This is a genomic window from Mesorhizobium sp. B2-3-14 (assembly GCF_006442175.1).
Taxonomy (GTDB): domain Bacteria; phylum Pseudomonadota; class Alphaproteobacteria; order Rhizobiales; family Rhizobiaceae; genus Mesorhizobium; species Mesorhizobium australicum.
The window spans coordinates 115,344-873,673 of record NZ_VFVP01000002.1 but is presented as its reverse complement, the minus strand read 5'-3'; the positions used below and the strand labels follow the sequence as shown (position 1 = coordinate 873,673).

The window sequence follows — 758,330 nt, the reverse complement described above, 5'->3', positions numbered from 1 at the left end:
GGCTGGGTCTCCAGTCGCGACACATAGGCCTGCCAGTGCTCTGCCGCGCGTGCTTCGGGGCTTACATCGCGGACCCTCGAGACATCGAATACCGGTCCGCCTGCCGAAAGCTGTCGGGCCGCGGCGCGCGCCCGATCTATCCAGGTGTCGGGAGCCTCACCCTGGGCAACGATGCGCCCATCGACGATGGCAAGCCGTACTGACTCCGGCGGGGCCAGCGATGCCGTCAGCCGCTTCAACACGAACTGCGGTTCGAGGCTCTGATAAAATTGCCACTGCGAATGGACCCTGCCGGGATCGACCTGCGTTCCCGACAGCAAGGCTTGCGGGTCGACGGCAAGCGGGTCTCGCAGGCCGGCAATATAGAATTGGCCATCGCGTATCTTTTGTTCGGCAACGATGATGCCCGGCTGGGTCTCCAGTCGCGACACATAAGCCTGCCAGCGCTGCCCGGATTGCCATGAAAGAAAGAACCAACCGCCTGCCAAAACCAACAGCAGCAGGCCCAGGCCCACCACCAGCCACGGAAATCCCTGGTTTGGTTCCTCCTGCTTCAGCTCGACGCAAGTCTGCAGCTGCGCCTCTATGCCGGCCAACTGCGATCCGTCGCCGTCAAACTCCATTAAAGCCTGCGAGTAGTCCTCATGGACACGGAGCAACACGTCGCGAACTATGTCATGCAATCCTTCTGGGGGGTTTCCTCGGATCACCGAAACCAGGGTCGCGAACGGTCCTACTTCTGACCAGAGACGAAGGTCGCCAAAACGAATAGTGTCCAGGCCGCTCTGCTCCTTCTCGTTGAATGAGTCCTTCACAAAGTCTTGGATTGCACTCAGCATAGAAGAAATCAGTTGAGGATCTTCGCTCGTCGCATTGTCGGCAGCTACATGCGCTATCAATAGCCCAGAAGTGCGATTAATGAGAAAGACATGCTCAACACGATAAAGAAGAGAATGCTTGAGAACAACTTCCGAGAAGCTGGCTCCGGTTCGCCAAGCCTCAATTCTCCATTTTAGCCCGTGCCAGGTAAATATATGTCGTATAGTTTCATTAAGCGACTGAAATGTCTGATCGATCTTTTCCCCGATTGACTTGCGAATTGCCGGAAGAAACACGGGGTATAATATATCGGTCAGCGTGCGCGGGCTCTTCTGGATCGACCGTTGCACAGCCCTTTCGACAGCCGGCGCAAGGGCCTCACCGAGTTGCGCATGAGGGGCTCGTGCGGCCGCACTGGGAAGCACGTCGCCCACTGCAGCGGCAAGCTGCTCCGGTTCGTCGAGCAGATGCGTAACTCGTGAAAGCTCTGAAATTTCGCGGCTGACCAGCAACTGGCGCAGCGTTTCCATGCGAGGATCGGCGGATGGAACTCCGTCGAGTCGCGCACGGTAGTCCGGATCAACGTTCCGGGCAATTTCGATCAAAAGACGGGCCAGAGCCTCGCGATCAATCTCTGTATCGTTCGAGGCTGTTCTATGCGGAAGGCTGATTGGGTCGACGGTCGACGTCAAATCCGATCAACTCACTTTCCAGCTACGGTCCGAGTTGCTCTTGCTGCCGACGGGATCCTGATTCAGACATTTTGCAACCTCGACAAACAGGCCGGCCAAAAGATTTCGGTCGGTCTTGACGTTGCCGAGATCGGAAAACATTTTTTCCATCAGCATCTGAATGGCTTCATTCTTTTGCTTGATTTCCTCACGCAGCAAATGGTCGTTTCGATTTATCCGGTCGGCAATTTCGCGCTCAAGCTCATTCAATTGATCCGATAATGCGCGCACCTGCTTTTCAAGCGCCTGATTTTGTTCGCGAAGATTTCGGTCAATCTCCTTGTCGGCGTCGGCTCGCGCGTCTTTTTCGTTCCGCAACTGCGCCGCAAGCGAGTCGATCTGCTTTTTCGCATTTGACTCGTACATTTCAAGATTGCGCTTGGCCTCCGATTCGACATCCTTGAACCGCTGCAAGACCCGTTCTTCAAGCTTGGAAAAGCGGCGGTCATAGTCCTGCATCTGGTTGCCGAACAGCAGATCACGTATCTTGTCGACACCTACAGCGTCGCCGGGGGTCCCGCTCTCGCGAGCCTGGCCCGCCATGAAGGCGAGCCCGTTGGCGTCTGCATTACTTGTCAGATTTCCGTCCGCTTTATTTGCCGGAGAAGCGGTACTCGAAGATTCCTTGGCCATCCCTATACCCTTCATTTAAACAGCTACCAGCGTGCTAATTTAGCAACTAGTAAAGATGTCAGCAAAATACCCGGCTCGCAAGCCGGAATCTTCTCCGCATAAGCCGGTCACGCGTAAATTTGACAAGCGGCTCGAGCTCCACAATCTGCCCAGCGAACAGACCCTTTTGCGTCATCATGCGCGTAGATTGGCGGCGCCATGGATCCATGATCAACAACTGCGGCGCGCTCGCAGTTCGGCCGCGGTTCCGATTAGTTCGATCAGGATCAGCTTGCCCTCGCGTCTTCGCCCGCGATCATCCTTTGTTGCCGGGCGGCGCAGCAACTAAGGCACGGGCATGAGCGCTTGCCATTCCAGCCTGTCTTCAGGTCTTTTTTTGCTACCTAATCAGCCCCGATCTTGACAGGGCAGTGCGGCCATCCGATGCCGTTATCCGGTTTTGACATTCGGTGACTCTCCGAAGAAGACGAAAGCTCGATGATCCAGAATAATGCTACCGCAAGGCGGTGTGGTATCGATGTTCAATGTCGAGCAAAACATTCGGCACAATGCATGCCGGCATCCGCCGGCAGACCTACCGGATATTGATATAGTTATGGTCGACGATGGGCTCGAATGGATCGGCATCGATCGTGCCGACCTGCGCCGACAAAGATCAACGCAACTTGTTCTACCTGTTGCGAGCCGGGCGCGGGTGAGACACGTGGCGCATATTCCATTGGTTTCGATCGTAGTTCCTGCGCACAACGCGGAGGTAACGCTGACGCGGGCACTCGATTGCCTTGTCGATCAGGAAACCGCGGATTGGGAGGCGATCATCGTCGACGACGCCTCTACGGACCGCACCCCCGCGATCATCGCCGCTTATGTGGAACAGGATGCCCGATTTCGCGCCTTGAGTTCTTGCGCGAATAGCCCCGCCGGCGCACGTAACAACGGGATTTCGACGGCGCGCGGCCACTGGCTGATGTTCCTGGATGCCGATGACTGGCTGGATGCCAGCTTCCTTACAAAAATGCTGGCTGCGCTGAAAACCGCTCCCGATGCAGTAGCCGCCTATTGCGGTTCGCGGCGCGTGATGCCCGATGGAGCGCTCACCCCGGCGAGCATCGCGCCCGAGGTCGCAAGCCAGCCCTTCGAAACGTTAGCCCGCCGATGTGCCATCGCCACTCACGCGCTGCTGGTCGACCGGGAAACAATAGTCGAATTGGGCGGTTTTGACGTGTCGCTGCGCAGCTGCGAGGATTGGGATCTATGGCAGCGCGTCGCACGTCAGGGCACAAATTGGGTGATGGTCGACGAGCCGCTCGCCTTTTGTCGAGCCAGCCCCAACGCGCTCACCCGCAATTCGAGGCAGACGCTGGCAGACGCGGAAAGCATTATCGCCCGCGGCTTTGCCACCGACCCCAGGGTCAAGCACCCAGCGCCGGCGCATGCCAATGGCGCGATCTCGGCGGGCGGCCGCACCGCTTCCGAAGCACTGGCGTGGTTCGCCCTGTGGAACGCTGCGTCGGATTGCGGCAGCGGCGGCGGCTCGATCAACCCGCAATCCCTGCGCGCGCTGCCGGCAAGGCGTAAGTGGGCGCGCGAGATCGCCAAGGTGACCTTCGACGGCCTGATGGTAGGAAGCCTATCGGTGCCAGCCCATATGGCTGCCCGGTGGGACAGGTTTGGCGGCGCCATCACAGAGTTGATCATCGAACTCGGCAAGGTCTGGGGCGACCCGGTTGCGGGTCGTCGCGTCCAGTATCATCTCGAGCAAATGCTGCTCGACGCCGACGATCTTGCCGCTCCTCGCAGGCTGGCGCGCACTTTCGGAATTCGCGTCGACGCTCGAAATCCAACGTCGACCGAGCTTCCGGAAGGAATCGATCAAATCTATGCCTACCTGATGATGGATGGGCAGATCGGGTCTATCGTACAGTTCGGCGCACTCGGGAAAGTGACAAGGCGCCATTGGCTTGAACTGATCCCGAATTTCGCACCGCAAAAGGACGGTGCCGACACGGCGAACACGCTGGCCGCCGAGGCACTGTCGACGACAGCGGAACGCCGGCCTGATCCGGGCAGCCACTTCGGCAAACTCGCGCAAATGGTCTGGGAAGCGCGGGAACTGGTTCGGTCGAGCGCCGAAGCAACGCAGCCGCTTCCAGCGCCGCGCCGTGCACCCGCCTCGAGTGGCCACGACAAGGATCGTACGTCGTTCTGGAACCGGTATTTCGCGACCGAGGATCCCTGGAACTACAGCTCGGCCTACGAGCAGGAAAAATATGAGCGGCAGCTCGAAATTCTGCCGGCCGGTCCCATAGGACGGGCGCTTGAGCTGGCCTGTGCGGAAGGCCATTTCACGCGACAACTGGCACCCCGAGTGGGCCATTTGACCGCCACCGACATTTCCGCCGTAGCCATCGAACGGGCGCGCGCGCGCTGCTCGGACCAGCCGAATGTCGAATTCAGTGTACTGGATTTTTTTTCGGACACGCTGCCCAATGAGATGGATCTGATCGTCTGTTCGGAAGTGCTCTACTACCTAGAAGATCTCGCCGGGTTGCGGCGCATCGCCAAAAAATTCGTTGAGGCACTGGCGCCTGGCGGCAGTTTCATCAATGCACACGCATTCGTGCTACGCGACAATATTGAAAGGACGGGCTTCGACTGGAACACTTTCGGCGCACAAACGATCTCGCAAACCTTCGCAGAGACCGAAGGTCTCGTCCTTGCGCAATCGATCCAGACCGAACTCTATCGAATAGATCGCTTCTGCCGCCTGTCGCCGGATTACGTGGCGACGGAGCCGGTGATTGATCATGTGCCGGTCCGCGCACCCATCGGCATCGGGGTCGCGCGAAACATTGTCTGGGGCGGGGCACGGGTCTTGCGCCGCGCCGTCGCTCGTAGCGAGCGGCGGCAACGTATCCCTGTCCTCATGTATCACAGCGTCGCCGATGAAGGTCCGGCCGCGCTCGCCCGTTTCCGACTCACGCCCGCCGCATTCGCGAGCCAGATGGCATGGCTGCGCGCCAATGGCTTTCACGCGATCATGTCCGAGCAACTGGAATTGTCCATCGCCAACCGTCAGCCTTTCACTGGCCGCCCGGTGCTCATCACCTTCGATGACGGATTCCAGAACTTTGCCGACCATGCCTGGCCGATCTTGCGTGCGCACGACCTGACCGCGGAAGTGTTCCTGGTGACGGACCTGGTGGGGGAAAGTGCAAAGTGGGACGCCGTCAGCGGTACGCCGGCGCGGCTTATGGACGCCGGAACGGTGCGACGTCTCGCCGCCGAGGGTGCGTTCTTCGGAAGCCATCTGGCGACGCACCGCGCCATCGATGGTCTGTCGAGCTCTGATTTGGCCGCCGAGCTCCTGCGCTCTCGTATGTTCGTCGAACGGTGGACCGGCCGGCCAACCACGGCCTTCGCGGCACCCTTCTCTGTCACCGACCGACGGCTCGGCAGGCTGGCCAAGGAGTGCGGCTACCGGATCGGCTTCGGCGGCAGACACGGACCGGCGGACCTTAATAGCGACCCCATCGACCTTCCGCGCATCGAGATTCGCGGGGATCGCTCGCTCGACGACTTTGTTGCTACCATCGAGGCCGTGCTCGTTTGAACGGTAGACAATGTCTGCATCTCCCAAGCGCTCTATTCCGCACCAGGCGTGAGCGACCCCTTACCGGGCCAGGCATTGTCGCTTTCGATGCGCCTCTTCGAGGTGTAAAGGGCGATGCAACTGTCTATCGCGTTATGCGGGGATAGACGCACACGGTGATGCTTTTGGCTGCCCTGATGTGTATAGCCTGTGTGAGGGTCCCATATTTCCATCACATAGCCTCGGCCGGCGATGCGCAACGCGGCATACGCGCGTTCTGCTCTATCGGAAGCCGCCGTAACGCCCAGCGTCTTTGAATTGCGGATCACATGACTGATTTGCGTGACCACACCCTACGCAATTGTCTAGCTTGGACGGTGGACTCTTGTACCACAACATCGGCTCCTTCAACCTAGGAGCAATGGCGGGCATAGATGTCGTTGCTTGCCGATCTGACCGGAAGGTTAACAGCACGATGCGTCTCATCATTCGACGATTGGGAACCAGGAACCTGGCGCGCCCGACACAACCTCTCCGACACCTTGGCGCGATGTTCGTCCTGGTTGCCAGGCAGCTCATCTTTGGAACCGCCCTCTTGTTGGCTGGTCCAGCGCAGGCGCAGGCGCCGGCGACCGTCCCGCCTGAAAGGGTCAAACAGCTATTCGAACTGCTCGACGATGCGTCAGTGAAGGCCTGGATGGCCGAACAGCGAAATCAGGACGCCGGGTCAACGAGAGCGCCTGCCGGGGCAGGCGCTTCTCCGGCCGACGCATCGTCCGGCGCCGCGGCCGCATCAGGCCAGATGAATACGATGGCATCCTCGACGCTCGATATGATCAGGGATCATATCGGAAGAATCGTGCGAACTTTGCCCCTGCTGCCGGGTCAGTTCGCGCGCGTTCGGGCAGAGACCATGGAGGATATGTCCAGCAAGGGATCTGCCGGGGTACTCTTGCTGATTGCGATGTTCATCGCTGCCGGCCTGGCGCTTACTTGGGCAACGTACAAGTTGAGCCGTCCATTTCGTCTCTGGATTATCGCGCAACCGAAGGATACGCCCGTTGGGCGGGCCAAGAAGATTGGTGGCCGCACGCTTTATTCCAGCATGCTGATCGTCTCGTTCGCACTGGGCAGCGCCGGCGCGTTCATGCTGTTCGACTGGCCAATGCTTATCCGCGAGATTGTACTGACATTCTTGATGGCGGCAGTCGTTACATGGGGGGTGCGCATGTACGTCATGGCCATGCTCGTCCCTTCCTTCATGAACGTCGACAACGCCGTCGAGGTTCGTGCTTTGCCAATCACCAACGAAGCGGCTGACCATTGGTCCTATTGGCTGCCCCGGATCGTTGGCGTCTTCGCCTTCTTCGCCGCCGCGTTCATCCTCTTGCCAGGTCTCGGCATCGATCAGGACGGAATGATGGTCCTGTCGCTTGGCGCCGATTTCGTGCTGCTGTTGCTCGTGCTGCTGGCCATTTGGCGTCGGCCAAGAACGCAGCGAGACGGTGCGCGCCACAGCGTTCACACGGAAGCGACATGGCTGTTGACAGCTTATTTCCTCGTCCTGTTTCTGCAGCGCATCGCGGGCCTTTATGCATACTTCTGGTTTACCTTCGCCGCACTCTTCCTGCCTTGGGCAATCGTGACGACGCAGCGCGGGGTTAACTTCGTCCTGCGACCAGGTTCGGTAGATCTTGGCCGGCCTACGATCCCGGCGGTGGCGATCGCTGTCATCGATCGCGGAATCCGAATGATTTTCATCCTGGCGGCGGCTTACTTTCTAGCGCGTGTCTGGGGCCTGGACATGCAATCCATGCGCGGCAGCAATACGACGACGACCTTCATATTGCGCGGCCTGATCAATGTCGTGGTCATTGCCCTCGCAGCCGATTTCGGCTGGTCGATCATCAAAGCCTTGATCGAACGAAAGCTGGGCATCGAAACGGCACACCCTGTGATCGGCGACGAAGAGGTCCCGATGCTAGATCCGCAGCAGGCGCGGCTGCACACGCTGTTGCCGATCCTCCAGAACATCCTGCTCGCATCGATCATCGTGATGGCAGCGCTTATGATGCTCGCCTCGCTGGGTATCCAGATTGGCCCACTGATCGCTGGCGCCGGCGTTGTCGGCGTCGCGGTGGGCTTTGGCGCACAAACCATCGTCAAGGACATCATTTCGGGCGTTTTTTTTCTGCTCGACGACGCGTTTCGTGTCGGCGAATATATTTCCTCGGGCAATTACAAGGGTACCGTGGAAAGCTTTTCCCTGCGCTCGGTGAAGCTGCGCCACCATCGGGGTCCGCTGTTCACCATACCTTTCGGTGAACTCGGGGCCGTCCAGAACCAGAGCCGTGACTGGGTTATCGACAAATTCAACATCACCGTCGGCTATGACACCGATATCGAATTCGCTCGCAAGCTGATCAAGCGGATCGGCCTCGAATTGGCGGAAGATCCTGAGTTCAAGCACTGGGTGCTCGACCCGATCAAGATGCAGGGCGTACAGGAGTTTGGCGAATACGGCATTGTATTGAGGGTCAAGGCCACAACCAGGCCGGGAGGCGCCTTTGGTATGAAACGCAAATTCTACGTACGCCTCCGCCAGGTCTTCAAGGAGCAGGGCATCGAACCCCCATTTCCGACCGTCCACGTCCAAGGGCTGCAGAATCCGCATGAGGCAGAGAACGGATCTTTGGCGATTACACCCGCGGTGAAAATGGCCGTCGCGCAATCGCACACCATTCGTCGCAGAAAAAAAGCCAGCACGACGGAATAGGAAAGAGCGCCGTCACCGGAGCGACGTCGGGGATCGCCACTAGGCGGCAGGGTTCGTGCGCGCCTCGGGCAACCGGCAATCCTGTCTCCACAGCGCCGCCGGCGCCGACGCCATGGCGTCCACGAGTTCGGTCGAAGGAGCGCCGTGACCTGGCCGAGACATCGCGGCGAGGTTTGCAGGTGGTTGCTTATATCGCATCCCATGAATGGTTTGAGACGCGCCAAACTTGTGATCACCGGATTGTCTTGGCAGTGCGGAGGGAGCTAGGTTACTACCTCATAGCGCGGAACGGAAATCCGATAAGGGTCGATCCGGAAGAATGGGCAAATCGATGGGGCGACACCAGCGCTCTGCGCAAAACGGCTATTGAGGCTGGATTCTCCAAGCCCCTTTTGCTAGCGAACCAAGGATGAGCAACCGATTGCCGCCCGCATGGGCAAAGCACCTCCGCACCCCACCCTCGCCGAAGGCGGCATCACCGAAGGCTGCGTCATCCAAAGCGCAGTTCAAGGCAGGCCCCCACCGCAGCCACGCCGACGACTTGCTTTTACGGCAGGCGCTCGAGTTGCAGCAGGCCGAACGTCTATCCGAGGCTGAGGAACTGTGCCACAGGGTCCTTGCTCGCACGCCCAACCATCCGCTGGCCCTATATATCCTGGGAACGCTCGGGCTCGATTTCGATAACGAAAAGTCACTGCGGTATTTCGCTCGGGCGGTGGCAGAGGATCCGCAGAATCCCTACTACCATCTTAGCCTCGGCGAGACCTATTTGAAGGTCAGCGAATTTACGCCGGCGATCAAGCACTTTCGGTACGCCCTGGACTTGAAGCCGGATCTGGTGGAAGCGCTTTGCGCCTTGGGCGATGCCTACAATGCGTTTGACAAGGGGGAGATGGCGCTGCCGCTCTTTGAGAAGGCGCTCAGGATCGACCGAGATCATCCCGTAGCCCGGTTGGGGTTGCCCCGCGCGCTCGCAAGCCTCGGCCGTATGGCCGAAGCCGCGGTTCATCTGAAAGAGGCAATAGAACGGCGCATCGCGGTACCGGCTGCCCACAACGCGCTTGTACGCACGCGCAAATTCGCTGAAGAGCCGCCAGAACTCGGGGCAATCCTGACGGAGCTTCAAGACCCGGGCCATGGGCCGGAGGGAGCGGCAGCGCTCCATCACGCCGCAGGAAAGGTTCTCAATGACCTCCGTCGCTATAAGGAGGCGATGGATCACTTTAAGAAGGGGAATGAAGCCGGGGGCCATACATTCGATCTGCAGTCTTACCGCCGCTGGGTCGACGGCATGATCGCAACCTTCGCGCCGGAACTGGTGGCTTCAAGAGCCGCGTACGGCAATCCCTCGGAGGCGCCTGTATTCGTCGTGGGCATGCCTCGTTCGGGCACGACATTGACAGAGCAGATCTGTGCCACTCACCCCGATGTTCATGGCGCCGGCGAGCTCAGCAAACTTAGGCGAACAGCCAATGGACTCGGTGTCGCAGACCGCTCCAGCGTGAACTTCGGCCAATCCATCGCGATGATTACTCCCGATCTGACCAGGACTTTGGCCGAAGAGCACCTTGCTTATCTGCGCGAGCGGGCTCCCGACTCGCTGCGAATTGTTGACAAAATGCCTCACAATTTCGAGCTGATTGGCCTAGTTGGCCTTCTTTTCCCCAAAGCGCGTATCATTCATTGTCGTCGCGACGCTGTCGACAATTGCATCTCCTGTTTCGTCCTGCAGTTCAATAAAGCCCACAGCTACAGTGCCGATCTTGAGACGCTGGGGCTTTACTACCGGGAGTATGATCGCTTGATGCGGCATTGGGACAAGGTTTTCCCGGGTCGTATTTTCGAAAATCGCTACGAGACGTTGATCGAAAATCAGGAGGAGCAGTCGCGCCGGCTCATGGATTATCTCGGATTGCCGTGGGACGATGCCTGCCTGCGCTTTTTTGACAAAGGCGGCTCCGTAAACACCTACAGCAATTGGCAGGTCCGCCAGCCGATCTATACGTCGTCCGTCAAGCGTTGGAAGAATTACGAAAGCGAGATTCAGCCGTTGATCGAAGCCTTGGGCGATCTTGCTGAGATTTGACCGGTAGTGCCTGATGCTGCGCGCAGTTTGCTTGCATCCAATCCCGCCGGCGTACGCTTTCCGCCGATAGACCAGTCTAACAGGGTTTCCTCAGGCCGACCGCCGCGTTCCTTCACCTGTCCCGCCGGCGTATCCTGGCCACAGAGCCTCCCACCGTTTCGCGCGTCGCTTGCCAAGCAGTTTGGCTTCCTCCTTTCCTTTTCGCTGCTAGGGTTGTTCTTCCACGTCTGCAAGCGTGGCAGCAGGCGGGCGGCCATGCCATCGGCTGTCCGAAGTTCCATACAGACGGCATGAAAAAACCCGGCGGTTGCCCGCCGGGTTTTCGATTTCAATAAGGCAGCGCCTGTTAGAAGGAGCGCTGGAAGCGGAGCATGCCGCCGATTGCGTCGTCATCGCCAGGAGTAATACCCGTCCAGTTCGACACGGAGTCGTCGCCGAGATGCGAGTAGTCGACTTCAGCCGTGATCGTGAAGCCGGGAACGATGTCATAGGCAACGTTCGCGGCGATGCCAATGTTCTTGCCTTCGTCATACGACGCCTGGAGGTTGAACGAGGTCTTTTCGTTGAACTTGTAGGTGCCGCCGCCCCAGACTGCCCAATTGCCGCTCCACGGCTTGTAGAAGCCGCGACCGCCAGCCGGGAACGCCCAGGTGCCGTCGGTGAGGTTATCATCGGAGCCGTAGCCGCCCATGATGAACAGCGAAATCTGGTCGGTGGCGTTCACGTCCAAGCGAACCTTGCCGGAGACTTCTTCATAGTTGCTGTCGTAAGCGATGACGCCAGTAACCGCGCCCCAGCCCTGCGTCCACTTCACGCCACCGACGACATGCGGAACATAGCTGTCGATCGTGTCGGTGCCCGAGCCTTCTTCGAGAGAGACCACAGCCGAGAAGCCGTTGCCAGCGTCGAAGTAGTACTGCACGACGTTTGTGTCGAAGCCGCCATACGGAACCAGCGTATCCTGGATCACGTTGCCGGCGTAGCCGATGAACGTGTCGAAGGCTGATTCATCCTTACCGACGCGGAGACCACCGAGCTGGATCCAGGCAAAGTTCAGCGAGACGGTATCGCCGTTGCCAGCAGTATTGAGCGTTCCGAACCTGCCCGAGTCACGGTTGTTGTTCTGGAAGTTGAAGCGGGTCTCGGTATAGGTCTTCAAGGTGCCGAGTTCGGTTTCCTGACCGGTCCAGGTCTTCAGCGCGAAACGGGCATGCTTGTAGAAGGTGTCGTTGCTGTCGCCGGGGGTCTCGTGATCGGCGCTTGTCGCACCGTCGAACGAACCCACGTCGCCGACGCCGATGTCGTAACGGATATAGCCGCCGATGCGCAGGCAGGTTTCGGTGCCGGGGATGTAGAAGTAACCAGCGCCGTAGACGTCGCAAATCTTGACGTATTCAGCGGGCTCCGGCTCGGCGACGACGACGGCGTCGGCGGCGCGCGCACCGGAAACTGCGATCAGGGCCGCAGCGGAGCCGAGAAGAAGGCTCTTGATGTTCATTTTCTGACCTCCAGTCAAAAGTTAAAAAACGGGTCTGGGTATTCTTTGCTGAAGGACAGCGTTCCCTGCCCCATCCCCACTACCGAAAAAGATGCGCACCGCGCCGCTCCTTCGAAATTGACATTACCCATGAGCCGGCGGCGTTCAACCACGATCGTACCGGCGCATGGACAGTTCGGCCGCTATCCCCGACCTGTGTTGCAGAAACGTCACGATTTGGCCTCACTTGGAAAGCTCTCGTTAACCATTGGTCCCCTCACGACCGCCTGTCTCGGCCGAATCCGGCGATCGGCCGACCGGATCATGCAAGGCCTGGGGCTCATCTGCCCAGGAATTGCCGCGGAACTGCCGCACCCGAGGAAGGCTGAAATGTTCGGCGCGCTCACCTTCTCCATATTATGACACGGCCTTGTTGATTGTGCCGGCGCTTTTCTTTATCCAGCGGCGCAACGCAGAGGCGGCCGAGTGGTCGAAGGCGCTGCCCTGCTAGGGGAGGCTCAATCTTTTGGTTGATCCGAAACTCCCGACCACTTCCGCAAGGCTTACAACATGGGAGATCTCAAGAGCCTGCACGAGTTCCGCCGCCAGAAAGAGCGGGCGGGACGGATTCGTTTTCTCGAGAGGGATGAAGAAGCGCGGCTGTTCGCCGCCATCAAGAGCCGCAGCGAGGATGCTTACAGGCTTTCCGTCTTCCTGGTCGATAGCGGCTGCCGTCTCGGCGAGGCGCTCGGGCTGACCTGGAACGACATCAAGGAACATCGCGTCAGTTTCCAAACCATCATATCCGGCCGCAGCCGCACCATCCCGATGACCGAGCGGGTCAAGGAGGTGATCAGGATGCCTCCGGACGGACGCCCTCGGCCGAAAGGCCCGTTCACCAAGTTGAGCCGGGCACAGTTCAGTGCCATATGGAACGAGGCGAAAGCCGAGGTTGGACTTGGCGCCGACCACCAGGTCGTACCCCATATCCTGCGTCACACCTGTGCTGCGCGCCTCGTCCAGGGTGGCATCGACATCAGGCGCGTGCAGATGTGGCTGGGTCATCAGACGCTGTCGATGACGATGCGCTACGCGCATCTGGCCACCAACGATCTCGATGGCTGCGTCACTGTGCTCGAAGGGCTACCGGCAGCGCTGGAGATCAAGAACGAAACCGGGCCATGACGAAAGTCTCGTCAGGGCTGCGCGCAAAAGCGCCAGCGACCCCACGTCTTTTCGCGGAGTTTAGGTTTGGTGGTGCTCGAACACAATGTAGGCCAAGCATTACTCCAAGCAACGTCACCATCTCCACTGGACAGAACGGTGCCAATTGTGCATTGTGTTTGCCTTCTATGACTTCCGCAACGCACTGAGGTACTACGTCTCCTCGGCTAAACAGGGGTCACGCAACTTAGGTAGCATTTGAAGAGGTAATCTGCATGGTCACTAGGCGGCGATTCTCACGAGGTGGAAACCTTGTTAAGCAAGCCAGCCGACCAAGACTGGAAAATACGGTGGCTGCCGCCGTGTCGAAAATTCTTCTTGAGCACGATCCGACAATCGGCAAGCCGGCCCTTAGAATTGCCGCGAGATTGGCAGGGTATATATCTTCAGCAATCAGTGTTCAAACTCAGGCTGTTCAGCGAGCCCTCCCAACTATCGAGGATGATGTTGAAAACCTCGCTCAGATATTTATCGGGCATATAGTGGCTGAGGCACAAGGCCGATTTGATCCACGACTGCAGCGTTTCAAAGCGGTACCGCCACCGGCGGTCCCCCAAGCGCCTCTCAGTGCGGCGAGTGATTGGGCGGGGCCGGTAGCTGGGCCAACAGTGATAGAAAGGCATTTTGGGATACCGAGGTCGACGCTCTTTCGGTGGCAGAAACGCGATGAGGTGATCGCACTTAAATCTGGAAGCAGCAGGTTTGTTTTTCCATTGAAGCAGTTTGTCGATGCTCGCCCTGCAGATGGGATAGCCGAATTGATCGCCATGTTTGGCGACCATCGGCTTGCCTGGAGATGGTTGATGGCGCCGACGGACAAGCTTGGCGGGAACTCGCCGATAGATACTCTGCTAGCTGGCAAGCTCGCGAATGTTGTTGCTGCCGCGCGCCTAACCTTGGAGGAGGCACCTGATGTTTAGCCCCGCCGTTTGGTGGCGGTCGTTCAGTTGACAATTTGGCGCAACGCGACATTACCCCAGGCGGCTGCCCGCGGCCCGTCGTCTCAATGGCGACCCTTCCAGCCAGCCATTCTCGACAAGCAGTTGGACAGCCTAGCCATTGCGCCCTCCTCCTGACGAAGAGTCAAGCCGTCGGCGCCGTGCCGTGCCGCTCGCGCGCGGTCTTGCGGATGATTTCCGCGATTTCCGGGCTGCTGCTGCATAGCATCTGGAAATCCGCCGCGTGCAGCGACAGGAGTGAGACAGCCGTTGCGGCGCTGACGGTCGCCGTACGCGGTTCGCCGCTCATCAGCGCCATCTCGCCGAAGAAGGCGCCAGGGCCAAGCTCCACTGGGTTCGACATCACGACGCTCACCCGCCCCTCCACAACAAAGAACATCCGATCCCCGGTCTCGCCCCTTCGGCAGATCACGGCGCCGGCCGGCAAACTACGAGGCCGTAAGGCGCGCACGATCTCGACCAGCGCGGCCGGGCCGAGCTTCTGAAACAACGGCACGGCGGCGACCAACTGCCAATTGCGGACGAAATCCTCGCGACGGATTTCTTGATAGAAGCCGGAGGCAAGAATGCCGGCCCACAGCGCGAAGACGCCGATGCCACACATCATGACCGCCCCAGCCAGGACGCGGCCGGCGAAACTTTGCGGAATGGCATCGCCATAACCGGTGGTGGACAGCGTGACCACCGCCCACCACATGGCCTGAGGGATGCTGCCGAACTTTTCCGGTTGGATGTGGCGCTCGATGACATAGGCCGCGAGCGCGACACCGAACAGAACGACGCCGAAAAGCGTGGTGACGCCGATCAGGTTACGCGCTTCGTTGGCCAGCACCCTGCCCAGTACCGGGAAGAAGGTCGAGTCGCGCAGCGGTTTGAGCAGCCAGATAGCACAGTAGAGGCTCCGGTCGGGCGTGCCTTCGAGCAGAAATGCAGCGAGTGGAACCAAAACCGCGAGCATATCAATGGCGATTGCAGGCGTCCTGTCCCGAAGGTCTCCCGCCCAGTGCTTGATCAGAGTCTCGGCCATCTGTAGGAGATAAGCGCCCCAAATGACCGCCAGCACGGCAGTCAGAGCCAGCCTGCTTCGTGCGGACATGTCCGGCATGGTGAGCGCGGCCACCGCCAGCAGCCCAGGCGCAGCTAGCACCGCGTTTAGCGGTGCGTGAATTCTCAAGAAAGGCAGGACCGACATTCTGTCCCCACGAGCGGATGCTATTCCTCCAGAATAGGATGCCTTCAGGGCAAGCGCAAAGGTGGCGCTTTCGCTGGGATGTTCATCACGAGGTGAACTCAGATGGCCTGAACGTGAACCGACAGGCCGCAATCGAGAATGGCCCATCCGGGCATTTGCAATAGGTTTGAACTGTTCGAAGGAGCCGGGCCGACGAGCTCAAGGCCGTAGACATGCCCGGCTCGAAGACGGCGGCATGTCGGCAATGGCGAGGGTGCCGGCGGCGACACCCAAGAAGAGTGCTCCGATCCGCCTGCATGAGGTTCCCTCCCGCCCTTCGCCCGCTACCCAAAACATGTGCGGCACCACAAGCGGCAGGAAGGACACTCGAGAGCCGCATTTAGGACGCGACGGCAACTGCATGGTTGCGAAGTTGCGTGCGCCCAAGCTACCGGGGCCGGTGAGTCACCGCAGAGGCAACTCAAGGAGGCACCGTCGTGATCTTGTGGCTTCGATCCAGCCGCCCTGAGCGGACTCGAGGGATACAAAGCGGTACGATACATGAGATCCGATTCTCCTGCGGTCGTCCCGCCCAGTTCAGAATGAAGCGGCCTACCTTGACTTTGTGGTCCAATGACTGAGTACCCGCGCCTCAAATACAGTATGCAAGCCGTTCGCAAGGCAGGCGATCGGCTGGCAAAACCTATGCAGCTCGGACAAGACACCACTGCCGGCCAGTACGTGGACACGATGCGAATCTTCTCAATCGCCAATAGCTGGCGCGACTCGCACTTTCTGCCGATGCGGAGCGTTCGATTCTCTGTCGGTCACCACATCAAAGCCCTGCGATTGAAGGGCGACATGGCATCGCGTCCAAAGCGTCTGGCATCCATTTGTCGGAAGCTTCGAGAGTCCACCACCAATTTGGACACCATGAACGATATCGGCGGCTGCCGAGCGATCATGCCCGATATCAATAGCGTCCGCTTGCTTCTAGAATCGCTGCGAGACAAGTTCCCCCATGAGATGCACTGTCGGGAATTCAACTATATCGATGAGCCGAAGCCGGACGGCTATCGAAGTCACCATATTGTTTTCCAGTACCGACCCAGAGCTGCCCACACCCAGGCTTTCGAGGGACGACGCATCGAACTGCAAGTTCGGACCACACTTCAGCACTCATGGGCAACTGCAGTTGAGGCCGTCGGGCTGTTCCAGCGCCAGGATTTGAAGCACGGAAACGGGGAGCAGGATTGGCTACGTCTTTTCCAGCTTATGTCGGCGGAATTCGCCCAGGTTGAGCAGTGTCCAATTCGTGTCGGTGGTCCGGATCGCGATGACCGAGTGCGGGAACTGCGGGATATCAACAGGCGTATAGGTGCAACAAGTATACTGGCAGATATCACGAATCTTACCCTCCGCTCAGAGAGCCTCGTACAGCCAACGCGACATTTTCGGCATCATTTGGTGCAATATAGAGCGGATCGGAACGTTACGATTCAATCATTCCGAACTCTCATCATGGGGGCGCGGAAATTGGAAGAAATAGAGAAGAAAATCGCGCTAAGGGGAATTGATTGGACGGTTTCCTTGGTCGAGGTGGATAAGGTGGAACAGCTTGTCGACATATACCCGAATTACTTTGGGAACGTTTCATTGTTCGCCCGCAGTCTGAAATCCATATGCTCGGGAAAGTCACTGCCTACAGAATAGCCCACACCGGATGGTAGCTCCGAAGGAACGCCCGACTATGGTTGGCCAAGCGTCGCTTTCCGTTTGAAGGAGCCGGACCATTGGCCTTCCTCGACAGTCTCCTGGGTCTGGTCCGAACGGACAATCTCCCGAAAGCTCACACCTATTTCAGCGTTGCCAGCACGCCTGCCGCTGACTGCAGGTCTGCTGTCTCCAAGCCTTCCCCGAATCGCGCGAAAATCGGCAGGAGAAGAGCCCGCGCCTCCCTGTGTTGTCCCCGAGCGGCCAACAGGCAAGCAAGGTCGACAGCGGTCCGCAACTCCCATGCCCGCGCGCCTTGACGATCACTGAGTTCCAACGACCGCCGAAAACACATTTCGGCCTCTTCGTCGGCGTCCGGGCGCGGGGCCGCCAGAACAAGGGTTCCCTTTACGCGCAGCAGTTCCGGCATATAGCAAAGATCGCCGCTTGCCTCGACGTCACGGATCGTCTCCTCGATCAGTGAAAGTGCCTCCGCGCATCGGCCCGCCGCAGCCAGGCCCAGAACAAACGCGATATTGAGCGGCGTGGTGAGCAGTTCGTAAGGCGCGGCGTGGAGCTCGGCAAGGCAGCGTCGAAGGCCTTCGACACCGCTGCTTGGGCTGCCGCGACGAATGGCGATCTCCCCTGTGAAGCCGCCTCCCAGGGCGAGATAGGGCCCGAGAGAATGAAATTCGGCACGAGAGAAAAGACGATTGATGTGTTTCTCTGCGAGCTCCAGCTTGCCGGTCCAGAGGAACACGGAAATCGCCCAGACAAGTGCTATGGAGAGAGACAGGGGATGTTTCAGGACTTCCGCCTCCTCAATCGTCAGCAGCGCGCGCTCCGCGGCCCGATCAGGATGGCCTTGCAGCCACAGTGTCCTTGCCAAAATCGATCCCGCCAGAATCTTGCCGTCAAAGCCGAGATAGTTCGTCGTGGTTCGGTTGGAGTGCGGCCCGTATCGCAACGCCGCTTCGAGCGCGGTCTGGGCACGGCCGAGCTCTCCGCTGAGGTGAAGCGAAATCCCCATCAAGGAATGCGCCAAAGTGGTGGAGACCGAATCCTCAAGCGTTCCGGCAATGACGGAACAGCGCTCCGCATAACGCAACGCGGTCCTGAACTCTCCCGTACGCAGGTGAAACATTTGCAGCGGGCCCAGAATCCGAAGCTGATCGAGCGCCTCGCCACGTCGGTCGGCAATGACCAGGCTTCTGTTCAATGCCACGCGCGCCGCATCTCTTCCACCACGCGTGAACATCAGGGAGACCCCAAGGGCTGCCTGAAGATGCATCTCCTCCAATCCGCCTCTAGTAGCATCGTCAAGAGCCACAACCGCCTGCGCCGCCCAGCGATGACATTCGGTGAGCAAGGACATCGACAGAAAAAAGGGGGCCGCCGCGGCAGCCAGACGGACGCCGAGGTCAGTGTTCCCGTCAAGTCCGAAGCACCAGTCCAGAGCCGCTCGCACATTGGCAAGGCCCGCTAGGTGAAATGACCGTTGTACGCCGCTCGACAAAGTAGGCCACTCGGCTCCTGTCTCCTCCAGCCAGCGCAAACAATGCGTCGCGTGACGCGCGGCCAGGCTCGCGTGCTCGGCATCGTCGACGTCGAGCTGAAGGGCGTAGGCCCGCGTCGTGTCGAGCAGGCGGTAACGCATCGTTGCCCCGGCAGGTCTTACCGCTATCATCGACTTGGCGACCAGGCTGTCGACAGCGCCAAATACGAGTGCGTCATCGACGGTTGCGCTCGTGACAACTTCCAGGGCGGCCTCGATGGAAAAGTGGCCAACGAAGATCGCCAACCGGCGAAGCAGAAGACGCTCGAACTCCGACAGCAGTCCGTAGCTCCAGTCCAAAGTGGCCTGGAGGGTCTTTTGCCGCGGCGGCGCGGTACGTTGTCCCGGCCACAACAGCGTCAGCCGTTCGTTGAGAAGTTCGGCGGTTTTCTGCAGGCCATAAGTCGCAACCCGTCCAGCCGCCAGCTCAATCGCGAGCGGCACGCCGTCGAGCTTGCGGCAGATGCCGGCAACGATGGCGGCATCCGCATCCTGGAGATCAAGCCCGGCACCGCTCGCGGCGGCGCGTTCCAGGAACAGCTGGATCGCAGGGAAGCGGCGCGCAGTGAACGCGGTGAGTTCCAGATCGCCAGGCGCGCATGCGAGCGGCTCCAGCTTGTAAACGTGCTCCCCTTCGACTTGGAGGGGCTCGCGGCTCGTTGCCAGCAGGTGGACTTGCGGTGCGGCGGCGAAGATGCGGGCCGCCAAGTCCGCCGCGGCGTCAATGACATGCTCGCAAGTGTCAAGAATCAGGAGGATCCGCTTGTCTGCAAGGTAGGCGAGCAGACTGGGGGTCGCGTCTTCGGACTGAAGAGACAGCCCTAGCGTCGAGGCCACGGTCGTCGCGACCAAGCCCGGATCACTCACCGCCCCGAGATCGACGAAATGCACGGCACCCGAGAATGCTTCGATCAGATCGTGGCCCACCGCCACAACGACAGCGGTCTTGCCGACACCGCCCGTGCCGACGATCGTGATGAAACGCGTCTCGGCCAGTTGAGTTGAAAGTCGGACAGTATCGTCAGTCCGGCCGACCATCCGGATCAGGCGGCTTGGCAGATTGGCTTGCGGATAGCTGGCGACGACATCCCTTTGCCCATTGTCTTGACCATCCGATCGCGAGACCGGGGCCACAAAGCAGTAGCCGCGCCCCGTCAGAGTGGCGATGTAGCGCGCGCCGTCCGCGCCATCGCCCAACGCCTTTCTGAGGTTGGCGATTTGAAACCGCAAACTGCCTTCTTCGACGGTGACGTCGGGCCACACATGGGCCAGCAGGTCCTTCTTGCTGACGATTTCGTTGGGGCGCGCAGCCAACGCTGTAAGGATGTCGAAAGAGCGCGCGCCCAGATTGACAGGCACGCCTTGGCGCAGCAGGAGCCTCTCGCCCGCGGTCAGCGTAAAGGGACCAAACGATATCCTGTCGCTCGTCTGCGCGACTATCATGGCATCATTCTTTATTGCTTTTTGTTGGCTGGTCAGACGCGGTTCCAAGTCCACTACCTATGTAGCAAAAAGTCGATTTCGTGGCCCCGAGGGATGATTGGGGCAGGTCAGGAAAGCAGCTCAGGCCAGTTCCGGCACGGGCGGCACTGGCGAGCGCTAACACCGCATCATAGTGTATAACGGGTGCTCCGGGCGATCTCTCTCTATGTGTGGAAGCAGCAAGAACGTTTGCTGACCGGCCCAGGGAGAATGATCATGCTTGCAGTGTCGCTGTCGCTCGTGCCGCAAAACTTGCTTCGGCCGCAAGCCTTTTAAGTGCGTTTTCCACGCTAGTGGAGAGCGAAGCCACGCGCCAATTTCCAAAATCGAATTCAAAGCGCCCTTTTGTGAAGGACCCAGACATCATGACCCAATCTGAAAAGCTCCTGTATACCGCCAAGGTCCGCACCACTGGCGGTAGGGACGGCACCTCCCGCAGTTCCGACGGTCGACTGGACATCAGGCTTTCCACGCCCGGCGGACCGGGCGGCGGCGCCAATCCGGAGCAGCTGTTCGCAGCCGGCTGGTCGGCCTGCTTCGAGGGCGCAATGGCAATTGCCGCCCGCAAAATGAACGTCAGGCTGCCCGCCGACCTCGCAATTGACGCAGAGGTGGATCTGAACACTGCCGACGGTGCCTTCTTCCTCGGCGCGCGCCTCAATGTGAGCGTACCCGGGCTCGACCGCGACGTTGCCAAGGCTGTTGTAGAGGCAGCACATCAGACCTGCCCCTACTCGAAGGCCACGCGCGGCAATATCGAAGTCGCAATCAGCCTCACTTAGCTACCGATCACACACCGATCGATCTTGCATGCAACTCTCGGCAAAATGTCATCACGACAAGGCGGTGCACCAATGAACGCGATCAAAAACCCGGAAGAAATCAACCACCATCGGCGTCGCCTCTTCGGCGTTGCTGCCGCGACAATAGCCGCGGCGCAACTTGGCGCGATCAGGGTTGCGGAGGCGCAGGGCGACGGGTCCAAAAGGACCGCCTCCCCCATGCTGAAGGCACGGACTTCGTTCTCCTCAATGAAGCAGATCGACGCGGATCTGCTGAGCGTCGGATATGCCGAGGACGGTCCTGCGGACGGCCCGCCGGTGATCCTTCTGCACGGATGGCCCTACGACATTTACAGCTATGTCGATGTCGCGCCGCTGCTTGCCAACGCAGGGTACCGGGTCATCGTGCCATATTTGCGCGGTTACGGTACTACGCGGTTCCTGTCGGACGCGACACCCAGGAACGGTCAGCAGGCGGCGCTTGCGTCCGACATCGTTGCGTTGATGAATGTGCTGGATATCCAGAAAGCGGTCGTCGCCGGCTATGACTGGGGCGCGCGCACAGCCAACATCATCGCCGCGCTCTGGCCTGAGCGCTGCAACGCCATGGTGTCAGTCAGCGGCTATCTCATCGGCAGTCAGCAGGTGAACCAGGCGCCGCTGCCGCCGAAGGCCGAATTGCAGTGGTGGTATCAATATTACTTCGCCACTGAACGGGGACGGGCGGGTTACGAGAAATACACCCGCGAATTCACGCGCCTCATCTGGGCGCTCGCCTCACCAAAATGGGCTTTCGACGCTGTAACTTTTGATCGCTCCGCTCCCGCGTTCGACAACCCCGACCACGTCGCGATCTCTATCCACAACTATCGATGGCGACTCGGTTTGGTGCCAGGTGAGCCAAAATATGATGGCTTGGAACAAAAGCTCGCGGCGTTTCCGGCGATCGGTGTACCGACGATTACGATGGAGGGCGACGCCAACGGCGCGCCGCATCCGGATCCGGCAAACTACGCCAAGAAGTTCTCCGGGAAATACGAACACCGGCTGATCTCAGGCGGTATCGGTCACAACCTACCGCAGGAGGCTCCACAGGCCTTTGCGCAGGCGGTCATCGACGTCGGACAGTTTTGACAACCTGTCAAGCGGCTTTCCGATCAAACCTGTCCACCGCCTGCGGTGTGTGGTTGCGACCACTGCGTAATCCGTCTTCGCAGCGATGCCGGATGAGTATTCCGCAGCGGGTCGGCTCGCCGCAGCCTTAGCCAAAGAACTCTCGGAAAGACCCAAAAATTTAGCCCTGCGACCATCGCGATGGCACCACACAAACAAAACCATCGAAAGGTTATGTGAGATGATGAGACTGCTCGCAGGATTGGCAATCGCCATGTCCGTATCAGGCTGCGTTTACGCGCAGTCAGAGAAGCCCGCCAACGTTCAGCCCACCATCGTTCTGGTTCACGGCGCGTTCGCCGACTCATCGAGCTGGAACGGAGTCGTCAAGATCCTCGAGAAGGATGGTTACCCCGTTGTGGCCGCTGCCAATCCCCTGCGAGGTGTCGCCACTGACGCTCAATATATTGCCGATATCGTATCCGGCATTACATCGCCTGTCATCCTGGTCGGACATTCCTACGGCGGCTCGGTCATTAGCGAAACCGCCGATGGCCATGCAAATGTCAGGGCGCTCGTCTATGTTGCGGCGTTTGCACCGGAGGTCGGCGAGACGGCCGCCGCGCTTGCAGGCAAGTTCCCAGGCAGCACTCTTGCGCCCACGCTCGCTCCACCCGTTCCGCTGTCAGGCGGCGGGAAGGATCTCTACATCCGGCAGGAGAAGTTCCGCGACCAGTTTGCAACCGACGTTTCCATCCCCGAGGCAAAGCTGATGGCCGCCACGCAACGGCCCATCACGGAAGCGGCGCTGAACGAGGCCCAGACTGCGGCGGCGTGGAAGAAGATTCCGAGCTGGTTCATCTACGGCAACAAGGACAAGAACATCCCACCACAAGCTTCCGCCTTCATGGCCGAACGAGCGCACGCGCGCGAGACCGTGGTGGTCAAAGGCGCCTCGCATGTGGTGATGGTTTCGAACCCTGAACCTGTCGCTCGGCTGATCGAAAAGGCAGCAGCGGAGGCATCTCGATGAAAGCCGTCGTGATGAACCGATGGGGCGGGCCGGACGTCATCGAGTTTCTCGATACGCTCGAGCCAACGCCAGGTCCGGGAGAAGCCCTGGTTGAAGTCGCTGCGGCTGGCGTGAACTTCATGGACACGGGCGTAAGGCGCGGACTTGCCTGGACCGACGTGCCGGATCCGAAGATTTTGGGCGTAGAAGGCGCTGGCCGCGTGATCGCGGTCGGTGATGGGGTCAGCGATCTTTGGCCGGGCCGTCGTGTCGCCTGGGTGTATTCGCCGGGGAGCTATGCCGAGAGGACCGTGGTACGGGCCGATGCGCTGGTGCCGATACCGGATTCGATCGACGATCGCACGGCGGCGGCTGTGATGATGCAGGGCCTCACAGCCAGCCATTTCGCGACGGATTTCTATCCCGTGCAGCCCGGCGACATCGCGCTTGTCCATGCCGCTGCTGGTGGAGTCGGTCTGCTGCTTACCCAGATCATCAAGCTGAGGGGCGGGCATGTCATCGGCCGCGTGTCCTCGGCAGACAAGCTGGCGATCGCCAAGGAGGCAGGCGCCGATCACGTCATTGTAGATGCCGAAGGGCAATTCGCCGACCAAGTAATTCGCCTGTCGGGCGGCGAAGGGGTGCATGTGGTCTATGATGGCTCCGGTCCCAAGACATTCCAAGGCTCGCTGGATGCGCTCCGCCGAGCGGGCACCTTCTGCTGGTACGGACCCGTCCTGGGCGGTCCTGGCCCGATCGACATTATGGCGCTGCCGAAGAGCATCAAGATCGGCTACGCCACCTTTTTTGATCATATCCATACACCGGAACTGCTTCGCTCGCGTTCGGTCCGACTCTTCCATTGGATCATCGAGGGCAAGCTCAAAATCAGGATCGGCGGCGAATATCGGCTGGCGGATGCGGCAAATGCCCATGCCGACATGGAAAGCCGAACGACCACTGGAAAGCTGCTGCTCATACCTTAGAACCGCGAACGAAGTCAGCCGCAAAGACTGCCGCGTTTGCCCGGGCAGCACAGGAGCGCGGTCATGGGCGGTCAGACCCGGCTCCGTGGCCTCGATCAATTCGTCGAGGACAAGCAACTGAGCCCGGCGCACCTGCCAGACCCACTGCGGATCATCTGTCCGCCGCCCAGAGTGCCCGACCCGCTGAAGCGCCGCGCCGGCTCGAAACAGGAGCCGGCGAGCGTCGATGGGCATGCGTTCTCAATTGAAACCGGGGTCAGTCGCATCAAGTTGTCGAGGTCGCCGCCTCGGCGTCGAGATACCCGATCCGTTCGGCCGGGTCGTTTGGGGTGTCCGCGACCACATAGCGGGCAGGAGGCCTCGCGATGCCACGTGCCGGTGAGCGGCACATGGTCGAGTGTGCTGAATGAAGCCGTGATCATCTGTAGACTGCAGGCGCCTTCGGGAGCGACCAAACCAATCCCGCCACGATGGCGCCCAACACGGCCGCCTCGGAAGTGGCCGACGGCCCGCTCAGCGGTAAAGGCTCGTGCCATCATAATCAATCCGATGCGGTGGGCCATGCAACCACCTATGCAAGGTGACCCCGTCCGCTGCAATTGCAGTTTTCAGAAGACGGCAGCCCTGTCGTCCAAGCTTGACAACCGAGCCCGAATTTATGTTCGTGGACTTGATAAAGAGCCCTGCTATGTGCTTGTTCCAGCCGGGACCGTCGTGTCGAGGAGCTTGCCGGTCCGATCTACACCCGCCCCAAGGCGATGAGTGGATCGATGAGAAGTCCTAATTGAACCTGCTCCGCAACATGTTGGCTCCGCTTTAAAGCTGCCAGGCGCGATCCATCTCTGCTGGACGAGCCACTTGCCGGGATGAATCCGCGAGAGCGCGTTGAGAAGGTTGCCCTGCTGAAGCCGGTCGCGCGCGGCCTCACCACGATCATCATCGACCACGACATGGACTCGCTGTTCGAACTGGTCGAAAGGGTGACCGTACTGCAGGAGATGACGCGCCGGTGCGGCGCGGCCAGTCGCAAGCCCGGTCAAGCACAACAGGAAAGATCGGATGTCAGAACTGCCTTTTACCTCGTCGAGTCCCGGGGCCCGGCGGGATGCGCCGTGGCATCGTTCCGTTGCTTGGCGCTGCCGGAAGAGGCTATTTACAGAACGAAGGCTTGGCTTTGAGGGCCAGTACTTCTTCGTCGATATTCGGCGTGATGGCATTGTTCTCTATGAGCTTGATGACGAGCCGCTCACGAACCCAATCCCGGCAAAGTCGACCGACGCCCTCCGGCTAGCAATTCAATAATTAAACGACAGATTGCTACACGCTCGGGTGTTCGCAAAAACTGCGGGATTTCTCCTTCGGGAATCCAATCTCAAAGAAGCGGCCTTTCTTCTTCATCAGTCAATCGAACAGGCCTACGCAGCGTGTTCCTCGTATGACGAATTACAGCCCTGCATCGCCTAATACCACGTTTCTTCGAAGCCTTGCCGAGACCAGTCGCAGCAGCTAGCCGACATATGGCCTCGTGACCAGCAGCGATTCGTCGCCTGGTTCAACATAATCAATGAGGCTTATGTTAAGGCGCGCTATTCGAAGCACTTCGACATCACGCGAGAAGCTCTAGAGTGGCTCGCAGAGCGCGTCGACGATCTTATCGATCGGGTTGATTCGATCTGCCGATCCCGACTTGAAAAATTGAAAAAAGAGGCAGCACCGCAGCTCAGCGAACCGGTTGAGGGCAAGCCAGTCTCAATTCCAGACTGCCATCTATGCGCCTATCAGAGTACAAACGGTGAAGTTGCGCCTAGGCGTTTCGACGTCAGCAGCATTGGCTCAGTTCGGCGGTTTGCGGCCAATTGAATGGCTGGAAGGGGGCCGCAAGCGGCCCGTCGGCTCGCGAGGTCTGCAGTCGAGAAAGCCGACGTTGGATAGGCTTATGAGCCTGCGTTCCAACGCGCGTCCCGCCACATATCTCGGCCGCGGGCGCATCCTGATGATGACGCCGACGGCTAGCATGTCGAGCGCAAAGGACCGGGCGGCGCTATTGCGCGCTCGGATTGCGAGCATTCCTGACGTCGTTAATGCCTTTCAGCGCGGCGCGATCTCCGGTGGATGCCGCGGCACGGAACACCTGCTCGGCATCGGCAAAGCGGCGAAGCTCCAGGTACGCGTAGCCGCGCAGAACCATTAGGCCGGTACGTTCGGGCGCAATACGCGAACGCTCATCGAGAGCCAGGATTGCTTCGTTGTAGCGACCCATGTCGAAAGCCGTGTTGGCCTGCGTCTCCAGCAAGGCTGTCCTGATCTCGATGCTGCGATCTGAACCCATCGGCGCCTGTGACGCGGCGATCGCGGCCCGGTCGGTCAGGCCAGCGCGCAGATAGGCAAGACTTTGACCGTAGGCGGCATCGGACCGCGTCTTACCCGATCCGCGCAGCGCGACTTCAAACGCTGCCGCTGCCTCGACCGGACGGTTGACCTGCATCAGGCACCAGCCGCGCGACAAGGCCGCGTCCGGCGCAAGAGACGAGGGGTCAAGCGTGGTCGAACAACCACGCGGCGCCGGTTGGGCCCTGCTCGGTCTCGCCACGTGAGGGCTTTCCACCTGGCCTTGACTTGCTTGTCCCTGCGCAACCGCGGGCGGTCGCACCGGTTGATCCGTGGTCGCCTCGTCCGGCGCAACAGCGCGGACCCTGCGCCCGCCCAGCGCCGCCGTTTCAATGCTGCGCTGGCCTACCGTGGGGATGCGCTCCGAGCGCCCCGCCCAAGCGGTCTGAATTTCCTTGACGCCGGCCTTGTCGCCGATCTTCCAGCGCGTCAGCGCCAGACCATAGGCCGAAGGCTCATCGTCCGGCTTCCAGTCGAGCGCCAGCTTGAACCACTGCGCCGCCGTCTGCGCCTGGTTGAGGGACTCCGCGTACCAGCCGAGTTGCTGGGCAGAAGCGGCATCCTTGTTGGCATAAACCTCCTGCACCATGCGCTGTAGCACTTCCGGCTTGAGTGGCGCAGGCGGCGTCACGGCAAGCAGATTGGCGACAGCGGCCAGGTAAACCTTGCGCGTGTCATCGTCGGTGCTACGCCATTGATAGAGGATATCCTCGGCTTCGGCCGGGCGGTTCTGGTTGATCAGGGCGAGCGCCAAACCTTGCGAGGATTTGGCGGTGTTTTCCTTGTCGCGCGCCTTGCGGAACCAGGTCTCGGCGGCTTGGGGATTGTCGCGCCTTACATAGTACCAGCCGAGCAGCAGGTCATCGGAGGTCAGACCGCCATCCCTGGCCAGTGCTTCGACCGTGGTGACGTCCACGGCGGGGATGACAAGCTTCGGATCGGCGTCGGCATTGGCAAGGCTTTGCCGTGCGATATCGCCCCGGAGCGCCGCGAATTCACCCTTGCGATCGGGGGTCTTCTGTTCGGTCGCCAGCAGCAGATCGAGGTTCTGCCTCGACAACAGCGGCAGCGCTTTCTGGATGGTGGCGTAACGCTCCTCGGGTTTCTTGCAGTTGCTAAGGACGTAAAGATAGGCGTCTTTGGCGCGGTCCTCGCGCTTGGTGCTGGCAAAAGCCTCGGCAACGCGCCACAGCACGTCGACATCGCCGCAGGTCAGCAAGCTCGGATTGGCGGAGCCGACGCGGATCACAGCGTCGTATTGCTTCAAATTGGACGCGTTGACCAGTTGCTCGCGCGCTTCGGCGACGGCGAGCCGCTGCATCAGGTCCGTAGGCGGTTGCCAGCCTGCCTGGGCGGTTTGCCGATCGGCGATCGCCTTGCGGAGCTCGGCGAGCTTGCCATCGGAATAGAGCTTCCACATCTGGTCGAGTTGCGGATCGCCTTCCTTGCGCGCCGCCAACGGGTTGTCGGGCGGCGTCCAGTCCGGATAGAGCGCCTTCAGGCGCGCGATCTCGGCGTTCAGCCGCTTGGTGTCACCCTTGGAGGCGAAATAGCGCAGTGCCGTTTCGTCGACTTTCTGCGACGGGGCCGGCGCGGCGGATTGCGCCAGTGAAGCCGCAACGGGCGTAGCATCCGCCTTCGCCGGCTGATCACTCTGATCGGCCACCGCGAGCGGTTTGGAATGGCCGTCCTGCTGGGCCTGGGTGCCGGCCGGCTGCGCGACATTCGGCAAGGTCACATGGCTCGAGAAATAGCCACCCTGATGCAGCACCACCGCGCCGAGCAGTGCCGTGCCGGCAGCTATGAAGACCGTCGGCTTCATAGGCACTCCGGATGGTGGCGGCGCGCATACGCTAGCGCCAGCAATTGCAGGGTCGAGGGATAATAATCCGTCGGCTGGAAGGTTTTCAGGTCGTCGGCCAGCCGCTTGCCGTCGAGCACGCAGGAGACCAGCGCCGGAATGATGCGGTAGCCACTGTCGGCCAGCAATTGCCTGGTCTGGCCGGTGGCGATGTCGACGATGCGGACACGGCCCTGCTCATCCGTCATGCCCGCCATCAAGGGTGCAAGCAGGTCACGATCGTGGATACCGGCGCGCACCAGATAGAGCGGGATGCGCACGGCGTTGTAGCTGAATTCCTGCGGGAAGCCGTCAGCGGCTTCCGGCTTGGTCTTCAGCGATACCCAGTCGGGCGGCAAGTCCGAGGGCCCAATTTTCATTGCACCGGTCAGCAACACCTTGCCATTGGCGGCGAGCTCGCTCCATGGCCCCTTGGGCGCGAGCTCCGCCATCGCCGGAAGTGCCTCGAACACCCAGTAGGACGGATTGACGACCGGACCGTCGGCGCGATCACCGGCGGCGAATCCGGAATTGCCAGGTTTCAGCAGTACAAGATCACCAACCGTTTCCAGGCTGCCGGCGGCAAGCGCCGTCGCCATGCCAGCCGCCGCCTGCATCAGATCCGGCCGATGCCAGGCATCGCCTGCGAGCGACAGGCCATAAGCGATCAGCAGGTCGCCATCGGTGGCATTGTTTGTATCGCTGATATGCGGACTAACGGCGGGATCCCATTTCCAGGCCGCCAAGCCGTCGTCACGCACCATCATCTCCATGCGCGTGAACGCCCAGATGCGGTCGAAATCCCCCCTGTTGCCGGCAAGATAGGATAAAACCAGTCCGTACCCCTGACCTTCGCTGTGACTGATCCCGCCATTGGCATTGTCGACTATTCGTCCCGACGGGTCGAGGAACCTTTCCTTGTAGGCCGACCACTCCTTCGCAGTGATTGCCGACGCCGCCATGGCGGGCCTTACCGGCGCTAGCACCGGGAAGAGCATGGCAAAGGCGAGAAAAAATGTGTGATGCGACATGCTCACTTGCCGCGCCCCAACGATCCGAGCAAGCCGGCCGTCGCCAGCCCCAGCAGGATCGACAACACGGTCAGCACGACAGCGTAGGAGAGCGCGTTCGCGGACAGCCAGTTGGCGACGATCAGCCGATAGTTGGCGAGCGAGAATGGCTGTGTCTCGACGAAACTGAAATGGGTGACCGGGAGCGTGACGACCTTGTCGTCGCCGGAATCGACGGTCGTTAGATGCCCCCCCAGCTGCCGCCACATGCGCTGCTGCGTCAGGGTGCGAACCCCTTCGCGCAACGCCGCGGCGCTCGGCGCGGTGATCAACGTCCAGGTGCCGCCGGCGGTAGGGCTGGCCTCTTGTGCGACAAGCAGGGAGGCGCTGCCTTGCGGCGTGTATTCGGCCGGCCTGCCGGGGAAAATGCTGAAAGAGTCCATCGAGATGTTGAACGTACGCGTCATCCAGTCCTCGAAGGAGCTTACCTGCCCGCGCCAACCGCTGCCGCGCAGCTTCTGACGCCATTCGTCAAAGGTAGTCTCCGTGTTGGGCTTGATCGACGCCACCGCCTCGCCCCAACCCGAGGAGCTATTGCCGGAGACACCGACCTGCGCCAGAACCGTGGGCGGGACCTGCGACAGTGTGCTCAGGAAAATCGCATTGCGGTCGGCGACAGCCGAAGCCGCAGTCGAAGCATCGACCGCGATCAGACGGCCGGCGGCGACAGACATGCGGGCCAGCAGGGTAACGCCCGCCGACACCGTCTCGGACTGGGCGTGGTCCATGATCAGCGGCACCGCATAGTCTGCCCTGCCGTAAGGAAAGCCGGTGCCGCTGGTGCCTGCAAGCTCGGGCGTCCGCGCCACCCGGGCGAAATCCGGCATGACGAATTTGGAGGTATCGAAAACAACGAAGCGCTGCCCGCCCGAAGAGGAGGCGCCAGGCGCGCAGACCGTGTCGGCCTGGGTAAGCAGCACTGCCTCGATGGCGACATTGTTGTCGCCCGGACGGAAGTGCCGCATCGTCACCTTAATCGGCAGGTGGCGCAGGATCTCGCCACCCGCCGTGGTGATCGGCACGGTGGCCGCAATGTTGTCGTTGACATAGATATCGATGTGGCTGCCCGGCAGCACGTCCTGAGAATAGGCCGCGTCAAGCAGGATCGTGGCGTGGCCATAGGCGCCGGCATAGAAATCGGACGGCACGCCGACGGCGAAGTCGGTGCGCACCCGGCGCCCGGAGAATTCAAGCGTATTCACCCCGAGATCGGAGAATTTGAGATTGCCCGCGCCAAGCAGCATCGGCACATCCGGCGTGCGCCAGTTGCGTGTGCCAAGGCTGGTGCGCAGGCTGCCAGCTGGACGATCGACCTGCCGGGCAATGTCGTCGATCGCCATGTCGACGGCCTGCCAATTAGGTCCGCTAATCACCAGGGTCGAGGGGCCAAGTTTCGGATCGTCGACGACGGTCGCGACCGGCCCTGCTTCAGCGCCCTGGGGCAGCGTGGAGAGCACCTTGGCAACATCCGCCGCCGGGCCGAGCACGACCTTGGCGACGCCGGGGCCAGTCTCTGGTGAATTGTCCTCGCTCACTTCGAAGGCCTGGTTCGGCATGTTGGCCATCAGCGCCAGCGCCTCGCCAAGCCGCATGGTCGGCGACGTCGAGACCGCCTGCGCCATGGATGGCACGATCAGGTTGAAAGTCGTGGCGCCGCTTTCGTCGACGCCGATGGCGCGCAAATCCTCAACCCGCTTCCAGTGGCTGGCATCCCCCGCGTCGAAGGAGAGGAATGTGCGCGCAAGGTCGATTTGCGTCCATAATTCGTAGGTCGACTGGACACTGCAGTCGGTGCGATGGCGCTGTACCGCCGAGATGACAATGTCGTTCAACCCGGCGTGCAGCACACGCGGTGGAAGGGCCGTCACGATGTCGGCGGCATTTTCCGCGGCCGCGATCGGCTGATCGACGATGGTCGTGCCGTTGATCGATACGGTGATGCGCGAAGCCTCAGGCGCGACGACGATCGCGTTCTGATAACCAAGGTGGATTTCGCTTGCCGAGGCTGCCTGTTCGGGCGTGAGGAATACCGACCACGATCGCTGCGAATATTCGCCGGCCAACACGAGTTCGCTGAACGGCACAAGATAGCGCTTCGATGGCTCGGCCGCGGTCTGTTGAACCTCGGGCCCGATCGGCGCCGGATTGCTCGCGCCAGGCGGCGTTGCGGCGGGCGCCACCGTTTGCCGGACGACTGGAGGCGTTGATGCTGGCGGCTCTGGCGAAACGGCCGGTCTTTCGCCTGACATATCGAACGGCGTCTGCGCCACCGCGGGCGACGCCGAAAGCAGCAAAAGAAGCAGCCAGGCGCTTCTCATGGCCGCTTCTCGGCGAGCTGTCCGGCCGGCCCCGTGGCCTTACGGCCGCTTAGGTCGCGCCAGAAATAGACCAAGCCGCGATAGGTCTGGTAGATCGCCAGGCGCAAGAACCAGGCCGTGCCGCGCAGCAGGCCGGGATTGCCTCGGCGCGAAAGCTGGAACTGCTCCCATTGCTTGGAATTGGCGAAGATCAAGTCGGCGACCAGCCGGTGGTGCACCGCCTCGCTTGGCTGGTAGAGGCAGCCGACAGCGATGCCATCGGCAGTGCGCTCGAAGTTGCGGACGGTAACCGGCAACACAGCCTCGGTGCCGTCGGCGAACAACTTGAAGCGAATGCCGGCCTTGGCATCCCTCGCCAGGTCCTCGAGCTCCGCGCCCAGCACCGTGACGCGAGCACCGAAGGCCGAGACGTTTTCGATTGTCCCTTTGTGCCATTTGCCGTTGATCTCGAAATCGGCGCGGCGGCTGACATTGACGCGCCTGGTCGCGGCGCGCTCGCCGCGTTCAGAGACGACTCCGAGCGCACAGCCGGCCATGATCAGGTTGAGCAAATTCCAGCCGCCCACGACCAGCGTGACGTCGGCTTTATAGGGCTCGGCATAGACCTTGTAGGCAGTCATCGCCACGCCGATTAGAAGAACGCCGAAGATGACGAAGAACGGCATGGCGATTTCAGACAGACGGCTGGTCGCGATCGACTCGTCCTTGGCGGTCACCTTGAAGGTCGGCTTGCGCGGATTGAGGATCACCGAAATGACGGCCGGCAACAGATGCACGGTTTGCACATACTCATAGAGTTCCGATATCCACGGCCAGCGGAAGGCGCCATAGAGGTAGTTCTGCATCATCAGGTTCACGATCATGTAGCTCAGCGTGTAAGCCATGAACTCGCCGCCGGAGGCGGTGAAGATCTGCAGGTCGAAGAACAGGTAGAACAGCGGCGCAACTAGGAAGATGGCGCGCGGAAACGGGAACAGCCAGAACAGTGTCGATGACATGTAGCAGAGGCGCTGCGGGATGGAGAGGCCGCGCTTCAACGGCGGAAACCGGAAACGCAAGATCTGCATCATGCCTTGCGCCCAGCGGCTGCGCTGGCCGATGAAAGAGGCAAACGTGGCCGGCTGCAGGCCGGCGATCAGCGGTTTGTCGACATAGACGCTGTGCCAGCCGCGCGCATGCAACTCGATGGCGGTCTCGCAGTCCTCGGTGATGCTGACGCCGCTGAAGCCGTTGGTCTCGACCAGCGCCGAGCGGCGCAGCACCGCGGCCGAACCGCAGAAGAAGGAGGCGTTCCACTTGTCGAGGCCGCGCTGGATGATGCCGTAGAACATCTCGTTTTCCGACGGCATCTGCTCGAAGGTTCTGAGATTGCGCTCGATCGGGTCCGGGTTGAGAAAAAAATGCGGCGTCTGCACGAGGAACAGGCGCGGGTCCTCGTCGAAATAGCCGACGGTCTCCTTCAGGAAATCGCGCGCCGGGGCATGGTCGGCGTCGAAGACGGCCACCAATTCGCCGCTCGATTGCGACAGTCCGTTGTTGAGATTACCGGCCTTGGCATGCTCGTTGCGGTCGCGTGTCAGGTAATTGACGCCGAGATCGGTCGCGAGCTTCTGCAGTAGCTCATTGCGGCGCTCGGCATTGTTGGCATCGACGATCCGCTCGGAATTGCGCTTTTGCAGGGTGCCGCCGTCGTCGAGCAGCCAAACGGTGAACCTGTCCGGCGGATAATCCATCCCCCTCGCCGCTGCCATCGTATTGGCAAGCAGCTCAGGGTCTTCGTTGTAGGTCGGGATAAAGACGTCGACGGTGGGCAGGCGGTCATTCGAATTGGAGCGAGACGGCCGCGACGGTAACGGCAATGCGACCACGAAGAGGCTCAGCGCCAGCATCATGACGCTGTAGAGTTCGGCCAGATAGAGTAGGACGCCCGGGATGAAGTTCTCGAGCTGGTTCACCGGAGGCAGCGTCGAGGTGGTGCGCCAGTAGACGTAACGCATGACGATCGCGGTACCGAAAGCCAGCGCGACCAGCCGCCAGATGCCATCCGGACGCACCAGCTTCAGGACCACCATGGCGACAAGCACGCTCATCGAGGCGACGAGCTGGGTCTCAAGGCTGATGGGCAACGACACCATCGTCAGTACGCAGACTGACGCCAAAGCCCATTGCAAAACGATCAGGAACTTCCGCATTCAAGTGCCCCTGCAATCGGCATCGGCAACTATCGCCGCCGCGTGTCATACGCGCACTCTAAAGCGAACTCTCCCTCGCCTCGTCGCTGCCGTGTTCCGGTTGGCGATACAACCCGCAACGCTTGCCCGGATTTCCACTTCTGGCCTGTTTTGCCTTAGGGATGGTTAACGGTCTGTTTCCTTCACCTACTGATTGCAATTGGACGCGTCGGATTGCGCGCAAGGCGGCGGCGGAACGACTATCGCCGGGGCACTGGACGCCCCCGAATTGGGGACGGTTGGAGCAGGCCTGGGCGTCCGCGAGTCTGCTGTCTGTCCGCCCGGCGGAGCCGGCACGAGCGGGCCGATCGGTTGTTCCGAATCCGGCGTCGCGGGAGCCTGCGAGGCCATGACGCGTGGTCGCGAGGCGTGCCGCACCAATTTCGCGGGCGACGGCCGCGGCGTGGTGACAGTTCCGAACTGGGTGGCTCCGAGCGGATAGATCGGATGTCCTGATTTGCCGATCGCTTCATCCGGCGCCGGCGCCTGGCCGTAGGGATTCCAGTTGCGCGTCTTGAAAGATGCGGAGATCGTGTAGCCATACATGACGTCGAGCAAGTGCTGCTCGGACGCATTCTGGTCGCAGAGCCGTAGCCGCACCTGGACCGAGCCCTTGTTGCCGATCAAGGTCTGGGTCGAACCGGTCGAGGTGATGCGCTGCCAGCCATAGAGGCAGGTGTCGCCTGAGGCGCTGCGGCCGACTGCGTAGCCGAACGGACCATATTTATTCTGAACGTAGAAAGGTGAGCGCTGCATGCGGATACCCGGCAGCGCCTGACGCACCTCCGTGCCGACATCGCCGATGGGCAGGTAGCCGTCGCGAAGCCTGCTCTCGCCAGCCATTGAAGCATCGACTGGCCCGAACATCTGCACTCGCAGCATGTTCTGCCCGGGCGTGCGTGCTGAAGTCGAAAGGAGGATGTCCTGTTGCGTAGCGTTGGCGAAGCGCTGCTCCAGCACCGCCGTCACGGCTGGCCCGCCGGGAGGCGGATAGGCAAAGGCGGTTTCGGGCGATATTAGGCTGGTGCCGGTCGAATTGTTCAGGGGTGGTGGATTGGCGCAGCTGGCCAAGAAAAGAATCGAGAGGCAGCCTGCGAACCGCAAAATGTCAATAACCGATCCAGCTTGGGGTCGAGCGGCGGAGATTTGGGCTGGCTGCAGGGAATCCATCTGCAGGAAGCTAAGAGATTCGCTTCCATTAACGAAGACTTAGTACGAATCTTTCGCGCACCTGAAACGCGAGAGGTAGACGATAGAGCCAAAATGGCCACAGTCAGGTTCGCTCAGAAAACCGTCGCAGCCATCGATGTCCGCTTTTAGAAATATCACGGCGTAAGTTGATGGCCGAATGGGGGCGCGTTGCCATGAACGGGGCCGCTGGACGAGCCCCGCTTCGGAGTACGCCTGCGGTGAGGTAGAGCTGTCCGAGCCCGCCGCCGCGCCTGCGTTGAGCGTCGTCCTGCGGGTGCAGAGCATGACGGGCTTCTTCAACAAGGACCCTGACGATGACCCACTCCGCTGTTGATGCACCGATCAGCGCACTGCGCCAGCGGCTGATCGACGACATGAACATGCGACGTTTCTCCGGGAGATGCAGCGCAACTGTCTCCGCGACATTGGACGCCTGGCGACATTCCTTGGGCGTTCACCCGACACGGCGACCGCCGACGACCTGAGCCGGTTCCAAATCGAGCAGCAGGAGGATGGCGCTCCCGTGCCGACGATGAACAGCATCGTGTCGGCGCTGCCCTTCTTCTTCACCCAGACGCTCGGCGCCGCCTGTTGCTATTTGGCTTCTTAGCAGCACCCCGCCGCGTAGATCTATTCCGAAGGTGCGGCCGTGCAGTTGGATCACGCCGTTCCCTGGCAGCGCGCGCCTACCTGCACAGGCGTGCTCGGTTTGTCGGCATGACCGGATGCCGACGCGACGCGCGAAGTCGCTGCGGCTGCGCAGGGCACGGCGCCGTCCCGCGGCGAAGCCACGCGCCCCCCGCCTGCCTTTCTCTTTTACCAAGTGTCGCTTGCGTCCGCCTGCAACTCGGACAGCGGCGGCAGCACGACAGCCGGATGCCGGCCTTCGCGCAGCAGCAGTCCGAGGCTGTAGTCGATGGCCAGTTTCACCGCCCCCAGCGCGGTGCCGCCATCTTCAAGCGAACTGACGGCGATCCGTGTGGGCCACGCAAGTTCCGCCGCCACGTTTTCAACGCTTTCCGTCATCAGCGGGTTTCTGCCGACACCGCCGCCAAGCACAATCAACCCGGGATCAAGCATGCCGATGCAGCCGGCCGCCAGCCTGCCGATATCGGCGGCATGGCGCTCGACGGCCAGCATGGCCGGGCGTGACCCTCCAAGCGCGCGCGCGAACAGACCCTTGGCCGAATCTGGCGGCGCGCCCTCTCCGGGGGGCCAGTCGGCACGGCAGCGCTCGATCAACGCCCGTGAGCCGAGATAATGTTCGAGCCCCTCACGATAGGGCGTTTCGCTGGCTGACCACGGAAACGGCATGCGGCCAATTTCGCCGGCCGCACCGCCGGCGCCGCGAAACAACCGTCCTTCGGTGATGAAGCCCAGCCCGACCCGTACGCCAACCTGCAGGAAGCCGAAGGTCCGGTGGCCCTGCGCAGCGCCAAAATGCATTTCGCCGATAGCCGCGCAGTTTACGTTGTTTTCCAGGATGATCGGCACCTCGATGCTACGGCGCAGCAGGCCAAGCACGGCGGACGGCCCACCAGGGCGGTCGAAACGATCATTGGAGACAATGCGCGGCACCGCCACGGCGATGGCCCGCAGCGCGCGAAAACTCTTGCCGACCTTGGCCATCGTGGCACGCGCCACCGACAGGACGATGGCGCCGACCTCGTCGGCATCGCCGGCGTTGGCTTCCGGGATCGGTTCTTCCGCAGACGCCAGCTTCTGTGTGTCCATCGAATAGGCAACCGCGCGCACCTGGGCGGCGCCGACATCGATGCCAATCGCATAGCCCGCTCCCGAGCCGATGCCGTAGATGGTCGCGGTGCGGCCAATGGCGCCGCGTTCCAGGCCGCGTGAGGCGACGAGACCGAGCGCGCTCAGCTCCGACACGGCTGCCGACATCGTCGGCTTCGACAGGTCGAGCATGGCACCGAGCTTCGGCCGCGTGACCGGCCCATGCGCGGCGAGCACGCGCAGCACGGCTCGGGCGCTGTCGGTCAGATTGGGGATTTCCGCAGCCGTCATCTCAGCCGTTCGACCTTTGCCCTGAAATCCTGTCTCCGGTCGGTGCAGCGAAAACGCCGCCACGACTCAAAGTCGCATCCCGCCCTCAATGCCCCATTGGTGACCGGTTTGGCAATTTACACGACGTCCGCACAAGATGTCAGACTTCCGTCGGCGACCACGGCTTCAGCTTGGTATCGGTCTGCCGGTAACGGAAAACGATGTCGGTCAGGCCGGCGGCGTCCTGCATGTCACCGACGACAAGCTGGATGGCTACGATCTCCAGAATGGCATCGGCGATGGTATTGCCAAGGGCCGGGATGGAAATCACCACCAGCCTGGCGGCCGAAACGACGTCCATGCGCCGCGTGACCAGCACCGATGGGCAGCCGAAGCCGGCGACATCCTGCGCGATCTTCACCTCACGACCATCGCCGATGGCGATCAATCCGGTCGCCGCATCCTGCGATTCCATCGGTCCATGCAGATAGTTAAGCGTATCCCATCCGGATGCCGGCACGCGAACAGCCTCGCGGATCAGCATCGCCGCCTCGCCCGCATTGGCGAAGCTAACACCGGCGCCGACGATGTCGATGGATGTTCTGCCCTGCAGCAGCCGCGCCGCCTGCCCGGCAGCATGTTCTGCATCGGAGAGGACGGTCGCGACCGCGCCGGGCAAAAGCGTCCAGTCGAAGCTGTTGCCGGCAAGGCTGTCGATCAGCATGCCAAGCGCCAGCAAGGTCCCGGTATAGCCGGTCGAGCTGGCGCCATTGTCGTCGCCCGACTCCGTGGCAACAACAGCGCCGGTCAAATCAGCCAGCGGATTGTCGCTGCCACGGCAGACTGCCACGCGTGGCGACGCGGATGCCTCGCGCATGACATCGAAGATTTCTCGGCTCTGCCCGGAGGCCGACAATGCGATAAAGGCATCGGCGGCAGCATCCGTGCGGCCATAGAGATCTGTCGGCGTATAGGCGAAGGCCCTGATGCCGGAGGCGCGCAGATAAAGCGCGCCGGCCAGCGCCGCCTGATAGCTGGCACCGATGCCGGCAAGCCCGATCATCTTGCCGGCAAAGCCTCGCAGATCGAGGCCGTCGAGTGCCGCGGCCACTGAGCGCCTGCCGATCTCGAGACTTTCCGTCTGGCGCGTCACTGCCGGGCGATAGCCAATACGCTTCATCATTCAAACAGCTCCAATGTGGGAGGATAGCCCTGGCGGACGAGCAGCCGCCGGGCCATGGCGACGCCGCCGAGCACCGGCGGCTCGCGCAGCAGCACAATCTGGCTCGCCGGCGACACTTCCGCCATGGCCTCGACGAATGCCTTCATGAGCATCGGCTGCTCCGAGATGACACCGCCGCCAGCCACGACCAGAGCAGGATTGGCGCCGCGTTGGATCAACAGTTCGACAAGCGCGGCAAGTCCTGCCCCGCCTTCCCTGATAACGCGGACGGCCAGAGCCGATCCTGCGATGGCCGCGGCGAACACGGCATTGGCATAGCGCCCCCAGACCGCGGCACCGCGCGTTTCGTTGAGCAGGATGCCGAGCTTGGTCTGGTCATCGGTATCGAGTTCGTGCATCAGTGCGGCAATCAGCGGGTCACCATCCTCGCCCCTGTCGAGGCTGTGGCGGACCGCCTTGGCGGCTTCGCGGACCAAAGCCGGCGCACTGCCCTCATCGCCGAGGATCCAGCCCCAGCCGCCGGCCGCTAGCATCTTGCCTTGGGCCGTGCGCGCCACCGCGATGGAACCTGTGCCAGCGACGACGCCGATGCCATCGCTATGGCCGGCGGCGGCCACCATCAGTTCGGCGTCGTTGACCACCTGCACCGAGCCGCCGGTCCTGCTCGCCAGCAGCGCCTGGAAGCGTAGGCATTGTTCACCCGTGTCGCAGCCGTGCGCGCCGACTGCCAGCGCAACGGGCGCCACGCCGCCGCACAAGGCGGCGACGATGTCGGCTAGTCTCGTGGCATCGGTTTCCATCTGCCGAATGCGCCAACTCTCCGTGACCAGCACCTCGTCGGCGATCGTGCGCTCGCCCCGGCATGCCATGATGCGCGTCTTCGTGCCGCCTATATCCACGCCTGCAATGATTTCCTGGGTCACGACATCCACCGCGCATGCCGGACAAAGCGGGTTGCCGCGTCCGATCTCATGTTAGTTAGGAAACTTTACAAACTATCTTTCCAGACGGCAAGAACTATGATTTGGTAGTCGTCGTAAAAAGCGCATCAAGCGCGATTGGGAGATTGCAACATGAGCAGGAGAAGGATTGGTCTGGCCCTCGCGGGCGCGTCTTTCGCATGGGGACTCACGGCAAGCGTGGCTCACGCTACCGACCTCTCGTTCTGGACCTGGCGTCAGGAAGACAAGGCCGCCTACAACGAGCTTTTCACCGATTTCACCAAGGAGAACCCGGACATCCATGTGAAGTTCGAGTCGTTCCCGGACGAGAATTATCCGACCATCGTCTCCACGGCGCTGGCAGCCGGCAAGGGTGGCGACGTCATCCATACCCACGCGTATGGCTGGCTCGAGCAGTTCGTGAAAGCAGGCTATTTCGAGCCCCAGGATCTGACCACGGTTCCTTCACTCGCCAACCAGGCCGCCGATGCGCTGGTGGCCGGCACCTACCGCGCCGACAAGAAGATCTATTCCCTGCCCTTCGCCTCGCAGACGCTCGGTCTGTTCATCAACAAGGACGTCTTCGCCAAGGCCGGACTGACCCCGCCGACCACATGGGCCGAATTCATAACCGTCAGCAAGGCGCTGAAGGACAAGGGTATCTATCCCCTGGCCAACGGCATGGGGACAAGCTGGTTCAACGAGATGTTCGTCGCCATCTTCACCAACCCGTTCCTCGGCCAGGACTTTGTCACAGATCTGACCTCGGGCAAGACCACCTTCAAGGACCCACGCTACATCGCGGCACTCGGCAAGCTGCTCGAATTGCGTGACTACATGCCTCCCGGTTTTGAAGGCATCGACTACGACACCGCTGGCCAGCTGTTCATCAGCGGCAAGGCGGCTATGCTGGCCGGCGGCAGCTTCGACATCGCCAGCTACCGGGCCCAGAACCCCGCCATCAATATGGACTTCGTCGCCCCGCCAATGGCCAAGGCCGGCGATGTGCCACAGGTAACCAAGTTCTTTGACGGCGGTTACGCCGTCAACGCCAAGTCGGCCAACAAGGAGGCCGCGCTCAAGCTGGTCAACTGGATGGGCACCAAGGAGTTCGGCGACAAGTTCTCGGCGTTGCTCGGAAACATCTCGCCGATCAAGGGCGTAGTCATTAAGGACGCGCTGCTGGCCCACGTCGCCAAGTTGAACGAGACCGCCATGCCGCATATCAATGTCGTCTACTTCCGTTTCCAGAAGCCGACGGGGTCGGAGCTGCTGCAGGGCGACATCACCAAGATGATGTCGGGTTCGATCACCCCGGACCAACTGGCCGCCGACCTGACCGACGGCCTCGCCAAATGGTACAAGCCTTTCCAGGGCAAGTGAGATGAGCAGCGGCCGGCGCCACACCACAAAGGCTTTTCCGTGGCGCCGGTCACTCTGGATCGCGTCGCTGCTGACACCGGCCTTGGTGGTCATGGTGTTGTTCGTGCTGTGGCCGCTGCTCTCGGCCTTCCGGCTTGCCTTCTATGAGTTCAACGGCCTGCAGCCGACTGGATTCATCGGCTTCGAAAACTTCCGCAAGGTGCTGTTCGAACAGCCTTATAGCGGCTGGACCTACAATGCCCTGAAACACAACGTCATCGCCTTCGTGGCGCTGATGGTGTTCGAGAACGGCACCGCCTTCCTGCTTGCCTACGCATTGCTGAAGGCGCTGCCCGGCCATCGCATCCACCAGGTCATCGTCTTTCTGCCTGTCGTCTTGTCAGCTGTCATCGTCGGCTTCCTGTGGAAACTGTTCCTGCATCCACTGTTTGGTCTTGTGAACCAGACGCTGGCGCTTGTCGGCATCGGTGCCATCCCGTGGCTCGGCAATGAAAACACCGCGTTGGGCAGCATCCTGTTCGCCAATGTCTGGCATTGGCTCGGCTTCCCGACGCTGGTGTTGCTCGCCGGCATGCAGCGCATCGGCAAGGAGGTGATCGAGGCCGCCCGTCTCGATGGCGCCGGCGACTATATGCTGATGACGCGCATCATCTGGCCGCTGATTGCGCCGAGCGTCACCATCGTCACCATCCTGACCTTCATCGGCAGCTTCAACTGGTTCGAAATCCCCTATGTCATGGCCGGCCTAACCGGGTCGCCCGGCGGCGCGACGGATGTGCTCGGCCTCTATTTCTACCGCACCGCCTTTGGCTCGACGACGACAGGCATCCAGGATTTCGGGCAGGGTAGCGCGCTGGCGGTGATGATGTTCATCATCGTTGCCGGCGTTACCGCAATTGCGCTTCGGTACCTGCGCCGTCGCGAGATCGAATTGTGAGCGCTGCGGTCGGCACCAGGGAACCCGGCGAGCTGGTGAAGAACGGCGCCATCCAGCTGATGCTGGCGATCAATGCCATCATTATGATCTATCCGCTGTTCGTCATGGTGATGTCGTCCTTCAAGACCAATGCCGAGATCTTCTCGTCGCCCTTCGCCCTGCCGGCGCACTTTTCGCTGGCCAATGCCGAGCGTGTGTGGAGAGAAACCAATTTCGTCCGCTACCTCGCCAATTCGCTCGGCATCACCATGGCCGCGGTGGCCTTAATCCTTCTGTTCAGCACCATGGCCGCCTATGCCATCGCCCGCTATCAGTTCAGGCTGAGCACCCTGGTGCTGATGTTCTTCCTGAGCGGCATGACCGTGCCGCTGAAACTGGCGATCATTCCATTGTTCATCCAGCTGGATTCGCTTGGACTGGTAGACAGCTATGGCGGCCTGGTGCTGGTCTATGTCGCCATGGGCATTCCCTCAGCGGTGTTCATCATGACGGGCTTTCTCAGGACCTTGCCGCGCGAACTGGAGGAGTCGGCGCGTATGGACGGTGCCAGCGAATTTCGGATCATGCGCTCAATCATGCTGCCGTTGGCGCGCCCGGCCCTGGTCATCGTCGCGATCCAGAATGCGGTGCCGATCTGGAACGATTTTTTCTTTCCGCTGGTGCTGATCACGTCGGACAATCGCAAGACGCTGCCGCAGGGCCTCACGGTCTTCGTCGGCGAATTCACCACCGACTGGGGCGTGCTGTTCACTGGTCTGACGCTGGCGGCCCTGCCGATCACCTTGCTATATATCATGCTGTCGAAGCAGTTCATCTCAGGCATCACTCAAGGTGCGGTGAAATAGAGCGCGGTGAAATAAGCGCCATCAAAGGACGAGGATATTTTCAAGTGGCGAACCAGAACACGATCATCATCACCTGCGCGGTCACCGGCTCGATCCATACGCCGTCAATGTCGCCGCATCTTCCGGTGAGCGCGGAAGAGATCGCCGACGCCGCGATCGGCGCGGCCGAGGCTGGTGCAGCGATCGTCCATCTGCATGCGCGCAATCCCGCCGACGGCCGGCCCGACCAGTCGACCGAGGCTTTTGCACCCTTCTTGAAGGTGATCAAGCAGCGCTCCAACTGCGTCATCAACATCACCACCGGCGGCGCCGCGACGATGAGCGTCGAGGAGCGGGTCAAACCGGCCGCGATCTTCGCGCCGGAAGTCGCCTCACTGAACATGGGCTCGATGAATTTCGGCCTCTATCCGATGCTGGAGCGCTTCAAGACTTTCGAGTATGATTGGGAGCGCCCCTATCTCGAAGGCTCACGCGACCGCATCTTCCGCAACACCTTTGGTGACATCGAGCACATCCTGCGCACCTGCGCGGAAAACGGCACGCGTTTTGAAATCGAGTGTTACGACATCGGCCATCTCTATACGCTTGCCCACTTCGTGGAGCGCGGCCTGGTCAAGGCACCGTTCTTCGTCCAGAGCGTGTTCGGCATACTGGGCGGCATCGGCACCCATCCGGAGGACGTCGCGCATATGAAGCGCACCGCCGACCGCCTGTTCGGCAATGACTATCATTGGTCCGTGCTGGGCGCCGGCCGCAGCCAGTTGCCGATCGCGACTCAGGCCATCGCGCTGGGCGGCAATGTGCGCGTCGGGCTTGAGGACTCGCTGTGGATCGGCAAGGGCCAGCTGGCAAAATCCAACGCCGAGCAGGTGAAGAAAGTGCGCCAGATTATCGAGGGGCTCGGTGCCTCGGTCGCCACCCCTGACGAGGCGCGGCAAATCCTGCAGCTCAAGGGCGGCGACAAAGTCTCTTTCTGAAAAACACCAATGAGCGCGGTCACCATAAAGGGTGTCGAGAAGGCCTATGGCAAGGCGCGGTCATCTACCGCGTGTCGGTGGATGTCGCGTCGGGTGAATCCGCATCCTGGTCGGGCCGTCCCGTTGCGGGAAGTCGACCTTGCTAAGGATGATCGCCGGCCTCGAAGACATCAGCGCCGCGACATCGCGCTCGACGGCAAGGTCGCCAAGCTTGCTATGGAGGGGAAAGCGACGAACCACCGCGGCGAGATCCGATCGCAAAGCGCTTGTCGAACTCCGAGGCCAGCTTGACGGCAACGATTGAACCCATGCCGAGCTGCCCAAATCTGGCGTCGGCGGCGATCTAGTCTTGTCAACCGCCTGCGATCACCAGCTCCGCCACGAGCCAAAAGCCGCTCCCCATGAACAGCAGCACCACAATTGCAAATAGAATGATCCTCATGCCACCCCCGTCTCATTGCGGGGAACTGTAGCAAATCGGCGGCGAGCGACGTCGTTCGTTCGAACGCTTCGCTAGTGCTCTAAAAGGTTCATATTCCGGCAGCCGGCGAGCCTAGCGGCTCACCCTCCACTAGTATTGCCGGTTAGGCTCGGCGTCCTCCAACAACTCTCCTTCTTGGATGCCGGGCCGGCATGAGGATGGAACACGCGTTGACGATCTCGCTCACCCTGAAGGCCCCGCCAGGGCGTTTGCGGCACGGCTATGCTGGCCTTTGTGCTGCGCCCGGCCGAAAGCCTGGGCACGGGCCCCGCGATCGGCGTGGGTGCCATCGCCGCGTGAAGGCCGACGAGCTTACACCGAAGCAAAGGCAGCACGACTGCCCGACAACACTCCCTAACGAGCGTCCGGCTCGCCTCCCGCTCACGTGTTACGGCCCTCAAAGAGGATTGGAGAAGTCATGCAGAAGCAGAACGGCTATTGGTGGGCAATCAGTGTTCGGCAAGATCACGACCGGCCAGAGATCATCAATGTAGGGTCCTATTCATTGGGCCAAGTGGCAATTCGCATTGGTGATTCCGACCTGTTTGATCTGGTCGAGTTCGAATTGCTTCAACATGTTGACACCAGCGCATGGCCGCAGAAAGGTGCCGTCGACCCAGAGACAGTCCGCGAGGGCTATTGGTGGGCGCTCGATCCTGACGAGGGTCATCAGATTGTTCTGGTCGACAAAGGAGGGTCCGTCCAGGACTTCAATGGGGATTTTGAGCGCAGTCTCGATGAGTTCGAATTCTTAATGCCCATCGACACAACGACTTGCCGAAGGAAGGCCACCTCCTGAGGCCGAAATCCCCACCATATTAGCGGTTGCTTGCATTTCAGGCGAAGCAGGATCATGCTGATGGGGCGGTCGGGAGGAGGCCACCAAACAAGGTGGTTGAAGGGCTAAACCATGGAATCCGTTTGTTACGTCCCCAGTTATTTTCTATTCAACATCGCCATGGCGTTTATCGTCGTGGCACCGTTCGCAGCTACGCGACTGCTGGTGTTGAGGATGCGCTTCCCTCAGACCGGACCATCAAAGTGGTCGGCGGGCTCCTGCCCGCCTAGCCAGCGGCGGCTAAATGAGACGATGGCCAAAGAAGAGTTCCAAGTTGGCGCGGTGCGCGCAAATATCAATTTGACTAGGAAACGCGTCGGAAGCAGCGTGCGATCGATCGCAGCTTCCCTGATCCTAATCCTACTCCCTGTCGCAGCCGAACGGACCCGCCCCGAATAGCGAAGCCGAAGCTCCCCAGAATACCGAAGCAGCGACTCACACGCCAAAGCTACGACCGCGACGGCGCGCCGGTCTCTCTATCGCCAACATCATCCTACTAGCGACCTTCGCTTCAATGATTGTCTGACCGGCGACGATGACGGCATCGATGGACGCGCTGCTGAAACCAGCGCGCCGTCCCTGCCCCTTAAGGTTCACTTGCCACCGAACCGGCCCCGCAATACGAAGTGCCCCGCTATCGTTGCCGAAGCGGTCACCTCAGCCGTGAAGGACAAGGCCGCGCAAGCCGACGCCGCGTTGGAGCGTATCAGTTTAGCCAAGGACCATTCCAGCGAACACTACAGTGAGGAGCAGTGACACTGGCACAGCTAGAAGACAGCACATCTCGATGGTTCTCGTATCTTGCCGCTTGTCCATCTTCGCCGTCTCGCATTGTTCGCTGTCATTTTGACGCTAACGGGTTCCCGATGGAAGCCGGTCCGCGCGAGGCCGCTTGAGAAGCAGCCGGGGTGCTGTATATTAGCAACACCTTGACCAGGAGCCGCCGTCGCTGTGCCGCAGTGAAACAGCGGTCAACAAAAAGCCCGCCGCGTGGTCTTCCGCTACGGGCCTGCTTTTATGGAAGTGGCTGGACCCCGGAGGGAATCGACCACACATGGTGAACTGGGAGCGACCGACTCAGCTCCTCGACGAGGCCGGCAAGGTCGCGGCCGGTCTGGACCGATCTCATGACGGCGCTGTCGACCAGGTCGAAATACTGCGAACGTTGGCGTAGACCGTGGCGTCGACCAAGTCGCGCATTGCATCCGTCATCCTGAATGCAACTGAGATGCGGGCGTCGCGTAGGATCTTGCGCGCCGCCGGACTCGACCGCTTCTCTACCGATAACGCGAAATAGTCGCCCAACTGATCGGAAGCCACGTCGAAACGCTTGGTCGACTGCGACGCAAGCTTGCGGATCGACCGGCGCATCCGCCTCCATCTCCGTCCTGCGCATCCGATGAACTAGCTTCGGTTGCGAGCCGGGCCGAGTGTCAGCGCACAGCATCCCTTCCGGCGCGATAGCTCGAGGCGGTGCGGCGGCTATTACTTCCCGGTGATGGATAGCTTTTGGAGAGCCGCAGCCTTGCGGCGGCCAGGGGAATGCTGTTCGGTGTCGGTTCGAGAGGCTCGGCCTTGTCTATGCTCTCCACAAACGTGAGTCTTGATTGTTCGAGCCTTGTGTCTGTAGAAGACCGAGCTGGCGTCGCTCGCGTACCGGCTGATTCTTGTACCCGTCGAGGCAGCGTCCTTATCAACGCCACCGCGCCCATTGCCTAGGTAGCGGGAGCCACTTTGTGGCATATATCCTATCGAGTTCCCTTGGGGCCGGCTCGAAAAGCTTAACAGGATTGCCACTTGGGTCGTCAACGAGAACCTGTTTTCCGCCGTTGCCTGCAATGATGTCGCTTCGAAAAATGCACCCCATTTCTTTCAGTTTTGCAACGGCAGACGCCAAATCCTCATATTCGACCAGAATGCGGTTCCAACCACCTGGGGCCGGGCTGGAGCCGTCCGCCATGGATTGCCCAGCACCGCCAGCGCCGGGCTTGTTCAAAAGGAGCCGCAGTTCTCCTTTCGACAGTGCAGCAAACCCTGGAGCGAGGTGCATTACAAAGGCTGAACCCTAGCGAATTCACATAAAAGGAGATCGCTGAATCAACGTCGTCAACGATGTAGCGAACGCTCACGGCCATTGAAGCCTCCATCTTTCCTTTGCAAGTATGCCGCCGGCGGCGACAGCTACCAATGACTGACGCCCGGCGAGGTCCTGTCCGAAGACCCAATACCCAACAGTCAGGTCCTTACAAGTGCATATGTTGTTCGGCCAAGCGTTGACGGCTCTCTTGCCGATTATGTGGTCGGTCTCGCCCCCGCCAGCCGTCCTGCGCGCGGCGCAGGCCCTGATGCAAAGAGGCGTGACGGCTCCAGGCCCTGGAAAGAGCGCGCCGCTGGCAAGTCGTGGCCACGGCGGTAGAAGCACCTGCAGCTCAATAGCCATCGCCAACTTTGGGTTGCTTCCCGGTATCAGCTACCAGCGGAGCCGCTACGGCGCGTTTGCCCCGAAGGTGCAGCACGAACTTTGCTCTTGGGCTTCGCGATCCGGGGCCGCCATAGGTGACGCTATAGCGGGTTAATTTCAGTCCTGGCGCTGCTCGTATTTGCACGAATGCTAATATTAGTCCATGATCCCTTCTGCCGGGAGGAACTCCGGCATGGCCCGGTCGCCGGCCCCCAAGCCTAAGCACACCCCCGGCAACCGGGCCGCCCACATCAAATGCTTGACGAAGGCGCCGGCCGCACCGGCCCGGTGGTATTCCACTGAATGAACTCGACTTCCTTCCCCGTCACTTCCCGCACAGACTTCAACAGCGCCTCATGGAGGGTCCGCGTGGCGCGGTAATGCTCGCAGTGTGGGGATATAAACGGCTTCACGATGCACCTGTGCAGCGCTTCCGCCGCCGCGAGAAAGCGCTCGATTTCAGCCTGGGAAAGCTGTTTGGATGGTTTGGACCTGGCCATTGGCGATCTCCGATATTTGAGAGAGGGGTCGCCGCAACAGGGAGGATTATATTCCTCGTCGCGATACGGTTGGCAAGCCTTATCGTTAATCGGCTAAGCTGCCGTCGCGATGCTGCATCGCCTTCGCGATCACTTCGAAGACGCTGCCGACTTCTTCATAGATCTCGCTTACCGCGATGCCCTCTCGGTCCGCAGCTTCCATCAACTGGTCCGCTAGATCGTTTATTGCGGCCGGATCGTCGGTCACTGCATTCGGCAGATGCTCTGCCATCCACCTGGCGAGGAAATTGGCTCCGCGTGCGCTCATTTTTCCATAAGTAGCCGCCGCATATTAGGTTCCGCTTGTCTTGCGAGGGGCAGCATCACGGCTATTGCTTATGCCGGAAATCGAGCAGCTTGGCGTGACGTAGCTTCTCCTCACCCTTCAGGAACCGCACGCGGCCGACCAGACCGGGTTTTAGCCATTCTGCCTTTGCCTTGGCCAAGCCTAGCGGAACAGGTCCGCCGACCTTCCCTTGCACGCGGTCCCATAGCGCTTGTCGCTTGGCAGCCTTGAACGTGATAGAGGCACCGCCGGCATAGCGACCTTTGTCGGCCATGAGGACCATCGCGGGTTTGCCCACCTCACGCTGCACGCCAATGATGTCCATTTCCTTTTCGGCATAGCACTTGATCTTGCGCCAGTTCATCGTCGGCCCGCTGCGATAGGTGCTGTCCTTGCGCTTTGAAACCATACCCTCCAGGCCGGCTTGGTCGACAAGGTGATAGACGGCATCGCCGGCCCCAGGCATTGCTTCGCTGAACTGGATGCGACCGCCAGTCGGGATCAATGCCTGAAGAATGTCGCGGCGGTCTTCCACCGGCATGTCGCGCAAATCATGACCATTGAGGTGCAGGAGGTCGAACGCCACCAGGTAGAGGTCGCGCGACGGCTTGCGGCTCGTGACGGCTGATTGCAGTGCATGGAAGTCAGACAGCCCAGCTTCATTGATGGTGATCGCCTCACCGTCGATGATGAAGTCTTTCGCTTCGATCGCCGCGGCTTCGCCAGCAAGCTGGATGTAGCGGCCTGTCCAGTCATAGCCGTTTTTGGTGATCAACCGAATCCCGTCGTCATCCTTGATGACCTGGGTCCTGTACCCATCGAATTTCATCTCATGGATCCACTCATCGCCTTGGGGCGGGGTGTCGACCAGTTCGGGCTCCATCGGCTTAACGAAAGTCAGACGCATCAACTCACTCCCAATATCCCGATTGATTTTAATTAGCTTTAGCTAAAATGGTTCCGAAAACGCCAAATGGCAGGCGCGATGCAACAAAGCTAACCGCACCACGTTGCCACCAATCGGAGTGGAGGAACAACCATGACTGACGACAAGAACAAGCTTGGATATCATGATCGAAGCCGCGTGAGCGGCGATCAGGAATGCGAGGTAGGCTGGATAGATAGGTCGAATTTGCTCGTGAAATACGCAGGTGCGGAGTTGATTGCGAAGCACGGCAACGACCGCGAGACGCTGGAACGCGAGGCGAAAAATCTCAAGGGTCGCTGAGCGCTCATGACGAAGTACCGCTGGAGGAGATCGAAGGCGACACGGTGGTGTCATCAGGCATCGGTCGCTACCGCGGCGGGCTTTTCATTGTGCACGAAGCTGGCACAGCGCTTGGTCTCAACCCGCACGCGCTGAGCCCCTGTGGATGGCCAGAAAAGGCCGGATGTGTCGTGCACCGCAGCGGCCCCGGCGTTTGATCCGGCAGGGGCAAACCGCCAACCTAAATGGCAGAAGCCGGCTTGCTGCGCAACCGCGGCCAGCTTTGGGTAAGGCTACCATTGTTGTCTTTGAGCGTCGTCGTTCAAACGCACGAGCAAAGAAGACCGGGAGCAGTATGGCTAACGCTCACCCAGCCTGCGAAGGGCAGCCTGCGCAGATTTGAGGTTTTCGACTAAGCGTTCCAGCCGCTCGTCTTGCTCTGTCGACCGCCCACTTCCTCGTTCCCGCTCCAATATCCGACCTTGAATGGATAAGGCACTCTCATATTGGCAACGACGTCACGAAGGAACTCTTTAACGGCACCCATGCTTCCATCTCCCTGCTAGGGCGAAGCATGATGTTCACTTGCAAACGTCCGATGCCTGTAAATCGGGGGCGACCAAGACACCGTACGCTCTACGGGGCAGATAGCGAATCTTGACGGCGAGGAGCCCGCGCGGCGGAGGGCGCGTCAATGCGGCGTTGGAAGCTCTCGCCCATCGAAGCTGACTGCCAAGGCCTGGCCAATTGCAAATTTCAGGATAGCGGCCGTAATGGCCTCATCGCTATCGGCGCAACCGGGCGCGCGCGCGCGAAGCTCCTGGATGGTTTCCCCGATAGAGATCACATCGCCTTGGCGACGGTCGGGACGTACCGCCCGTATAAGCTCTTGAGTGGTGAGGCCAGGCGGAAGTATGCGCTTCAAACTGCCCATCGGGAGCCCTCACTTACAAACAGGACAGAAGCCGGAATAATACCGCGAATCCTGGCTGCATCGAGTCCGACTGAAGTCCCATCACTGAGATTGACGGCGCAGCGCTCGTCCTATCTTGTGACCAGCGCGGCGGACCTGAGGTTCGTCTGGCCGGCGCGGTAGCTCTCAGGCGACGCGTCGGCAACCAGTCATCCAAAAACCCCTGCGTCATATGTTATCGCCAGGCCGTGCGGGAAGCGTAGCGTTGGGCGGTCGTCCGCCGTTCCCCGGCATACGGATGCTTGGAAGTCAATTTAGGTGCTTTCGCCCAACAGGGAGGAAAGCTATGTCTGAACACCCCAAGCAGCTTCATACATTTCAGCAGAATACCGATCGCGACTGGACCAGGGCTACCGACCCTCGGCTGATCGCTGCGTTGAGGCAGCTGACCCGCTCCTATAGAGCGCAATCAGCCGAGGCAGCAGATGAGCTGATGGTGCTGACGCTGGAAGCGGCGATCAATGAAGCCGACGACCGGCCAAGAGACATCACCCTTTTCCGATGGCTGAGCGGGATCATGGCGCGGCATCTCAATTGAGGGGGCGCCGAAGAAACAAAGGGCTCATTTATGAACGGCCTGCGTGATCCGGCTCCCTGGCCTGTGGCGCGCGAGCGTATCTAGCGCCACCTGCAACCTGATCGCAGCTAGCAAAATGCTCACCGGAATTACCTCGGATCGCTCTTTCTCGTCCATAGCCCGGGCCCAACAAAGGTGAATCCCGCTTGTTCCGGCTGCGGGCGGGGTCCACCGCAGTATGGTTAACCTCGCGGTCAAATAGTGTTGCGGGCATGAAAAAGCCCGCTGACCGGAGCCAGCGGGCAAGCCACTTGGGAAGGCCGCTGGAGTAAGGCGGCCATCTCCCGACCGCTGTCGTTCCGCAGCCAAAGAAAGCCCGCCACCAGTGAGGCAGCGGGCTTGTGGCACGACAAATCTTTTCAGCTAATCGATCGGCCCTGTGACGGTGATCGACGAAGAAGTAGCGGCCGTAACAGCGGACAAACGTTCACGCTTCGTCAGGACTGGCTTTTCATAAGTTTTCTTCATCGCGCGCTCAGACCTTGCCAATCGGGCCGGATATGATGATCACCTGAGCTGCAATGCTGCCCAGTCGCTCGCGCTTCTTCAGTTCAGCTTTTCGTATGTCTTCTTCATGGGAATCCCCGTTGCCCCTCAAGGCGGAAAATTGCCCTGAGCCAGTAGGCTTTGTCAATCGCCTGCGCACAGAGCCGGACTACATCTCTATCAAGGATAACAAAGCCCGCCACTGCGAAAACAGTGGCGGGCTTTGTTCGAAAGCTGTTCAGAACAACTCTCCGGCGCCTCTTGTCCGGGGGAGGTGTCGAGGTGCGCCGGGGAGTGGGTAGATAAACTCGGTTGCTGGCGCAGCAAAAAGCTGGCGGGCGAGATCCGTTCTCGCCGCAAAAATCGCCGCGATTGCAACCAATCTCAGTCTGAAAAGTTTGGAAGGCCTATCACCGTCAAGGAGGGTCTGACCTTGAGCGCTTTCCTGCCTGTGAAGATGAAATTTACGAACCTCCAAGCGGTGACGGCCATCTCGTCGGTGGCCGAAGCCAGAGCGGCAATGGATGCGGCCGCATGGAAGAACAAGCACTTGCATTCCTATCGACAGGCACTGCGTTTGCTGGAGGAGGCTCAGGCAGGAACCTGCCGGCAATCCATCGCTTTCGCAGCCTTTGTCAAAGCCGCAAGAGATCAGGACATGGTTGTTTCAGATCAACCGAGTGAGGCCCTGAAGCGCCTAGACGTGCTGGCACGCTCCATCTATGTCCAGGATCGCATGCCGCGCTCGATTTAACCAACAAGCGCGTCCTGCAAACTTGAAGCCCGCGCCCCTCGGCAGAAAAGCGCGGGCCGACCAAGTGTGCCCTTGACCAGCGCGAACGTTGGAGTGCGCTGCGTTGGCCCAAACTTCCAGCGCATGGAAAAAAGCCGGCCGCGTGAGTCAGCGGACGATGTCAGGAGTGTCGTTGGAAGAACCCAGCCGTACCAAAGTACAAGCCGGGCGACCGACAGAAACGTTAGACTGTCCTAATGGATGAATCGAATGTTGGGCGGCCGTGGCGTATCAGGTCCGAGAAATCTTCGGGGCGAATGCTTGCCGAGTATCACGTAGAGGCCAGCACCTCTTTCAGAGCCGCCGAGCAGGCTACAGGGCGCCCGCTGACGCTTCACAGATGGGGGGATTATTTCCTTGAAGTGACAGATGACCGGAGCGGGCGAGTATCCATATACCAGTACGCCGACTTGCCCTACTAAGCAGCTCGAGTCGAGGAACGAGTGTCAATAAAAAAGCCCGCCACCAAGGAGGCAGCGGGCGGGTGGTCACGATTATATCTTTTCAGTGAGCCGGTCGGTCCGGTGACCGTGATCGACGAAGAGGTTCCGGCCGTAACAGTGGACAAACGTTCACGCTTGGTCAGAACAGGCTGAAAGTCTATCCTTCATCGCGCAGATCACACCGTGCTCGGGCCGGATACGATGACCAACAGGGCTGCGATGCTGTCGAGGCGCTCACGCATCTTCAGTTCTGGCGTGTGCTCCTCGCTTTACCTCGGCGGCGAAGTTGCTTTGCAAAACCGGATGTGTCAACCAGATGCGCTTCCGATGGTGGTTCCGGCAACTTTCGGGCTTCGCGCCTGCGCGAGTGGCCAGCTCGGTGGGGCAGCGCACTCCATCTTGAAGAAATTGAGCGCCCTGAGCGCCACGGCTTCCGGTTCAGGATCATCGCGCGGGACGCCGATCGCGTCGCAGCAACTTTCGATTGCCTGCGATAAAACGCGATGTCTTGAGGGTCAAGATAATCCTGAGAGTCCAGAGCTTTTCCATTCCGTATAGGTGAAAGCGCCAAGATGAGCTTGGCGCTTTTGCGTAGCCTTCCGGAGGGTGCCTGCGAACCCTCCAGTTGACGTTCTTTAGCCAATGTCTTCGAACATGAGGGAACGTTTCAAGCCATGCGGCTCTCCGTTGGCAAGGGCTTCTTTTGAGCTTTGCCTTTTCTGATTCGTGCGGCCATGTATCCGACCTGTAGATGCGGCTATCATTGGCGCTGGCCATAATGGCATTCGCGCGTCTCAGGTCCCGATCGTAAGCCCGCCCTTGAGGTGCACGGCCCCATCGGGTTTTTCGTGAAAAACCCCGCCAGTAGCGGGGCACAGGCACAACCAATTCGATCTTTCGCATCGGAACTGGATGAGCACTTTTGTTTGTGTCACTTCGGTTCCCGGTCGCTGGGAGCATCTGCCAACGTTCCCGAAAAAAGCGCAGGGCCGCGCGTCTTGAGCAGCGACAAGGACGTGTAATCGAGTATCGACAATCCGCCATCGACCACAAGCGTCTGACCGGTGATGAACGATGCTTCCTCACTAGCAAGGAAGGCCACCGCTGCAGCAATCTCGCTTGGAGTTCCCATGCGGTTGAAGACCCCCGGCGGGACTTCCCATTCGCCCGAGGAATTCATGCTCGACGCAGGTTCCTTTTCATCGAGCTCTGTGGCAATCCAGCCGGGGCTGACACAATTGGCCCGGATTCCGAATGGCGCACCTTCTATCGCCAGCGAGCGTGTGAGCGCCTCCACTCCCGCCTTCGCAACGCCGTACAATCCCCAGTTTCCGTGCAGTGTGGCAGTCGACGAGATGTTTACGATCGACCCACCGCCGCAGTCGCGCATCACCGGAAGCGCGTAGGAGGAGACGAAGTAGGTCGAATCGAGATTGGGGCCGCGCAACTTTGACCAGCGCTGGCCCGGTGATTCATTAGCCTCGATGCCTGACCGGCGCGAGCCGACCCCGGCATTGTTGACGACCACGTCCACGCGGCCCCATTGCGCAACCTTGTCCACCAATTCCGCTGCTGCCGCCTCGCTTGCCAGATCACATTGAAAGAAAGTAGCTCTTCCGCCGGCAGACGCGATCTCTAGTTCAACTTCGGAGCCCTTGGTATCGTCGCGACCGACAAGAGCAAGCCTGGCGCCTTCCTTTGCAAAATACCGCGCTATTCCACGTCCGATTCCGGAATTGCCCCCAGTGACGACTACGACCTTGTCTTGAAACCGCATCTCGCCCACTCTCCTGATGAGAAATCACTCTGCCGCGGTCTGCCAGTATAGAAGCTTTCCAATACTCTGGCCCTTGCGAATCCGAATTTTCGACACAGACATCCTTCTCGCCAACACTGCCAGTGGCCCATCCGGGCCGGAACACCGTCAGTTCGTCGGACGTTCTTCCCACGATCTGGAAGCCGGTCGGAACAGCCGTCTCATCCAGTCCCGGGGCAGCGCCATCACATGCTATGTATCAGAGGACTTGGCTATGTCGTCGATCGCCAACGTGCCGACCAGCCGCTTCAAGATGCATAGCAATAGGCGCGCCGATCTTGCCCCTTGATGAAACGCCGCTTTCTATGCTGATTTCATCCGAGCATTGAAGACAGCACTGAATTCCTACCGTCGAAACGTGTCGGGGCCTGGCTTTGAGCCATGCTTGGGCGATCTCGACGCAGCTGAATTACGCGCTTGTTCCGTGGCAGTGCAATCGCCAGGTGCCGGTCGTCCTTCCGATCGCATTGCTGCTCGCCTTGCTTTCGCTTCTCGGCGGCATGCTTTCTTGGCGGGCACGGCGGCAAGGGGGCGCGGCTTTCAAGCCGGAGCGCACGCGCGGCACCGAGCAATTCGTCGCCGATCTCGGCATTCTTGCGGCTTTGCTTTTTGCCCTCGTCATCGTCATGCAGGGCAGCGCCGCACTCATTCTCGACGAGTGCCTGCGATGAGCTTCGAGGCCTTCTTCTCAACCTCGATCTGCTATGGCGCCGGCGCGCCCGAAGCGGGATGGACGCTTGCGTTTCCCATCACGCTCCCTTTGGCCGCAATCGCGCTCATCTATGCGCTCGGAGCGAGCCGGCTATGGCGCCGCAGCAGCCGGGGCCGCTCCGAGCGGACGCGGCAAGTTCTGTTGTTCACCGCCGGCTGGGGCGTGCTGACCGGAGCGCTGGTCAGCCCGATCCATGCGCTTGGCGAACGGGTGTTTGCCGCCCACATGATCGAGCATGAACTGCTGATGGCGGTAGCGGCGCCACTCCTTGTCGCCGCCTGCCCCGGCGCAGCCCTGATATGGGCATTGCCGACCGGACTTCGCCGAGGGACGGGAAGGCTCACGCACGGCAGGACTCTTCATGCGATATGGACCGTTGCCAGCCGCCCCCTCAACGCAACCGCCATCCACGGCATCGCGATCTGGATCTGGCACGTTCCCGTCCTGTTCGAGGCAGCGCTTCAGCAGGGCGTGCTGCACTATGCCCAGCATGCGAGCTTCCTCGGCACAGCCCTGCTGTTCTGGTGGGGGATTTTGCCGCGTTCCGGCCGCCAGCAGGCCTATGGCAGCGCGGTCATGCATCTCTTCTTCACGTCACTGCACACCGGTCTGCTCGGCGTGCTGCTGCTGTTGTCACCCAGACTCTGGTACCCGCAGAATGCCGCCGACGCGGCGCTCTGGGGTCTAACCCCGATCGAGGACCAGCAGCTCGCCGGACTGGTGATGTGGGTTCCGGCTGGCCTGATCTATGGCGGAGCCGCCTTGCTGCTTGCCGGCCTTTGGATAAGCAAGAGCGGAATCAGGGAGGCAAGCCATGCGCTCCGGCCTGGCTAGGATGGTGGGCGGCGCGCTCGCCGCGATCCTGCTGCTGACCGCGGCAGTCGCCGCAGCGACCTTGTGGTCCGACCGGCGCGATCGTGTTCGCCACGAATCGGACATGGCGACCGGCGGCTTGGAAGCGCGCGCCATTCCGATCATGATCGCGAACGGCTGCTCTGGATGCCATACGATCCCCGGCGTGCCGGGGGCACAAGGCCAGGTTGGTCCGCGCCTCGATTCCAGCCTTGCCGACCGGGTCTTTATCGCCGGCGTGCTGGCGAACAATCCGGAGAACCTGATCCGCTGGATACGAGCGGCCAGGGAGATCAATCCGCACACGGCCATGCCATCGACGGGGATCACAGAGCAGCAGGCGCGTGATATCGCTGCCTACCTCTACGCCCTGAAATGATCAGCCCTCGCCGCCGCGCCGGGACCACAGGCCGCGGCCGGGGTCGTAGCCGACCACTGCCGCCAGGAAAAACACGACGAGGCAGGCGAGAACGATTTAGGGCGGAAACGAGATCGAAGCGCAGATAGAGCGTGAAGCGTATCAGTTCGACCGCCGAACTGAACGGCCCTCGAGCGACAGCGCCTTCATGGACCGATCACCACTCCCCAGGGGCCGCGTCCCACCGGCACCGACTTCACCACCTCCTCATTCTCCAGATCGATGAACGAGATGTCGCCGGAATTGCCATTGGCGCTGACCAGGCGCTTCTGGTCATCGGACAACGCCAAGTGCCACGGCCGCTGGCCGACGAGATAGAGGCGGCGCACCGCCAGCGTCTTGGCATCCACTTCGGCCACCCGGTTGGCCGAACCGAGCGCGACATAGGCAGTGGCGCCGTCGCGTGCCATTTCGATGTCGACCGCCTGGACGCCCTCGCTGCGGATGCCGGGGACCTCGAACTCGACCTTGCCGGTCTCTGCACGAGACGTGGTGTCGAGGCGGTCACCGTCCCGGGACCAACAGAAGCAGCAGGATCGAGAGCGCCAGTTTCATTGATGGAGAGGTTGGGCGAGAATAGGAGTTCATTGACGACCTGAGGATCGGCCACGTCGATCTTCGCCTGCGGGCCGTCAACTGGCGACGGAAGAACCGGCAATACCGATCCGTCCAATCCATAGCGAATTTTGCTTCCAGCATGTTTGATTTTAGTTGCTCTCTGCCGAGGCTGGTCAGTGTTGATCACCGAACAGCTTGGAAGCCTGTAATCTACTGCATTCTCTTTGTATTTCAGACACTTGGCGGGCGAGCATTGCCGCGATTCACGGCTGTTCGATGCTCGTTTGAATCGGTTTAGATTCATATTAATTTCAAAAATGCAATAGGCATATTGAATTATCCACAAATTGGAGTAGCTTTTTAGCTATTGCTAATAAAAGGAGGACGGCATGCACATCCGTGCGTGCCAAGGGAGGGGGGTCATCATCATGGCCTATTTATTGCCTGATAGCATCCGCCGGCTGCGGATGATCCACGCGCGCAGGACACGTCCGCGCGGGAACGCCTGACCGGGGCATGAGCGAAGGGCTTGGAACGCCCTCGACGCCCTACCCCCGATCCATTCCACCACTCCACTTTCTTTAACGAGGACGCGTAGCGTCGGCCGTACCGGCGGATGCGCGCCCATGCGGCTGGTTGTCGGCGTTGGGGCCGATTTGGGCCTGCCGCAATAACCAGGGAGAATTCCGATGGCACTCGACATCCTCGCCCAAGACATCATCATCGACGAGACGACCGGCCTCCAGCAGCCCAGTGAAATAGACCCGACCGGCAACAGCAATGGCACGTTGCTATATCTCCTCAGCCGCGACGGAGCGGGGGGGCTGGCCTCACCGCAGGTCGCCTTCCAGTCCAACTTCGTGGTGGCCTCGGCGAGCGCGGGGGAAACCATCGACTCAGTCGTTCTTACGCAGAACGCCTCCGGAACCCCGTTTTCCACCACCGTCGGTGTGAACAGCGGCATTCAGACGGCCGACGGCAATTATGTCTGGCTATTCCAAGCCGTGGGGCACCCAAATGTAGTGATCGGCGTCATTGGGACCTCTAGTCTGGTCATCGCGCCAGACGCGAACGGCCCGCTCGCCTTCTCGTTCGGGCTGGATGGCACCGGCGCGAGTGCGGACCTCTACCTGGTTCAGTATGTGCCGTTGCTCCATCTGAACCCGGCCGACCCAGACGACCGCATCGATCTGACCGGCAAGGTGTTCGCATCGGTCTCGGGAACCACCGTCGTCAATTTCAGCCAACTTGGCGATGCCCCTCCCGGACACAACAAATGGTACATTCTCGACGCCGATGCGGCGAGCTCACAGAAGATTCTCGTCACTGCTCACGACAATGGCGTGCAAGCCGAAGTCAACATCAGCACGCAAGGCCTGGGTGTCTCATCCCAGGACGTGCGCTTTGGCCGCGAGCTACAGATTGACCTCATCAATGGTGGCACCCAGAGCGCGGGCAAGAACTTCACCAACTCGCCGCTCGCGCCAGACTACGGCAGCCACATCGAAACTGTCATCAGCGCCGGTTTTTCGGTCTCGCAGTCCACACCTACCAATACCAAGGCCGATATCGAGATCCACGCCTACAACAATAACGACAACGCGGAAGGCGCCGCGTTGCCCGGCGATGACAATGATGCAGAGATAAATATCTCCGCGGTGACCTTCAAACTGAACGGCGTCACAACCACGGCCGCAGCCCTGGGCATCACCATTAATGACAGCGGCCCTGGACTGATCCTTCATGATGTCGGCGAGGGCGTGACGGTCGATTTCACTGCAGACGCTACCTTTGACCGCTTCACCATCAAGAACATCGATACGCAGAAAGATTATTTCGATGTGAAGGAAGTTCACTTTGGTGGACAATCAACCAACGCCTACACCGAACAAGTCGGCTCCTTTATCAACTTCGACGACGACGGCCCGGCGGCCAGTTTGATCGAGGAAACGGCCAGGCTGCTGCAGGACGAGACATCCGGTGTCGACCTCAACTCCGATGACCAGCCGCTCGGCTCCCTGCCCGCCGCCTTCGTGGCGCTTGGCTCGGCTATTGGCTGGGCGTCCAGCGCTTCCGCCGCTGTCACGCCTAACTCGAACTTCGGCGCGGACGCACCTGGCACAGAGACGCTGTCGCTTGGCGTCAGCGGGCCAAACGCTGACTCCGGCTTTGATTCGCTTGATGGCCATAATATCCTGCTTAATGTCGAGAATGGCCTCGTGATAGGCCGGGTTGATGTCGGCAATGACGGCAGCGTCGCCAGCGACCCGATCGCGCTCGCTATCTCGATCGACCAGAACGGCATTCTCAGCATCGCGCAGTACTTGGCGATTGCCCACTCGAATCCCGGCGACGCGGACGACGTGCAGACAATGCTCGACAGCGCGCTGGTCGCCAAGCTCCATGCCGTCGACAGCGACGGAGACAGCAGCGACACCAGCGTCGCCATCGGCGATAAGGTACAGATCAGGGATGACGGCCCGAGCGTCACGGGGGACGGCACCAAGCCGACGATCACGGTTGACGAGTCCAGCCTGGGCGACAACAGCGGCGATTTCTCTGCCGCCTTCCAGTCCAATGCCGGTGCAGATGGTGGCGACATCAGCTATGCGCTCGGAATAAATCTGGTCACGAACGACAGCGGCCTAATCGATACCTTAAGCGGCCAGTCCGTCCTGCTTTTCGTCGAAAGCGGCGCCGTGGTCGGTCGTGCCGGCTCAGCCGGTGGCGCCGTCGTGTTCACGGTTAGCGTGGATATTGACGGTAACGTCACACTCGATCAGGAGCGCGCCATCATTCATTCGCCGGACACCGGGCCGGATCAGCAGACAACATTGACGTCCGATGATCTCATCACGTTGACGGCAACCATCACGGATGGCGACGGCGATCAGGATTCTGACACCGTCAACATCGGCACGAGTCTCATCTTCAAGGACGATGCTCCGACGATCACCGTGCCGTTCGACGGCGACCAGACCGGCACTGCCGGCACCCCCGAGACTCTAGCCAATACGACCAGCGCATCAGCCATAGGAGCCTTCGGCTACGACGTTGGCGCGGATGCTCATCCGGCTGCCTTCTACACGGGTGGCGGTTCGGACTTTGTCGACCAGGACAGCGTGCTCTCCGGCATCCAGCTCAGCCTTGGTGGTAACCTCACTGGCCTTGCACCAGGCGCGACTCCGTTCATCAGCTCGTTCGCGACGCTCCAGTCGGAAGACGCCCATCAGGCATCGTTCAACTGGCAAATCACTTACGACAGCGACCCCAACTCGGCCGCCGACCCCCCGGCAACGGCGGGCGGCACCCTTGTCTTCGACAAAGATAATGACACCTACACCATCAACTTGAACGACGCGGTGGAGGGCTTCACCAAAGACATTCTTCACACCAGTGAGCTTCTATCCAAGGAGCCTACGGGCAATACCGGCCACCCGAATATCGTGGTGGAGAAGCTCTTCGAGGCGGACAGTACACCGGAGACGACCGACCGTGACTTCTTCGTGCAGTTCACGGCGAACTCGACCACCAACACCATTAAGTTCGGGCTTAACACGACCGGCGACAGTGACGGGGTCGGCGCGACACCTACCGACACCCAATGGAACCCCGGCGACCTGGTCACAAACAGCCACGAGGATTGGGTGTCTGCCACACAGAGTACGAACGGGGTTGCTGGTGACACCATCCAGAAGGGCGAATTGCTGACGCTGCGGTTCTTCGACCACAGTCCCGGCATCGCCACCGAGGACACCGTTCCCACCCAGGCGGCCAGCGACATGGCGATCAAGTTCGACGGCATCGGCAGCAGCGAGGACCTGATGGTCATTCTTCAACTGGTCAGCAGCACCGACAGTTCGGTGCACACCTCCAAGGCGGTCTACATCTCCAACGCCGATATCTACAAGACTGGGCAGGTGCCTGCCGCCTACGCGGCGGACTTCCCGCTCGATAACAACGACGGCCTCGTGATCATCGAAAAGAACGACTACAACGCTGCCGACGAGAACTGGGTGATCCAAGGTGCCCAGATCATGCAATCCGGCAACGGGATCACAGGCGACAACACTGCGATCGACCTGCAACGGGCGATTGGCTCTGGTGGTGGTAGCTCCCAGACCATACTGGTGAACTGGGACGCGACCGACAACGATGTGCTGAAGATCGTCGACCTCGGCTTCACCTCGACCCAGACCACGACACCGGACGCGCACCTCGACTTCGGCGTCCAAGTGGCGGACGCGGACGGCGACATGACCAACGTGCAGTTCATCCACGTCGACATCGCCTGACGGTCAACTACGGGGGCAGCAGCTGCTGCTGCCCCCACCCGCCACGCCCCAGCTGAGCGCCCGGGCACTCGCAGTAGCATCGAAACGGGGGAAATCCGTGATGCAGCCAAGACCGCAATTCCAGGAGGTAATGCATCTGGCACGCCACCAGGTCCCCGCCCTCCTCCTCTTCAGCCTGGTCTCCAATCTTCTCCTGCTCGCCAGCACCGTTTACATGCTGCAAATCTACGACCGGGTACTGTCGAGCGGTTCCATCGACACATTGTTCTGGCTCACATTGGCCGTTGTCGGCGCCATCGCCGTCTACGGCATGCTGGAACACGCCCGCCGTATGATGCTGGGGCATATCAGCCAATGGCTGGACGACCAGCTCAGCGTTCCGGTGATCGAACGCGCCATGGACGCGCGGCTCGCCGGCAGCAGCCTCGAAGCCGGCCTGAAGGACGTAGCGGACCTGCGCGGTTTCATCGCCGGCGACGGCATCCTGACCTTTCTCGACGCGCCATGGACACCGGTCTTCCTGGCGTTCATGTGGTTGCTGCATCCCGCGCTGGGCGTGGTCGGTCTTGCCGGCGCCGTGCTTTTGTTCTGTGCTGCGCTCGCCAATGATTTCCTCACTCGCCGCAAGAGCCAGGAGGCCGCGGCCGGACTGCGCCGCAGCCAGACCGCCGTCGGGCAGTTCATCGACGGCGCCGAGACATTGCGCTCGCTCGGCATGTCCGAGCCGGCGCTGCGGCGCTGGGAGGAAAACCAGCAGTCGCTGATGGATATCCAGACCCGGCTCCTGCGGCGCACCACCGTCATCGGCAGCTTGTCGCGTTCGCTTCGCCTAGCGCTCCAAGTGGCGGTGCTCGGGCTCGGCGCCTATCTCGTCCTGCGTCGCGAGCTGACGCCAGGCTCGATGATTGCGGCCTCGATCCTGCTCAGCCGCGCGTTGGCGCCGATCGAGCGCTCTATCGGCGCCTGGCGCGGCCTGGTCAGCGCGCGAACCGCGCGCCGCAATCTCACGAAGCTTTTCGCCGACACCAGATCGATGCAAACCGTTGGCATCACATTGCCCCGCCCACAAGGCAGGCTGAAGCTCGAGAACCTGCATTACTGCGCGCCGGGAACGTCCCAGGCGCTTGTCAATGCCATAGGCTTCGGCGTTGAGCCGGGCCAGACCTGCGGTGTGATCGGCCAGTCCGGTTCCGGCAAGACCACGCTCTGTCGTCTTATCGTCGGCGCGCTGCGGCCTTCGCTCGGCCATGTCAGGCTGGATGGCGCGGAGGTGTGCAACTGGCCTTCGGACGAACTTGGCATGCATCTCGGCTATCTGCCGCAGCAGGTCGAGCTGTTCCCCGGAACGATCGGCGAGAACATCGCGCGCCTGCGTGACGTCGACAGCGACGCGGTCATCGCCGCGGCGCAGCTTGCCGGCATCATGATATGATCCTGCGGCTGCCGAACGGCTACCGGACCGAAGTGGGACCGCATGGCGCTCGCATTTCGCGCGGCCAGCGCCAGCGTATCGCGCTGGCCCGGGCACTGTTCGGCGATCCGCAGCTGATCGTTCTCGACGAACCGAACACCGGCCTGGATGGTGAAGGCGAAGTGGCGCTGTTCAACGTGCTCCAGCAACTGAAGGAGCGGGGCCGCACCGTCATTCTCGTCAGCCACCAGACCAATCTCCTGCGCACCGCCGATCATGTCGTCTTCCTCCATGACGGATCGGTTTCGATGTTCGGCACGCGCGACGAGGTGCTCGGCGCGCTCGGCGGACCGCCCAGGCGCATTCCGGTTCCGGCGGCCTTGCGGGAAAAGCTTGTTGCCAACGCGGCAGCGAAACTGAACGCAGCGGAGTGAGCCATGAGCGATCGATTTGGCGACTTCTCGACGACGCTGAACCGGCTGGCGGACAGCTTGCACGAACTCACCGACAGGCTGACCGCCTCCGCCAACGACCTCAGCACAGCGGTATCGGTTTGGTTGGATGGGACCGACACGCCGTCTCGCATAATGTTGCTGGCGGTGGCTGGCGCGCTCTTCCTGCTCTTGATTGCGGGATTGCTCCGGCGACGCTCGCGCGCCTACCGTGCCAGCAGGCGCAATCTGAAGCTGCGGACGCGGCCGGCGCGAATGCTGGGCTACGCTTCGGCCATCCTTTTCGTAGGCGGCACCGCTGCTTGGTCAAGCGTCGCCCTGCTGGCGAGCGCTGTCGTTGCCAACGGCGTCGTCAGCCCCGAAGGTTATCGTAAGACCATCCAGCATCTGGAGGGCGGCATCATCGGCGCGATCCACGTTAAGGAGGGCGATAAAGTCAGCGTCGGTCAAGTGCTTATCAGCCTGAAGACGACCGATGCGCAAGGGCGATATGACGAGCTGGAGGGGCGCTATATTCGTCTGCTGGCGACCGAGGCGCGACTTGTTTCGGAACTTGCCGGTCAGGACCGGATAACCTTCCCCAACGAGCTGACCTCGATCGACAGCGAGAGCGCGCGCAAGGTGGTCGCCGAAGAACAGGCGCTGCTCGACAGCCGCCTCGCAACCCGCCAAGGCCGCACACAGATCCTCAACAAACGCATCGCGCAGATCGAAGAGCAAAGCACGGGAGCGAGGGATGTCATGGCGGCCGAGGCCGAGCAACTCGGCCTGATCGACCAGGAGATCGCCTCCGCGCAGGAGATGTACAGGAAGGGCCTCGAACGCCTGCCGCGGATATTGGCGCTTCAGCGCTCCCAGGCCGACATTCGAGCCAACCAGGCATCGAACCGGGCGCAGATAGCGAAGAACGATCAGCAGATCGGCGAGACCCAGTTCCAACTCCTCAACCTGCGTCAGCAGGATAGCGAGAGCGCCAACGAGGATCTTGCCAAAGCGCGCACGGATCTCGCCGAATTGCGCAGCCAATTGCCTTCGCGCCAGGACGTGCTGGCGAGGACGGACATCGTCGCGCCAATCGCCGGAACGGTGATGAACCTGCGCGTAACAACGGAATCGGGCGTGATCTCCAGCGGTCAGGCGCTTCTCGACATCGTCCCGAACGAGGCCAATCTGATCATCGATTCCCGCATCAAGCCCACGGATATCGACGTGGTGCATCCGGACATGCCGGCCCGTGTGGTGCTTTCGGCCTATCCAACCAGACACCTGCCGCAAATCCATGGCCTGCTGACCTCGATTTCGGCTGACCGGCTGACGGACGAGAGAACCGGAGAGCCTTATTTCCTTGCCAAGGTCAAGATCGACGCGGCCGATCTCAGGGATCTGCATGACATCCATCTATCGCCCGGCATGCCGGCGGAAGTCATGATCCTGACCGGCGAGCACACGCTGCTGGACTATATGTTGGCGCCGGTTCGCGATTCGCTCAATCGTGGGTTCAGGGAGAATTGAGAAGCGATACCCACCGACCTGCCCCGAGGGTCAAGCATAACCTCCATCGCGCCCGTAAGGGGCGCGATCCGCCAGAGGCAGAGGGCGTGGCGGCTATCGCCGCAGCGCGTGTATGCTCGCCATGTTGTCGCTGCCCATCGGCAGTGCCATGTCATCGTCGAGAAGCCGCGTGATCCGGGCAAATCCGGTGAACGCCTTTCTGGCTTCCTCCGCCGACATCTGTCCCGACAGGGCAGCCGAGCAGCAATTCAGCGCGCACTGATATACTGGCCCACGTCGTCCCGTCGGCCATTTACGCAAGAAAACCATCGCCTCGGCGACACTATCCACTTCTTCTACAGGATGCCCCTGCCCGCGCGATATCCGCACGGGCGCAAAGAAATGCAGGTAGTCCATTGTTTCCTCCCGGTCGATCGAGATGCGCTCGATCGAACCCTATGGAACGCCCCGCTTGGCGATTTGTTCCATGCGAAGAAGAATTTTTTAAAGATTCTGGCGATCGGAATGAGGTCGGCTATACCGTCGGGAAGTGGCAAGCCGCTTTGCGGCCGGATTGGTGCTCCCTCAGCTCCGGCCGTTCCGAACGGCAGCGCTCGACCGCGATTGGGCATCGGGGATGGAAACGGCAGCCGGATGGCGGATTGAGCGGGCTCGGTACGTCGCCTGTCAGGATGATACGCTTGCGCGTCCCAGTGGGCGTCGTCTGCACGACGGGAACGGCCGAGATCAGGGCTTGGCTGTAAGGGTGGGCCGGGGCTGAAAACACCTGTTCCGCCGGCCCTTCCTCGACGATCGAGCCGAGATACATGACCGCGATGCGGGTCGAGACCTGACGCACCACGGACAGGTCGTGGGCGATGAAGACATAGGTGAGGTCCAGCTTCTCCTGCAGATCGGCAAGCAGGTTGACGATCTGCGCCTGTACGGACACGTCGAGCGCGGAGACAGGTTCGTCGAGAACGACGAGATCGGGATTGAGGGCGATGGCGCGCGCAATGCCGACACGCTGGCGCTGCCCGCCCGAGAATTCATGGGGAAAGCGCATGACATGGTCCGGCAACAGTCCGACGAGGTCGAAGAGTTCCGCGACGCGGCTGGCGATCTCGCGCGATGAAAGCCTGCCATGGATGCGCAGCGGTTCGGCCACCAGGTCGCCGACGCGCCGGCGCGGATTGAGCGAGGCCGACGGGTCCTGGAAGACCATTTGCAGGCGCCGCCGCAGCGGCCTCAGTTCAGACAGCGATTTCGAGGTGATGTCGTCGCCTTCGAACAGGAGCTTGCCGTCCGAAATGTCGTAGAGCCTGACCAGGCACCGCGCCAGCGTGGACTTGCCGCACCCGGACTCGCCGACCAATCCGACGGTTTCGCCGCGGCGCACTGTGAGGGAGACATTGTCGACCGCGTGGACGGTTCGCCTGCCCTCCGCGGAAAAACGGCTGCCGATCGAGAAGCGCTTGCCGAGCCCGCGCGTTTCGAGGATTGGACAGTCTTTGTCGATCATCGGTCCGATCATGTCTGGGCCACCCAAAAACAGGCCGCCGCGTGCGTGGCGGCGCCAAGCTCGGGCTTCTTGGTTAGGCAGGGCTCATACCCGACAGGGCAACGCGGACCGAAGGCGCAGCCTTGCGGCAATCGCAGCAGCGATGGCGGTGACCCGGGAATGGCCGGCAGGCGGCGGGGTTTGACACCGGTCAGCGGCGGGATCGAACCAAGCAATGCACGGGTATAGGGGTGTCGCGGGTCGGCGAACAGCTCGGTGCGGCTGCCGCGTTCCACGATGCGGCCCGCATACATCACCATGACCCGGTCGGCGAGTTCGGAGACCACGCCCATGTCATGGGTGATGAAGACCACCGCCGATTTGTGCGTGGCGCGCAGCTTGCGCACCAGATCGAGAATGCCGGCCTGCACCGTGACGTCGAGCGCCGTGGTCGGCTCATCCGCCACCAGCAGCGCCGGGTTGCAGGACAGCGCCATCGCGATCACCGCCCGTTGGCGCATGCCGCCGGAGAGCTGGTGCGGATAGCGCGACATGGCTTCGTGCGGGTTGGGGAAATTCACCTCCGCCAGCAGTTCCTCCACCCGCTCCATGGCCTTGGATTTGCTGATCTTGCGATGCGCGCGGATTTGTTCGGCGATCTGCCAGCCGATGGTGTAGACCGGCGTCAGCGCCGTCATCGGATCCTGGAAGATCATTGCGATCTCGTTGCCCCGCAGGCGCCTCAGTTCGCGCGGCGGCAGTCCGACCAACTCGCGACCCTTGTAGCGGATCGAGCCTTCGATGATGGCGTTGGGATCGGTGATAAGCCCCATCACCGCAAGCAGCGACACGGTCTTGCCGGAGCCGGACTCGCCGACGACACCGAGAATTTCGCTTTCCGCGAGGTCGAAGGAAACATCATCGATGGCCCTTACCAGGCCTTCATCGGTCCGGAAGGATACACGGAGATCACGCACCGACAATATCATGATGTCCTCAGGCGCGGATCGAGAAGGATGTAGACGAAATCGACGACCGCGTTGGCGACCACCACGAACATGGAAGCGTACATCACCGTCGCCATGATCATTGGCAAATCGAGGTTCTGCAGCGCGTCATAGGTGAGCTTGCCGATGCCGTGCAGCCCGAACACCACTTCGGTCAGGAGGGCCGAGCCGCCCACCAGTGCGCCGAAGTCGAGACCGAACAAGGTGACGAAGGCGATGAGCGACGTGCGCAAGGCATGGCGCAGCAGGATGCGGGTCTCCGACAAGCCCTTGGCGCGGGCCGTGCGGATATAGTCTTCCTGCAGGGATTCGATGATCGCCGCGCGCAAGACCCGCCCGTAAATGCCGATGTAGAGGATGGCGAGCGTGATCCAAGGTATGACCAGCGTCAGGAACCAGCCTTTCGGGTCGTCGGAAAAATTCTTGTAGCCAAGCGGCGGCACCCAGGAAAATGCCCAGCTGTCGTGATAGCGGCTCTGGGTGATCAGGTTCATCACCTCGCCCAGCCAGTAGACCGGCATGGAAATGCCGAGCAAGCCCAACGCCATCAGAAGCTTGTCGAGCCAGCTGTCGCGGGTTGCGGCGGCGACGATGCCGATGATGATGGACACCACCACCCACAGGATCGCCGCGCCGAATACCAGCGAAAGCGTGACCGGGATCGAATCCAGCACCGCCGGCACCACCTTCCAGCCGCGATTGACGAAAGAAGTCAGATCGCCCGTGACGAAGATCTTCTCCATCATCGTCACGTACTGCACGTAGAGCGGCCGGTCGAAGCCGAAGCTGTGGCGTACCGCCTCGAGCACTTCGGGCGATGCATTGCGGCCGGCGATGCGGGCCGCGGGGTCGGCGCCGGGCGTGGCGAAGAAAATCAGGAAGACGATGACCGAGATGCCGAACATCACAAACAGCATCTGACCGAAACGGCGCAGGATGGCGTAGATCATCAGTCGCGCCCCAGCCGAACCTTCGAGCGCGGGTCGAGCGCGTCGCGCAGGCCGTCGCCGAAGACATTGAGGGTCATGACGGAAATCGCGATCGCCAGGCCTGGCACCAGCGCCACGAGTGGCCTGGTGTAAAGCAGCGCCTGCCCGTCCTGGATGATGGTTCCCCAGCTCGCCGCGGGCGGCTGGACGCCAATCGAGAGGAAGGAGAGCGCCGATTCGGTAAGCATGTTCAGCGCCATCATCAGCGGTATGAACACGATGAGGGTGGTGGTGATGTTGGGCAGGATGTCGCGCCACAATATCCGCCATCCCGGTACGCCCAGATTGATCGCGGCCAGCACGAACTCGCTGTGCCGCAGCGACAGAACCTGCCCCCGGATCGGACGCGCTACATAGGGTATATAGACGATACCGATGATGATGACCGGCAACCACAGGCTGCCGGACTCGATCTCGATCGGTCCGATCGAGATGCCTTGCGAAATTGTGACAATGGAAAGCGAAATCGCCAGGAGATAGATCGGAAATGCCCAGAGCACATCCAGCAAGCGCGACAGAACCGTGTCGGTAACGCCGCCGAAATACCCCGCGATCAATCCCGCCGCCGTGCCGAGGACCAGCGTGAAGATGGTCGCGGCCCCGGAGATCAGCAGCGAGCTCAGCCCGCCATAGAGCATCCGGGCCATGACATCGCGCCCCTGGCTGTCGGCACCGAGGAAATAGTTGCCGACCCGCCAGGTCGGGCCGAGCGGCGTGTAGCCAAGGCCCAGCCCCTCTGTCGATTGTTCCATCACCGGAACGTCGGCACCGTCGATCTGAATGACGGCGTCGAGCGTCGAGGCGAAGGGGTCTGTCCCTGCCCATTTCGCGTAGAGAGGCGCACTGAGACAGGCAAGGACGATGACGAGGAACACGGCCAGGGACGCCATGGCGGCCCTGTTTCTTGCCAACTTCGCAAACGCGACGGCCCAGGGCCCTCGTGTTTTGCGCGGCACGGCAGCGACTTGGTACGACACGGACGTGCCCCTCCGCGGTTCGTTACTGCACCCAGGCCATTACTGTACCCTGGCCATTACTGTACCCACGACTGGGTGATCATCCAGTTGAACTGCCGGTTGAACTTGAAATTGCCCACGCGCTTGCTGACGAAGTCAAGCCGCTTCGGCGTAAAGAGGCCGACGGCCGGTGCCTTGTCCGTGACTTGCCTGTCGATTTCGGCCCACATTTTGTCGGCGGCTTTCTGGTCGGTCACACCGAGGTCCAATGCCTTCTGCATTTTGGCGTCGATATCCTTGTCGCAGAAGCCGGCGATGTTGATCGAAGCGTCCGAACCTTCACGGAAAGATGCGCAGCTGAACAGGATGTTCAGGAAGTCCGAAGCCGCGGGATAGTCCTTGTACCATTGGGTAACGGACATCTGCACTTTGTTGTTGGTGTTCTGGATGTAGGTGAACTGGATGTTCGACGAGATCGGCTTGACGTCGGCGACATAGCCGATGGTGGTCAGCACGCTCTGCAGATAGACGCCGATGGAGCGGGAAATGGCCGTGTCCTCGACGATGATGGTCACCTTCTGGCCCTTGGTGCCCGATTCCTCGACGAGCTGCTTTGCCTTGTCGAGGTCAGGCGCCGACCACTTGGCGCCGGGGTTCTTGGTGAAGGGGCAGTAGTCTTCGTGGCCGGGGAAATCAGGAGGCAGGACCTGACACACCGGCGAGGCCAGCACCTTGCCGCCAAACAGCTTGACCAGAGTGTTGCGGTCGACCGCGTAGGCAACGGCCTGGCGCGCCTTTTCATTGTCGAACGGCGCCAGCCGGTTGTTGAGCGGCGCATACCACCAGGCGGAGAGCGGCGAGATATGCAACTGGTCCATGGCCTTGGTACCAAGTTCGCCGAGACGATCGCTGGGCAGCGCGTCGAACATCCAGTCGGCTTCCCCGTTCTGGATCGCGGTGACGGCAGCTTCCTCGGAGAGGCCGAAATCATATTGGACGACATCAGGATAGCCGTCCGGCTGGGCGTCCTCGCTCCATTGCTTGAAATTGGGGTTGCGGGTCACCGTCATGCCCTTGTTGGGATCGAAGGCGGAGATCATGTAGGCGCCGGTGCTGGGGATGGGCTTGGAGCCCATGTCTTCCGCGGGCGTGTCCGCCGGCAGGACCACGGCATGCGGCAACGCAAGCTTGTAGAGGATCTCGGCGTCCGGCTTGGTGAGATTCAACGTAATGGTGCCTGCCGCTTCGTCGCCGACAACGCCGCCTTCCAGCGTGCAGCTCTTGGTTTCGGCAAGGCATTTGTCGGCGCCGACGATGCCGGCATAGAAGGTGCCCGAGGTCGGCCCCGAGACCTTGAAGATGCGCTGGAAGGAAGCAACGACGTCCTTCACGCCGAGATCCTTGCCGTCGGAGAACTTGATGCCCTTGCGCAGTTTGAAGGTGAAGGTCTTGCCGTCATTGGTCACCTCGGGCAGCGCCTCGGCCAGATCGGGGACGATGGTGAAGCCATCCATGCCCTCGGCCTTGCGGAAGGCGACCAGCCCGTCATAGATCGGCTGATACATCTGCCAGCCCTGGTCGGTGTAATTGATGTGCGGATCGAGCGTTCCGGCGGCCGAGCGGGCCAGCAGGCGAATAGTGCCGCCGCGATGTTCCTTGAGGTATTCGGCCTGTGCCGGAGCCAGCCACGAGCCGGCCAGCAATGCCGCGGCTGAGGCCGCCAAGAGCAGTTTCTTCATGTCGCAGTTCCCCTTTTTTCAGTTGTCGTTGTCGTCCAGGAAGTCTCCCACCACCCGCATGCATAGATCCTGCTCTTCGACATGCGGCATATGGCTGGAATGCTCGAATACCTGCCAGCGCGATCCCTCGATGCCGTCCTTGAACGGCTGCACGGTCGCGGGCGTGGCTTCGTCGTAACGGCCGGAAATGATCAGCGTCGGAACATCGACGGCGGGCAGCCGATCGATGATGCTCCAGTTCTTCAGCGTACCGATGACATGGAACTCGTTCGGCCCGTTCATGACGTTGTAAACGGTCGGATTGCGCACGACCTGGGCGAAGGTCTCGGTCACTTCGGCCGGGAACGGAACGATCCGGCAGACATGCCGCTCGTAGAACACCATCGTCGCTTCCTGGTAGTCCGGATGATCCGTCGTGCTAGCCTGTTCGTGCCGGGTCAGCGTCTCCTGTACGTCCATGGGCAGGTCGGCGCGCAGCCGGTTGGCCTCTTCTACCCAGAGCTTCATGGAAGCCGGTGAATTGGCGATGGTCAGCGACTTCAGGCCCTTCGGCCGCGTCACCCCATACTCGGCGCCCAACATGCCGCCCCAGCTCTGCCCGAGCACATGGAAGCCGCCGCGGATGCCGAGATGGTCGACAAGGTTTTCAAGCTCGTCGATGAACAGCCTGGGTGTCCAGAAATCGGCGCCTTTGTCCGGCAGCAAGGTGGAATTGCCGCAGCCCAGCTGGTCGTAGTGGATGACGGCGCGGCCTCTTCGGGCAAGAAGCTTGTAGGCATCGACGTAATTGTGGGCGGCGCCCGGCCCGCCATGCAGAATGACGATCGGAGCCTTGTCGGCATCGAGGCTACCGCTGACGCGATACCAGGTTTCGTAGTCGCCGAAATCGGCCCGCCCTTCCCTGGTAACGATCTCCGATGACATCCCGATCTCCTGAACGTTTGAAGGCATGCCGCTGGTCACCTAGTTTGCAACCCGACTGGAGCGAACCCATTCTTCCAGCATCTGCACGCCGAATGCGGTAGCGCCTTCCCGGCCCAGGGGCTGATCCTTCTCGGTCAGTTCCTTGCCGGCGATGTCGAGATGCACCCAGGGGCGGTCTTCCGTGAAGTGGCGCAGGAACGCCGCGGCGTAGGGAGCGTCACCGTCTTCCATGTCCTTGGCGTGATGTCGCAGGTCCGCGAACGGCGATTGCAGGCCCTCGTCATAAGCCCGGTCGAGCGGCAGCTGCCAGAACCGCTCGCCGACCATTTCTCCGGCCGCGATCATCCGCGAGGCGATGGCATCGTCGGTGCTGAAGAGACCGGCGAATATCGATCCAAGACCGCGCATCACCGAATAGGTCAAGGTGGCGAGGTCGACGATCACCGACGGATTGAAGCGCGAAGCGGCATAATAGAGGCAGTCGGCCAGGATCAGGCGGCCTTCCGCATCCGTGTCGAACACTTCCACGGTTTGCCCGGACGCTGTCGTGATGATGTCGCGCGGCTTGAGCGCGGTGCCTGACGGCATGTTCTCGGCAATGCCGAGCACGCCGACGGCGTGCACCGGGCTGCCTTGCCGGGCCAGCGCGATCAGCAGGCCGACCACCGCGGCCGCACCGCCCATGTCGGCCTTCATATCGAACATCTGCTCGCCGCGCTTTATGCAGAGACCGCCGGAATCAAAACAGACACCCTTGCCGACGAACGCCAGCGGCTGCGCGGGGGCGCCCTTGCCGCGATAGCGCAGGACGGCGACCCGAGGCGGCCGCACCGAACCCGACCCAACGGCCAGGATCGCGTTCATGCCGAATTCCCTGAGCTTCGCCGCATCGAGTATCTCGACGTCGATGCCGGCTTCGCGCAGAGGCTCCAGGTGATCGTGGAAATTGTCGGGATGGAGATGGTTCGGCGGCAGGTTGACCAGTGTGCGCGCATATTCGACGCCATCCGCGATGGCATTGATCCGCGCCAGCGCCGAATTCAGCTCCGGACCGCCGGCCCCGACCAGTTGCACCCGCAGGGTCCGATCGGCCCCCGCCCCTTGGCGCCGGTTGCGCATGTCGAAACGATAGCGCCGCAGCCGCATGCCAAGCGCGACTCTTGCCAGGATTTCCGCTCCCGGCAGACTTATGCCGGCAATGGGGTCCAGGACCAGGGTGGCCGCGCATTCCCCTTTGCCCTCCAGATGCGCGGCAAGCAGGCCTCCGGCACGCGCCAAGGAGAGTGCGGTGACGGCCCCGGCCTTGCCCATGGCCAGGACAATCACGCGCCGCGCCGATACCGCCTGGGGGGCGATGACATCGATACAGGCGCCGGATTCAGCCAAGGCAGCCGCATCGGCACAGGCCCGGGAGAGGATCCCGTCCATTTCGGTGTCCAGGGCCGTTGCCCGCGGGCCAAAGCCGGTTTGAGCGGCCTGCAAGATCACGACGACGGAGGTTTCAGCGGAAATCTCGTCCGCCGTTTCAAAGACCGGCACTGGCGATTGAGGCATAGGTAGGCGTTCTCCTCTTTGCGGGGATTTGGCCCAGGCGCGGCTTGCAGTTTGCGCAAGGCTTCGCCCGCCACCGGTGGAAACCGGTCAAACCGGCCGTCACCTCTGGTTGGATCGTGCCGAAGTCCCCAAATTGTCGTTCTTGAGACGACTTAATTGCTCTTGCCTCTTGGGTATCCCCGAACGGGTCAGGCGATCAAACGCCAATTTTGTCCATATCGATTGACAAAAACTCAACTGGCAATTCATGATCGGCCGATGGCCCTACCCTCACTCAATGGCATGCGCGCTTTCGAGGCCGCCGCCCGTCTCGGCAGCGTCAAGGACGCAGCCGAAGAGCTGCATCTGACACCCTCGGCTATCAGCCGTCACATCCGCGCACTCGAACGGAATCTCGGCCAGGAGCTGTTCGAGCGCGGCTTTCGGCAGATAACGCCGACCATTCGGGGCTCTTATTACGCACGCAGCCTCTCCGAAGCATTCGAAGCCATCTGGCGGGCCACCGATGATGTCAGTCTCGCCGGGGCCCCAAGCCACGGCAGGACCCAGCGTGTCCGGGTTTTGTGCGTCCCTGCTGTCCTGAACCTTTGGCTGGCGGACCGGCTGCCGAATTTTCGCCGGCGGCATCCGTCCGTGGATCTGGAGATCTCGACATCGGGCAAGCGGGCCAATTTCGATTTGGCCATCGTCGACGAGTTCGTCTACAAGGCCGGCCCGGCTCTGACGCTGCTGATCCCGCTGGTCCTGACGCCGGTCTGTGCGCCCTCGCTGCTTGAAGGGCCGATGCCGCTGCGATCGCCCGCCGACCTGGTCAACCACCACCTGATCCACGAATGCGAGACCATGCGATGGAAGCGCTGGCTGGAGCAGGAAGGCGTGTTGGACACGACGCCGAAATCCAGCACGACGCTGGATGATTGTACGCTGATCATGCGCGAGGCGATCAATGGCGCTGGAATAGCGCTCGCCGACACGATGATGGCCCAGGATCTGCTGCAGCAGGGCAAACTGGTCGCCCCGTTCAGCGCCCGCCATACCTATCCGGCCGGCATCTACCTGCATCAGCGCCGCAGCATCGGCAACAAGCCGGGTACGGGCCTGTTTCAGGATTGGCTGCTTTCCGAAGTCGAGGACCACAAGCGGGTGATGGCCATCGGCTAGGCAGCCTTGCTTGCCGATAGGCGTCGGGAACGCGGATTTGTCCAGCTTGGAAGCCGTGGATCGAGAATTCGAATCGACAGGCAGGCCTGTTTCAAAAGCGGCTCACCATCACGGGCTCTCGATAATCGCGGTTCGCATTGAATATCTTTAAGGCCAAAGCCGGCAAATCGATTGCTTGCCGGTTCCCCTGCGTCAGGCGTAACCTCTGCGGTCAACGCGTGAGGGCGCGTGCTGCAAGAAGGGGACATTGCAATGACGATACAAGGCGCATCGCCTGACCTGTATAATGAAGACCTCGCTCCTGCCAAGGTTCGAAACTGGGGACCGTTCTCGATCTTCAACGTCTGGACGTCGGACGTCCATAGCCTGTGGGGCTACTACCTCGCCGCCAGCCTGTTTCTGTTCTGTGGCGGCTTCGTCAATTTCATCATCGCCATCGGCATCGGTTCGCTGATCATCTACGCACTGATGAACATGGTCGGTTATGCCGGTGTGAAGACCGGTGTGCCCTACCCCGTGCTCGCCCGCGCCTCCTTCGGCATCTGGGGCGCCAACATTCCGGCACTGGTGCGCGCCATCGTCGCCTGCTTCTGGTACGGCGCGCAGACAGCGGCCGCCTCAGGCGCCATCGTCGCATTGCTGATCCGCTCGCAATGGTTCGCCGATTTCAACGCCAATACCCATTTCCTTGGCCATTCCGGCCTGGAGGTGATCTGCTTCGTGATCATATGGGCACTGCAACTGCTGATCATCCAGCGCGGTATGGAAACGGTGCGCCGCTTCCAGGACTGGGCCGGCCCGGCGGTCTGGGTGATGATGCTGATCCTGGCCATCTATCTCTGCGTCAAATCAGGAACCTTCGCTTTCACCAGCGATATCCCAATGGATGTGCTGCTGGAAAAGACCAAGGATGCGGGCGTCCCTGGTACTCCAGGGTCTTGGACCGCACTGTTTGCCGTGGCGGCGATCTGGGTGACGTACTTCTCGGCGCTCTATCTAAACTTCTGCGATTTCGCCCGTTATGCCCCCGACCAGGCATCGCTGCGCAAGGGCAATATCTGGGGCCTGCCGATCAACCTGATCCTGTTCTCGCTGGTCGCCGGCGTCACCACCATCGCCGCCTACGACGTCTACCATGAGGTGCTGCTGCACCCCGACCAGATCTCGGCCAAGTTCGACAGCTGGTTCCTGGCCGCGCTCGCGGCGCTCACCTTCGCGGTGGCGACGCTCGGCATCAATGTCGTGGCCAACTTCGTCTCGCCGGCCTTCGACTTTTCCAATGTCTTTCCCCGCCAGATCGACTTCAAGAAAGGCGGCTACATCGCGGCCGTCATCGCGCTGGTGCTCTATCCCTTCGCACCGTGGGAAGGCAGTGCGGCTTCCTTCGTCAACGTCATCGGCGCAACGATGGGGCCGATCTTCGGCGTGATGATGGTCGATTACTATCTGATCCGCAAAGGTGAAGTCGACGTCGAGGCGCTGTATCGCGAGGACGGCGAGTTCCGCTTCCAGGGTGGCTGGCACGTCAATGCGTTCATCGCCGCCGGCATTGGCGCCATCTTCTCGTCGATCCTGCCCAACTTCACCAACTGGCTGCCGTCCTGGTGGGGCGTCTATGGCTGGTTCTTCGGCGTGGCGATTGCCGGCGTCATCTACTACGTGCTGCGCACCGCGGCCGTGAGCGCCGGCGCCAAGGTGGCGAAAGCTTGATGAACCAGAGCGGGGCGGCCCGAGCCGCCCCGCTCTACCGCGCGACCATTTCGGCCAGCTTGCGCACGGTGTTCCAATTGCGCGAGGTGCCGACGCCCATGCGCTTGTGGTTGGCGGCGGCAAGCAGGCGCGAGCTAGGCCTCTCCCTTGAAAAGACGACCCAGATGTCTCCGCCGGCCAGAAGCACTTTCTCGTCCGCGGCGGCACAGGCCTGAAGCCCGGATATGGCGTCTTCGGCTACAGGTTTGCGCATTACGCGCACCGCCACCTGGTCGCCGGCTTCCACCGACTCGGTCGGGAATGGATTACCGCTTGCGAGTTTGCGCCAGTCTTCGGCGGCACGCACGATGATATCGACATGGCGGCCAAAGGCCTGTTCGAAGGCGGATTCCAGGCGTGTCTCAAGCGTGGTGATCGAGGTCTTTTCACTCTCGAAGACCAGGTTGCCGGTCGCCACCAAGGTGCGGACATTCTTTAGGCCGAGACTTTCCGCCATGGCCTTGAGGTCGGACATGACGACCCGCCGCCCCTCTCCCAGGACGATGCTGTAGAGAAGCGCGACATAGGTCCGCATGGGAGCGATCAGACCAGGCGGCTCTGCTCCACCGCCGCCTCGATGAAGCTGGCAAACAGCGGATGCGGATCGAGCGGCCGGCTCTTCAGTTCGGGGTGATATTGCACGCCGATGAACCAGGGATGGTCGGGGTATTCGACCGTCTCCGGCAGCACACCGTCGGGCGACATGCCTGCAAACACCAGCCCGCAATCCTCCAGGCGCTGCTTGTAGTCGATATTGACCTCGTAGCGGTGCCGGTGACGTTCGGAAATCTGGGTGTCGCCGTAGATGTCGGCGATCTTCGAACCCTTGGCGAGCTCGGCCTGATAGGCGCCGAGCCGCATGGTGCCGCCGAGATCGCCAGTCGCCCTGCGCTTTTCCAGCATGTTGCCTTTCAGCCATTCGGTCATCAAACCGACGACCGGCTCCTTGGTCGGGCCGAATTCGGTCGACGAGGCATGTTCGACACCGGCCAGCGATCGCGCCGCCTCGATGCACGCCATCTGCATGCCGAAGCAGATGCCGAAATACGGCACCTTGCGCTCGCGTGCGAATTTGGCCGCCAGGATCTTGCCTTCTGAGCCGCGTTCGCCGAAGCCGCCGGGCACCAATATGCCGTGCACCTTCTCCAGCCAAGGCGTCGGGTCTTCCTTTTCGAAGATTTCCGATTCGATCCAGTCGAGCTTGACCTTGACGTGATTGGCCAGCCCGCCATGCGAAAGCGCCTCGATCAGCGATTTGTAGGCATCCTTGAGGCCGGTATACTTGCCGACGATGGCGATGGTGACCTCGCCTTCCGGATTGTGGATGCGGTTGGAGACTGCCTGCCACGGCTCCATGCGCGGCTTGGGCGCCGGCTCGATGCCGAAGGCAGCGAGCACTTCCGAATCCAGACCTTCCTTGTGATAGGCCATCGGCACGTCGTAGATATGTGGCACGTCGAGCGCCTGGATGACGGCGCTTTCCCTGACATTACAGAACAGCGACAGCTTGCGGCGCTCTTCCTTGGGGATGGCGCGGTCGGCGCGCACCAGAAGAATGTCGGGCGCGATGCCTATGCCGCGCAGCTCCTTGACCGAATGCTGGGTCGGCTTGGTCTTCAGTTCGCCCGCCGTCGGGATATAGGGCATCAGCGTCAGGTGGACATAGACGGCGTTGTTGCGCGGCAGATCGTTGCCGAGCTGGCGGATCGCCTCGAGGAACGGCATCGCCTCGATGTCGCCGACCGTGCCGCCGATCTCGCACAGCACGAAATCATAATCGTCATTGCCGTCGAGGACGAAATTCTTGATCTCGTCGGTGACGTGCGGGATCACCTGCACGGTGGCGCCGAGATAATCGCCGCGCCGCTCGCGCTCGATGATGTTCTTGTAGATACGCCCGGTCGTGATGTTGTCCTGCTGATTGGCGGACCGGCCGGTGAAGCGCTCGTAATGGCCAAGATCGAGGTCGGTCTCGGCACCGTCATCGGTGACGAACACCTCCCCGTGCTGGTACGGCGACATCGTGCCGGGATCGACGTTCAGATAAGGGTCGAGTTTTTTGATGCGTGCGCGATAACCTCGCGCCTGCAGGAGAGCCCCAAGGGCCGCTGCGGCAATGCCTTTTCCAAGTGAGGAAACCACGCCGCCTGTGATGAATACATATCGCGCCATGGGAGTCATCGCTTAACGCGGCCGGATTGATTCCGCCAGAGAAAAAACCGCCGCGAAGGCTTTTTCCCAAAAAGGCGCTCGGACCATGATCCCGAAAAGTGGGATCCGGCTTTCGGACAGGCATCACGGCCAAAGGGTTTTGAATCGCTCTAAGCAAAACAAAAGGGCCGGCTGAGCCGGCCCTTCGGCATGATGACGGAAACGTCAGATGATGACGACTTTGGTGCCGATCCGGACGCGGCTGTATAGATCCATGACGTGCTCGTTCATCATGCGGAAGCAGCCATTGGACGCGCTGGTGCCGATCGACTGCGGCGCGATGGTGCCGTGGATACGCAGATGCGTGTCCTTCCTGCCATCGTAGAGATAGATGGCGCGGGCGCCGAGCGGGTTCTGGCCGCCGCCTGCCATGCCGTCCTTGTACTGGCCGTAGTGCTTGGGCTCGCGCTTCTGCATGTCGAGCGTCGGGATCCAGCGCGGCCACTCCTGCTTGTCCCCGACCGCGACCGTGCCCTTGAACTGCAGGCCTTCGCGGCCGACCGCGATGGCGTAACGGCGTGCGGTGGTCGATGATTCGACGAGGTAGAGTCGGCGAGCGCTGGTGTCGATGACGATTGTGCCGGCGTCATAGCCGGTGAATTCCACGTCCTGAGGCACGAATTCCGGCTTCACCTTGAACGGCTTCTTGGCGTTCTTCTGGGCAAGTGCCGAGTCGAGCGCGCGTGTCTCGGGCAGATAGCTGATCGATGAGCCAGACGATGTTCCACCGAACAGACCCGCGAACAGGCCGCCGCTTGACTGCTTCTGGCCGCCGACGACCTCGCTGCGCAGTTCGCCATTGTTGCCCGTCAAAGCGACATTCATCGCCTCGGCTGGGATCGGCTCGGCCGCCGGGATCGGGGTGACAGGTTCGATCGGTTCGATGATCTTGACGGTCTTCTTGGCCGGCTTGGCATCGGCCACTTCGGTTGCCGCTGCTTTCTGGCCCTTGCTGGCCAGGAACGCCTGCCGATCTGCGTCAGCCCTGGCCTTGGCCGCCTCGCGCATCGCCATTTTCCTGGCCTCAAGCGCCTTGGCCTTGGCATCCTCCTTGTCGGCAACGATCTTGGCCTCGATCTTCTTGATCTGGGCAAGATCCTCCGGCGTGGGGTTTTTCTTCTTCTTGAGAAGCTTCAACTGCGTCGCATCGCTTTTGGCAGCGACGGGGATGGCGTCGGTCTTTTCGAGCGACACCGACTGTTGTGCGGCCATGTTTGCCGGCATGGCGGCGGAGGCCGGGGAACTTATGCCGATTGCGGCGCAAAGTCCCAGGAAAATGAAGCTGCGAAGCTGCATGGCGAAGATCCGATCGTTCAATGCTTGTTGCCCACGGCGTCGCCCGGCGTCCCCCAAGGACGCCGAAAATGCCGCGTGCAATCTATAGTCGAATAAGCGCGTATGCCTCAAGCGCGAGACCGCGCCGTGATCCGTCGAATCTTCGTGATTGCGCAGCATTTGCCGCGACTGTGTTCAAACGAACACAGATCGCGGTTTAGAACATAAGGTTATTGGTTCGGAACCTGAGGCGACGCCGGCGCGGTGTTGGTGGTTCCATTGGCCGCTGGCGGCGTGGTGCTGCCGGCGGGCGCGGTGGCCGGGGCCGTTGCCAGCGGTTTTGTCGCGGCGTCGTTGCCGGACGGAGGCGTCGGCGTGGTGTTGCCGGCGGGTGCCGGCGTGGCCGTACCCGGCAATTGGTTGAGCACGCCCTTGCCGGCGCCATCCGAGGTCGCGGGAACCCGATCGAGAATGTCGATCGGCTTTTCGCCGTAGCGGGCAATGATCGACAAGGTCAGCGACGTCACAAAGAACGCTGCCGCCAGGATCGCCGTCGCCCGGGTCAATGCGTTGGCCGCGCCGCGCGCGGTCATGAAGCCCGATCCGCCACCAATGCCGAGACCGCCGCCTTCGGAGCGCTGCAGCAGCACCACGCCGACAAGGGCGAGCACGACCATGAGATGAATGACGATCAGTACGGTTTGCATAATTTATCCTGGCAAGGCCCTGCCCGGCCGCGGACACGGCCGGTGAATTGGAGGCGGCTCAATACAATGCTTTCACGGCATTTCCAAGCCCGTGGCCGGAATATGGGAAGCAACGCCCTCTTTGCAACGAATTTGAACGGGACGAGACCCGTCCATCCTCGTGAATCTCAGCCAGCAATGCTGCGATAGGCTTCGGCGATGCCCAGGAAATCAGCCGCTTTCAGGCTGGCACCGCCGACCAGCGCGCCGTCGACATTCCTGACGCCCAGCAGTTCAACGGCATTGGAAGGCTTGACCGAGCCACCGTACAGGATGCGCATCCTGGCGGCGGCGGTCCCAAGTTTTTCCGCCAGCTTTTCGCGGATATGCGCATGCGCCTCGGCCACATCGGCCGCGGTTGGCGTCAGACCGGTGCCGATCGCCCACACCGGCTCATAGGCAATGACGGTGTTGGATGGCGTGGCGCTTGGCGGCACCGAGCCGGCGACCTGGCGCGACAGCACCTCCAGCGTGGCTCCAGCCTCACGCTCCTGCCGCGTCTCGCCGATGCACACGATGGCCACAAGCCCGGCCCGCCAGGCGGCGGCGGCCTTGGCCTGGACCGTCGCATCGTCCTCGCCGCTTTGCTCGCGACATTCGGAATGGCCGACAATGACGTGGCTGGCGCCTGCGTCCTTCAGCATCTCCGCGGAAATGCAGCCGGTATAAGCACCGCTTTCCTTGGGATGACAGTCCTCGCCACCGGCATGGACCGGCGTGCGCGACAAAATCTCCGCGGCATGCGAAAGCAGCGTCGCGGGAACGCAGACCAGCGCTTCGGTCTCGGCGTCGAGCCCGCTCATGAAACCGTTGCCGATCATCCTGAGCTCGTTCAGCGAGGCGCTGGTGCCGTTCATTTTCCAGTTGCCGGCGACAAGCGGGCGAATTCCTGGTGTCATGGTGTGCTTCTCCGGGCGATATCAAGCTCTGGCCCTCACTACCAAAATCAGGCCACAAAGCAATCGACAGTGGGCAGGAAGGGCGCTATTGCGCTTGGTTCAGACTCGGCGCATGCGAAAATGCGCATAAATCGGAAGTAACCATGCTTGGTATATTGAGAAGCGCGGCGGGTACCTGGGTCGCGAAGACATTGCTTTCGCTGCTGGTGGTCAGTTTCGCCGCCTGGGGCATCTCCGGACGGCTGATGGGCGGCTTCGCGGGCCACGATTCGGTGATAACGGCCGGCGGCACCAAGGTATCGATCAACGAATACCGCCTCGCCTATGACCGCCAGCTCGCCGTCATGTCGCAGCAGTTTGGTCAGCGCCTCACGCATGAACAGGCAAAGGCGCTCGGCATCGACAACCAGGTGCTGGCGCAACTCGTTTCCGGTGCCGTCCTCGACGAGCAGGCACGCAAGCTCGGCCTCGGCCTTTCCAAGGATCGGCTGGCCGAACTCACCCGCGAAGACCCGGCTTTCAAGGGCCCTGGCGGTCAGTTCGACCGAAGGACATTCGACTACATGCTGCACCAGGTCGGCATGCGGCCCGAGGATTATCTGAAGAACCGTGCCCAGGTAGCGGTGCGCCAGCAGATCGTCGAGGCGGTCTCGGACGGCCTCAAGGCGCCGGACACGTTCTTCAAGGCGGTCGCGCTCTACCGCGGTGAAGACCGCACCGTCGACTATTTGACTTTGCCGAAGGCGCTGGTCGAGCCGATCGCGGCGCCGAGCGACAGCGTGCTTCAGGCCTATTTCGAGGCCAACAAGAAGAGCTACGCCGCACCTGAATACCGCAAATTCTCGTATGTCCGCCTCGAACCGGCGGACATAATGGATACGACCGCGGTCACCGACCAGCAGGTCAGTGACGACTACAACAAGAACAAGTCACGCTACACCACGCCCGAAATGCGCACCATCGAGCAGCTTGTGTTCAAGACACCGGATGCCGCCAAGGCGGCGCTCGATTCGCTCAAGGCCGGCGCTACCTTCGACAAGCTGGTGACCGCCGAAGGCAAGACCCCGGCCGACACGCTGCTTGGCACGCTCGCCAAGGACAAGATCGCCGACAAGGCGGTTGCCGATGCCGCCTTCGCGCTCAACGCCAACGAAGTCAGCCAGGTCGTGCAGGGCGCCTTCGGTCCGGTGCTGCTGCGCGTGACCGAGATCAAGCCCGAGGTGGTGAAGCCGCTCGCCGAAGTGTCGGACCAGATCCGCAAGGACCTGGCGCTGGGCGAGGCAAGCCGCATCCTTCTGGATGTGCACGACAATTATGAAGACACCCGCGCATCGGGCAGTTCGCTGGCCGATGCCGCCGCCAAATTGAAGCTTAAGGACATCACCATCGACGCCATCGATCGCAACGGCCTGAGGCCCGATGGCTCCATCGTCAAGGACCTGCCGGAATCGCCGGCGCTGATCAAGGCCGTCTTCGATGCGGAACCGAACACCGAAAACGAGGCGCTGACCACGGCGGACAACGGCTTCGTCTTCTATGAGGTCGGTTCGATCACACCGGCCCGCGACCGCACTCTTGATGAGGTGCGCCAAAAGGTTGTCGCCGACTGGACGGCGGCCGAGACCGCCAAGCGGCTCGCCGCCAAGGCGGACGAACTCGAGAAGCGCCTCAAGGCCGGCACCACGCTCGACGTCATCGCCGGCGAACTCAAGCTGGAGAAGCAGACCAAGCGCGGCTTGAAGCGCGAAGCCGACGATGCCGATTTCGGCAAGGAAGGCGCCGCCGTCATGTTCGGCGTCGGCGAAGGCGGCACCGGATTGATCCCCTCGCCCACCGGCGATGGCCAGATCCTGTTCAAGGTCGCCGAAGTGTTCGAACCGGCCGGCGCCGACGCCAGCTCGGTGCCGGACGACGCGCAGAAATCATTCACCTCCGGCATGTCCGACGACCTGCTCGACCAGTTGGTGGCGCAGTTGCAGACGCAGTACGACATCCGCGTCGACCAGGCCGCCGTTGCCCAAGCCTCGACAAGATGAGCGCGCTGAAAACCCATATCGCCAAGGTCGCGACCGGCACCGCACTGTCCTTCGAGGAGGCCTGCGAGGCCTTCGACATCATCATGTCGGGCGATGCGACCCCAGGGCAGATCGGCGGCTTCCTGATGGCGTTGCGCGTACGCGGCGAGACGGTGAGCGAGATTTCGGGCGCTGTCGCCACGATGCGCGCCAAGATGCTGCGCGTCGATGCTCCTGACGGCGCCATCGACATCGTCGGCACCGGTGGCGATAATTCGCATTCGGTCAACATCTCGACGGCTTCCGCCTTTGTCATTGCCGGCAGCGGCGTACCGGTCGCCAAGCACGGCAATCGCGGCCTGTCCTCACTGACCGGCGCGGCCGACGTGCTGATTGCCCTTGGCGTCAGGATCGACATCGCGCCGGAGCTAATCGGCAAGTGCATCCATGAAGCCGGCGTCGGCTTCATGTTCGCGCCAGCGCACCATCCGGCTATGAAGCATGTCGGTCCGGTTCGTGGCGAGCTTGGTACGCGCACCATCTTCAACCTGCTCGGCCCGCTTTCGAACCCGGCTAGCGTCAGGCGGCAGATGGTCGGCGTGTTCATGCCGGAATGGATCATGCCGGTGGCCGAAACGCTGAAGGCGCTCGGCACCGAGCATGCCTGGGTCGCCCACGGCGATGGTTATGACGAGATCACCACCACAGGCGAGACACAGGTAGCCGAACTGGTTGGCGGCGAAATCCGCAGCTTCACGCTGACCCCGGAAGAGGTTGGACTGAAGCGTCATACCAAGGATGAGTTGCGTGGCGGTGACGCCGCCTACAATGCCAAGGCCTTGCGCGATATGCTGGGCGGCACCGCCGGCGCCTATCGCGACACGGTGTTGATGAATGCCGGCGCCGGACTGGTGATTGCGGGCAAGGCGACGACGCTCGGTGACGGCATCGCCATCGCCGCACAGGCCATCGACAGCGGCCGGGCGCTGCAGGTGCTCGACCGGCTGGTCGAGATTTCGAACGGGTGAACCGTGTCTGACATTCTGCGCAAGATCGAAGTCTACAAGCGCGACGAGATCGCCGCCGCCAAGGCAAGCGTGCCGCTGGCAGAGATCAAGGCGCGCGCGAAGGACGCCGACGCGCCGCGCGGGTTCCTCGCCGCGCTCGAAGCGAAGCGCGGATCGGGTGGCTTCGCACTGATCGCCGAGATCAAGAAGGCAAGTCCGTCCAAAGGGTTGATCCGTGCCGATTTCGATCCGCCGAGCCTGGCCAGGGCCTATGAAAAAGGCGGCGCGGCCTGTCTTTCCGTGCTGACCGATGCGCCCTCCTTTCAGGGCGCACCGGAGTTTCTGGCCGAGGCGCGAGCGGCCGTGACGCTGCCCGCCCTGCGCAAGGATTTCCTGTTCGATCCCTACCAGGTCTACGAGGCGCGGGCCTGGGGCGCGGACGCCATTTTGATCATCATGGCCAGCGTCGATGATGCCATGGCCAGCCAACTCGAATCGACTGCGTTCGAGCTCGGCATGGACGCCCTGATCGAGGTGCACGATGAAGCCGAGACCGAGCGAGCGCTGAAACTGTCATCGCAATTGATCGGCATCAACAACCGCAATCTGCGGACATTCGAGACCAGCCTCGATACGTCGGAGCGGCTGCGGGCGATGGTGCCGGGGGGTCATTTGCTGGTCAGCGAAAGCGGCATTTTCTCGCATGACGATTGCCTTAGACTGCAAAGGATGGACATCGGGGCCTTCCTGGTGGGCGAGAGCTTGATGCGCCAACGGGACGTGACCGCTGCAACGCGCTCGCTGCTCACGGGCAAGGCGTCCGATGCGGGTCGAAAATCGGAATCGATTTTCGGAGAGCACGATGCATAGAGTCAAAGTGACAGAGCGCACTCTGTGCGTCCGAATGGACGCACGTCGCTCTATGGCGATTTGACGATGACAGGCGCTCTCACCCATCTTGGCGCACAGGGCGAGGCCAACATGGTCGATGTCGGCGACAAGGACGAGACGACGCGCACCGCGATCGCAGAGGGTTTCGTCTCAATGCAGCCAGAGACGTTGAAGACCATCCTCGCCGGCAATGCCAAGAAAGGCGATGTGCTGGGCACGGCGCGCATCGCCGGCATCATGGCGGCCAAGAAGACGCATGAGTTGATCCCGCTCTGCCACCCTCTGCTGCTGACCAAGGTTTCCGTCGACATAGAGCCTGACCATGCTCTGCCCGGCCTGAAGGTCACGGCCCTTGCGCGCGTCACCGGCAAGACCGGCGTCGAAATGGAAGCATTGACGGCAGCCTCGGTGGCCTGCCTGACCATTTACGACATGGCCAAGGCGGTTGACCGCGCCATGGTCATCTCCGGCATACGGCTGGTCGAAAAGACCGGCGGCAAGTCCGGCGACTACAAGGCAGGGCTCTGATGGCACTGGTTCCGGTCGCCGACGCGCTCGAGCGCCTGCTCGACGGCGCCGTGCCGCTGGCCGGCGAAAGCGTCCCGCTCATCAAGGCGATCGATCGTGTGCTGGCGGAACCGGTCATGGCGCTGCGCACCCAGCCGCCCTTCAACGCTTCGGCCATGGACGGCTATGCGGTGCGAGCCGCCGATGTCGCGTCGGTGCCGTCGAAACTCTCGGTGATCGGCATGGCGCCGGCCGGACGCGGCTTTGACGGCGCGGTCGGCCAGGCACAGGCAGTGCGTATCTTCACCGGCGCACCGCTGCCTGACGGCGCCGACACCATCGTCATCCAGGAAAACGTCCGGGATCTCGGCGGCGGCAACATCGAAGTGATCGAGCCCACCGCCGTGTGGCGTAACATTCGCCGCGTCGGCCTCGATTTTTCCAAGGGCGACGTGCTGCTGGAGACCGGGCGCGTGCTCGACCCGGCGGCACTGTCGCTGGCGGCATCGGCCAATCATCCCCGAGTAAGCGTGGTGAAACGGCCGCTGGTCGCCATCATCGCCACCGGTGACGAGTTGTTGCCGCCCGGCAGCGAACTCGGGCCCGACCAGATTATTTCGTCCAACGCCTATGGCGTCGCCGCGGCGGCACAATCGATCGGTGCCTGTGCGCTCGATCTCGGGATCGCCGCCGACCGCAAGGACGATATCGCCGGCCTGGTCAGGAAAGCGGTCGCGGCGGGTGCCGATGTCATCGTCACGCTGGGCGGCGCCTCGGTCGGCGACCACGACCTGATCCATGACGTGCTGACCGGCGAAGGCATGACGCTCGGCTTCTGGAAGATCGCCATGCGTCCCGGCAAGCCGCTGATGTTCGGGCGCCTCGGCGATATCAGATGCATCGGCCTGCCCGGTAATCCGGTAGCAAGCCTGGTCTGCTCGCAATTGTTCCTGAAGCCGCTTCTGGCAAGGCTGGGCGGTCGCGACCATCGTCAGGATATCCGCCCGGCAAGGCTGGGCGCCGCAATGGCGGCCAATGACCTGCGCCAGGATTATGTGAGGGCGATGGTCAGGGAGGATGACGGCGAACTGGTGGCGACGCCGTTCGGCATCCAGGATTCCTCGATGCTGAGGATGCTGGCCGATGCCAACGGACTGGTCGTTCGGGCGCCTTTTGCCCCTGCATCCGCTGCGGGCGACGCTTGCAGCGTTCTGATGTTGCGCTGAAGTATTTCGTAATAACTTACTGATCACAGGGCTTATTCCGAGATCAAGGTCCGCGTCAATGCATGCGCCGGATCGGCCAGGCCATCCACTACATCGTAGTGATGCCGGTCGGGCTCGACCACGGCACTGGTGGTGGCGCCAAGCCCGGTCCAGATGTTGGCCAGCAACGCATTCTGTCGCAGGAACTCCGAGCGCTCGCCGCCGCCGGCCCAGCAGGTGATGCGGGCACCATCGATTGGCCGCAGCAGTGCCGGGCTTTCCGTCAGCGCCTCATGCTCATCGATTTTCAGCACGGCGTTCATGCCGGTGCGCATCAGCGGGCGCAAATCATGCAAGCCGGAAATCGAAACGACGTGGCGTATGCGCCGCACGACATCGGTGGCGAGCGGTGTGGTTGTGGTCACCATGCGGCTGGCGAGATGTCCACCGGCCGAATGTCCGGTCAACCTTAGCGGTCCCCCGACCATTGCCGCCGCTTTGCCGATCGCCGCCCCGATTTCGCTGACAATGCCGGCAATGCGGATGTCCGGGCACAGCGTGTAGGAAGGCATAGCCACCGCAAAGCCGTTGCCGACCGCGCCCTTGGCGAGATGCGACCATCCGCTTTTATCGGACTCCAGCCAGTAGCCGCCATGGATGAACACGACGAGCCCCTTGGGCGTGGTCTCCGGCAGGAAAAGGTCGAGCCGGTTGCGCGGCCGATCGCCATACGCGATGTCGAACCGTGCCCGGCCCTCCCCCGACAGTGCGTCACGGAACGCTTGCGCCGGTCCCGACCAGGCGGCCGGCCAACGGTCGCTGCCGGCAATATTCGCGCCGTTGGCATAGGCATTGTCCCAATCGGCAATGCGATGGTCGAGCATCGGCACCCTCCCCGAAACAGCGTCGTCTCAGTGCTAGCAATGGCCGCCACCATACCGTGCGTCAAGGCTTTGGGGTGAAACATTTTAGGCTTGAAACAAATTTCGACTGGTGCGATCCTGCCTTCAGAACAGCCGACAAAATGGGAGGTCCGCTGTGCCGTCCGAACCGCCGATAGTCACCTTTCCGGTGACATGTCGACAAGGGTGTAGCCGGCCGCACAAAGCCTTCCGCGAGAGACAGGAATTCAGATCTACCGCCTCCCGCCACGTGCCTCGCGCGCTGGCCGGCGGCAGACAGGGACAGCGACGACATGCTTGGGCCTTCAGCGCATACCGACACGTTCACCCGCGATAATCTGCCGCCGCCCGAGCAATGGCCCGACTTCCTGCTCGACGGCTTCGACTATCCAGAACACCTCAATGCCGGTGTCGAATTGACCGACAGGCTCGTCGAGAAGGGCCTTGGTGACCACACCGCGCTGATCGGCAATGGCCGCCGCCGCACCTACAAGGAACTGTCCGACTGGACGAACCGGCTCGCCCATGCGCTGGTCGAGAACTACGGCGTCGAGCCGGGCAACCGGGTGCTGATCCGCTCCGCCAACAACCCGGCAATGGTCGCCTGCTGGCTGGCCGCCACCAAGGTCGGTGCTGTCGTCGTCAACACCATGCCGATGTTGCGCGCCGGTGAACTCACCAAGATCGTCGACAAGGCCGAGATCACGACCGCGCTCTGCGACACCAGGCTGATGGACGAGATGACCGCCTGCGCCAAGGACAGCGCGTTCCTGAAGCAGGTGATCGGCTTCGACGGCACCGCCAACCATGACGCCGAGCTCGATCGCGCCGCCCTCGACAAGCCGGTTACCTTCACCGCCGTCAGCACCGGCCGCGACGATGTCGCCCTGCTCGGCTTCACTTCGGGCACGACCGGCGTGCCGAAGGCGACGATGCATTTCCACCGCGACCTGCTGATCATCGCCGATGCCTACGCCCGTGAAGTCCTGCAGGTGACGCCCGACGACATCTTCGTCGGCTCGCCGCCGCTCGCCTTCACTTTCGGCCTTGGCGGGCTTGCCATCTTCCCCCTGCGCTTCGGCGCGGCGGCAACGCTTCTGGAACAGGCGACGCCACCCAACATGGTCCACATCATCGAGACCTACAAAGCGACCATTTCCTTCACCGCGCCGACCGCCTACCGGGCCATGCTGAAGGCCATGGACGAAGGCGCCGATCTTTCATCATTGCGCGTTGCCGTCTCGGCCGGCGAGACCTTGCCGGCCCCGGTCTTCGAAGAGTGGACGCGAAAGACCGGCAAGCCTATCCTTGACGGCATCGGCGCCACCGAAATGCTGCACATCTTCATCTCCAACCGCTTTGACGACAGGAAGCCCGCTTCGACGGGCAAGCCGGTGGGCGGTTACGAGGCGCGCATCGTCGACGAGGAGATGCGCGAGGTGCCGCGTGGCGAGACCGGACGGCTGGCGGTGCGCGGGCCGACCGGCTGCCGCTACATGGCCGATGACAGGCAGAAGGATTATGTGCGCGACGGCTGGAACCTCACCGGCGATACCTTCACGCAGGATGAGGACGGCTTCTTCCACTTCGCCGCGCGTTCCGACGACATGATTGTCAGCGCCGGCTACAACATCGCCGGACCCGAGGTCGAGGCGGCGCTGCTGTCGCATCCCGATGTCGCCGAATGCGCGGTCATCGGTGCCGAGGATGGCGAGCGCGGCCAGATCGTCGAGGCGCATGTCGTACTGGTGCAAGGTGTCCCGCCAGACGCAATGACCGTCAAGCGCCTGCAGGACCACGTCAAGGCAGCCATCGCGCCCTACAAATATCCCCGATCGGTCAAATTCATCGCCGCTCTGCCGAAGACCCAGACCGGCAAGATCCAGCGGTTTCGGCTGCGCACGGAGAAGATCAATTGAGCGAGCCTTACGATCCGGCCTCTGAAGGCGCAGAGATGTCGTTCAAGGAGCGCATGTCCTACAGCGACTATCTGCACCTGGAGAAAGTGCTGGAGGCCCAGACGCCGCTGTCCTCGGCGCATGACGAAATGCTGTTCATCATCCAGCACCAGACATCGGAATTGTGGATGAAACTCGCTTTGCACGAGATTGGCGCGGCGATCCGCTCGATCCGTGCCGACCGCCTCGAACCGAGCTTTAAGATGCTGTCGCGTGTCGCCCGCATTTTCGAGCAGTTGAACAATGCCTGGGACGTGCTGCGCACGATGACGCCCAGCGAATACACCGAGTTTCGTGACGCGCTCGGCCAGTCCTCGGGTTTCCAGTCCTGGCAGTATCGCGCCATCGAGTTCATGGCCGGTAACCGCAACCTCGCCATGCTCGGGCCGCACAAGCACCGGCCGGACCTCAGCCAGAAGCTGGAGGCGATCCTGGCCGAGCCGTCGCTCTACGATGAAGCGCTGCTGCTTCTGGCCCGCAATGGCTTCGACATCGGGGTGGACGCAAAGCGCACGGATTGGCGCGAGACGCGGACCGGGAACGAAGAAGTCCTGGTCGCCTGGCAGACGGTGTACCGCGATCCGCAGCGCTACTGGATGTTTTATGAACTGGCCGAGAAGCTGGTCGACTTCGAGGACTATTTCCGCCGCTGGCGCTTCAACCACGTCACCACCGTCGAGCGCATCATCGGCCTGAAGCGCGGCACCGGCGGCACGTCGGGCGCCTCCTATCTCAAGAAGATGCTCGAGGTCGTCCTGTTTCCGGAACTGTGGACGGTTCGCACCCGGCTCTGAACTCTCGTCTGACGCAATTCCTGTGGGAAACCGCGTCACATTTTTCCCGGCTTCGCGCCGGCTTCAGGTCACCGCCGTCTTGACCGCGAAGCGTGCATCCTGCCAGGCGCCAGTGCGCAGGATATCCTCCAGGACCTCGACCGCCTGCCATACATCGGCGTAGCCCACATACAGCGGGGTGAAGCCGAAGCGGATCGTCGACGGCGCACGGAAATCGCCGATCACACCGCGCTCGATCAAGGCCCGCATCACCTGGTAACCGTTGGGATGGAGGAAGGACACCTGGCTGCCACGCTGATTGCCGTCGCGCGGGCTTTCCAGCTCCAGGCCATAGGCGCCGCATCTGGTCTCGACGAGCTGGATGAACAGGTCGGTGAGCGCGATGCTCTTCTTGCGCACCGTCGCCATGTCGACATCGTCCCAGATATCCAGCGCCCCCTTCAGCGCCCGCATCGATAACACCGGCTGCGTGCCGCACAGGAACCGGCGGATACCGCTGCCGGCCGCATAACCCTGCTCGAAGGCGAAGGGCCGCGCATGGCCCCACCAACCGCTGAGCGGCTGCTGGACTTTATCGTGATGACGCTCGGCGGCGTAGATGAAGGCTGGCGCGCCCGGGCCGCCATTGAGATATTTGTAGGTGCAGCCGATGGCGAAATCGGCATTGGCGCTGTCGAGCTCGACAGGCAGCGCGCCGGCGGTGTGGCAGAGATCCCAGACGATCAGCGCTCCGACCTGATGGGCCTTGCATGTCAGTGCCGCCATGTCGCGCAGCTGGCCGGACTTGTAGTTGACGTGGTTGACCAGGATGACCGCAACGCGCTCGTCGATCAGCTCCTCAATGGTCGGCGCATCAACGCCCTCAAGGCGCAACACCGTGCCGGGGCGCGTCGAGGCCACGCCTTCGGCCATGTAGAGATCGGTTGGAAAGCTGTCTCCCTCGGCGACGATGACCGAGCGGTCCGGCCGCATGCCGAGTGCGGCATGCAGCACCTTGTAGATGTTGATCGAGGTCGTATCGCAGACCACCGTCTGGCCGGCCGCCGCGCCGATCAGCCGCCCCAGTTGGTCGCCGAGCGCGACCGGCATGTCGAACCAGCCGGCGGTGTTCCAGGCACGGATCAGATCCTGTGCCCACTCCTGGGTCGCGGCTTTCCGCAGCTCGTCGAAGACGGCGGGTGCCGCGGCGCCGAGTGAATTGCCGTCGAGATAGATCACGCCTTCCGGCAAGATGAACCGGTCGCGGATGGCACGCAGCGGGTCCGCCGCATCCATGGCTTCGACGGCTGCGAGATCGAGCGTTGCAGGCATCATTTGTGACATTCCCTGGTTATTCACGCCTTGGTCATTCACGCCGGTTACTCACGAATCGCTTCGCGAACCGGTGCGGAACCCCGGCTGCGCTTGAGGCTGGGCAAGGCAAGCATGGCCAGTACGAACAGGCCCGTGGCAAGCTTCAGGTCAGGCGGCGGCATGCCGGCCGCAAGGCAGAACGACACCAGCTGGTAGTAGATGATCGCGCCGGCGAAGGGCGCCAGCAATTGCCGCCACACCGTCTGCTTGCCGACGACGGCTTCGCCGATCATCAGCGCGGCAAGGCCGTTGATGAGAATTCCCAGGCCCATATTGACGTCGGCGAAGCCTTGCGACTGCACCATCAGCGCACCGCTTGACGCCGAAAAAGCGCTGGCCAGCCCGACACCGCCTATGGTCGCGGCCCAGACATTGATGCCTTGCGCCTCGGCCATGTCAGGATTGGCGCCCACGGCGCGCACGGCAGTCCCCTTCTCGGTCCTGAAGAACATGTAGAGCAGCATGAAGGCGGCAAGCGCGAGGAGACCCGCGACGACAATCTTGCTGGCGGGGAAACCCGGCCGCGCGAACGGCACCCAGTCGAACACCGAGGGCGAACCGAAGACGGACAGGTTGGACTTGCCCATAATGCGAAGGTTGATGCTGTAGAGCATCGTCATCATCAGGATGCCCGCAAGCAGCGTGTGGATGCGGAAGCGCAGATGGATGAAGGCGGTGCAGCAGCCCGCCGCGAAGCCAGCGACAAGGGCGGCAGCAACGCCCATCAGCGGCGATGCGCCGGCGGCAAGGAGAACGCCGCAGACGCAGCCGCCCAGCGGAAAAGCGCCTTCGCTGGTGAGATCGGGAAAATTCAGCATGCGAAACGGGATCATGATCCCGAGCACGACAAAGGCCAGGATCAGGCTTTGCGCCAGGGTGACCGGCATGATCGCGACGAAGCTGGTGAGAACGTCCCCAACAAAATCCATGATGATCAGCTCGCCAGCAACATGCGATCGGTCTTGACCGAGAAATGGCCGATCAGATCAATAACCGTGACCCTCGCCTTCTCCTGCCCGGCGACTTCCAGGAGCACCCGGCCCGCATCGAGCATGATCACCCGGCTGCCATAATCGACGGCGTGTTGCATGTTGTGGGTCACCATCAAAGTCGTCAGTTTCAGCGCGTTGACGGCGCGCACGGTCGCTTGCATGACGATTTCGGCCGTGCGCGGGTCGAGGGCCGCGGTATGCTCGTCGAGCAGCAGCAAGTCCGGCGATCCGCCGACCGCCATGATCAGCGACAAGGATTGCCGCTGCCCGCCCGAGAGCAGGTCGACGCGCGTGTCGAGACGATTTTCCAAACCGAGACCCAGTATCGACAGTCGTTCCCTGTAGGACGCAAGCCGGGTGGTGTTCAGCCCCGGGCGCAAGGTGCGCTTTTGGCTACGCAAATCGGCCAGCAGCATGTTTTCCGCAACCGTCATGCTGGCGGCGGTGCCGCGCATCGGGTCCTGGAACACGCGCGCCAGTTTCGCGGCGCGCTTGTGCACCGGCATTGCAGTCACGTCGGCGCCGTTGATCAGGATCTGGCCGGAATCGAGGATCAGGGCGCCGGAAATGGCGTTGAGCATGCTGCTCTTGCCGGCCCCGTTGGAGCCGATGACGATGCCGAACTCTCCGGTGGCCAAGGACAGGCTGAGACCGTCCAGCGCGACCTTCTCGTCGGCCTGGCCCTTGTAGAACACTTTGCGCGCGGATCGAATCTCCAGCATCGTTCCTCCCTGACCTCGGGATAGCGGCGCCGACGCCGTCACCCCGGCAGTTCCGATGTTAGTCGACGATGCAGCCGCAATCGGCCATTGAAGCCGGTATCTCGATGCCGAACGCGGCCATCGCCTTGCGCGAGATCGTTGCCATGTGGTCCTTGTAGGCCGGGCGCGACGGCGCGATCGTCTTGGGATCCTTGCCCTTGAGGATCTCGGCGGCGATGTTGCCGGCGTTGACGCCGACCTGCGTGTAATTGACCGCGAAGCTCGCCGGCACGGTGCCGTTACGGACCGCACTGTCATCGGAGTTGACGACCGGGATACCGGCCTGGCGGGCGGCCGCGGAGACAGCGGCGATCGCCGGCTGGATCAGGTTCGAGGCCGGGCCGTAGATCACGTCGGCCTTGCCGGCGAGCGAAGCGATGCGTTGCTGGATGTCATTGACGTTGTCGATGCCGACCTCCACCACCTCGAAACCGGCGGCCGGTGCCGCCGCCTTGATCTTTTCGACCAAGGCAACGTCATTGGCCTCACCGGGATTATAAGGCACGCCGAAGCGCTTGGCGTTCGGCAGCAGCTTCTTGGTGAAGGCCATCACCGCGGCGACGTCCTGCAGATCGCTGGCGCCGGTCATGCCTTCGTCTCCGGCGTCCCATGACGGCACCAGCTTGGCCGCCACCGGATCGGTGACCGCGGCAAAAACGATCGGAATGCCGGAACCGGCGAGCGCTTTCTTGGCGATCTGTGAGACCGGCGTGGTGATGGTGTAGATCAGCTTGGGCTGCTCGGCCTGCAGCTTGGCGATCATCTGCGGCACCAGCGACGCATCGAAATTGGTGTGGCTCTCCGTGTAGACGACGTCCTTGCCCTCGACGAAGCCGTTATCCGTCAGCGCCTTCTTGAAGCCGGCTATGGCGGCGTTCAATTGCGGATGCTCGCCGAAATTGGCAATGCCGATACGGATCTGATCGGCCGCGGCACTGCCGGCACTGACCATCAATGCGCCTGCCAGGGCCAAGCCCGACAACCAAGCGGATTTCGACTTCAACATCATTTCCTCCCAGATTTGATCAGGGCCGCTTGGAAACGCGGCTACTACGGCGATCATGGTGAGTCCGCTGGTCTGTGTCAAACATTATATATAATTGTTGCTGTGACGCACTATCATATATACTTTTCGCCAGACGACGGATTGATCACCATGCTGAATGAAACGAGTTCCACAAAAACGGAAGCCGCCTATCAGCTGTTGCGGCGCGACATCCTGACCACGCGCCTCATGCCCGGCGCCCCGCTCAAACTGAGTGCGCTGCGCGGCACCTATGGCGTCGGCTGGACACCGTTGCGCGAAGCCCTGTCGCGGCTCGAGGCCGAACGCCTGGTCACCGCGATCAGCAATCGTGGTTTTGCCGTGGCTCCGGTGTCGCGGGCCGAGCTGGAGGATCTGGCACGCGCCAGGATGGTGGTCGAGATACCCCTGTTCCTCGAATCGATGGAAAAAGGCGGCAGGGAGTGGGAGGATGCCGTGGTCACCGCCCACTACCGGCTCTCGCGTTGCAAGACGGCGGTCGACGATCCCTCGGACGCGGCCGTCGACAGATGGGACGAGAACCACGAGGCTTTCCATGCGGCGCTGCTGAGCGCCGCCACATGCGACTGGCTGTTGCGGTTCCGCTCGACGATCTCGGATCAGCTGCGCCGGCATCATCGCTTCCTTGGTCTGGCGCCGACACTGCGGGCCGCGGCCGGCCTCAAGGATGGCTATGAAGAGGCAATCGAAGCGCTACGCGAAGCGATTGCGATCGAACACCATACCGCGATCATGGAAGCGGCGCTCGACCGTGACGTCGAGCGGGCCAAGGCGCTGATGACGGCGCATATCGGCTACACACTGCACGTCTATGTCCACAGCGAAGACAGCGGCGCTACCAGATACGCCGCTCGCGCCGGCAGCTTGAAGGCGGGTTCGGGATAACTTCAGCGCTTCCGCGACGCCTATTCGAACGCGCTGGCCGGAGTGCGCCGAACGCCCCGATCCATGGCCGCCCGAAGCTACCAATCGTTGGCATTTTGGTTTCGTTTCGTTCCGCGAATAATGGCTCCGCGAATTATACGTCCCTCCGAGGAGAAGCCTTCCAACTAACTGATGCCAAAGCCTCGTCGGCGGATGGGCCACAGGCCATTAACCAAAACGATTTCAATGCGCCTGCCGACGGCGGAAAGGACTGGTTGCCGCCCGCCGTCGCGGGCAAAAAACTTCAGACCCCTTAACAAATTCATTAAACTTTAAACGGTTGCAGAACACAACTGGAACAGATAGTGTTTGTTCTGGGTTTGTTTTTTCGATTCTGGTTCAACCTTTCGTTCAATGTCTTGGGGGCCGCCATGCTGACACGCAAGCAACATGAACTGCTGATGTTCATCCACGAACGGCTCAAGGAAAGCGGGATACCGCCTTCCTTCGACGAGATGAAGGAAGCACTCGATCTTGCCTCCAAGTCGGGGATCCATCGCCTGATCACGGCCCTGGAGGAGCGCGGCTTCATTCGCCGGCTACCCAATCGGGCGCGCGCGCTGGAAGTGCTGCGGCTGCCGGACTCGATCGCGCCGGGCCTCAATGCGGCAAAGAAGTTCTCGCCAAGCGTCATCCAAGGCAGCCTTGGCCAAGGCAGTCTCGGACGCCAGATCAGGCCGGCCGCTGCGCCTTCGCGCCTGCCCGCGGCCGGCAACGACGACGACGCGGTTTCAGCCGTGTCCATCCCGGTCATGGGCCGTATCGCCGCCGGTGTGCCGATCGATGCCATCCAGCATCAGACGCATTCGATCTCGGTGCCGCCGGACATGATCATGGGCGGCGAGCACTATGCGTTGGAGGTCAAGGGCGACTCGATGATCGAGGCTGGTATCTTCGATGGAGACACGGTCATTATCCGCAATGCCGACACGGCAAGCCCGGGCGAAATTATCGTGGCACTGGTCGACGAAGAGGAAGCGACACTGAAGCGGTTCCGCCGCAAAGGCGCTTCGATCGCGCTCGAGGCCGCCAATCCAGCCTACGAAACGCGCATTTTCGGGCCGGACAGGGTCAAGGTACAAGGCAAGCTGGTCGGGTTGATCAGGCGCTACTGAACCGGCTTGTCATCGGGCTTGTCGGGTTTTTTGTACGGCGGCAGCCCCCTTGCCTCGCGTGAGAATTTTCGCTGTTCGTGCCAGGGCCGGTATGGTCCGTCGACGGCAAATGCGATCGCGGCCCGGGTCGTGGCCGACTGGGGATTGAAGAAGACGGCAGCGCTTCCCTTGCGGGCGAGCTGCCGTTTGGTGACGACGAGAACCAGTGGATTGTGGCAGGCGTCATAGGCGGTTGCGTCATTGACGATGATCAGGTCGGCGAAAGCGCAGGCTTTCCAGGTGGTCTTGCGGTCCTCGACATAGGCAATGATCGCGCCGGAAGGGTGCCTGGCAAGGCACAGGCCTTCGCGGCAGTAGAAGGGCGATCCCGGCGGCAGGTCGGTGGGACTGGCAACATCGAATTGCCTGTCTGTCGTGTCGAACATTTCCGGTTTGACGATTGTTTCGGAGATCAGGGCGCGCTTCCAGTTGTCGGTTGCGAATTCGTTCGGACGTTCCCGGTTGACGGCCAGTTCGCCATTGCCGATCGGCAGCGCGACCAGCCGCGCATCTTCCGAGATCAGCACATCGGGCGCGCGTGTGTGCGACACAGTCAACAGGCCGGCGAGCGCGAATGGCAGCGCCGCGAGCCGCAGCCATGTCGTCGCCATCGTCGCGATAACCAGCGCGACGGTGACCAGCAGCACGGATTGCTGCGAAATCAGCCCGACTCCATCGACCGGAGAGCGCTCCGATATCCACGCCGACACGGCGATCATTGCTGTCAGGCCCTTGCCCATGAGGTAGAGAGCCGGCCAATCCAGTCCGAATGGCATCAACAGCGCGCTGGCGACGGCCAGGAACATCACGACCGACACGATAGGCATCACGGCCAGATTGGCGAACAGGCTGAGCGGCGATACCCGCTGGAAATGCCAGATGGCAAACAACGCCGTGGCGCTGCCGGCGATAATGGACGTCATGGCCAATCCACCTGTCGCCAGCAGGAATTTTCGCGTCAGGAACCCGGGCAGCGATCGCTTTCGCGGCGGTGGCCGCGTCTTTCCCGCACGGTGATCGGCCCAGCCGGCATAAGCGCCAACCAGGGCCGCGGTCGCGGCGAACGACATCTGAAAGCTCGGGCCGACGACCTCGTGAGGCGAGACCAGGATGACGGCGATCGCCGAGATCCCCAGATTGCGCATGGTCAGCGCAGCGCGATCGAAGAACACGGCAATCAGCATCACCGCCAGCATGATGAAGCTGCGTTCGGCCGCAACGACGACACCGGAAATGATGAGATAGGCCGCGATCGAGAACAGTGCGGCGGCGGCCGCGTATTTCTTCACCGGCCGGCGCGCGGAAAGTCTGGAAACAGCGCGAAGGCACCACGCAGCAGACCCATGATGGTGCCGGCCACAAGCGCCATATGCAGTCCCGAAATAGAGATGATGTGATAGATGCCGGTACGCCGCATCGCTTCATTGATTTCATCGGGTATGCCGGCGCGCACGCCGACGATCAGCGCCGCCGCGATCTCGCCTTCAGCGCCGCCGACGCTGCCCCTGATGTGGTCGGCGATGGCTTCGCGGGCATTCTCGATGCCTGAAAAAAGGCGAGCCGATAGCGGCATCTCACCGTCGTCGGCGGAAACAACCGTTGGATTGCCGAGAAAGAAGCCGCTGCCGCCGATGCCGGCGAAATAGCTGTCGAAAGAGAAGTCGTAGCTGTCCGGCCGCACCGGGCCGGTCGGCGGCAACAGTTTGGAGTAGCCTGTGATGAGCGAGCCGGCGGTCATTCCCGGTGGTATCTTGCGTGCGGAAAGCCGGACCCTTTCCGGCGCATAGCGCAGTTTCGGCCGGGCGGTCGAAATCACGTCCATGGTCAGCCGGATGCGGCCGCTCTCCATCTCTTCGAGCGAGACCACGCGGCCGGTCAGTTGCGTGGAGATTTCCGAACCCAGCATCCGGGTTCCGGCTCGCCATGTTTCAACCTTCGCCGCGAGCAGGCCCAGCGCGCACAACAGCACTGCCATGAGACACAGATGGGTTTTGGGCCAGGAACGCGAGACGAAGGCACAGACCGCCATCAGCACCACGACCGCGACGGGCTTTGCAAAGTCGGGCTCGGACGCCAGCGAGAAATAGGCGATCGCCCCAACGGCCAGACAGACCGGCACCAGCAGGAACGCGATGCCCCGGTCGAGTTCAAGCTCCGCCGCCCGGGCCACGCCATGGCGCAGGCGAGGCAAGGATACCAGGCCGATTTGCCGGCGCACGCGCACGATCCTGCCCGCGGCAGGAGCCGGCGCCGGCGCCTGCCCACCTGCCTGCAGCGACCTGGTTTCGGGTGCAGCCACGAGCGGAGATGGCAGTGGGATCGTCGCAGGCGCCGCAAACAGGGATCGCTCGCTGACGCCGATAGCGGCATCCTCGCCCCGATCCGAGCCCCGGCCTCGTCCAGTCATCGGGTCTGCCCCTTGCACCCTCGACGTCCTATGCTACATGAACGCGCAACGCGCGAAAGTCCGCACGCTCCGCACCCAGCTTCAGACGTTTTCCGAGAGTTCCATGCCCGACAAGGTCATCACCCGTTTTGCCCCCTCGCCGACCGGCTATCTGCACATCGGCGGCGCGCGCACGGCGCTCTTCAACTGGCTCTATGCAAAGCATACCGGCGGCACGATGCTGCTGCGCATCGAGGACACCGATCGCGAGCGTTCGACCGATGCGGCCACATCGGCCATTCTCGATGGCCTGACCTGGCTTGGCCTTTCGTGGGATGGTGACGCGGTCTCCCAATTCGAGCGCGCGCCGCGCCATCGCGAGGTGGCCGAGGAGCTGGTGCGCCTGGGCAAGGCCTATTACAGCTACGAGACTTCAGCCGAGCTGGAGGCAATGCGCGAGGCTGCACGCGCCAAGGGCCTGCCGCCACGCTATAACGGCCATTGGCGTGACCGCGACCCCTCGGAGGCGCCGTCCGGCGTCAAGGGCGCCATCCGCATCAAGGCACCGGCCGAGGGCGAGACGGTCGTGCAGGACCGGGTCCAGGGAGACGTGCGCTTCCCCAACAAGGATCTCGACGACTTCATCATCCTGCGTTCGGACGGCAACCCGACCTACATGCATGCCGTCGTCGTCGACGATCACGACATGGGCGTCACCCACATCATCCGTGGCGACGATCACCTGACCAACGCCGCCCGCCAGACCGTGATCTACAACGCCATGGGCTGGGACGTGCCGTCGATGTCGCATATCCCGCTGATCCACGGCGCCGACGGCGCCAAGCTGTCGAAGCGCCACGGCGCGCTCGGCGTCGAAGCCTATCGCGCCATGGGCTATCTGCCGGAGGCGCTGCTCAATTACCTTGCGCGGCTCGGCTGGAGCCATGGCGACGACGAGATCATGTCGATCGAGGACATGGTCTCGTGGTTCGACATTGGCGACGTCAACAAGGGCGCGGCGCGCTTCGACTTCGCCAAGCTGGAAGCGATCAACGGCGCCCATATGCGACGTATGGCCGACACCGAGCTGTTCGATATCTTCATCGCCACCTTGCCCTATCTGGAGGGCGGTCCGGCGATGGCGGCGCGCCTCGACGACAAGAACAAGGCGCAGCTGCTGGCAGCACTTCCGGGCCTGAAGGAGCGCGCCAAGACGCTGGTCGAGCTTGTCGACGGTGCCGGCTTCCTGTTTGCCGCGCGGCCGCTGCCGATCGACGACAAGGCGGCACTCCTGCTCAATGACGACGCGCGCAAGATCCTGCGTGGCGCTCACGAAGCTTTGAAGTCGCTGTCAGGCGACTGGACGGCGGCCACGGCCGAGGCCGCGATCCGCGACTTTGCGTCGGCTGGCGGCCACAAGCTTGGCGCCGTGGCCCAGCCGTTGCGGGCTGCGTTGACCGGCAAGAGCACGTCACCGGGCGTATTCGACGTGCTTGCCGTTCTGGGGCGTGAGGAAAGCCTGGCGCGCATAGCGGATCAAATCGATTAGGAGCAAACTGGCCCAAGAAGATTGGCATTGAAAGGCGGGTTTCGCAGTGCAACATTAGGCCTTGGCCCAATCTGGCACGCACCTCCTAGAATGCGGTGGCGAATACGCGCATTGCGGTGATTTCGACGTGTCGCTCTGCGGAATTTGCCTTTGCCGGCATGAGGAAACAAGAAGGAATTTGCAATGACCGAAGCTGCGAAAAAACTGGATGTGGGCGGCCAAGAGGCCACGGCGACGCTGGAATTCGCCGGCAAGACTCACGAATTCAAGGTGCGAAGCGGCTCGGTCGGACCTGACGTCATCGACATCGCCTCGCTCTACAGCACCACCGGCGCCTTCACCTATGACCCGGGCTTCACCTCGACGGCAAGCTGCGAGTCGGAAATCACCTTCATCGATGGCGACGCCGGCATCCTCCTGCATCGGGGCTATCCGATCGACCAGTTGGCCGAACATGGCGACTTCCTCGAAGTCTGCTACCTCCTGCTCTACGGCGAATTGCCGACCAAGGCGCAGAAGGACGATTTCGACTACCGCGTAACACGCCACACAATGGTGCACGAGCAGATGTCGCGCTTTTTCACCGGCTTCCGCCGCGACGCGCACCCGATGGCGGTGATGTGCGGCGTGGTTGGCGCGCTGTCGGCCTTCTATCATGACTCGACCGACATCTCCGACCCGTACCAGCGCATGGTTGCCTCCATGCGCCTGATCGCCAAAATGCCGACGATCGCGGCCATGGCCTACAAATACCACATCGGCCAGCCCTTTATTTACCCGAAGAACGATCTCGGTTTCGCGGCAAACTTCCTGCACATGTGCTTTGCCGTGCCGTGCGAGGAGTACAAGATCAACCCGGTGCTGGCGCGTGCCATGGAGCGTATCTTCATCCTGCATGCCGATCATGAGCAGAACGCTTCGACCTCGACCGTTCGCCTCGCCGGCTCCTCGGGCGCCAACCCGTTCGCCTGCATCGCCGCCGGCATTGCTTGCCTTTGGGGCCCGGCCCATGGCGGCGCCAACGAAGCGGCGCTCAACATGCTGGGCGAGATCGGCCATGTCGATCACATCCCGGAATTCATCGCTCGCGCCAAGGACAAGAACGATCCGTTCCGCCTGATGGGCTTTGGCCACCGCGTCTACAAGAACTACGATCCGCGTGCCAAGATCATGCAGAAGACGGCGCATGAGGTTCTGGGCGAACTCGGCATCAAGGACGATCCGCTGCTCGACATCGCGATGGAACTGGAAAAGATCGCGCTGACCGATCCCTATTTCATCGAGAAGAAACTCTACCCGAACGTCGACTTCTATTCCGGCATCACGCTGAAGGCGCTGGGCTTCCCCACCACCATGTTCACCGTGCTGTTCGCGGTTGCCCGCACGGTCGGCTGGATCGCCCAGTGGAAGGAAATGATCGAGGATCCACGCCAGAAGATCGGCCGTCCGCGCCAGCTCTATACCGGTGCGCCAGAGCGCGACTACGTGCCGATCGCCAAGCGCTGAGACGAGTGAGTAGTGGATAGTGAGTAGCGGTTAGTGAGTAGTGAGTAGTGAGGTTGGAGAGTTTTCTAACTCACTACTCACTACTCACTACTCACTATTCACCACTCACTACTGCCTACTCACTCTCTTGATACACCCCATCACCACCTGCGCCGCGATCTCACCGGACGGTTTGTCCGTTGCCATGCGCCGTGAAATCTCGGCGAACCCGTCTTTCTGCCAGGCGCGCATGCCACTGTCGGCCAACAGCGCTTCCAGCTGGCGTGCCAGATTGTTCGGCCTGACGTATTCGTCGTAGAACTCCGGGATCAGTGCGCGATCCGAGATCAGGTTGGGCAGCAGCGCCGACCAGACGGAAACGAAATACCGCGCCACGGCGCGTGCGACAGGGTCGAGCCGGTAGCAAGAGATCATCGGCACGCCGGACAGTGCCAGTTCCAGGGAGACGGTGCCGGACGCGATCAACGCCGCGTCGGCCTTGCCGAAGGCCTGCCATTTGCGCTCCGGCTCCAGGATAATCTCGGGTTTTTCATCCCAGCGCGTGACCGCGGATCGTACGGTGTCCGCGACATGCGGCACCGTCGGCAACATCAGCCGAAGCCGATGCCCGCGTGCCCGCAGCATCGACACGGTCTCGCCGAACGGCTCGAGCAGCCGTCGCACCTCGCCGCGCCGCGAGCCGGGCAGGACAAGCAGCGTCTTCACGCGGTCTGGTGAAAGATCACGCGGCTGGGCCTGCGCCCTGGCGGCCGACAGCACGCCGGGATCATGCGTCAGGCGATGGCCGACATAGGTGCCGGGCGGGCCACCCAGCCGATCGAGCTCCTTCACTTCGAACGGCAGGATGCACAGGATGTGATCGACATACGGCTTCATCGCCACCGCCCTGCCCGGCCGCCATGCCCAGACGCTCGGGCAGACATAGTGGACGATCGGGATCGTCGGGTTGGCGGCGCGCACCTTTTTGGCGACGCGCAGCGAAAAATCGGGGCTGTCGATGGTGACGAGGCAGTCCGGCTTGGCATCCGCAACCAGCCCCGCCAGCTGACCGATCCGCCGCATCAGGCGCGGCAGGTCACGCAGGACGGCGCTGAACCCCATCAGCGCGACCTCGCTGGCGTCGAACGGCGAAACCAGCCCAAGCGCCTGCAGGTGGCGGCCACCGAGGCCGACGAGCTGCACCTCGCGTCCTGTTATTTGGCGCAGCGACTGGACAATGTCGGCGCCAAGCAGGTCGCCTGACTCCTCGCCCGCGACGATCGCGATCTTCAGCGCCCTGTCAGCCATGACCTGACTCCGTTGCGGCCAGACCGACAATGAACAGCCCAAGGTCATTGGCACGCGAGAGGGTTGCGGGACCTTCGAGGATCAGGGAGCGTCCCGCCTCGACGGCAATGCCGGCAAGCCCGGCCGCATGCGCTGCTTCTACCGTCTGGGGCCCCATGGAAGGAAGATCCGCGCGCAGCTCCTGGCCAGGCTTGGCGCATTTGACCAGCACACCGCGCGTCTTGCCGGCGATACGGCCGTGGCCGCGCAGCAGCCTGGCGCGGTCCAGCAATCCGGCCGTGCCCTCGATGCCTTCAAGCGCGATGGTCCGGCCGCCGACCGCGATCGCCGCCTGGCCGATATCCAGCGCCCCGATGGCTTTTGCCGCGGCAAAACCTGCCTCGATGTCGCGCCAGTCCGACTTCCGGGGCGTGGCCCTGGTCAACACCCCATCGGCGGCGACAAGGTTCGGCACGATCTCGTGGGCGCCCACGACCTTTATCCCCCGGGCCTCGAGCCCGCGCGCCACCACCTTGAGCAGTCCATCGTCGCCGCGTGCCAACGCCATGACGACGACGGGTATCACAGCGAGCAGGCTGAGGCTTGGACGCATCTGTGTCAGCCTTGGCCTGCGCTTTATCTCGCCGGCAAGCACCAGATGCGTAATCCGGTTACGCTTGAGCAGCGGAATGAGCGATCCTATCGCCTCCAGGGCAAGGGTCTCATGCTCGTAACGGCACAATTCAGCCAGGCGGTCGGCCTCACCGTCCATGAGCACGACGAAGGGCGGATGACCCTGTCCGGCCAAACCGGCAGCGACTTCGACCGGAAGGCTGCCGCCGCCGGCGATGATGCCGACCCTGGCACCAGGCGGGAGATCAAGACCAGCCGCGGCTGTCTCAGCCCTCGTCATCGGCATCGTCGCCATCGCCGCTCTTGAGCGATGGCACCGCATAGTGCCGCTTGCCGCGACTGGTGATAAAGTCGATGATCTTCATCGCTGTCGGCGACGAGGCGAACTCCACCTTGGCGAACTCGATGTTCTCGCCCACGGTGCGGGAGCGGTCGAAGATCGTCTTGTAGGCCTTGCGCAGCAGATGGATTTCGGAACGCGGCAGACCGGCGCGCTTGAGGCCGATGATGTTCAAGCCGCGCAGGCTGGCGCGGTTACCGACGGCGATGGCATAAGGAATGACATCACCGACAAAAGCCGAGCACCCGCCAAGAAAGGCGTTGTCACCCACGCGCACGAATTGATGGACGGCGCTGAGGCCGCCAATATAGACATTGTTGCCGATCTCGCAGTGGCCGCCCAATGTCGCCCCATTGGCGAAGGTGGCGTTGTTGCCGACGGCACAGTCATGGGCGATATGAGCGTAGGCGAGGAAATTGCCATTGTCGCCGACCGTGGTTTCGCCACGGCTGGTGTCGGTGCCGACATGCATGGTCACGCCTTCGCGGATGGTGCAGTTGGCGCCGATGACCAGCGTCGTGCGGCCGCCCTTGTGCTTGGTGTTTTGCGGCGGTGCGCCCAGTGTCGCCATCGGATAGACCTTGGTCGACGCCCCGATAGTGGTCGCGCCCATCACCGAGACATGGCTGACCAGTTCGACCCCGTCGCCGATCACGGCATCGGCGCTGACATGGCAGAACGGCCCTATGCGCACACCCTGGCCGATCTGGGCGCCTTCTTCCACGACGGAGGAAGGATGGATTGACGTCTTGATTTTCATAGGCACTCGATCGTCAGTCGCCGGTGACCATCATGGCTGAAATCTCGGCCTCGGCCGCCTTGGTACCTTCGACCAGGGCTTCACAGGCGAATTTGAGCAGGTTGCCGCGCTTCTTGATTTTCTTGACATGGATCTTCAACTGGTCGCCTGGGACGACCGGTTTGCGGAATTTGGCGTTGTCGATGGTCAGAAAATAGACCAGCGATGGCTTCGACGCCCCGAGGCTGCGGATGCAGATGGCTCCGGCCGTCTGGGCCATGGCCTCGACGATCAGCACGCCAGGCATCACCGGCTGCTCCGGGAAATGCCCCTGAAAATGCGGCTCGTTTATGGTCACGTTCTTGATGCCGATGGCGGAGTCGTCGCCGTCGATGTCCACGATGCGGTCGATCATCAGGAAGGGATAGCGGTGCGGCAGGAGCTTCATCAGCCCCAATATGTCGACCGCTTCCAGCGTTGTCGCCGCCACCATGTCAGCCATTGTCCTTGCCCTGCTTGCGTGCCCTGGCCATCGTGCGCAACATGGCTATCTCTCGCATGGCTTCCGCCATCGGCTGCGCCGGATAGCCACCCCAGATCTCGCCGGCGGGAACATTGCTCATAAATCCACTTCTGGCTGCAAGCTTGGCACCTGTACCAATCGTCAGATGATCCGCAAGCCCGACACCGCCGCCCATGGTGACATTGTCACCCACCACCACGGAACCGGAAATACCCGACAGTCCGGCCACAATGCAATTGCGGCCGATGCGGACGTTATGGGCGATCTGAACGAGATTGTCGATCTTGGTGCCTTGCCCGATGATCGTATCGGACATGGCGCCACGATCGACGGTGGAATTGGAGCCGATCTCGACATCGTCCTGGATCACGACGCGTCCGATCTGTGGAACACGTTCCGGCCCCTTGGCGCCGCCGACAAAGCCAAAGCCGTCCTGGCCGATCCTGGCGCCACCATGGATGATGACCCGATTGCCGATCAGAGCGTACTGGATACTGGCGCCCGGGCCGACATAACCGTCACGGCCAATCTGGCAGGACTGTCCGATGACGGCGTTGGGCGCAATGACGGTGCCGCTGCCGATCGAGACACCTGGCCCGATGACCGCGCCGGCCTCGATGATAGCACCGGCTTCGACATGCGCCGTCGGATCGATATGGGCATGCGGCGAAACACCGGGCTCACCGGTCATTGGCCCCGGCGTGGCGGCTGTCGGGAACAGCAGGCGCCCAACCAGCGCGAAAGCCTGCTGCGGCCGTGGATGAGTCAAGACAGCGACGCTGGAAGGCGCCTTGTTTGCGAATTCGGCCGTGCACAGGACCGCTGCCGCGCGCAGCGACGGCATCAGCGCCGAATTACGCCTGCCGTCGACGAAGACAAGCGCATTGGCGCCGCCTTCATTCGCCGGCGCCAGCGCTTCGATCAAAACGTCGGATTGGCCGGAATCGACAAGCACCGAGCCGGTCAGATTCGCGACTTCGGCCGCCGTATACCGGCGTGATGGCGCGAAGAACACCGGATCGGTCATTCCAGAAGCTATATCCAGCTAGGTCGGAACATTTCTCCCGGATCCAAAACCCGGGAGCATCGTTGGCCGCCGATCAGAAACGGGTCGATATGCCGAAGTTGAATTCCTGCACGTCGTCGCTCGCTTCCTTCTTGACCGGGATTGCATAGTCGATACGGATCGGGCCGAACGGAGACGCCCACATCAGGCCGAGACCAACCGAGGCGCGCACCTTCATGCCGGTAGAATCTGGATCGACCAAGCCAGTGGCGATCTTGCTGCCATAGAGCGTTGCCGCATCAGCGAACACCGCGCCCCGCAAGCCGAAGCTCTCAGGCACGACCGGCAGCGGGAATTGCGCCTCCGCCGAAGCGTTGAAATAGGTCGTTCCACCCAGATGGTCACCGCTGGTGTCGTTAGCAACCGGGCCGATGCCACCATAGGCAAAGCCGCGGATCATGCGATCGGTGCTCTGGAAGTGATCGAAGATGCGCAGATCGCCGTCGCTGCCGTAGCCCTCGACATGTCCTGCGCCACCCGAAAGGAGGCCGACAAGGTCAAGCTGCTCGGACAGCGTCTGGTAGATGCTGCCGCGCCCGGTGATCTTCACGAACTTGGCATCGCCACCGAGACCGGCGACCTCCACTGTCGTGTTGGCATAGATACCCTCATGCGGGTTCTTCATGTCATCGATGGTATTGTAGACCAGCCCAAGGCTGACCGAGGACTTGATCCATGGGCTCTGCTCGATGCCATCCAGAATGGCCTGGGAAATGTTGCAGTTGCCGTCGGGATCGACAGGAGTGGGATCGCAACCGTCGTCGACCTTATATTTCTCCTGCGAGATGTTGTACGCCAACTGGGTCGTGATGCTGTTGGTGATTGGCAACCCGAAGCGGATCGTCGCGCCGGTGGTGTCGCTGTCGTAATTGTTGTTGTATTCCCGCGTCGACTTGAAAATGTCGAAGCCGGCGGCGATACGCCGCCCGAGGAAATACGGCTCGGTGAAGGACAGGCTGTAGTCGCGCGAGTTCTTGCCGCCACCGGCCGACACTTTGATGAACTGGCCACGGCCTAGGAAGTTGCGCTCGGTGATCGATCCTTCGACGGACGGTCCAGCCGAATCGCCGCCGGTCGAATAGCCGGCGCCAACCGAGAATTCACCCGTCGACTTCTCGACCACGTCGACCACCAGCACGACTTGGTCAGGGGCCGAGCCAGGCACGGTCGAAATGTCGACTTTGTCAAAATAATTCAAGTCTTCCAGGCGCTTCTTCGCGCGCTGGATGAGCACCTGGTTGAACGCATCGCCTTCGCTGACATCGAATTCGCGACGGATGACATAGTCACGCGTGCGGTCGTTGCCGCGGATCTCGATGCGCTCGACATAGGCCTTGGTGCCCTGGTCGACGGTGTAGACCACCGAGATCGTGTGGTTCTCGAAGTTGCGGTCGCCGCGCGGTGTCACCTGGGCGAAAGCATAGCCGGAACCAGCCACCTTCTCCGTCAGCGCAATGATGGAGTCTTCGACGTTCTTGGCATTGTAGACATCGCCCTTGCGGGTTTCGACCACTGATTCCAGCGACTTGGAGTCGACTTCCGGAATCGTGCTTTCGACGCTGATATCGCCAAAATTGTAGCGCTCGCCTTCCTGGACGGTGATGGTGACCGTGTATTTGTTGGTCGCATTGTCGAGCTCGCCGACGGCGGACACGACCTGGAAGTCGGCATAACCGTGATTGTAATAGAAGCGGCGCAGCAGCTCCTGGTCGGCGCGCAGCTTGTCTTCGTCGTAGACGTCGTCGCGCAGGATGAACGAGACCCAGGACGAGCGCTTGGTGTTGATCACATCAGACAGGCGGCGGCTGGAATAGGCGCTGTTGCCGACGAAATTGATTGCCGCGATCTGCGTGCGATCGCCTTCGGTGATGTGGAAGACCACGTTCACGCGGTTGTCGCCAAGCTCCATGATCTGCGCGGTCACGCCGGCATCGTCACGGCCGATACGCCTGTAGGCGGCCTTGACCGCCTCGACATCCGAATCCAGCGTAGCTTGAGAGAACGTGCCGCGCGGCTTCAGCTGAACCGCTGCCTGAAGCGCGTTGTCCTTGAGCTTCTTGTTGCCCTGGAACAGCACCTGGTTGACGACCTTGTATTCCGAAACCTTGACCACCAGGGTCGAGCCGACCTGGTTGATCTGGACATCCGAGAACAGGCCGGTGCCGAACAGCGCCTTGACCGCGCTATCGACATCGGAGCTGGAGAAGGCCCTGCCGGGCTTGATGGTGATGTAGTTGCGGATGGTATCGGCGTCGACACGCTGGTTGCCGCTCACCTCCACCCGGCTTACGACCGCGGCTTCGGCCGCCGATGTGGCAACGAACTGCACTGCGAGCGCACCTGGTACGACCAGAGCGGCGGACAGTGCCGCCGCTGACGCGGCGTTTAGAAACTTGGATGCTGCCTTCATCGGGCTTAATAACCTTTTCTCGTAGTCCCCACGGCGAGAAAACCGGACGTGCGGTCATTTCCCCTACCGTATTAACCGGATTTTCCCTACACGCAAGGCTTCTGGTTAATTTGTATTTACTTAACCCTGGTGCGTGGCTTTCGCGTCACTCATATCCCCGTGCATGGTAAACGGCGTCTCAACATCCGCCATGCTCAGGCCAAATTCCTTCATGATTTCAGCACCCAAAGAGATCGTTCCAGAACACGAACCCCATGAAGCACAGCACCAGAAGCAGACCGGCCCGATAGGCCATTTCCATCATCCGTTCCGACACCGGCCGGCGGATGACGGCCTCCACCCCGTAGAACAACAGATGGCCGCCGTCGAGGGGGGGAATCGGCAAAAGGTTTAGAATGCCTATCCCAACGGACAGCAGCGCGACGAGCTGCACCAGCCATTCAAAACCGAGTTTGGCCGCCTTGCCGGCCATGTCGGCGATCTTGACCGGGCCACCCAACTGGCACTTGTCTTCGCGCCCGACGGCGAAGCGCTGCAGGAACTGTCCGGTGCGCTCGATAACGTGGCCGGTTTCCTCAACGGCCGCCGCAACGGCTCCGACCGGGGTGTAGGTGATGAGGCGGGGCTGGCCGAGTTCCTTGTTGTTGACGACGCCGATCACGGCGACCTTGACCTTGTTGCCGAGCGCGTCCTCCTGTTCCATCAGCTGCGGCGACGCGGTCACCGTGATCTCCTTGCCGCCGCGCAGCATGACGAAGGTGATGGTGTCGCCGGCGCGGCCCGAGACCAGCCGCTGCACGTCGCCGAAGGTTTCGACCTTGCTGCCGTCAACGCTGACGAATCGGTCGCCTGGCAAGATGCCGGCCTTGGCCGCGGGACTGTCTGTTGTAACCTCCGCCACCATGGGCTCCGCGACATAACGCCCATAGGCGGCAAACAGCACGGAAAAGACGACGATCGTCAGCAGGAAGTTGAACAGCGGTCCGGCCACCACCGTTGCCGCGCGCTTCCAGATCGCCTGGGTGTGGAAGGCAACCTTGCGTTCCTCGTCGGTCAGCGTTTCGAGTTCTTCCGATGTCGGCTGGCTGGAGGTGGCGTTCATGTCGCCGACAAACTTGACATAGCCGCCAAGCGGTATGGCGCAAAGCTTCCAGCGCGTACCATGCCTGTCGTTGAAGCCGATGAGCTCCGGACCGAAGCCGATTGAGAAGGCCCTGACCCCGATGCCGCACCAGCGGCCGACGAGATAGTGGCCCATCTCGTGAACGAACACCACGACGGTCAGAACGAAGAGAAACGGCACGAGCGTGCCGAGAAAGAGGCCTTCCGTGCTGAAAATCGCGTGAAGAATCTCGTTCAATTCAGGCCCTCAAGTTCTTCCGCGTCGCTGCGTGACTGTGACATCAATACAGGCGAATCCAAGGCGCCCGCGCCAGATCGTGGAATGACACCGTTCAAATGGGAAACAGCCCCTGTGCCGGATGCTCGGCGCCCGCCGCGATCCAGCCGATGACGTATAGGGCAAGAGCGGCCGCGACAAGCCCGTCGACACGGTCCATGATGCCGCCATGGCCAGGGATAAGCACGCCTGAATCCTTGCGGCCGTGCCGCCGCTTGACCCAGGATTCGAAGAGGTCGCCGGCCTGGGCGACGATCGACAGCACCAGCGCCACAACACCCAGCAACGCCAAGTTGCCGGCGCCGGCGAAGGCGGCAAGCAGCAGCCCCGCGACGACACCACCGACCGCCCCGCCGAGGGCGCCGCTGCGGGTCTTGCCGGGCGAGATCGAAGGCGCCAGTTTGGGCCCGCCGACGGCACGCCCAACGAAATAGGCAAAAATGTCGGTTGCCCAGACGACCGCGAACAGGAACAGGATGGCGATGAGGCCCGAATGGTCGCCGTCCCGCAGCAGAGCAAGCGACAGGCCCGACATGCAGGCATAGGCAAGGCCGCTGGCGTCCCACTGGCCGATCTTGCGAACTCCGGCGGTGATCGCAGCTGTCGCAACCAGAATCACGACGAGCGGCAGCAGCCACCGTGCGGGCAGGCCGGCAATCAAGGCGCCGACGAAAAGGACCATCAGCGCTTCCGGCAGAAAACCAAGCCCGTCGGCGGCGGCAGGCCGCGACATGCGTGTCCACTCGTAAAAGATCATTGCCGCCATGATGGCGCACAGCAGCCGGAACGGCAGGCTACCGAGCCAGGTCAGGCCGAGGGCGACAATGGCCAGCACGACGGCCGAGATGACGCGCAGCTGAAGGTTGCTCATCCCGCGGCCGGCCGCGAAGCGACGTCCTGCGGGCCCAGTCCGCCGAAGCGGCGCTCGCGGCCGGCATATTCGCGCAAGGCTTCGGCGAAATGCTCGCGGTTGAAATCCGGCCAGTAGCACGGCAGGAAGACGAGTTCGCTGTAGGCGGCCTGCCACAAGAGGAAGTTGGACAGGCGCAGTTCGCCGCTGGTGCGGATGACCAGCTCCGGATCGGGAATGCCTTGCGTGTCGAGAGAGCCGGCAAAGCTTTCAGCCGATATAGCCTCGCTGTCCATTTCGCCGCGCGCCACGGCCGCCGCAAGCTTGCGCGCCGTGCGGACGATCTCGTCGCGCCCGCCGTAGTTGAAGGCGATCACCAGCGTCAGCGAGGTGTTGTCGATCGTCAGCGATTCGGCCTCGTCGAGCAGCCCCCTGATGTCCGCCTGCAGCCCTGTGCGGTCGCCGATGATCCTGACCCGTACGCCGCTCTGGTGCAGCTCGGCAAGGTCACGACGGATGAACAGCTTCAACAGACCCATAAGGTCGCTGACCTCGGACTTCGGCCGCGACCAGTTCTCCGACGAGAAAGCGTAGACAGTCAGGAAGGAGATGCCGAGACCAGGGGCGGCGCGCACCGCCTTGCGCAGCGCCTCGACGCCGGCGCGATGACCGGCGAGCCTAGGCATACCGCGCGCTTTGGCCCAGCGTCCATTTCCATCCATGATGATCGCGACATGCGCGGGCGTTGTCATGATCTCGCTTTCGGGTCAGCCAAGGGCCAACCCTAAACCTGCATGATTTCAGCTTCCTTGTCGGAAAGCAGATGATCGATGGTGCTGATGGTTTCGTCGGTAAGTTTCTGGACCTGGTCGGAACGCTTGCGCTGATCGTCCTCGCTGATGTCGCCGTCCTTCTCCGCCTTCTTCAGGAAATCCATGCCGTCGCGGCGCACATGGCGCGCGGCGACACGGGCGTTCTCTGCGTAGCCATGCGAGATCTTGACCAGTTCCTTGCGGCGCTGTTCGTTGAGCTCCGGCAGCGGAATCCTGAGATTGGTGCCATCGACGATCGGGTTGAAGCCCAGATTGGATTCCCGGATCGCGCGGTCGACCGCGCCGACCATCGATTTGTCCCAGACAGAGACCGAGATCATACGCGGCTCCGGCACCGAAACGTTGGCCACCTGGTTGATCGGCATGGTGGTGCCATAGGCCTGCACCTGGATCGCATCGAGCAGGTTGCTGGAGGCGCGACCAGTCCGCAGTGAAGCCAGGTCATGCTTGAACGCGGCGATGGCCCCATCCATGCGCCGCTTCAGATCGTCGTACTCACCACTCATCTTAGTCTCCTCGACCCGTCTGCCGCGGGGTCAGTGCTTCGGGGCAAGGGGCCCCGTGTTCGAGCCTGATTTTCGAAAGCCGGTTTCCCCTTCCGGGGATCGGCCCCGATCATTCGTCCGCGACGACCGTGCAGCGGCCGCCGCCCCTCAGAATATCGCCGAAACCACCCTTTTCGTGGATCGAATAGACGATTATCGGAATGTTGTTTTCGCGCGCAAGTGCAATCGCAGCGGTATCCATGATGGAAAGGCCGCGATTTATGACTTCGGCGTGGCTGATGCGCTCGAAACGTGTCGCATTCGGGTCCTTTTTCGGGTCGGCCGAATAGACGCCATCGACCTGGGTACCCTTGAACAGCGCGTCGGCGCCGATTTCGGCCGCGCGAAGTGCCGCGGCCGAATCAGTGGTGAAGAACGGATTGCCGGTGCCGCCGGCGAAGATCACCACCTTGCCCTGATTCATGTAGGCGGTCGCCTGGCGCTGCGAAAAACTCTCGCAAAGCTCGGGCATGGCAATTGCGGACAGCACGACGGCATCGACACCGATCTTGTTCAGCGACGTGCGCAGCGCCAGCGAATTGATGACCGTGGCAAGCATGCCCATGTGATCGCCGGTGACGCGGTCGCCTCCCTTGGAGGCGACGGCCACGCCGCGAAAGATATTGCCGCCGCCGATAACGACACCCACCTCGATGCCCAGCGCACGGGCTTCGGCAATGTCGCCGGCGATGCGGTCGACGACCGAGACGTCGATGCCGAAATGCTGTTCGCCCATCAACGCTTCGCCCGAAGCTTTCAGCAGAACACGTCGGTAGCGGGGCTTGACCGTCATCTGGTTCCTCGAAAATTCCGGCGTGGCAAGCTCTGAAGGCGGAAACCGCCCCCTGCTTTGCCCGGGGGTGCTGTCATGACGGGTTGACCGGATACACGAAGGGCGCGGCGATGTCACGCCGCGCCCTTGTGCAAAATTCCAGGCTTTCTGGATCAGCTGCTGCTGATGGCAACGGCCTCGCCTTCGACCACGACCGGCGATGCGTAGCCTTGCGGCTTGTCGCCGATCACGACACCGCCCGCGACACGGACCTGGATCTCGGGACCGAAATAGGAATGCGGGAACGGCGCCGGCGTGCCGCTCACCTTGTCCAGGCGTTGGCGGAGCGCGGGCGGTATGGAGAAATCGAGCGCCGCAAGATTATCCTGCAGCTGCGAAAGCCGCGTTGCTCCGAGAATGACGGTGGCAACTCCTGGCTGAGTCGCCACCCAGTTCAGCGCGACCTGAGCCATGCCGCGGCCGAGTTCGGCGGCGACTTTCTCCAGCTCCGCCACCACAGCCCAGTTGTGCTCGCTGAATTTCTGGAAGCCTGGGTGGGTGGTGTTGCGGAAGCCGTCGAGCCGGCCGGCATTGCCCGCCTGCGCCGGGCGGTATTTGCCACTTAGCAGTCCGCTTGCCAGCGGGCTCCAGACCATGATGCCGGCGCCATGGCGTGTCCCGAACGGCACGAATTCATGCTCGATGGCACGCTCCGCCAGAGAGTATTCAAGCTGCAACGCCGAGATCGGCTCATCGCCGCGCAGTTCGGCGATCGCCTGCGCCCGCCCGGCATACCAGGCCGGCACGTCGGACAGGCCGATGTGACGTATCTTGCCTGCCCGAACCAGATCGTCGAGCGTACGCAGCACTTCTTCGGCCGGCGTCAGCCTGTCCCAGATATGCATGAGATAGAGATCGATATAGTCGGTACCCAGCCGCTTCAGCGATGCGTCGACGGCACGCATGATGTTCTTGCGGCCATTGCCGCCGGCGTTCGGATTGCCGGGGTTCGAGTTCATGGTGAATTTGGTGGCGATCACCGCCTTGTCGCGCAAGCCCCGCTCGGCCACGAATTCACCGAGCCAGGTCTCGGCCGTGCCGCCGGTGTAAAGGTCGGCGGTGTCGAAGAAATTGCCTCCGGCCTCGACATAGGCGTCGAACATCGCGCGCGCCGTATCCCGGTCCGCGCCCCAGCCCCATTCCGTCCCGAAAGTCATCGTGCCCAGTGCCAGCCGGCTGACGCGCAGGCCGCTGTTGCCGAGTGTGTAGTAGCTCATCGTCATTGTCTTTTCCGATCTTGGTCCGGTTGATGCGGGCGTCATTGGCCAGGTGTCGCCTTGACCCAGGGATTGCCGCGCTCATGCGTCATGCGGAAGGTGAAGCCATCGACCTTCCAGCCAGCCGCGGAGCGCGTGAGGTGATGCTCATACGTGCCCCAGACCTCCCAGAGCGGGTCGCCATTACCCTCCATCCGGTTCCAGGCGTAGCCGTTCGACAGAACGGTCGCCGTGTCCGCTTCAAGGACGACCTGGTGATTGGTGCGCAGATGCAGGCTGGTCTTGCTGCCTTTGAGATTGCCGGCCCAGGCGCCGATCAGATCGTCGGAGGCGATGTTGGCTGCGGGCTGCCCGGACAGGCTGCTGAAGTCGGCGGTGACCCTATCCGCGAAATAGCTGCGCGCGCGTTTCCAGTCCTGCGCGTCGACCGCACGGTCGATGGCATCGGCGATGCGGATGATGGCGCGGTCATCGGCAAGCGCCTGCCAGCCCATCGGTTCGGCCCCGCCGGCGTCGAGCGGCGCCAAGGCAAGCCCTGCGGCGAAGGTAGCGTGTTTCAAGGCGTTCATGTCTCTTCTCCTCGATACCATCAGCCCGATCGCCGATGTGTTGGCGACAATGTGGACCTCTGCCTCGGCGTCGATAAGATTGCATTGTCCGCAAAGACTATGCGATACTGTTCATGAATGGACCGGGATCTGCTCAGCCATCTGCCTGTCATCATTGCGGTCGCCCGGCGCGGCGGTTTTGCCCTTGCCGCGGCCGAACTGGGCATGAGCCCTTCGGCGGTCAGCCATGCAGTGCGCCTCGTCGAGGAGCGGATCGGCCAGCCGCTGTTTGCGCGCACGACGCGCAGCGTTTCGCTCACCGAGGCGGGCAAGGCGCTGGTGGAAACGGCGGCCCCTGCCCTCCAGGATATCGCCGAGCGGATGGATCGTATCCGCAGCGTCAAGGGCAGGCCGTCCGGGCTGCTCAGGATCAACGCCTCCAACATTGCAATGCCGTTGGCTGTGACGCCGGTCGTGGCGGCGATGGCCGAGCGATATCCCGACATCACGGTCGAGATTTTTGCCGATCAAGGGTTGGTCGATATCGTCGGCGAAGGTTTTGACGCCGGCATCCGGCTCGGCGAGATGATCGCCCAGGACATGGTGGCCATCCGACTGACGCAGCCCTTCAAAGCCGTTATCGTCGCCTCGCCCGCCTATATCGGGCGACATGGCCGTCCGCGCAGCGTGGCCGATCTCGCGAACCACAATTGCATCGGATACCGTCTCGTTCGCTCCGGTGCCCTCTATCGCTGGGATTTGACCTGGGACGGCAAGGACGTGGTCATGGAAACCAGCGGTACGGCCATCGTGACGGACTCGCTTGCGGCAATCGATCTGGCTCTCGCCGGAGTGGGCCTTGCCTACATGTTCGAGCCGCTGGCGCGCGCCGATCTCGCGGCCGGTCGCCTGGTGCAGGTTCTGCCGCAATCAGCGATCGAGGAACCCGGCCTTTTCCTCTACTTTCCGCGTCGCGCGGCGATGGCGCCCAAACTCAGGGCCTTTATCGACACCGCGAACGAAATCGGCCGGGCATCCCAGCGGATGTCCGGCCGAAAAAACACAGGCGAAAAGGACCGGTAAGAAGTTACTTCTTGACCGCCGCCGCGACTTCCGCGGCGAAATCCGTCTCTTCCTTCTCGATGCCCTCGCCAAGGGCGAAGCGCAAATAGGCCGTGATCTTGGCCGGCGCGCCGATTTCCTTTTCGGCATCCTGCAGCGCCTTCTCGACGGTGATGTCGGGATTGAGCACGAAGGCCTGCTTCAGGAGCACGACTTCCTCATAGAATTTGCGCAGGCGACCCTCGACCATCTTCTCGATGATGGCTTCCGGCTTGCCGGACTGGCGCGCCTGGTCGGAGAAGATTGCCTTCTCACGCTCGACCGCGGCCGGATCGATCTGCTCGGCGGTCAGCGCCATCGGGTTGGTGGCGGCGACATGCATGGCGACCTGGCGGCCAAAGGCATTGGCGGCATGCTCGTTGCCCGTGGTCTCGATCGCGACCAGCACACCGAGCTTGCCGAGACCATCGGCAACAGCGTTGTGCACATAGGTCGCAACCGCACCATGCGGAACGGTGAGCTTGGCCGAGCGGCGGAAGCCCATATTCTCGCCGATAGTGCCGACCGCGTCCTTGATGGTGTCGGTGACCGACTTGTCGGAGCCCGGATATTTGGCGGCGGCGACCGCTTCGGTCGTGCCATAGGCAAGCGCCACCTTGGCGACGTTGGCGACGATTTCCTGGAAGGCGGCATTGCGGGCGACGAAGTCGGTCTCGGAATTCACCTCGACCACGGCAGCTTCACGCACACCGTTGTCGACGCCGATCAGGCCTTCGGCTGCCGTACGGCCGGCCTTCTTGTCGGCCTTGGAGATACCCTTCTTGCGCAGCCAGTCAACGGCCTCTTCCAAGTTGCCGTTGGTCTCGTTCAACGCCGCCTTGCAGTCCATCATGCCCGCGCCGGTCAAGTCGCGGAGTTCTTTGACCTGTGCAGCCGAAATGCTCATTGTCGCCTCTTTGTTTAAATGCACCGACGCACCATCGGTATTCGATGGTGCGTCTGTTTAGCGTGCCAAAATATGAGAAAGATGAAGGCCGCAACCGGCCTTCGATTATCAACCCTCGGGGGCTTCCGACGCCGGAGCCGGATCGAGCGCCGGTTCGACCGGAGCTTCGACCGAAGCGCCGATATCCATGCCGAGCGCGCCCTGCTGACGGGCGATGCCGTCGATGGCGGCCTTGGCAATCAGGTCGCAATAAAGCTGGATGGCGCGGGCCGCGTCGTCATTGCCGGGGATCGGGAAATCGATCTTGTCCGGATCGCAGTTCGAATCGATGATGGCGACGACCGGGATGCCCAGGCGCTTGGCCTCGAGGATGGCGATCGCCTCCTTGTTGGTGTCGATCACGAACATCAGGTCGGGCGTCGAGCCCATGTCCTTGATACCGCCGAGCGCCTTGTCGAGCTTCTCGCGCTCGCGATCGAGGTTCAGGCGTTCCTTCTTGGTCAACCCTTGCGCTTCGCCGGCCAGCATCTCGTCGAGCTTGCGCAGGCGCTGGATCGAGTTCGAGATCGTCTTCCAGTTGGTCAGCATGCCGCCGAGCCAACGCGAGTTGACGTAGTACTGGGCCGAACGCTGTGCCGCATCGGCAACGATGTCCGACGCCTGGCGCTTGGTGCCGACGAACAGCACGCGGCCGCCCTTGGCGACGGTGTCGGAAACCTGCTTCAGCGCCTGGTGCAGCAAAGGCACCGTCTGCGAGAGGTCGATGATGTGGATGTTGTTGCGGGCGCCGTAGATGTAGGACGCCATCTTCGGGTTCCAGCGGTGGGTCTGGTGGCCGAAGTGAATGCCAGCTTCCAAAAGCTGGCGCATGCTGAAATCAGGCAGTGCCATTCTAAGTTCCTTTCCGGTTAGCCTCCACGGACACAGGCATTTTTGGACCGAGGTCCTCGAACGCCACCGGAGGTCTCAGCCGGATTTCTCCCGGGCAGACACCAAAGTCCGTGTGTGGAATGAGCGCGCATATAGAGGGGAAGTCCGACAAACGCAAGCGGGGCGGCGCTTTAACGCCTAGCGTGCGGCAATCAGCGCTCCGGTGCCAATCATGGCGCTGCCGGCGAACCTGTTCATCAGCCGCATGCGCCTGGGTGTCCTGAACCAGCCCGAAGCCCGGCCCGCGAGCGCGGCATAGACCCCCATTGTCACGATATTGACGCTGATGACGGTCGCCACCACCAGCAGGCCATCGAAAAAGGTCATCGTGTCGAGGTCGAGAATCAGCGGCATGATCGAGGCATGGAACAGGATCGCCTTCGGGTTTCCGAGCGCTATGGACGCGCCGAGCAGAAAGGATCGGGACAATTTCGCCTGCCCCGTCCGCGGCTCATTCGATTGCGCGACCGAGGCCCGCCACATCCTGACGCCGAGAAAGATCAGATAGGCGGCGCCGGCATATTTCAACAGGAGGAAGATCCATTCGAAGGTCTGAGCCAGGGCCACCAACCCCAGCAGCGCCAGAGTGACGAGCACGGCATCGCCGGCGGCGACCCCAAGGCCGGCCATGAAGGCCCGCAGGAACCCACGCGACACACCGTTGGTGATGACCGCGAACATTGCCGGCCCCGGCGTGGCGGCGGCGAGCGTCACAGCGGCGCAATATGCCAGGAATGCCGTTGGTGTCATCGCTTGGACTTTCCGTTGGGCACCCGCACGCGCCGGAAGATGGCGACGATCTGCTCGCGGCTGCACTCGATGGCGCCGAGCCGCACCGCACGGTCGCGCTCGAAGCCGGTTATGTCATAATGCGGAGCGGATGTCTTAGGCGGGCCCTGGTAGGACGAGCGCTTGATGCCGAGTTCCGCCGCAAAGCGATGCAATTCGTCGGTGTCGTCGGCTAGGAGATGGCACCAGAGATGGCCGGCCCATTTCCAGATCGCCGCATCTACATAGACTGCCATCAAGCCCGCCACGGCCAGCTCAATTGCCCGACCCTGCTATTTCGATACTGGGCAAGGCTTTGTCTGGTCGAACAGCGACAGGTTGACCAGCTTGCCGGTCATCGAGAAGTCGCCATAGTCCATGACGAGATCACGGGTGATGCCGTTCTCGTGCAGCTTGAAGCTGATCCGGTATTCCGGCACTTCCTCGCCGTTCTGGGCGCTGTCGTCGAAATAGGCGATGTCGACCGGCCAGTATTTGTCGGTGGCAAGCTTCGCCAATGCCGGCGCTTCCGGATCGGCCTTGTCGGCCTCGCTCTTCTTGCCGACGACAACCGTGGTCGTCATCACCTTGTTGGCGTCTTCCGAGCCGTCGAACAAGTTGGTCTGATAGAAGTTTTCGCCTTTTTCGGCCTTTCCGATCAGCTCGACCAGATGCTGGGTCGGAAACTGGGTGGCAGCGAGTTCGAGACTGTTCTTCTCCGGCTTGTCGATATCGACCTTGAGGCCCTTCGCGTCTTTCGTGGCCATACCCTTGACCTCCTTGTCGAGGTTCTGGTCGACAAAGGATTTCGTCACGAACGAAAAGGTCTTGCCTTCGGCATCCTCGAAAGTCGTCGTCTGCTGGTCGGTCAGCTTCGTGTTGTCGTTGGTGGCGATCTGGGTGACGAAACGGAATTTCACCGTATAGCCTTCGCAGGCCGAGCCATTGAACTCGTAGACCATGCGGCCGGTGATGCCGGTGATGCCGGACCGATCATCCGCCTTCTTGAGCGTGAGATCATAGACGGCGCGATGCGCCTGCAGCGCCGGTGCGGCGACAGCGGAGCCTGTTGGCAAAAGCGCCGACAACAGAACGGCGTGGAATGCAAGGCGCGTCGCGCGCATGAGGTACTCCGATCGTCGCGGCTGATGGCAGGCCGCAGGGAAAGATGGTCCAGCTTAAAAAAAGTCGTGGCGGAAGCGAGGCAAAAATAGCAATTTCGGCCCCGCCAGCGCGGCGCCTTCCAGCAATAGGGAAAAGCAATGAGTGAAACAATCGAAAAGCGGCTAAGTGATCTCGGCGTGACGCTTCCTGTCGCGGCCGCACCCGCCGCCAACTACGTGCCCTATTCCAGGACCGGCAACCTGCTGTTCACCGCTGGTCAGTTGCCGCTCAAGGACGGCAAGCTGCAGGCAAGCGGCCTGCTCGGCCGCGACGTCGACACGGCAAGCGGCAAGGACGCGGCGAAATACTGCGCCATCAACATCCTGGCGCAGGCCAAGGCAGCACTTGGCGACCTCGAGAAGATCCGTCGCCTGGTGAAGATCACCGTCTTCGTGGCCTCTGCCCCCGACTTCGTCGAGCAGCATCTGGTCGCCAACGGCGCCTCCGATTTCCTGGTTGCCGTGCTCGGCGAAAGCGGCAAGCACGCGCGCTCGGCCGTCGGCACCGCCTCCCTGCCGCTTAATGCCGCGGTGGAAATCGAAGCGATGTTCGAAGTCGAATGAGTGTAGGTGCTGACATGACCGACCTCTCCTGGCTGACGGCCCGGCCGGTTGCCCATCGCGGCTTTCACGACATGAACAAGACGCGCTGGGAAAACACGCTTTCCGCCTTCGCTGCCGCGGCCGAACGCGGCTACGCGATCGAATGCGACGTGCATCTGTCGTCGGATGGCGTCCCCATCGTCATCCATGACGACGATTTGCAACGGCTGACCGGGCAGGACGGTTTCGTCTGGCAACGCAGCGCGGCCGAACTTACCGCGCTCAAGGTTGGCGGCACGGCGGATCACGTGCCGACGTTGCAGGAAGCGCTCGACCTCGTCGATGGTCGCGTGCCGATGGTCGTCGAACTGAAAGGAACTCCCGGTCGCGACGAAGGCCTGGTGGCGCGCGTCGGCAAGATGCTCAAGCGCTACAAGGGCAAGGCGGCGATCATGTCATTCGATCACTGGCTGATCCGCGATTTCCCCAAACACGCGCCCGGCATTCCGGCTGGATTGACCGCCTATGGCAAGGACGCCAAGCTGATCGAAGCACATTTCGCCATGCTGGCGCACGAACTCGCCTTTACCTCCTATGCCGCAGGCGACTTGCCGAATCCGTTTGTCAGCTTCGTGCGCGAAAAGCTCAAAATGCCTGTCATCACCTGGACGGTGCATGATCAGCCCGCGATCGACCTGACCTTTAGATACGCCGACCAGATGACGTTCGAAGGGTTCGAACCCGACCTGGTCGAAGTCGCCTGAGCAGGGTGCCCGAAACGTGACTTGTAGCGGCCCGAATGGAGCTTAAATAAGCCTCATGGATCAGGGCGACGACGGCGACGGGCAAATGGAGAATGCGGACTATTCGATCCGCATCGCCGCCGGCATCGGTGCCTTTACCTGCGACGAATGGAACGGCTTTGCCGGAACCACGCGTGGCGACACGGAAGCTGGGTACAACCCGCTCGTTTCCTTCGCTTTTTTGAGCGCTCTGGAGGATTCCGGCTGTGCCGTGCGGCGCACCGGCTGGCAAGGTCATCACCTGCGGCTGGAGACCGCGCAAGGCAGGCTCCTCGGCGCCGTTCCCTGTTATCTCAAGTCGCACAGCCAGGGCGAATACGTGTTCGATCACGGCTGGTCGGATGCCTTCGAGCGCGCCGGCGGCCGTTACTATCCAAAACTGCAAAGTGCCGTGCCGTTCACCCCCGTCACCGGCCCTCGCCTGCTGGTCGGCAAAGGCGAGGATCAGGATGCGGTGAAGGCTGGGCTTGCGGCCGGTCTCAAAATGGTGGCCGACAAGCTCGGCGTCTCCTCTGCGCATGTCACCTTCGTGCAGGAGAGCGACGTCGCGACGCTGGAAGCCGCGGGCTTCCTGCATCGCACCGACCAGCAATTCCATTTCTTCAACGAAGGCTTTTCAACCTATGACGACTTTCTCGCCACGCTTGCCTCACGCAAACGCAAGGCGATGAAGAAGGAACGGCGCGAGGCGCTGGCCGATGGCATCTCGATCGACTGGCTGACCGGAAAGGACCTGACCGAAAAGGCCTGGGACGACTTCTTCGCCTTCTATATGGACACCGGCAGCCGCAAATGGGGCCGCCCCTACCTGAACCGCCAGTTCTTCTCGTTGATCGGCGAACGCATGGCGGACGACATCCTGCTGGTGATGGCCAAGCGCAACGGGCGCTATATTGCCGGCGCCATCAACTTCATCGGCTCCGACGCGCTCTACGGCCGCAACTGGGGCTGCATCGAGGATCACCCCTACCTGCATTTCGAGGTTTGCTATCACCAGGCCATCGACTTCGCCATCCAACGCAAGCTGAAGGTGGTCGAGGCAGGCGCGCAAGGCGAACACAAGCTGGCGCGCGGCTACCGGCCGGTGACCATGCATTCCGCCCACTACATTTCCCATCCTGGCCTGCGCAACGCTGTGGCCGACTATCTCCGGCGCGAACGGCGCGAGGTAGAGCGGATGGGTGAATATCTGGAAGGACACACTCCGTTCCGCAGGGACCTGGAAGACTAGCGATCGGGCTGCGGTCAGACCGATCGTCTTGCCGGTCAGGGATGGCTTCGCTACACGAGAGGCATAATCCTGGAGTTCCGCCATGACCGAAGTCAACTACGACACCGGCAACATCTTCGCGAAGATCCTGCGCGGTGAAATTCCTTCGCATCGCGTCTACGAGGATAAGGCAGTCGTGGCTTTCATGGACGTAATGCCGCAAGGTCTTGGCCACACGCTCGTGGTGCCGAAGGCGCCGTCACGCAACCTGCTCGACGCCAATCCGTCGACCTTCGGTCCACTTTTCGCGGTCGTCCAGAAAGTGGCGCAGGCGGTCAAGCGGGCTTTTGACGCCGACGGTGTCACCATAATGCAGTTCAACGAACCTGCCTCGGGGCAGACCGTTTACCACCTTCATGTGCATGTCATTCCGCGCTTTGATGGCATCCCCCTGAAACCGCACACGGGTGCGATGGAGAAGCCCGAGGTGCTGGCGCGGAACGCCGAAAAGATACGGGCAGCGCTGGCTGCTTGATTTTAAACCTTTGTAAACCGAGCGGTCGTATCGGCGCGCCTTGCCATCGTCGGCGATTGCTTTGTTAATACTCTTGCAAGCCCTCGCGGAGCATTTTTCTCCCGAGGGGCTGCAATGCGAGATATATCCGAACTTTTAGACAGGCGGTCCTGCGTCTACGGCGGCGATCCGTTTCCGCGACTTCTGGCCGAATCGTTTTTTCAGCACCGCACCATTCACGCGGTTGCGCTGTTTACGCTGGGTTTGGGCTTCGTAATCGGCGGCCAGGTCGGAAACTTGCCGGATTTCGAATTACTTTTCGAATATACCTTGTATTTGATGGTCTACTTCTGGGCCGCCGGATGTGCATACGCCGCCTTTCGGCTGTTCCGGTTGGCGTTTGTAGATCGCGCCACGTCGCCGCTCCGCATATTATTAGGTCAGTTGCGGAAGTTGCTGACCGATCGGAGCCGCATTGCCAACGGCGTGAACGGCCTCGCCGCGATCCTGGTTTTCATGTCAGGCTTTGTGGTGCTGAAAGGAGCGATCGCGGTGCTGGCGCCTTTCTCCTGGGATCAGACCCTCGCGCAATTCAGCACCAAGCTGCATTTCGGCCGCGCTCCCTATCAATGGCTTTGGTGGGTCGTCGAAAGTCCGCTGGCGGTTTACTTTCTCAATCTCTGCTACAATTTGTGGTTTGCGGTGCTGGTCGCGATGGTTTTCTCAAGCGTCGCCGCCGCCCGCGATTCCCTGCTGCGTCATCAGTTTCTGCTCAGCTTCATGCTGATCTGGCTGATCGGCGGCTTCTTCATCGCCTTGGCGTTTTCGTCCGCGGGGCCTTGTTATTACGCAAGGCTCGGCTTTGGGGATACCTATCAGCCGCTCATGAATGCGCTTCAATCGGCAAATCGCCGATATCCGATCTGGGCGCTGTCCATGCAGGAGAAGTTGTGGAGCGGCTATTCCGGTTCGCCTTCGGGGAGCATGGGCATCTCCGCGTTCCCCTCCATCCATGTCGCGACGTCGGTGCTCTTTGCTCTCTATATGACGAGGCTGTCCACCATCCTCGGTATCGTGATGTGGATCTTCGCAGGCATCATCATGCTTGGTTCCGTGCTGCTTGGTTGGCACTATGGCATCGACGGTTACGCGGGCGCGGCCATTGCCTTCGCCATCTGGAAAGCCACTGGCGCGACACTATCCCGGACAACGAGCGCCTGGCCGGCCATGGGAGTGGACGACTTGTCCGGCCTCGACTCCCCGCCTTTCAGTCGATAACCGCTCGGCATTCTGCGTATCCCGTCCGAGCGCGGACAGACCGTCGATGGAACATCGCCAGACAGCATGATCCGCGCATGGCTATCCGGGAATACACGGACGGCCGACGCGTGACCCTGGCGGCATGCCTTTGTCGCCGTCCTGGTGTTCCAAAAGGAAAGGCCCCGGTACCGGGGCCTTTCCAGTGAGTGCTTGTCAGCCCTTGCGGGGCAATTGCGGTACCAGGCTGCGCTTGCCGCCATCCTTGCCCTTGGGCTCCGGCTTCTGCGCCACGACCTTCTTGGCGGCAGGCTTCTTTGCCACGGCCTTGCGGGGCTTCGGCGCGTCTTCCGGCTCTTCCTTCTTCGGCTTCACCGGTGCCTCGTCGGCCAGCGATTCGAGCTTCAGGCCGGTCTCGCCGGTTTCCTTCTTCTCGACGGTGACGCGCACCGTGCCGCCCTTCTTGAGCTTGCCGAACAGCACCTCGTCGGCCAACGGCTTCTTGATGTGCTCCTGGATGACGCGGCCGAGCGGCCGCGCACCCATACGCTCGTCATAGCCCTTGTCTGCCAGCCACGCGATCGCGTCCGGCGACAGGTCGAAGGTGACGCCGCGCTCGGAGAGCTGGGCCTCGAGCTGCATGACGAACTTCTGCACCACCTGATGGATGACCGGAACCGGCAGCGAGCCGAACGGGATGATCGCATCGAGACGGTTGCGGAACTCCGGCGTGAACAGCCGGTTGATCGCCTCGACATCGTCGCCTTCACGCTTGGTCGAACCGAAGCCGATCGCCGCGCGCTGCGCATCCGATGCGCCCGCATTGGTGGTCATGATCAAGATGACGTTGCGGAAGTCGATCTGCTTGCCGTTGTGGTCGGTCAGCTTGCCGTGGTCCATCACCTGCAACAGGATGTTGAACAGGTCCGGATGCGCCTTCTCGACCTCGTCCAGCAGCAGCACGCAGTGCGGATGCTGGTCGACACCGTCGGTCAAAAGGCCGCCCTGGTCGAAGCCGACATAGCCGGGAGGCGCGCCGATCAGCCGCGAGACGGTGTGGCGCTCCATGTATTCCGACATGTCGAAGCGGATCAGTTCGACGCCGAGCGAGGCGGCCAACTGCTTGGCCACTTCGGTCTTGCCGACGCCGGTTGGCCCTGAGAACAGGTAGGAGCCGATCGGCTTCTCCGGTTCGCGCAGACCGGCACGGGCCAGCTTGATCGCCGAGGTCAGCGCGGTGATCGCGGTATCCTGGCCGTAGACGACACGCTTCAGCTCGATGTCGAGACCTTGCAGCACCTTCTCGTCATCGGCCGAAACCGTCTTCGGCGGAATACGCGCCATGGTGGCGATCGTCGCTTCGATCTCCTTGATGCCGATCGTCTTCTTGCGCTTGGCTTCCGGCACCAGCATCTGCGAGGCGCCGGTCTCGTCGATCACGTCGATCGCCTTGTCCGGCAGCTTGCGGTCGTTGATGTAGCGCGCCGACAGTTCCACCGAGGCCTTGATCGCCTCGTTGGTGAACTTCACCTTGTGAAATTCCTCATAATAGGGCTTCAGGCCCTTCATGATCTCGATGGCGTCCTCGACGGTCGGCTCATTGACGTCGATCTTCTGGAAGCGCCGCACCAAGGCACGGTCCTTCTCGAAGAATTGGCGGAACTCCTTGTAGGTGGTCGAACCGATGCAGCGGATCGCACCGGAAGACAGCGCCGGCTTCAACAGGTTCGACGCATCCATGGCGCCGCCCGAAGTGGCGCCGGCGCCGATCACCGTATGGATCTCGTCGATGAACAGCACGGCACCCGGATAATCCTCGAGTTCCTTGACGACCTGCTTCAGCCGTTCCTCGAAATCGCCACGATAGCGCGTGCCGGCCAACAGCGTGCCCATGTCGAGCGCGAAGATGGTGGCATTGTGCAGCACTTCCGGCACGTCGCCCTCGACGATGCGCTTGGCCAGCCCTTCGGCGATCGCCGTCTTGCCGACACCGGGGTCACCGACATAGAGCGGGTTGTTCTTGGAACGGCGGCACAGCACCTGGATGGTGCGGTTGATCTCGCCTTCGCGGCCGATCAGCGGATCGATCTTGCCGGCCTTGGCCTTGTTGTTCAGGTTGACGCAATAAGCAGTCAACGCGTCCTGTTGCTGCTTCTTCTTGCCGCCCTCCTCCTGTGGCTCGGCGCCGTTCGGGCCGCCCTGCTCGTCATCGGCACCGCGCGGGCTGCGGCTCTCCGACGCGCCCGGACGCTTGGCGATGCCATGCGAGATGTAGTTGACCGCGTCGTAGCGGGTCATCTGCTGTTCCTGCAGGAAATAAGCGGCATGGCTTTCGCGCTCGGCGAAGATCGCCACGAGCACGTTGGCACCAGACACTTCCTCGCGACCCGATGACTGCACATGGATCACCGCGCGCTGGATGACGCGCTGGAAGCCGGCGGTCGGCTTGGAGTCCTCGTCGTAGCCGGTAACCAGATTGTCGAGCTCGGTATCGATATAGGTGAGAACGGTATGCTTCAGCTCGTCGAGATCGACGTTGCAGGCGCGCATGACGGCGGCCGCCTCGGTGTCGTCGATGAGCGCGAGCAGCAGATGTTCAAGGGTTGCATATTCATGGTGCCGCTCATTGGCGAGCGTCAGCGCCTGGTGAAGCGCCTTTTCCAGGCCTTGGGAGAAAGCCGGCATGTTACCTCACTTCTTCTCCATCACGCATTGCAGCGGATGCTGATTCTGTCGGGCGAAATCCATGACCTGAGACACTTTGGTCTCGGCCACCTCGAATGTATAGACCCCGCACTCGCCCACTCCATGATTGTGAACATGAAGCATGATGCGTGTGGCGGCTTCGCGGTCCTTCTGGAAAAAACGCTCCAGCACGTGAACCACGAACTCCATCGGAGTGTAGTCGTCGTTGAGGATGAGGACCCGGTAAAGGCTGGGCTTCTTGGTTTTGGTTTTGGTGCGCGTGATGACGGCCGTCCCGCGGCCGGCCTCATTGCCGTCGCCGCCGCCGTTTTGCATCCGCGCCACTTGTCTCGTGGCAGTCAAACCGATCGTCACGTAATCCTGCCTCTTTCGAATCCTCATGCGAGTTCAACATGTAGGTGTTCGATGGACGATTTTAAGCCCTTCTGGTTAGCTGACAATATGGCTAGGTGACCAACCTGGCGGTTTTTCGCAATCGTGAAGCCCTACGCTGTCGCGGATCGGAATTTGGGCATGAAAAAACCCGGCCGCGTTTCCGCGGTCGGGTTTTGTCCCGCGCCCAAAGGGCCGGATTTTCAATTCACGGGCGAAAAATTACTTTGCCTTGGCAACGATCGATTCGAACGGCTTGTAGGCCTCCTTGGCGAGTTCGGCATAGAGGTCGCCTATCTTGGTAGCCTCGGCGACGAACGCCTCGTAGGACTGCTTGGCATAGTCGGATTGAATCTCGATCGCCTTGTCCAGCGACTTGGCCGAGAACAGCTTCTCGCACGCGACGCTGCCGGCTTCGAAGCTCTTCTTGGTGTATTCGCCGGCCTCGGTGGCGATCGCCTGCGCGCCCTTGGACAAGGAGGCGAAGCTCTTCAATCCGGTGTCGGCGAACTCCTTGCCGTATTTGCTGAAGTCCTCATAGGTCTGGGTCATTTCGTACTCTCCCTGGACGGTTGACGCGCCCTGCCCCGAGCGCCGTTGTGCAATGCATAATATATATTGTGCAGCGCACAAAAGTCAAGAAGTCGGGGGCTCGCGACCCCGCGGGCAGCGGCAATGGCTAAAATTCGAATAAAGGAAGGCTCAAACCCCCAGAAAATGGTGAACGCGGCGGTTACCATAAACGGATTGGTAACGCTGCCCCGCTAGCTTGGCCAGAAGTGAGGCAGGATCCCTTTGCCGCCTCCAGCGCAACGAGAAATTCAAAGGAACTACCAGTGCGTCAGGCGTTGTCGGGCTTCGTTTCCAAATCCGCGTTCCCTCTTAAAACGATCATGATCCTCGCCATGGCGATGACCTTCGTCGTCGCGGACGTCGCCTCGTCGCTCGCGGCGAAATCCGCGGCCATCGTCGTCGATGCCAAAACCGGCAAGGTGCTGTACTCGGCTAATGCCGATGGCCGGCGCTATCCCGCTTCGCTGACCAAGATGATGACGCTCTATCTGACCTTCGAAGCGATGGCGAAGGGCAAGATCAGCAGAAACTCGCCAGTCGTGTTTTCGGCACATGCGTCAGCCGAGGCGCCGACCAAGCTCGGCGTGAAGCCTGGTGGATCGGTGGCGGTCGAGACCGCGATCCTGTCGATCGTGACGAAGTCGGCCAACGACTCGGCGACCGCGCTCGGCGAAATGCTCGGCGGCAACGAAACCAACTTCGCCCGCATGATGACGGCCAAGGCGCGGCAGCTCGGCATGAACGGCACGGTCTTCCGCAACGCCAACGGCCTGCCGGATCCGGGACAGTTCACCACCGCGCGCGACATGGCCACGCTCGGCATTGCGCTCAGGGAACATTTTCCCCAGTACTACGGCTATTTCGCGCAGCGATCCTTTCTCTACGGTCGCCAGCGCATCAATGGCCATAACCGTCTGCTCGGACGCATCAAGGGCGTCGACGGCATCAAGACCGGCTATACCCGCGCCTCCGGCTTCAATCTCGTCTCGTCCGTTAATGACGGCAACCGCCGCCTGGTCGCCGTTGTCATGGGCGGCACGTCGGGCGGCAGCCGAGACAACCAGATGGCAGGCCTGATCAACACCTATCTGCCGAGGGCCTCGACCCGCGGTGGCGGCGACCTCGTTGCCAAGGCGGACAGCAACCCCATCAGCGCACTTGCAAAGGTTCTCCTGCCCAAGCATGACGCGCCGACCCCTGATGAAAAGCCTGTGGCCGTGGCGGAAGCCGATACGGCCGTCGCCGACGACGCGACCGTTGCCCAGGGCGACAGCGAGGACGAGGATACAGCCGAGGCGGAGGCACCCAAGCTGGTTGTCCCGGCAAAGAAGGTAAAGACGGTCATCGTCTCCGCTCCCAAGGTCGCCACCGCCCAGGTCGTGGCCGCCTATGCCGAGCCCACCCCGGCCGTTGATCCGGTCAGCACCGCGTCGGTTCCGTCAGGCTGGGCCATCCAGGTTGCCTCCTCGCCGAAGCAGTCCGAAGCCCAGGCTTTCCTCGACAAGACCACCAAGCAGGCTCCCAAGGTGCTGGCCAACGCTTCCGGCTTCACCGTCGCTTTCGACAAGGACGGCGCCACCTACTACCGCGCTCGCTTCGGCGGCTTTGGGTCCAAGGATGCCGCCTGGAAGGCCTGCACCGCTTTGAAGAAGAAGAAAATCGAGTGCTACGCCGTCCAGCAATAGGACTGCGTGGAAGATATCTCCCGGAAAATTTTTGCGTCGAAGGAGACTAGTTGTGATTGGAGAGCAAGACGTCCTTGGCTTCGTTAATCCGCGCCGCCAGGAAAGACGTGCCGCCGAGATCGGGGTGCAGGCGCTGCATCAGGCGGCGGTGCGCCTTGCGGACATCCGCCGCGGCGGCCCCCGCTTCAAGACCAAGGACCTTGTAGGCCTCCTCCTTAGTCATGGCGCCCGGACCTGGCGCAACACCCAGCCTTTCGCCACCGTTCGTCTCAGCGTATTTGCGCCAGACGGGAAATCTGCCGTCAAGATACGTCTCTAGCAACTGCCGGCTCTCCGGATCGCCGGAGAGTTCGCGGTAGAGATGCTGCAATTGCGCAAGGGTCATCGAGCCAAGCATCTTGCCATCGTGGCGGCCGGCCAGCACCAGCCCTTCCAGGCCGCCAGTATTGTGATCGAGTTCCATCTCGAGTGCCGCCGTCCGCACCGTTGAGCGTTTTCCAGCACCCGGTCTGGCCTTTGGCCCGCCCGTATGCATGGCGCCGTACCAGGCGATTGCCACGAACAGGATGCTGCCGCCGATGCCTTGGCGCCCGACCAGGAGCACGGCGCCACCCACCAGCGCCAGCAGGATCGGTCCCAATTTTCTCATTCCGCTTGCGAGTTGCGCCGGATCCGCGCGGAGAAATGCGGTGGCTACCCCCAGCAGCACCAGCAACAACGCGACCACGATGATAATTGCGCCTAACATTTCGCACCGCCCCGCAGGGGTCCTGTCCGCTCGGACAGCCGCGTGATGTCCTTCAACACTTTTCCTGCGCCAGAATCATGGCCTTTAATCGGGCCGGAAGGAGGACCATCATGCGAACTGATCCTCCAAAGCACAGCGGCCTGTGTCGACAGTTCTTCATCGCGCATGGATTTCAAGATGTGGCGTCGTCGCGTCGCTTGCAAGTCCAGCGCGGGGCAAGATTGAGGGCCAGAAAACGCGGGCGCGGCAGTAGGCAATCCTTCGCTCAAGCCCTAGAGCAGGCCGAGGTCGGCCAGCTCGCGCCTGAGTTTCGGCGGCATCTCGACCAATCCCGCCTTGCCCTTGCCGAGGTCGGCCGGGGCGTCCGCCGGCTTCAGGTAACGCCAGCCCTGGAAGGCGCGGCGCGGCTGCCAGTCGGTGCGCACCACCTCGGGATCGAGCATCAAATGGCAGCGGCCAATGCCGTCGTCATCGGTGAACGGCCGGATTTCCGTGATCAACTGGCGGCACTGCACGCTGCCCTTGATCACCCAGTAGAGCGAACCGCCATCGGTGACCTCGTCGCCACGTGTCGGCATCATGCGGGTGGTGTGCCAGTGTTCGGCTGGTTCGCCGGCACGGCGGCGCTCGTCAAGGCGGAAGGCGATCCACTCTTCGAGATCCTCGACACTGTCGCAACCGACGCAAAGCTTTAGGAGATTGAGAGCCATCGCCCAAGGTTAGTCCGGAGCGCCGGGACGTCAACGGCCTGACGGACTTCTCCACAGTGCCGGCTTGGGCCAGCCCTCAACACTCAACGACATTGACCGCCAGGCCGCCAAGGCTGGTTTCCTTGTACTTCTCGTTCATGTCGAGGCCGGTCTGGCGCATCGTCTCGATCGCCGCATCAAGCGGCACGAAATGCACGCCGTCGCCTTTGATGGCCAGTGACGCGGCCGTCACCGCCTTGACGGCACCCAATGCGTTGCGCTCGATGCAGGGCACCTGGACTAGCCCGCCGACCGGGTCGCAAGTCATGCCGAGATGGTGTTCCAAGGCGATTTCGGCAGCATTCTCGACCTGCTCGGGCGTGCCGCCCATGACCGCGCACAGGCCGGCCGCAGCCATCGCCGAGGCGGAACCGACCTCGCCCTGGCAGCCGACCTCGGCGCCCGATATCGACGCATTGGACTTGATGATGCCGCCGACGGCCGCTGCCGTCAGCAGGAAGTCGCGAATGCTCGGCTGGTCGGCCTCGGGATGGAAATGCAGCCAGTAACGCAGCACCGCCGGCAGCGTGCCGGCGGCACCATTGGTCGGCGCGGTGACGACACGCCCGCCGGCCGCATTCTCCTCGTTGACCGCCATCGCATAGATCGACAGCCAGTCATTGGCGAGCAGCGGGTTCGGCCGGTTCTGCTGCCACTGCTCCTGCAGCTTGTCATGGAGCTGCCTGGCGCGGCGGCGCACCTTCAGGCCGCCGGGCATGATGCCGTCCTGCGACAGGCCGCGGTCGATACAGCCCTTCATGGCGTCCCATATCGCGTCGAGGCCGGTGTCGAGCGCCTCGCGCGACATCTGCGTCTCCTCGTTGACGCGCTTCATTTCGGCAATGGAAAGACCGCTCTTGGCCGCCATCTTCAGCATCTCGACCGCATTCTTGAAGGGATACGGCACTTTCTTGCCCTCGGTTGTGACCGAGCCCTTCGACTTCATCCGTTGCAGCTCTTCTTCCGAAACCACGAAGCCGCCGCCGATCGAATAGTAGATGCGCTTGAGCAGCAACCGGCCGCCGGCGTCGTAAGCGTAGAACGCCATGCCGTTGGCATGGCCGGTGAGTGGCGTCTTGCGGTCCAGAACCAGATCGGTGGCCGGATCGAAATGGTAGGAGGGGTGGCCGGGCGGTGAAACCAGCTTGTCGGCGGTGATGCGGCTGACAATGTCGTCGGCTCGGTCGGGGTCGACCGTTTGTGGCGTCTGGCCGGCAATGCCGAGAATGACGGCACGGTCGCTGCCATGGCCGATGCCGGTATAGGCGAGCGAGCCATGCAGGCTGGCGCCGATGCGATCGACCTTGGCGCCGGCGGGACGCGGCCAGTCGTCGCCCGCGACCTCATCGAGGAAGCGGCGCGCAGCCGTCATCGGTCCCATCGTGTGCGAGCTCGAGGGGCCGATGCCGATCTTGAACAGGTCGAAAACCGAAAGGAACACGCTGTCTCCTGGGTCACGTCGAGGATTACATATAGGAATTCCCGGGATGTTTCCGCTCTTTTGACAATCGCGGCGCAGCACCTGCCGACCTTGTTTGCTCCGGCAGCGACATCGAGTGCAACGCGCCGTGCAAGGTCATCGAAGCAACCGGGCCGAATATGGTAGATTCGGCGCCATGGGCGATTCCTATCTTTCGACGGCCGATCTCGCGGCGCTGGGCTTTTTCCTCCTCGCATGGGTGCTGCACACGCTCGCCTCGGACGGCCACCTGATCAGCCGCGTGTCGCTGACCACCGCCATGAATGCGCAACGCGAGGCCTGGATGCGCACCATGGCCGAGCGCGAGATCCGCATCGTCGACACCGCCATCATGAGCGGCCTGCAGCAGGGAACAGCCTTCTTCGCCTCCAGTTCGCTGATCGCGCTCGGCGGCTGCTTCGCCCTGCTTGGCGCGTCGGACCGGGTGCTTGAGGTGCTGAGCACCCTGCCCTTGGGCGGCGCGCCGTCGCGCTCGGCCTTTCAGATCAAGGTGCTGGGACTGGTGCTGATCCTGGCCTTTTCCTTCTTCAAATTCGGCTGGGCCTACAGGCTGTTCAACTACTGTTCGATCCTGATCGGCGCCGTGCCGATCCCGCATGGCGAGGCCTCGCGCAATCCCCTCGCGCAAACGGCCGTGTGGCGCGCGACGCAAATGAACATGCTGGCCGGCAAGCATTTCAACTCTGGCCTGCGCGGCGTGTTCTTCTCGATCGGCTATCTCGGCTGGTTCGTCGATCCCCTGGTGTTCGTGCTGTCGACGCTTCTGCTGCTGGCCGTCCTGGTACGGCGGCAGTTCTTCTCCGCGGCGCGGCGCGCGGTGATCGGTCAGCCGCCGGGCGTCGGAAACGGCTGATCGATGCGGCCGGAAAGCCAATAGGCGAAAAGCCCGATCCATTCGCGAACCGCGATGGTCGTGTTCTGCAGCGAATCGGCCGCATTGTCGCGAAACAAGCCGATGCCTTCCCGACCCGAGGTGCGATAGTCGACCGGCCATTGGACAGTTGGAAAACCTGCCTTGTCGAACAGGGCCTTGGCGCGCGGCATGTGAAAGGCTGATGTCACCAAAAGCCATGTCTCGCCCGGTTTGGGCTTGACCAGTTCGCGGCTGAAGACCGCGTTCTCGTAAGTGTTGCGGGATTTGTCTTCGAGGAGCAGCCGGTCGGCCGGGACACCCAGCGCCTCGAGCAGGCGCGGCGCGGTGTCGGCATCACCTTCGCCGTCGAAGAACAATGAGCCGTTTCCACCGGAGACCACCACTTTTGCCTGCGGGAAACGCCGGGCGAGGATCGCGGTCTCGACCATGCGATCGCCGCTGCTGTTCAATTCATAGCCGCCGCGCGCGAGGTTGATAGCGCCCTCGAAGCCGCCGCCGAGCACGACGATGCCGTCTACCTTCTCCGGCAGCGGCGGCCTGGGAAAGCGTTCCTCCAGCGGATTGAGCATCATCGCTCCAAGTGACGTCCAGGCCGACAGCGCAAGGATCAGAAACGCCAGCACGCCGCCGCTGACGGCAAGTCGCCGCCGGCCGGCCATCCCGGCGATCAGCCCCGCCAAAAGCAAGAAGATCGTCAGGTTGAGCGGCTGGATGAAGAACCAGAATATCTTGGAAAGATAGTAGAACATCGCTCACTCATTGCAGCCCGCAAGCTGTCCAAAATCGATCGCGATTTTCAGGACCATGCGTCAGACGAGCGATATCCTTACCACCACTTCTCCGGCTGGAATGTGCCGGCCGCCTGCTCGATGACGGCGGCGGTCTGGAAAAGCGTCTCTTCCTCGAACGGCCTGCCGATCAATTGCAGGCCGAGCGGCAGCCCCTTGGGGTCGAGGCCGGCGGGCACTGCGATGCCGGGTAGGCCGGCCATGTTCACGGTGACCGTGAAAATATCGTTGAGGTACATCTTGACCGGATCGGCGGCCATGTCCTCGTCGGCAATGCCGAAGGCAGCGGACGGCGTCGCAGGTGTCAGGATGACATCGACGCCGGCGGCGAAGACATTTTCGAAGTCGCGCTTAATCAGATTGCGCACCTTCTGAGCCTGCAGGTAGTAGGCGTCATAGTAGCCGGCCGACAGCACATAGGTGCCGATCATGATGCGGCGCTTGACCTCGCGGCCGAAGCCGGCGGCGCGGGTCTTCTCATACATCTCGACGATGTCCTTGCCCGGCACGCGCAAGCCGTAGCGGACGCCGTCATAGCGGGCGAGGTTGGAAGAAGCTTCCGCGGGCGCCACGATGTAATAGGCCGGCAGCGCGTATTTGGTGTGCGGCAGGGAGATGTCGACGATCTCGGCGCCGGCGTCCTTGAGCCAGGCAATGCCCTTCTGCCACAACGCCTCGATCTCTTCCGGCATGCCGTCGACGCGGTATTCCTTGGGAATGCCGACTTTCATGCCCTTGATCGGCTTACCGATCGCCGCCTCGTAGTCCGGCACCGGCCGGTTGACGGACGTAGTGTCCTTGGGATCGACCGACGCCATGGATTTCAGAAGAATGGCGGCGTCGCGGACGTCGCGGGCGATCGGTCCGGCCTGATCGAGCGACGAGGCGAAGGCGACGATGCCCCAGCGCGAGCAGCGGCCATAGGTCGGCTTGATGCCGACGGTCCCGGTGAACGCGGCTGGCTGGCGGATCGAACCGCCGGTGTCGGTGGCGGTTGCGCCTGCACACAGAAAGGCGGACACGGCGGTCGCCGAACCACCAGAAGAACCACCCGGCACCAGCTGCGCATTGTCGAGGCTACGCTGGGTTTTCGTGCCACCTGCCGAGACGAAGCCGCCATCACCCTGATGCGTCGTCGGCATCACCACCGTATCGAGGCGCGAACGCCGCCACGGGTTGATGACCGGGCCGTAGTAGGAGGTCTCGTTGGACGAGCCCATGGCGAATTCGTCCATGTTGAGCTTGCCCAGCATGACGGCGCCGTCGGCCCACAGGTTGGACGTGACCGTTGATTCATAGCGCGGCTTGAAGCCGTCGAGCACGTGGCTGCAGGCCTGGGTGTGGACGCCTTCGGTACCGAACAGGTCCTTGATCCCGAGCGGAATGCCTTCCAGCGCACCGCCCTCGCCCTTGAGCAGCCTGGCATCCGACGTCTTGGCCATGTCGCGCGCCTTGTCGCCGGTCACCGCCACATAGGCATTGAGCGCCGGATTGGCGCGATCGATCGCCAAGAGATAGGCTTCGGTGATCTCGGTCGCGGTGATTTCCTTGGCGCGCAGCTTGGCGCGGGCCTGCGAAATCGTCAGATGGGTCAGGTCGCTCATCAAAGGCTCTTTTCGTAAAACACCGACCACTCGGAATCGGGATAGTCCAGCACCGGGCCGCAGCGCGAGAACCCGGCGCGTTCATAGACGGTCCAGGCGGCGGGATGGCGATCGCCGGTCTCCAGCACCAGCCGCTTCAACCCTTCATCGCGCGCCAGCGCCTCGACCCGTTGGACGATTCCAGCGCCAATCTTGCGGCCACGATGCGAAGGCCTCGTGTACATACGCTTGACCTCGCCAATGGCATCGTCATGGCGCTTGAGTGCACCACAACCAATGGCGACGCCGTTGTCGCGAGCGATGAAAACCGTCGTGTCCTTGCCTGCCATCTGCTCGACCGTCAGGTGGTAGCAGTGCTCCGGCGGCGTCAGTTCGAGCAAGGTCGCGTTGAGTTCCGCGACCAAGCCGCGCACGTCGTCCTGCAGCGGCGTTTCGATGGCGATCTCGATAGCCATCGGTGCCTTACTCCACGACCTTCGGCACGAGGAAGAAATTCTCGTCGGTCGCGGGCGCGTTGGCGACGATGTCGGCCGCCTTGTTGCCGTCGGTGACGACATCGCCGCGCTTCTTCATTTCCATCGGCGTCACCGACGTCATTGGCTCGACGCCGGAAACATCGACCTCGTTCAACTGCTCGACGAAGCCCAGTATGGCATTCAACTCGCCGGTCATACGCTCGGCATCTTCCTCGCTCACCGCGATGCGGGCGAGATGCGCCACGCGCTTCACTGTCTTGACATCAACGGACATGTATTTGCCTCGGGGAAAACCAGTCCGGGCTATAGCGGCGCGGCGCGCGACGCGCAACATGTGGCGCCCGACAATCGGGCAACAACCTCATGGCAGGGCAATGCCCTCGCACAGATAGTAGCTGCCGCTGTTGCCGCTCGCCTCGCTTTCATCGTCGATCGGCCGGGCCGACACGAGATCGACCTGCGTCGGGTTCATCTGCGTCACCGACAGGACGTCAGGAAAGACATAGCCCGGCTCCTGGCAGATCGCCGTCACAGCCCAGCTCGGCGAGCGTGTCGCCTTGCTGACCTGAACGAATTCGCAATTGTATTCGACGCCTTGCAGGCCGTTCTTCGAAAGAACGATGTTGCCGGCATCGATCAGCGTCTGCAGCGTATCCTTTTTGGCCTGAGTACAGAGCTCCTCCGACTGGAGATAGACACCTTCGATGAAGTCATCCGCGGCAAGCGCGGGCGACGCCGCGACAAACATCGATACGCAAAGAGATCGCCCTAATGCCATGGATTTGTTCCGCTTTGGCTGTTTCTAGATGGTAATCATTTCACCAATCTTCGGCAATGCAAGCTTGACGCCAGATCCTTCCAGGCCGGCTTCAAACTTCTCGGGCGTCGGGTCAATCATTGGAAACGTGCCGAAATGACAAGGGACGACCGTTTCGAATTTGAAGAAGCGGCGGCAGGCAAGGGCCGCCACCGCACCGCCCATGGTGAAGCGATCGCCGATCGGAACGATGCCAATCTTTGGCTCGTGCAATTCATTGATCAGCGCCATGTCGGAAAAGATGTCGGTGTCGCCCATGTGGTAGAGCGTCTGGTCTTCCGGGAAATGCAGGACCAGCCCACCCGGATTGCCGAGATAGACGTTCTTGCCGCCCTCTTCGCCAAAGGAGGACGAATGCAGCGCCTGAACGAAAGTGGAGGTGAAACCGCCGCAATCGACCGTGCCGCCAATGTTGCCGGGATTGATCTTCTTGTCGCTGACGCCCCTGCCGACAAGGTACATGCAGATCTCGAAATTGGCGACCAGTTGCGCGCCGCTCTTGCCGAGCACTTCCAGCGCGCCGCTGATGTGGTCGCTGTGCCCGTGCGTCAAAAGAACATGCGTGATCCCTTCGGCCGGTCCTTCCCACCCGCCCATCCAGGACGGGTTGCCGATCAGATAGGGATCGATGAGGATTTTCGCGTCACCGGTTTCGATGCGGAAGGCCGAGTGGCCATACCAGGTCAGTTTCATGAATGCATTTCCTCGATTTTTCCCGAGCCAAAGGATAGAACGCCGATAGCCTTGAGATCAAAGGTATAGTGTCCGCCGGGCATCCGAAAGGACGCGTGCTGTCGAAAAAAACGAGGGAAAACCGTTGACCGTCATCACGATTGAGCAATTGCCGGCACGGCTCGCCGACGGCAGGACCTTGGCGGGGCTCGATCTCGGCGACAAGACGATCGGCGTGGCGGTTTCCGATCGGGGGTTCTCCTTCGCTCATCCGCGTCCAGTCATCATCCGGCGGAAATTCTCGCTCGACGCCGCCGTCCTTCTGGCGTTGCTGACGAAGGAGAATGTCGGTGCGGTGGCGATCGGATTGCCGATCAACATGGATGGATCGGAAGGTCCGCGCGCACAGAAATCGCGCGCCTTCGTGCGCAACATGGCGCAGCTAAGCGACCTGCCTTTCGTGTTCTGGGATGAGCGGCTGTCGACTGTCGCGGCCGAACGGACGCTGATCGAGATGGACTTCTCGCGCGCCAAACGCGCCGGCAAGATCGATTCGGCGGCGGCCGCCTTTATTCTGCAGGGAGTTTTGGACCGGCTTCAGTCACTCGATACAGCCGATCGAACGGGACCGGACCCGTCCAGCGACGCCTGACCCAGGCCAATATCTCGCGACGCCTGCGAAACATCCATATCGCCACGAGCAGCAAGCCATCGAACACGCAGGCTTTTGCCACCATGCCCGGGATGGTTGCGGGATCGATGCCGAGCATCTGACCGTAGAGCTGGAACACGAAATCGTGCAACTGCCGGCTGAGCATCACATAGCCGAAATTCATGTCGTTGAGCGACAGGTAGAACCAGCCCCAAAACAGCGCCATCGGCGCGGCCCACAATGCGAAGATGTAGCGCATCAGCGGCCTCCCTTCCCGTTCGGACCGGTCCGTCCCGATATCATGGAGAGCAGCGAATTATGCGCCGCGGCCTTCGCCATGCTGTGCGCCGTGGCGTGGAAATCCTCCTCATCCAGCGCAGCTACCGAACGTCGTTCGGCGAGCATCGCGACATAGGAGACCAGAAGTGCGGCCAGTTGCACGGCGACCACCATGAACAGGCCGTTGATGCCTTGGGCCGCACCGCCGATCAGGATCATCGACATCACCCCGGAAGCGGAAATAAAGGCGATGCGAACGACGCTGTCGGCGCCCGGGCTGGACGCGTCGTTGATCAGCGTATCGACAAAGGCCCAGAAGAACAGCACCGCCACGACCAGCAACGCGATCGCCAGCGGAGCGACCACGACGATGTTCTCCAGATTGACAAACTGGGCGCTCTCGACGACCACGCCGAGTACGCCGAGAGCCGCCGTCACACCTCGATTTCCATCGATACAGATCACCGCGAGCAGGGCAAAAACGATCGCCCAGTGCACGGACAGAAAGGAGGTCAGTACGTGTCGCATCGTGATTCCTGCTTCGACAGGAATGACAGTGGGCTTTGCGGTTCGCCGCCGCAACGGAAACCATTTGTTAAGGTTAACGGCGACGGCGGGTCAGTGGGGATTCCGGCAACGCCCCTCGAACATGAACGGCATCTCCGTCAATTCACCGGCGGATAGAGCGTATCGATGATCATGCGCGCGTCGTGGCGCGAATCGAGCATGCCGTAAGTATTGCGCCACTGGCCCGCGAGCCGCGTTTCGACGAAGGCATCGGCGATCCGCCCTGCCCCGAGCCGACGCAACTCGGCGGCCGCCGCAGAGAGCGCAAGCTGTTCCGTCAGCAGCCGGGCCGAGCCCTCGTCGGTTGAAGCGACCTGCATGGCCGCCTTCAGAACGCCGATCGTGCCGCGCCCGCCGGCGCCGAGGTCGCGGTCGATGCCGGTCAATACCTCTTCGAAAAGCCCCGGCGCGCGGCCAAGCACGCGTAGCACGTCGAGCGCCATGACATTGCCCGATCCTTCCCAGATCGCGTTAACAGGCGCTTCGCGGTAATAACGGGCGAGCGGAGCTTCCTCGACATAGCCATTGCCGCCAAGGCACTCCATCGCCTCGTAAAGCAGCGGCGGCGCGATCTTGCAGACCCAGTATTTGACGACCGGCGTCATGGCGCGGGCGAACGCCGCCTCGCCGCGATCGCTCGCCGCCTCGTCGAAGGAACGCGCCAGCCGGAACGACAGCGCGGTCGCCGCGGCAACATCGAGCGCCATGTCGGCCAGCACGCGCTGCATCAACGGCTGCTCGATCAAGGTCGAACCGAACACCTGGCGATGGCGGGCATGATGGATCGCTTCGGCCAGCCCCGCCCGCATGATCGCCGAAGACGCCACCGCGCAGTCGAGCCGGGTCAGCGTCACCATGTCCATGATCGTCTTGACGCCGGCGCCGGGTTCGCCGACCATCTCCCCGATGGCGTTGACGAATTCAACCTCGGAAGACGCGTTCGAGCGATTGCCGAGCTTGTCCTTCAGCCGCTGGAAGCGAAAGCCGTTGCCAGACCCGTCGCCGAGCACGCGCGGCACCAGGAAGCAGGACAGTCCCTCCGGCGCCTGTGCCAGCACCAGGAAGGCGTCCGACATCGGCGCCGACATGAACCATTTATGTCCCGTCAGGCGGTAGAAGCCGCTGCCGACGCGTTCCGCCCGGGTCACATTGGCACGCACATCGGTGCCGCCCTGTTTCTCGGTCATGCCCATGCCGAGCGTCAGTCCGGTCTTTTCGACGGGCGGCTTCTGGCTCTGGTCGTATTTGCGCGTCGTCACGCGCGGCGCCCATTCGCGAAACAGTTTTGGGCTGGCCATCAATGCCGCCAGCGAGGCGCTGGTCATGGTGATGGGGCAGAGATGCCCGGTCTCGAGTTCCGCCGTCAGGTAAAAACGGGCGGCCCGCACCTGATGGCGGCGGCCGATCTCGGCGTCGCCATTTTCCCAGACCGAGGAGTGCAGGCCGTTGGCCACCGAGCGGCGCATCAAGGCGTGGTAGGCGGGATGGAATTCGACCAGGTCGATGCGCCGTCCCTGGCGATCATGCGTCCTGAGTTTCGGCGTCTCGACATTGGCGAGGCGCGCCAGTTCCTGGGCTTCTTGCGTCAGCACGAAACGGCCGAGCCCGTCGAGATCCTTGCGCACCGGATCGGAAAAGCGCTCGGCAAGCTGGATCAGCAACGGATCGCCTCGCCAGGCGTTGCCGCCCGTCAGCGGCGGCGGCTGGTTCGTTACGTCGTCGGTCACGCCCAATCCTTCTAGCCGAGCCTTCTAGAAAGGCCCTATTGTCGGAAAGCCTCGAATCCGAGGCCGTCGGCTTAGATATAGCCAAGCGTTGCTGCGCGCGCGACGAAAATACCGGCCGATCTAATCGGCTATCTACACGAAAAAATTGAGGAGAACGGCGTCAATCCAAAGCGGGTGCTTGCGGGCGCGAAATCCGCACCCTATAGCAGCCCCTTGAGATGACCGACGCTTCGTCCCTGCCACTCTACCCTCACCGCCATCTTCTGGGCATCAGCGACCTTTCGCCCGCCGACATCGAGCTTTTGCTCGACAGGGCGGATCGGGCGGTCGCGATCTCGCGCCAGTCCGAAAAAAAGACCTCGACGCTGCGCGGCCGCACCCAGATCAATCTCTTCTACGAAGCCTCGACCCGCACGCAATCCTCGTTCGAACTGGCCGGAAAGCGGCTTGGCGCCGATGTCATGAACATGTCGGTGGCGAGTTCCTCGGTAAAGAAGGGCGAAACGCTCATCGACACCGCGATGACGCTCAACGCCATGCGGCCTGACATATTGATCATCCGCCATCAGTCGGCGGGCGCGGCGGCCCTCCTGGCGCAGAAGGTCGGCTGCTCGGTGGTCAATGCCGGCGACGGCGCCCACGAACACCCGACACAGGCGCTGCTCGACGCACTCACCATCCGCCGCGCCAAGGGTGCGCTGTCGAAGCTGATCGTGGCGATCTGCGGCGACATCCTGCATTCGCGTGTCGCGCGCTCCAACATCATGCTGCTCAACGCACTCGGCGCACAGGTGCGGGTGGTGGCGCCCTCGACGCTATTGCCCTCGGGCATCGACAGAATGGGCGTGATCGTCTGCCGCTCGATGGCGGAGGGCCTGAAGGACGCGGATGTGGTGATGATGTTGCGCTTGCAGCGCGAGCGCATGGAAGGAGCCTTCGTGCCGTCGGTGCGCGAATATTTCCGCTATTTTGGTCTAGACGCCGAGAAACTGAAGGCCGCCAAGGATGACGCGCTTGTCATGCATCCTGGCCCGATGAACCGCGGTGTCGAGATCGCGTCCGAAATCGCCGACGGCCCGCAAAGCGTCATCCAGGAGCAGGTGGAAATGGGCGTCGCCGTGCGCATGGCGGTGATGGAAGCGCTGCTCGATCCCCGCCGCAATCAAGAGGGCCGCAATCAAGAGGGCCGCAATCAAGAAGGCCGCGGCGCATGAGCATCACGGTCTTTGAACGCGCCCGCATCGTCGATCCGTCACGCGGCTTTGATGAAGTCGGCTCCGTCATAGTCGAAGGCAGGAAAATCGTTGCCGCGGGCAAGGCGGCGCTGAACCACGGCGTCCCCGACGGCGCTACGGCGATCGACTGCAGCGGCAAGGCGATCATCCCCGGCCTGATCGACGGCCGGGTCTTCATCGGCGAGCCCGGCGGCGAACATCGCGAAACCATCGCTTCGGCAAGTGTCGCCGCGGCGGCCGGCGGCGTCACGTCCATCGTGATGATGCCAGACACCGATCCGGTGATCGACAATGTGGCGCTGGTCGAATTCGTGCTGCGCACCGCCAAGGACACGGCCGTCGTCAATATCTTTCCGGCCGCCGCCATCACCAAGGGCCTCCACGGGCGCGAAATGACGGAGTTCGGCCTGCTGCGCGAGGCGGGTGCGGTCGCCTTCACCGATGGCAGGCATACCATATCGAGCGCGCTGGTGATGCGTCGCGCCCTAACCTATGCGCGCGATTTCGGCGCCACCATCGTCCATGAAACGCAGGATGCCGATCTTGGGTCGTCGGGCGTCATGAACGAAGGCCTGTATGCCAGTTGGCTCGGCCTCTCCGGCATTCCACGTGAAGCCGAATCCATCCCGCTCGAGCGTGACCTCGCGCTGGCGCGGCTGACGCAAGGTTCGTACCACGCCGCGAAGATCTCGACGGCAATGGCGGCAAGCGCCGTGGCGCGTGCGAAGGCCGACGGCGCGGCAGTGACATCGGGCGTGTCGATCCACAATCTGTCTCTCAATGAAAACGACGTTGGCGAGTACCGCACCTTCTTCCGCCTGACGCCGCCGCTGCGGGCCGAGGAGGACCGGTTGGCGATGATCGATGCGGTCAAGGACGGAACGGTCGATGTCATCGTCTCCTCGCACGATCCGCAGGATGTCGATACCAAGCGCCTGCCCTTCGCCGACGCCGCGGCCGGTGCCATTGGCCTCGAAACCCTGCTGGGCGCAGCCTTGCGCCTCTACCACAATGGCGACGTGCCCCTGCTCAGGCTGATCGAAACCTTGTCCACCGCGCCGGCGAGGCTGTTTGGATTGGCCGGCGGCACGCTGAAGCCAGGCGCCGTCGCCGATCTCGCGCTTGTCGACCTCGATGAACCCTGGATAGTCAGCGAAAGCGGTATCCGCTCGCGCTCGAAAAACACCTGCTTCGAAGGCGCACGGCTGCAAGGCAAGGTCTTGCAAACGCTGGTGGCGGGCCGCACAATATTTTCTGCCTGAGCCGGCGGTAGCCATGCGACTTCAGGCATGGTTGGGGGAACGCGGGGGGAACAATGACTTACGGCCCAATCCTGGCGCTGGTGTTCGGCTATCTGCTGGGCTCGATTCCGTTCGGCCTGCTGCTTACCCGCGCCGCCGGCCTTGGCGATGTGCGCAAGATCGGTTCAGGCAATATCGGCGCCACCAATGTGCTGCGCACCGGCAACAAGGGGCTTGCCGCCGCGACTTTGCTGCTCGATGTGCTGAAAGGCACGGCCGCCGTGCTGATAGCAAGCCATTTCGCGCCTGAAGCCGCGATCTGGGCTGGTCTCGGCGCCTTTCTGGGCCACCTGTTCCCGGCATGGCTCGGCTTCAAGGGTGGCAAGGGCGTCGCCACTTATCTCGGCGTGCTGGTCGGCCTTGCCTGGCAAGTCGCATTGATCTTCGCTGTCGTATGGTTGGTGATGGCTTTCCTCTTCCGCTACTCATCGCTGGCGGCGCTGGCTGCTGCCGTGGTGGTACCGATCGCGCTTTATTTCCTGAGCACGCCGCAGATAGCCATTCTGTTCGTGGTGATGAGCATCATTGTCTTCATCAAGCACCGAGAAAACATTTCGCGACTGATTGCCGGCTCCGAAGGCAAGATCGGAGCCAAGGGGTGAGCGAACCGGCCGCCGGGCCGCGTCTCACCGATCGCCAGCGGCTGAGCTGGCTGCGGCTGATCCGCACCCAGAATGTCGGCCCTGCCTCCTTTCGCGACCTGATCAACCGTTTCGGTTCGGCCGAAGTCGCGTTGGAAATGCTGCCGGAACTGATGATTTCCGGCGGCGCCAACCGGATCGTGCGCATTCCTTCCCTTGCCGAGGCCGAGGCCGAGATGGAGGCCGCGCGGCGAGTTGGAGCACGCTTTGTCGGTATTGGGGAGGCGGACTATCCGCCGCTGTTGCGCAGCATGGACAATCCGCCGCCGATGCTGGCGGTCAGGGGCAATGCCGCGGTGTTCCGGTTGCCGGGTGTCGCGATAGTCGGCGCCCGCAACGCATCGCTTGCCGGCATCAAGATGGCGCGCATGCTGGCAGCCGATCTCGGACGAGACGGCTACGGCATCGTCTCCGGCCTGGCACGTGGCATCGACACGGCGGCGCATCAGGGCAGTCTCTTGACCGGTACGGTCGGCGTGCTCGCCGGTGGGCTCGACCTGCCCTACCCGCCCGAAAATGCCGGTCTGTGCGATGACATTGCGGAGCGTGGCGCCATCATCTCGGAAATGCCGTTCGGCTGGCAGCCGCGTGCCCAGGATTTCCCGCGCCGCAACCGCCTTGTCGCGGGCGCCGCTCTTGGGCTGGTGGTGGTTGAGGCAGCACAGCGCTCAGGCTCGCTGATCAGCGCCAGGCTTGCCGGCGAGATGGGCCGGTTGGTCTTTGCGGTACCCGGCTCCCCGCTCGATCCGCGCGCGGCCGGTACCAACGGTCTGCTCAAGGACGGCGCCACGCTGGTCACCGAAGCTTCGGACATTTCCAGGGCGATCCTTCCGCTGACCGGCATGCGGGCGCCTGATCTGCCGCCGTTTGAGGACCCGCCCGACTTTTCGGCCACACCGCCACCAGGCGAGAGCGACCGGGCCAAGGTGATCGAGGCGCTGGGGCCGACACCGGTGCCGATCGACGAGATAATCCGCCACACCGGCCTGCATCCCGCCCAGGTCTTCATGGTGCTGCTTGAACTCGACCTTGCCGGCCGCCTCGAGCGTCACGCCGGTGGAAATGTTTCGCTTGTTTTCGGGGAAGGCTAACCGCCCTCAGTGGCGGCTGGTCTTTCTATCTCCGGTCTCGTCGTAATCCTGCATGTTGGCGTCAAAGAGATCCTTTTGAACAAACTGGCGCCAGACCTCATCCGCGTCCTGCAGGCGCGACGGATCGAAACTCGGCTGGGTCTCGTGCGTATTCGGCAGCGACCGCCGGCGTAGCCAAGCAGGCATGATCTCCAAGATGAGACTGGTGAATTGGGTCATCACGGACTCCTTCGATTGAAGGGATGGACCAGGCCGGTCGATCCACCCAAATTACGCTGGCTCACCGCACCCAGCCAAGCCAAAGCCTCCCCGACGTCGGCAAGCACATGGCGCGCCGCTGTCGGTCCGTGCGGTTTGATGCGGATCGACATGCCGTCCATCTCGTTCACGGCCTCGAAACCATTTTCGTCGGATGTGTCGTCGCCCAGAAACACCGGCCGCCGCCCCTCGAAAGCCGGCAGATCCAGAAAGCGCCTGATGGCCGCTCCCTTTGCTGCCTCCAGCGGCATCAATTCAACGCCGGCATTGCCGGCCAGCACCCGATATCCCGTAGGCAACCTGCCCAACGCCTGTTCGACCAGTTGCGTCGCGCGCTGCAACAGTTGCGGTGCCGCGCGCGTGTGGACTGCCAGGATCGGTCCCTTGCGCTCGATATAAACGTCCGAACTGCCCAGCTCCGCTTCGATTTCCTCGGCAAGTGCCGCAATGTCGGCCGGCTCTCCCGCTGCCTCGACCGGGCCGTCGCGGATGAGCCTGTGCTCAAGCCCATACAGCCCGGCGGCGCGCAATCTGAGCGGCTGGAAAAGATGGTCGACCGCGGCGATCGATCGTCCCGTGATGAACGCCAGAGCTCCATCCAATTGCAATTCGAGCCTCGCCAGCAGCGTACGCAATTCATCGCCGACAACCACCGCATCGGGATGCGCGGCGTGTTCGAGAAGCGTGCCGTCAATGTCCAGGAACAAGGCCCACGGCCCTGTTGGGAGCTCAGGCGCGGGCAGCTTTGGCAGAAGCGACATCACAGCGCCGCCACCCGTCTGCGATCGAGCAGCGAGATCACGTTGCCCGATGAGGTCGGGGCGGCGCCGACGGCGCGATCGACCGCAACGCGTTTGCGCAGGCGCGCGGCATCGAGAAGCATGCTGCCTGCCCACCGGTAGACATTATTGTCGCGAACGACCTCACGCATCCTTTGCATGCGCTGCCGCTGCTCTTCCGACGACATCGTCAAAGCCTGCAACAAGGCGTCGCCCATCATTGTGGCGTCGTAGGGATTGACGATCAGCGCTTCCAGCAATTCCTTGGAAGCGCCGGCGAACATGCTGAGCAGCAGGACCCCCTGTTCGTCATTGCGCGCCGCGACGAACTCCTTGGCCACCAGGTTCATGCCGTCATGCAGGCTCGTGACCAAGCAAACGTCGGCGGCCCGGTAGATTTCGTAGACCTGTTCCTGCGAATGATGTTCCGTGACCATCAGGACGGGAGTGTAGCCGTCGCGGCCATAGCGCCGGTTGAGATCCTCGGCTTGACGCAGACACTCTTCATGCAACTGTTGGTATGCGGGCAAGGTGCCGCGACTGGGTGCCGCGATCTGCAGGAAGGCGACCTTGCCAATCCATTCCGGATGGAGCCTCAGCAGCTCATCGAGTGCGGTAAAGCGATCGAGGATGCCCTTCGTGTAGTCGAGACGTTCGACGCCGACACACAGCCTGACATCGTCCGCCAGCCCGAATTTTTCACGAACATGCCGACGGCATTGCGCCACCTCGGGCAGCTGGGCCTGTCGCGCCGGCTCCCATTCGATTGAAATCGGATACGCGTGAACCAGGCTGATCTGGCCGCCATAGGAGATGGCGGAATCCTCGCGCTCGATCCTGCTCTCCAGGAAGCGGTCGACGCTGTCGATGAAGTTGTTGCAATGGAACTGGGTGTGAAAGCCGACGATCGAACTGCCCAACAATCCTTCTAGGATCTTCTCGCGCCATGGGCAGATGCTGAACACCTCGGAATTCGGCCATGGAATGTGCCAGAAGGTGATGATGATGGCTTCCGGCAGGCGCTCCCGGATCATCCGCGGCAACAGGGCGAAATGGTAGTCCTGGACCAGCACGATGGGCCGCTCGTTACGTGCCTCCGCGACGACGGTGTCGGCGAATTTGCGGTTGACCGCCTCGTAGGCCTCCCAGTCGGACGCACGGAATATCGGTCGGGTGAAGGCTATGTGGCACAGCGGCCAAAGCCCCTCATTGGCAAAGCCGAGATAATAGCCTTGCTGTTCTTCCTCGCTCAGCCAGACACGGCGCAACGTATAGGAAGGGTTTTCGGGCGGCACTTCGACGCGGTCGTTTTCGTCGACCACCAGCGCATCGGCCGAACCGCCGCCATAGGCGATCCATGTGCCCGCACAGGCGCGCGTGATCGGCTCCAGGGCGGAGACCAGCCCGCTGGCGGGTACGACCAGCTGGATGCCGTCGCCGTTGCGGTTATGGATGTAGGGTTCGCGATTTGACACCACGATCACCTGTGCATCGGGAAGTTCCTTCGCCAGAATGTGACGCAACGTTTCCGGCGACCATTGGACGAGGGCGGCGGCCGCAGATTGCCCGTTCTTTTCGAACTCCGGCAATGGGCTGCGAACGGATCCTGCTTCGAGACGGGCGAGCTTCATGTTTCTGGCCCGGCGCGCCCGTGACAGCACCACCGCGAGCGCGACGCATGAGATACCGACAATTACGAGAACGAAGAGCCACAGTGCGGCCGAGGGTACGACCAGGTACGAACTGTTGTCGGGCATTTCGAATTGATTACCTTTCAATGGGACGCGGCAGATCCACCGACAGGAACTCCAGCATCCTTGGCGTGCTGATCCAACGTTCCGCACCCGTGATGGTTCCGATTTTTCAGCTCTTGACCACCAGTGGCACCAATCCTTCATGCGCATCCGCAAGGAAGGCACCGACACGATCCCCCACGCGCTGAAACGTCAGGTCCACCGCCACATGTCCCACCGAGAGATGGCGAATGACAAGATTGTCGATGCCGATCGGCAAGTGCGGCCGGGTCACGTGAATCTCGTTCGTCCAACCGTCGATCTGTAGGCCGAGGCAGGCCTGCATGAGCATGAAGGCGGAGCCCGCGGACCAGGCCTGCGGCAGGCAAGCCACCGGATAGGCAATCGGCGCCTCGCCGGCCGAGCGCGTGAACCCGCAGAACAGTTCGGGTAGCCGCATGTTGAAATGAACCGCGGATTCGAAGGTCCCGCTCATCAACCGCACCACGCTGTCGCGGATGCCGTATCGCGCCAGCCCGGCGGCGCAGATCGCGGTGTCGTGCGGCCAGATGGAGCCGTTATGATAGGACATCGGATTGAAGAAGATCGCATCGTCCGCCAGCGTTCTCAGCCCCCAGCCGGAATGGAACGAAGCCGACAGCAGCTGGTCGGCGACCATGCGTGCGCGATCCGGATTGGGAAGGCCGACATAGAGCAGGTGACCCGCATTGGACGTGCGCACCTTGCAGGGCTGGCCATCGCCATCGATCGCCAGCGCATAGTAGCCAAGCTCTTCGATCCAGAAATGGCGTTCGACTTGTTGGCGAATGGCATCGGCGCGCAGCTCCCAATTCTCCGCCCGCTCCTCTTCGCCGCGCAGCCGTGCCAGCTTTGCCAATCCCCGAAATGCTGCAAAGACGTAACCCTGCACCTCGACCAGCGCGATCGGCCCTTTCGGAATGCGGCCGTCGGCATGGAAGACGGAATCGAAGCTGTCCTTCCATCCCTGGTTGGCAAGGCCGGATTCCGCGGCGCGCTGATAGGTAAGAAACCCTGTCGAACGGCTCGCTGTCTCGATCCACTCGGCGGCGGCGCACAGCGATGGCCAAAGGCCATCGATGAAAGCCGTGTCTCCCGTGCGGTCCGCATAGGCGCAGGCAAGATGGATGTAGAGGGGCGTCGTATCGACGCCGCCATAGTAGCGGCCGAACGGCAACTCGCTCAGCGCCGCCATCTCGCCCTTGCGGGTCTCGTGCATGATCTTGCCGGGCTCGGAATCGCTGAAGGGAGAGGTTTCGGTCGCCTGGTGCTGGGCGAGAAAGGCAAGCACGCCACGAGCCAGGCCGGGATTGAGCCAAAGCATCTGCAGAGCTGAAATCACGCCGTCGCGGCCGAAGGCGGTGGAGAACCACGGGATCCCGGCATATGGGTAAGGCCCGGTCGCCAGTTCCGTGGTGAGCAATGCCACATCGGCACGCGCCCGTTCCATCCAATCATTGAAGACGCGGCCTGAACTGTGCAGCGTTGCCCCATGCCGGCGCTTGGCGCGCATGCCGAAACGGGCGCGCGCCGCCGCGGCCCGGAAACGTTCACTTTGCGGGCGGGCCGTTGTCTTGCTCCCCACCTCCACATACAGCGTCTGGCGGCTGCGCTTGGTGACGGCAATGAAGAAATCCGCCCGCTCGGAGGTCAGTTGATCCGGGGGCTGTGAAAACGAAATGGCCGAGGTCCGTACGACCTTGTCCAGCCCTTCGTAGCGGAGCACGACCGAACTCTGGTCGATCTCGGCCGTGTGCGCGGTACCGCGCTTGGAGCGGGTCGAGCCCCGGACTTCGAACATGTCGCGAAAATCAACACCGAAGCGCAGTGACACCAAGACCGTCGAATGCTCCCGGCTATAGTTCGAGAGCGTGATGCGTTCATATAGCCTTTCCTGCCACAGAAGCCTGACCCGCTCGATATGGATCGCGCCCTGCGGAATCTGGCGGCCCGCGGCGCTCTCGATCGGCAGATTGGTCAGGTTGCTGGTGAACAGGACGTTGTCCTGGCTGAGCGATGCGCCCAGCAGCGACAACGATCGTCCGCCAACCGTCAGGCGAAATTCGGAGAGCACGCGCGTGTCGTCGCGGAAGAAGCCGTCGCCGGCGCCACGTATGTCGCCATAGGCGTCGGCGACGGCAAAGCAATCGCCATGCTTGAGAGCGTAAAGCCGATGCGGCTCCCTGGGCGCGGTTTCGTCCAGGGAAGCCAGTGCTATCGCAGGATCGAGCTTGCGCTCGTCGAGTTGGGTAATGGTCAAGAAGATTGTCCCGTGCTGGTTTCCGAACGGGTTGAAGATCTATGAGGCCCTGCTCTCTTCGTGGCCGGTGGTCAGCCGCGAATAGGCCTCGACATAATCCCTGGCCATTCTATCGGCCGAAAACCGCCTTTCGAAGGCCGTTCTTATTCGTCGCCTGTCGAGTTGCAGGAGAGCCGGCATCGAGGCGACGGCATCTTCGATGGTTTCGACGACAAAGCCGGTGACCCCATGATCGATGATCTCGGGCATAGCGCCGCAACTCCAAGCCATGACCGGGGTTCCGCACGCCATGGCCTCGATCACCGCAAGCCCGAAGGGTTCAGGCCAGTCGATGGGAAACAGCAAGGCGGCCGCATTGCCCAAAAACCGGGCCTTCTGGTCCTCGCCAATCTCGCCGACATACTCGACCCGGTCGCCATCGATCAGCGGCTGTACGACTTCCTCGAAATAGGCGCGGTCGCCATCGCCGACCTTGGCGGCGAGCTTCAGTTTCAGGCCGGTTCGGCGGGCAATCTCGATTGCCCGGTCCGGCCGCTTATCGCGTGACATTCTGCCGAGAAAAGCAAGGTAGGTACCGTCCGAACCGGCCTCGAAATCGGCCTCATAAAGGTCAAGCGGCAGCCCGTGATGGATCGTCGCCAGCCAGTTCGCGGATGCGAACCGCGCCCGCTGGCTGCGGGATATGGAAATCATGGGGAACCGCGGGAACCGGTCATAGGCTTGCGCGAGGTCCGCGTAATCCAGCCTGCCATGCGGCGTCGTCACCGTGCGCTGCGGCATATCACGAAAAAACGGGAAATGCAGGAAATGGCTCAGATGGAAATGCACGACGTCGAAGTCGTCGGCCCGTTTGCGCACTTCGTCGAGCATCGACAAATGTGCCGCGATCTCGGACTTCAGCGGACGCGGATCGAGACGAAGCGCCCTTTCGCGGCATGGCACCAGTTTGGCGGAGCTCTTCGTGTCGCCGCTGGCAAACAACGTCACCTCGTGGCCGAGATCGACGAGAGCTTCGGTAAGATACGAGATGATACGCTCGGTACCCCCGTAAAGTCGTGGCGGCACCGATTCGTAGAGTGGTGCGACATGGGCAATCTTCATGTCCCGGCGTCCCTCAATGAGCTGGTCATAGAGCCAAAATGCATCAAGGCCCGGATCGTTCCTATATCAGCGCAAGGTGCGTCGAATGATCGATCCGTCCCCTGTTTGAGTAGATCCGCCGCCCTATTTCCTTCTGGTGCTGTCGACCTTGCGCTTGCGGCAGCCGAAGGAGGCCCAGATGCAGCAACCCAGGGATATCGCAGCGCGGCGCCTGAGCATGATCATCGAGCAATATGTCGAGGCCAGAAAACGGCATTTTGGCTTTGTGTCGACTGATCAGGCTGCCCGAGTGATCCGCAGAACCCTGAAGCCCGATCCTTCGGAGCCAGCGCTTTCCGATCACGACCTCGACGACATGGTCGCCGCCCTCGCCGTGAAGAACGGCCTGGCCGTCATCTTCGACCGTGGCGTGCGGGGACCGGCCAACGGCGCCGAGGCCGACCTGAACAGAAAGGAACCGATCATGCGAGCACCGACGGAGACCCCGGATGTTGCCGGCGCGGTGGACGCTATCCTGAGCGATCGCACTGCCCAGCTTTCGATGAGCGCGGTCATCTCGTTGCTGCGCGAACGGACCGGCACCAAGCGATCCGACGCGGATCTGACAGGACTGATCGCCAAGAAAGCCGCCGTTCTGGACGTGCACCTGTCAGGAGGCGTCTGAACGGTCGTTGAGCGCCGCAAAGATACATGGGCAAATCAAAAGCGCTGGCATGTCATTTGACGATGGTGAGCGCGATGGGATTCGAACCCATGACCTACTGATTAAAAGTCAGTTGCTCTACCGGCTGAGCTACGCGCTCCCGCGGGCTCGAAAAGGCCGCCCTCGAAATTGCGCGGAACATAGGGAGAGTGCCGCGACCGGTCAACCGGAAAAGAGGGGTTCCAAACCTGCTCTTTGCCCTAATTCGCTGCCCCTTGCTTGTTCCCCCGGGTTCTGGCGACCAGCCCGGCGGTTTGGGTTTCGTGCGGGAACGGCTGCCTACACGGCGGAACAAATCCGACGCACTGTCGTTTTTTGCCAAAGGGACGTTCGCCAACCCTCGAGGAGAATACCAATGAATAGAATCACAACGGGCCTGCTTGCCGCCACCCTTTCGGCGACATTCGTCGCGGCGGAGGTGGTGCCGGTCAACGCCCAGCCCAACTTCGTGCCACTCTCCCAGGCGGCAGCGCCGGATGTGCAGACGGTGCAATACCGGGAGTGGAGGAGAAACCGCTCCTTCGACCGCAATTTCTCGCGCAATCGAAGCTTTAGCCGCAACGGTGACATGTATTGGAATGGGCATCGCGGCTATCGTGAATATCGCCGCGGCTATCGCCGTCATGGCGACTACTGGTTCCCGCTGGCCGCCTTCGCGACTGGCGCGCTGATCACCGGCGCGATTGTCAACAACGAGAACAACCGCGTCTATGAAGGCAACTCGCACGTTCAGTGGTGCTACGATCATTATCGGAGCTACCGCGCTTCCGACAACACCTTCCAGCCGAACAATGGTCCTCGTCGGGAGTGCCGCTCCCCTTACTGATCCGTATTGAGTATCAGTAGCTGGTAATGGTGAGTAAAGGCCCGCGTGTAGAAGACGCGGGCCTTGTCGCGTCTATCCTAACATGGTTGGCAGTGGTCGCGTTTGTCAGCTGGCCCAGCTCAGGCTCTTGATAACCAGGTAAAGACCGCCACCTTTGCCGCGGGGAGAGCGGTACGCTCCAACAGCGTCGCAAATCCGTACCATAGCCCCGCTGAGTTCCCATCCGAGTGCTTCGAGGTCGTCGTCGGTATCGACCACGTAAGCCTGCGCCAGCTCGTCGATGCCGTTCTGTTCCCCGAAGGATCGGACCTGCTTTGCGTCCGCAAGGAGTTCGTCGGGCAGGTTGGAGTTCGCCCAGGCCCCACAGCCAGTTGCCAGCCATTGTGCTCGTGGAACCCGCGATCTGGATTTCGGCGACGACCGCGACCTTCCCTTCCTGTGAAAACAGCAGCTTCCCCGCTGTCAGGTCGTAGTCATAGCGCGGCCAGTGCCCCAAGTGGAAATCCTTCTCCAGACGGGCGTTCTTCGCGGTAAGCTGTTCGAATGCCTCCGCGCACCAGTTGCTATACCATTCCGGCGTCATTTCCCCCTCGCCAAGCCCTCACCTCAAGGCGATTATGGCACGCTCAATGTCCGGCGCACAGCGTCCCGCCAGCCCATCAATTTGACGGACCGGGTAGCGGATTCCATCTCGGGCACGAACCGCCGCTCCAGGGCCCAGGTCTTCGCGAATTCCCGCGCCTTCGGCCATACGCCGGCCTTCGAACCGGCAAGCCATGCCGCCCCCAGCGCGGTCGTCTCCAGAATTGTCGGCCGATCGACCGGCGCGTCGAGAATGTCGGCCAGGCGCTGCATGGTCCAGTCCGATGCCACCATGCCGCCATCGACCCTGAGCACCGTCTTTGCCTTGGCGCCCTTCCAATCCTTGTGCATGGCGTCGAGCAGGTCGCGGGTCTGGTAGGCGACGGATTCCAGTGCCGCGCGGGCAAACTCCGCCGGTCCGGTGTTGCGGGTCAATCCGAAAATCGCGCCCCGCGCCTCGGCATCCCAGTGCGGCGCACCGAGCCCGACAAAGGCCGGCACCAGATAGACGTTCTGCGTCGGATCGGCTTCCGCCGCGAGTTTGCCGCTCTGTTCTGCCTTGCCGATCACCTTGATGCCGTCGCGCAGCCATTGCACGGCAGCCCCAGCGATGAAGATCGAGCCTTCCAGCGCATAGGTGGTCTTGCCGTTCAGCCGATAGGCAATGGTGGTCAAGAGTCGGTTCTTCGACCGCACCAGGTCGCTGCCGGTGTTGAGCAACGCAAAACAGCCGGTGCCATAGGTGGATTTCATCATGCCCGGTTCGAAGCAGGCCTGGCCAATCGTCGCGGCATGCTGGTCGCCGGCAACGCCGAGGATTCTGATTTCGGCGCCAAACAGGTTTTTCTCTGTTATTCCATAATCATCGGCGCAATCCTTGACTTGGGGCAGCATCGCGGCGGGGATGCGCAGGATGGCCAGCAGCTCCTCGTCCCAGGCATTCTCCGCAATGTTGTAGACCAGCGTGCGCGACGCGTTGGTGGCATCAGTGGCGTGAACCTTGCCGCCGGTCAGCCGCCAGATCAAAAAGCTGTCGATGGTGCCGGCGAGCAGCTCGCCCCTCTCGGCACGCTTCCTCGCGCCCTTCACCTTGTCCAGCATCCAGGCGATCTTGGTGCCGGAGAAATAGGGGTCGAGCAGCAGGCCGGTCTTGCGGGTGAATTTCTTCTCAAGCCCCTGCTTCCTGAGCTTCTGGCATAGCGGTGCGGTGCGCCGGTCCTGCCAGACAATGGCGTTGTGAATCGGTTTGCCGGTCGCTTTATCCCAGATGACGACCGTCTCGCGCTGGTTGGTGATGCCGATCGCAGCCACATCCGAAGCGTCGCGGCCGGCATTCTTCAGCGCAGCCCTCACCGTCTCAATGACGCTCGACCAGATCTCCTCCGGATCGTGTTCGACCCAGCCTGAGGCCGGATAGTGCTGGGCGAATTCCTTCTGCCCGCTGCCTGCGACATTCATCGTGCCGTCGAACAGGATCGCCCGTGTCGATGTCGTTCCCTGGTCGATCGCAAGCACCAAACCGCTCATTCTGCATCCTCCGCCTTAACAAAAAGAAGGGAGACGGCAACGCGCCGCCTCCCTCAATTCACACGGGCGCGAACGCCCGCATAGATCGTCTTACTTTTGCCAGCTCTTGACCAGTTCGTCGTAGTTGATGGTGACCGGCTTTTCCTTCTCGTTCTCGATCTTGAGCTGAGGCGCGAGATTGCCCTTCTTGACCGCGTCGGCGTTCCAGTAGGCGAGATCATGCTCTTCGGCCATCTTCGGGCCGATATCGCCCTGGACACCCGATTTCTCGATGCGGCTCATGACCTTCTCCTGCTCGCCGCAGAGCGAGTCCATCGCTTCCTGCGCCGTCTTGGCTCCGGACGACGCATCGCCGATTGCCTGCCACCAGAGCTGAGCCAGCTTCGGATAGTCAGGCACGTTGGTGCCGGTCGGGGACCACTGCACACGGGCGGGTGAGCGGTAGAACTCGATCAGGCCGCCGAGCTTCGGCGCACGTTCGGTGAAGCTCTTGTCGTGGATAGTACTCTCGCGGATGAAGGTCAGGCCGACATGGCTCTTCTTCACGTCCACGGTCTTCGAGGTGACGAATTGCGCGTAGAGCCAGGCGGCCTTGGCGCGATCGGTCGGCGTCGACTTCATCAGCGTCCAGGAACCCACGTCCTGGTAGCCGAGCTTCATGCCGTCCTTCCAGTAGACGCCGTGCGGCGACGGCGCCATGCGCCACTTCGGCGTGCCATCGTCGTTCAGCACCGCCTTGGCGCCGGCGTCGACCATCGAAGCGGTGAAGGCGGTGTACCAGAAGATCTGCTGGGCAACCGCCCCTTGCGCCGGCACCGGGCCGGATTCGGAGAAGGTCATGCCTTGCGCTTCGGCAGGCGCGTAGGCTTTCAACCAGTCGAGATACTTCTGGATCGAATAGACCGCCGCAGGACCATTGGTATCGCCGCCGCGGGCGGTGCAGGAGCCGACAGGGCGTGAATTCTCGTCGACCTTGATGCCCCACTCGTCGACCGGCAAGCCATTCGGCAGGCCCTTGTCGCCATTGCCGGCCATCGACAGCCAGGCGTCGGTGAACCGCCAGCCCAGCGACGGGTCCTTCTTGCCGTAGTCCATGTGGCCATAGACCTTCTTGCCGTCTATCTCGCGACCGGTGAAGAATTCGGCGATATCCTCATACGCCGACCAATTGACCGGAACGCCGAGGTCGTAGCCGTATTTCGCCTTGAAGTCGGCCTTGTTCTTCTCGTCGTTGAACCAGTCGTAACGGAACCAGTAGAGGTTGGCGAACTGCTGATCGGGCAGTTGGTAGAGCTTCTTGTCGGGAGCCGTCGTGAACGAGGTGCCGATGAAGTCCTTCAGGTCCAGGTTCGGATTGGTGACGTCCTTGCCCTCACCCGCCATCCAGTCGGTCAGATTGCGCACCTGCTGGTAGCGCCAGTGGGTGCCGATCAGGTCGGAATCGTTGACCCAGCCGTCATAGAGGTTCTGGCCGGTCTGCATCTGCGTCTGGATCTTCTCAACGACGTCGCCTTCCTGGATAACGTCATGTGTGATCTTGATGCCGGTGATGGCGGTAAAGGCCGGCGCCAGCACCTGCGATTCATACTGGTGGGTGGCGATGGTTTCAGAGACGACCTTGATGTCCATGCCGGCGAACGGCTTGGCGGCGTCGATGAACCATTGCATTTCGGCTTCCTGATCGGCGCGCGAAAGCGTCGACAGGGGGCCGATTTCCTTGTCCAGGAAGGACTTGGCTTCGTCCATTCCGGCATAGGCATTGCCTGCCCCCAGCAACAGGACAAGGGCGGTCGTTGACGTTAAAAATTGCCGTCGCATTAGTTTCCTCCACAGTTTTAAGTTTCAAGTGCGATCTGGAGCAGTCGCCGGCACGCGGCCGCTCCAACAGTTTCCCCCTCTATACGTAGCGGAACACGCCGACGGCGTAGACCACGGAGAGAGCGAGAGCCCACCAAAGGTTGGATCCGACGAGACCCAGCCAAGCGAGATGAATAAAGGCACTGCCAAGCAGCGACAGAAACAGGCGATCGCCGCGTGTCGTCTCGAAGCGCAGCATGCCGACGCGCGGATTGCCGCCTGGCGAGGCGTATTCCCAAGCGGCCATGCCGCACAGCAACAGAAGAATGGTGGCGAAGAAAGCGGCCGTCGGCCACGTCCACGCCATCCAGGAGAGGTCGAGATTCATGATCATACCCTCCCCAGGGCGAAGCCCTTGGCGATATAGTTGCGGACAAACCAGATGACGAGCGCACCAGGGATCAGCGTCAGCACGCCGGCTGCGGCAAGGAGGCCCCAGTCCATGCCGGCGGCCGATACGGTGCGCGTCATGGTGGCGGCGATCGGCTTGGCGTCGGTGGTGGTCAGTGTGCGCGCGATCAACAGTTCCACCCATGAGAACATGAAGCAGAAGAAGCAGGCGACGCCGATGCCGCTGGCGATCAGCGGCATGAATATCCTGACAAAGAAGCGCGGGAAGGAATAGCCGTCAATATAGGCGGTTTCATCGATCTCCTTCGGCACGCCCGACATGAAGCCTTCGAGGATCCACACCGCCAGCGGCACGTTGAACAGGCAGTGCGCCAGCGCCACCGCGATATGCGTGTCGATGAGGCCGAAGGCCGAATAGAGCTGGAAGAACGGCAGTGCGAACACGGCCGGCGGCGCCATGCGGTTGGTCAGCAGCCAGAAGAATAGATGCTTATCGCCGAGGAAACGATAGCGCGAGAAAGCGTAAGCCGCAGGCAGCGCCACCGACACCGAAATCACCATGTTCATGACGACATAGGTGATCGAGTTGATGTAGCCGGAATACCAAGCCCTCTGCGTGAAGATGGTGACGTAGTTGGCGATTGTCGGCGTGTGCGGGTAGAGCGTCATCGAGTTGACGATCTCGGCATTGGTCTTGAAGCTCATATTGATGAGCCAGTAAATCGGCAGCAGAAGTACGATGATGTAGAGCGTCGGCACGATCCACCACCAGCGCGATTCCTCGCCGCGCCGGCGCATGCGCCTGTCGAGATCGCTCTGCGACAGTGTACCGGCGAGACTTTCCGAGGCGGTCCCGTTCATCGAATTGCGCTCGGTTCGTTCATTGGCGCCAGCCATTTCAGCGCTCCGCGTCGTAATTGGTCATCACGGTGTAGAACACCCATGACAACAACAGGATGATGAGGAAGTAGACCAGCGACATGGCGGCCGCCGGGCCAAGGTCGAACTGGCCGAGCGCCGTCTTGACGAGGTCGATCGACAGGAAGGTCGTCGAGTTGCCCGGCCCGCCGCCGGTGACGACGAACGGTTCGGTGTAGATCATGAAACTGTCCATGAAGCGCAGCAGCACGGCGATCAAAAGCACGCGCTGCATCTTAGGCAGCTGGATGTAGCGGAATACCGCCCATCGCGAGGCCCCGTCGATCTTTGCCGCCTGGTAGAAGGCATCGGGGATCGAGACCAGTCCGGCATAGCAGAGCAGCACGACAAGGCTGGTCCAGTGCCAGACATCCATGACGATGATCGTCACCCAGGCATCGAACGGATCCTGCACATAATTGTAGTCGATGCCGAGCGCGTTGAGGTAATAGCCCAACAGCCCGATGTCGTTGCGTCCGAACACCTGCCAGATGGTGCCGACGACATTCCACGGGATCAGCAGTGGCAGCGACATCAGCACCAGGCAGACCGGCACGCCCCAGCCCTTCTTCGGCATGTTGAGCGCGATGAAGATGCCGAGCGGCACCTCGATCGCCAGGATGATAAAGGAAAAGATCAGGTTGCGAACCATCGCTTCCCAGAAGCGGCTGGATGAAAGCAGTTCCTCGAACCATTCGGTGCCGGCCCAGGTGAAGACATTGTTGCCGAACGTGTCCTGCACCGAATAGTTGACCACCGTCATCAGCGGTATGACGGCGGTGAAGGCCACCAGCACCAGCACCGGCAGCACGAGGAACCAGGCCTTGTTGTTCCAGGTCTTGTCCATCTATGCCCCCATCTCGACACGCCAGGAACCGGCATAGATGTTGATGCCGGCCGGATCGAACCGCACCTTCGGTTCGGCTGGCACGGTCTCGTCCTCACCTATGACGGCAGCGATGTCCCTGCCTTCCAGCTTGGCGCGAACCACCTTGTGGCGGCCGACATCCTCGACCTTGGTGATCGAGACGGCCATGCCGTCCCGGCCGAGCCGCACATATTCGGGGCGAATGCCGAGTTCGACGGCGCCGCCGGCGGCTTTGGGCGCGCCCGGCAGTTCGATACGCTGCGAGCCGAGCGTCGCCGTCTTGCCGTCGATCGCCACAGGCATGACGTTCATGCCCGGCGAACCGATGAAATAACCGACAAAGGTATGGCGCGGCCGCTCGAACAGTTCGGCCGGCGTGCCGATCTGCACGATGCCGCCATCATACATGACGACGACCTGGTCAGCGAAGGTCAGCGCCTCGGTCTGGTCGTGGGTGACATACACCATCGTGTAGCCGAAGCGGCGATGAAGCTGTTTCAATTGCGAGCGCAGCACCCACTTCATATGCGGGTCGATGACGGTCAGCGGCTCGTCGAACAGGATGGCGTTGACGTCCGAGCGCACCAGGCCGCGGCCGAGCGAGATCTTCTGCTTCTGGTCGGCGGTCAGGCCCCTGGCCTTCTTCTTCGCCCAGGACGCCAGGTCGATCATCTCCAGCGTCTCGCGCACCTTGCGGTCGACATCTGCCTCCGGTACGCCGCGATTGCGTAGCGGGAACGCCAGATTGTCATAGACCGTCATGGTGTCGTAGATGACCGGGAACTGGAACACCTGCGCGATATTGCGCTCCTGCGTCGACAGATTGGTCACGTCCCTGCCGTTGAACAGCAACTGGCCATGCGAGGGATGCAGCAGCCCCGATATGATGTTGAGCAGCGTGGTCTTGCCGCAGCCGGACGGTCCGAGCAGCGCGTAGGCACCACCATCCTCGAAAGTGTGATGCACTTCGCGCAGCGCGAAATCGGCATCCTTGCGCGGGTTCGGTAGATAGGAATGCCTGACATGGTTGACGTCGATGCGCGCCATATCGTCCTCCTCAAGCCGCCAGCTTCGGCGCGGTCACGGCCCGGCCGTGCTCGTCGAAGACCATGATGTGACGTGGATCGATGAACACTTCGACCACCGCGTCTGTCTCGAAATCCCTGATGCCATGGGTCAACATCACCCAGCGCACATCGGCAAAGTCGAGATGGATGAAGCTTTCGGACCCGGTGATTTCCGTGATGGTGACTTTCGCCCGCACCGGCACCGCGGAGGCATTGGGCCGGTCGAGCGAAAGATGGTGCGGCTGGAAGCCGACCGTATAGTTCGCATCGGCGATGCCGACGAGATCAGCGGGCACCGGCAGCTTGACGCCGCCCTCCAGCAGAAAATCCGCCCCCTTCTTGGCCAGCACGATGGTGTTGAGCGGCGGATCGGCGAAGGTCTTCGCCGTCACCAGGTCGACCGGTTTGCGGAACACGTCGATGGTCGGCCCAAACTGGGTGATGCGGCCTTCCGACAGCGTTGCCGTATTGCCGCCGAGCAGCAGGGCCTCATGTGGCTCGGTGGTGGCATAGACGAAGATGGTACCGGCGGCCGCGAATATCCTCGGCAGTTCGGCTCGCAATTCCTCGCGCAATTTGTAGTCGAGATTTGCAAGCGGTTCGTCGAGCAGCACAAGGCTGGCATTCTTGACGATGGCGCGCGCCAGCGCGGTGCGCTGCTGCTGCCCGCCCGACAGATTGAGCGGCGTGCGGTCGAGATAGGGGGTCAGTTTGAGGAGTGCCGCCGCTTCGCGCACCTGGCTGTCGATCTTGCCCTGCTCGACGCCGGCCACCTTGAGGGGTGAGGCGATGTTGTCATAGACGGTCATCGCCGGATAATTGATGAACTGCTGGTAGACCATGGCGATCTTGCGCTTCTGCACAGGCGTGCCAGTGACATTCCGGCCGTCGAACCAGACCGAGCCGGAGGTCGGCACATCGAGGCCGGCCATCAGCCGCATCAGGCTGGTCTTGCCTGAAAGTGTGGGCCCGAGCAAAACGTTGAGCGAGCCGTGCTGAAGCGTCAGCGACACGTCGCGGATGTGCTCGACCGCACCGACCGTCTTGGTGACGTTCCTCAGTTCCAGCATGACGCCTCCTCCCAGGCTTTCCGCATCAGCTCAAAACCTCTTCATTCGGCGGCCGCGACGTGCTGCCGGCTTATGCCGCGCATGAATTCATCGAGTGCCGCGACCTGCTCGCGGTTAAGATGCAGGCCGCGCTTGGTTCGCCGCCACAGCACGTCTTCCGCCGTCACAGCCCATTCGTTTTCAACGAGATAGCGCACCTCGGCTTCGTGGAGATCGCCACCGAAATTGCGGCCGAGATCGGCAATCGACTTGGCCAAGCCGAGCAGCACCTGTACACGCGTTCCATAGAGCCTCGTCAGCCGGCGCGCCAAGCGCTGGTCGAGGAAAGGATAGGCGCTTTTCAGCTTCGCCACCTGCGCATCGAAACCCGTGGCCGGAAAATCGCCGCCCGGCAGCGGCGCATCTGATGTCCACGGCTTGCCGCGCTTGCCGAGAAAACCTTCGATCTTCTCCAGCATCGATTCCGACAGCCGGCGATAGGTGGTGATCTTGCCGCCAAACGCGTTGACCAGCGGCGCGGCGCCGTCGCCGCCATCCGCCTTCAGCACATAGTCACGTGTCGCTTCCTGCGCCTTGGAGGCGCCGTCATCGTAGAGCGGACGCACGGCCGAATAGGTCCAGACGATGTCGGAACGCTTGACGGGAACCGCGAAATACTCGCTCGCCGCGGCACAGAGATAGTCGATCTCGGTGTCGCTGATCCTCACATCGTGTGGGTCGCCGGGATAATCCTGGTCGGTGGTGCCGATCAGCGTGAACTCGTCTTCGTAGGGGATGGCGAAGATGATGCGGCCGTCCCTGTTCTGGAAGAAATAGGCGCGCGGGTCGTCGAACTTCTTGGCGATGACGATGTGGCTGCCCTGCACGAGGCGGACATTGTGCACGTCGTTGAGGCCGACGACGCCGGACAGCACGTGGTCGACCCAAGGACCCGCCGCATTGACCAGCAACCGTGCCTTGACCTCGTCGGTCTCGCCGGTCCGCAGGTCCTCGATCTTTATCGCCCAGATTCCGCCCTCGCGGCGCGCTCCAACCACTTTGGTGCGAGTCCGGATCGTTGCGCCCCGGTCAGCGGCGTCACGAGCATTCAGCGCTACCAGCCGCGCATCGTTGACCCAGCCATCCGAATATTCGAAAGCCTTTTTGAACAGCGGCTTCAAAGGCTTGCCCGCCGGGTCGCTTGCCATGTCGAGCGTTCTGGTCGCCGGCAGCAACTTGCGCCCGCCGATGTGGTCGTAAAGGAAAAGGCCGAGCCGGATCAGCCAGGCCGGGCGCAGGCCCTTGGCATAGGGCAGCACGAAGCGCATCGGCCAGATGATGTGCGGAGCGTTCTTCCACAGAACCTCGCGCTCCATCAGCGCCTCGCGCACCAGGCGGAATTCATAGAATTCGAGATAGCGCAGCCCGCCATGGATCAGCTTGGTCGAACCGGACGAGGTTCCGCTGGCGAGATCGTTCATTTCGGCGAGAAAGACCGAGAACCCGCGTCCCACGGCATCGCGGGCGATGCCGCAGCCGTTGATGCCGCCACCTATGACGAAAATGTCCCGGACTGAAGATGTGTCCACCTAGCTCCTCCACGATTTCGCATTGCACCATTTTTGCTCTTTTGCGAAACCGTGGCGGAATTATTTCGAACTCATAACGAATGTCAAACGAAATATCACACGCCTGTGAGAAGACCGTGAATTGCGTCAGCCAAGCGACGTCTCGATGAGCTGAACCTCGGCCTCCTGGCAGATCTTGCGCACGGACGGGATGTCGCAGCGATCGGTGATGAAGGTGTTGACCTGCGACAGATGGCCGATACGCACAGGCGCCGTGCGTTCGAACTTGGTCTGGTCGGAAACCAGGATGACGTGCCTGGCGTTGGCGATGATCGCTTGCGCCACCTTCACCTCGCGGAAATCAAAATCGAGCAGCGCGCCATCATGATCGATAGCCGAGGCGCCGATGACAGCGTAGTCGACCTTGAACTGCCTGATGAAATCGACCGCCGCCTCGCCGACAACACCCCCGTCGGAGCCGCGCACCACGCCGCCCGCAATCACCACCTCGATCGAGGGATAGATGCGCATCCTATTGGCAACATTGATGTTATTGGTGATGACCATCAGGCCGTCGTGATCGAGTAGCGCCTTGCTGACCGCCTCTGTCGTGGTGCCGATGTTGATGAACAGCGAGGCGTTGTCGGGGATCAGCCTGGCCGCCGCGCGGCCTATCGCTTCCTTCTCGTCGGCCGCGATCTTGCGCCTGGCTTCATACTCCATGTTCTCGATACCGGACGGGAACAAGGCGCCGCCATGGACACGCGAAAGCAGCCGCTGGTCGCACAAGTCGTTGAGGTCCTTGCGTATGGTCTGCGGCGTCACGTTGAAATGCGTGGCCAGGTCATCAACCAGCACGCGGCCGTTGTCCTTGGCCATCTGGATGATCTCGGCATGGCGCGGCGACAGATACATAAGGCAAGCTCCCGTTTTCGTTTTTCTTGCTTATAATAGAAAACGAAACCGATGAAAAGGTGCAAGCCGGCTAACGAAATCTGATGATTGTACGGGTGAACCTCGGTGCCACCTTCATCCAGCCTTTCAGGCCGTGGCACGCGCAATTTCGGTAATGGCGGTGAAAGCGGCATCGACGTCTCCCGCCGTCGCGTCGAACTGGCCGACCTGGAAGCGGATCGCCACCTTTCCATCGACCTTCGTTTGCGTCAGGTAGATGCGGCCATCGTCGTTGATCGCATTGACGAGCCGCAGATTGTGCTCGTCGGCATCGGCGCCCGAGGCAGCCTTGTGCCGGAACGAAAACAGCGACAGCATCGGCTCGGTGACGATCTCGAAATCCACCTCCCTTGCCAGCCGAGCGGCAAGGCCCTCGCTCCAGGCGACATGGTTGCGGATCATGGTTCGCAGGTTTTCCAGTCCATGCGCGCGCAGCAGAAACCAAAGCTTCAGCGCCCGGAAGCGCCGACCAAGCGGCACCGACCATTCGGAATAGTTGATGATGCCGTCGCGGCCATGTGTCTTAAGGAATTCGGGCTTGATGGCCAGCGTGCGAACGAGGTCCTCGGGCTGGCGAATGAACTGCATCGAGCAGTCGAATTGCGCGCCCAGCCATTTGTGGGGGTTGAAGACGATGGAATCCGCCAGCTCGGCGCCAGCCCAGAAATGCCGGTACTCCGGGCAGATCATCGCCGACCCGGCCCAGGCGGCATCGACATGCAGGTAGAGCCCATGCCGACCGGCGACTGCCGCAATTGCTGCAATATCGTCCGTGCCCCCGGTGCTGGTGCCGCCGACGCTGGCGATGATGCCGGCGGGCAACATGCCGGCCGCGCGGTCGGCGACGATTGCCGCGTCGAGTGCGGCTGCGTCCATGGCGCGAAAACGGCCGGCGACAGGAATGCGCACGAGATTGTCCTCGCCTATGCCTGACACCCAGATCGCCCGATCGATCGAAGTGTGCACCTGATCGGAGGAATAGATGCGCAATCGGCCCTGCCCGGCCAATCCTTTTTTGTTGCCTTGCCAGTCCAGCGCCCGCTCGCGCATCGTCAACACCGCGTTGAGTGTCGCCGACGAGGCCGAATCCTGGATAACGCCGGAGAATCCTTCCGGCAGGCCGAGCGCCTGGCGCATCCAGTCGACGGTCCGCATTTCAAGCTCGGTCGCCGCCGGCGAGGTCTGCCAGAGCATGCATTGCGCGGCCATCGCCGACACCAGATATTCAGCCACCACCGAGACCGGCGCCGCGTTGGCCGGGAAATAGGCGAAGAAGCGCGGGTGCTGCCAATGCGTCATCCCCGGCACGATCTTCTCTTGGAAATCGGCGAAAATCCTGTCCATCGACTCCGCGTCTTCGGGCGGCGACGCCTCGATGCTCCTGAAAATGTCGCCCGGCTCGATCAGCGGCCGCACCGGCCGCTCACGCAAATTGTTGCGATAGTCGGCGCCCCAATCAGCGGCGCGTTGCGACCATTGCCGGAAATCATCATTGTTCATCTTGTCCTCCCGACAGGTCATTCGCTGCCGGTGGTAGCCGCCGGCTCCTCAAGATCGGATATTAGTCACCATGTGAAATATTTGAAGCCGCCGACGGGCGGCGAGATATTCGGACTAGCCAGGAAAATCCGGCAGGCTGGCGAAGGCCGTCTTCAGCGCATTCGACCATCCATCGGAGATCGTGCGGTAATACTGGTCGTCCTGGCCGATCCGCTTTTTAAGGCCGACCTGAAAGGCGTCCTGCTCCAGGAAAAGCAGGTCGAGCGGCAGGCCGACCGACAGGTTCGACTTCAGCGTCGAATCGAACGACACCAGAAGCAGTTTCACCGTCTCGGCCAGGCTCATCGTCTTTTCGTAGGCGCGAATGATGATCGGCTTGCCGTACTTGGTTTCTCCGATCTGGAAGAACGGCGTGTCCTCGGTCGACTCAATGAAATTGCCTTCGGGGTAGATCATGAACAGGCGTGGCGGGCTGCCCTTGATCTGCCCGCCCAGGATGAAGGAAGCATTGAAATAGGAATCGGCCTTCTCGCCGGCGGGCGACGATTGCGCGATCACTTCCTTCACCGTGTCGCCGAGCAGCCGCACCGTCTGGTACATGGATGGCGTCTCGAGCAGCTTCTCATGACGGTCGGTCACCGCCTTTGTGCGTTCGTCGAGCAGGCTGACCACGGCCTGTGTCGTCGCCAGGTTGCCAGCCGACATCAGCACGATGACGCGCTCGCCCGGCTGTTCCCAGACATGCATCTTCTTGAAGGTCGAGATCGAATCCATACCGGCATTGGTGCGCGTGTCCGACATGAACACGAGCCCGCGATCGATCTTAAGGCCGACGCAATAGGTCATGGAATCTCTTAAGGCGGTAATCCCTGGGGGATTACTGCTCTACCGTGACGGTGACCGCAAGCAGTTCTTCCGCCTGTCCCAGTCGAATTCCCGACACAGGCGAAGCGTCACGGTAGTCGCGGCCGGTGGCCACCTTCACATAGCGTTCGTCGGGAGAAATACCGTTGGCGGGATCGAAGGCAACCCAGCCGAGGCCCGCGACATGCGCTTCTGCCCAGGCGTGGCTTGCTGCCTGCTCCACTGCATCCATCATCAGATAGCCGCTGACATAACGGGCCGGAAATCCCATGGCGCGCGCGGCGGCGGCAAAGATGTGGCTATGGTCCTGGCAGACTCCGGTTTTCAGTACCAAAGCTTCCTCGGCCGAGGTCGTCGCATTGGTTGTTCCCGGCGTGTAGGCGACGCGCTCGCCAATGGCAGCCATCAGCCGGTGCAGCCTGTCAAGGTCGGTGCCCTTGCCGACCGCCTCGGTAAGATCACGGATGCCGCCGCCTATGGTGGTCAAAGCGGTCTCCTGCGCGAACAACCAGAGTGGCGCGAAGCCTTGATGAGGCCCACAAACACCCGATGTATCGCGCGTCACCACCTCGCCCAACGCTTCGACTGTGATGAAGTCGTGGTCACCCTCGACGCTCAACAGCCTGTTGTCGTTGCCGTAATGATCGGTAAATCGCACTTCCTCGCGCGCACCCTCGACCTTCAGCGCCCAGGACAGCACGGTCTGAGTCGGCCCGCTCACGGGAAGCAGCCGCAGCCTCTGGAGCAAATACTGCACCGGTGCGTCGTAGCGGTATTCGGTCCGGTGCGTGATTTTCAGCCGCATGGCCATCTTCCGTTCGCGTGCATGATCTCTAGCGAAAACCGATATCCACTTCCCGGCATCATGCTCAATAAAACCTGTAGTCCTGCGCGATCTCGTCGCCGAGCCTGGTGTTGTCGCGAATGAACCCGGCCAGGAACTCGTGCAGCCCGGCATCGAATATGTCCTTGATCGATCCTGCTTGCAGCATTGCCTGCGTGTTTTGCGCCGTCGCATGGCAGGCATGGCGCTCGCCATAGTCGTCGCCCAGGAACTTCAGATGCTCTGCCAGGAAGCGATAGCAGAAGGTCAGCGATCGCGGCATGCGGACGTTGAGAATCAGGTAGTCGGCGATGTTGGTCGGCTTATAGTCGGCATCATAAACCCAGCGATACGAGCGATGCGCCGACACCGAGCGCAGGATCGATTCCCACTGATAGTTGTCGAGCGTCGAGCCGACCCAGGAGATCGACGGCAACAGCACGTAGTATTTCACGTCGAGGATGCGCGCGGTGTTGTCGGCGCGCTCGACATAGGTGCCGAGCTGCGAGAAATCGAAGATCTCGTTGCGCAGCATGGTGCCGTAAAACGAGCCGCGGATCAGCGCTGTCTCGCGCTTGATCGCGTCGAGCACGTTGGGCAGGTCGCGCTCGTCGATCGGCCTCGCCAGCATCCGTTTCAGCGCCATCCAGGCTTCGTTGATGCTCTCCCATGTCTCGCGCGTCAGCGCGGTGCGCACCATGCGCGCATTGTTGCGGGCGGTCTCGATCGACGACATCGTGCTCGATGGGTTCGACGTGTCGCGCAAGAGAAAATCGGAGACATTGGCCGCGGTATAGTCCGGGTATTTCTGCTTGAAGGTGATGTCTGAGCCGGCGCTGAGCAGCACCGAATTCCACTCCTCCGACGCGCTCTGGGTGCGAGTGAGCGCCATGCGCAGCCCGGCGTCGACCAGCCGCGCCATGTTTTCCGCCCGCTCAATATAGCGGTTCATCCAGTAGAGCCCGTTGGCGGTGCGGCCGAGAAGCATGGGAAGGCCCTTGGGCTAGTGAGTAGGGATCAGTGAGTAGTCAGTACTAAATAGTTGAATCCATATGAGATATGGCATGCGCTTTCCCTCTGTAGCTGACTACTCACTACTCACTACTCACTAATCGCTAATCCCTACCGGCTCAGCTCAATCATCCAGCACCCAGGTATCTTTCGTCCCGCCGCCCTGGGAGGAATTCACCACCAGTGAGCCTTCCTTCAGCGCCACCCGCGTCAGCCCGCCGGGCACGATCTGGATGCGATCCGAGACCAGGACGTAGGGCCTGAGATCGACGTGGCGCGGCGCCAGCCCCTTTTCAGTCAGGATCGGACAGGTCGAGAGCGCGAGCGTCGGCTGGGCGATGTAATTAGACGGTTTGGCCTGCAGCTTCTTGGCGAAATCCTGACATTCCTTCTTGGTCGCCGCCGGGCCGACCAGCATGCCGTAGCCGCCGGAACCATGCACTTCCTTGATCACCAGTTCGTGGATGTGCTCGAGCACATATTTCAGGCTGTCCGGTTCCGAACAGCGCCAGGTCGGGATGTTGCCGAGGATCGCCTTGCGGCCGGTGTAGAATTCGACGATCTCGGGCATATAGGAATAGATCGCCTTGTCGTCGGCGATACCCGTGCCGGGCGCATTGGCGATGGTGATATTGCCGGCGCGATAGACATCCATGATGCCGGGTATGCCAAGCGCTGAATCCGGCCTGAAAGTCAGCGGATCGAGGAAGGAATCATCGACGCGGCGGTAAAGCACGTCGATCTGCTTGTAGCCTTCGGTGGTGCGCATCGCGACATGGCCGTCGACGACGCGCAGGTCCTGGCCCTCTACAAGCTGCACACCCATCTGGTCGGCAAGGAAAGCGTGTTCGAAATAGGCGGAATTGAAACTGCCCGGCGTCAGCACCGCAATGGTTGGGGCACCCTTGGTGTTCTGCGGCCGCACGGCCGCCAGCGACTGGCGCAGCAGCTGCGGATAGTTCTCCACTGGCCGCACCTTGATCTTCTGGAACAACTCGGGGAACAGCTGCATCATCGTTTCGCGGTTCTCCAGCATGTAGGAGACACCGGACGGCGTGCGCGCATTGTCTTCCAGAACGTAGAACTCGTCCTCGCTGATGCGAACGATGTCGACGCCGATAATGTGGGTATAGACGCCGGCCGGCGGCCGCACGCCGATCATCTCCGGCAGGAAGGCCTCGTTCCTGGCGATCAGATCCCTTGGGACGCGGCCGGCGCGCAGGATTTCCTGGCGATGGTAGATGTCGTCGAGGAAGGCGTTCAGCGCCTGGACGCGCTGCTCGATGCCCTGCGTCAGGCGCCGCCACTCATTGCCTGAAATGATGCGAGGGACGATGTCGAACGGGATCAGCCGCTCGGAGGCTTCCTGTTCGCCATAGACGGCGAAGGTAATGCCAGTCTTGCGAAAGACGCGTTCGGCGTCCTGCATCTTCTCGGTAAGCCTGGCTGGATCCTGCTCCTTCAGCCAGCGATCGTAAGCCGAATACGGTCTTCTCAATCCGGAGACTTCCGGAAGCATTTCATCGAACGCTGCCAATCGCATACTCCCCTGTGAAGCCATTTCACTGGCGTCGCGGGAGAAAATCAAGCGCAATCGGTGATTTGGGGGAAGCGGACGATTAGTATGTTGCGGCTGCCCAAAATTAAGGCAGCCCAAATACAAGCTTGATCAGCCTTTGCCTCGTGCCCGGGCAACCGCCTCGCACTGCTAGAAGGCGCGGAAGGTGACGACGGTGAACGTGTCCTTGATGCCGGGAAGAATCTGCACCTTCTCGTTGACGAAATGGCCGACGTCTTCTTCGTCGTCGACATAGAATTTGGCGAGCAGATCGTAGTTGCCGGCGGTGGAGTAGATTTCCGAGGCGATCTCGGCGTCGGCAAGCGCGCTGGCAACCTCATAGGATTTGCCCAGCTCGCATTTGATCTGCACGAAAAACGCCTTCATGGCTTCGTCCCGCTAAACTTCCAGGTCCAAGCGGCCCTTCTGGCAGACTGGAGGCAGCCTTTCAAGCACTGGAATGCGCGCTTAGCCGGCGCGGGGGTCCCGGCCACCGCCTCGCGCGGCCCCGCAACCGGCATGCCGTGCTTGCAGAGCCTGCCGCCGATCACCAGCGCGGGCATGCCCTGCAATATCGTTCGTGCATGGCTTCTGCACCGAGGCGCGACGAATATTGGCGGCCGCTGAAACCGTGAGGCGCCCTGGCACGTATGTTAGGATGTCTCCTGGAACTTCTGGAGGCGGTTCGAGGACGGTGGAGACAAGCCATGCGCCGCGGCTTTTTCGCATTCGCGTTCGTTTCGCTCATGCTGGCTTTCCAGGCGTCTGCCGGAGATGCCAAGATCAAGGCTGGTCAGGCCGTCATCGACAGTCAGTTGAAGGCCCTCATCGCCGATGACGGGGCCAAGGCCTACAGCTTTGCCGCCCCGAACGTGAAGCAGATATTCCCGACCGTCGATGCCTTCATGAATATGGTGACCAATGGCTACCCGCCTGTGCGCAAACCCCAGTCCTACGCTTTCGGTAAGGTCGAGCAGACTGGTCCCGGTTCTATCGTCCAGCAGGTACTGATCGTCGGCCCTGACGGCAAGGATTATGAGGCGGTCTACACGCTGCAGCAGCAGCCTGACGGCACATTCCAGATCACCGGCTGCAGCCTGCGGGCGTCGAACTCGCTCAGCACCTGAACGGGTTTACAGCGCCGGGATATCGCCCCTCGCCCAGCCCTCGGAAATCTCGGCCCCGCGCGTCTCGAAGGTGCCGGTTTCGATCGCGGCGCGGATCTCCTGCATCAGCTTCTGGTAGTAGGACAGGTTGTTCCAGGTCAGCAGCATCGCGCCGAGCGCCTCCTGCGAGCGCACCAGATGGTGCAGATAGGCACGCGAATAATCCCTGGCTGCCGGGCAGTCGCTCTCTTCATCGAGCGGGTGCGGATCGTCGGCATGGCGGGCGTTGCGCAGGTTGACCTTGCCGCGCCTCGTATAGGCCAGGCCGTGCCGGCCGGCGCGCGTCGGCATCACGCAATCGAACATGTCGATGCCGCGGGCAACCGATTTCAGGATATCGTCCGGGGTTCCCACGCCCATCAGATAGCGTGGCTTGTTATCTGGCAGTTCGGGACAGGTGATGTCGAGCATGTCGAGCATCACCGCCTGCGGCTCGCCGACGGCCAAGCCGCCGACAGCATAGCCCTTGAGCTCCATCGCGCTCAGCGCCTGTGCCGAGCGAACCCTGAGCGCCGCGTTGTCACCACCCTGCACGATGCCGAACATCGCTTTGCCCGGCTGGTCGCCGAACGCCGTCTTGCAGCGCTCCGCCCAGCGCAGCGACAGCTCCATGGCGCGCTCGATCTCCTTGATCTCGGCCGGCAACGCGGTGCATTCGTCGAGTTGCATCTGGATGTCGGAATCGAGCAGACCTTGAATTTCGATCGAGCGCTCCGGCGACATCTCGTAGGCCGCACCATCGATGTGAGAGCGGAAGGTGACGCCCTTTTCCGTCAGCTTCCTCAGCTTCGACAGCGACATCACCTGAAAACCGCCGCTGTCGGTCAGGATCGGGTGCGGCCAGCGGGCGAATTCGTGCAGACCGCCGAGCCGCGCCACGCGCTCGGCCCCGGGCCGCAACATCAGGTGATAGGTGTTGCCCAGGATGATGTCGGCACCAACGCCGCGCACCTGGTCCATGTACATGGCTTTGACCGTGCCACCGGTGCCGACCGGCATGAAGGCCGGCGTGCGAATCTCGCCGCGCGGCATGTCGATCAGGCCGCGCCGCGCCTTGCCATCGGTCGCCAACACCCTGAAGGTGAAATTCTCAGCCATTGAATTCCTTGTCGAATACCGGCGCATCCGGCGCCTGCTCGTCGAGCGACTGACGGTACTGGATGCAGCCGCGCATGAATTTTGGCCAGGGCGGCACCGCGATTGACGGCTCGGTCCTTTCCGGCAGCAGGTCCCACAGATCGGGGTGATGCCAGCAGAGGTCATGACCTGATGTATCGCGGTGCGCGCGAATGCCGGCGCGCAGCCTTTTCACTTCCGCGATCAGCCTGTCGCGGTCGAAGGTTTGCAGATCATCGTCCATCGTTCTCCTCCCTGAACAGAAGACTGGCGTCTCCATAGGAATAGAACCTGTAACCGCTCTCGATGGCATGTGCATAGGCGGCACTCATCGTGTCGAGGCCACTGAAAGCCGAGACCAGCATGAACAGCGTCGAGCGCGGCAGATGGAAGTTGGTCATCAGCATGTCGGCCGTGCGAAAGCGGTAGCCGGGCGTGATGAAGATGTCGGTCGGTCCGGACCATGGCGCCAGCGTGCCGTCCTCACGCGCCGCACTCTCGAGCAGGCGCAGCGAGGTCGTACCGACGGCAATGACGCGCCCGCCCCTCGCCTTCGCCGCATTGAGCGCATCGGCGGTCGCCTGGCTGACCGAGCCGATCTCGGCATGCATCTTATGGTCCGCGGTATCGTCCGCCTTGACCGGCAGGAACGTGCCGGCGCCCACATGCAAGGTGACGAAGCGGCGTTCGACCCCTTTGGCGTCCAGCGCCGCGAAAAGCGCCGGCGTGAAGTGCAGGCCCGCGGTGGGCGCCGCTACCGCGCCTTCTTCCCGGGCATAGATGGTCTGGTAGTCGGCACGATCGCGCTCGTCGTCATCGCGCTTCGAGGCGATGTAGGGCGGTAGTGGAATGTGGCCGACCGCGTGCAGCGCTTCGTCGAGGAAAGGACCGGATAGATCAAAGCCGAGCAGCGCTTCGCCGCCCTCGCCTTTTTCGATCACGGTGGCGTCGAGCTGGCCGAGGAAACAGGAATTGCCGTCATGGCCGAAATGGATGCGGTCGCCGGCGGCAATCCGCTTGCCCGGCCGCATGAAGGCCAGCCAGCGGTCCGGCGCCATGCGCATGTGCAGCGTGGCCTCGACCTGCGACTGTGCTTCGCCGCGCCGCCTGATGCCTTTCAACTGCGCCGGAATGACCTTGGTGTCGTTGAAAACCAGCACGTCGCCGGCGCGGAGCAAGGATGGCAGGTCGCCAACCGTCCTGTCCTCCAGCCCCTTGCCTGGCTTGACCACCAGCATTTTGGCGCTGTCGCGCGGTTCTGCCGGGCGAAGCGCGATGCGCTCCTCCGGCAGGTCGAAGTCAAAGAGGTCGACGCGCATCGGGACTCAAAACAGCCGAACGAGCAGCGCTCCGGCCAGCAGAAGCACCGCGCCGGCGACGCGGCCGAGCGAGATTTCACGCACGGCGACCCCAAGGAAGCCGACGCGGTCGATGAGCATACCCGCGAGCAGCTGGCCGGCCACCAGGAACGCCATCAGGGCGGCCGCGCCGATGCGCGGCGTCAGGATCGTCGAAAGCGTGACATAGAAGCCGCCAAGCATGCCGCCGGCGACAAACAACCAGGGCGCGGGCGCCTTCCAGTCGAGCGAGATGCCTTGCAGCTTCACCACCGTGACGGAGATGATGCCAAGCACGACCGCGCCCGACAGGAACGAAAACGCTGCCGCCGCGACCGGGAGACCCAAGCCGCGCGCAAGCTGCGAATTGATCGGCGCCTGGATGGCAATGAAGGCGCCGGACAGGATGCCGAGAAGCGACCAGACGACGCCCATCATTGTCGTTTGTCCTTACTTGACGTCGGCCGCGACCTTTAGGGACACGATCTTGTCGGGATCCTGCACCGGCTCGCCGCGCTTGATCTTGTCGACATTGTCCATGCCCTCGATGACCTGGCCCCAGACCGTGTACTGGCGGTTGAGGAACGCGGCGTCGTCGAAGCAGATGAAGAACTGCGAATTGGCCGAGTTCGGGTTCTGCGAACGAGCCATCGAGCAGGTGCCGCGGCCGTGGTTTGCGTTGGAGAACTCGGCCTTCAGGTCAGGCTTTTCCGAGCCGCCCATGCCGGCGCGAGACGGCGCGAAGCTGGGCTTGCTGGAATTGCCGAATTTCACGTCGCCGGTCTGCGCCATGAAGCCTTCGATGACGCGGTGGAAGACGACGCCGTCATAGGCGCCTTCACGCGCCAATTCCTTGATGCGGGCGACATGGCCAGGAGCCAAATCGGGAAACAGTTCGATGACGACCTTGCCCTTGGTCGTTTCCATGATGAGCGCGTTCTCGCGGTCCTTGATCTCAGCCATGTCAGATATCCTTTTGTAAAAATGAAACTATTTGTCGGCGGCGATGCGCACTTTGATCATCCGGTCGGGATCGGTGACCGTGCCATTGTCCGCCTCGTCGCCCTTCTTGATCTTGTCCACCAGGTCCATGCCGCTGACGACATTGCCGACAATCGTATACTGGCCATCGAGCGGCGGCGCCGGTGCGAACATGATGAAGAACTGCGAATTGGCGGAGTTCGGATCCTGCGAACGGGCCATGCCGACCACGCCGCGCTTGTAATGCTCGGCCTGCGAGAACTCGGCAGGCAGGTCGGGCAGGTCGGAGCCGCCGGTGCCGACGGCCTGGGCATTGAAACCCTTATTCATATTGCCGAACTTGACATCGCCGGTCTGCGCCATGAAGCCATCGATGACACGGTGGAATGCGACATTGTCGTAGGCATGGTCACGCACCAGCTTCTTGATCTGCGCGACATGCTTGGGCGCCAGATCGGGGCGCAGCGCGATGGTCACGTCGCCATCTTTCAGCGTGATGATCATCGTGTTTTCCGGATCTGCGGCATAGGCCGAGACCGATGCGGTCACGAGACCGGCGAGCACAACAAGGAATGAGGCGAGCCTTTTGAGCTGCATGAGGGTTCTCCGAGCTTATTTCGCGAATTTTGCGGTGAGCGCGCCGGCCACGGCCGCCGGCACGAAGGGGCGGATGTCGCCGCCCATTGAGGCTATCTGGCGCACAAGTGTGGCGGTAATGGTGCGCACCGACGGGCTGGCGGGCAGGAAAACCGTCTGCAATTCAGGCGCCATGGTTTCGTTCATGCCGGCCATCTGCATTTCGTAGTCGAGGTCGGTGCCGTCGCGCAGACCGCGGATCATGATCGAGGCGCCTTCTCTCCTGGCCGCATCGATCACCAGCCCATCGAAGGCAACCACCTTGATGCGGGCGCCGTCGCGGCCGAATTCGGCCTTCGCGGCGGCTTCGATCAACTGCACCCGATCCTCGAACGAAAACAGCGGCTTCTTGCCCGGATGAATGCCGATCGCGGCATAAACAATGTCGGCAACGGCCAGCGAAGCTTTCAGCACATCGAGATGGCCGTTGGTCAGCGGGTCGAAGGAGCCGGCATAAAGGGCGATGCGTTCGGTCATGTCGGAGCTTCTAGCGAGCCTCTATCACAAAGGCAAATCCGATTGGCAGGCGGCCCATGAACCTTTTCCGGCACATGAACGACAGATGAACACGCTGATCACGAAGCCTTCACGCAGCGTTCACTAGGCTGCACCCTTAATAAGATGAAACCAAAGTCCCATATCTCCGTTGTAAGGCGCAGGAGAACACGCACATGCTGATCTACATGCTCGCCACCGCAATGACCGTCGCCATGCTGATCGCCACAGTATTCGGGCTGCATCAGGAAGCACAGCGCATCCGCGTCAAGGCCACCACCAAGCGCTTCGAAGGCTTTGGCCTGCGCAAGCCGTATCGCCACTACTAAGACAGTCCGCAACGCTGCCGCGCCGGCCGACAGGCCGGCGTTGCTATGTCAAACGTACCAGGAACTATTCGGCGTTGTCCGGACCGCTGTCATTCGAATCCGGCCCCGCGCCACCCTCGACGGCCTCTTCCACTTCCTCGTCCGATTGCGGCTCCGAAATCCGCTCGACCGAAACCACCTTCTCACCTTCAGCCGTGTTGAAGATGGTCACGCCCTTGGTGGCGCGGCTAGCGAAACGGATGCCGTTGACGGGTACCCGGATGACGGTGCCGCCATCCGACACCAGCATGATCTGATCGTCATTGCCGACCGGGAAGGTTGCCACCAGCTGGCCGATTTCGGCTGCCTTGGACACGTCGGTGGCACGGATGCCCTTGCCGCCGCGGCCGGTCAGGCGGAAATCGTAGGACGACGAGCGCTTGCCGTATCCATATTCAGTCACCGTCAGCACGTACTGCTCATGCGCCTTGAGGAATTCGTAGCGGTCGTCTGGAAGCTCGGTCTCCTCGCCGATCTCCTCATTGGTGAGCGCGATCTCTTCTTCCTCTCCGGCTGTCTCGGCGGCAAGCCGCCGCTCCGACGCCGCCCGCTTGAGGTAAGCGGCGCGTTCCGCCGGTGAAGCATTGACATGCTCGATCACCGACATGGAGATGATGCGGTCGGTTTCAGCCATGGTTATGCCGCGAACGCCGACGGAATTGCGGCTCTGGAAGACGCGCACGTCGCCGACGGAGAAGCGAATGCACTGGCCCGAATTCGCCGTCAGAAGCACGTCGTCATTGTCGGTGCAGGTCTCGACGCCGAGAATTTCGTCGCCCTCCTCCTCCAGCTTCATGGCGATCTTGCCGTTGCGATTGACCTGGACGAAGTCGGACAATTTGTTGCGGCGCACGGTGCCGCGCGTCGTGGCGAACATCACGTCGAGATCGCCCCAGCTCGTCTCGTCCTCGGGCAGCGGCATGATGGTGGTGATGCGCTCGCCCTGCTCCAGCGGCAGCATGTTGATCAGCGCCTTGCCGCGTGACTGCGGGTTGCCGATCGGCAGCCGCCAGACCTTTTCCTTGTAGACGATGCCGCGCGAGGAGAAGAACAGCACCGGCGTGTGGGTGTTGGCCACGAACAGCCGGGTGACGAAATCCTCTTCCTTGGTCGACATGCCGGAGCGGCCCTTGCCGCCGCGGCGCTGCGCCCGATAGAGCGACAGCGGCACGCGCTTGATGTAGCCGGAATGGCTCACCGTCACGACCATGTCCTCGCGCTGGATCAGATCCTCGTCTTCCATGTCCGCGCCGCCATCGGTGAGCTCGGTGCGGCGTGGCGTGCCGAATTCGTCGCGCACGGCGGCGAGCTCGTCCTTGACGATCTGCTGGATGCGCGCGCGCGACGACAGAATGTCGAGGTAGTCCTTGATCTCGTCGCCGATCGTATTCAACTCATCGGCGATTTCGTCGCGGCCAAGCGCGGTCAGGCGCTGCAGGCGCAGTTCGAGGATAGCGCGCGCCTGTTCCTCGGACAGATTGTAGGTGCCGTCCTCGTTGATACGATGGCGCGGATCGTCGATCAGGAGGATCAGCGATTCAACGTCACCCGAGGGCCAGCGCCGCTCCATCAATTGCTCGCGCGCCGTCTGCGGGTCCGGCGCGGTGCGGATCAGCTTGATGACCTCGTCGATGTTGGCGACGGCGATGGCCAGGCCAACCAGCACATGGGCGCGGTCCCGCGCCTTGCGCAGCAGGAACTTCGTCCGCCGGCTGATCACCTCCTCGCGGAAGGTGACGAACGCCTTCAGCATGTCGGTCAGGTTCAGCAGCTCCGGTTTGCCGCCGTTCAGAGCCACCATATTGGCGCCGAAAGAGGTCTGCAGAGGCGTGAACCGGTAGAGCTGATTGAGGACGACGTCGGCAACGGCGTCACGCTTGAGCTCGATGACGACGCGATAGCCCTGGCGGTCGCTTTCGTCGCGGATGTCGGAAATGCCCTCGATGCGCTTGTCGCGCACCAGTTCGGCCATCTTCTCGATCATCGAGGCCTTGTTCACCTGGTAGGGAACCTCGGTGATGATGATCGATTCGCGGTCATTGCCGCGCTGTTCGATGTTGACCTTGCCACGCATGACGATGGAGCCGCGGCCGGTGGAATAGGCGCTGTAGATGCCGGAACGGCCAAGCACGATGCCGCCGGTCGGAAAATCGGGGCCCGGAATGATCTCCATCAGCGCCGGCAGGTCGATCGCCGGATTGTCGATGACGGCAATAGCGGCGTTGCAGACTTCACCGAGATTGTGCGGCGGAATGTTGGTGGCCATGCCGACGGCAATGCCGCCCGAACCGTTGACCAGCAGATTGGGAAAGCGCGCCGGCAGAACCTTCGGCTCGGTGTCCGAAGCATCATAAGTGTCCTGGAAATCGACGGTATCCTTGTCGATGTCCTCCAACAGCTCGTGCGCGACCTTGGTCAGGCGCGATTCGGTGTAGCGCATCGCCGCCGGCGGATCGCCGTCGATCGAACCGAAATTGCCCTGCCCGTCGATCAGCGGCACGCGCAACGACCAATCCTGCGCCATGCGCACCAGGGCGTCATAGATCGAGGCGTCGCCATGCGGATGGTATTTACCCATCACGTCGGCTACGGGGCGCGCCGATTTCACATATTTGCGGTTCCAGTGGTAGCCGCTCTCATGGGCGGCATAGAGGATGCGACGGTGCACCGGCTTCAGGCCGTCGCGCACATCGGGCAGCGCACGGCTGACGATCACGCTCATGGCGTAATCGAGATAGGAGCGCTGCATCTCCTCGATGATGGATATCGGCTCGATGCCGCTGGGGCCGCCGTCTGTGCCGCGCGGTGTCTTCTGGTCGGTCAAATCGGATCACAATCTAATCAGGAATCACTCGCTGCTTATATAGGAAGCGAGGCCGAAACTCCAATGTCCGCGGCACTTTTCCAGTGTCAATTTTGGTGGTAATTTCAAGTGGATACCACTGATTGCGACGATATGGCCAAGGCGCTTTCGCCGCCACCAAGGCAAAAGCCGGCAATGGACCGTTTTCCCCAGACGAACGCCGCGAGCGCGATCAGTTGGACCTCGTGGCAACTTTTCAGCGGCTGCCAACGCGCCCGGACCGACACCGGCCAGGCGTCTCGCCCATGACCCGCCGAAACCGGCGATTGAAGGTCGACAGATCGTTGAAGCCGGCCTCGAAAGCAATCGCCGAGATGGCATCGTTGGACGTGCGCAATCGCACCGCCGCGCGATGCAATCGGGTCCTGAGCAGGTACTGATAGGGCGTCATGCCGGCGACCTGCCGGAAGGTGCGCAGGAAATGATAGGGACTGGTCGCGGTCTCATCCGCCAACGCTGGAAGCGAGACCGGTCCGTCGGCATCCAGTTCGATCCGCCTCACCGCCTCGGCAACCCTTTTCTGATCGCGGCGGCTTGGATCGCGACTGGCATGCCTTGCGCCTGAGATTGTCGCCACGGCGGCACCGGCGATGCGCAGGGCAAGTTCCTCGAAGGCGCCTGCGTCGGCCATGTCGCGCGCGGCTTCCGCCTCGGCCAGCAGCGGTGCGATGGCGGGTAACGGCGGCAGGCGAGGCGTCTCGAAGGTGAGCTTCCCAGCGCCCGGTACGTCGGCGACGATCCGGTCCATATAGGCCGGCCCGAAATGGAAGGAGAGGCAACGGTCGCCGCTGCCATGCTCGTGCCCGCATTCGTAGCATGTGCCGGAATTGCCAAGCAGGAGGCTGCCTGGCGCGAGCATTGCGGTGCCTTGCTGTGCGCGATAGCGGAAGGTGCCACTGGTAACCGCCGCGACGCAAAAATCCCGATGGACTTCCTCGAACGGCCGATCGCCGGCGCTAGCCGTGCAGATCACATCCGCCACGTGCCAGCCAGGTCCGGATGCAAGGGTGTTCGCGGTCGCCGTCATGGCTGAAATATAGCAATTTTTCCCAAGCCCAAAACCCCGGCGGCACCTATTGCTCGCGGTCTCCTGACAAGAAGAGATCGCAGCCATGCCCGACCAATCCACATTTGCCGAAGCCTTGCACAGTCCCGGACCGATCGAAGGGCTTGCCGAAAAACTGAACCTTTACGGCCGCTTCGTCGGTGCCTGGACGTTTGACGCCGCGCGCCATCTCGAGGACGGCACGGTGCTGACCGGACGCGGCGAGGTGCACTTCGGCTGGGCGCTGGAAGGCCGCGCCATCCAGGACGTCTGGATCCTGCCCGCGCGTGACGCCGGCCCCTCGCCATCGCTTGGCAAATGGACCTTTTACGGCACGACGCTGCGGGTCTATGACCCCGGAATCGATGCCTGGCACATCTTCTGGAGCGACCCGCGCAACCAGTATTTCAGCCGTCAGCTCGGCCGCGCCGAAGGCGGCACGATCGTGCAGGTCGGCGCCGACGGCACTGGTTCCTCGGTACGCTGGAGCTTTTCGCGCATCACCGAGAATTCCTTCCGATGGCTCGGCGAGCGCTCGCATGACGGCGCCGACTGGCACCTCGAAGTCGAGTTCCTGGCGCATCGTCAATCTGAAAGATGACACCACAACCCTTTGTGACAATGGAGAAAACCATGTTCGATCATATCTCGATCGGCGTTCGCGACGTCACTGCCTCCAAACGTTTCTACGATACCGCGCTGAGGCCGCTCGGCTTCACTTGCGTCAGCCAATCGCCGGGTTCGCTCGGCTATGGTGTCCAGGCTGTCGCGCCCCAGGCTGTCGCGCTGTGGGTCAACGAGGCGGCGCGCCCGGTGCCGGCGGACGAAAGATCCGGCCTGCATTTCTGCTTCGCCGCGCCGACACGGGATAGCGTCGGTGCCTTTCATGCCGGGGCGTTGCGCGAGGCGGCAGCGACAATGGCGGACCGGGCCTGCGCGCCGACTATGGCGAGAACTATTACGCGGCCTTCGTTGTCGATCCGGACGGCTATCGCCTGGAGGCCTATTGCGGCGCTGCCGCCTAACCTGCGGTTCTGACTGTTCCCACCGACCGGGCTTTGCTCTACCAATGTGGGTACGGGCTTGGCCCGGCGGGAGGGTCAGCGATGCCGAGTTTCGACAGCCTGTTCAATGCCTTCGTCACCATTCTCGTGACCATCGATCCGCCTGGGCTGGCGCCTCTGTTCCTCGCCGTGACGCGCGGCATGAACCGCGAGGAGCGCAGCCAGGTTTCCGTGCGCGCCTCGGTCATCGGTTTTCTGGTGATGGCGCTGTTTGCGGTGGCCGGCGCATCGATCCTGTCGGTGTTCGGCATCACCTTGCCGGCGTTCCGTGTCGCCGGCGGATTCCTGCTGTTCTTCATCGCCTTTGAAATGGTGTTCGAGCGCCGGCAGGACCGCAAGGAAAAGATCGGCGACGTCGCCATCACCAAGGACATGATCCACAACATCGCCGCCTTCCCCCTGGCGATCCCGCTGGTCGCCGGCCCCGGCGCGATTTCAGCGACGGTGCTGCTCTCAGGCTCGTTTCAGGGTTTTGCGGCGCAGGCGGCCCTGGTCGGCATCATTCTTGTCTGCCTCGTCATAACCTATCTGGTATTCGTGCTGTCGGAACGCATCGACCGCATCCTCGGCCAGACCGGCCGCTCGATCCTGACCCGCCTGCTCGGGGTTATCCTGGCGGCACTGGCCGTGCAGTTCGTGGCAGATGGCATCAAGGCGCTGATGGCCTCGTAGGCCGCTTATTCTGCGGTCGTATCGATGACTTCAAAGTCGTGGGTAATCGTCGCGGTCTTGGCCATCATGGCGGAGGCCGAGCAGTATTTTTCGATCGAAAGGTCGATTGCCCGCTTGACCTTGTCGCTGGACAGCGCCCGGCCCTTGACGATGAAATGCATATGGATGCGGGTGAACACTTTGGGATCGGTTTCGGAGCGGTCGGAATCGAGCTCGACCACGCAATCCTCGACGGCCTCGCGCCCCTTTTCGAGGATATGGACGACATCATAGGCCGAGCAGCCGCCGGTGCCGATCAGCACCAGTTCCATCGGGCTCGGTCCCGGCGTCTTGCCTTCCGGGCCTGACGCCGTGCCCAGCACGACCTTGTGGCCGCTGCTGGACTCGCCGACGAAGGTGCGCTCCTCGACCCATTTTACCCGTGCCTTCATCGCCAGTCCTCTTACGTCTCTGATCGCGCCAACGTCAGCTCAAAACCACCATGCAAAACCCCGAAAGTCCATGCGGACCTCGGGGCATATCAAGTAAAGGCATTCGCTATTTGGTGCGGCTTTCGATCAGAACGGAATTTCGTCGTCCAGTTCGCGCGACGAACCACCGCCACCGCCGCCCCTGGGAGCGTTGCCGCCACCGCGGTTGAACCCTTCGTTCGGGCTCGACTGGCCGAAATCGGAACCACGGCTGCTGCCGCCACCGCTGTAGCCGCCAACCTGACCGCCCTCACCCTGGCCACGCGCATCGAGCATCTGCAACTCGCCGCGGAATTTCTGCAGCACGACTTCGGTCGTGTATTTGTCGACACCGGTCTGGTCCTGCCATTTGCGCGTCTGCAGCTGGCCCTCGACATAAACCTTCATGCCCTTCTTCAGATACTGCTCCGCCACCTTGGCGATGCCCTCATTGAAGATGACGACGTTATGCCACTCGGTCTTTTCCTTGCGCTCGCCGGAATTCTTGTCGCGCCAGCTTTCCGACGTCGCGATGCGAATGTTGACGACCGGCTCGCCCGAGTTCAGGCGGCGGATTTCAGGGTCAGCGCCGAGATTGCCGACCAGAATGACCTTGTTGACGCTACCCGCCATGATATTTCTCCGCGCTATCCGAAACAAATTTTTGTCGCAGCACCTTACAGGCTACGCACGTCAGCCGCTTGCCAAGGCTGGCTTTTCCCACAAGGTTTTTGTTCCCTTTTCGTTCCTATATGCACTGCGGCCAATTGTCAAGGAATGGCAGCAATGCCGGAACGCCGCATATGGGTCTCAAAACAGCGCTTGCCAAATCGATAAGTATCGACTTATGCTTTTGTCATGATCGAAGCAGAGATTTTCCGCGCCTTGGCCGACCCGACACGCCGCGCCGTCTTTGAGCGTCTCGCCACAAGCGAGATGAGCGTGTCGGAATTGCGCAGCGGCCTGACGGTGTCGCAACCGGCGGTGTCGCAGCATCTGGCGGTGCTGCGGGGCGCCGGCCTCGTGGTCGAGCGGCGGGCCGGCCGCAACGCCTATTATCGTGCGGATCCGCAGGGGCTTGCCCCGCTGCTCTCATGGGTCGAACGCTACCGTACCTTCTGGCCGGAGCGCATCGAAAGGCTGAAGACGGTTTTGAAGGACATGGATCAATGAACAGCCAAAGCGAAGTCTCTCCCGATGCGATTGAGTTCGAATACGATCTTGCCGAGCCGCCGGAAAAGGTTTGGCGGGCGCTGACCGTGCCGGAACTGCTCGCCGCCTGGATGATGCCCAACGACATCAGGCCGCAGACCGGCAGCCGCTTTGCCTTCGCCGGTCAAGACGCGGCGATCGAATGCGAGATTCTCGATGCCGAGCCCGAACGCCTGCTGCGCTATTCCTGGCGCGAGCGGTCGGACGATGCCGCGCACCCACTCGACAGCACCGTCACCTTCACACTCGCCCGAACCGTTTCCGGCGGCACGCATCTGCGCATCGTCCATGACGGCTTTGCTCGCAAGGCGATGCCGGCCGTGGCCATGGCGGGGGCAGGCTGCCGGCTTTCGCTGCACGGGACCGGCACGCCTATAGCCGCGAACACCCCACGCCTTCTGCTGCTGCACGCGGCTTGAACACGGAAAATTGGAGACAGAAAAATGGGCGGTGTTGCCAGTCTTGTGCCGATGGTAATCGAGCAATCGAGCCGCGGCGAACGCGCATTCGACATTTTTTCGCGGCTGCTGCGCGAGCGCATCGTCTTCGTCAACGGGGAGATTAACGATGACGTCTCGGCGCTGGTCTGCGCGCAGCTTTTGTCGCTGGAGTCGGACAATCCCGAGAAGGAGATCTCGCTCTACATCAACTCGCCCGGCGGCATGGTGACCAGCGGCTTCGCCATCTACGACACGATGCAGTATATCAGCTGCCCGGTGTCGACCGTATGCATGGGCTTTGCCGCGTCGATGGGATCGTTCCTGCTGATGGCGGGCACCGCCGGGCGCCGCATCGCACTACCCAACGCCACCATCCTGCTACATCAGCCGCTGGGCGGCTTCCAGGGCCAGGCTTCCGACATCCAGCGGCACGCCGAACGCATCGGCCAGACCAAACGCCACATGACCGAACTCTACGCCCAGCATTGCGGCCGCAGCTATGAAGACGTCGAGCGCACGCTCGACCGCGACCATTTCATGACCGCCCGCGAGGCCCAGGCCTGGGGCATCGTCGACCATGTGTTCGACACCCGCAAAAAGGCTGCGTAGGACCAGAGTGAGGTCAAATCCTGCTGCTTGTCGAAGATTTGACGATCCCGCTCTGGCTCCGGTGGCGGCCGGCCCCTATAACAAGGGATGACCGACACTCATCGATCAAGAACATCGCACCGTGTCACGGCCGCCATGGTGCTTGCCATCGTCGGCCTTGTGTCCAGGTCGGCACTTGCCGACGAGGCCTCGTCGTCGTTTCGGAAAGGCGCCCTGCCCGGCGTAACCGGCGACTATCGCATCGCCAAGCCGGCCCCGGTGCCCGAACCCGACGACGCGTTCCCCAGCAGCGGCAATGGGCAGTTCAAGATCGGCAATACCGACGTCAGGATTTCCGGCAGCATCACCGTCGATGTCGGAGTTGGCGGGATCAAGCCACCCAGATAGGCAAAGATCGGGCCTTCCAACTGGAGCCCGCCCAAAGAACAGCCCCGCCGTGCCTTGGGCAAACGGGCGGGGCTTTTCTGGATCTCAAATCCATTTTTTGCCGGGAGTGTACTGCCGGCGTTTGATTTCGGATGCTTCGCGGCATTCAGCCGACGATCCGACTAGCAGTCTCTGATTTTCAGGGATACGGCAGGTCACGGTTTGTCGGGTGGCGCAAACGCCTGCCCTTGGCACTTATGCCTGCCGCGGCTCCAGTAACAACTGAAGCCCTGGGGGACTATCCGGTGGCGTCATGCTCCGCTCCTCTTGTCCGTTGCGACATTGTCGTCGTGAAGCGCAAATCGCAAATGCCTGCGGCGTCTCGCAGGCCACCTTGGGGCGGCGAGGCCATCGATAGACGGCCGGCTTCGCTGACTTCGCAAGACTGCTCCCGTGAGTTGGCCGCGTCAACCATCAATAGCCGGTTACGGAAAAATGTGATCGCCGGGAGCTTACGTTCGGGTCAGCTTCCGCACAGCTTTGTCAGGAGGGTGTTCGGCCTTTGTTCTTTCCGCTTGCCCGCTCGCGCGAAAGGCGGTTAAACGACTTCTGTCGAGAATTGTGGCGTCTCTCGACGTGGCGGCAAAAATAACTACATAGGGAATGGCCGGGGAAACCCGCCTATCCCATAAATTCCAGATCTGAGGCGGCGACCTGACATGGCCGACCATAAATATCTTTCCATTCGCGGGGCGCGCGAACACAATCTGAAGAATGTCGATCTCGACCTGCCGCGTGACAGCCTGATCGTCATGACCGGCCTGTCGGGCTCTGGCAAATCGTCGCTTGCTTTCGACACCATCTATGCCGAAGGCCAGCGCCGCTATGTCGAGAGCCTCTCGGCCTATGCCCGGCAATTCCTCGAAATGATGCAGAAGCCGGACGTCGACCAGATCGACGGCCTGTCGCCGGCCATCTCGATCGAGCAGAAGACCACGTCGAAGAACCCGCGTTCGACGGTCGGTACCGTCACCGAGATCTACGACTATATGCGCCTTCTGTTTGCCCGCGTCGGCGTGCCCTATTCGCCGGCCACCGGCCTGCCGATCGAGAGCCAGACAGTCAGCCAGATGGTCGACCGGGTGCTGGCGGTCGAGGAAGGCACGCGCCTGTTCCTGCTGGCGCCCATCGTGCGCGGCCGCAAGGGCGAATATCGCAAGGAACTGCTGGAGTTGCAGAAGAAGGGCTTTCAGCGCGTCAAGGTTGACGGCGTCTTCTATGAAATCGCCGATGTGCCGGCGCTGGACAAGAAATACAAGCACGACATCGACGTCGTCGTCGACCGCATCGTCGTGCGCGGCGACCTTGCCACAAGACTTGCCGACTCCATCGAGACGGCGCTGAAGCTGGCCGAGGGGCTGGCGGTGGCGGAGTTCGCCGACAGGCCGCTCGATGCCAGCCAGACTGGCGAGGATTCGGTCAACAAGTCGAAGAACGAGACGCATGAGCGCATCCTGTTCTCGGAAAAGTTCGCCTGCCCGGTCTCCGGCTTCACCATTCCGGAAATCGAGCCCAGGCTGTTCTCCTTCAACAACCCGTTTGGCGCCTGCCCGACCTGCGACGGTCTCGGCAGCCAGCGCGCCATCGACCCCAACCTCGTGGTGCCCGACGAGAACGTGTCGCTGCGCGACGGCGCCGTCAGCCCATGGGCGAAATCGACCTCGCCCTATTACTCGCAGACGCTCGAGGCATTGGGCAAGGCGTACGACTTCAAGCTCGGCGACAAGTTCAAGGATCTTTCAGCGCCGGCCCAGGAAGCGATCCTGCGCGGCACCGGCGAGCGCGAGATCACCTTCCAGTATGATGACGGCCTGCGCTCCTACAAGACGACCAAGACCTTCGAAGGCGTCATCCCCAATCTCGAGCGGCGCTGGAAGGAGACCGAATCCGCCTGGATGCGCGAGGAAATCGAGCGCTTCATGTCGGCCACGCCCTGCCCGGTCTGCAAGGGCTACCGGCTGAAGCCGGAGGCGCTGGCGGTGAAGATCGCCGGCAAGCACATTGGCGAAGTGACGGAACAGTCGATCCGCAACGCCGACAAATGGTTCACCGACCTGCCGGCGCAGCTCAACGACAAGCAGAACGAGATCGCTGTCCGCGTCCTGAAGGAAATCCGCGAGCGTCTGCGCTTCCTCAACGATGTCGGGCTCGACTATCTCACCTTGTCGCGCAATTCCGGCACGCTGTCGGGTGGCGAAAGCCAGCGCATCCGGCTGGCCTCGCAGATCGGCTCAGGCCTCACCGGCGTGCTCTACGTGCTGGACGAGCCGTCGATCGGCCTGCACCAGCGCGACAATACCCGCCTGCTCGACACGCTCAAGCACCTGCGCGACATCGGCAACACCGTGATCGTCGTCGAGCATGACGAGGACGCCATCCTGCATGCCGACTATGTCGTCGATATGGGTCCGGCCGCCGGCATCTATGGCGGCGAGATCATCGCCCAGGGCACGCCGCAGCAGGTGATGGCCAATCCCAATTCGATCACCGGCAAATATCTGTCGGGCGCGCTCGAAGTGGCAACGCCCGGCGTGCGCCGCGAGGCGAAGAAAAACCGGCGGCTGAAGATCGTCGGCGCGCGCGGCAACAATCTGAAGAACGTCACCGCCGAAATCCCGCTCGGCACTTTCACCGCCGTCACCGGCGTGTCGGGCGGCGGCAAGTCGACCTTCCTGATCGAGACGCTGTTCAAGGCGGCCTCGCGCCGCATCATGGGCTCACGCGAGCATCCGGCCGAGCATGACCGCATCGAGGGATTGGAGTTCCTCGACAAGGTCATCGACATCGACCAGTCGCCGATCGGCCGCACGCCGCGTTCGAACCCCGCCACCTATACCGGCGCCTTCACGCCGATCCGCGACTGGTTCGCCGGGCTACCGGAAGCGAAGGCGCGCGGCTATCAGCCCGGCCGTTTCTCCTTCAACGTCAAGGGCGGCCGCTGCGAGGCCTGCCAAGGCGACGGCGTCATCAAGATCGAGATGCACTTTTTGCCCGACGTCTACGTCACCTGCGACGTCTGTCACGGCAAGCGCTACAACAGGGAGACGCTCGACGTGCTGTTCAAGGGCAAGTCGATCGCCGACGTGCTCGACATGACCGTCGAGGAAGGCGTCGATTTCTTCGCCGCCGTACCCGGCGTACGCGACAAGCTGGAGACGCTGAAGCAGGTCGGCCTTGGTTACATCCATATCGGCCAGCAGGCGACGACGCTGTCCGGCGGTGAAGCGCAGCGCATCAAGCTCGCCAAGGAACTGTCGCGCAAGGCGACCGGCAAGACGCTCTACATCCTCGACGAACCGACCACCGGTCTCCATTTCCATGACGTCGCCAAGCTATTGGAAGTGCTGCACGAACTGGTCGACCAAGGCAATACGGTGGTGGTCATCGAGCATAATCTCGAAGTGATAAAAACCGCAGACTGGGTGCTCGACCTCGGCCCCGAGGGCGGTGATGGCGGCGGCGAACTGGTCGCCTCGGGCACGCCGGAAGCGATCGTGCGGGAGAAGCGCAGCTACACCGGCCAGTTCCTCAAGGAGTTGCTGGAGCGTCGCCCTGGAGGCAAACGCGAAGCGGCGGAGTGATGGGTAAGGATGATCTCATCACGGTCCAGAGCAGCTTTGGCATGAGGCTTGCCGGCCCTGAAGATCTCGCCGCGATCGTCGCGCTGACGCAAGCCGCCTACGCTCCCTACAATGCCATACTCGATGCACCGCCGATCCCGGTTACCGAGGACTACGCGCCGCGTATTGCCCAGGGCCAGGTCTGGCTGCTGGAGAGCGGCGATGAACTTGCCGGAGTGATCACGCTGGAGCGGCATGAAGATCACGCGATGATCTTCTCCGTCGCGGTGTCGCCTGCCTTCCAGGGCAAGGGGTTCGGTATTGCATTGCTGAAGCACGCTGACGAGCAGGCGCGGCAGTGGGGCCTGCCGGAGATACGGCTCTACACCAATGCGAAAATGGAACGAAACATCGCGCTCTATCTCGCTTACGGCTATCGCGAAACGGGTCGCCGGCCCAATCCCTACCGGCCAGGGTGGATACTCGTCGACATGGCCAAACCCGTCGACAACAGGTCCACCACGGCCTGATCGCCATTAGAAATCTGGGAGGACGACAATGAGCAAATCGGGAACAATCCGCGCCGGCATGGGCGGCTGGACCTTCGAACCCTGGGACACGTCCTTCTACCCCGAGAAACTGTCGAAGGCCAAGCAACTGCAATACGCTACCCGGCAGGTGCCGAGCATCGAGGTCAACGGCACTTATTATTCGAGCTTCAAGGAGCCGACCTTCGTCAAATGGGCCAACGAAGCACCTGACAATTTCGTCTATTCGCTGAAAGGCAACCGCTTCGTTACCAACCGGCGCGTGCTGGGCGAAGCCGGTGAATCGATGATGCGTTTCCTGGGCTCCGGCGTTGCCGCGCTCGGCGACAAGCTGGGACCGATCCTGTGGCAGTTCGCGCCGACCAAGAAGTTCGATCCGGACGATTTCGAGGCGTTTCTGAAGCTGCTGCCGGAAAAGCAGGATGGTGTCGCGCTGCGCCACGCGCTTGAAGTGCGCAACGACAGTTTCATCGTGCCGGAATTCCCAGCGCTCGCGCGCAAATACAAGGCGGCGATCGTCTATGCCGACCATGCCAAATATCCTGACATCGCCGACATCACTGGCGATTTCATCTATGCGCGGCTGCAGACCGGCAGCGACGACAATCCCGATTGCTATACGCCAACGGGCCTCGACGAATGGGCGGCGCGGGCCAAGATCTGGGCGCAGGGCAAGCAGCCGGCCGATCTGCGGCGCGCCGACCCCGCCACCGATGCCCCGGTCCAGCCCCGCGACGTGTTCGTCTACTTCATCACCGAGGGCAAGGTCCGGGCGCCGTTCGGGGCGATGGCATTGATGAAGCGCGTAGCCGACTGAAAAGGCGTCAGTCGGTGTCCAGCTGCACACAATAGGCGCATAGCCTATGCGTATTGAGCGTAGCAAAGCGCCTGTTCCTGGGCATCTTCGCCACGATCGTAACCTTATCGACACTTCCTTGCCGCATGAATGCGCCGACGCCAAGCCGCAGAGCTGGGACCGCCGCCGGCAGGGAAAGAGGGCATGTCGCTCGACTACACTTCACTTCTGCTGGCCGTCGGTTTCTCGGCCGCTTGCCTCAGCCTGACATTGTTCGGCATGTGGCTGACCGCCCGCTCGGAAAAATTCCTGCTGACATGGGCGATCAGCCTGGTGTTCGTGGTCGGCGATATTTTTATCTATGACGCCTATATCGGGATGCCGGGACGCCTGCTCGGCATCGCCACCTCGGCGTTTCTGCTAATCGGCTTTTCGGCCATGCTGGGTGCGGCCTATCAGTTCCGAACCGGCGGCTCGCCACTGCCGCGGACCCTGTGGGGTTGCTATTCCCTAGCGATAGCGTTGCCCCCCATGGCTCTGGGCTACGATGGCCTCGGCTTCGTGGCGGAGAACATGTTTGCCGCCGTGCTCCTGTTCGCCACGGCTTTCGAATACTGGAAGGGCCGTGATGAGGCACCCGCCCTGACGATCGGCATCACCGCGCTCTATTCGGCCACGGCCACCTCCTTCGGGCTCTGCGCCATGGTTCTCGCCTGGGAAGGAAAACTGGTGCTCGGACATGCACCAAGCAACTGGGCCGAGGAGCTCAGCCTCGTCGTGGTTATCGCCAGCATGACAGGTATTGGCGCGCTGTCGCTTGCCCTCAATCAGGGGCGTCTGGCGAGGCATCACCATCGCAACGCCCAGACGGATTCCCTGACCGGCCTGCTCAACCGGCGCGCGCTGTTCGACATGCATGGCCATGTCCCGGTCGGCGCCTTTACCGCGGTGGTCGTCTTCGACCTCGACAACTTCAAAACCATCAACGACGAATTCGGCCATGCGGCGGGCGATGAAGTGCTGAGGGTGTTCGCCAACGAGTTGGCAGCCAACCTTCGACCGGCCGACGTCGCCGCGCGCATGGGCGGCGAGGAATTCGCGCTGGTACTGAAGCGCACGCTGCCGGAGGCGGTCGAGGAAGCAGCCGAGCGCATCCGGGCGGCTTTCGCGACGCGACTGATAGAAACCGAAACCGGTTCCCTCACCTGTACGGTCAGCGCCGGATTTGCGTTTGGCAGCAAAGAGGGCATCAGCCTGGACAAGGTGCTCAGCGCCGCCGACAAGGCGCTCTATGACGCCAAGCGCGGAGGCCGCAACCGCGTCACCGCCTCGCCATTCCGACGCGCGAGCTAAACGCGCGTATCATGCCAAGCCCGCCGGGCGACATGCATTAGGCCGCCATGACGATTTCATTGAAGGTATCGAGATCGACATAGAAGACCTTGGTGATCTCCTCGATCAGGTCGTCGTAGTCACAGCCCTGTGACCTCAGAATGTTGATGGCGGCGATGATGTCGACGCGTTCGGTAAGCCGCCGCTTCTGGTAGTCTTCGACGTAACGTTCCATGGCTGTCCCTTAGCCTGTGTGCCCAAACGCGTTTGAACGACAATCAGATCGGGAAGGTAGGAAGCCTTGCTTGCGTGGAACTTGCAGGGCCTTTGCCGCGCCGCGATCTGCGATAACCAGACTGATACGGAAACGGCCGACTCACAAAGCCACGGAAACACTAGCATGCGATATTGCATGTGCCAGAGACGCAGATGATGGATGTAAGAAATATTGGTCTTGCCAATAACTTCAAATCTTCAATGAAGTCTGGCGCCGATTCTAGACTGTGAGGAATTTGCGGACATCAGCCCGGTCTAAATCTTCCGCTGGGCCGGTGTGGACGATCTGGCCGCGATCCATGATGTTGACCTCGTCGGCGAGTTCGCGGCAGAAATCGAGATACTGTTCGACCAGCAGCACCGCAATGCCGGCCTGGTCGCGCAGATAGCGTATGGCGCGGCCGATATCCTTGATGACAGAGGGCTGGATGCCTTCGGTCGGCTCGTCGAGCACCAGCAGCTTCGGCCGCATCACGAGTGCCCTGCCGATGGCGAGCTGCTGTTGCTGGCCGCCGGAAAGATCGCCGCCACGGCGGCCAAGCATCTGCTTCAGCACCGGAAACAGCTCGAAGACGTGCGCAGGCACGTTGCGGTCGGCGCGCTTCAAGGGCGCGAAGCCGGATTCGAGATTTTCCCGCACGCTGAGCAGCGGAAAGATCTCCCTGCCCTGCGGCACGAATGCGATGCCCGACCGGGCGCGGTCATACGCCGCGCTCCGGTCGAGCGCCTTCCCCTCGAAGGCAACGCTTCCGCTCGTCAGCCTGTGGTGGCCGACGATCGATCTCATCAAACTGGTCTTGCCGACGCCGTTGCGTCCGAGCACGCAGGTGATCTTGCCCGCACCCGCCTTCAGCGACACCCCGCGCAACGCCTGGGCGGCGCCGTAGTGCAGCGTGGCATTGGAGACCTCGAGCATGTCAGCGCCTTCTCCAGAACCGAAGAAACGACATGTCGAAGTGATGGAATTGCAACCGCCAGACCATGCTCATCTCCCCAGATAGACTTCGACGACGCGCTCGTCGGCCGAAACGAAATCGAGCGTCCCTTCCGAGAGCACCGAGCCTTCATGCAGGCAGGTAACCTTGACGCCGAGTTCGCGGACGAAATGCATGTCGTGTTCGACGACAATGACCGAGTGGTCACGGGCGATATCCCTGAGCAGCCGCGCGGTTTCCTCGGTCTCGGCATCGGTCATGCCGGCCACCGGCTCGTCGACCAGAAGCAGCTTCGGGTCCTGCGCCAGCAGCATGCCGATCTCGAGCCATTGTTTCTGGCCGTGGCTAAGATTGGCGGCGAGTTCGCGGCGCTTGTCGCCCAACCGGATGATGCCAAGGATGTCATCGATCTGCCGCGCCTCGGCGGGCGATTGGCGATGGAACAGCGCCGGGAAGATCGAACGCGGTCCCTTCAGCGCCAGCATCAGGTTTTCTTCGATCGTGTGGCTTTCGAAAACGGTCGGCTTCTGGAATTTGCGGCCGATGCCCATCATGGCGATCTCGGCTTCGTCATGCCTGGTCAGGTCCACCTGGCCGTCGAAGAACACTTCGCCTTCATCCGGCCTCGTCTTGCCGGTGACGATGTCCATCATCGTCGTCTTGCCGGCGCCGTTGGGGCCGATGATGGCGCGCATCTCGCCCTTGTCGAGCACCAGGGACAGATTGTTGATGGCGCGAAAGCCGTCGAAGGACACCGAGACGCCGTCGAGATAGAGGATAGTGTTGGATTTGCTCATGGTCGCTTACTCCGCCGCCTGCGGTTCGGGGTCGGACCAGGACCATTCGCCTGGGTTTCTCGCCGGCGAGCGAGCGGGCTTCGAGGTCGCGGACGCGATGCCAACCTCGGCGCCGGCTTCTTCAGCCTGGGACGCCACGCGCAGCGCCCTGGCATTGCCGCGCCAGCTGTCCCACATGCCGATGATGCCCTTGGGCAGGAGCAAGGTGACGGCGACGAACAGGCCGCCGAGCGCGAACAGCCAGAATTCCGGCAGCACGCCGGTGAACCAGGATTTGCCGGCATTGACCAGCAACGCGCCGATGATTGGCCCGACAATGGTGCCGCGGCCGCCGACCGCCGCCCAAATCACCACCTCGATCGAATTGGCCGGCTCGAATTCGCCTGGATTGATGATGCCGACCTGCGGCACGTAGAGCGCGCCGGCAATGCCTGCCATGACGGCCGAAACGGTAAAAGCGAACAGCTTTACGTTCTCCGCCCGCCAGCCGAGGAAGCGCGTGCGGCTCTCGGCGTCGCGCACGGCCATCAGCAGCTTGCCGTATTTGGAGCCGACGATCGCCCAGGTGATGAAAACGGCGAGTGCCAGCATCACCGCGCTGGCCGCGAACAGTGCCGAACGGGTGGTATCGGCCTGCACGTTGAAGCCCAGAATATCCTTGAAATCGGTCAGGCCGTTATTGCCTCCGAAACCCATGTCGTTGCGGAAGAAGGCAAGCAGCAGCGCATAGGTCATCGCCTGGGTGATGATGGAGAGGTAGACACCGGTGACGCGGCTGCGGAAGGCGAACCAGCCGAAGATGAAGGCAAGCAGGCCGGGCACCGCCAGCACCATGATGGCGGCGAACCAGAAATGGTCGAAACCGGTCCAGAACCAGGGCAATTCCTTGTAGTTCAGGAACACCATGAAATCGGGCAGGATCGGGTTGCCGTAGACGCCGCGCGAGCCGATCTGGCGCATCAGATACATTCCCATCGCATAGCCGCCGAGCGCGAAGAAGGCGCCGTGGCCGAGCGAGAGGATACCGCAATAGCCCCAGACCAGATCGAGCGAGAGCGCCAGCAGTGCATAGCAGAGATATTTGCCGGTCAGCGCCACAATGTAGGACGGAATGTAGAAGGCGCTTGTCGGCGAGACGGCCAGGTTAAGCACCGGCACGATTATAGCCACCGCCAGCAGGATGAAGATGGTGATGGCGATGCGGCGATCCGCGCCGGCGGCAAAGAAGCGTCCCGATATCATGCTTCCACCGCCCTGCCCTTGAGCGCGAACAGGCCTCGCGGGCGCTTCTGGATGAACAGGATGATCAGCACCAGCACGACGATCTTGCCGAGCACCGCGCCGGCATAGGGCTCGAGAACCTTGTTGACGATGCCGAGCGAAAAGGCGCCGACCAATGTACCCCAGAGATTGCCGACACCGCCGAAGACGACCACCATGAAGCTGTCGATGATGTAGCCGCGACCAAGATTGGGCGAGACATTGTCGATCTGGCTGAGCGCGACGCCGGCGATACCGGCAATGCCGGATCCCAGCGCGAAGGTCAGCGCGTCGACCCAGGGCGTCCTGATGCCCATCGAGGCGGCCATGCGCCGGTTGGCGGTGACGGCGCGCATCTGCAGCCCCCAGGGCGTGCGCTTCATTACATAGAGCAACATGCCGAACACCGTGAGCGCGAACACCAGAATCCACAGCCGGTTCCAGGTGATGGCCAATTGTCCGACGTCGAAGGAGCCGGACATCCAGGACGGATTGCCGACCTCCTGGTTGGTCGGTCCGAAGATCGAGCGCACCGCCTGCTGCAGGATGAGCGAGACGCCCCAGGTTGCCAGCAGCGTCTCCAGCGGCCGGCCGTAGAGGAACCGGATCACGCCGCGCTCGATGATGAGACCGACGAATGCCGCGACCAGGAAGGCGAGCGGCAGCGCGATCACCAGCGACCAGTCGAACAGGCTGGGAAGGGACGTCCGGATCACCTGCTGGACGACGAAGGTCGTATAGGCGCCAAGCATCACCATCTCGCCATGCGCCATGTTGATGACGCCCATGACGCCGAAGGTGATGGCAAGCCCGATCGCTGCCAGCAGCAGCACGGAACCCAGCGAAATCCCGTACCAGATGTTCTGTCCGGCATCCCACAGGGCCAGCGTCGAATTGATGTTGGCGATCGCTGCCGTCGCCGCGTCCTTGACCGCGCCGGAGGCACTGGCCTCGACCGAAGTGAGCAGCGAAACCGCGTCCCGGTCGCCACGCGCGCCGATCAGGGCGACCGCGGCGAGTTTGTCGGCCTCAGGCCCGTCGGAAACAAGCACCGAGGCCGCACGGGCCTGTTCGAGCAGAGCCTTGACGCTGGCCACGGTCTCGCCGGCAATCGCCGTGTCGAGTGGCTCGATGTTGGCTGCGTCGGGCGTCTTGAACATGGTGCCGGCGGCGGCCAGCCGCACAGCCGGATCCTTGGCGCCAAGCGTCAACGTGCCGAGCGCATCGCGGATGACGCGGCGCAGTGTGTTGTTGACCTTGATCTTGGCGACGTCGTCCTTGGCCGCCTCGCCGGATGCTTCGCTGCTGAGCGGATCGAAAAGCTGGACGCTTTCGCCGGTTTCCTTGCCGACGAAGACCAGGGAATCGGCCTTGCGGATATAGAGATTGCCATCGGCGAGTGCCGAAAGCGGGTGTTCGACCAAAGGATCGCCGGTGGCGGCGAGGTCATGCACGACGGCTCCGGTCTCGGAAAAGCCCTTGGCGCTCGCGAACTTGGCGATGATGGCGCGCAGATCGGCTTCGCCTGCGCCCGACGACGACAGTGTCGCCAGCAGGAACAACAGCGTCAGGCCAATCGTGCGGATCAAGGTCATCGGCTTGAGTTAACCCTTGAAGGTTTGAAATGGGCGCGTCCGGACAGTGGAGGAAACCGTCCGGACGCGTGCGGTCTTGGGCTTGGCATGAAGGCCCAGCCCGGGGAGGATCAGTTTGTGCCCTTGCCGCCGCACTTGCCGGTGGCAACGTTGAAGTTGCCGCACGACAGCGGCTTGCGCCAATCGGAGATCAAATCCTTGGAGTCCGGCAGGTAGTCGGACCATTCGTCGCCCATCACAAGGCCGGGCGTGCGCGAAACCGTTTCGAACTGGCCGTCGGCCTGGATTTCGCCGATCAGCACCGGCTTGGTGATGTGATGGTTCGGCATCATCGTCGAGTAGCCGCCGGTCAGGTTTGGCACAGAAACGCCGATCATGGCGTCGATGACCTTGTCCGGATCGGTGGTGCCGGCCTTCTCAACCGCCTTCACCCACATGTTGAAGCCGATATAATGAGCTTCCATCGGGTCGTTTGTGGTGCGCTTGTCGCTCTTGATGAACTTGTGCCAGTCGGCGATGAACTTCTTGTTCTCGGGCGTATCGACGCTCTCGAAATAGTTCCAGGCGGCGAGATGGCCGACCAGCGGCGCGGTGTCGAGACCGGCCAGCTCTTCCTCGCCGACCGAGAAGGCCATGACCGGGATGTCCTCGGCCTTGATGCCCTGGTTGCCGAGTTCCTTGTAGAACGGCACGTTGGCATCGCCATTGACGGTCGAGACGACGGCGGTCTTCTTGCCGGCCGAGCCGAATTTCTTGATCGCCGAGACTTCGGTCTGCCAGTCGGAGAAGCCGAACGGCGTATAGTTGACCATGATGTCTTCGGCCGCGACGCCCTTGGCCTTCAGATAGGCTTCGAGGATCTTGTTGGTGGTGCGCGGATAGACGTAGTCTGTGCCTTCGAGCACCCAGCGCTTCACCGAACCGCCATCCTCGCTCATCAGGTAATCGACGGCCGGAATGGCCTGCTGGTTCGGCGCGGCACCCGTGTAGAAGACATTGCGCTCGCTTTCCTCGCCCTCATACTGGACCGGATAGAACAGGATATTGTCGAGTTCGGAAAACACCGGCAGCACCGACTTGCGCGACACCGAGGTCCAGCAGCCGAACACCGCGGCGACCTTGTCCTTCGAGATCAGCTCACGCGCCTTTTCGGCGAACAGCGGCCAGTTGGAAGCCGGATCGACGACGACCGCTTCGAGCTTCTTGCCGAGCAGGCCGCCCTTGGCGTTCTGCTCGTCGATGAGCATCAGCATGGCGTCCTTCAGCGTCGTCTCCGAAATCGCCATCGTGCCCGACAGCGAATGAAGAATGCCGACCTTGATCGTATCATCGGCGGCCCTGGCCGGAGCAGACATCACCAGGCCGGCGGCAACTACGCTCGCCGAGAACATTTTTGCTATTATCGAGAAATTACCCCTCATGCGGAAGACTCCCAAGCTGGTTTGATTGCACCGCGACTATGCAAAGCAACCCCCGTGCCAACCGCTGAAGGCATGCGGAAAAGCGCAAAATAGATACATGTTATCAGTGCGTTGCTATATTAGATTGAACGAAACAAAGAGAGCCGGTTAAAAATTGATTGAGGGAAATTTGCGCAATGCACAAGGCATATGCCTAAGTTTTGCCCATTTTCTTTAGATGCCTATATTTTGATCTCGAAGGCAGATCGCCGACGGCAAATGTTGCGGCGCGGCGCAAAAATAGGGCAAGCTTGGTCGTTCAAGCGGACGGCATCATGACATCAGCCATTTCACGCATATTCATCGGCATAGTGGCTCTGGCGGCGGCAACCGGAGCGGCCCGAGCCGACTTCAGCGACGGCAGGATGCCCGACGGCATCTATCACTGCGAGGCCTACCTGCTCGGCATGTTCCTCAACCTCGGCGACATCACCATCAAGGGAAACGTCTACAACGGCCCGGTCACGTTCGGGACCGCGCAGCAGGGCTACAACTACCAGATGGATGCAAACGGCGTGATCTCCTGGTTGGGACCAGTTGGCGGTTACACCACTGGCGGCAACTCGCTCTCGCTCACCCAGGCAACGCTGGACGGCCAGAGTCCGCCCTCCTTCGACATCATCATGAAGCAGCCCGACGGCGCCTTCACCGCCACGACCTGCACCAGGGGAAGCAATCAATAGATCTTCCCTGGCAATGACACCGCCTCGGTCTGCAACCCTGCCCGTCTTCTCATCTCATCTGGATGTTGCCGAAGGACCGCCAGCCGGTCGGCGCCTGAGGCCATGAAAAAAAGGCGCGGAACTGGTCAAGTTCCGCGCCAGCAGGCAGTCGGGAGGTCAGATGGTTTTCGCCGACATCTGCGCGGCGATATAGTCGGCCTGGCGGATCGCCAGCGACACGATGGTCAGGGTCGGGTTTTCGGCCGCACCCGTCGTGAACTGGCTGCCGTCCGACACGAACAGGTTCTTGATGTCGTGTGCCTGGCCATGCTTGTTGACGACGCCGTCGGCGGCCTTCTCGCTCATCCGGTTGGTGCCGAGATTGTGCGTCGAGGGATAGGGTGGCGTCGGGAAGGTGCGTGTGGCGCCGACCGCATCGTAAAGCGCGGTGGCCTGCTTGTAGGCATGATTGCGCATCGCCGTGTCGTTGGCATGGTCGTCGAAATGCACATCGGCGATCGGCATGCCGTGCTCGTCCTTCTCGTCGCCATGCAGCGTGATGCGGTTCTCCTCGCGCGGCATGTCCTCACCGACGATCCACAGGCCGGCCATGTGGTCGTAGTGGTCGAGCGCGGTGGTGAAGGAACGCCCCCAGCCGCCAGGGTTCAGGAAGGCAGCCATGAAGGGCAGGCCGAGCGACAGCGTCTCGAACTCGTAACCGCCGACAAAACCGCGTGACGGATCATGGCGCGCCTCATCACGGATGACGCCGGCCATGGTGGTGCCGCGATACATGTGCACTGGCTTGTCGAAGATGGCATAGACCGATCCCGTGGTATGCCGCATGTAGTTCTTGCCCACCTGCCCCGACGAGTTGGCAAGGCCGTGCGGGAACTTGGCTGATTCGGAATTGAGCAGCAGGCGCGGGCTCTCGATCGAATTGCCGGCGACCGCCACGATGCGGGCCTTCTGCTCCTGCAGCTTGCCGTCCTTGTCGGCATAGACGACGCCGGTGACCTTTCCAGAGGCGTCATGGTTGATCTTGATCGCCATGGCGTTCGGCCGGACCTCGAGGTGGCCCGTCGCCTCGCCCTTCGGGATTTCGGTATAGAGCGTCGACCATTTGGCGCCCCATTTGCAGCCCTGGAAGCAGAAGCCGGTCTGCTGGCAGGAATTGCGGTCGTCGCGCTCCACCGAGTTGATCGCCATGTTGCCGGTATGGCATTCCTTGTAGCCGAGCTTGTCGGCGCCGGCCTTCAGCACCTTGAAATTGTTGTTGCCCGGCAGGCGCGGCCAGCCATTGGTGCCGGTGACGCCCATCTTGGCTTCCGCCTTGGCGTAATAGGGCTCCATCTCGGCCAGCGTCACCGGCCAATCCAAAAGGTTGGCGCCTTCCAGCTTGCCGTAGGTCGACAGCGTCTTGAACTCATGCTCCTGGAAGCGCAGCGATGCGCCCGCCCAGTGCGTGGTCGAGCCGCCGACCGACTTGACGATCCAGGCCGGAAGGTTGGGAAAATCCTTGGCCACGCGCCAATCGCCCGATGTGGTGCGCTTGTCCGTCCAGGCGAGCTGAGCGAACGAATCCCACTCGTCGTTGATGAAGTCCTCATATTCGTGGCGGGCACCGGCCTCGAGGATGACGACATCGATGCCCTTCTGCGCCAGTTCGTTGCCGAGCGTGCCGCCGCCGGCGCCGGAGCCGATGATGACGACCACGCCCTCGTTTTTCAGATCAAATGCTGCTGCCATGGTTTCCTCCCATGAAATCAATTGAATGCGGTTGAGGCGAAGCGGGTCAGAGCCACTCGATGTCGCTGAATCCCCGCGCGATGTAGCCGCCCTTGGAATAGGATTCGCCCTCGTAGCCGAAGATCGGCCAGACCTCCTTCTGGTTGTAGAGGCTGACGACAAGACCGCCGCGAACCGCCTGGAAGAAGGCCGTACCCTCAATGTCCCTGAGCAGCGCGACCCGCTGCTCCTCCCAGCCGAGCCCGCGATAACCGCCCTCGCCGGCTCTCTTGTCGAGATCGGCGATCCCGTTTTCGATAAGCTCCTTGTGAGCCTTGTCCTTGGCGGCCATCTCGTCATGGCCCTTGACCGCCACGGCGTAATATTTGTCAGGGACCTGGTCATGTGGGTAGATATCGCGCGCCAGCTGGATCAGCGTCGCCATTGTCTCGGGCTTCAGAGCCGAGGTTTCCAGCCCCCAGGCATGTTGCGGACTGATGACGGCGCTGCCGGAAATGACGAGCAGCGCGCCGACGCCGCCGCGTTTGAGAAGTTCGCGCCGTGAGAGCCCGGGCTTCCCCTCGTGGATCGTGACCATGTTTTCCTCCCTGCTTGCTGTTCGCACTCGAAGAGTGCCGTTGCTGGCGCCGCGCCGGTCCGCGCGGCCGGTTGTCCCTATTGGAAGCGCCCTCCGCGCTGCAGGACCTCGACCTTGTAGCCGTCGGGATCCTCGATGAAGAAGAAGCGGGCGATGAGCGAACCGTCGCGGCTGAATTCGACAATCTTCTTCGGATTGAGGCCGAGAGCGCCGAGCCGATCATGTTCGCTGTCGAGATCGGCGACCGAGACCGCGAGGTGACCGTAGCCATCGCCCAGCGCATAGGGCTCCGCGCGCCCCTTGTTGACGGTCAACTCAACCTCGAAAGGCGCATCGGCATTGCTGAGGTAGACCAGCGTGAAGGTCTCGAAGTCCAGTCGTTGGGCGACCTCAAGGCCGAATGCCCGGGTGTAGAAATCGATGGAGCGGGCTTCGTCGAGAACCCGGATCATGGTGTGGATTGCCTTCGCCAAATCAGACTCCGCAGCTTCGTGCTTTCGAAGATGATTATGCGCGCCGGGGAAGAAAGGTGGTGGCAGCCGACTACCACGCATGGGGTTGGAAAAACGGATATGCCCATCCCAAGGACGTAAGTCTGCCAAGGACGAAAGTCTGATTGCCGTTGACGACCTTCCGGTCGATGATGAAACCGCAGGCAGTGTTCAAAAGGCGCCGACCGCCCCGTCGGCGCCCAAGACCAACAAAAACGGGAGGTAACGATGTGCAGAGTCTTTGCCGCACAGGATCCGGAAGGCTATCGTCAGATCAACCGGTCGATCCGCATTGACGGACATTCGACGAGCATCCAGCTCGAGGTCACGTTCTGGGCCTTGCTCGACGAAATCGCCGAAAGCCAGAACCTGACGACGCCGAAATTCATCTCGAAGCTCTACGACGAGGCCATCGAGATCAACGGCGAGATCCCTAATTTCGCGTCGATGCTGCGCACCACTTGCGCACTCTATCTACGCGGCCACCGACCATCCATGGAGGAGGTGTTGAAGCGAGAGGCCGCCTAGCGCCCTTCCGTGGCGACTTCGAGCGCGAGCCGGCTCATGTCGGTGAAAAGCGCCTGGCGTTCGGAATAGTCGGTCTGTTCGCCGGTAAGCAGATTGTCGACGACGGTCAGCAGCGACAACGCCCTCGCGCCGAAATGGGCCGATATGCGATAGAGAGCGCTGGTTTCCATGTCTACCGCCAGCGCCCCGAGCGCCCTTGCGTCGGCATAACGGGCACGCGCTTCAGGATGGTAGAATATATCGGTGCAGGCTGTCAGGCCGGCGTGGTGGTCGATGCCAAGTGCGGCTGCCTTGCTCAATGCGCTAGCCAGCAGCGCCGGATCCGGGCCAACATCGGCTACGTAAAGGCCAAAAACTCGACCGCTCTCGGTATTTTCAGGCCGTGCCGATTGCGAGATCACAAGGCTGCGCAGCTTTGCCTCGGCGCTCAGGCTGCCGCAGGTACCGGTGCGGATCAGTGTTCGGACGCCATAAAAGTCAAGCAGTTCATGGGCGTAGATCAGGAAGGATGAAACGCCGATGCCCGTCGCCTGAATGCTGACAGGCTTGCCGCGAAACAAGCCGGTAAAGCCGAGAGCGCCGCGTCGGCGATTGACGCAGCGCGATGCCTCCAGGAATGTCTGCGCCATCCACTCCGCGCGCTGCGGGTCGCCCGGCAACAAAACCGTGTCGGCGTAATCGCCCTTGCCTGCCTCGATGTGTGCCGTCAACAGCCGCTCCCCCAAGCCCGCCTGCTGTATTTTCAACAATCATGGCGTTGTTACGGCGTTGTGCAAGAGCGCGGCATTGGAAGCACCTAGGATTCAAGGACATCCTTGACGATCGTGGCCAGTTGCTTGAGCGAGAACGGCTTTGGCAGGAAGCCGAAATGCGCCTCCGCCGGCAGGTTCCTGGCGAAAGCGTCCTCGGCATAGCCGGAGACGAAAACGAACTTGATGTCCGGCTGGCGTTTGCGCAACTCACCGAGCAGGGTCGGCCCGTCCATTTCCGGCATCACCACGTCGGAAACGACGATGTCGACCTTGCCGCCCAGCGCTTCGAACACTTCCAGCGCCTCGACGCCCGAGGATGCCTCGTGAACGGTATAGCCGCGCGAGGTCAGTGCCCGCATGCCGCCCATGCGCACGGCATCCTCATCCTCGACCAGCAGGACCGTCGCCGACCCGGACAGATCCTTGGTGCTATCGGCCAGTTTGACTGCCGCTGCCGCCGGCGCTTCACCGGCTTCGGCTGCCGTTTTCGCTTCCACGATGTGACGCGGCAGGAAGATGCGGAAGGTGGACCCCTTGCCGACTTCGGAATCGCAGAAAATGAAACCGCCGGTCTGCTTGATGATGCCGTAGACCATGGACAGGCCAAGGCCCGTGCCCTTGCCGACCTCCTTGGTGGTGAAGAACGGCTCGAAGATCTTCTTCAGCACGTCGGGCGCGATGCCTGAACCCGTATCCTCGACTTCGACCACCACATAGTCGGCGGCCGCGAGTTCGCGATAGGGAAAGCTCTTGCATTCCTCGGCGGTCACGTTGCGGGTGCGCACGGTGAGATCGCCGCCCGCCGGCATCGCGTCGCGCGCGTTGACCGCCAGGTTGACCACCACTTGCTCGAACTGCCCGATATCGACCTTGACCGGCCACAGGTCGCGGCCGTGATCGACCTTGAGCTTGATGTCGTTGCCGACCAGCCGGGCAAGCAGCATCCTGAGATCGGCGAGCACGTCGGTGAGGTTCAGCACTTCCGGCCGCAGCGTCTGCTTGCGCGAGAAGGCCAGCAACTGCCTGACCAGGGAGGCCGCGCGATTGGCGTTCTGCTTGATGTTCATGATGTCGGGGAAGGACGGATCCGATGGCCGGTGATTGGTCAAAAGCAGGTCGGACGCCATGATGATGGCGGTCAGCACATTGTTGAAGTCGTGCGCGATGCCACCGGCGAGCTGGCCGACGGCCTGCATCTTCTGGCTTTGCGCCATCTGCCCTTCGAGCGCCTTCTGCTCGGTCGTCTCGACGGCGTAGACGATGGCCGCTTCCTCGGCTCCTTCGCCGCCGGTGCCATCGGCCACGGCGTTGACGTAGAAACGGATATGCCGCTCATCATTGCCGGGCAGCACGGTCTCGATCGGATCGATGTCGGCCTGCCGCTGCCGGGCTTTCTCGAAAGCCGCGGCAAAGGCCGGCCGGTCGCGGTCATGGATCACCGTGTCGAGCCGCACGCGGCGATCCACGGCATCGCGGTCGACGACCGAGGAAAACAGCGACAGGAACGGTGCGTTGGTGCGCAGGATGCGCCCGCTGGCATCGACACCGGCAATCGCCATCGGCGTCGAATTGAAGAAGCGGGTGAAGCGCACTTCCGAGGCGCGCAGGTCGGCCGAGGCATCCTCGCCCTGTGTGCGGTTGAGCACGATGGTGCGGGTTGGCCCGCCGACGCCCTCACGGCTGGCCGAAACGCGATGCATGAAGCGCACCGGCAGCGCCTCGCCGGTCATCGTCGTCAAGTCGAGATCGATGACCGCATTGCGCGTCGTCCCGGGGTCCGCCTTGACGGAGCGCACCAGCGCCATGCCGTCGCCGGCAACAATATCGGGCAAGGCGACGGCGCCGGGGGTGAAGCTGGCGAGATCGATGCCCAGCCATCCGGCGAGCGTGGCGTTGATGTAGGTGACGCGGCCGTCCTGGTCGGCCGAAAAGAAGCCGGCCGGCGCGTGGTCGAGGTGGTCGATTGCCTTCTGCAGATCGAGGAAGAAACGCTCCTGCTCGGCCCGCTCTTGCGAAATGTCGGCGAGCTGCCAGGCCAGCATCGGCAGCCGCTGGCCCGGGACGCTGAACGCGCGGGCGCGTGCCCGGTACCAGCGCGCGCCCGGTTCGGCGCCGGGCCGGATCGATTGCGCGAGCCGGAACTCGCCGTCGCCCGGCTGCCCGTCACGCAAGCCGGACGCCAGCCGGTAAATGGTCACCGAGGCTTCGGGGACATCGGAGAGCAATCCTTCGACCGTCTTCAGGTCAGCGGCCGATGAGGCGCCGGTCATATCGGCATAGGCGCGGTTGGCGTAGACGACGCGACCCTTGGTGTCCGTGACCAGCAGGCCCTGCGACATCGAATCGACGAAGGCCTTGGACAGTTCGTCGCCCGTGGAGCGCGGTGTGATCTGCACGAAGCCGATCGCGGTCGCGAACAGGAAGCCGACACCGATCATCGCCAGTACGCCGAGCATGCCGAGCAGGAACGGATCGCCGAGGCGCTCGCGGAAAAGGCCGAAGACGATTGCGGCGCCCGTCAGGACGACGATGAAGATGATAAGCCGGGTGACCGCGCCCGGTCGCGTATTCTGGTCGACGATCGGTGCCGGATAGAAATCGCCGCGCGCTTCCTTGGCCATATGCCCCCTGCTCATGAAATCCGATGTTCCGACACCCGCCCCCAATGCATGTCGCCCAAAAATGACTTCGGTTTTGGGAAAACGACATGCATGAAAAACACGGACCTGAAACGCGCCGCATGAATCCGTTTCAGCGCGACGCGCTTTAGCCGGTTGAATCACATTCTCCTGGTCTGGAAAAGGCCCGGGCGGCAAATGTCGGATAAAAATGCTGTCGGCTGGCCTTCCCTGTGTTTCAAGCTGTTCACGATGCGTGAAAGGCAACTTGCGGTAGCCAGTCGCAACGGTCTAGTGTCGCGTCACTTTCCAAACCGTTCGGGGGAAACCAATGCAGTGGCTGGATAGCGTGGCGGGTCCCGGTTATGCGGCGGCACTCCTGTGGACCTTCGCGGCGCTGATCCTGCTGGTCATCGTTCTCGTCATCGTCAGGCTCGTGCGCAACCTGACCTTCGGCACGTTTGTCGCCGGCGGGCGCAACCGCAAGACGCGGCTCGCCGTCATGGACGCAACCGCCGTCGACAGCCATCGCCGACTGGTGCTGGTGCGACGCGACGACATCGAACATCTGCTTCTGATCGGCGGCCCGACCGACGTCGTTGTCGAACGCGACATCCGCCTCGCCGCGCCGCGCCGTCCGGCGTTGACTGGAGATGGCGGCCTGCAGCCTGTCCCGGCGGCCGCCGCCCCGGCTGCGAAGCCGCGGTCGCCGCAGCCCGCTCCCGTGCCTCCCAGACAAGCACCCGCTCCGCAGCCGGTGGCCATGGCACAGCCTGCCCGCCAGCGTCCGGCGGCGCCACCACCGGCTCCGGCGCCCGCACCGAAACCAGCGGCGCAAACCTATCAATCGACCAATGTCACGCCGCTGCCTGCCTATGGCTCCGCCAACGCCAATGCCGCCAGGCACACGCCACCACCGCCGACGCAGGACAGCATCGACGACACGCTGATGAAAGAACTCGAGGTTTCGCTCGACCAGCCCCGCTCCGGCGGCCCGGTGGGCAAACCGGCAGCCAAGGCGCCGCCCTCGCTCGACGATGAAATGACCAGGCTGTTGGGCGAACTTTCAAGCCAAAAGAGATGAACTGCGCCTGGGTCAAGAGATGAACTGTCGCCTGCCAGTGACTAGGCTGGCCGGCGTTCAAGCGTGTTCAATCTATTGAAGGTGGCGCGCATCGAACAGAAATGGCCGGATAACCGGCCATTTGGAAATCAATGCAAAGGCGGTCTATCAGTCGTCGCGATAGACTTTTTCACGGCGCTCATGCCGTTCTTGCGCTTCGATCGACAAGGTGGCGATCGGGCGCGCGTCGAGCCGCTTCAAGGCGATCGGCTCACCGGTTTCTTCGCAATAGCCGTAAGTGCCTTCATCGATGCGCTGCAGCGCCGAATCGATCTTTGAGATGAGTTTCCGCTGACGGTCGCGGGCCCTGAGCTCGATGGCGCGGTCGGTTTCCGAAGAGGCGCGGTCGGCGAGGTCGGGATGGTTGGCGTTTTCCTGCTGCAGGATTTCGAGGGTTTCGCGCGCCTCGCGCAAGATGTCATTTTTCCAGGTGACGAGCTTCTGGCGGAAGTAGGATTTCTGCCGTTCGTTCATGAACGGCTCGTCTTCGGAGGGTACGTAATCGGCGGTAACGATGTCGTTCATTCGACTCACCCAACAGCCCCAAATTTGGCGCCTATATATTCGCCACCAGACGCCTGCACAAGCGCAATCAGCCACCGACTCACGCAATTGTTAAAGTGCGTCTCCAGCCTTCTCCGGAGCGGCATAAATCTCTTTTGATGGCGAAAGTACGACTGTCCTCGCCCATCGCCCTGCAAGTAATTCGCCGCGCTGAAGCACGCGTACCATTGTGCGTGCGGCTTTTCTCGTGGCTAATCGCGGCAGGACTTCAGCTCTCGGGCACCGTTGGAGGTTGGGTGAGCAGGCTTTATCTGTTGCGACACGCCAAGGCCGGTTGGGCCTTGCCGGGCATGCGTGATTTCGATCGTCCGTTGGACGCATCCGGCCGCGCCGATGCCGAAAAAATGGGGACCGCGATGCGTTCCCGCTCCTATGTGCCGGACCTGACGCTGTGCTCCAACGCCAAACGCGCCAGGGAAACGCTCGAGGGTCTGGCCGGCCAGACCGACACAGGCAAGGTGCTGTTTTTCGATGCGCTCTACAGCGAGGACGCGGCCTGCTATCTCCGCCTCGTCCGGGATCATGGCGGGCCCGGTTCATTGCTGGTCATAGGGCACAACCCGATGACGGAGGATCTCGCCATGGCGGTTTCGGGCGATGGCGGCGAGGCGGAGCGGGCAATGCTCAATCACGGCTTTCCAACCTCGGGCCTTGCGGTCGTCCGTTTCCCCGGCGATCTGGCGAAAGCGACCCAGGGAGCGGGCTATCTCGAAGCGTTCCTGACACCGGCCGATCCCTGATGCCGATTTCCAGCGCCATTTCAAAGCCGGGTTCCAGCGCCTATATCGGGCGGACGCAAGCCCGAGAGATCATATTTTGGCATCATCGCTGACCACCTTCACCGACGAGGCAAGAATTGCCCTCGACACATTGTCGGGACGTGCCACCGGACTTTTTTCTCCATCGCTGCGTCTGGGTGTCACGGGTCTCTCCCGCGCCGGCAAGACCGTCTTCATCTCGGCCTTCGTCCACAATCTGATCCACGGTGGACGTCTGCCGCTGTTCGAGGCGCAGAAATCGGGGCGTATCGCGCGCGCCTTCCTCGAACAGCAGCCCGATGACGCCGTGCCGCGTTTTCAATACGAGGACCACATCGCCGCTTTGGTCAACGATCGCGTCTGGCCGGACTCGACCCGCGCCATTTCGGAACTGCGGCTGACGATCGAATATGAATCGGCTTCCGGCTGGAACCGCATGTTCTCGTCGGGCAAGCTGTCGGTCGACATCGTTGACTACCCCGGCGAATGGCTGCTCGACCTGCCGCTGCTCGGCAAATCCTTCGCTGATTTTTCGCGCGAAGCCCTCGAAATGGCCACGCTGCCGGTGCGCGAGGATCTTTCGCTGGCCTGGCGAGCGATCTCGGCGGAAATCGACCCGAATGCCGACGCCGAGGAAATGACGGCGCGCCGGCTGGCTGAAAGCTTCGCCGCCTATCTCAAGGCATGCAAGCTCGACGAACGGGCGCTTTCGACCTTGCCGCCCGGCCGTTTCCTGATGCCCGGCGATCTCGAAGGCTCGCCCGCGCTGACTTTCGCGCCGCTGGCCGGCCTGGGCGACAGGCGCGCGCGCAACGGCTCGTTGCACGCCATGATGGAACGGCGCTACGAGGCCTACAAGACGCATGTCGTCAAACCGTTCTTCCGCGAGCACATCACGCGCCTGGACCGCCAGATCGTGCTCATCGACGCCATGCAGGCGCTGAACGCCGGGCCTGGTGCCATGGCCGACCTGGAGCGCGCCGTCACCGAGATCCTCAGCTGTTTTCGCCCCGGCCGGGGCAGCTTCATAACCGACCTTTTCTCCCGGCGTATCGACCGCATCCTGGTCGCGGCGACCAAGGCCGATCATCTGCACCACGAAAGCCATGACCGGTTGCAGGCGATCGTGCGGCGCCTTGCCGACCGCGCCGTGGCGCGGGCGAATTTCACCGGCGCCGATGTCGACGTCGTCGCCATGGCGGCGGTGCGCGCCACCCGCGAAGGCACCGTCAAACAGGGCCGCGAAACATTGCCTGTTATCATCGGCACGCCGATCGCCGGCGAGAAGATCGATGGTGAAACATTCGACGGAAAGACGGAAACAGCTATATTTCCTGGTGATTTACCGGAGAACATTGATGCTGTTTTCGATCTTTCGGGGCCGGATCGCAGGCAGGACTCCACGGACCCGGCAATCCGCTTCGTCCGGTTCCGTCCGCCGAAACTCGAACGCACGGCCGAAGGTGTCACGCTGTCGCTGCCCCATATCAGGCTCGACCGCGCCTTGCAGTTCCTGATCGGAGACCATCTGGCATGACCGCGCCCCGCAAACCGGCGGCATTCCGCATCGAGCCGGAAGCCGCGCCGAAACAAGACGCGCCACAGGCCCGCCAGGCCGAACCGTCGCGCAGACCGCGCTCCATGAAGGCCGATGTGGCGCTGGTCATCCCGGCGGATATCGACGTTTTCGACGAACCGGACGTTATTGCCGCCGAGCCGCCGCCATCGGTCGCCCCCAGAAGGCGCTCGGTTCTCGGCAGCATCTTCTTCGGCGCATTCGGCGTGCTGGTTTCGCTGGCTGTCGGCCTGTGGACCGACCAGTTGATACGCGATCTCTTTGCCCGCGCCGAATGGCTGGGCTGGCTGGCCGCCGGGATGGCGGCGATTGCGCTGCTGGCGCTGCTGGTAATCCTGATTCGCGAGTTCCTGGCCATCGCCCGCCTCGCCGAGGTCGAAAAGCTGCAGAAGCGCGCGCTCGATGCCATCGCGCGCGACGATCCGAAGGCGGCACGCGCGGTGGTCGACGAGTTGTCGGCCTTTGTCGCGGCCAAACCCGAGACCGCTGCCGGCCGGCGCGCGCTGGCTGAATTGCGCGGCGAGATTATCGACGGCGCCAATCTGGTGCGCCTGGCGGAGGCGGAAATCCTCGGCCCCCTTGATGTCAGGGCCAAGGTGATGATTCTCGAGGCCGCGAAGCGGGTCTCGCTGGTGACGGCGGTGAGCCCGCGCGCGCTGGTCGATGTCGCTTATGTCGTGTTCGAGGCCGGGCGCCTCATCCGCCGGCTGTCGGAACTCTATGGCGGACGGCCCGGAACGCTGGGTTTCTTTCGCCTGGCGCGCAGCGTACTGGCGCATCTGGCTGTCACCGGTTCGATCGCCATCGGCGACAGTTTCGTCCAGCAGATCGTCGGCCACGGCCTGGCGGCCCGCCTCTCGGCAAAGCTGGGCGAAGGCGTCGTCAACGGCATGATGACGGCGCGCATCGGTATCGCCGCGATGGAGACGGCGCGCCCCCTGCCCTTCAGCGCCGCCAGGCGCCCGGGACTGGGCGATTTCCTCGCAGCATTGACTTCGTTCGCAGCCAAGAAAGACGCCGAAACAGCCGGCTCCGGCAAATAGCGTCCAGCTCTTCGGGACGATGATCGGACTGCTGTTTCGAGGGCCCGCGGTGACGAAGCATTAACCAATCTTCTTCATGGTCGAACCGGTTTCAAATAGCCTCGTTGTTGCCGGGTGTCGTCGATGAAAAGCGTAATTCTGTCCAGCGTCCTGCCCCTGGCGGCGGTGATCACAGCTGTCGTCGGCATTGCCTCGGCGGCCTCTGCCACGGAACCGGACAAGCAGTTTTTCCAGTCGGCCGAAGGCAAATGGGTTGGCCCGGGCGAAATCGTCGCCGGCAAATACAAGGGCACGAAATTCAACTGCAGCTTCACCGGCTCCACGCCGGACGGCAAGATGGGCATGACACTGGACGGCGGTTGCCGGGTCGGCATGTTCACCCAGCCCATGTCGGCCAAGATCGAGCGCAAGGGCCGCGACTACAAGGGTTCCTTCATGGGTGGCGCTGCCGGCGCCGGCCTCGACATCATCGGCGGCAACGTCGTCGACGCCCACAAGGTGGTCTTCACCATCAACCGCAACCAATTGCGCGGTGTCATGCAGGCCCGCATTCCCGGCGACAATTCCATGACCGTAACGGTTGCCGTGCGCGTTCAGGACCAGTTGGTGCCCGTCATCGGCATGAGCCTGAAGCGCGTCGATGCCGTCGAAGTCGGCTCCATCGCGCCGAACTGAGCACACCCTCGCCTACGCTATTCCGGACGGAAAAACACTTTTCCTGGGATTTTCGAACCCCACAAAACAAAGAGGCGGCGGCCCATCGCCACCGCCTCCTTGGAAACGGACGAACCAGGCGTCAGCCCTTGATCGCCTTGGTCAGCTCGTCATACGCCTTGCAGGCATCGGCCAGGGTCGTGGAACCCTGATACTTGGTTGTCACCGCCTGAACCTTGGCGGTCAGGTCAGCCGCCTTGGACGGATCCTTGGTGATCGCCTCCTGCAGCGCGGCGGCCATGTCCTGCGCCTTCTTGGTCGCGATCTCGGTCGTGCATTCCGGCGCCTTCGAACAGGCCGAGCCGGCAAGCACCGCCAGCCCGGCGGCAACGAGCAAAAACTTCTTCATGTCAGTCATCTCCTCGAAAGGGTGCGACTTGATCGCCGCTCACCCCCAATGGCCGAAGCCGAGCGTGCTTAGCCTTCGATTGCGGCAACAAGCAACGCGCCCATGGCGTAAACTTGTGTAAAGAGCCTGCAACATTGCGGCGGGTCGAGTTCAGCCCTTCCATGGAGCAAAGTTCAGCCGCGAGGCTGCAGCAGAGCGAGCACAGCTGTCGATGCAGCAAGGATGGCCGTAACGGTCAACGGCGCCGTGGCACCATAGGTGTCCACGACATAGCCACCGACAACCGCGCCGATCGTGATGGCAACCTGGAAAGAGACGACCATCAGGCTGCCCGCTGCTTCCAGCGCGTCAGGTGCCGCACGCGAGAGATTGGTTGGCAGCACCACCGGCCCCATGCCGAAGGCGAAGCCCCAAAGCGTGACGAACCCGAAGGCAATGCCAATGTGCACGCCCCAAAGCACCAAGGCCAGCGCCGCAACCGCCATTAACGCCGCGGTGACCACGAGAGCCATGTGAATATTGGCATCGGCCATGCGGCCGCCGGCAATGTTGCCGATCACAGCGGCGATGCCAAACCCAAGCAGAGCCAGGGCAATTGGACCGGTTGCAAGCAGCGTGACGTGTTCGAGGAAGGGGCGCACATAGACAGAACCAGCAAAATGCCCCGTCATCAGCAAGACAATGGCCAGCATGCCGATTTGAATGCCGCGCCGCCGTGTAAGCCGAAACACGTCTGCAAGACTGTTGCTTGTTGTCGCCGGCAAGGTCGGCAGGCTGAGCAACTGCGCCAACATGGCCAATACGGCCAGCCCCGCTGTCATGGCCATGGCGCTGCGCCATCCCAGCCAGTCGCTGATCAACGCCCCCAAGGACGGCGCGGCAATGGTGGCGAGCGAGACGCCGAGGGTAACGATAGCCATGCCCCGGCCTGTCGCATTGGCGCCGACCAGCCTCGCCACGACGGCAACCGAAAGTGCCCAGAAAGCGCTGAGAGCGATCCCCAGCCCGGCCCGGCCTAACAACAACAGCCAGAAATTGGGTGCCAGCGCCGCAAGGATATTGGAAGCGACCGCCAAAGCCATGAGACCGACCAGCACCGTCTTGCGGTTCAGTCGGCCGATGAGAACATTGCTCAACATGGCCGTCACGGCGCCGACGGAAGCGGTGGCGGTGACGACCTGCCCGGCCGTTCCCTCACTGATACCGAGATCGCGCGCCATTGGCGTCAGCAGGCCTGCCGGCAGGAATTCGGCTGACACCAGGGCAAAGCTGGTGGCCGCCAGTGAAATGACCGCAAACCAGGTGGCTGCACTCCACGCGGCCGGCGTGTCGGCATCAAGGCCAATCGCGGCGTCTTCAAGCTGTAATGTTGTGTCTGTCACGGAAAGATCTCCAAAGTTTGGAGATCTTGATAGACGAGTTCTGTCGGATGATATGTGTCTTAAAATCCGAAATTCATGTCTATTCGTCCGGGACTTGTGCGACGCACAATTCCCGGCGAGACATTGGTGATGCGCTTGAACGCGCGAGCGAAGGATGCCTCGGAATCATAGCCCAAACGGGTAGCGACCTCGGCAACCGACAAGCCGCTCTGCCCCAACAACTCGCGGGCAAGCTGCATGCGCAGGCGAGCGAGATAGCGTGCGGCACCCTCGCCCAATACAGCGCTGAAACGCGCGGCGAAAATCGATCGCGATTGGCCTGCCACGCTTGCAAGGCTTCCCAGCGTCCAGTCGTGGCCGGGGTCTCGATGCATGGCTGCCAGTGCGCGGCCGATATGGGGATCGCGGATGGCTGCGAGCCAACCTGTGGTCGAGGCTCCGTTGCAATTGACCCAACAGCGGATGAGCCGGGCTGTCAGCAAATCCGCCATTCGCGACAAGATGGTGGCGCTGCCCATCTGCGGTTGCGCGGCCTCCGTCGTCATAGCCGCCAGCAAAGGACCAACGACCGGGTCATTGCCGGCCACGTCGCAACCCTTGATGACAGCCGGCATCAACGTGATCAATGGATTGAGCGCACAGGAGTCTAAGGCCATGGAGCCGCAGAAAAGGGTGCTTGTCGCGCCCGTTCCTTCCCGCACCACTTCGCAGACATTGCCCCCCAACTTGATCACCTGGCAGCCCTCGAGCGAGTCGCCCACCACGTCCGGCGCACTCGCCAGCCGATGGGCGATGCCCTGCGGCAGCAGCACCAGATCGCCATCGCGCAACTCTTGCCAGCCCTGCGCTTCGGTGTGAATCCAGCACGGACCCTGGCCGACAAAGTGAAAACGAAGCAGCGATTGTCGCGGAAATTCTATGCTCCATGGATGTCGGAGCTCGCAGCGGCCATAGTTCACGCCACTCAGGCGAAAGTCTTGCAGGACTTCGCTGAGCGCATCCATCGGGATATGGGACGGCGAAGACGGCTGGGACGAACGGTCAAGCATGTAGCCGATATATACGCCGAACGTCCCGCAGACAAGGGGAGACCGTTGTTCCTCCGGGGGAGTCGCACCGACAGCACCCTACCTTTCCTGGCAGGCTTCCCGCCCTTGCCTCCCGCTCCCACTGCATGCAAGGAGTGCTATACGACAAAGGGACGGATCATGGCGGCAGAGGCAGCGGGCAGCGATCTCATTCAGGTGGTGGCATTGCTGGCGGCGGGCGTGGTGGCCGTCCCGATCTTCAAGCGCATGGGTCTCGGTTCGATTCTCGGTTACCTGGCCGCCGGCGTGGTGATCGGTCCGTTCGGCCTCGGCGTCTTTTCCGAATCGGGAGCCATCCTCCATGTCGCCGAACTCGGCGTGGTCATGTTCCTGTTCATCATCGGCCTGGAAATGCAGCCGTCGCGGCTTTGGGGCCTGCGCCGCGAGATCTTTGGGCTGGGCGCGCTTCAAGTCGGCGTCTGCGCGGTGCTCTTGACCGGTGTCGGCATGGCCGGAGGGTTTCCGATCGCGCAATCCTTCGTCGCCGGCGCCGGTTTCGTGCTGACCTCGACGGCCATCGTCATGCAGCTTCTGGAAGAACGCGGCGAAATCGCCGCGCCCAAGGGCCAGCGCATCGTCTCCATCCTGCTGCTGGAGGACCTGGCCATCGTGCCGCTGCTCGCCTTGATCGCCTTCCTGGCGCCGGACGGTGCCGGTACCAGCCTGTCGGAGCGGCTGACCGAGGTCGGCATCGGCCTCGCCGCGATCATCGGCCTGGTGGTAGCGGGACGCTACCTCCTCAACCCCTTCTTCCGCATCCTGGCGGATGCCCGTGCGCGCGAAGTGATGACGGCCGCGGCTCTGCTGGTCGTGCTCGGATCGGCGCTTGCCATGCAGCTCAGCGGCCTGTCAATGGCGATGGGCGCGTTCCTGGCCGGCGTGCTGCTCTCGGAATCGACCTTCCGCCATCAGCTTGAAGCCGACATCGAGCCGTTCCGCGGCATCCTGCTCGGCCTGTTCTTCCTGGCGGTCGGCATGTCGCTCGATCTGCATGTGGTGGCCGCGAACTGGAAGCTGATCGCCGTCTACGTCGTGGCCTACATGGTGATGAAGGCTTTCGGCATCTACATTGTCGCCCGCATCCTGAAATCAGGCCACCGCGAGGCACTGGAGCGCGCGGTCTTCATGGCGCAAGGCGGTGAATTCGCCTTTGTGCTCTATTCCGCGGCCGCCGCCGTCGGCATCATCGACGGCCAGGCAAACGCAACGCTGACCGCGATAGTCATCATCTCCATGGTGCTGACGCCGCTGGCGATCATCGCCTCGCGCTATTTCACGCCACGGGACGAGCAGTCGCTGGACGGCGTCGAAGTCGCCGACGGCCTGTCCGGCAGCGTGCTGATCATCGGCTTTGGCCGCTTCGGCCAGATCGCCAGCCAACCCCTGCTCTTGCGCGGCATCGACGTCTCGATCATCGACAACGATGTCGAGATGATCCAGGCGGCCGCCGATTTCGGCTTCAAGGTCTATTATGGCGACGGCACGCGGCTGGACATCCTGCACGCGGCCGGGGCCGGCCGGGCGCGGGCCGTGCTCATTTGTGTCGACAAGCCCGACGCCGCCATCCGCATCGCCGAACTCGTCAAGGCTGAGTTCCCCTTGCTTACGGTGCTGGCCCGTGCGTTCGACCGCGGCACGGCGCTGCAGCTCATCCGCGCCGGCGTCGATTATCAGCTGCGCGAAACCTTCGAATCGGCGCTCGTCTTTGGTGGCTCGACCCTCGAGGCGCTGGGCGTCGATCCCGAGGACGTCGCCGAAACGATCGAGGACGTCAGGCGCCGCGACACGGCCCGGTTCGAGACCCAGCTCGCCGAAGGCATCCGCTCGGGACAGCGTTTCCTGAAAGGCAATATCGGTACGCCGATCCCGACCCCACTCTCCACGCCCAGCCGTCCTGGCCAGGCGCTCAACGAGGAAACGGCCGGCGTCCTGCATAAATCCGAATCGGCGGATTGAGGGAGTTAGGCATGGAATTGGACAGCAGAGCCCTGTCGATCACCAAGTTCTGGCGCGACGCCGGCGAGGATGCCTGGTTCGAGAAGAACGACGCTTTCGATGCCGATTTCCGCGACCGCTTCCTCGATCTCCACTACGCCGCAGCGCGCCGTGAATGCGATGTCTGGTCAAGCCATGCCGAGGGCTCGCTGGCGCTGATGATCCTGCTCGACCAGTTCCCGCGCAATTGCTTTCGCGGCACCGGCCACATGTTTGCGACCGACCCACTGGCAAAGCATTTTGCGCAAAAAGCGGTCGATGCCGGCCACGATCTGGCATTGGAACCGGAAGTGCGTGTGTTCCTCTATTTGCCGTTCGAACATTCGGAAAATCTTGCGGACCAGGAGCGGTCGGTCGAACTTCATACCGCCAGGGCCGCGTTCAATCTGAAATACGCGCTGGAGCACCGCGACATCATCCAGCGCTTCGGCCGCTTTCCGCACCGCAACCGGATGTTTGGCCGCGAGACCACGGCCGAGGAAAAAGCATTCCTGGATGACGGTGGTTTCTCCGGCTGATCCGCGATTTAGCGCCGCCACCAGTCGCGGCCCGACGGCAGCCGCTCGATGCCGGCCGCATCGACCGCGCTCAGGCGATCAGCCACGCGTTTGCCGCCGACGGCAAGATCCGGCGCGATTTCGGCCAGCGGCGCCAGCACGAAGGCGCGCTCCAGCATGCGCGGGTGCGGGACTTCCAGGCCCGTTTCATGGATGATGCGGTCGCCGAACACCAGGATGTCGATGTCGATGAGGCGCGGCCCCCACCTCTCCTCGCGCACGCGTTTGAGCTTTCGCTCGGCATCGAGGCAGAGGTCGAGCAATGCCCGCGGCGACAGCCGCGTCGACAATTCGGCGGCCGCGTTGAGGAAATCCGGCTGGTCGAGCTTGCCCCAGGGCGGTGTCCGGTAGAGCGAGGAGACGGCGGCCATGTCGGTATCGGGATCGGCGTCGAGGAGGCGCAACGCCGCTCCCATCGACGCCGCCGGATCGCCCAGATTGCCGCCGAGGCTCAGATAGACGGTGTTACTCGGGCCAGACAACGGTCACCTCGACGTAATCGAGCACGCCAGGCACCGGCGCATTGGGCTTGCGAACGGTGACCTCGGCTTTCCGGATCTGGGGAAAGCGCCCGGTGAGAGCCTTCGCGACTTCCAGGGCCAGCGCCTCGATCAGGCAGCGCCGGTGTCCCGTGATGATCTCCTCGATGACGGTGAAGGCGACGCCGTAATTGACGGTTTCCCCGATGGCGTCATCGACGAGCGCGCGTCCCGGCTCGACGGTGAGCGAGGCATCGACATAGAAGCGCTGCCCCAGCGCTTCTTCCTCGTCCAGCACGCCATGCCGGGCAAAGAAGGCGCAATTCTTCATGCGGATGACATACATGGCTCAGCGTTCCGATCCGGTTTCCCGCGCCAGCATAGCATCCGCCACCGCCAGCGCGTCCACGTTGATTGCGACATCATGGACGCGAAACAGATGCGCGCCCTTGAGCCGGAGAATGACGTTGGTCGCCGCCGTGCCGGCCGCCCGGTCGGCGGCGTCGCGGCCGGTGACGGTGCCGATGAAACGCTTTCGCGACGTACCGGCCATCAGCGGGAAGCCGAGCGCGCCAAGCTCGGCAAACCGTGCCATCAGATCGAGGTTTTCCTCCGCCGTCTCCTTGGCGAAGCCGAAGCCGGGATCGAGCACGATATGGCCGTCGGCGACACCTTGCCCGCGCCCGATCTCAAGCGATTTTCCCAGGAACGCCAGCTGGTCGGCGATCACATCGGGCAGCTTGTCGCGATCCCGTCCAGTATGCATGATGACAAGCCCGGCGCCGGTTTCGGCCGCCACCCGCGCAATGTCGGGCTCACGCTGCAGACCCCAGACATCGTTGACGATATGCGCACCGGCCTTGACGGCGAGCCGCGCGGTGTCGGCACGATAGGTGTCGACGGAAATCAGCACGTCGCCGACCTGCGCCAACGCCTCGATCACGGGCAGGATACGGGCCTGCTCCTCGCTGGCCGATATCGCGGCGGCGCCCGGGCGAGTCGATTCTCCGCCGACATCGATGACGGCAGCTCCTTCCCCGATCATGCGGCGCGCCTGGACGAGCGCGGGTTCAGGAGCATCAAACAAGCCGCCATCGGAGAAGCTGTCGGGTGTGACATTGAGGATGCCGACGACCACGGCCTTGCCGCCAAGCTCGAGATGGCGTCCATGCGCCAATTGCCATCGCCCCGCCGTCATTGCGCTTCAACCATGGGCTCATCAACCAAGATGTCATCAACGATGTGTGATCCGCATTGGATCAATTCCGTTGCGCCGGCGAAGGCCGTAAAGCAAGGTGATTGAAGAGGCAACATGATGATACGATCCCTGCTCTGCGCGCTGCTGCTTACCGCCGCCGTTCCGGCGAATGCGGCCAATCTGGTGAAGACATACAGCTATTTCGCCATTGGCGGCAGAACGCTGGAGGATATCGAGCAGCAACTTGCCAAACACGGGCCCCAGGTCAAAAGCACGGGGTCGCGCCACCCTGGCGCCACCCAGATGGCTTTCACGACACGCATCAGCTACGCCAGCCAGCCGGGCTCCTGCCGGATCGCCGACGCGGTCGTCACCGTCAAGGTCAAGGTGATCCTTCCCGAATGGCGCCGCCCGCGCAAAGCCGACGCCGATGTGCGGCTGTTCTGGGATACCTTGTCCGCCGACATCAAGCGCCATGAAGACCGCCATGTCGAGATCGCCCAGAACCACGGCCGCGCGCTGGAAGACGCCCTGAAGGCAGCTTATCCGCAGAAGGATTGCGACGCCGCAAAGGCCAAGGCCGCCGCGATCACGGCGGCCGAGCTTGCCAAACACGATAGGGACCAGGTGCGGTTCGACCGTGTCGAAGGCGCCAATTTCGAAAGCCGCATCCTGCGGCTGCTGCGTTACCGGATGGAGCGCATCGAGAGCGGCCAGTTGCGGCCGCCGGCCTGAATCTCCCCGCCGCCTCCGTTCGCCTGGGTGCAAGCCAACCGGGCGGAAGCGTAGTGCCAGCTTGGAATTTTTTCGAGCAACCGTCGAAATCGGCCTATACGGAACGACATATCCAAGGTTGCCAAGGGCACAATCCGGAAGCACGGGCATCACGATCGATCGCGCCGCGGATGCACCAGACAAGCCCAATGGTGATGCGGCAGCGCAAAGCGCATGGACGAGAAGATTATGGACCAGGCTGTCGACAAGCAGGCCGTGAGCGCGCCGCTGAGCGAAAGCGAAAAGAACGCCATTATTGGCGGCGTTCTCCTGTCGATGCTGCTGGCAGCCCTCGACCAGACCATCGTCGCGCCCGCCATGCCGACCATCGGGCGCTTGCTCGGCCATGCCGAATACCTGCCATGGATCGTCACCGGCTACCTCTTGACCGCAACCGCCGTGGCACCGCTCTACGGCAAGATTTCCGACGTCTATGGGCGTCGGCCAACCGTCTACGCGGCAATCCTCATCTTCCTTGCTGGATCGCTGGTCAGCGCACTGGCCCCCAACATGTTCGTCCTCATCCTGGGTCGCGCGATCCAGGGGGCCGGCGGCGGTGGTCTTTTCGCGTTGACGCAGACCGTGGTCGGAGACCTCGTCCCGCCGCGCGAGCGGGCGCGCTATGCGGCGTGGTTTTCCGGCACCTGGGCCGTTGCCAGCGTCGCCGGGCCGCTGCTGGGCGGCACCTTCGCTGAGCATCTGCACTGGTCTCTCATTTTCTGGATCAATATCCCGCTGGGCTTTCTTGCCATGGCAATCATCAACAAGCCGCTCAAGAAGCTGCCCATCGCGGCCAAGAACCACAGCATCGATGGCCTCGGCGCATTGCTGCTGATCGTGGCAACGGCGCTGTTGCTGCTGGCACTGAACTGGGGCGGCAGTGCCTATCCCTGGTTATCGCCGGAAGTCATCGGCGTCCTGGCGTGCTCCGCGCTGTTCTGGGGCGCCTTTGCCTTGCGGCTGATGCGGGCGGCCGAACCGCTCATCTCGCTCGAGGTGCTGGGCAACCCGATCGTCCTGGCCGGCACCCTGTCGATGTTCCTGCTCCAGGCCTCCAGCGTCGGCCTTGCCGTGTATCTGCCGGTCTATCTGCAGTCGATACTCGGCCTCACGGCCAGCGAGTCGGGCATTGCAATGCTTGGTCTTCTGCTTGGAACCGTGGGCGGCGCCGCTTCCAGCGGCCGCCTGATACCACGCTTCACCCACTACAAGCGCATCGCCATGGTCGGCGTCGTCTTCGCCATCCTGTGCACGGGCCTGCTGGCTTTTGTCGCCGGCCATGCATCGCTGCTTGTCGTCGAAGCCCTGACCATCTGTATCGGGCTGGGAACCGGCACGACATTTCCGGTAACCACCGTGTCCGTGCAGAACGCCGTCGACCGCATGCATCTTGGCGTGGCGACGGGGGTGCTTACCTTTCTGCGTTCGCTGGGCAGTGCATTGGGGGTGGCGATGCTCGGCGCGGTGGCTCTTGGCTTTGGGTTGCCGCTGGCCGGCGAAGGCGTTCAGGTGGCTGGACATGTCGTATCGGCCCAACCCTTCGTGATGATCTTTCTCGTCGCGGCCGGCACTCTGGGGCTGGGCCTCGTCACGCTGACGCTGATGCCCGAGAAAGAACTTCGGGGCCACGTCGATGATCCGGCGCCGATCCTGGCGGAATAACTAGCCGGAGACGCCGAGCTTCTTTTGCAGGCTGGTGGACGAGGTCGTGTACTGGAACACGATGCGCTCGCCGGGGCTGACGATGCGCTTGGCGGCCTGCGCCATCAGCGCCACCTCGTGAAAGCCCGACAGGATCAGCTTCAGCTTGCCCGGATACCAGTTGATGTCGCCCACCGCGAAAATGCCGGGCACCGAGGTCTGGAACTTCTCGGTATCGACCGGGATCAGGTTCTCATGGAGATTGAGCCCCCATTCCGCGATCGGGCCGAGCTTCATGGTCAGTCCGAAGAACGGCAGCATGCGGGTGCAAGGTACCTCGATGTCGCCATCCGGGCCACCCTTGATGGTGGCCGATGACAGCTGGCCATCGGCTCCGGTGAGCCCGGTCACCTGACCGACCCTGAATTCCAGCTGCTTCATCTCCTGCATGGCGTACATCTTGTTGACGCTGTCGGGCGCCGCGCGAAACTCGGCCCGCCGGTGAACCAGTGTAACGCTCTTTGCCATCGACTGCAGGTTCAGCGTCCAGTCGAGCGCCGAGTCGCCGCCGCCGACGATGACAAGGTCATGGCCGCGGAAATCCTCCATCCGGCGCACCGAATAGAAGACGCTCTTGCCCTCATAGGGTTCGATGCCCGGGATCGGCGGGCGCTTCGGCTGGAATGAGCCGCCGCCGGCGGCGATGACCACCACCTTGGCCTCGAATACCTCGTTCTCGTCCGTGGTGACGCGAAAGCCGCCGTCTTCCAGCTTCTCAAGGCTGGAGACCATGCGGTTATAGGTGAATTCAGGCTGGAACGGCGCGACCTGCTCAAGCAGCTTGTCGACGAGCCCTTGCGCCGAGATCGAGGGCCAGCCGGGAATGTCGTAGATCGGCTTTTCCGGATAGAGTTCCGCGCATTGGCCGCCGGGCTTGTCGAGGATGTCGATCAGGTGGCATTTCAGGTCCAGCAGGCCGAGCTCGAACACGGCGAACAGGCCGACCGGCCCCGCCCCGACAATGAGGACGTCTGTGCTGATGATGCCGGTCATGATGCGCCTCGCTGCGAAAGTCCGGGCGAGACTGCATGACCAGCGGCCCGCTGCCAAGCGTCAGCGGCAAAAATCGCCCGTGCTGGCTTCAGCCCTGACGCTCGGGCACCCGGACGATCAGGCCGTCGAGCGCGTCGCGTACCTTGATCTGGCAGGACAGGCGCGAGTTCGGCTGGACGTCGTAGGCGAAGTCCAGCATGTCTTCCTCCATCGCCTCGGGCTCGCCGACTTCGGCCGTCCATGCCTCATCGACATAGACATGGCAGGTCGCGCAGGCGCAGGCGCCGCCGCACTCCGCCTCGATGCCCGGGACAGCGTTGCGGATGGCGTTTTCCATGACCGTCGAGCCGTTTTCGGCGTCCACGTCGAAATGTGTGCCGTCATGGGCGATGAAGGTCAGTTTGGTCATTTGTCACCTGAAGGGAGTTTCGCCCCGGACGAAGGGAGTTCGCCCGAGGGGAAAGCGAGTTTCGCCCGAGATAATCACTCCGGCAAACAAGTCAACTGCCGTGCGAAAGCGGCGCTCCGTGACGTTTTTGTCGCAAACCTGGATCAGCGATTGATGGCGGCGATGAAGTCGCGCACTTCGTCGATCAGCCTGCCGAGCCGCTTGAGCGTCTGGGCGTCCTCCGGGCGATGCTCGATATCGGTGACGCAATCGGCGATGGCGAAGGCACCCACGCCACGGGCCGACCCTTTCAAACCATGAGCCAGCAGGAGCCGGTCCTTGATGTCGGCATCGACTATTTTGTCGCGTACCGACAGTGCCTGCTGTACAAACAGCGCCAGCACCTCTTGCTCGAGGGCGCGGTCGCCCATCGTTTGCCGGGCAAGGTGTGCCAAATCGACCGGTCGGGACTGCCTCGTTCCCGATACGTCGCCCCCCGGCATTGAGAAGGCAATGCCGCTTTCGCCACGCATGAACTCGAACTCCATTTTCTTCGGTCGCCTGAAAACCTAGGCGAATCCAGTGGACAACGGGTTAATGGATGGCCCGGAAAAATGTTGCGAAAGCGGCGCCCAAATCACGCTTCCGTTAACCTTATATTTAAAGTTTTACGTATCCCGCGGAATGCATGTTTTCTTTACCCCCCTGTGTCATTACGATACGAGGGTCCATTTTCAGCCTCCTGCGCGGGGGTAAGACAAGCACAATTATAAGCCCCCGCGGCAGCTAGTACAGGGTAGCGAAGGCATGGCGAAGAAACCAACAACGACCAGAACTCTCGACAGCGACGTAGCCAGGGAACTCGAAAAAGCGCTCGATCTCGACCTGAGCGGCGATACCGATAGCGGCGACCTCGATATCGCGGCCTCGATGGAAGATCTGGAAGCGCAGATATCGCAGGCCGCCGACGAACTGGCACGCGAGGGACGCAATCAGCAGCCGGCGCCCGTCGTCAATCAGCCCCAGGCCGCGAAGCCCGCGCCAAACGCCAAGCCGGCCGAACTTCGCCCGGTTGACACGCGCAATGGTGGCCAGCCCGCCGGCTTCGCGCCAGCCAACGACGATCGTCAGAAAGATTACAAGACCCTTCTGCACAGCCTGAACAGGCGCGCCTCCAACACCATTTACTGGGTCATCGCCTTTGTCTCGCTTGCCTGGATCGCGGGCGCCGGCGGACTGGCGAACCTGCTTTTTGGACCGAGCATCTGGCGGATCCGCACGCTGGACCAGTTCTTCGCCCGCCCCGAACTGATCGGCCTTGCCGTCGCGGCTATCGTGCCTGTCATCCTGTTCTGGGCCTTCGCGACGATGATTCGCCGCGCTCAGGACATGCGCATCGCCGCGCAATCGATGACGGAAGTGGCCTTCCGCCTGACCGAGCCGGAAAACATGGCCCAGGATCGCGTCATGATGATCGGTCAGGCCGTCCGCCGCGAGGTGGCTGCCATGGGCGAAGGCATCGAACGCACCCTTGCCCGTGCCGTCGAACTGGAGACGCTGGTCCACAGCGAGGTCAACCAGATCGAGCGCTCCTATTCGGAAAACGAAACCCGCATCAGGTCGCTGGTCGACGGATTGGGCAGCGAACGCGAAGCAGTGGTCACCCATGCCGAACGCGTCCGCGCCTCGATCTCCGGCGCGCACGAGACGCTGCGCGATGAAATCGGCGCGGCAAGCGACATCATCCGTGACAGCATCCTCAACGCGTCGACCAAACTGTCGATGACGATCACCAATTCCGGCGACACGCTGATCGACCGCATCAACGAAAGCTCGATGTCGATCTTCGATTCGGTGGAGGGCCGGCTCGACAACATTACCGACAGGCTTTCCACCTCCGGCGAGGCTTTCGCCAGCCTGCTCGACACCCGTATCGCCAAGCTGACGGACACCACGGACGGCTTGACCCGTTCGTTGACGGACCTGCTCGACGATCGCACCACCGGCATGGTGTCGCTGCTCGGCGGCGCCGCGCGCACCCTCAATTCCGAGTTCGAGGCCAGCCTCAACGGCATCGAACGCACCTTGGCCGAACGCGGCCAGGCGCTGATCAGTGAATTTCAGACCCGCGCCGAAGCGCTGGACACCGGCACCCAGAAGCTCAATGCCGCGCTGGAAGCCCGCGCCCGCCAGATCAACGAAACGCTGGTCGAGCGCGCGCGCGAAATCGCCCACACCTTCGCCGAGAGCAAGGACACGCTGTCGGCCATGATCGATCAGGGCAAGACCCAGATCGGCGCCGACATGGCCGACATCGTCACCTCGACCTCTTCCATGCTCGAAGCGCGCGCCAGCGATTTCGCCGGCCGCATGGAGGCAGCCCGCCACGTCGTGTCGCGCTCCTTCGATGCCGACATCCAGCGGCTCGCCGACGCGCGCGTCGGTATCGAAGAAGCCGTCGAAAACCATAGCCGCAAGCTCTCCGAGAGCCGCGAGCGCATGGCGGCAGCCATGCAAGCGGACCTGGAGAAATTCGACGAAGGCCGCGCCGGCATCGATGCGGCGGTGACCAACCAGGTGCAGAGGCTGGCCGAAGGCCGCAGCCTGATAGCGCGTGCGCTCGAAGAAGACCTGCGCAAGGTCAACGAATCGCGTGCCGCCATCGATGCGTCGCTCGGCAGCCACCTCGAAAGGCTGGAAGAAGGCCGCAACCGGCTCTCACTGGCTCTCAACGAAGACTCCGGAAAATTGGTGCAAGCTCGTACCATCATTGATGAAATGGTGGCCGGGCATGTTGGAAAACTGGCCGAAGGCCGCAACATTTTGTCGCGCGCCTTGGAGGCCGATCTCGGCAAATTGTCCGAGAGCCGCGCCGACATTGACGGCCTTGTCGCCGGCCAGGTCGAGAAAATCGCCGAGGGCCGCGCGGTGCTCGCCAAGGCGCTGGAAAACGACATTGCCGGTATCAAGAACCTCATCGAGGCGCATTCGGCGAAACTGGCCGAGGACCGCACGCAGCTTGGCCGTTCGCTCGAAAGCGACCTGTCGGGGATACGCGGGCTGATCGACAGCCATTCGGGACGCCTGGCGGAAGACCGCGGCCTGCTGTCGCAGACGCTCGAAGCCGACCTCGCCAAGCTGGCCGAAAGCCGCTCCAGCATCGACGGTCTGGTCGCCGGCCAGGTCGAGAAGCTCGCCGAGGGCCGCGACATCCTCAAGCGTGCGCTGGAATCCGACCTCAATACGATCAAGAACGTCATATCGAGCCAGTCGGACAGGCTGGCCGAGGATCGCGGGCAGCTCTCACGTGTTCTGGAAGCCGATCTGCAGAATGTGAACAGCGTCATCGCCGACCACATGAACAGGCTGGTTCAGGATCGCTCGACCTTGTCGAAGGCGCTGGAGGACGATCTCGCCAAGCTGGCCGAAAGCCGCTCCGGCATCGACGGTCTGGTCGCCGGCCAGGTCGAGAAGCTCGCCGAGGGTCGCGACATCCTGCGCCGCGCATTGGAAGCCGACCTCAGCACGGTCAGAAACACCGTTGCCGATCAGTCCCAGAAACTGGTCGACGACCGCGCCCAGTTCGCCCGCGCGCTGGAGGCCGATCTCGAAACCGTCAACAGCCTTGTCAACAGCCACTCGGACCGACTTGCCCAAGAGCGATCGACACTGTCAAAGGCGCTTGAGGCCGATCTCGATGCTGTCAGCAGCCACGTCAGCAGTCACGCGGAACGGCTTGTGCAGGAGCGTTCGAACTTGTCGAAGGCGCTTGAGGCCGACCTTGAGACTGTCGGCACCCACGTCAACAATCACGCGGAACGGCTTGTGCAGGAGCGTTCGACCTTGTCGAAGGCTCTCGAGGACGATCTTGCCAAGCTGGCCGAAAGCCGCTCCAGCATCGACGGTCTGGTCGCCGGCCAGGTCGAGAAGCTTGCCGAAGGCCGCGATGTCCTAAAGCGTGCGCTGGAGGCAGACCTTGCCAAGCTGGCCGAAAGCCGCTCCAGCATCGACGGTCTGGTCGCCGGCCAGGTCGAGAAGCTCGCCGAAGGCCGCGACATTCTCAAGCGTGCTCTCGAAGCCGACCTGCAGAAGCTGACCGAAAGCCGCGGCGATATCGACGATATCATCGCCGGACATGTCGGCAAGTTGTCCGAAGGCCGCAACATGCTCAGCCGCGCGCTGGAAGATGATCTCGGCAAGCTCGCCGAGAGCCGCAAGGAGGTCGATCGTTCGCTGTCCGGCCACATCGACCAGATCGCGGCCAGGAGCACGGACATTTCCGCCGCGATCGCCGCCGATGTCGACAAGATCGAGCAGGCGTTCAGCCGCCAGACCGGCATCATCGAGGAACGCGCCGGCACCATGGAGCGCGCGCTCTCGACTGGTGTCGACAACGTCCGCAACGTGCTCGAGAAGAGCGCTGTCTTCGTCGCCGGCGCATTGCGCGAAAAGGTGTTGGAAGTCACCAGCACGCTGCACGAACAGGCCGGTGCGGCTTTCAGCGACGCCGATCGCAAGATCGCCGAGCGCGCCGAGCAGACGTCCGCCGCCCTGCTGGCCCGGGCCGAAGACATCGCCCGCACCTTCGAGGAGGCCGATCGTCGCCTCCACGCCCGTGCGGAGGATACGTCGAACGCCCTGCTCGCCCGCGCCGATGACACCTCCAGCTCGCTGCTGGCCCGTGCCCACGAAACCGCCGATCAACTCGCTGCCCGCGCCGGCGAGATCGCCGGCACCTTCGACATGGCCGACCAGAAGCTTGCCGCCCGCGCCCAGGAAACCGCCGATCAGCTGGCCGCCCGCGCAAGCGAGATTGCCGGCACGTTCGACGCGGCCGACCAGAAGCTGGTCGCCCGTGCCGTGGAAACGGCGCAGTCGCTGGCCGCCCGCGCCGGCGACATCCTGCGGAACTTCGAAAGCGCCGACCAGCGGCTCGGCATGCGCATCGGCGAATCCGCCGAGGCGCTCGCCGCCCGCGCGTCGGACCTCGGTCGTATCTTCGATGCCGCCGACCAGCATTTGGTCTCGCGCATCGCCGAGGGTTCGGACGCGCTGTCCAGCCGGGCATCCGAAATCGCCCGCATCTTCGACGACGCCGACCAGCGCCTGGTTTCGCGCATCGCCGACAGCACCTCGACGATCGGCGAGCATGCGCAGACCATTGTCGGCGCCTTTGCAAGCACCGAGCAGCGGGTCGCCGATCGCGCCCGCCAGACCGGTCAGGAACTGGCCGTGCACGCCCGCGAAATCGAGCAGGCACTTGCTGGCGCCGACGAGCGTCTTGCATCGAGCGCGGCGGCAGCGGCCGCCCGTGTCGAAGAACAGATCGCTGGGGTCGAAAACCGGCTCGCCTACACCACCGAGACGATGGGCCAGAAGCTCAACGAGCAGGTGTCGAGTGCCGAGGCACAACTCGTATCGCGTGCCAATGTGATCGCGGAAACCTTTACCGCGGTCGGACAACATATCGGCCAGAGCACCAATGACGCGGCCAAGACGATCGGCGCCAACACCCGCGAGCTCAACACCATGCTCGCGGCGCGGTCGGCCGAGATGTCGAAGATCCTCGACGAAACCGCGCGGCCTTTGGTCGAGCGCTTCGCCCAGGGCGGCTCGGAACTGCAAAAGAGTATGGAAGAGGTCACCGAACGCGCGACCGAGAAGCTGCGCAGCGAGAATGCAGCCCTGGTCAACGCACTGGCCAGCCGCACCGCCGAGACCTTGTCGGCGGTCGAAGGCGCCCGCTCGTCGCTGTCCGACAGCGTCGCCGATCTGATCGGCCGCATGACCGAGTCCAGCTCGCAGCTCGGTCAGCTGATCGAGCAGGCCGCGGTCAACCTCGGCGAGGTCGACGAACGTCTGACCGGCAGCACGCAAAGCTTCGCGGCGACCACCGAAAAGGCGGCGCAGACCTTTGCCAGCTCGGCGCGTCTGGTCGATTCGAACACGATGAGGCTGACGGAACTGTCGTCGTCGACCTTGCGCGAAGTCGCCTCGATCGCCACCAAGTTCGATGAACACAGCCGCTTGCTGGCCAGCGCCTCGGACCTGTTGAGCTCGGCCCAGAGCAACCTCGAACACACGCTGGAAAGGCAGTCCTCACTTGAGGACCTCGCCGTCGGCTTGGTCAAGAAGTCGGAAGATCTCGAAAGGGTCATGCGCTCGTTCGAAAATCTCGTCGGCCAGACCCTGCAGAACGCCGAGGGCAAGACGATGGAGTCCGCCGACAAGATCCGCAACGCCATCACCGACGTCGTCGATTCGGCAACCAAGCGTTTCGCCGATGCGACCGAGGAGATGCGGCGCACCGCGGGCTCGATCAAGAGTGAACTCGACCTCACCCGCGCCGAGCTCAAGAAGGGCGTCATCGAGATGCCGGAAGAGGCAAAGGAGTCGACATCGGCCATCCGCCGCGCGGTTTCCGAGCAGATCAACGCCTTGAAGGAGCTTTCGGACATCGTGGCGAAGTCCGGTCGTGGCGGCGACACTTCAGAACCGCGCCCCTTGCGTCCTGCGCCGCAGGCGCCGGCGGCACGCGCCGCCGAGCCGCCCCGTCGCGCCCCGGCACCGCAGGCGGATCTGCGCCCGCCACAGGCGCCACTGGGCGGCGCGGGACTGCGCGGCACGCTCGATCTGGAGCGCCCGGCTGAGGCAGCACCGCGCCAGCGTGCCACCGACGCCACTGCCCGCGCGCCGCAAGGCGGCTGGGTGCGCGATCTCTTGACCGCCGCGTCGAACGATGCCGAGCTCAGGCCGGCGGCTCCCCAGGCGCCAGCGGAAGCCCCGCGCGCGGCCCCTGCCCAGCGTTCGCCGGCACATGTCGTGGAATCGCTGAACTCGCTGTCCGTCGATATCGCGCGGGCCATCGACCACGATGCCTCGATCGAGCTGTGGAACCGCTACCGGCGTGGCGAGCGTGACGTGTTCACGCGCAGGCTCTACACGCTCAAGGGCCAGCAGACGTTCGATGAAATCCGCCGCAAGTACCAGGCGGAGGCCGAATTCCGCACCGCCGTCGACCGCTATTGCGACGATTTCGAGAAGCTGCTGAAAGATGTCTCGCGCAACGACCGCGACAACATCATGGCGCAGACCTATCTCACGTCGGACACCGGCAAGGTCTACACCATGCTGGCCCATGCAAGCGGCCGCCTGCATTAGGTGGTCGACAAGCCAAACCGAAAAAGGCGGGGGCTTGTCTCCCGCCTTTTTCTTGAAGGAACTGACTCGCCACCCGGAGACGGGTCCGGGTTTGATCTCGCTTTCCGGAACCGGATCCTGAGTTGTGAAGACGGCAATCATCTTCGACTGCGAATTTCTCTGCCTTGAGGGATCACAACGCCGATTCTGGTGCGCGGCCCATGATCTCGATCCGATCATTGCGCAGATCGGCGCGGCAGGCTCGGCCTCGAAGGTGATTCCCCGTGCTGGGCACGCACAAGGCCTATATCAGACCGGTCGACCGGTTTGGCGAGCGGTACACGCTCGATCCGTTCTTCACTGGACTGACCGGCATCACCGAAGAAATCATCGAGGCCGAGGGCATTGCGCTGAAAGACGCCCTGGCCGGCGTCGATAGGTTTTCCGCCGGAGCGCGGCTGTGGTCCTGGGGCAAGGACAAACTGAACATGATCGCCATCAGTTGCTATGTCGCGGGCATCAGGCCGCCTATCCCGGCCACCCGGTTCGACAATGCGGTCAAGCTGCTGGTCGCGGCCGGCATGCCGATCGAGGACCTGGCAAGGACGCCGAGCAACAAGCTTGCGGATTATCGAACATCCGCCACTGCAGGGGCATGACGCGCTCGACGATGCGCTGTCCGTAACCTACACCCTGCAGCACCTGATGAAGACTGGAAAGCTGCGGCCGGACACCTTCGACCGTCCGTAACCCGGAAGCGTTGGTGGAATCCCGGCGCGCCTGGCGCTCAGATCACCGAATCGGTCCAGCGAACGACCTGCTTGGCCGCATCGCCGAAGGCGGCGTCGAGCGCGCCGACATAGGCCGGGTTGCCGCTCCCCGAAACGGGTGCCGATGCGGTGAAGCTCTTGGAAGCCTTCACTTCCCCGTTGCGGTCGTTGAGCAAGCGCACGAACAGGTTGACCTCGGCATGTTCGCCGCCATTGACGCGCACTTCGAAGGACCGAACCTCGACGATGACCTGATAGTCGATCGCCAGCCCCTCGCCCGGCTTGCCGACGCCGGCAAAGCTGCCCGAGCGCTGGAATGTCTCGGCCAGCCGCGCCTGCACGATCAGCGGCAGGCGGTCGGCCCATTGCGCGCCCTTCAGATACTGGATCGAGCCGTCGGAGGGTTTGATGACGATGTTCTGGCTGTCCAGTGCCTTCAGCGCCGAAGGCTGGGCGATCAGGATTTGCTTGCGGCTGTGGCCATGCGCGTCGACCGACGGCGCCGACAGTTCGAACGTGTCGAGCGGTGCCGGCTTGCCGCCGAGCGCCGCGCAGCCGGCAACCGCCAGGACAAGCAGCACCGCAGCCGATTTCAACCCGCCCGTTCCAAGCCTACTCAATCTCACGCGTGATCCCCGTTATCCCCTGATCGCAAGATCAACCCGCATTCACGAGCACTGTTCTTGCGGCGGGCCGATGCCGAAGTCAACGCCGCGCCCTGCCGTCGAACTGCCGAACCTCGCCGTCGCCGCCCGAAAGGATGCGCTGCGGATTGCGGCTGAGATCGGTCACCGCCTCCTCGATGCGGTTGATCGAGCGGCGGCTATCCTGCACCAGCGCCTCGACATTCTGCAGCCCCTGGCCCGAGAAGCGCGCCAGATTGTCGGTGATAACCCCAAGCCGGGCATTCAGCGTATCGGCGACCTGCTTGAACGATTTCAGCGTATCCCTGGCGTCGGCCATCACGCCGTCGGCCTGGCCCGAGCCGAGCAGCTTGTCGACCTTGGCGAGAATGCCGTCGACCCGCACCGAGGCGTCGTTGAGCCGTTGCGCCAGCTGCCTGGCGTCCTTGATCGTCTGGTCGATGTCGTCAGCCCGATTGGCGATCTTGCCGGTCACCTCCGCGATATCGGCAGCCGCCTTGTTGGCGCTGTCGCTGGCCTTCTGGATGTTGGCGAGCGCTTGGCGCACCTGCGCCGGATCGATGCCGTCGAGCACGCCGTCGACCTTGGCCAGCGTGCCTTGCGTCTGCTTGGCGAAATCGTTGACCGATCCCACCGCCGTATCGACATTCCTGATCACACCGTCCAGCTGCTGCGAGGTTTCCTTGAGGTTCCCCGTCACCGCATCGACATTGGCAACGATGCTCTTGATCTTGTCCTTGTCGACGGCATTCAGCAGGCCTTCCGCTGCCTTCAACGTGCCGTCGAGCTTGCCTGAAACGCCTTTCAGCTCATCGGACAGCGCGCTGACGGCGGACAGGAATTTGTCGATCCCGTCGGAATTCCTGGCCAATGCGTCGGAAAACGTCTGGACGTTTTGGACGGTCTGCGTCAGCGGCCCGCGTACGTCCTTGGTGAAGCCTTCCAGCTCCGACAGCACCTTGTCGGCGCGGGTGAAGATGTTTTGCGCCGTCTGCAGCAGATTGGTCACGGCAGAAGGATTGGCGACGATCTCGGCGACCTTGCCTTCCTTCTCGGCCCGGTCGAGCAGCTTGACTTCCTTGGGGTCGGCGCCCTTGAGTTCGATATTGGCCTGCCCGGTGAGGCCGGCGAGGCCGATATCGGCCTGCGTCGACTTGGTGATCGGCGTCATCCGGTCGATCTCGGTGTCGGCGATGGCGACAGTCGGATTGTCGACGTCGATATAGACGCGCTTGACGTCGCCGACCTTGACGCCGTTGAACAGCACGAAGCTGCCGCGGCCGAGACCAGAGGCCGAGCCCGGAATGCGCACCCGCAGCAGCGTCGTCTCGCCCCTGTCGCCGATCGCCGCCGTCCAATAGACGAAGGCGAACGCCGCCAGGATCGCAACCAGCGTGAAAATGCCGACAATGACGTAGTTGGCTCTGGTTTCCATTGCTTCACTTATGGCTATGCACGTGCGGCAAGATCAAGTTGCCGTGCGCGTTTTCCGCGGAAATAGGATTTTACCCACGGCTCCTCGCTCTTCAGCATGTCGTCGATCGTGCCTTCGACCAGCACCTTTTTCTTGCCGAGCACCGCCACGTGGTCGCAGGCGGTAAACAGCGTGTCGAGGTCGTGGGTCACCATGTAGACGGTCAGATCCATGGTGTCGCGCAGCTTGACGACCAGTTCGTCGAACTCCGCCGCGCTGATCGGATCGAGACCTGACGTCGGCTCGTCGAGAAAAACGATGTCGGGGTCGAGCGCCAGGGCGCGGGCAAGTGCCGCGCGCTTGATCATGCCGCCGGAGAGTTCGGAGGGAAACTTCTGCGCCGCATCCGGCGGCAGTCCGACCAGCTCGATTTTCAGCAGCGCCAGTTCGTCCATCAGCTTTCTTGGCAGATCGAGATATTCGCGCATCGGCACCTGCACGTTCTCCATCACGGTCAGCGCCGAAAACAGCGCCCCATGCTGGAACAGAACGCCAAGACGCATGTCGATGCGCAGCCGCTCGAGATCGCTTGCCTTGTCGACGTCGACGCCAAACAGTTTGATTGTTCCCGACTGCTTGGGCATCAGTCCGAGAATGGTTCGCAACAGCACGGACTTGCCGGCGCCCGAGGCACCGACGAACCCCAGTATCTCGCCGCGCTTGATGTCGAGCGACAGTTTGTCGAGGATCAGCTTGTCGTCGATGGCAACGGTGACGTCGTGCACCGAAAGCACGATTTCGCTCTCGTCCGGCGCCTCAGTCGTGATTCCGTTTCCCTTTGCCATGTTACTAGAACTGGATCGCTGCGTAGAACATGGCGAAAAGCCCGTCGAGAATGATGACGACGAAGATCGACTTCACCACCGAAGCGGTCACGTGCTGCCCGAGCGATTCGGCACTGCCGCCGACCTTCATGCCCTCGACTGAAGCGATCGTGCCGATGATCATGGCCATGAACGGCGCCTTGATCAGCCCGGCGAAAATCGTGCTGAGATCGATTGCGACACGCAACCGGTCGATGAAGGCAGCGGGGGGGATATCGGAGTAGAGCCAGGCCGCGACAATGCCGCCGCCGAGCGCGGCGAAATTGGCGATGATCGTCAGGCAGGGCAAGGCGATCACAAGGGCAACCAGACGTGGAAAGACCAGGACGCCGATCGGATTGAGGCCGATGACCTTCAGCGCGTCGACCTCCTCGCGCATCTTCATCGAGCCGATTTCGGCGGTGATCGCGCTGCCGGAGCGGCCGGCGATCATGATTGCCGTCATCAGCACGCCGAGTTCGCGCAGGATCAGCACGCCGACCAGGTCGACGACGAAGATGTCGGCGCCGAAGTAGCTGAGCTGATAGGCACCCTGCTGGGCGACGATGGCGCCGACGATCGCCGACATCAGCACCACCACGGGGATAGCGCCGACGCCCATGCGATCGATCTGGTTGAAAATCGCCGCCGGGTTCACGGCATGGCCACGGCCGAGCTTCATCTGCGCGCCGCGGATGGTGGCGCCCAATATGTTCATCGAGGCGAGGAAATCGTCGCGCATCTCGTAGACGCGCCGGCCCACCGCCTCCAGTGCCCGAATGACAATGTTGGGCGGTCCCGCCGGTCCGGCTTCGGGTTCGCGCCGGACGGCCTCGCTCACCGCTTCGAGCAGGATGGAAGCGACGTCACTTTGGCCTTGCAGCCTTACCTCGACGTTCTTCTTCTCGAAAACGCTCACCAGCCGGTCGATCAGCCAGGCGCCGGCGGTGTCGATCTTCTCGATTTTCGAAAGATCGAGCGCCAACATCTTGAAACCGCTTCGTTTCTCGATCTTGCGCATCTCGGCGTCAATCAGCGCCACCGTCCGCGTCGTCCAGATCCCGGAGAACGCACAGCCGAGGACCCCATCCTCCTCGCCGACCGCGACGCGCGGGTCGTGGTCGGCCCCCGAGGCGGTCGTGCCGCTTGCGTCGCGTTTGCCGATGGTCAACATGGCGTCCTGTTTAGCCTGATGGGTCCGACCTTGTCGATTTGCCGACAACCCTTCTCGCATAGCCGGAGCAGAAAAATATGGCGCGTGTCATTTCGGTCGAGGCCGAACGTTTTCCGATCGCCGGGACCTTCACCATTTCGCGCGGCTCCAAGACTGAGGCCGAGGTCATCACCTGCACGATCAGCGACAACGGCCATGTCGGTCGCGGCGAATGCGTTCCCTACAAGCGCTATGGCGAGACCATGGACGGCGTGAGCGGCGCGATCGCGGCGATGCGCGACCGGATCGCCGGCGGAATGGACCGTGCCGCCCTGCTCGACGCAATGCCTGCCGGAGCGGCGCGTAACGCCATAGACTGTGCCCTGTGGGACCTTGAAGCCAAGATCAGCGGCAATCCGGTGGCGAACGCAATCTGGCCGGCCCCTTTGCATCAGCTCGAAACCACCTACACGCTGTCGCTCGGCGAACCGGAGGCGATGGCGGCGCAGGCCCGCGCCAATGCCGGCAGGCCGCTGCTGAAGGTCAAGATCGGCGGCGACAACGACGCCGCCCGCATCCAGGCGGTGAGGCAGGCGGCGCCCGGGAGCCGATTGATCCTCGACGCGAATGAAGGCTGGACCGACGACAACATCGTCGCGAATCTCGCTTTTGCCGCGAAGCAAGATATCGCCTTGATCGAGCAGCCGCTGCCGGCGGGCCGTGACGGCATCCTGCGCCACATAGCCCATCCGGTGCCGATCTGCGCTGACGAGAGCGTCCATGAAGCAGGAAACCTCGAGGCGCTTGTCGGCCTCTACGACGCCGTCAACATCAAGCTCGACAAGTCCGGCGGACTGACGGCGGCGCTCACCTTGCGCGACCGCGCCCGTGAGCTGGGTTTTGGCATCATGGTCGGCTGCATGGTCGGCACGTCGCTGGCAATGGCGCCGGCGGTGCTGCTCGCGCAAGGAGCGGATTTCGTCGACCTCGACGGCCCGCTGCTGCTTGCCCGGGATCGTGTGCCGGGTCTCGTTTATCAGGGATCGCTCGTCTCACCCCCGGACCGGGCTCTGTGGGGCTGAGCGCGCGGCAAACCCGATCAGCATAAGGCCGACGATCGCGATCGGGATCATCGCCAGGAATCCATCGACACCGAGACGGTCATAGAGCGGGCCGGAAACAAGCGTAACGGCGGCCATGAAGAAGCCGTTGAAGAAATAGGCGATGCCTTGCGCGGTACCCGTGCGCTCTTCGGAGACGGTCTCGCCGATCATTTTCTGCAGGCCGATCAGCACCATTGCGACAGACACCGAATGCAGCGACTGCACGGCAAAGAAGCCGGCGATGCCGAGGCCGAGCGGCCATATCAGTGGAAAGATGATCCAGCGCACAACGGAGCCGACGCCGGCAATCACCATCACCTTGACGACAGACACGGAGGCGAAAATGCGATTGAAAAACAAAAACATGCAGACTTCCGACACCACGCCCCACGCCCACAGCAGGCCGACAACGGAATCGCTGATGCCGATCGATTTCCAATAGATGGAAACGAAACCGTAGAGGAAGGCGTGGCTGGCTGTAATGATGCCGACGCCAAGGGTGAAGGAGAGGAAATAAGCGTTGAACAGGCTTGGCGCCGCATGCTGGATTTCCACTGCCGACAGCGGCGAGGCCTTTCGCGGCCGTCCCATGCGCGGTGCCAGCAGGCCTGCGATGAGTGCCGCGCCAAGGGCAAGGAATATGATCACCGGAACGGCTCCAGGGCCGCTGGCCGCCAGGATGAAACCGCCCGCGACATTGGCCAGGAGATAACAGATCGACCCCCATTTGCGCATGCTCGCATAATTGGCCCCGAAGCGGCGCACACCCGAAAGCGCCAGCGAATCGGCGATCGGCGAATGTGGCGTCCAGACAATGGTCAGCACCAGCGACACCGCCAGCACCGTCGCGTATGTCGGGGTCAGGAAGTATCCCGCGGAGAGCAGCAGCGATGCGGCGACGAGCACGACATAGACATCGGCGCGGTCCCTGGCTCGATCGGCAAGTGTGGTCAGCAGCGGCGTCGTTATTACGCGCAGGAACATCGGCGCCGCCAGGATGACGGCGATCTGCTCGGCATGAAACCCCTTGGCCTGCAACCAAAGCGGGAAATAGGGCAAATGGGTGCCAAGCGATATGAACAACGTGCCGAAGATCAGGCTCATGCGCAGTTCAAAACGGCTCGGCTTCACGAGTTGTTCGGGCGAAAGCGGTGGCAGCGGCATGAATCGATCCAATGACGCTGCGCTCAACGACTGGCGAGCAGCGCAAGCCGATCCTTAACATGAGCAAAAACCGGGCGAAACCGGCTGGACCAGTCGATTAACACCGGAAATTGCAGGGCCCGCTTCCGCCTCAGGCCGCCTGCACCACCCTGTCCTCGATCAGCAGCGGGATGAAGGGCTCGTCAAGCGCTTCAGGCAATACATGCGCCCAGGTCAGGATTTCCATGCGGCCGTCGAAATGCTCGACCACGGCGGTGCAGCTCTCCACCCAGTCGCCGGTGTTGATATATTGTACGTCGCCATAGCTTTCGATGGCGGCATGGTGGATATGCCCGCAGATGACGCCGTCGACATGCGAACGTCGCGCTTCCTCGCTGAGCACTGTCTGGAACGAGCCGATGAAGTTCACCGCCTTCTTGACCTTGACCTTGGCCCAGGACGAAAACGACCAGTAAGGCAGGCCGAGCAGCTGGCGCAGCCGCGTGATCACCCGGTTGACCTGCATGGCGGCGTCGTAGGCATGGTCGCCAAGATAAGCGAGCCAACGCTGGTTGTGGACGACGGTGTCGAACTGGTCGCCATGGATGACCAGCAGCCGCCGGCCATCGGCGGTTTCGTGGATGGCGCGGTCGGCAACGACGATGCCGCCGAAATGCACGCCCTGGAACTGGCGGGCGAATTCGTCGTGATTGCCGGCGATATAGGTGATCGAGGCGCCCTTGCGCGCCTTGCGCAGCAGTTTCTGCACGACGTCATTGTGGCTTTGCGGCCAATGCCAGCTGCGCCTCAGGCGCCAGCCGTCGACGATATCGCCGACCAGATAAATGATGTCGGCGTCGTGGTAGCGCAGGAAGTCGATCAGGAAATCGGCCTTCGCCGCCTTCGAGCCCAGATGGACATCGGAAATAAACATGCTGCGGAAAGTGCGGGGCTCTTGGCCTGACATCGCGGATTCACCCTTGCTTTCGAGCAGCCTATGCCCCGATTCATGCAACAACCGTATGACGGTTGCGATTGGTCCAGCGCTAGCGCTAGCCTGCCGGGCAAATCAAAGGAGAAAATCGTCATGGATCTCGGTATCCGCGGAAAGAAGGCCATCGTCTGCGCTTCGAGCAAGGGGCTTGGCCGTGGCTGCGCCATGGCGCTGGCCGAGGCGGGCTGCGACATCGTCGTCAATGGGCGCAATGCGGAGCTGGTCGCGAAAACCGCCGCGGAGCTGCGCCAGCGCCATGGCGTGACGGTGATGGAAGTCGTCGGCGACGTTTCGAAGCCGGAGATACAGAAAGCGCTGCTCGCCGCCTGTCCGGAACCCGACATCCTCGTCAACAACAATGGCGGACCGCCATTGCGCGATTTCCGCGAACTCGATCGCGGCAAAATCCTCGAAGGCGTGACCCAGAACATGGTGACGCCGATCGAACTGGTGCAGGCGGTCATTGACGGCATGGCTGCGCGCGGCTTCGGGCGCATCGTCAACATCACCTCGCTATCGGTTTATGTCCCCATACCCGGCCTCGACCTGTCATCGGGCGCGCGCGCCGGCCTGACCTCGTTTCTCGCCGGCGTGGCGCGCACGGTGATCGAGCGCAACGTGACCATCAACAGTCTCTTGCCCGGCAAGCTCGACACCGACCGGCTGCGCGGCCCGCATGAGGCTGGCACGCCGGAGGATCCCAAGGCGGCCGCGGCGCGCAAGACCCGCATCAGTGCCGACGTGCCGGCCAAACGGCTCGGCACGCCGGAGGAATTCGGCCAGATCTGCGCCTTCCTCTGCTCGGTCCATGCCGGCTACCTGACCGGGCAGAATATACCCGTCGATGGCGGTCTCTACGTCAGCGCTTTCTGACCGAAATGTCGGCAAAGCGGCGGGAAATACCCGGCATGCAACAGCCGTAAGTGCCTGACATCTAGAGATCTTCGACGCGCTGGCGCTTAAAGCTGCCGGCGCGTCAATTAGCGTCGCGAAAAACCTTGGCCTCATGCTAAAAGGACTCCCGAAGCAGGTTTCGAGGAGCGGCCGCATGGAAGGCGAGAACAAGAAAACGGCACGTTCGGACCTCGACGAAGCCGCGCTCTATTTCCACAAGCACCCGACGCCGGGAAAGCTCGAGATCCAGGCGACCAAGCCGCTCGGCAACCAGCGCGACCTGGCGCTCGCTTATTCGCCCGGCGTCGCCGCCCCTTGCCTCGAAATCCGCGACAATCCGGCGACTGCCGCCGACTACACGGCGCGCGCCAACCTGGTCGGTGTCGTATCAAACGGCTCGGCCGTGCTCGGCCTCGGCAATATCGGGCCGCTCGCCTCCAAGCCGGTGATGGAGGGCAAGGCGGTCCTGTTCAAGAAGTTCGCCGGCATCGACGTCTTCGATATCGAGATCGACGCGCCGGAAATCGAGCGCATGGTCGAAACCGTCGCCGCTCTGGAGCCGACCTTCGGCGGCATCAACCTCGAGGACATCAAGGCGCCGGAGTGTTTCGAGGTCGAGGAACGCCTGAAGGCTCGCATGAGCATACCGGTGTTCCACGACGACCAGCATGGCACCGCCATCATCGTCGCTGCCGCCGTGCTCAACGGACTGGAATTCGCCGGCAAGACCGTCTCGGACATCAAGGTCGTCACCTCCGGCGCGGGTGCTGCCGCCCTTGCCTGTCTCAATCTTCTCGTTTCCCTCGGCGTGCGCATCGAGAACATCTGGGTCACCGACCGGTTCGGCGTCGCTTACAAGGGCCGTGTCGATGAGATGGATCGTTGGAAAGACCCTTATGTGAAGGACACCGACGCGCGCACGCTGGCCGATGTCATCCCGGGCGCCGATGTTTTCCTCGGTCTCTCAGCCGCCGGCGTGCTGAAGCCGGAACTGCTGCAACACATGGCACCGAAGCCGCTGATCCTGGCGCTGGCCAATCCCAATCCGGAGATCATGCCGGAAGTGGCGCGCGCGGCCCGTCCGGACGCTATGATCTGCACCGGACGGTCCGATTTTCCCAATCAGGTCAACAATGTGCTTTGCTTCCCCTACATCTTCAGGGGTGCGCTCGACTGCGGCGCCAGCGCCATCAACGAGGAGATGAAGATGGCGGCGGTGCGGGCCATCGCCGCCCTTGCCCGCGAAGAGCCTTCCGATGTCGCCGCGCGCGCCTATTCCAGCGAGACGCCGGTCTTTGGCCCCGAATTCCTGATCCCCTCGCCCTTCGATCCGCGCCTCATCCTGCGCATTGCGCCGGCGGTGGCCAAGGCAGCCTGCGACACCGGTGTGGCAACACGGCCGATCACCGACTTCGCCGCCTATATCGACAAGCTCAACCGCTTCGTCTTCCGCTCCGGCCTGGTGATGAAGCCGGTGTTCTCTTCCGCCAAGGCCTCCAGCGCCAAGCGCGTCATCTACGCCGACGGCGAGGACGAGCGCGTACTGCGTGCCGCCCAGGTTGTGCTTGAGGAAGGCATCGCGGAGCCGATCCTGATCGGCCGCCCGCACGTCATCGAGGTCAGGCTGAAGCGCTATGGCCTGCGTATCAAGCCCGGGGTCGATTTCGGCCTGATCAACCCGGAGGACGATCCGCGCTACCGCCACTATGTCGACCTCCTGATCGAACTCGCCGGCCGCCGCGGCGTGACGACGGAGGCCGCGCGTACCATGGTGCGCACCGACAACACGGTGATCGCCGCACTTGCGCTGAAGCGCGGCGATGCCGACGCCATGGTCTGCGGCCTCGAAGGCCGTTTCGAGCGGCATCTGCGCAATGTGACGCTGATCATAGGGCCGCGCACCGGCATCAAGGACCGGGACCTGTCCACGCTATCCATGCTGATCTCGCAACGCGGCATCATCTTCCTTACCGACACCCACGTCTCCGTCGACCCGACGGCCGACGAGATCGCCGAGATGACCGTGCTGGCGGCGGAAGAAATCCAGCGTTTCGGCATCGAGCCGAAGGCGGCGCTCTTGTCGCATTCGGATTTCGGCTCGCGCGATTCGCCGAGCGCCCTGAAGATGCGTCAGGCCGCGGCGATCCTGGCGCGCATCGCGCCGGAGCTGCAATGCGACGGCGAAATGCACGCCGATTCCGCTTTGTCGGAGCATCTGCGCCAGCGCGTCTATCCGCATTCGCGCCTGAAGGGCGAAGCCAATCTCCTGGTGTTCCCGAACCTCGATTCGGCCAACATCACGCTGACGGCGCTGCGGGCCATGATGGATGCCTTGCATGTCGGCCCCATCCTGCTCGGCACCGACAAGCCGGCGCACATATTGACTCCCTCGGTGACCTCGCGCGGTGTGGTCAACATGACGGCGCTGGCGGTGGTCGAAGCCGCGCATAAGGCCCAGGCGATCGCCAATCTGGACTGAACCGGCGGTCGCGATCGGATTGATCCGGCCCCGATTGAGGTGTGGTGGCGACGCGCCACGGACCGCATTGGCGGGATCGAGTGTTGCGAGCCGACAACTCTTAACCGAGTAATCCGGCATCGGACGAATGCGGATTTCTCGGACCGGGTCAATTTGATATGGTCACACCGTCTGATCGGGCGGTGAAAATGTCATGAGAGCCCTGTTGCTCGCTTCGGCAATGCTGACTGTGATTGGCGGACAGGCGTTCGCCGCCGACGCCGTCGGGCTGGGCCCGGCCGCGCATGACTGGTCCGGCGTCTATGTCGGCGGGCATCTCGGCTATGGTTTCGGCAAAACCGACGCGACCTACAACCTGCCAAATACGCCAGCGATCCGGGGCACGCAGGACTACGACATCGACGGCTTTCTGGGCGGTGTCCAGATCGGCTACAATTACCAGGTCAATTCCGCGGTTCTGGGGATCGAGGCCGATATTTCGGGCGCCGATATCAAGGGGCATTCCGACGAGGTCAATGTCGGCGGAGGCGATGTCTACGACACCAGGGTGGATTGGTTCGGATCGATCAGCGCCAGGGCAGGCTATGCGTTCGGCAGCACCCTTGTCTACGGGACCGGCGGCCTCGCTATCGGAGGTGTCGAGAACCAGTATCTCGATGGCCCGGCCGACAGCTATTCCGAAAAGAACACCAAAATTGGCTGGACGATTGGCGCCGGGCTGGAGCAGGCAATCACCGATCATTGGTCGGCAAATGCCGAATACCGATATGTCGACCTGCGGGATCAGACGATCAACTACGCGCCCAACTCCAATACGACTTTCGACAACACGTTCAGTACCGTCAGGATCGGGATGAACTACAAGTTCTGATGGCCCACCCGGCCATTGCCGGACTGATGGGCACACCGAATGCGCGCGGCTTTTTTCAGCCGGCAACTAAGCAACTTCCGAAATAGACGCTTAACCGCGAACAGGGTAGCCTTGGGGACCACAGGCAAGCGGGATCGAGGCGGATGGCGAGCGGAGGTTTGAAGCAGGCGCATGCTGCCGTGCTGCTTGGCCTTCTGCTGTCCGGCGCCGTGGTCAGCGAGCCGCAGGCCGCTTCGCGGGTCTGCCGTCAACTGGAGGCCGAGCTCGCCGCGGCTTCGCGTGGCGGCGGCGGTCCGGCAATGATCCGCAAATACGATGCGGCCATCTACCGGCAGCGCGAACAGATCTCCAAGGCCCGCAGCCAGGCGGACAATGCCGGTTGCGGGTTTTCACTATTTTCCCGCAACATCAACCGGTGTGCCGGGCTCAACGCCACCATCGAGCGCATGAGCGCCAATCTCGACAGTCTGCAAGCCAAGCGCGCCCAACTCGGCGGCGGCTCACGCCGCGATCGGGGCCGTATCCTGGCGGCGCTCGATGCCAATGACTGCCGTGACGATGCGGTGTCCTCCCGCCGCGAGCCTCCGCTGGAAGCGAATCGTGAAGATGGAGGCAATGCCAATCTCTTCGACCAGCTTTTCGGCGGCGACGACCGCCAGATCGATACATTGGACCAGCCTGACGATTCCGGGGAGGAACGCGATGTCGGCCGCGTCCTGAACCAGCCCGGCAGTCCGGACGTTGCGAGCAGCGGCGGCGAGTTCCACACCAGTTGCGTGCGCACTTGCGACGGCTATTTCTTCCCCATGTCGAATGCCGCCTCGGCCGGCGATTTCGAGCGCGACCAGAAGAATTGCGAATCGGCCTGCCCCGGCACCGAGATGCAGGTCTTCTATTCGCGCGGCATGGACGATGATTCGGCATCGATGATGTCATCGGTCACCGGCAGGCCCTACGGCGAATTGCCGACCGCCTATCTCTACAAGCAGCCCGACATGTCGCGGCCGCCCGCGTGCGGCTGCAACGCCGCGCAGAATTTCCAGATCATTGGCGGCAACTCGCCAAGCCCCCAACAGTCACAGCCCGAACCGGAAGCGGCACCGCTCGTTCCGGTGCCGGCCTTAAAGCCCGATCCGGGTGCCGACCCGGAGACCCTGGCCAACAGGGACGGCGGGCTCGACCGTGAGGCCATCAAGCGCCTCTCGGCCAAGCCTGTGACATCGCCGGTTTCTGCCGTGCCTCCGGACCAGCGCAAGGTCAGGGTCGTCGGGCCAACGTTCCTTCCCGACCCATCAGGGGCAATAGATCTGCAAGCTCCGGCCCCGAAGGCAGTCCAGTAAGGGCAAGCCTGAGCGGCATGAACAGCGCCTTGCCCTTGCGGCCGGTCGCTTCCCTGATCTTGCCGGTCCAATCCTTCCAGACCGTCCCGTTCCACGGCTCCTCAGGCAGGAGATCGAGCGCCTGGTGCAGAAAATCGCGGTCGTCGTCGGAAAAGTCGGGCTTCTCCCGCGGCCCTTCGCGCAGGACGCGCCACCAGGCAACCGCATCGGCTAGTCGGTCGAGATTGCCGCGCACCGCCAGCCAGAATGGTTCGGCCTGTTCGCCGGAAATGCCCAGCACCATCAGCCGGTCCCGCGCCTCGTCGAACGGCATGTGATGCAGCAGCACCCGGTTGAGCACGAACAATTCGGCCGGATCGAACTTGGAGGACGATTTCGAGGTCGCGGCCGGGTCGAAATGGCCGGCGAGTTCGGTCAGGTCATGCGCGGCCGCGACATTCTCCGACGTGCCGACCAGTACGGCCAGCGAAGCGACGGCCATCGGCTCGATGCCGTCTTCACGCAGGCTCTCGATGGAAAGTGCGCCGGTGCGCTTCGACAGCCCCTCGCCCGAGACGGTGGTCAGGAGATTGTGGTGGCCGAAGACGGGCGGCTCGGCACCCAGCGCCTTGAACAGGGCGATTTGCACGCCGGTGTTCGTGACATGATCGTCGCCGCGGATGACATGGCTGACACCCATCTCCATGTCGTCGACGACGGAGGGCAGCGTGTAGAGATAGGTGCCGTCCTCACGCACCAGCACCGGATCGGACAGCGAGGCCAGATCCACCATCTCCTCGCCACGCACCAAATCGTCCCAGCGGATCTCGGTGCGCTCCGGCTGCAGCGGATCGCCGGAGAAATTGGGCAGCAGGAAACGCCAGTGGGGCCGGCGTCCATCGGCCTGATATTCGGCCACCTGCTCTGTCGTCAGCGCCAATGCCTCGCGGCCATAGACCGGCGGCAGGCCCCGCGTGCGGCGCACCTTGCGCCTGAGATCGAGTTCTTCCGGCGTTTCGTAGCAGGCGTAAAGAACGCCCGCCGCCTTCAGCCGCTCCACCGCCGCGTCATAGATTTCGAAGCGCCGCGACTGATACTCGGTGGCATCCGGGAAAATGCCCAGCCAGTGCAGGTCGTAAAGGATGGCGTCGGCGAATTCCTGCTTCGAGCGGGCGATGTCGGTGTCGTCGAAGCGCTGGATGAAGCGGCCCTTGTTGTTGAGGGCAAACAGCCAGTTGAACAGAGCGGTGCGCGCATTGCCGATATGGATGCGGCCGGTCGGTGACGGGGCGAAACGAACGGTAACTGTCATGAGCGGGGCGTACCGGATGCCTTTATGATTGACAAGATGCGCCCCCGCGCCGTGCCGCAGACATAGAACATGGCGGCTGGAATGAAAAGACCGGGCCGGCACGCCTCAACTGGCCCAAGGCCCCGCCGTGAGAGGGCAAGCAGCCGGCGGAGCCGACGAATAGACGGTTGAGGACGATCAGCGGCCGAAGTCGTCTGAACTCAGGCGGGTCCAGCGGTCGCCCATCAAGCCGCCGATAGCGATGTCGCCGGAACGGACCGCTTGCGTGACCTCGGCGATTCGCGAGCGGACCATCGTTCCGCCGGCATAGCGGAAGAAGACATTCCTGTAGCCGAAGAGGTGAGGCATGAACTTGTCCTGGGTCTGCCCGGTGATGCCTGCGCAGCCCATATCCCGCGCTGCCGCGACGAGGCCGTCCAGCGTCGCGCCCCAGTGGTGTCCGGAAGCCTGGATTTGCAGCAGGACCGCCATGTCTCCGACTTGGCCGTAAAAGGCATAGCAACCGAGCATTTTGCCTGCCTCATCGTAAGTCCCGCCGAAATGAAGTGGTCCGTCGGCCCGCTTCTCGGCCGCCAGCGCGAGCAGCCGCGGCAGTTCGCCGTCCTTCCAACTCGGCCGAAGAGCGTAATCGGAGAGAAGGGTCGGCAGCCGCTCGGCAAACTGCGCGGCATTGATCGGCTCGGCATGGACCCGATGCGACGATGAAGCCTGGAAAGGCGATCCGAACCTTCGCTTCGCGAGGGCGTCGAATGCTCTCGCGCAGGGATCGAGTGCCAAGCGAGGCAGGCCGGGCCATTTACGGTGCAGCGCGGCGGCGGCCATCGCGGCTGGCCGGAAGATGCAGGTCCATCCCAGGCAATGGACCGGCAGGAGCTGGTATTTCATCGGTCGCGCGAAGGCCAGGGAGACCCGGTTGGCCGAATCCGTCAGTTGCAGATCGAATTCGCCTTGGTGCAAGGCGCGCAGCAATTGCGGTCCTGCCGAGCCATCGTCGGCGCCGGTGTCGGCCATGAACGGACCGATGATCGCCGCATTCAATCCAGCGCCGTTGAACTCGTAACGGGCTTTCAGGACGCCGAGGAACCCGCCCAGATCCCCCTGCCGGTTGATCTGGACAAGAGCGCTCGCACCGGGCTGGCCGGCGGGGTCAAGATAGATCTTTCTCATGTATTCGGCCGTCTCCTCGATAGCGCGATCGAGGAGGTGACGCCGGCGGCGGCGAAACTTCGTCAGGAAGAGTGCCGCGACGCGCTCGAGATCTTCGGCGGCGAGTGGCCGAACCGAGCCGTGCTGGGAGTCCAGCACCGACGGGGCCGTCACCTTTTGCGCGCCGGCATTTGCGGAAACGAGATGCATCGTAAACACCGAGTAGGTTGCTTTTACAGAGTACAGCAACCAAAAGTGGAAACAACGAATCTCGGCCGGTAACGTAAACAGACGTCCCGCACTCGGGACTTTGGCTTCGCGCTGCGATTGCGAGCGCCACATGGCTCGCCGGCTTATGGCAACCGATAGAGGTGGCCCCCGGCAGCCGGAGGCCACCTCGGATCACATCACGAGGCCCTTGGTAAGTTCCAGCGCCTGGCGCTCGAACAGGCGGCGGTAGATGCCGCCCTTCAGCCGGATCAACTCGTCATGCGAGCCTTCCTCGACGATCTTGCCGCGATCGAAGACCAGCAGTCTGTCGAGCGCCCGCACCGTCGAAAGCCGATGCGCGATGACCAGTGTCGTGCGGCCGACCATCAGCCGTTCCATCGCCTGCTGGATGAGCACCTCCGATTCCGAATCGAGGCTCGACGTCGCCTCGTCCAGGATCAGGATGCGCGCATCGGCCAGGAAAGCGCGGGCGATCGCCACGCGTTGGCGCTCGCCGCCCGACAGTTTCACGCCACGTTCGCCGACCAGCGTCCCATAGCCCTTCGGCAGGCTGGTGATGAAGTCATGCGCGCTCGCCAGCCTGGCGGCATGCTCGATCTCCCCCTGCGTCGCGCTTGGCCTGGCATAGGTGATATTTTCGGCCAGCGACCGGTGGAACAGGATCGGTTCCTGCTGAACGATGGCGATCTGGGCGCGCAGCGACGCCTGGGCGACCTGTGAGATATCCTGGCCATCGATCACGATCTTTCCCGCATTCACGTCATAGAGCCGCTGGATGAGCTTGACGAATGTGGTCTTGCCCGAACCCGAGTGACCGACGAGCCCGACACGTTCGCCCGGCGCGATATCCACCGAAAAGTCACGGTAGAGCGGCGACCGGTGATTGCCGTAGTGAAAGGTGACGTTGTCGAAGGCGATGTGGCCCTGCGTGATGGCAATCGGTTCGGCGCCGGGCCTGTCTTCGATGCCGAGCGGTTCGGACTGGAAATCGACCAGTTCCTCCATGTCGTTGATCGAACGCTGCAAATTGCGGATATGCGTGCCGATATCGCGCAAATAGCCTTGCAGCACGAAGAATGAGGTCAGCACGAAAGCGACATCGCCGGCGCTCGCCTGCCCCCACGACCACAGCATCAGCGCCAGGCCGATCACGGCGGCCCGCATGACCAGCAGCAGCGCCCCTTGCGTGGTGCCGTTGATGGTGCCGCGCACCCAGGTGCGCCGCGTGCGCTCGCGCCATTTGGCGACCACCCTGGCGAGGCGGCGCTCTTCGCGCGTCTCGGCGCCAAAGCCCTTGACCACGGCGTTGCAGCTGACCGCGTCGGCCAGCGAGCCGCCGAGGCGCGTGTCCCAGGTGTTCGCAAGCCTTGCCGCGGGCGCGACATAGCCAAGCGACAACATGGCCGTCACCGTGATGAACAGCAGGGAGCCGGCCGCGACGACCACGCCCATCAGCGGCCAGAACCAGCCGAGCAGCAGCGTCGAGCCGGCGAGCATGACCACCGACGGCAGCAGCGCGATCAGGATCGTGTCGTTGAGCAGGTCGAGCGCCCACATGCCGCGCGTCACCTTGCGCACCGTCGAGCCGGCAAACGAGTTGGCATGCCAGTCGGTCGAAAAGCGCTGAACGCGATGGAAGGCGTCGGCCGCGATGTCGGCCATCATCTTGAGTGTCAGCTCAACGATTCCCATGAAGGCAAGATTGCGCAACACGACGCCGGTCAGCGCCAGCGCCATCAAGAAGAAAAATGCCGTCATCGCGGCGTTCCAGGCAATGGCATCCGCTCCGGCGCTGCTGGCGACAGCATCGACCAGCCGACCGGAGTAGAGCGGCGTCAGCACGTCGGCCAGCGTCGACAGCAGGAAACCGCCAATGATGAGCGAGAGCCGCCAAGGCTGACGCCGCCAATGGGTAAGTGTGAAGCCAAGAACGCTGCGAAAGGCGCTCGCGCGCAAATCGATCTTGAAACGAGCCATGATGTCATTCGGGCGCAAAACGAGCCCGATCCCAAATAAAGGTCGAAGGTTGAAAAACCGCGCCGGGGCGAATTGCCCATGAATGCGGAGGTTCGGCGTTGGTCGCCTGCCCATGGGCGGCGACCGGCAGCGGCAAATGCCTTTTCTACGCCCGGTATGGTTCCGATACTTCGGAACACCGGCGCAGACCTAGGCCTCGCGGCCTCGCATAACGATGTCAAATCCTAGCATTCGGTCCTCCCTGAAGGGAATCGCGGAAAGGCTCTTATAGGCGTGCTTCGATTGCGCGCCAAGGCAAGCCATGGCCAAAAGCATCTCTGGCCCAGCCGATGAGGCGATTTTGCAACAGTCGCTATCCCTGCCTATCGCCGTCGCACGTCGTTCACCCGGCATGCGGCGCACGATCGAGGCGCATGTATCGCCCATCCATCGATGCCTTGAAACCCAGCTTTTCATAGACCCCATGCGCGTCGCTGGTCGACAGGCTCCAATGCGAGACGGTGCTGAGTTCAGGATGGTCGATGAGTGCCCGCACCAGCCGCAAGCCGACGCCCTGCCCGCGATGCACGGGCCAGACGATGATATCCGCGAGATAGGCGAATACCGTGCGGTCGGTGATCGCCCTGCCGAAACCGACCTGTTTGCCAGCGATGTAGGCGGCGGCGCAGAACGAGTTGGCAAAGGCCCGCCGATGGAACTCGTCGCTGCGTCCAGCTCCCCAGTAGCTTTCCATCAACAGGTCGGAGGTCGCACGAAAGTCGATCCGTGAGAGGTCAAAGCTGATTTCACAGTCGGGCATGCTGGTATCCCTATCCCGCCATGCCGCGTATTTTCGTCCAGCAGACGAACTGCGCTTCAGCCACGATCCCTGAAACGATTGGTGATGGGATAGCGGCGGTCGCGGCCAAAATTCTTCCTGGTGATCTTCACACCCGGTGCCGCCTGCCTGCGCTTGTACTCGGCGATGTAGAGCAGATGTTCGATGCGCGCCACCGTCGCCCGGTCATGGCCGCGCGAGACGATGTCGTCGACGCCCATCTCGTTCTCGACCAGGCATTCGAGGATGTCGTCCAGCACCGGATAGGGCGGCAGCGAATCCTGGTCGGTCTGGTTCTCGCGCAATTCGGCCGATGGCGCCTTGTCGATGATGTTCTTCGGGATCACCTCGCCCGAAGGCCCGAGCGCACCCGGCGGCACATGGCTGTTGCGCCAGCGCGAGAGCGCGTAGACCTGCATCTTGTAAAGGTCCTTGATCGGATTGAAGCCGCCATTCATGTCGCCGTAGAGCGTGGCGTAGCCGACCGACATCTCGCTCTTGTTGCCCGTAGTGACGACCATCGAGCCGAATTTGTTGGAGATCGCCATCAGGATGGTGCCGCGCGCGCGGCTCTGCAAATTCTCCTCGGTGATGCCTTCCTTGGTGCCTTCGAACAATTGCGTCAGCGCATGCAAAAAGCCTTCGACGGGCTCGAAGATCGGCACGATGTCATAGCGGCAGCCGAGGGCGCGGGCGCAGTCCTCGGCGTCCTTGAGGGAATCCTTCGAAGTGTAGCGATAAGGCATCATGACGGCACGCAGCCGTTCCTCGCCAAGCGCATCGACGGCCAATGCGGCACAGATCGCGGAATCGATGCCGCCGGAAAGGCCAAGCACCACATTCTTGAAGCCGTTCTTGTTGACGTAATCGCGCAGGCCGAGCATGCAGGCGCGGTAGTCGGCCTCCTCCTTGTCCGGGATTTTCGACATCGGTCCTTCCGAACAGACCCAGCCATCATCGGTACGTTTCCAGGTGGTGACGTCGACCGCATCCTCGAACTGACTCATCTGAAAGGCGAGCGTCTTGTCCGCCCCGATGGCGAAGGAGGCGCCGTCGAAGATCAGCTCGTCCTGGCCGCCGAGCTGGTTGGCATAGATCATCGGCAGGCCGCATTCGATGACTTGCTTGATCACGACCTGGTGGCGAACGTCGATCTTGGCGCGATAATAGGGCGACCCGTTCGGCACCAGCAGGATTTCCGCGCCGCTTTCGGCCAGCGTCTCGCAGACCGCGACGTCGCCCCAGATGTCCTCGCAGATCGGTATGCCGATGCGCACGCCGCGGAAGTTGACCGGTCCCTGGATCTCGGGCCCGGCCTGGAAGACGCGCTTCTCGTCGAATTCGCCGTAATTGGGCAGGTCGAGCTTGTAGCGTTCGGCGATGATCTTGCCGCCATCGGCGAAGACGATGGAATTATGCGTGCCGCTCTTGCGCTTCAGCGGCGTGCCGATGATGACGCCGGGACCGCCATCGGCGGTGTCCGCGGCAAAATCCTGTGCTGCCCGCTCGCATGCCTTGAGGAAGGCCGGCTTGAGCACCAGATCCTCCGGCGGATAGCCGGCGAGGAAAAGCTCGGTATAGAGCACGAGATCGGCGCCCTGGCGGGCGGCATCCGCCCTCGCCTCGCGCGCCTTGGCGAGGTTGCCGGCGACGTCGCCGACAGTCGGGTTGAGCTGGGCGATGGCGATACGCAGTATGTCGAGCTTCTTGGTCATGCTGCTGACTTAGCGCGGCGGAATTCACCTCGCAATGGCGTTCGTTTGGACCAATTCAGCCCGTCAATCGTCGCCCATATACGCGCGCAGCGATTGCGGAGAGTGGTTTTCGCCGATCGACATGGCCAGGATGCGCGAGAGATGCCGGCGCGGCAGCCCTGTCTCGTCGGCCCATCGGTTGATCTGGACCTGGATCTTGTCGAGGTCCTTCTTCGATGTCGGGTTGTCCGCGATGTCGAGGCCCGCGTCGCGAAGGGCTGCCGCCATGTCGGCCGAAATGACGAAAGCATCCCAGCCCAGCCAGCGCAAAAAATACTGGCCGGTGTTGCCGCCGAGCCGGCTGCCATGCTTGCCGAGATAGGCCATCAGCCCGACCTGGTCATCGGCGGGCCATTCGGCGAGAAAATTGCCGAAGCCGCCATGTTCCCGGGACACGCGCTCGACGAAGGCGGCGTTGTCGCGAACGGACCTGATCTTCTGCGGATTGCGCACGATGCGCTGGTCCGAGGCCAGATCGTGCCAGAAATCGTCGGGTTGGAACAAAAGCCGTTTCGGCTCGAAGCGCAGGAACGCTTCCTCGAAACCGGGCCATTTCTGCTCGATGACGCGCCAGACGAAACCGGCGGCAAAGACGCGCTCGGCCATGGTCGAAAGGATGCGGGCGTCGGCAATGTCGGCGACGGCGGCATTGTCGGGTATCGGACCCAACAGCGAGGTCAGTTCCGCCTCACCGCCCTTGCGATTTGCCGCGCGAGCGCGAATTTTCTTGAAGTCGGCCATCGGTCCCCTCGGTTCGCCTCAATCTAGCACTTCCCGCCCGGTCCGGCAGCCTCTACCTCTAATGCATGTCGCCCAAAAGTGACCTCGGTTTTGGGAAGACGACATGCATAAAAGCAAAAACCTAAAGCGCGTCGCCTCAATCCGCTTCGACGCGACGCGCTTTAGCGCAGCAAAGCGCTTGGAGACGGCCATGAACAAGACCATCGACGACCTGGCGAACCGTTGGCTGAAGCGGAAGCCGGATGGGCTGAGCCAGTTGGAAAACCGGGTGCTGCAAAGCACCATCGAGCGTACCACCATCACCAGGGACACCAACAAGGCCGTCGCTTTCCACCAGACTTTTGGCGACCGCCTTGCCGATACGATCGCCCGCATCGGCGGCTCCTGGTCGTTCATCCTGACCTTCATCGCCTTCCTGATCGTGTGGACATCAGCCAATGTCTGGCTGTTGTCGCGCGATGCATTCGACCCCTACCCCTTCATCTTCCTCAACCTCGTCCTGTCGATGGTCGCCGCATTGCAGGCGCCGGTGATCATGATGGCGCAGAACCGCCAGACCGAACGCGACGGCATCGATGCCGCCCATGATTACGAGGTCAATCTGAAGGCCGAGATCGAGATCATGGCGCTGCATGAGAAGCTGGACGAACTGCGCCACAGCCAGATCATCGGCATGCGCGACGAAATCGTGCGGCTGGCCGAACTGGTCAAGCGGATCGACGAAAGACTGTCACAGCAGTCGGCCTCATGACCGAAGCGATCCACCATTTCATCGAGCAATACGGGTTGCTGGCGGTTTTTCTCGGCTGCGTGGCCGAAGGCGAAAGTGCCGCGATCCTGGGAGGCTTCTTCGCCCACCAGCATGTTTTCGTGCTGTGGCATGCCTTTGTCGCGGCAGCGCTGGGTGCCTTCACTGGCGACACCTTTTTCTTCATCCTCGGCAGGAGTTTCGCCGATAATCGCCATGTCGTCAGGCTGCGCCGGCGGTCCGGCTTTCGCCGCGCCTACCGTCTGCTCAACACTCATCCCAACATCTTCGTGCTGTCGAACCGCTATGTCTACGGCATGCGCCTGGTCGGCGGCATCGCGGCCGGCCTTTCGACCATAGCGGCGCCGCGCTTCATCATCCTCAACGCCATTTCCTCGGTCATCTGGGCGGTCCTGTTCAGCACGATCGGCTATGTCTTCGGATTGGGAGCCGAACAGTTGATTGGCCAGGCGGTGATCCAGCACGAGCGGCTGTTCGTCGGGCTCGGCATCGGCCTTGCCGTGGCCGTGCTTGCCTGGTTTGTCGCCCGCCATGTCGCCGAGCGGGAGCGCGACAAGGAGTTTTGACCGTCAGTCGATGCCGAGCGCCTGGTCCCCCCGATCGAGGATGAGCGGGATGATCAGGTCCTCCTCATCGGCCAGATGCCGGGTCAGCATCGCGATCAGACGGTTGTTTTCGTCGGCATAGGCATCGGCGGCGAAGCGCTGCTTGTCCTCACTCTCCTGAAGTGTGCGGATGAAGGCGTTCGCCGCCTCGGCGTTGCGCTCCAATCCTTCATGGATGGTGTGGTGGTCGGCATCGAGAATCTCGAAACCGCGCTTCAGACGGGGCTCCGCCTTGGTGAAGGCCGGGAAATACTGGTAGTCCTCGACATTGTGGTGGCCGTCGAGATGCCCGAGAAAATGGTTGAGGCGCGGCGCGAACCAGCGCGCGAAATCGGGGGCCGTCAGTCTGCCTTCGCAATAGTTGTCAATGCCGCCGGTGAGCATGCCGCCGAGTTCGCGGAACATGTCGTGCCGCTGCAGCCACATATTGGCCATGCCGTGAATGTTGGCGTGAGCCTGCCAGTTTTCGCGGGGATATTTGTCGGCCAGCCAGCGCAGGTCGTCCGGCAGGCCCAGGCGTTCGAGAAGCGATGAATTCGTGACCTCTGCCATGACGGTCTCCTTTGGTGACCGTCATATAGGCATCAAAGCTTCAGATCGGCACCCCCGTTATGCGCTCGATGAGAGCGATGCCCCAGACGCCGCCGGCAATCACCACAGAAATCAGCACCGCCAGCGAGCCGCAATCCTTGGCGAGCTGGATATCGATATGAAATTCACGAGAAATTGCGTCGCACGCCGCCTCGATGCCCGTGTTCAGCACTTCGACCATGATCAAGAGGAGCACCGCGCCGATCAGCAGCGCGTAACCGCGCCAAGACACCGAAACGAACCAGCCAGCGGGCAAGGCCAGCACCAGCAGCATCAGTTCCTGCTGGAAGGCCTTCTCGCTAACCGCAAGCTTGCGAAATGCCCGCACCGAATTGATAAAAGCATCGATCAGCCGCTGCATGCCAAGGCCCCTCTCGGAATCACCGGCCCGGGATAAAGCAATGCCCCGATCAATGGAATAAGGCGGATCGTCCAAATTTCATTCGGCCACCGGTATGGCCGGTGTCGACTTTTCAAACTGCGGCAGCCCATCGTCGGTCGAATAATAGTCGCCCTTGTCGCCGACGAAGATATGACATTGGCCCTCGAGCGCTGTCGGCTTGTCGAACGATCCCGCCATGACCGAGATATGGTCTTGGTCCATTGCCTTCCAGAACAGCAGCGACCCGCATGTCTTGCAAAAGCCGCGCCTGGCGAAGCCGGACGCTTCATACCAGGTGATACTTTCGGCGCCTTCGATCACGATGTCGGTATCGGCAACATTGGTCGCGGCATAGAAATGCCCGCTTTGTTTGCGGCATTGCGAACAATGGCAGTAGACGACGCCACGCAGTGCCCCACTTGTCCGGAAGCGGACCGCTCCGCACAGGCATGATCCCTGGTGACTCTCCCGCACTGGGTTTCTCCCCTAAACTGTAGTCTGACGAAGGCACCAGCATTCCAGCTTTGCGGCCGTCATGCGTAAGCAATTGCGACATCTGTTGTTGTGGAAAATCCGAAGTTCAGTTTCGCTCAGCCGCGAATTTGCATGCAACGCCGCCAATCAGCGCTGCCTGGAGGTTGATAGTCTGGTTGGACGCATGCAGCCTGATGTAGCGAAAAGGCGTGAGTTCTGCCGATTAAGGAAACTTTAGCGCTACTGCATCTATGGTGATCTCCATCGAAGGTCGCGTGTGGGGACGCGCCTTTTCGTGTGTCGGCTTCGAATGGGTGGCGTCCCCGCGTCAGCGATGATGGATATGCGCCAAGTTCAGGCGCGTTCCCAAGGGAAGAGCGAACAACCATGCAGCCGGCGGCCACCCTGACCGAACGAAACACTGAGATCGCAAGCACAGTCGTGGCCACCATGCGCCAGCTTGGCGTGCTCGGCCTGCCGCGCAACTACGAGATCTTCTATGAGGCCCTGAGCGGCACCAACCGCGAGCTCGGTCTTGCCGTCCTGTCGCTGAGCAGCCGGCCGACGCAGGATGAGCTGGATCAGATCGGGCGCGCTTTCTTTGCCCATAATCATGGCCCCGGCATCATCGAGCATGCCCGGGACGTCATCGCCAAGGAGCTTGAGGAGGTCGCGTCGCTTCTGCGTAGCGAGCGCAGCCATATCGAAAAATACGGCAGGATCCTCGACGAGACATCCAGTGGCCTGAGCAACCGCAGCCTTCTCTCCCAGGATCTTCTGCAAAAGATCGCCAACGCAATGACGATCGCGACCAATTCGACGATCGATCACGGCCGGCAGGTCGCCTCGACGCTTAGCGACAAGACGGCGGAGCTCGAGAGCGTCAAGTCGAAGCTCGAGGAATACAAGCGGCTGGCCGATACGGATCCGTTGACCCAGATCTGCAATCGTCGCGCTTTCGACAAGGAAATCACCAGGATCTACAACAGCAACAAGGGTATTCTGTTCAATGCCCTTGTCCTTGTCGACATCGACCGGTTCAAGGACATTAATGACCGCTATGGCCATCCTGTCGGCGACAAGATCATCCAGATCATCGCCGAGATTTTGCAGACCAGCATCCGCGGCGACATGTTCGTCGCCCGAACCGGCGGCGAGGAGTTCGCGCTGATCATCGAGGGCGCCAGCGAGGACGCAACCTACGAGATCGCGGAACGCATTCGCGCCCTGATCGAGCAGACGCCGTTCACCAGCAGCCAGACCGGCATGAACTACGGGACCGTGACGGTATCGATGGGCATCTGCATGGCATCAGAGGCCGAAGGCCCGGAAGACCTCTACACCAAGGCGGATCGGGCGCTCTACCGCTCCAAGGTCAGCGGGCGCAACCGCGTCACCAGGCATTCAGCCATGGCAGGGCGCGCCGGCAAAAGCTGGCTGCTCTACAAGAAAGACTGACAACAGACGGGATGGGGTTTCAGGCGCGCTTTCCTGACAGCCTGACCTCTCGGCGGGCTCGCGTCATCAGCGATACTGGCCCTCTTCGAAGCGCGGCGGCCCAATGTCTTTTTCGGATATTTGGTCCGATTTGAAGATCAGCTCCGCGCCTTGTGCGGTGTGCAGCAATTTTTGCAGGTCGGGCGCGACCAGCGGCGCGTCTTCGTCGAGAAACAAGGATCCCGTGTCGACCAGATAGGTGGCCAGCCCCGCGGGTCCCACGCCATGAACCAGCAATTCGCCGCCGCCATTGTCGCCATAGGGCATCGCCCCGGGGATTGCCGCCGACACGCCATAGGCCTGGTCCATCACCACGACTTGCTCGGGACCCCAGAGGCGCAATTCGCCGTGGCGGTTCCACAGCAGGACCAAGTTGGTCATTTCCTTGACCATCTCAAAATAGCCGGCGGGAATGTCCGGATAGATCTGGCACAGCCGCTTTATATCGTCCGGCCGGGCCGGCAGGCCATAGGAATAGACCTGAAAGACGGTCGCTAGGTCCATGGCGCCCCCGGCTGCGCGGCTGCTCTTCAATTTGGCAAGGCCGTGGCGGATCAGCCGTTGACCGCTTGCTTGTGCTGCACCGGATGGCTCTTCTTCAAGAGGTCCGAGACCAGGAAGGCCAGTTCAATCGCCTGGTCGGCATTGAGGCGCGGATCGCAATGGGTGTGATAGCGGTCCTGCAACTCCTCGGCGGTGATGGCACGGGCGCCACCGGTGCATTCGGTGACGTTCTTGCCGGTCATCTCGACATGGATGCCGCCGGGATGCGTGCCTTCGGCGCGGTGCACCTCGAAGAAGGTCTGAACTTCCTTCAGGATGCGGTCGAAGGGCCGTGTCTTGTAGCCGGCGGCCTCGATCGTGTTGCCATGCATCGGATCCGAGGACCAGACCACGCTGCGGCCTTCCTTCTGCACAGCGCGCACCAGCTTCGGCAGATGGTCGGCAACCTTGTCCGAACCGAAGCGGGCGATCAGCGTCAGCCGGCCCGGCTCGTTCTCGGGGTTCAGCAGGTCGATCAGTTCCAGGAGGCCGTCCGGCGTCAGCGACGGACCGCATTTCAGGCCGAGCGGGTTCTTGATGCCGCGGCAATATTCGACATGGGCGTGGTCGGGTTGACGCGTGCGGTCGCCGATCCAGATCATGTGACCCGACGTGGCGTACCAGTCGCCCGAGGTCGAATCGACACGCGTCAGCGCCTCCTCATAGCCGAGCAGCAGGGCCTCGTGGCTGGTGTAGAAGTCGGTTTCGCGCAGCGCGAAATTGGTTTCGGACGTAATGCCGACCGCGCGCATGAAATCCATCGTCTCGGTGATGCGATTGGCAAGCGACTCGTATTTCTCGCCCTGCGGGCTGTCGGAGACGAAGCCGAGCATCCAGCGATGCACATTCTCCAGGCTGGCATAACCGCCCTGCGCGAAGGCACGCAGGAGGTTGAGCGTGGCCGCCGACTGGCGGTAGGCCATTTCCTGGCGGGCGGGATCGGGAATGCGCGACTTCTGGTCGAACTCGATGCCGTTGATGATGTCGCCGCGATAGCTCGGCAGCGTCACTTCGCCCTTGGTCTCGTTGTCGGACGAGCGCGGCTTGGCGAACTGGCCGGCGACACGGCCAACCTTCACCACCGGCTGCGCACCTGCGAAGGTCAGCACCACGGACATCTGCAGGAAGACGCGGAAGAAGTCGCGGATGTTGTCGGCGCCATGCTCGGCAAAACTCTCCGCGCAATCACCACCCTGGAGCAGGAAGGCTTCGCCGGCGGCAACCGCTGCCAACTGCTTCTTCAGCTTGCGCGCTTCGCCGGCAAAGACCAGCGGCGGGAAGGTGGCGAGTTGGGCTTCCGTGTTCTTCAGCGCGGCAAGGTCCGGATAGGCGGGAACTTGCTTGATCGGCTTTGCTCTCCACGAATTCGGCGACCATTTCGTCATCGCTGCACCCAACGCTCTTTCCGGCGGACACCCTCGCCCGCCATTTCCCGCCCCAAACTGGGGTGGCGGCTCCATACACGAAGCCGATTTCCTATTCTAGACCGGAATTTCGGTGCTGGCGAATGGCTGACGCGCCCAGGACGGCCCGAAAGGCGAGATCAGGCTGCCTTCTCCACCAGTCGCGCCAGCTGCGTCATGACCACGGCCGAGCCCGCCAGACGCTTCTCCGCCGTCGGCCAGTCGCGGATGAAGACCACGCTATGGTCGGCCCTGATCTTGGCCAGCGAACCCTGCTCGCCAATATACTTGACCAGCCCGACCGGGTTCGAGAACTCGCGCTTGCGGAAATGGATGACGATACCCTTCGGCCCGGCATCGAGCTTCTCGACATTGGCCTTGCGGCACAGCGCCTTGATGAAGACGATCTTGAGGAGATGTTTCACTTCCTCCGGCAACGGGCCGAAACGGTCGATCAGTTCGGCGCCGAAAGCGTCGATCTCCTCGGTGTTTTCGAGATCGCCGAGGCGGCGGTAAAGCGCCAGCCTGAGCTGCAGGTCCGGCACGTAGCCTTCCGGGATCATCACCGCCGTGCCGACGGCGATCTGCGGCGACCAGCCGCCATCCTGCACCTCGCCGGAATCCTTCACCTCGGCGACCGCTTCCTCCAGCATCTGCTGGTAGAGCTCGAAACCGACCTCCTTGATGTGCCCGGACTGCTCCTCCCCCAGCAGGTTGCCGGCGCCCCTGATATCCAGGTCATGGCTGGCGAGCTGGAAGCCGGCGCCGAGCGTGTCGAGCGACTGCAGTACCTTCAGACGGCGCTCGGCAGTGTCGGTGAGCTTGCGGTTGGCCGGCAGTGTGAACAGCGCATAGGCGCGCACCTTCGAGCGCCCGACGCGGCCGCGCAACTGATAGAGCTGCGACAGGCCGAACATGTCGGCGCGGTGGATGATCAGCGTGTTTGCGGTCGGGATGTCGAGCCCGGATTCGACGATGGTGGTCGACAAAAGCACATCGTACTGGCCGTCGTAGAAGGCGTTCATGATGTCGTCGAGTTCGCCCGGTGGCATCTGGCCATGCGCCACCGCTACCTTCAGCTCAGGAACAGATTCCTCCAGGAAATCATGGATTTCCGCCAGATCGCTGATACGCGGAACGACATAGAAGGAATGGCCGCCTCGGTAGCGCTCGCGCAACAACGTCTCGCGAATGACCAGCGGGTCGAAGGGCGAGATGAAGGTGCGCACCGCCATGCGGTCGACCGGTGGCGTGGCGATCAGCGACAGTTCGCGCACGCCCGTCAGCGCCAGTTGCAGCGTGCGCGGGATCGGCGTCGCCGACAGGGTCAGAACATGGACGTCGGTCTTCAGGTCCTTCAGCCGTTCCTTATGCTTGACGCCAAAATGCTGCTCCTCGTCGATGATCAGCAGGCCGAGATTCTTGAACGAAATCGCGGAGCCCAGCAGCGCATGGGTGCCGATAACGATATCGACCTGCCCTTCGGCAATGCCCTTCTTGGTCTCGGCTAATTCCTTTGAGCCCACCAGCCGCGACGCCTGTGCGACACGGATCGGCAGTCCGGAAAAGCGCTGCGAGAATGTCTTGAAATGCTGGCGCGACAACAGTGTCGTCGGCACCACCACCGCGACCTGAAACCCTTCCATCGCCGCGATAAAGGCGGCGCGCAGCGCCACTTCGGTCTTGCCGAAGCCGACATCGCCGCAGATCAGCCGGTCCATCGGCCTGCCCGCGCCGAGATCGTCACGTACCGAGTCGATGGCCGTCTGCTGGTCGTCGGTTTCCTCGTAAGGGAACCGGGCTGCGAACTCGTCATAGAGGCCTTCGGCCGGCACCAGGGCCGGTGCGGCCCGCATCTGCCGCTCGGCGGCGATGCGGATCAGTTGTCCGGCCATGTCGAGCAGGCGCCGCTTCAGCTTCGCCTTGCGCGACTGCCAGGCGCCGCCGCCGAGCTTGTCGAGCGTCGCCTCGGCCGTGTCGGAGCCGTAGCGCGACAGCAGCTCGATGTTTTCCACCGGCAGGAACAGCCGGTCGTCGCCGGCATAGTGGATTTCCAGGCAGTCATGCGGCGCGCCGACCGCCTCAATGGTGCGCAGGCCGATGAAACGGCCAATGCCATGGTCGGCATGGACGACAATATCGCCGGCCGACAAGGCCGAGGCTTCGGCAATGAAGTCGGACGCGCGCTTCTTGCGCTTCGAACGCCGGATCAGCCGGTCACCCAGAATGTCCTGTTCGGCGACGACAACCAGCTTTTCAGTCTCGAAGCCGGATTCCAGTGGCAAAACCGCCAATGCGGCCTGTCCCGGCTCGAGCTGTTCGGCCTCCGCCAGCGTCTCGACCTGCTTGAGATTGCCGAGATGGTGCTCGGCCAGGATCTGGCCAAGGCGGTCGAGCGAGCCCTCGGTCCAGCCGGCGATAATGACGCGGCGGCGCGCCGCGCGCTCGTCGGCTATGTGCCGGACGACGACATCGAAGACATTGACGTTCGGATCGGCTCGCTCTTCGACGAAGCTGCGGCCATGGCGCGAGCCGGCGTGGAAGACTTTCTTGCTCCCCAGGTCCGGCGCGTCGAACACGGTAAAGTCAATGTCTTCGCGCTCGCCAAGCGAAGCCTTCAGATTCTCCGGCGAGAGATAGAGCAGATCCGGCGCCACCGGCTTGTAGGGGACCGCATCCTTGAGCGCCGCGTCAGCCTGCTTTTTGCGCGCCTCGTAGTGATCGAGGATCAGCGTATGGCGCTCGGCCAGCGCCTCATGTGCCAGATGGTCGAAAACCACCGGTGCGTCGGGCAGGTAGTCGAACACCGTCTCCAGCCGCTCATAGAAAAACGGCAGCCAATGCTCCATGCCCGCGAAGCGCCGGCCTTCGCTGACCGCCGCATAGAGGCCGTCGTCACGCTGGGGCGCGCCGAAAGCCTCGATATAAGAGCGACGGAAGCGGCTAATGGTTTCGGGCGTCAGCGCCACCTCGCTCATCGCCTGAAGCGCCATCGACTTGCGCTGGCCGGTGGTGCGCTGCGTGGCGGCATCGAAGACGCGGATCGATTCCAGCGTGTCGCCGAAGAAATCAAGCCTCAGCGCCTCGCTCCAGCCGGGCGCAAAGAGGTCGAGAATGCCGCCGCGCACCGCGAATTCGCCGATGCCGCGCACGGTCGGCACCCGCTCGAACCCCGACGTCTCCAGCCGCGCGATCAGCGCATTCATGTCGATCTGGTTGCCGGGCCTGGCGTGGAAGGTTTGGGCCTCGACAAGCTCCGCGGGCGGAATGCGCTGCAGCAGCGCATTGGCGGTGGTGAGAATTACGGCACGGTGCGGTTTCTTCGCCAGTGCGATCATGGCGGTCAGCGCATCGAGGCGCTTGGCGGCGGCATCCGAACCGGGCGAGACACGGTCGTATGGCAGGCAGTCCCAGGCAGGCAGTTCCAGCACAGGCAGGCCCGGCGCGACGAAGGACAGCGCCTCGATGATCGAAGGCAGGCGCTGGCCGTCGCGGGCCACGAACAGCACGGGCTTGTCGGGCGCGATCTCGAGCGCCGTCTGCACCAGCGCGAAAGCCTCGTAGCCGTCCGCGACGCCGTCGACGATGAACTGGCCGGCGCGGCCCTTCGGCAAGCCAATGGTGGGAATGAGAGCCATCAAATCACGGTCTTGTTTGTCGCAATTCCCATGGGAAAACCGCTGCGCACTTTTCCTGGAATTGCTTGTGTTCAGAAAGTCATGGTCCGGCGGGACGCCAGGATTTTTTGCAGGACGGCACAGTCGATCTCCGCCGGCACCGGGCGTTCGCCCGTAACCAGCGGCAGGAATTCCGTGTCGGCAATATCGAGGAGCCTCTCATATTGGTCGATTTCCTCGGTGGTCAAGGTGCCGATCTCGGCATCGGCGAAGGTGCCGAGGATGAGGTCCATCTCGCGCATGCCGCGATGCCAGGAACGGAACAACAGCTTGCGGCGATGGGCGTCCAGCCCCTCGCTTGATCGTTTCGTTCCGGTCATTGTGCCGCATCCTCGCTTCAAGCGGCGCATATAGCGTGGATAGTGGGCGCTGTCAGCCTTGCGCTGCGGCCGTCGCGACATAAGCTGACATCATGCGTCCTTCCATCCTCGATCCCCTGTTTGTCCCGATCACCTCGCTTGCCGGCGTCGGGCCGAAGGTTGGCGCGCTGATCGAGAAGGTCGTTGCCGCCGATCTCGGCGACCGCGCCGCACGCGCCGGCGACCTCCTGTTCGTGCTGCCGCACACCGTCATCGACCGCCGAAACCGGCCGGGCATCGCACTCGCGGCCGAAGGCGCCATCGTCACGCTTGAGCTGCGCATAGACCGTCACCAGCCGCCACCGCGCGGCAACAGGTCGGTGCCCTACCGGGTCTACGCCCATGACGACACGGGCGAAATCGGCCTGACCTTCTTCCATGCCCATGCCGCCTATCTCGAAAAGGCAATGCCGGTGGGCGAGCATGTCGTGGTGTCAGGCCGGATGGAATGGTTCAACGGCCGCCCGACCATGGTCCACCCCGATCATATCGCGCTCGCCAGCGAAGCGGAAAACCTGCCGCTGGTCGAACCGGTTTATCCGCTGACCGCCGGCCTCTCGGGCAAGGTGCTGCGCCGGGCGATCGGCCACGCGCTCGGCCGCCTGCCGGAGCTGCCGGAATGGCAGGATAATGCCTTCATGCGCCGCCAGAGCTTTGCGTCCTTCGGCGACGCGCTGACGCGCGTCCATTATCCCGCTGATCCGATCGATGTCGCGGTCGAAGGGGCTGCATGGCGCCGGCTCGCCTATGATGAATTGCTCGCCGGCCAGGTCTCGCTGGCCCTGGTGCGGGCAAAGGTGCGGCGCCTGTCAGGCCGCCCTCTCGTCGGCGATGGGCGCATCGTCGAGAAGCTGCGTACAGCCCTTCCCTATTCGCTTACGCCCTCGCAGGAATTCGCGCTCGCCGAAATCAACGCTGATCTCGCCGATCCGGAGCGCATGCTGCGGTTGCTGCAAGGTGATGTCGGCTCGGGCAAGACGGTGGTGGCGCTGCTTGCCATGGCACGCGCTGTCGAAGCCGGCGGCCAGGCGGCGCTGATGGCGCCGACCGAAATCCTCGCGCGCCAGCATCTGACGACGATCACCCCGCTTGCCGCCAAGGTCGGTTTGCGCATCGCCATCCTGACCGGCCGTGAAAAGGGCCGCGAGCGAGCCGAAACGCTGGCGGGTCTGGCCAGCGGCGAGATCGACATCGTCGTCGGCACCCATGCGCTGTTTCAGGAAACGGTCAGCTTCCACGACCTGGTCCTGGCCGTTATCGATGAGCAGCATCGCTTCGGCGTCCACCAGCGGCTTGCCATCACCGCTAAGGGCGACGCGCCCGACATGCTGGTCATGACCGCGACCCCCATCCCGCGCACGCTGGTGCTGACCGCCTTCGGCGACATGGACGTGTCGAAGCTGACGGAAAAACCCGCCGGCCGCCAGCCGATCCGCACCGTCACGCTGCCGCTGGAGCGGCTCGACGAGCTGGTCGGCCGCATGCTCGATGCCGTCGCGGATGGCCAGAAGATCTACTGGATTTGCCCGCTGGTCGAGGAATCCGAAGAAATAAAACTGATGTCGGCCGAGGATCGCTTTGCCTCGCTGAAGCCGCTGTTCGGCGATCGCATCGGCCTTGTCCACGGCCGCATGAAGGGTGTCGAGAAGGACGAGGCGATGCGCGCCTTCAAGCAAGGCGAGACGCGCATCCTGATCGCCACCACGGTGATCGAGGTCGGCGTCGACGTTCCTGACGCCACGATCATGGTCATCGAGCATGCCGAACGCTTCGGCCTCGCTCAGTTGCACCAGCTGCGCGGCCGGGTCGGACGCGGCGACAAGCCCTCGTCCTGCGTGCTGCTGTACAAGGATCCGCTTGGCGAGACCGCAAAACGCCGGCTGTCGGTGATGCGCGAGACCGAGGACGGTTTCCTGATCGCCGAGGAGGACCTGAAATTGCGCGGCGAAGGCGAACTGCTGGGCACCCGCCAGTCCGGCACGCCGGGTTTCCAGGTGGCGCGCATCGAGGTGCATGCCGACCTACTGGAGGCCGCCCGTGACGACGCCAGGCTGATCCTGTCGCGCGACCCAGAACTGCAATCGGACCGCGGCGAGGCGCTGCGGCTCCTGCTCTACTTGTTCGGCCGCGACGAGGCCGTGCGGCTCCTGCGCGCCGGGTGAGGCCCTAGCGGCGGATTGGCCAGGCTTCCGTTGATCGGCTCGCCGTTCAGCGTCACCAGTTTCGTCTTCACCTCGGGAGCCACCAACCCGGCTGATACGATCAGCTTGGCGCCGTCCTCGATCGTCATGTCGAGCGGCACGATGTCCGACTTCAGCACATACATCAGGAAACCGGTCGTCGGGTTCGGCGTGCACGGCATGAACACGGCAATCAGCGGATCACCTTCCTGGTCGAGCTTCTGGTTGATCTCGGTTTCCTTTTCGCTGGCGACGAACACCAGCGACCACACGCCCTTGCGTGGATATTCGACCAGCCCAACCTGGCGGAACATGTCGCCCTTGTTCGACAGCACGGTCTCAAAAATCTGCTTCAGCGAGCCGTATATGCCGCGCACCAGCGGCATGCGGCCAAGCAAGCGCTCGCCAAAGCCGACTATGGCGCGGCCGACAATGTTGGCGGTCAGAAAACCGATCAGCGTGATCAGGATGAGCGCAACGATGAGCCCGAACCCTGGAACCGGAAACGGCAGATAGGTGTCGGGGCTGTAGCGCGCCGGAATATACGGTTTCACCCAGGAATCGACCCAGCCGATGAACGACCAGGCGATATAGGCGGTGATCGCCAGCGGCGCGCAGACGATGAAGCCCGTGAGGAAATAGTTCCTCAGCCGTGTCATGCCGGAAGTCTTGGGAGCGTCTGACATGGTTCACCGGAGGCGCTATTGCGACGCGACATTAGTGAACCGGAAGACGCTTTGGAACTGCGAAGTTTTTAAAGGCGCCTGTTTACAAGCGCCTATTCCACCGTCACCGACTTCGCCAGATTGCGCGGCTGGTCGACGTCGGTGCCCATGAACACGGCGGCGAAATAGGCGAGCATCTGGATCGGTAGCGCATAGATGATCGGCGAGATGATTTCCGGCACATCCGGAAGCACGATGGTCTCCATCGTCTTCAGACTCACCTGTGCCGCGCCCTTGGCGTCGGTGATCAGGATGATCTTGCCGCCACGCGCCGCCACTTCCTGCATGTTGGACACGGTCTTTTCGAAGATGCGGTCGTGCGGCGCGATCACGATCACCGGCATGTTCTCGTCGATCAGCGCGATCGGCCCATGCTTCAGCTCTCCGGCGGCATAGCCTTCGGCGTGGATGTAGGAAATCTCCTTCAGCTTCAGCGCGCCTTCCATGGCGAGCGGGAAATTGGTGTCCCGTCCGAGATAGAGCACGTCCTTGTAACGCGACAGTTCCCGCGCGATCCGTTCGATCTGCTCTTCGAGCTTCAGCACCTGGTTGGCATAGCGCGGCGCTTCCGAAAGCGCTCGCACCAGCGTTTTCTCTTGCTCCTTCGAGATCGCTCCGCGCGCCACGCCGGCGCGCACGGCAAGCGACGCGAGCACGGACAGCTGGCAGGTGAAAGCCTTGGTCGAAGCGACGCCAATCTCTGGCCCGGCCAGCGTCGGCAGCACGACGTCGGATTCGCGCGCCATGGTCGATTCCCGCACGTTGACGACGGCGCCGATCTTCATCCCGGCCTTGCGGCAATAGCGCAACGAGGCCAGTGTATCGGCGGTCTCGCCCGATTGCGAGATGAAGAAGGCGGCGTCGTTGGCCGACAACGGCATCTCGCGGTAACGGAATTCCGACGCGACATCGATATCGACCGGGAGCCGCGCATAGCGCTCGAACCAGTATTTGCCGATCAGGCCGGCGAGATAGGCGGTGCCACAGGCGGAGATCGCCAGCCGGCCGATCTTGGCAAAGTCGAATGGCAGATCGAGCGGCTTGGAGACGCCGGAGACGAAATCCACATAATGAGCTAGCGTGTGCGAGATCACCTCGGGCTGCTCATGGATCTCCTTCTCCATGAAATGGCGGCGGTTGCCCTTGTCGACCATGAAGCTGGTCGAGAGCGACTGCTGGCGCTTGCGGTCGACTTTTTTGCCGTCGATGTCGAAGATGGCGACGCCGTCGCGACGCACCACCGCCCAGTCGCCGTCCTCGAGATAGGTGATCGAATTGGTGAACGGAGCGAGCGCGATGGCGTCGGACCCCAAAAACATCTCGCCGTCGCCATGGCCAACGGCCAAAGGCGGGCCATTGCGCGCGCCGACGATCAGGTCCTCGTCACCCTTGAACATGATGGCTAGCGCAAAGGCGCCTTCCAGCCGCTTCAGCGCCTTATGCGCGGCTTCGACCGGCTTTAGCCCCCTGGCGAGTTCGCGCGCCACCAGGTGTGCCACGACCTCGGTGTCGGTCTGCGACGAGAAGGAATAGCCGTCGCGGATCAGCTCCTCGCGCAGTTCGGCGAAATTCTCGATGATGCCGTTGTGGACGATGGCGACGCCGTCTGAAAAATGCGGGTGCGCATTGGTCTCGTTGGGCACGCCGTGGGTTGCCCAGCGCGTATGGCCGATACCGATCCTGCCGTCGAGCGGCTCATCCTTGAGCCGGCGTTCGAGGTTGACCAGCTTGCCCTCGGCACGGCGGCGGCCGAGCTCGCCCTTCTCAATGGTGGCGACGCCGGCGGAGTCATAGCCGCGATATTCGAGCCGCTTCAGTGCGTCGACGATGAGCGGCGCAACCTGCGAGTGGCCGACGATTCCAACGATACCGCACATGCAGACAGTCCCCGATTGCCCACGGAAAACCAGCGATATTTAGGCGTGGCCGGCCTGCCGCGAAAGTCACATTGCATTTCGTCCGCTGTAACGGACGCTTCAGCAGGCATGCACCATGACAGCCCGCTCTTGCAATCCGGTTACGGCAATCGTTCGGTTTTTTCGATTGCTTCGGCGAGAAAGCAGACCGTCGACCAATCGCTAGTGGTCGGCGCCAGCCGCTTTCTTCTTCGCGGCCGCCGCGGAAGCAAAGCGTTCGCGCAATTCCTTGCCCTTGCCGGGGATCGTCTTCTGGCGAGCCCGGCCGAAGGCCAGCGCATCGTCGGGCACGCTTTCGGTGATGACACTGCCCGAGGCGATATAGCCGCCATTGCCGATGGTGACCGGCGCCACGAGCGAGGAATTGGAGCCGATGAAGGCACCCTCGCCGATGTCCGTGAAGAACTTTGAGTAGCCGTCGTAGTTGCAGGTGATGGTGCCCGCCCCGATATTGGCGCCCGCGCCGACACGCGCGTCGCCAATATAGGTCAAATGGTTGACCTTGGCGCCGTCCTCGATAACGGCTTGCTTGACCTCGCAGAAATTGCCGACCTTGGCCTTGTTCCTGAGATCGGCGCCTGGCCGCAGCCGGGCGAACGGCCCGACATCGCAATTGGAAGCGATGGTGGCGCCCTCGACGTGGCTGAAGGCGTGGATTTTGGCGCCGCTGGCGATCCTCACGCCCGGACCAAACCAGACGTTGGGTTCGACGATGGTGTCGGCGCCAATTTCGGTGTCGTGCGAGAAAAACACGGTTTCCGGGGCGATCAGAGTCACGCCCGACAGCATCGCGTCATGGCGCCGGCGCTGTTGCCAGATGGCTTCGGCTTGCGCCAATTCGGCGCGATTGTTGATGCCGAGCGCGCTTTCGAAGCTGGCTTCGGTGGCAACGACATCGAGATTTTGTGCACTGGCGATCTCGACGATATCGGTCAGATAATACTCGCCCTTGGCATTCTCGTTGCCGACCGCGTCGAGCAGTTTCAGCGCGTGCGCGCCGGCCACCGCCATCATGCCGGCATTGCAGAAGCCGATTTTCTTCTCCTCTTCGGAGCAGTCTTTTTCCTCGCGGATAGCTGTGAGCTTGCCACCCCTTTCGATCAACCGGCCATAGCCGGCCGGATTGGGTGGGCGGAATCCGATCACCACGACGGCAGCACCTTCCGCCAATCTCCGCCGCGCCACCGTGAGCGCATCCGCATCGATCAGTGGCGTGTCGCCAAACATCACGAGGACGTCGTCATAACCCCTTGATATCGCTGCGCGGGCAGCGATAACGGCATGCGCCGTACCCAAGCGCTTTTCCTGCTCGAAGGTTTCCGCCTTCGGTGCAAACTTCGCCGCCGCCTTGCGCATCTCGTCGGCGCCATGGCCAATCACCAGCGCCAGCCCGCTCGCACCCGCGGCTTCGGCCGCCTTGACCACATGGGCCACCATCGGCAACCCGGCGATCTGATGCAGCACCTTCGGCTGCGCGCTCTTCATGCGCGTGCCTTCGCCGGCTGCGAGGATGACGGACAGGCAGGATCTCTGGCTCATGGACGGGCAACCGTATGAAAGGGTTGGGAATCAATACAGGATAGCAGTGGCGCCATGCTGCACCAATGCGGTTAAATTCCGGTGAGATGGCAGAGCAGCTGACTCTTAATCAGCGGGTCCACAGTTCAATCCCTTGCCTCACCCCAAGTTGACAAGCGTCAGCCCAGCCGCCCCAGCACCGGAAAATTCTCCAGCAGCCAGTAGGACACCGTCTGCACGCCACCGGTGAGGAAAAACACGCCGGCGACCACCAGCAGCGCGCCGATCGCCTTTTCGACGCGGCCGAGATGGACGCGGAATTTGCCGAGGAAGCGCATGAAAGCGCCGGAGAACAGCGCGGCAATCAGGAACGGGATACCGAGGCCGAGCGAATAGGCGGCGAGCAGAAGAGCCCCCTCGCCGACCGTCTCGCGGCCACCGGCCAGCGTCAGGATCGGCCCCAGCACCGGGCCGATGCAGGGCGTCCAGCCGAAGGCGAAGGCAAGGCCCATGACATAGGCGGCGACGGCGCTGGCCGGCTTGCCCTGCGACTGGAAGCGCGCCTCGCGTGACAGAAGCGGGATGCGCAGGATGCCCAAAAAGTTCAGGCCCATCAGGATGATCAGCACGCCGGCGCCCATCGCCAGCGGCTCCTGCCAGACGCGCAGCAGCCGGCCGATGGTCGACGCGCCGGCGCCTAGCGCGACGAACACGGTGGAAAAACCGAGCACGAAGGCGATCGAGGAATAGAGCAGCGCGCCGCGCGCGCCCTCGCGTGCCGTCACACCTGCATTGCCGCGGAAATCGTCGACGGAGACGCCGGCCATGTAGCAGAGATAAGGCGGCACCAGCGGCAGCACGCATGGCGACAGGAACGAGATGGCCCCCGCCCCGACCGCGCTGACATAGCCGATATCCAATGCCATTCCAAAACTCCGACTGATTGGCGACGATATAGCGGCACGCCGGTTTGTCCGCCAATCACCATCGTGTGGCAAGTCATCGCGGGCGGGGAAGAAAGCATCCGCGCAGGGCGTTGACACGACGAGGCCGCGATTTGCCGCGCGCCTTCGAATATCAGCCACGGAGATTTCCATGAAAACGATAACCGCAGCGCTGGCCGCGCTCCTGCTCAGCACCGCCGCATCCTTTGCCGCCGAAGCGTGGAAGGAAGCCGAGGTCAATGGCACCAAGATCTACACCGACGCCAATGGCATGACGCTCTACACCTATGACAAGGACCAGAAGGGCAAGACCAACTGCTACGACAAGTGCGCCACCAACTGGCCGCCGCTGAAGGCCAAGGCCGGCGCCAAGGCGGACGATGAATGGAGCGTCGTCGACCGTACCGACGGCACCAAGATGTGGGCCTATGACGGCAAGCCGGTCTACACCTTCATCAAGGACAAGAAGGCCGGCGACGTGACGGGTGATGGCGTCGCCGGCGTCTGGCACGTCGTCAAGGCGGACTGACTTTCCCTATCGGGAGGTCCGCCGAACGGGACTTCTCACCGGCCGCCGGGCATCCCTCCAAATCCGGCGGCCGGGCCGCCGCGGACTCGACCTGACCCATTCCAGGCCGACCAGCAACAAATTGAACCTCTCCCAATCTTCGGAGGCTTGCGCCCACTCATTCTAAAATATGTGATGTTCTCCATACACTCTTAGAGTGTATTGCTGTCGGCGGCCCCGCAATTTGGGCGCTTGCCCTTGACCGGATGCAAAAGCGCGGCCATGTGAGCGACGAACAGAACCGAGATTTCGTCGCGCGCAGCGGAATTCTTCTGCCGCATCACAGCTGATATGAGACCTCATGGACGTCGTCGTCGTCGAATCGCCGGCCAAGGCAAAAACAATCAACAAATATCTGGGCAGGAACTACAAGGTTCTGGCCTCGTTCGGCCATGTCCGCGATTTGCCGGCCAAGGATGGCTCGGTGCGCCCGGATGAGGATTTTGCCATGTCCTGGGCGGTCGACACCGCCTCCGGCAAGCGGCTCGCCGACATCGCCAAGGCAGTCAAGGACGCCGACGGCCTGATCCTCGCCACCGACCCGGATCGCGAGGGTGAAGCCATCTCCTGGCACGTTCTGGAAGTGCTCAAGCAGAAGCGCGCGCTGAAGGACAAGCCGGTCAGCCGCGTCGTCTTCAACGCCATCACCAAGTCGTCGGTGCTGGAGGCGATGGCCAATCCGCGCCAGATCGATGCGCCGCTGGTCGACGCTTATCTGGCCCGCCGCGCGCTCGACTATCTCGTCGGCTTCACCCTGTCGCCTGTCCTGTGGCGCAAATTGCCGGGCGCCCGCTCCGCCGGCCGCGTTCAGTCGGTGGCGCTGCGCCTGGTCTGCGACCGCGAATCCGAGATCGAGCGCTTCATCCGCGAGGAATATTGGCAGATATCAGCTCTCCTCGGCACACCGCGCAACGAGACCTTCGAAGCCCGCCTCACCGCCTTCGAACGCAAGAAGCTGCAAAAACTCGACATTGCCAACAAGGCACAGGCCGACGACATCAAGGCGATGCTCGAAGGCGCCACCTTCAAGGCGCTGTCCGTCGAAGCCAAGCCGACCAAGCGCAACCCCGGTCCGCCCTTCACCACCTCGACATTGCAGCAGGCCGCCTCATCGGGCCTCGGCTTCTCGGCCACGCGCACCATGCAGGTGGCCCAGCGGCTCTATGAGGGCATGGAGATCGGCGGCGAGACCACCGGCCTGATCACCTATATGCGAACCGACGGCGTGCAGATGGCCCCCGAGGCGATCGACGCCGCGCGCGATGCCATCGCCAAGGAATTCGGCCCGAAGTACCTGCCGGAGAAGCCGCGCCAATACACCGCCAAGGCCAAGAACGCGCAGGAAGCGCACGAGGCCATCCGGCCGACAGATTTCATGCGCACCCCGGCGTCGGTCAGGCAATATCTCGATTCCGACCAGATGCGGCTTTATGAACTGATCTGGAAGCGCGCTATCGCAAGCCAGATGCAGTCGGCCGAGATCGAGCGCACCACTGTCGAGATCGAGGCGCTGAATGGCGCCCGCACCGCTGAACTTCGCGCTGTCGGTTCGGTCGTTCGCTTCGACGGCTTCATCGCCGCCTACACCGATCAGAAGGAGGACGACGCCGAAGACGAGGAAAACCGCCGTCTGCCGGAGATCCGCTCCGGCGAGCAGCTTGCCCGCCGCGCGATCAATGCCACCCAGCACACGACCGAGCCGCCGCCGCGCTACTCCGAGGCGTCGCTGATCAAGAAGCTGGAAGAACTCGGCATCGGCCGCCCCTCGACCTACACCGCGATCCTGAAGACGCTCGAGGACCGAGACTACGTCACCATCGACAAGCGCCGGCTGGTGCCGCAGGCCAAGGGCCGCCTGCTGTCGGCCTTCCTGGAAAGCTTCTTCGAGCGCTATGTAGAGTATGACTTCACGGCATCGCTGGAAGAAAAGCTCGACGAGATCTCCGACGGCAAGCTCGCCTGGAAGGACGTGCTGCGCGATTTCTGGAAGGATTTTTCGGGCGCCGTCGCCGACATCAAGGAGCTGCGCGTCACCGATGTGCTCGATGCGCTGAACGAGGAACTGGCGCCGCTGGTTTTTCCCGCCCGCGAGGACGGTTCCAACCCGCGCATCTGCCCCAAATGCGGCACCGGTAATCTGTCGCTGAAGCTCGGCAAGTTCGGCGCTTTCGTCGGCTGCTCGAATTATCCCGAATGCTCCTTCACCCGCCAGCTCGGCGACGCCGCCAATCCCAATGGCGAGAATGGCGGCGGCGAGGACGGCACCAAGGTGCTGGGCAAGGATCCTTACACGGCCGAGGAAATCACGCTGCGCTCCGGCCGCTTCGGCCCCTACATCCAGCGCGGCGACGGCAAGGAGGCAAAACGTTCGAGCCTGCCCAAGGGCTGGACGCCTGATTCCATCGACCATGAGAAGGCGCTCGCCTTGCTCGGGCTGCCGCGCGACGTGGGCAAACATCCCGAATCCGGCAAGATGATCTCGGCCGGCCTCGGCCGTTACGGGCCGTTCGTGCTGCACGATGGCACCTACGCCAATCTAGACAGCATCGAGGATGTGTTTTCCATTGGCCTCAACCGTGCCGTCACGGTGATTGCCGAGAAGCAGTCCAAGGGCAAGGGTGGCCGCAATGGTGGCACGGCTGCGGCTCTGAAGGAGCTTGGCGACCATCCGGATGGCGGCGGCAAGATCGTCGTGCGCGACGGCAAATACGGCCCCTACGTCAATTTCGGCAAGGTCAACGCCACGCTGCCCAAGGGCAAGGATCCGCAATCGGTGACGATCGAGGATGCGCTGGCGCTGATTGCCGAGAAGGAAGCCAAGGGCGGCGGTGGCAAGAAGCCGTTCCGCAAGGCGGCAGCAACCAAAGCCCCCGCCGCCAAGAAAACAGCGGCCAAGAAGCCGGCCGCGAAGAAAAAAGGGTAGAACGGCGTGGCGCGCAGGATCACCGGAAGAAGTCACGGCGATCCCCGCACCGCCGACACCCGGGCCAAGGTCAAGGACGATTATCGGCCCTCGCGCGACGAAATCCTGCGCTATATCGCCGAAAACCCAGATCGCGCCGGAAAGCGCGACATCGCCAAGGCGTTCGCGCTGCGCAGCGACGACCGCATCTGGCTGAAGGATCTCCTGCGCGACCTGCAGGACGAAGGCGTTCTGACCAAGGAGCGCAAGCGGTTGGCCCGGGTCGGCGCCCTACCCCATGTCGCCGTGCTCGACATCTTTGGCCGCGACGGCGATGGCATCTTGCTGGCGCACCCGACCGAGGCAGTCGGTCCGGGCGAGCCTCCCGTGGTCTCGATCCGCGTTTCGCGCAGCGGCAACGGTCCCGCGCCAGGCATCGGCGACCGCGTGCTGGCCAAAACCTTCCCGACCGACGATCCGTCAGGGCCCGCCTATACCGGCCGGGTGATCAAGATCTTTGAGAAGCGCACGGACGCCGTTCTCGGTGTCTTTCGCGTGCTTCAGGACGGCAGCTTCCGCATCGAGCCGGTGGAACGGCGCCAGCCCGAGCTGATCGTCGACAAGGAATTCCAGAACGGCGCCAAAAACGGCGATCTTGTCGAAGTCGAGCCAGCGCGAGCCTCCCGCTTTGGGTTGCCCCGCGCCAAGGTGCTGAATGTGCTGGGTTCGCTGACCAGCGAAAAGGCGGTTTCGATGATCGCCATCCACGCGCACGACATTCCCCACATTTTCCCGGCCGACGTCATTGCCGAATCCGAGGCGGTGAAGCCCGCGACGCTTGACCATCGCGAGGACTGGCGCGACCTGCCGCTGGTTACCATCGATCCGGCCGACGCCAAGGACCATGACGACGCGGTCTTCGCCACCCCTGATCTCGACGAGAAGAACCCCGGCGGCGTCATCGCGACGGTCGCCATCGCGGATGTCGCGGCCTATGTCCGCCATGGCACGGCGCTCGACCGCGAAGCGCTGAAGCGCGGCAATTCGGTTTATTTCCCAGATCGCGTCGTGCCGATGCTGCCCGAGCGCATCTCCAACGATCTCTGTTCGCTGCGCGAGGGTCAGGATCGCCCGGCACTCGCGGTGCGCATGACCTTCTCCGCCGAGGGCAGAAAGATCAGGCACTCCTTCCACCGTGTCATGATGAAGTCGGCGGCCAAGCTGGCCTATAGCCAGGCCCAGGCCGCGATCGACGGTGTACCAGACGACAAGACCGGCCCGATCCTCGACACTGTGCTGAGGCCGCTGTGGGAGGCCTATGCGATCCTCAAGCGCGGCCGCGACGGCCGCCAGCCGCTGGAACTCGACCTGCCGGAGCGCAAGATCCTGCTCAAGCCGGATGGCACGGTCGACCGCGTCATCGTGCCGGAGCGGCTCGACGCCCACAAGCTGATCGAAGAGTTCATGATCCAGGCCAATGTCGCCGCGGCCGAAACGCTGGAAGGCAAGAAGCAGGCGCTGGTCTATCGTGTCCATGACGCGCCGTCGCTGGCCAAGCAGGAATCGCTGCGCGAATTCCTGCAGACGCTTAGCCTGTCATTGGCGCGCGGCGCCCAGATGCGGCCCAGCCAGTTCAACGGCATTCTTGAGCGTGTGCGCGGCGCCGACAATGAGGCGCTGGTCAACGAAGTGGTGCTGCGCTCGCAGAGCCAGGCCGAATATTCACCCAAGAACATCGGCCATTTCGGGCTCAACCTCAGCCGTTACGCTCATTTCACCTCGCCGATCCGCCGCTACGCCGACCTGATCGTGCATCGCGGACTTATTGCCGCGCTCGGTCTCGGCCCCGGCGGGCTGACGCAGGATGAGGAGGCCCGCCTCGAAGATGTTGCGGTGCTGATCTCCGGCACCGAGCGGCGCGCGATGGCTGCCGAGCGCGACACGGTCGACCGGCTGATCTCGGCCTACCTCGCCGAGCGCATCGACGACCGCTTCGACGCCCGCATCTCCGGCGTCACCAAATCAGGACTTTTTGTCCAATTGCCGCAATATGGCGCCGATGGTTTCATCCCGGTGTCAACTTTGGGCGGCGATTACTATATATACGATGAAACGGCCCGCTCCCTGTTCGGAGAACGCTCGGGCAAAGGCTACCAGCTCGCGGACCGCGTCGAGGTCCGGCTCGTCGAGGTGGCGCCAATGGCCGGCGCGATGCGCTTCGAGATGTTGACCGACCCAAAGCCCCTGCCAGGCTCCAGCAGGTCGTTTCACAAGGCTAAGGGCCGCGCCCGTGCGTCGCAATCGCGACCGGGGTCGCGCGGCAGGAGACGATGATGGAACAACAGGTTTTTGGTGGCGAACATCACTCTGGCCGGGTTGCCCGCCCCTTGTGGACGGCGATGAAGCGGGGCTTCTTGGGCCGCTGCCCGAACTGTGGCGAAGGCAAGCTGTTCCGCAGCTTCACCAAGACTGTCGAAACCTGCAGCGTCTGCGGCGAGGAGATCCATCACCATCGCGCCGACGATCTGCCGGCCTACCTGGTCATCGTCATCGTCGGCCATATCGTTCTCGGTGCCTTCATGGGCGTGGAAGCGACCTCGACGCTCTCCACCTGGCAGCACATTGCAATATGGGTGCCCTTGACCATCCTGCTCTCCATCGCGCTGCTGCAACCGGTCAAGGGTGCCGTCATCGGACTGCAATGGGCGTTCTATATGCACGGGTTCGGTGGCGAAAAGGATGGGACGGAATCCCACCACGGCGCCTAAGGCGCCGCTGGCGCAACACGCCAATCGGTAAGGCCACTTTCGCATGCAAGAAGTTTCCGCTAGGTCCCTGCGCATGGAAGCATTGACCAAGGCGGATGCCGACAAGCTCGACAAGGGTCTTGCCACGCATGGCGGCGGGCGCCTGCGTCCGCGTGACGCCGCGACGCTCATCCTGCTCGACCGCAAGGGCGACGACGTCCTGGTGTTGATGGGGCGCCGCCACGCCGCACACGCTTTCATGCCAGGCAAGTTCGTGTTCCCCGGCGGCCGAACCGACCCTGCCGACAGCCGCATACCGACAGCGACGGCACTTGACCAGCACGAAGAAGCCAAGCTGACGGCCGGCCCCGGCCGCACCAGCCGCGCCCGCGCCCGCGCCATTGCCTTGTCGGCGGTCCGCGAGACCTACGAGGAAGCCGGCCTGCTGATCGGCCGCAAAGGCGCCTTCGCCACGACCAGGCGCGATTGGCAGGGTTTCGTCGAACATGGCGTGGCACCGTCGCTGGAAGCATTGCGCTTCGTCGCGCGCGCCATCACGCCGCCGAACCGGGTACGCCGCTTCGATACCCGCTTCTTCAGCGCCTGGCGTGGCGATGTCGCCGTCGAACTGCCCGATGGCGGCCCGACCAACGAATTGGAGGAACTGGTCTGGCTGCCGCTCGCCAAGGCCAAGCAGGCCGACATACCCGACATCACCCGAATGATCCTGGACGAGTTGGAAAAGCGGCTCGCCGACGATCCGCTGCTGCGTCCGGGCGGACCTGTCCCTTTCTACCGGCTTGTCCGCAACCACTTCACCCGCGAACTTCTCTAAGCAATTCCAGGAACACTGTGCCGCGGTTTTCCCACGGGAATTGCGCAAGATCAAAAAGACAGAGTATTCAGCATCCCATGACGGTCGATACCCAACCACAGGGCGACGAACGCGTACACTGGCTGCCGATGGTGGCGGCGATTTCGTCGATCAGCGTCGTCGGCATCGCCATTGGCCTCGGCATGCCCTTGCTCAGCGTCATCCTGGAAACACGCGGTCATTCGGCCTCGATGATCGGCCTGAACACGGCTGTCGCCGGCCTGGCCTCGATTGCCGGGGCGCCGCTGGCCACGCCGCTCGCCATGCGCTTCGGCGTGGCCTGGACCATGATCGCCATGATTGCCACCGGCGCGCTCGCCTTCGTCGGCTTCCATTTCGCGCCCGATTTCTGGATGTGGTTTCCGCTGCGCGTCGTTCTGCACATCGCGCTGACCGTGCTGTTCATCCTGTCGGAATTCTGGATCAGCACGTCGGCGCCGCCACACCGGCGCGGCCTTGTGCTTGGCATCTATGCCACCGTCCTGTCGCTCGGCTTTGCCGCCGGGCCGTGGCTGTTCGCCCATCTCGGCAGCTCCGGCTTCAGGCCGTTCGGCGTCATCATTGCCCTGGTGACGCTGGCTGCCATACCGGTGCTCGCCGCGCGCAACGAAAGCCCGACCATCGTGGCCGACAGCGAAACCAGCCACTTCCTGCGTTATATCTGGCTGGTGCCGACCGCGACTTTCGCCGTGCTCGTGTTCGGCGCGGTTGAGACAGGCGGCTTCGCGCTGTTCCCGGTCTACGGCAACCGCATCGGTTATTCCGAGGCCGACGCGGCGCTGCTGCTGACCATGATCGGCCTCGGCAATGTGCTGTTGCAGATTCCGATCGGCATGATCAGCGACCGCGTCTCCGACCGGCGTTATCTCTTGCTCGCCTGCGCCACGGTCGGCCTCGTCGGCACGATATTCATGCCGTTCTTTGCCGCGAACTGGCATTTGATGGCCGCGCTACTCTTCGTCTGGGGCGGTGTCGTCGCCGCCATGTACACGATCGGCCTCGCCCATCTCGGCTCGCAGCTCTCCGGCCACGAACTGGCCTCCGCCAACGCCGCCTTCGTGCTCTGCTACGGCGTCGGCATGGTGCTTGGCCCGCAGGCGATCGGCATCGGAATGGACAGTTTCGGGCCCTCCGGATTCGGCTGGTCACTCGGCCTGTTCTTCGGCGCCTACATCGCCCTGGTCTGCTTCAGGCTCGTGCGCAAGCTCCTGCTGTAACACTGCGCCGTCGAGTGCCGCCGCACCGCGGCAGATGCTGACAGAACCGTGTCAGGAGCGTCCGGTTAAAAGAGTGTCCCTGATTCCCGAAGTTGAGGACACTGCCATGATCGACAGCGGCTTTGAGACCACATCACTGCGAATGACGCTTCTGCTGCTTGTAACCTTCCAGGCTCCGGCCCCGGACGTGGACCGGATCATGGATGCGGTGGTTGCGATCGCACCGCTGGCCATGGGCAAATATGACCGCAACGCGTATCAGTCGGCACACGGCATCGAGCGCTACAGGCCGCTTGAAGGGGCTGCCGCCGGCGCCGAGACCGAATTGCGGCGGCGCCCCGGCACGGTCGAGGTTTCGTTCGAACTGCCCGACGACCAGGCGCTGGCGGCCCGCGTCGTCGAGGCGATTTTCCAGGCGCATTCCTATCAGGAGCCGGTGATCCGCATCCAGCCGATCCTTGCCAGCCGCTCCAAGGGGCTGGACGACCGTGCCAATCCGAATCGCTGGTGGAACACGACCGGAGACTGGAAGAAGGTTGCGGTATCCGAGGCGGAAACCGCCTGATTTATGCGTTCTGGGCAGCTTGGGCCGGCCACATCAGGCCAGCCGGGCTTGACTTTCCACGCACGTTCTTTATGTGTCGCGCCAAGTTTCCCGCGTCCGGGTGTTTTCCCGTGCTCCAGCGGCCAAAACCCCACGAACATAACGGACTGAGATCATGGCCAAAGCCGCAAACATCAAGATCAAGCTTCTGTCGACCGCCGACACCGGTTTCTTCTACGTCACCAGCAAGAACAGCCGCACCAAGACCGACAAGCTGTCGTTCCGCAAGTACGACCCGGTCGCCAAGAAGCACGTCGAATTCAAGGAAACCAAGATCAAGTAATCTGGTTTTCCCTCTGGAATGCCGAAACGCCGCCCATCGGGCGGCGTTTTCGTTCGGCCCGGGCGGCTGAAGTCCGTCAGCCCGGCTGAGCGCCTTAGAGCCGGATGATTTCAGGTCGAGTCGACCTGAAATCTGAATCCGTCTCTAAATCAAAGAGATAGAGCATGATGTCGTCCGAAACCGCTTCACACTTTTCGGCATCATGTTCTAGCCGATGCGGTCGCCGCTCTTCCCGTCGAACAAATGCAGCGATGCCGGATCGGCCGACAGGCGCACCATGTCGCCAGGCTTCACGGCCGCGCGCCCCATCGCAAAGACGCAAAGCTGCTGGCCGGCCAGCTTGACGTAGAACTGCGTCGACAGGCCGAGCGGCTCCACCACTCCCACTTCGCCTTGCAGCGTGCCGTCGTCAGCCAGCCGGATATGCTCGGGCCGCAGGCCGACGGTGATGACGTCACCGTCCCTGAGCGGCAGGCCGTCCGGCAGCCGAAGCTTCTGGCCATCGGACAACACGGCGTCCACCTTGCCGCCCTTCTCCATCGTGGCCGGCAGGAAATTCATTCCAGGCGAGCCAATGAAGCCGGCGACGAACATATTGGCCGGCCGGTCATAGAGATCGAGCGGCGCGCCCACCTGCTGGATCAGCCCGTCATGCATGACGACGATGCGGTCGGCCATGGTCATCGCCTCGATCTGGTCGTGGGTGACGTAGACCGAAGTGGTCTTCAACTGCTGGTGCAGCGCCTTGATCTCGGCGCGCATATGAACGCGCAGCTTGGCATCGAGGTTCGACAGCGGCTCGTCGAAAAGAAAAACCTTGGGATCGCGCACGATGGCCCGGCCCATGGCGACACGCTGGCGCTGGCCACCAGACAATTGCCTGGGCAGGCGTTGCAGGAACGTATCGAGCCCCAGCCGCTTGGCGGCACCATCGACGCGGGCATCGATCGCCGGCTTCTCGGCCTTTCGCAGCATCAGGCTGAAGCCCATGTTCTTCGAGACGTCCATATGCGGATAGAGCGCATAGGACTGGAACACCATGGCGATATCGCGGTCCTTGGGTGCAACATCGTTGACCAGCCGTTCGCCGATGCGGATCTCGCCGCCCGAGGCTTCCTCGAGCCCGGCGATCATGCGCAACAGCGTGGACTTGCCACAGCCGGACGGTCCGACCAGCACGACGAACTCGCCATCGGCGATTTCGAGATCGACCGCGTGCAGGACGCGCACGGCGCCATAATCCTTGCGGACTTTTTCGAGCGTGACAGAGGCCATCGGTCTATCCTTTGACGGCGCCGGCGGTCAGGCCGGTGACGAGATAGCGTTGCAGGAAAGCGAAGAAGATGCAGACCGGGATCAGCGCCAGGATCGACGCCGCCATCATCTGTCCCCAGTCGACGGCGAACTTGCCGATGAAGGTGAGCAGGCCGACCGCGAAGGTTTTCTGGTCGTCGCTGGAAATCAGCATCAGCGCGAACAGCAGCTCGCTCCAGGCGGCGGTAAAGACGAAGCCCAGCGTCGCGCCCATGCCGGGCAGCGTCAGCGGCACGATCACCTTGCGCATCGCCTGCGCGCGCGTGCAGCCATCGATCATCGCCGCCTCCTCCAGGTCCTTGGGGATGCCGTCGAAGAAGGACTGCATCAGGAAGGTGGCGAATGCGGTGTTGAAGGCGGTGTAGATGATGATCAGCCCGGTGAGGCTGTTGATCAGGCCGATCTGCCCCATCACGCGGTAGATAGGCGGAATGACCATCACCAGCGGAAAGGTCTGGGTCAGCAGCAACATGAGAGCCAGTGCGGCCTTGCCGCGAAAGGTGAAACGCGACATGGCGTAACCGGCAAGCGTGGCGATAACCGTGACCAGTGCCGCAGTGGACACCGAGACGATGACGCTGTTGAGGAAATAGCGCGGAAAATCGGTGGCTTCGAGCACGGTCACGAAATTCTGCAATGTCATGTGCGACGGCCAGAAGGTGATGCCTTCGGAATAGAGCAGCCGCTCCGGCGTGACCGAGATCTTCAGCGTCCAGTAGATCGGGAACAGAGCGAAGACGACGTAGGCGGCGATCGCGGCGTAAAGGCCGATGCCACCGAAGAAGCGCTGTGAAGCTGAGCGTCCGGCAATCATCAGACGTGCCTCACCAGCGAGCGGCGGATGGCGATGAGCACGATCGCGTAGGCGATGAGCAGCACCAGCAGCAGCACGGCCACGGCCGAGGCATAGCCCTTGTCCAGCGACTTGAAGGCGCTGACATAGATGTAGACCGGCACCGTGTTGGTCGACCCGGCCGGCCCGCCCTCGGTCATGACGAAGATCAGGTCGGCGAAGGTGGCGATCCAGATCGTGCGCAACATCACCGTGATGGCGATGGTCGGGGCCAGGAAAGGCAGCGTCACCTTGGTGAAACGTTGCCACGGCGAAGCGCCGTCGATCGCCGCCGCTTCATGCAGTTCCGAGGGAATGGACTTCAGCGCCGCCAGCAGCGTTATGGCGAAGAACGGAATGCCGAACCAGACATTGGCTATGATCGGCCCCCACATGGCGGTGGAGGGATCGGACAGGACGTTGGTCGGTTCGGCCTTCAGCCCCAAGGCGAACAGCCAGTGCGGCAGCGGACCGACGATCGGGTTGAACAGCCAGGCCCAGGTCAGGCCCGACAGGAAGGACGGCACCGCCCAGGGCAGGAAGACCAGTGCCTGCACCGCCTTGCGGCCTGGGAAAGGCTTGTCGAGCAGCAACGCCAGGCCAAGGCCGAGGAAGAACTGGAAGAACAGGCTGGCCGCCGTCCACCACAACGTGTTGATCAGCGCCTGGCCCAGCACCAGGTCCGACAGCATCGCCTGATACTGCCCGAGCCCGACATACTCGGACTTGAAGGCCGAAAATTTGCGGAAGGAATAGCTGATGCCGATGACCAGCGGCACGAGCAGCACCACGACCAGCAGGATGATCGCCGGGCTGAGGTAGAGCCAAGGCTCGATCGTCGCGTAGGAGAGCCGCTTTTTTCGCGGCGCCGCTGCGGACGGAATTTCGGATACGGCATAGGTCATTTGGCTGAGAAATGGCTCCCTGGAGCGGCGGGATGGACAATGAGCGTCCTTCTTCCCGTTCACGGGGAGAAGATGCCGGCAGGCAGATGAGGGGCGGCGCCAGCTTTTCAGAACTTGGCGCAGCCCCTCATCCGGCCCTATCGGGCCACCTTCTCCCCGTGAACGGGGAGAAGGGAAGAAAAGCTACTTCTTGTTCTTCGCCAGCCAGTCCTGCTGTTCCTTGGTCAGGAAGGCGGCCCACTGGTCGGCGACCTCCTTGGCCGTCTTCTGGCCGAGCAGCACTTCCTGGAAGTTCTTGATCGCGACCTGGTCGACGAAATTGCCGAGGTTTTCCAGATGCGTCGGCGGCGTCACCATTTCATATTTTGAGCTGTCGCTGAGTTCCGTGAACCAGCCCTTGAACTGCTCGGTCTTGAAATGGGGATCCTGGTCGGCACCGTTGTGGATCGGCACGACGCCGACTTCCTTGGCCCATTCCAGATTGTCCTTCGGCGACAGAAGCGTCGCCATCAGCTTCCAGGCATCATCCTTGTGCTGCGAGTTGGCGAACATCGCCCAGCCGGCATAGCCGAGCGTCGGATAGGACTTTCCGCTTGGTCCGACCGGCAACGGCGCCACGGCGAAGTCGTCGGCGCTCATCTTGTCGGCGATGCCGAGAAGCGCGTCCGGATCCTGATTGAGCATGGCGCAAGTGCCGGAGTAGAAACCGGTGACGGTTTCGTTGAAGCCCCAGCTTACGGAATCCTTCGGCGCGAGACCATTCTTGTACATGTCGGCCAGCATCTGCAGGCCCTTGACCGAGCCCTCTTCATTGATGGTCGAGGTGCCGTCCTCGTTGAAATAGCCGCCCTTGCCCTGAGCGATGTTCATGAACATGTGCATGCCGTTGAAGGCGCCCGGCCCGCCGCGCAGGCAGTAGCCGTATTTTCCGGGAATGGCCGAGATCTTCTTGGAATCGGCGACAAACTCGTCGAGCGTCGCTGGCGGGCCGTCGAGACCAGCCTCCTTGAACAGCTTCTTGTTCCAGAACAGCGCGTTCACATAGTAGCCATAGGGGATCATGAACTGGGTGTTGTTGACGGTCGAGCCGAACTGTTTGGCACGGTCGCCGAGCGTCTTGGCGTCGTCCCACTTGGCCATATAGGGGCCGAGATCCTCGAGCTGGGCATTGTTGGCGTAAAGCCCCATCCAGCGTTCCGGCATCTCGACCACATCGGGCGTGTCACCGGCCTGCACCATGGTCAGGAATTTCTCGAAAGCCTGGCCCCAGGGCAGCGAGACCAGTTCGACCTTGACGCCTGGATTGGCCGCCTCGAACTCGGCGATCTGCTTCTTGAGGAATTCGGTGCGTGGCGGGCTGGTGATCACCTCGACCATTTTCAGGGTTGAATCGGCGAGGGCGCCACCGGCGGAAATCGCCAGCCCCGCGACGGTGGCAAGCAAGACGGTCAGTTTTTTCATGTTCAAGACTCCCATTTTGAACCCGCTTGTTATTTTCTGGCTTTTTCGAGGGCCTGGGCGACATCCGCCCAGAGATCCTCGACACTTTCCAATCCGACATTGAAGCGGATGGTTCGGGGGCTGACGCCGAAGCGCGCCATCGAATTCAGTCCTGGCGTCTGCTCCAGCGACGCCTTGGCCGGTACGACCAGGCTCTCATGCCCACCCCAGCTGACGCCGATGCGGAAATATTTCAGCGCGTCGACGAAGGCGGGAATGTCGATGTCCTCGGTAACCTCGAACGAGAACAACCCGCCATAGCCGGCAAGCGTCGCCTTGCCCGGATGGTTCGAATAGGCCGGATGGTTCACCCGCTCGACATCGCCATGCGCCTTCAGCCGCTCGGCGATGGCAAGCCCGCTCTTCATATGGTGCGGCAGGCGCAGCGGCAGCGTGCGCAGGCCGCGCAGCAAAAGCCAGGCCTCGAACGGCGACAGCTTGCCGCCGAGATAGGAATAGGTCTGCTCGTTGATCTGCTTGATATGCGCTGCCGAGCCAGCCACCACGCCGGCGACCGTGTCGCTGTGGCCGCCGAGATATTTCGAGGCCGAGTGCAGCACGAGGTCGACGCCGTGCGAGATCGGCTTCTGGAACACCGGCGTCGCCCAGGAATTGTCGATGGTGGTGACGATGCCCTGCTCTTTTGCCAGCCGGGTCAGATGCGGCAGGTCCTGGAGCTCGAACACCATCGAGGTCGGGCTTTCCAGATAGAGCAGCTTGGCGCCGGGAAGCGCCGCCGCGACCGCGTCCGGGTCGGAACCGTCGACATAGTCGACCTTGATGTTGAGCCGCGGCAGGAGCCGCTCGAACAGCCGGTAGGCATCGCCATAGCAGTTGCGTACAGCAACGATGCGCTCGCCCGCCCCGACGAAGGCAAGCACGGTGGCGCTGATCGCCGCCATGCCGCTGGAGAAGCCGCGTGCGGCCTCTGCACCCTCGAGCGCGGCGACACGAGCCTCGAACTCCATGACCGTCGGATTGTCGCCGCGGGAATAGATCGGCTGCTTTCGTTTGCCGGCAAAGGTATCCGCCATTTCCGCATAATTGGCGAAAGTGAACAACGAGGTCTGGTAGATCGGCGGCACGACGGCGCCGCCGGGAAACGGTTCGTCATGCGCCAAAAGCGTCGCCGCCTCGGCGAGATAATCGTGGTCGAAACCGTCTGGATGCCCGTTCATTTCAGGTCCGAAAGCTTGAGTTTGGCCGCACCGCGCTTGAGGTCGTCCTCGACGGTGGCGATGAGCTTGAGCGCCTCGTCGCGGGCGCCCTGCGGATCCCGCGCGGCGATACGTTCGTAGATGGTGCGGTGATAGGGAAAGCTGGCATGGCCGAAATCGCGCACACCGAGCGGATGCTCCCAGAAGCGATGGAACAGTTCGTGCATGGCCGCGATGATCTGTTCGAACAGTGGATTGCCGGAGACCCGGTAGATCGCCTGATGGAATTCCCAGTCCTCTTCCGACGACATGCCATCAAGGGTGCGAAACGCCTGCTCCATGATATCGAGCTTGCCCTCGATCTCGGCAATGTCGGCCGGGCTTGCCCGCTCGGCGCACAGTGCCGCTGCTTCCGCCTCCAGCGCGCGGCGTATTTCCAGCGTCTGCATCAGGCTGGTGAAGTCATTGCCGCCCGCCAGCGTCAGCGGCAAATGCAGCATGTCGGGCGAGACGGCCGCCTTGAGAAACGTGCCGCTGCCTTGCCGGCGTTCGACCAGGCCCAATCCTTCCCACCGCGTCAGCGCCTCGCGCACCGTGTTGCGGCTGACCTTGAGCCGTTCGGCTAGAATGCGCTCGGTCGGCAGTCGCTCGCCAGGCCGCAAGGCCTCGGCGCGGACGAAGCCCACCAATGCCTTCAGCACGGCGTCGTCACGCGCCGTCCTCTGGATGGGTGGCAGGCTGTTCTGGTCCACATTTCCTCCAAGTGGTCCAATGGTCCAACCAATTTCTGCATAGATGGAACCTCCTGTCAATCGCTTGTCAGGAGGCAGCCGGCCTTTCAGGCCGTGAAGGTGACGCGCTGCGTTCGGAGGGGCGCCCGGCTCCGGCATCCGGTCCGAACCATCTGGTCAGCGCATCGGCCAATCCCTGTCCATCCTCAACGCCAACCCAGGCCACGTATCCATCGGGCCGGATCAAGACCGCGTCGGGTGCGGCGACCGTTCCGAGTACGGGAAGCTCCCAGGCACCGGCATACGATGCGTCGATCTGCCGGATCCGGTCGGCCCAAGGCGCAATGTCCAGCCTGCCTGGCTCACCGAAATTGAGGAGCAGCGGCCGCGCGTCGTGGAGCAACGTGAACAGTCGCAACGGCCCATCAGCGGTGGAGAGATCGAGGTCGGGTATTCGTCGCCCAAGCAGCGCGTGCCCCTCCCCGAGATCGTAGTGGACACCCAGGCCAGACATCTCCGCGGCGATCCGTTTGCGTGGCCCATCCATGGCGAGCAGTTCGGCGAATGTGTCGCTCAAGGCCTTGGTGCGAGCATCCATCCGGCGAAGCGCGACCTGCGCCATCGCGTTGCGCAGCACGCGGGCGGCGACCGGATGGCGTTCGGCATGGTAGCTGTCGAGGAGGCCTTCCAGTGACATCCGCTTGACCACCAGGGCTAGCTTCCACCCCAGGTTCACCGCGTCCTGCACGCCAATATTGAGGCCCTGTCCGCCCATTGGGGGATGGATATGCGCGGCGTCACCGGCCAGCAGAACACGTCTGTCGCGGTAAGCGGCAGCCTGCCGCGTCATGTCGGTGAACCGGGAAATCCAGGTCGGACTGTGGACTCCGTAATCGGTGCCGTAGACACCGACAAGCGCCTCGCTGAGATCGCGCAGTGTCGGTTCGCCACCAATGGTCAGTTGTCGCTCGGTCAGCACGATACCCACCCGGCCGTCTTCCTCAATCTTGCCGATCGCATGGATACCATGGGCGTCACTGCGAAAGCCCAATGCTGGTTCCTCCGCCGTCTCGACCTCGGCGATTATCCAGCTCATCGTCGGATCCCATCCATCGAACGCGATCCCCGCGGCCTTGCGGATCATGCTGCGTCCTCCGTCGCAGCCGACGAGATACTGCGTCCGCAACCGCTGGCCGCCAGACAGATCGATGTCGACGCCACCATTATCCTGTGCGAAGCCCGTGACGTCCTGCCGGCGATAGATCGGCACGCCGAACTCGCTGATCCAGTCGGCCAATATCCGCTCGATGTGGTTTTGCCGCAACGCCAGCAGATAGTTGTGCCGCGTGGGAAAGTCGCTGATGTCCAATCGGATCATGTGGAAGCCCACCGACGGCGATGTCTGTCCCTGCGAGAGGAACCGGTCGGCAGTTCCGCGCTGGTCGAGCACCTCGATGGTGCGTGCGTGCAGGCCGCCCGCGCGCAAACCGACGAGTTCCTGGTTTGGCCGCCGCTCGACAACGGCCACATCGACGCCCGCCAATGCGAGTTCGCCAGCCAGCATCAACCCGGTCGGACCGCCTCCGGCGATCACCACCGCATGATCCCGACGCACTCGGCCACCTGGCAACAATTCCGGCATTTCGCCACTCCCGTTTCCGTTAACCTGGGTCGTGGTTCTACGGGAACAGCCGGGTCTTGCCGCAAGCCCCTTGCGCGCCATATGTATGAAATGGAGGGGGCTGGCTCCTCTTCTTCCCCTTATGCATATGGCGGCGAAAAAGTCGCGGTGTTGCCAAGCAATAGCACGCGAGGGTGCAACCGAAGCCGTTACAGTCCAGAAAAGCGGGACCTGCCGCAAAAAAGCCCCGGTTCTTCCGGGGCTTGACGCAGATTCCTGATGTCATATCGGGCAAAGGGGGCCGGTCGGCGTTTGGCAGCGGTACGAGGAGGCCACTATGTGCCAGCGCCGGCCGGCCGACCCCACGGACCCAGGAGATGCGGCGGACCTGAGCATCATGGGGTATTCGAGGATCGAGCCGGCTGTCTACCTCGTGCCGGCTTCGTCTTGGCCTTCACATTTGCGCAAGAACTTATGGAAATCAACAGTTTCTTAACCAAGGCTCGCGAATCGCTTGGATTAAGGTAAATGGGTAACCCTGTTGGGGTTGGCCGGATAATCGGGCCCGGAGCGTCAGGCTGCCTTGGCAACGACGCGGTTGCGGCCGCCGCTCTTGGCTTCGTAGAGCGCGAGATCGGCGCGTTTCATCAGTGCCGCCACCGTGTCCACGCCCTTCAGCACCGATGACACGCCAACACTGACGGTGACCTCGATCGTCTTGCCCTCGGCGCCGATGGCGAACGGCATCTGGGCGATTTCGGCACGAATGCGCTCGGCCACCTTCTCGGCCACTGCGCCGTCGGTGTCGGGCATTACCACCACGAACTCCTCGCCGCCGAACCGGCAGGCAAGGTCGATACCCCGGACGTTCTTGCGCAGCCGCCGCGCGAATTCGCGCAGCACCTCGTCGCCGCCGTCATGCCCATGCGCATCATTGATGGACTTGAAGCGGTCGAGATCGGTGATCATCACCGACAGCGGCCGGCGCCGCGCCACGGCGCGATCGAACAGCGTCTGCAGATGGCTGTCTAGATAGCGGCGATTGTGCAGCCCCGTGAGGCCGTCGGTCACGGCCATTTCGATGGTCTGGGTGACACTGGCGCGCAATTGGTCGTTGTAGCGCTTGCGGCGCACCTGGGTACGCAGCCGCGCCGTCAGTTCCTGCTGGTCGATCGGCCGCATCAGATAGTCGTTGATGCCGAGTTCGAGCCCTCGGATGATGCGCTCCTCCTCGCCCTCCTCCGCCAGCAGGATGATCGGCACGAAACGGGTGCGGTCGAGCGAGCGCAGTTGCGAGCAGAGCCTGAGCGGATCGAAATCGGCGAAGGCCGTCGAGATCATCACGCATTCATAGGGCGTCTCCGCGGCCTGGAAGAACCCGGCATGCGGATCGCCCGTGACGTCGAGGTCGGCACGATCGCGTAGCATCTTCTGGATGCGCTCGACCGACGATTTGCGCTCGTCGATCAAAAGCACCTTCGGCGTCGTGTCCTCGGACGCGAAATTGCGGCTCAAAAGTTCTTCGATGCCGATGTTGCGCGTGGTCGAGGCGCGCAGCCGAAGCTCGTCGGTCAACGACTTCAGGCGGACCAGGCTCTTGACGCGCGTCATCAGCTGCAAGTCGTTGACCGGCTTGGTCAGGAAATCGTCGGCACCGGCCTCGAGCCCGCGCACGCGGTCGGTGACCTGGTCGAGCGCGGTGATCATCACCACCGGAATGTGCGACGTCGCCGGATCGCTCTTCAATCGCCGGCAGACCTCGAACCCGTCCATGTCGGGCATCATTACGTCGAGCAGCACGACATCGACCTTGCCGTTCTCGCAGGTCTCGATCGCATCGGCCCCATTGATGGCGGTCAGAACCTCGAAATACTCGGCCAGCAGCCGGACTTCCAGCAGCCTCACATTGGCAGGGATGTCGTCGACGACGAGGATCCGCGCAGTCATTTCACAACGCTCCGGCTCGGCTGGAAGGGTACATCAGGCATCGCCCAGATAAGATTTGATGGTTTCGATGAAACGCGGCACCGAGATCGGCTTCGAAATATACGCCTCGCAGCCGCCTTGGCGGATGCGTTCCTCGTCGCCTTTCATCGCGAAGGCAGTCACCGCAATCACCGGGATGACGTGCAGATCGTCGTCCTCTTTCAGCCATTTGGTCACTTCCAGTCCCGACACTTCGGGCAGTTGGATGTCCATCAGGATGAGGTCCGGCCGGTGCTGGCGCGCCAGGTCGAGCGCCTCCAGACCGTTGCGGGTGCGCACCGTCTCGTAACCGCTTGCTTCGATGAGGTCCCGAAAGAGCTTCATATTGAGCTCGTTGTCCTCGACGATCATCACCTTCTTAGGCATCGACATCCCGTCCCGGCCGTCCTCCGCCCGGAGGTGGCCGTCATGCGCTCTTTCCTTGAACGCACCAAACCCTGCTGCACTATACGGCAATATGATTGACGAAACGGAAACCCGAAGCCTGCAAAGCAGCACGAATTCCGCCTCGCCTCCCTGCGCGTCCAAAAGGCGCGCCACACGCTAATGGCTTGCCGCAAGCAATTCTTGCCATTACTGCGGGAGAGACTCATTCCACGCACCGAAGGTAGTGATGGCAAACGCAGCGTCAATGCGCGAAGAGGCGGAAACCATTGCCGTCAAGGCACTGGGCTTCGTTGCCGCCGATCCGGAGCTTTTACCGCGCTTTCTGGCAATCACGGGAATAGAGGCGCATTCGATCCGCCGGGCGGCCGGCGAGCCGGGTTTCCTGGCCGGCGTCCTGCAGTTCATTCTTGCCCACGAGCCGACCTTGATGCGCTTCGCCGAGGAAACCGGCACGCCACCAGCGGCTGTCGGCAAGGCGTTGCGCGCCTTGCCGCTTGGCGATGACAATCACGAGCACTCCACATGAGCGATGATCCCGAAACCGCGCGCCAGATCGAGGAACTGGCGGCTGACGACCGACCGCTGCTGGTGCTCGATGTCGACGACGTGGTGCTCGAATTCATCCGGCCCTTCCCGCATTTCCTCAAGGCGCGCGGCTATGGCCTGACGCTGGCGTCCTTCCGGCTGACCGGCAACATTGCCGAGACAGCCAGCGGCCGCCTGATCGAACAACCCGAAGTCACCGCACTCCTGGGCGATTTCTTCGACGCGCAAGCCGATTGGCAAAGCATCACCGATGGCGCCGCGGAAGCCCTGACCGGACTTGGAGACCGTGCGGAAATCATATTGCTGACAGCCATGCCGCACCGGCATCGCGCCGTGCGACGCGCCCATCTCGATGCACTGGGGCTAGCCTATCCGCTGCTGACCACCGAAATGGCCAAGGGGCCGGCGGTAGCCAAACTGCGCGGCAGGAGCGGGCGGCCGGTGGTCTTCGTCGACGATCAGCCAGCCAATCTGGCGTCGGTGCGTGACTCGGTCGCCGACGCAAATCTTTTCCATCTGATGGCCGACAATTCGCTGCGTAGGTTCCTGCCATCGGTCCCGGACGATGTCATCGTCGTCCAGGATTGGCACGAAGCCGCGCCTAAGATCGCTGGCGCGCTGGGGTTCTAATCCAGGCGTTCTGGTGCGATCCCGGACCGAAAAAACGGTTCCGGAATTGCTCGAGGGCAGAACACTCAAGGATTGAGCTTCGCCCCTGCCCCGCCGTTAGCGCCGCCGCCATTATCGCTACCGCCATTGTCGCCGCCGCTCTCATCGTCCGAACCGTCACCGTCGTCGACGCTATCGTCCACCGCCGGGTCGGCGGGCTTCAGCATGACGCCGTTGACGGTGACCGAGCCGTCGGCCTTGGTGTTGATAGCCCATTCCAGCTTGCCATCCGGCAGCGTCTTGGCAAAACCCTTCGCCATGAGAGCGATAGGCACGTACTGCCCGACCTCCGGCTCCGCCTTCGCCACTTCCTGCAGATGCTCCATGATCTTGTCGAAGCCAGCGACGTCGACAGTGAGGTTTGCGTCGGGTTTCTGGCCGAAGCTTGTCATCTCGCCTTCCAGTGCGATCTCCATGTCCTTGTTCTTCACGGTACTGTGGCCGATGACGACCTTCGGCGTCTTGGCCAGGAATTCGGCTTTGAGCTGGTCGCCGAACTCGGCCGGCAGCGGCGGATCCTGGTTGAGATCAAAGGCTTCGATGGCCTTCTTTGCCATGCTGTCGAGATCGATGTTGGCGCCGCCGAAATTCAGGTCGATATCGGTGGGCAGCAGCGCCACGCTCCAGCTCGGCAAAAGCTGCTGCGGCACGGTCAGCCCCGAAGCCTTGATGCCATAGCTGACCTTTCCGTTCTGGGCGACGCCGTCGGAACCGAACGCTATGCCGAACTGGGTTGCTCCGAACGTGCCGATAGGGCTGTCGACCGCGAAGTCCTTGAAGCCATAGGTTCCGTCGATACGCTCCCACACCGGAAGCGCCGCAAGCAGAAGCGACTTGAGCTGCGCCTGGTTTGCCTTCAGCGTCTTCTCGTCCTCATTGGCCACGGCAAACGCCAGGAGATCGAGCAGAGGCTTGGTCTGCACGTCCTTGCCGCTGGCCTCCACGGAAAATTCCGGCGACTTCACGGTGACGGGAAAATTCAGCCCGCTCTCGGCGTCGTTGAATTTTATCGCTTCGACGAAGTTCGAAATCTTTTGCGACGTCGTGAAATCAACGCCGCCATTGGTCGCCTTGGTCGCGGAAAGCGTCACGGTGCCGGCACCGGCGGTCACATCCATCTTTTGCTTGGCGTCCTGCGACGACATCGTCATTCCGGCCATCGAGCTCGTGGCGCTGGTGAAGGCCGCCAGCTTGGGATCGTAGACGCCGTTGCCCTTGCCGTCCTTGATCGAGAACTGCGTGCTCTGCTTTCCCTGAGGGCCGTTGAATTCAAAGGAGGCGCTCTGCGAAAAATCCATCGAGACATCCCAGGATCCGTCGCTGCGCGGCTTGACCAGCAGGGCGTAGGGCGCGAAGTCGAATTTCACCAGCTTCTGGTCGGGAAAGCTGCTGGCCAGCGCCTTGAAATCAACCAGGATCTTGTAGGCGGCGCCTTCGGCCGAAACCTTCAGGATGCCCTTGTCGAGCGCCTGTTTGCCGACATAGCGCGACAGATCATCGGACAATTGCTTGGCGCCCTGACTGTCGACGGTCTGGCCGAAAGCAGGCGCGCTCAGCAGGAACGCGGTAAAGGCAATAGGCAGCATACGGTTCACGGGAATTCTCCGTTCGTCGAAAAGGCAAAAATGGTTTCGTATCTCTGGTAGGGAAATACCATCGCGACCGCAAGACGATGACAGTCAGGCAATCGGCTTCAACACCAGCCGCATCAGCGGTCGACCGGCCTTGCGCTCCACAAGCCTTTCGAACCCGGCTTTCTCGAACACTCCCGATGACCCGACAAACAGGCCGATCGAACGCGAATCGCGCGACAGGTCGATCGGGCAGGCCTCGACGAGCCGCGCCCCGTGCCTGCGGGCGAACTCGATGCCGCCTTCGACGAGGCGGTGGGTGATGCCCCTGCCGCGCGCCTTGGCGCGGATGAAAAAGCACGAGATCGCCCAAACGGCCGGATCGGACGCGTCGGCGGGATCGATCGGCGCCGAGCCCCTGCCCTTGTTATTCCATTCGGGCACGTCGGCGCGTGGCCCGATCTGCATCCAGCCGACCGCCTTGCCGTCCTCGAAAGCCAGCAGGCCGGGCGGCGGGCCGGCTTCGATGCGCGCCTTGATGTGATCCTTGTTGCGTTCACGACTGCTCTCGCGCCGCGCCGCCGGCGCCAGCCGGAAATGCGTACACCAGCAGCCGTAGCAGGCGCCCTGCTTGCCGAAAAGGTCCTCGAATTCAGGCCAGAGCTCTGGCGCCAGCGGCACTACGGTCGTGCTCATGCGTTCTCCCCAGGCCAGGCTTGTCGCTGGCCTTGCGCTGTCGTACCATTGGTTTTGTTCTCTTTATGTTCGCAGCGATGGCGACCCCTGTCAACAATCCCGACCACGGTTTTTGTCGTGACTGCCTGACCTTTCAGCGCAGTGAAACGCGCCGTTGCGAACGCTGCGGCAGCCCTCGCCTTGCCCGCCATCCCGAGCTTTACCGGCTGCACCTCGCCCATATCGATTGCGACGCCTTCTACGCGGCCATCGAGAAGCGCGACAACCCTGCGCTCAAGGACAAGCCGCTGATCATCGGCGGCGGCAAGCGCGGTGTCGTCTCCACCGCCTGCTACATCGCTCGCATCCGCGGCGTGCGCTCCGCCATGCCGATGTTCAAGGCGCTCGAGGCCTGCCCGGAGGCGGTCGTGATCGCGCCCAACATGGAAAAGTACGTGGCCGTCGGCCGCGAGGTGCGCGCCATGATGCAGGCTTTGACACCGCTGGTCGAGCCGTTGTCGATCGATGAGGCCTTCCTCGACCTCGCCGGCACCGAGCGCCTGCACGGACTGCCACCGGCCGTGGTGCTGGCGCGCTTTTCGCTGGCGGTGGAGAAGGAGATCGGCATCACCGTTTCATCAGGCCTGTCTTATTGCAAATTCCTCGCCAAGATAGCGTCTGATTTCCGCAAACCGCGCGGCTTTTCCGTCATCGGCGAGGCGGAGGCGGTCGGCTTTCTGGCCACGCAGCCGGTGACCATGATCTGGGGCGTCGGCAAGGCGTTCAACGCCACGCTGGAACAGGATGGCATCCGCACGATCGGCCAGCTCCAGAAGATGGAGCGTGGCGACCTGATGCGCCGCTATGGGGTGATGGGCGAACGGCTCTACCGGCTTTCGCGCGGTGAGGATGTCCGCCGCGTCGACCCAGACCAGGACGCCAAGAGCGTATCGGCCGAAACCACTTTCGACACCGATATCGCCTCACTGGACGAGCTTGTCTCGGTGCTGAGGGGCCTTTCGGAAAAAGTCTCGGCGAGGCTGAAGAAATCAGGCATTGCGGGGCGCACCGTGGTGCTGAAGCTGAAGACCCAGGACTTCAGGCTCCGCACGCGCAACCGTCAGCTCGGCGACCCGACCCGCCTCGCCGACCGCATCTTTTCGACCGGCGTGGAACTTCTTCGCAAGGAGACCGACGGAACGAAATTCCGATTGCTCGGCATCGGCGTCAGCGACCTCTCCGACGATGATAAGGCCGATCCGCCGGATTTGGTCGATGTGCAGTCGCGCAAGCGCGCCATGGCCGAAGGCGCCATCGATGCGCTACGCGACAAGTTCGGCCGCAAGGCGGTGCAAACCGGCTACACCTTCGGCAAGGGCCGCGACGCCCATCCGCCGGAACCGCTGGAAGATTGAACCCGATCAGCTGCGTCGAAGATCGATGCGGCTGGTCACCACGCTCTTGCCGGTCTTGGGATCGCGGTCGACCACGGTCAAGACAATGCCGTCCGCACCGTTTTTCTGCACGGTAAGCTGCGCGGCGCGGTCGCCATTGACCTCCTTGGCCCAGCGGATGGCGAGGTTTATCGCATTGCCGGAACGGCTTCCGTTCAACTGCGCCGGTCCGGTGCGCGATCCCACATAGACACCGCTGTATTTGGCGCCGCTGGTCTTCAGGCGAGCACTGATGGCGCGTGTCACCAGGATCAGGCCGCGGCAGTTGCCGTCGAGGGACAGCGAAGACGATGTCGCATTCGATTTGAACGTGCAGGAAACGCTGACCGTTGGCGCCTGCGTCGTCACCTGAACGGTTCCCTTGCCGGCGAAATTGCCCTTGAAGGATTGGAGAAATTTGCTCTCGTCCGCATGCGCGGCTGTGGCCGCGACGGCCAGGCACCCGGCAAGCACAAACCGCGTGAGTAATGTCATCGAAGGTCTCCTTGTGACGGGTGGAACGGCGATCGGTGATGCTCAAGCGGACATCGCGACTCAACGCGGCTTGCCATGTCAGGTTCCGCCCGCGACAGGGCTGTTTTGCAACGTCGCGCCAATATCTCTGGCCCAGTCAAATGCGGCGGCTAGTGGTTGCGGCAAAAACCCCGGCTTGCGAGATAGCTGACATGGCACCTACCCCCTCGATCCCCAAGGCCGCTTTCTGGATGGCGCTGTCGATCGCCTCGTTCCTGGCGATGTCGGTCGCCGGCCGCGCCACGACCGCCGAGCTCAACGTCTTCCAGGTGCTGGAACTGCGCTCGGTCATCGGGTTCTTCATTCTGCTGCCGCTGGTGATGATGAGCGGCGGCTTCGCGGCGATGCGCACGCAGCGGCCCGTCGCTCATATCGCCAGAAACGTCATCCACTATACCGGGCAGGCGGCATGGCTCTACGCATTGACCTTGATTCCGTTGGCCGTGCTGATTTCGATCGAATTTACCACACCGATCTGGACGGCTATCCTGGCGGTGACCTTTCTTGGTGAAAGGTTGTCCCGGCCAAAGCTTGCCGCGATCGTGCTGGGCCTGATCGGGGTGTTAATCATCGTTCGCCCCGGTGTGGGCTCGGTCGATCCGGGCCATCTCATCGTGCTCGGCGCCGCGGTTTGCTTCGGCATCTCGGTGGTCCTGGTCAAGTCGCTGACGCGGACGGACAGCGTCGTGCGCATTATCTTCTGGATGCTGATCATCCAGTCAGTGGTCGGCCTCGTTCCAGCCCTTTACGAGTGGCGCAACCCGCCGCTGGAACTGTGGCCATGGATCGTGCTGATCGCCTTCACCGGCATGTCGTCGCATTTTTGCATGGCCCGTGCGCTTGGCTATGCCGACGCCACCGTCATTTCGCCGATGGATTTCCTGCGTGTACCGTTGTCGGCGCTCATCGGCTGGCTGCTTTACAGCGAGCAGATCGACGCCTTCACCGCTGGCGGTGCATTGCTGATCCTGATGGGCAATCTGCTCAACTTGCAGCGCAAGGCAGTCAAGCCGGCAGAAGTCGCGGCGTCATAGCGTTGCCAGTCAGTTCCCTTCGTCTGGAATGTTGAGCACGTGTCCGCACGCCTTGCAGTGTACGGCGTCCGGCTCGTGACGCTGCAACCCGCATTGCGGACAGGGAAAGAACACCTTGGCCGGCCGAAAGATCGCCTGCGCCAGCCTGACGAACAGCGATATGCCGATGATCATGGTTACGATCGCCGTCAGCTTGCCGGCGATGCCCGGCAGCACGATGTCTCCGAAGCCTGTCGTCGTCACGGTCGCGACGGTGAAGTAAAGCGCGTCGATGTAGTTTTCCAGTCCGGCTCCGTTGCGAAAAAAGAACGTGTAGACGAAGCCCGTGATGACAAAGAGAAAGGTCAAAAGGTTGATCACCGCGTGGCTTGCCTCGCGCCAGGGCCGCAGGCCACGCATCTCGAAATGCCGCCAGATCGAACCGCTGCGCGACAGCGACCATAGCCGCAGGATGCGCAGAAAGCCGAGGCTCGCGAGAGCCGTCGGCATCAGCAGCGTCAGAAGGATGAAGGCATCCACCCAAAAGGTCGGCTGCTTCGTCAGGCGCAGCATGTTGTTGGAGGCGAGCAGCCTGGCAATCAGATCGGCGGCGACGAGAGCCGCCACGGCATAGTCTAGCCACAGAAACGAGGGCGACTGCTGGATGACCGGGGTGGCGATGAAAAAAGCGATGATGGCGAGGTCGATGATGACAGCCACCAGTTGGAACCGGAACGCGGCCGGCGAGCGTCCGTGATAGAGCCTGCGCAGCCTGTCGCGTAATCGCGCCGTCGCGGAAAGGTTCTGCGATGGACGCCTCTCCTTGGCCTTCATGCTGGCATGAGCAGCCGGTGCCGGCCCGCGGAGTGCCGCCTGGTAAGCGCGCAGATCACACCAGTTCCACTTCAATCACGCCCGGCACGGCGCGCATTGCCGAGGCGATCTGTGGCGAGACGCGATAGCCGCCTTGCAGAGCGATCTCGACCTCGCCCTGCGCCTCTTCCTTGATCACGATGATGCTCACCTGGCTTTCACCCCGCTGCGTGAGTTGGGATTGGATCATCGAGGCAGGTCCATCGTTCCTGACGAAGATGCGCAGCGCCTTCTGGATGCGGCTTGCCTCGTCCTCCAGCGATTGCACGGAGTTGATGCGCAGGTTGACGCCCTCGGGCCTGTCCTCCGCCGCGACAGTGATGACAACCGAGCGGCCGGCTTCGAGGAGGTCGCGATACTGGGCCAAACCTTCTGAAAACAATACGGCCTCGTATTGGCCGGAGGTGTCCGAAAAGGCCACCACGCCCATCTTGTTGCCGGTGCGCGTCTTGCGCTCCTGCTTGCTGGTAACGGTGCCGGCAAGCCGGCCGGCGGAAGCACCGCGCTTGACGGCGGCGGAGAACTCCGCCCAGTTCTGCACCCGCATCTTCTGCAGCGCCGCCTTGTACTCGTCGAGCGGATGCGCCGAGAGATAGAAGCCGACGACCTGGAACTCGCGGTGCAGGCGGTCGGCAGCGAGCCACGGATCGGTCGCCGGCAGATTGAGCGCCTGCGACTGTGCGCCGAGCGAGGCGCCGAAGATGTCGGCCTGACCCGAAACGGCGTTCTGCTGGGCGAGCGACGCCAGCCCCATCATCCGCTCGACGCCGGCCAACATCTGGGCGCGGTCGTGGCCGAAGCAGTCGAGCGCGCCGGCCATGATCAGGCTTTCGAAAACCCGTTTGCCGACGATCTTCGGGTCGACCCTCTCGCAGAAATCGGCCAGGCTCTTGAACGGCTTTTCGCCGCGAACGGCGACGATGTGCTCCACCGCGGCATCGCCGACGCCCTTCAGCGCGGCCATCGAATAATAGATCCGGTTCTCCCCGACCTCGAAGGCACGGAAACTCGTCATCACTGACGGCGCCAGGACTTCGATGCCAAGGCGCAGCGCATCCTGGCGGAAGTCGGCGAGCTTGTCGGTGTTACCCATGTCTAGCGTCATCGACGCTGCCAGGAACTCGACCGGATAATGCGCCTTGAGATAGGCGGTCTGGTAGGAGACGACAGCGTAGGCGGCCGCATGAGACTTGTTGAAACCGTAGTCGGCGAACTTTGCCAGCAGGTCGAAAATGAAGTCGGCTTGCGGCTTTGCGACGCCGCGCTCGACCGCGCCGGAGACAAAGCGCTCGCGCTGCTTGTCCATCTCGGCCCGGATTTTCTTGCCCATGGCGCGCCGCAGAAGGTCGGCTTCGCCGAGCGAATAGCCGGACAGCTCCTGCGCGATCTGCATCACCTGTTCCTGGTAGACGATGACGCCCTGCGTCTCCTTCACCAGATGGTCGATCTTGGGATGGATCGAGGCCATCTCCTCCTCGCCATGCTTTCTGGCGTTGTAGGTCGGGATGTTCTCCATCGGTCCCGGCCGGTAGAGGGCAACCAGCGCGATGATGTCCTCGATGCAGTCGGGCCGCATGCCGATCAGCGCCTTGCGCATGCCGGCACTTTCCACCTGGAACACGCCGACCACCTCGCCGCGCGACAGCATCGCATAGGTCTCGGGATCGTCGAGCGGGATGGTCGCCAGGTCGATATCGATGCCGCGCCGGCGGATCAACTTGACGGCCGTCTCCAGCACCGTCAGCGTCTTCAGGCCGAGGAAGTCGAACTTCACCAACCCCGCCTGCTCGACATATTTCATGTTGAACTGGGTGACAGGCATGTCCGAGCGCGGATCGCGGTACATCGGCACCAGTTCCGACAACGGTCGGTCGCCGATGACGATGCCGGCGGCGTGCGTCGAGGCGTGGCGGTAGAGGCCCTCCAGCTTCTGCGCCATGTCGAGCAGCGTCTGCACGATCGGCTCTTTCTCGGCCTCCTCCGCAAAGCGCGGCTCGTTGGCGATGGCGTCGGCGAGCTTGACCGGATTGGCCGGGTTCTGCGGCACCATTTTCGACAGCTTGTCGACCTGGCCGTACGGCATCTGCAGCACGCGGCCGACGTCGCGCAGCACGGCGCGCGCCTGCAGCGTACCGAAAGTGATGATCTGGCCGACCTGGTCGCGGCCGTATTTCTGCTGGACGTAGCGGATCACCTCCTCGCGACGGTCCTGGCAGAAATCGATGTCGAAATCGGGCATCGACACGCGGTCCGGATTGAGGAAGCGTTCGAACAGCAGCGAGAAACGCAGCGGGTCGATGTCGGTGATGGTGGTCGAATAGGCAACCAGCGAACCAGCGCCCGAACCACGCCCCGGCCCGACCGGAATGCCTTGCGCCTTGGCCCATTTGATGAAGTCGGCAACGATCAGGAAGTAGCCGGGGAATTTCATCTTCTCGATGATGCCAAGCTCGAATTCGAGCCGCTCTCGATACTGCTCGACCGTGTAGCCCGGTGTCGGTCCGTGCAAGGCGAGCCGTGCATCGAGCCCCTCGCGCGCCTGACGGGCCAGTTCCTCGGCCTCGGCCTTTTCGGCCGCGTCCTTGTCGGAGGCATCGCCGCCCGTGAAACGCGGCAGGATCGGACTGCGGGTTTTTGGATAGTAGGAGCAGCGCAGCGCGATCTCGACAGTGTTGTCGATGGCTTCAGGCAGGTCGGCGAACAATTTCGCCATATCGGCCTGGCTGCGCAGGAAATTGTCCGGCGACAGCCGGCGGCGGGTGTCGACGGCGACAACCGACCCCTCGGCGATGGCGATCAACGCATCATGCGCCTCATACTCGTCGCGCGACGAGAAGAACGCCTCGTTGGTGGCAACCAGCGGCAATTCATGGGCATAGGCGAGATCGATCGAGGATTTCTCGATCATCCGGTCGTAGCCCGAAACCCGGTCCAGCTCGACATAGAGCCGGTCGCCGAACATCGCCTTGAGCGTTACCAGCCGCGCTTCGGCAAGATCGCGGCGATCTTCCTTCAGGGCCATGCCGATCGGGCCGCGCGGCCCGCCACTAAGACAAATCAGGCCGTCACATTGGCCGTCCATCATTTCGGTGGTCAGGTGCACCGCTTCGCCGGGCGGTGTTTCAAGGTAAACGCGGCTGACCAGCCGGACGAGATTGGAATAGCCGGTTTCGGTCGCCGCGATCAGCACGACCGGCCGCATATCGGGACCTTGCCGACGACGGTCACGCTGGCCGTCGCTGTTTTCGCCGGAAAAGGCAAGCGCGATCTGGCAGCCGATGATCGGCTGGATGCCGTCCTTCACCGCCTTCTGGGCGAACTCCAAGGCGCCGAACAAATTGTTGGTGTCGGTCACCGCGATCGCTGGCGCTTCGTCCTTGACGGCATGGCCGACGATCTTGCCGAGTTGCAGCGCGCCTTCCAGCAGCGAATAGGCCGAGTGCACGCGCAGATGGACGAACGGCCGCGCCGGCACCTCCGGCCGCGCGGCCGCGATCGCGGCCTCGCGCTTCAGGGGATCGCGTGGAAGTCTCTCATCCGCCATGGTTTCTCGCGCTGTCCGTAAGACTTGAGTCGATGGAGATGTATTGTCCGGGACCGGGCGATACCAGTCCAGCACAAACGACTACCGACCCACAGGCTTCCAGCCGTTCAGGCGAATTCCATGATCACCGCGTCGACGGCAAGGCTGTCGCCCGGCTTGGCATTGAGTTTCGCCACGACGAGGTCGCGCTCGGCGCGCAGAACGTTTTCCATCTTCATCGCCTCGACCACGGCCAGCGTCTCGCCCGCCTTGACCTCCTGGCCTTCGACAACGGCGATCGACACGACGAGGCCCGGCATCGGGCAGAGCAGCAGTTTCGACGTGTCCGGCGCTATTTTCTCCGGCATCAGCCGTTCCAATTCGGCGGTGCGCGGCAGCATGGCGCGCGCGGTCACCGACATGCCTTTCCAGGCGATGCGGAGGCCATTGGCGACAGGACGGATCTGGGCGGCAACCCTGCGCTTGCCGACCGTGCCGCGCCAGATGAGATCGCCGGGCCGCCAATCGGACGAAACGGTCAGCGCCTTGCCGCCATCGATGGACAGGTCCATTTCCATTGGGATTGAAATCATGCCTTCGAGGATCGACGCCGACAAATACTCATCGCCGATCTTCACCACCCAGTCGCGCTTGAGCGCTCCCGAATGCGGCGCCAGCCGCCCGCCCAGCCGGTCGAGACGGTCGCGGTGCAGCAGTTCCACCGCGGTCGCGATCGATGCCAGAACGGCTTTTTCCCCGCTGTTCGGCACGACGGGGGCAAAACCGTCGGGATATTCCTCCGCGATGAAGCCGGTCGATATCGCCCCTTCCCGCCAGCGTGGATGCTGCATCAGCGCCGCCAGGAACGGTATGTTGTGCTCGATGCCGTCGACGACAAAGCTGTCCAGCGCTTCCGACATGGCGTCGATGGCCTCGAGCCGCGTCGGCGCCCAGGTGCACAGCTTGGCCAGCATCGGATCGTAGAACATGGAGATTTCCGAGCCTTCGGTGACGCCGGTGTCGTTGCGGATGACGACCTCGCCGAAGCGGCCTTCCTCGGGTGGCCGGTAGCGTGTCAGCCGGCCGATCGACGGCAGGAAATTGCGATAGGGATCCTCGGCGTAGAGCCGGCTTTCCACCGCCCAGCCGTTCAGCTTGATGTCGCTCTGCTTGATGGCGAGCTTTTCGCCGGCGGCGACGCGGATCATCTGCTCGACCAGATCGATGCCGGTGACGAGTTCGGTCACCGGATGCTCGACCTGCAATCGTGTATTCATTTCAAGGAAATAGAAGTTCTTGTCCTTGTCGACAATGAACTCGACGGTGCCGGCGCTCTGGTAGTCGACAGCCCTGGCCAACGCCACCGACTGCTCGCCCATCGCCTTGCGCGTCTTGGCATCGAGGAAGGGCGATGGCGCCTCTTCCGCCACCTTCTGGTTGCGGCGCTGGATCGAGCATTCGCGTTCGCCAAGATAGAGCGCGTTGCCATGCCCGTCGGCCAGCACCTGGATTTCGACGTGACGCGGGTCGACCACGAACTTTTCGATGAAGACACGGTCGTCGCCGAACGAACTCTTGGCTTCCGAGCGCGCCCGATCGAATCCGTCACGTACTTCCGACTGGTCCCAGGCGATGCGCATGCCTTTGCCGCCGCCACCGGCCGAGGCCTTGATCATCACGGGATAGCCGATCTCGCCGGCGATCTTTTCGGCGTGATCGGCATTCTCGATGACGCCGAGCCAACCCGGAACCGTCGAAACCTCGGCAGCGTTGGCGAATTTCTTCGACTCGATCTTGTCGCCCATCGCCTTGATTGCCCTGGGTTTCGGCCCGATGAAGACGATGCCTTCCGCTTCCAGGGCTTCGCAGAACGCGGCTCGCTCGGACAGGAAGCCATAGCCGGGGTGCACGGCCTGAGCGCCCGTCGCCTTGCAGGCCGCGATGATCTTTTCAGGAACGAGGTAGCTCTGCGCGGCAGGCGACGGCCCGATATGCACCGCCTCGTCGGCCATTTCGACATGCACGGCATCGCGATCGGCGTCGGAATAGACGGCGACCGTGGCAATGCCCATCTTGCGCGCCGTCCTGATGACGCGGCAGGCGATCTCGCCACGATTGGCGATCAGGATCTTGGTGAACATGCGGGCAGAATTCCCCTCCGGCGGATGGTTCAGTTCTATGGACTATGTCGCCAGGTCTCAAGTGCCGCAGCGGACGACATGACGGGCGTCCCTCCCAATGCTTCCGTCGCACTCCCCTGCCGAGCCGGGCTGGTTGTCGACGGTGTGCTATCTGCGTCAAGAAAGCCAAGATTTCGTCTCATCTGAGAGTTGATGAGCAGCTCAAAACCTGAAACCTTGGCTCAAAGTCGCCTTTGGAGGAATTGCCCGATGAAAACCCGCGCCGCTGTCGCTGTCGCCGCCGGAAAGCCGCTGGAGATCATGGAGGTCGACCTTGATGGACCGCGCGATGGCGAGGTGCTGGTCGAGATCAAGGCGACCGGCATCTGCCACACCGACGAATTCACATTGTCGGGCGCCGACCCGGAAGGGCTGTTCCCGGCCATTCTCGGCCATGAAGGCGCCGGCGTGGTGGTCGATGTCGGCAAGGGTGTCACCTCGGTCAAGAAGGGCGACCATGTCATCCCGCTCTATACGCCCGAATGCCGGCAGTGCCCGTCCTGCCTGTCGCGAAAGACCAATCTGTGCACGGCCATCCGTGCCACCCAGGGGCAAGGGTTGATGCCGGACGGCTCGTCGCGCTTCTCGATCGGCAAGGATAAGATCTTCCACTACATGGGCTGCTCGACCTTCTCCAACTTCACCGTGCTGCCGGAGATCGCGGTGGCCAAGGTCAACCCCGACGCGCCCTTCGACAAGATCTGCTACATCGGCTGCGGCGTCACCACCGGCATTGGTGCGGTCATCAACACCGCCAAGGTCGAGCAAGGCGCGACAGCGGTGGTCTTCGGCCTCGGCGGCATCGGCCTCAACGTCATCCAGGGCCTGAAGCTTGCCGGCGCCGACATGATCATCGGTGTCGACCTGAACAACGACAAGAAGGAATGGGGCGAGCGATTCGGCATGACGCATTTCGTCAATCCGAAGGAGATCGACGGCGACATTGTTCCCCATCTCGTCAACATGACCAAGCGCGGCGCCGACCAGATCGGCGGCGCCGATTACACCTTCGACTGCACCGGCAACACCAAGGTGATGCGCCAGGCGCTGGAGGCTTCGCATCGCGGCTGGGGCAAGTCGGTCGTCATCGGCGTCGCCGGTGCTGGCCAGGAGATTTCGACCCGGCCGTTCCAACTGGTCACCGGACGCAGCTGGATGGGCACCGCCTTCGGCGGCGCGCGCGGCCGCACCGACGTGCCGAAGATCGTCGACTGGTACATGGACGGCAAGATCCAGATCGACCCGATGATCACCCACACGCTGAAGCTCGAGGACATCAACAAGGGATTCGACCTCATGCATGAGGGCAAATCGATCCGGAGTGTCGTGGTTTACTAAAGACAGCCACACGCCGCCGGCCATCCGGCCAGCGACCCCTGTGGTGAAACATGGGAGGAGAGAAAAAATGGCGGAGAAACTGCATCCAAAGATCGACAATGGGCTGCCCAGGGAGAGCGCCAGCTTTGCCGGCGGCACGCTGGTCTGCGCCTGCACCAGCAAGCCGGTCAAGGTGAAGGTCAAGGGCCAGATCGCCCACAACCACGCCTGCGGCTGCACCAAATGCTGGAAGCCGGACGGTGCTGTATTCTCGGTGGTTGCGGTCGCCGGCACCGGCGATGTCACCGTCACCGAGAACGGCGACAAGCTCAAGGTGGTCGACCCCTCGGCGCTGATCCAGCGTCATGCCTGCACTCAATGCGGCGTCCACATGCACGGGCCGGTCGAGCGCGACCATCCGTTCAAGGGCCTGTCCTTCATCCATCCCGAGCGCTTCGAGGAAGACGGCTGGTCGCCTCCGGGCTTCACCGCCTTCGTCTCCTCGATCATCGAATCGGGTGTCGACCCAAGCCGCATGGACGGCATTCGCGGCAGGCTGAGGACGATCGGGCTGGAACCCTATGACTGCCTCAATCCGGGCCTGATGGACTATATCGCCACCTGGACGGCCAAGAAATCCGGCGCCCTGCCGGCCTGACCACCGAGAGATTTCCAGGCAGGGGCCGGATATGTTTCCGGCCCTGCTCGTTTCCGGAGAGACAATGCCCGCACCCGCCATCTACGTCGACGCCGACGCCTGCCCGGTCAAGGCGGAGGTAGAAAAGGTCGCCGAACGCCATGGCGTCGTCGTCACCTATGTTTCCAATGGCGGTCTGCGTCCCTCCCGCGACCCGATGATCCGCAATGTCGTGGTCTCCAAGAGCGCCGATGCCGCCGACGACTGGATCGTCGAGAACACCAAGCCCAACGACATCGTGGTGACGGCGGACATTCCGCTTGCCGCCCGCACGGTGGCGATCGGCGCGCATGTGCTGGGACCGACCGGGCGGCCGTTCACGCCCGAGACGATCGGCATGGCGGTGGCGATGCGGGACCTCAAGCAGCATCTGCGCGAAACCGGCGAGAGCAAGGGCTACAATGCCAGCTTCGCGCCGCAGGATCGTTCCCGGTTCCTGGGTGAACTTGACCGCATCTTGCGGCGCGCGCTGAAATCCGCCACACCGGGCTAGCAACAAAGCGCCATCCAGGTGGAGACCGCCATGGCCGCCGAAACCCCGATCAAGAAACCGATGCAGCGCCACATGCTGTTCGCGGTGTCGGCCTGTATCGGTGCGTTTGCGCTGCTTGTGGCGCTGCTGCTGCACGCCCCACTCGCCTATTCAATCGGCGCCAACATATTTTTTGCCGCTTACGTCCTTCTTGTCGTCAGCCAGATGCCCAAATTCACCGGCAAGTACCTGAGCAAGAATGCACGCGCCACCGATCAGCCGGTGCTGGTGATCTTCGCGGTCACGCTCGTTGTCGTCGGCGTTGCCCTTGTCTCCCTGTTCCTGCTGATCAATCGCAAGGATGGGGATCACCCGATCGAACTCGGCTTCGCACTGCTGTCGATCCCGCTCGGCTGGTTCACCATCCATGCCATGGCTGCGCTCCACTATGCCCATGTCTACTGGATGGACGGCGACGCGGTCGACGCCGGCACCAATAAGAAGATTCCGGTCGGCGGCCTGCTGTTCCCGGGCGACAAACGCCCCGAGGGCTGGGATTTCCTCTATTTCTCGACCGTCATCGGCATGACGGCGCAGACCGCCGACACCAACATCTCGACGACGCACATGCGATGTGTCGTGCTTGTCCACTCGGTCCTGTCGTTCTTCTTCAACACGGTCATCGTCGCCGCCGCCGTCAATCTCGCCGTCAGCCTGGGCGGTCCGTAATAAATCCGTGATCGCATGAAACATCGGTTTGGATCGCGACGTATCAAGAGGACAATGAACGCTTAGGACAAGCCGCAAGGCCGGGAGACCAGACAACATGGAATCGGTTGCCAGAAGCCAATCCGAAATTGGACCGGGCGCCCCCGCGTCAAAAGAGAAAACATTGATCTACCGGCAGTCGCGCTGGACGCGGCTGACACACTGGCTCTGGGCCATCTCGTTGTTTTTCATGCTGCTGTCCGGCCTGCAGATCTTCAATGCCCGGCCGCAGCTCTACATCGGCAAGCAATCCGGCTTCGACTACAACAACACCATTTTCGCCATAGGCGCCGAAAACACCAACGCCGGGCCGCGCGGCTACACCGAAATCTTCGGCCACCGCTTCGACACGACAGGCGTCCTTGGCTGGTCGGGCCCGACCGGTAACGAGACGGCGCGCGGTTTCCCGTCCTGGGCGACGATCCCGTCCTACTATGACCTCGGCACCGCCCGCGTGATCCATTTCTTCTTCGCCTGGATATTGACGACGACCTTGATCGTCTGGCTCGTCGCCAGCCTGATCAACGGCCACATCCGCCGCGATCTGGCGCCTCGCCTGGATGACCTCAAACGCTTGCCCCGGGACATCGCCAACCACGCCAGGCTGAAATTCCACCACACGCGCGAATACAACACGCTGCAGAAGATGGCCTATGGCGGCGTGCTGTTCGTGCTCTTGCCACTGATGATCATCACCGGCCTTGCAATGTCGCCGAGCATGAATTCGGTGCTGCCCTTCCTCAATGAATTGACCGGTGGCCGGCAGACGGCACGCACCATCCATTTCACCGTCATGGTGCTGCTGGTCGCCTTCTTCGTCATTCACATCCTGATGATCCTCGCCGCCGGCCCGATCAACGAACTGCGCTCGATCATTACCGGCTGGTACCGCACTGATCCTCCCGTGCATGACGACAAAACGTCCGAGAGGAGTGCCTGAGATGGCGAAATTTGAGATAAGCCGCCGAAAGTTCCTCACCGCCGCCGGCCTCGGCGCGTCCGGCATCATGCTGTCGGGCTGCGACGCCTTCGACAGCCAGCTCAGCATCGGCAGCGGCCTGCGCAGCTTCCTCGAAAACGCCAATGGCCTGACCCACAAGGCACAACGGTTGCTCGGCGGCGGCAATTCGCTGGCGCCCGAATTCACCGAGGCTGATATCCGTCAGCCAATGCGGCCGAACGGCGTGACCGCGCCGGACGACGACGCTTACAAGGCCCTGCTCGCCAACAACTTCGCCGATTGGCGACTGGAGGTGTCAGGCCTTGTGGAAAAGCCGCTGTCACTCACCCGCGAGCAGCTCATGAACATGCCGAGCCGCACCCAGATCACCCGACACGATTGCGTCGAAGGCTGGAGTTGCATCGCCAAATGGACCGGCACGCCACTGGCGCTGCTGCTCGACCAGGCGGTGGTCAAGCCGCAGGCCCGCTATGTCATGTTCCATTGCCTCGACACGATCGACCGCAGCCTGTCAGGCGACATCAAATATTACGGCACGATCGACCTCATCGATGCCCGCCATCCGCAAACGATCCTTGCCTACGGCCTGAACGGCAAGCCGCTGCCGGTCGAGAACGGCGCGCCGCTGCGTGTCCGCGTCGAGCGCCAGCTCGGCTACAAAATGCCGAAATATCTCTACAAGATCGAACTGGTCGATGGCTTCGCCACTATCGGCGGCGGCCGGGGCGGCTATTGGGAAGACAACGGCTATGACTGGTATGGCGGGATTTGATGGTCCCTCGCATACGGGCCGAGCACGATTTGTCCCCCACGGAATTGAGTTCGCTCGAGGATCGTCTCAACCGCGATAACCGACGTATGATCGACCGCGACGATGACCGAGGGCTGACCTTTGTCATCCGCGATGGTGCGGGACACGCGGTCGGAGTAGCCGCCGGCTACTCCTGGGCGGGCACGTCCGAACTGACCTTGATGTGGATAGACGAGGTTCACCGAGGTCGCGGCTACGCAAGGCAGTTGCTCGACGCCTTTGTCGCGGAGGCCGCCGATCGCGGCGTCAGGAAAATCTGGGTCTCCAGCCACGACTTCCAGGCACCAGGTCTCTATGAAAAGGCTGGCTTCGAGCGTATGGCCGAATTCTCGGGATGGCCCGAAGGCCATTCCAATATCATTCTTTGCAAAACGATAGCAGCGGACGGCGGGGCTTAGGCAACCTTGTCGAGCAACGGCTTCAGCGCCGGATGAATTTCCGGCGAGGCATGCTTGATCAGGGTCAGCAGTGCGCGCTCATTCTCGTACAGGGGCCGGTTCACCCCGATATGTCCGACCAGCCACTTTGCCTCACCGGCATCGATCGTCTCGGCACGGCGGGCCAGCGCCTCGGCGGCCCTGTTCTTGGCCTCCCATTCGGTCTCTATGTCGTCAGGAGAGCGGTAGGCCTCGATGATACCGGCAAGACCGCCGGAGACCATGCGGCTGAAGAAGCCGCCGATTTCCGGATCGGCATGATCGAGGAAAGTCTCCTGGCGCAGCGCCACCTCGCGGGTGGGCGCCTCATAACCGGCCGAGCACATGACGAAATTGGCGATCGCCTTGACGAACAGGTCGTTCCACGACGGATCGTTATTGGCCTGGGCGGTCCGCTCGTTGATCCTGAACAGCACCTCGGCCTCGGCCTGGGTGATGGCGATGTTGCCGTCGCCACCATGGGCATGGAGGATGCGGCGCAAAAGCTCGACTTCGGCCCCGGCGATCAGTCCGGGCACCAGCGCGCCGCCGAGCATCAGCGGTCCCTTACCGTCGACGACGGCGTGGGCGACCTGCTCCAGCGCGTAGACGCAAAGCCGGCTCGGCGAGGATTTCGCCTCTTCCAGCACATGGACCAGCAATTCGAGTTCGGTCCGGCTGTCGACCATGCCGTCCCGCGAAATCGTGCGGACCAGCCAGTCGGCATTCTCCCCCGAAATGTAGCCCAAGGGCTTTTCCTGATGGACGATGTAGTCGGTGACCGCCTCGACGAAGAACGGCGCCCATTCCGCGCATTTGTCCCGCGCCGTGTGGTCGAGCGCGAACAAGGCCTCGGCTTCGCCCCGGCTCACCACGCCGTCGGCGAACACGTCGCGGCGCAGCATCACGACATCCTCTGAAGCAATGCGGTTCTTCGAAGTCAGCCCCGCCACCGGAGCACTCATGATCAACTCGCCCATCTGTCGTCCCCGTCCGCCCCAACGCGTCACATCGGTCAGCTTTATCAGGAGTGTCTTGAAAAACCGGCAAACGGCGTGGTTAGCGAAGACTTGTCAGAACAATGTCGCTGGGAGGTGACAAGGTGTCGTCGACGGGCTATGGATGGCGCGTCGAGGGCTCAGGGTTTTGAGTCCTACCTGTTTGCGGGAGAGAGCAGCGAGAGCTGCCGCCGAAGGGGAAATCGCCCGAAATCTCTCAGGCAAAAGAACCGTAGACGGGAAAGACACTCTGGAAAGTCGGGGCTTGCCCCCGCGCCGAAGGTGTAAGCGCCGCTGACAGAGTTCCGGCTGCGCGAGTCTCTCAGGCTTCAGACAGAGGGGCACGGACTGGTCGCCATCAGCGGCCGATTGCGTGCGACTCTGGAGGCGACATGACGGGCGACGACGACAAACACCTTCCCCTCGAAGATATTCATGCGGCTGCCGGAGCGCGCTTCGGCGCCTTTGCCGGCTGGTCGATGCCGCTGACCTATCCGGCCGGCGTCATGAAAGAGCATCTTCACACCCGCGAGCATGCGGGGTTGTTCGACATCTCGCATATGAAACTGTTCGAGGTCAGTGGCCCGGAAGCGGTTGCGCTGTTGAACCGCGCCTGCCCGCTGGACGCCGGCGCGCTCGAAATCTCGCAGTCAAAGCTATCCTTTTTCCTGAACGAAGCAGGCGGCATTCTCGACGACCTGATCGTCACCCGGCTCGGCGACACCAGGTTCATGGTGGTCGCCAATGCCGGCAATGCCGTCGCCGACGAAAAGCATTTGCGCGCCCTGGCGACCGATTTCGAGGTGAAGGTCGAGCCGCTCGACCGCGTCTTCCTGGCGATCCAGGGTCCCGAAGCCTGGGCTGCACTCTCCCGCGCCGGCATCGAGACCGGCTCGCTGCTGTTCATGCATGGGGTCGAGCCGCGAAAAAACTGGTTCATGAGCCGGTCCGGCTACACCGGCGAGGACGGTTTCGAGATCGGCCTGCCGGAAGCCGATGCGCGTGACCTTGTCACCAAGCTGCTGGAGGATGAACGCGTGCTTTGGATCGGCCTTGCCGCGCGCGACAGCCTGCGGCTGGAGGCCGGCCTCTGCCTGCACGGCCAGGACATCACGCCCGAGACCGACCCGGCCGCGGCGGCGCTGATGTGGGCGATCCCGAAAGAAATCCGTGCCTCCGGCACCTTCATTGGCGCCGACGCCTTGCGCGCCGCCGTGGAACGTGGTCCGGCGCAGAAGCGCGTCGGGCTGAAACCGGAGGGTCGCCAGCCGGTGCGCGCCGGTGCCGCGCTGTTCGAAGCCAACGGCAATCCTGCCGGCCATGTCACATCGGGCGGCTTCGGCCCTTCCGCCGGCCATCCGGTCGCCATGGGTTATGTCTCCACGCCGCTGGCAAAGCCCGGAACGCGGATTTTCGCCGACGTGCGCGGCACGAAGATCCCAGTCGATGTCAGTTCTCTGCCCTTCACCCCTCATCGCTACCGCAAAGGATGAATTCCATGGCAACAACCTATTTCACATCGGATCACGAGTGGCTCAGCGTTGAGGGCGGCATCGCCACCGTCGGCATCACCGACTACGCGCAGGAGCAGCTCGGCGACCTCGTCTTCGTGGAACTGCCCGAAACGGGAAAGAAGCTCGCCAAGGGCGACACCGCCGTCGTGGTCGAATCCGTCAAGGCAGCCTCGGACGTTTATGCGCCGGTCGATGGCGAAATCACCGAAGCCAATGGCACGCTGTCGTCCGACCCCTCGCTGGTCAACTCGGCGGCAACCGGGGCCGGATGGCTGTGGAAGATGAAGCTCGCCGACGAAAGTCAGCTCGCCAGCCTCATGGATGAGGCCGCCTACAAAGCCCATATCGCCTGACATCGGGAACTTATTGACATGACCGCCGCTCCCTACCCCTTCTCGGCCCGCCACATTGGACCCGGCCTTGCCGACGTCAGAGCCATGCTCGCCGTCATCGGTGTTCCCTCCGTCGAGACACTGATCAGCCAGGCCGTGCCGAGATCGATCCGCCTCGACCAGCCGCTGGACCTCCCCGCGCCGGCCAGCGAAGCCGAAGCTCTCGCCGAATTGTCGGTGATCATGGCAAGAAATACGGTGCTGAAAAGCTTTATCGGCGCCGGTTACCACGGCGTCCACGTGCCGCCGGTCATCCAGCGCAATCTGTTCGAGAATCCGGCCTGGTACACCGCCTACACGCCCTATCAGGCCGAGATCAGCCAGGGCCGGCTCGAAATGCTGTTCAACTTCCAGACGCTGGTCACCGAACTGACCGGCCTGCCGGTGGCATCGGCTTCACTGCTCGACGAGGCGACCGCCGTCGCCGAAGCGGTCGGCATTGCGCTGCGCCACCACCGCGACAAGCGCACCAAGGTGGCACTTGCGGGCACACCGCACCCGCAGACGCTGGACGTCGTGCGCACCCGCGCCGAGCCGCTCGGCATCGAGATCGACGGCGAGACGATCGACGACAACACCGCCGCCCTGCTCGTCTCCTGGCCTGACACTTTTGGCGTCTATGGCGACCACAAGGCGGCCATCGAAAAAGCGCGCGCCACCGGCGCCATTGTCGTCTTCATCGCCGACCCGCTTGGTCTGACGCTGACCGACGCGCCGGCGAAACTCGGCGCCGACATCGCGGTCGGCCCGATGCAGCGCTTTGGCGTGCCGATGGGCTTTGGCGGCCCGCATGCGGCCTATTGCGCGGTCTCCGACAAGCTGACGCGGCTGATGCCCGGTCGCCTGGTCGGTCAGTCGACCGACAGCAAGGGCCGCCCCGGCTACCGCCTCGCCTTGCAGACGCGCGAGCAGCATATCCGCCGCGACAAGGCGACTTCCAACATCTGCACCGCACAGGCCCTGCTTGCCAATATGGCCACCGCCTACGCCATCTGGCACGGCCCGGTCGGCCTGCAGGCGATCGCCGGGCGCATACACGCGCTGGCCAACCGCCTGGCAAGCGGCCTAGAGGCGGCGGGCGTATCGGTGCTCGGCTCCAGCCGCTTCGACACGGTGACGGTGGAGACCAACGGCAAGGCGGCCCAGATCGCGGTGGCCGCCGAAAAGACCGGCCGGCTGCTGCGTGTGCTCGATGCCGACCATGTCGGCATCAGTTTTGACGAGACCTCGACCGACGCCGATCTCGACGCGATCGCGGCCTTGTTCGATGCCAAGGCTGTCGCTTCCGCCGGCAGCACGGTGCCCGGCAAGCCACGTGGCAAGGAGTTTTTGACCCAGCCGGTCTTTCACGAGAACAAGTCGGAAACCGAGATGATGCGCTTTCTGCGCCGGCTGGCCGACAAGGACCTGGCGCTCGACCGCGCCATGATCCCGCTGGGCTCCTGCACCATGAAGCTCAACGCCGCGGCGGAAATGATGCCGGTGAGTTGGCCAAGCATCGCCAATTTGCATCCCTTCGCGCCAGCAAGCCATTCGGCCGGCTACCGCGCCATGATCGGCGAACTGGAAGGCTGGCTGTCGGAAATCACCGGTTTCGACGCCGTGACCTTGCAGCCCAATGCCGGCAGCCAGGGCGAATATGCCGGGCTGCTCGCCATTCGCGCCTATCACCGTTCGCGCGGCGAGGGCCATCGTACCGTCTGCCTGATCCCGTCTTCCGCGCATGGCACCAATCCGGCGAGTGCCGCGATGGCCGGCATGAGCGTCGTCGTCGTGCGCTGCCTGGAAGACGGCAACATCGACATGGACGATATGCGCGCCAAGGCCAACGAGCATTCCAAGAATCTCGCGGCGCTGATGTTCACCTATCCCTCCACCCATGGCGTCTACGAGGAAGGCGCGCGCCACCTCTGCGCCCTCATCCATGAGCATGGCGGCCAGGTCTATTTCGATGGCGCCAACCTCAACGCGCTGGTCGGCCTTGCTCGGCCAGGCGACATCGGCGCCGACGTCTGTCACATGAACCTGCACAAGACCTTCTGCATCCCGCATGGCGGCGGCGGCCCGGGTGTCGGTCCGATCGGTGTCAGGGCTCATCTGAAGCCCTATCTGCCCGGCCATGTCAGCGAAGGCTCGGCTCATGCCGTGGCCGCCGCTCCCTTCGGCAGCGCTTCCATCCTGCCGATCACCTGGATGTACATCCGCATGATGGGCGCTTCCGGCCTGAAGCAGGCGACCGAGACAGCGATCGTTTCGGCCAACTATGTGGCGACGCGGCTCGCCCCGCATTTCCCGCTGCTTTACAAGGGCAGGAGCGATCGCGTCGCCCACGAATGCATCCTCGACACTCGCGTGCTCAAGGAGAGCGCCGGCATCAGTGTCGAGGACATCGCCAAGCGCCTGATCGATTATGGTTTCCACGCGCCGACGATGTCGTTTCCGGTCGCCGGCACGCTGATGGTGGAGCCGACCGAGTCCGAACCCAAGCGCGAGTTGGATCGCTTCTGCGAGGCCATGATCGCCATTGCCGGCGAAGCGGCGAAAGTGGCCAAAGGCGAATGGCCCTTGGCCGACAATCCGCTGGTCAACGCACCGCACACATCGGCCGAGGCGCTGGCCGGTCAATGGACCCATCCGTATTCGCGTCTGGAGGCGGCCTATCCCGCCGGCGATGCCGACACCGCGACGAAGTACTGGCCGCCGGTGTCGCGCATCGACAATGTCGCCGGCGACCGTAATCTGGTCTGCTCCTGCCCGCCGCTGTCGGATTACCTGGGCGCGGCCGAATAGCTACGCGGAACGCAAGGCCGGCTCGACCGCGTCGGCCCTGCCCGTCTTTTTGCGGCCGATGACGCAATTTCGCCCCGCACGCTTGGCGGCATAGAGCGTGGCGTCGGCCCTGGCCAGCACCTCATCGAGGGTGCTGCCGTCGGCCTCGCCGAAGCCAATCCCGCCGCTGACCGTGCTGCGCAAGGGCCCGAGCGCGGTGGGCACGACTTCCGTGCCGAAAGCGACGCCGATCTTGCTGGCGAGGTCATAGGCCCGCTCTTCCGTCACGCGCGACATGACGATTGCGAACTCCTCGCCGCCCAGGCGAAAGGCGTCGACCCCGGTTCTGGCATATCTCCTGATGACGGCGGCGAAGCGGCACAGGACCTGGTCCCCGACCGGGTGTCCATAGATGTCGTTCGTCCGCTTGAAATGATCGAGATCGAACATGACGATCGCCATGAACGGGCCGAAGGTGCGCTCGCCATAAAGCGACGCCAGACCCCGACGGTTCATCAGTCCGGTCAACGGGTCGGTCATGGTCTCGGCCTTGAGCTCGATCTGCGCCTGCAGATGGTGGAGCGAAAGCGTCAACGCGCCAAGGCCTGTCATACAGGCCACCGCCACGACCGAGTTAAGGCGTTCGGCCCAATTGTCGGGCGCGACGCCGAGCGTCCACTGGCCTTTGGCCATCAGAACCACGCCGCAAAGGGCAAACGACAGCGCACAGGTGCCGCTCAGGAACGAAACCACCAGGAGGATACGGCGATCGTGACTGCCATTGATCCAGAACATGGCACCGATCGTCGAGAGCAGCGCGGTAACCGTCGCGTAGGTGATCACGAAGCCGACCCCGTCAAGGCCCATGAAGGTCACGGCCGCGCAGACAACCATGGCGGCAAATGTCGGCGCGATCGCACGCCTGTGCTCGCGCACGCCGAGATACTGCATGGCCGAAATGCAGATGATGAGAAAACCCAGGCTGAGTAGCGCCAGCGCGATCTGGCAAAGCAGCGGATCGGGCTCCCTGGTATAGCGCCAGAACAGGATCACATGCGCCACGAGCACGATAATGCCGCACGCCACTGTCAGCACGAAGCCCGCCCGCGGCGCCGTGAGCCAGATCGCAACCATGGTAGCGGCTAGACAGGTACCCGACAGCGCGGCTGCGAGCAGGAGCGAACTGAAATCCAGCATATCGGGCGGAGGCCTCTCGAGCGTCGGCGGTTGCGCCGCATTCTAGGTCAGCGGCAGCCCTCGGATATGATTTTCGGGCGATCTCTCGGCCCAAGCTGCGAATAGGGTTTACAAAGCGTCGATGCCACCTGTGCCAAAATCGCCCCCCTGGACGGCGCGACCATCAACCGGCATCAGCCCTTGTTCAGCAAGGCGAGGTTGGCGTCGACAACGGTGGGATCGGTCATGCCGGCCTTCGCCTCGAGCAGCAGCGCCCGGGCCTTCTTCTTGTTGCCGCGCAACAGTTGCGAATAACCCATATTGTTGACGATCTGCGGCTTGCGGCCGGCAACCTTCAGGAGCTGGCCGTAGGCGCGGTCGGCGAAGTCGAAGCGGCCAAGTTCGTCATAGGAAGCCGCGAGCCCCATCCAGGCCTCGGCATTGTCGGCCTTCAGCTCGACGGCCTTGCGGAAATGCGCTTCGGCAAGACCATAATTGGCATCGCGAAACTGTGCCTTGCCTTCCGCCAGGTCGGATGTGGCGACATCCTTCCCTTCAGGCTGGATCGCAGTGGTCTTGGTCGTGTCGACGTTATTGTTCGTCGTACACCCGCTGATCATTAGGACGGCTGCCATCATGGCCATCGCCGCAAATTTTATCTGACGCATGCCCTGCCCCGTCGCCCGATTTGCCGGGTCGTTCTTCGGGAAAGAGACTACAGAAGAGCGATTAAGCTTCGGTGCCGAAATGCAGCTAACTTTCAGTTTCCGGAATAGCAATCATTAACCACCGGCGCGTGCCCCTCAAATCTCCGCGGACGCGAGCGGCGCCGCAGCGAGGCCCAGCAAGAGGGTGCGCAACAATATTTGCATGGACTTCTCGCTCATTTAGGCCGAAGCGGGTCCGATTTACCTGCCGTACCCAATAACTTTCTTGCAATCGCCTCGGCGGACTTTTGCGGTGAACACCATCACCTCGCCCGCACTCCAAAATACAGCTAATGGGCCGTCATTTTGACGATGATGGGAATGACCGCGATCATCAGCACCACCGGCAGGATGCAGACCACGACCGGCACCGACATCTTGGCCGGCAAGGCATGGGCCTTCTCCTCGGCCAGCGACATGCGCTTGTGGCGCATTTCGTCTGAAAACACCCTGAGCGCGCCCGACAGGCTGGTGCCGAGTTCCTTCGACTGCTGCAGGAGCGTGGCGAAGGAGCGTACCTCGTCCAGGCTGAGACGATCGGCGAGCGCCTTCAGCGCGTCGTCCAGGCTGCGCCCCGCCCGAAGTTCCAAGCACACGAGCTGCAGGTTCTGGCTGAGCGACGGATAGCTCTTGGCGAGTTCTTTCGAAACGCGCTCGACGCCGGCTTCCATGCTCATGCCGGCGTCCGAACAGACGATCATCAGGTCCATGAAATCGGGGAAGCCGTTGCGGTATTCGCGCATCTTCTCGCGCACCTTCTGGGTCAGCACGAGACCCGGCAAAAAATAGCCGGCGGCCCCCGACAGGATGATGAAGGTCCACCGGCTGGTCATGGTCGCGTCGGGACTGGCCATCCACCGGTTGAGCACGAAGACCGCGAACGTCGTGCCGATCATTGCCGTGAACCGGATGAGGAAGAACATGCCGACGGCGCGCGGCTCCATGTAGCCCGCCTGGATGAGCTTCAGGCGCAGGCGAGCGACATTTTCCGGGTCGCTCTTGGCATAGAATTCCTGCGCCCTCTTCACCGCTTGCTCGCGCACGACGCCGCTATTCTTCTTCTGCACAGGTTCGGGTCTGGCGGCCACCGGACCCTGGTCGACCTTGAGCCGGCGCTTGACGTCGTTGCGGTCGCCCTTCGCCACCAGCATCGGCCAGGCGACAGCGGCCGCTCCCGCGGCAAGCAGGAGGACGGCCACCGGCATCAGCGAGGTCGGCGCGAGGGAAGCGAGGAATTCAATGACGCTTTGCATGTCAGAACTTAAAATTCGACATTTTGAACATGATCAGATTGCCCAGCATCAGCCAGCTGACCGAGCCGCCGATCATGTACCATGTCTTCGGCACGCCCCAGACGTCGCTGTAATATCCCGGCATCATGGCCATGATGGCGGTGAACAGCAGCGCCGGTACGGCCGTCAAAATGTAGGCCGAGAGGCGCCCTTCCGTCGAAATGGCGCGCACCTTGCGTCGCAGCTTGCCGCGTTCGCGGATCGTCGTCGACAACCCATCAAGGATCTCGCGCAGATTGCCGCCCGAACTGGTCTGGATCGACACGGCGGTGATGAACAGCGGCAGATCCTCGTGGCCGACCCGGTCGAACAGTGCATTCAGCGCCGTGACCAGGTCGGAACCATAAGTGACTTCGTCGGCAATGACGCCGAATTCCGTGCCGATCGGATCGGGCATCTCGCGCGACACCATGGCGATGGCCACCGGCACCGGATGACCGGCCTTGAGGCCGCGCGTGATCAGCTCCAGCGCTTCCGGCAGTTGCATGCCGAAACGCTTCAGCCGGCGCTTGCGCATGGAGCGCATCGCCATGACCGGCAGCAACGGCACCAGCACGACGAACAGGATGAGCCCCATCAGCAGCGGCAGCCCGCGCCAGATCGCGGCCAGGGCAACGGCCGTCGCCACACCGCAGGTGATCGTCAGGAATTTCGAAAGCGGCATCACCATGCCCGACTGCGTGCGCAGGGCACGGAACCGGTCGGGCGAAAACAGCGACGTTCCCGCGTCGAGACCGCGCTCCTTGCGCAGCTGGATCAGCACCTGTTCCTGGCTGATCTTGTTTTCCTGCAGTTTCATGCGCCGGTTGATGGCGGTGCGTTTGTCGCTGCGTCCGGCATAGAGCAGGTAGATCGCCTCGGCCACCATGATGCCGGTCAGTGCGGCTCCGGCATAGACGACATATATCGCGCTGAACCCGTCGAACACGCCGGCTACTCCTGCGGCCGGCCGGGTTCGAAATAACGTCCGGGAAAGTCGATGCCCATGGCGCGCAGGTCTTCCAGGAAACGCGGCCGAATGCCGGTCGCCTCGTAGTAGCCAAGGATCTTGCCATCGGCCTCCATGCCGGTGCGCACGAAGCGGAAGATCTCCTGCATCTGGATGACATCGCCTTCCATGCCGGTCACCTCGGCGACGCTCGTCACCTTGCGCTTGCCGTCGGAAAGTCGGGTCAGCTGGACGATGATGTCGATGGCGCTGGCGATCTGGCTGCGGATCGACTGCACCGTCATCGGCATGCCGGTCATGCCCAGCATCTGCTCGAGGCGCGAAATGCAGTCGCGCGGCGTATTGGCGTGGATGGTCGCCATCGAGCCTTCGTGGCCGGTGTTCATGGCCTGCAGCATGTCGAAGGCTTCCTCGCCGCGGCACTCGCCGAGGATGACGCGGTCGGGACGCATGCGCAGCGCGTTCTTGACCAGGTCGCGCTGTTTGAGCTCGCCATGGCCTTCGATGTTGGCGGGACGTGTCTCCATGCGTGCGACATGCGGCTGCTGCAATTGAAGTTCCGCCGCGTCCTCGATGGTGATCAGCCGCTCGTCTTCCGGAATGAACGCCGACAGCGCGTTGAGCATTGTCGTCTTGCCTGTGCCGGTGCCGCCCGAAATGATCGTCGTCTTGCGGGCGTGGACGGCCGCGGCCAGCACTTCGGCCATGTTCTGCGTGATGGCGCCGAATTCGACCAGCCTGTGCAGGCCAAGCTTGTTCTTGGAGAACTTGCGGATCGACACCAGCGGGCCGTCGACGGCCACCGGGCGGATGGCTGCGTTGAATCGCGAGCCGTCCAGCATCCGAGCGTCGACCATCGGTTGCGATTCATCGACGCGGCGACCGACGGCGGCCACGATCTTGTTGACGATTCTGAGCAGATGCGCCTCGTCCTTGAACGGGATATGGACCTGCTGCAGCTTGCCCTTCTTTTCGACGAAGCAGTTCTCATGGCCGTTGATCAGGATATCGTTGATATCGGGATCCTTGAGCAGCGGCTCGAGCGGGCCGAGGCCGACCATCTCGTCGACGATGTCGTCAACCAGCGCGTCGAGTTCGGCGGTGTTGATCGCCATTCGCTCCTGGCGGGTCTTTTCCGATACGAAATCGTGCACTTGCCGGCGCATCTCTTCCTTGGGCAAACGCTCCAGCGCGACGAGATTGATCTCCTCGAGCAGCATCCGGTGGATGCGCACGCGGGCATCGAGCACCTTGTTGGCATTCTTTGCCGGCGCCGCCTCCGCCTTCGCCGGCAAAGCCTTTCGGCTGGTCGGGATGACGACAGCATGATGCGCGACCGGCGTCGATTCAGCCGGGCGCGTACGCGCGTCACGGTTCTGCAGGGTGGAAAAACGGCTGGTCATCCAGCTTTCCTTTTTAAGAGGCCCCTGCCGAAGCCGAACAGCGACTTCGACTTGCCCGCGGTTGCCACCGCCTCTTCCGGAAGGATGATCTTCTTCAGGTCGTTGACGACATTGGCATTGGGATCGATCTCGTGCAGCGGCACGCCGCGGTCGACCGCCTCGCGCACCAGCCGGTAGTTGTTGGCGATGCCGCCGACAAAATGCTCGCCAAGGATTTCCTGGACGTCCGCCTGCTTGATGCCGTTGTCGAACATCTTCTGCTCGAAACGGTTGACGATCACGTTCGGCTTCACTTCCTTGCCGGCGGTCTCGTAGACGGCCTGGATCAGCCGCTGCGTATGGCGCAGGCACGGCACCGTCATTTCGGCCACGATGTAAAGTTTGTTGGAACCGAGCAGCACAGTTTCCGTCCACGGAAACCAGGTGCGCGGCATGTCGATGACGACATTGTCGAAATAGGCCGAAACGAGGTCCAGCATGCGCACCACGACATCGGTCTTGAATGAGCGCATTTCGGACGGATGTGTCGGCGCCGCCAGCACACACAGTCCGCTGGCGTGCTTGGACAGCATCACATCGAGCAGTTGCCGGTCGAGGCGCTCAGGCTGGTTCTCGATTTCGGTGATGTCGAAACGCGGCTCGAGATCGAGATATTCGGCGCAGGCACCTTGCTGGAAATTGAGGTCGACCACGCAGGTCGAGGCGCCGCGCGTCACCGAATGATGCAGCTGGAACGCGGTCTGCAGTGCCAGTGTCGTGGTGCCGACGCCGCCGGCGGCGGGCATGAAGGTATAGATCTGCGACTCGGTGTTTTCCTCGCGCCCGGGTCCCTGCAGAGCCCGCACGACCGAACGCACGAGGTCTGCGGTGGTGATCGGCTTGACCAGGAAATCGGCGACCTTGAGCTGCACCAGGATGCGCACGGCCGCGGCGTTGAACTCCTGGGTGACCACGACCACCGGTGCCTTGCCCTCGAGCCGGCGCATGACGCGCTGCAGGGACTCGATCTCCTCGAGTTTCGCTGCATCCATGTCGACGATGACAACGCCGAACTCGGCCTCCTGGACCTCGCCGCGCAGCTCGGTGACGTTCTTCTCCACCGTCATGAGCTGGATGATCTCGGAGGCGGCGAAGGCCGTCTTCGTGTCCTGCGCGAAGGTCCGGTCTGTCGATACGAGCAGGATTTTCTTGGTGCTGTTTGCCATTCTCGCCGCCTGTGAGGTCGATCGCCGTCTGGATCAGTTGTCGGTGGTCGTTTGCGCTGCCTTGGCACCGGCCGCCTGATCGGGCGTGACGGGTCCGGCACTGCCGCGCTTGGCAGGCACGAGAAGTCTCGTGTTCTGGACGCCGTACTTCCATGGGTCGACCATCTGCATGACGGTGTTGGCGGCCTGCGCCTCGCCGGCGCCGGACGTCACCCCCTCGCTGCGCACGTAGTCGTCGCTGGTGCAGCCGCCTGCCAGGCCGGCAAGAAGCAGGGCGATGCACGATCTCAGGATCAGACGCATGGCTCAGTCCTTCGGCAGGTCGAGGAAATGACCGACTTTGGTGGCAGGAGCGGCCCGTGCGGCACTGCCGTCGGCCAGCGCCAGCGCGCGGCCCGTATCCGGCGCCTTCACCTCCTCGGTGTTGTTGAGGAAATAGTCGACATTGCTGGCTGCCTGCGTGCCATCGGTCGGCTCAGCCATTTTCTTCGACGGATCGACCGGCTTGACCAGATAGGGCGTGACGATGATGACCAGGTCGGTCTCGCGCCGCTGATAGGATTTCGACGAAAACAGCGCTCCAAGCACCGGCATCTTGCCAAGGCCGGGAATGCGAGACGTGGTAATGTCGTTCTGGGACTGCAAAAGCCCGGCGATCATGAAGCTCTGGCCGTTCTTCAGGTCGACCGAGGTCTTGGCGCGGCGCACGATGAAGCCGGGTACGGAAATGTTGCCGATATTGTAGGACGCCGACGCATCGATCGAGGAGACTTCCGGCGCGATGTCGAGGCTGACCAACCCGTCCTTGAGTACGGTCGGCTTGAAATCCAGGCTAACGCCATATTTCTTGTAGCTGACCGAAATCTTGCCGTTATCCTCCGAAACCGGGATCGGAAATTCGCCGCCGGCCAGGAAGCTCGCTGTCTCCCCTGAACGCGCGATCAGGTTCGGCTCAGCCAGCCGACGGGCAAGGCCGCGCTCTTCCAGCGCCTTGATGGCAATGTCGATCGAGACGCCGTTCGACAGCAGTCGGCCGATGATCTCGCCGGTCCCCGCCGCTGGCACCGTGCCCGGATCCAGTGAAATGTCGCGACCGCCGAAGCCGTAGGCGAAATTGGCGCTGTATTTCGCGCCCAGGTCCTGCCCTGCCTGGCGGTTGATCTCGACGAACCGGACATTGAGCTGAACCTGCTGCGACGAAGAGATATTGACCGAGTTGATCACTTCCTCATTGCCGGAAAAGCGGCTGGCGATCTTGCTTGCCTTGTCCGCCGCAACCGCGTCATCCGCCTCACCCGACAGCACGACACGGCCGTTGGCCGAGCCGACCTTGATCTTGGCGTCCGGCACACTGGCACGGATAGTGTTCGCCAATTGGTCGGTGTCGAGCGTCACCTCGATGTCCACGGTGCCGACGAGCTGCTTGTTCTGGTCGAACAGCGCAATGCCGGTGGTGCCGAGATTGTTGCCCAGCACATAGAAGGATTTGTCGGTCAGCGGGTTGACGTTGGCGATCTCCGGATCACCGATGACGATCTGGTAGAAGGCCGCGCTCGTCATGATCGTCTTGGGCTTGCCCTTGGCAACCTTGATCGACGCATTCTTGGTCGACGAGACATAGACGATGTCGTTGTCCGCCTTCGCCGCTCCGGGCAAGGCAAGCACGCCGCTCGCAGCCAGGGTAAACGCCATCGCCAGGGCGCGCACCAAGCGCGACCGAGCCGTCATTCGATATAGGGTACGCATCAACATTGTCCCGTCCCGCCCGGTCCCCACCGGTCTTTACTTCTGGTCCCGCGTTGGAACCTGATATTCCTCGGCCTGCGTGCCGCGCGTCACGATGATCGTCTTGAATTTCGGCTTCTCCGGCTCCTTCGCTATGGCATTGAACAAGGAGCCGGCCACGGCCTGCGTCTTGGAAGCGACGGATCCGCCGAAGGAAGAGATGGTGGTGACGCCGTTCTTGCCATCGCCGCCTTCGCTGGCGGAGCGAAGCGACAGCGACAGCGTTCCGACGGTGCGGGCAAGCGCCACTTTCTGCGCGCCGTCGCTCGTCACCTCGAGGGTCACGGAATTGGCCACCTGCGGCGTCGTCTGGCGCTCGTCGGCGCCCTGCCCGACGCTGAGCACCTTGGCGTCGGCAACGACGATCTCCGAGGTGATGGTCGAACCGGCAGCCCCTTGCGCGTTCTTGGCGACTTCCTGGATTTCGCCGGCATCGCGCGTCAGCACGACATCGACCCGGTCGCCCGGCGTCACGAAGCCACCGACGCCGGCGATCTCGTCGGTGCGGATGGTGACCGCCCGCATTCCGGGCGTCAGCATGTTGGACAGCGTTGCGCGGCCGTTCGGTCCCGACAGCTTGGCGAGCAGCACCGGCTCGTTGATCTCGATCGGCGACAGCGCGACCCGACCGCCTTCGCCGAGCAATCCATCGATGGTGGCAAAGGCGCCCTGCGGAAGGGAATCCTGCGGCCACGGGATTTCGCTGAGCTTGGAGCGGTCGAGCTCCATGCCGTAGCGCAACGGCGCGTTCGCCACCACGATGGTCTTGAACTCGATCCTGGGCGCGGCCGGAGCGGCGATCGAGGCCGTTTTCTCCTGGGCATCGGCCTTCGCTTGGCTCTTGACCCAGAAATCCGCGGCAAAGATCGAGATCGCGCCGAAAACGGCGGCGATGCCGATCATCGTTATGGCCTTGCCCCTCACGCCGAAAACCCCTGATGCCCGTCGTTTCTTGTTATGTTGGGCTCACGCTAGGCGGCATTGTTAAAGAATCAGGAATATTGCGCGGCGGCATTTGACCTATTTCCGCCCGCTTGGTTATCGAATGGTTTTAGGGTAAGAGCAGTTAAATCCCCGAACGTAACAGGAACCTCCGTCGCTTGGCGCTGAAAAGCGTGGCAGTATCGACGGGGTGATTCGCAGCTTGGACTCTATGGCAGGCATGGACGACAACAACGATCTTTTCGGCAATCTGGAAAAACAGCCGCAGCCGGTTCGCACGCCGGCGCGCCCGGCGGATCCGCTGGTACAGGCGGCCGCCAGGCGTCCAGCCGCAACCAAGGATGGCAGCGAGGGCTACAGCGCCGCCGACATCGAGGTGCTTGAGGGCCTTGAGCCGGTGCGCCGCCGGCCAGGCATGTATATTGGCGGCACTGACGACAAGGCGATGCACCATCTGTTCGCCGAGGTCATCGACAATTCGATGGACGAAGCGGTTGCCGGCCACGCCACCTTCATCGATGTCGAACTCTCCGCCGACGGCCATCTCACGGTTACCGACAATGGCCGCGGCATTCCGGTCGACATGCACCCAAAATTCAAGAAGCCGGCGCTCGAAGTCATCATGACGACGCTGCATTCGGGCGGCAAGTTCGACTCCAAGGTCTACGAAACATCCGGCGGCCTGCACGGCGTTGGCGTCTCCGTCGTCAACGCCCTGTCGGATCATCTCGAGGTCGAGGTGGCACGTGGGCGCCAGCTCTATCGCCAGCGCTTTTCGCGCGGCGTCCCGGTGACCGGACTGGAGCAGCTCGGCGAAGTCCACAACCGGCGCGGCACAAAAATCCGCTTCCATCCCGACGAGCAGATTTTCGGCAAGGGCGCGGCCTTCGAGCCGGCGCGTCTCTACCGCATGACGCGTTCGAAGGCGTACCTGTTTGGCGGCGTCGAGATCCGCTGGACCTGCGATCCCTCCCTCATCAAGGAAAAGGATCAGACACCGGCCAAGGCGGAATTCCATTTCCCAGGCGGCCTCAAGGATTATCTGAAGGCGTCGCTCGGCGATGAATTCCAGGTGACGCGCGAAATCTTCGCCGGCAAGAGCGACAAGCAAGGCGGCCATGGCTCGCTCGAATGGGCGGTGACCTGGTTCGGTGGCGACGGCTTCATCAATTCCTACTGCAACACCATCCCGACCGGTGAAGGCGGCACCCACGAAGCCGGCTTCCGAAACGTGCTGACGCGCGGCCTGCGCGCCTATGCCGACCTCGTCGGCAACAAGCGCGCCTCGATCGTCACCTCGGAAGACGTCATGATTTCGGCCGCCGGCATGCTGTCGGTGTTCATCCGCGAGCCGGAATTCGTCGGCCAGACCAAGGACAGGCTGGCGACGATCGAAGCGATACGCATCGTCGAGACCGCGATCCGCGACCCATTCGACCATTGGCTGGCCGACAATCCGCAGGAAGCCTCGAAGCTGCTCGACTGGGTGATCGCGCGCGCCGACGAACGGGTGCGCCGCCGCCAGGAAAAGGAAGTGTCGCGCAAGAGCGCAGTGCGCAAGCTGCGCTTGCCGGGCAAGCTCGCCGACTGCACGCAGAACGCGGCGGCGGGTGCCGAACTCTTCATCGTCGAAGGCGATTCCGCCGGCGGCTCGGCCAAGCAGGCACGCGATCGTGCCAGCCAGGCCGTCTTGCCGCTGCGCGGAAAAATCCTCAACGTCGCCAGCGCCGGCAATGACAAGCTGGCCGCCAACCAGCAGATATCGGACCTGATCCAGGCGCTCGGCTGCGGCACGCGGTCAAAATACCGTGACGAGGATTTGCGCTACGACCGCGTCATCATCATGACCGACGCCGACGTCGACGGCGCACACATCGCTTCGCTGCTGATCACCTTCTTCTACCAAGAGATGCCGGCGCTGGTGCGCGGCGGCCATCTCTATCTGGCGGTGCCGCCGCTTTACTCGATCAGGCAAGGCGGCAAGGTCGCCTATGCCCGCGACGACGCCCACAAGGACGAGCTTCTGCGCACCGAATTCACCGGGCGCGGCAAGGTCGAGCTTGGCCGCTTCAAGGGCCTGGGCGAAATGATGGCCGCGCAGCTCAAGGAAACCACCATGGATCCAAGGAAGCGCACCTTGCTCAGGGTCGATGTGAACGAAGTCGATTCCGCCACCAAGGACAGGGTCGACGAGCTGATGGGCACCAAACCCGAAGCCCGCTTCCGCTTCATCCAGGAACGCGCCGAATTCGCCGAGACGGAAGTGCTGGATATCTAGCCGCTGGCGCGTTTAGCTTGCGTTCCTGACATGGAGACCAGCATGTGACCTGGGCGCGGCTGAAAACCTATTTCGAGACGAGCCTGGCCGGGCTGACGCAACCGACACGCTCGGACTGGATTTTCGCGCTGCGCACCGTTTCGGCCGGCATGATCGCATTGCTGGCCGCTTACGCGCTGAAGCTCGACCATCCGCAATGGGCGATGATGACGGTGTTCATCGTCGCCCAGCCGGTTGCCGGCATGGTGCTGGCGAAAGGCTTCTACCGCCTGCTCGGCACGCTGGCCGGCGGTGTCGCGGCAATTGGCATCACCACGGCATTCGGCACCGGCCCCTGGATTCTGGTGACGGTGCTTGCTGTCTGGATTGGCATTTGCACCTTCGTCTCGTCGCTGCTGCGCAATCCCGAAGCCTACGGCGCGGCTCTTGCAGGCTACACCGCAATGATCATCGGCCTGCCCGCTTTCGGACAACCGCATCTGGTCGTAGACCTCGCGGTCGCGCGTTGTGCCGAGATCGTGCTCGGCATCGTCTGCGCCGGCCTGACCAGCCGACTGATCCTGCCAAAACTGGCCAGCGACGCCATCGTCTCGCGGCTGAAACGCTGCATTCTCGACCTCGCCACCTATGCCGGCGGTGCGTTTTCAGGCGGCGACCGGGCAACGCTGATCGGCCTGCACCGGAAGCTTGTCGCCGATACCCAGACGCTTGGCGAGATGCGCGCCTATGCCAGGCTCGAAGCGCCGAGCTTCGCGCCGCGCGCGCATCCGGTGCGGCGCACCATCGGACAACTGCTTTCGGCACTTTCGGCGGCGCGCGCGCTCTATTCGCATGCCGCTCCCAAAAACGCCGCCCTCATCCCGGTACGCTCGGAACTGCAGGCCCTTGTCAGCGAACTGGCAGCCAAGCCGGGAGCGCTGGACGATACCTCATCCTGGGTGGCGCGGCTCGACGCGATCTCGATCAGGGCCAGGCAAATGCCCGACGCCTCGATCGAGCCGGGTGAGGACAGGGTCGGCACCATTACCCGCCTTACCATAGCGGCCGATTTCGCCGAGGCGCTGAAACAGGTGCTGCGTGGCCTCGATGCCTTGCGCGCGCCGGTCACGCGCCGTCCAGGTCCCGGCAGCCAGCAGCCGGCCCTGGTGGTGCATCGCGACTATCCCGGTGCTGCGCGCAACGCCATCCGCGCGGCCGTTGCCACGCTGCTGGTGGCGGCTTTCTGGCTGACGACGAAGTGGTCGGAGGCGGCCGGCACCGTCATCCTCGTTGCCGTCGTGTCGAGCCTGTTTGCCGCTCGCCCCGACCCCGTGCAAGTATCCTGGGGATTCTTCAAGGGAACGCTGCTCGCTTTGCCTTTTGCCTTTCTCGTCGGGCAGGTTGCGCTCCCTGCTCTGCCCGGCTTCGGCTGGTTCATGCTGTTCGTCGTGCCGATCATGGTGCCGGCGGCACTCGCCATGGCCAATCCGCGCTATGTCGGCGTGGCGACGGCCTTCGCCATCAACTTCCTGGCCTTCCTCAGCCCACATCAGGCGATGACCTATGATCCCGGCCCCTTCTTCGCCGGCTCGGCATCGATCCTCGTCGGCATCCTCTTGGCCATCGGCGTCTTCATCGTCGTATTGCCGGCCGATCCATGGCTCGCGGCCGACCGCATCGTGCGGGCCATGCGGGAGGATCTGGCGCGGCTTTGCCTGCATGAGCGCGTGCCGAGGCGCTCAGCCTTCGAGAGCCTCGCTTACGACCGGGTCAATCAGTTGATGCCGCTGGTGCAGAATTCCGGCAGGAAGGGCGAGGCGGTGCTGGGCGGCGGCGTCGCTTCCGTCACGGTCGGCCTGGAAATCCTGCGGCTGCGCACGGCCAGCCAAAACCATGCCCTCCCATCGGAAACGACGCTTTCAATCGCCACCTTCCTGAGGGGACTGGCGCGCGAGCTGCTTTTCCGAGCCCCTGGGGATCCGCAAACAGCGACCATTGCCGTCGCCCGGCAGTATGCGGCAGGCATCGCCCAGCGAAACGCCACCGGCGACATGCTGCAGATCGCGGCGTCCCTGCGCATCATCGCCGCGGCGATGGAAGATTTCCCGGATTTCTTCGCGAGGGAGAAAACCTAGGCAGCGGCGATCGCCAGTGCATGGCCGCGTGCGTTCTCACGCAGGGCGTCTAGGTGGATCGATTTGATCAATGCGGCAAGATCGCCTTCGGCGGATTGCCCGCCTAATTCCTTGAGCATCAGCCAACTGACTTCCTGCACGCCAGCAACGCGCTTGCCGTTGGCGACCTCGCGCCAGATCTTCAGGGCGCGCAGGATGACGGCATGCGTGGCGGCAGCCATGCCGGCGCTGCGGAACAGCGCCTGCAGGGCCACGTCGTGCCCGCCGGCCAGCAGCGCCCTCACCCGTGGTTCGGACTGTTGGCTGAGCGCCACCAGCGCCGAGCCGAAGAAATCGACCTTGCCGTGCGCGATGGTGCGGATCAGGAAGCTCGCGGTCAGATCGCCGCGCAGCCTGAGATGCTCGATCAGCGCCGCGTGCTCTTCTTGGCGCGTGCCCTCGATCAGCGTCACCGAGGCCTTGACGCAAGCATCGCGCATGACCCTGTCGGCACGCGCGGCTCCCATCAATGCCATGACCAGCGGCGATGTCTTCAATGTCTCGCCGAGCTTGACGAGCAGCATATGCCGGCAATCGGCAGGCAGCCTGATATCCGATATCAACGCCTCGCGCACCAGAGGCAGATGCCCGTGACGTTGCGCCATGCGCCTGAAGCTGAGTGACGCGATGTCGGCGCCGCTATTGGCCAAAAGCACGGCGCAGGCCTCCGCCTCGCCGACCTCGGCGATGGCCGCCGAAAGCGCCATCGAGACGGAAGGCCGGTCGGCGATCAGCTTCTGCGTTGCCTTCTGGCTCGCCGCCACACGATTGATCAAATCGGCGTCGGTGAGCAGCGGCGAGCGCGCCAGCACGACACCGGCGACCTCCGGCTGATCGGCGGCAAGCGCACTGATGATCTGCAACGGCGCGTGATGGCTCATCGAGAACGCTTCCGCCATCGCCAGCCGCACTTTCGACGAGGCGTCGTCGAGCAGCAGCGTCAGCGCGGCCTCGGCGGCGCAGCGATCCTCGAACGGCAATTCGCAATTGACATAGGCTCGGGCCAGCGCATGAGCGGCGGCGGCGCGCTCCGAAACCCTGGCCGTGTAGATCCATTTCAGGAAATGCGAAACAACTACCATGCCCGTCTGCTTACGCCCCATGCCAGAAGGTTTCCGGCCCCGTGAGGAGGGTAGGCAGAAATGGTTTACGAACGGTTCACCATGTTCATTAACTGGCTTGCGAGCGCCTGAAGCAGCGCCTATCAACCGTCAGACAGCGCAGGAGGCGGAAGATGGCCGGGCTATATCTGGAGGAGTTTGTTGTCGGCCATGTCTTCCGGCACACGCTGCGCAAGACTGTCACCGAGAGCGACAACATGCTGTTTTCGGTGATGACGCTGAACCCGCAGCCGCTGCATATCGACTTCGATTTCGCCGCTAGGAGCGAATGGGGCAAGCCGCTGGTCAACTCGCTGTTCACGCTCGGCCTGATGATCGGCATTTCGGTCAACGACATCACGGTCGGCACGACGGTTGCCAATCTCGGCATGAAGGAAACCGTGTTTCCTCACCCGGTCTTCCATGGCGACACCATCCGCGTCGAAACATCTGTCGTCTCGGTGCGCGAATCCAGGTCGAAGCCCGACCGCGGCATCGTCGAATTCGAGCACCGCGCCTACAACCAGCATGGCGATCTGGTCGCCAAATGCATCAGGCAAGCGATGATGCTGAAGAAGGCAGACTGATGCGCTCGCTGCTATTCGTTCCAGGCGATTCCGAACGGAAGCTGGAAAAGGGATTTGGCGCCGGCGCCGACGTGGTTATCGTCGATCTCGAGGACTCCGTGGCGCCGCAGAACAAGGCGCGGGCGCGCGAGATCGCGGCGCGCTTTATCCTCGAACGCAGGGGGCAAACCAACTCGGCGCTTTATGTCAGGGTCAACGACCTCTCGACCGGAATGACGGACGATGATCTTGCCAAGCTCGTTCCGGCAAGACCGGACGGCATCATGCTGCCTAAATCGAACAGCGGCCAGGATGTGCAGCAGCTCGCGGCCAAGCTCAGGGTTTGGGAAGCCGAAAACGGCCTGCCCGACGGGTCGATAAAAATCCTGCCGATCATCACCGAAACTCCGGCGGGCGTGCTCGCCGCCGCCACCTATGCGGGGACAAGCGCACGGCTCGCCGGTCTCACCTGGGGCGCGGAAGACCTTTCGGCCGCGATCGGCGCACGCTCTGCCCGCGACGAGCACGGCCGCTACACCGATCTCTTCCGTCACGCCCGCCTGACGACCATTCTCGCGGCCGGAGCCGCGGAAGTCGCCGCGATCGACACCGTATTTCCTGGCTTTCGCGACATGGTGGCCTTCGCCGCGGAATGTGCCGACGCCGAGCGTGACGGTTTCACCGGCAAAATGGCGATCCACCCCGATCAGGTGCCCGTCATCAACACCGCCTTCACGCCCTCTGCCGAGGCGGTGAGACAATCGGCGGCTATCGTGGCGGCCTTCGAGGCGGCCGGAAATCCGGGCGTCGTCGGCATCGACGGCAAGATGTTCGACCGTCCGCATCTGCGGCTGGCCGAACGCCTTCTGGCCCGCGCGAAAGCGGCCGGGATATCCGCCTGACGGCTACTCCTTGCCCCAGCGTGGCCGCCGCATCGAAAAGACCTCGTCGACGCTGGCGTAATCCATATAACCGAGACGCGCGACATTGCCGGACTTGGTGATGTCGAACAGGCCGTCTTTCAGGAAAGCATCGTCGATGTGAACGCCGATCACCTCACCGGCGACGACAAAGGCACTCGTCGGTGATCCGTCCAGCGCCTTCGGGCGAAACACTTCCGTCACCCGGCATTCGAGCGCCGCTGGTGCAGCCGCCACGCGCGGCGGCTTGACGAGACGCGAGGGCGCCATGGCGAGATCGGCATAGATGAACTCGTTGACGCCACGCGGTGCGTCGACGGATGTGTAGTTCATCTTGTCCGCAAGATCGCGGCTGACCAGATTGGCGACGAACTCGCCGGTTTCCTGGGCAAACGAGGCGCTGTCCTTCTCACCCTCCGAGGAAAACCAGACAATGAAAGGTCGCGTCGAAAAGGCGTTGAAGAAGGAGTATGGCGCCAGATTGACCTCGCCGGCCTGGTTCAGCGTCGATATCCAGCCGATCGGGCGCGGCGCGACGATCGCCTTCGAAGGATCGTGCGGCAGGCCATGCCCCTTGGACGGCTCGTAGAACATTCAGCCCGCCCAAGGTCCGGCATAATCGGTGTAGAGCTTGGCCGGATCAGGCCGTGGCCGCTCCGGCGCCGGACCGGCGTAGGAGCCGATATGGATGAACCCGACGACGCGCTCCTGCGGCGCCAGTCCGAGAATCGCCCTGCCCTCCGGCACGTCGGAATACCAGTTGCTGATCATGTTCGTGCCATAGCCCAGCGCAGTGGCCGCGATCATCAGGTTCATCGCCGCCATGCCTCCGGACAGGAACATCTCCCATTGCGGGATTTTTGGGTTCTCCCTCGGAATAGATACGACACCGATCACCAGCGGCGCGCGCGAGAACCGCGCCAGTTCCTGGTTGCGACGGCCTTCCGGCAACGGCCCCTCGCGCTGTTCGGCCAAGGCCGCTAGTTTTTTGCCGATCTCGATGCGGGCTTCGCCGCGATAAAGGATGAAGCGCCACGGTTCGAGCCGTCCATGGTCGGGCACGCGCGTGGCGGCGGCGATCATCGTGGCGATATCGGCGTCGCTGGGCGCCGGTTCCCTGAGGTCGGGTATCGGCGCTGAATTTCGGGTCAATAGAAAGTCGATGATCGGCGACGCCATGGGCGCAAGTCTCCTGAAACACTCTGTTTTGAGCTGAAGCGCACCATCGGGAATTCGGGCGGCTCGGGCAAAGGCGCGCAAACGCCGGGCTGAAGAGTCCCGGATCGGACTCTTAAGCCTTGAAATTGCCACCGCCATGGGCTTCAACGCAAGGCATGTTTGAGGGGCGACTGCGTCTTTTCCTGGTTCGGCTCTGCGCCGCGCTGTTCCTGCTGCCGGTCTCCATGGCTGTCGCGCAGGAAAAGGACGGCGTCGGCGACCTGAAACTTCCCGGAATTTCGAGCTATGCAACGCCGAAGAGCGAGACCCCGCTGGCGCTTGGCGGCGGTGGCGCCATTACGCTCTCGGCCCAGTTGACCGACAAGGGCACCGACATCACACGTGGGCTAGTCTGGCGTGTCTTCAAGCCAGAAGCGGTGAACGGCAAATTGCCCATGGTCGCCTCCTCCCATGGCGGCAGCGCCGTCTTCCAGCTCGAGCCCGGCAGTTACCTGGTCCACGCTTCCTATGGCCGCGCCGGCGCCACCAAGCGCATCACAGTCGGCAAGGAAGCCAAGCGAGAAAGCCTCGTGCTCGATGCCGGCGGCCTGAAGCTAGACGCGGTCCTGTCCGGCGGCGTGCGCATACCGCCGAAGAAACTGCGCTTTTCGATCTATGAGGGCACCGCCGAGGCCAATGGCGACCGCGCGCTGATCATTCCCGATGTCGAACCCAACAGCGTCGTGCGGCTCAATGCCGGCATCTATCATGTCGTCTCGACTTACGGCGCGGTCAACGCCGTCATCCGATCCGATATCCGCGTCGAGGCGGGCAAGCTGACGGAAGCCACCGTCGAGCATCACGCCGCTGAAATCACCATGAAGCTGGTACGCGAGACGGGCGGCGAAGCGATTGCCGACACCTCGTGGTCGCTGCTCAACGAATCCGGCGATCCGATCAAGGAAACCGTCGGCGCCTTCGCCTCGATGGTGCTGGCCGAAGGCGACTACACCATCATCGCCAAGAACCGCGATCGCATCTACCAGAAGGATTTCACGGTCGTTGGCGGGCAGAACCAGGAAATTGAGGTTCTCGCCACCGAAGCAGCGGCGATGGATCCCGAGGAAGGCGCCGATTAGCCTTCAGGCGGCGAGCTTGGTTCGCGCCGGGAGGAACGGAATGCGACGGCGCGGCAGGCTCGGCGCCAGGTCGAATACACCGCGATAGAGACGGTCGAGCAACGTTTTGCGGTCGCGCAGCGGCTCCAGTTCGTTCCAGCTCAGCACGTTGCCGACGCGCACGTCGATCGCCCTGCCGGACAGCCGCGCGAATTCACGAATGAGCAGCGAGGTGCGCAAGGTCAGCGAGGCCTTGCCGACGAATTTGGCCACCCGCCCGTCGCGCTCGGCCATGTTCATCGGCCCGCTGACCAGATGGAAAAGCCTGCCGTTCTGGCCGGAGAAATGCATGGGGATGACCGATGCCTTGGCCTCCTGGACGAGACGGGCCGGAAACATCTTCCACGGCAGGTCGCGCGCGCGGCCAAAACCCTTGGGCGCAGTGGCCACGCCGCCGGCCGGAAACACCACAATGGTGACACCTTCCCTGAGCAGCCGGACCGCCTCATGGCGCACCGCCATGTTGTTCTTCACCGCGTCCTTGGTCTCGGAAAAGTCGATCGGCAGCGAATAGGGCTCCATCTCGCGGATCCTGAGCAGGTCCTTGTGGATCATCACCCGGAAAGGCCGGCCGAGTTGCTCTGCCAGCGATAGCACGGCAATGCCGTCGCCGATGCCGAAGGGATGGTTGGCGACGATTACCAGTGGCGTGTCGGGCAATTGCGCGGGCGGCCATTGGTCGGGAATTCGGACGCCCACGTCAATGAGGTCCAGCATGCGGCTGAACACACGCTCGCCCGTCGGCACCACCTGGCGGCGCCAGAAATCATAAAGCGCGGCAAAGCGATCGCGACCCGACAGGCCTTCGACCGAATGGATGAACCAGCGCGCCAGCGCCGGCTGGTGCGGATTGGCGTAGGAAAGCTCTGGGAACGGTCGTTCGCGCGATTTCAGCTTGAGCATAGGGGCTCGTTACAACGTTGCCGTGACAGGGATATGAAAATGGCGGTTGATCGCTCCACCGCCATTCGATCGAAAAACACTCCGATTCAAGCAGCGCGCTTGCGTCGGCGATCAGGCGTGATCGCTTCTTCGGTCAGCCGTTCGATTGCTTCGGCAAGACCAAGCGATTCCTGATCGCGCGAGCCGAGCCGGCGGATGTTGACCGTCTGCTCCTCCGCCTCGCGCTTGCCGCAGACGAGGATGACCGGCACCTTGGCCAGGCTGTGCTCACGGACCTTGTAGTTGATCTTCTCGTTGCGCAGATCGGCTTCCGCCAACAGCCCGGCGGCCTTCAGCTTTGCCACGACCTCGGTCGCATAGCTGTCGGCGTCTGACGTGATCGTCGCCACCACCACCTGCAGCGGCGCGAACCATAGCGGGAAGTGGCCGGAATAGTTCTCGATCAGGATCCCGAGGAAACGCTCCATCGAACCGCAGATGGCGCGGTGCACCATGACCGGCTGCTTCTTCTCCGAATCCGAGCCGATGTAGAAGGCGCCAAAACGCTCCGGCAGGTTGAAGTCGACCTGCGTCGTCCCGCATTGCCATTCGCGGCCGATGGCATCCTTCAACACATATTCGAACTTCGGCCCGTAGAAGGCGCCCTCGCCCGGATTGATCGAGGTCTTGATCCGATTGCCGGACCTTGTCCTGATCGTCTCCAGCACGCCGCCCATGATAGCCTCGGCATGATCCCAGGCCTCGTCCGTGCCGACACGCTTTTCGGGCCGTGTCGACAGTTTGACGCTGATTTCGTCGAAACCGAAATCGGCATAGGTCGACAGGATCAGGTCGTTGATGCGCAGGCACTCGGAAGCCAGCTGTTCCTCGGTGCAGAAGATATGCGCATCGTCTTGCGTGAAGCCGCGCACGCGCATCAGCCCGTGCAGCGCGCCCGACGGCTCGTAACGATGCACATTACCGAACTCCGCCAGCTTCACCGGCAGATCGCGATAGGATTTCAGCCCATGCTTGAAAATCTGCACGTGGCCCGGGCAGTTCATCGGCTTCAGCGCAAAGATGCGGTCATCGTCGGTTTCATCGCCGGCGACCGTCACCTTGAACATGGCGTCGCGGTACCAGCCCCAGTGGCCCGACGTCTCCCACAGGCTCTTGTCGAGCACCTGCGGGGCGTTGACCTCCTGGTAGCCCTGCTCGTCGAGCCGGCGCCGCATGTAGTTCACCAGGTTCTGGAACATCTTCCAGCCCTTGGCGTGCCAGAAGACCACGCCGGGCCCCTCTTCCTGGAAATGGAAAAGGTCCATTTCGCGGCCGAGCTTGCGGTGGTCGCGCTTCTCGGCCTCTTCCAGCATCGTTTGGTAGGCTTCGAGCTGCGCCTGGTCGGCCCAGGCCGTGCCGTAGATGCGCGTCAGCATCGGATTGTTGGAATCGCCGCGCCAATAGGCACCGGCCACCTTCATCAACTTGAAGGCGTTGCCGATCTGGCCGGTCGAGGCCATGTGCGGACCGCGGCAGAGATCGAACCAGTCGCCCTGCGCATAGATCTTGAGATCCTGGTCCTCGGGAATGGCATCGATCAGTTCGAGCTTGTAGCGCTCGCCCTTGTCGGCAAAGACCTTTTTTGCCTTGTCGCGCGACCAGACCTCCTTGGTGAACGGCTTGTTGCGCGCGATGATCTCGCGCATCTTCTTCTCGATCACCGGGAAATCGTCCGGGGTGAACGGCTCGTTGCGGGCAAAGTCGTAATAAAATCCGTTCTCGATCACCGGTCCGATGGTCACCTGCGTTCCCGGCCATATCTCCTGCACGGCTTCCGCCAGCACATGCGCGGTGTCATGGCGGATGAGTTCCAGCGCGCGCGGATCTTCGCGGGTGATGATCTCCACCTTGCCGGATTTGCCTAGGGGATCACTGAGGTCGCGCACGGTGCCGTCAATGACGTAGGCGACGGCCTTCTTGGCCAGCGACTTCGAGATCGATTCGGCGAGACCCGCACCGGTCATCGCCGCATCGTAGTCGCGCACGGAGCCATCGGGAAATGTCAGGGAAACGGAATTCAGCATGTGTATCTCCTATCCAGTCCCGCAAACGAGCGCGGGTGGTAAATGCGGATCATCAGCGGTTCGGGGCTGCGACCTGCCAGGGTGCCGGATGCGTCCGGCGGCGGCAGTCTTTTATGAGCAGATGCCGCCGCCGTAAAGCCCGGCTCACTTAATCAGCTGTGGCAGGTCCTTCAGGAACGCGGCCCGTGTCGCCAACCCCTTCGGCATGTCGGTGCGTTTCGTATCGACGACGAGCCGGGCGAACACGATCTGGCGGCCGTCTTTCCCAGCCCAGCCGACAAACCATCCGAGCGAGCGCTTGTCCTTGCCGCCCGCGCCGACTCCGGTCGTGCCGGTCTTGCCCTGAACGGCCCAGTCCCCAGCCTTGAAGTTCGGCATGATGGCGCGTGTCATTTCATGCGCCTTGGCCGACACCGGCATTGTGCCGGCCAGCAGTTGCCGCAGGAAGGCAACCTGTTCGACTGGCGTGATCTTGAGCGAGGAGTTAACCCAGGAATGGGTGAGCCCGTCATCCCTGCCAGGATTGCCGGAAACGTCACCATTGCCATAGTTGAACTTCGATACATAGCCGGCAAATTTCTGAGGTCCGAGCCTGCGGGTGATCTCGCGCGAGAACCAGATGATGGAATCACGTTCCCAGATCGTCGGATCGACGGTTTTCTGGTCGCGTTTCACCGCGTTGAACTCAGGCTTGTAGTCCCATGCCGGGGTATGTTCATCGGCAAGGATGCCTGCGTCGTAGCCGATCAGCGAAAGCGGCACCTTGAACGTGGAGGCCGGGCTGAAGCGCTGGTCGCAGATACCGTCCTGGTAAAGCGTCTTGCCGCTCTGGGCATCGGCGATCAGCGTGCACTGCACGTCCGCGAGCGGCGCGGACTGCGCGCGCATCGGAAATCCCAGCAGCCAGGCGAGCAGGAACAGGACACCAGCCATGATAAAGGGAAGACGATCGACATTGCGCATTTTCTGCTCGCTCCAGAAGGGGGTTCGCGAGCGGGCTTAGCGAGGTCTCTTGTCTCGATTTTGTCTCAAATGCGCAGTTGTTGTGCAGGCTTGCGTTAACCCTACCGGAGCGTAAACGGCGCGACGCGACCAGCCACCCTAGCCCTGCGCTCCGCCGCGCTTGCGACCAATCCGCCAGTACCGCCATGGCATGAACCAGACGTAGCGGGATGCCAGCGCCTGCGGCACGAGATCGACGCCGTGCGTGCCGAACGGACCGCAGCGCAGCACGCGGAACAACCCCATCCAGCCGCCGGCCCAAAGGCCATGGCGGGCGATCGCCTCATGCGCGTATTCCGAACAGGTCGGCAGATGGCGGCAGGAATTGCCGACAAAGCCGGACAGCGTCAGCTGGTAAAACCGCACGAGCGAGGTGCCGAGCAAGCGGCCCGGCGTCTTGCGCCAGGGGCCGGGCCAGTTGCGGCCGCGCCTCGACGCTCCGGCTGTATGCGCATGCCTGTGCTGGTCGCCCACTGCGATCTCCGCGTTTTCCAGCTGATAGATGTGCGCTTGCACCGGAGAACGCAATCCCGATCGCCGTGCGGTCACGGGCGGGAACGGCGAAATGGCCCTCGGTCGGCTGGCGGCGCCCAGCGGCCAGGATGAGACCATTCTTCGTGATGCCTTGTAGCGCGTCTTTCGTCGCGCCATTGGAACGTCGCGATCCGTATGACGTCGCCAAGGATCTCAAGCAACTGCATCATGGCGGCATCTCCTTGAAGACGATTAGACCGCCGCTGGCCTTCGCCTTCAAACGAGTATAATTTCCGCTTCGGATAATCCTGGGTTATGCGAAATGAAGCGTGGACGCTTGCCCCTGACGGCGTTGAGGAGCTTCGAGGCGGCGGGGCGGCATTTGAGCTTCAGCAACGCCGCCGAGGAGCTTTTCGTCTCGCAGGCGGCGATCAGCCGGCAGATCCGCGAACTCGAAACCTTCCTGCGCCAACCGCTTTTCGAACGGCACCATCGCCGCGTCGAACTGACGGATGCAGGCCGTCGGCTGCTTGCTCAACTGGTCAGAAGTTTCGACGACATCGACAAACTACTCTCGGAACTGGTCGCGGTTCCCGCGCAGGCCGTGGTTCGTGTCAGCGTCGAGCCGTCGATTGCATCCGTCTGGCTGGTACCCCGGCTCAACCGGTTTCGCCAGTTGCGGCCCGATATCGACGTCTCCCTCGAAGTGGACCCAAGGCTGATCGAGTTCCGCAGCGACCAGCCCGAACTTGCCTTACGTTTCAGCTCGAACGCGACGTCATGGCCCCGCAGCGAAGCCGAGCGGCTGGCCTCGACAGTCGATTCGCCGGTTCTGTCGCCGGCGCTGCTTTCATCGGGCCCAGCCCTCGGGAAGCCGGCCGATCTTGCTCGCTTCACGCTTTTGCACGAGGAAAACCGCCAGGGTTGGACGCGCTGGTTCGAGGCGGCGGGCGTACCCGCCAACGCCATGCCCACGCGCGGGCCGATGCTTGCGGACGCCTCACTCTCCAAGCAGGCCGCGCTGCTCGGCCACGGCGTGGCGCTGGGCGATCTCCTGCAGATTGGAGAAGAATTGGAGACCGGAGCACTGGTCAAACCGTTCGACATCGATGTCGCATCCGGGGCCTATTGGCTGGTGGCCAGGAGTTTGCACAGTCTCTCCGAACCGGCCGCGGCCTTCGCCGACTGGCTAAGAAGCGAATTCATCGAAAGCAGGCGAGCGCTGAAAGCTCCGGCCTGAGCCGTGCGCTGGCCGGAGCCGGCTACTTTACCTTCTTGTATTTTCCGAGAAGTTTATCGAGGTCGTTGATGTCCATGGACGGATGTCCCGCCGCCGGGTCGACTGCTGGGTAGAATGTGACGACGATGTCGCGCCACAAATCATAGTCGGCGCCGTAGGACGCCAGCCCGGGAAACGGCGCGCAACGCGTGATCGCGCGAATGGCGGCTTCGGCAACCTTATGCCTTGCCGATGTCACGGGGCCGACGATTTTTGGCGGCCCGGCGAGCGATCCGTCCTTGTTCAGGCTGATCCGGACGCGTGCAGTACTTGTGGCATTTGCGGGCACGTTCCAGCAGGGCTGGACGGCCCTCATGAGATAGTCGCCGATATCGCGCTGGACTGCTGGTTCCGCCCCGCTTGAGCCACCGGCCGACACAAGTGAAGCGGCAAGAGTACCGGCGAACACCAAGCCATGGCATGAACGACCGCTCTGGCGGGATCCGCTCACCGTAAGGTCGAAGACCACTCTCAGGCCGCTTCGTCGGCGCGCTTCTTCTCGATCTGGCCGATGGCGTCGACCACGGCGTCGAAAGTCAGCATGGTCGACGCATGACGCGCCTTGTAGTCGCGCACCGGCTCCAGATAGCCGAGGTCGGCGAAGCGGCCTTCCGGCGGCGCGCCGTTCTCCTTCAGCATCTTCAGCATGGTCTCGCGCACCGCGCGCAATTCCTCGGCGCTGGCGCCGACGACATGTTGCGCCATGATCGAGGACGATGCCTGGCCGAGCGCGCAGGCCTTCACGTCGTGGGCGAAGTCGGTGACCACGCCGTCCTCCATCTTGAGGTCGACGGTAACGGTCGACCCGCACAGCTTGGAATGCGCCTTCGCGGTCGCGTCGGGATGATCGAGCCGGCCGATGCGGGCGATATTTCCGGCAAAACCGAGAATTTTCGCGTTGTAGACGTCGTTGATCATTATTTTCCAATCCGTCGCCGCCAAGCGAACAGCGATTGCCGTTGTTGCGTCTTTCATTCGCTCGGCACGACCATATATAATGCTGGCAGTCCGGTATCGACAAGGCGGCGAACGCCACTGTCCTTGCCGGGAAGTTCACGCCGCTTACGGGGCTGGAAACGGGGCGAGTTTCCGACACCGAAAGGTCGTGGTCCGTTCAACTCGTTCCTCCTCAGAGAGGAACTACGGGAGACGCCTTTTATGGATGCCGTCATCAAGAAACTAATGCCCCAGTCCGCCTATATGGAAAAGCCGGTCACCGACCGCCCGAGCGAGGCCGAAGTCGAGGCCGCCGTACGCACCTTGCTGCGCTGGACCGGCGACAATCCGGATCGCGAGGGTTTGATCGACACGCCCAAGCGCGTGACCAAGGCCTATCGCGAAATGTTCGGCGGCTACGACATGTGCCCGGCCGAGGAGCTTGGCCGTACTTTCGAGGAGGTCGCCGGCTACGACGACCTGGTCATCGTCAAGGACATCCAGTTCCATTCGCATTGCGAACATCACATGGTGCCGATCATCGGCAAGGCGCATGTCGGCTACCTGCCCGACGGCAAGGTCGTCGGCCTGTCCAAGATCGCGCGCGTCGTCGATATCTTTGCCCATCGGCTGCAGACGCAGGAAGCCCTGACCGCCCAGATTGCCGGCGTCATCCAGGACGTGCTCAACCCGCGCGGCGTTGCCGTCATGATCGAGGCCGAGCACATGTGCATGGCCATGCGCGGCATCCGTAAGCAAGGTTCCACAACGCTGACCTCCACCTTCACGGGCGTCTTCAAGGATACGCCCGAAGAGCAGGTTCGTTTTGTCACCATGGTGCGCGGCGGCAGGGCGTAAGCCCTTTGCCGACGTCGCGGTCAATAGGAAGATAGACCGGCAATGTCGGCACTGGAATTTCCGGAAGCTCCCTCGGACAAGAAAGCCTTGGAGGAAGGCGCGGTGTTTTCGCCGCGCTTCGATGCCGCCGGTCTTGTCACCGTCGTCGTCACCGATGCCGCCGACGGCATGCTGCTGATGGTCGCGCATATGAATGCACGGGCGCTGGCTCTGACGCTGGAAACAGGCATTGCCCATTACTGGTCGCGCTCGCGCAACACGCTCTGGAAGAAGGGCGAAACCTCGGGCAATTTCCAGCATGTCGTCGAGATGCTCACGGATTGTGACCAGGATGCGGTGTGGCTTCGCGTGAAAGTGTTGGGCCACGACGCAACCTGTCACACCGGCCGGCGTTCATGCTTTTATCGGACGGTGGGGCTGATCGACGGCAAGGGGACGCTTGCCGACGACGGCAGCAAGCCGCTGTTCGATGCGGAAAACACGTATCGGAAGCCATCAGCTTGAACCTTCTGCCTGACACCGACCACATAGATTCATCATTTCGATACGGCCCGTCCGTATACTAGCCTGGGACAAGGGAGATCATGATGCTCGAATGGGCGTCATTGCGTAACAGACCAGATGTCAGGGAGGCCAACGGCCTGTCCTCGGCAGGCGGCGCATCCGAAACAACCTCCCCCAAGAAAACAGGTATTTCGCTCGCGCTCGGCGGCGGTTGCGCCAGAGGCTGGGCCCATATCGGCGTGCTGCGCGCGCTCGATGAAGCCGGCATCGAAGTTTCGATGATCGCCGGCACCTCGATCGGCGCCCTGGTCGGTGGCTGTTATCTCGCCGGCAAACTGGATGAGCTGGAAGAGTTCGCCCGCAGCCTCACCAGACGACGTATCTTCGGCCTGCTCGATCTCAACCTGCGCGGCAGCGGCCTCTTCGGCGGGATGAAGCTGGACGCGCGCCTGCGCGAGCACGTGGCCGGCATCCGCTTCGACGATCTGCCCAAGCCATTTGTCTGCGTCGCGTCGGAAATCCGCACCGGCCACGAGATCTGGCTGTCGAGCGGATCGCTGATCACCGCCATGCGCGCGTCCTACGCGCTGCCTGGCGTGTTCGAGCCTGTCGATTGCAACGGCCGCGTGCTGGTGGACGGAGCGCTGGTCAACCCGGTGCCCGTTTCGGTCTGCCGCGCCTACGAGCAGCCGCTCGTCGTGGCGGTCAACCTCCACTACGACCTGTTCGGCCGCGCCGCCGTGATCAAGCACAGCGCTGGCGAGCTGGTTATCGAAAAGGATGCGCCAAGGCCCGGCCAGGTCGACGCCCAACACCAATCGCACCAGACGCGTTTGGGCATCACCGGCGTGATGGTCGAAGCCTTCAACATCATCCAGGACCGTATTTCGCGGGCGAGACTTGCCGGCGATCCGCCCGACATGTCGCTGCAGCCCAAGCTCAGCCATATCGGCCTCACCGAATTTCACCGGGCCGACGAGGCGATCCAGCTCGGCTACCAGGCGACGATGGCGCAGATCGGCGAACTGACGCGGCTGCAGACGGTTCTCGCCTAGACCATTTCCTCAAGTTGTATTGGCCTCAGGGCAAACTGATTGCCAAACGCAATTGGTTATGGTGTCTGCGTCGCTTGAGGCGGAGGTGCCGATGGCCAGGATTGTCTATTCCATGCTGACGTCGTTGGACGGCTATATCGCCCGATCGAACGGGGACATCGGCTTGCCAGTGCCCGAGGCGGAACTGCACCAGCACTTCAACGACATGATGAGGCAGGCTTCCGCCGTGCTCGCCGGACGGCGCATGTACGAAACCATGCGCTTCTGGGACAGCCCTGAACGCGAAACCGGCGCCACCGAGGTCGAGCGGGATTTTGCCCATGCATGGCGCGAAACGCCGAAGATCGTCTTCTCGACCACGCTTCGGCAAGTCGGGCTCAATGCCCGGCTGGTGGATGGCGATGCGGAGGATGCGGTACGATCTCTCAAGGGGCAGGCCGATGGCCTCGTCATCCTTGGCGGCGCCGACCTTGCCGCCTCTCTGGCACGAGCCGGCCTCATCGACGAATACCGGCTCTATATGCATCCCGTGGTGCTGGGTGGCGGCAAGCCATATTTTGAATCCGGCCTGTCGCTGGCGTTGACCCCGCTCGGCACGCAAAGTCTCCCCCAGGGCGTGACGTTGCTGCGTTATGCGCCGGCCGGCTGAATTGCGCGGGTTTCCGGCGCGCCCTACGCCCGCGCGGCGTCGATGATGCGAAACTGCACCGTACGGTTGCCGTTCCAGTAATTGCCCGACAGCGAGCCGGCGACATGCACCGTCTTGCCGCGGTTCTTGGAAAGGAACTCGCCAAGCACCGTATCGACGGCGCGAAAGGCGATCGCCTGGATGCGGCCGCCGCTCTCCGACTGTAAATCGGCGCGAATATGGTTGGTGCCGACCGGCCTGATGTCGGCCAGCCGATGGCGCGGCAGCACGAAAACAGGCGCGACATGCCCGGCACCGAAGGGCCCCGCCCTTTCCAACGCATCGAGCAGGCCGAGCGTCGCGCCTTCGGCGGCAAGCGCGCCGTCTATCGCCAGGCTTTCCTCATCCTGCAACCTGAAAACGTCGGCGGCTGCCCGCTCCTCGAAGAAGGCCCTGAGCTCACCCAGTCTTGCCCGCTCGACGGTGATGCCGGCAGCCATGCCATGGCCGCCGCCCTTGACGATGAGCCCGGCATTGGCGGCTTCGCGCACCAGCCGGCCAAGGTCGAAACCCGACACCGAACGGCCCGAGCCCGTGCCGGTGCCGTTGGCGTTGAAGGCGATGGCAAAGGCCGGCCGCCGTGCGTGATCCTTCAGTCGTGAGGCAAGCAGGCCTACGATGCCGGGGTGCCAGCTGTTGCTGGCGGTGACGACGATCGCCGGCCCGCTGCCGCCCGCGAGCTCGGCATCGGCTTCGGCGCGCGCGGCGGCGAGCATCTCCTGCTCCATCAGCTGCCGCTCCTGGTTCAGCCGGTCTAGCGTCTCGGCGATGGTCTGCGCCTCGACCGGATCGTCGGTTGCAAGCAGCCGGCTGCCGAGTGCCGCATCGCCAATTCGCCCGCCCGCATTGATGCGCGGACCGATCAGATAGGCGAGATGGAAGGTGCTGATCGGCTCGCCAACGCGCGACACTCGTGCCAGCGCGGCCATTCCTTCATTCTTCTGCTGCCGCGCCACTTGCAAACCCTTGACGACGAAGGCGCGATTGACGCCCGTGAGCGGCACCACGTCGCAGACGGTGGCAAGCGCCACGAGATCGAGCAGGGAAAGCAGGTCGGGCGGCGTGACATCGCTCAGGCCACGCAGCACCTTTGCGGTCTGGACCAAGGCGAGGAACACGACACCGGCGGCACAGAGATGGCCCTGTCCGGAAAGGTCGTCGTCGCGGTTTGGATTGACGACGGCAATTGCCGCAGGCAAGACGCCGCCGACCTGGTGGTGGTCGAGCACCACGACATCGGCGCCGGCGGCATTGGCCGCGTCGATCGAAACGGCGCTGTTGGTGCCGCAATCGACTGTGACGATCAGCGTCGCGCCGCGCGATATCAGTTCGCGCATGGCATCGGGATTGGGACCGTAGCCCTCGAAAATACGATCCGGGATATAGATTTCCGACGGCACCGAGAAATGCGTGAGAAACCGCTTCAGCAAGGCCGACGAGGCGGCGCCATCGACGTCGTAATCGCCGAAGATCGCAATTTTCTCCCGCGCCATGACGGCGGCGGCGATGCGGATGGCGGCCTTGTCCATATCGGTCAGCGAGGCCGGGTTCGGCAACAGGTCGCGGATCGTCGGCTCGAGAAACCGCTCGGTCTCATCGGCGGCCACGCCGCGTCCGGCAAGAACGCGCGCGACGATGTCGGGCACGCCATGACCCTGTGCGATGGCGAGCGCGATCATGTCCTGCCGTTCGGTCAGCCGGTGCTCCCAGGAGAGACCGGTTGCCGACTGCCTGACATCGAGGAAGAGGCGCCTTTCGCCCATCATGCGCTTTGCCAACTCATGGTTGGCGGCAGGATAAGCCAAAGGCCGCGGGAGACTTCAAGAAAAACTACGCTTTCCGCCTTTCAGCCGTGCACCCACCGTTCGCTGGCCGCCCGAGACATCAGAGGCCGCATGCCGATCGGGCGGTGTCATCGTTAAACCCTTGCCGCCATCGGAGGCAGCCAGATGGCTAACAACTGCGGCCCGGCTTCGCAAGCGGGTCTAGAACTTATCCATATCCTGGTGCCTGGCCTTGATCTCGCGCACGGTCCGCGATGACGATCGCAGCACGATCGTGTGGGTGGTGATGTATGTGCGGCCGAACTTGACGCCAGCCAGCATGTTGCCATCGGTGACACCGGTGGCCGCGAACAGCACGTCGCCGCGCGCCATGTCTTCCGCTTGATAGATCCGCTTCGGATTGGAAATGCCCATCTTTGCGGCACGTGCGACCTTTTCCGGCGTATCGAGGATCAGCCTGCCTTGCATCTGGCCGCCGGTGCAGCGCAACGCCGCCGCGGCCAGCACGCCTTCCGGCGCGCCGCCGGTGCCGAGATAGATATCGATGCCGGTTTCTTCCGCGTCCGTGGTGTGGATGACGCCGGCGACGTCGCCGTCGCCGATCAGCCGGATCGCGGCGCCCGTGGCGCGCACGGCATCGATCAGCTTGGCGTGGCGCGGACGGTCGAGGATGCAGGCCGTGATGTCGGACACAGCAACGCCCTTCGCTCGCGCAAGGCTGGCGACGTTTTCGGCCGGCGAGGCGTCGATATCGATGACCCCGTCGGCGTAACCGGGACCGACCGCGATCTTGTCCATGTAGACGTCGGGCGCGAACAGCAGGCTGCCCTTCTCGGCGATCGCGATCACGGCGAGCGCGTTCGGCAGGTTCTTGGCGCAGATCGTCGTGCCTTCGAGCGGATCAAGCGCGATATCGACCGCGGGCCCTTTGCCGGTCCCGACCTCCTCGCCGATATAGAGCATCGGCGCCTCGTCCCGCTCGCCCTCGCCGATCACCACCGTGCCCTTGATCGCGAGGCGGTTGAGCTCCTCACGCATGGCATCGACGGCGACCTGGTCGGCAGCCTTTTCGTCGCCGCGGCCGCGCAGCCTGGCGGCCGCGACCGCGGCCCGTTCGGTGACGCGCACCAGTTCCATGGTGAGTATCCGGTCAAGGCCGGCGACGATGTTCTGGGCCACATTCATTCGGCAAATCCTCGTTTGATGCCGCCTCCCGCCAGAGGCGTGCTTGTTTTGTCAAACGACCATGACAACGGCAAGACCTGCCGGATGGTTTATCGAAAGGATAGCAATATCAATCGATTGAACCGAATTTTTGAAAACAATGCCGGCCCGGTTTGAGATAAACCGAGCCGGCACGAAACAGAAATTGCCGTCTTCGTGGTCCTAGAAAACCGCGAGGTATTTGAGCAGCGAAATAATGCCGATGATGATGACGATGACCTGGACGATCTGCCTCATCCTGGCATCAAGCGGCAGCCGCTGCACCAGGTAGAGAACGAGAATGATGACGAGAAATGTGATCAGGATGCCGATTAACACGGACGAAGCCATAGTGCCCTCCTTAAATGACTTGCTAAAACGGAGAAATGAGCCGGCATTGCCGGCTCAATATCGGCGCGGTCAATACCAGCGGCGCGAGGTGTCGTTCATCGACTGGCCGACGGCAATCCCGGCCAGAAACCCGAGCAGGCCGATCACGCCAACCACGGCGGTCGTCGTGCCCGGATTTTCACGCGCGACTTCCGAAACGGACTGGGCCTGGCTGCGCAACTGCTGCGCTGTCCGCGAGGCGCGGGAAGCGGCAGTATCGTAGAAATCCGATGCTTGCTCACTGGCATCATCGAGCATTTCCGCGCTGCGCTGCGAAATGCTCTTGTTGATCTTGGTGATCTCCTTGCGCAGGTCGGCGATCTGCTTTTCCAGCGTCTTCTGGATGTCGCCGATGTCAGGGGCGTCGGATTTGTTGGTATCGGCCATGAAGCGGCTCCCTTGGTTGCTGACCAAGAGAACGGTACCGACGCCAATTCGTTCCGGCGGCAACGGGACGTCCTCACCGAACCGAGATACACCGCCGGTGGTTATGCCCACGGCAACAAGGCTGCCTGCTACCCTGCCCGCTCGATGCGGATGACCTGTGGCTTGTCGGTCAGATGGCCGTCCTTGGTGATGCCGTCGACAGCCTTGCGCACGGCGGCCTCGGTAGTCTCGTGGGTGACGAGGATCACCGTCTTCTGCGCCGCCGCCTCGCCGCTGACCGCATGCTGGACGATCGATTCCAGCGAAATATCGTTGTCGGCCATGCGCTTGGCGATCGCCGCGAACACGCCGATGCGGTCGTGCACGGTCAGCCGGATGAAGTAGCCGCCGGCATGGCTGCGCATCTGCGCCTTCTTATACGGTTTCAGCTCCTTCGCCGGCCGGCCGAAGACGGGACCATGCTGGAAGCCGGGCCGGCTCTTGGCGATGTCGGCGATGTCGCCGATGACCGCCGAGGCGGTGGCATTGCCGCCGGCGCCGGGGCCCGAGAGCAGCAACTCGCCCAGGATATCGGTCTCGATCGCCACCGCGTTGGTGACACCATGCACCTGCGCGATGACCGAAGCAGTCGGCACCATGGTTGGGTGCACACGCTGCTCGATGCCGCTTTCGGTGCGCTGGGCGACACCGAGCAGCTTGATCCGGTAGCCGAGATCGCCGGCGGCACGGATGTCGGCCTGGGTAATGTTAGAAATGCCTTCCATGTAGATGTCGTTGGCGGCGATTTTGGTGCCGAAGGCAAGGCTGGTCAGGATCGACAGCTTGTGCGCGGTGTCATGGCCCTCGATGTCGAAGGTCGGGTCGGCTTCGGCATAACCCAGCCGCTGCGCGTCCTTCAGCACGACGTCGAAGGAGACGCCCTCGGCCTCCATGCGGGTCAGGATATAGTTGCAGGTGCCGTTGAGGATGCCGAAGACACGAGTGACGGAATTGCCGGCCATCGCCTCGCGCATCGTCTTGATGACCGGGATGCCGCCTGCCACCGCGGCCTCGTAATTGAGCAGCACGCCCTTCTTTTCAGCGATTTCGGCAAGCGCCACGCCATGCTTGGCAAGCAGCGCCTTGTTGGCGGTGACGACATGGCGGCCGGCTTCGAGCGCGGCCTTCACCGAGGCGCGCGCCGACCCCTCATCGCCGCCGATCAGCTCGACGAACACGTCGATCTCGGCGGTCTGCGCCATCTTGACCGGATCGTCGAACCAATTCGCGGAGCTCAGATCGATGCCACGCTCGCGTTTCCGGTCGCGTGCGGAAATCGCCGACACGATGATGTCGCGCCCGCATTGGCGGGTCAGTTCCGCCGCCTTGTCGCGCAACACGCGCGCCACCGATGCACCGACCGTGCCAAGTCCAGCAATTCCAACACGCAGTGCTTCAGCCATGGAAGGCGACGCCCCTCAAATAAGATCGAATTTGTATTTACCGGTGGGCGGACAGCGGCACCACATTGTTGGGCTGCTTGGCGCTGGCCGACAGGAAGCGCTTGATGTTGCGTGCCGCCTGGCGAATCCGGTGTTCGTTCTCGACCAGTGCTACGCGCACGAAATCGTCGCCATGTTCGCCGAAGCCGACACCGGGCGCCACCGCCACATCGGCGTGCTCGATGAGCAGCTTGGAGAATTCGAGCGAGCCCAGATGACGGAACGGCTCAGGGATCGGCGCCCAGGCGAACATCGAGGCCGCGGGGGCCGGAATGGTCCATCCCGCGCGGCCGAACGCATCGACCATCACGTCGCGGCGTTTGTGATAGATGTCGCGCACCTCGGCGATATCGGCGCCGTCGCCATTGAGCGCGTGCGCCGCCGCCACCTGGATCGGCGTGAAGGCACCGTAGTCGAGATAGGATTTGACCCGGGTCAGCGCCGAGATCAGCCGTTCGTTTCCGACGGCGAAGCCCATGCGCCAGCCGGGCATGGAGAAGGTCTTCGACATCGAGGTGAACTCGACGCAGACGTCGATGGCGCCCGGCACCTGCAGCACGGAAGGCGGCGGATTGCCGTCGAAGTAGATTTCCGAATAGGCGAGGTCGGACAGGATGATGATGTCGTTCTTCTTGGCGAAGGCCACCACGTCCTTGTAGAAATCGAGCGAGGCGACCAGTGCCGTCGGGTTCGATGGATAGTTGAGGATCAGCGCCAGCGGCTTCGGGATCGAATGGCGGACGCCGCGCTCGAGCGCCGGAATGAAGCCGTCATCGGGCTCGACTTGCAGCGAGCGAATGACCCCACCCGACATGATGAAGCCGAAGGCATGGATCGGATAGGTCGGGTTGGGGCACAGGATCACGTCGCCGGGCGCGGTGATCGCCTGCGCCATGTTGGCGAAGCCTTCCTTCGAACCGAGCGTGGCCACCACCTGGGTGTCGGGGTTGAGCTTCACGCCGAAGCGGCGGGCATAGTAGTTTGCCTGGGCGCGGCGCAAACCGGGAATCCCGCGCGACGAGGAATAGCGGTGCGTGCGCGGATCGCGCACGACCTCGCACAATTTGTCGACGATGGCCTTGGGCGTCGGCAGGTCCGGGTTGCCCATGCCGAGGTCGACGATGTCGGCGCCCCGCGAACGGGCGCTCGCCTTGAGCCGGTTGACCTGCTCGAACACGTAAGGCGGAAGCCGGCGGACCTTGTGAAATTCTTCCATGGCAGTTCCAGACAGCAAGGGAGCGTTGGGCGCGCGCTATATACTCATTTGCAGGTAGGGTCGAGGGCGGGGTCGCATTTGCCTTCGATCTGCTTCAGGGTCTGCGGACCATGTTTCTTGGCGAGATCGGTCAGCGCCGCCTGGTTGGTGACGGCCGCGCCGCCGCCCTTGGCGCCCTGCCCGTTCTCGTCGGCCTTCAACTGGGCGAGCTTGGCTTTCTTCTCGGCCTCGGTGAATTGTTTCGCCGCCACCTGCGGCGGGATGTTGAGGTTCGGAAAGGTGCCGGTGTCCTTCGGGCCCGCGTCGGTGGCCATCGGCACCGGACCGCTGGTATTCGTGCTCGAGCATCCGGCAACGGCCAGGAGCATGAGGGCCGCGCTGATGCGGCAAAAGTGGCCGGCACCGAAAAAAACAGTCTCGCCAAACTTAATCGTCATATTGTTTCCTTGGCAGCCGGGGTAGAGCGAGATTGGACCCTGTCGGATGTCCCATGTTAATATGTCAAGAAAACGCTTCCGGAGGAACCCCGCGAACCATGTCCAAAACACCCGATTCGGGCAAAGCGGAAGATGGCGGACCTTCGACGGTCGAGCAATATCTGGTGAAGGACCCGGAACGCTTCGCGCTGAACATGGCGCGGATGATCGAGCAGGCTGGCAAGGCGGCTTCCGCGTGGGCCGAACCGCGCGAAAAAGGTGAGGTGCGCGACCAAGTCGCCGAGCCGGTGGTCGACATGGTCAAGACCTTCTCCAAGCTCAGCGAATACTGGCTCGCCGATCCGCAGCGGGCGCTCGAAGCGCAGACGCGGCTGTTCGCTGGCTACATGACGGTTTGGGCGAACGCCATCCAGCGCGTCAGCCCCAATGCCGAGGGCGCCGACGATGCCGTCAAGCCGGAGCGCGGCGACAAGCGGTTCCAGGACCCGGAATGGGGCCGCAACGCCTTCTTCGACTTCTTGAAACAGGCCTATCTGGTCACCTCGCGCTGGGCGTCCGAACTGGTCGACCATGCCGAAGGCCTGGACGAGCATACCCGCCACAAGGCGAGCTTCTACGTCAAGCAAGTATCCAACGCCATCTCGCCGTCCAATTTCATCCTGACCAATCCCGAACTGTTTCGCGAAACCGTCGCCTCCAACGGCGAAAACCTGGTGCGCGGCATGAAGATGCTGGCTGAGGACATCGCCGCCGGCAAAGGCGACCTCAAACTGCGTCAGGCTGACTATTCACCCTTCGAGATCGGCAGGAACATCGCCACCACGCCCGGCAAGGTGGTCGGCCGCAGCGATGTCGCCGAGATCATCCAGTATGATGCGGCGACCGAGACGGTGCTGAAGCGCCCGCTGCTGATCTGCCCGCCTTGGATCAACAAGTTCTATATACTCGACCTCAACCCGCAGAAATCCTTCATCCGCTGGGCGATCGAGCAAGGCCACACCGTTTTCGTCATCTCCTGGATCAATCCGGATGAACGCCACGGCGCCAAGAACTGGGAAGCCTATATCAGGGAAGGCCTGCAATACGGCCTCGACACGATCGAGAAAGCGACCGGCGAGCGCGACGTCAATGCTATAGGCTACTGCGTCGGTGGCACGTTGCTGGCGGCGGCCTTGGCGCTGATGGCTGGGGAAGGCGACGACCGCATCAAGTCGGCGACCTTCTTCACCACACAGGTCGACTTCACCCATGCCGGCGATCTGAAAGTGTTCGTCGACGAGGAACAGGTCGCGGCGGTGGAAAAGTCGATGAACGAAAAGGGCTATCTCGACGGCACCAAGATGGCGACCGCCTTCAACATGCTGCGCTCGGGTGACCTGATCTGGCCCTATGTCGTCAACAACTACATGCGCGGCAAGGACCCCCTGCCCTTCGACCTGCTCTACTGGAACGCCGATTCGACCCGCATGGCGGCGGCCAACCACTCCTTCTACCTGCGCAACTGCTATCTCGAGAACAACCTCTCGCGCGGCACGATGCAACTGGCGGGCCACACGATCTCGCTCGGCGATGTCACTATTCCGGTCTACAATCTCGCCTCCCGGGAAGATCACATCGCGCCGGCTCTGTCCGTCTTCCTTGGCTCGAAATATTTCGGCGGCCCGGTCGAGTACGTGATGGCGGGATCGGGCCATATAGCTGGCGTCGTCAATCCGCCCGCATCCAACAAATATCAGTACTGGACCGGCGGTCCGCCGAAGGGCGACTTCGACCAGTGGATAGCCTCCGCCACCGACCATCCGGGATCCTGGTGGCCGCACTGGCAAGGCTGGATAGAGGCCAAGGACAACACCCGTGTGCCTGCCCGCAAACCCGGCAAGCATATGAAAACCTTGGGCGATGCTCCCGGGACCTATGTCAAGGTGCGTGTGTAACGGACTGTAATGTCTGGTGAGTTGACGCCCCCGCAAAAGCGGGCGAAATGGTGTCGTCAACCATCAAGCGGCCGCAATTCGGCAATCGCTGCAAAAATACTTACAGGCTTGCTGATTTGACACAGGTCTCGTTTCCGGATCGGAGACAAAGGTCCACCTGACGCGGAAATACCAGTCGGCGCCAGGTATATACCGATCGGACACCGAGGGGGAATTTGACTTTGAAATCAGCAGGATGGAGCCTCGCAAAGGGAGAACGCCGCGCCATTGTGGCAGCGCTCTGCTCCATGCTTCTGGCCTCCTGCACATCGGCTGGCGATCCGACAATGTCGGTTGGAATGCCCGGCTATAATGCTTCCGAATCGGACCTCCACGCCGCCTCTGCGGGCAAGCCTCTCGCCGCTGATTCGTCGTCGCAAGTGGCGACAGAGCAGACGACCGTGATGAGCGAAAGCGACACGGCACTCCCCGAAAAGGTTGCTTACGTACCGATTGCCAAGCCTGGGGCCACTTTCCCGCTCACCATACCGGCCGGCGCGGAAACGATCGCGGGACAGACGCCGCAGTCCTTGCAGCAGCCGGTACAGACGGCGCAGCAGACAGACGCGGTCGCCCAGAAGATCGCCGCCGCCGATGCCGCCGCGACGGCGCCGACGCCAGCCGCGGCACCGGTGATGAACAATCCGGTGTACGTGACCGCCGGCGAGGCACCGCAAGCCGACGCGCCGAAGAAAAAAGGCTTCCTGGCGTCGATGTTTGGCGCCACCCCGGCTTCGGCGACGCCTGCTCCGCTGGTCAACACCCGATCGGGCGAACAGCCTGCCGTGCAGCCCAAGCCTGCTCCGGCCGCGGCAAAACCGATCATCACTTTGGCCTCTGCTGATTCCACGCAGAAGCCACTGCAACTGGCTTCACTTGGCGGCGATGCCGGTCACATCACCGGCAGCGACGCCTTGCCCGGCGTGCGCCAGACGGCCCTGTTCGAGATCAAGCGCAAATCCGGCCTCGACGATGAAAGCGACGTCGACCTAAACGAGGACGAAGGCTCGGGCGGCTCCTATCAGGTTGCCTCCGCCGCCGGCATGGCTCGGCTCGCGCCCAACGGTCTCTTGAAGCAGAATGAGAGCGTCGACGTGGCTTGCCTGAAGCCGTCCCTTGTGCGCGTGCTGAAGACGATCGAAGGCCATTACGGCCGCAAGATGATGGTGACCTCGGGCTATCGCGATCCGGCCCGCAACCGTCGCGCCAACGGCGCCAAGAATTCGCTGCACATGTATTGCGCCGCCGCCGACATCCAGGTGCCCGGCGTCTCCAAATGGGAGCTTGCGAATTACATCAGGACCATGCCCGGCCGCGGCGGCGTCGGCACCTACTGCCACACCGAATCGGTTCATGTCGACGTCGGCCCCGAGCGCGACTGGAACTGGCGCTGCCGCCGGCGCAGCGGCGGTGACGACGGCTAGCGGCGATTTGGCAGGCTGGAGCCTGTCAGCGGAAGTCCCCGACTTCGTCATCCACGGGCAGAGCGGAAGAGAAGCTTCGTCGCGAACACTCCAGGATGCCGGGGCGCCTGACGTCATAGCAAATTGCAAGCTCTTCCCCCCGCGAAAACGCTGATTTGGCAGGCCGGAAAAAAGTTGTCCAAGGCGGCACCTAACGGGTTGCCGGTTGCGCACAACGCCAGTATAAGCCGCTTCGTCTGAGCGCGCCCATCGTCTAGCGGTTAGGACACCGCCCTTTCACGGCGGTAACAGGGGTTCGATTCCCCTTGGGCGTACCAGATTTTTCAGACCTCGGTCTCTCCTTCCCGATTCTACACAGCGAGTGCCCGGCAGATTTGGCAGGGCGGCACCGCATCGACAATTTGAGGATCACGGCGTCCGTTGCGGCCGATGCTCAAGCCTGTTGGTGACCGCTCGGATTCTCGATCTTGTCGAGCATACAGGCCGGTGGTTAAATGGACCCGAAGGGAGCGCTCATATGGCAGTTCACCTTTCGGCGGATACACGCGCTCCTGCGGCAACGCCTCCAAAATATCTCTTTGGTCCGCTCGCGGACTTTCTGATGCTTGGCGGCAGCGCATTCCTAATTTTGCCCGTGCTGTATTTCGTGCCGCTGAGATACGAAGGGCTCGTTGCGGCGACGATGCTTTTCCTGGCTTATCTGATCAACTATCCGCACTTCGCCCACTCCTACCAACTCTTCTACCGCAATTTTGGGCGGAAGCTGCGTGGCGACGGATACGACAGGAACCTGCAGATCCGCTACATCTTCGCCGGCATCGTCGTTCCCCTGCTCATGGGCGCATTTTTCGCTTATGGCTCGATAACGGCTAACGCCCGGCTCTTGGGGAATGCAACCAACGCGATGTTCTTTTTCGTGGGTTGGCACTACGTCAAGCAAGGCTACGGCATGTTGATGGTGGATGCCGTCCTGAAGCGCCGGTTCTTCACCGATCCGGACAAGAAAATCCTGCTGGTCAACAGCTATGCCGTTTGGCTGTTCGCGTGGCTTCAGACGAACACGGCGGTCAGCCAGGGAAAATACCTGGGGCTGGAATATTACACGTTTGCCACCCCTGCATGGCTCAATGCGATTGCACTCTCGGCCGCGGCCGCCTCCACGGCTGCCACGGTTGTGATGCTGATCAATCGCTGGACCAGGAATGGCGGCAGCCTGCCATATAACGGCATCATCGCCTACAGCGCGTCGCTATATCTTTGGATTCTGATCGTAAGGACAAACCCGCTCTGGCTGCTCGTAGTGCCGGCGCTCCATTCCTTGCAGTACCTGGCGGTGGTCTGGCGCTATCAGAGCAATGTCGAGCGTGATGCGCGCGATGCCGAAAAAATTCCGCAATCCAGAATCCTGTCGATTCTTGGTCCGGCCTACAGAGTGCGGCTCCTGGAGTTCATTAGTGCTGGCCTCCTCCTTGGCGGTCTGGGTTTCTGGCTGATTCCGACCGCGCTGACCGCCATTGTCCCCTATGACCGGGAGGTCCTTGGGTCGTCGCTGTTCTTCTTCATCGTGTTGATTTTCATCAACGTACACCACTATTTCCTCGACAACGTGATGTGGCGCCGCGGCAACCCCGAGGTGTCGAGATATCTGTTCCGTTAGAGCTTTTTGCACCCAAGCGGAACCGCTTAGCGTAATGCGGAATGGAACCAGGGATGGGCTCCAATCCTGTCCCGGTCGACAATCCAGCCGCATCGGGATTTTGGAGGCCTCGCCTCGGAATCGAACCGAGGCTTCCGAGATTTGCAGTCTCTAGCGTAGCCGCTCCGCCACGAGGCCATACGTGCTTTCGTAAAGGGCAGGAGTTTAAAGATTCTTGATATCTTGGGTAAAAATTTCGGCAATCCCGCCCTGGCAAAAGAGCCTGTTACTGGGCGGAATGGAACCGTTCCAAACGTCCTTCGCCGACATAGCAGGGACAGCCCACGTCTAGCTGCCGACCAGCGGCACGGTAACGGTCGTCGCATAATTGATCGGAAAGGCACTGAAGTACGGGAAGTCTATGACGAACGCATAGGCAGCGGTCAGGTGCGCCATGCGAAAGCCGCCGCTCACGGGATCGATGGCGATCGTGACGTTGACATCCTTCAGACCCAGCGCAAGCAGTTTCTGCGTCGCGATCGCCTGGATGTCGGCCTGAGTCAGCGTGTTGTTAAGCTGCAGGGACCGTGCGGACGCCTCCAGCGTGTACCGAACGCTTGAGGCCGAATTCATCGACCAGCCGAAGGCGAAGATTCCGAACAGCAGCATGATGAGGAACGGTGCGATCAGCGCGAATTCGAGCGCGGCTCCGCCCGATCGATCGGCCCTGAAGCCCATCGCATTACCGAACACGGATCACCTCCAGGTGGCCGATGGTGCTGGAGGCGGAAAAGACGCCGAAGGTGACGGGCGGCTGCCAGGTGGCAGATGCCTGGATTTGAACAAAGACCGAGGGCGTCTTCGGCCCGCTGCACAAAGTGGACGCGTCGACCACGGTAGTCCCGCACATATAAATCCGGCTTAGGGCGACCTGGCCGTCCGCCGGCCGCTTTTCCCAGCTCGCAATGGCAACGGCCTGGGTCGCCGTATCATTGGTCGACCCGGCCATGATCAGGTTCGCGGCGGTCTTTACGCCGGCACGCATCGACAGTGAGCTGGTCACATAGGACCAGCCGTCCAGGATGCCAAGCAAGGCCACGCACAGGAAAGGGAGCACCAGTGCGAACTCGACCGCGGCGACGCCGGTATCATCGCTCAGGATCGGCACTGATGGTCGTCCCATGGAAAGCTACTCGACCAGCGCTACGGATTGCGTGGCGGGAATGTCGCGCATTCCGAGACTTGTGCAGTCCTGATTGATGGTCGAGTTGCCGGACCATTGGATCATGTCGGCGACAACCTGGGTGCATCCGTTCTGGCCGGAGAAATTGCCGAGATAATTGACCTGCTGCTTGGGAAAATAGAGCGCGCCTGTCAGTAGCGAGGTTGCCGTGCCGTTGAAGGTGCTCTGTCCGCCGATGGCCGTTCTGTCGCCATACATCAGCACGCCCGAGTAAGTGCCGGACGTCGCCGCGCTCAAATTTACCGTGGCGTTGCCATTCATCGACACACGCGATCCGCCGGCGAGGTAAATAAGGACGCCATCGCCGGCGACGTTGGCGTTCGCGTTCACCCTGAAATCGCCACCCTGGATAACATAAACGCCAGGCTGCAGCGTCACGCTGCCGCTCAAGCTCAGTCCGTTGCAATATGTACCCGGGCCCAGCGCTGATTTGTTGGCGTTCTGACAGGGGTTCGAGGCCGCCGGGGCCGGCAGGCCGGCAAATGGATCCGCGGCAGGCAGCGCCTGGGTGATCGGGGCCGCGCAAACGGTGGTGACGGGGTTGCTGAGAGAGACGCCGCCCGCCGTGATCAGGCAATCGGCCTGGAGACCCGCCGATCCCTGAAGCTTGATGGCATCCGAGGCAATCGAATTGGCCATCACCGAGCAGCCCGTGACCTTCACGCTGGTGTTGCCTGAGAACAGGGCAGCCTGCGAGGCGGTCGGATCGAGCGCCAGCATGCAGGCCTTCGAAGCATTGGTGATGAGGGCCACGGCCCTCGCCTGTTCTGGAACCTGGGTCTGAGTGAAGATCGAGGTGAACATCCGATTGAGCTTTTGGCCGACGATCACCTCAACCGCTTTCTTGGCCGTGTTCGGTCCGGATGCGGGCGGCGTATTGACGACGATCGTGCCCCCGCCAAGCCCATTCGTCGCCGCCGACTGGGTCGCCGCCGCGACAATCGTCGGCGTATCGGAACCCGAGATCTGCTCCAGCGCGCCGGCATAGGCCGCGGCATCCGCCGTGGCCTGCAGTCTCAAGCTGTTATAGTACCAATAGGAGGTTTCCACGCCAAAACCCGCCGCACCGACAACGATCGGCAGCGTGAGGGCAAAGATGGTGGCGACGTTCGCGGCTCTGCTGCGACCTATGCCAGCCGCCGTCAGCCGTATCCGGGTGAAGCAGTTGAATACCATGATCAATTAGAAAGCACGCATATATGAACGAATGGCTAAAACTTAGGCTCATTTTCGATCAGGGGTGCCATTGTTTGATCGGGGGTCCCATTGCCTGATCGGCGTCCGCCGCTTCAGGCGGAAAGAACTGGCGCGGACTCACCGTTCGACTCAGCCAACAATTCTCTTTGCACGGCCAGGAAGAACCTGCGCACTTCGTCGCTGGCTGCCGTTCTGTCCCTGCCCGTCCCGACAACGAGATCGAGCAACTCCGTCGCTTTTGCCTTCCAGAACGAGGTGGCGGTCTCGCCATGCAGATTGCCGAGCTTGGCGGCAACTTCCCTGACCAAGAATACCTGACGATCGATCGGGAACGCACGGACTTTTTCTGGGTACATCTTCCGAACCATGAAACTGACGCAACGAATCAACCATTGCCGAACAAGCAATGGCTAACAGCGAAGGTGGAAACGGAAGCTTAACGGTGGCCGGCCGATGCGTCGCGCACGCGAATTGTCATGTACTTTCGAACCCGAACTGGTTCACCCGGCGGCCCTCAGGCCGGCAGTGCTCTCGCCTCGCCGCCGCGCTTGCGCGGCACCATCATGTCGCCGGCCATCAGTCCGGTGACACGGCAGAACGCCATGAACGCCCGGCAGGCGTCTTCGGTCTCGACCACATCCACCGTGGCACCGAAACAGGCATTGAAGGCTTTCTGATACACCGGCCCCTGCCGGCGTGCCGGCCAATCCTGCAGAAAATCGAGCGCCTGCTCGACGCTGTAGATTTCCTCGACGGGCAAGCCGGGGCCTGGTGCGATGCGCACCGGCACCTCGAATTGCAATCTGTCCATTCGACATCTCCCGAACCGGCATCGCCCAAGCAACGCCGTTCGTCGTCAAAAGTTGCTTCGTTCGTTTTGTGCCACGGAAATGTGTCGTCACTGCGGAAACACGCCGCTTTGCTGCAGCGGGCAAAGGCAAAGCCTGCCGGCACCAGGCGGCCCGGCAGTGAAAGCAACGCCGCGAAAAACGGAAAGCATTGCCTCGGCAAGCGAATATCCGGGCGGCTGAGACCGCATCAGGCAGTTCTTCCTTGAACCTTTCGCCCCCAAGTGCCAAATCTGGTGCCACTTACGCGCCTCACTCCTGCCGCGCGCCACCTTCTATATGGACAAAATGGTCACCTATCTCGACGCCGCCACTGCACCGCTCAGAAACACCGGCCAGATCCGCCTCTATGGCGAGGAAGGCTTTGCCGGCATGCGCAAGGCATGCGACCTCACCGCGCGCTGCCTGGACGAGCTGGTGCCAATGGTCGGTCCCGGCGTCACCACGGACACGATCGACCGTTTCGTCTTCGAGTTCGGCATGGACAACGGCGCGCTGCCGGCCACACTCAACTATCGCGGTTACACGAAATCGTCCTGCACCTCGATCAACCATGTCGTCTGTCACGGCATTCCCGACAACAAGCCGCTGAAGGATGGCGATATCGTCAACATCGACGTGACCTACATCCTCGATGGCTGGCACGGCGATTCCTCGCGCATGTATCCGGTCGGCACGATCAAGCGGGCCGCCGAACGCCTGCTCGAGGTCACCCATGAGTGCCTGTTGCGCGGCATCGCCGCGGTCAGGCCGGGCGCGCGCACCGGCGCCATCGGCGCCGCCATCCAGACCTACGCCGAAGCGGAGCGCTGCTCCGTGGTGCGCGATTTCTGCGGCCACGGCGTCGGCCAGCTGTTCCATGATGCCCCAAACATCCTGCATTATGGCAGCGCCAATGAAGGCGTGGAAATGCGCGCCGGCATGATCTTCACCATCGAACCGATGATCAATCTTGGCCGGCCGCATGTGAAAGTCCTGTCGGACGGCTGGACGGCGGTGACGCGCGATCGCTCGCTGTCGGCGCAGTATGAGCACACGATCGGGGTGACCGACACCGGCTGCGAGATTTTCACGCTGTCGCCCAAAAAGCTCGACCGCCCCGGCCTGCCGGTTTAGGACGCCGTGGCGAGGTCTTGAATAGCGGCCTATCTCCAGTGTTTGCGCGGCCGCCAGTCTTCGTCCTCGTCCATATCTCGTAGCCAGCGCATTATTTCCCGGCAACTGCGCGGACGGCCATCGCTGACCCTGCCATTGATGCAGGGATCGTAGCGTTCGCGCGGGTAATTGTCGTGCCGTTCCCGATAACGCTCCCGGCGGTCCAGCATGCGCAGGAGCTCCCGGCAGTTATGCGGCTTGCCGTCGCTGTAACGGCCGTCCGTGCAAGGATCATCGTATTGGATGAAATGGATCGGGAGGTTCTGATCAGAGCGGCTACCGGCGGGTACGGCATCGATCACCAGGGCAGCCATTGCAGGGCTGAAGCTCAGAAACAGCCCGACGGACAGCAGGATACGAACGAGGCTGGGCATCTTGGTCCTCCAATGCGGGGCCATCAATGGCGATGCCATGAGCTTGCGCGACCCCCATTGCCGCAACATTGCGTTGAGGTCGTTGGCTTACTTATTCCTTGCCGCCGAAAAGACCTCGACCGCCCCCGCCCGCCGTCCTAGTGTTTCGCGGGGATCAGCGATCATTGCTCGGGCTGGATGGGCGGCACATGGCGACACAGGGCGATGACGACGAGCGGAGTTTCTTCTCCGAGGTGCCAGTGCGGCAAGCCACGAAGGCCAGACAGGCTCCCGCCGAAAAGCCTCACTATCTCGGCCACCGTGATCGTCTGCGCGAGCGCTTTGCCTCGGCCGGCCCGGATGCCTTGCCCGACTATGAACTGCTGGAACTCCTGCTTTTCCGCCTGATCCCGCGCGCCGACACCAAGCCGGTCGCGAAGGCGCTGCTGGCCCGCTTCGGCACGTTGGCCGAAGTGCTCGGCGCGCCCGTCGGCCTGTTGCAGGAGGTCACGGGCATCGGCCCGACCGTGGCGCTCGAGCTGAAGGTCATCGCGGCGACCGCCCAGCGCATGGCGCGCGGCGAGGTTCAGGGCCGCGAAATCCTCTCGTCATGGCAGCAGCTCCTCGACTATTGCCGCTCGGCCATGGCGTTCGAGGCGCGCGAGCAGTTCCGCATCCTTTTCCTCGACAAGAAGAACGCGCTGATATCAGACGAGGTGCAGCAGACAGGCACGGTCGACCACACGCCCGTCTATCCCAGGGAAGTGGTCAAGCGCGCGCTCGAACTGTCGGCCACCGCGATCATCCTGGTCCACAATCACCCCTCCGGCGACCCGACGCCGTCGCGTGCCGATATCGAGATGACGAAAGAGATCATCGAAGCCGCCAAGCGGCTGGGCATTTCCGTGCATGACCACATCATCATCGGGCGAAAGGGCTATTCCAGCATGAAGGGCCTGCTGCTGATCTAGGTCTTGTATTCGCGAGACGGCAACGCCACGGCGCTGGCGATTATCCTGGCCGGAATTTGAAATCATTCAATTGTGGAAAGAACGATGCTGATGCCGCGCACTCGCGGATCAATCTTCCAGTGGCGACAGCCCAAAAGATCGCCACTCTTCTAAAATCAAGGCCGATCGGTCTTGCAGCTGCCGGCAATCTGGCTGACCGCCTCGTCGAAGCCGGCGAGGTCGAAATCGGCTTGGCCACGCCCCGACAACAATCCGAAGCGCCATGACAGCAGCAGGCGGTTTGCCGGAACGAGGCGCTTGATGCCATCGGCGCCGTCGCGCATCAGCTGCCTGCCGCGCGTGCCGACGGACCAGCTCTCGTCGAATTTGCCGGCGCCGTCGATGGTCACCGACATGGTGATTTTCCGGCTTGCGGAGACCGCGTCGTTCAATTGCAGCCATTCGGTCCAGGCCGGCTCGCCGTCAGCCCGGCAAGCGATGGTCAGCACCGGGCTGTAGCTCAGCGCGCCGCCTCCGGTGATCAGTTTGTTGGTGGCATAGACCGACGCCGTGACGAGGCCGTCATTGGCCGTGTCAAAACGCCAATTGTCCGTACCGGCCCCGGCAGCGCCGCAGGCCAAGGCAAGGAAAAGCACCGTGGCGGCAGCGCGCCTCGTTCCCACGAACACCCCCAACGACATCACCAATTACCTCTGGCCTTCCAATCAACCAGATAATGATCAAGGCTTCGTATCGCCACCGGTGCCCATCAGGAACGAATCCGATGTTGCAGTTTGGCAACGAAAAAAGGCCGCCCGGAGGCGGCCTTTCGGAATTCGCTGCAATGAGCGGCCTATTCGGCGTCCTTGGCGGCCTTCTTTTTCGGCGCGGCCTTTTTCTTCGGCTCTTCCGTCTCGTCAGCGGCATCGCTTGCCTTGGCTTCGGCCTTCTTCGACGCGGCTTTCTTGGCCGGCTTCGCCTTGGCCTTGGTCTCGTCTTCCTCGTCGTCGGCCATCAGCTCTTCCTTGCTGACCTTGACGTCGGTGACCGAGATCTGTTCGAGCAGGTGGTCGACAACCTTCTCCTCGAACATCGGCGCCCTGAGCGCGTTGAGCGCCTCGGGATTGCTGCGATAGAACTCGAAGGCTTCCTGCTGCTGGTTGGCCGGGAAGCGGCGAACCTGCTCGAACAGGCCGCGCTGCAGTTCCTCGTCCGAAACCGTGACGCCGGCCTTCTCGCCGATCTCGGCCAGCACCAGGCCAAGGCGCACGCGGCGCTCGGCAAGGCGCATGTATTCGGCGCGCGCTTCTTCCTCGGTCGTCTCTTCGTCGGCGAAGGTGCGGCCGGCGGCTTCCAGGTCGCGGTTGACCTGCGCCCAGATGTTGTTGAACTCGGCTTCGACGAGCTTCGACGGCGCTTCGAAGGAATAGGCCGCATCGAGCTGGTCGAGCAGCTGGCGCTTGACCTTCTGGCGCGTCATCGAACCGAACTGGTTCTCGATCTGGCCGCGCACGATGTCACGCAGGCGCTCGAGCGATTCCAGGCCAAGGTTCTTGGCGGTCTCGTCGTTGATTTCGAGCTCGCCGGGCTTCGACACTTCCTTGACGGTGACCTCGAAGGTCGCTTCCTTGCCGGCCAGATGCGCCGCCTGGTAGTTTTCCGGGAAGGTCACGGTGATCTGCTTCTCGTCACCGGCCTTGGCGCCGATCAGTTGATCCTCGAAGCCCGGAATGAACTCCTTGGAGCCCAGCACCAGCGGCTGGTCGTTGCCGGCGCCGCCAGCGAAAGCCTCGCCGTCGATCTTGCCGACATAGTCGATCGTGACGCGGTCGCCTTCGGCGGCCTTGCCGGTCTTCGGCTCGTAGCTGCGCGCCGATTCGGCGACGCGCTTGACCTGGTCGTCGATTTCCGAATCCGGAACGTCGAACACCTGGCGCGTCACCTTGATGTCGGAGAAATCCTTGATCTCGATCGCCGGAATGACCTCATAGTTGAGGCGGAACTCGAAGTCGGCGCCGCCGGCCAGAATCTTCTCGGCTTCCTTCTCGTCCTCGGTCATGATGACCTCGGGCTGCATGGCGGCCTTTTCGCCCCGCCCGGTGATGATCGAGCGGGTCGAGTCGTTGAGGATCTCGTTGACCACTTCGGCCATGAACGACTTGCCATAGACCTTGCGCAGGTGCTGCACCGGCACCTTGCCCGGACGGAAGCCGTTGATGCGGACCTTGTTGCGGGCGTCCGACAGCCGCGCCATCAGCTTGGCTTCCATATCACCGGCCGGCACGGTGATCTTGATCTCGCGCTTGAGACCGGAATTGAGAGTTTCGGTGACCTGCATCGTAAAACCTTTGTTTTCACCAATGAGGCTGCCAAACGGCTCCCTGCCGTTCACAGCCTGCCGGTAATTCTTGCCGGGAATGGCTTTTGGTACGGAACCTGGCGATTTGACCGGAAATACGGCTCAAACTCTCCCAAACTGCGTTCCAAAATGTGAATAAGTTCTTGTTTTTCCTACTTCTTATCACATCTTGTAGAAGCGGATCGTCGCGTTCCGTCACATTTGACACGCCTTTTGTCACAGGCGAGCCTAATTTTCAACAGTCTTCGCGTTTAGGCGAATAACCAACATTCCGGCCCTGAGCCGACATCTTGTCTCCGACATTGACAGAATGATGGCTACATGGGATTGCCGGGCCACGCGGGTATGGCGGAACTGGTAGACGCACCAGATTTAGGTTCTGGCGAGAGATCGTGGGGGTTCGAGTCCCTCTACCCGCACCACCCTTCGCTCTCCGAGCTTCGGGTGGCAGGCCACCCGACGCTCGCTAGACGAAGGAGCGTCCTGCGAGACCTGGCGAAGAGGACCGGCGTCGTTATCGCGCGTCCCACGACCTAATAGAGCGGCTCCTCGAAAAGCGTCTTGTCGCCATCCATCAGCGCCTTGATCTGCGCCGTGCCGTCGGCGGCGAGCGCCAGCTTGATCCCGAACGGGCGCACCCGCATGTCGCTCTGTATCGCCATCCCCTCGCCTTCGGGCAGATAGAAGCGCTCGATGCCGTAATCCGGCGCGATCGTCATGCCTTCGCCGCGAAGATCCCAACCTGCGGCGACATGGCCCGAAATGTCGGCTTCGTCCGTTGCGGCCGGCGTCGGCGCCGTGCCGAACCAAGCGGCGGTCGGCGTCCAGTAGCCGTCGGCGCCCTTCTTCAGCCGGACCACGATCGAGGTGTCGTCGCTGGACTGTTTGTCGGACGCAATGTTGGCGATCATTTTAACCGGTATGCGCGAGATGTCATAGCCGACGACGATATAGTCGCCGCGCAGCAAGTCGCGCGGATCGACTGGTTGGATCTTCAGCAGCACTTCCTTGCCATTACGCAGGATCGCCGCCCGGCTGGCGATGATCCAACTGAGAAAACCGAGTTGGACGAGCGCCAGCACCAGCGCCGAGATGACAAGCCTCTTCCCGGTCATCATGCCGTGGCTCCCCCAATGGCCGGACCCTTCATGCGTTTTTCCACGCGGATGATGACGATCGCAAGCACGCCCAGCAGCAGCGCGGCGGCAAGGAAGAAGCCGGCGGTGTCGAGCATCGACTGAAGCGTCACGACATAAATGATGGCGAGTTCGAAGGCGAAGCCGAGATAGGCCAGCCAGCGCAGGCCACGGCTCTCACGGCCTGCGAACACGACTGCCGCGACGATCCCCGCCAATGCGACGACCGAAGCGATGGCGAAACCGCTGTTGTAGGTGCTCTCGCCAGCCAGTTCGAACTGGATGATGGCCAGGCCGGTGAGGAAGCCAAGCAGCGCGTGCAGGGGCAAACGACCGCCGAGTTGCACGATCCTGTCGACCGGTTCCGGCGCAAGGGCGGCAGCAGCAAAAAGCGCGACAGAGACGATGACCAGAGGGATCGCTACCGGCAGCGTCGCGTGATCCATGGCCAGGAGCACCAGATAGAAAAGCAGCGACAGGATGATCAGATGCCGCGCCGGCTGGCTGCGGGTCCAGAACGAAACAGCAAACAGCACCACCGCCATGACGACGAAGGCGTGTGGAAACTCGCTACGGCTGTAATAGTCGAACCCTTTCAGGAACAGCCAGGCGTCGGCGATGCCGATCGCTGCCACGGTCAGCGCGTTGGAGCGCAGCGCAACCGCCGCCAATGCCGTGCCGGCGCCCCAGGTGACCAGGGCGGAAGCCTCGTCGCCGGACAAATGGTACATCTGCCCGATCAGCGCGATCGAAGCGCCGAACGCGGCCGCCGCCACGATCCACAGGGCTTCGCCGATCGCCGCATGGTCGCGCGTCTTCAGCACCGCCCCGCCGACATAGCCGCCAAGGATAACGGCGAACAGCGCGGCCACCCGCGCCAGCCGCGGGATCGCTTCCCAATTGGCGGCGACGAAGATCAGGATGGCCGCTCCAAAGAGCAGGGCCGCCATCATCGCGAGGATCGAGCCGAAGCTGAGCGACTGGCGGGCGTTGGCGTCGACGTCACGGACCAGGGAATCGGCTGTGGCGGCGTCGATCAGGCCTGCCTGCCGCCACCGCGCGATATCGGACCTTAATCGTGATGAATAGCCCGCCATTCCCCTTCTCCCCCAGTTGGTCTTTTTTCAGCCGATCAGCCCCAAACCGTTGACGTCGCGGCACTTTCTGATTCTGGCTTCTTTGTGTCGGGTCGGTGAAGCCGCGTTAATGTTGCATTGCACAATTTGCATTGCTGCCATGCAGCCATAGCGCTTTTAAATCGATATGGGTCCCCCTACTTATGGTTCGTACACAAACGGAATGATCCGCAAGAAAGACGAAACGAGAACTACCATGAACCTGATCCGCAACTACCGCAACTGGCGCCGCTACCGGGACACCGTCTCCGAGCTGAGCCGCCTGAGCAACCGTGAACTGACCGACCTCGGCATCAGCCGCAGCGACATCCCTTACGTCGCTCGCAAGGCGGTCTAATCCTTCGGGCCGCGAATGGTCCGAACCAGTTTTGAAAAAGAGAACGACAATGAACTTGATCCGCAACTATCGTAACTGGCGCGTTTATCGCGAGACGGTTACCGAGCTGGGTCGCCTTTCGAACCGCCAGCTGCATGATCTCGGCATCGTCCGCGACGAAATCAAGATCATCGCCCGCCAGGCGATGTAACCAAGGAATTTCGCTGGGGTCGACCTCCTCCCCGACCCAAGCGAATTCGGTCCGCCCTTACCTCCTCCCAAGGGTTGACCATCAAAACGGCGCCCGCCGCACCTCCTCCCGCGGCGGGCGTTGTTTCCCCGGGGGAAAAGGATTTTGCCCCAGAGGTTTCGCCCTCTGTAAAAATGCGAAGAGAATTTCGTCTGAGCCGACCTCCTCCCCGGCGATGACGAATAGGCCCAACCTTCACCTCCTCCCGAAGGTTGGCCACCCAAACGGCGCCCGCCGCACCTCCTCCCGCGGCGGGCGCTGTTTCCCCGGGACAAACGAATTTTGCCCCAGAGGTTTCGCCCTCTCTAAAAATGCGAAGAGAATTTCGTCTGAGCCGATCTCCTCCCCGGCGATGACGAATACGGTCGGCCTTCACCTCCTCCCGAGGGTCGACCCCCAAAACGACACCCGCCGGACCTCCTCCCCCGGCGGGTGTTGTTGTATTCAGGGGCAGGTGTTCCCGACCAGGCGTTTCGCGTTACCGCCACGCGACAATTGCAATCGCCGCGGCAAGCGATTATTCCGGCGGCCATGAGCAAAAATCCAATCCATATCATCGGCGGCGGCCTCGCCGGTTCCGAAGCGGCATGGCAGGCGGCCGAGGCCGGTGTTCCCGTCATCCTGCATGAAATGCGCCCGGTTCGCGGCACCGATGCCCACAAGACCGATGGCCTGGCCGAACTCGTCTGTTCCAATTCCTTCCGCTCCGACGACGCCGAAAACAACGCCGTCGGCCTGCTGCATGCCGAAATGCGGCTGGCCGGCTCGCTGATCATGAGCGCCGGCGACGCCAACCAGGTGCCGGCAGGCGGCGCGCTGGCCGTCGACCGCGATGGTTTTTCCGACGCGGTGACGAAAAAGCTCGAGGCACATCCGCTGATCACCATCGAGCGCGAGGAAGTTCCCGGCCTGCCGCCGGCGGAGTGGGACCAGACGATCATCGCCACCGGGCCGCTGACCGCGCCGTCGCTTGCCCAGTCGATCGCCGAAGCGACCGGCGCCGATGCGCTCGCTTTCTTCGATGCCATCGCGCCGATCATCCATTTCGACACGATCGACATGGATACCTGCTGGTTCCAGTCGCGCTACGACAAGGTCGGGCCTGGCGGCACCGGCAAGGATTATATCAACTGTCCCATGGACAAGGATCAGTACCTCGCCTTCGTGCAGGCGCTGGTCGACGGCCAGAAGACCGAGTTCAAGCAATGGGAAGGCACGCCCTATTTCGACGGGTGCCTGCCGATCGAGATCATGGCCGAACGCGGCGTCGAGACGCTGCGCTACGGACCGATGAAGCCGATGGGCCTCACCAATGCGCACAATCCGACAGTGAAGGCCTATGCGGTCGTCCAGTTGCGGCAGGACAATGCGCTGGGCACGCTCTACAACATGGTCGGCTTTCAGACCAAGCTGAAGCACGCCGAACAGGTGCGCGTGTTCCGCACCATTCCGGGCCTCGAAAACGCCGACTTCGCCCGCCTTGGCGGCCTGCACCGCAACACCTACATCAACTCGCCGACCTTGCTGGACGCCTCGCTGCAGCTGAAGTCGCGACCCGGCCTGCGCTTCGCCGGCCAGATCACCGGCTGCGAAGGCTATGTCGAGAGCGCCGCCATCGGCCTGCTCGCCGGGCGCTTCGCCGCAGCCGAGCGGCTCGGCCATGCACCATCGCTACCGCCGCTTACCACCGCCTTCGGCGCGCTGCTCAACCACATCACCGGTGGCCACATCGTTTCCGACGACGAGCCGGGCAAACGCTCTTTCCAGCCGATGAACGTCAATTTCGGCCTGTTCCCGCCGGTCGAGGCGCCGAAGAGCGAGGGCAAGCGCATGCGCGGCAAGGACAAGACCGTCGCCAAGCGCCACGCCATCACCTCGCGTGCCCTGCAAGACTGCCGTGAATGGCTGGGTGTGCCGGCGCAGACGGCTGAGGCTGCCGAATAAGCTCGCGGCCTGATGGACGCTCGGCGTAAAGTAGGATACTATCCTACTTTACGCCGAGCGGAGCCGTTCCATGGAAGCAGCCGAGAAACTATCCGTCACCGTCACACCCGCGATGGCACGCATGATCCGCGAAAGAGTCGAGGACGGTTCGTTCGGCTCGGCCAGCGAGGTTATCCGCGCAGCTCTTCGCGCTTTCCAACGCGAAGAAGAGGAACACGCCGAGCGCATGGCCTCGATCAGGGCGCGTGTGAAGGCGTCGATCGAGGATACGAGACCCGCCGTTCCGCTCAATGAGGCAATCGACAGAGTAAAGAACCGCATTTCGCAACTGGCGCGAGACAATGATGATTCAGCGTCTCGCCGTCGTTCTTAGCGGAGGAGCTATATCCGACCTTGAGGCTATCGCCGCCTATGTGCTTGAGAGCAGCGGAAGCGAAAGCATCACCAACGGTTTCGTTGACCGGATCAAGGAACGCTGCCTGGGCGTTGGAAACGTCCCTCGTGGCGGTCGCCCGCGTGATGACATCGCGCCGGGACTGAGGACGGTTCCTTTCGAACACTCCGCTGTTATAGCCTACGTGGTCGAAAGCGATGTCGTTCACATCGTCAACATCTTCTACGGCGGCCGCGACTACGAAGCGCTGATGCGCGATAGCGACAAGCCCTCTTGATCGGACAGCTACTCGGCCGGCTCGGCGGTCGCTAACGGCAAGCCTGGCTTGCCCGCCTCCGCAGGATTTCGCCTGACATAAGCAGCCTTCAGCGTCTCCGAAGTCTCGCGTGAGCCGTCATGGCTCCAGCCCGGCGGCTTGATCAGGTAGTTGATGCGGTCGCTGAGCGAAAGCCCCGGCGCGAAGGCATCCCTGAACATGCCGATCCATTCGTGGAACGCCACTTTCAGCGGATTGAAAGTGCCGAGATTTTTCACGATGCCGTAGCGCGGCCGGTCCTCTTCCAACTCCTCGACGAAGGTGCCGAACATGCGGTCCCATATGATCAGCGTGCCCGCATAGTTGGCGTCGAGATAGCGCGGGTTGGTGGCGTGGTGGACGCGGTGGTGTGACGGCGTGTTGAAAATGAACTCGAACCAGTTCCACATCTTGCCGATCGTCTCGGTGTGGATCCAGAACTGCCAGACCAGGTTGAAACCGAAGGTGAAGGCAATCACCGCCGGATGGAAGCCGAGCAGCACCAGCGGCGCCTGCAGCACGAACATGAAGGTGAACAGGCCGGTCCAGCTTTGCCTGAGCGCCGTCGACAAATTGTAGTGCTGGCTGGAATGATGATTGACGTGCTCCGCCCACACCCAGCGCACCCGGTGCGCGATGCGGTGGTAGACGTAGTAGCGCAGATCATCGAGAAGGAAGGCCGCCAGGAACACCCAAACCGACAGGCCGAGATTGAAGACCCGGAACTGCCATAGCCACAACAGCGCCCAGTAGGACACGACGCCGAGCAGCAGCCCGGCGACGACGTTGCCGGTGCCCATCATCAGGCTGGTCAGCGTGTCGCGGGTCTCGAACGAGCCCTTGGCGCGACCGGTCCGCACCAGCCAGAGCTCGATCAGGATCGCGGCGACGAAAAACGGAATGGCCAGTTGGGTGACCTGCGGAAACTCGTAGCTGTCCATCACGCTGCCTCCTTCCCGGAACTCGTGCCTCGCGGCCCAAGAGCGTTCAGCAAGGCCTGCACGTCGACGGCATTGGCGAAGCGGAAGCGGCCGCCCTTCCAGGTGAAGTCCGTCAGCCGCAGGTGGATCGTGTCCGTCTCGTCGGCATTGGACACAACGACGTCCCGAGGCGTCACGACGCGGGTCAGAAAGCAGTCGCCGATACCGTGGACGATGCCCGTGCGGCCATGGCCAAGATCGAGAAAAGCGGACCGGCCGTCCGCGGTTAGTCGAACCGCGGTCGCAGTCTCGTCGGGAAAGTCCTCTGCGAAACGGCCCATGGCTTGATCCGCGCCGGTCAGAGTGACCATCTTGCTGCCGCCGGTGAAATGCACGGCGGTAACCGACAGCGCGATGCCCAGAACGACGATCACGACCAGCACGGGCAAGCTCATGAACGGGATCTCCTCCGGGCCAGCCTGTCTTCTTAGGCGGCAGTTCTCGGCAGGCGGACTTCTTAACACGATTGACGTTTACGTCAATGTGTCGGCCAGCCCTTGCCCGCATGGCGCAGCAACAGCCAGTGCCGGCGCAACGCCGACAGCCGTGCCACGCCCCCGAGCGGGGCCCGGCGCGAGCCTTCCATCTTGTCGAGATAAGCGCGTGACAGCGCCAGCGGCAGGAATGCCGGACGCAACGACCCCGGCAGCGCGGCAGCCCCCCGTTCGAAGGCGGAAAGATGCTCGCGCGCCAGCGAGATCATCGCGGCCACGGCGCGCTGGGCACCAGAACCGCCATCGCCGGCAATAAACTCTTCCGGCGACGAGCCCGCCGCCGCCAGGATGTCAGCCGGGACAAAACACTGCCCGCGCCCGCGGTGCAGCGGCAACAGAAGCAAAAGGCCCGTCATTGCCTGCGCGCAGCCCCCCCTGCCGGCCAGTTCGGCGAACCTTGGCGCCTCGACAGGATCGAGCACCATTGCCGCAAGCTGGATCAGCGCGGCTGCCGTCTCGCCGCAATAGCCTTCCAGATCGGTGCGCGATGGCATCGGATCGTCGTAGAGATCGAAGATGCGTGCTTCGAGCATGTTCTCAAAGGCCAGTTTCGGCAGCTTGAACGCCGCAATGGTGGTGTTCAAGGCTTCGGCAACGGGATGGCCCGCGCCCGCCTCACCGCCGGCGGCGATGACATCGCGCCACCATTGCAGCCGGACCTCCCCGGGCAAAGGCTCATGGATGCGGTCACGAATGCCTGATATCTCGGCATTGAATGCGTACAGCGAAAACAGCGCCTTGCGCTTGTCGGCCGGCGCGTAGAGCGCGGTGAGATACCGATCATGGTCGGCGACGCGCACCGCATCCATGACGATTTCAGTATTCTGCGACATATCAATCGACAGCGATGAGCGCGGCTGCCACGGCGCGGTTTTCAGCCAGAAGGACATTGTAGGTCCGCACTGCTGCCCCAGTCGACATCGGGTCGGACGCTATGCCGGCATCCTTCAGCGCGGCCCGCAGTGCCGCCGGCAACGGCCTGAGATCCCGACCCATGCCAACCAGCAGGATCTCGACCTTGTCGGCCTCGGCGAGCAGCCTGTCGAAATCCGCCACGGTCAGCGCTTGGGGATTTGCCGGCTCCCAACCATGGATGCCTGTGGGCAGGCACATGAGAGAGCCGCGATGCGACATGTCGGCAAAGCGGAAGCCGCCATTGCCATAGGCCTCGATTGGCGCGCGGCCGGGGAAATGCGCCTCGCGGATAATGATGCCTTTGCCGGCCATCACTCTATCACCCCTCGGGGCCGCGCGTCAGGTCGCGACGGCCTTGCCGCCGCTGACCGGCTTTTCCTCGTCGGCCGAAGCCTGCGGCCGCAGCTTGAACAGGATGAGCAACGGCGCCGCGATGAAGATCGACGAATACGTGCCGAACACGACGCCGAACAGCATCGCCAGCGTGAAGGAGCGGATCACTTCGCCGCCGAACAGCACCAGCGCCAGCAGCGCCAAGCTGGTCGTGACGGACGTCAGCGTCGTTCTCGACAACGTCTCGTTGATGGCGTTGTTCAACAGCTGTGGCAACGGCATTCGCTTGTATTTTCGCAGATCCTCGCGGACGCGGTCATAGACCACGATCGTGTCGTTCAGCGAATAACCGATAATGGTCAGGATCGCCGCCAGTGACGACTGGTTGAACTCGAGCCCGGTGATGACGAAGAAACCGAGCGTCATGACCACATCGTGCACCGTCGCGACGATGGCGCCGACCGCGAACTGCCATTCGAAGCGGAACCAGACATAGATCAGGATGCCGGCCAGCGCGACGATCATGGCGATCGTGCCTTGCTTGGCCAACTCGCCGGAAACCGTCGGGCCCACCACTTCGACGCGACGGAAATTATACTGATCCTGCAGCTCGCCGCGCACCTTGTCGATCACGGTCTGCTCGGCATTTTCACCGGCATCCTGCGTGCCGACGCGGATCAACACGTCGTTGAGTGCACCGAACTGCTGCACTTGCACTTCGCCGATGTTCAGTTCCGTCAATCGGCTGCGGATGTCACCAATATTGGCATCGCCGCTCTTCGACTGCACCTCGATCAGGGAACCGCCCTTGAAGTCGATGCCGTAATTGATGCCGACGCTCATGAACAACACGACGGACAATATCGACAATGTGCTGGACAGCGCGAACGTCCACCGGCGGATACCCATGAACGGAATTTTCGTGCCGGGCGGAACGAAAGTCACCGGTGCGCGCGGCAGTTCCTTCGGACGTGCGCGGCGCAGCCAGATCGACACCAGCAGGCGGGTGAAGGTGAAAGCGGTGAAGACCGTGGTCAGGATGCCGATGGCATAGGTGATGGCAAAGCCCTTCACGGGTCCGGTACCGAGATAGAACAGCACCACTGTCGCAATCAGCGAGGTGACATTGGAATCGACGATGGTCGCCAGCGCCTTCGAGAAGCCGGTGTCGATCGCCTGGATCACCGAGCGACCGGCGCGTCGCTCCTCGCGGATACGCTCGTAGATCAGCACGTTGGAATCGACCGCCATGCCGATGGTCAGCACGATACCGGCAATACCGGGCAAGGTCAGCGTCGCGCCGAGCAGCGACAGCAGCCCGACGATCATCGCCACGTGCACCGCCAGCGCGATATTGGCGAGGAAGCCGAGGAAACCGTAGGCGACGAACATGAATGCCACGACGAGGATCGAACCGATGATGCCCGCGACCTTGCCCGCATGGATCGAATCCTGGCCCAGGCCCGGACCCACGGTACGCTCCTCGATGACCGTCAATGTCGCGGGCAGCGCGCCGGCGCGCAGCAGCACGGCGAGGTCGTTGGCGCTTTGGGCTGTGAAATTGCCGGAAATCTGGCCGGTGCCGCCAAGGATCGGTTCACGGATCTGCGGCGCCGAAATCACCTGGTTGTCGAGGATGATGGCGAACAGCTTGCCGACGTTCTGCGCGGTGGCCTGGCCGAAGCGGGCGGCACCCTTGGAATCGAAGCGGAACGAAACCACCGGCTCGTTGTTCTGCGAATTGTACGTCGCCTGTGCGTCGACGAGGTTTTCACCCGACACGATAACGCGGTTCTCGATCAGGTATGGAACCGGCGGATCGTCCTGGGAATAGAGCACCGACGAACCGGCTGGCGGGCGCCCCTTGAGCGCGTCCTGCACCGGCATCGACTGGTCGACCATCTGGAAGGTCAGCTTCGCGGTCTGGCCGAGAATTTCCTTCAGCCGCTGCGGATCCTGCAGGCCAGGCACCTGGACGAGGATGCGGTCCTCGCCTTGCCGCTGCACGATAGGCTCGGTCGTGCCGAGTTCGTTGACGCGGCGCTCGACCACCTCGATCGATTGTGCCAACGCGGTCGACGTGCGGTATTTGATGCCGGCGTCGGTGACGGTGAACTTGAGCAGGCCCGGCTCGGAATCATCCAGCGCCATTTCCTGGATGGAACCGCCGGTGAACAAGCCGGCGGCGACAGGATCGGTCAAAGTCTTCAATGCCTTCTTGGCGGCATCGAGCTGGGCGGGATCGGTGATGCGGACCTGCAGGGTCTTGCCGGTGCCGGCAAGACCGGTATAGCCGATCTTGGCATCGCGCAGCAGTGTGCGGATTTCGTCGCGCGTCGTCTCCAACCGATCCTTGATCAGATCGTTCTGGTTCATCTCCAGCAGGATGTGCGAACCGCCCTGCAGATCGAGGCCGAGCGTCATCTGCCGCTTCGGCACCCAACTGGGCAGCTGAGCCAGCGTGCTGGCGGGGAACAGGTTGGGCGCGGCGAGGATCACTGTGGCGGCCACGGCCAGCCAGATCAGGATCATCTTGAAGCGCGAGAAATAAAGCATAGGGCGTCGTCCGTCAGAGCGTGTCCGCGGATCGCTCCGCCTTGAATCTGGTTATTTCTTGGCGTTCTGGTTGGCGACCGGTTCGCCCTTGACTCGCACATCGGCGATCGTCGAGCGCAGCGCCGTCACCTTGGTGCCGCCGCCAAGATCGATCTCCAGCTCGTTGTCGTCGATCACTTTCGTCACCTTGCCGACAAAGCCGCCGCCGGTGACGACAGTGTCGCCGCGACGAACCGCCGCCAGCATCTCGCCGCGCTTCTTCAGCTGCGTGCGTTGCGGGCGGATGATCAGAAAATACATGATCACGAAAATCAGGACAAACGGCAAAATGCTGATGAACATATCGGGAGAGGCGCCGCCGATGCCTTGGGCGTATGCCGGTGTCACGAACATCGAGGTACTCCTGAATTTTGAAAAACAGCCACCAAACGATCAAGCGGGATTTGGCGGCCCCTAGAAATTTGGCCGGAATATAGTCGGTAAAGTTGTCAATGCAACTGCGCGGCCGGGCAAATCGGCTGCTTTTCCGGCCTGTTTAGCCGTGTTAGAGCAGGATCGCGAAAACCGCGAGCCGGTTTTCGGAAAAGATCACGCTCGAACAAATGGTTGCAACCGGTTTCGAAACCGCCGGAATCGAACCGGACCTACCTGCCACCGCAAAAACCGAAGCAAAAAAGACCCGACATGACCGATACCAGCATCGACGCCCTGAACCAGAAACTCGACCGCCTGATCGAGGCGGTCAGCCGCCTCGCGCCGCCGCCGGCGCCTGAAACCGACCTCAACGTGGCCGACTGCTTCGTCTGGCAGGCCGATCCCGGATATCTGGAGCCGGTGCGCAAGGTCAACCGCGTGGATATCGGCCTGATCCGCGGTGTCGACCGCGTCCGCGACATCCTCGTCGACAACACTGAGCGCTTCGCCGCCGGTTTCGCCGCCAACAACGTCCTGTTGTGGGGTGCCCGCGGCATGGGCAAATCGTCGCTGGTCAAAGCCGTACACGCGCGGATCAATGCCAAGGCGAAGCCCGGCCTGCCACTCAAGCTGATAGAAATCCACCGCGAGGACATCGACACGCTGCCGAAGCTGATGGGCCTGCTGAAGGCGGCCCCCTTCCGCGTCATCCTGTTTTGCGACGATCTGTCCTTTGACCATGACGATACGTCCTACAAGTCGCTCAAGGCAGCACTCGAAGGCGGCGTCGAGGGCCGTCCGGCCAACGTCATCTTCTACGCGACCTCGAACCGCCGCCACCTGTTGCCGCGCGACATGATCGACAATGAGCGCTCGACCGCCATCAACCCATCGGAAGCGGTCGAGGAAAAGGTCTCGCTATCCGACCGTTTCGGGCTGTGGCTCGGCTTCCATAAATGCTCGCAGGACGAATATCTCGACATGGTCAACGGCTATGCCAGCCATCATGGCCTCGACATCGACCCCGAGCAGTTGCGCGCCGAAGCGCTGGAATGGGCCACCACACGCGGCAGCCGCTCAGGCCGCGTCGCCTGGCAATTCACCCAGGATCTGGCCGGCAGGCTCGGCAAGCCATTGAAGGATTGAGGCGTTGGATCGCGTCGCCAACCCGATCAACCGACAGCGTCATTTGGGCGGCGTCCGTCGCAAATCGCGCGGCGTTTGACCGATCTCGCGGCGCATCCAATGCGCCAAGTGTGACTGGTGCGCGAAGCCCGTCATTTCAGCTACTTCGCTTGTGCTGAGGTCGCCTCGCTGCAGCAGAACGCGTGCGCGTTCAACGCGACGCCGTAACACATAGCGGTGCAAGGTGACGCCCGTCGCCACTTTGAACCATGTCCGCAAATGGGAGCTGCTCGCGCCGGCAACGCGGCTTAGTCGATGAATCGAAAGCGGCTCGTGAAGAGACGCCTCGATGTGCTCCAGCACGCGTTTGAGCTGGGTATCCGACAACCGGTTCGTTCGACCGATATCAGGTTCACCAAGGCCGAGCAGCCTCACCGCCAGTGCGGCGCCAATGCTGTCGGCAAACAAAGGGCCGCTTGGCGAATCTGCATTCAGTTCGCTCTCGAGCGCCCAGGCGAGATGTGCGATGCGCTGGTCGCGAAGCAGGTGGCGCGTGTCGAGCCGCAATGCTTGCCCCTTGCCGCCAAGCTCCGCCACCACCCTTTCCATCAGCGCTGGCTGCAACGCAATCTCGATCGTGTCGAACGGGGTTTCGGCCTCGAAGCCGCCCTCCTGGCCGGCTGGCACCAGGTCGATATCCCCGGCGCGCCTGACGAAATATCGCCCAACCTGATCGCAGTAGGAGCGTGTCGCCGCGCTGGCATGCACCATGATGCGATGGTGTGGCGCCCGGGACAGGCGGTAGACTCCGGCTTCGATATGCCGGGAGGCCATTGTTACGTCGGGCACGGCTTGAGCCGGAGCGTATTGCGACCGCATGCTCTCTCTCGATTCATGGCAAAACCTGTCCGAGATTTGGCAATTCCCGCGCGATTTTCAATGCCGTCGACCTGTACTCACGCCTCTCCATCAAACTTGGACGAGAAGGTTACACCATGAGTTTCTATGTTGTTGTCGGAGCGGGCCCGGTCGGTCGCGAAACCGCCCGCCTTCTTGGCGAGGAAGGACATGATGTCGTTCTCACCAGCCGAAGTGTCGGCTCGAACGCATTGCGGAACGTGCGGCCCATGCAGGCCGATGCTACCGATGCGTCGGAACTCGCGCGTGTCTGCCAAGGCGCCGATGCCATCTTCATGTGCGCCATGGCCACCTATCACAGGTGGCCAACCGATTTTTTCCCCATCATCGACGGCACCGTGCGCGCGGCCGAAGCGGTCGGCGCGAAACTCATCGTGTTGGGCAACCTCTATGGCTATGGGGAAAATGCCGATAGCCCGCTTCGTTCCGACCTGTCCCTGGATCCTACTTCGAAGAAGGGAACGGCCAGGACGATCATGTGGCAGCGAGCCGCCCGTGCCGACGTGCCGGCAATCGAAGTGCGGTCCAGCGACTATCTCGGCCACGGCGCGATCAGCTACTTCTCGCTGGTCGCCCTGCCCTCCATCATCGAAGGGAAGCCTACCGCTTTCATTGGAAACCTCGATGCGACGCATGCCTGGGCCTTCACCAAGGACGTCGCCAGGACGCTGGTCGCGGCTTCCCGCTACACGGGCGAATGGGGACGGGCGTTTCACGTCCCCTCGCAATACGCCTCACCCCGGGAGCTCATCCAGAAAACCGCTGCGATGCTTCGACAGGAGGTCTCGGAAATCCGTTCTTATTCGATTGCCGAGATGGAAGCATTGGGTATGCATGAGCTCATCGAGATGAGCTATCTTTTCGAGAACCCCTTGCTGGTGGATTCTTCCGACGCCGAGGTGCTTCTCGGTATCAAGGCCAGCAGCCTTGAGGTCATGATCGCCGACACGCTGCGTGATCATCTCCGCGCTTGAGGGCCGGCCTTCGACAGAACTGAAAAAGCCCGCTCCTTGCGGAACGGGCTGAGCCGGCGGGCTGGACTGGAGGTCAGGCGGCCCGCATATCGCTTTTTTTCTTCTATTCGAGATAGCCTGACGGATCGACCGGGGCGGAGTTCTTGCGCACTTCAAAGTGCAGCTTCGGCGAATCCGTCGTGCCGCTCATGCCCGAGAGCGCGATTTCCTGGCCGCGCTTGACCTTCTGGCCGCGCTGGACCTCGATCGAGCTGGCATGGCCATAGACGGTGACCAGGCCGTTCTCGTGGCGCACCAGCACCGTGTTGCCGAACTCCTTGAGGCCGTCGCCGGCATAGATGACAACACCGTTCTCGGCCGCCTTGACCGGCGTGCCCGTGGGCACGGCGATATCGACGCCGTCCTTGCCGGATCCGAAACCGGAGATCACCCGGCCGCGCACCGGCCAGCGCATCTTGCCGATGCCGGTGGCATCGGGTGCCACCGCGTCGTCGTCCTCGGCCTGCTGGATGACCTTGGCGTCCTTCTTCGGCGGCGTGTAGGAGGCCAGCGTTTCCGAAGGCGTGGCCTTTGCCGGGACTTGCGTTGTCGCGGTGGTCACCGGATCGACCTTGGCCGGCTTGGCGCTGGCAACCGTCGCCGTTCCGCCGCCCGGCACCTTCAAGGTCTGGCCGATTTTCAATATGCCGTCCTTCATGCCGTTGGCCTGCTTCAGCGCGACCACGCCGACGCCGGTCTTTCTGGCAATCGAGGACATCGTGTCACCCGACTGGACCGTATACGTACCGGCGGCGCCGGTTGCCTTGGCCATCTGCGCCGGCTTGGGTTCCTTGGGCTGGTTCGCCGTGGCCGACGCATCGACCTGGGCGGCGGACTTGCCCTCCTTCAGCTTAGGCTGCTGCGGCAGCACCGCCACCTTGTCCGGCGCGCTGGCCGGCAGGTCATGCTTGCCGTCCTTTGCCGGCTTTGCGTCGGCGACCTTCGGCTCGGCCTTGCTCGAATAGGCATAGGCCGGGATGACGATCTTCTGGCCGGTCTTCAGCCCCTTGGTCGGGCTCAGGCCATTCACCTTCATGATGACATCGGCCGGCACCTTGTAATGCGCCGCCAGGCCGGAAATGGTCTCGCCGTCCCTGACGGTGATTTCGGTCGCGTGCGGCGTGCCTGCCTGGGCCATCCTCGGCTCGTCGGGCTGGGCATTCTTGAAAGGCTTGGCGGCCGGCGCGACAGTGCCAGTCGTCGTCCTGTCGACATGAGGAGCGGGCCGAACCAAGGCCGGCGCCGATGCGACACGCACCGGATTGGCGGCAGGCGCGAGCGCTGGAGCCGGCTGCGCTTGCGCGGAAGCCGGCGGCGGCAAAGGCCGGCTCGAAACCGGATCGAGGCTGGAACGGCTCACCGACTGCGTGTGGCTGCCATCAAGCGGAGCAGCCGAGACGTCGCCCGGATAAGGCTGCACCGCATCCTGCTTGTTGATGATGGCACGTTGATTGTTGGTCGAGGACGTGAAGACGTCGTCGACACTGTTGAACCGCGAAGCCTGGGAACTGCACCCGGCCGCCGCGCCTGCAATCATCAGAACAGCGCAGCCCCGCGCCAGATTGCGACTATTTGTCTTCAAAACACTGAGTTGCATCGCACTAACCCGCACAAACGCTGCACCAACTGGACAGGATTAAAGCGCGTTAATGTTACTGGCCGGTTAACCCATTAGAATCCGACGAAAATTTTCTTAAAACATTTGGGGATGATCAGCGGCACGATGGCGAGCCCGAAAGAGATCCGGCGGCCGGCCGGAAACTAGATAACCGCTGCAATGCTGCGCAGGATCGGCTGCAGCCGCACGAGGCCGATATCCTCGCGCTCGAAACGGCTGCCGACCTTGGTGAGCTTGGCCAGCACCTGCTCGCCCTCCTCCGGCCCGATCGGCGCGATGACGATGCCGCCGCTCGACAATTGGTCGAGCAGGAAGCGCGGCAAACTGTCGAATGCAGCCCAGGCGACGATGCGGTCAAACGGCCCTTCATTGGGCAATCCGTTGGAACCATCGGCCTGCCGCACGATGGCATTGCCTATGCCGAGTGCCTCGAAACGCTGCCTGGCTTGCTCGACCAGCGTCTTGTACCGATCCACGGTCACGATCCGCGCCGCCAGCCGCGACATGACAGCCGATGTGTAGCCGGAACCGGTGCCGATCTCGAGCACGCGGTTTCCCGTTTCAATGGCCAATGCGGCGATCACCGCCGCCTGCAGATCCGCCCCTTCGATCGCTTCGCCGCATTCGATCGGCAGCATGCGGTCCGACCAGGCGATCTGGTGGTATTGCGCTGCCAGGAAGCCGCGTCGCGGCGTTGCCTCGAAAGCCGCGATCAGCGCCTTCGGCACCGTTCCCCTGCCGCGCAGGCGCAGCAGGAAAGCGGCAAATCCTTCGCGATCATCGATTGGAAAGCCCTGATTCATGCAAGCGCCTTGCTCAGCTGGTCACGGATCTCATGCGCGGTAAGGTCAAGCTGCAGCGGCGTCACCGACACCAGCCTGTTGCGCAGGGCAAAGAGATCGGTGCCCTGCTTGCCCTCGACCAGCTCGCGGCCGAAGCGCAGCCAGTAATAAGGCAGGCCGCGCCCGTCGCGGCGCTCGTCGACCCACAGGCTGTGCACCAGCTTGCCCTGCGTGGTGACCACCGTGCCGGCCACTTCCTCGGGAAGGCAGTTGGGGAAATTGACGTTGAGCAGGACGCCGTCCGGCAGCGGCGTCGCGACGAGCTTCTTCAGCAGTGCCGGCGCCAGCGCTTCGGTGGTCTCATAGGGGACGACGCGATCCTCGCCGACAGTGCTGTAGCCCTGGCTGAGCGCTATCGACCGGATGCCGAGCAGCGCGCCTTCCATGGCGCCGGCGACGGTACCGGAATAGGTGACGTCGTCGGCGATGTTGGCGCCCGAATTGATACCGGACAGGATCAGGTCGGGCGCACCGGGCAGGATCTTCTTGACGCCCATGATGACGCAATCGGTTGGCGTGCCGCGCACGGCAAAATGCCTTTCGCCGATTTTCCGCAACCGCAGCGGCTCCGAAATCGACAGCGAATGCGCATAGCCCGACTGGTCCTGTTCCGGCGCTACCACCCAGACATCGTCGGACAGGGTGCGGGCGACGCGCTCGAGCGAGGCCAGGCCCTCGGCATGGATGCCGTCGTCATTGGTCAGAAGAATGCGCATTATTTCGATTCGATCTTTTCCAGGCCGCCCATGTAAGGCCGCAGCACTTCAGGAATGGTTACGCTGCCATCCTCATTCTGATAGTTTTCGATGACAGCTATGAGCGCGCGGCCGACAGCGGTGCCCGAACCGTTCAGCGTATGGACGAAGCGGTTGCCCTTACCATCCTTGTCCTTGTAACGGGCATCCATACGGCGCGCCTGGAAATCGCCGCAGACAGAGCAGGACGAGATTTCGCGATAGGCGTTCTGGCCGGGCAACCAGACCTCGATGTCATAGGTCTTGCGCGCGCCAAAACCCATGTCGCCGGTGCAGAGCACCATAGTCCGGAACGGCAGCTCAAGCCGCTTCAAGACTTCCTCGGCGCATTGTGTCATCCGCTCATGCTCGGCGAGTGAGGATTCCTGGTCGGTGATCGAGACCAGCTCGACCTTGTAGAATTGATGCTGGCGCAGCATGCCGCGCGTATCGCGTCCCGCCGAACCTGCCTCCGAACGAAAGCAGGGCGTCAGCGCCGTGAAGCGCAGCGGCAGCTTTTCATGCGCCGTGATTTCTTCGCGCACGAGGTTGGTGAGCGGCACTTCGGCGGTCGGGATCAGGCCAAGCCTGCCCTCCCCATGTGGCGTGAAGAACAGATCCTCCTCGAACTTCGGCAACTGGTTGGTGCCGAACAGAACGTCGTCCTTCACCATCAGCGGCGGGATCACTTCCTCATAGCCATGCTCGGTCGTGTGCAGGTCGAGCATGAATTGGCCGATGGCGCGTTCCATCCGCGCCAGGCCGCTCCTGAGCACGGTGAAGCGCGAGCCCGACAGCTTCGCCGCGCGCTCGAAATCCATCATGCCGAGCGCTTCGCCGATCTCGAAATGCTCCTTCACCCAGTTCGGCCGTGTCGGCACCTTGCCGACGACATGCTTGACGACATTGTCGTGCTCGTCCTTGCCGACCGGCACGTCGTCGAACGGCACATTCGGCAGCACCGCCAGCGCATCGCTCAGCGCCTTGTCGAGCTCGCGCTCGCGCGCCTCGCCGTTCTGGATGAAGGTCTTGATCTCGCCGACCTCGGCCTTGAGTTTCTCGGCAAGCGGGGCATCGCCCGAACGCATGGCGTTGCCGATCTCCTTCGAGGCGGCGTTGCGGCGCTCCTGCCTGGTCTGCAGCTCGGTGACATGTTCGCGCCGCGCCTCATCCTTGGCGATCAGCCCGTCAACTGTGGACTGCGCCTCATCCGCCGGCCACGAGCGCTTGGTGAGCGCCTCGACAAGGGCCTTCGGGTTGTCGCGAATCCATTTGATGTCAAGCATGGTTATCCGTCCTCAAGCTAGGCTTGAGGGGCGTAAACCGCATCCTTGATCGATGCAAGATGGGCCGGGCGGCGGTTGTCGTTTTCCGCCGCCGCCGATGCCCTACGAGGCCGCCGGCGCTGGCGGCTCGTCCGGCGCCTTGTCGGCCACGGTCTCGCCGGCTTCCTGCTTCTCGCGCGCAAGCCGCTGTTTCTCCTGGTCGCGCTCGATCCACCGCGCGGCCCAGATGGAAACCTCGTAGAGAAGGATGGTCGGAATGGCCAAGCCGATCTGGCTCATCGGATCCGGAGGTGTCAGCACCGCGGCGACGATGAAGGCGATGACGATCGCCCATTTGCGTTTTTCGGCCAGCGCCTTGGACGACAGCATGCCGACGCGCGTCATCAGGCTGGTTACCACCGGCAGCTGGAACACCAGGCCGAAGGAGAAGATCAGCGTCATGATCAGGCTGAGATATTCCGAGACTTTCGGCAGCAGCGAAATCTGCACCTGGTCGTCGGTGCCAACCTGCTGCATGGCGAGGAAGAACCACATCACCATCGGCGTGAAGAAGAAATAGACCAGCGAGGCGCCCATCAGGAACAGGATGGGCGATGCGATCAGGAACGGCAGGAAGGCATTGCGCTCGTTCTTGTAGAGCCCGGGCGCAATGAATTTGTAGATCTGCGTGGCGATCAGCGGAAAGGCGATGACCATGCCGCCGAACATGGCGAGCTTGACCTGCGTGAAGAAGAATTCCTGCGGCGCGGTATAGATCAGCTCGACCTTGTGCGGGTCCAGCCCTGCCCATTTCGTCGCCCACTTGAAGGGGACAACCAGAAGGTTGAACAGCCTCTTGGCAAAGAAAAAGCAAACCAGGAAGGCAACGAAGAAGCCACCGAGAGACCAGATCAACCGCCTGCGCAGCTCGATCAGATGCTCCATCAGAGGCGCCGACGATTTTTCGATCTCGTCCTTTTCCTTGTCCGAAACGCTCACTTGGCGGCTCCAGCCGTCTTTTTGGCTACCGGCTTCTTGGCCCCAGCAGGTTTCGGTTCGGTTTTCGCGGACGCCTTGGCTGCAGGCGCCTTGGCGACGGCAGGCTTCGTCACAGCCGCGGTTTCAGGAACTGCCGCTGTCGTGGCCTTTGTCGACGCCTTGGGCGTGGGTGCGGTTTTTGCCGCCCCCGCGGGTGAGGCTTTTGCCGCCACCACCTTAATGGATGGCGCTTTTGAAGCCGGCACCGCCTTGGCGGTTTTCCTGGATGCCTTCGGTTCCGTGGAAGCCGCCACCACCGATTCATCGGTCATCGCCGGGAACATCGATGCTGGGGGCGTGACTTCCGGGCCATTGACGCCAGGCATGGTCGTTGCACCGTTTTTCAACGGCTCGGCCGCCTGGGGCGTCGCCGCTGCAGGGGCCGATGGATCGGCGGCCGGCTTCGGCTTCATCGCCGCGTCGACGCCGGCGCGCACATCGGCTGCCGCCTGCTCGAACGGATTGAGCTGCTTCTTGATCTCGGCGACTGGGCTGAGACCCCGGAGTTCGTCGACCGACTTCTTGACGTCGTCGAGCTCGGCTTCCTTCAAGGCCTCGTTGAATTGCTTCTGGAAATCGGCGGCCATGGCGCGCAGCTTCGCCGTCGTGCGGCCGAATGTGCGCAGCATGTTGGGCAAATCCTTGGGCCCGACGACCACGATCATGACGATCGCGATCACCAGCATTTCGGTCCAGCCGACTTCAAACATGGCAATCTGTTCCGACTAGAACTTTTGGCTCAGCTCTTGCTGGCCTTTTCCTTCGCGGCCGAAACGGTCTCATCGGCACGGTGTTCGACGGTGCGCTTGTCGTCGGCAACGTCGTCGTCGGCCATGCCCTTCTTGAAGCTCTTGATGCCCTTGGCCATGTCACCCATCAGCTCGGGAATCTTGCCGCGGCCGAACACCAGCAGCACGATCACCAGCACGATCATCCAGTGCCAAATCGAAAATGAACCCATAACCAAATCTCTCTCGAATGTTTTCCCTGGCGATGATCTATGCGTTTTCGCTTTGGGATTCAAACACAACCGCGACAGAGTTTATGAAAGGCCGACGGATGTCACGCATTTTCGGCGATGCGGCCCGCTACCAAACGGCGCATGTAAAGCCGCAAAGCAGCTTTTGAAAGGCGCTCGTGGTCAATCTTCCGTGACGCGCGGCGTCAGCAGACCGAGCTCCTCGAGGTCGATGTCGGTCAGCGGATCCTCGTCCTCGGTCAGCGCGTCGGGATCGGCCGGCGGTTGCGGGATGGAGAAATTCGAAGGCATGCGGCCCGAAAGCAGGCCGGCGCCCTTCAGTTCCTCCATGCCTGGAAGATCACGGATTTCCTCGAGTGCGAAATGGTCAAGGAAGGTTTCGGTGGTGCCATAGGTAACGGGGCGGCCGGGCGTTTTGCGGCGGCCGCGCATGCGCACCCATTCCGTTTCGAGCAGCGTGTCGAGCGTGCCCTTCGAGGTTTCGACACCTCTGATGTCCTCGATCTCGGCGCGCGTCACCGGCTGGTGGTAGGCTATGATCGCCAGCACCTCGAGCGCCGCCCGTGACAGCTTGCGCTGCTGCACCGTATCGCGGCTCATCAGGAAAGCCAGGTCGCCAGCGGTTCGGAAGGCCCAGGCATCGCCAACCCGCACCAGATTGACGCCGCGCCGGGCGTAGATCTGCTGCAGCTCCCTCATGGCTAGCGCGACATTGATGCCATCGGGAAGGCGTGCGGCAAGCTGCTTTTCGCTGACGGGTTCGGCGCTGGCGAACACGATCGCCTCCGCCATGCGCACGGCTTCCGCCATATGCAGACGCTCGGCCGGGTTCTGCACCTGCTCGGCCACATCCTCGGAGAACAACTCCTGCCCAGGCTCGTCCTCGACCTTGAACGGGATAACCGAAGCGTTGGCGCGTTCGCTCATGATGCCACCTCGACTGCCTTGATTGCTTGCGTGCGGCCGCGCAAATAGATCGGGGCAAATGTCTCATCCTGCCGCACGTCCATCGTGCCGTCGCGCACCAGTTCCAATGTTGCCGCGAAGGAACTGGCGATCGCCGTGCGCCTTTCCTCGGGGCTGGTCATGTACACGATCAGGAAACTTTCCAGTGTCGTCCAGTCGCTTACAGCCCCGACAAGGCGGGTCAGGATGTCGCGCGCGTCCTTGAGCGACCAGACACCGCGCCTGGCGATCGTCACGTTGTTGATCGCCTGCTTCTGCCGCTGCTGGGCATAGGCAGTCAGCAAGTCGTAGAGCGACGCTGAATAGGCGTTGCGCTTCTCGATGATCACCATTTCCGGCATGCCGCGCGCGAACACGTCGCGACCGAGCCGGTTGCGGTTGACCAGACGCGCAGACGCGTCGCGCATGGCTTCGAGCCGCTTCAGCCGGAACTGCAGCACCGCCGCCAGTTCCTCACCGCTTTCGCCCTCCTCGCCCGGCTGCTTGGGAATCAGCAGCTTCGACTTGAGGAAGGCCAGCCAAGCCGCCATCACCAGATAGTCGGCGGCAAGTTCGAGCCGCAGCGCCCTCGCCGTCTCGACAAAGGTCAGATATTGCTCGACCAGTGCCAGGATCGAAATGCGCGCCAGATCGACCTTCTGGGTACGGGCAAGATGCAGGAGAAGGTCGAGCGGGCCTTCGAAGCCGGCCACGTCGACGACCAGCGACGGATCGCCGGTGACGCGTGAATCGTCATTCTCGGCCCACAGGCGGTCCATCGGTGCGGCCTTCGGAGCCTTGCTTTCCAATGCTTCCGCCACTGCCCTGTCACTTCCCTTGGCTATGCCACCGCGTCGAAATAGGTGGCGAATTCAGCGCGTATCTCGGTTTCTTCTACCGTGTCGCTTTTCTTTATATAGGTCATTGCCCGCTTGGCGCGCTCCAGCGACTTGCCTTCAAGCCCTTTGGTGCGCGATGCGATCCCCGCCATCTCCTCGAAAACGCCGTTGCAGTGAAGGACCAGATCACAGCCGGCCGCAAGGATCGAGGCGGCCTTTGTCGGGAAATCCCCAGAAAGTGCCTTCATCGAGGTGTCGTCGCTCATCAAGAGCCCGTCGAAGCCGATCTCGCGGCGGATGATCTCGTCGATGACCTTGCCGGAAGTCGTCGCCGGGTTCTTGGGATCGATGGCGCTGTAGACGACATGCGCGGTCATCGCCATCGGCAGATGGTTGAGTTCGCGGAACGGGGCAAAGTCGTGCCGTTGCAGATCGCTGAGCGAGGCGTCGACGACAGGCAGCTCGAAATGCGTGTCGGCAAACGCCCGGCCGTGCCCCGGAACATGCTTCATCACGGGCAGCACGCCGCCCGCCATCAGGCCTTCGGCCGCGGCGCGGCCGAGTTCGATGACCGGACGCGGATCCTTGCCATAGGCGCGCGCGCCGATGACATCGCTGGCCCCTTCGATCGGGACGTCGAGCACCGGCAGGCAATCCGCCGATATGCCGTAGCGCAGGAGGTCGAAGGCATGCAGCCGCGCCATCAGCCAGGCGGCACGCGCGCCGGCGTCGTGATCGTCGCGCCAAAGCGCCCCCAGCGCGCCACCGGCCGGATAGTTCGGCGCCAGCGGCGGTCGCAGGCGCTGCACCCTGCCGCCTTCCTGGTCGATGAACACCAGCGCGTCCGGGCGCCCGATGCAATCGCGCATCTCGGCGACGAGATCGCGGATCTGCTCGGCCTCGCCGATGTTGCGGGCGAACAGGATGAAGGCCCACGGGCACTCATTGCGATAGAAACGGATTTCTTCGCGGGTGAGCGTTTTCCCGGCACAGCCGAGGATCATGGATTTTGATTCGGTCATTTCAGGAGTCTAGGGCTTCGCGAGGTCAAAGGGAATCATCCCTGACCGCATAGGACGGGCTGCAAAACAGGCTTCCACATGAAAAAGTCGGCGCGGCCTTGGGCCGCGCCGAATTTGAGAGATTGGATCGACGTCTAGAGCATGATGCCGAAAAGTGTGAAACGGTTTTCGGACGACATGCTCTATCTCTTGATTTAGAGACGGATTCAGATTTCAGGTCGACTCGACCTGAAATCATCCGGCTCTAGCGCGATACGAAGCAGTTGCCGCCCGCGATCTTGTAGCTGGTGCACAAATTGATCGCATCGTTGCGCGACTGAGCCGGAACGCGCACGCGGTAGAACGTGCCCTTGCCGGCGATCTCGGCCTTGACGATGTTGGCCGTGCGGCCGGAGAGCACGCTGCCGTAGCGGCGCTGCAGGTCCTGGTAGGTCGACTGGGCACTCTCTACCGTCGGCTGAGAAGCGATCTGCATCGACCACGAACCGCTGCCGGTCGCGGTCGAGGCGGGATCGATGGAAGCGACCTGATCTGGCTTGACCTCGCCGACCACGTCGACCGGCTGGTCGGACGGACGCTGCGGCGCGATCGCAACCTTGGCCGGCGTGTTGGCCGACTGCGCCTTGGCTTCAGGCTTGGCAGGCTTGGCCGCGGGCTTCAGAGCGGGCTCGTCGTCGGCCTGCGCGGCGGCGGGCGCCACGGTGCCAGTCTGGTCGGTGCCAGTCTGGGCGGTGCCAGTCTGGGCGGTACCGGTCTGGGCGGCGCCAGTCTGGTCGGCGCCAGTCTGGTCAGCGCCAGTCTGGTCGGCATTGGCCTGCGCGGCAGGCGCCACATGCTGTGGTGCCGGATCGGTCGGCTCCGCCGCGGCGACCTGGGGTGCCGCCGGTGCCGGATCCTCACGCGCCACTAGCGAGCCGTCGGACTTGACCACCATGGTCCTGACCTTGCGCGGCGCAACGGCAACGACATCGTTGCTGGTGCCCTTGTCGGCTTCCTGCAGGACCTGCGCGATGCGATCCTCCGACTTCGGCGTGGGCGCCGCTATGTTGGCGGGGGCCGCACCAGCGGTCGAGACGTCGCCTCCGCCATCCGTGCCGGCGGCAGCGTTCTGGTCGGGAGAAAGATCGACGGCGCGGGCCGGGTCCTTCGCCTGCACGTCCACCGGCTCCTCGGCGTTGGTGACGAGCTTCTGCTGGACCGGCTCGGCCGGCTTCGCCCCCTTGACCACCGCGTCATAGACCTTGTTGTCCTGGTTCGGCACCACGGTGCCGCCCGGATTTTCAGGCTTGATCTTGATCGGTGAATTATCGGCCTTGACGATCACCGGAGCCTCACTGCCGCCCTTGCCGCCGAAAGACAGCGCAAAGGCGCCAAGACCGCCCGCGACCGCCACGGCACCGACAATCGCCGCGATGAAGAGGCCGCGTCGGCCGGACGACCTGGCGGCTTCCCGCTCGCCGAGCCCCGGAACCGACATCGCTTCGTCCAGTTCGGGATCGTAGTCGAGTTCATCGACGGTGAAATCGTCCGCCTGCGAGATCGGCTGGCTGCCCGGCAGATCATCGAAGCCTTCAGCAGCATCGGCATAGGTCGAGGCCGCCGCCGCGCGGGCAGGCATTTCCGCCGGCCGTGCCGCATAGGTCCGCGCTTCCGGCTGATAGGCCGGCCTGGATTCTTCATGTCCCGGATTGACCGCGTCATATCCCGGATTGGCGTCGCCATATCCCGGATTGGCGTCGCCATATCCCGGAGTGGCCGCGCCGTATCCCGGATTGAACCCGGCATTGTAGGATTCGTCCGCATAGGCGGCGCTAGTGGCAGAAGCAGGCGCGACCTCCACCGAATTCATTTCAGTCAGAAGGCTGGCGAATTCGGCGTCGAGATCGTCATAACCGGATGCTACCGGCTCATCGTCCTCGAAATGCAACTCTGGAATGTCGAGATCGTCGGCCAGCGCCACGACGCGCTCCGGCACATCGACCGTCTCGACATCGGGCATCTCTTCATAACGCGAGGACTGCTGCGCCTGCGGCGCCGACGGAGCCACGTAGGGAGCGGCTGCAACCGGCTCGGCCGGCCGGTAGGACGGCACCGCGGCCGTTTCCGGTGCTGCCGTCCAGGCCGCCATCGAGGCGGCAGGCTGCGCGGCAAATGCCGGCTGTTGGGGAACCGGTGTCACGCGGCTCCACGAACGGGCCGGCTCCGACGGCGCGGAGCGTTCCGCCAGCCAATCGAGCGAATCGGCTGGATCCTGCAGGGAAGCTGTTTCCTCATGCGGGTCGACGCCCTCGGCCCGGGTGGCGTCGACGGCGCCATTGTCGAAATTGACCTCGCCCTGTTCAGCGGTCTCCGAGCCGAAATCATGGTCCTGAAGCTCGTCGAGCAGCAGGTCGTCGAGGTCAACGTCGGCGGCCTGGTCGGAACCGGACTGATGCACATCCTGGGACGCTGCTTCATCGAGATCCCAGTCGAGATCACCAACAAGATCGACGGGTTCCTCCGCGGCCTTTGCAGTCGAGACGAGTGGCGGCTGAACAGGCGCGGCGGCCGGCTGGGGCACGACCAGCTGAGCCATGGCCGGCTCCTTGGCCGACGGCAGGGTGCGCGCAGTCATGGCGCCAAGAAGCGCGTTCAACTCGTCTTCGAGGCTTCGTTCGTCCGTGATGGGCGCCTGCACTCGCGACGCGATGGCTGCCGCGGGCGCCATCGGCTGCGCGGGAGCCGCTGCGATTCCGGCGACGGGCTCTTCGGCGGGCTCGGCAAACGCCTCGTCCAAATCCAGGTCGAAAGCATCATCCGAAATGGCTTCAGCGCCTGGAATCTCGTCCTTCATGCCGATGACATCGGCAAGCAACTCATGTGCTCGCGGCTCCTCAAAAGCCTCTGGCTCATCGGCCTGAACGTCAAAATCCACGTCGACATCGGCCATGGCATCGTCGAACTGACCAACGAAATCCTCGCCGGAGATCGACTGGGCCTCATCCGCGGTGGCCGGCGCCGGCTCTGGATATTCGGCAGCAGCCACTTGGCGCTGATCCGCCGAATGGTCGTCGAGCATCAACTCGTCCTCAAGCGAGATCGCAACGGCATCGTCGAATTCTTGATCGGAAGCCGGCTCGGCCGCTGCCGCCACTTCTGCAACCGGCGATTCAACGGCATACCGGGGCTCGGCGGCCTCGTCCTCGATATGGAAATCCCGGTCGAGGGAAGCGGCAAGCTCGTCTTCCATCGGCAGATCGTCGTCGAAGGCCGAAACGTCTTCGAGCGAGCTGGCCACGGCCGAGCTTGCCACGGCATTGTCGAAATCGGAGTCGACGGCAGGCTCGACGGACTGCACGGCTTCCGCGGCGCCGGCATGGCTGGCGGCCACCGTCCGGTCATCGGTCCCAGCCATGTCCAGGTGAAAATCGTCATCAAGCGACAGCGCGAGATCGTCATCCGACACATCGATTGCCACCGGCTCGAATGCCGGCTCATGAGCCTCGACAAGCGGAGCGGCGACGCTGTCGACAGCGTCGAATTCGCCCATCAGTTCCTTCTCGAGATCGATATCGAAATCGCCCTCTTCCGCAGCCTGATCGGCGACTATGGCTTTCGGCTCGGCCGGCGCCTGCGGCTTGACCGGCTGGCGGGGGTCGAATCCCATGATCCTGGTCAGTTCCGCGAACGGATCATCGGCGGCGATGTCGTTGTTGTCGGCTACTCTCAGCTGGGTTCTGTCTGCCATTATTGTTCCCGAACTCGCACTCATTCGGACGCCATGGACGTCGCGCAGGGTTGGCCCTTACCAGCGCAATGTGGGCAAAAGGTGACAGGTTTTTTAGTCAAACCTAACGCATTTCGGTGGGCGCGGCGGCCCCGATCAACGTCAGGCCGGACGTCAGAACATCCGAAACAGCCTGCACCAGCCCTAGTCTGGCATGCGTCAATTGTCGGTCGTTAACCTTAACAAAACGTAAGTCCGGATTATCCGTACCCCGGTTCCAGTGTCCATGGAAACTGGAAGCCAGATCATAAAGATAAAATGCCAGCCGATGCGGCTCGAGCGCAAGAGCGGCGGACTCGATCAGGCGCGGATATTCCGCAAGCTTCCTGATCAAGCCGATTTCACCTTCGTCGGTCAAAGACGTTGACGCTGCTGCCAGGCTGTTGCGGTCGAAATTCGCCTCGCCCAATTGTTCGCTCGCCTGCCGGAACACCGAATGGCAGCGCGCCGAAGCGTACTGCACGTAAAACACCGGATTGTCCTTGGACTGTTCGGTCACCTTGGCGAAGTCGAAATCGAGCGGCGCATCGTTCTTGCGATAAAGCATCATGAAGCGGATCGGATCGCGTCCGACCTCTTCCACCACCTCGCGCAGCGTCACGAAGTCACCGGACCGCTTCGACATCCGCACCGGCTCGCCATCGCGAAACAGCTTGACGAGATTGCACAGGAGAACGGTGAGCTTGACGTCGTCGCCGGCAATGGCCCGCGCCAGGGCTTCCAGGCGCTTGACGTAGCCGCCATGGTCGGCGCCGAGAACATAGATCAGGTCGACGAAGCCGCGATCGACCTTGTCCTTGAGATAAGCCACGTCGGCCGCGAAATAGGTGAACGAGCCGTCGGACTTGACCAGCGCCCGATCCATGTCGTCGCCGACGGCGGTCGAACGGAACAGCGTCTGTTCGCGGTCTTCCCAGTCGTCCGGCTTCTCGCCCTTGGGCGGCGGCAGCTTGCCCTTGTAGATATGGCCCTTCAGCGTCAGGTCGTTGATCGCCGAGCGGATCTTCCTGGCATTGTCGGCATGCAGCGTGCGTTCGGAGAAAAACACGTCGTGATGCACGTTGAGCAGTGCAAGGTCCTCGCGGATCATCACCATCATCGCATCTATGGTGCGATCCTTGACGATGGCCAATGCCTCGTCATCCGGCATCTGCAGCAAGGAACGGCCAAACTCCCTGACCAGAGCCTCGCCGACGGAGACCAGATAGTCACCGGGATAAAGTCCTGCCGGAATCTCGCCGATATCGTCGCCAAGCGCCTCGCGATAGCGCAACATCGCCGAGCGCCCGAGCACGTCGATCTGCGACCCGGCGTCGTTGATGACATATTCCTTGGTCACGTCGTAACCGGCGAACGCCATCAGGTTGGCGAGCGCGTCCCCGACGACGGCGCCCCGGCAATGGCCGACATGCATCGGCCCGGTCGGATTGGCCGAGACATATTCGACATTGGTTTTGCGGCCGGCGCCGATCGTCGAGCGGCCGTAGTTGGGACCCTCGCCCAAAAGCGCCGATAGATGCGCCTGCCAGAAACCGTCCTGGAGCCTGAGATTGACGAAGCCGGGACCGGCGACCTCGGCGGCGGCGACATCCTGGTCGGCCCGCAGGGCGTCCGCCAATCTCTCGGCCAGCGCGCGCGGGTTCTGTCCGGTTGGCTTGGCCAGCACCATCGCCGCATTGGTCGCGAGATCGCCATGGCTGGCGTCGCGCGGCGGCTCGACGGCGATGCGCGACAGATCAGGCGAAACGCCGTCCTGGTCCTTCAGGTCTAGCGCTTCGACAGCCTTTGTGACTCGCGCGGTGAAATCGGCGAAGATGTTCATGGTGTATGCTCGGTGGCTTTATGACGAATCCGGCCCTTTGGCCGGCAAATCGAGCCCGCCCTAGCTCAAATCCGGGGTGCGGTCAAACAAACGCCTGTGTTCCTTGAGCGCGTAGGTGTCGGTCATGCCGGCCAGGAAATCGGCGACGCTGCGCGCTTTGATGCGATCCTCGGCGCGGTCCAGCCCTTCGCGCCAGCCGTCCGGCATGGCGCGCGGGTCGGCAAAATAGACGTCGAACAGGTCCCGGACGATCTGCTCGGCGTCCGCACGCACCCGCATGACCTCCTCGTGCCGGTAGAGGTGCTTGTAGAGGAAGGCCTTCAGTTCCTTCTCGGCTTCCGCCATCTCGATCGAAAATGTTACCATCGTTTCGCCCGCCGCCCTGACCGCGTCAGCGCTCAGCGGCCTGATCCGCTCCAGATTGGCGGTGGTCGACTTGATCACATCCTCGACCATGGCCGTGATCTGGCGCCGCATCAATTCGTGGCCGGTGCGCACGTCATCAAGCCTGGGATAGCGCTCGCGCACAGCTTTCAGGATCGTTCCAGGCAGCGAAACGGCCTTCAGCATGTCAAGCGCCAGCAGCCCTGACCTCAGCCCATCATCGATATCATGCGTGTTGTAGGCAATGTCGTCGGCAATCGCCGCGCACTGCGCTTCGATGCCGGCGAACCGGTCGAGCTCGAGATCCTGTAGTTGCGAGTAGTCGCGGATCGCCTGCGGTACCGGCCCTTTCAGGCCTTGGCCGCTACTGTCGGTGAGCGGACCATTGTGCTTGACCAGGCCTTCCAGCGTTTCCCAGCTCAGATTGAGCCCGTCGAATTCAGCGTAGCGCGCCTCCAGCCTGGTCACGATGCGCAGCGATTGTGCGTTGTGGTCGAAGCCGCCCCACGCCGCCATCTTTTCGTTCAGCGCGTCCTCGCCTGTGTGGCCAAAAGGCGTGTGGCCGAAATCATGCACCAGCGCCACCGCTTCGGCGAGATCCTCGTCGCCGCGTAGCGCCCGCGCCAGGGCACGTGCGATCTGCGCCACCTCGATCGAATGGGTCAGCCTTGTGCGGTAGTGGTCGCCTTCGTGCGCGATGAAGACCTGCGTCTTGTGCTTGAGCCGCCGAAACGCCGTCGAATGGATGATCCGGTCGCGGTCACGCTGGAACGGTGTGCGGGTCGGACTTTCCACCTCGTCGAACAGACGGCCCCGCGAACGTGCGGGATCCGTGGCGTAGGCCGCGCGCGGCCGATAGCCAAAACCGATGTCGCCAAGCTCATTTGTCATGGCTGATGCTGCCGCAGTTGACTTGCCCCGTCGCGCTTCATACCTATCATGTGAAACCGAAAGCAAGGTGACGCCCATGGGCGCGGATGCCAAGACTGCCATGAAAGTCGATATGACCGAGGCCGCGGCCAAGCGGATCGCCAGGATTGTTTCGGCCGAAGCCGGCAAGACGGCGCTGCGTGTGTCCGTCGAAGGTGGCGGCTGCTCCGGCTTTTCCTACAAATTCGATCTGGTCGACACACGCAATGACGACGACGTCGCCATCGAGAAGGATGGCGCCACGGTGCTGATCGACGATCTGTCGCTGGTCTATATGGGTGGCTCGGTGATCGATTTCGTCGACGATCTGATGGGACAGTCGTTCCAGATCAGGAACCCGAATGCGGTTGCCTCCTGCGGCTGCGGCACCAGCTTCTCCATTTAGGACCGAGATGCCCGCAACTGGCGCGGTTCGTCAGGTTGCGCTCTCCGCCGGTCGCGACCTCGACGCGACGCTGGCCTTTTGGCGCGACGTCCTCGGCATGAGCATTCATGCCCGCTACGATCCGCCCGGCATCGCCTTCATCATGGCCGGCGATGTCAGGCTGTTGTTTACCGACGGCATCCCGGCCGGCACCCTCTATCTCGACATGTCAGGCCTCGAAGCCTTCCACGCCCAGGCCAAGGCAGCCGGCATCCCCTTCACCGCGCCGCCGGCGCTCGTCCATCGCGACACCGAGGGCCAGTTCGGCCCGGCGGGGGAAAGCGAATGGATGGCCTTTATAAAGGACCCGGCAGGCAATACGATCGGTTTGGTCGAACGCCGTCCGCCGCAGGAACAATGAGACCGTCATGAAAATCGTCACCTGGAACATCAACGGCGTGCGCGCCCGCATCGGCAACCTGACCCATTGGCTGACCGAGAGCGCGCCCGACATCGTCTGCCTGCAGGAGATCAAGACCGTCGACGAGCAGTTCCCGCGCGCCGAGATCGAGGCGCTTGGTTATAATGTCGAAACCCATGGCCAGAAGGGCTTCAACGGGGTCGCCCTGCTGTCGAAGCTTCCTTTCGACGAGGTCATCAGGGGCCTGCCGGGCGACGACATCGACGAGCAGGCCCGTTTCATCGAGGGTGTTTTTTCCACCGACAAGGGCGCGCTTCGTGTCGCCTCGCTCTATCTGCCCAACGGCAACCCGATCGATGACGAGAAGAAGTTCCCCTACAAGCTGTCGTGGATGGCGCGGCTGGAGCGGTGGGCGCAGGAGCGCCTGAGGCTGGAAGAGGCGCTGGTGCTGGCCGGCGACTACAATGTCATCCCCGAGCCCATCGACGCGCGGTTTCCGGAGAACTGGCTGGGCGACGCGCTGTTCCAGCCGCGGACGCGGCAGGCCTTCCGCCGGCTGCTGAACCTCGGCTTCACCGAAGCGGTGCGCGCGGTCACCGATGCGCCTGATACCTACACGTTCTGGGATTATCAGGCCGGCGCCTGGCAGAAGAACAACGGCATCCGCATCGACCATCTGCTGTTGTCGCCGGAAGCCGCAAACCGGTTCTCATCGGCTTCGATCGAAAAACATGTGCGCGCCTGGGAAAAACCGTCCGATCACGTCCCGGTAGCGATCAACCTCGCGCTGCAGCCGGCCGGATAACCAGAGAAACCCTCATATCGCCACATTCCGCCGCATGATGGGAGATCATCATGGCGGCCGGGGTTCCCATGACCATTCGATTTGCTCTTTGTCCGATCGGCTTGGCACTCGCCACGGCCGCGATCGTGCCGGCCTTCGCCGCGCAGGGATGTCTTGCCAATGGAAAATCCTATCCGGTCGGCCAGGTCGCCTGCCTGACGGTCGCCGATCAGAGTCATTTGGCCCGCTGCGACATGGTGCTCAACAACACGTCGTGGACAAAGGTCGGCGATAGCTGCCCCGCAAACACGATGGCGCCGCACCTGCACGTCACGCCGATCTCCACACCCGCGCCAAGCATGGTGCCGACCGAACCAACCGAAAACTGATTTTCTGGTTCCTCGAAAGAACCTTACTGATCGACGTTGCTGCCCTTGGTCAGGATATCGTCGGCCAGTGAGATCGCGGTGCGACGGTCGGCTTCGCCGGCAGCGGCGAAGGCCTCTTCCTGCATGCCGCGAATCCAGGGCTGATCGGCCGGGGAAGCACGCTCGAGGGCCGCTGTCATCATCGCCAGGCCGCGCACGACCTTGCCGCTCTGGAACAACAGATGGCCAAGCGTCGCCTGCGCGCCGGCATGGCCCTTCTCGGCGGCGAGTTGGAACCAGCGCCCGGCCTGCTTGACGCTGGCCTTCACGCCGCCTTCACCCTTCAGGAACATCTGCCCCATCTCGAACTGGGCGTTCGGATTGCGGTAGTTGGCGGCGGCGCGCATGTAGTATTCCTGCGCCGCCACCTCGTTCTCGCTGACCGGGCTGCCGGGAATGCCCTTGCGCAGATAGTCGCCCAGCGCCACCAGCGCGTCGGAGACGTAACTTTCTTCCGGAGAGCCGGGCTCGACGTCCTGGTCTACGATCTCCGAGAAGAACTTGAACGCCTCATAATCGTCGCGGGCCACGCCGTCGCCTTCGGCATACATGCGCGCAAGTTTCCAGGTGGCGCCGATCTGGCCGTTTTCGGCGGCGTATTTATAGGCCTCGGCCGCCTGTTCCTTGTGGCCGTTCTTGTAGGCGGAGAAGCCAAACTGGAACACCGCCCAGGGACTCGACTGCGGCTTCACGCCGGTCTTGTCGTCGAACACCTTGTCGTCGAAAGCCATGGCCTGGCCCACGGCGCCAAAGATCGCAACCGCGACCAGTGCCGGAAGGACAGATGACCTCAGCAACTCTGGTGTTGACTTCAACAACTCAGATATCCGCATAGCAGTGTGTTTCTTTCGCACCGCCCGGATGGGTGACCGCGCCATCCCGGGCGGACCCTACCGTCTGTGCGTATTTCCATATCGCGCCCGACTGATAGTCGGTCGTACGCGCCTTCCATGTCTTCGCCCGAGCCGCCAGCTCGCTATCGGACAGCGCCACCTCGATCGTGCCCTTCACCGCGTCGATCGTGATCACGTCGCCATCCCTGACGAGACCGATCGGACCACCAACCGCAGCTTCCGGCCCGACATGGCCGATGCAGAAGCCGCGTGTCGCGCCCGAGAAGCGACCGTCCGTGATCAGTGCCACCTTGCCGCCCATGCCCTGGCCGTAGAGTGCCGCCGTCGTCGACAGCATCTCGCGCATGCCAGGACCGCCGCGCGGTCCCTCATAGCGGATGACCAGAACCTCGCCTTCCCGGTAGTTGCGATGCGTCACCGCTTCGAAACATTCCTCTTCCGAATCGAAGCAGCGCGCCGGGCCGGAGAATTTCAACTCCGCCATGCCCGCGACCTTCACGATCGCGCCTTCGGGGGCAAGGTTTCCCTTCAAGCCCACGACACCGCCGGTTTGGGTAATAGGTCTGTCGGCCGGGCGGACCACATCCTGGTGTTCATTCCAGGCAACGTGCTCCATATTTTCGGCCAAAGTGCGGCCAGTGACCGTCAGGCAATCGCCATGCAGATAGCCATGGTCGAGCAGCGTCTTCATCAGCAGCGGAATGCCGCCAGCCTCGAACATGTCCTTGGCGACATATTTGCCGCCCGGCTTGAGATCGGCGATGTAAGGCGTCTTCTCGAAGATGCGCGCCACGTCGAACAGGTCGAATTTCAGTCCGGCCTCATGCGCGATCGCCGGCAGGTGCAGTGCCGCATTGGTCGAGCCGCCGGTGGCCGAAACCACGGTCGCCGCGTTTTCCAGCGCCTTCAGCGTGACGATGTCGCGCGGCCGGATGTTTTTGGCGATGAGCTCCATGATTTTTTCGCCGGAGGCGAAATTGAAGCGGTCGCGCATTTCGTAGGGCGCCGGCGCGCCGCAGGAATAGGGTAGCGCGAGACCGATCGCCTCCGCGACGGTGGCCATCGTGTTGGCGGTGAACTGGGCACCGCAGGAGCCGGCCGAGGGACAGGCGGCCTGCTCGATTTCGAGCAGCTCGGCATCGCCGATCGTGCCGACCGAATGCTGGCCGACCGCTTCAAACACATCCTGCACGGTGATCTGACGGCCGCGATAGCTGCCGGGCAGGATCGAACCGCCATAAATGAAGATCGACGGCACGTTGAGCCGCACCATGGCCATCATCATGCCGGGCAGCGACTTGTCGCAGCCGGCGAGCCCGACCAGCGCATCGTAGCAATGGCCGCGCATGGTGAGCTCGACCGAATCGGCGATGACCTCGCGCGACACCAGCGACGACTTCATGCCCTGGTGGCCCATGGCGATGCCGTCGGTGACTGTGATGGTGCAGAATTCGCGCGGCGTGCCGTTGGCGGCCGCGACGCCCTTCTTGACCACCTGCGCCTGGCGCATCAGCGAAATATTGCAGGGTGCCGCTTCGTTCCAGCAGGATGCGACGCCGACCAGCGGCTGCGCGATCTCTGCCGCCGAGAGGCCCATGGCATACAGATAGGACCGGTGCGGCGCACGCGCCGGACCGACAGTCACATGGCGGCTAGGGAGCTTAGCCTTTGAGATGACCTTGGCGTCCATTCTCTTCCTTGCCGCGGGCGGTGCGACCTGTCCCATCGCCGAGCCTTCTGGCGCGTGTCCCGAGACAAGATCGAGGTGCGCCGGGTTTATGGCGGGAAATGGGCAATTTCCTCGACCTGACTTCCAGCGCAGGGGTTGTTCAGGAAGTGTTGCCAAAACGTCACAATTGGACGAGGCGGCCCCAGTGGGGATTATATGCAACGAAGCTTGAATGATGGGCGTATCGGCGATGCCGGTGCCAACAAAAAAGGCCGGGCAATGCCCCGGCCTTCCATTGTAATTTCAAAAGCTTAGAACTTGATCTTGAGGCCGCCAGAAAGCGCCGTGACCAGATCGTTACCGAAGTCGTAGCTGGCATCGGTACCGGCCACGTACCCGTTTTCATCGGTAAGCGTACCGGAGTGGCCGCTGGTCAGCACGCCAATCGCGCCAGCCAGACGAAGTTCGATATTGGGGCGGGGCGTGTAAGCGACGCCGCCACCCAATGTCCAGGTGTCAGTCTGTGAGCCGTAGCCATGTGAGGTACCGCGATCCCAGGTAAGCTGGCCGGCGGCGCTCCATTGATCGTTGAATTTGTGACCGATGCCGCCCGAAACGGTCCAGCCGTCACGATACATCAGATCGAGAGAAGTCCACCTGACCGGCTGCGGAGAGGTCGTTGTACAAGCAGCAATCCCTCTCGTGGCCTGCGAGCAGATCGGAATGCTCTGTAAAACACTCCAGTTGACCCACTTGATCGAGCCGAAGGCAAGCCAGTCAGGAGCGATGCCCGACTGTAGCTTAAATTCCACGGAATCCGGCATCGAAGCTTCACCGTAGATCGGAATAATCGGACCACCGACATGAGTCAGATCAAGGGTGCCCGCAATGTTATCCAGCCTCACCTGGGAATTATAGACGAGGCTAGCCCGCAACGCGATCTCAGGAATCTCGTAGGCCAGCCCCGCTCGCCAGCCCCAACCGCTGCTCGTCAGGTCGACGCGACCGGTACCGGAGAAATTCGGCAGAAACGGCGTCACAAGGTCTTCCTTGAAACCATAGACTTCCTGGTAAAACACACCGCCAATGAAGCGGACTTGGCCCTTGCCAGCATCCATTTTATAGGAGCAGGTGCCCGCGTAATTGTTGCTTTTGATTTCAGTTTCCATGTTGGACTGCGCGCCAACCCATTGGCCAGGGGCCGTGTGCGCCCCCCAAGGCTGCGAGTAGTCGAACATGCAGTCGACCCCCGGCACGACCTGGGCCTTAACGCCGATGCGCGGCACCCAGTAATTCTCGCTATCGTTGGCAGTGGTCGAGCCTACGACGGTACCGTTGAGCGGATCCGTATCCTTTGCGTTCTTGAGCTTGCGATCCGGCATCACATAGGTCGTTTCCGCTTCCGTTGCGAACGGCGCCGGATCGAACAGAAGATCGATATCATATCCGCCACGCTCAATGCCGCCGGCATGCGCCGAACTCATCGCCGCACCCACCAAAGCCAGCGAAAAGCATCCTGCTCCCAGCAGTGCTTTCAGACGCAAATTGTTCATGGATGTCCTCCCCGAATAACTAGTGCATCAAGCTAGAACCAATTCAGGTTAACGGTGCAACAACGAATTGATTGGCGTACATGTACATGTTCCCGCAACGTATTTTGGACAAAATGCGAGCGGATGCCGCGGCGCCAAAAAAGGGCCTTTGGCGAGGTTTGCCTTTCCCAAAAAAGGAAAAAAACGGCCAGAAAGGCCCAAAAAAAACCGATTTAAGGGGTCTTCGGCCCCATTGTTACATTATGGCAACAATGGGGCAAAAACTTCCGTTTACGTCAACATTAACGCAACGGAATGCCGATTTTCGAGGCAAAAGACTACCCATTTTAGAGGGTGCTAAAGTCTCGCGAATCTGCCTTTCAGCCGGCGTCACGAACCCTGGTCAACGCCACCGAAAGCTTGTCCTGCGCGGCGCGATATTCGGCGAGCTTTTCCCGCTCGCCTTCCACGATCTCGGCCGGCGCGCTGGCGACGAATTTCTCATTCGACAGCTTCTTGTGCAGGCGCGCGATTTCCTCGGTCACCTTGACCAGTTCCTTCTGCAGCCGCCCGGCCTCCGCGGTGAGGTCGATCAGGCTGCCAAGGGGCAGGCAGATCGTCGCCTCGTTGAGCACGATCTGTGCCGACCCCTTGGGTGCCGCATCGGCGAGCGAGATGTCGCCGACACGCGCCAGCCGCTTGATCGCCGACTCCTCGCGAACCAGCCGCTCGCGCGTCACATCGTTGGCGCCGACCACGACCAGCGGCGCTATGGCTGCCGGCGGCACGTTCATCTCCGAGCGCACCGAGCGGATGCCGGAGACGAGATCGACCAGCCAGTTGATGTCGCCAGCCGCTTCATGGTCCTCGAAATCCGGCGACGGCCATGCGGCATGGCACAGCAGCGAGTCCCGATCCCTGCCCTCGCCCGCCGTCTGCGCCCACAGCTCCTCGGTCATGAACGGCATCATCGGATGCAGGAGCTTGTAGATCTCGTCGAGCACGAAGGCGACGCAGGCGCGGCTTTCGGCCTTGGCGGCCTCGTCCGAGCCCATGAACACCGGCTTCAAGAGTTCCAGATACCAGTCGCAGAACAGGTTCCAGACGAAGCGGTAGGCGGCTCCAGCCGCCTCGTTGAAGCGATACGAGGTGATGCCGTCGGTGACCTCGCGCGCGGCGCGCGTCAGTTCGGTCAGGACCCAGCGGTTGACCGCCAGCTTGGCGTCGTTCAGCCAGAAATCGTCATTGCGCGCGACTTCGTTCATCTCGGCGAAACGCGTCGCGTTCCACAGCTTGGTACCGAAATTGCGGTAGCCGGCGATACGCGCCGGATCGAGCTTAACATCGCGCCCTTGGGCCGCCATCACCGTCAGGGTGAAACGCAGCGCATCGGCGCCATATTCGTCGATCAGGTCGAGCGGATCGATGACGTTGCCTTTCGACTTCGACATCTTGGCGCCGTTCTTGTCGCGCACCAGCGCATGCATATAAACGGTGTGGAACGGCTCCTCGCCCATGAAGTGGAGGCCCATCATCATCATGCGGGCGACCCAGAAGAAGATAAGATCGAAGCCGGTCACCAGCACGTCGGTCTGATAATAAGTCTTCAGCTCCGGCGTCTGCTCCGGCCAGCCCAGCGTCGAGAAAGGCCACAGCGCCGACGAGAACCAGGTGTCGAGCACATCCTCGTCGCGGGTCAGGATCTCGCCCGGCTTGAAGTTCTCGAGCTTGTCCTCGACCCAGGCCTTCCATGGCCCTTCCAGCGCCAGATAATATTCGATGGCGGCGCTCAGCGCCTCTTCCTCGGTCTTCTCGACGAAGACACGCCCATCTGGCCCGTACCAGGCCGGAATCTGGTGACCCCACCAGAGCTGGCGCGAAATACACCAGGGTTCGATATTCTCCATCCACTGGAAGTAGGTCTTGTCCCAGCTGTTGGGGATTATTTTGGTGCGCCCCTCGCGCACCGAGGCGATCGCCGGCTTGGCGAGTTCCGCCGCGTTGGCGTACCACTGCTCGGTCAGGAACGGTTCGATCGGCACGCCGCCGCGGTCGCCATGCGGCACCGCATGGCGGTGCGGCTCGACCTTGTCGAGGAAGCCGCCGGCCTCCATCAGCTCGACGATCTTCTTGCGCGCAACGAAACGGTCGAGGCCGTCGAGCTCGTCCCAGACGGCCTGGCGCTCCGGCGTCACCTCGACGCCGGCGAGGAAGTCCTCATTATCCCTGAGCTTGATGGCCGCTTCGACGGTCAGGATGTTGATCGCCGGCAGCTTGTGGCGCTTGCCGACCTCGAAGTCGTTGAAATCATGCGCCGGCGTGATCTTGACCGCTCCGGACCCCTTTTCCGGATCGGAATACTCGTCGGCCACGACAGGGATCTTGCGCCCGACGATCGGCAGGACGACATTCTTGCCGACGAGATGCCGGAACCGGTCGTCCTCTGGATTCACCGCGACAGCCGTGTCGCCCAGCATTGTCTCGGGACGAGTCGTCGCCACGATAACGAAGGTTTTTGGATTCTCGGGATCGAACGTCACGCCTTCGACCGGATAGCGGAAATGCCAGAGGTTGCCGTTGACCTCCTGCTGCTCGACCTCGAGATCGGAGATCGCGGTCAACAGTTTCGGGTCCCAGTTCACAAGGCGCTTGTCCTTGTAGATCAGCCCTTCCTTGTAGAGCGTGACGAAGACTTCGAGCACGGCCTTGGAGAGGCCCTCGTCCATGGTGAAGCGTTCGCGCGACCAGTCGGCGGAAGCGCCGAGACGTTTCAGCTGGTTGAAGATCGCGCCGCCCGATTCGGCCTTCCACTCCCACACTTTCTCGATGAATTCCTCGCGGGTGAGATCGCGGCGGTGGATCTGCTTTTCCATCAGCTGCCGCTCGACCACCATCTGCGTGGCGATGCCGGCATGGTCCATGCCGGGCTGCCACAGGACGTTCTTGCCACGCATGCGCTCGAAGCGCACCAGAATGTCCTGCAGCGTGTTGTTGAGCGCATGGCCCATATGCAGCGAGCCGGTGACGTTGGGCGGCGGAATGACGATGGTGAAGGCCTCGGCCCCCTCCTCCGCCCCAGCGCCGGCGCGAAACGCGTCGGCTTCCTCCCACACCTTGGCGATCTTCGGCTCGACGGTTTTTGCGTCGTAGGTCTTTTCAAGCATGGGAAAACGGTCCGCGCTGTCGGGAATTTTGCTGGTTCGGTGTAAATCGGAAGGTCTTGGCCAAGTCAACCGCGAGGGATGTCCTGAGGCTTCACAAGCAGATAGGCGTCGGCCTATTCATTTCAACGGACGGGCCGTGGGCGTCTTGACGCCAATGGATCGCTGGACCCAGACCCCGGGGCTCGCGCACCTTCATTGTCAGCGACTCCGACGGCAACCTGCTCGCCTTCGCCAGTTCGGCAACCAGTGACTGATCCAACCACAACGAGAAACGCCGCCTCGGCGGCGGCGTTTCTCGGGATGCTAGCCTGGACGTTATTGCGCTCCGCGTGCCACGCGCTCGATCTCTTCGCGCACCAGCCTTTCGACCAGCGTCGGCAGATTGTTGTCCAGCCAATCCTGCAGCATCGGACGCAGCATTTCTTCGGCCATCTCGTCGAATGTCTTCTTGCTGCGGCTGGCAAAGGCGTCGGACAGTTCGCCGAAGGCGGCCGCGACCTGGCGGCCGGTATGTTCGGATAGAATCGCGGGACGCACCGCGGGCGTTTCGTGCGCCGCCGCGCGCGCCTCACCCGTACCCGTTGGAGCATCGCTTGAAGGAGCCGGGTCGATCGTAGGTTCCGCCGCCACTGGTTTGCTTGCCGAAACCTCCGGCTGTGCCGCTGGCCTGCGGACGCTCCGGTCCGGCATCGCCTTGGCTTGCTCGCCAACCGCCGCGATCTCGCGCCGCCAATCGGCGACGATGGCTTCACTTGTCGCAACCTCCGCGGGAGCCGCTGGCGCGTCGGCGGCAGGCTCGGCGGCAACCCGGGCGCTGACCTCGGCCAGTGTCATCGGCGTCCTGCCCGGAACTGGACCGGCACGCGGCGGCGCGTCCATGCGCGCAATCGCCGGCTGCGCCTGGATTGTTTCGGTCACAGCGACCGGCTTCCTGACCTCGGGAGCGGCATGCAGTTCGGCGCGGAACGCATCGATGTCGGCGGCCGCGACAGTGCTCGCTGCCGGCTCCAGGTCCTGCTGCAATTCGTCGGCCTCGCCCGGCTGCTTGCGGCCATTGTCGCTGTCTTCGATGATCCTCCTGATGGAAGCCAGTATCTCTTCCATGGAAGGTTCGCGCTGTGCGCTGCTTGCCGTTGCCATCGTCACATCCGCCGCCCTTGTGACCCGTTGCAGATTTCCGCTCCGGCAAAAGCCGGATTCGAATCATGGCGACAGCGTAACCGACGGATCGCCGCACGAGAATCCCCAATCTGGGGACATGTGGGATTTCAACAGATTAGAGCAAATCCGCCAAAGCCGTGTGACGGTCCCGTCAGCCACCGACCAAGGGAGGACGATGGTCCAACGGTGTCGATCGAATCCTAGCCAGAAAACGCCGATCGAGCGAACGGCCTAGCGGCCGTCCGGCGTACGCAGGCCGATCCACTTGTCCTTGACGGCATTGTAGTGCTCTTCGGGCCTATACTTCGTCACCTGCAGCGCAAGCCGGTCGACAGACAAGCGGCCAATCGCCTGAAGGATGGCATAGCTCGCCACGACAACGTCGTGTTCGGAATTGGCCTGGTTGATCTTGGCGGTAATCACGGTGGCCTGCGCATTGAGTACGTCAAGCGTCGTGCGCTGGCCGACATTGCGTTCCTCGATGACGCCGTTCAGCGCCAATTGTGCGGCGTCGATAACCTGCCTGTTGGCGGATACGCTTTGCTGCGCGGCGGTGTATTGCGACCATGCCGTGGCGATGGCCTGGCGCACCTGGTCGCGGGTAACGTCGACCTGGATGCGTGCTTGCCCCAGCGATTCCTTGTTCTGCCGCACGACCGCCGACGTCCGGCCGCCGGAGTAGATTGGAATGGTCAGCGTCGCGCCGATATTGGCCGAGGTCGAATTGCCGTTGGAACCGGTGATGTCGGGAATGGACTTGCGGTAATCTTCCGAAACGCCGGCCGAAGCCGACAGCTGCGGCAACAGCGCGCCTTCAGCCGATTTGACTGAAAACGCTGCGGCGTCGACCAGATGCTGGGTGGCAAGGATGGCCGGGTGTTCGGCCGAGCCGACGGCGATCGCCGCGTCGAGGCTCGACGGCAGCAACCGGCCCAATGGCGAAGCGGGCCTGAGCTTGCCAGGCTCGTCACCGACGACCTGGTGATAGGTCGCAGCGCTGGCCAGCGCCTGTGCGCGGGCCGCGCTCAGCGATGCCACCGCGGAAGCTCGTGAGGCATCGGCCTGCGCGACATCGGTGCGCGTGCCTTCGCCGACTTCGAAGCGCGAGCGCGCGGCGCGCGCCTGCTCGCTCAGGAACTGCAGGTTCTGCTCGGTCAGCACCGCGATCTGCCGGTCGCGAATCACGTCCATATAGGCCATGGCCGCGTTGAACAGCGTGTTTTCCTCGGTATTGCGCAGGCTTTCTACCGACGCCTTGACCTGGGATTCGGCGGCCGCGACATTGTTCCTCGTCTGAAACCCATCGAACAGCGATTGATTGATCTGAATGCCGTAGCTGCCGCTTGTCAGCTTCGAACTGCCGCCGCCATTTGCCCGGCGCGTGTTCGTATAATCGATGTTGGCTGAACCTGTAACCGTCGGGCGCCAGCCCGACTTGGCGATGGCCACACTCTCGTCGGTGACACGCACGCCGGCGCGCGATGCATTCAGCGTGGAATTGTACTGATAGGCTTTTGAAAGCGCGCCGGTGATGGTTTCAGCCGAAGCAGCCAGTGGGGATAGCGCGGTCGCCGAAACAAGGACGGCGGTGAAAAGTGACTTGCGTACTGACGGCACGGTGTATCCCTCATTCGTTTTCCATGGGAACCGCGCCGCGCCGGCTTCTCCTTCCAGAGCAGGCGGCGTGGCGTCTTTATGTTCCCTGTCGCTCAGCCCAAAGTGCCCCCAGTCTGGGATCAGCAACGATCGTTCAAATGCAAGCGACCATGACAAGGTCTTTGCTGCAAGGCAAATCATTCAGAATTCGAAAGCATGCTCACGTTCGAACCCGGGTAGTGGCTTAATTGCCGCATTAAACGCCCTTCTCCCGGTTACAACCCCCCCGGCTTTGACAAAAAGTCGCGCCACGCCTGAATTGCCCTGGCCCTCGACCGCCACAAGGCGGCCGCCTTCGGCGAGTTGGTCGAGCAGCGCCGACGGCACTTTACTGACACTGCCGCCGATGAAGATGACCTCGTAAGGCGCCTTCGCGGCATGGCCTTGCGCCAGGGCGCCCTGAACCACGGTCACATTGCCGCAGCCAAGCCCGGACAGGGTCGACGCGGCGGTTTGCGCCAGTGCCGAATCGCTTTCGAGCGCCACGACGGATCTCGCCAGGCGCGACAGGATGGCCGAGGCATAACCGGTGCCGCAACCGACATCGAGCGCCGAGTCGGTCGGGTTGATCTCGGCCAGTTGCATCAGCTTGGCCAGTGGCGAAGCTTCCATCAGGTAACGCGGGCCATCGGCGCTGTCGGCGATGCGGATGTCCTCGTCGATATAGGCCAGATCGCGCTGGCGATCGCCGACGAAGACCTCGCGCGGCACGGAAAGCATCGCATCGAGCAGCGGCGCGCTGGTCACGTCGGTGGTGCGAACCTGACCATCGACCATCTTGACGCGAAGTTCGGAAAAATCAGCGCTCATGCTCCAACCAATCTGCTTGCCGCGCCAGAATCGCGGTTCATTTCGACCGGAACTTCAGGCTCCGGCGCTGACGCGCTGGAGCCCGGGTATTGGAGGCCTCGCCCGGAATCGAACCGGGGTGCAAGGATTTGCAGTCCTCTGCGTAACCACTCCGCCACGAGGCCTCATTGCTCCCGGCGTTCCACCCGGTTCCAATAGGTTGCGGCGAAAATGCCGTCAAGCGGCCACACGCATTCCAAAACGGTTTCCTTGCGCCGGCTCCGCGCCCTGTTAGATCGCCGTCGGAGCCGCCCACTCACATTGGCAATCCGTTAAGCATGGCAAATGATCGAGCGAAACTCCGCGCACCGGCTTGCGTTGAGAAACAGGGAGGACTGCATCATGGCCCTGGCCAAACCGAAGGACGAAACGCACGAAACCGAAAGCGTGCCGCTGCTGGGATGCGAGGAATTGGTGCGCTATGCCATCGACTGCCTGAGAATAGAAGGCACCGGCAGGCTTTCACCCCGCGACCGGGCGCGCCTGGCCTCGGCTTCAGCAGTCCTGAAGGAGATCAGCGAAGATCTGAAAGCAGGCCAGCAACCGGATTCGGAGGAATCCGGCACCAGCACGGAGAAACAGCGCGACGATTGATTCTCGCCGAAGGCGACCGCCATGCGACATGCATCGGTATCGGCCGCTCAATTCGGCCGGCGTCGCCGCTCCCACCAGACGACCAGGCGGCGCCGGTGGCGGCGCACCATGGCAATTTCGTAGGAGAGCACCAGCAATCCGAGCGGCACCATCCAGAAGCCGAGGATCGGCAAGAACCCGAGGATGCCGCCAAGGGTCAATAGCACGCCGATCGTGATTCTGAGGCCGCGCGACTGCGGCATGGTGAATTCACGCCCGAACACCGAGATCTTTCTTGCGGGTATCGGGTTTTCGTCCGCTGCCGTCATCGTGAAGAACTGCCTGTGTTAGGGCTCGACAATCTCATTTTACGAAAGCCGCGACCGCCCTTTCGGTTCCGCGCTCGTCGCCAAGACGGCTAATATGAGGGTGGGCAAGGCCGATTGCGAGAAACGCCTGAGCGAAAAAGTCTCGGAAAAATGCGAAATGCTTCTTTGCAAAGCCGAAACGGGTTTGCTATAGGCTGCGCCACTTGCTCAAAGAGCCTCCGTTCCCCGGTAGCTCAGTGGTAGAGCAACCGGCTGTTAACCGGTTGGTCGCTGGTTCGAATCCGGCCCGGGGAGCCAATTTCTCAAAAGACCTCTCTGCCTGCCATCGTCGGCACCACGCGACATAGTGGGTTCGCCGTGGCTGTGACCCGTCCTGCTAACCCGTATGGGACTGCGGGCAGCGACACCTCTAGGCAGTGCCGCTGCCGTTGTCGCAGCTAGGCGGCCACCCCACCGCGGCCAGATTTGGTGCCGCTCATCCAAGGCAGCGGAGCAAGCGGCTCCTGCAGCATCTTGACGGATCTCGCGAACCCAGCGACGGCATCGCGCGCGACCGAGAGTGGTATCTGGCCATCGTAAGCACGCTGGCAAGCCCGGAAGGCCGTTTCGAAAATCGGGCCTCGACGCTCCCGCGGCCACTCATCCAGGAAATCGAATGCATCCTCAAGGCTTCCTATTTCTTGGATGAACTGGCCATCCTTGACTAACACCGGTCGATCGAACGTCCTGTCGCCCATATAGTCCTCCATTCGGTTGAGGGTGTTCGTTTGCTTCAGCTTTTCACGCGACGGCATGCTCAGGCTCCGCGAACATGCCGCCATCCCCACACCTGGGTGGGACACCGGCATATGCCGGAACCGGCGGCGGATCATCGTCGTCGTCATCTCGCCAGGGGTACCGCAGCCAGTTGCGCCTGGTTTTGTTGCGACGCTGGTCTGAGGACGGACTGCGATCAAACGGTGCCCTGGCCGTCGGCTTGCGCGCAATCTCGTCCAGGGTGTGGAGCGCACGAAGAATCTCGCTGACCTGCGCCATCGCACCGTTGTCCAATTGACGCAGGGTTGGATTGTCAGGAACCGCATGGGCGTCCGAGGCCCAGAAGGCGAGCAGAGCCCTCTTCTCGCCGATCGTCATGTTCTCGTTCAGGACGTCCTCGGGCGTACGCAGCGCAGCGAATTCCGCTGCGTAATCCGTCGGTTTGGATTCATGAAAACTGTAAGCTTGTGATCTCATCTCCGTTCTCCGCGATCTGTGCCTCCCGGCCGAGCCGGGAGGCGGACCACAGACTGAGGTTTCTTGTATCAGGCCACCTTGCGTTGCGGCTCGGCATCCACATCTATGGACTGCTTGTTGCCGCCATCCTGAAGCGGAACCGCTGCGGCGTTGGAACCGATCTCGATGCGCCGGGGCTTGAGTTCCTCGGGCACTTCGCGGACCAGGTCCACCGACAGCAGGCCATTATGAATATTGGCCGCCTTGACCTTGACGTGGTCTGCAAGTTTGAACACCTGCTTGAAGTTGCCTATCGCCAGGCCCCGGTGGAGGATTTCCCGATGTTGCTGATCGGGCTTTCTCTGTCCGATGACCGACAATTCGGGGCCGTTCTGCACAAGTTCCACTTCGTCGAGACCGAAGCCGGCGACGGCCATCGTGATACGATAGTCGTTGTCGCCATTCTTCTCGATGTTGTAGGGCGGCCAGTCGGAGCGCACACTGTTTTCGAGCATGTCGAAGAGCCGGTCGAAGCCGACCGTGGTGCGGTAAAGAGGCGAATAATCAAAGCTTCTCATAGCCATATCCTCCGTGAAGCAACATGGTTTACGGGTCGCCGCAGCGTCGCCGCGACGCGGTATGTCGAGCCGAAGCCTCGACGGAAAACGATCTGGGAATCACGATTTTTTTATTCAAGAGGTCGCCCGAAATTTTTTTGAAGCGGCACTACGGCCATTCCTGACCGGGCATGCATCAGGCCTTGCGGCGACAGCCCTCCGGTTGGAAGCGGGTGAGGAATATGGCCCGGGTGGTGGATCAACCGCCCGTGCAAATGCACGCCAGGTTCGGCCTCTGGTCACGAGCGGCTTGCACGCCGCCGCCGCCGCGCGATAGATGCGTCGGTCAAGGGAGGACATCATGCGGAAAATCCTGGCATCGGTATTGCTGCTCACGGCAGCATCGTTCGCGACCGGCGCTCATGCGCTGGACAGCAGCGGAACCCCAGTCGTCGTGACGCCACTCGCATCACGTACCACCACTGCATCCGGGCAGCCGATCACGCTGCCGCGGAAGAACGTGCAGGTGCTGGTCTCGACCTATGACATCGCGCCCGGCGCGACCTTGCCGGTCCATCGCCATCCTTTCCCGCGCTACGCCTATGTCCAGGCTGGAACGCTGAAGGTCACCAACGTCGAAACCGGCAACAGCAACACCTACAAGACTGGCGATTTCATCATCGAAATGATCGGGCAGTGGCACCAGGCCACCAACATTGGCGACGGGCCGGTCAAGCTCCTGGTGATCGATCAGGTCGAGGAAGGCGCCATGAATACCGAATTGCGACAGTAGCCACCAAGTTACATAGGTGCTCCCGGCGGGGCGGGAAGGCAATTCGCCGCCCGCCCCCTCGCCTCGTGGACCCAGCCCCCCATGTGAACCCGGCGCTCAGCCCCAGGCGCCAACCGGCTGCCGGGTCGTCGCGTTCAGCCTATTGAAGGCGTTGATCAGGGCGATCTGGATGACCAGTGCGGCAAGGGCCTTCTCGTCATAATGCCGGGCCGCCTCCTCCCAGATATCGTCCGGCACCGCGTCCGGTCGGTCGGCGAGCCTTGTGCCGGCTTCTGCCAGCGCCAATGCCGCGCGTTCGGCGTCGGTGAAATAAGGCGTTTCCCTCCAGGCAGCGAGGGCAAAGATGCGCTCTTCCTTCTCGCCGGCTTTCTTGAGCTCGCGCGCGTGCATGTCGACGCAGACGCTGCAGCTGTTGATCTGACTGGCGCGCAGATGCACGAGCTTGCGTGTCACATAGGGCAGGTCCGCTGCCTCGGTCGACTTGTCCAGCGCCAGAAACGCCTGCAGGGCGCCTGGGATGAGCATCACCGGGCTCTTGATTCTCGCTTGCATGTGTCTTCTCCTTTTGAACTGTTCTCCGGGCGTGCTTTCCCGGCCCGGACGCCTCGCATCCAGGGTTTCGACTTGATGGAACTGTTAGCTGCCTGCCGGGTGTCAGGTCTGTTTTGAGGTAACCTGTTCGAGCCGTTCGAGAATGCGCGGCCAGCCGCTTCCCATGCCGATATAGCCACGCTCGTCGGCGGGCCGGAATCCCGACTGCTCCATTCGCACCCGGGTCGCCATCCCCTCGGGTGTCAGTGACCACGTCACCACGGTTTTCAACCCACTGTCCGATTCCGTTCCATCGCCCCAGCTATAAGCCAGCAGCCGCGGCGCCTCGACTTTCAGCACCATGCAGTTCGTCACCCCGGACCATCCGGGAACTGGTGTCGCACGGAATGTGAAGCGATGCCCCTCTTGGGCAGCGAAATCATTCTGCATGAGCCATTCGCCGACGAGTGCCGGCACGGTCAGTGCTCGCCATATCTTTTCCGCCGAATATGGAATCAGCCTTTCGACGACGATCGATTTGGTTTCCGTCATGCCTTGCTCCTCTCGTTGCTGTCGTGGTGCCACGCGCAAAATCATAACCCGTCAGCTATGTATAACCCATAACCCTGCAGTTATGTGACTGTCAAGAATGGAATCTGCCGTCTGGTCCAAGTGGCGGCGTAGCGTTCACGCTTCCGCGCCAGGCGCCCGGGTGCTAGGGCTTGCGCAACACCATGGATTGGATCGCCCCTTGACCCCAAAAATTCGCCCGCCGCTTATCGAAATCTGTGTCGAAGGCATTGATGGCCTGCTCGCCGCGCAGGCCGCCGGAGCCGACCGGGTCGAACTCTGCGCCAGCCTTGTCGAAGGCGGCACCACGCCGAGCCTCGGCACCGTGCGCGCCGCTCTCGACCAGGCGACCGTGCCCTTTCATGTCATGGTGCGGCCGCGCGGCGGGGATTTTCTCTACAGCGAGACCGAATACCGCTCGATGCTTGCCGACGTCGCCGCGCTCCGCGAACTCGGCGTGCCCGGCGTGGTGTTCGGCTGCCTGAACCCCGACGGGACCATCGACGAGCAGCGCATGCGCGAATTGACAGAGGCCGCCGGCCCCTTGAACGTAACCTGCCACCGCGCCTTCGATATGACTCGCGATCCGGCCGAAGCCCTGGAAGCGCTGATCCGCTGCAGGGTTGGCCGCGTGCTGACCAGCGGCCAGCGCGATACGGCGATCGAAGGCCTGGCATTGCTGCAAGAGCTGGTCCTGCTGGCCGGCGAGCGCATCATCATCCTCGGTTGCGGCGGGCTCGATCTCGGCAATATCGCCGAGGTGCGCGCAAGGACTGGCCTGGCCGAAATGCACTTCGCCGCCCTCAAGGACGTGTCGAGCGCCATGCGCTACCGCAATCCGAAGGTCGGCATGGGCGGCTCCGATCTCGACCGCGAATATCGCAACACGCTGACCGATACAGCGCTGGTGGCGGCGACAATCGCGGCGGCCAAGGCATGACCTCGCCCATGGACCGCATTGCGCAGGCCGACGAAGCGGCAATACTGGCGCTCAACAACGAGCACGCCGCCGAATTGTCGTGGCTTGAAGCCGAACGGCTGTCGTTCCTGCTCGCCGAGGCCTTTTACGCGCGCCGCATCGGCGATCTCGAAGCCTTCATCATGACCTTCGACCAGGATGCCAACTACGACAGCCCGAACTTCGTCTGGTTTCGCGAGCGTTACATCAGCTTCATCTATGTCGACCGCGTCGTCGTGGCGGCGCACGCAAGAGGCCGCGGCCATGCTCGCCGGCTCTATCGGGACCTGTTCGACCATGCGCGGAGCGCCGGTCACGCGCTGGTCACCTGCGAGGTCAACACCGACCCGCCCAACCTCGCCTCGGATGCCTTCCACGCCGCACTCGGCTTCGCCGAAGTCGGCGACGCGGTGATCCACGGCGGCAAGAAAGCGGTGCGCTATTACGTCAGGCAGATCGCCACCTGATCGGTGGCACCCGCCGACTCACCCGGACGTTGCGCCACCCCCAAAAACAGCTAAGCGCTGTCTGACGAAAAGGGACCTCGCGGTCGTACGGCTATCGTCTGGCCACCATCAAAACAATCGGGCGGCTCACCAATTGCGGTTGAGCCATTCGCGTGCTGGGCGCTCGATCAGGTAGTAGCTGCAGAGCGCGCAGGCAAAAACCCCGGCCAGCATCGGCCATGGATTGCTGCCCTGCTCGTAGACGAATTTGTAGAAGGGCTGCTGCCACAGATAGAGCGAATATGACCATAGACCCAGCGTCGTCATCGGCAGGGACGACAGCCATCCGGACAAGAACCGCGTGCTGAAATCCAGCGCGTTGACGGCAATCGCCAGCAATGGCACCGCGGCCAGGTAGTGGATCGGTGTCGGTACCGAGTCCATGAACAGGCAAACCGCGCCGACGGCCGCCGCAACGGCGACATAAGGCCCCTTCAGCAACGTCGGCAGCTTGCCGTCCGCTTTGAGCAGGCAGATCGCGGCCGACAGCAGGATCGAGGCGATGTGCACGTCGGTGCGCCAGTACGTGGCTTCATAATCCAGGTGCAGGAACCAGTAGGAAACCGCGCCATTGACCATGGCCAGCAGAGCCAGGACCAGCAGCAGCGGGATGACACGGCTGCGGCTGGCAATCACTGCGCTGATCGCCGCCAGGATGATATAGGCATGCTCTTCGATGCAGAGCGACCAGATGTGGTCGAGCGCGCCGGCCCGATTCAGGAGAATTCCGGCATAGTTGTAGGTGAAGGTCAGCGCCGTCAGGGCCGCCTTCCATTTGAAGGCGATGAACGTGCCTGAGAGCGCGATCATGGCGACGATGACAAAGACCAGAAGCGCCGGATAGATGCGCGAGAACCGGCGTTTGAAAAATTTCTTCAGCGGATAGCGTTCGATGAACAGGATTTCGGCCATCAGCCGGCCGCTCAGCACGAAGAAGAATTCGACGCCCAGCACGCCCAGATTGATCCCGGGAACGGGAAAAAAATGCCCAATCAGCACGAGCGCGATCGACAGACCGCGCCAGCCATCGAGATAGGCCAGTCTTGTCCTGGCCGGTCGCTCGACGATCGCTCGGGGCGGAGCCAGATGGGTCGCGGAAATTTCGGACATGCCGATCCCTTCGCATTGTAATGCGAAAGGCACGGCTATTCCCGAACCCGGCTCGCATTCCCGCCCTGATCTATACTGCAGCGCAATATAAGTTTGTGCAAGTGCGAGATTGCCGCCGATGCATGTCCCCCGCAGCATGGGCCGGAATTGCTTCAAGCAAGGATAGGGACGCGGCCGCCGGGAACTAGGCAACGACAGTCGCCGGGACGGGACCGGACAGCCCGTTCCCCCGTCCGTAATCGATCTTGCGTCAGGCGTTGGCTGCCGCCACCGCGCGCTTGGCCATGACTGTGATCAGATTGGCACGGTAGTCTGATGAAGCGTGAATGTCGCTCATCAGGTTCTTCGCCGGGACTTTCACACCATTGAGCGAAGCGGCATCGAAGCTCTTGGCAAGTGCTGCCTCGATCTCCTTCGAGCGGAAGACGCCGTCGTCGCCGGCGCCGGTGACGGCAACACTGACGCCGTCCTTGCCCTTGGCCACGAACACGCCGACGATCGCGTAGCGCGAGGCCGGATTGCGGAATTTTTCGTACGCAGCCTTCGCCGGTGCCGTAAAGAAGACCGCCGTGACGATCTCGCCGTCCTTCAAGGAGGTTTCGAACAGCCCCTCGAAGAACTTGTCGGCTGACATCTCGCGCTTGTTGGTGATGATGGTGGCGCCGAGCGCCAGAAGTGCGGCCGGATAGTCCGCCGCCGGATCGTTATTGGCGATCGAACCGCCGATCGTGCCCTTGTGGCGTACCGCCGGATCGCCGATCAGCGACGCCAGATGGGCAAGTGCCGGGCAGGCCTTGCGCAGCTTCTCGTCATTGGCGACGTCGAAATGCGTGGTGGCAGCGCCGATCGTGACCGTCTTGCCCGACACCTTGACCCCCTGCAGTTCCTTGATACGTGACAGGTCGACCAGATCGGACGGCGCCGCCAGCCGCGTCTTCATGGCGGGGATCAAGGTCATGCCGCCGGAGAGCAGCTTGGCGTCGCCGCTCTTCACGAGCTTGGCGGCTTCAGTGACCGAGGCGGCACGGTGATAGTTGACTGCGTACATGGGATCCTCCCCCTAAGTGGTTAGTCAGCAGTGAGTAGTCAGTAGGGAGCAGGGAATGGCCGCCGCCGGAGATGGCACGCTGCCCTATCCGCAACTCACTACTTCCCTACTCACTCATTTCGCGGCGCGGATCGCGGCCCACACGGTGGACGGTGTGGCCGGCATGGCTATATCGACGATGCCGATGGCGTCGGTGATGGCATTGATCACTGCTGGCGGTGAGCCGATGGCACCGGCCTCGCCGCAGCCCTTGATCCCGAGCGGGTTGCTCGGACATGGCGTGTTCGACGTCGAGACCTTGAACGACGGCAGGTCGCCGGCACGTGGCATGGTGTAGTCCATGTAGCTTGCCGTCAGCAGTTGCCCGCTGGCGTCGTAGTGAGCGCCTTCCAGCAGCGCCTGACCGATGCCCTGGGCGATGCCGCCATGCACCTGGCCTTCGACGATCATCGGATTGATGATGTTGCCGAAATCGTCCGCAGCCACGAACTGGACGATCTCGGTCGTTCCGGTTTCCGGATCGATCTCGACCTCGCAGATATAGCAGCCGGCCGGGAAGGTGAAGTTCGCGGGATCGTAGAACGCCGTTTCCTTCAGGCCCGGCTCCATGCCGGCCGGCAAATTGTGCGCGGTATAGGCGGCCAAAGCCACCTGGAACCACGGCAGGCTCTTGTCGGTGCCGGCGACCTTGACCTCGCCGTTCTCGATGACGATGTCGCCCTCGTCGGCTTCGAGCAGGTGGGCGGCGATCTTCTTGGCCTTGGCCTCGACCTTGTCGAGCGCCTTGGCAATCGCCGACATTCCGACCGCGCCCGAGCGCGAGCCGTAGGTGCCCATGCCCATCTGCACCTTGTCGGTGTCACCGTGGACGATCGACACCGAATCGATTGGCACCCCGAAACGCTGGTTGACCAGTTGCGCGAAGGTCGTCTCGTGCCCCTGCCCATGGCTGTGCGAGCCGGTCAGCACCTCGATCGTGCCGACGGCGTTGACCCTTACCTCAGCGGATTCCCACAGGCCGACGCCGGCGCCGAGCGAGCCGACAGCCGCCGACGGCGCGATGCCGCAGGCCTCGATGTAGCAGCTCATGCCGATGCCGCGCAGCTTGCCATTCCTGACCGAATCCGCCTTGCGCCTGGCAAAGCCGGTATAGTCGGCGGTCTTCATCGCCGCATCGAGCGAAGCGCCATAGTCCCCGGCGTCATAGTTCATGATCACCGGTGTCTGGTGCGGAAACGTGGTGATGAAATTCTTGCGCCTAAGGTCTGCCGGAGAGACGCCGAGCTCGCGTGCCGCCGCTTCCATGGTGCGTTCCAGAAGATAGGTGGCTTCCGGCCGCCCTGCCCCGCGATAGGCATCGACGGGTGCCGTGTTGGTATAGACAGTGCGCACATTGGCGTGGATGGCCGGGATGTCATATTGGCCCGACAGCAGCGTTGCATAGAGATAGGTTGGCACGCAGGAAGAGAACAGCGACATGTAGGCGCCGAGATTGGCGATCGTATCGACCTTGAAGCCGGTAATCCTGTTGTTCTTGTCGAATGCCATTTCCACCGTCGAGACGTGGTCGCGGCCATGCGCGTCGGTGAGGAAGCTCTCGGTGCGATCGGCGACCCATTTGACCGGCACTCCGGTCTTCTTCGAGGCCCATAGGCAGACGATCTCTTCCGGGTAGATATAGATCTTGGAACCAAAGCCGCCGCCGACATCCGGCGCGATCACGCGCAGCTTGTTTTCGGGCGCGACATTGTAGAAGGCGCTCATCACCAGCCGCGCGACATGCGGGTTTTGCGATGTCGTCCAGCAGGTATAATGATCCTCGGCCTTGTCGTAATGGCCAAGTGCGGCGCGCGGCTCCATGGCGTTCGGCACCAGCCGGTTGTTGACGATCTTCATGCGCGTGACATGCGCCGCCGCCCCGATGGCGGCGTCCGTGGCCTTGGCATCGCCGATCTCCCAGTCGAAGATCAGGTTGTTCTCGGCCTCGGCATGGACCTGCGGCGCACCCTTTTCGAGTGCCTTTGTTGCGTCGACGACCGCCTTCAATTCCTTGTAGGTGATCTCGACCGCCTCGGCCGCATCGCGTGCCTGACCCTTGGTTTCCGCCACCACCACCACGACCGCATCGCCGACATAACGGACCTTGTCGACTGCCAGCGGCGACCATGCGCCCATCTTCATGGGCGTGCCGTCCTTGGAATGGATCATCCAGCCGCAGATGAGGTTTCCGATGCCGTCGGCCTTAAGTTCCTTGCCGGTCAAGACGCCGATGACGCCCGGCATGCCTTGAGCCGCTTTCACGTCGATCTTCTTGATCTGCGCATGGGCGTGCGGGCTGCGCACGAAGGCCGCATGCTTCATGCCGGGCACCACCATGTCGTCGACATAGCGGCCGGCGCCGGTGATGAACCTTTTGTCTTCCTTGCGCGCGACCCGAGCGCCGACACCTTCGATACCCATGCAGAGATTCCTCCCGAAAAGTGAATAGGAAGTGTGAATAGGAAGTAGTAGTGAGGACAGCCGCCGGTTCAGACCGATTACGGACTATCGACTACTCCACTCCTCTTTCCCTCATGCCGCTTGCTTCGCCTTGCCCTTGGCCCCCTTCGACATCGTCGTCGATGCGGCGAGGATGGCTTTCACGATGTTGTGGTAACCTGTGCAGCGGCAGATATTGCCTTCGAGTTCTGCCCGCACCGTGGCCTCGTCGAGGCCTTCGGGGTGGCGGTTGATCATGTCGGTCGCGGCCATGATCATGCCCGGCGTGCAAAAGCCGCATTGCAGACCATGATGTTCCTTGAAGGCTACCTGGACGGGATGCAAGTCGGCGCCACTGGCCAGGCCTTCGATCGTAATCACGCTCGACCCCGAGGCCTGGACCGCGAGCATGGTGCAGGACTTCACCGCCTTGCCATCGACATGCACGACGCAGGCGCCGCATTGCGAGGTGTCGCAACCGACATGAGTGCCGGTCAGGCCGAGGTTCTCCCGCAGGAAATGGACGAGCAGCGTTCGATCCTCGACGGCACCGCCGACCCGCTTCCCGTTCACCATCAACGAAACGTCCGACATAGCCCCTCCCTGGGTGTCAACCTTGGTCATCACGCTGCCGACGCGCCGCTGGCATTTCGGCCACGTGCTAGTCGTACACCGCACAACGCACAAAAAACAGCACGACGGAAAAGGCGGATCATTGTACTTTCGGTCATGGCCAGGGCACCAAAGTGCATTCCTCCGGCCCCATTGCCAAAACGCCTTCTGACGGCAACAATGCCCTCGTCGCCCGCGCGCCAGAAGCACTTGAAAAGCCGCGCACAAGAAGGCGTCGGAGGAAATGCGGGAGGACCGCCGCTGACAAGTTCACGGACGCGCTACGCATGCGGCTTGTCGGCGCTGACCACGGACCAGCCCGACCCGGATGTCTTCGCACGAGCGGTAGCCGCCGAGGCCGCCGCCATCAATGCCGGCTTTGCCCTCGTGTTCTTTTCCCAGAGCCTGATCGAGGCCGGCGCCCTGTCACGGGCACTCTCGGCCCACGCGCCGTGTCTCCACCATGCTGGCTGTTCCACCGCCGGCGAGATCACGCCGCAGGGGCTCGAGGAAGGCCATATGCTGGCGATGCTGCTGCCCTCGGCGTCCTTCACGGCGGTCAGCACGATGATCGACAATCTGTCGACATCGGGCATGGACAGGATCACCGAAGAGGTCGAGGCCCTGCGGCGCACGTTGCGCGCCCGGCTCGGCGGCGAGCAGACCAGCAACACCTTCGCGCTCTGCTTCATCGACGGGCTGTCCTATGCCGAGGAAGCGGTGAGTTCGGCCATCCACTGGGGTCTCGACGACATACCGCTCCTCGGCGGCTCGGCTGGCGACGATTTGAAATTCGAGACGACGCGTCTGATCTCGAACGGCAGGGTCACCTCCGACAGCGCCATCATCGTGCTGGTCGCCACGGAAATTCCGTTCCACGTCTTCAAGACCGACAATTTCGTTCCCACCGACGAAAAGCTGGTGGTGACCGCGTCCGACCCGGATCACCGCGTCGTGCGGGAATTCAACGCCACCAATGCGGCGGAGGAATATGCCGCTTCGGTCGGGATCCTCCCACAGACCTTGACACCGTTGAGCTTCGCCTCGCATCCAGTGGTGGTGAAGGTGGGCGGAGAATATTACTGCCGCTCGATCCAGAAGATGCACGCGGATGGCTCGCTGTCGTTCTTCTGCGCCATCGACGACGGTGTCGTGCTGTCGATCGCCCAGCCCAAGGACATGGTGGACGCGACACGAGCGGCATTGCGCGAGGTCGAGGAAAGGCTGGGCGGCATCGATATGATCCTTGGCTTCGACTGCGTGCTGCGCCGGCTGGATGCGCGCAACCGCCAGGTCTTTCGTGACATTTCGGAACTCTACCGGGTCAACAATGTCATCGGCTTCGGCACCTATGGCGAACAATACCGGTCGATGCACCTCAACCAGACTTTCACCGGCATCGCTTTCGGCGACCGCCAGGCGGCTGAATAGGGCGGCGCAACAGCATGCCGCTCAGGAACATAAACGATCTCGACAGGCTGAAGAAGATCAACGCCGCCCTGGTCAGCCGCGTCGAGCGCTCGATGGACCAGCAAGGCAATGCCTTTTCGCTGTTCCAGACGGCGATCTCGTTGGAAAGCCGGGTGCGTACGCGCACCGAGGAACTGCATTCGACGTTGCGGCGGCTGGAGCAGTCGAACATCGATCTCAGCGCCGCCAAGGAAAACGCCGAACAGGCGAACCTGTCCAAGACACGGTTTCTGGCCGCGGCCAGCCACGACGTGCTGCAGCCGCTGAACGCCGCCCATCTCTCCGTCTCAGCCCTTGCCGAGGTGCAGACCAGCGAAGAGGGAAAGAAGCTCGTGCGGCAGGTCGAGCGCTCGCTGGAAACGATGGAAGACCTGCTGCGCACCTTGCTCGACATCTCCAAGCTCGACGCCGGCGTGGTTCAGCCCGACATTGGCGACGTCAGCCTGGAGGCGCTGTTCTCGTCGCTGCGCTCGGATTTCCAGCCTGTGGCGGAATTGAAGGCGCTGTCGCTGAAATTCCGGCCGGTCAATGCCGTGGTCCGCTCGGACAGGACGCTGCTGCGCCGCATCCTGCAGAACATCCTTTCCAACGCGCTGGGCTATACGCGCTCGGGCGGCGTCCTTGTCGGCACACGCCATCGCGGCGACACCATCCGCATCGATGTCGCCGACACGGGCTGCGGCATCCCCGAGGATCAGCGCGAAGCGGTGTTCGAGGAGTTCCATCGCGGCACCTTGCCGGCTACCGCCGAACTCGACGGCGGCGGTCTTGGGCTGGGGCTCGCCATCGTGCGCCGCATGGCCGGCGCGCTCGGCCATCCCGTCACGTTTTCATCCAGGGTCGGCCGCGGTACCATCTTCCACATCGATGTCCCCGTCGGCCTCGGCGCGCCGGCCGACGCCATCGCCAGCGCCGCCAGCATGGAGCGGCCGCGCGGCTACGGCCTGTTCGGCACCAAGGTGCTGCTGGTCGAAAACGACGCCGAAGTGCTGGAAGCCATGACCTTCCTGCTCGAACGCTGGCAGTGCCTGGTACGCGCGGCGACCTCCACCGCCGATGCGCTGGACATGCTTGGCGACACCGACTGGCTGCCCGACATCGTCATTGCCGACCAGCATCTCGACGGCGGCGATCTCGGCACCACCACCATATCGGAGGTCCGCGACTATCTCGGCCGCGCCGTGCCGGCGCTGATCGTCACCGCCGACAGCTCCGAAGCCGTGGCCAAGGCAGCACGGGCCGGCGGCATCGAACTGATGCGCAAGCCGGTGAAGCCGGCGCAGCTAAGGGCACTGCTGGCGCATCTGCTGGCATAGCGGGAGGGTTGGTTCAAAACCCTACCTGATCCCGGAACAGCTCGGCGCTGTCCAGCTTCGACACCTCGATCACCGCTTGCGTGCGGCTATACACATTGAGCTTGCGCAGGATCTCCGACACATGCGCCTTCACCGTGGTCTCGCCGACCTGCAGCTCGTAGGCGATCTGCTTGTTGAGCAGGCCCTGGCGCAGCATCTGCAGCACGCGCAATTGCTGCGGCGTCAGCTTGGAAAGCCGCTGCACCATATCGGCGCGATCGGTGCTGTCCGCGCCCGGCGGCAGGCCCTCATAGGTTTCAGGCACATAGATCGCGCCGTCCATCACCGAGCGAATGGCGGCGGCGAGATCGCTCTTGCGCGCCGATTTCGGAATGAAGCCGGCAGCGCCGTAGGACAAGGCCTCGGAAATGATGCGAGGCTCCTCATAACCCGACACGATCACCACTGGCAGGCGCGGATAGCGGGTCCTGAGCTGCAACAACCCCTCGAAGCCGTGCACGTCGGGCATGCTGAGGTCCAGAAGCGCAAGGTCGAAAGGCTTTGCGTCGGCCAGCAAGTCCAGCGCCTCGGCGATCGAGCGCGCTTCGACTGTGTCGACCTCGGGATAAGCCATTTGAACGGCGCTGTGCAGCGCCTCGCGAAACAGCGGATGATCGTCGATGATAAGGAACCGGACGCGATCGGTAGGGGCTGTCATAGGGCTCGTTCCGGTTTACCGGGCACACCATAGTCTCCTGACCATGGCCGGATTATTGGCAAATAGTCTATCGCCGTCGAACAGGTTTCATCGCTGCAAAAAAAATGATCGGAAGCCTGAATTCCTTATACAGCCTAGGCGAAGCCCATGCTTTATCAAAAGCGACGCCTTGCCCGCCCCTGGAAATCGGCCGAATGTGCCGCCGACTCCCCGCCAAACGCAGAGACCGCCATGACCGCCTTTGTCCTTCCCGCCCCGCCAACGCCTTCCGTCGCCATTGCGGGTTCCGGCGAACGCTTTGCCGTGCGGCGCATTTTCTGCGTCGGCCGCAACTATGCGGCACATGCGCGCGAGTTCGGCAATGACGATCGCGATCCGCCCTTCTTCTTCACCAAGCCGGCCGACGCGGTGGTCGATTCCGGCACTGATATCCCCTACCCGCCGCTGACGGAAAGCCTCCACTTCGAGATCGAACTGGTGGTGGCGATCGGCACCTCAGGCTTTCGCATTTCCCGCGACAAAGCGCTGGACCATGTCTGGGGCTATGGCGTCGGCATCGATCTCACCCGCCGCGATCTGCAGGATGCCGCCAAGAAGGCGGCGCGGCCCTGGGACTGGTCGAAGGCCTTCGACCGTTCCGCGCCCTGCGGCCCGCTGGTCGCCGCACGGAAATCCGGGCACCCGGCCAAGGGACGCATCTGGCTCGCCGTCGACGGCGCGGTGAAACAGGACGCCGACCTCGCCGAACTGATCTGGCCGGTATCGGACATCGTCTCGATCTGCAGCGAAGGCGTGGAATTGCAGGCTGGCGACCTGATCTTCACCGGCACGCCCGCCGGTGTCGGCGCGATCAAGCCGGGTGAAACGATATCAGGCGGTGTCGACGGCATCGGCACGATCGAACTGACCATCGGCCAGCGGAAGTGACGCATGAGCGACATTGTCCTGCACAACTACTTCCGCTCCTCCACCTCGCACCGGGTGCGGATTGCCCTGGAGATGAAAGGGGTGGGCTATGACTACATCCCGCGTCACCTGCGCCATGGCGAGCATCTGGAGGCGGCCTATCTCGCGGTCAATCCGCAGGGGCTGGTGCCGGCACTGATCTGGAGCGACGGCATGCTCCTGACGCAATCGCTGGCGATCATCGAGTTTCTCGACGAGACCATACCTGAACCCCCGCTATTGCCGAAGGATCCGCCGAGCCGGGCACGAGTGAGAATGCTGGCGCAGATGATCGCCTGCGACATCCACCCGGTGAACAATCTGCGCGTGCTGGCTTCGCTGCGCACCCTGTTCGGCGCCGGCGACCAGGATGTCGCCAACTGGTTCCGGCATTGGGTCAATGAAGGATTTGGACCGCTCGAAAAATTGCTCACCGCGTCGCCCGAAACCGGCACATTCTGCCATGGCGAGGCGGCGGGGCTGGCCGACATCTGCCTTGCCGCGCAAGTCACCAGCAACGCCCGCTTCGGCGTCGACATGACGCCCTATCCGACAATCGCGCGCATCAACGCCGCCTGCATGGCGCTACCCGCTTTCCAGAAAGCCGCGCCACAGAACCAGATCGACGCCGAGTAAGGGCTCACCGGCCAACGCGCAGCGTCAGCGCCCAGAACAATAGCGCCGTCAAGCCGATGCCGGCGCCGAGCAACGAGACCCCGCTCCAGCCGGCCGCGGCATAGGCCATGGTCGAGGCAATCGAGCCGAGCGCACTGCCGACCGAGTAGAAGATCATGTAGCCGCCGGCCAGCCGGCTGCGCGCATCCGGCCGACGGGAGAAAATCAGGCTCTGATTGGTGACGTGGACGGCCTGGATTGCCAGATCCAGCATGACGATGCCGGCGACAAGCAACCATAGTGACATGCCCATGAAGGCGATAGGCAGCCAGGCCGTCGTCATCATAAGCAGGCTGAGGCCAGTGACCAGTTGACCATGCCCGCGATCCACCAGACCACCGGTCCATCGCGCCCCCAGCGCGCCGGCGACACCGGCAAGGCCGAACAGCCCGATCGCGGTGTGCGACAGTAAAAATGGCGCCGTGCTGAGCGGCAGCACCAGCGGTGCCCACAGCACGTTGAAGCTGGCGAAGATCAGCAAGGCGAGCACCGCGCGCACGCGCAGCAGCGGTTCCCGCACGAACAGCAGCACCATCGAGCCCAACAGCCTGATGTAGGACGTGCGCGGCCGCTCTGCCTCATGGCGCGGCAGGATGGTGTGGAGAACAACCGCCATGACAAGTGTAAGGCCGGCCGAGACAAGATAGACCCAGCGCCAGCCGGCGAGATCGGCGACGACGCCGGCGACGAAGCGGGCAAGCAGGATGCCTGTTATGACGCCGCTGGTGACGGTGCCGACCGCCCGCCCCCGTTGCGACGGCGCGGCGAGGTCGGCCGCGTAGGCAACCAGTACCTGCACCATCACGGCAAGCAGCCCGACCGCCGCGAGGCTCGCCAGCAGCATCGCCGTGTTCGGTGCAAGTCCAACGGCTATCAGCGCCACGGCCGAAAGGATCGCCTGGCCGGCAATCAGCTTGCGGCGATCGAACAGGTCGCCCAGCGGCACGATGAAGAACAGGCCAAGCGCATAGCCGACCTGCGTGACCGTCACCACGATGCCGATCGAGGCCGGCGCAATGGCAAAATCATGCGCCATGGCGTCGAGCAGCGGATGGGCGAAATAGACATTGGCGACGCTCAGGCCACAGGCGATGGCGAAGACCAGCGCTGTCATTCCGGACAATCCCGGTGTGACTTGCCTCGGCTCTTCGGGCTGCGCCGCCTTCGCTGCCGCGCCGTTCACCACCTGTATATTCATGAGGCTCTCCACGAAAGGTTTCAATTTGAAACCACTTGTGGGATAAACAAAACAGTTTTATCTTGCAACCAAAATGAACAATCTGGACCAACGAAAGCCATGGTGAAACGAACGAGCCACCAGAGTGCGGATTGCCTGATCGCGCGACCGCTGGATGCGATCGGCGACTGGTGGTCGCTGCTCATCGTGCGCGACGCGTTCGACGGGTTGCGACGCTTCGGCGAGTTCCAAAAGAGCCTGGGCGTTGCCAAGAACATCCTGTCGGCGCGGCTCCGAAATCTGGTTACGCACGGCATCCTCGAAACCGTCCCGGCCCCCGACGGCAGCGCGCATCATGAATATGTGCTGACGCAAAAAGGACGCGGCCTGTTCTACGTGCTGATCGCCTTGCGGCAATGGGGCGAGACCTATTTCTCCGGTCCGGGCGAGCCCTACACCTTCATGGTCGACACGGAGAGTGGCCGGCCGATAAGGCGTCTTGAAGTGCACGCAGAAGACGGCCGCCTGCTTGCCCCCGGTGACACCCGGCTTGCCGATTTCCGCAACCAGGAAAACAGCTGACCGCAGGGTCCGCGGGCTGGCCAGCCTGGCGGAATCGATTTCCGCTTGACCGAACAGGGAATCGGCTATCGTTTCCCACAGTGAGTGTCGTCTCAAGGGTGGAATGAACGATGAAAGCCGTCGTCTTCGAGAAATTCGGCGAAGCGCCGACGATCCAGACCGTGCCAGACCCCAAGCCGGCGGCCGATGGCGTCGTCATCAAGGTCGAGGCGACCGGGCTTTGCCGCAGCGACTGGCACGGCTGGATGGGCCACGACGCCGATATCCGCCTGCCGCATGTGCCGGGCCACGAACTGGCCGGCGTCGTGGTTGCCGCCGGCAAGCACGTCACCCGCTGGAAGGCGGGCGAACGCGTCACCGTGCCGTTTGCCGTCGGCTGCGGCCACTGCTTCGAATGCACATCAGGCAATCACCAGGTCTGCGAACACCAGTCCCAGCCTGGCTTCAACACCTGGGGCTCATTCGCCGAATATGTCGCTATCGAACACGCCGATACCAATCTCGTGCGCCTGCCCGACGAAATGGAATTCGCCACCGCCGCCAGCCTCGGCTGCCGCTTCGTCACATCGTTCCGCGCCGTTGTCGATCAGGGCCGGGTAAAGCCCGGCGAATGGGTGGCGGTGCATGGCTGCGGCGGCGTCGGCCTGTCGGCAATCATGATCGCCAGTTCGATGGGCGCCAACGTCATCGCCATCGACCTCACCGAGGAAAAGCTGGACTTCGCCAAACAGATCGGCGCCGTGGCGACCATCAACGCTTCGACGACGCCGAACGTCGTCAAGGCCGTCAAGCAGATCACCAATGGTGGCGCTCACATGTCGATGGACGCGCTCGGCCATCCGACGACGTCCTTCAACTCGATCGCCAACCTGCGCCGGCGCGGCCGTCACGTGCAGGTCGGCTTGATGCTGGGCGAACACGCCCGCCCGCAGGTGCCGATGGACAAGGTGATCGCCTTCGAACTCGAAATCCTCGGCAGTCACGGCATGCAGGCCTATCGCTACCCCGCGATGATGGAGATGATCCGCCACGGCAAGCTCAAACCCGAACTGCTGGTCGGCAAGAAGATCAGCCTCGACGAAGCGCCAGCGGCCTTGATGGCGATGGGCGGCTTCGAGGGTATCGGCATTGGGGTGGTGACGAAGTTCTCGTGAGGGTCGGCACCGCTATGCAGCCGCACGACGCGGCAAATCCTGCTTGGCAAACTTCTTCGCGCCGAAAACGCAAAGCACCACGCCAAGCGTGACGACGATCATCATCGGGCTGACCTGTTCATGCAGCAGCGTCGCCGCCAGTGCGAGCCCGAAGAACGGTTGCAGAAGCTGCAACTGCCCCACCGCCGCAATGCCGCCTTGCGCCAGGCCTCGATACCAGAACACGAAGCCGATCAGCATGCTGAACAGCGAGACATAGCCAAGGCCAATCCAGGCATTGGAGCCTACGCTGGCGAAGGATGGCGGCAGGGTCGCAAAAGTCAGCACCAGCATGACCGGCAGGGACAGCACCAGCGCCCAGCAGATCACTTGCCAGCCCCCGAGCTTGCGCGACAGCGCGGCACCCTCGGCGTAGCCAAGGCCGCAGGCGACGATGGCCGCAAGCATCAGCCCATCGCCGACCGGCGAAGCCGTCACGCCTTGCGCAAGCGCGAAGCCCGCCACCAGCGCACTGCCCAGGCATGAGAATAGCCAGAAGGCCGGCCGAGGCCGTTCACCGCCGCGCAGCACGCCGAAGATCGCGGTCGCCAGCGGCAGCAGGCCGACGAAGATGATGGAGTGGGCCGAGGTGACATGCTTCAGCGCCAATGCCGTCAGCAAGGGAAAGCCGACGACCACGCCAAGCGCAACGATGACGAGCGACAGCAAGTCATGACGCCCGGGGCGCTTCTCGCGGAACACAAGCAGCAGCGCGAGACCGAGCAGGCCGGCAATGACCGCGCGGGCCGACGTCAGGAATATCGGGTCGAGATCCATCACCGCCACGCGCGTCGCCGGCAACGAACCGCTGAAAATCAGCACGCCGATAAATCCGCTCACCCAGCCGCTCGCCGTCTTGTCCATCGCAGGCTCCGTTTGTTTCGCCCCTCTATGGGGCCCGCGGCTATGGCGCCACCAGAGACAATGCAGTACAATTCGATAAAACTGTCATGGTTTTATGGAAGGTACAGATGGACGAAGCAGTGAGGCTCGACAGCGGCGGAACTCTCGTCGAAGGGGTCATGGCCGCCATCCGGCAGCGGATTGCCGCGCGCAGCCTGACGCCTGGAGCAAGGTTGCCCTCGATCCGCGCTTTCGCCAAATCCATGCAGGTGTCGAAATCCACCGTGGTCGAGGCCTACGAACGGCTTGCCGCCGAAGGCGCGATCCGTTCGCGGCCCGGTTCCGGTTTCTATGCCGCCGGGTCGCTGGCACCGCTGTCGCTCGCCGAGATCGGTCCCCGGCTCGACCGTGCCGTCGATCCGCTCTGGGTCTCGCGCCAGTCCCTGGAGGCTGGCGACGAGGTCCTGAAACCCGGCTGCGGCTGGCTGCCGGCTTCATGGATGCCACAGGCCGGGCTGCGCCGGGCATTGCGCACTGTCGCGCGTGCCGACGATGTCGCGCTCGCAGATTACGGCACGCCGCTCGGGCTGCCGCCGCTGCGGCAATTGCTGGCGCGGCGCATGGCCGGGCACGGCATCGAAGCCTTCCCCGACCAGATCATGCTGACGGAATCGTGCACCCAGGCCATCGACCTGCTCTGCCGGTTCCTGATCGAGCCGGGCGACACCGTGTTGGTCGACGATCCCTGCTACTTCAATTTCCATGCTCTGCTGCGCGCCCACCGCGCCAAGGTCGTCAGCGTGCCCTACACGCCGTCGGGGCCGGACATCGAGCTGTTCGCCCAGGCGCTGGCCGAACACCGGCCGCGCCTCTACATCACCAACTCGGCCATCCACAACCCGACCGGCGCGATCCTGTCTCCGGTGACGGCCCATCGTTTGCTCAAACTGGCCGACCAGTCGGATCTGACCATCGTCGAGGATGATATCTTCGCCGATTTCGAGCACATTCCCGCCCCAAGGCTAGCGGCGTTCGACGGCCTTAGTCGCGTCGTCCAGATCGGCAGTTTTTCCAAGACGCTGTCGGCGTCGGTCCGCTGCGGTTTCATCGCCGCACCCCGTGACTGGATCGAGGGCCTGACCGATCTCAAGATTGCCACGACTTTCGGCGGCGGACGGCTGGCGGCCGAACTTGTGCTGACGCTGCTGAAGGACGGCAGCTACCGAAAGCACATGGATTTGCTGCGCGCCCGCCTTTCGCGGGCCATGGGCGAGACCAGCGCCCGGCTGAAGGCGATCGGCATTACGCCCTGGATCGAGCAGCCGGCTGGGCTGTTCCTGTGGTGCACCCTGCCGGAAGGCGTGGACGCGGCCGAAATCGCCCGCAGTGCGCTCGCCGACAACATCGTGCTGGCGCCCGGCAATGCGTTCAGCCTGTCGCAGTCCGCCAGCCGCTTCCTGCGCTTCAACGTCGCCCAGTGCGCGGACGAGCGGATTTTCAAGGCGCTCGAAACGGCGATGACCCGCTGATATGGGAACCACCAAGTCAGCAGACAAATAAGCCGCGACAACACCTCGTTGTTGCGGCCTTCTGCCCCATCAAATCAGACCATCCATGAAACGGCAGAACGCCGCCAAATCTCACCATTTGCGCGGATGCTCAATCATGCCTTTTCCGAAATGCCATACCCAGATCTGGGCCTATTCCTTGCCGCACAAGAACAGCTGAAGGAAATGACGCAAGGAGCCTGGCGGGCGCCGTTCAGGCCCCTGCCCGTTTGCGGCGCTCGTAGAGCATGACGAGTGTTTCAGCCATCAGCGCCGGCTTTTCCTCGCCTTCGATCTCGACCGTGTTGGCTGCCTTCATCAGATACTGGCCCGGGCCTTTGTCGTCCATGGAAAGCAGCGTCGTGCGCAGGCGAATGCGTGCGCCGACCTTGACCGGCGCCAGGAAACGCACCTTGTCGAAACCATAGTTGAAGGCGGCCTGCGTATTCTCGGGCACGATACCCATTTCAAGGGCCAGCGCGCCGATGATCGACAGTGTCAGATAGCCATGCGCGATCGTGGTGCGGAACGGGCTTTGCCGCCGCGCCCGTTCAGGATCGACGTGGATCCATTGATGGTCGCCCGTGCATTCGGCGAACTGGTTGATACGGTTCTGGTCGACCGTGGTCCATTCCGAGACGCCGAGCTCCTGTCCGGACATCGTTCTCAGCTGCTCGTAGGTTGGCGGCGTTTTAGGCCGTACTTCCGTCATGCCTGCTTTCCCGATCGCTTCCAAAGCTTCCGGACCACGAACCGACGGCCTCTGTCAATTCGTCCCTCGCAAATCCGTTCCGGCGGATTCGCGCTCACTCGTGCCATGTCTTGCCATGCGATGGCAGGCGAATTGGGACTTTTCCGACCTTTCAGACTGCCGGGAGCTTATGGCGTGGCGCTAATGCAACTGTGCGAAGGGTTACGGTATCGGGAACGGGGTGTGCCCGGCCGAGAGCGGAACGACAGCCCATGAGAACCTACTTCTGCCCGTAACCGGCGCGGACCTCCTCCATCGCCTCCTTGATGCGTGCGCGCAGGATGTCGATCGATTCGGTGCCTGATTTCCTGGCTAGCTCAGCCACTTCACCGGCGTTCTTGAGCGCCGCCTCAAAGGATTTTCTAGCAAACTCGGTCTGCTTGGCCATCAACTCCTGCGGATTGCCCGGTGCGCGGTAGCTCTGCGCCATGTCGGCGATCTCGCGCAGCGTGTCCTGCAGCATTTCGCGTTGCCTAGACAACAGCGAGGACGTCCCAGCCGCCCCGGCACGCGCGGATTTCTCCAAAGCTTCGAGATTCTTGCGGTGATGCGCAAGAATCGCTTCGACATCCACATTCGGCACCTTCAGGTCACGGCCGAACCTGCCGAACATCTCCATGAAGGAATCGGATTCCGATTGTCTGGCCATGATTGTCATCTCCCCTTTGCCGCGGTCGCGGACGCCCTCATCGAGGAGAATAGCACTCGAACGCCTCGTGTCCATTTCGAACACGGGCCTAGGCGATCGCTAGGGATCAATTGACCGGGAGCAGCAACTCGATCGTGTAAAGTACGATGCCCGCCAGCCCGCCGATGATCATGCCGTTGAAGCGGATATATTGCAGGTCCCTGCCGATGTTCATCTCGATCAGGCGTGTCAGTTGGGCAAGGTCCCAGCGCTTTACCTGGTCGGCGATGAATTTCGACACGCCGCTCTTCTGGCTCTCGACAAAAGACGCGAGCGCCACCACGAATCCTTGGTTCATGTCGGCCCGGATCTGCGCGTCTCCGGCAAGATGGCGGCCGACTTCGACAAACATGTTGGCCAGATGCTCCCTGATCAACGAATTCGGCGCCTTGGCGTCCTGCTCGATGAACAGGCTGAGGCTCTCCCACATGTCGCCGGCCAGCGCCCTGATTTCGGGTCTGGCGAGGAAGTCGCGCTTCATTTTCTCTGCTCGCCTGGCATATTGCTTGGACGTGCGCAGCCGCTCGACGAAACTTTGCGCGAAACGGTCGAATTCGGCGCGCATCGGGTGATCGGGATCGGCACGCACCTCGTCCAGCAAGGAGCCAGCCGAAGCGACGATCTTCTTCAGGAGATAGGCGTCGGCCCGGAACAGGTTGAATAGCGACGGCAATTCCTCGCGGATCTTGTCGCGCATCGTCGCCAGCGCCTGTTCGTCGTTGAGGAACCGGCCGATGACCTTGATGAACTCGTCGAACAGCTTTTGGTGGCGGCGGTCGTCGGTGAGCGCCGACAGAAGTTCGGCCGCAAGTGGCGCCAGCGGCACCTTTTCGATCTGTTTGAGCATGCGGCTGGTGACGAAGCCGCGCAGACCGGATTGTTCGACGGCGGCAAGCGTCTGCGGCACCAACCGCACGACGAAGCGCGACAGGCCGGCGGCGCGTTCGGCATCGGCCAGCCAGTCGGCCACGAGAGCCGAAAAATCGACCTCGGCGAGTTTTTCACGCACCGGTTCCGGCGCCAGGAAATTGGCCTCGATGAAACGGCCGAGATTGTCGGCGATACGGTCCTGGTTTTCCGGGATGATGGCGGTGTGCGGGATAGGCAACCCGAGCGGCCGTTTGAACAGCGCCACCACCGCATACCAGTCGGCGAGGCCACCGATCGTTGCCGCCTCGGCGAAGGCGGCGACGAAGCCGAGCCACGAATAGCTGCTCTGGAAGGACTTGGCCAAGGCAAAGACCACCACGCAGAGTGCCAATGCCGCCGTGGCGACGAACTTTGTCCGCCGCAGCGCGGAAAGCTTGTCGCCCGCGTCGGCATCGAACCGCACTGGCGCCAGGGATTGGTCCGATTGAGCCATGCCGCTCCTCGTCTATCTCAGGCCTATCTAGTGCCGCGGCCGCCGGAATGCCCGCGACAGCCGGTTTGTCTGTCCCGGCTTTTTCCCGGCGACGCACATAAAGTTGACGAGTTTATTCATCTATGATGCCCGGCTAGTCTGGAATTATTCCAAGGTATAGGCCATATTCCGCCGAGACCAGTGCAGCGATCCGGATTCCGGACGAGGGCCGCGCCAGCAAAGTTTAGAATCTGGCGTGGTTGCATCATATCAGCGCCGAGTGAGGACAAGATGCGGCTTACGCGCCAAACCAACTATGCCATGCGCATTCTGATGTATTGCGCCGCCAACAATGACCGGTTGAGCCGCATCCCGGAAATCGCGGCCGCCTATTCGGTGTCGGAACTGTTCCTGTTCAAAATCCTGCAGCCTCTAGTCGAGAATGGCATGGTCGAGACTGTGCGCGGCCGGAACGGAGGGGTACGGCTCGGCCGTGCCGCCGAATCGATAAGCCTGTTCGACGTCGTGCGCGTGACCGAGGAAAGCTTCGCCATGGCGGAGTGCTTTGAGAACGATGCCGCCGAATGCCCCCTGGTCGACAGCTGCGCGCTGAACTCCGCATTGCGCGAAGCGCTCAACGCCTTCTTCGCCGTGCTTGCCCGCTACACGATCGCCGACCTCGTGGCGGCACGGCCGAATGTGCGCGCCCTGCTCGGCATCGACATGCTGATGGAGCGCCGCGCCCCGGCGGCCTGATCCCTGCCGCATGGTGCAGTGTCGGCTGAATATCAGCTGACCGACGATTGCGGGAGCACGAACGGCATGTTGCCGGCCGGCAGCACGCCGACCTTGAGCCGGCAATCGAACACCTTCTCGATCAGGTCGTCACTCAGCACGTCGCGGGGCGAGCCGCTGGCGGCCAGCCGGCCGCTATGCATCACGAAGATGCGGTCAGCGTACATGGCCGTCAGATTGAGGTCGTGCAGGATCGCTACCACGCCCCCGCCCCTTCTGGCGAAGTCGCGGGCGATGTTCATGATGATCAGCTGGTGCTTGATGTCGAGGCTGGACACCGGCTCGTCAAGGAACAGATAGCGCGGCTTGCCGTCGAGCACCGGTGCCCAGACCTGGCACAGCACGCGCGCAAGCTGGACACGCTGCTGCTCGCCACCGGAAAGCTCCTGGTAGAAGCGGCCGGCAAAGCCGTCGAGATCGACCCGCGCCAGCGCCCGTTCCGGCAGGCGTCCGTCCTCGCCCGGCAGCACGCCCGAACGGCCACCCACCAGGCCAAGCCTGACGACCTCCCGCACAGTGAAAGGAAACGACAGTGTCGTCGCCTGCGGCAACACAGCCCGCTGGACGGCGACCTCCACCGGCTTCATCGCTGCGAGGTCGCGGCCGTTGAGGACGACGCTCCCGGTATAGCCGAGGTCCCCCGACAATGCCCTCAGGAAGGTCGTCTTGCCCGAACCATTGGGGCCGACGATTGCCGCCACCTCGCCCGGCCGCGCATCGAAATCGACACCGGCAACAATTCTCTTGCCGGCGATATCGACCGAAACATCCCTCGCCTCGATCATTCCATCCTCACAAATCGATCACGCCGCGCCTGCGCAGCAATATCCACAGGAAGAACGGCGCGCCTGATATTGCGGTGACGATGCCGATCGGCAGCTCGGCCGGTGCCACGATGGTGCGGGCGACCGCATCGGCGAGCAGCAACAACGAGGCGCCGAGCAGCGCCGAGGCCGGCAGCAGGTAACGATTGTCGGGTCCGATCAGCAGTCGCAGCAGATGCGGCACGACGATGCCGACGAAGCCGATGCCGCCGCTGACGGCGACGGAGGCGCCGACCGCCGCCGAAACGCCGATGATGGCGGTGTATTTCAGCCGCTGCACCGGAATGCCGAGATGGCCGGCGGTCGCTTCGCCCAGCGCCAGCGCGTTAAGGCCGCGGGCCAGGAACGGCATCGCCGCCAGTGCCAGGACGATTATGGGTCCTACGGAAGCTATCTTGGCCCATGTCGCACCGCCGAGCGATCCCAGTGACCAGAAGGTCAGGTCGCGCAGCTGGCGATCGTTGGCCATGAATATGAGGATTCCGGTCAGCGCCATGGCAAGTGCCGCCAGGGCTATGCCCGCGAGCAGCATGGTGGCGACCGAGGTTTGCCCACGTCGCGTGGCGACCTGATAGAGCGCCAATGTGGTGACGAGACCGCCGACGAACGCCGCAAGCGGCAGCGCCAGCGTTCCGAGCAAGGCGGTCACCGGCGCCAGCACGGTCCCGCCAAGAACGATGATGACCACCGCGCCAAGGCTGGATCCTGCGGAAACGCCGATCAGACCGGGGTCGGCGAGCGGATTGCGGAACAGTCCTTGCATGACGGCGCCACAAACCGCGAGCGCCGCACCCACCAACATGCCGAGGATGACGCGTGGCATGCGGATGTCATGGACGATCAAGCTGTCGCGGGCGTTGAGCGCCGCATCGCCGGGGACGGAGCCAAAGAGCCAATCCCTGAAGACGGTCACGGCGGATGCATCCGATGCGCCGGATGTGAGCGAAAGCAAGATGGCGATCGCCAAGCCCAGGCACAGCAGAAGGATGACGGCACGGGCGCGGCCGGAACGATCCCCTTCGGATGCCCTAATCGCCTTCGCCGGACCTGCGATCGACTGGTCGGCCATGATGCTCAGTCCGTGACCTGTGCGCCATAAAGCGAAACGGCGAGATCATGGATCGCGTCGGCCGTGCGCGGCCCGAAGCCGAGTAGATAGGCGCCATCGATGCGGATCAGCTTGCGCGCCGTTCCGGCCGGCGTTGAGGCGATGGATGGATTGCCGAACACTTCGTCGTCCGAGACCGGCGGCCCGGCATTGCTCATCATCAGGATCACGTCCGGCCTTGCGGTGATGATCGCTTCGTCCGACATTTGCTTGTAGCCGGAAAAGCCTTCCACCGCATTGACCCCGCCCGCCAGCTTGACCATGCCGTCGGCCGCGGTTTCGCTGCCGGCCGCCAGGATCTTGCCACCCTGCGTCGAGAGAATGAACAGCACGCGCCTGCGCTCCTTGATCGAGGCTGTCCGCTTTTCGGCGGCTGTGAGTTTCGCATCGAGCGCCCTGGCCAGCACCTCGGCCTTGGCCTCGACCCCGATCGCCTTGCCGACAATGCGGACCTTCTGGAGGATGCCTTCGCGGTTGTACTGCTCGGGCACTTCGATGAACGGAATGCCCGTCTTCTTCAGCACGTCGACGGCTTCCTTGGGACCGCTGCCGTGCAATGCCAGTATGCCCGTCGGATTGACCGACAAGACGCCTTCCGGCGACAGCTGGCGCATGTAACCGACATCATGCAGGTCGAGCGCGGCCTTTGGATAGAGGCTGGTGGAATCGCGCGCCACCAGATGCCTCTCCTCGCCCAGCGCATAGACGATCTCGGTGATGGAGCCGCCAATAGCGGCGATCTTCGAAGGATCGGCGAACACCGAAACGCCTTCGGTGGCGCCGGCTGGTTGCAGCGCGGCGACAGCCATGGAAAGGCCGATTGCATAACCGACCATCGATCCGCGCAGGGCGGACGGTCTCGAAACAAAACGCATCACACTTTCCTCAGGCTGCCGTCGGGTTCGGGATGCGCGGCAGGTGCTCGGCCAGAAAACGCCAGTCGTCGCGCTCGCTTTCGCCTTCATGGCGCTTGCCGAAGAACTGGATGATCATGTCGCCATTGGCGGCATAGACCTCGAGCGATGTGACATGGCCGTCCTTGGTCGGTTTGCGCACCGCCCAGACTTCATGGATGTGGTCGGTGCGCAGGTGCAGGTGGAAGGTCTCGTCGAGCACGTTGATCCACGGCCCCATGGGCTTGATCGATTTGATCGGACCGGAGTGGATCTGGATGCAGCCGCGGTTGCCAACGAAGCACATAATCGGCATCTCGCTTTCGGCGGCGTGATGGAACATGGCGCGCACCGCGTCGTTGTCGAGCAGCCAGGCGTAGTCCTGGCCAACCATGCGCACCGCCTGGCGGCGGCTGAGCTTCAGCGTCTTCAGCATGCCGAAGAACTGGTGCACGTCCGTCAGCCGGCTCCAGCGGTCACGCAGGTCGTCCAGGCTCGCCGTCGATGCCCCGACCTCGCTTTCCTCATCGAGAACCGGCCCCGAAATGTCGATCGTCGGCTCCTGGTTCGGCGATTCCAGCGAGGCGACCAGTTTCTGGTAGGCATGGAGGCTGGAGGCCGGGCGCAGATGCACCTTGTGCACCGCGTCGCCGGCCGCATCGAAGAACTGCAGGCTGCGGCGGATGTCGTCGCCGTCGCGCTTCTCCACGGCAAAGCCATGCGCCCAGATTTTCGGAAAAATGCGCAGGTCGATGTTCTCGCCGAGCACCATGGCATTGTGATTGCCGGTGACGACCTTGTCATAGACGCCGATCTTCTCGTGCACGGCGCTTTCGTTGCGGGTCAGCGCCATCACCTCGCCAACGGCCTCGAGACCGGTCAGAAGGTCGTTGACGCGCGGTTCGACGCGGACGACGCCGTCGCCGCAATGCGCGGCCACCAGCTCGGCCTCCGAAATGCCGAGTTGGGCGGCCAGGTCACGCTCGCGCGCTTTCGGATTGTCGGTCCGGGCCCGCCGGATTTCATGCGGAGCGGGTTTTACGCGCTGGTCCATGTCTTTACCCCTGATGCCTTGCCTTACTTGTTGAGAATGAGCTTGCCCTGGCGGGTGATCTTCAGCCGGTAGAGCGCGCCATGATGCTCGATTCCGATTTCGTGCTCGCCCTGGAACAGCGTGTTGCTGGACAGCGTCCGCACCGCCAGCGAGACCCGATCGAAACGGGTGGAGGTATCGTCGGAACGGCGGACGCGATAGCGAAACTCGTTGGGATTGTGCGTGTTCATCTGGGTCGATCCCTTTCCTGTGCCGGGCATCTGGCTAGGCGTGCGAATTGCCGATTCATTTCTTGACTTGAATAATCATGTTTACTAGTCAGTGCAATACCGGACTAAATGAGTCAACATTTAAGATGCCGGATACGATCAAAATGCCAGCAAGCCCCGGGCCAGCCAGCATGGAACCTGGGATCTGGAGTTGGGGCATGGGATTGATAAGTTGGGAACGGCGCCGTCGGTCGGCGGCGAACGGTGCGGCGGCTTTGCTCGCAAGCGTGGCGGCGATCGCTCTATCCGCGCCATCGGCGCAAGCGCAACAGGCGAGCGCGCCGACTGATCAATCGAAAGAGACTGACCAGCAAAAGGCAGCCCCCGCGGGCGCTACGTTGCTCGACAGGATCCTGGTGCTCAGCCGCACCGGCGAAACGGCGATACAGTCGCTGGCCTCGGCCAGCCATGTCGACCAGGAACAGCTCGATCGCCGCATGGCGACAACGCCGAACGAGATGCTTTTCGGTGTGCCTGGCGTCGCTGCGCAGGCCGACGCCAGGCGCGTCAGCACCAGCATCAACATCCGCGGCCTGCAGGATTTCGGCCGCGTCGCGGTGATCGTCGATGGCGCGCGCCAGAATTTCCAGCGTTCCGACCACGGCACCCAGTCGACCTTCTATATCGATCCCGAGCTCGTCAAATCCGTCGACGTGATCCGTGGTCCTGTCGCCAACACCTATGGCTCGGGCGCCATTGGCGGCGTCGTCTTCTTCGACACCAAGGATGCGGTCGATTTCCTGAAGCCCGACGAGACGTGGGCCGGTTCCGTCACCGGACGCTACGAGAGCAACGGCAAGGGCTGGACCACGAGCGCCACCGGTGCCTATCGCATCAATGAGAACTGGGACGTGTTGGGCAACATCGTTTACCGCGACTACGACAACTACAAGGACGGCGACGGCGACACGGTCAACGGCACCGGCTTCGACGTGCTGAGCGGCCTGCTCAAGACGACGATCCGGCCAACCGAGAACAGTGAGCTCAAGCTCGGCTGGGTCGGTTCGAACGACGGCTGGAACGAGACCAGCGGCGGCCTGCCGGTCAACGATGTCGACCTGAAGTCGAACACCTTCACGGCCCGCTACAACATCACGGACGAAGACAAGAGCTGGCTCGATCTCCACATCAACACGTCCTACAACAAGACCAATCTCGACCTGACCAGTCTCGCGCCGCAGAACCGCTTCGATCCGGTGACCGGTCTTCCCGTGGTGCTGCCGGCAGGATCACTGTCGACATTCGATGTCGGCACGACCGGCATCGATATCTGGAACACGTCGCGGTTCGAAACGAACGGCATCGCGCATGAACTGACCTATGGCGGCGATTGGGTCGGCGACAACGTCAAGACGGGTGGCGCGGCCGGGGGCGACAGTTTCTACACGCCGTCGGGCAAGCGCAACGTGTCCGGCGCCTACGTCCAGGACAAGCTCACCTGGGACTGGCTCGAAGTCGTCGCTGGCCTGCGCTACGACAGCTACAGCCTAAAGGATGACATGCATGATATTTCCGGCGACAGGCTATCCCCGCGCGTCACCGTCGGTGTCTCGCCGTTCGAGAGCGCCGGGCTTGCCGGCCTGCAATTCTACGGCACTTATGCGGAAGGCTACCGCTCGCCCTCCATCACGGAAACGCTGATCAGCGGCAATCATCCAGCCGGCGTCAGCTTCCCGTTCCTGCCCAATCCAAATCTGCGGCCTGAAACCGGCAAGACGACCGAGTTCGGCGTCAACTACAAGCAGAACGATATCTTCGAGCCGGGCGACGCCTTGCGCCTGAAAGCAGCCTATTTCAACAACGATGTCGACGACTATATCGACGGCGTAACGCTGTCGCCGTTCGCTCCAGGCAGTGGCTGCCCCTTCGGCCCCGGAATCCCGATCTGCTTCCAGTACCAAAATTTCGCCAAGGCCAAGATCAACGGTTTCGAGCTGGAAGGCGTCTATGACGCGGCATGGGGCTATGCCGGCTTCTCGGCCTCGATCACGGATGGCCACACCGTTTCCTACAAGGGTGTGGAAGCCGACCTCGCCACTATTCCCTCCTCTCAGGTCACCGCTCAGCTTGGCCTGCGTTTCCTCGAGGACAAGCTGACCATCGGCGGTGAGGTGCAGTATAACGGCAAGCCTAAGGGCAATGCCGTCGCGACGGACTACACGCTGGTCAATGCCTTCGCCAGCTATCAGGCGACCGACAATCTGAAAGTCGATTTCCGCGCCGACAATCTGTTCGACGTCAAATACGCCAATCCGCTGAACGGCAGCACCACGGTTGCGGTCTACGAACCCGGTATCACGCTGAAGCTGGCGGCAACCATGCGCTTTGGAGGCTGACCATGACGCGCTTGACGGCATCCCTTCGTCTGCTGACCTCGACGCTGGCGATGTCGCTGGCGACAATTCCGGCGTGGGCTGAGCAGTCCGCGCCGGTCCTGACCCTCGAACTCAATGCCGCGCAGCCTTCCGGCAAGGGCTGCCGGCTGACATTCCTGGTCAGCAACAATCTCGGCGCCGACCTGACCAAGGCGGCGTTCGAGATCGTCCTGTTCAACGAGGCCGGCATCGTCGACCGGCTCACCGTGCTCGACTTCAAGGACCTGCCGCACGGCAAGACCAAGGTGACACGCTTTGACCTGGCCGGCACCGACTGCATCAAGGTCAGCCGCGTGCTGATCAACAGCGCGACGAATTGCGCTGGCACGGGCGTCGAACCAACTGCCTGCATGCGCAAGCTGAAGACGGACACCAGGACCGGCATCGCTTTCGGCGTCTGAAGTGGAACCGCATAAGAAAAGACCGTGGCAGGGCCGCTGGCCGGCTTCGATTGGTTACCGTTTGAGGCAACCGATCTTGATTTGACAAGTCTGCGCGTATCGCTGCAGTTTCGCGCCCGCGACATGCAGGAAATCAGTCCACTCCCCGACGCTGGCAGCGAGTTGGCAATAGCGCCGGCAGAGCGACTTGCCCAGGCACGACCGCAAGCCAGCAACGGCAAGTGGCAGGCTGCGATCGCCATCTCCTGCCTGCTCCATGCCGGCGTGGCGGCGGCTTTTCTGATCTTGTCCGCCGGCAAGTTCGATTCCAGGGAGGCAGAGCAGTCGGAAGGCGGCGATCACAAAGGTTACAAGGTCGCCGGCAGTGCATTGGACAAGGACCCGGCGGCAATGAATGTCACGCTGGTGCAGCCCCCGCCGACGGCCAAGCCTCATCCGGCAAAGGCGGCCAGACCGGCGCCGACCGCACCTTCACAGCCCGCGCAGGAACCGGTGACACACGCTCCCGAGCCTGCCCGTGACGCCGCGAAGCAGGCTTCGGAGCCCTCGGCGGAACCGGTCAAACAGCCCGTGGCCACGCCGGACATACTGGTGGCGGCAACCCCGCGCCCGGATGACCAGAGCGTGGCTGCCAGGACAGAAACGCCGGCACAGCCGAACGCCCAGGCCGGAACCACCGAAATTCCTGTCACCGTTCCGGACCAACCGCCGATCCCCGTTGCAAGGCCAACTCCGGCGGCTGCCCCTGCCACTGCTGGAGCAGCGAATGAACGGAGCGGCACGGCCGATGGCCAGGACCGGCTGGCGGAAGCGGCCAGCAAGGGCAAAAGGCAAAAAGACCAAGGCAGCGCCGCGGAAGACAGCTACCGCGGCAACGTCTTTCGAAAACTCGGCAGCGTCAATCGTACTCTCCCGCCTTCGCTGCAACTGGCCGCGCGTAACAATGCGGTTGTGGCATTCGCCATAGGCAGGAAGGGCGACATAGACCAGTTGCGCATTCTGGAAAGCTCAGGATCGCCGACTTTCGACGAGGCCGCGCTTGGCATCGTGCGCAAGGCCGCTCCCTTCCCTCCAATTCCGTCACAGGCATCGAACCCGAGCTTGGAGTTCGAGGTCGGCATCGGCCCGTTTTGACTAGGCCCGGGACAAACGTTGCGGCGCAACCATCAACATCCGCGTGAAAGGGATCCCATGTACATCGCCATGAACCGCTTCAAGGTCCAGACCGGCTCGGAGGGCAACTTCGAAGCCATGTGGAAGAACCGCGACTCCAGCCTGGCCGAGATGAAGGGTTTTCGCGAATTTCACCTGCTGCGCGGCCCGGTCAACGAGACCGAGGGCTACACGCTGTTCGCGTCGCACACGGCGTGGGCAAGTCACGATGATTTCGTCGCCTGGACCAAGTCGGAGAACTTCCGCGCCGCCCACCGGAATGTCGGCACGACGAAAGTCCACTATCTCGGCCACCCGCAATTCGAGGGCTTTTCCGTCGTCGAGGGCGCGTAGATGCAGACCTATGCGGCGGCCAAGAGGCTGGCATTGCCACCCGCGGCGGTCGTGTCGACGCAGACCGCCCGCTCATGCGCATAAGCCGCCGGATAAAGCACCTCGCTGACCAGCGGGACGATCGGCCCGCTGCGCTCGGCGATGACCTTGCGCACGATGCGCGCCGCCTCGGGCGTGCCTGAAAAAGCAACCACATCGACGCGCAGCGAGCGCGCCTCGACAGGATCGGGGCGGCCGTCGATGGCCGCCAGCGGCAGGCCTTTGCCGGTCAATGCCGAGAGCGCCGCCGGTGCACCCGGCGCAACAGCCAGCACCGCATTGCCGGCGGCGAGCGCCTGGATGGTCTGCGCCAGCAGCGTGTCGCCGTCCGGCCCCAAGCACAGCACCCGGCCGCGCGGCGACAGCGACAGCGTGTTGGCCTCGCCGGTCGGCCCGGGCAGATCGACCTGGCCGAAATCAATGCTGGCGGCGGCACCGATCGCGGCCGCGCCCTTGCCACGAAGATGCTTCCTGAGGATGGCGACCCGGTCCGGCCGCGTCGACCAGCCGCCGAGAGCGGGATCGGGCAGATTGTCGGCCAGTTCGGTCGCCGTCACCTTATGGCCTTCGCCGACTTCCGTGCCCGCTTCAGGCCCTTTGCGGAAACGCCTGAGATAGTGCGGCCCGCCGGCCTTTGGCCCGGTGCCGGACAGGCCCTCGCCGCCAAATGGCTGCGAACCGACGACAGCGCCGATCTGGTTGCGGTTGACATAGATGTTGCCGGCATGGATGCCGTCGACGAAATGCTGCACCCGGCCCTCGATACGGGTGTGCAGGCCGAAGGTCAGGCCGTAGCCCTTGCGGTTGATGGCGGCGATGACGCTGTCGATCTGGTCGGCGTCGAAGGTCGCGACGTGCAGCACCGGACCGAACACTTCGCGCTCCATCTCCTCGATGCCCTTGACCCGGAAGACATGCGGCGCGACGAAGCGGCCATCCTTGGGCGCCTCAAGTTTAGCGATCAGCCGGCCCTGCAGGCCCATCGTCGTGCAATAATCGCGGATCGAACTTTGCGCGTCATCGTCGATCACCGGACCGACATCGGTCGAAATCCGCCAGGGATCCCCGACGTTGAGCGCCTCCATGGCGCCTTTCAGCATCTCCAGCATCTTCTTCTCGACGTCTTTCTGGACATAGAGCACGCGCAACGCCGAGCAGCGCTGGCCGGCACTCTGGAAGGCCGACGCGAGGATGTCACGCACCGCCTGCTCGGGAAGTGCCGTGGAATCGACGATCATGGCATTGAGGCCGCCGGTCTCGGCGATCAGCATGGCGTCCGGCGCCGCGGTCTCGGCCAATTGCTTTTCGATCAGCTTGGCGACCTCGGTCGAGCCGGTGAAGCAGACGCCGGCAATACGCGGGTCCGCTGTCAGCGGACCACCGACCGACGGGCCGTCCCCGGGCAGGAGTTGGATGACGTCTTCCGGCACGCCGGCCTCGCGCAGCATCTCGACGGCGCGGAAGGCGATCAGCGGGGTCTGCTCGGCTGGCTTGGCGATCACTGAATTGCCAGTGACAAGTGCTGCCGCGATCTGGCCGGTGAAGATGGCGAGCGGGAAATTCCACGGCGAGATGCAGACGATGGCGCCGCGCGCTTGCGTGCCCGTTTCGGCGTTCGCCGCCTCGGTGGCGTAATAGCGCAGGAAGTCGACCGCCTCGCGCACTTCGGCGACGCCGTCGGCCAGCGATTTGCCGGCCTCGCGCGTGGCGAGCGCGAAGAACTCGACGGCATTGGCCTCGTAAAGATCGGCGGCACGGTTGAGGATAGCGGCACGCTCGGCGACCGGGCGTTTTGCCCACGCCGGCTGCGCCTCGACAGCGATGCGCACGGCGGTTGCGACCTGCTTGGCGGCGGCCTCGTGAACCGTGCCGACCACCTCGGAAGGCTTTGCCGGATTGAGGATCGGGCGCTGCTTGCCGTAGCCGGCGGCGCGCGTGATCGGCTTGGCGTGCCAGCGATCGGGACCCGCAAATGCCGCTCTGGACTGCTCGATCGCCGCCAGCGTCACCGTGTCGGTGATGTCGAATCCCTTCGAGTTGCGGCGCCCGATCCCAAAGATCTGGGAAGGCCGGGCAATCGCCGGATTGGCGGCGGGACCCTGGCTTTCAACCGTTTCCAGCGGATCGCGTGCGATATCCTCCGGCTCGACCTCCTCGTCGGTCAATTGGTGCACGAAGGAGGAGTTGGCGCCGTTTTCCAGGAGCCGGCGGACCAGATAGGCCAGCAGGTCCGAATGCGCGCCGACCGGCGCATAGATACGGCAACGCGTGCCTTCGGCCTTGCGCACCGTTTCGTGCAAAGCCTCGCCCATGCCATGCAGGCGCTGGAATTCGAAGGTGTCGCGACTGTCAGCCATCGACAGGATGGCGGCGACGGTGTGCGCGTTATGGGTGGCGAACTGCGGATAGATGCGGTCGGTCATGCCAAGCAGCTTTTTCGCGCAAGCCATGTAGGAGACGTCGGTGTTGGCCTTGCGCGTGAACACGGGATAACCGGCAAGCCCGAGTGTCTGCGCCCGCTTGATCTCCGTGTCCCAATAGGCACCCTTGACCAGCCGGACCATGATGTTGCGATTATGCTTGTTGGCCAGGGCATAGAGCCAATCGATGGTGAAAGCCGCGCGCGGACCATAGGCCTGCACGACGACGCCAAAGCCGTTCCAGCCGGCGAGTTCCGGCTCGGCCAGCACCCGCTCGATCACGTCGAGCGACAGGTCGAGACGATCCGCCTCCTCGGCGTCGATGTTGAGCCCCATCCGCGAATGCCGTGCGGCCAGGGCCAGCGACAACAGCCGCTCGGCCATCACAGGCAGCATCTCTTCCTTTTGCGCTTCTTCGTAGCGGGGATGCAGTGCCGAAAGCTTGACGGAGATGCCATGGTTCTGGCGGATATCTGGCCCGTTCGAGCCAGCATCGAGCGAGGAGATGGCGTCGGCATAGGCCTTGTGATAGCGCAGCGCGTCCGCCTCGGTGCGGGCCGCCTCGCCCAGCATGTCGAAGGAGTAGAGGTAACCCTTCTGCGTCATTGGCCGGCCGCGCTTGACGGCTTCCGCGATCGTGCGGCCAAGCACGAACTGCTCGCCCATCTCGCGCATGGCTGCGGCCACTGCCTTGCGGATGACCGGTTCGCCCAGCCGGCGCACCATCGAACGCAGCGTGCCTTCGATACCGCCCTCACCTTCATCGAGCACGCGGCCGGTTAGCATCAGCGCCCAGGTCGAGGCGTTGACGAAGATCGAACTCGAACCGCCCGAATGCGCCGACCAGTCGTGCGGCGCGATCTTATCGGCGATGAGATCGTCCATCGTCTCTGTGTCGGGTACGCGCAGCAGCGCCTCGGCCAGGCACATCAGCGCCACGCCTTCCTTGGTGGAGAGGCCGTAGGCCGAGAGGAAGACTTCCATCAGCCGGGGATCGGACGAACCGCGCACCGCCCGCACCAGGTCGGCCGCACGCGCCGAGATCGCCTTACGGTCTCCGGCCGAAAGCCCGGCCGCCTCGGCTAATCGCTTAACCGCTGCGTCTTCGTCGGGCAAATAATTGGCGCGGATCTGCTGGCGGATGGCGTCGAGCGGCATGGCGGTCCTATGAGCAAGCACAAGGGAACGGGCCGGCGGTCACCGGACCGAATGGCGCAAGCTAGCACAAGTGCCAGATTTCAGGCGGTCTGAAAAAATCGACAGGGCAGCTCAATTGATCTATCATGTTGCCGAAAAATTGCTCATTCGGGCTGCAGTTTCGATGACAGAAGATCAATTGGACCGCATCGACAGGAACATCCTGTCGGCACTGGCCGGCAATGGCCTGCTTTCCATGTCGGAACTGGCGGTCAAGGTCGGCCTGTCGAAGACACCGGTGCAGGCGCGGGTGAAGCGGCTGGAGAAGGACGGCTATATCAGGGGATACCAGGCGATCATCGACCGCGAACGCATGGGCGAAGGCCATGTCGCCTTCGTGCAGGTGAAATTATCGGACACCCGATCCGCCGCGCTCGATGCCTTCAACCGCTCCGTACAAGCCGTGCCGGAAATCGAGCAGTGCCACATGATGGCGTCGAGCTTCGACTATCTCCTTAAGGTCCGCACGAAGGACATCGCCGCCTATCGCCGCGTGCTCGGTGAGCGCATCTCCGCCCTGCCCCACGTCGCCCAGACCTCGACCTTCGTGGCGATGGAGACGGTCAAGGACAGGTAACCTATTCCGATAGCGTCTTCAGGAACGCCACCAGTGCGGCGCGCTCGCGGTCCGAGAGCTCCAGCGGGTGAATTTCAGAACTGCCCTCGACGCTTGGCGCAGCCTTGGCATAGTGAGCGACGACCTCGTCGAGCGATGAAAACTGCCCGGCGTGCATGTAAGGCGGCCGCGTCGCCGCACCGCGCAGCGACGGCGTCTTGTAGGCGCGCACAAGTTCCGGCGCATCCTTGACCATGAAGCGCAGCTCGCCGCAGGCACTGGCCTCGCCATCGCGATAGGCTCCGAAGCAGTTGAACGGGTCGGCCTCGACCTGGGCCACCGCATCGACGCGCCCACGATCCGCCGGCAGGCCGGCAGCAGGCGGTACACCCGTGTTGTGAAAACCGTTGTCGCTGAAGCGCGGGCCGTTGTGGCAGCTCACGCAATTGGCCTTGCCGACGAACAGTTTCAACCCAAGGATTTCCTCCGTGGAAAAGACGGCATCGCCTTTCGGCTCGGCGCCTGTCGCAAGGTCCAGCGCAAAGCGGTCGAAGCGTGTCGGTGCCGGCTCGATCGAGCGTTCGAAAGCGGCGATCGCCTTGCCGATATTGGCATAGACGCCGTTGATTGCGTCGCGCTGCGCATCGCTCATCGCGTTCCAGGCGGTTTTTTCGGCATCGCTTCCAAGCGGGCTGGCATTTGGCGGAATGCTGGACAAATCAGGCAATGGCCCGAAGATGCGCTCATAGCGTTCGCCGAAACGCGCCTTCATGTAATGCGCGTAGGCAGCACGGTTTCCCGCCTGTTCCAACGGGTTTTCGAGCGGTGTCAGCGCCTGCGCCCACAGGCTGTCGCGCCGTCCATCCCAGAAGAACCAGGGGTCGCGCGCCACGCCGGCCAGCGGCATGGTGCGCCGGTTGGTGTGGCCGACTCCGGCCGCCTGCGGCAGGTCGTCCTGGAACTGCCGGTCGATCTTGTGGCAGGTCGAGCAGGACACCGTACCGTCGCGGCTCATCCCGACGTCGAAGAACAGCGTCGAGCCGAGCGCCGCCGCGGCCGGCTCATCGGCGAAGCGGTTGGTGGTATCAGGCTTCAGCGCCGGCAGCGTATTCAGCGCGAGCGATGCAATCGTCTTCTTCTCGGCATCGGAAAAATCCGGCTTGCCGCAACCGGCAAGGATGGCTGCCACCGTAAGTGCCAAAAAGCAGAAAAAGCGCCTCATCGACCGCTCACAGCACCACGTTGAACAGCACAGTGTCGGAGCCCGCGCCGGACGATATGGCGAAACGCAGTTGCCACCAGCCGCTCATGGTGAATTTCACCCCTTCGATGCGGTAGCGTCCCTCGCCTAGATAGTCGGTCGCCTGCGGGCTGGTCGGCAGACCGTGATTGTGTTGCGGCATGCCACCGGAGATGGCAATCGCGGCTCGCTCCACCGAGGCCCCCGTCTTTGTCTTCAGCGTCAGAAGCCAGGATTCCAGTTCGCCCTGCCGCACGACGCCCCGTTCCGGCACGAAACTCGCTACGTACAACCCGTTGTCGGTTTTTTTCGTCCGCGAGACATCCGGGCCGGCGGGCTGTGCCGAATGCGGCGCGGTCAGATAAACGGCCGCGAGAACGCCGACCAGCAAAGCAGCCAGACCAAGACCTGCCAGGAGATAACGCCATAACGATGCCAAACCGGTTCCTCTTTCGCAGATAACGTCCTGCCGGGCGGATCGCATCCCGCCAGCCTGTGGGAAAACGCTGTGGCGGAAAAAAGCCTGCTTGCCAAGCATGGCGCTGCGTTCGGCAAAAAGCTACAGCACCGAAAGCACTGGAGGATTGCAGATGGTGGGAAACGGCGTCGCCTCGATCGGCGAATGCATGCTGGAACTGTCGGGCCAGACCGGGCCGAACTGGCGCATGGGCTTTGCCGGCGACACGTTCAACACGCTGTGGGCGCTGCGTGCCCTAAGCGCTGACCGGCCGGCAACCTATGTCTCGGCCTTCGGCGACGACCCTTTCTCGCAGGGCCAGATCGACTTCTTAGCCGAAAACGGCATCGGCATCGGCTCCAGTCCGGTCATACCGGGCGCGCGCCCCGGCCTCTATGCCATCGCGCTGACCGGCGCCGAGCGCTCCTTCACCTACTGGCGCGGTGACGCCGCCGCCAGGCAGCTCGCCTCGGACCCGGCGGCACTGGGCAAAAACCTGGAAAATCAGTCGCTTGTGTACTTTTCCGGAATCACTTTGGCAATTCTCGATGAGGCCGCGCGCAAGACGCTGCTGACCGCGGTGGCAAAGGCGCGTGCGGCGGGCTCGCTGATTGCCTTCGATCCCAACTATCGGCCACGGCTCTGGCGCAACCGCGAGGACGCGCAAGCAGCGATTGCCGGGGCGCTTGCAATTACCGACATCGCGCTGCCGACGTTTCCGGACGAGCGGATGCTGTTCGGCGATGACACACCGCAGGCGACCGCCGAGCGCCTCGGGCAATTGGTCAAGGAGGTCGTGGTCAAGAACGGCGAGGCACCGGCATTGATCGGCAAGGGTGGAGCGCTGCGGGAGGTCGCCGCAATCCACGTGGCTGCGCCCGTGGACACGACAGGTGCCGGCGATTCCTTCAACGGCGGCTATCTCGCCGCACGGCTTGGCGGGATTGCCCCGGCGGACGCTGTCCAGCGCGCGCACCGCGTCGCCGCCGCCGTCGTGCAGGTCCGCGGCGCGCTGGCGCCGTTCGAGACGCTACGGGCGGCGTTCGGCCAGTCCTGAAAAAGTTAGCCCTGCCGGAAGCGATATTCCGTCACATGGTGGTAGATCGCGCCAGGCCATAGCGTCGCCTGCGGGAAATACGGCCGGTTCGGCGCGTCGGGCCATATCTGCGGCTCCAGACAGAAGCCGCTGAAGGCCTTGTAACCCCGCCCTTCCAGGCCGGTGCGTGGCGTCACATATTGCCCGGTATAAAGCTGGACGCCGGGCTCGGTGGTCCAGACTTCCATCTCGATGCCGGAACTCGCCCCTTGCACCCAAGCTGCCTGCTTGAGCGGACCGCGCGCCGCGGCCAGGCAGAAATTCTGGTCGTAGGGTAACTGTTCGCCCTCGGTCTCCATGCGCAGCGGCCGCGCCTGGCGAAAATCGAAGGGCGTGCCGTCGACCGGCTTGACCACGCCGGTCGGGATCATGTCGCCGTCGACAGGCAGATAGGCGCCGGCGTTCAGCATCATCCTATGGTCGAGAATGTCGCCGGCACCGCCATCGTCGAGGTTGAAATAGGAATGCTGGGTGAGATTGCACGGCGTCGGCTCCTCGCAGGTCGCCGTCAGTTCGACGCTGAGCGTGCCGGGAATTTTCAGCCGGTAGGTGCAGGTAACGTCGAGCGCTCCGGGAAAGCCCATCGCGCCATCGGGATCATGCAGCGTCAGCGTGACGAAGTCCCTGCCATGCAGCGAAACCGTCCATGGCCGGTGGGAATAGCCTTGCGAGCCGCCATGCAGCGTATGCTTGTCCAGGAAGTTGCGCTCGGTTTGATAGCGGTTGCCGCCAATTGTAAAACGAGCGTCGCCGATGCGGTTGGCGTAGCGCCCAACCACCGCCCCGAAGAAGGCAGTATCGGTCTCATACGCTTCCAGAGTGCTGTAGCCGAGAACCAGCGGCGCGTCATGCCCGGCCAGGCGCAGGTCCTGGACGATGGCGCCGAGCCCGATGATGTTGGCGGTGAGGCCGCCGCCCCTGATCGTGAAGCGGCGGACCGGTTCGCCTGCCTGCGTCGTGCCGAAAACCTCGCCGTCCTTCATCATCATGCCCGCAAACGTCAGTGGATCCAAAGGACTTCGGCTGGTTCTTCAGCCTCGAGGCAGGTGTACGAGCCTGCCTCCGGACTAGCCTATCAGAGGCCGAGGCCGCCGATGCACACATATTTGGTATCGAGGTAATCCTCGATGCCCTGATGTCCGCCTTCCTTGCCAAGTCCGGATTCCTTGACGCCGCCGAACGGTGCTTCAGGTGTGGTGATCAGCCCTTCATTGACGCCAACCATGCCGTATTTCAGGCCTTCCATGACCCGGAAGGCGCGGCCGAGATCGCCGGTGTAGAAGTAGCAGGCAAGGCCGAACTCCGTGTCGTTGGCGAGCGCCACGGCCTCTTCCTCGGTCTCGAACTTGAACACGGGTGCGACCGGCCCAAAAATCTCTTCCCTCATAAAGCGCATTTTCGGCGTCGCGTTGGCGATGACCGTCGGCTGGAAGAACGAACCGCCGAGCGCGTGGCGCTTGCCCCCGGCGACGACCTTGCCGCCCTTGGCCGTGGCGTCGGCGATCAGCTCCTCGACCTTCTCGACCGCCTTCTCGTCGATTAGCGGCCCCTGCTGGACGCCCTCTTCCAGGCCGGAACCAACCTTCAGCCCGTTGCTGGCCGCGGCGAGTTTCTCGACGAACTTGTCATAGACGCCAGCCTGGACCAGGAAGCGGTTGGTGCAGACGCAGGTCTGGCCGGAATTGCGATATTTGGCGGTGATCGCGCCGGCCACGGCACGCTCGATATCGGCGTCGTCGAAAACGATGAACGGCGCGTTGCCGCCGAGTTCCATCGATACCTTCTTGACGGTCACCGACGATTTCTGGATCAGGATCTTGCCGACCTCGGTCGAGCCGGTGAAGGTGATCTTCTTGACCAGCGGATTGGCGCAAATCTCGTCGCCGATCTCGCCGGCGGCGCCGGTCAGGATGTTGACGACACCCTTGGGAAAGCCGACTTCCTCGGCAAGCGCCCCCCAGGCAAGGCCGGAATACGGCGTCTGCGAGGCCGGCTTGACGACAGCGGTGCAGCCCGCGGCAAGTGCGGGACCGAGCTTGCGGGCCAGCATCGAGGAGGGGAAATTCCACGGCGTGATGGCGGCGATGACACCGACTGGTTCTTTCGTCACCAGGATGCGGCGGTCCGCCCATGGCGAGGGCACGACATCGCCATAAGTGCGGCGGCCTTCTTCGGCGAACCACAGGATGTAGGCGGCAGCCGAACCGATCTCGCCCTTGGATTCGAACAGCGACTTGCCCTGCTCGATGGTGAGCAGTTCGGCCAGCACGTCCTGATTGTCCATCATCGCGTCATGAAGCTTGCGCAGCAGCTTCGAGCGCTCGAGCGCGGTCGTCTTGCGCCAGGTTTTGAAAGCTTCATCGGCGGCCTCGATGGCGCGGCGAGTTTCTGCCTTGCCCGACTTCGGTACGGTGCCGATCTTGAGGCCTGTAGCCGGATTGTTCACATCGACCGTCTGGCCGCTGTCGGCCTGCACCCATTCGCCGTTGATGAGATTGGCCTGCCGCATGAAATGGCTGGTTTTCTGAAGCATGGTCTGGCCTCCGTTCGGCGCTCACGGGCCGCTATCTGGATGTCTTCGGTAAAGCGCAGGCAGGGCCGCGCGCTGGAGCCATTGCTCTTAACCTAGGGAAAGCCCCGCAAGCAATCGCAAGATGGCATATAGGGGTTGGACCAGCACAAGACGAGAGCGCGTTGGCGTACGGCGTCGCCAACCTTATCCGAAAACATGCAGGACAACCGTCAGCCAGAAAGCGGTGGTGATCGCCGCGCAGGCCGTGGCGATGGTCATCTGGTTCGATGCCAGCGCCTGACCGGTGTTGAACTGCACCGCGATGAGATAGGAATTGATGCCGGAGGGCAGCGCCGCCACCACAACCGCCACCTTGGCGGTCAGGGGCGGCAGGCCGAGCAGCCAGACGAAGGCAAGAACCAGTGCCGGCATCAGGAACAGTTTGAGCGCCGAAAGCGCCAGCGCCGGCCGGACATTGCCTGATATCCCGAAGCGGCGCAGGCTGAGCCCCATGGCAAACAGCGCCACCGGCCCGGCGGTGTTTGCCATGGCCTCGACCAGCCGCATCACAAGAGCCGGCAACGGCACGCCGCCTAGCCGCCATGCGAGACCCAGCAGAATGCCGATGATCAAAGGGTTGATGAACAGCCGCTTGAGAAAACTGTGCAGGACCCGCAGCGGATGCACATGCTCGTCACTGCCGCGGCCGAACATTTCGAACAGCACGATAGAGGCCATCATCATGATCGGCAGGTGCACGCAAACCAGCAGCGACAGCACTTCGAAGCCGCTCGGGCCGAATATGCCGAGGATGAAGGGGGCGCCGAGCAGCACGATGTTGGAGAAGGCCGACGAGACGCCTCCGACAACGCCGGCGCGGGCATCCCGCCCGAATATCCGCGTGATGACGAGATGGCCGGCGGCCCAGGTGATCGCCGCCGCCGTGAAATAAGCACCCCACAGCGGCCAGGGCGCCACGCCATGGAAATCCGCCGTCACCATGGTCTGGAAGAGAAGCAGCGGCATGGCCACGCTGACGGCAAAGTCGGATATCCCCTCGCCGCTCGCCGGTCTCAAATAGCCCGTCAGCCCGGCGAGATAGCCGAGCGCGACAAGACTGAAGACGAACAGGACGGTTTCGGTAAGCGGAGACATTTTTCAGGGATAGGCGAGCCACGGTCGCGGCGCAATCGCGCCCGATCATGCTGCTCGATGCCTGCCGCACCAATCCGTTTCCTGCCGATGCCATGGGTGCGGCGTGCGCCAACCCACTCGGCCGAGCCGATCGGAGCTGGCGGGCTGGAACCGGTGCGCGGCGGCAAGCCCGAATACCTCAAGGCGATTGCCTTCTTCGATAATGCCAAACAGGGCTTTACCGAAGCCGGCTACACGATCCCCATCCCGCTCACCGATCAGAAGATCGATCTGGTGAAGCAGCAGCTCGCCAAAAAGTGAGGCTTGAGACGCGGCTGACGCCCGGCTTGTCTTTGTGCCTGCTTTCCAATCCTTATATGCGAATGGTTGGAGCCCGACACGGGAGCATGGAAGGGTGGCGATGATCCGGTTAGCCTTGGCGTTGTTCCTGCTTGTCGTCCCCGCCGCCGCGCACGCGACGGACGCCGGCTGGGCGCTGCTGCGCGATGGCGGCCATGTCGTGCTGCTGCGCCACGCTATGGTCACCGGCACCACCGACCCGGCCAATTTCGACATCGGCAATTGCACCACCCAGGTCAATCTATCGGCGCGCGGCAAGCAGCAGGCAAGCAAGATCGGCGCCCTGTTTGCCGCCCGCGCGGCTCCCATCGAGCGCATTTTGTCCAGCCGGTATTGCCGCTGCCTCGACACCGCGCGCACCGCCTTCGAGGCCGAGCCGGAGCTGTTCGCACCGCTCGATCTCCTGAAGGGTGACGATGCGCAGAAAGCAGCGCAGATCGCCGCCATCATGAAGGAAATCCGCGCCTATTCCGGCTCCGACAATCTGGTCCTGGTCACCCATCTCGAAAACATCGTGGCGCTGACCGGCGTGTCGCCGCGCGAAGGCGAAGCAGTGGTGGTCGAGCCGCAAGGCGACGGCTTGCGCGTACTCGGCCGCGTCACCTTCTGAGAACCACTGCTCCCGAACGCGGGCGCGGCAATGAGTGTTGCCGAAATGCCACCGCCGAAAGAAGCCGCGAATTCGACACGACAATGTCGCTTGCGACAACCCGTCGCAGGGGCTATAGGCGCGCTCCCGGTCACGAAAACCGAAGCGAGCACACCGGTTGGAGCTTTCGTCTCCGCCCGTGCAGACGGCTTTGCCGCCCTGTATACGGCGCCGCTTTGGGGATTGGGATCGCGGATGTAGCTCAATTGGGAGAGCGCCGGACGTAATCCGGAGGTTGTGGGTTCGAGTCCCGTCGTCTGCACCACGGATAGCTCAGTTGGTAGAGCATCAGACTCATAATCTGATTGTCGAAGGTTCGATTCCTTCTCCATTGGCTCGATAAGCCAGCACCCTGCCAGGTGTTATCTGAAAAACGGTCCGGGGACTGGAATGCTGAAGACGTGACGGACGGCCGAAAGCCTTCGGGCCAGGACGTATCGAAAGGTCCGATGCCATCGGCTCGCGGCCAGGCTCGCGGTGATGGTCAAGGCGCAGTGTCGCCGGCAAGGGAGGCTCGCCTCCGGCGCCCGCTTCGCTGCCCCGCGATCCGCTCCCGCAGGCCCGCCGCGCATCGATGCCACCAGTCCCCGGATCATTCGCGTCTGGAATTGGAAGTGAAACGAGAAACGAAGGGAAGATCGACGCATGACGTGACGCCTCGCATGGGGCCATGCCCGACAGGAGTAAGACAATGACTATTCTCGATACAGTTCTTGGGCGCGAGCGCGTCCTCGTTAAGGAAAACGAACGTGCCCTCACTCTCTACAAGGGAGAGATCAAGGCTGTCCTGCTGCCGGGTGAGCACTGGCTCGCCAACCGGAACCAGAGCCTTGAGGTGTCCCGGCACGATCTGAAGAGCCCGGAATTCGTTTCGGCGTACGAGAAGGCGTTGTTCGACAAGCTCCCGGACGTGGCCGCGCGCCATTTCACCGTCGTGCGCACCGGGCGCACGGAAGTTGCCGTCATCGAGCGTGACGGCAACCTGCATTCCGTGCAGGCTCCCGACCGTAAGCTGGTACTGTGGACCGATGCCGGACCGTGGAAGGTGACGGTGATCGACACCTCGGCCGATCTTGCCATCGATCCGGCTGTCATGCGCCGGCTCGGCCAGGCTCGGAAGGCGGAATTGATGTCCGTTCACCCGGTTGTCGACGGCCAGGCCGGGCTGCTGTTCATCGACGGTGTCCTTGTGCGGACGCTTGCCGCTGGCGTGCACGGCTTCTGGAACGTCGGACGGATGGTGCAGATCAAGGTCGTCGACCTCAAGCGCCAGTCGCTCGATGTCGCCGGGCAGGAAGTGCTGACCAGGGATCGCGTCACGATCCGCGTCAATATCGCGGCCGAATACCGGGTCATCGATCCGGTCAAGGCGGTGAGCGCGGTGAAGGACTTCTCCGAGGCCCTCTACCGCGCCCTGCAGTACGCGTTCCGCAAGACGCTGGGCGCGCTCACGCTCGACCAGATCCTCGAAAAGAAGGTGACGGTCGACGAGGAAGCGGCGGCCAAGGTCCGTGCCGACATGGCCGAGATCGGGGTCGAGGTCAGCGATATCGCGCTCAAGGATGTCATCCTGCCGGGTGAGATGCGCGAGATCCTCAACCAGGTGGTTTCGGCCGAAAAGCAGGCCGAGGCCAACGTCATCCGCCGCCGCGAGGAGACGAACGCCACGCGTTCCCTGCTCAACACGGCCAAGGTGATGGCGGAGAACCCGGTGATGCTGCGGCTGAAGGAGCTCGAGGCTCTGGAAACCATCGCCGGCAAGGTCGAGCGGCTGACCGTCCACAACGGAACGGTCGGGCTGCTGAACGACCTTGTCAAGCTCCGCGACAGCTGAGCTTACGTAGCGTCAACGGAAGGGCCGCCGGGTCGACCGGCGGCCCTTCTTGCGTTTCCTGGGTATCCTACCCATCTGCGCCCGGCTTAACAGGCCTTTTCCTGCCGGGAAAAACCGATTAGACAGCGCCCAAACGAATGCGGACAGATTCCGCCCGCAAAGAAGGAAAAGCCTCTTGTCTACAACGTTCGACAAAGTCGCCAAGATCATTGCCGACACCAGCGAGATCGATATCGACACCATCACGCCCGAGAGCCACACCATTGACGATCTCGGCATCGACAGCCTCGACTTCCTGGACATCGTGTTCGCCATCGACAAGGAATTCGGCATCAAGGTGCCGCTGGAAAAGTGGACCCAGGAAGTCAATGACGGCAAGGCTTCGACCGACGATTACTTCGTCATGAAGAACCTGTGCGCCAAGATCGACGCGCTGGTTGCCGCCAAGACCGCCTGAGGTCATCAGGGCGCGTGACTTGACGCGCTCCGTCACCTGACCCACAAAGCCGCTCATGAGCAGCCCCCACGACGTCGTCATCACAGGTATCGGCCTTGTTTCCTCGCTGGGGGAAGGTCCTGACGCCCATTGGCAAAAGCTGGCGCAACCGGGCCGGGAGCCGGTGCTCGAGGCCGGGCGCTTCGCGCCCTACACGGTTCATCCACTGCCCGAGATCGACTGGAACCTGCAGATCGCCAAGCGCGGCGATCAGCGGCAGATGGAGACATGGCAGAGGCTCGGCACCTATGCGGCGGGCCTCGCGCTCGACGACGCCGGCATCAAGGGCAATGACGAACTCTGCACCACCATGGACATGGTTGTGGCGGCCGGCGGCGGCGAGCGCGACGAAGCGGTCGACGCCGACATTCTAGCCGCTTCGGAAAACCGGAACGACCGCGACGTGCTGCTCAACGAGAAGCTGACCACCGAATTGCGACCGACGCTTTTCCTGGCGCAGCTTTCCAATCTGCTCGCCGGCAACATCTCCATCGTCCACAAGGTGACCGGCTCGTCCAGGACCTTCATGGGCGAGGAAGGCGCTGGCGTCGCCGCCGTCGAGACGGCAGCCGCGCGCATTCGCTCCGGCCAGTCGACGCACATCCTGGTCGGCGGCGCCTTCCAGACGGAACATTCCGACATGCTGCTCGGCTACGAGCTGGCCGGTTACCTGCATCGCGGCCCGTGGAAGCCCGTCTGGCAAAGGCAGGGCGCCGAGGGCGGCGGCGTGGTCTCAGGTTCCGGCGGTGCCTTCCTGGTGCTTGAGCAGCGCGAACACGCGGCAAGCCGCGGACGCAAGATCTACGCTGAACTCGGCCCCGTCGTCTCCGGCCGCGCCAGGCGCGCGCGCGGAGAACTCGACGCCGAGATCGCTCTCCTGCTCAAACAGGCGCTGCCGCTGAACGGCAAGCTGCTCGCCATGTCGGGAGCATCAGGCGCGCATGCGGCAACATCAGCCGAAAAGGCGGCGCTCGACGCCAATCCGGCGATATCGGCGCGCGGTTTTGCAACGTTGACCGGGCACATGAAGGAAGCGCAGTTTCCCTTCGCCGTGGCGCTGGCGGCACTCGCGGTCGACCGCAAGGCCGCCTACCCTGTCTTTGACGCCACGGCCGAAAAGCCGTTTGAAGGCATTCCCGCGAGTGTCCTTGCAACGGCGATCGGCTATCACCAATTCGAGGGCATGGCGCTGGTCAACGCCGCTTGAGGCGGCGTCTGGCGAACGCAGTGCAGAGATAAGAGGGCTCCCGGATGGCCAATTTCAGAGATCACATGGGCAGGCCCGTCGTTGCCGTTACCGGTATCGGTGTGGTGACCTCGCTCGGCGTCGGCAAATCAGACAATTGGGGCGCGCTGACCTCGGGCAAGTCGGGCATCCACCCGATCACCCGCTTTCCGGTCGATCACCTCAACACACGGATCTCCGGCATGGTCGATTTTCTGCCGTCGAGCTCCAAGGGAGCAAGCCTCCTCACCTATGAACTGGCGGAAACCGCGGCGCAGGAGGCTGTCGGCGAAGCCGGCCTGAATTCCGGCGATTTCGGCGGCCCTCTCTTCCTCGCCTCGCCGCCGGTCGAACTCGACTGGCACGACCGCTTTTCGCTCTACAATTCCGACAAGCAGGATTCCGGCGCCGAAAGGCTGCTGCGCGTGGCGCGCGGCCTGAAGGAACTCGATCTCTTCGAAACCACCCAGTTCGGCTCGATCGCCGACCGGCTCGCCGACCGGTTCGGTACGCGTGGCCTGCCGATCACGCTCTCGACGGCTTGCGCCTCCGGCGCCACCGCCATCCAGCTCGGCGTCGAGGCGATCCGCCGTGGCGAATGCGACCGGGCGCTGTCGATCGGCGCCGACGGCTCGGCGACCGCCGAGGCGCTGATCCGCTTCTCGCTGCTGTCGGCGCTCTCCACCCACAACGACAATCCGGAAAAGGCTTCCAAGCCGTTTTCCAAGGACCGTGACGGCTTCGTGTTGGCCGAGGGATCCGGCGCCCTGGTGCTGGAATCGCTGGAGGCGGCGCTTGCCCGCGGGGCCGCCATTCTCGGCATCCTCAGCGGCTGTGGCGAAAAAGCAGACGATTTCCATCGCACGCGCTCCAAGCCGGATGGATCGCCGGCGATTGCCGCTGTCCGGGCCGCACTTGCCGATGCGGGTCTCGGCGAAGACGAGATCGACTATGTCAACGCACACGGCACCTCGACGCCGGAAAACGACAAGATGGAACACCTGTCGCTGTCGACGGTGTTTGGCGAGCGCATCGGCTCGATGCCGATCTCGTCCAACAAGTCGATGATCGGCCACACGCTGTCGGCGGCGGGCGCGGTCGAAGCGGCGTTTTCGCTGATGACGATGCGCGAAAGCGTCATTCCTCCGACCATCAACTATGACAATCCTGACCCGGCGATCGTGCTCGACGTCGTGCCGAACAAGAAGCGCGATGCGCAGGTTCGCTCCGTTCTGTCGAACTCCTTCGGCTTTGGCGGCCAGAACACTTGCCTTGTCATGGCGCGGGAACCGGTCTAAGCGAGCCCTTTCCGCTTAACAGAACCGACAGGCTCCATGCGCGCACTGCAACTTATCGAGGACCGCCGCCTTGAAACGGTGGACCTGCCACCCCCGCCGCCTCCGGCGCTTGGCGAAGTGACGCTGCGCATCAAGGCGGTGGCGCTGAACCACATCGACGTCTGGGGTTGGCGCGGCATGGCCTTCGCCAAGCGCAAGCTGCCGCTGGTCGTCGGCGCCGAGGCCTCCGGCGAGGTAGAGGCGGTCGGTCCCGGCGTTTCCAGCCTGCTGCCCGGACAATTGGTGTCGATCTACGGCGCGCGCACCTGCGGCCTCTGTCGTGCCTGCCGCGAAGGCCGCGACAATCTGTGCGAGCATGTTTCGGGCGTTCACGGCTTCCATCTCGACGGTTTCGCGCAGGAGAAGATCAACCTGCCGGCGCGCCTGCTGGTCCCCGCCCCGCCCGGTGTGACCGATATCGGGGCTGCCGTGGCGCCCGTTACCTTCGGCACCGTCGAGCACATGCTGTTCGACAATGCCAGGCTGCAGCCCGGTGAGACGATCCTCGTCCATGCCGGCGGATCCGGCATCGGCTCGGCGGCCATCCAGCTGGCCAAGCGGATGGGCTGCACGATCATCACCACGGTCGGCTCGAACGACAAGATCGACAAGGCCAAGGCGCTCGGCGCCGACCATGTCATCAACTACCGCGACGATCGTTTCGAGGGCGTCGTGCGCAAGCTGACGAAGAAGAAAGGCGTCGACGTGGTGTTCGAGCATGTGGGAACCGACACCTTTGCCGGTTCGATGCTGTGCCTGAAGCGCGGCGGTCGCCTTGTGACCTGCGGTTCGACCTCCGGCGTGTCGACTCAGATCAACCTGATGCAGCTCTTCCAGCAGCAGTTGAAACTGCTCGGATCCTTCGGTTGCCGGATGGAGAACATGGCCAACGCCATGCAGAAGATGGCCGCTGGACAGGTCGCTCCGGTGATCGACACCGAGGTCGGCTTCGACGATATCGATGCCGCGCTGAAGCGCATGGAAGGCCGCGACGTCTTCGGCAAGATCGTCCTGCGCGTCGCCTAGAGTCGGATGATTTCAGGTCGAATCGACCTGAAATCTGAATCCGCCTCTAAATCAAGGAATAGAGCATGATGGCATCCGAAAACCCTTTCACACTTTTCGGCATCATGCTCTAGAGCCCCGATTTCCGTGCTCAAGAAGCTTCGCCGCGATCTGAAATTTCGCTATGGCAGACAATTGCGCCAGGTGAATTACTGGTTTGTTGCGCGTCTCGCGATGGTCATCATGTCGCTGCTGCGCCTGCTGCCGGTCGACAGCGCGCTGAATTTTGCCGACCGCACCGCACGCCTCATCGGTCCAAGGGTCGGGCGCCACCAGGTCGCCCTCGACAATCTGCGCAAGGCCTATCCGGAAAAGAGCGAGGACGAAATCCGGGCCATCGCCTCCGACATGTGGGGCAACATGGCCCGCCTTGCCGCTGAATACATCTTCCTCGACGCCCTGTTCGACTATGATCCAGCCGCCGGAAAGTCCGGCCGTATCGAGGTCAAGGGAACAGAGCATTTCGTCGAGATCGCGGCCGAGAAGCAGCCGCACATCGTCTTCACCGGCCATCTCGGCAATTTCGAGCTGCTGCCGGTGGCGGCCGCGACCTTCGGCATGAACATCACGGCGCTGTTTCGGCCGCCCAACAACCCCTACCTCGCCGACTACATCCTTTCGACAAGGCGATCGACCATGGGAGGCTTGCTGCCTTCGATGGCCGGTGCCTCGTTCGCGCTGGCGGGGGTGTTGGAGAATGGCGGCAATATCGGCGTTCTCGTCGACCAGAAATTCTCCAACGGCCTGGACACGACCTTCTTCGGCCGTCCCTGCCAGAGCAACCGCGTGCTCGGCACCCTTGCCCGCCACTATGACTGCGACGTCTATCCGGCGCGTTGTATCAGGTTGCCGGGCAACCGCTTCCGGCTCGAGATCGAGGACAAGCTGGTCCTGCCGCGCACTGCCGACGGCAGCGTCGATGTCCACGCCACCACCCAGATGCTGAATGACGTCGTCGAGCGCTGGGTCCGAGAGGATCCAGGCCAATGGATGTGGTTCCACAAAAGGTGGGAGATCAGCAAGTGGCGGCGAAAAAACCGCACCAAGCCGGCTCCCGTCTCAAACACCTGAGCAAGCCGCTGGCGGGAACGTGTGTTCCTCCGCCAGCAAGCAAAGCCAGTATCAACAAATCGCCAATTGCCTAATTGGTGACGACAATGCGCGTATTGCCGAAGCCCACTTCGCGGACCATCGAATAGAAGGCTGCGGCATTGGCCGTATGCAGCCTTACGCAGCCATGCGAAGCCGGACGGCCGAGCTGCCTGACGGCGCCCGTTCCATGGATGGCATAGCCGCCACGGAAGAACACCGAGTAGGGCATCGGCGACATGTCGTACTTGCGCGAATACCACATCCGCGCCGTGCGCTGCGGCCGGTAGGTGCCGCGCGGCGTGAAATAGCCCGGACGGGCGGTCGAGACAGCCCACCGATAGACAGAATCGCCATAACGAACCGTCATTGTCTGCGACGACACGTCAATGTTCGCCACCAATGTGGCGGCCTGACTTGCGGCCGATGCGCCAAACAGCGCGATGACCAATACTGCTGCCTTGAGAAATGACATTTTCATGCGATCAAACCCCTTTGATTGCCCTTGCCTGCTCGCCATCACGTTGTTTTTCACCTTTTTAATGGCGGTGAACAGATAACACACAGTCTTTGACCAATTCGCCAATCCAAAGCAGTGAATTTGAACGATTTCCCGCGATAGTTGCCACAACGACACGTTGCACGGGTTTGATCGACGGGCTTGCAAAACCACTGGGATCGCTGCTCAACTCGCGGCATGAACGGGCGACTCCTCAAGGCAATCGACATCAGGCGCGACGAGTTGGTGGCGCTGACCGCCGACCTGATCCGCTTTCCGACCATAAATCCACCCGGCGAAGCCTACGGGCCATGCGCCCACTATATCGGTGCGCGGCTAAGGAAGAGCGGCTTCGAGACCGAGTTCATTCGCGCCGACGGCACGCCCGGCGACACCGATCGCTATCCGCGCATCAATGTCGTTGCGCGGTTTGATGGACGGTCACCTGGTGCCTGCGTCCATTTCAATTCGCATATCGACGTTGTCGAAGCCGGCGACGGCTGGACCGTCGATCCGTTCGCCGGCATCGTCAGGGATGGCAAGGTCTATGGACGCGGCGCCTGCGACATGAAGGGCGGCCTCGCCGCATCCATCATCGCTGTCGAAGCCTTTTTGGAAGTCTTTCCCGACTTTCCCGGCGCCATCGAAATCTCGGGAACGGTCGATGAGGAGTCCGGCGGCTTCGGCGGCGTCGCCCATCTGGCCGGCCTCGGCTATTTCTCGAAACCCAGGGTCGATCACGTCATCATTCCCGAGCCTCTCAACAAGGACCGCATCTGCCTCGGCCATCGCGGCGTCTGGTGGGCGGAGATCGAGACCAAGGGTGAGATCGCGCACGGCTCGATGCCGTTTCTCGGCGACAATGCAGTGCGCCATATGGGCGCCGTGCTGCAGGCATTCGAGGACGAACTGTTCCCGGCACTCGACCGCAAGATCACGCGCATGCCGGTGGTGCCGGAAGGCGCCAGGCGCTCGACCATGAACATTAATTCCATTCATGGCGGCCAGACCGAGGATTTCCGCCCTGGCCTGCCCTCCCCCAACGTGCCCGATTCCTGCCGTCTGACCATCGACCGCCGCTTCCTTCTCGAGGAGGATCTGGCCACGGTCAAAGCCGAAGTGACCGGCATTCTCGACCGGCTGAAGCGTGAGCGCAAAAAATTCGACTACGAGATCCGCGATCTGATGGAAGTACTGCCGCTGATGACCGAGCGCGACGCGCCCGTCGTCAAGGCGGTGGCGCAAGGCATTCATGTGATCTTCGACCGCGAGCCCGACTACGTCATTTCGCCCGGCACCTACGACCAGAAGCACATCGCCCGCATCGGACATATCCACGACTGCATCGCCTATGGCCCGGGCATTCTCGACCTCGCCCATCGGCCGGACGAGTGGGTCGGCATATCGGACATGGTGGAATCGGCCAAGGTGATGGCGATCGGGCTGAACGTGCTGCTGCGCGGCACGGCCACGGGATAACCCTGCATCGCGATAAGCTTCGGCCCGCCGACAGGGCTGGCACGGCAAAAACATTCCCCGCCATCCCGCCTGGCAGCACGAAACGCAATTTACTCCCACGCGAAATCACGCTTCTATCGCCCGGCTTGAGCACGTGTCCTGAACGCATGGGGAGTTGCACGATGAGATTGTGGAAAACCATTCTGGCCGCCGCGGTTCTCGCATTGGCCGCTGGAACCTCCGCCTTTGCGGCCCGAACCGACCTGGTCATCGGCATTCCGCTCGAACCGCCGCATCTCGACCCAACCGCTGGTGCCGCGGCGGCGATCAAGGAAGTGCTCTACGCCAATGTCTTCGAGGGCCTGACCCGGATCGGACCCAATGGCGAAGTGCTGCCGGATCTGGCGGAAAGCTGGACCATTTCCGATGACGGCAAGGTCTACACCTTCAAGCTGCACACCGGCGTCAAATTCCACGACGGCGCCGATTTCAACGCCGATGACGTGAAATTCTCGCTCGACCGTGCCCGCGCCGACAATTCGGTCAACGCGCAGAAGGGCCTGTTCGCGGCCATCGACAAGGTCGATGTCATCGATCCGGCGACGGTGAACGTCACGCTGAAAAACCCGCAAGGATCCTTCCTTTACAATATGGGCTGGGGCGACGCGGTGATGGTGTCGCCGAAATCCGCCGCCACCAACAAGGAAAACCCGGTTGGCACCGGCCCGTTCAAGTTCCAGAACTGGGCCAAGGGATCATCGATCACGCTGGTCAAATCTGGCCATTACTGGGGCGCTCCGGTGTTCCTCGACAAGGTCGAGTTCCGCATCGTGCCCGATGCCGCGGCCTATGTGCCGGCCCTTTTGTCCGGCGACATCCAGGCCTTCCCCTTCTTCGATCCCGACAGCCTCGCACAGGTCAAGGACGATCCGCGTTTCAAGGTGGTGATCGGTTCGACCGAAGGCGAGACCATCCTCTCGATCAACAACAAGAAGCCACCTTTCGACAAGCTGCAGGTCAGGCAGGCGATCTCCTACGCGCTCGACCGCAAGGCGATCATCGACGGCGCCTCGGCCGGCCTTGGCCTGCCGATCGGCTCGCATATGTCGCCGGCGAACAAGGACTATGTCGACCTCACCGGCCTCTATCCACACAATGTCGACAAGGCCAAGGAACTGCTGAAGGAGGCCGGGCTGGAGAACGGCTTCAAGGCAACGCTGAAACTGCCGCCGCCCAGCTATGCACGGCTCGGTGGCGAGATCATCGCCTCGCAACTTCGCGATGTCGGGATCAACCTGGAGATCATCCCGGTCGAATGGGCGCAGTGGCTGGACCAGGTGTTCACCAAGAAGGATTACGACCTGACCATCGTCTCCCACACCGAGCCCAACGACATCGATATCTATGCGCGCAAGGACTATTACTTCAACTACGACAATCCGACCTTCGACAAGGTGATCGCCGACCTCAACCTCACCTCCGACGAGGCCAAGCGCAAGGAACTGCTTGGCGAGGCGCAGAAGATCCTGGCCGACGACGCCGTGGTCGGCTTCCTCTACGAATTGCCCAAGGTCGGTGTCTGGGACGCCAAGCTGCAAGGCCTGTGGGAAAATGCGCCGATCCAGGCCAATGACCTGACCAAGGTGAAGTGGAGCGAGTGAGGTTCGTGGTGCGCGCGCCACTCCCTCGCCTTCCATGAGCGCCTACCTCCTCAAGCGCCTCGCCGTCGCTTTAGCCACGCTGGTGCTTGCCTCGATGGTGGTGTTCGCCGTGCTGGAGATCCTCCCCGGCGATCCGGCGCGGCTGATGCTGGGCATGAACGCCAGTGCCGACCAAGTGGAACTCTTGCGCAACCAGATGGGCCTCAACGCGCCGATCGTACTGCGCTATCTGCACTGGGCCGGCGGCTTGCTCACCCTCGATTTCGGCCGCTCCTATACCTACTCGGTCCCGGTCATCGATCTCGTGCGTGAACGGCTGGCCGTCTCGCTGCCGCTGGCGCTGATCGCGCTCGCGCTCTCCACCTTGATCGCCATTCCGGTCGGCCTGTTTTCGGCCAGCCGGCGCGGACGGGCCGGCGATACGATTTCAATGGGCGTCGCGCAGCTTGGCGTTGCCGTGCCCAATTTCTGGTTCGCGCTGATGCTGATCTATGTCTTCGCCGTCTGGCTGCGTCTGGTCCCGGCCGGTGGTTTTCCTGGTTGGGGCGCCGGCGCCTGGCCGGCACTGAAATCGCTGCTGTTGCCGGCGGTGGCGCTTGCCTTGCCGCAAGCGGCGATCCTGGCGCGCGTCACCCGCTCGGCGCTGATCGAGGTGCTCAACGAGGATTACATCCGCACCGCCCGCGCCAAGGGCCTGCCCTATCGAGCCGTGCTGTGGCGGCACGCGCTACGCAACGCCATGATCCCGGTGCTGACCATCCTTGGCCTGCAGTTCGCCTTCCTGCTCGCCGGCACCATCATCATCGAAAATGTCTTCTATTTGCCCGGACTCGGCCGGCTGGTGTTCCAGGCGATCACCCAGCGCGACCTGATCGTCGTCGAGAGCGTCGTCATGCTGCTGGTCGCCGCCGTCATTGCCGTCAACCTCGTCGTCGACCTTTCCTATGCGGTGGTCGATCCCCGCCTGAGGACCCGGCAATGACGCTGCGCATCGACATCCCCGACGAGACGTTCCGCGGCATCCTGGCCAAGGCGTTTGGGAACACCGCTTTCGTTACCGGTTTCGTCATCACCGTGCTGATCCTGGCGATGGCTGTCGTCTCCTATGTCTGGACACCCTTCGATGTGACGAGGCTCGTCATAGCGGACAAGACGCAAGGTCCCTCGCTGGCGCACTGGTTCGGCACCGACCATTTCGGCCGCGATATCCTGTCGATGATCATGGTTGGCGCCCGCAACTCGATCGCCGTGGCGCTGGTCGCCGTCGGGATCGGCATGGGTGTCGGCGTGCCGCTTGGCGCCTTCGCCGCCGCGCGCGGCGGCCTCGCCGACGAGGCGCTGATGCGCATCAACGACCTCGTCTTCGCGTTCCCCGCGCTGCTGTCGGCCATCATGATAACAGCCATCTTCGGGCCGGGCGCCGTCAACGCGATCATAGCCATCGGTATCTTCAACATTCCGGTGTTCGCCCGCGTCGCCCGCGCCGGTGCGCTGGCCGTCTGGCCGCGCGAATTCATCCTCGCCGCGCGCGCCGCCGGCAAGAGCAGCACGCAGATATCGATCGAACACGTGCTGCCCAACATCGCCACGCTGCTCCTCGTGCAGGGCACAATCCAGTTCGCGCTGGGCATCCTGGCCGAAGCTGGGCTTTCCTATCTCGGCCTCGGCGCTCAGCCGCCGATGCCGAGCTGGGGCCGCATGCTGTTCGACGCCCAGACGCGCATGGTGGTGGCGCCGTGGATGGCGATCTTCCCCGGCATGGCGATCGTCGTCACCGTGCTCGGCCTGAATCTTCTGGGCGACGGCATCGCCGACATTCTCGACCCGAAATCGCGGCGGCAGCGATGAGCCTGCTCGAAGTCGATAATCTGTCGCTGGTCATCGGCGACACACAGATCCTGAAAAACATGGAGCTCTCCGTCGCGCCCGGCGAAGTGATGGGGCTGGTCGGCGAATCCGGCTCCGGCAAATCGATGACCGCGCTGACGGTGATGCGGCTCCTGCCCCATGCCGCACGCGCCACCGGGCGCATTACATTCGACGGCATCGATATTCTCGGCGCGACCGAGGACCAGATGTGTGCCTTGCGCGGCGACGACATCGGCATGGTTTTCCAGGAGCCGATGACGGCGCTCAATCCGGTCAAGACGATCGGCGAACAAGTCGCCGAAGGCATACGCTGGCACACCAGGGCAAGCCGTGCCGACGCCGAGGAGCGGGCGCGAAAAATGCTCGACCGCGTCGGCCTGCCCGAAGCGAAATTCCCGCTGTCGCGCTATCCGCACGAATTGTCGGGCGGCCAGCGCCAGCGCGTCGTCATCGCCATCGCCTGCGCGCTGAAGCCGAAGCTGCTGATCGCCGACGAGCCGACGACGGCGCTCGACGTGGTGCTGCAGGCACAGATCCTCGACCTCCTGCGCGATCTCGTGACGGAGAACCGCATGGGCCTGCTGCTCATCTCGCATGATCTCGCTGTCGTGACAGAGATGGCCGACCGCATTACCATCCTGCGCCATGGCGAGGTGATGGACGCCGGCGACACGGCCCGCACGCTCTCGGAACAGTTCCATCCCTATACGCGCCAGCTGGCGCAGGCCTCGATGCATGTTCCGGCGCGCGCCAAGCCTCATCGTGTCGGGATGGACCAACCCTTGCTGCAGGTTGAGGGCGTCAGCCGCGACTACCCCGGCCGCCGCATCTCACTGTTCAGGCGCGCGCCCGACATACTTGCGGTCGACGATGTCTCCCTGTCGATGGCGCCGGGCCAGTCGGTGGCGCTGGTCGGCCGCTCCGGCTGCGGCAAGTCGACCCTTGCCCGCATGATCCTGGCGTTGGACCGGCCGAGTTCGGGCGTGATCCGCTTTCGCGGCGAACCCATCACCGGCAGGAGCGAGGCCGAGCTGAAGCCGGCCAGGCGCGATATGCAGGTCGTCTTCCAGGACCCCTACGGCTCCTTCGATCCGCGCCAGAAGGTCGAAAAACTGGTCGCCGAACCCCTGCATGTCCTGGAGAAAAAACCAACGCGCGCCGAGCGCCGCGAGATGGTGGCGCATGCGCTGCACGAGGTTGGCCTCGACCAACGCGACATGGACAAATATCCGCACGAATTTTCCGGCGGCCAGCGCCAGCGCCTGTCGATCGCCCGCGCCATCATCACACGCCCCAAGCTCGTTGTCGCCGACGAGCCGGTCTCGGCGCTCGATGTTTCGATTCGTGCACAGATCCTGGACCTCTTCGCCGGACTCAACCAGAAACTCGGCATCGCCTATCTCTTCATCACTCACGACCTGGCCGTCGCCCGCGCCATCACGGATGAGGTGCTTGTCATGCATGACGGCAAGATCGTCGAGCGCGGCAGGACGAGCGAAGTGCTCGATCAGCCACAATCAGAGGCGGCCAAGGCGCTTGTCGCTGCGGCGCCGGATCTGCGCCGGGCGATCGCGAAACGGATGCAGGAACAAGGGTGAGTTGCCGATCCGCCCGCTACTCTTCCGGCTTCACCACATCGACCGGGCTGATGTCGAGCAAATCGAGCGTGCGGCGCAACAGGCGCACCTCGGTCTCGGCCAGTTGCGAATCCGCCTTGGCGATTTCCGCCATGTGCTGCGCCAATTGCTTGCGCCGCCCGACGTCGAGGTCGCGAAACAGCGCGATCGCCTGCGAGCCGTTGGTCTCGTAGCCGAATTCGTTGAGATATTCGATGACCGCGTCGATGCTGGTTTCCGGAATGCCGAAAGCATCCTTGCAGATGCGCCGGAAGGCGATCATCTCGCTCTCGCTCACCGTGCCATCGGCCAGGATCATCCGGAACAGCATCAGCAGTTCCGCCGACAGGACGGGATCGTCCGCGACCTTGCGCACGCCCGGGTCGCCGTCGAAGATCGAGCGTATCTGGTCCAGCAATGCGAATGCCATGAACGGCCCCTTTCCGATTCCTCGTCAACAGAATTAGCGCGGAATCGGCCTTGCGCAAACGGGGTGGCCGTGGTCGAACGCGCGCTGCAGCCGACGGACATCTCGACATATCAGATGATCGACCTCACCGCCCAGACCATCGCCATGCTCGCTTTCGCCGCCTTTGCCGCGGGCTTTGTCGATTCGATTGCCGGCGGCGGCGGGCTGATCACCATTCCGGCGCTGCTGCTCGCCGGTTTTTCGCCGGTCGAGGCGCTTGGAACCAACAAGCTGCAAGGCATGTTCGGCTCGGGGTCGGCGACGATCCATTACGCCTCGAAAGGCCATGTCGACCTGCGCCGGCAGTTGCCATCGGCGCTGCTTGCCCTCGCCGGCGGCGCCATCGGCGCACTGCTGGCCACGGTCGTGCCCGGCGACCTGTTACGCGCGGCCCTGCCGCTGGTGCTGATTGCCATTGCGCTCTACTTCGCGCTCAAGCCCAACATGAACGATGTCGACCGGGCCGAGCGCCTGTCGCCCTTCCTGTTCGGCGTGACCGCGGTGCCGGCCATCGGCTTCTATGATGGCGTATTCGGGCCGGGCGCCGGTTCCTTCTACATGCTGGCCTTCGTGACGCTCGCCGGCTACGGCGTGCTCAAGGCAACGGCGCACACCAAACTGCTCAATTTCGCCTCCAACATCGGCGGCTTCATCATCTTTGCCGCTGTCGGCGTCATCTCATGGAAGATTGGCCTGATGATGGGCGTCGCCCAATTCCTCGGCGCCCGCGTCGGCGCGAGCTTGGCCATGCGTATCGGCGCCAAGCTGATCAAGCCGCTGCTGGTCATTGTCTGCGTGGCTCTGGCGGTGAAGCTGCTGGCCGATCCGGCCAACCCGTTGCGTGTCATGATTGGTCTGTGATCACGCGCCTGTTACAGTGCTGATGTTCGAATCATGTTGGAGGAGCCAGACATGAATCTCAGCGCGCCTACCCAGATTGTTTTCATCATCTCCGTTGTCATCGCCATCATCGGCATTCTTGCCGCGCTTGGCGTCCTCGCGTTCATTCCGATCGCATCGGTGTGGATTGTTCTTATCGCCTACATCGTGCTGGCCGCCGGCTGCCTGATGCGCGGCGCCTGACAAGTTTCCCTCGACAAGCGGGGACTGAGAGTGCCCGGCCAAGCCGGGCGTTTTTGATTCTAATGCGGGCTCTGCTAGATTCGCTTGGCGGAAGGATGGGCAATGCCAATCGAGATGTCTGGTCGTTCGGCACGTACTGGCCGAAGGCCAGCGAGAAGGCCCGACCTTCAACGCGCCAGCGAAAAAATCGCGTCGCAGTCGAGATGGGTCTCCAGCTCGGCCGCGACTTCGTCCAGCGCCCGCTCGACTTCGGCACGATAGTCGAGGCCACCGCCCTTGATGCCTAGGCTTTCGAGGAATTTCCCGCGAAAGCCGTCGGCGCCGAACAGGCCATGCATGTAAGTGCCGATCACCTTGCCGTCCGCCGAGATCGCGCCATCCTCGGCGCCATTGATGATCGCCGACGGGCGCCTGGTGTCCGGACCCGTGGTGCGGCCGAGGTGGATTTCGTAGCCTTCGAGCGGCAGATCGAACGGTACCGAGCGGGCGGTGACATTGCGCACAGTCTTTTCCGACTCCATCACCGTCTCGACATCGAGCAGGCCGAGCCCCTCGGCTTCCGTGACGGAACCTTCGATGCCGTCGGGATCGCGTACCATGCGGCCGAGCATCTGGAACCCGCCGCAGATGCCGACGACATGGCCGCCGCGCTTGCGGTGCGCCGCAAGATCCCGATCCCAACCATTCTCGCGCAACTTCAGGAGATCGCCGATCGTCGACTTGGAGCCGGGAATGACCACCAGCCCGGCATCGGCCGGCAGCTTCTTTCCCGGCGGCACGAACACCACTTCGACCTGCGGTTCGGCCTTGAGCGGGTCGAGATCGTCGAAATTCGCAATGCGGCCAAGCATCGGCACCGCCACTTTGAGCGCGCGCGCCTCGCCGGATGCCAGCCGCTCCAGCACCACGGAATCTTCCGAGGGTAGCCGTGCCGCGGCCTTCAGCCACGGCACGACGCCGAAACAGCGCCAGTCGGTGAACTTCTCGATCGCCTTGATGCCGTCATCGAACAGCGAGACATCGCCCCGGAACTTGTTGATGAGATAGCCGACGATCATGCGCCGGTCTTCTTCCGGCAGGATCAGATGCGTGCCCGCGACCGAGGCGATGACGCCACCGCGATCGATGTCGCCGACCAGCACCACCGGCACATCGGCGCGCGTGGCAAAGCCCATATTGGCGATATCGCGGCTGCGGAGGTTGATTTCGGCCGGCGAGCCGGCGCCCTCCACGATGACGAGGTCGGCGCCCTCGCCGACCTTGCCCCAGGACTCCAGCACTGCATCCATCAGCCGGCCCTTCAGCGCCTGGTAGTCGCGCGCCCGCGCCTCGCCGAACACCTTGCCCTGGACGATGACCTGCGCGCCGACATCGGTCTGCGGCTTGAGCAGCACCGGGTTCATATGCACCGATGGCGGCACGCCGCAGGCGATCGCCTGCAGCCATTGCGCGCGGCCGATCTCGCCGCCACCATGGTTGTTGTCGCCGGGGATATCGGCGACGGCGGCGTTGTTCGACATGTTCTGCGGCTTGAATGGCCGCACCTTCAGGCCACGCTTTTTCGCGGCGCGGCAAAGGCCTGCGACCAGCACCGTCTTGCCGACATCCGACCCTGTGCCTTGCAGCATGATTGCCCTGGCCATCAGCCTCTGACCTGCGTCGCGGTGCCGGTGATCGTGGATTTTTGCGCCAACGGCCCGCCGCGCCAGATATAGAGCGCCAGCAGCGGCTCCTTGCCCGTTCGCATGGCATGGTTGACGTTGGAGGCATGGTGGACGACCTCGCCGGCCTCCCGCCTGCGAAAACCGCTTTCGCCCATGCGCCATTCCGTACCGCCGGTCAGCGGAATATAGATTTCCTCGGCGACGTGATGATGGTCGGGGTAGACGATCCCGGGTCCAAGAATCAGCAGCCCGGCGGCAGCCTCTTCGTTGACGAAGTGCCCACGCGTGCCGAAGATTTCCAGCCAGCCGTAATTGTCGATGAAGGCCCTGCCGAAATCAGCCTCGGTGTAGGTCTGTCCCCAATGCAGTTCGTTGCGCTGCTCGGCCAGCAATCGCACCAGCGGCCTCGCATCCGGCGGTGCCAGTCCGGCCCCGCGATCAAGATGGCGCAGGCAGCCAAGCGCATGCGGCTCCAACTTTCGGGCCGGCATGTCCCAACCTATGCGTGCCACGGCGTCGCGCACCAGAGCGTCATCGACGGAAGCGAGATAGGCGTGGAACTTTTCCAGCAGCTCATCGAATTTTGTCGTCACATCTTGCTCCGGGCATGCATTGGTGCACAGCCGCTCCGCGATAGGTCGGGTTGCGCGGCGGCATCATTGGTCTAGATTGATGCGCGCGCAAAGCCAAAAACGACAGCCAGCGGGCTAGCTGGCCAGCCTACAGGGAGCACGCCATGGACGCCGCGGTCGATGCGAGCACCAGCCAGTTCGAACTCAATGAGGAACAGCGTGCCATCCAGGAGATGGCGCGGGCCTTCGCCGCCGATCGCGTGGCGCCCAATGCGCTCGACTGGGACCGCAGGCGACATTTCCCCGCCGATGTGATTCGCGAGACGGGGCCGCTCGGCCTCGGCGGCATCTATGTCAGGGACGATGTCGGCGGTTCCGCGCTCGGCCGGCTCGACGCCGTGCTGATCTTCGAGGCGCTGTCGCACGCCGACCCGGCCTTTTCCTCCTTCATCTCGATCCACAACATGGTGGCCTCGATGATCGACCGGTTCGGCAATGATGAGCAGCGCCAGCGCTTCCTGCCGAAGCTCACCTCCATGGAATGGCTGGCGAGCTATTGCCTGACCGAGCCTGGCTCGGGTTCGGATGCGGCGGCGCTGAAGACGCGCGCGGCGAAAAGCGGCGGCGATTACATCCTCAACGGCTCCAAGCAGTTCATCTCCGGCGCCGGCGACAGCGATGTCTATGCCGTCATGGTGCGCACCGGCGCCGACGGCCCGAAAGGCATCTCCACCATCGTCGTGCCCAAGGATGCGCCCGGCCTCTCCTTCGGCGCCAATGAGCACAAGATGGGCTGGCACATGCAATCGACCCGCCAGGTCATCTTCGAGGATTGCAAGGTGCCGGCGGAGAACCTCTTGTCGGGCGAAGGCGCCGGCTTCGGCATCGCCATGGCCGGGCTCGACGGCGGCCGGCTGAACATCGCCGCCTGTTCGCTGGGCGGCGCCCAGTCGGCGCTCGACAAGGCGCTGTCCTATACCGCCGAGCGCAAGGCATTCGGCTCGAAGATCAACCAGTTCCAGGCGCTGCAGTTCAGGCTGGCCGACATGGAGACAGAGTTGCAGGCGGCGCGCATCTTCCTCTATGCGGCGGCCTCCAAACTCGACCGCAAGGCGCCGGACGCCGGCAAATGGTCGGCAATGGCCAAGCGCTTCGTCACCGACACCGGCTTCAACGTCGCCAACGACGCGCTGCAACTGCTCGGCGGCTACGGCTACCTGCATGATTACGGCATCGAGAAGCTGGTGCGCGATCTCAGGGTGCACCAGATCCTCGAAGGCACCAACGAAATCATGCGCGTCATCATCGCGCGAGCGCTGATAGGACGGTAAAGGCAGTAGGCAGTGGGCAGATGACCGGCACGATCAATTCGTACAAGGATCTTATCGTATGGCAGCAGGCGATGGATCTGGCCGCCGCGACATACGCCTTGACCAAAGCATGGCCTAAAGAGGAATTATATGGCCTTACCAGCCAAATCCGCCGCTCTGCAACCTCTATTCCCGCAAACATTGCAGAAGGTTATGGCCGGGACAATCGAGGCTCATATCAGCAATTTCTCAGGATCGCCCAAGGCTCGCTGAAGGAGTTGGAGACCCATCTCCAGATCGCTGAGCGCATCGGTCTTGCCACGCATGATCAAGCTGACCGCATCCTGTTAGCAACCGAGGGCATCGGAAAAATGCTCCGCCAACTCATCAGCAAACTTGCGCCGGAATAGATTGCCTACTGCCTACTGCCTACTGCCTACTGCCTACTGCCTACTTACCCAATCACGGAGCGCCACTATGACCACCATCGCCTTCATCGGCCTCGGCAATATGGGCAATCCGATGGCCGCGAACCTGGTCAAGGCTGGGCATGCCGTGCACGGTTTCGACCTGATGCCGGAAAACCTCGCGGTCGCGCGCGAACATGGCGTCGTCGTTATGGCCAATGCGCTCGCGGCGGTGAAGGATGCCGACGTGGTTATCACCATGCTGCCTGCCGGCAAGCACGTGCTGTCGGTCTATGGGGACATCGCTCCCAAGGCCAGGAACGGCGCGCTGTTCATCGATTCCTCGACGATCGACGTCGAATCGGCGCGCAAGGCGCATTCGATCGCAGCAAAGCACGGCCTGCTGTCCATCGACGCGCCGGTTTCGGGCGGCACCGGTGGTGCCACGGCCGGTACATTGACCTTCATGGCTGGGGGAGCCGACGATGCCTTCTCGGCGGCCGAGCCGATCCTGAAGCCGATGGCCGGCCGCATCGTCCATTGCGGCGGTGACGGCGCCGGACAGGCGGCGAAGATCTGCAACAACATGATCCTCGGCATTTCGATGATCGGCGTCGCCGAGGCGTTTGTGCTGGCGGAAAAACTCGGCCTGTCGCATCAGGCGCTGTTCGACGTCGCCTCGACCTCGTCGGGCCAGTGCTGGTCGCTGACCACCTATTGCCCGGTGCCTGGCCCGGTTCCCACTTCGCCCGCCAACAGGGATTACAAGCCCGGATTTGCGGCGGCTCTTATGCTGAAAGACCTGAAATTGTCGCAGGAAGCAGCGCTTGGCGCGGGCGCGGTGACACCGCTTGGCGCAGAAGCGGCGCAGCTCTATGCCCTGTTCAACGCCCAGGGCCATGGCGGCGCCGATTTCTCCGGCATAATAAATTTTCTGCGCGGCAACTCGGCGTAAGCGGCGGATTTGGTTTATTTTTTTTCGGGTTCTTCCGGACCAAGGGCCGCAAATTTAGATTTGCTTAAGCTCTCGATAACTCCGCGGTAACGATGTCCCTATAAAACAGATTGCGAGGCGGACATATCGCATCCGCCCGGCGCTCCGGATCAGGTCTCGCGTACCGGAGCCCGTAAGTTTCGCAAGTGTCTTCGTAGCGAAACGCCATGCGTATCTGGCAAAGCCGCGTTCCCGATGGGGCGCGGTTTTTGCATTTCCGGCCCCTTTATTACCGACGATCCGTCTATATTCCGATCGCCGCACCCGGGATCGGCACATGGTCTTCATTGGTCAGCACGATCGGTGCATCGACGCCGTCCACACGGACCACGAGCAAGCGCGTGCTCCATGTGCCGGCATTGCGAACCAGATGGGAATATACGGTGGCCTTGCCCTTGGCGCCGTGGACGGGAATGCTGAACTGGGCGTCGCCCGCGCCATTCGCATTGACGTTGAGATGACCGCCGACCCAGAAATTGTCGACCAAATCGTCGCCGATGGCGGCCTTGACCCGACCATCGGCGCGGACGGCGTCCATGGTCATGCGGTAGGCGTCGCTGCCTTTGAGCACGAAAGGGATGCTGCCGACCATCGTCGCACAACCGCCGATACTGACCACCCATACGGCAAGGCCGGCAATCGCCCAATTGCGCTGCGTCTTGCGGAACTGCTCGGCGTCGCGCCAGGCCCGGTTCTGCCAAGCCCAGCGGCTGCCGCGCGCGCCAAGCACGAAGATCATGATGAGGTTGACGACCGGGATCAGCGCCAGCAGCGCGATGAAGGTGCTGTTGCCGATGCCCCAAATCCAGTTGAGGAAGAAGGCGCCCCAGTTCCAGCGATCGAGTTCGGCTGGAATTTCAGCCGGTTGGTTGAGCGGTTGTCCGGCCATGTTGTTCCCCATCGGCGTGTATGCCGATTGGTTCTAGCGCAAGACTTCGACGATGCGCAAAAAAGTTCCGGGGCTTCCGCTTCAACCCTTTGTGGAAAGCCGGCGAAAATTTGCCCTCACCGCGCGGCCGGCCGGCTTCAGCGCTGCGCTGATCGACCGTTCGGCCGCGACGCCGTTGAACAGCGACGGCGTTCGACCCGAGAGAACCTCCGGCCAGAAACGTGACGCCGATTGCAGGAAAGACATTTGCGCGGCAAGCGCGCCCTCGGCGATGGCGACGGTCTTTTCGCTGACCGCCATTGCCGTCTCCGCGCTCCAGGGCTCGCCGCTTCGCGCCTCCATGGCCATCAGCGGCAGCCGCATCATCACCACCAGCGGCGCCAGCATCAGGTCCGCGCCAAGGCTGGCCGCCTCTTGCACGCGTCGGCTTTTGCCGGTCTTTCTCATGTGGGCAATCCCCTGTCGCGGCCGGATCGGCCGCCCCTTACATTACGCTCCGAAGGCGAAATTCGTTCCCGCTCGTACCGTATATTTCCGGGATTGGGCGTTTCTTCGCAGAAACGCCCAATCGAGGTTTGCTCCTATCGCTTGCGCAGGTCCGCCTGTGCCAGGTCGAGCGCCTTGCCGATGCGCTCGCAAGCCATGTCGATCGTATCGCGGGTCCAGATCAGCGGCGGCGACAGGATCATCGTATCGCCGGTGGCCCGCAGCATCATGCCGTTGGCGATGGCGTGGTCGCGCACCGTCACCGCGGCACTTCCCGACGGCAGGAAGCGCTCCTTCGTCGCCTTGTCCTTGACGATCTCGATCGCGCCCATCAGGCCGATCGAGCGCACTTCGCCGACCAGATCATGCCCGGCAATACGCTCCTGCAATGCGCTAGCGAAATAAGGTCCGGTGTCGTTCCTGACACGGTCGACCAGCCCTTCCCTCTCGATGATCTCCAGGTTCTTCAAGGCCACAGCGCAAGCCACTGGGTGCCCCGAATAGGTGTAGCCATGGTTGAATTCGCCGCCCTTCTCGACCAGCGTCGAGGCAATGCGGTCGCCAACCAGCAGCGCCGAAAGAGGCTGATAGCCCGAGGTCAGCGCCTTGGCCGTGGTGATGGTGTCCGCTTCGATGCCGAAGGTCTGCGCCGCGAACCACTCACCTGTGCGGCCATAGCCGGTAATGACCTCGTCCAGCATCAAAAGCACATCGTATTTGCGGCAGATGCGCTGCACTTCGGGCCAGTAGCTCGCCGGCGGTATCTTGACGCCGCCCGCGCCCATCACCGGCTCGCCGATGAAGGCCGCGACCTTGTCGGCACCGGCCTCGAGGATGGCATCCTCGACGGACTTTGCCGCGCGCAGGCCGAAATCGTGGTCGCTTTCACCCGGCAGAGCCAGCTCGTAGGCATAGGGGATCATCACATGGACGATGTTGGGCACCGCACCGTTGAGCTGCTTGTGCATGGCATCCATGCCGCCGAGCGAAGTGCCGGCAATGGTCGAGCCGTGATAGGCCATCTTGCGCGAGATGACGCGGTTCTTCTCCGGCTTACCCTCAAGCACCCAGTAATGGCGCACCAGGCGCAAGGCGGTGTCGTTGGCCTCCGATCCGGACGAGCCGTAAAACACCTGATTCACGTTGCGTGGTGCGATCTCGGCCAGCTTCTTCGACAACAGCACCGGCGTCGGCGTCGAGCATTTGAAGAAGGAATTGTAGTAAGGCAGTTCCTTCATCTGTGCATAGGCGGCCTCGGCCAGCTCGTCGCGGCCGTAGCCGATATTGACGCACCACAGGCCGGCCATGCCGTCCAGCAGTTCCGTCCCTTCGGAATCGTAGATGAACGGGCCATTGGCGCGGGTGATGACGCGGGCGCCTGCCTCACGCAGCTCCTTATGGTCGGTGAAGGGATGCAGGTGATGCGCGGCGTCGATCTGCTGAAGCTGCTTCAGCGAATAATTCTGGTAGGTCATTGATTTGGTCTTTCCTCTGAAATCATTCCGGCGGTGCCGGGGCGAATTCGTCAGAGGACGGCAGGCGGCGAATAGCCGATGCGGGCGCACAGCCGCAAAAGCTCGGCGCGCAGCGTGCGTGACGACGGTGTCACCGCGACCCGGAATGCGCGAGCTGATAGTCTAGCGAGAGCCATGAAGGTACCTTAGAGCAAAGGGCGGTCGAGGTGAACCACCCTTTGCTCAGGGGTGCCATGGAATGAGGTCAGGCTTTTCCGCCAGTGCCCGCTGCAGGAAGACATACTTCATCGCCGTCTGCGCCGCCTGCGGTCGGCGGTCGCCGCGCCCGCCATGTCCGCCTTCGGTCTCCTCGAAGAACAGCGTCTTGCCGTGTCCTGCCTCCTGCAGGCGGGCCGCCATCTTGCGCGCATGGCCGGGATGGACCCGGTCGTCGGCGGTCGAGGTCGTCAAGAGCACCGGCGGATAGGCGGCATCGGCTTTGACATGTTGATAGGGCGAATAGGCGGAAAGCCACTTGGCGTCTTCCGGCTTTGACGGATCGCCATATTCGGCCATCCACGAAGCGCCCGGCGGCAATTCGGTGTAGCGCAGCATGTCGAGCAGCGGCACCTCGATGATGACGGCGCCGAAAAGCTCGGGATGCTGCGTCAGGGAAGCGCCGGTCAGCAGGCCGCCATTGGAGCCGCCCTGGATGCCGAGCGATTGAGCCGTGGCAATACCGCGCCTGACGACATCTTCGGCCACCGCCGAGAAGTCGTCGAAGCCGTTCTGGCGCTTGCCTTTCAGCGCCGCCTGGTGCCAGGCCGGTCCGAACTCGCCGCCGCCGCGAATGCAGGCCTGCGCATAGGCATTGCCTTTCTCCAGCCACAGCCTGCCGCGCACGCCGGCATAGCCGGGCAACAGTGGCACTTCGAAACCGCCATAGCCGTAGAGTAATGTCGGTACCGGACCATTCTGGTCGCGCCGCCTGACGACGAAATAAGGGATCATCGTGCCGTCCTTCGAGCGCGCCTCGAACTGCTCCGAAATCAGCGGCGAGGCATCGAAGCGGGCCGGCTGCGATTTCACGGTCGCCAGCGTCTCGCCATTGTCATCGGACCAGATGATCGAGCTTGGCGTCAGGAAATCGGTGAAGGAAAAGGAGACGGTGGAGCCGAAATGCTCGGCATGGCTGATGCCGACAGTGCCGTTTTCAGGCAGCACGACGGGTTTCAGCGACCAGGCGCCGCGCTCGCGCTCGCAGACGAGAACCTTGCCGCGCACATTGTCCATCAAGCTGATGAACAGGCGGTCCTGCGTTCTGGCGAGCCCGGCAATGGAAACCCGGTGCGCTGGCGCCAACAAGGTTTCGATGGCGCCAAAATCGCCGTTTTCGATCCAATGCGCGAAGTCGAAGGAGTAAAGCCCGTCCGGCTGGCATGCGGTGCCGTCCGGCGCCGTCCATGGCGTGCGCACCCCGAACACCAGTTGATCCCTAAAGAGCGAGGTGTCGGTGACGTCGTCGGGCAGCGGGATACGGCGGTTCTCGCCCGAAGGCAGCCGCAGGAAACTGTGCGATGCGAAGAAGTTGAGTGTCCGCGCCAGAAACACGTGACGCTTCTCGCCGTCGAACTCGACACCGGCGCCAACGGCAAGATCCTCGATCTCTGCCTCGAAGATCGGGGTCGCCTCTTCCAGCCTGGTGCCGCGCTTCCAGAGCTTGACCACGCGCGGATAGCCGGATTCTGTCTTGTCGGCCTCTTCGAAAGCGGCCGAGACGATGACTGTATCCTCGTCCAGCCAGCCGAAGCCCGATTTCGACGCCGGTGCCTGAAAACCGCCTTCCACGAAGGACTTGGCCGCGATGTCGAACTCGCGCATCGCGCTGGCGTCACCGCCATCGGGCGACATCGAGACCAGGCAGCGGTTGAAATCGGGGTAGAGCCTGACGGCGCCGCCGAACACCCATTTTATCCCCTCCTCCGCAGCCAGCTGGTCGAAGTCGATGATTGTCTCCCAGTCGGGCTTGTCGGTCTTGTAGGAAGCGACCGTCGTGCGCCGCCACAGGCCGAGCGCATTGGTCTTGTCCTGCCAGAAATTGTAGACATGACCGGCAATTGCCGCGCCAACCGCGATATTGTCCTCGGCCGTCATCAGGTCGAGCGCCGTCTGGAACGACGCCTGGTAGGATGGGTCGCCCTGCAATTCCGCTACAGTGACCTCGTTCTGGCGATGCACCCAGTCGAGCGACTGTTTGCTGGTCCTGTCTTCCAGCCAGAGGAAGGGATCGCCGGTCTTCTGAAAGGGCTGGGCTTTGGTCGTCGAAGAGGTCATGCAGGTCTCCGGGATTTTGGACGGCTTCGCCTACATTGCGTTGGCGGCGCTGACATTCAAGGTGCGATACGGTGTTTTGCGGCCCTCGCGGCGTTGCTTCACCGCACCCGCCGACGGATAATCGTCGCCAACGCAAGCACGGCGCAGATCGCGCCGAGCGTCAGCGGCAAGCCACCCGCGCCGATCCCATCCATAACGCCACCGGTAAGCGGCGGAACCAGGATGCCGCCGACACCCCACATCAGGGAGAATGCCGCATTGCCGGCAACCAGCGCCGAACCGGTGAAGCGCTCGCCAAGTTCGATGATGGACATCGTGTAGATGCCGTAGGACACCGCGCCCCAGACGAAGACGCAAGGCCAGATCAGCGGCGTTTCGATCAGCATCGGCAAAAGCACGCAGCCAAACAGCGTCAGCAGGACGCAGATGAAGCGCACAAGACGGGCCGTCAGCCGCTCGGCCAGCAGGCCAAGCGGAACCTGCATGGCGATGTTGCCGGCGATCATGACCGATAGCAGCGCCGACATGCGAGCCTCCGCGATGCCATAATGCGTGCCGTAGACGGGCAGCAGCGCCAGCACCGCCTGCTCGAAGCCCGCGGCTACGACCACCGCCGACAGAAGCAGCCAGGCGAGCGGCATGAAACCCATCACCGAAACCTGATGCCCGGCCTCGTCTACTCTGGGCAGCCGTGGCAGAACCGACGCCAGGCAGATGCCGCAGAGCACGAAGGCACCAATGCCGACAAGGAACGGCGGCCAGCCTTCTGTGCCAACGGCGAGCAGACAAAGCGGACCGGTCGCGAAGCCGGCGGAAATGATCGTCGAATAGAGGCCCATGATGCGGCCGCGCCGGGCCGGCGGCGCCAGCGCGATTACCCAGATTTCGCTGAGCACATAGAGCGGGTTGGTCACGACGCCGATCAGCAAGCGCAGCGGAAACCAGAGATAGACGTTCTGCGTCCAGCCGATCAGCGCCAGCACGACAGCCGAAAGCGCCGCGCAAGTCAGAGCCGTGCGCCCTGCTCCGAACCGCCTCGCCAGCGCTGGAATAATTGGCGACGAGACGATGAACCCGATCGGCGTCATCGCCGCCGACAGGCCGATCATCGCGGGCGAGACACCCTGGCGCTGCAGGATGAAGCTCAGCAGCGGATAGGACAGGCCCTGCGCGATGGCGAAAACGGACACGGTCGCGATCACACCGGTGATCGCTGCCCATTGCATCGTCTCGTCGCTTCTCGTATCCACCAGATCCATGATCCATAACGCTGTCGCGGTTGCAGACTTAGCGGTTCGGCCCGGCGGCGGTAAGCCCCGCGGCCCGGACGGATGCCCGGCTCCAGCCAGACCCTGTCAGGAGCCTCCGCGGTTGGCCGATCTATAAAGCGCGAACGCGACCAGCAAAGCGTCGAGGCCAATGATCACGGTTGGCAAACCCACCGGCCCGATCGCCTGCATCAGCAGGCCCGCGCCCGGCGGACCAACGATACCGCCGACACCCCATAGCAAGGCGAACGCCGCATTGCCGGTGACCAGCAGCGAACCCCTGAAGCGGCTGCCGAGTTCGACCAGCGCCATCGTATAGACACCGTAGCCCACCGCGCCCATCACCAGAAGCACGCCCCAGATCAGCGGTGTGGTGATCAGCAGCGGGAGCAGAACAGCGCAAACGGTCGTCGCCACCGCGCAGGCCAGGATCATCGGCCGGCCACCGAAGCGTTCGGCGAGCAGGCCGAGCGGGATCTGCAGAAGGATGTTGCCCAGCGACAGCGACATCACCAGCGCGGCGAGCACCGCCTCCGGCAAGCCATAGCCCGCCCCAAACACGGGAACCAGCGCATAGGTGCTTTGCTGGACGTCGGCCGAGACCAGCACCGCCAGCAGCAGCGCCGGCGCCAGCCGGGCAAAACCGACAAAGCTGCCGGCAGGCTGGCCGTCATCCTCGAAACCGGCGAGCTTCGAGGAGACAAGGCGCAAAATGACGGCACAGAGCAGGAAACCGACGATGCCGACGCTGAAGGGAGCCCAGCCCTCGATACCGACCAGAGTGAGCGTAAAGGGGCCTGCGGCATAGCCGGCGCCCATCAGTGTGTTGAACACGCCCATCACTCGCCCGCGCCGCGACGGCGGCGCCAGCGACAGCGCCCAGACTTCGCCCAGCACATAGAGCGGGTTGATGACGATGCCGATGATGAATCGGATGACGTACCAGGCAACCCAGTCTTGCAGACAGAAGATGGCCAGGAAGCACATCGCCCCGGTCAGCGAGCAGCCAACGGCCAGGTTTCGCGCCCCGAACAGCCGCACGGCAGCCGGCACGAAAGAGGCCGAAAGAATCAGGCCAACCGGCATCATCGCCGCCGACAAGCCGATCAGGGCGGGCGACATGCCTTGCTTCTGCATCAGGATCGTGAAGAGCGGCGAGCTCAACCCTTGCGCCGCTCCGAACATGGCTAGTGCGGCGGTGACGCCCGCGAGCGCCGCCCATTGCGTTCCCGCTTCGCCTTCGCTCGAGCCGGTCGCGACCATGCCGTCATCCATGTCAGTGCGGCCATCGGCCAGCAAGCACGACTAGCTACTGGTTCGACCAGAGGAAAGAAAGAGCCGGACCGGAGATCCCCTTGCACCAAGGAAATCGACCGGCCGGCCGACGCCAAACGGTCCCGAATGAACTTGGATGCAGAACGCGACGGCTACGGGAAGTAGCGGGCGATTGCGCCTTTCTTGCCGTCCGCATAGGGCTTCAGCCACTTGTCGTCGATGGCAATCCCGTCAGCGTCGGAAGGCCCCTTGCCGATCGTCCTGCGCCAGGCCCGGAACTTATAGTGGTCGAAGACGTCGAGCATGTGCACGGCATAGGCCGCGGCAAAGGTCTTGTCGCCTTCCACGATGACCAAATTCTCGTCGTTTTCGTAGGACGCCTTGTAACCGAGGTTATGGCTGCCGGTAATGACGGTGGCGTTGTCCTCCATCGGATCGATGATAACAATCTTGTCGTGCACGATCGCGTGGCCGACGGTGAGCACTTCGGCCTGGAAATCCGTCGCGATGGTGGCCCCGGTCAGGTTCGCCGCCCGTACAATGGAGACATTCGGGGCCTCCCAGACCTTCTCCGGATAGACAAAGGGCGACTTGCCGTCCTTGTTCGACTTGTGGGTGACCGGATCCTTGGTGGGAGCGACATAGTTGGGCATGGCCGTTTCGTCGCTGATCGCGCCCTGCACGATGAGGTTCGGATCGGCTTTCGCCGCCGCAACCGCCTGGTCCACGATCGAATTTTCGCCGAGCAGCGAAGGGTTGAACACCAGGAACAGCACGGCCCGCTTCGCCGCTTTGATGCGGGCAAAGACGTCCTGGAGGTCGACCGGACGCACCGAAATGTCCTTCTTGTTGCGGTTCGGGTCGTTGGGCGAAAACCACACCGTCATGCCGTCCAACACCACCGAGGCGCCGTTGAGCGGGTTTGGGATGTGGTTCTCCTTGCGGAACGGCACGCCCTGCGTCTGCACGACGTGGCCGGCAGCACTTTCCGAAGCCGGTGGCGGAAACACATCGGCTTTCATGCGTTCCCAATAGGCGTCGAACACCTCCGCCATCGCCGGATCGTCGCGAACAAAAGCGTTGTTGGACTGGCCGCATATGCCAGTCGACGTCCAGTTGGTACTGCCGGTCATGACCGCTTGCGGATTGCCCTGGGTGTCGCGGTAGACGACGAACTTGTTGTGGCCGATATGGTTGTTGTTGAACAGGCGGTCCGTCACCACGACGCCTGCATCGTGCAAACGCTTCCTGTAGGGTGCGTTGCCGGCATCCCAGGCCTTGGTCTGGTCATCCCTGCCGGAATTGGAGAGGATGACTTCGACTACATCCCTGGCTGCGATGATGGCGTCGCACAATTCGTCGTCGCCGAGCTCATAGAGCGCAAGCCTGACCGTGCCGCCTTCGGCCTTGGCCCGTTTCAACAGGCTGGTCAGCACGTCAGGCACGTCGCCATGCAGATAGGCGCGGATCTTGCTGGTCGGGTCTTGCAGCACCGCCCTGATCTTGTCGCGCTGGCCGACCTTGATGCCGGCTTCCGCCAGCGCATGCGACATCCATTGCGTCGAAAGCACGCCGTTGGTGAAGGCAACGCGTGCCTTGCCGAACATTTGGCCCAGGAAGATTGGCGGACTGACCGCGCCCTGCCCAAGATAGCCAAGGGGCCGCGCCGGTCCGGTATAGGCGGGTTTGCCGTCGACGACCTGATCGGGGCGCACCGGCACGGGATCGAGACCCGGCTTCATGTCGCCAACGGGACGCACGCGGTAGGCGATCATTTCGCCGTCCGGCCTGACGTCTATGCTGTCGCGGCGGCGCCTGACAGTCAGATCGCGCCAGAATGTCTTCTGCACCGGCCAGACACCGGTATCCTGAGGAATCCATCGGGGATTGCGCTGACCCTTGAAGGGCACCCAGGACGCAAGGCAACGCTCCTCGCCTGTATCGGGATAGAGGCGCACGATCTCGAAACCGAGGCAGCCTGGGATCATCCCGTGAAGATCCCAGGAAAGGAACGCGACTTCGTTGTTTGTCGCGGCACGCACTTTGACGACGTCAGGCATGGCGTCCCTCCAAAAGCAGTTCAACGCGCAAGTATGTCAGAAGTAAAAGACGGTACTGTAACGCCTCTTTAAATCTGCACCATCCGACAGCCTCACGCAGACCCTGCCGGCGCGCCGGTGTGGCCAGGGCGGAGTCGCGGCCACCTGGCTGCCGTTCCGGCATGTCGCTTCCCTCGCTCTAGTGGTCGCCGCCTCCGCAATGGCCGGAGGGGCGCCGGTCCATTATGCCGCCCGTTATCGCATCCTACGAGGACCATCATGACCGCCGCCCTACAACCCTCAGAACCGGCATTGGCGCCCGACCGTGCCCGCCGCGGCGGTCGCGCCGGCAAGCGCGCCGGTGGCTCGGCCGCGTTCGAGCAGCCGGCTTTCCGCCAACTGAAAAATCCGCTGACGCCGACCAAGCTGGTGTCCGAGGACGAGCTGGAATCGATCCACCTCGCCTCCTTGCGGGTGCTCAGGGAAATCGGTGTCGATGTGCTGCACGACGAAGCCCGCAGCATCATGAAGGCGCATGGCGCCGACGTACGCCAGGGCTCGGAGCGCGTGCGCTTCGACAGCGACATGATCCTGGAGCTGGTGTCGAACTGCCCGTCCGAATTCACCATCCATGCCCGCAACCCCGAGCACAATGTGCGCTTTGGCGGTGACAATCTGATCATCTCGATGATGGCCTCGGCGCCCAATTGCTCCGACATCGATCGCGGCCGCCGGCCCGGCAACCAGCAGGATTACCGCAATTTCCTGCGGCTGGCGCAGATGCACAACATCCTGAATTGCACGGGCGGCTATCCGGTCGAGCCGACCGACATCCACCCATCGGTGCGCCATCTCGAATGCATCCGCGACCTCGCCACGCTGACCGACAAGGTGTTCCACATCTATTCGCTCGGCAAGGAGCGCAATGTCGACGGTATCGAGATCACCCGCATCGCGCGCGGCATCAGCCATGAGCAATTGCTCGCGGAACCGTCCGTCTTCACCATCATCAACACCAATTCGCCGCTCAAGCTCGACGTGCCGATGATGGAAGGCATCATCCAGATGTCGAGCAAGGGCCAGGTCGTCATCGTCACGCCCTTCACCCTCTCGGGCGCCATGGCGCCCGTCACCATCGCCGGCGCGCTGGTGCAGCAGAATGCCGAGGCGCTGTCCGGCATTGCCTTCGCCCAGATGGTCAGGAAGGGCGCGCCGGTCGGCTATGGCGGCTTCACCTCTAACGTCGACATGAAGTCCGGTTCGCCGGCCTTCGGCACGCCCGAATACATGAAGGCACAGCTCGTCGGGGGCCAGCTCGCCCGCCGCTACAACATCCCCTACCGCACCTCCAACACCTGCGCCGCCAACACCGTCGATGCGCAGGCAGCCTATGAAAGCGTGTTCTCTCTGTGGGGCGCGGTGCAGGGCGGCGGCAACCTGATGATGCATGCGGCCGGCTGGCTGGAAGGCGGCCTGCGCTGCTCCTACGAGAAGACCATTCTGGATATCGACCTGTTGCAGATGGTGGCCGAATTCCTGACCCCGCTTGACCTTTCCGATGAAGCGCTCGGCTTCGACGCCATCCAGTCGGTCGGCCCCGGCGGCCACTTCTTCGGCACCCAGCACACGCAGGACCGCTACAAGACCGCGTTTTATTCGCCCATCCTTTCGGACTGGCGCAATTTCGAGACCTGGGCGGAAGCCGGCTCGCCAACGGCAATGGAAAAGGCCAACAAGGTTTGGAAGGAGCGGCTGGCCTCCTATGAAGAGCCCTACATGGATCCCGCCATCCGCGAGGAGCTCAACGCCTTTGTTGCGAAGCGCACAGCCGAAGGCGGCGCGCCGACCGATTTTTGAGCGGCAGTGTTCGTTTTGATGAGCCGATCATTCGTATGGATTCGATGAATAGTCGACCCCCACTCCGTCGAGCTTCGCTCGACACCTCTCCCCCGATCGACGGGGGAGAGGAAAAGCGCGAGCCTAGCCCAGTTGGCTCCCTTCCTCTCCCTCCGGAGGGGGGAGAGGTGGCGCTGCGAAGCAGCGACGGAGTGGGGGAAGGCGCTCCTCAAACGCGCAGTCGCCGAAAAACAGGCACAACCCAGAGAGCCAGAAAACTCAGGCAAGGCGACAATCAAGCGGAAGCACTGCTTTGGCTCGAACTAAAAGCCCGCAAGCTTGGCGGCTACAAGTTCACGCGACAGTTCTCTATCGAACCCTACTGCGCTGACTTCGCCTGCCGCGAAAAATGGCTTGTTGTCGAAGTCGACGGACACCAGCATGCGGACAGTCCCTATGACCGCCGCCGCGACGACTTCATGCGCGCTCAGGGCTATTCGATCCTGCGCCTTTGGAGCCATGACGTCGTGAAACATCGCACTTCCGTCTGTGAAACCATCCTTGCCGCGCTTGACGGCAAGCTGATCGAAAACATCGCTGTATCCGACCTCCGCTTTGTCTTCGTGTCCCATTCCTCCGATTCAATCTCTTCAAAAACGGAACTATCCTCATGAAATCCCATGCAAAAGCGGTTGTCATTGGCGGCGGTGTCGTCGGCTGCTCGGTGCTCTACCACCTGGCCAAGGCCGGCTGGACCGACATCATGCTGATCGAGCGCTCGGAGCTCACCTCCGGCTCGTCCTGGCATGCAGCCGGCGGCTTCCATACGCTGAACGGCGATCCGAACGTCGCCAAGCTGCAGGCCTATACGGTCCAGCTTTACAAGGAGATCGAGGAGATTTCGGGCCAGTCCTGCTCGCTGCACCTGACCGGCGGCGTGATGTTGGCCGATACGCCCGAGCGCATGGACTTCCTGCGCCTTGCCCACGCCAAAGGCCGCTATCTCGGCATGGACACCGAACTGATCACGCCGTCCGAGGCCAAGGCGATGTTCCCGCTGATGGACGAGACCAATTTCGTCGGCGCCATGTGGGATCCGGTCGAAGGCCATCTCGACCCCTCCGGCACCACTATTGCCTATTCCAAGGCGGCCAAAAAACTCGGCGCCGAAATCGTGCTGCGCAACCGCGTCGTCGACCTGACACAACAGCCGGACGGCACCTGGAACGTCGTCACCGAACAGGGCACGGTTCACGCCGAACACGTCGTCAACTGCGGCGGCCTGTGGGCGCGCGAGATCGGCCGCATGGTCGGCGTCGAGCTGCCGGTGCTGGCCATGGAGCACATGTATCTCTTGACCGAGCCGATGCCGGAGGTCGAGGAGTTCAACAAGTCGACCGGCCGCGAAATGATCGGTGTGCTCGACTTCAAGGGCGAGATCTACACCCGCCAGGAGCGCAACGGCATCCTGCTCGGCACCTATGAAAAGGCTTGCAAGCCGTGGTCGCCGGTCAACACGCCGTGGGACTTCGGCCATGAACTGCTGCCGCCCGATCTCGACCGCATCGCGCCGTCGCTGGAAATCGGCTTCAAGCATTTCCCCGGCATCGAGAAGGCCGGCATCAAGCAGATCATCAACGGCCCCTTTACCTTCGCGCTCGACGGCAATCCGCTGGTCGGCCCGGTGCAGGGCCTGACCAATTTCTGGTGCGCCTGCGCCGTCATGGCCGGCTTCAGCCAGGGCGGCGGCGTCGGCCTGGCGTTGTCCAATTGGATGGTGCATGGCGATCCGGGCTTCGACGTCTGGGGCATGGATGTCGCCCGCTTCGGCGAATGGGCCGGCCTGCGCTACACCAACGCCAAGGTGCGCGAAAACTATTCGCGCCGCTTCTCGATCCGGTTCCCCAACGAGGAACTGCCGGCTGCCCGCCCGGCGCAGACGACGCCGCTCTACGACACCATGCTCGCCAACAATGCCGTGATGGGCGACTCCTGGGGTCTCGAAACCCCGCTCTGGTTCGCGCCGAAGGGCAGCGAGCCGAAAGACGTCGTCTCCTTCCACCGCTCCAACGACTTTGGACCGATCGGCGAGGAAGTGCGCGCCACGCGCGAGCGCGTCGGCGTCACCGAGATCGCCAACTTCGCCAAATACGAAGTTTCGGGGCCGGGCGCGGAAGAGTTCCTCAACCGGCTGATGACCAACCGCATGCCGAAGACCGGTCGCATCGTGCTGACACCGATGATCAACGAGTTCGGCAAGCTGATCGGCGACTTCACCATCGCCAAGGCCGGTGAAGACCGCTTCATGATCTGGGGCTCGTCGGCAGCGCAGAAATACCACATGCGCTGGTTCGAAAAGCACCTGCCCAAGGATGGTTCGGTCCGCATCCACCGTTTCGACCAGACACTCGTCGGCCTGTCGATCGCCGGCCCGAAATCGCGCGACCTCCTGCAGAAGCTGGTCGATGTCGACATCTCGACCAAGGCCTTCCGCTTCATGGATTTCCGCGAGATGGCGGTCGGCGACGCGCCCTGCCTGGTCAACCGCATCACCTATACCGGTGACCTCGGCTACGAGATCTGGATGGCGCCAGCCTATGAGCGCCTAGTCTACAAGGCGATCAAGGACGCCGGCGAGGAATTCGGGATCGTCGATTTCGGCATGCGCGCCTTGCTGTCGATGCGCCTGGAAAAGAATTTCCCGACCTGGTTCCGTGAGTTGCGGCCGATTTACGGGCCGTTCGAAGGCTCCATGGACCGCTTCATCAAGCTCGAGAAGAACGACTTCATCGGCCGTGAAGCCGCCGCCAAGGAACAGGCGCAAGGGCCAAAACTGCGTCGCGTCTCCTTCATCGTCGATGCCGCCGATGCCGATGTGATGGGGGACGAACCGATCTGGGCCAAGGTCGACAAGGATTACGGCACGGTTGAAAAGCCGCATGGCTATGGCGCGCCGCGCTTCGACACGTCAGGCAAGGAAATACGTGGCTCGAAGGCCGCCGAAGGCGCGTCCGCCGTGCGCGGTATCGTCGACGGCGACTGGCGCGTGGTCGGCTGGGTGACATCGGGCGGCTATGCGCACTACGTTCAAAAGTCGATGGCGCAAGGCTATGTGCCGGCCGCCCTTGCCGAGGACGAAAGCGCGGGCCTGTTCGAGATCGAGATTCTTGGGTCTCGGCGTCCGGCCCGCATCAATGTCGAGGCGCCCTTCGATCCAAGCGGCGAGAAGATGCGGACCTGAGGACCGGATGGACAGCGGGGCGCCAAAGGGAAGCTTCGGCCGGCACCGCAAGATCATGCCGTTTGTATCAGGCTCGATCGAGGCGCTGCGCGACGCCTCCCGCGAGAAGGCGGCTTCGCTCAACCAGCATGTGCTGGGCTACGGCGCGCAAGCTGAAGCGGAATGGGCGGCGGCGGATATTAGCGCGCCCGACCTGCCGGCAATGCGAAAATACCGGCTCGAGCGCATCCGCGCCGAGCTGAAGCGCCGCGGCTATGCCGGTGCCTTGCTCTATGATCCCGTCAACATCCGCTATGCGACCGACTCGACCAACATGCAGCTCTGGGTCGCGCACAATCCGACGCGGCATTGCTTCGTCGCCACCGACGGGCCGGTGGTGCTGTTCGACTACTTTTCCTGCGAGCACCTGTCCGACCATTCCGGCATCGTCGACGAAGTGCGGCCGGCCGTGTCGTGGATGTATCTCTATGGCGGCGAGCTGACCGAGCAGAAAGTCCGCCGTTGGGCCGCCGGTATCGCCGATTTGATCAGGGAGCATGGCGGCGGCAACAACCGCATCGCCGTCGATCACATCAACCCGGAAGGCGTTGAAGAACTCCACCGCCTCGGCATTTCCATCGGCAATGGCGAGGCGGTGATGGAAAACGCGCGGCTGATCAAATCGCCTGATGAAATCCTTGCCATGCGCCGCGCCATCGTCGCTTGCGAGGCGGCGATGGGCGAGATGGAACAGGCGCTCAAGCCCGGTATCTCCGAAAACGAATTGTGGGCGCAACTCCATCGCGGCAACATCGCGCGCGGCGGCGAATGGATCGAGACGCGGCTGCTGACGTCGGGACCGCGCACCAATCCGTGGTTCCAGGAATGCTCGTCGCGGATCATGGAGGCCGGCGATCTCGTCGCCTTCGATACCGATTTGATCGGCCCCTACGGCTTCTGCGCCGATCTCTCGCGCACCTGGCTCTGTGGCGATACAAAGCCGACCAACGAACAGCGCGACCTGTTCCGCATCGCCGCCGACCAGATCGAGTACAACACCGCCTTGATGCAGCCCGGCGTCTCGTTTCGAGATCTGGTCGAACGCTCGGCTGTACCGCCCGGAGACTGCTTCCCAACCCGCTACGGCGTACTCTACCACGGCGTCGGCCTGGCCGACGAATATCCGACCTTGCCGCATGCCAGCGACTGGACGCCGGACACGCCCGACGGCATGCTCGAACCGGGCATGGTGCTGTGCGTCGAAAGCTATATCGGCAGGCTTGGCGGGCGTGAGGGTGTCAAGATCGAGGAACAGATCCTGATCACCGACACCGGCAACGAAAAGCTTTCAACCTACCCGTTGGACTCGAGGCTGCTCGGCTAGCCCGGCAAGCGCTTCGCGCATCGCGCGCACGGTCTTTTCCGGTGTCGTCCTGGCGGTGATGAACGGCAAGCCTCTGCGTCGCGCCGTCCAGCCGACGATCACGACCTTGCGCGCCGCCGGCTCGAAACGCCGTGCCAGCGCCCAGCTTTCGCAATCGATCGCGGCGACATCCGCTTTGCCTTCGGCGACCGCCACGATCGAGTCGCGATGGCCGCCGCTTTCGCTGTGCGATGAAAATATGTCCAGGTTTTCGCCGGCCGCTTTCAGGTCGCGCGTCAGCGCGATGATGCCCGACATGGAATCGAGGCTGTTGAAGGTGAAGCGCCTGCCCCGGATGAGATCGAGCGGCAGCAAGGCCTTGCCATCGGCGGGCGACCGAACCTCCGGCCCCTCGCCCGACCGCATCACCAGCGCGCTCGAATAAAGTTCGCCCTGCCCGCCTTCATAGGCGTCATAGCTTGGCTGACCGACCACCTGCACATGCCGGGACAGACCGAGTTCCATCGGCCCCCAGCAGGTCTGCGCGAACAGCAGCGCCGGATGCATCCAGAGCTTGTGGAAATCGAGTTCGTCCGGCGGCAGCGTCGCCGGATCGGGCGCGACGAGTTTACCTTCACCGTCCCGAATGCCGCCCGGCACCGGCGGCAGGTCGCCATTGCGGCGCACGATGGATTGCGGCGCATCGATACCCCTTCGCCGGAATGAATCGCGCAACGACGCCCATTGCGCGTCGACCTCGTCGCGCGCCTCCGGCCAGTCATACATCGGCAACGCCGCAATCAATTCGCTCATGCCGATATCAAACCACCATGCCGGGACAAAGGATCGCAAAAACGCGGCGCCCAATCAGAATTGGCCGACACGTTATCCACTCTACACGCGGATACTATTCCTTGGGCGGTTCGGCGGGAACCGGCGCGCTGCCAAGCCCACTGATGCTGCGCGCCCTGACGCGCGGCTTGAACGCCCTGCCCGGCTCGGGCGCGCGCCGCAGAACCGGATGCACGATCGGCTCCTTGGCCTTGAAGGCATAGGATCTGAGCAGCGCGAAATAGTTCGGATAGGCATAGCCATTGTTCATCCGCAGCCATTCCTCACGCCGGTCACGAAACAGCTTCGGCAGCCGGTACCAGGCGATGGTCGGGCTCTTGTGATGGACGAAGTGCAGATTGTTGTTGAGGAACAGGAACGACAGCGGTGAGCGCTCGACAATCACCGTGCGGCCTTCCGGATGCTCCGACCACTGGTGCTCGGCATAGGTGCGGATCGAGATCAGCGACTGGCCGAGCCAGACCGGCACCAGCACATAGAGCCAAACCGGCATGCCGAAGCCGAACTGCACGACCGGCAGCACCACGGCAAGGCCTATCGCATGCAGCAGCCAGGCCTTGCGGATCGCCTTGTCTCCGGCAATCACGTGCTTGGCGTCATCGATGAAGAAGCCGATGCAGGACAGCCATGGCCCCAGGACGAGGCGACCGGCCATGGTGTTGTTGACCTTCAGCACGAATTTCATCAGCGGCGGCATTTCTTCGTGCATCCAGAGCGCCTGGTAATAGCTCTCGGGATCGTCGAGCGGATCGGTCAGCCGCTCGTCCGCGTGGTGGCGCAGGTGAATGGTCTTGAAACGGCGGAACGGCCAGGCAAGGCCGATCGGCAGGAAGACGAAAGCTTCATTGACGAGGCCGTTGCGGGTCGGGTGACCATGCAGCACCTCGTGCATGATAGAGGATTGCAAAGCCAGCGTGACGGCCATGACGATCAGTGCAGCTATGGGATATGACGGCCAGAGGAAGAAGCCGGCGGCCAACCATGTGCCGTAGCAGAAGAAAGCGAGAACCACGGTCGGCCATTCGATGGCCGATCTGCTGCTTCGACGGATGCTCTTGCCAGTCATGCTATCGACCACTGTCCTCAGTCGCCGGAACCCCAACCGGTTCCTGACAGCATTGTGTCAGGAGATATGATTCCACTCAACGCGACAAAGTGCACAAAATGTTGCGTCTGCGCATTCTTGGCTGCATATGTTATACATTGTAAACAGTCTTAGGGATTCGTTTACGCCTGAAGCGCTTCTTCGGCCGCTTCGGCGAAAAATTTTCCTCCCGATCCAAGGAGTGAGATGATGGACAAGCGCGACCTGTCGGCAATCTTCCGGGAGCGTCTGAAGCTCCTCCTGACACGCTCCGACCTCAACCAATCGGCTTTCGCGTCAGCAGTCGGCATCGACAGGTCGGCGCTGTCGCAACTGATGTCAGGTGCCTCGACCCGCCTGCCGCGCGCCGAAACCTTGCTCAACATCGCCGCCGAATTCAAAGTGTCGCTAGACTGGCTGCTTGGTCTTAGCCAGGACGAGGGCGTGACCGGCGAAATCCGCGAGAGCCTGGAGATCGAGGAAGCGCCCGACGGTTTCGACCGCACGCTGCTCGCCAAATGGTTCGCGGAAGCGGCGGGCACCAAGATCCGCTATGTGCCGGCTGGCATTCCCGATCTCCTGCGCACCCACGCGCTCGTCGACTACGAAGCCAACATCACCAACAGGAGCCGACTGGCGCAGGCCAGCGAAACGCAATACCGCATCGAGTACAACCGGCGGCCGGAAACGGACATGGAAGTCTGCATGCCGCGCCACACGCTGGAGATCTTCGCCCGCGGCCTCGGTGTGTGGGACCGTTTCCCGGCGGCCGACCGCCAGCAGCAGCTTGCCCATATGGCGACGCTGCTCGACGACCTCTACCCGACCTTCCGCCTGTTCCTTTATGATGGCCGCATGCGCTATTCGATCCCGCTGACCATATTCGGCCCCTATCGCGCGGCGATCTATGTCGGCGACATGTATGTGGTGCTGAACGCCACCCAGCCGGTCCAGGCCCTGACCCAACATTTCGACAATCTGATCCGCGCCGCCGACATCAATCCGCACGAAGCGGCCGCCTTCGCGCGCAACCTGGCCGACATGTCGTTCGCATCAGGCTCTGCCTGAGCGCTCAGCACCGCATTTTCATTGACTGGACATAAAGACTTCTTTATATCCTTATTCGAATTCCCAGACATGTTCGAATTCCAAGACACGGTTCGAATTCCAGGACACGAAAGCCAATCCGATGACGACGAGCAATCCGATCGATGCGCTGCTGGCTGAAAAGGGTGTGCTGCTGGCCGATGGCGCCACGGGCACCAATTTGTTCGCCATGGGTCTGGAGGCCGGCGAGGCGCCGGAACTGCTGAACGAAACCGCGCCCGACACCATCACCAGCCTGCACCAGAATTTCGTCGACGCCGGCGCCGACATCATCCTGACCAACTCGTTCGGCGGCACCCGCCACCGGCTGAAACTGCACCATGCGCAGGACCGCGTGCATGCGCTGAACAAGCGCGCGGCCGAGATCGCCCGCGCTGTCGCCGACAAGGCCGGCCGCAAGGTGATCGTCGCCGGCTCGGTCGGTCCGACAGGGGAATTGCTGGTGCCGCTTGGTGCCATGACCTATGACGAAGCGGTCGACGCCTTTGCCGAGCAGATCGAAGGTCTCAAGGAAGGTGGCGCCGAAGTCGCCTGGATCGAGACGATGTCGGCGCCCGACGAGATCCGCGCGGCGGCCGAAGCCGCTATCCGCGTCGGCCTGCCCTACACCTATACCGGCTCGTTCGACACCGCCGGCCGCACCATGATGGGCCTGCTGCCGAAAGACATCCACGGCGTCGCCGACGGCCTGTCGCAAGCGCCGCTCGGGGTTGGCGCCAATTGCGGCGTCGGCGCTTCCGACATCCTGGCCTCGCTGCTCGACATGACCGAGGCCAAGCCGGAGGCGACTGTCATCGTCAAGGGCAATTGCGGCATTCCCGAATTCCGTGGCACCGAGATCCACTATTCCGGTACGCCGGAACTGATGGCCGATTATGTCCGGCTCGCCGTGGATGGCGGAGCCAAGATCATCGGTGGCTGCTGCGGCACCTCGTTCCAGCATCTGGCCGCGATGCGCAAGGCGCTCGACGCCCACACCAGGGCGGATCGCCCGACCGTCGAAAAAATCGTCGAGCGCATTGGCCCGATGCGCAACAAGGTGGCGACGGCAAACACCGCCGAGACCAGCGAAGCCCGCCGCGAGCGGCGGCGCAGCCGCGCCTGAGGCGATTTCTTTTTGCGGTTATTCGCTGTTGTCGGCGTAGCTTGACTGCGCCGACTGGAAATCGACCACGTTGTCGCCGCGCATTGTTGCCAGCGCACCGGATGCGCTCGGATCGGAAATCTGCTCCAGCATGACGCGGAAGCGGTCATTGGTCAGCGCCGACATGGCGGTGTGGCGCGCCTGCGCGACATCGTCGCTCATGCGTCTGGATTCGGCTGACGGGGCTGATAAACTCGCCGAAGCGTCCCGTGCCGGCGGAGTCGGGTTGGCGATGGTTGTGATTTTCAATTCCGGCTCCCTCAAGCCTTAGACATGACCGGTGTAGCGAGAGGAAATTGCGATCCGGTACCGGAAATGCCGAGCAATTTAACGATCCCGTGCGGGTCGCTCCAATCTTGCGGCAGTATCGTCGTCGACCAGCTAGATCAAAGGCGGAAAAAGTTTACGCAGGAACCCGTTGAACCAGGCGGCCTGCGCTGCATCATGCAGGCTCATAAGACGATCCTGTTCTTCACGCGTCTGCGCGCCCGGCTTGTCATAGTTCGCGGTCGGGCGGTCCTGTACACGTCGAAAACCTGTACGCGTGACTTCCGCGTGGAACTGCAATCCGTAGATCTTATCACCGATGCGAAAAGCCTGGTTGGGAAACGAGGCGCTCGAAGCAAGGTGCTGGGCGCCTTCAGGCAAATCAAAGCCGTGCCAGTGTGATTGCGTGACATGGATCGGCTCGGACAGAAAATCCTCCGCTCCCGCTGTCGGGTAGAGTGGATAGCAGCCAAATTCATGCACGCCGCTCACCGGCGGACCGACATGAGCACCGCGATGCCAGGCGATCTGCTGCGCGCCTTGGCAGATGCCGAGCAAGGGGATATCGGAACTCATGCAGAAGTCGATAAATCGGTACTCGTTCACCAAGAATGGATGCAGTGACGTGTCGTAGACATTGTACATTCCGCCGTAGACCACGCCGCCCGCGACATCCTCATCCGCCTCCAGCGCCTCTCCGGCATAGGCTCGACGCAAGACGGGCTGGTAGCCGCTTTGCTGGAGGTAGGCGAACACACGGTCGTCGGCAGGTTCGTCGCCGTGCCGCACCAGGATAATACGTCTCTTCATTGCTCTCTGCCTTCCTCCCGCCAGAATGGGTGGTGGACGACCATGGCGCAACGAAAAAAAGGCCGGCAAGGGCAAAGATCCCTCGCCGGCCTGCCTCACCGCCCGTGGGCCGGTTATCAGAACGATCCCATCATCTGAAAGAAACCGGCCGTCATCGCCACTACCGGTTGCCGCCCAGCGCCGAGGCAAGGCGCACAAGCGAAAGGAACTCGGACCTGTACCCAAACGGGTCGGCTCCTCGGGCGGCAGTGGCAATCTCCATGATCTTGTCGTAGCCGAACTTCGCGGTCGCATCCTCGTCGCGCAGCTTCTGGCCGAAGGCCGCGACGGCTACGGAGAAACGCTGGTCGGTACTGGCCTGATCGAAGGACGCGACCTCGTTGGCCGAGGTCACCGGCGTGGTGATCAGCTTCGAGACGTCCTCGTTGGGCAGCTTGTAGCGGATCTTGACGAAGGCATATTCGTCCGCATTGACGACACCGCCATTGTTGACTGTCGCCTGGCCGTAGCGCAGCGGATCGATCTGCTCGCCGCCACCGCCTTTGGGCGTGATCTCGTAGATCGCGGTGACCGAATGGCCCGAGCCGATATCGCCGGCATCGACGCGGTCATTGTTGAAATCCTCGCGGTTGAGCGCCCGGGTCTCGTAGCCGATCAGCCGGTATTCCGACACCTTGTCCGGGTTGAACTCGACCTGGATCTTGACGTCCTTGGCGATGGTGAACAGCGTCGAGGAGGCATCTTCGACCAGCACCTTCTCGGCCTCGGCCAGCGTGTCGATATAGGCGGCGGTGCCGTTGCCGTTCTGGGCAATGGTCTGCATCATTTCATCGTTCAGATTGCCGCGGCCGAAGCCGAACACCGACAGAAACACGCCGGTCTTGCGTTCGCTCTCGATCAGCCGCTTCAGGTCATCATCATCGGTCTGGCCGACATTGAAGTCGCCGTCAGTGGCAAGCATCACTCGGTTGACGCCATCCTTGATGAAGGACTGCTGGGCAAGCTTGTAGGCTTCCTTGATGCCGGCCTCGCCTGCCGTCGAGCCACCGGGCTGCAGATTGTCGATGGCATTGAGGATCTTGTCCTTCTCGGCAACCTTTGTCGGCATCAGCACGGTGCCGGCATCGCCCGCATAGGTGACGATCGAGATGGTGTCGTCGGCCTTCAGCTTGCTGACCAGCAGCCGGAACGCCGACTTGAGCAGCGGCAGCTTGTCCGGTTCGTCCATCGAGCCCGACACGTCGATCAGGAAGACCAGATTGGCCTTCGGCTGCTCGGTCGGCTTGATGTCGAAACCCTTGATGGCGACGTGCATCAGCTTGGTGTGCGCGTTCCACGGCGTCGGCATGACGCTGACGGTCGAGTTGAACGGCGTTGAGGCCGATTCCGGCCCCTTCCAGTCATAAGGGAAGTAATTGATCATCTCCTCGACGCGGACCGCGTCGGCTTGCGGCAGGTAGCCCTGCTTCAGCGAGCCGCGCACGAAGGAATAGGACGCGGTGTCGACATCGATCGAGAAGGTCGAGACCGGGTCTTGCAGTGCCGCATGCACGGGATTGGTCTTGAAATCCTGGACGCGATCGCGGTTTTCCTCCTGCGGCGCGATCTGGTCGGCCGGGATGGCCGCCGGCTGCTGCGGGGCCATAAGCTTGGGCTCGGCAGCTTGGACGCGATTGGCCCGCGCGGCATTAGGCGCGTTTGGCATGAGGCCGGCACTCTCCCGTGAAACCTCACCGCTGGGTGCGGGGGCCGGCCTGGAGGTTGGCAAAGTCCCATACTCCACCTCCTTGCCGCTGTAGGTCTTTAGGTCAAACCTCGACGATACAGTGGGGCTCACCGGCGCGCTCGATTGTGCTGCGCCACCGGCGGCATCCGATTCGGAGTTCGGCGGCGCGGCCGGCGCAAGCGCATCGCTGGCATCACGGCTTTCCACGTCCAAGTCTGCTTTCTTGTCCTTCTCCAGCGCCGTCGGGGCCTGTTTCGGCTCGGCGACGGTTGGCTTCTGCGTCGCCGGCTTGTCGGCCAGCGTCTCGGTGATCTTCTCGTCGCCGCCGAACGGCGACGGCTGTTCCCTCAGCATATGGAAGGTGGCGTATCCGGCGATCGGCAGGGCGACGAGCCCGGCAAGGGCCGGCGTGGCAATGAATTTCTTTTGCATGATCTCGCTCCAGAGCTTTTGTGCTCGCTCCGTGAGACGAAGGCCGCCAACCGATCCTTGGGTGACGGCGGAAATATTTTCCTGATCATAGGCGCGCAGGGCAGCTTCGAAGGCGCGTGCCTTCGCGCTCTCGCCCGGCGCCGGTACCGCTGCATTGCGCAGCTTTCTGAGTTCGTTGTCGTCGACCATGGTCACACTTCCCCGGCTGAACGCATCAACGTCTTCAGCCGTTTCTTCGCTTCATGGATGTGCCAGGAAACCGTCGTCTCCGAGATCGCCATCGCCTCGGCGGCGGCCGCGTGGCTCAAGCCTTCGCCATGGACAAGCATCACGGCATCGCGCTGCTTGTCCGGCAATTGCCGCACCGCCGCCCACAACGCCTCGGTCGGGCCTTCACCCTCGGCCGGGCCTTCGCCCGAAATCAGCGCATGGACGCCATAGGCCTCGGTCTTGACCGTTTCGCGCTGGGTCTTGCGCATCGTGTCGCGCGCGGCGTTCATCGTCATGGTGTAGAGCCATGTCGTGAACGCGCCGCCGCCGCGATAATCGCGGATCGCCTTGCCCAGCCTGACACAGACTTCCTGGGCGATGTCTTCGGCATCGGCCTTCCTGCCGCACCAGCGATAGGCGGCGCGATAGACGAAGTCGTAGTGACGCTCCAGCAATTTGCCGAAGGCCCCCCTGTCTCCGCCCTTCGCCCGCCCGATCAGTTCGGCGTCGGAGGCTTCGCTCTCATCCAGCATCATCGCCATCATTTGCCTGTTGGACGAAGGCTAATGGCTAATCCTTGGGGTGATGGAAAGATTTTTTCTCCATTTGGGCGTTTGCGTCCAGGGCGTACCGAGTGAGGTCAGGCCGGCCTCACCTGAATGTCAACACGCCTGGCCCGCCGCCCAGCCCGACGACCACGCCCATTGGAAATTATAGCCGCCGAGCCAGCCGGTGACGTCGACGACCTCGCCGATGAAGAACAGGCCCGGCACCAGCTTCGCCTGCATGGTCTTCTGGTCGAGGCCGTTGGTGTCTACCCCGCCGAGCGTCACTTCGGCCGTCCGGTAGCCCTCCGAACCGGCTGGCTTGATGCGCCAGTCGTTCACCGCGGCCTCGACGGTTTTGATCTGGGCCTCGGAAAGATCGGCGAGGTTGCCGTCCAGCCCGGTTTGCTCGGCTATCGCCTGAGCCAGTCGTTTCGGCAAATGATTTGCCAGCACGGTCTGCACCGCTTGCCGGCCATTGCCACGCCTGGCGGCGCGGACGAGCTCAGCCACATCCGTGCCCGGCAGCATGGCGATGCGGATCTCATCGCCCTCGCGCCAATAGGAGGAGATCTGCAGGACGGATGGCCCGCTGACGCCGCGATGCGTGAACAGCATCGCCTCGGAAAACCGCGTCTTGCCGCAGGCAATCTCGGCGTCGACCGCGTTTCCGGCCAGGGGCGAAAGCCGCTCAAGCGTTTTTGCGTCGAAGGTCAGCGGCACCAGGGCAGGCCGTGTTTCGACGACGGCAAGGCCAAACCGTTCGGCAAGCTCGTAGCCGAAGCCCGTCGCGCCCATCTTGGGGATCGACTTGCCGCCACAGGCCACGACCAGGGACTGGCAGGAAACCGAGCCCGTGGAGAGGGCGAGTTCAAACGCTTCCTCGGTTCTGCCGATAGCCTCGACGCGGGTCGACAATACCAGCTCGGCGCCCCTGCCCCGCATTTCCGAGACCAGCATATTGATGATCTGGCGCGCCGAGCCGTCGCAGAACAGCTGCCCCAATGTCTTCTCGTGGTAGGCAATGCCGTGGCGTTCGACCAGCGCAATGAAGTCGCGCTGTGTATAGCGGCTGAGCGCCGAGATGCAGAAATGCGGATTCCTCGATATGAAATTCTTCGGGCTCGCATGGATGTTGGTGAAATTGCACCGGCCGCCGCCGGAGATGCGGATCTTTTCGCCAGGCGCCGCCGCGTGATCGAGGATCAGCACCGAACGGCCGCGCTTGGCGGCTTCCACGGCACACATCATTCCGGCGGCGCCGGCGCCGATGATCACGACATCATAGGATTGCATCAGGTTGATCGTTCCCGCGCGGCTCCCGCTCATTCAGCGAGACCGCCCTGATACCGCGAACGGATCGGGCAGCCAACAGGCGGGAATAGCCGCGCGAGACTCAGGTCAGTGTCTCGGCAAACAGCGCCGTCAGCCGTTTCCAGTGACGCTCGGCTCCCCCTTCGTTGTAGACACTGTGGTCGGGCACGCACCAGCCATGCGCCATGCCGACATAATTCTCCAGCAGATAGTCGACTCCCGCCGTCCTCAGCGCCTCGGCCAGCTTGGTCGACTGCTCCGGGGGAAAGCTCCGGTCGACGCCCGCCATGCCGACATAGACGCGCGCCTTGATGGAGGCCGCCTTGCGGTGCGGGCTGTCGGCGGCATCGCTGGCGAGGTTGCCGCCATGGAAACTGGCGGCGGCCTTGACCCTGTCGGGGTAGGTTGCAGCGGCGTTGAGCGCCCGCGCCCCGCCCATGCAATAGCCGACAGTGCCGATCGGTCCCGTGACGCCTTCGCCGGCGAGCGCGTCGACAAAGGCGGCGCTGTCGCTGATGGTCATTTCCTGCGTCGTGCCGGTGACCAGCGCCATCAGCGGCGCCCTGGTCCTTTCTTCGACAAAAGCGGTCTTGGCGTCGAACGGGCCATAAGGAGCATTGCGGTAGAAGAGATCGGGCACCAGCACCGCATAGCCCTCGCCCGCCAGCCGTTCCGCCATCAGGTCAAGCGCCGGGCGCGGACCGAAGGCGTCCTGGTAGAGAATGACGCCAGCCTTGGCTGAAGAAACCTTGGCCGAGCGGAACAGGCCTGCCTTCGCCACACCGTCACGGGTCTTGATGTGAAGGTCCTGCTTCATCATTGCGTGCTCCGTTTGCCAGATGCGCGATACATATCCGCGCAAGCCGCCACGGCAAGGCGCTCCCTGAGCCAGGCGGTCAACATTTCGTGCGGGATCGCGTGATGCGCTAAGGACCAGCGAACGCAGCCATGTGGAAGGCCTGGACCTCCGGCGGATAGCGATACTGCGCGCCATAGGGGCAGGCATTGCGGTCAAGACAACCACCGGCCCGGCACGGCTCGCCATTCGCCCCCCGCACATGCGCGAGGCAGGCCTGGTAGGCGAAACCATCCGTCGAATAAGCGGCGACCGGACAGGATTTCAGACAAGGTTTGTCGACGCAGGTGTCGCAAAGATGGATCGTCTCCCGAAATTCCGGAAGCGTTATCTCGTCCTCGAACAGCAGCGCGCCGCGATAAGCATGCCAAAGCCCGTATTGCGGATGCATGAGGATGCCGAGCGGCGACGGCCTCAGCCCTTCCGCCCGAACAGCCCATTGCTGGAACGGCAGGTAAGGTTTGTCCGACGGCGAAACGACGCGGGCACCAAACTCTTGCGCCACCTCGCCGATGACCTCCCGCGACCAGGTGTCGAGCGGATCGGCGATCGCCTGTGGCTGCCGGTCCCGCCAGCGCAGGAAATGCGGCCAAGGCGCGGCGCCCGCCTGCCCTACCAGCAGGACAGACTTTGCCGGCGCGCCCGAGGCGCCATCAGGAGCACCCTCGTCATCGGGAAAAAGAAGACCTCCACGCAGGATGAGGCCGTTGGCGCCAAGCGCGGCCGTGATCTCCTCGATCATACCGCGCACGCAATCATCCCTTCTTGTCCGGATCGGAGAAGGCGCTCCGCCAGACTTCCTTGTGGATGATGTTGGCGACTTTAGCCCCGCCTGACTCGGGCTCCTTTCAGGTGAAGGCGTCGGGCATCGACCCCTTCTTCTTGGCGATGAAATCCTTCAAGGCTTCATCGATGCCTTCATCAAGGTGCGGCGCTTCGTAAGCCTCCAGCCAGCGCCGCGCCAGATCGTTGGCGCGCTGCGGTGCGGTCTTCTGGCCCTCGGCCAGCCACTGCTCGTAGGAGTTGTTGTCGGCGATCGACGAGCGGTAGAAGGCGGTCTGGAAATTGGCCTGGGTATGGTCGCAGCCGAGATAGTGGCTGCCTGGGCCGACCTGGCGGATGGCGTCCATCGCCTGGCCGTTTTCCGACAGGTCGACGCCCTCCGAGAATTTCTGGGTCATGCCGAGCTGGTCGATATCCATCATGAATTTTTCGTAGCAGGAGGCCAGCCCGCCTTCGAGCCAGCCTGCCGAATGCAGGACGAAATTGGTGCCGGCGAGAATGGTCGAGTTCAGCGTGTTGGCGCTCTCATAGGCTGCCTGTGCGTCCGGAACTTTCGAAGCACAGAGCGAGCCCCCGGTACGGAACGGCAAGCCGAGCCGGCGGGCGAGTTGGGCAGCGCCATAGGAGACCAGCGACGGCTCCGGCGTGCCGAAGGTCGGCGCGCCCGACTGCATCGAGATCGACGAGGCGAAGGTGCCGAACAGCACCGGCGCGCCCGGACGGATCAGCTGCGTGAACGAGGCGCCGGCCAGCACTTCGGCCAGGACCTGCGTCAGCGTGCCGGCGACCGTCACCGGGCTCATCGCGCCGGCCAGGATGAACGGCGTGACGATGCAGGCCTGGTTATGACGCGAATAGACCTTCAGGGCGCCAAGCATGGTCTCGTCGAACACCATCGGCGAGTTGGCGTTGATCAGGCTGGTCAGCACCGTGTTGTTCTCGACGAAGTCGTCGCCGAAGACGAGCTTGGCCATCGCCACCGTGTCCTCGGCGCGCTCCGGTGCGGTCACCGAACCCATGAACGGCTTGTCGGAATATTTGATGTGCGCGTAGACCATGTCGAGATGACGCTTGTTGACCGGCACGTCGACCGGCTCGCACACCGTGCCGCCCGAATGGTGGATCGACGGCGCCATATAGGCAAGCTTCACGAAATTCTGGAAATCCTCGATCGTCGCGTAGCGCCTGACGCCGTCGAGATCGCGCACGAAGGGCGGACCATAGACCGGCGCGAACACCGTCGCATTGCCGCCGATCTGCACCGAGCGTTCTGAATTGCGGGCATGCTGGGTGTAGATGGGCGGCGCGGTCTTCAAGAGCGAACGGCAGAGCCCCTTGGGAAAATGCACGCGCTCGCCCTTGACGTCGGCGCCGGCCTCTTTCCAGAGCTGCAGTGCTTCGGCGTCATCGCGAAAAATGATGCCGATCTCTTCCAGCACCGTGTCGGTGTTCTTCTCGATCAGCGCCAGGCCTTCCTCGTTCAGCACCTCGTAGACGTTGATCTTGCGCTTGATATAGGTGAGCTGGGTGCCGGGGCCGCCGCCGGAGCGCGCCGCACGCCTGGCCGCCGCTCCGCCACTGGCGCCGCGCCCACGCCGCGCGTTTGACGCTTCCTGGTCGACTGCCGCGTGTTCGCTCATGATCGCTCTTCCCTGAATATGGCCCGCCTGACTATGGCTGGTCCGTAACCGTTGCGGCCGCATAACGCGGCTTTGCCCGGATCGTAGCCATGCACCCTATTCGAAACGGCCCGTCCGCGCCAACGCCTGTCGCAAAATCGACAAGAAAACCGATAGATTTTCCAGTCGCTTTCCTTTTGCGGGAAGTCGCAAATCAGCTATGGATACCCGCCCGTTGCGGGTTAGGTATGAACACCATTATTTTGTGCCTTGCGACACAGTCGCGATGCCGTGAGGAGCTGGATAAAAATGTCCGACGACGAGATCATCCTTTCCGAGCTTTCCGACGACGAGCTGGTGCAGCAGATGCACGACGATCTCTATGACGGGCTGAAGGAAGAGATCGAGGAAGGCACCAACATCCTCCTCGAGCGCGGCTGGGCGCCCTATAAGGTGCTTACCGAGGCGCTGGTCGAAGGCATGCGTATCGTCGGCGAGGATTTTCGCGACGGCATCCTGTTCGTGCCGGAAGTGCTTTTGTCCGCCAACGCCATGAAGGCCGGCATGTTCATCCTGCGTCCGCTGCTCGCCGCCACCGGCGCGCCGAAACAGGGCAAGATGGTGATCGGCACCGTCAAGGGCGACATCCACGACATCGGCAAGAACCTCGTCGGCATGATGATGGAGGGTGCTGGCTTCGACGTCATCGATCTCGGCATCAACAACGCGGTCGAGAAGTATCTCGACGCGATTGAAAAGCACCAGCCCGACATCATCGGCATGTCGGCACTGCTCACCACCACCATGCCCTACATGAAGGTCGTCATCGACACGATGAAGGAAAAGGGCATTCGCGACGACTATGTCGTGCTGGTCGGCGGCGCGCCGCTCAACGAGGAATTCGGCAAGGCCGTCGGCGCCGACGCTTATTGCCGCGACGCGGCGGTAGCGGTCGAGACCGCCAAGGATTTCATGAAGCGCAAGCACAACGTGCGTGCTTCGGCCTGATCCAAGGCATCAGGGCGACGAAAAAAAAGCCGCGCCTTGCAGCGCGGCTTTTTTGTCCCCAGATGAGGGACGACCGCCGATCAATTGGCGACGGTGTCCTTGACCGCCCTCGCCGTCGATTTGACATCCTTGCCGACACCCCGAACGGTGTTGGCGCAGGCCGTAAGTGCAAGAGCGCAGGCAAGGATAGCCATCGGCGCTATGCGTAGCAGTTTCATGGACGGTGTCTCCCTCGACAGATAAATTAGCCCCGCAGCGAAAAAGCCGGCTCGACTTGGTCAGGACGAAAAAAACAAAACCGAATCAGACAGACAGGCTGCTCGTCATCGCCTGCGGGATGATTGCGCGCGAGGTGTTGGCCGTCAAGGAACAGCTCGGGCTGGATCACCTCGAATTGACGTGTTTGCCGGCGGAGTTTCATTTCCATCCCGACCGCATCGCGCCGGCCATGGACAAGGCGATCGAAAAGGCCAGGGCGGAAGGCTATGAACATATCTTCGTCGGCTATGCCGATTGCGGCACTGGCGGCCTGCTTGACCGCGTGTTGGAGAAGCATGGCGTCGAACGCATGGCCGGCCCGCATTGCTTCGCGTTCTATCAAGGCATGGAAGCCTATGCGAAGGTCGCCGACGACGACATGATGTCCTTCTACATGACGGACTTCCTGTGCCGCCAGTTCGATGCCTTCTTCATGAAGCCGCTCGGGCTGGACAAGCACCCGGAGCTGATCAAGGACTATTTCGGCAATTACGAGAAGCTGATCTATCTGGCGCAGACCGATGATCCGGAGCTCGACAAGGTCGCGGAAAGGGCCGCCGCCCTGCTTGGCCTCGCCTATGAGCGCCGCTCCACCGGTTTTGGCGACCTGACGCCAGGCCTGGCGCGGGCGGCCGCGAACGCCTGACAGCTTCAGGCCGGGTCTTCGGCTGCCAGCGCCGCCAGCACGTCGGCAAAGCTCGTCCTGCAGGCAAAACCCAGCCTGTCCCTCGCCCGCGACGCGTCATAGATCCGGTCGATCGAGGAAAACATCGTCCAGCCCTTCCTCGCGTAGAGAGCGGGAAATTCAGGAAAATACCGCGCCACCACGGACGGCGCGTCCCTGATCAACGCCTCGCAATCTTCGGGTTGGAACGGCGTCGGCGCACAGACGATGAAGGTGTCGAAGCCGAGCTCCGGTGCCTTCTCCAAGGCGGCGACATGCGCCTGCGCCGCGTCCTCCACCGTCAGCCGCCGAAACAGCAGTTCGTTCGCCTTGGTGTTGGCGTCCGACTGCTCGATGGCATGCGCCATGTCGTCGGCCTCGGGGAAGAAACGTGCCGTGCGCAGCACCACCACCGGCAGCCCGTGCTGGAGGTGGTAGAGACGGCAGAGATGCTCGGCGGATAGCTTGGTGACGCCATAGATGTTGCGCGGCTCGGGCGACATCGCTTTCGTCAGCCACGCCGCCTTGCGCGCACCGCCCTTGAAGCCGTCGCGTATCGCCTGCGAGATCATCAGCGAGGTCGTTGACGTGAAGACGAAGCGTTGCACATTGGCCGCCACCGCCGCGTCGAGCAGGTTTAGCGTGCCTTGCACGTTGGCCGCGATGAAATCGCTGTTGGCGTGGCTGTCTATGTTGGGCTTGTGCAGCGCGCCGCTGTGAATAATGGCCTCTATCCGGTTTTCTCCGACGGCACGCATGACGAGGTCACGGTCGGCAATCGAACCGACGATCCGCGTTTCGGCCGATGGAACGGGATCGAGGCCGGTCACGTCATGTCCAAGCTCACGCAGGAGTGGCGCCAGCGCGCTGCCCAGCCAACCCGACGATCCCGTAAGCAAGATTCGCATGCGTCACACCATGAGTTTTGACCGAGACGCTGTTAAGCACGGATGACAGGCGCCAGCGACCCGGTAAGTTATGCGCCAGGCGGCGGCAGCGCCGTTCCAGACAAAACAGGGAATTCTTTGATGATCCTTCGCTCATTGATCGCCGCCCTTGGTCTCCTCTGCTGTACTTTGCCCGCCCTTGCCGACGGACAAGTGCAAAAACTGATCACGCCTGCCGATAAGGCGCGGCTCGACAAATATGGCGACACCCGCAAGGCGGCGCTCGCCGAAGCAAAGGCGGCCAACCCCGCCGAGCTCAAGCAGCTCGACACGCTGTTGGCCAAGCCGCTGGTCGCCTTCTCCGACAAGGATCTCACCGGCAACTGGCGGTGCCGCACGATCAAGGTCGGCGGACTGAGCCCGCTCGTTGTCTATGGCTGGTTCAAATGCAGGGTCACCGATGATGGCTCCGGCTGGCGGCTGGAAAAGATCAGCGGTTCTCAGCGCACCCAGGGCCGCTTCTTCGACGACGGCGACAAGCGCTCGATCTATCTTGGCTCCGGCTCCGTCAACGACGATCGGGCAAAGCCCTATGGCAGCGGCCCGCAGACCGACCAGGTTGGTTACGCCTTCCGAAACAGCGCCAAGGAATGGCGCATCGAGTTCCCCGCGCCCTACTATGAATCGAAGCTCGACATCATGGAGTTCAAGCGCTGACCAAGTCTTCATGCGCTGACCGGGGGGCTTCATGGGTTGGTAAGGCTTCCGGCATACCAAGGATTAACCCGCCCGCCCTAAGGTCCGGCCACATCAGCCGGTCCTTGGAGCACGGAAAGATCAATGGCAGCGTCGCAACCAAATCCGCGACCTATTGTGGTCGTCACCGGTGGCGGCGCGCATGTCTGGGCCATGATCAACGACCTCGCCGACCGCGTCGGCCCTGTCAGCGTCGTCCTCGAAATCCCTGAATCTAAAAAGCAATTGCTGCGCGGCCGCGCCCGACGCCAGGGCTGGATCTCTGCCATCGGCCAGCTCGGCACTATGGTGCTGAGCAGGCTCGGCAAACGGCTTAATGTCAAACACGCCGCCCGGTTGATTGCCGAGGAGAAGCTTGAAACGGAACCGCGGCAAGGCCAGGTCATCATCCATGTGGCATCCGCCAACGGGCCGGAATGTCTGCAGGCAATCGAGACGATCAAGCCCGGCGTCGTGCTGCTGAACGGCTGCCGGCTGATTTCCAGGGAGATGCTGGCCAAAATGCCGTGTCCGGTGCTCAACTATCATGCCGGCATCACCCCGAAATATCGCGGCATGAATGGCGGCTATTGGGCGTTGACGTCAGGCGATCCGCAGAATTTCGGCACCACCGTCCATCTGGTCGATGCGGGCGTCGACACTGGTGGCGTGCTGAAGCAGGTGCGCGGCGAGCCGAAACAAGGTGACACCATCTCAAGCTATGCGCTGCGCCAGGCGGCGTTTTCGCGCGACATCTGCGTCGAGGCGGTCAGCGACGCGCTGGCCGGTAAACTCGCAACGTTCGATCCAGGGCTGCCATCGAAGCTGTGGTACCACCCGACGATCTGGTTCTACGTCTGGACAGGGCTGAGAACCGGCATTTGGTAACGCATCCAGTGTCCGGAACAGCGCAAATTCCGTCGCCATTACCGCTGCAGTGACCCCGTCGTGGCATGGGTCGCAAACGAATAAACGCACCTTTCATTTTACGACATCCAAATGCGTCGCTTTTGAATGCGCGCGCGTCGTCCCATAACAAGCGGGCCAACTGCGCTTGCGGCAATGCTCGGGGATCGAGGAGCGAGAATTCATGGCCGATCTTATCGTCGTCTACTGGCGCGACATTCCTGCCCAGGTCATCGTCAAGAAGGGCCGGCAGAACGCCAAGCGCGAACTGCCGTTGCGCTTCACCGAGGCGATCGACATGTGCGCCATGCGCACCGGCGCCGGCGGCACGGACGACTATCTGGCCGAATGGCGCAAGGCTGATCCAGTTCCGGTCGGTGACGATCTCGAAGCCGAGGTCGAAAAGGCTTTCAACGAGATCGACGCGAAATACGACCGCGAGCGGCTGGTCGCTCTGGTCAAGGCCGGCGGCAAAGAAAATGTCTGAAACCACTCCCGTCAGCAAGGAAGGCGTGGCCATAACGCAGGCCACTCAGGTCAAGAAGGCGGCGCCGAAGTCCGACTACAAGCCGGCCGATGTCTCGCCGCAGCGGCGCGTACAGCGCTCCTTCGCGATACGGCTGTGGTCGATCAGGCATTCGCGCTTGCTCGAATGGTTTTACGCCCGCTTCGCCGACACCTTCTTGCTGCTGCACCCGTTGTGGAAGGGTATCGGCTATGGCCGCGTCGAGGCTCCAATCAAGTTCGTCGAAAAGCGCGTAAAAGGCTTCATGTTCGACTGCCGCATGTGCGGTCAGTGCATCCTGTCCTCGACCGGCATGTCTTGCCCGATGAACTGCCCCAAGCAGTTGCGCAACGGCCCTTGCGGCGGCGTGCGCGCCAACGGCAATTGCGAGGTCGAACCCGATATGCCCTGCGTCTGGGTCAAGGCCTGGGAAGGTTCGCAGAACATGGTCAACTCCGACAGGATCCTCACCGTGCAGAAGCCGGTCGATCAGTCGTTGCGCGAAACCTCTGCCTGGCTGCGGGTGACCGCGCAGGCTGCGGCAGCCCGTGAAGCCGCCGCTGCCGCGAAGACCGGAGCCTCCGCGTGACCGGCCGCCAGCCCGACGAAAATCCGGCCGGCATCCATTTGCCGCTCGATCCCCTGCCCGGCCACACCTCGCGCGGCCGGCTGGAGCGCGTGCTCAGGCGCGGCGAGTTCGCGGTGACGACCGAACTGAACCCGCCCGACAGCGCCGATCCGGAGGATGTCTACAACCGTGCGAAGATCTTCGACGGCTGGGTCGACGCCATCAACGCCGTCGATGCGTCCGGCGCCAATTGCCATATGTCGTCGGTCGGCATCTGTGCACTTCTGACCCGCATGGGCTACGCCCCGATCATGCAGATCGCCTGCCGCGACAAGAACCGCATCGCCATCCAGGGCGACGTGCTGGGCGGCGCCGCGATGGGCGTCGCCAACATGCTGTGCCTGACCGGCGACGGCGTGCAGGCCGGGGACCAGCCGGGCGCCAAGCCGGTGTTCGACCTCGATTCCATGTCGCTGTTGGAAACTTGCCGCATCATGCGAGACAACGGCAAGTTTCTGTCCGGCCGCAAGCTGACGACGCCGCCGCAGCTGTTCCTGGGCGCTGCCGTCAATCCGTTCGCGCCGCCTTTCGACTTTCGCCCGATCCATCTCGGCAAGAAGATCGCCGCCGGCGCGCAGTTCGTGCAGACGCAGTATTGCTTCGACGTGCCGATGTTCAAGACCTTCATGCAGAAGGCACGTGATCTCGGCCACACCGAGAAAGTGTTCATCCTGTGTGGCGTCGGCCCTCTCGCTTCCGCCAAGACGGCAAAATGGATCCGCTCCAACGTGCCGGGCATCCATATCCCTGACGCTATCATCAAGCGGCTGGAAGGCGCCCAGGACCAGAAGAAGGAAGGCAAACAGCTCTGCACCGACATCATCAACGAGGTGAAGGAAATTCCCGGTGTCTCCGGCATCCATGTGATGGCCTATCGCCAGGAGGAATATGTCGCCGAGATCGTCGATGAATCGGGCGTGCTGAAGGGCCGCCAGCCGTGGAAGCGCGAGATCCGCCGCGACGACCAGATGGTTGCCGACCGGCTGGACCGCATCCTGCACGACGACATTACCGAAACCCAGGTGGACATGGTGAAGACCGCGCATTGACTTCCGCGGAGAGCGACCATTCGCTTGATCGACAAGAGATAACGATATAAAGAACTCTTTATATCACGACGGAGAGATTTCATGACCCGGACCATCGTCGCCTCGGCGACACGAGAAATCATCATCGGCTTCGACCAGCCTTTCTGCGTGATTGGCGAACGCATCAACCCGACCGGCCGCAAGAAGCTCGCCGCCGAGATGGTGGTTGGCAATTTCGAGACCGTCATCAAGGACGCGCTGGAGCAGGCCGCCTGCGGCGCCACCATGCTCGACGTCAATGCCGGCGTCACCTCGGTCAACCCGAACGAAACCGAACCTGGTCTTCTGGTGCAGACGCTGGAGATCGTCCAGGGCCTGGTCGATCTGCCGCTGTCGATCGACAGTTCCGTCACCGCCGCGATCGAAGCCGCGCTGAAAGTCGCCAAGGGCCGCCCGTTGGTCAATTCCGTCACCGGCGAGGAGGAAAAGCTCGAGGCCATCCTGCCGCTGATCAAGAAATACAATGTGCCGGTCGTCGCCATCTCCAACGACGAGACCGGCATTTCGATGGATCCGGACGTGCGCTTTGCCGTTGCCAAGAAGATCGTGCAGCGCTGCGCCGATTTCGGCATCCCGGCGCATGACGTCGTCGTCGATCCGCTGGTGATGCCGATCGGCGCGCTGGGCGATGCCGGCCGCCAGGTGTTCGCCCTGCTGCGTCGGCTCCGCGAAGAGCTCAAGGTCAACACCACCTGCGGCCTGTCCAACATCTCCTTCGGCCTGCCGCACCGCCATGGCATCAACGCCGCCTTCATCCCGATGGTGATCGGCGCCGGCATGACCTCGGCGATTATGAACCCGGTGCGCCCGCAGGAAATGGAAGCGGTGCGCGGCGCCAACGTGCTGAACGGCACCGACGAGAACTGCACCAAATGGATCAAGACCTACAAGGATTACAAGCCGGCCGAAGGCGGCCACGCGGTGGCGGCGCCGACAGCGGTCAATGCGCCGGGCGAAGGCGGCGGCAATGGCGGCCGCCGACGCGGTGGCCGTGAAGCCCGCATGGGCCGGGGATAAGCGCGCAATCGTGAATTCGCCTGCAAACATAACCGATCCGCTCGTGCTGTTCATGCCGTCAGGCAAGCGCGGGCGGTTCCCTGTCGGCACGCCCGTGCTCGACGCCGCGCGCCAGCTCGGCGTCTATGTCGAGAGCGTGTGCGGCGGACGCGCCACTTGCGGGCGCTGCCAGATCGAGGTGCAGGAAGGCAATTTCGCCAAGCACAAGATCACCTCCTCAAACGACCACATATCGCCCAAAGGCCCCAAGGAAGAGCGCTATGAACGTGTGCGCGGCCTGCCCGAACGGCGCCGTCTCTCCTGCTCCGCCCAGATTCTCGGCGATCTCGTCATCGACGTGCCGCAGGACACTGTCATCAACGCCCAGACCATCCGCAAGGATGCCGACACCAGGGTCATCGCCCGCGATTCCGCGATCCGCATGTGCTACGTCGAGATCGAAGAACCAGACATGCACAAGCCGCTTGGCGATCTCGACCGCCTGAAGATCGCCCTGATGAAGGACTGGAACCTCAAAAGCCTGGACTTCGATTTTTATCTGCTGCCGCAAGTGCAAGGTATTTTGCGCAAGGGCAACTGGACGGCGACCGCCGCCATCTACAAGGATACGGACACCGAGACAGCGCGCGTCATCGCGCTGTGGCCGGGCCTCAAGAACGAGGCCTATGGCCTGGCCTGCGACATCGGCTCGACCACCATCGCCATGCATCTGGTGTCGCTGCTGTCGGGCCGGGTCGCCGCCTCGTCCGGAACGTCGAACCCGCAGATCCGCTTCGGCGAGGATCTGATGAGCCGCGTCTCCTATGTGATGATGAACCCGGATGGCCGCGAAGGCATGACGGTTGCTGTCCGCGAGGCAATCTCCGGCCTCGTCGATAAGGTTTGCGCGGAAGGCAATGTCCAGCGCAACGACATCCTGGATTCCGTCTTCGTCGGCAATCCGATCATGCATCACCTGTTCCTCGGCATCGATCCGACCGAACTCGGCGGCGCGCCCTTCGCGCTTGCCGTGTCGGGCGCCGTTCGCATCAAGGCCTCCGACATCGGGCTGAAGCTCAACCAGGGCGCACGGCTCTACATGCTGCCTTGCATCGCCGGCCATGTCGGCGCCGACGCGGCGGCCGTGACCCTGTCCGAAGGTCCGCACCGCCAGGACGAAATGATGCTGATCGTGGACGTCGGCACCAATGCCGAGATCGTACTCGGAAACCGCACACGGGTCGTCGCTGCCTCCTCGCCGACCGGTCCGGCCTTCGAAGGCGCCGAAATCTCCGGTGGCCAGCGGGCCGCGCCCGGCGCCATCGAGCGCGTGCGCATCGATCCAGACACGCTGGAGCCGAAATACCGCGTCATCGGCTCGGAACTGTGGTCCGACGAGCCCGGCTTCCTCGACAGCGTGCAGGCGACCGGCGTCACCGGCATCTGCGGCTCCGGCATCATCGAGATCGTCGCCGAAATGTATCTCGCCGGCGTCATCTCCGAGGATGGCGTCGTCGACGGATCGCTTGCCGCGCGCTCGCCGCGCGTCGTTGCCAACGGCCGCACCTTCTCCTACGTGCTGAAGGAAGGCGAACCCAAGATCACCATCACCCAGACAGACGTGCGTGCCATTCAGTTGGCCAAGGCGGCGCTCTATGCCGGCACCAAGCTGTTGATGGAAAAACAGAACACCGAGCATGTCGACCGCATCCACTTCGCCGGTGCCTTCGGCTCCTTCATCGATCCGAAATACGCCATGGTGCTAGGTCTCATCCCCGATTGCGACCTCGACAAGGTCTCGGCCGTGGGCAACGCCGCCGGCGCGGGTGCTCGCATGGCGCTGCTCAATCGCGGCTATCGCCGCGAGATCGAGGAGACGGTGAGCCAGATCGAAAAGATCGAGACGGCGCTCGAGCCGAAATTCCAGGAGCACTTCGTCTACGCCATGGCGCTGCCCAACAAGGTCGACCCGTTCCCGAAACTGGCGGCGGCGGTGAAGCTGCCGCCGCGCAAGACGGTGAGCGAGGATGGCATCGCCGGAGATGCAGCACCGCGCCGACGCTCCCGCGAAGGTCATGCTGCTCGGCGCAGCCGCGAATAGACGCGCCGGCCACTCCCTCGATTTATTTGTATGCAAATGTTTCCGGATCGTCCGATCCGGAAACCGAAACGCTGTTTTCGCGAAATCCAGCAGATACATGCACAGCGCATTTACCCGCACATCGAACGGCGGCTGAGGACAGCCCTTGGCCATCGCCGTTCTTCAAGGGAGATGACAATGACGATGTTCGAAAATTTCGGCCGCTTGGGTGTGGCCATCAGGCAAGCCCACGCCAGGAACAAATCGATCCGCGCGCTGAACAGCTTGCCGGCGCATGTCCAGAAGGACATCGGCTGGCCGGCATCGCCGCCGAACGATCCGCAGGCCTCACTCGCCTCGCTGCTGCTAGGCTCTACGCGGTGACGACGTTCGCCGACAAATACAAATTGCTCGCCGTCCACCGGGGATCCCACACATCCCCGATGGCCACCAGCAACCGATTGCGCACGGCACTTTTGCCGCGGCGCCGACGACGCGCGGATCACACCAGCGTGTGGGCACGCCGTAAATCTTGACATTCTCGGCCAAGGCACGATCTTCGTTACAAGGGGAGTTCTCTTAGTCGGCTGCAGCCGAAGTTCGTGTATTCGCATGCCAAGTTTGAAAAGCCACGTTGTGTCCTTCGTGCTCAGGCACAGCCGCAAGCAAGCCTTTTCCAGCCCGGAAAACCTGCAGCGCTGGATCGTCGCCGCGCGCAAGAGGGAGGATCACCATCCGCCGGCCGCGCTGCATCAGCGTTTCGAAATCCAGACGCGCAGCGTGGACGGTTTTCCGGTCTACGAAATCGCCCCCAAGGCCGGAGAGCACAAGCGGATACTCTACCTGCATGGCGGCGCTTATGTCTTTGAGATCACGCCTTATCACTGGTATCTGATCGCCGACATGGCCGACCGGCTGGGCTACGGCATCACCGTGCCGATCTACCCCATCGCCCCGGAACACGATTTCCACGCCATGTTCGGCATGGTCGGCGCTGTCTACCGCCAGATGCTCGATGAGACAGAGGCGGAAGATATCGTCTTCATGGGCGATTCCGCCGGCGGCAACATGGCCGTGGTGCTGACCATGATGGCGGCGGACGAGGGTTTGCCGGTGCCGTCGCGCCATGTGCTGATTTCACCCGGCCTCGACGTCTCGCTCGCGAACCCCGAAGTGTTTGAGGCGGAGCGGAATGATCCATGGTTGGGCATCGCCGGCGGGCGTGAGGCAATCCGGCTCTATAGTGCCGGATTGGATCCGACAGACTGGCGTATCAGCCCGGTCTATGGCGATCTGTCGATATTGCCGAAGACACTGCTCCTGACGGGCTCCCGCGATCTTCTCACGCCCGACAATCTCATCTTTGCACAAAAAGCCAGCGCCGCCGGTGTCGAGGTGGAGCTGATCTACGAGGAAGGCATGTTCCACGTCTGGCCGCTGATTGACATGCCGGAAGCGCGGCGCGCGCGTCAGCACATCGTCGCGTTTCTCACGGACGACACCTACACTCGGGCTGAAAGGGAAACGGTCAAGTCGTCGACCAAAGCTTCATCCCAGTACACCAACCATTTCGGCCAGACGATCAATCGGCTCGGCGAACGTGACGAGATCGCCGAGCATTGAAACTCGGCCCCACGACATCGATCAGAACTTGCCGGTTTCCCTGAACACTTCGAAGGTCGCGCGGATGTGGTCGGCGACGGCCTTGACCGGCGCGCTGGCGTCCGGCGCCACCACCATGGCAAGATTGTAAGTGCCGATATCGGGCATTCCGTCCTTAGGGCAGAGTTCGACCATGTCGTTGCCCAGGAACGATCTCGGCAGCGGCGCGACCGCGAGGTCGGCCATGATCGCGGCGCGCTGGCCTGCGGTATGGGCACTCATATAAGCGACGCGATAGTTGCGGCCCTCGCGGCCCAATGCCTCGAGCGCGCCGGCCCGCCAGGCACAGCCCTCTTCCCAAAGCGAAACCGGCAGCGGTTCGCGCAGATGCGCGCAGCCGCCCTTGGCGCCGGCCCACACGATCGGCTCGGTCAACAGCACCTCGGCGCCGAGCGCGCTGGTCTTGTACGAATTGGTCAACAGCGTGATGTCGAGCGCCCGGTCATCCATGCGCCGGCGCAGATTGCTGCTCTGGTCGATGGTGACGTCGACGGCGATCGAGGGATGCGACTGCGCGAAACGCTTCAACACATGCGGCAGCACGCGCTCGCCATAGTCGTCAGGTGAGCCGAGCCGCACCACCCCGACAATATCGGGGATGATGAACTTCGACACCACCTCGCGGTTGATCGACAAAAGCCGCCGGGCATAGCCGAGCAGCATTTCGCCGTCCGTGGTCAGCGTCACCGAACGCGCGTCGCGCGCGAACACCGAGCGGCCGAGAATATCCTCCAGCTTCTTGATCTGCATGGAGACGGCCGACGGCGTCCGGAACACCGCATTGGCCGCGGTGGTGAAGCTGCCGGTCTCGGCAATCGCCACGAAGGTGCGCAAAACGTCGAGGTCGAGCAGCGGCAGCGGGTGATTGAGTGGGGCGTTCATGACGATCGACCTTCAATTTTTCTGATACAAAACATCATTCCATTTCGTTTGATTGAACATCAGACCGGGAGCATAGTCAACTCCATCGAAGCAGCATGCTGCCAAAAGCGGCCACGAAACGACCACGGCGCAGACCTGCATCGACGTGAAATGAAGCTGAAACAGACCTGACGTAACGCATTGCCGGCGCTTGCCGTGCCGTAGCAAAGGAGATCGAAATGTCTATCCTATCGTCCCTCGGCCGCATCGCGACCGAATTCAACGCGGCCCGCACCCGCTACCAGACCGAACGCGCCATCCGTTCACTGCCGATCGAGCTGCAGAAGGATATCGGCTGGCCGGAAGCTTCCGACGCCAAGACCGGCATTCGCAGCGGCGTCGGATCCTGGGCTGGAGCAAAGTAAATCGTGTGTACCCCGTGCTGAAGGCCTGCCGCGCAGCCCGCCCGGCAGGCCTTCTCTATTTTATTTGTATTCAAACGAATTCATGAGCCATGCCGCCGCTGCATGGCGCATATGAGCAAGCCGCATAGCAGCTCGATTTTTTGATTAACTCTTTGTAAATATTCATAAATCCTAGGCATATTGCTCGTAGCTTGCCAAAATATGTCGCATCCGGTGTCGCTTTTCATATCAAGCGCTTCGCTTTTGCGATTTAGTTCCTGCTCACACAAGCCTATATCACCGTCAGCAAACGAGCTGCCCCACTCCATCAAGCGAAGGCGACCCGTTTAGAGCGACGTGCGTCCTATTGGACGCACAAAGTACGCTCTAACACTTTGAGTCTGCGCATCGTGCTTTCCGAAAATCAATTCGATTTTCGGGCCAATGCGCGAGCAACCGATTGGAGATGATCATGAAGCTTTTTGCCCGCCTCTTCGCCCGCCGCGAAATGAACCTGACCACCGCTCTCGAGCGTCAGCGTCTTGCCAACACCATGCCCGGCCAGACCGGCGCCATGGCCGCGGCACGTCTCGGCTTCGTCGCCTGAACGAGCGCGGTTCCAGGAAAACCGTATTTTCCCGGCCGGAACTGCGTAGAAATCGAAAATATAAGACACCTCCAGAGCCGCGCCCCTGCCGCGGCTTCAGGGTTGACTGCCGCCGCCTCGGTCCCCCGCCGAGGCGGCGTTTATTTTGTTGCGCTTCCATCGCCTTTCACAACCTGACGGTGGCCTGGTTCGAGCAGCACCACGCGGCGATTGCCCATTTGCGACCCATGTCGCAAATTTAATCTTCCCAAAGCCGTCTAGACGATTGACAGGAATGGTTTTTCCTGATGACGCTATGCTATTCGCGACATCCTGTTCGCGTCATGGCCAGATGAGGTTCCCCGTGAACGCCGTCAAGCATCCGATCAAGCGATCGTTTGTGTTCTTCCTTATCCCCGATTTCACCATGATCGCTTTTGCGACAGCGCTTGACCCGCTGCGCTCGGCCAATCGGATGCTCGGCTACGAGGCCTATCGCTGGCGCCTCGCCAGCATCGACGGCAAGCCGGTGCGCGCCTCGAACGGCGTCGAGTGTGCGGTCAACACCTCGCTGGAGGAGGAACGCAAGAAGATGGCGGGGCCGGATCGCCCGAATATGGCCATCGTCTGCAGCGGCACCAATGTCGAGCGCTACCAGAACAAGTCCGCCTTTGCCTGGCTGCGCGAGGAATACAATCGCGGCGTCGCCGTCGGCGGCCTGTGCACCGGTGCACATATCCTCGCCGCCGCCGGGCTCCTGTCCAACAAGCGCTGTGCCATCCATTGGGAAAACCTGCCCGGTTTTTCCGAAGCGTTCCCGAAGGCCAATGTCTTTGCCGACCTGTTCGAGATCGACCAGAACATCTACACCTGCGCCGGCGGCACCGCCGCGCTCGACATGATGCTGAAGCTGATCGGCGACGATTTCGACGAGAACCTCGTCAACCGCGTGTGCGAGCAGGTGCTGACCGATCGTGTGCGCAGTCCGACCGACCGCCAGCGCCTGCCGCTGCGCGCCCGCCTCGGCGTGCAGAACTCGAAAGTGCTGACCATCATCGAGCTGATGGAGGCCAATCTGTCCGAGCCGCTGTCGCTGATCGAGATCGCCGACCATGTCGACCTGTCGCGCCGCCAGATCGAGCGCCTGTTCCGCACCGAGATGGGACGGTCGCCTGCCCGTTACTACCTCGAAATCCGCCTCGACCGCGCCCGGCATCTCTTGATCCAATCGTCGCTGCCGGTGGTCGAGGTGGCGGTCGCCTGCGGCTTCGTCTCGGCCTCGCATTTCTCGAAATGTTACCGCGAGCTCTACACCCGCTCGCCGCAGCAGGAACGCGTCGACCGCAAGCAATTGCTGGCGGCCTGATCCCGATCAGGTCTCGGCCGACCGCACTTGCGCCGTCCGCATCGCCTCGACGCGGATGTCCTCGGTCAGCCGCGCCTTCAACGCCGAGAATTCGGCACTGGTCTTCAGCGTGTAGTGCCTGGGATGCGGCAGGTCGATGGAGACATCCGACTTGATGCGGCCGGGCCGCGCCGTCATCACGATCACGCGCGAGGCCATGAAGATCGCCTCCTCAATGTCGTGGGTGACGAACAGCACCGTTTTCTTGCGCCGTTCCCATATGCCGAGCAGCAATTCCTGCATCAGCCCGCGTGTCTGGTTGTCCAGCGCCCCGAACGGCTCGTCCAGCAACAGGATTTCGGGATCGTTGGCTAGCGCCCGGGCAATCGCCGTGCGCTGCTGCATGCCCCCTGAAAGCTGTTTCGGCCAATGGTTCTCGAACCCCTTCAGCCCGACGAGATCGACATAGGAAGCGACAATGTCGTCCCGCTCCTTTTCGGCCATCCCCCGTTCGCGCAGGCCGAAGCCGATGTTTTCGGCGACCGTCAGCCATGGAAACAGCGTGTAGGACTGGAAGACCATGCCGCGGTCCGGCCCGGGCCGCGTCACCGTCTTGCCGTCCAGCAGAACTCGGCCTTCGCTTGGCGCCTCCAAGCCGGCGACGATCCTCAACAGTGTCGACTTTCCGCAACCTGACGGTCCCAAAACGGTGATGAAGTCGTTGGCCGCCACCGCCAGGTCGATTGGCATCAGCGCCTTGACGGGTTCTCCACCCCGCACGCCGGCAAAGGTTCGCGAGACACCCTCGATAAGAAGCTTGCTCACGCCAGGCTCCATGGAAAGAGCCAGCGGTTGAACGCCTTGAACGCAAAATCGGACAACAGCCCGATCAGGCCGATGACGATGATGCCGAAGATGATCTGCCCAGTCGCCAGCCGCGACTGGCTGTTGATGATCATGTAACCGATGCCCGACGATGAGCCGATCAATTCGGCCACGATGACATAGGTCCATGCCCAGCCGAGCACCAGCCGTAGCGTCTCGGCGATCTCGGGCGCATTGGCCGGCATGATGACCCGCCTGACGATGCCATTGTTGGTCGAGCCCAGCGTATAAGCGGCCTCGACCAGATCGCGCCGCGTGGCCCCAACCTTGACGGCAATGATCAGGATGATCTGGAACACCGAGCCGACGAAGATGACGAGCAGTTTTTCCAGCTCGCCAATGCCGGCCCAAAGGATGAGCAGCGGAATGAAGGCCGACGCCGGCAGGTAGCGGGCGAAGGAGACGAAGGGCTCCAGAAACGCTTCCACCGGCTTCCAGGCGCCCATGGCGATGCCGAGCGGCACCGCGACGACCGAGGCCAGTACAAAGCCGCCGAAGACCCGCCAGATGGTGATCAGTATGTCGAGCCAGAAACGATCCTCGACCAGCAGCCGCCAGCCATCCCGCAGCATCGACAGCGGATCGGCGAGGAAGATGCGGTTGACGTGACCGCCAAGCGTGATCCAAGCCCAGAAGGCCACGAACAGCACGAAGAAGGAGATACCGAGCACTGTTCGCAGGCTCGGAGAGACAGGATGCAAGGGGCGCATCTTCGTCCTTTGTCAGCGGCAAGGCGGCGGCGCTCTGCGCCACCGCACGGTGCCCAAGGGTTGAACCGTCAATTCGCCACGGCGCTGGTGTCGGCCAGAGTGGCGACGTCGGGTGCCTCCTTGATCAGCCCCATCTGCAGCAGCAGATCGCCGGCGGTCTTGGAAAAGTCCTGGAATTCCTTGGTGAAGAACTGCTTGTTCTCGGCCTTGTCGGCCCATTTCAGGTACTTTGCCGAATCCTCGAATTCATTGGCCGACTGTTTCACGTCAGCGCCCATGATCTCATAGGATTTCTGCGGCTCCTTCTTGATCATGTCGAGGGCGTCGAAATAGCTGTCGGCAAGCGCCTTGGCGGCGTCGGGATTGGCCTTGAGGAATTCGGGCGTGCAGCCGACCGTGTCGAGAACCATCGGATAGTCGAGCGTGGTCGCCAGGATATGCCCCTGGTCGGCCTTGTCGCGCACGGCCGAGATGAAGGGCTCGTAGGTGACGGCCGCATCGTTCTGGCCGGCGAGGAAGGCTTGCGCCGCCGCGTCGGGTTCGAGATTGACGACCGTGACATCCTTGGTCGACATGCCGTTCTTGTTCAGCACCCAGGCCAGCAGGAAGTAGGGCGACGTTCCAGGCGCCGAGGAAGCGACGGTCTTGCCCTTGAGATCGGCGACCGTCTTGATGTCGTTGCGCACCACAATGCCGTCGGCGCCATAGGATTTGTCGAGCTGGAAAATCTGCTTGGTGGTCACCCCGCTGGCGTTCCAGACCAGCCACGTCTCGACCGTGGTGGCGGCGCATTGCAGGTCGCCGCTGGCGATGGCGAGCGGACGGCTGGCCTGCGGCACCTTCTTCAAGGTCACATCGAGCCCATGCTTCTCGAACAGCCCTGCCTGCTTGGCGAGTGTCAGCGGCGCGAATCCGGTCCATCCGCTGATGCCGATGGTGAGCGATGTGGCGGCCATCGCCGGCGCGGACAAGCCTGTGGCAAGTGTCAATGTCGCGGCAAGGACGGTTATTCTGTTCATTTCGGTTCCCCTTTTGTTTTTCTGCGGGAAATTGTTCACAGAGGCCGATGGGCTTGTCAATCAACAGGACCGTGTTTGCGCGCAAAGCAGCCGGCAATCCGGTTTGGGATAGCGCTATCTGGCGTCGGGCATCCAGTTGCGGTTGCGCCACATTTTCTCGCCGACCTGGCAGTCGGCGGCGGGTTTGTCCTGGGCCAGCACCACTGGCGGGTGATCCGCCTCCTCCGCCGCCCATTGCCGTGACGCCGGGCCGGCGAGCTCCAGCACCAGCTTGCGGCGGATGGCTTCGGGAAATTGCGTCCAGTCGTTGACCGGGATCATGAAGGCGCCGGGACCGCCGATGACGCAGTCGCTGTAGTAGCGATCGAGATCGTTGACGTCATAGACGCCGGAAAAGCCGCCTCGGGTCATCAGCGGCAGGCCGTTGATGACTATGCCTTGCCTGACCACCCCGTCGCGGGCGAGATTGACCGGCGCGCCCTGGTTGTTTGGCCCGTCGCCCGAAATGTCGATGACGCGCTTGGTTCCCTGGTAGCCGCTTTCGGCGAAAAGGTCGCTGCCGAACTCCAGCGCGCCGGAGATCGAGGTGCGCCGCGCGCTGTTGGGCGGCTGAGCCGACAATTGCGCCACCACCCGCTCCGCATCGGCCCGGGTCGCGATCGCTGTCCACGGCACGATGACGCGTTGCCAGTTGGTGCCGGCCCATTCGACATAGGTGACGGCGATCTTGCCATAGGCGCCATCGGTAATCGCCTGCAGCACATTGTCGTGCGTCAGCGCCGCCCCGTAGCCATGACGCTGGATCTCGAGCTCGTCGGCCGACATCGACAGCGACACGTCCACCGCCAGCACCAGTTCAACATCCACCGGCTCGTCTGCGCGAGACATTGTCGTCGGCCAGAGCGTCAGCGCCAGCGCGACGACGCTCGAAAGCAGATGTCTTGCAGTGCCAAAACCAGACATGCCGCGAGGGTAAGCCAGAATCGACAGCTGAAAAAGAGAAAAGCCCGACCTGGGCCGGGCTCATCCGAACACGCGCGAAATTCTTGGCGAAGGCTCAGCTCCGCGGCTTGAGATTCTCCGCGTCGTAAAGCGGCTTGTAGCCGACGCTGGCGACCTCGACCGGATAGGTCTCGCCGAAATACTCGACCTTGAGCCTGCGACCCTCCTGGGCATAGGCCCAGGGCAGATAGGCGAGCGCGATGTTCTTGCCGATGGTCGGACCATAGGCCACCGAGGTGGTGAACGACCGGCGGCCGAGTTCGTCGACCAGCGTCTCGCCGGTTGCCGGGTCCATGACCGGCATGGTGCCGACCGGATAACGGGCGACACCTCTGGAATCCTTGTTCTCGGTCATCACCAGCGTGCATAGCATCGCCGGCTGGTGCGCGCGCTCACGATACTCCAAGTGCTTGGCCTTGCCGCAGAAATCGTTCTCCTTGACCTTCGGGCGGGCGAGATCGGCTTCCAGCAGATTGTACTCGGTCAAGAGGTCGGCGTTCTGCAGCCGCAGGCTCTTCTCCATGCGGCGCGTATTGGCGTAGGTCTCGACGCCGAATGGCATGACACCGGTCGAGCGCAGCGCGTCCCAGACGGCGAGACCATCCTCGTAGCGCATATGCAGTTCCCAGCCCTGCTCGCCGACATAGGAAATACGGAACGCCGTAACGTCCTTGCCGCCGATCCGGACCGGCTTGATCGCCGCGAACGGAAAATTCTCCGGCGAAAGCCCATCCGGGTTCTCGACCACCTTTTGCAACGTCGTGCGGGCATTCGGCCCCCAGATGCCGATGGTGACGTACTTCTCGGTCACGTCGGTGATGGTGACGTCGAACCCTTTGTCCTGGGCCGTGCGGCGCATGTACTGGTAGTCGCGCGGCCCAGCGTCGGCGCCGTCGATCAGCCGACAGCGGTCGGCCATGCGGATCACCGTGAAGTCGGCGCGCACCATGCCTTGCTCATCGAGGAAGTGGGTGTAGATGCCCTTGCCGATGTTGTTGTCGCCGCCGATCTTGGCCGCGCACAGCCATTCCAGCAGCGCGACATGGTCGGGCCCTTCGATGTCATACATCGAGAAATGCGAGAGGTTGACGATGCCGCAATCCTCGCTCATCGCCAGATGCTCGGCGTTGGAGACGCGCCAGAAATGGCGGTTGTCCCATTCGTTCTCGCGCACCGGCACGCGGTTTCCATACTTTTCAAGCAGATGCTCGTTGGCGGCATAGCCATGCGCACGCTCCCAGCCGCCCAGCTCCATGAAATAGCCGCCGAGTTCCTTTTCACGCTCCCAGAACGGCGAGCGCCTGATGTTGCGGGCCTTGGAGAAGGGTTCGCGCGGATGCACCGCCGGGTTGTAGACCTTCATGGCCGTCTCGGTGCAGCGATCCCAGATGAATTGTTCCTTGGTCTGGTGCGGATAGAAGCGCGCATAGTCGATGGCGTGGTGGTCGATCGCGGTGCGGCCATCCGTCATCCAGTCGGCGATCAGCTTGCCCATGCCAGGGCCGTCCTTGACCCAGATGGCGACGGCGTACCACAGGCCCCTCACCTTCTGGCTCTCGCCCATGGACGGGCCGCCATCGGCCGTCACCTGCAGCAGCCCGTTGAAGGAATGGCTCTCGTTATAGCCGAGTTCGCCCAGGATCGGCGTCAGTTCCATGGCGCGCTCGAGCGGCGCCAGGATCTGCTCCATGTCGAGATCGCGCTGCGACGGCGACAGTCGTGCCTGCTCCTTCTCCAGCAGGTCGCGCGGATGGCAGAGGCGCGGATTGGTCTCTTCGTAGTAACCCCATTCGATCTGCCCGCCTTCGGCGGTCTTGGGGTCGCCGGTGTCGCGCATATAGGCCGAGTTGCCCTGGTCGCGCAGCAGTGGCCAACCGATCTCCTTGCCGGTGCCGGCGAACTCGGTATAGGGGCCGAAGAAGGTCAGCGGATGGTCGATCGGCATGACCGGCAGGTCCTCGCCGACCATCTCGGCGATCAGCCGGCCCCAGATGCCGGCGCAGGCGATGACATAGTCGGCCTCGATCGTGCCGCGGTCGGTCACCACGGCACTGATGCGGCCGTCCTTGACGACGAGCGACTTCGCCGGCGTGTTGGCGAAGGATTTGAGCTTGCCTGACGCTTCCGCCTGGTCGACCAGCTTGCCGGCAACGGTCTGCGAGCGCGGAATAACGAGGCCGGCATCCGGATCCCATAGGCCGCCCTGCACCAGATCCTGTTCGATGAGCGGGAATTTTTCCTTGATCTCGGCGGGATCGATCAAACGGGCGCGTGTGCCGAACGCCTTGGCCGAGGCGATCTTGCGTTTGATCTCGTCCATGCGGCCGTTGTCGCCGACACGGGCGACCTCGAGGCCGCCGACGCGCGCGTAATGGCCCATCTTCTCGTAGAAATCGATGGAATAGAGCGTCGTCCAGCACGACAGGAAATCGTGGCTGGTGGTGTAGCAAAAGTCGGACGCGTGTGCGGTCGAACCGATATCGGTCGGGATGCCCGACTTGTCGATGCCGACAATGTCGTCCCAGCCGCGCTCGATCAGATGATGGGCGATCGATGCGCCGACAATGCCGCCGAGGCCAATGATGACGACCTTCGCCTTTTTCGGAAACTCTGCCATTGCCCGCGACTCCAGAATGCTGTTGCGGGCGGCGTCGGCGCCCGTCTGATCGGCGCACAATATGCAGGCGACGGGGACGGCGCTACCGCCTGTTTGCGACACGCCTCGGATGCCGCGCGACCCCTCCCCAATCAGGAAAAACATCTACCCGTCAGGCGAAAGCCCAGACGTCCTCGGCCTGGAAGCCGACCTGATAGCCCGCCGTCTTCAGCTTGACCACCACCTGTCCGATCTCCGGCGCGGGCAGCGCACCAACCTCGACCTTGATCATGCCGGGACGATAGCGCTTGAGGTCGATCTGCTCGAACACGATCCAGTCGGCGCCTTCACAATCGACGAGGAAGGCGTCGATATGGGTGATGCCGTTGCGGTCGAGCAATGTCTGCAAGGTCTCCGACGGCACCTCGATGTCTTTCAGATGCGGCGCGAACTTGTTGAAATTGGCGTCGGCCTCGCCCCAGGCATTCTTGCCCGACATCAGGTTGGTGTCGGTCACCGACGAGCAGCCGATGAACTCGATCGGCAGCGTGCCGGCTTCGAGTGCGGCAGCGTCAAAGGTGTGGACCGTGATCGTGCCTTTAGTTCTCGTCACCGCGACGGGTTCGATGACGAAGCGGTCCGTGTCAGGGTAATTGGCGCGCAGCCGTTTCTGGTTGTACGGGATCGGCTCGACCAGCATGGCGCGGGCCTTTGGAATGCGGTGCAGCCAAGGCGTCACGTCATCGAACAGCGCGCCATCGCAGGCGCCGACATTGACCATCTGGAATGGCCGGCCGCTATCACCGAAGCGTGCCTTCAGCGCCGCCTTGGCGAGGAACTTGGTGCCGCGCAGCGACGGCCCGCGATCGAGCAGGCCGGCGGGAAGGCCGAGCGACAGGGCAATGCGCGCCAGGTTGGAAACTGAACTCATGATTTGTCTCCTGGTATGACGTGCAGGGCGGCGCGGTGCTGGCCGGTGACCGCCGCCCACAACGCCATGAAGGGCGGTGCCAGCAGCAGGAATGGCGGGATCAGATGCGGGAAATAGATGCGCGTGTCGTGGATCGGGAAGACGCTGAATTTGGCCAGCGCACCGAGCACCAGCGCAGCAAACAGAATGCCCGCGCGGCGGCCGAGGCTGAAGCCGGCGCGGTCGGCCGCAAACCACCCGGCCAGCGCCAGAACCGAGACCCCGACCCAGCTGTTCAGGTTGATGGCGCGCAGCAGCGAGGCGGCAAACGCCCGGAGATAGGCGATGACGGAAAAAGCCGGCTCGAACCCGTCCATATTGTAGTGCTGCCCGATGCTGGAAAACCACAGATGCGGCCACCACCCGGGATGATGGGCCCAGTGCGAAATGGCGAAATACGCGGCGAGCGAAGCAGCAAAACCGACCAGCACGCCCCAGGCCTTCTGCCGGAACAGGACCAGCAGCACTGCGAAAACGGCGAGGAAAACTATGTTGTCCGGCCGCACCATGAAGGCGAGGAAGAGCAGGATCGCCGTGGCCACCTCGCGGCCTCGGACATAAGCGAAGACACCGCCTAGCAACAGCGCCGAGGTAAGCAGGTCCGGTGTCGAAGCGCGCGCGGCGTCGCCGAAATCGGCCATGATCAGCACCGCGCCGACCACCGGTGCCAACGCCAGTGCCTTTTCCCCGCGCAGCCAGAGCAGCGTGATCGCGCCGAACAGCAGGACCGAAAACACCTGCACCAGCCGCATCGCCTCGACCGGCGACATGACGGAACTCAGCGTCGACAGGATTTCGGCATAGAGGAACTTGATCCGGTACATGCCGAGCAACGAATGGAAGTCGGCGGCGTTCTGCGTCATGTGGCTGCGGAAGCCACCGCCATCGTCGGTCAGCGCCTTGTAGTCGCCCGCCGAGACACCCGATTTGACGGTGCTGTAGGCATAGTCATGCAGTGCCTGCGCATCGGGGTAGGTGCCCTCCTCCGATATGGCGAGATAGGGCAGCATGTCCCAGTTGGCGTCGGGCATCACCCAGGCCGTGAACGCCGTCAAAAGCATATAGAGGGCGAAGGCAGCCGCACCGATCGGAGCCGCCAGCCGCGCATAGGTCCCCTCGCCCCACGCCAGACCGGCCTCGGCGAGCCGGTCGAGTGGACTTTGCGGAGCGGGCGACTTGGTCAGCATGTCTTCTCGGCGAACGTTCGTTTCAACGGACTTGGCTTTTGACGAAATCCTTCACGATCGCCACGATGCCACGCGACAAGAGACTGTCGAAGGCATCGACGAAGCGGTCAACATGCTCGCGCTGGCAGATCAGCGGCGGCTCGAGCCGGATGACGTTGCGGTTGTATTCGGTGAAGGCGACGAGCACGTCGTAGTCGCGCAGCAGCAGCGCGCCGACGAAACCGGACAGCGAACCCTTCAGCTTCTCGTCGAGCACGCTGACGATAGGGCGCAGCACCATCGGCAAGGTCTGCGAGAAGTCGTGAAACTCCAGCCCGACCATAAAACCCTTGCCGCGCACGTCCTTGATGATCTTCGGGTATTTTTCCCTGAGTGCCTGCAGCCGCTGCAGCAGGTACTCGCCGGTGACGGCGGCGTTGTCGATCAGCCCCTCGTCGTAAAGCACGTTAATGCCCTCGATCGCCGTGGCACACGCCTCGCCCATGCCGCCGAAAGTGGCCATTGCATGGATCATCGCCGTCTTCGGCGTGCCGTAGGCCTTCATGTAGATTTCGCGGCGCGCAATCATCGCGCCGACAGCGGCCTTGCCGGCACCCAGCGATTTGGCCAGTGCCGTCACATCGGGCACGACGCCATGATGCTCGAAGGCATAGAAGCGCCCCGAGCGGCCATAGCCGCACTGCACCTCGTCGGCGACCCAAAGCACACCATACTGGTCGCACAGCGCCCGCAGCTTCTGCCAGTATTCAGTCGGCGCCTGGATGATGCCACCGCCGCCCTGGATGGTTTCCAGCACGATGACGCCGATCTCCGGATCGGAGCGGAACAGGCGCTCGACGGCCTCGATATCGGCAAAGGGAATGCGGACGGTATTGTCGGCCATCCTGAAGTCGGCGCGGTAGAGCTGGCCGTCGGTGATGCCCAGCACACCCTTGGTCTTGCCGTGGAATGAATTCTCGGCATAGACGATTTTCGACCGCTTAGGGCCGGCGGCACGCTCGGCAAGCTTAACCGCCGCCTCCATCGCTTCCGAGCCCGACGAGCCCAAAAACACCATGTCGAGATCGCCAGGCGAACATTTGGCGATGTTGTGCGCCAACGCGGCGGCATATTGCGACATGAAGGCGATGGCGATTTCCTGCCGCTTCTCCTCCTGGAATTTCTTGCGCACTTCCAGAATGCGCGGATGGTTGTGGCCGAAGGCCAGCGACCCGAAGCCGCCGAAGAAATCGAGGATCTTGCGGCCGTTCTGGTCGATGTAGAACATGCCCTCTGCACGTTCGATCTTGATCTTGTGGAAGCCGAGCAGCTTCATGAAATGCAGCTGGCCGGGGTTGAGATGCGCCTTGAACAGGTCGGTCATCCCCGCGACATCCATCGCCTTGGCCTGCTCGACGCTGATCAGGTCGGGCTTGGCGGTGGTGGCGGGCGACAGTGTCGGCGCGCTGACCAGGGTGCGCGTATTCGTCTGTTCCGGCTTGGCCATGACGGTCATTTCAATCTCCTGTTCGCGCCCGCGACTGGCGTCGTGCGCAATAAACTGTTCGGCGCGCCCCTATTCGGCGGGCACATGTTTGGTGGCGACGGCTTGCCCGGCCTTCTTGGCGCGGTATTCGCTGTAGGCGGCGATCAGCATGTCCTCGTCGCGGTATTGCGGCACCCAGCCGAGCTGCCGCCCGGCCTTGGACACGTCGAGCACGCAGTCCTCGTCGGCGATCAGATATTGCTCCGGATCCATGATCGGCATGTTGAAGAGGTCGAGCAGGTCGAGCGTGCGCTTGACCGCCCAGCCGGGGGTAGGCAGCAGGATCGACTTCGAGCCGGCATGCCGGATCAGGTCGCCAAGCAATTTCTTCACCGGCGGCGGATTGAGCGACCCGAGATTATAGGCCTCGTTGGGCACACCGGCCTTCCACGCGGCGCGCGCCGCCTCCGCGCAGTCGAACACCGAGATGAACTGATAAGGGTTGCGGCCCGAACCGATCATCGGCACGGGAAAGTTCCAGTCGATCACCTTGAACAGCTTTTCGAGGATGCCGAGCCGGCCGGGGCCGATGATCAGGCGCGGGCGAAACAGCGAGATCGACATGCCGCGCTTGCGCCATTCGCCGGCCAGTTCCTCGGTCTTCTGCTTCGACCAGCCATATTCGCCGAGCGGCGCGACCGGGTGCTCCTCGGTCATCGGCTGGGTGACGGTGTGACCATAGATCATGTCGGTCGTATAGTGGACGAGCCTGCGGGCACCAGCCTTGTCCATGGCCTCCAGGATGTGCTCGGTGCCGTGGAAATTGACCGGAAAGAAGAAGTCGTGCCGCTTCGCCCGCACCTGGATCGGCGACAGCATCTTGGCCGACAAATTGTAGACCATGTCGTCGGCCTTCAGCCCGACCGCGGCAACCGAGCCTTGGTCGGTGACGTCGCACTTGATGAAGCGGACAGTGCGGTAATGCGCAAGGTCGCTCCTGACGATGTCGGCGACGACAACCTCTTCACCATCGGCCACAAGCTTCGGCGCTAGGTGACGGCCAACAAAGCCGTCACCCCCGAAAATCACATGTCTCATCGAACGATCTCGTTTGCTTGTATCTTGTCGGGCGTGATGGAAGCGCTCTGGTCTTCATGCCCTCGCCCACTTTGCGCGATCAGCACCGTGCCGACGCAGATGCAGGCAATGCCGGCGATGCGCCAACCATTCAGGTCCTCTCGGAAGACGAAATAGGCAAAGATCGCGACCGCGACGTAGGCCAGGCTCAGAAACGGATAGGCGAAGGAAAGCTCGACCTTGGAAAGCACGTAGAGGTGCGAGGCCATCGAAATGACGAAGGTGCACAGGCCAAGGAAGACCCAGGGGCTGAAGACGATCTGCAACAGCTTGATCAGCGGATTGGTGCCCTCGAATGAAATCGGTCCGAGCGACATCATGCCTTGCTTCAGCATCAGCTGCGCAGCCGCATTTGTCATGACCGTAAACAGAATGAAGACGATATATTTCATGTAACCCGCCACCCGTGATATCAGCTAATACAAATCTGAAAAGATTTCGTGAACCCGCAAGACATTTTTGGGTAAATCTTGACGTTAAGCGTTCGTAAACCACGATTCATTCTAAGTTTACCTATTCGGCTGCCTCTGCATCGCGCCGCCGCAGGTCGACAATCCCGGCCGTGCGCACCCAGAAGTCGGACATGAAGGCGGGATCGCGCAGCGCCTCCAGCCTCGGCCACTCCGGAAACGAAGCAACGAAGGTTGCAGCACTCATGCGCGCATCCTTGTAAGGGTTGACCGCCCCACCAGCCGCGATCGTCATGCGGTCGAGTTCGCCGAGCAGGGCAAGTGTCGCCGCTCCCCTGTTGGGGAAGTCCAGCGTCAGCGTGTAACCCGGACGAGGGAACGACAGCAGCGCCGGCGAGCGGACCCCACCGAAGCGCTTCAAGACGGTGAGGAACGACCCCTGCCCGGCCTGCCTGGCCGCCGCGAGCAGTGCCGGCACGATTGCGCGCGCGGCCTCTTCCGGGACCACGCTCTGATGCTGGAACAGCCCCTTCGGTCCATAGAGCCTGTTCCAGTCGCGCGCACCGTCGAGAGGGAAGAAGAAGCCCTGGTATTCGACCTGGCGCGGCACCTTGGCCTGCCCCTTTTTCCACCTGTAGGCGGCGTTGAAAGCGGTCAGGAACGGCCGGCTGAGCACGTTGAAAGGCGGCTGGAGCGGAACGAACAATTTCGCGGTCGCACGCGCGGCCGCGTGCGAACCGTGCTCGGCGTGGTTGCCGGTAAACAGCAGCCCCCGTCCGCTGTTGCGGCCACCGGCGAGCTGGTCGATCCAGGCGACGGCGTATTCATTGGCCTGGTCCGCCGCTTCGGCAAGGTCGAAATATTCGCGGAGGTCGCGAAACCGCGTCGTCTTTTCCACGATATCGAGCGACGGAACCCGCATCAGCCGGATCGTAGCCGACAGGATCAGGCCGGTGAGCCCCATGCCACCGACGGTCGCCCGAAACAGGCGCGGATTGTCGGTCGCAGAGCAGCGATAGCTGTGTCCATCCGACCGAAGCAGCGTGAAACTTTCCACATGGCAACCGAACGTGCCGCGCCGGTGATGGTTCTTGCCATGGACATCGTTGGCAATGGCGCCGCCGAGCGTGACGAATTGTGTGCCGGGCACCACCGCCGGGAAGAAGCCGTGAGGCGCGGCATATGCAATGACATCCGCGAGCAGCACCCCGGCATCCGCTTCGAGCAGACCGCTCTCGGCGTTGAAGCCGCGAATGCGGTTCAGGGGCCGCATGTCGATGACGGTGCCGAGTTGGTTCTGGCAGGAATCGCCGTAGGATCGGCCGTTGCCATAGGCAAGCAGCGACGCTTGCCTGGCCTGGCCGCCCTTCAGCAGCGCAATGGCGTCATCGGCGTGCATCCCCCTTGCCGCTGGCGGCGTGGCAAGGCCAAAGCTCTGGAAGCGTTCCGCCATACCTACCAGCCCCCGATGACCAGCAGCACCGCGCCGATCGCCACCACGATCTGGCTGCGCCAGTCGCGAATGATGAAGACGACCGGGTCATCGTGCATTTCGTCGCGGCGCGCCAGGATCCAGACACGCATGGTGAGATAAAGCACGATCGGCGCCAGCGGCCAGATCAGCCAGGGATGCGGATAGAGTTCGCGCACCGCGACGCTGTCCATGTAGAGCGCCAGCACCAGCGCCGAGGAGAACGCCGAAGCCATGCCGGCCTGGGCGACAATCTCCTGGTCTTCGGTGCGATAGCCGCGGCCGGCAATGCGTTCGCCGGGCGGAATGGCTGTGTTGCGCAATTCGACAAAGCGCTTCACCAGTGCCAGCGACAGGAAGAAGAAGATCGAGAAGGCGAGCAGCCAGAACGAGACGTCGACGCCCGTGGCGGCCGCGCCGGCCAGCACACGAATGGTGTAGAGGCCGGCAAGCGTCAGCACGTCGACCAGAAGCATGCGCTTGAACGACAGCGAATAGGCCGTGGTAACGACCATGTAGCCGCCGAGCACAGCCAGGAATTCAGGCGACAGGAACAGCCCGGTGCCGACGCCGATCGCCAGCAGCACCGCGATTGCGCCAAGGCCGAACGGAATAGACAGCGCACCGCTGGCGAACGGCCTGTTGCGCTTGGTCAGATGCTTGCGATCGAGCGCAAGGTCGAAGAAATCATTGAGGATATAGATCGCCGACGCCACCGCGCTGAACGAGATGAACGCCAGCAGGCATTCCCAGATCATGTTGGAATTGAAATATTCGTGCGACAGCATCATCGGCACGGCGATCAGCGAATTCTTCAGCCACTGGTGGACGCGCAGCATCTTGACGATGGTCCGCAACGTCGGCTTGGGCGCCGGCATCGTTTCGGCGCCATGCGCCGCCTGCCAGCGCGCGGCATGACGGTCCGGCGCCACCACGATCGCGCTGCGTGCCGCGTCGAAGACCTGGAGGTCGTGGCGGCTGTTGCCGGCATAGTCGAAACCGGCATCGCCATAGGCCGCAAGGAGCGAGGCTCGCTTCTTTCCCGAAGTGAGATTGTCGAGACCCTCGGTGGCCAGTACCCGGTCGAAAATGCCGAGATGGACAGCAATGGCGTCGGCGAACTTGCGCGGCGTGCCGGTGGCCAGCACGAGCTTGCGGCCTTCGGCGTGCTCGGTGCGGAGCCGGTCGAGCAGGGGCGCCCGATAGGGCAGCGTGGCGGGGTCGATGTCGATGCGTTGGGCGATCGCCTGCTTCAGCCGCGCCGGTCCGCCGGCCGCCCAGAAAGGCACCAGGAAGAAATAGAGCGGGTTCTTCTTGAGGAGGATGAACAATCCTTCCCACAAAAGGTCCGTCGCGATCAGCGTGCCGTCGAGATCGACCGCAAGCGGTATTGCGTTCCTGTCCGACCGCGCGTCCATGCCCGTCCTGCCCTGCCAGCGTCTGATCCGGAAACCCGAACCCGTTGAGCGCCGTGTTTCGGCGTCTTGATGCTGGTATAGCGGGGGATCGCCTAGCGAACATTAAAACGTACGGTTGCAAAGGGCTGCCGCCGCGGTATTTCCATCGTCATTGTTAAACAACAGCTACCGGAAACAATAAAAGGCCGAGCAAACGCCCGGCCTTTCCAATCATCACACCGAGATTACTTGATGCGGGCGACGCCGCCTGAAATCTCGACGGTTTCCGAACCGGTCAGGGCTTCAAGGTCGCCATTGGGCAAGGTGACAAAACAGCCGCTCTGGCAGAACTCGACGGTTTCACCGCCAGCCAGCGCAAGCTCGGTCTTGCTGCCGCCCTCGGTCACGACCAGCGTGCGCGTCTCGGCGTCCTTGTTGACCGCGCTGGCGGCATGGGCCGAGCCGCTCACGGCGAGCAAGGCCACGGCAGCGACGAGAGACTTCCACATTTGCAATATCGGTGTTCCCACCGCCTCTGTTGCATTTCCACAAGGCATTCTCGCCTTTGCATGGGAGCTTATATGAGATGGAAGCTGAACCGCAACTGAATGCCGCATTCATGCCGCAATTGGCTTTGGCTTTCGCACATACCCACCCTGTCAATCTGGCCGCGCGGCAATGCGGTGCTCTCGGCAATGGCAGCCCGGCAGGAGGATCCAGAGCCTAGTCCGGATCGGGTTTCTTCGACTTGCGCTGCTTCGGCAGCTTTTTCGCTTCGGCCTCGGCTTGCGCCTTGGCCTCTTCCCGTTCGGCGAAATCGGCCTCGATCTTGTCGTCGTCGGTCGGCCATGCCACGTTCTTCTTGGCCTCGACGACCGCGCGCGGCGTGGACGGGATTTCGATGTGCTGGTCGTCGAATCTTTCCAGCACGGTGAAGCGGACGTCGTTCTGCACGATGTTGCCGTTCATCACATCGGCCAGGAACACGCGGATCTCGAATTCGAGCGCGGCGGGTCCAAAATTGGAAAACAAGACGAAAGGCTCGGGGTTCTTCAGCACCAATGGATGGCTGCGCGCGATATCCAGCAGCACCGCGTGGACCTGCTTGACGTCGCTGCCATAGGCGACGCCCACCTTGATGTCGATGCGGCCGAGCTTGTTGCGGTGCGTCCAGTTGCCGACGGCGTTGTTGATCAGGTTCGAATTGGGCAGGATCACCGACTGCCGCTGGAAAGTCTCGATCTCCGTGGCACGCACGCTGATCTTCTTGACCGTGCCGCTGATCTCGCCGGCCACGATCCAGTCGCCGACCTTGAACGGCCGTTCGGCCAGAAGGATCAGGCCGGAGACGAAATTCGACACCACATTCTGCAGGCCAAAGCCGATACCGAGGGAAAGAGCACCGGCGACCAGCGCCAGGCTGGAAAGATCGATGCCGGCCGCAGAGATGCCGACCAGCGCGGCGAGCGCAACGCCGGCATAGCCGACCGCCAGCCGGATCGAGTTGCGCACTCCGGTGTCGACCTTGCCGCGCGCCATGACCGAGCCGTCGAGCCAGCCCTGGAACCAGCGCGTCAGGAAATAGCCGATGACGAAGACGACGATGCCCGACAGGATGCCAGTGACCGAAATGGTCACCGAACCGATATTGATTCCGGTTGCGAGCTTGTACGCCCACGCCTCGATATCGCCGAGCTGGAAGCCCCACATCAAAAGGATCAACGGCAGAAACACCAGCACGATCATCACGTTGATGGCGATGCTGACGACAAGGCCGAGCTGGTCGAGTGCGGTATCTTCATAGCTGGAATTGGCCGACAGCCAACGCCCGACCGAGGTGTTGGCGAAAGCGCCCTCCTCGCCGATCGCCTGCGCCGACAGGAAGCCGATATAGGCCGTTATCAGCGCGGTGCCGGTGACCACAACCTGCAGCGAGACGAACAGGGCAAGGCCGATATAACCGAGCAGCGCCGCTATGATGGTGAAAAGCCCCAGCCCGAGCGAGGTGTAGCGCAGCCAGGCCGGCCACGGGCGCCAGCTTCCGTCACGCGCCCTGAACGGCCTCAGCATCGCCATCAGGATCAGGATGACGCCGACGATGATGGTGGCCACGAAACTGCGCGCGATGGTCAGCGACAGCGGCGACCCCATCTTGTCGTTGACGACCGACAGGAAGGTGTTGAAGCTGATGACCACGGCCATGGCGGTGGTCAGGCGGACCAGCCAGCGCGCCGGCCCGGTTTCGACGGGGATGAGCCGCCAGTTGGGCAAACGCGGCTCGAGTGCCGCGTTGGTCAGCCGATTGACACAGAACACCACGCCGATGACGGTGGCCAACGCATTGAGGAAGAGGCCGATATCGCCGCGCAACACGTTGTAATAATTGAAAAAGAAGATCGTCGAGCCGAGAAAGGCGGCTACCGCCAGCGTCGGCAGCAAGGTCGACCAGAAGGCCACCGACAGGCGGCTGAGATAGGATGGGTCCTCATTGGTTGGATCGGCCTCGAACACCCGTCCGAACAGGCGCCTCCCGCCGACCAGCAGCACCAGCGCCAGGCCGAGCGCCACGAAGGTCGCCGCCAGGATAGCCTGGAACTTGAACTTGATGGCGAAGCTCAGCCAGGACGACACCGCCTTGTAGAAATTGCCGAACTCGTCGCGCGCATCGGAAAACACCTGCGGGCTCAACGCGTCCGAGAGCACGTAGCGCTTGGTGAGGAGATTGCGGAACAGCGCGCTGCGCATGTTGCCGATCTTGTCGATCAGCCCGCTGATGCGGATCGACAAGGATTGAGCTTGCGCGATGACCGCGTTGATCTCGGCCTTTTCGGACGTCAGCCCCTCGCGTTCGGCGCTGACGATGTCGGGCTCAGCCGGTTGGCCGGCGGCGGGCGGCGGCCCGAGCTGTTCGAGCCTGCTGTTGATTTCGCCCAGGCGTGTGCGGAACGCCAGCGCGCTGGTCAGCGATTGCCGTGACAATTCCTCGAGTTGCAGGCGGATGTCTACGAGGTTGCTGTCGTCCTCGCCATCCTGCTGTATCTGCTTCTCGAAATTGTCGGCCTTGGTCGTCAGGCCCTGGATGATCTTCTGCTGGTCGGCGACCAGTCCGGCGGGCGCCTGGCTAACGCCTTGCGCCGCCGCCTCGAACGACAGCGGCGCCGAAACGACAAGCGCCAGGACCAGGATGAGGCGAAGCAATCGAAAAAACATGATGGATTGGCGACTCGCGGACGGCAAAGGCATTCAAAAAGCCTGTCCTTGATAAAGACGGCCATATCATGGGGCAAGTCACCGCGACGATCGCGCTCATCGAGCGTCGGCCAGTCGAAAGGCGATGGCGCAATATTGGCTTTGCATCAGCCCCCTGCTCTATAGTCTGCCCCATCGCCCGCAACGGACATCATACACATGGCAGAGTACTCGGCCCTTTCGCTGCTTGCGAACGCGCTCAAGGGAAACAAGGACTGGAAGCCGGCCTGGCGCAAGCCGGATCCGAAGGCATCCTACGACGTCATCATCATCGGCGGCGGCGGGCATGGACTGGCGACCGCATACTATCTAGCCAAGGAACACGGCATCACCAATGTCGCGGTGCTGGAGAAAGGCTGGCTGGGCTCCGGCAATGTCGGCCGCAACACAACGGCCGTTCGTTCGAATTATCTGCTGCCCGCCAACACCCGCTTCTACGAACATTCGATGAAGCTGTGGGAAAACCTGTCGCACGAGCTCAATTACAACGTCATGTTCTCGCAGCGCGGCTGCCTGAACCTGGCGCATACGCCGGCTCAGTTCGACGACTACGCAAGACGCGGCAATGCGATGCGCCATCTCGGCGTCGATGCGGAATTGATGACACCAGCCGAGATCAAGCGCCTGATCCCGGCGCTCGACATCTCCGACGGTGCACGCTTTCCCGTGGTCGGCGGCCTGATGCAGCGGCGGGCCGGCACCGCCCGGCACGACGCTGTCGCGTGGGGCTATGCCCGCGGCGCCGACCGGCGCGGCGTCGACATCATTGAGAATTGCGAGGTCACCGGCTTCCTGCGCGACGGCGACCGGGTTACCGGCGTTGCTACCTCGCGCGGCGATATCAGGGCCAAGAAGGTCGCAGTCGCGGTGGCTGGCAGCACCGGACGGGTCATGCAACTGGCCGGCGTCGAGACGATGCCGATCGAAAGCCATGTGCTGCAGGCCTTCGTCACCGAATCGCTGAAACCCTTCATCGACACGGTCGTGACCTTCGGCATGGGCCATTTCTACATGTCGCAGTCCGACAAGGGCGGCCTTGTCTATGGCGGCGACATCGACGGCTACAACAGCTACGCCCAGCGCGGCAACCTGCCCATCGTCGACGAGGTGATGAGCGAGATGCTGGCCCTTTTCCCGGGCCTTGCGCGTGTGCGCATGCTGCGCTCCTGGGGCGGCGTCTGCGACATGTCGATGGACGGCTCGCCGATCATCACCATGGGCCCCCTGCCCGGCATGTATCTCAATTGCGGCTGGTGCTATGGCGGCTTCAAGGCAACGCCCGCTTCCGGCTGGTGCTTTGCCTGGACCATCGCCAAGGATCAGCCTCACGATTTCAATGCCCCGTTCACGCTGGACCGCTTTCATCGCGGGCTGGTGATCGACGACAAGGGCCAGGGTGCAAACCCGAGGCTTCACTAGACAAGGCTTCATTAGGAACATTCCGTGCTGATCACTTGCCCCTATTGCGGCCCGCGCGATGTCATCGAGTTCACCTATCAGGGTGACGGCAACCGCGAACGTCCCGACCCCGCCTCGCAGAATTTCGAGGCCTGGAATGCCTATGTCTACGACCGGCTGAACCCGGCCGGCGACCACAACGAGATCTGGCAGCATTCCGGCGGCTGCCGGGCTCACCTGAGGGTCGTGCGCAACACGCTGACGCATGAGATTTCCAGTGTCGCCTTCGCGCGTGGCGATCACAGCTCGGCCGCGCACCGCAAGGCGGAGGACAAGCCGTGAGCCCGCGCCGCACCGATACGGGCGGCCGCATAGACCGGCTGAAGACGATCCGCTTCACCTTCGACGGCGTTGCCTATACCGGGCATGGCGGCGACACGCTGGCGTCCGCGCTGCTGGCCAATGGCGTCACCCTTTTCGGGCGTTCTTTCAAATACCATCGGCCGCGCGGCCTGCTGAGCGCCGGCGTCGAGGAGCCCAACGCGCTGGTCACGGTGCTGAAGGGCGAGGTGCGCGAACCCAACATCCCGGCGACCATGGTCGAGATCCATGACGGGCTGGTCGCCGTCAGCCAGAACCGTTTCCCCTCGCTTGCCTTCGACATCCATGCCGTCAACCAGCTCGGCGGCAAACTGCTATCGGCTGGGTTTTACTACAAGACCTTCATGGGACCGGTTGTCGGCCCGCTGAAAGGCACGCGCTTCTGGATGTTCTGCGAGCATTTCATCCGCCGCGCCGCCGGCCTCGGCAGCGCCGGATCGGCAAAGGACCCGGCCCGCTACGAGCGCATGAACGCTTTTTGCGACGTGCTTGTGGTCGGCTCCGGACCGGCCGGCCTGATGGCCGCCAAGGCAGCCGCCGACCAGGGCGCCCGCGTCATCCTGGCCGATCTCGAGCCGCGTTTCGGCGGATCGGCCAACTGGTCCGGTGAAACCATCGATGGCGCACCCGCCGCTGATTGGGTGCGGCGCACCGTGGCCCAGCTTGAGGCGCGAGACAATGTCCGGCTTCTGCCGCGCACCACTGTCTGGGGCTACTACGACAACAATACGCTTGCCGCGCTCGAGCGGGTCAGCGACCACAAGGCGCAGCCCGCCAAGGGGGAGCCGCGCCATCGCTACTGGGCGATCCGCGCCGGATCCGTCGTGCTGGCCACCGGCGCCTTCGAAAGGCCGCTGGTGTTTCCCGGCAATGACCGGCCCGGCGTGATGCTGGCGCATGCGGCGGAGCGCTACGCCAACGAATTCGGCGTGCTGCCGGGGCAGCGGATCGTGCTGTTCACCAACAATGACAGCGCCTACCGCTCGGCGCTGGCGCTGAAGCAGGCGGGTGCAGCGATCGTTGCCATCGTCGACGTTCGCCCGCAGCCATCCGCCGAGATGGGCGCCCTGGCCGGCGAAGCTGAGGCGGAACTGCTTTCCGGCCATGCGGTTGTCGCCACGGAAGGCGGCAAAGCCTTGTCCGGCCTCAAGGTTCAGCGCTTCGACATGGTCGCGGGTACGCTGAGCGGCGATGCGCGCAGCATCCATGCCGACTGCCTGTTGATGTCCGGCGGCTGGTCGCCGACCATCCATCTGGCCAGCCAGGCCGGCGCCAAGGCTGAATGGAACGCTGCCCGGCAGGCCTTCCTGCCGCCCAAGCCGGCGCAAAGCTGGATCGGCGCAGGCGCTTTCACCGGCAGCTTTTCGACGGTAGAGGCGATCGCCGAGGGGCGCGCCGCAGGCCTTGCCGCGAGTGGCGGCACCGCCACGCCGACGGCGCTGCCCACTGTCGAGGCAGCTCCCGGAGATCCAGATCCCGCGCCTGTGTTCGAAATCAAGGGCAGCGGCAAGAGCTTCGTCGACTTCCAGCACGACGTCACGGCGGAGGATGTCCGCCTGGCGCATCGCGAAGGCTTCGTCTCGGTCGAGCACCTGAAGCGCTACACCACACTCGGCATGGCCACCGACCAGGGCAAGAGCTCCAACGTCCCCGGCCTTGCCATCATGGCGGAAGCGCTCGGCAAACCGATCCCGGAAGTCGGCACCACCCGTTTCCGGCCACCTTTCGCGCCGGTGTCGATCGGCTCGCTGGCAGCGGAGCGCTTCGGCGATCTCAAGCCCGAGCGGCTGACGCCGATGCATGACTGGCATGTCGACAATGGCGCGACCATGTACTCCGCCGGCCTCTGGTACCGGCCGATGATCTACGGGCTTTCGGGCGAAACCGTCGAACAGGCTTATGTGCGCGAAGCCAAGGCGACGCGCGAAAGCGCGGGCATCGTCGATGTCTCGACGCTGGGCAAGATCGCCGTGCAGGGTCCCGACGCCCCCGCATTCCTCGACCGTGTCTACACCAACATGTTCTCGACGCTCGCCGTCGGCAAGGCGCGCTACGGGCTGATGCTGCGCGAGGACGGCTTTGCCTTCGACGACGGCACCACATGGCGCCTGGGCGAACAGGATTTCCTGATGACCACCACCACGGCGAATGCCGGCAAGGTGATGCAGCATCTGGAATATTTCCTCGACGTGATCTGGCCGGAACTCAAGGTCCACGTCACCTCGGTGACCGACGAATGGGCGGGAGCCGCCATCGGCGGCCCGAAAGCGCGGCAGATTTTGGCAGCCTGCGTCACCGGCACTGCCGTGGACAACGCCACCTTGCCCTTGATGGGCATCGTGCACGGCGAGATCGCAGGCGTTCCGGTGATGATTTGCCGGCTTTCCTTCTCCGGCGAAATGGCCTTCGAAGTCTATTCCGGCGCCGGCCATGGCACCCATGTCTGGGAAGCACTGGTCGAGGCCGGTAAGCCGTTCGGGCTGGTCACCTACGGGCTCGAGGCGCTGGGCACGATGCGCATCGAGAAAGGCCATGTCACCGGCGCCGAGATTGATGGCCGCACCACCGCGCGAGACCTGCATCTCGACTGGATGCTGTCGAAGAAGAAGCCGTTCATCGGCTCCGCGATGATGGATCGGGAAGGTCTCGTCGCGTCCGAGCGGCTGGAACTGGTCGGCCTGATCGCGCTCGACAACCGGCCGCTCAATGGCGGCGCGCACATTGTCGAGGACGTCGACGAAGCCAATCCGCACGGCTCGATCGGGCACATCACCGCCTGCTGCTATTCGCCGGCGCTCGGCAAGCATATCGCGCTGGCGCTGGTCAAGGGCGGCAAGGCCAGGAACGGCACGCGTGCGCATGTCTCCGATCCCTTGCGCAACCGCTTCGGGCCCGTGGAGATCGTCTCCAACCACTTCTACGATCCGGAAGGGACCCGCATGCATGGCTGAGCGTCAATCGCCCCTCGAGCCGGAGTTCCATGTCGGCTCGCACGGCAATTTCGAACATGGCGTCGAGATCCTGCTCACCGAAACCAGGCTGGGCTCGATCGTGCAACTCGCGGCATGGCCAGGCGAGGAGAAGAAACTGATGGAGGCCATCCGCACCGTCACCGGGCTTGCTCTGCCCGATGGCGCCGGCGGCGGCTCGAGCGACGGCGTGAAAGCGGTATTCGGCTTCGCGCCGGGAAAATTCACGGTGACCGATGAAGCCGAAGGACTGGCCCTGGCGTTGACCAAGGCGGTAACGCCGGCGATCGGCACGGTGACGGACCTGTCGCATGGCCGCACCGCGATCCGCATTGCCGGGCCGAAAGCCGAATGGGTGCTGTCGAAATTCTTCGCCATCGACTTCGCCCTGCCTGCCTTTCCGGTCGGCGCCGGCCGCTCGACAACGCATCACGATGTCTTCGCCCAGATCCAGCGCACCGGCACCGACCAGTTCGACATCTATGTCTTTCGCTCCTTCGCGCGCTCGTTCTGGAAGGCGCTCTGCCACGCCAGCGAGGAAGTCGGTTACGAGGTGCAGTAGGCATGCGGTCTTAGAGCCGCGGCCTCTGGCCTCAATGCCGGCTGGTTCTGCCGCTAGAGAATCCTGCCGAAGGCGCCCAAGGTGGAAAACGTGGTCGTCCAACCGGCCCGAGGGGTGAAAATCCCGGTTTAGAGTCGGCATATTTGGTTCGAACATCCCCATGACCGCTGAACTATCCACCGGCGCCACCGATCGCGCCGATGTGCCGGCCAGAGCCCTGCTCCTGCTGCCGCTGACGGTCGCCTGCGGCGTGTTCATGACCAGCCTCGACCAGAATGTCGTGGTGACGGCGCTGCCGGGCATCAGCGAAAGCCTTGGCCGTCCGCCAAGCCAGCTTGGCCTGCTGATTACGGTCTACGTCGCCAGCCTGATCATCTCGATGCCGCTCGGCGGCTGGGCGGCCGACCGTTTCGGCCTGCGCAACGTCTATTGCTTTGCCTTGCTGGTATTTGCCGCTTCTTCGGCCATGTGCGGGCTCTCGAACGACCTCTGGATGCTGGTTAGTGCCCGCGCGCTGCAGGGCTTCGGCGGCGCGCTGATGGGAACGCTCGGCCAGGTCGTCATCCTGTCGACCTTCCCGCGCAGCCGGACCTTGAAGATCAACATGTACATCTCGCTGGCCGGCCAGTCCGGACCGCTGGTCGGTCCGCTCGTCGGCGGCGCGCTGACCACCTACATCTCCTGGCGCTGGATCTTCTTCATCAACGTGCCGTTCGCGCTCGCGGCCGCAATTCTTGCCGCCTCGCTGTTCCCGACAATGACCAAGCCGGTGCGCACGCGGTTCGATTTTCCAGGCTTTTTGCTGGTCGGCAGCGGCATGGTGCTGCTGGTCTTCGGCATGGACTCGCTGGCGGCGAAAGACGCCGCCGGCGGCATCATCGCGGCCGAGCTTGCGCTGGCGCTCATCATCCTGACGGCCGCCTCCCTCTACTGCCTGCGCGTGCGCAATCCGCTGCTCGATCTCAAGCTCCTGCGCATCCGCACCTTCCGCATCTCGTTTCTTACTGGCGGCGGCCTTGACACGATCGGTCTCAGCTCCGTCGTCTTCCTGCTGCCGCTGATGTTCCAGCTCGGCTTCGGCATGAGCGCGGTGCAGGCGGGATCGCTGACCTTCGTGGCGGCGGTCGGTTCGGTGGGTATGCGTATCTTCATGCCACGCCTCCTCAACCGTTTCGGTTTTCGCCGCGTGCTGGTCTTGAACACGCCCGTGGTTGCCGCCATGGTCGCGGGCTTCGCCTTGGTGCAGGCAACGACCCCGGTGTGGATCACGCTCACCTACATCTTCGTCTTCGGAGTCTTCCGCTCGGTGCAATGGGCCTCAACCGGCAACCTCGCCTATTCCGACATCGCGCCCGAACAGCTCGCCCGTTTCAGCGCGCTCTACTATATCCTGTGGCAACTGGCGGTCGCCATCAGCGTCGGGCTGGCGGCTGCGATGCTGTCGTTTCTCGCCGGCGGCGGGCCGGCCGTCGCCAGCGACTTCCGGATCCTGTTCGTGATCGAAGGCGTCATCACGCTCTGCGCGCTATCAGCCTATCTCAAGCTGACGCCGCAGGACGGCGCCCATGTCAGTGGCCACGGCGCGCACATGAATACGGAATAGCGGGCTTGCGCCGGACGGGAGCCTATTCGCTGAACGTCACCCATTCCTCGAGCGGCTCACGCTCGGTGCGGAAGGCGTTCTCGGGCTTGGAAGTGTCTTCATAGCCGAGCGCCATGCCGCAGACGACGATCTCCTCGTCGGGAATGCCGAGCACCGGCCGGATCTGCCGGTGATAGGGCGCGAAGGCCGCTTGCGGACAGGTATGCAGACCCCTGCCCCGCGCCGCGACCATGATGTTTTGCAGGAACATGCCGTAATCGATCCACGAACCCTGGTTAAGCCGACGGTCGATGGTGAAGATCATGCCGACCGGAGCGTCGAAAAAAACGAAGTTGCGGTCGTGCTGGGCGCGCATCTTGTCGACTTCCCTACGGCCTATGCCGAGCGCGCCATAGAGGCCGAACCCGTTGGCCCGGCGGCGGGTGAGATAAGGCTCGAAGAACTGGGTGGGATAATAGCGATATTCGTCCCAGTCGGCTTTTTCCGCGCGGATTCCGGAATTCATGATGGCATCCGTGATCCGCTGCTTGCTCCCGCCCTTGGTAACGTAGACGCGCCACGGCTGCATGTTGGTGCCGGAAGGAGCGCGCGCCGCAACAGTCAGTATGTCACGGATCGTCTCGTCGTCGATCATGTCGGGCAGAAATGCGCGCACCGAACGGCGCGACATGATCGCATCGTCGACGATTTCGGCGTCAACCGCGATTCGAGCCTTCTTTTCCAGCATGGGCCGTCCCTTAGCCGTGTTCTCGATCGGACGTCCCCACTCGCCGCTCGCGGCGGAGGCTTTGCATGAACCGTCAAAATCCTGCAAGCAAATCTTGAGCATTGGTGAAAATCTACTTGATTTTTTCATGAGCTTCATTTCTCATGAAATTCGCCTGAAAATTTTCATGAAGTGAGCGATTTGGCCTCCCCTACCGCACGAACATTGCAGGGACCTGGCGAACGAGTGCTGGCCGGCGACATCAGGGCGCTGCGCCGGGTGCGCGGGCTTACGCTGGCCGAGATCGCGCTGAAACTCGGCCGTTCGGTCGGCTGGGTAAGCCAGGTCGAGCGCGGCCTGTCGACGCCGTCGCTCAGCGATCTCAGGGCCTTCGCCGAGTTGTTCGGCGTGCCGATCAGCCTCTTCTTCAGCCATGACGTGCCCGTGGAAAGCGAGCGCGGCGTCGTGGTACGCGCGGGCAAGCGCCGCACGCTTGGCACCAGCGAATCCGGCCTCGTGGAGGAGCTTCTATCACCGGACCTCGGTGGTACCTTCGAGATGGTGCGGTCTGTCTTCGCGCCGGGCGCGGAGTTGAAGAACGAGGCCCGCCGGCCGACCGAGGAGGCCGGATACATCGCGTCCGGGCAGTTCGACATCGAGATTGCGGGCGTCTGGCACCGGCTTGGCGAAGGCGACTCCTTCCGCTTCGAAGGCAAGCCTTACCGCTGGCGCAATCCAGGCAGCGAACCGGCGGTTGTCATCTGGGTGGTGTCGCCACCGGTCTATTGATGCATGTCGCCGACGACATGCATCCATAAAGCAAAAGAAGCGCGGCGCGCTTGAAGATTGGGAGAAGAACATGGCGGGTTTGCCGAGCACGGCGCGCGTGGTGATCATCGGAGGTGGCGTTGTCGGCACCTCCTCGCTCTATCACCTGGCCAAGGCCGGCTGGACCGACTGCGTGCTCCTGGAAAAGAACGAGCTGACCTCCGGCTCGACCTGGCATGCGGCCGGCAATGTGCCCACCTTCTCCTCCTCCTGGTCGCTGATGAACATGCAGCGCTATTCGACCGAGCTCTATCGCGGCTTGGCCGACGCCGTCGACTATCCCATGAACTACCATGTCACCGGCTCGCTCAGGCTCGCCCACACAAAGGAACGCATCCAGGAATTCCAGCGCGCCAAGGGCATGGGCCGTTACCAAGGCATGGACATAGACGTGATCGGGCTCGACGAGATCAAGCGCCGCTACCCCTTCCTCGAAACGCATGAGTTGAAGGGCGCGCTGTACGATCCGAGCGACGGCGACATCGACCCGGCACAGCTGACGCAGGCGCTGGCCAAGGGCGCGCGCGACATGGGTGCGAAAATCATCCGGTTCTGCCCCGTGACAGGCGTGCGCCGCGAAAAGGACGAGTGGGTGGTCGAGACGCCCCAAGGCGATATCCGTTGCGAGATCGTCGTCAATGCAGCCGGCTACCGTGCCGCCGAAGTCGGCAGGATGTTCGGCCGCGAAGTGCCGATGATGGTGATGAGCCACCAGTACATTTTGTTCGAGGAAATCCCCGAACTCGCCGCCTGGTCGAAGGAACAGGGCAAGAAGCTGCCGCTGCTGCGCGACGTCGATACTTCCTATTATCTGCGCCAGGAAAAGGCGGGCATGAATCTCGGCCCCTATGAGCGCAATTGCCGCGCGCACTGGGCCACCCACAACGATCCCATGCCGGACGACTTTTCCTTCCAGCTCTTCCCCGACGACCTCGACCGGCTGGAACATTATCTGGCCGACGCCGTCGCCCGTGTGCCGATCCTTGGCACCGCCGGCCTCTCCAAGGTCATCAACGGCCCGATCCCTTATGCGCCGGATGGCAATCCGCTGATCGGGCCGATGCCCGGCGTTCCCAACGCCTTCGAGGCTTGCGTCTTCACTTTCGGCATCGCCCAGGGCGGCGGTGCCGGCAAGGTGCTGGCCGAATGGGTGACGCAAGGCCAGACCGAATGGGACATGTGGTCGTGCGATCCGCGCCGCTTCACCTCCTTTGCTTCCGCGCCGGACTATTGCGTGGCCAAGGGCATGGAGATCTATGGCAACGAATACGCCATCCAGTTCCCGCGCCATGCCTGGCCGGAAGGACGTGACAGGAAACTGTCGCCGATCCACGATCGCATCAAGGCGCTGGGTGCCCGTTTCGACGCCTACAATGGCTGGGAACGCGCCACCTGGTACGCGCGGGACGGCGACGACGTCTCCGAGGAAGCCACGCTGACCTTCCGCCGCGACGGGCCTTGGCAGCAGCGCGTGCGCGAAGAGTGCCTGGCTGTCCGCGACGCCGCCGGCATCCTCGACCTGCCCGGCTTCTCGCGCTTCAATCTCGAAGGCCCTGGTGCCGCCGAATGGCTGAGCGCGCAGGTGACCGGCCTGGTGCCGAAACCCGGCCGCATCGGCCTCGTCTATTTCTCCGATGACAAGGGCCGCATCGTCACCGAAATGTCGGTGGTGCGCCATGGCGAGGAGTCCATGATGCTGATCACCGCGGCGGTGGCACAGTGGCATGACTTCGAATGGCTGAAATCGCACATGCCCGGGGATGCGCCGTTCAAGCTGATCGACCGGACGGAAGAATTCTCCACGCAGATCCTGGCCGGCCCCAACTCGCGAAAAATCCTTGCCGACGTCTGTGACGCCGACCTGACCTTGCCTTGGCTGACGCATCAGGAAACCAGGATTGCCGGGCGCTGGGCCAGGCTGGTCCGCGTCTCCTTCGCCGGCGAGCTCGGCTGGGAGATCCACACCAGGGTCGACGACACTGCCGCGATCTTCGATGCGATCTGCGCTGCCGGGCAGAATCATGGGCTGAAGCCGTTTGGCATGTACGCGCTGGATTCGCTGCGGCTCGAAAAAGGCTACCGCACCTGGAAGGGCGACCTGTCGACCGACTATTCGATCCTGCAAGGCGGTCTGGAGCGCTTCGTCAAATGGGAGAAGCCCGATTTCCGCGGCAAGGCGGCCCTCCAGAACGAAAAACAGCAAGGCGTGAAGAAGCGCTTCGTCACGCTGGTGGTCGAAGATCCCGGCGACTGCGACGCACCTTACATGTCGACGCTCTGGCATGACGGCCAGATCGTCGGCGAGACGACGTCGGGGGGCTGGGGCCATCGCGTCGACAAGTCGATCGCGCTCGGCATGCTGCGCGCCGACCTGACCGAACCCGGCACATCAGTTGAGGTCGAGATCTTCGGCGACCGCTTCAAGGCGATCGTGCAACAGGACGAGCCCTTGTGGGATCCCAGGAACGAAAGACTGCGCGCATGAAGAACGTTATCCTCACCGATGGCGGCATGGGCCAGGAGCTGGTGCGGCGCAGCCAGTCCGAGCCGACGCCGCTGTGGTCGGCCAGGGTGCTGATCGACGAACCGGACCTTGTGCGCGGCCTGCATGCCGAATTCATCCGCGCCGGCGCCCGCGTCATCACCATCAACACCTATTCGGCGACGCCCGAACGCCTGGCGCGCGAAGGCGCGGAAGACCTGTTCAAGCCATTGCAGAAGCGTGGCATCGAGCTCGCCAGGCAAGCGTGTGACGAGGCCGGCGATGCGGCGATCGCCGGCTGCCTGTCGCCGCTCTTCGGCAGCTACGCGCCGGCGCTGACGATCTCCTACCAGGAGACGCTCGACATCTACCGCCGCATCGTCGCCGAGCAGGTGGACGGTGTCGACCTGTTCCTTTGCGAGACCATGGCGTCGTCGGAGGAAGCGCGCGCGGCGGTCACCGCCGCATCGGAAAGCGGCAAGCCTGTCTGGGTGTCATGGACGCTGGCCGATCACGGCACGCCGCGCCTGCGCAGCGGCGAGACGATTGCGTCGGCGGCCGATGCGCTCGGAAATCTGCCGGTGGCGGCGCGGCTGCTCAACTGCTGCCGCCCGGAAGCGATCGCGGCGGCCTTGCCTGAACTGATCGAACTCGGCGGCCCGGTCGGTGCCTATGCCAATGGCTTCACGTCCACCGAAGCGCTCAAGCATGGCGGCACGGTGGATGTACTGCATGCCCGCCACGACCTCGGTCCGGATGCCTACGCCGACCAGGCCGTCGGCTGGGTGGAAGCGGGTGCGGACATCGTCGGCGGTTGCTGCGAGGTCGGTCCTGCCCATATCGCCGCCTTGCGCGACCGGCTGCAACAAGACGGCTACGCGATCTCGGGAGTCTCACATGCCTAAACCATCATCGCGCATCACCGGCATTGTTCCATCGGGCAAGGACGGCTGGGAAGTTCATTTCGCCGCCTGGGCCCGCAAGGAAGCCGGCGAGGACATTATCATGCTGTCGGTCGGCGACCACGATTTCGACACGCCGTCGGAGACGATCGAAGCCTGCGTTGCGGCGGTTCGCGGCAGCAACCATCACTACACGCCGCTGCCCGGCCTGCCGCGCCTGCGCAAGGCGATGGCGGCGGCCTCCAGCGCCTGCACCGGTGTCGAGACGACGCCGGAAGAGGTCATCGCCACGCCGGGCGGCCAAGCAGCACTTTACGCGGCCGTGCAGGCCGTTCTCGACCCGGGCGACCACGCCATCGTGGTTGCCCCCTACTATGCCACCTATCCCAACACCTTCAGTGCCGCCGGTGCCAGCTTCACCGTCGTCGAGACACCGGCCGAGGATGGGTTCCAACCGCGCGCGGACATGATCCGTGCGGCACTCAAGCCCAACACGCGCGCCATACTGATCAACACGCCGAACAACCCGACCGGTGCCGTCTATTCGCGCGAGCGGCTGGAACAGCTGGCCGAAATCTGCCGCGAGCACGATCTCTGGCTGCTGTCCGATGAGGTCTACTGGACGCTGGGCGGCGGCGAGAATGTCTCGCCGCGCTCGCTGCCCGGCATGGCCGAGCGCACGCTGGTGATCAATTCGATGTCCAAGAGCCACGGCATGACCGGCTGGCGCATGGGCTGGCTGACCGGTCCGGAAAAAATGATCACGCTGCTGATCAATCTCAACCTGGTGACGACCTACGGCCTGCCGGCCTTCATCTCCATCGCTTGCACCGAGGCGCTGGAGCAGCACCATGGCGTCAAGGACATCGCCGAACGCTATGCGGCGCGCCGCACCGTTCTGCTCGATGCCGTGCGCGGCATGAACGATGTCACCGTGCGCGGTTCCGAAGGCGGCATGTATGTCATGCTCGACATATCTGATGTCGAACCCGACGACGAGAAATTCGCCTTCGCCTTCCTCGACAAGGAGAAGGTCGGCGTCATGCCGGGCTCGAGTTTCGGCGAAGCCGCCGCCGGCCATATCAGAATCAGCCTGTGCCAGCCCGAACCCGTGCTCAGGGAAGCAGCCGCCCGGCTGCGCCGTTTCGTTTCCAGCTACCGTCGTGAGGCCGCATGACCGCGAGGAGCCTTCCCACGAAAGCCATCCCCACCAAGGCAAGGGCCGTCATCATCGGTGGCGGCGTCTCCGGCTGCTCGGTGGCCTACCACCTGGCCAAGCTTGGCTGGACCGACATCGTGCTTCTGGAGCGCAAGCAACTGACCTCGGGCACGACATGGCACGCCGCAGGGCTGATCGGACAGTTGCGCGGCTCGCAGAACATGACCCGGCTGGCGAAATATTCGGCCGATCTCTACGTCAAGCTGGAAGCCGAGACCGAGGTCGGCACCGGCATGCGCCAGGTCGGCTCGATCACCGTGGCGCTGACCGAAGAGCGCAAGCACGAGATCTACCGGCAGGCGTCGCTCGCCCGCGCCTTCGACGTCGACGTGCGCGAGATTTCTCCCAATGAGGTCAAGGAGATGTACCCGCATCTCAATGTCTCCGACGTGGTCGGCGCCGTGCATCTGCCGCTCGACGGCCAGTGCGACCCGGCCAACATCGCCATGGCGCTGGCCAAGGGTGCGCGCCAACGTGGCGCCACCATCGCGGAGAATGTGAAGGTCACCAAGGTCCATACGAAAAATGGCCGCGTCTCCGGCGTGTCCTGGGCGCAAGGCGAAGGCCAGGGCACGATCGAGACCGATATCGTTATCAACTGCGCCGGCATGTGGGCGCGCGATCTCGGCGCCCAGAACGGCGTGAACATCCCGCTGCACGCCTGCGAGCACTTTTATTTGGTCACCGAGCCGATCCCCGGCCTTGGCCGCCTGCCAGTGCTGCGCGTGCCGGACGAGTGCGCCTACTACAAGGAAGACGCCGGCAAGATGATGCTCGGTGCCTTCGAGCCGGTGGCCAAGCCATGGGGCATGGACGGCATCCGCGAGGATTTCTGCTTCGACCAGTTGCCGGAGGACATGGACCATTTCGAACCGATCCTCGAAATGGGCGTTAGCCGCATGCCGATGCTGGCGACCGCCGGCATCCACACTTTCTTCAACGGGCCTGAAAGTTTCACCCCTGACGACCGCTATTATCTCGGCGAAGCGCCGGAGTTGCGCGGCTACTGGATGGCGACCGGCTACAATTCGATCGGCATCGTCTCGTCGGGCGGCGCCGGCATGGCGCTGGCGCAGTGGATCAACGATGGCGAAGCCCCGTTCGACCTGTGGGAAGTCGACATCCGCCGCACTCAACCCTTCCAGAAGAACCGCCGCTATCTCAAGGAACGCGTCTCCGAAACGCTCGGCCTGCTTTATGCCGACCATTTCCCCTATCGCCAGATGGCAACCTCGCGTGGTGTGCGCCGCTCGCCCCTGCACGAGCATCTGAAGGCGCGCGGCGCCGTGTTCGGCGAAGTCGCCGGCTGGGAGCGTGCCAACTGGTTCGCCCGCGAAGGCCAGGAGCGCGAATATCGCTATTCCTGGAAGCGGCAGAACTGGTTTGATAACCAGCGCGAGGAGCATCTGGCGGTCCGCGACAAGGTCGGCCTGTTCGACATGACGTCGTTCGGCAAGATCCGCGTCGAGGGCCGCGACGCCTGCACCTTCCTGCAAAGACTCTGCGCCAACGACATGGACGTGGCGCCGGGCAAGATCGTCTACACGCAAATGCTCAACCAGCGCGGCGGCATAGAGAGCGACCTCACCGTGTCGCGGCTTTCGGATACGGCCTATTTCCTCGTCGTGCCGGGCGCCACGCTGCAGCGCGACCTCGCCTGGCTGCGGCGGCACGTCGGCGACCAGTTCGTCATCATCACGGACGTAACCGCCGCTGAAAGCGTGCTCTGCGTGATGGGCCCGGATGCGCGCAAACTGATCCAGAAGGTCAGCCCCAACGACTTCTCCAACGAGAACAATCCATTTGGCACATTCCAGGAGATCGAAATCGGCATGGGTCTCGCCCGGGCGCACCGCGTCACCTATGTCGGTGAGCTCGGCTGGGAGCTTTACGTCTCGACCGAACAGGCCGCCCATGTGTTCGAGGCCATTGATGAGGCCGGTGCCGATGTCGGGCTAAAGCTCTGTGGACTGCATACGCTCGATTCCTGCCGCATAGAAAAGGCTTTCCGCCATTTCGGACACGACATCACCGATGAGGACAATGTGCTGGAGGCGGGCCTCGGCTTCGCGGTGAAGACGGCCAAGGGCGATTTCATCGGCCGCGATGCCGTGCTGAAGAAGAAGGAGGCCGGATTGGACCGCCGCCTGGTCCAGTTCCGCCTCAAGAACCCGCAGCCCCTGCTCTTCCATAACGAAGCGATCCTGCGCGATGGCAAGATCATCGGTCCGATCACTTCGGGCAATTACGGCCACCATCTCGGCGGAGCGATCGGGCTGGGCTATGTGCCGTGCCAAGGGCAGGGCGAGGCGGATGTGCTTGCCTCGACTTATGAAATCGAGATCGCCGGCGAACGGTTTGCGGCTGAGGCATCGCTGAAACCGATGTACGATCCGAAATCGGAACGGACGAGGATGTAGCGGCCTTTCCTTCTCCCCGTTCACGGGAAGAAGGTGGCCCGAAGGGCCGGATGAGGGGCGGCGCCGACGGTTGGCAAGGCCAGCGCTGCCCCTCATCTGCCTGCCGGCATCTTTCAAAACCGCTCCAACTTCGCCCGCACCTTGACCAGAAACGCCGCTCGCGTCTTCGGCGTCGAGGCGTCCATCAAATAATGCGCCAGGAAGAACGTCTTGCAGCGCCTGGCGCACAGCGCCCGCATGCCGCGCAGCAAGGTCTTGCGCCCGGGCTGGCCGACGACGACGCTCCACCAGGTCGGCGCGCCGCAAGTGGTGATGACGCCGACCTTGGTGACATGCGTCATCAGCGACTTGATCCCTCCCCTGCCCGCCGGCAGCTTGAAGGCGACATCGGTCGCCCACACCCGGTCGAGCCAGCCCTTCAGCATCGCCGGCAGCCCGTACCACCAGGTCGGGTAGACGAACAGGATCGCCTCGGCCCAGTTGAGCAGTTCGAAATGCGGTTTCAGCGCCGGATCCTGCGGCGCCTGACTATTGTAAGTACGCCGCTCCTCGCAGCTCATCACTGGATCGAACTTTGCGGCGTAGAGGTCGAGCAGCCGCACGTCCCAGCCTCGCCGCGTCAGCACATCCACGGCGGTGTCGCGAATGGCGGCGCAAAAGCTCTCCGGCACCGGATGGCAATAGACGACAAGGGCACGCATCAGAATGCATCCATGCTGGCCGCGACCTTCGCCGTGAAGGACTTTCGGGTTTCATCGGTCGACAGGTTCATCGAATAATGCGCGAGGTAGGTCACCGGAGCACCCGGCTTTACCGTGGCGCGCAGCATGCGCTTGATCAGTTTTCGCGGCGGGTCGCCCATCAGAAAGGCGCGGAACCGGCTGCCGCCATAGGTGGTGACCGCCGCGACCTTTCTTATGTTGTGCAGCGACGGCTCCACCTTGCCGTCGACCAGCTTGAACGACACGCCCGGCAGGAAGACGCGATCGAAAAACCCTTTCAGGATCGCCGGGAAACCGTAATTCCAGACCGGATAGGAAAGCACCAGCGCATCGGCCCGCAACAGGCGCTCGACGTATGGCGCCGCAGGATCCGCGGGACCGCGCTGATTGTGATAGTCCAACCGTTCCTGGCGCGTCAGCCGCGGATCGAATTCTTCGGCATAGAGATCGCAATCGTCGACCACGTGACCCGCCGCCGTCAGCCGCTCGACGATCGTCCCGTGCAGCCCGGCATTGAAGCTGGTCTCGACCGGATGAGCGTAGAGGACGAGGATTTTCACGGGAGGATATTCCGCAGGTCGGCGCGAGGCACCCCCCTCTGGCCTGCCAGCCATCTCCCCCGCAAGGGGGGAGATTGGCAGCTTAAACGCTGCCGCCAACCTGCCACGCTGACAATTGGCGAAAGCAATGAGGCAGTCCGATCTCCCCCCTTGCGGGGGAGATGGCCGGCAGGCCAGAGGGGGGTGTTCAAGCGCGAACTTCTCCTCATCCCGTCCTCTGCAGCCCCTTGAACAGGAACGTCCGGCCCGAGCGGTAGTCATAGTCCGGGTTTTCCCAGGCGATCATCTTGCCGGGATTGAGCAGGCCTTGCGGGTCGGTCTCGCGCTTGAAGGCGAGTTGCACCGCGTCGGTCTGCTTCATGCCGCCCTCTTCCAGCGTGTAGCGGTGCGGGTTGAAGATCGGGCAGCCATTTTCCTCATGCAGGCGGATGATCTCGTTAAGCCGCGCCTCGGTGGTGAACTTGACCAGCGGCAGGCCGAAGCAGGTGATGTTGCCATCCAGCCGCACGAATTCGAGATGCGAGAACACTTCGCCGGGAAACATCGCATCCATTTTCTCTACCAGCGCCAGCTGGTTGGGAAAGGGATAGAGCGACTGCAGGTAGGTGACGGCGGGGTCGACGCGCAGCGCCCGGAGCGTCGTGTGGTTCCAGGCCAGCTCATAGGCCGGCGGCAGGCCCTTTTTCTCCTCCGGCGTCGCCGTGGTGGCGTTGTAGATCACCTCACCCCCGGCGCGGCGCGTAAAGGCCAGAAAAGCATCCAGCCCATGTTGCGCCACCATGACGACGCAGATGCTTTGACCTTCCCTGAAGAATTTCTGGTGCCGCTTGAAATAAAGCTGCGGCACGGGTGCCGCGATCGGCGTGATCAGCTTGGTCAGGATGCCGTCCTGGCAGGCCAGCGCATTGCCATAGCGCGCCGCATCCATGAATTGGTCGAAGCCGACGATGACGTCGATCCAGTCATAGGCCGCCGTCAGCGGCATCTCGACTTCCGAGATGATGCCATTGGTGCCATAGGCGTGGGTCACCTTGTGCAGGTCTTCGCCGGTGAGTTCGAGCACCCTCGGCTCAGCCTCCATCGTCACCACGCGCAGGCGCAGCACATTGCCGACATCACGCAATCCGCCGAAATTGATCGAGCCGACACCACCGGAGCCGCCGGCGATGAAACCGCCGATCGAGGCGGTGTTGTAGGTGGAGGGCGACAGTCGCAGCTCCTGCCCGGAATGCGCGCGCGTCGCCTTGTCGATGTCGGCCAGGACCGCGCCCGGCCCGGTCACCACGCGCCCCGGCGCGATCGACTTGATCTCGTTCATCTCGGCGAGATTGAGCACCACGCCGCCCGAAAGCGGCATTGCCTGGCCATAATTGCCGGTGCCGCTGCCGCGCGGCGTCACCGCCACGCCATGGCGATGACAGGCGGCAAGCACGCGGATCAGTTCGGCCTCGTTCCTGGGCGTCACGATGAGGTCGCCGGTGACATGGTCGAGCTGTTGTTTCAGGACCGGACTGTACCAGTAGAAGTCGCGGCTCTTCTGCTGGACGATGGCCGGATTGTCGTCGAGCTTTATCCCATCGAGATCGCGTTTGAGCGCCGAAACATCCATCATTCCACCATCAGTCCGTCGAGTTCGGCATAGTCGGGCAACTGCCGGTCTATCGCTCGCCCCGCACGCACGACGATGCGATCCGATTCGGGGCGCGACAGCAATTCCGTCCAGCTTCGACCTTTGAACAGCACGAAGTCGGCATCGCCTCCGGCGGCGAGCGTGCCGAAGCCATCGAGCCGCATCACATGGGCCGGCGTCGCGGTGACCGCCTGCGGCCAGTCGCCGACCGGGTGATCGAAATGCAGGATGCGCGTCGCCATGCGGTAGACCTCCAGCATGTCGAGATCGCCATAGGCATGGAAGGGATCGCGCGTGTTGTCCGAAGCGACGGCCACCGCAATGCCCCTCGCCTTCATCTCGTGCAGCAGCGTCACGCCACGCCAGCGCGGTGTGGTCTGGTCAGTGCGACGGTCCTGCAAATAGAGATTGCACATCGGCAGCGACACGATTGCCAGCCCGGCCTTCGCCACCTTGTCCAGCGTGTCCAGCACCTCGAGATCGGGCTGGCGCGCCAGCGAGCAGCAATGGCCGACGAGGATGTTGCCCTCGAAGCCGTTCCACAGCGCCGCCTCGGCGATCTTCTTCAGTGAGATCGCGGCGATGTCGTCGGTCTCGTCGGCATGGAAATCAAGGTCGAGCCCGTGCTTGATTGCCTGCGCGAAAACGTGGTCGAGCAGCTCTTCCAGGTCCGGCACCATATAGGTGACGACGCCCAGCACGCCCTTGGCGGCGGCCACGCGTTTGGCCAGCCTGTCGAACCATTTCTTGTCGCGCACGCCCTCGATGCCGAGCAGGCAGGCACCTTGCAATTCGATGCGGCCACGCCATGCCTCGCGCATCGTCTCGAACACGGGCCAGGAGATTTCCTCCTGCGGCGCGACGCTGTCGATATGAGTTCTGAGCGCCCCGGTGCCATGCGCGTAGGCCGAGCGCAGCGAGAAATCCATGCGGCGCGCCACATCCTCGGCGGTCCAGCGCGCCACACGGTCGGCGCCCGTGGCGTTCAGAGCGCCCATGAAGCTGCCGTCTGGATTGGGCTTTCGTGGCCAGATATGGCCCTTGTCGATATGCGTGTGGCAGTCGACGAAACACGGCAGCACGATACGGCCGGCAAGGTCGATGACGCCCGCCGGTACCTTCGATGCTGCCTGCACGGCGATGCTGGAAATCTTGCCGTCCGCGACGGTAATGTCGGCAAGGGCGAAACCGTCGCTGTCGAAGGTCGCAGCCAGACCAAGCGTGACAGATTGATGAACACGCGCGTTGGCAAGGCGGTAGGAGCCAGAGGCTGGTATCAAGGTCTACCGCTCCTGCTTCAGCGCGCTTTCGTGCCAGCGCCGCAAAATGAGATGCGAAATCAGCGACAGCACGAGAAAGATCAGGATGCCTGTCAGCGATATCAGGAACAGCGCCGCGAACAGCCTTGGCGCGTTGAGCCGGTAACCCGCTTCGATGATGCGCGAGGCAAGTCCGGACGACTGGCCGGTGGCGCCGGCGACGAACTCGGCCACCACGGCGCCGATCAGCGACAGGCCGCCGGCGATCTTCAGCCCGCCAAGGAAATACGGCATGGCCGCCGGCAGCCTGAGATAGCGCAGTTGCTGCCAGCGCGTCGCGCCGTTGAGCTTGAACAGGTCGCGCAGGTTGCGGTCGACCGAGTTGAGGCCGAGCGTGGTGTTCGACAGGATCGGGAAGAAGGCGACGATCCAGGCGCAGAGCAGGAGCTTGGTCGTCTGATTGTCGACATAGATGTTGATCAGCGGAAAGATCGCCACGATCGGTGTCACCTGCAGCACGATGGCGAAGGGGAAGAACGACATCTCCACCCATTTCGACTGCGCGAACAAGACCGCCAGGCCGACGCCACCGACAACCGCCAGCAGCAGGCTGAGGAAGGTGATGCGCAAGGTGACTAGCAGTGCGGAAAACAGCAGGCCGGCATCGTTGTAGAGCGTTGTCAGCACGACGCCGGGGCGCGGCAGGATGTATTGCGGGATCTCGTTCCACACGCAGATTCGGTCCCACAGCCAGATCGCCAGGATCATGAACGCCAGCGGCAGAACCCAGCGGCCGATCCGCTCAAACCGCTCCTGGCGCACGCGGCGCGCTTCCTCGGGGTCGAGTTTCAACGTACCGTCAATGGCCGTCATGATGCGAGCCCGCTGTTGAATTGATGGCATTGACCAGCACATCCGAGGCTTGCCGGCAAAGGGCCGCATAGTCAGGCGAAGTGCGAAACGCCTCATCGCGCGGATAGGAGGCCTCGATCGCGAGTTCGTCGAACACCCGCCCCGGCCGAGCCGCCATGACGACGACGCGGTTGGAGAGAAACACGCTTTCGAACACACTGTGGGTGACGAAGACGACGGTGAAGCGCTCGTCTTGCCACAGTTCCAGCAGGTCGTTGTTGAGCTTGAAGCGGGTGATCTCGTCGAGTGCCGCGAACGGCTCGTCCATCAACAGCACGCGTGGCTTGGTCACCATGGCGCGCGCGATCGAGACGCGCATCTTCATGCCGCCGGAGAGTTCGCGCGGCACGGCGTCCTCGAAGCCGGTGAGGTGTACCCGCGCCAGCATCTCCGTTATCGCCGGGGCGGCCTTGGCGCGGGAAATGCCTTTCAGCCTGAGCGGCAGCCAGACATTGTCGAAGACGCTGGCCCAGGGCAGCAGCGTCGGCTCCTGGAAGACGAAGCCAATATTGGCGCGGTCGAGCGAGCCGCCGCCGCGCCAGTCGAGCACGCCGGATGTCGGCGTGGACAGGCCGGCAATCAGCCGCAGCGCCGTCGACTTGCCGCAGCCCGACGGTCCGAGCAGGCTGAGGAAATCGCCTTCCCGGATCGTCAGGTCGACATCGCTGAGCGCCGTCACGCCGTTGGAAAAGACCTTGCCGACGCCCCGCAGCGCCAGCAAGGTCGGAGCCATGTCCGAGGCGGGCGTTTGCGCCACCTGTTCCCGCATCATGCCGGGCCGGCCTATTTCTTCAGCTCGAGCCCGACCCCCTTGTTGATGAAGGCCAGCGTGTAGGCTTTCGTGATGTCGATGCCTTCAGGCGTGACCTTGGCCTTGACCATCTTGTCGTAGAAGCTCTTGATCCGTTCTTCCTTCATGGCGCCGATGCCGAGCTTCTCGGTGTCGCCGGAATCGGCCAGGCCGAACTTCTTCATCTGCTCGATCGAGAAAGCGATCTGCTCGTCGCTCATGTCAGGATTGTCTTTCTTGATCATGTCGTTGGCGGCCTTGTTGTCGCCGTAGAGGTACTTGTACCATCCCTTGGCCGAGCCATCGACGAAGCACTGGACAACCTCAGGTTTCTTGTCGATCGTCTCCTGCATCACCTCGATCGTGGTCGAATAGGTGTCCCAGCCGTAGTCGGCGAGCAGGAACTGGTTCGGCACGAAGCCGCCTTCCTTCTTGACCGCGAACGGCTCCGAGGTGACGTAGCCCTGCTGGATAGACTTCTTGTTGGCGAGGAAAGGGGCGGTGTTGTAGGTGTAGGGGACGCGCTTTGAAGCGTCGAAACCGAGCTCGATGACCATCCACTGGAAGAAGGTCTGCACGCCTTCGTCACCCAGAATGTACTGCTCGGCGTTCTTCAGGTCTTCCCATTTGTCGAGCCCCTCGCCGGGGTGGGACATGATGACCTGCGGGTCCTTCTGGAAGTCGGCTGCCACCACACGCATCGGAATGCCTTGCTGGACGGCGTCGAAGGCCGACAGCAGATTGCCGCCCATGTAGAAATCGATCTTGCCGGCGAGCAACATCGGCCGGCCGCTGACCTGCGGGCCGCCCTGCATGATGGTGACGTCGAGACCGCAGGCGGCATAGGTGCCATCGGCCACGGCCTGGTAGTAGCCGCCATGTTCCGGCTCGGCGAGCCAGTTGGTGCCGAAAGTGACTTTTTCATTCGCCGCCGCGCCCAGCGTGCTGGCCGCAAGCAGGGCCACCACCGCGGCCGAAATCTTCTGTTTCACGTACATTGACACCGCCCTTTATTTGCACCGGCGCGTTGCGCGCCGTGCTTGACACCAAAGATTCAAGAAGCAAGACACATGCCACCGGCGTCGCGCGCCGGGACCCGCCCGCCTGCACCACAGCCATCTGCGAAAGCCGGAAAGGTCGTGCTGCACCGAAGGGCATCGTGCCTATTTTTTGAACGCCTGTCCACAATCGCACCGGCGACATGCACCACCATCTTGATGGTGCAATGCGTCCGGCCTTAGGCTGGCGATATCCAGGAGATTGCCATGTTCAAATTCCTTACCCCTAAGTCGATCAAGCCACCCTTTGCCCGCTACAGCCACGGCGTCGAGGTGCCGGCCGGCAAGCGTCTGGTGCTGTGCTCGGGTCAGGTCGCCATCACGGCGGACGACCAGATACCGGAAGATGCCGGCGCGCAGGCCGAACTCTGCTTCAGGAACATCGCGGCGGTTCTGGGCGAAGCCGGGCTGGGACTTGGCGACATCGTTCGCATCAACGCCTATGTCACCGACCGCGCGCATCTGCGGCCCTATATGGAGGTTCGCGACCGGCTGTTTTCGAGCCCGGCGCCAGCCTCGACGCTGATGATCGTTTCCGGCTTTGCCCGGCCCGAATTCAAGGTCGAGGTCGAGGCCATCGCGGCCGGGTGATCGACAGGCCGGCCGCACCGCGCTAGGTCTGACCTGATCATTTGAAGAGGCGTGACATGACTGCTGGCAAGAAACGCGTATGGTGGGGCGACTACCGGACCACCGAATACGCCTCGATCGATCCCGAGGCGACAATCGCGGTGCTGCCGCTGGCGGCTATCGAGCAGCATGGACCGCATCTGCCTGTGTCGACCGACACTTCGATCATGAACGGCATGCTCGACACGGTGATTTCACGCTTGCCCGACGATCTCGACATCCGCATCCTGCCGGTCCAGGCGGTGGGCAAGTCGAACGAGCATCTGCACGCGCCGGGCACTCTCACCTTGCCGGCAACGACGCTGGTCGACGCCTGGACCGAGCTCGGCCTGTCGATCGCGCGCGCCGGCGTGCGCAAGCTCATCGTCGTCAATTCGCATGGCGGCAATGAGGAGATCATGGGCATCGTCACGCGGGAATTGCGCGTGCGCGAAAAGATGCTGGCGGTGAAGACCAGTTGGCAGCGCTTTGGCCGCCCGGCCGGCATGTACACCGAACTCGAGGATCGTCACGGCATTCATGGCGGCGATGTCGAGACGTCACTGATGCTGCATTTCCGGCCCGATCTCGTCGACATGGGCAAGGCCGACAATTTCGTTTCCAACGTCGCCAAGGCCGAGCAGGAATTCTCGCTGCTGCGCCACACAGGCACCCACGCCTTCGCCTGGATCGCCGGGGATCTCAACCCGAACGGCGTGGTCGGCGACGCCAGCATCGCGACAGCCGAGAAAGGCCGGCTGACGGCGGAATATCAGGCTGACGGGTTCATCAACCTGGTGCGAGACGTGCGAAAGGCCAAGCTCGCGGAGTGGCTGAAATAGCTAACCGTCGATCTTGAGGGCGAACGGCGTGCCTTCAAAGGCGTCGGCGCCGCGCCCGATCGACTCGATCGCCTCGATCATGCGGCCGTTGCGCTGAAGCAGCGCGTCGGCCACCGCGATCAGCCGCGGATTGGGCGTCGCCGAAGGCGATAGCGCTCGCAGCGTCCGCGCCAGTTCCACCTCGTTGCGTTTCGGCGCCAAAGCCGCGGCGATGATATAGGCCGAGGCGGTCGAACGGCTGATGCCGGCATAGCAGTGCACCAGCATTGGTTTCGCCCGGTCCCAGCGGCGTGCGAAATCGAGCAGGTTACGGACATGCTCCTCGCCCGGCATGGTCATGCCGTCCTGCGCCACGGCGATGTCGTGCATGACCAGGTGCAGATGGTTTTTCCTTGGGATCGAGGCCGGTCGGACTACGTCCGTTCCGGCGGCGAGCAGCGACAGCATGCGGTCGGCGCCGGTCCTGGCCACCACTTCCTCGATTTTCGCCAATGAGCAGACATGGATCATTGTTTGAAACCTTTCGAACGATCCTCGCGCCGCGACGCCCAATCGGCAAGAGCGGATTCGAGCCTGCGCCACTCCTCCTCGCTCCCCGGCAGGCCGGCGCGCAAGGCATGCGGCCGTTCGGAGAAATGCCGCAGCAGGATGCCGCCCTGGCCAAGCCCGGAAAACAGGCCGCCGGCATCGGGCAGGCTGAGATAGCGGAACAGCGTGGTGCCCCCCGCGACGGGAACGCCGAAACGGCTAAACAGCGCATCGAGCCGCACCGTCGCTTCCGCCAGCGAGGCCCGCATCGCATCCTGCCAATCGAGATCGGCGAGCGCGCGGATGCCATATTCCAGGGCCGGTCCTGCGACAGCCCACGGCCCGAACTGCATGTCCAGCCGTTCAGCCGTCGGCGCGTCGGCAAGCGCGAACCCGAGCCGCAGGCCGGCCAAACCAAAGAACTTCCCGAAGGAACGCAGCACGACGATGCCGCCCTGGCCGACATCGCCGGCGAGGCTGTGCTCGCGTGGACCGACATCCATGAACGCCTCGTCGACGACCAGCAGCCCGCCCTTGGCGCGAAGTCCGGCGGCCAGCACCAGCAACCGGTCGCGCTCGACGACGCGCCCATCGGGATTGTTCGGATTGACTATGATGGCGAGGTCGGCTTCCGCCAGCGCCGCGAAATCGCTGAGCTCGACCACCTCGTGCCCGGCAATCGCCGCCGCCCGGGCGTGTTCGGCATAGGTCGGCCCCAGCACCATTGCCTTGCCGGGCCTCACCAGCGAGGCGACGCGCGGCAACAGGATCTGTGTGCCAGGGGCTGCCACCACGGTTGCTGGGGAAGGCGCCCCATAGGTGTTGGCCGCAATCTCTACCAGTTCGCGCCCACGCGCGGCCTCTGGCAATCGCCACAGCGAGGTGGCGGGCAGGTCGAAAAGCGGGTAGGAGTGCGGATTGATACCGGTCGAGAGGTCGACGAAAGGCAGCACGGCATTGGGGAAAAGCGCCCTTGCCCGGCCAAGACTTCCACCATGGTCCACCGCTCCTTCAAGAAGCTTCATGTCAGTCCTGATCGCTTTCCTGTCATTAATTGTCGAATTCGCCCTTAGTTATCCCGACTGGCTGTTTCGCGCCATCGGCCATCCGGTGACATGGTTCGGCAGGCTAATATCCTTTCTCGACTTGCGGCTCAACCGCGCCACTGATCCCGACGCGTTGCGTCGCCAACGTGGTGTCCAGGCGCTTCTGGTCATCGTGCTGGTGCCGGCGATAGCAGGCCTTTGCGTGCAGCTTGTTCTGCTCTGGTTCGTCCCCCTGGGGTGGATCGTTGCCGTCTTTCTGGCGACATCGCTTCTGTCACAGAAAAGCCTTTACGAACATGTCGAAGCCGTCGCCGACGCGCTCGACAGCGGAGGCCTCGACATGGGCCGAGCCGCCGTTTCGCGGATCGTCGGCCGTGATCCCGAGACACTCGACCGCGCCGGCGTCTGCCGCGCGGCAATCGAGAGCCTGGCGGAAAATTTTTCCGACGGCATCGTCGCCCCCGCCTTCTGGACCGGGGTCGGAGGGCTCGCCGGCGGCGCGGCCTACAAGGCGGCCAACACTGCCGATTCGATGGTCGGCCACCGGACTCCGCGCCATGAGGCCTTCGGCTGGGCGGCGGCGCGCTTCGACGACTGGATCAACCTGCCTGCATCGCGGCTGACGGCGCTGCTGATCGTGCTCGCTTCCCTCCTGGTCGAGGGCGCCGACCCCCGCGACGCCTGGAAGGCGGTACGGCGCGACGCGAAAAAACACCGCTCGCCCAATGCCGGCTGGCCGGAAGCGGCCATGGCCGGCGCGCTCGGGCTGGCGCTCGCCGGACCACGCAGCTATGGCGGTGTCATGGTCGACGACATCTTCATGGGCGAAGGCGGCCGCCGCGATGTCGACAGCGGCGATATCAGGCGGGCGCTCAAGCTTTACCGGGTCGCGGACTACCTGCTGATCGGCTTGTTCGGCCTTGTCGCGCTGATCGCCGTTCTGGTTTTCTAGAACTCGATGCCTTGCTGCGCTTTCACGCCAGCCGAGAAATGGTGCTTTGTCACCCCCATCTCGGTGACCAGGTCCGCCGCCTCGACCAGTGCCGGCTTGGCGTTGCGGCCGGTGACGACGACATGCAGGCCTTCGCGGCGAGCCTTGAGCGCCGCAACCACCTTGTCGAGAGCGAGATAGTCGTAGCGCAAGGCAATGTTGAGCTCGTCGAGCACGACAAGGCTGATCGAGGGGTCGGCGATCAATTCCAGAGCCTTGGCCCAGGCGGCCTCGGCGGCAGCGATATCGCGCTTCAGGTCCTGCGTCTCCCAGGTGAAACCCTCGCCCATTGCGTGCCAGACGACACGGTCGCCAAAGACGGCAAAGGCCTCCTTCTCGCCGGTGTGCCACTTGCCCTTGATGAACTGGACGACGCCGACGCGCTTGCCGTAGCCGAGCATGCGCAGCGCGAGACCGAAGGCGGCCGTGGTCTTGCCCTTGCCGGGACCGGTGTTGACGATCAGCAACCCCTTCTCGATCGTCTTGCCCGCAACCTCGGCGTCCTGCACCGCCTTGCGCTTGGCCATCTTGGCGCGATGGCGTTCTTCATCCTTGTCGTCGATATCGGTCATTTCACTTCACCTTGAGCGGTAGCCCCGCCACCATGAGCAGCACCGTGTCGGCAATCGCGGCGACCCGCTGGTTGAGCCGGCCGGCATCGTCACGAAACCGACGCGCCAGTGCGTTGTCGGGCACGATGCCTTGCCCGACCTCGTTCGTTACCACGAACCACGGTCCGCGCGGCCGCGACAGCACGTCCGCCAGCCGCCGGCACGCGGCCTCGACGTCGTGATCGGCCAGCATGTGATTGGTCAGCCACAGCGTCAGGCAGTCGACAAGCACCGGCTGCCCGTCTGGCAACGCCTCCAGCGCTTCTGCGAGGTCGAGTGGCGCATCGATGGTCAACCAGCCCTCACCGCGCCGCGAGCGGTGCAGCGCGATGCGCTCGCGCATCTCGTCGTCATAGGCTTGCGCCGTGGCGATATAGGCCCAGGGCGAGGGCAATGCCGTCACCAGGGTTTCGGCGTGCGCGCTCTTGCCGGAGCGCGCACCGCCGATGATGAAGGTCAGCCTGCCGCGATCAGGCAAAGCTGTCGCGCAGGCTGGTCGCCGTGCCGGTGAAGCGCCTGCGCACCACGCCCACGATCGCGCCAAGCACCAGCCAGAACACCAGATTGGTCACCGTCACCGCCACCACGAACTGATGGTGCAGGCCTTCCGGGATCGGTGTCTCGAAACTGTCGGGCTGCGGCGCGCCGACGACATGCGGCGCGACGATCAGCAAGACGGCGAGGATGGTCAATGGCAACGATCTGCGAAACACGATCAGGCCCAGGCCGGTCGCGGTCGCGGCCGCCGTCGCCGTCCACCAGATCTGGCGCGGCAGAAGATCGGCCGCCGGCATTGCCGGCAGTTCCGGCTGCAGTCCGAGGCCCGGTGCCAGTGTGAACACGGCAAAGCCGGCCAAACCCCAGAACACACCCTGGCGCCAGTTGCCGACGCCGCCGAAGAACTCGGAAACCGCGACCAGGACCAGTGCGAAGCCGATGCCGGTGACGATATTGGCAACCACGCTAAAGGCGAAACGCTCGAAACCGTCGGCCGGCGCCCAGCCTTCGTCTTCCTCCGCCGGTGCCATGGCATCGGTGCCCGCGGGCGCGGCAGAGCTCATGGCATTCCCAGCGGAGGCCACCGTGCTCATGGCATCATTGGTCGCCGCTGGTGCGGTCGCGTGATCATGGTGGTGGCCGCCGTCGGCCTTTTCGTAGACTTCCGCCTTGAGGATCAGCGGCACGGTGGCATAGGCCTGCATGCAGGCGAGGACGACACCGGCCACGAGCCCCGCGATCGCCGCGACGAACACGACGTTGCGAAACAGATTCATGATGTCGGATCCTCGTTAGTGGCAGGGAAACGCCATCGAGTGGCGATAGTCGTGGGCAGCATTGTGGACCGCATCGATATGCGAGAAGCCGACAAAGCCGACGACGAAGATGCCGAGCAGCGCCGCGAGCGCGAGCTGCATGAAGCGCGACTGCGAGGAGACGGAGGCGCCGAGGGAGACGGAAGCGGTAGTCATGTCTTGTCCTTTCGCCCTCCACCCGAGGGCATCGAAGTCAGTTTCCTGTCGCCGGCAGGTCTCCTGGCTCGCGGATAAGCGCCCTTCCCCACCTTCCCGAAGAAAAATCTTCAGTGGCATATGGAGAGGACTACCGCACACAGTTGCGGGGGCAGCCACGGCATTGGGCAGGAATTCCTGCCCGCACCGCATTCCCTCTTGGCTCCAAAAAGGAACCGACGACATCGGTGACTATAGGGAAATTCGCCGCGCCCGGCAAACCAAATTCCGACAGCCGCCAGAGCAGGAGCGCCGTATCGGCGAAGCTGCCCTCCTCCCGTCCCGATTGACAAACTTCATGGCCGGGTGTCGGCTGGCACCCCTCACGGGAAGCCAGCCATGCAGCCCAATGCCAGCGAGCGCGAGCCCTATAACGGCCTGACTCGAACGGAGCCGACGCTGCCCTCGTCGGCCTATTGGGACCAGGACAACTATCAGCGCGATCTCGACGCCATCTGGTACAGGAACTGGCTGCTCGTCTGCCGCGAGGCCGACCTTGCCCAGCCTTTGGCGTTCCGCACCTTCCGCGTCGGTACGCAGGAAATCCTCCTGCTGCGCGACGACACCGGCGAGTTGCATGCCTTCCACAACACCTGCCGGCATCGCGGCTCGCAGCTTTGCCAGGAAAGCCAGGGCCGGCTGAAGGCGCGGCTGATCACCTGCCCGTATCATGCCTGGTCCTATTCGCTGCGTGGCGATCTGGTGCGCGTGCCGTCGAAATCGCTGCCTGACGGCTTCGACAAGGCCGATCACCCGCTTTATCGCGTCGCGCTCTCGGTGTGGCGGGGCTTCGTCTTCGTCAATCTTGCGGAAGATGCCGCCAGCTCGGCGCAATCTTCCTTCGATCCGGCCTCCGGCGATCTCGGCAATTGGCCGCTGGAAACGTTGGTATCAGGCCACGTGCTGCGCAAGGTGATGAACTGCAACTGGAAGATTTTTTGGGAAAACTTCAACGAGTGTCTGCACTGCCCGGGCGTCCACAAGGATCTGTCGCGGCTGGTGCCGATCTATGGCCGCGGCCTGATGAGCCGGCATGACGATCCCGAATGGCTCCGCCACGCCGACAATGACGCGCCGGAATTTTCCGGCGGCCTGCGCGCCGGGGCTGAGACATGGTCGCGTGATGGGCAGACGCACGGGCCGATCTTCCCGAGCTTGACGCCGGCGGAACGCAGCACCGGTCAGACCTATGCCACCAGCCTGCCGTCGATGTTCATCGTCGGCCATGTCGACTATGTCAGGACCGTGCGGCTTACGCCGCTCGGTCCCGAACAGACCGAATTGACCGCGGAATGGCTGTTCGCGCCCGAGGCGCTCGCCGAGACCGACATCGACAACATCGTTGCCTTCGGCACACAGGTGCTGGAGGAGGACGCGGCAATCTGCGAGGTCAACCAGAAGGGCCTGCGCTCGATGCGTCATACAGCTGGCGTGCTGATGCCCGAGGAGTACGACCTGCACCGCTTCCACGATTGGGTGCGCGAACGGCACGCTGCGCGCTCACCCGAGGCCTGAAGATCACAGCGACTTCGGCAGATATCGCCAGGTCATGAAGCCGCAAAAGGCTGCCAGTAGCCCGAGCGTGACGAACACCGAGCCCAGACCGAAGAAGGCCAGCACCACCGAATAGACCAGCGGCGGCGTCAGTTCCGAAAAATCGAGATAGGTGCGGTAGACCGCCGCCATCTGCGCGCGCTCATAGGAGCGCACCGAGCGCATGAAGGCGGTCGAACCCAGCGCGTCGAGCGCGATGGTGAAGAAGGCGCCGCACAGCAGGAAGGCACCGGTGAGCAACGGCACGGTTTCGCCCACGGCACCGGCCGCCAGCAGCGTCGCCGACATGGCGAAATAGGCAAATGTCATGGTCCTGCGGCCGCCGAAGCGTTTCCCCGCCTTGCCCCAGAAGATCGCCATGAACAGCAGCGCGTTGCCGGCCGAGACCAGCAGGCCGCCGGCCAATTCGCCCTCGCCGGTGATGACCATGAACAGCGGTCCATAGACGAAGAAGGTCGTCCAGAAGCAGGAACGGCCGAAGGCTATCAGCCAGGCCAATCTCAGCCTCGGCTGGGCGACGAAGCGGCCGATGTTGGCGAGCGGATTGGCCGGTCGTGTCTTGCCCGGGCGGATCGACTGGTTGTCGCTCAGCCGATAGGTCCAGAACAGCGCCAGCAAAGCCATGGCGAACACCGCCACCGCGCCATGCGCGGCATAAATGCCGAAGCGCGTATAGAGAAAAATGCCGAGCGTCGGCCCGCAGGTCCAGGCAACCATCGACCACGCCATCCGCAGCGATTCGGCCTGCATGAAATCGGTCTTGCGGATGTGATCCATGATGTAGAGGTTGAGCGTGATCGACAGCGCGCTGGCGCCCATCACCCGGCACAGCATCCCGGCCAGTTGCCCGGCGAGCGTATGGGTGACGAAGAACAGCGAGCCGATAGCGAGCAGGCAGGCGCCCGCCGTGTAGACCCAGCGCCGCGCGAAGCGCCGGATCAGCATCGGCATGAACAAGGTCACCGACAGGCCGAGCAGGGACACGGCGGTGTAAAGTATGGAGACGATCTGCTCGTTGTGGAGAATCTCGTAGGCCTGGATCGGTATGACGCTCGACACCATGGCGCGGGCGAAGGATTCGACCGCGTAAAGCGAGGCGAAGGTGCGCGCATCCGCGGCCTTGAGGGCCGGAAGCCAGATCGGATGGCGAACATGGGTGGACATTGCTTCCCCAAAGCAGAATCGCGGCGTCGAATCTGCCGTGGACATTTCAGGCGCATTAAGAGGAAACCGACGCACATCCGGCAAAAAGCGAAGCCGGTCAAAGGCTTTTCCGCGCTGGCCCAACCCGGCGGCTGGCGCGGACCCCGCCGCGCGGTCCAGGCCAAGGCGCCCGGTCTTCTTCTATCCGGTGCAACCGTGATAGTCGTCGTGGAGGGGCTGAATCAGATCGCGAGACCATGAGCATCCACACGCCGACCGTACCCGTCCCGCAGCCATCGAAGCGCATCGTCGCCATCGATATCTTGCGTGGCATCGCGCTGATCGCGATGGCGAGCTACCACTTCACCTGGGACCTGGAATTCTTCGGTTACACCGATCCCGGCCTCACCGCCTTCGGCTGGTGGAAGTTCTACGCCCGCTGCATTGCATCGACCTTCCTGTTCCTGGTTGGCGTCAGCCTCTATCTCGCCCATGGCCGGCAGATCCGCTGGAACGGCTTCTGGAGACGGTTCGCCATGGTCGCCGGCGCGGCGGTCGCCATTTCGGTCGTCACCCGCGTCGCCACGCCCGACGGGTTCATCTTCTTCGGCATCCTGCACGAGATCGCGCTCGCCAGCCTGCTCGGCCTCGCCTTCCTGCGCTTGCCGGCGTTGCTGACGCTTGCCGTCGCCGCGCTCGTCATCGCGGCACCAGTCTACCTGCGCTTCGAGGCTCTCGATCATCCCTGGCTCTGGTGGATCGGCCTGTCGGCGATCAATCCGCGCTCCAACGACTACGTTCCGCTATTCCCTTGGTTCGGCGCCGTGCTTACGGGCATTGCGGTGGCGAAATTCGCCTCCACCTCCGGCATAAGGGCACGCCTGGCGAACCTGGCGCCCGGACGCTGGTCCAACCCGCTGGTCTTCATCGGCCGCCACAGCCTGGCTTTCTACCTGATCCACCAGCCGCTGCTGATCGGCTGCGTCTGGCTGTTCTCGCAAGTGATGCCGGCGCAGGTCGAAACCCCGCAGGTCAATTTCCTGAAAACCTGCCAGCGATCGTGCGAGCAGATGCGCAACGCAACCTTCTGTTCGAGCTATTGCGGCTGCATGCTCGAAACGCTCGAAGGTGAAGCCTCTCTTGATCGGCTCTTCAACAACGACCAGACTGCGGACTTCAGGGCGCATCTGTCCGATCTTGCCGCAACGTGCACCGCCAAGACCGACGACAAGATGACGGAGGGAGGGACACAATGATCGGGCCAAAACCTGGGATCGAACCGAAGCCTGGGCTGGTACCGTGGCCGCCGGTGATCTACGCCGCCGCCATCCTCATCAGTGTCGTGCTCGGCCTCTACATCCCGCTGCCCTGGATCGGCGATCTCCTTGGCGACATCCTGTTCGCCGCCGGCTGGGTGGCGTTGTTCGCCGTGGCCGTACTCTGGTTCACAGCGATCCGCACCATGATACGGGCCAGGACCACGCTCAATCCCAACGCCGTGCCCGATCATCTCGTCACGACCGGCCCCTTCGGCGTCAGCCGCAATCCGATGTACCTGGCCAACACGCTGCTGTTGATCGGCGTCGCCTTCGTCTCGGGCATCGCCTGGTTCTTCCTGCTTGCCTTCGTCGCCGCCTTCGTCACCCAGAAGGTCGCGATCGAGGGCGAGGAAAAGATATTGGCGGCGAAATTCGGCAAGAAATACCGCGACTATGCAAAAAGAGTCCGGCGCTGGATTTGAGCAGGGCTACGTGTTGACGCCGAGCTCGACCAGCCGCTCGACGCAAGACTCCTCGGCCTGGTCGAGTTCGGCCAGCGTCTCCTCGAGGTCGCGACGTTTCTGCCTGAGGTCTTCGCGCTTTTCCTCGATGCGCTTGATCATCAGCTTGAGCTGCCCGACCTCGCCCGGCGGCTCCTTGTACATCTGGATGATCTCGCGGATCTCGTTGATCGAGAAGCCGAGGCGTTTTCCGCGCATGATCTGCCGGATGAGATGGCGGTCGGAAGGGCGAAACAGCCGGGTGCGGCCGCGCCGCACCGGCTGCACCAATCCCTCGTCTTCATAGAAACGCAGCGTCCGCGTCGACACGTCGAATTCGCGGGTCAGTTCGGTGATCGAATAATATTCCCGCATTGTCACTCCCTGCCGGAATTCCAGGCGATCGCCATGCGGCGTCGCCCTTCTGTCCCGAACCAAACCCTTGCCCGCCGGAATCGACGCGGCACCCCTTACAAGCCTCGCACGGCATTTACGTAAAAGTCAATTGACACCCTTACCGGACGCCGAACCACCAGCTCGCGAGGCCGAGGAAGGCAAAGAATCCAACGACATCGGTGACCGTGGTGACGAAAACCGCCGAAGCGACCGCGGGATCCACCTTGAACCTGTCGAGCAGCAGCGGGATCAGGATGCCGGCAAGGGCCGCCACGAACATGTTGATGATCATAGCCGCCGCGATGATGCCGCCGAGATTAGGGTCGTGGAACCAACTTGCGGCGACGATGCCGATCAGCACGGCGAAGACGATGCCGTTGATGAAGCCGACGCCCATCTCGCGGCGGATGATGCGGCCGGCGTTGTAGATGTCGAGATCCCTGGTCGCCAGCGCCCGCACGGTGACGGTCATGGTCTGCGAACCGGCATTGCCGCCCATGCCGGCCACGATCGGCATCAGCACGGCGAGTGCCACGATTCGCTCGATCGTGTGGTCGAACAGGCCGATCACCGATGCCGCCAGGAATGCCGTCAGCAGATTGACGAGCAGCCACGGAACGCGCGAGCGCGAGGTCGCCAGAATGCTGTCGGAGAGCTCTTCGTCACCGACGCCGCCCATGCGCAGCAGGTCTTCCTCCGCCTCCTGCTGGATGACGTCGACGACGTCGTCGATGGTCAGCACGCCGACCAGCCGCTCGTTCTCGTCGACGACCGCGGCCGACAGAAGGTCGTATTGTTCGAATTCCCGCGCCGCCTCTTCCTGGTCCATGGTGGCGGGAATGGCGTGCCGCGTCTCATGCATGACCTCCCCCACCTTGACCGCGCGCTTGGCGCGCAGGATCTGGTCGAGATCGATGGCCCCCAACAACTTGAAGGTCGGATCGATGACGAAGATCTGGCTGAAGCGGTCCGGAAGGTTCTTGTCCTCGCGCATGTAGTCGATGGTCTGGCCGATGGTCCAGAAAGGCGGCACCGCGACGAACTCGGTCTGCATGCGCCGCCCGGCGGTCTCTTCCGGGTAGTCGAGCGAGCGCCGCAGCCTGATCCGCTCGGTGAACGGCAGCTGCGACAGGATCTCGTCCTGGTCTTCCGGCTCGAGGTCTTCGAGAATGTAGACCGCGTCGTCGGAATCGAGTGCCTGCACGGCCTGCGCGATCTGCGCATTGGGCAGATTGTCGACGATATCCATGCGGATCGCCTCGTCGACTTCGGTCAGCGCGGAAAAATCGAAGTCGGCGCCCAGCAGTTCGACCAACGCGCGCCGCTGCTCGGGATGCAGCGCCTCGATGAGGTCGCCAAGTTCCGACTGATGCAGGTCGTCGACTTCGCGCTTGAGGGTCAGCGTATCGCGGTCGGCGATCGCCGCACCGATCTGGGCAAGGAAGGACGAAAGAACCGCGCCGTCCTCGCCATAGATGTCGGCGTGGGCGTCGTCAGCCGCCTTGGCGGAGGTCGTCTGCTTGTCCTGGCCTTCCACCAGCGTCTCCAGCCATCAGAATCCCGGAAAGGTTGCCAATCAGGTCTAGACCATGATTCCGAAAAGTGGAAATCGGTTTTGGGTCCGACCACAAACAAGAAATTTGGAGCGGCGGCATGATTCGATTTCGCAGCCCGTCGCTCCAACGCACGGGAATTCCAGCCGAAAAATCCCGCTTGCGCAAAGGCGTCGTTTTCCACCGACGCGACATTGTCCGGCGTGCGCAACCTGGTCGATTCCGTCAAAGCGGGTGTGCTTGTGGCCCGGCCACGCGACAGCGCATGTCGCTGGGGAAAGAGCACCCGTGCGCGATTGGGGCAGAATTGTCATGATGCAGGTCCAGGCATCGGCTGGACCTCCAAGCCGCAACAAAAAAGCCGGAAGCCCTTGAAGATCAGGTCGCGGACAGAAAACAAGGCAATCGACGAGCGGCGCGTTCGCGTGGTCGTGGCCGAACGCAATCCGCTCGTCATATCGGCTCTGCGCGAAATGCTGGCCTGCGACGGGCGCTTCGAGCTTTTGGCTTCCGTACAAAGCGGCAGGCATTTCCTGGAGCTGGCAGCGGTCCAGGAGTTCGATGTCGCCGTGATCGGCTGGAAGCTCTCCGACATGGATGGCGCTGATGTCCTGGCCGAGGTCCAGACCCGCAAGCTCGACGTTCGCATCGCGGTCTTTTCAAACGACCATGACATCGGCATCCTGAAACAGTGCGTGCGCCTGGGGGCCCAGGGCTACTGCTTCCAGTTCGACGATCCCGCCATCATCTTCGACACGATCCTGGCTGTCGCGCACGGCCGCATCTGCATCCCCTATATCGACATCAACAAGGTCAACGATACGCCTCTATCCCGGCTTACCGTGCGCGAGCGTGAACTGCTGGCGGTATTGTCCGACGGCTGGACCAATTTGCAGATCGCCACCCGGACCGGCATCTCCGAAAATACCGTGAAGTACCATCTCAAGAATCTGTACGACAAGCTGGACGTCCGCAACCGCGCCATGGCGGTCGCGCTCTATTCACGAGAGAGGCGTAGCCAAAGGCAGCCTTTCGGGTAGGGCGACCGGGTAGGCCATACCCACCCGCATGCGGTGAGATCTTACCCGCCAAGGTGTTGTTGGCATCGGCCGTCGAAACGAAACTCCCCACCACCGCTTTGCTGGATCAGGAGGAGTTCGCATCATGGCCGGTTTCACCCATCTTTTCATTCCCGGGCCGACCAACATCCCCGAGCAGGTACGCCAAGCGATGAACCTGCCGATGGAGGACATGCGCGCGGCCACCTTCCCCGACCTCACCCTGCCGCTGTTCGAGGACATCAAACGGATCTTCAAGAACGAGACCGGCCGCGTCTTCATCTACCCGTCCTCGGGCACCGGAGCCTGGGAAGCGGCGATGACCAATGTGCTCAGCCCAGGCGACCGCGTTTTGATGTCGCGTTTCGGCCAGTTCTCGCATCTGTGGGTCGACATGGCCGAACGGCTCGGTTTCGAGGTCGACGTCATCGACTGCGAATGGGGAACCGGCGTTCCGCTGGAACTCTATGCGGAGCGGCTGAAGGCGGACAAGACGCACTGCATCAAGGCGATTTTCTGCACACAGAACGAGACGGCGACAGGCGTCACCAGCGACGTCGCCGGCTGCCGCGCCGCGCTCGACGATGCGAACCACCCTGCCCTTCTTTTCGTCGACGGCGTCTCGTCGATCGGCTCGATCGACTTTCGCCAGGAAGAATGGGGCGTCGACTGCGCCGTCAGCGGCTCGCAGAAAGGCTTCATGCTGCCGGCCGGCCTCGGCTTCCTGTCGGTGAGCAGGAAGGCGCTCGTCGCTTCGAGAACCGCCACCCACCGGCGCTGTTTCTTCTCCTTCGAGGACATGATCCGCGCCAACGATGCCGGCTATTTCCCTTACACGCCGGCGACACAATTGCTGCGCGGCCTGCGCGCCTCGCTCGACCTGATCGCCGAGGAAGGGCTGGAGACCATCTTCTCCCGGCACCATCGCCTTGCCGAAGGCGTGCGCAAGGCGGTCGACGCCTGGGGCCTGAAGCTCTGCGCCAAGGCGCCGAAATGGCATTCGGACACGGTCAGCGCCATTCTCGTGCCGGATGGCATCGACAGCGGCGACGTCGTCAAGCGCGCCTACCAGGCCTACCAGACGTCGCTGGGCGGCGGCCTCAACAAGGTGTTCGGCAAGGTTTTCCGCATTGGCCATCTCGGCTGGCTGAACGAGGTGATGGTTCTGGCCTCGCTTTCGGCGGCGGAAATGGCGCTGCTCGATTGTGGCGTCCGGCTGGCGCCGGGCTCCGGCGTCGGCGCCGCCATCCAGCATTTCCGCGCCTCGGCCGCGCTGCCGGTCGCCGAAGCCGCCTGAGGGAGTCGACGATGAGCCACACCATTAACCACCTCAAGAAACTCAGGCTGCAGCGCAGCGAACTGGCGGTTCCAGGCTCCAGCCCGGAGATGATCGACAAGGCGGCCAACAGCGCCGCCGACTTCGTCTTCCTCGACATTGAGGACGCCGTCGCGCCGCCCGACAAGGAACGCGCACGCAAGAACATCATCCAGGCGCTGAACGACATCGACTGGCGCGCCAAGGGCAAGACCGTCTCGGTGCGCATCAACGGGCTGGACACGCACTACATGTACCGCGACGTTGTCGACGTCATGGAGCAGGCCGGCGACCGGCTGGACACCATACTGGTGCCGAAGGTCGGCGTTCCGGCCGACCTCTACATGGTCGAGGCCATGGTCAACCAGATCGAGATGGCCAAGGGCTTCAAGACCCGTGTCGGCCTGGAAGCCCTGATCGAGACCGCGCTCGGCATGGCCAATGTCGAGGCTATCGCCGCCACCCCTGGACGGCTGGAAGCCATGCATTTCGGCGTTGCCGACTATGCGGCAAGCTGCAAGGCGCGGACCGTCAATATTGGCGGCCTCAATCCCGACTATCCCGGCGACCAGTGGCATTTCGCCCTGTCGCGGATGACCGTCGCCTGCCGCGCCTACGGCCTGCGCGCCATCGACGGACCGTTCGGCGATTTCTCAGATCCTGAAGGCTACAAGGCGGCCGCCAGACGCGCCGCCGCGCTCGGCATCGAAGGCAAATGGGCGATCCATCCCTCGCAGATTGCCTTGGCCAACGACGTCTTCTCGCCGCCGGAGAAGGAAGTCACGCGCGCCCGCCGCATCCTCGAAGTGCTGAAAGAGGCGGAGGCGCAGGGCAAGGGTGCCGCCGCACTCGACGGCAAGATGATCGACGCCGCGTCGGAACGCATGGCGCGCAACGTTCTGGTGGTCAACGACGCCATCGAACGCGCCGGCCAGCAGCACGTCGCGGCACTTTGACGATTTGGGGAGGAGAAAAGAATGGACATCCACGAATACCAAGCCAAGGAACTGCTCGCCCGGCATGGGATCCATGTGCCGCGTGGCGGCCTGGCCTACAGCCCCGAACAGGCGACCTACCGGGCGCGCGAGATCGGCGGCGGCAAATGGGTGCTGAAGGCGCAGGTTCATTCCGGCGCGCGCGGCAAGGCCGGCGGCATCAAGCTCTGCGCCAATGATGAGGAAATTTCCAGCGCCGCCGAAGCCATGCTCGGACGCAAGCTGGTGACCCACCAGACCGGCCCGCGCGGCAAGCTGATCTCGCGCCTCTATCTGGAGGAAGCCGTCGACATCGCGCAGGAGCTCTATCTCGGCTTCGTGCTCGACCGCAAGGAAGAGCGCGTCATGATCGTGGCCTCGGCCGCCGGCGGCATGGAAATCGAGGAGATCGCCGAGAAGGCACCCGATTCGATCATCCGCGCCACCGTCGATCCCGGTGTCGGCATGCAGCGCTTCCAGGCGCGCGAGATCGCCTTCGGGCTCGGGCTGGAGGACAGCCTGATCGGCAAGGCGACCGAGACCATCTTCAGCTGTTACCAGGTGTTCCGCGACTACGACGCCTCGATGCTGGAGATCAATCCGCTGGTGGTGACCCGCGACGGCAGCCTGGTCGCGCTCGACGCCAAGATGTCGTTCGACGAGAACGCGCTGTTCCGGCGGCCCGAAATTTCCGAATTGCGCGACAAGAGCCAGGAAGATCCGCGCGAGACCTTCGCCAGCGACCGCGGTCTCTCCTATGTCGGCCTCGACGGCAATATCGGCTGCATCATCAATGGCGCCGGGCTCGCCATGGCGACGATGGACATGATCAAGATCGCCGGCGGCGAGCCGGCGAACTTCCTCGATATCGGCGGCGGCGCTTCGCCCGAGCGGGTGGCGAAATCGTTCCGCGCCGTGCTTGGCGACAAGAACGTCGAGACAATCCTGGTCAACATCTTCGCCGGCATCAACCGTTGCGACTGGGTCGCCGAGGGCGTCATCAAGGCCATCCGCGAGGTCGGCGTCAACGTGCCGCTGGTGGTGCGGCTGTCCGGCACCAGGGCCGAGGAAGGGCGCAAGATCCTGGCCGATTCCGGCGAGGCGGTGATCGTCGCCGACACGCTCGCCGAGGCCGCCGAAAAAGCCGTCGCCGCCTGGCGCGTGGCCGCCAACAAAAAAGCAGCCTGAGGGAGGACGGAAAAATGGCAATCCTGCTCAACCGCAGCACACGCGTCATCGTGCAAGGTTTCACCGGCAAGATCGGCAGCTTCCATGCCGAGGACATGAAGCGCTACGGCACCAAGCTCGTCGGTGGCGTCACGCCCGGCAAGGGCGGCCAGACGCATCTCGGCCTGCCCGTCTTCAACACGGTCAAGGGCGCTGTGCGCGAGACCCGTGCCGAAGCCAGCATCGTCTTCGTGCCGCCGCCCTTTGCAGCCGATTCGATCATGGAAGCGGCGGATGCGGGGATAAAGCTCTGCGTCTGCATCACCGACGGCATCCCCTCGCAGGACATGATGCAGGTCAAGCGCTACATGCGCCGCTACCGCTTCGAGGACCGCATGCGGCTGGTCGGGCCGAATTGCGCCGGCATCATCACGCCGGGACAGGCGCTGATGGGCATCATGCCCGGCTCGATCTACCTGCCCGGCCGCATCGGCATCGTCGGCCGCTCGGGAACGCTGGGCTATGAAGCCGCCTCGCAGATGAAGGCGCTCGGCATCGGCGTGTCGACCAGCGTCGGCATTGGCGGCGATCCGATCAACGGCTCCTCCTTCAAGGACGTTCTGAAGCTGTTCGAGCAGGACGACGAGACCGACGCCGTGGTCATGATCGGCGAGATCGGCGGACCGCAGGAAGCCGAAGCCGCGATCTGGGCGCGCGACAATATGAGGAAGCCGCTGATCGCCTACATCGCCGGCCTGTCCGCCCCCAAAGGCCGCCGCATGGGTCATGCCGGCGCCATCATCTCGGCCTTCGGCGAGTCCGCGCAGGAAAAGGTCGAGATCCTGAAAGAGGCCGGCGTCATCATCGTGCCGACGCCGTCATCGTTTGGCGAGGTTGTGGCAGATACGCTGGCGCGGAGGAAGCAGGCGGCGTAGCCGCAGGTTCGGGCGAAAGACGGACGCGGCGACGCAGTCTCCAAGACGCGCCGCCGCCTTCGTTTCCGGGCGCGCAAAGCGATTGATCCGTTATAGCCATTCCCAGCGATTAAATACTCGTGGCGCACTTGTTTCGCTGGAAACGATTTGCTACACGCCGCGAGCCGGTCGGTTCCGGCTCTACCACGTGCGGTCGTGGCGGAATTGGTAGACGCGCAGCGTTGAGGTCGCTGTGGGGCAACCCGTGGAAGTTCGAGTCTTCTCGACCGCACCAAATCATCCTGACGACACAGCTGCGAATTGAACCAGCAAGCACTCATTGTCTTGCCGGCGCGTCGGATGCTCGGCGCCCAAGCGCACGGCGAACTGGACGTTTCCGCCTGATATCGCCATATGGAAGGCGACAAGAGAGACGCCATGCCAGAACGCAGCCAGATTGCCACGTCGTTCCTGCCCTTGCCCGGTTCGGCACCGGTGGAATGGCTGGTCGAGCCCGGCCTTACCCCCTATCCCGATGCGCTTGCCTTCATGGAGGCGCGCGCCGAGGCGATCTGCGGCGGCGCTGCCGGCGAAATGGTCTGGCTGGTCGAACATCCGCCGCTCTACACCGCCGGCACCAGCGCCCGCATCGAGGACCTGATCGAACCTGACCGCTTTCCGGTCTTTGCGGCCGGACGCGGCGGCGAATACACTTATCATGGGCCAGGCCAGCGGGTCGCCTATGTCATGCTCGACCTGAAGCGCCGGCGCGAGGACGTGCGCGCCTTCGTCGCGGCGCTCGAACGGTGGATCATCGGCACGCTCGCCGCCTTCAACGTGCGCGGCGAACGCCGCGAGGACCGGGTTGGTGTCTGGGTGGTACGGCCAGATCGCCCTGCTTTGCCCGACAGCTCACCTGCCGAGGACAAGATCGCGGCAATCGGCATAAGGCTGCGGCGCTGGGTGACCTTCCATGGCATTGCCATCAATGTCGAGCCGGACCTTTCCCATTTCGGCGGCATCGTGCCCTGCGGCGTCCAGGATCACGGCGTCACTAGCCTCGTCGACCTCGGCCTGCCCCTCGGCATGGCCGATCTGGATCTGGCGCTGAAATCAGCCTTCGAGGATGTTTTTGGTCCCGTGGCGGCTTTGCCGGCCGAGGCTGCCCGCAAGACGGGTTGATCCTTTCGGCCCAACCAGCTCAGAGCAACTGCCCTGACGCCCACAGCACGCCGCAGCCGTGGATGGCGAACACCGCCAGCAAGGCCCCGGCGATGACCAAACGGTCGACAGTGCCGATCGGCTCCAGTTCGTGACGTGGCTTCACCCCGCTGCCGACGGTGAGCAGGCTGAGAATCGAAAAGACCGCACCGGCCGCGAGCAGGAAGCCAAGGGAAAAACCGGCCCGCCAGCCAAGCGCCAGAAAGGCCGAAAGCAGCGAGAAGGACGCCAGCGCCAGGACGACCGGCCCCGGGCAGATCTGGCGCAGCACCTGGCCGCCGTCGAACTTCCACACCGGCACCAGATTCGCGATATTGAACAGGGCAGCGCAGCCTGCGAGTGCGGCGAGTAGCGCGGCAGCCGCCTTGTGACCCTCGCCGCCGGCAAGCACGCTGGCGGCGATGACGATCGGCACCAGGAAGGCGGAGAACCCCGCCCCCATCAACGCCACGAAGGCCACTTCGAAACGGCTGTTATAGGGCCGGCCGCCAATGGCGATGCCGCCAAGCAGCGGGATGAAGATCATCCGCGCCCTGCGATGGCCCGTCAGCCGGAACGCCGCCATGTGGCCGAGTTCGTGCAGCGCCACCACCGACGTCAGGATCGCGGCCAGCGCCAGCCCGCCGAGGTGAAGCCCGAAGAACGGCCACAGCATCAATGCCGACAGCACGGCAAAGCCGACCTGGCTCAGCGGATGCTCGAACCAGCCACCCTTGCGATACTGCCCGGTCCTTGCCCAACGCTGCAGCTTGGAGAGCTCGCGGCGCATGGCGAAATAGCGAAACACCAGGAAAGCCACGCCGCGGTACCGGTCGGTCCGGCTGAGCGTCACGCGCGTGCCGCTTCCCTCCGAAACCAGTTCGGCGGTCTCGCCATAGTCCTTCCAGAACGAGCTATCGAGCGCGGTGTCCTCGATCACCCGCATCGAGAAGCGGTTGCCCTCGACGACATCTTCAAACCGCGCCCTGCGCTCTATCGGCTTGCCATCGCGGCCTTCCCAAGAGAGCGTGATGCGGGCGACGCCCTCTTCGTCCAGCGGCTGCGCCGACAGGATCTCGCCGGACCAGCCGGCATCGCTGCCGAGCGGCCACAGCGCCTGCCACAGGCGCTGCCGGTCCATCGCCACGATGCGGCTCGACCTGACCGTGCGCAAACCAAGCGGCACGGTCATCAGGAGAAAGATCAGCCCGAGATTGCTGGCCACGAGAATGGCCGTGACGATGGGCGACACCTGGACGTTGCTCCCTGCCTTGGAGCCGCACCCTAACGTCGCGGCGGCAAGAAAAGCTTAACGGCGGGGCGGCATGGCCATCGAGAAACAGCGACGGCCGACGCTGCCAAATCACATGGCTCCGATCCAGATCGCCATGGAGACAAGAAACGCGCTCATGCAAACCAGCGAGATGACATCCTGAACCAGATCGGTCATAACTCTCTCCTGTTGTTGATATGTTTCTAATTTGTTCTAATTTTGTTCCATTGTCAACCGCTGGGAGGTATGGCCATGGGCGGGGAACTGTGCACGGTTAGCGAAACGTTAATTGGTCGCTAAGAGAGGGAGTTGGAAGCTTGCCAGGGTAGGCTTCAGCCCGGGAAGAACAAATTAGCGAGCGCTTGTATTAAATTTTGGCTGAGCCGAAAATGCCTGGGCCTGAGGCATTGCTGAGCGATCGACATGGGGAAATACGGAGGCGCAAATCAAGGTGAACGCTGGCGAAAGCGTATGCGACAAGGTCGCCGGCGGCGCCTCTCTCGCAATCTCGTAATTTGGTTGGCCATCCTGGCGACGAGCGCGATATCGTCCACTCTGATCGCAATGAGCGCTCACTGGCGGTTCTAAGCTACCCCCGCGCGGTACACGTCGGGTGAGAATCGTCCTTAGAGCGGCACCACCTTGCCGTCGGCCAACGTGACGCGCCGGTCCATGCGCGATGCAAGCTCGTGATTGTGGGTGGCGATCAGCGCCGCGAGGCCCGATTGCCGCACCAGTGCCTCCAGCGCCTCGAACACGTAGGAGGCTGTGACCGGGTCGAGGTTGCCGGTCGGCTCGTCGGCCAAAAGCACCAGCGGCGCATTGGCGACCGCACGCGCGATGGCGACGCGCTGCTGCTCGCCGCCGGACAGCTCGGATGGCCGGTGCGACGCTCGTTTGCCGATCTGCATGTAGTCGAGCAGTTGCGCCGCGCGCTCGGATGCCTCCTTGCGCGGCAGACCCTTGATGAGCTGCGGCATCATGATGTTTTCCAGCGCGGAAAACTCCGGCAGCAAATGATGGAACTGATAGACGAAGCCGACATCGTTGCGGCGGATCGAGGTGCGCTCGTCGTCGGACAACCGGCCACAGGCGCGTCCGGACAGGATCACGTCGCCGGCATCTGGCCGCTCCAGCAGCCCGGCCGTATGCAGCAGCGTCGATTTGCCGGTGCCCGACGGGGCCACCAGCGCCACCATTTCACCGCGCCGCAGCGCGAAATCGGCGCCGTTCAGGATGGTGAGCTTGCGCGGCCCCTGGACGTAGTGCCGTTCGACGCTCTTCAGCTCGATAAGGACCTCGGCCACTACTCGTACCTCAAGGCTTCGACTGGATCGAGGCGGGCCGCCCGCCATGCCGGAAACACCGTTGCCAGGAAGGACAGCGCAAGCGCCATGATGATGACATAGGTCGTCTCGCGCGGATCCATCTTGGCCGGCAACTGGCTGAGGAAATAGAGCTCCGGGTTGAACAGCACCTTGCCGGTCATCCAGGAGAAGAACTGGCGGATCGATTCGATGTTGGTGCAGATCACGACGCCGAGCAGCACGCCGGCGAGCGTGCCCGTCACGCCGATCGCCGCCCCAGTCATCAGGAAGATGCGCAGGATGGCGCCGCGCGAGGCGCCCATGGTGCGCAGGATGGCGATGTCATGCCCCTTGTCCTTCACCAGCATGATCAGTCCGGAAATGATGTTGAGCGCCGCCACCAGCACGATCAGCGTCAGGATCATGAACATGACGTTGCGTTCGACCTGCAGAGCCGAAAAGAAGGTCTCGTTGCGCTGGCGCCAGTCGACCATGTCGATCGGCCGCTGCGCCGCCGCTTCCACCTTGGGTTTCAGCGCGTCGACATCGTCGGGATTGTCGACATAGATCTCGATCGTCTGCGCCCGGCCGTCCATGTTGAAGTAGAGCTGCGCTTCGGAGAACGGCATGTAGACGATCGACGTGTCATATTCAGACATGCCGACCTCGAAGATCGCCGCGATCTTGTAGCCCTTCATGCGCGGTGTGGTGCCGAGCGGCGTCACATCCCCGTCCGGCGAGATCAAGGTAATGGTATCGCCGAGCGTCAGGCCGAGATTCTCGGCCATGCGCTTGCCGATGGCGACACCCTCGCCGGTATCGAAATCGGCGAGCGTGCCTTGCTTGATGTTGCTGGCCACGATGGCGATCTTGCCGAGATCTTCACCCCGGATGCCGCGCACCAGCGCGCCGGTGCCGCCGCCGACATTGCCTTGCGCCAGCACCTGGCCGTCGATCAGCGGGATGGCGTATTTGACCCCGGGTACGCCGTTGATGCGGCTGGCGACCTGGGCATAGTCCTCAAGCGGTGAATCGAGCGGCTGCACGATCAGATGGCCGTTGACGCCAAGGATGCGCGTCAAAAGCTCGGCGCGGAAGCCGTTCATCACCGCCATGACCACGATCAGCGTGGCGACGCCCAGCATGATGCCGAGAAAAGAGATCGAGGCGATCACCGAGATCACCGTCTCCTTGCGCCGCGAACGCAAATAGCGCCAGGCGACCGTGCGCTCGAAGATGGAAAAAGGGCCGGCGCCCGCCGATCGCGCTGCCGCCGCCTCGCTCATGCGGCGGCACCGAAGTGTTTGGCCGCGTCGGCGATCGGCAGCGTCACGCGCTCGCCGGTCTTGCGATTCTTGATCTCGACCTCGCCGGCGGCGACACCGCGCGGCCCGACGATCACTTGCCAGGGCAGGCCGATCAGGTCGGCGGTGGCGAATTTGCCGCCCGGCCGCTGGTCGGTGTCGTCATAGAGCACATCCTTGCCGGCGGCGGTGAAGGCGGCGTTGAGCTCGTCGCAGACGCGATCGCAGTCGGCATCGCCCGCCTTCATGTTGATCAGGCCGATATCGAAGGGCGCCACCGCTTCCGGCCAGATGATGCCGTTCTCGTCATGGCTGGCCTCGATGATCGCCGCGACCAGTCGCGACGGGCCGATACCATAGGAGCCGCCCGACGCGAAATGATCCTTGCCGTCGGGCCCCGTCACCTTGGCCCCCATCGGCTTGGAATATTTCTCGCCGAAGTGGAAGATATGGCCGACCTCGATGCCACGCGCCGAGACCCGGTCGCCTGTCGGAACCTTCTCCCAGGCCGCCTCGTCATGCATCTCGTCGGTGGCGGCGTAAGGCGTCGTCCACGTCTTGACGATATCTGCTATCTCGCCGTCATTGGCGAAGTCGGTGTTCGCGCCGGGCACCGCAAGCGACAGGTAATCGCGATGGCAGAAGACCTGGCTTTCACCAGTGTCGGCCAGGATGATGAACTCGTGGCTGAGATCGCCGCCGATCGGACCGGTGTCGGCCCGCATCGGAATGGCCTGCAGGCCCATGCGCGTGAAGGTCCTGAGATAGGACACGAACATCCGGTTGTAGGCGGCTCTCGCGCCTTCGAAGTCGAGATCGAAGGAATAGGCGTCCTTCATCAGGAATTCGCGCGAACGCATCACGCCGAAGCGCGGCCGCACCTCGTCACGGAACTTCCACTGTATGTGGTAGAGGTTGAGCGGCAGGTCCTTGTAGGATTTGACGTAAGCGCGAAAAATCTCGGTGACCATTTCCTCGTTGGTCGGACCGTAGAGCATGTCGCGGTCCTGCCGGTCCTTGATGCGCAGCATCTCCTTGCCGTAGTCGTTGTAACGGCCGCTCTCGCGCCACAGATCGGCCGACTGGATGGTCGGCATCAGGATCTCCAGCGCACCGGCGCGGTTCTGCTCCTCGCGGATGATCTTGCAGACCTTGTCCAGCACCCGTTTGCCCAGCGGCAGCCAGGAAAAACTGCCTTGTCCCTGCTGGCGGATCATGCCGGCGCGCAGCATCAGCCGATGCGAGACGATTTCGGCCTCGCGCGGATTTTCTTTGAGGATAGGCAGGAAATAGCGCGACAAACGCATGGACAGGTCCGTGAATGAGAATGGCCACGCCAGAATCGGCGCGGCGCAGGCTTGCTTGCCCCGGCTTCATAGCGATTTCATGACCGAATGGAAACCCGGCCATCCCACCACGTAGGCCCCTTCCGAGCCCGAATCCCTCGCTTCCGGATCGACCCGCGCCGACAATGGAACGCACCGAACCTCTTCGGGTTTGGCCGTCAATTCTTTGCGCGCGTCAATTGCGAACATGCCGCAAAGGCTCTGTCGAGCCTGACTGGACGTTTCAAAAGCAAAGCCTGCCGCACTATTGTGCAGTGCAGCACGAGATTGCCCGTTTCAAGGCAAAATTCTTCGTGACATTTTCATTTCCGTTGGGCTAATGTGCCCCGATAACCGAGAGGGCAGAAAAAAATCTGCTCTCCTACGCGGTCAAAGTCTTGGGAGGATGCGATCTAGGCGCGGTTACTCGCTGCCGCCGGATACCGGAAACAGATCGGACGCGTTTAATTGCAAGGCCTTGTGCCTTGCATTTTTTTTGTGCAATCATCTGGTTAGCGCTGCGAATTGGCAGGCTACATGACCTTGCGTCAGCAGCCAGTAGCCGCCGTACAGGGCGGCATCTCAATCCCATCCGCAGCGCTCCGACCTTATCGGAGCACCCTTGCCGCCACGTCTATTTCCCTGGGGTCGGACTGAGTTCCGGCACGATGTGCGGGATGTCGTTGAGGCTGTATCCCAGCCCGTGCGTCAGGCCGTAGAAAATGCCCATCAGGACCGCCGTTGCGATGGTGGTGCGGATCACGGCACGCAGCATATGCGGCCCGCGCGGCGCGCTCGGCACCGTGCCCAGCGTCACGTCGTGATCGTCGTCCTGCGTTCTGACGCTGAACGGCAGGACGGCAAACAGCACCACCCACCAGGTCGCGAAAAACAGCGCGGTGAACGAGACCCAGCTCATGATTGCTCCAGTTCGATCAGCGTGCCGAAGAAATCCTTCGGATGCAGGAACAGCACCGGCTTGCCGTGCGCGCCTGGTTTGGGATTGCCGTCACCAAGCACCCGGGCGCCGGCGGCCTTGAGCTGGTCGCGCGCGGCCAGGATGTCGTCGACCTCGTAGCAGAGATGATGCATGCCGCCCGACGGGTTCTTCTCGAGGAATGCCGCGATTGGGGAGCCCTCGCCAAGCGGCTCCAGCAACTCGACCTTGGTGTTGCCGACATCGACGAACACCACGGTGACGCCATGCTCCGGCAACGCCTGCGGCTCGGTCACTTCGGCGCCGAGCGTGTTGCGGTAAGCTGCAACGGCGGCGGTCAAATCCGGCACCGCAAGCGCGACATGGTTCAGCCGTCCGAGCATGTCCGAGCTTTTTCTCCCAGGTCCAACGACTGGCGTCATACGTCAAATCAGCCGAGATCAACAGCCTTTCGCGAGGAGCGCACTGTCGCACCTGTTGCAACCGGCAGCCACAAAGTACAAAGGCCAATGTCCGGAATCAGCCCTGCCCGCCCCCGCGTTTTCACCTTCGATCTCGGGTCGTTCAAAATTGCCGCTCTGCTCGATGCCGTCGATGTCAGAGACGGGCTTGCATCGGCCTTCGCGGCCGGACAGCCGCCGGCGGCCGTGCTCGAACTCGCGGTTTCGAACTTCATCGACCAGGATCGCTACGAGCATTGCTTCATCCCGACGCTGATCGATACCGGTTCCGAAAAGATCCTGTTCGACACTGGCTGCGGAGATGAACACAGTTCACTCCTGGAGTGTTTGCAAGCCCTTGGGCTCGGCCCTGATGACATCGATGTGGTGGTCATCACCCACGGGCACCCGGACCACATTGGCGGGCTTGTCCGGAATGGCGCATCCGTTTTCAGCCGCGCACGCCTGGTATTCGGCGCAGCGGAATTCGCGTTCTGGACCGAAGGAAATGCGGTGCGTCCGGCCAGGTTGGCCAATCGTGATCTCTTTAGGCGCATTTGCACCGGCTTGGCCGACCGCGCGACGTTCATAGCGCCTGGAGACGAAGTGGTGCCGGGCATCACTGCCATCGACGCGGCCGGTCACTCCGCCGGGCTTTTGGCCTTCCTTGTCGAAAGCGACGGACAGCAATTGCTGATCTGGTCGGACGCTTTCCTGCACTATGTCGTGGCGATCCAGCGTCCGCAATGGCATGCCGATTTCGACGACGACAAGGAAAAGGCGATCGAGACCCGCAAGCGGCTGCTCGGCATGGCTGCCGAGCGGCGCCTGCTCGTCGCCGGCCACCACATGCCGTTTCCGGGTCTGGGCTATGTCGAGCGGACAGACCATTCCTTTCGCTGGATTCCGGTCAGCTATCAGCTGAACATCCGAGCACCCGACGCCTCCGTCACCGGGTGACGAAAACCGTCACCAGCGGTTTCTTGCCCCACGCTTCGTTGGCCGCGCCGCGCACTGCGCGCCGCACCGCCTCCTGCACCAGGTCGAGGTCCTTGCGGCGCTGGCGGGGGATCGAATCGACCGCACCGACGGCCGCATCGATCATCAGGTCCTCGAGCATCTCGCCACGGGCGTCGGTTTCGGCGACGCCAATGGCGACCAGGTCGGGATCGCCGGCCAGCTCGTACTTGTCATCAAGCACGACATTGACCGCGACGTGACCGGCAAAGGACAGCTTGCGCCTGTCGCGAATACCCATCGCCTGATCGGTGCCGATCAGATTGCCGTCCTTGTAGACGCGGCCGAACGGCACCTGGTCGATGATCGTGGCGGGACCGGGAGCGAGCCGCAGCATGTCGCCGTCGCGCACCTGCGCCACCTGGCCGATGCCGGAGGTGGACATCAGCGAGCCCTGCGCCACCAGATGCGCCGCCTCGCCATGCACGGGAACGCCGATTTGCGGACGCACCCATTCATACATCTTGCGCAGTTCGCTGCGGCGGGGGTGGCCAGAGACATGCACCAGCGCATCGCCGTCCTCGATGATCTTGATGCCGAGATCGATGAGGCGGTTCTTGATCTCGAGGATCGCCTTCTCGTTGCCGGGAATGGTGCGCGAGGAAAACACCACCGTGTCGCCCGCCGTCAGCGACACCGATTTCATCTCGTCGCGCGACAGCTTGGCAAGTGCCGCCAACGGCTCGCCCTGGCTGCCGGTGCAGATGATGACCAGGTTCTCGCGCGGGATGAAGCCGAAATCCTCCTCGGCGATGAACTCCGGCAGGCCGTCCATGTAGCCAAGTTCGCCGGCCACATCGATGACGCGCTTCAACGAGCGGCCGAGCACAAGGCACTGGCGGCCGGCATCGCGCGCTGCCCTGGCGATGGAAACGATGCGTCCGACATTGGAGGAGAAGGTGGTGACGGCGACGCGGCCCTTGGCCGCCTGGATGACGCCTTTCAGGCCCTCGCCCACGGCCACTTCCGAAGGCGACTCGCCTTCGCGCAGCGCATTGGTCGAATCGCAGATCAGCGCCAGCACGCCCTTGTCGCCATAGGCGCGGAACCGCGCCTCGTCGGTCTTGGGACCGATCGTCGGCTCCGGATCGATCTTCCAGTCGCCGGTGTGGATGACGGTGCCGGCCGGCGAGGTGATCGCCAGCGACATGGGTTCGGGAATGGAGTGTGCCACCGGAATGGCTTCGATCTCGAAGGGGCCCACCGTGAACTTTTCGCCCGCCCGGTAGATCGTCAGCGGGATCTTCGGCGCGCCCTGCTCGCCCTGACGCTTGGCTTCCAGCAGCCCGGCGCTGAACGGCGTCATCCAGACCGGCGCCTTCAGCTTCGGCCAGATGTCGAGCAGCGCGCCGTAGTGGTCCTCATGCGCGTGGGTGATGATGATGCCGCGCAGATTGGCGAGGTTCTCCTCGATGAAGCGCGTATCGGGCAGGATCAGGTCGACGCCTGGATGCGCCGCGTCGGGAAAGGTGACGCCGACATCGATGATGATCCATTCGCGTGCGCTCGGTGGGCCGTAGCCGTAGAGGGCGAAGTTCATGCCGATCTCGCCGACGCCGCCGAGCGGCACGAAGACGAGTTCGGCGTTGTCCGCTTTCGCCATGATTTTTTCCTTCCTGACCCTCAGGCCAAGCCGTTAAAGCATTCCAGCAAGTGCCTACCGGTTTTCCGTCCGGAATGGCTCAAAAACAAATTATATCCGCGCGGACGCCACCGCGCCGAAATGCACATCGCCGGCGGCGACCGTCAGAACAGACCCGTCATCGTCGCGGATCACGAAACGGCAGTCCTCGTCAATGGTCTCGAACACGCCACGCACCACATTACCGTCAATTCTGACAGCAACCTCGCCGCCAAGGCCCGCCGCGCGGGCCAGCCAACGCTTCCTGATGGCGGCAAGGCCACGTCCTTCGTCCCACAGGCGGGCATTCTCGCTCCAGGCATCCGACAGCGCCAGAAACAGCGTTTCGGCATCGCAAGCCGCGCCCAACGCGTGAAGCGATGTCGCGGGATAAGGCAAATCCCGCGGATGCGCCACCACATTAACGCCGATGCCCACCGCCACCGCGAAGCGGCTACCGTCAAGCATCGCCGACTCCAGCAGGATGCCGGCCAGCTTGGCGCCGGAGGCGAGCACATCGTTTGGCCATTTCAGCTCGAAACGGTTCTGTCCCTGGCTCGCTCCGTCGAGGCCTATCGCGATGCGGCCCTTCGGCACCACCGCGTCGAGCGCGTCGGCCAGCGCCAGCCCCGCGACGAAGCCGAGCGTCGCGGCAAGGCGCAATTCGCCGCCGGTGATGAGGAGCAGCGTCGCCGCCAGATTGCCTTCCGGCGTTGCCCAGGCACGGCCACGCCGGCCGCGCCCGCTTTCCTGCTTCTTGGAAACGACCCAGAGCTTGCCCGGGTCGCCCGCCCGGGCATGGTCCAGCGCCAGCGCGTTGGTGGAGCCGACACTGTCATGCGCCTCGAGCCGGAACCCTTCCGACGCCGAGGTTGGAGCCAGCCGAAATGCCATCCCGTCAGAAAAATGTCTTGGCGGCGGCTTCGGCATAGGTCCCGATCGGCCCGCCGATCAGCACATAGAACAGCACGAAGGCGCCACTGACGCCGAGCACGACCCGCAACTCGCTGGCCATCGGCACGAAGCCGCCGACCGGCTCATCGAACCACATGATCTTGATGATGCGCAGGTAGTAGTAAGCGCCAACCACGGAAGCGAGCACGCCGATGATTGCCAGCGCATAAAGGTTGGCGTTGATGGCGGCGAGGAAGACGTACCACTTCCCCCAGAAGCCGGCGAGCGGCGGAATGCCGGCCAGCGAGAACATCAGGATGGTCAGGATCGTCGCCATGATGGGGTTGGTCGACGAGAGGCCGGCGAGATCGCTGATCTGCTCGACATTGCCTTCCTTGCGCCGCATGGCAAGGATGAAGGCGAAGGTGCCGAGCGTCATCACCAGGTAGATCAGCATGTAGATGGCGACGCCGCGCACGCCGGCCTGGCTGTTGGCGGCAAGGCCGACCAGCGCGTAGCCCATATGGCCGATCGAGGAATAGGCCATCAGCCGCTTGATGTTGGTCTGGCCGATCGCGGCGAAGGAGCCAAGCGCCATCGAGGCGATCGAGATGAAGACGATGATCTGCTGCCAGTCGGAGGCGATCGGCTTGAACGCACCCATGGTGACGCGCACGATCAGCGCCATCGCCGCCATTTTCGGCGCTGCCGCCAGGAAGGCTGTCACCGGTGTCGGTGCGCCCTCATAGACGTCTGGCGTCCACATGTGGAACGGCACCGCCGAGATCTTGAAGGCAAGCCCGGCCAGCACGAAGACGAGGCCGACGACAAGGCCAAGCTGGCGCTCGCCGCCGCCCAGCGCCGTGGCGATCTCCTGGAAGCCGGTGTTGCCGGTATAGCCGTAGACCAGGCTGATGCCGTAGAGCAGCATGCCCGAGGACAGCGCGCCGAGGACGAAATATTTCAGGCCGGCTTCTGTCGAACGCAAATTGTCGCGATTGATCGCCGCCAGCACATAGATCGCAAGCGACTGCAGTTCGAGGCCGAGATAGAGCCCGATCATGCCGTTGGCCGAGATCATCAGCATCATGCCGAGCGTGCAAAGCAGGATCAGCACCGGATATTCGAACTTGTCGAAACGCTCCGCCTTGGCAAAGCGCATCGACATGATGAGCGTCACCGCCGAGCCGATCAGCGCCAGCACCTTCATGAAGCGGGCGAAGGAATCCTGGATGAAGGCATTGCCATAGGCGCTGCCCTGCCCTGCGTGGAAGATCAGCCAGGCGCCTGCGATCACCAGCACGGCGACGGCAAGGCCGGTCACGGTATTGGCGGTGTTGGAACGCGAATAGGCCCCGACCATAAGCAGCGCGAGCGCGCCGATGGCAAGGATCAGCTCGGGCGTCGAGAGCGACAGGCTGGAGAGAAGGTCCGGCGTCATGGTTCGCAAAACCCCTGGGTCAGTTCGCCGCCGCGGTCTGCGCGGCGCCGATGGATGCGGTGACATTGGTGACGAGCGACTTGACCGACTGGGCCGTCGCGTCGAAGACGGGTGCGGGATAGACGCCGAAGAAGATGACCAGCACGACCAGCGGATAGATGATCGCCTTCTCGCGGGTCGACAGGTCGAGCAGCCCCTTCAGGCTGTCCTTGGTCAGCGCGCCGAAAATCACCCGGCGGTAGAGCCAAAGCGCATAGGCCGCCGACAGAATGACGCCGGTGGCGGCGAAGAACGCCACCCAGGTGTTGACCCGGAACACACCAAGCATGGTCAGGAACTCGCCGACGAAACCTGACGTGCCCGGCAGGCCGACATTGGCCATGGTGAAGATCAGGAACACGGTCGCGTATTTCGGCATGTTGTTGACGAGACCGCCATAGGCGGCGATCTCGCGGGTGTGCATGCGGTCATAGATGACTCCGACGCACAGGAACAGCGCGCCCGACACCAGACCGTGGCTGAGCATCTGGAAGATAGCGCCCTGCACGCCTTCCTGGTTCATGGCAAAGATGCCCATGGTGACGAAGCCCATATGGGCGACCGACGAATAGGCGATCAGCTTCTTCATGTCCTCCTGCATCAGCGCCACCAGCGAGGTGTAGATGATGGCGACGACCGACAGCGTGAACACCAGCGGTGCGAACATTTCGGAGGCCAGCGGGAACATCGGCAAGGAGAAGCGCAGGAAGCCGTATCCGCCCATTTTCAGCAGGATGCCGGCCAGGATGACCGAGCCCGCCGTCGGTGCCTCGACGTGGGCGTCGGGCAGCCAAGTGTGCACCGGCCACATCGGCATCTTCACCGCGAAGGAGGCGAAGAAGGCAAGCCACAGCCAGGTCTGCATGTTGGCCGGGAAGCTGTGCGTCAGAAGCGTCGGGATGTCGGTGGTGCCGGACTGGAAGAACATCGCCATGATGGCGAGCAGCATCAGCACCGAGCCGGCCAGCGTATAGAGAAAGAACTTGAACGAGGCGTAGACGCGCCGCTTGCCGCCCCATACGCCGATGATGATGAACATCGGGATCAGGCCGGCTTCGAAGAAGACGTAGAACAGCACGATGTCCAGCGCGCAGAACACGCCGATCATCAGCGTTTCCAGAAGCAGGAAGGCGATCATGTAGGCCTTGACGCGCTTCTCGATCGCTTCCCACGACGCCAGGATGCAAAGCGGCATCAGGAAGGTCGTCAGGATGACGAACAGCATGGAAATGCCGTCGACGCCCATATGGTAGGAAATGCCGGAATCGAGCCAGGCGACCTTTTCGACAAACTGGAACCCGGCCTGCGAATTGTCGAAGCCGGTCCAGATCAACAGCGACACCAGGAAGGTGAAGGCCGTGGTTATGAACGCAATGGCGCGGATGTTGCGGCGCGCGTTTTCGCTGTCATCGTTGATGAACAGGATCAGCAGCACACCAACCAGAGGCAGGAAGGTGACCAGCGAGAGGATTGGCCAGGCGGTCATCAGAGCATCATCCAGGTGACGAGTGCGGCAACGCCGATCAGCATGGCGAAGGCGTAGTGGTAGAGATAGCCGGTCTGCAGCTTGACGACGCGGTTGGTGACGTCGACGACGCGCGCCGAAATGCCGTCAGGCCCGAGCCCATCGATGATGGTCCCATCACCGGTCTTCCACAGGAAGTGACCGAGACGCTTGGCCGGGCGAACGAACAGGAAGTCGTAAAGCTCGTCGAAATACCACTTGTTGAGCAGGAAGGCGTAAAGCCCGCGATGCTGGGCGGCCAGATTGACCGGCATCTCCGGCGAGCGGATGTAGAACTTCCAGGCCAGAGCGAAACCGATCAGCATGGCGATGAAGGGCGAGAGCTCCACCCACAGCGGCAATTCGTGGATCTCGTGCAGGATATGGTTGTCCGGCAGCGTGAACAGCGAGGCCTTCCAGAATTCGGCATAGCCTTCGCCGATAAAGGAATTGTGGAAGATGACACCGGCAAACAGCGCCCCAGTCGCCAGGATGAACAGCGGCACCAGCATCACCGGCGGCGATTCATGGACGTGGTGCATCACCTCGTGGCTGGCCCGCGGCTTGCCATGGAAGGTCATGAAGATCAGCCGCCAGGAATAGAAGGAGGTGAAGCAGGCGGCGATGACCAGCAGGATGAAAGCCAGGCCGGCGACCGAATTGTGGCCGGCGAAGGAGGCCTCGATGATGGCGTCCTTGGAGAAGAAGCCGGCGGTGCCGATGACGGTCACCGGAATGCCGACGCCGGTCAGCGCCAGCGTGCCGATCACCATCATCCAATAGGTGGTCGGGATCAGCTGCCTCAGGCCACCCATCTTGCGCATGTCCTGCTCGTCGGAGACGGCGTGGATGACCGAGCCGGAACCGAGGAACAGCAGCGCCTTGAAGAAGGCGTGCGTGAACAAATGGAAGATCGCCGCGCCATAGGCGCCGACGCCAAGCGCCACGAACATGTAGCCGAGCTGCGAGCAGGTCGAATAGGCGATGACGCGCTTGATGTCGTTCTGGACCAGGCCGACAGTCGCCGCGAAGAAGGCGGTGAAGGCGCCGATTAAGGTGACCACCGTCAGCGCCGAGTGCGACAATTCGAACAGCGGCGAAAGCCGCGCCAGCATGAACACACCGGCCGTCACCATGGTGGCGGCATGGATCAGCGCCGACACCGGGGTCGGGCCCTCCATGGCGTCCGGCAGCCAGGTGTGCAGCGGCACCTGCGCCGACTTGCCCATGGCACCCATGAACAGCAGCAGGCAGACGACGGTCATTGCCGCCTGCTTGTCGAGCGCATGGCCGAGGAAGGTGAGCACGGCGGCACCTTGCGGCGCGCCTTCGGCCGGGATGAACGTCGCCGCATTGGCGAAGATGGTGCCAAGATTGACCGAGCCGAACAGCACGAACACGCCGAAAATGCCGAGCGCAAAACCGAAATCGCCGACGCGGTTGACGACGAAGGCCTTTATTGCCGCGGCATTGGCCGACGGCTTCTTGTACCAGAAGCCGATCAGCAGGTAGGACGCCAGGCCGACCCCTTCCCAGCCGAAGAACATCTGCACGAGGTTGTCGGCCGTCACCAGCATCAGCATGGCAAAGGTGAACAGCGACAGATAGGCGAAGAAGCGCGGCCGGTTCGGATCGTGATGCATGTAGCCGATCGAATAGATGTGAACCAGCGCCGACACGGTGTTGACCACCACCAGCATCACCACCGTCAAGGTGTCGATCCTGAGCGCCCAGGAGACGTCCAGCCCGCCGGACTGGATCCAGTGCAGCACCGGCACGGTGAACACCTCGCCATGGCCGAAGCCGACGGAAAAGAAGGCGACCCATGACAGCACGGCCGCGATCACCAGGAAGCCGGAGGTGATGTATTCGGATGCCTTGGCACCGAGCGCATTGCCGAACAGGCCGACGATCAGGAAGCCGAGCAGCGGAAGGAAGACGATCGCTTGATACATAGTCGCCCCGTCAACCCTTCATCATGTTCACGTCTTCGACCGCGATCGAGCCGCGGTTGCGGAAGAAGACAACGAGAATGGCAAGCCCGATGGCGGCTTCAGCCGCCGCGACGGTCAGCACGAACAGCGCGAACACCTGGCCGACCAGATCGCCGAGCGCCGCCGAAAAGGCGACGAAATTGATGTTGACCGCCAGCAGGATCAGCTCGATCGACATCAAGATGACGATGATGTTGCGGCGGTTGAGGAAGATGCCGAACACGCCGAGCGTGAAGAGGATCGCCGATACGGTCAGATAATGTGCGATGCCGACGACCATCTCAGACTCCTTCGCCCGACTTGACCTTGCGGATTTCCATGCCGGTCGCCGCGGTGCGGCCGACCTGGGCTGCGATCGACTGCCGCTTGACCCCTTCCTTGTGGCGCAGCGTCAAGACGATGGCGCCGATCATGGCGACCAGCAGGATGAGGCCCGAAATCTGGAAGTAGTAGAGGTAGTCGGTATAGAGGATGTCGCCGAGCGCCGCCGTGTTCGACCGCGCGGCGAGATCCGGGATGGGCTTTGCGACTGTCGAGGCGAGCTTCGGCGCGAAGGTGTAGCCGCCCAGCACCACGATCAGCTCCGCCGCCAGGATCAGCCCGACCAGCGCGCCGATCGGCGCGTATTGCAGGGCTCCGCTCTTCAATTCGGCGAAATCGACGTCGAGCATCATGACGACGAACAGGAACAGCACCAGGACCGCGCCGACATAGACGACGAGCAGGATCATCGCCAGGAACTCGGCGCCGGTCAGCATGAACAGGCCGGCGGCGTTGAAGAAGGTCAGGATCAGGAACAGCACCGAATGCACGGGGTTGCGCGACGAAATGACCATGAACGCCGACGCCACGGCGACAAAGGCGAAGAGGTAGAAGAAGGCCGCCTCTAGTCCACTCAGCATTGGGGATCCCCCGGGTTCCTGTCCAAACAGGACGCTCGTCCTGTTTGATGTTTGCGACCGCCTCCGGTCGGCAAGTTTCGTTGTGTCCTATCGCATGTTCCGATCGGGTTGAAATACCTGATCAAAAGAAACATGCGACACTTTTGTCTTCCGGAGGATGATCTTGTCCGAAAAGTCCGCAACTTTCGGGATCATCCCCTGGACGAGGCCCCTCGCCCCGTCCATGCGTCAGATGTCAGCGATAGGGCGAGTCCAGTGAGATGTTGCGCGCCAGTTCGCGCTCCCACCGGTCGCCATTCGCCAGCAGCCTGTCCTTGTCGTAGTAGAGTTCCTCGCGCGTTTCCGTCGCGAATTCGAAATTCGGCCCCTCGACGATGGCGTCGACCGGGCAGGCTTCCTGGCAGAAGCCGCAATAGATGCACTTCACCATGTCGATATCGTAACGCACCGTGCGGCGCGTGCCGTCATTGCGGCGAGGGCCGGCCTCGATGGTGATCGCCTGCGCCGGGCAGATCGCCTCGCACAATTTGCAGGCGATGCAGCGTTCCTCGCCATTGGGATAGCGGCGCAACGCATGCTCGCCGCGAAAGCGCGGGCTGATCGGCCCCTTCTCGTGCGGATAGTTGATCGTCTCCTTCGGCGCGAAGAACTGGCGCATCGACAGGAAGAAGGCGCTGACGAAATCCTGCAGCAGCAGCGATTTTGCGGCCTGGGACAAAGCGGACATCACGCAAACCCCGTGATCTTGAGGAAGGCGGCGGTGGCGACCACCATGAATAGCGAGATCGGCAGGAACACTTTCCAGCCCAGCCGCATCAGCTGGTCGTAGCGGTAGCGCGGCACGAAGGCCTTCACCATCGAGATGCCGAAGAACACGAAACAGACCTTCAGCACGAACCAGATCACGCCGGGCACCCAGGTGAAGGGCGCGAAGTCGAAGGGAGGCAGCCAGCCGCCGAGGAACAGGATGGTGGCCAGCGCGCACATCAGCACGATCGCGACATACTCGCCGAGGAAGAACAAAAGGAACGGCGTCGACGAATATTCGACCATGTGGCCGGCGACCAGCTCCGATTCGGCTTCGACCAGATCGAAGGGCGGACGGTTGGTCTCCGCCAACGCCGAGATGAAGAAGATGACGAACATCGGGAACAGCGCCAGCCAGTTCCAGTCGAGGAACGTGTTGGGCAGGCCGAGCCGCGTACCAAGCCCACCCTGCTGCGACAGCACGATATCGCTGAGGTTGAGCGAGCCGGCGGTGAGCAGCACGGTGACGATGACGAAGCCGATCGAAACTTCGTATGACACCATCTGCGCCGCCGAACGCAACGCGCCAAGGAAAGGATATTTCGAGTTGGACGCCCAGCCGCCCATGATCACGCCATAGACCTCGAGCGAGGAGATGGCGAAGACATAGAGGATGCCGACATTGACGTTGGCGATCGCCCAACCCTGGCTGACCGGTATGACGGCCCAGGCCGAGATCGCCAGCACGGCGGAGACAAGTGGCGCCAGCAGGAAGACGCCCTTGTTGGCGCCCGACGGGATGACCGGTTCCTTGAAGACGAATTTCAGCAGGTCGGCGAAGGCCTGCAGCGTGCCCCAGGGGCCGACGACGTTGGGGCCACGGCGAAGCTGCACGGCCGCCCAGATCTTGCGGTCGGCATAGAGAATGTAGGCGACGAAGATCAGCAGCACCACGATCAGCACGACCGACTTCAAGAGGATCAGCAGCGCGGGCAGCACGTAGAAGGAGAAGAAGGTGTCCATGCTTATTCCGCCGCCTGCTTGAAGCCGCTCTTGGCCAGTGCCGAGCATTCCGCCATCACGGCCGATGCGCGCGCGATCGGGTTGGTCAGGTAGAAATCCTTGACCGGCGAGGTGAAGGTTCCCTTGTTCAACCGCCCGCCGAGCTTCGCCACGCCGGCGATATCCTCGGCATTGCCGGCCGCGACCTGGTCGATGCGAGCCAGATGCGGGTATTCGCCATAGAGCTTTGCGCGCAGCTGCGGCAGCGAATCGAACGGCAGTTTCTTGCCCAATACGTCGGACAGCGCCCGCAAGATGGCCCAATCCTCGCGCGCGTCGCCCGGCGCGAAGCCGGCGCGGTTGGTCTGCTGCACGCGCCCTTCGGTGTTGACGTAGGTGCCGGACTTTTCGGTATAGGCAGCCGCCGGCAGGATGACATTGGCGCGATGCGCGCCGGCGTCGCCGTGCGTGCCGACATAGACGACGAAGGCGCCGCCGGTCTTGCTCATATCGATCTCGTCGGCGCCGAGCAGGAACAGGACATCCGTCTCGCCCAGCATGCCGGCGACGTTCTTGCCGCCCTCGCCCGGCACGAAGCCGAGGTCCAGGCCGCCGACGCGCGCCGCTGCGGTGTGCAGCACGGCAAAGCCGTTCCAGTCGGCGCGTGCGGCATTCACGGCGGCGGCGAGCCTGGCCGCTTGGCCGAGCACGGCCGCGCCATCGGCGCGCGCCAGAGCGCCCTGACCGACGATAATAAGGGGATGCGTCGCCTTCTTCAGCGTCTGGAAGAACTTGCCGTTGCCGTCCGCCAGATCCTTCAGCGAATCCGGCCCGGCGCCCAGCTGTTCGTAGTCATAGCGCGTGTCGCCGACATCGCCGATGACACCGACCGGCAGATTGCCGAGGCGCCAGCGCTTGCGGATGCGGGCGTTGAGCACCGAGGCCTCGAAGCGCGGATTGGCCCCGATGATCAGCACCGCGTCGGCCTGCTCGATGCCTTCGATGGTCGGGTTGAAGATATAGCTGGCGCGTCCGAGTGCCGGATCGAGCGCCGCGCCGTCCTGGCGGCAATCGGTGTTCTTCGAACCGAGCGAGGCCATCAGGAGCTTCAGCGCATAGATTTCCTCGACCGCCGCGAGATCGCCCGCGATGGCGCCGATCTTGTCGGGGGCCGCCGCCGAAACCGCGCCCTTGATCGCCGCGAACGCTTCGGCCCAGCTCGCCGGAACCAGCCTGCCGTCCTTGCGCACATAGGGGCGATCGAGGCGCTGCGTGCGCAGGCCGTCCCAGATGAAGCGGGTCTTGTCGGAAATCCATTCCTCGTTCACGGCTTCGTTGACGCGCGGCAGGATGCGCATCACTTCGCGCCCACGGCTATCGACGCGGATCGCCGAGCCGACGGCATCCATCACGTCGATGGATTCGGTCTTGGTCAGCTCCCACGGCCGCGCCTGGAAGGCGAAGGGCTTGGAGGTCAGCGCGCCGACCGGGCAGAGATCGATCACGTTGCCCTGCAACTCCGAGGTCATTGCCTGTTCGAGATAGGTGGTGATCTCGGCATCCTCGCCGCGGCCGATCAGGCCGAGTTCGGAAATGCCGGCAACTTCGGTGGTGAAGCGGACGCAGCGCGTGCAGTGGATGCAGCGGTTCATCACTGTCTTGACCAGCGGGCCGATATACTTGTCTTCCACCGCGCGCTTGTTCTCGTGGTAGCGCGAGGAATCGACGCCGAAGGCCATCGCCTGGTCCTGCAGGTCGCACTCGCCGCCCTGGTCGCAGATCGGGCAGTCCAGCGGATGATTGATCAGCAGGAATTCCATCACGCCTTCCCGGGCCTTCTTGACCATCGGCGTGTTGGTGAAGATTTCCGGCGGCTCGCCGTTCGGGCCGGGGCGCAGGTCGCGCACGCCCATGGCGCAGGAGGCCTGCGGCTTGGGCGGTCCGCCCTTCACCTCGATCAGGCACATGCGGCAATTGCCGGCGATCGACAGCCGCTCATGGAAGCAGAAGCGCGGCACTTCCGCGCCCGCGTCCTCGGCCGCCTGCAGCAGCGTGTAATGGTCGGGTACAGTGATTTCTTTCCCGTCGACCTTGAGCTTTGCCATTCGCCTCAAACCCCTGCGGATTTTCCGCAATCTCATTTTCCGGGCGCGACAGACGCAGCGCCCGAGATTTCATTCACTTCTTCGCGGCCAGCGCCGCCGCCTGGGCAGTCCAGTCGTCACGGCCGATGCGGCCCTTGAACGACAGATAATCGTCGACCCAGGCAATCTCTTGCGGCGACCATGCGGCGATCTGGGCAAACGTCCAGATACCGAGGCCGTTCAGCACTTTTTCCAGCTTCGGGCCGATGCCCGATATCGCCTTGAGGTCGGACGGCCTCGTCGGCTTCTCCATGGCCTTGGGCTGCCTGAAATCTTCCGGCAGCAGCACATCCGCTGCCTCGCTTGTTGCCGGAGCGGCATTGGCGGCCGGCGCGGTGGTGGCGGCTTCCCTGGCTGCGATATCGGTGACTTCCTGGGCGAAGGACTGCGCCTCGGCAATCATCGTCTTCGCGGTCGCCCGCGCCCTGATGGACGACGAGTTCGCATCCTCGAATTGCTCGACGCGTGCCTCGAAATCCTCGATCAGCGGCTGCATGAGGCGTTGTGATGCCTCGGCGGCCCCCGAAAGCGCGCCCATCCAGACGCCGAACGCATGATTGGCGAGCCCCATGCCAAGCGCCGACATCGCCGCCGCACCCGCGACAGGGTGCGCGAAAAGGTTGACGGCGCTGGCCATCTCCTTCGGCATCATCCTGGTCAGGTCCTGGTTCATCTTCTCGATCTGGTCCAAATTGGGCATCAATGGGTAGGGTGTCGAATACGGCGCCATAGAGTTCTCCTGGTCGTTTCTTCGTTCGCCCCGCCCCGTTTCTTCCCGCGTTCAAAAGTTTCTTGTTATTCCGCCGCCACCATCACCGGTTCGGCCCGGTGCGCGTTGCGCGCAAACTCGTCGATGCGCCGCTCCACCTCGCCGCGGAAATGCCGCATCAGGCCCTGGATCGGCCATGCCGCCGCATCGCCCAGCGCGCAGATCGTGTGGCCTTCGACCTGCTTGGTGACGTCGAGCAGCATGTCGATCTCGCGCTTCTGAGCCTCGCCGCGCACCAGCCGCTCCATCACCCGCCACATCCAGCCGGTGCCCTCGCGGCACGGCGTGCACTGGCCGCAGCTTTCATGCTTGTAGAAGTAGGAAAGCCGCGCGATCGCCTTCACGACATCGGTCGACTTGTCCATGACGATGACGGCGGCCGTGCCGAGGCCGGACTTGAGATCGCGCAGCGCGTCGAAATCCATCGGCGTATCGATGATCTGCTCCGCCGGCACCAGTGGCACCGAGGCGCCGCCCGGAATGACGGCGAGCAGATTGTCCCAGCCGCCGCGGATGCCGCCGCAATGGGTTTCGATCAGCTCGCGGAACGGGATCGACATCGCCTCTTCGACAGTGCACGGATTGTTGACGTGGCCGGAAACGCAGAACAGCTTGGTGCCGACATTGTTGGGCCGGCCGAAGGACGAGAACCAGGCAGCCCCCCGGCGCAGGATGGTCGGCGCCACCGCGATCGATTCGACATTGTTGACAGTGGTCGGGCAGCCATAGAGGCCGACATTGGCCGGGAATGGGGGCTTCAGCCGGGGCTGGCCCTTCTTGCCTTCGAGGCTTTCCAACAGCGCCGTTTCCTCGCCGCAAATATAAGCGCCGGCGCCGTGATGCATGTAGATTTCAAAATCGTAGCCCGACGTGTTGTTCTTGCCGATCAGCTTGGCCTCGTAGGCCTCCTCGATCGCCCGCTGCAGCGCCTCGCGCTCGCGGATGAACTCGCCGCGCACATAGATGTAGGCGGCAATCGCGCCCATGGCGAAGCCGGCCAGGAACGCGCCCTCGACCAGCGTGTGCGGATCGTTGCGCAGGATGTCGCGGTCCTTGCAGGTGCCGGGCTCGGATTCGTCGGCGTTGATGACGAGATAGCTTGGCCGGCCGTCGCTCTGCTTGGGCATGAACGACCATTTCAGCCCGGTCGGGAAGCCGGCGCCGCCGCGTCCGCGCAGTCCCGACGCCTTCATCTCGTTGACGATCCACTCACGCCCCTTGGCGACGATGCCGGGCGTGTTGTCCCAGGCGCCGCGCGCCATGGCGCCGGCCAGCGACTTGTCGAAGAGGCCGTATATGTTGGTAAAGATGCGGTCTTTGTCCTGAAGCATTTTTCGTCCCTCAGACCGGCTTCTTGGTCGGCTTGGCGGCAGGCTGCTTGGTCTCTGGCGCCTTGAAGGCGCTGCCCGGTTCGGCCCGGTTCTTCGGCCCATTGCGTTGTTTTGGAGTCGCCTCGACTTCAGGAGCGGCCTTGTTGGCGTTGGCGGCCGAGTGGAGGGGTGGCGCAACGCTGGCCGCGTTCTCGGTGACCGGCGCGACCTTGGCCGGCGACGGCGTCTTCAACGTCGGGTTGGTCTCTGGCGCGGCGGTCTTCGGCCTGCTGGATTTCGACGGAGCAACCGGACCCGGCGCAGCTGGGGCGGCCGGTGCCGGCACCGGCGCAGCGATGATCGCGTCGGGCGCTGCCTTCGCGGCCTTGGCCGCTTCCCGGGCTTCACGGTCGCGAGTCGACTTGAGGATCGCCTTTTCGCTCTTCAACGTGGTCAGGCCGGAGACCGGCTCCGAGCCGGTGCGGCCGTTCTGCGGTCCCGGCGTCACCGAGGCGCCCTTGCCCGCATCGTAGAGATCGATGATTTCAGCCAGCCGTTCCGGTGTCAGATCCTCGAACGTATCCTTGAACACCATGACCATCGGCGCGTTGACGCAGGCGCCGAGGCACTCGACCTCTTCCCACGACAAGGTGCCCTTGTCGTTGGTGTGGAATTGGTCGTGATGGATCTTCGAGCGGCACACATCCATCAGCGCTTCCGAGCCGCGCAGCATGCAGGGCGTGGTGCCGCAAACCTGGATGTGCGCACGGGTGCCGACGGGGTTCAACTGGTACTGCGTATAGAAGGTCGCGACCTCGAGGCCGCGGATACGCGGCATGCCGAGCATGTCGGAGATGGTCTCGATCGCCGCCTTGGTGACCCAGCCCTCCTGCTCCTGCGCTATCATCAGCAGGGGAATGATCGCCGACTGCTCGCGGCCCTTGGGATACTTCTTGATCCATTGCTTCGCCGCTGCCGCATTCGCCCGGTTGAAGGCGAAGGAGGCTGGCTGGACGCTGGCTTCTGCGAGACGGCGGACTGACATTTAGCGATCGACCTCACCAAACACGATGTCGAGGGAGCCGAGGACGGCGGTGACGTCGGCCAGCATGTGGCCGCGGCAGAGGAAATCCATGGCTTGCAGATGCGCGAAACCGGGTGCGCGCAGCTTGCAGCGGTAGGGCTTGTTGGTGCCGTCGGAGACTAGGTAGACGCCGAACTCGCCCTTTGGCGCCTCGACCGCCGCATAGACTTCGCCGGCCGGCACGCGGTAGCCCTCGGTATAGAGCTTGAAGTGATGGATGAGCGCTTCCATCGAACGCTTCATCGCCTGGCGCTTGGGCGGCACCACCTTGCCGTCAAGGTTCGACACCGGGCCGGTGCTTTCCTTGCCGAGCAGAAGATCGACACACTGGCGCATGATCCGTGCCGACTGGCGCATTTCTTCCATGCGCACGAGGTAGCGGTCGAAACAGTCGCCATTCTTGCCGACAGGGATGTCGAAATCCATTTCCGAATAGCATTCATAGGGCTGCGACTTGCGCAGGTCCCACGGCGAGCCCGAACCACGGACCATGACGCCCGAAAAGCCCCAGGCCCAGGCATCTTCCAGCGAGACGATGCCGATGTCGACATTGCGCTGCTTGAAGATGCGGTTGCCGGTGAGCAGCCTGTCGAGATCGTCGAGCGATTTCAGGAACGGGTCGATCCACTTGCCGATGTCCTCGACCAGCTGCCGCGGCAGGTCCTGGTGGACGCCGCCGGGCCGGAAATAGGCCGCATGCATGCGCGAGCCCGAGGCGCGTTCATAGAACACCATCAGCTTCTCGCGCTCGACGAAGCCCCACAGCGGCGGCGTCAGCGCGCCGACGTCCATGGCTTGCGTCGTCACATTGAGGATGTGCGACATGATGCGGCCGATTTCGCAGTAAAGCACGCGGATCAGCTGGCCGCGCCGCGGCACCTCGATACCGAGCAGGCGCTCGGCGGCGAGCGCGAAGGCGTGCTCCTGGTTCATCGGCGCGCAATAATCGAGCCGGTCGAGATAAGGCAGCGCCTGCAGATAGGTTTTTGCCTCGATCAGCTTCTCCGTACCGCGATGCAAGAGCCCGATATGCGGATCGACGCGGTCGACGACTTCGCCGTCCAACTCCAGCACGAGGCGCAAAACGCCGTGCGCCGCAGGGTGTTGAGGTCCGAAGTTGATGTTAAAGTTGCGGACGGAGGTTTCAGCCATTCTGGCGCCTCTGGCGAAGAGTCAGTAGTGAGTAGTGAGTAGTGATCATCAATCTCAATGCCTGCTTCATTCCGCCTGCTTGGCCTGCACCGTTCGGATAAGAGATCTCATCATTTTTCCAATCTCTTCGCATCGCAGCAGCAGTTCAATCTCATTGTCTTTTCGCAGCAAGCCGACCCGGCATGCCAGGTAGTATGTGCGTTTCCAGTTCCTTCAACGAACCTTGCGCCATGCGCAAAAATTGAACGAACGAACCTCTGTTTTCCCGACCGTATCCCTCCGCGACATTCGCTGCGATCGAAACCGCCGATCGGCGCATCTGAGAGGTCATGCCGTAGATCTCTTCTTTCGGGAAGTCCTTAGTGTGGCGGTAACAGTCTTCAGCGAGCGTCATCGCTGATTGCCACACCTTCAAGTCGCGATAAGATTCGATCCGTCGCTCCAACTTTTCTCCTACTGACTACTCACTACTTCCCTACTCACTGTTTCGCTTTTTCGTCGCCGGGCAGGACATAGTCGGTTCCCTCCCAGGGGCTCAAAAAGTCAAAGTTCCTGAATTCCTGCTTCAGTTCCACCGGCTCGTAGATGACGCGCTTGGCTTCGTCGTCGTAACGCACTTCGACGAAACCGGTCAGCGGGAAATCCTTGCGCAGCGGATGGCCTTCGAAACCGTAGTCCGTCAGCAGGCGGCGCAGGTCCGGGTGGCCCGAAAACAGCACGCCATAGAGATCGTAGGTTTCGCGCTCGAACCAGTCGGCGCCAGGATAGACGCCGGTGATCGAAGGCACCATCGTCTCCTCGTCGGTCTGCACCTTGATGCGAATGCGCACATTCTGCTTCGGCGAAAGCAGGTGATAGACGACGTCGAAGCGCTTGGCCCGCGACGGGTAGTCGGCACCGCAGACATCGATGATCGAGATGAACTGGCAGCGCGCATCGTCGCGCAGGAAGGTCATCACCTCGATCAGGTTTTGAGGCTCGACGTGAACGGTGAGCTCGCCATAGGCGAATACCGCATGGCCGAAGCGGCCAGGCAGCTTCTCGCCGAGATAGGTCGACAGTTCGCTTAAGGAGGCGGCCATGGATTTACCGTTCGATCGTGCCGGTGCGGCGGATCTTCTTCTGCAGCAGAAGAATGCCGTAGAGCAGGGCTTCGGCGCTCGGCGGGCAGCCGGGCACATAGATGTCGACCGGCACAACCCGGTCGCAGCCACGCACCACCGAATAGGAATAGTGATAGTAGCCGCCGCCATTGGCGCAGGAGCCCATCGAGATGACGTAGCGCGGCTCCGGCATCTGGTCGTAGACCTTGCGCAGCGCCGGTGCCATCTTGTTGGTCAGCGTGCCGGCGACGATCATGATGTCGGACTGGCGCGGAGACGCGCGCGGCGCGACACCGAACCGCTCCGAATCGTAGCGCGGCATCGAGGTGTGGATCATCTCGACCGCGCAGCAAGCCAGACCGAAGGTCATGAACATCAGCGAGCCGCTGCGCGCCCAGGTGATCAGCGCCTCGGTCGAGGTGACCAGAAAACCCTTGTCGGCAAGCTCATTGTTGATTTCGAGGAAGAAGGGATCGTCCTCCCCTACCGGCCTGCCGGTGTTGGGGTCGATAATACCTTTGGGCTTCGGCGCGACGAGGGTGCCTGAACTGTCGTTCAATCCCATTCCAGCGCTCCTTTTTTCCATTCATAGGCAAAGCCGATGGTCAGCACTGCCAAAAACACCATCATTGACCAGAAACCGAGCATGCCGATCTTCGAGAAGGACACTGCCCAGGGGAAGAGGAAGGCAACTTCCAGGTCGAATATAATGAACAGGATCGACACCAGGTAGAAGCGGATGTCGAATTTCATGCGGGCATCGTCGAACGAGTTGAAACCGCACTCGTAGGCGGAAAGCTTTTCGGGATCGGGGTTGCGATACGCCACCAGGAACGGAGCCGCCAGCAGCGCCAGGCCGACGACCAGTGCCACGCCGATAAACAGGACGATGGGCAGGTACGAACTGAGAAGTGCGTTCATGCAGCGGCTTTCCGTTGGCGCCAATCCACTTTGACTACAGCACCGAACCTTAATGCGGAAGCGTGACAGATTAACCGCTGAACCGTTTTAAGGGGCCTATGCTGCAACGCGGCGAGGGTTAGCGCAGCACTTCCAGCGAAGCAAGTCAAACCTTGTTCAAAACACCGAGCTGGACGGCATTCCGGGAGAAACTGGTCCCATCCGCTCCTGTTTGATTTCCTTCGCTTTTTACTCCACTTTTATCTCCTGACAGGGTTGCCGCCAAAACCCTGCTAGCATGGACGGGAATCACGCCGGGCAATGACGCCAGACAGGTCCATCAGGGACGCATACGCATGAAGGAAAAGATCTCGCTTGCCGCCGCCCGGCGCATCGCCCTCGCCGCCCAGGGATTTCTCGATCCCCGCCCCGCCGGCACGCCGGACCGCCGCCATTTCGCCCGCGTTCTGTCCCGCACCGGCCTGTTGCAGATCGATTCCGTCAGTGCGGTGGTGCGCGCTCATTACATGCCGCTCTATTCGCGTCTCGGCCCCTATCCCCTCGCTTTGCTCGACAACGCCGCCGTAACGCGCAAGCGCACCGTCTTCGAATATTGGGCGCATGAAGCCTCGTTCCTGCCGGTCGGGACCTACCCACTGATGCGCTGGCGCATGCAGCGCGCCGAGCAAGGCGATGAAATGTATCTGGGGCTGGCCAAATGGGGCCGCGAGCACGCCGCCTATATAGAAGAGATCTACCGCGAGGTCGTCGCGCGCGGGCCGATCGCCGCTTCGGCGCTCGAAGGCCAGAAAGGCTCCGGTGGCTGGTGGGGTTGGAGCCATGCCAAGCACGCCTTCGAATGGCTGTTCTGGGCCGGGCGCATCACCACCGCGCACCGGCGCGGCTTCGAGCGCTTTTACGACCTGCCGGAGCGCGTGCTGCCGCAGGCGATCCTCGATCTGCCGGTACCGACACCTGAGGACGCGCACCGCGAATTGCTGCGCATTTCCGCCCGTGCCCATGGCGTGGCGACATCAGGCGACCTGCGCGATTATTTTCGGCTCTCGCCGGCCGACATGAAAGGCCGGCTGGAGGAACTGGTCGAACTCGGCGACTTGCTGCCGGTCCGTGTCGAGGGCTGGGACAAGCCGGCTTACCTTCACAAGGACGCCCGTATCCCGCGCAAGATCGAGGCCCGCGCTCTGCTGGCGCCGTTCGATCCGGTCGTCTTCGAGCGTTCGCGCTCGGAGCGGCTGTTCGACTTCCATTACCGCATCGAAATCTACACGCCGGCCGACAAGCGCCAATACGGCTACTATGTCCTGCCTTTCCTGCTCGGCGACAGGATCGTGGCGCGCGTCGACCTCAAGGCTGACCGGCCGGCCAGTGTCCTGCGTGTCCATGCGGCCTATGCGCAGGCCAACGCACCGGCGGAGACTGCGGCTCAACTCTTCGAGGAATTGAAGCAGATGCAGGGCTGGCTTGGCCTCGAGCGCATGGAAATAACGCCTGCCGGCGATCTCGGCCCGGCGCTGTCCGACATCGCGGTGTCGTAAGCTCGCGTTGACACCGCTGCCCGCAAGAGCCTAAATCCCATCCAGACGGTCTCCTCTCGGCAAAGGGAGGAGCCAAGAGGGAATGCGGTGCGGGATTGAAGATCCCAAATCCGCGGCTGTCCCCGCAACTGTGAGCGAAGAGCCAAGGCCGAAAGCCACTGGGATTGTCCCGGGAAGGCGGCTACCCAAGGCGATGACCCGCGAGCCAGGAGACCTGCCGTCTGGAATGCAAGAATCCGATCGCCTGGCGGGTTTTCCGGGCAAGGAGCCTGATGTGGATCGCGACAGCAGTTTTTCGGCTGAAACAACCGACATTTCGTCCGGCGGGGATCATCCCCTGGCCGGCATCACGGTCATCGTCTGCGCTTCCTGTCGCGACGAGACCGGCTCCGATGCCCATCCCCGGGCCGGCGAACTTTTGGCCGAAGATACGCGCCAAGCCGCCTCGGGCGAGAACATTCGCATCCGCACGGTCGAATGCCTCGGCAATTGCAAGCGCCGGCTGAGCGCCGCGGTCCTGCGCGACGGCTGCTGGAGCTATGTGTTCGGCGATCTAACCACGACCAGCGGCGCCGATCTCGTCACCGGCGCGAAACTCTTCGCCACCTCGAGCGACGGCCTCATTCCCTGGCGGGGCAGGCCCGATAGCCTCAAGCGCGGCCTCGTTGCCCGCATCCCTCCCCTCGACATGCTGAAAGACTGATCATGACAACATCTCTGTCCCGCGTTCCCTGCACCGTCGTCACCGGCTTCCTCGGCGCCGGCAAGACGACACTGGTCCGCCATCTCCTGGAAAATGCCGGCGGCAAGCGGATCGCCATCATCGTCAACGAGTTCGGCGACATCGGCATCGACGGCGAGATCCTCAAGGGATGCGGCATCGACACCTGCCCAGAGGAAAACATCGTCGAACTGGCCAATGGCTGTATCTGCTGCACCGTGGCCGACGATTTTGTGCCGGCGCTCGACAAGATCCTGTCGCTGACGCCGAAGGTCGACCATATCCTGATCGAAACCTCGGGCCTCGCTCTGCCCAAACCGCTGGTCCAGGCTTTCCAGTGGCCGACGGTGAAGAGCCGCGTAACGGTCGATGGCGTCATCGCCGTGGTCGACGGTCCCGCACTGGCGGAAGGCCGCGTCGCCAATGACATGGACGCCCTGCAGGCGCAGCGCGCGCAGGACGAGAGCCTCGACCATGACGATCCGGTCGAGGAAGTGTTCGAGGACCAGATTGCCTGCGCCGACCTGATCATCCTGTCGAAGAGCGACCTGATGGATGCCGCCGGTTCAGCCCGCGCCAACGCCATTATCAACGAACACTCCGCCCGCGCCGTGAAGATCGTGCCGACGTCTCATGGCAAGGTCGATCCCTCGGTGCTGCTCGGGCTCGGTCTCGCCGTCGAGGACGACATCGAGAACCGCAAGTCCCACCATGACGGCGCATTCGATCACGAGCATGACGACTTCGACACGTTCATCGTCGACATTCCCTCGATCGCCAATCCCGACGAGCTGGCAAAGCGCGTCGCCGCGGCCGCCGAACAGGAAAACGTGCTGCGCGTGAAAGGCTTCGTCGAGGTCGGCGGCAAACCGATGCGGCTCCTGCTGCAGGCCGTCGGCCCGCGCGTCAATCATTACTACGACCGCGCCTGGACCGCCGGGGACGACCGCCGCTCGCGCCTCGTCGTCATTGGCCTCAAGGGGCTGAACCGCCCGGCGATCGAACGTATCCTCGCCGGCTGATTTTCAGGCCCGGGCCGCGATGCACATCCTCACCACGACCTCCGCCTCGCTCGACGATCTCGCCGAGCCCGTCGACCTCAGGCAGGCGCCGGCGGATATCGTGGCCCTGTCCTTCACCGACAGCGATCTCGCCGGACTGGCCGCGGCGTGGAAGGCCGATGCCGGTCGCCTGCCCTCGATGCGGCTGGCCGCACTGCGCGACCTGCGCCATCCCATGTCCGTCGACCTCTGGATAGACAGCGTCGCCCGCCACGCCAAAATCATCCTGGTGCGCATCCTCGGCGGCTACGACTGGTGGCGCTATGGCTGCGACCAACTGGCGGTGATTGCCCGCGAACGCGGCATCAAACTGGCGCTGCTTCCCGGCGAAAGCCACGACGAGGATCTCAGGCTGGTCGAAGCGTCGACGCTGCCGCGCGCCGAACTGGACGGCCTGCTCGGCTATTTCCGCGAGGGTGGCCCAGCCAATATGGGCGCGCTGGTGCACAGGCTGGCAGGCCTGGCTGGACAGGATGCGCCCGTCGCCAACCCGGTGAGCGTGCCGAAGGCCGGTTACTATCAGGCTGGATTGGGGGTCGCGGAGGAGCCGGCCGGTTCCAATAGCGGCACTCCCATTATCCCGATTCTCTTCTACCGATCGATGCTGCTTGCCGCCGATGTCGCCCCGATCGATGCGCTGGCCGAGGCTTTGCGCTCCAGGGGATTGGCACCGGTCCCGATCTTCGTTTCCAGTCTGAAGGATCCGGTGTCGCTGGCGTTCGTCGAAAATGCCATCGCATCGCTGAAACCCGCCGCGATCGTCACCGCGACCGCGTTCGCTTCCGGCGCCGAGCCCGGCGTCGAAACCCTGTTCGACCGCGCCGGCGCGCCCGTCTTCCAGGTCATCGTCGCCACCACGCGCCGTGACATCTGGGAAAACAACCAGCGCGGCCTGGCGCCCGCCGACCTTGCCATGCATGTCGTGCTGCCCGAACTCGACGGCCGCATCCTCGCCGGCGCCATTTCCTTCAAGGCCGAGAGCGATATCGATCCGGCGCTTGGCCATCGTGCGTTGGCGAACCGGCCGGAACCGGATCGGCTGGAGCAAGTGGCGGGTCGAGTCGCGGCTTTCATCCGGCTGCGGGAGACAAGACGGGAGGAGCGCAAGCTCGCGATCCTCATTCCCGATTATCCCAGCGCCCCTGGCCGCACCGGCTATGCGGTCGGGCTGGACGTGCCGTCCAGCGTGCTGGCCATGCTGCACGACTTGAGCGAACAGGGCTATGCCGTTGACGGGATTCCGCAAACGCCGCGTGAATTGCTGGATTTGCTGGAGCATAGCAACGACGGATTGGCCCTGCAGGAGTATTTGAGCTTCTCGAAGGAGTTGCCGCTCGCAGCAATCGCCGCGGTAGAAGCCGCTTGGGGAAAGGCAGAGGGGACAGGTTTGCGCGAGGCGCCCCCCTCTGTCCTGCCGGACATCTCCCCCTCTAGTGGGGAGATCGAACTTTCGTCGCGGCTTTCGCCAACTTCCAACATTGCAGAAGGAACGTCGGCCTGCGAACTACCAATCTCCCCCCTAGAGGGGGAGATGTCCGGCAGGACAGAGGGGGGCGCTCAAGCGCCAGCCGCCAGCTTCCCCTTCCGCGCCGCCACCTTCGGCAATGTCACCGTGGCCCTCGCCCCCGACCGGGGCCGCTCGGCCGATCGCCGCGCCGACTATCACGACCCGACCCTCCCCCCGCGCCATGCCCTGATCGCCTTTGGCCTGTGGCTGCGCAAATCGCTCGGCGTCCACGCTCTCGTCCATGTCGGCGCCCACGGCACGCTGGAATGGCTGCCCGGCAAAACCGTCGCGCTGTCGCAAACCTGCTTTCCCGAGATCGTCACCGGCGCATTACCCGTCATCTATCCGTTCATCGTTTCCAACCCAGGCGAAGCAGCGCAGGCCAAACGGCGCATTGCCGCCGTCACGCTTGGCCATTTGCCGCCGCCGCTGGCAGGCGCCGGGCTGGACGAGGACCAGCACAAGCTCGAGCGGCTGGTCGACGAATACGCCCAGGCCGACGGGCTCGACCGCCGTCGCCGCGACCGGCTCGCCAGGCTGATTGTCGAAACCGCGCAAAAGACCGGCCTTGCCTCGGAAGCCGGCGTCGCCAAGACCGACGCGCCCGACGAAGCGCTGCGCCGCATCGACGCCTGGCTCTGCGACCTCAAGGATTTCGCCATCAAGGATGGGCTGCACATCTACGGCCGCGTTCCAAACGACGAACCAGACTCCAGGCGCCGGCAAAGCGCGGACACCGAGAAGGCCTCCCTGCTCGCCGCGCTCGATGGCCGTCACGTCAAGGCGGGCCCGGCCGGCGCACCCGCGCGCGGTCGTTCCGATGTTTTGCCCACCGGCCGCAACCTGTTCACCTCGGATCCGCGCACCATGCCGACGCCGACCGCCTATGATCTTGGCAAAGCCGCAGCGGAAGAAGTGGTGCGCGGCTACATGCAGTCGCATGGCGACTGGCCGCGTTCGCTGGTGATCGATCTCTGGGGTTCGGCCTCGCTGCGCACCGGCGGCGAGGAGATCGCGCAGGGCCTGGCCTTGATGGGCTGCCGACCGCAATGGGACACTGCCACCGGCCGCATCACCAGCATCGAGGTATTGCCCCCGGCGGCGCTCGGCCGCCCACGTGTCGACGTCACCTGGCGTATATCAGGTCTGTTCCGCGACATGTTCCCGACCCAGATCGCGCTGATCGACGCCGCCGCCAAGGCCGTTGCCGCGCGCGACGAGGACGATTCGGAAAACCCGCTCGCCGCCAAAACCCGCGCCGACGGCAAGGTCAGCCCACGGATCTTCGGCACTTCGCCCGGCACGTACGGCGCCGGCGTCGAGGACGTGCTGTCGAGCGGCGACTGGACGGCGCGCGAAGAGATCGGCCGCGCCTATCTCGACGCGACCTCGCATGCCTATGGCGGTGCCGGCGGCGAAGGCGTCTCGGCACCTGGAGCGTTTGAAGACCGCATCGCCGAGGCCGATCTTCTCGTCCACACCGGCGACGACCCCGGCCGCGACATTCTCGAAGGCTCCGCCGACGTCGCCTTCATCGGCGGCTTCTCGGCCGCCTTGGCCACACTTGGCAGGAACGCCGACATCATCGTGCTCGACACCACGGATCCGCAGAGGCCAAAACCGCGATCGGTCGCCGAGGCGGTCTCGCGCGTGGTGCGCGCCCGTGCGGTCAATTCACGTTTCATATCGGGCCAGATGCGCCACGGCCCGCGCGGCGCCTCGGAATTCGCCGAAACCGTCGACCGGCTGGTCGGCTTCGCCGAGACCACCCATGCCATTTCAGGCTCGCTGATCGAGGCTGTGCACGATGCCTATCTTGGCGACGCGGACGTCCGCGCCTTCATCCTGCGCGAAAATCCCGCAGCCGCCAAAGTCATTGCCGAGCGCTTCTTGTCGGCGCGCCGGCGTGGCCTCTGGCATCCCTTGCGCAATTCCATCGACGACGATCTCGCCGCGCTGATCGCCGAGGCCAACGCGCTCGGGGTCACGGCATGAACGCCTTCTCGCGCCGTGGCGCCTGCCCTGCTTTGTCGGCGCCGATGCAGACAGGCGACGGCCTGCTGGTGCGGCTCAACCCGGTCGCCGGAAGCCCATCTTCCGGAGGATTGTCGCCGAAGCTCTTGATCGGGCTGGGCGAATCCGCGTTGCGGCATGGCAACGGCATCATGGAAGTGACAGCGCGTGGGAGCTTGCAGATACGTGGGCTGACAACGGAAAGTGCCGCGTTGCTGGCGGCGGAGGTCGATGCGCTGGGCATCGCGGTGCGCACCGGCGTGCCGGTCGAGACCGGCCCGCTGGCGGGTATCGACCCACACGAGATTGCGGATCCCCGGCCGATGGCTGAGCGCATTCGGGTGGCTGTTGAAGAAGCCGGGCTGGCAACAAGGCTCGGGCCGAAGGTTTCGGTGGTCGTCGACGGCGGCGGGCAGCTGACTCTGGATGCGGTGACAGTCGATGTCAGGTTGAAGGCGGTTGGGGTCAGCGCTGGCACCCTTTGGGCCATATCAGTTGCCGGTGACAGCCAAAGTGAGAAGCGACTTGCGACGGCTGGCGAAGATGCGGCGCGCGACATTGCTGTCGCGGCTTTGAGGATGATCGCGGAAAAAGGACGCGAGGCCCATGCACGCGATTTATCGGAGAGGCAGCTAAGGTCACTCGCAGGTTGGCATTCTGTCGCCCCCCGCTCTGTCCTGCCGGACATCTCCCCCTCAGGGGGGGAGATCGGCGGCTTCAACGCTAGCTTTTCCTTAACAACACCGGAGATTGGCGAAATCGTCGGTGACATCGCAATCTCCCCCCTAGAGGGGGAGATGTCCGGCAGGACAGAGGGGGGCGCCTCGCGCAAGCCTATCGGCCTTTTCTCCTTAGCCGGCGACATTTTCGCCTTCGGCATCGGCCTCCCCTACGGCAGCATGCCGGCGGACAAGATCATCGGCCTCGCGCAAAAAGCTCTTGCCCTCGGCACGTCAGAGATCCGCCTCGCCCCTGGCCGCGCCTTACTTTTCCTCGGCCAGCCGACGGAAGCCAATCAATCCCTTCAAGATACCGCCGCCACCCTCGGCTTCGTCACCTCTCCCACCGACCCGCGCACGCGCATCGCGGCTTGCCCCGGCGCCCCGGCCTGCGCCTCCGGCCGGATCGCGACCCGCGACATCGCCGAGGCGATCGCCACCAAAAACGCCGACATCCTGGATTTCACGCTGCACGTGTCGGGCTGCGCCAAGGGCTGCGCCAATCCCGGCCCGGCAGCGCTCACAATTGTCGGCGGCGAAAATGGAGCCGGACTTGTCGTGAACGCGACGGCAAAGGCGCTTCCTGCCGGCTACAGGCCGGGCTATGACGCCCCGCGCGGCTTCAGCCGCGTCGTGGCGAAGATCCGCGGCGCACGATATCAGGGCGAAACCGCCGCCGCTTGCCTGACAAGGCTTGGCACGGCAGCAATCGCCGAAATGTACCAACAGGAATGAGCATGGCCGCCTACGACTATATCCACGACGGCACGGCGATCTACGAGCGCTCCTTCGCCATCATCCGCGCCGAGGCCGATCTCTCGCGCTTTTCCGAGGCCGAGGCCGATGTCGCCATCCGCATGATCCATGCCTGCGGCCAGGTCGAGGCAGCAAGTCATTTCGTTTTCTCCCCCGACTTCGTCAGCGCCGCGCGCAAAGCCCTTGCCGCCGGCGCGCCGATCTTCTGCGACGCCGAAATGGTCTCGCATGGCGTCACCCGCGCCCGGCTGCCGGCCGGCAATGAGGTGATCTGCACCTTGCGCGACCCGCGCACGCACGACATCGCGAGGCAGATCGGCAATACCCGCTCGGCGGCCGCCATCGACCTCTGGGGCGAGCGCATCGCCGGTTCGGTGGTCGCCATCGGCAACGCACCGACCGCGCTCTTTTATCTCCTGGAGAAGTTGCGCGATGGCGCGCCGAAGCCGGCGGCCATTATCGGCATGCCGGTCGGCTTCGTCGGCGCTGCCGAATCCAAGGACGCACTGGCCGAGAATTCCTATGGCGTGCCCTATGCCATCGTGCGCGGCAGGCTTGGAGGCAGCGCCATGACCGCCGCCGCGCTCAATTCACTGGCGAGGCCGGGTCTGTGAACGCGCTCCCCAAAGGCCGTCTCGTTGGTGTCGGCACCGGTCCCGGCGACCCAGAATTGTTGACGCTGAAGGCCGCGCGGGTGCTGGCCGAGGCCGATGTCGTGGCGTATTTCGCCAAACGCGGCAACAACAGCAATGCGCGCGCCATCGTTGAGGCGCGCTTCCGGCCCGACATGCTGGAACTGCCGCTGCTCTATCCCGTGACCACCGAGATCGACAAAGATCACGACGATTACCGCTCGCAGATCACGGGTTTCTACGAGGAGTCGGCGGAACAGGTCGCCGAGCACCTCGACGCCGGCAGGGTGGTTGCCGTGCTGTCCGAAGGCGATCCCCTGTTCTACGGCTCCTACATGCATCTGCATGTCCGCCTTGCCCATCGTTTCCCCACCGAGGTCATCCCCGGCGTCACCGCAATGTCCGGTTGCTGGTCGCAGACCGGTGTGCCGATCGTCCAGGGCGACGACGTGCTGACCGTGCTGCCCGGCACGATGAGCGAGTTCGAGCTGACGCGCCGCCTCGCCGACACCGACGCCGCCGTCATCATGAAGGTCGGCCGCAACCTGCCCAAGATCAGGCGCGCGCTTGAGGCGACCGGCAGGCTGACGCGCGCCATCTATGTCGAGCGCGGCACGATGGCCGGGAGCGTCTCGATGAAACTTGCCGACAAGCCGGACGACAAGGCGCCCTACTTCGCCATCGTGCTGGTTGCCGGCTGGTCCGGTCGACCGGGCGCGGCTGGAGCCCAGATATGAGCGGCCGTCTCACCGTCATCGGCCTTGGGCCCGGCAATGCCGACCAGGTCACGCCGCAAGCCAGCCGCGCTATCGTCGAGGCCAAATTCTTCTACGGCTACAAGCCATATCTCGACCGGCTCGACCTGCGCCCGGACCAGACCCGTGTCGCTTCCGACAACCGCGAGGAACTCGCCCGCTCCAAGGATGCCTTGACCAAGGCCGCCGAGGGTCACGACGTCGCCGTGGTGTCGGGCGGCGATCCCGGCGTCTTCGCCATGGCCGCAGCGGTCTGCGAGGCCATCGAGGCCGGTCCGGCCGAATGGCGCGCGGTCGATGTCGCTGTCGTGCCCGGCGTCACCGCCATGCTCGCGGTCGCCGCCCGCATCGGCGCGCCGCTTGGCCACGACTTCTGCGCTATCTCGCTGTCCGACAATCTAAAGCCTTGGGATCTGATCGAACTGCGTCTTCTGGCGGCGGCCGGCGCCGGCTTCGTCATCGCGCTCTACAATCCGATCAGCAAGGCGCGTCCCTGGCAGCTTGGCCGCGCCTTCGAATGCCTGGCCGCCATCCTGCCCGGCACGACGCCGGTGATCTTCGGCCGCGCCGCCGGCCGGCCCGACGAGCGCATCGAGGTCTATCTGCTGGCCGATGTCGACGCAGAAAAGGCCGACATGGCGACCTGCATCATCATCGGCTCGCCGGAGACCCGGATCATCAGGCGCGGCGAAAAGCCGGCGCTGGTCTACACGCCGCGCTCGGCATCGGGCTCGACGAAATGACGGACCATCGCGGCCAGCGCTTCGACTGTGTCAGCCGAGGGCACATCCGGCAGGACGGGCCTGCGCACCATGATCACCTCGATGCCGAGCGTTCGCGCCGCGGCAATCTTCCCGTATGTCGCCGTGCCGCCGCTGTTCTTCGACACCACGACATCGATACGATGCTTTTCGAGCAGCACGCGCTCGTCGGTCTCGCCAAATGGCCCCCGCGCGAGCAGATAGTCGGCATCGGGCACAACCAGCTTCGGCTCGACCGGATCGACGCTGCGGATGAGGTAGTGGTGCTGGGGCGCAGCCTCGAAGGCGGCGACCTCCTGCCGGCCCGGCGCCAGAAATACACGGCGTGGCGCCGGTCCAAGCGCCCGTGCCGCCCCGGCAACGCTGTCCACCTCAAGCCAGCGATCGCCCTGGACGACATCCCAGCCCGGACGCCGCAAGGCAAGGATCGGCACGCCAGTGGCGCGTGCCGCTTGCGCGGCATTGACGGAGATACGCGCCGCGTAGGGATGCGTGGCGTCGATCAGCAGACCAGTGCCTTTCTCCCTGAGGTAAGCGGCCAAACCGTCGGCACCCCCGAATCCTCCACTTCGCACGGGTACGCCCTGCGCGACGGGGTTTTCCGTACGGCCGGCCAGCGACAGCGTGACCGAGCAATCGGCGCGCGCCGCCAGTTTTCCGGCCAGTTGCCGGGCTTCGGTGGTGCCGCCGAGGATCAGAATGCGGTGGGTCATCATGCCTGCTGAGGGTCCCCGCGCCGCCAAGCCCAACCCGAGATGGCTCACAATCGTCGGCATCGGTGAGGACGGTTTAGCGGGTCTCGGCGACGAGGCCAAGCGGCGGATCGCCGAGGCGGAGTTCATCTTCGGCGGCAAGCGGCACTTGGCGCTCGTCGCTTCCTTCGCCAAGGGCAAGCCGCGTCCCTGGCCGGTTCCTTTCGATGCCGGGATGGCCGACGTCCTGGCCCTTGCCGGTAGGAACGTCTGCGTGCTCGCCTCCGGCGACCCGTTCTTCCACGGGGTCGGCGCCACCCTCGCCCGCAAGGTCAAGCCGCGCGAGATGCACGTCATACCAGCGCCGTCGGCGTTGTCGCTGGCCGCGGCGCGGCTTGGCTGGGCGCTACAGGATATCGAGACCGTCTCACTGCACGGCCACCCGATCGACCTGATCCGCCCACTGCTGCAGCCCAACGCCCGCATCCTGGCGCTGACATCCGATGGCTTCGCTCCGGCGGCGGTTGCCCGCCTGCTCGCCGAACTCGACTTCGGCACTTCGCGGCTGACGGTGCTGGAAGCGTTGGGCGGGCCGAAGGAGACATTGCGCTCGGTTCGCGCCGATGCCTTCGACCTCGAAAACATCAATCCGCTAAATGTCCTGGCCATCGAAATTGATTCGGCCCCGCAGGCGCGCGTGCTGTCGCTCACGGCAGGCCTCGCCGACCATCTGTTCGAGCATGACGGCCAGATCACCAAGCGCGAAATCCGCGCTATCACCCTGTCGGCGCTGGCGCCGAGGCGCGGCGAATTGCTGTGGGATGTCGGCGCCGGCTCGGGCTCGATCGGCATCGAATGGATGCTCGCCCACCCTTCGCTGCGCGCCATCGCCATCGAGGTCGACCCGTCCCGCGCCGCTCGCATCGCCCACAACGCCGTCGCCTGCGGCGTTCCCGGCCTCGTCATTGTGGAAGGCAGCGCGCCCAAGGCCCTGGCCAGACTGGAGACACCTGATGCCATCTTCATCGGCGGCGGCGGCAGCGACGCCGGCGTCATGAATGCCGCCATCAGAGCCTTGCGCGCCGGCGGCCGTCTTGTCGCCAACGCGGTGACGTTAGAAATGGAAGCCCTGCTCCTCGCCCAGCACACAAAGCGCGGCGGCGACCTCACCCGCATCGGCATCTCCCGCGCTTCGCCGGTCGGCTCCATGCAGGCATGGCGGCCGGCCATGCCCGTCACGCAATGGAGCTGGGTGAAGCCATGATGGTCGCGGGCATCGGCAGCCGAAGGGGCGTCACCGTCGAGGACGTGCTCGCGGCCATAGAAACCGCGCTCGAAGCGCATGGCCTGGCGATGACGGCTCTTTCGGCACTGGCCACCGCTGCGCTCAAGAAGGATGAAGACGCCATCGTTGCCGCCGGTCGCAAGCTGAACCTCCCCGTCATTGTCGTTGATGACTCAGCCCTACAGGCCGCCTCGCCGGGTACGCTCAGCAGCTCCAGTCTCTCGCGGAAGCTGGCGGGCACGCCATCGGTCTCGGAAGCCTCCGCCCTTGCCGTCGCCGGCAAAAGCGCGACGCTGCTTGGGTCCCGCACCGTGCTCGGTCCGGTCACCTGCGCCATCGCCATCAGCGGAGACGCGCCATGACCGTCCATTTCATCGGCGCCGGCCCAGGTGCGGCGGACCTCATCACGCTGCGTGGCGCAAGGCTCCTGGCGAGTTGCCCGGTCTGCCTCCACGCCGGCTCCATCGTCGCGCCGGAACTGCTGCAGCATTGCGCGCCGGGAACGAAGCTGGTCGACACCGCGCCGATGTCGCTCGACGAGATCGAGGCTGAATATGTGGCAGCCCAAATGGCCGGCCATGATGTTGCCCGCCTGCATTCCGGCGACCTGTCGGTGTGGAGTGCCGTGGCCGAGCAGATCCGCCGGCTGGAAAAGCATGGCATCCCCTACACGCTGACGCCGGGCGTCCCTTCCTTCGCGGCCGCCGCCGCCGCACTTCGCCGCGAGCTGACCATCCCCGAAGTCGCGCAAAGCCTGGTGCTGACCCGCGTTTCCGGACGTGCGTCGAAAATGCCGCCGGGCGAAACCCTGGCCGGCTTCGGCCGCACCGGCGCCACGCTGGCCATCCACCTTGCCATCCACGCCATCGACCGCGTCGTCGCCGAGCTGACGCCGCACTATGGCGGCGATTGCCCGGTGGCGATCGTCTTCCGCGCCTCCTGGCCGGACCAGCGCGTGATGACCGGCACGCTGGAATCCATCGAGGCACAACTGGCGGCCGATCCGATGGAGCGCACGGCCATCATCTTCGTCGGCCGCTCGCTGGCGGCACAAGATTTCGGCGAGAGTTCATTATACGACGCCCACTATCAGCGGCGTTTTCGCGGACGGGACGGATTGTGAGCGCCAGCACTGGAAATAACGGCGAAAACGCCACACTCGAACAGGCGCTCGCACGGCTGAACTTCAAGCCGCGTCCGCTTGAGCCGGGGCATGTCTGGCTGGCCGGCGCCGGTCCCGGCGATCCCGGCTGCCTGACGCTGGAGGTGCTGGCGGCACTGGCCGAGGCGGATGCGCTGGTCTACGACGCGCTGGTTTCGCCCGATGTGGTTGCTGTTGCCGGAAATGCCGAGCTTTTCTTTGCGGGAAAACGCGGCGGCAAGCCCTCGATGAAGCAGGATGACATCACCGCTCTGCTGGTGCGGCTGGCGCGTGAAGGCCGCCGCGTCATCAGGCTGAAGGGCGGCGATCCCTATATTTTCGGCCGTGGCGGCGAAGAGGCGCTGGCGCTGGCGCGTGAGAACATCCCGTTCCGCGTCCTGCCAGGCCTGACCTCGGGTCTCAGCGCGCTCGCCGCCACCGGCATTCCCGCCACCATGCGCGGCATCAACAAGGCTGTCATTCTGGCGACCGGCCACGCCGCCGGCACCGATGACGATCTCGACTGGGCGGCGATCGCCCGCACCGGCCAGCCGGTCGTCGTCTACATGGGCATGGCCAATCTGCCTCTCATAGCAGCCGCCCTGCTCGACGGCGGACTGGCGCCATCGACACCGGCGGCCGTGATCGTCGCCGCGACGACGCCGCGGGAAAGGACCGTCGTCGCCACGCTCGCCACCATTGCCGAGGCAGCGGCGGCGGCCGGGCTCGCCTCGCCGGCATTGATCGTCGTCGGCGGCATCGTCGCCATGCGCGCGGCGCTGGCGGGCGGGGCATGACGGCCCGGGCGATCATCATCGGCGCGCCGCGCTCTGGTTCGGGCAAGACCAGCGTCACCATCGGCATCCTGCGCGCACTCACCCGGCGTGGCCTGAAAGTGCGCGGCGCCAAGTCCGGCCCCGACTATATCGACCCCGGCTTCCATACCGCCGCCACCGGCCTGTCCGGCGTCAATCTCGACAGCTGGGCGATGTCGCCGCCGCTGCTCAATGCGCTGGCCGCACAAGCGGCCGACGACACCGATTTCGTCATCCTCGAAAGCGCCATGGGCCTGTTCGACGGCATCCCGGCCTCGCCTGGCCGCACCGGTTCGGCTGCCGATCTGGCCCGGCTCTACGGTCTGCCGGTGCTGCTGGTGCTCGACGTGTCAGGCCAGTCGACAACGGCGGCGGCCGTCGCCAAGGGTTTTGCCACGTACGACCCGGATGTGCGCATGGCCGGCGTCGTGCTCAACCGGCTGGGCAGCGAGCGCCATCGGAAGCTGTCCGGCGACGCCATCGAGGCGATCGGCCTGCCCGTCGTCGGCGCTATTTTGCGCGACCCCTCGCTCAATTTGCCCGAGCGCCATCTCGGCCTCGTCCAGGCCGGCGAATATGACGACCTGATGGCGCATCTCGACCGGCTCGCCGAGACGGCGGAGAAGTCGCTCGACCTCGACGCGGTCATGGCCCTGGCAACGCCCTTCGCCCCGGCAGCAGGTTCCTTCGCCGACGCGCTGCGGCCGCCCGGTCAACGCATCGCGCTTGCCGAGGATGCCGCCTTCACCTTCCTCTACCCGCATGTCGCCGCCTATTGGCGCAAGGCCGGCGCGGAAATCGTCCCGTTCTCGCCGCTCGCCGACGAAGCGCCGGACGAGGATTGCGATGTTTGCTGGCTGCCCGGCGGCTATCCCGAGCTTCATGCCGGCAAACTCACGGCCGCCGCGAATTTCCATGCGGGGATGGCACGTTTCGCCACGACAAAGCCGATCCATGGCGAATGCGGTGGCTTCATGGTGCTTGGTGAAGCGATGGAGGATGCATCAGGCGAAACGCATCGCATGCTCGGCCTGCTCGGCCATTCCACCAGCTTCGCCAGGCGCAAGATGAATCTTGGCTACCGCGAGGCTCGGCTGCGTGCCGATTGCCCGCTGGGTTCGCAGGGCGCGCTGATCCGGGGTCACGAATTCCACTATGCGCAGATGACGGCCACCGGCAATGACGAGCCGCTGGCTGACCTTGCCGACGGCCAGGGCAATCCGCTCGGCGCCTCAGGCTACCGGCGCGGCCACGTCAGCGGCACCTTCTTTCATGCGATTGCGAGGAGCTAGGGCCATGAAGCTCCCGAAAATCACCCTGTCGCCCCGGCAAGTCCTCGACGACATCGCGCTTTGCCTGGTCTTCTTCACCCGCCTGCCGCTGCCCGTGTTTGATTTTCGCGGCCGCAACCTCGCCGCCGCGATCTGGGCCGCCCCCATTGCCGGCCTTGTCGTGGGCCTGATCGGCGCCATCGTTTTTGCCACGGCGGAACGCTTTGGCCTTGCCATTGGGCCGGCGGCTGCCCTTGCCCTTGTTGCAACCGTGGCTATCACGGGCTGCCTGCACGAGGATGGATTGTCGGACGTTGCCGACGGCTTCGGCGGCGGCAAGTCGCGCGGCCGCAAGCTCGAGATCATGCGCGACAGCCGCATCGGCGCTTATGGCGCCATGGCGCTGGCGCTGTCGCTGCTGATCCGCTGGAGCGCGCTGTCGCAAGTGGTGGAACCCACACAGGCTCTGTTTGCGCTCGTGGCGGCGCACGCAGCCTCGCGTGGCGTGCTCGGCGCCTTCATGCATCTCTTGCCACCGGCGCGGTCCGACGGCCTGTCGGCTGGCGCCGGCACCGTTTCGCTCGAAACGGCAATAACCGGAGCCGTGCTCGGCGCGATACCACTGTTCCTGCTCGGGCTTGGCGGCGCCATTGCCGCGCTCATCCTGCTCGGCCTGTTCTTTGCCGCCTTCCACGCCCTTTGCCTCAACCAGATCGAGGGCCAGACCGGCGACACGGTTGGCGCCTTGCAGCAGTTGAGCGAAATCGCGGTGCTTCTCGTCGCTTCCGTCGCCCTTTCCTGACCCCTTGACCTGATTCCCTTCCGGAGACGTTGCCCCCATGCCCTTCAAATCCCTCGCTGAACTGCGCGCCGCCTGCCTCGACCTGCCTGCCGGCAGCGAGGTGGCCGCCAGTGCCGTCGCTCGCCGCCAGGACACGCTGACCAAGCCGCAAGGCAGCCTCGGCAAGCTCGAAGCGATCGCCGCCTGGCTGGCGCGCTGGCAAGGCCGCGACATGCCAAGGCTCGACCGCGTGAAAGTCTTCGTCTTCGCCGGCAACCACGGCGTCACCGCGCAGGGCGTGTCGGCCTACCCCTCCGAAGTCACCGTGCAGATGGTGGCGAATTTTGCCGGCGGCGGTGCCGCCATCAACCAGCTCGCCCGCATCGCCGGCGCGGAACTCGACGTCATCCCGCTTGATCTCGACCATCCCACCGGTGACTTCACGCAAGTGCCGGCAATGGATGAGAAGGCCTTCCTCGCCGCTGTCTCGGCGGGTTATGACGCCGTGACGAAAGACCTCGACCTGGTCTGCTTTGGCGAAATGGGCATCGGCAACACCACGCCCGCCGCCGCCATTTCGGCTGCCTTGTTCGGCGGCGGCGCCGAAAAGTGGACCGGGCGCGGCACCGGCGTCGACGACGCCGGCCTGAGGCGCAAGGTGGTCGCCATCGAAGCCGGCCTGAAGCGCCACGCCGCGGCCCTCGCCGATCCGCTGGGCATCGCTGCCGCGCTCGGCGGGCGCGAACTCGCCGCCATCTTCGGCGCCACGCTGGCCGCCCGTCATCTCGGCATACCCGTGCTGCTCGACGGCTTCGTCTGCACCGCCGCCGCCGCGCCGCTGGCGAAGCTGCACCCAACCGGCCTTGCCCATACGATTGCCGCCCACGTCTCCGCCGAATCGGGTCACCGCGGCCTGCTCGAAGCGCTCGCCCTGCCGCCGCTGCTCGATCTCGGCATGCGGCTCGGCGAAGGCTCCGGCGCATGCCTCGCCGTCAACATCGTGCGCTCGGCGCTGGAATGCCATGCAGGAATGGCAAGCTTTGCCGAGGCTGGGGTTTCGGAGAAATAATCCGTCAAACTTTTAACGTGATTGAGCCAAAATAATAACGTCGTTCTGATTGTTACATGAGATCAGTGGATCTCATGTGGAGATCAGGCGATGTATTTGAAGGCGATACCTGCCATTGCACTGCTTTTCGGCACTGCTGCGCCAGCTTTTTCGCAGTATGTCGATGAGAATGGCCGCTTCCGGCACGCGGGCGACGATGGACTGGCCAAGGTCCAGTCCAGCCTGACCATGACCCTTCCTGTCAAGGACGAAGAGGATGTCGCCACACAGCAGCAAGCCGCGCTGCGTTCGTTCTACAAGGTCGCTGCCGCCAGTTGCGCCATGGTGCTCGATACGTCGCCGACACGTGCGAGTAACCAGCGTGACCACGAACGTCAACGCCAGGGATCGCAGCATGGGAGGCGCTGCGGGATCGCAGATGACGGTGACCGGGCAGATCGCCATGAAGGTCAAGTTCAAGGCCAGTATTGGCAAAGCGGCGCAGTGAACGGCCATTGCGGTGCGAGACGCGCCAAACGCCTCTTGCCTTCAGGGTCTTTCCACCAAGTCTTCTAGGAATTTGGTGGGTGCGCACAGGATTGAACTGTGGACCCGCTGATTAAGAGTCAGCTGCTCTACCAACTGAGCTACGCACCCACTCGGCCGGCAAAAACCGGCGTTGGCGGGCATATAGCCGCCGATACCGGTCCTGTCCAGCCCTGCTGGAATCATTTCCCGACAAATCGACCGGGGCTCTCTCCAATCAGGCGAAAAGCTTGCCTTCCGCCACCTTGATCGCATGCCCGCCAATGCGCGCGGACGCCAGTTTTCCGCCTTGCACGGTTAGTTCGAGGCGGATGCGCGACGGCCGGCCCATCTCCAGTCCCTGTTCGATCCATAGCTGCGAAACCCCGTCCGTCGAGCCGTCGAAATGCATGATGGCGCCGGCGAAGGCCGCCGCCGCCGAACCGGTCGCCGGGTCCTCATAGGAAGGCGTGCCGGGAACGATCATGCGGACATGGAAAGCGCTTTCGTGGTTCACCGTTTCGCGGCAATAGACATACGGGCTGGCGAAGGCCCATTCGCTCTTGCGCGGCGCCAGTTCCGACCACGCCTGGTTGTCCAGCCGGATGCGGCCCGCCGCTTCGAGATTGGCGACAGGAATGGTCACATAGGGCACGCCGGCCGACCAGAAGGCGATGCGGTGATTCTCGAAGCCGATCTCGTGCGGCGCCAGGCCAAGGGCGGCGCCGATCGCCTCCGGATCGGCCTCCAGCTTCAGCGGCTCCGGCAATTTCGCCAGGTCGAACTCGGCGAAGGTGGCGCCATCATGCGTGCTGACCGCGCAACGCACCGGGCCGATGTTCTCTTCAAGCACGAAGATGCCGGCGCCGCCCTCGCCCGCCAGTTCGGCCAGCGCGATGGCCGAGCCCACCGTCGGATGGCCGGCGAATGGCATTTCATAGTCGGGCGTGAAGATGCGGATGCGGTTGCGGTGCTTGGGATTGTCCGGCGGCAACACGAAAACCGATTCGGACAGGTTGAACTCGCGCGCGATGGCCTGCATCGCTGCCGTGTCCAGACCTTTGCAATCCAACACCACCGCCAGCGGGTTGCCGGCCAGTCGCTCGGTCGTAAACACATCGTAAAGCAAGTAATTCCGGGTTTGCATCCCTGCCTCAATCCCAACATGGGCGAAATTTAATTTGATATTCGAACCGGTAAGCCTGATCTGTGCACAGACAGGGACATTACGCATCATAGGGGTCCGACGTGGACCAGATTGTCAATCTGCCAAAGACGGAATCGGATTCCGCCATCGAGACGGCGCTTGGGCTCGACCAGACCGGGCGGCGCAGGACGCGCCGGCGTGGCTGGCTCTATGCGTTGCTGACCCTCATCGTGCTTGCCGCCGGCCTTGGCCTCTATCAATGGTATGCGGGCACGCCGACCAGGATTGACTACACCACGGTGCCGGCCGCCAAGGCCGACCTCACCGTCCAGGTGTCGGCGACAGGCACGCTGCAGCCGCTCACCCAGGTCGACATATCAAGCCAGCTCTCAGGCATCATACGCTCGGTCGCGGTCAACGAGAACCAGCAGGTGAAGAAGGGTGACGTGCTGGCGGCCCTCGACACCGCCAAGCTGCAGGTCCAGATCGAACGCGCCGAAGCGTCCGCTAAGGGAGCGGCCGCCAATGTGGAGGACGCCAGGGTGACGCTCGCCGAGAACGAGAGTGCGCTTGTCCGCGCCGCGGCCCTGACCAAGCGTGGCATGGCAACCGACCAGTCGCTCGAGGCGGCGACGGCGACGCGCGACCGTTCCAAGGCGGCACTCGATAGCGCCGAGGCCAATCTCGCCATCGCCAATGCCGATCTCAAGTCGCAGCAGACCGACCTTGCCAACAGCACCATCTACGCGCCGATCGACGGCATCGTGCTGACGCGTTCGGTCGACCCCGGCCAGACGGTCGCTTCCTCGCTGCAGGCGCCGGTGCTGTTCATCATCGCCGCCGATTTGAGGAACATGGAACTGGTGGCGGCGGTCGACGAAGCCGATATCGGCGCGGTCAAGTCGGGCCAGTATGCCCGTTTCACCGTCGACGCTTTCCCGGAGCGGCCGTTCGATGCCAAAATCCGCGACATCTCCTATGCCTCGGTCACGACGGACGGCGTCGTCACCTACAATGCGCGGCTCGAAGTCGACAACAACGAGTTGCTGCTGCGGCCCGGCATGACCGCCACCGTTTCTGTGGTCACGAGGGAAGCCAAGGGCGTGCTCACCGTGCCCTCGTCCGCTTTCCGCTATCGCCCGGCGCAGCAAGCGGCGCGCGGCTGGAGCCTGAGCGACCTGTTCACCGGCCGCATGGGCCGCGGCAATCGCCAGCGCCCGGTGGCGAAGGCCCCGACCGATGGTTCCCGCACGCTCTATGTGCTGGAGAACGGCCGCCCGCATCCGGTCAACGTCAAGATCGGTTCGACCGATGGCGAACTGACCGAGATCACCTCCGGCCTGGAGGAAGGCGCGCAGATCATCACCGCTTCGCAGTCGCGGAGCTGAGGCAGTGGCCGCGGGCGCCCCCCTCATCACCTTCGACAAGGTCTGGAAGAGCTACGGCCAGGGCGAAGCCAAGGTGCATGCGCTGGCCGGAGTCGACCTTGCCATCCGGCGCGGTGAATTCGTCGCCATCATGGGCCCATCGGGCTCCGGCAAGTCGACGGCGATGAACATCATCGGTTGCCTCGACACGCCGACGGCCGGAACCTATTCCTTCATGGGCGTCGATGCCGGCCGGCTCGACCGCAACCGCCGCGCCATGCTGCGCAACCTCTATGTCGGCTTCGTCTTCCAGGGCTACAATCTCTTGGCCCGCACCACCGCGGCCGAAAATGTGGAACTGCCGCTGATCTATCGTGGTGTCGCCGCCCGCGAGCGCCGCGACCTTGCCATGCAGGCGCTGGCCGAGGTCGGCCTTGTCGGCCGCGAGCATCACACGCCGGCCGAACTCTCCGGCGGCCAGCAGCAGCGCGTGGCGATCGCACGCGCCATCGTCACCAGGCCGACGCTGCTCGTCGCCGACGAGCCGACCGGCAATCTCGACACCGCACGCACGCATGAGATCATGGAGCTGCTGACGCGTCTGAACAAAGAGCTTGGCCTGACCGTCACCATGGTCACCCACGAAGCCGATGTCGCCGAATATGCCGAGCGTACCATCCGCTTCCTCGACGGCCATGTCGCCTCCGACACCATGAATATGGAGATGGCATGATCTGGGAAACCGTCCGCCTCTCGCTGCGCTCGATCCGCCGCAACGTGCTGCGCTCGTTCCTGACCTTGCTCGGCATCGTCATCGGCGTCGCCGCCGTCATTGCCATGCTGACCATCGGCTCCGGCACCACGCAAAAGGTCAAGTCCGACATTTCCAAGCTCGGCAGCAATCTGCTGGTCGTCCGAGCCGGGCGCCCGGCCGGCCCCGGCGGTCCGGGCGGGCTCGACCAGGCGGTGCGGCCGCTGGCGGAAAAGGATCTGGCGGCGCTGGTTGCGCATCTCACCGGCGCGCGCGCCATCTCGCCGGCCGCGCAGAAGCAGGTGCGCGTCATCTTCGGCACCGAGAGCCTGACCTCTGGCGTCACCGGCACCGACAGCGCCTATCTCGACGCACGCGACTGGAAGCTGGTGTCCGGCCGGCCGTTCAGCGATTCCGAAACTCGCTCCGGCACCGGTGTGTGCCTGATCGGCGAGACGGTGCGCCAGCAATTCTTCGGCGCCGGCGATCCCGAGGGCGAGATCATCCGCGTCAACCGCACCTCCTGCAGGATCGTCGGGCTGCTCGAGCCGAAAGGCTACACCGGCTTCGGCCAGGACCAGGACAATGTCGTGCTGATGCCCCTCGCCGCCTATCAGCGCCGCATCGCCGGCAATCGCGACATCGACAACATCTACATCGCCGCCGACGACCGCACGCCGACCACCGAATTGCAGCCGCGCGTCGAGGACATCTTGCGCGATGCGCGCCGCATCACGCCCGATCGCGAGAGCGATTTCGGCATCCGCGACATGACCCAGATCGCCGACGCCATGGCCAGCGCCACCACGACGATGACCGGCATGCTGGGCGCGGTCGCCGGTGTCAGCCTGCTGGTCGGCGGCATCGGCATCATGAACATCATGCTGGTGTCGGTCACTGAGCGCACGCGCGAGATCGGCATCAGGCTCGCCATCGGCGCGCATGAAAAGCACATCCTCATCCAGTTCCTGGTCGAGGCGACCGTGCTGTCGCTGCTTGGCGGCATCATCGGCATCCTGATTGGGCTGGCGCTGGCCGGCCTTGCCTCGGTGACGCTGACCATACCTTTCGCGCCAAGCCCGGCCGTCATTCTGCTTGCCGTCGGCTTCTCCGCGCTGATCGGCATGGTGTTCGGCTTCTTCCCGGCGCTGCGCGGCGCCAGGCTCGATCCGATCGACGCCTTGCGTCACGAGTAAAAGGGCAAGCTGCGAGGGCGCCCGGCACTCCGGGCCGGTTTTACACAACCTTCGACGTTTCCGCCTTGCCCAACCCTGTCGTCACTGGGTTGGCGATGCTATGCCAAGGCATATCTGGTCGAGGAGCAGCAGATGAGCAAGAAGGCGCGCGTGATCCTGGTGATGATCATCATCGAGGCCGCCCTTGCAGGCATCTGGTGGTATCTCGCCCGCTACGGCATGACCAATCCCGATCGCGTCACCGCCGATTTCCAGGCGGTCGTTGGCCAGACGATGGGAATGGCCATGGGTGGGTTGCTGGGTATCGGCTTCATCCTGTTCTTCGTCGCCGCGCGCAACGACCGCAAGGCACTCACAAGCAAGACATCATAGGGCCTGGCCGCTCCACGACATGGTCGCGGCACCGACGTACGGTTTCAGTGGCAGGCAAGGCTACGACGCGCTTTCCCACGGATTGACGGTGTTCAAACCGGCGGCCGCGAATGGACCGGTGTCACGTGTGGCGACAGTGAGACCGTGCGCTACGGCGGTCGCCGCGATATAACCGTCGGCGTTGCCGATCGCCTTGCCTGCGGCTCTCGCCTGTACCATGAGATCGGCATAGGCGCGCGACGCGTCGAGGTCGAACGGCAGAATGCGGCCCGCAAACAACGGCAACGCGTCCTGCTCAAGACGATCATGCAGGATCGTGCGGCGCTTGCCGGAAGGCATGGCCGCGATCCCGAAACGCAACTCAGCCACTGTGACGGCCGAAAGATATAGGGTTTCGACGGCCCTGGGCGTCGATCCACGCGATGACGCGAGGATCGGGTGCAGGTCTCCATGGCTCAGACATGACGCTGGTGTCGATGAGGATCATTCGAACCGCACCGGCTCGCCCGGTGTTTTGTCGCGGAGCTGCTGCAAGGTATCGACATCCTCTTGCGACAATCCGGCCTCGCGGCCGATGGCGGCGAGCAGCGAACCGAGCTTGACCCGATTGGCCGGCCGCACGGCCGTTTCCAGGATCTCACGCATTTCGGCCTCAGTGCTGCGGCCATGATGCGCAGCCCGCACCTTCAAGGCGCGGAGCGTCTCCTCTGGCAAATTGCGGATCGTGACGGCGCTCATCGATATCATTCCAATCTGCAATGATGTCACTGCTATCAGCATAGAAATCTGCTATCAGATACAACTGGTACGCACCGATATTAGTCTGCGCGCGCGAAATGCCACTCGATCAGCGGCTTCATGTGCGGCGACAGGCCGTCCGGCAGGTCGCCGGCATGGCGGATGATCACCGGCCCCTCGATCTCCGGGTCGGCTTCGGTGGCGACGAAGGCCAAGATTTGGCGCGCGATCTCATTGGCGGGCGCGTCGACGTGATAGCGGCGGAAGATGACGGTGCCGCTTGCCGTCGACAGGGCGTGCCAGCGCACACCACGCCTGGCGTTCGACAGGTCGATGCCGGTCTCCTCGCGCACCTCGCGCATCATGTTGAAATCGACATCGACGAGACCGTCGCGGAAATCGATCGGCTCGAACGAACCGGCGGCGAAATAGACCCGGCCGGCACTGACGGTTCGCGGTCCCATGCGGATCGCCACCAGAGCGTTGTCCCCGGCCACCAGCACGGCATGGGCATAGGCGTGTTCGGCGCCGGAATTCTCGCGCCGCTTCCGCCACAGCATGAAGGTCGAGTAATTGACCGCATGGCAGCGGCCGATAAGGCTGCGGTCGCGATAGGCAAGCTCGGAAAGCAGCACCACAATGCCGTCGAACAGCGCCGGATTGGCAGCGATCTCGCGGCGCCAGTTCTCGGCAATCGCCGCGGCATTCTCCACCGCGAAGGGATGCGGGCCGGGATCGAGACGGACATCGATGGCATCGACCGGCAGGATGACATTGCGCGGAAGATCAAAATTCATGTCGGCTCAGGCCATGTCCAGCGTGATCGCCACCGGGCAGTGGTCCGAAGCCTTGGGCCGGTCCCAGCCGGCGCGCGGGAAGCGCTCGACTTCCTGGCCCGCGGGAAAGATCGTGCGCCAGGGCTGGCCATTGCGGATGATGTCGGGAACTGCGGTGGCGTTCTTCGCCGCCAGCCCCTTCGACAGCAGGATATAGTCGAGCTGGCACAGATGCCGCTCTTGCGGCCCGCGTGTGTGATAGAAGGTCCAGCGGTTCATTTCCGGCCGCCGCTCGACCACATTTTCACAGAAGCCGCCCGCCGTCAGCACATTGATGCAGGACAGGTTCTCGTCGACCACCTCGAAACGGTAGCCGTCGACCTCATCGCCGGCGATCTTCACCCGCTGGCGGTAATCGTTCATGTCGCCGCAGATCGCCCAGCGCTTGTCGGCCGCGTGCTCCGCCCCGAAACGCTCCTCGATGATGCGCCGCACGGCCTGCGCCTCCGCGATGCGCACCGGCATTGTCGCCTCGCGTCCGTCGAGCCCGTTGCGGGGAGAGCCCATGGACTTGAAGTGCACGAGATAGAGCGTCATCGGCGCGCCGCCCACCTTGATGTCGACCTCCAGGCAGTCGCGCCGGAAGATGCGTTCATTGGGCTGGTTGCCGAGGGCCGCCAGCTCGGGCGTATGCAACCCGAACTGCTCGTAGGTGACATAGGCGTGGCTGGTCATGCGCACGAATTCGATCGGCTGTCCCTGCGCGGTCTCGTTGCGCATCATCACCGCGACATCGATGCCGCGCGAATCATTGCCCGACGTGGTGTATTTCTGGCGGTAGCCCTGCCCCACCATCTTGAACAGATAGCCGTACTCGAAGGCCTTCAAGGCCTCGATGTTGTCGACCTCCTGCATGCAGATGATGTCGGCACGGGCGGCTGCAATCGCCAACGCCGTCAGCTGGCGCGTGTCGTCGGATTGCGCGATGGCGCGCGCCTGTTCCAGCATCTTGTATTCGGCCTCGCTCTGGATATCGAAGAGCGCCAGCGTGCGATCCTCATTGAGCTGGTTGCGAAAGCCGGAAAAATCGAACCTGTTCATCAGGTTCTCGACATTGAAGGTGGCAAGGCGCAGCGACATGCGCTGACCTTTGCCTGCAAGAGCGGCGGAAAACAAGATCGCAGGACCACAAGCAGGGATCCCTTGGTCCCGGTGGCTTTCGCGCCATGGTTGACGGAACCTTTCCGTTCATCCGCCGTTCAGACGCAAAGGTCCACGGTAAGCCCATTCCCAGGGTAGGCGTGGGGCCTGTTCTCTTGGAGAAGTGCAATGAACGCGCTCTTTTCTTCCACTGTCAAATCCGGGCTGATAGCGCTCGGTATTGTCTCCGGCATCACGGCGCCATCCGCTGCCGCGCCGATTCTGCAGCCGGATGTGTCGATCCCGGCCAGCACCGCCGCGCCGACGGTCATCCCGGTCCGCGAGGGCTGGGCTGGCGGCAACAACGGCGGCGATTGGAGATGGCGCCGGTCAGGCAATTGGAACGGCCACCACTGGAATGGCGGAGGCAACTGGAGCGGCCGCCACTGGAATGGTGGTGGCAACTGGAACGGCGGCGACAACTGGCGCTGGCGCCATGGCCGCCATCATTATCGTGGCGGACGCTACTACGATGATGGCGCTGCGGCGGTCCTCGGTCTCGGCCTGGGGCTCGGCCTCGGCAGCATGTACAACAACTACAACAACTACGATTACTATGCGCCGGCACCGCGCCGCTATTATCGCGCCGGCCGGCTGTCGAACGCGCATGTGCAATGGTGCTACAACCGCTACCGCTCGTATCGCGCCTACGACAACACGTTCCAACCATATAACGGCCCGCGCCAGCAGTGCTGGTCGCCCTATAGCTGAGCTGCCTGCGGCTGATACCAGAAATGAAAAACGGCGCCACGTGGCGCCGTTTTCGTTATTGATCGCGAAGCGTGGATCGCTCAGTTCTTGGCCTTGTCGACCAGCTTGTTCTTGGAAATCCACGGCATCATGGCGCGCAGCTTGGCGCCGACTTCCTCGATCTGGTGGCTGTCGTTGTTGCGGCGGATGCCCTTGAAGCGGGACATGCCGGCGCGGTATTCCTGCATCCATTCCGAGGTGAACTTTCCCGTCTGGATGTCCTTCAGCACGCGCTTCATCTCGGCCTTGGTCTCGGCGGTGATGATGCGCGGACCCGAGACATATTCGCCCCACTCGGCGGTGTTCGAGATCGAGTAGTTCATGTTGGCGATGCCGCCTTCATAGATCAGGTCGACGATCAGCTTGACCTCGTGAAGGCACTCGAAATAGGCCATTTCCGGCGCATAGCCGGCTTCCACCAGCGTCTCGAAGCCGGCGCGGATCAGTTCGACCAGGCCGCCGCACAGCACGACCTGCTCGCCGAACAGGTCGGTCTCGCATTCCTCGCGGAAATTGGTCTCGATGATGCCCGAACGGCCGCCGCCAACGCCGCAGGCGTAGGAAAGCGCGAGATCGAGCGCGTTGCCCGAGGCGTCCTGGTTGACGGCGACCAGGCACGGCACGCCGCCGCCCTTCTGGTATTCGCCGCGCACCGTGTGGCCCGGGCCCTTTGGCGCGATCATGACGACGTCGACGGTCGACTTCGGCTCGATGAGGCCGAAATGCACGTTGAGACCGTGCGCGAAGGCGATCGCGGCGCCGTCGCGGATGTTCGGCGCGATTTCGTTCTTGTAGATGTCGGCCTGCAATTCGTCGGGCGTCGCCATCATCATCAGATCGGCCCATTTGGCGGCGTCGGCGACGCTCATCACCTTGAGCCCGTCGGCCTCGACCTTCTTGGCGGTCGCCGAGCCGGCCTTGAGACCGATCGCGATCTCCTTGGCGCCGGAATCCTTGAGGTTGAGCGCATGCGCCCTGCCCTGGCTGCCATAGCCGATGATGGCGACCTTCTTGCCCTTGATCAGGTTGAGATCGGCATCACGATCGTAATAGACACGCATTTTGTCTTCCTTCCCGTTTTTGAAGATCAGAGGCCTTGCGGCCCGGTTTTTGCTCCGAAAAGAGCGAGAAACTGCTGCGTCGCGCGGACGGCATCGCCGCCAATCGTCGCTTCAGTCAATTCCAGCCGGTCGCCGAGCAGCAGGCGGATCTGCACGTCCCGGCCAACCAGCCCGAAAAAGGTACGGAAGGCCATCTCGGCATCCGTAAATTCAAGGAGCCCGGCCTGCCGGCCGGCTTCCAGCACGGGCTTCAGCCGCTTGGCCAGCGCAAAGCGCCCATTCTCCAGCACGACGGCGCCGAGATTGTCCTTCCCCGAACCGGCATGTCCGACCGCCACCCTATTGAGGGCGATCGACGTATCGCTGGAGATCACCTTCAACCAGTCGGAGGCAAAGCGCTCCAGGCTCGCCGTAAGCGAGGCAAGGTCAAGCCCCTTGCCGTCGACCGAAGCCACCCGCACTTTCGAGGCCTGCCACTGCACGGTCGCCGTCAAGAGCCCGTCGCGATCGCCGAACCATTTGTAGAGTGTTTCCTTCGAGCAGCTCGCGCGACGCGCCACGGCGGTCATGGTCAGATGATCGCCCTCCTCAACCAGCAGCCGCAAAGCCGCGTCCAGGACGGCCTGCTGCCGCTCCGTCAGCGCCTCGCTGTTGTCGATGTCGGGCACGCTGTGCAACACGCTCTTCCCTCGGCAGGACAAGGCAGGGCGTGAATTCGACCTGCCGTACCGTACGTTACGGTTCGGCATATTGCGCAATCCGGTGAGCGGCGCAAGGGCAAAGGAGAAAAAATCCGCTTATGTCCGCGCAGCCGCGCAATCCGCGTGCTCAGTCCGCGGTAGGCGGATGACGCAGGCGGCCCAGCAGTGCCGAGACCGTGCTCAGCTCATCCGACGACAGCTTCGCGCCAACCAACTCCTCAATCGACCTGCCATAGATCGCCCACATGCGGCGGCGCGTCTCCCGTCCCTTGGACGTGACGCGGATGGTCTGGCCGCGGCCGTCGTCGGCCACCGGCAGTTTCTCGACCAGCCCGTCGGCCTCGAGCCGAGCCAATAGCCGCGAGATGTTGTACTGCGCGAACAGGGTGCGTTCGATCAGTTGAAACGGCCGCAAGCCGCCCTCGCCCGCCTCGGCTAGCTCGTGCAGCACATCGTACCAGGCGAGCGGCGGCAGGCCGCCCTCCTTCAGCGCGTCTTCGGCCCGTTCCATCAGTTGGCGCGAAACCCGCATCAGGCGGGCCCAGGCCTTGATGGCTTCAGGCGAAGGCTTGGCTTTTTCGGTCATGGCCCACCCTAGGCGATAGATGCAGATGCATCAAGCTTGACGTTCAATGCACATGCATCTACATAAATGCAATTGCATCGATATCGAAAGGCACATTCCTATGAAACCCGCCGACACTCTTGTTCTCGTCAGCCATCCGCTCTGCCCCTATGTCCAGCGCGCCGCGATTTCGCTGGCCGAGAAAGGCGTGCCGTTCGAGCGGATCGACATCGACCTTGCCGACAAACCGGACTGGTTCAAGGCGATCTCGCCGCTCGGCAAGGTGCCATTGCTGTGCGTACGGCAAAATGGCGACGAGACGATAATCTTCGAATCCGCGGTCATCCTCGAATTCCTCGAGGAAACGCAGGCCAATCCCCTCCATCCCGCCGACCCCTATGCACGCGCCCGGCACCGTGCCTGGATCGAGTATGGCTCAGCCATCCTCAACACCATCGGCCGGTTCTATTCAGCGCCGAGCGAGGCCGGCTTCCTCGCCGAAGCCAGCGCGCTATCGGCGATGTTCGACCGTGTTGAGGCTGAACTGCCGGGCGGCGCCGGGCGGAGCGGGCCATGGTTCGCTGGCAGCCGCTTTTCCCTCGTCGATGCCGTTTACGGTCCGGTCTTCCGCTACCTCGACGCCTTCGATCGGATCGGCGATTTCGGTATTCTTGACGGCAAGCCGCTTGTCCAGGCCTGGCGCAGTGCGTTGAGTGACCGTCCGTCGATCAGGCAGGCCGTGGCGCCGGACTATCCGCAGCGCCTGCATGCCTTCCTGCGGGCGAAGGGATCATTTCTATCGAGCCTCATTCGGCAAGGCGATCCGGCCATAGCGCTTCGGCAAGCCCAGCCCGCCTGAACGGATCGATCACCGTGCCGGCGACCATGGAGGCCAGCAACCGCGGCGCCGGCGGGATCTTGGCGATCGTCGCCACCAGCCTGTCGCGGATGAAGGGCAGCGCCACCGAATCCGACTGGTAGAAGGGCGTGAACGCCAGCGACAGTGCCTGAAAGACCCTGACATGCCGGCGCCGCGCTCGCGCATAGACTTCCAGCGCTGTCTCCACGCCGTCCGCTCGCGCCAGCGCATAGCTAAGTGCCGCGGCGTCGAGTAGCGCCATGTTGGCGCCCTGGCCAAGCTGCGGGCTGGTCGAATGGGCGGCGTCGCCGATCACGGCCAGCCGCCGGCAAACCGGAAACTTCATCGTGTGATGGCCGTAGCGGGCCAGCGAGAGCTGGTCGAAACTGTCGATCTGGCTGGTGAACGCCTCGGCCTGCGGCCACAGCCGCACCACCCGCTCCTTCCAGGCATCGATGCCGAGGCTGCGGACTACATCGGCATCCGCCGGTTTCAGGCTCCAGAAGAAGGCCGCCATCCTTTCGGCACCCGGTTCCGGCCGGCCGATCGGCAGCACGCCGATCATCACGCTGGCCTTGTCGTAGCGCTGCAGAAGCGCGTGCTCGTCAAAGCCCTCGCCGCGCCAGCCGAGCGATGCCCAGAACGCGCCATAGGTGAGTGGCCGTGGCGCTTCGGCACTACCGGCGCACCGCCGCAGCTTCGAGCGCGCGCCGCTGGCGTCGACAATTAGATCGAACGGCCCTTCCCTTCGGCCGTTGCCCCGGATCAGCGTCGCCCGCTCGCCGGTCTCCAGGGCCTCGATTTCGACGCCGGTCTCGATGGGGATCGCCTCGCGCCGGGCAGCGCGAAAGAGTACGCCGAACAGGGCGGCCCTGTGTACCGCCAGGCCGAAACGGTTGCCGCGCTGGGCATCGTAGCGGACATCGAGCACGGTGCGGCCGCTCGACGCATCGACGCCATGCAGCCGGTCGATCCTGCTGCCCAGCGCCATGATGTCGTCGAGCAGGCCGAGATCGGCGAGCACCGTCAGCCCAGTCGGCTGCAGGATCAGCCCGGAGCCGACCGGCCTCGGTTCCTCGAAGCGCTCGAAGATGGTTACGCGGTGGCCGGCGCGCTTGAGATAGAGCGCCGCGGCGAGCCCGGCCGGACCAGCGCCGGCGATTGCGATACCGTAGGAAATGCCGCTGCCCCCAAGCCGAACTGGCCGGGACAATCCTTCAGCCGCCGGACGAAATCAAGTCGCGACGCCGAGCGCTAGCCTGCTGGTCAAGCCTGCGTCGAATCGAAGGCAGTCCGCGCGCCGCGCACTGCGTCATGGTTGTTTTCGGCCCACTGCAGCAGATACTGCAAAGCGTCGAACATCGATCGCCCAAGGTCGGTCAGGCTGTATTCGACACTGGGCGGCTTGGTCGGAAACACCTCGCGGCGCACATAGCCGTCGCGCTGCAGATCGTAGAGCGTCTGGGTCAACATGCGCTGCGAGATATCGGGAACCAGCCGCCGCAGCTCGCCGAAGCGATAAGGCTGCTCGGCCAGCGCCGCCGTCAGCAGCGAACTCCATTTGCCATTGAGGCCCTGGATGACGTCGCGGACCGGGCAATCGGCAATGTTTCCGCCGTCGGTCATCGCTTTGTAGACTTCGAGTTTGGATTTCAGATTGACGGTCCGGCTGTCCATGGCTGGTTCCCTGCGTGTGCCTACCTCCCCAAAAACTGCCTTCTTTACGGCACCGGGTCAATTCCTATTTTAGTGCTGGTCTCTTTTTGAGACCACCACCCGAACCGCCCTTCCGGCGCAATGTCAGGATCCCCCATGACCGCAATTCTTCTCGTCACCGGCGCGTCCGGCCAGCTCGGCCGCAGCGTCATCAACCATCTGCTGGACACGTTCGAGGTGCCGGCGGCCCGGATCATCGCCACGACCCGCACGCCCGCCAATCTTGCCGACCTGTCGGCGCGCGGCGTCACCGTTCGCGGGGCCGATTTCGACGATCGGGCCTCGCTTGCCCAAGCCTTCGCGGGCGCCGACCGGGCGCTCATCATTTCGACCAACGAGCTGGCGATCCGGGGAAAGCGGCGCGAGCAGCAGCTTGCCGCCGTCGCGGCGGCCAGGCAGGCTGGCGTTGGCCACCTGCTTTACACCTCGTTGCCCAACACCGAACCCGGTTCCGCCGTGCTCTTTGCCCCCGATCATTACGACACCGAGCAGGCGATCAAGGCCAGCGGCATTCCCTACACGATCTTCCGCAACGGCTGGTACGACGAGAACCTGTTCATGGCGATGCCGCAAATCCTCGCATCGGGCCAATGGTATACGTCGGCGGCCGACGGCGCGATTTCCTATGGCGCGCGTGACGACCTCGCCGCGGCCATAGCTGCGGGGCTGGCTTCGGATAACACCGAAAGCACGACTTACACGCTGACTGGCCCCGAGGCCTACACATCAGCCGAAGTCGCCGTGCTCGTCACCGAAGTCACAGGCAAGCCGATCCAGGTCGTCCAGCTCTCCGATGAAGCGCTGACCGAAGGCATGAAGGCAGCCGGGCTGCCCGAGCCGATCGCCAGGCTCCTGGTGTCCTTCGACGCCGCCACGCGCGCCGGCGACCTTGGCATGGTAACGGATTCGGTCGAGACACTTTCCGGTCGGAAATCGGTACCGCTGAAGCAGTTCCTCGAGGCCAACAAGGCCGCACTGGCGGGTTGATGTCAGCGCGGCGGGAAGTTCTTTCTCCCGCCGCGCTATTTCGGGGTCTTGACCAGCCCGAGCCGGACCAGGCTTTCGGCGGTGGCGGCCAGCGCGTCCTCGCGCGAGCGCGGCGCCCAGCCGAGCATGCGCACCGCCTTGGCGTTGGTGGCGTTCTTGACCTTGCCGAGTTCCGTCACGAGTTGCGCGGCTTCCGCGTTGAACAGCCCCACCACCCGCACCAACCAATCGGGAAGCTCCCGGGTCGTGACCCGCGAGGCGGCCGCGCCGAGCCGCGTTTTCACCGTCTGGGCGATCTCCCGCACGGTCATGAAATCGCCAGCAACGGCCAGGAAGCGCTCGCCACTGGCGGCAGGATTGGTCATTGCGCGCACATGCAGGTCCGCCACGTCGCGCGCGTCGACCACGCCGAACGACAGGCGCGGCAACCCAGGCATCGCACCGTTCATCATGCGCTGAACAAATTCGGTGGAGGTCGAATGGTCGGACCCGAGCACTGGTCCGAAAATGCCGACAGGATTGACCACGGCCAACTCCAGCTTGCCACCCTCGGCGGCGATGAAATCCCACGCCGCGCGCTCGGCGAGCGTCTTCGATTTCACATAGGCGCTGACCTTGGCCGTCGGATCGGTCCAGCTCTCCTCGGTGAAAGGCCGGCCGCCGGGCGGCATCTTGCCGTAGCCGATGGCCGCGAAGGACGAGGTCAGCACGACGCGTTTGACGCCAGCATCTCGCGCCGCCCTGAGCACGCGCAACGCGCCTTCGCGAGCCGGGATGATCAGGTCGTCCTCATGCTTCGGCACGCCGGGCGGAAATGGTGACGCGACATGCAGGACATAGTCGCAGCCGGCGACAGCGTCGGGCCAGCCGGCATCGCCCATGAGGTCGGCGATGGCAAAGGAAAGCCTGTCGCCCGGCTCGCCGCCGCCGGCCTCGAGCATGGCGATAACGTCGGCTTCACGCCTGGCGGAGCGCACCGTCGTGCGCACGCGATAGCCCGCCTTCAACAGGGCAAGAATACAGTGCGCGCCGAGGAAACCCGATCCGCCGGTGACAAGCACCAATTCGCCGCCCATGGCCACCTCTCCGTCAGGCCGAGGCGATCGACCTCGTCAGATCGCCACCTGCGTGCCGATTTCTACCACACGCCCGGTCGGGATCTGGAAATATTCGGTCGCGTCGGCCGCCGTGCGCGCCAGGCCGATGAACAGCCTGTCCTGCCACACCGGCATGCCGGAATTGGGCGAGGCTTTCAGCGACCGCCGCGACAGGAAGAAGGACGTCGTCATGATGTCGAACTTCCAGCCCTGCTTGCGGCAGATCGCCAGCGCGCGCGGGATGTTGGGCTGTTCCATGTAGCCGAAGGTCAGCGTCACCCGCATGAACAACTCGTTGACCGTCTCCATCTTGACACGCTCGCTGTCGGGCACGACGGGCTGCGGCGCGGTCACCACCGAAAGGATGACGTTCTGCTCGTGCAGCACCTTGTAGTGTTTGAGGCTGTGCATCAGCGCGGTCGGCGCGCTCAAGGGATCGCTGGTCAGGAACACCGCGGTGCCGGACACCAGCTGCGGTTTCTTCTTCAGCAGATTGCCGGCGAGGAAATCGAGCGGGATTTCGTTGCGGCGGGTCTTGTCGAAGAGATAGCGGCTGCCACGCACCCAGGTCCACATGCCCAGCACGATGGTGAAGGCCACCACCAGCGACGCCCAGCCGCCTTCGAACACCTTGACGATGTTGGAGGCGAAGAAGCCGACATCGATGAAAGCGAACAGCACGGTCAGCGGGACCGCCACCGACAGCTTCCACTTCCAGATACGGGTCATAACCACATAGAGCAGCACCGTCGTCACCAGCATGTTGCCGGTCACCGAGATGCCGTAGGCGGAGGCCAGCTTGCTGGACTCGCCGAAGCCGACCACCAGCATCATCACCACCAGCGCCAGCAGCAGGTTGACGCGCGGCATGTAGATCTGGCCGGACTGCTTTTCCGACGTGTGCAGGATTTGGAGCCTGGGCAGCATGTTGAGCTGCACCGCCTGGCGGGTCAGCGAAAAAGCCCCTGAAATGACCGCCTGGCTGGCAATGACCGTCGCCGCCGTCGCCAGCACCACCATCGGGATCAGCGCCCAACCCTCGTTCATTTCGAAGAACGGATGGCCGACCACGCCGTTCTTCGCCAGCACGAAGGCGCCTTGCCCGGCATAGTTCAACAGCAGGCAGGGGAACACGATCGAGAGCCAGGCGAGCACGATGGGTTTGCGGCCGAAATGGCCGAGATCGGCGTAAAGCGCCTCCGCGCCGGTGACGGCAAGGAAGATGGCGCCGATGGTGACGAAAGCCACATCGGGCGACTGGATCAGGAAGGCGACGATATAGTGCGGGCTGACCGCCCACAGGATCTCCGGATCGGCGATGATGTGCTTGAGACCGGAAAGGCCGATGGCCAGGAACCAGATCGCGGTCACCGGGCCGAAAACCAGACCGACGCCCCCGGTGCCGAAACGCTGAACCGCGAACACCATGGCGAGGATGACCAGCGTCAGTGGCACGACATAGGGCTGGAAGGTGGGAGTGACGACATTCATGCCCTCGACCGCCGACAGCACCGAAATCGCCGGCGTGATGACGGCGTCGCCGAAAAACAGCGAGGCGCCGACGATGCCGATGCCGAGCATCAGCGCCGAACGCTTTGGGAAACTGCCGCGCGCCAGCGCCATCAGCGACAGCACGCCGCCCTCGCCGCGATTGTCGGCCCGCAGCACGAACATGATGTATTTGATGGTGACGATGATCGTCAGCGACCAGATGATCAGCGACAAAACGCCAAGAATGTCGCCACGGTCGGCAACTTGCCCGCCCGACGACGCGACCAGCGCCTCGCGGAACGCATAGATCGGGCTGGTGCCGATATCGCCATAGACCACGCCGAGCGCGCCCAGCATCAACACCTTGGTGCTGTGCTGTTCGATTTCGGGATGGCTCGATTGGTCGACGGGTTCTGCCTCACTACCAGCACTGGCAAGGGCCATGTACGACACTCCGATAAACGCGCGGTGCTCTACGCTTGCTGCACTGCAATATCAAGTGCCGTAACGTTATGGCACTCATGTTGGCAGCGCGCGGCTTCTTGTGGGCGACTTCGAGCGAATGCCGGTCAATGCGACATTCGCGGGCTCATGGCCGGGCCTGTGGCAAAACCTGCGGGCCGGCGAGCACGTGTCTTTAAATGGCGACCTGCGTGCCGATTTCAACGACGCGGCCTGTGGGTATCTGGAAATACTCCGTCGCGTCGGCCGCCGAGCGCGCCAGTCCGATGAACAGCCGGTCCTGCCACACCGGCATGCCTGAATTGGGCGAGGCTTTCAGCGACCGCCGCGACAGGAAGAACGACGTCGTCATGATGTCGAATTTCCAGCCCTGCTTGCGGCAGATCGCCAGCGCGCGCGGAATGTTGGGCTGTTCCATGTAGCCGAAGGTCAGCGTCACCCGCATGAACAACTCGTTGACCGTCTCCATCTTGACGCGTTCGCTGTCGGGCACGACGGGCTGCGGCGCGGTCACCACCGAAAGGATGACGTTCTGCTCGTGCAGCACCTTGTAGTGCTTGAGGCTGTGCATCAGGGCGGTCGGCGCGCTCAAGGGATCGCTGGTCAGGAACACCGCGGTGCCGGACACCAGCTGCGGCTTCTTCTTCAGCAGATTGCCGGCGAGGAAATCGAGCGGGATTTCGTTGCGGCGGGTCTTGTCGAAGAGATAGCGGGTGCCGCGTATCCACGTCCACATGATCAGACCCATCAGGCAGGCAACGGTAATCGAGACCCAGCCGCCTTCCACGATCTTCACGACATTGGCCAGGAAGAAGCCGCTGTCGATGACGCCGAACAGCAAGGTCAGCGCCAGGGCGAGCGCCAGCTTCCATTTCCACATCTTGCGCATCACCACGAACAGCAGGATCGTCGTCATCAGCATTTCGCCGGTCACCGAGATGCCGTAGGCGGACGCCAGCGAACTCGAACTGCCGAAACCGACCACCAGCAGCATCACACCCATTGCTATGAGCAGGTTGACGCGCGGCATGTAGATCTGCCCGGACTGCATTTCCGAGGTATGCTGCACCTCGATGCGCGGCAGAAGATTGAGCTGCACCGCCTGGCGGGTCAGCGAAAAAGCCCCTGAAATGACCGCCTGGCTGGCAATGACCGTCGCGGCCGTTGCAAGTCCCACCATCGGCATCAGTGCCCAGTCAGGCAGCATCTGGAAGAACGGATTGGTCGGTTTTCCGTCATTGGCGAGCACAAAGGCGCCCTGCCCGAAATAGTTGAGCAGCAGGCAGGGGAAAACCACGGAAAACCATGCCAGCACGATCGGCTTGCGTCCGAAATGGCCGAGATCGACATAAAGCGCCTCGGCCCCGGTTACCGCCAGGAACACGGCGCCGACGGTGACAAAGGCGGCGGTCGGTGTGCTGGCCAGATAAATGACCGCGTAATAGGGATTGATGGCAAGCAGGATCGATGGATCGTCCATCAAGTGATAGATGCCGGCAACGCCGATGGCCAGGAACCACAGCGCCGTCACCGGCCCGAACACCGCCGCCACCTTTCCCGTGCCGAAGCGTTGCACGGAGAACAGGATGGCAAGGATGACCAGCGTGATCGGCACGACATAGGCGTCGAGCGTTGGGGTCACCACGGTGAGGCCTTCGACCGCCGACAGCACCGAGATGGCCGGGGTTATGATCGAATCGCCGAAAAACAGCGCCGCGCCGCAAAGACCGATCACCAGAATCAGTCGAGCGCCTTTGGGATAGGCGCTGCGTGCCAACGACATCAGCGACAGCGTGCCGCCTTCGCCCTTGTTGTCGGCACGAAGCACGAAGGCAACATATTTGACGGTCACGATGATCGTCAGCGCCCAGACGATCAGCGACAGCACGCCAAGCACGTGAACGCGCGTATCGATGCCGGGCGAAGCGTGAAGCGCCTCCCGAAAGGCGTAGATCGGACTTGTGCCTATGTCGCCATAGACAACGCCGAGTGCGCCCAGCATGAGAACCTTGGTGCTGTGCTGCTCGACCCCGGCATGGCTCGATTGCTCGACGGTTTCAGCTTCGCTCCCGCTATTGGCAAGGGCCATCGACCACTCTCCGATAAGCGCGCGGTGCTTTATGCATGCTGCGATACGATATCAAATGCACGCGATGGCTGCCATACCAATACGAAGCATTGCCCCCTACCAACCGCAGGCCCTGAGGAACCGGCCCACTGTGCCGGCCATGCCATACTCCAACGCGTCGGCTGTCAACCCATGTCCGATCGACACTTCGGCCAATGCCGGAATGCGCCTGGCCAGCGCGGGCAGATTGGCCACCGTCAGATCGTGCCCGGCATTGACCTGGAGACCGGCGGCAAATGCCGCGTCAGCGGTTTTTCCCAATCTTTCCAGTTCTTTGGCCGCCTTACCTGAATCGGAATGGTAGCTGCCATAAGGACCGGTATAGAGTTCGATACGATCGGCGCCCGTGTCGCGCGCGGCCGCCATGCCGGCGGGGTCGGCATCGGAAAACAGCGAGACCCTGAAACCACCCTTCTTCAGGCGTCTGACGATCGGCGTCAGCAACGCCGCATCGGTGACGAAGTTCCAGCCATGGTCGGAGGTTGCCTGGGAGGGATCGTCGGGCACAAGCGTCACCTGTTCGGGCTGATGCTTCTCCACCAGCGCCAGGAAATCCTCGCTCGGGTAGCCCTCGATGTTGAATTCCGCCCGCGGGAACTCGTCATCGATCAGCGCCCTGATCTCGGGCAGGTCGGAATGCCGTGTGTGACGTTCGTCGGGCCGCGGATGCACCGTCAGCCCATGCGCTCCGGCGGCAAGGGCGAGGCGGCCGACACCGATCACATCGGGCCACGGCAGGTCGCGCCGGTTGCGCAGCATGGCGATGGCGTTGAGGTTGACGGAAAGCTTGGCGGGCATGGTTTGGCGTCCGTGAAACAGGCGATCGAGGCGCGCCACGCTCATTCGTTCCGGCACGGCGCATTTGAGACGGCGCATCTATAGCGTCTTTGACGGGAACAGATAGGGCCTTTCCGGTGTTCCAGAAGACCAACATACTCCACGAAAGGGAGGCACCACCTTGAATTTCCTCCAATCCGTGCCGGCGATCCGACGCATCGAGACCAGCCGCGACGACCTCTTTGCCATTGATGTGGTCGGCCATGTCTCGGCCGCCGATGCCGAAAACCTGTTCGGCCTGCTGGAGGCGGCCTATTTGCTCCATCAGAAAATCGACGTGGCCGTGCGCATAGTCGATCACGAGGGCGTCGACTGGGCCGACATCTCGGACGAGACCATCAAGAAGGGTGCCGTCCATGCATTGGAACATATTGGCCGTTGCGCGGCGATCGGCGCCCCTGATTGGACGCCGAACGCACGACACGCCTTGCCGGCTTCCTCGCCCGTCGAATTCAGGCATTTCAAGATCGAGGACGAAGCCGCTGCCTGGGAATGGCTCGGCGCGCGGCCGACGAGTGAGGAGGCGACCGCCGCTCCAGAAAGAGGATGAAACGGTTCTCCCGGCTACCCCCCTTCTACCTGACGATGGTCAGGCGTTCGGCGGCCCGGGTGATAGCTGTGTAAAGCCAGCGCTGGCGCGTTTCCTTGAAGGCCCAGCTCTCGTCGAACAGCACGATCTCGTTCCACTGCGAGCCCTGCGCCTTGTGCACCGTCAGCGCATAGCCATAGTCGAAATCGTCGAAGCGCTTCTTCTGCTGCCAAGGGATTTCGGCGTCCGGATCCTCGAACGCCGCCTTCAGCAACTTGATTTTCGCGACGCCGCGATCCGGATCGTCCTCCTCGGGCGAAATCAGAAGATTGATCCCGGGCTTGACCGTCTCGCGCGACGAGGTCATCACCTTCCACAGCGAGCCGTTGAGCAAGCCCTTGGCGGGATCGTTACGCAGGCACACCAGCTTGTCGCCGGCTTGCGGATAATCGGCATTGAAGCCCTTGAGCTCGCGCAGGCGCTGGTTGTAGCGCCGCCGCGTGCGGTTGGTGCCGACCAGCACCTGGTCCGCCCTCAGCACCAGTTCCTGATTGACGTCTTCCTTGCCGATCACCTTCGCGGTGCCGTAGTCGCCGCGCATGAATTCGCGGCCCTCGCGCACATCGAGCGCCAGCCGCAGGATCGGATTGTCGCGAGCCTGCCGGTGGATCTCGGTCAGCAGGAAGTCCGGCTCATGGTCGGTGAAGAAGCCGCCACCCGAGATCGGCGGCAACTGGCCGGGGTCGCCCAGCACCAGGATCGGCGTGCCGAAACTCATCAGGTCACGGCCAAGCTGCTCGTCGACCATCGAGCACTCGTCGATGACGACCAGTTTGGCGCGCGAGATCGGGCTCTGCCGGTTGAGTGAGAAGGTTGGCGACATCGAGGTCTTGCCGGTGACCTCGTCGGCCACCGATTCCTCGCCCTTGGGCCTGTAGATCAGCGAATGGATGGTGCGGGCGTTGACCGCGCCCTTGGAGCGCAGCACCTGGGCGGCCTTGCCGGTGAAGGCTGCGAACTGCACCTGGCCGTCGACATGTTCGGCGAAATAGCGCGCCAGCGTCGTCTTGCCGGTGCCGGCATAGCCAAACAGCCGGAACAGCTGCGGCGTGCCGGTCTTCAGCCAGCGGGCGACCGCTTGCAGCGCCTCATCTTGTTGGGGTGAAAATTCCATCTGATCGTGTGACCGGATTCGCGAGGCAAACACAAGATCGCCGCCACCACCATCGACACGCCGGTGGCGAACTTCCCTGCTGTTCAGGCTATCAGCCGCAAGCAAGAACGTAAAGGGAACGAAAATTCAGTTGGCAGCGTGCGGATCGTTCTCCAGCAGGATCGGCTTGCCGTGTGGCGTGGCGTGCGCGGCGCGCTCCCAGGCCCGCGCCATCGCATCGACGTCCGGCTTGGCAGCCAGCCCCTTGGACGCGAGCAGCCCTTCCAGCGCCGCCAGCCAATGCTCGTAATAGTCGTGGCCATCCGCCGCGGCATCCGGCTTCTTCACCTCGGCTGACAGGGCATCCGCCCATTCGTTCCACGAAAACAGGCCCTTGTCGTGCAGCGCCACAGTCATGGCGAAGGCTTCGGCCTGCCATGGCTCGGCGAACACCGGTGCGTCGAAGCCGGCGGGCAAACTGGCGGCGGATCCCTTCGCTTCAGGCCGGCTCAAGATAGCTCTCCCAGGCGTCGATCGAGACGGTCAGTGTCGGGTCGGCGCCCTCGCCCCAGATTTCCGTGCCATCGAAAACCACGGTATAGACCCATTGCGGATTCTCGCCCTGCCCATGCGCGTTGCTGTCGGGAAAGACGAAGCCGTCGCGCACCGCCTCGATGGTGCCCTGCTTGTCGCGCGCATAGCGCGGCAGCCTGGTATGGCCGGTGGGGTTGAAGTTTTTCGTCCGCACAGAATCCCCGGCCTTGAAGCGTGGCGCTGTCTCCACCGGCCGATCGCAAGGACCGCCCTTGGCCAGCACAGCGGGAACGTTTTCCGCCTTCAGCACTCTTTTGGGTGTCGCCGCCGGATCGATCGCCTCGCCCGCCCCGAGGTCGCGCTCGCTGACGAAACCATGCCGCTTGAGCAAGATCTCAAGCGCCTTGATCCATATCTGATAGTAGCTGGAGCCATAATAATCGGCCGGATGCAGCGATTCCCGTGCGTGCCGGCTCTCGTCGATGTTCCAGGCGCCCATGCCGCCGGCGCAGAGCGTCAAGCCGAGCGCCCGCCTCTCCCAGTCGGCATGGAAATACGGCTCGTCTCGTTCGGGCGCGACCGGCCCGAAACCCATCTGTCCGCCGAGATCCTGCGGCCCGTTCATGCCGGGTGACTCGCCAGAGCCGTGCCGATCATGGCATCGCGGCTCACCAGCTCGGCCAGCCGCTCCTCGCTCCAGCCTTCGGTTCCCTCCGGTCGCATCGGCACGACGAGATAGCGCAGTTCCGCTGTCGAATCCCAGACGCGTATCTTCGTCCCGGCCGGCAGCACCAGCCCGAACTCCTCGAGCACGCCGCGCGGATCGATCACCGCGCGCGACCTGTAGGGCGGCGCCTTGTACCACACCGGCGGCAGGCCAAGCACCGACCACGGATAACAGGAGCACAATGTGCAGACGACGAGGTTGTGGGTATTCCCGGTGTTGAACACCGCCTGCATATGCTCGCCTTGCCGACCGGTATAGCTCAGCGATTCGATCGCCGCCGTCGCGTCGCGCCTCAGCCACGCGGCAAAAGCGGGATCGCTCCAGGCCTTGGCCACCACCCGGGCGCCGTTGCGCGGACCGATCTTCGTCTCGTAGGTATCTACGATGACGTCGATCGCAGCCGGATCGATCAGCCCCTTGCGGGTCAGGATGGTTTCCAGCGCGCGCACACGCGCGGCAAACGGATCGAGTTCGTTGTCGTGGTCATGATCGTGGGACATGACGGCAAACTAAAGTTCCGATCCGCCGGCCGCAAGTATCACGGCTTGGGCCAGCGGAACTGGGTGCGTGGCGACCTGCTACTCGGCGGCGGTCTTCTGCGGCTCACCGGGGATGTCGTCATTGGTGCCGAACAGCGAGGGCTGGTCGCCCTCTTCGACCAGGTGCAACTCGGCCTTGCGCTTCGGCATGAGTCCGACCAGCCAGCCCGAGAAATTCTCCATGTAGACGTAGATCACCGGTGTCACGAACAGGGTCAGCGCCTGCGAGGCGAGCAGGCCGCCGACGACGGCAACGCCCAGCGGCTGGCGCAGTTCCGCGCTGGCGCCGGTGCCGAGCGCGATCGGGAACGTGCCCATCAGTGCCGCCAGCGTCGTCATCATGATCGGCCTGAACCGCATCAGGCAGGCTTTGTGGATGGAATCGGTGGCCGACATGCCCTCTCGTCGCAGTTCAAGCGCGACGTCGACCATCATGATGCCGTTCTTCTTGACGATGCCGATGAGCATCAGGATGCCGATCACCGCGATGACGGACAGATCCATGCCGGCGAAGCGCAAGGCAACAACCGCCCCGAGCACAGCCGACGGCAGGCCGGTCAGAATGGTGAGCGGGTGGATGAAGCTCTCATACAGAATGCCGAGCACGATATAGATGGTCAGGATGGCGCCGCCGACCAGCAGGCCCTGGTTGGCAAGCGAATCCTGGAAGGTCTTGGCGGTGCCGGCGAAGGTCGTGGAGATCGCCGTCGGCATGCCGATCTGCTCTTTCAGCGCGTCGATGCGTTTCACACTGTCGCCCAGCGCCACGCCCTGCGGCAGGTTGTAGGAGATCGTCACCGCCGGAAGCTGGCCGAGCTGGTTGACCGTCAAGGCTCCGGCCGTGCGGTCGACCCTGGCGAAGGCGCCGAGCGGCACCAGGCTGCCGCTCGCCGTCCGCATCTGGATGGCAAGCATCCGCTCCGGCGACCATTCGATCTTGGGATCGAGTTCGGCGATGACTTCGTAACTGTCGGCCGAGCCGAAGATCGTTGAAACCTGGTCGGTGCCGAACCCGCCATAAAGAGCCGAGCGCAGCGTGTCGGTGTCGATACCGAGTTGGGCGGCCTTGTCGCGGTCCACCACCAGCGTCGCCTGCAAGGCGTTGTTCTGCAGGTCGCTGGTGACGTCGGTGAAGGTCGTGTGGTCGGCCGCCATCGCGTCATTCAGTTTCTGCGCCCACTGATCCGTCAGGCCGGTATCGAGGCCCTGAACCACGAGCTGGTAGGCACTGGCCGACGAGCGCGAGCCGAGCCGCAGATTCTGCACCGGCTGCATGTAGGTCTCGATGCCCGCCACGCCGGCCAGTTGCTTGCGCAGATCCGCAAGCACCTTCTCGATATCGGGACGCTGGTCCTTGCCCTTGAGCTGGACGAAGAGCTGTCCCTGGTTCAGCGCATTGTTACCGCTGCCCGCCGACCACGCCACATGGTCGACATAGGGTGACTTCGAGAACACGCTGGCCACCTGCCCTTGCAGCTTGGCCATGGCGTCGAACGAAATGTCCTGGCGCGCGATGGTGGTCACCGAAATCTGGCCGATATCTTCTTGCGGGAAGAAACCCTTCGGCGAAACGTCGATCAGCCACACCGAGGCTGCCGCGGTGCCGACGAAGACGAGGAACACCAGGAAGGTGTGCCGCAGGCAGAAGCTCAGAATCCGATCGTAGCCGCGCGTGAGGAAATCGCGCTTGTGGCCAGCACCATGTGCCTCGCGGTCGGCCTTGGTCACCGACAGCAGCCGCGAGCACAACATCGGCGTCAGCGTCAGCGACACGAACATGGAGGCCAGGATGGCGACGGTCACCACGACGGCGAACTCGTTGAAGATGCGCCCGATCACGCCACCCATCAGAAGCACCGGGATGAACACCGCCACCAGCGAGATCGAGATCGAGATGATGGTGAAACCGATTTCGCGCGCGCCCTTCAGCGACGCGTCGAAGGCCGACAGCCCATCCTCTTCCATATGGCGGAAGATGTTTTCGAGCATCACGATGGCATCGTCGACGACAAGGCCGACGGCGAGCGTCAGGCCCATCAGCGATATGTTGTCGATGGAAAAGCCGAACAGGAACATCGCGCCGAGCGTGGCGATCAGCGAGATCGGCACCGCCACGGCCGGGATGATGGTCGCCGTGACGCGACGCAGGAACACGAAGATCACCATCACCACCAGCGCGATGGTCAAAAGCAGCGTGAACTGCACGTCGTCGACCGCCTGGCGGATCGAGCTCGAGCGGTCGTTGAGCAGCTTGATCTGGGCCGCGGCCGGCATCTGGTCCTGGAAGGACGGCAGCATCGCCTTGACCTTGTCGACGACGTCGACCGTGTTGGCGTCCGGCTGGCGCTGCACCGCCATGATGATCGCGCGGGTACCGTCATACCAGCTCGCGGTCGTGGTGGTCTGCACCGAATCGACGACACGGGTCACCTCGCCCAGCCGCACCGGGTGGCCGTTCTTGGTGGCGATGATGAGGTTTGAGAAACCGGCCGCGTCGGTAAGCTGCGTGTTGGCGGTGATGGTGAGCTGCTGCTTGTTGTTCTGCAGCACGCCGAGCGGCGTGTTGCTGTTGGCGGACGCGACCGCCGCCTGCAGCTGATCGATCGAGATGCCGCGCGCGGCAAGCGCGGTCGGATCGATCTGGATGCGCACCGCGTATTTCTGCTGGCCGAAGATCGAGACCTGCGCGACGCCGTCGATGGTCGACAGCGACGGCGAGATGACGTTTTCGGCGAAGGCATCGAGGTCGGTCAGCGGCACCGTGTCGCTGACCAGCGACATCAAGAGGATCGGCGCATCGGCCGGATTGACCTTGCGGTAGCTTGGCGGCGCCGTCATCTGCGGCGGTAGCGATTTCTGCGTGCGCGCGATCGCCGCCTGGACGTCGGCGGCGGCCGCGTCGATGTTGCGGTTGAGCACGAACTGGATGGCGATCGAGGTCTGGCCGAGCGAGTTGGTGGTCGAAATGGAATCGATGCCGGCGATCGTCGCGAACTGCTTGATCAGCGGCGTCGCCACCGACGTGGCCATGGTTTCCGGCGAAGCGCCGGGCAGGGAGGCCGAGACATTGACGACCGGGAATTCGGCGCTCGGCAGTGCCGCCACCGGCAGGAATTTGTAGGCGAACAGTCCGCCCAGCACGAGGGCGAACGACATCAGAAGGGTGGCGACCGGCCTGCGGATACAGAATTCGGAGATCATTGGGCCGCCTCGCCGGCGTTGGTCGCCTCGGCAACCTTCGGCGCGGCCGCCTTGCCTTCATGCACCGCGGCGCCGTTCTTCAGCCTTGTCTGGCCCTCGGTGACGACCTTCTCGCCGCTTTTCAGCCCCTGGCTGATGGCGCTGTTTGCGCCTTCGGTCAGCGCCACCTGCACCGGCCGCATCTCGACAGTGCTGTCCGGCTTGACCACGTAGACGAACGGCCCCTTCTGGCTGGGCTGCACCGCCACGGTCGGAACCGAGGTCATCCGCGGCATGATGCCGGCGTCGAGCACGACATTCACATACTGGCCCGGCCAAAGGGAAAGATCGGCATTCGGAATACTTGCCCGCGTCGCGATCGTGCCCGATGCGGTGTCGACGCTGGAATCGACGAAATCGAGCGTGCCCTTGCCGATCGGCGTCGGGTCGCCGTTCTGGATCAACGTCACCGCGTTCTGCTGCGGATTGGCAAGCGCCTTGTGAAGCAGCGCAAGGTTGCTTTCCGGCAGATTGAAGTTGACCTGCAGCGGGTCCATCTGGGTGATGGTCACCAGTGGCGTCGCCGTGCTGCTGTTGCCGTTGCTGACGGTGACGAGGTCGCCGACGGCGACATTCACGGCACCCAGCCTGCCGGCGATCGGCGCGGTGATGGTGGCAAAGCCAAGCTGGACATTGTCGGCGTCGATCGTCGCCTTGTCGGCATCGACGGTCGCCGCCGCCGCCTTCTGCGCGGCAACGGCCTGGTCGTAGGTCTGCTGCGTACCGGCCTGCTTGGCGACAAGGTCCTTGGCGCGCTGAAGGTCGGAGTTCGAGCTGGCGAGCAGCGCCTGGTCCTTGGCAAGCGCTGCCTGGTCCTTGGCGAGTTGCGCCTTCAGCGCCCGGTCGTCGAGCGAGAACAGGAGGTCGCCCGCCTTCACCATCTGCCCGTCCTTGACGTCGATCGACACGATCTGGCTGGAGACGCGCGCATTGATGTTGACCACGGCCGGAGAGGAGACGAAGCCGATGGCATAGCGGCGGATCGGGAAATCCGCGGTCGTAGCCGTCGCCGAAACGATTGACGCCGAACGGGCACCGTTGCCGCCACCCGCCGCCTTGTCCCCCGCCGCAGGCTTTTCGGTCGCTGGCTTGTCTGTCGCGGCGACCTGCTTTGCGCCGAGGAACTGCTGAGCCTTGTTCAGCGCGTCCGGCGACAGATAGAGCCAGGCCGCGCCGACACAGGCGACCGCCAGCAATGAAAGCATGACTTTTCCACGCATCGACAAAAGACCTCTCCGTCCTACACGCCATAGCCAGGTGGTCGTATTCTAGCGCAATTCCCGGCTCACTGCCGCGATTTCGCCGAATAGATAGGACGCGGGTTTGTCGGAAAAGGGCCAAAACACGGCATTACGAAGATTTAATGTGCACTGCACAATAGCTGTGCAGCCGGCTATCCTCAAAGCCGGAAGCCGGATGGGCTCCGAAAAATGCCCTCCGAGAGGGCAGCCTTATCTAGCGCAGCATCGGCCAAAGCGTCGCCGCCAGCAGCACGCCCATGGCGATGTTGAACCATTTCAACCGCACCGGGTCGGACAGGAAGCCGCGTAGTGCCGTGCCGAATCCGGCCCAGACCGAGACGCTGGGAAGATTGACCACGGTGAAGGCCACGCCGATCAGAATGATGGACAAGAATGGCCGTTCGGGATTGGTATAGACGGCCATCGCGGTGATTGCCATCACCCAAGCCTTGGGGTTGACCCACTGGAAGGCCGCCGCATCGATGAATCGCATCGGCCGCGCATCCGTCTCACCCTTGCCGCTGAGCGAGCGCGACATGGCAATCTTCCAGGCGAGGTAGAGCAGATAGACGGCGCCGGCGATCTTAAGCCCGGTGTGCAGCGCGGGGAACGCGGTCAGCACCGCCCCAAGCCCGAAGCCGACGGCAAGCAAAAGGACGAGAAATCCGATGCTGATGCCGAGCATATGCGGGATAGTCCGCACGATGCCGAAATTCACGCCCGACGCCAGCAGCATAAAGTTGTTCGGGCCCGGCGTGACCGAGGTCACCAGGGCGTAGAGCAGCAGGGCAAGGAAGGCGTCGAGGGTCATGACGGCTCAAGAGGTCAGCAATACTGACTTAAATCGACCGGGCGCCGGACGCAACGTCATTCGAGTGGTCCAATGCGCGCCGCAGTGATCCGCCTGTACGGCCAGCGGCGCGTTAGTTCCGACGGCGATACTTCAGAGCCCAGAGAAGCCAACTGAAGATGACAATGGACCCCGCGTGGAAGAAGATCAGGTCCCAGAATCTGGTTGGATTATCCGCATAGACATTCATTGCCTCGTAAGGCTGGGACTGTCATCGTCACCCAGCCGTGGGCAAGCACCCAGATCGAGTATGCGATCATTGCGTACATCATCACATGTATCACCAGATCTTGTCGTGGGGTCATGCGCCACCAAGTCTCAGTTCGCTTTTCGGATGCCTCGCCCGACCGTGATTGCTGAACTTTAATTTCGTATGACTGCTACATCCCCTGCGGGCCGCGGTTCATGGCTGCCACGCCGGTGCGGCAGATCTCGACCAGGCCTAGCGGCTTCATGATGGCGATGAACTGGTCGAGCTTGGAGCCCTTGCCGGTGATCTCGAAGATGAAATGCTCGGTGTTGGCGTCGATGACGCTGGCGCGGAACGCGTCGGCGAGCCTGAGCGCCTCGACCCGGGCCTCGCCGGTGCCGGCAACCTTGACCAGCGCCAGTTCCCGTTCCAGCGGCCGCTCCTGTCCGAACTCGTGCGAACGCACGGTGAGATCGACCACGCGATGCACCGGCACGATGCGCTCGAGCTGATGCTTGATCTGCTCCAGCACATGCGGCGTGCCGCGCGTCACGATGGTGATGCGCGACAGGTGTTTTTCATGCTCGGTCTCCGAGACGGTCAGGCTCTCGATATTGTAGCCGCGGCCGGAAAACAGGCCGATGACCCGGGCAAGCACGCCCGGTTCGTTGTCGACCAGCACGGAAAGCGTGTGGTTTTCCGGCCGTTCCGTCTCCTTGGCGATGAAGTAGGCGGAGCCGGTGGGTTGAAGGTGCTGTGCGTTCATGACATGAATCTCAAATTCTTGATCTAACTATCTGTTTCCGCACGGCTTATTTGACAAGCCCTGCCCCGGTCCGTCGTCTACACCAGTTCCCTGCCCTTGGCGTCGATTGCATTGGCCACGACCTCGTCGGTGGCCTCGTCCGGCAAGAGCATCTCGTTATGCGCCTTGCCTGACGGGATCATCGGGAAGCAGTTGGCGAGCGTCGCCACGCGGCAGTCGAACAGCACCGGCTTCCTGACCGAGATCATCTCCTTGATCGCGTCGTCCAGTTCGTCTGGCTTGTCGCAGCGAATGCCGTGGCCGCCATAGGCCTCGGCCAGCTTGACGAAATCGGGCATCGCTTCGGTGTAGGAATGCGACAACCGGTTGCCGTGCAGCAGCTGCTGCCACTGGCGCACCATGCCCATATACTGGTTGTTGAGGATGAAGATCTTGATCGGCGCGTCGTGCTGCACGGCGGCGCTCATCTCCTGCATGGTCATCTGCACCGAAGCATCGCCGGCAATATCGACGACCAGCGCATCGGGATGCGCGATCTGCACGCCGAGCGCGGCAGGCAGGCCGTAGCCCATCGTGCCCAGCCCGCCCGAGGTCATCCAGCGGTTCGGCTTCTCGAAATGATAATGCTGCGCCGCCCACATCTGGTGTTGGCCGACCTCGGTGGTGATGTAAGTGTCCATGTCCTTGGTCAGCTCGTACAGCCGCTGGATGGCGTATTGCGGCATGATCACGTCGTTGTTCATCTTGAAGGCGAGTGAATCGCGCCCGCGCCATTTGGCGATCTGCTCCCACCAGGGGTAGAGCGCCTTCTTGTCGGCCTTGGCGGTTGCCCGCCACAGCCGCACCATGTCTTCCAGCACGCGCCCGACATCGCCGATGATGGGCACTTCGGTGTGGACGTTCTTGTTGATCGAGGACGGATCGATATCGATGTGGATCTTGCGCGAGTTCGGCGAGAACGCATTCAGCCTGCCGGTGATACGGTCGTCGAAGCGCGCGCCGATGCAGAGCATGACGTCGCAGTCATGCATGGCCATGTTGGCTTCGTAGGTGCCGTGCATGCCGAGCATGCCGAGCCAGTTCTTGCCCGACGCCGGGTAGGCGCCGAGCCCCATCAGCGTCGAGGTGATCGGGAAACCGGTGAGGTCGACCAGTTCGCGCAAGAGATGGCTCGCTTCCGGGCCGGAATTGATGACACCGCCGCCCGAATAGATCACCGGTTTCCTGGCGCCGGCCATCAGTTCGACCGCCGCCTTGATCTTCTCCAGGTCGCCCTGGACCTTGGGCTGGTAGCTGGTGCGCGGCGCGATCTGCGGCGGCACATAAAAGCCCTTGGCGAACTGCACGTCCTTCGGGATGTCGACCACGACCGGACCGGGACGGCCGGTCGTCGCGACATGGAAGGCCTCGTGGATGGTCGCGGCGAGTTCGTTGACGTCCTTCACCAGCCAGTTGTGCTTGGTGCAGGGCCGCGTAATGCCGACCGTGTCGCATTCCTGGAACGCGTCGGAGCCGATGAGCGAGGTCGGCACCTGACCGGTCAGGCAGACCAGCGGGATCGAATCCATCAGCGCATCCTGCAGCGGCGTCACCGCATTGGTGGCGCCGGGACCCGATGTCACCAGCATGACGCCGGCCTTGCCGGTCGACCGCGCATATCCCTCTGCCGCATGGCCGGCGCCCTGCTCGTGCCGCACGAGGATGTGCTCGACCTCGTCCTGCTGGAAGATCTCGTCATAGATCGGGAGAACGGCGCCGCCGGGATAACCGAAGACATGCTTGACGCCATTGTCCTTCAGCGCCTGCACCACCATTTCGGCGCCGGTCATTTCCCTACCTGCCATCTCGCGCCGCTCGTTCTGTCCATTGCTCATCGGTCTGGTCCCGTACTGTCCGCCATTGGGCGTTGCTGGTCGTTTAGTCGTGTTTCAGGCAATAAAAAAGGCCCCCGAGGGAGCCTGTTTCTGCGCATGGGGGGATTTCGCCCGGCGGTTACACCGCCTTGCCCACGCGCCTTCCTACGAGAATGAGTGCCGTTTTCATGGTGGCGGACCATAAAGGCGAAGTCGCGGGGTCGTCAATGGGCTACCGCACGAATTCACTCAGCCGTGAGATCGGCTCCGCCGCGCGCTACCATAGTACAGTTGAGCCCATCCCATCGACGCACCACTATGCCGGGCTGACGACGTGCCTGGGAGGAGACGCGTTGCCGGCGAATGGGAGTCCCATTCCAGGCAGGGAGGTCCTGGCCGGCCGCTTGCTGTTCCAGTGGAAGCCCGAACAGGCGTTCTTGGAAACCGACAACCGGAGGAGAAACCATGCTCGAGAGAACACCCACCACGAAGGCGCAGGCCCTGCTCGACAAGCTTGGCAAGGCGCTGGAGACCGGCGACATCGACGCGGCGGTCAACTGTTTCCAGGCGGATTGCTACTGGCGCGACCTCGTCACCTTCACCTGGAATCTCCGGACGATGGAGGGCCAGGAGCAGGTCCGCGACATGCTGAAAGCAACCCTGGCTGGAACCCGGCCGAGCGACTGGAAGGTGGCCGACGGCGAGGAGGCGACCGAGGCGGACGGCGTCACCACCGCCTGGATCACCTTCGAGACCGAGGTGGCGCGCGGCTTCGGCCTGGTGCGGTTCAAGGGCGACCTGATCTGGACCTTGCTCACCACCATGGCCGAGCTCAAGGGCCATGAGGAGAAGGCCGGTTTCAATCGGCCGCTCGGCGCCAAGCACGGTCACGGCAAGGACAGGAAATCCTGGCGCGAGGAGCGTGATGACGAGATCGCCGAACTCGGCCGCGGCAAACAGCCTTATGTCGTGATCATCGGCGGTGGCCAGGGCGGCATTGCGCTCGGCGCGCGCCTGCGCCAGCTCGGCGTATCGGCCATCATCATCGAGAAGAACGAGCGTCCCGGCGATTCCTGGCGCAAGCGCTACAAGTCGCTCTGCCTGCACGATCCGGTCTGGTACGACCATCTGCCCTATATCGACTTCCCCAAGAACTGGCCGGTCTTCGCCCCGAAGGACAAGATCGGCGACTGGCTGGAGATGTACACGAAGGTGATGGAGCTGAACTACTGGTCCTCCACCTCGGCTAAATCCGCGAAATACGACGAGACGGCCAAGGAATGGACCGTCGTGGTCGAACGCGACGGCGAAGAGATCGTCCTCAAGCCCAAGCAGTTGGTGCTGGCCACCGGCATGTCCGGCAAGGCGAACTGGCCGAAATACAAGGGCCAGGACATCTTCAAGGGCGAGCAGCAGCATTCCTCGACCCATCCCGGCCCCGACAAATATCGCGGCAAGAAGGTCGTGGTCATCGGCTCCAACAACTCCGCCCACGACATCTGCGCGGCTCTCTGGGAGGGTGGCGCGGACGTCACCATGGTGCAGCGCTCCTCCACCCATATTGTCAAGTCCGACACGTTGATGGATATCGGGCTCAGCGCACTCTATTCCGAGCAGGCGGTGGAGAACGGCATGACGACGCGCAAGGCCGACCTGATCTTCGCCTCCCTGCCCTATCGCATCCTGCACGAGTTCCAGATCCCGCTTTACCAGCAGATGAAGGAACGCGACGCGAAGTTCTACGCGGACCTTGAGAAGGCCGGCTTCCTGCTCGACTGGGGCGATGACGGCTCAGGCCTGTTCATGAAATATCTGCGCCGGGGTTCGGGCTACTACATCGATGTCGGCGCCTGCGACCTGGTCATAGACGGCTCGATCAAGCTCAAGAGCGGACCAGGTGCGGCGGTGCGGGAATTGACGCAAACCGGCGTCAAATTCGCCGATGGCACCGAATTGCCGGCCGATCTCGTGATCTACGCCACAGGCTACGGCTCGATGAACGGATGGGCGGCGGACCTCATCTCGCAGGAGGTGGCCGACAAGGTCGGCAAGGTCTGGGGCCTTGGCTCCAACACCGCCAAGGATCCCGGCCCCTGGGAAGGCGAGCAGCGCAACATGTGGAAGCCGACCCAGCAGGAGGCGCTGTGGTTCCATGGCGGCAACCTCCATCAGTCACGCCACTATTCGCAATATCTGGCGCTGCAGCTGAAAGCCCGGCAGGTCGGCTTGCCAACACCTGTCTATGGATTGCAGCAGGTCCATCACAAGGGATAGGTCGCTTCTCCCGCATCGACACGGTGAACCTGTCCCGCGTCGGCGACGTCGAACAAGGCGGCAGCGGAAGTTTCGCCGCTGGGGCTGGTCGGCGATGGCGTGAAAACGCCCTCGTCAGCCAAACGCTCGCGGCAGGGCCGGTATGCCGCCACCGCGCTTTCGCCGTCGAAGCAGAAGCACATGGCTGTCTCCTCCTGATCATTGGTCTCGTCAGGGCCGATTGGCGAAGTCGTGCACGACGCGCTGCAGCAACGGCACATAGTCGCGAAACGCCCGCGTCCGCATATTGGCGACCTTGCCGCCCTCGTCCCAGATGCGAACCCGCACCGCTTCCTCGTGGAACGGGTTCTCGCGGAACGCAGCCACCTCGTCGGCACTCATCGGTCCGCCCTGCAGCGACAAGGTATGAACCGAAGCCGGCGACAGCCTGCAGAAATAGGTCGGGTCGGCGGCGCAGAGATAGCGCTTGGCGGCAACGTGCAGCCGGACGCACTCGACGATGACAGGCGGGAAGAACGGTGCCAGCACTTCGCCGCCGGCCTCGTCATGGTGCTTGTCCTCGACATCGTCGGGCGAATAGGTGCCGAACTCGCTGGTGTAATGGCCGATGTCATGCAGCAGCGCGGCGGCCACCAGCACGTCGGGGGCTCCATCCTGTTCCGCCAGCCAAGCCCCTTGCAGCATATGCTCGGACATCGTCACCGGCTCGCCGAGATAGGATTCGGCGCCCCGGCGCTCAAAAATGTCGGCGATGAATTCGACGATGGTGTCCGCGTTCAGATCCTGGCCGATCATTCCGCGGCCTCCTTGAAGCCGTGTTCGATCGCCGCGAGCGTCGACAACAGGCCGTCCTTGTCGGCGTAGCATCCCTGCAGCCAGCGCTTGCCGGTGCCGGAAAACGCCTTGCGGGCATGCATGACGCGGGTGTTGTCGACGATGAAGGCCTGGCCGGGCTCAAGCTTGAAGGTGACTTCGAAGGATGGATCCTCGATCAGCTCGGCGAAGCGGCGGTAGGCGGCGTAATAGGCGCCCATCTCGGCGAACGGCACGTCGACGGTCGGCGCCAGCGAACGGTTGTTGAAGCGGATGCAGATCAGTTCGCCGTCGGGTGCAAGCTCGATCATCGGGCGCTTCGCCTGCAGCCGCACGCCGGACGACCCCGAATATTCGAACCGCGCCGCATGGGAGCTCAACAGCCGAAAACCCTCGGGATTTTCCGCTTGAAGGGCGGCCGCGACGGCAAAGCCGTCGACGACGCTGGATTCACCGCCCTCCACCGTGTTCTCGATGCAGGACAGGATCTGCAGCGTCGGCACCGGATCGCGATAGGGATTGTCGGTATGCGCCTGCAGGCCGAGATTGGTGTAGGCGAGATTGTTCGGGTTGACCTCGGCGCGCACTTCGAACCAGCGCCCGTAATTGGTCTCCCTGATATAGCCGAACAGGTCGGACACCTTGCACAGCGCCCCGGATTCGGCCGGCAGCCCGTCCATCACCGCAAAACCATAGGTCCTCACCGCCGAAAGCCATTCGCGCAGGACACCGCGGCCATGCAAGGCCGCCGGATAGCTGGCGCGCGGCACCGCGTTCTGCATCGTCGCCCTGGTCCAGCGCTGGATGACATCGCCTGTCCAACCGGGCTGGCGTGTCTCGTCGCGATCATAGGCGTTCGCACGCAGCCATTGAGCGGGAAAGCTGACCGTTTTTCCCTCCGGCTCGAAGCTGATCTCCAGCGCTCCGGCCTTGATGGCGGCAGCGCCAATTCTCGTCTTCGCCGGAATGTCGAGGATGGTGATCAGGCGTTGGCCATTGCCGGCGCTGCGCGTCTTGTCGTCAAGCGCGTTGTCGCGCAGCCAGACGGCGTGGAAGCGGGTACGCTTGCCGTCTGTCCAACCAAGTTCGATTGTTCTGCCTTCATCGCCAACCAGCACGTGGGTGAGCATGGAAATCCGTCCTGTCGCCTTGTTGCCCACGGTTCGTGCCCTGGTTTGGATTGCATGTTGACCTCCCGAAAGGCATAAATCCAATTATCATTTTTTGGCCAATGGCGGCGATTTGGTAATGGCTCGGCGAACCGCTCCTACCCTCCCTCCACTCGACTGGCTGCGCAGTTTCGAGGCTGCGGCACGGCTGTCGAACTTCACCGCGGCGGCAGCCGAACTCGGCCTGACCCAGGCGGCCGTCAGCCAGCACATCCGGCTGCTCGAGGAAAGGCTGAAGACGCGTCTGTTCTCGCGGCTGGCGCGTGGGGTCGCGCTGTCGCCGGAAGGTGCCGCCTACCTGCCCCACATCCAGTCGGCCTTCGCCACCATTGGCAGCAGCACCACGGAACTGTTCGAACCGCGCGCCGTCCAGACCGTCTCGCTCCGGGTGCCGATCTCGTTTGCGCTGCTGGCGCTGGTTCCGGCGCTGCCCGACCTCGCCGAGGCGCTGCCGCGCATCCAGCTCGATCTGGTGACGATCCATCGCCCGACCGACTACGATTTGCCAGGCTCGGCGCTCGACATCCGTTTCGGCAACGGATCCTTTCCCGGACGCGAGGCCGAGAGGCTGACCGCCGAGCGGCTTGTGCCGGTGGCAAGCCCGGCCTTGGCCAGTGCCGCCGACTGGACATCGCTGCCGCTGCTTCTGGTGGCCGGCGCACGCGAGATGTGGGCCGAATGGTTCGCGGCGGCCGGATTGCCCGGCCATCCCCGGCGCTCGCATCGCTTCGACAGTTTCGTTGCCGCCATGCATGCGGCGAGCGCCGGTGCCGGCGTCCTCCTTGGGTCGCGGCCCCTAATCGACGCGGCGCTCGACGGCGGAGCGCTGGTCCGGCTTTCCGTTTTTGAGCTGCCCAGCACGTCAGGGCATTTCCTGACGAGGCCGTCGACCGCGCACCTGACCAGCGCGGAGCAGGATTTCCGCCATTGGCTGCTGAAGCGCCTCGCCGGGAAGGCATGAGTGACTGGCGTTACCGCGACGCTGTGCCGATGCGCTTCCAGTAGATCAGCGTGCCCGTCAGCCCGCCATGCGGCTTCAGCGCATAGTCCGGCACTTCGCCGGCCAAGGTGAAGCCGAGCTTCTCATAAAGTCCCGAAGCACCCTCTTCGCTCGCCGTATCCAGAACCAGCAGCGTGCGCCCCTTCTCCGCCGCGAGGCGTTCGGCGGCTCGCATCAGGCGCGTCCCGACACCCCTGCCCCGCTGCCCGACCGATGTCATCAGCTTGGCGATCTCGGCCCGATGCGGCTGATTGGGCGGACAGTCGAGCAGCAGGGTGACGGTGCCGACCAGAGCGCCACCGTCCCATGCCCCAAGCACCATTCTTTGCCCTCGTGCCGCCGCGGCCAGCGACGTCTCCCAGAACGCGCAGGCAACATCCAACGCCAGCGGATGCATGAAGCTGACCGATCCGCCGGCGGCAACCGTTTCGACCAGCAGATCGGTCAGCTGTGCGAGTGTTTCCCGGCTTACGGTCAACGGCCCGATTTCTATGACGTTCATACCTGGTCCTCTGGAAACGATTGATGGGTCGACAGCGCCGCTTCAGTCGAGATGGCGCACACGCCGCCGCTTGCGCGCGGCCTTGATGGCGCCGATGCGTTCGGTGTCTTCTTCCTTGAGATGGCGACCGCGCTCCAGGATTTCGAGCGTGTATTCCTCATAGGTCAGGCCCAGCCGTTCAGCCTTGTCCATGCGCATCAGCATGACTTCGCGGCTCGGCGCCTTCCATGCCTTGGCGTGCGCGGCCTGCCAGGCCAGGAAGATGTATGGATCGCCCTTGCCCCATGGCGGCCCCTTGTAGTCGTCAAGAGGCGGCCCCCCATTGTGGGAGCGCTTTGGCCGTCGTGCCATGACGTCAGCTCCTGACCAGGGCGACGAGATAATCGGCGCCCGGCTCCAGCGCATGAAAGGTGCAATCCGACGGCGCTCCGAGCGCCAGGCAGTCGCCCGGTTCGAGCCTGTGCACCTGGTCACCCTCGGTGAATTCGAGTTTTCCCGAGATCAGCCAGATCTGCTGCTTGATGAAGGCGTAGGAAGCCGCTGGCAAACTGACCTTCGCGCCCGCCGGCAGATGGACCTTGATCAGTTCGAGCGGCATGTCGCAGGCCGGCGACAAATGCTGCCTGACATAGCCTGTGTCGGGGTCGCGCCACACTGCCTGGCCGGCTGCGCGCAGCAGCCCGCCACCCTGCAATTCCGCCCGTGCGATGAGGGTCGAGAGCGTCATGCCGAAGGCAGCTGCTATGCGTACCAGAAGTGCCGCCGTCGGGCTGGTCATGCCGCGCTCGATCGTGCTCAGCATTGCCTTGGAAACACCGGACTGTTCGGCGAGCTCGGCCAGCGACCAGTCCCGCATGGTCCTTTCGGTATGGATACGCCTGCCGATGGTCGAGGAAATGTCGTTCGCTATATCATCCATTCGTCCATTATAACGAAACCAATAAGTGCGTGAAGAGCCATTTCAAAGCAATTTTCACCAAGACCTTAATCCTCTCTACACCATCCGACCTCATCCGACCTTAACCCCGTTCCTGTAGGGTACGGCCTCAAGGGAAATGGGGATTGGCCTGTCCATGTATGTCGAACGCGAAGCTTCCGTCGGAGAACCGACATCGCAGGAGCGCCGCACAGCCGACCAAAACGACAAGCGCATCCTGGGCAATGTCGTGCAATGCGACGGTGCGCGCGCCACCATCAGCGCCTATGCCGACGACGCCGACGGCGCGATCACCGGCCTGTGGACGGTCGGCAAGATGATCTCGATCAACCTTGGCACGACGCGAACCGTCGGCCTGGTCTACGCGATCGGCAAGTCGGATCTGGCCTGGAACAGTGACGGCAAGAACGCCATCGAGGTCAGCATCGAGCTGATCGGCGAAGTCCGTGACGGCGCCGAACCCGGGGCCAGGCCGATCTTCGACCGCGGCATCACCATCTATCCGCATATCGGCGCCGTCGCGCACCGCATCCGCACCCGCGACCTGCAGGCGGTCTATGACCTGGCCGGCCGCCATTCCATCACCATCGGCTCGCTGGCGCAGGACGAGGCGATCGCCGCCAACATCGCCATCGATGACACGCTGGCGCGCCACTTCGCCATTGTCGGCACGACCGGCGTCGGCAAGTCGACAGCGGTGTCGCTGCTGCTGCGCAAGTCGATCGCGGCGCGGCCGGACCTGCGCATCCTGATCCTCGATCCGCACAACGAGTTCGCGGCCTCGCTGCCCGAATATTGCGTCAGGGTCGATTCCAAGACGCTCGACCTGCCGTTCTGGATGTTCACGCTGGAGGAATTCGCCGAAGTGCTGTTTCGCGGACGCGAAACGGTGCCGGAAGAGATCGATGCCCTTCGCGACCTCATTCCGCTCGCCAAGAACCTCTATCGCAACCCCGGTTCAGGCGCCTACCTGAGGCGCGGCAGCGATGCGCTGACCGCCGATACGCCGGTGCCCTACCGCATCGCCGACCTGCTCAAGCAGATCGACGAGCGCATGGGCATGCTCGAAAGCAAGACCGATCGTCCAACCCTCAAATCGCTGAAGACACGCATCGAATCGGCGGCGGCCGATCCGCGCTACCGCTTCATGTTCAATTCGCGCCTGATCGAGGACACCATCCACGAGACGATCGGCAACATCTTCCGCGTGCCGCATCATGGCCGTCCGGTGACCTGCTTCGAGATGGCCGGCATGCCGTCGGAAGTGGTCAATTCCGTCTGCTCGGTGCTGGCGCGTCTGGCCTTCGACCTCGCTCTGTGGAGCGAAGGCAAGCTGCAGCTGCTGTTCCTATGCGAGGAAGCACACCGCTACATGCCCGCCGATGCGCGTCTCGGCTTCGCGCCGACCCGGCACGCGCTGTCGCGCATCGCCAAGGAAGGCCGCAAATATGGCTGCTATCTCGGCGTCGTCACCCAGCGCCCCGGCGAGCTCGACCCGACCATTCTCTCGCAGTGCTCGACCTTCTTCGCCATGCGGCTCGCCAACGAGCAGGACCAGGCGATCATCCGCTCGGCGATCGCCGACTCTTCGGCCTCCACGCTCGCGTTCCTGTCCTCCATGGGCCAGCGCGAAGCGATCGCCTTCGGCGAAGGCGTGGCGACGACCATGCGGCTGAAATTCGAAAGACTGCCCGCTCACCTGCTTCCAGGCACGGCCAAGCGCGAGGAAGACGTGACGTCCAAGGCCGGCGAGGTCGACCTGGTGGCGATCGTGGAGCGGCTGCGTAACGTGCCGAAACCGCAGAGCCAGGCGATGGCTTTCGCCGAGGTGGTCGATTCCGGCCGGCAGGCGGGCGACCCCGACTACCGCAAAGCGCCGGCGGCGGCGCGCGTGCAGTCGGACGAAGATTTCGACACACGCTACGGCCTCAAACCCGCCACCTTCGGCCTGCGCCCGCAGAACGATTGAGCTGAGCGTCACGCCTCCATGAATAGTCCCGAGAATCCGTGCAAGCGGCCTATCCCGTCTTCGTCGGAAAGCTTGGGCGAAGCCCGTCAGGGAGTTGGTCAGGCTGAGCCGATTGGTGTTTTGGTCCGTGAGCACCGGCCTTCGCCGGCCGCAGCCTTAAAGCGCAACGTCTCATAAGTGCTTCGGCCGGCGAAGGCCGGAAGCGCAGAAGCCGGCATCAAGCGGCCAGCATCACGAATTCAGTGATGGGATCTTAGGCGCAGACGCGGTTGCGGCCTTGCCTTTTGGCTTCGTAGAGCTGGCGGTCGGCGCGGCGATAGAATTCCTCCGCCGTTTCCTTGCGATCCCAGACGGCAAGCCCGACGCTGGTGGTGATCTTGAGCCGGACATTGTTGCCGGAGAGGATCGACATGTTGGCGATCGCCTTGCGGATGCGCTCAGCGAATTTGGCCAGAAGGGCCGCCTCCATGTTGGGCGTGACCACGGCGAACTCCTCACCACCCAGGCGCGCCACCACATCGTGGAAACGTGTCATGTCCTTGAGGCATCTGGCGACAGCCTTGAGCACCTCGTCGCCGACATCGTGGCCGTGCGTGTCGTTGACCTGCTTGAAATGGTCGAGATCGAGGATCATCAGCCCGACCGGTTTTTCGATGCGCCGGAACTCCTCGAGATATTCCTTCAGCGCGTCGTCGAAATAGCGCCGGTTCTGCATGCCGGTCAGGCCGTCGGTCAGGGCGGCATGCTCGAGCGTTTCGGAGCGGGCGCTGAGCGACACCGTCATGGCGCGCAACTTGCCCTCTTCGGTCGCCTGCTTGCGGATCAGCGGATAGATGAAGAAGATGCCGAAAAACAGCGCGGTGGCGAGCAGTACGCCAGTCGCGAACAGGAGCTTGTTGAGGTAGATGACCTTGTCCAGGCCGGAGGCCGTATGGAGTTCCGTGGCGAAGGATTGCAGTTGCCCATAGGCGTGCAGGGTCACCAGGCCAGCAGCCAGGATCACGAAGATAAAGACGAAAAAAGCGGATTCCGCTTTGTGGAAACGCATCTGCTCCCCGATGGAAAAATACCCCATGACCTTATCGCAGGGACCGACTTACGGAGCGTTAATTCCGACAACTTCGGCGAGAACCCTTCCCTCAGGGGCAACTTTTTAAGTTGCATTAGCAACAAGTGTTTGGATCGTGGTTTCGAGAGCGTCACCGGGGCGAAGTCTCTGCCATTCCGGTCCCAGCTGATGGCGAAACCAGGTGGCCTGCCGCTTGGCATATTGCCTTGTCGAGATCTTGGCGCGTTCGATCGCCTCGGGAAAGCTCGACTGCCCTGAGATCGCGGCCTGGAGCTCGCGGACCCCGATCGCCTTCATCGCCGGCAGGTCTGGATCCAGACGAAGGGCCGCAAGCTGCTTGACTTCCTCCAGCGCGCCCTTGTCCAGCATCTGGTCGAAACGCCTTTCGATGCGATCAACCAATGCTGCCCGATCCGGCTCGACAACCAGGAAATGCGCGCTCGGCCTGTCGATGAGCGGCAGGCCGCGCTCTGCCTGCCAGTCCAGGATCGACCGGCCGGAGGCGTCGAGCACCTCGAGTGCCCGCACGATGCGCTGGCTGTCGGTTGGCTTCAACTGCATGGCGACGCTCGAATCCTCGCGCAGCAGCAAGGCATGCAGCTTGACCGCGCCTTGCTCCTTCAATTCGTAGCGCCAGCGGTCGCGTATCCGTTGCGGAATATCAGGCATTTCCGAAATCCCTTCCGCCAGCGCACGAAAGTACAGGCCGGTGCCACCGACGAAGATTGGCCGCCGCGAGAGCGTCCCGTCATCAATGAGTTTCATGACGTCGCGCAGCCAGGCGCCGGTCGAGTAGGCGGTGCCGGGATGGACATGCCCATAGAGAAAATGCGGCGCTCGTGCGAGCTCGGCCGCCTGCGGCCGGGCCGTCAGCACGTCGAGAACCGCATAGCCCTGCATGGAATCGGTGTTGACGATGACGCCGCCTGTGCGTTCGGCCAGTTCAAGCGCCAGCGCCGACTTGCCGCTGGCGGTCGGCCCGGCTATCAGGATCGCGTTCTTCACGCGGCCTTCGTCCGCATCCCTGCCGGAATTCTCGATGCCGCTCATTGCCACGCTTGTTTCCCGTCCCGCCGATCGCGCTCTGTCGCCATCGCTTGCGAATATGGCCTCACGGTCGGTGGGCGCAAGCGCTGTCGTATGGCTGGCCGAAGGCATTGCCTGTGACATTGCCCTGCCGCCAGCGGCGCAGGCTGATGAAACGACCGCGAGCCTTCGTACCGCACTGGCCGCTGAGCCCGTCGACGTGATCGTCCAGCAGGCTGAAACACGCCGCAAGAAAATCCTTCTCGCCGACATGGACTCGACCATGATCGACCAGGAGTGCATCGACGAGCTGGCCGACGAGATCGGCGTCAAGGATCATGTCGCGGCGATCACCGCACGGTCGATGAACGGCGAGATCGCCTTCGAGCCGGCGCTGCGCGAGCGCGTGGCGCTGCTCAAGGGGCTCGAAGCCGCCGTCGTCGACCATATCGTCGCCAATCGGCTGACCTTGGCCTCGGGCGGCCGCGCGCTGGTCCAGACCATGCGCGCCAACGGCGCCTGGACGGCGCTCGTCTCGGGTGGGTTCGAGGTTTTCACCACGCGCATCGCTGCGATGCTTGGCTTTCAGGAAGACCGCGCCAACCGCCTTCTCGACCAGGACGGACGCTTCACCGGGCTGGTCGGCGAGCCGATCCTCGGCCGCGCCGCCAAGGCCGAGGCGCTGCTCGAAATCTGTGCACGTCTTGGCCTGATGCCGGCCGATGCCATCGCCGTCGGCGACGGCGCCAACGATCTCGACATGATCCGCCTGGCCGGAACCGGTGTCGCGCTGCATGCCAAGCCTTCCGTCGCGGCTCAGGCAAAAGTCCGGATCGACCATGCCGACCTCACCGCATTGCTCTATCTGCAGGGCTACCGGCAGGAAGAATTCGTCCAATGAAGCCAATCCGCACCGAACGCCTGATCCTGCGCAATTGGGAGGATCGCGACCGCGAATTGTTCCATCGCATCAATTCCGATGATCGCGTGATGGAGTTCTTCCCGTTTCGCCGCGACCGTGCCGCCGCCGACGCCAAGATGGATGAGTTCCGCGCCTGGGTCGATGAGGACGGCTACGGCTTCGCCGCGGCCGAGATTGCCGCGACCGGCGAATGCATCGGTTTCGTCGGCCTCCTCGCGACTGATGATGTACCATCGCTGCCGGCCGACACAATCGAGATCGGCTGGCGGTTGGCTCCCGAATTCTGGGGCAAGGGCTATGTCACCGAGGCCTCGGAGGCATGGCTGGCCTACGGCTTCGAGACATTGGCCGTCGACGAGATCGTTTCCTTCGCCGTGGCGGAAAACCACCGCTCGACCGCCGTTATGAAACGCCTCGGCATGACAGCCGACCCATCGAACGATTTCGACCACCCCAGCATTCCAGACAGCCATCCCGCGCTCAAGCGGCACGTGCTCTACCGGCTGTCGCGCGGGGACTGGCAGGCAAGAAAAAAGGCGGCGGGTTAGCCGCCCTTTCCAAATCGCCGGATTGAAATTTCAATCCATCCGGATCGTAACGAAGCGCAATTCACCGGTCTTCGACGCCAGCATCAAGAGCGCGTTCTTGCGGCCCTGCTCCTTTAGCGCGCCAATCCGGTCCATGACGTCCTTGGGCGTGGCGACCGACTCCTGCGCGATCTCGGTGATCACCTCGCCCGGCTGGATACCGCGTTCCGCGGCGGCGGAGTCCTTGGCCACGTCGGTGATGACAACGCCGGAAACATCGCCGGCGATGCTGAACTTCTTGCGCGTCTCGTCGTTGAGTTCGCCGACCGTCATGCCAAGCACCGAGGCGGTCGAGACGGCCGGAGCCTTGTCAGCGCCCTTGTCCTGGTCGGTATTGCCATTCTCGCCGCTCGCCAGCTTCTCGCCATCCTCGAGCCGGCCGAGCGTCACCTTCACCGTCTGCTCGACACCCTTGCGCACGATCAGCACGTCGACGGCCTTGCCCACCGGGCTTTCGGCGACGACGCGCGGCAGGTCGCGCATTTCATGGATGTCCTTGCCGTCGAACTTGATGATGACGTCGCCGGCCTGGATGGTGCCGTTGTCGACAGGTCCGCCCTTGATGACGCCGGCCACCAGCGCGCCCTTGGCGGTCGCCATGCCGAGGCTTTCCGCGATGTCGTCCGTCACCGGCTGGATGCGCACGCCGAGCCAGCCGCGCCGCGTCTCGCCATATTGGCGCAACTGCTCGACGACGCCCGAGGCGAGCTGCGAGGGAATGGAGAAGCCGATGCCGATCGAGCCGCCGGACGGCGAAATGATCGCGGTGTTCATGCCGATGACCTCGCCGGCGCTGTTGAACAGCGGTCCGCCGGAATTGCCGCGGTTGATCGCCGCGTCGGTCTGGATGAAGTCGTCATAGGGGCCTGAATTGATGTCGCGGTTGCGTGCCGAGACGATGCCGACCGTCACCGTGCCGCCGAGGCCGAACGGATTGCCGACCGCCATCACCCAGTCGCCGACGCGCATCTTGGTGGAATCGCCGAATTTCACCGCTGTCAGCTTGTGGCCTTTCGGATCGACCTTCAGCACCGCGACGTCGGTCTTGGTGTCGGTGCCGACCAGCGTCGCCTTCAAGGTCACGCCATCGGAGAAATTGACCTCGATGTCGTCGGCATCGGCGATCACGTGGTTGTTGGTGACGACGATGCCTTGTTCGGCGTCGATGACGAAACCCGAACCGAGCGACTGCACCTTCTGCGAGCCGCCATCCTTTTCGCCACCGCGGTTCTTGAAGAAATCGTCGAAGAAATCCTGGAACGGCGAGCCTTCGGGCAGTTGCGGCATCGGCACCGCGCCCGGCCCTTCCGTGCCCTTCACCGTTTGTGATGTCGAGATATTGACCACCGCGCCAAGCACGCCTTGCGCCAGGTCGGCGACCGAGGCCGGTCCGTCGGCGGCGAATGTCGGGGCCACGAAGGACGGAACGGCGACGGCGCCCAGGACCAGCGCTGCCGCGCCGGCGACCAATGTCCGTCGAGCGGCGTCCAAAAGGGTGTTGGATGTCATCGAGAAGCCTCCCGGCATTTCTAAAAGAGAAAAGCGCTTCGACGAAAACGCCGTGTCGCGCCATGATGGCAAGAAATACGGCACGTTTGCGGCTATGACTATCGGTGGAGTGTAAATCGAGCGTTATTCCGCAAACCGCCGCCTCTACACGCCCCGCACCAGCCAGACGACGCCAACACCAATGGCGATCGCCGCCAGCCCGCCGATCCGCAACGCATTCTCCGGCATCGACAGCACTTCGCCCGCGAGCTTCTTCGCAAGGCGGGGAAAGCCGCCATAGACCAGGCCCTCTATGACGAGGACCAGGCCTATCGCCGCGAAGAAATCCTGCACCGGCCGTTACTGGCCGGTGCTGGGTTGTGTCGTCGGCGCGGCAGGTGCCGCAGCCGGCGCCGTCGGTTTCGCCGGTCCTTCCTTGCCGTCGGGATCGCGGAAGTAGCGGAAGAACTCCGAACTCGGCGACAGCACCATGGTCGTCCCGGTGTTGTCCAGCGCGGTGCCATAGGCATTCATCGACCGGTAGAAGTCGAAGAAGGCGGGATCGCGCTTGTAGGCATCGGCGAAGGTGGCGCTGCGCTGCGCCTCGCCCTCACCGCGCAGGATCTCGGACTCCTTCTGCGCTTCGGCAACGATCTCGACCACTTCACGATCGGCGCGCGCCGTGATGCGCTGTGCCGCTTCGTTGCCGCGTGCCCGCAGCCGCGCGGCCTCCGCCAGGCGTTCCGCCTTCATGCGGTCGTAGGTCTGCTGTGAAACTTCGGCCGTCAGGTCGGTGCGGCGGATGCGAACATCCTCGATCTGCAAGCCGAGCGACGTGGCGTCGGGCCTGAGCTGATCGCGCACTTCGCGCATCATCACGGCACGCTCTTCGGAAAGCGCGGCCTCGAAATCGCGCAGACCGTAGACGCGGCGCAGGGCAGCGTCGAGACGCGTCCTGAGCCGCGCTTCGGCCAGTTCAATCTGACCGGACACGGCGGCCCGGAAGACGCGCGGATCCGAGATGCGATAGGCGATGAAGGCATCGACCTCATAGAATTTGCCGCCCGAGACCTGGACACGGATGTTGTCGAGGTCGAAGCGCAGCACCCTGTTTTCGATCAGTTGCACCGTATCGGCGTCGAAGAACGAGAACGGCGCCTTGAAGTAGATGCCGGGCTCGCTCTTGACGTCGACGATCTCACCGAAGCGGAGCACCAGCGCCTGCTGGCGCGCATTGACCACGAAGACCGAGGAATAGATCAGGAACAGGACGACCGCCGCCACGGCGACGACGATGGGAAGACGGTTGGCCATCACTTGGTACCTCCCGTGTTCGCGGCGGGCGCGGCCGGTGCTGGCGGTTTCGGCTGCAATGCGGGCAGCGGCAGATAAGGCAAGACACCCTGTCCGTTGTTCTGCTCGACGATGACCTTGCTCGAGTCCTTCAGAACCCTCTCCATGGTTTCCAGATAAAGGCGTTTGCGCGTGACATCGGGGGCTTTGGCATATTCGTCGTAGACCGAGATGAAGCGCTGCGCCTCACCTTCGGCTTCCTGCACCACACGGTTTTTGTAGGCGGCCGCGTCTTCGCGGACCTGGGCCGCCTCGCCGCGTGCCTGGCCGAGCTTCTGGTTGGAATACTGATTGGCCTGCTCGACGAACTTGTCCTCGTCCTGCTCGGCGCGCTGCACCTCGTCGAACGCATCTGCCACCTCGCGTGGCGGTGCCGCATCCTCGATGGAGACGGCGTTGACGTTGAGACCGGCCTTGTAGCCGTCCAGCGTCGTCTGGATGATCTCGCGCACCGAGGCCGCGATGCCCTGGCGATCGTCGCGGAAAATGTCCTGCGCCGGCCGGCGGCCGACGGCTTCGCGCATGGCGCTCTCGGCAACCTGCCGCAGCATGCCGTCCGGGTCGGAGACGTCGAACAGGTAAGCGCGGGGATCGGAGACCTGGTAGGCCACGGAGAACTGCACATTGACGATGTTCTGGTCGCCCGAGAGCATCAGCCCGTTGCCGCTGGTGTTGCCGCCGCCAATGTCGACGAGCTGCTCTGAAATCTTGGCCGTCTCGACGGTCTCGAGGGGCCACCAGTGGAAATGCAGGCCTGGCTGGGAAAGCTCGGCCTTCGGCTTGCCGAAGCGCAGTTCGACCGCGACCTCGTCGGGCTGCACGGTATAGACCGCCTGGAAGGCCCACAGAACGACCAGCACCGCGGCAATCAGGCCGAACACCGCCGGACTGGCGCCACCGCCGCCGGGCAGCGCGCGCCGCAGCCGATCCTGGCCACGGCGAATGATGTCCTCGAGGTCGGGAGGCGACCCCTGCGGGCCGCTTGGCCCCTTCGGTCCCTGCCCCCAGGGTCCCTGATTGTTACCGCCGCCACCCCACGGGCCGCCGCCTCCGCCACCTTTGTCGTTCCAGGGCATGAATGTCCTTTCGCTTGGAATTCCCTCAAGCACCGCGGTTACGGCGCAAATCCAGTGTCGTTCTTCTATAGGGACGCCACGGCGCGCTTTCAACGCGATGCGCCGCCGACTTCATCCGTTTTGGGCCGGTAGCGACCCTTTGTCGTCCTTTATCTTCGAACTATCTCGCGGCGGCGCTCATAAACCGTATAGCGCGTCGCATGGCTGTCCTTTTCTCCTGACGCAATCTCCCGCGAACTGACCACTTGCCATGCATCAGGGTCGATCGGCGGGAAATGCGCGTCGCCATCGACGGCGGCCAGCACATGGGTCACGTGCAGGCGCTCGGCCAGCGGCAGCGCCTGGGCATAGATTTCGCCGCCGCCGATGATGCAGACCTCGTCGACGCCCGTCATGCGGCGTCCGCGCACGGTTGCCAGCTGGATCGCGGCTTCGAGCGTATGCGCCACCTCGACGCCCTCGGCACGCCAGGCCTTGTCGCGGGTGACGACGATGTTCAGCCTGCCCGGCAGCGGCCGGCCGATGCCTTCATAGGTCTTGCGGCCCATGATGATGGGCTTGCCCATCGTGTCGGCCTTGAACCGCTTGAGGTCGGTGGAGAGCCGCCAGGGCAACCCGCCGTCCCGCCCGATCACGCCGTTCTCGGCAATGGCGACATAGATGGCGACATGCATCAGTTTGCGTCCCCGCCATTGCTGTCCGACGGGACGAGCAGGAGGATGTCGATGTCGTGCTCGGGATAGAAATCGTTCGCCTTCATCTCGAAACGAGTCGGCCCGACCTTTTTGACGTTGTCACCGCAGAACGAGACCAGGGCTTTCGGGTTGCCCTTGTCGACGGTCAGCTTGAACTTGCCGATGGTGCCCGCCGCCCAGTTGCCGCCGGTGGTCAGGATATAGGCGATGCGGCTTTCGTAGAATTTGGGATAGCCGTCCGGATTGTCCTTGGCCGCCTTGCGCACCGCATTCTCGAATGTGTCGTCCATGCAGTACCGGCTCTGGTAGGCCGCGTATGAGTTCTGGAACTGGCCTTCATTGAAGAAACTGACCGAGGATGTGCCGCCCACGCTGGGCTTGTAGCGGTGCGAGACGTGAACGTCCTTGTTGGCCGGAAAGGCCGCGCGCCACCAATAGGTCGAGCGCAATTGCCAGAACGGCGAATAGACCGGTTTTTGGCCACTGTCGGCTGTGGAATCCCCGATGATGATGCCGCGGTCGACCCAGTCGTCAGCCACCCCTTGCGGCAGCTTCGCCAGCGCCGCCTTGGCCGCGTCGCCGAACGGGTTGAAGGGCACGTTTTGCGCCTTGAGGTCGGCGCCGATGTCGATGCCGAGCGCGAGCACCTTCTGCTCGAGTTGGGGCTTGGCCGCGACGCAGTCGATCGTCACCTCGAAGCCGAGGAAATTATCGCTCTGGTTTTCCGGGATCGCCGGCATCTCTTCGGGATCGCCCGAAATGTCGGGCATCGGGAAGGCGACTATCGCCTCGACATCCTTGTCGGTGTTGTTGTGGAAGACGTAGTCCACCGTCACCTTTTCGGGCGAGATGAAAAGATCCTCGCTTTGCATCGCCACGGCATCGCTGCGCGACAGGATCAGGCCGCCGGTGCCAAGCTCGGCAACCGAATCATTGGCCATTGCAGGCGCCGCTGAAAGCGCCAACGCTAAAGCCAGAACAGATCGCAACATCGAAGCCCCCTCGGCTGGAATGCCTGGATGACCCTAGCCGTTTCGATGCGGCGTTTCAAAGCCCTTCCGCTTGCTGGGCGTGCGTGACCGGTCTGGACACGCGGGCGGTCTGGACACGCACGCGGTCTGGACACGCAGGCGGTCTGGACTAACAGGTTCCGATGGGGCAGGAGTTCGCGCCATGCGCAAGCTTCTCGTCATCGGCATCGGCGCCGGCAATCCCGACCACATGACTGTCCAGGCCATAGCAGGGCTGAACAGGGCGGACGTCCTGTTTATTCCCGACAAGGGCACCGACAAGACCGATCTTGCCAACCTGCGGCGCGGCATCTGCGACCGCTTCGTCACCAACCCGGCCTCACGCCGGGTCGAGTTCGACGTGCCGGTGCGCGCCGAACCAACCTCTTCCTATCGCTCGACCGTCGACGACTGGCATGAAGCCATCGCCGCCATCTACGAGGGACTGATCCGCGACGAGATCTCCGGGGGTGGCTGCGGCGCCTTCCTGATCTGGGGCGATCCTTCGCTCTACGACAGCGCTCTGCGCATCCTCGAGCGCGTGCGCCTGAGGGGCAATGTTGCATTCGACCTGGAAGTCATTCCCGGCATAACGGCCGTCCAGGCGCTGGCAGCCAGCCACAAAACGGCGCTGAACCGCATCGGCGATCCCGTGCTGATCACCACCGGCCGCCGCCTGACCGAGGAAGGCATGCCGGACAATGCCGGCAGCGCCGTCGTCATGCTCGACGGCAAATGCGCCTTCAACACGCTGGCCGACCAGGACCTTTTCATCCAATGGGGCGCCTATCTCGGCACGCCCGACGAGATCATCATCTCCGGCCGCCTTGGCGATGTCGGCGCCGAGATCGAAAGGCGCCGCGACGAAGCCCGCCGGAAGAAAGGCTGGATCATGGATACGTATTTGCTGCGAAAGCCGGAGTAGTGGAATAGTGAGTAGTCAGTAGTCAGTAGTCAGTAGTCAGTAGTCAGTAGGGACTAGGCTGTACTCGCTACTCACTACTCGCTACTCACTACTCACTACTCCCCTATCCCGCCTCAATCTCCGACTGCAACGCGTCCATATGCGTCGCCGCGGCCGCACTCGCCGCGCGCTCGATGGCGCGAAAACGGCTGACCACGGCCAGGCCGACGGTCGTCAGTTGCGCGCCGCCGCCCTTGCGGCCACCGGTCTGCGCCGCCACCAGCGGCTTGCCGAACACCCGGTTCATGTCCTCGACCAGGTCCCAGGCGTGCTTGTAGGACATCGCCATGCCGCGCGCGGCGGCCGAGATCGAACCGAAGGTGGCGATGTGCTCCAGAAGCTCAATCTTGCCAGGACCGATCCGTCCGTCCGGATCGAGATTTATCCGCAAGCTCAGCGACGGCATTGTTGCTCCTCCGCGACCGCTTCAGCTTCGGCGACCGTTATTCCAAAACAATATAGCGCCGATCACCGCCGCTGTCAGCCATCGACGTCGAGCGGCAGACCGGCGCCGGTATTTCCCCGATCGAAGCTCACGGTCTTGACCACCGCGAAAACCTTGCCGCCGAGCCGCAGCTTCAGCGCCTGCCGCGACTGTTCCGTGATGCGGGCGAGCACCGTTGCCCCATTGCAGTCGATGCCGATTTCGACCGTCGGCCCCTCGCCGGGACTGATCGCGACGATCGTGCCGGGCAGGATGTTGAGGGCACTGAGGCCCGTCGGTTTCTCCGCGGCGATCATCACGTCGCGAGCGCGAATGCGGATACGCACGGGAGCCCCGGCCTTCATCCCAAGACGCGGCACGCGGATCTCGCCGGCGGCCGAGCCGAGCACGGTCATCCCAAAAGCCTCCTCGTGACGCAGCACCTTCGTGTCCAGCACGGCGCCGCCCTCGCCGCGCTCTTCCACCGGCAACAGGTCGAGCCTTTGCATGACAGCGTCGGTCGGGCCGCTAGCCGTGACCTTGCCCCGCGCCAGCATCACCACGTCGCTCGCCAGCCGCGCCACCTCGGCGACCGAATGGCTGACATAGACGATCGGGATCTTCGTTTCGTCGCGCAGCCGCTCGATATAGGGCAGGATCTCGGCCTTGCGCGCTTCGTCGAGCGAGGCCAGCGGCTCGTCCATGAGCAGCAGTCTGGGGCTGGCCAGCAGCGCCCTGCCGATCGCCACGCGCTGCTTCTCGCCGCCCGAGAGTTTTGCCGGTCGTCGCCCAAGCAGCGGGCCGATGCCCAGCAATTCTACAACGGCGTCCATGTCCGCATAGCGTTCCGCCGCCGGCGTGAACCAGCGACCGTAGCACAGATTGCTCATCACGCTCATATGCGGAAACAGGCGCGCATCCTGGAACACCATGCCGATGCGGCGTTTGTGCCTTGGCACGAAAATGCCGGCACCCGCGTCGACCAGCACGCGGCCATCGACCTCGATGCGCCCCTTGTCCGGCCGGATCAGCCCGGCAATCATGTTGATCAGCGTCGTCTTGCCGGAACCGGACGGCCCGAACAGCGCCGTCAGCCGTCCGGCGCTCTCGAAGCGGGCATCGATGGCGAAATCGCCAAGCCGGTGGCCGATGTCGACAAGGACGCTCATTCGATGTCCATCCGCCGCCCGACCCGCCGCGCCAGCACTTCCGATGCGACCAATGCCGCCATCGAGATGACGATCGAAATCAGCGTCAGTCGCAGCGCCCCTTCGTCGCCGCCCGGCACCTGGGTAAAAGTGTAGATCGCCGACGGCAGCGTCTGCGTCTCGCCAGGAATGTTGGAGACGAAAGTGATCGTCGCGCCGAACTCGCCCATCGCCTTGGCGAAGGACAGGATGGCGCCGGCGATCAGCCCGGGCAGGATCAGCGGCAGCGTGATGGTGCCGAACACCCACAGCGGGTTGGCGCCGAGCGTTCCCGCCGCCGCCTCCATCTTGCGATCCACCGCCTCGATCGACAGCCGGATCGCCCGCACCATCAGGGGAAAGCCCATGACACCGCAAGCAAGGGCGGCACCCGTCCAGCGAAACGAGAAGACGATGCCGAAATGCTCGGCCAAGAAGGCACCGGCCGGGCCGCGCTTGCCGAACGTCAAAAGCAGGAGATAACCGGTCACCACGGGCGGCAGGATCAGCGGCAGGTGCACCACCCCGTTGAGCAGCGTCTTGCCCCAGAATTGCCCCCGGGCAAGCAGCAGCGCGATCGCTATGCCCGGCGGCAGGCTGGCGAGCATCGCCACCGTCGCCACCTTGATGGACAGCCGGACCGCATTCCATTCGTCGGGAGTGAGGTCCAGCAGCCAACTCATAGTGCGGTATCGGGCCTTTTCGAACTCAGTTGCTCGCCGACTCAGTTGCTGGGCGTGAGCACGGTAAAACCCTGTTCCCTAAAGAGCGCGCCGGCCTTGGCGGACTGCAGGCACTTCAGGAAGGCCGGCGTATCCTTGTCCTTCGAATCGGCGGTCTGGGCAACCGGATAGATGATCGGCGGATGTGAATTCTCGGGGAAGGTGCCGACCACCTTGACGCCCTTTTCGGCGTGCGCGTCGGTGGCATAGACGATGCCGAGCGCGGCCTCACCAGTCGAAACCAGCTTCAGCGCCGCACGGACATTCTCGGCCTGTGCCACCTTGCCCTCGACCGAGGACCAGACGCCGAGCGATTCCAATGCCGCCTTGCCGTACTTGCCGGCCGGCACGGCCTTGAAATCGCCCATGGCAAGCTTGCCGTCGCCGACGAGCTTGGCGAGGTCAAAGCCTTTCTCGATCTTGGTTTCGACCGTCGAATCCTTCGGCGCCACCAGCACGATCTCGTTGCCCAGCAGCTTCACTTCCGTGTCGGGCTTGGTCAGCTTCTTGTCGGAGAGATATTTCATCCAGTCGAGATCGGCGGAGATGAAGACGTCGGCCGGCGCCCCACCCTCGATCTGCTTGGCCAATGCCGAACTCGCGGCGTAGGAAACGGTCGCGGCCTCGCCGACATCGGCTTCGCAGGCCTTGTTCACCGCATCGAGCGCATCCTTGAGACTGGCCGCCGCGAACACCACGACCTTGTCTTCCGCGTGCGCTGCCGGCATTGCCGCCATCAATGTCGCCGCAAAGCCGCCAATGGCGATCATCCTCAACCCGAAACCTTTGCGTGTCATCGAAAACTCTCCCTGGGTTCAAATTCCGGTTGGCTCGAAGCCTGGAGACCGATATATCCGCATGGATATAACAAGGGAAGGCCCGGCCGGCTGAAACTCGATCCGGCGCTGCATGATTGTTCTGATAAGACCGCCGCCGCGAAAGGAACTGCAATGAAGATCAGCGCCCGCAACGTGCTCGAGGGAACGATCACCGAAATCGTCAAGGGAGCCACCACCTCGCATGTCCGCATCGACATCGGCGGCGGCATCATCGTCACCGCCTCGATCACCAATGAAGCTGTCGCCGACCTCAAGCTCGAAAAGGGCAAGCAGGCCTACGACGTGGTCAAGGCCTCGGACGTGATGGTCGGCATCGACTGAAAAGCCGCGGCTCAGACCGCGATGGGCGCCTTGATCGACGCGTCGGCGACGTAGTTTTCCAGCCGGAAATCCTCGAAGCGGAAGGCGAAAAGGTCCTTCACCTCAGGATTGATCCACATCGTCGGCAGGGTCCTTGGCGTGCGCCGCAACTGTTCGCGCGCCTGCTCGAAATGGTTCGAGTAGAGATGCGCGTCGCCAAGCGTGTGCACGAAATCGCCCGGCTTCAGCCCTGTCACCTGCGCCACCATCAGCGTCAGCAGCGCGTAAGACGCGATGTTGAACGGCACGCCGAGGAAGATGTCGGCGGAGCGCTGGTAGAGCTGGCAGGAAAGCCGGCCCTCGGACACGTAGAACTGGAAAAGGCAGTGGCAAGGCGGCAGCGCCATGGCTTCCACCTCGGCGGGATTCCAGGCCGAGACGATCAGCCGCCGCGATTGAGGATTGCGGCGGATCTCCTTGAGAAGATTGGCGATCTGGTCGATCGAGCCGCCATGGCCGTCTGGCCAGGATCGCCACTGCCTGCCGTAGACCGGGCCGAGATCGCCATTCTCGTCGGCCCATTCATCCCAGATCGAAACGCCGTGGTCGGTCAGGTACTTGATGTTGGTGTCGCCGGCCAGGAACCAGAGGAGTTCATGGATGATCGACTTCAGATGAAGCTTCTTGGTGGTGGTGACCGGAAAGCCGCGCGCCAGATCGAAGCGCATCTGGTAGCCGAAGACGGAGCGCGTGCCGGTGCCGGTGCGGTCGCCACGATCGGCGCCGTTGTCCAGCACATGCTGCAGGAGATCGAGATATTGGCGCATCGGTTCCGGGCTCGATTCGGGATCTCTCCGATCATAGCGCATATAGGCGCTGACGCCACGCTTGTCTGAGATCGTCCCCACTTAGCAGGGACGAAGCCCGCCCAGAATCCTCACCGGCGAACCGGAAGCGCGGAAATCGCCAACCGGCCGCCAGGATGAAGTAACCAAAGGTCTCAGAGAGAGCCGAGCTTGCCCAGGTCCTTGGCCACCAGATAGTAGAAGGTCACGCGGTTCTTGGTGTTGTCGGCGTGCATCGCCTTGCAGGTCTTCTCGATCGCGGCGTCGGCTTTCGCCCCGTCGCTGACGCCGAGCTTCTTGGCCACCCAGCTCTCCTTGACCCGCGCCAACTCCTTCGGATCCGTGCAGGACACCAGCGAGGAATCGCGGTTCCTCAGCGCAATGCCCAGGTGCTTGACGATTTTTTCGACCGCATCGGCGCTTGCCGCGGCGTCATATTTCTTCACATCCGCAAGATAGTCGGCCATCAGAATTCCCCTCGTCGGCGCCACGGATCCGATCGATGAGGGCTGTGGCGCGCTTCGCAACTTGTGCGCTAGGTCGGTAACTCCTCACCGCCCGCAAAGCTTCGGTTGAGACCGCGCCCAAGTCAACCCTTGGCGTCGCGATTTGACACAGGGACAAAGCACCATTGCGGCCTTTCATTTCCGCGCAAGCCCCCCTATATTCGTTTTGTCGGCTTGACCGACTATGGCGATAAATGGGCGATGAAATAAGCCGTTCGGACCCGGGGGCGGTACCCGGCGCCTCCACCAAAAGCCGCTGTTGAGGACAGAGCGGTTTTTGCTGGGGGCGAAATAGGATCGACGAAGGTGTAAAGATCGTACTTTTGCCCGGCATTGTACCACCGTCATCGGGCTAAACTTATAGTTGCCAACGACAACTATGCGGAAGCACGTCTCGCTGCTTAATGCAGTGCGATAGCTTCAAATCAAGCCCTAGGGGTTCGCACTTCTAGGCGGGGTTCGGAGGTACCTGGCAACAGAAACCTCCACTTCTCCCCTTTCATTTTTGCGTGACGCACGACAGCTCCTGCCGTCAGGACTTCGCACCGGCTGCGGGCTGCGAAGCCGCTGCGTCGCGTGCCCTTTCTCCATGGACAAAATGCAAAACGATTCCGATCGATTCTTCGTGCTGACCGGCGGCCCCGGGTCCGGCAAGACCACCTTGATCGAAGCCTTGCGGCAGGCGGGCTTTGCGACATCCGCCCAGGCCGGGCGCGGCATCATCCGCGACCAATCCGCCATTGGTGGAACCGCCCTGCCCTGGAGCGATCGCGCATTGTTCGCCGAACTGATGCTGTCGTGGGAAATGCGCTCGTATCGTGCGGCCCGCGCCGGTCTTCTTTGATCGCGGCGTGCCGGACACGATCGGCTATCTCAGGCTCTGCGGCCTGCCGGTGCCGGATCACCTCACCAGTGCCGCCACGGAATTCCGCTATGCGCGTCGCGTCTTCGTCGCCCCGCCATGGCCGGAGATCTTCACCCAGGACGAAGAACGCAAGCAAACCCTCGACGAGGCCGAGCGCACTTGCCAGTCCGTGGCCGGCGTCTATGCCGAACTCGGCTACGAACTGGTGACCTTGCCGCCTGCGCCAGTCGAAGAGCGTGTACGCTTCCTCCTCGACGCTGCTGGATTGCCGCTGACATCGCGGACATGAAGAGGGTCGGACGGGTCCGGCCTTTCCTGTGCGTTGGTGGACCAGGCGATACCCTGTAAACTGAAACGACACCCCCTGGAGATCGAAAACATGGCGCTCAAGCGGATGGACAATGTAGGAATCGTCGTCGAAGACCTCGGAGGGGCGATCGATTTCTTTCGCGAACTCGGCCTCGAGCTCGAAGGGCGGGCCACGGTCGAAGGAGAATGGGCCGGACGCGTCACCGGACTGGGCGACCAGCATGTCGAGATTGCCATGATGCGCACGCCGGACGGCCACAGCCGGCTGGAGCTCTCACGCTTCCTCGCGCCGCCTGTCGTCGCGGATCACCGGACCGCCCCGGTCAACGCCCTGGGCTACCTCCGCGTCATGTTCACCGTGGACGACATCGACGACACGCTTGAAAGGCTCCGCACGCGCGGCGCGCAACTCGTAGGCGAAGTGGTCGAGTACAAGGACGTGTATCGGCTCTGCTACATCCGTGGGCCTGAAGGGCTTCTCATCGGCCTCGCCCAGGAACTCAGCTGAGCGTCAGCCATAGAGCGTGCGTTAACCCGGAGGCAAACGCCGGCTTCAACACAAAAAAGGCCGGGATCGACCCGGCCTCCCCTGGTTTATTGGAAAAGGTGCTTACTCCGCCGGCGCTTCGACCGCTTCGCGCGAACGGCCAAGCGTGACTTTCGCCAGTGCGAACGAGATCACCGCGCAGAGCGTGATGCCGGCGACCATGGGCAGCGGCGTGCCGTCGAAGAACACACCGGCGACGCCCATGGCGAGCGCGCCGATGGCGAAGTGCAGCGTGCCCATCAGCGCCGACGCCGTGCCGGCGATCTCGCCATGCTCTTCCATGGCCAGCACCGATGTGGTCGGGATGACCAAGCCGAGGAAGCCGTAGCCGACGAACAGCAGGGCCGCCATCACGTCAAGCCGATCGACGCCCGTCGCCATGATCGCGAACAGCACAACCATCGTCGTCGCGTAGCCGGTCACCGCCACCCACACCACGCGCTTCAGTCCGAACCGTTCGGAAAGCAGGCCCGTCAACTGCGACATGCCGATGAAGGCAACCGCGTTGATCGAGAAGAAGACGCTGTAGACCGAAGGCGACAGCCCGTAATGGTCGATCAGGATGAAGGACGAGCTCGACAGATAGACGAAGAAGCTCGCAATGCCGAAGCCGGCGATCGCCACCAGGCCGAGGAAATTACGGTCGCCCATCAGGAAGCGGTAGCCGGCAAGGGCGGTACCGAAGGAGGACCCGACGCGTTCTTCCGCCGGCCGTGTCTCCTTGAGCGAGGTCGCGAGCAGGATGGTGGCAAGCACCGCCGCGCCGGTCACGGTCCAGAACACGGCGCGCCAGCCGAAATTCTCGATGATCTGGCTGCCGGTCAGCGGCGCCAGGATCGGCGACACCGAAAACACCAGCATCAGCAGCGACATCAGCTTGGCGGCCTCATTGCCGGTGTGCAGGTCGCGCACGATGGCGCGCGGAATGGCCATTCCGGCGCTGGCGCCAAGCCCCTGCAGGAAGCGGAAGGCGATCAGCCACTCGATGGTCGGCGCCATTGCCGAGCCAATGCCGCCGGCCATGAACAGTGCCAAGCCACCATAGAGCGGCAGCTTGCGGCCGACCATGTCGGAGATCGGCCCGACGACGATCTGGCCGAAGCCCATCGACAGGAAGAAGATCAAAAGGCTCATCTGCACGGCGGCGGTGCCGGCATGCAGATCGGTGCCGATCGACGGCAAAGCGGGCAGATACATGTCGATGGCGAACGGGCCGATGGCGGACAACAGGCCGAGCACGACCGCGATGCGGAGGAATTTGGGGCTCATGATATTGGCTTCTTTCGAATCTGGTTGCCGCCGCCAGGCGACGTCTGACCCTAGGACGTTCCATCCCGTGGGTTTCCTACTCCTGGAGCAAATTTATTCGTCTCCGGAGCGAAATCCCGTTATATCGTGTCCACAAATTTAGACAGTCTTGTCTAAATCGTCAATCACCTCTATATAGATTTTCATGAGACCGGGCGTTTCTCCTGACACTTTCCCGCCACGCGGCCACGAGGCCAAGCGCCTGTCGATCGTCGACGCCGCTGCCGGCGTGTTCTGCCGCGAAGGCTTCTCCGGCGCCAATATCGACCTGATCGCGGTTGAGGCCGGCGTGTCGCGCCAGACGGTCTACAACCACCATGGCGACAAGGAGAAACTGTTCATCGCGGTGGTGCGCGACCTGACCGAGCGCTGCAACGCCGGCATTTTCGCCACCATCGCCACCTTTCCCGATCAGCCTGGGGATCTCGAGGCCGACCTGATCGGTTTTGCCGTGCGCCTGAATCAGAACTGCATCTGCAACCGCGACGGAAAATTCCTGCGCAAGCTGATCCAGACCGAGGGCGAGCGCTATCCCGAGCTCTTTGCCGAATGGCGCGAACAGGGACCCGGCAGGACATGGCCGGCGATCGCCGCCCGCTTCGCCCGCCTCGCCTATGGCGGCTATCTCGCGATCGACGATCCCGACGTCGCGGCGCGCCAGTTCCTCGGCCTCGTCAATGCCGAATTGCAGACCACCTTCATGCTTGGCGGCACGCCAGGCGAGGACGAGGTGGTGCAATCGGCGACAAACGGTGTGCGCACCTTCCTGCGCGCTTTCGGCAAGCGCCCTTCCCCGACCAGCCTCAAAAGACACGCTGCGCTGGCTAACGCATAACATTTGGCGTTGCCGCCAAGCCGCCTTGCCGATCAAATCGTTTGCAATAGTCCTCGCTTCGGCGCGGCAGCGGTCTATATCAGGTTTACGCCGCGCCCAAGCTTGATTACAGCTATGCGGACGATTCAACGGAACCCGACCACCTCATGGCCGACGACCATATCCGCTACGACATTCTGGCCCAGGAGGCGTTGCGCGGCGTCATGCGCAAGGTTCTGGCAGAGGTCGCGCGCACCGGCCTCCCCGGCAACCATCATTTCTTCATCACCTTCCTGACCGGCGCGCCGGGCGTGCGCGTCTCATCGCGGCTGCGCGAGCGCTATCCCGAGCAGATGACCATCGTCATCCAGTTCCAGTATTGGGACCTGAAGGTGACCGACACCGGTTTCGAGGTCGGTCTCTCCTTCTCCGACGTGCCGGAGAAACTGGAAATCCCGTTCTCGGCCGTGCGCGGCTTCTACGATCCGTCGGTCAATTTCGAGCTCGAATTCGACGTCAAGACCGATGCGCAGCCCGACGAGGAACCGGCAGCACCGGTGCCCGAGCCGCTGACCATCGTCTCCGAGAAGAAGCCGAAGGCCGAGAAGAAGGCCGCCGCCGAAGCGGAGAAGAAGGCAACCGCCGCGGATGCCGGCGCCAAGGGCGCCGAAGTGGTCTCGCTCGACGCCTTCCGCAAGAAGTAGGCTCGCGGTCCGTGGCCGACATCGTCAATCTCCGCCAGGCTCGCAAGCGGAAGGCGCGGGACGACAAGGCACAAACGGCCAGCCAGAATCGCGCCTTGCACGGTCGCACCAAGGCCGAAAAGGAACGCGACCGCCTGATCGCCGACAAGAGCGAAAGGTTTGTCGCGGGCCATCATCGCGAAAAGCCCACCCTGCCTGACGATCAATGAGCGCCGTCGAAAAACGCTCGGTCACCATTCGCGGCCATCGCACCAGCTATTCCCTCGAAAAGCCCTTCTATGACGATCTCGTCGCCATCGCGGCGACCAGGAAGCTGACGCTCGCCGCCCTTGTCGCCGAAATCGACGAGACCCGGCCCCGTGACACCAACCTGTCCTCGGCGCTCAGGCTGCATGTCCTGGAGTGGGCGAAGCGCGCGACGAGCGCCTGAACTTACGCCCCCTCGACCGGATCCGCCTTTTTCCCGCGCCCGAAGCCGAGCAAGGTGGAGCGCTCACGCTCCTCGGCCTGCTTGCGCGAGCGCACGCGCATCAGATCCTTCCAGCCGACATAGCCGACCAGCCTTCCATCCTCACGCGCCACCACCGGCAGATGCGAGACATTGGCGGTCAGCAGCTTGTCCGACAAGCCTTCCAGATATTCGTCGGGATGGGCCAGTGTCACCTTGCTTCCCGCCAGCAGCTCGCCGAGCGTCGTCGTCCGGTGCTTGCCGGCACGGCGCCAGCGCAGGATCGCCGGCGGATCGATGAGGCCGAGCACCTGCCTGTTTTCATCGACCACGGGAAAACTCGGATGCCGGGTTTCCGGCGCGGTCAGGAAGGCGGCCGCACCATGCAGCGTCATCGTCGCCGGCACGCTCTCGACCTGCGCCGTCATCACCTCGCGCACCCTGGTCAGCGCGAAGGGGTCGACGCGATATTCGCGAACCAGATGGTGCCCCCGCCTGGCGATCTTCTCGGTCAGGATCGAACGCTTCATCAGCAGCACGGTGACCGCGTGCGCCGCGGCACAAGCCGCGATCAGCGGCACCAGCACATGCGTGTTGCCGGTCAGCTCGACGGCGAAGAACGTGGCTGTCAGCGGCGCGCGCATCGTGCCGCCCATGGTGGCGGCCATGGCCAGCAGTGCCCAGAAGCCCGGGTCCGCCGCCGGCAGGATGCCGGCAAGCACCGCCCCCATCGCGCCACCCATGATCAACAGCGGCGCCAGCACGCCGCCCGAAGTTCCCGAGCCGAGCGCAACCGACCAGATGATGGCCTTGACCACCAGCAGCAGCAGCGCCGCGGTGGCGATCGTGCGGCCGTCCAGCATGTCGGCGATGTTGTCATAGCCGACGCCGAGCGCTCGTGGGTCGATCAAGCCGCCTATGCCGACCACCAGGCCGCCGAGCATCGGCCACCACATCCAGTGGATCGGCAGCTTCTGGAAGCCGTCCTCGCAGGCATAGACCATCTGCGTCAGCAGCCCGGACAACAGGCCGGCGCAGATGCCGACCAGCACCCAGCCGCCAAGGCCGACGAACGAAACCGCCATGTTGCCCGCGAACGGAAAGATCGGCCCTGGCATGTGCAGCATGGTGCGCTCCACCTCGGCCACGATGGCCGCAACCGCGACGGGGATGAAGCTGCGTGGCGTCCATTCGAACAGCAGCAATTCGACCGCCAGCATGATGGCAGCGATCGGCGTGCCGAACACGGTGGTCATGCCGGCCGCCGCTCCCGCCACCAGCAATGTCTTGCGCTCGTTGTCCGAGACCGGCAGCATCTGCGCGATCAGCGAGCCGATGGCGCCGCCAGTCATAATGATCGGACCCTCGGCGCCGAACGGCCCGCCGGAGCCGATCGAGATCGCCGACGACAGCGGTTTCAGGATCGCCACCTTGGCGTCGAGCTTGGAGCGCCCAAGCAGGATCGCTTCGATGGCCTCGGGAATGCCGTGGCCGCGGATCTTCTCGCTGCCGTAGCACGCCATCAGGCCGATGATCAGCGCGCCGATGACCGGAACGATGACGGCGGCAAGCCCGAGCGGCGTATCCTGCAGCTTCAGCTCGGCAAGCGAGAACTGGCCGAAATAGGCGATGTTGGTGGCGAGCCGGATCAGCTTCAGAAGCGCGATGCCGGCAAACAGCCCGGCGGTCGCCACCACCACCGCTATCGCGGCGACGAGCAGCACTCGGGCATCCGTGGTGAAATCCCGGAGATGATCGGGATTGGAGTTATGGGTCTTCATGGTGGCTTTGCTTCCTGCCGGCGGCCGTGTCTGGGTTCTGCGGCACGGTCGAAGTGGCCAGCCGGTTGTCGGCGGGGTATGTATCGTAACACGATATATCTGTTCAAGCGGCTTTCGCTCGAAATTTCGTTTGAGCTTTCACCGGAAAACGAAGACATCTCCGACATGACGCAGCCCAAGACACCACGCCCCGCCATCAGGCAATCCGACTACCAGCGGCTGTCCGAGTTCCGCTACCTCATCCGCCGCTTCCTCGAATTCAGCCAGGTGCAGGCCGAGGACGCCGGCCTGACCCCGCGCCAGCACCAGGCGCTGCTGGCGATCAAGGGATATCCCGGCGGCGGGCCGGTGACGGTCGGCGACCTGGCGGAACGCCTGCGCATCCGTCACCACAGCGCCGTCGAACTGGTCAACCGTCTCGGCGAGGCAGGACTGGTCGCACGCGACCAGGACAAGGACGACCACCGCCGCGTCCTGCTGCGGCTGACCGAGCGCGCCGACGATTGCCTGGCCGAACTGTCGGCCGCGCATCTCGACGAGCTCTCGCGCATCGAACCCATGCTGCGGCGCCTGCTCGACCGAAGCCAGGACTGACGTCCAGCATCCGTGCGGGCCGATAACGAACTATTTTTTCCGGAATCCGAATCCTCTGGGCTGGCCGCGGCGTCTTGAACACGCGACAGCCAAGGGAGCCGATGCGATGAAACGCCATTTGATACGCTACAAGACGAAGCCGGACCGGGCCGACGAGAACGAGCGCCTGGTCAAGGCAGTGTTCGAGGAACTGCGCGGCAAACCGCCGGAAGGCGTTCGCTACATGACCTTGCGCTCCGGCAATGGCACTTTCGTCCATCTCGTCGAGACCGAAACCGACGGGCATGCCGACCTCATCACAGGGCTTGCCGCCTTCCAGGCTTTTCAGAGTGGCATCAGGGATCGCTGCGTCGACCCTCCGCATCGTGACGTGATGACAGTGGTGGGCCATTATCGGATGCTGGACGAGTAGCCTGAATAGAACCATGTCAAGAACGGCCGGTGCATGAACAATCCAGGCGAGATCTCAGAGCCTTTCGACCGCTTGTTCGGCGAATTGCGCCCCAAACTGCATCGCTACTGCGCCCGGATGACCGGCTCGGTCGTCGATGGCGAGGACGTCGTGCAGGAGGCGCTGGCCAAGGCATTCGAGGCGTTGGCCGGCACCGTCCCGATCGCCAATCCCGAAGGCTGGCTGTTTCGCATCGCGCACAATGCGGCGCTCGACTTTTTGCGCCGCCGCGACCGTGAGAAGACTTTCTCCGAGGAGGAGCCGGACATGATCGCCGACCCGGCAAATTCCATCGCCGACCGGCAGGCCGCGGCAGCCGGATTGCACAGTTTCATGCGCCTTCCCGTCGCGCAGCGAAGCAGCGTCATCATGATGGATGTGCTGGGCTATTCGCTGCGGGAAATCAGCACCATGCTCGACACCAGCATCCCCGCGATCAAGGCAGCGCTGCATCGTGGCCGTGGCCGGCTGCGTGAGCTCGCCGACGAACAGGACGATCGTCCTGTTCCCAGGCTGAGTGCATCGGAGCGCCTGTTGCTCGACGCCTATGTCGATCGCTTCAACGCCCGCGACTTCGACGCCGTGCGAGACATGCTGGCCGACGAAGTGCGGCTGGAACTGGTGGCCAGGGCAAGGCTCAACGGCCGCAAGGAGGTGGCCACCTATTTCGGCAATTATTCCCGGGTGCGGGACTGGCATTTCCAGCCTGGTTTCGTCGAGGACCGCCCGGCAATCCTCGTGCGCGATCCCAACGACCCGAGGGCAGCACCGGCATACTTCATCCTGCTGGGTTGGCAGGGCGGCAAGCTTGCCGCCATCCGCGATTTCCGTCACGCCAGATACGTCGCCGACGGCGCCGAAACGTTCGTTCTTGAGACGATTGCCCGGCGGGTGAGCAACCGGAAAGCCTAGCCCTGCTGCCTACTGCAGTGACTTCAACAGATTGTCGACCGTGAATGGATTGGGTTTCGGCTTGGCTGGAGGCGGATTGTCGTTGGCGGGCACCTGCTCGGCCTTGGGCGCCTGTTGCGCCGCCTTGCGCTCGGCTTCGAGCCTGGCCTTTTCCTGGGAGGCAATGCGCATCGCCTCCTCCGCCTTCTGGCGCTCCTGCTCTGCCTGCGCCTTGGCCGCCTCGTCCGCTGCCTGCTGTTCCGCCGCCGCCTTGGCCTCGGCATCCGCCTTGGCTTTTGCTTCCGCGTCGGCCTTTGCCTTGGCATCCGCTTCGGCCTTGGCCTGAGCGTCGGCCTCCGCTTTCGCCTTGGCGTCGGCCTCTGCCTTCAGGCGCGCCGCTTCCTCTTGTTGGCGCAGCTCCTCCGCGGCCTTGTCGCGGGCATCCTGAAGCGCCGCGTAATAGCGCACTTCGCGTCGCAGCCGCTGTTTCTCCAGCAACGCGGCCTGCATCGCCTCGACGCGCTGCTGTTCTTTTTCCAGCGCACGCTGGGTCAGGAATTGCGCCAGGGGCTCGCTGTCGAACTGCCGTTTCACGGCACCGAACGGCCCCTCGGCGGTGAAATTCACGGCCGGCTCGGAGCCGACCAGCGCTTCGTCGCCAGGCCGATAGGTGACCGCGCCCTTGGCGGAAACCGTGCTGGCGTTGAGATCCGCCATGATGTCGGCCGACAACGTCGCCGCCGGGTTTTCAAGGCTGATCGGCGGCGCCCTGAGCGTGCCGCCGGCAATCGTGAAGGCGACCTCGGCATTCCCGGCGGCGAAGCTGCCGTCGGCGGCTATGTCAGGCGCGAAACCAGCCGTCTTGGTGGCGTCGATATCGCGTCCGATTGCATCCGCCTTGGCCAGGAAAGCGCCGAACGCGTCAGGATTGACGCCGGCGATCCGCAAGCCCTTCAGCGTCGCCGTGCCGGATCCCGATAGAGCGGCAATCATCGCGTCGACGGATTTGCCGCTGGTCGACAGCGTCGTCGAGAAATCGCCGCTGCCGCCGATGCCCGCATCCGGCAAGACATCAGCCAGATCGGCACCCGCCAGTTTCATCTGTCCGGTGAAAAGCCCGGTACCGTCATTGTTCTTCAGCTCGAACAGGCCGGAGAGCGCCCCGCCGAGGAATTTGGCCTTGAGATCGGTGACCCGAATGCCTTCCGGGTCGAGCTTGAGCGAGAGTGCCGCGTCATAGGCGGTGGCGAGCGGGCCAACGGTCAGCGAAGCCGTGGTCAGGTCGAGTTCGGCCGTGAACGGCAGGCTGGACTTCTGGCTGAACGGCGCCGACGGCCACGCGCCGGATTTGTCATTCTTGTCGGCCCTATCATTCTTGTCGGCCCTGTCATTCTTGTCGGCCCTGTTATTCTTGTCGGCCCTGTTATTCTTGTCGGCATTGTCACTCTTGTCGGACCCGTTCTTGTCCACGAGAAAAGCGGAATCGCCAAACAGCGCCACCGCCATCGGATCGAGGTCGAGTTCGTCGAGCGCCAGCGCCCCAGCCAGATGCGGCACGCCGTCCTTGCCGTCGACCCCCTGCTTGACATCGAGGTTGATGTCGCCGGACACAGCCGCCTCGTTGATGGCGCCGCTGAGCCCGGAGAGCACCAGCAGGCCATTGCCGTAATCGGCCTGCGCGGCCAGCGATGTCGACATGCCGGCGCCCATGCCGGGCAGGCCGATGCCCGTCGTCATCAGCCACGGCTCGATGTCGGAGGCGTCGAGGTTGATCTTGCCCTTGGCCGTCGGGCCTTGCGGCGTGTCGGCGACCACCCCCTCGAAGCCGGCCTTGAAGTCATTGCCGGCAAGGCTGAAGCTCGTCGCCAGACCGCCGGAAAGCGTGCCCTTGGCCTGGATGTCGGTGCTTGCTTCACCCAACATGCCGAGCGGCAGCGCCGGCAGGCCGTAGAGCGCGAGCAAGGCGGTTGCGTCCGGGTTCCTGGCATTGAAAGTCAGTGTCACCGGCGCGTCGGCAAGCCTGTCCACCGCGCCCTTCCCCGACAGCGACGCCGAAAAGGACGAGCCACCGGCCTTGCCTTGCCCGCTCACCGCCAGGCCCGTGGTGCCGTCGCCATTGTCGGCGGCACTGGCCACGAGGTCGACGCGCGCGTCCTGGAACAAGTCGGGATAGGCCGCGGCGCGGTCCGCGAGCCCCTTCAGCACGGCATTGTCCGGATAGTGCCGTGCTGCGACATCGATCAGCGGTTTGAGGTCGACCGCGACCACCGAGGCGTCCAGCTTGCCGGTCGGGCTCGCCGGAAAATCCTTGATGCGGCCGGTGGCGCTGATCGAGGAACCGGCCAGTCCACCGACAGACAGCCGGTCGATTTCGAGCAGCCCGTCGCGCAGCCTGAGCGCGGTATCGACCGTGTCGGCGGTCAAGCCGCCGGCGCTGACAGGGCCGGCCTTGATCTGGAAATCGAGGTCGCTGTCGGCAAAACGATTGGCTCCCTTGTCGCTGACGAAGATCGAGGCGAAGGCCGCCAGCCCATCAACATCGAGATCGCCGCCCTCGAGCCGCATCAGCACCGATGGCTTTGCGTCTTCGGGCTGGCTGGAATCAATGCGGCCGGAAAACTTCGCCTTGCCGAGGATCAGTTCGAGATCACTGAAGGATTGATGATTTTGCGAGAGATCGACCTTGGCCTTGAAACCGGCGGCAGGCAGACGGCGGATCGCCTCGTCGACATCCTTCGACAGCCAGGCGGCAAAACCCGAGGGTTGCGCCACGGCCAGCAGCAATGAGCCGGTGAAGCCGAAATGGCCCTGCACGTTGAGCATTACCTTGCCATCGGCTTCCAGCTTGGTGCGGCCGGGCAAGGTCGCGGCCAGCGATTTCACCGACCAACCGTCACCGACCGGCTCGGCCGAAAGATGAACATCGCGCACCGTCGTGTCGCCGGCCACCACCGCCGGCAACTTGACCTCGACCGTGCCGGGAATGGTCGGCTTCGGCAGATCGAGCAGCGCCTGCTCCAACCCGGCGATGCGCTGATCCAGCGTCAGGCCCGTACCCGCCTGGGCACCCACCGCCTCGTCGAACTGAACCTGCGCGCCATTGGCCTCGATGGCGAAGCTCGGTTTCTGGCCAAGATCGACCGAGGCCTTGCCATCGGCGGTGTAGGGATTGTCGAGCGGACCGGTCTCGAAACGGAATTCGTCGACGCCAAGCTTCTGGTGATCGAGCGAGAACTTGCCGTTAAGCCGGAAGCCCGGATCGGACTTGCCGGTGCTGACTTTCACCGTCTCGCCGTCCGTGCCGCGCAACTCGGCTGAATTCTTGCCCGCGCTATCCTTGTCCGCGCCCGAAATCTTGAACTGGCCGGAATAGACGGCGGCACCGTTGACGATGCCGGCATTGCCGTCGGTCTCGATGACCAGCGGATAGGCGTCGGGATCCGCCTTCACCCGTAACCGCATCTGCCCGGAGGGTTCGGCCTTGCCGGTCGACGCTGTGACAGTGGTCCGCAACCCGTCCAGCCGCAACGTGCCGTCCATGCGCCACGGACCGGCCAGCGACTTGGCCGAAATGGTCGAGTTGATCTCCGAAAAGATGTGGCTGCGGCCGCCGGCGGCATGGCGCAGTTCAATCTGCCCTTCCGTCACAGTCAGTTTCTCGATCGAGACCTGGCCGGGGTCGAAGGGCGAGGACGGGCGCATGGCCCAATCGACGGTTCCGTCGGCGGCGATGTCGATGGTCGCCTTCGGCCGCACCAGCCGCATGTCGAAGATCAGCACCTCGCCGCGCAGAAAGGGTGCCAGTTCCGCGTCCATCGAAAACGTCTCGACGGTCATGGCCGGCTGGCCGTCGGGGCCACCGGCGACGGCGACGTTGGAAAAGGTCACCGAGGGAAACGGCAGCAGCCTTGCCGTGGCGTCGCCCTGCACGGTTACCTTGCGGCCGAGGATGGCGCTTGCCTCGCGCTCGAACTCGGCGCGGTAGCCGGTCCAGTCGATAAAATGCGGCACCACCAGCGCCGCAAGCAGCACCAGCACGAACAGGCCACCGAAGATCACGAACAGGCGTGCGAGCATCAGCTCCGAACAGGTTGATTGCAATTCCGCCGCACTCTACCCGCATCCGCGTGTCTATAAAGAGGCAATTCATCCCGTGTTGCGTCATGTCGGACGATCTGAAACAAATCCGGGGAAAGCGGAGATTCTCGGATGTCGGGCAAGAACTGGGATCGCGTGCCGATCGATGCGCAGAGTGTCGATGCCCCGCTATCGCAGTCGGCGATTTTCCTTGTCGGCACCGTCGCCGGCGATCAGCCGGCTCTGGCCAGGGTTTGTTCCGTGCTCGGCGAACTCGACGATCTGGTCAAGACTGTCGGATTCCGCGATCTCGGCGGGCGCCTGTCCTGCATCGCCGGCATCGGCCGCGATCTCTGGGACCGGCTCAGCCCCGGCCGGCGGCCGCTGGAACTGAAGCCGTTCGCGCCGATCAAGGGCGCGGTCCATTCGGCGCCAACGACACCGGGCGACCTGCTCTTTCACATCCGCGCCGAGCGGCCCGACATGTGCTTCGAATTCGAGCGTATCCTGCTCGACAGGCTTGGTCCCGGCGTCAGCGTCGTCGACGAAGTGATCGGCTTTCGCTATTTCGACGCCCGCGACCTGCTCGGCTTCGTCGACGGCACCGCCAACCCGGCCGGCCTCGATTTGCCCGCCTCGGCGCTGGTCGGTGACGAGGATGCCGATTTCGCCGGCGGCAGCTATGTCGTGGTCCAGAAATATCTGCACGACATGCAGGCCTGGGCGCGCATTCCCACGCCCGAGCAGGAGGCGATCATTGGGCGCACCAAGATCGACAACATCGAAATCGACGATGACGACGCGCCGCGCAAATCGCATAAGTCGCTGGCCACCGTGGTCGATGCCGACGGCAACGAACACGACATATTGCGTGACAACATGCCGTTCGGCAGGCCCGGGCAGAACGAATTCGGCACCTACTTCATCGGCTACAGCAGATATCTCTGGGTCACGGAGAAAATGCTGCAGCGCATGTATGTCGGCGACCCGCCCGGCGCCTACGACCGGCTGCTCGATGTCTCCACGCCGCACACCGGCACGACCTTCTTCGCTCCGACCCGCCCCATGCTGCAGACGCTTGTGCAGGACGCCCGGGAGCAGCTTCCCACTGCAGGATAGAGCGGCGGTTGGCGGGCCTAACCGCTCCCTTAGCGTGCGTCGCGTTTCGCCTGCGCCACCTTGGCCGCCTTGCGCTGGCGGCCGAGTTCGGCCGGCCGAACAAGATTTGGAACCTTCTGGTTGGCCACGGCCCGCATGCCCTTGTGGGCGGTGCGCGAATTGTGCGTGGGACCCTCCGGAGCTTTCTGCTTCAAGGCCAGCGCCTTGCGCGCATTGTCGACCAGCGAAGTGCGGGCCGCCAGTTGGCGCCGCCGTTCGGCCTCGCCGTTCAGCCGCCGCATCGCCATGGCCAGCACCGCGAGCTTCACTTGTGAACCTCCGTCGGCCTTCGAGGGTGCCGTACCTTTCGCCGCGCCCTTGCCGCGTATTTCGCGCCGCCGGCGATGTGCTTCGGTCTGCGCCTTGTCACGCCGTTCCCGCAACAGCTTGACCAGACCGGAAAGGTCGGAATCGGAAAGCTCCTGCACCGCCGGATGGTGCGATTTCTCCACCAATTCCTTTTCATCGGCGTTCAGCGCGCGTGCTTCTTCCTTGCGTGAAATGGCCATAAAAATTCTCCTCAGCCGGCACGCCTGTCTTTCCAGGTTTGCCACTTGAGGAGCCTCGCCCGAATGGCGGCGCGGTCAAGACGCGCTGTTCGCGATGCCCTTAGCCCGCGTCAGGCAGGATCTTGCCCGGATTCATGATGTTTTGCGGATCGAGCGCCTGCTTGATCGTGCGCATGATGTCGACGCCATGGCCGAGTTCGTGGCGCAGGAACCCGATCTTGCCTTGCCCGATGCCGTGCTCGCCGGTGCAGGTACCCTCCATGGCGATCGCCCGCATGTTGAGCCGTGCCACGAATTTTTCCGACAGCGCGATTTCCTTGGGATCGTTGACATCCATCAGCACCAGCACGTGGAAATTGCCGTCTCCGGCATGGCCGACGATGGGCGCGATAAGTCCCATCTCGGCAATGTCGGCCTCGGTTTCCATGACGCATTCGGCAAAGCGCGAGATCGGTACGCAGACATCGGTCGACAGGCCCTTGGCGCCCGGGCGCAAGGTCAGCGACGCCCAGTAGGCGTCGTGCCTGGCCTTCCACAATTTGGTGCGTTCCTCGGCAACGCTGGTCCACAGGAACGGCCCGCCGCCATTGTCTTCCGCGATCGCCCCGAAGGTCTCGGCCTGTTCGGCAACGCCGGCGTCGCTGCCATGAAACTCGACGAACAGGCACGGGCCCTCGGGATAATCGAGCTTGGAATAGGTCTTCATCGCCCGCATCTGCAGCGCGTTGACCAGTTCGATGCGCGCCACCGGAATGCCCATCTGGATCGTCGCGATGACGGCGTTGCAGGCAGCTTCGACGCTCGGGAACGGGCAGACGCCGCCCGAGATCGCCTGCGGAATGCCTTGCAGCTTCAAGGTCAGCGCGGTGATGATGCCGAGCGTGCCCTCGGAGCCGACCAGCAGCCGGGTCAGGTCGTAGCCGGCCGAACTCTTCTTCGCCCGCTTGCCGGTCGTCACCGTCTCGCCGTCGGCCATGACGGCGGTCAGCGACAGCACGTTCTCGCGCATCGTGCCGTAGCGCACCGCATTGGTGCCGGACGCCCGCGTCGCCGCCATGCCGCCGAGCGAGGCATTGGCGCCCGGATCGATCGGAAAGAACAGGCCGGTGTCGCGCAGATGCCGGTTCAAATCCTCGCGCGTGACGCCGGGCTCCACCGTGCAGTCGAGATCCTGCGGATTGACCGAAAGAATGCGGTTCATCCGCGACGTATTGACCGAAATGCCTCCACCCGGCGCATTGGTGTGGCCTTCGAGCGACGAGCCGACGCCGAACGCGATCACCGGCACACGGTGTGCGGCACAGGCACGCACGATTTCCTGCACCTCGGCCGTCGTCTCCGGGAAAGCGACGCCGTCGGGCGCCTGCGTCGGAATATAGGTGGTCGTATGCGCGTGCTGCGAGCGGATGGCCTGTCCGGTCTGGAAGCGCTCGCCCAGCCGCTGCTTGAGGATGCCGAGCACCGCCGCGATGCCTTCCTCGTTGCGTTCGACCGGATTGAGGTCGCTCAGAGCCATGAATTCCTCCGCGAATGGACCAGCGCCCACGCTTGTTATGCGAGTATGGATGCCTAAAGCAATTTCAGGAAAAGTGTGAAGCGGTTTTCCATCCGAAATTGCGTCAGAATGTAAAGACACTCACCGGCCACGCCCTGTCCAGCACCAGAATAAGGAAGTTTCGATGTCCATTCCCGCCCCCTTCGTCTCCAGGCCCATGGACATCGAGAAGGACTGGATCGACTATAACGGCCATCTCAACATGGCCTATTACAACGTGCTGTTCGACCGCTGCTCGGACGAGGCCTTCGAGGCGATGGGCATGGGGCTGGACTATGTGAAAGAGCGGCGGCTCACCATCTACACCGCCGAAGTCCATGTCTGCTACCTCAGGGAACTGCATCTCGACCACAAGGTCACGGTCTCCTTCCAGCTCATCGACCATGACGAGAAGCGGCTGCGGGCCTATCAGGAAATCCGCCATGTCGACGGCTGGCTCGCCGCCACGTCCGAGACCCTGTCGCTGCATGTCGACATGTCGGGGCCGAAGGTGGCGCCCTTTCCGGCCGATGTACTGGCCAGGATCGAAGCCATGCGCGCCGCCCACTCCGTGCTCCCGATGCCCGAGCGCGCCGGCCGTTCGATCGGCATCAAGCGCAAATAGGGCGAAGCCCAGGCGACCGGGTCTGGCCTCAAAGCCACACCCGCGATCCAAAATCGCCGGGTTCCTCAAATCGGCTGGCACGCGTGCTTGAAGCCACCTCGCACCCGCATTAACCTTACCGAGGATTTAACGGGAACAAGCCATCTGAGCCGTTGAACGACTCAGCGGAGCGGTCGAAAACGTCCGCACAGGGTTGTTTTAGCGGGCGGCGCGGCGAAGCCGGTTCGAGGAACGTGCATGAAAACCGACATCAAGGTCGAGGTGGACAGGCTGGCGGCCGATCCGCGCATATCGGACTACGATTTCTGGCGTTCGCTCAAGAATGTCGACAACGAGATCTTTCACATCGCCAACAACAACGAACCGATCCCGTTCGACATGATCCGCTGGCGCAGCATCCTGAAGCGCGCCCGCCTGAAGCGCGGCCACGCTTAGCGCCGTTGCCTGATCGCCGCCAGCGGTGAGCGCGCGATCACCGGCGACGACTGGATGATCGCCGTGTTGGTCATCGCATAGGGGATGATGCGGTCGATCACCCGTTCGAGTTCGGCGACCGAGCCGACATGCGCCAGCGCGATGAAACAGTCCTCTCCGGTCACCCGGTCGCATTGTGCGATCTCCGGCAACTCACGGATGATCTCGGCCACGACTGACAATTGCCCAGGCACCGGCCGGATGCGCAGCCACGCCGACAGTTTCAGGCCAAGCGCCGCCGGGTTGATCCTGACGCAATAGGCCTCAATCACGCCGTTCTCCTGCAGCCGCTTGATGCGCTCCGCCACGCTCGGCGCAGACAGGCCGACGGAACGGGCCAACTCCGCGGTGCTGATGCGCGCGTCCTCTTCCAGCAGGCGCAGGATCTTCATGTCGGCCGCGTCGATGTCGGCATTTTCGTTTCGAAGGCGTTTCATGGAAAACTCCTTGCTTCCGGGAAAGGAATGATTGGTCAATCTGGTCATCATCCATATGAATAGGGAGGATCGGCTACGATACTGATCCCATGGATGACCAGAGGCAAGCCCCGCATACCAGCCCTGCCGCTGCCACCCCGGCCTTTGCAGGCCCCGCGCTCGCCGGGCTCGCGACAAGATTGCCGCCTCATATCTGGTTCGCTGTCAGCGCTGTCTTTCATTATCTCGGCCCGGCCTTCGCCGTGCTGCTTTTTGCGCAAGTCGGCGTGCTCGGCATGGCCTGGCTGCGCATAGCCACCGCGGCGCTGGTCTTCGCGCCATTGACCCGCCCATGGCGAACCTTCGCCAGCGCCGATCCTCCGACGCGGCTCCTGCTCGTTGCCTTCGGTGCTTGCCTGGCGATGATGAACTGTTCGTTCTACCTGGCGCTCGACCGCCTGCCGATCTCGCTGGTGGCGGCGATCGAATTCGCCGGCACCATCGGCGTCGCGCTCGCCGGCCTCAGAAGCGCCCGCAATCTGGCCGCTCTTGCCGTCGCTGTCACCGGCACCTTGCTGCTGATCCACGTTAAATGGTCAACCGACCCGGTCGGGCTGGTCTGGGCTTTCCTCAACGGCGCGCTCTTTGTCGGCTACATCGTGCTTGGCCACCGTGTCGCCCGCGCGGGCGCCGGCGACGGCATCGCCGGCCTGGGTGCGGCCATGCCGGTCGCTTTCGGCGTCGTGCTGCCCGTTGGCTTCGCCGACGCCCTGCCCGCCTTTTTGTCGCCGCCGCTGCTCGTCGCCGCCATCGGCGTCGGCATCTGCTCGTCGGTCATTCCATACGTATGCGACCAGCTCGCCATGGCGCGGTTGCCGCGTGCGAGTTTCGCGCTGATGCTGTCGCTGCTGCCGGTCACCGCAACGCTGATCGGCGTCGTCGTGCTGCGCCAGGTACCCGGTCCGTCCGATTGCCTCGGCATCGCGCTGGTCGTGGCCGGCGTCGCGCTTCACAGGCCGGCCTCGGCTGGCTAGCCGGGAAACCCCTTCCTCGCGGTCGGTTGCGGAAAGCCTCCATCGGTTCCCGCCTGCGACGAACTGCAACAGGCCAGCCGAGATTGAAACCAAATTCTACTTTGAGCCGTTGTCTCCCGCGAAAAATGGCTTGGAGCGACGCTATGGAACGGAAACGGACCAGGGAGCCGGCGGACGCATGGCACATGACCGACGACCTTCATGTCGAGCACGGCAAGGGCGACCCCTTCGCGGCGGCCATCCGCGCCACGCGCATGTCGATGATCATTACCGATCCGCGCCGGCAAGACAATCCGATCGTCTTTGCAAACGACGCCTTCCTGCGCCTGACGGGTTATGAGCGCGACGAGGTTCTCGGCAGGAACTGCCGCTTCCTGCAGGGGCCGGAGAGCGACAAGGAAGCGATCGCTCAGATACGCGCCGCGATCGCCGATGAAACCGACATCAGTGTCGATATCCTGAATTACCGCAAGGACGGGTCGACCTTCTGGAACGCGCTCTACATAAGCCCCGTCTCCAACGACAAAGGCGAAATGCAGTTCTTCTTCGCCTCGCAACTCGATGTTTCCGACCGGAAGCTCTGGGAAAATCGCATCACCGCGGACAAGGAGCGTTTCGAAAAGGCCGTCAAGGAACGCACGGCTGAGCTCGAAGCGGCGCTTGAGGCGCAGACCACGCTGCTGCATGAGGTCGATCATCGGGTGAAGAACAATCTGCAGATGATCTCCTCGCTTATCCTCATGCAGAGCCGCACCGTCTCCGACGCGAACCTCAAGCGCTCGCTTGGCACGATGTTGGAGCGCATAGAGGCGCTCAGCACCGTGCACCGCCGGCTCTACCAGTCCAAGGATGTCAGCAAGTTCGATGTTTCCGACTTCGCCAAGGATCTCATCTCCGACCTGCTGACTGCTTCGGGACGTTCGGAAATCAACCCGACACTCGATCTCGAGCCCGTCGTCGTCCCGGCCGAGAAGGCGACGCCGGTGGCGCTGATGGTCAACGAACTCGTCACCAACGCGCTCAAGCATGCCTTCAAGGAAAGGCCCGACGGCACGAGATCGGGCAGCATCGGCATCAAGATGAGCCAGCCGGACGGCCATTTGAACATCGAGGTCTCGGATGACGGCGTCGGCATGGCGGGCGCCAGTGGCGACGCCTCCTTCGGCATGCGGCTGATCAAGTCGCTTGCCCGCCAATTGCGTGCCGACATCGAGTGGCGCGATGCCGGTCCCGGCACTCGCGTTGTCATCTCGATGCCCAATGGACCACAGCACAAAGGGAACCTGTCATGATTGAACCGCTCAAGGTCCTGATCGTCGAGGACGAGGCGCTGCTGGCCATGGAGTTGGAGAGCCTGGTCGAGGACGCCGGGCACAGCGTCGTCGGTTGGGCAACATCGCTCGCCGAAGCAAAGGACATGGTCGATACCACGCAGGCCGATATCGCCTTTGTCGACATCCATCTCACCGACGGCCCGACCGGCATCGACGTTGCCGAATATATTGGCGACAGAAAGAACTCGATGGTCATTTTCATGACCGCCAACCCGAAGCGCATCCCCGACCACTTCGCCGGTGCGATCGGCGTCATCGCCAAGCCCTACACGATGAACGGGCTGACCTCTGCCCTGCGCTATTTGCAGGAAGGCGTGCGGCGCCCGCCGCCGAAATCGGAGCGCCCGGCGGGCTTCACCCTGTCGCCGGCCTTCAAGACGATCTGGGCGCCGGCGGCCTGAAGGCGATGGTCATGCCAGCTTCTGCTTGAGGAAGGCGATCGTCCTGCCCCAGGCGAGGTCGGCCGCCTTCTTGTCGTAGCGCGCCGCCGAGGTGTCGTTGTTGAAGGCATGGTTGGCGCCTTCATAGACATAGACCGTGTATTCGACATGCGCGGCATCGAGTTCCTTCTTGAACGCATCGATGCCGGCATTGGTGCGCTCGTCGAGGCCGGCATAGTGCAGCAGCAACGCGGCCTTGATCTTCGAGACGTCGGCGGCCTTCGGCTGCATGCCGTAATAGGCGACGCTCGCGGCAAGGTCGGGCGCATTGACGGCCAGCATGTTGGCCGCGCCGCCGCCCCAGCAGAAGCCGATGGCGCCGACCTTGCCGTTGCCGTCCCTGTCGCCCTTGAGGAAGGCGACCGTCGCCACGCCATTGGCCACGGTCTGCGCCGGGTCGAGTTTCCCGAACATGTCGCGCGCCTTGTCCTCGTCAGTGGGCGTGCCGCCGAGCGGCGACAGGAAATCCGGCGCGAGCGCCACGAACCCTTCCAGCGCCACGCGCCGGGCGACGTCGCGGATATGCGGGTTGAGCCCCCTGTTTTCATGGATGACGATGACCGTGCCGAGCTTGCCGGCCTGGTTCGCGGGCCTGACCAGATAGCCCTTCATCTCGCCGCCGCTGCCGGGATAGGTGATGTCCTCACCCTTCACGCGGGCATCGTTGTCGGCGACGATCGCCGCCTGGGCCGAGTTCGCCGCCAGCATCGGCGCGATCGCGGCGGCCGCCGCGCCCGATCCGGCAAGCCTGGTCAGTTGCTCCATGAAGCGGCGGCGATCCAGCGTCAGATGCGTGTATTCATCATAGGCATCGATCATCGCCTGGGTGATGACGGGTTTGGTGGTGACGTCGGCCATGGGCTTCCCCGATCTCGTCGCGACTGCGGTGTCCTTGCCGGTCGCAAGATAGGGGCGAGCCTCTCATCGTCCAGTCACCGGAGCGTGACATCTCGCTGCCTCGCGGCCGCCGGTCGGCCGGTCGGCCGGTCGGCCGAGGATCATCACGTTTTTGTCATCGGTGACAAATCTTGATGGCGCTGCCACAATAGTGGGGGAAACTGGCTGGCTGGCCGGCCGCCCTCGGTCCTATAGGCCCGATCTGAAAGGAACAATGCCGATGACCATGCCCTCGCCGATCCTGGCAACCGCCTTCGTGGCAGCAGTGGCGGCCGTTCTGGCGATGCGCGCGGCCGTTGTCGCGGCAAGCCGCAAGTCCATGGTCAGGGTCCGCAGCCGCAAGCGCCAGCCCGCGAACTTGAAAACCCAAAGTTGAGGTGAAGTCATGGACGTTCAGGACATCGTGAACACCGTCTCGCAGAAGGCCGGTCTCGACCAGGCCACGACCGAAAAGGTCGTCGGCACCATTTTCTCGGTGCTCGAGCACGAGGCCGAAGGCACCAGCGCCTCCTCCTTCTTCGCCAAGATTCCGGGCGCCGATGCGCTGGCGCAGAAATATGACGTCATGGCCGCCCCGGCCGGCGGCGGTGGCGGCTTCCTGTCGTCGCTGCAGGGCGCGCTTGGCGGTGTTCTCGGCGAAAAGGCCGGCGCGCTGGTCAACGGCCTCGCGGCGCTCAAGGCCTCCGGCCTCGACTTGGCGCAGATCCAGAAGGCTGGCGAGACGCTTGTCCAGCAGGCCGAGGCGGCCGCGGGCCCCGATCTGACCAACCAAGTGCTTGGCTCGGTGCCGAGCCTAAAGAGCCATCTGGGGCTCGGCTGATCGTCGGCTCGCCGGACCCGGTAACCCCGCCTGCCTACTTCGGCAGCGCGTAGGCCATCACGTAATCGCCCGGCTTGGTGCCCACCGAGCCGTGGCCGCCGGCGACGATGACCACGAACTGGCGTCCGTCCGCGACGGTGTAGGTCATCGGCGTCGATTGCCCTCCGGCCGGCAGCCGCGCCTGCCAGAGCTGCTTGCCTGACGTCAGGTCATAGGCGCGCAGATAGTCGTCGACCGCGGCGCCCAGGAAGGCGACACCGCCGGCGGTGATCATCGGCCCGCCAATGCCGGGCACCCCGACCTTGAACGGCAACGGCAGCGGCGTCATGTCGTAGACGGTGCCGTTGCGGTGCTTGTAGGCAATCGCGCCGGTGCGAAGATCGACGCCCGCGACGTAGCCCCAGGGCGGCGCCTGGCACGGAATGCCGAGTGGCGACAGGAACGGTCCCATCACCACCGCATAGGGCGCTCCGTCATTGCGGTTCAGCCCCTGCTCGCTGCCCTTGGTGTCGCCTGGGGGCGGCACGTCGGCGCGCGGCACCAGCCGCGACGTGAAGGCAAGATAGGTCGGCATCCCGAACATCACTTGCCGCACCGGATCGACCGCCACGCCACCCCAGTTGAACGTGCCGAAATTGCCGGGATAAACCAGCGATCCCTGCAGCGAAGGCGGCGTGTAGCGGCCTTCATAGCGCAATTTGTGAAGCGCGATGCGGCACGCCAGCTGGTCGAACATGGTGATGCCCCACATATCGTGCTCGGTCAGCGGCGGCGGGTTGAAGGAAAGGTCGGACGCCGGCTGCGTCGGCGATGTGTGGTCGCCCTCGATGGCGCCGCCGGGCGCCGCCACTTCCTTGACGGGGATGACCGGCTCGCCGGTGCGCCGGTCGAGCACATAGAGGTCGCCCTGCTTGGTCGGCCCGACCAGCGCGGGCACCACGGAGCCGTCCGCCTTGGTGATGTCGATCAGGCTCGGCTGCGCCGGCACGTCCATGTCCCAGAGGTCATGGTGCACGGTCTGGCGCACCCATTTCAACTGCCCGGTGTTGAGGTCCAGCGCGGTGATCGAGGAGGAGAATTTCTCCACATTGGCACTGCGGCCCATGCCGAGCTGGTCCGGCGTCTGGTTGCCGAGCGGCACGTAGAGCAGGCCGAGCTTCTCGTCGGCGCTCGGCGTCGACCACATGTTGGGCGAGTTGGCGGTGTAGGTCTGGCCGGCCGGCAGCGGCGTCGTCTGGTCCGGATTGCCGGAATCCCAGTTCCACAGCAATTTGCCGCTGCTCGCATCATAGGCGCGGATGACGCCGGACGGCTCCTGCGTCGAATAATTGTCGTTCACCGCGCCGCCGACGATGATCTTGCCGCCGGCGATCAGCGGCGCCGAGGTCGAGTAGTAATAGCCCGACTTCGGATACGGCATGCCCGTCAACAGATTGAGCGTGCCGCCCTCGGCGAAGGCCGGGCAAACCTGCCCGTTGGCGGCGTCGAGCGCGATCAGCCGCGCATCCGAGGTCGGCAGGTAGACGCGCGCCGCGCAGGGCTGGCCGGCGGCGCCCGCTGCGTCGGCATAATAGGAGACGCCACGGCAGGTCTGGTGCTGGCGGTCCTTGTCGAGCTTGATCTTGGGATCGTAGCGCCACTTCTCCTTGCCGGTCGCCGCATCGACGGCGATGGCGAAGTTGTGCGGCGTGCAGATATAGAGCGTGTCGCCCACTTTGAGCGGTGTCACCTGATAGGTGGTCTCGCCGACATCGTCGGGGCCCTTGACGTCGCCGGTGCGATAGGTCCAGGCCGGCTTCAGGTTGGCGACGTTTTCCGGCGTGATCTGGTCGAGCGGCGAATACCGCTGGCCGAACTGCGTGCGCCCGTAATAGTGCCATTCGCCCGCCGGCACATCGCCGCCGAGATTGGCGTTGGGGATCACCTTGTCGGTGTCGAGCGCGCCGCCGATGTCCTTCGGGTCCGTGGTCATCGAATAGCCGGCCACCGCCAGCGATGCCAGCACGGCAAGGATCAAAGGTGCTCGCCCGTCCGGACCGGCAAGGCCGCGCCGCGCCCACGGCGTCAGCAGCCACAACGCCACCAGCACGATGATGCCGCCGCGCGGGCCGAGCTCCCACCAGTCGAAGCCGGTTTCCCAGACCGCCCAGGCCAGCGTGCCGAGCACGATCGCCGCGTAGAGCCAGAGCGCCGTCGAACGGCGCCGGTAGAGCAGCCAGGCGGCGACCAGGAAGGCGAGACCGACGATGATGTAGTACCAACTGCCGCCCAGCGAAGCCAACCAGATGCCGCCGGCGCCAAGCGCCAGGCCTAGGAGGAAGAGAATGAGGGAGGTGATGGTGACAGCCAAGATGATACTCCTTCGACTGTTGCGCGCGTGGGGCGGCCTAGGGCAACCCGCATTGCGTGTTGCCCCGGCAACTTTCTCCCGACCGCGGCGCCTGTCAAGCGTAGGTCGCGAGCCCGCGGGCAGCAACCTCGTTCCGCCTGGGATTGTTCCACAACGGCGGTTCCCATATCGGTGAAGCCGCCGTATCGGGCACTTTACCGGAACAAAACGTAGACAGTTCTGGTCTTTCCCTCCCGAATCACTACATTCGGGGGAGATGTCCGGCTTTTCCGAAGACATGCCCTTTTTCGACGAACCCAATGCGCGGCCCACGGCCCCGTCGGGCATTGCCGCGCGCGCCATGGCTGCCCGCGGCGGCCAAAACAATGCGCCCGACTATCTCAGGGGCTTGAATCCCGAGCAGCGGCTGGCCGTGGAGACCACCGAAGGCCCGGTTCTGGTGCTGGCCGGCGCCGGCACGGGCAAGACGCGCGTGCTGACCACCCGCATCGCCCACATCCTTGCCACCGGCAGGGCCTTCCCCTCGCAGATCCTGGCCGTCACCTTCACCAACAAGGCCGCGCGCGAGATGAAACAGCGCATCGGCATCCTGATCGGCGAAGGCAATGTCGAGGGCATGCCGTGGCTCGGCACCTTCCACTCGATCGGCGTGAAGCTGCTGCGCCGCCACGCCGAGCTTGCCGGCCTGAGGTCCGACTTCACCATCCTCGACACCGACGACGTCGTGCGCTTGATCAAGCAGCTGATCCAGGCCGAGGGCCTGGACGACAAGCGCTGGCCCGCGAAACAGTTCGCCCAGATGATCGACGGCTGGAAGAACAAGGGCCAGGGTCCGGCCGATATCGCCGAGGGCGATGCGCGCAGCTTCGCCAACGGCAAGGGCCGCGAGCTCTACAAGGCCTATCAGGAGCGGCTGCAGACGCTGAACGCCTGCGATTTCGGCGATTTGCTCTGCCACCCGATCCGCATCCTCCGCGCCAATCCCGATGTGCTGAAGGACTATCACCGGCGGTTCAAATACATCCTCGTCGACGAGTACCAGGACACCAACACTGCCCAATACATGTGGCTGCGTCTCTTGGCGCAAAGGCCGAGCGGATCACAACCAGCGCGAAGTGGTTCTCCGGGTGGGCGCGTTCCAAGTTTTTCCGGTGTTTCGGATGGAACGGACGCGGGTGGCTATAGACCCGCAACTCCAGAGGACGATTCAGCAGTTTCGGCCGAAGGCCGCAAGTCCGACCGGGCGTCCGAGCCGTTGCGAGGCCCCCGCGGAGGGCCCGCGCCGGCAGGCGCGGAACAGCCCGTGAGCGAAAACAAAGTTAACATCTGCTGCGTCGGCGATGACGACCAGTCGATCTATGGCTGGCGCGGCGCCGAGGTCGACAACATCCTGCGCTTCGACAAGGATTTTCCGGGCGCCACCATCATCCGGCTGGAGCGCAATTACCGCTCGACCGCGCACATACTGGGCGCCGCCTCCCATCTCATCGCCTACAATGAGGGCCGTTTCGGCAAAACGCTGTTCACCGACCGCAACGATCCGGAGGACGGCAAGGTCAACGTCCACGCCGCCTGGGATTCGGAGGAGGAAGCCCGCGCCATCGGCGAGACCATCGAGGCCTACCAGCGCCAGAAGCACAATTTGAACGACATGGCGATCCTGGTCCGCGCGTCCTTCCAGATGCGCGCCTTCGAGGACCGCTTCATCACGCTCGGCCTTAACTACCGCGTCATCGGCGGTCCGCGTTTTTACGAGCGCATGGAAATCCGCGACGCGCTGGCCTTCTTCCGCGTCGTCGCCAACAGCACCGACGACCTCGCCTTCGAGCGCATCGTCAATGTGCCCAAGCGCGGCTTGGGCGAAGCGACCATCCGCCAGATCCACGACACCGCGCGCGGCTTGCGCATCCCGATGCTGGAGGCGGCGGGTACACTGGCGGAAAGCGACGAGCTGAAGCCGAAACCGCGCGCCGCGCTGCGCGAGGTCGCGGCCAATTTCGAACGCTGGCAAAAGGCGCTGGAAACCACGCCGCACACCGAACTCGCCGAGACTATTCTCGAGGAGAGCGGCTACACCGACATGTGGAAGAACGACCGCTCGGCGGAAGCCCCGGGGCGGCTTGAGAACCTGAAGGAACTGATCCGTTCGATGGAGGAGTACGAATCGCTGCGCTCCTTCCTCGAACATGTCGCGCTGGTCATGGATGCCGAGCAGAATGCCGGGCTCGATGCCGTCTCCATCATGACGCTGCATTCGGCCAAGGGCCTCGAATTCGAGACCGTCTTCCTGCCCGGCTGGGAAGAAGGCCTCTTTCCCCATCAGCGCGCACTCGACGAAGGCGGCCGCTCCGGGCTCGAGGAAGAGCGGCGGCTCGCCTATGTCGGGCTGACGCGGGCCAAGAAGAACCTGCATATCTGGTTCGTCTCCAACCGCCTCATCCACGGGCTCTGGCAATCGACCATCCCGTCGCGCTTTCTCGAGGAACTGCCGGAAGCCCATGTCGAGGTCGCCGAAGCCGGCAACTCCTATGGCGGCTACGGCAATCCCTATGGCGGCGGCTCGTTCGCATCCGGCCGCGGCGGCGGCCAGGGGGCAGGAAGACAGAACCCCTATGGCGCTTCGCGCTTCGACAATATCGGCGGCACTTCGGGCGGCGGGGAAAAATCCGGCGCCTTCTCTAACACCTATTCGACGCCGGGTTGGCAGCGTGCGCAGGCCAACCGCACCGAGGCGACCGACCGCAACTGGGGCACGCGTTCGGGCCATCAGGTCGAACGCATCGGCTATGGGGAAACAGACTCCGGCTACGGCGCCGGCCGCACCAGCGTCAAAGGCCGCACCATAGACGGTGAACTGGTCGCCAAATCCGTCTCCGACACGCCGTCCGCCTTTAGCGTCGGCGACCGCGTCTTCCACCAGAAATTCGGCAACGGCAACATTTCAGCCATCGAGGGCAACAAGCTGACCATCGACTTCGATAAGGCCGGCCAGAAGCGCGTGCTGGACGGGTTTGTGCTGCCAGTGTGAGGCTGCCAGCCTCGAAGGCTGACGTCCCGCCTCAATCCACCTTCTTCTCGCCCCGCTCCCCGGCCTTCACGATATCGCCCGTCGTAAACAGGATTTCCTTCAGTTCCACGCGCCAGTCCGTCTTCTGGCGCAGCAGGAATTCGAGGTCCATGCCGAAATGCTTGAACTCCTCGCTCTGCGCGTTCTTCATGATCGCCTTGGCCTGCGGGTTCTTCTCGACCGACATGCGCTGTTCGTACCAGCTGATCGCTTCCGCCTCCTCGATCAGCGAGGTGATCATGCGGGCAAAGGTCCGCACTTCCTGCGACAGTTCTTCCGGCGGTTCGTGGTACTGGTCGAAACCCATGTCGTCCTCCCTCAACGGCTCGCGGATGGAGCCAGGCATTGGCCCGCATCCATGAATGCGTGGGACGCGCCGCGGGTTCCGGGATCACGGCCACAATTCGGGATGATGGATCCGCGAACTATCTCACGACACCGGCGCAGCGCCGCCCTCTTCCGTGCGCCGCGCGATGAACGCGTCGAGCACGCCTGACGTGGCGGCCGCCGCGGCCGGCGGCTCGAAATCGGCAAGGGTGCGCTTCCAGATGCCGGTGGCGCGTTCGGTGGCGGTCTTCGAGCCGCTTTGCGTCCAGTTGCCGAAATTCGACCAGTCGGCCACCAGCGGCTCGTAGAAGGCGGTGCGGTAGCGCGCCATGGTGTGGCCGGCCGAGAAGAAGTGGCCGCCCGGCTGCACTTCGGCGATCGCCTCGAAGCCTATTGCGTCGTCGTCGCCGGGGGTCGCCGCACAAAGTTCCGCGACCGTCTGCAGCGCCTCGATGTCGGTGACCAGCTTTTCCAGGGAAACGCTCAAGCCCCCTTCCAGCCAGCCGGCCGCGTGGATGCAGACGGTGGCGCCCGACAGCACCGAGCCCCATAGCGCGAACTGCGTCTCGTGCGCGGCCTGCGCGTCCGAAATGTTGGCCGCGCTGCCGCCGCCCGAGCGCCAGGGCAGACCGGTGAAGCGCGCCAGCTGGCCTGCACCCAGTGTCGCCTTCACGTGCTCCGGCGTGCCGAAGGCCGGTGCGCCCGATTTCATGTCGACATTGGAGGAGAAGGAACCGTAGACCACCGGCGCGCCCGGCCGCACGATCTGCGCCAGCGTCAGCCCGGCCAGCGCTTCGGCATGCTGCAAGGTCAGCGCGCCGGCCACGGTGATCGGCGCCATCGCACCGGCCAGGCAGAACGGCGTGATGATCAGGACCTGGCCCGCCTTGGCGAAATCGATGATGCCTTGCGCCATCGGAATGTCGAGCTGGCGCGGCGAGTTGGTGTTGATGACGGTGTAGCAATGCGCGCCCGAGCGGAACTCGTCCTCGGACAGCCCGCGCGCCAGCCTGATCATCTCGAAACTGTCATCGACCTGCGGCGTGCCACGCGCGAACACGAACGGGAATTTGTCCGACAGGGTCAGCTGCGCCCGGTTGACGGCATAGTGGCGGAAACGATTGTCGATGTCCTGCGGTTCGATGCACGGCCCCAGCATGTGCAAGACGTCGAAATGCTGCACCAGCTTGATCAACTCCTCGAAGGCGACCAGCGTCCCGGGCCGCCGGCCGCGCTCGAGATCGGTGACATTGGGCGCGCCGGAGCCCGCCAGGAATGTCATCGAGCCCAGTTCGAGCGACAGGTCGCGATCGCGCGCTCCGGCATAAGCGTGGATCGATCGCGGCGCCGAGGCTAAGGCTACCGCCACCATGTCGCGGCCTATACGCACCATGTCGGTGTCGGGGTCGACCAGGGCGCCGGCGCGGGCGAGCACCTCGCGCGCCTCGGGCAGCAGCACCTTGATGCCCAGTTCTTCCAGCACGCGCAGCGCCGTGCCGTGGATCGACGCCACCTGGTCGTCGGAAAAGATCGGCTGCGGCAGGAACGGATTCTTCAGCGACCGGTAATTGGGCTTGCGGCTTGATTCGCTGCCCGCCTCGCCCATGCGTCCCCGCCGGCGTTCGCGCCTTGTATCCCGTGCAGCGTCATCGACCATCAGAAACTCCTCCTCATTGCCGCATCGCCCTGCCCTGGGGACTGTAGGGCGAAGCCGCGATGACCCGCGCCGTCCGTTCGACGCCGACAATGTGCACGCAAAGCGCCATCCCCTCCCCGGCGAAATCGTCGTCCACCAACGCCAGCGCGACGCTCTTGCCGATCGTGTAGCCAAATCCGCCCGAGGCGCCGACAACGCCACCCCCGATGACCACTGCGCGATAGTGCGGCTTCGAAGCTTCCCCTCCCGGTCAGTTCGAAGCCGGCATCATATCCGTACTAGACATAAGTGTCTAGTACGCCAAGCACGCTCCATGGGAGGTCACCAATTCCCGCTCTCCAGCGTTTTTTATCAGCACATGGAGATACCGGCTGACCCGTGTCGCCCACTGTCACGCAAGCATCATGTTGACGCCTTAGATCGCTTTCGGGGAGGCACGCGCGGCATCATCGATGCGGCACCTCTTTTTCATTTTTCCTTCGGCCGCTCCGGCGTGCTTCGTCACAAAGAGGATTGTCCATGAAACACCTGCACCGAACCGCCTCGCTCGGCGTCGCGCTGGCCTTGTTCACCGCCCTCACCCCGGCGCTTGCCGATGGCGTGGCCTACATCAACAAGGGCCTCGTCGGCGTCGGCCGCATCCCGGCCGACCAGCGCGACAAGTTCGGCGAGACCTTCGGCTCGGGCTCGGGCATGGCGATCGACATTTCGGGCTGGACGCATGATGCCGGCACCTACAAGGGATCGCTCTGGCTATTGCCCGACCGTGGCTACAATGTCGCCGGCACCACCGACTACCGGCCGCGCCTCAACACCATTGCCATCGAGTTCACGCCTGTCGCGCCGGGCGCTGCTCCCGCAGCCGGCCAGGAGCAGACGGGCGTCAAGGCGACGCTTGCCGACACCATGCTTCTCACCGACGACAAGGACGCCGATGCCACCGGCCTCGATCCGCTGTCGGACGTACGCGCCGCGGCCGGCGACATGCCCATGCTGCCCGTCGCCACCAATGGCAAGCTCGCGCTCGACAATGAAGCCATCGTGCGGCTGCCGGACGGCTCGATGTTCATCTCCGACGAGTACGGCCCCAACATCTACAGGTTCTCCGCGCAAGGCCGCCTGATGTCGGCGACCCAGCCGCCTGCGGCTCTCGTGCCGATGCGCAAGGGAGCGCCGAACTTCTCCTCCGACAATCCCGGCCCGGGCGCCGCCGACCCTGATCCGAAGGATCCCGAAACCGGGCGCCAGAACAACCAGGGCCTCGAAGGCATGGCGATGACGCCGGACGGCAAGTTCCTGATCGCCGTGCTGCAGTCGGCGCCCCGGCAGGATGGCGGCGATTCACCCTCGACACGGCAGAACACGCGGGCGCTGGTCTATGATGCCTCCGACCTCGCCCATCTGAAGCTCGCGCATGAATATGTCGTGCCGCTGCCGGTGTTCAAGGATGCCAAGGGCAAGACCAAAATCGCCGCGCAGAGCGAGATCGTGGCGCTTTCGGCCACGTCCTTCCTGATGCTGGCGCGCGACAGCGGCAACGGCCAGGGCCTGAAGAAGGGTGACGCTTCGCTCTACCGCCAGATCAACATCGTCGACGTCTCCGGCGCGACCGACATCGCGGGCGGCGCCTTCGACGCGGCCGACAAGCCGGTCGCCCCCAAGGGCGTGCTTGATCCCTCGGTGACGCCGGCCAAGCTGACGCCGTTCATAGACATCAACGACGCCACCGCGCTTGGCCACTTCGGCCTGCACAATGGCGGCGCGAAGGACCACAACGAGCTTTCGGAGAAGTGGGAAGCGATGTCGTTGGCCAGCGTCCTCGATCCCAAGCTGCCCGACGACTATTTCCTGTTCGTCGGCAACGACAATGACTTCCTCGCCCAGGACGGCTTCCAGGTCGGCGCGCCTTACAAGGCCGACGACGGCGCCGATGTCGACACCATGTTCCTGGTCTATCAGGTCACGCTGCCAGGTCTCGGCAAGAAGTAACGATCACTGCTCAAGCGGGCGCGCCTGGCGCGTCCGCTTGAGCAGGTGGTGAAGGCCTACTTCAGGAATTCCGCGTCCTTCGGCACGCCGGCATCGATCGGCTCGGCCGTCCTGCTCGACACGGCCATGATCTTGCCGGCTGCCGACAGGTTGGGCCGCACGAAGACCTGAGCGGGAGGTCGATGATGTCCTGGTTCATAAGCGCACGCAGCCGGACGACGTTCTTGCCGATGGAATTCCATTCCGGCGTGCCTGACCGATCGACGGTCACTGCGCCTCGGCGCAGGGTGCATCTCGGTCCGGCCTGCGATATCGTCGCGGGCCAGAGTCACATTTGCCAGGTTGGCCGCCATGGACGAAAAAATGCCCGCACGCCGGCGTACCGGCGACCTGACCAGCGGCCCGATCCCGCGCACGCTGCTGCTCTTCGCCTTGCCGGTGCTCGGCTCCAACGTGCTGCAATCGCTGAACGGCTCGGTCAACGCCGTCTGGGTGGGCCGCTTCCTCGGCGAGTCGGCGCTGACCGCGACGTCCAACGCCAACCTCGTCCTGTTCCTGATCCTCGGCACGGTGTTCGGCATCGGCATGGCGGCCACCATCCTGGTGGCGCAGTCGGTCGGCGCCCGCGACCTGCCCGAGGCGCGCCGCATCGTCGGCACCAGCGCCACCTTCTTCTTCCTCGTTTCAGTGGTGTTCGCGGTCTGCGGCTGGATCTGGGTCGATGCCATCCTGGGCGCGCTCGGCACGCCGGCCGACGCCTTGCCGCTCGCACGCTCCTACCTGCGCATCATCTTCGTCGCCGTGCCGATGATGAACCTTCTGTCCTTCGTCATGACCGTGCTGCGCGGTGCGGGCGATTCACGCACCCCCTTCATCTTCATGGCATTGGCGGTCGTGCTCGACATCGTGCTCAATCCCCTGCTCATCCGCGGCATCGGCCCGTTTCCTGAACTCGGCATCGCCGGTTCCGCCACCTCGACCCTGATCGGCCAGACCGTGAGCGTCGTCGCCATCCTCGTCGTGCTCTACGTGCGCAAGCATCCGTTGCGGCTGGCCGGCGCCAATCTCGTCCTGCTGCGCCCGGATGCGGCGCTGCTGCGCATCGTGGTCTTCAAGGGCGTGCCGATGGGCCTGCAGATGATCGTCATCTCGGCGGCGGCCCTGACGGTGATGGGCATCGTCAATTCCTACGGTTCGCAGGTCGCCGCCGCCTACGGTATCGCCGCGCAGCTCTGGACCTACATCCAGATGCCGGCGCTCGCCATCGGCGCCGCGGTCTCTTCCATGGCGGCGCAGAATGTCGGCGCCGGTCGCTGGGACCGGATCGGCCGCATCGCCGCCTCCGGCGTCGGTTTCAACCTTGTCCTGACCGGCGCCCTCGTCGCGCTGCTATGGGTCTTCGACCGTTCGATCCTGAGCCTGTTCCTGAGCAGCGACAGCGCGGCGATCGATATCGCCGCCCATATCAACACGGCCGCGTCCTGGTCGTTCATCCTGTTCGGCATCACCATCGTGCTGTTCGCCACGGTGCGCGCCACGGGTGCCGTGATGCCGCCGCTGATCATCCTGGTGATCTCGGTGCTCGTCGTGCGCACCGGCTTTGCCTATTACATGCGTGGCGTGATCGGCGAGGAGGCGCTGTGGTGGAGTTTTCCGGCCGGTTCGATCACGTCTCTGATCCTGGCCGCGATCTACTACCGCTTTGGCGGCTGGCGCAGCTTGCACATGATCGAGAACAGGCCGGCTGCCGGCGAACCGCCCGACACCGGGCTTGGCGTGCCGCGCCAGCGCGCGAACATGGCGCCTGAAACGCCGAACGGCTGATGCCGGCCTGTCTTGCCGGCGTGCCTTGTCGAGGTGCCTTGCCGGGCTGGCGCGGCGGTCTCAGCGCCTCTGTCCGAGCCCGAAGGCGAGCGCCACCAGCGCGAACGCGATGATCATGGCCGCGAAGGCCAGGCTCGCGGCGACAGCACTGGCATAGGTCGACACGACGCCGATGCCGATGACAGGCAAGGCGTTGCCGACAAAGCAGCAGACGAAGAAACTGGACACGACCTCGGCGCGGCGATCTCGCGGCGCGATCTCGTTCACCACTTGCAGGCCGCCGCGATAGCCGAGCGCTGCCGCCACGCCGCAGCAGGCCGTCGCCGCGATCATCAGCGCCATCGAGGCCAGCATCTGCGCCGCCACCACAAGCATGGTGCTTGGGATCATCAAGGCCAGCGCGGCCAGCATCGCCTTGCTGCTCCCCATCCGCGCCAGCGCCACGATGCTGATTGCCGCGACCATCGCCAGTTCGAAGAACAGCGCACCGGCCACGGCGTGGTTGGCCTCATGCAGTTGCTGCGCCAGAATGCTCGGCGCCACCGCCGCATAGAAGCCGACCAACGCCATCGCGCCAAAGCCGGTCACCGCCGGCGCCACGAAGCGCGAACGGATCTGCGCCGGCACGGAAAGCCGCGGCCGCATGGAGACCTTGCCAAGGCCGCCTGGCTTCATCACCGTTTCGCGCGTGCGCCAGACCATGATCGTCACCACCGCGAGCGTCGCCAGGTAGACAATGAAGACCAGACGCAATGGCCACGGCTCGTATTGGGCCAGCAGCCCCGAAACAAGCGCCCCGAAACCGAGGCCGAGAAAGTTGGTGCTGGTGGCGATGACGCTGGCGCGCGACCTGCCGGCCTCTGGAAGAAGCTCGGCGATCCACGCGGTTCCCGTCCCGGCGCCCACGCCGATGCCAAGTCCGCTCAGGATCCGCGCAACATCGAGCGACGCGACATTGCCGGCAAACAGGAACACAACCGCGCTGATGACGGCGACGATCATGGCTGCAAGCGCCGCCGGCCGGCGCCCGACGACATCCGAAACGCTGCCGAACACCAGCAGGGCGCCGAGATTGCCGACGACATAGACCGCGTAGATCAGCGTCAAGGTGATTTGCGAAAAGCCGAATTGCTGCTTGTAGACGATATAGAGAGGCGTCAGCACCGTGCTGCCGGCAAACAGCACCGCGATCATCGCCGCGACAGTCGGGATCGCGAGGACGTCGCTGCCGGCTTCGTTCTGAGTTTGCGTCAGATCGCGAAAGGCCATGGCCAACCTCGTCACCAGGTTCAGGGGTCGCGACGTTAACGCGTCCTCACCGCCGACGTTCCGGTCGACGGCCATGCTCCTGACACCACGCTGGCGTTGCCCGGCCAGCAAGCCGATGATCGCAAAAAAATGGATCGGGGCCAGCGGCCCCGATCCATCACGGCACCCTTGCCGTACTAGGCGCAATCAGTCCTGTTTGCAGAAAAAACCGGGCCTACTTGCAGGAGAAACCAGGTGCGATCTTGCACTTGCCGGGACGCGGCTTGTGCGGCGGGCGGTGGTGGGGAGGACGGTGATGGGGCCGATGATGCCAGTGCGGCGGCCGATGCGGCGGGCGCACGATGATAACCGGCGGATGCACGACTTGGGTCCGCGAGAGATAGCCGGAACTGGCCCAGCCGCTGACACCGCCGCCATGGATCCTGCACCAGCCCGGCTGACAGCCGGTCACGTCGACCCTGAGACCGGCCGGCAACGTCCCGACCTTGGCGTATCCCGCGCCAGGTCCGGTACGCACGTTGAGGCTCGTCGTCGTGTGGGCGCCGTAGGCGAAGGCCGCGGCGGACGTCCCGAAGACGGCGGCCAGAATGGTCGCTATCGCAAGCAGAAATCGAAATCTCATCAGTCCCTCCATTCGAGCGCCGGCCGTTCGACTGCTTCGGCCGGGACTGCATCGCAAGGGGAGAGGCAGGGCAGGGAAAAGTCAACAAGTTACCAAGGCCAATCACCACGATCACCGATCCGGGTGGAAGTTTCCCCTGATATAGTTGAGGAATTTTGCGTACGCCGTTTATCGGCATGCCAACATCCGCTAACGATTTACTATCTTTCGGCAATTCGTCGCGGACCGAGGTGGTGATCATGGGCAAGGGCAGGGTCGAGGCATTCACCGACGGCGTGGTGGCGATCATCATCACCATCATGGTGCTGGACTTGAAGGTACCGGAAGGCGAGGATTTTTCGGCGCTGCTGCCGCAGTGGCCGGTCTTCCTGTGCTACGTGCTTTCGTTCATCAATGTCGGCATCTACTGGAACAATCTGCACAACATGTTCCATACCGTGCAGCGTGTCGACGGGCGCGTGCTGTGGGCGAACCTGCATCTGCTGTTCTGGTTGTCCCTGATGCCGGTGACGACCGCCTTCATGGGCGAGAACCATTTCGCCGCGGTTCCGGTCGCGGTCTATGGTTTTGACCTTGTAATGTGTGCGACCGCCTACAGCATCCTGGTCATTGCGCTGCATCGGCTGCATGGGCCGGACACCGCATTCGCCAAGGCAATCGGCCGCGATCGCAAGGGAAGGATTTCGCTCGCCGTTTACATAGCGGCCGTTGGGCTGACCTTCCTCGACCGGTGGATCGGCGTGGCGCTCTATGTCGCCGTCGCCCTGATCTGGCTGGTGCCGGACACGCGCTTTGCGCGGGTGATCGAAAAATAGCGATCTGCCTGACGCAATCCGAGAGGGCAAACCGCTTCACACGTTTCGTGGAATTGCCTAACCGCGCATCGCCTTCAGCTTTTCCGCCACCGAAGCGGCCAGATCGGCGTAGCGCTCTTCCAGCCGCTCCGCCACCTTGATGATCGAGAAATCATGGCCGAACTTTTCCAGCGCCATGCGCAGTTTCTCGACGAACTCGGCCTGTTGCTCGAGCGCCGAAAACAGAGTCTTCACCTGGGCTTCGCTGATATCGGGGTTGGCCAGCATCTGCGGCACCTCGCGCCCCATCCGGTCGCCGGTGGCGGTCTGTTCCTTCAGAATTGCAACCCAATCCGTCAATCGGAAATCTCCTTTTTGGCGTCGTAGCATGCGCAGCCCCGACCGGGCCGGTCAACCCGACAAGCCCGACGGAGGCTTGCGCAGGCCCGTTCCGGCGCTAAGTTCGGCGCCATCAAAAAAGGAAACCATCGCCGATGATCGCCGACACCGAGATCCAGACCGCCCTGCCAGCGCTTGCCCCTGGCAACACCGCCGTCATCACCGGCGCCGCCAGCGGCATCGGCCTTGCCGCGGCCAAACGGCTGGCGCTGATGGGCATGAAGATCGTGCTGGCCGACATTGGCGGGCCGCGCCTCGACGATGCCGCGCGGGCCGTCTCCGCGATTGCCGGTGACGACGCCGTGCTTGCCGTCGCATCGGACGTTTCGAAGGCCGATGAGGTCGATCGCCTCGCCGACCGGGCATTCGGCGCCTTCGGCGAGGTCTCGCTGCTGATGAACAATGCCGGTGTCGGCGACAACCCCGGAAAGCCCTGGGAAAACCGCGACGGCTGGAAGCGGCTGCTCGACATCAATTTCTGGGGCGTGGTGCATGGCGTCGAAGCTTTCGCGCCGCGCATGCTGGCGTCGGCCAAGCCGGGCCTGATCGTCAACACCGGCTCCAAGCAAGGCATCACCACACCGCCCGGCAACCTCGCCTACAACGTTTCCAAGGCTGGCGTGAAAACCTTTACCGAGGGCCTGGCGCATGCGCTGCGCAATGAGCCCGGCGCCCGCCTGTCGGCGCATCTGCTCATCCCCGGCTTCACCTATACCGGCCTGACCGAGGGCGCGACCGAAAAGCCGGCTGGAGCGTGGACGGGCGAACAGGTGATCGATTTCATGCTGGAATCGCTGGTCGGGGGCGACTTCTATATCCTGTGTCCCGACAATGAGACGGCGCGACCCATGGACGAAAAGCGCATGGCCTGGGCGATCGGCGACATCATCGAAAACCGCCCTGCCCTGTCGCGCTGGCACCCCGGCCACAAGGATGCATTCGCGGCGTTCATGAAGCGATGAGCATGTCCCGAACATGGCCGCTGTGCGGATCACATAACTCGAACACCGGCGGAACACTCGGGATTGACCGCGGGTTCAGCCGCCGGCGCTTCGTGCTACCTCTTTTTTCGGTTTGCGTTTTGCCGCCACGACTTTCTTTGCGGCCATGGTCGCGACTTTGTCGTCATGCCGCTTCGCCGCGACCTCGCATTTGGCGCGGATCTCCTGGACCTCGGCTTCAGTCAGGTGCTCGATGCCGATGAAGGTGTTTTTGGCCTCGCTGACCCGTATCAACTCGTCGAGCTTGGCCTGGATCGCGGCGCCGTCCCGATTCTGGGTGTTTTGGATGAGAAACACCATCAGGAAGGTGATGATCGTGGTTCCGGTGTTGATCACCAGCTGCCAGGTGTCGGAAAAATTGAAGAACGGCCCGCTCACCGCCCAGACGATAACGATCAGGCAACACACCGCAAATGTCAGCGGTAGGCCGGTGAGATGGGCGATCTGGTTGGCGAATTTGGTGAAAAGCTTCTCGATCATGTGGTCCCTCAAAACAGCGCCGCGTCATGCGGTCCGCCGGAAGAAACAACCAGCAGCCATTTCGGGTTCCCGCCGATAAAAAATACGACCCACGCAATCGAATGCACGCAAAGCGCGCATCTGGAACAAAACACACCTTATCGGTTTAAGGTCATTGTAGCCGTGCAGGCAAAGAGCCTGTTCCTTCCGCTTCACAGCGGTTTACCTCCAGCCCCTTCCGCTGCGCCACCCCCGCATGGCGGAAGGGGTTTCGTCAGACGGCGTCGTTTTCCCAGCGGTCGAGGAAAGCCTCGATCGGCATTGCCTGCATGTCGGGAACCGCCCTGGCGAGTTTCTCGACGGGCCAGTCCCACCAGGCGAGAGCTTCGATGCGTGCCGCTATTTCAGGGGCAAAGCGCTGCTTGAGCGGCTTCGCCGGCACGCCGGCAACGATCGTGTAGGACGGCACGTCCCGCGTCACCACCGCATTGGCGCCGACGACGGCGCCATTGCCGATGGCGATCCCAGGCAAGATGACCGCGCCATGGCCGATCCACACATCATGGCCGATGGTCACGGCCTTCGACCGCCGCCGCTCACGGAACGCGGCATCGACGCCCAGCCAGCGGAAATACTCGTTCGGCCGATAGCTGACCTTGTGCTGGGTCAGCCGCTCGATCGGATGCTCCAGCGCATTGATGCGGCTGTTGGCGGCGATCGAGCAGAATTTGCCGATCGTCGTGTAGATCGCCTCGGCATGGCGTTCGAAATAGGAGAAATCGCCGACGATGACCTCGCGCAGCACGACGCGTTCGCCGATCGCGGCGTAGCGGCCAAGCTTGCAGCCCTTCATCTCAGCGGTTGGATGAATGCGCGGCTCGGGATCTTTCGCAACGAGATCTTCAGAACGGTCCATGCCGGCGGCTTTACGTCAGACCGATTGGTCCCGCAAGCGGGGCCAATCGCCAGCCAGAACAGGACAGGGTAGAGTTCGACCCGCCTATTTCGGCTTGCCGTTGCTCCACACCACGTTCTGGCCATAGAGCGGCACCGTCGTAACCGACATCTTGGCCGAGCCGTTCTGGACTTGGCGCGAATGCGACAGATAGATCAGGGTCTCGTTGGCCTTGTCGTAGATGCGGTTCACCACCTGCTTCTTCCAGATCAGGCTGATGCCTTGTTTGAAAACCTCCTCGCCGCCTTCGCTCGTATCAATATCCCCGATGGTGATCGGACCGGTCTGACGGCAGGAGATCGAGGAATCGCTGGGATCCTCGAACCAGTTGCCCTTGTGCAAGCGGTCGATGACACTGCGATCGAAATAGGAAACGTGGCAGGTCACGCCCTCCACTTTCGGATCCTTGATCGCCTCGACGATGATGTCGTTGCCGATCCAGTCGACGCCGACCTTGCCGACTTCCTCGGCAATGGCGCTACCGGCGGCAAGCACGACACACGCGGCCAAGGCACCGCCGATCAGTTTTCGCCCAATCAATCCTCGCCCAATCAATCCTCGTCCGATCAATCCTGGCCCAGTCAATCCCGGCAAAGAATCCTCCTGCGGTTCGAGTTGCCGGGGTCTCAGGTGGGGCCAAGGCTGACACATTGCAAGCCGGAAGGTCGGATCAAACCGCAGGCATCCGCCATAGCCGGTTGCGTCAACGCGGCATCTTTGCGTGTACCCCGTCGAACCGCTAAGACTGTGGCCTACAACGGGTGCATGGTTCTGGCCGGCGCGCCGTGACATTACGGACGGACTTTTTTGATGATGCGTTCTATCCTGGTCGGCATTCTCATTCTGATGGCGGCCGGCATCGGCTGGCTGACTTTCGACTGGTATCGCGGTCACTATGGCGGCGAACCGTTCGGCGCGCCCTTTACCCTGGTCGACCAGAAAGGCGCACCGATCACCGAAGCCGCTTTCCGGGGCCAGCCCAGCGTCGTCTTTTTCGGCTTCACCCACTGCCCCGAAGTTTGCCCGACCACGCTGTTCGAACTCTCCGGCTGGCTGAAGACGCTCGGCGACGACGGCAAGAACCTGCATGCCTATTTCGTCTCGGTCGATCCGGAGCGCGATACGCCGCCGGTGATGGACGCCTATGTCAGCAATTTCTCCGACCGCATCACCGGCATTACCGGCGATCCGGACAAGGTCCATGCCATGGCCAAGGCGTTCGGCATCTATTGGAAGAAGGTCGATACCGGCGACGGCGACTACACCATGGACCACACCGCCTCGGTGCTGCTGCTCAACGCCAAGGGCGACTTCGCGGGCACGATCGCCTATGGCGAGAATGCCAGCACCGCCGTGGAGAAGCTGAAGCGCCTCGCCGCGAAGGGCTGACAAGAATTCACATGACCCAGACGCGGCTCCATTTCACCACCGGAAAGATCGAGGCCGAGCGCATCTTCGCGGCGCTCGAAACGGCCTTCGAGGATGAGGGCCTGCCGATCGCCGTGCTGGAGGTCGACGAAGACGCCGACATTCACGAGGTCTCGCTCTACGCCGATGGCGACGTCGAAGCGGTCGAGGCGCGGCTGAAGGATGTTCTCGCAGGCCTGGCTTTGTCGAGACCGGTCGAGCGCGAGGCGTTGCCCGACATCGACTGGGTGGCACGGTCCCTGGAAGGGTTGAAGCCGGTGCGCGCCGGCCGTTTCTTCGTCCACGGCGCGCATGACAGCAGGAAGCGCCACAGCGGCGAACTCGCCATCGAGATCGAGGCGGGCCTTGCCTTCGGCACCGGCCATCATGGCACCACCGCGGGCTGCCTCGAAATGCTGGAGAAAGTCGTGCGGCGCGAGCACCCGCGCAACGCGCTCGACCTCGGTACCGGCAGTGCGGTGCTGGCGATCGCCGTCGCCAAGCTGGCACATATTCCGGTGCTGGCCACCGACATCGATCCGGTCGCGGTCAAGGTCGCCGCCGCCAATGCGCGTCTGAATCACGTCAAAGGCCTGATCGAGACGGTGACCGCGCCTGGCTTTCACCACCCGATCTTTGCCAGGCGCGCGCCCTTCGACCTCATCGTCGCCAACATATTGGCGCGGCCGCTGATGCGGCTGGCACCGCAAATGGCAGGGCATGTCACGCTTGGCGGCTCGATCGTGCTGTCAGGCATTCTCGACCGCCAGCGCGACGCTGTGATCTCGGCCTATGTCGGCCAGAATTTCCGCCATGTCAGTACGTTGCACCGCGAAGGCTGGGTGACTATCCATCTCAAGCGTTGAGGCCGGCAAGGCGGTTGCCGGCCCTCAACGGTCCCGGTTGCTGGACTTCGATGCGTGTCGGCAAGAGAATGCCGCCGCCGCCCCCTTCATTCATGGCTGGACCAGCCTCATTTGGTTGTCACCCGGCGGACGCTGTAGCAGTTTGCACCAGCTGGAAAATCGATTCCGCTTTCCAGGCCCGTAGGTTACGGTCGCGCTGATACCAAGGAGGCCCATCATGTTCCAGACCTTCGATTCCGCGGGCGATCCGGCGGTCGGCAAGCCGCGCGTGGCGCTGCTGCGCCAGTGGCTGGGCGCCAATGGCCTCGATGGCTTCATCGTTCCGCGCGCTGACGAGCACCAGGGCGAATACGTCGCCGACCGGTCGGCACGGCTGAAATGGCTGACCGGCTTCAGCGGCTCGGCCGGCGTCGCCATCGTGCTGCGCGACCGTGCCTTCGTCTTTGTCGACGGGCGCTACACGCTGCAGGTGCGCAATGAGGTCGATCTCGACATCTTTTCGATCGAAAGTCTGGTCGACAATCCGCCCGCCGTCTGGCTCAAGGACAACATCGGCAAGGGCGTGCGCCTGGGCTTCGATCCCTGGCTGCACACGATCGGCGAGGTCAAGGCGCTGCAGGCCTCCGCCGACAAGACCGGCGCGGTGCTGGTGCCGCTCGACAGGAACCCGATCGACATCATCTGGAAGGATCAGCCCGCCGCACCCGTGACCCCGATCGAGCTTCATCCGATCGGCTTTGCCGGCGAACTCGCCAAGGACAAGCTGGCGCGGCTGGCGACAGCGATCGGCAAGGACGGCGCCACCCATGCGGTGCTGACCGACCCATCGTCCATCGCCTGGGCCTTCAACATCCGTGGCGGTGACGTGCCGCACACGCCGCTGGCGCTCGGCTTCGCCATACTCGCCGCCGACGGGTCGCACCAGCTTTTCATGGATCGGCGCAAGTTCTCGCGCCAGGTGGCGGCCTACCTCACCCAACTCGCCGATCCGCATGAGCCCGGGGAGTTCGAAGCGGCGATCGCCGCACTTGCGAAAAGCGGCGCGAAAATCGCGCTCGATCCGGTGCTGGCCGCCGACCGGCTGCGCATGCTGGTCGAGGACAATGGCGGCACGGTGGTTGCCGCGCCCGACCCTGCCCGCATTCCGCGCGCCACCAAGAACCAGGCCGAGATCAACGGCTCGCGCGCCGCGCATCGCCGCGACGGCGCGGCGGTGGCCAAGCTGTTGTGCTGGCTGGAGCGCCAGAAACCCGGCTCACTCGACGAAATCGCGGTTGTCACCAGGCTCGAAGAAACCCGCCGGCAGACCGGCGAGGAAACGCAGATGCCGCTGCGCGACGTCTCTTTCGACACCATTTCGGGCGCCGGCCCGAACGGCGCCATCATGCATTACCGCGTCTCGCGCGCCACCAGCCGCAAGCTTCAGGCCGGTGAGCTGTTCCTGCTCGATTCCGGCGCGCAATACCAGGACGGCACGACAGACATCACCCGCACCGTGCCGATCGGCCAGCCGACCGAAGAGATGCGCGAGCGCTTCACGCTGGTGCTCAAAGGCATGATCGGCATTTCCACGCTGCGCTTCCCCGCCGGCACGCGCGGCTCGGAGATCGACGCCGTCGCCCGCATGGCGCTGTGGAGGCATGGCTGCGACTTCGCCCATGGCACCGGCCACGGTGTCGGCTCATACCTGGCCGTCCATGAGGGTCCGCAGCGCATCGCCCGCACCGGCACCGAAAAGCTGCTCGAAGGCATGATGCTGTCGAACGAGCCCGGCTACTACAAGGAAGGCGCCTACGGCATCCGCATCGAGAACCTCATCCTGGTGACGCCGGCCGAACAGATCGAGGGCGGCGACATCGCCATGCACGGTTTCGAGACGCTGACGCTGGCCCCGATCGACGTCAGGCTGGTGCGATCGGATCTGCTGACGCGAGACGAATTGCACTGGCTCGACTCTTACCACGCCCGCGTGCTGGCCGAGATCGGTCCGATGCTCGACGGCGAAACGCTGGCCTGGCTCGAAAAGGCAACGGCACCGCTGCCGCACGACGCGAAGATTTGATTTTCTGAAGCGCTGAAGGGCGTGTCGAGGTTCAGGCCAGGCCGGTTCGAAAACGGTTGATACGGAGAACCGGATTGGAGCACCGAAGCGCAGGTATCGGCCGTCTGCGGGCCGGAATCACTTGGATATCGATACGCCCTACCCGACGAACTGGCGCGCTACGATCAATACAGCCGCGCCCGCCAGAAACATCGCCATCAGCCCGCCACGCAGCGCCACCAGCGCGGAGACGACCAGCGCTGCCCACTCCGCCGGGCCCGCGCCGAGCGCCGCCGGCGCCACCAGCGTCGTCAGCACCGCCGCAGGCACGGCGTTGAGCCCGGCCTCGACGCGCGGATGGATGTGATCGAAACGCGAGATGACCAGATGCCCGCCAATACGGGTGAGATAGGTGGCGATGGCGCCGGCGATGATGATCCAGAAGGTCGTGCTCATGGCCTTGTCTCCACACCGCTGTGATGCGGCGGCAGGACGACGGCGAGCAACACACCGGCGATGGCGCCGATCGAAACGTGCCAGGGCGAACCCACTGTCTTGTAGGCGATGATCGAGGCGCAGGCACTGGCGACGACCACCGGCAGCCACAGCGGCCGCTTGCGGAAGCCCATCACCAGGCCAAGGAAATAGATCGGCAGCAGGAAATCGATGCCCAGGGCATGGGGATCGGGAATGAGCTTTCCAAACAGCGCGCCGAGCGCGCTTTCGATGGTCCAGAATACATAGACCGGCAGCCCAAGTCCCAGATACCAGGCAAAGCCGACGGTCTGGCCCGACTGGGCCCTGGCCTCGGCGACGGCGAATTGCGGATCGGTGAGGATGAAGAAACCGAGCGCCTGCTGCACCCCGGACCAGTGCGCGATGCGCCGGCCAATGCCGGCGGAATAGAGCACGTGGCGGAAATTGACGGCGAAGATCGACAGCACGATCAGCCACGGCGCGACATGCTGGCCGAACAGTTCTATGCCGACCATCTGGCTGGCGCCGCCGAAGATCAGCGCGCTCATCAGGAAGGCTTCGAAAACGGAAAAGCCGTTGTCGACGGCGATCGCGCCGAACAGCAGCCCGAATGGCGCCGCCGCCACCACGACCGGCATGGAGAGCCGTACGCCTTGCCAGAAATCGCTTTTCACGCCGTTCTCGGAAATTGCTTGCGCCGACATGTCTCTCCCCGGTCAGAGGGCTGATGTAGGAAGCACTGCCCGGCTTGTCACACGAATTCGCTTGAGCCAAACGATCAGCGGAAATGATCCCTGTTAGGATTCACGCGATATCCTATTGTCGCCCGGCAGGCATTTGGCAGAAATACACGAGGGGGATTCTAATGATTGCTTATGATTTCACCGGCAGGCACGCAGTCGTCACCGGGGCCGGTGGCGGCATGGGCGAGGCGATCACGCTGGCGTTGCTCGATGCCGGCGCGTCGGTCACCGCCATCGACGTCAAGCCACGCCCGACAGCGCTCGCCGCCTATGACGACCGGCTGACCTTCGCCCAGGGCGACCTCACCGACGCCGGCTTTGTTGAACGGACCATCGGCGCTGCGGGCCGCGAACGCGGCGGTATCGACTATCTCGCCAATGTCGCAGGCGTGCTCTGGTTCGGCCGCGACAAGTCGGCTCTCGAGATGGACCTCGACGTCTGGGACCAGGTCTTCAACATCAACCTGAAATCCTTCGTGCACACGGCGCGCGCGGTTGTTCCGCAAATGCGCGCAGGCGGGCGTGGCGGCGCCATGGTGCATTTCTCGACCATCCAGTGGTATCGCGGCGATCCGAAGCCACAGGATGCCTACCAGGCGTCGAAGGCCGGCGTCTGCGCGCTGTCGAAGTCGCTCGCCATGCAGTTGGCCGGCGAGCGCATCCGCTCCAACGCCATCTGCCCGGGCATGGCGCTGACGCCGCTGCAGGCGCGTTGGGACACCGAGGAGAAGCGCGCCGCCGTCGCCGACTACACACCGCTCGGCCGCATCGGCACGCCGCAGGACATGGCCAACGCCGCGCTCTTCCTGCTTTCCGACGCGGCAAGCTACATCACCGGAATAGAGCTGGCCGTCGATGGGGGTCTCCTGATGCGGATGTAGCCCGCCCTGTCCAACGGATCGGAAAACTAACCGGTCACCTTGCCCTGGATCGCCCTGCCCCAGTCGAGCAGCGGCTTGGCGCGTAATGTAAACTCGACAAGCTCGTCGACCAGCGCCGGCGCGTGAATTTCGGTCGGATTGATGACACGCTGGACGACGAAATGCCGGTTGCGCACGGCCTCCGCGAGATCGGCGTCCGCGATCTGCTCAAAACCGCGCGGCGCCCGCTTCATGCGGCCTTCGGTTTCGAATTCAAGGCCGTTTTTCTTCAACGTTGAAAGCAGCTTGCGGAATTCGCCGGGCCGATCGGTGATCGCCTTGCGCATCGCCAGCAAGAGCGGCGGCTCAGGGTTCCACCAGGCCACGTCGGCAAAGCAGCGCTCGAGCCCGATATGCACGTAGAAGACGCCCAGGCCTGTCTTGCTGCCGTCTGGTGACAGAATGGCCGAAACATGCCTGTTGTAGGGACGTTTGTCCTTGGCAAAGCGGACGTCGCGATTGATGCGGAACAGCGATTTCTTGCGGTCGCCGCGCAGACCAAGCCCCGCCGTTGCGAAACGCTCCGTAAGGACCTCGACCAGATCGCCGATCGGCCCATGCAGATCGCTGTCGAAAAGCGCGCGGTTCTCCGCAAACCATTCGCGGCTCTGGTGGAAATCCAGCGCCTTGAAGAACGGCATGGCTTTCGGACCAAAACCTTTGAACGTTCCGTCCGTCACGACTTGCCGACCCGCTGCAGCCAGGTGTCCTCGTCTATGACCTCGACGCCGAGTTCGCTGGCAAGCTTGAGCTTTGAGCCCGCACCCGGTCCCGCCACCAAAAGATCGGTCTTCGCCGAAACCGAACCGGCCACCTTGGCGCCGAGACGTTCGGCCATCGCCTTGGCTTCGGAACGGGTCATCTTTTCCAGCGAACCGGTAAAGACAATCGTCTTGCCGGCGACTTCGCTGTCGGCCGAGACGGTGACGATATAGGGCTTCGGCTTGACCTGTTGCAGCAACTTCTCGAGCACCTCGTCATTGCGCTCGTTGCCGAAGAAATCGCGCAGCGCATCGATCACCGTATCGCCAATGCCGTTGATCGACGGGAAGACCGAATGCGGATCCTCCGCCGCCGCCGTCTCCTTGCCGACCCGGATCAGCTCCTCGATGGTCGAGAATGTTCGCGCAAGCACGGCGGCCGTCGTCTCGCCTATATGGCGGATGCCGAGCGCGAAGATGAAGCGGTCGAGCTCCGGCTCGCGGCGCGAATCGATGGCCGCGAACAATTTGTCGAGGCCTTCGTAATTGCGGTCCTCGACGCTGCGCACATTCTTGCGGGTCTTGCCGGATGCGGCCTCGCGTTGCCTGGCCTGCTCCTCGCGCCGCTCGGCCAGCGCCTTGGTCACGGCGGGGCGGCGCTCCCTGAGCGTGAAGATGTCGGCGGCTGTCTTGATCAAACCCGCATTGAAAAACGTGTCGATGTTCTCCGCGCCCAGGCCTTCGATATCCAGGGCGCCGCGCGACACGAAGTGGCGCAGCCCCTCCACGGCCTGCGCCGGGCAGATCAGTTCGCCCGTGCAGCGGCGGCGCGAATCCTCCTTGCCGGTCTTCTCGTTGATCTCGCGCGTCGCCGGCGAGCCGCAGATCGGGCAAGAGTGCGGGAATTCGTACGGCACGGCATCGGGCGGACGCTTGTCGATGACGACGCTGACGATCTGCGGGATGACGTCCCCTGCCCGCTGGATCACCACCGTGTCGCCGATGCGCACGTCGATGCCGTCGCGGATCGGCTGGCCGGTGCTGTCCAGGCCCTTGATATAATCTTCATTGTGCAGCGTGACGTTCTCCACCACCACGCCGCCGACCGTCACCGGCGCAAGCCGCGCGACCGGCGCCAGCGTGCCGGTTCGGCCGACCTGGATGTCGATCCTCTGCACGGTCGTCATCGCCTGTTCGGCCGGGAATTTGTGCGCGACGGCCCAGCGCGGCTCACCGGTGACGAAACCCCAGCGGCGCTGCAGCTCCAGCTGGTCGACCTTGTAGACGACCCCGTCTATGTCATAACCGAGCGACGAGCGTTGCTCCTCGATCAGGTGATAATGCGCGACCAGTTCCTCGACCGATTTCGCCCGCACCATCAGCGGGCTGATCTTGAAGCCCCAATCGGCGAATTTCTGCACCGCTTCATACTGCGTTGGTGCCGGATCCGCCGTCGTGTAACCCCACGCGTAGGCAAAGAATTTGAGGTTGCGGCTGGCGGTGACGGATGGATCCTTCTGGCGCAGCGACCCGGCCGCCGTGTTGCGCGGATTGACGTAATCCTGGCCCCCCACAGCCGCCGAGCGCGCCTTGAGCGCCTCGAATTCGGCATAGGTCATATAGACCTCGCCGCGGATCTCGATGGTCTCGGGCCAGCCTGAACCCTTCAGCTTGGCGGGAATGTCGGCGATGGTCCTGAGGTTGGCGGTGATGTCCTCGCCGACAGCGCCGTCGCCGCGCGTCGCGCCTTGCACGAACACGCCCTTTTCGTAACGCAGCGAAGCCGACAGCCCGTCGATCTTCGGTTCGGCGGTGAAGGCAATGTCGAGGTCCTTGTCGCGGTCGAAGAAGCGCCGGCCGCGCTCGATGAAATCGGTGACGTCGGCGTCGGTATAGGCCTTGGCGAGGCTGAGCATCGGCACGGCATGGCGCACCTTGGTGAAGCCTTCCGCCGGGGCGGCACCCACCCTGAGCGAGGGCGAATCCTCACGCACCAGCCCGGGAAAGCGCTCCTCGATGGCAAGATTGCGCCGCCGCAGCGCGTCATACTCGGCGTCCGTGATCGTGGGCGCGTCCTCGGCATGGTAGCGCCGGTCATGACCGGCGATCTCCTCGGCAAGGCGCTGGAGTTCGGCTTCAGCCTCGCTTTCGCTGAGCGAATCGACAGGTTTTTCGGCCATGCTTTTTGTCCCTGAACGGTGGCGCGCCACAATAGAGCATGATCTTGAAAGGTGGGAACCGGTTTTCGGAAAAGATCATTCCTGAACAGCAGGATGGAGCCATATCCTGACTCGCCCCATGACGCCGGATCGTCTCATGCCGCGTTTGTATTCTCGCGCAGCAGCCGCTCGGCGGCGGCGCGCGCCTCGTCGGTGATCGTGGCGCCGGCCAGCATGCGAGCGATCTCCTCCTGCCGCGCAGTCCTGTCCATCTCGGCAATTCCGGTCGCGACACGGTCGGTGCTGCCCGATTTGGAGATCAGGAAATGTGTTGCCGCGCGCGCTGCCACTTGCGGCGCATGGGTGACGGAAAGCACCTGGACGCGCTTCGACAGCCGCGCCAGCCGCTGGCCGATGGCGTCGGCCACGGCGCCGCCCACCCCGGTGTCGATTTCGTCGAAAACCAATGTCGGCGCCGAGCCACGGTCGGCCAGCGCCACCTTTAACGCCAGGAGAAAGCGCGAAAGCTCGCCGCCGGAGGCAACCTTCATCATCGGCCCGGGCCGCGTGCCAGGATTGGTGCGCACCCAGAACTCGATCTGGTCGATGCCCTCTTCCATGCGCGCCCCGGCCTCGCTCTTCATCTCGACGATAAAGGCCGCGCGTTCGAGCTTCAGCGCCGGCAGTTCGGCCATCACCGCCTTGGTCAGACCGACCGCCGCGGCATGGCGAAGCGAGGACAGCTGTGCGGCGGCGATATCATAGGCTTCGCGCGCGGCGGCCGCCTGCTTTTCCAGCCCGTGCAGGCGTTCTTCGCCGGCATCGAGATCGGCGAGATCGGCAACCATCGTGTCGCGCAGCTGCGCCAGGTCATCGACGGCGACGCTGTGCTTGCGTGACGCCGCGCGCAGCGAAAACAGTCGTTCCTCGGCTTTCTCCAGCCGCTGCGGATCATACTCCGTGGCACGAAGCGCGGCCTCGACGCCCGACTGCGCCGCGTCGAGAGACAGCATGGCTTCGTCCAGCGACTTCACCACGTCCTCGAGCAGGCCGGGCGCCTCCGTCGCCTTGCGCTGCAGCCGTCTCAGCAGGCTGGCCAGTTGCGGCAAGGGCGAGGACGGGCCCGACAGCACATCCTGCGCGTCGTGAATTTCGGAAGCGATCTTCTCGGCGCGCATCATGTGGGCACGCAGCTCGGCAAGTTCGGTTTCCTCGCCCGGCTGCGGATCGAGCTTGGTCAGTTCGGCAACCGCGGCGCGCAGATAGTCGGCTTCGCGCGCGGCGGCTTCCACCTTGGCGCGATGGCGCGTCAGCTCCTGCTGGGCGGCGCGCCAGTGCCGCCATGCCTCGCCGGTCGAGCGGACGGCGCCGAGATGGCCGCCGAAAGCATCGAGCACATCGCGATGCGCGCCGGGATCGACCAAGGCGCGCTCGTCATGCTGGCCGTGAATCTCGACCAGGGCGCGGCCGACATCGCGCATCAGCGTCACGGAGGACGGCTGGTCGTTGACGAACACACGGGTCCGGCCATCCGCCGTCTGCACGCGCCGCAGGATGACGTCGCCATCATCCTCGATGGCGTTTTCGGCGAGCAGCGCGCGCACCGGATGGTTGCGCGGAACATCGAACACGGCAATGACCTGGCCCTGGGACGCGCCGTGGCGCACCAGCGAGGCATCGCCGCGCGCGCCGAGCGCCAGCGACAGGGCATCGAGCAGGATGGACTTGCCGGCGCCGGTTTCGCCGGTCAGCACGGAAAGGCCCGGCTGGAAGTCGATGTCCAGCTTTTCGATCAGGACGATATCGCGGATCGACAGTCTGGAAAGCATGAGAAACCGGACCTATTGCATGCCGCCCAAAAGTGGACCCGGTTTCGGGATAACGACAGGCACGAAAACAAAAGGATAAAGCGGCACCCGACAGTTGGAGTCGCAGCGCCGCACTATCTTTTTGTTTGAGCTTCGGATCAATCCGAAAAAGCGCGCTGCGCGCTTCGCTCGGAGGCTCCGCGGTCAGGCGCCGGTGATCAGCTTCCCGGCCTTGGATATCCACGACCCGGCATTTTCACGCGGCGCCAGCCCGTTGCTCTGCAGCAGCTTGTAGGAATCCTTGTACCACGAACTGTCGGGATAGTTGGTACCGAGCACCGCGGCCGCCGTCTGGGCCTCCGAGGTCAAGCCCAACGCGTAATAGCTTTCGGTGAGGCGCGCGAGCGCTTCCTCGACATGGCGGGTGTTGGAATAGTTTTCGACCACGGTGCGGAAGCGTTTGACGGCGGCGATGTACTCGCGGCGCTCCAGATAATAGCGGCCGATCTGCATTTCCTTGCCCGCGAGCTGGTCGTTGGCGAAGCGGATCTTTTCCTTGGCATCGTCGACATATTCCGACGTCGGCCAGCGCGTCACCAGGTCCTGCATCGTCTGCAGGGTCTGGCGTGCTTCCTTCTGGTCCTGCGTCACATCCTTGATCTGGCGATAGTAGCTCAGACCAATGATATACTGGGCATAGGCCGCGTCATCCGTGGACGGATAGAGAGCCAGGTACCGCTTCGCCGACTGGATCGCATCGTCGTAGCTGCCCTTTCGATAGTCGGCGAACGCGCCCATCACCATCGATTTGCGGGCCCATTCCGAATAGGGGTGCTGGCGGTCGACCGCGTCGAATTTCTTGCTTGCCTCGTCCAGGCGGCCGGCGTTCAGATTGGCCAGGCCCTGATTGTAGAGAACGTCGGCCGGTTCGGTCTGGTCGACATAGGTCGACAGGTCGATGTCTTTTTCCGACGACATGCAAGCCGCCAGAAAGAGCGATGGAACAACCACCGAAAGCGCTAGGAAAACAGACCGCTGCGGCGCTTTCGATTGACCGACTCGCTTGAAGAACATGATTGGATTGCGCCCTTTCGGCGTTATTTTAATGCTCGTTGCATGCAGTTGTCCCAAAACTGGTCCCCACCTTTGAGCGACATGCACTAATCGACGGCAGCAGCCATAAACCATAACCGCCTTGCCCGGCAACGCTATGTCCAGCCAATCGCGCATTTTTGTGGCGGCGGACCGTGGCGTGAAAATCTACGCAATTTCGCCGATGGATGATGCATTCATGCAACACCCATACCGCCATGGAATCCGAAAAAGATTAAGAAAATCAGATCATCCAGGGCGCATAGAGAGGCGCATTGACGGCGTTCATCTCGGCGGCGCGACCACGCTCACGGCGTGTCGTCTCGACGATCTCGAAGGCGGTGCGGTCCGACAGCAGGCGCCGCAGTGCGGCGGCGTTCAGCCGATGGCCGCCGCGATAGGAGCGGAAACAACCGATGAAGCGCGCGCCGGCCAGCGCCAGGTCGCCCATGGCGTCGAGCGTCTTGTGGCGCACGAACTCATTGGGATAGCGCAGGCCGCCCATATTGATGACGCGGTTGTCGTCACCGATCACCAGGGAATTTTCCAGCGAGGATCCCAGAGCATAGCCGGCGGCCCACAGCCGCTCGACGTCCTTCATGAAGCCGAAGGTGCGGGCCCGCGCGATGTCGCGGCGGAAAATATCGGCGTTGATGTCCGATGCGAAGAGCTGACGGCCGATCGCCGGGCTTTCGAAATCGATCTCGACCTCGAAACGGGTGCCGTCATAGGGCCTGAACTCCGCCCAGGAGGCGCCGTTCTCGATGCGGACCGGCTTGACCACCCTGATATAGCGCCGCTTGACGGCCAGCATCTCGATGCCGGCCTGGTCGATGGCTTCGACGAACGCCATGGCGCTGCCGTCGAGGATTGGGACCTCGTGGCCGTTGATCTCGATGATGACATTGTCGATGCCGAGCCCGAACAGGGCGGCCATGATGTGCTCGACCGTGGCGATGTGCTCGCCCGAAGGATCGCCAAGCATGGTGCAAAGGTCGGTGGCGCCGATCTCGGAAAACAGGGCGCGGAACTCACGGCCCTGCCCGTCTCCATTGAGGAGCGCGAACACGATGCCGGTATCGGCATCTGCGGGCAGGAAACTGATGGAAACTTCTTTGCCGCTGTGAACGCCGGTGCCTGTAAGCGACGCGCGCGTCTTCACTGTCGTCTGGTGGTCGTGCAAGACAATCCCCATGAGCCCGTAATGCCTAGGTCCGCTTCTCCAGCCCGAGGGCGCGGCTCTTGTAAAATCGGCAGGCGGGCGACTTCCCCCGAATCCCGGCAAACCGACTATGGTAGGCAGCGAAGATAGTGTCCCGGCAGGAAGAGTCCAAATCACGGTTTCTTACCCTTTGTAACCGCGAACTGGAACATGTACGACGTCATAACCCGCTGATTATGCGGCATTTTAAACGTTAACAGGCAAGCAATTTCTTGCCTGCCCGTTAACAATTGTTACAGTCCGTTAACCGATCAGTTGGCCTGGCGGCGCAGGAACGCCGGAATCTCCAGCTGATCGTCGTCCTGAGTCGCCCTGGTCTGCGGCGTCAGGCGGCCCTGATCGTCCAACTGGCCGCGCCGCGGCGCGTAAAGCTGGGCGTCCTGGCTGGCGAGGCGGCGCACTTCCGGTGCCGCCTGGCGCAGCTTAGGCTCGCGCGGTTGCGCCGGCTGCAGCCGTGCGGGCTCCTCCTCGCGGCGGGTCAGGCCATTGGTCAGGCGCTTCAGGAGGCCCATCGGGCCGCTGTTCTCGTGGTCGGCCGGGCGGCTCTTGGCGTCGACCTCGGCCTTGACGACCGGCGGAAAGTCCTCGACGCGCGGCATGCGCTGCGGCGCCATCGCCACCGGCTGCTGGACTTCACGCAGCATTTCGCGTGGCTGCGGAGCCGGCTGCATCATCTGCTGGACGACCGGCTGCACCATAGGCTGCGGTTGTGCGGGCGGCGCCTGGAAGATCTTGCTCTGCGGGCGGAAATCGTCCGCATGGGCGACAGGAGCCGGACGAGCCTGCGCCATGGCCGCGGCATTGGCTTCGGCCAACTGGATGGCTTCGGCGACCGGATCGGCGGCGCGCGGCTCATACACCGTCTGCTGGACCGGCGTCGGGCGGCTTTCCACAGGAGCGACGGCCGGCCGGGCAGCCTGCTTCGGCGGGGAGGTCCGGATCGAGATCGGCGCCGCGGCGATTTCAGCCGCCGACTTGTCGATGCCGGTGGCGACCACCGAGACGCGGATGACGCCTTCCAATTCCTCGTCGAACGTGGCGCCCAGGATGATGTTGGCGTCCTGGTCGACTTCCTCGCGGATGCGGGTCGCCGCTTCGTCGACTTCGAACAGGGTCAGGTCGCGGCCGCCGGTGATCGAGATCAGCAGGCCCTTGGCGCCCTTCATCGAGGTCTCGTCGAGCAGCGGGTTGGCGATCGCGGCTTCCGCCGCCGCCATCGCGCGGCCCTCGCCGGAAGCCTCGCCGGTGCCCATCATCGCCTTGCCCATCTCGCGCATCACCGAACGCACGTCGGCGAAGTCGAGGTTGATCAGGCCTTCCTTGACCATCAGGTCGGTGATGCAGGCCACGCCGGAGTAGAGCACCTGGTCGGCCATCGCGAAGGCGTCGGCGAAGGTGGTCTTGTCATTGGCCAGCCGGAACAGGTTCTGGTTGGGGATGACGATCAAGGTGTCGACGCATTTCTGCAGCTCCTCGATGCCGAAGTCGGCCGTCTTCATGCGGCGCTGGCCTTCGAAGTGGAACGGCTTGGTGACGACGCCGACGGTGAGAATGCCCTTCTCGCGCGCTGCGCGGGCAACAACCGGAGCAGCACCCGTACCGGTGCCGCCGCCCATGCCGGCGGTAACGAAGCACATATGGGTGTTGGTGAGATGGTCGAGGATCTCGTCGATGCACTCTTCCGCCGCCGCGCGGCCGACTTCCGGCTGCGATCCGGCACCGAGCCCCTCGGTGACATGCGCGCCAAGCTGGATCAGCCGAGAGGCCTTCGACATGGTCAGCGCCTGCGCGTCGGTGTTGGCCACGACGAACTCGACACCGCGCAGTCCGGCGGTGATCATGTTGTTCACGGCATTGCCGCCGCCGCCGCCCACACCGAACACGGTGATGCGCGGCTTAAGCTCGGTGATGTCCGGCTTCTGCAGATTGATGGTCATTGTCTCCGTCCTTTGCCTTTCACGCCGCTTCGCCGCCGCGGCCGCCTATGGGGCTGTCCCCGTCAATTAGAAACTGTCTCTCAACCACTGACTCATGCGATGCAGTTTTCCACCCGTTCCGGTCATTCTGAGACCGGAAATGCCTTTCGCCGGATGGCTCTCGAAGCTCGCCATCTGCGGATAGATCAGAAGCCCGACCGCGGCCGAGAAAGCCGGGCCTTTCGCCGCTTCGGGCAGGCCCGCCACGCCGAGCGGGCGACCGATGCGTACATTGCGCCCCAGGATGCGGCGCGCCGCTTCCGGCAGGCCGGCCAGCTGGCTGGCGCCGCCGGTGAGCACGACGCGCTTGCCGACCGCATTGCCGTAACCGGACTTGTTCAACCGGTCACGCAGGAGTTCGAGCGTCTCGTCGATGCGGGCGCGCACGATGCGCGTCATCACCGAACGCGGGATCTGCAGCGGCACGTCGCCATCGTCGCCGATCGGCTGGATCGAGACCAGGTCGCGGTCGTCGGCGCTGCCCGGCAGCGCCGAGCCGTGCATCACCTTCAGCCGTTCGGCGGCGTCGAGCGAGGTCGAAAGTCCCTTGGCCATGTCGAGCGTCACATGGTTACCGCCGATGGCGATGGCGTCGCCATGGACGAACTTGCCTTCCGAAAACACCGAGATCGTCGTCGTGCCGCCGCCCATGTCGATGCAGGCGGCTCCGAGTTCCAGCTCGTCGTCGACCAGTGCCGCCAGCCCGCTAGCATAGGGCGTCGCCACCATGCGCTCGACCGACAAATGCGAGCGGTTGATGGAGAGCTCCAGATTGCGCATCGGCGCCGCATCGCCCGTCAGCACATGCATGTCGACGCCAAGCGTGTCGCCCACCATGCCACGCGGATCGCGCACGCCACGCTCGGCATCGAGCGAGAAGCCGACGGGCAGCGAATGGACCACCTCGCGCTCGGCCTTCAGCGCCTGCTTGGCACCGGCGCCGAGCACGCGCTTGATGTCGGCTTCGTCGGCCTCGTGGCCGCCAAGATTGATGGTCGCCGAGAAGCTTTCGCTCTTCAGCCGGCCGGCGGTCATGTTGACGATCAGCGAATCGACCGTCAGCCCGGCCATGCGTTCGGCGGCATCGACGGAGAGGCGAATGGCATGCTCGGCCCGGTCGAGATCGACGATGACGCCGGACTTCACGCCTTGCGATTTCTGGTGGCCGATGCCGATGACCTGGATGCGATGCGAGCGGCCGCGCAGGAGCTTGCCGTCATCGTTCGGCTTCAGCTTGGCCACCATGCAGCAGACCTTGTTCGAGCCGACATCCAGCACCGTCAGGGTGCCCGACCGGCGCGACGAGGCATCGCCAGAACCGCCAAGCCAGCTCATATCTTCGTCTCCGGCTTGCGCTTGAGGGTTTTCGGCTTCTCGTTGAGCGCGGCTTCGCGCTGCGTCGCCGCCTGCGGCGTCAGCTCCACGACCAGCCGGTCTGTCAGGCGCATGTCGACGGCGGCGATGTCGCGCGACAACAGCCCCTTGTCATGGTCCATCTTGACGAGTTCGGCGAGCGCCTGGTCCTCGTCATCCTCGGGCAACTTGATGGTGATGCCGTTGTCCAGCTTCAGGTCCCAGCGCCGTTCGCCAACACGGACATAGCCTTTGATGCGGCTGGCGAGGTCGGGATAATGTTCGATCCTGGCCAGGAAATCAGGCGCCTTGGCGGGCGCGCCGGTGCCGATCAGCAGCGGCAGGAGCACCTGCTTGCCGCCCGAGAACGGCGCGATGACGGCGCCATCCTTCTCGATGACGGAGAGGTCGCTGCCCTGCTGCCAGAGCGCGAAAGCCGCGCGCTCCTCGACGCGCACTTCCAGCGTGTGCGGATAAACCTTGCGCACCGCGGCAACCTGGATCCAGGGCAGGGTGGCGATACGCTCCCGTGCGGCCTCGGCATCGAAGCCGATCAGCGACGTCCAGCCATCGAGTTCCAGCCTGTCGAGAATGTCGATCTCCGAAGTCTGACGGTTGCCGACCACCTTGACCTGGTCGACCGCGAAGCCGGTGCGGGCGGTGATGCTTTGAATGATCCCGTCGGCGTGACCGCCGAGGTAGGCGCCATAGGCGCCACTCGACACCAGCAGTACCGACGACATGATCGCGGCGGAGAAGCGCGGCGCCTGGAATTCACCATCGCCCAGGCGCGTCAGGATGCGTACCGGGCGGCGAAGCACGCGCGGCAGAACGAAATGGTCCAACGACAATGGCAGGCCGAACAGCGACGGCCCGGCCGCGCCCCTCACCTTACCCTGTCCCCATTTCAACGCAGACACGAAGCGTCCTCCACCATCCAACTCAACAATTCACCAAACGAATGCCCGGCATGGGCGGCAATTTCAGGCACCAGAGACGTCGGCGTCATGCCCGGCTGAGTGTTGACCTCGAGCCATACAACCTCGCCATTTTCGGAGTGACGATCGTCATAACGGAAGTCCGACCGGGAAACGCCCCGACAGCCGACAGCTTGGTGAGCCTTGAGCGCCAGTGTCTGTATTTTTTGGTAAATATTCGGTGAAACTTTTGCGGGGCATTCGTGTTTTGATCCGCCCGCGACATATTTTGAATCATAGTCGTAGAAGGAATGGCCCGTCGGGATGATCTCGCAGACGCCAAGCGCCACATCGCCCATGACGGCGCAGGTCAGCTCGCGCCCATGGATGTAGCGCTCGACCATGACGGTATCGCCATATTTCCATTCGGACGACCCGATCACCTGCGGCGGGTGCGACTGCCCCTCCGACACGATGACGACGCCAAAGCTCGACCCCTCGCTGACCGGCTTGACCACATAGGGCGGCTTCATCGGATGCTTGTTCTGGATGGAGAACCGATTGGAGACCTTCGATTCGGCAACGGGGACGCCGACCGATTTGACGATCTTCTTCGCCTGCTCCTTGTTCATGGCAAGCGCCGAGGCGAGCACGCCGGAATGGCTGTAGGGAATGCCGAGATATTCGAGGATGCCCTGGATGGTACCGTCCTCACCAAAAGGCCCATGCAGCGCATTGAAGGCGACGTCAGGCTTGAGCTCGGCAAGCACCGAGCCGACATCGCGCCCGACATCGACGCGGGTGACCTGGTAACCCTCCTGCTCCAGCGCATCGGCACAGGCCTTTCCGGAAGACAGAGACACGGGCCGCTCGGACGAGAAACCTCCCAGCAATACGGCCACATGCTTGCTTTTCATTCCCCGTCATCCCCTCTCACCGCGGACCAAAAACACAAGATTTCCGCAACATTGAGTCTGAGTCTCCCGGCAGGTTGCCCCCCAGACGGAAAACGCTGAAAACGCGTCGAACGACTCAAATCAGGAAACGCTTCAGGGCAGAGAATCAGAGAGTTGATTCACTGGCAAGCACTTATGATTCCGAGAGATTCACTTTCTGAGAAAATGGATGCGAAAACCGTGTCGCTGAGTCTTTGCGGCAACGATTTCACGGTATTTCGATCCGGTTGAAGTTCACGCATCACGTGAACTTCAAGAGGCGCTAGAGAAGCTGGCCGAGGAACTCCTGGACGGCATATCCGGAACGGAAATTGCCGATGCGCTTGATCTCCCACTGCAACCGGATGCCGGAATGCTCGAGCACGCGCGCGCGCACCGTCTCGCCGAGATATTCGAGGTCGTAGCCGGTCGCCGTTCCGGTGTTGATCATGAAGTTGCAGTGCATCGGCGACATCTGCGCACCGCCGATCATCAGCCCGCGGCAACCCGCCTTGTCGATCTCCTTCCAGGCCGACGTGCCTTCCGGATTCTTGAAGGTCGAGCCGCCCGTCTTCTCGCGGATCGGCTGCACGGTCTCGCGATGGTTCTGCACCGCATCCATCGCCGCCTTGATCACTGCCCTGTCCTCGGCAAAGCCTTCGAAAACGGCCGAAGTGAAGATCAGCCCGGCGGGCGCCGCCGAATGGCGGTAGGCATAGCCCATCTCGGCATTGCTCAGCGTTTGGGCGTTGCCCGCGCGGTCGAGCGCCCGCACCTCGACGACACGCTCGCGCGTCTCGACCCCGTTGGCGCCGGCATTCATCCTGAGCGCGCCGCCGATAGCGCCTGGAATGCCGTGATAGAAATGGAAGCCGCCAATGCCGGCCTCAAGCGCCACCGCCGCCATGCGCTTGTCTGGCGTGGCGGCACCTGCCTTGATCCTGATCGGGGAAACGACTTCGGCCTCGCCAAAGCCCTTGGCCGAAAGCCTGATGACGAAACCCGGAATGCCGCCGTCGCGCACCAGAAGGTTCGAGCCGACGCCGACGATGGTCAGGGGTATCTCTTCGGGAACGGCTCTGAGGAAGGCCGACAGATCCTCCTCGTCCGCAGGCTGGAACAGCGCCTCGGCAAGGCCGCCAGCCCGGAACCAGGTGATCTTGTCCATCTCGGCATTCGGCGTGATGCGGCCGCGCAGACCGGCTAGCCGGTCGCCAAGTCTGTCGATCAGGGCCTGGCCGTTCATCATGGCGCGGCAAGCTCCTTCGGCAGCGCGTACGCCCATTGGGTGATATTGCCGGCCCCGAGGAAGACGACGAAGTCGCCGGGCTTGGCGATATCGCGGATGACGGGCGCGATGTCGGCCGGCCCCTCGATGTAGCGGGCGTCCCGATGACCGCCGGCTCGGATACGCGACACCAGCGCGTCCGATGTCACGCCGTCCATCGGCTCTTCGCCGGCGGCATAGACCGGGGCGACCATCACCGTGTCGGCGTCGTTGAAGCAGGCGGAGAACTCGTTGAACAGATCATGCAACCGGGTGAAGCGGTGCGGCTGGGCAATGGCGATGACACGCCCGTTGGTGGCGCTGCGCGCCGCCTTCAGCACCGCCGAGATTTCGACCGGGTGGTGGCCGTAATCGTCGAACACGTCGACACCGTTCCAGGAACCGGTGTGGGTGAAGCGGCGCTTGACGCCGGCGAAAGACGACAGGCCTTTCTTGATCGCCTCGGCCGACAGGCCGAGTTCATGCGCGACCGCGATCGCGGCGGTCGCGTTGGAAACATTGTGGCGGCCGGGCATCGGCAGGCGCAGGCCCGAAATTGCCGTCTGGCCGCGCCCCTTGCGGTCGCGGATGATCACGTCGAACTCCGAGGTCGCCCCCGCCATGCGATGGTTGGTGAAGCGCACATCGGCCTGTGCGTTCTCGCCATAGGTGATGACGCGCCGGTCCTCAATGCGCCCGACCAGCGCCTGCACTTCCGGGTGATCGGTGCACATCACTCCGAAGCCATAGAAAGGCACGTTCTCGACGAACTGGCGGAACGCTTCGCGCACATTGTCGAAATTGCCATAATGATCGAGATGCTCGGGATCGATGTTGGTGACGACGGCGATGTCGGCCGGCAGCTTGAGGAAGGTGCCGTCGCTCTCGTCGGCTTCGACCACCATCCACTCGCCATCGCCCATGCGGGCGTTGGTGCCGTACGCATTGATGATGCCGCCATTGATGACGGTCGGGTCGAGCCCGCCGGCCTCGAGCAGCGTCGCCACCATCGAGGTCGTCGTGGTCTTGCCATGCGTGCCGCCGATCGCCACCGCCTGGCGAAAACGCATCAGCTCGGCCAGCATCTCCGCGCGGCGCACGATCGGCAACAGCTTTTCACGCGCCGCCTTCAGCTCCGGATTCGACTTCTTGATCGCCGTCGAGACGACGATGACCTCGGCGTCACCGAGATTCTCCGCCTTGTGGCCGACGAAGCATTCGATGCCCTTGTCGCGCAGCCGCTGCACATTGGCGCTGTCGGCCTGGTCGGACCCCTGCACCTTGTAGCCGAGATTGTGCAGCACCTCGGCGATGCCGCTCATGCCGATGCCGCCAATGCCGATGAAATGCACGAGGCCGATGGTCTGCGGCATCTTCATGGGTGCGTCCCCTTCCTGAAATCCGATACTGTTTTGCGGGACGCAATAGCCTCTGTGAGGTCGGCGAGCAACCGCGCCGCGTCGGGCCTGCCGACCGACTTTGCCGCGGCAGCCATCGTCGCCAGCCGCTCCGGTTGGTCTATCAGGGCGCCGAGCAGTGCCGCGATGCGCTCGGGCGAAAGCGAGGATTGCACATGCACCTCGCCACCGCCGGCGGCCGCAAGGGCGGCTGCATTGGCCGCCTGGTCGTGGTCGAGCGCGAAGGGATAGGGCACCAGCAGCGCCGGCCGGCCGATGACGGCGATTTCCGACACGGTCGAGGCGCCGGAACGAGAGATTACAAGATGCGCCGCCGCTATGCGCGCCGCCATGTCGGTGAAGAACGGCGAGACCTCGACGGTGACGCCGAGCGCGGCATAGGCCGCCTTCACCCGCGCCACGTCGTCCGCGCGAGCTTGTTGGGTCACGACAAGGCGCTTGCGCTGTGCGTCGGAAAGCAACGCGATTGCCCCCGGCATGGCATCGGAAAAGAACTGTGCGCCCTGGCTGCCGCCGAACACCAGCAGGCGGAAAGGCTCATCCCCGGTTGAAGCCGCGTAAGGCGTCCTGGCCGCTTCGAGCACAGCCGGCCGGACCGGATTGCCGGTCGTCACAGTCTTGGCGCCGGCCGCGCTTTCATCCTGCGGCAGGAAGCCGCCGGCGATCGCGTCGACACGGCCGGCCAGCGCCCGGTTGGCGCGCCCCATCACCGCGTTCTGCTCGTGGATCAGCGTCGGCACCTTGCGCCGCGTCGCCGCGTAGAGCGGCGGCAAGGTCGGATAGCCGCCAAATCCAACCACGGCCTCCGGCTTGACCCTGCCGATGATGGCGGAGGCCTGACGCACGCCGCTCCAGATTTTCCAGAAGGCGCCGAGCAGGGCGAAGGGATTTTTCGAGCCTAACGTCGCCGACTGGATCGGATGGACGGCCGCCGCAGGAAAATGGGCGGCAAACCGTTCGGCCCGGGTGTCGGTCGCCAGATGCACCGCCCAGCCGCGATCGAGGAGTTCATGCGCCAGCGCTTCGGCTGGAAACAGATGTCCGCCGGTTCCGCCCGCCGCGAGAAGGATAACGCCTCTGGCCATGTCACTCCGCCGGCATGGCGCGCTGCGGCAGGGTAAAGCCCATCTGCTTGCGCTTTTCCGGCCGCTTGCGCGTCAGCGCCAGCACCATCCCCATCGAGATGGCGATGGCGATCTGCGAGGAGCCGCCGTAGGAGATGAAGGGCAGCGTCATGCCCTTTGCCGGCACCAGTTGCAGGTTGACGCACATGTTGATGACGGCCTGCAGGCCGAACACGGTGACCAGACCGCCGACCGCATAACGGGTGAAGTCGTCATGCTCCTTGAGCGCCGTGTTGAGACCGCGCAGCACGATGAAGGCGAATATCGACATGATGAAGAAGCACATGATCAGCCCGAACTCCTCGCCCGCGACCGAGAAGACGAAGTCGGCATGGCTGTCGGGGATGACCCGCTTGACCGTGCCCTCGCCCGGCCCGACGCCGAACCAGCCGCCATTGATCAGCGCATCGCGGCCCATGTCGACCTGGAACGTGTCGCCTTCGCCGGTGAGGAACTTGTCGATGCGCAGCGCCACGTGCGGAAACACCGTATAGGCGGCGAAGACGCCGCCGACGCCGGCAGCGCCCAGCACGATGATCCAAAGCCATGGCAGCCCCGCCATGAAGAACATGATGCCCCAGGTGCCGGTGGTCAGCATGGTCTGACCGAGGTCCGGCTGCGCCACCAGCAGCGACACGACCAGCACCAGGAGCAGCATGGCGAACAGATTACCCGGAATGTCGGGCTGGCGCTTGTGCTCGGCGAACAGCCACGCGCACATGATGACGAAGGCCGGCTTGAGGAATTCCGAAGGTTGGATCGACAGGCCGGCAAGCGACACCCAGCGGCGCGCGCCCTTCACCTCGACGCCGACATAGAGCACCGCCACCATCAGCACCAGCATCAGGCACAGCATGATCAGCGACATGCGCCGGATCTGCCTGGAATCCAGGAACGAGACCGCCAGCATCACGCCGAGCGCAGGCACGGTGAAGATGATCTGCCGGGTGGCGAAATGGAAACTGTCGAGGCCGATGCGTTCGGCCACCGCGGGACTTGCCGCGAAGGACAACACGATGCCGAGCCCCATCAGCGACAGAAACGCCGCCAGGAACCAGCGATCGATGGTCCACCACCAGGTTGCGACCGGACTTTTGTCGAGACGGCTCTGCATTATCGTGCCCCTCCGATGGGTTTGACGCCATCCATAGCGCTCGCAGCTTGCCTGAAGGCTTCGCCACGGACCTCGAAATTCTTGAACTGATCGAAACTGGCGCAGGCCGGCGACAACAGCACCACCGCCTCGCCTCTGTCGTCCTTGGCCGCGTCATGCGCGGCATGCTCCACCGCCGCCGCCAGCGTGCCCGAGATCTCATAGGGCACGGCCTCGCCGAGCGTCGCCGAAAAGGCGGGCGCCGCCTCGCCGATCAGATAGGCCTTGGCGATGCGCGGGAAGAAACCGCGCAGCGGCTCGATGCCGCCTTCCTTGGGCAGGCCGCCGGCGATCCAGTAGATGCGATTGAAGCTGGACAGCGCGGGTGCGGCGGCATCGGCATTGGTCGCCTTGGAATCGTTGACGAACAGCACATGGTCCTTGCGGCCAACCTGCTCCATGCGGTGCGCCAGACCCGGGAAGCTTTCCAGCCCAGACTGGATCTCGCCAAGGTTGAGCCCGACCTCGAGGCAAGCGGCGACGGCGGTCAACGCATTTTGCGCATTGTGCTGGCCACGCAGCGAGCCAATGCCTTCGAGGAAGGCTACCCGGCTGTAGCGGCCGTGCACGGCTTCCATCAGATTGGTGCCGTCGGCGAAATAGCCGTCGGTCAGCGGCAGGCGCTTGGAAATGCGGACGACCTGCCGCCCTGCCCGCTCCAGCCGATCGGCGATCTGCGCGCACCAGGAATCGTCGATGCCGATGATCGCCGTCTCGCTGCCCGCCACCAGCCGCTCCTTGATCGAAGCGTAGTGCTGCATGGTGCCGTGGCGGTCGAGATGGTCGGGCGTCAGATTGAGCAGGATGCCGGCCGTCGGATTGATCGAGGGCGCGAGGTCGATCTGGTAGGACGAGCATTCGACTACATAGTGCCGGCCGGGCTTCGGCGGATCGAGCGTCATCACCGCACGGCCGATATTGCCACCCATCTGCGTGTCGCGCCCGGAGGCTTGCAGGATATGCGCCGTCAGCGCCGTCGTCGTCGACTTGCCGTTGGTGCCGGTGATGGCGATGAAGGGAGCATCCGGCGCACGCTGCGTCCGTTCCCTGCAGAACAGCTCGATATCGCCGATGACCTCGACGCCGGCCCCGCGCGCCAACTCCACGGTCCAGTGCGGCTTGGGATGGGTCAGCGGCACGCCGGGTGACAGCACGAAGGCGGAAAAACCGGCCCAGTCGGCGCCACGCAGATCGCCGGTGGCGATGCCGGTGGCGGCCGCCTTGGCGACGCTGCCGGGATTGTCGTCCCAGGCCAGCACCTCGGCGCCGCCCTCGATCAGCGCGCGCGCCGTGGCGATCCCCGAGCCGCCGAGCCCGAAGAGCGATACACGCTTGCCTGCGAAGGATGCGGCGGGGATCAAGTGGCGGCCTATCTGAGCTTGAGGGTGGAAAGACCGACCAGCGCCAGGATGACGGCGATGATCCAGAAGCGGATCACCACCTGGCTTTCGGTCCAGCCGAGCTTTTCGAAATGATGGTGGATCGGCGCCATCAGGAACACGCGCTTGCCGGTCATCTTGAAGTAGCCGACCTGGATGATGACCGAGAGAATCTCGACCACGAACAGGCCGCCGACGATGACGAGCACGATCTCGTGCTTGGTGGCGACCGCGACCGTGCCGATCAGGCCGCCCATGGCCAGCGATCCGGTGTCGCCCATGAATATCGCCGCGGGCGGCGCGTTGAACCATAAGAAGCCTAGGCCGGCGCCGATGACCGCGCCAAGCACGACCGCCAGTTCACCTGTGCCGGGCACGAAATGGATCTGCAGATATTCGGCGAAAACCGCGTTGCCCGAGAGATAGGCGATGACGCCGAAGGACGCCGCCGCGATCATGATCGGCACGATCGCCAGGCCGTCGAGGCCATCGGTCAGGTTCACCGCATTGCCGGCGCCGACGATGACGAAGCAGGAGAACGGAACGAAGAACCAGCCGAGGTTGATGATGAATTCCTTGGCGAAGGGGAATGTCAGCGACGACGAAAACGGCGCCTGGCCATTGTGCATGATCGCCCAGGCGGCGATGCCGGCGATAACGAATTCCAACGCAAGCCGCGCCTTGCCGGAGAAGCCGAGATGCGACTGCTTCGTCACCTTCAGATAGTCGTCGTAAAAGCCGATCGAGCCGAAGCCGAGTGTCACCAAAAGCACCACCCAGACATAGATGCTGGACAGGTTCGCCCATAAAAGCGACGAGCCGATGATGCCGGACAGGATCATCAGGCCGCCCATGGTCGGCGTGCCTGCCTTCTTGAAATGGGTCTGCGGCCCGTCGGCGCGGATCGGTTGGCCCTTGCCTTGCCTGAGCCGCAGCGAATTGATGATGGTCGGCCCGAAGATGAAGACGATCAGCGCCGAGGTGATCAGCGCCCCGCCGGTGCGGAACGTGATGTAGCGGAAGACATTGAAGACAGAGACCTTGTCCGCGAAATCGACCAGCAGTGTGAACATGCGCTTTCGTCCCCCGACTAGGTCTGGTTGCTTGTTGTCGTTTCAGCCGGGAATTTGCCCAGCAGCGCATCGACCAGTTTTGCAAAACCGATGCCCTTCGACGATTTAATCATCACCACGTCGCCCGGCTTCAGCGCGGCGAGCAGCACCGGCTTCAACTCCTCGACGCCGGCGCGGTATTCCGTCCTGACATCGTCCGGCAGCGCTTCCGCCAGCGACCGCATTTCCGGGCCGCCGAGAAAGACCGTCCGCGTGCCCGTGCCGATGATGAGATCGGCAAGCGCGGCATGCAGCTTGCCCGAGTGATCGCCGAGTTCGAGCATGTCGCCAAGCACGGCGATGCGCCTGCCCTCGCCCGTCACCGGCGTCGCGTTGAGCAGCGCCATCGCGGCCGCCATCGAGGCCGGATTGGCGTTGTAGCTCTCGTCGATCAGCGTGATCGAGCCGCCGGCCTGGCTCGAAGTCGGGCCCCCGGCCCGGCCCGAAATCGGGCCACCGGGATGCCGCAGCACGTGGCGCTTGCCGCGCCCGCGCTCCGCCGAGAGATCGGCCAGCGCCAATGCAACCTTGTCGAGATCGGCGCCGACCAGATGCGCGGCGCCAAGCACCGCCAGCACGTTCTGCACCATGTGCCGGCCGGGCGCGCCGATACGGGCGATCATATCGTGGCCGCTGATCCGGGCGGCGATGTCGGAATGGTCGGCATGCAACTCGCATTTGACCAGCTTGAAGGTCGAGCGTGCATTCTCGCCGAAGCCATGGATATGTTCGACGCCGGCAGCCTTTGCCATTTTGTACAGCAGCTTGAAACGCGCATCGTCGCGGTTGAGGACTGCAGCACCATCGGGCTCCATGCCCTCGAAAATCTCGGCCTTGGCCTTGGCGATCTCGTCCAGGTTGCGGAAGAAGCCAAGATGCGCGGCCGCGATCATGGTGACGATGGCGACATGCGGCCGCACCATCTTCACCAGCGGCCGGATCTCGTCGGGATGGTTCATGCCGATCTCGAACACGGCATAGTCGCAATCGGCGGGCATGCGCGCCAAGGTCAGCGGCACGCCCCAATGGTTGTTGAAGGACTGCGCCGAGGCATGCACCTTGCCGACAGCCGAAAGCACGTGGCGCAGCGCCTCCTTGGTCGTGGTCTTGCCCGCTGAGCCGGTCACCGCGATGATCTTGGCTTGCGAGCGGGCGCGCGCCGCGACACCGAGCTTTTCCAGCGCAACCAGGACGTCGTCGACGACGATTATCGGCGCGGTCAACCGGCCAAGTGAGGGCAGCTTGCCTTCGGCCACCACCAGCACGCCGGCGCCGGCCTTGATGGCCGCGGTGACGAAGTCATGGCCGTCCATCGCCTCGCCCTTGATGGCAAAGAAAGCATCGCCCGGCTGCAGGCTGCGGCTGTCGATCGAAATGCCCGATATGCCTTCGGGCATGGGGCCGAGCGGCCGCCCGTCCGTGGCGGCAACCAGCGCTTCCGACGTCCACAGCAAGCTCATGCGGCATGCTCCCGGAGCGCGGCGCGCACTTCCTCGTGGTCGGAGAAATGCAGCGTTTCCGAGCCGATCGTCTGGCCTTCCTCATGACCCTTGCCGGCCACGATCAGCGTATCGCCGGCATGCAGCATGCCGACAGCCTCGTGGATAGCCTTGCGCCGGTCGCCGATCTCCATGGCGCCGGGCGCGGCCCCAAGAATGGCGGCGCGGATGGTTTCGGGCACTTCCGAGCGCGGATTGTCGTCGGTGACGATGACGACATCTGCAAGCCGTGTCGCGATCTCGCCCATGATCGGTCGTTTGCCACGGTCGCGGTCGCCACCACAGCCGAAGACGACCATGACACGGCCGGTGGTGAACGGACGCACCGAGGCCAGCACGTTCTCCAGCGCATCGGGCTTGTGCGCGTAATCGACATAGACCGGCGCGCCGCTCGCCGTGGTGCCGACGAGATCGAGCCGGCCCGGCGCCCCTTTCAATTTCTCCAATGCCGCCAAGGCTTTGGCGACAGGCGTTCCAGTGGAAATGGCCAGCCCCGCCGAAACCAGCGCATTCGCGATCTGGAAATCGCCGGCGAGCGGCAGGTCGATCTCGTGGATCACACCGTCGGCCTCGACCTCGGCACGCTGGCGATGACGCTCATGCTCGACCCGCTTCAGCCTGAGGAAATCGCCATGGCGGCCAACCGTCAGCACGTCGAGCCCGGCGGCCCGCGCCGCCTTTATCGTCGGTTCCGACCACGGATCGTCGGCGAAGACGATGGCGGGTGCGCCCTTCGGCAGCAGCGTGTCGAACAGGCGCAATTTGGCGCGATGATAATCCTCGATCGTCGGATGGTAATCCATGTGGTCGCGGCCGAGATTGGTGAAGCCCCCGGCCGAGAGCTTCACCCCATCGAGGCGGCGCTGGTCGAGCCCGTGGCTGGAGGCCTCCATCGAGGCGTGGGTAACGCCGGCATCGGCCAATTCCCTGAGCAACCGGTGCAGGGCGACCGGATCGGGTGTCGTCAGCGAACCATATTCGTTGCGGCCGGGCGCGACCACGCCAGTGGTGCCGATCGAGGCGGCGGCGTATCCCGCCTGCTCCCAAATCTGCCTGGTGAAGGCGGCAACCGACGTCTTGCCGCTGGTGCCGGTAACCGCGACCATGGTTTGCGGCTGTTTGCCGAAGTAGCGGGCGGCACTCAAGGCCAGTGCCAGGCGCGGATCATCGACCCCCAGTACCGGAACCGGCAAATCGGCAAGGGCGCTCCCGTTGCCCAAGACGATCGCGGCAGCGCCACGCCGGGCCGCGTCGGCGGCATAGCTCGCGCCATCGGCCTTGGTTCCGGCAAGCGCGAAAAAGACGACGCCCGGTTTTACCTGGCGGGAATCGGACGAGATGCCGGTAACCTCCAGATCGGCCGAAGCTGTTCCTTCGACAGGCAGGATACCGGCTAGATCTTTGAGCTTCATCAAGTCCCGTTCACCGCAACAAAATAGCGCGCAGTTGCCGGCGCGCCCTAAGAATCACTGATAGGAAACCAGCGTTGCACCATTTTCATGGCTGAAATCTGGCTTCACGCCAAGCATGGCCGCTGAACGCCTGATGATATTGCCGGCCATAACCCCAGCATTGTTGGCGGCGACGTCGGTCATCCCAGGCTTTTCCGGATGCGGGGCGTCGGCGATCGTGAACACCAGATATTGCGGATCGTCCATCGGGAAGGCGGCGACGAAGGTGTTGAAATTCAACTCCTTCGAGTAACGGCCGTTGATGACCTTCTCGGCCGTTCCGGTCTTGCCGCCGACGCGGTAGCCGGGAACGCGGGCGTTTCTGGCCGAACCCTTCTCGGCGTTGAGCGAATAGAGGTAGCGCATGCCCTCGACGGTCTTTTCGGTAACCACTTTCTTGGCCGCCGCCATCGCGTCCTCTTGGCTGCGGACCAGGAATGTCGGCTGCATCAGGAAGCCGCCATTGACCAGCGCCGCGCAGCCGACAGCCGCTTGCAGCGGCGTCGTCGACACGCCATGGCCGAAAGCGATGGTGAACGAATTGACCTGCTTCCAGACTTTCGGCTCGGTCGGGCGGGCGACTTCGGGCAGTTCGGTCTGCATCTTCTCCAGAATGCCGAGGCGGTGCAGGAATTCGCGGTGCGCCTCGATGCCGACCAGCTCTGCCTCCCTGGCCGATCCGATGTTGGACGAATAGAGGAACACCTCCGGCAACGACAGCACACGGTTCTTGCCGTGGAAATCGTGTATGGCCTGGTGGCCGACGCGGATTGGATGCGAAGCGTCGAAGCGGCTCGACATCGTCGCCTTGCCGGAATCGAGTGCCATGGCCGAGGTGAAGCTCTTGAACGTCGAGCCCATTTCATAGAGCCCCGCCGACATCCGGTTGAGCCGGTCCTTGTCCTGCGCATTGTAGGGATTGTTCGGATCGAAATCCGGCACCGAGGCCATGGCCACCACTTCGCCGGTCTTGACGTTGAGCACGACCGCGCCAGCGCCCATGGCGCGATAGCGCTCCAGGCCGGCGGCAATCTCGTCGCGCACCACATGCTGGACGCGCAGGTCGATCGAAAGCTTCACCGGCCTGAGATCCTTCGCCACCGCCAGGCCCGACGCCTGCAGGTCGCTCAGGCCCTGCTCATCGATATATTTCTCCATGCCGGAGATGCCCTGGTTGTCGATGTTGGTCAGGCCGACAACGTAGGACGAGGTTTCGCCGCTCGGATAGAAACGGCGCTTTTCGGTGCGGAAGCCAAAGCCGGGAATGCCGAGCTGCATGATGTCGGCCTGCTGCTTGGGCGTCAGCTGCCGCTGCAGCCAGACGAAGCCGGCGCCGCTCTTCAGCTTGTGATAGGTCTGCTCGTAGTCGATTTCGGGCAGCACCGTCGACAGCTTCTCGATCGCCTCGTCGGCATCGACGATGCGGCGCGGTTCGGCGAACAGCGACGCCGTCTTGATGTCGGTGGCCAGCACTTCGCCGTTGCGGTCGACAATGTCGGGCCGCGAGGCGGTCACCCGGCTCTGCGGGCCGCCCGACAGGTCGGGTGTCTGGAAACCGAGATAGACCAGCCGCCCGGATATGGTCGAGAAGATGCCGAAGAACACGGCCATCGTCATCACGATGCGCGCCTTGCCCTTGCCGCCTGTCGCCTTGCGGGCGCCTTCGACCACGATCGATCTGTCCTCGCCCGTCCTGGCGCGCCTTACCGACGCGAAGCGCTTCAGCAGTTTGCCGATCATTGGGCGATGTCTCCGGTCACGACGGGATCCTTGTCGCCTGAAGGCGCCTTATCGGAATTGTCGGCCATCGCGCCCTGGCGCCCGTTCAGGATGTCCTGGATATCGAGGGCCTTGGCCGGCAGGTCGCCCAGGCCCACGATCTGGCGGGCGCTGACCGGCTCCAGCGCGAGCTGCGACTTATAGAGTTCGGCCAGCTTCTGCAGGCGCGACGGCTGGGTGAGCAGGCTCCAGTCGGCCTTGAGCAGGTCGATCGTGTCCTCCTCGTAACGGATCTCGGCATGGATCTTCTGCACGGCCGCCAACTGGTCCTCGGCCTCGCGCTTGGCCTTGTAGGTCAGGGCGGCCGCCGAAACCATGACGGCGATCAGGACAATGTCGCTGGTACGAAACACGTGCTTACCTCTCCCCCGGCCGGTCGATGCCGGGAAGTTTTGGAAGGCCGAAAATCGAAAAATCGTCGCCGCGCGCCGGAGCCTCGGTGCGGATCGCGGCACGCAACCTGGCCGAGCGGGCGCGTGGGTTGGCCGCAACCTCGGCATCGCCTGCGGTCACCCCGCCACCAGCCTTGCGGAATGTCGCGGTGCGCGCCTGCGCCTCCGGCATGTGGCGCGAGCCGGTCATGGTGTCGGCGCGGTCGGCGATGAAGCGCTTGACGATGCGGTCTTCCAGCGAATGGAACGTCACCACGGCGAGCCGTCCACCAGGCTTCAGCGCGCGTTCGGCCGCGAACAGCGCCCTGGCCAGTTCGCCGAGCTCGTCATTGACGAAGATGCGCAGCGCCTGGAAGACGCGGGTCGCCGGATGGATCTTGTCCTTCGGCGCGCGTCCAATATGGGTTTCGATCGCATCGGCGAGTTCGAGCGTGCGCTCAAATGGGCGTTTTTCCCGGCGCGCCTCGATCATGCGGGCGATGCGGCCGGCGTGACGCTCTTCGCCGAGGAAGCCGAAGATGCGGGCAAGGTCGCCCGGCTTGAAACTGTTGACGACATCGGCAGCACTCAGGCCCGCCTGCGCCATGCGCATGTCGAGCGGTCCGTCGTTGCGGAAGGAAAAGCCGCGCTCGGCCTGGTCGAGCTGCATGGAGGAAACGCCGATGTCGAGCACGACGCCATCGACGCTTTCGACGTGCTCGTCGAGCGTCGAGAACGGCGCCTGCACCAGCTTCAGCCGGCCGCCGGATTGCGCCTCGAGGTCGCGGCCGGCCGCGATGGCATCCGGATCGCGGTCGATGGCAATCACGGACGCGCCTGCCGCCAGGATGGCCTTGGTGTAGCCGCCGGCGCCGAACGTGCCGTCGATGACGATGTCGCCCTCCGCCGGCGCCAGCGCTTCCAGCACTTCGCCAAGGAGGACCGGAATGTGGCGGACCGATCCGCCAACGGCGTTGATATCATCGCCGTGGCCCACCGTCATTCCGGTCGCTCCCCAGCCTTGGCCTCGCGAGCCTTCGTCCCCTGCCGAAGCTGCAAAAGCCTGGCACGCGCCTGCGCGCCGTAGGTCGCAAGCCGTCCCGGCTCCCAGATCTGAAAGAAATTGCCGCGCCCGACAAAGGCCACCTCCGCGGAAATGCCGGCATGTTCGCGAATGAAATCGGTCATGGTGATGCGGCCGTCCTGGTCGAGTTTCAGGAACGCTCCGTCGCCATGGCAGAAGAACGACATGTCGTCCGCAGCCTGCAGGAACGGGTCTTCCCGCGCGATGCGTTGTTCGTAGCGATCGAGCAGATCGAGCCCGCCGACATCCATCGCCGGCAGATCCAGGCACCGCAGCGCATAGAGTTCCGAATAGCCGCGCTTCTGCACCACGGCACGGAAATGCGCCGGAACGGACACCCGTCCCTTCGCATCGATCCTGCTCACCGTGTTCGACAGAAACCGGTCCATCACACGTTGCAGCCGCCTGCGCGGCCGCACCCCTCTTCATCGTGTCGCACGCGCCACCGCAGCGCTGCGTCTGCCCCGCACCAACCTCGTCCACACGGGCAAAAAACGGCAAACGCGCAGCCGCCGCGGCTGCCCGATTGGCGTACGCTTTACCCTGACGCGGAACGAAGGCTTTGATGTCGAAATGGGATACCATGGGGCACTATGGGCGTCAACGGGAATAGGCTTCACAAACATGCGCATCACGGCGACGAGAAGGCTTTGACGGCACGTCTCGTCTTTATGGTCTATTAAGCCTAACGAACCGTTTAGAGCCTCGCTGGTCTAACTGGAGACGCCTTGCCGCGAGCCGCGGCCGGGCATAGCGTCTCCCCATATCACCGATCGCCAAGGGATTTGAAACTCGATGTCTGAAACTGCCAAATCGCGCGCCGCGGCCCTTCCCCATTTGCGTCGCAGCGGGTTTGCCATGGGCGATTCCATTCCCCTGCCACTGACCATGGCCGCCATCTTCCATGCACCGGGCGATGCCACCGGCTTCAACCAGTACGGCCGTTTCAGCAACCCGACCTGGGATGCCGTCGAACACATGTTGTCCCATTTGGAAGACGCGCCCTGCGTCGGCTTTCCCTCGGGAATGGCAGCGATCTCGGCGGCATTCTTTGCCATGCTCAAGGCCGGCGACCATGTCCTGCTGCCTTCGGACGGTTATCACACCACCAGGGCGCTGGCTGATCGCTTCCTGCAACCGCTCGGTGTCTCCTACGATGTCCGGCCGACATCGACTTTCCTTGACGGCGGTTTTGCGGGCTATCGCCTGGCCTTCGTCGAAACGCCGGCCAATCCGGGGCTGGACATCTGCGATATCGCCGCTGTCGCCGAAGCCGTCCACAAGGCCGGCGCGCTGCTGGTGGTCGACAACACGACGATGACGCCCTTCGGCCAGCGCCCTCTCGATCACGGCGCCGATATCGTTGTCGCCGCCGACACCAAGGCACCCAATGGCCATTCCGACGTGCTGTTCGGACATGTTGCCAGCCGCAATGCGGATATCATCGCCGCCGTGACCGGCTGGCGCGAGGTCTCGGGCAGCATCCCCGGGCCGTTCGAAGCCTGGCTGGTGCATCGCGGCCTGGAAACATTGGATGTGCGCTTCGACCGCATGTGTTCGTCGGCGGAAGTGATCGCGCGGCGCCTGCAAGGCCATCGGGCGATCAACGGCCTGCGCTATCCCGGCCTGGAAGGCGATCCCTCGCACAATCTTGCCCGCGCCCAGATGGAGCGCTTCGGCTTCCTCATCTCCTTCGAACTCGCTTCCGAGCAGAAAGCCGAGGATTTCATCAACAATTGCGACCTGATGCAGGCCGCGACCTCCTTCGGCGGCGTCCACACCTCGGCCGAGCGGCGCTTGAAGCGAGGCGACGCGGTTCCGGCCGGCTTCGTTCGCCTGTCGGTCGGTTGTGAGCCGGTGGAAGAACTCTGGAAGGCGATCGAGGCCTCGCTGGACAGGATCAGCGACTGACAAATCGACCACGAGCGGGTCAGCGTTTGATGGGATCGCCGAACCGCCCTAACTCCTTTACGCAATTACGCGATTCCGCAAGGGAAAGCGCTAGCGCTTCTCCTGGATTGCTTAGGAGCCGAGGTCATTGGCTTCGATGTTGCGCCGACCATGCAGCACGCGAAGAACTTCGATCGCATCACCGCCGACCCGGTACAAGGTGAGATATTCGCCGACAATCAGATGGCGGATACCCGGCGCAATGTCGTTGCGTGGCGCACCTGAGAAGGGATTAAGTCGACAATTGCTGCCATCTTGCCGCTAAACGATCAAGCAACCGGTCCGCTGCTGCCTCGTTGTTGCCCGCAATATGAAGCCGGATCGCAACCAAATCCTCTTCCGCACGAGCGCTGCGGTCGATTGGCAGCAACTTCATGCCGCGTCGTCAGATCGCAGACGCCTGCGGGCCTCCGCCTTGATTTCGTCCATCGAGGCAAACCGACCAGGCCCGCTGTCGATCCCCTCCTGCACCAGCTTGCGCAGTTCCTCAACCGTGTAGCCCATCAGGTCGCGGCGGTCCTTCCATTGCCTCAACGCATCGCGGATCACCTCGCTCGCCGAAGCGTATTCTCCAGCCGCGACCACATCGTCGACGGCCTGAGCCAACTCCGGCGAAAGCGTGATGCTGCGTTTGTCGACCTGACCCACGATAGGCTCCTGATGATGAGCCGTGATGGTACGATTTAATCGCACCAGTTTCAAGAAAAGTCGGCGGATATCTCTGTCTTGCGGCGGGGCAAATCAGCGCCATGCGTTGAATCAGAAGCTGCGCCCATGGGCGTAACCTTCTGGCATCAAAGGCTTTATCCCAGATGTCGTGGAGAGAAACTGCCAGCTGGCCTGTAAGCCGGGTTTTGTATGGCCCTCGCCCCTTGCGAGGCGAGAACGTGGCGGCCATTCATCTTGGGCGCATGTTGCCATGCGCCTCACGCAACCTACCCGGACGGTGGGCCGGAAACAGCCCTCGAGGGTTCCCCCTCGCACCGCCCCTATTCGGTCTTGCTCCCGGTGGGGTTTACCGTGCCGCTCCTGTTGCCAGTCGCGCGGTGGGCTCTTACCCCACCCTTTCACCCTTACCCCGACAAAGTCGTGGCGGTTTGCTTTCTGTGGCACTTTCCCTGGGGTCGCCCCCGCCGGCCATTAACCGGCACCGTGTTTCCATGGAGCCCGGACTTTCCTCACCCGCGGCCTTTCGGCGTTTGCGGGTGCGGCCGCCCGGCCAGCTGGCAGGGCGTATAAAGGGGTTCACACCGCAAAACGCAACCGAAAAAGCCGTCGTGCCCGGTTCTTGTCAAGCCGGTGCGCCGACAGCCGCCAACTGGACCTTGACCTTGCTGCAATAGGCCGCCGAAACCGGGTTCATGCGGGTGGCGCCATGGCCGGCATTGTATTTCAGGATGGTGCCGCAGGTCGTGCCGCCGCCGAGGTCGCGCGCCATGGCGAGGTACTTCATGCCGTATTTGATGTTGGTGTCGGGATCGAACAGGCCCTTGGCCGACCCGCTGTAACCCATCATGCGCGCGGTTGCCGGCTTGATCTGCATCAGTCCGATCTCGCCGGCGCCGCCGACCATATTCGGCCGGTAGTTGCTTTCGATCTTGATCACGGCCTGGGCCAGCGACACCGGAACCCCGTAGGTCGCCGCGTAGCGGCCGACAATCGCGGAATACTGGCCACCGCTCGTCACCGCCGCGGTCGCCGCAGCGACGTTGCCGAGACCGATCGATGCGGTCGTCGTCATGTCCACGGTTTTGCGGCCGCGCTTTGTCTGCCTCTTGGCGGAGGATTTCCCTGCCCCGGTCTTACTTGCCTTGGTCCCACTTGCCTTGGCCCAGCTTGCCTTTTCCACTTTCGCGGAAACCTGCTTCGTCGTCTTGTTGCTTTTGGCCGAAATGGCCTTGCCTTTGGCGGATGCCGCGACGAGGCCCTGGTCGGCCCGTGGACTTAACGGCGCGGCGTCGGCCGCACTGAAGGCAAAACTCATTACCCCGGCAGCAAGAGCTGCCGTTAAAACGGTCAATTTCTGCATGTGATCCTGTTCTGTTGGGGCCACGCGAAGATCTTCGCGTGGCATCGCTTGATCAATATCGGAACACCCGGGGGGATGGACGTCCGACAAACTGTACGAAACGCCCTTTGAAGTCCGATTTGGCGCCAATGAAGGCGAGGCAAGTCACTTTCAGTGACAGTTTGTAACTTTATGACCAGCGAGGATTACTTGGACCCGCTCTTGACCTGAGGTCAATTCCTCGCGGAAGCAAGCAGTTTCTGCAGCGTGCGCATCGTCGAGCCGTCGGCGATTCCGTCGATCCGGCGCGGTCGAAAATGCCGTTGAAAGGCCTCAACGACAATTCGTGTCCGGTCGTCGAAAATGCCCGATATCTCGACGCCATAGCCATAAAGCGACAGCATCGACTGCAGCGTCTCCACATCGGCACCGCGGTCACCGGACTTCAGCGCGGCTCCGCGCCTGACGGGAGCGGCCGGCACGAGATGACCGACACCGGCCTTAAACAGCGCGGCCCATGGGAACTTCTCGCCGGGATCGATCTTGCGCCCCGGCGCCACGTCGGAGTGCGCCAACACCCGCTGGGGGGTGATCGCGTGCCGCGTGACAATCCCCTTGCACAGCTCGATGACCGCCGTGATCTGACGTTTCGGAAAGCCGGGATAGCCCAGTGAATGGCCGGGATTGACGATTTCGATGCCGATCGAGCAGGAATTGATGTCGGTGCGTCCGAACCAGGAACTCTGGCCGGCGTGCCACGCGCGATCGCTTTCCCGCACCATCTGCACGACGTGACCATTCTCATGGACGAGATAATGCGACGAGACTTCACTCGCCGGATCGCACAGCCAGGCTTCGGCCGCGGCCCCGGTAGCCATGCCCGTGTAGTGCAGCACAATCATGTCGGGCTTCTGCGCGTCGCGCCTTGGCCCGAAATTCGGCGATACCCTGACCTCGGCGCTTGGCTCGTCGGGCAGGAAGCCGCTCATGCGTGCCGCAGACCCCGCTCGATCATCTCGTAGGCGGCGTTGATCGCCGCGACCCTGGTCGTCGCGATCTTGATGAATTCCTGCGGCAGCCCGCGCGCGATCAGCCGATCCGGGTGGTTGTCCGACACCAGCTTGCGATAGCGTTTCCTGACCTCCTCGAACGGCTTGCCCCGCTCGATGCCGAGGACGACATAGGGGTCACCGGCACCAAGATTGACGTGCCGCGCCATGATCGATTCGTAATGCGTCTCGTCAATACGGAAGATCTCGGCGATACGGTGCAGGAAGATGCCTTCGCGCTCATGCACCAACCCATCGGCCTTGGCGATGTGGAACAGGCCATCGAGTATGTCTTCCAACATCACGCAATTGGAGTGCCCGGAGCCGCAGAGCTGCGCCATGCGCTCGGCATAGGTCTCGAAACCGGCCACATCCCGCTGGGCCAGATCGAACAGCCGCGCGACGTTGCGCGTCTCCTTCGGCGGCACTTCGAAAATTTCCTGGAAGGCGCGCACCTCATCCTGGGTGACGATACCGTCGGCCTTGGCCATCTTGGCCGACAGCGCGATCATCGCCACCGAGAAGGCGACGCGGCGGCGCAGGTCGGCATCGCCGGAGAAAACCGTGCGCACAGCTTCAACCACGTCGGCGACGCCTGACGTGGTTGAAGACGAAACCCGCGTGATGAAGTCGCCGAGGCGGTCCCAAATCGACATGGCCAGCTTCATAGAGCCAACCGGTCCCCGCTATCAAGCCAATAACGGCCACTCTCTATCGGGTCCGTGGCCACCGACGATCCACGGTCCCGAGCGCGGTCTCCACGAGAAAGGCCGGCATGAAGCCGGCCTTCCTCCCAAGACACCTACTGCTTACAAACTACTGCGCGGGCGCAGGAGCGGGCGTTGCCGGAGCCGGCTCGGCAGGCTTGGTCGAATTATCGGCCGGGGCCGCGGGCTTCATCGGCTGCTCGGCAGCCGGCGGATTGGTGCTCTGCGTGGTGGTGTTGTCAGTGCCTGTGCCACTGTCGCTGCAGGCGGCAACGCCCAGCAGGGCCAGGGCGGACACCGAAGCAAGAATGAGCTTTTTCATTACGTCTCTCCTTCAACACACGTTCACGTTGCGGTGAACGGTCGAAGGAGAAATGCCCCGGACGGCCATGGGTTTCATAACGTTGCGTTTCCGCCTGTAACATCAATGGCATGCAGGCGACATTGCTGCCGGCGCTTGGGCGCTTTAACAACGATAACGAAAACGAATACCGGAGACAGCCGCATGACCGCGAAATGGGATTTCTGGATCGATCGCGGCGGCACCTTCACCGATATTATCGGCCGTGACCCGCAAGGCGGGCTGCATCCGCGCAAATTGCTGTCGGAGAATCCTGAGGCCTATGCCGATGCGGCCATTCAGGGCATCCGCGACCTGCTCGACCTTGAACCGGCCGCCGCGATCCCGTCCAGCCTGATCGGCGACATCAAGATGGGCACGACCGTGGCCACCAACGCCCTCCTGGAGCGCAAGGGCGACCGCGTGTTGTTGCTCATCACCAAGGGGTTTCGCGATGCGTTAGGGATTGCGTACCAGGCGCGACCGGACATCTTCGCCAAGGAGATCATCCTTCCCGAACAGCTCTATGAGCGCGTCATCGAGGTCGACGAGCGTGTGCTCGCCGACGGCCGCGTCGAACGGCTGCTCGACATATCAGCCTGCCGGCCGGCCATAGAACAAGCGAAAGCCGATGGCATCGATGCGGTGGCGATCGTCTTCATGCATGCCTGGAAATATCCCGATCACGAGAAGGCGGTGGCCAAGGTCTGCCGCAAGCTTGGTTTCGGACAGGTCTCGGTCAGCCACGAGGTCTCGCCGCTGATCAAGCTGGTCGGCCGCGGCGACACCGCGGTGGTCGACGCCTATCTGTCGCCGATCCTGTCGCGCTATGTGCAAAGGGTGGCGGGAGAACTGGGGGTGGCGGGAGAACCGGGTGCGGCGGGAAAAAACAACGAATCCCCTCGCCTGATGTTCATGATGTCTTCTGGCGGGCTCACCGCCGCCGACATGTTCCAGGGCAAGGACGCATTGCTGTCGGGCCCGGCCGGCGGCGTGGTCGGCATGGTCGAGACGGCGAAGCTCGCCGGTTTCGACAAGGTCATCGGATTCGACATGGGCGGCACGTCCACCGACGTCGCCCACTATGACGGCGAGTATGAACGGGCCTTCGACACGGAAGTCGCCGGTGTGCGCGTCCGCGCGCCGATGATGCGCATCCACACGGTCGCCGCCGGCGGCGGCTCGATCCTGCACTACGAGGCCGGCCGTTTCCGCGTCGGACCGGACTCCGCGGGCGCCAATCCCGGCCCCGCCGCCTACCGGCGCCGCGGGCCGCTGGCCGTCACAGATGCCAATGTGATGCTCGGCAAGCTGCAGCCCGACTTCTTCCCGTCGATCTTCGGTTCCGGCCAGGACGCGCCGCTCGACGCGGAAACCGTGCATGCGAAATTCGCGGCACTTGCCGCTGAGATCGGCGATGGCCGGCCGCCCGAATCGGTCGCAGAGGGCTTCGTCACCATCGCGGTCGAGAACATGGCCAATGCGATCAAGAAGATTTCCGTGCAGCGCGGCTACGACGTCACCGAATATCTCCTGAACTGCTTCGGCGGCGCCGGCGGACAGCACGCGTGCCTGGTCGCGGACGCGCTTGGCATGGAGGCCGTGCTGATCCATCCCTTCTCCGGCCTGCTTTCGGCCTATGGCATCGGCTTGGCCTCGGTGTTCGCCTCGCGCCAGCAGGCGTTGCTCAAGCCGCTCGCCGAAGAGTCCAGAACGGAGATTGGCGGCCTCGTCGCCACCTTGAAAAAGGCCGTGATCGCGGAACTGGCGGCGCAAGGCATCGCCGAGGACGCGGTTGCCACCAGGCCGGTGCTGCACATTCGCTATGACGGCACCGATACGACGCTGCCGGTAAATTTTGAGAACGACTCGATTTTCCAGGCAAAGCGCGATTTCGAAATCGCCCACAAAGCGCAATTCGGTTTCGTCTATGACGACAAGCCGATGATGGTCGAGACCGTCGGCATCGAGGGCACCGAAACCGGCCAGACCAACGCCGAGGCCCATGCGCCTGCCGGACCGGCAAGGGTCCATCCAGCCGCTTCCGAGACCCGGCTAATCTACACGGAAGGCCAGTGGCATGAAGCTGGCGTCTACCGTCGCGAGACCCTCGGACCGTCCAATCTGGTCGCCGGCCCCGCCTTGATCATCGAGCCAAACCAGACCATCGTCGTCGAGCCGGGCTGGCGGGCCGAAATCACCAACCTCAATCACGTCGTTATACGCCGCACGGAAAAGAAAGCGCGCGCCGCTGCCCTGGGCACGCAAGCCGATCCGGTGATGCTCGAAGTCTTCAACAATCTCTTCATGTCGATCGCCGAGCAGATGGGCGTGACGCTGCAGAACACCGCCTATTCCGTCAACATCAAGGAAAGGCTGGATTTTTCCTGCGCCGTCTTCGACCACACCGGGGCGCTGGTCGCCAATGCGCCGCACATGCCGGTGCATCTCGGCTCCATGGACCGTTCGGTCGAAACCATCATCCGGCTGAACTCCGGCGACATCCACCCCGGCGACGTCTTTGCCTTGAATGCCCCCTATAATGGCGGCACGCATCTGCCCGACATCACCGTGGTGACACCGGTGTTCGACGACATCAGGAAAAACATCCTCTTCTGGGCGGCCTCGCGCGGCCACCATGCCGACATTGGCGGCACCGCCCCGGGCTCGATGACGCCGCTCGCCACCACGGTCGACGAGGAAGGCATTCTGTTCGACAATTTCCGCATCGTCGACGGCGGAAAATTCCGCGAGACGGAGCTGCATACGCTGCTCACCGATCATCGCTACCCCGCCCGCAACCCGCACCAGAACATCGCCGATCTCAAGGCACAGATTGCCGCCAACGAGAAGGGTGTCGCCGAACTGCGCAAGATGGTCTCCCATTTCGGACTTGATGTCGTCGAGGCCTATATGGGCCATGTCCAGGACAATGCCGCCGAGAGCGTGCGCCGGGTGCTGGAGCGGCTGCCGGACACGTCGGAATATGAATATCCGACCGATACCGGCCAGGTCATCAAGGTGAAGATCACGGTCGATCGCCAAAAGCGCGAGGCGACCGTTGACTTCACCGGCACGTCGCCTGTCATGAAGAACAATTTCAACGCCCCTGAGCCGGTGGCGCGCGCGGCCGTGCTCTACGCCTTCCGCGTCATGGTCGAGGACATGATCCCGATGAATGCCGGCTGCCTCAGGCCGATCAACATCGTCATTCCCGACGGCTGTATGCTGAAGCCCGCCTACCCTGCCGCCGTCGTCGCCGGCAATGTCGAGACCTCGCAGCACGTAACCAATGCGCTGTTCGGCGCCATGGGCGCGATGGCCAATGCGCAGGGCACGATGAACAACCTGACTTTCGGCAACAAGAAGTACCAATATTACGAGACCATCTGTTCCGGCTCGCCGGCCGGCCATATGAACTCCGGCCGCGGCTTTGCCGGCACCTCCGGCGTGCACACCCATATGACCAATTCGCGCCTAACCGATCCGGAGGTGCTTGAACTGCGCTTTCCCGTGGTGCTGGAGGATTTTCACATCCGCGAAGGCTCGGGCGGCAAGGGCAAATGGAACGCCGGCGACGGCACCAAACGCACCATCCGCTTCCTCGAGAAAATGGAATGCGCGATCCTGTCCTCGCACCGCAACCGCCCGCCACGGGGGCTGGATGGCGGCGGCGACGGCGAGGTCGGCTCGACCAAGGTCCGCCGCAACGACGGCACGGTCGACGTGCTGAAGGCCTGCGACCAGACCGTTCTCGACGCTGGCGAAGCCGTCATCGTGACGACGCCGACGCCGGGCGGGTTTGGCAAGCTGTAAGGGAGACGTCAACAGGCCGTCACCGGCCTGTCATGACCCTGCGGTACCCGCTTGCGGCAAAGCAAATGGGGAATCACTTTGCCATGACGGACGTCTCCTCGGACCTGGTTTTTCGCCGCGGCAAGGAAGTTGGAAAAGCCGTCTACCAGAACCGCGCGCTTTCGAAAGCCGGCATCTCCGAACGGCTGTTCGCCTTCCTGTTTTCCGGCCTTGTCTATCCGCAGATCTGGGAAGACCCTGACGTCGACATGGACGCGATGCAACTTGGCCAGGGTCATCGCGTCGTCACCATCGCTTCCGGCGGCTGCAACATCCTGGCCTACCTTACCCGTTCGCCGGCACGGATCGACGCTGTCGACCTCAACGCCGCTCACATCGCGCTGAACCGCATGAAGCTTGAGGCAGTCCGCCATCTGCCTTCGCAGAGCGACCTGTTCCGCTTCTTCGGCGCCGCCGACACCAGCCACAATTCGGAAGCCTACGACCGTTTCATCGCGCCGCATCTCGACCCGGTCAGCCGCCACTATTGGGAACACCGCAACTGGCGCGGCCGCCGGCGTATTGGTGTCTTCGACCGCAATTTCTACCAGACCGGCCTGCTCGGCCTGTTCATCGCCATGGGCCACCGCACGGCGAAATTGTTCGGCGTCAACCCGGCCCGCATGATGGAAGCCAGGAATATCGGCGAACAGCGCCGCTTCTTCAACGAGGAGCTGGCGCCGGTCTTCGACAGGAAGCTTCTGAAATGGGCGACCTCGCGAAAAGCCTCGCTGTTCGGTCTCGGCATTCCGCCGGCGCAGTATGATTCGCTGATCACCTCCGGCGACGGCACCATGGCCAGCGTGCTTAAGGCCCGCTTGGAAAAGCTTGCCTGCGACTTCCCCTTGGAAAACAATTACTTCGCCTGGCAGGCCTTTGCTCGCCGCTACCCGGAACCAGGCGAGGCCGCCCTGCCCGCCTATCTGGAAAAGCACAATTACGAGACCATCCGCGGCAATGTCGACCGCGTCGCCATCCATCACGCCAACCTGATCGAATTCCTCGCCGGCAAGGATGCCGGCGCCGTCGACCGTTTCATCCTGCTCGACGCGCAGGACTGGATGACCGATGACCAGCTCAATGCACTGTGGTCGGAAATCACCCGCTCCGCCTCCACTGGGGCGCGCGTCATTTTCCGCACCGCTGCCGAGCCCAGCCTGCTGCCGGGCCGCGTTTCCACCTCGCTTCTCGACCAGTGGGATTACCAGAACGAGGCCTCGCGCGAATTCTCGGCCCGCGACCGCTCGGCCATCTATGGCGGCTTCCACCTCTATGTGAAGCGCGCCGCATGAGCACGACGGAGCTGCCGGCCAGCCACGCCGAACTGATGGACGGCGTCTACCGCTGGCAGCGCCATGTCTACGACCTGACCCGCAAATACTACCTGCTCGGCCGCGACAAGCTGATATCGGGACTGGACGTGCCATCGGGCGGCACCGTACTGGAACTCGGCTGCGGCACCGGCCGCAACATCATCCTCGCCGCCCGCGCCTATCCAGACGCGCGCTTCTTCGGCCTCGATATTTCGGCCGAAATGCTGGACACGGCAGGCGCTGCGGTTGCCCGCGAAGGCCTCTCTGATCGCGTCATGCTGGCAAGGGGCGATGCCACGGATTTCAACGCGAAGGCGCTGTTTGGCCAAGGCAGCTTCGACCGCGTCTTCGTATCCTATTCGCTGTCGATGATCCCGGGCTGGGAGAAGACGGTATCGGCGGCACTTGCCGCGCTGGCCCCGATGGGCTCGCTGCACGTCGTCGATTTCGGCCAGCAGGAAGGTCTGCCAGGCTGGTTCCGCACCTTGCTGCGCGGCTGGCTGAAAAAATTCCACGTCACGCCGCGTGAATCCCTGCGCGACGTTCTGGAATCGGAAGCCGAGCGAACCGGCTCAACCTTCCGTTTCCGCACGCTTTATCACGGTTATTCCTGGCTGGCTGTGATCAAGCTCGGCATCTGACATCGCAGACAAAACAGCCGTAGAACCCGGCGCGCTTTCGCCATCGGCGGCCCAACGCTCCAGTTCCAAGGTCAATCCGGTGAACGCGATCAGCAGGGTTCGCCCTTCGCGATTGCAGAATGACCCAAAGGGTGGTACATTATCTCCATGCTGGAGATAGAAAGTGATCGTCGGGTTTCGAGACGGATGGCTGCGAGCCTTTTTCGTGGAAGACATCCATTCCCGCAACATTCCGTCCGATCTTGAAGGCCGGTTGTTCCGCAAGCTCCAGATGATCGATGACGCGACGACCGATCAGGATTTGCGCGTACCGCCGAGCAATCATTTCGAAAAGTTGCGTGGTAGTCTCGATGGCTTCCACTCAATCCGCGTCAACAACCAATGGCGGCTGATCTTTCGGTGGAATGGCGGCCGTGGTGAAGCGTCGGATATCCATCTCGACGATCATAGCTACAGATGAGACGACACATGTTGATGACCACACGCAAGCCGGCAACGGTGGGTGAAATCCTCACGGAAGAATTTATGCAACCACTTGGCCTGACACAGGCTGCTTTGGCGGAAGCGATGGGGGTTCAGCGCAAGCATGTCAACGAATTGTGCAACGACCGCCGCAACGTGACGGCCGCGACCGCGCTCATTCTGGCGCGGGTCTTTGGCAACAGCCCGGATTTCTGGCTCAACGTGCAGCGCCGCAGCGATCTTTGGCAGGTCATGAATTCACCCGAGGAGCGGGCGCGGATTGATCGCGCCAAGCCTTTGGCGACCGCGGCCTAGAAGAAACTCTACAGCAACCGACTGCCGCTTAATGCAGCGCCTTCACGAGCGCCCCCACCATTGCTTGCGGGCGGTAGTTGAACTTGGCCGGCGTTAGCCCGAGCCGCACCACCACCAATTGCTCAGACGGAATGATGGCGACGGTCTGTCCGTCATGGCCCTCCATCCAGTAAGTGTCCTTCGGCAGCCCGGCCGCGACGCCGGCGCCGGGGTTTTCCTCGTCGCCCGGCGCTTCGATCCATAACTGGCCCTTGCCGTAGACCTTCGAGGCGGATGCCGGCTCGCGCATCCATTCCACGAAGCCGGCCGGCAGGATTTGGTTGCCGTTCCATACACCGCCCTGCAGCAGGAACTGGCCGAAGCGGGCCCAGTCATGCGCTGTGGCGTAGAGATAGGACGAGCCGACGAAAGTGCCCTGCTCGTCGGTCTCGAGCACCGCGCTACGCATGCCGAGCGGCTCGAACAGCGCCATGCGCGGCCACGTCAATGCCTTGGCCTTGTCGCCGATCGCGTCCTGCCAGAGGCGCGACAGCATCACCGCCGTGCCACTCGAATAGGAAAACGTCTTGCCGACCTCACCGGTGAGGGTTTTGGTTGCGGCAAAGCCCGCCATGTCAGGTTCGAGATAGAGCATGCGCGTGACGTCGGCGACGTCGCCATAATCCTCGTTGAACTCCAGCCCGCTCGACATCGCCATCATGTCGGCAAGGCTGATCGCGGCGCGGCCGTCGGCCTTCCACGGCGTGAACAGGCCCTTGTTGTCGACCGTCATCTTCCCATCTTTGACCAGCGTGCCGACGATAGCGGCATTCACTGTCTTGGTCATCGACCAGCCGAGCAGCGGCGTCTTGGCCGAAAAACCGTCGCCGTAGCGTTCGGCGACGACGCGGCCGTTCTTGATCACCACGATCGCGCGCATGCCGGTGCCGGCCAGCGCGTCATCCCCGACGATCTTCGAGACCTCGAGATTTTGCGAGGCATCGACCCGCTCGCCCTCGGGCCACAGCGCGTCCTGATTGGCCGGCGATGGCGAGGCATGGATTGCCGTGCGCCGCGCCTTGCCGACATCGCCGTCGGGGACCGAGGCGCAGCCCAACCCGTCGCGGGCAACCGCCTCGCTCTTGCCGAGGAAGCCGAGCAGGCCGGCCGAAACCGTCCCCCGGTTCTTGTCGACCGAGACCCGCATCAAGCGCAGCAGCGGGTGGCCCGGCGCCTGCACGTCGACGGCCAGCACCTCGTTGGCATCGCGCCCGGCGATGAAGACGTTGGAGCAGACGATCTTGGCCGAATAGCCCGAGCCGACGCGGATCAGTTCCGGCGGCGCGATATAGAGCCAGGCAAACAGCGCGGCGATAGCCAGCACGATCAGACCAAGCAGCCATTTGACGATCTTGACGACGAACCGCATCCCTTGCCTCCCAGGCATTCGCCTGACGCTTATGTCATCGAATTGCCGCCATTGCTTCCGCAAAATCGGGCCTCTTGTCGAGCGCCATAAACCAGATATCAACCATGATCGGCGATCACAGGGATGCATGTCGCCCAAAAGCGCGCAGCGGTTTTGGGACACGACATGCATGAAAAACGAATATGCCAGGCGATGCGTGGGGCGATCGCCTGGAGGGGGCCAGACCAGCTTCGGCCATCAGTGCACAGACCCATCAGCGACCGGCTGATTCCGGCTTGGAAGTTGCGGATGCGCCGTCTTGCGGCCCTTTTCATGCTGACGCTGCTCGGCGCCTGCTCGACCGTGGACGATCTCTCGCCGCTATCGCCATCCGCGTCGAGCAGCCCGACGGTGGCCGTGCGCGCGCCGCGCTTTGCCGATTCAAAGCCGCATGAGTGGGACAGCGGTGCGCCGTGGAATTATGCCGTCCATGGTACCGACGTCTCCAAATACCAGACCTCGGTCGATTGGCCGGCGGCCAAGGCCAGCGGCATCTCCTTCGCCTTCATCAAGGCAACGGAAGGCGGCGATCGTTTCGATGAGTATTTCAGCGAGCACTGGGCGCGCACGAAAGCCAACGGGATTCCACGCGCGGCCTATCATTTCTTCTATTTCTGCACGCCGGCGGCCACCCAGGCGCGCTGGTTCATCCAGAATGTCCCCGTCGACCGCTCCGCCATGCCGCCGGTTCTCGACATGGAATGGAACCCGAACTCGCCGACCTGCCGGCTGCGCCCCGACGCCGCCACGGTGCGCGCGGAGATGACGACCTTCCTCGAAATCGTCGAGCGGCATTACGGCAAGAAGCCGATCATCTACACCTCGGTCGACTTCTTCGACGATAATGAACTGTCGACCTTCCGCGGCTATCCCTACTGGCTGCGCTCGGTCGCCGGACACCCGCGCGAGAAATATGGCAGCCACCCTTTCACCTTCTGGCAGTACACCGGAACCGGCATCGTTCCCGGCATGACCGGCAAGTCCGACATCAACGTCTTCAACGGCTCCGAATCCGCCTGGAACAAGTGGCTGCGGCAGAACACGCGCTGACGCCGTGGCAACGGCAGCAAGCCGCCTGGAGAGGCACTGCGGCAGCAGACCCGTTGACACCGTGGCAACGGCAGCAAGCCGCGGGAATGGTGGTTGCGGCAGAAGACCCGTTGACACCGTGACAACGGCAGCAAGCCGCGGGAATAGTGATTGCGACAGATCAGCCGTTGACACCGGGCCTGCCGCCTGCTTTCGACACAGCCAGCGCTAAAGAGTGCAACCGCTGGTAATTCAGGGCGTTGCGCTTTCAGGCACGACAATGCCCTCTCGTTTCGAAAGGAAGCTGATGCGACTGCGTTCCCAAGCCCTCGCGGCGCTGTTCTTGTGCGCCACGGCCTTACCGGCGATGGCGCAGGAATGCGGCGGCGATTTCGAAACCTGGAAGCAGGGTGTGGCGGCGGAAGCCAAGGCTGCCGGTGTCGGCGCGGTCGGTCTTGATGCGCTGGAGGACGCCAGGATCGACGAGAGGGCTCTGGCGCGCGACCGTGCGCAGGGCGTCTTCACGCAAACCTTCGTCCAGT

695 protein-coding genes, 10 tRNA genes, 2 other RNA genes, 11 pseudogenes and 3 riboswitches (1 of these 721 only partly in view) are annotated in these 758,330 nt (G+C 63.0%); of the genes and pseudogenes, 289 read left to right on the top strand and 429 right to left on the bottom strand.

Annotation, left to right across the window (positions count from 1 at the left end):
- Together FJ950_RS08810 and FJ950_RS08805 are read right to left on the bottom strand one after the other, a co-directional pair.
- Nucleotides 1–1,511, bottom strand: a pseudogene (locus FJ950_RS08810) (OmpA family protein); the annotation flags it as partial.
- A gap of 6 nt (nt 1,512–1,517) precedes the next feature.
- Nucleotides 1,518–2,183, bottom strand: coding sequence for a hypothetical protein (locus FJ950_RS08805; protein ID WP_140616482.1), 666 nt, complete (start codon nt 2,181–2,183; stop codon nt 1,518–1,520).
- A gap of 517 nt (nt 2,184–2,700) precedes the next feature.
- Between FJ950_RS08805 and FJ950_RS08800 the strand changes: the two genes are divergently transcribed.
- From FJ950_RS08800 to FJ950_RS08790, 3 genes are all read left to right on the top strand, one after another.
- Complete coding sequence (locus FJ950_RS08800; RefSeq protein WP_246681290.1) at nt 2,701–5,796, top strand: trifunctional glycosyltransferase/class I SAM-dependent methyltransferase/polysaccharide deacetylase; 3,096 nt, start codon at nt 2,701–2,703, stop codon at nt 5,794–5,796.
- A gap of 364 nt (nt 5,797–6,160) precedes the next feature.
- On the top strand, nt 6,161–8,551 hold the full coding sequence (locus tag FJ950_RS08795) for a mechanosensitive ion channel family protein (RefSeq protein WP_246677800.1): 2,391 nt from the start codon (nt 6,161–6,163) through the stop codon (nt 8,549–8,551).
- Nucleotides 8,552–8,960: 409 nt separating this feature from the next.
- Entirely contained in the window at nt 8,961–10,637 is a 1,677-nt protein-coding gene (locus FJ950_RS08790; protein ID WP_140616481.1) for a sulfotransferase, read from the top strand.
- A 346-nt stretch (nt 10,638–10,983) separates the two neighbouring features.
- On the opposite strand, the gene FJ950_RS08785 is transcribed toward FJ950_RS08790, so the two are convergent.
- Complete coding sequence (locus tag FJ950_RS08785) at nt 10,984–12,135, bottom strand: porin (RefSeq protein WP_140616480.1); 1,152 nt, start codon at nt 12,133–12,135, stop codon at nt 10,984–10,986.
- Nucleotides 12,136–12,669: 534 nt separating this feature from the next.
- Between FJ950_RS08785 and FJ950_RS08780 the strand changes: the two are divergent.
- A pseudogene (locus tag FJ950_RS08780) lies at nt 12,670–13,299 on the top strand (site-specific integrase); the annotation flags it as partial.
- 329 nt (nt 13,300–13,628) lie between these two features.
- On the top strand, nt 13,629–14,258 hold the full coding sequence (locus FJ950_RS08775) for an antitoxin Xre/MbcA/ParS toxin-binding domain-containing protein (RefSeq protein ID WP_181166480.1): 630 nt from the start codon (nt 13,629–13,631) through the stop codon (nt 14,256–14,258).
- Between the two features lie 163 nt (nt 14,259–14,421).
- Here the strand turns inward: FJ950_RS08775 and FJ950_RS08770 are convergent, their stop codons facing one another.
- Nucleotides 14,422–15,489 carry a cyclic nucleotide-gated potassium channel gene (locus tag FJ950_RS08770; RefSeq protein ID WP_140504512.1) on the bottom strand — a complete coding sequence of 356 codons (1,068 nt, stop codon included), beginning with the start codon at nt 15,487–15,489 and terminating at the stop codon, nt 14,422–14,424.
- A gap of 612 nt (nt 15,490–16,101) precedes the next feature.
- On the opposite strand from FJ950_RS08770, the gene FJ950_RS08765 reads away from it, so the two are divergent.
- The gene (locus FJ950_RS08765) at nt 16,102–17,181 is read left to right on the top strand and encodes a RelA/SpoT domain-containing protein (RefSeq protein ID WP_140616478.1); all 1,080 of its coding nucleotides are present in this window, start codon (nt 16,102–16,104) and stop codon (nt 17,179–17,181) included.
- Nucleotides 17,182–17,323: 142 nt separating this feature from the next.
- On the opposite strand, the gene FJ950_RS08760 is transcribed toward FJ950_RS08765, so the two are convergent.
- Complete coding sequence (locus tag FJ950_RS08760; protein ID WP_140616518.1) at nt 17,324–20,179, bottom strand: winged helix-turn-helix domain-containing protein; 2,856 nt, start codon at nt 20,177–20,179, stop codon at nt 17,324–17,326.
- A gap of 404 nt (nt 20,180–20,583) precedes the next feature.
- Here FJ950_RS08760 and FJ950_RS08755 point away from each other — a divergent pair, with 404 nt between their 5' ends.
- From FJ950_RS08755 to FJ950_RS08735, 5 genes are all read left to right on the top strand, one after another.
- Entirely contained in the window at nt 20,584–21,000 is a 417-nt protein-coding gene (locus tag FJ950_RS08755; protein ID WP_140616477.1) for an organic hydroperoxide resistance protein, read from the top strand.
- Nucleotides 21,001–21,072: 72 nt separating this feature from the next.
- On the top strand, nt 21,073–22,134 hold the full coding sequence (locus FJ950_RS08750) for an alpha/beta hydrolase (RefSeq protein ID WP_140616476.1): 1,062 nt from the start codon (nt 21,073–21,075) through the stop codon (nt 22,132–22,134).
- A gap of 220 nt (nt 22,135–22,354) precedes the next feature.
- Nucleotides 22,355–23,146: an alpha/beta hydrolase gene (locus FJ950_RS08745; RefSeq protein ID WP_140616475.1), complete on the top strand. Its 792-nt coding sequence runs from the start codon at nt 22,355–22,357 to the stop codon at nt 23,144–23,146.
- On the top strand, nt 23,143–24,111 hold the full coding sequence (locus tag FJ950_RS08740; protein ID WP_140616474.1) for a quinone oxidoreductase: 969 nt from the start codon (nt 23,143–23,145) through the stop codon (nt 24,109–24,111). Before FJ950_RS08745 ends, FJ950_RS08740 begins: the two co-directional genes overlap by 4 nt.
- A gap of 866 nt (nt 24,112–24,977) precedes the next feature.
- A complete protein-coding gene (locus FJ950_RS08735; protein ID WP_140616473.1) occupies nt 24,978–25,289 on the top strand; it encodes a hypothetical protein in 312 nt (103 codons plus the stop codon).
- A gap of 863 nt (nt 25,290–26,152) precedes the next feature.
- Here the strand turns inward: FJ950_RS08735 and FJ950_RS08730 are convergent.
- The 5 genes from FJ950_RS08730 to bcsN all read right to left on the bottom strand — a co-directional run bounded on the left by FJ950_RS08730 (nt 26,153) and on the right by bcsN (nt 35,029).
- Nucleotides 26,153–28,321 (bottom strand): tetratricopeptide repeat protein, encoded by a 2,169-nt coding sequence (locus FJ950_RS08730; protein WP_140616472.1) that lies wholly within the window; start codon nt 28,319–28,321, stop codon nt 26,153–26,155.
- Entirely contained in the window at nt 28,318–29,370 is a 1,053-nt protein-coding gene (locus FJ950_RS08725) for a glycosyl hydrolase family 8 (protein ID WP_246677799.1), read from the bottom strand. The genes FJ950_RS08730 and FJ950_RS08725 overlap by 4 nt, the downstream gene beginning before the upstream one ends.
- Before the next feature lie 2 nt (nt 29,371–29,372).
- Nucleotides 29,373–31,727: a cellulose biosynthesis cyclic di-GMP-binding regulatory protein BcsB gene (locus tag FJ950_RS08720; RefSeq protein WP_140616471.1), complete on the bottom strand. Its 2,355-nt coding sequence runs from the start codon at nt 31,725–31,727 to the stop codon at nt 29,373–29,375.
- Nucleotides 31,724–33,919, bottom strand: coding sequence for a UDP-forming cellulose synthase catalytic subunit (gene bcsA / locus FJ950_RS08715; protein ID WP_140616470.1), 2,196 nt, complete (start codon nt 33,917–33,919; stop codon nt 31,724–31,726). Before bcsA ends, FJ950_RS08720 begins: the two co-directional genes overlap by 4 nt.
- A gap of 186 nt (nt 33,920–34,105) precedes the next feature.
- Nucleotides 34,106–35,029, bottom strand: a complete 924-nt coding sequence (bcsN, locus tag FJ950_RS08710) for a cellulose biosynthesis protein BcsN (RefSeq protein WP_181166479.1) — start codon at nt 35,027–35,029, stop codon at nt 34,106–34,108.
- Nucleotides 35,030–35,549: 520 nt separating this feature from the next.
- Between bcsN and FJ950_RS08705 the strand changes: the two genes are divergently transcribed.
- The gene (locus tag FJ950_RS08705) at nt 35,550–35,759 is read left to right on the top strand and encodes a hypothetical protein (RefSeq protein ID WP_246681288.1); all 210 of its coding nucleotides are present in this window, start codon (nt 35,550–35,552) and stop codon (nt 35,757–35,759) included.
- A gap of 206 nt (nt 35,760–35,965) precedes the next feature.
- Here FJ950_RS08705 and FJ950_RS08700 read toward each other — a convergent pair whose 3' ends face one another.
- From FJ950_RS08700 to FJ950_RS08690, 3 genes are all read right to left on the bottom strand, one after another.
- Complete coding sequence (locus FJ950_RS08700; protein WP_140616468.1) at nt 35,966–37,174, bottom strand: ROK family transcriptional regulator; 1,209 nt, start codon at nt 37,172–37,174, stop codon at nt 35,966–35,968.
- Between the two features lie 139 nt (nt 37,175–37,313).
- Nucleotides 37,314–38,336 carry a sugar isomerase gene (locus FJ950_RS08695; protein WP_140616467.1) on the bottom strand — a complete coding sequence of 341 codons (1,023 nt, stop codon included), beginning with the start codon at nt 38,334–38,336 and terminating at the stop codon, nt 37,314–37,316.
- Nucleotides 38,333–39,259, bottom strand: coding sequence for a BadF/BadG/BcrA/BcrD ATPase family protein (locus tag FJ950_RS08690; protein ID WP_246677798.1), 927 nt, complete (start codon nt 39,257–39,259; stop codon nt 38,333–38,335). Before FJ950_RS08690 ends, FJ950_RS08695 begins: the two co-directional genes overlap by 4 nt.
- Nucleotides 39,260–39,409: 150 nt before the next feature.
- On the opposite strand from FJ950_RS08690, the gene FJ950_RS08685 reads away from it, so the two are divergent.
- The 5 genes from FJ950_RS08685 (at nt 39,410) to FJ950_RS08660 (ending at nt 44,699) form a co-directional block, all read left to right on the top strand.
- Nucleotides 39,410–40,660 carry an extracellular solute-binding protein gene (locus FJ950_RS08685; RefSeq protein WP_140616465.1) on the top strand — a complete coding sequence of 417 codons (1,251 nt, stop codon included), beginning with the start codon at nt 39,410–39,412 and terminating at the stop codon, nt 40,658–40,660.
- A 1-nt stretch (nt 40,661) separates the two neighbouring features.
- The gene (locus FJ950_RS08680) at nt 40,662–41,597 is read left to right on the top strand and encodes a sugar ABC transporter permease (protein ID WP_140616464.1); all 936 of its coding nucleotides are present in this window, start codon (nt 40,662–40,664) and stop codon (nt 41,595–41,597) included.
- Entirely contained in the window at nt 41,594–42,442 is an 849-nt protein-coding gene (locus FJ950_RS08675; RefSeq protein ID WP_140616463.1) for a carbohydrate ABC transporter permease, read from the top strand. The genes FJ950_RS08680 and FJ950_RS08675 overlap by 4 nt, the downstream gene beginning before the upstream one ends.
- A 44-nt stretch (nt 42,443–42,486) precedes the next feature.
- The gene (locus tag FJ950_RS08670) at nt 42,487–43,419 is read left to right on the top strand and encodes a 3-keto-5-aminohexanoate cleavage protein (RefSeq protein ID WP_140616462.1); all 933 of its coding nucleotides are present in this window, start codon (nt 42,487–42,489) and stop codon (nt 43,417–43,419) included.
- Between the two features lie 899 nt (nt 43,420–44,318).
- Nucleotides 44,319–44,699 carry a hypothetical protein gene (locus tag FJ950_RS08660; protein ID WP_140616461.1) on the top strand — a complete coding sequence of 127 codons (381 nt, stop codon included), beginning with the start codon at nt 44,319–44,321 and terminating at the stop codon, nt 44,697–44,699.
- 1,164 nt (nt 44,700–45,863) lie between these two features.
- Here FJ950_RS08660 and FJ950_RS08655 read toward each other — a convergent pair.
- The 5 genes and pseudogenes from FJ950_RS08655 to FJ950_RS08635 all read right to left on the bottom strand — a co-directional run bounded on the left by FJ950_RS08655 (nt 45,864) and on the right by FJ950_RS08635 (nt 48,931).
- On the bottom strand, nt 45,864–46,109 hold the full coding sequence (locus tag FJ950_RS08655) for a hypothetical protein (protein WP_140616460.1): 246 nt from the start codon (nt 46,107–46,109) through the stop codon (nt 45,864–45,866).
- A 322-nt stretch (nt 46,110–46,431) separates the two neighbouring features.
- A pseudogene (locus tag FJ950_RS29755) lies at nt 46,432–46,885 on the bottom strand (VOC family protein).
- 565 nt (nt 46,886–47,450) lie between these two features.
- The gene (locus FJ950_RS08645) at nt 47,451–47,699 is read right to left on the bottom strand and encodes a hypothetical protein (protein ID WP_140616459.1); all 249 of its coding nucleotides are present in this window, start codon (nt 47,697–47,699) and stop codon (nt 47,451–47,453) included.
- A gap of 85 nt (nt 47,700–47,784) precedes the next feature.
- Entirely contained in the window at nt 47,785–48,006 is a 222-nt protein-coding gene (locus tag FJ950_RS08640) for a DUF768 domain-containing protein (protein WP_140616458.1), read from the bottom strand.
- 61 nt (nt 48,007–48,067) lie between these two features.
- Nucleotides 48,068–48,931 (bottom strand): RNA ligase family protein, encoded by an 864-nt coding sequence (locus FJ950_RS08635; RefSeq protein ID WP_140616457.1) that lies wholly within the window; start codon nt 48,929–48,931, stop codon nt 48,068–48,070.
- Nucleotides 48,932–49,063: 132 nt separating this feature from the next.
- Here FJ950_RS08635 and FJ950_RS08630 point away from each other — a divergent pair, with 132 nt between their 5' ends.
- From FJ950_RS08630 to FJ950_RS08615, 3 genes are all read left to right on the top strand, one after another.
- Complete coding sequence (locus tag FJ950_RS08630) at nt 49,064–49,252, top strand: DUF3606 domain-containing protein (RefSeq protein WP_140616456.1); 189 nt, start codon at nt 49,064–49,066, stop codon at nt 49,250–49,252.
- A gap of 1,238 nt (nt 49,253–50,490) precedes the next feature.
- Nucleotides 50,491–50,742, top strand: a complete 252-nt coding sequence (locus FJ950_RS08625; protein ID WP_140616455.1) for a hypothetical protein — start codon at nt 50,491–50,493, stop codon at nt 50,740–50,742.
- Nucleotides 50,743–51,700: 958 nt separating this feature from the next.
- Nucleotides 51,701–52,021 carry a DUF982 domain-containing protein gene (locus tag FJ950_RS08615; RefSeq protein ID WP_140616453.1) on the top strand — a complete coding sequence of 107 codons (321 nt, stop codon included), beginning with the start codon at nt 51,701–51,703 and terminating at the stop codon, nt 52,019–52,021.
- A gap of 1,413 nt (nt 52,022–53,434) precedes the next feature.
- Here FJ950_RS08615 and FJ950_RS08610 read toward each other — a convergent pair.
- Entirely contained in the window at nt 53,435–54,280 is an 846-nt protein-coding gene (locus FJ950_RS08610; protein WP_140616452.1) for an SDR family NAD(P)-dependent oxidoreductase, read from the bottom strand.
- Between the two features lie 413 nt (nt 54,281–54,693).
- On the opposite strand from FJ950_RS08610, the gene FJ950_RS08605 reads away from it, so the two are divergent.
- The 3 genes from FJ950_RS08605 to FJ950_RS08595 are packed head-to-tail and all read left to right on the top strand — an operon-like array spanning nt 54,694 to nt 56,262.
- On the top strand, nt 54,694–54,990 hold the full coding sequence (locus FJ950_RS08605) for a hypothetical protein (protein ID WP_246677797.1): 297 nt from the start codon (nt 54,694–54,696) through the stop codon (nt 54,988–54,990).
- A complete protein-coding gene (locus FJ950_RS08600; protein WP_015317832.1) occupies nt 54,987–55,865 on the top strand; it encodes a cytochrome c oxidase assembly protein in 879 nt (292 codons plus the stop codon). The genes FJ950_RS08605 and FJ950_RS08600 overlap by 4 nt, the downstream gene beginning before the upstream one ends.
- A complete protein-coding gene (locus FJ950_RS08595; protein WP_015317831.1) occupies nt 55,846–56,262 on the top strand; it encodes a c-type cytochrome in 417 nt (138 codons plus the stop codon). Before FJ950_RS08600 ends, FJ950_RS08595 begins: the two co-directional genes overlap by 20 nt.
- A gap of 185 nt (nt 56,263–56,447) precedes the next feature.
- Here FJ950_RS08595 and FJ950_RS08585 read toward each other — a convergent pair whose 3' ends face one another.
- Nucleotides 56,448–56,711, bottom strand: coding sequence for a hypothetical protein (locus FJ950_RS08585; protein ID WP_224587228.1), 264 nt, complete (start codon nt 56,709–56,711; stop codon nt 56,448–56,450).
- Nucleotides 56,712–57,548: 837 nt separating this feature from the next.
- Here FJ950_RS08585 and FJ950_RS08580 point away from each other — a divergent pair.
- From FJ950_RS08580 to FJ950_RS08565, 4 genes are all read left to right on the top strand, one after another.
- Complete coding sequence (locus FJ950_RS08580) at nt 57,549–61,154, top strand: DUF5801 repeats-in-toxin domain-containing protein (RefSeq protein WP_140616450.1); 3,606 nt, start codon at nt 57,549–57,551, stop codon at nt 61,152–61,154.
- Between the two features lie 100 nt (nt 61,155–61,254).
- Entirely contained in the window at nt 61,255–62,586 is a 1,332-nt protein-coding gene (locus tag FJ950_RS08575) for an ATP-binding cassette domain-containing protein (protein WP_140616449.1), read from the top strand.
- On the top strand, nt 62,583–62,999 hold the full coding sequence (locus tag FJ950_RS30080; protein WP_140616448.1) for an ATP-binding cassette domain-containing protein: 417 nt from the start codon (nt 62,583–62,585) through the stop codon (nt 62,997–62,999). Before FJ950_RS08575 ends, FJ950_RS30080 begins: the two co-directional genes overlap by 4 nt.
- Before the next feature lie 3 nt (nt 63,000–63,002).
- The gene (locus FJ950_RS08565) at nt 63,003–64,529 is read left to right on the top strand and encodes an HlyD family type I secretion periplasmic adaptor subunit (RefSeq protein WP_140616447.1); all 1,527 of its coding nucleotides are present in this window, start codon (nt 63,003–63,005) and stop codon (nt 64,527–64,529) included.
- 93 nt (nt 64,530–64,622) lie between these two features.
- On the opposite strand, the gene FJ950_RS08560 is transcribed toward FJ950_RS08565, so the two are convergent.
- From FJ950_RS08560 to FJ950_RS08525, 8 genes are all read right to left on the bottom strand, one after another.
- Nucleotides 64,623–64,925: a DUF982 domain-containing protein gene (locus tag FJ950_RS08560; protein WP_140616446.1), complete on the bottom strand. Its 303-nt coding sequence runs from the start codon at nt 64,923–64,925 to the stop codon at nt 64,623–64,625.
- A 118-nt stretch (nt 64,926–65,043) separates the two neighbouring features.
- A complete protein-coding gene (locus FJ950_RS08555) occupies nt 65,044–66,030 on the bottom strand; it encodes an oligopeptide/dipeptide ABC transporter ATP-binding protein (protein WP_140616445.1) in 987 nt (328 codons plus the stop codon).
- Between the two features lie 8 nt (nt 66,031–66,038).
- A complete protein-coding gene (locus FJ950_RS08550) occupies nt 66,039–66,998 on the bottom strand; it encodes an ABC transporter ATP-binding protein (protein ID WP_140616444.1) in 960 nt (319 codons plus the stop codon).
- Complete coding sequence (locus FJ950_RS08545) at nt 66,995–67,966, bottom strand: ABC transporter permease (protein WP_140616443.1); 972 nt, start codon at nt 67,964–67,966, stop codon at nt 66,995–66,997. Before FJ950_RS08545 ends, FJ950_RS08550 begins: the two co-directional genes overlap by 4 nt.
- Entirely contained in the window at nt 67,966–68,961 is a 996-nt protein-coding gene (locus FJ950_RS08540) for an ABC transporter permease (protein ID WP_174361997.1), read from the bottom strand. Before FJ950_RS08540 ends, FJ950_RS08545 begins: the two co-directional genes overlap by 1 nt.
- Nucleotides 68,962–69,038: 77 nt before the next feature.
- Nucleotides 69,039–70,700 carry an ABC transporter substrate-binding protein gene (locus FJ950_RS08535; RefSeq protein WP_140616442.1) on the bottom strand — a complete coding sequence of 554 codons (1,662 nt, stop codon included), beginning with the start codon at nt 70,698–70,700 and terminating at the stop codon, nt 69,039–69,041.
- Nucleotides 70,701–70,718: 18 nt separating this feature from the next.
- The gene (locus FJ950_RS08530) at nt 70,719–71,624 is read right to left on the bottom strand and encodes a proline iminopeptidase-family hydrolase (protein WP_140616441.1); all 906 of its coding nucleotides are present in this window, start codon (nt 71,622–71,624) and stop codon (nt 70,719–70,721) included.
- A gap of 39 nt (nt 71,625–71,663) precedes the next feature.
- On the bottom strand, nt 71,664–73,178 hold the full coding sequence (locus tag FJ950_RS08525) for a leucyl aminopeptidase (RefSeq protein WP_140616440.1): 1,515 nt from the start codon (nt 73,176–73,178) through the stop codon (nt 71,664–71,666).
- A 258-nt stretch (nt 73,179–73,436) separates the two neighbouring features.
- Between FJ950_RS08525 and FJ950_RS08520 the strand changes: the two genes are divergently transcribed.
- Entirely contained in the window at nt 73,437–74,339 is a 903-nt protein-coding gene (locus FJ950_RS08520; protein WP_140616439.1) for a LysR substrate-binding domain-containing protein, read from the top strand.
- Nucleotides 74,340–74,591: 252 nt separating this feature from the next.
- A complete protein-coding gene (locus tag FJ950_RS08515) occupies nt 74,592–76,049 on the top strand; it encodes an NCS1 family nucleobase:cation symporter-1 (protein WP_140616438.1) in 1,458 nt (485 codons plus the stop codon).
- A gap of 34 nt (nt 76,050–76,083) precedes the next feature.
- On the opposite strand, the gene FJ950_RS08510 is transcribed toward FJ950_RS08515, so the two are convergent.
- From FJ950_RS08510 to tpiA, 5 genes are all read right to left on the bottom strand, one after another.
- On the bottom strand, nt 76,084–76,623 hold the full coding sequence (locus FJ950_RS08510) for a DUF1697 domain-containing protein (protein ID WP_140616436.1): 540 nt from the start codon (nt 76,621–76,623) through the stop codon (nt 76,084–76,086).
- A gap of 8 nt (nt 76,624–76,631) precedes the next feature.
- Entirely contained in the window at nt 76,632–78,269 is a 1,638-nt protein-coding gene (locus FJ950_RS08505; RefSeq protein ID WP_083883046.1) for a CTP synthase, read from the bottom strand.
- 195 nt (nt 78,270–78,464) lie between these two features.
- Nucleotides 78,465–79,595: a L,D-transpeptidase gene (locus tag FJ950_RS08500; RefSeq protein ID WP_015317813.1), complete on the bottom strand. Its 1,131-nt coding sequence runs from the start codon at nt 79,593–79,595 to the stop codon at nt 78,465–78,467.
- A gap of 209 nt (nt 79,596–79,804) precedes the next feature.
- The gene (secG, locus tag FJ950_RS08495) at nt 79,805–80,281 is read right to left on the bottom strand and encodes a preprotein translocase subunit SecG (RefSeq protein ID WP_140616434.1); all 477 of its coding nucleotides are present in this window, start codon (nt 80,279–80,281) and stop codon (nt 79,805–79,807) included.
- A gap of 167 nt (nt 80,282–80,448) precedes the next feature.
- The gene (gene tpiA / locus FJ950_RS08490; protein ID WP_140616432.1) at nt 80,449–81,219 is read right to left on the bottom strand and encodes a triose-phosphate isomerase; all 771 of its coding nucleotides are present in this window, start codon (nt 81,217–81,219) and stop codon (nt 80,449–80,451) included.
- A 143-nt stretch (nt 81,220–81,362) separates the two neighbouring features.
- Between tpiA and FJ950_RS08485 the strand changes: the two genes are divergently transcribed.
- From FJ950_RS08485 to glp, 5 genes are all read left to right on the top strand, one after another.
- On the top strand, nt 81,363–83,255 hold the full coding sequence (locus tag FJ950_RS08485; RefSeq protein ID WP_140616430.1) for a SurA N-terminal domain-containing protein: 1,893 nt from the start codon (nt 81,363–81,365) through the stop codon (nt 83,253–83,255).
- A complete protein-coding gene (gene trpD, locus FJ950_RS08480) occupies nt 83,252–84,262 on the top strand; it encodes an anthranilate phosphoribosyltransferase (RefSeq protein ID WP_140616428.1) in 1,011 nt (336 codons plus the stop codon). Before FJ950_RS08485 ends, trpD begins: the two co-directional genes overlap by 4 nt.
- Nucleotides 84,263–84,265: 3 nt before the next feature.
- The gene (gene trpC, locus FJ950_RS08475; protein ID WP_140616426.1) at nt 84,266–85,111 is read left to right on the top strand and encodes an indole-3-glycerol phosphate synthase TrpC; all 846 of its coding nucleotides are present in this window, start codon (nt 84,266–84,268) and stop codon (nt 85,109–85,111) included.
- Nucleotides 85,112–85,177: 66 nt separating this feature from the next.
- Nucleotides 85,178–85,660: a cyclic pyranopterin monophosphate synthase MoaC gene (moaC, locus tag FJ950_RS08470; protein ID WP_140616424.1), complete on the top strand. Its 483-nt coding sequence runs from the start codon at nt 85,178–85,180 to the stop codon at nt 85,658–85,660.
- The gene (gene glp / locus FJ950_RS08465) at nt 85,660–86,865 is read left to right on the top strand and encodes a gephyrin-like molybdotransferase Glp (protein WP_140616422.1); all 1,206 of its coding nucleotides are present in this window, start codon (nt 85,660–85,662) and stop codon (nt 86,863–86,865) included. Before moaC ends, glp begins: the two co-directional genes overlap by 1 nt.
- A 32-nt stretch (nt 86,866–86,897) precedes the next feature.
- Here the strand turns inward: glp and FJ950_RS08460 are convergent, their stop codons facing one another.
- Nucleotides 86,898–87,728, bottom strand: a complete 831-nt coding sequence (locus FJ950_RS08460) for an alpha/beta hydrolase (protein ID WP_140616420.1) — start codon at nt 87,726–87,728, stop codon at nt 86,898–86,900.
- A gap of 311 nt (nt 87,729–88,039) precedes the next feature.
- Here FJ950_RS08460 and FJ950_RS08455 point away from each other — a divergent pair, with 311 nt between their 5' ends.
- Together FJ950_RS08455 and kynA are read left to right on the top strand one after the other, a co-directional pair.
- Complete coding sequence (locus FJ950_RS08455) at nt 88,040–89,665, top strand: AMP-binding protein (protein ID WP_015317804.1); 1,626 nt, start codon at nt 88,040–88,042, stop codon at nt 89,663–89,665.
- Nucleotides 89,662–90,498: a tryptophan 2,3-dioxygenase gene (kynA, locus tag FJ950_RS08450; RefSeq protein ID WP_015317803.1), complete on the top strand. Its 837-nt coding sequence runs from the start codon at nt 89,662–89,664 to the stop codon at nt 90,496–90,498. The genes FJ950_RS08455 and kynA overlap by 4 nt, the downstream gene beginning before the upstream one ends.
- Before the next feature lie 63 nt (nt 90,499–90,561).
- Here kynA and kynU read toward each other — a convergent pair whose 3' ends face one another.
- From kynU to FJ950_RS08430, 4 genes are read right to left on the bottom strand one after another with little or no spacing between them, the layout of a single operon-like run.
- Nucleotides 90,562–91,809: a kynureninase gene (kynU, locus tag FJ950_RS08445; RefSeq protein WP_041163834.1), complete on the bottom strand. Its 1,248-nt coding sequence runs from the start codon at nt 91,807–91,809 to the stop codon at nt 90,562–90,564.
- Between the two features lie 47 nt (nt 91,810–91,856).
- On the bottom strand, nt 91,857–92,780 hold the full coding sequence (locus tag FJ950_RS08440; protein WP_015317801.1) for an ABC transporter permease: 924 nt from the start codon (nt 92,778–92,780) through the stop codon (nt 91,857–91,859).
- A gap of 5 nt (nt 92,781–92,785) precedes the next feature.
- The gene (locus FJ950_RS08435; RefSeq protein WP_015317800.1) at nt 92,786–93,565 is read right to left on the bottom strand and encodes an ABC transporter ATP-binding protein; all 780 of its coding nucleotides are present in this window, start codon (nt 93,563–93,565) and stop codon (nt 92,786–92,788) included.
- 58 nt (nt 93,566–93,623) lie between these two features.
- A complete protein-coding gene (locus FJ950_RS08430) occupies nt 93,624–94,610 on the bottom strand; it encodes an ABC transporter substrate-binding protein (RefSeq protein ID WP_015317799.1) in 987 nt (328 codons plus the stop codon).
- Between the two features lie 150 nt (nt 94,611–94,760).
- Here FJ950_RS08430 and FJ950_RS08425 point away from each other — a divergent pair, with 150 nt between their 5' ends.
- Nucleotides 94,761–95,534, top strand: a complete 774-nt coding sequence (locus tag FJ950_RS08425) for a GntR family transcriptional regulator (protein WP_015317798.1) — start codon at nt 94,761–94,763, stop codon at nt 95,532–95,534.
- 410 nt (nt 95,535–95,944) lie between these two features.
- On the top strand, nt 95,945–96,688 hold the full coding sequence (gene lexA / locus FJ950_RS08420; protein ID WP_015317797.1) for a transcriptional repressor LexA: 744 nt from the start codon (nt 95,945–95,947) through the stop codon (nt 96,686–96,688).
- On the opposite strand, the pseudogene FJ950_RS08415 reads toward lexA, so the two are convergent.
- Nucleotides 96,682–99,134 (bottom strand): annotated as a pseudogene (locus FJ950_RS08415) (ComEC/Rec2 family competence protein). The gene lexA and the pseudogene FJ950_RS08415 sit on opposite strands and share 7 nt — an antisense overlap.
- A gap of 103 nt (nt 99,135–99,237) precedes the next feature.
- Between FJ950_RS08415 and gltX the strand changes: the two are divergent.
- Entirely contained in the window at nt 99,238–100,662 is a 1,425-nt protein-coding gene (gene gltX, locus FJ950_RS08410; RefSeq protein WP_140616418.1) for a glutamate--tRNA ligase, read from the top strand.
- 183 nt (nt 100,663–100,845) lie between these two features.
- Nucleotides 100,846–102,168, top strand: a complete 1,323-nt coding sequence (gene gltA, locus FJ950_RS08405) for a citrate synthase (protein ID WP_015317794.1) — start codon at nt 100,846–100,848, stop codon at nt 102,166–102,168.
- A gap of 108 nt (nt 102,169–102,276) precedes the next feature.
- Here the strand turns inward: gltA and lpxB are convergent, their stop codons facing one another.
- From lpxB to FJ950_RS08340, 13 genes are all read right to left on the bottom strand, one after another.
- Nucleotides 102,277–103,455 (bottom strand): lipid-A-disaccharide synthase, encoded by a 1,179-nt coding sequence (gene lpxB / locus FJ950_RS08400; protein ID WP_015317793.1) that lies wholly within the window; start codon nt 103,453–103,455, stop codon nt 102,277–102,279.
- A complete protein-coding gene (locus tag FJ950_RS08395) occupies nt 103,448–104,362 on the bottom strand; it encodes an LpxI family protein (RefSeq protein WP_140616416.1) in 915 nt (304 codons plus the stop codon). The genes lpxB and FJ950_RS08395 overlap by 8 nt, the downstream gene beginning before the upstream one ends.
- Nucleotides 104,334–105,167 carry an acyl-ACP--UDP-N-acetylglucosamine O-acyltransferase gene (gene lpxA, locus FJ950_RS08390; RefSeq protein ID WP_140616414.1) on the bottom strand — a complete coding sequence of 278 codons (834 nt, stop codon included), beginning with the start codon at nt 105,165–105,167 and terminating at the stop codon, nt 104,334–104,336. Before lpxA ends, FJ950_RS08395 begins: the two co-directional genes overlap by 29 nt.
- 13 nt (nt 105,168–105,180) lie before the next feature.
- Nucleotides 105,181–105,648, bottom strand: coding sequence for a 3-hydroxyacyl-ACP dehydratase FabZ (gene fabZ, locus FJ950_RS08385; protein WP_015317790.1), 468 nt, complete (start codon nt 105,646–105,648; stop codon nt 105,181–105,183).
- Nucleotides 105,641–106,696, bottom strand: a complete 1,056-nt coding sequence (gene lpxD / locus FJ950_RS08380) for a UDP-3-O-(3-hydroxymyristoyl)glucosamine N-acyltransferase (RefSeq protein WP_140616412.1) — start codon at nt 106,694–106,696, stop codon at nt 105,641–105,643. Before lpxD ends, fabZ begins: the two co-directional genes overlap by 8 nt.
- 73 nt (nt 106,697–106,769) lie before the next feature.
- Nucleotides 106,770–109,145, bottom strand: coding sequence for an outer membrane protein assembly factor BamA (gene bamA / locus FJ950_RS08375; protein ID WP_140616410.1), 2,376 nt, complete (start codon nt 109,143–109,145; stop codon nt 106,770–106,772).
- A gap of 217 nt (nt 109,146–109,362) precedes the next feature.
- The gene (gene rseP, locus FJ950_RS08370) at nt 109,363–110,505 is read right to left on the bottom strand and encodes an RIP metalloprotease RseP (RefSeq protein ID WP_140616408.1); all 1,143 of its coding nucleotides are present in this window, start codon (nt 110,503–110,505) and stop codon (nt 109,363–109,365) included.
- 94 nt (nt 110,506–110,599) lie between these two features.
- A complete protein-coding gene (locus tag FJ950_RS08365) occupies nt 110,600–111,415 on the bottom strand; it encodes a phosphatidate cytidylyltransferase (RefSeq protein ID WP_140616406.1) in 816 nt (271 codons plus the stop codon).
- Nucleotides 111,412–112,146 carry an isoprenyl transferase gene (locus tag FJ950_RS08360; RefSeq protein ID WP_140616404.1) on the bottom strand — a complete coding sequence of 245 codons (735 nt, stop codon included), beginning with the start codon at nt 112,144–112,146 and terminating at the stop codon, nt 111,412–111,414. The genes FJ950_RS08365 and FJ950_RS08360 overlap by 4 nt, the downstream gene beginning before the upstream one ends.
- Before the next feature lie 32 nt (nt 112,147–112,178).
- Nucleotides 112,179–112,733, bottom strand: a complete 555-nt coding sequence (frr, locus tag FJ950_RS08355; RefSeq protein WP_015317784.1) for a ribosome recycling factor — start codon at nt 112,731–112,733, stop codon at nt 112,179–112,181.
- Between the two features lie 109 nt (nt 112,734–112,842).
- Entirely contained in the window at nt 112,843–113,565 is a 723-nt protein-coding gene (gene pyrH / locus FJ950_RS08350; protein ID WP_015317783.1) for a UMP kinase, read from the bottom strand.
- A 152-nt stretch (nt 113,566–113,717) separates the two neighbouring features.
- Entirely contained in the window at nt 113,718–114,827 is a 1,110-nt protein-coding gene (locus tag FJ950_RS08345; RefSeq protein ID WP_140616402.1) for an aldo/keto reductase, read from the bottom strand.
- Nucleotides 114,828–114,862: 35 nt separating this feature from the next.
- On the bottom strand, nt 114,863–115,390 hold the full coding sequence (locus FJ950_RS08340) for a nuclear transport factor 2 family protein (protein ID WP_015317781.1): 528 nt from the start codon (nt 115,388–115,390) through the stop codon (nt 114,863–114,865).
- 117 nt (nt 115,391–115,507) lie between these two features.
- Between FJ950_RS08340 and FJ950_RS08335 the strand changes: the two genes are divergently transcribed.
- A complete protein-coding gene (locus FJ950_RS08335; protein ID WP_140616400.1) occupies nt 115,508–116,452 on the top strand; it encodes a LysR family transcriptional regulator in 945 nt (314 codons plus the stop codon).
- Nucleotides 116,453–116,456: 4 nt separating this feature from the next.
- Here FJ950_RS08335 and tsf read toward each other — a convergent pair whose 3' ends face one another.
- From tsf to FJ950_RS08310, 5 genes are all read right to left on the bottom strand, one after another.
- Nucleotides 116,457–117,377 carry a translation elongation factor Ts gene (tsf, locus tag FJ950_RS08330; RefSeq protein WP_015317779.1) on the bottom strand — a complete coding sequence of 307 codons (921 nt, stop codon included), beginning with the start codon at nt 117,375–117,377 and terminating at the stop codon, nt 116,457–116,459.
- A 108-nt stretch (nt 117,378–117,485) separates the two neighbouring features.
- Nucleotides 117,486–118,268 carry a 30S ribosomal protein S2 gene (gene rpsB, locus FJ950_RS08325; protein ID WP_140616398.1) on the bottom strand — a complete coding sequence of 261 codons (783 nt, stop codon included), beginning with the start codon at nt 118,266–118,268 and terminating at the stop codon, nt 117,486–117,488.
- Between the two features lie 177 nt (nt 118,269–118,445).
- Nucleotides 118,446–119,057, bottom strand: coding sequence for a LysE family translocator (locus tag FJ950_RS08320; RefSeq protein WP_015317777.1), 612 nt, complete (start codon nt 119,055–119,057; stop codon nt 118,446–118,448).
- Nucleotides 119,054–119,332, bottom strand: coding sequence for a DUF4031 domain-containing protein (locus FJ950_RS08315; protein ID WP_140616396.1), 279 nt, complete (start codon nt 119,330–119,332; stop codon nt 119,054–119,056). Before FJ950_RS08315 ends, FJ950_RS08320 begins: the two co-directional genes overlap by 4 nt.
- Nucleotides 119,333–119,368: 36 nt before the next feature.
- On the bottom strand, nt 119,369–120,199 hold the full coding sequence (locus FJ950_RS08310; protein WP_140616393.1) for a cell envelope integrity EipB family protein: 831 nt from the start codon (nt 120,197–120,199) through the stop codon (nt 119,369–119,371).
- Between the two features lie 138 nt (nt 120,200–120,337).
- On the opposite strand from FJ950_RS08310, the gene FJ950_RS08305 reads away from it, so the two are divergent.
- From FJ950_RS08305 to FJ950_RS08285, 5 genes are all read left to right on the top strand, one after another.
- On the top strand, nt 120,338–120,802 hold the full coding sequence (locus FJ950_RS08305) for a RidA family protein (protein WP_140616391.1): 465 nt from the start codon (nt 120,338–120,340) through the stop codon (nt 120,800–120,802).
- A 14-nt stretch (nt 120,803–120,816) separates the two neighbouring features.
- Nucleotides 120,817–121,545, top strand: coding sequence for a glycerophosphodiester phosphodiesterase (locus FJ950_RS08300; protein WP_140616389.1), 729 nt, complete (start codon nt 120,817–120,819; stop codon nt 121,543–121,545).
- A 55-nt stretch (nt 121,546–121,600) separates the two neighbouring features.
- Complete coding sequence (locus tag FJ950_RS08295; RefSeq protein ID WP_140616387.1) at nt 121,601–122,815, top strand: GNAT family N-acetyltransferase; 1,215 nt, start codon at nt 121,601–121,603, stop codon at nt 122,813–122,815.
- An 82-nt stretch (nt 122,816–122,897) separates the two neighbouring features.
- Nucleotides 122,898–123,329 (top strand): HIT family protein, encoded by a 432-nt coding sequence (locus tag FJ950_RS08290; protein ID WP_140616385.1) that lies wholly within the window; start codon nt 122,898–122,900, stop codon nt 123,327–123,329.
- A gap of 114 nt (nt 123,330–123,443) precedes the next feature.
- Nucleotides 123,444–124,586, top strand: a complete 1,143-nt coding sequence (locus FJ950_RS08285; protein WP_140616383.1) for a phosphatase PAP2 family protein — start codon at nt 123,444–123,446, stop codon at nt 124,584–124,586.
- A 195-nt stretch (nt 124,587–124,781) separates the two neighbouring features.
- Here the strand turns inward: FJ950_RS08285 and clpA are convergent, their stop codons facing one another.
- From clpA to FJ950_RS08270, 3 genes are all read right to left on the bottom strand, one after another.
- Nucleotides 124,782–127,250, bottom strand: coding sequence for an ATP-dependent Clp protease ATP-binding subunit ClpA (clpA, locus tag FJ950_RS08280; RefSeq protein ID WP_140616381.1), 2,469 nt, complete (start codon nt 127,248–127,250; stop codon nt 124,782–124,784).
- A gap of 6 nt (nt 127,251–127,256) precedes the next feature.
- A complete protein-coding gene (gene clpS / locus FJ950_RS08275) occupies nt 127,257–127,586 on the bottom strand; it encodes an ATP-dependent Clp protease adapter ClpS (protein WP_010909565.1) in 330 nt (109 codons plus the stop codon).
- Between the two features lie 279 nt (nt 127,587–127,865).
- Nucleotides 127,866–128,195: a phasin family protein gene (locus tag FJ950_RS08270; protein WP_015317766.1), complete on the bottom strand. Its 330-nt coding sequence runs from the start codon at nt 128,193–128,195 to the stop codon at nt 127,866–127,868.
- Between the two features lie 284 nt (nt 128,196–128,479).
- Between FJ950_RS08270 and FJ950_RS08265 the strand changes: the two genes are divergently transcribed.
- Nucleotides 128,480–129,901 carry a D-alanyl-D-alanine carboxypeptidase family protein gene (locus FJ950_RS08265; RefSeq protein ID WP_140616379.1) on the top strand — a complete coding sequence of 474 codons (1,422 nt, stop codon included), beginning with the start codon at nt 128,480–128,482 and terminating at the stop codon, nt 129,899–129,901.
- A 46-nt stretch (nt 129,902–129,947) separates the two neighbouring features.
- On the opposite strand, the gene FJ950_RS08260 is transcribed toward FJ950_RS08265, so the two are convergent.
- The 3 genes from FJ950_RS08260 to FJ950_RS08250 all read right to left on the bottom strand — a co-directional run bounded on the left by FJ950_RS08260 (nt 129,948) and on the right by FJ950_RS08250 (nt 132,839).
- A complete protein-coding gene (locus FJ950_RS08260) occupies nt 129,948–130,649 on the bottom strand; it encodes a DnaJ domain-containing protein (protein WP_140616377.1) in 702 nt (233 codons plus the stop codon).
- 272 nt (nt 130,650–130,921) lie between these two features.
- Nucleotides 130,922–131,359, bottom strand: coding sequence for a DUF1489 family protein (locus FJ950_RS08255; protein ID WP_140616375.1), 438 nt, complete (start codon nt 131,357–131,359; stop codon nt 130,922–130,924).
- Nucleotides 131,360–131,435: 76 nt separating this feature from the next.
- On the bottom strand, nt 131,436–132,839 hold the full coding sequence (locus FJ950_RS08250; protein WP_140616373.1) for an L-serine ammonia-lyase: 1,404 nt from the start codon (nt 132,837–132,839) through the stop codon (nt 131,436–131,438).
- A gap of 175 nt (nt 132,840–133,014) precedes the next feature.
- Here FJ950_RS08250 and FJ950_RS08245 point away from each other — a divergent pair, with 175 nt between their 5' ends.
- On the top strand, nt 133,015–133,731 hold the full coding sequence (locus tag FJ950_RS08245; RefSeq protein WP_140616371.1) for a DUF599 domain-containing protein: 717 nt from the start codon (nt 133,015–133,017) through the stop codon (nt 133,729–133,731).
- Here the strand turns inward: FJ950_RS08245 and FJ950_RS08240 are convergent.
- The 6 genes from FJ950_RS08240 to FJ950_RS08215 form a co-directional block, all read right to left on the bottom strand.
- Entirely contained in the window at nt 133,704–134,501 is a 798-nt protein-coding gene (locus FJ950_RS08240; RefSeq protein ID WP_140616369.1) for a YdcF family protein, read from the bottom strand. The genes FJ950_RS08245 and FJ950_RS08240 overlap by 28 nt on opposite strands.
- 77 nt (nt 134,502–134,578) lie before the next feature.
- Entirely contained in the window at nt 134,579–136,144 is a 1,566-nt protein-coding gene (locus tag FJ950_RS08235) for an amidase family protein (protein WP_140616367.1), read from the bottom strand.
- A complete protein-coding gene (locus FJ950_RS08230) occupies nt 136,144–136,599 on the bottom strand; it encodes a GNAT family N-acetyltransferase (RefSeq protein WP_140616365.1) in 456 nt (151 codons plus the stop codon). The genes FJ950_RS08235 and FJ950_RS08230 overlap by 1 nt, the downstream gene beginning before the upstream one ends.
- 7 nt (nt 136,600–136,606) lie before the next feature.
- Nucleotides 136,607–136,894, bottom strand: coding sequence for an Asp-tRNA(Asn)/Glu-tRNA(Gln) amidotransferase subunit GatC (gene gatC / locus FJ950_RS08225; RefSeq protein WP_015317757.1), 288 nt, complete (start codon nt 136,892–136,894; stop codon nt 136,607–136,609).
- A gap of 87 nt (nt 136,895–136,981) precedes the next feature.
- A complete protein-coding gene (locus tag FJ950_RS08220) occupies nt 136,982–137,398 on the bottom strand; it encodes a hypothetical protein (RefSeq protein WP_140616363.1) in 417 nt (138 codons plus the stop codon).
- 24 nt (nt 137,399–137,422) lie between these two features.
- Nucleotides 137,423–138,130: a metal-dependent hydrolase gene (locus FJ950_RS08215; RefSeq protein ID WP_140616361.1), complete on the bottom strand. Its 708-nt coding sequence runs from the start codon at nt 138,128–138,130 to the stop codon at nt 137,423–137,425.
- 124 nt (nt 138,131–138,254) lie between these two features.
- Between FJ950_RS08215 and ruvX the strand changes: the two genes are divergently transcribed.
- On the top strand, nt 138,255–138,761 hold the full coding sequence (gene ruvX / locus FJ950_RS08210) for a Holliday junction resolvase RuvX (RefSeq protein ID WP_140616359.1): 507 nt from the start codon (nt 138,255–138,257) through the stop codon (nt 138,759–138,761).
- Here ruvX and FJ950_RS08205 read toward each other — a convergent pair.
- The 3 genes from FJ950_RS08205 to FJ950_RS08195 form a co-directional block, all read right to left on the bottom strand.
- A complete protein-coding gene (locus FJ950_RS08205; RefSeq protein ID WP_140616357.1) occupies nt 138,679–139,020 on the bottom strand; it encodes a DUF6105 family protein in 342 nt (113 codons plus the stop codon). The two genes, ruvX and FJ950_RS08205, sit on opposite strands and share 83 nt — an antisense overlap.
- The gene (locus FJ950_RS08200; RefSeq protein WP_140616355.1) at nt 139,020–139,568 is read right to left on the bottom strand and encodes a hypothetical protein; all 549 of its coding nucleotides are present in this window, start codon (nt 139,566–139,568) and stop codon (nt 139,020–139,022) included. Before FJ950_RS08200 ends, FJ950_RS08205 begins: the two co-directional genes overlap by 1 nt.
- Nucleotides 139,569–139,705: 137 nt before the next feature.
- Nucleotides 139,706–141,334: a DNA alkylation response protein gene (locus FJ950_RS08195; protein ID WP_015317751.1), complete on the bottom strand. Its 1,629-nt coding sequence runs from the start codon at nt 141,332–141,334 to the stop codon at nt 139,706–139,708.
- Nucleotides 141,335–141,552: 218 nt separating this feature from the next.
- Between FJ950_RS08195 and FJ950_RS08190 the strand changes: the two genes are divergently transcribed.
- Genes FJ950_RS08190 through dprA form a run of 4 tightly spaced genes read left to right on the top strand, consistent with a single transcriptional unit; the run spans nt 141,553 to nt 145,602 of the window.
- The gene (locus tag FJ950_RS08190) at nt 141,553–142,548 is read left to right on the top strand and encodes an aspartate carbamoyltransferase catalytic subunit (protein ID WP_140616353.1); all 996 of its coding nucleotides are present in this window, start codon (nt 141,553–141,555) and stop codon (nt 142,546–142,548) included.
- Nucleotides 142,545–143,831: a dihydroorotase gene (locus FJ950_RS08185; protein WP_140616351.1), complete on the top strand. Its 1,287-nt coding sequence runs from the start codon at nt 142,545–142,547 to the stop codon at nt 143,829–143,831. The genes FJ950_RS08190 and FJ950_RS08185 overlap by 4 nt, the downstream gene beginning before the upstream one ends.
- Before the next feature lie 53 nt (nt 143,832–143,884).
- A complete protein-coding gene (plsY, locus tag FJ950_RS08180) occupies nt 143,885–144,472 on the top strand; it encodes a glycerol-3-phosphate 1-O-acyltransferase PlsY (protein ID WP_015317748.1) in 588 nt (195 codons plus the stop codon).
- Nucleotides 144,469–145,602, top strand: coding sequence for a DNA-processing protein DprA (gene dprA, locus FJ950_RS08175; RefSeq protein WP_015317747.1), 1,134 nt, complete (start codon nt 144,469–144,471; stop codon nt 145,600–145,602). Before plsY ends, dprA begins: the two co-directional genes overlap by 4 nt.
- A gap of 6 nt (nt 145,603–145,608) precedes the next feature.
- Here dprA and FJ950_RS08170 read toward each other — a convergent pair whose 3' ends face one another.
- From FJ950_RS08170 to FJ950_RS08150, 5 genes are all read right to left on the bottom strand, one after another.
- Nucleotides 145,609–145,821 carry a hypothetical protein gene (locus tag FJ950_RS08170; protein WP_140616349.1) on the bottom strand — a complete coding sequence of 71 codons (213 nt, stop codon included), beginning with the start codon at nt 145,819–145,821 and terminating at the stop codon, nt 145,609–145,611.
- Nucleotides 145,821–146,621 (bottom strand): trehalose-phosphatase, encoded by an 801-nt coding sequence (gene otsB, locus FJ950_RS08165; protein WP_015317745.1) that lies wholly within the window; start codon nt 146,619–146,621, stop codon nt 145,821–145,823. The genes FJ950_RS08170 and otsB overlap by 1 nt, the downstream gene beginning before the upstream one ends.
- Nucleotides 146,621–148,396 carry a trehalose-6-phosphate synthase gene (locus FJ950_RS08160; RefSeq protein WP_140616347.1) on the bottom strand — a complete coding sequence of 592 codons (1,776 nt, stop codon included), beginning with the start codon at nt 148,394–148,396 and terminating at the stop codon, nt 146,621–146,623. Before FJ950_RS08160 ends, otsB begins: the two co-directional genes overlap by 1 nt.
- A 106-nt stretch (nt 148,397–148,502) precedes the next feature.
- Complete coding sequence (locus tag FJ950_RS08155; RefSeq protein WP_140616516.1) at nt 148,503–150,665, bottom strand: amylo-alpha-1,6-glucosidase; 2,163 nt, start codon at nt 150,663–150,665, stop codon at nt 148,503–148,505.
- Nucleotides 150,666–150,710: 45 nt separating this feature from the next.
- Entirely contained in the window at nt 150,711–151,772 is a 1,062-nt protein-coding gene (locus tag FJ950_RS08150) for a glycosyltransferase family 4 protein (protein WP_015317742.1), read from the bottom strand.
- A gap of 178 nt (nt 151,773–151,950) precedes the next feature.
- Between FJ950_RS08150 and FJ950_RS29460 the strand changes: the two genes are divergently transcribed.
- Nucleotides 151,951–152,436, top strand: coding sequence for a hypothetical protein (locus tag FJ950_RS29460; RefSeq protein WP_181166521.1), 486 nt, complete (start codon nt 151,951–151,953; stop codon nt 152,434–152,436).
- A 63-nt stretch (nt 152,437–152,499) separates the two neighbouring features.
- On the opposite strand, the gene FJ950_RS08135 is transcribed toward FJ950_RS29460, so the two are convergent.
- Nucleotides 152,500–152,575: transfer RNA gene (locus FJ950_RS08135), tRNA-Lys, on the bottom strand.
- Between the two features lie 255 nt (nt 152,576–152,830).
- Between FJ950_RS08135 and FJ950_RS08130 the strand changes: the two genes are divergently transcribed.
- Entirely contained in the window at nt 152,831–153,301 is a 471-nt protein-coding gene (locus FJ950_RS08130) for a BA14K family protein (protein ID WP_015317740.1), read from the top strand.
- Between the two features lie 105 nt (nt 153,302–153,406).
- Here the strand turns inward: FJ950_RS08130 and FJ950_RS30175 are convergent, their stop codons facing one another.
- From FJ950_RS30175 to FJ950_RS08050, 17 genes and pseudogenes are all read right to left on the bottom strand, one after another.
- Nucleotides 153,407–153,643 (bottom strand): DUF6882 domain-containing protein, encoded by a 237-nt coding sequence (locus FJ950_RS30175; RefSeq protein ID WP_348641165.1) that lies wholly within the window; start codon nt 153,641–153,643, stop codon nt 153,407–153,409.
- Nucleotides 153,644–153,722: 79 nt separating this feature from the next.
- A pseudogene (locus tag FJ950_RS30170) lies at nt 153,723–153,884 on the bottom strand (DUF6882 domain-containing protein); the annotation flags it as partial.
- A 32-nt stretch (nt 153,885–153,916) separates the two neighbouring features.
- Nucleotides 153,917–155,410, bottom strand: coding sequence for a glycerol kinase GlpK (gene glpK / locus FJ950_RS08120; RefSeq protein ID WP_140616345.1), 1,494 nt, complete (start codon nt 155,408–155,410; stop codon nt 153,917–153,919).
- A gap of 90 nt (nt 155,411–155,500) precedes the next feature.
- Nucleotides 155,501–157,228 (bottom strand): ABC transporter substrate-binding protein, encoded by a 1,728-nt coding sequence (locus tag FJ950_RS08115; protein WP_015317738.1) that lies wholly within the window; start codon nt 157,226–157,228, stop codon nt 155,501–155,503.
- Nucleotides 157,229–157,307: 79 nt separating this feature from the next.
- On the bottom strand, nt 157,308–157,595 hold the full coding sequence (locus FJ950_RS08110; protein WP_015317737.1) for a DUF2160 domain-containing protein: 288 nt from the start codon (nt 157,593–157,595) through the stop codon (nt 157,308–157,310).
- A gap of 2 nt (nt 157,596–157,597) precedes the next feature.
- Nucleotides 157,598–158,515: a carbohydrate ABC transporter permease gene (locus FJ950_RS08105; protein WP_140616343.1), complete on the bottom strand. Its 918-nt coding sequence runs from the start codon at nt 158,513–158,515 to the stop codon at nt 157,598–157,600.
- A 1-nt stretch (nt 158,516) separates the two neighbouring features.
- A complete protein-coding gene (locus FJ950_RS08100) occupies nt 158,517–159,383 on the bottom strand; it encodes a sugar ABC transporter permease (RefSeq protein ID WP_015317735.1) in 867 nt (288 codons plus the stop codon).
- Nucleotides 159,384–160,451 carry an ABC transporter ATP-binding protein gene (locus FJ950_RS08095; protein ID WP_140616341.1) on the bottom strand — a complete coding sequence of 356 codons (1,068 nt, stop codon included), beginning with the start codon at nt 160,449–160,451 and terminating at the stop codon, nt 159,384–159,386. It abuts the gene before it with no gap.
- A 10-nt stretch (nt 160,452–160,461) separates the two neighbouring features.
- A complete protein-coding gene (locus FJ950_RS08090) occupies nt 160,462–161,541 on the bottom strand; it encodes an ABC transporter ATP-binding protein (RefSeq protein ID WP_140616339.1) in 1,080 nt (359 codons plus the stop codon).
- A gap of 41 nt (nt 161,542–161,582) precedes the next feature.
- Nucleotides 161,583–163,109, bottom strand: coding sequence for a glycerol-3-phosphate dehydrogenase (gene glpD / locus FJ950_RS08085; protein WP_140616337.1), 1,527 nt, complete (start codon nt 163,107–163,109; stop codon nt 161,583–161,585).
- A gap of 126 nt (nt 163,110–163,235) precedes the next feature.
- The gene (locus FJ950_RS08080; protein ID WP_015317731.1) at nt 163,236–164,003 is read right to left on the bottom strand and encodes a DeoR/GlpR family DNA-binding transcription regulator; all 768 of its coding nucleotides are present in this window, start codon (nt 164,001–164,003) and stop codon (nt 163,236–163,238) included.
- 126 nt (nt 164,004–164,129) lie between these two features.
- Complete coding sequence (locus FJ950_RS08075; RefSeq protein WP_140616335.1) at nt 164,130–165,542, bottom strand: pyridoxal-dependent decarboxylase; 1,413 nt, start codon at nt 165,540–165,542, stop codon at nt 164,130–164,132.
- 114 nt (nt 165,543–165,656) lie between these two features.
- The gene (locus FJ950_RS08070) at nt 165,657–166,388 is read right to left on the bottom strand and encodes a peptidase (RefSeq protein ID WP_023773863.1); all 732 of its coding nucleotides are present in this window, start codon (nt 166,386–166,388) and stop codon (nt 165,657–165,659) included.
- Between the two features lie 31 nt (nt 166,389–166,419).
- Complete coding sequence (locus tag FJ950_RS08065) at nt 166,420–167,211, bottom strand: transglutaminase family protein (protein ID WP_015317728.1); 792 nt, start codon at nt 167,209–167,211, stop codon at nt 166,420–166,422.
- Between the two features lie 64 nt (nt 167,212–167,275).
- The gene (locus FJ950_RS08060; RefSeq protein ID WP_140616333.1) at nt 167,276–168,217 is read right to left on the bottom strand and encodes an alpha-E domain-containing protein; all 942 of its coding nucleotides are present in this window, start codon (nt 168,215–168,217) and stop codon (nt 167,276–167,278) included.
- Nucleotides 168,218–168,364: 147 nt separating this feature from the next.
- A complete protein-coding gene (locus tag FJ950_RS08055; protein WP_181166272.1) occupies nt 168,365–169,777 on the bottom strand; it encodes a circularly permuted type 2 ATP-grasp protein in 1,413 nt (470 codons plus the stop codon).
- A gap of 171 nt (nt 169,778–169,948) precedes the next feature.
- Nucleotides 169,949–170,185 (bottom strand): Lrp/AsnC family transcriptional regulator, encoded by a 237-nt coding sequence (locus tag FJ950_RS08050; RefSeq protein WP_010909609.1) that lies wholly within the window; start codon nt 170,183–170,185, stop codon nt 169,949–169,951.
- A 320-nt stretch (nt 170,186–170,505) separates the two neighbouring features.
- Here FJ950_RS08050 and FJ950_RS08045 point away from each other — a divergent pair, with 320 nt between their 5' ends.
- On the top strand, nt 170,506–170,925 hold the full coding sequence (locus FJ950_RS08045; RefSeq protein ID WP_140616331.1) for a DUF4864 domain-containing protein: 420 nt from the start codon (nt 170,506–170,508) through the stop codon (nt 170,923–170,925).
- Nucleotides 170,926–170,931: 6 nt separating this feature from the next.
- Here the strand turns inward: FJ950_RS08045 and tgt are convergent, their stop codons facing one another.
- From tgt to coaD, 7 genes are read right to left on the bottom strand one after another with little or no spacing between them, the layout of a single operon-like run.
- Nucleotides 170,932–172,062, bottom strand: coding sequence for a tRNA guanosine(34) transglycosylase Tgt (tgt, locus tag FJ950_RS08040; protein WP_140616330.1), 1,131 nt, complete (start codon nt 172,060–172,062; stop codon nt 170,932–170,934).
- On the bottom strand, nt 172,055–172,324 hold the full coding sequence (locus tag FJ950_RS08035) for a hypothetical protein (protein ID WP_140616328.1): 270 nt from the start codon (nt 172,322–172,324) through the stop codon (nt 172,055–172,057). The genes tgt and FJ950_RS08035 overlap by 8 nt, the downstream gene beginning before the upstream one ends.
- Nucleotides 172,314–173,399 (bottom strand): tRNA preQ1(34) S-adenosylmethionine ribosyltransferase-isomerase QueA, encoded by a 1,086-nt coding sequence (gene queA / locus FJ950_RS08030; RefSeq protein WP_140616326.1) that lies wholly within the window; start codon nt 173,397–173,399, stop codon nt 172,314–172,316. Before queA ends, FJ950_RS08035 begins: the two co-directional genes overlap by 11 nt.
- 6 nt (nt 173,400–173,405) lie before the next feature.
- Nucleotides 173,406–173,855 carry a DMT family transporter gene (locus tag FJ950_RS08025; RefSeq protein WP_023773870.1) on the bottom strand — a complete coding sequence of 150 codons (450 nt, stop codon included), beginning with the start codon at nt 173,853–173,855 and terminating at the stop codon, nt 173,406–173,408.
- Between the two features lie 12 nt (nt 173,856–173,867).
- A complete protein-coding gene (locus FJ950_RS08020) occupies nt 173,868–174,380 on the bottom strand; it encodes a peptidylprolyl isomerase (RefSeq protein WP_015317720.1) in 513 nt (170 codons plus the stop codon).
- A gap of 27 nt (nt 174,381–174,407) precedes the next feature.
- Nucleotides 174,408–174,995: a peptidylprolyl isomerase gene (locus tag FJ950_RS08015; RefSeq protein ID WP_140616324.1), complete on the bottom strand. Its 588-nt coding sequence runs from the start codon at nt 174,993–174,995 to the stop codon at nt 174,408–174,410.
- A gap of 15 nt (nt 174,996–175,010) precedes the next feature.
- A complete protein-coding gene (gene coaD / locus FJ950_RS08010; protein WP_015317718.1) occupies nt 175,011–175,511 on the bottom strand; it encodes a pantetheine-phosphate adenylyltransferase in 501 nt (166 codons plus the stop codon).
- Nucleotides 175,512–175,705: 194 nt separating this feature from the next.
- On the opposite strand from coaD, the gene FJ950_RS08005 reads away from it, so the two are divergent.
- A complete protein-coding gene (locus FJ950_RS08005) occupies nt 175,706–175,858 on the top strand; it encodes a hypothetical protein (protein ID WP_015317717.1) in 153 nt (50 codons plus the stop codon).
- 64 nt (nt 175,859–175,922) lie between these two features.
- Here FJ950_RS08005 and gyrA read toward each other — a convergent pair whose 3' ends face one another.
- Nucleotides 175,923–178,721, bottom strand: a complete 2,799-nt coding sequence (gyrA, locus tag FJ950_RS08000) for a DNA gyrase subunit A (RefSeq protein ID WP_140616322.1) — start codon at nt 178,719–178,721, stop codon at nt 175,923–175,925.
- Between the two features lie 235 nt (nt 178,722–178,956).
- Complete coding sequence (locus FJ950_RS07995) at nt 178,957–179,787, bottom strand: AraC family transcriptional regulator (RefSeq protein ID WP_140616320.1); 831 nt, start codon at nt 179,785–179,787, stop codon at nt 178,957–178,959.
- An 85-nt stretch (nt 179,788–179,872) separates the two neighbouring features.
- Here FJ950_RS07995 and FJ950_RS07990 point away from each other — a divergent pair, with 85 nt between their 5' ends.
- The 3 genes and pseudogenes from FJ950_RS07990 (at nt 179,873) to FJ950_RS07980 (ending at nt 181,541) form a co-directional block, all read left to right on the top strand.
- The gene (locus FJ950_RS07990) at nt 179,873–180,406 is read left to right on the top strand and encodes a hypothetical protein (protein ID WP_140616318.1); all 534 of its coding nucleotides are present in this window, start codon (nt 179,873–179,875) and stop codon (nt 180,404–180,406) included.
- Nucleotides 180,407–180,438: 32 nt separating this feature from the next.
- Nucleotides 180,439–180,830, top strand: a pseudogene (locus FJ950_RS07985) (VOC family protein).
- 81 nt (nt 180,831–180,911) lie between these two features.
- On the top strand, nt 180,912–181,541 hold the full coding sequence (locus FJ950_RS07980; protein WP_140616316.1) for a MarC family protein: 630 nt from the start codon (nt 180,912–180,914) through the stop codon (nt 181,539–181,541).
- Nucleotides 181,542–181,546: 5 nt separating this feature from the next.
- Here the strand turns inward: FJ950_RS07980 and FJ950_RS07975 are convergent, their stop codons facing one another.
- Both FJ950_RS07975 and FJ950_RS07970 read right to left on the bottom strand, forming a co-directional pair.
- The gene (locus FJ950_RS07975) at nt 181,547–181,972 is read right to left on the bottom strand and encodes an OsmC family protein (protein ID WP_140616314.1); all 426 of its coding nucleotides are present in this window, start codon (nt 181,970–181,972) and stop codon (nt 181,547–181,549) included.
- A 126-nt stretch (nt 181,973–182,098) separates the two neighbouring features.
- A complete protein-coding gene (locus tag FJ950_RS07970) occupies nt 182,099–182,623 on the bottom strand; it encodes a single-stranded DNA-binding protein (protein ID WP_140616312.1) in 525 nt (174 codons plus the stop codon).
- 225 nt (nt 182,624–182,848) lie between these two features.
- Between FJ950_RS07970 and FJ950_RS07965 the strand changes: the two genes are divergently transcribed.
- From FJ950_RS07965 to FJ950_RS07930, 8 genes are all read left to right on the top strand, one after another.
- Nucleotides 182,849–183,163, top strand: coding sequence for a metalloregulator ArsR/SmtB family transcription factor (locus tag FJ950_RS07965; protein ID WP_140616310.1), 315 nt, complete (start codon nt 182,849–182,851; stop codon nt 183,161–183,163).
- A complete protein-coding gene (locus FJ950_RS07960; protein ID WP_140616308.1) occupies nt 183,160–183,621 on the top strand; it encodes an SRPBCC domain-containing protein in 462 nt (153 codons plus the stop codon). Before FJ950_RS07965 ends, FJ950_RS07960 begins: the two co-directional genes overlap by 4 nt.
- Before the next feature lie 24 nt (nt 183,622–183,645).
- Nucleotides 183,646–184,251, top strand: a complete 606-nt coding sequence (locus tag FJ950_RS07955; RefSeq protein ID WP_015317707.1) for an ATP-dependent Clp protease proteolytic subunit — start codon at nt 183,646–183,648, stop codon at nt 184,249–184,251.
- An 87-nt stretch (nt 184,252–184,338) separates the two neighbouring features.
- Nucleotides 184,339–184,638 carry a hypothetical protein gene (locus tag FJ950_RS07950; RefSeq protein ID WP_140616306.1) on the top strand — a complete coding sequence of 100 codons (300 nt, stop codon included), beginning with the start codon at nt 184,339–184,341 and terminating at the stop codon, nt 184,636–184,638.
- A 698-nt stretch (nt 184,639–185,336) separates the two neighbouring features.
- Entirely contained in the window at nt 185,337–188,258 is a 2,922-nt protein-coding gene (uvrA, locus tag FJ950_RS07945) for an excinuclease ABC subunit UvrA (protein ID WP_140616304.1), read from the top strand.
- Between the two features lie 41 nt (nt 188,259–188,299).
- Nucleotides 188,300–188,767 (top strand): GNAT family N-acetyltransferase, encoded by a 468-nt coding sequence (locus FJ950_RS07940; RefSeq protein ID WP_140616514.1) that lies wholly within the window; start codon nt 188,300–188,302, stop codon nt 188,765–188,767.
- Nucleotides 188,768–188,795: 28 nt separating this feature from the next.
- The gene (locus tag FJ950_RS07935) at nt 188,796–189,602 is read left to right on the top strand and encodes a DUF72 domain-containing protein (RefSeq protein WP_140616302.1); all 807 of its coding nucleotides are present in this window, start codon (nt 188,796–188,798) and stop codon (nt 189,600–189,602) included.
- 183 nt (nt 189,603–189,785) lie between these two features.
- On the top strand, nt 189,786–190,934 hold the full coding sequence (locus FJ950_RS07930) for a GGDEF domain-containing protein (protein ID WP_140616300.1): 1,149 nt from the start codon (nt 189,786–189,788) through the stop codon (nt 190,932–190,934).
- 37 nt (nt 190,935–190,971) lie between these two features.
- Here the strand turns inward: FJ950_RS07930 and FJ950_RS07925 are convergent, their stop codons facing one another.
- From FJ950_RS07925 to urtA, 6 genes are all read right to left on the bottom strand, one after another.
- On the bottom strand, nt 190,972–191,148 hold the full coding sequence (locus FJ950_RS07925; protein ID WP_013531844.1) for a hypothetical protein: 177 nt from the start codon (nt 191,146–191,148) through the stop codon (nt 190,972–190,974).
- A 261-nt stretch (nt 191,149–191,409) separates the two neighbouring features.
- Nucleotides 191,410–192,105: an urea ABC transporter ATP-binding subunit UrtE gene (gene urtE, locus FJ950_RS07920; RefSeq protein WP_140616298.1), complete on the bottom strand. Its 696-nt coding sequence runs from the start codon at nt 192,103–192,105 to the stop codon at nt 191,410–191,412.
- Between the two features lie 69 nt (nt 192,106–192,174).
- Nucleotides 192,175–192,921 (bottom strand): urea ABC transporter ATP-binding protein UrtD, encoded by a 747-nt coding sequence (gene urtD, locus FJ950_RS07915; protein ID WP_015317700.1) that lies wholly within the window; start codon nt 192,919–192,921, stop codon nt 192,175–192,177.
- 6 nt (nt 192,922–192,927) lie between these two features.
- Nucleotides 192,928–194,163 carry an urea ABC transporter permease subunit UrtC gene (gene urtC, locus FJ950_RS07910; RefSeq protein WP_015317699.1) on the bottom strand — a complete coding sequence of 412 codons (1,236 nt, stop codon included), beginning with the start codon at nt 194,161–194,163 and terminating at the stop codon, nt 192,928–192,930.
- The gene (gene urtB, locus FJ950_RS07905; protein ID WP_015317698.1) at nt 194,160–195,776 is read right to left on the bottom strand and encodes an urea ABC transporter permease subunit UrtB; all 1,617 of its coding nucleotides are present in this window, start codon (nt 195,774–195,776) and stop codon (nt 194,160–194,162) included. The genes urtC and urtB overlap by 4 nt, the downstream gene beginning before the upstream one ends.
- Before the next feature lie 110 nt (nt 195,777–195,886).
- Nucleotides 195,887–197,197, bottom strand: a complete 1,311-nt coding sequence (urtA, locus tag FJ950_RS07900; protein ID WP_140616296.1) for an urea ABC transporter substrate-binding protein — start codon at nt 197,195–197,197, stop codon at nt 195,887–195,889.
- A 314-nt stretch (nt 197,198–197,511) separates the two neighbouring features.
- Between urtA and FJ950_RS07895 the strand changes: the two genes are divergently transcribed.
- A complete protein-coding gene (locus tag FJ950_RS07895; RefSeq protein ID WP_015317696.1) occupies nt 197,512–197,919 on the top strand; it encodes a hypothetical protein in 408 nt (135 codons plus the stop codon).
- A 156-nt stretch (nt 197,920–198,075) separates the two neighbouring features.
- Here the strand turns inward: FJ950_RS07895 and FJ950_RS07890 are convergent, their stop codons facing one another.
- The 3 genes from FJ950_RS07890 to FJ950_RS07880 all read right to left on the bottom strand — a co-directional run bounded on the left by FJ950_RS07890 (nt 198,076) and on the right by FJ950_RS07880 (nt 200,697).
- On the bottom strand, nt 198,076–199,647 hold the full coding sequence (locus tag FJ950_RS07890; protein WP_140616294.1) for a GMC family oxidoreductase: 1,572 nt from the start codon (nt 199,645–199,647) through the stop codon (nt 198,076–198,078).
- 46 nt (nt 199,648–199,693) lie between these two features.
- Nucleotides 199,694–200,224, bottom strand: coding sequence for a hypothetical protein (locus FJ950_RS07885; RefSeq protein WP_015317694.1), 531 nt, complete (start codon nt 200,222–200,224; stop codon nt 199,694–199,696).
- A gap of 77 nt (nt 200,225–200,301) precedes the next feature.
- Complete coding sequence (locus FJ950_RS07880; RefSeq protein WP_015317693.1) at nt 200,302–200,697, bottom strand: VOC family protein; 396 nt, start codon at nt 200,695–200,697, stop codon at nt 200,302–200,304.
- A 246-nt stretch (nt 200,698–200,943) separates the two neighbouring features.
- Between FJ950_RS07880 and FJ950_RS07875 the strand changes: the two genes are divergently transcribed.
- Complete coding sequence (locus FJ950_RS07875; RefSeq protein WP_015317692.1) at nt 200,944–201,243, top strand: ribbon-helix-helix domain-containing protein; 300 nt, start codon at nt 200,944–200,946, stop codon at nt 201,241–201,243.
- Here FJ950_RS07875 and FJ950_RS07870 read toward each other — a convergent pair.
- Nucleotides 201,240–201,953: a DeoD-type purine-nucleoside phosphorylase gene (locus tag FJ950_RS07870; RefSeq protein ID WP_140616292.1), complete on the bottom strand. Its 714-nt coding sequence runs from the start codon at nt 201,951–201,953 to the stop codon at nt 201,240–201,242. The two genes, FJ950_RS07875 and FJ950_RS07870, sit on opposite strands and share 4 nt — an antisense overlap.
- A gap of 86 nt (nt 201,954–202,039) precedes the next feature.
- Nucleotides 202,040–204,616: an ATP-binding protein gene (locus FJ950_RS07865; RefSeq protein WP_140616513.1), complete on the bottom strand. Its 2,577-nt coding sequence runs from the start codon at nt 204,614–204,616 to the stop codon at nt 202,040–202,042.
- A 328-nt stretch (nt 204,617–204,944) separates the two neighbouring features.
- On the opposite strand from FJ950_RS07865, the gene FJ950_RS07860 reads away from it, so the two are divergent.
- A complete protein-coding gene (locus FJ950_RS07860; RefSeq protein ID WP_140616290.1) occupies nt 204,945–205,697 on the top strand; it encodes a flagellar biosynthetic protein FliO in 753 nt (250 codons plus the stop codon).
- Nucleotides 205,698–205,844: 147 nt separating this feature from the next.
- Here FJ950_RS07860 and dksA read toward each other — a convergent pair whose 3' ends face one another.
- Nucleotides 205,845–206,261, bottom strand: coding sequence for an RNA polymerase-binding protein DksA (gene dksA, locus FJ950_RS07855; RefSeq protein WP_015317688.1), 417 nt, complete (start codon nt 206,259–206,261; stop codon nt 205,845–205,847).
- Nucleotides 206,262–206,536: 275 nt separating this feature from the next.
- Between dksA and FJ950_RS07850 the strand changes: the two genes are divergently transcribed.
- The 4 genes from FJ950_RS07850 to FJ950_RS07835 all read left to right on the top strand — a co-directional run bounded on the left by FJ950_RS07850 (nt 206,537) and on the right by FJ950_RS07835 (nt 210,352).
- Nucleotides 206,537–207,040, top strand: coding sequence for a histidine phosphatase family protein (locus FJ950_RS07850; protein ID WP_140616288.1), 504 nt, complete (start codon nt 206,537–206,539; stop codon nt 207,038–207,040).
- Nucleotides 207,041–207,116: 76 nt separating this feature from the next.
- Nucleotides 207,117–208,595 carry a YcjX family protein gene (locus FJ950_RS07845; RefSeq protein ID WP_140616286.1) on the top strand — a complete coding sequence of 493 codons (1,479 nt, stop codon included), beginning with the start codon at nt 207,117–207,119 and terminating at the stop codon, nt 208,593–208,595.
- Nucleotides 208,592–209,677 (top strand): TIGR01620 family protein, encoded by a 1,086-nt coding sequence (locus FJ950_RS07840; RefSeq protein WP_140616284.1) that lies wholly within the window; start codon nt 208,592–208,594, stop codon nt 209,675–209,677. The genes FJ950_RS07845 and FJ950_RS07840 overlap by 4 nt, the downstream gene beginning before the upstream one ends.
- A 123-nt stretch (nt 209,678–209,800) precedes the next feature.
- A complete protein-coding gene (locus FJ950_RS07835) occupies nt 209,801–210,352 on the top strand; it encodes a hypothetical protein (RefSeq protein ID WP_140616282.1) in 552 nt (183 codons plus the stop codon).
- Between the two features lie 121 nt (nt 210,353–210,473).
- On the opposite strand, the gene FJ950_RS07830 is transcribed toward FJ950_RS07835, so the two are convergent.
- The 3 genes from FJ950_RS07830 to FJ950_RS07820 all read right to left on the bottom strand — a co-directional run bounded on the left by FJ950_RS07830 (nt 210,474) and on the right by FJ950_RS07820 (nt 213,171).
- Complete coding sequence (locus FJ950_RS07830; RefSeq protein ID WP_015317683.1) at nt 210,474–210,740, bottom strand: hypothetical protein; 267 nt, start codon at nt 210,738–210,740, stop codon at nt 210,474–210,476.
- A 173-nt stretch (nt 210,741–210,913) separates the two neighbouring features.
- The gene (locus tag FJ950_RS07825) at nt 210,914–212,122 is read right to left on the bottom strand and encodes an MFS transporter (RefSeq protein ID WP_140616280.1); all 1,209 of its coding nucleotides are present in this window, start codon (nt 212,120–212,122) and stop codon (nt 210,914–210,916) included.
- A gap of 59 nt (nt 212,123–212,181) precedes the next feature.
- Nucleotides 212,182–213,171 carry an AraC family transcriptional regulator gene (locus FJ950_RS07820; protein ID WP_181171111.1) on the bottom strand — a complete coding sequence of 330 codons (990 nt, stop codon included), beginning with the start codon at nt 213,169–213,171 and terminating at the stop codon, nt 212,182–212,184.
- A gap of 159 nt (nt 213,172–213,330) precedes the next feature.
- On the opposite strand from FJ950_RS07820, the gene FJ950_RS07815 reads away from it, so the two are divergent.
- Both FJ950_RS07815 and FJ950_RS07810 read left to right on the top strand, forming a co-directional pair.
- On the top strand, nt 213,331–215,166 hold the full coding sequence (locus FJ950_RS07815; RefSeq protein ID WP_140616276.1) for a monovalent cation:proton antiporter-2 (CPA2) family protein: 1,836 nt from the start codon (nt 213,331–213,333) through the stop codon (nt 215,164–215,166).
- 11 nt (nt 215,167–215,177) lie between these two features.
- Nucleotides 215,178–215,723: a DUF924 family protein gene (locus FJ950_RS07810; protein ID WP_015317679.1), complete on the top strand. Its 546-nt coding sequence runs from the start codon at nt 215,178–215,180 to the stop codon at nt 215,721–215,723.
- A gap of 8 nt (nt 215,724–215,731) precedes the next feature.
- On the opposite strand, the gene folK is transcribed toward FJ950_RS07810, so the two are convergent.
- The 3 genes from folK to folP are packed head-to-tail and all read right to left on the bottom strand — an operon-like array spanning nt 215,732 to nt 217,439.
- A complete protein-coding gene (gene folK, locus FJ950_RS07805) occupies nt 215,732–216,244 on the bottom strand; it encodes a 2-amino-4-hydroxy-6-hydroxymethyldihydropteridine diphosphokinase (protein WP_140616274.1) in 513 nt (170 codons plus the stop codon).
- A complete protein-coding gene (folB, locus tag FJ950_RS07800; protein WP_140616272.1) occupies nt 216,228–216,587 on the bottom strand; it encodes a dihydroneopterin aldolase in 360 nt (119 codons plus the stop codon). Before folB ends, folK begins: the two co-directional genes overlap by 17 nt.
- Before the next feature lie 3 nt (nt 216,588–216,590).
- Entirely contained in the window at nt 216,591–217,439 is an 849-nt protein-coding gene (gene folP, locus FJ950_RS07795) for a dihydropteroate synthase (protein WP_140616270.1), read from the bottom strand.
- A 114-nt stretch (nt 217,440–217,553) separates the two neighbouring features.
- Here folP and FJ950_RS07790 point away from each other — a divergent pair, with 114 nt between their 5' ends.
- Both FJ950_RS07790 and FJ950_RS07785 read left to right on the top strand, forming a co-directional pair.
- Nucleotides 217,554–218,174: a DUF922 domain-containing protein gene (locus FJ950_RS07790; protein ID WP_140616268.1), complete on the top strand. Its 621-nt coding sequence runs from the start codon at nt 217,554–217,556 to the stop codon at nt 218,172–218,174.
- A 228-nt stretch (nt 218,175–218,402) separates the two neighbouring features.
- Nucleotides 218,403–219,875 (top strand): MDR family MFS transporter, encoded by a 1,473-nt coding sequence (locus FJ950_RS07785; protein WP_140616512.1) that lies wholly within the window; start codon nt 218,403–218,405, stop codon nt 219,873–219,875.
- Here FJ950_RS07785 and FJ950_RS07780 read toward each other — a convergent pair whose 3' ends face one another.
- The 3 genes from FJ950_RS07780 to FJ950_RS07770 form a co-directional block, all read right to left on the bottom strand.
- On the bottom strand, nt 219,876–220,907 hold the full coding sequence (locus tag FJ950_RS07780) for an NAD(P)/FAD-dependent oxidoreductase (protein WP_140616266.1): 1,032 nt from the start codon (nt 220,905–220,907) through the stop codon (nt 219,876–219,878).
- A gap of 88 nt (nt 220,908–220,995) precedes the next feature.
- Complete coding sequence (locus FJ950_RS07775) at nt 220,996–221,316, bottom strand: 2Fe-2S iron-sulfur cluster-binding protein (protein WP_015317672.1); 321 nt, start codon at nt 221,314–221,316, stop codon at nt 220,996–220,998.
- 143 nt (nt 221,317–221,459) lie between these two features.
- A complete protein-coding gene (locus FJ950_RS07770) occupies nt 221,460–221,828 on the bottom strand; it encodes an Hpt domain-containing protein (RefSeq protein ID WP_015317671.1) in 369 nt (122 codons plus the stop codon).
- Nucleotides 221,829–222,102: 274 nt separating this feature from the next.
- Here FJ950_RS07770 and FJ950_RS07765 point away from each other — a divergent pair, with 274 nt between their 5' ends.
- Entirely contained in the window at nt 222,103–228,456 is a 6,354-nt protein-coding gene (locus tag FJ950_RS07765) for a kinesin (protein ID WP_140616264.1), read from the top strand.
- Nucleotides 228,457–228,580: 124 nt separating this feature from the next.
- A pseudogene (locus FJ950_RS07760) lies at nt 228,581–229,185 on the top strand (exonuclease).
- A 37-nt stretch (nt 229,186–229,222) separates the two neighbouring features.
- On the opposite strand, the gene FJ950_RS07755 reads toward FJ950_RS07760, so the two are convergent.
- From FJ950_RS07755 to FJ950_RS07740, 4 genes are all read right to left on the bottom strand, one after another.
- Nucleotides 229,223–229,801, bottom strand: coding sequence for an ABC-type transport auxiliary lipoprotein family protein (locus tag FJ950_RS07755; RefSeq protein ID WP_246681287.1), 579 nt, complete (start codon nt 229,799–229,801; stop codon nt 229,223–229,225).
- A gap of 109 nt (nt 229,802–229,910) precedes the next feature.
- A complete protein-coding gene (locus FJ950_RS07750; RefSeq protein WP_140616260.1) occupies nt 229,911–231,284 on the bottom strand; it encodes an MlaD family protein in 1,374 nt (457 codons plus the stop codon).
- Nucleotides 231,285–231,298: 14 nt separating this feature from the next.
- Nucleotides 231,299–232,108, bottom strand: a complete 810-nt coding sequence (locus FJ950_RS07745) for an ABC transporter ATP-binding protein (protein WP_023783273.1) — start codon at nt 232,106–232,108, stop codon at nt 231,299–231,301.
- 4 nt (nt 232,109–232,112) lie between these two features.
- Entirely contained in the window at nt 232,113–233,300 is a 1,188-nt protein-coding gene (locus FJ950_RS07740) for an ABC transporter permease (RefSeq protein WP_015317665.1), read from the bottom strand.
- Nucleotides 233,301–233,377: 77 nt separating this feature from the next.
- Between FJ950_RS07740 and dgcA the strand changes: the two genes are divergently transcribed.
- Nucleotides 233,378–234,361 (top strand): N-acetyl-D-Glu racemase DgcA, encoded by a 984-nt coding sequence (gene dgcA / locus FJ950_RS07735; protein WP_140616258.1) that lies wholly within the window; start codon nt 233,378–233,380, stop codon nt 234,359–234,361.
- Here the strand turns inward: dgcA and FJ950_RS07730 are convergent.
- Both FJ950_RS07730 and FJ950_RS07725 read right to left on the bottom strand, forming a co-directional pair.
- Nucleotides 234,332–235,546: an MFS transporter gene (locus FJ950_RS07730; RefSeq protein ID WP_140616256.1), complete on the bottom strand. Its 1,215-nt coding sequence runs from the start codon at nt 235,544–235,546 to the stop codon at nt 234,332–234,334. The genes dgcA and FJ950_RS07730 overlap by 30 nt on opposite strands.
- Nucleotides 235,547–235,676: 130 nt before the next feature.
- Nucleotides 235,677–236,459, bottom strand: coding sequence for a UDP-2,3-diacylglucosamine diphosphatase (locus FJ950_RS07725; protein WP_181171109.1), 783 nt, complete (start codon nt 236,457–236,459; stop codon nt 235,677–235,679).
- 153 nt (nt 236,460–236,612) lie between these two features.
- Here FJ950_RS07725 and FJ950_RS07720 point away from each other — a divergent pair, with 153 nt between their 5' ends.
- The 4 genes from FJ950_RS07720 to FJ950_RS07705 all read left to right on the top strand — a co-directional run bounded on the left by FJ950_RS07720 (nt 236,613) and on the right by FJ950_RS07705 (nt 242,103).
- On the top strand, nt 236,613–237,392 hold the full coding sequence (locus FJ950_RS07720; protein ID WP_140616252.1) for an SDR family oxidoreductase: 780 nt from the start codon (nt 236,613–236,615) through the stop codon (nt 237,390–237,392).
- A 175-nt stretch (nt 237,393–237,567) separates the two neighbouring features.
- Nucleotides 237,568–239,892: an NADP-dependent malic enzyme gene (locus tag FJ950_RS07715; protein WP_140616250.1), complete on the top strand. Its 2,325-nt coding sequence runs from the start codon at nt 237,568–237,570 to the stop codon at nt 239,890–239,892.
- Between the two features lie 193 nt (nt 239,893–240,085).
- Nucleotides 240,086–240,763 (top strand): outer membrane protein, encoded by a 678-nt coding sequence (locus tag FJ950_RS07710; RefSeq protein WP_140616248.1) that lies wholly within the window; start codon nt 240,086–240,088, stop codon nt 240,761–240,763.
- A gap of 143 nt (nt 240,764–240,906) precedes the next feature.
- On the top strand, nt 240,907–242,103 hold the full coding sequence (locus FJ950_RS07705) for a DUF2865 domain-containing protein (RefSeq protein WP_140616246.1): 1,197 nt from the start codon (nt 240,907–240,909) through the stop codon (nt 242,101–242,103).
- Here FJ950_RS07705 and FJ950_RS07700 read toward each other — a convergent pair.
- The 6 genes from FJ950_RS07700 to FJ950_RS07675 all read right to left on the bottom strand — a co-directional run bounded on the left by FJ950_RS07700 (nt 242,021) and on the right by FJ950_RS07675 (nt 250,060).
- Entirely contained in the window at nt 242,021–243,394 is a 1,374-nt protein-coding gene (locus FJ950_RS07700) for a glutamate--tRNA ligase (protein ID WP_015317657.1), read from the bottom strand. The genes FJ950_RS07705 and FJ950_RS07700 overlap by 83 nt on opposite strands.
- Nucleotides 243,395–243,571: 177 nt before the next feature.
- The gene (locus tag FJ950_RS07695; RefSeq protein WP_246681286.1) at nt 243,572–244,882 is read right to left on the bottom strand and encodes a hypothetical protein; all 1,311 of its coding nucleotides are present in this window, start codon (nt 244,880–244,882) and stop codon (nt 243,572–243,574) included.
- Between the two features lie 60 nt (nt 244,883–244,942).
- A complete protein-coding gene (locus tag FJ950_RS07690; protein ID WP_140616244.1) occupies nt 244,943–246,748 on the bottom strand; it encodes an ABC transporter ATP-binding protein in 1,806 nt (601 codons plus the stop codon).
- Nucleotides 246,749–247,130: 382 nt separating this feature from the next.
- Nucleotides 247,131–247,547, bottom strand: coding sequence for a GNAT family N-acetyltransferase (locus FJ950_RS07685; RefSeq protein ID WP_015317654.1), 417 nt, complete (start codon nt 247,545–247,547; stop codon nt 247,131–247,133).
- Between the two features lie 56 nt (nt 247,548–247,603).
- Nucleotides 247,604–249,280, bottom strand: a complete 1,677-nt coding sequence (locus FJ950_RS07680) for an NAD+ synthase (protein ID WP_015317653.1) — start codon at nt 249,278–249,280, stop codon at nt 247,604–247,606.
- A gap of 63 nt (nt 249,281–249,343) precedes the next feature.
- The gene (locus FJ950_RS07675; RefSeq protein ID WP_140616242.1) at nt 249,344–250,060 is read right to left on the bottom strand and encodes a DNA-3-methyladenine glycosylase I; all 717 of its coding nucleotides are present in this window, start codon (nt 250,058–250,060) and stop codon (nt 249,344–249,346) included.
- A gap of 190 nt (nt 250,061–250,250) precedes the next feature.
- On the opposite strand from FJ950_RS07675, the gene FJ950_RS07670 reads away from it, so the two are divergent.
- Entirely contained in the window at nt 250,251–250,811 is a 561-nt protein-coding gene (locus FJ950_RS07670) for a DUF1003 domain-containing protein (protein ID WP_140616240.1), read from the top strand.
- The gene (locus FJ950_RS07665) at nt 250,808–251,395 is read left to right on the top strand and encodes a DedA family protein (RefSeq protein ID WP_140616238.1); all 588 of its coding nucleotides are present in this window, start codon (nt 250,808–250,810) and stop codon (nt 251,393–251,395) included. The genes FJ950_RS07670 and FJ950_RS07665 overlap by 4 nt, the downstream gene beginning before the upstream one ends.
- A 3-nt stretch (nt 251,396–251,398) precedes the next feature.
- Here the strand turns inward: FJ950_RS07665 and FJ950_RS07660 are convergent, their stop codons facing one another.
- The 3 genes from FJ950_RS07660 to FJ950_RS07650 form a co-directional block, all read right to left on the bottom strand.
- Complete coding sequence (locus tag FJ950_RS07660) at nt 251,399–251,986, bottom strand: hemerythrin domain-containing protein (protein ID WP_140616236.1); 588 nt, start codon at nt 251,984–251,986, stop codon at nt 251,399–251,401.
- Between the two features lie 40 nt (nt 251,987–252,026).
- On the bottom strand, nt 252,027–252,386 hold the full coding sequence (locus FJ950_RS07655) for a diacylglycerol kinase (protein WP_015317648.1): 360 nt from the start codon (nt 252,384–252,386) through the stop codon (nt 252,027–252,029).
- A gap of 78 nt (nt 252,387–252,464) precedes the next feature.
- Nucleotides 252,465–252,881 carry a GFA family protein gene (locus tag FJ950_RS07650; protein WP_140616234.1) on the bottom strand — a complete coding sequence of 139 codons (417 nt, stop codon included), beginning with the start codon at nt 252,879–252,881 and terminating at the stop codon, nt 252,465–252,467.
- 387 nt (nt 252,882–253,268) lie between these two features.
- Between FJ950_RS07650 and FJ950_RS07645 the strand changes: the two genes are divergently transcribed.
- Nucleotides 253,269–254,339 carry a GGDEF domain-containing protein gene (locus FJ950_RS07645; protein ID WP_140616232.1) on the top strand — a complete coding sequence of 357 codons (1,071 nt, stop codon included), beginning with the start codon at nt 253,269–253,271 and terminating at the stop codon, nt 254,337–254,339.
- Between the two features lie 66 nt (nt 254,340–254,405).
- Here the strand turns inward: FJ950_RS07645 and FJ950_RS07640 are convergent, their stop codons facing one another.
- The 4 genes from FJ950_RS07640 to FJ950_RS07625 form a co-directional block, all read right to left on the bottom strand.
- The gene (locus FJ950_RS07640) at nt 254,406–254,882 is read right to left on the bottom strand and encodes a hypothetical protein (protein ID WP_140616230.1); all 477 of its coding nucleotides are present in this window, start codon (nt 254,880–254,882) and stop codon (nt 254,406–254,408) included.
- A gap of 50 nt (nt 254,883–254,932) precedes the next feature.
- Nucleotides 254,933–256,306 (bottom strand): 3-deoxy-7-phosphoheptulonate synthase class II, encoded by a 1,374-nt coding sequence (locus FJ950_RS07635; protein ID WP_140616228.1) that lies wholly within the window; start codon nt 256,304–256,306, stop codon nt 254,933–254,935.
- Between the two features lie 158 nt (nt 256,307–256,464).
- Nucleotides 256,465–259,962, bottom strand: a complete 3,498-nt coding sequence (gene mfd, locus FJ950_RS07630) for a transcription-repair coupling factor (protein WP_140616226.1) — start codon at nt 259,960–259,962, stop codon at nt 256,465–256,467.
- A gap of 71 nt (nt 259,963–260,033) precedes the next feature.
- Nucleotides 260,034–260,321, bottom strand: a complete 288-nt coding sequence (locus FJ950_RS07625) for a succinate dehydrogenase assembly factor 2 (protein ID WP_140616224.1) — start codon at nt 260,319–260,321, stop codon at nt 260,034–260,036.
- A 92-nt stretch (nt 260,322–260,413) separates the two neighbouring features.
- On the opposite strand from FJ950_RS07625, the gene recG reads away from it, so the two are divergent.
- Nucleotides 260,414–262,522, top strand: coding sequence for an ATP-dependent DNA helicase RecG (gene recG / locus FJ950_RS07620; RefSeq protein WP_140616223.1), 2,109 nt, complete (start codon nt 260,414–260,416; stop codon nt 262,520–262,522).
- Here recG and FJ950_RS07615 read toward each other — a convergent pair.
- From FJ950_RS07615 to FJ950_RS07600, 4 genes are all read right to left on the bottom strand, one after another.
- Complete coding sequence (locus FJ950_RS07615) at nt 262,474–263,226, bottom strand: DUF502 domain-containing protein (protein WP_140616221.1); 753 nt, start codon at nt 263,224–263,226, stop codon at nt 262,474–262,476. The genes recG and FJ950_RS07615 overlap by 49 nt on opposite strands.
- Before the next feature lie 92 nt (nt 263,227–263,318).
- Complete coding sequence (glmS, locus tag FJ950_RS07610) at nt 263,319–265,142, bottom strand: glutamine--fructose-6-phosphate transaminase (isomerizing) (protein WP_140616219.1); 1,824 nt, start codon at nt 265,140–265,142, stop codon at nt 263,319–263,321.
- Between the two features lie 201 nt (nt 265,143–265,343).
- Nucleotides 265,344–266,720: a bifunctional UDP-N-acetylglucosamine diphosphorylase/glucosamine-1-phosphate N-acetyltransferase GlmU gene (glmU, locus tag FJ950_RS07605; RefSeq protein WP_140616217.1), complete on the bottom strand. Its 1,377-nt coding sequence runs from the start codon at nt 266,718–266,720 to the stop codon at nt 265,344–265,346.
- A gap of 158 nt (nt 266,721–266,878) precedes the next feature.
- Complete coding sequence (locus FJ950_RS07600; RefSeq protein ID WP_140616215.1) at nt 266,879–267,625, bottom strand: cytochrome c biogenesis CcdA family protein; 747 nt, start codon at nt 267,623–267,625, stop codon at nt 266,879–266,881.
- A gap of 169 nt (nt 267,626–267,794) precedes the next feature.
- Here FJ950_RS07600 and FJ950_RS07595 point away from each other — a divergent pair, with 169 nt between their 5' ends.
- The 8 genes from FJ950_RS07595 (at nt 267,795) to rpmG (ending at nt 276,838) form a co-directional block, all read left to right on the top strand.
- Nucleotides 267,795–268,172 (top strand): hypothetical protein, encoded by a 378-nt coding sequence (locus FJ950_RS07595; protein WP_140616213.1) that lies wholly within the window; start codon nt 267,795–267,797, stop codon nt 268,170–268,172.
- 340 nt (nt 268,173–268,512) lie between these two features.
- The gene (gene topA / locus FJ950_RS07590; protein ID WP_015317636.1) at nt 268,513–271,134 is read left to right on the top strand and encodes a type I DNA topoisomerase; all 2,622 of its coding nucleotides are present in this window, start codon (nt 268,513–268,515) and stop codon (nt 271,132–271,134) included.
- Nucleotides 271,135–271,140: 6 nt separating this feature from the next.
- The gene (rnr, locus tag FJ950_RS07585) at nt 271,141–273,447 is read left to right on the top strand and encodes a ribonuclease R (protein WP_140616211.1); all 2,307 of its coding nucleotides are present in this window, start codon (nt 271,141–271,143) and stop codon (nt 273,445–273,447) included.
- Nucleotides 273,447–273,881 carry a DUF983 domain-containing protein gene (locus FJ950_RS07580; protein WP_181171107.1) on the top strand — a complete coding sequence of 145 codons (435 nt, stop codon included), beginning with the start codon at nt 273,447–273,449 and terminating at the stop codon, nt 273,879–273,881. The genes rnr and FJ950_RS07580 overlap by 1 nt, the downstream gene beginning before the upstream one ends.
- Nucleotides 273,882–273,954: 73 nt before the next feature.
- Nucleotides 273,955–274,695 carry an NUDIX hydrolase gene (locus FJ950_RS07575; protein ID WP_140616207.1) on the top strand — a complete coding sequence of 247 codons (741 nt, stop codon included), beginning with the start codon at nt 273,955–273,957 and terminating at the stop codon, nt 274,693–274,695.
- A gap of 77 nt (nt 274,696–274,772) precedes the next feature.
- Nucleotides 274,773–275,951: an MFS transporter gene (locus FJ950_RS07570; protein ID WP_140616205.1), complete on the top strand. Its 1,179-nt coding sequence runs from the start codon at nt 274,773–274,775 to the stop codon at nt 275,949–275,951.
- A gap of 106 nt (nt 275,952–276,057) precedes the next feature.
- Nucleotides 276,058–276,516, top strand: coding sequence for a hypothetical protein (locus FJ950_RS07565; RefSeq protein WP_140616203.1), 459 nt, complete (start codon nt 276,058–276,060; stop codon nt 276,514–276,516).
- Nucleotides 276,517–276,670: 154 nt separating this feature from the next.
- Complete coding sequence (gene rpmG, locus FJ950_RS07560; protein WP_006201775.1) at nt 276,671–276,838, top strand: 50S ribosomal protein L33; 168 nt, start codon at nt 276,671–276,673, stop codon at nt 276,836–276,838.
- Between the two features lie 207 nt (nt 276,839–277,045).
- Here the strand turns inward: rpmG and ugpC are convergent, their stop codons facing one another.
- The 9 genes from ugpC to FJ950_RS07505 all read right to left on the bottom strand — a co-directional run bounded on the left by ugpC (nt 277,046) and on the right by FJ950_RS07505 (nt 287,250).
- Nucleotides 277,046–278,113 carry a sn-glycerol-3-phosphate ABC transporter ATP-binding protein UgpC gene (ugpC, locus tag FJ950_RS07555; protein ID WP_140616201.1) on the bottom strand — a complete coding sequence of 356 codons (1,068 nt, stop codon included), beginning with the start codon at nt 278,111–278,113 and terminating at the stop codon, nt 277,046–277,048.
- 4 nt (nt 278,114–278,117) lie between these two features.
- Entirely contained in the window at nt 278,118–278,966 is an 849-nt protein-coding gene (locus FJ950_RS07550; protein WP_015317628.1) for a carbohydrate ABC transporter permease, read from the bottom strand.
- The gene (locus FJ950_RS07545; protein WP_140616199.1) at nt 278,966–279,889 is read right to left on the bottom strand and encodes a sugar ABC transporter permease; all 924 of its coding nucleotides are present in this window, start codon (nt 279,887–279,889) and stop codon (nt 278,966–278,968) included. Before FJ950_RS07545 ends, FJ950_RS07550 begins: the two co-directional genes overlap by 1 nt.
- A 183-nt stretch (nt 279,890–280,072) precedes the next feature.
- Complete coding sequence (locus tag FJ950_RS07540) at nt 280,073–281,350, bottom strand: sugar ABC transporter substrate-binding protein (protein ID WP_140616197.1); 1,278 nt, start codon at nt 281,348–281,350, stop codon at nt 280,073–280,075.
- 29 nt (nt 281,351–281,379) lie between these two features.
- Nucleotides 281,380–282,567 carry a PLP-dependent transferase gene (locus FJ950_RS07535; protein WP_140616195.1) on the bottom strand — a complete coding sequence of 396 codons (1,188 nt, stop codon included), beginning with the start codon at nt 282,565–282,567 and terminating at the stop codon, nt 281,380–281,382.
- Nucleotides 282,564–283,298, bottom strand: coding sequence for a FadR/GntR family transcriptional regulator (locus FJ950_RS07530; protein ID WP_140616193.1), 735 nt, complete (start codon nt 283,296–283,298; stop codon nt 282,564–282,566). Before FJ950_RS07530 ends, FJ950_RS07535 begins: the two co-directional genes overlap by 4 nt.
- Before the next feature lie 67 nt (nt 283,299–283,365).
- Complete coding sequence (locus tag FJ950_RS07525; RefSeq protein WP_181171105.1) at nt 283,366–284,919, bottom strand: FAD-dependent monooxygenase; 1,554 nt, start codon at nt 284,917–284,919, stop codon at nt 283,366–283,368.
- 552 nt (nt 284,920–285,471) lie between these two features.
- The gene (locus tag FJ950_RS07510) at nt 285,472–286,845 is read right to left on the bottom strand and encodes a PleD family two-component system response regulator (protein WP_140616191.1); all 1,374 of its coding nucleotides are present in this window, start codon (nt 286,843–286,845) and stop codon (nt 285,472–285,474) included.
- A gap of 33 nt (nt 286,846–286,878) precedes the next feature.
- The gene (locus FJ950_RS07505) at nt 286,879–287,250 is read right to left on the bottom strand and encodes a response regulator (RefSeq protein WP_006334976.1); all 372 of its coding nucleotides are present in this window, start codon (nt 287,248–287,250) and stop codon (nt 286,879–286,881) included.
- Between the two features lie 247 nt (nt 287,251–287,497).
- Between FJ950_RS07505 and FJ950_RS07500 the strand changes: the two genes are divergently transcribed.
- Together FJ950_RS07500 and FJ950_RS07495 are read left to right on the top strand one after the other, a co-directional pair.
- Nucleotides 287,498–287,797, top strand: coding sequence for a DUF3572 domain-containing protein (locus FJ950_RS07500; protein WP_140616189.1), 300 nt, complete (start codon nt 287,498–287,500; stop codon nt 287,795–287,797).
- The gene (locus FJ950_RS07495; RefSeq protein ID WP_140616187.1) at nt 287,794–288,447 is read left to right on the top strand and encodes a hypothetical protein; all 654 of its coding nucleotides are present in this window, start codon (nt 287,794–287,796) and stop codon (nt 288,445–288,447) included. Before FJ950_RS07500 ends, FJ950_RS07495 begins: the two co-directional genes overlap by 4 nt.
- Before the next feature lie 65 nt (nt 288,448–288,512).
- On the opposite strand, the gene FJ950_RS07490 is transcribed toward FJ950_RS07495, so the two are convergent.
- Together FJ950_RS07490 and FJ950_RS07485 are read right to left on the bottom strand one after the other, a co-directional pair.
- Nucleotides 288,513–290,072 (bottom strand): hypothetical protein, encoded by a 1,560-nt coding sequence (locus tag FJ950_RS07490; protein ID WP_140616509.1) that lies wholly within the window; start codon nt 290,070–290,072, stop codon nt 288,513–288,515.
- Nucleotides 290,073–290,165: 93 nt separating this feature from the next.
- Nucleotides 290,166–290,753, bottom strand: coding sequence for a GNAT family N-acetyltransferase (locus tag FJ950_RS07485; RefSeq protein ID WP_140616185.1), 588 nt, complete (start codon nt 290,751–290,753; stop codon nt 290,166–290,168).
- Between the two features lie 65 nt (nt 290,754–290,818).
- On the opposite strand from FJ950_RS07485, the gene FJ950_RS07480 reads away from it, so the two are divergent.
- The gene (locus FJ950_RS07480; RefSeq protein ID WP_041163442.1) at nt 290,819–292,147 is read left to right on the top strand and encodes a DNA polymerase IV; all 1,329 of its coding nucleotides are present in this window, start codon (nt 290,819–290,821) and stop codon (nt 292,145–292,147) included.
- A gap of 6 nt (nt 292,148–292,153) precedes the next feature.
- On the opposite strand, the gene FJ950_RS07475 is transcribed toward FJ950_RS07480, so the two are convergent.
- On the bottom strand, nt 292,154–292,660 hold the full coding sequence (locus tag FJ950_RS07475; protein WP_015317615.1) for a hypothetical protein: 507 nt from the start codon (nt 292,658–292,660) through the stop codon (nt 292,154–292,156).
- A 191-nt stretch (nt 292,661–292,851) separates the two neighbouring features.
- Here FJ950_RS07475 and FJ950_RS07470 point away from each other — a divergent pair, with 191 nt between their 5' ends.
- Nucleotides 292,852–293,733 (top strand): DMT family transporter, encoded by an 882-nt coding sequence (locus FJ950_RS07470; protein ID WP_015317614.1) that lies wholly within the window; start codon nt 292,852–292,854, stop codon nt 293,731–293,733.
- A gap of 9 nt (nt 293,734–293,742) precedes the next feature.
- Here FJ950_RS07470 and FJ950_RS07465 read toward each other — a convergent pair whose 3' ends face one another.
- From FJ950_RS07465 to FJ950_RS07455, 3 genes are all read right to left on the bottom strand, one after another.
- Nucleotides 293,743–294,546 carry a potassium channel family protein gene (locus tag FJ950_RS07465; RefSeq protein ID WP_140616183.1) on the bottom strand — a complete coding sequence of 268 codons (804 nt, stop codon included), beginning with the start codon at nt 294,544–294,546 and terminating at the stop codon, nt 293,743–293,745.
- A gap of 55 nt (nt 294,547–294,601) precedes the next feature.
- Nucleotides 294,602–298,129, bottom strand: a complete 3,528-nt coding sequence (gene dnaE, locus FJ950_RS07460) for a DNA polymerase III subunit alpha (RefSeq protein WP_140616181.1) — start codon at nt 298,127–298,129, stop codon at nt 294,602–294,604.
- A 107-nt stretch (nt 298,130–298,236) separates the two neighbouring features.
- Complete coding sequence (locus tag FJ950_RS07455; protein ID WP_140616179.1) at nt 298,237–300,249, bottom strand: acetyl/propionyl/methylcrotonyl-CoA carboxylase subunit alpha; 2,013 nt, start codon at nt 300,247–300,249, stop codon at nt 298,237–298,239.
- Nucleotides 300,250–300,498: 249 nt separating this feature from the next.
- On the opposite strand from FJ950_RS07455, the gene FJ950_RS07450 reads away from it, so the two are divergent.
- The 7 genes from FJ950_RS07450 to FJ950_RS07420 all read left to right on the top strand — a co-directional run bounded on the left by FJ950_RS07450 (nt 300,499) and on the right by FJ950_RS07420 (nt 305,712).
- Nucleotides 300,499–301,626 (top strand): S-(hydroxymethyl)glutathione dehydrogenase/class III alcohol dehydrogenase, encoded by a 1,128-nt coding sequence (locus FJ950_RS07450; RefSeq protein WP_140616177.1) that lies wholly within the window; start codon nt 300,499–300,501, stop codon nt 301,624–301,626.
- 67 nt (nt 301,627–301,693) lie between these two features.
- Nucleotides 301,694–302,263, top strand: a complete 570-nt coding sequence (gene gfa, locus FJ950_RS07445; protein ID WP_140616175.1) for an S-(hydroxymethyl)glutathione synthase — start codon at nt 301,694–301,696, stop codon at nt 302,261–302,263.
- A gap of 64 nt (nt 302,264–302,327) precedes the next feature.
- Nucleotides 302,328–302,795: a YaiI/YqxD family protein gene (locus FJ950_RS07440; RefSeq protein ID WP_140616173.1), complete on the top strand. Its 468-nt coding sequence runs from the start codon at nt 302,328–302,330 to the stop codon at nt 302,793–302,795.
- A gap of 30 nt (nt 302,796–302,825) precedes the next feature.
- Nucleotides 302,826–303,503, top strand: a complete 678-nt coding sequence (locus tag FJ950_RS07435; RefSeq protein WP_015317608.1) for a DUF1345 domain-containing protein — start codon at nt 302,826–302,828, stop codon at nt 303,501–303,503.
- 97 nt (nt 303,504–303,600) lie between these two features.
- Nucleotides 303,601–304,482 (top strand): cytochrome b/b6 domain-containing protein, encoded by an 882-nt coding sequence (locus tag FJ950_RS07430; protein ID WP_015317607.1) that lies wholly within the window; start codon nt 303,601–303,603, stop codon nt 304,480–304,482.
- 1 nt (nt 304,483) lies between these two features.
- Nucleotides 304,484–305,275: a molybdopterin-binding protein gene (locus FJ950_RS07425; RefSeq protein WP_140616171.1), complete on the top strand. Its 792-nt coding sequence runs from the start codon at nt 304,484–304,486 to the stop codon at nt 305,273–305,275.
- Nucleotides 305,275–305,712, top strand: coding sequence for a GNAT family N-acetyltransferase (locus tag FJ950_RS07420; protein ID WP_140616169.1), 438 nt, complete (start codon nt 305,275–305,277; stop codon nt 305,710–305,712). Before FJ950_RS07425 ends, FJ950_RS07420 begins: the two co-directional genes overlap by 1 nt.
- Here the strand turns inward: FJ950_RS07420 and FJ950_RS07415 are convergent.
- Complete coding sequence (locus tag FJ950_RS07415) at nt 305,709–306,710, bottom strand: hypothetical protein (RefSeq protein WP_140616167.1); 1,002 nt, start codon at nt 306,708–306,710, stop codon at nt 305,709–305,711. The two genes, FJ950_RS07420 and FJ950_RS07415, sit on opposite strands and share 4 nt — an antisense overlap.
- Nucleotides 306,711–306,884: 174 nt before the next feature.
- Nucleotides 306,885–306,971: riboswitch (glycine riboswitch) on the top strand.
- A gap of 149 nt (nt 306,972–307,120) precedes the next feature.
- Between FJ950_RS07415 and gcvT the strand changes: the two genes are divergently transcribed.
- The 3 genes from gcvT to gcvP are packed head-to-tail and all read left to right on the top strand — an operon-like array spanning nt 307,121 to nt 311,424.
- Nucleotides 307,121–308,221: a glycine cleavage system aminomethyltransferase GcvT gene (gene gcvT / locus FJ950_RS07410; RefSeq protein WP_140616165.1), complete on the top strand. Its 1,101-nt coding sequence runs from the start codon at nt 307,121–307,123 to the stop codon at nt 308,219–308,221.
- Nucleotides 308,222–308,226: 5 nt separating this feature from the next.
- Entirely contained in the window at nt 308,227–308,595 is a 369-nt protein-coding gene (gene gcvH / locus FJ950_RS07405) for a glycine cleavage system protein GcvH (protein WP_015317602.1), read from the top strand.
- Nucleotides 308,596–308,613: 18 nt separating this feature from the next.
- On the top strand, nt 308,614–311,424 hold the full coding sequence (gene gcvP / locus FJ950_RS07400) for an aminomethyl-transferring glycine dehydrogenase (protein WP_140616163.1): 2,811 nt from the start codon (nt 308,614–308,616) through the stop codon (nt 311,422–311,424).
- Here the strand turns inward: gcvP and FJ950_RS07395 are convergent, their stop codons facing one another.
- The 9 genes from FJ950_RS07395 to cpaB form a co-directional block, all read right to left on the bottom strand.
- Nucleotides 311,425–312,600, bottom strand: a complete 1,176-nt coding sequence (locus FJ950_RS07395; protein ID WP_140616161.1) for a GGDEF domain-containing protein — start codon at nt 312,598–312,600, stop codon at nt 311,425–311,427.
- Nucleotides 312,601–312,773: 173 nt separating this feature from the next.
- Nucleotides 312,774–313,247 (bottom strand): tetratricopeptide repeat protein, encoded by a 474-nt coding sequence (locus tag FJ950_RS07390; RefSeq protein ID WP_015317599.1) that lies wholly within the window; start codon nt 313,245–313,247, stop codon nt 312,774–312,776.
- Nucleotides 313,248–313,576: 329 nt separating this feature from the next.
- A complete protein-coding gene (locus FJ950_RS07385; RefSeq protein ID WP_140616159.1) occupies nt 313,577–314,539 on the bottom strand; it encodes a type II secretion system F family protein in 963 nt (320 codons plus the stop codon).
- Between the two features lies 1 nt (nt 314,540).
- Nucleotides 314,541–315,506 carry a type II secretion system F family protein gene (locus FJ950_RS07380; RefSeq protein ID WP_140616157.1) on the bottom strand — a complete coding sequence of 322 codons (966 nt, stop codon included), beginning with the start codon at nt 315,504–315,506 and terminating at the stop codon, nt 314,541–314,543.
- Between the two features lie 5 nt (nt 315,507–315,511).
- Nucleotides 315,512–316,930 carry a CpaF family protein gene (locus FJ950_RS07375; protein ID WP_140616155.1) on the bottom strand — a complete coding sequence of 473 codons (1,419 nt, stop codon included), beginning with the start codon at nt 316,928–316,930 and terminating at the stop codon, nt 315,512–315,514.
- Nucleotides 316,927–318,135, bottom strand: coding sequence for a response regulator (locus tag FJ950_RS07370; protein ID WP_140616153.1), 1,209 nt, complete (start codon nt 318,133–318,135; stop codon nt 316,927–316,929). The genes FJ950_RS07375 and FJ950_RS07370 overlap by 4 nt, the downstream gene beginning before the upstream one ends.
- Before the next feature lie 33 nt (nt 318,136–318,168).
- Nucleotides 318,169–318,438 (bottom strand): hypothetical protein, encoded by a 270-nt coding sequence (locus tag FJ950_RS07365; protein WP_140616151.1) that lies wholly within the window; start codon nt 318,436–318,438, stop codon nt 318,169–318,171.
- A gap of 3 nt (nt 318,439–318,441) precedes the next feature.
- The gene (locus FJ950_RS07360) at nt 318,442–319,827 is read right to left on the bottom strand and encodes a type II and III secretion system protein family protein (protein WP_246681291.1); all 1,386 of its coding nucleotides are present in this window, start codon (nt 319,825–319,827) and stop codon (nt 318,442–318,444) included.
- Between the two features lie 90 nt (nt 319,828–319,917).
- Nucleotides 319,918–320,844: a Flp pilus assembly protein CpaB gene (cpaB, locus tag FJ950_RS07355; RefSeq protein ID WP_246681284.1), complete on the bottom strand. Its 927-nt coding sequence runs from the start codon at nt 320,842–320,844 to the stop codon at nt 319,918–319,920.
- A 238-nt stretch (nt 320,845–321,082) separates the two neighbouring features.
- Here cpaB and parE point away from each other — a divergent pair, with 238 nt between their 5' ends.
- Both parE and FJ950_RS07345 read left to right on the top strand, forming a co-directional pair.
- Complete coding sequence (gene parE / locus FJ950_RS07350) at nt 321,083–323,140, top strand: DNA topoisomerase IV subunit B (protein ID WP_140616147.1); 2,058 nt, start codon at nt 321,083–321,085, stop codon at nt 323,138–323,140.
- Between the two features lie 44 nt (nt 323,141–323,184).
- The gene (locus FJ950_RS07345; RefSeq protein WP_140616145.1) at nt 323,185–325,254 is read left to right on the top strand and encodes an FUSC family protein; all 2,070 of its coding nucleotides are present in this window, start codon (nt 323,185–323,187) and stop codon (nt 325,252–325,254) included.
- On the opposite strand, the gene FJ950_RS07340 is transcribed toward FJ950_RS07345, so the two are convergent.
- A complete protein-coding gene (locus tag FJ950_RS07340) occupies nt 325,251–326,375 on the bottom strand; it encodes a DUF2336 domain-containing protein (RefSeq protein ID WP_140616143.1) in 1,125 nt (374 codons plus the stop codon). The two genes, FJ950_RS07345 and FJ950_RS07340, sit on opposite strands and share 4 nt — an antisense overlap.
- 152 nt (nt 326,376–326,527) lie before the next feature.
- On the opposite strand from FJ950_RS07340, the gene FJ950_RS07335 reads away from it, so the two are divergent.
- Both FJ950_RS07335 and FJ950_RS07330 read left to right on the top strand, forming a co-directional pair.
- Nucleotides 326,528–326,980, top strand: coding sequence for a MaoC family dehydratase (locus FJ950_RS07335; protein ID WP_015317588.1), 453 nt, complete (start codon nt 326,528–326,530; stop codon nt 326,978–326,980).
- Nucleotides 326,980–327,861: a CoA ester lyase gene (locus tag FJ950_RS07330; RefSeq protein ID WP_140616141.1), complete on the top strand. Its 882-nt coding sequence runs from the start codon at nt 326,980–326,982 to the stop codon at nt 327,859–327,861. The genes FJ950_RS07335 and FJ950_RS07330 overlap by 1 nt, the downstream gene beginning before the upstream one ends.
- Nucleotides 327,862–327,864: 3 nt before the next feature.
- On the opposite strand, the gene FJ950_RS07325 is transcribed toward FJ950_RS07330, so the two are convergent.
- Together FJ950_RS07325 and FJ950_RS07320 are read right to left on the bottom strand one after the other, a co-directional pair.
- On the bottom strand, nt 327,865–328,473 hold the full coding sequence (locus FJ950_RS07325; protein ID WP_140616139.1) for a flavin reductase family protein: 609 nt from the start codon (nt 328,471–328,473) through the stop codon (nt 327,865–327,867).
- Nucleotides 328,474–329,058 (bottom strand): nitroreductase, encoded by a 585-nt coding sequence (locus tag FJ950_RS07320; RefSeq protein WP_140616137.1) that lies wholly within the window; start codon nt 329,056–329,058, stop codon nt 328,474–328,476.
- A 155-nt stretch (nt 329,059–329,213) separates the two neighbouring features.
- Between FJ950_RS07320 and FJ950_RS07315 the strand changes: the two genes are divergently transcribed.
- Nucleotides 329,214–330,176 carry a hypothetical protein gene (locus FJ950_RS07315; RefSeq protein ID WP_140616135.1) on the top strand — a complete coding sequence of 321 codons (963 nt, stop codon included), beginning with the start codon at nt 329,214–329,216 and terminating at the stop codon, nt 330,174–330,176.
- 3 nt (nt 330,177–330,179) lie between these two features.
- Here the strand turns inward: FJ950_RS07315 and FJ950_RS07310 are convergent, their stop codons facing one another.
- The 4 genes from FJ950_RS07310 to yidD all read right to left on the bottom strand — a co-directional run bounded on the left by FJ950_RS07310 (nt 330,180) and on the right by yidD (nt 334,657).
- Entirely contained in the window at nt 330,180–331,118 is a 939-nt protein-coding gene (locus FJ950_RS07310) for a GNAT family N-acetyltransferase (protein WP_140616133.1), read from the bottom strand.
- An 86-nt stretch (nt 331,119–331,204) separates the two neighbouring features.
- Nucleotides 331,205–333,181: a threonine--tRNA ligase gene (gene thrS, locus FJ950_RS07305; RefSeq protein ID WP_140616131.1), complete on the bottom strand. Its 1,977-nt coding sequence runs from the start codon at nt 333,179–333,181 to the stop codon at nt 331,205–331,207.
- 144 nt (nt 333,182–333,325) lie between these two features.
- Nucleotides 333,326–334,144 (bottom strand): class D beta-lactamase, encoded by an 819-nt coding sequence (gene blaOXA, locus FJ950_RS07300; RefSeq protein WP_140616129.1) that lies wholly within the window; start codon nt 334,142–334,144, stop codon nt 333,326–333,328.
- A 138-nt stretch (nt 334,145–334,282) separates the two neighbouring features.
- Nucleotides 334,283–334,657 (bottom strand): membrane protein insertion efficiency factor YidD, encoded by a 375-nt coding sequence (gene yidD, locus FJ950_RS07295; protein ID WP_140616127.1) that lies wholly within the window; start codon nt 334,655–334,657, stop codon nt 334,283–334,285.
- Between the two features lie 322 nt (nt 334,658–334,979).
- Between yidD and FJ950_RS07290 the strand changes: the two genes are divergently transcribed.
- Nucleotides 334,980–335,897, top strand: coding sequence for a LysR substrate-binding domain-containing protein (locus tag FJ950_RS07290; protein WP_140616125.1), 918 nt, complete (start codon nt 334,980–334,982; stop codon nt 335,895–335,897).
- Between the two features lie 22 nt (nt 335,898–335,919).
- Here FJ950_RS07290 and FJ950_RS07285 read toward each other — a convergent pair whose 3' ends face one another.
- Nucleotides 335,920–336,405: a cell envelope integrity protein TolA gene (locus FJ950_RS07285; protein WP_140616123.1), complete on the bottom strand. Its 486-nt coding sequence runs from the start codon at nt 336,403–336,405 to the stop codon at nt 335,920–335,922.
- Between the two features lie 2 nt (nt 336,406–336,407).
- Nucleotides 336,408–336,854: an iron-sulfur cluster assembly scaffold protein gene (locus FJ950_RS07280; RefSeq protein ID WP_015317578.1), complete on the bottom strand. Its 447-nt coding sequence runs from the start codon at nt 336,852–336,854 to the stop codon at nt 336,408–336,410.
- A 240-nt stretch (nt 336,855–337,094) separates the two neighbouring features.
- Between FJ950_RS07280 and folE the strand changes: the two genes are divergently transcribed.
- The 4 genes from folE (at nt 337,095) to FJ950_RS07260 (ending at nt 339,938) form a co-directional block, all read left to right on the top strand.
- Nucleotides 337,095–337,730 carry a GTP cyclohydrolase I FolE gene (gene folE / locus FJ950_RS07275; protein WP_015317577.1) on the top strand — a complete coding sequence of 212 codons (636 nt, stop codon included), beginning with the start codon at nt 337,095–337,097 and terminating at the stop codon, nt 337,728–337,730.
- 42 nt (nt 337,731–337,772) lie between these two features.
- Entirely contained in the window at nt 337,773–338,234 is a 462-nt protein-coding gene (gene hisI, locus FJ950_RS07270; protein WP_015317576.1) for a phosphoribosyl-AMP cyclohydrolase, read from the top strand.
- An 83-nt stretch (nt 338,235–338,317) separates the two neighbouring features.
- On the top strand, nt 338,318–339,289 hold the full coding sequence (locus FJ950_RS07265; RefSeq protein ID WP_015317575.1) for a patatin family protein: 972 nt from the start codon (nt 338,318–338,320) through the stop codon (nt 339,287–339,289).
- A gap of 91 nt (nt 339,290–339,380) precedes the next feature.
- The gene (locus tag FJ950_RS07260) at nt 339,381–339,938 is read left to right on the top strand and encodes a dihydrofolate reductase family protein (protein WP_140616121.1); all 558 of its coding nucleotides are present in this window, start codon (nt 339,381–339,383) and stop codon (nt 339,936–339,938) included.
- A gap of 23 nt (nt 339,939–339,961) precedes the next feature.
- On the opposite strand, the gene recJ is transcribed toward FJ950_RS07260, so the two are convergent.
- The 7 genes from recJ to FJ950_RS07225 form a co-directional block, all read right to left on the bottom strand.
- A complete protein-coding gene (recJ, locus tag FJ950_RS07255) occupies nt 339,962–341,743 on the bottom strand; it encodes a single-stranded-DNA-specific exonuclease RecJ (RefSeq protein WP_140616119.1) in 1,782 nt (593 codons plus the stop codon).
- Between the two features lie 219 nt (nt 341,744–341,962).
- Nucleotides 341,963–342,946 (bottom strand): class II fructose-bisphosphatase, encoded by a 984-nt coding sequence (glpX, locus tag FJ950_RS07250; RefSeq protein ID WP_015317572.1) that lies wholly within the window; start codon nt 342,944–342,946, stop codon nt 341,963–341,965.
- A 201-nt stretch (nt 342,947–343,147) separates the two neighbouring features.
- The gene (locus tag FJ950_RS07245) at nt 343,148–343,315 is read right to left on the bottom strand and encodes a Thivi_2564 family membrane protein (RefSeq protein WP_015317571.1); all 168 of its coding nucleotides are present in this window, start codon (nt 343,313–343,315) and stop codon (nt 343,148–343,150) included.
- A gap of 69 nt (nt 343,316–343,384) precedes the next feature.
- The gene (locus FJ950_RS07240; RefSeq protein WP_015317570.1) at nt 343,385–343,741 is read right to left on the bottom strand and encodes a hypothetical protein; all 357 of its coding nucleotides are present in this window, start codon (nt 343,739–343,741) and stop codon (nt 343,385–343,387) included.
- A 128-nt stretch (nt 343,742–343,869) separates the two neighbouring features.
- Nucleotides 343,870–345,183 carry a homoserine dehydrogenase gene (locus FJ950_RS07235; protein WP_140616117.1) on the bottom strand — a complete coding sequence of 438 codons (1,314 nt, stop codon included), beginning with the start codon at nt 345,181–345,183 and terminating at the stop codon, nt 343,870–343,872.
- A gap of 37 nt (nt 345,184–345,220) precedes the next feature.
- Nucleotides 345,221–346,438 carry an LL-diaminopimelate aminotransferase gene (locus FJ950_RS07230; RefSeq protein WP_015317568.1) on the bottom strand — a complete coding sequence of 406 codons (1,218 nt, stop codon included), beginning with the start codon at nt 346,436–346,438 and terminating at the stop codon, nt 345,221–345,223.
- Between the two features lie 44 nt (nt 346,439–346,482).
- Complete coding sequence (locus FJ950_RS07225; RefSeq protein WP_015317567.1) at nt 346,483–346,875, bottom strand: hypothetical protein; 393 nt, start codon at nt 346,873–346,875, stop codon at nt 346,483–346,485.
- A gap of 98 nt (nt 346,876–346,973) precedes the next feature.
- On the opposite strand from FJ950_RS07225, the gene phaC reads away from it, so the two are divergent.
- From phaC to FJ950_RS07205, 4 genes are all read left to right on the top strand, one after another.
- Nucleotides 346,974–348,809: a class I poly(R)-hydroxyalkanoic acid synthase gene (gene phaC / locus FJ950_RS07220; RefSeq protein WP_140616115.1), complete on the top strand. Its 1,836-nt coding sequence runs from the start codon at nt 346,974–346,976 to the stop codon at nt 348,807–348,809.
- A gap of 215 nt (nt 348,810–349,024) precedes the next feature.
- Nucleotides 349,025–350,272, top strand: a complete 1,248-nt coding sequence (locus FJ950_RS07215; protein ID WP_140616113.1) for a YcbK family protein — start codon at nt 349,025–349,027, stop codon at nt 350,270–350,272.
- Nucleotides 350,273–350,514: 242 nt separating this feature from the next.
- Nucleotides 350,515–350,589, top strand: a tRNA-Glu gene (locus FJ950_RS07210).
- A 200-nt stretch (nt 350,590–350,789) separates the two neighbouring features.
- Complete coding sequence (locus FJ950_RS07205) at nt 350,790–351,929, top strand: hypothetical protein (protein WP_140616111.1); 1,140 nt, start codon at nt 350,790–350,792, stop codon at nt 351,927–351,929.
- 101 nt (nt 351,930–352,030) lie between these two features.
- On the opposite strand, the gene FJ950_RS07200 is transcribed toward FJ950_RS07205, so the two are convergent.
- The 6 genes from FJ950_RS07200 to FJ950_RS07175 all read right to left on the bottom strand — a co-directional run bounded on the left by FJ950_RS07200 (nt 352,031) and on the right by FJ950_RS07175 (nt 355,159).
- A tRNA-Cys gene (locus FJ950_RS07200) sits at nt 352,031–352,106 on the bottom strand.
- Between the two features lie 150 nt (nt 352,107–352,256).
- Complete coding sequence (locus FJ950_RS07195; protein ID WP_246681282.1) at nt 352,257–352,661, bottom strand: TadE/TadG family type IV pilus assembly protein; 405 nt, start codon at nt 352,659–352,661, stop codon at nt 352,257–352,259.
- Nucleotides 352,651–353,076, bottom strand: coding sequence for a TadE/TadG family type IV pilus assembly protein (locus tag FJ950_RS07190; protein ID WP_140616109.1), 426 nt, complete (start codon nt 353,074–353,076; stop codon nt 352,651–352,653). The genes FJ950_RS07195 and FJ950_RS07190 overlap by 11 nt, the downstream gene beginning before the upstream one ends.
- Nucleotides 353,077–353,097: 21 nt before the next feature.
- Nucleotides 353,098–354,327, bottom strand: coding sequence for a pilus assembly protein TadG-related protein (locus FJ950_RS07185; protein WP_181171124.1), 1,230 nt, complete (start codon nt 354,325–354,327; stop codon nt 353,098–353,100).
- Between the two features lie 113 nt (nt 354,328–354,440).
- Nucleotides 354,441–354,704, bottom strand: a complete 264-nt coding sequence (locus tag FJ950_RS07180) for a DUF6074 family protein (RefSeq protein WP_015317560.1) — start codon at nt 354,702–354,704, stop codon at nt 354,441–354,443.
- A 158-nt stretch (nt 354,705–354,862) separates the two neighbouring features.
- Nucleotides 354,863–355,159, bottom strand: coding sequence for a DUF982 domain-containing protein (locus FJ950_RS07175; protein ID WP_015317559.1), 297 nt, complete (start codon nt 355,157–355,159; stop codon nt 354,863–354,865).
- A 325-nt stretch (nt 355,160–355,484) separates the two neighbouring features.
- Here FJ950_RS07175 and map point away from each other — a divergent pair, with 325 nt between their 5' ends.
- Nucleotides 355,485–356,312, top strand: a complete 828-nt coding sequence (map, locus tag FJ950_RS07170; protein WP_140616107.1) for a type I methionyl aminopeptidase — start codon at nt 355,485–355,487, stop codon at nt 356,310–356,312.
- 29 nt (nt 356,313–356,341) lie between these two features.
- Here the strand turns inward: map and FJ950_RS07165 are convergent, their stop codons facing one another.
- Nucleotides 356,342–356,725 carry a hypothetical protein gene (locus FJ950_RS07165; RefSeq protein ID WP_140616105.1) on the bottom strand — a complete coding sequence of 128 codons (384 nt, stop codon included), beginning with the start codon at nt 356,723–356,725 and terminating at the stop codon, nt 356,342–356,344.
- A gap of 188 nt (nt 356,726–356,913) precedes the next feature.
- On the opposite strand from FJ950_RS07165, the gene radC reads away from it, so the two are divergent.
- A complete protein-coding gene (gene radC, locus FJ950_RS07160; RefSeq protein ID WP_140616103.1) occupies nt 356,914–357,675 on the top strand; it encodes a DNA repair protein RadC in 762 nt (253 codons plus the stop codon).
- Between the two features lie 155 nt (nt 357,676–357,830).
- Here radC and FJ950_RS07155 read toward each other — a convergent pair whose 3' ends face one another.
- Both FJ950_RS07155 and tig read right to left on the bottom strand, forming a co-directional pair.
- Nucleotides 357,831–358,355: a hypothetical protein gene (locus tag FJ950_RS07155; protein ID WP_246681281.1), complete on the bottom strand. Its 525-nt coding sequence runs from the start codon at nt 358,353–358,355 to the stop codon at nt 357,831–357,833.
- Nucleotides 358,356–358,507: 152 nt separating this feature from the next.
- Nucleotides 358,508–359,992, bottom strand: coding sequence for a trigger factor (tig, locus tag FJ950_RS07150; RefSeq protein ID WP_140616101.1), 1,485 nt, complete (start codon nt 359,990–359,992; stop codon nt 358,508–358,510).
- A 360-nt stretch (nt 359,993–360,352) separates the two neighbouring features.
- Between tig and FJ950_RS07145 the strand changes: the two genes are divergently transcribed.
- Nucleotides 360,353–360,435 (top strand) — tRNA-Leu (locus FJ950_RS07145).
- A 111-nt stretch (nt 360,436–360,546) separates the two neighbouring features.
- Here FJ950_RS07145 and FJ950_RS07140 read toward each other — a convergent pair.
- Entirely contained in the window at nt 360,547–361,131 is a 585-nt protein-coding gene (locus FJ950_RS07140) for a GDYXXLXY domain-containing protein (protein ID WP_140616099.1), read from the bottom strand.
- On the bottom strand, nt 361,128–362,246 hold the full coding sequence (locus FJ950_RS07135) for a DUF2157 domain-containing protein (protein ID WP_140616097.1): 1,119 nt from the start codon (nt 362,244–362,246) through the stop codon (nt 361,128–361,130). Before FJ950_RS07135 ends, FJ950_RS07140 begins: the two co-directional genes overlap by 4 nt.
- Nucleotides 362,247–362,481: 235 nt before the next feature.
- On the opposite strand from FJ950_RS07135, the gene FJ950_RS07130 reads away from it, so the two are divergent.
- From FJ950_RS07130 to FJ950_RS07110, 5 genes are all read left to right on the top strand, one after another.
- Complete coding sequence (locus FJ950_RS07130; RefSeq protein ID WP_013531315.1) at nt 362,482–362,622, top strand: DUF1127 domain-containing protein; 141 nt, start codon at nt 362,482–362,484, stop codon at nt 362,620–362,622.
- 49 nt (nt 362,623–362,671) lie between these two features.
- Nucleotides 362,672–362,812: a DUF1127 domain-containing protein gene (locus FJ950_RS07125; RefSeq protein WP_015317551.1), complete on the top strand. Its 141-nt coding sequence runs from the start codon at nt 362,672–362,674 to the stop codon at nt 362,810–362,812.
- 570 nt (nt 362,813–363,382) lie between these two features.
- The gene (trmFO, locus tag FJ950_RS07120) at nt 363,383–364,795 is read left to right on the top strand and encodes a methylenetetrahydrofolate--tRNA-(uracil(54)-C(5))-methyltransferase (FADH(2)-oxidizing) TrmFO (protein ID WP_041163435.1); all 1,413 of its coding nucleotides are present in this window, start codon (nt 363,383–363,385) and stop codon (nt 364,793–364,795) included.
- A gap of 70 nt (nt 364,796–364,865) precedes the next feature.
- Nucleotides 364,866–365,168, top strand: a complete 303-nt coding sequence (locus tag FJ950_RS07115; RefSeq protein ID WP_015317549.1) for a type II toxin-antitoxin system ParD family antitoxin — start codon at nt 364,866–364,868, stop codon at nt 365,166–365,168.
- Complete coding sequence (locus tag FJ950_RS07110; RefSeq protein ID WP_140616095.1) at nt 365,140–365,466, top strand: type II toxin-antitoxin system RelE/ParE family toxin; 327 nt, start codon at nt 365,140–365,142, stop codon at nt 365,464–365,466. The genes FJ950_RS07115 and FJ950_RS07110 overlap by 29 nt, the downstream gene beginning before the upstream one ends.
- An 8-nt stretch (nt 365,467–365,474) precedes the next feature.
- On the opposite strand, the gene FJ950_RS07105 is transcribed toward FJ950_RS07110, so the two are convergent.
- The 6 genes from FJ950_RS07105 to yajC all read right to left on the bottom strand — a co-directional run bounded on the left by FJ950_RS07105 (nt 365,475) and on the right by yajC (nt 371,155).
- Nucleotides 365,475–366,425, bottom strand: coding sequence for a sterol desaturase family protein (locus FJ950_RS07105; RefSeq protein WP_181171101.1), 951 nt, complete (start codon nt 366,423–366,425; stop codon nt 365,475–365,477).
- On the bottom strand, nt 366,425–366,859 hold the full coding sequence (locus FJ950_RS07100; protein ID WP_140616091.1) for a hypothetical protein: 435 nt from the start codon (nt 366,857–366,859) through the stop codon (nt 366,425–366,427). Before FJ950_RS07100 ends, FJ950_RS07105 begins: the two co-directional genes overlap by 1 nt.
- 83 nt (nt 366,860–366,942) lie before the next feature.
- Nucleotides 366,943–367,791: a phytoene/squalene synthase family protein gene (locus tag FJ950_RS07095; RefSeq protein WP_181171122.1), complete on the bottom strand. Its 849-nt coding sequence runs from the start codon at nt 367,789–367,791 to the stop codon at nt 366,943–366,945.
- 1 nt (nt 367,792) lies between these two features.
- Nucleotides 367,793–368,185, bottom strand: a complete 393-nt coding sequence (locus FJ950_RS07090; protein ID WP_015317544.1) for an Mth938-like domain-containing protein — start codon at nt 368,183–368,185, stop codon at nt 367,793–367,795.
- Between the two features lie 27 nt (nt 368,186–368,212).
- A complete protein-coding gene (gene secDF, locus FJ950_RS07085; protein WP_140616089.1) occupies nt 368,213–370,762 on the bottom strand; it encodes a protein translocase subunit SecDF in 2,550 nt (849 codons plus the stop codon).
- A gap of 51 nt (nt 370,763–370,813) precedes the next feature.
- Complete coding sequence (gene yajC, locus FJ950_RS07080; RefSeq protein WP_010909882.1) at nt 370,814–371,155, bottom strand: preprotein translocase subunit YajC; 342 nt, start codon at nt 371,153–371,155, stop codon at nt 370,814–370,816.
- Between the two features lie 291 nt (nt 371,156–371,446).
- On the opposite strand from yajC, the gene FJ950_RS07075 reads away from it, so the two are divergent.
- Nucleotides 371,447–372,322, top strand: coding sequence for an ATP-binding protein (locus FJ950_RS07075; RefSeq protein WP_015317542.1), 876 nt, complete (start codon nt 371,447–371,449; stop codon nt 372,320–372,322).
- 39 nt (nt 372,323–372,361) lie between these two features.
- Here FJ950_RS07075 and FJ950_RS07070 read toward each other — a convergent pair whose 3' ends face one another.
- Nucleotides 372,362–373,180, bottom strand: a complete 819-nt coding sequence (locus FJ950_RS07070) for an AraC family transcriptional regulator (RefSeq protein ID WP_140616087.1) — start codon at nt 373,178–373,180, stop codon at nt 372,362–372,364.
- 116 nt (nt 373,181–373,296) lie between these two features.
- Here FJ950_RS07070 and FJ950_RS07065 point away from each other — a divergent pair, with 116 nt between their 5' ends.
- Nucleotides 373,297–374,193 (top strand): NAD-dependent epimerase/dehydratase family protein, encoded by an 897-nt coding sequence (locus FJ950_RS07065; protein WP_140616503.1) that lies wholly within the window; start codon nt 373,297–373,299, stop codon nt 374,191–374,193.
- A gap of 103 nt (nt 374,194–374,296) precedes the next feature.
- Here FJ950_RS07065 and FJ950_RS07060 read toward each other — a convergent pair whose 3' ends face one another.
- The 13 genes from FJ950_RS07060 to FJ950_RS07000 all read right to left on the bottom strand — a co-directional run bounded on the left by FJ950_RS07060 (nt 374,297) and on the right by FJ950_RS07000 (nt 390,377).
- A complete protein-coding gene (locus FJ950_RS07060) occupies nt 374,297–375,829 on the bottom strand; it encodes a peptidoglycan DD-metalloendopeptidase family protein (RefSeq protein ID WP_140616085.1) in 1,533 nt (510 codons plus the stop codon).
- A 164-nt stretch (nt 375,830–375,993) separates the two neighbouring features.
- Nucleotides 375,994–376,653, bottom strand: a complete 660-nt coding sequence (locus tag FJ950_RS07055; protein WP_015317538.1) for a protein-L-isoaspartate(D-aspartate) O-methyltransferase — start codon at nt 376,651–376,653, stop codon at nt 375,994–375,996.
- Nucleotides 376,650–377,408 carry a 5'/3'-nucleotidase SurE gene (surE, locus tag FJ950_RS07050; protein WP_140616083.1) on the bottom strand — a complete coding sequence of 253 codons (759 nt, stop codon included), beginning with the start codon at nt 377,406–377,408 and terminating at the stop codon, nt 376,650–376,652. The genes FJ950_RS07055 and surE overlap by 4 nt, the downstream gene beginning before the upstream one ends.
- Nucleotides 377,408–378,712 (bottom strand): serine--tRNA ligase, encoded by a 1,305-nt coding sequence (serS, locus tag FJ950_RS07045; protein ID WP_140616081.1) that lies wholly within the window; start codon nt 378,710–378,712, stop codon nt 377,408–377,410. The genes surE and serS overlap by 1 nt, the downstream gene beginning before the upstream one ends.
- Before the next feature lie 102 nt (nt 378,713–378,814).
- Entirely contained in the window at nt 378,815–379,690 is an 876-nt protein-coding gene (tatC, locus tag FJ950_RS07040) for a twin-arginine translocase subunit TatC (protein ID WP_023769965.1), read from the bottom strand.
- A complete protein-coding gene (gene tatB, locus FJ950_RS07035) occupies nt 379,687–380,439 on the bottom strand; it encodes a Sec-independent protein translocase protein TatB (RefSeq protein WP_140616079.1) in 753 nt (250 codons plus the stop codon). The genes tatC and tatB overlap by 4 nt, the downstream gene beginning before the upstream one ends.
- A gap of 29 nt (nt 380,440–380,468) precedes the next feature.
- Nucleotides 380,469–380,690: a twin-arginine translocase TatA/TatE family subunit gene (locus FJ950_RS07030; protein ID WP_015317533.1), complete on the bottom strand. Its 222-nt coding sequence runs from the start codon at nt 380,688–380,690 to the stop codon at nt 380,469–380,471.
- Nucleotides 380,691–380,870: 180 nt separating this feature from the next.
- On the bottom strand, nt 380,871–381,635 hold the full coding sequence (gene scpB, locus FJ950_RS07025) for an SMC-Scp complex subunit ScpB (RefSeq protein WP_140616077.1): 765 nt from the start codon (nt 381,633–381,635) through the stop codon (nt 380,871–380,873).
- Nucleotides 381,632–382,432 carry a ScpA family protein gene (locus FJ950_RS07020; RefSeq protein ID WP_140616502.1) on the bottom strand — a complete coding sequence of 267 codons (801 nt, stop codon included), beginning with the start codon at nt 382,430–382,432 and terminating at the stop codon, nt 381,632–381,634. Before FJ950_RS07020 ends, scpB begins: the two co-directional genes overlap by 4 nt.
- Nucleotides 382,433–382,494: 62 nt before the next feature.
- Nucleotides 382,495–383,514: a beta-N-acetylhexosaminidase gene (gene nagZ, locus FJ950_RS07015; protein WP_140616074.1), complete on the bottom strand. Its 1,020-nt coding sequence runs from the start codon at nt 383,512–383,514 to the stop codon at nt 382,495–382,497.
- Nucleotides 383,515–383,758: 244 nt separating this feature from the next.
- The gene (locus FJ950_RS07010; protein WP_140616072.1) at nt 383,759–387,241 is read right to left on the bottom strand and encodes an SPOR domain-containing protein; all 3,483 of its coding nucleotides are present in this window, start codon (nt 387,239–387,241) and stop codon (nt 383,759–383,761) included.
- Between the two features lie 103 nt (nt 387,242–387,344).
- Nucleotides 387,345–389,102 (bottom strand): arginine--tRNA ligase, encoded by a 1,758-nt coding sequence (gene argS / locus FJ950_RS07005; RefSeq protein WP_140616070.1) that lies wholly within the window; start codon nt 389,100–389,102, stop codon nt 387,345–387,347.
- Between the two features lie 60 nt (nt 389,103–389,162).
- On the bottom strand, nt 389,163–390,377 hold the full coding sequence (locus tag FJ950_RS07000) for a deoxyguanosinetriphosphate triphosphohydrolase (protein WP_140616068.1): 1,215 nt from the start codon (nt 390,375–390,377) through the stop codon (nt 389,163–389,165).
- Nucleotides 390,378–390,453: 76 nt separating this feature from the next.
- Between FJ950_RS07000 and erpA the strand changes: the two genes are divergently transcribed.
- The 4 genes from erpA to FJ950_RS06980 are packed head-to-tail and all read left to right on the top strand — an operon-like array spanning nt 390,454 to nt 392,374.
- Nucleotides 390,454–390,801 carry an iron-sulfur cluster insertion protein ErpA gene (erpA, locus tag FJ950_RS06995; RefSeq protein ID WP_140616066.1) on the top strand — a complete coding sequence of 116 codons (348 nt, stop codon included), beginning with the start codon at nt 390,454–390,456 and terminating at the stop codon, nt 390,799–390,801.
- A 7-nt stretch (nt 390,802–390,808) separates the two neighbouring features.
- Nucleotides 390,809–391,201, top strand: a complete 393-nt coding sequence (locus tag FJ950_RS06990) for a VOC family protein (protein ID WP_140616064.1) — start codon at nt 390,809–390,811, stop codon at nt 391,199–391,201.
- A 7-nt stretch (nt 391,202–391,208) separates the two neighbouring features.
- Entirely contained in the window at nt 391,209–392,006 is a 798-nt protein-coding gene (gene xth, locus FJ950_RS06985; RefSeq protein WP_015317524.1) for an exodeoxyribonuclease III, read from the top strand.
- 50 nt (nt 392,007–392,056) lie between these two features.
- Nucleotides 392,057–392,374, top strand: coding sequence for a hypothetical protein (locus tag FJ950_RS06980; RefSeq protein ID WP_181171099.1), 318 nt, complete (start codon nt 392,057–392,059; stop codon nt 392,372–392,374).
- A gap of 23 nt (nt 392,375–392,397) precedes the next feature.
- Here the strand turns inward: FJ950_RS06980 and FJ950_RS06975 are convergent, their stop codons facing one another.
- From FJ950_RS06975 to FJ950_RS06940, 8 genes are all read right to left on the bottom strand, one after another.
- Nucleotides 392,398–393,246 carry a tetratricopeptide repeat protein gene (locus FJ950_RS06975; RefSeq protein WP_140616060.1) on the bottom strand — a complete coding sequence of 283 codons (849 nt, stop codon included), beginning with the start codon at nt 393,244–393,246 and terminating at the stop codon, nt 392,398–392,400.
- Nucleotides 393,233–394,957, bottom strand: coding sequence for a dihydroxy-acid dehydratase (gene ilvD / locus FJ950_RS06970; RefSeq protein ID WP_140616058.1), 1,725 nt, complete (start codon nt 394,955–394,957; stop codon nt 393,233–393,235). Before ilvD ends, FJ950_RS06975 begins: the two co-directional genes overlap by 14 nt.
- A 290-nt stretch (nt 394,958–395,247) precedes the next feature.
- Nucleotides 395,248–396,489, bottom strand: a complete 1,242-nt coding sequence (locus tag FJ950_RS06965; protein WP_140616056.1) for an OmpP1/FadL family transporter — start codon at nt 396,487–396,489, stop codon at nt 395,248–395,250.
- A 359-nt stretch (nt 396,490–396,848) separates the two neighbouring features.
- Nucleotides 396,849–399,632, bottom strand: a complete 2,784-nt coding sequence (locus FJ950_RS06960) for a valine--tRNA ligase (RefSeq protein ID WP_140616053.1) — start codon at nt 399,630–399,632, stop codon at nt 396,849–396,851.
- Between the two features lie 315 nt (nt 399,633–399,947).
- Nucleotides 399,948–400,772, bottom strand: coding sequence for a PopZ family protein (locus FJ950_RS06955; RefSeq protein ID WP_140616051.1), 825 nt, complete (start codon nt 400,770–400,772; stop codon nt 399,948–399,950).
- A 252-nt stretch (nt 400,773–401,024) separates the two neighbouring features.
- Nucleotides 401,025–402,410: a TolC family outer membrane protein gene (locus FJ950_RS06950; protein WP_015317517.1), complete on the bottom strand. Its 1,386-nt coding sequence runs from the start codon at nt 402,408–402,410 to the stop codon at nt 401,025–401,027.
- A gap of 180 nt (nt 402,411–402,590) precedes the next feature.
- Nucleotides 402,591–403,259, bottom strand: a complete 669-nt coding sequence (locus tag FJ950_RS06945; protein ID WP_015317516.1) for a protein-L-isoaspartate O-methyltransferase — start codon at nt 403,257–403,259, stop codon at nt 402,591–402,593.
- Between the two features lie 90 nt (nt 403,260–403,349).
- Nucleotides 403,350–403,423 (bottom strand) — tRNA-Cys (locus tag FJ950_RS06940).
- A gap of 217 nt (nt 403,424–403,640) precedes the next feature.
- Between FJ950_RS06940 and FJ950_RS06935 the strand changes: the two genes are divergently transcribed.
- Nucleotides 403,641–403,892: a hypothetical protein gene (locus tag FJ950_RS06935; protein ID WP_140616049.1), complete on the top strand. Its 252-nt coding sequence runs from the start codon at nt 403,641–403,643 to the stop codon at nt 403,890–403,892.
- Between the two features lie 47 nt (nt 403,893–403,939).
- Here FJ950_RS06935 and FJ950_RS06930 read toward each other — a convergent pair whose 3' ends face one another.
- Nucleotides 403,940–404,200 carry a hypothetical protein gene (locus tag FJ950_RS06930; protein ID WP_015317514.1) on the bottom strand — a complete coding sequence of 87 codons (261 nt, stop codon included), beginning with the start codon at nt 404,198–404,200 and terminating at the stop codon, nt 403,940–403,942.
- A gap of 222 nt (nt 404,201–404,422) precedes the next feature.
- Between FJ950_RS06930 and FJ950_RS06925 the strand changes: the two genes are divergently transcribed.
- Nucleotides 404,423–404,497: transfer RNA gene (locus FJ950_RS06925), tRNA-Asn, on the top strand.
- Nucleotides 404,498–404,637: 140 nt separating this feature from the next.
- On the opposite strand, the gene FJ950_RS06920 is transcribed toward FJ950_RS06925, so the two are convergent.
- From FJ950_RS06920 to FJ950_RS06910, 3 genes are all read right to left on the bottom strand, one after another.
- Nucleotides 404,638–404,937 carry a DUF982 domain-containing protein gene (locus FJ950_RS06920; protein WP_140616501.1) on the bottom strand — a complete coding sequence of 100 codons (300 nt, stop codon included), beginning with the start codon at nt 404,935–404,937 and terminating at the stop codon, nt 404,638–404,640.
- 43 nt (nt 404,938–404,980) lie between these two features.
- Nucleotides 404,981–405,433: a hypothetical protein gene (locus tag FJ950_RS06915; protein WP_140616047.1), complete on the bottom strand. Its 453-nt coding sequence runs from the start codon at nt 405,431–405,433 to the stop codon at nt 404,981–404,983.
- 68 nt (nt 405,434–405,501) lie between these two features.
- Nucleotides 405,502–405,990 (bottom strand): Hsp20 family protein, encoded by a 489-nt coding sequence (locus FJ950_RS06910; protein ID WP_140616045.1) that lies wholly within the window; start codon nt 405,988–405,990, stop codon nt 405,502–405,504.
- 340 nt (nt 405,991–406,330) lie between these two features.
- Here FJ950_RS06910 and FJ950_RS06905 point away from each other — a divergent pair, with 340 nt between their 5' ends.
- Nucleotides 406,331–406,762 carry a cupin domain-containing protein gene (locus FJ950_RS06905; protein WP_140616044.1) on the top strand — a complete coding sequence of 144 codons (432 nt, stop codon included), beginning with the start codon at nt 406,331–406,333 and terminating at the stop codon, nt 406,760–406,762.
- Nucleotides 406,763–406,858: 96 nt separating this feature from the next.
- Here FJ950_RS06905 and FJ950_RS06900 read toward each other — a convergent pair whose 3' ends face one another.
- Both FJ950_RS06900 and FJ950_RS06895 read right to left on the bottom strand, forming a co-directional pair.
- On the bottom strand, nt 406,859–407,314 hold the full coding sequence (locus tag FJ950_RS06900) for a carboxymuconolactone decarboxylase family protein (protein WP_015317509.1): 456 nt from the start codon (nt 407,312–407,314) through the stop codon (nt 406,859–406,861).
- Nucleotides 407,315–407,416: 102 nt separating this feature from the next.
- Nucleotides 407,417–407,845: an SRPBCC domain-containing protein gene (locus FJ950_RS06895; RefSeq protein ID WP_140616043.1), complete on the bottom strand. Its 429-nt coding sequence runs from the start codon at nt 407,843–407,845 to the stop codon at nt 407,417–407,419.
- 199 nt (nt 407,846–408,044) lie between these two features.
- Between FJ950_RS06895 and FJ950_RS06890 the strand changes: the two genes are divergently transcribed.
- Nucleotides 408,045–408,803, top strand: a complete 759-nt coding sequence (locus FJ950_RS06890; RefSeq protein ID WP_181171097.1) for a copper homeostasis protein CutC — start codon at nt 408,045–408,047, stop codon at nt 408,801–408,803.
- Complete coding sequence (locus FJ950_RS06885) at nt 408,800–409,288, top strand: GNAT family N-acetyltransferase (protein WP_140616041.1); 489 nt, start codon at nt 408,800–408,802, stop codon at nt 409,286–409,288. The genes FJ950_RS06890 and FJ950_RS06885 overlap by 4 nt, the downstream gene beginning before the upstream one ends.
- Before the next feature lie 126 nt (nt 409,289–409,414).
- Here the strand turns inward: FJ950_RS06885 and FJ950_RS06880 are convergent, their stop codons facing one another.
- The 4 genes from FJ950_RS06880 to FJ950_RS06865 all read right to left on the bottom strand — a co-directional run bounded on the left by FJ950_RS06880 (nt 409,415) and on the right by FJ950_RS06865 (nt 414,557).
- Nucleotides 409,415–410,437, bottom strand: a complete 1,023-nt coding sequence (locus tag FJ950_RS06880) for an acyltransferase (protein ID WP_140616040.1) — start codon at nt 410,435–410,437, stop codon at nt 409,415–409,417.
- 250 nt (nt 410,438–410,687) lie between these two features.
- Entirely contained in the window at nt 410,688–411,485 is a 798-nt protein-coding gene (locus FJ950_RS06875; protein ID WP_140616039.1) for a xanthine dehydrogenase family protein subunit M, read from the bottom strand.
- Between the two features lie 114 nt (nt 411,486–411,599).
- Nucleotides 411,600–413,945 (bottom strand): xanthine dehydrogenase family protein molybdopterin-binding subunit, encoded by a 2,346-nt coding sequence (locus tag FJ950_RS06870; protein WP_140616038.1) that lies wholly within the window; start codon nt 413,943–413,945, stop codon nt 411,600–411,602.
- Between the two features lie 111 nt (nt 413,946–414,056).
- Nucleotides 414,057–414,557: a (2Fe-2S)-binding protein gene (locus FJ950_RS06865; RefSeq protein WP_015317502.1), complete on the bottom strand. Its 501-nt coding sequence runs from the start codon at nt 414,555–414,557 to the stop codon at nt 414,057–414,059.
- A gap of 312 nt (nt 414,558–414,869) precedes the next feature.
- Here FJ950_RS06865 and FJ950_RS06860 point away from each other — a divergent pair, with 312 nt between their 5' ends.
- Both FJ950_RS06860 and FJ950_RS06855 read left to right on the top strand, forming a co-directional pair.
- The gene (locus FJ950_RS06860; RefSeq protein ID WP_140616037.1) at nt 414,870–416,006 is read left to right on the top strand and encodes an FIST signal transduction protein; all 1,137 of its coding nucleotides are present in this window, start codon (nt 414,870–414,872) and stop codon (nt 416,004–416,006) included.
- A 14-nt stretch (nt 416,007–416,020) separates the two neighbouring features.
- A complete protein-coding gene (locus FJ950_RS06855) occupies nt 416,021–417,361 on the top strand; it encodes a hybrid sensor histidine kinase/response regulator (RefSeq protein WP_015317500.1) in 1,341 nt (446 codons plus the stop codon).
- A gap of 13 nt (nt 417,362–417,374) precedes the next feature.
- Here the strand turns inward: FJ950_RS06855 and FJ950_RS06850 are convergent, their stop codons facing one another.
- Nucleotides 417,375–418,058: a response regulator transcription factor gene (locus FJ950_RS06850; RefSeq protein ID WP_015317499.1), complete on the bottom strand. Its 684-nt coding sequence runs from the start codon at nt 418,056–418,058 to the stop codon at nt 417,375–417,377.
- 231 nt (nt 418,059–418,289) lie between these two features.
- Here FJ950_RS06850 and FJ950_RS06845 point away from each other — a divergent pair, with 231 nt between their 5' ends.
- Nucleotides 418,290–418,985 (top strand): fumarylacetoacetate hydrolase family protein, encoded by a 696-nt coding sequence (locus FJ950_RS06845; RefSeq protein ID WP_140616036.1) that lies wholly within the window; start codon nt 418,290–418,292, stop codon nt 418,983–418,985.
- 3 nt (nt 418,986–418,988) lie between these two features.
- Nucleotides 418,989–419,639, top strand: coding sequence for a maleylacetoacetate isomerase (maiA, locus tag FJ950_RS06840; protein WP_140616035.1), 651 nt, complete (start codon nt 418,989–418,991; stop codon nt 419,637–419,639).
- Nucleotides 419,640–419,643: 4 nt separating this feature from the next.
- On the opposite strand, the gene FJ950_RS06835 is transcribed toward maiA, so the two are convergent.
- Nucleotides 419,644–420,876 carry an MFS transporter gene (locus FJ950_RS06835; RefSeq protein WP_140616034.1) on the bottom strand — a complete coding sequence of 411 codons (1,233 nt, stop codon included), beginning with the start codon at nt 420,874–420,876 and terminating at the stop codon, nt 419,644–419,646.
- 99 nt (nt 420,877–420,975) lie between these two features.
- Between FJ950_RS06835 and FJ950_RS06830 the strand changes: the two genes are divergently transcribed.
- Both FJ950_RS06830 and FJ950_RS06825 read left to right on the top strand, forming a co-directional pair.
- On the top strand, nt 420,976–421,437 hold the full coding sequence (locus tag FJ950_RS06830; RefSeq protein ID WP_015317495.1) for a helix-turn-helix domain-containing protein: 462 nt from the start codon (nt 420,976–420,978) through the stop codon (nt 421,435–421,437).
- Nucleotides 421,438–421,547: 110 nt separating this feature from the next.
- Nucleotides 421,548–422,591, top strand: coding sequence for a zinc-dependent alcohol dehydrogenase family protein (locus tag FJ950_RS06825; protein ID WP_140616033.1), 1,044 nt, complete (start codon nt 421,548–421,550; stop codon nt 422,589–422,591).
- Between the two features lie 12 nt (nt 422,592–422,603).
- Here the strand turns inward: FJ950_RS06825 and FJ950_RS06820 are convergent, their stop codons facing one another.
- Nucleotides 422,604–423,494, bottom strand: coding sequence for a DMT family transporter (locus FJ950_RS06820; RefSeq protein ID WP_140616032.1), 891 nt, complete (start codon nt 423,492–423,494; stop codon nt 422,604–422,606).
- 107 nt (nt 423,495–423,601) lie between these two features.
- Between FJ950_RS06820 and FJ950_RS06815 the strand changes: the two genes are divergently transcribed.
- Nucleotides 423,602–425,002, top strand: coding sequence for a PLP-dependent aminotransferase family protein (locus tag FJ950_RS06815; RefSeq protein WP_140616030.1), 1,401 nt, complete (start codon nt 423,602–423,604; stop codon nt 425,000–425,002).
- A 232-nt stretch (nt 425,003–425,234) separates the two neighbouring features.
- Here the strand turns inward: FJ950_RS06815 and FJ950_RS06810 are convergent, their stop codons facing one another.
- From FJ950_RS06810 to FJ950_RS06800, 3 genes are all read right to left on the bottom strand, one after another.
- Entirely contained in the window at nt 425,235–425,732 is a 498-nt protein-coding gene (locus FJ950_RS06810) for a MaoC family dehydratase (protein WP_140616028.1), read from the bottom strand.
- 259 nt (nt 425,733–425,991) lie between these two features.
- On the bottom strand, nt 425,992–426,420 hold the full coding sequence (locus FJ950_RS06805; protein WP_140616026.1) for a phasin family protein: 429 nt from the start codon (nt 426,418–426,420) through the stop codon (nt 425,992–425,994).
- A 106-nt stretch (nt 426,421–426,526) separates the two neighbouring features.
- Nucleotides 426,527–427,822 carry a DUF445 domain-containing protein gene (locus FJ950_RS06800; protein WP_140616024.1) on the bottom strand — a complete coding sequence of 432 codons (1,296 nt, stop codon included), beginning with the start codon at nt 427,820–427,822 and terminating at the stop codon, nt 426,527–426,529.
- 270 nt (nt 427,823–428,092) lie between these two features.
- On the opposite strand from FJ950_RS06800, the gene rirA reads away from it, so the two are divergent.
- A complete protein-coding gene (rirA, locus tag FJ950_RS06795) occupies nt 428,093–428,557 on the top strand; it encodes an iron-responsive transcriptional regulator RirA (protein WP_015317488.1) in 465 nt (154 codons plus the stop codon).
- Nucleotides 428,558–428,589: 32 nt separating this feature from the next.
- Here the strand turns inward: rirA and FJ950_RS06790 are convergent, their stop codons facing one another.
- The 5 genes from FJ950_RS06790 to hemP are packed head-to-tail and all read right to left on the bottom strand — an operon-like array spanning nt 428,590 to nt 432,705.
- Nucleotides 428,590–429,381 (bottom strand): heme ABC transporter ATP-binding protein, encoded by a 792-nt coding sequence (locus tag FJ950_RS06790; RefSeq protein WP_140616022.1) that lies wholly within the window; start codon nt 429,379–429,381, stop codon nt 428,590–428,592.
- A 7-nt stretch (nt 429,382–429,388) separates the two neighbouring features.
- Entirely contained in the window at nt 429,389–430,489 is a 1,101-nt protein-coding gene (locus tag FJ950_RS06785; protein ID WP_140616020.1) for an iron ABC transporter permease, read from the bottom strand.
- A gap of 5 nt (nt 430,490–430,494) precedes the next feature.
- Nucleotides 430,495–431,403, bottom strand: a complete 909-nt coding sequence (locus FJ950_RS06780; RefSeq protein WP_140616018.1) for a hemin ABC transporter substrate-binding protein — start codon at nt 431,401–431,403, stop codon at nt 430,495–430,497.
- A 10-nt stretch (nt 431,404–431,413) separates the two neighbouring features.
- Nucleotides 431,414–432,475 (bottom strand): hemin-degrading factor, encoded by a 1,062-nt coding sequence (locus FJ950_RS06775; protein WP_140616016.1) that lies wholly within the window; start codon nt 432,473–432,475, stop codon nt 431,414–431,416.
- A 23-nt stretch (nt 432,476–432,498) separates the two neighbouring features.
- A complete protein-coding gene (hemP, locus tag FJ950_RS06770; protein ID WP_015317483.1) occupies nt 432,499–432,705 on the bottom strand; it encodes a hemin uptake protein HemP in 207 nt (68 codons plus the stop codon).
- A 197-nt stretch (nt 432,706–432,902) separates the two neighbouring features.
- Between hemP and FJ950_RS06765 the strand changes: the two genes are divergently transcribed.
- From FJ950_RS06765 to FJ950_RS06750, 4 genes are all read left to right on the top strand, one after another.
- Nucleotides 432,903–435,080: a TonB-dependent hemoglobin/transferrin/lactoferrin family receptor gene (locus FJ950_RS06765; protein WP_140616014.1), complete on the top strand. Its 2,178-nt coding sequence runs from the start codon at nt 432,903–432,905 to the stop codon at nt 435,078–435,080.
- 2 nt (nt 435,081–435,082) lie between these two features.
- Nucleotides 435,083–435,520: a hypothetical protein gene (locus tag FJ950_RS06760; protein WP_140616012.1), complete on the top strand. Its 438-nt coding sequence runs from the start codon at nt 435,083–435,085 to the stop codon at nt 435,518–435,520.
- Between the two features lie 81 nt (nt 435,521–435,601).
- Nucleotides 435,602–436,654, top strand: coding sequence for a TonB family protein (locus tag FJ950_RS06755; protein ID WP_348641163.1), 1,053 nt, complete (start codon nt 435,602–435,604; stop codon nt 436,652–436,654).
- 57 nt (nt 436,655–436,711) lie between these two features.
- On the top strand, nt 436,712–437,026 hold the full coding sequence (locus FJ950_RS06750) for an antibiotic biosynthesis monooxygenase (protein WP_015317479.1): 315 nt from the start codon (nt 436,712–436,714) through the stop codon (nt 437,024–437,026).
- An 8-nt stretch (nt 437,027–437,034) separates the two neighbouring features.
- Here the strand turns inward: FJ950_RS06750 and putA are convergent, their stop codons facing one another.
- Nucleotides 437,035–440,643 (bottom strand): bifunctional proline dehydrogenase/L-glutamate gamma-semialdehyde dehydrogenase PutA, encoded by a 3,609-nt coding sequence (gene putA, locus FJ950_RS06745; protein ID WP_140616010.1) that lies wholly within the window; start codon nt 440,641–440,643, stop codon nt 437,035–437,037.
- Nucleotides 440,644–440,806: 163 nt separating this feature from the next.
- Between putA and FJ950_RS06740 the strand changes: the two genes are divergently transcribed.
- Entirely contained in the window at nt 440,807–441,259 is a 453-nt protein-coding gene (locus FJ950_RS06740; protein ID WP_140616008.1) for an Lrp/AsnC ligand binding domain-containing protein, read from the top strand.
- Nucleotide 441,260: 1 nt separating this feature from the next.
- On the opposite strand, the gene FJ950_RS06735 is transcribed toward FJ950_RS06740, so the two are convergent.
- The gene (locus FJ950_RS06735; protein WP_140616006.1) at nt 441,261–442,460 is read right to left on the bottom strand and encodes a cytochrome c peroxidase; all 1,200 of its coding nucleotides are present in this window, start codon (nt 442,458–442,460) and stop codon (nt 441,261–441,263) included.
- Nucleotides 442,461–442,467: 7 nt separating this feature from the next.
- On the bottom strand, nt 442,468–442,917 hold the full coding sequence (locus FJ950_RS06730; protein WP_041163818.1) for a FixH family protein: 450 nt from the start codon (nt 442,915–442,917) through the stop codon (nt 442,468–442,470).
- A 151-nt stretch (nt 442,918–443,068) separates the two neighbouring features.
- Here FJ950_RS06730 and FJ950_RS06725 point away from each other — a divergent pair, with 151 nt between their 5' ends.
- Nucleotides 443,069–443,992: a sugar kinase gene (locus FJ950_RS06725; protein ID WP_140616004.1), complete on the top strand. Its 924-nt coding sequence runs from the start codon at nt 443,069–443,071 to the stop codon at nt 443,990–443,992.
- A gap of 5 nt (nt 443,993–443,997) precedes the next feature.
- On the opposite strand, the gene FJ950_RS06720 is transcribed toward FJ950_RS06725, so the two are convergent.
- The 3 genes from FJ950_RS06720 to FJ950_RS06710 all read right to left on the bottom strand — a co-directional run bounded on the left by FJ950_RS06720 (nt 443,998) and on the right by FJ950_RS06710 (nt 447,698).
- Nucleotides 443,998–445,020: an aldose epimerase family protein gene (locus tag FJ950_RS06720; protein WP_140616499.1), complete on the bottom strand. Its 1,023-nt coding sequence runs from the start codon at nt 445,018–445,020 to the stop codon at nt 443,998–444,000.
- 86 nt (nt 445,021–445,106) lie between these two features.
- The gene (locus tag FJ950_RS06715) at nt 445,107–446,564 is read right to left on the bottom strand and encodes an NAD-dependent succinate-semialdehyde dehydrogenase (RefSeq protein WP_140616002.1); all 1,458 of its coding nucleotides are present in this window, start codon (nt 446,562–446,564) and stop codon (nt 445,107–445,109) included.
- 183 nt (nt 446,565–446,747) lie between these two features.
- Nucleotides 446,748–447,698, bottom strand: a complete 951-nt coding sequence (locus FJ950_RS06710) for an AEC family transporter (protein ID WP_140616000.1) — start codon at nt 447,696–447,698, stop codon at nt 446,748–446,750.
- Nucleotides 447,699–447,755: 57 nt separating this feature from the next.
- Here FJ950_RS06710 and FJ950_RS06705 point away from each other — a divergent pair, with 57 nt between their 5' ends.
- The 10 genes from FJ950_RS06705 to FJ950_RS06660 all read left to right on the top strand — a co-directional run bounded on the left by FJ950_RS06705 (nt 447,756) and on the right by FJ950_RS06660 (nt 455,714).
- Complete coding sequence (locus FJ950_RS06705) at nt 447,756–447,998, top strand: hypothetical protein (protein ID WP_140615998.1); 243 nt, start codon at nt 447,756–447,758, stop codon at nt 447,996–447,998.
- Nucleotides 447,999–448,098: 100 nt separating this feature from the next.
- Nucleotides 448,099–448,647, top strand: a complete 549-nt coding sequence (locus tag FJ950_RS06700; RefSeq protein WP_140615996.1) for a histidine phosphatase family protein — start codon at nt 448,099–448,101, stop codon at nt 448,645–448,647.
- A 230-nt stretch (nt 448,648–448,877) separates the two neighbouring features.
- A tRNA-Tyr gene (locus tag FJ950_RS06695) sits at nt 448,878–448,951 on the top strand.
- 1 nt (nt 448,952) lies between these two features.
- Nucleotides 448,953–449,017, top strand: a tRNA-Met gene (locus FJ950_RS06690).
- 360 nt (nt 449,018–449,377) lie between these two features.
- Nucleotides 449,378–450,520 (top strand): slipin family protein, encoded by a 1,143-nt coding sequence (locus tag FJ950_RS06685; RefSeq protein ID WP_181171095.1) that lies wholly within the window; start codon nt 449,378–449,380, stop codon nt 450,518–450,520.
- A gap of 175 nt (nt 450,521–450,695) precedes the next feature.
- A complete protein-coding gene (locus FJ950_RS06680; RefSeq protein ID WP_010909964.1) occupies nt 450,696–450,977 on the top strand; it encodes an acyl carrier protein in 282 nt (93 codons plus the stop codon).
- 55 nt (nt 450,978–451,032) lie between these two features.
- Nucleotides 451,033–452,223 carry a beta-ketoacyl-ACP synthase gene (locus FJ950_RS06675; RefSeq protein ID WP_140615994.1) on the top strand — a complete coding sequence of 397 codons (1,191 nt, stop codon included), beginning with the start codon at nt 451,033–451,035 and terminating at the stop codon, nt 452,221–452,223.
- Nucleotides 452,224–452,267: 44 nt separating this feature from the next.
- The gene (locus FJ950_RS06670; protein ID WP_140615992.1) at nt 452,268–453,539 is read left to right on the top strand and encodes a beta-ketoacyl-ACP synthase; all 1,272 of its coding nucleotides are present in this window, start codon (nt 452,268–452,270) and stop codon (nt 453,537–453,539) included.
- Nucleotides 453,540–453,575: 36 nt separating this feature from the next.
- Nucleotides 453,576–454,604: a zinc-binding dehydrogenase gene (locus FJ950_RS06665; protein WP_140615990.1), complete on the top strand. Its 1,029-nt coding sequence runs from the start codon at nt 453,576–453,578 to the stop codon at nt 454,602–454,604.
- A 126-nt stretch (nt 454,605–454,730) separates the two neighbouring features.
- On the top strand, nt 454,731–455,714 hold the full coding sequence (locus FJ950_RS06660; RefSeq protein ID WP_181171093.1) for a lipid A biosynthesis lauroyl acyltransferase: 984 nt from the start codon (nt 454,731–454,733) through the stop codon (nt 455,712–455,714).
- 70 nt (nt 455,715–455,784) lie between these two features.
- On the opposite strand, the gene FJ950_RS06655 is transcribed toward FJ950_RS06660, so the two are convergent.
- Entirely contained in the window at nt 455,785–456,213 is a 429-nt protein-coding gene (locus FJ950_RS06655) for a L,D-transpeptidase (protein ID WP_140615986.1), read from the bottom strand.
- Nucleotides 456,214–456,429: 216 nt separating this feature from the next.
- Here FJ950_RS06655 and FJ950_RS06650 point away from each other — a divergent pair, with 216 nt between their 5' ends.
- The 5 genes from FJ950_RS06650 to FJ950_RS06630 all read left to right on the top strand — a co-directional run bounded on the left by FJ950_RS06650 (nt 456,430) and on the right by FJ950_RS06630 (nt 462,817).
- On the top strand, nt 456,430–457,710 hold the full coding sequence (locus FJ950_RS06650) for an acetylornithine deacetylase/succinyl-diaminopimelate desuccinylase family protein (RefSeq protein WP_140615984.1): 1,281 nt from the start codon (nt 456,430–456,432) through the stop codon (nt 457,708–457,710).
- 161 nt (nt 457,711–457,871) lie between these two features.
- Nucleotides 457,872–459,350, top strand: a complete 1,479-nt coding sequence (locus FJ950_RS06645; RefSeq protein ID WP_140615982.1) for an ABC transporter substrate-binding protein — start codon at nt 457,872–457,874, stop codon at nt 459,348–459,350.
- A 34-nt stretch (nt 459,351–459,384) separates the two neighbouring features.
- Nucleotides 459,385–460,332 carry an ABC transporter permease gene (locus tag FJ950_RS06640; protein ID WP_140615980.1) on the top strand — a complete coding sequence of 316 codons (948 nt, stop codon included), beginning with the start codon at nt 459,385–459,387 and terminating at the stop codon, nt 460,330–460,332.
- A complete protein-coding gene (locus FJ950_RS06635; protein WP_140615978.1) occupies nt 460,329–461,198 on the top strand; it encodes an ABC transporter permease in 870 nt (289 codons plus the stop codon). Before FJ950_RS06640 ends, FJ950_RS06635 begins: the two co-directional genes overlap by 4 nt.
- On the top strand, nt 461,195–462,817 hold the full coding sequence (locus FJ950_RS06630; RefSeq protein WP_140615976.1) for a dipeptide ABC transporter ATP-binding protein: 1,623 nt from the start codon (nt 461,195–461,197) through the stop codon (nt 462,815–462,817). The genes FJ950_RS06635 and FJ950_RS06630 overlap by 4 nt, the downstream gene beginning before the upstream one ends.
- A 16-nt stretch (nt 462,818–462,833) precedes the next feature.
- Here the strand turns inward: FJ950_RS06630 and FJ950_RS06625 are convergent, their stop codons facing one another.
- Entirely contained in the window at nt 462,834–463,265 is a 432-nt protein-coding gene (locus FJ950_RS06625; protein WP_015317458.1) for a TerB family tellurite resistance protein, read from the bottom strand.
- A gap of 114 nt (nt 463,266–463,379) precedes the next feature.
- Between FJ950_RS06625 and FJ950_RS06620 the strand changes: the two genes are divergently transcribed.
- Nucleotides 463,380–464,165 carry a TSUP family transporter gene (locus tag FJ950_RS06620; protein ID WP_140616497.1) on the top strand — a complete coding sequence of 262 codons (786 nt, stop codon included), beginning with the start codon at nt 463,380–463,382 and terminating at the stop codon, nt 464,163–464,165.
- A gap of 51 nt (nt 464,166–464,216) precedes the next feature.
- The gene (locus tag FJ950_RS06615) at nt 464,217–464,387 is read left to right on the top strand and encodes a hypothetical protein (RefSeq protein ID WP_023769888.1); all 171 of its coding nucleotides are present in this window, start codon (nt 464,217–464,219) and stop codon (nt 464,385–464,387) included.
- Between the two features lie 167 nt (nt 464,388–464,554).
- Here FJ950_RS06615 and FJ950_RS06610 read toward each other — a convergent pair whose 3' ends face one another.
- Entirely contained in the window at nt 464,555–466,030 is a 1,476-nt protein-coding gene (locus FJ950_RS06610; RefSeq protein ID WP_140615974.1) for a cobyric acid synthase, read from the bottom strand.
- The gene (locus tag FJ950_RS06605; RefSeq protein ID WP_140615972.1) at nt 466,030–466,644 is read right to left on the bottom strand and encodes a dimethylsulfonioproprionate lyase family protein; all 615 of its coding nucleotides are present in this window, start codon (nt 466,642–466,644) and stop codon (nt 466,030–466,032) included. Before FJ950_RS06605 ends, FJ950_RS06610 begins: the two co-directional genes overlap by 1 nt.
- A 143-nt stretch (nt 466,645–466,787) precedes the next feature.
- On the opposite strand from FJ950_RS06605, the gene FJ950_RS06600 reads away from it, so the two are divergent.
- The 3 genes from FJ950_RS06600 (at nt 466,788) to mmsB (ending at nt 469,295) form a co-directional block, all read left to right on the top strand.
- Complete coding sequence (locus FJ950_RS06600) at nt 466,788–467,954, top strand: isobutyryl-CoA dehydrogenase (RefSeq protein ID WP_140615970.1); 1,167 nt, start codon at nt 466,788–466,790, stop codon at nt 467,952–467,954.
- Between the two features lie 20 nt (nt 467,955–467,974).
- Nucleotides 467,975–468,343 carry a four helix bundle protein gene (locus FJ950_RS06595; RefSeq protein ID WP_140615968.1) on the top strand — a complete coding sequence of 123 codons (369 nt, stop codon included), beginning with the start codon at nt 467,975–467,977 and terminating at the stop codon, nt 468,341–468,343.
- Between the two features lie 67 nt (nt 468,344–468,410).
- Nucleotides 468,411–469,295, top strand: a complete 885-nt coding sequence (mmsB, locus tag FJ950_RS06590; RefSeq protein ID WP_140615966.1) for a 3-hydroxyisobutyrate dehydrogenase — start codon at nt 468,411–468,413, stop codon at nt 469,293–469,295.
- 283 nt (nt 469,296–469,578) lie between these two features.
- Here the strand turns inward: mmsB and FJ950_RS06585 are convergent, their stop codons facing one another.
- The 7 genes from FJ950_RS06585 to FJ950_RS06550 form a co-directional block, all read right to left on the bottom strand.
- Nucleotides 469,579–470,223 (bottom strand): cytochrome c oxidase assembly factor Coa1 family protein, encoded by a 645-nt coding sequence (locus tag FJ950_RS06585; RefSeq protein WP_140615964.1) that lies wholly within the window; start codon nt 470,221–470,223, stop codon nt 469,579–469,581.
- 81 nt (nt 470,224–470,304) lie between these two features.
- Entirely contained in the window at nt 470,305–470,670 is a 366-nt protein-coding gene (locus tag FJ950_RS06580) for a hypothetical protein (protein ID WP_140615962.1), read from the bottom strand.
- A 134-nt stretch (nt 470,671–470,804) separates the two neighbouring features.
- Entirely contained in the window at nt 470,805–472,184 is a 1,380-nt protein-coding gene (locus FJ950_RS06575) for an aspartate aminotransferase family protein (RefSeq protein WP_140615960.1), read from the bottom strand.
- A gap of 222 nt (nt 472,185–472,406) precedes the next feature.
- Nucleotides 472,407–474,497 carry a prolyl oligopeptidase family protein gene (locus FJ950_RS06565; protein ID WP_140615958.1) on the bottom strand — a complete coding sequence of 697 codons (2,091 nt, stop codon included), beginning with the start codon at nt 474,495–474,497 and terminating at the stop codon, nt 472,407–472,409.
- 98 nt (nt 474,498–474,595) lie between these two features.
- On the bottom strand, nt 474,596–475,756 hold the full coding sequence (locus FJ950_RS06560) for an MFS transporter (protein WP_140615956.1): 1,161 nt from the start codon (nt 475,754–475,756) through the stop codon (nt 474,596–474,598).
- A gap of 96 nt (nt 475,757–475,852) precedes the next feature.
- Entirely contained in the window at nt 475,853–477,028 is a 1,176-nt protein-coding gene (locus FJ950_RS06555; protein WP_140615954.1) for an MFS transporter, read from the bottom strand.
- A gap of 164 nt (nt 477,029–477,192) precedes the next feature.
- Nucleotides 477,193–479,100 (bottom strand): phospholipase D-like domain-containing protein, encoded by a 1,908-nt coding sequence (locus FJ950_RS06550; RefSeq protein ID WP_140615952.1) that lies wholly within the window; start codon nt 479,098–479,100, stop codon nt 477,193–477,195.
- 258 nt (nt 479,101–479,358) lie between these two features.
- Between FJ950_RS06550 and FJ950_RS06545 the strand changes: the two genes are divergently transcribed.
- From FJ950_RS06545 to FJ950_RS06530, 4 genes are all read left to right on the top strand, one after another.
- Nucleotides 479,359–480,936 carry a trimethylamine methyltransferase family protein gene (locus FJ950_RS06545; protein ID WP_140615950.1) on the top strand — a complete coding sequence of 526 codons (1,578 nt, stop codon included), beginning with the start codon at nt 479,359–479,361 and terminating at the stop codon, nt 480,934–480,936.
- Between the two features lie 167 nt (nt 480,937–481,103).
- Nucleotides 481,104–481,589, top strand: coding sequence for a DUF559 domain-containing protein (locus FJ950_RS06540; RefSeq protein WP_140615948.1), 486 nt, complete (start codon nt 481,104–481,106; stop codon nt 481,587–481,589).
- Nucleotides 481,586–484,156, top strand: coding sequence for an FAD-dependent oxidoreductase (locus FJ950_RS06535; protein WP_140615946.1), 2,571 nt, complete (start codon nt 481,586–481,588; stop codon nt 484,154–484,156). The genes FJ950_RS06540 and FJ950_RS06535 overlap by 4 nt, the downstream gene beginning before the upstream one ends.
- 7 nt (nt 484,157–484,163) lie before the next feature.
- Nucleotides 484,164–485,519 (top strand): Xaa-Pro peptidase family protein, encoded by a 1,356-nt coding sequence (locus tag FJ950_RS06530; protein ID WP_140615944.1) that lies wholly within the window; start codon nt 484,164–484,166, stop codon nt 485,517–485,519.
- On the opposite strand, the gene FJ950_RS06525 is transcribed toward FJ950_RS06530, so the two are convergent.
- Both FJ950_RS06525 and FJ950_RS06520 read right to left on the bottom strand, forming a co-directional pair.
- A complete protein-coding gene (locus FJ950_RS06525; protein WP_140615942.1) occupies nt 485,484–486,311 on the bottom strand; it encodes a PhnD/SsuA/transferrin family substrate-binding protein in 828 nt (275 codons plus the stop codon). The genes FJ950_RS06530 and FJ950_RS06525 overlap by 36 nt on opposite strands.
- 94 nt (nt 486,312–486,405) lie before the next feature.
- Nucleotides 486,406–487,416 carry a fatty acid desaturase gene (locus FJ950_RS06520; protein WP_181166283.1) on the bottom strand — a complete coding sequence of 337 codons (1,011 nt, stop codon included), beginning with the start codon at nt 487,414–487,416 and terminating at the stop codon, nt 486,406–486,408.
- A gap of 228 nt (nt 487,417–487,644) precedes the next feature.
- Between FJ950_RS06520 and FJ950_RS06515 the strand changes: the two genes are divergently transcribed.
- Together FJ950_RS06515 and bmt are read left to right on the top strand one after the other, a co-directional pair.
- Nucleotides 487,645–488,502 carry a helix-turn-helix transcriptional regulator gene (locus tag FJ950_RS06515; protein ID WP_140615940.1) on the top strand — a complete coding sequence of 286 codons (858 nt, stop codon included), beginning with the start codon at nt 487,645–487,647 and terminating at the stop codon, nt 488,500–488,502.
- Between the two features lie 121 nt (nt 488,503–488,623).
- Nucleotides 488,624–489,646 (top strand): betaine--homocysteine S-methyltransferase, encoded by a 1,023-nt coding sequence (bmt, locus tag FJ950_RS06510; protein ID WP_015317437.1) that lies wholly within the window; start codon nt 488,624–488,626, stop codon nt 489,644–489,646.
- Between the two features lie 18 nt (nt 489,647–489,664).
- On the opposite strand, the gene FJ950_RS29455 is transcribed toward bmt, so the two are convergent.
- The 8 genes from FJ950_RS29455 to FJ950_RS06470 form a co-directional block, all read right to left on the bottom strand.
- Nucleotides 489,665–489,847, bottom strand: coding sequence for a hypothetical protein (locus FJ950_RS29455; RefSeq protein ID WP_224623363.1), 183 nt, complete (start codon nt 489,845–489,847; stop codon nt 489,665–489,667).
- A gap of 219 nt (nt 489,848–490,066) precedes the next feature.
- Nucleotides 490,067–490,762 (bottom strand): glutamine amidotransferase, encoded by a 696-nt coding sequence (locus tag FJ950_RS06500; RefSeq protein ID WP_140615938.1) that lies wholly within the window; start codon nt 490,760–490,762, stop codon nt 490,067–490,069.
- 160 nt (nt 490,763–490,922) lie between these two features.
- Nucleotides 490,923–493,109 carry a VWA domain-containing protein gene (locus FJ950_RS06495; RefSeq protein ID WP_140615936.1) on the bottom strand — a complete coding sequence of 729 codons (2,187 nt, stop codon included), beginning with the start codon at nt 493,107–493,109 and terminating at the stop codon, nt 490,923–490,925.
- Nucleotides 493,110–493,111: 2 nt separating this feature from the next.
- Nucleotides 493,112–493,672 carry an RNA polymerase sigma factor gene (locus FJ950_RS06490; protein ID WP_140615934.1) on the bottom strand — a complete coding sequence of 187 codons (561 nt, stop codon included), beginning with the start codon at nt 493,670–493,672 and terminating at the stop codon, nt 493,112–493,114.
- A gap of 120 nt (nt 493,673–493,792) precedes the next feature.
- Nucleotides 493,793–494,971, bottom strand: a complete 1,179-nt coding sequence (locus FJ950_RS06485; RefSeq protein ID WP_140616494.1) for an NAD(P)/FAD-dependent oxidoreductase — start codon at nt 494,969–494,971, stop codon at nt 493,793–493,795.
- A 100-nt stretch (nt 494,972–495,071) separates the two neighbouring features.
- On the bottom strand, nt 495,072–495,809 hold the full coding sequence (locus tag FJ950_RS06480) for a dienelactone hydrolase family protein (protein ID WP_140615932.1): 738 nt from the start codon (nt 495,807–495,809) through the stop codon (nt 495,072–495,074).
- 106 nt (nt 495,810–495,915) lie between these two features.
- Nucleotides 495,916–496,596 (bottom strand): 4Fe-4S dicluster domain-containing protein, encoded by a 681-nt coding sequence (locus tag FJ950_RS06475; protein WP_181171089.1) that lies wholly within the window; start codon nt 496,594–496,596, stop codon nt 495,916–495,918.
- A gap of 97 nt (nt 496,597–496,693) precedes the next feature.
- Nucleotides 496,694–498,268 carry a trimethylamine methyltransferase family protein gene (locus FJ950_RS06470; RefSeq protein WP_140615930.1) on the bottom strand — a complete coding sequence of 525 codons (1,575 nt, stop codon included), beginning with the start codon at nt 498,266–498,268 and terminating at the stop codon, nt 496,694–496,696.
- A 288-nt stretch (nt 498,269–498,556) separates the two neighbouring features.
- On the opposite strand from FJ950_RS06470, the gene FJ950_RS06465 reads away from it, so the two are divergent.
- Entirely contained in the window at nt 498,557–499,255 is a 699-nt protein-coding gene (locus FJ950_RS06465) for a B12-binding domain-containing protein (protein WP_015317429.1), read from the top strand.
- A gap of 80 nt (nt 499,256–499,335) precedes the next feature.
- Here the strand turns inward: FJ950_RS06465 and FJ950_RS06460 are convergent, their stop codons facing one another.
- Nucleotides 499,336–499,473: an entericidin A/B family lipoprotein gene (locus FJ950_RS06460; RefSeq protein ID WP_015317428.1), complete on the bottom strand. Its 138-nt coding sequence runs from the start codon at nt 499,471–499,473 to the stop codon at nt 499,336–499,338.
- A gap of 56 nt (nt 499,474–499,529) precedes the next feature.
- Between FJ950_RS06460 and FJ950_RS06455 the strand changes: the two genes are divergently transcribed.
- A complete protein-coding gene (locus FJ950_RS06455) occupies nt 499,530–500,159 on the top strand; it encodes a DUF1638 domain-containing protein (protein ID WP_140615928.1) in 630 nt (209 codons plus the stop codon).
- 5 nt (nt 500,160–500,164) lie between these two features.
- Here the strand turns inward: FJ950_RS06455 and FJ950_RS06450 are convergent, their stop codons facing one another.
- Nucleotides 500,165–501,085 (bottom strand): NAD(P)-dependent oxidoreductase, encoded by a 921-nt coding sequence (locus tag FJ950_RS06450; RefSeq protein ID WP_140615926.1) that lies wholly within the window; start codon nt 501,083–501,085, stop codon nt 500,165–500,167.
- Nucleotides 501,086–501,205: 120 nt separating this feature from the next.
- On the opposite strand from FJ950_RS06450, the gene FJ950_RS06445 reads away from it, so the two are divergent.
- The 9 genes from FJ950_RS06445 to FJ950_RS06405 all read left to right on the top strand — a co-directional run bounded on the left by FJ950_RS06445 (nt 501,206) and on the right by FJ950_RS06405 (nt 509,625).
- On the top strand, nt 501,206–501,781 hold the full coding sequence (locus FJ950_RS06445) for a DUF4893 domain-containing protein (protein WP_015317425.1): 576 nt from the start codon (nt 501,206–501,208) through the stop codon (nt 501,779–501,781).
- 123 nt (nt 501,782–501,904) lie between these two features.
- The gene (locus FJ950_RS06440) at nt 501,905–502,687 is read left to right on the top strand and encodes a formyl transferase (RefSeq protein WP_015317424.1); all 783 of its coding nucleotides are present in this window, start codon (nt 501,905–501,907) and stop codon (nt 502,685–502,687) included.
- A 202-nt stretch (nt 502,688–502,889) separates the two neighbouring features.
- On the top strand, nt 502,890–503,192 hold the full coding sequence (locus FJ950_RS06435) for a virulence factor (RefSeq protein WP_015317423.1): 303 nt from the start codon (nt 502,890–502,892) through the stop codon (nt 503,190–503,192).
- Nucleotides 503,185–503,799 carry a methylenetetrahydrofolate reductase C-terminal domain-containing protein gene (locus FJ950_RS06430; RefSeq protein WP_015317422.1) on the top strand — a complete coding sequence of 205 codons (615 nt, stop codon included), beginning with the start codon at nt 503,185–503,187 and terminating at the stop codon, nt 503,797–503,799. Before FJ950_RS06435 ends, FJ950_RS06430 begins: the two co-directional genes overlap by 8 nt.
- Nucleotides 503,796–504,887 (top strand): methylenetetrahydrofolate reductase, encoded by a 1,092-nt coding sequence (locus FJ950_RS06425; RefSeq protein WP_140615924.1) that lies wholly within the window; start codon nt 503,796–503,798, stop codon nt 504,885–504,887. Before FJ950_RS06430 ends, FJ950_RS06425 begins: the two co-directional genes overlap by 4 nt.
- Before the next feature lie 81 nt (nt 504,888–504,968).
- A complete protein-coding gene (locus tag FJ950_RS06420; protein ID WP_023769853.1) occupies nt 504,969–505,943 on the top strand; it encodes a methyltetrahydrofolate cobalamin methyltransferase in 975 nt (324 codons plus the stop codon).
- A complete protein-coding gene (locus FJ950_RS06415) occupies nt 505,894–508,023 on the top strand; it encodes an ASKHA domain-containing protein (protein WP_015317419.1) in 2,130 nt (709 codons plus the stop codon). Before FJ950_RS06420 ends, FJ950_RS06415 begins: the two co-directional genes overlap by 50 nt.
- A 177-nt stretch (nt 508,024–508,200) precedes the next feature.
- Nucleotides 508,201–508,386, top strand: a complete 186-nt coding sequence (locus FJ950_RS06410) for a hypothetical protein (RefSeq protein WP_140615922.1) — start codon at nt 508,201–508,203, stop codon at nt 508,384–508,386.
- Nucleotides 508,387–508,614: 228 nt separating this feature from the next.
- On the top strand, nt 508,615–509,625 hold the full coding sequence (locus FJ950_RS06405; RefSeq protein WP_140615920.1) for an alpha/beta hydrolase: 1,011 nt from the start codon (nt 508,615–508,617) through the stop codon (nt 509,623–509,625).
- Between the two features lie 21 nt (nt 509,626–509,646).
- Here FJ950_RS06405 and FJ950_RS06400 read toward each other — a convergent pair whose 3' ends face one another.
- Nucleotides 509,647–510,546, bottom strand: coding sequence for a LysR substrate-binding domain-containing protein (locus tag FJ950_RS06400; protein ID WP_015317416.1), 900 nt, complete (start codon nt 510,544–510,546; stop codon nt 509,647–509,649).
- 218 nt (nt 510,547–510,764) lie between these two features.
- Here FJ950_RS06400 and FJ950_RS06395 point away from each other — a divergent pair, with 218 nt between their 5' ends.
- The 3 genes from FJ950_RS06395 to FJ950_RS06380 all read left to right on the top strand — a co-directional run bounded on the left by FJ950_RS06395 (nt 510,765) and on the right by FJ950_RS06380 (nt 512,881).
- Nucleotides 510,765–510,950: a hypothetical protein gene (locus FJ950_RS06395; RefSeq protein WP_140615918.1), complete on the top strand. Its 186-nt coding sequence runs from the start codon at nt 510,765–510,767 to the stop codon at nt 510,948–510,950.
- Nucleotides 510,951–511,401: 451 nt separating this feature from the next.
- Nucleotides 511,402–511,536 carry a hypothetical protein gene (locus FJ950_RS30075; protein ID WP_013894968.1) on the top strand — a complete coding sequence of 45 codons (135 nt, stop codon included), beginning with the start codon at nt 511,402–511,404 and terminating at the stop codon, nt 511,534–511,536.
- 406 nt (nt 511,537–511,942) lie between these two features.
- A complete protein-coding gene (locus tag FJ950_RS06380) occupies nt 511,943–512,881 on the top strand; it encodes a GlxA family transcriptional regulator (protein WP_348641164.1) in 939 nt (312 codons plus the stop codon).
- A gap of 6 nt (nt 512,882–512,887) precedes the next feature.
- Here FJ950_RS06380 and FJ950_RS06375 read toward each other — a convergent pair whose 3' ends face one another.
- From FJ950_RS06375 to FJ950_RS06310, 14 genes are all read right to left on the bottom strand, one after another.
- Entirely contained in the window at nt 512,888–513,685 is a 798-nt protein-coding gene (locus tag FJ950_RS06375; protein ID WP_140615914.1) for an ABC transporter ATP-binding protein, read from the bottom strand.
- A complete protein-coding gene (locus FJ950_RS06370) occupies nt 513,682–514,455 on the bottom strand; it encodes an ABC transporter permease (RefSeq protein ID WP_015317412.1) in 774 nt (257 codons plus the stop codon). Before FJ950_RS06370 ends, FJ950_RS06375 begins: the two co-directional genes overlap by 4 nt.
- A gap of 68 nt (nt 514,456–514,523) precedes the next feature.
- A complete protein-coding gene (locus FJ950_RS06365; protein WP_015317411.1) occupies nt 514,524–515,474 on the bottom strand; it encodes an ABC transporter substrate-binding protein in 951 nt (316 codons plus the stop codon).
- 114 nt (nt 515,475–515,588) lie between these two features.
- Nucleotides 515,589–516,437 carry a DUF1194 domain-containing protein gene (locus FJ950_RS06360; protein WP_140615911.1) on the bottom strand — a complete coding sequence of 283 codons (849 nt, stop codon included), beginning with the start codon at nt 516,435–516,437 and terminating at the stop codon, nt 515,589–515,591.
- 94 nt (nt 516,438–516,531) lie between these two features.
- Nucleotides 516,532–519,093 (bottom strand): FAD-dependent oxidoreductase, encoded by a 2,562-nt coding sequence (locus tag FJ950_RS06355; RefSeq protein WP_140615909.1) that lies wholly within the window; start codon nt 519,091–519,093, stop codon nt 516,532–516,534.
- Between the two features lie 151 nt (nt 519,094–519,244).
- Nucleotides 519,245–520,003, bottom strand: coding sequence for an FkbM family methyltransferase (locus FJ950_RS06350; protein WP_140615907.1), 759 nt, complete (start codon nt 520,001–520,003; stop codon nt 519,245–519,247).
- Entirely contained in the window at nt 520,000–521,229 is a 1,230-nt protein-coding gene (locus FJ950_RS06345; protein WP_140615905.1) for a hypothetical protein, read from the bottom strand. The genes FJ950_RS06350 and FJ950_RS06345 overlap by 4 nt, the downstream gene beginning before the upstream one ends.
- Before the next feature lie 22 nt (nt 521,230–521,251).
- Nucleotides 521,252–522,724 (bottom strand): aspartate aminotransferase family protein, encoded by a 1,473-nt coding sequence (locus FJ950_RS06340; RefSeq protein ID WP_140615903.1) that lies wholly within the window; start codon nt 522,722–522,724, stop codon nt 521,252–521,254.
- Between the two features lie 60 nt (nt 522,725–522,784).
- On the bottom strand, nt 522,785–523,792 hold the full coding sequence (locus FJ950_RS06335; RefSeq protein ID WP_140615901.1) for an NAD(P)-dependent oxidoreductase: 1,008 nt from the start codon (nt 523,790–523,792) through the stop codon (nt 522,785–522,787).
- The gene (locus FJ950_RS06330) at nt 523,789–524,223 is read right to left on the bottom strand and encodes an EamA family transporter (protein ID WP_015317404.1); all 435 of its coding nucleotides are present in this window, start codon (nt 524,221–524,223) and stop codon (nt 523,789–523,791) included. Before FJ950_RS06330 ends, FJ950_RS06335 begins: the two co-directional genes overlap by 4 nt.
- A 121-nt stretch (nt 524,224–524,344) precedes the next feature.
- Nucleotides 524,345–525,694, bottom strand: a complete 1,350-nt coding sequence (locus FJ950_RS06325; RefSeq protein WP_140615899.1) for an FAD-binding oxidoreductase — start codon at nt 525,692–525,694, stop codon at nt 524,345–524,347.
- A 2-nt stretch (nt 525,695–525,696) separates the two neighbouring features.
- Nucleotides 525,697–527,130, bottom strand: a complete 1,434-nt coding sequence (locus FJ950_RS06320; protein ID WP_140615897.1) for a UbiA family prenyltransferase — start codon at nt 527,128–527,130, stop codon at nt 525,697–525,699.
- A gap of 224 nt (nt 527,131–527,354) precedes the next feature.
- Nucleotides 527,355–527,618 carry a hypothetical protein gene (locus tag FJ950_RS06315; protein ID WP_015317401.1) on the bottom strand — a complete coding sequence of 88 codons (264 nt, stop codon included), beginning with the start codon at nt 527,616–527,618 and terminating at the stop codon, nt 527,355–527,357.
- A gap of 214 nt (nt 527,619–527,832) precedes the next feature.
- On the bottom strand, nt 527,833–530,319 hold the full coding sequence (locus FJ950_RS06310; RefSeq protein ID WP_140615895.1) for a mechanosensitive ion channel family protein: 2,487 nt from the start codon (nt 530,317–530,319) through the stop codon (nt 527,833–527,835).
- 198 nt (nt 530,320–530,517) lie between these two features.
- Here FJ950_RS06310 and FJ950_RS06305 point away from each other — a divergent pair, with 198 nt between their 5' ends.
- The 5 genes from FJ950_RS06305 (at nt 530,518) to FJ950_RS06285 (ending at nt 537,271) form a co-directional block, all read left to right on the top strand.
- Nucleotides 530,518–531,777 carry a sarcosine oxidase subunit beta gene (locus FJ950_RS06305; RefSeq protein WP_140615893.1) on the top strand — a complete coding sequence of 420 codons (1,260 nt, stop codon included), beginning with the start codon at nt 530,518–530,520 and terminating at the stop codon, nt 531,775–531,777.
- A 24-nt stretch (nt 531,778–531,801) separates the two neighbouring features.
- Entirely contained in the window at nt 531,802–532,098 is a 297-nt protein-coding gene (locus FJ950_RS06300) for a sarcosine oxidase subunit delta (RefSeq protein ID WP_140615891.1), read from the top strand.
- The gene (locus tag FJ950_RS06295) at nt 532,095–535,088 is read left to right on the top strand and encodes a sarcosine oxidase subunit alpha (RefSeq protein ID WP_140615889.1); all 2,994 of its coding nucleotides are present in this window, start codon (nt 532,095–532,097) and stop codon (nt 535,086–535,088) included. Before FJ950_RS06300 ends, FJ950_RS06295 begins: the two co-directional genes overlap by 4 nt.
- Nucleotides 535,081–535,668 (top strand): sarcosine oxidase subunit gamma, encoded by a 588-nt coding sequence (locus tag FJ950_RS06290; RefSeq protein ID WP_140615887.1) that lies wholly within the window; start codon nt 535,081–535,083, stop codon nt 535,666–535,668. The genes FJ950_RS06295 and FJ950_RS06290 overlap by 8 nt, the downstream gene beginning before the upstream one ends.
- Nucleotides 535,669–535,828: 160 nt before the next feature.
- Nucleotides 535,829–537,271 carry an MFS transporter gene (locus FJ950_RS06285; RefSeq protein ID WP_140615885.1) on the top strand — a complete coding sequence of 481 codons (1,443 nt, stop codon included), beginning with the start codon at nt 535,829–535,831 and terminating at the stop codon, nt 537,269–537,271.
- A 22-nt stretch (nt 537,272–537,293) separates the two neighbouring features.
- On the opposite strand, the gene FJ950_RS06280 is transcribed toward FJ950_RS06285, so the two are convergent.
- Complete coding sequence (locus tag FJ950_RS06280; RefSeq protein ID WP_041163815.1) at nt 537,294–537,998, bottom strand: nitroreductase; 705 nt, start codon at nt 537,996–537,998, stop codon at nt 537,294–537,296.
- A 225-nt stretch (nt 537,999–538,223) separates the two neighbouring features.
- On the opposite strand from FJ950_RS06280, the gene FJ950_RS06275 reads away from it, so the two are divergent.
- From FJ950_RS06275 to FJ950_RS06255, 5 genes are all read left to right on the top strand, one after another.
- Nucleotides 538,224–538,766: an XRE family transcriptional regulator gene (locus tag FJ950_RS06275; protein WP_023769828.1), complete on the top strand. Its 543-nt coding sequence runs from the start codon at nt 538,224–538,226 to the stop codon at nt 538,764–538,766.
- Between the two features lie 70 nt (nt 538,767–538,836).
- A complete protein-coding gene (locus FJ950_RS06270; protein ID WP_140615883.1) occupies nt 538,837–541,290 on the top strand; it encodes an FAD-dependent oxidoreductase in 2,454 nt (817 codons plus the stop codon).
- Nucleotides 541,287–542,192: a homocysteine S-methyltransferase family protein gene (locus FJ950_RS06265; RefSeq protein WP_140615881.1), complete on the top strand. Its 906-nt coding sequence runs from the start codon at nt 541,287–541,289 to the stop codon at nt 542,190–542,192. The genes FJ950_RS06270 and FJ950_RS06265 overlap by 4 nt, the downstream gene beginning before the upstream one ends.
- A complete protein-coding gene (locus FJ950_RS06260; RefSeq protein WP_140615879.1) occupies nt 542,185–543,366 on the top strand; it encodes a pyridoxal phosphate-dependent aminotransferase in 1,182 nt (393 codons plus the stop codon). Before FJ950_RS06265 ends, FJ950_RS06260 begins: the two co-directional genes overlap by 8 nt.
- Nucleotides 543,363–545,828 (top strand): FAD-dependent oxidoreductase, encoded by a 2,466-nt coding sequence (locus tag FJ950_RS06255; protein WP_140615877.1) that lies wholly within the window; start codon nt 543,363–543,365, stop codon nt 545,826–545,828. The genes FJ950_RS06260 and FJ950_RS06255 overlap by 4 nt, the downstream gene beginning before the upstream one ends.
- Nucleotides 545,829–545,941: 113 nt before the next feature.
- On the opposite strand, the gene FJ950_RS06250 is transcribed toward FJ950_RS06255, so the two are convergent.
- The 7 genes from FJ950_RS06250 to FJ950_RS06215 all read right to left on the bottom strand — a co-directional run bounded on the left by FJ950_RS06250 (nt 545,942) and on the right by FJ950_RS06215 (nt 552,699).
- A complete protein-coding gene (locus FJ950_RS06250; protein WP_140615875.1) occupies nt 545,942–546,529 on the bottom strand; it encodes an NAD(P)H-dependent oxidoreductase in 588 nt (195 codons plus the stop codon).
- The gene (locus FJ950_RS06245) at nt 546,529–547,110 is read right to left on the bottom strand and encodes an NAD(P)H-dependent oxidoreductase (RefSeq protein WP_181171087.1); all 582 of its coding nucleotides are present in this window, start codon (nt 547,108–547,110) and stop codon (nt 546,529–546,531) included. The genes FJ950_RS06250 and FJ950_RS06245 overlap by 1 nt, the downstream gene beginning before the upstream one ends.
- Before the next feature lie 205 nt (nt 547,111–547,315).
- Complete coding sequence (locus FJ950_RS06235; RefSeq protein ID WP_140616492.1) at nt 547,316–548,719, bottom strand: FAD-binding oxidoreductase; 1,404 nt, start codon at nt 548,717–548,719, stop codon at nt 547,316–547,318.
- Nucleotides 548,719–550,020: a cytosine deaminase gene (locus FJ950_RS06230; protein ID WP_140615871.1), complete on the bottom strand. Its 1,302-nt coding sequence runs from the start codon at nt 550,018–550,020 to the stop codon at nt 548,719–548,721. The genes FJ950_RS06235 and FJ950_RS06230 overlap by 1 nt, the downstream gene beginning before the upstream one ends.
- A 3-nt stretch (nt 550,021–550,023) precedes the next feature.
- A complete protein-coding gene (locus FJ950_RS06225; RefSeq protein WP_140615869.1) occupies nt 550,024–550,872 on the bottom strand; it encodes an ABC transporter permease in 849 nt (282 codons plus the stop codon).
- Complete coding sequence (locus FJ950_RS06220; protein ID WP_140615867.1) at nt 550,859–551,683, bottom strand: ABC transporter ATP-binding protein; 825 nt, start codon at nt 551,681–551,683, stop codon at nt 550,859–550,861. The genes FJ950_RS06225 and FJ950_RS06220 overlap by 14 nt, the downstream gene beginning before the upstream one ends.
- 11 nt (nt 551,684–551,694) lie before the next feature.
- Nucleotides 551,695–552,699: an ABC transporter substrate-binding protein gene (locus FJ950_RS06215; protein ID WP_015317382.1), complete on the bottom strand. Its 1,005-nt coding sequence runs from the start codon at nt 552,697–552,699 to the stop codon at nt 551,695–551,697.
- A 267-nt stretch (nt 552,700–552,966) separates the two neighbouring features.
- Between FJ950_RS06215 and FJ950_RS06210 the strand changes: the two genes are divergently transcribed.
- Both FJ950_RS06210 and FJ950_RS06205 read left to right on the top strand, forming a co-directional pair.
- Entirely contained in the window at nt 552,967–553,350 is a 384-nt protein-coding gene (locus FJ950_RS06210; RefSeq protein WP_140615865.1) for a RidA family protein, read from the top strand.
- A gap of 56 nt (nt 553,351–553,406) precedes the next feature.
- The gene (locus FJ950_RS06205; RefSeq protein WP_140615863.1) at nt 553,407–554,210 is read left to right on the top strand and encodes a creatininase family protein; all 804 of its coding nucleotides are present in this window, start codon (nt 553,407–553,409) and stop codon (nt 554,208–554,210) included.
- On the opposite strand, the gene FJ950_RS06200 is transcribed toward FJ950_RS06205, so the two are convergent.
- Both FJ950_RS06200 and cobD read right to left on the bottom strand, forming a co-directional pair.
- Nucleotides 554,211–554,720 carry a tyrosine phosphatase family protein gene (locus tag FJ950_RS06200; RefSeq protein WP_015317379.1) on the bottom strand — a complete coding sequence of 170 codons (510 nt, stop codon included), beginning with the start codon at nt 554,718–554,720 and terminating at the stop codon, nt 554,211–554,213.
- Nucleotides 554,717–555,763, bottom strand: coding sequence for a threonine-phosphate decarboxylase CobD (cobD, locus tag FJ950_RS06195; protein WP_140615860.1), 1,047 nt, complete (start codon nt 555,761–555,763; stop codon nt 554,717–554,719). The genes FJ950_RS06200 and cobD overlap by 4 nt, the downstream gene beginning before the upstream one ends.
- Here cobD and cbiB point away from each other — a divergent pair.
- On the top strand, nt 555,762–556,736 hold the full coding sequence (cbiB, locus tag FJ950_RS06190) for an adenosylcobinamide-phosphate synthase CbiB (RefSeq protein ID WP_140615858.1): 975 nt from the start codon (nt 555,762–555,764) through the stop codon (nt 556,734–556,736). The two genes, cobD and cbiB, sit on opposite strands and share 2 nt — an antisense overlap.
- Here cbiB and cobO read toward each other — a convergent pair.
- The 4 genes from cobO to FJ950_RS06170 are packed head-to-tail and all read right to left on the bottom strand — an operon-like array spanning nt 556,733 to nt 558,855.
- Complete coding sequence (gene cobO / locus FJ950_RS06185; RefSeq protein WP_140615856.1) at nt 556,733–557,347, bottom strand: cob(I)yrinic acid a,c-diamide adenosyltransferase; 615 nt, start codon at nt 557,345–557,347, stop codon at nt 556,733–556,735. The two genes, cbiB and cobO, sit on opposite strands and share 4 nt — an antisense overlap.
- A 1-nt stretch (nt 557,348) precedes the next feature.
- Nucleotides 557,349–557,864, bottom strand: a complete 516-nt coding sequence (gene cobU / locus FJ950_RS06180; RefSeq protein ID WP_140615854.1) for a bifunctional adenosylcobinamide kinase/adenosylcobinamide-phosphate guanylyltransferase — start codon at nt 557,862–557,864, stop codon at nt 557,349–557,351.
- Nucleotides 557,857–558,660, bottom strand: a complete 804-nt coding sequence (locus tag FJ950_RS06175) for a CbtA family protein (protein WP_140615852.1) — start codon at nt 558,658–558,660, stop codon at nt 557,857–557,859. Before FJ950_RS06175 ends, cobU begins: the two co-directional genes overlap by 8 nt.
- 15 nt (nt 558,661–558,675) lie before the next feature.
- The gene (locus FJ950_RS06170; protein ID WP_015317373.1) at nt 558,676–558,855 is read right to left on the bottom strand and encodes a CbtB domain-containing protein; all 180 of its coding nucleotides are present in this window, start codon (nt 558,853–558,855) and stop codon (nt 558,676–558,678) included.
- Between the two features lie 35 nt (nt 558,856–558,890).
- Nucleotides 558,891–559,090, bottom strand: a riboswitch (cobalamin riboswitch).
- A gap of 143 nt (nt 559,091–559,233) precedes the next feature.
- On the opposite strand from FJ950_RS06170, the gene FJ950_RS06165 reads away from it, so the two are divergent.
- Nucleotides 559,234–560,409: an aromatic ring-hydroxylating dioxygenase subunit alpha gene (locus tag FJ950_RS06165; RefSeq protein WP_140615850.1), complete on the top strand. Its 1,176-nt coding sequence runs from the start codon at nt 559,234–559,236 to the stop codon at nt 560,407–560,409.
- A gap of 3 nt (nt 560,410–560,412) precedes the next feature.
- Here FJ950_RS06165 and FJ950_RS06160 read toward each other — a convergent pair whose 3' ends face one another.
- Complete coding sequence (locus tag FJ950_RS06160; RefSeq protein ID WP_015317371.1) at nt 560,413–561,612, bottom strand: MFS transporter; 1,200 nt, start codon at nt 561,610–561,612, stop codon at nt 560,413–560,415.
- Nucleotides 561,613–561,848: 236 nt separating this feature from the next.
- On the opposite strand from FJ950_RS06160, the gene FJ950_RS06155 reads away from it, so the two are divergent.
- Entirely contained in the window at nt 561,849–562,847 is a 999-nt protein-coding gene (locus tag FJ950_RS06155) for a DUF1624 domain-containing protein (RefSeq protein WP_140615848.1), read from the top strand.
- Nucleotides 562,844–563,332, top strand: a complete 489-nt coding sequence (locus FJ950_RS06150; RefSeq protein WP_140615846.1) for an isoprenylcysteine carboxylmethyltransferase family protein — start codon at nt 562,844–562,846, stop codon at nt 563,330–563,332. The genes FJ950_RS06155 and FJ950_RS06150 overlap by 4 nt, the downstream gene beginning before the upstream one ends.
- 6 nt (nt 563,333–563,338) lie before the next feature.
- Here the strand turns inward: FJ950_RS06150 and FJ950_RS06145 are convergent, their stop codons facing one another.
- Together FJ950_RS06145 and mgtE are read right to left on the bottom strand one after the other, a co-directional pair.
- On the bottom strand, nt 563,339–563,725 hold the full coding sequence (locus FJ950_RS06145; protein ID WP_006203215.1) for a MerR family DNA-binding transcriptional regulator: 387 nt from the start codon (nt 563,723–563,725) through the stop codon (nt 563,339–563,341).
- A gap of 139 nt (nt 563,726–563,864) precedes the next feature.
- Entirely contained in the window at nt 563,865–565,283 is a 1,419-nt protein-coding gene (gene mgtE, locus FJ950_RS06140; protein ID WP_015317368.1) for a magnesium transporter, read from the bottom strand.
- Nucleotides 565,284–565,670: 387 nt separating this feature from the next.
- Here mgtE and FJ950_RS06135 point away from each other — a divergent pair, with 387 nt between their 5' ends.
- From FJ950_RS06135 to lipB, 7 genes are all read left to right on the top strand, one after another.
- Entirely contained in the window at nt 565,671–566,339 is a 669-nt protein-coding gene (locus FJ950_RS06135; RefSeq protein WP_140616491.1) for a response regulator transcription factor, read from the top strand.
- Between the two features lie 124 nt (nt 566,340–566,463).
- Nucleotides 566,464–567,654 carry an aminotransferase class V-fold PLP-dependent enzyme gene (locus tag FJ950_RS06130; protein ID WP_140615844.1) on the top strand — a complete coding sequence of 397 codons (1,191 nt, stop codon included), beginning with the start codon at nt 566,464–566,466 and terminating at the stop codon, nt 567,652–567,654.
- Between the two features lie 11 nt (nt 567,655–567,665).
- The gene (locus tag FJ950_RS06125; RefSeq protein WP_015317365.1) at nt 567,666–568,628 is read left to right on the top strand and encodes a CoA ester lyase; all 963 of its coding nucleotides are present in this window, start codon (nt 567,666–567,668) and stop codon (nt 568,626–568,628) included.
- 21 nt (nt 568,629–568,649) lie between these two features.
- Nucleotides 568,650–569,834 (top strand): malate--CoA ligase subunit beta, encoded by a 1,185-nt coding sequence (locus FJ950_RS06120; RefSeq protein WP_140615842.1) that lies wholly within the window; start codon nt 568,650–568,652, stop codon nt 569,832–569,834.
- A gap of 14 nt (nt 569,835–569,848) precedes the next feature.
- Nucleotides 569,849–570,748, top strand: a complete 900-nt coding sequence (gene sucD / locus FJ950_RS06115) for a succinate--CoA ligase subunit alpha (protein WP_015317363.1) — start codon at nt 569,849–569,851, stop codon at nt 570,746–570,748.
- Between the two features lie 189 nt (nt 570,749–570,937).
- Nucleotides 570,938–571,022 (top strand) — tRNA-Leu (locus tag FJ950_RS06110).
- Nucleotides 571,023–571,165: 143 nt separating this feature from the next.
- A complete protein-coding gene (gene lipB, locus FJ950_RS06105) occupies nt 571,166–571,909 on the top strand; it encodes a lipoyl(octanoyl) transferase LipB (protein ID WP_140615840.1) in 744 nt (247 codons plus the stop codon).
- 19 nt (nt 571,910–571,928) lie between these two features.
- Here lipB and FJ950_RS06100 read toward each other — a convergent pair whose 3' ends face one another.
- From FJ950_RS06100 to mce, 6 genes are all read right to left on the bottom strand, one after another.
- A complete protein-coding gene (locus FJ950_RS06100; RefSeq protein WP_140615838.1) occupies nt 571,929–573,179 on the bottom strand; it encodes a site-2 protease family protein in 1,251 nt (416 codons plus the stop codon).
- A 647-nt stretch (nt 573,180–573,826) separates the two neighbouring features.
- On the bottom strand, nt 573,827–574,555 hold the full coding sequence (locus FJ950_RS06095; RefSeq protein ID WP_181171085.1) for an ABC transporter ATP-binding protein: 729 nt from the start codon (nt 574,553–574,555) through the stop codon (nt 573,827–573,829).
- Nucleotides 574,507–575,793, bottom strand: coding sequence for a lipoprotein-releasing ABC transporter permease subunit (locus tag FJ950_RS06090; protein WP_015317359.1), 1,287 nt, complete (start codon nt 575,791–575,793; stop codon nt 574,507–574,509). Before FJ950_RS06090 ends, FJ950_RS06095 begins: the two co-directional genes overlap by 49 nt.
- Entirely contained in the window at nt 575,790–577,118 is a 1,329-nt protein-coding gene (gene proS / locus FJ950_RS06085; protein ID WP_015317358.1) for a proline--tRNA ligase, read from the bottom strand. Before proS ends, FJ950_RS06090 begins: the two co-directional genes overlap by 4 nt.
- A 652-nt stretch (nt 577,119–577,770) precedes the next feature.
- Complete coding sequence (locus FJ950_RS06080; protein ID WP_015317356.1) at nt 577,771–578,055, bottom strand: DUF1467 family protein; 285 nt, start codon at nt 578,053–578,055, stop codon at nt 577,771–577,773.
- Complete coding sequence (gene mce, locus FJ950_RS06075) at nt 578,052–578,456, bottom strand: methylmalonyl-CoA epimerase (RefSeq protein ID WP_015317355.1); 405 nt, start codon at nt 578,454–578,456, stop codon at nt 578,052–578,054. Before mce ends, FJ950_RS06080 begins: the two co-directional genes overlap by 4 nt.
- Nucleotides 578,457–578,582: 126 nt before the next feature.
- On the opposite strand from mce, the gene FJ950_RS06070 reads away from it, so the two are divergent.
- Nucleotides 578,583–579,473 carry an MBL fold metallo-hydrolase gene (locus FJ950_RS06070; protein WP_140615834.1) on the top strand — a complete coding sequence of 297 codons (891 nt, stop codon included), beginning with the start codon at nt 578,583–578,585 and terminating at the stop codon, nt 579,471–579,473.
- On the opposite strand, the gene FJ950_RS06065 is transcribed toward FJ950_RS06070, so the two are convergent.
- The 18 genes and pseudogenes from FJ950_RS06065 to FJ950_RS05980 form a co-directional block, all read right to left on the bottom strand.
- Entirely contained in the window at nt 579,463–581,133 is a 1,671-nt protein-coding gene (locus FJ950_RS06065) for a ribonuclease J (RefSeq protein WP_140615832.1), read from the bottom strand. The two genes, FJ950_RS06070 and FJ950_RS06065, sit on opposite strands and share 11 nt — an antisense overlap.
- 90 nt (nt 581,134–581,223) lie before the next feature.
- On the bottom strand, nt 581,224–582,045 hold the full coding sequence (locus FJ950_RS06060; protein WP_140615830.1) for a biotin--[acetyl-CoA-carboxylase] ligase: 822 nt from the start codon (nt 582,043–582,045) through the stop codon (nt 581,224–581,226).
- A gap of 4 nt (nt 582,046–582,049) precedes the next feature.
- Nucleotides 582,050–583,486 (bottom strand): NADH-quinone oxidoreductase subunit NuoN, encoded by a 1,437-nt coding sequence (gene nuoN / locus FJ950_RS06055; protein ID WP_015317351.1) that lies wholly within the window; start codon nt 583,484–583,486, stop codon nt 582,050–582,052.
- Between the two features lie 19 nt (nt 583,487–583,505).
- Nucleotides 583,506–585,011, bottom strand: coding sequence for an NADH-quinone oxidoreductase subunit M (locus tag FJ950_RS06050; protein ID WP_140615827.1), 1,506 nt, complete (start codon nt 585,009–585,011; stop codon nt 583,506–583,508).
- On the bottom strand, nt 585,011–586,984 hold the full coding sequence (gene nuoL, locus FJ950_RS06045; protein WP_140615825.1) for an NADH-quinone oxidoreductase subunit L: 1,974 nt from the start codon (nt 586,982–586,984) through the stop codon (nt 585,011–585,013). The genes FJ950_RS06050 and nuoL overlap by 1 nt, the downstream gene beginning before the upstream one ends.
- A gap of 10 nt (nt 586,985–586,994) precedes the next feature.
- On the bottom strand, nt 586,995–587,303 hold the full coding sequence (gene nuoK, locus FJ950_RS06040; RefSeq protein ID WP_023798863.1) for an NADH-quinone oxidoreductase subunit NuoK: 309 nt from the start codon (nt 587,301–587,303) through the stop codon (nt 586,995–586,997).
- A gap of 1 nt (nt 587,304) precedes the next feature.
- Nucleotides 587,305–587,925: an NADH-quinone oxidoreductase subunit J gene (locus tag FJ950_RS06035; protein ID WP_015317347.1), complete on the bottom strand. Its 621-nt coding sequence runs from the start codon at nt 587,923–587,925 to the stop codon at nt 587,305–587,307.
- Nucleotides 587,926–588,160: 235 nt separating this feature from the next.
- Nucleotides 588,161–588,652, bottom strand: coding sequence for an NADH-quinone oxidoreductase subunit NuoI (nuoI, locus tag FJ950_RS06030; protein WP_015317346.1), 492 nt, complete (start codon nt 588,650–588,652; stop codon nt 588,161–588,163).
- On the bottom strand, nt 588,652–589,695 hold the full coding sequence (gene nuoH, locus FJ950_RS06025; protein ID WP_015317345.1) for an NADH-quinone oxidoreductase subunit NuoH: 1,044 nt from the start codon (nt 589,693–589,695) through the stop codon (nt 588,652–588,654). Before nuoH ends, nuoI begins: the two co-directional genes overlap by 1 nt.
- Nucleotides 589,696–589,697: 2 nt before the next feature.
- On the bottom strand, nt 589,698–591,779 hold the full coding sequence (gene nuoG, locus FJ950_RS06020; RefSeq protein ID WP_140615823.1) for an NADH-quinone oxidoreductase subunit NuoG: 2,082 nt from the start codon (nt 591,777–591,779) through the stop codon (nt 589,698–589,700).
- Between the two features lie 73 nt (nt 591,780–591,852).
- Nucleotides 591,853–592,548: an NADH-ubiquinone dehydrogenase gene (locus FJ950_RS06015; RefSeq protein ID WP_140615821.1), complete on the bottom strand. Its 696-nt coding sequence runs from the start codon at nt 592,546–592,548 to the stop codon at nt 591,853–591,855.
- 65 nt (nt 592,549–592,613) lie between these two features.
- The gene (nuoF, locus tag FJ950_RS06010) at nt 592,614–593,918 is read right to left on the bottom strand and encodes an NADH-quinone oxidoreductase subunit NuoF (protein WP_140615819.1); all 1,305 of its coding nucleotides are present in this window, start codon (nt 593,916–593,918) and stop codon (nt 592,614–592,616) included.
- A 10-nt stretch (nt 593,919–593,928) separates the two neighbouring features.
- Nucleotides 593,929–594,942, bottom strand: coding sequence for an NADH-quinone oxidoreductase subunit NuoE (gene nuoE, locus FJ950_RS06005; protein WP_140615817.1), 1,014 nt, complete (start codon nt 594,940–594,942; stop codon nt 593,929–593,931).
- The gene (locus tag FJ950_RS06000; protein ID WP_140615815.1) at nt 594,943–596,133 is read right to left on the bottom strand and encodes an NADH-quinone oxidoreductase subunit D; all 1,191 of its coding nucleotides are present in this window, start codon (nt 596,131–596,133) and stop codon (nt 594,943–594,945) included.
- Nucleotides 596,134–596,199: 66 nt separating this feature from the next.
- Nucleotides 596,200–596,527, bottom strand: a pseudogene (locus FJ950_RS05995) (four helix bundle protein).
- 85 nt (nt 596,528–596,612) lie between these two features.
- Nucleotides 596,613–597,215 (bottom strand): NADH-quinone oxidoreductase subunit C, encoded by a 603-nt coding sequence (locus FJ950_RS05990; RefSeq protein WP_140615813.1) that lies wholly within the window; start codon nt 597,213–597,215, stop codon nt 596,613–596,615.
- A 4-nt stretch (nt 597,216–597,219) separates the two neighbouring features.
- Nucleotides 597,220–597,801: an NADH-quinone oxidoreductase subunit B gene (locus FJ950_RS05985; protein ID WP_015317338.1), complete on the bottom strand. Its 582-nt coding sequence runs from the start codon at nt 597,799–597,801 to the stop codon at nt 597,220–597,222.
- Nucleotides 597,792–598,157, bottom strand: coding sequence for an NADH-quinone oxidoreductase subunit A (locus tag FJ950_RS05980; RefSeq protein ID WP_010910112.1), 366 nt, complete (start codon nt 598,155–598,157; stop codon nt 597,792–597,794). The genes FJ950_RS05985 and FJ950_RS05980 overlap by 10 nt, the downstream gene beginning before the upstream one ends.
- 335 nt (nt 598,158–598,492) lie before the next feature.
- Here FJ950_RS05980 and FJ950_RS05975 point away from each other — a divergent pair, with 335 nt between their 5' ends.
- The 8 genes and pseudogenes from FJ950_RS05975 (at nt 598,493) to FJ950_RS05940 (ending at nt 608,599) form a co-directional block, all read left to right on the top strand.
- Nucleotides 598,493–599,692: a winged helix-turn-helix domain-containing protein gene (locus tag FJ950_RS05975; RefSeq protein WP_140615811.1), complete on the top strand. Its 1,200-nt coding sequence runs from the start codon at nt 598,493–598,495 to the stop codon at nt 599,690–599,692.
- Nucleotides 599,693–599,721: 29 nt separating this feature from the next.
- Nucleotides 599,722–599,929, top strand: a riboswitch (cobalamin riboswitch).
- Nucleotides 599,930–599,966: 37 nt separating this feature from the next.
- On the top strand, nt 599,967–600,395 hold the full coding sequence (locus FJ950_RS05970) for a DUF1636 family protein (RefSeq protein ID WP_140616490.1): 429 nt from the start codon (nt 599,967–599,969) through the stop codon (nt 600,393–600,395).
- 2 nt (nt 600,396–600,397) lie between these two features.
- On the top strand, nt 600,398–601,435 hold the full coding sequence (cobW, locus tag FJ950_RS05965; RefSeq protein WP_140615809.1) for a cobalamin biosynthesis protein CobW: 1,038 nt from the start codon (nt 600,398–600,400) through the stop codon (nt 601,433–601,435).
- Between the two features lie 19 nt (nt 601,436–601,454).
- Nucleotides 601,455–604,976, top strand: coding sequence for a cobaltochelatase subunit CobN (locus FJ950_RS05960; RefSeq protein WP_140615807.1), 3,522 nt, complete (start codon nt 601,455–601,457; stop codon nt 604,974–604,976).
- Nucleotides 604,973–606,445 (top strand): annotated as a pseudogene (cobG, locus tag FJ950_RS05955) (precorrin-3B synthase); the annotation flags it as partial. The gene FJ950_RS05960 and the pseudogene cobG, both read left to right, overlap by 4 nt.
- 5 nt (nt 606,446–606,450) lie before the next feature.
- Nucleotides 606,451–607,083, top strand: a complete 633-nt coding sequence (locus tag FJ950_RS05950; RefSeq protein ID WP_140615803.1) for a precorrin-8X methylmutase — start codon at nt 606,451–606,453, stop codon at nt 607,081–607,083.
- A complete protein-coding gene (locus tag FJ950_RS05945) occupies nt 607,080–607,838 on the top strand; it encodes a precorrin-2 C(20)-methyltransferase (RefSeq protein WP_140615801.1) in 759 nt (252 codons plus the stop codon). The genes FJ950_RS05950 and FJ950_RS05945 overlap by 4 nt, the downstream gene beginning before the upstream one ends.
- Nucleotides 607,835–608,599 (top strand): precorrin-3B C(17)-methyltransferase, encoded by a 765-nt coding sequence (locus FJ950_RS05940; protein ID WP_140615799.1) that lies wholly within the window; start codon nt 607,835–607,837, stop codon nt 608,597–608,599. The genes FJ950_RS05945 and FJ950_RS05940 overlap by 4 nt, the downstream gene beginning before the upstream one ends.
- Here FJ950_RS05940 and FJ950_RS05935 read toward each other — a convergent pair.
- Nucleotides 608,563–609,330, bottom strand: coding sequence for a cobalt-precorrin-6A reductase (locus FJ950_RS05935; protein WP_140615797.1), 768 nt, complete (start codon nt 609,328–609,330; stop codon nt 608,563–608,565). The genes FJ950_RS05940 and FJ950_RS05935 overlap by 37 nt on opposite strands.
- A 1-nt stretch (nt 609,331) precedes the next feature.
- Here FJ950_RS05935 and cbiE point away from each other — a divergent pair, with 1 nt between their 5' ends.
- The 8 genes from cbiE (at nt 609,332) to FJ950_RS05895 (ending at nt 616,226) form a co-directional block, all read left to right on the top strand.
- A complete protein-coding gene (cbiE, locus tag FJ950_RS05930; RefSeq protein WP_140615795.1) occupies nt 609,332–610,573 on the top strand; it encodes a precorrin-6y C5,15-methyltransferase (decarboxylating) subunit CbiE in 1,242 nt (413 codons plus the stop codon).
- Entirely contained in the window at nt 610,570–610,956 is a 387-nt protein-coding gene (locus FJ950_RS05925) for a cobalamin biosynthesis protein (protein ID WP_015317327.1), read from the top strand. The genes cbiE and FJ950_RS05925 overlap by 4 nt, the downstream gene beginning before the upstream one ends.
- Nucleotides 610,953–611,717 carry a precorrin-4 C(11)-methyltransferase gene (gene cobM / locus FJ950_RS05920; RefSeq protein WP_015317326.1) on the top strand — a complete coding sequence of 255 codons (765 nt, stop codon included), beginning with the start codon at nt 610,953–610,955 and terminating at the stop codon, nt 611,715–611,717. Before FJ950_RS05925 ends, cobM begins: the two co-directional genes overlap by 4 nt.
- Nucleotides 611,714–612,532: a uroporphyrinogen-III C-methyltransferase gene (gene cobA / locus FJ950_RS05915; RefSeq protein ID WP_015317325.1), complete on the top strand. Its 819-nt coding sequence runs from the start codon at nt 611,714–611,716 to the stop codon at nt 612,530–612,532. The genes cobM and cobA overlap by 4 nt, the downstream gene beginning before the upstream one ends.
- Entirely contained in the window at nt 612,529–613,842 is a 1,314-nt protein-coding gene (locus FJ950_RS05910; protein WP_140615793.1) for a cobyrinate a,c-diamide synthase, read from the top strand. Before cobA ends, FJ950_RS05910 begins: the two co-directional genes overlap by 4 nt.
- Nucleotides 613,843–613,846: 4 nt before the next feature.
- A complete protein-coding gene (gene cobS / locus FJ950_RS05905; protein WP_140615791.1) occupies nt 613,847–614,623 on the top strand; it encodes an adenosylcobinamide-GDP ribazoletransferase in 777 nt (258 codons plus the stop codon).
- A gap of 37 nt (nt 614,624–614,660) precedes the next feature.
- Nucleotides 614,661–615,671, top strand: coding sequence for a nicotinate-nucleotide--dimethylbenzimidazole phosphoribosyltransferase (gene cobT / locus FJ950_RS05900; protein ID WP_140615789.1), 1,011 nt, complete (start codon nt 614,661–614,663; stop codon nt 615,669–615,671).
- A gap of 90 nt (nt 615,672–615,761) precedes the next feature.
- Entirely contained in the window at nt 615,762–616,226 is a 465-nt protein-coding gene (locus FJ950_RS05895) for a hypothetical protein (RefSeq protein ID WP_140615787.1), read from the top strand.
- A 5-nt stretch (nt 616,227–616,231) separates the two neighbouring features.
- On the opposite strand, the gene FJ950_RS05890 is transcribed toward FJ950_RS05895, so the two are convergent.
- Both FJ950_RS05890 and FJ950_RS05885 read right to left on the bottom strand, forming a co-directional pair.
- Nucleotides 616,232–616,307: transfer RNA gene (locus FJ950_RS05890), tRNA-Lys, on the bottom strand.
- Between the two features lie 106 nt (nt 616,308–616,413).
- Entirely contained in the window at nt 616,414–617,322 is a 909-nt protein-coding gene (locus tag FJ950_RS05885) for a PhzF family phenazine biosynthesis protein (RefSeq protein WP_140615786.1), read from the bottom strand.
- A gap of 101 nt (nt 617,323–617,423) precedes the next feature.
- Here FJ950_RS05885 and FJ950_RS05880 point away from each other — a divergent pair, with 101 nt between their 5' ends.
- The 4 genes from FJ950_RS05880 to FJ950_RS05865 all read left to right on the top strand — a co-directional run bounded on the left by FJ950_RS05880 (nt 617,424) and on the right by FJ950_RS05865 (nt 621,008).
- Complete coding sequence (locus FJ950_RS05880; RefSeq protein ID WP_140615784.1) at nt 617,424–618,710, top strand: efflux RND transporter periplasmic adaptor subunit; 1,287 nt, start codon at nt 617,424–617,426, stop codon at nt 618,708–618,710.
- 4 nt (nt 618,711–618,714) lie between these two features.
- The gene (locus FJ950_RS05875; protein ID WP_015317319.1) at nt 618,715–619,422 is read left to right on the top strand and encodes an ABC transporter ATP-binding protein; all 708 of its coding nucleotides are present in this window, start codon (nt 618,715–618,717) and stop codon (nt 619,420–619,422) included.
- Entirely contained in the window at nt 619,419–620,636 is a 1,218-nt protein-coding gene (locus tag FJ950_RS05870; RefSeq protein ID WP_140615782.1) for an ABC transporter permease, read from the top strand. The genes FJ950_RS05875 and FJ950_RS05870 overlap by 4 nt, the downstream gene beginning before the upstream one ends.
- 132 nt (nt 620,637–620,768) lie before the next feature.
- The gene (locus FJ950_RS05865) at nt 620,769–621,008 is read left to right on the top strand and encodes a hypothetical protein (protein ID WP_140615780.1); all 240 of its coding nucleotides are present in this window, start codon (nt 620,769–620,771) and stop codon (nt 621,006–621,008) included.
- 60 nt (nt 621,009–621,068) lie between these two features.
- Here FJ950_RS05865 and FJ950_RS05860 read toward each other — a convergent pair.
- The 4 genes and pseudogenes from FJ950_RS05860 to FJ950_RS05845 all read right to left on the bottom strand — a co-directional run bounded on the left by FJ950_RS05860 (nt 621,069) and on the right by FJ950_RS05845 (nt 623,662).
- A pseudogene (locus FJ950_RS05860) lies at nt 621,069–621,495 on the bottom strand (type II toxin-antitoxin system VapC family toxin).
- Complete coding sequence (locus tag FJ950_RS05855; RefSeq protein ID WP_140615778.1) at nt 621,492–621,746, bottom strand: plasmid stabilization protein; 255 nt, start codon at nt 621,744–621,746, stop codon at nt 621,492–621,494. The pseudogene FJ950_RS05860 and the gene FJ950_RS05855 overlap by 4 nt, the downstream one beginning before the upstream one ends.
- Before the next feature lie 80 nt (nt 621,747–621,826).
- Nucleotides 621,827–622,543 (bottom strand): hypothetical protein, encoded by a 717-nt coding sequence (locus tag FJ950_RS05850; RefSeq protein WP_140615776.1) that lies wholly within the window; start codon nt 622,541–622,543, stop codon nt 621,827–621,829.
- Nucleotides 622,544–622,549: 6 nt separating this feature from the next.
- Nucleotides 622,550–623,662 (bottom strand): endonuclease/exonuclease/phosphatase family protein, encoded by a 1,113-nt coding sequence (locus tag FJ950_RS05845; RefSeq protein ID WP_015317313.1) that lies wholly within the window; start codon nt 623,660–623,662, stop codon nt 622,550–622,552.
- 189 nt (nt 623,663–623,851) lie between these two features.
- On the opposite strand from FJ950_RS05845, the gene FJ950_RS05840 reads away from it, so the two are divergent.
- Nucleotides 623,852–624,433 (top strand): BA14K family protein, encoded by a 582-nt coding sequence (locus tag FJ950_RS05840; RefSeq protein ID WP_140615774.1) that lies wholly within the window; start codon nt 623,852–623,854, stop codon nt 624,431–624,433.
- Nucleotides 624,434–624,513: 80 nt separating this feature from the next.
- On the opposite strand, the gene ilvC is transcribed toward FJ950_RS05840, so the two are convergent.
- The 3 genes from ilvC to FJ950_RS05825 all read right to left on the bottom strand — a co-directional run bounded on the left by ilvC (nt 624,514) and on the right by FJ950_RS05825 (nt 626,820).
- Entirely contained in the window at nt 624,514–625,533 is a 1,020-nt protein-coding gene (gene ilvC, locus FJ950_RS05835; RefSeq protein ID WP_013531065.1) for a ketol-acid reductoisomerase, read from the bottom strand.
- A gap of 26 nt (nt 625,534–625,559) precedes the next feature.
- Nucleotides 625,560–626,213, bottom strand: a complete 654-nt coding sequence (locus tag FJ950_RS05830) for a TetR/AcrR family transcriptional regulator (protein WP_181171083.1) — start codon at nt 626,211–626,213, stop codon at nt 625,560–625,562.
- A 148-nt stretch (nt 626,214–626,361) separates the two neighbouring features.
- Nucleotides 626,362–626,820: a MarR family winged helix-turn-helix transcriptional regulator gene (locus tag FJ950_RS05825; RefSeq protein WP_140615770.1), complete on the bottom strand. Its 459-nt coding sequence runs from the start codon at nt 626,818–626,820 to the stop codon at nt 626,362–626,364.
- A 100-nt stretch (nt 626,821–626,920) separates the two neighbouring features.
- Between FJ950_RS05825 and FJ950_RS05820 the strand changes: the two genes are divergently transcribed.
- Nucleotides 626,921–627,658 (top strand): glutathione S-transferase family protein, encoded by a 738-nt coding sequence (locus FJ950_RS05820; RefSeq protein WP_140615768.1) that lies wholly within the window; start codon nt 626,921–626,923, stop codon nt 627,656–627,658.
- Here the strand turns inward: FJ950_RS05820 and FJ950_RS05815 are convergent.
- Both FJ950_RS05815 and FJ950_RS05810 read right to left on the bottom strand, forming a co-directional pair.
- Nucleotides 627,606–628,871 (bottom strand): NAD(P)/FAD-dependent oxidoreductase, encoded by a 1,266-nt coding sequence (locus tag FJ950_RS05815; protein WP_140615766.1) that lies wholly within the window; start codon nt 628,869–628,871, stop codon nt 627,606–627,608. The two genes, FJ950_RS05820 and FJ950_RS05815, sit on opposite strands and share 53 nt — an antisense overlap.
- Before the next feature lie 53 nt (nt 628,872–628,924).
- Entirely contained in the window at nt 628,925–629,335 is a 411-nt protein-coding gene (locus FJ950_RS05810; RefSeq protein WP_015317307.1) for a helix-turn-helix domain-containing protein, read from the bottom strand.
- A gap of 135 nt (nt 629,336–629,470) precedes the next feature.
- Here FJ950_RS05810 and FJ950_RS05805 point away from each other — a divergent pair, with 135 nt between their 5' ends.
- On the top strand, nt 629,471–630,361 hold the full coding sequence (locus FJ950_RS05805; protein ID WP_140615764.1) for an SDR family oxidoreductase: 891 nt from the start codon (nt 629,471–629,473) through the stop codon (nt 630,359–630,361).
- 35 nt (nt 630,362–630,396) lie between these two features.
- Here FJ950_RS05805 and FJ950_RS05800 read toward each other — a convergent pair whose 3' ends face one another.
- From FJ950_RS05800 to FJ950_RS05785, 4 genes are all read right to left on the bottom strand, one after another.
- Entirely contained in the window at nt 630,397–631,437 is a 1,041-nt protein-coding gene (locus FJ950_RS05800) for an aldehyde reductase (protein WP_140615762.1), read from the bottom strand.
- A gap of 36 nt (nt 631,438–631,473) precedes the next feature.
- Entirely contained in the window at nt 631,474–633,393 is a 1,920-nt protein-coding gene (locus tag FJ950_RS05795; RefSeq protein WP_140615760.1) for a potassium transporter Kup, read from the bottom strand.
- Between the two features lie 193 nt (nt 633,394–633,586).
- Nucleotides 633,587–635,500, bottom strand: a complete 1,914-nt coding sequence (locus tag FJ950_RS05790; protein WP_015317303.1) for a potassium transporter Kup — start codon at nt 635,498–635,500, stop codon at nt 633,587–633,589.
- Between the two features lie 96 nt (nt 635,501–635,596).
- Nucleotides 635,597–636,337, bottom strand: a complete 741-nt coding sequence (locus tag FJ950_RS05785) for a pyridoxine 5'-phosphate synthase (protein WP_140616489.1) — start codon at nt 636,335–636,337, stop codon at nt 635,597–635,599.
- Between the two features lie 160 nt (nt 636,338–636,497).
- On the opposite strand from FJ950_RS05785, the gene FJ950_RS05780 reads away from it, so the two are divergent.
- Nucleotides 636,498–636,926 (top strand): STAS/SEC14 domain-containing protein, encoded by a 429-nt coding sequence (locus FJ950_RS05780; RefSeq protein ID WP_015317301.1) that lies wholly within the window; start codon nt 636,498–636,500, stop codon nt 636,924–636,926.
- A 25-nt stretch (nt 636,927–636,951) separates the two neighbouring features.
- Here the strand turns inward: FJ950_RS05780 and FJ950_RS05775 are convergent, their stop codons facing one another.
- From FJ950_RS05775 to FJ950_RS05735, 9 genes are all read right to left on the bottom strand, one after another.
- Nucleotides 636,952–638,079 carry an ATP-dependent RecD-like DNA helicase gene (locus FJ950_RS05775; protein WP_140615758.1) on the bottom strand — a complete coding sequence of 376 codons (1,128 nt, stop codon included), beginning with the start codon at nt 638,077–638,079 and terminating at the stop codon, nt 636,952–636,954.
- 126 nt (nt 638,080–638,205) lie between these two features.
- Entirely contained in the window at nt 638,206–638,571 is a 366-nt protein-coding gene (locus FJ950_RS05770; protein WP_015317299.1) for a nitrile hydratase accessory protein, read from the bottom strand.
- A complete protein-coding gene (gene nthB / locus FJ950_RS05765; RefSeq protein WP_140615756.1) occupies nt 638,558–639,217 on the bottom strand; it encodes a nitrile hydratase subunit beta in 660 nt (219 codons plus the stop codon). Before nthB ends, FJ950_RS05770 begins: the two co-directional genes overlap by 14 nt.
- Nucleotides 639,214–639,819, bottom strand: coding sequence for a nitrile hydratase subunit alpha (nthA, locus tag FJ950_RS05760; protein WP_015317297.1), 606 nt, complete (start codon nt 639,817–639,819; stop codon nt 639,214–639,216). The genes nthB and nthA overlap by 4 nt, the downstream gene beginning before the upstream one ends.
- Nucleotides 639,820–639,897: 78 nt before the next feature.
- Nucleotides 639,898–643,059, bottom strand: a complete 3,162-nt coding sequence (locus FJ950_RS05755; RefSeq protein WP_140615754.1) for an efflux RND transporter permease subunit — start codon at nt 643,057–643,059, stop codon at nt 639,898–639,900.
- Entirely contained in the window at nt 643,056–644,318 is a 1,263-nt protein-coding gene (locus FJ950_RS05750) for an efflux RND transporter periplasmic adaptor subunit (protein ID WP_140615751.1), read from the bottom strand. Before FJ950_RS05750 ends, FJ950_RS05755 begins: the two co-directional genes overlap by 4 nt.
- Before the next feature lie 235 nt (nt 644,319–644,553).
- Complete coding sequence (locus tag FJ950_RS05745) at nt 644,554–645,150, bottom strand: LysE family translocator (RefSeq protein WP_140615749.1); 597 nt, start codon at nt 645,148–645,150, stop codon at nt 644,554–644,556.
- Between the two features lie 419 nt (nt 645,151–645,569).
- Nucleotides 645,570–646,145 carry an acetolactate synthase small subunit gene (gene ilvN, locus FJ950_RS05740; protein ID WP_013894763.1) on the bottom strand — a complete coding sequence of 192 codons (576 nt, stop codon included), beginning with the start codon at nt 646,143–646,145 and terminating at the stop codon, nt 645,570–645,572.
- A gap of 77 nt (nt 646,146–646,222) precedes the next feature.
- The gene (locus FJ950_RS05735; RefSeq protein WP_140615748.1) at nt 646,223–648,019 is read right to left on the bottom strand and encodes an acetolactate synthase 3 large subunit; all 1,797 of its coding nucleotides are present in this window, start codon (nt 648,017–648,019) and stop codon (nt 646,223–646,225) included.
- Between the two features lie 444 nt (nt 648,020–648,463).
- Here FJ950_RS05735 and FJ950_RS05725 point away from each other — a divergent pair, with 444 nt between their 5' ends.
- Nucleotides 648,464–650,272 (top strand): NAD(P)/FAD-dependent oxidoreductase, encoded by a 1,809-nt coding sequence (locus FJ950_RS05725; protein ID WP_140615746.1) that lies wholly within the window; start codon nt 648,464–648,466, stop codon nt 650,270–650,272.
- Here the strand turns inward: FJ950_RS05725 and FJ950_RS05720 are convergent.
- Genes FJ950_RS05720 through FJ950_RS05710 form a run of 3 tightly spaced genes read right to left on the bottom strand, consistent with a single transcriptional unit; the run spans nt 650,260 to nt 652,215 of the window.
- The gene (locus FJ950_RS05720) at nt 650,260–650,454 is read right to left on the bottom strand and encodes a hypothetical protein (protein WP_140615744.1); all 195 of its coding nucleotides are present in this window, start codon (nt 650,452–650,454) and stop codon (nt 650,260–650,262) included. The genes FJ950_RS05725 and FJ950_RS05720 overlap by 13 nt on opposite strands.
- A 28-nt stretch (nt 650,455–650,482) precedes the next feature.
- Nucleotides 650,483–651,067, bottom strand: coding sequence for an HD domain-containing protein (locus FJ950_RS05715; protein WP_140615742.1), 585 nt, complete (start codon nt 651,065–651,067; stop codon nt 650,483–650,485).
- Nucleotides 651,064–652,215, bottom strand: coding sequence for a gamma-butyrobetaine dioxygenase (locus FJ950_RS05710; protein ID WP_140615740.1), 1,152 nt, complete (start codon nt 652,213–652,215; stop codon nt 651,064–651,066). The genes FJ950_RS05715 and FJ950_RS05710 overlap by 4 nt, the downstream gene beginning before the upstream one ends.
- A 118-nt stretch (nt 652,216–652,333) precedes the next feature.
- On the opposite strand from FJ950_RS05710, the gene FJ950_RS05705 reads away from it, so the two are divergent.
- Nucleotides 652,334–653,215: a LysR substrate-binding domain-containing protein gene (locus FJ950_RS05705; RefSeq protein WP_140615738.1), complete on the top strand. Its 882-nt coding sequence runs from the start codon at nt 652,334–652,336 to the stop codon at nt 653,213–653,215.
- A 10-nt stretch (nt 653,216–653,225) separates the two neighbouring features.
- On the opposite strand, the gene FJ950_RS05700 is transcribed toward FJ950_RS05705, so the two are convergent.
- From FJ950_RS05700 to FJ950_RS05690, 3 genes are read right to left on the bottom strand one after another with little or no spacing between them, the layout of a single operon-like run.
- The gene (locus FJ950_RS05700) at nt 653,226–653,756 is read right to left on the bottom strand and encodes a GNAT family N-acetyltransferase (RefSeq protein ID WP_140615736.1); all 531 of its coding nucleotides are present in this window, start codon (nt 653,754–653,756) and stop codon (nt 653,226–653,228) included.
- A gap of 42 nt (nt 653,757–653,798) precedes the next feature.
- Nucleotides 653,799–654,107 carry a hypothetical protein gene (locus FJ950_RS05695; RefSeq protein WP_140615734.1) on the bottom strand — a complete coding sequence of 103 codons (309 nt, stop codon included), beginning with the start codon at nt 654,105–654,107 and terminating at the stop codon, nt 653,799–653,801.
- A gap of 4 nt (nt 654,108–654,111) precedes the next feature.
- A complete protein-coding gene (locus FJ950_RS05690) occupies nt 654,112–654,675 on the bottom strand; it encodes an XRE family transcriptional regulator (protein ID WP_140615732.1) in 564 nt (187 codons plus the stop codon).
- Nucleotides 654,676–654,829: 154 nt separating this feature from the next.
- Here FJ950_RS05690 and FJ950_RS05685 point away from each other — a divergent pair, with 154 nt between their 5' ends.
- Nucleotides 654,830–656,662, top strand: coding sequence for an ATP-binding protein (locus FJ950_RS05685; protein ID WP_140615730.1), 1,833 nt, complete (start codon nt 654,830–654,832; stop codon nt 656,660–656,662).
- Between the two features lie 253 nt (nt 656,663–656,915).
- Here FJ950_RS05685 and FJ950_RS05680 read toward each other — a convergent pair whose 3' ends face one another.
- Both FJ950_RS05680 and miaA read right to left on the bottom strand, forming a co-directional pair.
- Nucleotides 656,916–657,710, bottom strand: coding sequence for a GGDEF domain-containing protein (locus FJ950_RS05680; RefSeq protein ID WP_041163809.1), 795 nt, complete (start codon nt 657,708–657,710; stop codon nt 656,916–656,918).
- Between the two features lie 105 nt (nt 657,711–657,815).
- Complete coding sequence (miaA, locus tag FJ950_RS05675) at nt 657,816–658,781, bottom strand: tRNA (adenosine(37)-N6)-dimethylallyltransferase MiaA (RefSeq protein ID WP_140615729.1); 966 nt, start codon at nt 658,779–658,781, stop codon at nt 657,816–657,818.
- Here miaA and serB point away from each other — a divergent pair.
- Both serB and FJ950_RS05665 read left to right on the top strand, forming a co-directional pair.
- Nucleotides 658,771–659,658: a phosphoserine phosphatase SerB gene (gene serB / locus FJ950_RS05670; RefSeq protein ID WP_140615727.1), complete on the top strand. Its 888-nt coding sequence runs from the start codon at nt 658,771–658,773 to the stop codon at nt 659,656–659,658. The two genes, miaA and serB, sit on opposite strands and share 11 nt — an antisense overlap.
- A complete protein-coding gene (locus FJ950_RS05665) occupies nt 659,655–660,227 on the top strand; it encodes a GNAT family N-acetyltransferase (protein WP_140615725.1) in 573 nt (190 codons plus the stop codon). The genes serB and FJ950_RS05665 overlap by 4 nt, the downstream gene beginning before the upstream one ends.
- A gap of 30 nt (nt 660,228–660,257) precedes the next feature.
- On the opposite strand, the gene FJ950_RS05660 is transcribed toward FJ950_RS05665, so the two are convergent.
- The 6 genes from FJ950_RS05660 to FJ950_RS05635 form a co-directional block, all read right to left on the bottom strand.
- Nucleotides 660,258–661,775 carry a DegQ family serine endoprotease gene (locus FJ950_RS05660; protein ID WP_140615723.1) on the bottom strand — a complete coding sequence of 506 codons (1,518 nt, stop codon included), beginning with the start codon at nt 661,773–661,775 and terminating at the stop codon, nt 660,258–660,260.
- Between the two features lie 144 nt (nt 661,776–661,919).
- Nucleotides 661,920–662,108 (bottom strand): DUF2065 domain-containing protein, encoded by a 189-nt coding sequence (locus FJ950_RS05655; protein ID WP_015317277.1) that lies wholly within the window; start codon nt 662,106–662,108, stop codon nt 661,920–661,922.
- A 6-nt stretch (nt 662,109–662,114) separates the two neighbouring features.
- The gene (locus FJ950_RS05650) at nt 662,115–663,068 is read right to left on the bottom strand and encodes a protease modulator HflC (RefSeq protein WP_140615721.1); all 954 of its coding nucleotides are present in this window, start codon (nt 663,066–663,068) and stop codon (nt 662,115–662,117) included.
- Nucleotides 663,068–664,183, bottom strand: coding sequence for an FtsH protease activity modulator HflK (gene hflK, locus FJ950_RS05645; protein WP_015317275.1), 1,116 nt, complete (start codon nt 664,181–664,183; stop codon nt 663,068–663,070). Before hflK ends, FJ950_RS05650 begins: the two co-directional genes overlap by 1 nt.
- A gap of 149 nt (nt 664,184–664,332) precedes the next feature.
- Entirely contained in the window at nt 664,333–664,857 is a 525-nt protein-coding gene (locus tag FJ950_RS05640; RefSeq protein WP_140615719.1) for a dihydrofolate reductase, read from the bottom strand.
- Nucleotides 664,857–665,870: a DUF4424 domain-containing protein gene (locus tag FJ950_RS05635; protein ID WP_140615717.1), complete on the bottom strand. Its 1,014-nt coding sequence runs from the start codon at nt 665,868–665,870 to the stop codon at nt 664,857–664,859. The genes FJ950_RS05640 and FJ950_RS05635 overlap by 1 nt, the downstream gene beginning before the upstream one ends.
- A 181-nt stretch (nt 665,871–666,051) precedes the next feature.
- Between FJ950_RS05635 and cobF the strand changes: the two genes are divergently transcribed.
- Nucleotides 666,052–666,813 (top strand): precorrin-6A synthase (deacetylating), encoded by a 762-nt coding sequence (gene cobF / locus FJ950_RS05630; RefSeq protein WP_140615715.1) that lies wholly within the window; start codon nt 666,052–666,054, stop codon nt 666,811–666,813.
- Between the two features lie 103 nt (nt 666,814–666,916).
- Here cobF and FJ950_RS05625 read toward each other — a convergent pair whose 3' ends face one another.
- The 4 genes from FJ950_RS05625 to modA all read right to left on the bottom strand — a co-directional run bounded on the left by FJ950_RS05625 (nt 666,917) and on the right by modA (nt 669,982).
- Nucleotides 666,917–667,258 (bottom strand): winged helix-turn-helix domain-containing protein, encoded by a 342-nt coding sequence (locus FJ950_RS05625; protein WP_140615713.1) that lies wholly within the window; start codon nt 667,256–667,258, stop codon nt 666,917–666,919.
- A 74-nt stretch (nt 667,259–667,332) separates the two neighbouring features.
- Nucleotides 667,333–668,445: a molybdenum ABC transporter ATP-binding protein gene (gene modC / locus FJ950_RS05620; protein ID WP_140615711.1), complete on the bottom strand. Its 1,113-nt coding sequence runs from the start codon at nt 668,443–668,445 to the stop codon at nt 667,333–667,335.
- Nucleotides 668,442–669,146 (bottom strand): molybdate ABC transporter permease subunit, encoded by a 705-nt coding sequence (gene modB / locus FJ950_RS05615; protein ID WP_023782669.1) that lies wholly within the window; start codon nt 669,144–669,146, stop codon nt 668,442–668,444. Before modB ends, modC begins: the two co-directional genes overlap by 4 nt.
- A 41-nt stretch (nt 669,147–669,187) precedes the next feature.
- Nucleotides 669,188–669,982, bottom strand: a complete 795-nt coding sequence (modA, locus tag FJ950_RS05610) for a molybdate ABC transporter substrate-binding protein (protein ID WP_140615709.1) — start codon at nt 669,980–669,982, stop codon at nt 669,188–669,190.
- 153 nt (nt 669,983–670,135) lie between these two features.
- On the opposite strand from modA, the gene FJ950_RS05605 reads away from it, so the two are divergent.
- Nucleotides 670,136–670,345, top strand: a complete 210-nt coding sequence (locus FJ950_RS05605; RefSeq protein ID WP_140615707.1) for a molybdopterin-binding protein — start codon at nt 670,136–670,138, stop codon at nt 670,343–670,345.
- 11 nt (nt 670,346–670,356) lie between these two features.
- Here the strand turns inward: FJ950_RS05605 and FJ950_RS05600 are convergent, their stop codons facing one another.
- Both FJ950_RS05600 and FJ950_RS05595 read right to left on the bottom strand, forming a co-directional pair.
- Nucleotides 670,357–671,151: a thymidylate synthase gene (locus FJ950_RS05600; RefSeq protein ID WP_023782671.1), complete on the bottom strand. Its 795-nt coding sequence runs from the start codon at nt 671,149–671,151 to the stop codon at nt 670,357–670,359.
- Nucleotides 671,152–671,324: 173 nt separating this feature from the next.
- Complete coding sequence (locus FJ950_RS05595) at nt 671,325–671,636, bottom strand: DUF2853 family protein (RefSeq protein ID WP_015317265.1); 312 nt, start codon at nt 671,634–671,636, stop codon at nt 671,325–671,327.
- Nucleotides 671,637–671,804: 168 nt separating this feature from the next.
- Between FJ950_RS05595 and ssrA the strand changes: the two genes are divergently transcribed.
- The 3 genes and pseudogenes from ssrA to FJ950_RS05580 all read left to right on the top strand — a co-directional run bounded on the left by ssrA (nt 671,805) and on the right by FJ950_RS05580 (nt 673,357).
- Nucleotides 671,805–672,165, top strand: a transfer-messenger RNA (tmRNA) gene (ssrA, locus tag FJ950_RS05590).
- 99 nt (nt 672,166–672,264) lie between these two features.
- Nucleotides 672,265–672,829: pseudogene (locus tag FJ950_RS05585) on the top strand (AAA family ATPase).
- 90 nt (nt 672,830–672,919) lie between these two features.
- Nucleotides 672,920–673,357, top strand: coding sequence for a VOC family protein (locus FJ950_RS05580; RefSeq protein ID WP_140615705.1), 438 nt, complete (start codon nt 672,920–672,922; stop codon nt 673,355–673,357).
- Between the two features lie 102 nt (nt 673,358–673,459).
- On the opposite strand, the gene FJ950_RS05575 is transcribed toward FJ950_RS05580, so the two are convergent.
- Complete coding sequence (locus tag FJ950_RS05575) at nt 673,460–674,665, bottom strand: multidrug effflux MFS transporter (RefSeq protein ID WP_015317263.1); 1,206 nt, start codon at nt 674,663–674,665, stop codon at nt 673,460–673,462.
- 184 nt (nt 674,666–674,849) lie between these two features.
- Between FJ950_RS05575 and FJ950_RS05570 the strand changes: the two genes are divergently transcribed.
- The 4 genes from FJ950_RS05570 to FJ950_RS05555 all read left to right on the top strand — a co-directional run bounded on the left by FJ950_RS05570 (nt 674,850) and on the right by FJ950_RS05555 (nt 676,652).
- A complete protein-coding gene (locus tag FJ950_RS05570; protein WP_140615703.1) occupies nt 674,850–675,539 on the top strand; it encodes a TetR/AcrR family transcriptional regulator in 690 nt (229 codons plus the stop codon).
- A 146-nt stretch (nt 675,540–675,685) separates the two neighbouring features.
- Nucleotides 675,686–676,222, top strand: a complete 537-nt coding sequence (locus FJ950_RS05565; RefSeq protein ID WP_140615701.1) for an SspB family protein — start codon at nt 675,686–675,688, stop codon at nt 676,220–676,222.
- An 11-nt stretch (nt 676,223–676,233) separates the two neighbouring features.
- Nucleotides 676,234–676,431, top strand: a complete 198-nt coding sequence (locus FJ950_RS05560; protein WP_015317260.1) for a DUF4169 family protein — start codon at nt 676,234–676,236, stop codon at nt 676,429–676,431.
- Nucleotides 676,428–676,652, top strand: a complete 225-nt coding sequence (locus tag FJ950_RS05555; RefSeq protein WP_015317259.1) for a ribbon-helix-helix domain-containing protein — start codon at nt 676,428–676,430, stop codon at nt 676,650–676,652. Before FJ950_RS05560 ends, FJ950_RS05555 begins: the two co-directional genes overlap by 4 nt.
- 2 nt (nt 676,653–676,654) lie before the next feature.
- Here FJ950_RS05555 and FJ950_RS05550 read toward each other — a convergent pair whose 3' ends face one another.
- Nucleotides 676,655–678,451 (bottom strand): chloride channel protein, encoded by a 1,797-nt coding sequence (locus FJ950_RS05550; RefSeq protein WP_140615699.1) that lies wholly within the window; start codon nt 678,449–678,451, stop codon nt 676,655–676,657.
- Nucleotides 678,452–678,616: 165 nt separating this feature from the next.
- Between FJ950_RS05550 and FJ950_RS05545 the strand changes: the two genes are divergently transcribed.
- The 3 genes from FJ950_RS05545 to FJ950_RS05535 all read left to right on the top strand — a co-directional run bounded on the left by FJ950_RS05545 (nt 678,617) and on the right by FJ950_RS05535 (nt 680,408).
- A complete protein-coding gene (locus FJ950_RS05545) occupies nt 678,617–679,045 on the top strand; it encodes a helix-turn-helix domain-containing protein (protein WP_181166287.1) in 429 nt (142 codons plus the stop codon).
- Nucleotides 679,046–679,151: 106 nt separating this feature from the next.
- Nucleotides 679,152–679,457, top strand: coding sequence for a hypothetical protein (locus FJ950_RS05540; RefSeq protein ID WP_140615697.1), 306 nt, complete (start codon nt 679,152–679,154; stop codon nt 679,455–679,457).
- 33 nt (nt 679,458–679,490) lie between these two features.
- A complete protein-coding gene (locus FJ950_RS05535; protein ID WP_140615695.1) occupies nt 679,491–680,408 on the top strand; it encodes a sigma-70 family RNA polymerase sigma factor in 918 nt (305 codons plus the stop codon).
- 9 nt (nt 680,409–680,417) lie between these two features.
- Here FJ950_RS05535 and FJ950_RS05530 read toward each other — a convergent pair whose 3' ends face one another.
- Nucleotides 680,418–684,464: an AsmA family protein gene (locus tag FJ950_RS05530; RefSeq protein WP_140615693.1), complete on the bottom strand. Its 4,047-nt coding sequence runs from the start codon at nt 684,462–684,464 to the stop codon at nt 680,418–680,420.
- 132 nt (nt 684,465–684,596) lie between these two features.
- On the opposite strand from FJ950_RS05530, the gene FJ950_RS05525 reads away from it, so the two are divergent.
- Nucleotides 684,597–685,583 (top strand): Dyp-type peroxidase, encoded by a 987-nt coding sequence (locus tag FJ950_RS05525; RefSeq protein WP_140615691.1) that lies wholly within the window; start codon nt 684,597–684,599, stop codon nt 685,581–685,583.
- A gap of 29 nt (nt 685,584–685,612) precedes the next feature.
- Here the strand turns inward: FJ950_RS05525 and FJ950_RS05520 are convergent, their stop codons facing one another.
- Together FJ950_RS05520 and FJ950_RS05515 are read right to left on the bottom strand one after the other, a co-directional pair.
- Nucleotides 685,613–686,131 (bottom strand): hypothetical protein, encoded by a 519-nt coding sequence (locus tag FJ950_RS05520; protein ID WP_140615689.1) that lies wholly within the window; start codon nt 686,129–686,131, stop codon nt 685,613–685,615.
- Between the two features lie 100 nt (nt 686,132–686,231).
- Nucleotides 686,232–687,647: an FAD-linked oxidase C-terminal domain-containing protein gene (locus tag FJ950_RS05515; RefSeq protein WP_140615687.1), complete on the bottom strand. Its 1,416-nt coding sequence runs from the start codon at nt 687,645–687,647 to the stop codon at nt 686,232–686,234.
- 163 nt (nt 687,648–687,810) lie between these two features.
- Between FJ950_RS05515 and FJ950_RS05510 the strand changes: the two genes are divergently transcribed.
- Nucleotides 687,811–688,290, top strand: coding sequence for a thioesterase family protein (locus FJ950_RS05510; RefSeq protein ID WP_140615685.1), 480 nt, complete (start codon nt 687,811–687,813; stop codon nt 688,288–688,290).
- A gap of 237 nt (nt 688,291–688,527) precedes the next feature.
- On the top strand, nt 688,528–688,725 hold the full coding sequence (locus FJ950_RS05505) for a hypothetical protein (RefSeq protein WP_015317249.1): 198 nt from the start codon (nt 688,528–688,530) through the stop codon (nt 688,723–688,725).
- Here the strand turns inward: FJ950_RS05505 and FJ950_RS05500 are convergent.
- On the bottom strand, nt 688,722–689,201 hold the full coding sequence (locus tag FJ950_RS05500) for an Lrp/AsnC family transcriptional regulator (protein ID WP_140615683.1): 480 nt from the start codon (nt 689,199–689,201) through the stop codon (nt 688,722–688,724). The genes FJ950_RS05505 and FJ950_RS05500 overlap by 4 nt on opposite strands.
- An 89-nt stretch (nt 689,202–689,290) precedes the next feature.
- Here FJ950_RS05500 and FJ950_RS05495 point away from each other — a divergent pair, with 89 nt between their 5' ends.
- From FJ950_RS05495 to FJ950_RS05485, 3 genes are all read left to right on the top strand, one after another.
- Nucleotides 689,291–690,214, top strand: coding sequence for a DMT family transporter (locus FJ950_RS05495; protein WP_140615681.1), 924 nt, complete (start codon nt 689,291–689,293; stop codon nt 690,212–690,214).
- A gap of 185 nt (nt 690,215–690,399) precedes the next feature.
- A complete protein-coding gene (locus FJ950_RS05490; RefSeq protein ID WP_181171081.1) occupies nt 690,400–691,506 on the top strand; it encodes a histidine kinase dimerization/phosphoacceptor domain -containing protein in 1,107 nt (368 codons plus the stop codon).
- The gene (locus tag FJ950_RS05485) at nt 691,503–691,949 is read left to right on the top strand and encodes a response regulator (protein ID WP_015317245.1); all 447 of its coding nucleotides are present in this window, start codon (nt 691,503–691,505) and stop codon (nt 691,947–691,949) included. Before FJ950_RS05490 ends, FJ950_RS05485 begins: the two co-directional genes overlap by 4 nt.
- A 9-nt stretch (nt 691,950–691,958) precedes the next feature.
- On the opposite strand, the gene FJ950_RS05480 is transcribed toward FJ950_RS05485, so the two are convergent.
- A complete protein-coding gene (locus tag FJ950_RS05480) occupies nt 691,959–692,846 on the bottom strand; it encodes a dienelactone hydrolase family protein (protein WP_140615677.1) in 888 nt (295 codons plus the stop codon).
- Nucleotides 692,847–693,099: 253 nt separating this feature from the next.
- Here FJ950_RS05480 and FJ950_RS29450 point away from each other — a divergent pair, with 253 nt between their 5' ends.
- Nucleotides 693,100–693,261 (top strand): hypothetical protein, encoded by a 162-nt coding sequence (locus FJ950_RS29450; RefSeq protein ID WP_181171126.1) that lies wholly within the window; start codon nt 693,100–693,102, stop codon nt 693,259–693,261.
- 9 nt (nt 693,262–693,270) lie between these two features.
- On the top strand, nt 693,271–693,705 hold the full coding sequence (locus FJ950_RS05475; protein WP_015317242.1) for a hypothetical protein: 435 nt from the start codon (nt 693,271–693,273) through the stop codon (nt 693,703–693,705).
- A gap of 34 nt (nt 693,706–693,739) precedes the next feature.
- On the opposite strand, the gene FJ950_RS05470 is transcribed toward FJ950_RS05475, so the two are convergent.
- A complete protein-coding gene (locus FJ950_RS05470; protein WP_140615675.1) occupies nt 693,740–696,055 on the bottom strand; it encodes a glucose/quinate/shikimate family membrane-bound PQQ-dependent dehydrogenase in 2,316 nt (771 codons plus the stop codon).
- 256 nt (nt 696,056–696,311) lie between these two features.
- Here FJ950_RS05470 and FJ950_RS05465 point away from each other — a divergent pair, with 256 nt between their 5' ends.
- Nucleotides 696,312–699,083: a UvrD-helicase domain-containing protein gene (locus FJ950_RS05465; RefSeq protein ID WP_140615673.1), complete on the top strand. Its 2,772-nt coding sequence runs from the start codon at nt 696,312–696,314 to the stop codon at nt 699,081–699,083.
- Nucleotides 699,084–699,114: 31 nt separating this feature from the next.
- Here the strand turns inward: FJ950_RS05465 and FJ950_RS05460 are convergent, their stop codons facing one another.
- The 3 genes from FJ950_RS05460 to FJ950_RS05450 all read right to left on the bottom strand — a co-directional run bounded on the left by FJ950_RS05460 (nt 699,115) and on the right by FJ950_RS05450 (nt 701,320).
- Nucleotides 699,115–699,429: a hypothetical protein gene (locus FJ950_RS05460; RefSeq protein ID WP_015317239.1), complete on the bottom strand. Its 315-nt coding sequence runs from the start codon at nt 699,427–699,429 to the stop codon at nt 699,115–699,117.
- A gap of 123 nt (nt 699,430–699,552) precedes the next feature.
- Entirely contained in the window at nt 699,553–701,106 is a 1,554-nt protein-coding gene (locus FJ950_RS05455) for a trimethylamine methyltransferase family protein (RefSeq protein ID WP_140615671.1), read from the bottom strand.
- Between the two features lie 13 nt (nt 701,107–701,119).
- Complete coding sequence (locus FJ950_RS05450; protein WP_246681279.1) at nt 701,120–701,320, bottom strand: glycine cleavage T C-terminal barrel domain-containing protein; 201 nt, start codon at nt 701,318–701,320, stop codon at nt 701,120–701,122.
- A 305-nt stretch (nt 701,321–701,625) separates the two neighbouring features.
- Here FJ950_RS05450 and FJ950_RS05445 point away from each other — a divergent pair, with 305 nt between their 5' ends.
- Both FJ950_RS05445 and FJ950_RS05435 read left to right on the top strand, forming a co-directional pair.
- Entirely contained in the window at nt 701,626–703,095 is a 1,470-nt protein-coding gene (locus tag FJ950_RS05445; RefSeq protein ID WP_140615669.1) for an esterase-like activity of phytase family protein, read from the top strand.
- A 363-nt stretch (nt 703,096–703,458) separates the two neighbouring features.
- Nucleotides 703,459–704,919 carry an MATE family efflux transporter gene (locus FJ950_RS05435; RefSeq protein ID WP_246681278.1) on the top strand — a complete coding sequence of 487 codons (1,461 nt, stop codon included), beginning with the start codon at nt 703,459–703,461 and terminating at the stop codon, nt 704,917–704,919.
- A 60-nt stretch (nt 704,920–704,979) separates the two neighbouring features.
- Here FJ950_RS05435 and FJ950_RS05430 read toward each other — a convergent pair whose 3' ends face one another.
- Both FJ950_RS05430 and FJ950_RS05425 read right to left on the bottom strand, forming a co-directional pair.
- Nucleotides 704,980–706,188, bottom strand: a complete 1,209-nt coding sequence (locus FJ950_RS05430) for an MFS transporter (RefSeq protein ID WP_140615665.1) — start codon at nt 706,186–706,188, stop codon at nt 704,980–704,982.
- Nucleotides 706,189–706,402: 214 nt separating this feature from the next.
- On the bottom strand, nt 706,403–706,810 hold the full coding sequence (locus FJ950_RS05425; RefSeq protein ID WP_140615663.1) for an SH3 domain-containing protein: 408 nt from the start codon (nt 706,808–706,810) through the stop codon (nt 706,403–706,405).
- Between the two features lie 239 nt (nt 706,811–707,049).
- On the opposite strand from FJ950_RS05425, the gene FJ950_RS05420 reads away from it, so the two are divergent.
- Nucleotides 707,050–707,625, top strand: a complete 576-nt coding sequence (locus FJ950_RS05420) for a TMEM175 family protein (RefSeq protein WP_140615661.1) — start codon at nt 707,050–707,052, stop codon at nt 707,623–707,625.
- A 57-nt stretch (nt 707,626–707,682) separates the two neighbouring features.
- Here FJ950_RS05420 and FJ950_RS05415 read toward each other — a convergent pair whose 3' ends face one another.
- Nucleotides 707,683–707,964 carry a hypothetical protein gene (locus FJ950_RS05415; RefSeq protein WP_140615659.1) on the bottom strand — a complete coding sequence of 94 codons (282 nt, stop codon included), beginning with the start codon at nt 707,962–707,964 and terminating at the stop codon, nt 707,683–707,685.
- A 134-nt stretch (nt 707,965–708,098) separates the two neighbouring features.
- Here FJ950_RS05415 and FJ950_RS05410 point away from each other — a divergent pair, with 134 nt between their 5' ends.
- Nucleotides 708,099–708,965, top strand: a complete 867-nt coding sequence (locus tag FJ950_RS05410; RefSeq protein ID WP_140615657.1) for an SDR family NAD(P)-dependent oxidoreductase — start codon at nt 708,099–708,101, stop codon at nt 708,963–708,965.
- A 75-nt stretch (nt 708,966–709,040) separates the two neighbouring features.
- Here FJ950_RS05410 and FJ950_RS05405 read toward each other — a convergent pair whose 3' ends face one another.
- From FJ950_RS05405 to FJ950_RS05395, 3 genes are all read right to left on the bottom strand, one after another.
- Nucleotides 709,041–709,484 (bottom strand): low affinity iron permease family protein, encoded by a 444-nt coding sequence (locus FJ950_RS05405; protein WP_181166289.1) that lies wholly within the window; start codon nt 709,482–709,484, stop codon nt 709,041–709,043.
- Nucleotides 709,485–709,737: 253 nt separating this feature from the next.
- The gene (locus FJ950_RS05400; RefSeq protein WP_140615655.1) at nt 709,738–710,379 is read right to left on the bottom strand and encodes a DapH/DapD/GlmU-related protein; all 642 of its coding nucleotides are present in this window, start codon (nt 710,377–710,379) and stop codon (nt 709,738–709,740) included.
- Between the two features lie 84 nt (nt 710,380–710,463).
- Nucleotides 710,464–710,955: a CreA family protein gene (locus tag FJ950_RS05395; RefSeq protein ID WP_167331157.1), complete on the bottom strand. Its 492-nt coding sequence runs from the start codon at nt 710,953–710,955 to the stop codon at nt 710,464–710,466.
- 273 nt (nt 710,956–711,228) lie between these two features.
- Here FJ950_RS05395 and FJ950_RS05390 point away from each other — a divergent pair, with 273 nt between their 5' ends.
- From FJ950_RS05390 to FJ950_RS05380, 3 genes are all read left to right on the top strand, one after another.
- A complete protein-coding gene (locus FJ950_RS05390) occupies nt 711,229–711,807 on the top strand; it encodes an SCO family protein (protein WP_140615653.1) in 579 nt (192 codons plus the stop codon).
- 11 nt (nt 711,808–711,818) lie between these two features.
- Nucleotides 711,819–712,691, top strand: a complete 873-nt coding sequence (locus FJ950_RS05385; protein ID WP_140615651.1) for a 50S ribosomal protein L11 methyltransferase — start codon at nt 711,819–711,821, stop codon at nt 712,689–712,691.
- A gap of 217 nt (nt 712,692–712,908) precedes the next feature.
- Nucleotides 712,909–714,753, top strand: coding sequence for an aminopeptidase P family protein (locus FJ950_RS05380; RefSeq protein WP_140615649.1), 1,845 nt, complete (start codon nt 712,909–712,911; stop codon nt 714,751–714,753).
- A gap of 138 nt (nt 714,754–714,891) precedes the next feature.
- Here FJ950_RS05380 and FJ950_RS05375 read toward each other — a convergent pair whose 3' ends face one another.
- Both FJ950_RS05375 and FJ950_RS05370 read right to left on the bottom strand, forming a co-directional pair.
- Nucleotides 714,892–715,188 carry an AzlD family protein gene (locus FJ950_RS05375; RefSeq protein WP_023769676.1) on the bottom strand — a complete coding sequence of 99 codons (297 nt, stop codon included), beginning with the start codon at nt 715,186–715,188 and terminating at the stop codon, nt 714,892–714,894.
- The gene (locus FJ950_RS05370) at nt 715,185–715,913 is read right to left on the bottom strand and encodes an AzlC family ABC transporter permease (protein WP_140615647.1); all 729 of its coding nucleotides are present in this window, start codon (nt 715,911–715,913) and stop codon (nt 715,185–715,187) included. Before FJ950_RS05370 ends, FJ950_RS05375 begins: the two co-directional genes overlap by 4 nt.
- 161 nt (nt 715,914–716,074) lie before the next feature.
- Here FJ950_RS05370 and FJ950_RS05365 point away from each other — a divergent pair, with 161 nt between their 5' ends.
- On the top strand, nt 716,075–716,833 hold the full coding sequence (locus tag FJ950_RS05365; RefSeq protein ID WP_140615645.1) for an SDR family oxidoreductase: 759 nt from the start codon (nt 716,075–716,077) through the stop codon (nt 716,831–716,833).
- Nucleotides 716,834–716,859: 26 nt separating this feature from the next.
- On the opposite strand, the gene FJ950_RS05360 is transcribed toward FJ950_RS05365, so the two are convergent.
- The 21 genes from FJ950_RS05360 to mraZ form a co-directional block, all read right to left on the bottom strand.
- Nucleotides 716,860–717,552, bottom strand: a complete 693-nt coding sequence (locus FJ950_RS05360) for a TIGR02453 family protein (RefSeq protein ID WP_224683959.1) — start codon at nt 717,550–717,552, stop codon at nt 716,860–716,862.
- On the bottom strand, nt 717,549–719,753 hold the full coding sequence (gene ligA / locus FJ950_RS05355; protein ID WP_140615643.1) for an NAD-dependent DNA ligase LigA: 2,205 nt from the start codon (nt 719,751–719,753) through the stop codon (nt 717,549–717,551). The genes FJ950_RS05360 and ligA overlap by 4 nt, the downstream gene beginning before the upstream one ends.
- Before the next feature lie 134 nt (nt 719,754–719,887).
- Nucleotides 719,888–721,561, bottom strand: coding sequence for a DNA repair protein RecN (recN, locus tag FJ950_RS05350; RefSeq protein WP_140615641.1), 1,674 nt, complete (start codon nt 721,559–721,561; stop codon nt 719,888–719,890).
- Between the two features lie 183 nt (nt 721,562–721,744).
- On the bottom strand, nt 721,745–722,614 hold the full coding sequence (locus FJ950_RS05345; RefSeq protein WP_015317218.1) for an outer membrane protein assembly factor BamD: 870 nt from the start codon (nt 722,612–722,614) through the stop codon (nt 721,745–721,747).
- A 262-nt stretch (nt 722,615–722,876) separates the two neighbouring features.
- Nucleotides 722,877–723,827, bottom strand: a complete 951-nt coding sequence (lpxC, locus tag FJ950_RS05340) for a UDP-3-O-acyl-N-acetylglucosamine deacetylase (protein WP_140615639.1) — start codon at nt 723,825–723,827, stop codon at nt 722,877–722,879.
- 278 nt (nt 723,828–724,105) lie between these two features.
- A complete protein-coding gene (gene ftsZ / locus FJ950_RS05335; protein WP_140615637.1) occupies nt 724,106–725,791 on the bottom strand; it encodes a cell division protein FtsZ in 1,686 nt (561 codons plus the stop codon).
- Nucleotides 725,792–725,857: 66 nt separating this feature from the next.
- Nucleotides 725,858–727,165: a cell division protein FtsA gene (ftsA, locus tag FJ950_RS05330; RefSeq protein WP_015317215.1), complete on the bottom strand. Its 1,308-nt coding sequence runs from the start codon at nt 727,163–727,165 to the stop codon at nt 725,858–725,860.
- A complete protein-coding gene (locus FJ950_RS05325; RefSeq protein ID WP_140615635.1) occupies nt 727,162–728,103 on the bottom strand; it encodes a cell division protein FtsQ/DivIB in 942 nt (313 codons plus the stop codon). The genes ftsA and FJ950_RS05325 overlap by 4 nt, the downstream gene beginning before the upstream one ends.
- Nucleotides 728,091–729,017 (bottom strand): D-alanine--D-alanine ligase, encoded by a 927-nt coding sequence (locus FJ950_RS05320; protein WP_015317213.1) that lies wholly within the window; start codon nt 729,015–729,017, stop codon nt 728,091–728,093. Before FJ950_RS05320 ends, FJ950_RS05325 begins: the two co-directional genes overlap by 13 nt.
- Nucleotides 729,018–729,318: 301 nt before the next feature.
- Nucleotides 729,319–730,284: a UDP-N-acetylmuramate dehydrogenase gene (murB, locus tag FJ950_RS05315; RefSeq protein WP_140615633.1), complete on the bottom strand. Its 966-nt coding sequence runs from the start codon at nt 730,282–730,284 to the stop codon at nt 729,319–729,321.
- Nucleotides 730,281–731,681 (bottom strand): UDP-N-acetylmuramate--L-alanine ligase, encoded by a 1,401-nt coding sequence (gene murC, locus FJ950_RS05310; protein ID WP_015317211.1) that lies wholly within the window; start codon nt 731,679–731,681, stop codon nt 730,281–730,283. The genes murB and murC overlap by 4 nt, the downstream gene beginning before the upstream one ends.
- Entirely contained in the window at nt 731,678–732,805 is a 1,128-nt protein-coding gene (murG, locus tag FJ950_RS05305) for an undecaprenyldiphospho-muramoylpentapeptide beta-N-acetylglucosaminyltransferase (protein WP_140615631.1), read from the bottom strand. The genes murC and murG overlap by 4 nt, the downstream gene beginning before the upstream one ends.
- Before the next feature lies 1 nt (nt 732,806).
- Nucleotides 732,807–733,958 (bottom strand): putative lipid II flippase FtsW, encoded by a 1,152-nt coding sequence (gene ftsW, locus FJ950_RS05300; protein WP_015317209.1) that lies wholly within the window; start codon nt 733,956–733,958, stop codon nt 732,807–732,809.
- Nucleotides 733,958–735,358 carry a UDP-N-acetylmuramoyl-L-alanine--D-glutamate ligase gene (gene murD / locus FJ950_RS05295; protein WP_140615629.1) on the bottom strand — a complete coding sequence of 467 codons (1,401 nt, stop codon included), beginning with the start codon at nt 735,356–735,358 and terminating at the stop codon, nt 733,958–733,960. Before murD ends, ftsW begins: the two co-directional genes overlap by 1 nt.
- A gap of 8 nt (nt 735,359–735,366) precedes the next feature.
- On the bottom strand, nt 735,367–736,449 hold the full coding sequence (gene mraY, locus FJ950_RS05290) for a phospho-N-acetylmuramoyl-pentapeptide-transferase (RefSeq protein WP_140615627.1): 1,083 nt from the start codon (nt 736,447–736,449) through the stop codon (nt 735,367–735,369).
- A gap of 17 nt (nt 736,450–736,466) precedes the next feature.
- Nucleotides 736,467–737,948, bottom strand: a complete 1,482-nt coding sequence (locus FJ950_RS05285) for a UDP-N-acetylmuramoylalanyl-D-glutamyl-2,6-diaminopimelate--D-alanyl-D-alanine ligase (RefSeq protein ID WP_140615625.1) — start codon at nt 737,946–737,948, stop codon at nt 736,467–736,469.
- Nucleotides 737,945–739,399, bottom strand: a complete 1,455-nt coding sequence (locus FJ950_RS05280) for a UDP-N-acetylmuramoyl-L-alanyl-D-glutamate--2,6-diaminopimelate ligase (protein ID WP_140615623.1) — start codon at nt 739,397–739,399, stop codon at nt 737,945–737,947. Before FJ950_RS05280 ends, FJ950_RS05285 begins: the two co-directional genes overlap by 4 nt.
- 54 nt (nt 739,400–739,453) lie before the next feature.
- Entirely contained in the window at nt 739,454–741,178 is a 1,725-nt protein-coding gene (locus FJ950_RS05275) for a penicillin-binding protein 2 (RefSeq protein ID WP_015317204.1), read from the bottom strand.
- Nucleotides 741,175–741,570 (bottom strand): hypothetical protein, encoded by a 396-nt coding sequence (locus tag FJ950_RS05270; RefSeq protein WP_015317203.1) that lies wholly within the window; start codon nt 741,568–741,570, stop codon nt 741,175–741,177. Before FJ950_RS05270 ends, FJ950_RS05275 begins: the two co-directional genes overlap by 4 nt.
- Nucleotides 741,571–741,574: 4 nt before the next feature.
- Complete coding sequence (gene rsmH, locus FJ950_RS05265; RefSeq protein WP_015317202.1) at nt 741,575–742,591, bottom strand: 16S rRNA (cytosine(1402)-N(4))-methyltransferase RsmH; 1,017 nt, start codon at nt 742,589–742,591, stop codon at nt 741,575–741,577.
- Nucleotides 742,588–743,061 carry a division/cell wall cluster transcriptional repressor MraZ gene (mraZ, locus tag FJ950_RS05260; RefSeq protein ID WP_140615622.1) on the bottom strand — a complete coding sequence of 158 codons (474 nt, stop codon included), beginning with the start codon at nt 743,059–743,061 and terminating at the stop codon, nt 742,588–742,590. Before mraZ ends, rsmH begins: the two co-directional genes overlap by 4 nt.
- Before the next feature lie 406 nt (nt 743,062–743,467).
- Between mraZ and FJ950_RS05255 the strand changes: the two genes are divergently transcribed.
- Nucleotides 743,468–744,583, top strand: a complete 1,116-nt coding sequence (locus tag FJ950_RS05255; protein ID WP_140615620.1) for a cystathionine gamma-lyase — start codon at nt 743,468–743,470, stop codon at nt 744,581–744,583.
- Between the two features lie 111 nt (nt 744,584–744,694).
- Here FJ950_RS05255 and FJ950_RS30070 read toward each other — a convergent pair whose 3' ends face one another.
- The 7 genes from FJ950_RS30070 to FJ950_RS05220 all read right to left on the bottom strand — a co-directional run bounded on the left by FJ950_RS30070 (nt 744,695) and on the right by FJ950_RS05220 (nt 748,708).
- Complete coding sequence (locus tag FJ950_RS30070) at nt 744,695–744,802, bottom strand: hypothetical protein (protein WP_281405543.1); 108 nt, start codon at nt 744,800–744,802, stop codon at nt 744,695–744,697.
- Between the two features lie 192 nt (nt 744,803–744,994).
- Nucleotides 744,995–745,270 carry a type II toxin-antitoxin system ParD family antitoxin gene (locus FJ950_RS05245; RefSeq protein ID WP_140615618.1) on the bottom strand — a complete coding sequence of 92 codons (276 nt, stop codon included), beginning with the start codon at nt 745,268–745,270 and terminating at the stop codon, nt 744,995–744,997.
- A gap of 179 nt (nt 745,271–745,449) precedes the next feature.
- Nucleotides 745,450–745,849, bottom strand: an RNA gene (rnpB, locus tag FJ950_RS05240) — RNase P RNA component class A.
- Nucleotides 745,850–745,913: 64 nt separating this feature from the next.
- On the bottom strand, nt 745,914–746,651 hold the full coding sequence (locus tag FJ950_RS05235; RefSeq protein ID WP_140615616.1) for a transglycosylase SLT domain-containing protein: 738 nt from the start codon (nt 746,649–746,651) through the stop codon (nt 745,914–745,916).
- Between the two features lie 212 nt (nt 746,652–746,863).
- Nucleotides 746,864–747,619 (bottom strand): N-acetylmuramoyl-L-alanine amidase, encoded by a 756-nt coding sequence (locus FJ950_RS05230; RefSeq protein WP_140615614.1) that lies wholly within the window; start codon nt 747,617–747,619, stop codon nt 746,864–746,866.
- On the bottom strand, nt 747,616–748,335 hold the full coding sequence (locus FJ950_RS05225; protein ID WP_041163805.1) for a DnaJ family molecular chaperone: 720 nt from the start codon (nt 748,333–748,335) through the stop codon (nt 747,616–747,618). The genes FJ950_RS05230 and FJ950_RS05225 overlap by 4 nt, the downstream gene beginning before the upstream one ends.
- Nucleotides 748,336–748,495: 160 nt before the next feature.
- Nucleotides 748,496–748,708: a hypothetical protein gene (locus FJ950_RS05220; protein ID WP_015317194.1), complete on the bottom strand. Its 213-nt coding sequence runs from the start codon at nt 748,706–748,708 to the stop codon at nt 748,496–748,498.
- Nucleotides 748,709–748,891: 183 nt separating this feature from the next.
- On the opposite strand from FJ950_RS05220, the gene FJ950_RS05215 reads away from it, so the two are divergent.
- The 5 genes from FJ950_RS05215 (at nt 748,892) to FJ950_RS05195 (ending at nt 755,312) form a co-directional block, all read left to right on the top strand.
- A complete protein-coding gene (locus FJ950_RS05215; protein ID WP_140615612.1) occupies nt 748,892–752,542 on the top strand; it encodes a hydantoinase B/oxoprolinase family protein in 3,651 nt (1,216 codons plus the stop codon).
- A 32-nt stretch (nt 752,543–752,574) separates the two neighbouring features.
- On the top strand, nt 752,575–753,873 hold the full coding sequence (locus FJ950_RS05210) for a DUF3419 family protein (RefSeq protein ID WP_041163423.1): 1,299 nt from the start codon (nt 752,575–752,577) through the stop codon (nt 753,871–753,873).
- The gene (locus FJ950_RS05205; RefSeq protein WP_140615610.1) at nt 753,870–754,535 is read left to right on the top strand and encodes a class I SAM-dependent methyltransferase; all 666 of its coding nucleotides are present in this window, start codon (nt 753,870–753,872) and stop codon (nt 754,533–754,535) included. Before FJ950_RS05210 ends, FJ950_RS05205 begins: the two co-directional genes overlap by 4 nt.
- Nucleotides 754,536–754,698: 163 nt before the next feature.
- Nucleotides 754,699–754,995: a type II toxin-antitoxin system RelE/ParE family toxin gene (locus FJ950_RS05200; RefSeq protein WP_140615608.1), complete on the top strand. Its 297-nt coding sequence runs from the start codon at nt 754,699–754,701 to the stop codon at nt 754,993–754,995.
- Nucleotides 754,996–755,003: 8 nt separating this feature from the next.
- A complete protein-coding gene (locus FJ950_RS05195; protein ID WP_015317189.1) occupies nt 755,004–755,312 on the top strand; it encodes a HigA family addiction module antitoxin in 309 nt (102 codons plus the stop codon).
- Nucleotides 755,313–755,340: 28 nt separating this feature from the next.
- Here the strand turns inward: FJ950_RS05195 and FJ950_RS05190 are convergent, their stop codons facing one another.
- Nucleotides 755,341–756,720: a serine hydrolase gene (locus FJ950_RS05190; protein WP_140615606.1), complete on the bottom strand. Its 1,380-nt coding sequence runs from the start codon at nt 756,718–756,720 to the stop codon at nt 755,341–755,343.
- A 288-nt stretch (nt 756,721–757,008) separates the two neighbouring features.
- On the opposite strand from FJ950_RS05190, the gene FJ950_RS05185 reads away from it, so the two are divergent.
- Nucleotides 757,009–757,809, top strand: coding sequence for a GH25 family lysozyme (locus tag FJ950_RS05185; protein ID WP_015317187.1), 801 nt, complete (start codon nt 757,009–757,011; stop codon nt 757,807–757,809).
- A 286-nt stretch (nt 757,810–758,095) separates the two neighbouring features.
- Nucleotides 758,096–758,330, top strand: the 5' end (the start) of a protein-coding gene (locus FJ950_RS05180) for a lytic murein transglycosylase (RefSeq protein WP_140615604.1). It continues 944 nt past the right edge of the window; the window shows 235 of its 1,179 coding nt (coding positions 1–235); it begins with the start codon at nt 758,096–758,098; the stop codon falls past the right edge of the window.

Excerpts from the sequence above, each read along its gene's own strand:
- FJ950_RS08290 (WP_140616385.1), top strand. The coding sequence starts at position 122,898 with ATGACCGAAGTCAACTACGACACCGGCAACATCTTCGCGAAGATCCTG.
- FJ950_RS08610 (WP_140616452.1), bottom strand. The coding sequence starts at position 54,280 with ATGCGGTTTCAAGACAAGGTCGTAGTCGTCACTGGGGGCAATTCCGGA.
- FJ950_RS06470 (WP_140615930.1), bottom strand. The coding sequence starts at position 498,268 with ATGAGCGAACACGCGGCAGTCGACCAGGAAGCGTCAAACGCGCGGCGT.
- FJ950_RS05420 (WP_140615661.1), top strand. The coding sequence starts at position 707,050 with ATGGGCAAGGGCAGGGTCGAGGCATTCACCGACGGCGTGGTGGCGATC.
- plsY (WP_015317748.1), top strand. The coding sequence starts at position 143,885 with ATGACTTACGGCCCAATCCTGGCGCTGGTGTTCGGCTATCTGCTGGGC.
- FJ950_RS08070 (WP_023773863.1), bottom strand. The coding sequence starts at position 166,388 with ATGACCTATTGCGTCGGCCTTAAGATCGATCGCGGGCTCGTGTTCATG.
- FJ950_RS05825 (WP_140615770.1), bottom strand. The coding sequence starts at position 626,820 with ATGACCGAAAAAGCCAAGCCTTCGCCTGAAGCCATCAAGGCCTGGGCC.
- FJ950_RS06260 (WP_140615879.1), top strand. The coding sequence starts at position 542,185 with ATGCCTAAACCATCATCGCGCATCACCGGCATTGTTCCATCGGGCAAG.
- FJ950_RS08425 (WP_015317798.1), top strand. The coding sequence starts at position 94,761 with ATGCTGAATGAAACGAGTTCCACAAAAACGGAAGCCGCCTATCAGCTG.
- FJ950_RS07485 (WP_140616185.1), bottom strand. The coding sequence starts at position 290,753 with ATGAGCACGACCGTAGTGCCGCTGGCGCCAGAGCTCTGGCCTGAATTC.
- FJ950_RS08095 (WP_140616341.1), bottom strand. The coding sequence starts at position 160,451 with ATGGCGCGCATCGACGTCAACCATGTCAGGCATTCCTATCTACCGAAC.
- FJ950_RS05865 (WP_140615780.1), top strand. The coding sequence starts at position 620,769 with ATGAGCAAGAAGGCGCGCGTGATCCTGGTGATGATCATCATCGAGGCC.
- FJ950_RS06865 (WP_015317502.1), bottom strand. The coding sequence starts at position 414,557 with ATGTCGGACGTTTCGTTGATGGTGAACGGGAAGCGGGTCGGCGGTGCC.
- FJ950_RS07415 (WP_140616167.1), bottom strand. The coding sequence starts at position 306,710 with ATGGGCGAGTTGATCATGAGTGCTCCGGTGGCGGGGCTGACTTCGAAG.
- FJ950_RS07815 (WP_140616276.1), top strand. The coding sequence starts at position 213,331 with ATGGCGGCAGAGGCAGCGGGCAGCGATCTCATTCAGGTGGTGGCATTG.
- FJ950_RS08395 (WP_140616416.1), bottom strand. The coding sequence starts at position 104,362 with ATGGCGACGATGCCGATGACGAGGGCTGAGACAGCCGCGGCTGGTCTT.
- FJ950_RS07060 (WP_140616085.1), bottom strand. The coding sequence starts at position 375,829 with ATGCAACTCAGTGTTTTGAAGACAAATAGTCGCAATCTGGCGCGGGGC.
- FJ950_RS07450 (WP_140616177.1), top strand. The coding sequence starts at position 300,499 with ATGAAAACCCGCGCCGCTGTCGCTGTCGCCGCCGGAAAGCCGCTGGAG.
- FJ950_RS07990 (WP_140616318.1), top strand. The coding sequence starts at position 179,873 with ATGCCCGACCAATCCACATTTGCCGAAGCCTTGCACAGTCCCGGACCG.
- FJ950_RS08075 (WP_140616335.1), bottom strand. The coding sequence starts at position 165,542 with ATGAACAATGATGATTTCCGGCAATGGTCGCAACGCGCCGCTGATTGG.
- FJ950_RS08790 (WP_140616481.1), top strand. The coding sequence starts at position 8,961 with ATGAGCAACCGATTGCCGCCCGCATGGGCAAAGCACCTCCGCACCCCA.
- FJ950_RS06980 (WP_181171099.1), top strand. The coding sequence starts at position 392,057 with ATGGCGGCCGGGGTTCCCATGACCATTCGATTTGCTCTTTGTCCGATC.
- FJ950_RS08705 (WP_246681288.1), top strand. The coding sequence starts at position 35,550 with ATGCAGCGCAACTGTCTCCGCGACATTGGACGCCTGGCGACATTCCTT.
- FJ950_RS07235 (WP_140616117.1), bottom strand. The coding sequence starts at position 345,183 with ATGGCTGAAGCACTGCGTGTTGGAATTGCTGGACTTGGCACGGTCGGT.
- FJ950_RS05885 (WP_140615786.1), bottom strand. The coding sequence starts at position 617,322 with ATGCAAACCCGGAATTACTTGCTTTACGATGTGTTTACGACCGAGCGA.
- FJ950_RS06720 (WP_140616499.1), bottom strand. The coding sequence starts at position 445,020 with ATGATGATGAAGGACGGCGAGGTTTTCGGCACGACGCAGGCAGGCGAA.
- FJ950_RS05445 (WP_140615669.1), top strand. The coding sequence starts at position 701,626 with ATGAAACACCTGCACCGAACCGCCTCGCTCGGCGTCGCGCTGGCCTTG.
- cbiB (WP_140615858.1), top strand. The coding sequence starts at position 555,762 with ATGTCAGTCCTGATCGCTTTCCTGTCATTAATTGTCGAATTCGCCCTT.
- FJ950_RS05465 (WP_140615673.1), top strand. The coding sequence starts at position 696,312 with ATGTCCGGCTTTTCCGAAGACATGCCCTTTTTCGACGAACCCAATGCG.
- FJ950_RS07665 (WP_140616238.1), top strand. The coding sequence starts at position 250,808 with ATGACCGAAGCGATCCACCATTTCATCGAGCAATACGGGTTGCTGGCG.
- FJ950_RS06880 (WP_140616040.1), bottom strand. The coding sequence starts at position 410,437 with ATGTCCGAAATTTCCGCGACCCATCTGGCTCCGCCCCGAGCGATCGTC.
- FJ950_RS07320 (WP_140616137.1), bottom strand. The coding sequence starts at position 329,058 with ATGGCGTCGCCGATCATCGACTTTCTATTGACCCGAAATTCAGCGCCG.
- FJ950_RS07125 (WP_015317551.1), top strand. The coding sequence starts at position 362,672 with ATGAACTTGATCCGCAACTATCGTAACTGGCGCGTTTATCGCGAGACG.
- FJ950_RS07730 (WP_140616256.1), bottom strand. The coding sequence starts at position 235,546 with ATGCCGCTGCCACCGCTTTCGCCCGAACAACTCGTGAAGCCGAGCCGT.
- uvrA (WP_140616304.1), top strand. The coding sequence starts at position 185,337 with ATGGCCGACCATAAATATCTTTCCATTCGCGGGGCGCGCGAACACAAT.
- ilvC (WP_013531065.1), bottom strand. The coding sequence starts at position 625,533 with ATGCGTGTCTATTACGATCGTGATGCCGATCTCAACCTGATCAAGGGC.
- FJ950_RS07840 (WP_140616284.1), top strand. The coding sequence starts at position 208,592 with ATGACCGCGCCCCGCAAACCGGCGGCATTCCGCATCGAGCCGGAAGCC.
- FJ950_RS08315 (WP_140616396.1), bottom strand. The coding sequence starts at position 119,332 with ATGGCAGTCTATGTAGATGCGGCGATCTGGAAATGGGCCGGCCATCTC.
- FJ950_RS06780 (WP_140616018.1), bottom strand. The coding sequence starts at position 431,403 with ATGCGTTTTGTTTCGAGACCGTCCGCCCTGCGCGGATCGATGGTCGGT.
- FJ950_RS06740 (WP_140616008.1), top strand. The coding sequence starts at position 440,807 with ATGACAGAAGATCAATTGGACCGCATCGACAGGAACATCCTGTCGGCA.
- FJ950_RS05435 (WP_246681278.1), top strand. The coding sequence starts at position 703,459 with ATGCCCGCACGCCGGCGTACCGGCGACCTGACCAGCGGCCCGATCCCG.
- FJ950_RS05665 (WP_140615725.1), top strand. The coding sequence starts at position 659,655 with ATGAAGCCAATCCGCACCGAACGCCTGATCCTGCGCAATTGGGAGGAT.
- FJ950_RS07720 (WP_140616252.1), top strand. The coding sequence starts at position 236,613 with ATGGATCTCGGTATCCGCGGAAAGAAGGCCATCGTCTGCGCTTCGAGC.
- nuoK (WP_023798863.1), bottom strand. The coding sequence starts at position 587,303 with ATGGTCGTCGGCATCGCACATTATCTGACCGTATCGGCGATCCTCTTC.
- FJ950_RS08545 (WP_140616443.1), bottom strand. The coding sequence starts at position 67,966 with ATGATCTACGCCATCCTGCGCCGTTTCGGTCAGATGCTGTTTGTGATG.
- FJ950_RS06095 (WP_181171085.1), bottom strand. The coding sequence starts at position 574,555 with ATGGCGGGCGGCCCGCCTCGATCCAGTCGAAGCCTTGAGGTACGAGTA.
- FJ950_RS05475 (WP_015317242.1), top strand. The coding sequence starts at position 693,271 with ATGGACGTTCAGGACATCGTGAACACCGTCTCGCAGAAGGCCGGTCTC.
- FJ950_RS08435 (WP_015317800.1), bottom strand. The coding sequence starts at position 93,565 with ATGCTGGAGATTCGATCCGCGCGCAAAGTGTTCTACAAGGGCCAGGCC.
- putA (WP_140616010.1), bottom strand. The coding sequence starts at position 440,643 with ATGCCGCTCGACGCCATCCGCCAGCAGATCCGCGCCAATTATTTGCCC.
- FJ950_RS06905 (WP_140616044.1), top strand. The coding sequence starts at position 406,331 with ATGCGGAAAATCCTGGCATCGGTATTGCTGCTCACGGCAGCATCGTTC.
- FJ950_RS08235 (WP_140616367.1), bottom strand. The coding sequence starts at position 136,144 with ATGAGCGACCTGACCCATCTGACGATTTCGCAGGCCCGCGCCAAGCTG.
- nuoI (WP_015317346.1), bottom strand. The coding sequence starts at position 588,652 with ATGTCCGCTTTGTCCCAGGCCGCAAAATCGCTGCTGCTGCAGGATTTC.
- FJ950_RS05810 (WP_015317307.1), bottom strand. The coding sequence starts at position 629,335 with ATGGACAGCCGGACCGTCAATCTGAAATCCAAACTCGAAGTCTACAAA.
- FJ950_RS07975 (WP_140616314.1), bottom strand. The coding sequence starts at position 181,972 with ATGAAGGCACGGGTAAAATGGGTCGAGGAGCGCACCTTCGTCGGCGAG.
- rirA (WP_015317488.1), top strand. The coding sequence starts at position 428,093 with ATGCGGCTTACGCGCCAAACCAACTATGCCATGCGCATTCTGATGTAT.
- FJ950_RS05635 (WP_140615717.1), bottom strand. The coding sequence starts at position 665,870 with ATGTTGCGATCTGTTCTGGCTTTAGCGTTGGCGCTTTCAGCGGCGCCT.
- frr (WP_015317784.1), bottom strand. The coding sequence starts at position 112,733 with ATGAGTGGTGAGTACGACGATCTGAAGCGGCGCATGGATGGGGCCATC.
- FJ950_RS08110 (WP_015317737.1), bottom strand. The coding sequence starts at position 157,595 with ATGAATCTCGACCTCTCCTGGATGGCGTGGACGTGGCCGACGGCCGCT.
- FJ950_RS05520 (WP_140615689.1), bottom strand. The coding sequence starts at position 686,131 with ATGGCCATTTCACGCAAGGAAGAAGCACGCGCGCTGAACGCCGATGAA.
- FJ950_RS05400 (WP_140615655.1), bottom strand. The coding sequence starts at position 710,379 with ATGGACCGTTCTGAAGATCTCGTTGCGAAAGATCCCGAGCCGCGCATT.
- bmt (WP_015317437.1), top strand. The coding sequence starts at position 488,624 with ATGACGACGAGCAATCCGATCGATGCGCTGCTGGCTGAAAAGGGTGTG.
- FJ950_RS05430 (WP_140615665.1), bottom strand. The coding sequence starts at position 706,188 with ATGGCCTTTCGCGATCTGACGCAAACTCAGAACGAAGCCGGCAGCGAC.
- gcvP (WP_140616163.1), top strand. The coding sequence starts at position 308,614 with ATGACCGCCGCTCCCTACCCCTTCTCGGCCCGCCACATTGGACCCGGC.
- gfa (WP_140616175.1), top strand. The coding sequence starts at position 301,694 with ATGGCGGAGAAACTGCATCCAAAGATCGACAATGGGCTGCCCAGGGAG.
- FJ950_RS07875 (WP_015317692.1), top strand. The coding sequence starts at position 200,944 with ATGTGCAGAGTCTTTGCCGCACAGGATCCGGAAGGCTATCGTCAGATC.
- FJ950_RS08720 (WP_140616471.1), bottom strand. The coding sequence starts at position 31,727 with ATGAGAAGCGCCTGGCTGCTTCTTTTGCTGCTTTCGGCGTCGCCCGCG.
- gcvH (WP_015317602.1), top strand. The coding sequence starts at position 308,227 with ATGGCAACAACCTATTTCACATCGGATCACGAGTGGCTCAGCGTTGAG.
- FJ950_RS05625 (WP_140615713.1), bottom strand. The coding sequence starts at position 667,258 with ATGCCGTCGCTGAGCTTGCGGATAAATCTCGATCCGGACGGACGGATC.
- FJ950_RS06725 (WP_140616004.1), top strand. The coding sequence starts at position 443,069 with ATGGTGGGAAACGGCGTCGCCTCGATCGGCGAATGCATGCTGGAACTG.
- FJ950_RS06955 (WP_140616051.1), bottom strand. The coding sequence starts at position 400,772 with ATGGCAACGGCAAGCAGCGCACAGCGCGAACCTTCCATGGAAGAGATA.
- glpX (WP_015317572.1), bottom strand. The coding sequence starts at position 342,946 with ATGAATGTGGCCCAGAACATCGTCGCCGGCCTTGACCGGATACTCACC.
- FJ950_RS05365 (WP_140615645.1), top strand. The coding sequence starts at position 716,075 with ATGATTGCTTATGATTTCACCGGCAGGCACGCAGTCGTCACCGGGGCC.
- FJ950_RS06350 (WP_140615907.1), bottom strand. The coding sequence starts at position 520,003 with ATGAGTTCAGTTTCCAACCTGGCGCGCATTGCCCTGTCGCTCGGCCTT.
- FJ950_RS06090 (WP_015317359.1), bottom strand. The coding sequence starts at position 575,793 with ATGAGCGAGGCGGCGGCAGCGCGATCGGCGGGCGCCGGCCCTTTTTCC.
- folE (WP_015317577.1), top strand. The coding sequence starts at position 337,095 with ATGGATGCCGTCATCAAGAAACTAATGCCCCAGTCCGCCTATATGGAA.
- FJ950_RS06395 (WP_140615918.1), top strand. The coding sequence starts at position 510,765 with ATGTCTATCCTATCGTCCCTCGGCCGCATCGCGACCGAATTCAACGCG.
- FJ950_RS07775 (WP_015317672.1), bottom strand. The coding sequence starts at position 221,316 with ATGACCAAACTGACCTTCATCGCCCATGACGGCACACATTTCGACGTG.
- topA (WP_015317636.1), top strand. The coding sequence starts at position 268,513 with ATGGACGTCGTCGTCGTCGAATCGCCGGCCAAGGCAAAAACAATCAAC.
- FJ950_RS06280 (WP_041163815.1), bottom strand. The coding sequence starts at position 537,998 with ATGCTGGAAAAGAAGGCTCGAATCGCGGTTGACGCCGAAATCGTCGAC.
- FJ950_RS05575 (WP_015317263.1), bottom strand. The coding sequence starts at position 674,665 with ATGAGCCCCAAATTCCTCCGCATCGCGGTCGTGCTCGGCCTGTTGTCC.
- trpD (WP_140616428.1), top strand. The coding sequence starts at position 83,252 with ATGAGCGCGCTGAAAACCCATATCGCCAAGGTCGCGACCGGCACCGCA.
- FJ950_RS06060 (WP_140615830.1), bottom strand. The coding sequence starts at position 582,045 with ATGGCATTTCGGCTGGCTCCAACCTCGGCGTCGGAAGGGTTCCGGCTC.
- FJ950_RS05285 (WP_140615625.1), bottom strand. The coding sequence starts at position 737,948 with ATGAGCTTGCTGTGGACGTCGGAAGCGCTGGTTGCCGCCACGGACGGG.
- FJ950_RS07615 (WP_140616221.1), bottom strand. The coding sequence starts at position 263,226 with ATGTCAGACGCTCCCAAGACTTCCGGCATGACACGGCTGAGGAACTAT.
- lpxD (WP_140616412.1), bottom strand. The coding sequence starts at position 106,696 with ATGACCGATCCGGTGTTCTTCGCGCCATCACGCCGGTATACGGCGGCC.
- FJ950_RS05195 (WP_015317189.1), top strand. The coding sequence starts at position 755,004 with ATGTTGATGACCACACGCAAGCCGGCAACGGTGGGTGAAATCCTCACG.
- FJ950_RS06145 (WP_006203215.1), bottom strand. The coding sequence starts at position 563,725 with ATGCGGGAATATTATTCGATCACCGAACTGACCCGCGAATTCGACGTG.
- pyrH (WP_015317783.1), bottom strand. The coding sequence starts at position 113,565 with ATGACGGTCAAGCCCCGCTACCGACGTGTTCTGCTGAAAGCTTCGGGC.
- ftsA (WP_015317215.1), bottom strand. The coding sequence starts at position 727,165 with ATGAGCTGGCTTGGCGGTTCTGGCGATGCCTCGTCGCGCCGGTCGGGC.
- FJ950_RS05275 (WP_015317204.1), bottom strand. The coding sequence starts at position 741,178 with ATGATCGGCAAACTGCTGAAGCGCTTCGCGTCGGTAAGGCGCGCCAGG.
- FJ950_RS06835 (WP_140616034.1), bottom strand. The coding sequence starts at position 420,876 with ATGAATATACAGGTGGTGAACGGCGCGGCAGCGAAGGCGGCGCAGCCC.
- FJ950_RS05545 (WP_181166287.1), top strand. The coding sequence starts at position 678,617 with ATGACGCAGCCCAAGACACCACGCCCCGCCATCAGGCAATCCGACTAC.
- FJ950_RS05785 (WP_140616489.1), bottom strand. The coding sequence starts at position 636,337 with ATGCCCGCCAAGCTTTCCGTCAACCTCAACGCCATCGCCATGCTGCGC.
- FJ950_RS07700 (WP_015317657.1), bottom strand. The coding sequence starts at position 243,394 with ATGACAGTTACCGTTCGTTTCGCCCCGTCACCGACCGGCCGCATCCAT.
- FJ950_RS06915 (WP_140616047.1), bottom strand. The coding sequence starts at position 405,433 with ATGAGATCACAAGCTTACAGTTTTCATGAATCCAAACCGACGGATTAC.
- FJ950_RS07065 (WP_140616503.1), top strand. The coding sequence starts at position 373,297 with ATGAGTTTCTATGTTGTTGTCGGAGCGGGCCCGGTCGGTCGCGAAACC.
- FJ950_RS06405 (WP_140615920.1), top strand. The coding sequence starts at position 508,615 with ATGCCAAGTTTGAAAAGCCACGTTGTGTCCTTCGTGCTCAGGCACAGC.
- FJ950_RS06895 (WP_140616043.1), bottom strand. The coding sequence starts at position 407,845 with ATGACGGAAACCAAATCGATCGTCGTCGAAAGGCTGATTCCATATTCG.
- FJ950_RS08255 (WP_140616375.1), bottom strand. The coding sequence starts at position 131,359 with ATGGCTCTCAATCTCCTAAAGCTTTGCGTCGGTTGCGACAGTGTCGAG.
- FJ950_RS06265 (WP_140615881.1), top strand. The coding sequence starts at position 541,287 with ATGAAGAACGTTATCCTCACCGATGGCGGCATGGGCCAGGAGCTGGTG.
- FJ950_RS06600 (WP_140615970.1), top strand. The coding sequence starts at position 466,788 with ATGGACGCCGCGGTCGATGCGAGCACCAGCCAGTTCGAACTCAATGAG.
- FJ950_RS06630 (WP_140615976.1), top strand. The coding sequence starts at position 461,195 with ATGAGCCTGCTCGAAGTCGATAATCTGTCGCTGGTCATCGGCGACACA.
- FJ950_RS07240 (WP_015317570.1), bottom strand. The coding sequence starts at position 343,741 with ATGGCCGATACCAACAAATCCGACGCCCCTGACATCGGCGACATCCAG.
- FJ950_RS06870 (WP_140616038.1), bottom strand. The coding sequence starts at position 413,945 with ATGGGTATCGAAGGTGTCGGCGCTCGGGTCGCGCGCAAGGAAGACAAA.
- FJ950_RS06845 (WP_140616036.1), top strand. The coding sequence starts at position 418,290 with ATGACCGCCTTTGTCCTTCCCGCCCCGCCAACGCCTTCCGTCGCCATT.
- FJ950_RS07205 (WP_140616111.1), top strand. The coding sequence starts at position 350,790 with ATGGCAGTTCACCTTTCGGCGGATACACGCGCTCCTGCGGCAACGCCT.
- FJ950_RS07175 (WP_015317559.1), bottom strand. The coding sequence starts at position 355,159 with ATGGACAGATTGCAATTCGAGGTGCCGGTGCGCATCGCACCAGGCCCC.
- FJ950_RS05870 (WP_140615782.1), top strand. The coding sequence starts at position 619,419 with ATGATCTGGGAAACCGTCCGCCTCTCGCTGCGCTCGATCCGCCGCAAC.
- FJ950_RS07465 (WP_140616183.1), bottom strand. The coding sequence starts at position 294,546 with ATGAAGGCCAAGGAGAGGCGTCCATCGCAGAACCTTTCCGCGACGGCG.
- cobW (WP_140615809.1), top strand. The coding sequence starts at position 600,398 with ATGACAACATCTCTGTCCCGCGTTCCCTGCACCGTCGTCACCGGCTTC.
- FJ950_RS07655 (WP_015317648.1), bottom strand. The coding sequence starts at position 252,386 with ATGCAGCGGCTGATCGATGCTTTTATCAATTCGGTGCGGGCATTTCGC.
- FJ950_RS06490 (WP_140615934.1), bottom strand. The coding sequence starts at position 493,672 with ATGGCGATGATGCTGGATGAGAGCGAAGCCTCCGACGCCGAACTGATC.
- FJ950_RS06500 (WP_140615938.1), bottom strand. The coding sequence starts at position 490,762 with ATGAAGAGACGTATTATCCTGGTGCGGCACGGCGACGAACCTGCCGAC.
- FJ950_RS05805 (WP_140615764.1), top strand. The coding sequence starts at position 629,471 with ATGACCGCAATTCTTCTCGTCACCGGCGCGTCCGGCCAGCTCGGCCGC.
- FJ950_RS05685 (WP_140615730.1), top strand. The coding sequence starts at position 654,830 with ATGTATGTCGAACGCGAAGCTTCCGTCGGAGAACCGACATCGCAGGAG.
- FJ950_RS06850 (WP_015317499.1), bottom strand. The coding sequence starts at position 418,058 with ATGACAGCCCCTACCGATCGCGTCCGGTTCCTTATCATCGACGATCAT.
- FJ950_RS08700 (WP_140616468.1), bottom strand. The coding sequence starts at position 37,174 with ATGACGGCTGCGGAAATCCCCAATCTGACCGACAGCGCCCGAGCCGTG.
- FJ950_RS05940 (WP_140615799.1), top strand. The coding sequence starts at position 607,835 with ATGAGCGGCCGTCTCACCGTCATCGGCCTTGGGCCCGGCAATGCCGAC.
- FJ950_RS08200 (WP_140616355.1), bottom strand. The coding sequence starts at position 139,568 with ATGCGACACGTACTGACCTCCTTTCTGTCCGTGCACTGGGCGATCGTT.
- secDF (WP_140616089.1), bottom strand. The coding sequence starts at position 370,762 with ATGCTTTATTTCTCGCGCTTCAAGATGATCCTGATCTGGCTGGCCGTG.
- FJ950_RS07360 (WP_246681291.1), bottom strand. The coding sequence starts at position 319,827 with ATGGCGTTTACCCTGGCTGCGAGCGGCGTGCTTGCCTTGCCCGGAGCG.
- nuoF (WP_140615819.1), bottom strand. The coding sequence starts at position 593,918 with ATGCTTCAGGACAAAGACCGCATCTTTACCAACATATACGGCCTCTTC.
- FJ950_RS08215 (WP_140616361.1), bottom strand. The coding sequence starts at position 138,130 with ATGAAACTGACCTGGTATGGCCACTCGGCCTTCCGCATCGAAACCGGT.
- FJ950_RS05755 (WP_140615754.1), bottom strand. The coding sequence starts at position 643,059 with ATGATCTCCGAATTCTGTATCCGCAGGCCGGTCGCCACCCTTCTGATG.
- FJ950_RS06620 (WP_140616497.1), top strand. The coding sequence starts at position 463,380 with ATGATCGACCTCACCGCCCAGACCATCGCCATGCTCGCTTTCGCCGCC.
- FJ950_RS08320 (WP_015317777.1), bottom strand. The coding sequence starts at position 119,057 with ATGACACCAACGGCATTCCTGGCATATTGCGCCGCTGTGACGCTCGCC.
- FJ950_RS06420 (WP_023769853.1), top strand. The coding sequence starts at position 504,969 with ATGACCCGGACCATCGTCGCCTCGGCGACACGAGAAATCATCATCGGC.
- FJ950_RS07055 (WP_015317538.1), bottom strand. The coding sequence starts at position 376,653 with ATGAATCAGGGCTTTCCAATCGATGATCGCGAAGGATTTGCCGCTTTC.
- FJ950_RS07670 (WP_140616240.1), top strand. The coding sequence starts at position 250,251 with ATGAACAAGACCATCGACGACCTGGCGAACCGTTGGCTGAAGCGGAAG.
- FJ950_RS06810 (WP_140616028.1), bottom strand. The coding sequence starts at position 425,732 with ATGACGGAAGTACGGCCTAAAACGCCGCCAACCTACGAGCAGCTGAGA.
- FJ950_RS05600 (WP_023782671.1), bottom strand. The coding sequence starts at position 671,151 with ATGCGCCAATATCTCGATCTCCTGCAGCATGTGCTGGACAACGGCGCC.
- FJ950_RS06900 (WP_015317509.1), bottom strand. The coding sequence starts at position 407,314 with ATGCAAGCGAGAATCAAGAGCCCGGTGATGCTCATCCCAGGCGCCCTG.
- sucD (WP_015317363.1), top strand. The coding sequence starts at position 569,849 with ATGGCAATCCTGCTCAACCGCAGCACACGCGTCATCGTGCAAGGTTTC.
- FJ950_RS08560 (WP_140616446.1), bottom strand. The coding sequence starts at position 64,925 with ATGGACTACCTGCATTTCTTTGCGCCCGTGCGGATATCGCGCGGGCAG.
- FJ950_RS06310 (WP_140615895.1), bottom strand. The coding sequence starts at position 530,319 with ATGTTTTTTCGATTGCTTCGCCTCATCCTGGTCCTGGCGCTTGTCGTT.
- FJ950_RS06480 (WP_140615932.1), bottom strand. The coding sequence starts at position 495,809 with ATGATGAAGCAGGACCTTCACATCAAGACCCGTGACGGTGTGGCGAAG.
- FJ950_RS08005 (WP_015317717.1), top strand. The coding sequence starts at position 175,706 with ATGCTGATCTACATGCTCGCCACCGCAATGACCGTCGCCATGCTGATC.
- FJ950_RS08430 (WP_015317799.1), bottom strand. The coding sequence starts at position 94,610 with ATGTTGAAGTCGAAATCCGCTTGGTTGTCGGGCTTGGCCCTGGCAGGC.
- FJ950_RS05775 (WP_140615758.1), bottom strand. The coding sequence starts at position 638,079 with ATGGAATTTTCACCCCAACAAGATGAGGCGCTGCAAGCGGTCGCCCGC.
- glpK (WP_140616345.1), bottom strand. The coding sequence starts at position 155,410 with ATGAGCGGTTTGGTGCTTGCGATCGACCAGGGAACGACATCGACACGG.
- FJ950_RS06210 (WP_140615865.1), top strand. The coding sequence starts at position 552,967 with ATGTTCAAATTCCTTACCCCTAAGTCGATCAAGCCACCCTTTGCCCGC.
- FJ950_RS05990 (WP_140615813.1), bottom strand. The coding sequence starts at position 597,215 with ATGGCCGCCTCCTTAAGCGAACTGTCGACCTATCTCGGCGAGAAGCTG.
- FJ950_RS06330 (WP_015317404.1), bottom strand. The coding sequence starts at position 524,223 with ATGAAATATATCGTCTTCATTCTGTTTACGGTCATGACAAATGCGGCT.
- FJ950_RS05565 (WP_140615701.1), top strand. The coding sequence starts at position 675,686 with ATGGCCGACGACCATATCCGCTACGACATTCTGGCCCAGGAGGCGTTG.
- tsf (WP_015317779.1), bottom strand. The coding sequence starts at position 117,377 with ATGAGCATTTCGGCTGCACAGGTCAAAGAACTCCGCGACTTGACCGGC.
- FJ950_RS30075 (WP_013894968.1), top strand. The coding sequence starts at position 511,402 with ATGAAGCTTTTTGCCCGCCTCTTCGCCCGCCGCGAAATGAACCTGACC.
- FJ950_RS06555 (WP_140615954.1), bottom strand. The coding sequence starts at position 477,028 with ATGGTCGCGACCGGCTCGAGCGAAGGCGAAGCGGGAACGCAATGGGCG.
- scpB (WP_140616077.1), bottom strand. The coding sequence starts at position 381,635 with ATGAGCGAACGCGCCAACGCTTCGGTTATCCCGTTCAAGGTCGAGGAC.
- FJ950_RS07765 (WP_140616264.1), top strand. The coding sequence starts at position 222,103 with ATGGCGAAGAAACCAACAACGACCAGAACTCTCGACAGCGACGTAGCC.
- FJ950_RS06430 (WP_015317422.1), top strand. The coding sequence starts at position 503,185 with ATGTCTGAAACCACTCCCGTCAGCAAGGAAGGCGTGGCCATAACGCAG.
- FJ950_RS06885 (WP_140616041.1), top strand. The coding sequence starts at position 408,800 with ATGACCTCGCCCATGGACCGCATTGCGCAGGCCGACGAAGCGGCAATA.
- FJ950_RS07955 (WP_015317707.1), top strand. The coding sequence starts at position 183,646 with ATGGGCGGTGTTGCCAGTCTTGTGCCGATGGTAATCGAGCAATCGAGC.
- FJ950_RS07960 (WP_140616308.1), top strand. The coding sequence starts at position 183,160 with ATGAACAGCCAAAGCGAAGTCTCTCCCGATGCGATTGAGTTCGAATAC.
- FJ950_RS07950 (WP_140616306.1), top strand. The coding sequence starts at position 184,339 with ATGACCGACACTCATCGATCAAGAACATCGCACCGTGTCACGGCCGCC.
- FJ950_RS06495 (WP_140615936.1), bottom strand. The coding sequence starts at position 493,109 with ATGGTCGACGACAACGAACTCAGAAAGCTGCGCAATGCAGCGGTACCG.
- FJ950_RS08640 (WP_140616458.1), bottom strand. The coding sequence starts at position 48,006 with ATGAGCGCACGCGGAGCCAATTTCCTCGCCAGGTGGATGGCAGAGCAT.
- FJ950_RS07260 (WP_140616121.1), top strand. The coding sequence starts at position 339,381 with ATGGCCAGGATTGTCTATTCCATGCTGACGTCGTTGGACGGCTATATC.
- FJ950_RS06165 (WP_140615850.1), top strand. The coding sequence starts at position 559,234 with ATGCAGCCCAATGCCAGCGAGCGCGAGCCCTATAACGGCCTGACTCGA.
- bamA (WP_140616410.1), bottom strand. The coding sequence starts at position 109,145 with ATGAAGGCAGCATCCAAGTTTCTAAACGCCGCGTCAGCGGCGGCACTG.
- gatC (WP_015317757.1), bottom strand. The coding sequence starts at position 136,894 with ATGTCCGTTGATGTCAAGACAGTGAAGCGCGTGGCGCATCTCGCCCGC.
- FJ950_RS08045 (WP_140616331.1), top strand. The coding sequence starts at position 170,506 with ATGCGCCGCGGCTTTTTCGCATTCGCGTTCGTTTCGCTCATGCTGGCT.
- FJ950_RS08745 (WP_140616475.1), top strand. The coding sequence starts at position 22,355 with ATGATGAGACTGCTCGCAGGATTGGCAATCGCCATGTCCGTATCAGGC.
- FJ950_RS05695 (WP_140615734.1), bottom strand. The coding sequence starts at position 654,107 with ATGGCACGACGGCCAAAGCGCTCCCACAATGGGGGGCCGCCTCTTGAC.
- FJ950_RS07095 (WP_181171122.1), bottom strand. The coding sequence starts at position 367,791 with ATGTCGCAGAATACTGAAATCGTCATGGATGCGGTGCGCGTCGCCGAC.
- FJ950_RS05255 (WP_140615620.1), top strand. The coding sequence starts at position 743,468 with ATGTCTGAAACTGCCAAATCGCGCGCCGCGGCCCTTCCCCATTTGCGT.
- FJ950_RS08300 (WP_140616389.1), top strand. The coding sequence starts at position 120,817 with ATGACCGACCTCTCCTGGCTGACGGCCCGGCCGGTTGCCCATCGCGGC.
- murB (WP_140615633.1), bottom strand. The coding sequence starts at position 730,284 with ATGATGAACGGCCAGGCCCTGATCGACAGACTTGGCGACCGGCTAGCC.
- FJ950_RS08455 (WP_015317804.1), top strand. The coding sequence starts at position 88,040 with ATGCTTGGGCCTTCAGCGCATACCGACACGTTCACCCGCGATAATCTG.
- FJ950_RS08295 (WP_140616387.1), top strand. The coding sequence starts at position 121,601 with ATGGATCAGGGCGACGACGGCGACGGGCAAATGGAGAATGCGGACTAT.
- FJ950_RS07290 (WP_140616125.1), top strand. The coding sequence starts at position 334,980 with ATGAAGCGTGGACGCTTGCCCCTGACGGCGTTGAGGAGCTTCGAGGCG.
- FJ950_RS05840 (WP_140615774.1), top strand. The coding sequence starts at position 623,852 with ATGAACGCGCTCTTTTCTTCCACTGTCAAATCCGGGCTGATAGCGCTC.
- FJ950_RS05790 (WP_015317303.1), bottom strand. The coding sequence starts at position 635,500 with ATGGCCCTTGCCAATAGCGGGAGCGAAGCTGAAACCGTCGAGCAATCG.
- FJ950_RS07680 (WP_015317653.1), bottom strand. The coding sequence starts at position 249,280 with ATGACCAAGAAGCTCGACATACTGCGTATCGCCATCGCCCAGCTCAAC.
- murC (WP_015317211.1), bottom strand. The coding sequence starts at position 731,681 with ATGAAGATGCCGCAGACCATCGGCCTCGTGCATTTCATCGGCATTGGC.
- FJ950_RS08170 (WP_140616349.1), bottom strand. The coding sequence starts at position 145,821 with ATGACCCAATTCACCAGTCTCATCTTGGAGATCATGCCTGCTTGGCTA.
- FJ950_RS06820 (WP_140616032.1), bottom strand. The coding sequence starts at position 423,494 with ATGGACAAGACGGCGAGCGGCTGGGTGAGCGGATTTATCGGCGTGCTG.
- FJ950_RS07625 (WP_140616224.1), bottom strand. The coding sequence starts at position 260,321 with ATGACCGGAACGAAACGATCAAGCGAGGGGCTGGACGCCCATCGCCGC.
- FJ950_RS08805 (WP_140616482.1), bottom strand. The coding sequence starts at position 2,183 with ATGGCCAAGGAATCTTCGAGTACCGCTTCTCCGGCAAATAAAGCGGAC.
- FJ950_RS07970 (WP_140616312.1), bottom strand. The coding sequence starts at position 182,623 with ATGGCGGGTAGCGTCAACAAGGTCATTCTGGTCGGCAATCTCGGCGCT.
- FJ950_RS08625 (WP_140616455.1), top strand. The coding sequence starts at position 50,491 with ATGTCTGAACACCCCAAGCAGCTTCATACATTTCAGCAGAATACCGAT.
- FJ950_RS06050 (WP_140615827.1), bottom strand. The coding sequence starts at position 585,011 with ATGACCGCCTGGCCAATCCTCTCGCTGGTCACCTTCCTGCCTCTGGTT.
- FJ950_RS05895 (WP_140615787.1), top strand. The coding sequence starts at position 615,762 with ATGTATTTGAAGGCGATACCTGCCATTGCACTGCTTTTCGGCACTGCT.
- ugpC (WP_140616201.1), bottom strand. The coding sequence starts at position 278,113 with ATGGCCTCTGTCACGCTCGAAAAAGTCCGCAAGGATTATGGCGCCGTG.
- FJ950_RS06765 (WP_140616014.1), top strand. The coding sequence starts at position 432,903 with ATGGGATTGATAAGTTGGGAACGGCGCCGTCGGTCGGCGGCGAACGGT.
- FJ950_RS06130 (WP_140615844.1), top strand. The coding sequence starts at position 566,464 with ATGGCCGGTTTCACCCATCTTTTCATTCCCGGGCCGACCAACATCCCC.
- modB (WP_023782669.1), bottom strand. The coding sequence starts at position 669,146 with ATGAGTTGGCTGCTGGACCTCACTCCCGACGAATGGAATGCGGTCCGG.
- FJ950_RS05230 (WP_140615614.1), bottom strand. The coding sequence starts at position 747,619 with ATGAGCGGCTTCCTGCCCGACGAGCCAAGCGCCGAGGTCAGGGTATCG.
- FJ950_RS05480 (WP_140615677.1), bottom strand. The coding sequence starts at position 692,846 with ATGGCCGACGTCACCACCAAACCCGTCATCACCCAGGCGATGATCGAT.
- FJ950_RS07645 (WP_140616232.1), top strand. The coding sequence starts at position 253,269 with ATGCAGCCGGCGGCCACCCTGACCGAACGAAACACTGAGATCGCAAGC.
- FJ950_RS05220 (WP_015317194.1), bottom strand. The coding sequence starts at position 748,708 with ATGAAAAAGCTCATTCTTGCTTCGGTGTCCGCCCTGGCCCTGCTGGGC.
- FJ950_RS06640 (WP_140615980.1), top strand. The coding sequence starts at position 459,385 with ATGAGCGCCTACCTCCTCAAGCGCCTCGCCGTCGCTTTAGCCACGCTG.
- FJ950_RS05375 (WP_023769676.1), bottom strand. The coding sequence starts at position 715,188 with ATGAGCACGACCTTCTGGATCATCATCGCCGGCGCCATCGCCACCTAT.
- FJ950_RS07140 (WP_140616099.1), bottom strand. The coding sequence starts at position 361,131 with ATGATGACCGGGAAGAGGCTTGTCATCTCGGCGCTGGTGCTGGCGCTC.
- FJ950_RS05530 (WP_140615693.1), bottom strand. The coding sequence starts at position 684,464 with ATGCTCGCACGCCTGTTCGTGATCTTCGGTGGCCTGTTCGTGCTGGTG.
- FJ950_RS08765 (WP_140616478.1), top strand. The coding sequence starts at position 16,102 with ATGACTGAGTACCCGCGCCTCAAATACAGTATGCAAGCCGTTCGCAAG.
- FJ950_RS08345 (WP_140616402.1), bottom strand. The coding sequence starts at position 114,827 with ATGACGATGAGCTACTACACACTCGGCAACAGCGGCCTGCGCGTCAGC.
- FJ950_RS07865 (WP_140616513.1), bottom strand. The coding sequence starts at position 204,616 with ATGGCCAAGGAAGCGCGCGGCGATTTCTATCCGGCACCGATCGTCGAC.
- FJ950_RS05205 (WP_140615610.1), top strand. The coding sequence starts at position 753,870 with ATGAGCACGACGGAGCTGCCGGCCAGCCACGCCGAACTGATGGACGGC.
- cobS (WP_140615791.1), top strand. The coding sequence starts at position 613,847 with ATGAAGCTCCCGAAAATCACCCTGTCGCCCCGGCAAGTCCTCGACGAC.
- FJ950_RS06685 (WP_181171095.1), top strand. The coding sequence starts at position 449,378 with ATGACTATTCTCGATACAGTTCTTGGGCGCGAGCGCGTCCTCGTTAAG.
- FJ950_RS07500 (WP_140616189.1), top strand. The coding sequence starts at position 287,498 with ATGGCAAACGCAGCGTCAATGCGCGAAGAGGCGGAAACCATTGCCGTC.
- FJ950_RS07325 (WP_140616139.1), bottom strand. The coding sequence starts at position 328,473 with ATGTTCTACGAGCCGTCCAAGGGGCATGGCCTGCCGCACGATCCTTCG.
- xth (WP_015317524.1), top strand. The coding sequence starts at position 391,209 with ATGAAAATCGTCACCTGGAACATCAACGGCGTGCGCGCCCGCATCGGC.
- FJ950_RS06065 (WP_140615832.1), bottom strand. The coding sequence starts at position 581,133 with ATGGCGAAAGCGGACAACGCCGAACTCGTCTTCGTGCCGCTCGGCGGC.
- FJ950_RS06255 (WP_140615877.1), top strand. The coding sequence starts at position 543,363 with ATGACCGCGAGGAGCCTTCCCACGAAAGCCATCCCCACCAAGGCAAGG.
- FJ950_RS07115 (WP_015317549.1), top strand. The coding sequence starts at position 364,866 with ATGGAAGCAGCCGAGAAACTATCCGTCACCGTCACACCCGCGATGGCA.
- bcsA (WP_140616470.1), bottom strand. The coding sequence starts at position 33,919 with ATGCGGAAGTTCCTGATCGTTTTGCAATGGGCTTTGGCGTCAGTCTGC.
- FJ950_RS06335 (WP_140615901.1), bottom strand. The coding sequence starts at position 523,792 with ATGAGACATGTGATTTTCGGGGGTGACGGCTTTGTTGGCCGTCACCTA.
- FJ950_RS07130 (WP_013531315.1), top strand. The coding sequence starts at position 362,482 with ATGAACCTGATCCGCAACTACCGCAACTGGCGCCGCTACCGGGACACC.
- FJ950_RS07395 (WP_140616161.1), bottom strand. The coding sequence starts at position 312,600 with ATGCTGGATTTCAGTTCGCTCCTGCTCGCAGCCGCGCTGTCGGGTACC.
- FJ950_RS06035 (WP_015317347.1), bottom strand. The coding sequence starts at position 587,925 with ATGCTGAGTGGACTAGAGGCGGCCTTCTTCTACCTCTTCGCCTTTGTC.
- FJ950_RS08565 (WP_140616447.1), top strand. The coding sequence starts at position 63,003 with ATGAGCGATCGATTTGGCGACTTCTCGACGACGCTGAACCGGCTGGCG.
- FJ950_RS08750 (WP_140616476.1), top strand. The coding sequence starts at position 21,073 with ATGAACGCGATCAAAAACCCGGAAGAAATCAACCACCATCGGCGTCGC.
- radC (WP_140616103.1), top strand. The coding sequence starts at position 356,914 with ATGGCGACACAGGGCGATGACGACGAGCGGAGTTTCTTCTCCGAGGTG.
- FJ950_RS05460 (WP_015317239.1), bottom strand. The coding sequence starts at position 699,429 with ATGGGTTTCGACCAGTACCACGAACCGCCGGAAGAACTGTCGCAGGAA.
- FJ950_RS07635 (WP_140616228.1), bottom strand. The coding sequence starts at position 256,306 with ATGACGAAATGGTCGCCGAATTCGTGGAGAGCAAAGCCGATCAAGCAA.
- dnaE (WP_140616181.1), bottom strand. The coding sequence starts at position 298,129 with ATGGCGGATGAGAGACTTCCACGCGATCCCCTGAAGCGCGAGGCCGCG.
- FJ950_RS07480 (WP_041163442.1), top strand. The coding sequence starts at position 290,819 with ATGTTCGCAGCGATGGCGACCCCTGTCAACAATCCCGACCACGGTTTT.
- FJ950_RS06080 (WP_015317356.1), bottom strand. The coding sequence starts at position 578,055 with ATGAGCTGGGTCTCGTTCACCGCGCTGTTTTTCGCGACCTGGTGGGTG.
- FJ950_RS06665 (WP_140615990.1), top strand. The coding sequence starts at position 453,576 with ATGCGCGCACTGCAACTTATCGAGGACCGCCGCCTTGAAACGGTGGAC.
- FJ950_RS06315 (WP_015317401.1), bottom strand. The coding sequence starts at position 527,618 with ATGTGGAAGTCTCTCGTCGCTGCCGTGGCCTTGCTCGCCGTGAGCGGC.
- FJ950_RS07965 (WP_140616310.1), top strand. The coding sequence starts at position 182,849 with ATGATCGAAGCAGAGATTTTCCGCGCCTTGGCCGACCCGACACGCCGC.
- kynU (WP_041163834.1), bottom strand. The coding sequence starts at position 91,809 with ATGCCTGCAACGCTCGATCTCGCAGCCGTCGAAGCCATGGATGCGGCG.
- FJ950_RS07100 (WP_140616091.1), bottom strand. The coding sequence starts at position 366,859 with ATGAGCTTGCCCGTGCTGGTCGTGATCGTCGTTCTGGGCATCGCGCTG.
- FJ950_RS06340 (WP_140615903.1), bottom strand. The coding sequence starts at position 522,724 with ATGACCGTCATGGCCAAGCCGGAACAGACGAATACGCGCACCCTGGTC.
- FJ950_RS08585 (WP_224587228.1), bottom strand. The coding sequence starts at position 56,711 with ATGGCACGCGACGGCGCCACTGCCTATGTCGCGCTCGGTTCGGCCAAC.
- FJ950_RS08285 (WP_140616383.1), top strand. The coding sequence starts at position 123,444 with ATGCGAGATATATCCGAACTTTTAGACAGGCGGTCCTGCGTCTACGGC.
- maiA (WP_140616035.1), top strand. The coding sequence starts at position 418,989 with ATGAGCGACATTGTCCTGCACAACTACTTCCGCTCCTCCACCTCGCAC.
- urtD (WP_015317700.1), bottom strand. The coding sequence starts at position 192,921 with ATGAGCAAATCCAACACTATCCTCTATCTCGACGGCGTCTCGGTGTCC.
- FJ950_RS05580 (WP_140615705.1), top strand. The coding sequence starts at position 672,920 with ATGGCGCTCAAGCGGATGGACAATGTAGGAATCGTCGTCGAAGACCTC.
- ilvD (WP_140616058.1), bottom strand. The coding sequence starts at position 394,957 with ATGGACGCCAAGGTCATCTCAAAGGCTAAGCTCCCTAGCCGCCATGTG.
- mfd (WP_140616226.1), bottom strand. The coding sequence starts at position 259,962 with ATGGCTCTCATTCCCACCATTGGCTTGCCGAAGGGCCGCGCCGGCCAG.
- serS (WP_140616081.1), bottom strand. The coding sequence starts at position 378,712 with ATGCTTGACATCAAATGGATTCGCGACAACCCGAAGGCCCTTGTCGAG.
- FJ950_RS07580 (WP_181171107.1), top strand. The coding sequence starts at position 273,447 with ATGGAACAACAGGTTTTTGGTGGCGAACATCACTCTGGCCGGGTTGCC.
- FJ950_RS05800 (WP_140615762.1), bottom strand. The coding sequence starts at position 631,437 with ATGGGCGGCGAATTGGTGCTTGTCACCGGCGGATCGGGTTTCCTCGGC.
- urtE (WP_140616298.1), bottom strand. The coding sequence starts at position 192,105 with ATGCTCGAGGTCTCCAATGCCACGCTGCACTACGGCGCCGCCCAGGCG.
- FJ950_RS05385 (WP_140615651.1), top strand. The coding sequence starts at position 711,819 with ATGACCCAGACGCGGCTCCATTTCACCACCGGAAAGATCGAGGCCGAG.
- FJ950_RS06710 (WP_140616000.1), bottom strand. The coding sequence starts at position 447,698 with ATGTCTCCGCTTACCGAAACCGTCCTGTTCGTCTTCAGTCTTGTCGCG.
- FJ950_RS07110 (WP_140616095.1), top strand. The coding sequence starts at position 365,140 with ATGATTCAGCGTCTCGCCGTCGTTCTTAGCGGAGGAGCTATATCCGAC.
- FJ950_RS07835 (WP_140616282.1), top strand. The coding sequence starts at position 209,801 with ATGAAAAGCGTAATTCTGTCCAGCGTCCTGCCCCTGGCGGCGGTGATC.
- lpxA (WP_140616414.1), bottom strand. The coding sequence starts at position 105,167 with ATGAAAATCAAGACGTCAATCCATCCTTCCTCCGTCGTGGAAGAAGGC.
- FJ950_RS07340 (WP_140616143.1), bottom strand. The coding sequence starts at position 326,375 with ATGGTAGTTGTTTCGCATTTCCTGAAATGGATCTACACGGCCAGGGTT.
- parE (WP_140616147.1), top strand. The coding sequence starts at position 321,083 with ATGGACGACAACAACGATCTTTTCGGCAATCTGGAAAAACAGCCGCAG.
- FJ950_RS07785 (WP_140616512.1), top strand. The coding sequence starts at position 218,403 with ATGGACCAGGCTGTCGACAAGCAGGCCGTGAGCGCGCCGCTGAGCGAA.
- FJ950_RS06750 (WP_015317479.1), top strand. The coding sequence starts at position 436,712 with ATGTACATCGCCATGAACCGCTTCAAGGTCCAGACCGGCTCGGAGGGC.
- FJ950_RS07335 (WP_015317588.1), top strand. The coding sequence starts at position 326,528 with ATGGCCGGGCTATATCTGGAGGAGTTTGTTGTCGGCCATGTCTTCCGG.
- FJ950_RS07595 (WP_140616213.1), top strand. The coding sequence starts at position 267,795 with ATGAAAACGATAACCGCAGCGCTGGCCGCGCTCCTGCTCAGCACCGCC.
- FJ950_RS06990 (WP_140616064.1), top strand. The coding sequence starts at position 390,809 with ATGCCCGCAACTGGCGCGGTTCGTCAGGTTGCGCTCTCCGCCGGTCGC.
- tgt (WP_140616330.1), bottom strand. The coding sequence starts at position 172,062 with ATGGCTGAGAATTTCACCTTCAGGGTGTTGGCGACCGATGGCAAGGCG.
- FJ950_RS06415 (WP_015317419.1), top strand. The coding sequence starts at position 505,894 with ATGGCGGCCGCCGACGCGGTGGCCGTGAAGCCCGCATGGGCCGGGGAT.
- clpS (WP_010909565.1), bottom strand. The coding sequence starts at position 127,586 with ATGCAAAACGGCGGCGGCGACGGCAATGAGGCCGGCCGCGGGACGGCC.
- queA (WP_140616326.1), bottom strand. The coding sequence starts at position 173,399 with ATGCGCGTCGACCTCTTTGACTTCGACCTGCCGGAGGAGCGCATCGCG.
- FJ950_RS05490 (WP_181171081.1), top strand. The coding sequence starts at position 690,400 with ATGACCGACGACCTTCATGTCGAGCACGGCAAGGGCGACCCCTTCGCG.
- hemP (WP_015317483.1), bottom strand. The coding sequence starts at position 432,705 with ATGAACACGCACAATCCCAACGAGTTTCGCTATCGCGTCCGCCGTTCC.
- FJ950_RS06645 (WP_140615982.1), top strand. The coding sequence starts at position 457,872 with ATGAGATTGTGGAAAACCATTCTGGCCGCCGCGGTTCTCGCATTGGCC.
- FJ950_RS05660 (WP_140615723.1), bottom strand. The coding sequence starts at position 661,775 with ATGACATCCAACACCCTTTTGGACGCCGCTCGACGGACATTGGTCGCC.
- FJ950_RS08630 (WP_140616456.1), top strand. The coding sequence starts at position 49,064 with ATGACTGACGACAAGAACAAGCTTGGATATCATGATCGAAGCCGCGTG.
- hflK (WP_015317275.1), bottom strand. The coding sequence starts at position 664,183 with ATGCCCTGGAACGACAAAGGTGGCGGAGGCGGCGGCCCGTGGGGTGGC.
- cobD (WP_140615860.1), bottom strand. The coding sequence starts at position 555,763 with ATGAAGCTTCTTGAAGGAGCGGTGGACCATGGTGGAAGTCTTGGCCGG.
- FJ950_RS05225 (WP_041163805.1), bottom strand. The coding sequence starts at position 748,335 with ATGTCGATTTGGGACCGCCTCGGCGACTTCATCACGCGGGTTTCGTCT.
- FJ950_RS05975 (WP_140615811.1), top strand. The coding sequence starts at position 598,493 with ATGAAGGAAAAGATCTCGCTTGCCGCCGCCCGGCGCATCGCCCTCGCC.
- murG (WP_140615631.1), bottom strand. The coding sequence starts at position 732,805 with ATGGCCAGAGGCGTTATCCTTCTCGCGGCGGGCGGAACCGGCGGACAT.
- FJ950_RS08680 (WP_140616464.1), top strand. The coding sequence starts at position 40,662 with ATGAGCAGCGGCCGGCGCCACACCACAAAGGCTTTTCCGTGGCGCCGG.
- FJ950_RS06650 (WP_140615984.1), top strand. The coding sequence starts at position 456,430 with ATGAACGGGCGACTCCTCAAGGCAATCGACATCAGGCGCGACGAGTTG.
- FJ950_RS07075 (WP_015317542.1), top strand. The coding sequence starts at position 371,447 with ATGACCGATACCAGCATCGACGCCCTGAACCAGAAACTCGACCGCCTG.
- FJ950_RS08695 (WP_140616467.1), bottom strand. The coding sequence starts at position 38,336 with ATGATGAAGCGTATTGGCTATCGCCCGGCAGTGACGCGCCAGACGGAA.
- FJ950_RS07995 (WP_140616320.1), bottom strand. The coding sequence starts at position 179,787 with ATGACGGCGACCGCGAACACCCTTGCATCCGGACCTGGCTGGCACGTG.
- FJ950_RS06365 (WP_015317411.1), bottom strand. The coding sequence starts at position 515,474 with ATGAACAGAATAACCGTCCTTGCCGCGACATTGACACTTGCCACAGGC.
- FJ950_RS06910 (WP_140616045.1), bottom strand. The coding sequence starts at position 405,990 with ATGAGAAGCTTTGATTATTCGCCTCTTTACCGCACCACGGTCGGCTTC.
- otsB (WP_015317745.1), bottom strand. The coding sequence starts at position 146,621 with ATGTCGCTTCTGCCAAAGCTGCCCGCGCCTGAGCTCCCAACAGGGCCG.
- FJ950_RS07860 (WP_140616290.1), top strand. The coding sequence starts at position 204,945 with ATGCAGTGGCTGGATAGCGTGGCGGGTCCCGGTTATGCGGCGGCACTC.
- FJ950_RS06920 (WP_140616501.1), bottom strand. The coding sequence starts at position 404,937 with ATGGGCGACAGGACGTTCGATCGACCGGTGTTAGTCAAGGATGGCCAG.
- FJ950_RS06615 (WP_023769888.1), top strand. The coding sequence starts at position 464,217 with ATGAATCTCAGCGCGCCTACCCAGATTGTTTTCATCATCTCCGTTGTC.
- nthB (WP_140615756.1), bottom strand. The coding sequence starts at position 639,217 with ATGAACGGGCCGCAGGATCTCGGCGGACAGATGGGTTTCGGGCCGGTC.
- FJ950_RS06225 (WP_140615869.1), bottom strand. The coding sequence starts at position 550,872 with ATGACGGCCATTGACGGTACGTTGAAACTCGACCCCGAGGAAGCGCGC.
- FJ950_RS07470 (WP_015317614.1), top strand. The coding sequence starts at position 292,852 with ATGGCACCTACCCCCTCGATCCCCAAGGCCGCTTTCTGGATGGCGCTG.
- proS (WP_015317358.1), bottom strand. The coding sequence starts at position 577,118 with ATGCGTTTGTCGCGCTATTTCCTGCCTATCCTCAAAGAAAATCCGCGC.
- argS (WP_140616070.1), bottom strand. The coding sequence starts at position 389,102 with ATGAACATCTTCGCCGATTTCACCGCGCGAGTCACAAAGGCTGTCGAA.
- secG (WP_140616434.1), bottom strand. The coding sequence starts at position 80,281 with ATGCAAACCGTACTGATCGTCATTCATCTCATGGTCGTGCTCGCCCTT.
- miaA (WP_140615729.1), bottom strand. The coding sequence starts at position 658,781 with ATGAGCGGCATCGAGAATTCCGGCAGGGATGCGGACGAAGGCCGCGTG.
- tpiA (WP_140616432.1), bottom strand. The coding sequence starts at position 81,219 with ATGACACCAGGAATTCGCCCGCTTGTCGCCGGCAACTGGAAAATGAAC.
- FJ950_RS08500 (WP_015317813.1), bottom strand. The coding sequence starts at position 79,595 with ATGCAGCTTCGCAGCTTCATTTTCCTGGGACTTTGCGCCGCAATCGGC.
- FJ950_RS06875 (WP_140616039.1), bottom strand. The coding sequence starts at position 411,485 with ATGTACGCAGTCAACTATCACCGTGCCGCCTCGGTCACTGAAGCCGCC.
- rsmH (WP_015317202.1), bottom strand. The coding sequence starts at position 742,591 with ATGACGGTGGGCCACGGCGATGATATCAACGCCGTTGGCGGATCGGTC.
- trmFO (WP_041163435.1), top strand. The coding sequence starts at position 363,383 with ATGAGCAAAAATCCAATCCATATCATCGGCGGCGGCCTCGCCGGTTCC.
- FJ950_RS07070 (WP_140616087.1), bottom strand. The coding sequence starts at position 373,180 with ATGCGGTCGCAATACGCTCCGGCTCAAGCCGTGCCCGACGTAACAATG.
- FJ950_RS06675 (WP_140615994.1), top strand. The coding sequence starts at position 451,033 with ATGAGCAGCCCCCACGACGTCGTCATCACAGGTATCGGCCTTGTTTCC.
- FJ950_RS07690 (WP_140616244.1), bottom strand. The coding sequence starts at position 246,748 with ATGGCTCGTTTCAAGATCGATTTGCGCGCGAGCGCCTTTCGCAGCGTT.
- FJ950_RS06250 (WP_140615875.1), bottom strand. The coding sequence starts at position 546,529 with ATGCGTGCCCTTGTCGTCTATTGCCATCCGGTGCCGGAGAGCTTTTGC.
- FJ950_RS06960 (WP_140616053.1), bottom strand. The coding sequence starts at position 399,632 with ATGCTTGAAAAGACCTACGACGCAAAAACCGTCGAGCCGAAGATCGCC.
- FJ950_RS07535 (WP_140616195.1), bottom strand. The coding sequence starts at position 282,567 with ATGAACGGGCATCCAGACGGTTTCGACCACGATTATCTCGCCGAGGCG.
- FJ950_RS05455 (WP_140615671.1), bottom strand. The coding sequence starts at position 701,106 with ATGGTCGATGACGCTGCACGGGATACAAGGCGCGAACGCCGGCGGGGA.
- FJ950_RS06610 (WP_140615974.1), bottom strand. The coding sequence starts at position 466,030 with ATGGCCAGGGCAATCATGCTGCAAGGCACAGGGTCGGATGTCGGCAAG.
- FJ950_RS07675 (WP_140616242.1), bottom strand. The coding sequence starts at position 250,060 with ATGGCCGACTTCAAGAAAATTCGCGCTCGCGCGGCAAATCGCAAGGGC.
- FJ950_RS07685 (WP_015317654.1), bottom strand. The coding sequence starts at position 247,547 with ATGCCCGACTGTGAAATCAGCTTTGACCTCTCACGGATCGACTTTCGT.
- FJ950_RS07830 (WP_015317683.1), bottom strand. The coding sequence starts at position 210,740 with ATGAAGAAGTTTTTGCTCGTTGCCGCCGGGCTGGCGGTGCTTGCCGGC.
- FJ950_RS07820 (WP_181171111.1), bottom strand. The coding sequence starts at position 213,171 with ATGCTTGACCGTTCGTCCCAGCCGTCTTCGCCGTCCCATATCCCGATG.
- surE (WP_140616083.1), bottom strand. The coding sequence starts at position 377,408 with ATGCGCATTCTTCTGACCAATGACGACGGCATCCATGCCGAGGGCCTG.
- ftsZ (WP_140615637.1), bottom strand. The coding sequence starts at position 725,791 with ATGACCATCAATCTGCAGAAGCCGGACATCACCGAGCTTAAGCCGCGC.
- FJ950_RS08600 (WP_015317832.1), top strand. The coding sequence starts at position 54,987 with ATGAGCTTCGAGGCCTTCTTCTCAACCTCGATCTGCTATGGCGCCGGC.
- FJ950_RS07930 (WP_140616300.1), top strand. The coding sequence starts at position 189,786 with ATGTCGCTCGACTACACTTCACTTCTGCTGGCCGTCGGTTTCTCGGCC.
- FJ950_RS07375 (WP_140616155.1), bottom strand. The coding sequence starts at position 316,930 with ATGACCAGCCGTTTTTCCACCCTGCAGAACCGTGACGCGCGTACGCGC.
- nuoH (WP_015317345.1), bottom strand. The coding sequence starts at position 589,695 with ATGGACACCTTCTTCTCCTTCTACGTGCTGCCCGCGCTGCTGATCCTC.
- FJ950_RS06070 (WP_140615834.1), top strand. The coding sequence starts at position 578,583 with ATGTCCGGAATCAGCCCTGCCCGCCCCCGCGTTTTCACCTTCGATCTC.
- FJ950_RS30080 (WP_140616448.1), top strand. The coding sequence starts at position 62,583 with ATGATCCTGCGGCTGCCGAACGGCTACCGGACCGAAGTGGGACCGCAT.
- FJ950_RS05745 (WP_140615749.1), bottom strand. The coding sequence starts at position 645,150 with ATGACCCTCGACGCCTTCCTTGCCCTGCTGCTCTACGCCCTGGTGACC.
- FJ950_RS06580 (WP_140615962.1), bottom strand. The coding sequence starts at position 470,670 with ATGAGAAAGACCGGCAAAAGCCGACGCGTGCAAGAGGCGGCCAGCCTT.
- recJ (WP_140616119.1), bottom strand. The coding sequence starts at position 341,743 with ATGATGGGCGAAAGGCGCCTCTTCCTCGATGTCAGGCAGTCGGCAACC.
- recG (WP_140616223.1), top strand. The coding sequence starts at position 260,414 with ATGCGTCCTTCCATCCTCGATCCCCTGTTTGTCCCGATCACCTCGCTT.
- FJ950_RS07155 (WP_246681281.1), bottom strand. The coding sequence starts at position 358,355 with ATGTCGTTGGGGGTGTTCGTGGGAACGAGGCGCGCTGCCGCCACGGTG.
- FJ950_RS06485 (WP_140616494.1), bottom strand. The coding sequence starts at position 494,971 with ATGCAATCCTATGATGTCGTGATCATCGGCGCCGGCGCCGCCGGAATG.
- FJ950_RS08580 (WP_140616450.1), top strand. The coding sequence starts at position 57,549 with ATGGCACTCGACATCCTCGCCCAAGACATCATCATCGACGAGACGACC.
- FJ950_RS08760 (WP_140616518.1), bottom strand. The coding sequence starts at position 20,179 with ATGATAGTCGCGCAGACGAGCGACAGGATATCGTTTGGTCCCTTTACG.
- FJ950_RS05845 (WP_015317313.1), bottom strand. The coding sequence starts at position 623,662 with ATGTCGCTGCGCCTTGCCACCTTCAATGTCGAGAACCTGATGAACAGG.
- FJ950_RS05855 (WP_140615778.1), bottom strand. The coding sequence starts at position 621,746 with ATGAGCGCCGTCACGATCCGCAATTTGCCAGAGGAGACGCTCCGCGCC.
- FJ950_RS06700 (WP_140615996.1), top strand. The coding sequence starts at position 448,099 with ATGATCCGGTTAGCCTTGGCGTTGTTCCTGCTTGTCGTCCCCGCCGCC.
- FJ950_RS07780 (WP_140616266.1), bottom strand. The coding sequence starts at position 220,907 with ATGACCGGCATCATCAGCACAGACGTCCTCATTGTCGGGGCGGGGCCG.
- FJ950_RS05390 (WP_140615653.1), top strand. The coding sequence starts at position 711,229 with ATGATGCGTTCTATCCTGGTCGGCATTCTCATTCTGATGGCGGCCGGC.
- dksA (WP_015317688.1), bottom strand. The coding sequence starts at position 206,261 with ATGAACGACATCGTTACCGCCGATTACGTACCCTCCGAAGACGAGCCG.
- FJ950_RS06200 (WP_015317379.1), bottom strand. The coding sequence starts at position 554,720 with ATGATCCATGTCTGCTCATTGGCGAAAATCGAGGAAGTGGTGGCCAGG.
- FJ950_RS08755 (WP_140616477.1), top strand. The coding sequence starts at position 20,584 with ATGACCCAATCTGAAAAGCTCCTGTATACCGCCAAGGTCCGCACCACT.
- serB (WP_140615727.1), top strand. The coding sequence starts at position 658,771 with ATGCCGCTCATTGCCACGCTTGTTTCCCGTCCCGCCGATCGCGCTCTG.
- FJ950_RS05555 (WP_015317259.1), top strand. The coding sequence starts at position 676,428 with ATGAGCGCCGTCGAAAAACGCTCGGTCACCATTCGCGGCCATCGCACC.
- FJ950_RS05910 (WP_140615793.1), top strand. The coding sequence starts at position 612,529 with ATGACGGCCCGGGCGATCATCATCGGCGCGCCGCGCTCTGGTTCGGGC.
- mraZ (WP_140615622.1), bottom strand. The coding sequence starts at position 743,061 with ATGGACCGGTTTCTGTCGAACACGGTGAGCAGGATCGATGCGAAGGGA.
- mraY (WP_140615627.1), bottom strand. The coding sequence starts at position 736,449 with ATGTTCACACTGCTGGTCGATTTCGCGGACAAGGTCTCTGTCTTCAAT.
- coaD (WP_015317718.1), bottom strand. The coding sequence starts at position 175,511 with ATGACCGAACGCATCGCCCTTTATGCCGGCTCCTTCGACCCGCTGACC.
- FJ950_RS06855 (WP_015317500.1), top strand. The coding sequence starts at position 416,021 with ATGCCGCTCAGGAACATAAACGATCTCGACAGGCTGAAGAAGATCAAC.
- FJ950_RS06445 (WP_015317425.1), top strand. The coding sequence starts at position 501,206 with ATGATCCTTCGCTCATTGATCGCCGCCCTTGGTCTCCTCTGCTGTACT.
- lexA (WP_015317797.1), top strand. The coding sequence starts at position 95,945 with ATGCTGACACGCAAGCAACATGAACTGCTGATGTTCATCCACGAACGG.
- FJ950_RS05535 (WP_140615695.1), top strand. The coding sequence starts at position 679,491 with ATGAACAATCCAGGCGAGATCTCAGAGCCTTTCGACCGCTTGTTCGGC.
- tig (WP_140616101.1), bottom strand. The coding sequence starts at position 359,992 with ATGCAGGTCACCGAAACTCTCAATTCCGGTCTCAAGCGCGAGATCAAG.
- FJ950_RS08050 (WP_010909609.1), bottom strand. The coding sequence starts at position 170,185 with ATGAAGGCGTTTTTCGTGCAGATCAAATGCGAGCTGGGCAAATCCTAT.
- FJ950_RS07725 (WP_181171109.1), bottom strand. The coding sequence starts at position 236,459 with ATGTTTATTTCCGATGTCCATCTGGGCTCGAAGGCGGCGAAGGCCGAT.
- FJ950_RS06775 (WP_140616016.1), bottom strand. The coding sequence starts at position 432,475 with ATGGACCAGCGCGTAAAACCCGCTCCGCATGAAATCCGGCGGGCCCGG.
- nuoE (WP_140615817.1), bottom strand. The coding sequence starts at position 594,942 with ATGTCAGTCCGCCGTCTCGCAGAAGCCAGCGTCCAGCCAGCCTCCTTC.
- FJ950_RS06515 (WP_140615940.1), top strand. The coding sequence starts at position 487,645 with ATGGACAAGCGCGACCTGTCGGCAATCTTCCGGGAGCGTCTGAAGCTC.
- FJ950_RS06410 (WP_140615922.1), top strand. The coding sequence starts at position 508,201 with ATGACGATGTTCGAAAATTTCGGCCGCTTGGGTGTGGCCATCAGGCAA.
- ftsW (WP_015317209.1), bottom strand. The coding sequence starts at position 733,958 with ATGCAGAGCCGTCTCGACAAAAGTCCGGTCGCAACCTGGTGGTGGACC.
- modA (WP_140615709.1), bottom strand. The coding sequence starts at position 669,982 with ATGACACGCAAAGGTTTCGGGTTGAGGATGATCGCCATTGGCGGCTTT.
- FJ950_RS08460 (WP_140616420.1), bottom strand. The coding sequence starts at position 87,728 with ATGCTCGACCATCGCATTGCCGATTGGGACAATGCCTATGCCAACGGC.
- mce (WP_015317355.1), bottom strand. The coding sequence starts at position 578,456 with ATGCTCGGACGGCTGAACCATGTCGCGCTTGCGGTGCCGGATTTGACC.
- FJ950_RS06400 (WP_015317416.1), bottom strand. The coding sequence starts at position 510,546 with ATGAACGCCCCACTCAATCACCCGCTGCCGCTGCTCGACCTCGACGTT.
- FJ950_RS07885 (WP_015317694.1), bottom strand. The coding sequence starts at position 200,224 with ATGGTCACGATCCACGAGGGGAAGCCCGGGCTCTCACGGCGCGAACTT.
- FJ950_RS05605 (WP_140615707.1), top strand. The coding sequence starts at position 670,136 with ATGAAGATCAGCGCCCGCAACGTGCTCGAGGGAACGATCACCGAAATC.
- FJ950_RS06670 (WP_140615992.1), top strand. The coding sequence starts at position 452,268 with ATGGCCAATTTCAGAGATCACATGGGCAGGCCCGTCGTTGCCGTTACC.
- FJ950_RS06715 (WP_140616002.1), bottom strand. The coding sequence starts at position 446,564 with ATGCTTCAGAAAACCAGCCATTTCATGCGGCAGGCCAATCTCATCAAC.
- FJ950_RS07740 (WP_015317665.1), bottom strand. The coding sequence starts at position 233,300 with ATGTTGACCATCGGCAAACGCGACGCAAGCGGCACGACCGCCTCGGGG.
- FJ950_RS06930 (WP_015317514.1), bottom strand. The coding sequence starts at position 404,200 with ATGACGGCAGCGGACGAAAACCCGATACCCGCAAGAAAGATCTCGGTG.
- FJ950_RS06655 (WP_140615986.1), bottom strand. The coding sequence starts at position 456,213 with ATGAAAATGTCATTTCTCAAGGCAGCAGTATTGGTCATCGCGCTGTTT.
- FJ950_RS05925 (WP_015317327.1), top strand. The coding sequence starts at position 610,570 with ATGATGGTCGCGGGCATCGGCAGCCGAAGGGGCGTCACCGTCGAGGAC.
- FJ950_RS06305 (WP_140615893.1), top strand. The coding sequence starts at position 530,518 with ATGGCAGAGTACTCGGCCCTTTCGCTGCTTGCGAACGCGCTCAAGGGA.
- FJ950_RS08525 (WP_140616440.1), bottom strand. The coding sequence starts at position 73,178 with ATGCCTCAATCGCCAGTGCCGGTCTTTGAAACGGCGGACGAGATTTCC.
- nthA (WP_015317297.1), bottom strand. The coding sequence starts at position 639,819 with ATGTCCCACGATCATGACCACGACAACGAACTCGATCCGTTTGCCGCG.
- urtA (WP_140616296.1), bottom strand. The coding sequence starts at position 197,197 with ATGAGGGGTAATTTCTCGATAATAGCAAAAATGTTCTCGGCGAGCGTA.
- FJ950_RS07490 (WP_140616509.1), bottom strand. The coding sequence starts at position 290,072 with ATGCTGCCTATTGCCTTTACCGCGTTCCTGCTGAGCGCGCCTGCTTTC.
- FJ950_RS08660 (WP_140616461.1), top strand. The coding sequence starts at position 44,319 with ATGCAGAAGCAGAACGGCTATTGGTGGGCAATCAGTGTTCGGCAAGAT.
- FJ950_RS08505 (WP_083883046.1), bottom strand. The coding sequence starts at position 78,269 with ATGACTCCCATGGCGCGATATGTATTCATCACAGGCGGCGTGGTTTCC.
- FJ950_RS05715 (WP_140615742.1), bottom strand. The coding sequence starts at position 651,067 with ATGATCGGCCAGGATCTGAACGCGGACACCATCGTCGAATTCATCGCC.
- FJ950_RS07550 (WP_015317628.1), bottom strand. The coding sequence starts at position 278,966 with ATGATTGCCGGACGCTCAGCTTCACAGCGCTTCTTCGGTGGCATCGGC.
- FJ950_RS05370 (WP_140615647.1), bottom strand. The coding sequence starts at position 715,913 with ATGTCGGCGCAAGCAATTTCCGAGAACGGCGTGAAAAGCGATTTCTGG.
- FJ950_RS08260 (WP_140616377.1), bottom strand. The coding sequence starts at position 130,649 with ATGTTAGGCGCAATTATCATCGTGGTCGCGTTGTTGCTGGTGCTGCTG.
- FJ950_RS08515 (WP_140616438.1), top strand. The coding sequence starts at position 74,592 with ATGACGATACAAGGCGCATCGCCTGACCTGTATAATGAAGACCTCGCT.
- FJ950_RS08115 (WP_015317738.1), bottom strand. The coding sequence starts at position 157,228 with ATGCGACGGCAATTTTTAACGTCAACGACCGCCCTTGTCCTGTTGCTG.
- FJ950_RS05650 (WP_140615721.1), bottom strand. The coding sequence starts at position 663,068 with ATGGCCAACCGTCTTCCCATCGTCGTCGCCGTGGCGGCGGTCGTCCTG.
- FJ950_RS06205 (WP_140615863.1), top strand. The coding sequence starts at position 553,407 with ATGACTGCTGGCAAGAAACGCGTATGGTGGGGCGACTACCGGACCACC.
- FJ950_RS06235 (WP_140616492.1), bottom strand. The coding sequence starts at position 548,719 with ATGGATGTTTCGGCGCTCAAACGCGATCTCGATGGGATAAAGCTCGAC.
- FJ950_RS07510 (WP_140616191.1), bottom strand. The coding sequence starts at position 286,845 with ATGACTGCGCGGATCCTCGTCGTCGACGACATCCCTGCCAATGTGAGG.
- FJ950_RS08510 (WP_140616436.1), bottom strand. The coding sequence starts at position 76,623 with ATGCGGACCTATGTCGCGCTTCTCTACAGCATCGTCCTGGGAGAGGGG.
- FJ950_RS05710 (WP_140615740.1), bottom strand. The coding sequence starts at position 652,215 with ATGCTCACCCACGTGCTGGTTGGCGATGAAGGCAGAACAATCGAACTT.
- FJ950_RS06000 (WP_140615815.1), bottom strand. The coding sequence starts at position 596,133 with ATGGCTGAAACCTCCGTCCGCAACTTTAACATCAACTTCGGACCTCAA.
- FJ950_RS05935 (WP_140615797.1), bottom strand. The coding sequence starts at position 609,330 with ATGACCCACCGCATTCTGATCCTCGGCGGCACCACCGAAGCCCGGCAA.
- FJ950_RS06560 (WP_140615956.1), bottom strand. The coding sequence starts at position 475,756 with ATGGATCTGGTGGATACGAGAAGCGACGAGACGATGCAATGGGCAGCG.
- FJ950_RS07810 (WP_015317679.1), top strand. The coding sequence starts at position 215,178 with ATGGAATTGGACAGCAGAGCCCTGTCGATCACCAAGTTCTGGCGCGAC.
- FJ950_RS06450 (WP_140615926.1), bottom strand. The coding sequence starts at position 501,085 with ATGCGAATCTTGCTTACGGGATCGTCGGGTTGGCTGGGCAGCGCGCTG.
- FJ950_RS08190 (WP_140616353.1), top strand. The coding sequence starts at position 141,553 with ATGACCGACGCTTCGTCCCTGCCACTCTACCCTCACCGCCATCTTCTG.
- dgcA (WP_140616258.1), top strand. The coding sequence starts at position 233,378 with ATGGCGCGTGTCATTTCGGTCGAGGCCGAACGTTTTCCGATCGCCGGG.
- erpA (WP_140616066.1), top strand. The coding sequence starts at position 390,454 with ATGGGCGCGGATGCCAAGACTGCCATGAAAGTCGATATGACCGAGGCC.
- FJ950_RS05485 (WP_015317245.1), top strand. The coding sequence starts at position 691,503 with ATGATTGAACCGCTCAAGGTCCTGATCGTCGAGGACGAGGCGCTGCTG.
- FJ950_RS06945 (WP_015317516.1), bottom strand. The coding sequence starts at position 403,259 with ATGAGCGCTGATTTTTCCGAACTTCGCGTCAAGATGGTCGATGGTCAG.
- FJ950_RS08635 (WP_140616457.1), bottom strand. The coding sequence starts at position 48,931 with ATGCGTCTGACTTTCGTTAAGCCGATGGAGCCCGAACTGGTCGACACC.
- FJ950_RS06440 (WP_015317424.1), top strand. The coding sequence starts at position 501,905 with ATGGCAGCGTCGCAACCAAATCCGCGACCTATTGTGGTCGTCACCGGT.
- FJ950_RS05705 (WP_140615738.1), top strand. The coding sequence starts at position 652,334 with ATGGCTCGGCGAACCGCTCCTACCCTCCCTCCACTCGACTGGCTGCGC.
- FJ950_RS07565 (WP_140616203.1), top strand. The coding sequence starts at position 276,058 with ATGATCGACAGCGGCTTTGAGACCACATCACTGCGAATGACGCTTCTG.
- FJ950_RS05550 (WP_140615699.1), bottom strand. The coding sequence starts at position 678,451 with ATGAAGACCCATAACTCCAATCCCGATCATCTCCGGGATTTCACCACG.
- FJ950_RS05405 (WP_181166289.1), bottom strand. The coding sequence starts at position 709,484 with ATGATCGAGAAGCTTTTCACCAAATTCGCCAACCAGATCGCCCATCTC.
- FJ950_RS06635 (WP_140615978.1), top strand. The coding sequence starts at position 460,329 with ATGACGCTGCGCATCGACATCCCCGACGAGACGTTCCGCGGCATCCTG.
- rpmG (WP_006201775.1), top strand. The coding sequence starts at position 276,671 with ATGGCCAAAGCCGCAAACATCAAGATCAAGCTTCTGTCGACCGCCGAC.
- FJ950_RS07265 (WP_015317575.1), top strand. The coding sequence starts at position 338,318 with ATGCTCGAATGGGCGTCATTGCGTAACAGACCAGATGTCAGGGAGGCC.
- FJ950_RS06530 (WP_140615944.1), top strand. The coding sequence starts at position 484,164 with ATGGACAGCGGGGCGCCAAAGGGAAGCTTCGGCCGGCACCGCAAGATC.
- FJ950_RS08655 (WP_140616460.1), bottom strand. The coding sequence starts at position 46,109 with ATGCGCCGGTCGATCCGCAAGCTTGCGTCGCAGTCGACCAAGCGTTTC.
- glmU (WP_140616217.1), bottom strand. The coding sequence starts at position 266,720 with ATGAGCCAGAGATCCTGCCTGTCCGTCATCCTCGCAGCCGGCGAAGGC.
- clpA (WP_140616381.1), bottom strand. The coding sequence starts at position 127,250 with ATGCCGGCTTTCTCCCAAGGCCTGGAAAAGGCGCTTCACCAGGCGCTG.
- FJ950_RS06125 (WP_015317365.1), top strand. The coding sequence starts at position 567,666 with ATGAGCCACACCATTAACCACCTCAAGAAACTCAGGCTGCAGCGCAGC.
- FJ950_RS06520 (WP_181166283.1), bottom strand. The coding sequence starts at position 487,416 with ATGACTGGCAAGAGCATCCGTCGAAGCAGCAGATCGGCCATCGAATGG.
- FJ950_RS07660 (WP_140616236.1), bottom strand. The coding sequence starts at position 251,986 with ATGGCAGAGGTCACGAATTCATCGCTTCTCGAACGCCTGGGCCTGCCG.
- tatB (WP_140616079.1), bottom strand. The coding sequence starts at position 380,439 with ATGTTTGAAGTCGGCTGGACCGAAATGCTGGTGATCGCGATCGTCATG.
- cobT (WP_140615789.1), top strand. The coding sequence starts at position 614,661 with ATGCCCTTCAAATCCCTCGCTGAACTGCGCGCCGCCTGCCTCGACCTG.
- FJ950_RS08555 (WP_140616445.1), bottom strand. The coding sequence starts at position 66,030 with ATGATCGACAAAGACTGTCCAATCCTCGAAACGCGCGGGCTCGGCAAG.
- FJ950_RS07770 (WP_015317671.1), bottom strand. The coding sequence starts at position 221,828 with ATGCGTGGCGAAAGCGGCATTGCCTTCTCAATGCCGGGGGGCGACGTA.
- FJ950_RS05640 (WP_140615719.1), bottom strand. The coding sequence starts at position 664,857 with ATGCATGTCGCCATCTATGTCGCCATTGCCGAGAACGGCGTGATCGGG.
- FJ950_RS05515 (WP_140615687.1), bottom strand. The coding sequence starts at position 687,647 with ATGGCTCTGAGCGACCTCAATCCGGTCGAACGCAACGAGGAAGGCATC.
- nuoL (WP_140615825.1), bottom strand. The coding sequence starts at position 586,984 with ATGTATCAAGCGATCGTCTTCCTTCCGCTGCTCGGCTTCCTGATCGTC.
- FJ950_RS05820 (WP_140615768.1), top strand. The coding sequence starts at position 626,921 with ATGAAACCCGCCGACACTCTTGTTCTCGTCAGCCATCCGCTCTGCCCC.
- FJ950_RS06800 (WP_140616024.1), bottom strand. The coding sequence starts at position 427,822 with ATGGCTCAATCGGACCAATCCCTGGCGCCAGTGCGGTTCGATGCCGAC.
- FJ950_RS08150 (WP_015317742.1), bottom strand. The coding sequence starts at position 151,772 with ATGAAGATTGCCCATGTCGCACCACTCTACGAATCGGTGCCGCCACGA.
- FJ950_RS07010 (WP_140616072.1), bottom strand. The coding sequence starts at position 387,241 with ATGGCAGACAGAACCCAGCTGAGAGTAGCCGACAACAACGACATCGCC.
- FJ950_RS08360 (WP_140616404.1), bottom strand. The coding sequence starts at position 112,146 with ATGACAACGCCCGCGCATGTCGCGATCATCATGGATGGAAATGGACGC.
- FJ950_RS07370 (WP_140616153.1), bottom strand. The coding sequence starts at position 318,135 with ATGGCAAACAGCACCAAGAAAATCCTGCTCGTATCGACAGACCGGACC.
- glp (WP_140616422.1), top strand. The coding sequence starts at position 85,660 with ATGGCACTGGTTCCGGTCGCCGACGCGCTCGAGCGCCTGCTCGACGGC.
- FJ950_RS06790 (WP_140616022.1), bottom strand. The coding sequence starts at position 429,381 with ATGATCGAGGCGAGGGATGTTTCGGTCGATATCGCCGGCAAGAGAATT.
- FJ950_RS06595 (WP_140615968.1), top strand. The coding sequence starts at position 467,975 with ATGACCGGCACGATCAATTCGTACAAGGATCTTATCGTATGGCAGCAG.
- FJ950_RS07570 (WP_140616205.1), top strand. The coding sequence starts at position 274,773 with ATGACGGTCGATACCCAACCACAGGGCGACGAACGCGTACACTGGCTG.
- FJ950_RS05725 (WP_140615746.1), top strand. The coding sequence starts at position 648,464 with ATGCTCGAGAGAACACCCACCACGAAGGCGCAGGCCCTGCTCGACAAG.
- map (WP_140616107.1), top strand. The coding sequence starts at position 355,485 with ATGGTCACCTATCTCGACGCCGCCACTGCACCGCTCAGAAACACCGGC.
- FJ950_RS06830 (WP_015317495.1), top strand. The coding sequence starts at position 420,976 with ATGGTGAAACGAACGAGCCACCAGAGTGCGGATTGCCTGATCGCGCGA.
- FJ950_RS29460 (WP_181166521.1), top strand. The coding sequence starts at position 151,951 with ATGCAGCAACCCAGGGATATCGCAGCGCGGCGCCTGAGCATGATCATC.
- FJ950_RS07525 (WP_181171105.1), bottom strand. The coding sequence starts at position 284,919 with ATGCCGGAATTGTTGCCAGGTGGCCGAGTGCGTCGGGATCATGCGGTG.
- FJ950_RS06785 (WP_140616020.1), bottom strand. The coding sequence starts at position 430,489 with ATGGCCGACCAGTCGATCGCAGGTCCGGCGAAGGCGATTAGGGCATCC.
- FJ950_RS06360 (WP_140615911.1), bottom strand. The coding sequence starts at position 516,437 with ATGTCTGGTTTTGGCACTGCAAGACATCTGCTTTCGAGCGTCGTCGCG.
- FJ950_RS07430 (WP_015317607.1), top strand. The coding sequence starts at position 303,601 with ATGGAATCGGTTGCCAGAAGCCAATCCGAAATTGGACCGGGCGCCCCC.
- FJ950_RS07925 (WP_013531844.1), bottom strand. The coding sequence starts at position 191,148 with ATGGAACGTTACGTCGAAGACTACCAGAAGCGGCGGCTTACCGAACGC.
- FJ950_RS05185 (WP_015317187.1), top strand. The coding sequence starts at position 757,009 with ATGCGCCGTCTTGCGGCCCTTTTCATGCTGACGCTGCTCGGCGCCTGC.
- FJ950_RS07000 (WP_140616068.1), bottom strand. The coding sequence starts at position 390,377 with ATGACAAATGAGCTTGGCGACATCGGTTTTGGCTATCGGCCGCGCGCG.
- FJ950_RS07165 (WP_140616105.1), bottom strand. The coding sequence starts at position 356,725 with ATGCCCAGCCTCGTTCGTATCCTGCTGTCCGTCGGGCTGTTTCTGAGC.
- FJ950_RS05505 (WP_015317249.1), top strand. The coding sequence starts at position 688,528 with ATGAAAACCGACATCAAGGTCGAGGTGGACAGGCTGGCGGCCGATCCG.
- FJ950_RS05540 (WP_140615697.1), top strand. The coding sequence starts at position 679,152 with ATGAAACGCCATTTGATACGCTACAAGACGAAGCCGGACCGGGCCGAC.
- FJ950_RS07365 (WP_140616151.1), bottom strand. The coding sequence starts at position 318,438 with ATGCGTCTGATCCTGAGATCGTGCATCGCCCTGCTTCTTGCCGGCCTG.
- moaC (WP_140616424.1), top strand. The coding sequence starts at position 85,178 with ATGACAGGCGCTCTCACCCATCTTGGCGCACAGGGCGAGGCCAACATG.
- FJ950_RS07245 (WP_015317571.1), bottom strand. The coding sequence starts at position 343,315 with ATGGCTTCGTCCGTGTTAATCGGCATCCTGATCACATTTCTCGTCATC.
- FJ950_RS07280 (WP_015317578.1), bottom strand. The coding sequence starts at position 336,854 with ATGATCAACGACGTCTACAACGCGAAAATTCTCGGTTTTGCCGGAAAT.
- FJ950_RS07600 (WP_140616215.1), bottom strand. The coding sequence starts at position 267,625 with ATGGCATTGGATATCGGCTATGTCAGCGCGGTCGGGGCGGGGGCCATC.
- FJ950_RS06175 (WP_140615852.1), bottom strand. The coding sequence starts at position 558,660 with ATGAATCTGTTTCGCAACGTCGTGTTCGTCGCGGCGATCGCGGGGCTC.
- lpxB (WP_015317793.1), bottom strand. The coding sequence starts at position 103,455 with ATGGCTGACAGGGCGCTGAAGATCGCGATCGTCGCGGGCGAGGAGTCA.
- FJ950_RS08535 (WP_140616442.1), bottom strand. The coding sequence starts at position 70,700 with ATGAAGAAACTGCTCTTGGCGGCCTCAGCCGCGGCATTGCTGGCCGGC.
- FJ950_RS06965 (WP_140616056.1), bottom strand. The coding sequence starts at position 396,489 with ATGAACAATTTGCGTCTGAAAGCACTGCTGGGAGCAGGATGCTTTTCG.
- FJ950_RS05425 (WP_140615663.1), bottom strand. The coding sequence starts at position 706,810 with ATGAGATTTCGATTTCTGCTTGCGATAGCGACCATTCTGGCCGCCGTC.
- FJ950_RS05345 (WP_015317218.1), bottom strand. The coding sequence starts at position 722,614 with ATGTTCTTCAAGCGAGTCGGTCAATCGAAAGCGCCGCAGCGGTCTGTT.
- FJ950_RS07105 (WP_181171101.1), bottom strand. The coding sequence starts at position 366,425 with ATGGACAGCTACGAGTTTCCGCAGGTCACCCAACTGGCCATTCCGTTT.
- FJ950_RS06975 (WP_140616060.1), bottom strand. The coding sequence starts at position 393,246 with ATGCGGATATCTGAGTTGTTGAAGTCAACACCAGAGTTGCTGAGGTCA.
- FJ950_RS07890 (WP_140616294.1), bottom strand. The coding sequence starts at position 199,647 with ATGGCAGCAGCATTTGATCTGAAAAACGAGGGCGTGGTCGTCATCATC.
- FJ950_RS08340 (WP_015317781.1), bottom strand. The coding sequence starts at position 115,390 with ATGAACGCCTTGAAACACGCTACCTTCGCCGCAGGGCTTGCCTTGGCG.
- FJ950_RS07420 (WP_140616169.1), top strand. The coding sequence starts at position 305,275 with ATGGTCCCTCGCATACGGGCCGAGCACGATTTGTCCCCCACGGAATTG.
- FJ950_RS07475 (WP_015317615.1), bottom strand. The coding sequence starts at position 292,660 with ATGACATTACTCACGCGGTTTGTGCTTGCCGGGTGCCTGGCCGTCGCG.
- FJ950_RS07390 (WP_015317599.1), bottom strand. The coding sequence starts at position 313,247 with ATGCGTCAGATAAAATTTGCGGCGATGGCCATGATGGCAGCCGTCCTA.
- FJ950_RS08575 (WP_140616449.1), top strand. The coding sequence starts at position 61,255 with ATGCAGCCAAGACCGCAATTCCAGGAGGTAATGCATCTGGCACGCCAC.
- lipB (WP_140615840.1), top strand. The coding sequence starts at position 571,166 with ATGCCAGAACGCAGCCAGATTGCCACGTCGTTCCTGCCCTTGCCCGGT.
- FJ950_RS06735 (WP_140616006.1), bottom strand. The coding sequence starts at position 442,460 with ATGAGGCGCTTTTTCTGCTTTTTGGCACTTACGGTGGCAGCCATCCTT.
- FJ950_RS29455 (WP_224623363.1), bottom strand. The coding sequence starts at position 489,847 with ATGAGCGACGATGTCGCGCAGGCGCGCCACACCGCCATGTCGGCGCTG.
- FJ950_RS07230 (WP_015317568.1), bottom strand. The coding sequence starts at position 346,438 with ATGGAAGAATTTCACAAGGTCCGCCGGCTTCCGCCTTACGTGTTCGAG.
- FJ950_RS05720 (WP_140615744.1), bottom strand. The coding sequence starts at position 650,454 with ATGTGCTTCTGCTTCGACGGCGAAAGCGCGGTGGCGGCATACCGGCCC.
- FJ950_RS08080 (WP_015317731.1), bottom strand. The coding sequence starts at position 164,003 with ATGTATCTGTCGCCGCGCCATGCCGAGATCATCCAGATGGCCAAGGAC.
- FJ950_RS06155 (WP_140615848.1), top strand. The coding sequence starts at position 561,849 with ATGAGCATCCACACGCCGACCGTACCCGTCCCGCAGCCATCGAAGCGC.
- FJ950_RS08100 (WP_015317735.1), bottom strand. The coding sequence starts at position 159,383 with ATGGACAAGACCTGGAACAACAAGGCCTGGTTCCTCGTGCTGCCGGTG.
- FJ950_RS08090 (WP_140616339.1), bottom strand. The coding sequence starts at position 161,541 with ATGCTGGAACTGAGGAACGTCACCAAGACGGTCGGTGCGGTCGAGCAC.
- FJ950_RS06550 (WP_140615952.1), bottom strand. The coding sequence starts at position 479,100 with ATGCCTGACGTCGTCAAAGTGCGTGCCGCGACAAACAACGAAGTCGCG.
- FJ950_RS08035 (WP_140616328.1), bottom strand. The coding sequence starts at position 172,324 with ATGGACGATGATCTGCAAACCTTCGACCGCGACAGGCTGATCGCGGAA.
- FJ950_RS06160 (WP_015317371.1), bottom strand. The coding sequence starts at position 561,612 with ATGTCCACCCATGTTCGCCATCCGATCTGGCTTCCGGCCCTCAAGGCC.
- folP (WP_140616270.1), bottom strand. The coding sequence starts at position 217,439 with ATGACGGCGGGGCGATGGCAATTGGCGCATGGACGCCATCTCGAGCTT.
- ligA (WP_140615643.1), bottom strand. The coding sequence starts at position 719,753 with ATGGCCGAAAAACCTGTCGATTCGCTCAGCGAAAGCGAGGCTGAAGCC.
- FJ950_RS08365 (WP_140616406.1), bottom strand. The coding sequence starts at position 111,415 with ATGAGCAACCTTCAGCTGCGCGTCATCTCGGCCGTCGTGCTGGCCATT.
- FJ950_RS07425 (WP_140616171.1), top strand. The coding sequence starts at position 304,484 with ATGGCGAAATTTGAGATAAGCCGCCGAAAGTTCCTCACCGCCGCCGGC.
- FJ950_RS08305 (WP_140616391.1), top strand. The coding sequence starts at position 120,338 with ATGAGTGAAACAATCGAAAAGCGGCTAAGTGATCTCGGCGTGACGCTT.
- FJ950_RS08130 (WP_015317740.1), top strand. The coding sequence starts at position 152,831 with ATGAATAGAATCACAACGGGCCTGCTTGCCGCCACCCTTTCGGCGACA.
- FJ950_RS08730 (WP_140616472.1), bottom strand. The coding sequence starts at position 28,321 with ATGAAGCCGACGGTCTTCATAGCTGCCGGCACGGCACTGCTCGGCGCG.
- FJ950_RS07640 (WP_140616230.1), bottom strand. The coding sequence starts at position 254,882 with ATGGACCTAGCGACCGTCTTTCAGGTCTATTCCTATGGCCTGCCGGCC.
- FJ950_RS08185 (WP_140616351.1), top strand. The coding sequence starts at position 142,545 with ATGAGCATCACGGTCTTTGAACGCGCCCGCATCGTCGATCCGTCACGC.
- FJ950_RS06220 (WP_140615867.1), bottom strand. The coding sequence starts at position 551,683 with ATGATGCGGGAACAGGTGGCGCAAACGCCCGCCTCGGACATGGCTCCG.
- FJ950_RS06120 (WP_140615842.1), top strand. The coding sequence starts at position 568,650 with ATGGACATCCACGAATACCAAGCCAAGGAACTGCTCGCCCGGCATGGG.
- FJ950_RS07745 (WP_023783273.1), bottom strand. The coding sequence starts at position 232,108 with ATGGCAAAGGGAAACGGAATCACGACTGAGGCGCCGGACGAGAGCGAA.
- FJ950_RS05495 (WP_140615681.1), top strand. The coding sequence starts at position 689,291 with ATGGATGACCAGAGGCAAGCCCCGCATACCAGCCCTGCCGCTGCCACC.
- urtB (WP_015317698.1), bottom strand. The coding sequence starts at position 195,776 with ATGACCTTGATCCGCACGATTGGCCTGACGCTGTTGTTCCTGCTGGCG.
- FJ950_RS05980 (WP_010910112.1), bottom strand. The coding sequence starts at position 598,157 with ATGAACGCACTTCTCAGTTCGTACCTGCCCATCGTCCTGTTTATCGGC.
- FJ950_RS06805 (WP_140616026.1), bottom strand. The coding sequence starts at position 426,420 with ATGGCCAGACAATCGGAATCCGATTCCTTCATGGAGATGTTCGGCAGG.
- FJ950_RS07180 (WP_015317560.1), bottom strand. The coding sequence starts at position 354,704 with ATGTACCCAGAAAAAGTCCGTGCGTTCCCGATCGATCGTCAGGTATTC.
- FJ950_RS05850 (WP_140615776.1), bottom strand. The coding sequence starts at position 622,543 with ATGAATTTTGATCTTCCGCGCAATGTCATCCTGCCGGTCGATGCCATC.
- FJ950_RS08530 (WP_140616441.1), bottom strand. The coding sequence starts at position 71,624 with ATGTCATCGGAGATCGTTACCAGGGAAGGGCGGGCCGATTTCGGCGAC.
- FJ950_RS07540 (WP_140616197.1), bottom strand. The coding sequence starts at position 281,350 with ATGAAAAAACTGACCGTCTTGCTTGCCACCGTCGCGGGGCTGGCGATT.
- FJ950_RS08520 (WP_140616439.1), top strand. The coding sequence starts at position 73,437 with ATGGCCCTACCCTCACTCAATGGCATGCGCGCTTTCGAGGCCGCCGCC.
- FJ950_RS05950 (WP_140615803.1), top strand. The coding sequence starts at position 606,451 with ATGGCCGCCTACGACTATATCCACGACGGCACGGCGATCTACGAGCGC.
- FJ950_RS05985 (WP_015317338.1), bottom strand. The coding sequence starts at position 597,801 with ATGGGATTGAACGACAGTTCAGGCACCCTCGTCGCGCCGAAGCCCAAA.
- gltA (WP_015317794.1), top strand. The coding sequence starts at position 100,846 with ATGACCGAAGCTGCGAAAAAACTGGATGTGGGCGGCCAAGAGGCCACG.
- FJ950_RS06325 (WP_140615899.1), bottom strand. The coding sequence starts at position 525,694 with ATGGCGGAACGCTTCCAGAGCTTTGGCCTTGCCACGCCGCCAGCGGCA.
- FJ950_RS06370 (WP_015317412.1), bottom strand. The coding sequence starts at position 514,455 with ATGCGCCCCTTGCATCCTGTCTCTCCGAGCCTGCGAACAGTGCTCGGT.
- gltX (WP_140616418.1), top strand. The coding sequence starts at position 99,238 with ATGCCCGACAAGGTCATCACCCGTTTTGCCCCCTCGCCGACCGGCTAT.
- FJ950_RS08060 (WP_140616333.1), bottom strand. The coding sequence starts at position 168,217 with ATGCTTCTCGGCCGCACCGCCAACGGGCTCTACTGGATGAACCGCTAT.
- FJ950_RS08335 (WP_140616400.1), top strand. The coding sequence starts at position 115,508 with ATGGACCGGGATCTGCTCAGCCATCTGCCTGTCATCATTGCGGTCGCC.
- FJ950_RS05235 (WP_140615616.1), bottom strand. The coding sequence starts at position 746,651 with ATGCAGAAATTGACCGTTTTAACGGCAGCTCTTGCTGCCGGGGTAATG.
- FJ950_RS08800 (WP_246681290.1), top strand. The coding sequence starts at position 2,701 with ATGTTCAATGTCGAGCAAAACATTCGGCACAATGCATGCCGGCATCCG.
- FJ950_RS08485 (WP_140616430.1), top strand. The coding sequence starts at position 81,363 with ATGCTTGGTATATTGAGAAGCGCGGCGGGTACCTGGGTCGCGAAGACA.
- FJ950_RS07435 (WP_015317608.1), top strand. The coding sequence starts at position 302,826 with ATGGCCGCCGAAACCCCGATCAAGAAACCGATGCAGCGCCACATGCTG.
- FJ950_RS05680 (WP_041163809.1), bottom strand. The coding sequence starts at position 657,710 with ATGCGTTTCCACAAAGCGGAATCCGCTTTTTTCGTCTTTATCTTCGTG.
- FJ950_RS08440 (WP_015317801.1), bottom strand. The coding sequence starts at position 92,780 with ATGGATTTTGTTGGGGACGTTCTCACCAGCTTCGTCGCGATCATGCCG.
- FJ950_RS07790 (WP_140616268.1), top strand. The coding sequence starts at position 217,554 with ATGATGATACGATCCCTGCTCTGCGCGCTGCTGCTTACCGCCGCCGTT.
- fabZ (WP_015317790.1), bottom strand. The coding sequence starts at position 105,648 with ATGGCTGACATGGTGGCGGCGACAACGCTGGAAGCGGTCGACATATTG.
- FJ950_RS08270 (WP_015317766.1), bottom strand. The coding sequence starts at position 128,195 with ATGACCCAGACCTATGAGGACTTCAGCAAATACGGCAAGGAGTTCGCC.
- FJ950_RS05595 (WP_015317265.1), bottom strand. The coding sequence starts at position 671,636 with ATGGCCGACTATCTTGCGGATGTGAAGAAATATGACGCCGCGGCAAGC.
- FJ950_RS05215 (WP_140615612.1), top strand. The coding sequence starts at position 748,892 with ATGACCGCGAAATGGGATTTCTGGATCGATCGCGGCGGCACCTTCACC.
- FJ950_RS08105 (WP_140616343.1), bottom strand. The coding sequence starts at position 158,515 with ATGGCTGGCGCCAATGAACGAACCGAGCGCAATTCGATGAACGGGACC.
- FJ950_RS07090 (WP_015317544.1), bottom strand. The coding sequence starts at position 368,185 with ATGGCCGGCAAAGGCATCATTATCCGCGAGGCGCATTTCCCCGGCCGC.
- FJ950_RS07310 (WP_140616133.1), bottom strand. The coding sequence starts at position 331,118 with ATGCTCAAGCTGAAATCGCGCGAACGACCGTTCCCAGAGCTTTCCTAC.
- FJ950_RS06460 (WP_015317428.1), bottom strand. The coding sequence starts at position 499,473 with ATGAAACTGCTACGCATAGCGCCGATGGCTATCCTTGCCTGCGCTCTT.
- FJ950_RS08310 (WP_140616393.1), bottom strand. The coding sequence starts at position 120,199 with ATGCGCGCGACGCGCCTTGCATTCCACGCCGTTCTGTTGTCGGCGCTT.
- FJ950_RS08230 (WP_140616365.1), bottom strand. The coding sequence starts at position 136,599 with ATGGCTATCGAGATCGCCATCGAAACGCCGCTGCAGGACGACGTGCGC.
- FJ950_RS05795 (WP_140615760.1), bottom strand. The coding sequence starts at position 633,393 with ATGGCCCTTGCCAGTGCTGGTAGTGAGGCAGAACCCGTCGACCAATCG.
- FJ950_RS05510 (WP_140615685.1), top strand. The coding sequence starts at position 687,811 with ATGTCCATTCCCGCCCCCTTCGTCTCCAGGCCCATGGACATCGAGAAG.
- blaOXA (WP_140616129.1), bottom strand. The coding sequence starts at position 334,144 with ATGCGCAATGTCGATCGTCTTCCCTTTATCATGGCTGGTGTCCTGTTC.
- FJ950_RS05525 (WP_140615691.1), top strand. The coding sequence starts at position 684,597 with ATGTCGGGCAAGAACTGGGATCGCGTGCCGATCGATGCGCAGAGTGTC.
- folB (WP_140616272.1), bottom strand. The coding sequence starts at position 216,587 with ATGTATGTCATCCGCATGAAGAATTGCGCCTTCTTTGCCCGGCATGGC.
- FJ950_RS08740 (WP_140616474.1), top strand. The coding sequence starts at position 23,143 with ATGAAAGCCGTCGTGATGAACCGATGGGGCGGGCCGGACGTCATCGAG.
- gcvT (WP_140616165.1), top strand. The coding sequence starts at position 307,121 with ATGACGGGCGACGACGACAAACACCTTCCCCTCGAAGATATTCATGCG.
- FJ950_RS06290 (WP_140615887.1), top strand. The coding sequence starts at position 535,081 with ATGGCTGAGCGTCAATCGCCCCTCGAGCCGGAGTTCCATGTCGGCTCG.
- cbiE (WP_140615795.1), top strand. The coding sequence starts at position 609,332 with ATGCCTGCTGAGGGTCCCCGCGCCGCCAAGCCCAACCCGAGATGGCTC.
- FJ950_RS08725 (WP_246677799.1), bottom strand. The coding sequence starts at position 29,370 with ATGTCGCATCACACATTTTTTCTCGCCTTTGCCATGCTCTTCCCGGTG.
- FJ950_RS05570 (WP_140615703.1), top strand. The coding sequence starts at position 674,850 with ATGAGACCGGGCGTTTCTCCTGACACTTTCCCGCCACGCGGCCACGAG.
- FJ950_RS06825 (WP_140616033.1), top strand. The coding sequence starts at position 421,548 with ATGAAAGCCGTCGTCTTCGAGAAATTCGGCGAAGCGCCGACGATCCAG.
- FJ950_RS07385 (WP_140616159.1), bottom strand. The coding sequence starts at position 314,539 with ATGCAAAGCGTCATTGAATTCCTCGCTTCCCTCGCGCCGACCTCGCTG.
- FJ950_RS08020 (WP_015317720.1), bottom strand. The coding sequence starts at position 174,380 with ATGGCTGAGATCAAGGACCGCGAGAACGCGCTCATCATGGAAACGACC.
- FJ950_RS08550 (WP_140616444.1), bottom strand. The coding sequence starts at position 66,998 with ATGATATTGTCGGTGCGTGATCTCCGTGTATCCTTCCGGACCGATGAA.
- FJ950_RS05690 (WP_140615732.1), bottom strand. The coding sequence starts at position 654,675 with ATGGATGATATAGCGAACGACATTTCCTCGACCATCGGCAGGCGTATC.
- FJ950_RS06465 (WP_015317429.1), top strand. The coding sequence starts at position 498,557 with ATGTCCGACGACGAGATCATCCTTTCCGAGCTTTCCGACGACGAGCTG.
- FJ950_RS07315 (WP_140616135.1), top strand. The coding sequence starts at position 329,214 with ATGTTTGAGGGGCGACTGCGTCTTTTCCTGGTTCGGCTCTGCGCCGCG.
- phaC (WP_140616115.1), top strand. The coding sequence starts at position 346,974 with ATGTCCAAAACACCCGATTCGGGCAAAGCGGAAGATGGCGGACCTTCG.
- FJ950_RS07980 (WP_140616316.1), top strand. The coding sequence starts at position 180,912 with ATGCCGAGTTTCGACAGCCTGTTCAATGCCTTCGTCACCATTCTCGTG.
- FJ950_RS06705 (WP_140615998.1), top strand. The coding sequence starts at position 447,756 with ATGCCTGCCGCACCAATCCGTTTCCTGCCGATGCCATGGGTGCGGCGT.
- FJ950_RS06565 (WP_140615958.1), bottom strand. The coding sequence starts at position 474,497 with ATGACCTCTTCGACGACCAAAGCCCAGCCCTTTCAGAAGACCGGCGAT.
- FJ950_RS05380 (WP_140615649.1), top strand. The coding sequence starts at position 712,909 with ATGTTCCAGACCTTCGATTCCGCGGGCGATCCGGCGGTCGGCAAGCCG.
- FJ950_RS08240 (WP_140616369.1), bottom strand. The coding sequence starts at position 134,501 with ATGTTCTACTATCTTTCCAAGATATTCTGGTTCTTCATCCAGCCGCTC.
- FJ950_RS06585 (WP_140615964.1), bottom strand. The coding sequence starts at position 470,223 with ATGGCCGGACAACCGCTCAACCAACCGGCTGAAATTCCAGCCGAACTC.
- FJ950_RS07715 (WP_140616250.1), top strand. The coding sequence starts at position 237,568 with ATGGAAGGCGAGAACAAGAAAACGGCACGTTCGGACCTCGACGAAGCC.
- FJ950_RS06525 (WP_140615942.1), bottom strand. The coding sequence starts at position 486,311 with ATGAGCGAATTGATTGCGGCGTTGCCGATGTATGACTGGCCGGAGGCG.
- FJ950_RS08015 (WP_140616324.1), bottom strand. The coding sequence starts at position 174,995 with ATGCAGCTCAAAAGGCTCGCCTCATTCCTTGTTGTGCTCGCCGGTCTC.
- modC (WP_140615711.1), bottom strand. The coding sequence starts at position 668,445 with ATGAGCGTCCTTGTCGACATCGGCCACCGGCTTGGCGATTTCGCCATC.
- FJ950_RS06935 (WP_140616049.1), top strand. The coding sequence starts at position 403,641 with ATGGCCCTGGCCAAACCGAAGGACGAAACGCACGAAACCGAAAGCGTG.
- FJ950_RS08245 (WP_140616371.1), top strand. The coding sequence starts at position 133,015 with ATGGGCGATTCCTATCTTTCGACGGCCGATCTCGCGGCGCTGGGCTTT.
- FJ950_RS06380 (WP_348641164.1), top strand. The coding sequence starts at position 511,943 with ATGATCGCTTTTGCGACAGCGCTTGACCCGCTGCGCTCGGCCAATCGG.
- FJ950_RS06170 (WP_015317373.1), bottom strand. The coding sequence starts at position 558,855 with ATGACTACCGCTTCCGTCTCCCTCGGCGCCTCCGTCTCCTCGCAGTCG.
- hisI (WP_015317576.1), top strand. The coding sequence starts at position 337,773 with ATGTCGGCACTGGAATTTCCGGAAGCTCCCTCGGACAAGAAAGCCTTG.
- FJ950_RS08770 (WP_140504512.1), bottom strand. The coding sequence starts at position 15,489 with ATGTCGGTCCTGCCTTTCTTGAGAATTCACGCACCGCTAAACGCGGTG.
- cobO (WP_140615856.1), bottom strand. The coding sequence starts at position 557,347 with ATGACCGATATCGACGACAAGGATGAAGAACGCCATCGCGCCAAGATG.
- FJ950_RS05280 (WP_140615623.1), bottom strand. The coding sequence starts at position 739,399 with ATGAAGCTCAAAGATCTAGCCGGTATCCTGCCTGTCGAAGGAACAGCT.
- FJ950_RS06345 (WP_140615905.1), bottom strand. The coding sequence starts at position 521,229 with ATGCTGACCAAGTCGCCCGCTCCGCAAAGTCCACTCGACCGGCTCGCC.
- nagZ (WP_140616074.1), bottom strand. The coding sequence starts at position 383,514 with ATGACCGAATCAAAATCCATGATCCTCGGCTGTGCCGGGAAAACGCTC.
- cobF (WP_140615715.1), top strand. The coding sequence starts at position 666,052 with ATGCGCAAGCTTCTCGTCATCGGCATCGGCGCCGGCAATCCCGACCAC.
- FJ950_RS07750 (WP_140616260.1), bottom strand. The coding sequence starts at position 231,284 with ATGGAAACCAGAGCCAACTACGTCATTGTCGGCATTTTCACGCTGGTT.
- FJ950_RS05735 (WP_140615748.1), bottom strand. The coding sequence starts at position 648,019 with ATGAGCAATGGACAGAACGAGCGGCGCGAGATGGCAGGTAGGGAAATG.
- FJ950_RS05750 (WP_140615751.1), bottom strand. The coding sequence starts at position 644,318 with ATGCGTGGAAAAGTCATGCTTTCATTGCTGGCGGTCGCCTGTGTCGGC.
- mmsB (WP_140615966.1), top strand. The coding sequence starts at position 468,411 with ATGACCACCATCGCCTTCATCGGCCTCGGCAATATGGGCAATCCGATG.
- FJ950_RS06355 (WP_140615909.1), bottom strand. The coding sequence starts at position 519,093 with ATGGCAGAGTTTCCGAAAAAGGCGAAGGTCGTCATCATTGGCCTCGGC.
- FJ950_RS06435 (WP_015317423.1), top strand. The coding sequence starts at position 502,890 with ATGGCCGATCTTATCGTCGTCTACTGGCGCGACATTCCTGCCCAGGTC.
- glmS (WP_140616219.1), bottom strand. The coding sequence starts at position 265,142 with ATGTGCGGTATCGTTGGAATCGTCGGCCACTCGCAGGTTGCGCCGCTC.
- nuoG (WP_140615823.1), bottom strand. The coding sequence starts at position 591,779 with ATGGCAAAGCTCAAGGTCGACGGGAAAGAAATCACTGTACCCGACCAT.
- FJ950_RS05410 (WP_140615657.1), top strand. The coding sequence starts at position 708,099 with ATGATCGCCGACACCGAGATCCAGACCGCCCTGCCAGCGCTTGCCCCT.
- FJ950_RS07330 (WP_140616141.1), top strand. The coding sequence starts at position 326,980 with ATGCGCTCGCTGCTATTCGTTCCAGGCGATTCCGAACGGAAGCTGGAA.
- FJ950_RS06625 (WP_015317458.1), bottom strand. The coding sequence starts at position 463,265 with ATGGCATTCGCATTGCTGGACCAGATACGCTCGATCTTCGACGGCGAC.
- FJ950_RS07895 (WP_015317696.1), top strand. The coding sequence starts at position 197,512 with ATGACATCAGCCATTTCACGCATATTCATCGGCATAGTGGCTCTGGCG.
- FJ950_RS06535 (WP_140615946.1), top strand. The coding sequence starts at position 481,586 with ATGAAATCCCATGCAAAAGCGGTTGTCATTGGCGGCGGTGTCGTCGGC.
- nuoN (WP_015317351.1), bottom strand. The coding sequence starts at position 583,486 with ATGACGCCGGACCTTCTCTCCAGCCTGTCGCTCTCGACGCCCGAGCTG.
- yajC (WP_010909882.1), bottom strand. The coding sequence starts at position 371,155 with ATGTTCGTGACACCGGCATACGCCCAAGGCATCGGCGGCGCCTCTCCC.
- FJ950_RS05320 (WP_015317213.1), bottom strand. The coding sequence starts at position 729,017 with ATGAAAAGCAAGCATGTGGCCGTATTGCTGGGAGGTTTCTCGTCCGAG.
- FJ950_RS06320 (WP_140615897.1), bottom strand. The coding sequence starts at position 527,130 with ATGGACGCGCGGTCGGACAGGAACGCAATACCGCTTGCGGTCGATCTC.
- FJ950_RS08205 (WP_140616357.1), bottom strand. The coding sequence starts at position 139,020 with ATGCGCTACATCTTCGCATTGTGGGCCGCGCCGATGGCGCTGTTTTGG.
- FJ950_RS06815 (WP_140616030.1), top strand. The coding sequence starts at position 423,602 with ATGGACGAAGCAGTGAGGCTCGACAGCGGCGGAACTCTCGTCGAAGGG.
- FJ950_RS07020 (WP_140616502.1), bottom strand. The coding sequence starts at position 382,432 with ATGGACCGCCTGTGGGCCGAGAATGACGATTCACGCGTCACCGGCGAT.
- FJ950_RS07575 (WP_140616207.1), top strand. The coding sequence starts at position 273,955 with ATGGAAGCATTGACCAAGGCGGATGCCGACAAGCTCGACAAGGGTCTT.
- FJ950_RS06270 (WP_140615883.1), top strand. The coding sequence starts at position 538,837 with ATGGCGGGTTTGCCGAGCACGGCGCGCGTGGTGATCATCGGAGGTGGC.
- FJ950_RS08160 (WP_140616347.1), bottom strand. The coding sequence starts at position 148,396 with ATGCCCGACAACAGTTCGTACCTGGTCGTACCCTCGGCCGCACTGTGG.
- FJ950_RS07940 (WP_140616514.1), top strand. The coding sequence starts at position 188,300 with ATGAGGCTTGCCGGCCCTGAAGATCTCGCCGCGATCGTCGCGCTGACG.
- FJ950_RS07545 (WP_140616199.1), bottom strand. The coding sequence starts at position 279,889 with ATGACCTATGCCGTATCCGAAATTCCGTCCGCAGCGGCGCCGCGAAAA.
- ilvN (WP_013894763.1), bottom strand. The coding sequence starts at position 646,145 with ATGAACGCACAGCACCTTCAACCCACCGGCTCCGCCTACTTCATCGCC.
- FJ950_RS07440 (WP_140616173.1), top strand. The coding sequence starts at position 302,328 with ATGCCCGCACCCGCCATCTACGTCGACGCCGACGCCTGCCCGGTCAAG.
- FJ950_RS06015 (WP_140615821.1), bottom strand. The coding sequence starts at position 592,548 with ATGGCGCCGTATTCGACACCCTACCCATTGATGCCCAATTTGGACCAG.
- FJ950_RS06575 (WP_140615960.1), bottom strand. The coding sequence starts at position 472,184 with ATGACCTACCAGAATTATTCGCTGAAGCAGCTTCAGCAGATCGACGCC.
- FJ950_RS08595 (WP_015317831.1), top strand. The coding sequence starts at position 55,846 with ATGCGCTCCGGCCTGGCTAGGATGGTGGGCGGCGCGCTCGCCGCGATC.
- FJ950_RS05960 (WP_140615807.1), top strand. The coding sequence starts at position 601,455 with ATGCACATCCTCACCACGACCTCCGCCTCGCTCGACGATCTCGCCGAG.
- FJ950_RS06545 (WP_140615950.1), top strand. The coding sequence starts at position 479,359 with ATGACCGCCGCCCTACAACCCTCAGAACCGGCATTGGCGCCCGACCGT.
- FJ950_RS08785 (WP_140616480.1), bottom strand. The coding sequence starts at position 12,135 with ATGAACATCAAGAGCCTTCTTCTCGGCTCCGCTGCGGCCCTGATCGCA.
- urtC (WP_015317699.1), bottom strand. The coding sequence starts at position 194,163 with ATGATATCGGGACGCTTCTTTGCCGCCGGCGCGGATCGCCGCATCGCC.
- FJ950_RS07505 (WP_006334976.1), bottom strand. The coding sequence starts at position 287,250 with ATGCCTAAGAAGGTGATGATCGTCGAGGACAACGAGCTCAATATGAAG.
- FJ950_RS06285 (WP_140615885.1), top strand. The coding sequence starts at position 535,829 with ATGACCGCTGAACTATCCACCGGCGCCACCGATCGCGCCGATGTGCCG.
- FJ950_RS07225 (WP_015317567.1), bottom strand. The coding sequence starts at position 346,875 with ATGACGATTAAGTTTGGCGAGACTGTTTTTTTCGGTGCCGGCCACTTT.
- thrS (WP_140616131.1), bottom strand. The coding sequence starts at position 333,181 with ATGCTGAATTCCGTTTCCCTGACATTTCCCGATGGCTCCGTGCGCGAC.
- rpsB (WP_140616398.1), bottom strand. The coding sequence starts at position 118,268 with ATGGCACTGCCTGATTTCAGCATGCGCCAGCTTTTGGAAGCTGGCATT.
- FJ950_RS05500 (WP_140615683.1), bottom strand. The coding sequence starts at position 689,201 with ATGAAACGCCTTCGAAACGAAAATGCCGACATCGACGCGGCCGACATG.
- FJ950_RS08065 (WP_015317728.1), bottom strand. The coding sequence starts at position 167,211 with ATGCGGCTGAAAATCACGCACCGGACCGAATACCGCTACGACGCACCG.
- FJ950_RS07935 (WP_140616302.1), top strand. The coding sequence starts at position 188,796 with ATGAGCAAATCGGGAACAATCCGCGCCGGCATGGGCGGCTGGACCTTC.
- FJ950_RS07030 (WP_015317533.1), bottom strand. The coding sequence starts at position 380,690 with ATGGGTTCATTTTCGATTTGGCACTGGATGATCGTGCTGGTGATCGTG.
- FJ950_RS07455 (WP_140616179.1), bottom strand. The coding sequence starts at position 300,249 with ATGTTCACCAAGATCCTGATCGCCAATCGTGGCGAGATCGCCTGCCGC.
- FJ950_RS08220 (WP_140616363.1), bottom strand. The coding sequence starts at position 137,398 with ATGGCATTAGGGCGATCTCTTTGCGTATCGATGTTTGTCGCGGCGTCG.
- FJ950_RS07185 (WP_181171124.1), bottom strand. The coding sequence starts at position 354,327 with ATGGTATTCAACTGCTTCACCCGGATACGGCTGACGGCGGCTGGCATA.
- FJ950_RS05190 (WP_140615606.1), bottom strand. The coding sequence starts at position 756,720 with ATGCGGTTCGTCGTCAAGATCGTCAAATGGCTGCTTGGTCTGATCGTG.
- FJ950_RS07695 (WP_246681286.1), bottom strand. The coding sequence starts at position 244,882 with ATGTGGCGCTCGCAATCGCAGCGCGAAGCCAAAGTCCCGAGTGCGGGA.
- FJ950_RS07705 (WP_140616246.1), top strand. The coding sequence starts at position 240,907 with ATGGCGAGCGGAGGTTTGAAGCAGGCGCATGCTGCCGTGCTGCTTGGC.
- FJ950_RS07710 (WP_140616248.1), top strand. The coding sequence starts at position 240,086 with ATGAGAGCCCTGTTGCTCGCTTCGGCAATGCTGACTGTGATTGGCGGA.
- FJ950_RS06215 (WP_015317382.1), bottom strand. The coding sequence starts at position 552,699 with ATGTACGTGAAACAGAAGATTTCGGCCGCGGTGGTGGCCCTGCTTGCG.
- lpxC (WP_140615639.1), bottom strand. The coding sequence starts at position 723,827 with ATGGGGATTGTCTTGCACGACCACCAGACGACAGTGAAGACGCGCGCG.
- cobM (WP_015317326.1), top strand. The coding sequence starts at position 610,953 with ATGACCGTCCATTTCATCGGCGCCGGCCCAGGTGCGGCGGACCTCATC.
- FJ950_RS08735 (WP_140616473.1), top strand. The coding sequence starts at position 24,978 with ATGAATCCGCGAGAGCGCGTTGAGAAGGTTGCCCTGCTGAAGCCGGTC.
- FJ950_RS08685 (WP_140616465.1), top strand. The coding sequence starts at position 39,410 with ATGAGCAGGAGAAGGATTGGTCTGGCCCTCGCGGGCGCGTCTTTCGCA.
- FJ950_RS29450 (WP_181171126.1), top strand. The coding sequence starts at position 693,100 with ATGCCGATGACCATGCCCTCGCCGATCCTGGCAACCGCCTTCGTGGCA.
- FJ950_RS08645 (WP_140616459.1), bottom strand. The coding sequence starts at position 47,699 with ATGGCCAGGTCCAAACCATCCAAACAGCTTTCCCAGGCTGAAATCGAG.
- recN (WP_140615641.1), bottom strand. The coding sequence starts at position 721,561 with ATGCTTTCCAGACTGTCGATCCGCGATATCGTCCTGATCGAAAAGCTG.
- FJ950_RS07135 (WP_140616097.1), bottom strand. The coding sequence starts at position 362,246 with ATGGCGGGCTATTCATCACGATTAAGGTCCGATATCGCGCGGTGGCGG.
- FJ950_RS06150 (WP_140615846.1), top strand. The coding sequence starts at position 562,844 with ATGATCGGGCCAAAACCTGGGATCGAACCGAAGCCTGGGCTGGTACCG.
- FJ950_RS08025 (WP_023773870.1), bottom strand. The coding sequence starts at position 173,855 with ATGATGGGCGTCGTCTGGTCGCTTCTCGGCATCCTGTCCGGCGCCTTC.
- FJ950_RS05700 (WP_140615736.1), bottom strand. The coding sequence starts at position 653,756 with ATGAACGTCATAGAAATCGGGCCGTTGACCGTAAGCCGGGAAACACTC.
- FJ950_RS07495 (WP_140616187.1), top strand. The coding sequence starts at position 287,794 with ATGAGCGATGATCCCGAAACCGCGCGCCAGATCGAGGAACTGGCGGCT.
- FJ950_RS06760 (WP_140616012.1), top strand. The coding sequence starts at position 435,083 with ATGACGCGCTTGACGGCATCCCTTCGTCTGCTGACCTCGACGCTGGCG.
- FJ950_RS05210 (WP_041163423.1), top strand. The coding sequence starts at position 752,575 with ATGACCCTGCGGTACCCGCTTGCGGCAAAGCAAATGGGGAATCACTTT.